Annotated in this window: 831 protein-coding genes, 11 tRNA genes and 20 pseudogenes (2 of these 862 cut by a window edge); 425 read left to right on the top strand and 437 right to left on the bottom strand. The window is 63.8% G+C overall.

From position 1 onward, the window contains the following. Positions 1-83, bottom strand: the beginning of a protein-coding gene (locus P6U29_RS23855) for a CDP-alcohol phosphatidyltransferase family protein (RefSeq protein WP_407112560.1). The gene continues 460 nt to the left of window position 1, outside the view; 83 of the gene's 543 nt are visible here — the first part of the coding sequence; the start codon lies at positions 81-83; its stop codon lies off the left edge, out of view. 156 nt (positions 84-239) lie between these two features. Here P6U29_RS23855 and purM point away from each other — a divergent pair, with 156 nt between their 5' ends. Together purM and purN are read left to right on the top strand one after the other, a co-directional pair. Next, positions 240-1,313 carry a phosphoribosylformylglycinamidine cyclo-ligase gene (gene purM / locus P6U29_RS23850; protein WP_407112559.1) on the top strand — a complete coding sequence of 358 codons (1,074 nt, stop codon included), beginning with the start codon at positions 240-242 and terminating at the stop codon, positions 1,311-1,313. Next, positions 1,313-1,966 carry a phosphoribosylglycinamide formyltransferase gene (gene purN / locus P6U29_RS23845; RefSeq protein ID WP_407119408.1) on the top strand — a complete coding sequence of 218 codons (654 nt, stop codon included), beginning with the start codon at positions 1,313-1,315 and terminating at the stop codon, positions 1,964-1,966. The genes purM and purN overlap by 1 nt, the downstream gene beginning before the upstream one ends. Positions 1,967-2,050: 84 nt before the next feature. On the opposite strand, the gene P6U29_RS23840 is transcribed toward purN, so the two are convergent. After that, positions 2,051-2,257 carry a cold-shock protein gene (locus P6U29_RS23840; protein ID WP_407112558.1) on the bottom strand — a complete coding sequence of 69 codons (207 nt, stop codon included), beginning with the start codon at positions 2,255-2,257 and terminating at the stop codon, positions 2,051-2,053. A gap of 378 nt (positions 2,258-2,635) precedes the next feature. On the opposite strand from P6U29_RS23840, the gene P6U29_RS23835 reads away from it, so the two are divergent. Further along, positions 2,636-3,805, top strand: a complete 1,170-nt coding sequence (locus P6U29_RS23835) for an autotransporter outer membrane beta-barrel domain-containing protein (RefSeq protein ID WP_407112557.1) — start codon at positions 2,636-2,638, stop codon at positions 3,803-3,805. A gap of 18 nt (positions 3,806-3,823) precedes the next feature. Here P6U29_RS23835 and P6U29_RS23830 read toward each other — a convergent pair whose 3' ends face one another. Then, entirely contained in the window at positions 3,824-4,864 is a 1,041-nt protein-coding gene (locus tag P6U29_RS23830; RefSeq protein ID WP_407112556.1) for a LysR family transcriptional regulator, read from the bottom strand. A 71-nt stretch (positions 4,865-4,935) separates the two neighbouring features. Here P6U29_RS23830 and P6U29_RS23825 point away from each other — a divergent pair, with 71 nt between their 5' ends. From P6U29_RS23825 to P6U29_RS23805, 5 genes are all read left to right on the top strand, one after another. Further along, positions 4,936-5,553, top strand: coding sequence for a hypothetical protein (locus tag P6U29_RS23825; RefSeq protein WP_407112555.1), 618 nt, complete (start codon positions 4,936-4,938; stop codon positions 5,551-5,553). Continuing rightward, a complete protein-coding gene (locus P6U29_RS23820) occupies positions 5,540-6,160 on the top strand; it encodes a GNAT family N-acetyltransferase (protein ID WP_018645421.1) in 621 nt (206 codons plus the stop codon). Before P6U29_RS23825 ends, P6U29_RS23820 begins: the two co-directional genes overlap by 14 nt. 25 nt (positions 6,161-6,185) lie before the next feature. Beyond that, the gene (locus P6U29_RS23815; RefSeq protein ID WP_407112554.1) at positions 6,186-6,749 is read left to right on the top strand and encodes an isochorismatase family protein; all 564 of its coding nucleotides are present in this window, start codon (positions 6,186-6,188) and stop codon (positions 6,747-6,749) included. 30 nt (positions 6,750-6,779) lie between these two features. After that, the gene (locus P6U29_RS23810; protein ID WP_407112553.1) at positions 6,780-6,950 is read left to right on the top strand and encodes a hypothetical protein; all 171 of its coding nucleotides are present in this window, start codon (positions 6,780-6,782) and stop codon (positions 6,948-6,950) included. Between the two features lie 172 nt (positions 6,951-7,122). Then, entirely contained in the window at positions 7,123-8,505 is a 1,383-nt protein-coding gene (locus tag P6U29_RS23805; protein ID WP_407112552.1) for an aspartate aminotransferase family protein, read from the top strand. 120 nt (positions 8,506-8,625) lie between these two features. On the opposite strand, the gene rnd is transcribed toward P6U29_RS23805, so the two are convergent. Together rnd and P6U29_RS23795 are read right to left on the bottom strand one after the other, a co-directional pair. After that, a complete protein-coding gene (gene rnd / locus P6U29_RS23800) occupies positions 8,626-9,774 on the bottom strand; it encodes a ribonuclease D (protein ID WP_407112551.1) in 1,149 nt (382 codons plus the stop codon). 352 nt (positions 9,775-10,126) lie between these two features. Then, positions 10,127-11,026 (bottom strand): LysR family transcriptional regulator, encoded by a 900-nt coding sequence (locus tag P6U29_RS23795; protein ID WP_407112550.1) that lies wholly within the window; start codon positions 11,024-11,026, stop codon positions 10,127-10,129. 104 nt (positions 11,027-11,130) lie between these two features. On the opposite strand from P6U29_RS23795, the gene P6U29_RS23790 reads away from it, so the two are divergent. Next, on the top strand, positions 11,131-12,120 hold the full coding sequence (locus tag P6U29_RS23790) for a zinc-dependent alcohol dehydrogenase family protein (RefSeq protein ID WP_407112549.1): 990 nt from the start codon (positions 11,131-11,133) through the stop codon (positions 12,118-12,120). Between the two features lie 78 nt (positions 12,121-12,198). Here the strand turns inward: P6U29_RS23790 and P6U29_RS23785 are convergent, their stop codons facing one another. From P6U29_RS23785 to P6U29_RS23765, 5 genes are all read right to left on the bottom strand, one after another. Next, positions 12,199-13,533 (bottom strand): ABC transporter substrate-binding protein, encoded by a 1,335-nt coding sequence (locus tag P6U29_RS23785; RefSeq protein WP_407112548.1) that lies wholly within the window; start codon positions 13,531-13,533, stop codon positions 12,199-12,201. A gap of 11 nt (positions 13,534-13,544) precedes the next feature. Further along, positions 13,545-14,414 carry a carbohydrate ABC transporter permease gene (locus P6U29_RS23780; RefSeq protein WP_407112547.1) on the bottom strand — a complete coding sequence of 290 codons (870 nt, stop codon included), beginning with the start codon at positions 14,412-14,414 and terminating at the stop codon, positions 13,545-13,547. After that, positions 14,411-15,361, bottom strand: coding sequence for a carbohydrate ABC transporter permease (locus tag P6U29_RS23775; RefSeq protein ID WP_407112546.1), 951 nt, complete (start codon positions 15,359-15,361; stop codon positions 14,411-14,413). The genes P6U29_RS23780 and P6U29_RS23775 overlap by 4 nt, the downstream gene beginning before the upstream one ends. Position 15,362: 1 nt before the next feature. Then, the gene (locus tag P6U29_RS23770) at positions 15,363-16,214 is read right to left on the bottom strand and encodes a phosphodiesterase (protein ID WP_407112545.1); all 852 of its coding nucleotides are present in this window, start codon (positions 16,212-16,214) and stop codon (positions 15,363-15,365) included. Positions 16,215-16,418: 204 nt separating this feature from the next. Next, a complete protein-coding gene (locus tag P6U29_RS23765; protein ID WP_407112544.1) occupies positions 16,419-17,891 on the bottom strand; it encodes a protein adenylyltransferase SelO in 1,473 nt (490 codons plus the stop codon). A gap of 196 nt (positions 17,892-18,087) precedes the next feature. On the opposite strand from P6U29_RS23765, the gene aspS reads away from it, so the two are divergent. After that, positions 18,088-19,860, top strand: a complete 1,773-nt coding sequence (gene aspS / locus P6U29_RS23760; protein WP_407112543.1) for an aspartate--tRNA ligase — start codon at positions 18,088-18,090, stop codon at positions 19,858-19,860. A gap of 163 nt (positions 19,861-20,023) precedes the next feature. Here aspS and P6U29_RS23755 read toward each other — a convergent pair whose 3' ends face one another. Beyond that, positions 20,024-20,371, bottom strand: a complete 348-nt coding sequence (locus P6U29_RS23755) for a hypothetical protein (protein WP_407112542.1) — start codon at positions 20,369-20,371, stop codon at positions 20,024-20,026. Between the two features lie 67 nt (positions 20,372-20,438). Between P6U29_RS23755 and P6U29_RS23750 the strand changes: the two genes are divergently transcribed. After that, on the top strand, positions 20,439-21,884 hold the full coding sequence (locus P6U29_RS23750; RefSeq protein WP_407112541.1) for an IS1182 family transposase: 1,446 nt from the start codon (positions 20,439-20,441) through the stop codon (positions 21,882-21,884). Here P6U29_RS23750 and P6U29_RS23745 read toward each other — a convergent pair. Further along, a complete protein-coding gene (locus tag P6U29_RS23745; RefSeq protein WP_407112540.1) occupies positions 21,774-23,654 on the bottom strand; it encodes a hypothetical protein in 1,881 nt (626 codons plus the stop codon). The two genes, P6U29_RS23750 and P6U29_RS23745, sit on opposite strands and share 111 nt — an antisense overlap. 247 nt (positions 23,655-23,901) lie before the next feature. Here P6U29_RS23745 and P6U29_RS23740 point away from each other — a divergent pair, with 247 nt between their 5' ends. Beyond that, entirely contained in the window at positions 23,902-26,211 is a 2,310-nt protein-coding gene (locus P6U29_RS23740; RefSeq protein WP_407112539.1) for an NADP-dependent malic enzyme, read from the top strand. A gap of 316 nt (positions 26,212-26,527) precedes the next feature. After that, a complete protein-coding gene (locus P6U29_RS23735; RefSeq protein WP_407112538.1) occupies positions 26,528-26,980 on the top strand; it encodes a DoxX family membrane protein in 453 nt (150 codons plus the stop codon). Positions 26,981-27,096: 116 nt separating this feature from the next. On the opposite strand, the pseudogene P6U29_RS23730 reads toward P6U29_RS23735, so the two are convergent. From P6U29_RS23730 to P6U29_RS23710, 5 genes and pseudogenes are all read right to left on the bottom strand, one after another. Then, a pseudogene (locus tag P6U29_RS23730) lies at positions 27,097-27,462 on the bottom strand (AraC family transcriptional regulator); the annotation flags it as partial. Positions 27,463-27,911: 449 nt separating this feature from the next. Beyond that, positions 27,912-28,463: a dihydrofolate reductase gene (locus P6U29_RS23725; protein WP_407112537.1), complete on the bottom strand. Its 552-nt coding sequence runs from the start codon at positions 28,461-28,463 to the stop codon at positions 27,912-27,914. A 7-nt stretch (positions 28,464-28,470) separates the two neighbouring features. After that, a complete protein-coding gene (locus P6U29_RS23720) occupies positions 28,471-29,493 on the bottom strand; it encodes a polysaccharide deacetylase family protein (protein WP_407112536.1) in 1,023 nt (340 codons plus the stop codon). Positions 29,494-29,658: 165 nt separating this feature from the next. After that, entirely contained in the window at positions 29,659-30,228 is a 570-nt protein-coding gene (locus P6U29_RS23715) for a glutathione peroxidase (protein WP_407112535.1), read from the bottom strand. Between the two features lie 92 nt (positions 30,229-30,320). Continuing rightward, a complete protein-coding gene (locus tag P6U29_RS23710) occupies positions 30,321-31,889 on the bottom strand; it encodes a L,D-transpeptidase family protein (protein ID WP_407112534.1) in 1,569 nt (522 codons plus the stop codon). A gap of 208 nt (positions 31,890-32,097) precedes the next feature. On the opposite strand from P6U29_RS23710, the gene P6U29_RS23705 reads away from it, so the two are divergent. Next, a complete protein-coding gene (locus tag P6U29_RS23705; RefSeq protein ID WP_407112533.1) occupies positions 32,098-32,646 on the top strand; it encodes a CreA family protein in 549 nt (182 codons plus the stop codon). A gap of 35 nt (positions 32,647-32,681) precedes the next feature. Here P6U29_RS23705 and P6U29_RS23700 read toward each other — a convergent pair whose 3' ends face one another. Then, positions 32,682-32,876, bottom strand: coding sequence for a hypothetical protein (locus P6U29_RS23700; protein ID WP_407112532.1), 195 nt, complete (start codon positions 32,874-32,876; stop codon positions 32,682-32,684). 407 nt (positions 32,877-33,283) lie between these two features. Here P6U29_RS23700 and P6U29_RS23695 point away from each other — a divergent pair, with 407 nt between their 5' ends. Both P6U29_RS23695 and P6U29_RS23690 read left to right on the top strand, forming a co-directional pair. Beyond that, the gene (locus tag P6U29_RS23695; protein WP_407112531.1) at positions 33,284-33,448 is read left to right on the top strand and encodes a hypothetical protein; all 165 of its coding nucleotides are present in this window, start codon (positions 33,284-33,286) and stop codon (positions 33,446-33,448) included. 30 nt (positions 33,449-33,478) lie between these two features. Next, positions 33,479-33,841 carry a hypothetical protein gene (locus P6U29_RS23690; protein WP_407112530.1) on the top strand — a complete coding sequence of 121 codons (363 nt, stop codon included), beginning with the start codon at positions 33,479-33,481 and terminating at the stop codon, positions 33,839-33,841. A 12-nt stretch (positions 33,842-33,853) separates the two neighbouring features. Here P6U29_RS23690 and P6U29_RS23685 read toward each other — a convergent pair whose 3' ends face one another. Both P6U29_RS23685 and P6U29_RS23680 read right to left on the bottom strand, forming a co-directional pair. Further along, on the bottom strand, positions 33,854-34,099 hold the full coding sequence (locus tag P6U29_RS23685; protein ID WP_407112529.1) for a DUF6719 family protein: 246 nt from the start codon (positions 34,097-34,099) through the stop codon (positions 33,854-33,856). Between the two features lie 30 nt (positions 34,100-34,129). Next, the gene (locus P6U29_RS23680; RefSeq protein ID WP_407112528.1) at positions 34,130-35,635 is read right to left on the bottom strand and encodes a PLP-dependent aminotransferase family protein; all 1,506 of its coding nucleotides are present in this window, start codon (positions 35,633-35,635) and stop codon (positions 34,130-34,132) included. A gap of 75 nt (positions 35,636-35,710) precedes the next feature. On the opposite strand from P6U29_RS23680, the gene P6U29_RS23675 reads away from it, so the two are divergent. From P6U29_RS23675 to kynU, 5 genes are all read left to right on the top strand, one after another. Next, positions 35,711-36,436, top strand: a complete 726-nt coding sequence (locus P6U29_RS23675; RefSeq protein WP_407112527.1) for a pyridoxamine 5'-phosphate oxidase family protein — start codon at positions 35,711-35,713, stop codon at positions 36,434-36,436. Between the two features lie 54 nt (positions 36,437-36,490). After that, positions 36,491-37,768 (top strand): ArgE/DapE family deacylase, encoded by a 1,278-nt coding sequence (locus tag P6U29_RS23670; RefSeq protein WP_407112526.1) that lies wholly within the window; start codon positions 36,491-36,493, stop codon positions 37,766-37,768. Positions 37,769-38,049: 281 nt separating this feature from the next. Next, positions 38,050-38,859 (top strand): alpha/beta hydrolase, encoded by an 810-nt coding sequence (locus P6U29_RS23665; protein ID WP_407112525.1) that lies wholly within the window; start codon positions 38,050-38,052, stop codon positions 38,857-38,859. A 35-nt stretch (positions 38,860-38,894) separates the two neighbouring features. Next, positions 38,895-39,734: a tryptophan 2,3-dioxygenase gene (gene kynA, locus P6U29_RS23660; RefSeq protein ID WP_407112524.1), complete on the top strand. Its 840-nt coding sequence runs from the start codon at positions 38,895-38,897 to the stop codon at positions 39,732-39,734. Between the two features lie 8 nt (positions 39,735-39,742). Further along, positions 39,743-40,945, top strand: a complete 1,203-nt coding sequence (gene kynU / locus P6U29_RS23655) for a kynureninase (RefSeq protein ID WP_407112523.1) — start codon at positions 39,743-39,745, stop codon at positions 40,943-40,945. Positions 40,946-41,114: 169 nt separating this feature from the next. Here kynU and P6U29_RS23650 read toward each other — a convergent pair whose 3' ends face one another. After that, complete coding sequence (locus P6U29_RS23650) at positions 41,115-41,894, bottom strand: cobalamin-binding protein (protein WP_407119407.1); 780 nt, start codon at positions 41,892-41,894, stop codon at positions 41,115-41,117. Between the two features lie 119 nt (positions 41,895-42,013). Between P6U29_RS23650 and P6U29_RS23645 the strand changes: the two genes are divergently transcribed. Together P6U29_RS23645 and P6U29_RS23640 are read left to right on the top strand one after the other, a co-directional pair. Next, positions 42,014-42,412 (top strand): PaaI family thioesterase, encoded by a 399-nt coding sequence (locus P6U29_RS23645; protein WP_407112522.1) that lies wholly within the window; start codon positions 42,014-42,016, stop codon positions 42,410-42,412. 154 nt (positions 42,413-42,566) lie between these two features. Beyond that, complete coding sequence (locus P6U29_RS23640) at positions 42,567-43,172, top strand: GNAT family N-acetyltransferase (RefSeq protein WP_407112521.1); 606 nt, start codon at positions 42,567-42,569, stop codon at positions 43,170-43,172. Positions 43,173-43,250: 78 nt separating this feature from the next. Here P6U29_RS23640 and P6U29_RS23635 read toward each other — a convergent pair whose 3' ends face one another. From P6U29_RS23635 to P6U29_RS23620, 4 genes are all read right to left on the bottom strand, one after another. Then, the gene (locus tag P6U29_RS23635) at positions 43,251-43,556 is read right to left on the bottom strand and encodes a hypothetical protein (protein ID WP_407112520.1); all 306 of its coding nucleotides are present in this window, start codon (positions 43,554-43,556) and stop codon (positions 43,251-43,253) included. Between the two features lie 95 nt (positions 43,557-43,651). After that, positions 43,652-44,338 (bottom strand): DUF2161 domain-containing phosphodiesterase, encoded by a 687-nt coding sequence (locus P6U29_RS23630; RefSeq protein ID WP_407112519.1) that lies wholly within the window; start codon positions 44,336-44,338, stop codon positions 43,652-43,654. A gap of 93 nt (positions 44,339-44,431) precedes the next feature. Further along, positions 44,432-45,112, bottom strand: a complete 681-nt coding sequence (locus P6U29_RS23625) for an SDR family oxidoreductase (protein WP_407112518.1) — start codon at positions 45,110-45,112, stop codon at positions 44,432-44,434. A 23-nt stretch (positions 45,113-45,135) separates the two neighbouring features. Next, on the bottom strand, positions 45,136-45,879 hold the full coding sequence (locus P6U29_RS23620; RefSeq protein WP_407112517.1) for a tyrosine-protein phosphatase: 744 nt from the start codon (positions 45,877-45,879) through the stop codon (positions 45,136-45,138). Between the two features lie 71 nt (positions 45,880-45,950). Between P6U29_RS23620 and P6U29_RS23615 the strand changes: the two genes are divergently transcribed. Beyond that, positions 45,951-46,262 (top strand): MliC family protein, encoded by a 312-nt coding sequence (locus tag P6U29_RS23615; protein ID WP_407112516.1) that lies wholly within the window; start codon positions 45,951-45,953, stop codon positions 46,260-46,262. Between the two features lie 114 nt (positions 46,263-46,376). On the opposite strand, the gene P6U29_RS23610 is transcribed toward P6U29_RS23615, so the two are convergent. Then, complete coding sequence (locus tag P6U29_RS23610) at positions 46,377-46,580, bottom strand: DUF2735 domain-containing protein (RefSeq protein ID WP_407112515.1); 204 nt, start codon at positions 46,578-46,580, stop codon at positions 46,377-46,379. A 535-nt stretch (positions 46,581-47,115) separates the two neighbouring features. Between P6U29_RS23610 and P6U29_RS23605 the strand changes: the two genes are divergently transcribed. The 5 genes from P6U29_RS23605 (at position 47,116) to P6U29_RS23585 (ending at position 50,850) form a co-directional block, all read left to right on the top strand. Beyond that, positions 47,116-48,150, top strand: coding sequence for a glutamine synthetase beta-grasp domain-containing protein (locus P6U29_RS23605; RefSeq protein ID WP_407112514.1), 1,035 nt, complete (start codon positions 47,116-47,118; stop codon positions 48,148-48,150). Between the two features lie 191 nt (positions 48,151-48,341). Further along, positions 48,342-49,043: a GrlR family regulatory protein gene (locus P6U29_RS23600; RefSeq protein WP_407119406.1), complete on the top strand. Its 702-nt coding sequence runs from the start codon at positions 48,342-48,344 to the stop codon at positions 49,041-49,043. Between the two features lie 18 nt (positions 49,044-49,061). Then, a complete protein-coding gene (locus P6U29_RS23595) occupies positions 49,062-49,745 on the top strand; it encodes a substrate-binding domain-containing protein (protein ID WP_407112513.1) in 684 nt (227 codons plus the stop codon). 32 nt (positions 49,746-49,777) lie between these two features. Continuing rightward, positions 49,778-50,599, top strand: a complete 822-nt coding sequence (locus P6U29_RS23590) for a tetratricopeptide repeat protein (protein WP_407119405.1) — start codon at positions 49,778-49,780, stop codon at positions 50,597-50,599. Positions 50,600-50,700: 101 nt separating this feature from the next. Continuing rightward, positions 50,701-50,850, top strand: a complete 150-nt coding sequence (locus tag P6U29_RS23585; RefSeq protein WP_007609497.1) for a hypothetical protein — start codon at positions 50,701-50,703, stop codon at positions 50,848-50,850. Between the two features lie 77 nt (positions 50,851-50,927). Here P6U29_RS23585 and P6U29_RS23580 read toward each other — a convergent pair whose 3' ends face one another. Next, the gene (locus P6U29_RS23580; protein ID WP_407112512.1) at positions 50,928-52,604 is read right to left on the bottom strand and encodes an IS1182 family transposase; all 1,677 of its coding nucleotides are present in this window, start codon (positions 52,602-52,604) and stop codon (positions 50,928-50,930) included. A 190-nt stretch (positions 52,605-52,794) separates the two neighbouring features. Here P6U29_RS23580 and P6U29_RS23575 point away from each other — a divergent pair, with 190 nt between their 5' ends. Next, positions 52,795-53,499: a GrlR family regulatory protein gene (locus P6U29_RS23575; protein ID WP_407112511.1), complete on the top strand. Its 705-nt coding sequence runs from the start codon at positions 52,795-52,797 to the stop codon at positions 53,497-53,499. Between the two features lie 420 nt (positions 53,500-53,919). Here P6U29_RS23575 and P6U29_RS23570 read toward each other — a convergent pair whose 3' ends face one another. Further along, on the bottom strand, positions 53,920-55,113 hold the full coding sequence (locus tag P6U29_RS23570) for an IS91 family transposase (RefSeq protein WP_407112508.1): 1,194 nt from the start codon (positions 55,111-55,113) through the stop codon (positions 53,920-53,922). Positions 55,114-55,123: 10 nt separating this feature from the next. After that, positions 55,124-55,999, bottom strand: coding sequence for a tyrosine-type recombinase/integrase (locus tag P6U29_RS23565; RefSeq protein WP_407112507.1), 876 nt, complete (start codon positions 55,997-55,999; stop codon positions 55,124-55,126). A 234-nt stretch (positions 56,000-56,233) separates the two neighbouring features. On the opposite strand from P6U29_RS23565, the gene P6U29_RS23560 reads away from it, so the two are divergent. Both P6U29_RS23560 and P6U29_RS23555 read left to right on the top strand, forming a co-directional pair. Continuing rightward, on the top strand, positions 56,234-56,767 hold the full coding sequence (locus tag P6U29_RS23560) for an AAA family ATPase (RefSeq protein ID WP_407112510.1): 534 nt from the start codon (positions 56,234-56,236) through the stop codon (positions 56,765-56,767). Between the two features lie 108 nt (positions 56,768-56,875). Then, a complete protein-coding gene (locus P6U29_RS23555; protein ID WP_407112509.1) occupies positions 56,876-57,418 on the top strand; it encodes a 2'-5' RNA ligase family protein in 543 nt (180 codons plus the stop codon). A 451-nt stretch (positions 57,419-57,869) separates the two neighbouring features. Here P6U29_RS23555 and P6U29_RS23550 read toward each other — a convergent pair whose 3' ends face one another. From P6U29_RS23550 to P6U29_RS23540, 3 genes are all read right to left on the bottom strand, one after another. Then, positions 57,870-59,063, bottom strand: a complete 1,194-nt coding sequence (locus P6U29_RS23550; protein WP_407112508.1) for an IS91 family transposase — start codon at positions 59,061-59,063, stop codon at positions 57,870-57,872. Between the two features lie 10 nt (positions 59,064-59,073). Then, a complete protein-coding gene (locus P6U29_RS23545; protein ID WP_407112507.1) occupies positions 59,074-59,949 on the bottom strand; it encodes a tyrosine-type recombinase/integrase in 876 nt (291 codons plus the stop codon). A 1,194-nt stretch (positions 59,950-61,143) separates the two neighbouring features. Next, positions 61,144-61,599: a PaaI family thioesterase gene (locus tag P6U29_RS23540; protein ID WP_407112506.1), complete on the bottom strand. Its 456-nt coding sequence runs from the start codon at positions 61,597-61,599 to the stop codon at positions 61,144-61,146. 91 nt (positions 61,600-61,690) lie between these two features. Between P6U29_RS23540 and P6U29_RS23535 the strand changes: the two genes are divergently transcribed. From P6U29_RS23535 to P6U29_RS23515, 5 genes and pseudogenes are all read left to right on the top strand, one after another. Then, positions 61,691-62,170, top strand: a complete 480-nt coding sequence (locus tag P6U29_RS23535) for a GNAT family N-acetyltransferase (protein ID WP_407112505.1) — start codon at positions 61,691-61,693, stop codon at positions 62,168-62,170. 127 nt (positions 62,171-62,297) lie between these two features. Next, complete coding sequence (locus P6U29_RS23530) at positions 62,298-62,912, top strand: glutathione binding-like protein (protein ID WP_407112504.1); 615 nt, start codon at positions 62,298-62,300, stop codon at positions 62,910-62,912. Between the two features lie 409 nt (positions 62,913-63,321). Further along, a protein-coding gene (locus P6U29_RS23525) for an IS3 family transposase (RefSeq protein WP_407112503.1) occupies positions 63,322-64,511 on the top strand; the annotation gives its coding sequence in 2 pieces (ribosomal slippage) (positions 63,322-63,571 and positions 63,571-64,511; 1,191 coding nt in all). A 46-nt stretch (positions 64,512-64,557) separates the two neighbouring features. After that, the gene (locus tag P6U29_RS23520) at positions 64,558-64,806 is read left to right on the top strand and encodes a hypothetical protein (protein ID WP_407112502.1); all 249 of its coding nucleotides are present in this window, start codon (positions 64,558-64,560) and stop codon (positions 64,804-64,806) included. Between the two features lie 874 nt (positions 64,807-65,680). Beyond that, positions 65,681-65,884 (top strand): annotated as a pseudogene (locus P6U29_RS23515) (twin-arginine translocation signal domain-containing protein); the annotation flags it as partial. A gap of 5 nt (positions 65,885-65,889) precedes the next feature. On the opposite strand, the pseudogene P6U29_RS23510 reads toward P6U29_RS23515, so the two are convergent. Next, a pseudogene (locus P6U29_RS23510) lies at positions 65,890-66,303 on the bottom strand (winged helix-turn-helix domain-containing protein); the annotation flags it as partial. A gap of 94 nt (positions 66,304-66,397) precedes the next feature. On the opposite strand from P6U29_RS23510, the gene P6U29_RS23505 reads away from it, so the two are divergent. After that, a complete protein-coding gene (locus P6U29_RS23505; RefSeq protein ID WP_407119604.1) occupies positions 66,398-66,607 on the top strand; it encodes a hypothetical protein in 210 nt (69 codons plus the stop codon). A gap of 174 nt (positions 66,608-66,781) precedes the next feature. On the opposite strand, the gene P6U29_RS23500 is transcribed toward P6U29_RS23505, so the two are convergent. Further along, a complete protein-coding gene (locus P6U29_RS23500; RefSeq protein ID WP_407112501.1) occupies positions 66,782-66,982 on the bottom strand; it encodes a hypothetical protein in 201 nt (66 codons plus the stop codon). Between the two features lie 77 nt (positions 66,983-67,059). Between P6U29_RS23500 and P6U29_RS23495 the strand changes: the two genes are divergently transcribed. Continuing rightward, on the top strand, positions 67,060-68,571 hold the full coding sequence (locus P6U29_RS23495; RefSeq protein ID WP_407112500.1) for a glucan biosynthesis protein G: 1,512 nt from the start codon (positions 67,060-67,062) through the stop codon (positions 68,569-68,571). Then, on the top strand, positions 68,559-70,700 hold the full coding sequence (gene mdoH / locus P6U29_RS23490) for a glucans biosynthesis glucosyltransferase MdoH (protein ID WP_407112499.1): 2,142 nt from the start codon (positions 68,559-68,561) through the stop codon (positions 70,698-70,700). The genes P6U29_RS23495 and mdoH overlap by 13 nt, the downstream gene beginning before the upstream one ends. Before the next feature lie 268 nt (positions 70,701-70,968). Here mdoH and P6U29_RS23485 read toward each other — a convergent pair whose 3' ends face one another. After that, on the bottom strand, positions 70,969-71,973 hold the full coding sequence (locus P6U29_RS23485; RefSeq protein ID WP_407112498.1) for a methyltransferase: 1,005 nt from the start codon (positions 71,971-71,973) through the stop codon (positions 70,969-70,971). Positions 71,974-71,986: 13 nt separating this feature from the next. Beyond that, the gene (locus tag P6U29_RS23480) at positions 71,987-72,964 is read right to left on the bottom strand and encodes a Bug family tripartite tricarboxylate transporter substrate binding protein (RefSeq protein WP_407112497.1); all 978 of its coding nucleotides are present in this window, start codon (positions 72,962-72,964) and stop codon (positions 71,987-71,989) included. Positions 72,965-73,123: 159 nt separating this feature from the next. Here P6U29_RS23480 and P6U29_RS23475 point away from each other — a divergent pair. The 3 genes and pseudogenes from P6U29_RS23475 (at position 73,124) to P6U29_RS23465 (ending at position 77,371) form a co-directional block, all read left to right on the top strand. Then, positions 73,124-74,702, top strand: a pseudogene (locus P6U29_RS23475) (winged helix-turn-helix domain-containing tetratricopeptide repeat protein). A gap of 102 nt (positions 74,703-74,804) precedes the next feature. Further along, a complete protein-coding gene (locus P6U29_RS23470) occupies positions 74,805-76,427 on the top strand; it encodes an ABC-F family ATP-binding cassette domain-containing protein (protein ID WP_407112496.1) in 1,623 nt (540 codons plus the stop codon). Positions 76,428-76,495: 68 nt separating this feature from the next. Next, on the top strand, positions 76,496-77,371 hold the full coding sequence (locus tag P6U29_RS23465; protein ID WP_407112495.1) for an MBL fold metallo-hydrolase: 876 nt from the start codon (positions 76,496-76,498) through the stop codon (positions 77,369-77,371). Positions 77,372-77,563: 192 nt separating this feature from the next. Here P6U29_RS23465 and P6U29_RS23460 read toward each other — a convergent pair whose 3' ends face one another. Beyond that, entirely contained in the window at positions 77,564-77,812 is a 249-nt protein-coding gene (locus tag P6U29_RS23460; RefSeq protein ID WP_407112494.1) for a hypothetical protein, read from the bottom strand. A 202-nt stretch (positions 77,813-78,014) separates the two neighbouring features. Here P6U29_RS23460 and P6U29_RS23455 point away from each other — a divergent pair, with 202 nt between their 5' ends. Continuing rightward, positions 78,015-78,479, top strand: a complete 465-nt coding sequence (locus P6U29_RS23455; RefSeq protein ID WP_407112493.1) for a cupin domain-containing protein — start codon at positions 78,015-78,017, stop codon at positions 78,477-78,479. Positions 78,480-78,483: 4 nt separating this feature from the next. Here P6U29_RS23455 and P6U29_RS23450 read toward each other — a convergent pair whose 3' ends face one another. Continuing rightward, positions 78,484-79,446: an alpha/beta hydrolase gene (locus P6U29_RS23450; RefSeq protein ID WP_407112492.1), complete on the bottom strand. Its 963-nt coding sequence runs from the start codon at positions 79,444-79,446 to the stop codon at positions 78,484-78,486. 120 nt (positions 79,447-79,566) lie between these two features. On the opposite strand from P6U29_RS23450, the pseudogene P6U29_RS23445 reads away from it, so the two are divergent. Continuing rightward, positions 79,567-80,241: pseudogene (locus P6U29_RS23445) on the top strand (nitroreductase). Positions 80,242-80,605: 364 nt separating this feature from the next. On the opposite strand, the gene P6U29_RS23440 reads toward P6U29_RS23445, so the two are convergent. The 3 genes from P6U29_RS23440 to P6U29_RS23430 are packed head-to-tail and all read right to left on the bottom strand — an operon-like array spanning position 80,606 to position 83,195. Next, positions 80,606-81,727, bottom strand: coding sequence for an HD-GYP domain-containing protein (locus P6U29_RS23440; protein WP_407112491.1), 1,122 nt, complete (start codon positions 81,725-81,727; stop codon positions 80,606-80,608). 35 nt (positions 81,728-81,762) lie between these two features. After that, the gene (locus P6U29_RS23435) at positions 81,763-82,092 is read right to left on the bottom strand and encodes a PilZ domain-containing protein (protein ID WP_407112490.1); all 330 of its coding nucleotides are present in this window, start codon (positions 82,090-82,092) and stop codon (positions 81,763-81,765) included. Then, on the bottom strand, positions 82,089-83,195 hold the full coding sequence (locus P6U29_RS23430) for a DUF2336 domain-containing protein (RefSeq protein WP_407112489.1): 1,107 nt from the start codon (positions 83,193-83,195) through the stop codon (positions 82,089-82,091). The genes P6U29_RS23435 and P6U29_RS23430 overlap by 4 nt, the downstream gene beginning before the upstream one ends. A 298-nt stretch (positions 83,196-83,493) precedes the next feature. Here P6U29_RS23430 and P6U29_RS23425 point away from each other — a divergent pair, with 298 nt between their 5' ends. Further along, positions 83,494-84,441 (top strand): helix-turn-helix domain-containing protein, encoded by a 948-nt coding sequence (locus tag P6U29_RS23425; RefSeq protein WP_407112488.1) that lies wholly within the window; start codon positions 83,494-83,496, stop codon positions 84,439-84,441. 50 nt (positions 84,442-84,491) lie between these two features. Further along, the gene (locus P6U29_RS23420; RefSeq protein WP_407112487.1) at positions 84,492-85,082 is read left to right on the top strand and encodes an NADPH-dependent FMN reductase; all 591 of its coding nucleotides are present in this window, start codon (positions 84,492-84,494) and stop codon (positions 85,080-85,082) included. Here the strand turns inward: P6U29_RS23420 and P6U29_RS23415 are convergent. Both P6U29_RS23415 and P6U29_RS23410 read right to left on the bottom strand, forming a co-directional pair. Then, positions 85,079-87,160: a methyl-accepting chemotaxis protein gene (locus P6U29_RS23415; RefSeq protein ID WP_407112486.1), complete on the bottom strand. Its 2,082-nt coding sequence runs from the start codon at positions 87,158-87,160 to the stop codon at positions 85,079-85,081. The genes P6U29_RS23420 and P6U29_RS23415 overlap by 4 nt on opposite strands. 89 nt (positions 87,161-87,249) lie before the next feature. Next, complete coding sequence (locus P6U29_RS23410) at positions 87,250-87,696, bottom strand: DUF1810 domain-containing protein (RefSeq protein ID WP_407112485.1); 447 nt, start codon at positions 87,694-87,696, stop codon at positions 87,250-87,252. A gap of 188 nt (positions 87,697-87,884) precedes the next feature. Between P6U29_RS23410 and P6U29_RS23405 the strand changes: the two genes are divergently transcribed. The 3 genes from P6U29_RS23405 to P6U29_RS23395 all read left to right on the top strand — a co-directional run bounded on the left by P6U29_RS23405 (position 87,885) and on the right by P6U29_RS23395 (position 90,379). Next, positions 87,885-88,841 (top strand): DUF2778 domain-containing protein, encoded by a 957-nt coding sequence (locus P6U29_RS23405; RefSeq protein WP_407119404.1) that lies wholly within the window; start codon positions 87,885-87,887, stop codon positions 88,839-88,841. Between the two features lie 69 nt (positions 88,842-88,910). Beyond that, the gene (locus tag P6U29_RS23400) at positions 88,911-89,168 is read left to right on the top strand and encodes a hypothetical protein (protein ID WP_027572180.1); all 258 of its coding nucleotides are present in this window, start codon (positions 88,911-88,913) and stop codon (positions 89,166-89,168) included. A gap of 122 nt (positions 89,169-89,290) precedes the next feature. After that, entirely contained in the window at positions 89,291-90,379 is a 1,089-nt protein-coding gene (locus P6U29_RS23395; protein ID WP_407112484.1) for a TRAP transporter substrate-binding protein, read from the top strand. 149 nt (positions 90,380-90,528) lie between these two features. On the opposite strand, the gene P6U29_RS23390 is transcribed toward P6U29_RS23395, so the two are convergent. From P6U29_RS23390 to P6U29_RS23365, 6 genes are all read right to left on the bottom strand, one after another. Beyond that, positions 90,529-91,311, bottom strand: coding sequence for an ABC transporter ATP-binding protein (locus tag P6U29_RS23390; RefSeq protein WP_407112483.1), 783 nt, complete (start codon positions 91,309-91,311; stop codon positions 90,529-90,531). Further along, a complete protein-coding gene (locus tag P6U29_RS23385) occupies positions 91,299-92,354 on the bottom strand; it encodes a dihydrodipicolinate synthase family protein (RefSeq protein WP_407112482.1) in 1,056 nt (351 codons plus the stop codon). Before P6U29_RS23385 ends, P6U29_RS23390 begins: the two co-directional genes overlap by 13 nt. A 6-nt stretch (positions 92,355-92,360) precedes the next feature. Further along, entirely contained in the window at positions 92,361-93,182 is an 822-nt protein-coding gene (locus P6U29_RS23380) for a GNAT family N-acetyltransferase (protein WP_407112481.1), read from the bottom strand. Next, positions 93,169-94,206 (bottom strand): NAD-dependent epimerase/dehydratase family protein, encoded by a 1,038-nt coding sequence (locus tag P6U29_RS23375; protein WP_407112480.1) that lies wholly within the window; start codon positions 94,204-94,206, stop codon positions 93,169-93,171. The genes P6U29_RS23380 and P6U29_RS23375 overlap by 14 nt, the downstream gene beginning before the upstream one ends. Before the next feature lie 31 nt (positions 94,207-94,237). After that, positions 94,238-95,008, bottom strand: coding sequence for an ABC transporter permease (locus tag P6U29_RS23370; protein ID WP_407112479.1), 771 nt, complete (start codon positions 95,006-95,008; stop codon positions 94,238-94,240). 84 nt (positions 95,009-95,092) lie between these two features. Then, positions 95,093-95,740, bottom strand: a complete 648-nt coding sequence (locus P6U29_RS23365; protein ID WP_407112478.1) for a TetR/AcrR family transcriptional regulator — start codon at positions 95,738-95,740, stop codon at positions 95,093-95,095. Positions 95,741-95,840: 100 nt separating this feature from the next. On the opposite strand from P6U29_RS23365, the gene P6U29_RS23360 reads away from it, so the two are divergent. The 5 genes from P6U29_RS23360 (at position 95,841) to P6U29_RS23340 (ending at position 99,410) form a co-directional block, all read left to right on the top strand. Further along, positions 95,841-96,857: an ABC transporter substrate-binding protein gene (locus P6U29_RS23360; RefSeq protein WP_407112477.1), complete on the top strand. Its 1,017-nt coding sequence runs from the start codon at positions 95,841-95,843 to the stop codon at positions 96,855-96,857. A gap of 377 nt (positions 96,858-97,234) precedes the next feature. Then, a complete protein-coding gene (gene minC / locus P6U29_RS23355; protein WP_407119403.1) occupies positions 97,235-97,933 on the top strand; it encodes a septum site-determining protein MinC in 699 nt (232 codons plus the stop codon). Positions 97,934-97,954: 21 nt separating this feature from the next. After that, on the top strand, positions 97,955-98,770 hold the full coding sequence (minD, locus tag P6U29_RS23350; protein WP_158671528.1) for a septum site-determining protein MinD: 816 nt from the start codon (positions 97,955-97,957) through the stop codon (positions 98,768-98,770). Continuing rightward, entirely contained in the window at positions 98,767-99,048 is a 282-nt protein-coding gene (minE, locus tag P6U29_RS23345) for a cell division topological specificity factor MinE (RefSeq protein WP_407112476.1), read from the top strand. The genes minD and minE overlap by 4 nt, the downstream gene beginning before the upstream one ends. A gap of 176 nt (positions 99,049-99,224) precedes the next feature. Then, the gene (locus P6U29_RS23340; protein ID WP_027572193.1) at positions 99,225-99,410 is read left to right on the top strand and encodes a hypothetical protein; all 186 of its coding nucleotides are present in this window, start codon (positions 99,225-99,227) and stop codon (positions 99,408-99,410) included. A 21-nt stretch (positions 99,411-99,431) separates the two neighbouring features. On the opposite strand, the gene P6U29_RS23335 is transcribed toward P6U29_RS23340, so the two are convergent. Both P6U29_RS23335 and P6U29_RS23330 read right to left on the bottom strand, forming a co-directional pair. Then, positions 99,432-99,680: a hypothetical protein gene (locus tag P6U29_RS23335; protein WP_407112475.1), complete on the bottom strand. Its 249-nt coding sequence runs from the start codon at positions 99,678-99,680 to the stop codon at positions 99,432-99,434. A gap of 111 nt (positions 99,681-99,791) precedes the next feature. Continuing rightward, complete coding sequence (locus P6U29_RS23330; protein WP_407112474.1) at positions 99,792-100,184, bottom strand: hypothetical protein; 393 nt, start codon at positions 100,182-100,184, stop codon at positions 99,792-99,794. Between the two features lie 126 nt (positions 100,185-100,310). Here P6U29_RS23330 and P6U29_RS23325 point away from each other — a divergent pair, with 126 nt between their 5' ends. Further along, positions 100,311-101,093 (top strand): SDR family NAD(P)-dependent oxidoreductase, encoded by a 783-nt coding sequence (locus P6U29_RS23325; RefSeq protein WP_407112473.1) that lies wholly within the window; start codon positions 100,311-100,313, stop codon positions 101,091-101,093. 1 nt (position 101,094) lies between these two features. On the opposite strand, the gene P6U29_RS23320 is transcribed toward P6U29_RS23325, so the two are convergent. Together P6U29_RS23320 and P6U29_RS23315 are read right to left on the bottom strand one after the other, a co-directional pair. After that, on the bottom strand, positions 101,095-101,325 hold the full coding sequence (locus tag P6U29_RS23320; RefSeq protein WP_061021818.1) for a DUF6894 family protein: 231 nt from the start codon (positions 101,323-101,325) through the stop codon (positions 101,095-101,097). 379 nt (positions 101,326-101,704) lie between these two features. Beyond that, entirely contained in the window at positions 101,705-102,766 is a 1,062-nt protein-coding gene (locus tag P6U29_RS23315) for a hypothetical protein (protein WP_407112472.1), read from the bottom strand. A gap of 324 nt (positions 102,767-103,090) precedes the next feature. Between P6U29_RS23315 and P6U29_RS23310 the strand changes: the two genes are divergently transcribed. Next, entirely contained in the window at positions 103,091-103,708 is a 618-nt protein-coding gene (locus P6U29_RS23310; protein WP_407119402.1) for a L,D-transpeptidase, read from the top strand. Between the two features lie 43 nt (positions 103,709-103,751). Here P6U29_RS23310 and P6U29_RS23305 read toward each other — a convergent pair whose 3' ends face one another. Beyond that, positions 103,752-104,183, bottom strand: coding sequence for a hypothetical protein (locus P6U29_RS23305; protein ID WP_407112471.1), 432 nt, complete (start codon positions 104,181-104,183; stop codon positions 103,752-103,754). 117 nt (positions 104,184-104,300) lie between these two features. Further along, positions 104,301-104,765, bottom strand: a complete 465-nt coding sequence (locus P6U29_RS23300) for a MarR family winged helix-turn-helix transcriptional regulator (RefSeq protein WP_407112470.1) — start codon at positions 104,763-104,765, stop codon at positions 104,301-104,303. A 106-nt stretch (positions 104,766-104,871) separates the two neighbouring features. Between P6U29_RS23300 and P6U29_RS23295 the strand changes: the two genes are divergently transcribed. From P6U29_RS23295 to P6U29_RS23275, 5 genes are all read left to right on the top strand, one after another. Next, positions 104,872-106,794, top strand: a complete 1,923-nt coding sequence (locus P6U29_RS23295; RefSeq protein WP_407112469.1) for an FAD-binding monooxygenase — start codon at positions 104,872-104,874, stop codon at positions 106,792-106,794. Between the two features lie 150 nt (positions 106,795-106,944). Beyond that, positions 106,945-108,003, top strand: a complete 1,059-nt coding sequence (locus tag P6U29_RS23290; protein WP_407112468.1) for an SH3 domain-containing protein — start codon at positions 106,945-106,947, stop codon at positions 108,001-108,003. 171 nt (positions 108,004-108,174) lie between these two features. Beyond that, positions 108,175-108,456 (top strand): hypothetical protein, encoded by a 282-nt coding sequence (locus P6U29_RS23285; RefSeq protein WP_407112467.1) that lies wholly within the window; start codon positions 108,175-108,177, stop codon positions 108,454-108,456. A 103-nt stretch (positions 108,457-108,559) separates the two neighbouring features. Next, positions 108,560-108,766, top strand: coding sequence for a hypothetical protein (locus tag P6U29_RS23280; protein ID WP_018322958.1), 207 nt, complete (start codon positions 108,560-108,562; stop codon positions 108,764-108,766). 73 nt (positions 108,767-108,839) lie between these two features. Then, complete coding sequence (locus P6U29_RS23275; RefSeq protein WP_407119401.1) at positions 108,840-109,157, top strand: hypothetical protein; 318 nt, start codon at positions 108,840-108,842, stop codon at positions 109,155-109,157. Positions 109,158-109,183: 26 nt separating this feature from the next. Here the strand turns inward: P6U29_RS23275 and P6U29_RS23270 are convergent, their stop codons facing one another. Together P6U29_RS23270 and P6U29_RS23265 are read right to left on the bottom strand one after the other, a co-directional pair. Further along, entirely contained in the window at positions 109,184-109,528 is a 345-nt protein-coding gene (locus tag P6U29_RS23270; protein ID WP_122403468.1) for a multidrug efflux SMR transporter, read from the bottom strand. A gap of 171 nt (positions 109,529-109,699) precedes the next feature. Next, positions 109,700-109,884 (bottom strand): annotated as a pseudogene (locus P6U29_RS23265) (O-methyltransferase); the annotation flags it as partial. Positions 109,885-110,037: 153 nt separating this feature from the next. On the opposite strand from P6U29_RS23265, the gene pdxY reads away from it, so the two are divergent. Continuing rightward, positions 110,038-110,850, top strand: coding sequence for a pyridoxal kinase (gene pdxY / locus P6U29_RS23260; RefSeq protein WP_407112466.1), 813 nt, complete (start codon positions 110,038-110,040; stop codon positions 110,848-110,850). Between the two features lie 4 nt (positions 110,851-110,854). On the opposite strand, the gene P6U29_RS23255 is transcribed toward pdxY, so the two are convergent. Further along, positions 110,855-112,156 carry a hypothetical protein gene (locus tag P6U29_RS23255; RefSeq protein ID WP_407112465.1) on the bottom strand — a complete coding sequence of 434 codons (1,302 nt, stop codon included), beginning with the start codon at positions 112,154-112,156 and terminating at the stop codon, positions 110,855-110,857. A gap of 340 nt (positions 112,157-112,496) precedes the next feature. On the opposite strand from P6U29_RS23255, the gene P6U29_RS23250 reads away from it, so the two are divergent. From P6U29_RS23250 to P6U29_RS23210, 9 genes are all read left to right on the top strand, one after another. Continuing rightward, positions 112,497-112,670, top strand: coding sequence for a Flp family type IVb pilin (locus P6U29_RS23250; RefSeq protein WP_407119400.1), 174 nt, complete (start codon positions 112,497-112,499; stop codon positions 112,668-112,670). A gap of 168 nt (positions 112,671-112,838) precedes the next feature. Then, positions 112,839-113,042 (top strand): hypothetical protein, encoded by a 204-nt coding sequence (locus tag P6U29_RS23245; RefSeq protein WP_407112464.1) that lies wholly within the window; start codon positions 112,839-112,841, stop codon positions 113,040-113,042. A gap of 170 nt (positions 113,043-113,212) precedes the next feature. Next, complete coding sequence (locus P6U29_RS23240) at positions 113,213-113,467, top strand: hypothetical protein (protein WP_407112463.1); 255 nt, start codon at positions 113,213-113,215, stop codon at positions 113,465-113,467. Between the two features lie 100 nt (positions 113,468-113,567). After that, the gene (locus tag P6U29_RS23235; RefSeq protein WP_407112462.1) at positions 113,568-113,972 is read left to right on the top strand and encodes a VOC family protein; all 405 of its coding nucleotides are present in this window, start codon (positions 113,568-113,570) and stop codon (positions 113,970-113,972) included. A gap of 128 nt (positions 113,973-114,100) precedes the next feature. Next, the gene (locus P6U29_RS23230) at positions 114,101-114,718 is read left to right on the top strand and encodes a cell envelope biogenesis protein TolA (RefSeq protein ID WP_407112461.1); all 618 of its coding nucleotides are present in this window, start codon (positions 114,101-114,103) and stop codon (positions 114,716-114,718) included. Positions 114,719-114,990: 272 nt separating this feature from the next. Next, the gene (locus P6U29_RS23225; protein WP_407112460.1) at positions 114,991-115,527 is read left to right on the top strand and encodes a helix-turn-helix domain-containing protein; all 537 of its coding nucleotides are present in this window, start codon (positions 114,991-114,993) and stop codon (positions 115,525-115,527) included. Positions 115,528-115,731: 204 nt separating this feature from the next. Then, positions 115,732-116,013, top strand: a complete 282-nt coding sequence (locus P6U29_RS23220; protein WP_407112459.1) for a hypothetical protein — start codon at positions 115,732-115,734, stop codon at positions 116,011-116,013. 398 nt (positions 116,014-116,411) lie between these two features. After that, positions 116,412-116,918 (top strand): hypothetical protein, encoded by a 507-nt coding sequence (locus P6U29_RS23215; RefSeq protein WP_407112458.1) that lies wholly within the window; start codon positions 116,412-116,414, stop codon positions 116,916-116,918. A gap of 438 nt (positions 116,919-117,356) precedes the next feature. Further along, complete coding sequence (locus tag P6U29_RS23210; RefSeq protein WP_407112457.1) at positions 117,357-118,397, top strand: acyl-CoA desaturase; 1,041 nt, start codon at positions 117,357-117,359, stop codon at positions 118,395-118,397. Between the two features lie 103 nt (positions 118,398-118,500). Here the strand turns inward: P6U29_RS23210 and P6U29_RS23205 are convergent, their stop codons facing one another. Then, positions 118,501-119,526, bottom strand: coding sequence for a hypothetical protein (locus P6U29_RS23205; RefSeq protein WP_407119399.1), 1,026 nt, complete (start codon positions 119,524-119,526; stop codon positions 118,501-118,503). Between the two features lie 298 nt (positions 119,527-119,824). Between P6U29_RS23205 and P6U29_RS23200 the strand changes: the two genes are divergently transcribed. The 3 genes from P6U29_RS23200 to P6U29_RS23190 all read left to right on the top strand — a co-directional run bounded on the left by P6U29_RS23200 (position 119,825) and on the right by P6U29_RS23190 (position 120,807). Beyond that, complete coding sequence (locus P6U29_RS23200; RefSeq protein WP_407112456.1) at positions 119,825-120,037, top strand: hypothetical protein; 213 nt, start codon at positions 119,825-119,827, stop codon at positions 120,035-120,037. Between the two features lie 18 nt (positions 120,038-120,055). After that, complete coding sequence (locus tag P6U29_RS23195) at positions 120,056-120,352, top strand: cytosolic protein (RefSeq protein ID WP_122403456.1); 297 nt, start codon at positions 120,056-120,058, stop codon at positions 120,350-120,352. 164 nt (positions 120,353-120,516) lie between these two features. Further along, positions 120,517-120,807, top strand: coding sequence for a hypothetical protein (locus P6U29_RS23190; RefSeq protein ID WP_407112455.1), 291 nt, complete (start codon positions 120,517-120,519; stop codon positions 120,805-120,807). Positions 120,808-121,099: 292 nt separating this feature from the next. On the opposite strand, the gene P6U29_RS23185 is transcribed toward P6U29_RS23190, so the two are convergent. Then, the gene (locus tag P6U29_RS23185) at positions 121,100-121,756 is read right to left on the bottom strand and encodes a phasin family protein (protein ID WP_407112454.1); all 657 of its coding nucleotides are present in this window, start codon (positions 121,754-121,756) and stop codon (positions 121,100-121,102) included. Positions 121,757-122,016: 260 nt separating this feature from the next. Continuing rightward, positions 122,017-122,532 carry a ParB N-terminal domain-containing protein gene (locus P6U29_RS23180; RefSeq protein WP_407112453.1) on the bottom strand — a complete coding sequence of 172 codons (516 nt, stop codon included), beginning with the start codon at positions 122,530-122,532 and terminating at the stop codon, positions 122,017-122,019. Positions 122,533-123,658: 1,126 nt separating this feature from the next. Between P6U29_RS23180 and istA the strand changes: the two genes are divergently transcribed. The 3 genes from istA to P6U29_RS23165 are packed head-to-tail and all read left to right on the top strand — an operon-like array spanning position 123,659 to position 126,474. Continuing rightward, a complete protein-coding gene (gene istA, locus P6U29_RS23175; RefSeq protein WP_407119398.1) occupies positions 123,659-125,197 on the top strand; it encodes an IS21 family transposase in 1,539 nt (512 codons plus the stop codon). 11 nt (positions 125,198-125,208) lie between these two features. After that, positions 125,209-125,952, top strand: coding sequence for an IS21-like element helper ATPase IstB (gene istB, locus P6U29_RS23170; RefSeq protein ID WP_407112452.1), 744 nt, complete (start codon positions 125,209-125,211; stop codon positions 125,950-125,952). 18 nt (positions 125,953-125,970) lie between these two features. Next, entirely contained in the window at positions 125,971-126,474 is a 504-nt protein-coding gene (locus P6U29_RS23165; RefSeq protein WP_407112451.1) for a DNA-binding protein, read from the top strand. A 483-nt stretch (positions 126,475-126,957) separates the two neighbouring features. Here P6U29_RS23165 and P6U29_RS23160 read toward each other — a convergent pair whose 3' ends face one another. Continuing rightward, the gene (locus P6U29_RS23160; protein ID WP_407112450.1) at positions 126,958-127,968 is read right to left on the bottom strand and encodes a succinylglutamate desuccinylase/aspartoacylase family protein; all 1,011 of its coding nucleotides are present in this window, start codon (positions 127,966-127,968) and stop codon (positions 126,958-126,960) included. 211 nt (positions 127,969-128,179) lie between these two features. After that, positions 128,180-128,803, bottom strand: a complete 624-nt coding sequence (locus tag P6U29_RS23155; RefSeq protein WP_407112449.1) for a hypothetical protein — start codon at positions 128,801-128,803, stop codon at positions 128,180-128,182. A 168-nt stretch (positions 128,804-128,971) separates the two neighbouring features. Between P6U29_RS23155 and P6U29_RS23150 the strand changes: the two genes are divergently transcribed. Continuing rightward, complete coding sequence (locus tag P6U29_RS23150; RefSeq protein WP_407112448.1) at positions 128,972-129,862, top strand: tyrosine-type recombinase/integrase; 891 nt, start codon at positions 128,972-128,974, stop codon at positions 129,860-129,862. An 11-nt stretch (positions 129,863-129,873) separates the two neighbouring features. Next, positions 129,874-131,070 carry an IS91 family transposase gene (locus tag P6U29_RS23145; RefSeq protein WP_407112447.1) on the top strand — a complete coding sequence of 399 codons (1,197 nt, stop codon included), beginning with the start codon at positions 129,874-129,876 and terminating at the stop codon, positions 131,068-131,070. Between the two features lie 448 nt (positions 131,071-131,518). Here P6U29_RS23145 and P6U29_RS23140 read toward each other — a convergent pair whose 3' ends face one another. Continuing rightward, complete coding sequence (locus P6U29_RS23140; RefSeq protein WP_407112446.1) at positions 131,519-132,874, bottom strand: serine hydrolase domain-containing protein; 1,356 nt, start codon at positions 132,872-132,874, stop codon at positions 131,519-131,521. A 365-nt stretch (positions 132,875-133,239) separates the two neighbouring features. On the opposite strand from P6U29_RS23140, the gene P6U29_RS23135 reads away from it, so the two are divergent. The 3 genes from P6U29_RS23135 (at position 133,240) to pyrF (ending at position 136,957) form a co-directional block, all read left to right on the top strand. Beyond that, positions 133,240-133,743 (top strand): GNAT family N-acetyltransferase, encoded by a 504-nt coding sequence (locus P6U29_RS23135; protein WP_407112445.1) that lies wholly within the window; start codon positions 133,240-133,242, stop codon positions 133,741-133,743. Between the two features lie 586 nt (positions 133,744-134,329). After that, the gene (locus tag P6U29_RS23130) at positions 134,330-135,394 is read left to right on the top strand and encodes an IS110 family transposase (RefSeq protein WP_407112444.1); all 1,065 of its coding nucleotides are present in this window, start codon (positions 134,330-134,332) and stop codon (positions 135,392-135,394) included. Positions 135,395-136,051: 657 nt separating this feature from the next. After that, a complete protein-coding gene (gene pyrF / locus P6U29_RS23125) occupies positions 136,052-136,957 on the top strand; it encodes an orotidine-5'-phosphate decarboxylase (RefSeq protein ID WP_407112443.1) in 906 nt (301 codons plus the stop codon). Between the two features lie 100 nt (positions 136,958-137,057). On the opposite strand, the gene P6U29_RS23120 is transcribed toward pyrF, so the two are convergent. The 12 genes from P6U29_RS23120 to P6U29_RS23065 form a co-directional block, all read right to left on the bottom strand. Beyond that, positions 137,058-137,711 carry an HD family hydrolase gene (locus P6U29_RS23120; protein ID WP_407112442.1) on the bottom strand — a complete coding sequence of 218 codons (654 nt, stop codon included), beginning with the start codon at positions 137,709-137,711 and terminating at the stop codon, positions 137,058-137,060. Between the two features lie 107 nt (positions 137,712-137,818). Then, on the bottom strand, positions 137,819-140,002 hold the full coding sequence (locus tag P6U29_RS23115) for an AAA family ATPase (protein WP_407112441.1): 2,184 nt from the start codon (positions 140,000-140,002) through the stop codon (positions 137,819-137,821). Continuing rightward, a complete protein-coding gene (locus tag P6U29_RS23110) occupies positions 139,999-140,457 on the bottom strand; it encodes a hypothetical protein (RefSeq protein WP_407112440.1) in 459 nt (152 codons plus the stop codon). The genes P6U29_RS23115 and P6U29_RS23110 overlap by 4 nt, the downstream gene beginning before the upstream one ends. Beyond that, a complete protein-coding gene (locus P6U29_RS23105; protein WP_407112439.1) occupies positions 140,454-140,981 on the bottom strand; it encodes a hypothetical protein in 528 nt (175 codons plus the stop codon). The genes P6U29_RS23110 and P6U29_RS23105 overlap by 4 nt, the downstream gene beginning before the upstream one ends. Next, entirely contained in the window at positions 140,978-143,005 is a 2,028-nt protein-coding gene (locus P6U29_RS23100; protein ID WP_407112438.1) for a tyrosine-type recombinase/integrase, read from the bottom strand. Before P6U29_RS23100 ends, P6U29_RS23105 begins: the two co-directional genes overlap by 4 nt. Then, the gene (locus tag P6U29_RS23095) at positions 142,983-144,944 is read right to left on the bottom strand and encodes a hypothetical protein (protein ID WP_407112437.1); all 1,962 of its coding nucleotides are present in this window, start codon (positions 144,942-144,944) and stop codon (positions 142,983-142,985) included. Before P6U29_RS23095 ends, P6U29_RS23100 begins: the two co-directional genes overlap by 23 nt. Continuing rightward, complete coding sequence (locus P6U29_RS23090; protein WP_407112436.1) at positions 144,941-146,197, bottom strand: site-specific integrase; 1,257 nt, start codon at positions 146,195-146,197, stop codon at positions 144,941-144,943. Before P6U29_RS23090 ends, P6U29_RS23095 begins: the two co-directional genes overlap by 4 nt. Positions 146,198-146,865: 668 nt before the next feature. Beyond that, entirely contained in the window at positions 146,866-147,048 is a 183-nt protein-coding gene (locus P6U29_RS23085) for a hypothetical protein (protein WP_407112435.1), read from the bottom strand. Then, positions 147,045-147,701, bottom strand: coding sequence for a hypothetical protein (locus tag P6U29_RS23080; RefSeq protein ID WP_407112434.1), 657 nt, complete (start codon positions 147,699-147,701; stop codon positions 147,045-147,047). Before P6U29_RS23080 ends, P6U29_RS23085 begins: the two co-directional genes overlap by 4 nt. Before the next feature lie 288 nt (positions 147,702-147,989). Continuing rightward, positions 147,990-148,127, bottom strand: a complete 138-nt coding sequence (locus P6U29_RS23075) for a transposase (RefSeq protein WP_407119397.1) — start codon at positions 148,125-148,127, stop codon at positions 147,990-147,992. 124 nt (positions 148,128-148,251) lie between these two features. Beyond that, positions 148,252-148,884 carry a hypothetical protein gene (locus P6U29_RS23070; protein WP_407112433.1) on the bottom strand — a complete coding sequence of 211 codons (633 nt, stop codon included), beginning with the start codon at positions 148,882-148,884 and terminating at the stop codon, positions 148,252-148,254. Then, the gene (locus P6U29_RS23065; protein WP_407112432.1) at positions 148,874-149,719 is read right to left on the bottom strand and encodes a metallophosphoesterase; all 846 of its coding nucleotides are present in this window, start codon (positions 149,717-149,719) and stop codon (positions 148,874-148,876) included. Before P6U29_RS23065 ends, P6U29_RS23070 begins: the two co-directional genes overlap by 11 nt. Before the next feature lie 91 nt (positions 149,720-149,810). Here P6U29_RS23065 and P6U29_RS23060 point away from each other — a divergent pair, with 91 nt between their 5' ends. From P6U29_RS23060 to tnpC (P6U29_RS23025), 8 genes and pseudogenes are all read left to right on the top strand, one after another. After that, positions 149,811-150,527: a helix-turn-helix domain-containing protein gene (locus P6U29_RS23060; RefSeq protein WP_407112431.1), complete on the top strand. Its 717-nt coding sequence runs from the start codon at positions 149,811-149,813 to the stop codon at positions 150,525-150,527. A gap of 448 nt (positions 150,528-150,975) precedes the next feature. Next, positions 150,976-151,665, top strand: coding sequence for a hypothetical protein (locus P6U29_RS23055; protein WP_407112430.1), 690 nt, complete (start codon positions 150,976-150,978; stop codon positions 151,663-151,665). Between the two features lie 120 nt (positions 151,666-151,785). Next, positions 151,786-154,965, top strand: a complete 3,180-nt coding sequence (drmD, locus tag P6U29_RS23050) for a DISARM system SNF2-like helicase DrmD (protein ID WP_407112429.1) — start codon at positions 151,786-151,788, stop codon at positions 154,963-154,965. An 8-nt stretch (positions 154,966-154,973) separates the two neighbouring features. Beyond that, the gene (locus tag P6U29_RS23045) at positions 154,974-157,697 is read left to right on the top strand and encodes an Eco57I restriction-modification methylase domain-containing protein (RefSeq protein WP_407112428.1); all 2,724 of its coding nucleotides are present in this window, start codon (positions 154,974-154,976) and stop codon (positions 157,695-157,697) included. A 34-nt stretch (positions 157,698-157,731) separates the two neighbouring features. After that, positions 157,732-157,935, top strand: a pseudogene (locus P6U29_RS23040) (hypothetical protein); the annotation flags it as partial. 92 nt (positions 157,936-158,027) lie between these two features. Further along, positions 158,028-158,201, top strand: a complete 174-nt coding sequence (locus P6U29_RS23035; RefSeq protein WP_407112427.1) for a hypothetical protein — start codon at positions 158,028-158,030, stop codon at positions 158,199-158,201. After that, positions 158,198-158,548: an IS66 family insertion sequence element accessory protein TnpB gene (gene tnpB / locus P6U29_RS23030; RefSeq protein WP_407112426.1), complete on the top strand. Its 351-nt coding sequence runs from the start codon at positions 158,198-158,200 to the stop codon at positions 158,546-158,548. The genes P6U29_RS23035 and tnpB (P6U29_RS23030) overlap by 4 nt, the downstream gene beginning before the upstream one ends. Before the next feature lie 54 nt (positions 158,549-158,602). Continuing rightward, positions 158,603-160,231: an IS66 family transposase gene (tnpC, locus tag P6U29_RS23025; RefSeq protein WP_407112425.1), complete on the top strand. Its 1,629-nt coding sequence runs from the start codon at positions 158,603-158,605 to the stop codon at positions 160,229-160,231. On the opposite strand, the gene P6U29_RS23020 is transcribed toward tnpC (P6U29_RS23025), so the two are convergent. After that, positions 160,232-160,669, bottom strand: coding sequence for a hypothetical protein (locus P6U29_RS23020; RefSeq protein ID WP_407112424.1), 438 nt, complete (start codon positions 160,667-160,669; stop codon positions 160,232-160,234). A 263-nt stretch (positions 160,670-160,932) separates the two neighbouring features. On the opposite strand from P6U29_RS23020, the gene P6U29_RS23015 reads away from it, so the two are divergent. The 3 genes from P6U29_RS23015 to drmB all read left to right on the top strand — a co-directional run bounded on the left by P6U29_RS23015 (position 160,933) and on the right by drmB (position 167,547). Further along, the gene (locus P6U29_RS23015; RefSeq protein WP_407112423.1) at positions 160,933-162,033 is read left to right on the top strand and encodes a type IIL restriction-modification enzyme MmeI; all 1,101 of its coding nucleotides are present in this window, start codon (positions 160,933-160,935) and stop codon (positions 162,031-162,033) included. 92 nt (positions 162,034-162,125) lie between these two features. Next, positions 162,126-165,671, top strand: a complete 3,546-nt coding sequence (drmA, locus tag P6U29_RS23010) for a DISARM system helicase DrmA (RefSeq protein ID WP_407112422.1) — start codon at positions 162,126-162,128, stop codon at positions 165,669-165,671. A 10-nt stretch (positions 165,672-165,681) separates the two neighbouring features. Continuing rightward, entirely contained in the window at positions 165,682-167,547 is a 1,866-nt protein-coding gene (gene drmB, locus P6U29_RS23005; RefSeq protein ID WP_407112421.1) for a DrmB family protein, read from the top strand. A 120-nt stretch (positions 167,548-167,667) separates the two neighbouring features. Here drmB and P6U29_RS23000 read toward each other — a convergent pair whose 3' ends face one another. Continuing rightward, the gene (locus tag P6U29_RS23000; RefSeq protein ID WP_407112420.1) at positions 167,668-168,360 is read right to left on the bottom strand and encodes a hypothetical protein; all 693 of its coding nucleotides are present in this window, start codon (positions 168,358-168,360) and stop codon (positions 167,668-167,670) included. Positions 168,361-168,436: 76 nt separating this feature from the next. On the opposite strand from P6U29_RS23000, the gene P6U29_RS22995 reads away from it, so the two are divergent. Together P6U29_RS22995 and P6U29_RS22990 are read left to right on the top strand one after the other, a co-directional pair. Next, positions 168,437-169,303, top strand: coding sequence for an RES family NAD+ phosphorylase (locus P6U29_RS22995; RefSeq protein ID WP_407112419.1), 867 nt, complete (start codon positions 168,437-168,439; stop codon positions 169,301-169,303). Then, positions 169,304-169,570, top strand: coding sequence for a hypothetical protein (locus P6U29_RS22990; protein WP_407112418.1), 267 nt, complete (start codon positions 169,304-169,306; stop codon positions 169,568-169,570). Here the strand turns inward: P6U29_RS22990 and P6U29_RS22985 are convergent. After that, the gene (locus P6U29_RS22985; protein WP_407112417.1) at positions 169,563-170,153 is read right to left on the bottom strand and encodes a hypothetical protein; all 591 of its coding nucleotides are present in this window, start codon (positions 170,151-170,153) and stop codon (positions 169,563-169,565) included. The two genes, P6U29_RS22990 and P6U29_RS22985, sit on opposite strands and share 8 nt — an antisense overlap. An 82-nt stretch (positions 170,154-170,235) precedes the next feature. On the opposite strand from P6U29_RS22985, the gene P6U29_RS22980 reads away from it, so the two are divergent. Next, complete coding sequence (locus P6U29_RS22980; protein WP_407112416.1) at positions 170,236-170,445, top strand: hypothetical protein; 210 nt, start codon at positions 170,236-170,238, stop codon at positions 170,443-170,445. Between the two features lie 114 nt (positions 170,446-170,559). On the opposite strand, the gene P6U29_RS22975 is transcribed toward P6U29_RS22980, so the two are convergent. After that, on the bottom strand, positions 170,560-171,132 hold the full coding sequence (locus P6U29_RS22975) for a hypothetical protein (protein ID WP_407112415.1): 573 nt from the start codon (positions 171,130-171,132) through the stop codon (positions 170,560-170,562). 93 nt (positions 171,133-171,225) lie between these two features. On the opposite strand from P6U29_RS22975, the pseudogene P6U29_RS22970 reads away from it, so the two are divergent. The 3 genes and pseudogenes from P6U29_RS22970 to P6U29_RS22960 form a co-directional block, all read left to right on the top strand. Then, positions 171,226-171,486, top strand: a pseudogene (locus tag P6U29_RS22970) (transposase domain-containing protein); the annotation flags it as partial. A gap of 49 nt (positions 171,487-171,535) precedes the next feature. After that, the gene (locus tag P6U29_RS22965) at positions 171,536-171,685 is read left to right on the top strand and encodes a hypothetical protein (protein ID WP_407119603.1); all 150 of its coding nucleotides are present in this window, start codon (positions 171,536-171,538) and stop codon (positions 171,683-171,685) included. Positions 171,686-171,733: 48 nt separating this feature from the next. Next, the gene (locus tag P6U29_RS22960; protein WP_407112414.1) at positions 171,734-172,216 is read left to right on the top strand and encodes an antitoxin Xre/MbcA/ParS toxin-binding domain-containing protein; all 483 of its coding nucleotides are present in this window, start codon (positions 171,734-171,736) and stop codon (positions 172,214-172,216) included. A 52-nt stretch (positions 172,217-172,268) separates the two neighbouring features. Here P6U29_RS22960 and P6U29_RS22955 read toward each other — a convergent pair whose 3' ends face one another. Genes P6U29_RS22955 through P6U29_RS22940 form a run of 4 tightly spaced genes read right to left on the bottom strand, consistent with a single transcriptional unit; the run spans position 172,269 to position 175,283 of the window. Continuing rightward, a complete protein-coding gene (locus P6U29_RS22955; protein ID WP_407112413.1) occupies positions 172,269-173,816 on the bottom strand; it encodes a ThiF family adenylyltransferase in 1,548 nt (515 codons plus the stop codon). Continuing rightward, positions 173,807-174,352 (bottom strand): Mov34/MPN/PAD-1 family protein, encoded by a 546-nt coding sequence (locus P6U29_RS22950; RefSeq protein ID WP_407112412.1) that lies wholly within the window; start codon positions 174,350-174,352, stop codon positions 173,807-173,809. Before P6U29_RS22950 ends, P6U29_RS22955 begins: the two co-directional genes overlap by 10 nt. Continuing rightward, complete coding sequence (locus tag P6U29_RS22945; RefSeq protein WP_407112411.1) at positions 174,349-174,855, bottom strand: hypothetical protein; 507 nt, start codon at positions 174,853-174,855, stop codon at positions 174,349-174,351. Before P6U29_RS22945 ends, P6U29_RS22950 begins: the two co-directional genes overlap by 4 nt. Next, positions 174,855-175,283, bottom strand: coding sequence for a hypothetical protein (locus tag P6U29_RS22940; RefSeq protein ID WP_407112410.1), 429 nt, complete (start codon positions 175,281-175,283; stop codon positions 174,855-174,857). The genes P6U29_RS22945 and P6U29_RS22940 overlap by 1 nt, the downstream gene beginning before the upstream one ends. A 281-nt stretch (positions 175,284-175,564) precedes the next feature. On the opposite strand from P6U29_RS22940, the gene P6U29_RS22935 reads away from it, so the two are divergent. Next, positions 175,565-175,795: a hypothetical protein gene (locus P6U29_RS22935; RefSeq protein ID WP_407112409.1), complete on the top strand. Its 231-nt coding sequence runs from the start codon at positions 175,565-175,567 to the stop codon at positions 175,793-175,795. Positions 175,796-175,801: 6 nt separating this feature from the next. Beyond that, the gene (locus P6U29_RS22930; protein ID WP_407112408.1) at positions 175,802-176,365 is read left to right on the top strand and encodes an ImmA/IrrE family metallo-endopeptidase; all 564 of its coding nucleotides are present in this window, start codon (positions 175,802-175,804) and stop codon (positions 176,363-176,365) included. 413 nt (positions 176,366-176,778) lie between these two features. Here the strand turns inward: P6U29_RS22930 and P6U29_RS22925 are convergent, their stop codons facing one another. Both P6U29_RS22925 and P6U29_RS22920 read right to left on the bottom strand, forming a co-directional pair. Beyond that, positions 176,779-179,070, bottom strand: a complete 2,292-nt coding sequence (locus P6U29_RS22925) for a P-loop ATPase, Sll1717 family (protein WP_407112407.1) — start codon at positions 179,068-179,070, stop codon at positions 176,779-176,781. A gap of 283 nt (positions 179,071-179,353) precedes the next feature. Then, positions 179,354-183,124: a vitamin B12-dependent ribonucleotide reductase gene (locus P6U29_RS22920; protein WP_407112406.1), complete on the bottom strand. Its 3,771-nt coding sequence runs from the start codon at positions 183,122-183,124 to the stop codon at positions 179,354-179,356. 767 nt (positions 183,125-183,891) lie between these two features. Here P6U29_RS22920 and P6U29_RS22915 point away from each other — a divergent pair. Then, positions 183,892-184,788, top strand: a complete 897-nt coding sequence (locus P6U29_RS22915) for a DMT family transporter (RefSeq protein WP_407112405.1) — start codon at positions 183,892-183,894, stop codon at positions 184,786-184,788. A gap of 1 nt (position 184,789) precedes the next feature. Here the strand turns inward: P6U29_RS22915 and P6U29_RS22910 are convergent, their stop codons facing one another. The 3 genes from P6U29_RS22910 to P6U29_RS22900 form a co-directional block, all read right to left on the bottom strand. Continuing rightward, positions 184,790-187,030 (bottom strand): CHASE3 domain-containing protein, encoded by a 2,241-nt coding sequence (locus P6U29_RS22910; RefSeq protein WP_407112404.1) that lies wholly within the window; start codon positions 187,028-187,030, stop codon positions 184,790-184,792. After that, positions 187,027-187,449: a response regulator gene (locus P6U29_RS22905; protein ID WP_407112403.1), complete on the bottom strand. Its 423-nt coding sequence runs from the start codon at positions 187,447-187,449 to the stop codon at positions 187,027-187,029. The genes P6U29_RS22910 and P6U29_RS22905 overlap by 4 nt, the downstream gene beginning before the upstream one ends. Before the next feature lie 206 nt (positions 187,450-187,655). Continuing rightward, a complete protein-coding gene (locus P6U29_RS22900) occupies positions 187,656-188,300 on the bottom strand; it encodes a BA14K family protein (protein WP_407112402.1) in 645 nt (214 codons plus the stop codon). A gap of 243 nt (positions 188,301-188,543) precedes the next feature. On the opposite strand from P6U29_RS22900, the gene P6U29_RS22895 reads away from it, so the two are divergent. Continuing rightward, positions 188,544-188,951, top strand: a complete 408-nt coding sequence (locus tag P6U29_RS22895; protein WP_407112401.1) for an NADH:ubiquinone oxidoreductase subunit NDUFA12 — start codon at positions 188,544-188,546, stop codon at positions 188,949-188,951. A gap of 509 nt (positions 188,952-189,460) precedes the next feature. On the opposite strand, the gene P6U29_RS22890 is transcribed toward P6U29_RS22895, so the two are convergent. Beyond that, positions 189,461-190,147 carry a DJ-1/PfpI family protein gene (locus P6U29_RS22890; protein ID WP_407112400.1) on the bottom strand — a complete coding sequence of 229 codons (687 nt, stop codon included), beginning with the start codon at positions 190,145-190,147 and terminating at the stop codon, positions 189,461-189,463. Between the two features lie 108 nt (positions 190,148-190,255). Here P6U29_RS22890 and P6U29_RS22885 point away from each other — a divergent pair, with 108 nt between their 5' ends. Beyond that, positions 190,256-191,194, top strand: coding sequence for a GlxA family transcriptional regulator (locus P6U29_RS22885; RefSeq protein WP_407112399.1), 939 nt, complete (start codon positions 190,256-190,258; stop codon positions 191,192-191,194). Between the two features lie 81 nt (positions 191,195-191,275). Beyond that, positions 191,276-191,812 (top strand): hypothetical protein, encoded by a 537-nt coding sequence (locus P6U29_RS22880; protein ID WP_407112398.1) that lies wholly within the window; start codon positions 191,276-191,278, stop codon positions 191,810-191,812. A 34-nt stretch (positions 191,813-191,846) separates the two neighbouring features. Here P6U29_RS22880 and P6U29_RS22875 read toward each other — a convergent pair whose 3' ends face one another. Then, positions 191,847-192,854 (bottom strand): Na+-dependent transporter, encoded by a 1,008-nt coding sequence (locus P6U29_RS22875; protein ID WP_407112397.1) that lies wholly within the window; start codon positions 192,852-192,854, stop codon positions 191,847-191,849. A gap of 426 nt (positions 192,855-193,280) precedes the next feature. On the opposite strand from P6U29_RS22875, the gene P6U29_RS22870 reads away from it, so the two are divergent. Further along, positions 193,281-194,321, top strand: coding sequence for a DUF2155 domain-containing protein (locus P6U29_RS22870; protein ID WP_407112396.1), 1,041 nt, complete (start codon positions 193,281-193,283; stop codon positions 194,319-194,321). 217 nt (positions 194,322-194,538) lie between these two features. Here P6U29_RS22870 and aat read toward each other — a convergent pair whose 3' ends face one another. The 10 genes from aat to P6U29_RS22820 form a co-directional block, all read right to left on the bottom strand. Further along, entirely contained in the window at positions 194,539-195,219 is a 681-nt protein-coding gene (aat, locus tag P6U29_RS22865) for a leucyl/phenylalanyl-tRNA--protein transferase (protein ID WP_407112395.1), read from the bottom strand. A gap of 61 nt (positions 195,220-195,280) precedes the next feature. Then, a complete protein-coding gene (locus P6U29_RS22860; RefSeq protein WP_407112394.1) occupies positions 195,281-196,384 on the bottom strand; it encodes a sensor histidine kinase in 1,104 nt (367 codons plus the stop codon). Then, a complete protein-coding gene (locus P6U29_RS22855) occupies positions 196,381-196,821 on the bottom strand; it encodes a response regulator (RefSeq protein ID WP_407112393.1) in 441 nt (146 codons plus the stop codon). Before P6U29_RS22855 ends, P6U29_RS22860 begins: the two co-directional genes overlap by 4 nt. Before the next feature lie 5 nt (positions 196,822-196,826). Next, positions 196,827-198,344, bottom strand: a complete 1,518-nt coding sequence (locus P6U29_RS22850) for a sensor histidine kinase (RefSeq protein ID WP_407112392.1) — start codon at positions 198,342-198,344, stop codon at positions 196,827-196,829. 106 nt (positions 198,345-198,450) lie between these two features. Then, positions 198,451-199,803, bottom strand: coding sequence for an acetyl-CoA carboxylase biotin carboxylase subunit (gene accC / locus P6U29_RS22845; RefSeq protein WP_407112391.1), 1,353 nt, complete (start codon positions 199,801-199,803; stop codon positions 198,451-198,453). A gap of 81 nt (positions 199,804-199,884) precedes the next feature. Then, a complete protein-coding gene (gene accB, locus P6U29_RS22840) occupies positions 199,885-200,379 on the bottom strand; it encodes an acetyl-CoA carboxylase biotin carboxyl carrier protein (protein ID WP_407112390.1) in 495 nt (164 codons plus the stop codon). Between the two features lie 35 nt (positions 200,380-200,414). Continuing rightward, positions 200,415-200,882 (bottom strand): type II 3-dehydroquinate dehydratase, encoded by a 468-nt coding sequence (gene aroQ / locus P6U29_RS22835; RefSeq protein WP_407112389.1) that lies wholly within the window; start codon positions 200,880-200,882, stop codon positions 200,415-200,417. Positions 200,883-201,108: 226 nt separating this feature from the next. Beyond that, on the bottom strand, positions 201,109-201,903 hold the full coding sequence (locus tag P6U29_RS22830) for a DUF1236 domain-containing protein (protein ID WP_407112388.1): 795 nt from the start codon (positions 201,901-201,903) through the stop codon (positions 201,109-201,111). A 216-nt stretch (positions 201,904-202,119) separates the two neighbouring features. Then, on the bottom strand, positions 202,120-202,887 hold the full coding sequence (locus tag P6U29_RS22825; RefSeq protein ID WP_407112387.1) for a DsbA family protein: 768 nt from the start codon (positions 202,885-202,887) through the stop codon (positions 202,120-202,122). A 95-nt stretch (positions 202,888-202,982) separates the two neighbouring features. After that, complete coding sequence (locus P6U29_RS22820; RefSeq protein WP_407119396.1) at positions 202,983-204,383, bottom strand: M48 family metalloprotease; 1,401 nt, start codon at positions 204,381-204,383, stop codon at positions 202,983-202,985. Between the two features lie 191 nt (positions 204,384-204,574). Here P6U29_RS22820 and P6U29_RS22815 point away from each other — a divergent pair, with 191 nt between their 5' ends. The 4 genes from P6U29_RS22815 (at position 204,575) to ltrA (P6U29_RS22800) (ending at position 209,774) form a co-directional block, all read left to right on the top strand. Next, positions 204,575-205,762, top strand: a complete 1,188-nt coding sequence (locus P6U29_RS22815) for a pyridoxal phosphate-dependent aminotransferase (protein WP_407112386.1) — start codon at positions 204,575-204,577, stop codon at positions 205,760-205,762. A gap of 90 nt (positions 205,763-205,852) precedes the next feature. Continuing rightward, positions 205,853-206,410: a biotin transporter BioY gene (locus P6U29_RS22810; protein ID WP_407119395.1), complete on the top strand. Its 558-nt coding sequence runs from the start codon at positions 205,853-205,855 to the stop codon at positions 206,408-206,410. A gap of 85 nt (positions 206,411-206,495) precedes the next feature. Next, positions 206,496-207,830, top strand: a complete 1,335-nt coding sequence (locus tag P6U29_RS22805; RefSeq protein ID WP_407112385.1) for a dicarboxylate/amino acid:cation symporter — start codon at positions 206,496-206,498, stop codon at positions 207,828-207,830. A 543-nt stretch (positions 207,831-208,373) separates the two neighbouring features. Further along, a complete protein-coding gene (gene ltrA, locus P6U29_RS22800) occupies positions 208,374-209,774 on the top strand; it encodes a group II intron reverse transcriptase/maturase (RefSeq protein ID WP_407112384.1) in 1,401 nt (466 codons plus the stop codon). Positions 209,775-209,836: 62 nt separating this feature from the next. Here the strand turns inward: ltrA (P6U29_RS22800) and P6U29_RS22795 are convergent. After that, positions 209,837-210,080: pseudogene (locus P6U29_RS22795) on the bottom strand (3-beta hydroxysteroid dehydrogenase); the annotation flags it as partial. Between P6U29_RS22795 and P6U29_RS22790 the strand changes: the two are divergent. After that, positions 210,081-210,230 (top strand): annotated as a pseudogene (locus P6U29_RS22790) (transcriptional regulator); the annotation flags it as partial. Positions 210,231-210,293: 63 nt separating this feature from the next. On the opposite strand, the gene P6U29_RS22785 reads toward P6U29_RS22790, so the two are convergent. The 3 genes from P6U29_RS22785 to P6U29_RS22775 form a co-directional block, all read right to left on the bottom strand. Further along, positions 210,294-211,526, bottom strand: coding sequence for an NAD(P)/FAD-dependent oxidoreductase (locus P6U29_RS22785; protein WP_407112383.1), 1,233 nt, complete (start codon positions 211,524-211,526; stop codon positions 210,294-210,296). A gap of 192 nt (positions 211,527-211,718) precedes the next feature. After that, the gene (locus tag P6U29_RS22780) at positions 211,719-213,215 is read right to left on the bottom strand and encodes an amidase (RefSeq protein WP_407112382.1); all 1,497 of its coding nucleotides are present in this window, start codon (positions 213,213-213,215) and stop codon (positions 211,719-211,721) included. 228 nt (positions 213,216-213,443) lie between these two features. Beyond that, entirely contained in the window at positions 213,444-216,536 is a 3,093-nt protein-coding gene (locus P6U29_RS22775) for an Rne/Rng family ribonuclease (RefSeq protein ID WP_407112381.1), read from the bottom strand. A 705-nt stretch (positions 216,537-217,241) separates the two neighbouring features. Here P6U29_RS22775 and P6U29_RS22770 point away from each other — a divergent pair. The 6 genes from P6U29_RS22770 (at position 217,242) to P6U29_RS22745 (ending at position 225,290) form a co-directional block, all read left to right on the top strand. Then, positions 217,242-218,537: an N-acetylmuramoyl-L-alanine amidase gene (locus P6U29_RS22770; protein ID WP_407112380.1), complete on the top strand. Its 1,296-nt coding sequence runs from the start codon at positions 217,242-217,244 to the stop codon at positions 218,535-218,537. A gap of 230 nt (positions 218,538-218,767) precedes the next feature. Then, complete coding sequence (locus P6U29_RS22765; RefSeq protein WP_407112379.1) at positions 218,768-221,269, top strand: penicillin-binding protein 1A; 2,502 nt, start codon at positions 218,768-218,770, stop codon at positions 221,267-221,269. Positions 221,270-221,378: 109 nt separating this feature from the next. After that, positions 221,379-222,510, top strand: a protein-coding gene (prfB, locus tag P6U29_RS22760) for a peptide chain release factor 2 (RefSeq protein ID WP_407112378.1) whose coding sequence is annotated in 2 segments (ribosomal slippage) — positions 221,379-221,447 and positions 221,449-222,510 — 1,131 coding nt in all. Because the reading frame shifts where the segments join, the coding sequence is not laid out codon by codon here. 2 nt (positions 222,511-222,512) lie between these two features. Then, positions 222,513-223,394: an NAD(P)-dependent oxidoreductase gene (locus P6U29_RS22755; protein WP_407112377.1), complete on the top strand. Its 882-nt coding sequence runs from the start codon at positions 222,513-222,515 to the stop codon at positions 223,392-223,394. Positions 223,395-223,409: 15 nt separating this feature from the next. Beyond that, a complete protein-coding gene (locus P6U29_RS22750; RefSeq protein WP_407112376.1) occupies positions 223,410-224,300 on the top strand; it encodes a DMT family transporter in 891 nt (296 codons plus the stop codon). A gap of 78 nt (positions 224,301-224,378) precedes the next feature. Next, positions 224,379-225,290: a DMT family transporter gene (locus tag P6U29_RS22745; RefSeq protein WP_407112375.1), complete on the top strand. Its 912-nt coding sequence runs from the start codon at positions 224,379-224,381 to the stop codon at positions 225,288-225,290. Positions 225,291-225,347: 57 nt separating this feature from the next. Here P6U29_RS22745 and P6U29_RS22740 read toward each other — a convergent pair whose 3' ends face one another. Both P6U29_RS22740 and P6U29_RS22735 read right to left on the bottom strand, forming a co-directional pair. Next, entirely contained in the window at positions 225,348-226,706 is a 1,359-nt protein-coding gene (locus P6U29_RS22740) for a peptidoglycan DD-metalloendopeptidase family protein (protein WP_407112374.1), read from the bottom strand. Between the two features lie 111 nt (positions 226,707-226,817). Then, entirely contained in the window at positions 226,818-227,504 is a 687-nt protein-coding gene (locus tag P6U29_RS22735) for a peroxiredoxin (protein WP_407112373.1), read from the bottom strand. A 195-nt stretch (positions 227,505-227,699) separates the two neighbouring features. On the opposite strand from P6U29_RS22735, the gene P6U29_RS22730 reads away from it, so the two are divergent. Further along, the gene (locus P6U29_RS22730; protein WP_407112372.1) at positions 227,700-231,509 is read left to right on the top strand and encodes a DUF3971 domain-containing protein; all 3,810 of its coding nucleotides are present in this window, start codon (positions 227,700-227,702) and stop codon (positions 231,507-231,509) included. A gap of 125 nt (positions 231,510-231,634) precedes the next feature. On the opposite strand, the gene P6U29_RS22725 is transcribed toward P6U29_RS22730, so the two are convergent. From P6U29_RS22725 to tyrS, 4 genes are all read right to left on the bottom strand, one after another. After that, positions 231,635-233,329: a methyl-accepting chemotaxis protein gene (locus tag P6U29_RS22725; RefSeq protein WP_407112371.1), complete on the bottom strand. Its 1,695-nt coding sequence runs from the start codon at positions 233,327-233,329 to the stop codon at positions 231,635-231,637. 364 nt (positions 233,330-233,693) lie between these two features. Continuing rightward, positions 233,694-234,131, bottom strand: coding sequence for a DoxX family protein (locus P6U29_RS22720; protein WP_407112370.1), 438 nt, complete (start codon positions 234,129-234,131; stop codon positions 233,694-233,696). Between the two features lie 218 nt (positions 234,132-234,349). After that, positions 234,350-235,609 carry an MFS transporter gene (locus tag P6U29_RS22715; protein ID WP_407119394.1) on the bottom strand — a complete coding sequence of 420 codons (1,260 nt, stop codon included), beginning with the start codon at positions 235,607-235,609 and terminating at the stop codon, positions 234,350-234,352. Between the two features lie 56 nt (positions 235,610-235,665). Beyond that, a complete protein-coding gene (tyrS, locus tag P6U29_RS22710) occupies positions 235,666-236,919 on the bottom strand; it encodes a tyrosine--tRNA ligase (protein WP_407112369.1) in 1,254 nt (417 codons plus the stop codon). A 165-nt stretch (positions 236,920-237,084) separates the two neighbouring features. Here tyrS and P6U29_RS22705 point away from each other — a divergent pair, with 165 nt between their 5' ends. The 3 genes from P6U29_RS22705 to P6U29_RS22695 all read left to right on the top strand — a co-directional run bounded on the left by P6U29_RS22705 (position 237,085) and on the right by P6U29_RS22695 (position 239,309). Continuing rightward, the gene (locus P6U29_RS22705; RefSeq protein WP_407112368.1) at positions 237,085-238,188 is read left to right on the top strand and encodes an anhydro-N-acetylmuramic acid kinase; all 1,104 of its coding nucleotides are present in this window, start codon (positions 237,085-237,087) and stop codon (positions 238,186-238,188) included. A 109-nt stretch (positions 238,189-238,297) separates the two neighbouring features. After that, a complete protein-coding gene (locus tag P6U29_RS22700) occupies positions 238,298-238,975 on the top strand; it encodes a glutathione S-transferase family protein (protein WP_407112367.1) in 678 nt (225 codons plus the stop codon). A gap of 10 nt (positions 238,976-238,985) precedes the next feature. Further along, positions 238,986-239,309, top strand: coding sequence for a DMT family transporter (locus tag P6U29_RS22695; RefSeq protein WP_407112366.1), 324 nt, complete (start codon positions 238,986-238,988; stop codon positions 239,307-239,309). Between the two features lie 40 nt (positions 239,310-239,349). Here P6U29_RS22695 and P6U29_RS22690 read toward each other — a convergent pair whose 3' ends face one another. Together P6U29_RS22690 and P6U29_RS22685 are read right to left on the bottom strand one after the other, a co-directional pair. Next, positions 239,350-239,997 (bottom strand): alpha/beta hydrolase, encoded by a 648-nt coding sequence (locus P6U29_RS22690; RefSeq protein WP_025036034.1) that lies wholly within the window; start codon positions 239,995-239,997, stop codon positions 239,350-239,352. Positions 239,998-240,346: 349 nt separating this feature from the next. Then, the gene (locus P6U29_RS22685; RefSeq protein ID WP_407112365.1) at positions 240,347-241,297 is read right to left on the bottom strand and encodes a LytTR family DNA-binding domain-containing protein; all 951 of its coding nucleotides are present in this window, start codon (positions 241,295-241,297) and stop codon (positions 240,347-240,349) included. A gap of 44 nt (positions 241,298-241,341) precedes the next feature. Here P6U29_RS22685 and P6U29_RS22680 point away from each other — a divergent pair, with 44 nt between their 5' ends. The 9 genes from P6U29_RS22680 (at position 241,342) to P6U29_RS22640 (ending at position 250,204) form a co-directional block, all read left to right on the top strand. Beyond that, a complete protein-coding gene (locus tag P6U29_RS22680; RefSeq protein WP_407112364.1) occupies positions 241,342-242,535 on the top strand; it encodes an acyltransferase family protein in 1,194 nt (397 codons plus the stop codon). Between the two features lie 51 nt (positions 242,536-242,586). After that, complete coding sequence (locus P6U29_RS22675; RefSeq protein ID WP_407112363.1) at positions 242,587-243,726, top strand: cysteine desulfurase family protein; 1,140 nt, start codon at positions 242,587-242,589, stop codon at positions 243,724-243,726. A 113-nt stretch (positions 243,727-243,839) separates the two neighbouring features. Then, positions 243,840-245,336, top strand: coding sequence for a Fe-S cluster assembly protein SufB (gene sufB / locus P6U29_RS22670; RefSeq protein WP_407112362.1), 1,497 nt, complete (start codon positions 243,840-243,842; stop codon positions 245,334-245,336). Between the two features lie 61 nt (positions 245,337-245,397). After that, positions 245,398-246,150: a Fe-S cluster assembly ATPase SufC gene (gene sufC, locus P6U29_RS22665; protein ID WP_407112361.1), complete on the top strand. Its 753-nt coding sequence runs from the start codon at positions 245,398-245,400 to the stop codon at positions 246,148-246,150. 11 nt (positions 246,151-246,161) lie between these two features. Next, positions 246,162-247,484 carry a Fe-S cluster assembly protein SufD gene (sufD, locus tag P6U29_RS22660; RefSeq protein WP_407112360.1) on the top strand — a complete coding sequence of 441 codons (1,323 nt, stop codon included), beginning with the start codon at positions 246,162-246,164 and terminating at the stop codon, positions 247,482-247,484. Next, positions 247,481-248,728, top strand: coding sequence for a cysteine desulfurase (locus P6U29_RS22655; RefSeq protein ID WP_407112359.1), 1,248 nt, complete (start codon positions 247,481-247,483; stop codon positions 248,726-248,728). Before sufD ends, P6U29_RS22655 begins: the two co-directional genes overlap by 4 nt. Next, positions 248,725-249,096 carry an SUF system Fe-S cluster assembly protein gene (locus P6U29_RS22650; RefSeq protein WP_407112358.1) on the top strand — a complete coding sequence of 124 codons (372 nt, stop codon included), beginning with the start codon at positions 248,725-248,727 and terminating at the stop codon, positions 249,094-249,096. The genes P6U29_RS22655 and P6U29_RS22650 overlap by 4 nt, the downstream gene beginning before the upstream one ends. A 49-nt stretch (positions 249,097-249,145) precedes the next feature. Further along, a complete protein-coding gene (locus tag P6U29_RS22645) occupies positions 249,146-249,547 on the top strand; it encodes an iron-sulfur cluster assembly accessory protein (RefSeq protein ID WP_027572271.1) in 402 nt (133 codons plus the stop codon). 192 nt (positions 249,548-249,739) lie between these two features. Next, complete coding sequence (locus tag P6U29_RS22640; protein ID WP_407112357.1) at positions 249,740-250,204, top strand: TfoX/Sxy family protein; 465 nt, start codon at positions 249,740-249,742, stop codon at positions 250,202-250,204. Between the two features lie 63 nt (positions 250,205-250,267). On the opposite strand, the gene fabA is transcribed toward P6U29_RS22640, so the two are convergent. The 4 genes from fabA to P6U29_RS22620 form a co-directional block, all read right to left on the bottom strand. Continuing rightward, a complete protein-coding gene (gene fabA, locus P6U29_RS22635; protein WP_407112356.1) occupies positions 250,268-250,798 on the bottom strand; it encodes a bifunctional 3-hydroxydecanoyl-ACP dehydratase/trans-2-decenoyl-ACP isomerase in 531 nt (176 codons plus the stop codon). Between the two features lie 94 nt (positions 250,799-250,892). Further along, entirely contained in the window at positions 250,893-251,960 is a 1,068-nt protein-coding gene (locus tag P6U29_RS22630) for a GGDEF domain-containing protein (protein ID WP_407112355.1), read from the bottom strand. Between the two features lie 167 nt (positions 251,961-252,127). After that, positions 252,128-253,594: a DEAD/DEAH box helicase gene (locus P6U29_RS22625; protein ID WP_407112354.1), complete on the bottom strand. Its 1,467-nt coding sequence runs from the start codon at positions 253,592-253,594 to the stop codon at positions 252,128-252,130. Positions 253,595-253,893: 299 nt separating this feature from the next. Next, positions 253,894-254,871: a helix-turn-helix domain-containing protein gene (locus P6U29_RS22620; RefSeq protein ID WP_407112353.1), complete on the bottom strand. Its 978-nt coding sequence runs from the start codon at positions 254,869-254,871 to the stop codon at positions 253,894-253,896. Positions 254,872-255,071: 200 nt separating this feature from the next. On the opposite strand from P6U29_RS22620, the gene P6U29_RS22615 reads away from it, so the two are divergent. The 4 genes from P6U29_RS22615 to P6U29_RS22600 all read left to right on the top strand — a co-directional run bounded on the left by P6U29_RS22615 (position 255,072) and on the right by P6U29_RS22600 (position 259,693). After that, on the top strand, positions 255,072-256,580 hold the full coding sequence (locus tag P6U29_RS22615) for a caspase domain-containing protein (RefSeq protein WP_407112352.1): 1,509 nt from the start codon (positions 255,072-255,074) through the stop codon (positions 256,578-256,580). 111 nt (positions 256,581-256,691) lie between these two features. Continuing rightward, positions 256,692-257,111 carry a hypothetical protein gene (locus P6U29_RS22610; RefSeq protein ID WP_407112351.1) on the top strand — a complete coding sequence of 140 codons (420 nt, stop codon included), beginning with the start codon at positions 256,692-256,694 and terminating at the stop codon, positions 257,109-257,111. Between the two features lie 393 nt (positions 257,112-257,504). Further along, positions 257,505-258,752: an FAD-dependent oxidoreductase gene (locus P6U29_RS22605; RefSeq protein ID WP_407112350.1), complete on the top strand. Its 1,248-nt coding sequence runs from the start codon at positions 257,505-257,507 to the stop codon at positions 258,750-258,752. Between the two features lie 179 nt (positions 258,753-258,931). After that, the gene (locus tag P6U29_RS22600; RefSeq protein ID WP_407112349.1) at positions 258,932-259,693 is read left to right on the top strand and encodes an outer membrane protein; all 762 of its coding nucleotides are present in this window, start codon (positions 258,932-258,934) and stop codon (positions 259,691-259,693) included. Between the two features lie 105 nt (positions 259,694-259,798). Here P6U29_RS22600 and P6U29_RS22595 read toward each other — a convergent pair whose 3' ends face one another. The 4 genes from P6U29_RS22595 to parE form a co-directional block, all read right to left on the bottom strand. Next, positions 259,799-260,569: an SDR family NAD(P)-dependent oxidoreductase gene (locus tag P6U29_RS22595; protein WP_122403395.1), complete on the bottom strand. Its 771-nt coding sequence runs from the start codon at positions 260,567-260,569 to the stop codon at positions 259,799-259,801. A gap of 21 nt (positions 260,570-260,590) precedes the next feature. Then, entirely contained in the window at positions 260,591-260,776 is a 186-nt protein-coding gene (locus P6U29_RS22590) for a hypothetical protein (RefSeq protein ID WP_018641722.1), read from the bottom strand. 213 nt (positions 260,777-260,989) lie between these two features. Beyond that, on the bottom strand, positions 260,990-261,766 hold the full coding sequence (locus P6U29_RS22585; protein ID WP_407112348.1) for an outer membrane protein: 777 nt from the start codon (positions 261,764-261,766) through the stop codon (positions 260,990-260,992). Between the two features lie 461 nt (positions 261,767-262,227). Then, positions 262,228-264,270 carry a DNA topoisomerase IV subunit B gene (gene parE / locus P6U29_RS22580; RefSeq protein WP_407112347.1) on the bottom strand — a complete coding sequence of 681 codons (2,043 nt, stop codon included), beginning with the start codon at positions 264,268-264,270 and terminating at the stop codon, positions 262,228-262,230. 273 nt (positions 264,271-264,543) lie between these two features. On the opposite strand from parE, the gene P6U29_RS22575 reads away from it, so the two are divergent. The 3 genes from P6U29_RS22575 (at position 264,544) to argC (ending at position 266,962) form a co-directional block, all read left to right on the top strand. Further along, positions 264,544-265,074 carry a DedA family protein gene (locus tag P6U29_RS22575; protein ID WP_407112346.1) on the top strand — a complete coding sequence of 177 codons (531 nt, stop codon included), beginning with the start codon at positions 264,544-264,546 and terminating at the stop codon, positions 265,072-265,074. A gap of 227 nt (positions 265,075-265,301) precedes the next feature. Further along, positions 265,302-265,982 (top strand): FMN-binding negative transcriptional regulator, encoded by a 681-nt coding sequence (locus P6U29_RS22570; protein ID WP_407112345.1) that lies wholly within the window; start codon positions 265,302-265,304, stop codon positions 265,980-265,982. Then, entirely contained in the window at positions 265,979-266,962 is a 984-nt protein-coding gene (gene argC / locus P6U29_RS22565) for an N-acetyl-gamma-glutamyl-phosphate reductase (protein ID WP_407112344.1), read from the top strand. The genes P6U29_RS22570 and argC overlap by 4 nt, the downstream gene beginning before the upstream one ends. 142 nt (positions 266,963-267,104) lie before the next feature. On the opposite strand, the gene P6U29_RS22560 is transcribed toward argC, so the two are convergent. From P6U29_RS22560 to P6U29_RS22550, 3 genes are all read right to left on the bottom strand, one after another. Next, positions 267,105-267,872, bottom strand: coding sequence for an outer membrane protein (locus P6U29_RS22560; RefSeq protein ID WP_407112343.1), 768 nt, complete (start codon positions 267,870-267,872; stop codon positions 267,105-267,107). 191 nt (positions 267,873-268,063) lie between these two features. Further along, entirely contained in the window at positions 268,064-268,462 is a 399-nt protein-coding gene (locus P6U29_RS22555; RefSeq protein ID WP_407112342.1) for an MAPEG family protein, read from the bottom strand. A 64-nt stretch (positions 268,463-268,526) separates the two neighbouring features. Further along, complete coding sequence (locus P6U29_RS22550) at positions 268,527-270,335, bottom strand: PHA/PHB synthase family protein (RefSeq protein WP_407112341.1); 1,809 nt, start codon at positions 270,333-270,335, stop codon at positions 268,527-268,529. A 253-nt stretch (positions 270,336-270,588) separates the two neighbouring features. Here P6U29_RS22550 and P6U29_RS22545 point away from each other — a divergent pair, with 253 nt between their 5' ends. From P6U29_RS22545 to P6U29_RS22520, 6 genes are all read left to right on the top strand, one after another. Continuing rightward, the gene (locus tag P6U29_RS22545; protein ID WP_407112340.1) at positions 270,589-270,864 is read left to right on the top strand and encodes a hypothetical protein; all 276 of its coding nucleotides are present in this window, start codon (positions 270,589-270,591) and stop codon (positions 270,862-270,864) included. Between the two features lie 227 nt (positions 270,865-271,091). Continuing rightward, positions 271,092-272,312 (top strand): LL-diaminopimelate aminotransferase, encoded by a 1,221-nt coding sequence (locus P6U29_RS22540; RefSeq protein WP_122403384.1) that lies wholly within the window; start codon positions 271,092-271,094, stop codon positions 272,310-272,312. A gap of 29 nt (positions 272,313-272,341) precedes the next feature. Beyond that, the gene (locus P6U29_RS22535; RefSeq protein WP_407112339.1) at positions 272,342-273,658 is read left to right on the top strand and encodes a homoserine dehydrogenase; all 1,317 of its coding nucleotides are present in this window, start codon (positions 272,342-272,344) and stop codon (positions 273,656-273,658) included. A gap of 163 nt (positions 273,659-273,821) precedes the next feature. Next, complete coding sequence (glpX, locus tag P6U29_RS22530; RefSeq protein WP_027572296.1) at positions 273,822-274,823, top strand: class II fructose-bisphosphatase; 1,002 nt, start codon at positions 273,822-273,824, stop codon at positions 274,821-274,823. 164 nt (positions 274,824-274,987) lie between these two features. Beyond that, positions 274,988-275,707 carry a haloacid dehalogenase type II gene (locus tag P6U29_RS22525; RefSeq protein WP_407112338.1) on the top strand — a complete coding sequence of 240 codons (720 nt, stop codon included), beginning with the start codon at positions 274,988-274,990 and terminating at the stop codon, positions 275,705-275,707. Between the two features lie 85 nt (positions 275,708-275,792). Continuing rightward, the gene (locus P6U29_RS22520; RefSeq protein ID WP_407112337.1) at positions 275,793-276,206 is read left to right on the top strand and encodes an ASCH domain-containing protein; all 414 of its coding nucleotides are present in this window, start codon (positions 275,793-275,795) and stop codon (positions 276,204-276,206) included. A gap of 110 nt (positions 276,207-276,316) precedes the next feature. Here the strand turns inward: P6U29_RS22520 and P6U29_RS22515 are convergent, their stop codons facing one another. Both P6U29_RS22515 and P6U29_RS22510 read right to left on the bottom strand, forming a co-directional pair. Further along, a complete protein-coding gene (locus P6U29_RS22515; protein WP_407112336.1) occupies positions 276,317-277,288 on the bottom strand; it encodes an MBL fold metallo-hydrolase in 972 nt (323 codons plus the stop codon). A gap of 217 nt (positions 277,289-277,505) precedes the next feature. After that, the gene (locus P6U29_RS22510) at positions 277,506-278,171 is read right to left on the bottom strand and encodes a GntR family transcriptional regulator (protein WP_407112335.1); all 666 of its coding nucleotides are present in this window, start codon (positions 278,169-278,171) and stop codon (positions 277,506-277,508) included. Between the two features lie 116 nt (positions 278,172-278,287). Between P6U29_RS22510 and P6U29_RS22505 the strand changes: the two genes are divergently transcribed. The 9 genes from P6U29_RS22505 to P6U29_RS22465 all read left to right on the top strand — a co-directional run bounded on the left by P6U29_RS22505 (position 278,288) and on the right by P6U29_RS22465 (position 287,106). After that, entirely contained in the window at positions 278,288-279,079 is a 792-nt protein-coding gene (locus P6U29_RS22505) for an enoyl-CoA hydratase/isomerase family protein (protein ID WP_407112334.1), read from the top strand. A gap of 9 nt (positions 279,080-279,088) precedes the next feature. Beyond that, positions 279,089-280,348 carry a CaiB/BaiF CoA transferase family protein gene (locus P6U29_RS22500; RefSeq protein ID WP_407112333.1) on the top strand — a complete coding sequence of 420 codons (1,260 nt, stop codon included), beginning with the start codon at positions 279,089-279,091 and terminating at the stop codon, positions 280,346-280,348. A 49-nt stretch (positions 280,349-280,397) separates the two neighbouring features. Then, positions 280,398-281,390, top strand: a complete 993-nt coding sequence (locus P6U29_RS22495; protein WP_407112332.1) for a Bug family tripartite tricarboxylate transporter substrate binding protein — start codon at positions 280,398-280,400, stop codon at positions 281,388-281,390. 138 nt (positions 281,391-281,528) lie between these two features. Further along, positions 281,529-282,011 carry a tripartite tricarboxylate transporter TctB family protein gene (locus tag P6U29_RS22490; RefSeq protein ID WP_407112331.1) on the top strand — a complete coding sequence of 161 codons (483 nt, stop codon included), beginning with the start codon at positions 281,529-281,531 and terminating at the stop codon, positions 282,009-282,011. 10 nt (positions 282,012-282,021) lie between these two features. Then, on the top strand, positions 282,022-283,560 hold the full coding sequence (locus tag P6U29_RS22485) for a tripartite tricarboxylate transporter permease (RefSeq protein ID WP_407112330.1): 1,539 nt from the start codon (positions 282,022-282,024) through the stop codon (positions 283,558-283,560). After that, the gene (locus tag P6U29_RS22480) at positions 283,557-284,561 is read left to right on the top strand and encodes a 4-hydroxythreonine-4-phosphate dehydrogenase PdxA (RefSeq protein ID WP_407112329.1); all 1,005 of its coding nucleotides are present in this window, start codon (positions 283,557-283,559) and stop codon (positions 284,559-284,561) included. The genes P6U29_RS22485 and P6U29_RS22480 overlap by 4 nt, the downstream gene beginning before the upstream one ends. A 125-nt stretch (positions 284,562-284,686) precedes the next feature. Beyond that, entirely contained in the window at positions 284,687-284,902 is a 216-nt protein-coding gene (locus tag P6U29_RS22475; RefSeq protein WP_407112328.1) for a hypothetical protein, read from the top strand. Positions 284,903-285,033: 131 nt separating this feature from the next. Then, a complete protein-coding gene (locus P6U29_RS22470) occupies positions 285,034-286,095 on the top strand; it encodes a glycosyltransferase family 4 protein (RefSeq protein WP_407112327.1) in 1,062 nt (353 codons plus the stop codon). Positions 286,096-286,107: 12 nt separating this feature from the next. Then, positions 286,108-287,106, top strand: a complete 999-nt coding sequence (locus P6U29_RS22465) for a L,D-transpeptidase family protein (protein ID WP_407112326.1) — start codon at positions 286,108-286,110, stop codon at positions 287,104-287,106. Positions 287,107-287,149: 43 nt separating this feature from the next. Here P6U29_RS22465 and P6U29_RS22460 read toward each other — a convergent pair whose 3' ends face one another. The 5 genes from P6U29_RS22460 to P6U29_RS22440 all read right to left on the bottom strand — a co-directional run bounded on the left by P6U29_RS22460 (position 287,150) and on the right by P6U29_RS22440 (position 291,620). Next, on the bottom strand, positions 287,150-287,563 hold the full coding sequence (locus P6U29_RS22460; RefSeq protein WP_407112325.1) for a cupin domain-containing protein: 414 nt from the start codon (positions 287,561-287,563) through the stop codon (positions 287,150-287,152). A 50-nt stretch (positions 287,564-287,613) separates the two neighbouring features. Beyond that, on the bottom strand, positions 287,614-288,357 hold the full coding sequence (locus tag P6U29_RS22455) for an SDR family oxidoreductase (protein ID WP_407112324.1): 744 nt from the start codon (positions 288,355-288,357) through the stop codon (positions 287,614-287,616). A 208-nt stretch (positions 288,358-288,565) separates the two neighbouring features. Next, positions 288,566-289,798 (bottom strand): HlyD family secretion protein, encoded by a 1,233-nt coding sequence (locus P6U29_RS22450; protein ID WP_407112323.1) that lies wholly within the window; start codon positions 289,796-289,798, stop codon positions 288,566-288,568. Beyond that, on the bottom strand, positions 289,791-290,234 hold the full coding sequence (locus P6U29_RS22445) for a hypothetical protein (RefSeq protein ID WP_407112322.1): 444 nt from the start codon (positions 290,232-290,234) through the stop codon (positions 289,791-289,793). Before P6U29_RS22445 ends, P6U29_RS22450 begins: the two co-directional genes overlap by 8 nt. A gap of 312 nt (positions 290,235-290,546) precedes the next feature. Then, positions 290,547-291,620 (bottom strand): methyl-accepting chemotaxis protein, encoded by a 1,074-nt coding sequence (locus P6U29_RS22440; protein ID WP_407112321.1) that lies wholly within the window; start codon positions 291,618-291,620, stop codon positions 290,547-290,549. 287 nt (positions 291,621-291,907) lie between these two features. Between P6U29_RS22440 and recJ the strand changes: the two genes are divergently transcribed. The 3 genes from recJ to P6U29_RS22425 all read left to right on the top strand — a co-directional run bounded on the left by recJ (position 291,908) and on the right by P6U29_RS22425 (position 295,491). Then, on the top strand, positions 291,908-293,749 hold the full coding sequence (gene recJ / locus P6U29_RS22435) for a single-stranded-DNA-specific exonuclease RecJ (RefSeq protein ID WP_407112319.1): 1,842 nt from the start codon (positions 291,908-291,910) through the stop codon (positions 293,747-293,749). Between the two features lie 37 nt (positions 293,750-293,786). Continuing rightward, positions 293,787-294,596 carry an SDR family NAD(P)-dependent oxidoreductase gene (locus tag P6U29_RS22430; protein ID WP_407112318.1) on the top strand — a complete coding sequence of 270 codons (810 nt, stop codon included), beginning with the start codon at positions 293,787-293,789 and terminating at the stop codon, positions 294,594-294,596. Positions 294,597-294,693: 97 nt separating this feature from the next. After that, positions 294,694-295,491, top strand: a complete 798-nt coding sequence (locus tag P6U29_RS22425) for an aldolase (RefSeq protein ID WP_407112317.1) — start codon at positions 294,694-294,696, stop codon at positions 295,489-295,491. A gap of 107 nt (positions 295,492-295,598) precedes the next feature. Here P6U29_RS22425 and P6U29_RS22420 read toward each other — a convergent pair whose 3' ends face one another. Next, complete coding sequence (locus tag P6U29_RS22420) at positions 295,599-296,828, bottom strand: lytic murein transglycosylase (protein WP_407112316.1); 1,230 nt, start codon at positions 296,826-296,828, stop codon at positions 295,599-295,601. A 266-nt stretch (positions 296,829-297,094) separates the two neighbouring features. Between P6U29_RS22420 and P6U29_RS22415 the strand changes: the two genes are divergently transcribed. Continuing rightward, entirely contained in the window at positions 297,095-297,346 is a 252-nt protein-coding gene (locus tag P6U29_RS22415) for a hypothetical protein (RefSeq protein WP_407112315.1), read from the top strand. 23 nt (positions 297,347-297,369) lie between these two features. Here the strand turns inward: P6U29_RS22415 and P6U29_RS22410 are convergent, their stop codons facing one another. Beyond that, positions 297,370-297,900: a MarR family winged helix-turn-helix transcriptional regulator gene (locus tag P6U29_RS22410; protein ID WP_407112314.1), complete on the bottom strand. Its 531-nt coding sequence runs from the start codon at positions 297,898-297,900 to the stop codon at positions 297,370-297,372. 47 nt (positions 297,901-297,947) lie between these two features. On the opposite strand from P6U29_RS22410, the gene P6U29_RS22405 reads away from it, so the two are divergent. Continuing rightward, positions 297,948-298,427 (top strand): carboxymuconolactone decarboxylase family protein, encoded by a 480-nt coding sequence (locus P6U29_RS22405; protein WP_407112313.1) that lies wholly within the window; start codon positions 297,948-297,950, stop codon positions 298,425-298,427. A 21-nt stretch (positions 298,428-298,448) separates the two neighbouring features. Further along, complete coding sequence (locus P6U29_RS22400) at positions 298,449-298,952, top strand: cupin domain-containing protein (protein WP_407112312.1); 504 nt, start codon at positions 298,449-298,451, stop codon at positions 298,950-298,952. A gap of 29 nt (positions 298,953-298,981) precedes the next feature. Here P6U29_RS22400 and P6U29_RS22395 read toward each other — a convergent pair whose 3' ends face one another. The 3 genes from P6U29_RS22395 to efp form a co-directional block, all read right to left on the bottom strand. Then, positions 298,982-299,968, bottom strand: a complete 987-nt coding sequence (locus P6U29_RS22395; protein ID WP_407112311.1) for a DUF808 domain-containing protein — start codon at positions 299,966-299,968, stop codon at positions 298,982-298,984. A 75-nt stretch (positions 299,969-300,043) separates the two neighbouring features. Continuing rightward, on the bottom strand, positions 300,044-301,645 hold the full coding sequence (locus tag P6U29_RS22390) for a M23 family peptidase (protein WP_407112310.1): 1,602 nt from the start codon (positions 301,643-301,645) through the stop codon (positions 300,044-300,046). Between the two features lie 45 nt (positions 301,646-301,690). Then, a complete protein-coding gene (gene efp / locus P6U29_RS22385) occupies positions 301,691-302,257 on the bottom strand; it encodes an elongation factor P (RefSeq protein ID WP_027572324.1) in 567 nt (188 codons plus the stop codon). Between the two features lie 162 nt (positions 302,258-302,419). On the opposite strand from efp, the gene epmA reads away from it, so the two are divergent. Genes epmA through P6U29_RS22370 form a run of 3 tightly spaced genes read left to right on the top strand, consistent with a single transcriptional unit; the run spans position 302,420 to position 304,861 of the window. Further along, complete coding sequence (gene epmA / locus P6U29_RS22380) at positions 302,420-303,472, top strand: EF-P lysine aminoacylase EpmA (protein WP_407112309.1); 1,053 nt, start codon at positions 302,420-302,422, stop codon at positions 303,470-303,472. Next, on the top strand, positions 303,469-304,563 hold the full coding sequence (locus tag P6U29_RS22375) for a lysine-2,3-aminomutase-like protein (protein ID WP_407112308.1): 1,095 nt from the start codon (positions 303,469-303,471) through the stop codon (positions 304,561-304,563). The genes epmA and P6U29_RS22375 overlap by 4 nt, the downstream gene beginning before the upstream one ends. 43 nt (positions 304,564-304,606) lie before the next feature. After that, positions 304,607-304,861: a hypothetical protein gene (locus P6U29_RS22370; RefSeq protein WP_407112307.1), complete on the top strand. Its 255-nt coding sequence runs from the start codon at positions 304,607-304,609 to the stop codon at positions 304,859-304,861. Between the two features lie 62 nt (positions 304,862-304,923). Here P6U29_RS22370 and P6U29_RS22365 read toward each other — a convergent pair whose 3' ends face one another. From P6U29_RS22365 to P6U29_RS22340, 6 genes are all read right to left on the bottom strand, one after another. Then, entirely contained in the window at positions 304,924-306,009 is a 1,086-nt protein-coding gene (locus P6U29_RS22365) for a 3-deoxy-7-phosphoheptulonate synthase (protein WP_407112306.1), read from the bottom strand. A gap of 235 nt (positions 306,010-306,244) precedes the next feature. Continuing rightward, positions 306,245-306,823, bottom strand: coding sequence for an HdeD family acid-resistance protein (locus P6U29_RS22360; RefSeq protein WP_407112305.1), 579 nt, complete (start codon positions 306,821-306,823; stop codon positions 306,245-306,247). Positions 306,824-306,896: 73 nt separating this feature from the next. Then, positions 306,897-307,937, bottom strand: coding sequence for a PrsW family intramembrane metalloprotease (locus P6U29_RS22355; protein ID WP_407112304.1), 1,041 nt, complete (start codon positions 307,935-307,937; stop codon positions 306,897-306,899). 331 nt (positions 307,938-308,268) lie between these two features. Continuing rightward, positions 308,269-308,541, bottom strand: a complete 273-nt coding sequence (locus P6U29_RS22350; RefSeq protein WP_407112303.1) for a hypothetical protein — start codon at positions 308,539-308,541, stop codon at positions 308,269-308,271. A gap of 105 nt (positions 308,542-308,646) precedes the next feature. Then, on the bottom strand, positions 308,647-309,273 hold the full coding sequence (locus P6U29_RS22345; protein ID WP_407112302.1) for a PilZ domain-containing protein: 627 nt from the start codon (positions 309,271-309,273) through the stop codon (positions 308,647-308,649). 601 nt (positions 309,274-309,874) lie between these two features. Continuing rightward, positions 309,875-309,949: transfer RNA gene (locus tag P6U29_RS22340), tRNA-Glu, on the bottom strand. A 225-nt stretch (positions 309,950-310,174) separates the two neighbouring features. Between P6U29_RS22340 and P6U29_RS22335 the strand changes: the two genes are divergently transcribed. Genes P6U29_RS22335 through P6U29_RS22325 form a run of 3 tightly spaced genes read left to right on the top strand, consistent with a single transcriptional unit; the run spans position 310,175 to position 310,919 of the window. Beyond that, complete coding sequence (locus P6U29_RS22335) at positions 310,175-310,429, top strand: PilZ domain-containing protein (protein ID WP_407112301.1); 255 nt, start codon at positions 310,175-310,177, stop codon at positions 310,427-310,429. Positions 310,430-310,487: 58 nt separating this feature from the next. Next, on the top strand, positions 310,488-310,745 hold the full coding sequence (locus P6U29_RS22330; protein ID WP_407119393.1) for a hypothetical protein: 258 nt from the start codon (positions 310,488-310,490) through the stop codon (positions 310,743-310,745). A gap of 6 nt (positions 310,746-310,751) precedes the next feature. Continuing rightward, positions 310,752-310,919 carry a hypothetical protein gene (locus tag P6U29_RS22325; protein WP_407112300.1) on the top strand — a complete coding sequence of 56 codons (168 nt, stop codon included), beginning with the start codon at positions 310,752-310,754 and terminating at the stop codon, positions 310,917-310,919. Between the two features lie 128 nt (positions 310,920-311,047). Here the strand turns inward: P6U29_RS22325 and P6U29_RS22320 are convergent, their stop codons facing one another. Further along, entirely contained in the window at positions 311,048-311,686 is a 639-nt protein-coding gene (locus tag P6U29_RS22320) for a glutathione S-transferase family protein (protein ID WP_407112299.1), read from the bottom strand. A 286-nt stretch (positions 311,687-311,972) separates the two neighbouring features. Further along, complete coding sequence (locus P6U29_RS22315) at positions 311,973-312,425, bottom strand: VOC family protein (protein ID WP_407112298.1); 453 nt, start codon at positions 312,423-312,425, stop codon at positions 311,973-311,975. Between the two features lie 226 nt (positions 312,426-312,651). Between P6U29_RS22315 and P6U29_RS22310 the strand changes: the two genes are divergently transcribed. Continuing rightward, entirely contained in the window at positions 312,652-313,239 is a 588-nt protein-coding gene (locus tag P6U29_RS22310) for a hypothetical protein (protein WP_407112297.1), read from the top strand. Between the two features lie 103 nt (positions 313,240-313,342). On the opposite strand, the gene P6U29_RS22305 is transcribed toward P6U29_RS22310, so the two are convergent. The 3 genes from P6U29_RS22305 to P6U29_RS22295 form a co-directional block, all read right to left on the bottom strand. Then, positions 313,343-314,251: a hypothetical protein gene (locus P6U29_RS22305; protein WP_407112296.1), complete on the bottom strand. Its 909-nt coding sequence runs from the start codon at positions 314,249-314,251 to the stop codon at positions 313,343-313,345. 110 nt (positions 314,252-314,361) lie between these two features. After that, positions 314,362-315,021 carry a hypothetical protein gene (locus P6U29_RS22300; protein WP_407112295.1) on the bottom strand — a complete coding sequence of 220 codons (660 nt, stop codon included), beginning with the start codon at positions 315,019-315,021 and terminating at the stop codon, positions 314,362-314,364. 96 nt (positions 315,022-315,117) lie between these two features. Continuing rightward, complete coding sequence (locus tag P6U29_RS22295; protein WP_407112294.1) at positions 315,118-315,387, bottom strand: cupin domain-containing protein; 270 nt, start codon at positions 315,385-315,387, stop codon at positions 315,118-315,120. 383 nt (positions 315,388-315,770) lie between these two features. Between P6U29_RS22295 and P6U29_RS22290 the strand changes: the two genes are divergently transcribed. Together P6U29_RS22290 and P6U29_RS22285 are read left to right on the top strand one after the other, a co-directional pair. Further along, the gene (locus P6U29_RS22290) at positions 315,771-315,971 is read left to right on the top strand and encodes a hypothetical protein (RefSeq protein WP_407112293.1); all 201 of its coding nucleotides are present in this window, start codon (positions 315,771-315,773) and stop codon (positions 315,969-315,971) included. 7 nt (positions 315,972-315,978) lie between these two features. Next, positions 315,979-316,233: a hypothetical protein gene (locus P6U29_RS22285; RefSeq protein ID WP_407112292.1), complete on the top strand. Its 255-nt coding sequence runs from the start codon at positions 315,979-315,981 to the stop codon at positions 316,231-316,233. Positions 316,234-316,727: 494 nt separating this feature from the next. Here P6U29_RS22285 and P6U29_RS22280 read toward each other — a convergent pair whose 3' ends face one another. Together P6U29_RS22280 and P6U29_RS22275 are read right to left on the bottom strand one after the other, a co-directional pair. Next, entirely contained in the window at positions 316,728-316,880 is a 153-nt protein-coding gene (locus P6U29_RS22280; protein ID WP_407112291.1) for a hypothetical protein, read from the bottom strand. Positions 316,881-316,938: 58 nt separating this feature from the next. After that, positions 316,939-317,130, bottom strand: coding sequence for a DUF3072 domain-containing protein (locus P6U29_RS22275; RefSeq protein WP_407112290.1), 192 nt, complete (start codon positions 317,128-317,130; stop codon positions 316,939-316,941). A 90-nt stretch (positions 317,131-317,220) separates the two neighbouring features. Here P6U29_RS22275 and P6U29_RS22270 point away from each other — a divergent pair, with 90 nt between their 5' ends. The 3 genes from P6U29_RS22270 (at position 317,221) to P6U29_RS22260 (ending at position 318,441) form a co-directional block, all read left to right on the top strand. Further along, complete coding sequence (locus P6U29_RS22270) at positions 317,221-317,454, top strand: hypothetical protein (RefSeq protein ID WP_407112289.1); 234 nt, start codon at positions 317,221-317,223, stop codon at positions 317,452-317,454. Continuing rightward, entirely contained in the window at positions 317,451-317,675 is a 225-nt protein-coding gene (locus tag P6U29_RS22265; protein ID WP_407112288.1) for a hypothetical protein, read from the top strand. The genes P6U29_RS22270 and P6U29_RS22265 overlap by 4 nt, the downstream gene beginning before the upstream one ends. Before the next feature lie 604 nt (positions 317,676-318,279). Then, positions 318,280-318,441: a hypothetical protein gene (locus P6U29_RS22260; RefSeq protein ID WP_407112287.1), complete on the top strand. Its 162-nt coding sequence runs from the start codon at positions 318,280-318,282 to the stop codon at positions 318,439-318,441. Between the two features lie 543 nt (positions 318,442-318,984). On the opposite strand, the gene P6U29_RS22255 is transcribed toward P6U29_RS22260, so the two are convergent. Next, positions 318,985-319,287: a hypothetical protein gene (locus P6U29_RS22255; RefSeq protein ID WP_407112286.1), complete on the bottom strand. Its 303-nt coding sequence runs from the start codon at positions 319,285-319,287 to the stop codon at positions 318,985-318,987. Positions 319,288-319,710: 423 nt separating this feature from the next. Here P6U29_RS22255 and P6U29_RS22250 point away from each other — a divergent pair, with 423 nt between their 5' ends. After that, positions 319,711-320,007, top strand: coding sequence for an HU family DNA-binding protein (locus P6U29_RS22250; RefSeq protein ID WP_008558895.1), 297 nt, complete (start codon positions 319,711-319,713; stop codon positions 320,005-320,007). A 46-nt stretch (positions 320,008-320,053) separates the two neighbouring features. Here P6U29_RS22250 and P6U29_RS22245 read toward each other — a convergent pair whose 3' ends face one another. Then, positions 320,054-320,230, bottom strand: coding sequence for a hypothetical protein (locus P6U29_RS22245; RefSeq protein ID WP_407112285.1), 177 nt, complete (start codon positions 320,228-320,230; stop codon positions 320,054-320,056). Between the two features lie 455 nt (positions 320,231-320,685). Here P6U29_RS22245 and P6U29_RS22240 point away from each other — a divergent pair, with 455 nt between their 5' ends. Beyond that, a complete protein-coding gene (locus P6U29_RS22240; protein ID WP_283810521.1) occupies positions 320,686-320,820 on the top strand; it encodes a hypothetical protein in 135 nt (44 codons plus the stop codon). Positions 320,821-321,464: 644 nt separating this feature from the next. Continuing rightward, positions 321,465-321,662, top strand: a complete 198-nt coding sequence (locus tag P6U29_RS22235) for a hypothetical protein (protein WP_407119392.1) — start codon at positions 321,465-321,467, stop codon at positions 321,660-321,662. Here the strand turns inward: P6U29_RS22235 and P6U29_RS22230 are convergent. Next, complete coding sequence (locus P6U29_RS22230) at positions 321,659-321,784, bottom strand: hypothetical protein (RefSeq protein WP_407112284.1); 126 nt, start codon at positions 321,782-321,784, stop codon at positions 321,659-321,661. The two genes, P6U29_RS22235 and P6U29_RS22230, sit on opposite strands and share 4 nt — an antisense overlap. 84 nt (positions 321,785-321,868) lie before the next feature. After that, positions 321,869-322,099 (bottom strand): hypothetical protein, encoded by a 231-nt coding sequence (locus P6U29_RS22225; RefSeq protein WP_122406685.1) that lies wholly within the window; start codon positions 322,097-322,099, stop codon positions 321,869-321,871. Between the two features lie 280 nt (positions 322,100-322,379). Between P6U29_RS22225 and P6U29_RS22220 the strand changes: the two genes are divergently transcribed. Then, positions 322,380-322,664 (top strand): hypothetical protein, encoded by a 285-nt coding sequence (locus P6U29_RS22220; protein ID WP_407112283.1) that lies wholly within the window; start codon positions 322,380-322,382, stop codon positions 322,662-322,664. A 79-nt stretch (positions 322,665-322,743) separates the two neighbouring features. Here P6U29_RS22220 and P6U29_RS22215 read toward each other — a convergent pair whose 3' ends face one another. Further along, positions 322,744-322,908: a hypothetical protein gene (locus tag P6U29_RS22215; protein WP_162832225.1), complete on the bottom strand. Its 165-nt coding sequence runs from the start codon at positions 322,906-322,908 to the stop codon at positions 322,744-322,746. 252 nt (positions 322,909-323,160) lie between these two features. On the opposite strand from P6U29_RS22215, the gene P6U29_RS22210 reads away from it, so the two are divergent. The 4 genes from P6U29_RS22210 to P6U29_RS22195 all read left to right on the top strand — a co-directional run bounded on the left by P6U29_RS22210 (position 323,161) and on the right by P6U29_RS22195 (position 325,655). Further along, positions 323,161-323,922, top strand: a complete 762-nt coding sequence (locus tag P6U29_RS22210; protein ID WP_407112282.1) for an SIR2 family NAD-dependent protein deacylase — start codon at positions 323,161-323,163, stop codon at positions 323,920-323,922. A 267-nt stretch (positions 323,923-324,189) separates the two neighbouring features. Beyond that, the gene (locus P6U29_RS22205) at positions 324,190-324,783 is read left to right on the top strand and encodes a cold-shock protein (RefSeq protein ID WP_371259174.1); all 594 of its coding nucleotides are present in this window, start codon (positions 324,190-324,192) and stop codon (positions 324,781-324,783) included. Between the two features lie 214 nt (positions 324,784-324,997). Beyond that, positions 324,998-325,483: a DUF192 domain-containing protein gene (locus tag P6U29_RS22200; RefSeq protein WP_407112281.1), complete on the top strand. Its 486-nt coding sequence runs from the start codon at positions 324,998-325,000 to the stop codon at positions 325,481-325,483. Between the two features lie 95 nt (positions 325,484-325,578). Further along, positions 325,579-325,655, top strand: a tRNA-Pro gene (locus P6U29_RS22195). Positions 325,656-325,744: 89 nt separating this feature from the next. On the opposite strand, the gene P6U29_RS22190 is transcribed toward P6U29_RS22195, so the two are convergent. Together P6U29_RS22190 and P6U29_RS22185 are read right to left on the bottom strand one after the other, a co-directional pair. Beyond that, a complete protein-coding gene (locus P6U29_RS22190) occupies positions 325,745-325,939 on the bottom strand; it encodes an RNA-binding protein (RefSeq protein ID WP_407112280.1) in 195 nt (64 codons plus the stop codon). Between the two features lie 278 nt (positions 325,940-326,217). Next, positions 326,218-326,376, bottom strand: coding sequence for a hypothetical protein (locus P6U29_RS22185; RefSeq protein ID WP_407112279.1), 159 nt, complete (start codon positions 326,374-326,376; stop codon positions 326,218-326,220). 335 nt (positions 326,377-326,711) lie between these two features. On the opposite strand from P6U29_RS22185, the gene P6U29_RS22180 reads away from it, so the two are divergent. Next, positions 326,712-326,906, top strand: coding sequence for a hypothetical protein (locus tag P6U29_RS22180; RefSeq protein ID WP_319332582.1), 195 nt, complete (start codon positions 326,712-326,714; stop codon positions 326,904-326,906). A gap of 12 nt (positions 326,907-326,918) precedes the next feature. Here the strand turns inward: P6U29_RS22180 and P6U29_RS22175 are convergent, their stop codons facing one another. Continuing rightward, positions 326,919-328,091 carry an OpgC domain-containing protein gene (locus tag P6U29_RS22175; protein WP_407112278.1) on the bottom strand — a complete coding sequence of 391 codons (1,173 nt, stop codon included), beginning with the start codon at positions 328,089-328,091 and terminating at the stop codon, positions 326,919-326,921. A gap of 254 nt (positions 328,092-328,345) precedes the next feature. On the opposite strand from P6U29_RS22175, the gene P6U29_RS22170 reads away from it, so the two are divergent. From P6U29_RS22170 to P6U29_RS22155, 4 genes are all read left to right on the top strand, one after another. Continuing rightward, positions 328,346-328,651, top strand: coding sequence for an ETC complex I subunit (locus tag P6U29_RS22170; RefSeq protein WP_407112277.1), 306 nt, complete (start codon positions 328,346-328,348; stop codon positions 328,649-328,651). A 290-nt stretch (positions 328,652-328,941) separates the two neighbouring features. After that, positions 328,942-329,436: an Lrp/AsnC family transcriptional regulator gene (locus P6U29_RS22165; RefSeq protein WP_407112275.1), complete on the top strand. Its 495-nt coding sequence runs from the start codon at positions 328,942-328,944 to the stop codon at positions 329,434-329,436. Between the two features lie 186 nt (positions 329,437-329,622). Then, a complete protein-coding gene (locus P6U29_RS22160; protein ID WP_407112273.1) occupies positions 329,623-329,922 on the top strand; it encodes a DUF3551 domain-containing protein in 300 nt (99 codons plus the stop codon). Between the two features lie 330 nt (positions 329,923-330,252). After that, entirely contained in the window at positions 330,253-331,578 is a 1,326-nt protein-coding gene (locus P6U29_RS22155) for a hypothetical protein (RefSeq protein WP_407112272.1), read from the top strand. A 12-nt stretch (positions 331,579-331,590) separates the two neighbouring features. Here P6U29_RS22155 and P6U29_RS22150 read toward each other — a convergent pair whose 3' ends face one another. Beyond that, positions 331,591-332,619: an AraC family transcriptional regulator gene (locus P6U29_RS22150; protein ID WP_407112271.1), complete on the bottom strand. Its 1,029-nt coding sequence runs from the start codon at positions 332,617-332,619 to the stop codon at positions 331,591-331,593. A 111-nt stretch (positions 332,620-332,730) separates the two neighbouring features. Between P6U29_RS22150 and P6U29_RS22145 the strand changes: the two genes are divergently transcribed. From P6U29_RS22145 to P6U29_RS22130, 4 genes are read left to right on the top strand one after another with little or no spacing between them, the layout of a single operon-like run. Then, positions 332,731-333,903 (top strand): isovaleryl-CoA dehydrogenase, encoded by a 1,173-nt coding sequence (locus tag P6U29_RS22145; protein WP_407112269.1) that lies wholly within the window; start codon positions 332,731-332,733, stop codon positions 333,901-333,903. A 22-nt stretch (positions 333,904-333,925) separates the two neighbouring features. After that, complete coding sequence (locus P6U29_RS22140) at positions 333,926-335,530, top strand: carboxyl transferase domain-containing protein (protein ID WP_407112268.1); 1,605 nt, start codon at positions 333,926-333,928, stop codon at positions 335,528-335,530. A 4-nt stretch (positions 335,531-335,534) separates the two neighbouring features. After that, positions 335,535-337,550, top strand: coding sequence for an acetyl/propionyl/methylcrotonyl-CoA carboxylase subunit alpha (locus P6U29_RS22135; protein ID WP_407112267.1), 2,016 nt, complete (start codon positions 335,535-335,537; stop codon positions 337,548-337,550). Position 337,551: 1 nt separating this feature from the next. Next, positions 337,552-338,463: a hydroxymethylglutaryl-CoA lyase gene (locus P6U29_RS22130; RefSeq protein WP_407112265.1), complete on the top strand. Its 912-nt coding sequence runs from the start codon at positions 337,552-337,554 to the stop codon at positions 338,461-338,463. A gap of 100 nt (positions 338,464-338,563) precedes the next feature. Here P6U29_RS22130 and P6U29_RS22125 read toward each other — a convergent pair whose 3' ends face one another. From P6U29_RS22125 to P6U29_RS22110, 4 genes are all read right to left on the bottom strand, one after another. Continuing rightward, entirely contained in the window at positions 338,564-339,490 is a 927-nt protein-coding gene (locus P6U29_RS22125) for a dihydrodipicolinate synthase family protein (RefSeq protein WP_407112264.1), read from the bottom strand. Between the two features lie 75 nt (positions 339,491-339,565). Beyond that, on the bottom strand, positions 339,566-340,549 hold the full coding sequence (locus P6U29_RS22120) for a TRAP transporter substrate-binding protein (RefSeq protein WP_407112262.1): 984 nt from the start codon (positions 340,547-340,549) through the stop codon (positions 339,566-339,568). Positions 340,550-340,571: 22 nt separating this feature from the next. Next, positions 340,572-341,837 (bottom strand): TRAP transporter large permease, encoded by a 1,266-nt coding sequence (locus P6U29_RS22115; protein WP_407112261.1) that lies wholly within the window; start codon positions 341,835-341,837, stop codon positions 340,572-340,574. Continuing rightward, complete coding sequence (locus tag P6U29_RS22110; protein WP_407119391.1) at positions 341,837-342,445, bottom strand: TRAP transporter small permease; 609 nt, start codon at positions 342,443-342,445, stop codon at positions 341,837-341,839. Before P6U29_RS22110 ends, P6U29_RS22115 begins: the two co-directional genes overlap by 1 nt. Before the next feature lie 227 nt (positions 342,446-342,672). Between P6U29_RS22110 and P6U29_RS22105 the strand changes: the two genes are divergently transcribed. Continuing rightward, a complete protein-coding gene (locus tag P6U29_RS22105; protein WP_407112260.1) occupies positions 342,673-343,356 on the top strand; it encodes a GntR family transcriptional regulator in 684 nt (227 codons plus the stop codon). An 87-nt stretch (positions 343,357-343,443) separates the two neighbouring features. On the opposite strand, the gene P6U29_RS22100 is transcribed toward P6U29_RS22105, so the two are convergent. From P6U29_RS22100 to dctP, 4 genes are all read right to left on the bottom strand, one after another. Further along, positions 343,444-344,481, bottom strand: coding sequence for an HD domain-containing protein (locus P6U29_RS22100; protein ID WP_407112259.1), 1,038 nt, complete (start codon positions 344,479-344,481; stop codon positions 343,444-343,446). 198 nt (positions 344,482-344,679) lie between these two features. Further along, positions 344,680-346,038 (bottom strand): TRAP transporter large permease, encoded by a 1,359-nt coding sequence (locus P6U29_RS22095; protein ID WP_407112258.1) that lies wholly within the window; start codon positions 346,036-346,038, stop codon positions 344,680-344,682. Beyond that, entirely contained in the window at positions 346,035-346,589 is a 555-nt protein-coding gene (locus tag P6U29_RS22090; protein WP_407112257.1) for a TRAP transporter small permease, read from the bottom strand. Before P6U29_RS22090 ends, P6U29_RS22095 begins: the two co-directional genes overlap by 4 nt. After that, positions 346,586-347,608 (bottom strand): TRAP transporter substrate-binding protein DctP, encoded by a 1,023-nt coding sequence (gene dctP, locus P6U29_RS22085; protein WP_407112256.1) that lies wholly within the window; start codon positions 347,606-347,608, stop codon positions 346,586-346,588. Before dctP ends, P6U29_RS22090 begins: the two co-directional genes overlap by 4 nt. Before the next feature lie 311 nt (positions 347,609-347,919). On the opposite strand from dctP, the gene P6U29_RS22080 reads away from it, so the two are divergent. Continuing rightward, on the top strand, positions 347,920-348,165 hold the full coding sequence (locus P6U29_RS22080) for a pentapeptide MXKDX repeat protein (RefSeq protein WP_407112255.1): 246 nt from the start codon (positions 347,920-347,922) through the stop codon (positions 348,163-348,165). A 127-nt stretch (positions 348,166-348,292) separates the two neighbouring features. On the opposite strand, the gene P6U29_RS22075 is transcribed toward P6U29_RS22080, so the two are convergent. Then, entirely contained in the window at positions 348,293-348,640 is a 348-nt protein-coding gene (locus tag P6U29_RS22075) for a DUF6481 family protein (protein ID WP_407112254.1), read from the bottom strand. A gap of 264 nt (positions 348,641-348,904) precedes the next feature. On the opposite strand from P6U29_RS22075, the gene P6U29_RS22070 reads away from it, so the two are divergent. The 3 genes from P6U29_RS22070 (at position 348,905) to P6U29_RS22060 (ending at position 350,392) form a co-directional block, all read left to right on the top strand. Then, positions 348,905-349,141: a hypothetical protein gene (locus P6U29_RS22070; RefSeq protein ID WP_122403314.1), complete on the top strand. Its 237-nt coding sequence runs from the start codon at positions 348,905-348,907 to the stop codon at positions 349,139-349,141. A gap of 76 nt (positions 349,142-349,217) precedes the next feature. Beyond that, the gene (locus P6U29_RS22065) at positions 349,218-349,454 is read left to right on the top strand and encodes a hypothetical protein (protein ID WP_407112253.1); all 237 of its coding nucleotides are present in this window, start codon (positions 349,218-349,220) and stop codon (positions 349,452-349,454) included. Positions 349,455-349,627: 173 nt separating this feature from the next. Next, the gene (locus tag P6U29_RS22060; protein ID WP_407112252.1) at positions 349,628-350,392 is read left to right on the top strand and encodes a hypothetical protein; all 765 of its coding nucleotides are present in this window, start codon (positions 349,628-349,630) and stop codon (positions 350,390-350,392) included. Positions 350,393-350,689: 297 nt separating this feature from the next. Here the strand turns inward: P6U29_RS22060 and P6U29_RS22055 are convergent, their stop codons facing one another. After that, positions 350,690-350,848, bottom strand: coding sequence for a hypothetical protein (locus P6U29_RS22055; RefSeq protein WP_407112251.1), 159 nt, complete (start codon positions 350,846-350,848; stop codon positions 350,690-350,692). A 217-nt stretch (positions 350,849-351,065) separates the two neighbouring features. Here P6U29_RS22055 and P6U29_RS22050 point away from each other — a divergent pair, with 217 nt between their 5' ends. Further along, on the top strand, positions 351,066-351,206 hold the full coding sequence (locus tag P6U29_RS22050; RefSeq protein ID WP_407112250.1) for a hypothetical protein: 141 nt from the start codon (positions 351,066-351,068) through the stop codon (positions 351,204-351,206). A gap of 249 nt (positions 351,207-351,455) precedes the next feature. Here P6U29_RS22050 and P6U29_RS22045 read toward each other — a convergent pair whose 3' ends face one another. Continuing rightward, on the bottom strand, positions 351,456-351,683 hold the full coding sequence (locus P6U29_RS22045; protein WP_027574503.1) for a DUF2171 domain-containing protein: 228 nt from the start codon (positions 351,681-351,683) through the stop codon (positions 351,456-351,458). Positions 351,684-351,795: 112 nt separating this feature from the next. Between P6U29_RS22045 and P6U29_RS22040 the strand changes: the two genes are divergently transcribed. Then, complete coding sequence (locus P6U29_RS22040) at positions 351,796-353,082, top strand: hypothetical protein (protein ID WP_407112249.1); 1,287 nt, start codon at positions 351,796-351,798, stop codon at positions 353,080-353,082. A gap of 34 nt (positions 353,083-353,116) precedes the next feature. Here P6U29_RS22040 and P6U29_RS22035 read toward each other — a convergent pair whose 3' ends face one another. Next, positions 353,117-353,335 carry a hypothetical protein gene (locus P6U29_RS22035; RefSeq protein WP_407112248.1) on the bottom strand — a complete coding sequence of 73 codons (219 nt, stop codon included), beginning with the start codon at positions 353,333-353,335 and terminating at the stop codon, positions 353,117-353,119. Positions 353,336-353,475: 140 nt separating this feature from the next. Then, positions 353,476-353,552 (bottom strand) — tRNA-Arg (locus P6U29_RS22030). A 404-nt stretch (positions 353,553-353,956) separates the two neighbouring features. Between P6U29_RS22030 and P6U29_RS22025 the strand changes: the two genes are divergently transcribed. The 6 genes from P6U29_RS22025 (at position 353,957) to P6U29_RS22000 (ending at position 365,138) form a co-directional block, all read left to right on the top strand. Next, the gene (locus P6U29_RS22025) at positions 353,957-359,161 is read left to right on the top strand and encodes an alpha-2-macroglobulin family protein (protein ID WP_407112247.1); all 5,205 of its coding nucleotides are present in this window, start codon (positions 353,957-353,959) and stop codon (positions 359,159-359,161) included. Between the two features lie 8 nt (positions 359,162-359,169). Next, positions 359,170-361,362: a penicillin-binding protein 1C gene (pbpC, locus tag P6U29_RS22020; RefSeq protein ID WP_407112246.1), complete on the top strand. Its 2,193-nt coding sequence runs from the start codon at positions 359,170-359,172 to the stop codon at positions 361,360-361,362. A gap of 50 nt (positions 361,363-361,412) precedes the next feature. Next, positions 361,413-363,155, top strand: a complete 1,743-nt coding sequence (locus tag P6U29_RS22015; RefSeq protein ID WP_407112245.1) for an ArnT family glycosyltransferase — start codon at positions 361,413-361,415, stop codon at positions 363,153-363,155. A 1-nt stretch (position 363,156) separates the two neighbouring features. Then, a complete protein-coding gene (locus P6U29_RS22010) occupies positions 363,157-364,002 on the top strand; it encodes a phosphatase PAP2 family protein (protein ID WP_407112244.1) in 846 nt (281 codons plus the stop codon). Between the two features lie 63 nt (positions 364,003-364,065). Continuing rightward, complete coding sequence (locus tag P6U29_RS22005; protein ID WP_407112243.1) at positions 364,066-364,803, top strand: glycosyltransferase family 2 protein; 738 nt, start codon at positions 364,066-364,068, stop codon at positions 364,801-364,803. After that, a complete protein-coding gene (locus P6U29_RS22000) occupies positions 364,800-365,138 on the top strand; it encodes a lipid-A-disaccharide synthase N-terminal domain-containing protein (protein WP_008559030.1) in 339 nt (112 codons plus the stop codon). Before P6U29_RS22005 ends, P6U29_RS22000 begins: the two co-directional genes overlap by 4 nt. 9 nt (positions 365,139-365,147) lie before the next feature. Here the strand turns inward: P6U29_RS22000 and P6U29_RS21995 are convergent, their stop codons facing one another. Continuing rightward, on the bottom strand, positions 365,148-366,839 hold the full coding sequence (locus P6U29_RS21995; protein ID WP_407112242.1) for a Na/Pi cotransporter family protein: 1,692 nt from the start codon (positions 366,837-366,839) through the stop codon (positions 365,148-365,150). A 151-nt stretch (positions 366,840-366,990) separates the two neighbouring features. After that, on the bottom strand, positions 366,991-368,175 hold the full coding sequence (gene metC / locus P6U29_RS21990; RefSeq protein ID WP_407112241.1) for a cystathionine beta-lyase: 1,185 nt from the start codon (positions 368,173-368,175) through the stop codon (positions 366,991-366,993). A gap of 381 nt (positions 368,176-368,556) precedes the next feature. On the opposite strand from metC, the gene P6U29_RS21985 reads away from it, so the two are divergent. The 6 genes from P6U29_RS21985 (at position 368,557) to P6U29_RS21960 (ending at position 377,780) form a co-directional block, all read left to right on the top strand. Next, positions 368,557-369,573, top strand: coding sequence for an amino acid ABC transporter substrate-binding protein (locus P6U29_RS21985; protein ID WP_407112240.1), 1,017 nt, complete (start codon positions 368,557-368,559; stop codon positions 369,571-369,573). A gap of 25 nt (positions 369,574-369,598) precedes the next feature. Further along, positions 369,599-370,804 (top strand): amino acid ABC transporter permease, encoded by a 1,206-nt coding sequence (locus P6U29_RS21980; RefSeq protein ID WP_407112239.1) that lies wholly within the window; start codon positions 369,599-369,601, stop codon positions 370,802-370,804. Further along, positions 370,801-372,321, top strand: coding sequence for an amino acid ABC transporter permease (locus P6U29_RS21975; RefSeq protein WP_407112238.1), 1,521 nt, complete (start codon positions 370,801-370,803; stop codon positions 372,319-372,321). Before P6U29_RS21980 ends, P6U29_RS21975 begins: the two co-directional genes overlap by 4 nt. An 11-nt stretch (positions 372,322-372,332) precedes the next feature. Continuing rightward, entirely contained in the window at positions 372,333-373,070 is a 738-nt protein-coding gene (locus P6U29_RS21970; RefSeq protein WP_407112237.1) for an amino acid ABC transporter ATP-binding protein, read from the top strand. 100 nt (positions 373,071-373,170) lie between these two features. Further along, positions 373,171-375,411, top strand: a complete 2,241-nt coding sequence (locus P6U29_RS21965; protein WP_407112236.1) for a tetratricopeptide repeat protein — start codon at positions 373,171-373,173, stop codon at positions 375,409-375,411. Positions 375,412-375,536: 125 nt separating this feature from the next. Beyond that, a complete protein-coding gene (locus tag P6U29_RS21960; RefSeq protein WP_407112235.1) occupies positions 375,537-377,780 on the top strand; it encodes a tetratricopeptide repeat protein in 2,244 nt (747 codons plus the stop codon). A gap of 64 nt (positions 377,781-377,844) precedes the next feature. On the opposite strand, the gene P6U29_RS21955 is transcribed toward P6U29_RS21960, so the two are convergent. Further along, positions 377,845-378,879: a cysteine synthase A gene (locus tag P6U29_RS21955; RefSeq protein WP_407112234.1), complete on the bottom strand. Its 1,035-nt coding sequence runs from the start codon at positions 378,877-378,879 to the stop codon at positions 377,845-377,847. 700 nt (positions 378,880-379,579) lie between these two features. Between P6U29_RS21955 and P6U29_RS21950 the strand changes: the two genes are divergently transcribed. From P6U29_RS21950 to P6U29_RS21920, 7 genes are all read left to right on the top strand, one after another. Continuing rightward, positions 379,580-381,064: an efflux transporter outer membrane subunit gene (locus tag P6U29_RS21950; RefSeq protein ID WP_407112233.1), complete on the top strand. Its 1,485-nt coding sequence runs from the start codon at positions 379,580-379,582 to the stop codon at positions 381,062-381,064. Further along, the gene (locus P6U29_RS21945; RefSeq protein WP_407112232.1) at positions 381,054-382,445 is read left to right on the top strand and encodes an efflux RND transporter periplasmic adaptor subunit; all 1,392 of its coding nucleotides are present in this window, start codon (positions 381,054-381,056) and stop codon (positions 382,443-382,445) included. The genes P6U29_RS21950 and P6U29_RS21945 overlap by 11 nt, the downstream gene beginning before the upstream one ends. Positions 382,446-382,482: 37 nt before the next feature. Next, a complete protein-coding gene (locus P6U29_RS21940; protein ID WP_407112231.1) occupies positions 382,483-385,632 on the top strand; it encodes an efflux RND transporter permease subunit in 3,150 nt (1,049 codons plus the stop codon). Continuing rightward, a complete protein-coding gene (locus P6U29_RS21935) occupies positions 385,632-388,736 on the top strand; it encodes an efflux RND transporter permease subunit (RefSeq protein WP_407112230.1) in 3,105 nt (1,034 codons plus the stop codon). Before P6U29_RS21940 ends, P6U29_RS21935 begins: the two co-directional genes overlap by 1 nt. A 37-nt stretch (positions 388,737-388,773) precedes the next feature. Then, on the top strand, positions 388,774-389,514 hold the full coding sequence (locus P6U29_RS21930) for a tRNA-uridine aminocarboxypropyltransferase (protein WP_407112229.1): 741 nt from the start codon (positions 388,774-388,776) through the stop codon (positions 389,512-389,514). Between the two features lie 94 nt (positions 389,515-389,608). Beyond that, positions 389,609-389,682 (top strand) — tRNA-Cys (locus tag P6U29_RS21925). A 178-nt stretch (positions 389,683-389,860) separates the two neighbouring features. Further along, positions 389,861-390,007 (top strand): hypothetical protein, encoded by a 147-nt coding sequence (locus P6U29_RS21920; protein ID WP_407112228.1) that lies wholly within the window; start codon positions 389,861-389,863, stop codon positions 390,005-390,007. A gap of 44 nt (positions 390,008-390,051) precedes the next feature. Here the strand turns inward: P6U29_RS21920 and P6U29_RS21915 are convergent, their stop codons facing one another. Continuing rightward, positions 390,052-390,258: a hypothetical protein gene (locus P6U29_RS21915; protein WP_407112227.1), complete on the bottom strand. Its 207-nt coding sequence runs from the start codon at positions 390,256-390,258 to the stop codon at positions 390,052-390,054. Between the two features lie 258 nt (positions 390,259-390,516). On the opposite strand from P6U29_RS21915, the gene P6U29_RS21910 reads away from it, so the two are divergent. From P6U29_RS21910 to P6U29_RS21885, 6 genes are all read left to right on the top strand, one after another. Then, positions 390,517-390,777, top strand: a complete 261-nt coding sequence (locus P6U29_RS21910; RefSeq protein WP_407112226.1) for a hypothetical protein — start codon at positions 390,517-390,519, stop codon at positions 390,775-390,777. A 325-nt stretch (positions 390,778-391,102) separates the two neighbouring features. After that, entirely contained in the window at positions 391,103-392,023 is a 921-nt protein-coding gene (locus tag P6U29_RS21905) for an ABC transporter substrate-binding protein (protein WP_407112225.1), read from the top strand. A 257-nt stretch (positions 392,024-392,280) separates the two neighbouring features. Beyond that, entirely contained in the window at positions 392,281-393,903 is a 1,623-nt protein-coding gene (locus P6U29_RS21900) for an ABC transporter permease subunit (protein WP_407112224.1), read from the top strand. A gap of 43 nt (positions 393,904-393,946) precedes the next feature. Next, complete coding sequence (locus P6U29_RS21895) at positions 393,947-395,188, top strand: acetamidase/formamidase family protein (RefSeq protein WP_407112223.1); 1,242 nt, start codon at positions 393,947-393,949, stop codon at positions 395,186-395,188. A gap of 134 nt (positions 395,189-395,322) precedes the next feature. After that, positions 395,323-397,653 carry an acetamidase/formamidase family protein gene (locus P6U29_RS21890; protein ID WP_407112222.1) on the top strand — a complete coding sequence of 777 codons (2,331 nt, stop codon included), beginning with the start codon at positions 395,323-395,325 and terminating at the stop codon, positions 397,651-397,653. A 13-nt stretch (positions 397,654-397,666) separates the two neighbouring features. Next, positions 397,667-398,050, top strand: a complete 384-nt coding sequence (locus P6U29_RS21885; RefSeq protein ID WP_407112221.1) for a RidA family protein — start codon at positions 397,667-397,669, stop codon at positions 398,048-398,050. Positions 398,051-398,629: 579 nt separating this feature from the next. On the opposite strand, the gene P6U29_RS21880 is transcribed toward P6U29_RS21885, so the two are convergent. Then, the gene (locus P6U29_RS21880) at positions 398,630-400,081 is read right to left on the bottom strand and encodes an IS110 family transposase (protein WP_407112219.1); all 1,452 of its coding nucleotides are present in this window, start codon (positions 400,079-400,081) and stop codon (positions 398,630-398,632) included. A 457-nt stretch (positions 400,082-400,538) separates the two neighbouring features. Between P6U29_RS21880 and P6U29_RS21875 the strand changes: the two genes are divergently transcribed. The 10 genes from P6U29_RS21875 to P6U29_RS21830 all read left to right on the top strand — a co-directional run bounded on the left by P6U29_RS21875 (position 400,539) and on the right by P6U29_RS21830 (position 411,712). Then, positions 400,539-401,693: a PspA/IM30 family protein gene (locus P6U29_RS21875; RefSeq protein WP_407112218.1), complete on the top strand. Its 1,155-nt coding sequence runs from the start codon at positions 400,539-400,541 to the stop codon at positions 401,691-401,693. 10 nt (positions 401,694-401,703) lie between these two features. Beyond that, on the top strand, positions 401,704-402,363 hold the full coding sequence (locus P6U29_RS21870) for an OB-fold-containig protein (protein WP_407112217.1): 660 nt from the start codon (positions 401,704-401,706) through the stop codon (positions 402,361-402,363). Positions 402,364-402,390: 27 nt separating this feature from the next. Further along, positions 402,391-404,085, top strand: coding sequence for a flotillin family protein (locus P6U29_RS21865; RefSeq protein ID WP_407112216.1), 1,695 nt, complete (start codon positions 402,391-402,393; stop codon positions 404,083-404,085). A gap of 207 nt (positions 404,086-404,292) precedes the next feature. Then, positions 404,293-404,661 carry a hypothetical protein gene (locus tag P6U29_RS21860; RefSeq protein ID WP_407112215.1) on the top strand — a complete coding sequence of 123 codons (369 nt, stop codon included), beginning with the start codon at positions 404,293-404,295 and terminating at the stop codon, positions 404,659-404,661. A 137-nt stretch (positions 404,662-404,798) separates the two neighbouring features. After that, a tRNA-Asn gene (locus P6U29_RS21855) sits at positions 404,799-404,873 on the top strand. 211 nt (positions 404,874-405,084) lie between these two features. After that, positions 405,085-405,264, top strand: a complete 180-nt coding sequence (locus P6U29_RS21850) for a hypothetical protein (RefSeq protein ID WP_407112214.1) — start codon at positions 405,085-405,087, stop codon at positions 405,262-405,264. Between the two features lie 138 nt (positions 405,265-405,402). Continuing rightward, entirely contained in the window at positions 405,403-406,065 is a 663-nt protein-coding gene (locus tag P6U29_RS21845) for a protein-L-isoaspartate O-methyltransferase family protein (RefSeq protein ID WP_407112213.1), read from the top strand. 204 nt (positions 406,066-406,269) lie between these two features. Then, positions 406,270-407,655: a TolC family outer membrane protein gene (locus P6U29_RS21840; RefSeq protein ID WP_407119389.1), complete on the top strand. Its 1,386-nt coding sequence runs from the start codon at positions 406,270-406,272 to the stop codon at positions 407,653-407,655. A 302-nt stretch (positions 407,656-407,957) separates the two neighbouring features. Beyond that, positions 407,958-408,713: a PopZ family protein gene (locus tag P6U29_RS21835; protein WP_407112212.1), complete on the top strand. Its 756-nt coding sequence runs from the start codon at positions 407,958-407,960 to the stop codon at positions 408,711-408,713. A gap of 122 nt (positions 408,714-408,835) precedes the next feature. Further along, positions 408,836-411,712 carry a valine--tRNA ligase gene (locus P6U29_RS21830; protein WP_407112211.1) on the top strand — a complete coding sequence of 959 codons (2,877 nt, stop codon included), beginning with the start codon at positions 408,836-408,838 and terminating at the stop codon, positions 411,710-411,712. Between the two features lie 109 nt (positions 411,713-411,821). Here P6U29_RS21830 and P6U29_RS21825 read toward each other — a convergent pair whose 3' ends face one another. After that, positions 411,822-412,424, bottom strand: coding sequence for a DNA-3-methyladenine glycosylase (locus P6U29_RS21825; RefSeq protein WP_407112210.1), 603 nt, complete (start codon positions 412,422-412,424; stop codon positions 411,822-411,824). Positions 412,425-412,554: 130 nt separating this feature from the next. On the opposite strand from P6U29_RS21825, the gene lipA reads away from it, so the two are divergent. Further along, the gene (lipA, locus tag P6U29_RS21820; RefSeq protein ID WP_407112209.1) at positions 412,555-413,511 is read left to right on the top strand and encodes a lipoyl synthase; all 957 of its coding nucleotides are present in this window, start codon (positions 412,555-412,557) and stop codon (positions 413,509-413,511) included. A gap of 6 nt (positions 413,512-413,517) precedes the next feature. Beyond that, a complete protein-coding gene (locus tag P6U29_RS21815; RefSeq protein ID WP_407112208.1) occupies positions 413,518-413,994 on the top strand; it encodes a type II toxin-antitoxin system RatA family toxin in 477 nt (158 codons plus the stop codon). A gap of 99 nt (positions 413,995-414,093) precedes the next feature. On the opposite strand, the gene P6U29_RS21810 is transcribed toward P6U29_RS21815, so the two are convergent. Continuing rightward, the gene (locus P6U29_RS21810; RefSeq protein ID WP_407112206.1) at positions 414,094-414,702 is read right to left on the bottom strand and encodes a CinA family protein; all 609 of its coding nucleotides are present in this window, start codon (positions 414,700-414,702) and stop codon (positions 414,094-414,096) included. 4 nt (positions 414,703-414,706) lie between these two features. Beyond that, entirely contained in the window at positions 414,707-415,888 is a 1,182-nt protein-coding gene (locus tag P6U29_RS21805; RefSeq protein ID WP_407112205.1) for a bifunctional 2-C-methyl-D-erythritol 4-phosphate cytidylyltransferase/2-C-methyl-D-erythritol 2,4-cyclodiphosphate synthase, read from the bottom strand. Positions 415,889-416,166: 278 nt separating this feature from the next. On the opposite strand from P6U29_RS21805, the gene dusB reads away from it, so the two are divergent. Genes dusB through ntrC form a run of 3 tightly spaced genes read left to right on the top strand, consistent with a single transcriptional unit; the run spans position 416,167 to position 419,792 of the window. After that, positions 416,167-417,168, top strand: coding sequence for a tRNA dihydrouridine synthase DusB (dusB, locus tag P6U29_RS21800; RefSeq protein ID WP_407119388.1), 1,002 nt, complete (start codon positions 416,167-416,169; stop codon positions 417,166-417,168). After that, positions 417,165-418,340: a two-component system sensor histidine kinase NtrB gene (locus tag P6U29_RS21795; RefSeq protein ID WP_407112204.1), complete on the top strand. Its 1,176-nt coding sequence runs from the start codon at positions 417,165-417,167 to the stop codon at positions 418,338-418,340. Before dusB ends, P6U29_RS21795 begins: the two co-directional genes overlap by 4 nt. 9 nt (positions 418,341-418,349) lie before the next feature. Then, the gene (ntrC, locus tag P6U29_RS21790; protein ID WP_122403283.1) at positions 418,350-419,792 is read left to right on the top strand and encodes a nitrogen regulation protein NR(I); all 1,443 of its coding nucleotides are present in this window, start codon (positions 418,350-418,352) and stop codon (positions 419,790-419,792) included. A 163-nt stretch (positions 419,793-419,955) separates the two neighbouring features. Here ntrC and P6U29_RS21785 read toward each other — a convergent pair whose 3' ends face one another. Next, complete coding sequence (locus P6U29_RS21785) at positions 419,956-420,102, bottom strand: hypothetical protein (RefSeq protein WP_164936889.1); 147 nt, start codon at positions 420,100-420,102, stop codon at positions 419,956-419,958. 177 nt (positions 420,103-420,279) lie between these two features. Here P6U29_RS21785 and P6U29_RS21780 point away from each other — a divergent pair, with 177 nt between their 5' ends. From P6U29_RS21780 to P6U29_RS21760, 5 genes are all read left to right on the top strand, one after another. Beyond that, a complete protein-coding gene (locus tag P6U29_RS21780; protein WP_407112203.1) occupies positions 420,280-422,676 on the top strand; it encodes an ATP-binding protein in 2,397 nt (798 codons plus the stop codon). A gap of 17 nt (positions 422,677-422,693) precedes the next feature. Beyond that, positions 422,694-424,064, top strand: coding sequence for a sigma-54 dependent transcriptional regulator (locus tag P6U29_RS21775; RefSeq protein WP_036039494.1), 1,371 nt, complete (start codon positions 422,694-422,696; stop codon positions 424,062-424,064). 243 nt (positions 424,065-424,307) lie between these two features. Then, positions 424,308-424,556 carry an RNA chaperone Hfq gene (hfq, locus tag P6U29_RS21770; RefSeq protein WP_007591126.1) on the top strand — a complete coding sequence of 83 codons (249 nt, stop codon included), beginning with the start codon at positions 424,308-424,310 and terminating at the stop codon, positions 424,554-424,556. 11 nt (positions 424,557-424,567) lie between these two features. After that, positions 424,568-425,944 (top strand): GTPase HflX, encoded by a 1,377-nt coding sequence (gene hflX / locus P6U29_RS21765; protein WP_407112202.1) that lies wholly within the window; start codon positions 424,568-424,570, stop codon positions 425,942-425,944. Between the two features lie 5 nt (positions 425,945-425,949). After that, complete coding sequence (locus P6U29_RS21760) at positions 425,950-426,147, top strand: GDCCVxC domain-containing (seleno)protein (RefSeq protein WP_407112201.1); 198 nt, start codon at positions 425,950-425,952, stop codon at positions 426,145-426,147. A 14-nt stretch (positions 426,148-426,161) separates the two neighbouring features. Here P6U29_RS21760 and mazG read toward each other — a convergent pair whose 3' ends face one another. Then, a complete protein-coding gene (gene mazG, locus P6U29_RS21755; protein ID WP_407112200.1) occupies positions 426,162-426,983 on the bottom strand; it encodes a nucleoside triphosphate pyrophosphohydrolase in 822 nt (273 codons plus the stop codon). Between the two features lie 127 nt (positions 426,984-427,110). Here mazG and queC point away from each other — a divergent pair, with 127 nt between their 5' ends. Continuing rightward, on the top strand, positions 427,111-427,824 hold the full coding sequence (queC, locus tag P6U29_RS21750; RefSeq protein WP_407112199.1) for a 7-cyano-7-deazaguanine synthase QueC: 714 nt from the start codon (positions 427,111-427,113) through the stop codon (positions 427,822-427,824). 194 nt (positions 427,825-428,018) lie between these two features. Here the strand turns inward: queC and P6U29_RS21745 are convergent, their stop codons facing one another. From P6U29_RS21745 to nthA, 3 genes are read right to left on the bottom strand one after another with little or no spacing between them, the layout of a single operon-like run. After that, positions 428,019-428,396, bottom strand: a complete 378-nt coding sequence (locus P6U29_RS21745) for a nitrile hydratase accessory protein (protein WP_407112198.1) — start codon at positions 428,394-428,396, stop codon at positions 428,019-428,021. After that, positions 428,396-429,055, bottom strand: a complete 660-nt coding sequence (gene nthB / locus P6U29_RS21740) for a nitrile hydratase subunit beta (RefSeq protein ID WP_407112197.1) — start codon at positions 429,053-429,055, stop codon at positions 428,396-428,398. The genes P6U29_RS21745 and nthB overlap by 1 nt, the downstream gene beginning before the upstream one ends. Further along, a complete protein-coding gene (gene nthA, locus P6U29_RS21735) occupies positions 429,052-429,681 on the bottom strand; it encodes a nitrile hydratase subunit alpha (RefSeq protein WP_407112196.1) in 630 nt (209 codons plus the stop codon). The genes nthB and nthA overlap by 4 nt, the downstream gene beginning before the upstream one ends. 244 nt (positions 429,682-429,925) lie before the next feature. On the opposite strand from nthA, the gene P6U29_RS21730 reads away from it, so the two are divergent. The 6 genes from P6U29_RS21730 (at position 429,926) to P6U29_RS21705 (ending at position 438,935) form a co-directional block, all read left to right on the top strand. Continuing rightward, complete coding sequence (locus tag P6U29_RS21730) at positions 429,926-431,398, top strand: DASS family sodium-coupled anion symporter (protein ID WP_407112195.1); 1,473 nt, start codon at positions 429,926-429,928, stop codon at positions 431,396-431,398. Positions 431,399-431,628: 230 nt separating this feature from the next. Next, entirely contained in the window at positions 431,629-432,768 is a 1,140-nt protein-coding gene (locus P6U29_RS21725; RefSeq protein WP_407112194.1) for a methionine ABC transporter ATP-binding protein, read from the top strand. Then, entirely contained in the window at positions 432,758-433,423 is a 666-nt protein-coding gene (locus P6U29_RS21720; protein ID WP_407112193.1) for a methionine ABC transporter permease, read from the top strand. Before P6U29_RS21725 ends, P6U29_RS21720 begins: the two co-directional genes overlap by 11 nt. A 516-nt stretch (positions 433,424-433,939) precedes the next feature. Further along, positions 433,940-435,928, top strand: coding sequence for a TonB-dependent siderophore receptor (locus tag P6U29_RS21715; RefSeq protein ID WP_407119387.1), 1,989 nt, complete (start codon positions 433,940-433,942; stop codon positions 435,926-435,928). 62 nt (positions 435,929-435,990) lie between these two features. Then, entirely contained in the window at positions 435,991-437,283 is a 1,293-nt protein-coding gene (gene fsrB / locus P6U29_RS21710) for a siderophore utilization protein FsrB (RefSeq protein WP_407112192.1), read from the top strand. A gap of 836 nt (positions 437,284-438,119) precedes the next feature. After that, positions 438,120-438,935 (top strand): hypothetical protein, encoded by an 816-nt coding sequence (locus P6U29_RS21705; RefSeq protein ID WP_407112191.1) that lies wholly within the window; start codon positions 438,120-438,122, stop codon positions 438,933-438,935. On the opposite strand, the pseudogene P6U29_RS21700 reads toward P6U29_RS21705, so the two are convergent. Beyond that, positions 438,932-439,188 (bottom strand): annotated as a pseudogene (locus tag P6U29_RS21700) (M24 family metallopeptidase); the annotation flags it as partial. The gene P6U29_RS21705 and the pseudogene P6U29_RS21700 overlap by 4 nt on opposite strands. A gap of 135 nt (positions 439,189-439,323) precedes the next feature. On the opposite strand from P6U29_RS21700, the gene P6U29_RS21695 reads away from it, so the two are divergent. Beyond that, a complete protein-coding gene (locus P6U29_RS21695) occupies positions 439,324-439,659 on the top strand; it encodes a DUF3551 domain-containing protein (RefSeq protein WP_407112190.1) in 336 nt (111 codons plus the stop codon). Positions 439,660-439,752: 93 nt separating this feature from the next. Here the strand turns inward: P6U29_RS21695 and P6U29_RS21690 are convergent, their stop codons facing one another. Next, on the bottom strand, positions 439,753-440,652 hold the full coding sequence (locus P6U29_RS21690; protein ID WP_407112189.1) for a LysR family transcriptional regulator: 900 nt from the start codon (positions 440,650-440,652) through the stop codon (positions 439,753-439,755). A gap of 174 nt (positions 440,653-440,826) precedes the next feature. On the opposite strand from P6U29_RS21690, the gene P6U29_RS21685 reads away from it, so the two are divergent. From P6U29_RS21685 to P6U29_RS21620, 14 genes and pseudogenes are all read left to right on the top strand, one after another. Further along, complete coding sequence (locus P6U29_RS21685; protein ID WP_407112188.1) at positions 440,827-441,312, top strand: hypothetical protein; 486 nt, start codon at positions 440,827-440,829, stop codon at positions 441,310-441,312. A gap of 156 nt (positions 441,313-441,468) precedes the next feature. Then, positions 441,469-442,518: an efflux RND transporter periplasmic adaptor subunit gene (locus tag P6U29_RS21680; RefSeq protein WP_407112186.1), complete on the top strand. Its 1,050-nt coding sequence runs from the start codon at positions 441,469-441,471 to the stop codon at positions 442,516-442,518. Further along, positions 442,515-445,613 carry an efflux RND transporter permease subunit gene (locus P6U29_RS21675; RefSeq protein ID WP_407112185.1) on the top strand — a complete coding sequence of 1,033 codons (3,099 nt, stop codon included), beginning with the start codon at positions 442,515-442,517 and terminating at the stop codon, positions 445,611-445,613. The genes P6U29_RS21680 and P6U29_RS21675 overlap by 4 nt, the downstream gene beginning before the upstream one ends. 42 nt (positions 445,614-445,655) lie before the next feature. Further along, positions 445,656-446,366 carry a hypothetical protein gene (locus P6U29_RS21670; RefSeq protein WP_407112184.1) on the top strand — a complete coding sequence of 237 codons (711 nt, stop codon included), beginning with the start codon at positions 445,656-445,658 and terminating at the stop codon, positions 446,364-446,366. A gap of 96 nt (positions 446,367-446,462) precedes the next feature. Continuing rightward, positions 446,463-446,573: pseudogene (locus tag P6U29_RS21665) on the top strand (IS5/IS1182 family transposase); the annotation flags it as partial. A gap of 867 nt (positions 446,574-447,440) precedes the next feature. Beyond that, on the top strand, positions 447,441-448,553 hold the full coding sequence (locus P6U29_RS21660) for a site-specific recombinase (protein ID WP_407112183.1): 1,113 nt from the start codon (positions 447,441-447,443) through the stop codon (positions 448,551-448,553). Next, positions 448,550-450,076, top strand: a complete 1,527-nt coding sequence (locus P6U29_RS21655; RefSeq protein ID WP_407112182.1) for a tyrosine-type recombinase/integrase — start codon at positions 448,550-448,552, stop codon at positions 450,074-450,076. Before P6U29_RS21660 ends, P6U29_RS21655 begins: the two co-directional genes overlap by 4 nt. After that, positions 450,073-452,433 carry a hypothetical protein gene (locus P6U29_RS21650; protein WP_407112181.1) on the top strand — a complete coding sequence of 787 codons (2,361 nt, stop codon included), beginning with the start codon at positions 450,073-450,075 and terminating at the stop codon, positions 452,431-452,433. Before P6U29_RS21655 ends, P6U29_RS21650 begins: the two co-directional genes overlap by 4 nt. After that, a complete protein-coding gene (locus tag P6U29_RS21645) occupies positions 452,430-452,885 on the top strand; it encodes a hypothetical protein (protein WP_407112180.1) in 456 nt (151 codons plus the stop codon). The genes P6U29_RS21650 and P6U29_RS21645 overlap by 4 nt, the downstream gene beginning before the upstream one ends. Then, entirely contained in the window at positions 452,885-453,292 is a 408-nt protein-coding gene (locus P6U29_RS21640) for a hypothetical protein (RefSeq protein ID WP_407112179.1), read from the top strand. Before P6U29_RS21645 ends, P6U29_RS21640 begins: the two co-directional genes overlap by 1 nt. Before the next feature lie 237 nt (positions 453,293-453,529). After that, positions 453,530-455,767, top strand: a complete 2,238-nt coding sequence (locus tag P6U29_RS21635) for an AAA family ATPase (RefSeq protein ID WP_407112178.1) — start codon at positions 453,530-453,532, stop codon at positions 455,765-455,767. A gap of 462 nt (positions 455,768-456,229) precedes the next feature. Continuing rightward, on the top strand, positions 456,230-457,249 hold the full coding sequence (locus P6U29_RS21630; RefSeq protein WP_407112177.1) for a TRAP transporter substrate-binding protein: 1,020 nt from the start codon (positions 456,230-456,232) through the stop codon (positions 457,247-457,249). A gap of 15 nt (positions 457,250-457,264) precedes the next feature. Further along, positions 457,265-459,154, top strand: a complete 1,890-nt coding sequence (locus tag P6U29_RS21625) for a TRAP transporter large permease subunit (protein ID WP_407112176.1) — start codon at positions 457,265-457,267, stop codon at positions 459,152-459,154. Between the two features lie 22 nt (positions 459,155-459,176). Next, positions 459,177-460,826: an acyl-CoA synthetase gene (locus P6U29_RS21620; RefSeq protein ID WP_407112175.1), complete on the top strand. Its 1,650-nt coding sequence runs from the start codon at positions 459,177-459,179 to the stop codon at positions 460,824-460,826. Between the two features lie 61 nt (positions 460,827-460,887). On the opposite strand, the gene P6U29_RS21615 is transcribed toward P6U29_RS21620, so the two are convergent. From P6U29_RS21615 to P6U29_RS21575, 9 genes are all read right to left on the bottom strand, one after another. Continuing rightward, positions 460,888-461,865 (bottom strand): TRAP transporter substrate-binding protein, encoded by a 978-nt coding sequence (locus tag P6U29_RS21615; RefSeq protein ID WP_407112174.1) that lies wholly within the window; start codon positions 461,863-461,865, stop codon positions 460,888-460,890. Positions 461,866-461,902: 37 nt separating this feature from the next. After that, entirely contained in the window at positions 461,903-463,216 is a 1,314-nt protein-coding gene (locus tag P6U29_RS21610) for a TRAP transporter large permease (protein WP_407112173.1), read from the bottom strand. Positions 463,217-463,218: 2 nt separating this feature from the next. Continuing rightward, a complete protein-coding gene (locus P6U29_RS21605; RefSeq protein WP_407112172.1) occupies positions 463,219-463,812 on the bottom strand; it encodes a TRAP transporter small permease in 594 nt (197 codons plus the stop codon). Between the two features lie 163 nt (positions 463,813-463,975). Further along, positions 463,976-464,773, bottom strand: a complete 798-nt coding sequence (locus tag P6U29_RS21600; protein WP_407112171.1) for an MBL fold metallo-hydrolase — start codon at positions 464,771-464,773, stop codon at positions 463,976-463,978. Between the two features lie 13 nt (positions 464,774-464,786). Beyond that, entirely contained in the window at positions 464,787-465,563 is a 777-nt protein-coding gene (locus P6U29_RS21595; protein WP_407112169.1) for a TatD family hydrolase, read from the bottom strand. Positions 465,564-465,576: 13 nt separating this feature from the next. After that, positions 465,577-467,553, bottom strand: a complete 1,977-nt coding sequence (gene metG / locus P6U29_RS21590; protein WP_407112168.1) for a methionine--tRNA ligase — start codon at positions 467,551-467,553, stop codon at positions 465,577-465,579. Positions 467,554-467,664: 111 nt separating this feature from the next. Beyond that, positions 467,665-468,711 (bottom strand): DNA polymerase III subunit delta', encoded by a 1,047-nt coding sequence (locus tag P6U29_RS21585; protein WP_407112167.1) that lies wholly within the window; start codon positions 468,709-468,711, stop codon positions 467,665-467,667. Beyond that, the gene (tmk, locus tag P6U29_RS21580; protein ID WP_407112166.1) at positions 468,708-469,394 is read right to left on the bottom strand and encodes a dTMP kinase; all 687 of its coding nucleotides are present in this window, start codon (positions 469,392-469,394) and stop codon (positions 468,708-468,710) included. The genes P6U29_RS21585 and tmk overlap by 4 nt, the downstream gene beginning before the upstream one ends. Before the next feature lie 2 nt (positions 469,395-469,396). Beyond that, positions 469,397-470,659: a D-alanyl-D-alanine carboxypeptidase family protein gene (locus P6U29_RS21575; RefSeq protein ID WP_407112165.1), complete on the bottom strand. Its 1,263-nt coding sequence runs from the start codon at positions 470,657-470,659 to the stop codon at positions 469,397-469,399. 153 nt (positions 470,660-470,812) lie between these two features. On the opposite strand from P6U29_RS21575, the gene P6U29_RS21570 reads away from it, so the two are divergent. Continuing rightward, a complete protein-coding gene (locus P6U29_RS21570; protein WP_407112163.1) occupies positions 470,813-471,769 on the top strand; it encodes an alpha/beta fold hydrolase in 957 nt (318 codons plus the stop codon). On the opposite strand, the gene P6U29_RS21565 is transcribed toward P6U29_RS21570, so the two are convergent. Next, positions 471,763-472,689, bottom strand: coding sequence for a septal ring lytic transglycosylase RlpA family protein (locus P6U29_RS21565; protein ID WP_407112162.1), 927 nt, complete (start codon positions 472,687-472,689; stop codon positions 471,763-471,765). The genes P6U29_RS21570 and P6U29_RS21565 overlap by 7 nt on opposite strands. A 950-nt stretch (positions 472,690-473,639) precedes the next feature. Further along, complete coding sequence (locus P6U29_RS21560; protein ID WP_407112161.1) at positions 473,640-473,930, bottom strand: hypothetical protein; 291 nt, start codon at positions 473,928-473,930, stop codon at positions 473,640-473,642. 159 nt (positions 473,931-474,089) lie between these two features. On the opposite strand from P6U29_RS21560, the gene P6U29_RS21555 reads away from it, so the two are divergent. Next, entirely contained in the window at positions 474,090-474,668 is a 579-nt protein-coding gene (locus P6U29_RS21555; RefSeq protein ID WP_407112160.1) for a TIGR00645 family protein, read from the top strand. A gap of 16 nt (positions 474,669-474,684) precedes the next feature. Here P6U29_RS21555 and P6U29_RS21550 read toward each other — a convergent pair whose 3' ends face one another. Next, positions 474,685-475,005 carry a DUF1476 domain-containing protein gene (locus P6U29_RS21550; RefSeq protein WP_407112159.1) on the bottom strand — a complete coding sequence of 107 codons (321 nt, stop codon included), beginning with the start codon at positions 475,003-475,005 and terminating at the stop codon, positions 474,685-474,687. 253 nt (positions 475,006-475,258) lie between these two features. Here P6U29_RS21550 and P6U29_RS21545 point away from each other — a divergent pair, with 253 nt between their 5' ends. Next, on the top strand, positions 475,259-475,483 hold the full coding sequence (locus tag P6U29_RS21545; protein WP_407112158.1) for a hypothetical protein: 225 nt from the start codon (positions 475,259-475,261) through the stop codon (positions 475,481-475,483). Positions 475,484-475,640: 157 nt separating this feature from the next. On the opposite strand, the gene P6U29_RS21540 is transcribed toward P6U29_RS21545, so the two are convergent. From P6U29_RS21540 to P6U29_RS21525, 4 genes are all read right to left on the bottom strand, one after another. Beyond that, positions 475,641-475,832 (bottom strand): hypothetical protein, encoded by a 192-nt coding sequence (locus P6U29_RS21540; RefSeq protein ID WP_122403255.1) that lies wholly within the window; start codon positions 475,830-475,832, stop codon positions 475,641-475,643. Positions 475,833-476,034: 202 nt separating this feature from the next. Then, positions 476,035-476,742 carry an endonuclease/exonuclease/phosphatase family protein gene (locus P6U29_RS21535; protein WP_407112157.1) on the bottom strand — a complete coding sequence of 236 codons (708 nt, stop codon included), beginning with the start codon at positions 476,740-476,742 and terminating at the stop codon, positions 476,035-476,037. Continuing rightward, positions 476,742-478,814 (bottom strand): VTT domain-containing protein, encoded by a 2,073-nt coding sequence (locus tag P6U29_RS21530; RefSeq protein ID WP_407112156.1) that lies wholly within the window; start codon positions 478,812-478,814, stop codon positions 476,742-476,744. Before P6U29_RS21530 ends, P6U29_RS21535 begins: the two co-directional genes overlap by 1 nt. 117 nt (positions 478,815-478,931) lie before the next feature. Next, entirely contained in the window at positions 478,932-479,228 is a 297-nt protein-coding gene (locus tag P6U29_RS21525; protein ID WP_407112155.1) for a hypothetical protein, read from the bottom strand. A gap of 356 nt (positions 479,229-479,584) precedes the next feature. Between P6U29_RS21525 and P6U29_RS21520 the strand changes: the two genes are divergently transcribed. After that, positions 479,585-479,791 (top strand): hypothetical protein, encoded by a 207-nt coding sequence (locus P6U29_RS21520; RefSeq protein WP_407112154.1) that lies wholly within the window; start codon positions 479,585-479,587, stop codon positions 479,789-479,791. A 154-nt stretch (positions 479,792-479,945) separates the two neighbouring features. Here the strand turns inward: P6U29_RS21520 and P6U29_RS21515 are convergent. The 13 genes from P6U29_RS21515 to pncA all read right to left on the bottom strand — a co-directional run bounded on the left by P6U29_RS21515 (position 479,946) and on the right by pncA (position 494,531). Beyond that, a tRNA-Ser gene (locus P6U29_RS21515) sits at positions 479,946-480,035 on the bottom strand. A gap of 268 nt (positions 480,036-480,303) precedes the next feature. Further along, complete coding sequence (locus tag P6U29_RS21510; protein ID WP_036017268.1) at positions 480,304-480,627, bottom strand: hypothetical protein; 324 nt, start codon at positions 480,625-480,627, stop codon at positions 480,304-480,306. 332 nt (positions 480,628-480,959) lie between these two features. After that, positions 480,960-481,277: a hypothetical protein gene (locus tag P6U29_RS21505; protein WP_036028058.1), complete on the bottom strand. Its 318-nt coding sequence runs from the start codon at positions 481,275-481,277 to the stop codon at positions 480,960-480,962. Positions 481,278-481,678: 401 nt separating this feature from the next. Continuing rightward, positions 481,679-483,529: a dihydroxy-acid dehydratase gene (ilvD, locus tag P6U29_RS21500; protein WP_407112153.1), complete on the bottom strand. Its 1,851-nt coding sequence runs from the start codon at positions 483,527-483,529 to the stop codon at positions 481,679-481,681. Between the two features lie 277 nt (positions 483,530-483,806). After that, entirely contained in the window at positions 483,807-484,667 is an 861-nt protein-coding gene (locus P6U29_RS21495; RefSeq protein ID WP_407112152.1) for an ABC transporter permease, read from the bottom strand. Further along, positions 484,664-485,593: an ABC transporter permease gene (locus tag P6U29_RS21490; RefSeq protein ID WP_407112151.1), complete on the bottom strand. Its 930-nt coding sequence runs from the start codon at positions 485,591-485,593 to the stop codon at positions 484,664-484,666. Before P6U29_RS21490 ends, P6U29_RS21495 begins: the two co-directional genes overlap by 4 nt. After that, positions 485,593-486,579 (bottom strand): ABC transporter ATP-binding protein, encoded by a 987-nt coding sequence (locus tag P6U29_RS21485; RefSeq protein WP_407112150.1) that lies wholly within the window; start codon positions 486,577-486,579, stop codon positions 485,593-485,595. Before P6U29_RS21485 ends, P6U29_RS21490 begins: the two co-directional genes overlap by 1 nt. Continuing rightward, positions 486,576-487,559, bottom strand: coding sequence for an ABC transporter ATP-binding protein (locus tag P6U29_RS21480; protein ID WP_407112149.1), 984 nt, complete (start codon positions 487,557-487,559; stop codon positions 486,576-486,578). Before P6U29_RS21480 ends, P6U29_RS21485 begins: the two co-directional genes overlap by 4 nt. A gap of 1 nt (position 487,560) precedes the next feature. Then, complete coding sequence (locus P6U29_RS21475; protein ID WP_407112148.1) at positions 487,561-489,198, bottom strand: ABC transporter substrate-binding protein; 1,638 nt, start codon at positions 489,196-489,198, stop codon at positions 487,561-487,563. Positions 489,199-489,228: 30 nt separating this feature from the next. Then, complete coding sequence (locus tag P6U29_RS21470; protein WP_407112147.1) at positions 489,229-490,044, bottom strand: sugar phosphate isomerase/epimerase family protein; 816 nt, start codon at positions 490,042-490,044, stop codon at positions 489,229-489,231. A gap of 542 nt (positions 490,045-490,586) precedes the next feature. After that, on the bottom strand, positions 490,587-492,620 hold the full coding sequence (locus P6U29_RS21465; RefSeq protein WP_407112146.1) for an NAD(+) synthase: 2,034 nt from the start codon (positions 492,618-492,620) through the stop codon (positions 490,587-490,589). A gap of 140 nt (positions 492,621-492,760) precedes the next feature. Next, complete coding sequence (locus tag P6U29_RS21460; protein WP_407112145.1) at positions 492,761-493,876, bottom strand: alpha/beta fold hydrolase; 1,116 nt, start codon at positions 493,874-493,876, stop codon at positions 492,761-492,763. A 16-nt stretch (positions 493,877-493,892) separates the two neighbouring features. Then, positions 493,893-494,531, bottom strand: coding sequence for a bifunctional nicotinamidase/pyrazinamidase (gene pncA, locus P6U29_RS21455; RefSeq protein WP_407112144.1), 639 nt, complete (start codon positions 494,529-494,531; stop codon positions 493,893-493,895). 255 nt (positions 494,532-494,786) lie between these two features. Between pncA and glk the strand changes: the two genes are divergently transcribed. Further along, entirely contained in the window at positions 494,787-495,764 is a 978-nt protein-coding gene (glk, locus tag P6U29_RS21450; RefSeq protein WP_407119386.1) for a glucokinase, read from the top strand. A gap of 146 nt (positions 495,765-495,910) precedes the next feature. Further along, positions 495,911-496,114 (top strand): hypothetical protein, encoded by a 204-nt coding sequence (locus P6U29_RS21445; RefSeq protein ID WP_100230552.1) that lies wholly within the window; start codon positions 495,911-495,913, stop codon positions 496,112-496,114. 57 nt (positions 496,115-496,171) lie between these two features. Here P6U29_RS21445 and P6U29_RS21440 read toward each other — a convergent pair whose 3' ends face one another. The 4 genes and pseudogenes from P6U29_RS21440 to P6U29_RS21425 form a co-directional block, all read right to left on the bottom strand. Then, a complete protein-coding gene (locus P6U29_RS21440; RefSeq protein ID WP_407119385.1) occupies positions 496,172-496,999 on the bottom strand; it encodes an autotransporter outer membrane beta-barrel domain-containing protein in 828 nt (275 codons plus the stop codon). A gap of 857 nt (positions 497,000-497,856) precedes the next feature. Next, a pseudogene (locus P6U29_RS21435) lies at positions 497,857-498,681 on the bottom strand (hypothetical protein); the annotation flags it as partial. Between the two features lie 669 nt (positions 498,682-499,350). Next, the gene (locus P6U29_RS21430; protein ID WP_407112143.1) at positions 499,351-499,728 is read right to left on the bottom strand and encodes a response regulator; all 378 of its coding nucleotides are present in this window, start codon (positions 499,726-499,728) and stop codon (positions 499,351-499,353) included. Between the two features lie 112 nt (positions 499,729-499,840). Then, positions 499,841-500,638 (bottom strand): Spy/CpxP family protein refolding chaperone, encoded by a 798-nt coding sequence (locus P6U29_RS21425; RefSeq protein WP_407112142.1) that lies wholly within the window; start codon positions 500,636-500,638, stop codon positions 499,841-499,843. A gap of 476 nt (positions 500,639-501,114) precedes the next feature. Between P6U29_RS21425 and P6U29_RS21420 the strand changes: the two genes are divergently transcribed. The 6 genes from P6U29_RS21420 to P6U29_RS21395 all read left to right on the top strand — a co-directional run bounded on the left by P6U29_RS21420 (position 501,115) and on the right by P6U29_RS21395 (position 507,219). Beyond that, positions 501,115-502,455, top strand: a complete 1,341-nt coding sequence (locus P6U29_RS21420) for an ABC transporter substrate-binding protein (protein WP_407112141.1) — start codon at positions 501,115-501,117, stop codon at positions 502,453-502,455. 144 nt (positions 502,456-502,599) lie between these two features. Continuing rightward, positions 502,600-503,538, top strand: a complete 939-nt coding sequence (locus tag P6U29_RS21415; protein WP_407112140.1) for a carbohydrate ABC transporter permease — start codon at positions 502,600-502,602, stop codon at positions 503,536-503,538. Next, entirely contained in the window at positions 503,538-504,449 is a 912-nt protein-coding gene (locus tag P6U29_RS21410) for a carbohydrate ABC transporter permease (RefSeq protein ID WP_407112139.1), read from the top strand. Before P6U29_RS21415 ends, P6U29_RS21410 begins: the two co-directional genes overlap by 1 nt. Before the next feature lie 6 nt (positions 504,450-504,455). After that, positions 504,456-505,556 carry an ABC transporter ATP-binding protein gene (locus P6U29_RS21405; RefSeq protein ID WP_407112138.1) on the top strand — a complete coding sequence of 367 codons (1,101 nt, stop codon included), beginning with the start codon at positions 504,456-504,458 and terminating at the stop codon, positions 505,554-505,556. Positions 505,557-505,592: 36 nt separating this feature from the next. Next, the gene (locus tag P6U29_RS21400) at positions 505,593-506,582 is read left to right on the top strand and encodes a hydroxyacid dehydrogenase (RefSeq protein WP_407112137.1); all 990 of its coding nucleotides are present in this window, start codon (positions 505,593-505,595) and stop codon (positions 506,580-506,582) included. 169 nt (positions 506,583-506,751) lie between these two features. Further along, positions 506,752-507,219, top strand: a complete 468-nt coding sequence (locus P6U29_RS21395) for a hypothetical protein (protein WP_407112136.1) — start codon at positions 506,752-506,754, stop codon at positions 507,217-507,219. A gap of 62 nt (positions 507,220-507,281) precedes the next feature. Here the strand turns inward: P6U29_RS21395 and P6U29_RS21390 are convergent, their stop codons facing one another. Next, entirely contained in the window at positions 507,282-507,779 is a 498-nt protein-coding gene (locus P6U29_RS21390; protein WP_407119384.1) for a DUF1993 family protein, read from the bottom strand. Between the two features lie 115 nt (positions 507,780-507,894). Here P6U29_RS21390 and P6U29_RS21385 point away from each other — a divergent pair, with 115 nt between their 5' ends. The 4 genes from P6U29_RS21385 (at position 507,895) to P6U29_RS21370 (ending at position 512,132) form a co-directional block, all read left to right on the top strand. Further along, positions 507,895-508,674, top strand: coding sequence for a transporter substrate-binding domain-containing protein (locus P6U29_RS21385; RefSeq protein WP_407112135.1), 780 nt, complete (start codon positions 507,895-507,897; stop codon positions 508,672-508,674). Between the two features lie 171 nt (positions 508,675-508,845). Continuing rightward, on the top strand, positions 508,846-509,736 hold the full coding sequence (locus tag P6U29_RS21380; protein WP_407112134.1) for a DUF2147 domain-containing protein: 891 nt from the start codon (positions 508,846-508,848) through the stop codon (positions 509,734-509,736). A gap of 217 nt (positions 509,737-509,953) precedes the next feature. Next, on the top strand, positions 509,954-510,310 hold the full coding sequence (locus tag P6U29_RS21375) for a hypothetical protein (protein ID WP_407112133.1): 357 nt from the start codon (positions 509,954-509,956) through the stop codon (positions 510,308-510,310). A gap of 463 nt (positions 510,311-510,773) precedes the next feature. Next, complete coding sequence (locus P6U29_RS21370; RefSeq protein WP_407112132.1) at positions 510,774-512,132, top strand: vanadium-dependent haloperoxidase; 1,359 nt, start codon at positions 510,774-510,776, stop codon at positions 512,130-512,132. 151 nt (positions 512,133-512,283) lie between these two features. Here P6U29_RS21370 and P6U29_RS21365 read toward each other — a convergent pair whose 3' ends face one another. Both P6U29_RS21365 and P6U29_RS21360 read right to left on the bottom strand, forming a co-directional pair. Continuing rightward, positions 512,284-512,688, bottom strand: coding sequence for a cupin domain-containing protein (locus tag P6U29_RS21365; protein WP_027573427.1), 405 nt, complete (start codon positions 512,686-512,688; stop codon positions 512,284-512,286). A gap of 24 nt (positions 512,689-512,712) precedes the next feature. Next, positions 512,713-513,411 (bottom strand): ribonuclease activity regulator RraA, encoded by a 699-nt coding sequence (locus P6U29_RS21360; protein WP_027550912.1) that lies wholly within the window; start codon positions 513,409-513,411, stop codon positions 512,713-512,715. A 249-nt stretch (positions 513,412-513,660) separates the two neighbouring features. Between P6U29_RS21360 and pxpB the strand changes: the two genes are divergently transcribed. From pxpB to P6U29_RS21345, 3 genes are read left to right on the top strand one after another with little or no spacing between them, the layout of a single operon-like run. Then, on the top strand, positions 513,661-514,392 hold the full coding sequence (gene pxpB / locus P6U29_RS21355) for a 5-oxoprolinase subunit PxpB (protein WP_407112131.1): 732 nt from the start codon (positions 513,661-513,663) through the stop codon (positions 514,390-514,392). Continuing rightward, complete coding sequence (locus tag P6U29_RS21350) at positions 514,389-515,426, top strand: biotin-dependent carboxyltransferase family protein (RefSeq protein WP_407112130.1); 1,038 nt, start codon at positions 514,389-514,391, stop codon at positions 515,424-515,426. Before pxpB ends, P6U29_RS21350 begins: the two co-directional genes overlap by 4 nt. A gap of 32 nt (positions 515,427-515,458) precedes the next feature. After that, positions 515,459-516,226 carry a LamB/YcsF family protein gene (locus tag P6U29_RS21345; RefSeq protein WP_407112129.1) on the top strand — a complete coding sequence of 256 codons (768 nt, stop codon included), beginning with the start codon at positions 515,459-515,461 and terminating at the stop codon, positions 516,224-516,226. A gap of 84 nt (positions 516,227-516,310) precedes the next feature. On the opposite strand, the gene P6U29_RS21340 is transcribed toward P6U29_RS21345, so the two are convergent. From P6U29_RS21340 to P6U29_RS21315, 6 genes are all read right to left on the bottom strand, one after another. Continuing rightward, positions 516,311-516,463 carry a hypothetical protein gene (locus tag P6U29_RS21340; protein ID WP_407112128.1) on the bottom strand — a complete coding sequence of 51 codons (153 nt, stop codon included), beginning with the start codon at positions 516,461-516,463 and terminating at the stop codon, positions 516,311-516,313. A gap of 203 nt (positions 516,464-516,666) precedes the next feature. Beyond that, positions 516,667-518,274, bottom strand: a complete 1,608-nt coding sequence (locus P6U29_RS21335; protein ID WP_407112127.1) for a sulfite reductase subunit alpha — start codon at positions 518,272-518,274, stop codon at positions 516,667-516,669. After that, positions 518,271-520,055, bottom strand: a complete 1,785-nt coding sequence (locus tag P6U29_RS21330; protein ID WP_407112126.1) for a NirA family protein — start codon at positions 520,053-520,055, stop codon at positions 518,271-518,273. The genes P6U29_RS21335 and P6U29_RS21330 overlap by 4 nt, the downstream gene beginning before the upstream one ends. A 334-nt stretch (positions 520,056-520,389) precedes the next feature. Beyond that, the gene (locus tag P6U29_RS21325; RefSeq protein WP_407112125.1) at positions 520,390-521,553 is read right to left on the bottom strand and encodes a CmpA/NrtA family ABC transporter substrate-binding protein; all 1,164 of its coding nucleotides are present in this window, start codon (positions 521,551-521,553) and stop codon (positions 520,390-520,392) included. Then, a complete protein-coding gene (locus P6U29_RS21320; protein WP_008564898.1) occupies positions 521,550-522,140 on the bottom strand; it encodes an ANTAR domain-containing response regulator in 591 nt (196 codons plus the stop codon). Before P6U29_RS21320 ends, P6U29_RS21325 begins: the two co-directional genes overlap by 4 nt. 279 nt (positions 522,141-522,419) lie before the next feature. Continuing rightward, a complete protein-coding gene (locus P6U29_RS21315; protein ID WP_407112124.1) occupies positions 522,420-522,983 on the bottom strand; it encodes a hypothetical protein in 564 nt (187 codons plus the stop codon). Positions 522,984-523,264: 281 nt separating this feature from the next. Here P6U29_RS21315 and rimO point away from each other — a divergent pair, with 281 nt between their 5' ends. Then, positions 523,265-524,584: a 30S ribosomal protein S12 methylthiotransferase RimO gene (rimO, locus tag P6U29_RS21310; protein ID WP_407112123.1), complete on the top strand. Its 1,320-nt coding sequence runs from the start codon at positions 523,265-523,267 to the stop codon at positions 524,582-524,584. Positions 524,585-524,806: 222 nt separating this feature from the next. On the opposite strand, the gene P6U29_RS21305 is transcribed toward rimO, so the two are convergent. The 3 genes from P6U29_RS21305 to P6U29_RS21295 all read right to left on the bottom strand — a co-directional run bounded on the left by P6U29_RS21305 (position 524,807) and on the right by P6U29_RS21295 (position 526,695). Next, entirely contained in the window at positions 524,807-525,226 is a 420-nt protein-coding gene (locus tag P6U29_RS21305; RefSeq protein ID WP_014495189.1) for a carboxymuconolactone decarboxylase family protein, read from the bottom strand. Beyond that, positions 525,159-525,590 carry a MerR family transcriptional regulator gene (locus tag P6U29_RS21300; protein ID WP_407112122.1) on the bottom strand — a complete coding sequence of 144 codons (432 nt, stop codon included), beginning with the start codon at positions 525,588-525,590 and terminating at the stop codon, positions 525,159-525,161. The genes P6U29_RS21305 and P6U29_RS21300 overlap by 68 nt, the downstream gene beginning before the upstream one ends. 157 nt (positions 525,591-525,747) lie before the next feature. Further along, complete coding sequence (locus P6U29_RS21295) at positions 525,748-526,695, bottom strand: hypothetical protein (RefSeq protein WP_407112120.1); 948 nt, start codon at positions 526,693-526,695, stop codon at positions 525,748-525,750. Between the two features lie 433 nt (positions 526,696-527,128). On the opposite strand from P6U29_RS21295, the gene P6U29_RS21290 reads away from it, so the two are divergent. After that, on the top strand, positions 527,129-528,325 hold the full coding sequence (locus tag P6U29_RS21290) for an acetylornithine transaminase (RefSeq protein ID WP_407112119.1): 1,197 nt from the start codon (positions 527,129-527,131) through the stop codon (positions 528,323-528,325). A gap of 167 nt (positions 528,326-528,492) precedes the next feature. Here P6U29_RS21290 and P6U29_RS21285 read toward each other — a convergent pair. The 5 genes and pseudogenes from P6U29_RS21285 to pcsA all read right to left on the bottom strand — a co-directional run. Next, a pseudogene (locus P6U29_RS21285) lies at positions 528,493-528,591 on the bottom strand (quinone oxidoreductase); the annotation flags it as partial. Positions 528,592-528,623: 32 nt separating this feature from the next. Beyond that, positions 528,624-530,306, bottom strand: coding sequence for a methionine--tRNA ligase (gene metG, locus P6U29_RS21280; RefSeq protein WP_407112118.1), 1,683 nt, complete (start codon positions 530,304-530,306; stop codon positions 528,624-528,626). Between the two features lie 243 nt (positions 530,307-530,549). Continuing rightward, positions 530,550-531,524 carry a quinone oxidoreductase family protein gene (locus P6U29_RS21275; RefSeq protein ID WP_407112117.1) on the bottom strand — a complete coding sequence of 325 codons (975 nt, stop codon included), beginning with the start codon at positions 531,522-531,524 and terminating at the stop codon, positions 530,550-530,552. Positions 531,525-531,601: 77 nt separating this feature from the next. After that, positions 531,602-532,336 (bottom strand): TerC family protein, encoded by a 735-nt coding sequence (locus P6U29_RS21270; protein WP_407112116.1) that lies wholly within the window; start codon positions 532,334-532,336, stop codon positions 531,602-531,604. Continuing rightward, entirely contained in the window at positions 532,333-533,100 is a 768-nt protein-coding gene (pcsA, locus tag P6U29_RS21265; RefSeq protein WP_407112115.1) for a phosphatidylcholine synthase, read from the bottom strand. The genes P6U29_RS21270 and pcsA overlap by 4 nt, the downstream gene beginning before the upstream one ends. An 86-nt stretch (positions 533,101-533,186) precedes the next feature. Between pcsA and P6U29_RS21260 the strand changes: the two genes are divergently transcribed. Continuing rightward, complete coding sequence (locus P6U29_RS21260; protein ID WP_407112114.1) at positions 533,187-534,371, top strand: UbiH/UbiF family hydroxylase; 1,185 nt, start codon at positions 533,187-533,189, stop codon at positions 534,369-534,371. 178 nt (positions 534,372-534,549) lie between these two features. Here the strand turns inward: P6U29_RS21260 and P6U29_RS21255 are convergent, their stop codons facing one another. Beyond that, on the bottom strand, positions 534,550-535,503 hold the full coding sequence (locus tag P6U29_RS21255) for an AEC family transporter (RefSeq protein WP_407112113.1): 954 nt from the start codon (positions 535,501-535,503) through the stop codon (positions 534,550-534,552). 106 nt (positions 535,504-535,609) lie between these two features. On the opposite strand from P6U29_RS21255, the gene hspQ reads away from it, so the two are divergent. After that, a complete protein-coding gene (gene hspQ, locus P6U29_RS21250; protein WP_008564941.1) occupies positions 535,610-535,942 on the top strand; it encodes a heat shock protein HspQ in 333 nt (110 codons plus the stop codon). A 69-nt stretch (positions 535,943-536,011) separates the two neighbouring features. Here the strand turns inward: hspQ and P6U29_RS21245 are convergent, their stop codons facing one another. After that, positions 536,012-536,833, bottom strand: coding sequence for an invasion associated locus B family protein (locus P6U29_RS21245; protein WP_407112112.1), 822 nt, complete (start codon positions 536,831-536,833; stop codon positions 536,012-536,014). 260 nt (positions 536,834-537,093) lie between these two features. Here P6U29_RS21245 and P6U29_RS21240 point away from each other — a divergent pair, with 260 nt between their 5' ends. From P6U29_RS21240 to P6U29_RS21230, 3 genes are all read left to right on the top strand, one after another. Continuing rightward, positions 537,094-538,935 carry an extracellular solute-binding protein gene (locus P6U29_RS21240; RefSeq protein WP_407119383.1) on the top strand — a complete coding sequence of 614 codons (1,842 nt, stop codon included), beginning with the start codon at positions 537,094-537,096 and terminating at the stop codon, positions 538,933-538,935. A 4-nt stretch (positions 538,936-538,939) separates the two neighbouring features. Continuing rightward, positions 538,940-540,442: an AMP-binding protein gene (locus tag P6U29_RS21235; RefSeq protein WP_407112111.1), complete on the top strand. Its 1,503-nt coding sequence runs from the start codon at positions 538,940-538,942 to the stop codon at positions 540,440-540,442. A gap of 86 nt (positions 540,443-540,528) precedes the next feature. Further along, the gene (locus P6U29_RS21230; protein WP_407112110.1) at positions 540,529-541,752 is read left to right on the top strand and encodes a GGDEF domain-containing protein; all 1,224 of its coding nucleotides are present in this window, start codon (positions 540,529-540,531) and stop codon (positions 541,750-541,752) included. A 108-nt stretch (positions 541,753-541,860) separates the two neighbouring features. On the opposite strand, the gene mfd is transcribed toward P6U29_RS21230, so the two are convergent. Then, a complete protein-coding gene (gene mfd / locus P6U29_RS21225) occupies positions 541,861-545,379 on the bottom strand; it encodes a transcription-repair coupling factor (RefSeq protein WP_407112109.1) in 3,519 nt (1,172 codons plus the stop codon). Further along, positions 545,376-545,666 carry a succinate dehydrogenase assembly factor 2 gene (locus P6U29_RS21220; RefSeq protein WP_407112108.1) on the bottom strand — a complete coding sequence of 97 codons (291 nt, stop codon included), beginning with the start codon at positions 545,664-545,666 and terminating at the stop codon, positions 545,376-545,378. Before P6U29_RS21220 ends, mfd begins: the two co-directional genes overlap by 4 nt. A gap of 194 nt (positions 545,667-545,860) precedes the next feature. On the opposite strand from P6U29_RS21220, the gene recG reads away from it, so the two are divergent. From recG to P6U29_RS21205, 3 genes are all read left to right on the top strand, one after another. Then, the gene (gene recG, locus P6U29_RS21215) at positions 545,861-547,969 is read left to right on the top strand and encodes an ATP-dependent DNA helicase RecG (protein ID WP_407112107.1); all 2,109 of its coding nucleotides are present in this window, start codon (positions 545,861-545,863) and stop codon (positions 547,967-547,969) included. Positions 547,970-548,125: 156 nt separating this feature from the next. Beyond that, a complete protein-coding gene (locus P6U29_RS21210; protein WP_407112106.1) occupies positions 548,126-548,332 on the top strand; it encodes a hypothetical protein in 207 nt (68 codons plus the stop codon). A gap of 186 nt (positions 548,333-548,518) precedes the next feature. Beyond that, positions 548,519-548,947, top strand: coding sequence for a DUF1236 domain-containing protein (locus tag P6U29_RS21205; RefSeq protein ID WP_407112105.1), 429 nt, complete (start codon positions 548,519-548,521; stop codon positions 548,945-548,947). Between the two features lie 51 nt (positions 548,948-548,998). On the opposite strand, the gene P6U29_RS21200 is transcribed toward P6U29_RS21205, so the two are convergent. From P6U29_RS21200 to glmS, 3 genes are all read right to left on the bottom strand, one after another. Further along, a complete protein-coding gene (locus P6U29_RS21200; RefSeq protein ID WP_407112104.1) occupies positions 548,999-549,853 on the bottom strand; it encodes a DUF1932 domain-containing protein in 855 nt (284 codons plus the stop codon). Positions 549,854-549,957: 104 nt separating this feature from the next. After that, positions 549,958-550,728 carry a DUF502 domain-containing protein gene (locus P6U29_RS21195; protein ID WP_122403204.1) on the bottom strand — a complete coding sequence of 257 codons (771 nt, stop codon included), beginning with the start codon at positions 550,726-550,728 and terminating at the stop codon, positions 549,958-549,960. 84 nt (positions 550,729-550,812) lie between these two features. After that, positions 550,813-552,639, bottom strand: a complete 1,827-nt coding sequence (gene glmS, locus P6U29_RS21190; protein ID WP_407112103.1) for a glutamine--fructose-6-phosphate transaminase (isomerizing) — start codon at positions 552,637-552,639, stop codon at positions 550,813-550,815. A gap of 223 nt (positions 552,640-552,862) precedes the next feature. On the opposite strand from glmS, the gene P6U29_RS21185 reads away from it, so the two are divergent. After that, positions 552,863-553,081 carry a hypothetical protein gene (locus P6U29_RS21185; RefSeq protein ID WP_407112102.1) on the top strand — a complete coding sequence of 73 codons (219 nt, stop codon included), beginning with the start codon at positions 552,863-552,865 and terminating at the stop codon, positions 553,079-553,081. A 6-nt stretch (positions 553,082-553,087) separates the two neighbouring features. Here P6U29_RS21185 and glmU read toward each other — a convergent pair whose 3' ends face one another. After that, positions 553,088-554,443: a bifunctional UDP-N-acetylglucosamine diphosphorylase/glucosamine-1-phosphate N-acetyltransferase GlmU gene (gene glmU, locus P6U29_RS21180; RefSeq protein WP_407112100.1), complete on the bottom strand. Its 1,356-nt coding sequence runs from the start codon at positions 554,441-554,443 to the stop codon at positions 553,088-553,090. A gap of 172 nt (positions 554,444-554,615) precedes the next feature. On the opposite strand from glmU, the gene P6U29_RS21175 reads away from it, so the two are divergent. The 3 genes from P6U29_RS21175 (at position 554,616) to P6U29_RS21165 (ending at position 556,988) form a co-directional block, all read left to right on the top strand. Next, entirely contained in the window at positions 554,616-555,983 is a 1,368-nt protein-coding gene (locus P6U29_RS21175; protein WP_407112099.1) for a hypothetical protein, read from the top strand. A 183-nt stretch (positions 555,984-556,166) separates the two neighbouring features. Next, the gene (locus P6U29_RS21170; RefSeq protein ID WP_407112098.1) at positions 556,167-556,427 is read left to right on the top strand and encodes a hypothetical protein; all 261 of its coding nucleotides are present in this window, start codon (positions 556,167-556,169) and stop codon (positions 556,425-556,427) included. Between the two features lie 180 nt (positions 556,428-556,607). Further along, entirely contained in the window at positions 556,608-556,988 is a 381-nt protein-coding gene (locus P6U29_RS21165; RefSeq protein WP_407112097.1) for a hypothetical protein, read from the top strand. Here P6U29_RS21165 and P6U29_RS21160 read toward each other — a convergent pair. Continuing rightward, positions 556,948-558,507, bottom strand: coding sequence for a beta-(1-6) glucans synthase (locus tag P6U29_RS21160; RefSeq protein WP_407112096.1), 1,560 nt, complete (start codon positions 558,505-558,507; stop codon positions 556,948-556,950). The two genes, P6U29_RS21165 and P6U29_RS21160, sit on opposite strands and share 41 nt — an antisense overlap. 344 nt (positions 558,508-558,851) lie before the next feature. On the opposite strand from P6U29_RS21160, the gene P6U29_RS21155 reads away from it, so the two are divergent. The 3 genes from P6U29_RS21155 to P6U29_RS21145 all read left to right on the top strand — a co-directional run bounded on the left by P6U29_RS21155 (position 558,852) and on the right by P6U29_RS21145 (position 562,839). Next, entirely contained in the window at positions 558,852-559,445 is a 594-nt protein-coding gene (locus P6U29_RS21155; RefSeq protein WP_407112095.1) for a beta-1-3, beta-1-6-glucan biosynthesis protein, read from the top strand. Between the two features lie 215 nt (positions 559,446-559,660). Next, complete coding sequence (locus P6U29_RS21150) at positions 559,661-562,330, top strand: glycosyltransferase (RefSeq protein WP_407112094.1); 2,670 nt, start codon at positions 559,661-559,663, stop codon at positions 562,328-562,330. Positions 562,331-562,763: 433 nt separating this feature from the next. Further along, positions 562,764-562,839: transfer RNA gene (locus tag P6U29_RS21145), tRNA-Lys, on the top strand. Here the strand turns inward: P6U29_RS21145 and P6U29_RS21140 are convergent. Then, positions 562,834-563,091 (bottom strand): hypothetical protein, encoded by a 258-nt coding sequence (locus P6U29_RS21140; protein WP_407112093.1) that lies wholly within the window; start codon positions 563,089-563,091, stop codon positions 562,834-562,836. The genes P6U29_RS21145 and P6U29_RS21140 overlap by 6 nt on opposite strands. Positions 563,092-563,369: 278 nt before the next feature. Here P6U29_RS21140 and P6U29_RS21135 point away from each other — a divergent pair, with 278 nt between their 5' ends. Next, positions 563,370-563,555, top strand: a complete 186-nt coding sequence (locus P6U29_RS21135; RefSeq protein WP_407112092.1) for a hypothetical protein — start codon at positions 563,370-563,372, stop codon at positions 563,553-563,555. 523 nt (positions 563,556-564,078) lie between these two features. On the opposite strand, the gene P6U29_RS21130 is transcribed toward P6U29_RS21135, so the two are convergent. Continuing rightward, positions 564,079-564,240 (bottom strand): hypothetical protein, encoded by a 162-nt coding sequence (locus tag P6U29_RS21130; RefSeq protein WP_407112091.1) that lies wholly within the window; start codon positions 564,238-564,240, stop codon positions 564,079-564,081. 1,340 nt (positions 564,241-565,580) lie between these two features. Between P6U29_RS21130 and P6U29_RS21125 the strand changes: the two genes are divergently transcribed. The 3 genes from P6U29_RS21125 (at position 565,581) to P6U29_RS21115 (ending at position 568,398) form a co-directional block, all read left to right on the top strand. Beyond that, a complete protein-coding gene (locus P6U29_RS21125) occupies positions 565,581-566,864 on the top strand; it encodes an adenylate/guanylate cyclase domain-containing protein (RefSeq protein ID WP_407112090.1) in 1,284 nt (427 codons plus the stop codon). A gap of 966 nt (positions 566,865-567,830) precedes the next feature. Further along, positions 567,831-568,010, top strand: coding sequence for a hypothetical protein (locus tag P6U29_RS21120; protein WP_407112089.1), 180 nt, complete (start codon positions 567,831-567,833; stop codon positions 568,008-568,010). Between the two features lie 229 nt (positions 568,011-568,239). Beyond that, positions 568,240-568,398, top strand: coding sequence for a hypothetical protein (locus P6U29_RS21115; protein WP_407112088.1), 159 nt, complete (start codon positions 568,240-568,242; stop codon positions 568,396-568,398). 367 nt (positions 568,399-568,765) lie between these two features. Here the strand turns inward: P6U29_RS21115 and P6U29_RS21110 are convergent, their stop codons facing one another. Together P6U29_RS21110 and P6U29_RS21105 are read right to left on the bottom strand one after the other, a co-directional pair. Next, positions 568,766-569,431: a hypothetical protein gene (locus P6U29_RS21110; RefSeq protein ID WP_407112087.1), complete on the bottom strand. Its 666-nt coding sequence runs from the start codon at positions 569,429-569,431 to the stop codon at positions 568,766-568,768. 1,402 nt (positions 569,432-570,833) lie between these two features. Then, positions 570,834-573,941, bottom strand: a complete 3,108-nt coding sequence (locus tag P6U29_RS21105) for a DEAD/DEAH box helicase (RefSeq protein WP_407119382.1) — start codon at positions 573,939-573,941, stop codon at positions 570,834-570,836. 729 nt (positions 573,942-574,670) lie between these two features. On the opposite strand from P6U29_RS21105, the gene P6U29_RS21100 reads away from it, so the two are divergent. Together P6U29_RS21100 and P6U29_RS21095 are read left to right on the top strand one after the other, a co-directional pair. After that, positions 574,671-574,913 (top strand): hypothetical protein, encoded by a 243-nt coding sequence (locus P6U29_RS21100; protein WP_407112086.1) that lies wholly within the window; start codon positions 574,671-574,673, stop codon positions 574,911-574,913. A gap of 203 nt (positions 574,914-575,116) precedes the next feature. Next, entirely contained in the window at positions 575,117-575,362 is a 246-nt protein-coding gene (locus tag P6U29_RS21095; RefSeq protein ID WP_407112085.1) for a hypothetical protein, read from the top strand. Position 575,363: 1 nt separating this feature from the next. Here P6U29_RS21095 and P6U29_RS21090 read toward each other — a convergent pair whose 3' ends face one another. Then, complete coding sequence (locus tag P6U29_RS21090) at positions 575,364-575,756, bottom strand: NUDIX hydrolase (RefSeq protein ID WP_124158242.1); 393 nt, start codon at positions 575,754-575,756, stop codon at positions 575,364-575,366. A gap of 145 nt (positions 575,757-575,901) precedes the next feature. Further along, a complete protein-coding gene (locus P6U29_RS21085) occupies positions 575,902-576,987 on the bottom strand; it encodes an AI-2E family transporter (protein WP_407112084.1) in 1,086 nt (361 codons plus the stop codon). A 500-nt stretch (positions 576,988-577,487) separates the two neighbouring features. On the opposite strand from P6U29_RS21085, the gene P6U29_RS21080 reads away from it, so the two are divergent. Both P6U29_RS21080 and P6U29_RS21075 read left to right on the top strand, forming a co-directional pair. Beyond that, a complete protein-coding gene (locus tag P6U29_RS21080; protein WP_407112083.1) occupies positions 577,488-577,715 on the top strand; it encodes a hypothetical protein in 228 nt (75 codons plus the stop codon). Between the two features lie 103 nt (positions 577,716-577,818). Next, positions 577,819-578,121 (top strand): hypothetical protein, encoded by a 303-nt coding sequence (locus P6U29_RS21075; RefSeq protein WP_027575377.1) that lies wholly within the window; start codon positions 577,819-577,821, stop codon positions 578,119-578,121. 21 nt (positions 578,122-578,142) lie between these two features. Here the strand turns inward: P6U29_RS21075 and P6U29_RS21070 are convergent, their stop codons facing one another. Together P6U29_RS21070 and P6U29_RS21065 are read right to left on the bottom strand one after the other, a co-directional pair. Then, the gene (locus P6U29_RS21070) at positions 578,143-578,568 is read right to left on the bottom strand and encodes a hypothetical protein (RefSeq protein WP_407112082.1); all 426 of its coding nucleotides are present in this window, start codon (positions 578,566-578,568) and stop codon (positions 578,143-578,145) included. A 154-nt stretch (positions 578,569-578,722) separates the two neighbouring features. Continuing rightward, complete coding sequence (locus P6U29_RS21065; protein WP_407112081.1) at positions 578,723-578,941, bottom strand: hypothetical protein; 219 nt, start codon at positions 578,939-578,941, stop codon at positions 578,723-578,725. A 370-nt stretch (positions 578,942-579,311) separates the two neighbouring features. Between P6U29_RS21065 and P6U29_RS21060 the strand changes: the two genes are divergently transcribed. From P6U29_RS21060 to P6U29_RS21050, 3 genes are all read left to right on the top strand, one after another. Further along, a complete protein-coding gene (locus tag P6U29_RS21060; RefSeq protein ID WP_407112080.1) occupies positions 579,312-579,899 on the top strand; it encodes a formyltransferase family protein in 588 nt (195 codons plus the stop codon). A gap of 198 nt (positions 579,900-580,097) precedes the next feature. Beyond that, a complete protein-coding gene (locus P6U29_RS21055; protein WP_407119381.1) occupies positions 580,098-580,448 on the top strand; it encodes a hypothetical protein in 351 nt (116 codons plus the stop codon). Further along, positions 580,393-580,938, top strand: a complete 546-nt coding sequence (locus P6U29_RS21050) for a hypothetical protein (RefSeq protein ID WP_407112079.1) — start codon at positions 580,393-580,395, stop codon at positions 580,936-580,938. Before P6U29_RS21055 ends, P6U29_RS21050 begins: the two co-directional genes overlap by 56 nt. 49 nt (positions 580,939-580,987) lie before the next feature. Here the strand turns inward: P6U29_RS21050 and P6U29_RS21045 are convergent, their stop codons facing one another. Next, positions 580,988-581,386 (bottom strand): RidA family protein, encoded by a 399-nt coding sequence (locus tag P6U29_RS21045; protein ID WP_407112078.1) that lies wholly within the window; start codon positions 581,384-581,386, stop codon positions 580,988-580,990. A 149-nt stretch (positions 581,387-581,535) separates the two neighbouring features. Between P6U29_RS21045 and P6U29_RS21040 the strand changes: the two genes are divergently transcribed. The 3 genes and pseudogenes from P6U29_RS21040 (at position 581,536) to P6U29_RS21030 (ending at position 585,384) form a co-directional block, all read left to right on the top strand. Beyond that, positions 581,536-582,411 (top strand): DMT family transporter, encoded by an 876-nt coding sequence (locus tag P6U29_RS21040; protein WP_407119380.1) that lies wholly within the window; start codon positions 581,536-581,538, stop codon positions 582,409-582,411. A gap of 200 nt (positions 582,412-582,611) precedes the next feature. Next, entirely contained in the window at positions 582,612-584,042 is a 1,431-nt protein-coding gene (locus P6U29_RS21035) for a caspase family protein (RefSeq protein WP_407112076.1), read from the top strand. 176 nt (positions 584,043-584,218) lie between these two features. Continuing rightward, positions 584,219-585,384: pseudogene (locus P6U29_RS21030) on the top strand (IS110 family transposase). A gap of 567 nt (positions 585,385-585,951) precedes the next feature. Here P6U29_RS21030 and P6U29_RS21025 read toward each other — a convergent pair. Both P6U29_RS21025 and cysK read right to left on the bottom strand, forming a co-directional pair. Continuing rightward, on the bottom strand, positions 585,952-586,191 hold the full coding sequence (locus tag P6U29_RS21025; RefSeq protein WP_407112075.1) for a BrnA antitoxin family protein: 240 nt from the start codon (positions 586,189-586,191) through the stop codon (positions 585,952-585,954). A gap of 3 nt (positions 586,192-586,194) precedes the next feature. Next, positions 586,195-587,172 (bottom strand): cysteine synthase A, encoded by a 978-nt coding sequence (gene cysK, locus P6U29_RS21020; RefSeq protein WP_407112074.1) that lies wholly within the window; start codon positions 587,170-587,172, stop codon positions 586,195-586,197. 222 nt (positions 587,173-587,394) lie between these two features. On the opposite strand from cysK, the gene P6U29_RS21015 reads away from it, so the two are divergent. After that, complete coding sequence (locus P6U29_RS21015) at positions 587,395-587,613, top strand: hypothetical protein (protein WP_407112073.1); 219 nt, start codon at positions 587,395-587,397, stop codon at positions 587,611-587,613. Between the two features lies 1 nt (position 587,614). Here the strand turns inward: P6U29_RS21015 and tgt are convergent, their stop codons facing one another. Then, positions 587,615-588,760, bottom strand: a complete 1,146-nt coding sequence (tgt, locus tag P6U29_RS21010) for a tRNA guanosine(34) transglycosylase Tgt (RefSeq protein WP_407112071.1) — start codon at positions 588,758-588,760, stop codon at positions 587,615-587,617. Between the two features lie 189 nt (positions 588,761-588,949). Here tgt and P6U29_RS21005 point away from each other — a divergent pair, with 189 nt between their 5' ends. From P6U29_RS21005 to P6U29_RS20990, 4 genes are all read left to right on the top strand, one after another. After that, positions 588,950-590,158, top strand: coding sequence for a patatin-like phospholipase family protein (locus P6U29_RS21005; protein ID WP_407112070.1), 1,209 nt, complete (start codon positions 588,950-588,952; stop codon positions 590,156-590,158). A 134-nt stretch (positions 590,159-590,292) separates the two neighbouring features. Beyond that, positions 590,293-591,039 carry a TetR/AcrR family transcriptional regulator gene (locus P6U29_RS21000; RefSeq protein ID WP_407112068.1) on the top strand — a complete coding sequence of 249 codons (747 nt, stop codon included), beginning with the start codon at positions 590,293-590,295 and terminating at the stop codon, positions 591,037-591,039. A gap of 249 nt (positions 591,040-591,288) precedes the next feature. Next, a complete protein-coding gene (locus tag P6U29_RS20995) occupies positions 591,289-591,891 on the top strand; it encodes a PepSY domain-containing protein (RefSeq protein WP_407112067.1) in 603 nt (200 codons plus the stop codon). A 232-nt stretch (positions 591,892-592,123) separates the two neighbouring features. After that, positions 592,124-593,161, top strand: coding sequence for an aspartate-semialdehyde dehydrogenase (locus tag P6U29_RS20990; RefSeq protein WP_407112066.1), 1,038 nt, complete (start codon positions 592,124-592,126; stop codon positions 593,159-593,161). A gap of 100 nt (positions 593,162-593,261) precedes the next feature. Here the strand turns inward: P6U29_RS20990 and queA are convergent, their stop codons facing one another. The 5 genes from queA to coaD all read right to left on the bottom strand — a co-directional run bounded on the left by queA (position 593,262) and on the right by coaD (position 596,427). Next, entirely contained in the window at positions 593,262-594,335 is a 1,074-nt protein-coding gene (gene queA / locus P6U29_RS20985) for a tRNA preQ1(34) S-adenosylmethionine ribosyltransferase-isomerase QueA (RefSeq protein WP_407112065.1), read from the bottom strand. A 114-nt stretch (positions 594,336-594,449) separates the two neighbouring features. Further along, positions 594,450-594,914 carry a peptidylprolyl isomerase gene (locus P6U29_RS20980; RefSeq protein ID WP_122403170.1) on the bottom strand — a complete coding sequence of 155 codons (465 nt, stop codon included), beginning with the start codon at positions 594,912-594,914 and terminating at the stop codon, positions 594,450-594,452. Beyond that, positions 594,911-595,321 (bottom strand): hypothetical protein, encoded by a 411-nt coding sequence (locus P6U29_RS20975; protein ID WP_407112064.1) that lies wholly within the window; start codon positions 595,319-595,321, stop codon positions 594,911-594,913. The genes P6U29_RS20980 and P6U29_RS20975 overlap by 4 nt, the downstream gene beginning before the upstream one ends. Positions 595,322-595,329: 8 nt before the next feature. Beyond that, complete coding sequence (locus tag P6U29_RS20970) at positions 595,330-595,893, bottom strand: peptidylprolyl isomerase (RefSeq protein WP_025036418.1); 564 nt, start codon at positions 595,891-595,893, stop codon at positions 595,330-595,332. A 36-nt stretch (positions 595,894-595,929) separates the two neighbouring features. After that, the gene (gene coaD / locus P6U29_RS20965) at positions 595,930-596,427 is read right to left on the bottom strand and encodes a pantetheine-phosphate adenylyltransferase (RefSeq protein WP_407112063.1); all 498 of its coding nucleotides are present in this window, start codon (positions 596,425-596,427) and stop codon (positions 595,930-595,932) included. Positions 596,428-596,695: 268 nt separating this feature from the next. On the opposite strand from coaD, the gene P6U29_RS20960 reads away from it, so the two are divergent. The 7 genes and pseudogenes from P6U29_RS20960 (at position 596,696) to P6U29_RS20930 (ending at position 604,267) form a co-directional block, all read left to right on the top strand. Further along, a complete protein-coding gene (locus P6U29_RS20960) occupies positions 596,696-596,953 on the top strand; it encodes a hypothetical protein (protein WP_407112062.1) in 258 nt (85 codons plus the stop codon). Between the two features lie 196 nt (positions 596,954-597,149). Then, positions 597,150-599,002 (top strand): annotated as a pseudogene (locus P6U29_RS20955) (potassium transporter Kup). A gap of 34 nt (positions 599,003-599,036) precedes the next feature. Then, entirely contained in the window at positions 599,037-599,996 is a 960-nt protein-coding gene (locus P6U29_RS20950) for a phosphotransferase family protein (RefSeq protein WP_407112061.1), read from the top strand. Positions 599,997-600,210: 214 nt separating this feature from the next. Next, positions 600,211-601,434, top strand: coding sequence for an acyltransferase family protein (locus P6U29_RS20945; RefSeq protein WP_407112059.1), 1,224 nt, complete (start codon positions 600,211-600,213; stop codon positions 601,432-601,434). Between the two features lie 10 nt (positions 601,435-601,444). Beyond that, positions 601,445-602,578, top strand: a complete 1,134-nt coding sequence (locus tag P6U29_RS20940; protein ID WP_407112058.1) for an ABC transporter permease — start codon at positions 601,445-601,447, stop codon at positions 602,576-602,578. Continuing rightward, complete coding sequence (locus tag P6U29_RS20935) at positions 602,575-603,309, top strand: ABC transporter ATP-binding protein (RefSeq protein ID WP_407112057.1); 735 nt, start codon at positions 602,575-602,577, stop codon at positions 603,307-603,309. Before P6U29_RS20940 ends, P6U29_RS20935 begins: the two co-directional genes overlap by 4 nt. Before the next feature lie 31 nt (positions 603,310-603,340). Then, entirely contained in the window at positions 603,341-604,267 is a 927-nt protein-coding gene (locus P6U29_RS20930; protein WP_407112056.1) for an alpha/beta hydrolase, read from the top strand. A gap of 96 nt (positions 604,268-604,363) precedes the next feature. Here the strand turns inward: P6U29_RS20930 and gyrA are convergent, their stop codons facing one another. Continuing rightward, the gene (gene gyrA, locus P6U29_RS20925; protein WP_407112055.1) at positions 604,364-607,102 is read right to left on the bottom strand and encodes a DNA gyrase subunit A; all 2,739 of its coding nucleotides are present in this window, start codon (positions 607,100-607,102) and stop codon (positions 604,364-604,366) included. Positions 607,103-607,464: 362 nt separating this feature from the next. After that, entirely contained in the window at positions 607,465-607,959 is a 495-nt protein-coding gene (locus P6U29_RS20920) for a single-stranded DNA-binding protein (protein WP_027575349.1), read from the bottom strand. Between the two features lie 439 nt (positions 607,960-608,398). On the opposite strand from P6U29_RS20920, the gene P6U29_RS20915 reads away from it, so the two are divergent. From P6U29_RS20915 to P6U29_RS20890, 6 genes are all read left to right on the top strand, one after another. After that, the gene (locus tag P6U29_RS20915) at positions 608,399-609,199 is read left to right on the top strand and encodes an outer membrane protein (protein ID WP_407112054.1); all 801 of its coding nucleotides are present in this window, start codon (positions 608,399-608,401) and stop codon (positions 609,197-609,199) included. Between the two features lie 236 nt (positions 609,200-609,435). After that, complete coding sequence (locus tag P6U29_RS20910) at positions 609,436-610,110, top strand: outer membrane protein (protein WP_407112053.1); 675 nt, start codon at positions 609,436-609,438, stop codon at positions 610,108-610,110. Between the two features lie 233 nt (positions 610,111-610,343). Beyond that, on the top strand, positions 610,344-611,096 hold the full coding sequence (locus tag P6U29_RS20905; RefSeq protein WP_407112052.1) for an outer membrane protein: 753 nt from the start codon (positions 610,344-610,346) through the stop codon (positions 611,094-611,096). Positions 611,097-611,371: 275 nt separating this feature from the next. Beyond that, positions 611,372-614,356 (top strand): excinuclease ABC subunit UvrA, encoded by a 2,985-nt coding sequence (gene uvrA, locus P6U29_RS20900; RefSeq protein ID WP_407112051.1) that lies wholly within the window; start codon positions 611,372-611,374, stop codon positions 614,354-614,356. Positions 614,357-614,453: 97 nt separating this feature from the next. Continuing rightward, positions 614,454-615,209: a response regulator gene (locus P6U29_RS20895; RefSeq protein ID WP_407112050.1), complete on the top strand. Its 756-nt coding sequence runs from the start codon at positions 614,454-614,456 to the stop codon at positions 615,207-615,209. A gap of 29 nt (positions 615,210-615,238) precedes the next feature. Continuing rightward, positions 615,239-615,871: an HAD family hydrolase gene (locus P6U29_RS20890; protein WP_407112049.1), complete on the top strand. Its 633-nt coding sequence runs from the start codon at positions 615,239-615,241 to the stop codon at positions 615,869-615,871. Between the two features lie 165 nt (positions 615,872-616,036). On the opposite strand, the gene P6U29_RS20885 is transcribed toward P6U29_RS20890, so the two are convergent. Both P6U29_RS20885 and P6U29_RS20880 read right to left on the bottom strand, forming a co-directional pair. Next, positions 616,037-616,990, bottom strand: coding sequence for a cytochrome D1 domain-containing protein (locus P6U29_RS20885; protein WP_407119379.1), 954 nt, complete (start codon positions 616,988-616,990; stop codon positions 616,037-616,039). 17 nt (positions 616,991-617,007) lie between these two features. Continuing rightward, on the bottom strand, positions 617,008-617,571 hold the full coding sequence (locus P6U29_RS20880; RefSeq protein ID WP_407112048.1) for an SRPBCC family protein: 564 nt from the start codon (positions 617,569-617,571) through the stop codon (positions 617,008-617,010). Between the two features lie 1,019 nt (positions 617,572-618,590). Here P6U29_RS20880 and P6U29_RS20875 point away from each other — a divergent pair. After that, positions 618,591-619,757, top strand: a complete 1,167-nt coding sequence (locus tag P6U29_RS20875; RefSeq protein WP_407112047.1) for an IS110 family transposase — start codon at positions 618,591-618,593, stop codon at positions 619,755-619,757. Positions 619,758-620,307: 550 nt separating this feature from the next. On the opposite strand, the gene P6U29_RS20870 is transcribed toward P6U29_RS20875, so the two are convergent. The 4 genes from P6U29_RS20870 to P6U29_RS20855 all read right to left on the bottom strand — a co-directional run bounded on the left by P6U29_RS20870 (position 620,308) and on the right by P6U29_RS20855 (position 623,933). Continuing rightward, positions 620,308-621,060 (bottom strand): AAA family ATPase, encoded by a 753-nt coding sequence (locus P6U29_RS20870; protein WP_407112046.1) that lies wholly within the window; start codon positions 621,058-621,060, stop codon positions 620,308-620,310. 95 nt (positions 621,061-621,155) lie between these two features. Continuing rightward, positions 621,156-622,016: a PCC domain-containing protein gene (locus tag P6U29_RS20865; RefSeq protein WP_407112045.1), complete on the bottom strand. Its 861-nt coding sequence runs from the start codon at positions 622,014-622,016 to the stop codon at positions 621,156-621,158. 9 nt (positions 622,017-622,025) lie between these two features. After that, entirely contained in the window at positions 622,026-623,633 is a 1,608-nt protein-coding gene (locus tag P6U29_RS20860) for an acyl-CoA synthetase (protein WP_407112044.1), read from the bottom strand. Between the two features lie 105 nt (positions 623,634-623,738). Beyond that, positions 623,739-623,933 carry a hypothetical protein gene (locus P6U29_RS20855; protein ID WP_407112043.1) on the bottom strand — a complete coding sequence of 65 codons (195 nt, stop codon included), beginning with the start codon at positions 623,931-623,933 and terminating at the stop codon, positions 623,739-623,741. Positions 623,934-624,028: 95 nt separating this feature from the next. Between P6U29_RS20855 and P6U29_RS20850 the strand changes: the two genes are divergently transcribed. Together P6U29_RS20850 and P6U29_RS20845 are read left to right on the top strand one after the other, a co-directional pair. Then, entirely contained in the window at positions 624,029-624,388 is a 360-nt protein-coding gene (locus tag P6U29_RS20850; RefSeq protein WP_407112042.1) for a hypothetical protein, read from the top strand. An 85-nt stretch (positions 624,389-624,473) separates the two neighbouring features. Beyond that, positions 624,474-624,749, top strand: a complete 276-nt coding sequence (locus P6U29_RS20845; protein WP_407112041.1) for a GNAT family N-acetyltransferase — start codon at positions 624,474-624,476, stop codon at positions 624,747-624,749. Between the two features lie 49 nt (positions 624,750-624,798). On the opposite strand, the gene P6U29_RS20840 is transcribed toward P6U29_RS20845, so the two are convergent. Then, complete coding sequence (locus P6U29_RS20840) at positions 624,799-625,194, bottom strand: SPW repeat protein (protein WP_407112040.1); 396 nt, start codon at positions 625,192-625,194, stop codon at positions 624,799-624,801. A 322-nt stretch (positions 625,195-625,516) separates the two neighbouring features. Between P6U29_RS20840 and P6U29_RS20835 the strand changes: the two genes are divergently transcribed. Next, complete coding sequence (locus tag P6U29_RS20835; RefSeq protein WP_407112039.1) at positions 625,517-625,792, top strand: GNAT family N-acetyltransferase; 276 nt, start codon at positions 625,517-625,519, stop codon at positions 625,790-625,792. 53 nt (positions 625,793-625,845) lie between these two features. Here the strand turns inward: P6U29_RS20835 and P6U29_RS20830 are convergent, their stop codons facing one another. Then, positions 625,846-626,244, bottom strand: coding sequence for a DUF3597 domain-containing protein (locus P6U29_RS20830; protein WP_407112038.1), 399 nt, complete (start codon positions 626,242-626,244; stop codon positions 625,846-625,848). 335 nt (positions 626,245-626,579) lie between these two features. Between P6U29_RS20830 and P6U29_RS20825 the strand changes: the two genes are divergently transcribed. Beyond that, positions 626,580-627,488, top strand: a complete 909-nt coding sequence (locus P6U29_RS20825) for a DUF2189 domain-containing protein (RefSeq protein ID WP_407112037.1) — start codon at positions 626,580-626,582, stop codon at positions 627,486-627,488. Between the two features lie 130 nt (positions 627,489-627,618). Next, positions 627,619-628,443 carry a lytic murein transglycosylase gene (locus tag P6U29_RS20820; RefSeq protein WP_407112036.1) on the top strand — a complete coding sequence of 275 codons (825 nt, stop codon included), beginning with the start codon at positions 627,619-627,621 and terminating at the stop codon, positions 628,441-628,443. 71 nt (positions 628,444-628,514) lie between these two features. Here the strand turns inward: P6U29_RS20820 and P6U29_RS20815 are convergent, their stop codons facing one another. Continuing rightward, positions 628,515-628,778, bottom strand: coding sequence for a hypothetical protein (locus P6U29_RS20815; protein ID WP_407119378.1), 264 nt, complete (start codon positions 628,776-628,778; stop codon positions 628,515-628,517). A gap of 574 nt (positions 628,779-629,352) precedes the next feature. Between P6U29_RS20815 and P6U29_RS20810 the strand changes: the two genes are divergently transcribed. From P6U29_RS20810 to P6U29_RS20790, 5 genes are all read left to right on the top strand, one after another. Further along, a complete protein-coding gene (locus P6U29_RS20810; protein ID WP_007590701.1) occupies positions 629,353-629,505 on the top strand; it encodes a DUF1127 domain-containing protein in 153 nt (50 codons plus the stop codon). A 125-nt stretch (positions 629,506-629,630) separates the two neighbouring features. Then, positions 629,631-631,058, top strand: a complete 1,428-nt coding sequence (trmFO, locus tag P6U29_RS20805; RefSeq protein ID WP_407119244.1) for a methylenetetrahydrofolate--tRNA-(uracil(54)-C(5))-methyltransferase (FADH(2)-oxidizing) TrmFO — start codon at positions 629,631-629,633, stop codon at positions 631,056-631,058. Positions 631,059-631,065: 7 nt separating this feature from the next. Further along, entirely contained in the window at positions 631,066-632,160 is a 1,095-nt protein-coding gene (locus P6U29_RS20800) for an AMP-binding enzyme (RefSeq protein ID WP_407119243.1), read from the top strand. A gap of 72 nt (positions 632,161-632,232) precedes the next feature. Further along, complete coding sequence (locus tag P6U29_RS20795) at positions 632,233-632,811, top strand: CAP domain-containing protein (RefSeq protein ID WP_407119377.1); 579 nt, start codon at positions 632,233-632,235, stop codon at positions 632,809-632,811. Positions 632,812-632,889: 78 nt separating this feature from the next. Then, positions 632,890-634,068: an aminotransferase class V-fold PLP-dependent enzyme gene (locus P6U29_RS20790; protein WP_407119242.1), complete on the top strand. Its 1,179-nt coding sequence runs from the start codon at positions 632,890-632,892 to the stop codon at positions 634,066-634,068. A gap of 48 nt (positions 634,069-634,116) precedes the next feature. Here the strand turns inward: P6U29_RS20790 and P6U29_RS20785 are convergent, their stop codons facing one another. Then, the gene (locus tag P6U29_RS20785) at positions 634,117-634,578 is read right to left on the bottom strand and encodes a cupin domain-containing protein (protein ID WP_407119241.1); all 462 of its coding nucleotides are present in this window, start codon (positions 634,576-634,578) and stop codon (positions 634,117-634,119) included. A gap of 127 nt (positions 634,579-634,705) precedes the next feature. On the opposite strand from P6U29_RS20785, the gene P6U29_RS20780 reads away from it, so the two are divergent. Beyond that, complete coding sequence (locus P6U29_RS20780) at positions 634,706-636,259, top strand: winged helix-turn-helix domain-containing protein (RefSeq protein ID WP_407119240.1); 1,554 nt, start codon at positions 634,706-634,708, stop codon at positions 636,257-636,259. A gap of 28 nt (positions 636,260-636,287) precedes the next feature. Here P6U29_RS20780 and P6U29_RS20775 read toward each other — a convergent pair whose 3' ends face one another. The 6 genes from P6U29_RS20775 to yajC are packed head-to-tail and all read right to left on the bottom strand — an operon-like array spanning position 636,288 to position 641,927. Further along, positions 636,288-637,529 carry a threonine ammonia-lyase gene (locus tag P6U29_RS20775; protein WP_407119239.1) on the bottom strand — a complete coding sequence of 414 codons (1,242 nt, stop codon included), beginning with the start codon at positions 637,527-637,529 and terminating at the stop codon, positions 636,288-636,290. A gap of 45 nt (positions 637,530-637,574) precedes the next feature. Beyond that, positions 637,575-638,435, bottom strand: coding sequence for a phytoene/squalene synthase family protein (locus P6U29_RS20770; RefSeq protein WP_407119238.1), 861 nt, complete (start codon positions 638,433-638,435; stop codon positions 637,575-637,577). After that, on the bottom strand, positions 638,432-638,815 hold the full coding sequence (locus P6U29_RS20765; protein ID WP_407119237.1) for an Mth938-like domain-containing protein: 384 nt from the start codon (positions 638,813-638,815) through the stop codon (positions 638,432-638,434). The genes P6U29_RS20770 and P6U29_RS20765 overlap by 4 nt, the downstream gene beginning before the upstream one ends. Positions 638,816-638,875: 60 nt before the next feature. Then, positions 638,876-639,895 (bottom strand): protein translocase subunit SecF, encoded by a 1,020-nt coding sequence (gene secF / locus P6U29_RS20760; RefSeq protein WP_407119236.1) that lies wholly within the window; start codon positions 639,893-639,895, stop codon positions 638,876-638,878. Positions 639,896-639,906: 11 nt separating this feature from the next. After that, positions 639,907-641,511 (bottom strand): protein translocase subunit SecD, encoded by a 1,605-nt coding sequence (secD, locus tag P6U29_RS20755; RefSeq protein ID WP_407119235.1) that lies wholly within the window; start codon positions 641,509-641,511, stop codon positions 639,907-639,909. A 47-nt stretch (positions 641,512-641,558) separates the two neighbouring features. Beyond that, positions 641,559-641,927, bottom strand: coding sequence for a preprotein translocase subunit YajC (yajC, locus tag P6U29_RS20750; RefSeq protein ID WP_027576227.1), 369 nt, complete (start codon positions 641,925-641,927; stop codon positions 641,559-641,561). Positions 641,928-642,108: 181 nt separating this feature from the next. Here yajC and P6U29_RS20745 point away from each other — a divergent pair, with 181 nt between their 5' ends. Continuing rightward, complete coding sequence (locus P6U29_RS20745) at positions 642,109-643,101, top strand: ATP-binding protein (protein WP_407119234.1); 993 nt, start codon at positions 642,109-642,111, stop codon at positions 643,099-643,101. A 173-nt stretch (positions 643,102-643,274) separates the two neighbouring features. Here the strand turns inward: P6U29_RS20745 and P6U29_RS20740 are convergent, their stop codons facing one another. Together P6U29_RS20740 and P6U29_RS20735 are read right to left on the bottom strand one after the other, a co-directional pair. Next, positions 643,275-644,639: a peptidoglycan DD-metalloendopeptidase family protein gene (locus P6U29_RS20740; protein ID WP_407119233.1), complete on the bottom strand. Its 1,365-nt coding sequence runs from the start codon at positions 644,637-644,639 to the stop codon at positions 643,275-643,277. 109 nt (positions 644,640-644,748) lie between these two features. Beyond that, positions 644,749-645,399 carry a protein-L-isoaspartate(D-aspartate) O-methyltransferase gene (locus P6U29_RS20735; RefSeq protein ID WP_407119232.1) on the bottom strand — a complete coding sequence of 217 codons (651 nt, stop codon included), beginning with the start codon at positions 645,397-645,399 and terminating at the stop codon, positions 644,749-644,751. A 231-nt stretch (positions 645,400-645,630) separates the two neighbouring features. On the opposite strand from P6U29_RS20735, the gene P6U29_RS20730 reads away from it, so the two are divergent. After that, positions 645,631-646,002, top strand: coding sequence for a response regulator (locus P6U29_RS20730; RefSeq protein WP_027576223.1), 372 nt, complete (start codon positions 645,631-645,633; stop codon positions 646,000-646,002). Here the strand turns inward: P6U29_RS20730 and surE are convergent. The 12 genes from surE to P6U29_RS20670 form a co-directional block, all read right to left on the bottom strand. Further along, positions 645,999-646,772, bottom strand: a complete 774-nt coding sequence (gene surE / locus P6U29_RS20725) for a 5'/3'-nucleotidase SurE (protein ID WP_407119231.1) — start codon at positions 646,770-646,772, stop codon at positions 645,999-646,001. The genes P6U29_RS20730 and surE overlap by 4 nt on opposite strands. A gap of 107 nt (positions 646,773-646,879) precedes the next feature. After that, positions 646,880-647,242, bottom strand: a complete 363-nt coding sequence (locus P6U29_RS20720; protein WP_407119230.1) for a hypothetical protein — start codon at positions 647,240-647,242, stop codon at positions 646,880-646,882. A 61-nt stretch (positions 647,243-647,303) separates the two neighbouring features. After that, a complete protein-coding gene (gene serS / locus P6U29_RS20715) occupies positions 647,304-648,635 on the bottom strand; it encodes a serine--tRNA ligase (RefSeq protein ID WP_407119229.1) in 1,332 nt (443 codons plus the stop codon). A gap of 198 nt (positions 648,636-648,833) precedes the next feature. After that, the gene (gene tatC, locus P6U29_RS20710) at positions 648,834-649,646 is read right to left on the bottom strand and encodes a twin-arginine translocase subunit TatC (RefSeq protein WP_407119228.1); all 813 of its coding nucleotides are present in this window, start codon (positions 649,644-649,646) and stop codon (positions 648,834-648,836) included. Next, positions 649,643-650,137 carry a Sec-independent protein translocase protein TatB gene (tatB, locus tag P6U29_RS20705; RefSeq protein WP_407119227.1) on the bottom strand — a complete coding sequence of 165 codons (495 nt, stop codon included), beginning with the start codon at positions 650,135-650,137 and terminating at the stop codon, positions 649,643-649,645. The genes tatC and tatB overlap by 4 nt, the downstream gene beginning before the upstream one ends. A gap of 89 nt (positions 650,138-650,226) precedes the next feature. Next, complete coding sequence (locus P6U29_RS20700; protein ID WP_018642198.1) at positions 650,227-650,460, bottom strand: twin-arginine translocase TatA/TatE family subunit; 234 nt, start codon at positions 650,458-650,460, stop codon at positions 650,227-650,229. A 164-nt stretch (positions 650,461-650,624) separates the two neighbouring features. Next, the gene (gene scpB / locus P6U29_RS20695) at positions 650,625-651,389 is read right to left on the bottom strand and encodes an SMC-Scp complex subunit ScpB (protein WP_407119226.1); all 765 of its coding nucleotides are present in this window, start codon (positions 651,387-651,389) and stop codon (positions 650,625-650,627) included. Between the two features lie 21 nt (positions 651,390-651,410). Further along, positions 651,411-652,250, bottom strand: a complete 840-nt coding sequence (locus P6U29_RS20690; protein ID WP_028179491.1) for a ScpA family protein — start codon at positions 652,248-652,250, stop codon at positions 651,411-651,413. Beyond that, a complete protein-coding gene (nagZ, locus tag P6U29_RS20685) occupies positions 652,247-653,275 on the bottom strand; it encodes a beta-N-acetylhexosaminidase (RefSeq protein ID WP_407119225.1) in 1,029 nt (342 codons plus the stop codon). Before nagZ ends, P6U29_RS20690 begins: the two co-directional genes overlap by 4 nt. Before the next feature lie 46 nt (positions 653,276-653,321). Further along, a complete protein-coding gene (locus P6U29_RS20680; RefSeq protein ID WP_407119376.1) occupies positions 653,322-654,905 on the bottom strand; it encodes an SPOR domain-containing protein in 1,584 nt (527 codons plus the stop codon). A 140-nt stretch (positions 654,906-655,045) separates the two neighbouring features. Next, complete coding sequence (gene argS / locus P6U29_RS20675) at positions 655,046-656,836, bottom strand: arginine--tRNA ligase (protein WP_407119224.1); 1,791 nt, start codon at positions 656,834-656,836, stop codon at positions 655,046-655,048. Between the two features lie 9 nt (positions 656,837-656,845). Further along, the gene (locus tag P6U29_RS20670; RefSeq protein ID WP_407119223.1) at positions 656,846-658,054 is read right to left on the bottom strand and encodes a deoxyguanosinetriphosphate triphosphohydrolase; all 1,209 of its coding nucleotides are present in this window, start codon (positions 658,052-658,054) and stop codon (positions 656,846-656,848) included. Between the two features lie 110 nt (positions 658,055-658,164). Here P6U29_RS20670 and erpA point away from each other — a divergent pair, with 110 nt between their 5' ends. After that, positions 658,165-658,494 (top strand): iron-sulfur cluster insertion protein ErpA, encoded by a 330-nt coding sequence (erpA, locus tag P6U29_RS20665; protein ID WP_407119222.1) that lies wholly within the window; start codon positions 658,165-658,167, stop codon positions 658,492-658,494. Between the two features lie 4 nt (positions 658,495-658,498). On the opposite strand, the gene P6U29_RS20660 is transcribed toward erpA, so the two are convergent. Continuing rightward, positions 658,499-660,829, bottom strand: a complete 2,331-nt coding sequence (locus P6U29_RS20660; RefSeq protein WP_407119221.1) for an ATP-binding protein — start codon at positions 660,827-660,829, stop codon at positions 658,499-658,501. 135 nt (positions 660,830-660,964) lie between these two features. On the opposite strand from P6U29_RS20660, the gene xth reads away from it, so the two are divergent. Further along, positions 660,965-661,762 (top strand): exodeoxyribonuclease III, encoded by a 798-nt coding sequence (xth, locus tag P6U29_RS20655; RefSeq protein WP_407119220.1) that lies wholly within the window; start codon positions 660,965-660,967, stop codon positions 661,760-661,762. A gap of 126 nt (positions 661,763-661,888) precedes the next feature. Here xth and P6U29_RS20650 read toward each other — a convergent pair whose 3' ends face one another. The 3 genes from P6U29_RS20650 to P6U29_RS20640 form a co-directional block, all read right to left on the bottom strand. Further along, on the bottom strand, positions 661,889-662,716 hold the full coding sequence (locus P6U29_RS20650) for a tetratricopeptide repeat protein (RefSeq protein WP_407119219.1): 828 nt from the start codon (positions 662,714-662,716) through the stop codon (positions 661,889-661,891). Then, positions 662,703-664,424, bottom strand: a complete 1,722-nt coding sequence (gene ilvD, locus P6U29_RS20645) for a dihydroxy-acid dehydratase (RefSeq protein ID WP_407119218.1) — start codon at positions 664,422-664,424, stop codon at positions 662,703-662,705. Before ilvD (P6U29_RS20645) ends, P6U29_RS20650 begins: the two co-directional genes overlap by 14 nt. Before the next feature lie 926 nt (positions 664,425-665,350). Then, positions 665,351-666,313: an IS110 family transposase gene (locus P6U29_RS20640; protein ID WP_407115511.1), complete on the bottom strand. Its 963-nt coding sequence runs from the start codon at positions 666,311-666,313 to the stop codon at positions 665,351-665,353. Positions 666,314-666,572: 259 nt separating this feature from the next. Here P6U29_RS20640 and P6U29_RS20635 point away from each other — a divergent pair, with 259 nt between their 5' ends. Both P6U29_RS20635 and P6U29_RS20630 read left to right on the top strand, forming a co-directional pair. Next, entirely contained in the window at positions 666,573-667,673 is a 1,101-nt protein-coding gene (locus tag P6U29_RS20635) for an IS4 family transposase (protein WP_407119217.1), read from the top strand. Positions 667,674-668,176: 503 nt separating this feature from the next. Continuing rightward, a complete protein-coding gene (locus P6U29_RS20630; protein ID WP_407119216.1) occupies positions 668,177-669,175 on the top strand; it encodes an IS110 family transposase in 999 nt (332 codons plus the stop codon). Between the two features lie 660 nt (positions 669,176-669,835). On the opposite strand, the gene P6U29_RS20625 is transcribed toward P6U29_RS20630, so the two are convergent. The 6 genes from P6U29_RS20625 to P6U29_RS20600 form a co-directional block, all read right to left on the bottom strand. Then, positions 669,836-670,414 (bottom strand): hypothetical protein, encoded by a 579-nt coding sequence (locus tag P6U29_RS20625; protein ID WP_407119215.1) that lies wholly within the window; start codon positions 670,412-670,414, stop codon positions 669,836-669,838. A gap of 322 nt (positions 670,415-670,736) precedes the next feature. Then, positions 670,737-670,994 carry a hypothetical protein gene (locus P6U29_RS20620; protein ID WP_407119214.1) on the bottom strand — a complete coding sequence of 86 codons (258 nt, stop codon included), beginning with the start codon at positions 670,992-670,994 and terminating at the stop codon, positions 670,737-670,739. A gap of 127 nt (positions 670,995-671,121) precedes the next feature. After that, the gene (locus tag P6U29_RS20615; protein ID WP_407119213.1) at positions 671,122-671,970 is read right to left on the bottom strand and encodes a fumarylacetoacetate hydrolase family protein; all 849 of its coding nucleotides are present in this window, start codon (positions 671,968-671,970) and stop codon (positions 671,122-671,124) included. A gap of 106 nt (positions 671,971-672,076) precedes the next feature. Next, a complete protein-coding gene (locus P6U29_RS20610) occupies positions 672,077-672,289 on the bottom strand; it encodes a hypothetical protein (RefSeq protein WP_407119212.1) in 213 nt (70 codons plus the stop codon). A gap of 150 nt (positions 672,290-672,439) precedes the next feature. Further along, a complete protein-coding gene (locus P6U29_RS20605; RefSeq protein ID WP_407119211.1) occupies positions 672,440-672,616 on the bottom strand; it encodes a hypothetical protein in 177 nt (58 codons plus the stop codon). 122 nt (positions 672,617-672,738) lie between these two features. Next, positions 672,739-674,475 (bottom strand): adenylate/guanylate cyclase domain-containing protein, encoded by a 1,737-nt coding sequence (locus P6U29_RS20600; RefSeq protein ID WP_407119210.1) that lies wholly within the window; start codon positions 674,473-674,475, stop codon positions 672,739-672,741. 319 nt (positions 674,476-674,794) lie between these two features. Here P6U29_RS20600 and P6U29_RS20595 point away from each other — a divergent pair, with 319 nt between their 5' ends. Continuing rightward, on the top strand, positions 674,795-676,984 hold the full coding sequence (locus P6U29_RS20595) for a transglycosylase SLT domain-containing protein (protein WP_407119209.1): 2,190 nt from the start codon (positions 674,795-674,797) through the stop codon (positions 676,982-676,984). A 75-nt stretch (positions 676,985-677,059) separates the two neighbouring features. On the opposite strand, the gene P6U29_RS20590 is transcribed toward P6U29_RS20595, so the two are convergent. The 3 genes from P6U29_RS20590 to P6U29_RS20580 form a co-directional block, all read right to left on the bottom strand. Further along, on the bottom strand, positions 677,060-677,422 hold the full coding sequence (locus tag P6U29_RS20590) for a hypothetical protein (RefSeq protein WP_407119208.1): 363 nt from the start codon (positions 677,420-677,422) through the stop codon (positions 677,060-677,062). Then, positions 677,419-677,607, bottom strand: coding sequence for a hypothetical protein (locus P6U29_RS20585; RefSeq protein WP_407119207.1), 189 nt, complete (start codon positions 677,605-677,607; stop codon positions 677,419-677,421). The genes P6U29_RS20590 and P6U29_RS20585 overlap by 4 nt, the downstream gene beginning before the upstream one ends. 443 nt (positions 677,608-678,050) lie before the next feature. Beyond that, positions 678,051-678,260: a hypothetical protein gene (locus P6U29_RS20580; protein WP_407119206.1), complete on the bottom strand. Its 210-nt coding sequence runs from the start codon at positions 678,258-678,260 to the stop codon at positions 678,051-678,053. 512 nt (positions 678,261-678,772) lie between these two features. Here P6U29_RS20580 and P6U29_RS20575 point away from each other — a divergent pair. The 3 genes from P6U29_RS20575 (at position 678,773) to P6U29_RS20565 (ending at position 681,903) form a co-directional block, all read left to right on the top strand. Beyond that, positions 678,773-680,761 (top strand): PAS domain S-box protein, encoded by a 1,989-nt coding sequence (locus P6U29_RS20575; protein ID WP_407119205.1) that lies wholly within the window; start codon positions 678,773-678,775, stop codon positions 680,759-680,761. Further along, positions 680,758-681,429, top strand: coding sequence for a response regulator transcription factor (locus P6U29_RS20570; protein ID WP_407119203.1), 672 nt, complete (start codon positions 680,758-680,760; stop codon positions 681,427-681,429). The genes P6U29_RS20575 and P6U29_RS20570 overlap by 4 nt, the downstream gene beginning before the upstream one ends. An 87-nt stretch (positions 681,430-681,516) precedes the next feature. Next, complete coding sequence (locus tag P6U29_RS20565) at positions 681,517-681,903, top strand: response regulator transcription factor (RefSeq protein ID WP_407119202.1); 387 nt, start codon at positions 681,517-681,519, stop codon at positions 681,901-681,903. Positions 681,904-681,934: 31 nt separating this feature from the next. Here the strand turns inward: P6U29_RS20565 and P6U29_RS20560 are convergent, their stop codons facing one another. The 14 genes from P6U29_RS20560 to eno all read right to left on the bottom strand — a co-directional run bounded on the left by P6U29_RS20560 (position 681,935) and on the right by eno (position 695,814). After that, positions 681,935-682,906: a tripartite tricarboxylate transporter substrate binding protein BugD gene (locus P6U29_RS20560; RefSeq protein ID WP_407119201.1), complete on the bottom strand. Its 972-nt coding sequence runs from the start codon at positions 682,904-682,906 to the stop codon at positions 681,935-681,937. Between the two features lie 199 nt (positions 682,907-683,105). Further along, the gene (locus tag P6U29_RS20555) at positions 683,106-684,347 is read right to left on the bottom strand and encodes a threonine synthase (protein ID WP_407119200.1); all 1,242 of its coding nucleotides are present in this window, start codon (positions 684,345-684,347) and stop codon (positions 683,106-683,108) included. A 134-nt stretch (positions 684,348-684,481) separates the two neighbouring features. Then, entirely contained in the window at positions 684,482-685,903 is a 1,422-nt protein-coding gene (lpdA, locus tag P6U29_RS20550) for a dihydrolipoyl dehydrogenase (protein WP_407119199.1), read from the bottom strand. A 17-nt stretch (positions 685,904-685,920) separates the two neighbouring features. After that, entirely contained in the window at positions 685,921-686,154 is a 234-nt protein-coding gene (locus P6U29_RS20545) for a hypothetical protein (RefSeq protein ID WP_027574345.1), read from the bottom strand. Positions 686,155-686,163: 9 nt separating this feature from the next. Then, entirely contained in the window at positions 686,164-687,513 is a 1,350-nt protein-coding gene (locus P6U29_RS20540) for a pyruvate dehydrogenase complex dihydrolipoamide acetyltransferase (RefSeq protein ID WP_407119198.1), read from the bottom strand. Positions 687,514-687,575: 62 nt separating this feature from the next. Further along, positions 687,576-688,028 (bottom strand): nucleoside deaminase, encoded by a 453-nt coding sequence (locus tag P6U29_RS20535; protein ID WP_407119197.1) that lies wholly within the window; start codon positions 688,026-688,028, stop codon positions 687,576-687,578. Position 688,029: 1 nt separating this feature from the next. Then, complete coding sequence (locus tag P6U29_RS20530; RefSeq protein WP_027559362.1) at positions 688,030-688,332, bottom strand: DUF5076 domain-containing protein; 303 nt, start codon at positions 688,330-688,332, stop codon at positions 688,030-688,032. A gap of 3 nt (positions 688,333-688,335) precedes the next feature. After that, positions 688,336-689,727, bottom strand: a complete 1,392-nt coding sequence (locus P6U29_RS20525) for a pyruvate dehydrogenase complex E1 component subunit beta (protein WP_407119196.1) — start codon at positions 689,725-689,727, stop codon at positions 688,336-688,338. A gap of 29 nt (positions 689,728-689,756) precedes the next feature. Beyond that, positions 689,757-690,779 carry a pyruvate dehydrogenase (acetyl-transferring) E1 component subunit alpha gene (pdhA, locus tag P6U29_RS20520; RefSeq protein WP_407119195.1) on the bottom strand — a complete coding sequence of 341 codons (1,023 nt, stop codon included), beginning with the start codon at positions 690,777-690,779 and terminating at the stop codon, positions 689,757-689,759. Positions 690,780-691,005: 226 nt separating this feature from the next. Next, a complete protein-coding gene (locus P6U29_RS20515) occupies positions 691,006-691,320 on the bottom strand; it encodes an FtsB family cell division protein (RefSeq protein ID WP_407119194.1) in 315 nt (104 codons plus the stop codon). A gap of 161 nt (positions 691,321-691,481) precedes the next feature. Beyond that, positions 691,482-692,033, bottom strand: a complete 552-nt coding sequence (locus tag P6U29_RS20510; protein WP_407119193.1) for an NADPH-dependent FMN reductase — start codon at positions 692,031-692,033, stop codon at positions 691,482-691,484. 201 nt (positions 692,034-692,234) lie between these two features. Next, positions 692,235-693,233 carry an MBL fold metallo-hydrolase gene (locus P6U29_RS20505; protein WP_407119192.1) on the bottom strand — a complete coding sequence of 333 codons (999 nt, stop codon included), beginning with the start codon at positions 693,231-693,233 and terminating at the stop codon, positions 692,235-692,237. Positions 693,234-693,352: 119 nt separating this feature from the next. Next, the gene (locus P6U29_RS20500; RefSeq protein WP_407119191.1) at positions 693,353-694,486 is read right to left on the bottom strand and encodes a zinc-binding dehydrogenase; all 1,134 of its coding nucleotides are present in this window, start codon (positions 694,484-694,486) and stop codon (positions 693,353-693,355) included. Between the two features lie 44 nt (positions 694,487-694,530). Next, positions 694,531-695,814, bottom strand: a complete 1,284-nt coding sequence (gene eno / locus P6U29_RS20495) for a phosphopyruvate hydratase (RefSeq protein ID WP_407119190.1) — start codon at positions 695,812-695,814, stop codon at positions 694,531-694,533. 174 nt (positions 695,815-695,988) lie between these two features. Here eno and P6U29_RS20490 point away from each other — a divergent pair, with 174 nt between their 5' ends. Next, a complete protein-coding gene (locus P6U29_RS20490) occupies positions 695,989-696,966 on the top strand; it encodes a lyase (protein ID WP_407119189.1) in 978 nt (325 codons plus the stop codon). Positions 696,967-697,005: 39 nt separating this feature from the next. Further along, on the top strand, positions 697,006-697,467 hold the full coding sequence (gene queF, locus P6U29_RS20485) for a preQ(1) synthase (RefSeq protein ID WP_122403094.1): 462 nt from the start codon (positions 697,006-697,008) through the stop codon (positions 697,465-697,467). A gap of 53 nt (positions 697,468-697,520) precedes the next feature. Here the strand turns inward: queF and P6U29_RS20480 are convergent, their stop codons facing one another. The 3 genes from P6U29_RS20480 to P6U29_RS20470 all read right to left on the bottom strand — a co-directional run bounded on the left by P6U29_RS20480 (position 697,521) and on the right by P6U29_RS20470 (position 700,017). Next, positions 697,521-698,726, bottom strand: coding sequence for an MFS transporter (locus P6U29_RS20480; RefSeq protein WP_407119188.1), 1,206 nt, complete (start codon positions 698,724-698,726; stop codon positions 697,521-697,523). After that, a complete protein-coding gene (gene kdsA, locus P6U29_RS20475; RefSeq protein ID WP_407119187.1) occupies positions 698,726-699,574 on the bottom strand; it encodes a 3-deoxy-8-phosphooctulonate synthase in 849 nt (282 codons plus the stop codon). The genes P6U29_RS20480 and kdsA overlap by 1 nt, the downstream gene beginning before the upstream one ends. A gap of 116 nt (positions 699,575-699,690) precedes the next feature. After that, the gene (locus tag P6U29_RS20470) at positions 699,691-700,017 is read right to left on the bottom strand and encodes an NIPSNAP family protein (protein ID WP_407119186.1); all 327 of its coding nucleotides are present in this window, start codon (positions 700,015-700,017) and stop codon (positions 699,691-699,693) included. Positions 700,018-700,206: 189 nt separating this feature from the next. Between P6U29_RS20470 and P6U29_RS20465 the strand changes: the two genes are divergently transcribed. The 3 genes from P6U29_RS20465 to P6U29_RS20455 all read left to right on the top strand — a co-directional run bounded on the left by P6U29_RS20465 (position 700,207) and on the right by P6U29_RS20455 (position 703,030). After that, a complete protein-coding gene (locus tag P6U29_RS20465; RefSeq protein ID WP_407119185.1) occupies positions 700,207-700,881 on the top strand; it encodes a response regulator in 675 nt (224 codons plus the stop codon). Further along, on the top strand, positions 700,878-702,254 hold the full coding sequence (locus P6U29_RS20460) for a sensor histidine kinase (protein ID WP_407119184.1): 1,377 nt from the start codon (positions 700,878-700,880) through the stop codon (positions 702,252-702,254). The genes P6U29_RS20465 and P6U29_RS20460 overlap by 4 nt, the downstream gene beginning before the upstream one ends. Positions 702,255-702,367: 113 nt before the next feature. Continuing rightward, positions 702,368-703,030 (top strand): class I SAM-dependent methyltransferase, encoded by a 663-nt coding sequence (locus P6U29_RS20455; protein ID WP_407119183.1) that lies wholly within the window; start codon positions 702,368-702,370, stop codon positions 703,028-703,030. 4 nt (positions 703,031-703,034) lie between these two features. Here the strand turns inward: P6U29_RS20455 and P6U29_RS20450 are convergent, their stop codons facing one another. The 3 genes from P6U29_RS20450 to tpiA form a co-directional block, all read right to left on the bottom strand. Further along, positions 703,035-704,666, bottom strand: coding sequence for a CTP synthase (locus P6U29_RS20450; protein WP_407119182.1), 1,632 nt, complete (start codon positions 704,664-704,666; stop codon positions 703,035-703,037). Positions 704,667-704,832: 166 nt separating this feature from the next. Continuing rightward, positions 704,833-705,216: a preprotein translocase subunit SecG gene (secG, locus tag P6U29_RS20445; protein ID WP_407119181.1), complete on the bottom strand. Its 384-nt coding sequence runs from the start codon at positions 705,214-705,216 to the stop codon at positions 704,833-704,835. 139 nt (positions 705,217-705,355) lie between these two features. Further along, positions 705,356-706,111: a triose-phosphate isomerase gene (gene tpiA, locus P6U29_RS20440; RefSeq protein WP_407119180.1), complete on the bottom strand. Its 756-nt coding sequence runs from the start codon at positions 706,109-706,111 to the stop codon at positions 705,356-705,358. 221 nt (positions 706,112-706,332) lie between these two features. Between tpiA and P6U29_RS20435 the strand changes: the two genes are divergently transcribed. The 5 genes from P6U29_RS20435 (at position 706,333) to P6U29_RS20415 (ending at position 713,531) form a co-directional block, all read left to right on the top strand. After that, positions 706,333-708,231 (top strand): SurA N-terminal domain-containing protein, encoded by a 1,899-nt coding sequence (locus P6U29_RS20435; protein WP_407119179.1) that lies wholly within the window; start codon positions 706,333-706,335, stop codon positions 708,229-708,231. A 14-nt stretch (positions 708,232-708,245) separates the two neighbouring features. Then, the gene (gene trpD, locus P6U29_RS20430) at positions 708,246-709,259 is read left to right on the top strand and encodes an anthranilate phosphoribosyltransferase (RefSeq protein ID WP_407119178.1); all 1,014 of its coding nucleotides are present in this window, start codon (positions 708,246-708,248) and stop codon (positions 709,257-709,259) included. Positions 709,260-709,265: 6 nt separating this feature from the next. Then, entirely contained in the window at positions 709,266-710,087 is an 822-nt protein-coding gene (gene trpC / locus P6U29_RS20425; RefSeq protein WP_407119177.1) for an indole-3-glycerol phosphate synthase TrpC, read from the top strand. A gap of 1 nt (position 710,088) precedes the next feature. Continuing rightward, positions 710,089-710,619 carry a cyclic pyranopterin monophosphate synthase MoaC gene (gene moaC / locus P6U29_RS20420; protein WP_407119176.1) on the top strand — a complete coding sequence of 177 codons (531 nt, stop codon included), beginning with the start codon at positions 710,089-710,091 and terminating at the stop codon, positions 710,617-710,619. Between the two features lie 179 nt (positions 710,620-710,798). After that, positions 710,799-713,531, top strand: coding sequence for an EAL domain-containing protein (locus P6U29_RS20415; protein ID WP_407119175.1), 2,733 nt, complete (start codon positions 710,799-710,801; stop codon positions 713,529-713,531). Between the two features lie 83 nt (positions 713,532-713,614). Here P6U29_RS20415 and P6U29_RS20410 read toward each other — a convergent pair whose 3' ends face one another. Next, entirely contained in the window at positions 713,615-714,952 is a 1,338-nt protein-coding gene (locus P6U29_RS20410) for a S41 family peptidase (protein WP_407119174.1), read from the bottom strand. Between the two features lie 292 nt (positions 714,953-715,244). On the opposite strand from P6U29_RS20410, the gene P6U29_RS20405 reads away from it, so the two are divergent. From P6U29_RS20405 to P6U29_RS20395, 3 genes are all read left to right on the top strand, one after another. Then, the gene (locus P6U29_RS20405) at positions 715,245-716,378 is read left to right on the top strand and encodes an alpha-hydroxy acid oxidase (protein ID WP_407119173.1); all 1,134 of its coding nucleotides are present in this window, start codon (positions 715,245-715,247) and stop codon (positions 716,376-716,378) included. Positions 716,379-716,407: 29 nt separating this feature from the next. After that, entirely contained in the window at positions 716,408-717,031 is a 624-nt protein-coding gene (locus P6U29_RS20400) for an HAD-IA family hydrolase (protein WP_407119172.1), read from the top strand. 169 nt (positions 717,032-717,200) lie between these two features. Further along, positions 717,201-717,407 (top strand): hypothetical protein, encoded by a 207-nt coding sequence (locus P6U29_RS20395; RefSeq protein WP_407119171.1) that lies wholly within the window; start codon positions 717,201-717,203, stop codon positions 717,405-717,407. A gap of 101 nt (positions 717,408-717,508) precedes the next feature. On the opposite strand, the gene P6U29_RS20390 is transcribed toward P6U29_RS20395, so the two are convergent. Then, a complete protein-coding gene (locus tag P6U29_RS20390; protein ID WP_407119170.1) occupies positions 717,509-717,802 on the bottom strand; it encodes a type II toxin-antitoxin system RelE/ParE family toxin in 294 nt (97 codons plus the stop codon). Beyond that, positions 717,799-718,026: a hypothetical protein gene (locus P6U29_RS20385; RefSeq protein ID WP_407119169.1), complete on the bottom strand. Its 228-nt coding sequence runs from the start codon at positions 718,024-718,026 to the stop codon at positions 717,799-717,801. The genes P6U29_RS20390 and P6U29_RS20385 overlap by 4 nt, the downstream gene beginning before the upstream one ends. Positions 718,027-718,170: 144 nt before the next feature. Here P6U29_RS20385 and glp point away from each other — a divergent pair, with 144 nt between their 5' ends. From glp to P6U29_RS20370, 3 genes are all read left to right on the top strand, one after another. Next, positions 718,171-719,382, top strand: coding sequence for a gephyrin-like molybdotransferase Glp (glp, locus tag P6U29_RS20380; protein ID WP_407119168.1), 1,212 nt, complete (start codon positions 718,171-718,173; stop codon positions 719,380-719,382). Positions 719,383-719,557: 175 nt separating this feature from the next. Then, positions 719,558-720,259 (top strand): transcriptional repressor LexA, encoded by a 702-nt coding sequence (gene lexA / locus P6U29_RS20375; protein ID WP_100230812.1) that lies wholly within the window; start codon positions 719,558-719,560, stop codon positions 720,257-720,259. Positions 720,260-720,811: 552 nt separating this feature from the next. Next, complete coding sequence (locus P6U29_RS20370; protein ID WP_162500262.1) at positions 720,812-721,246, top strand: hypothetical protein; 435 nt, start codon at positions 720,812-720,814, stop codon at positions 721,244-721,246. Positions 721,247-721,372: 126 nt separating this feature from the next. Here P6U29_RS20370 and P6U29_RS20365 read toward each other — a convergent pair whose 3' ends face one another. After that, positions 721,373-723,652 (bottom strand): ComEC/Rec2 family competence protein, encoded by a 2,280-nt coding sequence (locus tag P6U29_RS20365; protein WP_407119167.1) that lies wholly within the window; start codon positions 723,650-723,652, stop codon positions 721,373-721,375. Positions 723,653-724,159: 507 nt separating this feature from the next. On the opposite strand from P6U29_RS20365, the gene P6U29_RS20360 reads away from it, so the two are divergent. Continuing rightward, on the top strand, positions 724,160-725,482 hold the full coding sequence (locus tag P6U29_RS20360; protein WP_407119166.1) for an MFS transporter: 1,323 nt from the start codon (positions 724,160-724,162) through the stop codon (positions 725,480-725,482). A 159-nt stretch (positions 725,483-725,641) separates the two neighbouring features. On the opposite strand, the gene P6U29_RS20355 is transcribed toward P6U29_RS20360, so the two are convergent. Further along, positions 725,642-726,004, bottom strand: coding sequence for an SPW repeat protein (locus P6U29_RS20355; protein WP_407119375.1), 363 nt, complete (start codon positions 726,002-726,004; stop codon positions 725,642-725,644). A gap of 238 nt (positions 726,005-726,242) precedes the next feature. Between P6U29_RS20355 and P6U29_RS20350 the strand changes: the two genes are divergently transcribed. Together P6U29_RS20350 and glnA (P6U29_RS20345) are read left to right on the top strand one after the other, a co-directional pair. Further along, a complete protein-coding gene (locus tag P6U29_RS20350; protein WP_164935201.1) occupies positions 726,243-726,425 on the top strand; it encodes a hypothetical protein in 183 nt (60 codons plus the stop codon). Between the two features lie 166 nt (positions 726,426-726,591). Then, positions 726,592-728,022, top strand: coding sequence for a type I glutamate--ammonia ligase (gene glnA, locus P6U29_RS20345; protein WP_407119165.1), 1,431 nt, complete (start codon positions 726,592-726,594; stop codon positions 728,020-728,022). A 13-nt stretch (positions 728,023-728,035) separates the two neighbouring features. Here the strand turns inward: glnA (P6U29_RS20345) and P6U29_RS20340 are convergent, their stop codons facing one another. Further along, complete coding sequence (locus tag P6U29_RS20340) at positions 728,036-728,485, bottom strand: YbhB/YbcL family Raf kinase inhibitor-like protein (RefSeq protein ID WP_407119164.1); 450 nt, start codon at positions 728,483-728,485, stop codon at positions 728,036-728,038. A gap of 118 nt (positions 728,486-728,603) precedes the next feature. Between P6U29_RS20340 and P6U29_RS20335 the strand changes: the two genes are divergently transcribed. Genes P6U29_RS20335 through P6U29_RS20325 form a run of 3 tightly spaced genes read left to right on the top strand, consistent with a single transcriptional unit; the run spans position 728,604 to position 730,827 of the window. Next, positions 728,604-729,605: an MBL fold metallo-hydrolase gene (locus tag P6U29_RS20335; RefSeq protein ID WP_407119163.1), complete on the top strand. Its 1,002-nt coding sequence runs from the start codon at positions 728,604-728,606 to the stop codon at positions 729,603-729,605. Between the two features lie 21 nt (positions 729,606-729,626). Then, positions 729,627-730,307: a phosphoribosylanthranilate isomerase gene (locus P6U29_RS20330; RefSeq protein WP_407119162.1), complete on the top strand. Its 681-nt coding sequence runs from the start codon at positions 729,627-729,629 to the stop codon at positions 730,305-730,307. Positions 730,308-730,341: 34 nt separating this feature from the next. Continuing rightward, positions 730,342-730,827, top strand: a complete 486-nt coding sequence (locus tag P6U29_RS20325) for an adenosine-specific kinase (protein ID WP_260370717.1) — start codon at positions 730,342-730,344, stop codon at positions 730,825-730,827. 40 nt (positions 730,828-730,867) lie between these two features. On the opposite strand, the gene P6U29_RS20320 is transcribed toward P6U29_RS20325, so the two are convergent. Continuing rightward, complete coding sequence (locus P6U29_RS20320) at positions 730,868-731,254, bottom strand: YybH family protein (RefSeq protein ID WP_407119161.1); 387 nt, start codon at positions 731,252-731,254, stop codon at positions 730,868-730,870. An 8-nt stretch (positions 731,255-731,262) separates the two neighbouring features. Beyond that, entirely contained in the window at positions 731,263-732,939 is a 1,677-nt protein-coding gene (locus P6U29_RS20315) for a glutamine--tRNA ligase/YqeY domain fusion protein (RefSeq protein WP_407119160.1), read from the bottom strand. A gap of 154 nt (positions 732,940-733,093) precedes the next feature. On the opposite strand from P6U29_RS20315, the gene gltX reads away from it, so the two are divergent. From gltX to P6U29_RS20275, 8 genes are all read left to right on the top strand, one after another. Then, positions 733,094-734,518 (top strand): glutamate--tRNA ligase, encoded by a 1,425-nt coding sequence (gene gltX / locus P6U29_RS20310; RefSeq protein WP_407119159.1) that lies wholly within the window; start codon positions 733,094-733,096, stop codon positions 734,516-734,518. A 147-nt stretch (positions 734,519-734,665) separates the two neighbouring features. Continuing rightward, positions 734,666-735,967, top strand: coding sequence for a citrate synthase (gltA, locus tag P6U29_RS20305; protein WP_407119158.1), 1,302 nt, complete (start codon positions 734,666-734,668; stop codon positions 735,965-735,967). Between the two features lie 306 nt (positions 735,968-736,273). Next, positions 736,274-737,452 (top strand): ROK family transcriptional regulator, encoded by a 1,179-nt coding sequence (locus P6U29_RS20300; RefSeq protein ID WP_407119374.1) that lies wholly within the window; start codon positions 736,274-736,276, stop codon positions 737,450-737,452. Positions 737,453-737,511: 59 nt separating this feature from the next. Continuing rightward, complete coding sequence (locus P6U29_RS20295) at positions 737,512-738,798, top strand: ABC transporter substrate-binding protein (protein WP_407119157.1); 1,287 nt, start codon at positions 737,512-737,514, stop codon at positions 738,796-738,798. Next, entirely contained in the window at positions 738,795-739,718 is a 924-nt protein-coding gene (locus P6U29_RS20290) for a carbohydrate ABC transporter permease (RefSeq protein WP_407119156.1), read from the top strand. Before P6U29_RS20295 ends, P6U29_RS20290 begins: the two co-directional genes overlap by 4 nt. After that, entirely contained in the window at positions 739,711-740,568 is an 858-nt protein-coding gene (locus P6U29_RS20285; protein WP_407119155.1) for a carbohydrate ABC transporter permease, read from the top strand. Before P6U29_RS20290 ends, P6U29_RS20285 begins: the two co-directional genes overlap by 8 nt. A gap of 10 nt (positions 740,569-740,578) precedes the next feature. Next, complete coding sequence (locus P6U29_RS20280; RefSeq protein ID WP_407119154.1) at positions 740,579-741,688, top strand: ABC transporter ATP-binding protein; 1,110 nt, start codon at positions 740,579-740,581, stop codon at positions 741,686-741,688. Further along, positions 741,685-742,452, top strand: coding sequence for an SDR family NAD(P)-dependent oxidoreductase (locus P6U29_RS20275; protein ID WP_407119153.1), 768 nt, complete (start codon positions 741,685-741,687; stop codon positions 742,450-742,452). The genes P6U29_RS20280 and P6U29_RS20275 overlap by 4 nt, the downstream gene beginning before the upstream one ends. Positions 742,453-742,551: 99 nt before the next feature. Here P6U29_RS20275 and P6U29_RS20270 read toward each other — a convergent pair whose 3' ends face one another. From P6U29_RS20270 to lpxA, 4 genes are all read right to left on the bottom strand, one after another. Continuing rightward, positions 742,552-742,842, bottom strand: a complete 291-nt coding sequence (locus P6U29_RS20270) for a hypothetical protein (RefSeq protein ID WP_407119152.1) — start codon at positions 742,840-742,842, stop codon at positions 742,552-742,554. A gap of 191 nt (positions 742,843-743,033) precedes the next feature. Beyond that, on the bottom strand, positions 743,034-744,203 hold the full coding sequence (lpxB, locus tag P6U29_RS20265; RefSeq protein ID WP_407119373.1) for a lipid-A-disaccharide synthase: 1,170 nt from the start codon (positions 744,201-744,203) through the stop codon (positions 743,034-743,036). Continuing rightward, a complete protein-coding gene (locus tag P6U29_RS20260) occupies positions 744,203-745,060 on the bottom strand; it encodes an LpxI family protein (RefSeq protein WP_407119372.1) in 858 nt (285 codons plus the stop codon). Before P6U29_RS20260 ends, lpxB begins: the two co-directional genes overlap by 1 nt. Before the next feature lie 19 nt (positions 745,061-745,079). Next, complete coding sequence (lpxA, locus tag P6U29_RS20255; protein WP_407119151.1) at positions 745,080-745,871, bottom strand: acyl-ACP--UDP-N-acetylglucosamine O-acyltransferase; 792 nt, start codon at positions 745,869-745,871, stop codon at positions 745,080-745,082. Between the two features lie 176 nt (positions 745,872-746,047). Here lpxA and P6U29_RS20250 point away from each other — a divergent pair, with 176 nt between their 5' ends. Then, the gene (locus tag P6U29_RS20250) at positions 746,048-746,392 is read left to right on the top strand and encodes a KTSC domain-containing protein (protein WP_407119150.1); all 345 of its coding nucleotides are present in this window, start codon (positions 746,048-746,050) and stop codon (positions 746,390-746,392) included. 6 nt (positions 746,393-746,398) lie between these two features. On the opposite strand, the gene fabZ is transcribed toward P6U29_RS20250, so the two are convergent. The 16 genes and pseudogenes from fabZ to P6U29_RS20170 form a co-directional block, all read right to left on the bottom strand. Next, positions 746,399-746,860 carry a 3-hydroxyacyl-ACP dehydratase FabZ gene (fabZ, locus tag P6U29_RS20245; RefSeq protein ID WP_035702330.1) on the bottom strand — a complete coding sequence of 154 codons (462 nt, stop codon included), beginning with the start codon at positions 746,858-746,860 and terminating at the stop codon, positions 746,399-746,401. Then, positions 746,857-747,924: a UDP-3-O-(3-hydroxymyristoyl)glucosamine N-acyltransferase gene (gene lpxD / locus P6U29_RS20240; RefSeq protein WP_407119149.1), complete on the bottom strand. Its 1,068-nt coding sequence runs from the start codon at positions 747,922-747,924 to the stop codon at positions 746,857-746,859. Before lpxD ends, fabZ begins: the two co-directional genes overlap by 4 nt. A gap of 124 nt (positions 747,925-748,048) precedes the next feature. After that, complete coding sequence (gene bamA / locus P6U29_RS20235) at positions 748,049-750,592, bottom strand: outer membrane protein assembly factor BamA (RefSeq protein ID WP_407119148.1); 2,544 nt, start codon at positions 750,590-750,592, stop codon at positions 748,049-748,051. 176 nt (positions 750,593-750,768) lie between these two features. After that, the gene (gene rseP, locus P6U29_RS20230; RefSeq protein ID WP_407119147.1) at positions 750,769-751,920 is read right to left on the bottom strand and encodes an RIP metalloprotease RseP; all 1,152 of its coding nucleotides are present in this window, start codon (positions 751,918-751,920) and stop codon (positions 750,769-750,771) included. 44 nt (positions 751,921-751,964) lie between these two features. Continuing rightward, complete coding sequence (gene dxr / locus P6U29_RS20225; RefSeq protein ID WP_407119146.1) at positions 751,965-753,188, bottom strand: 1-deoxy-D-xylulose-5-phosphate reductoisomerase; 1,224 nt, start codon at positions 753,186-753,188, stop codon at positions 751,965-751,967. A 4-nt stretch (positions 753,189-753,192) separates the two neighbouring features. Beyond that, complete coding sequence (locus tag P6U29_RS20220; protein WP_407119145.1) at positions 753,193-754,035, bottom strand: phosphatidate cytidylyltransferase; 843 nt, start codon at positions 754,033-754,035, stop codon at positions 753,193-753,195. Further along, on the bottom strand, positions 754,032-754,790 hold the full coding sequence (locus tag P6U29_RS20215) for an isoprenyl transferase (RefSeq protein ID WP_036010029.1): 759 nt from the start codon (positions 754,788-754,790) through the stop codon (positions 754,032-754,034). Before P6U29_RS20215 ends, P6U29_RS20220 begins: the two co-directional genes overlap by 4 nt. A gap of 12 nt (positions 754,791-754,802) precedes the next feature. Further along, a complete protein-coding gene (frr, locus tag P6U29_RS20210; protein WP_027575609.1) occupies positions 754,803-755,366 on the bottom strand; it encodes a ribosome recycling factor in 564 nt (187 codons plus the stop codon). 65 nt (positions 755,367-755,431) lie between these two features. Then, complete coding sequence (gene pyrH / locus P6U29_RS20205) at positions 755,432-756,148, bottom strand: UMP kinase (protein WP_407119144.1); 717 nt, start codon at positions 756,146-756,148, stop codon at positions 755,432-755,434. Positions 756,149-756,209: 61 nt separating this feature from the next. Next, the gene (gene tsf / locus P6U29_RS20200) at positions 756,210-757,133 is read right to left on the bottom strand and encodes a translation elongation factor Ts (RefSeq protein ID WP_407119143.1); all 924 of its coding nucleotides are present in this window, start codon (positions 757,131-757,133) and stop codon (positions 756,210-756,212) included. Positions 757,134-757,266: 133 nt separating this feature from the next. After that, positions 757,267-758,262: a 30S ribosomal protein S2 gene (locus P6U29_RS20195; RefSeq protein ID WP_407119142.1), complete on the bottom strand. Its 996-nt coding sequence runs from the start codon at positions 758,260-758,262 to the stop codon at positions 757,267-757,269. A gap of 221 nt (positions 758,263-758,483) precedes the next feature. Next, a pseudogene (locus P6U29_RS20190) lies at positions 758,484-761,092 on the bottom strand (caspase family protein). A gap of 216 nt (positions 761,093-761,308) precedes the next feature. After that, entirely contained in the window at positions 761,309-761,707 is a 399-nt protein-coding gene (locus tag P6U29_RS20185; RefSeq protein WP_407119141.1) for a hypothetical protein, read from the bottom strand. Between the two features lie 210 nt (positions 761,708-761,917). Continuing rightward, complete coding sequence (gene dnaE / locus P6U29_RS20180) at positions 761,918-765,421, bottom strand: DNA polymerase III subunit alpha (protein WP_407119140.1); 3,504 nt, start codon at positions 765,419-765,421, stop codon at positions 761,918-761,920. A gap of 468 nt (positions 765,422-765,889) precedes the next feature. Next, the gene (gene ltrA, locus P6U29_RS20175) at positions 765,890-767,266 is read right to left on the bottom strand and encodes a group II intron reverse transcriptase/maturase (protein ID WP_407115831.1); all 1,377 of its coding nucleotides are present in this window, start codon (positions 767,264-767,266) and stop codon (positions 765,890-765,892) included. Positions 767,267-767,746: 480 nt separating this feature from the next. Continuing rightward, the gene (locus P6U29_RS20170) at positions 767,747-768,469 is read right to left on the bottom strand and encodes an outer membrane protein (RefSeq protein ID WP_407119139.1); all 723 of its coding nucleotides are present in this window, start codon (positions 768,467-768,469) and stop codon (positions 767,747-767,749) included. Positions 768,470-768,723: 254 nt separating this feature from the next. On the opposite strand from P6U29_RS20170, the gene P6U29_RS20165 reads away from it, so the two are divergent. Next, positions 768,724-769,032, top strand: coding sequence for a DUF3551 domain-containing protein (locus tag P6U29_RS20165; protein ID WP_407119371.1), 309 nt, complete (start codon positions 768,724-768,726; stop codon positions 769,030-769,032). Position 769,033: 1 nt separating this feature from the next. Further along, on the top strand, positions 769,034-769,339 hold the full coding sequence (locus tag P6U29_RS20160) for a DUF3551 domain-containing protein (RefSeq protein WP_407119370.1): 306 nt from the start codon (positions 769,034-769,036) through the stop codon (positions 769,337-769,339). Positions 769,340-769,352: 13 nt separating this feature from the next. On the opposite strand, the gene P6U29_RS20155 is transcribed toward P6U29_RS20160, so the two are convergent. Further along, complete coding sequence (locus P6U29_RS20155) at positions 769,353-769,991, bottom strand: HD domain-containing protein (protein WP_407119138.1); 639 nt, start codon at positions 769,989-769,991, stop codon at positions 769,353-769,355. 42 nt (positions 769,992-770,033) lie between these two features. Then, a complete protein-coding gene (locus P6U29_RS20150; RefSeq protein ID WP_407119137.1) occupies positions 770,034-770,495 on the bottom strand; it encodes a carboxymuconolactone decarboxylase family protein in 462 nt (153 codons plus the stop codon). A 115-nt stretch (positions 770,496-770,610) separates the two neighbouring features. On the opposite strand from P6U29_RS20150, the gene P6U29_RS20145 reads away from it, so the two are divergent. Then, complete coding sequence (locus tag P6U29_RS20145; protein ID WP_407119136.1) at positions 770,611-772,017, top strand: PLP-dependent aminotransferase family protein; 1,407 nt, start codon at positions 770,611-770,613, stop codon at positions 772,015-772,017. Positions 772,018-772,040: 23 nt separating this feature from the next. Here P6U29_RS20145 and P6U29_RS20140 read toward each other — a convergent pair whose 3' ends face one another. After that, complete coding sequence (locus P6U29_RS20140; RefSeq protein ID WP_407119135.1) at positions 772,041-773,417, bottom strand: FAD-binding oxidoreductase; 1,377 nt, start codon at positions 773,415-773,417, stop codon at positions 772,041-772,043. A gap of 107 nt (positions 773,418-773,524) precedes the next feature. Here P6U29_RS20140 and P6U29_RS20135 point away from each other — a divergent pair, with 107 nt between their 5' ends. Beyond that, positions 773,525-774,433, top strand: coding sequence for a LysR substrate-binding domain-containing protein (locus P6U29_RS20135; RefSeq protein WP_407119134.1), 909 nt, complete (start codon positions 773,525-773,527; stop codon positions 774,431-774,433). A gap of 444 nt (positions 774,434-774,877) precedes the next feature. Then, entirely contained in the window at positions 774,878-775,615 is a 738-nt protein-coding gene (locus tag P6U29_RS20130) for a Crp/Fnr family transcriptional regulator (protein ID WP_407119133.1), read from the top strand. A 158-nt stretch (positions 775,616-775,773) separates the two neighbouring features. On the opposite strand, the pseudogene P6U29_RS20125 reads toward P6U29_RS20130, so the two are convergent. Further along, positions 775,774-775,966: pseudogene (locus P6U29_RS20125) on the bottom strand (IS5/IS1182 family transposase); the annotation flags it as partial. Beyond that, entirely contained in the window at positions 775,924-777,411 is a 1,488-nt protein-coding gene (locus tag P6U29_RS20120) for a flavin-containing monooxygenase (protein ID WP_407119132.1), read from the bottom strand. The pseudogene P6U29_RS20125 and the gene P6U29_RS20120, both read right to left, overlap by 43 nt. Before the next feature lie 112 nt (positions 777,412-777,523). Between P6U29_RS20120 and P6U29_RS20115 the strand changes: the two genes are divergently transcribed. Continuing rightward, complete coding sequence (locus P6U29_RS20115) at positions 777,524-779,083, top strand: winged helix-turn-helix domain-containing tetratricopeptide repeat protein (protein ID WP_407119131.1); 1,560 nt, start codon at positions 777,524-777,526, stop codon at positions 779,081-779,083. 355 nt (positions 779,084-779,438) lie between these two features. Here P6U29_RS20115 and P6U29_RS20110 read toward each other — a convergent pair whose 3' ends face one another. Then, the gene (locus tag P6U29_RS20110; RefSeq protein WP_407119130.1) at positions 779,439-782,459 is read right to left on the bottom strand and encodes an AfsR/SARP family transcriptional regulator; all 3,021 of its coding nucleotides are present in this window, start codon (positions 782,457-782,459) and stop codon (positions 779,439-779,441) included. Between the two features lie 143 nt (positions 782,460-782,602). Between P6U29_RS20110 and P6U29_RS20105 the strand changes: the two genes are divergently transcribed. Beyond that, a complete protein-coding gene (locus P6U29_RS20105) occupies positions 782,603-782,893 on the top strand; it encodes a hypothetical protein (protein ID WP_407119129.1) in 291 nt (96 codons plus the stop codon). 161 nt (positions 782,894-783,054) lie between these two features. Here the strand turns inward: P6U29_RS20105 and P6U29_RS20100 are convergent, their stop codons facing one another. After that, positions 783,055-783,828, bottom strand: a complete 774-nt coding sequence (locus P6U29_RS20100; protein WP_407119128.1) for a helix-turn-helix transcriptional regulator — start codon at positions 783,826-783,828, stop codon at positions 783,055-783,057. A 110-nt stretch (positions 783,829-783,938) separates the two neighbouring features. Between P6U29_RS20100 and P6U29_RS20095 the strand changes: the two genes are divergently transcribed. Continuing rightward, the gene (locus P6U29_RS20095; protein ID WP_407119127.1) at positions 783,939-785,018 is read left to right on the top strand and encodes a zinc-binding dehydrogenase; all 1,080 of its coding nucleotides are present in this window, start codon (positions 783,939-783,941) and stop codon (positions 785,016-785,018) included. 93 nt (positions 785,019-785,111) lie between these two features. Here the strand turns inward: P6U29_RS20095 and P6U29_RS20090 are convergent, their stop codons facing one another. The 8 genes from P6U29_RS20090 to P6U29_RS20055 form a co-directional block, all read right to left on the bottom strand. Further along, positions 785,112-785,816 carry an ABC transporter ATP-binding protein gene (locus P6U29_RS20090; RefSeq protein WP_407119369.1) on the bottom strand — a complete coding sequence of 235 codons (705 nt, stop codon included), beginning with the start codon at positions 785,814-785,816 and terminating at the stop codon, positions 785,112-785,114. A 7-nt stretch (positions 785,817-785,823) separates the two neighbouring features. Beyond that, positions 785,824-787,104: a lipoprotein-releasing ABC transporter permease subunit gene (locus P6U29_RS20085; protein ID WP_407119126.1), complete on the bottom strand. Its 1,281-nt coding sequence runs from the start codon at positions 787,102-787,104 to the stop codon at positions 785,824-785,826. Positions 787,105-787,177: 73 nt separating this feature from the next. Continuing rightward, entirely contained in the window at positions 787,178-788,497 is a 1,320-nt protein-coding gene (proS, locus tag P6U29_RS20080; RefSeq protein ID WP_407119125.1) for a proline--tRNA ligase, read from the bottom strand. 246 nt (positions 788,498-788,743) lie between these two features. Beyond that, positions 788,744-789,280, bottom strand: a complete 537-nt coding sequence (locus P6U29_RS20075) for a copper chaperone PCu(A)C (protein WP_407119124.1) — start codon at positions 789,278-789,280, stop codon at positions 788,744-788,746. 28 nt (positions 789,281-789,308) lie between these two features. Further along, entirely contained in the window at positions 789,309-789,806 is a 498-nt protein-coding gene (locus tag P6U29_RS20070) for a TlpA family protein disulfide reductase (protein WP_407119123.1), read from the bottom strand. Next, positions 789,803-791,014 carry a sialidase family protein gene (locus P6U29_RS20065; RefSeq protein ID WP_407119122.1) on the bottom strand — a complete coding sequence of 404 codons (1,212 nt, stop codon included), beginning with the start codon at positions 791,012-791,014 and terminating at the stop codon, positions 789,803-789,805. The genes P6U29_RS20070 and P6U29_RS20065 overlap by 4 nt, the downstream gene beginning before the upstream one ends. A gap of 26 nt (positions 791,015-791,040) precedes the next feature. Then, positions 791,041-793,440 carry a TonB-dependent receptor family protein gene (locus P6U29_RS20060; RefSeq protein WP_407119121.1) on the bottom strand — a complete coding sequence of 800 codons (2,400 nt, stop codon included), beginning with the start codon at positions 793,438-793,440 and terminating at the stop codon, positions 791,041-791,043. A 95-nt stretch (positions 793,441-793,535) separates the two neighbouring features. Continuing rightward, the gene (locus P6U29_RS20055; protein ID WP_407119120.1) at positions 793,536-793,910 is read right to left on the bottom strand and encodes a DUF2946 family protein; all 375 of its coding nucleotides are present in this window, start codon (positions 793,908-793,910) and stop codon (positions 793,536-793,538) included. Between the two features lie 743 nt (positions 793,911-794,653). Here P6U29_RS20055 and P6U29_RS20050 point away from each other — a divergent pair. The 3 genes from P6U29_RS20050 to P6U29_RS20040 are packed head-to-tail and all read left to right on the top strand — an operon-like array spanning position 794,654 to position 798,236. Beyond that, the gene (locus P6U29_RS20050; protein ID WP_407119119.1) at positions 794,654-795,676 is read left to right on the top strand and encodes a sugar ABC transporter substrate-binding protein; all 1,023 of its coding nucleotides are present in this window, start codon (positions 794,654-794,656) and stop codon (positions 795,674-795,676) included. Between the two features lie 20 nt (positions 795,677-795,696). Further along, complete coding sequence (locus P6U29_RS20045) at positions 795,697-797,199, top strand: sugar ABC transporter ATP-binding protein (RefSeq protein ID WP_407119118.1); 1,503 nt, start codon at positions 795,697-795,699, stop codon at positions 797,197-797,199. An 11-nt stretch (positions 797,200-797,210) separates the two neighbouring features. Then, the gene (locus tag P6U29_RS20040; RefSeq protein ID WP_407119117.1) at positions 797,211-798,236 is read left to right on the top strand and encodes an ABC transporter permease; all 1,026 of its coding nucleotides are present in this window, start codon (positions 797,211-797,213) and stop codon (positions 798,234-798,236) included. A gap of 695 nt (positions 798,237-798,931) precedes the next feature. On the opposite strand, the gene P6U29_RS20035 is transcribed toward P6U29_RS20040, so the two are convergent. From P6U29_RS20035 to P6U29_RS20025, 3 genes are all read right to left on the bottom strand, one after another. After that, the gene (locus tag P6U29_RS20035; RefSeq protein ID WP_407112656.1) at positions 798,932-800,098 is read right to left on the bottom strand and encodes an IS110 family transposase; all 1,167 of its coding nucleotides are present in this window, start codon (positions 800,096-800,098) and stop codon (positions 798,932-798,934) included. Positions 800,099-800,238: 140 nt separating this feature from the next. Next, a complete protein-coding gene (locus P6U29_RS20030; RefSeq protein WP_407119116.1) occupies positions 800,239-800,928 on the bottom strand; it encodes an L-2-amino-thiazoline-4-carboxylic acid hydrolase in 690 nt (229 codons plus the stop codon). A 46-nt stretch (positions 800,929-800,974) separates the two neighbouring features. Beyond that, complete coding sequence (locus tag P6U29_RS20025) at positions 800,975-801,367, bottom strand: RidA family protein (protein ID WP_407119115.1); 393 nt, start codon at positions 801,365-801,367, stop codon at positions 800,975-800,977. A gap of 129 nt (positions 801,368-801,496) precedes the next feature. On the opposite strand from P6U29_RS20025, the gene P6U29_RS20020 reads away from it, so the two are divergent. Then, positions 801,497-802,126 carry a LysR family transcriptional regulator gene (locus P6U29_RS20020; RefSeq protein ID WP_407119114.1) on the top strand — a complete coding sequence of 210 codons (630 nt, stop codon included), beginning with the start codon at positions 801,497-801,499 and terminating at the stop codon, positions 802,124-802,126. On the opposite strand, the gene P6U29_RS20015 is transcribed toward P6U29_RS20020, so the two are convergent. From P6U29_RS20015 to P6U29_RS19860, 32 genes and pseudogenes are all read right to left on the bottom strand, one after another. Next, entirely contained in the window at positions 802,113-803,168 is a 1,056-nt protein-coding gene (locus tag P6U29_RS20015; protein ID WP_407119113.1) for an ABC transporter ATP-binding protein, read from the bottom strand. The two genes, P6U29_RS20020 and P6U29_RS20015, sit on opposite strands and share 14 nt — an antisense overlap. Then, positions 803,161-804,141, bottom strand: a complete 981-nt coding sequence (locus P6U29_RS20010) for an ABC transporter ATP-binding protein (protein WP_407119112.1) — start codon at positions 804,139-804,141, stop codon at positions 803,161-803,163. Before P6U29_RS20010 ends, P6U29_RS20015 begins: the two co-directional genes overlap by 8 nt. Then, a complete protein-coding gene (locus P6U29_RS20005; RefSeq protein ID WP_407119111.1) occupies positions 804,138-804,959 on the bottom strand; it encodes an ABC transporter permease in 822 nt (273 codons plus the stop codon). Before P6U29_RS20005 ends, P6U29_RS20010 begins: the two co-directional genes overlap by 4 nt. After that, on the bottom strand, positions 804,956-805,879 hold the full coding sequence (locus P6U29_RS20000; RefSeq protein WP_407119368.1) for an ABC transporter permease: 924 nt from the start codon (positions 805,877-805,879) through the stop codon (positions 804,956-804,958). Before P6U29_RS20000 ends, P6U29_RS20005 begins: the two co-directional genes overlap by 4 nt. A 58-nt stretch (positions 805,880-805,937) precedes the next feature. Continuing rightward, positions 805,938-807,527 (bottom strand): ABC transporter substrate-binding protein, encoded by a 1,590-nt coding sequence (locus P6U29_RS19995; protein ID WP_407119110.1) that lies wholly within the window; start codon positions 807,525-807,527, stop codon positions 805,938-805,940. 594 nt (positions 807,528-808,121) lie between these two features. Beyond that, positions 808,122-809,411, bottom strand: a complete 1,290-nt coding sequence (gene mtnK / locus P6U29_RS19990) for an S-methyl-5-thioribose kinase (RefSeq protein WP_407119109.1) — start codon at positions 809,409-809,411, stop codon at positions 808,122-808,124. A gap of 33 nt (positions 809,412-809,444) precedes the next feature. Next, positions 809,445-809,846 (bottom strand): hypothetical protein, encoded by a 402-nt coding sequence (locus P6U29_RS19985; protein ID WP_407119108.1) that lies wholly within the window; start codon positions 809,844-809,846, stop codon positions 809,445-809,447. A 31-nt stretch (positions 809,847-809,877) separates the two neighbouring features. Further along, positions 809,878-811,538, bottom strand: a protein-coding gene (tnpC, locus tag P6U29_RS19980; protein WP_407119107.1) for an IS66 family transposase whose coding sequence is annotated in 2 segments (ribosomal slippage) — positions 809,878-810,521 and positions 810,521-811,538 — 1,662 coding nt in all. Because the reading frame shifts where the segments join, the coding sequence is not laid out codon by codon here. Between the two features lie 45 nt (positions 811,539-811,583). Continuing rightward, positions 811,584-811,876, bottom strand: a pseudogene (gene tnpB / locus P6U29_RS19975) (IS66 family insertion sequence element accessory protein TnpB). Positions 811,877-811,926: 50 nt separating this feature from the next. Beyond that, entirely contained in the window at positions 811,927-812,328 is a 402-nt protein-coding gene (gene tnpA, locus P6U29_RS19970; protein WP_074448291.1) for an IS66-like element accessory protein TnpA, read from the bottom strand. A 190-nt stretch (positions 812,329-812,518) separates the two neighbouring features. Further along, positions 812,519-812,794 carry a DUF1467 family protein gene (locus P6U29_RS19965; RefSeq protein WP_407119106.1) on the bottom strand — a complete coding sequence of 92 codons (276 nt, stop codon included), beginning with the start codon at positions 812,792-812,794 and terminating at the stop codon, positions 812,519-812,521. Positions 812,795-812,803: 9 nt separating this feature from the next. Next, positions 812,804-813,208, bottom strand: a complete 405-nt coding sequence (mce, locus tag P6U29_RS19960) for a methylmalonyl-CoA epimerase (protein ID WP_407119105.1) — start codon at positions 813,206-813,208, stop codon at positions 812,804-812,806. A 42-nt stretch (positions 813,209-813,250) separates the two neighbouring features. Further along, entirely contained in the window at positions 813,251-814,921 is a 1,671-nt protein-coding gene (locus tag P6U29_RS19955) for a ribonuclease J (protein WP_407119104.1), read from the bottom strand. After that, on the bottom strand, positions 814,921-815,727 hold the full coding sequence (locus P6U29_RS19950) for a biotin--[acetyl-CoA-carboxylase] ligase (protein WP_407119103.1): 807 nt from the start codon (positions 815,725-815,727) through the stop codon (positions 814,921-814,923). The genes P6U29_RS19955 and P6U29_RS19950 overlap by 1 nt, the downstream gene beginning before the upstream one ends. Position 815,728: 1 nt before the next feature. Then, complete coding sequence (gene nuoN / locus P6U29_RS19945) at positions 815,729-817,165, bottom strand: NADH-quinone oxidoreductase subunit NuoN (RefSeq protein ID WP_407119102.1); 1,437 nt, start codon at positions 817,163-817,165, stop codon at positions 815,729-815,731. Between the two features lie 22 nt (positions 817,166-817,187). Further along, positions 817,188-818,696 (bottom strand): NADH-quinone oxidoreductase subunit M, encoded by a 1,509-nt coding sequence (locus P6U29_RS19940; RefSeq protein ID WP_407119101.1) that lies wholly within the window; start codon positions 818,694-818,696, stop codon positions 817,188-817,190. Beyond that, positions 818,697-820,790, bottom strand: a complete 2,094-nt coding sequence (gene nuoL, locus P6U29_RS19935; protein ID WP_407119100.1) for an NADH-quinone oxidoreductase subunit L — start codon at positions 820,788-820,790, stop codon at positions 818,697-818,699. Positions 820,791-820,798: 8 nt separating this feature from the next. After that, positions 820,799-821,107 (bottom strand): NADH-quinone oxidoreductase subunit NuoK, encoded by a 309-nt coding sequence (gene nuoK / locus P6U29_RS19930; RefSeq protein ID WP_092028826.1) that lies wholly within the window; start codon positions 821,105-821,107, stop codon positions 820,799-820,801. Further along, on the bottom strand, positions 821,104-821,742 hold the full coding sequence (locus tag P6U29_RS19925) for an NADH-quinone oxidoreductase subunit J (protein WP_027575307.1): 639 nt from the start codon (positions 821,740-821,742) through the stop codon (positions 821,104-821,106). Before P6U29_RS19925 ends, nuoK begins: the two co-directional genes overlap by 4 nt. 9 nt (positions 821,743-821,751) lie before the next feature. Then, positions 821,752-822,246: an NADH-quinone oxidoreductase subunit NuoI gene (gene nuoI, locus P6U29_RS19920; protein ID WP_210342510.1), complete on the bottom strand. Its 495-nt coding sequence runs from the start codon at positions 822,244-822,246 to the stop codon at positions 821,752-821,754. A gap of 8 nt (positions 822,247-822,254) precedes the next feature. Continuing rightward, positions 822,255-823,322: an NADH-quinone oxidoreductase subunit NuoH gene (gene nuoH, locus P6U29_RS19915; RefSeq protein ID WP_407119099.1), complete on the bottom strand. Its 1,068-nt coding sequence runs from the start codon at positions 823,320-823,322 to the stop codon at positions 822,255-822,257. A 10-nt stretch (positions 823,323-823,332) separates the two neighbouring features. Next, positions 823,333-825,408: an NADH-quinone oxidoreductase subunit NuoG gene (gene nuoG / locus P6U29_RS19910; RefSeq protein ID WP_407119098.1), complete on the bottom strand. Its 2,076-nt coding sequence runs from the start codon at positions 825,406-825,408 to the stop codon at positions 823,333-823,335. 5 nt (positions 825,409-825,413) lie between these two features. Then, positions 825,414-826,739, bottom strand: coding sequence for an NADH-quinone oxidoreductase subunit NuoF (nuoF, locus tag P6U29_RS19905; protein WP_122403004.1), 1,326 nt, complete (start codon positions 826,737-826,739; stop codon positions 825,414-825,416). 15 nt (positions 826,740-826,754) lie between these two features. After that, on the bottom strand, positions 826,755-826,961 hold the full coding sequence (locus P6U29_RS19900) for a hypothetical protein (protein WP_407119097.1): 207 nt from the start codon (positions 826,959-826,961) through the stop codon (positions 826,755-826,757). After that, positions 826,961-827,572, bottom strand: a complete 612-nt coding sequence (gene nuoE, locus P6U29_RS19895; RefSeq protein WP_407119096.1) for an NADH-quinone oxidoreductase subunit NuoE — start codon at positions 827,570-827,572, stop codon at positions 826,961-826,963. Before nuoE ends, P6U29_RS19900 begins: the two co-directional genes overlap by 1 nt. Positions 827,573-827,584: 12 nt before the next feature. Beyond that, positions 827,585-828,547 (bottom strand): FkbM family methyltransferase, encoded by a 963-nt coding sequence (locus P6U29_RS19890; protein ID WP_407119095.1) that lies wholly within the window; start codon positions 828,545-828,547, stop codon positions 827,585-827,587. Continuing rightward, positions 828,547-829,743, bottom strand: a complete 1,197-nt coding sequence (locus P6U29_RS19885; protein ID WP_407119094.1) for an NADH-quinone oxidoreductase subunit D — start codon at positions 829,741-829,743, stop codon at positions 828,547-828,549. The genes P6U29_RS19890 and P6U29_RS19885 overlap by 1 nt, the downstream gene beginning before the upstream one ends. A 2-nt stretch (positions 829,744-829,745) precedes the next feature. Next, positions 829,746-830,357 (bottom strand): NADH-quinone oxidoreductase subunit C, encoded by a 612-nt coding sequence (locus P6U29_RS19880; RefSeq protein ID WP_407119093.1) that lies wholly within the window; start codon positions 830,355-830,357, stop codon positions 829,746-829,748. A 10-nt stretch (positions 830,358-830,367) separates the two neighbouring features. Then, positions 830,368-830,955, bottom strand: a complete 588-nt coding sequence (locus P6U29_RS19875; protein ID WP_407119092.1) for a NuoB/complex I 20 kDa subunit family protein — start codon at positions 830,953-830,955, stop codon at positions 830,368-830,370. Further along, positions 830,946-831,311: an NADH-quinone oxidoreductase subunit A gene (locus P6U29_RS19870; RefSeq protein WP_008136158.1), complete on the bottom strand. Its 366-nt coding sequence runs from the start codon at positions 831,309-831,311 to the stop codon at positions 830,946-830,948. Before P6U29_RS19870 ends, P6U29_RS19875 begins: the two co-directional genes overlap by 10 nt. A gap of 737 nt (positions 831,312-832,048) precedes the next feature. Then, positions 832,049-834,295, bottom strand: a complete 2,247-nt coding sequence (locus P6U29_RS19865) for a TonB-dependent siderophore receptor (RefSeq protein ID WP_407119091.1) — start codon at positions 834,293-834,295, stop codon at positions 832,049-832,051. Between the two features lie 176 nt (positions 834,296-834,471). Continuing rightward, positions 834,472-834,988, bottom strand: a pseudogene (locus P6U29_RS19860) (MarR family winged helix-turn-helix transcriptional regulator). Positions 834,989-835,406: 418 nt separating this feature from the next. Here P6U29_RS19860 and P6U29_RS19855 point away from each other — a divergent pair. The 6 genes from P6U29_RS19855 to P6U29_RS19830 all read left to right on the top strand — a co-directional run bounded on the left by P6U29_RS19855 (position 835,407) and on the right by P6U29_RS19830 (position 839,587). Then, on the top strand, positions 835,407-835,610 hold the full coding sequence (locus P6U29_RS19855) for a hypothetical protein (protein WP_407119090.1): 204 nt from the start codon (positions 835,407-835,409) through the stop codon (positions 835,608-835,610). A 159-nt stretch (positions 835,611-835,769) separates the two neighbouring features. Beyond that, positions 835,770-835,846: transfer RNA gene (locus P6U29_RS19850), tRNA-Asp, on the top strand. Between the two features lie 203 nt (positions 835,847-836,049). Continuing rightward, positions 836,050-836,364, top strand: coding sequence for an HU family DNA-binding protein (locus P6U29_RS19845; protein WP_035704017.1), 315 nt, complete (start codon positions 836,050-836,052; stop codon positions 836,362-836,364). Positions 836,365-836,481: 117 nt separating this feature from the next. Then, positions 836,482-837,732, top strand: coding sequence for a peptidase T (pepT, locus tag P6U29_RS19840; RefSeq protein ID WP_407119089.1), 1,251 nt, complete (start codon positions 836,482-836,484; stop codon positions 837,730-837,732). 139 nt (positions 837,733-837,871) lie between these two features. Further along, positions 837,872-838,372, top strand: a complete 501-nt coding sequence (locus P6U29_RS19835; RefSeq protein WP_407119088.1) for a hemerythrin domain-containing protein — start codon at positions 837,872-837,874, stop codon at positions 838,370-838,372. Between the two features lie 84 nt (positions 838,373-838,456). Beyond that, positions 838,457-839,587 (top strand): MFS transporter, encoded by a 1,131-nt coding sequence (locus tag P6U29_RS19830; protein WP_407119087.1) that lies wholly within the window; start codon positions 838,457-838,459, stop codon positions 839,585-839,587. Between the two features lie 64 nt (positions 839,588-839,651). Here the strand turns inward: P6U29_RS19830 and P6U29_RS19825 are convergent, their stop codons facing one another. Further along, positions 839,652-840,542, bottom strand: coding sequence for a hypothetical protein (locus P6U29_RS19825; protein ID WP_407119086.1), 891 nt, complete (start codon positions 840,540-840,542; stop codon positions 839,652-839,654). Between the two features lie 358 nt (positions 840,543-840,900). On the opposite strand from P6U29_RS19825, the gene P6U29_RS19820 reads away from it, so the two are divergent. The 6 genes from P6U29_RS19820 (at position 840,901) to P6U29_RS19795 (ending at position 848,088) form a co-directional block, all read left to right on the top strand. Next, positions 840,901-841,137, top strand: a complete 237-nt coding sequence (locus P6U29_RS19820; RefSeq protein ID WP_407119085.1) for a hypothetical protein — start codon at positions 840,901-840,903, stop codon at positions 841,135-841,137. Positions 841,138-841,257: 120 nt separating this feature from the next. After that, positions 841,258-841,620 (top strand): hypothetical protein, encoded by a 363-nt coding sequence (locus P6U29_RS19815; RefSeq protein WP_407119084.1) that lies wholly within the window; start codon positions 841,258-841,260, stop codon positions 841,618-841,620. A gap of 55 nt (positions 841,621-841,675) precedes the next feature. Next, on the top strand, positions 841,676-842,950 hold the full coding sequence (gene ihpA, locus P6U29_RS19810) for a divalent metal ion exporter subunit IhpA (protein WP_407119083.1): 1,275 nt from the start codon (positions 841,676-841,678) through the stop codon (positions 842,948-842,950). After that, positions 842,947-843,924, top strand: a complete 978-nt coding sequence (ihpB, locus tag P6U29_RS19805) for a divalent metal ion exporter adaptor subunit IhpB (protein ID WP_407119082.1) — start codon at positions 842,947-842,949, stop codon at positions 843,922-843,924. Before ihpA ends, ihpB begins: the two co-directional genes overlap by 4 nt. After that, positions 843,917-847,129, top strand: coding sequence for a divalent metal ion exporter subunit IhpC (gene ihpC, locus P6U29_RS19800; RefSeq protein WP_407119081.1), 3,213 nt, complete (start codon positions 843,917-843,919; stop codon positions 847,127-847,129). The genes ihpB and ihpC overlap by 8 nt, the downstream gene beginning before the upstream one ends. 2 nt (positions 847,130-847,131) lie before the next feature. Further along, positions 847,132-848,088, top strand: coding sequence for a cation diffusion facilitator family transporter (locus tag P6U29_RS19795; RefSeq protein WP_407119080.1), 957 nt, complete (start codon positions 847,132-847,134; stop codon positions 848,086-848,088). Positions 848,089-848,216: 128 nt separating this feature from the next. Here P6U29_RS19795 and P6U29_RS19790 read toward each other — a convergent pair whose 3' ends face one another. Beyond that, positions 848,217-849,077, bottom strand: a complete 861-nt coding sequence (locus P6U29_RS19790) for a class I SAM-dependent methyltransferase (protein ID WP_407119367.1) — start codon at positions 849,075-849,077, stop codon at positions 848,217-848,219. Between the two features lie 370 nt (positions 849,078-849,447). Here P6U29_RS19790 and P6U29_RS19785 point away from each other — a divergent pair, with 370 nt between their 5' ends. Beyond that, positions 849,448-850,143, top strand: a complete 696-nt coding sequence (locus P6U29_RS19785) for a hypothetical protein (RefSeq protein ID WP_407119079.1) — start codon at positions 849,448-849,450, stop codon at positions 850,141-850,143. A 174-nt stretch (positions 850,144-850,317) separates the two neighbouring features. Here the strand turns inward: P6U29_RS19785 and P6U29_RS19780 are convergent. After that, positions 850,318-850,382 (bottom strand) — tRNA-Ala (locus P6U29_RS19780). A gap of 151 nt (positions 850,383-850,533) precedes the next feature. On the opposite strand from P6U29_RS19780, the gene P6U29_RS19775 reads away from it, so the two are divergent. Together P6U29_RS19775 and P6U29_RS19770 are read left to right on the top strand one after the other, a co-directional pair. Continuing rightward, positions 850,534-850,896 carry a hypothetical protein gene (locus P6U29_RS19775; protein WP_407119078.1) on the top strand — a complete coding sequence of 121 codons (363 nt, stop codon included), beginning with the start codon at positions 850,534-850,536 and terminating at the stop codon, positions 850,894-850,896. 257 nt (positions 850,897-851,153) lie between these two features. Beyond that, positions 851,154-851,230: transfer RNA gene (locus P6U29_RS19770), tRNA-Val, on the top strand. Positions 851,231-851,319: 89 nt separating this feature from the next. Here the strand turns inward: P6U29_RS19770 and P6U29_RS19765 are convergent. From P6U29_RS19765 to P6U29_RS19740, 6 genes are all read right to left on the bottom strand, one after another. Further along, positions 851,320-851,724: a GFA family protein gene (locus P6U29_RS19765; protein WP_407119077.1), complete on the bottom strand. Its 405-nt coding sequence runs from the start codon at positions 851,722-851,724 to the stop codon at positions 851,320-851,322. Between the two features lie 59 nt (positions 851,725-851,783). Next, positions 851,784-854,207, bottom strand: a complete 2,424-nt coding sequence (gene lon, locus P6U29_RS19760) for an endopeptidase La (RefSeq protein WP_407119076.1) — start codon at positions 854,205-854,207, stop codon at positions 851,784-851,786. Between the two features lie 322 nt (positions 854,208-854,529). Then, positions 854,530-855,801, bottom strand: a complete 1,272-nt coding sequence (gene clpX / locus P6U29_RS19755; protein WP_008547851.1) for an ATP-dependent Clp protease ATP-binding subunit ClpX — start codon at positions 855,799-855,801, stop codon at positions 854,530-854,532. A 417-nt stretch (positions 855,802-856,218) separates the two neighbouring features. Next, positions 856,219-856,854: an ATP-dependent Clp protease proteolytic subunit gene (locus tag P6U29_RS19750; RefSeq protein WP_197959283.1), complete on the bottom strand. Its 636-nt coding sequence runs from the start codon at positions 856,852-856,854 to the stop codon at positions 856,219-856,221. A 373-nt stretch (positions 856,855-857,227) separates the two neighbouring features. Then, entirely contained in the window at positions 857,228-858,589 is a 1,362-nt protein-coding gene (gene tig, locus P6U29_RS19745) for a trigger factor (RefSeq protein WP_407119075.1), read from the bottom strand. Between the two features lie 175 nt (positions 858,590-858,764). Further along, positions 858,765-858,849: transfer RNA gene (locus P6U29_RS19740), tRNA-Leu, on the bottom strand. A gap of 154 nt (positions 858,850-859,003) precedes the next feature. On the opposite strand from P6U29_RS19740, the gene P6U29_RS19735 reads away from it, so the two are divergent. Next, on the top strand, positions 859,004-860,305 hold the full coding sequence (locus tag P6U29_RS19735) for a multicopper oxidase family protein (RefSeq protein WP_407119074.1): 1,302 nt from the start codon (positions 859,004-859,006) through the stop codon (positions 860,303-860,305). Between the two features lie 6 nt (positions 860,306-860,311). On the opposite strand, the gene P6U29_RS19730 is transcribed toward P6U29_RS19735, so the two are convergent. Both P6U29_RS19730 and P6U29_RS19725 read right to left on the bottom strand, forming a co-directional pair. After that, a complete protein-coding gene (locus P6U29_RS19730) occupies positions 860,312-860,749 on the bottom strand; it encodes a GNAT family N-acetyltransferase (RefSeq protein ID WP_407119073.1) in 438 nt (145 codons plus the stop codon). Continuing rightward, a complete protein-coding gene (locus tag P6U29_RS19725; protein ID WP_407119072.1) occupies positions 860,749-862,248 on the bottom strand; it encodes an NAD(P)H-hydrate dehydratase in 1,500 nt (499 codons plus the stop codon). Before P6U29_RS19725 ends, P6U29_RS19730 begins: the two co-directional genes overlap by 1 nt. Positions 862,249-862,629: 381 nt before the next feature. Between P6U29_RS19725 and P6U29_RS19720 the strand changes: the two genes are divergently transcribed. Next, complete coding sequence (locus P6U29_RS19720; RefSeq protein WP_007603495.1) at positions 862,630-862,968, top strand: P-II family nitrogen regulator; 339 nt, start codon at positions 862,630-862,632, stop codon at positions 862,966-862,968. A 153-nt stretch (positions 862,969-863,121) separates the two neighbouring features. Next, entirely contained in the window at positions 863,122-864,531 is a 1,410-nt protein-coding gene (glnA, locus tag P6U29_RS19715; RefSeq protein WP_407119071.1) for a type I glutamate--ammonia ligase, read from the top strand. A gap of 156 nt (positions 864,532-864,687) precedes the next feature. Here the strand turns inward: glnA (P6U29_RS19715) and P6U29_RS19710 are convergent, their stop codons facing one another. From P6U29_RS19710 to P6U29_RS19700, 3 genes are all read right to left on the bottom strand, one after another. Next, on the bottom strand, positions 864,688-865,776 hold the full coding sequence (locus tag P6U29_RS19710) for an asparaginase (RefSeq protein WP_407119070.1): 1,089 nt from the start codon (positions 865,774-865,776) through the stop codon (positions 864,688-864,690). 132 nt (positions 865,777-865,908) lie between these two features. Further along, positions 865,909-866,670 (bottom strand): slipin family protein, encoded by a 762-nt coding sequence (locus tag P6U29_RS19705; protein ID WP_407119069.1) that lies wholly within the window; start codon positions 866,668-866,670, stop codon positions 865,909-865,911. After that, the gene (locus P6U29_RS19700) at positions 866,667-868,049 is read right to left on the bottom strand and encodes an NfeD family protein (protein ID WP_407119366.1); all 1,383 of its coding nucleotides are present in this window, start codon (positions 868,047-868,049) and stop codon (positions 866,667-866,669) included. Before P6U29_RS19700 ends, P6U29_RS19705 begins: the two co-directional genes overlap by 4 nt. A gap of 385 nt (positions 868,050-868,434) precedes the next feature. Here P6U29_RS19700 and P6U29_RS19695 point away from each other — a divergent pair, with 385 nt between their 5' ends. Then, positions 868,435-869,277 (top strand): outer membrane protein, encoded by an 843-nt coding sequence (locus tag P6U29_RS19695; protein WP_407119068.1) that lies wholly within the window; start codon positions 868,435-868,437, stop codon positions 869,275-869,277. Between the two features lie 15 nt (positions 869,278-869,292). Here the strand turns inward: P6U29_RS19695 and P6U29_RS19690 are convergent, their stop codons facing one another. From P6U29_RS19690 to P6U29_RS19665, 6 genes are all read right to left on the bottom strand, one after another. Further along, a complete protein-coding gene (locus tag P6U29_RS19690) occupies positions 869,293-870,066 on the bottom strand; it encodes a gamma-glutamyl-gamma-aminobutyrate hydrolase family protein (protein WP_407119067.1) in 774 nt (257 codons plus the stop codon). A gap of 61 nt (positions 870,067-870,127) precedes the next feature. After that, entirely contained in the window at positions 870,128-871,549 is a 1,422-nt protein-coding gene (locus tag P6U29_RS19685; RefSeq protein ID WP_407119065.1) for a hypothetical protein, read from the bottom strand. A 320-nt stretch (positions 871,550-871,869) separates the two neighbouring features. Next, a complete protein-coding gene (locus P6U29_RS19680; RefSeq protein ID WP_407119064.1) occupies positions 871,870-872,673 on the bottom strand; it encodes a class I SAM-dependent methyltransferase in 804 nt (267 codons plus the stop codon). Positions 872,674-872,689: 16 nt separating this feature from the next. Then, positions 872,690-874,600 (bottom strand): asparagine synthase (glutamine-hydrolyzing), encoded by a 1,911-nt coding sequence (gene asnB, locus P6U29_RS19675; RefSeq protein ID WP_407119063.1) that lies wholly within the window; start codon positions 874,598-874,600, stop codon positions 872,690-872,692. Positions 874,601-874,622: 22 nt separating this feature from the next. Next, positions 874,623-875,489, bottom strand: a complete 867-nt coding sequence (locus tag P6U29_RS19670; protein WP_407119062.1) for a glycosyltransferase family 2 protein — start codon at positions 875,487-875,489, stop codon at positions 874,623-874,625. Then, positions 875,486-876,235 (bottom strand): class I SAM-dependent methyltransferase, encoded by a 750-nt coding sequence (locus tag P6U29_RS19665; protein WP_407119061.1) that lies wholly within the window; start codon positions 876,233-876,235, stop codon positions 875,486-875,488. The genes P6U29_RS19670 and P6U29_RS19665 overlap by 4 nt, the downstream gene beginning before the upstream one ends. Before the next feature lie 269 nt (positions 876,236-876,504). Here P6U29_RS19665 and P6U29_RS19660 point away from each other — a divergent pair, with 269 nt between their 5' ends. Continuing rightward, positions 876,505-877,653, top strand: coding sequence for an AI-2E family transporter (locus tag P6U29_RS19660; protein WP_407119060.1), 1,149 nt, complete (start codon positions 876,505-876,507; stop codon positions 877,651-877,653). Positions 877,654-877,659: 6 nt separating this feature from the next. Here the strand turns inward: P6U29_RS19660 and P6U29_RS19655 are convergent, their stop codons facing one another. The 6 genes from P6U29_RS19655 to P6U29_RS19630 all read right to left on the bottom strand — a co-directional run bounded on the left by P6U29_RS19655 (position 877,660) and on the right by P6U29_RS19630 (position 881,327). Beyond that, on the bottom strand, positions 877,660-877,956 hold the full coding sequence (locus P6U29_RS19655; RefSeq protein ID WP_080136963.1) for an antibiotic biosynthesis monooxygenase: 297 nt from the start codon (positions 877,954-877,956) through the stop codon (positions 877,660-877,662). Positions 877,957-878,054: 98 nt separating this feature from the next. Then, positions 878,055-878,291 (bottom strand): hypothetical protein, encoded by a 237-nt coding sequence (locus tag P6U29_RS19650; RefSeq protein ID WP_407119059.1) that lies wholly within the window; start codon positions 878,289-878,291, stop codon positions 878,055-878,057. A gap of 55 nt (positions 878,292-878,346) precedes the next feature. Beyond that, complete coding sequence (locus tag P6U29_RS19645) at positions 878,347-879,567, bottom strand: diguanylate cyclase (RefSeq protein ID WP_407119058.1); 1,221 nt, start codon at positions 879,565-879,567, stop codon at positions 878,347-878,349. Between the two features lie 229 nt (positions 879,568-879,796). Then, entirely contained in the window at positions 879,797-880,276 is a 480-nt protein-coding gene (gene rpsI / locus P6U29_RS19640) for a 30S ribosomal protein S9 (RefSeq protein ID WP_018642439.1), read from the bottom strand. Position 880,277: 1 nt separating this feature from the next. Continuing rightward, complete coding sequence (gene rplM / locus P6U29_RS19635) at positions 880,278-880,742, bottom strand: 50S ribosomal protein L13 (RefSeq protein ID WP_027576505.1); 465 nt, start codon at positions 880,740-880,742, stop codon at positions 880,278-880,280. A gap of 156 nt (positions 880,743-880,898) precedes the next feature. Beyond that, positions 880,899-881,327, bottom strand: a complete 429-nt coding sequence (locus P6U29_RS19630; RefSeq protein WP_407119057.1) for a PaaI family thioesterase — start codon at positions 881,325-881,327, stop codon at positions 880,899-880,901. A gap of 85 nt (positions 881,328-881,412) precedes the next feature. On the opposite strand from P6U29_RS19630, the gene P6U29_RS19625 reads away from it, so the two are divergent. The 4 genes from P6U29_RS19625 (at position 881,413) to P6U29_RS19610 (ending at position 884,927) form a co-directional block, all read left to right on the top strand. Beyond that, positions 881,413-882,237, top strand: a complete 825-nt coding sequence (locus tag P6U29_RS19625; protein ID WP_407119056.1) for an enoyl-CoA hydratase — start codon at positions 881,413-881,415, stop codon at positions 882,235-882,237. 130 nt (positions 882,238-882,367) lie between these two features. Then, positions 882,368-882,952, top strand: coding sequence for a CoA-binding protein (locus tag P6U29_RS19620; RefSeq protein WP_407119365.1), 585 nt, complete (start codon positions 882,368-882,370; stop codon positions 882,950-882,952). 138 nt (positions 882,953-883,090) lie between these two features. Then, positions 883,091-884,371, top strand: coding sequence for an O-acetylhomoserine aminocarboxypropyltransferase (locus P6U29_RS19615; protein WP_407119055.1), 1,281 nt, complete (start codon positions 883,091-883,093; stop codon positions 884,369-884,371). 211 nt (positions 884,372-884,582) lie between these two features. Continuing rightward, positions 884,583-884,927, top strand: a complete 345-nt coding sequence (locus P6U29_RS19610; protein ID WP_407119054.1) for a hypothetical protein — start codon at positions 884,583-884,585, stop codon at positions 884,925-884,927. Positions 884,928-884,946: 19 nt separating this feature from the next. Here the strand turns inward: P6U29_RS19610 and P6U29_RS19605 are convergent, their stop codons facing one another. Next, positions 884,947-886,026 carry a COX15/CtaA family protein gene (locus P6U29_RS19605; protein ID WP_407119053.1) on the bottom strand — a complete coding sequence of 360 codons (1,080 nt, stop codon included), beginning with the start codon at positions 886,024-886,026 and terminating at the stop codon, positions 884,947-884,949. A 110-nt stretch (positions 886,027-886,136) separates the two neighbouring features. Here P6U29_RS19605 and P6U29_RS19600 point away from each other — a divergent pair, with 110 nt between their 5' ends. Next, positions 886,137-886,358, top strand: a complete 222-nt coding sequence (locus P6U29_RS19600; protein WP_018642447.1) for a DUF2842 domain-containing protein — start codon at positions 886,137-886,139, stop codon at positions 886,356-886,358. Here P6U29_RS19600 and P6U29_RS19595 read toward each other — a convergent pair. After that, the gene (locus P6U29_RS19595; protein WP_407119364.1) at positions 886,342-887,388 is read right to left on the bottom strand and encodes a polysaccharide deacetylase family protein; all 1,047 of its coding nucleotides are present in this window, start codon (positions 887,386-887,388) and stop codon (positions 886,342-886,344) included. The two genes, P6U29_RS19600 and P6U29_RS19595, sit on opposite strands and share 17 nt — an antisense overlap. A gap of 130 nt (positions 887,389-887,518) precedes the next feature. On the opposite strand from P6U29_RS19595, the gene P6U29_RS19590 reads away from it, so the two are divergent. Then, positions 887,519-888,700, top strand: coding sequence for a GNAT family N-acetyltransferase (locus P6U29_RS19590; RefSeq protein ID WP_407119052.1), 1,182 nt, complete (start codon positions 887,519-887,521; stop codon positions 888,698-888,700). Positions 888,701-888,975: 275 nt separating this feature from the next. Here the strand turns inward: P6U29_RS19590 and P6U29_RS19585 are convergent, their stop codons facing one another. Next, entirely contained in the window at positions 888,976-891,273 is a 2,298-nt protein-coding gene (locus P6U29_RS19585; protein WP_407119051.1) for a GumC family protein, read from the bottom strand. A 202-nt stretch (positions 891,274-891,475) separates the two neighbouring features. Here P6U29_RS19585 and P6U29_RS19580 point away from each other — a divergent pair, with 202 nt between their 5' ends. The 3 genes from P6U29_RS19580 to P6U29_RS19570 all read left to right on the top strand — a co-directional run bounded on the left by P6U29_RS19580 (position 891,476) and on the right by P6U29_RS19570 (position 895,698). After that, a complete protein-coding gene (locus P6U29_RS19580) occupies positions 891,476-892,609 on the top strand; it encodes a glycosyltransferase family 4 protein (RefSeq protein WP_407119050.1) in 1,134 nt (377 codons plus the stop codon). A gap of 117 nt (positions 892,610-892,726) precedes the next feature. Continuing rightward, positions 892,727-894,277, top strand: coding sequence for an undecaprenyl-phosphate glucose phosphotransferase (locus P6U29_RS19575; protein WP_407119048.1), 1,551 nt, complete (start codon positions 892,727-892,729; stop codon positions 894,275-894,277). A 164-nt stretch (positions 894,278-894,441) separates the two neighbouring features. After that, positions 894,442-895,698: an O-antigen ligase family protein gene (locus tag P6U29_RS19570; protein ID WP_407119047.1), complete on the top strand. Its 1,257-nt coding sequence runs from the start codon at positions 894,442-894,444 to the stop codon at positions 895,696-895,698. On the opposite strand, the gene P6U29_RS19565 is transcribed toward P6U29_RS19570, so the two are convergent. Then, positions 895,667-896,143: a MarR family transcriptional regulator gene (locus tag P6U29_RS19565; protein WP_407119363.1), complete on the bottom strand. Its 477-nt coding sequence runs from the start codon at positions 896,141-896,143 to the stop codon at positions 895,667-895,669. The genes P6U29_RS19570 and P6U29_RS19565 overlap by 32 nt on opposite strands. A 147-nt stretch (positions 896,144-896,290) precedes the next feature. On the opposite strand from P6U29_RS19565, the gene P6U29_RS19560 reads away from it, so the two are divergent. Then, a complete protein-coding gene (locus P6U29_RS19560) occupies positions 896,291-897,487 on the top strand; it encodes an FAD-dependent monooxygenase (RefSeq protein ID WP_407119046.1) in 1,197 nt (398 codons plus the stop codon). 159 nt (positions 897,488-897,646) lie between these two features. On the opposite strand, the gene P6U29_RS19555 is transcribed toward P6U29_RS19560, so the two are convergent. Both P6U29_RS19555 and P6U29_RS19550 read right to left on the bottom strand, forming a co-directional pair. Next, positions 897,647-898,825: a saccharopine dehydrogenase family protein gene (locus P6U29_RS19555; RefSeq protein WP_407119045.1), complete on the bottom strand. Its 1,179-nt coding sequence runs from the start codon at positions 898,823-898,825 to the stop codon at positions 897,647-897,649. 9 nt (positions 898,826-898,834) lie between these two features. After that, positions 898,835-899,221 carry the 3' portion of a DUF169 domain-containing protein gene (locus tag P6U29_RS19550; RefSeq protein WP_407119044.1) on the bottom strand. The gene runs 396 nt beyond the window's last position, so the window shows 387 of its 783 coding nt (coding positions 397-783); its start codon lies beyond the right edge, outside the window — the gene reads right to left on this strand; it ends in the stop codon at positions 898,835-898,837.

Below are 899,221 nucleotides of genomic sequence, written 5' to 3'. Positions count from 1 at the left end.
TCCATTTGGCTCGACACGATGGCCCAGACGATGATCGGGACCAGCATGATGCGGCCCAGGGTAATGATGTTCGGAATACTCACGAAAGCGCTTCCCGGCACCCGGTCTGACCTCGATCCGGCCCCTCAGGAGGCTGAACCGGTTGATATCTCTACATAGTATAGGGAGGAGCGCCATGCGAGCCATTGCGCGTCCCCGGAATTCGACGTAACCAGCCGCGAACCCACTGGAAATCGGGCATGACCGACCGCAAAAACGGCCTCACTTACGCCGATTCAGGCGTCGATATCGACGCGGGCAACCGATTGGTCGACCTGATCAAGCCGATGGTGCGCGCCACCGCACGGCCGGGCGCGGATGCCGAGATCGGCGGCTTCGGCGGTCTGTTCGACCTCAAGGCGGCCGGTTTCAAGGACCCGGTCCTCGTGGCCGCGACCGACGGTGTCGGCACCAAGGTCAAGATCGCGATCGAGACCGGTCTGCATGGCGGCATTGGCATCGACCTCGTGGCCATGAGCGTCAACGACCTCGTTGTGCAGGGCGCCGAGCCGCTGTTTTTCCTGGATTATTTCGCCTGCGGCAAGCTCGACCCCGAGGCCACCGCCGCGATCGTCGCAGGCGTTGCGGAGGGCTGCCGCGAGTCCGGCTGCGCCCTGATCGGCGGGGAGACCGCCGAGATGCCTGGCCTCTACAAGGACGGCGACTACGACCTCGGCGGCTTTGCCGTCGGCGCCGCCGAGCGGGGCACGCTGCTGCCGCGCCAGGACATCGCGGCGGGTGACGCCGTGATCGGTCTTGCCTCGTCGGGCGTGCATTCCAACGGCTTCTCGCTGGTGCGCAAGATCGTGGAACAATCCGGTCTCGGCTTCTCGGCGCAGGCGCCGTTCGCGCCCGTGATGACGCTCGGCGGCGCGCTGCTGACGCCGACGCGCCTCTACGTCAAATCCTGCCTGCGCGCGATCCGCGAGACCGGCGCGGTGAAGGGGCTCGCTCACATCACTGGCGGCGGCTTCACCGACAACATCCCGCGCGTCCTGCCCAAGCATCTCGGCGTCGGCATTGATCTCACCCGCCTGCCGGTGCTGCCGGTGTTCAAATGGCTGGCCGCGCAGGCCGGCATCGCCGAGCTGGAAATGCTGCGCACATTCAACTGCGGCATCGGGATGATTGCGATCGTCGAGCCTGACAAGGTCGACAAGGTCGTCGAGGTCTTCACCGACGCCGGCGAGACCGTGGCGCAACTCGGCACCGTGATCCCGGCCGACGGCGAGCACCGCGTCGTCTATAACGGCCGCCTCGATCTGGCGCTATGATGAGGCGCCGCGTCGCCATCCTGATCTCCGGGCGCGGCTCCAACATGGCCGCGCTGATCAGGGCCGCCGCCGCTCCGGATTTCCCGGCGGAGATATCGCTCGTCATTTCCAATAAGGCCGATGCGCTCGGACTCGAACGTGCCCGGGCGAGCGGCGTGAAGACCGAGGTGATCGAGAGCAAGCCGTTCGGCAAGGATCGCGCCGGTTTCGAGAAGGTGCTGCAGGCCGCGCTCGACGAGCACGGCATCGAGCTGATCTGTCTCGGCGGCTTCATGCGCCTGTTCACGGCTGAGTTCACCAAGGCCTGGTACGGGCGGATGCTCAACATCCATCCCTCGCTGCTGCCGTCGTTCCCCGGCCTCGATCCGCACGGCCAGGCCCTGCGCGCCGGGGTGAAACTGTCCGGCGCGACGGTGCACTTCGTCATCCCCGAGACCGATGCCGGGCCGATCGTGATGCAGGGCGCGGTTCCCGTCAGCGACCACGATACAGCGGATACGCTGTCGGAGCGCATCCTCGAAGTCGAGCATCGCATCTATCCAGAAGCGCTGCGGCTGCTGGCGACCGGCAAGGTGCGGATCGAGGGCGACGTGTGCAGGACCGCGGGCAGCGCGGCATCGGAGAATTTTTTGGTTGCGCCGGTGGTGGATTGAAGCGCCGTCGCGTCTGGGGCCCAAACAAAATCCCCCGGCAGCGCCGGGGGCAACGTCATGATCTCTCGCGTGCCGTGAGAGACATCAGGAGATCTTGAGGTTCTCTGCGGATGTCTTGCCGCGGTTCTCCACGAGGTCGAATTCAACCACCTGGTTCTCATTGAGGGTGGAGAGTCCGGCGCGCTCGACGGCGGAGATGTGGACGAACACGTCCTTGTCGCCGCCGTTCGGCTTGATGAACCCATAGCCCTTGGTCGGGTTGAACCATTTGACGGTGCCCTTTTGCGGCATCTCTCGTCTCCTCCACTAGGTATAAAAAAGACGCGGCCGCTTTTTCGCGTGCCACGCCACAAACGGGCCTCCGGAAGTCTGTTCGAGTCTTGAAGCGCAATGTCGCGAAACGCACAGCAAACGGCCAATTCCGATTGTGACCGATATTGCAACATGAAAATCGCCGCCTAGCAAGCCGCGCACGGATTTCAAGACCAAGCCAGGCGCCTTCAAGCGCAATTTGCGACCTGTGGCAGCGGAACCACAATCGGTGCAATACCCTCGGCCGTCATGCGCCAACCGGTTGACCCCTAGTGGCAGTTCGGCACAAATCGCCGCAAGCGTCGCAGACCGTGTTGCATTTTTGCGCGCCGTCACTTTGCTTCGGGATTTATCGTCATGTGCTGCGCTGCGCAGCTTTCCGGGACACGGCAGACGATCGGGCTGGACCGCGTCCGCCGGATCGCGGCTGCGCTTGCAATGGCGTTTGCGCTGGTCATGATGATGGCGGCAGTGACGCCCAGCTTCGCGCAAAGCCCGACACCCACGCCCACCCCGACGCCCACCCCGACGCCTACGCCGTCACCGACCCCGATCCCGTCGCCGACTTCGACCAATTACGATCAGTCAGCCGGCAGCAGCACACTCAATCTCGGCTCTAACTTCCTGGAACGGCTCGGTAACCAGGCCTCGAATGGTTTCAACAGGGCGTTCCGCACCAATCCCGGCGGCGGCGGCGCGTCGGCGAGCACGGAAGATCCGCGCTACCGCACCTGGTTCGAGGGCTATGGCATCTCGGTCCGGACGGATGCGCAAGGAGACTTCGTCGGCGACAAGCGCAAGACCTTCGGCGGCGTCGCCGGTTTCGGCGCGCGGCTCACACCCGGCGTCAACGTCGGATTCTCCATCGACCAGAGCCACACCGACATCGACGTGCCGCTGGCGCTGCAGTCGGCAACGCTCGACCTCACTCAGCTCGGCTTCAGCGGCTCGGTCGACAAGGGCCCATGGACCTGGGCCTTTGCCGTGGTGCACGGCTTCGGCAAGGTCCGTTCCAGCCGCGACACCGGCCTTGGCCTTGCGACCGCGGGCTATCGCGCCGCCATCGACGGCGCGCTGACAGAGATCAGCTATTACTGGACCAAGGACCAGATGCGCATCGTGCCCAAGGGCGCGTTGGAATATGTGCGCGCCACCAGCGCCGCATTCCAGGAGACCGGCGGTCTCGACCCGCTCAATGTCGGCTCGACGGCGCTCTCGCGCGCGCGCATCATGATCGGAGCCGAGATCGGCCGCTATTTTTTCGTCGATCAGAAGATCCTGGACCTGTCCGCCTACGGCAAGTTCGTCGACAATTTCCACCAGGACCTGGGATCCATTCAGGTCAGCCTGGGCGCCCAGAACATCATTGTCCCCGGTATCGGCGAGAGCCGCTACGGCGTGGATGCCGGTGCCTCGGCTTCGCTCAGCCTGACCAACGTGGCTCGGCTTTACCTCAACTACGACGGCAAGTTCCGCAACGAGCTCATCTCGCACCAGGGCACGGTCGGCTTCGAATACAAATGGTGATCTGAAGTTCGCTGGCGCTCACGTCGGCGTTGCCGCGACATAGCCCGCCAATCCAAACCCCTCGCGCGCGGCCGTCATCATCGGCACCAGCGCGTTCGGATGGATGAACTCATCGCGGAAGCAGGGATAGGTCCTGGCATCGAAGATCTTCTTCAGCCAGTCGACGACGATCTTGTGCCGCTCGGAAGTGCGAAACTCCTTGTGATAGGTGAGCCAGAGATCGGCGTGGTGGCTGACGCCGAGATCGACGGCAACGAGCGGCGCACCGAGCGCGATCGACACCGTCGGCAGGAAGCCGATGCCGGCGCCGCGCTCCACCGCATAGAGCACGCCGACCGAGGAGTTGGTCTTGATCCCGACGATGCCTTCCAGCGATTGCAATCCGAGCACGCGGGCATAGGCGCCGTCGTCGACCTGCGGCGCGCTCTGCTTGATGATACGATGGTTCTGCAGCTCGGCGAGCGTTGCCGGAACGCCGTAGAGGCTCTCGTACTCCTTGGAGACGAAGGGATAGATGTGGAGGCGGCCTAGCTTGGCGACGATCAGATCGGGATTGGTCGGCGGCTCGAGCTGGATCGCGATATCGGATTCGAGCCGCGCGACGTCGGCCTGTTCCATCGCGCAACGAAGGTCGACGGTGATCTTGCGGTAGGTCTTCTGGAAATCGATCAGTCGCGGCAGGATCCAGAAATTGCCGGGCCCTTCCGTCACCGCGACGCGTACGGTGCCCGAGGTGTCGCTCGAGGATCGCGAGGCGCGGCGGAAGACGTTGAAGGCATGACGCTCCATATGCGTGACGTCGGCGATCATCGCGGTGCCTTCATCGCTGAGCGTGAGTCCGCTCTGGTCGCGCAGGAACAGCTTGCACCCGATGCTCTCTTCGAGCCGGTCGATGCGGCGCATCAGAGTGGTGGAGGTGAGCCCGAGCTCTTCGGCGGCATTGCGGAAACTTTTATATTTTGCGCACGCTAAAAACAGCTTCAAATCGTCCCAGGACGCGCCCAGGGCTTCTTCACGGTGCTGCATGATCGCAGCACCCCGGTGCAATAACTGCTGCATACTCCTGGTCCCCAGCCGCTAAGCTCATGGGCATAGCGGGGCATGAAAGTCTCGAACGATAGAGGCGTGATATGAGTATGGAAAGGGGCTCGTTTGCCGCAAGGCATGATTTCGATGCCTTGCCGCTCAGCCCGGATATCGACGTCCGCTGTGCGCAATTTTCCGAAATTGCGGCGCTTTCGGAGATGGCGCGCCGGCTCGTGCCGGGCGTGCAGATCGGCGCCGTGGAGCTTGCGAGATACTTCACTCTCGATCCCCAGAGTATTCTGACGTTCAGCCGGAAAGGTAAGCTCGTCGGCGGCATGGCCTTCCTGTTTCTCAACGATCGCGGACACGATGCGCTGCTGCTCGATGAGATCTGCCTCACGGCGCCCGAGACGCGTTATCTCGCATCGACGAACGAAGACGTCGCTGCCATCTACATCTGGGCGATCGCGGCGACGGGCCGCGGCATCGCCGGTCTGGGCAAGGCCGCTGCTCATCTTCGCCAGATAAGGTTTCGCGGCGCGGATTGCTATGCGCAGCCGTCAACGGTGGCCGGACGCGAGATCATGAAGGCGACAGGCTTTGCGCCTGTCCCGAGTTTCCAACCCGACCTTTGGTGCTACGAGCGCCCCTGGCATCGGCAGCCGATGCGCATGCCGGGCGCGATCATCCAAGCAAGGAGCTTTGCAGATGCACGGCACTAGAATTCCTCTTGCCAAGCCCGACTCCCGCGCCATCACCATCCGCCTCGCGCGCGATCCCAGCGATCTCATGCTGGTCACCGCCATTCGCTCGGCAGTCTATCTTGCCGAGCAGGATTGTCCGTTCGAGGAGGAGTTCGACGGCAACGACATGGTCGCCGCGCATTTCATCGGCTATGTCGGCAACGAGCCCGCGGGCTGCCTGCGGGTCCGCTTCTTCGGGGATTTCGCCAAGGTCGAGCGGCTCGCGGTGCGGCACCAATACCGGCGTTCGCGCGTCTCCTTCAAGCTGGTACAGGCCAGTGTCGACTATGTGAAGCGCAAGGGTTTTCGCAAGATCTACGGCCAGGCGCAGGACCGGCTGGTCGACTTCTGGGCCCATTTCGGCGCCAAGCCGCTCGGTCACAACCGCAAGATCACCTTCTCGGATTTCTCCTACACGGAGATGCTGCTCGAGATCGAGCCCGGGCCGGACGCCATCACGCTGGACAGCGATCCTTACGTGATCATCCGTCCGGAGGGCGATTGGGACCGGCCGGGCGTGCTCGACGCCTCGGCGGGGCGGGCGGTGACCTCGCCGCTGCGGGACCTCGCACTCGCCGATCGCTGAAACGGATGCAGCTGCGCGCAACAAAATGCTGGCTTCCATCCACGATGATCCGCCGATCCTGGTCTGCGCGGATCTTCAGATCGAGTACCTGACCCCCGGCCGCCGCCACGTCATCCTCGACGGTGATGCGGCGACGGCGCGTTGCCTGGAGCTCCTGACGCTGTGGCGCGCCAATCTGTGGCCAGTGATGCATCTGAAGCGCATCGCGCAGGCGGCCTGGTTCAATCCGGCATCCAGGCTGACCGATTGGATCGCGGAGACCAAGCCGCGACCGGGAGAGATGACGTTCGAGCACCCGTTGCCGTCCGCCTACAGCTCGTCTCGGTTTGTGGACTATATGTCCAGTATCCGCACCACGCGGTGCATTCTGATCGGCTTTTCCCTGGACGAGACCATCCTGGCCACCGCCGTCGACGGGTTTCACCGCAGTCATCGCTACCAGGTTGTCACTGACGCCGTGGCATGCCGGCAGCCGGGCGCGGACGGTGCCGCCGCCTACAGGCATGCGGTAGTGAATGTCATCGGGAACTTTGCTACAATTCAGTCCAGCGCCGAACTGATCAGAGCCAGCGGCGTCGTTGCGATGTAGGCGGCCGCAACCGACGGATGGGGTGAGAGATTGTCACGGGGAGACGAGCTCAAGGAGCTGGCGAGCGATCTGTCGCGTGCCGCCGAGAAGGCGCGCAGGCTTGGGTTGCCCACGACAGTCTATTTGCTCTCGATGGCGCTCGTAGAGGTGAGGGAGGCCGTTGCCGCCACCGACGAGGGGGACGACGACGGCGCAGCGTGAGGGCTACCCCAGCGCGGTCATGTCATGTGCGGCTTTGTGCAACGCTGCTGAGCGCTTGCTGCCGACACATTGACGTTGCAAGTTCTGCGTTGTCGCAATAGCCAAGTATCTTGATCATCGGGTGATGACGCCGGCTATGCCTGCGACGTGACGCTTTCAAGGATCTTCGCAAATGTCCATGCTGCCCAATTCGCAAGAGGCCCGGGATGTGGCCTACCAGCTCCATCCCTACACCAACGCGCGCTCGCATCAGCAGGCCGGTCCCCTGGTGATCGAGCGCGGCGAGGGGCCTTATGTCTTCGACGCGACGGGCAAGCGCTATTTCGAAGCGATGGCCGGCCTGTGGAGCGTCGGGCTCGGCTTCAACGAAAAGCGGCTGGTCGAGGCGGCGCACAGGCAGATGCAGGCGTTGCCGTTCTACCACACGTTCTCCGCCAAATCGCACGGGCCCTCGATCGACCTCGCGGAGAAGCTGGTCGCGCTCGCGCCGGTGCCGATGAGCAAGGTGTTCTTCACCAATTCCGGCTCGGAAGCCAACGACACCGTGTTGAAGCTGATCGCCTATCGTTCCAATGCGCTCGGCCAGCCCCAGCGCAAGAAGGTGATCAGCCGCCTGCGCGCCTATCACGGCGTCACCATTGCGTCGGCCAGCCTCACGGGCCTTCCGAACAACCATCGCTCGTTCGACCTGCCGCTGCCGAACATTTTGCACACGGGCTCGCCGCATTTCTACAAGGACGGCGCGCCCGGCGAGAGCGAGGAGGCGTTTGCCACGCGCAGGGCCGAGGAGCTCGATGCCCTGATCCAGAAGGAGGGGCCGGATACGATCGCGGCCTTCTTCGGTGAGCCGGTGATGGGAGCGGGCGGCGTCATCGTTCCGCCGGCGACCTATTGGGACAAGATCCAGAAGGTCCTGAAGAAGTACGACATCCTGCTGGTCGCTGACGAGGTGATCTGCGGCTTCGGCCGCACCGGCAAGATGTTCGGCTGCGACACCTATGGCATCAAGCCCGACGCGATGGTGGTCTCCAAGCAGATCACCTCGAGCTATTTCCCGCTGTCGGCGATCATGCTGAACGATCGCATGTTCGAGCCGATCGCGGACGAGAGCAACAAGATCGGCGTGCTCGGCCACGGATTCACCGCGGGCGGCCATCCCGTCGGCGCGGCGATCGCGCTCGAAAACCTCAAGATCATTGAGGAGCGCTGCCTGGTCGCGCACGCGGCCGAGCTCGGCGGCTACATGCAGGGCCGCTTACGTGAGCTCGCCAGCCATCCACTGGTCGGCGAGGTCCGCGGTGTCGGCATGATCGCAGCGCTCGAGCTCGTGCTCGACAAGGGACGCAAGACCGCAGCGGCCACGCCTGGCGCTGTCGGCGGCATCGCCAGCCGCATGCTCCAGGAGCGCGGCGTGATCTCGCGCAACATGCTCGATGCCATCGCCATCTGCCCGCCGCTGATCACGACCAAGGCCCAGATCGACGAGCTGGTCGCTGCGATCTCGGGCGTGCTGAACGACATGAAGGCGGAAGTGGCGAAGCTGACGCCGGCGTAGGGCACGCTATTGCGTCAAATTCCGTCATTGCGAGCGTAGCGAAGCAATCCAGAGTCTTTCCGCGGAGGCAGTCTGGATTGCTTCGCGACGCTCGCAATGACGATGTGGAGGCGGCGAGCCCTACGCTCGCTGCACCCCGATCACGCGGCCTTTCTCAATGGCCAGCGCCAGCTCGCCGCGCTTCAGTTTCAGTGCGGCGTCGCCGAATAGCTCGCGGCGCCAGCCGTGCAAGGCTGGCACGTCGGCCTCGTCGTCCGCCGCGATCTCTTCGAGATCGTCGACGGTCGCGATCACCTTGCTCGCCACGGCATGGCGCTCGGCGGTCATCCGCAGCAAGACCTTCAGCAACTCGACAATGGCGGCACCGTTGGAGTTGTTGCGTGGTTTCTCAAGCTTGGGCAGTTTCGAGAAATCCCGCGCCAGCCCGCGCTCGACCGCGGCGACGATGTCCGCGCCCCATTTGGATTTCTCGAACCCCTTCGGCACCGAGCGCAGATGCGCGAGCTTCTCCAGCGTGGTCGGCGCGTGGGTCGCGATGTCGGTGATGGCTTCGTCGCGCAGCACGCGGCCGCGCGGCACGTCGCGGCTCTGCGCCTCCTGCTCGCGCCAGGCCGCGACCTCCATCAGCACCGCGAGGTCCTTGGGCTTGCGCACCCGCGTCTTCAGCCGCTCCCAGGCACGCTCGGGGTGGAAATCGTAGGTGCGGGGCGAGGTCAGAACCTCCATCTCGATCGAGACCCATTCGCTGCGGCGGCGCTTCTTGAGGTCGGCGTCGAGCGCCGCGAAGACGTCGCGCAAGTGCGTGACGTCGGACACCGCGTAATGCATCTGCTCCTTGGTCAGCGGCCGCCGCGACCAGTCGGTGAAGCGGTGGGTCTTGTCCGGACGGTGACCGGTGACCTTCTCGACCAGCGCGTCATAGGCAATGCTGTCGCCGTAGCCGAGCACCATTGCGGCAACCTGGGTATCGAACACCGGATGCGGGATGATGTTGGCCTGGTGCCAGATGATCTCGATGTCCTGGCGGGCCGCGTGGAAGACCTTCAGCACGCCCTCGTTGCCCATCAGCTCGAAGAACGGTTTGAGATCGATGCCCTCGGCCAGGGCGTCGATGACCACGGCTTCCTCGGCGCTGGCCATCTGCACCACGCATAGCAGCGGGTAATAGGTGGTCTCGCGCAGAAACTCGGTATCGACTGTTATGATGGGGTGCTTGGCCAGCCGGCTGCAGGCAGCCGCGAGGTCAGCGGTGGTGGTAATCAAATCCATGAACGGCCCATGACACTTAATATCAGCCGTTCTGCCGAAAGTGCTGTGATGTCAAGGGGCTCTAAACGAATTCAAGCCCTGCATCGGACCGGAATCGGAACTTTCCGACCAAATTCCTATTCGTAACGGACCCGCTGCGAGGGTTTTCGCGCGCAGGGCAGCGCCACCACGATCACGCACATGGCGACCAGAGCCAGTCCCAGGAACTCGAAAACCAACAGATCCACGGCGAAATCTCCAGAAACATTGATAGATTTGTCGGGGGTACGTTGAGGGTCTGTTAATTCTCGTGGTTACCGGCCCGCTCGGCCGCCGGATGGTGGACGGGGAGTTAATGCCGGCAAGGTCACCGTCACGTCATCAGCTTCGGCAGAGCTGAAGCCAAGGTATCCACGGCGGTGCGGACCTTTGGCGGCAGCCGGGGCGAACGGGGCCACAGCGCGTGGCAGTCGTAGAGGAATTCCGGCTGACCACTGAAGAGACGAACCAGTGCGCCAGTGTTGAGGCGTTCGCGAACCAGCCAATAGGGCAGCCAGGCGAGGCCCATGCCTTGCGTGGCGGCATCGGCGATCGCCTCCAGATCATCGAACCTCAGCCTGCCCAAGGGCATGATCGCGCGCGGAGACACGTCTTGCTGCGGAAACAGCCACGGCCTGACGCGCCCCGAGCGACGATAGATGATCGCCTGATGTGCGGCGAGGTCGTCGAGCGATTTTGGCTTGCCGTTGGTACGCAAATACGAGCGCGCGCCGCACACCACCATGCGCTGGCTTGCGATGCGCCGCGCGATCAGACCGGACTGGTCGTCGAGATCGCCGGTCCGGATCGCCAGATCATAGCCGGCTTCGATGATGTCAGCGATCGGATCGCCGAAGGAGAGGTCGAGCTCGAGATGCGGATGTTTCCGCGCGAGCTTCATCAGCAACGGAGCGATGCAGTGCCGTCCCAGCAGGGCCGGCATGGTCACGCGCAGCCTGCCGCGCGGCTCGGACAGTTCGTCGGACACAACGGCGTCGGCGGCTTCCGCCTCGGCGAGCACCACGCGGCAGCGCTCGTAATAGGCCTGGCCGGCCTCCGTCAGGCTCTGGCGCCGCGTGGTGCGGTTGAGCAGGCGGACGCCGAGTCTGTCCTCGAGAAAGCGCACATGCTTTCCGACCATCGGCCCCGACATCTCCAGGGCGTCGGCCGCGGCCGCGAACGAGCCGAGATCGACGGCCCTGACGAACACGGCCATGCTGGTCAGGCGGTCCATGATTGAAAACTCCTGGTTTCGACTGTTCACTTGACTGGGGCGATTTATCCGCTTGCCCCGGGTCGGCCTAGCTCCATTCAGTTCAACTGTTTTGGAGTGTATCCATGGCCCGCGCCGTTCGCTTTCATCAGCATGGTGGTCCCGAAGTGCTGCGCATCGAGACCGTCGATGTCCCGCCGCCGGCAACGGGCGAGGTACAGATCCGGGTCAAGGCACTCGGTCTCAACCGTGCCGAGGCCCTGTTGCGAAGGGGGACTTATATCGAGAGCGCGACATTTCCGTCAGGGCTGGGTCTGGAGGCGGCAGGCATCGTCGAAGCGGTCGGGGATGATGTGACCAGGTTTGTGCCAGGCGACATCGTGAGCATCGTCCCGCCGCTGTCGATGGTGCGATGGCCGGCCTATGCCGAGCTCGCGACCTTTCCGGCCGAACTCATCGTGAAGCATCCGCCGGAGCTTGGCTTCGAGGCGGCAGCTGCGGTGTGGATGCAGTATCTGACGGCATATGGCGCGCTGGTCGACATCGCCGGACTTGGGCGAGGGGACATCGTTGCCATCACGGCGGCATCGAGCAGCGTCGGGCTCGCGGCGATCCAGATTGCGAACCGGATCGGCGCTGTCCCGGTTGCCGTGACGCGGACCTCGATCAAGCGGCGGGCTCTGTTCGATGCCGGCGCCGCCCACGTTGTTGCCTCGGACGAGGAGCTTGTTGGAGCGCGACTGCTGGAGATCGCCGGTGCGAAGGGCGTCCGCGTGGTATTTGATGCCGTCGGTGGTCCCGCATTCGAGCCATTGACCGCGGCGATGTCGCCGGGCGGGATCCTGATCGAGTATGGCGGCCTGAGCCCCGAGCCGACGCCGTTCCCGCTCCTCAACGTACTCGGCAAGAGCCTGACGCTGCGCGGCTACCTCGTGCACGAGATCGTCCGCGATCGCGCGCGCCTTGCGAAGGCAAAGGCGTTCATTCTCGACGGGCTGTCGGACCGCACCTTGAAGCCGATCATCGCCAGAACGTTCCGCTTTGAGGACATCGTCGAGGCGCATCGCTTCCTGGAGTCAAACAATCAGTTCGGCAAGATCGTGGTAACGATCTAATCATGCGCAGTCTCAAAACGCATTCGGCGCCCCGCATGACGGAGCGCCGAAGTTTGTTTGCGCCATGCGTAGCCGGCCTTACGGCAGCTTCAGCGAGGTCTCCGCGTTGTACGGTTTCAGCGTCTCGTCGGCGGCCTTCTGGGCGGCGGCGAGGGCTTCCTTCGGCTGCTTCTTGCCGTTCAGGACCAGCATGACCTCGTCCTCGAGGTTCTTGCGGACCGGGACGGTCTTGTAGGTCGCGAACCACGGTTTTGCGACGTCGAGCTGCTCGACGGCGGTCTTGGCGTCCGGGTTCTTGTTCAGGAAGTCAACCATCTCTGGCGTCTTGTAGGCGGCCATGTTGGGCGCGAAATAGCCGGTGGCGCGGCTCCACCAGCCGCTCTTCTCGGGCGAGGTCATCCACTTGATCAGCGTCCAGGCGGCCTTCTGCTTGTCGGACTCGAGCCCGGCCGGCATGATCAGCGAGGCGCCGCCGATCGGCACGGCGTTGCGGACGTTGCGCGGGATGAAGGCGACCTTGTAGGCGAACTTGGCGTTGTCGCGCACGTAAGTGAGCGAGCCCGTCGAGAGCATCATCATCGCGGCGTTGCCGGAGATGAAAGAAGTGCTGACGGCCGGACCAGGCGTGGCGCCGGGCGGATGCACCTTGTGCTTGGCGATGAGATCGTTCCACCAGGTGAGTGCGCCGAGCATCGAGGGCGTGTCGTAATAGACCTCGCCGCCGAACTCCTCGTTGTAGTAGCGTCCGCCATTGCTCATGGTGAGCGTCTCCATCATCCAGCCGCAATAGTCGTAGGCGCAGGGGATCGCGATGCCCCATTGGGTCACCTTGTCGCCGTCGCGCTTGGTGAGCTTCTTGGCCCAGTCGGTAAGCTCGGCCCAGGTCTGCGGCGGCTTGTTCGGATCAAGGCCGGCTTCCTTGGCCTTGTCGGCATTGATGTAGAGCAGCGGCGTCGAATTGTGGAAGGGCACGCCGTAGACCGAGCGGTTGATCACCGCGTTGCCCTGCAGCGCCGGGAAGAACTGGCCCAGGAACTTCTCCTTGGTGGTGCCGTCCGCAGCAATCAGGCTGTCGAGATTGGTGAGCTCGTTTTCGATCTGCATGTCGAGCAGGAAGTTCGCCGACATGATCACGGCAGCCGGCGGCTTGCCGGCCTTGATCGCGGCGCGCGTCTTGATCAGCGTGTCGTCATAGGAGCCGGTGTAGACCGCCGTCGCCTTGACGTCGGGATGGGTCTCGTTGAACTCCTTGATCAGGGTGCCCATGTCGCGGGCGAGCTTGCCGTCGACGGGAACGGGGAAGAACAGGTCGATCTCGGTCGGGCCTTCGCCGGCGAGGGCCGGGAAGGTGATGGCGCCTGCCATAGTGCCTGCCATGGCAAGGCCGAGCATGAGCCTGCGGGAGAACAGCATCGGAAAATCTCCTATTTGATGCCTGAGGTGACGAAAGAGCTGATGAAGCGTTTCTGGAAGATCAGGAAAACGACGAGCAGCGGCGCGATCACCATCAGCGTGCCTGCGGCGATCGTGCCCCAGGCCTGCGTGCCTTCGGCGGTCTTGGTGAACACCGAGAGGCCGACCGTGAGCGGCCGCTTGTCCGGCGAGTTGATCACCATCAGCGGCCACAGGAAGTCGTTCCAGTGGCTGGTCACGGAGATGATGGCGAAAGCCGAGAAGCTCGGCAGCGACAGCGGCACGTAGATGTGGCGGATGCGCTGGAGCAGGCTGGCGCCGTCGATCAGGGCTGCGTCTTCCAGCTCGGTCGGGATCGCCTCGAAAGCCTGGCGCATCAGGAAGGTGCCGAAGGCGGAGGCGAAGAACGGCATCATCACGCCGGTCAGCGTGTCATAGAGGCCGAGCTGCGCCACCAGCGATAGGTTCGGCACGATCAGCAGCACCGGCACCAGCATCAGCTGCATCAGGAACAGGTAGAAGATCAGCGTCTTGCCGGCGAAGTTCAGGCGCGCGAAGGCAAAGCCTGCGAGCGTGATCGTGACGAACTGCACCAGGAGGATGCCGGTGCAGATGATCGTGGTGTTGATCGTGTAGCGCGGGAAATCGCCGATCTCCCAGGCATCCCTGACATTGTCGAGCGTCGGCTTCAGGCTCGGCATCAGCTCCGCCATGGCGTTGATGCCGTCAGAGGCCGGGCGCAGCGTCGCCACGACCATCCACAGAAAGGGGATCAGCCAGACGATCGCGAGCAGCACGGTCAGCGCAAAGCCGAGCTTGGGCGTGATCTCGTTGCGGGTGGCGAGCGGGGCGTCCTTCCACAGCGCATCGATCAGCTTCATGGCCCGCCCTCCCGGTTCGCCATGGTGCGGAAGGATAGTGCGGTGAGCCCCATCAGCGCGGCGAGGGTCAGCAGCGTTGCCGCCGAGGCCTTGCCGATGTCGTAATGCTCGACCGCCTGCTGGTAGATGTAGAACAGCACGAGATTGGTCGAATTGGACGGCCCGCCCTGGGTCATGACGAAGACGTGGTCGACCTGCGTCACCGCATTCAGCGTGGCGATGACGGTGACGAACAGGAAGGTGGGCTTGAGCTCCGGCAGGATGATGTGGCGCAGGCGCATGTAAGGTCCCGCGCCGTCGAGATGTGCGGCTTCCATCACGTCCTCGGGCACGGCCTGAAGGCCGGCGAGGAAGAACAGCATGTAATAGCCGGCGTTCTTCCAGATCGTGATGATCATGATCGCATAAAGCGCGATGTCGGGGTCGCCGAGCCAGTTCGGCAGCACCGGCAGCAGCCGGCCGATGTAATAGTCGAGCAGGCCGACATTCGGCAGAAAGATGAACAGGAACAGCGCCGATGCCGCGACCATCGGGATCAGCACCGGTAGGAACAGCGCGGCGCGCAGCGCGCTGTTCACGGCATGGGTGCGCGACAGCGCCAGCGCAAACAACAGCGCAAGTCCGATGCTCGGCACCGCCGTGCCGACGGCGTAGATCAGGTTGTTGACGACCGCGCCGGTGAAGGCGGGGTCGGCGAGCACCGCGCCGATATTCTCAAAGCCGACGAAACGCACCGGCGCCTTGGGCGTGGCGCGCTGATAGAGCGCGTCGATGACGACGCGGCCCATCGCGCCATAGGTGAACAGCGCGAGGAAGATCAGCGAGGGCAAGAGCAGCAGATAGGCCGGCAGCGAGGCTTTGAAGCTGCTCGTGAAGCGCTTCAGGACGTGCAGACGCGGTGCCGCCGACGTCGCGACCGGGAGAGCCGCGGGTTCAGCGAGGCTCATCTCATCGCGCCGGGAAATTGAGTGCATAGTCGCGGCCGTCCACTCCTGCCGGTGGCTCGAAGGGGAAGCGCAGACTCTGGTCGAGGAAGTCATGGCTGTGCACGACGAGGTTCTCGTCGTCGATCAGCACGACGCCATAGGCCGGCGGCTCGTGGCTGGCGAGATGCTCGGTGGCCGCAGCGTCAAGCTCGAACCAGACCTGGTGGTTGGTGCCGCGCAGCGTCGAGAACGGGATCTTGCCGTAGCTGCCGAAGATCGGCCGGTGCACATGGCCGAAGAAGAGATGGCGGATGCGCGAGCGGTAGGGCGCGATCACCTCGGCGAATTCGGCGCTCTGCTTCAGCGCGATCTCGTCCATGGCGTGGACGCCGACCGGGAAGGGCGGATGGTGCATGAACATGACGAACTGCTGGTCGGCGGGCGCGGCGGCGAGCGTGCTCGCCAGCCAGCCGAGGCGCCTTTCACACATCTCGCCGGCATGGCTGGTCTCGTCCAGCGTGTCCAGGAAGACGAAGAGGCCGTGCTCGGTGGTGCGTGTGCCCTGCACGAAGCCGTTGGCATCGCGCGGCGCGGCCTTCAGCGCATCGAGGCAGGTGACGCGCTTGTCGTGATTGCCGACCATGGCGATGTAGGGAATCTTCAGCGCCGCCATCGCCTCGGCGAAGTTGGCGTAGGACTCAGCCTCGCCCCAATGGGTGAGATCGCCGGTCACCACCGTAAACGCAGCATCCGCTTGGTGCTTGTTGATGTCCGCAATCGCCGCATCCAGCCGGGCGCGCGGATCGAGGCCATAGAGCGTCAAGCCGGGATTCGCGAGATGCGTGTCGGTGAGGTGGATGAACTTGAAGGGCATGGCGCGCTTTGTCGGGACGGTTGGAGGATGGGCGCCTCCGGCAAGACGACCCTGCCAGCCCGTTAGAGCGCGTGTGTTTCAGTTTGATGACAGGAGTTCCCGTGCACGGGACGTGTCCACAACGCCCGCCGGACAGGAATGGACTAGCGCAAGGCGCAATGCATGCAGCGAGGCAATTAGAGATGGTGCGTGGTCAGGCGAGCCTTACGTCCCGCAGAACGTCTGCAACACCCGCTGGTCCGGCAGCGGCGGATCGGCGTAGGCCGCATACTCCGGCTGCTCCTCGTATGGCTTTGCCAGCACCTTCACCAGCTCTTCGAACGGCGCGTAGTCGCCGTCATTCACCGCGGCCTGGATCACGGCCTCGACGCGGTGGTTGCGCGGGATGAAGATCGGGTTGACCGCGTGCATGGCGGCTCGCCGCTCGGCTGCGGTCTGCGGCTCCAGCGCGATGCGCGCGCGCCAGCGCTTGGCCCAGTCGTCGAAGGCTGCGGGGTCCATGAACTGCGCGCGCACGTCGGCGCTCGCATCGCCTGCGGCGTCACCCAGCTTGCGGAAGGTGAGGGTGAAGTCGGCCTGGTTCTTGGCCATGGCGTCCAGCAGGTCCTGGATCAACGCGTCGTCGCCGTCGCGCTCGGTGAACAGGCCTACCTTCCGGCGCAGGCCAGCCTGATAGGCCGCGCTGAACGTTTCGGCGAAGGCACCGAGAATGTCCTGGGCTTCCGCGATCGCCTTCTCCTGCTCCTCGCCGAACAGTGGCAGCAGGCATTCGGCGAGGCGCGTCAGATTCCACAAGCCGATGCGCGGCTGGTTGGCGTAGGCGTAGCGGCCCATCTCGTCGATCGAGGAGAAGACCTGGGCAGGATTGTAGGCATCCATGAAGGCGCAGGGACCGTAATCGATGGTCTCGCCTGATATCGACGTGTTGTCGGTGTTCATCACGCCATGGATGAAGCCGACCAGCAGCCAGCGCGCGATCAGCTCTGCCTGTCGCGCAACGACGGCAGCGAGCAGGTCGTGATAGGGCCGCTCCGTATGGAGCAACTCCGGGTAATGACGCATGATGACGTGGTCGGCGAGCCGGCGGATCGCTTCGGTGTCGCGGCGCACGGCAAAGAACTGGAAGGTCCCGACACGGATATGGCTGGAGGCGACGCGCGTCAGCACCGCGCCCGGCAACGCGGTCTCGCGGATGACGTGCTCGCCGGTGACGACGGCGGCGAGCGAGCGCGTGGTCGGGATGCCGAGCGCGTAAATGGCTTCGCTGACGATGTATTCGCGCAGAACCGGTCCGAGCGCCGCGCGGCCGTCGCCGCGGCGGGAGAACGGAGTGGGACCCGAGCCCTTGAGCTGGATGTCGCGGCGGACGCCGTCCTTGTCGATGACCTCGCCGAGCAGGATGGCGCGGCCGTCGCCGAGCTGGGGCACGAAATGCCCGAACTGGTGGCCGGCATACGCCATGGCGATGGGATCGGCGCCGGCGGGAACCGTCTTGCCGGCCAGGATCTCGGCCCCTTCCGGCGTCTCCAGCACATCGGGATCGAGCCCGAGCTGCATCGCCAGCGGCCGGTTCAGCTTGATCAGCCGGGGCGCGGCCACGGGGGTCGGCGCGACGCGGGCAAAGAAGCTGTCCGGCAGCGCCGAATAGGAGTTCTGGAAGGGAAAATGGACCGTCATGGGCTCAAGATAGGGTTGGAACGCCTGATGGCAAAGGCTCGGTCTCTGATAAGCCAAAAATGGGCCCTTCGGGTCCAAAACAGGCCGTTCCCTCGGTTGCCGCCTTGGGTCTCGTCGGGTAAACCCTGCCGCAACTTCGGACCGGTCGTTTCAGGCCGTTCGATTCGCTTCCTCCGACATTGATTTTGGGACGACCATGCATCGCTACCGGTCACACACATGCGGCGCGCTCCGCGAGAGCAACATCGGCGAGACCATCCGCCTCTCGGGCTGGGTCCATCGCGTTCGCGACCATGGCGGCGTGCTGTTCATCGACCTGCGTGACCATTACGGCCTGACCCAGTGCGTGGTGGACCCGGACTCGGCGGCGTTCTCGCTCGCCGAGAAGCTGCGCTCCGAATTCGTGGTCAAGATGGATGGCAAGGTCCGCCGCCGCCCCGATGGTACCGACAATGACGACCTGCCGACCGGCAAGGTCGAGGTCTATGTGAGCGAGATCGAGGTGCTGGGCCCGGCCGGCGACCTGCCGCTGCCGGTCTTCGGCGACCAGGAATATCCTGAGGACATCAGGCTCAAATATCGCTTCCTGGATTTGCGTCGCGAAAAACTGCACCAGAACATCATGACGCGCATCGAGATCATCAAGTCGATGCGCCGACGGATGGAGGGGCAGGGCTTCTTCGAGTTCAACACCCCGATCCTGACCGCGTCCTCGCCGGAAGGCGCGCGCGACTTCCTGGTGCCATCGCGCATCCATCCCGGCAAGTTCTACGCGCTGCCGCAGGCGCCGCAGCAGTACAAGCAGCTCTTGATGATGTCGGGCTTCGACCGCTACTTCCAGATCGCGCCCTGCTTCCGCGACGAGGACCCGCGCGCCGACCGCCTGCCCGGCGAGTTCTACCAGCTCGACGTCGAGATGAGTTTTGTGACTCAGGAGGACGTCTTTGCGGCGATGGAACCCGTCATCACCGGCGTGTTCGAGGAGTTCGCGAGAGGAAAGCCGGTCACCAAGGGCTGGCGCCGCATTCCGTTCGCGGAAGCCTTGCGCAAATACGGCAGCGACAAGCCGGACCTGCGCAACCCGATCGAGATGCAGGACGTCTCCGAGCACTTCCGCGGCTCCGGCTTCAAGGTGTTCGCGCGCATGCTCGAGGATCCCAAGAACCAGGTGTGGGCGATCCCGGCCGCCGGCGGCGGCAGCCGTGCATTCTGCGACCGCATGAACTCGTGGGCGCAGGGCGAGGGCCAGCCAGGCCTCGGCTATATCATGTGGCGCGAGGGCGGCGAGGGCGCAGGCCCGCTCGCGAACAACATCGGGCCCGAGCGCACCGCTGCGATCCGCGCGCAGCTCGGCGTGAAGGAGGGCGATGCCGCCTTCTTCGTCGCCGGCGATCCCGACAAGTTCTGGAAGTTTTCAGGGCTCGCCCGCAACAAGGTCGGCGAGGAGTTGAACCTCACCGATAAGGAGCGGTTCGAACTCGCCTGGATCGTCGACTTCCCGATGTACGAGTACAACGAGGACGACAAGAAGGTCGACTTCTCGCACAACCCGTTCTCGATGCCGCAGGGCGGCCTGGAGGCGCTGAAGTCGCAGGATCCGCTGACCATCAAGGCGTTCCAGTACGACATCACCTGCAACGGCTACGAAATCGCCTCCGGCGGCATCCGCAACCACGTGCCGGAAGCCATGGTGAAGGCGTTCGAGATCGCAGGTTACGGCGAGCAGGAAGTGGTCGACCGCTTCGGCGGCATGTACCGCGCCTTCCAGTACGGCGCCCCGCCGCATGGTGGCATGGCCGCAGGCATCGACCGCATCGTGATGCTGCTCTGCGGCACCACGAATCTGCGCGAGATCTCGCTGTTCCCGATGAACCAGCAGGCCATGGACCTCCTGATGGGCGCCCCGTCGGAAGCCACGACGAAGCAGCTCCGCGAGCTGCACATCCGGGTGAACCTGCCGCAGAAGTGACGCTCTTGCGATTTCCAGTCTCGTGCCCCGGACGCAGCGCAGCGCTGCTTCAGCGGTGCGCTGCAGAGCCGGGGCCCACGTCGCGGTGAGCCGCAGGCTTTCTGGGTCCCGGCTCTGCGTCGCGTCATTTCATGCCGCGCCGCGTCCGGGACACGAGATCGAGCTACAGCCCCGTCGAGGCCTCGATCCTGAACTGCGCCAGCGCGATGATCGGTTCGTGGTCGAGGACATCGACCAGCTGAAGCACCGGCAGCTTGCCGAGTGGTGTCAGCCTGATGCTCAGCGTTTGCCCTGAGGTCTCGACGAAGCCGGCGAGTGCATCGACCGCGACCTTGGCATCGAGATTGGAGGCCGCGATCTTCTCGCCCTGCGCCCGGATCATCGCGACAATGGCGCCGCGCGCGGCGTCGCGGCTGACATTCTGCATGCGCGCGAACTGGGACACGACCAGATCGACAACGCCGCGGTCACGCAAGGAGAGCTCGATTGCGCCGGTCTCGACCTGCGCCAACTGACCCTGGCTGTGTGAAAAGTCGCGAGTCGGCTACGATTCCTCCGTTTCCTGATGGGGGATACGGATGGGACGTTTTGTTGAGGGCGCGGATAGGTCTCAGCTAACGCTCTTGCCGGAATGTCTGGAGGACTGGGTAAGCGAGGACAATGCAGTCCATGTGATCGATGTGTTCGTCGAGGCGCTCGACCTACATGGACTGGGATTTGAGCGTGTGATCGCCAAGGAGACGGGCCGGCCCTCCTATCATCCGGCAGTCCTTCTGAAGCTTTACATCTACGGCTATCTCAATCGGGTGCAATCCAGTCGCCGCCTGGAACGTGAGGCGTGCCGCAATGTCGAGGTGATGTGGCTGATCGGCCGCCTGGCTCCCGATCACAAGACGATCGCCGATTTCCGGAAGGACAATGGCGCGGCGATCCGGAAGGTTTGCGCGAAGTTCGTTGCGCTATGCCGGCAAATGGGCCTGTTGCAGACCCCAAGCATCGCAATCGACGGCAGCAAGTTCAAGGCGGTGAACAACCGCGACCGCAACTTTACGCATGCCAAGATGGCGAGGCGGATGGCGCAAATCGAGGAAAGCGTCGGTCGATATCTGCGTCAACTCGATAGCGCCGATCGGCAGGAGCCATCGGAAGCGATCAGCATCAAGACGACGAGGATCAAGGAAAAGATTGCTCGGTTGAAACAGGAGATGAGCCGGCTGGAAGTGCTTGATGCGCAGATGCGCAACACGCCGGATCAACAGATATCGCTCACCGATCCGGATGCTCGTTCGATGGCCACCAGCGGACGCGGATCGGGTGTCGTCGGCTACAATGTCCAGGTCGCGGTCGACACTGAACATCATCTGATTGTTACGCACGAGGTCATAAACGTCGGCAACGACCGTGGGCAGCTTGCTCGGATGTCGAAGCAAGCCAAAGAAGTGCTCGAAGTGGACAAACTCGAGGCGGTCGCCGACCGTGGTTACTTCGACGGAGAGGAGATATTGGCCTGCGAAGAGGCTGGCGTTGCCGTCACCTTGCCCAAGCCCATGACGTCGAACGCCAAGGCGGAGGGCCGGTTCGGCAAACAGGACTTCGCCTACCTGCCTGATGAGGATGTCTACCGCTGCCCATCCGGCCAGCTGCTGCCGTATCACTTCACCAACATTGAGCATGGAATGGCGCTGCGCCGTTACTGGTCGACGGCGGCATGCCAAGGCTGTGCGATCAAGAGCCAATGTACGCCGTCCAAGGAGCGCCGGATCACGCGCTGGCAGCATGAGCATGTTGTCGAGGAGGTCCAGAGACGGCTCGATTCCAATCCCGGCGCCATGCGGACGCGACGTGAGACAGTCGAGCATCCCTTCGGCACGATCAAGGCCCGTATGGGTGCGACCCACTTCCTGATGAAGCGCCTACGGAATGTCGCCGCTGAGATGGCGCTGCATGTTCTCGCCTATAACCTCACACGGGTGATGAACATCGTCGGCAAACCAAGCCTGATTGCAGCCATCCGCGCCGCCTGAAGGCCGGAAAGCGCGTCCAAAGCCGCAATACCCCGACGCGGTACTCCCTTTGGCCCGGTCATTGACGATCCGAGCCGACGACATCGGCCGACTGCAATGATTGGCGGCAACGGCCGCGCCCGACCTGTGCGTTTGCACACAACCAAGACCCATAGCCTCCAACGGGTCCGTCGTGGTGAAGAGGTCGCGCGGCACCTTGGCAAGGGCCACGCTCAGCTGCGCCCTAGCGAGGTTGCCGAGATCGAGCGTGGCGGGTGCGAGCGCGAATGCGCCTGACGCTTCCGTCCAGGCAGCGCCGAGATCGAGGTCGATCGCGAGCTTGTCCACGCCTGCCACGATCAGCGGCTGCAGCGCCGGATTGGCGGGATCGGTCGGCGTGACCATCTTCACGACCAGGCTGGCCTTGCTCGGGATCGATCCCACCAGCTGGCCCCAGTTCAGGCTGATCGTGTCGACGGTCACGGGCTGCCGTGCGTTGTTATGGGGCGCAACCACGCCCTTGATCTCGGCGCCTTCGAGCACGTGGAACAGGCGCAGCATCTCTTCCGGCGACGGCGGCTGCCCGTGCTTGCTGAGGCTCGCTGCCCACCGCATCAGGTTTGCGGCGCTGAACGATTTCAGCGCGAAGCGCTCCATCTTGAACTGCCCCTGCGGAGACGGCGTGTCGACACCTTCGACCGCGAATTCGCCGTCGTGATATCTGATCGCCTTGATCCTGGTCGTTCCTTGTGGGAGGCTCATCGACGTCGTGCCGATCTCGATCCGACCAATGCGAAGACCTTCATAGAATCCGGCGAGCTTCTCCATCATCTCGCGCGATTGCGCGGCGGTCGCGACGACCGACCGGTCCGTCGGCATGAGTGCAACGATCTCAGCGGGCCGGAATTTGGAGGGCTGCACCGCGATGTCCTCGAAACTGATCCCGTCGATCTCCATCCGCATGCCCTGGATCGATTTGAGCACATAGCGACCGGCCGAGATCCGCCGGTAGACGCGGTGATAGCTGTCGTCGCCGGTCTTGTGTGGATCGAGCGCCGCGGCAATCGCGGTCGCATCGAAATCGTTGATGATCATGTTGGAGAGGTCGCCGGTCAGCTTGTCCTGCTTGCCCGGCTGCGGCACGTCAATGGTGAAGACGGCGCGGTCGGCCTTCATCGCCTCAACCTTGCCGCGCTCGAGATTCTGGATCGCCAGACCGGAATAGGTGATCTCGCCGCTTCCAGCGGCGCTGCCGCTCGCGTCGAAGGTCATCGTCAGCGTCGGAGCCGTGACTGACGATGCCGTGATGCTTGCGTACTGTTCGAGCACATAGCGATAAATGTCGATCAGGGAGCCGCCCGTCGGCGGATTGCCGCCGCGAATGGGGCCGGCATAGTCGCGCAGAGTGAGCTGCGGGATCTTGTAGGATGCCTTCAGCTTCGCGGCGCCGGCCTGGTCCAGGGCGACTTCGAAACCGCCGACGTCGATACTTTCGGCCGAGAAGCTGGTATCGTCGATCAGGCGAACGCCGGTGCCCTTGATGCCGGCGATCTTGACCTGCGCTTGCGGCTGGCCGGCGGGTGTGATTGCGATGTCCTCGATCGTCAGGGTGCGCGTGGGCAGATCGAACCCGATCTTGCCGTAGCTCGCCTTGCCGCCGCCGGAGCGCATCTGCTCGAAAGCCGCCTCGACCTCGGCGGTAGCGCGATGCTGGACATAGAGGTTCAAGCCAAACCATCCGCCCGCGCCGAGCACGGCTGCGACCATCAGGCCGATCAGGATTCGCTTCATTCCCAGCTCCAGTTGCCTGTTTTACACCGCACAACCTGCCATATTCGCGAAACGCCGCGCGGTCCAGGGAAAGCTATGGTTTTCAAATGTTTGACTGAGCGCGCTGTTGATGGGGACGCAATCGGATGTTGCCACCAAGGCACCCGGCGTGCTTCATCCCGTTTCCATGACCCGGAAATACCGTTCCGCTTGGGCGGCAGCTCCGGACGATGCATTTTGAGGCCGGTAACGCGAGGCGAGACACCGCATGTCGTCCTATTCTGATGATCTCCACCAGGCGGCGCTGGCCTACCATCGTCTGCCGCGCCCCGGAAAGCTCGAGATCCAGGCAAGCAAGCCGCTTGCCAACCAGCGCGACCTCGCGCTGGCCTATTCCCCGGGCGTCGCCGCGGCCTGCACCGAGATCGCCAAGAACCCGGCCGAGGCCGCCACGCTGACCACCCGCGCCAATCTGGTCGCCGTGGTCTCCAACGGCACCGCGGTGCTCGGCCTCGGCAACATCGGCCCATTGGCCTCCAAGCCGGTGATGGAAGGCAAGGCGGTCCTGTTCAAGAAATTCGCCGGCATCGACGTGTTCGACATCGAGATCGCCGCCGATACCATCGACCGCGTGGTCGAGACCGTGGCCGCGCTCGAGCCGACCTTCGGCGGCATCAATCTTGAGGATATCCGCGGACCGGAGTGCTTCGAGATCGAGGCGCGCTTGAAGGAGCGCATGAAGATCCCGGTGTTCCATGACGACCAGCACGGCACTGCCATCATCGTTGCCGCCGCCATCGTCAATGGCCTCAGGCTCAATGGCAAGAAGCTGTCCGAGGTCAAGATCGTGGCATCGGGGGCAGGAGCTGCCGCGATCGCGACGCTGAACCTCTTGGTGTCGATGGGCGCGCAGCGCAAGAACATCTGGGTCTGTGACATCGATGGTCTCGTGCATGAGGGCCGCAACACCTCGATGGACCGCTGGAAGGCGGTCTATGCGCAGAAGACCGACAAGCGCACGCTCGCCGACGTCATCGGCGGCGCCGACATCTTCATCGGGCTCTCGGCACCCGGCGTGCTCAAGCCCGAGATGGCCAAGGCGATGGCCGACAAGCCGCTGATCATGGCGCTCGCCAATCCCGTGCCGGAGATCATGCCGGAAGAGGCGCGAAAAGCGCGCCCCGACGCCATGATCTGCACCGGCCGCTCCGACTACCCGAACCAGGTCAACAACGTCCTCTGCTTTCCCTTCATCTTCCGCGGCGCGCTCGACGTCGGCGCCACCGCCATCAACGAGGAGATGAAGCACGCCGCCGTCGAGGCGATCGCGCAGCTCGCGCGCGAAGCGCCGTCGGATGCAGTCGCGCAGGGTTTTGACACCGGCGAGACGCAGGGCTTCGGTCCGGGCTCGCTGATCCCGAGTCCCTTTGATCCTCGGTTGATTCTCCGCATCGCGCCGGCCGTGGCGAAGGCGGCGATGGAATCGGGCGTGGCGACCCGTCCCATCACCAATTTCGACGAATACAGAGCGCTGCTCGAGCGCTTCGCCTTCCGCTCCGGCCTCGTCATGAAGCCGATGTTCGCCAAGGCCAAGACCCAGCCGGTCCGCGTGATCTACGCCGAAGGCGAGGACGAGCGCGTGCTGCGCGCGACCCAAGTGGTGCTCGAGGAGAAGCTGGCGCGGCCGATCCTGGTTGGCCGCCCCTCGGTGGTCGAGGCGCGCATCAAGCGCTTCGGCCTGTCGATCAAGGCCGGCAAGGATTTCGACCTGGTCAATCCCGAGGACGATCCGCGCTACCGCTCCTACGTGCAGTCCTATGTCGAGGTCGCCGGCCGTCGCGGCGTGACGCCGGATGCGGCGCGCACGGTGGTGCGCACCAACAACACTGTTATCGCGGCGCTTGCGGTGGTGCGCGGCGAGGCCGACGCCATGCTCTGCGGCGTCGAGGGCCGCTACATGAGCCATCTGCGCCATGTGCGCGAGATCGTCGGCTTCTCGCCGGGGATCAGCGATTACGCCGCGCTGGCGCTGCTGATCACCAGCAAGGGCGCCTTCTTCATTGCCGATACGCAAGTGCGGCCCAATCCGAGTGCGGAGGAACTGGCCGAGATCGCGGCACTGGCGGCGCTGCATGTGCAGCGCTTCACCCTGAAGCCGAAGGTCGCTTTCATCTCGCATTCCGATTTCGGCAGCTACGATACGGACTCCTCGCGCAAGATGCGCCGGGCGACCCAACTCCTGAAAGACAAGCATCCGGAGATCGAGGCCGACGGCGAGATGCAGGGCGACACCGCGCTCTCGGCTGCGGCCCGCAAGCTCGTGCTGCCGCACTCCAAGCTCGAGGGGGAGGCCAACATCCTGATCATGCCGAACCTCGACACCGCCAACGTGGCCTATCAGATGATCAAGGCGCTGGCGGACGCACTTCCCGTCGGCCCGATTCTGATCGGCCCGGCGCGCCCGGCCCACATCCTGACGCCGGGCGTCACCGCGCGCGGCATCCTCAATATGACGGCGGTTGCGGTCGTGGAAGCCCAGGAGCGCGCCGCGCGGCAGCAGCCGACGTTGTTTACGTAGCTGCTTCGCCCCCTCAAGGTGTTTTGGGGCGCTCGCTCCGCAAACTCGTCATGCCCGGGCTTGTCCCGGGCATCCACGTTTTTCGTCCCGCGAGGCAAGTCGTGAATGGCCGGGTCAAGCCCGGCCATGACGCCGAGGGCGTTGCGGCCGATCGCGCCGCTCTCGGTTCGATTCCGCTAGGGAGCGCCAACCGAATAGCGCGCCGCCAGCTTTGAATTCCACGCAGTTCTCCATTTCCCCGTTTGAAAAGCGCAAGCGGACTCTTCATAATCCCCTCAAGCGTTCCGTGCGGTAGCGCTTTGCCAAGAGGCCGATCATGCCAGCGTTCGTGACTTTCGGGCGAATCCTGTTCGCGGTGCTGTTCATCTACACGGGCGCAACCAAGCTTTTTGCCATCCAGGCGACCGCCGACGTCATCGCCACCAAGCTCGTGGTGCCTGATGTCATCGCGCCCTATGCCAAGCAGGTCGAGACGGCGACGGCCATGACGACGCCGCAGCTCATGGCGATCGCGATCGGCGGGCTCGAGATCATCGCAGGGCTGATGATCGCGCTGAATTTCGGTGCGCGCTTCTTCGCGATGCTGCTAACCATCTACGTCGCGGTCGCGACCGTCCTGTTCTACGATTTCTGGAACCAGACCCCGCCGGACAACGCCAAGATGCTGGTCGACGCGCTCAAGAACCTGTCGATCATCGGCGCGCTCTGCATGATCATCGGCTACGGCCGCACCACGCGCCCGGCCGAGGCGGCCTACGGCGACGTGTAGCGATCAATCCGCTCTCGGGGGCGCGATCTCGCGCATCCAGCGGGAAATCGTCGCGCTGCTTGCTCCATCCGTGCCTCGCTGTACACCAAGCAATCCGGCCTCGCGCGCGGCGCGGGGCTGCCCGCGACGCCGTCATAGCCACCCCTGAGATAGAGCTGGAGGATGATGTGGTCGACGCCGCTGCGCGCGATCGTTTCAGCCGTCCGGCGGAATCGCTGGCCGCTGGCACGGCTCAGCCCGATCAGCGCCGGCCCCATGGCATAGGAGCTGATGTCGGCGCGGAACGGGCCCGGCTCATCGGCGGCGAGCTCGTCGACCTCGAACAGCGTGGCGACAGCCTCCCGCCAGGCGGCGATGTTCGCATCCGTCTCCATCTGATCGGCGGTGAAGCCGAAGGCCGGTAGCAAGGATGATATCGGGGCTGCATCGCCTGTCAGTCCGGAGGCGCCCGTCGGACCTGTCGTCGTACCGTCGTCGGTCATGGTGGTCGTGGTCGCGTCTTGATCGTCGTTAAGGAGCGGGGAAGGGCGGCGCCGGGCCAATTCATACCCGGCTGTAGGTTGATATCCGGCGAAGGAAAATGGTTCGTTCGTGTACCAATCCGGTCGGCCGCGGGGCGGCAGCCGCGATCCGAAGCCGTCCAGTCTTGCGCTTTTGTCTCAGTCTATTGATGCGGTGTTTCTGAATGGCCGGCTCGTATTGACGCCGCGCCGCGGACGCTGGCTATAGCGTCATCACCGCCGTCGGGGCCGATTATTGGGTCTCGGCAAATATGCTAGTCGGCTTTGCGCTGGCCGGCGGCGGGACAAATTTTAGCTTTCTAAATCAGCAAGATACGAAATGGTATTGAATTGCCGGTTCTTTGCATGGGTTGTTTTTGCAGTTTTGAATCGGAGCCCCCGGTGTGAGCGACGTCGGCAATGCCGGGAGGCTAACCCGGCCGCCACGGGGTCACGGTCACCTCATGCGCCGCGTCGAGCAGGTACGGCGCGCCCGGCTTCATCCCATGCGAAGCCAGCACCTCGTGAGGCGTCCGCTGGGGCACGCCGACAAAACAGCCTTCACCGCCGGGCAGCCGCACATGCGGAGCCTCCGACAGCCAGAACGTGTCGTATCGGTCCATGAACATGTCGAACACGACCGGCCCGCCGATGATGGCGATCGTGCCGGAGGCGACATCCGCGAAGGCGCAGGCCGCCTCGAAGCTCGCGTGCTGCGGATTCCACAGCGTCGCGTTCGGCATCTCCGGATCGACGGTGAGATCCCTGATCTTGCGGGTCAGGATCAGCCGCTTGCGCTTCGGCGAATTCGGCTGCTGCTCGTGCGAGTGCCGGCCATGCACGATCAGCGCGGCGCGCTCGAGCGCCTGCTCGAAGAACAGCTTGTCGCCTTCGAACTTCAGGCTGTCGGGCATGACGTGATCGGCGTCGGCCAGCATGCCGTCCGCTGACACGATGACGTAGCCCTCGATACGGAAAGACAACGGCCTTCTATTCGGAAACGGTCGTCACTACGGAATTGACCGGGCGCTGGCTCACCGTCGGCAGCTTGATGTCCTTGAGCAGCTCCTGGTCGTATTCCGGCAGCGTCGAGGCCGGGAATTTGGCGCGCATCGCCACCACCTTGTAGCCGCCGGCCTTCAGCCGCTTGAGCAGCTCGGGCAACGCCTCCGCAGTGTGCTTCTGGAAGTCGTGCATCAGGATGATGCCCTTGCCCTTGGTCTCGAGCTTCTTCATCACGGTCTCGATCACCTTCTCGGGCTTGGAGGCCTTGAAGTCGAAGGAGTCGATGTCGCAGGAGAAGATCGCCATGTTGCGGTTGCCGAGATAGGTGACCATCTCTGGCGGATGTTGCAGCGCCGGGAAGCGGAAGAACGGCGAGGGCGAGATGCCGCCGAGCGCCCATTTCACCGCGGAAAGGCCCTTCTCGATCTCTTCCTTGCGCTGCGCGTCCGTGAGCTTCTTGTTGTTCAGATTGGCGTGCGACCAAGTATGGCTGCCCACCGTGTGGCCGGCGGCGTAGACCTGCTTGAGAATCTCCGGCTCATAGGTCGCGTGCTTGCCGATCGAGAAGAAGATGCCTGTGGTGCATTCGTCGGCGAGCGCCTTCAGCACGGCAGGCGTGTTCTTCGGCCAGGGGCCATCGTCGAAGGTCAGCACCACCTCGTGGTCGCGCAGGAAGTCGAGCTCCTTGAAATGCTCGAAGCCGAAGCCGGGGCCGCCCGTGGTGTCGATCTCGACGGTGCGGGCGACGCCGAGGGCGCCTGGGGTGTTGCAGGCCGCGCGCGCCGGCTGCGGCGCCTGTTTCGGCGGGGGCGGATTGACGAAACCCGCTGGAGCCGCGGCCGTTGCTGCAGGCGCCGGAGCCGCAGCGGGCGTTGCGGCCGCTGGCGTCGCCGCCGGTGCGGCTTGCGTCGCGGCTGCGGGCTTCGCGGCCGGTGTCTGCGACCATGCTGCGCCGGTCAACGCAACCGACAACGCGCTTGCTAAAATCAGTCCTGCCGCCACACGCATGGTGTTGTCCTCGAGATTGATCCCGTTGTTCCACCGCGGCTTTTCGCCTGCGGCAAAAACCGTCCTGCCCCAAACGATCCTAGCCTAGATGGTGGGCCCTCGCCATTGCAACGGCTGTTTGACGCCTCGCCATAATTGTGCCCAGCCGGATGGGCGCGCCCCGCGTCAACTATCGGCCAGCGCCTTGGCAATCGCCGTTTTGATCCGCGTGTCGGCCGGTTCGACTGCGGAGGGAAAGACCTCGGCGATATAGCCGTCGCGGCCGATCAGGTATTTGTGGAAGTTCCAGCGCGGAACTTCCTTTGGTCGGGCTTCAGCGGCCCATTTGTAGAAGGGGTGCGCCTTTGCTCCGACCACGACGGCCTTGGCCGTAACCGGGAACGTAACACCATATTGGTGATGTGCGGTCTGCGTGATCTCGCTCGCGCCGCCGGGCTCCTGGCCACCGAAATCGTTGGAGGGTACGCCGATCACGGTAAGCCCGCGCTCGCGAAACTCGTTCCAGATCTCCTGCAGGCCGGCATATTGCGGAGTGTAGCCACAGAGCGAGGCGGTGTTCACCACCAGCAGCGGTTTGCCGGTGAACGCGGCGAGGCGGATGTCGTCGCCTGACAATGCGGGGAAGGAGAAGGCGTAGGCCGAGATCCGGCTCATGCCACCATCAGCGAGGGCGCGCGTTACCGGCGCGAGCGTGCCGCCGAGCGCCGCGATGAGCATGGTCCTGCGGTTCATCATGACGGCGTCCCCCGAAATGACCCGAAAGGCATGTTACTCCGCCGGCGCGAGCGGGCTCGTCAACACCACGTTATCGAACGCTGCGAGGGGCGCTAGTACAGGCGGACGATGAAGTCGGTGCCTTCGCCGGTCTCGCCCTGATTGATGCCTTGGTCGGAGACGATGATCGAGCCGCCTGACGTCAGCATCTCGTTGATCTTCGCCATGGTGTCGGCAGGGACTGAGATGCGGTCGAGCGCTTCAGCTGGGCTGTCCGGCATGACCACCGGTTTTGCGGCAACGGGGATCACGGCGGCGCCGCGCTGGCGGCGCGATACGCGGCTGTCGTCCTCGCGTGCCGCGGAACGGGCGGCGACGGGCAGCGACACCACCGACCAACGCAGTGCATTGGCATCGGCCTTGTCAACTTCGGCAGTGAAGACATGCGTGCCGAGCGGCCGGTCGCTCGCTGAGATCGTGATCGGTACCTCGAACAGCGGCGCAAAATTCTGCCGCACGTAGAGCTTGGAATCCTTGCGGCTGATGAAGACGGCAATCTGGCCGGCGCGCTTGGGCGTATCAGGCTTTGCCGCCGGCGCAGGATCGGCAACGCGGTTCTCGTCCTTCTTCGCATCGGGCGAGGTGGCGAGCGCCGGAGCAGTGGCCTGAGCATTGGGCGTCTTTGCGGAGTCCACCGCCTCTGTCTTGACCGGCTCGGCCTTGACAGCCTCGACCTTGCCGGCGGGCTTGTCGTCGTTCGCTGGCTTGGCCGCATCTTGCGACAGGGACTTGGGCGTATCAGATGCCTCGGCCGTCTTGGCGTTGTCGGCCGGTGCCGCGGCTTCGTCGCGCGCGGGCGCATTGCCAATGGTCACATCCGACATGACCGCGTGGCCGACGGAGGTACGCAGCTCGAGCACGCTGTCGGCGCTGGCCGTCTTGGTCTCGACTGTCTTGGTTTCGGCGGCGCCCTTGTCGGCCTTGTCGCTGACATTGGTCGGCGGCTCGAGGCTCGCCGCGGGCTGCGGTGGCACGCGCATGGAGGCGAGCAGGGGATGGGAGAAGCTTTGCGGTGACATCTGGCCCGGCGCCACGATCACGCGCGCACCCATCCGAGTCCAGTTCCACATCTTCATCGCGAACGCCATCGGCATGCGGATGCAGCCATGCGAGGCGGGATAGCCCGGCAGCACGCCGGCATGCATGGCGACGCCGGACCAGGTGATCCGCTGCATGTACGGCATCGGAGCGCCGCTATAGATGTTGGAGTGGTGGAATTTGTGCTTCTGGATGACGCTGAACACGCCCATCGGCGTCGAATGGCCCTTCATGCCGGTCGACACCGGAGATTCCGCGAACACGCCGTTGCTGTCGTAGACCGTCACCTTCTGCCGGTCGATCGAGACGACGATGACGAGCGGTCCTTGCGGCTTGGTGCCGGCTTCCTTCTCGACGACGCTTTCTTTCTTGCTGGCGACGCCACGCTTTTGCGGCTTCTGGCGCGGTATTTCGGGAAGCCGATCCTGCCGGGCGTAGTAGGACCCGTCGGAATAGTCCGTCCAATAATAAAACGCTGCGTCTGCCTGGCTGGTCGTGCCGATCGCACCCGCCGCCGTCAAAATGGCGACCTGCCACAGCCGCGCCGGCTTGGCGGAAGAACCCGACCCGTTCACGCTGTTCATCCTCGAATCCATAATCCAAATCAGACGTTAGTCTCGCAAAGGGGATACGCGTTCACCAGCAGGGCGGTTCTGCCGTCAGTTACTTTTGTTCAAGACGTAGCAAAAAAGCCTCACGGAGCGGTAAACGGCGGCCGAGCCGGATGGCCCGCCGCCTTCCTGATCGTCGCTCGCGTTCCTACATTGCAGGGACTTGTTACCGGAGAACTTCATGTCATCCCGTTTCCCCGGTCTTTCCAGCATCCGCTTGAAAGGCCTCGCTTTATTCCTGCTGATTCTGACCGCGCCGATGGCGTCGGCATCGGCCGCCGATGAGCCCGATCTGATCTTCCGCCGCTCCACCGTGTTCAAGTGGATGAGCCCGAACGACAAGCTCGCGACCTATGGTCTCGACGATCCCGAGGTCGAGGGCGTCGCCTGTCATTTCACGGTGCCGGAGAAGGGTGGCTTCAAGGGTTGGCTCGGCCTTGCCGAGGAGGTCTCGGACATCTCGCTGGCCTGTCGCCAGGTCGGCCCGATCAAGTTCAAGCACAAGATGGAGCAGGGCGACGACATGTTCCGCCAGCGCCGGTCGCTGTTCTTCAAGAAGATGCAGATCGTGCGCGGCTGTGACGCCAAGCGCAACGTGCTGGTCTACATGGTCTATTCGGACAAGCTGATCGAAGGCTCGCCCAAGAACTCGACCTCGACCGTGCCGATCATGCCGTGGGGACCGGCGGACGCAAACGTCCAGAAGTGCGGCGAGTTCTTCACGCAGTGACGCGCTTGCGTTCACAGTGACGCGCTTGCGTTCACTCAGTGACGATCGCGCTGCTTCGCGAGATGCGAGCCGGTCAGCCGCACGAACATCTGCGGCGCGGCCTCGAAGCCGCGACTCGATTGCAGCGCCATTTCGCCGGCGCTGCCGCGAATGGGTGGTTGCTCTCCGCGGTCCGTCCGTGGATCCGTATCGCGCCGCATTGCGCGATTTCCCGCCATCATGGTGGCCATCCCTCACGTGAATGCGCCCGATGATCCGGGCGTCTCGGTTTCGATGGCTTGGGTCGCCGCCGAACCACCCACGGTTCGATCGGACCCAGTCCTCGTTTGCCGCCCCTTTCAGCAGAAAAACGTAAAATGCATGTGAAGTGCGCGCGGCGGGAGCATGACGGCGCCTGTGCAAGGCGTGTGTCCGCGCTGGCGCCGGAACTTGGCAGGTCACTTTGACCTCGAGCGAGACCTGTCTGAAATGACTGGCATTTTCCGAGAATTGTTTCGTTCTCTTGGAGGGGACGAAACAATTCTCACGAAGACGAAACCATTTTCAGCTTTTCGCGCATCACGCGCGAAACCGCCCATGGTTATCAGGCTCATAACGACGACGGCGCACCGCCGACCACGAAATTGGGACACAAATCATGCGCGCGCTCAGCTTCATCCTTGCTTTCGGTTTCGTGCTCGCCGGCTCCTCATTGGCGGGTTCGCCCGACGGCAATCTCCCCGGTGTCGGTACCTTCCAGTACAGCGGCTCGCCCATCACGATCCCGGCAGCGCAGCCGATCTTGGTCGCTGCGCGCTTCTGACCGCAAAGAAAACAGCCGGCAAGGCCCATCATGTTGCTTCGTCTCTGCGCCGCAGCGTTCGTGTCCCTTCTGACGATTAGTTCCGTTCAGGCGCAGGTGCGCGCACCCTCCAGGCTACCCGATCCCCGCAGCGAGTTCGTGCGCCAGTGCGCGCCGCACATGCTCGGGCGCTGGGAGCATCCGGAGGAGGTCTGCGGCTGTCTGCACGATCACGCCGCCGCGGCCGTCGAGGACCGCGATCTGCGCGAAGCGCTGCTGCGCGGCATCAGCGAGACCGGCGTGCCCACCATCGAGACCGATTGGGTGCCGGCCTCCAAGCAGGGCGAGATCGGCCCGACCTTCACCAAGATCGCCAAGCCGACGCTGCAGTGCATGTTCGATCCGGCGAAGTAGCTTCTCAGATCATCATCTCGATTTCGGCCCGTGCCGCGGCACGCAGGAACTCGTGCGCGAGACTCCCTTGTCGGTCATCTTCGCGCCGCGCACTTCCTTGACCTGGCCGGCGGGGCAGGTTCCATCATCCACGAGCACACGCTGGCCGAGCTTCAGATCCACGATGTCCTGCTCGCGTCCAACGGTGGTTGCGCGTGCCGTGGAGGCAAGCGCGATGAAGATCAGCAGCGAGAGGCAGGTTGCGTGGCGAAGCAGCATGATGTGAGGTCCCGGCATCGATGCCGCAATTTAGGGAGCGGCGGGCGATTCTGATAGTGAAGCTTCGTTACGCCCGGCGGGCCGATTTTCGCCTTGCGCCCAAGCTGCGCGCGATTCCCTGGCAAGACGTCCGGCGGAGGTCACGAGCTGTGGAACCGGGTGGCCGGAAAATCCCAGCACGAAGCCGGGCAGCGGACGCCCGCGCGAGTAGGTGTCGGCCAATAGCCAGCCTTCCGCGCCGGCCGCTTGCTTGGCACGCGCTGCCACCGACAGATCGACCGAAGGATCGAACCGGGCAACAAGGTGCAGGCCTTGTGAGGGCACCGGCACCGAAAGCGCGCCATCGGATGCGACTTCCAGCGTTTCGGCGAGCACATCGCGGGCCTCGCGATAGAGCTTTCGCACGCGCTTCAGGTTCGCAGCGAAGGCCCCGGAATTGAGCATGTCCGCCACCGCGCCTTCCATCAGCGTGCCGGGAAAGCGATCGAGCGCCGCGCGCGCAGCTGTCACGTCTGCGATCAGGCGTTCGGGCAGGGCGCAATAGCCGATGCGAAGGCCCGGAAACAGCGTCTTGGCAAACGTGCCCAGGTAGATCACGCGCTGGAGGCGATCGATGCCGGCGAGCGACATCAGCGGTGCGCCGTCATAGCGGAATTCGCTGTCGTAATCGTCCTCCAGCACGAATGCGCCGGCTTGCCTCGCCCAGTCCAAAAGCTCGAGCCGCCGCGGCATCGACATCTGCACGCCCAGCGGAAACTGGTGCGACGGTGTGACGTAGGCCGCGCGCGCCGACGGTGCCGCGATGCGGCCTTTGGCGACACGCATCCCGTGCTCGTCGACGGCGACAGGCACGGCGCGATAGCCGCAATGCGTGATGGTCTTTCGCGCGGCGGGATAGCCGGGGTCCTCGCACCACACCTGGTCATTGGATTTCAAGATTGCGCTCAGCACGATGCGCAACCCGTGCAGCGTGCCCGACGTCAGCATGATCTGATCGGGGTCGCAGCGTAGTCCGCGCGCCGACAGCAGATGATCGGCGATCGCCGAACGCAGCTCGCGGCTGCCGCGAGGATCGCCATAATGCAGGTGCTCGGACCCGAACGCGCGCATTCGGCGGCCGACGAAAGCGCGAAAACGCTGCACCGCACGCTCGTCGATATGGGTGCAGCCGAGCGCGAACGCGCCTTGCCTGGGTGTTTCGACAACCACCTTGGGCTTGTTCGGCTCGGCCCCCCTCGCGGGGATACGTGTGGCGACGAACGTTCCGGAGCCGACGGTTGCGTCGGCAAAGCCGTCGGCGATCAGGCGCTCATAGGCGGTGACGACGGCGTTGCGCCGGAAGCCGGTCTGCCTGGCCAAGGTCCGCGATGGCGGCAGCGGCTCGCCCGGCTTGACGAGTCCGGAGACGATCATCTCGCACAGCGCCTGATAGAGCCGGTGCGCGGCGGAAGCGCCGGCCGTGACATGGGGGCCGGTGAGGTCGAGCGGAAGCTCGGTCTTGGCTCGGGAGGAAGAATTGGTCGGAATTTTTTGCATGGAATTGGAACTATCGCAGACCAAATGTGCCATTACAACTGCTCCAGAATTCATCCAATCCGAGCAGGAGCGGCCGTGAGCCACACCGAGACCTCAAATTCCTATCCGACATCGGCGCGCAACCAGGTGAAGCGCCGGCACGACCGCGGCTTCTACGATCACGATACGGTTCATCGCATCCTGGATTCCTCGATGCTGTGCCACGTCTCCTATGTGATCGACGGCCAGCCCTATTGCACGCCGACCTTCTTCTGGCGGGAGGGCACCAAGCTCTACTGGCACGGATCGAGCGCCAGCCGCATGTTGCGCAACCAGACCAAGGGCGAGCGCGTCTGCTTGACGGTCGCCCACCTCGACAGCCTCGTGTTGGCGCGCTGCGGCTTCAACCACTCCGCCGACTACCGCGCGGTGATGGCATTCGGCACGGCCTATCTCGTCACCGATCCCGAGGAGAAGGAGCGGGCGGTGATCGCAATGGTCGATCGCTTCTTCCCGGATCGCACCGCTGGCCTGCGACAGAGCACCACGCAGGAGATCAAGGCAACGTCCTTCATTGCGATGGAGATCGAGGAAGCCTCGGCCAAGATCCGTGCCAAGGGTGTCGCTGACGACGACGAGGACTACGCGTTGCCGATCTATGCGGAACGCATTCCGGTGCGCACGGTGCTCGGTGCGCCGGAGCCGTGCCCGCGCCTGCTCGACGGCGTGAGCCGGCCTGCGACGCTGAATGGCTATTCGGAAGGCCGGCTGCTCGAAGATGCATTGCGGGATGCTTATTTTGTGGAGTACCCGAACGGCTGAAATCGGTTAGCTTGCGCTCCATCGATGATCTGAATGCCCGAATGGAGTTGCCTGATGAATGCCGAAACGCAGCAGAGGATTCTTGACGCCGTCGATAGCGGCTTCGAAGCCCAGCTTGCGACCACACGTGATTTCGTCGCGATCCCCTCGACCCGCGGGGCGGAGGGGCCGTGCCAGGACATGATCGGCGACCTCCTGCGCGAACGCGGCTATGAGGTTGACGACTGGCACATCAATGTCGACGATCTAAAAGATCTTCGCGGCTTCGGCCCAATCGAGCACGATTTCTCCAAGGCGCGCTCGGTGGTGGGCACTTACCGTCCGCAAACGAGCGCCGGCAAATCGCTGATCCTCCAGGGGCACTGCGACGTGGTGCCGGCAGGTCCGCTGGAATTGTGGGATACTCCGCCGTTCTCACCCGTCATCAAGGACGGGAAGATGTTCGGCCGCGGTGCCTGCGACATGAAGTCGGGCACGATCGGCGCGCTCTACGCACTCGATGCGATCAAGGCCGCCGGCTTCAAGCCGACGGCACGGATCCATTTCCAATCCGTGATCGAGGAGGAGAGCACCGGCGTCGGCGCACTCTCGACGCTTCAGCGCGGCTACCGTGCCGATGCCTGCTTCATGCCCGAGCCGACCGGCGGCAAGATGGTGCGCTCACAGGTCGGCGTGATCTGGTTTCGCCTGCGCGTGAAGGGGCACCCGACCCATGTCGCTTTTGCAGGCTCCGGCGCGAATGCGATTATGGCGGCGTATCACCTGATCCAGGCTCTGCAAAAGCTTGAGATCGAATGGAACGAGCGCGCCAAGGCCGATCGCCACTTCAAGACGCTCAACAATCCCATCAACTTCAACCCCGGCATCATCAAGGGCGGCGACTGGGCCTCGAGCGTGCCGGCCTGGTGCGACGTCGACTGTCGCATTGCCGTATTGCCGGGCTGGTCGATCCCCGATCACCAGAAGGAGATCATGGCTTGCGTCGCTGCCGCTTCGCGTAACCACCGCTTCCTCGCCAACAATCCGCCGGAGATCGAATGGTCGGGCTTCCTGTCGGAAGGCTATGAACTGACCGACGCGGCGGAGCCTGAGACCGCGTTCGGCAAGGCTTTCAACAAGGTCTATGGCGGCATGCCAGAGGATCTCGTCTTCACGGCGCTGACCGACACGCGCTTCTACGGTCTGAACCACGGCATCCCGAGCCTCTGCTTCGGCGCAAGCGGCGGCGAGATGCATGGCTTCAACGAGTACGTCGACCTGGACTCTCTGAAGAAGACGACCAAGGCGATCGCCCTGTTCATCGCGGAATGGTGCGGCGTGGAGAAGGCGTAGTTTGGTGTCCCGGACGCGGTGCAGCGCGCGGACGATGCGAAGCGTCGTTTCGCGTGGTGCTCCGCAGAGATGGGACCCATGTCGCCGCATGCACTGGACCCCGGTTCAGCAGCGCATCGTTGCACGCTGCACCGCGCCCGAGGAACGCACCGGGCCAGTCGTCGGCTGCGCAATCGATGGGCTCCTCCCGAATCCTTTAAGCTTAAAATAAAGACTAGGATGCCGGCCGCGCCGGTGGCAGACTGGCGCCCGGTTCGCTGGACGAGTCCTCGGGAGCAATGATGCGCGATTGGGATGATGCTTATGCCAATTCGGCCCATATCCCGGGCTCGGACAAGATGCCTGCGCTGTTGGCGGAGCGGGCGGCGGCCTACCGCGCCGGCCTGAAGGAATTTCGTCCCGACATCGCCTATGGCGCCGGCGAGCGCCAGAAGCTCGACCTCGTCCTGCCCGACGGCGACAGCAAGGGACTCGTCGTGTTCGTCCATGGCGGCTACTGGATGCGCTTCGACAAGTCGAGCTGGACCGATCTCGCCGAAGGCGCGCGCCATCATGGCTGGACGGTGGCGCTGCCGAGCTACACGCTGACGCCGGCCACACGCATCTCCGATATCACCGTAGAAATCGCCGCCGCTGTCGCCAAGGCGGCAGCACTCGTCTCAGGGCCGATCCGGCTCGCTGGCCATTCCGCCGGCGGCCATCTCGTCACGCGCATGCTGTGCGACGACAGCCGGCTCGAGCCCGCCGTCTACAACCGCATCGCCGGGACGCTCTCGATCAGCGGCCTGCACGATCTGCGTCCACTCCTGAAGACCAGGATGAACGAGACGCTGCGCATGACGATGGAGGAGGCGACGCTGGAAAGCGCGGCGCTGCATCTGCCGCGCGGGCATTCGCCTGTGACCGCCTGGGTCGGCGGCAGCGAGCGGCCCGAATTCATCCGCCAGTCCGATCTGATGGCCAATATCTGGACCGGCTTCGACGTGCCGACGCACCTCGTCATCGATCCCGGTCTCAACCATTTTACCGTGATCGACGGGCTGAAGGACCCATCCTCGCCGATCACCGCCCGCCTGATCGGCCTCGACTGAGCGAAGCCGGGGAAGATCGATCGAAAGGACCTGTCATGACGTCCCGCGATTACGATCCTGCAAGCGAAGGCGCCGAGACCGATTTCGCCCAGCGCATGTCCTATGGCGACTACCTCGCGCTGGATGCGATTCTTGGCGCGCAGCATCCGCTGTCCGAAGCGCATGACGAGATGCTGTTCATCATCCAGCATCAGACCACGGAGCTGTGGATGCGGCTTGCCATTCACGAGCTCAGTGCAGCGCGCCGTGCGATCTCACGGGATGAGGTGCAACCTGCGATGAAGATGCTGGCGCGGATGTCGCGGATCTTCGAGCAGCTCAACAACGCCTGGGACGTGCTACGCACGATGACGCCGAGCGAATATACCCGCTTTCGCGCCCAACTCGGCCAGTCCTCGGGCTTCCAGTCGCGCCAATACCGGCTGATCGAATTTCTGCTCGGCAACCGCAACCACGCCATGCTGAAGCCGCACGCGCACGATGCTGAGACGATGAAGCTGCTCGAAGCCGAACTCGCGACGCCCAGCCTCTATGACGAGGTGCTGCGGCTCGCCGAGCGCAACGGACTGAAGATGCCTGCGGCTGTGCTGGCGCGCGATGTTCGCGAGACCCATAGCTTCAATGAAGGCGTGCTGCAGGCCTGGCGTATCGTGTACGAGGCGCCGGAGACGCACTGGATGCTCTACGAGTTGGCCGAGAAGCTGGTCGATTTCGAGGACTATTTCCGCCGCTGGCGCTTCAACCACGTGACGACGGTCGAGCGCGTCATCGGTTTCAAGCGCGGCACCGGCGGCACTGGCGGCGTTAGCTATCTCAAGCGCATGCTGGAGGTCGAGCTGTTTCCCGAACTCTGGCGCGTGCGTACGATTCTGTAGGGATGTCCATGACCAGGCTTCGCGTCTATGACGACACCAAGGCACTGTTCCATTTGCCTGACGGCGTGATCTATCTCGACGGCAACTCGCTTGGTGCGCTGCCGCTGGGCGTTGCCGAGCGCGTCAATCGCGTCATCACCGACGAGTGGGGCAACGAGCTGATCCGCGCCTGGAACACCGCAGGCTGGTATGTCCAGCCGCGCCATATCGGCGATCGTATCGCGCGGTTGATCGGTGCTGCAGCCGGCTCGGTGATGGTGGGAGACACGCTGTCCCTGAAGGTCTATCAGGCACTCGCCGCCGCGCTCGACATGACCCCGTCCCGCAAGATCGTCCTGTCGGACACCGGCAACTTCCCGACCGACCTCTACATGGCCGAGGGCCTGATCACGACGCTCGGGCGCGGCCATCAATTGCGTCTGGTGGCACCGGAGGAGATCGAGGCCGCGCTGTCGGAAGAGATCGCGGTGCTCTACATCACCGAGGTGGATTACCGCACCGGCCGCCGCCACGACATGGCGAAGCTCACCGCGAAAGCGCATGCGCTCGGCGTTGTCACGGTCTGGGATCTCGCCCATTCCGCCGGCGCGCTGCCAGTTGATCTTTCCGGCTGCGGCGCCGATTTCGCTGCCGGCTGCACCTACAAATATCTCAACGCCGGTCCCGGCGCGCCGGCCTTCCTCTATGTCGCGCCGCGCCATGCCGACAGCGCGCGTGCGGCTCTGTCCGGCTGGATGGGCCACGCAAAACCGTTTGCGTTCGAGCTCGCCTATGCGGCAGCCGGCGGCGTCGAGCGCATGCGCGTCGGCACCCCGCCGGTGTTGGCGATGGCGGCGCTGGAGGCCTCGCTCGAGATCTGGGACAGGGTCGATGTCGCCGAGGTCCGTGCGCGTTCGCTGGCGCTCGGCGATCTCCTGATCGCCGAGGTCGAGCGACGCTGCCCGTCCTTAAAGCTGGTGACGCCGCGCGCGTATGAGCAGCGTGGATCGCAAGTCTCCTTTGCCTTTGACGGCGGCTATGCCGCCATGCAGGCCCTGATCGCACGCGGCGTCATCGGCGACTTTCGCGCGCCCGACATCATGCGGTTCGGGATCACGCCGCTATATATCGGTGAGAACGAAGTGACGAGGGCGGCCGAGATCATCGAAGAGGTGATCGTAGGCGAGGTGTGGCGCCGGCCGGAATATCAGGTCGTGAACGCGGTGACGTGAGGAAGATCTCGTGCCCCGGATGCAGCGCAGCGCTTCTTAGCGTGCGCTGCAGGGCCGGGGCCCACGCGGCACCCGAAATCCGTCGCGAGATGGGTCCCGGCTCTGCGCAGCAACGCTGAGGCGTTGCGGCGCGTCCGGGACACGAGAGCTGCGGTCAACTGATTCGCGCTCAACCCCACAAGGCCGTCACGATCGCATCGAGCCCATCCGTCAGCGCCGCCGGCCCGGGCTGGAGGATGATCGGCGACTTGATCTCGATGATGCGATCGTCGCGCACGGCGGGGATATTGCTCCAGCCATTGCGCTGGCGAATGCGGGCAGGCACGACTTTCTTGCCGCACCAGGAGGCGAGGATCACATCGGGCGCGGCCTCGCGCACCGCCTCCGCCGAAACGATGCGCTCCTTCGCCGCCTGCCGATGCCGCAGCTCGGCAAACGCATCCGCACCGCCGGCGATCTCGATCAATTCGGAAATCCAGCCGATGCCGGAGATCAGTGGATCGTCCCACTCCTCGAAATACACTTTTGGTCGGGGCGAGGGGCGGGGCGTTGCTGCGATCGCCGCGAGGCGCCGCTCGAAGCCTTGCGCAAGGTCTTCCGCGCGCCCGGCGGCGCCAACCAGCGCACCCAGCGTGCGGATCATTGCCAAGATTCCGGCGACGTCGCGCTGGTTGAAGACATGCACATCGATGCCGGCGCGGACGAGGTCGGCGACGATGCCGGCTTGGAGATCAGAGAAGGCCAGTACGAGGTCCGGTTCCAACGCCAGAATCTTCGGGATGTCCGCTGAGACGAAGGCCGACACCCGCGGCTTATCGCGCCGCACCTGCGGCGGGCGGACGGCGTAGCCGGAGACGCCGACGATGCGGTCCTGCTCGCCGAGCAGATAGAGCGTTTCGACCGTCTCTTCGGTCAGACAGACGATGCGGCGGGGCGGGAAGTGGCGCATGGTGGGACCATATGCGCTCATGCCGCGGGCGATGTCACGGTGGCTATTACCTCCGAGGTCATTGCCTTGCCGCCTGAAGCAATTCACGCTGAGATAACAAGGAATTGGGAGGAGAACCGATGACGCCGCTCGAGAAACTTAAAGCGATGAAGATGCCGTTCGCCGAGCTCAAAGGCGTCGAGTTCGTCGAGGCCGAGAAGGACCGCGTGGTGGCGCGGATGACGGTTCGGCCCGATCTCTGCACGCTTCATCATACCATCCATGGCGGGGCGGTGATGGCGCTCGCCGATTCCGTCGGCGCGGCGGCGACCGTGATCAATCTGCCCGAGGACGCCAAGGGCACGACCACGCTGGAGAGCAAGACCAACTTCATCGGCGGGGCCAAGGAGGGAGCCACTGTCATCGCCACGGCCACCCCAGTCCATCGTGGCCGGCGGACCCAGATCTGGACCACCCGACTGGAAACCGAGGACGGCAAGCTGGTTGCCGTGGTGACCCAGACGCAGCTGGTGCTGTAACACTACGGGACCTTGATTTTATTAATGAATTGGTCGCTTTTTTGCTGCCTCTAAGTTGGGCAGGTCTCCGTCTTGAAAAGCATGGTGCGATGCACAATATAGGGGACCTAGGGATTCGAACGCCTCCTCGAGGGACACCAAGAGGAGTTTTGACGTGGTACTTGAAGAGACCGTCCGCACTGCCCCGGGCTATGTGCGGACCCTGATCCAGCAGGAAGAATTGCCGCTGCTGCGCGATCACCTGCTCAGACTCGACGCCGGAAGCCGGCACGACCGTTTCAACGGCTTTCTCGACGACAGCTTCATCGAGCGCTACGCCGCCCGCTGCGCCGAGGATGGCACCGTGATCGTTGCTTATATCGTCGATGGCGTGGTCCGCGGTGCGGCCGAGCTGCATCCGCCGGAAGACGATTCGCTGCCCGAGGTCGCCTTCAGCGTGGAGGCCTCCGCGCGCCGTCAAGGCGTCGGCACCGTGCTGTTCCGGCGCCTGATCGCGGAGGCGCGCTGGAAGGGCTACAAGCAGTTGCGCATCACGACGGGCGCCGAAAATCACGCGATGCGGGCGCTCGCCCGGAAGTTTGGGGCGCATCTGGCTTTCCGCCACGGCGAATCGACCGGTACGATCGACCTCGCCAAGACGCCCGAGGCCGAGCTCGCTGATCTGGCGGCCTCGCCCTTCATGGCCGGGCGCGCTCTTCTCAGCTTCAACAGCACTTGCTGGAAGCTGATCTCAAGCATGTACGGCAATCGCGCCGCGTAGCCCAAATCGCGGACGGGAATCAAAAAGCGGACCGGCAAGACCGGTCCGCTTTCGTATTTCCAGGTCGAAGATGAGGGCTCAGGTGCCGGTGCGCTTGTCGGCGCCGAAACGCCGAACGACGCGGCGTTCGACCACGACGGAGCGCTGCGCGCCCTGTTCGCCGGCGATCACCCGCGTGGCCGTGATGCGGCTGTTGGCGCGGGCTTGCTTCTTCACCTCGGCCTGCACGATCTCGAGCGGCATCCCCATCAAAGCTGCGGCGATCTCGGCCTGCTGCGCCTGGTCGTCGGTGATGCCGACAGCGGCGAAGATCGCCTCGTCCAGGGTGGGCGGATCGTGGCGCACGCGCCGCGTGCCATATTTGGTATTCCAGTCTGCGCTCATAACGGCCTCATTTTGATGCCGGGATACCTAGTGCCGCGAATGTTGCATTGCAATATGTAATTGGTGTGGCAGCTCAGCTATGCACCGGTCGGGTGTCATGGCGGTGACGCAGCACCGGCGCCGACCTCCACCAGCGGCTGAGGCCAGCGTTTCAGGGCAGCGTGTCCGGCTTCGGTGAGCCGGTAGATTCCCCGCTGAGCGCGTTCAAACCAGCCATACACATTATTGAGCAAGATCTTGCCGGCATCGGGACAGCGTTCGCGCAGCTCGCGTACGGGCCGCGGACCTGCCGCGAGCTCTGATGCGCAGGCCAGCGCCTGCTGCCGATAGGCCGTCATGATCGGTGCGCGGGTGCTGCCGCCGAGTGCCGGATCGCCCTGGCGGCGCTGATGCTCGGCGACGAGTCGCGAGCGAATCTTCGGCTCGCGGCGCGGGGCCGCCGTGGGCGGCTTCACCAGCACCTCGACCTGGCCGCGGTCGGTGACCCCGAGCATGCCGAAGCCGAGGCGGCGGCAGAGATTGCGGTAGCGCGCATCGCTCTCGCGTCCCTTGCCACGCGCTGACATCTTCGCCGCGATCCAGACCTCGTCGCCGGCCGGTGCGCGATCGACCGCTTGCAGGATCAGTTCGAGATTGAAGGCAAGCTTGAGCTCGCCGATCACCACGACCGGCGGATCGCCGGCGCTGAGGCCGACGAGATCGCAGCCGCCGATCTCGCCCTTGACCGTGAAGCCGAGCTCTTCGAGGAAGCGTTTGACGGGCAGGTAGAGCGCGGTTTCCACAGATGGTCCGATCGAAGAATCAGTTGCGTGTAGTCTAGAGCCTTCTCGGCTCCGATTGAATCCGAGGCGCTCGGACGTTTCGACCTAAAGGCACTACACCCGGCCGCCGACCGGGATCAGCGCGCCGGTGACGCCGCTGGCGGCATCGCTGGCGAGAAACAGGATCACCTCTGCGAGCTCCTGCGGCGTCACCCATTTGGAAAAGTCCGCCTTCGGCATGGCGGCGCGGTTGGCCTTGGTGTCGATGATCGAGGGCAGCACGGCGTTGACCGTGATCTTACCCTTCCATTCGTTGGCGAGCGCTTCGGTGAGGCGATGAACGCCGGCTTTCGACGCGGCATAGGGGCCCATGCCGCTGCCGGCCTGGAGCGCGCCCATAGCGCCGATATTGATGATGCGGCCGGCCTTGGACGCGAGGAGGTGCGGCAGCGCCGCGCGCGAGGTGTTGAGCGCGGTCAGGACATTCAACGCATGCATCCGCTGCCACGTCGCGATGTCGCCGTCGCCGACGGTCTCGAAAACAAAACCGCCGGCGATGTTGATCAGCGCGTCGAGCCGGCCGAAATGCTTTGCCGCCGCATCTATCGCCGTCTTCGCCTGCGCCGCGTCGGACAGATCGACGCCGCCGATCTCGATGCTTTCAGGCCTTGCGGGACTCTGCGAAGGTGCGTGATCGATGCCGGCAACCCGCGCGCCGCGCGCCTGTGCGGTCTCCGCAACCACCCTTCCAAGCGCACCGAATGCGCCGGTCACGATCAGGACCTTGTCTTGCATCATCGTTCTCCCGGCGTGGTGGCCTATGATTGCAGATAGCGCGCCTTCAATGCGGTTCGCTCGGCCGCGCCGAGCCTGAGCCCGTCGCGCAGATAGGTTTGGAGATCGCCATATTCGCTATCGATCGCCTCGAAAGCGGCCGCCAGGTACGAGGGCTCGACGCTGCCGATCGCGTCGAGAACATCGGCCGGAAGATCGGAGGCGTTTGACGCGTCACGCGTGTAGTGCCGATTGGTCAAGAGGTAGTCCTCGGCAATGACATCGTCGCGCACGCCCAGCGCATGCAGGATCAGCGCGCTGGCAAAGCCGGTGCGGTCCTTGCCGGCAGTGCAGTGGATCACGAGTGGCGCGCGGTCTTCCAGCAGATGGCCGAACAGCGCGCGAAAACTGTGCGTATTGTGGCGGACATAGTTGCGATATGACTCGCGCATGAGCTCGAGCGCGACCGGTGCGGTCAACGTGCCCCGGGCGAGTTCGGCGCGTAGCGCGGCCACGACGGTCGGTTCGATCGGCAGCGAATGCACCGTGATCTCGTTCACGACGCAGATGCCGGCCGCGCGCTCCTCCAGCCCACGGAAATCGAATGCGCTTCGGACACCCAGCGCGCGGACGATCTCGACATCAGCGGCGGTGAGCTGCCCGAGATGATTGGAGCGGAAGATGTGCCGCCAGCGCGTGGTGCGGCCATCGGTGGTCGGGTAGCCGCCGAGATCGCGAAAATTGCTTGCGCCTTGCAAGGCGAGATGGCGAGCAGGGGAGTCTGACATGGGATCGGCTTGGGTTATGGTTCCACTGGATGCACGGTTGGCGTCCTTGAGGTCTATTACAGGGGGCGATCATGGGCCGGCACAAGGCCATTCTTTTGGCGATCACCATGCTGGCGATCGGAAGCATCAATGCGCGGCAGGCTGATGCACAGACCTTCCAGACCTACCGCTGCGCCGATGGTACTCAGTTCATCGTTGGTTTTTATGATGGCGACAAGCGCGCCTTTCTTCAGATCGATGGCGAGCCTGTCACGCTCGCTAAGCAGCTGGCTGTCTCTGGCGCGCGCTATTCGGGGGCGGGTATCACGCTGACCATCGGGAAGGCCGGGGTCAGCACGGTCAAGCATCTGAAGCGGCCGGTCACGGCCTGCGCGGTGATCTGAACGGCGTGGCTCGCGAAAGAATCAAAAAGGGCCGAAACAACGTTGTTTCGGCCCTTTTTCAAACGGCGCCTGACGCTTGCGCGAGCGCGGCGATATCAAACCGACCATTAGGCATCAGCGATCCCATTTCGGCTTTGCTTCGTCGACCGCATCCTGGTGATACCAGCTGTCGCTGCAGATCGAGACGTTCGAGGGCAGCGAGCCGTGATCGGTGGGAAGGCGGGTCTCGTCGTAACGGCGTCCCCCGAGAGCCGCACGGCCGCCGACGGGGAATTGGTAGATCTTCGCAGATCCGTGACTCAGACCATTGTTCATCATTGCGATTTCTCCTTGGTCGAAGCGCCTTGGCCTCCATGGTGCGCCCGACTCGTTCGATTGTGGTTACTGGAATCCCCATATCGGCCGCGCTTCCCGGGTTGGAAAGTGCTGAAAAGGAAATCAGCTTCCGCCTAATTTGTAGGCAGGCGGAGGTCTGCATCCCCAAAGGCAGCCTGCCACTGACCAACGCATGGGCCATTCCGAAGGTTGCTGGGGAGGGGCCGGAGAGTTTGCGAAAATTGCCCGACGGTGATGCGCGTTTAGTCGGCAACCTCCGGGACGGCGTCCACTGCTCCAGAATCGGGCGTTTTCCGCGGGATTTTTGCGGTGCAGCTTCACGCGAAGGTGCGCTGCTATGACGCACAGCGGCCTGGGCCGCCTGGAGGTGGCGAGGAGAGGCTGGCCGCTGTGGAAAACCGCCCGCACTGCGGCTTTTTGGCACGCAAAATGCTTGGGAAGGGCCGGCCGATGATGGCCGGGTACAAACGTGCGGGGCTCTCAACCCCACCTTTCGCATCATCTACAGAGAGGCTCAATGACCAAGTACAAGCTCGAGTACATCTGGCTCGACGGATATACGCCGACTCCGAATTTGCGCGGCAAAACTCAGATCAAGGAATTCGCGTCGTTCCCGACGCTCGAGCAGCTTCCGCTCTGGGGCTTCGATGGCTCCTCCACCCAGCAGGCCGAAGGCCACAGCTCCGATTGCGTGCTGAAGCCGGTTGCGGTGTTCCCGGACGGTGCGCGCACCAACGGGGTGCTGGTGATGTGCGAAGTCATGATGCCCGACGGTAAGACGCCGCATCCGTCCAACAAGCGCGCCACCATCCTGGACGACGCCGGCGCCTGGTTCGGCTTCGAGCAGGAATACTTCTTCTACAAGGACGGCCGTCCGCTCGGCTTCCCGGCTGCGGGTTATCCGGCGCCGCAGGGTCCGTACTACACCGGCGTCGGCTTCTCTAACGTCGGCGACGTCGCCCGCAAGATCGTCGAAGAGCATCTCGATCTCTGCCTCGCGGCCGGCATCAACCATGAAGGCATCAACGCGGAAGTCGCCAAGGGTCAGTGGGAATTCCAGATCTTCGGCAAGGGCTCCAAGACCGCTGCCGATCAGATGTGGATGGCCCGCTACCTGATGCTGCGCCTCACCGAGAAGTACGGCATCGACATCGAATTCCACTGCAAGCCGCTTGGCGACACCGACTGGAACGGCTCGGGCATGCATGCCAACTTCTCGACCGCCTATATGCGCGAAGTCGGCGGCAAGGAGTATTTCGAGGCGCTGATGGCGGCCTTCGAGAAGAACCTGATGGACCACATCGCCGTCTACGGCCCGGACAACGACAAGCGTCTGACCGGCAAGCACGAGACCGCGCCGTGGAACAAGTTCAGCTACGGCGTTGCCGATCGCGGTGCTTCGATCCGCGTTCCGCACTCCTTCGTCAACAACGGCTACAAGGGCTATCTGGAAGACCGCCGTCCGAACTCGCAGGGCGACCCCTACCAGATCGCCTCGCAGATCCTGAAGACGATCGCGTCCGTGCCGACCGACAAGAAGGCCGCGGCCTAAGATCCTCCCGGCCCGGGCCGGGGGGCTGGCCCGGGTTGGCGTTCAATCCGCCGGAGCGAAGGCTCCGGCGGATTTTTGCATTTGGATGACGGCCGTTGCCGAGCGTGCCGGCCTCGGCTCCGCGAAACTTGTCCATTGCCGAAAGCGGGATAGAGTGCTCTTGGATGCGCGCAGGGCCGGGGACACGGCTGGTGTTTGAAGGCTTCTACAAGGTGAGATTTCAGCTCGGCGACGCCGTCGGCCGGAGCGTGATGCATGCCGGCGACGGCAAGATGCTCGGCGGCAATTCGGCCTTCGCCCATATCGGCACCTACGACAAGACCGACAGCGGGGTCGACGTCGTGATCAAGACCGTCCGTCACAACCCCGATCCGAACTACCGCGCCATGGCCGGCACCGACGATGCGACCTTGATCGCGAAGGGCCGGGCTGACGGCGATCTCTATCGCTTCGAGGGCCAGCTCAAGGAGCTGCCCGGCGTGCCCTTTCAGTCGGTGATGACGCCGATCACGGACGAGGAGGTGCCGATCGCCGGCGGCGTCGGCGAAGCAGGCATCGCCGATGGTCTCTACTCGATCCATCTGCGGATGCTCGATGGTATCGACGGCGGACTCACCGGCGTGATGCTGCTCAACCAGGGGCGCATCCTCGGCGGCGATGCATCGTTCTATTATCTCGGCAGCTACACCGCCGCGAAGGGCCGCTGGAAGGGCCAGATTCTCAACCAGGAGCATACGCCGGCCAAGGACGATCCGATCTTCGGCGGTCACGAGGTCGGCATCGGCTTCTCCGGCAGCTATGACAGCGAACAGGCGGTGCTGGAAGCAACGGCGCTGGCCGGAAGGCGCAGCCTGCGCCTGACCGCCGCCCTCAAGCTCCTGCATCGCGCCTGATCACGCCAGGAACTGCTCATGGAAAACGTCCGCATGCTCTCGACGCTCGGCCTGATGGGCGCGATGCGCAGCCTGTCCTCCACCTTCGAGGCCACCAGCGGCATCCATGTCGATGCGGATTTCGCGCCGACCCTGGCGCTGCTCAAGCGCTTGCGCGACGGTGAAGCCGCCGATCTCGTCATCCTCACCCGCGAAGGGCTCGACGAGATGATCGGCGAGGGGCGCGTGGTTGCCGGCAACACGGCCGATCTGGCGCGCTCCTTCGTCGGCATCGCCGTGCGGGCTGGGCAGCCGCATCCCGACATCGCCAACGAAGCCGCGCTGCGTCAGACGTTGCTCGCGGCACGGTCCGTCGCCTATTCGCGGCTCGGTGCGAGCGGCGTGTACTTCGCCCAGCTGATCGTGCGGATGGGGATAGCGACCGATATCAACGCCAAGGCCACCATCGTCGAGCAGGGTTTTACGGCGGAGCGGCTCGTGACCGGCGAGGCGGACCTCGCCGTGCAGCAGATCAGCGAGCTGAAGCAGGTCGGCGGCATCGAGGTGGTCGGTCCGATCCCGCACGCGCTGCAGACGCCGGCCGTGTTCTCCGCTGGCCGCATGGCGAACGCGAAACATGCCGACGCCGCGGATCGGTTGCTGCGCAATCTGGCGTCGCCAGAGGTCGCCCCCGTCCTGCGCCAATCGGGACTTGAGCCTTGAATTCGCCGAGGCGGAGACGCAACGTGACGACTATGCGGACTTACCTTCTTGCCATGCTTTTCGCGCTCGCCGTGCCCCTGACGGCGCAGGCGCAATCGGCCGATCTCGTCCTGTGCGACCGGGTCGCCGCCGATCCCAGCGATCCCGACAAACCGGCTGACGTGAAGGGCGTCACGGAGATCGCGTCCTCCGACATTGCAACCGCCATCAAGTTCTGCAAGCAGGCCGCGCCATCCGCGCGGCGCGCGATGTTCGCGCTCGGCCGCGCTTATGCGGCCAACCGGCAGACGGCAGAGGCGATCGCCGCTTGGCGCAAGGCTGCCGACAAGGGATCGAGTGCGGCGATGGTCGAGCTCGGCGTCGCCTATGGCACCGGCTCGGGCGTTGCGAAGGACGAAGCGCAAGCGCGAAAGCTGTTCGAGAAGGCGGCGCAGGCCGGCAATCCCCGCGGCGTCAGCAATCTCGCTGCGCTCGGCGGCGCAGGTGGCGCCGCGCCGGCCGATCCCGTGCAGGCGCGCGCGCTGCTCGGCAAGGCTGCCGAGACCAACGCGGAAGCGCAGTACCAGCTCGCGCTGATGCTGTCCGAGGGCACGGGCGGTGCCAAGGACGACGTTGCGGCGCGCGCACTGTTCGAGAAGGCGGCTGCGCAGAACCATCCCGGCGCGCTGGAGCGGATGGGGGCCTTCGCACAGGAAGGCCGCGGCGGTCCGAAGGACAAGGATGCCGCGAAGGCCTATTACGAGCGCGCCGCCGCGCTCGGCGACGAGGACGCCAAGAAGGCGCTGGAGCGGCTGCGCTGCCCCTATGCGATCAAGGACAAGCAGGGCAGGCTCGTCACCACCTTGTGCTTCTGAACGCCATCGCGATTGCGCGGCGCTTCACGAACAGGGCCACGATTTGACGGAACCTGGCCGGCGCGAACGCCGTTGACATCGAGACAAAACGGAGCGCGATCATGATCCGCAAACTGGCATCGGGCGAATACCGCCTCTATTCACGCAAGGTGAATCCGAAGACCGGCAAGCGCCGTAACCTCGGCACTTTCAAGAGCCGTGCGGCCGCCGAGAAGCACGAGCGCGAGGTGCAGTATTTCAAGCGTCATTGACGCGTGAAGGGCTTTTCCGCGAGCCGGACACAAAAAGTCGAAAAACAACCCCATGCACAGTAGCCAAGCCACTGAAATCATTCGACTGCTGATTTTACGAAATCAATTTGACCCGTCGAGACTGAGCAAGAATTACTCGTTTTGGCGGAGTCAGGCCGGTGTGGGCGACCGATTGCGATCGGAGGCGGGTGATTGATCCAGAAGGCCTCTGGAGCAAGCTGGATGCCCTGCAGGAGGGCTGCGAGGGTGCCTCGGCCAGGAGCGAGCGTCTTTGCGAGGGCGGCCAGAAACACGTCTAAGCCAAGAATGTTGAGCACGCGGGTAAAGTTGTAGCAGAGCGCCATCAGGTTCCACTCACCGCGGACCTTATCGAAGCCGCGGACCAGGAAATGACGATAGCCGGCGCGGCATTTGAGCGTGCCAAACGGATGCTCGACGATGGCAAAACGACGGCGCATCAGCTCGCCTGCACCCTGCATCCGCGCGCGATGACGTTCAAGAACGCCTTCATGCTCCCAGCGACCGATCGTCCGGTAGGCCGCGTTCGACGAGAGACACTGGACCTTGAGCGGGCAGGTCCTGCAGATCGCTCCGCGCGCCGCATAGCGGATCTCGATGCGGCCGCTGGTGTTCTTTTGCCTGCTCTTCATCGGATGTAGCGGTTGGCCGGCAGGACAACGGTAGGTGTCGGTTGCGCCATCATAGTTGAAGTCCTTGAGGGCAAAGCGGCCTTGCTTCTCGAGCCGGGCGTTGCCCTCCGGCACCGGCACATAGGGCGTGATGCCATCGTCTTCACAGGCCTTCAGTTCGCGACTGCTGTAATAGCCCTCATCTGCCAGCGCCTGCAGGGCCCCGACCTCGAGAGCCTCTTTTGCCGCCATGGCCATCGCATGTAGCTGGCCGACATCGCTGCTGTCGTTCACCACCTCGCTGGCGACAATGAGCTTGTGCTTGTCATCGACGGCGGTCTGCACATTGTAGCCTGCGACGCCCTGGCCGCTCTTGACCAGAAGCCGGGCATCCGGATCAGTCAGGGATAGCTGCGTCGCGCCATTCTCTTCCAGCCGAGCAAGGTCGCCTTGTGCGCGCAAGCGCTTCGCCAGCAGCGCCGCGATCTTCGCACCGATGTCGCCGCCACCTCCGCCGCCGCCATCGGGGCCATCCTTGCCCGGCTTCTTGGCTTCCGCGGCATCATTGTCCTCAAGGCACTTGCCGTAAGCCTCGATCTCTTGGTCCAGCTTGATGATCTGATCGGCAAGCCGTTTGCGCGTAAAGATGCTGGCCTTGCTGGCGTCGCCATGGAAGAACGAGCCGTCAATTGCAACAACGCTGCCGCCGACAAGACCAAGCTCGCGCATCAGCAGCACGAAGCTGCGGTTGGCTGCCTTCAGCGCCGCCCAGTTCTCTTTGCGGAAATTGCCGATCGTCCGATAACCCGGCTTCAGATTCTTCAGCAGCCAGATCAGTTCCAGATTGCGGCCGGCCTCCCGCTCCAACCGACGCGACGACCTGATTTGGTTGATGTAGCCGTAAAGGTAGAGCTTCAGCAGATCGGCTGGATCGTATGGCGGCTGGCCGACCTCTTCAGCCTTGCGATCCGCATGGCGAAAGCCGAGCTTGGCAAGGTCGAGGACACGAACGAAGCTCTCAATCGCCCGGACGGGGTTGTCCGGTCCGACATAGTCCTCAATCCGAGCAGGAAGCAGGCTGGCCTGGTCGCGGTTCTCGCCGGTCTTGAATGTGCGATTCGTCATGAACAGAATCGTACATCAACTCACCAAAATGCCGAGTTCTTGCTCAGTCTCGTCGGGCAAAACAGGGGTATGATGACATCATCGGGCGAACGTCCCGTGAGCGGTTCTGCGCGGAAAAAGCCGGTGGCTTCGGTGTGGCGACGATGCTAGGTAGCCGGCAATTCCTTTCCGATTTTGCGGGTTCAAGACGTTGCTGGACGGGCTCTACAAGGTTGAATACGGCGTCAACGACGGATTCGGCCGCAGCATCATGTGCCTGCATGAGGGCAAGATGCTGGGCGGCAATTCCGGCTTTGCGCATCTCGGCAGCTATGTCGAGCGCGACGGCGAGATCATCGCCGAGGTCATCACCGAGCGGCATAACCTGGACCCCAGCTACAAGCCGCTGATGGGTGCCGACGTCGCCACGATCGGGGCGCGCGGCCGGCTGTACGGCAATCAGATCCGTCTTCAGGGCGGCGCGGATACCATGCCGGGCGCCAAATTCTGGGCCAATCTCACGCGACTTGATGACGAGGGGTTGCCTCCGAGCGGTGCGGTCGGGCCGGGCGGCATTGCCCACGGACTCTATGGGATGAGGCTGAACGCGCTTGATGGCATCGATGCCGGACTCTCCGGCGTGATGCTGCTGATCGACGGGCGCATCCTCGGGGGTGATGCGTTCTTCTACTATCTCGGCGCCTATTCCTCGGCAGACGGCCGCTGGAAGGGCGAGATGCTGAACCAGGAGCACACGCCGGCGAAAGGGGAGAACCCCGTGTTCGGCGGCCTCGAGGTGGGCATCGGCTTCTCGGGGACCTGCACAGAAGACAGCGGCGAGCTTGAAGGCATCGCGCTGGCCGGCAAACGCAGCCTGCGCCTTGCGGCCTCGCTCAAGCTGATGCGAAGGGCTTAGGGCGTGCGCTCATAAATGTCGGATGTCCGCTTCGTGGCTGAAGCGGGCTTCACGCGTCGTCCTAGCCAATGTCAGCAAGTGTGAAGGGTTTCGGATGCCGGCCGCATGAGGGACGGCGCCGCGTATTCGGCGGTCGGCGTCCGAAAGCCTCCAAGGGAGGAAACCGCGCTTGAGGGAACGTAAGGCGTTGCGGCGGGCGCTATGGGGATTTGAGCGCCGCGGGCGAGCTGGCTGATTTGGATGGAGCCGTTGCAACGAGTTGTGCGACGGTGAAGCGGCTGACGAATGCGCGACGAATGGCATCGAACTCGACAGGTCGCCCGAGGATTTGCGTCGGCAGGCGGATGTCTGAGCGCGCTCCACCGTGGCCGGTCGAGAGGCGGCGAGCGCGATGAGCTGATTTGCAGGATTGAGACGCGGTCATGAGGTGTCGATCCTGGTGCGGTTCGTTGGAGCTGTCGCCCGATGCCGCGGCGTTGCACCGCGCGCGAACACCTCGATGATGATCATGCGGCCGCCGCAGCATGGACACGTCGGCTTGCTTTGATCGACGGCGGCAGGCTTGCCTTCAGGTCTTGCAACGGCGAGCAGCTGCCGCGCGCGGGCGATGTTGTCGGCGCAGGAGGTTTTGGCGAACAGGCCGTAGTGGCGGATGCGATGCAAGCCGCGTGGCAGCACGTGGATGAGGAAGCGGCGGATGAACTCGAAGGTCCCGAGCGTCATCTGCTTGTAGCGATCGCGGCCCTCGATGCGGTAGTCCTTCCACCTGAAGGTGACGCCACGCTGGTCGCAGGCAATCAGGCGGCTGTTGGCGATGGCAACACGGTGGGTGTAGCGCGACAGATAGGCCAGCACGGCCTCGGGCCCGCCGAACGGACGCTTGGCGTAGACGACCCACTCGGCTTTGCGCAGCGGCGCCAGGAAGGCTGCGAAGGATTGCACCTCGGCGAGATGAGCGTCATCGCCAAAGAAGGTCAGGCGGCCCGCTTGATGGGCGGCGACGAGCTTCTCCAGGAACAGCCGCCGGAACAGGCGGGAGAGCACGCGCACGGGGAGGAAGAAGCCCGGCCGGCAGGACACCCAGTGCTGGCCGTCGGGCGAGATGCCACCGCCCGGCACGATCATGTGCACGTGGGGATGATGGGTCAGCGCCGAGCCCCAGGTGTGCAGCACCGAGGTGATGCCGATCCTGGCGCCCAGATGCTTGGGGTCGGCGGCGATCGTCAGCATGGTCTCGGCCGAGACCTTGAACAGCAGGTCGTAGAGGACGGCCTTGTTCTGGTAGGCGATGTCGGCGATCGCTCCTGGGAGCGTGAACACCACATGATAGTACGGCACGGGCAACAGCTCGGCCTCGCGGTCGGCAAGCCAGTCCTTCGCGGCGGCGCCCTGGCACTTCGGGCAGTGCCGGTTGCGGCAGGAGTTGTAGGCGATGGTCGTATAGGCGCAGTCCTCACAGCGCGCGACATGGCCGCCGAGGGCTGCCGTGCGGCAGCGCTCGATCGCCGACATCACCTTGAGCTGGTGGAGGCTGACATGGCCGGCATGGGCCTTGCGCCATGCCGGGCCATGGTCGTGGAAGATATCCGCAACCTCCAAAGCCGGGCGCGACACCGCTTTGGCGTCAGCCGGGCGGCCGGATCTCCTTGAGCTTGAGCGCGATGTGCTCCAGCGGGCTCATGACCTCGCTGATCGTCTTGGTAGCGACGCGGGTATACAGCGCCGTGGTGTCGAGCTTGGCATGACCGAGCAGCACCTGGATCACGCGGACATCGATGTTCTGCTCCAAGAGGTGGGTGGCGAAGCTATGCCGCAAGGTGTGCAGCGAGACGCGCTTGTTAATCTCCGCCATTTGCGCAGCGGCATGACAGGCGCGGTTGAGCTGGCGCGTGGTCATCGGCTGGGCCGGATCGCGGCCCGGGAACAGCCAGCCCTGGGGGCGCGCCGCCTTCCACCAGGTCCGCAGCAGGTCGAGCAGGTATGGGGAGAGCATGACGTTACGATCCTTGCCGCCCTTGCCCTGTTCGATGCGGATGATCATGCGCTGGCTGTCGATGTCGGAGACCTTGAGCGAGACCACCTCGGTGGCGCGCAGGCCGGCGCCGTAGGCCACGCTCAAGGCCGCCTTGTACTTCAGCCCCGGCGCAGCATCGAGCAGTCGCGCCACCTCCTCGACGCTGAGCACCACCGGCAGCTTGCGCGGCTCGTGAATGACATGGGTATGCTCGACGATCTCGTGGCGCTTGAGTGTGACCCGAAAGAAGAACCGCAGCGTCGAGACGGTCTGGTTGATGGTCGGCACGCCAACGCCGCTTGCCGTCAGATGTAGCTGATAGCGGCGCACGTCCTCGAAGGTCGCCGTATCCGGTGATCGCCCGAGAAACGCGGCGAAGTTCTTGATTCTTTGCACGTAGTCATGTTGGGTCTTCGGCGCGAGCTTGCGGATCGTCATGTCTTCGATCATGCGCCGGCGCAACGGGCTCATTGCCTCGTCGGTCATGGGGATGCTCCTGTCTTGGGTGAAGGTTGCGAACCCCTCATCTCAAGACAGGACGCCCCGTCGCGCTATCGTCTTGGCTGTGTCGCCAGCCCCGGGCCCTACCGCGCGAGCGGTTTAGTCCGTTGAACCCGGAACGGACATCGCGCCTATTGCGGTCTTCGCATGGCAATGTCGATTTTGGGCAAACGAGATGCTATCCGTCATCGAAACGAGAACCAACCATCGACGGCTTGAATGAGCGAACCTCTGACCGAACGCACGGTGGTTATTGGAAACAGTGGCTCTGGTAAGAGCACGTTGGCCGAAGCCGTCGCCGATTTAGCCCAAATCCCTGCGATTGATCTCGACCTTCTGCACTGGGAAGAAGGCAGCTATGGCCTAAAGCGCAATGAAGACGTCACGCGAAAGATGGTCCTGGATATTTCTGACCAGCCGCGCTGGATTATTGAAGGTGTATTCGGATGGCTGGCAGAAGTGGCCCTTCCCAAAGCCACCGCTCTCATTTGGCTAGATCTCCCGTGGAGCGTTTGCCGCGCCGGGCTGCTCGCCCGCGGCCTGCGGCGGGGAGCAACAAGTCATGATGCAGCAGAACTGATGAAGTGGGCGGAAGCCTATTGGTCTCGGCAGACACCATCCTCCTTTGCTGGCCATTCCAAGATGTTCAACGATTTCTCCGGCACCAAGTTGCGGCTGGAGAGCCGAGAACAAGTTGCCAGGTTCCTCGAAAATCTACGTGCCAGCATGACAAATACCGACCTACGGCTTTAAGCACCACCGTGTATCTGAAGTGGAACCCTGTCGGGTCGCTCTACAAGAGGCATGGTTTTGTTGTGACTGGCGAGACAGAAATCCACTGGCTCATGGAGCGACCAGCGTATGGCCTTGGCCATTAACATTCGATCCGATGATTCCTCCGCAGAGCGGATCGAGGCATTGTGGGATGAAGTCGCAATGTTTGAGAGCCAGCCTTCAATGAGGGCACTCAACTATCGGCCACATTTTACATTCGCCATCTATGATACGCCCGAGATTACTGCGAAGACCGCGTGGGAGGCCATGCTCCGCGCAGTAGGAGGCGAAGGGCAGCTATTCGTCGAGTTCAGGCGTATTTGTTGGTTTGCAGGTCCGCCGCTCGTGCTCTGGGCGGAGCCGAATGTCCATGAAACTATCGCTCGTTGGCACGCTTCGATCAGCGCTGCAATCGATCCAACTTTTTGTCGGCTCCACTATCGGCCCGGAAACTGGAGACCTCATTGCACGCTCGGCACACAAATCGCCGATGGAAAGCGCGATGACGCGATCGCTTTCGCGCAGTCATTCAACGGGAGCATCACCGTGCTGTTTGACGTCTTGGATTGTGTTGCGTTTCCGCCTGTGCGGGTGATTGCAGAACGGAGGCTGCCGCTCTGCACTCCATGAGGTCAGATGCTGCGCCTAAGGCTTCGGCGTGCGGCTGTTTGCTGTCCACCGCCTCAAGCGCCGTGAGGTCGACTTTCGGACAGCGAGCGGACGAAGGTGATACCCGTTGTTGTGAAGGGTTTCGGATGCCGGCCGCATGAGGGACGGCGCCGCGTATTCGGCGGTCGGCGTCCGAAAGCCTCCAAGGGAGGAAACCGCGCTTGAGGGAACGTAAGGCGTTGCGGCGGGCGCTATGGGGATTTGAGCGCCGCGGGCGAGCTGGCTGATTTGGATGGAGCCGTTGCAACGAGTTGTGCGACGGTGAAGCGGCTGACGAATGCGCGACGAATGGCATCGAACTCGACAGGTCGCCCGAGGATTTGCGTCGGCAGGCGGATGTCTGAGCGCGCTCCGCCGTGGCCGGTCGAGAGGCGGCGAGCGCGATGAGCTGATTTGCAGGATTGAGACGCGGTCATGAGGTGTCGATCCTGGTGCGGTTCGTTGGAGCTGTCGCCCGATGCCGCGGCGTTGCACCGCGCGCGAACACCTCGATGATGATCATGCGGCCGCCGCAGCATGGACAAGTCGGCTTGCTTTGATCGACGGCGGCAGGCTTGCCTTCAGGTCTTGCAACGGCGAGCAGCTGCCGCGCGCGGGCGATGTTGTCGGCGCAGGAGGTTTTGGCGAACAGGCCGTAGTGGCGGATGCGATGCAAGCCGCGTGGCAGCACGTGGATGAGGAAGCGGCGGATGAACTCGAAGGTCCCGAGCGTCATCTGCTTGTAGCGATCGCGGCCCTCGATGCGGTAGTCCTTCCACCTGAAGGTGACGCCACGCTGGTCGCAGGCAATCAGGCGGCTGTTGGCGATGGCAACACGGTGGGTGTAGCGCGACAGATAGGCCAGCACGGCCTCGGGCCCGCCGAACGGACGCTTGGCGTAGACGACCCACTCGGCTTTGCGCAGCGGCGCCAGGAAGGCTGCGAAGGATTGCACCTCGGCGAGATGAGCGTCATCGCCAAAGAAGGTCAGGCGGCCCGCTTGATGGGCGGCGACGAGCTTCTCCAGGAACAGCCGCCGGAACAGGCGGGAGAGCACGCGCACGGGGAGGAAGAAGCCCGGCCGGCAGGACACCCAGTGCTGGCCGTCGGGCGAGATGCCACCGCCCGGCACGATCATGTGCACGTGGGGATGATGGGTCAGCGCCGAGCCCCAGGTGTGCAGCACCGAGGTGATGCCGATCCTGGCGCCCAGATGCTTGGGGTCGGCGGCGATCGTCAGCATGGTCTCGGCCGAGACCTTGAACAGCAGGTCGTAGAGGACGGCCTTGTTCTGGTAGGCGATGTCGGCGATCGCTCCTGGGAGCGTGAACACCACATGATAGTACGGCACGGGCAACAGCTCGGCCTCGCGGTCGGCAAGCCAGTCCTTCGCGGCGGCGCCCTGGCACTTCGGGCAGTGCCGGTTGCGGCAGGAGTTGTAGGCGATGGTCGTATAGGCGCAGTCCTCACAGCGCGCGACATGGCCGCCGAGGGCTGCCGTGCGGCAGCGCTCGATCGCCGACATCACCTTGAGCTGGTGGAGGCTGACATGGCCGGCATGGGCCTTGCGCCATGCCGGGCCATGGTCGTGGAAGATATCCGCAACCTCCAAAGCCGGGCGCGACACCGCTTTGGCGTCAGCCGGGCGGCCGGATCTCCTTGAGCTTGAGCGCGATGTGCTCCAGCGGGCTCATGACCTCGCTGATCGTCTTGGTAGCGACGCGGGTATACAGCGCCGTGGTGTCGAGCTTGGCATGACCGAGCAGCACCTGGATCACGCGGACATCGATGTTCTGCTCCAAGAGGTGGGTGGCGAAGCTATGCCGCAAGGTGTGCAGCGAGACGCGCTTGTTAATCTCCGCCATTTGCGCAGCGGCATGACAGGCGCGGTTGAGCTGGCGCGTGGTCATCGGCTGGGCCGGATCGCGGCCCGGGAACAGCCAGCCCTGGGGGCGCGCCGCCTTCCACCAGGTCCGCAGCAGGTCGAGCAGGTATGGGGAGAGCATGACGTTACGATCCTTGCCGCCCTTGCCCTGTTCGATGCGGATGATCATGCGCTGGCTGTCGATGTCGGAGACCTTGAGCGAGACCACCTCGGTGGCGCGCAGGCCGGCGCCGTAGGCCACGCTCAAGGCCGCCTTGTACTTCAGCCCCGGCGCAGCATCGAGCAGTCGCGCCACCTCCTCGACGCTGAGCACCACCGGCAGCTTGCGCGGCTCGTGAATGACATGGGTATGCTCGACGATCTCGTGGCGCTTGAGTGTGACCCGAAAGAAGAACCGCAGCGTCGAGACGGTCTGGTTGATGGTCGGCACGCCAACGCCGCTTGCCGTCAGATGTAGCTGATAGCGGCGCACGTCCTCGAAGGTCGCCGTATCCGGTGATCGCCCGAGAAACGCGGCGAAGTTCTTGATTCTTTGCACGTAGTCATGTTGGGTCTTCGGCGCGAGCTTGCGGATTGTCATGTCTTCGATCATGCGCCGGCGCAACGGGCTCATTGCCTCGTCGGTCATGGGGATGCTCCTGTCTTGGGTGAAGGTTGCGAACCCCTCATCTCAAGACAGGACGCCCCGTCGCGCTATCGTCTTGGCTGTGTCGCCAGCCCCGGGGCCCTACCGCGCGAGCGGTTTAGTCCTCTGACCCAAATAGGACGTCGCACCTTTCGTGCGTGACATTCCGTTGTCGTCCAAGTCCGGACTGGTCTACGATGGCATTCGGCGAGCTTGGTCAAATCTTAGGCAAAAGACGTGTCTCAGACAGTTGGATCGTCCGAAACCATCAAGAGCAGAAAATATCTTGCCTCCCGTGAAGGATGGATCGAGAGCATCCTAGTTCTCGCAATGGTGTTGTCGCCCGTCGTGCTCGCTGTCATCATTTTGGCTGTTGGTTTAGCCGTTTTTATATGGCCAAGACCCAAAGCAGAAGTACCTGGCTCTCAAGGGCCATTCAGCTACGATCGCTACTTCAGGTACGCGGGATGGTTGCTCGTCTGAAGCAATGGAGGCCGGCTCGATGAGTATTCGGTTAGTGATCATCTTGGCAACTATCCTCTCGCAAGGCTGCTGCGTGGCGACGGCGCGGTGCTCTGAAGCTGCTCGGCAGCGGATCCAGTACGCCGCCAAGCTGCAAGAGTTTTTCGATTCGTTGATGGACAGGACAAAGACGAGCGTTAGCGCTGAGGGTACGGAGTCGTCGAGCCTGCGGATCGTGCGTTCTGGTGTGTTTCGTGGACAGTTCAGGTCCCTAGTTCGCCCGTTCCTCGGTGAATTGGAGACCTTGGGCTTCAGATCGCTCGTTCTTTGTACTCCTGGCACGATGTGCCAAGAGACCTGCGTAAGTCATAGTTCATGTTGAGTTTTTCATCTTGGCGCCAGAACCAACAGTCCTGCGCAAAACCAAGGTAAAAGCAAAGCTTCGACTACCATTGCCCAGCGTCGATATCTCTTACCGCGCTCGTTGAGAGCCAACGGATCTCGCCAAAGGGCGGGGCGGCGCCCCTCAAGGCGCCAATCTGAATAGCCGTTGAATTGAGCCAATCCCGGAGCCAAGTTTCGGCGCATTTGCCGGATGCACCAAGCGTCCGCAAAGCCTAGACTCAACATGCCCAACGGCCAAATTGAGAAGATCGCGTTTGAGGCGAACAACATCACTGCTTCGTCTCTGTTGAAATCCCATTTTAGCACGTGGAGCCACCGTTCGAGTAGATGCTATTTTTTCTGGAGCACTCGTAACCGCGCAATTGCTTCGGCGACCGTCCCTCCTTGCGCGTCGACAAGTGCAGCTTCGACAACCATTTCGCGATCTGTACGCCCGACAATTCTCGCCCTGGCTGTTATTAGCCCAGCACCAGCGGGCCTTAGAAAGCGCGTATCCAGGCTGCGGGTTACCACTGTCAAATCCGGCGAGAGCCCAGCCAATGCGCAAATCCCCGTCGCCGAATCCAGCATCGCCGCGAGAAAACCGCCCTGGATCGTCCCATGCCTGTTGCTGAACGAGCGGCGAGCCTGAAACCGTATCAAGGCCGTTTCGCCCGTCTCATCAAAGCCGAGCCACTCGCGCCCCAGCAACTGGGCGCCGGGTGGCACATCTGTTGTCGCGTCGCTCATGTCGATCACCTCGCTGCTCAGTAGCATCGAGCCTATCAAGCGATCGATCTTAGGCAACGGCTCACGACCACGACGCGATCGGTAACAATCTGTGATTGAGCAAGTATTCACGTGGACCTAAACTGGTTGCTGGTAGGAAGGCGTCATCATGGTTGCAGCGTCCCTTGAAATTGAACCCCTGTCCATCGGGTCGGGTCTGCCGGCAACAATCGCCGCGCTCCAATTCTCGTTCTGGGGGGCGTTGACCGGCTACGGTTCTGCTGCGGACTACGAGCAATTTCTCCGCTGCGCGGCCCGCTCGCGGCAACTGCCAATAATTCTAATCGCTCGACGTGGAGCTACGTTTCTCGGCTCGGTCAATTTGCTTGCATGCGAGATGACAGCACGTCCTGAGCTTTCGCCATGGATGGCCCAACTGTTTGTGGTTGATTCGGAGCGCGGGCGAGGCATCGGAAACGCGCTTATCGGGGCCTCGATTTCTCGTCTTGCAGAGCTTAGCTTTCGACGTGTCCACCTCTACACGTCGGGCACGTTACCAGCGTACTACGCCGCTCTCGGCTGGAAGCCAATTGAAGAGGTGGAGTACCTTGGTAAGCTGCGCACCATTATGGCGTTCGATTTGCTGTAACCAGGTGTGTATGGTCGATCGCGTTTACCGAAGCGCTACGATGCCTTTGGCGATCATGCTGGCGACGTTCATTTCTCGGCCAAACGGTGCGATGAATATCAGTTGACCGGGATGAGAAGATGGTGACATGAAGCTATACTACGCGCCGGGCACGATATCGCTTATGCCCCATGTCGCCTTGCTCGAGAGTGGTCTTTCCTTTGTCGCCATAAGAGTAGACGAAGCTAGCAAGAAGATGGCGGATGGCGAGGACTACAACGCCATAAATCCACTGGGCTACATACCAGCCTTGGTGCTCGATGACGGTAGCGTACTTCTTGAGGCAGCCGCGATCGCCCAGTATGTCGCGGACCGCGATTCGACGGGAAAGCTCGCTCCTCCGCACGGGACCATCGAGCGGGCGAGACTTCAAGCTTGGCTGAACTTTCTCTCCAGCGAGATGCACAAGGGAGGTCTTGGCCCGCTATTTTACACGGCACTGGACGAGCGAGCGAAGGACATTTTCCGCGAGCGCTTGCGGGCACGCTTCGCCTTTGTCGACCAGCATCTTTCTACGCATGAGTATCTGCTGGGCAAGGACTACTCGATTGCCGACGTCGGTTTGTATGCGGTAACAGGCTGGACGCCTCGTGTGGGCTTCGATATTCGCGCCTATCCGAACTTGGCCGCGCATCACGCTCGGATCGCCAATCGGCACGCTGTACGTGAAGTTCTTCGGATCGAGGCTCCTATTCCGCCATGACCCTTGGAGAGTGAGATTCAGGTATCAAGCCTCCCGCGGAAGCGTCGTCCGATCTTGGCCCGAAGGCGAAGATCAAGATCGCGTCGGGCACGTCAGCAGTTGAGGCCAGACCAGGCGCGCCGAAAAAGTGACAAAATCGACGCGATTGACCCGCTGCTGACAATTGCAGGTCACGATTAGGTTGGTACAGTGACATAATACCGACGGTGCCGTGCTGCGCGCTTCCGGTGAAGGAATCTTCAGATGATTCGTAATCTGATAGGCGTGATAACCGTAATTTCGGTAGTCGGCATTGCGTTCGCGTCATTTTATCTGAGTATCGAAATGGCGAGAAGACAGGTAGCGTGACCTTGCCCCACGGGCTTAATCCAGTTTGAAGTTCGGTCTGGCCCACGACAAGGACCAGAGCATGAAGCGCAGCCGCTTTTCGGAAGAGCAGATCATCGGGATTTTGAAGGAGCACGAGGCCGGCGTTTCGGTTGCCGACCTGTGCCGCAAGCATGGCGTCAGCGACGCCAGCATCTACAAATGGAGGGCGAAGTTCGGCGGTATGGAGGTGTCGGAGGCTAAGCGGCTGAAGGCGCTGGAGGATGAGAACACGCGGCTGAAGCGGCTGCTGGCGGATGCCATGCTCGACAATGTCGCGCTGAAGGACTTGCTGGGAAAGAAATGGTGACGCCCGCGAGGAGGCGGAAAGCTGTCGCCCATCTCATGGATGCCCACGGGATGAGCGAACGGCGGGCGTGTAAAACCATCGGCAGCTGCCGCATGACTGTGAGATACAAGACGATCCGGACGGACGCTGGCGGCCTTCGCCAGCGCATGAAGGCGATCGCGCACGAGCGCCGCCGCTTCGGCTATCGGCGCGTGCATGTCCTGCTCAAGCGGGAGGGCTATAGGGTCAACCACAAGAAGCTGTTCCGGCTGTACCGGGAAGAGAAGCTTGCAGTGCGCCGCCGTGGCGGCCGCAAGCGCGCCATCGGGACCAGGGCGCCGATGACGGTGCCGATGGCGCCGAACGAGCGCTGGTCGCTCGACTTCGTGTCGGATCAGCTGACCTGCGGCCGCCGCTTCCGCGTCCTCACCATGGTCGATGACTGCACCCGCGAGTGCCTGGCGCTGGTGGCCGATACCTCGCTCTCCGGCATCCGCGTGGCGCGGGAACTGGACCGGCTGATGATCGAGCGCGGCAAGCCGAAAATGGTGGTCAGCGACAACGGCAGCGAGCTGACCAGCAACGCCATCCTGACATGGGCGGATCAGAGCCGCGTCGCCTGGCACTACATTGCGCCGGGCAAGCCAATGCAGAATGCCTTCATCGAGAGCTTCAACGGCCGGCTGCGGGATGAATTGCTGAACGAGACGCTGTTCACGTCACTGGCCCAGGCTCGCGTCGCACTCGGATGCTGGCGGGCCGATTACAACGATGCCCGACCCCACTCGCAGCTCGGATGGAAAACGCCCTCCGAGTTCGCCTTCACCTGTCACCCGCGCCGGGATCTGGCGCTGCGCTATGCCGAAGGCTCCGCGCCAGCTCCCGTCGCTCCCACCGCCCAACCGGGCAAATCCAACGACCGGAGCGAACTCAGGATTGGATAAAACTTGGGGGCAAGGTCAAGCGGTCTGGAGAAGGGGATCGACCTATATGTTTGTTCGTTCGAACGGCATGGGCGGCATTCAGCGAAGAGCGCGTGAAGTCTGGATCAAGCAGCTCGGATACGACGAACTGGAAGCAGCCATGATCGCAAGATATCAGTCACGCGCAGGGCTGACGGCCTTTGTGGGGTGCACGCTGTTATTCTTAATAGCGGCAGCCGTACTTCAACATTTCGATGCCGCCTGCACCGATTGTGGTATCCGAGGAGAAAGACCTGCGACGACTGCTGGCCGCTAGCGTTGGGGCCTCACGCGTGGGGGGAACAGCTGGTTCTAACCGGAGCCGACTGTTCTGGCTGATAGCGCAGATGCTATGTAAGTGAGATGTCGCTCTTTTTGTGCATGCTCGCCATTGCACTCCTCGGCATTGCCGGATGGGGTTTTATGTCCGTGATGGCGGAGCTGGCTAAGTCGTATCCGCATGAGCCGCTGGATACATTTTCTCGCAGATTTGAGGTCGATGAGTTCATTTGGAGACCCCGTGCTCCGCCAGCATTGCGAAAGCAATATATCGCGACGCAAGCTTGCGCTGTCCTAGCGTGTCTTTGCCTCGCCGCGTTGGTGTGGAACAACGAACAGCGCGCCGACCTCCGCGCATTTGGGACTATTGGCTTTTGCGCCGTTGCAATTCTCGGAGCCGCTTTTCTGGGTTGGAAGGCCTTCCGGCGAGGAACATGACGCATTCAGAGTAACGATGTGACCACTTGTGCCCCCGAGCCGAACCAAGCTGCCCCTATTGTGACGTCGGCCATCGGTCGGAAGCGGGACGCACGGCCGCACTTGCCTCGAGGTCGCTCATAATCCGATGGCGAGATCGGGACGGCTTTCGGCCCGTCAGCAGTCGAGAACATCGGGCCTGACAGGAAGGCGCTCAATCAGCACAAATGACCCAAGCGGCCCAGCGCTCGCTTAGTCGGCGCATGTCGCAGAAGGTTCATGCGATCCTGGGAAATTTCGCGGCTCCTCAGCGCTGGTGTGCAGTCATAGGATCAGATCGTCCGGGCGAAGAGGCCCGATTCGAATCTTCAGTTCGTACTCGTAAGTCGGACGCCGACGTCGATCTGCTCGTCAAAGCCGGCCGCATCCGCAAATAAAAGCACGGGGGGGCCATCATGTCCGCGTTGTCACGTCGCGATTTCCTGGCACTTTCGACATCGGCCGCGGCTGTCGGCCTCGCCGCGCCTGCGCGAGCCGCGATGGGGCCGAACGACAAGTACGATCTGGTGATCCGCGGCGGAGAGGTCCTCGATCCCAGTCAGTCGCTGCGCGCCAGGCGCGATATCGGCATCCGCTGGGGCATGATCGAAACGGTCCAGGAGTCATCTACAAAGTAGTCTTGCTCGGGATCGCCGCTCAGATTGGTGAAGCGCAACACAACAATGGAAAGATCCGGGGGTGAGCTCCGCGGAGCCATCGTGTCCGGGCATGTTTGGGGGCCGGACGCCTCGGACAGAACTGAGGCGGGCACCTCTTGCACCAAGCCAATGAAGGAAACCCTTCCAACGTCTTGACGAGGCGCTGCTTCTCGCCGCTGTCGCCGATCGCGCTTCGAGCCGCGTTGATGCGGGTCGTCAACGCTGCATCAGACACGGCGCGGCCGTTCCAAATCACATCGATCAGCTCGTCTTTGCTGACGACCCGACCTCGATTGCGGATCAGATGATGCAGCAGGTCGAATGTCTGGGGCGCGCCGGCGATCGGCATCGAACACGTATTCCTCGAAGACATAGCGCAAGCTGCCACTCCGCAAAGGCCCCGTCGCGCAGAGGCGCCGGCTTGATCGCAAAGAATAAGCCTCTGGTAAGGACAATGTAAGCCGCACGTCAAGCGTGTCCGACGGCATGCTGGCACGCTCGCCCGGCAAAAACTGCGCCAGGGGAGCGGGTGACCCGATCATCTTAACTGTGGCGAACGGCGGAGCGGGGCTCATCCTCATTGGTCAGGACGGACACGACGATGCAGAGGTGTCGGTGACGTCCCGCTTTGTGTTCGTGCGGCGCGAGAAAGCCGCGCCTGCCGAGGCGGCACTCGTCCCTTAAGACGATTTCACGGACGGCCCCCGCATCATCCGCCGTGGCGCGCCTGATTGCGATCTGCTTCTCGGGCGTCACTGTCTCCTTCATCGTAAAGCCGGAAGACAGGCACAAAAACCCGCCTGACGGCGGGGGCACGACCAATACAAACGCGCGCTAACCCGCCTTTGAATGGACAAGCTAAACTTCATGTAAGCGCGGCGGCTGCAACCCAGAAACGATGCCCGCGATGACGCCCGCCACGGTCGTGGCAGCAATATCGCGCGATGATGAATAAGCTTCATTGCAGCGCTCGACGCTGATGTTTGCTCGTGGCGACAGGGACGACTTTGCGCGCTCAGCAGTGAGGTAATGGCCGGAGTCGTCGTGGTGAACCGACATTGTCGCATCTGCTTTTTTCCGGGAACTCCGGGGAACCTCGACCGTTTTCCAAGTTGCTCTCATTCGGAGACCTGAGCTTGAACCGGCGCCAATTCCTTCGTGCATCGGCTGCTGTTTCGGCTGCCGCTATGCTCCCGCATGCAACGGATGCTCAGGCGGGCGCTTCCTCGTCCTTCAGCCCATCCTACGTACGCCAGCTTGCTCGCTCCCTTGCGGCCAAGCCATTCGAACCTATCGACGAGAAGCTGCCGACTGCGTTGACGAACCTCAACTACGACCAATACCGATCCATTCGCTTCGTACCCGACAGGGCGCTGTGGCGTGGTGATAAGCTGCCGTTCGAGGTGCAATTTTTCCACCGCGGCTTTTTCTACAAGAACAGAGTCGACATTTTTCAGGTGGCGGACAGGAGTGTCATGCCGGTCCCGTATCGGCGCGGTGACTTCTCCTTCGGAGAAGGTCTCGGACATTGGCAAGATGCCGACATCGGGTTTGCCGGGTTCCGCATTCATGCTCCAATCAACAGACCGGATTACTATGATGAGGTTTGTGTATTCCTGGGAGCCAGCTACTTCCGAGCCGTCGCGAAAGGACAGACGTATGGTCTGTCCGCACGCGGACTCGCGATAGATACCGGCGAAGCCAAAGGCGAAGAGTTCCCGGCCTTCAAGACCTTCTGGCTGGAGAAGCCGGCGCCGAATGCCGGTTCCATCGTGGTGCACGCGCTGCTGGACAGCAAAAGCGCGGCAGCAAGCTACCGATTCACGATCCGGCCGGGCCAAACCACGGTCTTCGACGTCGAGATGGTCCTCTATCCTCGCGTAGACGTCGAACATGCCGGGCTTGCGCCAATGACCAGCATGTTCTTCTTCGGGCCGAACGACCGCAAGGATTTCGACGATTTCCGCCCCGCGGTTCACGACTCGGATGGACTTGCGATGTTCAACGGCAGAGGCGAACAACTCTGGCGACCGCTCAACAATCCGCACGATCTGCAGATCAGCAGCTTTGCGGACGTCAATCCCGGCGGTTTCGGGCTGATGCAGCGGGAGAGGAGTTTCTTCGCTTATCAGGACCTCGAGTCCAGCTTCGAAAGACGCCCAAGCCTCTGGTTCGAGCCGATCGGCGATTGGGGAGAAGGAGCGGTAAAGTTATTCGAGATACCGACCAAGGAGGAAATCCACGACAACATTGCCGCGCTCTGGCAGCCGAAGCAGCCGCTCGCAGCAAAGAGCGAGCATATCTTTACCTATCGGCTGCACTGGGGACCGGACGCACCGAAACCCAAGGCACTGGCACGATTCACTCGCACCGGGATTGGCAGCCGGGGCGATGACCGCAAACTGTTTGTGTTGGAGCTTACGGGAGATCAACTCAAAGAGATCGATGCCAAGACCATCAAAGGCGTGGTGACCGCCGAAAAGGCCGAGATCAGCAATATCGTCACGCAACCCAATCCCATCACGGGTGGGTGGCGTCTGAGCTTTCAATGCGCGGTCAAGAGGCAAGCCACGATCGAGCTGCGCGCCTTCCTGACTCAGAACGAAGAGCCGGTTTCGGAAGTGTGGATTTATCGATGGACGCCCTGAAGCTATCGCCCACGCCGTCGCGCGAAGCGCTTGGCAGCCCGTTTTTGCCGCCGGAAAGCCCGCTTCCGATGCCGCCGTGTGTGCTGGATCGCGCGATCGAAGCGAGAGGGGCGCCGGTGCATTCGGGTGCCGCCTTAATGGTTCGCCGTCTCTTCCTTTTTGCCGGAACGGGACTCCTGACACTTGCAGGTGGCTACGGCATGTACGACGTCGTGAAGGTTGGGGGCGTGACGTTTCTCGAGGCGATGTTGCTCGGTCTGTTCCTCGTGCTGCTCGCCTGGATCGCATTCTCTTTCATGTCAGCGCTTGCTGGATGTTTTGTATTGCTGACGCGCAGGCGGCCCGGTCTTCCGATCGACACGAGGTGCCCGCTGCCTCGTATAGCGTCGCGGACAGCCATGCTGTTGCCGACCTATAACGAGGACCCGCATCTTATTATGGCGCGGCTGCGCGCGATGTATGAATCCGTCGAAGCGACGAGAGCCGGGGAGCAGTTCGGCTGGTTTTTGCTGAGCGATACGACCGATCCGGACATCTGGGTTCGTGAAGAGATGGCGTTCATTCGCCTGCGCCACGCCTGCGGCGGAGATCGGCTGTACTACCGACATCGCTCCGACAATGTCGCGCGCAAGTCGGGCAACATCGCCGACTGGGTCAGGAGATTCGGCGCAAATTACGACTGCATGATCGTTCTCGACGCGGACAGCCTGATGGAAGGAGACACGATCGTCCGTCTTGTCCACGCGATGGAAGCTCATCCCGCTGCCGCACTGATCCAGACGCAGCCGGTCATCGTCAACGCGCGCACGTTATTCAGCAGGCTGCAGCAGTTCGCGGGGCGGATGTACGGTCCCATCATCGCAGCCGGGAATGCTTGGTGGCACGGCCGCGACAGCAACTATTGGGGCCACAACGCCATCATCCGGGTCCGGGCCTTCGCTGCAGAGGCCGGACTGCCGGAGCTGCGTGGTCGCAAGCCTTTCGGCGGGCACATTTTAAGCCACGATTTTGTCGAGGCAGCGTTGATGCGCCGTGCAGGCTGGGCGATTTATTTGGCACCAACCGTTAGCGGCAGCTTTGAAGAGATCCCGCCGTCGATTCTGGATTTTGCGGGCAGAGACCGTCGCTGGTGCCAGGGCAACCTTCAGCATCTCGCTGTGTTGCCCGCTCGCGGGCTGCACTGGGTATCGAGACTGCATCTGCTGACGGGGATTGGCTCCTACCTGACCGCTCCGCTGTGGCTTCTTTTCCTGGTGCTCGGCCTACTCATCTCACTGCAGGCGCGCTTCATCCGACCGGAATACTTTCCGAAGGGGTTCAGCCTGTTTCCGACCTGGCCGCAACAGGACCCCGTTCTTGCGGCCTGGGTCTTTGCCGCCACAATGGGGCTTCTCATCCTGCCGAAGCTGCTTGCCTATCTGGTGATGATCAGCAATCGTGAAGAGCGGAGTGGCTTTGCCGGCAGCGCCCGCGTATTTGCGGGGGTCGTTTGCGAAACGCTTGTCGCGGCATTGATCGCTCCGTGCATGATGATCTTCCAGAGCAAGGCGGTCGTGGAGATTCTCGTCGGCCGAGACGCCGGCTGGCAGGTGCAGTGCCGGAGCGATGGCGAGCTTGCTCTCGGCGAGGTGTATCGCAAGTTCGCTGGCCCCACGCTTTGCGGGCTGGCCCTGTCGATCAGCGCCTATGCCGTTTCTTTGCCCCTCCTGCTTTGGATGTCGCCCGTGGTGCTGGGCCTTCTGCTTTCAATACCCTTGGGCATCGTAACGTCGTCTCGGTTGAAGCGACCCGGAGTCTTTGCCACGCCGGAAACCAACCGCCTGCCTGCTGTGGTGCTCCGTGCCAACGAACTCGCGGCGTCCGCGCCCACCGAAATGGCCGGGGCGCTACGCCAGCTCAGCCAGGATTCGGAGCTGCTGCGCGAACATCTGGGCTCGCTATCCCTTCCCAGTCCGCGCAGGTTTGGCCCCGTCGACGTGCCTCTTGCCACGGCAACCGTCAAAGTCGGAGCATGTGAGACCTTGGAGGACGCCGTTGCCTGGCTCGACAAGTCGGAGTTGCGTGCCATTCTCGGCCATCCCGCACTGCTCGAGAGGGTCCTTGCACTGCCTCCGGGCAGGCAAGAGTAGACAGCCAGCTGGTGCGAAGCGTCGCTTCGGAGCGTCGGTCCAAAGTACGCTGGTGTGTCTGGCGCGAAATCCGTACCCCGCCCGGCTCCCCCTCGCGCCCCGCATGGCCTATGGGGCTGCAACATAAAAATCCCCCAAAAAGACCTCATGATCCGCCTCGACAATGTCAGCAAGCTGACCCACACCAGGCCCGGGTTCGTCAAGAACGGAACGCGGCTCCAGTTTCCGGGCGTTCTTCCCCATGCGGGATGGCGGGAATCCTCGTAGTTCAGCGCGGCCGAGCTTCAATCACATTGTGAATGCCCGCGGCAAAAACGCGCGTCAACGCGAAGCCGGACCTGGCAAGGAGGTCGGAAAATTCCTCGCGCGTGCGCTCTCGTCCGCCCGGCGAAACAAGCATATTCAGATCGCTGAACTTGGTTGCCGGCGCTTCATTGGGGCGGCCGACAAGTCGTTCAATGAGAAGCAATCTTGCAGTATCCTGCGTCGCGCGCCGGCACACTTTCAGGATGGCGGTGGCTTCATCGTCGGTCCAATCGTGAATGACGGCCCGCATCAGATAAGCATCGGCGCCTTCGGGCAGCGTTTCGAAGAAGCTTCCACCCATGATGTCGCACCGATCGATGACGGCGCGTTCCGCCAATACGGCCCTTGCTCGGATTATGACGTCCGGCTGATCGAACAGCGTGCCGCGGATGTGCGGGTGAGCGCGCAATATCTCCGCCAACATCAAACCTTGCCCGCCACCCACGTCCACGATGTGGCGGAATGGAGAAAAATCATAAGCGCGAACCACAGCTTCGGCGCTGGCGCGGGACAATTGCGTCATCGCACGATCGAACGTTGCGCCGTGTTCGGGGTGCTCGGCGCGGAATTGCCACACGTCCTTGCCATTCAGATCTTGAAAAGCGTTCTCGCCGGTTTGCACGCTGTGCAGCAGGTGGCCCCAAGCCTGCCAGAAATACGGGCTTCCGACGACTTCCGCCCACGCTCCGAGCGGCGTCGCGGAATCCGTACGCAAACAATCGCCCATTGGGGTGAGCCCAAACGTTCGGTCTTCCTCTTCCCGGAAAACATCGACCGCGGCGAGCGCCCGTAACAACCGGTACAGCGAATCAGGATGACTTCTTGTCAGTGCCGCGAGCTTGTCGACCGAACGAGCGCCGTCATGCAGATGGTCGGCGACTCGCAGGGTTGCGGCGACACGGATGGCCTGTGTGATCTGAAAGCCATTGATCAGGGCCAGCAGATCGCGCGGAGGGTCGGATGCCACTTGATGGGTTCCGTCACTGGGGCGGTTTGAATTGGATTGTCTTCGCAAGATCAGCAAGGCGTCGGTGGTACTGGTCCAGCAAAGCAGAAAACTCGGACGCGGTGCCTGGACGGGCAGCCTGCCCAACGGCGGCCAGCCTTTCACGAATGCCGGGATCGCTTGCGACGGCGCGGACATCGGATGCGATCCGGTCACGCAACGCTTCGGGCATTTCGCGTTTGCCGTAGAATCCCACCACGCCGTCCATTCGAAGTTCAGGAAATCCGGCTTCGATGACGGTCGGCACATCAGGAACAAGCGGTGCGCGGACAGCGCTCGCAACCGCAAGGAGCCGCGCTTTGCCTGACTGCACCTGCGGCATGATCACACCCAGCGCGTGCGCGAGTATATCTATGCGGCCCTCTCCGAGATCCTGGAGCGCAGGGGCCAGGTCGCGATAGGAAACAGCCGCGAGATCCAGTTTCAAATTCTTGAAGAACTCTCCTACAACGAAAGGCGGAAGGCCGGGCGAGCCGGCCCAGTTCAGCTTGCCTGGTTGAGCCCGAGCCGTTTCGACCAAATCGGCGAGCGAGCGGATCGAACTTTTCTCGCTGGCCGCAATTGCCAGAACGACGTCTGAAGTTGGAGATATCGGGACCAGTTCACGCACCGGATCATAGGGCAATTTCTCGAGCGTAATCGGATGGACGGTGTATACGGCCGAGATTGCATAAAGCAGCGTATGATCGTCGTCGGCGTTGAGAAAGGCCGAGACTCCGATCACCCCATCGGCGCCCGGCCGATTTTCCACGATAACGGACTGTCCCCAACGTTGGGAAAGTCGCTCCGCAAAAAGCCGCGCGCTGAAATCGGCGGCACTCCCGGCCGCAACGGGTAGAAGCAAGCGGACGGTCCGATGTGGCCAGTCGGCGGCAACGACAGCAGAACTCCAGGATAAGGCGACGACCAGAAAGGTGCCGACGACAGCGGCAAAGCGACCGGAAATGCGCATAGCACCCTCCTTCGGCGACCTGTGTTCTGCGACTTGAATCCTCGCGCCCAGACCCTATCAGGGCGTGTCCGTACTCGCTTAACCTTCATCTTACCATTTGCTCACTGATGGCTTATCTTTGACATCAGCACCGTCGCACATCACTCGGGTCGTTGCAGCTTGCGCTATTTCTTCGATGAATTTGTATTTGACGCTGAACGGCGCGAACTGCGTCGCGGGACGGACATGGTCTCCGTTGCGCCGCGGGTATTCGATCTGCTCGACTATTTGATCCGCAACAGGGAGCGCGTCCTCAGCAAGGAAGAGATTATCAAGGCGGTCTGGAACGGACGTGTCGTATCTGACGCAGCGCTGACGACCCGGCTGAATGCAGCTCGCAACGCTATCGGCGATTCCGGCGATGTGCAGCGCCTCGTCAAGACACTGCCGCGCAAGGGCTATCGCTTCGTCGGACGCGTGCGGGAGGAACAGGGCAGCGCAGATCCAATCATCGCCGGTCGACCGGTAGAACCGCCTCGACCGATTCTCAGCTTGCCTGATAAGCCGTCGATCGCAGTTCTCCCCTTCACCAAACCTGAGCGCCGATCCGGAACAGGAGTATTTTGCCGACGGGATGGTCGACGACATCATAACGGCGCTATCCCACTTCAAGGCGTTGCTCGTCACTGCCCGGAATTCCAGCTTCACGTATAAGGGGCGCGCAGTGGACGTGAAGCAGGTCGGGCGTGAGCTCGGGGTACGCTACGTTCTGGAAGGAAGCGTCCGCAAAGCATCGAGCCGGGTACGGATCACCGCACAGCTTCTCGATACTGCAACCGGCAGCCATCTTTGGGCGAACCGAATCGATGGTGGGTTAGAGGACGTATTTGAGTTGCAGGATCGAGTGACCGAGAGCGTCGTCGCCGCCATCGCGCCGGCGGTGGAAAAGGCGGAGATTGAGCACGCCAAGCGTAAGCCGACCGAGAATCTGGACGCTTATGCGTTCTATTTGCGCGGCATGGCCAAGCTGTACCAGTTTGCCAGCCAGCAAGCGAATGAAGAGGCGCTACGCCTGTTCTATCGTGCAATCGAGCTCGATCCAGACCTCGCATGTGCCTACGGGCGCGCCGCGTCCTGCTTCGCCCGCCTTAAGGCTGATAGTTGGATTGTGGTTACTCCGAACGAGATAGCCGAGGTTACACGGCTCACTCGGAAAGCCACCGAGCTGGGCAGAGACGATGCGATCGCGCTCGCAGCGAGCGGATGGGCCTTGGCGTTCGTCGTTCACGATCTCGGCGCAGCCGCCGACTTGATGGAGAGGGCGCTTGTGCTGAATTCCAATCTGGCTGAGGCGTGGCGTTTCGGCGGATGGGTGAAATGTTGGCTCGGGGAGCCCGAAGCTGCGATCGAACGCTTCACGCGTGCCATGCGCCTGGATCCCCTGGACCCACGGATGGGCGGAATGCGAAGCGGCGTTGCGCATGCATATTTCTTTGCCGGCCGCTACGGGGAAGCGGCTGGCTGGGCTGCCATGGCATTGCAGGACAATCCAAGCTTCCAACCTGCGCTGCGCATCGCTGCGGCAAGCCATGCGATGGCCGGGCAGATGGACCAGGCCAGGCATTCATTGGCTGAGCTGCGAGCGCTGAATCCCACGCTGGTCCTATCCAATTTGAGGGACCGGCTGGGGCCTTATCAGGAGACGGCGGACATTCGCCGGTACGAGGAAGGATTGCGCCAAGCTGGACTGCCGGAGTGAGAATCGAGGATCGGATCACATGGATCCGTACCCCGCCGGGCTTCCCCTCGCGCCCCGCATGCCCTATGACGCTGCAACGCAAAAATCCCCGCAAAAGACCTCATGATCCGCCTCGACAACGTCAGCAAGCAAGCCGGCCACCAAATCCTGTTCATTGAAGCTTCCGCGGCCCTCAACAAGGGGGAGAAGATCGGCTTGGTCGGGCCGAACGGCGCCGGCAAGACCACGCTATTCCGCATGATCGCCGGCGAGGAACTGCCCGACGAGGGCCAGGTCTCGACCGATCGCGGCATCACCATCGGCTATTTCAACCAGGACGTCGGCGAGATGAGCGGCCGCAGTGCCGTGGCCGAGGTGATGAATGGCGCCGGTCCCGTCAGCGAGGTTGCGGCCGAGCTGCGCGAGCTCGAGGCCGCCATGGCCGATCCTGACAAGGCCGACCAGATGGACGAGATCATCGCCCGCTATGGCGAGGTGCAGCATCGTTTCGAGGAGCTCGACGGCTACGCGCTCGATGGCCGCGCGCGCGAGGCGCTGGCGGGCCTCGGCTTCAGCCAGGAGATGATGGACGGCGACGTCGGCAAGCTCTCCGGCGGCTGGAAGATGCGCGTGGCCCTGGCGCGGATTCTCTTGATGCGTCCCGACGTCATGCTGCTCGACGAGCCGAGCAACCATCTCGACCTCGAAAGCCTGATCTGGCTGGAGAAGTTTTTGCACGATTACGAGGGCACGCTCTTGATGACCTCGCATGACCGCGAGTTCATCAACCGCGTGATCTCCAAGGTGATCGAGATCGATTCCGGCTCGCTCACCACCTATACCGGCAATTACGAATTCTACGAGCAGCAGCGGGCGCAGAACGAGAAGCAGCAGCAGGCGCAGTTCGAACGCCAGCAGGCGATGCTCGCCAAGGAGATCAAGTTCATCGAGCGCTTCAAGGCGCGCGCCTCGCACGCTGCCCAGGTGCAGAGCCGGGTGAAGAAGCTCGACAAGATCGAGCGTGTCGAGCCGCCGCGCCGGCGCCAGAGCGTCGTGTTCGACTTTCCGCCGGCGCCGCGCTCGGGCGAGGACGTCGTGGCGCTCAAGAACGTGCACAAGGGTTACGGCTCAAAGCGCATCTATGACGGGCTCGACTTCATGATCCGCCGGAAGGAGCGCTGGTGCGTGATGGGCATCAACGGCGCCGGCAAGTCGACGCTGCTCAAGCTCGTCGCCGGCGCGAGCGAGCCTGACCAGGGCACGGTGGCGCTCGGAGGCAGCGTCAAGATGGGCTATTTCGCCCAGCACGCAATGGACCTGCTCGACGGCGAACGCACCGTGTTCCAGTCGCTGGAAGATGCGTTTCCGACCGCGGGGCAGGGCTCCTTGCGCGCGCTCGCCGGCTGCTTCGGCTTCTCCGGCGACGACGTCGAGAAGCGCTGCCGGGTGCTGTCAGGCGGCGAGAAGGCGCGCCTGGTGATGGCCAAGATGCTGTTCGACCCGCCGAACTTTTTGGTGCTGGACGAGCCGACCAACCATCTCGACCTCGCCACCAAGGAGATGTTGATCACCGCGCTGTCGGATTTCGAGGGCACCATGCTGTTCGTCTCGCACGATCGGCATTTCTTGGCGACGCTGTCGAACCGCGTGCTGGAGCTGACGCCCGAGGGCATCCACCAGTATGGCGGCGGTTACACGGAATATGTCGCACGCACCGGGCAGGAGGCGCCGGGGCTGCGGAGCTAGCATGCTTCGTGCCTTGACGGGCTGATGCGCGCCGTTACGCTTCCCTCAAAAAGGGGAGCGAAACAACCATGAAGCAGCTGCGGATCGGCGACATCACCATCGATGCGGTGATCGAGCGGGAGGGGCCGTGGCGGCGGCCGCAGGATTTTTTCCCGGCCTATGACGAAGGCGTATTCAAGCGCCATCTGCCGACGATGGAGCCGGAGGTGTTCGACGCCGCGCGCGGCATGATGGTGATCACCTATCAGACCTTCGTGGTCCGCACGCCGCGCTACACCATTCTGGTCGATACCTGCACCGGCGAGGACAAGGGCCATTCGCCGCCGTTCGATTTTCCCGGCAAGGAGCGCTGGCGCAACGAGCTGTTCGCGCTCGGCATCGGTTTCGAGCAGATCGACTACGTGTTCTGCACGCATCTGCATATCGACCACACCGGCTGGAACACCACCTTGCGCGACGGCCGCTGGGTGCCGACGTTCCCGAATGCGAAATACGTCTTCCACAAGAGCGAGTATGCGGCCTGGGAAGCCGAGCACGTCAAGGGCAGCAACCCGCCCGGCACCGTGTTTCGCGACAATTGCCTGCCGATCGTCGAGGCCGGGCAGGCACTCCTGGTCAATGACGATTACGCGCTCGACGATACCGTAACGCTGACGCCGACACCGGGGCATTCGCCCTGCCATTGCTGCGTGAACATTTTTTCCAAGGGCCAGTGTGCGGTGGTCGCGGGCGATCTGATGCATCACCAGATCCAGTGCCGCGAGCCGGAGTGGTCGGCAAAGCCGGACTGGGATCCGAAGCAGTCGGCGATGTCGCGGCGAAAATTCTTCGCCTCCGTTGCGGATACCGACACGCTGATTTTGCCGGTGCATTTTCCGGCGCCGACGGTGGGATGGATCAGGCCGTTGGAGGGAGCGTTTGATCATAAGTTCAAGCGGGCGTGAGGTGTAACGAGTGAGCGCGGCTGCGCGATCAGTCTCGTGTCCCGGACGCGGCGCGGCACGCAGTGACGCTCCGCTGAGCCGGGACCCATCTCTCGGACGATGCGTGGAAGCATGGGCTCCGGCTCTGCAGCGCATCGCTGAAGAGCGCTGCGCTGCGTCCGGGGCACGAGAGCGATTGGAGTTGCGGGCGCCTTACGCGCTCGTCTCGCATTTCTTCATGAAGCTGCTCTTGGCGGCGCCGACGAGCGGCTTGCCATCGGAGCCGACGGCCTTGGGTGCGCAGGCATCCGCCTTGCACTTCTTCAGGAACGAGGTTTTGGCGGCGCCAGCCAGCGGCTTGCCGTCCTTGCCGACGGCCTTGCTCTCGCAGGTCTCTTGCGCGAAGGCCGAGCCCGCCGCAAAGGTGGCAATGATCGCTGCGAGGAAAATCCGCTTCATCATGGGTGTCTCCCTAAAACCGGAAATGGCGGGGCGGATTGGAGCCGGGAATCGTGGCGCAATCAAGCAAGATCAGTGCCTGTCGCCCGTCCGCTTGCCGATTTTTCGAGCGTGACCGGCAAATGTCCCGCCTGTTGCACCGCTCGCTGACCCGGCAGGACAATTCTGCTAGTCTCGGCTCGGTCGAGATGAAGGGAGTATCGTGATGGACGCCACGATCCCGAAGGGCGAACAATCCGCCGATCGGCATTCTCACTTGGTTCAGCCGCAAAATATAGACTGGCAGAGGACGCGCTTTGCAGGCTGCGAGGCCAAGACGCTGCTGTTCGATCGGAGCAGCGGTCTGATGACCGCCTTGATGCGCTTTGCGCCGGGCTCGGTGCTGCCCGATCACGAGCATGTCGGCATCGAGCAGAGCTACGTCATCGAGGGCGCGCTCGTCGACAAGGAGGGCCCGGCCAAGGGTATTGCCTGCAAAGCCGGCGAATTCATTTGGCGCGAGGCGGGCAGCCGGCACGCCGCCTGGTGTCCGGACGGGGCCTTGATCCTGGCGATCTTCCAGGTGCCGAACAAGTTCTTCGAAGCCGATGGCCGCGTGGTCGATGCCGCCGGCCAGGATTGGGATGAGACCTGGGGGCACACCGACGCGCAACGGGCGCGTCGCAGCTAGGGGGCTATACCCCCCGCGTGAGCAACGCCTTGAAATCGGCCCGCGCCCGCTGCGCTTCGGCGCGCGCGACCTCCGAGGCATCGCCCATGCCGAAATAGCCGTGGATCAGGCCCGGGCCTTCATGGTGCTTGACGCGCACGCCGGCGGCCTCCAGCGCCCGCGCATAGGCGGCGCCCTCGTCGCGCAGGGGATCGAACCAGGCGGTGGTGACGATTGCCGGCGCGACACCCGCCAGTGAGGCCGCCCGCAGCGGCGAGACGCGCCAGTCCGAAGCATGCCCGGGATCGGCGAGATAGTGGCCGCAGAACCATTCCATCGTCGCGCGTGTGAGGAAATAGCCCTCGGCATTCTCGGCGCGCGAGGGATAGCGCGCGTTCTCGCGTGCATCGGCGTAAGCGCCGAGCACGTCGGTCACGGGATAGACCAGCAATTGCGCGGCGAGTTTGATGCCGGCATCGCGGCAAGCGATCGCCGTGGTCGCCGCGAGATTGCCGCCGGCGCTGTCGCCGGCGACACCCACACGCTTTGCATCACCGCCAAATTCCGCGACGCGGTCGAAGATGTCACGCACCGCGCAGAAGGCGTCCTCGAACGCGCCCGGAAAGCGCGTCTCGGGCGGGCGACGATAGTCGACGGAGACGACGACTGCGCCGGTCTCGATCGCGAGGTTGCGCGCCTGCCGGTCGTGGGTTTCGAGATCGCCCGCAACCCAGCCGCCGCCATGGAAAAACACCACGGTCGGTGCCGGCGTGGTGCCGACCCGGTAGACCCGTGCATCGAGCGGGCCGGCGCCGCCTTTCACCTTGATATCCTGCACGCCATCGACGGGCGGGGCCGGGATGGCGGCGCGGGAGGCAGCCAGTGCGCGCAAGGAATCGCGGGCGCTCTGTGGCGTCATGACTGCGGGATCGCGCATCGGCATGAGCGGAATGATCTGGGCAATGACGGGATCGAGCGGTGCTGCCACGGGGTTTCCTCACAGGGGTCTTGGTCTTGCTTGGCCGTCAGCATAGGTTTTGCGCGCCGCATCGGCAACCGGCGTCGTGCCGTGATGCAGGCGCATGAAACGGGCAGGGAGGGTCAAGAGGTGGAATTCGAAGCGCTGGTTCAGTCGCGCCGCAGCGTGCGAGGCTTCAGGAACGAGCCGGTGCCGCGTGCGGTGATCGAGGCGATCATCGAGAGCGCCAAGCGCGCGCCATCGTCGATGAACACCCAGCCCTGGCATGTCCACGTGCTCACAGGTCATCCGCTGGAAGAGGTGCGCCGCCGCAACATGGAGGAGATGGCCGGCGGCGCCAAGGTCAAGCGCGACATCGTCAGTCACGGCGAGTACCAGGGCGTGCACCGCACGCGGCAGGTCGACATCGCCAAGAGCTGTTCGGCGCGATGGGGATCGCGCGCGACGACAAGCCGATGCGGCAGGACTGGGTGCTGCGCGGCTTTCGCAGTTCGACGCGCCGGTCTCCTTGGTCCTGACCTATGACCGCGTGCTCGATCCCGGCGCGGTCTGCCATTCGATCTCGGTGCGCTCTGCTACGGCATCGTGCTCGCGGCGTGGGACCGTGGTCTCGGCTCCGTCATCAACGGGCAGGGCATCATGCGTTCCGACATCGTGCGCGAGGTCGCCAAGATTCCGGAGGACGAGGTCATCATGACCTGCGTCGCGATAGGCTATCCCGACGACAGATTCGCCGCGAACGCGGTTCGCTCGGACCGCGAGCACAACGACGAGTTCGTGCGCTACGTGGGTTTTGCCGATTAGCACGACGAAGAGGAGATTATTCTCTGGCGGAAATTTTTTGGTGCGGTGTCGCGAGCGGCCTCTTGCAATCTCGAAGGTGCGGGAGGAACAATATGCGGACTGAGAGGTTTGTTGCTGGCGCGAGGGAATTGACATGCGGCGGCTGGCTAGCCTGGTTCGGCGGTTCTTTGGTCCGCGACTGCGGCACAAGATCGATGATGATCCAAGTCTTCCTTTCACACCCGAAGAGTTCGGCCGACTGATTCGCAGCGGCCGGCACGAGGACATGAAGCTGCTGGCCGAGGGCCTGGCCTGCCGGTCGATACCGCACCGCGCCAGCTATCGGGCTACTCATTAGGCCGCGTTCGAGACCGGTCTGCCGCGCTCACCGCGTGAGCGCGACCTGCTTGAACGAGTGGACCAGCGCCTTTTCCAGCTTCCCATTCATCCCGCACAGAACGTTGTAGGCCTCCGCGCGCGGCATGGTGGGCTTGTAGTGCCGGTGCTCGATCAGCGCAGCGAAAATGTCCGAGATCGTTAGAATCCGCACGATGTCGCCAATGCTCTCGCCGCAGAGCGCATCGGGATAGCCGCTCCCGTCGAGGTACTCGTGATGATGGCGGACGGCATCGAGGATCTCCGGCGAGATCCCGGCATGGTCCTTGAGAAACGCGTAGCCGGCGGCCGGATGCGTCTCGATCTGAGCGCGTTCCGCGGCATCGAGGCGGCCCGGCTTGTCGAGGATGGCCAGCGGAATCTGCGCCTTGCCGATGTCGTGGAACATGGCAGCCGAGTAGAGACGTTCCAGGTCGGCCCTGCCGACGCCGAGGCTCAGTCCGAAGTCGATGGTAACGCCCGTCACGAGCAGGCAATGCTGATAGGTTCCTTCGTGATGGCGCCGCACCGTCATGAGCCACTCCGTCAGACCATGCTGGGTGATACGATCGGCGATCTGGCGGCCGGCCTCCTTGGTGCCATCGACATCAAGTGGTTGGCCCAGGGCCACAGCCGTGAACATCGATGCGATAGCGGTCGCCGCGGTCTCGACGGCGTTGTCCGATTGCAGCGTGTCGCCTGACGAAGCGGATGCGCCCTCGGCCGGGTGGGTCAGTGCCGCCAGCAACTTGGTCCGGCCGACCGTGCTGGGAAAGACCAGCGTCGCCCCGAGCGCGTAGGCCTGCGAAATACAGACATGGGAGGTATGCTCGAGCAGGAAGATTCGCTTCCTGGCCTTCGCCAGCTTGCCGGCCCGCTTCTTGATGGCGGCGATATTGTCGAGGTCGCGCAGCTCCGCGCGGATGACGATGGCGGCCGGCGTTTGCGACAACTTGGAATCGGCATCAAGGCGCTCGCCTGAAACGGTGAATCTCTCTTCGAGCATTGAGCAGACAGCCGAGAGTTTGTCGGACGTGTCTGCCAGCACATGCAGGAAAGGACGAACCGTTCCTGTCTCTCGGATGCCGCCGTCACCATTGGCGGGGCCGGATCTGGTTCGCACGTGCTGCACGGTCTGACTCAAAACAGTGGGTGGAATTTTTGCATCTACTTGCTCTGAACCGGGTTCTGCGCAGGCGCAGGCACGCCTGCAGGCTTCTTCTTGCCGTCAGCGGTGATGAAATGGACGCCGGCCGTGGTGCCGTCGATCCAGACGAGTTCGCAGCGCCGGTAGGCGAGGCCGGTGGATGACAGCAGCATGAAGAACTCCTTGGCCTGGAGCACGTCGAGCGTGCCCTCGACCTCGATCTTGGCCCCGCTTTGCGACACGTCCAGCAGGACGCAACGGCGTCGCCAGGTGCCATCCGACCCCATGAGATTGACCGGCTGTCTGTGGTCCATTTTCACGCGAAAGGCTTTGCGAGCATCGAACTTCATCGGCTAATCCCTATCTTTGCGCCGCGATTTCCCCGACTGATCTCCTTGGCATTTGCGGCAATTTCCCCCCAACGCACCGTCCACTGGCTGGTGGACAGAAGCAGCGTCTCGAAAATGTGCTGCGCGCGTTCGCGCTCCGCGGAGGAAAGCCTTGTGCCGCAGCGGTTGCTCAGGATGGCAAATGTGGTCTGCCAGTTCAGCCGCGAGGCACGGCACGCCATGACGAGACCCTCGCAATCCTCGTCGGTCATGACATGCTCGACGATCTCGATGGGAGCTCCCGAAAGCACCGATAGTGCCGTAACGAGGTTGGCGGTCTCGCCGCGAATGGCGAAGCGGTTCACCGTGGAATCGTTGAGCTTGCCGATGCGGTTGAGCGCGACGATCTCCGGCAGCGCGCTCGCATAGGCGGCCGCGCAGGGCAGCTTGGCGGCGATTGGCGCGGTCGTTGCGGCTTGAAGCGAGACGGTGGCCTTCCCAATGCCGGATTTCGGAGCTGCCGAGGCCGACATCAATGCCCGCATGATTGCGTCGGGCGTGTCCGGCCTGAGCGCCAGCGCCTTCGTGAGTGCATCATCCGTCAGGCACCTCTCAACCAGCGCAACGTAGGCGTCATCAGAGAACCGTGCCTCCGAATTGCCGATCAGCGCAATACAAGTGCTGCGGGCGCCGCCCTTGATCAGCGTATCGATCACCAGTGGATCGATAGGCGCCCGGGCGGCGATCGCACATTGCTGCCGTTCGCCGCTTGCGGCCGCGATCGACTTGAGATCGGCTGTGGAAAGCGACTGCGATCTGAGCAAGACAGGGCACGCCACGTCCGGATCGTGGTGTGAGGCGAGATGTCGCAGGGTCTTCGGCGGAGCCACTTTGAGCTCTGCGAGCGCCGTGCTGAAATCAATCAGCGCTCCGGCCTCGACCCGCTCGATCAGTCGCAGCAGAACGCCGTCGACGACGTTGGCGAGCAATTCCTGAGGCCGGTCGCGGCTGCTGGTGAGCAGCTGCGAAATGCCGGAGAGGATGCGAGTGCCGCGGTCCAACGGACACGTGGCAACCGCGTTCTCCAATTCGACCAGAATATCAGCAGGCGAATTTGCCGTCATGGCAGGAGCCTGAATTGAATAAATTCGTCTGTACAACGACCGTTATTGCGCCTTAAATCCGTTAATTTTTAATTTTCGAGAATTAAATGTCGGGTATTAATGCGCCGCCGAATTTGGGGAAATGCTATCGAAATTTGGCAAGACACGATGTCGCGGCTTGTACTTTCAATTACGCCCTCGCCAATTGAAGCAGACACGTTAGTTCTGATTCTTTCGGGTCAACGGAAACCGACGGGGAGAAGCGAACCGGCACCGCGTCCGGACGCACGTTTAGCGCGACATTGCGTACCTTATTTCCATGAACAACATTGATGATGTGCCCAGGTCGGCACTCAAAACATTTCGCTTTTCAGACGTCGACGAATTTCGAAACGCCATACGCGGGCTGGATTTCGAATTCACGCCTTTGGTACGGAAGATTTCGGCTGAGCAGACAATCCTGTCGTTACCCGGCTGGGACGTGAATTTGACCCGCGCGTTCCCGCGGGTGGTTGACGCACAGCTCGTCGAGAATTGCACAGCGATCGGCTTCACGATGGACGATCTCAACGTGCCAATTCGTTTCAACGGCTCGCAACGTGCGCGACCGGTCGTGGTCATTGGCAGCAGCGGCGCGGCCTACACCACCATTGAGGAGGTGCAGCGGGAAATCGCCTCAGTGATTTTCAGGCCGGAGGTGAGGGATCGTGGCTGGCCGTCCACGGTGTCGAGCTTCAAGATTTTTGAGATCTCCGCGGCCGGCTTGCACCGGCTGCGCAGCGTGGTTCGCGAGGTGCTGGCCGAGGCGTCCGGCCCGGTCGAGGCACCGGAGTTCTTGTTGAAGGGCGCGGCGATGAAGGAGTCCCTGCTCGGAGCGGTCGACGAGGTCTTCGAAAGCGTCGTTTCGGCGCGCTGGACCCTGGGCCCCAACGACGGACGGAATTTCAGGATATTCCAGGACATCCGCGCGCTGCTCTCTGACGACCTGTCGCAGCCGATTTACAGCGATGAGATCGCGCGCAGGCTCGGCCTGTCCGTTCGCACCATGCACGACCTCGTCCGCCGCTATCGCGGCATGAGCCTGCACCGCTATTTGCGTCTGCGCCGGCTGTGGCTGGTGCGCAGGCGCCTTCTTGCCGGGGCCGATAGCGTCAAGGCGGTCGCGCTGGCGTATGGCTTCTGGCATCTCAGCGATTTCTCCAGAAGTTACCGCGACCAGTTCGGCGAGACGCCGTCGCAAACGCTGGACCGCGCTCGCGGACGATAGTGCGACAAATCGAGTGGGGCCGGACGGCGGTTTCGTGCTACCGTCCTGCCATGAGCAATCGCATTCTTGTCCTCTACGGTTCCTACCGTTCCGACCGCATGGGCATCCGCCTTGCGAATTTCGTCATCAATCGGCTGCGCGGCCGCGGCGAGGACGTCGAATTCATCGACGCCAAGGTGATCGGCCTGCCGATGCTCGACCGCATGTACAAGGAATATCCCAAGGACTCGGCGCCCGCCGAGCTGGAGAAGCTGGCCGGGCAGATCCGCGGCGCCGACGGATTCGTCTTCGTCACCGGCGAGTACAATTGGGGCATCCAGCCCGGCCTGAAGAATCTCACCGACCATTTCCTCGAGGAGTGGTTCTGGCGTCCCGCCGCGATCGTGAGCTATTCGGCCGGCCGACTGTCCGGCGCGCGCGCCGCAACGGCCTGGCACGGCACGCTGTCGGAGATGGGCATCGTGGTGGTGTCGAGCACCATCGGCGTCGGCCCGATCGCGCAGACATTGTCGGCCGACGGCGAGCCGATCGGCGACGGCGGCAAGGCCCTGGAGCGCTCGTTCCCGCGCTTTGCCGACGATCTCACCTGGTGGATCGAGGCGGCGAAAGCACAGCGCTCGCGCAAAGCGCCGCCTTACTAAGCGGTCCGGACTTCGCCGAGGAAGCGGTCGAACTGGCCGGCGAGGTCTCGCGACTGCGTCGAGAGCTGCTCGGCGGCGCCCAACACCTCCCTCGCGGCGGCTCCCGTGTCGTCGGCGGCGCGCTGCACGCCGGAGATGTTGCTGTTGACCTCCTGGGTGCCGCGGGCGGCCTCCTGGACGCTGCGGGCGATCTCCTTGGTGGCCGAGCCCTGTTCCTCGATCGCCGCAGCGATCGCGGTGCCGATCTGGTCGATCTCCGCGATGACGTCGGCGACGTTGCGGATCGCGGCCACGGTCTGGTCGCTCGCGGTCTGGATCGCCGTGATCTGCTCGGAGATCTCGGTGGTGGCTTTGGCGGTCTGGCCGGCCAGCGACTTCACTTCGGAGGCAACCACGGCAAAGCCGCGGCCGGCATCGCCGGCGCGGGCGGCTTCGATGGTCGCGTTCAGGGCGAGCAGGTTGGTCTGCTCGGCGATGCTCTGGATCAGCGTGACGACGTCGCCGATCTTCTGCGCGCCCTCGGCGAGGGCACGGGCGGTATCGCCGGTGCGGCGGGCGTTGTCGACGGCGCGGGCCGCGATCTCGGTGCTTTGGGCGACCTGACGGCCGATCTCCGCGATCGAGGAGGTCAGCTCTTCGGTGGCGCTGGCGACGGTCTGCACATTGGTTGAAGTCTGCTCGGAGGCGGCGGCGACCACGGCGGCCTGGCTGTTGGTCTGCGCCGCCGTCGAGGTCATCGACTGCGCGGTGCTTTCCATGGTCGCGGAAGCCCGAGACAGGCCGCCGACCAGCTCGGTGACCTTGGCCTCGAAGGCGCGGGTGAGATCGTCGAGCACCTGTGCGCGGCGCATCTTGCCGTCGTTCTCGGTCTGCTTCTCGGCGGCGAGCCGGTCGGCCCGGATCATGTTGTCCTTGAACACCTGAACCGCCGCGGCCATCGCCCCGATCTCGTCGGAACGCTCGGCGCCGGGAATGCTTTCCGCGACCTCGCCATCGGCGATCCGTGACATCCGGGTCGTCAGGGTCACGATCGGCGCGCAGACGCGGCGGCGAACCATCACGATGAGGCCGACGCTCGCGATCAGCACGGCGAGAAGGCCGGCGAGTGCGATCGTGAAGCTGGTGCGTGCGGCCGAGGAAGCCCCGGCGAGGATCTGCTCGGCATTGTCGTAGAAGGCGTCGCGGACCTCGATGATGGTGCCGAGGCCGCGCTGCGTGGCGGCGTAATAAGTGTCCATGTCGTGTTCGTATTTGCCGGTGACAGCGCCGTCCTTCACCAGCTTGAGCTCGCGGCCGAACTCCTCGACATAGACCGAATTGAACTTCTCCAGCGCTGCGGCGACGTTGGCTGGCGTCGCCGGATTGCCGCGCAATTCCAGCAGCGCCATCACGAGCTGATCGTTGCGACCCTGCGAGCGGCCGATGTCGGCCTTCTCGGCATCCGTCGCCGGTTTTTTGCCTCCGAGAAGATTCTTGTGCAGGCTCGAGTTGAAGCCGCCGACATCGCGCAGCGTCATCGCGACATTGGCGTAGCTGGCCTGCCGGTAGGCGTCACCGTTCAGGATCGCCATGCGGCGGACCTGCTCGTTGAGCAGCGCGGTCACGCCGCTGTTGAGCACGGCGTTGTCGGCAACGATCTTCTTGGCCGCGTCCTTGCGCGCCTCGGCTGGCCCGGCGAGCGCCTTGTCGATGGCCTCGCGCAGTGCCGTGAACTTCGCACTGATGCCGTCGATATTGCTGCCGATGGTCGTGCCGTCGTCGAACGGGCCGGGCAGCTCCTTGCGCAGCGCGTTCATCTTGTCGCGGGCGCCGTCGGTCTGCTTGCGCAGCTTGTCCTGCTCGGCAAGCAGCGCAGGGTCGATGGTCGCAGGCCCGTAGAGGATGTTGGTGGAAAAGCCCCGCTCGGGGTTGAGGTAGCGCGGGATGTCGCTGACGGCACGGACGATCGCCAGCCGCCCTTGCGCCTCGGTGATGCGCTCCATCGTCTGGTACTTCGTCACGGCGACGTAGACGGCGAGGCCGCCGCCGACGGTCGAGAGCGAGACGATGGCGCTCGTCAGGAGCGTACCGATTTTCATGGGCAATCCGCCATTGGCGCGGGAGGAGAATTATTTTGCCCGAACGATAGGTTGTCCGTGTTAACCGCCGGTTTACGCTGCCGATCCCGTCAACTCAGCCGGGGGGGCCGGTCGAGCTTCGACAGGATCTCCAGCGTGGCGCGGTCGCGTTCGCCAGCGAAATGTCGGGCAATCGCCTGGTCGAAGACGGGCTCGTCCGACACCGCGCCGAACAGCGTCATCGAGGAGCGGAATTTCGCATCGTCCGGCGCGCCGAGGATCGCATTGATGGTCCGGCCCTCGACAGCGAGCACGAGCCTCGTGCATTCGATCAGGCGCGCGCCGAGGACGGGGTGGGCGAGGTAGGCCTCGGCCTCTGCGCGGGACCCAATGGCGTAGCGCTGCGACATGGCGCTGAAGCCGAGGCCCGCGACCTGCGGGAAGATGAACCACATCCAGTGAGTCTGCTTCCGGCCCCGAGCCAGCTCGCCCTGGACGTCGCGATAGACCGGGTCCTGGGCCCGGACAAAGCGGTTGAGATCGAAAGGATCGGTCATTGGATACCTCAGAGGGGCTTGCCGGCCGCGATTATGCCTAACTTTTGGCTCCCAATGTGGTAGCTGGTATAGAGTCTCCGGGTGGGGGTGGTACCCCCGGGGGTCGATTTGGGGATCTGATGGTTTCCGACGCAGCACATGCCGAGAGGCTGTTGTCGCGCCGCCGTGTCGGGCGCGCCGAGACGATCATGCTGTCTCTGGCAGCGATGGCGTTGGCGCTTGGCACTGCCGCGTGGGTCACCGATATGGGCGATTCGACTCCGCTGGTCTCCGCCGCCTTGCCGCCGGCCAATTCCCCGTCATTCGAGGATCGTTTCGCGTCGGCCGCCGGCAGCCCGTCGCCCCGCGAGCTCGGCCTGCGGGCGCTGGAGCGCTCCGCGGTGAATGCGGTCCAGCTCAAGCTGCGGGACGCCAAGGCGATGCTCGCCCAGAGGCTCCAGGGCGACGACTGGCGCTTGATCCTGACCGAGGACGACCACTCCTCCGCGGTCGAGGAGGCGAGGCCCTCTCAACAGCGCGCCGATGTCATTCCGATGCCGCGCTCGCGTCCGGTCCAGGCGGACTTCTCCGCCCAGATTGCCTCCAGCCAAGCCTATGCGGAGACCAACCCCAGGGTCGACAACCGCAATTTCTTCGAGAAATTCACGGACAAGATCAAGCTGGCCTCGTTGACTCCCAGCGACGGCTTGTTCGGCAAGGCGCCGGATCTTGCCGCCCTCGGCTACGATTCGCGGACGGCGGTTTATGACATCTCGGCCAAGGCGGTGTACTTGCCGAGCGGCGTGGCGCTGGAAGCTCATTCCGGCATGGGCGCGCTGATGGACGATCCCGGCCATGTCGACCAGCGCATGGTCGGCGCGACCCCGCCGGCGACCTACGACCTCAAGCCGCGCGAAAAGCTGTTCCACGGCGTGCGGGCGCTGCGCATGACGCCGACTGACGGCACCAGCGCGCTCGGCCGCGTCGGTCTGCTCACACATAACTACATGCTTGGGCCGCGCGGCGATTCCAACGGCTGTGTCTCGATCAAGGACTATGATCGCTTCCTCAAGGCCTACGACAACGGCGAGTTCAACCGCCTGGTCGTTGTGCCGAACCTGCGCGGATCGGCGACCGCCTCGCAGCGCGCGAGCACCGATTCCTGATATTCGCCTGTGACGGCGGGGTTGCTGCCGTTTCCCCTTCGTTAAGCCGTCCTCGTCCAGAAGCAGCCCATGAGTGATCCATCAAGTTCCGAAACTCCGCTGCGCACGACGTTCAAGATCAAGCTGAACGGTGACACGTTGGCGATCGCGACCGTCGGTCAGGCCTATCAATTCCTCACCAACTTCAAATCGGTCGAGTGGATGGAATTCCGCTCCCTGCACGAGGACGCCATCGCGGCTCTGGAAGGTGCCGCTGGTAACGCCATGCTGGCGGTGCAGGCGACCAACGCCGTGCGCGCGCTGTTCGTCAGCGCGAAATTGCTTTGACGCGGGCTACAGGCCGTTCTGTCGCATCTTGAACTCTGCTTTGGGAACGGGCAAACGGTCCGCGAAGACCGTCGCCGCAATGCCCATATGTTTGAAACTTGCTTCAAGGGAGAGTCCCCATCATGAAACGCCGTACATTCCTGAGGGGTGGCGCGGTCGCCGGCGCTGCGACGCTGGTTGCTGCACCTGCGATCGCGCAGAGCGCGCCCGAGATCAAATGGCGCCTGACCTCGAGCTTCCCGAAATCGCTCGACACCATCTACGGCACGGCGCAGACCTTTGCGAAATACGTCGCTGAGGCCACCGACAACAAATTCCAGATCCAGACCTTTGCGGCCGGCGAGATCGTTCCCGGCCTTCAGGCGCTCGATGCCGTCAGCACCGCCTCGGTGGAGATGGCGCAGACGCCGCTCTATTTCTACATCGGCAAGGAGCCGGCGCTGGCCTATGCCACCGGTGCACCGTTCGGCATGAACCATCGCCATCAGGAATCCTGGTGGCATTTCGGCGGCGGCGCCGATCTCACCAATGAGGCGCTCAAGCCATTCAAGGCGCATGCCATCCTCTGCGGCAATTCCGGCACCCAGATGGGCGGCTGGTTCCGCAAGGAGATCAAGACCGTCGACGACCTCAAAGGTCTCAAATTCCGCATCGCAGGCATGGGCGGCCACGTGCTGGCAAGGCTCGGCGTCGTTCCGCAGCAGATCGCGGGAGGTGACGTGTATCCGGCCCTCGAGAAGGGCACGATCGATGCTGCCGAGTTCGTTGGTCCCTATGACGACGAGAAGCTCGGTTTCCAGAAGGTCGCCAAGTACTACTATTTCCCCGGCTGGTGGGAAGGCGGCGCCATGCTGCACATGATCGTCAACGACGAGAAATGGGCTTCGCTGCCGAAGCAATATCAGGCCATCGTCAACCAGGCGGGCTCAGCGGCCGGTGCCTGGATGCTCGAAAAATACGACAGCGTGAATCCGGCGGCGCTGAAGCGGCTGATCGCCAATGGTGCGGAGCTGAAGGCCTTCCCGCAACCGGTGCTGGAGGCCTGCTACAACGCGACCCAGGACCATCTGAACGAGCTCGCGGCCAAGAGTGACCTGTTCAAGCGGACCAAGGAGAGCCACGACGCCTATATGAAGGAGCTCCTGTTCTACACGCAGATCGCGGAGAATTTTTACGATAACTATCTGCTCAGCAAGATGCGCAAGAGCTGAGCGGAAGAGGAGGGCGCGGCGCCACGATTGCGCCGCGCTCCAGCAGGGTGGGCAAAGGCGCCTGCGCCGAGCCCACCATGTCTTGCTGGACTTGGCATGGTGGGCACGCTTTCGCTTTGCCCACCCTACGAGAATTTTCGTGTGGCATCTTACGCCGCGCCCAGCCCCAGCTTCGCATAGATGCGCCGTGCATAGGCGCCGAATGCGTCCGTGGTCTTCAGCGGCAGGTCGCGCGGGAAGGGCAGGTCGATCGCGAAATAGTCGGCCATCTTCGCAGGTCCCGCCGTCAGCACGGCGCAGTGCGAGGACAGGAAGACGGCTTCCTGGATCGAATGCGTGACGAAGATGATGGTCTTGCCGCTCTCGCGCCAGATCCGCAGCATCTCCAGATTCATCTGCTCGCGCGTCAGCGCATCCAGCGCACCGAACGGTTCGTCCATCAGGATCAGTTTTGGATCGTGAATGAAGGCGCGCGCGATCGCCGTGCGCTGCTGCATGCCGCCGGACAGCTGCTGCGGGTATTTCTGCTCGTAGCCGGCGAGCCCGACGAGGTTAAGCAGGTCGCGCGCCCGCTCGCGCGCGGCCTTCATCGGCAGGCCGACGATCTCGGCCGGCAGCAGCACGTTGTCCAAGATGGTGCGCCACTTCAAGAGCAGCGCCTGCTGGAACACCATGCCGATGTCGCGGGTCGGATCGAACGGGCTCTTGGCATTGCCTATCCTGACGGTGCCGCCGTCGGCGCCGTGCAGGCCGGCCAGGATCTTCATCACTGTGGTCTTGCCGCAGCCGGAGGGGCCGACCAGCGAGACCAGCTCACCTTCAGCCACGTCCATCGTGACGTCGGACACCGCGAGAAAATCGGCGCCGCCGGAGCGATAGACCTTGCGGACGCCTTGCAGGCTGATGAAGGGGTCTGAGCTCATGCCAGCCATTTGTTCAAGTTCGCGGCGACGAAGGCATCGTCGCTGAGGTCGGCGTGCTCGCGCGTGACGCGGTCGATCTCCTCCTTCTGGCCGGGGCTGAGGCCCTCGTTCGGATCGAGGCACCACAGGCCTTGCATCAGACCCTGCCGCCGCAACACCTCGTGGCAGCCGGCGATGCAGCCGTGAAAATTGTTGGCGACATCGAAGAAGGCGCTATTGCAATCGGTGACGCGGGCGTCGAGCGCCAGCAGGTCTGCGGGTACAGCGCCCTTGTGCCGCGCTGCCTTGCAGCGCTCGAACTGCTTGATGGCACTGGCGGTCCACACCGACCAGTGGCCGAGCAGACCGCCTTTGAAATAGGTTCGCGTGGTGATGCCGTTGTCGCGGAGATCGAACGGTAGCATCAGGTCGAGCAGGATGTGGTCGTCATTGCCGGTGTAGAGCGCGACGCGGTCAAGCGCGCCGGCGGCCGCCACGCCGCGCAGCACGTCGAGTGTCCGATAGCGGTTGAACGGTGCGATCTTGATCGCGACGACATTGTCGATCGCGGCGAAGCGTTGCCAGAACCGGCTCGACAGGATGACGCCGCCGACGGCCGGCTGGAGGTAGAAGCCGACCAGCGGAATCTCGGCGGCCACCACCGTGCAATGCGCGATGATCTCGTCCTCGGAGGCGCTCTTCATCGCAGCAAGGCTGAGCAGGCCGGCATGGTAGCCGATGTCGCGTGCGGTACGGGCCTCGGCGGTGGCCTGGCTGGTTGGTCCGGCAAGGCCAGCGACCAGCGCCAGCGGCCGCGTGGTCCAGCTCGCGGCGGTCTCGGCGGCGAGCTCGAGCACGGGACGGTAGAGGCCGATGTCCCGGATCGCGAACTGGGTCGTGTGCACGCCGACGGCGAGGCCGCCCGCGCCGGCGTCGATGTAATAGCGCGTCAACGCGCGCTGATGCGTCTTGTCGAGCTGGCGCTCGGCGGTGAGCGCGAGGGGGTGTGCCGGCAGCACGGTGCCCTCGGCGATCAGCTTGCGGATGTCGCTGTTGATCTGGCTGTGGTGCATGATGTCCTATCCGAATTCCGGGCCGGCGACGGCGAATGGCATTTCCTCAGCGGCAATGGTGGCGGGCCCGAACCGCATGCGCTGGAACGGCCGCTCGATGGTCCAGCCGGACGTCGTCAATCCCTCCAGGAACGCAGCTTGTGACGCGACGGCATCGAGCAGGAGTGGGCCGTTCTCGGATCCTGCAATCGCGCGAACCAGGGCGAGCGCTTCGGCGGCATGATCGGCGAATAACGGGCCGATATGGCGCGCGGTTCTGCCGTCGCGGACCAGCGCGATACATCCGCTAGCTGCGACGATGCGTGAACCGGAGCGCTGCGTGAAGGCGGTCAGCAGAGCAGTCCGGTCGAAACCGGTGGCGCGGCGGTCGCGGGCACACAGCGCCTCGAGCGTTGCAGCTGATGGGGCCGGCTCGGATGCCTGTGTGGATTTCACCAGCCTCAGCCGGCGCAATTGCAGGGTCGGCGTGAACCCAAGTGGCCCGTAGACGGCGGCGCCGTCGGGCGTCGCATCGAGCCAGCTCGTCAGGCCATTCTTGCGCGCCGTTTCCAGGCAGGCATCGACCAGACGCGTTGCAAGGCCGCGGCGGCGGTGTGTGCCTGATACCAGCACCATGCTGATCCAGGCGTTGTTGCCGGAATAGGGCAGCAGTGCTGCGGTCGCGACCAGTCGCGCATTGTCGCGGATGCCGAACACGATGCCTTCGCGCAGAAAGATGCGCCAGTCCTCTTCGGTCTGGTTCCAATGCGCTTCCGTCGAGAGCGCCAGCCCCGCGATCGCGTCCTGCACGCCGAGCTTGAGGACGGGCGGCCCGTCAATAGCGTCCATCGCGCACCTCGTATTTGGTAGGCTTGCCAAGGCTCGGCATGGCCCGAGAGACCCAATCCGCGGTCCAGGCGATCAACTGCTCGGTGTCGACCACCGGCAGGCCGAACAGCTCAACCGCTTTCGACGTGTCGGTCAGCCACGCCGTCGGCTCCTCCTTGCCCGTCAGCACCGGCGCGCGGCCGAACCTTGCGCCGAATTTTTGGGCGAGATCGCGCACCGCCAAAATCTCGTGGCCGCTGACATTGAGCGGCGAGGTCGGCGTCGTGCAATGGGCGAGGCAGCGCAGCGCTTGTGCCGACGCATCGCCCTGCCAGATGAAATTGACATGGCCGAGGCTGACGTCGATTGGCGAGCCGTTGAGCACTTTCGTCGCGATATCGTGCAGCACGCCATAGCGCATGTCGATCGCGTAATTGAGGCGGAACAGGCGGCCCGGCGTGCCGAACTTGCGCGAAAAATATTCAAACATCCGCTCGCGGCCGACACAGGATTGGGCGTATTCGCCGGGCGGGTTCGGCGCCATCTCCTCGGTCGAGCCTTTGCCGTCGACCGGCACGAAGGGATAGATGCAGCCGGTCGAGAACGCCACGATGCGCGAGGACGGGAACGCCTGCGCCACCAGCGCCGGGACATGGGCATTCATGGCCCAGGTCAGCGACAGATCGCCCTCGGCGCCGAACTTGCGGCCGGCCATGAAGACGATGTTCGGCGCTTTGGGCAGCGCCTGAATCGCGCGCTCGTCCATCAGGTCGCAATTGATGGTCTCGACGCCACGCGCATGCAGCCAATCCTTCACGCTGGCATCGCTGAAGCGCGCGACGCCGATGATGCGGCGGTCCGGCACGGCGGCTTTTGCGAGCCCCGCCAGCGTCGGGCCCATCTTGCCGGCGACGCCGAGGATCATGATCTCGCCTTCGACCTTCTTGAGGTCGTCGATGAGCGCCTGCGTCGGCCGGCACAAGAGTTCGTCGAGCGCAGCGACGTCAGGGATGGTCTTCGGCAGCGTCTGGCGGGTGAGCAGCATGGATTTGTCCCTGGTCTGAATTCTGCCGTTGTCAGGTCTGTCTTGCGTCGCCGACCACGAACATGCGTTCGAGGGCCAGCACCAGGCCGTAGAGAGCGACCCCGAGCAGCGTCAGCAGCACGACGGCCATCACCATCGCGGGCGTGTCGAGCGAGGACTGCACCTGGATCATGAGGTAGCCGAGCCCGCGCTCGGAGGCGATGAACTCGCCGACGATGGCGCCGGCGACCGCCAGGATGGCGCCCACCTTCATGCCGGAGAACACGTAAGGCAGCGATCCCGGCAGCTGGATCTTGCGGAACAGCGTCCAGCGCGAGCCGCGCAGCGATTTGACGAGGTCGAGCAGGTCCGGCTCGACCTCGCGCAGGCCGCGCGCGGTTGTGAGCAGGATCGGGAAGAAGCAGATGCTGAAGGCGATCAGGATGTTCGGCACGATGCCGTAGGAGAACCAGACGATGAAGAGCGGGCCGAGCGCGACTTTCGGAATCATGTTCAGCGTGACGAATAGCGGCAGCAGCACGAGGCTCAGCAGCGGCGCCCAGCTGAAGATCACGGCGAGCGCCACGCCGACGAATGCGCCGAGCGCGAAGCCGCCGAGGATCTCGATCGCCGTCACCAGCGTGTTGGCGCCCCAGGCGTAACTCGCCGTCCCCAGCGTCTGCACTGTCGCGAGCGGGGAGGGCAGAATGAATTTCGGCACGTGGAAGGCATCGACCGCAACCTGCCACAGCGCGAGCACGGCGAGGTGCACGATCAGGATGATCGCGAAGCTGCGCGAGCTGCGTGCGCTGTCTCCTGCCACCGACTGCTCCCTGTTGGCCGCGGCAGCGATGCCGCAGGTCGCAAGCCTACCCGGCCTTGCAGAAAGTTTCAACCAGTTGGTTGATTAGGGCCGGAGCGACTGCAGCACGAGATCCGCGACGTGCCGGCGCCGGGCGCGCCGCTGAGCGCGGCTCGACAGATCCTTGCCGAAGATCGCCGACAGTGTCGGCGTGTTGGAGAAGAAGAAATAGCTGAGGCCTGCAATCGAGATATAAAGCTGGACGGGATCGATCCCCTTGCGGAACACGCCCGCGCGCACGCCCTCGGTGAGGATGTGGGAGACGCTTCTCACGAGCGGTGAGTGCATCGCCTCCAGCCGGGTCGAGCCGCGGACGTGGCGGGCGCCGCCGCGGTTCTCGTCGTTCAAGAGCACGATGAAATCGGGGGTTGCCGCCAGGTGGTCGAACGAAGCTTCGATCAGCTTGCGGATCGCTTTCTCCGGCGGCAGGCCTTCGAGATTGAGCCTGCGCTCCTGCTCGCGGATGTCCTCATAGACCCATTCGAGCACGGCCAGATACAGCGCGTCCTTGTCGCCGAAATAGTGGTAGACGAGCTGCTTGTTGACGCCGGCGCGCTCGGCGATCTCGTCGACACGGGCGCCCGCCAAGCCGTGCCGGGCGAATTCCAGGCGTGCCGCGGTCAGCAGCTTCTTGCGGGTGGCGAGGGGGTCGCGGCGCTGCGGCACGGTGTCGCCAGGTCGTTTTGCGGGCATTTTCAACCAAACAGTTGACAAGTTGAGGGCGGGCTTGTTGCATTGGTATCCTCACAAGGGGAGAGCGACAAGCCGGGTTGCGGCAATGAGGAGAGATGCGATGAAGCGTTTGCAGGCGGCGGGCTCGGCCCTGGTGTTGGCCTTTGGACTCGTTGCGTCGGCGGTGCCCGCGCATGCGGGAGAAGCCGTCAATCTGATCCTGAACTGGACGCCGACGGCCGATCACTCGCCCTATTATTATGCCAAGGCGCAGGGCTGGTACGAGAAGGCCGGCATCGACCTCACCATCGAGACCGGCAAGGGCTCCGGCGTCTCCGCCGCCAAGGTCGGCTCCGGCGGCTCGCCGTTCGGCGTCGCCGATCTCGCCACCATGCTGGTGGCCAAGAGCAAAGGCGCCGACACGGTCGCGGTGATGAGTGTCTATGCCAATACCGGCCAGACCTTCTACTGGCTGAAGAGCTATGGCGTGAACGGCGTGAAGGATTTCCCCGGCCACAAGATCGGCAATCCGCCGGGCGACGCCTCGCGCGTGATGTGGCCGGCGTTCGCCAAGGCGGCAGGGCTTGCGCCCGACTCCGTCGGCTTCGTCAATGTCGGGCCGACCGCGAAGATCGCGGCGCTGAAGAGCCACACCGTCGATATCATCAGCGACTTCTACAACGAGCACGACCTGAAGGTCATCGAGTTCGGGTCTGATCTCGGCTACGTCAACTGGAAGGACATCGGGCTCAATCCGTACGGCAATTCGCTGATCGTCAACGGCGCTTACTTGCAGAAGAACCCGAAGGTCGTCGAAGACTTCGTGCGCGTCACGCAGAAGGCCTTTGCGGCGTGCGTTGCCGACGTCACGCCGTGCCTGAAGGCGCTGCTCGGCCAGGTCTCCGGTCTCGACAAGGAGAACCAGGAGCGCCAGTGGGAGCGCATCAAGTTCCTGATGACCGACGAGTTCACGACCACCAAGGGTCTCGGCTGGATCGACGGCGAGCGGATGAAGAAGGACTACGAACTGGTCCAGACCTATCTCGGCATGGAGAAGCCGTTCGACGTCACGACGGCGTTCACGACGAAGATGCTCGATCCCAGCATCAAGATGGATGTGAGCAAGGTGAAGAAGTAGGGGTTGCTGGCCGCTACGCTCGCGCCACGCACTGGTGTCATGCCCCGGCTTGCCGTCTTCGCTGAAGCTTCGCCGGCCGAGCGCCCTTGTAGGCCCGGCGTAGCCTAGCGGAGCCGGGACCGGGGCATCCAGTACGCCGCGTCCTATCCGTGAATCACGACTGTCTCGGCGTACTGGATCGCGCGGTCAAGCCGCGCGATGACAGCGAAGTGCTGGGCGAGAGCGATCGTCCGATGCCTACCCACAACGCGCTTGCGTCCGGCCAGCCCGCCAAATCCCGCATCCCACCCTCACGTAATCCCACGGAGAATTAACCCGCCGTTAACCATGTCCGCCGCATCGTTAACCATTCAATAACGGGGAACGAGTCGGCCGTGATGGAGGCTGCAGCAAAAGTCCAACGTCAAATGGTGCGCCTGCGCGGGCGCTCCTATGTGGCTTTCGTGTTCACGCCGACGGTTCCGGTCCAGGACTGGCTGCATGAGATCGACGCCACCATCGCGCGCTCGCCGGGCTTCTTCGCCGGCCGACCCGTGGTGATCGATCTGTCCTCGGTCGATCTCAGCCAGGCCGGTATCGGCCATCTGCTCACCAGCCTTCAGGACCGCAATATCCGCGTGCTCGGCATCGAGGGCGTGGAGGAGGGAAGGCTGACCCCTATGATGCCGCCGCTGTTGTCGGGCGGGCGCAGCTGCGTGGTCGAGCCGAGCGCGCCGAAGAAGGCCGAAGTGAAGGCCGAGACCAAGCCGACGTCGCTGCTGCTCGAAAACCCCGTGCGCTCGGGCCAGACCGTGATCTTCCCGGAAGGCGACGTCACCATTCTGGGCTCGGTCGGCTCCGGCGCCGAGGTCGTCGCCGGCGGCTCCATCCACGTCTACGGCGCGCTGCGCGGCCGCGCCATGGCGGGCGTGAACGGACACACTAGCGCGCGCATCTATTGCCAGAAGATCGAGGCCGAACTGCTTGCAATCGATGGGTTTTATCAGACTGCCGACGACATCGACGAGGCCCTGCGCGGCAAGCCGGCGCAGGCCTGGCTGCAGGGGAATACCATGCGAATTACAGCATTGAACTGACCAGCAAAGGAGACATTTCAGATGAGTAAGGTACTGGTCGTGACATCAGGCAAGGGCGGGGTCGGCAAGACCACCACGACCGCCGCGCTGGGAGCGGCGCTCGCGCAGCGCGGCGACAAGGTCGTCGTCGTCGATTTCGACGTCGGCCTGCGCAACCTCGACCTCGTCATGGGCGCCGAACGCCGCGTGGTGTTCGACCTCATCAACGTGGTGCAGGGCGTTGCCAAGCTGCCCCAGGCGCTGATCCGCGACAAGCGGCTGGAGAATCTGTGGCTGCTGCCGGCCTCGCAAACCCGCGACAAGGACGCGCTGACGGAAGAGGGCGTCGGCAAGGTCATCGCCGACCTGCGCAGCCGCTTCGACTGGGTGATCTGCGACAGCCCGGCCGGCATCGAGCGCGGCGCCTCAATGGCGATGCGCTTTGCGGATGAGGCCGTGATCGTCACCAATCCGGAAGTCTCCTCGGTGCGCGATTCCGACCGCATCATCGGCATGCTCGATTCCAAGACAGTACGGGCCGAGAAGGGCGAGCGGGTCGAGAAGCACATTCTCATTACCCGCTACGATCCCTCGCGCGCCGCGCGCGGCGAGATGCTGACCATCGACGACATCCTCGAGATCCTTGCCACGCCCTTGCTCGGCATCATCCCCGAGAGCCAGGACGTGTTGAAGGCCTCCAACGTCGGCACGCCGGTGACTTTGTCCAACGCGGACGGCGCGCCGGCGCGGGCCTATATGGACGCGGCCAAGCGCCTCTGCGGCGAGAACGTGACGATGCATGTTCCTGCCGAGCGCAGAGGTCTGATGGATCGTCTGCTGCGACGGAGGGCTGCATGAGCATGGGTCTGCTTCGACTTCTCCGCGGCAAGAAGGCCTCGGCACCCGTTGCTCGCGAACGGCTGCAGATCCTGCTTGCCCATGAGCGCGGAATGCGCGGCCAGCCCGATCTGCTCGGTGTGCTCCGTGAGGAAATTCTCGCCGTTGTGTCCAAGCATGTGGCGCTGGACCCGACCAAGGTCATTGTCCGGCTCGAGCGCGGCGACGAGGTCTCGACCCTGGAGGTCGATATCGAGGTCCCCAACGACTTCGAGCGCAAGAAGGTGGCGGTCGCGTAGGGGACGCGGCCGAAGATTCTCCGCCTTGGGGTGGATGAGAAGGCGGTCCGCCGGGCATGGCGGGCCGCCTTTGTCTTGGGGCTCACGTCGATCGGACGGAACGCGCTCCGGGCCTCGACCGTTGTGAACAACCCGCGGGAGCGTTGCACCGCAGTTGGTCAGACGGGAGAGCGCCCATGATGTCCGAGGTCCAGGTCCATACCGTTGCCCGGCAGATGCTCGAGCAGCACGGTTTTGCTGCGATCGCGAAGGCCGCCGAGCAGGCCCAGGCATGCGAGGGCCGCGGCGAAGCCGAGGAGGCCAAGGAGTGGCGTCACATCGTGGACGCCATGAAGATCATGCGCGGGCCGCATCAGAGCTGAAGTTCGTAAGCGCGGGCGCTTTCAACGCTCCCCGTGGTCGCCGCCTTGCTGCGACGTGCGATTGTGTGTCTGCGGCTGCGCGCGCTCGCCTGACTCCTTGCAGGGAAGCGGTTCCCACGTGCCGTCCGGCGCCTGCTGATAGGCGCTACAGGACGACGAGGTGGATTTTTCCTCGCCCTTCTGGGCGTCGGAATTCCTCGCCAGTGCGGGCGCAGTCAGCACCGTGGCGGCCGCAATCGCGCCGGCGAAAACGAAATGGATACTCCGCATGAGGACCTCCTGCTCGAATTCTAGGAGGCCGCATGCTTTCGAGGATTGTGACGATTTTGGGCCGCAGCACAGGTTCCGTCGCGGCGTGCTTAACACGGCGAAGCCGGTTCGCTAGCCGCCCTTGCTGCGGATCAGCCCGGCGAGGTTGGTCTTTTGGGCCTCGCACCAGCCGGACATGCCGAGGCGGCGCTGGTCCATGTCGGTCGCCTGGGTCGCGACCGCGACCTCGGCCATCAAATCATCGTCCTGCTTCTCGCCCATCTTGCCGCCGGTGTGCATCCAGGCGATCGCCTTGCGCACCTTCTCGGTGGTGCCGTCGGGCAGGTGCATCTGCTGCGCCCTCTGCACGAGGTCCTGATAGACGAGGTCCGTGTTGGGGCACTCGACCTTGGCGGCGAAGGCCTGCAAGACCATCGTCACATAGGTCGACCGCGGCGGTGCGTCGGCCGCCTGGGCCGGCGCGGCCAGCAGCAACAGGCCCGTCATCAGAAAACCGGTGCGCATCCTTGGAACCTCCTCCGTTTTTTGAGAGGCTAGCGTCCGGCGCGCCGCTCGGCAATGGGCCGGAGCGCGATTGTCGTCCGTCCGGGCGGTGGGCTAACCTGGCGCTCCCCAGCCTCGGAGCGCAACATGAGCCTGTTCAGCACGCCCTTCGATCCCGCACGCGACACCGCACTCGTCACCGGCGCGGGCAACGGCATCGGCCGCGCGATCGCGCTGGGCTTGGTCGGCGAGGGTGTCCGCACCATGTTCGCGGATGTGAGCGCCGAGCGGGTGCGGGCCGCGATCAGTGCGAGCGAGAGGCCCGATCTGGCCGTGCCTTGGGTCGGCGATCTCGCCAGGCTCGAGGCCTGTGATGAGCTGCTGACGGCCGCACATGCCGCACTGGGCGAGGTCACGCATTTCGTCCACAGCGCCTCGCCGCCGCGGCGGGAGGCCGATCATGCGCTCGCGGTCGATCGCGGGACGTGGCAGGAGATGCACGCCGTCAATCTCGATGCCGGCTTTCATCTGGCGCGCGAGCTCGCAAAACGGCTGATCGCGGCGAAGCGGCCGGGCTCGTTCTTGTTTCTCACCTCGTTGCATGCCGGCACCCCGCGCAACCTGCCGCATTATTCGACGGCGAAGGCGGGGCTGGGCATGCTGGTGAAGGAGCTGGCCAAGACGTTTGGCCGCCATGATATCCGCGTCAACGCGCTGGTGCCCGGCGCGATCGCAGCCGGTGGCTTCGTTGCCGATCCCGCACTGGCGCGGCACATTCCGCTCGGGCGTCTCGGCGAGGCCAAGGACCTCGTGCCGATGGCGCTCACGGTGCTGTCGAACAAGCTTTCCGCTTACGTCACCGGCGCAGCCTTCGTCGTCGACGGCGGATTGTCGCTGACGAACTGGTTCGAGCCGCCGACGCTGGATTAGCTTAGCGCTGCCAGGCCGGCACCGGATCGAGCGGCGTGCGATAGAGCTCGTTGTGATCGCGATCGGTGACGCGCACCGCGCAACCCTTTTGCTGCAGCTCCGGCTTCACCTGCGACAGCTCGCAGGCCAATTGATCGGCGCGATCGGAAGCAACCTCGATGTCTTCGAGGATGATTCCACCCTGGTTCTTGAACTCACCACCAACCACGAGATCGAAATAGTAGTAGGGCATCCGAATTCCCCGGTGTGACGATCTGAGCTTCAGTGCAAGTCTCAACACATGTTGGATGGTACCACTGAGTCGATATCCACCGAATGAACAGGCCGCGCAATCTCTGGGCTTATGGCGCAGAAATGATGTGCAGTGTCCGGGCTCGTTAAGAGTTTATTAAATATATCTGCGTGATCATAAGGCATGGAATTGCAGCAGAACCGGGCTCCGGGAACCGGCAGCTGCAAGAGAAGGCCGGCGGCATAGATCCCGACGGCCTTTTCTCTTGAGCGGAAGACGACCGAAGCATCGCTTTCCGTAATCGCCCGGACTCAACGCATCACACCGACTCGGCCAGCCTGCGCGATGTTGCGACGTGGCGCTGTCGCCTGGCGTTGCCCTAGCGCAGCGGCATCGGCGGACGCACGACAGGCCCGTCGTCATCGGCAACGGCTTGCGTCGTCGCAACTGGCGCTGCTGGCGGCGGGGCCGCGGCTGCCTGCGCTGGCGGCGGAGGCGCGAGCGGCGCGGGCGAATAGGCCGGCATGTAGGTCCGCGTCACAGCCGGCTTAGCAGCCGGTTTGGGCTTGCGAACCGGCGGTGCGGGAGGCTGCGGCGGGAGCGCAGCAGCGCGCGGGCGCGGATCGACCGGCCTCGTCTCAGCAGCCACCGGCTTCGGTGCAGGCGGCTTCGCCATCTCACGCGCCATCTGTTCCTGTCCAGCCTTCAACTCGGCGATGTTGGCTTTGAGCTGCTCGATCTGCTGCGCCATCGCGGCGAGATCGTTCGTCATTGACTGCAACGACTGCGCGGTGTCGGGCTGCGCTGTTGCGGGCGCGGCGGCAAGCTGGGTCGGAGGTGGCGTCGCAGCTTGATCGGCCGTTTGTTCGGTTGCCATCGGTGCTGCGGGCGGGGCAGCTTGCGCGGCCGCGACGGGCGTCGTCTGCGGTGTCGAAGACATCAGCGACATGGAAGGCATCAGCGACGTCAATACCGGCGTCCATTCGGCGAGCATTTGCTTTGCTGTGTCGCCGTGCTTCTCCCAGGCAATCGCGGCGGCCATGCTGACGCCGGCAAACAGGAACGTGACGAACGCACCGCGCAGCCACTTGCCGATCGCGGATCGCTTCTGCCTGACAGGACCATCGCTGGAGGCGATGCGGACAGCCGTGTCGACCGGCGGTGCTGCGGCGGGCTTTCCGTAGACGACGTTGATGGTGGGCTCGGGCGCGCGCGGCGGCTCCAGAGTGAACTTCGGCTCCGGAGTAAGCTTTGCCTCCGGAGTAAACTTGGGCTCCGGACGCGGCGCGATCTCCGGCGCCAGCGCGGGCGACACGCTGGCTGGCCGCGAGGCCAGCACGATCTCCGGAGAGATCTGAAGCGCGTCATGCGGATCGTTGTCCTTGATCGTGTCCTTCACGATCTCATCGACGATTTGCTTGGCGTTCAGCGTCGCGAGCATCGCAGCTCCTTTTGAAGCGCAGTGTTTGACGTCTAGGTCGTCCGCATTGGCGCGGGGGCCGATCTGTTGAGGTGAGCCCATCCCAAACCGATGACGCACGAGTCCAGCCGGGTTTGACCAAAGCAAGGCGAGGGGATGGAGATGATGCGACAGTCTTCCGCCGTTTGTGGTGATGGAACCCGGTTTGTCGAACACGCGCAATTGTTCCGTTCTGCCTTGTTTTCAGCACGATTTTGGCAGCATGTGGGGCTGCTGGGGGCGCTGCTATCCGCTATCGGGGGGCCGGCGGTGCCAAGATTTCTACTCGTTTTGTTCGTCGCAGCCATGTTGCCGCTGGGCGGGTGCATGCAGGCGACGCTTTCGCCATCGACGGATGCGAGCATGACGCCGCGCGACCGTCAGTTGCTCGCGCACACGCCTTACGCGCAGGCGAACGTGCCTGAGCAATATCTCCGCCACATCGTGGACTACCATCGCAAGGAACAGCCGGGCACGATCCTGGTCGATACCGATGCGCGTTACCTCTATTACGTGCTGCCCGACGGCAAGGCGATCCGCTACGGCGTTGCGGTCGGTGAGGAAGCCATGGCGTTCTCCGGCGTCGCGCGCGTCGGCCGCTTGGCGGAATGGCCGGACTGGGTTCCGACAGCGGATATCCAGGCGCGGCTCGGCCCCTATCCGGCGCGCGTTCCCGGCGGTCCCGCCAATCCGCTGGGCGCGCGGGGCATCTATCTCTATGTCGGCAACAAGGACACGCTCTACCGCATCCACGGCACCAACCAGCCCGAATATATCGGGCAGGCGATCTCGTCCGGCTGCATCCGGATGCGCAATGAGGATGTCATCGATCTCTATGACCGGGTGAAGCTGGGCTCGACCGTGGTGGTACTGCCGCCAGGGCGGAGCGCGCAGGCCGAGACGGGTGGGCGCTGGCGCGGGTGAGGCTGCGCGACCGGCCAGTTCGAGCTAGGTTGTTTCTGTGCTGCTACTCAGGCCGGGCGATCCGCCATTGCAGTGTCGTGGCATTGCCGTTGGCATCGCCCGGTGCCTTGTCGGCGGGCGAGGTGTAGAGCGGACGATAGCGGTACGCCCACATCTTGGTGCCGTCGTTGCGGCTGATCACGGTGAAGTCGCCGACAGCCTTGGCGTCGGCCGTTGCCGCCAGCGGCACCCAGCTCTCGGTGCACTTGCCGTTGCAGTTCGACGTCTTTCCGGTGGTGTCGCGCTCGTAATAATAGAGCGTCATGCCCTTGAGATCGACGAGCTTGGGACCCTGCTTGGTCAGGACCACCTTCGCCGGCGCTGTCGCCGCCTCGGGTTTCGGCGGGGGCGGGGCATCGCCGCCGCCATGGCCGTTGGCGAGCGCGTGACTGGTCGAGAGCACGATGGCTGCGGCCATAAGGAGGAACCTGAACATCCGACACTCCACCCCGCAAAGTTAATCGCGCGTTAAGCGCCCAATGCGGCCGACGTTAGCAGTCGAAGGTTAGTTCCTGGTTTCGTGCGCTGCGACAACTACGGACACAGTGCGGGATCAGACCTGCGCATCGCGTAGCGGAGCGCGGCTGAGCTCATTGCCGGCGGCGATGGCCTTGCGCAAGAGCCGCATCAGCTCCGCGCTCTCCTTCGCGCTGAGGCCACGCAGCATGATGCGCTGCGCGGACTCGACCGAGGGCGTGATCTTGCGCAGCGTATGCCGGCCCTGGTCGGTGATCTCGAGCTCGCGGGCCCGGCGGTCGCGGGGACTGGCACGGCGCTCGATGAGACCCTTCTGCACCAGGCGGTCGATCACGCCCGTGATGGTGGTGCGGTCGTAGGCGATCAGGCCTGCGAGCGTCACCTGGTCGAGCCCCGGATTGGCCTTGATGGTCGCGAGCGCGGCATATTGTACCGGCGTCAGATCGAAGCCGGCGTCTCCGACCTCGGCCAGGAACACCGCGACCGCGATCTGCTGGAAGCGGCGCGCCAGATGCCCGGGCATGTCGTTGTTGTCTTTCACCGAAGTCTCCGCGGGTAGGCAGGGAGGTGCAGGGGTTCGTTGACAAGTATACAGATAGTCAGCATACTGAGCAATATCCAAACGGAAGTTGGCGGGAGAGGTGCTCATGCAATTCCATCTCAATGGATTTCAGCCGGGCGATCCTGAAATTGCCGATCCCGCCGCGCGCGTGCAGGCATCAGGGGCGGCGGGCGCCGTGCCTGGCGAGGTCGATGTTCTCATCGTCGGCTGTGGGCCTGCCGGCCTGACGCTCGCCGCCCAGCTTGCGCAATTCCCTGACATCAAGACCTGCATCGTCGAGCAGAAGCCGGAGCGCCTGCTGGTCGGTCAAGCCGACGGTATCGCCTGCCGCACCATGGAGATGTTCCACGCCTATGGCTTCAGCGAGCGTGTGCTGAAGGAGGCCTATTGGGTCAACGAGACCACGTTCTGGAAACCGGATGAGCAGGCGCCGGAGAAGATCACCCGCAGCGGCCGGGTGCAGGACGTGGAGGACGGGCTATCGGAATTCCCGCATGTCATCCTGAACCAGGCGCGGGTCCATGACTGCTTTCTCGACGTCATGCGCAAATCGCCGGCGAAGGTTGAGCCGTATTACAGCCGGCGCGTGCTTGATCTCCATGTCGATCCTGCCGCTGATGCCGCCGATCATGCCGTGACCGTGCGTCTCGAACGCGTCGATGCCGTGAACGCGGGCAAGATCGAGACGATCAGGGCACGCTATGTCGTCGGCTGCGATGGCGCACGCAGCACGGTGCGCAAATCGATCGGGCGCGAGCTGCATGGCGATTCCGCCAACCACGCCTGGGGCGTGATGGACGTGCTGGCGGTGACGGATTTCCCTGATATCCGCTTCAAGTCGCTGATCCAGTCGGCCAAGGACGGCAGCCTGTTGATCATTCCGCGCGAAGGCGGCTACATGGTCCGCATCTATGTCGAGCTCGCCAAGCTCGATGTCGGCGAGCGCGTTGCCAATCGCAACATCACTGCCGACGATGTGATTGCGAAAGCGCAGCGGATCCTGAAGCCGCATACGCTCGAGGTGAAGGAAATCGCCTGGTGGTCGGTCTACGAGATCGGCCAGCGCCTGACCGACAAGTTCGACGATGTGCCGGAGGCGGAGATCGATACGCGTCTGCCGCGTATCTTCATCGCCGGCGATGCCTGCCACACCCACAGCCCGAAGGCGGGGCAGGGCATGAATGTCTCGATGCAGGACGCCTTCAATCTCGGCTGGAAGCTCGCCGCCATCCTGCGCAAGCAATGTGCGCCGAGCTTGCTGCATTCCTATTCGGCGGAGCGCCAGGCGGTCGCGAAGGAGCTGATCGATTTCGACCGCGAATGGGCGGGAATTCTCGCCTCCGCCGCAAAGGCCGGCGGCGCCGATGCCGCCAAGACGCAGGACTATTTTGTCCGGCACGGCCGCTACACGGCAGGCACCGCGACGCATTACCGTCCATCGGTTCTCACCGGCGCGGCCACGCATCAACATCTCGCGCAAGGCCTCGTCATCGGCAAGCGCTTCCATTCCGCGCCGGTGATCCGGCTGGCGGATGCCAAGCCGGTGCATCTCGGCCATGCCGCGCAGGCCGACGGCCGTTTCCGCATCTACGCGTTTTCGCCTGCTGAGAATGCTGCAGCGTCCGGCTCAGCCATTCGTGCCTTGTGCAATTTCCTCGCTGAATCCCGGAAATCTCCAATCCGGCGATATACGCCCAGACGCAGCGACATCGACGCCGTGATCGATCTGCGCGCGGTGTTTCAGCAGGATCATCGCGAACTCGCCATCGAGGCGATGCCGCCGATGTTGCTCCCGAGCAAAGGCTGCTACGGCCTGTATGACTACGAAAAGATGTTCTGTCCGGACCTCAAGAGCGGTCAGGACGTCTTCGCCATGCGCGGCATCGATCGCAAGGCCGGTTGCATCGTGGTCGTGCGGCCCGACCAGTATGTCGCGAGCGTGCTGCCGCTCGACGACTTTGCCGGGCTCGCCTCGTACTTCGACGCCTTCATGCTGCCGGTGAACTGACGCTGGAATTGCTACGCTCGCCGTGTCGATGAACGGCGGATGAATATTGAACTCCGCGCGGTGTGTTCTCAATCTTTCGGCGGATGCAGTGATGACGGGCGGAACGCTCATTCCGCCTGCGCGTTCCGTTTCGCAGAGGAGGAACACACCATGAGACTCAGAAGCATTCTGTTTGCCGCATTGCTGCTCGCCCCGACGGCCGCGCTGGCCGCGCCGGGCATCGTCACCGTTTCGACCGGCCTGCGTGCTGGGCCGGGTACAGGTTTTCCCCTGGTCGATCGCATCCCCGGCGGCGCGCGCGTCAACATCCATGGCTGCCTGCGCGGCAATGCATGGTGCGACGTGAGCTTCTCCGACGATCGCGGCTGGGTGTCGTCGCAATATCTCGAGTATCTCTATCGCAATCACTACGTCTATCTCCCCGATTATTTCGACGAGATCGACGTGCCCGTCGTGCCCTTCGTGCTGACCTCGTACTGGTCGAGCTATTATGCGGGACGCCCCTGGTATCACCGTCACGCTTACTGGAATAATTACTGGACCTCGCACGAGCGCTTTGCGACGCGGATGACGCTCGACCCGGGCGCAGCCCGTATCGGTCGTGCAGCGACGCGTGATGCAGCAATCGCGCTGGAACGCCAAGGCGTGCGTGGCAAGGGTGCCGCCGCGATCTCGGGGCGTGACGCCACGACCTCACGGCACGATGCCGCGATTGCCACCCGCGACGCCGCGATCGCAAGGCGCGACGCTGCGATGGCAAGGGGCGACGCTGCGATCACGAAGCATGATGCGGCGATCACGAAACGCGACGCTGCAGTGACGGCCGACCGGACGCGCGCCAGCCGCAGCGAGCGCATCGCGCATGAGCGGACCAATGTGCAGAGCCGCAATCCGCGCGATGCACAGGCGCGCATGATGCACGAGCAAGCTGCAAGCCGCGCCGCCGTCCGTGCCCAGCCGATGGCGCGTGCGCACGAAGCGCCGCGCGTGTCGGCTGCACCTGCCGCACGGCCCGCGACGCCGCATGTGGCGCAGCCGAATGTGAGTCACGGTTCGCCGACGAATGCGCGCGCGCAGATGCCGGCACCGCGCGCGGCCGCGCCTGCCATGCCGCATCCCGGTGGCGGTGGCGCTCCGCACGTCAATGCCGCGCCACGTGGCGGTGGCGCCCCGGCCGGCGGTCCCGGTGGCGGTCACCAGAAGCACTAGCATTCCCCGGAAAGCCCGGCCCTCGCGCCGGGCTTTCTGCTTTGGCGGGCCTTCAAGTTCCGTGCGCGTACAATTTAAGAAAGTTCTTCGCGGGCAGATTTCATCGATTGTAATATGTCTACCCAAAGCTGTAAGCATCCACTCGGGGCAGCGGGGCACCGGAGGATGATGATGAGACAGAGCCAAGCGGAGACGCGCCGTCAACAAAATGTCGCGAAGCGGTCGATGACCAAGGAGGCCAAGCAGCTGGCCGGCCTGATTGCCGGACTGCGCAAATCCCTCGAAGCGATCCACAAGGAACGGGCGAGCACAAAGCTCACCGGCGCCGAGATAGGTTTGCTCGACGAGCGTCGCAACAATCTGCTGCTCACCATTGCAGCCCTCGATGACCGCCTCTCGGCGGTGCAGGGCCTGATCAATCTCGGCCGCCCCCACATTATCCGCGTGCACTAAGCGCGATAAATCGTCATCGCGCTTTTATATCGCCTGCGGATGGCACCAAATTGCCACGCTCCCGGCGAATTGCCGCCAAAGCCCGCTGCCACGAGGAGGCCGGGTGCAGGGCGACGCAAGGGGATGCGAATTGGCCTACAAGATGGTCGCAGAACGCGACAACGAGAAGTACAGTTTCGCCCGCGAGAGCCGGCTGCTCATCGTGGCGAAAGCGAAAGTGTGGGCGAGCGAGGGCTGGCGGGTCGTCATTACCGACCAGGACGGCAAGGCCTACGCGCCGCCCGAATTCGATCAGCTGTCGGCTGCGTGATCGCAGGACGGAGCGAGGGGGACGACATTTGACGTCGCTGTTTCGACCGGGGCGCAAGCTGACCGCGCCCCTGATGATTCTTGCAGCCGCAGTGCTGCCGGCGACGGCCGCCATCGCGCAAAATCTCGACGCGGGCAAATCGCCCGCGAAGCTCTTCGCTGAAGGTTGCGCGACCTGCCATCGCAGTCCGCGCGGTCTCGCCAAGGGCCGCTTCAGCCTGACGCTGTCCTGGTTCCTGAAGGACCACTACGCGACCAGCTCCGACTCGGCCAAGGCGCTGGCCGCTTACCTGGAGTCGGTCGACGGGCCGCCGCCCCGGGCCGCAGCCAAGCCCGGTGCAAAGGCGTCCCGTTCTGCGCCGCGTCCGCCCAAGCCGATGCAGAGCCGATAACCGCCGCGCGCCGGGGCGTTCCGGCATCAACGCATCGTGGTCTCCGAGAACAGGTTGATGATCACGACCCCTGATACGATCAGCGCGATGCCGACGAAGGCTGCGGCGTCCAGTATCTGACGGAACAGCACGAACGAGACGGTGGCGGTCAGGATGATGCCGACCCCGCCCCAGATCGCATAGGCGATACTTAACGGGATGACCCGGATCGCCACCGACAGCGCGTAGAACGAGGCGGCGTAGAACAGCACCATCGCCAGCGTCGGCCAGGGACGGGTGAACTGCGCGGACTGCTGCAGCAACGCCGACGCTGTGACCTCGAACACGATGGCGAGGGCGAGAGCTGCGTAGGCATTGAAGGCGGAGGTCATGAGCCTCTCAGCGTAAGGAAGAGACCGCGCGGGACGGCCGATATCACGTGTCAGTGACGAACCTGCGACATCACGCGGACGGGACCCGTCGACTTGGGTCGAGGCAACACGATGCCGCCGCGCGATAAATCGTGCGGCGGCGTCGAGATGCCGCGATGCTTCGATGCGGCGCTAGCTGATTCGCACGGACAGCTCGACGTCGTCGGCGAAGGCAGTGGACATGTAGCCGCTTCCAGGCGAGCGAACGCGTGCCAGATAGTCGGGGCTGTCATCGGATGATCGCGCCCGGCCCGAGATGGCGTTCCACGAGATCAAGGATATCCGGATAGAGCGCCTTCACCATCGAGCAAGACGAGCCTCGGCTTCACCTGCGCCTATCTCGGCGAGCCTGCACGCCGCTGAAGCGCGAGACCGGCCTGTAGCCATCGCGACAAGAGTCCCGGATTATGCGTGCGCTCCATCCGGGCTACTCTTGCCACGCTCCGTGTTTAACTCTACGGACCTCTCCCATGCTCGTCATCTCCATTCAGAGCCAGGTGGTCCACGGCCATGTCGGCAACAGCGCGGCTGCCTACGCCATTCAGGCGGAGGGCGTGAACGTTGCGGTGGTGCCGACGACGCTGCTGTCCAACCATCCGCGCTATCCGAGCCTGCGCGGCCGCGTGCTGGAGACCGAGCTCGTCGCAGATCTCCTGAAGGGCGTGGAGGAGCGCGGTCTCGTCGACGAGGCGGCCGTGCTCGTGACTGGCTATCTCGGCTCGCCCGGTAATGCCGCCGTGATCGCCGATTTCGTCGAGCGGGCGCGCACGCGCAATGCGAAGCTCGTTTATCTCTGCGATCCCGTGATCGGCGACGACGGCCGCGTCTATGTCGCGGACGGCATTTTGGACGTTGTCCGGCACCGGCTGCTGCCGGCGGCGAACCTCACGACGCCGAACCAGTTCGAGCTCGAGCTGCTCTCGGGAGTCACGATCGCCGATGCCCAGGGCCTCAGCGCGGCGTGCGCGGCGCTGGCAGGGGGAGGCCGTACCGACGTCGTCGCCACCGGCTGCACGCTCGCTGATACGGCGGCGGGGCAAGTCGAGACGATCCTGTGCGCCGGCGGGCGATTATCGCGCTTTGCGACACCGCGCCTGCCGATCCGCCCCTATGGCACCGGCGATCTCCTCACCGGGCTGATCGCGGCGCATCTGGCCAAGGGCGAGGCGATGGAGTCGGCCGTACGGCTTGCGGTCGACACGATCTTTGCGGTGCTGGTGCGCACGCAGGAAGCCGGCTCGGCGGAGATGCGGCTCGTGCCGTTGCCGACGCGCAAGCCGTAGCCCGTCAGGTTGCGCGCTTTGTGGCGGATTGCGCCGATTTCTGCGGCTTGCCCGAGCTCTTCTGCTCGCGCGCGGCGTGGGCCTTTGGCGGCTTGGCGCTGGCAATGGCCCGCGGCTTCTTCGGCTTGGCGCTTGCAACTTCCTTGCGATCGGAGGTGCCGCGCTTCGAGATGTATTCCTGGCCGTCGATCGGGCCGACATGCGGCGGATCGCGGTCGAGATAGGGGCGACCGATGCCGAACGCCTTGCCGTTGGCGTCGACCCATTTCCACAGGATCTCGGTCGAGACCCAGCGCTGCGCGCGGTTATTGCCCTGAGTGCTGACGATGTCGGCCGCCATGCCGTGGCCGTAGCCGCCACGGCTGCTGCCGCCGTGATAGGAGCGGTCGGAGGCGGCCTTCAGGCCGCTCGCGATCGACTGACGGTAATCGTCGCGGAATGCGCTGGTGATACCCGGCGACAGGCCGGCGGCTTCGGCCGCGAGCATCATCCGGAATAGTTTCTGCTTGAAGCTCTTGTCCATGCCGCCGATGACGTAGTCCATCATCGACATGCCGGCGCGCTCGGCCGCCTTCGGATCCTTCCAGCCGAAGTCCTGATCGACCAGCTTCGTGAAGCTGCGCATCACCGTGACGGTCTTGCCCTTGCGCTTGATGGTGACGGCGCGCCGCTCCTGAACCTTGGTCGTGTCCTCTTTCGCTGTGCGCTGATAGAGCGTCCAGAGATAGCGGTCGATGCAGGCATCGATGACGAAGCATTCGTCGAGCACGGCGACGGTATCGGCAGGCGGTGATGCGTTGCTCGCGGGCGCGACGGGGCCACTTGCGATTGCCGCGGGCGACAGTGCGTCGGTCGTCACGATCTCGGCGGGATCGGCGGATGCGAGCTTGACGGGCTCTGGCGCAGGGGCGGGGGCAGCCTCGCTGGCGATGGACTGAGGTTCAGGCGAAATCTGCGGCGCGGGCGCCGCCTCCGGCGGCAGGATCAGCACAGGATCGGCCGAGGCAAGCTTGACGGCGGAGGCGGGCTCCTCGGGCGTTGCCGGCGCTGTCGCTACCTGGGCAGGCGCCGCAGCAACGGCGGCGATATCGGCAGTCAAGGCGATGCCGTCCTCGATGGTCGCAGTGTGCGGCACGTCGGCGAGATCGAGGCGGCCGAGATCCTTGGCGCGCGAGACGGCAGCCGCATTGGCGCCGCTGTTCTCGATGAGGGCAGGGACATGGGCGGAGAGAGACAACGCCAGCCAGCCGGCGAGAAGGGCCGAGGGACACGCCACCGCCACCAGAAGAGACCGCCGATCTTTCATGATCCCTGCCTCCAAACGGTTCTGTTCGAAACAACTTGTCCGAACAGTGATGATGCAAACAGTCGTGACGAAAACTTGCACAGAAAGGCACGCAGCGCGTCGATTGTTCGGGGGACGGTGTGGCGACGCAATGGCGCAAATCGGCGGATGCAGGCTTTTCGAGGCGGGTGTTGCCGAGGTGCAACGCTGGTTCCATCACGGTTTCAGCATGTGTCGACGCGAAATCGACGGCAAATGCAACATTGTCGTCAATTTGCAGCGATTGCATTTACGCAATCTTGGATTGTGGTGGGGCAGTTCTGTCGTCTGCAATCTAAGGTGGAAACGGAAGGACATCGCTGTGAATTTGAGGTGCATATTGGCCGAATTCGTCGCCGATGAGTCCGGCGCCACCGCGATCGAATACGGCCTGATCGCAGCCGGAATCGCCCTCGCCATCATCGAGACTATCTACGCCCTCGGCACCAATCTGGTCGCAAAGCTGCAATCGCTGGCGACGGCGTATCCTTCCTAAGCTTGTCCCCGTATGCGCTGCACGCCTTTGCCTCGCTGTGCTGAGCGGCAGCGCTCACAATGACGGACTGCGCTCTGTTGCATCGCTCTTTAATTCGTCTTTCCTTGACGCGATGTTTTGCCCGACGCCCTGCCGCAACTTTGCCGCGGCTGGAGCGTTGGAGGCGCCATGACACATTCTTCGCTTCGTCCCATGGACGACTTCGATCCCACCGAGCCCGCCATCCTGCACGATCGTGTTTCGGACACGATCATTACCTGGACCGCCGATCAGGCCGATGACTACCGGCGAGCGAGTCGGCGCGGGACGGATGGAACCGTGGCCTGGAAGACTTACCTCTTCGACGGCTGGGGCAATGTGCTCGGTGGCTGAGCACCGCCCCTAGAAGCGCCATGTCGCAGCCGGCCTGATTCGTCCAACGCCCTGTACGCATTAAGCATATCGTCATGCATCGGGCGCGATGTTGCGATGCAACAACGCATGTCGCATTGCAGCAAGGTTCGCCTAAATATGCTCCGACACTCACCCCTGGAGCATCACCAATGAACAAGAAGACTCTATCGATCGCCGCCGCCATCCTGACGATTGCGGGCGGCACCGCCGCCGTCGCCGCCGAGCTGCCGACCTATGAGGCCAATGGCTTCCCGGTCTCCCCGCTGCAGGTGCGCGTGCTCGGTGTTGCGCATGTCGAGCAGCAGGTCGCAGTGCCCAGCACGGTCGCTCCGATCCACCAGGCAAAGGTGCTCAGCGCGGGCAAGGCGAAGACCGCCGACGTCACCACGGGCGCCGCCCGCTAAGCCTGCTGCGTCCTGGCCGGGCATAGCCCCGGCCATCGACCGCATGACGCTGCCGCTCGATCCGGGCTAGGCTCGCTTCGCAACACGCGAGGAGCCTGCCATGACCTTCCTCCTCAACGTCGATGTCCCCGACGTCGGCAAAGCCACGACCTTCTACACCGAAGCGTTCGGCCTGACGGTCGGCCGCCGCTTCGGCGCCGACTTCGTCGAGCTGCTCGGCTGGCCGGCGCCGGTGTATCTCTTGAGCAAGCAGGCCGGCACGATCGGCGCCAGCGGCGACCGCCGCCGCTACGAGCGGCACTGGACGCCTGTGCATATCGACGTCGTCGTCGACGATGTCGACGCTGCCGTCGCGCGTGCGCTCAGCGCGGGTGCGATCCTGGAGCTGCCCGCGCGCGATGCGTCCTATGGGCGGATCGCGATGCTGGCCGATCCGTTCGGGCATGGCTTCTGTCTGCTCGCCTTCAGCGAGCAGGGATATGATGCGCTGCTTGAAAGTTCGTAGCCTGGATGGAGCGCCAGCGTAATCCGGGGCCGAATACGCGGGCATCCACCCGGATTGGCGTTTCACTCCATCCGGGCTACGCTCGCGACGGTTTTTGGCAGAGGGCTGAATCCCAATCGCGGAGCGACATGCCAAAGAAACTGAAGACCTACCAGACCTCGCTCGGCTTCTACGATCAGGCGATCGCCGCCCCCTCGATGAAGGCGGCGCTGCAGGCCTGGGGCGCCAGCTCCAATCTCTTCCATCAGGGCGTCGCCAAGGAGACAAACGACCCCGATATCGTTGCGGCGACGATGGCGAAGCCGGGCGTCGTGCTTAGGCGCCCAGTCGGCTCGGACGGTCCGTTCACCGAGAGCGCGGAGCTGCCGGCCGATCTCGGCGAGGGCGAGGCCAAGCCCAGACGTAAGCCCAAGAAGCGTCCGGCCAAGACCGCAAAGAAAACATCCCGCAACATCGATGAACAAGCGGCGCGCAAGGCGGCCGCGGCGTTCGAGAAGGAGGAGCGGCGGCGCGAGGCCGAGCGTCGCAAGGAGGAGGCCGCCCGCGCCAAGGAGCGCGCGCGGAGGGAGAAGGCCGTCGCCGCAGCCGAGGCAGCGCTCGACAAGGCGAGGCGGGAGCACGAAGCGCGGGCGGAGGAGATCGAAGCCGAGCGGGCCGCGCTCGACGCGCGCGCCGAAGCCGAGCAGGGGCGCTGGGACAAGCAGCGGATAAAGTTGGAGCAGGCCCTGCGCCGCGTGCGCGAGTGATCGGCAAGTAGCCCGGATGAAGCGACTTGTCCGCCGTAGCTCGAAGAGCGAAGGCGGAAGCGCAATCCGGGTAGGTCGTGCAACGACGCAACGCCGGTCCCCGGATGTCGCTTCGCTCATCCGGGCTACGCGCTCTTCGCGAGAGTAATTCCTTTACCATGGCTTTCGCTGTCGGTTGGAAGCTTAGCAGTCAGGACGAAATTCTGCGGTATCCTCGCCCCGATTATGCGTCGGACTTGTCCTTACGCCGCCGCAAGCTTCTGGGAGCCGTCATGAGCGATCATCGCGCCGCCGTCAGGCATCACACGCTGAGGACCGGCATGGTCGAATTCGACAATGGCAGCGGCGGCACCGTCAGCGTGCCCTGCACGATCCGCGATGTCTCCGGCACCGGCGCGCGCCTAGAGCTCAATTCTTCGCTATGGGTTGCCAAGCAGTTCGCGCTGATCTTCCGAAGCGGTCTGCGCAAGGACTGCCGCGTCGCCTGGCGCAAGGGCCGGCTGATCGGCAGCGCGTTCGTGGATGGTTATGCGAGCGCGGACGAGCAGGCGGTGATGATGACCGCGGAGGAGCAGACCCGCCACCGGCTCGGCATCGGCGCGCGCGTCAAGGCTGCGCGCGAGACCCGCGGCTACACCGAGGCCCAGCTTGCCGAGCACATCGGCGTCGCGCCCGGCTTCCTGGCGCAGGCCGAGCAGGGCGAGGCGGACATTCCGCTCTACCAGCTGATGCACATCGCAGATTTGTTGATGGTCGGTCTCGATGGGCTCGTTGCCGGCGCGCCACCTGAGGAGGTCGGTGCGGCGTAGGCGTTCGTGGCCTGTAGCCCGGATGGAGCGCAGCGTAATCCGGGATGTTGCCACAAGGCACATTGGTCCCGGATTGCGCTCCGCTCCATCCCGGCTACGCTCGCTGCCAAGGCCGACAGCGTTCATTCAAACAACGTCGATAGCAAATTGGCTTGCCTTGCTTTGCACCCCTGTTGCACTCTCTTAGGGGAAGGAGACCAACGCATGAAGAAAAAGACCATCGCGTGTGCGCTCGGAACGGCGCTGGTGCTGTGCAGCCTTGGGATATCAGGTGCTGAAGCCCGGACGCGGAAGACTGTCGTCGTTCGTGAGCCGCAGCAGAGGCTGATCGTCACCGCGCCGGTGCTCCGGCCGACGCCGTGGGATTACAATATTGTTCCACGCTATCGTTATCGCCCCGAAGACGACCGGGTCGATCCCTACGGCCCGCCACTGGTGCCGTCATACGTTCGCTATGAGGGATGGCGGTGGCCGTATTGGTGGTGAGTAACGATCACATTCTAAGCATGTGATGATCGGCCGGCGGCGGATGCAGAACTGAATAACCCGCTGTCGGCGCAAAGCGCCGGCGGTGACAGGTTCTGCACGTGCGGCACAGCCCTCGATTTCGCCACGCTCGATCCGCGCCAAGGCCCGTTCAACCATTCGGACGGGCTCATTTTGTCTTTGGACAGGTCGAGTTCTTGCGAAATCGACCATCGTCACCAACCGCAACCCGGAGAAGTTGAACTCCGATAAGCCATCATCTCTGCGTGCGAGGGCCGCGATTGGGAAAAAGTGGCAGAATGGAGACTGTCAACAGTACATCGAGGTAGAACGACATTTATCCCCGTAATAAACCCAATGCTGCTTGGGGTTTTGGGCTCTTATTGGGAGAATCAGTGATGGCAAGTGTCGAACAATTGCGCAGACGGGAAGGAGTGAACTTGGTCCAACTCGAAGCGGATATCGCTTCGATCCGTTCGGGAAGCTCCATTACTTCAATTGCTCTACCTGATTACGTCGAGCACACTGCGGGCGTGTCGCGCGTCGGCGCGCTCAGCGCGGAGGCGGTCATTCGCGACTATGAGTCCGCTGCCAAAGAGATCGAGGCCATGGGCAGCGAGTTGATCGACGCCGCGCAAAAATGCGAGGCGCTGACGGCCCAGGTTCATGATGCGATCGCCTTCATGCGAGAAACGGCGGCGGGGTATCGTGAAGAGGGACGAAAGATCTTCAAGCGCATCGAAGAATGCGCGCTCTTCACCGAAGACGTCCGCAAGACCTGCGAACAGGTCAAGCGCAGAATGACCGAAGTCTCGGTCGGCCCATCCTCCGATGAGGAGCTTGCGCCGCAAGAGCCCGAGCTGACCGGGATCGCCGCCAAGGCGACGATGAGCGAGCTACCGTGAGGCGGGCGTAGAGTGTAGCTCGCAGGATGGGTTGAGCGCTTGCTGAACCGGGCATCGCGCGCGGCGTCGATGCGGATCGCATCTGCTCGTCGAGCCAAGTCGCTCCACCCATCCTGCGGCCTGCAGCTTGTCATCTAACCGTCGTCATCCGCGGCGAGCCGCCCGCTTGATGCGGGCTGAGGACGGAGTGCACGGCTACAGTTTCAACGGGCCTTGACGCCGATGAGCCTCATCCTGAGGAGGCGCGTAAGCGCCGTCTCGAAGGAGGAGGCGTTCGCGCAGGCCGCCGCCACGAGTCGTATGCGATAGTCCCCTCTGATCGCGCTTTCAGGGCCGCAGCTCCGTGCTCTCAAAGCCGACCGGGTCTCTTGCTCAAAACAACCCCCGGCTGTACGCTGCGCTGCAGAAAAGTGCATTTGCGGGAATGGATCGGCTGAAATGACCGTGGTTGAGAGTGTGGCGCCCGAGCAAGTTGCGGCGCCGAAAATGCCCCCGGGCGTGCTTGTCGAAGGCCCGGTGGTCGAAGCCAAGTTTCGCGATTCCTACATCTCCTTCGCCATCATGATCGGCGGCTCGATCGCGGCGCTGGTCTGGGCCTTCTGGCAAGGCATCGGCCGGGTGGAGCTCTCGGTCTTCGCCGGCACGTTCGTGCTATCCACGATCGGGATCGGCTTCATGCATCGCTACTTCGTGCACCGGAGCTTTCGCTGCGGTCCGGTAATGCGGACGATTTTCGCCGCACTCGCGACGATGGCGGTGCAGGGCTCGATCCTGAAATGGGTGAGCAACCACCGGCGGCACCATCTTCACTCCGACAGGCCCGGCGACGTCCACAGCCCCTATTATGACGGCGGCGGCAACCCCTACACCAGCTTCGCCAAGGGTATGTCGCATGCGCAAGGCGGCTGGGTGTGGGACCGCGAGACCACCGACGCCACATATTACGCCAAGGACATCCTGGCCGACCCGATCGCGATGTTCTTCACGAGGACGCGCTGGTACTGGTACGCGCTGTCGGCGCTGATCATTCCGGGCGCCATCGGCTACGCGTTCGGCGGCGTGCACACGATGATCGGCTGCATCCTGTTCTCCGGCCTGTTCCGCAGCTACCTCATGACCATGGCCACCTCGCTGGTCAACTCGGTCTGCCACAGCGACGGCCGCTATGGCTACCGCCGCTTCGAGACGAATGACGGCACGACGAACGAGCTGGTGACGACGATCCTCACCTTTGGGGAAGGGCTGCATAACAACCATCACCGCTTTCCGCGGGATGCGTATCTGTCGCACGCTTGGTACGAGATCGACATCAACGGGCTGATTATTCTTGGGCTTGGGAAGCTGGGCCTGGTGCATGATATCTTTGGGGTCGGCAAGCGTCAGCTGTCGGCAGATGCGGAGCCGGGCGGGGCGGAGGCTGTTGCCGCGCCGAGCTCGTTCGATGGCATCGCAGAAGACCTTCGCTCGGCTGGAAGGTAGACTTGCGCGATTAACGCCTTCCATCGAAGGCGAGCCGAAGCCGCAGCTTGTCAGGCGTCACATTCAATCGCGCGTGCGAGAAACAAGCCGGCGCTTTGCGGGCTCACCAATCCGGATCGCCGTAATAAGGATCGGCCATATAGGGCGGCGGCATCCAGGGGCCTCGCGGCGGCGGCCTGGGCCGCCGTGGCGCGGCGTCTGGCACGTGCGCCCGGGCACGCGCGGCCGCATCGTTGTTCACCACGCTGCGCACGACGGGCTTGGCGGCTGCTGAGGCGGATGACGTCGATGACGCACTCAGTTGCGTTTGCAACGCCTGGACCTGCGCGGCGAGGCGCGCATTGTCCGCCGCATCCTTCTCCTGCGCGGCCTTGAGCTGCTCGATGGTGGCGGCCTGGTCGCGCAGGGTCTGCTCGCTGCGGCTCTTCAGCTGCTCGAGCTTGCCGTTGATGTTCGCAAGCTCGCTCGTGATGGCCTTGAGCGATTGCGCGAGCTCGGACGATGATGCCTCGGCCGCCGTGGCGGCAGGCTTCGGAGCGCTTTCCGTGTCCTTAGGCGCGGGCGGTGCAGGCACCGGGCTCGGCTCATCTGCGGCCGCCAGCAGCACCGTCGCCGGCTGCGCCGGGCTTTCCGCCGCGGACGCTTGCGGGGGTGCGCTCGCGGCCGGCGGAGCCCATCGCGCCATGATCGACATGCCGATCGACTTGGCCTCATCGCGATATTGCGAAGCGACGGCGGCACCGAGAAGGCCGATCGCCATCACGAGAATAGCCAAAGCACGCATCATCGCCCTGTCTCCCTTCAGGCCCTGATCGCGAGGCTTGGTGTTTAGAGGCTTGGCATCAGGCGCCGCCGCCTTGTTTGCGGAAGTGGCGGCTGCCGTCGCGGCGCTTGCGTGCGAGATCCGCGGGGCGTCGCTGCTCCGTTCCATTCCGGAAACCAGCCGGTCCAGCCGCGCAAGGTCTTCCTCTGCGCTCTTGATGCGGTCGTAGGCCCGCGCCAGCCCGCCGTCGGTGCGCGCCTCATCCGGCTTTGCCGTTTCAGGCTTGGTGGTATCAGACTTGGCGGTATCAGACTTGGCGGTATCAGGTTTGGGGTCGTTCGTCTCAGGCACCGATGCGCTCTCCATCCGGTCGGGCGTCAATGGGAGGCAGTCCGATCTTTGGGAAGGATAGGTCTCGCCGCTGTCCGACACAACGCGCGTGCCAGGGAAAAATTATGGCGACCTCGGCATACGATGCGCGACACGGCGCTGTCGCGCGATCGCTTGAGATCTTCTGGCGCTGAAACAGCCGGGGGCTGCTTCCCCAGGTATCCCCACGGCGTGCTATGCTGTCGCGGGAGGAATCGCAATGAGGGTCCCTACCGCGATACTCGCCCTGCTTCTTTCAGGTCCGGCCTCCGCCCAGGAGTGCCAGACATGCTCAATGGCCGACGCCTGCATGAAGGAATACGCCAAGACCACGTCGGAGGCCCAACGGGCCACTAAGCAAGGCATCCGGGATTGGAAGCAGAATCTGGACAGAAGGGCCTCTGCAGAATTGTCCAGCAGGGGCATCCTCGCATTGCAAGACGCCATGGAGGCACAGGCTCGTACGGAGCTGGAGCGCCTGAAGGAGTGCCTGGCGAAGATCAGGTAGGGTGCAAAGGAGGATCCGATGAAATCGCTTTTGCTGCTGACGGCGAGCGGTCCGCTGCTTGTTCTCACCTCGCATGAGTCCCTGAACGACCTGAAGCTTCTCGGGGTGCTCAGGCAAAAAGGTATCGGCAAGTTCGTCGCGTTCGAGGTTCCCTTGTCGCTCGCCAGGGAGCGCTACGGTGGGCACTTTCAGGCGGTTGAAAGCAACCTGCACGAGACCGATGATTTGAGAGTGCTCGACTTCAATGGCCAGCGGGTGTTTCAGCTCTTTCGTTTCGAGGAGCTCGGTTCACCGATGCTGATCGAACAGTCGTGATCGGTTTTGCCTTGCGGCATGACCTGTTTCGAAAAAGCCCATTCATGGCGTTGCGGCGGCGAAAGGGCCAGTTGAGCAGCGCTGTTCTCGCCATGAGCGTTCGTTGAGGGGAACGAGCGCTGGCTCATTCCGTTTTCTTGGGGCGTTTGTCAGAGGAGGACAACATGAAAGCAAGGATCATCGCGCTCTCTGCTGTCGTTGTCATGGCTACAGCACCTGCCGTGCTTGCCCAGGGTGTATCGAGCAAGACGCCAGGTCATGAGATGCAACAAATGGGTTCCCAGAAAGGCGGGCCGGGCGCTTCCAGCTACGCTCCTGGGCATAAGAAGAAGCATCACGCGAAGTCCGCGAAGAGCACCAGCCCCGGCGCGTCGAAGTACGCTCCAGGACAAACGACAGGTCAAACCACCGGCACGAGCACGGGGCCGACCACCGGCTCGAAGTCAGGTTACTGAACTCCAGGCGGTCCTTAAGCGCGTAGGGTGGGTTAGCTCCGCGATTGCGCAAAGCGCAATCGCTCGGCGTAACCCACCTCCTTCATGTCGGCGCGCGGAGAGGTGGTGGGTTACGCCGGCGCACCGCGCTTCGCGCGACCGCCAGCTAACCGACCCTACGGATCTACTGCGCAAAGCGCAGTTCTTGGGATGGTCGAGCGGAGCGAAGCCCATCAACGAATGATGGGTTGCGCAAGGATAGTGCTCATCCTAGGGCCTTCCGGCCCCGCGGCGCTGCAATAGGCGGCTGTCGCTAGTGACGTATCGCGCGGATTTCGAGCGTCGTCTGGGTGAGCCTGGCCACGAACCCCTCGAGATGCATGACCTTTTGTCTGGTCAATTGTTCATGCAGCTCGGCGATCTTCTGGGATTCGGCGACAAACGAGTCGCACGCCTGTTTCGCGTACTCCATCTGAAACTCAAACGCCTCGACGGGTGAACGCGCCGTCGCGAGCTTTCCCAGGAAGCTCCAGGCTTGCTCAAGCGACGTCCTGATGTAGTCGCTATAGGCCTCGGCAATCGCCTGCGTGCCGGCCTGGAAAGGCTCGACCGGTGCGACGGGCGGGCTTGCAGCGATCTCCATCCCGGAAGCCTCGCCCGGCAAGGCTGCAGCCGAAGGTACCTCCGCACTGATCTGTCGGCTCGGCTCTTGCTCGGTCACATGCTCGGTCTCTTGTCTCTTCTCCGCCGAGGCATCCGGCAATTGATGCGCTGCAGTTGCGCGTTGCTCGCCGGCCCCGGTCCGTTGTCCAGGCTTCTTCTTCCCGCCGCGCCGGCCGGATTTCCCCGTTGGCTTATTTTCCACCGCGCTCAACATTGCAAATGGCTCCTGAATATCGATGAAGCCGCGAGCCTCCGCCGCGTTTGCGCTGAAATCGCGATTGTGGGCTGTCGCTTGCGTGGCGACCATGTGGTGAGATTTTGCCGCTGCATCTTCGATGCATCCGGCAAAGAGTCGCTGATCCAGATACCTGCGGGATGGCCGCGTCAGAAGGCCGCGATACGAAGGACCCTTGGCGCTTCCTAATCGAAGGTTTCATGATCCAACATCGCTCAAAGCCCGTAGCCCGGATGAGCGTAGCGAAATCCGGGATTCTTTGCGGTTGGTCGCCCCGGATATCGCTACGCTCATCCGGGCTACGCTTGCTGTCACCGTTCTGGAGCCGGCAATCAATAGCGGCCGCCGCTGCCCTTTTGCTGCGTGATCCAGGCCGACAATGTTTTCGGTGCCGCTTTCGCAATCCGGCCCGGTGAGGCCTTCGGATTGTCGCGGACGCCTTTCGTCGGACGGGTGCGCGGCGCTTCCGTTTCGCGGACGCCCTTCAAGGCCGCCGCCGATGCCTCAGCGGCTTCTTTCTCCAAGCGCAACTGTTTCAATCGCGCCATCTTGATGCGCTCGGCCTCGACTTCGGGTCGTTCGGCGAGCTGCGGCTTGTGCTGAGCAAGCTCCGCCGGGACCACGACGCCGAGAATGGTCGTCTCGCCGAGCGCCTTGCATGCTTCGAGCCGATGCAGTCCCTCGACCAGAACGAGGCGGTCTCCGTCGAGCCGAACGGAAATCGGGGCCTGTTGTCCGATGTCCAGAATACTCTCCGCGATCTCCGCGACGGTCTCGGGCTTGATGGCTTTCCTCTGCTTCGTGGGAACGAAGATCTTCTCGATCGGGAAGCTTTCCGGTTTGGGCATAACCTGACTCCGCTTCTACCGGGCCCGTCGGAACCGATGCCGGTGGGGTTGGGAGTTTAGGGGGGAAGCGGCTGACCGCAAAGGCAATTTCGGCGGCGGGGTGTTGATGAGCATCGGGGCCGGAGCCAAATTGCGATTGCGGTGACAGTGCATAAATTGAACGCTGTCCACCAAACGCGAGGCGACGCCAGCGAGGGAATTCAACTTCCTTCAAGTCTCGGAAGCCCAGTCGTTTGAGTAGGCGCGCCGTCCAATCGTAAGACCACGCTGACATTCTTCCATCAGCGCCAAGTCTCTTGTCTAAAAAGAATTTCAGAGAGTTCGGCGTTATTTCGATTCCTCCGAGATCTCCACGCTGCACCATATTTTTAGCGTGATCTTCAATCTTCTTGTCTGCGTCTTGAATGGCCTGAAATACTCAGCGACAGCTGATTGGGCATGATGCCTAAGATCGATTGGCTGTTCTGTTTCCGACTGCATAGTCTTCAAGCGCCTTGGCCAAACAACGATGCCCGGGGCAAGGCCGGGCATCGCAAGAGTTCATTTCACTGTCCTTCGTCGACGGCGGCGTAACGAGATTTCGAATGTAACATTCACGAACACCCCGTCGTGCTTCCGCAATTATATTATTAGCCTGCAAACATTCGTGTGTATGTAGAGGCACTTAGGACTCGGCATATTTCCTCACAATATTCCGACTTCATGTAAGTCGGAATATTGCTGTCGAGCGAAGGTGCTCGGGCTCACCAGGGATCAGGACGTCTGCCCCCGGAGCCACTCGTCTTCGGCTTACCCTTGCCATCGTCGTGCTCCTCGACAAGGGACGCTTCGCTCTTCGCCCTTGTCCGGTGCGCGCGCCGTTGGCCGCGTCCGCCTGCGACGGCGGCTCCGGGGATCAGAATTGCTGATTCCGCTCGATGTCGCCCACCATTCCGGAATGATCTCGCCCACCGTTCCGATTTGATGTCGCCCACCATTCCGAGATGATCTCGCCCACCATTCCGGGATGATGTCGCCCGGGTGTCGCAAGAGCGAACCCGGGGTGACGAGGCCTCTTCTGGCTCCGATACGGTCCCGCCTTTCGGCTTTGCGAAGGGGGACCTGGATGCCGACGGAGAGGCTTGCGATGCGCCATGTGCGCGAAGTGATCAGATTGAAGTCGGCTGGGATGCCGACCCGCGAGATTGCGCGGCGGTTGGGGACGGCGCCTTCGACAGTGCGGCTGACGATCCGGCGGTTCGAGGCATCGGGGCTGACCTGGCCGCTGCCCGATGACGTCACCGACACTGATCTGGAGGCCCGGCTGTTCGCCAGCGCCGGTGCGGGTTCCGGCGCGCGGCGGGGCCATCGCCGGCAGGCGGAGCCGGACTGGGCGGCGGTGCACCGCGAGCTCCGGCGCAAGCACGTGACGCTGTCGATCCTGTGGGAGGAGTACATCGCAAGCGAGCCCGGCGGGTATCGCTATTCGCGTTTCTGCGAGCTCTACCGCGCCTGGGAAGGCCGGCTGTCGGTGACGATGCGCCAGTCGCATGCGGCCGGCGACAAGCTGTTCGTCGATTATGCCGGCGACGGCGTGCCGGTCGTGATCGACCGGCTCAGCGGCGAGCGGCGCGCCGCGCAGATCTTCGTCGCGGTGCTCGGCGCTTCCAGCTTCACCTACGCGCAGGCGACCTGGACGCAGGGGCTCGCCGATTGGATCAGCGGCCACGTCGGCGCCTTCGAGGCGATCAACGGCGTGCCGGCGCTGCTGGTGCCGGACAACACCAAAGTCGCGGTGATCAAGGCCTGCCTCTACGATCCGCAGATCAACCGCAGCTACGCCGACATGGCGGCGCATTACGGCTCGGCCATTCTGCCGGCCAGGCCGCGACGACCACGAGACAAGGCGAAGGTCGAGCAGGCGGTCCTCATGGTCGAGCGCTGGCTGCTCGGGCGGCTGCGCCACCGCATCTTCCACAGCCTCGCCGAGGTCAATGCGGCGATCGCCGAGTTGATGATCCGGCTCAACGAGGAGCGGCCGATCCGGCGGCTCGGCGTGACCCGCCGCAAGCTGTTGGAGGAGATCGATTGGCCCGCGCTCAAGGCCTTGCCGGAGAACCCTTACGTGTTCGCCGAGTGGCGGATCTGCCGGGTCAGCATCGATTATCACGTCGAGGTCGAGGCGCATTACTACAGCGTTCCACATCGCTTCGTCCGCGCCGAGGTGGAGGTGCGCTTCACGGCTCGCACCGTCGAGATCTTCCACAAGGGTGAGCGGATCGCCGCGCATCAGCGCATGAGCGGCAACCACAAGCACACGACCGTGCCGGAGCACATGGCCTCCAGTCATCGGCGCTACGCTGGCTGGACTATCGAGCGCATCCGTAAGGACGCCGCCTCGATCGGGCCGGCCACCGCGGCGCTGTGCGACCTGATCCTCGACGAGCGCGCGCATCCGGAACAGGGCTTCCGCGCCTGTCTCGGCATCATCCGGCTCGCCCGATCCTACGGGCACGAGCGGCTCGATGCCGCCGCCATGCGGGCGATCGATATTGGCGCGCGCACCTACGGCTCGGTCAAATCGATCCTTGCCAACAATCTCGATCGGCGTCCTTCACCCAAGCGCTCCGCGGACGACGCGCCGATCCTTCATCCCAACATCCGCGGACCGCGCTACTACAATTAGGAGATCACGTCTTGCTTACGCATCCGACCCTCGATCAACTGTACGCGCTCGGCCTGCATGGCATGGCCAAGGCCTTCGCCGACGTCGAAGCCGGCGGCGAGGCCGCAAGCCTCGGCCACGCCGAATGGCTTGCGCTGCTGCTCGAACGCGAAGCGTCATTGCGACGCGACAAGCGGCTGTCGAAGCGGCTGCAATACGCCAAGCTGCGCCAGGAGGCCTGCGTCGAAGACATCGACTACCGCACCCCACGCGGCCTCGACCGCAGCCTGCTGACGATGCTGGTCGAAGGCCGCTGGATCGATGACCACGCCAATCTGCTGATCTGCGGGCCCTCCGGCGTCGGTAAGAGCTGGCTCGCCTCAGCGCTCGGCAACAAGGCCTGCCGCGACAATCGCTCCGTGCTCTACCAGCGCGTCCCGCGGCTGTTCACCGATCTCGCTTTGGCGCGCGGCGATGGCCGCCACTCCCGCCTGCTGCGTGCGCTTGGCCGCGTCGATCTCCTCATCTTCGACGACTGGGGCCTCGAGCCGCTCGACGCCGCGGCCCGCCACGACCTCCTGGAGATCCTCGAGGACCGCTACGGCCGCCGCTCCACCATCGTCACCAGCCAGCTCCCGGTCGATCAATGGCACGCGCTGATCGGCGATCCCACCTACGCTGACGCCGTCCTCGACCGCCTGGTCCATAACGCCCACCGGATCGATCTGAACGGCGAAAGCATGCGGCGAACCCGCAAACCTGACCGAAAGGCCTGAGCCTGTGGCGCTGTGGACATGCCGCTACGCTTGGACAACGCAAGAGCGTTGCCCACATGCCCACAGCAGGAGCAACAGAAAAACCCGCCCGTCGAGCCGCGATTCAAGATTGACCGCGCGGCTTCGCCGATGCCAGAAACCAGACAGCCAGAACGCCTCGCGCCCCGGGCGACATCAAATCGGAATGGTGGGCGAGATCATCTCGGAATCCTGGGCGAGATCAAATCGGTACACCCGGGCGAGATCATCGGAATCAGCAATCAGAATGATGATGCCGCTGCTGGACTTCAGGAAGTCAGTGTGGTTGTGGTGCCGGACCCCAAGCGATGGCGAAGGAGGTTTGATATGCCCCTTAAGACAACCAAGTTCGACGTGCAGGATTACCTGAAGACGCCGGATCAGCAGGCCGCCTATCTAGAAGCAGCGCTTGAAAGCGATGACCCTTCGTTCATTGCTGTCGCTATCGGAGATCTGGCCAAGGCCCGGGAAGTTTCGAAGTTCTCCCGTTCGGAGAGAAACTGAGCCTTTTGGTCTCTATGCGCGCCGGCCCTTCGCATTCTCTCGTGCTGCGATTTCTCAATTTGTTTGACATTTGACCTCGGCAAGGGCTCCTGTAAGTCGGAATATTGCTGTCGAGCGAAGGTGCTCGGGCTCACCAGGGATCAGGCAGTCTGCCCCCGAGCGCCTTTCGTCTTCGGCTTACCGTTGCCACCGTCGTGCTCGCCCGCAAGGGACGCTTTGCTCGTTCCGCCCTTGCGTGCTGCGCGCGCCGTCGGCCGCGGACGCCTGCGACGGCGGCTCCGGGGATCAGACTGATGATGCCCAGGCTTCGACTTTAGGAAGTCAGGATGTAAGTGCTTGATGACGATCGGATCGCCGTATGAGATGTCCGCTCCACCCACCGGAACCGACTCGTCGATGGTCAAGTTAACCGCTATGGGCCAACAAACATGGCCCTAAGTAAGATCAGCTCGTGTTTGACGACTTATCGCCGGAATCAGAATCTTAGGCTGGTGGCAACGATGCGGCCCCGGGCACAGCCACTAATCGCCCCAGCCGCACGGCCGTCAATCCAGCCCAAAGGCGCTGCGATGGCATGATTGCGATGCAATTGTCGTGTGGGGTTACAACGGGCTCGCTGCCGTCGTAACCAATCAACGTACCAGCGTCCTTGATGATTTCACCACCGCGTAGTGGCAAAGCGAACACGAACTCATTCTTGATAGTCACCGGCATCGTAATCTCAACGAAGCGTGTTGCCTCTTCTGGCAACGCCACTACTCGGCCCCTGGCGTAGCCGCTAGGCAGCATCGAGAACCGGTCGAATATACGCAGACAGGCGGCGTAGGCCACGTCGGCGCTGGAAGCTGCCCAATGCTGCCCGCATTCGAGAAGCAGCGCAGTCCTCGTCGAACTCGGATCATTGAAGTCTCCGAAGTCGCGCATGCGCGCTCCTTGCGCGTGCCCTTTGTCGATAACGACGAGGTCAGCAAGACCCACGGCGCGGGCCAGCTTTTTGCTTTTTTCAAGTGGTCCGGCGAGAACGAGTGGCTCGTTTGGATGCTGCGTCGAATGCAGGTCCAGTAAGAAGTCCGCCTCTTTCAACAGCGGCAAAAGCTCGGCGGCGCGGTGAACGTCAGCGCTCCGGGAAGGTCGTTGTGCGAGTATCTCAGGAGCCCAGACCCGGTTCATATCTTCGTCGACCCATCGACTCGCGCGCGGGTCAGAAGGTGTGAACTTTGCATAGGCATCAACATTGACGAACGCGAGTGTTACGCAGCCTCTAGACGGTCGGAAACCATCAGTCAAAAGCCGGTCTAGAGCGATCGCTCCGCACGGCTCATTGCCGTGCACAAGCGCGGTAAGTAGCAAATGCGGCCCTGGCGCTGCCGCTTCCAACCGATGCACGTAGGGGATGCCGATATTTCCGTTGCACCAACGTCCGATGTCGGGAGCAGCGATCTCGACTGGATATTCGAGAATCTGTTGCTTTTGATCGCGCTTTGCTGAGCTCATGCAATTCTTCGCTTGAATTGAGGGTCAGAACTCATTTCTTGTGAGATAGTTGGCACATGGCAACTTCGCAGCAAGCAGTAATTTGGGCTGCTAAGACTGCTCTCAAGCCAGCATGACTTGGTCAGGTCACCTCTCGGAAGGGACACCCTCGCGCTCTGGCCTAGCGTCAGCCACGGGGCCAGAAGCAGACATGAGGCTAGGGACATTCATCCTAGGGGTACCTATTGTCCATGTCGCCCGCTGGTCTAATTGGCACTATGTCGCGCGCCCGGAACATGTCTTCGAGGCTATCCCAATCGGACAGCACAGAACGATAGACCCACCGATAATAGTGCTTCACGCGGGCAATCTCCTTTACGCGCTCCCGTGCAAGAAACTGGGACGCCGCTTCGATTTCGAGCCAGTTCACGATCAGGTGCAGGTAGGTGGAATATTCGTCGTTTGCGCCCTCCGGATACCCGACCGGCGCTTCAGGGTAACGCTGTCTCAGCTCAGCTATGAGCGGTGCGCTTGGGTCCGCGCAGCCCAATCCGCCAAGATACCAATGCATCTGCTCGTGCAAATATTCGCAGAGAATTTCATCCGGATTGAACAATGCGGTATTCAACGTCAGAACCGGGTGACTGTGGGGTATCTCCATGGGAGCAACGCGTAGGTGGTTCGTGTACTCGAAGCGACGAATATCGAGTTGCTCACGCCACCCCTTGACGCATTCGACGACTTTCTCGGCTCTAGCTTGTGCCAGCGACAAATCGATTGAATAGCGAAAATGATCGACCACTGCGCGCCCCGCCAGTTGCTTTGCCGCCGTGCTTCTACCGAAGATCTCCAGCATTACAAGCGCGGGTTTGCAGAGTGAGAGGACCGCTTCGGGTCAAAGGACTAAACCGCTCGCGCGGTAGGGCGCTACGGCAGGCGGGGCAGCCAACAGGATAGCGCAACGGGGCGTCCTGTCTTGAGATCGAGGGGTTCGACAACCTCACTCAAGACAGGAGCATCCCCAATGACCAAGCAGGCCATCAGCCCGTTGCGCCAGCGCATGATCGAAGACATGGCGATCCGCAAGTTCGCTCCGAAGACCCAACATGACTACGTGCAAAGGGTCAAGGATTTCGCGGCGTTCCTCGGCCGCTCGCCCGACCAGGCCCAGCCGGAGGACGTGCGCCGCTTTCGGCTTCATCTGGCGTCGATCGGCGCCCACGCGCCAAAGATCAACGCCACGGTCTCGGCGCTGCGCTTCTTCTTCAATGTGACGCTCGATCGGCCCGAGCTTGCCAAGCACCTGTCGTTCATGCACGAGCCGCGCAAGGTTCCGGTTGTGTTAAGCCCGGAAGAGGTTACGCGCTTTCTGGAGGCAGCGCCAAGCATCAAATACAAAGCTGCGCTCAGCGTCGCTTACGGTGCGGGACTGCGCGTCTCTGAGGTCGTTGCGTTGAAGGTGTCCGACATCGATTCCGAACGCATGATGTTGCGCGTCGAGCAGGGCAAAGGCCGCAAGGATCGCCACGCCATGCTGTCTCCGGTGCTGCTCGCGCTCTTGCGCGACTGGTATCGCATCGGCCGCCCGCAAGGCTGGCTGTTTCCGGGACTGAAGCCGGCCAGCCCGATGACGACACGCCAGCTCACGCGTGCCTGCCATGCTGCGGCGGACATGGCCGAGATTGCCAAGCGGGTGACGCCGCACACCTTGCGCCACAGCTTCGCGACCCACCTGCTCGAGCAGAACATCGATATCAGAGTGATTCAGGTCCTGCTGGGCCACGCTAAACTCGAGACGACGGCGCTCTACACCCGCGTCGCCACCAACACCATCCGCGAGGTCATGAGCCCGCTGGATCGCCTCACGCCGCTGACGTCCAAGAAGAATGAGTCCAGGGACACGCCACCGGCCTAAGCGGAAGGCACGTGGCGCGTCCAAGATTGGAGGTCGCGGACATCTTCCGCGGCCATGGTCCGGCGTGGCGTCAGGCCAACGCCGGCCATGTGAGCCTCCAGCAGTTGAAGGTGATGTCGGCGATCGAGCACTGCCGCACGGCGGAACTCGGCGGCCATGTCGCGCGCTGCGCGGATTGCGCCTATACGACCATCGCTTACAACTCTTGTCGCAACCGCCACTGCCCGAAGTGCCAAGGCGCCGCCGCGAAGCAATGGCTCGCCGAACGCGAAGCCGAGCTGTTGCCGGTGCCGTACTATCACATCGTGTTCACACTGCCGGCGGCCATCGCCGACATCGCCTACCAGAACAAGGCCGTCGTCTACGACCTGCTGTTCAAGGTCTCGGCCGAGACCATGCTGACGATTGCCGCCGACCCGAAGCATCTCGGTGCCAGGATCGGCATCACCTCCGTGCTGCACACCTGGGGCTCGGCACTGACCCATCACCCGCACGTGCACATGATCGTGCCGGGTGGCGGCATCTCACCAGATGGCCAGCGCTGGGTATCATGCCGACCGGGCTTCTTCCTTCCGGTGCGCGTGCTCTCCCACCTGTTCCGACGGCTGTTCCTGGAGAAGCTCATCGCGACCCACCGAGCCCGTCGCCTGAGTTTCTTCGGCGATTACGCGCATCTGGCTGACGCACAGTCCTTCGCAGCCCATCTCGCGCCGCTGCGTAAAGCCGAGTGGGTCGTCTACGCCAAGCGTCCATTCGGTGGCCCCGAGGCGGTGCTGGCCTATCTGTCACGCTATACTCATCGCGTTGCCATCGCCAACAGCCGCTTGATCGCCTTTGACGAACAGCTCGTCACCTTCAAATGGAAGGACTACCGCATCGAGGGCCGCGACCGATACAAGCAGATGACGCTCGCCATCGCCGAGTTCATCCGCCGCTTTCTCATCCACGTGCTGCCGAAGGGCTTGCACCGCATCCGCCACTACGGCCTCTTCGCCAAGAGTGCTTGCGCTGACAACGTCGCCCACGCGCGTGAACTGCTCGCCGTCGCAAGACCTGAAGGCCAGCCCACTGCCGCCGCCGATCCCGGCAAACCGAGTTGTCCATGCTGCGGCGGTCGCATGATCATAATCGAAGTCTTCGAGCGCGGTGCAATGCCACGGCATCGGCCGACAGCTCCAACGAACCACATCAGGATCGACACCTCATGACCGTGCCGCAATCCCGCAAATCCGCTCGCCGCGCTCGCTGGCCCTCGACCAGCCACGGCAGAGCGCGCCCAGATATCCACCAGCCGTCGCAAATCGTCGGACAACTTCTGGAGTTCAAGGCCATCCGCCGCGCATTCGTCAGCGACTTCACCGTCGTGCAACTCGTTGGGCCGACTCGATCCCAATCAACGAGTTCGCCCGCGGCGCTCAAAACCCCATAGCGCCTGCGGCCCGACCTTACATCCCTTACCCGCGGTTTCCTCCCTTGGAGGCTTTCGGACGCCGGCCGCCGAACACGCCGCGCCGTCCCTCATGCGGCCGGCATCCGAAACCCTTCACAAAGGCTGCCCTGGGTATCCAGCATGCTCTTGGTCGCATCACCTGCATGAAGCGGACATCCCCGCGCTCTGGACTGAGGTCAGCCAGGGCCACCAGCGGAAGTAGTCGCTCATCCATTCGATCGGCGCGCCGCGACAATCGCGTACAGCAGTTTCGCGACGCTGTACCCGATATCTTCCCGCGTTAAACCCATGCGCAGGATCACCAGTTTACGCGAGGGGATGATCGCGATCACCTGGCGCAGGTGCCCTTGCAACATGAACGTGTCGGTTGGGAGCCGGAATCCCTGGCCCGGCCCCAACCAAAGCTGGCCGCGACCGTAGACCGGGCCATGTCCCTCGTCGGACGCGGGCACAGGCGAGCGCATATACTCAACGAAGCCCGTCGGCAAAAGCTGTTCGCCATTCCACTCTCCGTTTAGCCGCAGGAATTCGCCAAAGCGCACCCAATCATGCGCATTGGCGAAGAGGAAGCCTTCGCCAAGGAATGTGCCCGAAGGATCAGCTTCAAGAACAGCGCTGGTCATGCCCAAAGGCTTGAACAATCGCTCTTGCGGATAAGTTCGCGCGTCCCTTCCAACCGCGTTCTGCCAGAGGCGGGCCAACAGCACGGACGAGCCCCCAGAATAGTTGAACGTCGTTCCGGGCGGAGCGACGAGCGGGCGGTCTCTCGCGAAAGCCGCCGCATCCCTTGCGAGATTCTCCAGCCCGTCAGGATCGGGTGAACCACCCTTTTCGCTCCATTTCAATCCGCTTGTCATGGCCATCAAATCGGCCACCGAGATATCCGCTCGCGCGTCGCCGGCCCACTGCGGAAACAGATTTTTCTGATCCAGCGAGAGCTTTCCGTCCTTGATCGCCATGCCGGCCAAGGCGGCGTTCACGGTCTTCGTCATCGACCAGCCCTGCAAGGGCGTCGAAGCGGTGAAGCCTCCGCCGTAGGCTTCACCGATGATGCGCCCGTCCTGGACCACGACGATCGCGCGCATGCCCGGCCCCTGGAGAGCCGGATCGTTCAGCGCCGCCAGCAAATTCTGGTCATCGGACAATTGTACGCGTTCGCCGATCGGCCAGAGCGCACTAGCCTCTCCTGGCGGTAAAGGCGGCGCGGCACGGTTGGGGATTTCGTCCTTGGACACCAACGTACAACCACGTCCTTCCTCATATTGGGCGTAGCGTTTGGCGAACAGGCCTCGATATGCCGCCTCGACACGCTGGTTGGCGGTGTCGACGTTGATTTTCAGACGTTCGACCATACGCGGATGTGTTAACGCAAGGTCGGTTTTGATCACCGCATCCGCGTCACGTTTGGCAATGAACACATTCGAGCAAACCATTTTTGCCGCATAAGCCGAGGCGGACACCAGTCCATTGGGTGGGCTGAAGGTCAGCCAGCCGCCGAACCCCAAAATCCCGAGAAGCAAGATCGCGACAAGAGATTTGAAGATTTTCAGAACGAGACGCATGCTTCCCCGCCCTTGAGGTAGATCCAATCAGGAGGCCGCCAGGTGAGCGCGCAAGATATTGAGCGCAGTTCCTGACATGCACCTGACGAATCCTGGTTTGCCGTGGTTGTTTGGTGGGCTGATGATGTCGGCAGTCTTAACTAGGCGATGAGCGATGCAAATCGCGGAATGTCCGTTCCGGGTCATTCTCGACGGTTGGACCTGATCTCGGTTGTGCCCGGTCTACCCCTCACAGCTGACATCCAGGCGGCGGGCGGCGTTGGCTGCGATGGGCCAAAAGGGGACGTCTTCTGCCTCAGGAAAGCACCTTGTGACGGCTAGTCTCTGCACGCTATGGTAGCGATAATGAACCAGAGGGCTTATACATGAGCGCTGCAATCCGACGCCTAGGGTCGCACGATGCGGTGTCTTTTAAAGCAATCCGCCTAGAGGCGCTAAAAGCAAATCCAGAATTGTTACGGAGCACCTTTGAGCTAGAGGACAAATTGGACGTGGCATGGTTCGCGGGCCGCCTCCAAAACGCACACGTAATGGGAGCCTTTTGTGACGCCGAACTTGTCGGGACAGCGGGCTTCTCTATCCAGGAAGGAGCCCCGAACGCCCACAAGGGCAGGTTGTTTGGCATGTACGTTCGATCAGCCTCAAGAAGCCGTGGCGTCGGGCGGCTCCTGTTGAACGCAGTGCTGGACGTCGCACGTAAGAATGTTGAGCTCATCCAGTTAAGCGTGGTCAGAGAAAACCGGCCTGCCCGGCGGCTCTATGAAAGCGTAGGTTTCGTGGAATATGGCGTGGAGTCAAAAGCCTCAAAGTACGGCGATAAATATTACGATGAAGCACTCATGGCTCTCGAGGTTTCGAATTTCTCCTGAGGGTCAAAAGCGGCGACCTGGCGACGGTTGCGTCAGGTCCGGTCTGCCTCCGACTTCCGACGTGCCGGTGCTCATCCCGATGAGCCGAACCGCCCGGACACGTGCGTTTGGGTTTGGCAGCTTTCGCCTCTTTGCATTTCCTTATAACTTGCGGTTATGAACTTATCCAGGATGGTTCGAGAATTTGCCGAGTATGCTGCGACGCTACTGCGGCGTCCTCGCCCCGTGCCCAGCATTGAAACTGCGGTTGAGACCATCAGGAGATTTCAGGAGGGAAAATTAACAGAGAGCGACTCCGATGCAATCGCTGACGCATTGATTAGATTTCACCAGGGCAGACTAACGCAGGAGCAGTTCGTTGAAATCGCGATGACCGTCGCACATCGGTCAAGGGGTGTACCCGCCCCATAAAGGAGGCCTTGCTGCTTGTATCATTCGTAATCTCATCGTCGCCATTCGTGTGACCGTCGAATACAGCCAGCCTGAGCATGAGATGCCACAGCAGGTCGGCTAATGGGATGGTCCGGCCGTGCTCCTGCCCCGCCAGCGATAAGCTGGCCAGGGGCGCCAAGACAAGGAGCACGCCATGTCCAAGACACCCAGTACTGCGATCGCCGTGATCGGCATCGATATCGGCAAAAACTCGTTCCACGTCGTGGGCCACGATGCACGCGGCGCCATTGTGCTACGGCAAAAGTGGTCGCGTGGCCAAGTGGAAGCGCGGCTCGCCAATATGCCGCCTTGCCTGATCGGCATGGAAGCCTGCGTCGGCGCACATCATTTGAGCCGCAAACTCGCATCGCTTGGTCACGATGCCAGGTTGATGCCGGCCAAATATGTCCGCCCCTATAGCAAGGGACAGAAGAACGACTTCAATGATGCCGAAGCGATTGCCGAAGCCGTGCAGCGCCCGACGATGAAGTTCGTTGCAACCAAGACCGCGGAGCAACTGGATCTGCAGGCGCTGCATCGGGTGCGCGAGCGGCTGGTGTCGCAACGCACCGGCATCATCAACCAGATTCGCGCCTTCATGCTAGAACGCGGGATCGCGGTGCGCCAGGGTATCGGCTTCCTGCGCACAGAACTGCCCACCATCCTTGCGACGCGCACCGATGCCCTGTCGCCACGCATGTTGCGTGTCATCGAGGAGTCGGCAGGCGACTGGCGTCGGCTGGATCAGCGCATCGATGGCCTATCCCGCGAGATCGAAGCCCTGGCCCGTCAAGATCAGGCATGTTCGCGCCTGATGACGGTGCCTGGCATCGGGCCGATCATTTCGAGCGCCATGGTGGCCGCGATCGGTACTGGAGACGTCTTCTCCAAAGGCCGTGACTTTGGCGCGTGGCTCGGACTGGTGCCCAAGCAGATCTCGACGGGAGATCGCACGATCCTTGGCAAAATCTCAAGGCGCGGCAATCGCTATCTGCGCGTTCTGTTTGTGCAGGCGGCATGGGTTGTGCTGGTCAGGATAAAGAACTGGGAACGCTACGGGCTCAGATCCTGGATCGAAGCCGCCAAGAGGCGATTGCACCACAACGTGCTGGCGATCGCGCTCGCCAACAAGCTTGCGCGCATCGCCTGGGCGGTGCTGGCTAAAGGGCGCGTCTTCGAACTGACAAGGACCAACGATGCAGGCGTCCGACCCGCTTGATCCTCGCGCCGTGCTCGGCGCGGTCAAGGCGCGGCCTGGCAACGCCGGAGCCAGCCGCAAGGCCAAGCGCCACGGCCGGCCTTGACCGCCCCTGCGCGCGACGCGACGCCTTCCTGCGGGCCGGGACGAAGGAACGGCCCCTGGCTCGAACAAAGGAACTACGAGGTACGAGGAGCACGCCATGACGTAACCCCATCAACAGGCTCCAGCCGAGGTCTGCGAGAGGATGAGACGAGATGGAGGTTCGGTCTTCCCGGCGCATGCGAACACTGGTGACCCAAATGGCCCAATCGAGGCCTGTCCGCTAATAAGAACGCACGCGCGCTGATATCCATGGTGGCCCGGAGAAAATGCTCCAATCAAAGGCCGGATACATTGTTGCAAGACCACTCACCACCTGATCGACGAACCTCTTGCTACGCACGGCCGGACCATACATATGGGTCAAAGGCTGCCCTCGTTGGCCAGCATGAACTTGGTCGGATCACCTGTCGGAAGCGGACATCCAGCTCCCGGCTAAGGTCAGCCACGGGCCAGGAGCAGACCATTCTCGAGTGAGATATCGACCGCCGATTCAGCCTCAGGAGTATTCCGAGAGCAGTAGTTCCCCGCACACTAATCTGCTATTTCCTGGGCGAACGCACGGAGAAATATTGAATGCGACCCGAGGTATGGACTGATATCGTTGCGGCTAACGTCTCGGCAAACGGAGAGATCGTCGTCGGCATCGACCCATATCTCCCGGATGTTCCCGCTGCTTTTGAGCGCGAGGGACGAGGCCCTGATTGGTTGCCTCGATACCTCGATTTCGTGTTGGATACAGTTATCGGTCAGGTCGGCTTTGTAAAATTCCAGTCCGCCTACTTCGAGGCATATGGACTCGCAGGACTGAGCGCTATGTCGCTGGCTATGAGGCGTGCTCGGAAGGCTGGCATAGGCGTGATTCTCGATGCAAAGCGCGGCGACATCGGGTCGACTGCCGCAGCGTATGCTCGAGCGTATCTCACGCCGGCGTATGCTGGTGGCAGCGGCGATTTTGAGGCGGATTGTCTGACCGTCAATCCAATGATGGGACCCGATACCTTGGAGCCCTTCCTGGATTGTGTTCGCAGATATGGCAAAGGCTTATTTGTCTTATGTCGCACATCGAACCCAGGCGCAGGCTGGTTGCAGGACCGCATGACTGGAAATCGGTTCGTTTCCGACCGGCTCGCTGACCTGATCGCAACTGTGGGCAAAGATTGTCCGCAGGGATCACACCTCAGTCCAGTCGGCGCCGTGATCGGAGCAACTGTTCCACAAGAAGGAAAACGGCTTCGCAATCTCCTGCCGAACTCCATCATTCTAGCTCCGGGGCTGGGGCCGCAGGGCGGAGATGCAAAGGCATTGGATGCATTGCGCGGATCTCACACCGGTGATCTTCTGGTGCCGGTTTCTCGCGGTCTGCTTCGAGTGGACGATCGGTCTATTACACTGGAGAATTACGAACAGCTCATCAAAGAACGCCTCGAACTGTTCAAGGCCACGATCGCCGCTCAAACACAGCTAAGTGCAGCGGGTTGAAACGAGCATCAGCGTCCGGTTTGCCCCTCTGAGCGGGCCTCTTCAGACTAGCTCGAAATGTCGCAAACGGGCCAACAGCGGACCACCGTCCGTCGAGGTGTTACCTCGCTGATGAGCTACGATTGGACGACGGCGCTTGTACTCCAAGCCTTGCCTTGATTGATTCAACATCAATGCTCGCTGCCAGCATTTTACTTTCTGCCTGTCCACGAACCGCGTCACACAATGCGGTCAAAAAGGCATCGTGAGCGCATCTGTCACTCATCTTCGTGTACACAAGATCGTATTCAATGGGCTCCCATGTATCGATGCCAGCGAGATTATGTTGGATTTGAACCTCAAGGTGATCCAGCGCAGAAGCGTATTTTGCTTCAAGCGTCGATCGGGCCTCAAATTCGTGCCACAGATCGTGCAACTCCTGTCCCGTCTCGGCTCCTAGCTCTGCTCGAATTTCGTCAATTGCCGCCCGTTCTCTTTCGGCTTTGAGTTGTTTTCTAGACCCGTTTTCGAAATACGGTACGTCGCCCGCAATCGCCTCAACTAAATCGTGGACGATGATCATTTTGAGGACACGCCCGATATCGACGGGTTGCTCAAGATAGCGATATCCCAACAAGGCGAGGAGCGCCATTTGCCACGTATGTTCGGCGACACTCTCGCGTCGCCCGTCGGACAGCCAACTGTGCCGCAACTCTCGCTTCAGACGCTCCGAGAGGGCGAGGAACTGTAGGATGGTAACCGCTTCGTTTCCCATGCGGCCAGTATATCAGGCAGGCTCGCGCCGTAGTAGGGGCGACTTCGGCTACGGGTCATTTGATGTCGTGAGGACGTCCGCTCTACCCCATAAGCACCCCCGAAAGGTCAGGTCCAGGAAAGGCCGACCATCCTGCACTCGTCGGCGTACGGCCGCTGCAAAGCTTCCTTTACCGTCTCCGAGTTACCAATGATTATGACCTGCTGTCGGGCCCGCGTAATCGCCGTGTAGAGCCAGGACGGATCGAGCAACCGGCTCGGTGGCAGCGCTACGATCACATTGTCAGCTTCAGAGCCCTGGGCACGGTGGCAGGTCAGGGCGTAGCCGAGCGAGAGATCGACCAGGTCCTCGGCGGCGAAGACGTGCTCCTCATCGTCGAAGACGGCCACGAGCTGGCGCTCGGACCGGTCGATCCGACGGACGACACCCATCGATCCGTTGAACAGGCCTCGCTTGTAGCAGTTGCGCCGGTGCACGACCGGCTCGCCAGGCGAGAACAGGTCGCCGAGCGGTCCCCGGAGCTCCTGCAGGTCTTTCCTGCGCAGATACTCGTCGTGCAGGCACCGATTGAGACCACTGACGCCACAGGGGCCATCGTTGACCGGCGTGACGATCATGACGTCGCGACCCTCGCGTAATTCGTTCCAGATCGAGACAGCCTTCTCGGCTATCTCATCGCGTCCTGAGGCGCGGGAAAGCATGACGCCGGCATGCGGGCCGACGTAAGCGGTGAGCCGAGGCATCTCGCGGCGTCGGATCTGGGCGGCAACCTCTGGAATGGACGTGGTCGCGGCCTGGCGGTGCACTGTCGTGAGCGTCGAGGTGACGGCTGGATCCTCGACGAACCGATGAAACAGCAACCCGAACCCCACCGGCGGAAGCTGCCGCTCGTCGCCGACGAGCAGGAGCCGGGCGCCTTGCGGCATCCGGCGAAGTAGCCCGTGCAGCGACGGGAGGTCTACCATCGAGGCCTCGTCAAGAATAACCAGCGTGTCCGGCGTCAATTGCGCCAGGTCGCGCAGCTTGGCCTCCAGCTCCGCCCGCTCGCTCTGCTCGAAATCGCCGGTGAGCTGGCTCTCGATCGCCTCTCGCTCGTCCAGCTCGCGCAGGGTCCGGAAGATGGTTCGTGCGAGCCGTCCGGTTGACCGGGACAGCCGCAGGGCGGCCTTTCCAGCGAGGGCGGCCAGCAGGAGCTTGCCGCCGGCGCGCTCCCACAGGTCACAGATCGTGCGGGTCACGAAAGTCTTGCCGGTGCCGGCGCCGCCGCGGAGACACGAGAAACCGGCATACAGGCTCCTACGCACGGCTTCGGCCTGATCCTGAGTCAGGACAGCCCCTTGGCCCCCGAGGTCATCCAGCAGGCGATTTAGACGGTCTGGCGGCACTTCGTTCGCCATGGCTCGAAGTCTGGTGATGATCCCATCTTCCATCAAGGCGCATCCCGGCGCCCGCAGGAGGACCGAGGGCGCGACGATGACCGCCTGCCGCGCGATCGCAAGCTCGACCGCGCGATCAAGCGCTCCGGAGGGTGGAGGCTTACCGAGCATCGCGGCAAGCCGTTCACGGAATTCGTCCCGGGCGATCGCGGTCGAACCGGCTCCAATTAGGTCCTTGATCACTGCGTCCGCCGCGCCCACGAGGCGGTGAGGGTGGCTTACGGGATCGGCTTCACCGCTCTCGTTCAGCAACCGGAGGCCAAGGGCGTCCACGCGCTTCCAATCGAGCAGCGGGACTAGGCAATAGGGGTTTGCCTGCAAGGCGCGCGGAGCATCGGCGCCGAGCAGCGTGTGGACGCGACGGGCTAGGGCCAACTCGGTCACGCCCACGGCCGCGAGCCACTCCACCAGCCTGGCTTCGCCAGCCATCGTTTTCCAGGCGACGACAAGGGCCGCGGCCAGCCTCGGACCCAACACGGGACGGTCCGGATCCATTACCGCGGCGAGCGCTGCGACATCGCCGGTGTCGAGCGCTTCCGGCAAGCGGTCCTCGAAATGCTGCCACAGCCTGCGGGCACGAGTCGGACCGATGCCGGCGACGCAGCCAGCGAGGTAGTCGACCATCAGCTTGCCGCTGGGCAGCGCGCGGACGGCGCGGCGTGCCGAGATTTGTGGCCCCCACTGAGTATCTGAGAGATCGCCGTCCACGGACCAAAGCTCGCCGACCGAGGGTTCACCGAGCATGTCCGCGTTCGTGGCCTTCACCCGCACGGAAGACCCGTCAGCAAGCCGGCCCGCGAAGATGGTGCCGAAGTCCCGTTTGGAGACGATGCTGTCGACGATGACGTCGGTCATTCTGGCGTCCTAAACAGAAGGCCGGTCTCTTCGCCCAGATCGAGGCGGGCCTTAAGGCGAGCGTTCTCGTCGCGCAGCGAGATGACCACTGCCTCGCGCTCGGCGAGCGCCTTGCGCAGTTCGGAGATCGTATCCGCATCCCGGCCGAGCCGTTTGCGGACGCCGGCATCGGCAACGTCCTCCAGCAGCCGCGACCCGATCGGTTTTACGCCCTGCACCTTGGCGAGGGCATTGACCGGCCCGGCGAGCTCGGGCTTACGGAAGAAATGCTGCTCGAGGGTCTCGCGAAGACCAAGATCCCGAACGAGCTGGCGCACGTTGACCTTGCCCTCAGACGTGAGGGGTAGGGTAGGTGCGCGCTCGGCCTTCGGCTGCGCGGACCAGGCGAGCTCGAGCCGCTCGAGGTGGGACTCAAGTTTTTCGAGGATCGACGGCACCACCGAGCGGGAGTTCATTTCCGCTGCTCCGGTTTCAGAGGCACGACGGTCTTGCCCGCCAGCTGCTTCAGAAGTTCGGTGTTCTTCTTCTCCAACTCGCCGATCTTGCGGGTGGCATCCGCCAGCTCGGCCGTGACGCGGGTGAGCTGAAGCTCGGCCTCGTGATAGTTTTGCCTGATCTCATCGATCTGACTGTTTGCCGCCTTGACGCGTGCGTTGACCTCCCGCCTGACGGAGGGGGCGCCCGTGGCGATCTGACCTCTGACGTGTTCGATCCAGGCATTGACCTCGTCCCTGAGCGCCCTAATTTTCGGGGTGTTCTTTTGAAGGTAGGCCGCGCTCTTGCCCGAGCGCTCCAGCAACTCGTCGGCGTTGAGCTTGCCGTCGTTGTAGGGGTAAATGCCGCCGTTAGCATCGATCTCGCCCTCGATCTTCCGCATCATCTCCTGAACCGAGATTTTGCTCTCGAGGTGCTTCTCTTTTGCATAGGCAGCACCTGCTTGCGCGATCCTGCGATTGCCAATGCTCCTGTCGGTGCTCATTGGCCGGCCTCCCAGATGGTCCGAGCTTCGGGATGGTCGTTGAGCACGCGGGAGCGGACGTCGTCCCAGCGCTCGAGGTTGGCTAGGATCTGTCCATCAAGGTTGGCGAGGACCATTTCGTTGGTGGTTTGCTCGCGTTCGAGGATGAGCGCCCGCAGCGTTTCCTCGCACCCCTGTTTGGCGCGCGAGGTCTCCAGCCGATGATCACATGTGGTGCGGCATGCGCCGGCATCCGGCGCTCCGCGCTCCTTCGTGCAAGGCCCATACTGCCCGAGCCCCTTGGTGCAGATGACACCCGGGCGGACCAACGACCAGTAGCGACCGTTGAAGGTAAGAATTTCCGCGGTCTCTCGCAGCGAAGAGGTTTCGAAGACCTTCTCGCCGCGTTGCATTCCGGCTGCGGCGAGACCCGCCCGCAGGGGTGCTGCGGCAGGCCCACCAGCTTCGCGTTCGATGGTTTCGGCCAGAGCCTCTTCCGCCATGACGTACGAGGTCTCTTTCGCGACCTTCATCGCGTCCTCGATGATGCGCGGATCGGACAGCATGTAACGCAAGGTCATTTCGAGATCGCGGTGGCCGAAGAGGTCAAGCAGGACCTGCGGCGCTCCGACCACGGAAAGAGCGACCAGCCGGGCAACGGTATGCCGCCAGCGGTGCACGTGGGCCCGGTCCGTGCCGGTGAGATCGGAAAGGCCGAGGTGATCCACGGCCTGGACGAGGGATTCGGTGAGATTGAGCAGCCGTTTACCGAGCTTGTCACCGTCGCCGAGAATGACCCAGAGGTGGGTCTGTCCGGCCGCGCGAACGTAGTGGCAGATCTTTTGCTGCACTTCGATCGCCCGCACGGCGGCCGGATGCAAAGGCCAGTCTCGCTCCTTACCGCCGATCTGGTCGATCAGCTTGAAGGTGACGGAGTGGAGACGGTTGTCCGCCCCCTGTTTTTCGGTGTCTTGAGCTGCCTCGAGCTCGCTCGCACGAGCTCCGGTGCAGAAGTCGATCATCCCAAAGTTCATGGCCTGGAGGGTGCTGACCATGCGGTTGATGTCGCTGGCGTTGCGTGGCGGCCACACGTTCGAAACCCCGTCTCTGCGGGCGATCTCGAAGGGAAGGTGCGTGATTGGCCTGCCAGCTGCATCAACCCATCGAACGCGCTCAATGGCAGTGCCACGCAACGCGATGACAGAAGGATGGGAGGTCGAGCGCCCGCGCGCCGCCTCGTTGGCAGTGATTTCGCGCAGTTCGGCCCAAAGCGGGATGAGCTGATCAGCCAGGTTTGCATGGACCCAGAGCGCGCGGCGGATGAATTCGGTCACGAACGTGTCTGAAAACGGCTGCCAGTTGCGCTGCTCGGTCTTCTCCACAGGTGCAGGCGCAGGCCGGCCATGCCGGTTGCGCTCGATCGTCGGCTCATTGACTTCGCTCGGGGACGCGCCGTCAGCATAAAGCCGCGGCCAGTCAGAAATGCGGCCGCGCGTCCCGGCGTCAACAAGAATGCGGAGGAGAGCGCGCAGACCGTCTCGGCCGCTCTTTGTCGGCGCCAAGGCAGGAAAAACGTCCTGGAGGATATTGGTGATGGTGAAACCACCAAAAACCGAGCCATCTTCCGTCGGCATGTTGTTGAATTGCCACTCGGCAAGGCGTAGCAGCAGATTGGCGGCGTCGATCCAAGGGACCGGCTTATATTTCCTGACGCCGGTATCGGTCATCCTGGGAAGCCAAAGTGCCAGGAGAGCGCGGCGGATTGACTCGTCGCGCCGCTCGGCGGCTTCCGGATCGGCCGGTACGCCTGCGATGGATGGTTTGACCGTCCGCTTTGACAGCCGGCTCACGGTCGTAGGTGGCACCCAATCCTCCGGGACGATGAGCTCTTCGTCTCCGAGCCGAGAGCCCTCGAAGATTTCGTACTCGCGCATTTCTTCCCACGGCTTTGCCGCGAGCTCGGAGTAGTTTCCGAGCGTCGGAAGGGTCTTGTTACGCCATTCGAAGGCGCGCTCCGCAGGATCAATAGATCGGATACGTGTCATGCGCTCTCACCTCTCCCGTCTGAAGCTTGTGAGACCATTCCTGGATGGCGGCCCCGACCTCGGCTTGATCGAAGCCCTTGAGCGTCTCCTCGATCGATGCGAGTTCGTCTTCCAGGCTGGATCCGCTCCACGCGGCGAAGGGGATCGTGCGCTGGATGTGGATCAGTTCGGCGCAGGCACGGGCGAGGGGACCGAGGCTTTCCTTGAACACGACACCGTGCTGGCAGCCGGTGCATCGTTGCACGCGGCAGAGAGCGCCGGCCTTGTGATCGGGTGCGACCTGGCGCGGCGGATTTGTGGGATCGAGGCATCCGAGACCGAGCCGGGTCCGCTGTCTGAAATCCTGAAGCCGCCGCTCCTGTTCACTGGTGATCGTCCCGTTGGCGACCAGGATTCGCAGGCGTGTGGGATCGACGACGCCCCCGGTTGAGATTTCAGCAAAGATGGCATTCTGGACCGTTCGGACCTGTTTCTCGCTGAACTCACGATACCGCCTGGACTTTAGGTAGTGCCTCAGCGTCCGAATGTTGCTGTGCTGGCTGGCCAGCTGGGTAAGCAAGACGTGATAGCCGGACTGGACGTAGGCGAACCCGATCCACGCGTCGCGGGCATCGGACGTCGCGATCTTTTCGAGTGAAGGATAGCGCTGGGTGAGCCCGTGGGTAGCGACGACATTGCGGGCTACCACACCAAGATGACTGGAGTCCGCATGATCAAATGCCGACACCTCGCCGATCTTGTTGACGGTGTGATAAAGCCACGGGCTGCGCACCAACGCCCCAAGCTCGGCAATTTTTCCGGACTTTGCGAGCGTAGGAGAGAGGGCATAGTCCTTGCGAGCCAGTTCCAGCCGGTGGCGGACAGTGGCGCGAAGGACCTTGGTGCGTTTGATCATTTCGCGAACGATCTGGTACGGGTGCCACTCAGGCTCTGTCATCGACAGCGTGAACTGATGCCGGTCTGCGCGCGCTTTGAATGCGTGGATGACCGCAAACTGCTCGCTGTGCGGATGGGCCTGACACCAGGCGTCATCTTCACTCACGTCCAGCCCGAGCGCGGTCGAAAGATTCCAGCCTGTCCCGAGCAGGAACAGCCAGAGAAAGACAGCAGTGTCCTGGCAGCTCGGGTAGAACCAGCGCAAGGCTCCTACGACGCCTTCTCGACCTCGTTCCCTCATGCCCGGTGCGAGATAGTCGGGGCCCAGACGGTCCGGTTGAACCATGCCCCAATAAGCGCCAACGTCCTTCAACTCTTGTTTGTCGAGAAGGCGCTGTTGTGTCAGCTCCTTCATGATCCAGGCTCTGTTTTCTGGAACAGTCCATTGGGCGGAAACGCGCGTGTCACCGCGGGGATCTCGTCCCGCCGCGGCTAGTAGCTCGCCCTCTTTGAACATCCGCTTGATGCAGCGAGCTTCATGCTTGAAGGCATTGTAGAGGTGCCGAACCGCCTGCTTGTCAACCGGCTCCGCCACAGACACTTTGTCAGCTGTACGTGCAGGCCAAAACAACTGAGGCAAGCCGCGAAACCGGCGCAAGGCATCAAGAACTGTCTTTGCGCGTCGATAATCGAGCGAACTACTGGTCGCGATCCATTCCAACATCATGGGACCATGTGCGTCCGTGACGTCCGCGATACTGGTGACCGCCGTACCATGCTTGACCTCAACCGCGTCAAAGAACCGAAAAATCCCGCGGAAGACATGTCTCATCTGCCTCGATGCTCCAGGCTCTAGCCGCTCTCTCCCAACAAGCTCGGCGATTTCCAAGGCAAACAATGGTCGCCCGTTAAAATCTCCAGTCCACATGCGCTTTGCATTTCCCGGAACGTTTTCGAGCTTTCCACCGATCGAGAATTCGCTCAAATCGACGTCATATACGACGCCGCTGTGAGCTTTGATGGTCAGCTTTAGCGCTGCGGCATTGAAGGGGACGACATTCATTTGGATCGGCTCTCCTCGTCACCTGCCAGAAAGCGGTGCCAGCCGTTGGCCATCTCCGCGAGATCGATGGCGGTGGCGAGCCATTTCAGGTAGATTTGAGTAGTAACTTTGTCGACGTGACCGTACTGCCGCTTCAGCATTTTCAACCACTCAGTGCCGCGGTTGTGAACCCAGTTCACTCCCATACCTGCCGGTGTTGACTTGTATGCGCGCGCTTCGGCATCGAGGGCGTAAAGAATAAAGAAGCAGGCGAAGGCGTGACGTCCCTTACGCGGTGACCAAACTTTCGGACGGGGAGTAACCTTGGCGAAGCAGTCGCCGATCGTATGCCGGCGGATCGGGATGCCGATGAAACCCGGCGCATCAGATACGAACAGGTTGTCGGTGCGCTTTCCGTCCCGCTTGTAGAGGCCAAAAATGTACTTATTGCGCGGCCCGTCGATCCAAGTACGTATTTCCCTGGCAAGTTCGATGGGCACGCGGATGGTCCTGTGGCGCCCGCCCTTGGTGCCGCGCGAGAGCAACACCGGCACGAAGACGTCGCCAGCGAAGGCTGCGTCATCAATTTTCTCAACGGATGGCCAATCTGCGAGGGGAAAGGCCTCTGCCTCGCCGAGTCGTACTCCGGTCTCGAGCATAAAACGGCAAACGAGATACTTTGCGTAACCGCGGCGTCGTCGCACGGCCGCTAGCCAGTCGCGCACTTCGACAGGCTGGGGAAGCCTGAATGCGTCGATTTGGCTTTCTCCCAGCGGCTCCTTCAAACGAGCAGGCCGGACGGTCACAGTGCGCATACGGCCCGCGATCCGCTTTTGCTGAACCGTGAAATTGACTTTGAACTCGCCCCGCAAACCTCGATGTGCAGCCCAGGTCAGGAAGTAGGTTGCGTCGTCCGCCCTTCCATTGGAGGTGCTGCGTGCGAGGGGCTCTCCGGCAGCCGACCAGGTCCCAGTGTCCTGATCGTCCTGGTAAGCAAGTATGTGGTCGTAAGTGGCTTTCTCCCACTTGAGGCTCTTCGACTCGCACCAGCGGATCCAGTTGCCGAGATTTTCCGCGATTGTCTTGAGCGTGCGAGATCTCGGCTCCAGAAAGGAGCTGGAGGGCCGCCAGTCCAATTCGGCGCGCTCGCGAAGATAGCGATTGTATTCCCGGCAATAACGCTGACGGTTGTCAAAGATCACCGGCACATGGGCCACGGACGCGAAGCCGAGTTTCGCGATCCTGTCAGCGTTGGGTTGGAAAACCTTGACCACGAATTCTTTGGACCAAGCTCGATCGTTCGCCGGGAGGACTCCCGCCGTCTGATTTTCTGTCTGTGCTTTGGAAAGACTAGTCTTCCGCTCGCTTGTCGAAATCAGGTCTCAGCGAGGAGGGTGGACACTATGCTTCTCTTAGTCTCATGAGTCGACCGGTCCTGAGGACAAGGTTCGCGCTAGATCTCTCGCGGTCGAAGCCGACAGGGCGGACTGGTCCATTAGATTGACGCGATGGCGCGCCCTGCTGGGAGACGAATCCATCTGTTTGACTCCGATGCAGTTTGTCTCGCCGAGAAGGATCATCGGGGCGGGCTCGCCGATCAAGGGGGGCGAATTTTCGGTCGAATCCTTGCAGAGATACTTTCCTTCTGCGGGCGAAGGATTCATGAGAACCGGTTTCTAGCGGGCGAACTTTAAGTGCTGTTCCTGGCCCTAATGCCAGTCAAAAAGACAATAATTTCCTCCTGAAGCTGTGCACAACCTGCTTTGCATGCATTCGCGTTTTGCGAACCAGGCTACGTAGGCACCGGCTAAGGCGCCAAGTTCACGAGCTGCACCGGCCGTTCGGTTAGTCGCAGGCCGAGGTTAGGTCTTTGAGGCTTCTTCTGGGGACTGTCCGCCGCACGATTCTAGCGTCGACAAGAGACCGTCCTTATGCTGCCCCGCTACAACTCCAGCATCATCTGAAGATTCTCTGAGCCTGGTTTGGAGGGCACCGGCTTGCCTCGTGCTTGGCGCAGCGCCTCACCAACCAACTGCCGCGATAATAAGGCAGACTTCGGTGCTGCAGATTGTTCGGAGCGCTGTGTACGCTGGCGCGTGCTGGCGGCGAGAGCATCCTTGTTCATCGCATCGGCCTCGGGATGAGAGGTTGAATCTCCTCGGCGGCACGCACCGCGGGTTCAACGGACTTCGTCCATCCTAGCTCGCGGGCGATTTCGAGTACCAAATTTAGATCGCCGCCGGAGGCGGCGTAGTCCTTGAGCGTTTTCATGGCCGGCTCGTCGCCGAGCTTGGTACGGTAGCGCAGCATGTCGACGACGGTGCGGGCCGGACTTGTGATCCTCGCTGGCACGCCCGCGATCTCTACAGTATCGACGCCGATGCTGCGGGCGGCTTCGCTCCAATGCACCAGTCTGACGGGATCGCGCGCCGCGCCGACCACCTTCATGGTCTTATTCCCGACGGCGTAGAAGATCGCGTCGGGATTTTCGTCCGAAAGACGGTGATACAGAGCGGCCGAACTCAAGCATACGACACCACCGGGATTGAGGAGAGTTGTCGCCGCGAAGCCGGCGCCTTCGGGCAAATCGGCATTTGGAGCCATGTAGATACCGCGGGCATAGAGGACAGCCGATCCGGCCTTTACGGCTCTGGCTAGGGTTTGCGGATGCACGCCGGCAGCGACGATGTCGGACCGCACGCGCAGTCGATTGCCGCTTAGCAGGCCAGCAAGGATTTCGGCGGGGGAATTTGAAGGCTCTTCGCGGTTCTGAGGCATGAGGCCGTGTGACTTTGGACAAGAAAATATCATGTTATCTTGCGGAAAATCACAATGAGCGGTTGGTGTTGTCACCCCGGCTCTAGGCCCTGGCCCCGGAAAGCAGCAAAAAGGCGCCCTTTGGCGGGCTTTCGTGCTTTCGGGGACCGATCGCGGGCTATCTATCCAAAAACGCGGACTTCATCACCGAGTCTAAGAGGAGGACCCATTCGTGATCGTACCCTCGCTCGCACGAACCCGATTTGTCGCCCCGGTCGCCTCCTCCGGCTCGGGGCGAAACAACCGCCGCTATCGCAGCAGCAATGAGTGCGAAATACCATGTCGCCGCGCCGTCGCGGTCACTGGGCGAGGTGCCTGTAAGCTCTCCAGGACGATCTTAACCTTCTCATCCTCAGACCAACGTCGTCGCCGACCCGTCTCAATCACTTCGAGCCGTCCGACTTGGGTGCTGACCTTATTACTGTCCAGAAGGACATTCCCAACATCGCGCGTCACCTGGCAAGGCGGCCGTCCATTGCGCACATTTCTCCAGTCGTTTAACACTTAGACCTCAATGGCAATATCCTGCGAAAATTGGCGAATAGCTTTCTGAGAGCATTCTTTCGATTCCAATTTCAAGAGAATCGGGCGGCACATCGATGAAACAATCGCCATCGCGATCGTATCGACGGCAGGACAGGATCTGAAGTTTTCCATCTATCGTTCCTCGCACAACGCGTACAGCGGCAGCTTTACGCTTCCGCGGGGTGAGTTTGCCTTTGCCGTGCCCAGTGCAAGCCGTGGTAAGCCAGCCCTCGCAGGTATAGAGGCGCCCCTCAAAGCCACAGACTTCGCACGTCCGCGCGGATTCGACATATGCCCATTCTATTGTGCGTTCGACCGCAGCCCGCACACGTGCCGACAACATGCCTTCCCAAAAGATGTTTAGAACGCCGGCTCTCTGCCTGATCAGCATTATTTTGAGCGTGTTGCCTTGGTCCGTTTTGAGAGCGTCTCTAATCTCTCTGCAGGCTTCGTGAATGATGGCCTTCCATCCCCCGCCGCACTCCGGCAAGCCGCGAGGCGGGTCAAACAATTCGGGGTACGAAGTCGCGATGTCAGCCCTCCAGTCATCACGCCCTCCGTTTTCCAGGCGCGGATCAATTACCGTACAACATATGGGCAGCCGCGCTTCATTTCCCATTTTCAATCTCAATTACCAAGTTCGGGTTGAATCTGCCGCCTTCCACTGGATTGCAAATCACGCGAGTCCGACCAAACTGATCGTCAAAGGGCGCGTGAACATGACCACATATCCAGAGGTCTGGTTGGATCCGCTCTGGCAAGTTCCGCAGGACATCGGACACATAGAATGCAGGAGCCCACCAAGGTGTCCCGCGTTTCTTGTAGGCATCGACGCAATCAGCGAGCGGAGGATGGTGTGTTACGACGACAGTCGGACCATCGTGACTAGAAGTGAGTGCGTCAGCTAGGATCGCCTTCTCACGAGCATGCTCCGCAACGGCATCGTACGGGCTCCAAGCTCCTCTTTCTGTTCTGATCGCTCCATACTCGCGCGGGCCGATCTTGATGTGGCTTGCCGCGGCACGGGCACGCGCCTCCCACTCCAGATCGTTCGCAACGTCAACCCAGCGGCCGGCTTGAGCCCAATCACTCCAGAGCGTCAGCCCGATGAAGCGCACCCGCTCGATTTCATGAACAGGATTGTCCGCGCTCAGGATGGTGACGATCTCTCCGCGCGTTTGTGCGTTCTGACGGTCTGCCTCTTGGTTCATGAGTCTGAGAACATCGGAAATGGTGGATCGGTCCCGGCCGGCGACATATAGATCGTGGTTTCCCGGGACCATGATCGCGGGCTTTCCGCGCGCAAGATCGACGACGCTCTGAACAGCGTTCTCCGGTTGTCCCTCCCAAATGTCGCCGGCACAGATCAGCAGATCGAAGGATTCGTTCAGAGGTGCTACCTGGTCGAGGCCGCGTCGTTCCAGGTGGATGTCTGAGACCGCGAGTACTTTCATTAGACCGCCAAGAGCCGGGAACAAGCTTGACGACGCCATGCACAAATGAAGGATTCGAGCACGCGTCTTCACGAATCGTTGTCAAGCATACTTGACATATGATCGCAAATTCAGCCGCGTGTCAAATTCCTCTTACCGCCGCGGGTCAATGCCGCCTCGTAATCAAAACAAGCAGTTCGACGCACAGCAAGCCAAAGAAATTGGTGAGCGTGTCAAAATAGTTATGGGAAACGAAACGGTTAGCGGCTTTGCCAAGCGACTTGGTGTGTCCCGACAATGGCTTTATGACATCCTGAATGGGCGCGTGGCTCGCGAAGCATCTGTTGCGACGATGTCAAGTATAAGCGACACTTTAGGCTATAGTCTGGAGTGGCTTGTGACGGGGAAAGGGATGCCGAATGATCTGTGGACCGAGAAGACGGCACTTATCAGTAGAGTGATGCCCGAGTTAGCGGGGCGCGGCACGATCAAACTAGTGAGGATTGACGGCGATTTTGCCCTGGTGCCGAACTCGTTCTTGCGCGGATTTGAGGCCAACATCCCGGACTTGGTAGTCATGGGCGGCGAAAAAGTCGATTTGGGTCCACTGGTTGGGCATTCCGATGAGATTCTCGTGGATCTGAAAGATCATAAACTCGTCAATGGCTGCCTCTTCCTGGTTCAGATGGAGAACCGCCTTTCGGCGTGTCGAGCGATTAAGTCCCGATCGGTATGGCATCTGAGCCCGACCGAAAGCATAAGTCCCGAAACGCTCGTTGAGGATCAGCGTGTATTGGGACGAATTCGACTCATTTGGAAGCGGGTCTGAAAACAGGCTTGGTCGACCCATCCCCCCCAAGGCCTCGCTGGCCTGGGCGGGGGTGTTCTCTCTAGGGCTTAAGTATCAAGAGCCGGCCGATGCTACAAAGGATTAGCTTGCCCAATCTTCGCCCGCCAGTTGTAATTGGTCGATTCTTCCCAACGGCACTGGCAGAAGATTGCTCTGGTGCCCCTGACTGCATCCGGGGCGCGCCCGTGCGAGCTTCTTTGACGGTCCAATCGTCAACTCACCGTAGGCGTTCACCGTGCACCACTGCGCTCCTGATGCGGACTAAGTGATGAAGGTTCTTTCGGTAAAATAGATGAAAGCGCCAATCAAAAAGACTGTGAACGAAACTCAGCGTGTCTTTAACTCCCTGTGTGAGAAAGGCGGAGGGGTTCGCGGAGGACCGGCTCGCGGCAGGGTACTGCAGCTCCTCTGCGATAGTGGAAAGTCGTTGAACGAACTCGCAACGAAGGAAATGAGCGAGCATTTGGCGACTTTCCCAGGTGCCAATCCATGGCATGTTTGTTTCGCAGTTGGGCTTTCGTGGGGACATCTCGCGAAACTTGACTTGGCCTTTACGGAGGCAGTCGTAAATCTGCTTGCCAGCTGGAATGCTGCGGATCTGCACCGTGCCCAATCCTTCCACTTGGAGCGTGGTCCTGAGCCAATAAGGCAATCTCTTACAGGCGCGCACCTCCTTTTTGGAAAGGTAACGCTTCCAGAAGGGCTGCCATCGACCTTGAAACAGCTTGAACGCGCCCAAGAGCGGTGGCTGAGCCCCGTTCTCAATCCCACAGAGCGTCCTCCGTATATTGGCGCGTGGAATGGGACAGCAATGTTCATGACCGCATTATTCGCGAACCCTGCTCTTGCTGCCACGCATGTTAGCCCGCCGCCGATGTTGCCTCCGGGCGGCCCGATCCATGCCGGTTTGACGCTGTTGCATCAAGCGGGCGTGATAAGTCGCCCGGCTGCGGGGAGTGAGCTTGATGACGCAGCTTTCGAACCGGGAGCGATTTATGAAAACAATGGATTATTCGCTGAGCTTTGCAAGCAGAGGAGCGACTGGAGTCTGATCGACGTCCACTCCGGCGTCTACCTACTGGGGACCCGTCACCCGCATTCGGATAAATGGGTGTGAACCCTAGGTACTAAGGCGCGCTTCCGCATAGCAGATGCGTTTTCTTTCTCGTTACTTTCACCCAATAAATCCATGCGGAATTCTGATCTGCCCGCCGGGCAGCGATCTTCGGGGCAGGAAATGAATGATGGCGCGATCGGGACCTCAGGCCCATCCCTTCCGGAGGTGGGCAGCTTCATTTCTGTCCGAGGGAAGACCTGGATTGTTGAAGGGACCACAAAGACTGGACCAGTCCAAACGCTCTCTCTGATCTCATGTGAGGACGATTCCCAAGGCGAGGCAATCGAACTCGCATACGCGGCAGAACTGCAGCCGAAAATTCTCGATCTGAGCGACTGGTCGCCGTTGTTGACTAGGACATTTGAGGGGCCGCAGCGCTTGGGTGCCTACCTGCGCTCCACGGAATGGCGCACCGCGACGGCAGCCGACCGCAAGCTGTTCCAGGCCCCGTTTCGTGCTGGCATTCGGCTCGATTCCTACCAGCTGCTGCCGCTTGCTAAGGCGCTCGAACTCCCGCGCGTTAATCTCTTAATCGGTGATGACGTCGGACTTGGCAAAACTGTCGAAGCCGGTCTGATCGTTCGGGAACTGCTACTGCGGCGTCGTGTCGACACCATCGTGGTTGCTGCCCCCGCGTCCATGCTGCTGCAGTGGCAGGACGAGCTTGCGCAAAAGTTCGGTCTCGATTTCACGATCGTCGACCGGGAGCATCTCTTGGAGACGCGGCGCACCCGCGGCTTCTCTGCGAACCCCTGGAGCGTCGGCTCGCGCTTCATCGTTTCGCACAGCGTTCTCTCCGACGAGACCTATACGGGAGGTCTCCGCGACATTCTGGCACCCTTTCGGCCGGGATCGATGTTCATCCTGGACGAGGCTCATCACGCCGCGCCATCGTCAGGCGCGACTTGGGCTGTGGAAAGCCAGATGACGAAGGCCGTCCGCGAAATCGCATCCCTCTTCGAACACCGTCTGTTCCTCTCAGCGACGCCGCATAACGGCCACTCCAACTCGTTCGCGACATTGCTGGAGATACTCGATCCTCAGCGCTTCACGCGCGGCATCGAGGTCGAGGCCAAGGACCTGGAGCCGGTCATGGTGCGGCGGCTCAAGGAAGACCTTCGGCTGCTCGGCCATGCCTTCCCCGAGCGTGTCGTGGACCCCATTTCGATTTCCGGGTTACCACCGGACGCCCCCGAGCTGCGGCTCGCCGTGATGCTCGACGAGTACAGCCAGTCGTCGGCAGGTGGTTCACGGGCGCGCTTCCTGTTCGCAAACCTGCAGCAGCGCCTTTTCTCCTCGATTGCGGCCTTCCACCGGACACTCACGACCCATCGGCGGAGCTTGGCCAGGAAGAGCGAGGAAATCGAGCCTGATACCGCCGAGACGACGCCGGAGCTGATTGACGACAATGATGCGATCGAGGTTGCGACCCATCACGCCAAGGGCGAATTCGGTGATTTGAAAGCGGCTATCGCACATGTCGATCGAATGCTCACCATCAGCGGCGCGGCGTGCGATCTGCCCGACGCCCGGATCGAGGCGATCCTCGATTGGATCGAGGAAGAAATGCTCGACGAGAGCCATGCGTGGCAGGATCGCCGGCTTATTCTGTTCACCGAATGGGAAGACACCCGCCGCTGGCTGGTCGAGCGCCTCAAGGAAGGTCTCCTTCAGCGCAGTCTCGGACGCGTCAACCTGGAGGGCCGGATTCTCAACTTCACGGGTCAGACCAGCCTGGACGAACGAGAGCGGATCAAGATCGCCTTTAATGCCCCGTTCGAACAGGAGCCGGTTCGAATCCTCGTCTGCACCGATGCGGCGCGCGAGGGTCTGAACCTCCAAGCCCGGTGCCATGATCTTCTCCATGTCGACCTGCCTTGGAATCCGTCGCGCCTCGAACAGCGCAATGGACGGATCGACCGCAAGCTCCAGCCAGCAAAGACGGTTACCTGCCGTTATTTCGTCTACGCGCAGCGGGAGGAGGATCGCGTTCTGGACGCGCTCGTGCGCAAGACGGAGGTGATCCGAAAGCAGCTCGGTGCCTCCGGCGAAGTGCTGCGCCAGACAATCGAGACGACGCTCGCGCGAGAGGGTATCCGTCGTGGCGATGCGGATCGGATGGCCGATAGCATCACCAACGCGAAATCCGGGCGCGTGGGCATCGCGGAACGCGAGATGGGAGACGAGGCCGACAAGCGGGTTGCCCGGCTGAAGGAGCAGGAACAGCGGCTGCAGCGAGTGCTCGATACGGCCAAGCGGCGCGTCGGTGTCGAAGGCGCCGACATCCGCCACGTCATCGAAATCGCCTTGCAGGATAGTGGGGCGGTGCTGCAGCCGGGGCGCTTCAGTGTGCCCGAAGCCGTCCTGTTAGATCCAGAAACCCCGAGCTTTGCGAAAGACCCGACCTGGGCATCGCTGTTCGACGAGCTGCGGCCCGGCCGTCCGGCAACTCCGCGAGAGCGTGCGCGTTGGCGGCGCGACACCGCGGTGCGCGGCCTCGTGTTCGAGCCGCCAGTGGTGAAGGAGGGCGAGCCGGAGCCGCAGGATGTGGTGCAACTCCATCTTGAGCATCGCCTGGTCAAGCGGCTGCTGTCGCGCTTCGTCAGCCAGGGTTTTCGCACCACTATCGGCCGCATCACAGCGATCATCTCCTCCGGCGCGCAGCCGCGCGTCGTGCTACTCGGCCGGCTCTGCCTATTCGGCCCCGGTGCGCGCCGCCTGCATGAGGAGATCATCACGGTGACCTCGGCCTGGCGCGACACAAGGCGCGACGAAGGCCCGCTGGTGCCGTTTGCCGAAGCCGGCCAGGTCACCACGATCCAGCAGCTCGACGACGCCCTGCGCCGCGGCGTATCGCCGGCCTCAGGCGTGCTCGATCGTCTGGCGCAGTGGGTCGAGCGCGATCTCGCGGACCTCCGCCCGCATGTCGAGCAGCAGGCCAGGGCGTCCGAGCAGGGCGCCGTCGCCGATCTCACCGAGAACGGGCGGCGGGAGGCCGAAGCGCTGGCCTCGCTGCTGCAACGGCAGATCGACAAAGTCCGCGAGGCCATGCGCACCAAACAGCCGCCGGAGGCGTCCGAGCAGATGGAATTGTTCGGTCCGACCGAAGAGGACATCCGCAAGCAGCACGAGCGCGAGCTGCGCCAGTTCGAAGCCGATCGCCGCTCTTGGGACAGCAAGCTGCTGCGGCTTCAGCAGGAGCTGGACAGCGAGCCCGAGAAAGTCCGCCAAGGCTACAAGGTTCAGGCGCGGAGGTTGGAGCCAGTCGGCCTTGTCTATCTCTGGCCGGCAACGAACTGAGCGCGATCATGACCTACCTTGCCCTACAGGACGAAACCTCGGAGTGGCTGAACTATCTCCAGCCCGAAGGGCTAGTCGTGGGCGCCAACGTGCTCCGCGAGACTGGCGTCACGCCGATCCGCCAGACCCCGCTCGACACCGAGGCGGCGGCGCGGGCGCTGCGTCTCGACCTCGAGACGCCGCGCGAGCAGGACCGGCTGTTCGAGTTGCACGATGCCTGGACCTTCTTTGAGCAGGTGCTCGGCTGGCCGGCGAAGTTCGTCGCCGGCAGCCCAGGTGGCCCTGGGATTGTTCGCGCGCTGAGCGTTACCGTGCCGGAGCATGAGACCCTGCTGACGCCGGATCTGGCACTCTTGTGGAACGGCGCGGCGGAGGAGGGCATCCCGGCGCAGGCGCTGGTCATGCTGCATCCCAACTTGGATGCCGACGGCCGCAACCAGTTCGTAGCAGGCGAATGGGAGGCGACACCGCACCAGCGGTTGGAGCGGCTGCTGCGCGAGAGTAATGTCGGAGTCGGCATTCTCGTAACTCGCAACAGCCTGCGGCTGATCTACGCGCCGCGCGGCGAAACCGCGGGCTGGCTGTCCTGGCCGTTGGCCGCGCTCGGCCGCGTCGAAGGCCGGCCGATGCTGGCCGGCCTCAAATTATGCCTCGGTCGCAACGCGTTCTTCACGGGAGCGCCGGAGACGCGGCTGCGCAAGCTATTGGAGGCTTCGCGCGAGGCGCAGAATGCGGTCTCCGAAAAGCTATCAGGGCAGGTGCTTGGCGCCCTCTATGAGCTGCTGCGCGGCCTGCATCGCGCCGCACCCGAGCAGATCGAGGCGATCGCGGCAAGCGATCCGCATCACCTCTACGAAGGCCTGCTCACGCTGCTGATGCGGCTGGTGTTCCTGCTGTATGCCGAGGATCGGGATCTCCTGCCATCGTCTACCGATCCGCATCTAAAGCAGCTCTGGGACAACGGCTATTCGATAAAGACGCTCTATGCGCGGTTGTTGGTCGACGAGGCGTTGAACCCCGACACGATGGATGAGCGTCGCGGCGGCTGGGGCCAGCTGCTGGCCGTGTTCCGGCTAATCCATGGGGGGCACCGTGATTGGGTCACCGGCCGCGGCGGCAAGCTATTCGATCCCAACGCATTCCCCTTCTTGGAAGGTCGTGCGAGCGGCAGCGGCATCACGGATACGAAGATCCTGCCCGTCTCGGATGGGACCATTCTGCGTATCCTCCACGGCCTCATGACCATCGAAGGCAGGGGCTTGTCGGGCGAAAGGATCCGCGAGCGGCTATCCTATCGCTCGCTCGACGTCGAATCGATCGGCTCGGTCTACGAGACCGTGATGGGTTTCACGGCCTCACCCGCGACCGAGCGCATGATCGCCTTGCGCGACGAAGACAAGCTGCCGAGCTTCATCGGCCTCGACACGGTGCTGGCACAAAAGCCAAGCGATCGACAGAAATGGTTGAAGGAGCGCAGCATCAAGCTCTCGGCCAAGCAGGCCAAGAGCGTCAAGGACGCGCGTGATATCGCCGAGCTGATCGAGGCGTTCGGATCGCTGGTGGATGAGCGCGCCTCGCCCAAGGCGGCCGCGATCGGCCCCGGCGTGCCCTATCTGCAGCCGACCGAGGAGCGCCGTCGCTCCGGATCGCACTACACGCCGCGGTCGCTCACCGAGCCGATCGTGCGCCACACGCTTGAGCCGGCCTTCGCTCGGCTCGGCCCGGCCGCCTTGCCTGAGGCGGTGCTGTCGCTGAAGGTGCTCGATCCCGCCTGCGGCTCAGGTGCCTTCCTGGTCGAATCCTGCCGCCAGATCGGGACGCGGCTGGAGCAGGCCTGGAACATGTATGGCGCGGAAAAGCCGAAGATTCCGCCGGACGAGGACGAAGCGCTGCATGCGCGGCGCCTGGTGGCGCAGAAATGCTTGTATGGCGTCGACCGTAATCCGATGGCAGTCGATCTCGCCCGTCTTTCGCTATGGCTGGCCACGCTGGCCCGTGATCATGAGTTCACTTTCCTCGACCATGCGCTGAAGGCGGGCGATAGCCTGATCGGGCTAACGCGCGCGCAGATCCAGGCCGTGCACTGGGACCCGTCCAAGCCGGGCCTGCCGTTGTTCCAGGAAACGATCGAAAAGGCCGTGAGCCGCGCGCTCGAAGGTCGTGAGGCCATTCGCAACGCGGATGATGGAGTGCGGATCACAGCGCAGGCAGCGCGCTATTCGCGGGTCGTGGAGGCGAGCCACCCTGCGAGGATTGTCGGCGATGCTGTAATTGCAGCGCACTTCTCGGCCGACAAGCCCAAGAGCCGCGAAAAAGAACGACAGGAAATCGAAAGCTGGGTCGCATCTCAACCCGTAAAATGGGATCGGCTAAGTGAAAGGGGAGCTGCCCGCTGGAAGAAAACGGGATGGCAGCCATTTCATTGGGAAATCGAATTCCCGGAAGTCTTCGCTCGCGACAACCCAGGATTCGATGCCGTCGTTGGGAATCCACCATTCTTAGGCGGCGCGCTTCTCTCTTCTGCGCAGGGAAAAGCATATCTCGGGTGGCTGGCTGCGGCATTTGCTCCATCTGATGGTAAGAGCGATCTTGTTGCCTACTTCTTCCGGCGAGCATTCGAGATGGTGCGTAACGAGGGATCGTTGGGCCTCGTCGCTACGAAGACTATTAGGCAAGGTGCAACCCGTTACACTGCCTTAGAATGTGAGCGTCATCCAGGGACCACGCACTGAGGGCTGATCTGGTCGGCTAAGAATATCTCGCGGAATGGTTTGTCGCGAGGTCACAATGTCCAAGGATAGTCGTAAGGATAGCGATAAGGATAGGCATACGTCTATCCTTGAAGACGGCGCCGACACGCTGCAGCGCATCGAGATCATCACGGGGACGGGCCGGCGTCGGCGCTGGTCGACCGACGCGAAGGCGGCGATTGTTGCGGAGAGTTTTGCGCCGGGGGCGAGCGTGTCCGCGGTGGCGCGGCGGCACGATATCAGTCCAAGCCTGTTGTTTCTCTGGCGTCGCCAGGCAACGCAGGCGCAAGTCGCGGGCGCGGGGACAGAGGCATGCTACCTGGCTTTGTGCCGGCCGCGATCATCGGCTGCGGGAGCAAATTGCCGAGTGGGGAGCAGGCGGCGATCGAGATCGAGGTCGGCGCGGTTCGGATCCGTGTCAGGGGGACAATCGACCGGCGGGCACTGTGCGAGGTGCTGGCGGCAGTCGGGGCGATTGGTCGATGATCGGGCTTCGATCTGGGTTGTCGATCTGGATTGCGACGCAGCCGGTCGATTTCCGCCGCGGCATGGACTCGTTGGCGATGCTGGTGAGCGAGGCCTTTGGAGCCGATCCGTTCGACGGCGGACTTTATGTCTTCCGCTCCAAGCGCCGAGATCGCGTGAAGATCCTGACCTGGGATGGGAGCGGCCTTGTCCTTTACTACAAAAGAATCGAGGGACAGTTCACCTGGCCGCCGATCAAGGGAGGCGTCATGCCGCTATCTCATGCTCAGCTCTCGGTGCTGCTCGATGGCTCGGACTGGAAGCGTCTGCCGATGCGAGTTGTGGATCAGCCAGCACGAGCTGGTTGATCCTTATTAGAAGTCGTTCGTCACTCATGCGGAGTTGTTGTAGAAACACTCTGCATGAGTGATTTGCCTTTCGATCCAGCATTGCTCCGTCAAACCGTGATAGTGCTATCGTCACGGCTTGCGGCGTTGTCGGCGGAATGCAGCTCGCTTTCGGCCGAGCGTGATGCGGCAATCGCCCAACGCGACGCTGCGATCCAGGAGAACGACAAGCTCCTGATGATCCTGTCCCAGTACAAGCGCACGATCTTCGGTCCCCGCTCCGAGACACTGGATCTCGGACAGCTGTCTCTCTTCACCATCACGGCACAGGCGGTTCGTGCCGCCGCCAACGACGACGTGACCGGAGGCAGGCTGCCCGACGGAGCGGAGGACCGTGGAAAGCGACCGGCGCGACGCAACCGTGGGAAGCTTCCGGAGCATTTGCCGCGCATCGATGTCGTGATCGATATGGAGAGCCAGATCTGCCCCTGCTGCGGCGAGCAGCTGCACAAGATCGGGGAGACCGTCAAGGAAGCCTTCGACGTCATTCCGATGCAGTACCGGGTCAAGCGCATTGTGCGCCCGCGGTACGGCTGCCGGGGATGCCGCCAGGGTGTCCTGCAGGCACCCGCGCCGGCCCAGGCGATCGACGGTGGGATGGTGACGGAAGCGTTGCTGGCCCACATCGCGGTGATGAAATACGGGTACCAGCTGCCGCTGTATCGCCAGGAACAGATGTTTGCCGCCCAAGGCATCACGCTCGACCGGCAAACGCTGGCCTCGTGGATGGGCCGCGCCGCCTGGTGGCTGAAGCCGCTTCACACGTTGTTGCGCGACACAGTGATGTCCTACCCGCGGCTGTTTGCCGACGAGACGCCGCTGCCGGTTCTCGATCCCGGCCGTGGCCGGACTAAAGTCTGCCAGTTCTGGGCGATCGCCACCGATGACCGTCCGTGGGGTGGCCCGGCGCCGCCGGCGGTGGTCTACATGTTTGCCGAGGATCGCAAGGCGATCCGCGCCAAGCAGCTGTTCGGGGACTACCACGGCATCCTGCAGGTCGACGGCTATGCCGCCTACAAGGGCCTGATCAAGAACGGCGGCCATCTGGTGCAGCTCGCGTTCTGCTTTGCGCATGCGCGGCGGAAGTTCTGGGACGTTCACGTCGCGACGAAGTCGCCGATTGCCGCGGAAGCGCTGCAACGGATCGCGATGTTCTACGCCATTGAGGATCGCATCCGCGGTCTGCCAGCGGCGCATCGGGCTGCGGTGCGGCAAACCGACACCAAGCCGCTGATCGAGGACTTCAAACCCTGGCTCGAAGCGCGACTGCTGGAAGTCTCGAAGAAGTCCGGTCTGGGCAAAGCCATCCGCTACACCCTCAACCATTGGGACGGCCTGACGCGCTTCATCGATGACGGACGCATCGAAATAGACAGCAATACGGTCGAGCGCAGCATCAAGCCGATAGGCCTGGGAAAGAAGAACTACTTGTTCGCCGGCAATGAAGGCGGCGGCGAGACATGGGCCATTCTCGCCTCGCTCATCAACTCGGCAAAGCTGCAAGACATCGACCCGCGGCACTATCTGACCGATGTTCTCGAGCGCATCGTCTCTGGACGCACCAAGATCAATCAGCTGAACACGCTGCTGCCGTGGAATTGGAAGGCCGAACGCGACGGTTCGGAGGCAAAGCTCGCCGCTTGATCAGTTCGACGGCAAGGCGTCAGGAACTTCCTGCGCATCGCTGGCGTCGTCGTAGATCTCTTCGCGGATCACGCGCAGCGTCACCTCGTGCAGATACACTTGCAGCGCACCATCCAGCTCGGTGAACTCCGGCAGCAGGACTCGATCGACGAAGCCTCGTGATGCACGGACCATCACCGTGTTGCGTCGCTGCCGGTGATAACGAAACGGCCGCAGCCCATATCGGCGGCAAAGCGCCAGAAAAAGATGCCGAGACCATTGGTCGGGAAGTGAGAATTGCTGTTCGATCGCTGGATCGTGGCGAGCGAGTTCCTCGACCCTAGCTCGCACCCGCTGCAGCGCGGCTTCCGCCGCAAGGCGCTCACCAGCAGTTCCGGCACCTGCGAACAAGGCCTCGATCTTCCGAAGCTTCTCGCGCAGCTGCGACTCGCTGGTCATTCTGATCTCGTTACCCGCTCCGAACCAGGGTCACCCCATCACCGCGCGCCGGCGGCGTCAATCATCCCGACCGCGCTATCCAAAGCATTCCGCGCAAGTCAAGCCCGGGCACCGGTGATACTATCGTGACGCTCACCTTAGAATGTATCCAAGGCATGGGAGGGAGAATATACCGGGCGACGCGTCGACTTAAATGGCTTGGCGAAGCTGCAGTAATTGTTGCAGTTGTGCATATAGTCAAAGGTCAAGCTCGTCGATGCATCTTGGATGACGTAGAGGTTGCGGAAATTACCTCCTTTCTGATGCCGTTCGGTCCCAACTCGCGCCCGAATGTGTTGGCTGCGAACTTCGATAAAATATTTAGTGGTGTTAACCCGAATGGTGAAGGGTTCGTTTTCAGCAGGGCGGACGCGAGCAAGCTCATCGCATCATCTGCGGCCTACTCTAAATATTTGCGGCCTTATCTCGGTAGTAATGACTTGAATGGCGATCCGCATGCCGGGCCAACTCGGCTGATCGCTGATGTGGGTAATCTGGAAGAAGAAGAGTTGCGTTTGCTACCAGAGTTGTACAACCATCTAAGAGATACTGTTTTCCCCGCTAGACAAGGCAGCAGCGAGGCTCGGCTTCGCGATCGGTGGTGGGCATTTTCGCGGCCGGCCGCAGAGCTTCAGCAGCACATCGTGAGGTACAACAGAGTTTTGGTGATGGGCCGCCATGCAACTCATCACACGCTAGCCTTCCAGCCTTCAACAATCGTGTTTTCAGACGCGGTCTCCGTCTTTCTTACGGAGGAGTTCAGCAGTTTTGCGGTTCTTCAATCTCGTGTTCACGAGGTTTGGGCGAAATTTTTGGGCTCGTCGATCAAAGATGATCCGAGGTACATCCCTGAGGATTGCTTCGAGACCTTCCCTTTTCCGCCCAACTATGAATCCGATGTCCCCCTTCAAGCGGTCGGCCGAACCTACCACGATCATCGCGCCGCGCTGATGGTCGAGACAAACAAAGGTATGACCACGACCTACAATCATTTCCACGATGTGGACGACCACCGCCCGGCCATTCAGGCCTTGCGCGATCTCCACGACGAGATGGATCGTGCTGTGCTCCGTGCCTATGGCTGGGAAGATCTCGCCGGAGAATTGCGTCCTGAGTTCCTTACCAACGAGACGGAAAGCGACCACACCTATCAAGGTCGCTATTTCTGGCGGGCGGAGGCGCGTGACCGCGTGCTCGCGCGTCTGCTTGCGTTCAACGCCGAGCGGCATACGGAGGAGGTTGCGGCAGGCCGAGCGCCAGCCGCGCGAGAACGGGCTCACGACGCGGAACAAGAGGGCGCCGGGCCGCTGTTCGATCGCGATTGAGCGGGCAGGCTGGCTAAACCGCCGATTGCCATCAGCGACCGGGATGATATGGCTTGCAGGTCCAAGCCGTTACTTGAGACTTGGGGGGACACATGACCTCAGCGGAGCCGATGCCGCCACAGGATGGGCTGACCGACCGGCTTTCCGGTCTACCGAAGCCGGCGACGCCGGTGGCGGTGCGCGAGCGTTTGCTCGACCTGCTGCGCCGCGACCTGGTCGGGCCGCATCCCGATCTCGACCCTGACCTCGCGCGCGAGGTGCTTGCCGGGGTCGCGCCCTCCACCTGGTACCTTACTGGCTTCCTCGGACCGAAGCGCGACACCGGCACGGCATGGGGCGCGACGACTGCGGATGACGAGATCGCGGCGGAAAACAAGGCCGAGGATCTGATCGACGCGCAGCGGGCCAGCGAGAGCCTGTCGGAAGTCGCGCAAGGTAAGGGCGATGCGCCGGACGAGGGCAATCCGGAGCCGCCGCCGATGCGCTCGTTCCAGCCATCGTCGATCGGGCTCACCGTGCTGCTGCCGCGTGACGCGACGGAATTACAGGCGCGGGTGAGCTGGGGTGACTACGTCACCGAGCCGCGGCTCGACGACGCAGTGTTTCTTGAAGCTGCGCGCGCGGATGCCGAGGCGCGCGGTGATCTTCCGAAGACGCCGAAATGGGACTCGCTGGATTGGCGCCGGATCCCGCGTGAGGAAACCATTCCGATCAAGATTCGGATCGGCGATGTGCCGCAGCGGATCATCGTTCAAAACAGCGCCTCGCCGATGGCGCCGGGTGGCGGCCTCGAGCTCGTCGTGTCAGCGCGGCCGATCGACACCGCCGATATCGACGGGATCAAGCGCGAGCTGCTGGCGGTCTCCGTGTTCCTAGTCAATGCCCGGCCGCTACCGATGCGCTTTCGTGATGTCGCGTTCTGCTTCCAGGCCCGACTGCAGCTCGATGTTGCTGGCGGATTCGAGCGCCGCGACGACCGCGCCTCCTATGACTCCGACGAGTTCGACGAGCGGCTGGCCGACCTGCATTATCACAACGTCTGCAGCTACGCCATCGGTCACAACACCTCCGGCGACTGGATCGTGCCTAACGGCGAACAGCGCGTGACCACCGTCTTCACCAATCCGCTGCCGATGCAGGAGGTCGAAAAGCTCGGCGCCGACATCGACATCGGCGGTGTCGAGCGCAGCATGGCCGCGCTCGCCGAGGCTGCGCAGGATGCCGGCACGCTGAAGGCGGCGCTGTCGGGTCTTCCGACGGAATACGAGGACTGGGCGAAGAAGCAGGCGGCGTTCGTGCCGGGCATCGATGGCAAACGCCGCCGCGAGGTCGCGGAGAAATGCCTCGAGGACATCGCGACCGCCGGTAAGCGCATCGAATCCGGGCTTGCGCGGCTAATTGCCGATCCGTACAGCCGCGAAGCCTTCGGCATCATGAACCGGGTTATGGAGCGCGCCAACCGACAGCGCGGTGCGGCGACCAACAAGAAGCCGCCCGAGCAGCAGAAGGCGCCGACATGGCGCTTGTTCCAGCTTGCCTTTATCTTGCTCAACCTCGACGGCTTGGTCGATCCCAGTCACTCCGACCGGCCGATCGTCGATCTCTTGTTCTTTCCAACAGGCGGCGGCAAGACCGAGGCCTATCTTGGCCTCGCGGCGCTCGCAATCGCGCGCCGGCGGCTCAACAATCCCGGCTTGCAAGGCGCTGGGTTGTCGGTGGTGATGCGCTACACGTTGCGCCTGCTGACGCTCGATCAGCTGCAGCGCGCGGCCGGTCTGGTTTGTGCCCTTGAACTGGAGCGCAAGGAGAAGAAGCGTCTTGGCGACTGGCCAATCGAGATCGGACTGTGGGTCGGCGGCGGAGCCACGCCAAATAATCTCGGCGATGCCAAGAACCGGAAGGAAGGCACCGCCATCTACTGGCTAGAGCAGTACAAGAAGAAGAAGGGCCCGGCGCCGGCGCCGCTGAAGAACTGCCCGTGGTGCGGCGGTAAGCTGGAGGACAATGCGTTCTCGCTGCATCCCACGGCGGCGAACCCGCAACGGCTCGACTTGCGCTGCTACGAGATCGACTGTCCCTTCTCAGGCAGTGATAGGCTGCCGATCGTGGTCGTCGACGAGGAGATCTACCGACGGCTTCCGGCCTTTATGATCGCAACCGTCGACAAATTCGCCAATGTGCCATGGGAGGGCCGGGCAGGCGCCTTCTTCGGCCATGTCGAGCGTAGCGACGCGAGCGGCTTCTACGGCGCCGCGGTGCCGGGCGGCACGCGGCTTCCGGCCGAGCTGCGGCCGATCGACCTCATTATCCAGGACGAGCTGCATCTTATCTCCGGGCCGCTCGGCACCGTTGCCGCGCTCTACGAGACCGCATTCGACCTTTTGGCCGCGCGCAATATCAATGGCGCATGGCGGGGACCGAAGATCGTCGCCTCGACGGCGACCGTGCGCCGCGCCGAGACGCAGATACGCAATCTGTTCGGCCGCGACCGCACTGCGATCTTTCCGCCGCCGGGAGTCAGCCGCGACGATTCGTTCTTTGCCGAAGTAGATCGCAAGACGCCATCGCGGCTCTATCTCGGTGTCGCATCACCGGGCCGCGGGCCGAAGTTGGTGTTCCTGCGCGCACTGCAGACGCTGCTGTCGGGCGCAGCCGCGCTGTCGAGCGGCGGCAAAGATGATCCGGCCGATCCCTATCTGACCGCGCTGTGCTATTTCAACGCGTTGCGCGAGCTCGGCGGTGCGCGCCGCATCGTGGATGACGAGGTGCGCGCACATCTAACCAATTACGGCCGTCTGCGCACCCGTCGCGCGCCGTCGGGTGCGCCGTTCGCCGACCGGGTGCTGCGCGAGATCCAGGAGCTCACCTCGCGTTATTCGACCGATCAGGTCTCCGAGGCGCGGGCGCGGCTCGGGCTTGCAGTGTCCGACAAGAACGCGGTCGATGTCGCGATGGCGACCAACATGATCTCAGTCGGTCTCGACATCGGCCGGCTGGGACTGATGGTGGTGCAAGGCCAGCCCAAGACCGCGGCCGAGTACATCCAGGCGACCTCGCGGGTCGGCCGCGAGGGCCACAAGCCCGGCGTCGTCGTCACGTTGCTCAACATCCACAAGCCGCGGGACCGGACCCATTACGAGCAGTTCCGCGCCTTTCACCAGAGCTTCTATCGCGCGGTCGAGGCCACCAGCGTCACGCCGTTTGCGCCGCGCGCGCTTGATCGGGCGCTGGCCGCGGCCCTGGTGGCGGCCCAGCGGCACGTTGCGCCAAGTCTCACGCCGAACAAGGCTGTCGACAAGGTGGCGGACGAGCCCACCGCCTATCAGCGTGTCCGAGCGGTGATCGAAGCCAAGATGCAGGTGGCCGGAGTGGACAATGCGGCGATCGCGCGGTGCCTCGCGCGGCTCGATGAGCTGGAGGACGCCTGGATCAAGATTGCCGACAAGCAGACCCGTAACGGCGAGGAGTTCGCCTATGCTGGCCAGCAGGCAGTTCGGCGGCTCCTGCAGGATCCGTTCGACCAGCAGCCGAACATGGACCCGGAGCGGGAGTGGTTCATCGCCGGCCGCTCGATGCGCGACACCGAACCCGTCTCGCTGCTGAAGCTCAGGAAGCCAGACGGCAGCCTTCTCGGATAATGGACTATTCATGGCCGACATCACTCAGAACTTCAGCCAGCTTCTGCTGACCTACGGCCCCGGCGCCATGATGGACCTGCCGGACAATGCCGTGGTCATCGGCGGTCTTCAGGACTGGGACTACAAAGGCTCGAACTGGAAACCCGTGGAGGAGGAGCGCTTGGTTGCGCTGCTGAAGCAGCAGCTCGGCACCAAGCTCAGCCCGACTTTTGCGGGCCTGCGGCACCCGCCGATGTTCGACGAGGACCGCCGCGATAGCAATGCGCCGGGGGTCGGGGTCCGGCTGTTTCCCGGCTGGTTTTTGGTCAACGAGGCGCCGGCGAATGGGACGGCCGTGGTGCCGGCGGGGGCACCTGCGGGAAACGAAAAGCGCAGGCGCATGGTCGAATTCTCTGAGCTGGATGTGACCAGCGGCGGCAAGCTGTCCTACACCGGCATCGGCAGCAAGATCGGTGTCAACCCAATCCGCTTCGTCGGCGCCTGCACCAGGGGCCATCTCCAGGACATTGCCTGGCGTTATCTCACCCACCGCGGCAAGGACCAGTCCTGCCGCAAGCCGCTCTACTGGGTCGAACGCGGCGTCAGCTCCGATCCCTCCGACATCTCGGTCCAGTGCACCTGCGGCGCCTCGATCAGCATGGCCGATCTCTACAAGCCGCAGTTTCTCGGCACATGCGACTGTCACAGTCCGTGGCTGACGCCGCGGCGCGACGCGAGCGAGACGTGCAATGAACCCCTGCGGCTGCTGCCGCGGTCGGCGACCAACACCTATTTTCCGCAGACGGTGACGGTGATTTCGCTGACGAAGTCGAATGACAAGCTGCGGCAGACGATTGCGGAGAACAAGACGACGATCGACGGCATTCGTGTCTTGCCGAACTTCATCGATGTCTTGAGAGTCATTCCTCAACTGAAGGATGCTTTCAAGGACTTCTCCAACGACCAGATCATGCAGGCATTGGTCAGCGACGATGGTTCCGGCGCAAACCCGAACGAGCACCCGCACATTGCCGAGTTCGATATGATGGCGACGGGCGCGGCGCAGATCGGCAGCGATGGCGGTGGATCGTTCTTCTACGCCGAGACCTTGCCGAAGGCCTCGCTCGGCCTGCAGCCGCCCTGGGATGCGTTTCTGACCAACGTGGTGCGAGTCCACCGCTTGCGCGAGGTGACGTGCCTCTACGGCTTCACCCGCCTGGAGCCGCCGCCGACCCCAGCCGAAAGCGAGCTTGACGAGATCCAGCTCGCGGTTAACGGCGCCGACCTTGCCCGCAATGTCGAATGGCTGCCTGCGATCGAGCAGCTCGGCGAGGGCATCTTCCTCCACGTCGCGCCGGAATTCCTCAAGCAGTGGCTCGACGCCAAGGAGATCGTCGAAAAGGCGATGACCCTGCGTGACCGCGAGCACCGCGACGCCGCCCGCTTCAACCGCCCGCCTAAGCACCGCGGCATCGCCTATTGGGCGCTGCACTCGCTGTCGCACGCGTTCATGGCCGAGCTCGCGCTCGAATGCGGCTATCCGCTGTCATCATTGAAGGAGCGCATCTACGCCACCGGCCCCGCCCAGGCCGACCGCTTCGGCATCCTGATCTACACCTCCACCGCCGGAGGGCAGGGCACACTTGGCGGCCTCAGCCACATGGCCGAGCGCGCCGGCGAGCTACTCACCCGCGCCACCCGCAGTCTCGCCCTCTGCTCCAACGACCCGATCTGCGCCGAGCACAGCGAAGGCAGTGAGGAATATCCGCTCCAAGGCGCGGCATGTCACGCCTGCTTGCTAATCCCCGAGACCTCCTGTGAGGCGCGGAATACCCGGCTCGACCGAGGACTTCTGACCCGAACGGTTCTGGGCGATGGATTTCCGTTGCTGGGGTGAGGCAGATCCGCTTCAACACAATATTCCGGCGGGCCTAGGCCGGGATCGCCAAGAGTTACCCGGCGTGTACGGGCGTCTTCGACTTTCTTGAAAGCATCGACTTGCGTTTCCGACATTTGACTAGGCGGCATCATCTAGAGTTGCTTCAATCTTGGTAACCTGCAGCCAGTTTACCCAGCTTCGGAGGAAATTCCGGTAGTCGGCTTCCTTAATTCTTAGGAGATTGAGCCCGACCAGCATCGGTCGATCCTCCTCTTTCTCTTTGCGATAGCGTCCACTAACAAACAGGTACATGCTCACTGGAGCTTCATAGGCATAGCGACCGTTGCCATTGAGGTAAGCGATCCCACCATGGGCCAGCGCGTTCCTTAGAGCGCTGCACCATTTTGAAGTCTCGAGATCGCCAGCGCTCGCGTGGGCCAGCGGCGAAGCTAGTATCTCAGCATATTGCTCCGGCAGACCGCTCGAGATGTTAAACACCTCGGATTGGCAATAGCTCCACACGTCTGGCGCAAAGAAGGGAGCGTCCTTCAACTTCTGGCCCCCTAGATCTCGCCAGACCGTGGCCGCGAGGTGTAGGTCAACATGCCTATCGTCGGCATACCCTTGCTCTTGCTTAGAACTGTGCCGTTCGATCCTCTCAATCGGTAAATTGATGATTGGATACGACATCGAAATCAAAAATGTGCTGGTGAGAGGGCCGAGGTCGCGCCGGTCCGACTGAAAGACCCCCTCCACATATGGCCAAAGGCCGTCGATGAGCTGTAAACATCGGCTTGGCACTTCGCGGCTATAGTGTGCTGGGTTACCCATCCGACTCTCGTCTCCTACGTTCGCGGCTTGATTAGCGCATGTTAGGGCATACTATCACAGTGCGAGGGAGCGAGGCATGACTGAAGGTGTTGTCAACGTGCTCGACGACAAGGAAGACTGGTTTGGACCGGCTTGGCAGGGCTGGCACAGCTACGACCAGTTCGTGCAGTCCGTTAAGTCTGACCTGCGCTACGTTAGATCGCCGTCTGCCAACGGCTTCCTTGACGAGGTGCTGGCGTCGTGCCCCAGTCGGAAGCTCACTATTCCGAAGGATCGCATCTTTTGGAGAGCACGTCTTGGGTGTGAATGGCAGGAAGTAGAACAAACTGATGGCGAAATCACAGCAGTTGTTGAAGAGGATCGGCCTTACAGAGCGGAAGGGATGAAGCCGATCCCTAATTGGCAAAGTGAAGGCAGGGCAAATCCGCGCGGCATCCCCTGCTTGTATGTCGCCGACGATCGCGACACGGCACTTGCCGAAGTCCGGCCATGGATTGGCGCGACCATTTCTCTTGCGCAGCTTCAGGTCAATCGTGAGTTGACTGTCATCGACTGCTCGAGGCATCACGCTAAGGGAAGCTTTGTCAAGGTGATTGGCAAATCAGATCTTACTCGGGACGACGGCATATGGATTGCCATCGATCAAGCGTTTGCGACCCCTGTCAGCAAAGACGTGGAGGCAAGGGAATATGTCGCGACGCAGATATTAGCCGAACTCTTCAAAGCGGCTGGTTTTGATGGGATCGTTTACAAGAGCCTGCTGACTGACAAGGGCTACAATCTAGCACTCTTCAATCTCGCTGACGCCGACGTAATAAACTGCGGCCTTTACAGTACCAATTCAATTCGCTTCGACTTCAGAGAGTCGGGCAATACATACTTCGTTAGCCCCAAGCGTGTCACCGATGAAAGCAAATCGAAAGCTGCCGCCGCGAAGGGTTAAGTGGCGATCGCTAGACGCCTTTTTTATTGTAAAGCCATGAACGAGCCAGAGCAGTGGTGCGTCGTCGATATCTGTGAAGATGGCTTCAAGAACGCTCTTGAGCATGTCGAAGGGTTCGGCGATGTGTGGTGGACGGGCTGGTGCAGTGAAGGCCGATGCATTTTCAGCAGCGACAAAGCAGTCGCATTCAAAATCCTCATCCTCACCGGGGGAAGCGGGTTCAACCGGAGTGGAGAGCGCTTTAAGCCTGACCCGTCTATCAATTGACGTGCTCGATGAAGGTGATGCCGCCGTCACCGTGGTCCATGGCTGCAAACATCGTCAGCCCTGAAGCCTCGAACATCGTTCTCCAGACTACTTTCAGGTCATCATAGGCGGCGAGGACGGGCTCGGGCATGCAGTCCTTCTCCCACTGCGGGCCAATATCATACCGCTTGCCGTCCAATTCGCCGACATCCGCTTCTACAACCTCGTCCATCTCGAAGGTCTGCGGCTTCGCATGAGCAAAGATGTTGCGCAGCTCCTTCATCGCTCGCATGCTGCTGAACGGGCGCACTTTCCAGTCGGGCTTGAACTTAAGCGTCCTAAATACCGTCTTTTCCTTCTTGTCGATGCCCCACCACTCATCCCAGGACTCGACAAGCTCGGCGCCGAAGAAGTTGAGATAGGCCTCGAAAGTGAAGGCGATCATGGTCGAGCAGGCCATGCAGTCATAGAACAGGTTATCCTGGATCTTTGCCGCCAGCTTGTCCCTGATAATCTTCTGGAGATACAGCGCTGCTCCATCGAGATCGTTGTGCGGGCGCACATGCCGGGTCTCCTGAACCCGCGCTCTGATCCTCTTCGCCATTCCGCCCCCCTTATACCTCGCCAAGCCGCTTGGCCGTCTTCGGCGCAAAGCCTAGCCTCCGGCTGACATCCGTGGAGGTTGCATGGCCAATATCGTAGCGACTTTCAAAGCGCTGTCACTGGACGAGATGATCGAGGCATACCCGCATATCACCGCGTTGCTGTCGGCAGCCAAAGACGCTCGTCGCCTCCAGTTGGAGGCCGAGATCCAAGCCCCTTGGGTTCAAGCCGGGCGAGGGCAAGCGTCCACCCTCGGCCGCAATCAAGTATCGCAGTATTCGCGACCCGTCTAAGACCTGGGGGCCGCGGCCGACCCTTTTTGTGGGGCGCTCTGGTTAGCTTTGGGACTGTGCTCGGCGGTCTTCTCGCACGATACGCCTTGCCTTACATAGGGGGATGACGACCGACTAGGGCAGAACACCGCCTATGATGGTCTTCTCAACTCCGTCGTCGTCCCAGAACAGCACCTTGAAGCCGGTCGAGCTGAGTAGCCGCATCATGGTTTCATTCGCGACAACGTGGAATCGCTTCCGGGGGGTAAGGCCAGGCAACTGGTCGGGTTCTTCAGGCGGGTCGAAAATGTTGATACGGACCAGGTCGGCACAGACGGCAGCAACCTCCGGCGTGTCGAATGTGATCGGGATTTTCGCATGGGCGAAAGCGTTGCGGACGTGGCGCAGCAGGCGGAGATTTTCCCGCGCGACGGGTCCAGCGAGACCAATGACGGTGACGAAGGCAATTTTGCGAGCAAACGTGGCCAATAGGCCGTCTTGGTCGTACAGCGCTTTCCGTACGTCTTCAGTCTGCTCGCCAATCCAGTGGTCATTCGCCTGGTCGAGCGAGTTTTCCAGCATCGCCGATAAGAGCAGGCAGAAGCTTCGGTCATCGGCATCGTCAGCGGTCTGCTCGTCGAAAGCCTCCTGATGGTCAGCAGAGGCAGCTTTGGTCGTCAAATCCCTAAGCTTGGACACCTTGGACATAGGCCCGCCATCGGTTTGAAAGTCTTCTCGTCGCACATGATGGCGCAATTGTAAGTTGCTGTCATTACGGTATAAACAGCTGAGATCATCGAGATTTGCATGTCAAACAATGCTGCTGAGCGTGAGCTACGGGCGGTCGCCGTGGGGCGAAAATTGGACTTTCGCCGGGTCCGATGAGGGCGGCCGCGTGCGGCCGCCATCTACAGCCTCATCGCCACCGCCAAGCTCAATGACATTGACCCGCAGGCTTGGCTTGCCGACGTGCTGGCCCGCCTGCCGGATCATCCCGCCAAGCGCATCGACGAACTGCTGCCTTGGAAGTGGCAGCCTCAAAGCGTCGCTCACGCCGCTTAAGCGCGATCAGCCCTCCGCCAAAAAACGGCCTAGCCGGAGGCCGTCGCCGATGCGTACGTTTGCCTTGACGTTCGAAGAGTTGGAAAATGACGCCACTGAGGACGAGCTGGCGGCGGAGCGCGCTGTGGCCAAGGCGACGACAATGCGCGGATCTACGCGCCAGCGCGGCGAACGCCAGACATTGGAGGGCTATGCTTGATTTGCGACATGTGGCACATGCTAGGCGACACGTGACGCGAGAGCTACTATGCCTGCCGCAGCCGAGAAACCGGCTCCAAAGGGGCCAGGCAATGATCTGCAGAAGGTGGCCGATTTGCTCGGCGGGCCGCGCATCCTGTCGCGCCGGATCACAAGCGCCCTCGACGCCCACGAACTGCTGCTGGACGGACCGCCAGGCTCAGCGCTGACCCACTTCGTCCGTCACCTCATCTTCATTCGAACGGACTCGCTGGAAAAAGCCTTCGGAATGAGCCTTCGCACCTTTCAGCGACGCAAGGACGCTCCGGACAAGCCGCTCAGCCAGGAGCAAAGTGGGCGGACCTGGAAGTTTGCCGAAATCCTGGCCAAGGCCACGGACGTGTTCGGTTCGCAGGAAGAAGCAGAGCAGTGGCTCGAGCGTCCGGCCATCGGTCTTGACCAGCGTCGCCCGATCGACCTGCTTGCGACCCCGGCGGGCATCGAGCTAGTTGAACAGTACCTCACGTGCCTCGCATACGGCGTCTATGCATGACGCCTTCTGTCGAGCCATTGGGAGGCGGCAAGCTCATCGCTTGGCGCCTCGATCAGCCATCCGGCATCGATCCCTCCGGCATCGATCCCTCGCCGTTAGCGCGACGCTGCTTGCAATCCCAATGACAATGGTCATCCGCAGCGAGAAACGAACTCTGGAGGCCGCCATTGAGAAAGTTCAAGGCGCTGACGTCGCCGCCTTCTGAGGGCGCTCCAAGAAGCACCTGTCGAAACAGCTTCGATGCGAGCAAGATCGCGGCTCCGAGTGACACGAACCCGACCGAGAATTCGCCCGGCGATCGCGTGGCCAGGTCGAGCAGCGCGGCTTCGCCCAGCGTTCCGCATTTTGGGCTGGCCAAATAAGCCTCAACAACGGCCGGGTCGATCCCCTGTTCATGAAGGAACGCAGATCGCTGCGCTTCGTTGAGCTCGCGAAGCTTCTTCTCGAGAGCCCGCAGTCTCTCACCGTCTTGTTCCGGAGGGTTGAAGCATGAGAGGCAGGCCGCTCCCGGACGATCTGGATAGAAATCAGACCGCGCGCCGAGCCGCAACGTGCTGCCGCCGAAGAGTGAAGACGGTGCTAGCCCTTGGATGTCTTGCCGCGACCCCCCGCGATCGACGCAAGACACGACAAGATCGAAGGCGAGGTCGCTCGCCTGCCGTGCGAGGTCGGACCGAAGGCCTGTCCGGTCACCGGTGAGATAGCGGCTGATCGTGCCTTCGAACCCGTAAGCTCCAACGCCATGTTTAATCAGCGATGCTTCAATCGCGTCGACCTTGGGATCATCGACATCGTCATGACCGGCGAGCAAGCACCGGTTCAAACTCGTCGTGTCATACGTATCGTCATCAATGACAGCTACATAAGGATCGGCAAGTTCGGCATAAGCGAGGATGTAAGCAAGGCCGTTACCGACGGCGCCGGCGCCCACCACGTGAAGCGGCTTCAGCCGTTTGCCACTTAGGTTAGGCCCGTCCGGTAAATCGTCCCAACCATCAGACTGCTGGCCCGTCCACAGAGAATAGCCATTCGCCGTAAGAAAGCGGCCCCGCACGAGCCCTCGACCACGTTTGAAAACTTCGCCGGCGGCCAAAGCCGCAGCTAGGAACGGTCCGAGCGGATTCGATTTGTTGGGGACAATTCCTTTTGGCGCGTGCCCGGGCACGCCAACCCACGCTTTCCAGCCGTCGCCTATGACGAACATGGTGATGCCCTTGCCGTCGCCCACATCGTCTCCGATCGCGATCGTGATGTCGACATCGATCCCGGGTGCTTGCGCGGCATATACTTTGACACGGTCGTCAACCGCCCATGCTGCGATCCGCACAAGCGTCTGGTCCAAGGAGCCGTCCGCAAGGTCGCCATTCGGTAACCTGATGACAGTCGGCACCGTCGGGATGAGGATCTCGATCTCGCTGACGAGGTCTACTTGACGCGCCAACAGATTGATGAGGCAACACGCGAGAAGTTGTCCCGCCCTGGATGAAGCCCATGCAGCATTCATCGCGATCCTTACGCGTTGCGCGACATGCAAGGGCTTGTCCGACAACCCTTCAGCCGCACGCAGGTGCCTGTCCGAGATTGCGGCGGCTACGGCCATCGTAGATCCTCGACCGTGACGGATCCATCGGTCGCAACAATCCTGCGGCGGGCCGCGGTCTCATCGAGCAGATGCCAATAATCGATCTGCCATTCATGGACGCCGACACCCTCGGGAAAGCCCGCACGTGACACGCCATAAGAGGGAAACACCAGCGAGAGAGAGCGCCGGCTGCTCATCATGCGATCATCGTAATTCGAATGTTCGACCCTTACGCCCGGATGGCTGTGGATCTGGGCAAGCGGCTTGCACCCCTGAGGAAGGCGATGCACGATCTCAGCCAGCGCTTCGGGCGCAATATGAAAGTTTCCCCAACTCATCGCCTGACGGGGGGCCGCAACGTGATGTACGACCCCGTTCCCCGCCGCATCGCGATCGCCATACCAGAAGAGGCCGCTCTCGCGATCCCCGGCACGTTGCAGCAAAGACAACGTTGCCTCCAATGCCTGGGCCGAAACTTTCAGAACTTGATCAACAGGCGCGTAGGGGCGTTTCGGCGCTGGGCGGCGCAGGTTGTCTTCGGCGTCCACCGTCATGATCTCCCGCCATAGTTCGAGCCGAAGGCCTTCTGGATCGCCATGATGGTCTTGTAGAACGTATCAGTCGGGCGCCAGACATGGTCGTCCTTGACGTCGTGCAGAACCTCGTAGAATTCGAGCACTGCCGAGCAGCAGACAAGCTGCATACGGCCACCACCCGGCTTCTCGTATGCCGTGTGTGTGTGGCATTCTTCGCTCGTCAGGCGCGGGACGCACCTCTGATCGTTTGGGTACTGGTAGGCGAGGGTGCTTGGGTTGACGAACAGAGCGCTCGGCGGCCAACGCCGATAGGCCTGAAATCCCAGGCGCAGCAAATAGTCGTCGCGCGTCGTCCCGCTTTTGCCCCACATCGGCACCAGCAGGGTCAGCTTGTCGAAGCGCGACCAGCCGAGCTGCTTGAGGCTCTCCGCTCCGAGCAGGGAAAGGACGCGAGGAATGTCCTGATCGAGCGCGGCAGCGCCGGCCAGGACATCGATGGTGGGCGGGATAGCCGCCGGCATCAGGCGCCCCCAGTCTCGGAGGCAATGCCGAAGTGGTAGTTCTCGATGATTCCTGTTTCCTTCGCTTCCTTCAGCGAAAGGGACAGGTGGCTCATCAAGGATTTGGGATGCTCGCCGCCGGTCTGGAACACGTCCTTCGGCTGATGCGGGATGTCGAGCTTGCGGTAAGCCTTGTCCCAGATCGCCTGCAGCGTCGCTTCGATATGCGCCTTGAACGACGTCTTTTCTACCTCGTTCACATGAACGACGTGAACCTCAACCACATGGTGCTCAGAGGCTTTCAACTCCTCGAGCGCTTCCTGGATTTCGCGCTCGACTTCAGCCTCTTCGAGACGAAGCTTGGTCAGGCGCGCTTCCGCATGTTCCAGCTTCTCGATGATCTGTTCGAGCGTCTTCAAACCGTCTTCACCGTGCATTCCGTCAGACATTGCGAATCCTCGTCGTTTGGTGGCACATTGACTGACAGACCGCCGTTGCAGAGATAAGGCGTATCGGGCATGATGCGATCTGTATCACTAGTGAAACAGTAGCGCTTGTTCGCCCCGCCGTCAAGGCGGGCAGCGGCTTGCGCAAGGGAGCGTGGATGTCACTGACGATCGAGGAGTTTGGGAGGCTAGTCGCCGCCAAGCGAGGGAGCCGCGGCATTCGTGCGGCCGCCGCTGAAGCCGCCGTAAGCCCGGCTACCCTGTCCCGGGTAGAAAACGGCCACATGCCCGATCTCAAGACCTTCGCCGCGCTCTGCAAATGGATTGAGCGCGATCCGCGCGAATTCCTCGGCATGGAGACAAATGAGGCGCAGGAGGGCGCTGGCCCACGCCGTGCCGTCGTCCATTTCAAGAAGAAGAAGACGGTCCAGATGGAGACTGCGAAGGCACTCGGCGAGCTGATCCTGGCAGCTCAGCGGGCAATGCGCGCTCGCGAGGATCTGGTCGGGCGGTGAAGTCCCTTGCGGCGTGGCTTTAAAGCACAGGCAGAGAAGTCAGCAGCCGCAGCGAGGCAATTGCTCGGACTGTCGACGACCGTTCCCTTCAACCCATGGGCTTACGCCGAGCATCTGGGCATCATCGTTCTCGCTTTTGAGGTTCTGGACCTGCCTGCCGCTGCCGTACGGCAACTGACGGAGATCGATCAGGACGGCTGGTCCGCCATGACCATACAGGAGGATGGCGCGTTCGGCGTCGTCGTCAATCCGGTACATGCCGCAACCCGGCAACGCTACGACCTGATGCATGAGCTCGCCCATATCGAACTCAGGCACGTTCCTGCGCGCGTCGAGGTTTCGCCATCGGGCCTTATGCTCCTAAGCGATTTTTCCGATGAGCAGGAACAGGAAGCCGATTGGTATGCCGGATCGTTCCTTCTTCCGCGCGAGGGCATCTTTCGCCTCCGCTCGCGCGGAAGAAACGCCGCTGAGATCGGCGTTCAGTATGGCGTGAGCAAAGCGCTTTGCGAATATCGCTTGCGTATGACAGGCGTGGACATCCAGATGCGACGGGTCTCCGACCGCTGATCCCCGAGTTTCGTATCAGCATCGTGCGCGCTGCCGTGCGCGATCGTTAATTGGTACTCAACCTGATGTCCCGGCGCCGGGAAAACTACCGTACGCCAAATTCGCATTCACAATAAATGATCTCTCGCGCGCATATGGATCGTCAAAGTGAAAGCAATTTCAGACCACCACTGGTCCATCCACTCCCGGTCAAGCGGCTCGCTTGGCTTGGTTTTTGACTTTCTTCCTGTCGCCTATGGCTGGACCGGCCTATGTGTCGTTGCGCGACTTCAGCCATGGTGGTCTCGACGCTCTCATCCACGCTGCCTTAATATTCTTTGTTTCGCTCGCGATTAGCGCGCTCGGCAACTAAGCGGCCTACAAACTGCGAGAATGAGGTCGCAGTCAGCCGAACGAGTCAGGCGGCCGCGAGGTTAGCCCCCAGTCGCAAGCAACGTCGGGTGGAGCACGAATTCGACGGAGTCGTCGTCACGAATGAGGGAGGCGAGGTACTGCCGCTTGTATCCCACGTCGAAAATGTAGCGAGGGGCCCCGTTGTCGAGCACGCCCAGGCTTCCGTTCCAGAGCATCACGTCGATAAGCTTGTCGACATCTTCTCTATTCTGGATTTTCTTGCCGGCGATATACTTGATTTTCCCGCGCGTCAGCCCGTTCTTCTGCTGCACGATCTCGAACAGAAGGCTTGCGCCCTGGATGACAAGATCGGAAATCTCGCGGTCCAGGTCTTCCAGCACTTGCCAGCCGAGTTCGGTCAGCGCCTGGCAGTAATCTTCTTCCTCAATCCGATCGCGGCCAAATGTCAACGCACGGCGTCGAGCGGTCTCGAAGAGGCGGATGAGATACCGCGGCCTCATCAAACTGCCGTCGATCAAGAAATCCAGCACCGGCTTGCCCTTGACGGTTGAGACCGAGGCTCGCGACCAAATCGACGACCAATCTCCGGTGATCTGCGAGGCGCTCGACCGGAGCCGGTCTTCGAAAAGCGTCTTCATCAGCGCTCTGTCGGTCCATTCCAGGCTCTGGACGGCGAGCTTGCCGTAGTCCGCCATTCCGCGGACCAGAAATTCGTAGACGTCGCTGCGAACGAAGATGGCCCAGGAGAAGTCCAGCTTCTGGCGGCTGAACTTCCGCGCGATCTCCTGCATGGATTCTGCCAGGCCGATAACGATGAGCGCGTCGTCGTCGGTGAAGCCGCCCGGTGTCCAGAAGCGATCGAGGTTGTCGAACAGGAAGAACACGACGCCTTTCAGCCTCAGGTACCCCATAACCTCTTCGCGCAGCAGCCGTACGTCCTGCCCGTAGATAGCCTCCAGCACCTTGCTCGAGTCGATCTGCTGCAGGTCGTCGTTTACGATGCTGCTTTTCCCGAAACGATCGATCACATTCTGAGACAGGCGCTTTAGGCGTTCGGAGAAGTCGCCAACGCCGGTGTCGACCCGGGACTCGAACAGATTCTTCAGCTTGATGTAGCCGGGGAGCAGGCGCGGATCCCTGAGAGCCCTGACCTGATCCTTTTCGAGGAGCTTGTAGGCAATCTCGAGCCAGAGCACGTATTCCCAGAATGCCGCGATCACCTCTTTCCGCGTTCCGCGGCTCAGTTTGTCGAGGATGAATTCCTTCATCTTGACGAGCTGGTGACCGTCCGGGATCAGGTCGATGACGATGTTCTCTTTCCTGGCCCGCGTACGATCGCGGACCTGTAGGAAGACCGCCGTCTTGCCGCTTCCCTTGCGGCCGACAAGGACGTTCGCTTCTCCGCCGAGCGTTCGGCGATAGGCGTCGGTCTCCAGGAAATGGTCGGCGAGTGCCGCCGCTTCGTTTTCGGCGACCGGATCTCCGCAGCTGAGACGCTCAAGCAGGCCTTCGGTCTGCTGCTTGACGGTCACGAACTCGTTTTGCGTGTCGGCGACGGTCGTCCTGAAAGTCGCGATCAGGTCGTCGATGTCCTCGAGCTTCCACCACCGGTCCGCCTTGTCCTGGAGATCGAGTGGCAACGCCTGGGACTGTTGGGCGATGAGAAGGGCGGGAATCCCGCGGCCTTGAGCGACACCATAGATGAAAGCGGCCCGCTGGTTGTTGCGCATCGCCTCGTCCGACGTGCCGTCGATCCAGAACGCGATTACGCCGAACGAACTTACAACGTTCTCATAGGCCTCGCTGGCATTCAGGCGGCTGATCTCGGCCGGATTCGAGTTCCTGAACTTGATGCGCGCAACCTTCTTGACGGCGCTGGTCGTCCGCAGGCTCGATGCGGTCGGAGTCGGTGGCTGCAAAATGAAGAGAGGCTGATCCTTATGCTTGGTCACGTCGCCCCAGCGCGACGTCTCATCGGCCTTGCTGAGGATCTTGGTCAGCGGCTTTTCGTAGTCATATCCGTCGTAGCCGAGGGTGTCGACAAGGCCGATGTCGCGGACGGGCTGGAAGTTTTCGTGGGTCGAACGAATCAGCCGCGTCGGCAAGCCGAGGCCGATCGCGAAGCCCAGCTCGTAGGTGACATTGTGATTGACCCTGGAGATGTCGGCAACGAACGAGTCGGCATCCTCGACCCAGCTTTCAACGGAGCGGGCGATGGGCGAACCGGACGTATCAAGCTCGCACCAGGGAGTCACCCGGCGATCCGGCGTGCTCGCATCCTTGCAGGCTTTCTTGATGAGATCGGAATGAAAGTCGTTGCCCGAGGCGTACGCTACGAAAACTGTCGTCATGAGTTCGCATCCGCTTAACGTTCGGCCTTGCGGGCCCATTTCGCCGACGATCGGCTTGATTCATGTTTCGTTCGGTCTGCGATTTCGCGGCGGATTCTAAGTCCGCCGCGTTCCTTTGTTGTTACTGCCGGCGCTTAGAGGACCGGAAAAAGGCGCCCAACCGAAGTAGGGGGCCTTCTATTAGGGGGCGCGTTATGCTCGTCGCCGCAGCCTCCAAGTCGGAATACGAAACAACGAGGGTCCACTATCGAGCAAGGCGCGCTGTCTCCTCCAAGTCGGAATACTAGGAGCACCCGGTAGTCGAACCGCAAGTATCGCACTTCATGCACGTGCCATTCCGCACCAGCGTGAAGTTGCCGCACTCTGAGCACATCTCGCCCTCGTAGCCCTTGGCCTTGGCTTCGGCGCGACGCTCGGCCTTGGTGGGGGCCGCGGTTGCGGCGGTGCCGGCCTTGCTCCACTGGAGCTGCTCGAGCTTCTCCGTCGGAGACAGGTCGTGCTGGGCTTCCTGCTTCAGGGCGACGGCGCCTTCGATTGTCTCCGCGACGCGAGCCGACGTGCCGTGCGAGGCGAGGGCGGTGACCTTGCTGCCGCCGGCGGGGGCGCTGTCGTTGCCTTGCGAGACCGCGGTCGAGCCGCCGCGCATCACCACGAGGTTGTCGGTCCGCGAGCGGGTGAGGCCGCGCGAGACCAGCTTGGTCGCATGCTGGCCGCCGTCCTCGTCCGGCTCCTTGCCTTCCTCGACGCCCTTGCCGAGTGCGTCAAAACCCGTCTCGTTGGGATCGACATGGGCGAGGTCGAAACGAGAGAGGTAGCTTACCGCGAGCTCGCGGAAGACGTAGTCGAGGATCGAGGTCGCGTACTTGATCGAGTCGTTGCCCTGCACGGGGCCCGCTGGCTCGAAGCGGGTGAAGGTGAAGGCGTCGACATATTCGTCCAGCGGCACGCCGTATTGCAGGCCGAGCGACACCGCAATGGCGAAGTTGTTGATGAAGGAGCGGAGTGCCGCGCCTTCCTTGTGCATGTCGATGAAGATCTCACCTAAACGGCCGTCATCGTACTCGCCGGTGCGCAAGTAGACCTTGTGCCCGCCGACGACCGCCTTCTGGGTGTAGCCCTTGCGGCGATCCGGCATCTTCTCGCGCTCGCGCATCACGATGATGCGCTCGACCAGCTTCTCGACGATCTTCTCCGAGACCTGGGTCGCGCGCGCGGCCATCGGCTTCTCGTAGAGATGCTCGACCATATCCTCGTCGTCCTCATCGTCGCTGATGAGCTGCGAGTTGAGCGGCTGGCTGAGCTTGGAGCCATCGCGATAGAGCGCGTTGGCCTTCAGCGCCAGCTTCCACGACAGCATGTAGGCGGACTTGCAGTCCTCCACCGTGGCGTCGTTGGGCATGTTGATGGTCTTGGAGATCGCGCCCGAGATGAAAGGCTGCGCCGCCGCCATCATGCGGATGTGGCTCTCGACCGACAGATAGCGCTTGCCGATCTTGCCGCAGGGGTTGGCGCAGTCGAACACCGGATAGTGCTCGGCCTTCAGGTGCGGAGCACCTTCCACCGTCATCGCGCCGCAGATGTGGACGTTGGCCGCCTCGATCTCGCGCTTGGTGAAGCCGACAGCCTGGAGCAGGTCGAAGCCGGGGGCTGCGATGGCTTCGGCACCGATGCCGAGCTGGTCGCGAATAAAATCCTCGCCAAAGGTCCACTTGTTGAAGGCGAACTTGATGTCGAATGCGGTCGGCAGGGCCTTCTCGACCTTAGCGATCGCCTCATCAGTGAAGCCCTTGGCCTTCAGCGTGGTGACGTTGATGCCGGGGGCGTTCGCCAGCGAGCCGTGGCCGACGGCATAGGCCTCGATCTCCGCGATCTCGCTCTCGCGATAGCCGAGCGCGCGCAGCGCGGCCGGCACGGCGCGGTTGATGATCTTGAAGTAGCCGCCGCCGGCGAGCTTCTTGAATTTGACCAGCGCGAAGTCCGGTTCGATGCCCGTCGTATCGCAGTCCATGACGAGGCCGATCGTGCCGGTCGGCGCGATCACCGTGGTCTGGGCGTTGCGATAGCCGTGCTTCTCGCCGAGCTCGAGCGCCGCATCCCAGGCCGCCTGGGCATGGCTGACAAGGTCGGCCTGCGGGCAGGAGGCGTGGTCGAGCGGCACCGGGTTGACGCTGAGCGCTTCATAGCCGCTGGACTGGCCGTGCGCGGCGCGGCGGTGGTTGCGGATGACGCGCAGCATGTGCGCGGCGTTCTTCTTGTAGCCGGGGAAGGTGCCGAGCTCGGCGGCGATCTCAGCCGAGGTCTTGTAGGTGATGCCGGTCATCACCGCGGTCAGGGCGCCGCAGAGCGCGCGGCCTTCCTTGCTGTCATAGGGCAGGCCCATGGTCATCAGGAGGCCGCCGATATTGGCGTAGCCGAGGCCGAGCGTACGGAACTCGTAGGAGAGCTCGGCGATCGCTTTGGACGGGAACTGCGCCATCATGACCGAAATTTCCAGCACGATGGTCCAGAGCCGGCAGAGATGCTCGTAGCCCTCGACGTCGAAGTGCTTGGTCGTGGTGTTGTAGAACGTCAGCAGGTTCGCCGAGGCGAGGTTGCACGCCGTGTCGTCCAGGAACATGTATTCCGAGCACGGATTGGACGCGCGGATGTCGCCGGACGCCTTGCAGGTGTGCCAGTCGTTCATCGTGGTGTTGAAGTGCAGGCCCGGGTCGGCCGAGGCCCAGGCGGCGTAGCCGATCTTCTCCCAGAGGTCGCGCGCCTTCAGCGTCTTCGTCACCTTCTTGGAGGTGCGAGCCGTCAGATTCCAGTCGCCGTCGGTCTCGACCGCGCGCAGGAAGTCGTCCTTCAGCGAGACCGAGTTGTTGGAATTCTGCCCGGAGACGGTGAGATAGGCTTCCGAATCCCAGTCGGTGTCGTAGGTGTCGAACTGGATGTCCTTGTAGCCTTGCTTGGCAAACTGGATGACGCGCTTGATGTAATTGTCGGGCACGAGTGAGCGGCGGGCGAGCTTGATCTCGCGGCGGAGCGCAGGGTTCTTGTCGGGATCGAAGCAATCGTCGCCGGAGCCTTCGCAGTTCACGCAGGCCTTCAGCACTGCTTTCAAGTGCTTCTGGTTGATCTTGGAGCCCGTGACGAGGGCCGCGACCTTCTGCTCCTCCTTCACCTTCCAGTCGATATAGGTCTCGATGTCGGGGTGATCGACGTCGACGACGACCATCTTGGCGGCGCGTCGCGTGGTGCCGCCGCTCTTGATCGCGCCGGCGGCGCGGTCGCCGATCTTGAGGAAGCTCATCAGGCCCGAGGAGCGGCCGCCGCCCGAGAGCTTCTCGCCTTCGCCGCGCAGGCGCGAGAAGTTGGAGCCGGTGCCGGAGCCGTATTTGAACAGGCGCGCCTCGCGGACCCAGAGGTCCATGATGCCGCCTTCGTTGACGAGGTCGTCACCGACGCCCTGGATGAAGCAGGCATGCGGCTGCGGGTGCTCGTAGGCCGACTTGGACTTGGTCAGCTTGCCGGTGAAGGGATCGACGTAATAGTGGCCCTGGCCGGGGCCGTCGATGCCATAGGCCCAATGAAGACCGGTGTTGAACCATTGCGGCGAGTTCGGCGCGACCATCTGCATGGCGAGCATGTAGCGGAGCTCGTCATAGAAGGCCTGGGCGTCTTCGTCAGAGGTGAAGTAGCCGCCCTTCCAGCCCCAATAGGTCCAGCAGCCGGCGAGGCGGTCGAACACCTGTTTTGCGCTGAGCTCGCTGACATAGCGCTCCTTCTCAGGGAGAGCGGCGAGGGCGTCAGTGTCGGGCACGGAGCGCCACAGGAAGGAGGGGACGGATTCCTCCTCGACCTTCTTCAGGCGCGCGGCAACGCCGGCTTTGCGGAAGTATTTCTGGGCCAGCACGTCGGAGGCGACCTGCGACCACTCCGAGGGCACCTCGACATTGTCCAGTTTGAAGACGACCGAGCCGTCGGGATTGCGAATCTCCGACGTGGTCAGGCGGAATTCGATTCCCGCATAAGGTGACTGTCCTACCGTGGTGTGGCGCCGCTCAATCCGCATCGTCTTGCCCCGTCCTTATTTTGACCGGTCCCGCCCCTCGCTCTGGGCGTGCCGGGTCGTCATTTCATTTCGCGGCTCCTTCCGGCCATTCGGCCTTGGGACACCGCAGTTCAGCCGGTGGATCCGGCCCTGTTTCTCCCGACGCGATTGTTCGACGCATTGCATCGATCATCCCGCCGGCACGTCCACACCCATCCGCCCCCAAGGGGATGTGCGCGACATGCGTTCAACGCCCCACTGTCACAACGTCTACCGATGCCATCCGAACCTGTTGCCGGCCCGTTCTGGCGCCCGAAGAGTCCGCCTTTCGCGGGCAGACAAGCCCTCATCCGCAGCCTTTGGCCGGCTGGCGGAGTGCCGATTTGCGAGACCCTTTGGGGGAGTGCCGGCGGGACGCAAACTCACTCGCGCCGAACGGACCGAAAGCTAGGACTCTCCGTTGCGCCCGTCAAGAACTAGTGCGAGTTCCTGAATCAAATACTAAATATGGTGGATTGTGGGGGATAACAGGGGTCTTCGCCGCGCCTGTTGTGGGGCCAAGTATCAGTGAGTCCTCAGGGATTCCCAACCGAAAAAATTTGCATCCCGTGGTGATGCGGGCCCTTCATCCCGCTGTTCACAGGGCAGGTATATTTTTCAGGACCGGGATTGCGTCAGCGGGACTCACGTAGCCCTACGGAAGGTGAGGGCAGGCATGCCCGCCGAGGTGGTGGTTCGACCAGCGAATCCGGGCCAAGCTGACCTTAAGATTTTGCCGGACTGCCCTCATGCATGATTCGACCCACCGGGATGCGCGGCCGCGCATCGCCCCGGCCGGCCTGATGTTCCTCGCCATCACCTCGATCGGCTGGGGCTTCAACTGGCCGGTGACGAAATTCCTGCTCGCCGAGCTGCCGCCGCTCACCCTGCGCGGGGTCACAGGCGTGCTCGGGGCGGTGCTGCTGGCGGCGCTCGCGGTGATCCGCCGGCAGAGCCTGAAGGTGGAGCCTGCGATCTGGCCGCGCCTCTTGACCGCGGCCGTGCTCAACGTCACCGGCTGGATGGTGCTGATGGGGCTCGCGCTGCTCTGGCTGCCGGCGAGCGAGGCGGCGCTGATCGCCTACACCATGCCGGTCTGGGCCTCGATCATCGCCTGGCCGGTGCTGGGCGAGCGGCCGACGGTGTTGCGCACGCTGGGGCTGGTGCTGGCCTTTGCCGGCCTTGCCACGATCATGGGCGGCAATGGCATTGCCGCCAGCGCAGAGAGGGTGCCTGGCATCATCATGGCGCTCACCGGCGCGCTCGGTTTTGCCGTCGGCACGGTGTTCTCGAAGAAGTACCCGATCCATCTGCCGCCGATCACCGCCGCCGCCTGGCAGATCGGGATCGGCTGCCTGCCGATCTCGATCGTCGGCCTCCTGATCGAGACCACGCATCTGTCGCGGGTGACGCCGCTTGGCTGGTGGCTGCTGGTCTATTCGACCGTGGTGCAGTTCTGCATCGCCTATGTCAGCTGGTTTGCCGCGCTGTCGCGCCTGCCGGCCTCGGTCGCCGCGATCGGCACCATGGCGGTGCCTGTCATCGGTGTCGTCGCCTCGGCGATCGCGCTCGGCGAGCCGCTCGGGGCAGGGCAGATCGCCGCGCTGATCTTCACGCTCGCCGCCGTGGTGCTGGCGACGCGCTGAATTAGCCGCCCAGCGCCTTCCGGATCATCTCGGCGAGCTGATTGCGACGGTACGGCTTCGTCAGCAGCAACACGCCATCGTCGAGCTTACCGTGATGGACGACGGCGTTGTCGGTGTAGCCGGAGGTGTAGAGCACTTTCACACCCGGCCGGCGCCTGGCCACCTGTTCGGCGAGCTCGCGTCCGCTCATGCCGCCGGGGATGACGACGTCGGTGAACAGCAGATCGAACGTCTGGCCGGCCTCGATCAATTCCAGCGCGGCTTTGCCGTCGGGTGCGGCCACCGTCTTGTAGCCGAGGCTGTGGAGCTGCGCGGTGACGAAGTTGCGCACCAAGGTGTCGTCCTCGACCACGAAAATGGTCTCGGCGCCACCTTCGGCCTGCGGCGCGACAATGGCTGCCATATCCGCGGCGCCTTCGCCCGGTGGCAGATAGAGCTTGATCGTGGTGCCGTGGCCTTCCTCGCTGTAAATCTTGACGTGGCCGCCGGACTGCTTGACGAAGCCATAGACCATGGAGAGGCCGAGGCCAGATCCCTTGCCGACCTCCTTGGTGGTGAAGAAGGGCTCGAACGCCTTCTGCTGGACATCGGGGGGCATGCCGGTGCCGGTGTCGCTGACCGCGAGCATCACGTAAGGGCCGGGCCGAACCTCCGCATTGGCCTGCGCATAGGCTTCATCAAGCACGACGCGGTGGGTCTCCAGCAGCAGCTTGCCACCATTCGGCATGGCATCGCGCGCGTTGATCGCCATGTTGAGCACGGCGTTGGTGAGCCTGGACGGATCGATATGCGTCGTCATCGTCCCCTGTTCCAGCGCGGTCTCGATCTGGATCTGCTCGCCGAGAGTGGGGCGCAGAAGCTTTGCGATATCCGAAATCGCGGCGTTGATGTCGACGTTGCGCGGCTCGAGCGGCTGCCGGCGCGCAAATGCCAGCAGATGCTGGATCAGCTCGGCGCAGCGCTCGGCGGCATCGTCGATCAGCCGTGCCGTGCGCTGAAGCTCGGGTTGGCCCTTCAGGCTCTCCACCAGCGTCTCGGTATTGCCGGAGATGACCGTCAGCATGTTGTTGAAGTCGTGCGCGACCCCGCCGGTCAACTTGCCGATCGCATCAAGCTTCTGCGACTGGTACAGCTGCCGCTCCGTCTCGCGCGACGTCGTCGCATCGTGATAGACCAGCACCGCGCCGGAGATGTTGCCTTGCCCGTCGCGCATCGGCCGGCCGCTGATCATGAGATGGCGGGGAGGATTGCCGCTGTGCAGGCGGACGATCATCTCCAGCTCTTCGAACTGCTCGCCGCGCAGCACGCGCGTCGATGGCAGCTCGTCGGCCTCGAGCGGCGTGACGCCGTCGCCGTGAAACACATCGGACAGCGCGCGCAGATTGTTCAAATTCATGCCGGTGCGATGCACCAGGATGCGCTCGGCCGCGGGATTGGACAGAAGGACGTTGCCCTCGACGTCGATGACCAGCACCGCCTCCGCCATGCTGCGAAACGTGCTCTGGAGCACGTTGATCGACAGGCGCAGCTCGTCATGCGCGGTGACCAGATGCTCGGTGCGCTCGGCCACCGCCGCCTCGAGCGCCACCTTGGCGGCTTGTGTCTGCTCGAGCGAACTCTGCAGCTCGCCCGTGGTGCGCCGGCTTTCGCGCATCACCAGCGCGACCAGCAGCAGGATCAGCACGGCGCCGGCGACGTCGATACCGAGCAGCACGATGCCGGTGCGGCGCGAATCCTGGGAGCGCGCGTTGAGCAGGCGTTCTTCCTCGGCGCTCAGATGGTCGAGATTGCCCATCACCGTGTCCATGAGGCCGCGGCCCTCGGCTTTGCTGTTGAGCGCGCCAATGCCGGCCTGGTCGTTCTCGGCGCGCAGGCGCATCGCTGTGGCGGCGATCTCGATCCGGCGCAGCGCCAGCGGCTCGGTGCCTTCCAGCAGCGCGACGTGATCGGGATTGTCGCGCACGTCGCGCTTGAGATCGGCGAGCGCCGGCGCGATCCTGGCGTGCACCGCCTGGAACTCATCGCTGAAGGCCGGGGTGCGATAGAGCTCGTAGCCGCGCGCGGCGCTCTCGGCCCGGCGCAGCAGCACGCGCAGATCGGAGATCTTCTTCTGCACCTGGACGGTATGATTGACCCACGCCGCGTCGGACCGCGACTTGACGTCGAGGGCAATCGAGGCCGCGGTGATGATCAGGAGGATGGCAAGTCCAGCACCGAGAATGACGCGTTGCGTTGGAATCAAGGGGCTTCTTTCTTGTCCTCAGACTGTGCGCTCGCGCCCGCGCCGGTGAGGCATTCCCGGATCGTCGTCAGCAGCGCTTCCGGCGTGAACGGCTTGCGCAGGCAGCGCGTCGCGCCGAGTTCCAGCGCCATGCGGAGAAAATCGGGAGAGGGCGAGGCGGATGAGGCGAAGGCGTAGCCCGACATCGCGATCAGCGGAGTGGTCGGGGCGCGCTCGTGAAAGATCCGGATGGATTCGAAGCCGCGCATATGCGGCATGAAGATGTCAACCAGCATCACGTCGAAGGTCTGCGATTCCAGCGCAGCCAATCCTGTTTCGCCGCCGTCGGTCAGCGTGACGTCGAAGCCCTGACGTTGGAGGAGGACTTCGATGGTCGCGCCGACCATCGGATCGTCATCAACCACGAGAATACGCGGCATGACACTTCCCAGGTGATCGAAGTCTCCACTGCGTTTGGTGATATCCGCGAATCGTGTGTCCGGTCAATTTTGGATTGGATCGCCAAGGATATGCACGGCGCTGTGCATAAAGATCCATTTGCGTCGACTTGTACGCATCCTCGCGCGTGCGCGAAAAAGGCGCCGCATCGCTGCGACGCCTTTTGCCTCACGCCTCGGCGATCCGCCTACGGGCACGGATGCCGCTGGCCGTCGTAACCGAGATAAGTGCCCGAAGCCGGGTCGTAGGATTTGTAGCGCTGCGCGCAATAGGCTGTGGAGTCGCCGCCGCTATCCGGTACCACCGCAACCGACGGCTCGTCATAGTAGCTGTCGTAGTAGTAGGGATCATCGTAGTAGCCGTAGCCGCCGCCGTAATAGGCATACGAGCCGAGGCCGCCGATTGCGGCGCCTGCCGCGAAGCCCGGCCAGAAGCCGCCGCCGCGGTGGCGCCAGTGCCCGCCGTGCCACTGACGACCGCTCCAGTTGCTTCCGCCCTGCCAGTTGCCCGCGGTTGCGACGCTGCGGGTGCCGCTGAAGGACGGCGAGAGCGCCGGGCGGGGCGCCGGGCCGGCTGCGAAGCTGCCGCCACTCGGACGAACCGCAGTGCCGGCCGCGAAACTGCCTCCGCTCGGACGCATCGCGGCGCCGCCCCCGAAATTACCGCCACCCATGCGCGCGCCGCCACCGAAGTGAGCACCGCCGCCACCACCGCCGATATTGGCGGCACTGCGTCCGCTCAATGCGGGACGATTCTGGGCAAAGCTCGGCGTCGCCAAGGGAAGAACCAGCGCCACCGCCGCGGCGGCACTCAAGACTTTCAGACTGTTCATGGCTAAACTCCTTTCCCGGAAGCCAAACCCTATGAAAGCGCTGGGGTTCCTGGGATCACGCCGGTTTGCGTGCAAATGGAGCTTCCGTCGCCGCCGCTGTACCGGGCATGAATGAATCGCGTCCGCTTTGCGGCAGGGGCGTGCTCGGTAGCCGGATTTGCGGAGGGCATCGGGGCCCCCACCGAACTGGACATTTCGCTGCCCGGATGGCATCAGGACCCGACGAAAGCAGGGCCTTGCCGCATGAAACAATTCTTCCTCAAGTTCTTCACCTGGTGGAATGGCCAGACGTTTGGCACCCAGCTCTGGACCAAGCGGTACGGGGAGCTGGTCGGCCAGGACGAGCAGGGCAACCTCTATTATCGCACCCGCGGCGGGGCGGTCGACCCGACGCTCGGCTTCGAGCGGCGCTGGGTGATCTATAACGGCTATGCTGAGGCGAGCCGGATTCCGCCGTCCTGGCACGGCTGGATCCATCACGTCGTCGACGCGCCGCCGACCGAGGCCAACTACCAGCCGCGCGAGTGGGAAAAGCCGCACCAGCCGAATCTCACCGGCACGGCCAAGGCCTATCGTCCGTCCGGCTCGACGCTCGCCAGCGGCCGCCGTCCGAAGGCGACCGGCGATTACCAGCCCTGGACACCAGGCTAACCTTTCGGCCCACCTGCGAACCGCCATCGTCCGAAGCGGATGCACACGCATCTGCACCCCGCCGCTGTGGACAACGGGAACAGCGGGGATGCCGCGCGCGTGGGCGTTGCGCCGGCGCGGGCGATGCGGCTCAATGATCCCATCTTACGGAGATGGGAGACCATCGCGTTCGGTTCGGGCAACAGCTCGCGACTGTCCCGAAATGCAGCGGCCGCCGAGGAAGGACTCGATCGGGAGATAGGCCCCCGGTCTGGAAGCTCCGAAATCGCCCGATGTGAATGTGCAGCCGCCGTAAGACAGGAAAGGCCGCTTGGGAAACCGAGCGGCCTTTTTCTGTTGGAGACCAGCACGAAGCTTAACGTGCCCCGGACGCAGTGCAGCGCTTCTTCAGCGGTGCGCTGCAGAGCCGGGGCCCATGTTGCAGCGGTCTGTGTAGCTTCCTGGGTCCCGGCTCAGCGGAGCAGCGTTGCACGCTGCGCCGCGTCCGGGACACGGGAGCGGCGTCCAGTCTAGTTCACCCTTTCCGCGGCACGCTTCACCGCCTCGAGCCGCCGCGCCTGGTTTTGCGCGCCGCGCTCCCTCAGCAGCGCCAGCACTTCGGCCGACGCGGTGTCGGGTGAGCCCGAATTGAACGGCGGCGCCGGATCGTATTCCATCTGGAGCTGGATCGCTTCCGCCATGGTGCGATTGACCATGATCGCCACCAGCGTCAGCGCGAAATCGATGCCGGCGGTGACGCCGCCACCGGTGATGCGGTTGCGATCGATGCAGACGCGCGTCTTTGTCGGTATCGCGCCGAACTGGGCGAGCATCTCCATCGCGCTCCAATGGGTGGCGGCGCGGTAGCCCTTCAAGAGACCGGCGGCGCCGAGCGCCAGCGATCCCGTGCAGACCGAGGTGACGTATTTGGCGCCGCCGGCCTGCCTGCGCAGGAAGTCGAGCACCTCCTCGTCGTTGAGCAGATCGTTGGTGCCGCTGCCGCCGGGCACGCAGATCACGTCGAGTTGAGGGCAGTCCGCAAACGTCGTGGTCGGCGTCAGCGTCATCACGGAATCGCTTGGCACCGGCTCGATCCGCTTCCAGATCAGGTGCAGTTTTGCGTCGGGAACCATGGCGAACACCTGCAAAGGGCCGGTGAAGTCGAGCTGGGTGACGCGCGGGAACACCAACAGACCAATCTGGAGCGGCGACGACATCGGCAGATCCTCCAATTATGAGCTTGACGCCGGCAGGATGGCATGATGCCCTCTTGTCCGGAATGGCAGAATTCCCTCGCTTTCGGACATACCATTGCGGCTTGGCCCATGATCGGCGTCCTGATCTTCCCGGATTTCCAGCTGCTCGATGCGGCAGGCCCGATCTCGGCATTCGAGATCGCGGCGCGCTGCATCGGCAAGGCACCTCTCATTCGCGTGCTTGCGGCGAAGCCCGGAATCGTGCGCAGCTCGTCCGGTGTCGAGATGATGGCGCGTGACTTCAAGTCGGCGAACGCGATCACGACGCTGGTCGTGGCCGGCGGCACGGGCGTCGCCGCCGCCGCGCGCTGTGAGGTCACGCGGGCCTTCGTGCAGCGGCTCGCAAAGCGTGGCATGCGGGTCGCGAGCGTCTGCTCCGGTGCCTATGTGCTGGCCGAAGCAGGCTTGCTCGACGGCCGCCGCGCCACCACGCATTGGGGGCGGACGCGCGAATTCGTCGCGCGTTATCCGAGGGTCAAATTCGAGCCGGACCGAATTTTCACCCGCGACGACAATGTGTGGACGTCGGCAGGCATCTCCGCGGGGATCGATCTCGCGCTCGCGATGATCACCGAGGACCATGGCGAGGAGATCGCGCAACAGACCGCGCGCCAGCTCGTGCTCTACCACCGCCGCAGCGGCGGCCAGTCGCAATTCTCATCGCTCTTGGAGCTGAAGACGCCGAACGGCCGCTTCGGTCCACTGTTGTCCTGGGCGCGCGAAAATCTCGACGCGCCGCTCTCGGTGGAAGATCTCGCCGATCGCGCCGGCATGAGCGCCCGGCATTTTGCCCGCGCCTTTGCCGCCGAGACCGGCACCACGCCCTCCAAGGCGATCGAGCGACTCAGGCTCGAAGTCGCGCGCGAACGCGTGCAGTCCTCGCGCGAGGCGATCGAGCGCGTTGCGGAAACGACCGGCTTCCGCGACCCCGAACGGATGCGACGCGCCTTCATCCGCGCCTTCGGCCAGCCGCCGCAGGCCCTGCGGCGCGCGGCGCGGGCGGGGTAGGGGCGGGTGCTCGGATATCGGATGTGCGCGTGATCTCGGCTCCCGCCCGAAACGGGAAAGCGAGCGAGAAGTGGGGTAGCGATGTCAGGCAACGACAAGGTTCGTTGGACCAAAGGCTCTACGCAATCAGAGCTCGACAGGGCGCAACGTCGGTTTGGCCTGGCCTTTCCTCCCGATTTGGTTGCGCTCCTGAAGCAAAGGCGACCGGTGGATGGACACGATTGGATGGACGAGCGAGCGATAAGACGAGCGCTGGACTGGCTCTTTGAAAGTCTTCGTCATTCTGTCGGGCACGGACGACTGTGGTGGTCGGAATGGGGAACGTGGCCGTCCAGTGCCCGAGCCCGGGAAGAGACGCTTCGACAAATACTTTCCCGGGCACCGAAACTAATCCCGTTTATTGCGCACCGATATTTGCCGGAGCAGCCGCACGAGGCAGGCAACCCCGTCTTTTCCATCTATGGCATCGACGCAATTTACTACGGTGCGAACCTAGGCGATTATTTTGAGAGAGAGTTCACGGGCTGGAACAGCAAACCCTGGCCGGTGGAAATCAAATACATTCCGTTCTGGTCCGAGCTTGTCGAGCGATATGCGGAGGACAGAAACACCTCATAGTATGGTCAATGCCGATGTCGTTCGTGAGTTCGTGCTAAGTGGTGCCGCTTGTGGCTGCCTCGCCTGAGGTATCGGCGCGCGCTATCACCCGTCGCGCGATCGGCATCAGCATGTACGGCGCAAGATGAATCGGAAACTGCGTCAGCGCGAAATAGAGCCAGGTCGTCGCGGGCAGCGCGCCAGCGGTGGCAGCCAGCATCAGCCCGAGATTGCGCTGTGACACCATCAGGCCGATGGCGAAGGCGCGCTCGGTGCCGACGCGGCGGAAGATCAGCGTCGTCGCGGCGAGCAGGGTGAAGTAGACCGCAAAGGCGAGCAGCGCGACGGTGATCGTGAACAGGGGATCGGCGACGAGATCGCTGGCGACATCGCCCATCACCGCGGAGGCGAATACCAAGAGGATGATGATGTTGAGACCGTCGATCGGCTGCTTGTGGCGCTGGATCGCATCCGTGCCGAAGACCCAGCGGATAACGGTCGCAACAAGCAGCGACGCGGCAAGGATGCCGAGCAGCTTGAGGCCGAGCGTGGCCGGCGAGATGTTGAGCATGCCGCCGAGAAAGAGGCCCGCGAACAGCGAAGCGGTGAAGGGCACGAGTGCGGTCGAGGTCACCAGCGTCACAAGCACCAGCGTGGCATCGAGGCCCATCAGCGCCGCAAGGGCCGGCGCCGCCATCATCGGCGAGGCCATTCCCTGAAGCATCAGCGCGAGAGCAAGGCCCGGGGAACTCGTGGTGAGGCCGGTCGCGTAGGCGGCAAGGGCGACGATCAGCGGCACACCGATCGTGGTCCAGGCCGTGGCGGTTGCGACCAGCGCCGGCCGGCGCAGATGTCCGTACAGCGCCACGAGATCGACGCGCACAAAAGAGATGCAGAGCAGCAGGAAGATCGCTTCGGTGACATAGGGGCGCAGCAGCGCACCGAGCGGCGGCACCGCGACCGCGATGAAGGCAATGGCCGCCACGGCGCGGGTGCCCTGGCCGCCGAGCCACGTCAGCCCGCGCATTGGGAGAGCGAAAACGGATTGGAGGAGGGAGGGCATCTCTATCGGGGTTGTCGGTGCGTAGCCCGGATGAGCGAAGCGATATCCGGGACAAGTGTTTCCGTATGGTAAGAGCGGTCCCGCATGTTGCTGCGCTCATGCGGGCTACGGGGGTGCCGTCAGCCCAATCCCTTCAACAGAGCGGTCAGCGTCTCGTAGGCGGGGCGACCAGCCTCCTGGAAGGCCTTGTAGACGGCGGCGGCATCGGGATCGAGCAGAACGGGCATGAAAGGGACCTTGAGGTTTCCAGTTGGGATCATTTTTGGCGGCGAGGCCCGCCTTCGGCCCCGGGGACGGGCTTGTGACTATCCCATCCGGGAGCTGGCCTGGCCAGATCGCGCCGGGAAGGGCAGGGATGCCCGCCCTTCCCCCGCCGTATTCGGCGTGTTAACCGGAGGGCCTGCGAGCGGCGGTATCCCCTGTAGAATGTCCAACAAGCCCGATTCGCTGTTGAAGCCGCGCGAGATGTTCAAAACCTTTTCCCTGACCGGTCTTGCGGCGCTTTTGGCCGCCACCGCACTGACGGCTGCCACGCCGGCTCAGGCGCAGATCGGCACGATCTTCTCCGATCCGCCGCCGCTGCGGCCGCCCGGCAATATTCCGCGTGGCCAGCCCCAGCCGCAGCAGATTCCCGAGGACGACGAAGAGGTGCCCGAGCTGCCGCCGCAGGGCCGCGTCCTGCCGTCGCGCCCGATGCCGCCGCCTCCGGGGCGGCAGGGGAATATCATGCCTGGGCCGGTCGAGACCCAGCCCCTGGCGCCGCCGCCGGGCTCGATCCTCGCGCCACCGAACCAGCCGCCCTCCGCCGCGATCGCTCCGCCCAGTCCGCAAGGCGCTCCGGGTGCGCCCGGTCAGCGCCAGCCGCAGCAGAAGGGCGGGCCGGGTGGCGCGGTCCCCCAGACGCCGGCGAGCCTGCAGCCGGGCGACGAGGTGGTGACCGAGCCGCCGGCCCAGAAGATCGTGAACAAGAAGGCGACCTTCTCCGGTCTCGACAAGATCACCGGACGCATCATCAATTTCGACGAGGAGATCGGCGAGACCGTCCAGTTCGGCGCGCTCAGGGTCAAGACCGACGCCTGCTACACGCGGCCTGCGACAGAGGCCGCCAACACCGACGCCTTCGTCGAGGTCGACGAGATCACCTTGCAGGGCGAGGTGAAGCGGATCTTCTCGGGCTGGATGTATGCGGCAAGCCCGGGCCTGCACGGCGTCGAGCATCCGATCTACGATATCTGGCTAACCGACTGCAAAGAGCCGCAGCAGACGATCGCGACCGCGGCACCGGATCCGGCCGCGGCAAAGCCGCCGCCACCGCCGCCCGCGCAGAAGAAGGCCGCGCCCAAGCAGGTGCAGCAGCGGCCGCCGCAGCCTCTGCCGCCGATCCAGCAGCAGCAACCGGCACCGCCGCCCCCTCCGCCGCCGGAGCAGCGGCCAGGCCTGTTCGGCATCCCCGGGTTTGGCCGATAGAGCGGAATGGAATCGATTGCCCCGGGTGGTTCACCTCTCCCGCTTGCGGGAGAGGTCGGCGCGAAGCGCCGGGTGAGGGCTTTCTCCTCTTGGGGATTATCCCATTGCCTCCTCTTGGGGATTATCCCATTGCGGAAACACCCTCTCCCGCAAGCGGGAGAGGGAGCGCACCTCGGCCACCGCAGCTAGCGAGCCTCATCTCATCGCGTCTTAGCTTCTACTGCCGCGAGGCGATGATCTCGAGCGCGCGCGCGCCGGGGATTGCTTCGCCGGCGGAGAGCCTCAGGAAATCGCCGGGTTCGCCCGCCAGCGCCTTGTCGAGCAGCGCCGTATAGCGTCGCCGCGAAATCTCGACCGCGCCGAAGCTCTTCAGGTGCTCGGTGACATATTGGGTGTCGAGCAGCTCGAAGCCGCCATCGATGAGCCGCGCGACCAGATGCACCAGCGCGACCTTCGAGGCATCGCGCGCCGTGTGGAACATGCTCTCGCCGAAGAAGGCCCGTCCGAGGCTCACGCCGTACAGCCCGCCGACGAGGTCGTCGCCCTGCCAGGCTTCGACGCTGTGGCAATGGCCGAGCTCGAAGAGGCCACCATAGAGGTCGCGGATGCGCTTGTTGATCCAGGTGTCCTCGCGTCCTACTTGCGGCGCGGCGCAGCCGGCGATGGTGGCCTTGAACGCGGTATTGACGGTGACGCGGAATGTATCCGACCGCACGGTGCGCGCCAGTCGCGAGGCGACGCGGAAGCCGTCGAGCGGAATGACGCCGCGCAACTCCGGTTCGACCCAGAACAGGGTCGGATCGTCGGCGCTTTCCGCCATCGGAAAGATGCCGCAGGCGTAAGCGCGCAGCAGCACGGCCGGTGTGATTTCAGACGGGGCGGAGTCGCGCGAAGTCATGGCTTGCCATCATAACAGGATCGCATTGCGGTTGCGATGGGTGGCGCGGCCGGGCGCGAGGTCAGCTCGCGGCGGCGGTGCTGGTCTTGCCGACGCTTGCGGGCATGCGGCCGAACTTCAGCACGATCCGGGTTCCGGAATGCGCGGGATCACGTTCGACCGAGGCATCGAGCTTTGAGGCCATAGCCGCGACGATGCGCTGGCCCATGCCGGTGGAGCGCGGATCGGCCTTGACGTTGTCGCCGACGCCATCGTCGGTGATCGAGAGCAGCAGATCGTCTCCTTGCGAGGTCAGCTCGACATGGATCGGGCCGGCGCCGTCGGGATAGGCGTATTTCACCGCGTTCATCACCAGCTCGTTGACGATGATGCCGACGGCGACCGCACGGTCAGGATCGATCTCGATCGGCTCGGCCTTCAGCGTCAGGCGTGACATCCGGTTGCCTTCGGCCGAGCGGCGGAGATCCTCGAGCAGCGAATCCAGATACTGATTGAGGACGACGCTCTTCAGGTCCTGCGAGGTATAGAGGCGCCGGTGCACCTGCGCGACCGCGGCGACGCGGCCCATCGCATTGGTCAGCGCGGCCTTGACCTCCTCCTGCGCGGCGGAGCTTGCCTGAAGGTGCAGCAGCGAGGCGATGATCTGGAGCGAGTTGCCGACACGATGATTGACCTCGCGCAGCAACAGCTCGCGTTCGGCGGCGAGCGCCGCGTAGCGGTCGCGCGAGGCGTGGATTTCGGCTTCGGCTTCATCGCGTGCCCTCTGCAACTCGGCCTGGCGCAGCGCGCCTTCGGCGGCGACGTGGAGGAGCGGGATGAAGTCGCCCCGGACGTCCTTCACCAGATAGTCGGCCGCCCCCGCCTTGAGCGCGGTCACCGCGATGCTGGAATCCTGCGACGCGGTGACGAACACGACCGGCGGCGCGTCCGGGATCGCCATGATCTGCTCGAGCGTCTCCAGCCCGTCGAGGCCCGGCATGTACTGATCGAGTGCCACGACATCGATGCTACCTTCAGCGCCGGCGCGGCGGATGCGCTCCAGACCTTCCTCGCCGCTCGCGGCATGGACGACCCTGTAGCCGCGCCGCGTCAGGCCACGGTCGACCAGGCGCGCCAGTGCGTCGTCGTCGTCGATGTAGAGCAGTGTCGGCATTCTCTGGTTCATGTGGCGGCGGGCGGGACCTGGATGACCGAGAAGAACAGCCCGAGCTGCCGGATGGCATTGGCGAAATTCTCGTAATTGACGGGCTTGGTGATGTAGACGTTGCAGCCGAGCTCGTAGCAGCGCTTGATTTCCTGGGAATCGTCGGTGGTCGTCAGCACCACCACGGGCGAGGCCTTCAGATATTTGTTTTCCTTGATCTGCTTCAGGATGTCGATCCCAGTCATGTCGGGCAGGTTGAGGTCGAGCAGGATCAAGAGCGCATTGCCCTTCTGTACGAGTCCGCTGCCGTCGGCGCCGAACAGGTGCAGCATGGCGTCGCTGCCGTTGGCGAACGCGACGATCTCGTTGTTGACGCCGGACCTTCTGATGTTGCGCTCGATCAGGCGGGCGTGACCCTCGTCGTCCTCGATCATGATGATGGTGACAGGCTGGGTCATCGATCTCAGTTCCGGTTGCTCACGTTCCAAGCGATCGGCAGCGTGATCGTGAAGGTACTGCCCGCGTTCAGTTCCGATGATACCGACATGGTACCGCCGAGGCGACGCACAAGTGCGCGCACATGCGCAAGACCGATGCCCTGCCCGGGCCTGTCCTGGGTTCCCGCGCGGCGGAACAGGTCGAATATCCGCTGGTGATCCCTAGCGTCGATTCCGCGGCCGTTGTCGCTGATCTCGAAGATAGCGTAACCGAGTTTGGTCCGCCCGCGGATTCTGATCTCACCGGGCACGCCGGGCTTGAGATATTTGATCGCGTTGTCGATCAGATTGGAGAATATCTGCTCGAGGGCAAGACGGTCGCTCACGAGGTTGGGGAGGGGCTCGAGGTGGATCTCGGCTTGCGCCTCGGCCGCCTGGTGCGCCAGCGTCGAGACGATGGCCTCGATCAGCTCGCGCGTGTCGATCTTCACCGGCTGAAATTCGCGGCGGCCTTCGCGCGTGAGGTTGAGGATGGCCGAGATCAGCCGGTCCATCTTCGCGATCGACGTCTTGATGAAGCCGAGCGCTTCGGAGAAATCCTCCGAGAGCTGTTTGTCGGCGCCTTCGAGCGCGATCTCGCCAGGAGCGCCGGGCGCCTGCGGCGACCCATCGGCGGAGACGTGGGTGAGACCACCGATCCGGCGGAAGATATCGCCGCCGAGCTCCTCGAGCTCGCTGGTGAAGCCCATGATGTTGACAAGCGGCGAGCGCAGATCGTGGCTGACGATATAGGCAAAACGCTGGATCTCGTCGTTGGCTTCGCGCAGGTCCGCGGTGCGCTCGTCGACGACGGCTTCCAGGTTGACGTTGGCATCGCGCAGGCGGGCTTCAGCCTCGTCGCGCACGCGCGCCGAGCGTCGCACCAGCCAGATCGAGATCATGGCAAGCAGCACGACGAGGCCCGAGCCGATGCCGGTCATCGACGCGGAGAGGGTCTGGCTGCGGTCGGAATTTGCCGTTCGGAGCCGGAATAACCGTTCCTCCTCACGGATCATGGCGTTGGCCATGTTGCTGATCGTGGTCGTGGTGTTGCCGGCGGCGGCCTCGCGGATCAGCGCCGTGGCCCTGTCGGGTTGACCCTGCTTCACAAAGGTCATCTCGCGCGAGAACTGATCGAGTCGAGTCTCGATTGCTGCTCTCAGCTTTTCAATGTTCTCGCGTTGCGCCGGATCGTCGCTGATCTGGCGCGTGAGCTTGTCGAGGGCCGGAACAATCGCCGCGACGGCCTTCTCATGATCTGACAGGAAATCCGGCCCCTGCGTCAGGAGAAAGCCGCGAGCGCTGCTCTCGGCGCGCCGGACCTCGAGCAGCAGGGCGTTGATCTGGCTCTCCACCTCGATGGTGTGGACCACCCATTTGCTGTCTTCCCGGGCCTTGTTGACGAGGTAGACGGAGCCGGCGCTGATTACGGTCAGCACCAAAAGGCCCGCCGAAAGCAGCAGGATCTGCCAAAACGCGCGCCGTCGGTGGGCTTCAGCCCTCACGGCGATCTACCTGTCGACGTTCAGTGGAGTTCAAAACGCCCCCTTGGAACTGTCCCCGCCGAGAACGCGATCAGGCCCAAAGGGTTCCACAAAGGGCAAGATTATCTCAGGCTGGTTCCATCTTGCCGGCGAGATATTGTTCCAGCCAGTGGATGTGGTAGTCGCCGTTGATGATGTCGTCTTCGCGGACCAGCGCACGGAACAGCGGCAGCGTGGTCTCGATGCCTTCGACCACCATCTCATCCAGTGCCCGGCGCAGCCGCATGAGGCATTCGGCTCGGGTTTTACCGTGCACGATCAGCTTGCCGACGAGCGAATCGTAATATGGCGGGATCGTGTAACCCTGGTAGACGGCGGAATCGATCCGGACGCCGAGGCCGCCGGGCGGATGATATTGCAGGATCCGGCCGGGCGAGGGGCGGAAGGTTTGCGGATTTTCGGCGTTGATGCGGCACTCGATGGCGTGGCCGATGACCTGGACTTCGTCCTGCTTGGCCGGCAGATCGCCGCCGGCCGCGATGCGGATCTGCTCCAGCACGAGATCGATGTCGGTGATGCTCTCGGTGACGGGATGCTCCACCTGGATGCGGGTGTTCATCTCGATGAAATAGAACTCGCCGTCCTCGTACAGGAACTCGATGGTGCCGACGCCGAGATACTTCATCTCGCGCATCGCTTTCGCGCAGGTCTCGCCGATCTTGGCCCGCGCGGCGGCGGTCAGCACGGGCGAGGGGCCTTCCTCCCAGACCTTCTGGTGGCGGCGTTGCAGCGAGCAGTCGCGTTCGCCGAGATGGATGGCGCCGCCGCGGCCGTCGCCGAGGATCTGGATCTCGATATGGCGAGGCTTCTGGAGGTACTTTTCCAGATAGACGGAGGCATCGCCAAAGGCCGATTTGGCCTCGTTGGCGGCCGTCGACAGCGCCAGCTGGAGGTCGGCCTCGCTGTGCGCGACCTTCATGCCGCGGCCGCCGCCGCCGGCCGCAGCCTTGACCAGCACCGGAAAGCCGATCTTCTTGGCAATCGCCATCGCGTCGTCATCGGGGCCGACTGCACCGTCGGAGCCGGGCACCACGGGGATGCCGAGGCGCTTGGCGGTCTTCTTGGCCTCGATCTTGTCGCCCATCAGGCGGATGTGCTCGGCCTTGGGGCCGATGAAGTGCAGATTGTGCTCGGCGAGAATTTCCGCAAAGCGCGCGTTCTCGGAGAGGAAGCCGTAGCCGGGATGCACGGCATCGGCGCCGGTGATCTCGCAGGCCGCGAGCAGCGCGGGCACGTTGAGATAGCTGTCCTTGGACGCCGGCGGTCCGATGCACACGCTCTCGTCCGACAGCCGCACATGCATGGCATCGGCGTCGGCAGTTGAGTGCACGGCGACGGTCGCGATCCCGAGCTCCTTGCAGGCCCTGAGGATGCGAAGGGCGATCTCGCCGCGATTGGCTATGAGGATCTTGTCGAACATGGTGCCTCAGGGGGCGAATGGGGAATAGCGAATGGCGAATAGGGCAGAGTAACTATTCGCTACTCGCCATTCGCCACTCCCTCACTCAATGATGACCAGCGGCTCGCCGTACTCGACCGGCTGGCCGTCCTCGACCAGGATCTGCGTCACCGTGCCGGCGCGCGGCGAGGGGATCTGGTTCATCGTCTTCATGGCTTCGATGATCAGCAGCGTCTGGCCGACCGAGACCTTGGTGCCGACGTCGATGAACGGCTTTGCGCCCGGCTCTGGCGCCCAATAGGCGGTACCGACCATCGGCGAGGTCACGGCGCCGGGATGTTTCGACAGATCGGCCGCGGCAGCGGCGGGTGCGGCTGCGCTCGCTGCCACCGGCACGGCGGCTGGAGCGGCCGCGACCGGCATCGGCATGGTCGCGGCAACGCTGATGTTGCGAGCGACGCGCAGGCGCAGGCCGGCCCGTTCGATCTCGATCTCGGTGAGGCTGGTCTCATCGAGCAGCAAGGCAAGCTCGCGAACGAGCGCGGAATCCTCGCTGGAAAACTTTGCGGCTGCTTTGTCGTCTGGCTGGCGCGCCATGTTGTTTGATCCGAATGTTCTGTTGGAAGGGAGCGTCAGGCCTTGGGCTTGATGCCGAGCTTGGCGGCAAGGCCTTGAATGGCGAGGCGGTAACCCTCGATGCCGAAACCGCAGAGCGAGGCGAAAGCCGCGCGTGCGGTGTAGGAATGGTGACGAAAACTCTCGCGGGCGTGGATGTTGGTCACATGCACCTCGACCGTCGGAATCTGCACCGCAAGCAGCGCGTCGTGCAGCGCGATGGAGGTGTGGGAATAGCCGCCGGCATTGATGATGATGCCCTTCATCTTGCGCCGATGCGCCTCGTGGATCAAATCGATCAGTTCGCCTTCGCGGTTGGACTGCCGGCAGTCGGCCTTGAGACCAAAGCTCGCCGCCGTCTCGCGGCACAGCGCCTCGACGTCAGCCAGCGTGGCGTGGCCATACTTTTCCGGCTCGCGCGTCCCCAGCATGTTGAGGTTCGGCCCGTTCAGGACGAGGATCGTGTCGGTTGCAGGTTCGGCCATTCCAATCCCGGAAGAGGTGCTTCGGCGTGGCGGGGGTTATAGGTAACAAAGCGCGTGAGGGGAAGCCTCGAAGGGCCTCAGACGCGGTTCAAGTACCTCATCCAGTGCGCAAAAACCTGTGCGGAAACTACGGAAATTGCTTGTTAACCAGTCCGAAGCATGGCTGCCGGCCGAACGCAAAGGGGCGGGCATCGCTGCCCGCCCCCGAGATTGCCGGTGTCCGGCCTTAGGCGCTCAGGACAGCCACGATCTCGTAGGTGTCCGGATTGATGATCACGATCTCATTGCGGATCAGGACGTACTTGTAGGTCCGCCACTCCGGATAGATCGTCACGACCTTCGACGGCAGGGCGTGGAGCGTAATGCCCTCGCGCGGAATGCGGGTGCCGACCGAAATGTTGAAGTTCACATTGGTCACGGGCGCCACCTTCTCCTCGCGGATCACTGAGGTGATCTGCGTGCGCTGCTCGGTCGAGAGCTTGGCGGCCGCGCCAGCCTGGCCGGTCGTCGTCTGCGACCGTTCGGTCCCGGTCTGGGTCTGCGTCTGGCTTTGGGAACCCTGGTGGCCAGGCGCATTCATACCGCTGCGGTCTTCCTGACCTTGGGCCTTCATGTCCTTGCTGCCCTTGGTCTCGGTTTCCTTGCTCATGCTACCCTTGGACTTCTCGTCGCTCCGCGGGCTCTGGCCGACAGTCGACGACTTCTCCGACTGCGTCGACTTCTCACGCGTCGCACCCGGCTGGTCCTTGTTCATCTTGTCGGACTGAGTCGACTTGTCGTGAGCGCTCGGCTGATCCTTCATGCCGCCGGCCTGACCGACCGTTCCCTTGTCATGCTTATCTTGCTTGTCCATGGACTCTTGCTTGCCCATGGAGCCGCTACGCTCGCCAGAAGGCTGCGTGCTGTGCTGGGTCTGCTGGCCACTCCCGTAGTCCTTGGTGCCGGTTCCTTGCGCATTGGCGAAACCGGTGCCGGCGATCAGCGCCAAGGCTGCAACCGAGACCAAAAAGCGATTAGTCATTTGAACCTCTCCTCACGTGATTTCTTTGCGTCATTGCCCGCGCCGACAACGAAAGGCGAGCGCGGTCGTTCCGAAATCCAGGAGGTTCCGACGAGCTTTGTTTCCTGAACGCGGGATGAACGGTCCCGCCCGGACCGCGACAAACTGCGACGGTCCGAACCGCGCAAAAAAGAAGCCGGCTGTGAGCCGGCCTCCTTCAACGCAATGTCGTGTCGGTCAGCAAGTCGCCTTGCCGCAGCGGGCAATGCCGATCTTTTCCCTGAGGCCTTCCACGCCGATGGCACCGACCACGATCTGCTTGCCGATCACGTAGCTCGGCGTGCCGTTCATGCCCATCGCTTCGGCGAGCTTGAAGTTCTCCTCGATGGTAGCGCGCACTTCGGGGCTGGCGATGTCCTTCTCGATCCTGGCGGTGTCGAGGCCGGCTTCCTTGGCCGCCTGCATGGCGCGCGCCTTGTCGGCGGCGCCGCGGCCGCCGAGCAGCTTCTGGTGGAAGTCGAGATATTTCTTGCCGGAGGGGTCCTGCATGCGCACGGCGACCGCGACCTGGGCCGCTTCGACCGAACCCTGGCTCAGCACCGGAAACTCCTTCAGCACGACCTTCAGCTTCGGATCGCTCTTCATGAGGTCGAGCATGTCGCCCATGGCGCGTTTGCAGTAGCCGCAATTGTAGTCGAAGAACTCGACGAAGGTGACGTCGCCGTCCTTGTTGCCGAGCACGACCTGGCGCGGCGAGTTGAAGATCGCATCGGCATTCTGCGCAATGCTGGCCTCGTGCTTCTGCGTTTCGGCCGCGGCCTGGCGCTTACTGAGTTCGGCCATGGCCTCCTCGAGCACCTCGGGATGGCTGACGAGATAGTTCTTGATGATCGCCTCGATGTCGGTGCGCTGGCTATCGGAGAAACCGTCGGCCGAGGCGGGCACGGCTGCGCCGAGCATGGCGAGCGCAAACAGTGCGGGAGCAAGCAGGCGCAGCGAAGGCATAGGCAAATCCTCTTGTTCAAAGCAGTTTCGAGAAACGTCCCGGTGGACTTGAGCTCGGTGTCGTGACGTCGTGGTCGGGCGTCGTTCGAGTTGCGTCAGTTGCGCGGCGACTTCGCCGCCACGATGTCGTCGGCCTTGACCCATCCGGGTGTGCCGACGGCGAAACGGGTTTTCGCGCGCGTGGCAAGCTCGCGGGCGGTCTTGTTGTCGCCGCGCAAGTAAGCGGCCTGGGCCGAGGCGAGATCTGCCTCGGCATAGTCTCCCTTCCGGCCGTAGGCCATCGCGAGCTGGGTATAGCCGAGCGCCGCCTCGGGCTCTCGCGCCACCGCAGCGCGGAGAATCCGAACAGCTTCGTCGGTGTAGGCTTTATTATCGGTTCCAACCAGGGCCTGCCCAAGTAACATCTCGATGAGGGGCGCGTTGTTCGAGAGTGCGACGGCCTTGCGCAGGGGAGCGATCGCCTCGGCCGGCTTGCCGCTTTCCAAAAGCGCCTGGCCGCGCACCTCGTAGAAGTACGGGTTGTTCGGCTGAACCTGGATCAGCGCGTCGATCTGGGAGAGCGCGCTGCGCAGATCGCCATGCAGATAGGTGCTGATGGCGCGGGCATAGCGCGCCGGCAGGCTGTCGTTGGTCTGTGGATAGCGGCGGTACACCGTCTCCGGCCGCTCCATGAAGGCGGAGATCTTGGCGCGGACCATGTCGTGCCGGAGCTGAAGCGCGGGATCGTCCTTCTTGTTCCAATAGGGGCTGGTGCCGGCGAATTCCTGGAGCGCGGCGACGCGCTCGGCCGGCATCGGATGCGACTGGAGATAGGGATCGGCGCCGCGCGAAGCGAACAGGCTCTCGCTGGTGAAGCGCTTGAACGTCTCGTACATGCCCTTCGGCGATTGCTGGGTCGCGGTCAGGAATTTCACGCCGGCTCGGTCGGCGTTCTCCTCCTGCTGGCGCTGGTAGGACAGCAGCGTGCGGCGGATCATCTCCTGCGGACCGGCGATCGCGGCCGCGCCGGCATTGGCCAGCCCGTTGTTGCCGGCGCTCGAGCTGCGGGTGCTGCCGGCTGCGATCGCGCCGGCGCCAAGCAGCATCGCGATGATCATCTGGGTCTGGGCCGTGGCGAGCTGCTCGCGCAGCTTGGACAGATGGCCGCCGGCCAGATGCCCGGTCTCGTGCGCGAGCACGCCGATGATCTGGTTCGGCGTTTCCGACTGGAGGATCGCGCCCCAATTGACGAAGATGCGGCGGCCGTCCGCGACGAACGCGTTGAACGAGCCGTCGTTGATGATCACCATCTGGATGTTCTGCTTCTCCAGACCCGCGACGCGCAGGATCGGGCGCGTGTATTCGCGCAGCAGCTGCTCGGTCTCGGTGTCGCGCAGGACCGGCGGCCCCTTGGCCTGTGCGCGCGCGGCCGAGAACGGCGTCAGCGCGATCGCCGTGGCCGTGACGAGGGCGGTGAGGGCGGAAGCCTTCTGGCGCAATGCGATCTGGAGCAACATCGAGCGGTCTGGGTCAAACGTCTTGGTCAAGCAGTTTCGTGATTGGTTTTGGCGATTGGCGGCGGACCGGATACGCGATATGCCCTTGTGAGCCGTGCCCCTTATGAGCCGTACAATGCGGCCAGTCTGGGGCGCAAGCGCCCCGTGTTCCGGACCGAACCGATCGGTTCGCCAGCGAATAGCAGAAATCGATGCACGATGCGACATTGAGGAACCGGTTGGGGCAGTGGCTCGAGCCCTCCCGCCGCAGCGATGTTCCCCCGTTCATAGTGATGGACGTCATGGCCGCGGCGGCCCGAATCGAGGCCGCCGGCGGCCATGTCATCCACATGGAGGTCGGCCAGCCTGCGGCCGGCGCGCCCAAGACCGCGATAGCGGCCGCCCATGCCGCGCTCGAGGCCGGGCGGATCGATTATACCTCTGCGCTCGGCATCGCCAGTCTGCGCGAGCGCATCGCGCGCCATTATCGCGACACCTATTGCTGTGACGTCAGCCCCGACCGGATCGTGGCGACCACAGGCTCCTCCGGCGGCTTCATTTTGGCTTTCCTGTCGATGTTCGAGCCCGGCGATCGCGTCGCGGTCACCGTACCGGGGTATCCGCCATACCGCCACATCCTCACCGCGCTCGGTTGCGAGCCCGTGCTGATCGAGACCACGAAGGAGACGCGCCATGCGCTCACCGGCGAGGCGCTGCTCGCCGCCCATCGCAAGGCGCCGTTGAAGGGCGTGCTGGTCGGCAGCCCCGCCAATCCGACGGGCACGATGATGTCCCGCGACGCGCTCGCGGGTCTCATTGCTGCCGCGGAAGACGCAGGCATCCGCTTCATCTCGGACGAGATCTATCACGGGCTCGATTACGCATTTCCCGCCGTGACGGCGGCGGCGCTGTCCGAGCACGCACTCGTGATCAACTCGTTCTCGAAGTATTTTTGCATGACGGGCTGGCGCGTTGGCTGGATGGTTGTGCCTGAAATTCTGGTGCGGCCGATCGAGCGGCTCCAACAAAATCTCTCGATCTCGGTGCCATCGCTGTCGCAGATCGCGGCAGAGGCTGCCTTCGACGGCGCGGCCGAGATGGAAGAGATCAAGCACGGCTATCAGGAAAACCGGCGTGTCCTGATCGATGGATTGCCCAAGGCTGGACTGACGAGATTCCTGCCGGCCGACGGCGCCTTCTATCTTTATGCCGACGTCTCGGACTTCACCTCGGACAGTTTCGAGTTTGCCAAGCAAATGCTGGAACAGGCCAGCGTGGCGGCAACGCCAGGCCTCGATTTCGATCCCATCCATGGCCGCTCATTCATACGGTTTTCCTATGCCCGCTCCCTCGATGAGATGAGGGAGGCAGTTGACCGGATCGCTCACTGGCTTAAATAGCCGCCAGTTTTCGACAGCCTTCCGGAGTTCAACTTGTCAGACCGTTCCGCCCCGTCCGCCGCTGTACCACATTCGTCTCTCGCCGCGTTGATGTGGCCGACGCGTCCGGGCGAAGCCGTCGGCGCGCTGCGCGCTTTCGTGCTGGTTGCGCTCGGCACCGCCTTGATGGCGCTATCAGCGAAGGTGAACCTGCCGCTGCCTTACGTGCCCATGACGCTGCAGACGCTGGTGGTGCTGATGATCGGCGCCGCCTATGGGGGGCGCCTTGGCAGCGCAACCATGATCGCCTACCTCGCCGAGGGTGCGATGGGGCTGCCGGTGTTCGCCGGTCCCGTGGGTGGGATTGCACCGCTGGTCGGCCCGACCGCGGGCTATCTGTTCGGCTTCGTGCTGGCTGCTTTCGTCACCGGCTGGCTCGCCGAGCGCGGATGGGATCGCAGCGTCGTGCTGCTGTTTGCGGCCATGGCTGTTGGCCACATTGTCATTCTGGCGGCTGGGTTCGGCTGGCTGGCGTTCGGTCTTGGTCTCGGCGCCGCCAAGGCCTGGCAGGTGGGCATCGTGCCGTTCATTGCGGCTTCACTGGTCAAGAATGCGCTCGGCGCGACCCTGATGCCGGCGGTACGCCGGGTTGTCGAGCGTCGCGGGTAAAACGCGCCATCGCGCGCAGTTCCAATTGACAGGGCCGGCCGAGTTGATCTTGGCTGGCCCAGTGTTTTGAGGGGGAGTGAAACCGATGACGACGACAACGATGGCGGAGGCGCCGGTCGCGCCGCCCGTCGCCAAGCCGTGGTACAAAGTCCTCTACGTCCAGGTGCTGATCGCCATCGTGCTCGGCGCCATCGTCGGCTGGCTGTGGCCACAACTCGCCACCAACGAATGGATCAAGGCGCTCGGCGACGGCTTCATCAAGCTGATCAAGATGGTGATCGCCCCGATCATCTTCTGCACCGTCGTCTCCGGCATCGCCCACATCCAGGATGCGAAAAAGGTTGGACGCATCGGCGTCAAGGCGCTGGTCTATTTCGAGGTCGTCTCGACCTTCGCGCTGGTGATCGGTCTCGTTGTCGGCAATCTCGTCAAACCGGGCTCCGGCTTCGGCAATGCGGCGGCGAGCGAGGCCGCCGTTGCAAATTATGCCAAGCAGGCGGCAGGCCAGAAGTCCGTCGACTTCGTGCTGCACATCATTCCGGACACCGTCGTCGGCGCCTTCGCGCAAGGTGAAATCCTCCAGGTGCTGCTGTTCGCGGTGCTGTTCGGCTTTGCCTTGATGAGCCTCGGTGAGCGCGGCCACACGATCCGCAGCTTTATCGACGATGCTGCGCATGCGGTGTTCGGCGTCATCTCGATCGTGATGCGCGCGGCGCCGATCGGCGCGTTCGGTGCGATGGCCTACACGATCGGCAAGTTCGGCACCGGCGCGATCCTCAATTTGATCGGCCTGATCGCGACGTTCTATGTCACGGCTGCACTATTCGTGTTCGTCGTGCTCGGCTTCATCGCACGCATGGCGGGGTTCTCGATTCTCAAGTTCCTCGCCTATATCAAAGACGAGCTGCTGATCGTGCTCGGCACCTCGTCCTCGGAAAGCGCGCTGCCGTCCTTGATGGAAAAGCTGGAGCGGCTTGGCTGCTCCAAGTCGGTGGTCGGTCTCGTGGTGCCCACGGGCTATTCGTTCAACCTCGACGGCACCAACATCTACATGACGCTGGCGACGCTGTTCATCGCCCAGGCGCTCGGGGTCGATCTCTCCTTCAGCCAGCAGCTCACGATCCTGGTCGTGGCGATGCTGACCTCGAAGGGCGCCTCCGGCATCACCGGTGCCGGCTTCATCACGCTGGCGGCAACGCTCGCCGTGGTCGATCCGCGCCTCGTGCCGGGCATGGCGATCGTGCTCGGCATCGACAAGTTCATGAGCGAGTGCCGCGCACTGACCAATCTGTGCGGCAACGGCGTCGCCTGCGTGATCGTGGCCTGGTGGGAAGGCGAGCTCGACCGCGACAAGCTGAACGCCAACCTCTCCAAGCAGATCGATCCGACCGACATGGAGACGGCGATCACCACGGACTGATCCGATCTGACAGCGCGAGCCGCGCTGTCAGGCCTTGAAGTAATAGGGCTGGTCGAGATCCTCGATCAGCCCTTTTTCTTGTGCGCCAGGCACGGCGCGGAGCGCCGTGACTGGCGCGATTTGATTGGAGTGGTGTCCGATCGATGACTTGGAGGTGAGAGTCCTCTACGGACCCTGGTGATGGGAACCGTTAGCCGAACAGCAAGGGCGTCGTCGCGAGGCGGGGTCTGAAGGAAGCTGTAAGCAAAGTGCCGGCCTGACGAACAGGAAGCGCATAGGAGGCGTCCGCATCCGGGCGAGGGAGCAAGAATTCCCGAAGCCCAATATCACCCGGAGGATGCGGCCGTAGATGCGACAGGTACATGGCACGAAGGTCACGCGACTAACCCTGGGAGATCTGTCGTCCTGCCCCCGGCAACGGGTGTGCTACCGGCGCCGCAAGGCGTCGGGATGGGGCGGCAGAAGTCAGCAGAGGCCGTAGTAGCCGGCAGACCAAGCCGGTGAAGGGCCGAACGTCGAGTACCGGAGGAGGCCGGTCTGTCGATGGTGGAAGCAGATGCAGACGATGGCGCTGAGATGCGTCATGCCCGCTCCGAGGGCAGCGGCCGGAAGCCGCCAGAGCAGGAGGCGGGTGCATCAAACATCGCGGCAAGATCGCAACCTTCCCCTCCGGAGGTGGAAGTGCGGCTGATAGAGAAGATCGTCAGCCGAGCGAACATGATGGCGGCTTACCATCGGGTGGTGGCGAACAAGGGCGCCGCGGGCATCGATCGGATGACTGTGGAGCAGTTGCAGCCGTATCTGAAGGAGCATTGGCTGCGCATCAAGGAAGAACTGCTGGAAGGCCGCTATCGGCCGCAGCCGGTGCGCGGGGTGGAAATCCCCAAGCCCGGTGGAGGGATGCGCCAATTGGGCATCCCGACGGTGGTGGATCGGTTGATCCAGCAGGCGATGCATCAGGTGCTGATGCCGCTGTTCGATCCAGGCTTCTCCAAGGCTTCGTACGGCTTCCGTCCGGGGCGCAGCGCGCACGATGCGGTGCGTGCCGCGCGAACGCACGTGGCCGAGGGCCGACGCTTCGTCGTCGACCTTGATCTGGAGAAGTTCTTCGACCGGGTGAACCATGATGTGCTGATGGCACGAGTGGCCCGCCGGGTCGCGGACAGGCGGGTGCTGCGGGTGATCCGCCGCTACCTGCAGGCTGGATTGATGACGGGTGGGATCACGACGGCACGGAGCGAAGGCACGCCGCAAGGCGGTCCTCTGTCACCGCTGCTGTCGAACATCCTGCTCGATGACCTGGACAAGGAGCTCGAGCGACGAGGCCACGCCTTCTGCCGTTACGCCGACGACTGCAACATCTATGTGCGGACGCGGCGGGCCGGCGAGCGGGTGATGGCGTCGATCACGCGCTTCCTGACCGAGCAGCTGCGGCTCAAGGTCAACGCAGCAAAGAGTGCTGTTGACCATCCCTGGGCGCGTACCTTCCTCGGTTACACCATGACCGCTCACAAGCAACCGCGCCTGCGGGTCGCGGCCAAGAGTGTGCAGCGGTTGCGGAGCAAGCTGAGGACGACGTTGCGCCAAGGGCGCGGACGAACCCTGGCATCGACTGTCAGAGCCCTAACCCCCATCCTGCGCGGCTGGCTGCAATACTTCCGGCTGGCGGAGGCCAAAGGGGTGTTCGAGGAGCTCGACGGCTGGATGCGGCGCAAATTGCGCTGCGTCCTCTGGCGCCAGTGGAAGCGACCGCGGACACGCCGCAAGCGCTTGATGCAACGCGGGCTCGATCCGGAGCGGGCATGGCGGTCGGCCTCCAACGGCCGAGGCCCCTGGTGGAACGCCGGGGCCAGCCACATGAACGATGCCTATCGCGCCGCCTTCTTCACGCAACTCGGCTTGCCGTCTCTCATCGAACTGCACCGCCATCTCAATCGTGCTTGACGAACCGCCGTATACGGAACCGTACGTACGGTGGTGTGGGAGGGGGAAGCCGCGAGGCTTCCTCCTACCCGATTGGGCTCCCAGCCAAGCGCAGCACGTGTCTTCGCGCTCGAGGTCGGAACATCGACGGCCGCAAATCGGGCAAACCACCCGAAATGGGACTCGGCTTCGTCAGTGGATTTCGAGACCACGGGCACGCCGAGCCTCTTGCCGATCACTTGCAATCATCTTGAACGGCACGCCTTCCTCCGCGATCGCGTGATAGCGCTTCGCGGATGCGCCTTGCTCCAGTGCGAGGCGATAGACGCACCGTCGGCCGATGTGCTCGACCGCATCGCGCGGGCGTTGATGCTGACGGATATCGAGCGCGAGCATCTGTTCCTGATCGGCCTCGGCCGTCCGCCCGAGGTGCGCTACCAGGCGGTGGAGGGTGTCTCACCGCGGCTGCAGCGCGTACAATCCAGCGACGCCCGAGGATGCCGAGCGCATCAGGACACTGCTTGCCGAGCGCGCCGAGGGTTAGAACCGCTCGGGCCGGTATGGCGTCGGATCGACCGCCGGCGTCTCGCCGCTCATCATCTCCGCGAGCAGGCGTCCGGTGGCGGGTCCGAGCGTAAAGCCCTGATGACCATGGCCGAAGTTCATCCAGAGGCCGGGGTGGCGCGGGGCGCGGCCGAGCACCGGCAGCATGTCGGGCGTGCAGGGCCTCGTGCCGAACCACGGATCCGGCTCGACCCGTTTGCCGAGGTCGACCAGCTCGCGTGCCGAGGCTTCGGCGCTGGCGAGCTGCACCGGTGTCGCGAGTGCGTCCGCGCCAGTCAATTCCGCGCCGGTAGTGATGCGAATTCCCTTGGCCATCGGGCCCATGGCGTAGCCACGGGCCTTGTCGACCAGCGGCAGGTCGAGCGAAGCGCCGCCGCTATAATGCATGTGATAGCCGCGCTTGCGCACCAGCGGGATGCGATAGCCGAACTTGTACAATAGATCGGGCGACCACGGTCCGAGGGTTACGACGGCATGCGCGGCATCGATGCGCCCCTGATCGGTGTCGACCGACCAGCCGGTCGCGGTTTGCCGCAGCGACTGCGCATCACCGAGCACGATCCGCCCGCCGAGGCGCGCGAACAGCTCGGCATAAGCCGTCACCAGCGCACCCGGATCGGACACGGTCCAGGTGTCGAGCCAATGGATCGCGCCGGGGAGATCGTCGCGCAGGATCGGCTCGGCTTTTGTCAATTCGCTGCCCGACAGCACGCGAAAGTTCACGCCGAATTCGCGCTGATCTTGCTCCGCGTCCCTGATCGAGTGCTCCAGGGCGGCGGCATCGCGGTACAGCGCCCGGTAGCCGGCGCGGCGGATCAGATTGTCGGCGTGGGCCTCGCGGATCAGGACGTCGTGCTCGCTCGTCGCGTAGGCGATCAGGCGCGCCCAGCCGGCGATCGCCTCGCGATGCCGCTTCGGCGCCGAATGCCACCAGTAGCGGAGCAGGGGCTCGATATGGAGATGGAGGGAGGAGAGGCTGTAGCGCACGTCGTTGGTGCGGCCGGTCGCGATCTTCAAGAGCGAGGCGAGATCGCGCGGCATCGGATAGGGCCGCACCGCTTCCGCCTGGATCATCCCGGCATTGCCGTAGCTGGTCTCGCGGCCGGGCTCCCTGCGGTCGACCAGCGTGACCGACCAGCCGCGCTGCTGCAGATGCAGCGCGGCACCCACGCCCACCATGCCGCCGCCGAGAATGATCGCGCTTTGCATCGGAAGCAATTCTCCTGTCAGGCCCGGGTCTTGGCTGTGTGAAAATGCCGAGATGGATGAGAGCGATAGAAGAAGTTGTTCGTCCAAGGCTGATCTAGCGCTCATGCTCGCAAGCGATTTCAAGTTAGACGGCGAACTGAAGAACGTTATTCTATCCGTCTTTCGCATTCTCTCGTTTTTACACAGCCAGGGTCATTCCCAGGTGAGGAAATCTGGTGCGGCCGATAGCGGCGGTGCTGCGGCGAGACGTGCGAAGTCGGGCATGGGCCGGCACAATTGCGCATCGTTCGCGAACGCAGCCTCGATGCTCGCGGCGACCGAGAGCACGATGGCATCGCCGCCGCGCGGGCCGACGATCTGGAGGCCGAACGGAAGGCCAGCTTCATCGAGACCGAGCGGAATGCTGATCGCGGGATGGCCGGCGAGCGTGACGGCATAGGCGAGCGCGAGCCAGTGGAAATAGGATTTGGTCGGTACGCCGTCGATCTCGGCGGGATAGAGCTCCGACCACGGCCGCGGGCTCAGCGTGATGGTTGGGCTGATTAGCACGTCGCAATTTGCGAAGAAGGTCTGGTAAGCGCGGTAGATCCGCGTCTGTGTCGTGGCAGCGCGGGCATGGTCCTCGAGCGTGTAGCCGAGGCCTTCCTCGACATTGGCGCGGACGTTGGGGCCGAGCATCTCGGGACGCTCCTTGTAGTTCTTGCCGTGCGTCGCGAGGAACATGCCCGCGCGCAGCACGGCGAAGGCGTCGTCGGCGCCGGTGCAGTCGGGGCTCGCCTCGCGGCATTCGGCGAACAGAGACGCGAGCTTGCTCACGCGGTTGCGGAACACGCGGCGGATCGCCTGCTCGGTCGGTGCGAAGCCGAAGTCTTCGGTGAAGGCGAGACGCAGCTTGCCGAGATCGGCAGGGCGCGGCGCGGCCCAGCGCTCGGCACGGGCGCGCAACGGTTCGCCGGGCAGGGTGTAGGCGAGCGGATCGCGGGCATCGTCGCTCGCCATCACCGAGAGCATCAGGGCGGTATCGGCGACGTTGCGCGCCATCGGCCCGTCGGTCGAGAGGTTCGACCAGCCGAAGATGCGCTTTTCGCTCGGTACGAGTCCGTAGGACGGGCGCATCCCGACGATGCCGGAGAAGCCGGCCGGATTGCGCAAGCTTCCGCCGGTGTCGGAGCCCGAAGCGAGCGGGGCCATGCCGCAGGCGAGTGCCACCGCCGAGCCGCCGGACGAGCCGGCCGCCGAGCGCATGGGATCGAACGGATTGCCGGTCGCGCCGAACACGGGATTGCGGGTGTTGCCGCCGGCCGCCCATTCCGGCGTGTTGGTCTTGCCCAAGATGATGGCGCCGGCCGCGCGCAAGCGGGCGACCGAACCCTGATCAGCGGCCGGCACGTTGTCGCGCAGCAGGGGACTGCCATAGGTGGAGCGCATCCCGGCGGTGTCCTGGGTGTCCTTGATGAGGACGGGTAGGCCGTGCAGCGCGCCGCGATCCTCGCCGCGGAGGATTTCCGCCTCGGCTGCCTTTGCGGCTGCGCGTGCGCCCGGCTCATCCAGCGTCACGACGGCGTTGACGGCGCCATTGACGGCGGTGATGCGCGACAGGCAGGCGTCGAGGAGTTCGACAGGCGAGATCGCGCGCGCGGCCAACATGCGGCGCAGCTCAACGGCGCTGGAATCACAAAGCTCTGACAACGCTGGTCCTCTTCCAAATCGTGAAACGACTTAGCACATCGGAAGCCGGGTTGGATGCGCTGCACCCCAGTTTTGTGCGCCGGACGATGTTTGCGAGGTCGCCGGCATCTGTCTCGGCCGCGCCATCGCTACCGCCAGCCTCACGCAGGCGAGATGGCCTTCGCGCGAAGGACATCGGTGCACAACGAAAAACGCCCGGCTCGGCCGGGCGTTTCCATGAGTGTCGGCTTACTCGCCGCCGCCGAAACGGCGTGACCACCAGCCGGCGCGGCGCGGCGCGGCCGGGGTTTCGCTTGCGGCCTCCGGCGCGGGCTCGGGTGCCGGCGCGGGCGCGCCTTCGGTCGCCTGCGCCACCGGCGTTGCGGGCTCGGGCTGACTGTTCAGCAGGAAGCTCACCTTTTCCCGGACCGTGGAGCGGCGCCGCGCGGTCTTGTCGCCGGCGGGCTCTTCTTCTGGCGTCACGGTTGCGGCGGGAGCCGGCTCCGGCTGGGCCGGCGCTTCGGTCTGCACCTCGGCGAGCGGCTCAGGCTGCGCGACTTGCGGCTCGGTGGTGTGCTCAGTCTGCGCGATCGAGGGCGCAGCCTCGCTGCCGAAGTCGTCGAAATCGGCCACCGCACCGGCAGCTTCCGGCGGCGGATTGGCGCCGAGTTCGTCGTTGATGGATCCCGCCAGACCTTCCTCGCCGCCACCGCGACGGCGGCGTCCGCCGCGGCGACCACGCCGGCGCCGGCGCTCGCCGCTGCCCTGCTGCTCGCCACGGGCTGCTTGTTCCTCGCCTTCCTCGCCGTCCTGCTCGGACTCGGTCTCGTCTTCACCTTCACCGGCCGCCATGGCCGCTTCGGGTAGCGTGGAGGCGGTATCCTCGCGCAACTCGCTCTCGCGCTGGCCACCGCGGCCGCGCCGGCGGCGGCGGCGCTTGCGGCGTTGGCCGTCCTGCTCGGAGGCTGCCTCGCCGGCAGCCTGCTCGTCAGCAAGACCTTCGGTCTCGTCGGTCTCGACCTCGGATTCAGTCTCCAGGTCAAACCCATCCTCGTCGTCATAGGCTTCTTCGGCCAGTGGCGGCGGGCTTGCAGCAGCTTGCGCTGCGAGCAGCGCCTTGGCGGCTTCGAGCGTATGCACCTGCTCGCCGCGGTCGATCACATAGGCCTGCGGACCGCTGACGCTGGAATCGGCGATCACCGACAGCGTAACCTTGAAGCCGTTCTCGAGGTCGCGCAGATGGCCGCGCTTGTGGTTCAGCACGTAGAGCGCGACGTCGGTGCGGGTGCGGACCACGAGGTTGTGGGTCGCGCCCTTCATCAGGATCTCTTCGAGGCCGCGCAGCAGCTGGAGCGCCACCGAGGATACCGAGCGGACGTGGCCGGTGCCGCCGCAATGCGGGCACGGATCGGTCGAACTCTCCAGCACGCTGGCGCGGATGCGCTGGCGCGACATCTCCAGGAGGCCAAAGTGCGAGATGCGGCCGACCTGGATGCGCGCGCGGTCCTGCCTGAGGCAATCGGACAGCTTGCGCTCGACCGCGCGGTTGTTGCGCTTCTCGTCCATGTCGATGAAATCGATGACGATCAGGCCAGCGAGGTCGCGCAAGCGAAGCTGGCGGGCGACCTCTTCGGCCGCCTCCAGATTGGTCTTGAGCGCGGTGTCCTCGATGTGGTGCTCGCGGGTCGAGCGTCCGGAGTTGACGTCGATCGAGACCAGCGCTTCGGTCTGGTTGATCACGATGTAGCCGCCGGAGCGCAGTTGCACGGTCGGCGAGAACATCGCATCGAGCTGGCTCTCGACGCCCATGCGTGAGAACAGCGGCTGGCCGTCGCGATACTGCTTCACCGCGCTGACATTGGCGGGCATCAGCATCTTCATGAAGTCGCGCGCTTCGCGGTAGCCGGATTCGCCGGCGACCTGGATCTCGTCGATCTCCTTGTTGTAGAGGTCGCGCAGCGAGCGCTTGATCAGCGAGCCTTCCTCGTAGACGAGGGTCGGGGCCTGCGACTTCAGCGTGAGGTCGCGTACCGTTTCCCACATCCGGATCAGATATTCGAAGTCGCGCTTGATCTCCGGCTTGGTGCGGGAGGCGCCGGCGGTGCGCAGGATGATGCCCATGCCCTCGGGCACGTCGAGATCCTGCACCACTTCCTTGAGGCGCGAACGATCCTGCGCGCTGGTGATCTTGCGGCTGATGCCGCCGCCGCGCGCGGTGTTCGGCATCAGCACGGCGTAGCGGCCGGCGAGCGAGAGATAGGTCGTCAGCGCCGCGCCCTTGTTGCCGCGCTCTTCCTTGACGACCTGCACCAGCATCACCTGGCGGCGCTTGATGACTTCCTGGATCTTGTACTGACGGCGCGGGCGGAAGGTGCGCTCCGGCACTTCCTCCAGCACGTCGTCGCCGCCGACGGATTCGACGACTTCCTCTTCGGCGTCCTCGCCGTCCTCGTCTTCGTCGTCCTCGCCGGCTGTTTCCACGGGCTCGGCCTGCGGCGCTTCAGTGCCCTCGCCGGCGGCGTAGACGGCATCGGCCGGCTCGGCGGCTGATGTCACGGCTTCAGCCAGAGGTTCGGCATGCGCTTCCGCGGCATGAGCTTCGGGGGCGGCAGTCTCGAAGGTTTGGGCCGGCTGCGGCTCGGCAACGGTCTCGGTCGCGACCACGGGCTCGGCGCCGACCGCGGCGACAGGCGCCGGCGTCTCATCGGCATACTCATGGTCGTGAGGATCGCGCTCGCCCTCATGACCATAGGCGTGATGGTGCTCGTCATCATGGGCATGATGATGATCATCGTGATCATGTTCGCCATGATCGTGATCGTGGCCCTCGTGCTCGCCGTGATGCTCCGCCTCGGCGTGCAGATGCTCGCCCTCGGCATGCTCCGGCAGCGCCGCGTCCTCGACGGGCTGGGCGACGGGATCGGCCCCCGCGTCGAGGCCTTCGACGATATCGCTGCGCACGCGCTCGCCATGACCGCGGCGGCGGGCGTTGCGGTGGCGCGAACGGCGGCGGCCGTGGGAGCGGTTCTCGCTCTCTTCCTCGGCCTCGCGATGGGCCTGTTCCTCGGCCTCGATCAGCGCCTGCCGGTCGGCGACCGGGATCTGGTAGTAGTCGGGATGGATTTCGCTGAAGGCGAGGAAGCCGTGGCGGTTGCCGCCATATTCGACGAAGGCGGCCTGGAGCGAGGGTTCGACCCTTGTGACCTTGGCGAGGTAAATGTTCCCGCGCAGTTGCTTGCGTTGCGCGGTCTCGAAATCAAACTCTTCGACGCGATTGCCGCGGACCACGACGACCCGGGTCTCTTCCGGGTGGGTGGCATCGATCAACATCTTGTTCGGCATGTCTTAACTCTTGGCGGCGGCGGACGCGATAAACCGTGGGCGCGTATCGCGCCGCCGGGTGACGCGACGGTCCACCTGATTCGGGGGTGAGGGGAAGGCCGAAACGCCGTCTCTCGCGCCTTGCCGAACCGGAAGCTTCAGGACCATTGCGACGCGCGGGATTGTCACTCCGCAGCGTCGCGAATGATCCTTCAGATTTCGTCGGCACAGTCTGGCGCATCAAGCGTCGGCCCGTATGAAACATTGGGCGGCGAGGCCGCCCTTCAATCAGTTGCTGCTGGCCAGGCACGGCGCGAGCGCGCTCGCCTTGGGGATCACGAACCGCTCCCTTGGGATCAAGGGACCGGGTAATGGGTTACGTCGCTGTCAGAACCGTCCCGGTAACATGAGTGGTAACCCGAGACCGTCCGCCGCCGGGGCTTGACCCGCTTCACCTCGCTGCCGCGCACCGCGCTGGTCTTAGAGGGAAGCAGAAAACGCTGGAATTCCCAAATCTTGGGAGTTCCGGCGCTGCACCGGAAGGCTGAATGCGACACAACCGGGAATATCGGCCGTCAGCATTCCGTACATACGAGGAATGAGCCATCCGTGCAAGGGAGCGTCGCACGGCGGTCACAGTCGGCGAGTTTTGCGTTTCCGTCATTAAGGAGCGATTAACCCTGTGGTTCTATTGCGTTAAGAGAGCTGCTCGGAGGCACGGAATCGGTGGCGAGCCGCACAAATCGACAGGTTTTGCTGGGAGGCGTGTTGCTGTGCATCGCGGCATTGCCGTGCGCTGATTCCTCGCGCCTCATTGCTGCGGAAAGCCAACTGCAACCCGCTGTTGCGGCATCGAATTTTCCAGTCGCCTCGGCCGCCCGGCTGGCCGGTGACGGCAAGCAGACCCGCTTCATCCTCGACCTCGACCAGACCGTCACCTTCCGCGCCGTCACGCTGGCCGACCCCTACCGCGTCGTGGTGGATGTGCCGCAAGTCAATTTTCAGCTGCCCGCCGGTACCGGGAGCGGGGGACGGGGGCTGGTCAAGGCCTTCCGCTACGGACTCGTCATGCCCGGTGGCTCGCGAATCGTGTTCGATCTGACCGGACCGGCGAAAATCGCCAATTCCTACGTGCTCGAGGCGGCCAACGGCCAACCTGCCCGGCTCGTACTCGAGCTGGAGGAGGTCGATCGCGCCGCCTTCGTGTCGTCGCTTGCTCCCGAAAACCGCCCTGAGCTGCGGCCCGCGATCGCGGAGTCGCCGCCAGCCACGCTTCCCAGCCCGGCGGCCCCGGAAGCCACGCAGCAGAAGGCCGATGGCCGGCCGGTGGTCGTGATCGATCCCGGGCATGGCGGCATCGACAACGGGACGCAATCGGGCGGCGAGAGCGAGAAGAACCTGGTGCTGGCTTTTGGCCTGGCGCTACGTGACAAGCTGGAGAAGGCCGGCAAGTATCGCGTGGTCATGACGCGGGACGACGACACCTTCATTCCCCTCAATGACCGGACCAAGATCGCCCGCAATCTCAAGGCGGCCTTGTTCGTCTCGATTCATGCCGATGCGCTGCCGCGTGCCGAAGGCGATGCGCAAGGCGCGACCATCTATACGCTCTCCGACAAGGCGTCCGACGCCGAAGCCCAGCGGCTGGCGGATGCGGAGAACCGGGCCGATGCGATCGCCGGCTTCAACCTCGCGGAGGAGCCGACCGACGTCGCCGACATCCTGATCGACCTCACGCAGCGGGAAACCCGCACTTTTTCAAACCGTTTCGCCCGCCTCTTGATGGGCGAAATGAAGCAGACGGTGCGGATGCACAAGCATCCCCTGAAGTCCGCCGGCTTCCGGGTCCTGAAGGCCCCCGATGTGCCTTCGGTGCTGGTCGAGATCGGTTATGTCTCCAACAAAGGAGACCTCGAGCACCTGGTCTCCGAGGGGTGGCGATCCCGCGCCGTGGGCTCGATGGCACAGGCGATCGACGGATTTTTGACCAAGCGGATGGCCACAGCCGGGACGTCGAACTGAAACGGTTTGTTCCTCCCGACCCAAAGGCCCTAGTTTGGCCACAGCGGACGCTTTATAAAAACGCCGCAGGGGGTTCCGGAATCGGCGAGAATCCTGTTCGGCAAGCGTCTTAAGTCCGGCATTGATGTGATTGCGTAAGCCGGTGAATTCGCGACGTGAGGTTGGCGCCTGTTTGGGGTGCCAAAGGGCTGATACTGGGCTGATCCAGAGTTTGAACGGATAAACAGATAATGCGCTTGCTGGTGCGGTTCATGGGCTTCCTGTTCGCCGCGGGAACAGTGGTGTTCCTTGTTGGTGTCGGGGCCGTGGCAGGCCTGATCTGGCATTTCTCCAAGGATTTGCCGGACTACTCTCAGCTACAGGATTACGAGCCGCCGGTGATGACGCGTGTGCACGCGGTCGATGGTTCGCTGCTCGGCGAATACGCCAAGGAGCGGCGGCTCTATCTGCCGATCCAGGCGGTGCCCAAGCTCGTGATCAACGCGTTCCTCGCGGCCGAGGACAAGAATTTCTACGAGCATGGCGGCATCGACTACACCGGCATGGCGCGCGCCGGATTGCTTTACCTGCAGAACTACGGCTCCAACCGTCGTCCGCAGGGGGCTTCCACGATCACCCAGCAAGTCGCCAAGAACTTCCTGCTCACCAACGAGGTCTCCTTCGCCCGCAAGATCAAGGAAGCCTTGCTCGCGATGCGGATCGAGAAGACCTACTCGAAGGACAAGATTCTCGAGCTGTACCTGAACGAAATCTATCTCGGCCTCGGCGCCTACGGTATCGCGGCTGCCTCGCTCGTCTATTTCGACAAGTCGGTGAACGAGCTGACGGTGGCGGAAGCTTCCTATCTCGCGGCGCTGCCGAAGATGCCGGCGACGCTGCATCCGGTCCGTAACCGCGACCGCGCCATCGAGCGCCGCAACTACGTCATCGACCGTCTGCTCGAGAACGGCTGGATCAAGCAGGCCGACGCCGACAAGGCGCGCAAGGAGCCGCTGGCCGTCACCAGCCGTTCCAACGGCGCACACACCTTCGCCGGCGAATATTTCGCCGAGGAAGTCCGCCGCGACATCTTCGAGCGCTACGGCGAGAAGAAGCTCTACGAGGGCGGCCTGTCGGTTCGCACCACGCTCGATCCGAAGATCCAGGTGATGGCGCGCAAGGCCATGGTCGCCGGCCTCGTGAACTATGACGAGCAGCAAGGTTATCGCGGCGCCATCAGCAAGCTCGATATCTCCGGCGATTGGGGCGTGAAGCTCGCCGAGATCAAGTCGCTGTCGGACATCTCGCCGTGGCGAATGGCGGTGGTGCTGGAGACCAGCGATCAGTCCGCGCGCATCGGCTTCCAGCCAAGCCGCGAGCTTGGCGGGGCCGTCAGCAAGCAGCGCGAGACCGGCATCGTTACGGTCGACGGCGTGCGCTGGGCGCGGGCCGCGCAGGGCGGCACGAAAGGCAAGACGCCGACGGCGGTGTCGCAGGTCCTTCAGCCCGGCGACGTGATCTATGCCGATCCGCTCTACAAGGATGGCCAGCCCGTCGAGGGCCAGTACCGGCTCCGTCAGATTCCGGAAGTCTCCGGCGCCATGGTGGTGATGGATCCCTGGACCGGCCGCGTGCTCGCGATGGTCGGCGGCTTCTCCTTCGACCAGAGCCAGTTCAATCGCGCCACGCAGGCCTATCGGCAGCCGGGTTCGTCGTTCAAGCCGATCGTCTATTCGGCCGCGCTCGACAACGGCTATACGCCCTCGACCGTCGTGCTCGACGCGCCCATCGAAATCGACCAGGGGCAGGGCGCCGGCGTGTGGCGGCCTGAAAACTTCTCGTCCGGCAAATTCCAGGGACCGGTGACGCTGCGCAACGCGTTGCGGCAGTCGCTCAACACGGTGACGGTGCGCCTCGCGCAGGACATCGGCATGCCGCTGATCGGCGAATACGCCCGCCGTTTCGGTGTCTATGACGAGCTGCCGAACTATCTCTCCTATGCGCTCGGCGCCGGCGAGACGACGGCGATGCGCATGGTCACGGCTTACTCGATGCTCGCCAATGGCGGCCGCCGTGTGAAGCCGACGTTGATCGACCGTATCCAGGACCGCTACGGCCACACCATCTTCAAGCACGACCAGCGCGAATGCCGCGGTTGCGATGCGCCGGGCGGCTGGAAGAACCAGCCCGAGCCGCAGCTGATCGACCGCCGCGAGCAGGTGCTGGACTCCATGACTGCCTATCAGATCACCGAGTTGATGGAAGGCGTGGTTCAGGCCGGTACCGCGACCGTGATCAAGGAGGTCGGCAAGCCGATCGCCGGCAAGACCGGCACCACCAACGAGGCCAAGGACGCCTGGTTCGTCGGCTTCTCGCCGGACATCGCCGTCGCCATCTATATGGGCTACGACAAGCCGCGTCCGCTCGGCAAAGGTAATGCCGCGACCGGCGGGCATCTGGCTGCACCCATCGCGCGTGATTTCCTCAAGCTGGCGCTCGCGGACAAGCCCGCCGTTCCGTTCAAGGTGCCGGCCGGCATCAAGCTGGTGCGCGTCGTCGCCAAGACCGGCATGCGCGCTGGCCCGGGCGAGACCGGCGGAACGATCCTCGAAGCCTTCAAGCCGGGTACCGCGCCTCCGGATAATTACTCCGTCATCGGCGTGGCCGATGCCGACGGCCGCATGCCGGCCTCGCAACAGCAACAGCCCGACGCCGGCTTCTTCATGCGGCCGGGCACCGGCGGACTGTACTAGGCCGCGGATAAGACAGACGATCGCGGTTCCGGCGGTTGCGCTTTGCAGCCGCCGCCGCTACATCCCCATCTCGAATTGCACGCGGGATTCCGCGAGACACGAGAACGACATGCGCGCCGAAATCGAACGGTTGGTAGAAGAGATCAAGCAGTCAGTCGGGCTGCTGAGGAGGCATCTTTGACGTCGAGAAATCGACGGCGCGCCTCGCTGAGCTGAACAAGCTCGCAGAAGATCCCAATCTCTGGAACGATCCCCAGAAAGCCCAGAAGCTGATGCAGGAGCGCACCTCGCTGGAGGATGCGCTGTCCGGCATCGGCAAGGTCGAGCAGGAGCTCGAAGACGATATCGGCATGATCGAGCTCGGCGAGGCCGAAGGCGATGACGGTGTCGTTGCCGAAGCCGAAGCCGCGCTGAAGAACCTCAAGAAGGAAGTGGCGCGCCGCGAGCTCGAGGCGTTGCTGTCGGGCGAAGCCGACCGCTTCGATTCCTATCTCGAGGTTCATGCCGGCGCCGGCGGCACCGAGAGCCAGGACTGGGCGCAGATGCTGCTGCGCATGTACACGCGCTGGGCCGAAACCCACGGCTTCAAGGTCGAGTACCTCGAAGAGTCCGAGGGCGAAGAGGCCGGCATCAAGTCCGCGACGATCCAGGTCTCGGGCCATAATGCCTATGGCTGGCTGAAGACGGAGGCGGGCGTGCATCGCCTGGTGCGCATCTCGCCGTTCGATTCCAACGCACGGCGGCACACCTCGTTTTCGAGCGTGCAGGTATTCCCCGTCATCGACGACAGCATCAAGATCGACATCAAGGAATCCGACGTCCGCACCGACACCATGCGTTCGGGCGGCGCCGGCGGCCAGCACGTCAACAAGACCGAGTCCGCAGTGCGCCTGACGCATATTCCGACCGGCGTCGCCGTGGTCTGCCAGGCCGGCCGCTCCCAGCACAAGAACCGCGCGCAGGCCTGGGACATGCTGCGCGCGCGGCTTTACGAGATCGAGCTGAAGAAGCGTGAGGAAAAGGCCGCCGCCGACCAGGCTGCCAAGACCGATATCGGCTGGGGCCATCAGATCCGCTCCTACGTGCTGCAGCCCTACCAGATGGTGAAGGATCTGCGCACGGGCGTGCAGACGTCCGATACATCGGGCGTGCTCGGCGGCGATCTCGACGAGTTTATGGCCGCGACGCTGGCCCAGCGCGCGTTCGGCACAACCGCCGGCGATGTCGAGGACGTGGACTAGCCATGCCCCGCGTCGCCTTCATCGGATTGGGGCGGATGGGCCATGGCATGGCCGGCCGCTATCTCGATGCCGGCTTCACGGTGACGCTGTGGAATCGCAGCAAGGCCAAGGCGGAAGACCTGATCGCGCGCGGCGCGCTTTGGGCGACCTCGCCGGAGGATGCCGCGATCGATGCCGACGCGATCGTGACCATGGTCGCCGACGATGAGGCCTCGCGCGCGGTCTGGCTGGGGCCGAACGGCGCGGCCAAGACGGCGAAGGCCGGCACCATAGCGATCGAGTGCTCCACCGTCTCCTATGAGCATTCTCACGAGATGGGCCGCGAGCTCAACGCGCGCGGGCTGATCTATATCGATTGCCCCGTCACTGGCCTGCCGGACGCGGCGGCGGCCGGGAAGTTGACGCTGCTGGCCGGCGCCGATGCGGCCGATCTCGAGCGTGCGCGGCCCTATCTCGAACCCATCGGCTCGACGATCCGCCATTTCGGCCCGGTCGGCGCTGGCACGGTCTACAAGCTCATCAACAATCTCTTGGGCGCTATCCAGATCGCCGGTCTCGCCGAGGGCCTTGCCATCGCCGAACAGGCCGGGCTCGACATGAACCTGGTGCTGGAGTCGATCCAGGCAGGCGTGGCCGCAAGCCCGCAGGTGCAGCGTCACTCCAGGCGCATGGTTACCCGCGACTTCAGCGGCGCGACGTTCACGGCAGCGCTGCGGCACAAGGATGCCGCTTATGCGGTGAAGCTTGCCGAGAGCCTGCTCGCCGACAAGCCGCTGGTCGCGCGCGCCGCCGTCGAGGCCTACGCGCAGGCGAATGCGGCGATGCCGGATGATGACGAAGGCAGGATGATCGAGCTGGTGTCGCGACCGAAGAAGCCGTCTTAAGCTGGGCGCATCAGCATGGGGCAGCCTCGTTCGGAACGCGGTCTCGGCATCGCCCTCGTCGTCGCCGCCGCGATCGCCTGGAGCACGGCACCGTTCTTCACCCGCCTGCTGCCGTTCGACCCCTGGACCATCCTGTTCTGGCGCGGCCTGTTCGGCGGCAGCCTCATCACAGTTTTTCTCGTGCTGATCCAGGGGCGCGGCGCACTGCGGCAATTGGCGGCTCCGGGACGCGGCGGCCTGCTCGTCGCGTCGTTGTCGACGATAGGCATGGTCTCCTTCATCCCCGCGCTTCAGATGACCAAGGTGATGAACGTTGCGGTGCTGATCGCAACGCAACCGTTTGTCGCTGCGGCGCTCGCATGGCTGTGGCTCGATGAGGCCGCAACGTGGCGGACGCTGATCGCGAGTCTCGTCGCCTTCGCCGGCGTGGCCATCACGGTCGGCGGCGTCGCGGCAGGCGCCGATATTGGCGGCGTCGCGCTAAGCTGTCTGATGGTGCTCGCCATCTCGGCCATGACCGTCGTCGTTCGGCGCCACAGGGAGACGTCGATGGTGGCGGCAGCCGCGCTCTCCAACTTCCTGGGAAGTCTCGTCAGCCTCCCGTTCGCGCACGACATTACCCATGTCAGCGGCCACAGCCTCGCGATCCTCGCGATGTTCGGCTGTCTTCAAGTCGCGCTCGGCCTGACGTTCTACATGCTCGGCTCCCGCCTGCTGCCGTCCGGACAGGCCTCCCTGATCGCGACGCTGGAAACGCCCTTGATGCCGTTCTGGGTCTGGGTTGCCTTCCGCGAGGTGCCTGCCGTCCATGCGCTCATCGGCGGTGCGCTGGTGATCGGGGCCGTTGTTGCCGACATTGCCGGCGATGCCCGGAAGCGCGAGAGATCTGAACCTGCGTCTTCGTGAAACCACGGGCCCCTTGTCGGAAATCGGGTGGGAACGTTCTCAGCTCCATCCTAGACGATGGGGTCGAGGTAAGACCCCATGCCCCCAAGCGACAACCGGATCGATGCGCGCGACTGGTCGCTGCTCGCTGTGCTCTCGATTCTCTGGGGCGGCTCGTTCTTCTTCAACGGCGCGGCTCTGCGGGAATTGCCGCCGCTGACGCTCGTATTTTTGCGCGTCGCGCTTGGCGCCGTGATGCTCCTGCCGTTGCTTCGGATGCAGGGGATCGGCTTGCCAAAAGACGCAATGGGTTGGACGCCGTTCGTCGTGATCGGGCTGCTCAACAACGTCATCCCGTTCTCGCTCATCGTGATCGGCCAGACCTTCATTCCGAGCGGGCTGGCGTCGATCCTGAACGCGACCACGCCGATGTTCACGGTGGTGGTGATGATTGCAGTGGGCGAGGAGGCCTTGCAGATGCGCCGCCTAGCCGGGGTGTGGTTGGGCCTTGCCGGCGTGATCCTTCTGCGCGGATGGGGCTTCGAGACAAGGCCAGGGCAGGGGCTCGGCATCCTGCTCTGCCTCGGCGGCGCATTGAGCTATGGCTTTGCGGCGCTGGCGGCGCGGCGGTTACTGAAGGACACAGCGCCGCTTGGGACAGCCACGTTTCAACTGATGGCGTCGGCCGTGATGATGGCGGTCGTCGCCGGCGTGGTGGAGCAGCCATGGCAGCTACCGGTACCGCGCCTTGCGACCTGGCTCGCCGTGCTTGGCCTCGCTGCGCTTTCGACCGCGCTGGCCTACATCGTCTTCTTTCAGATCGTGCGGCGCTCGGGCGCGAGCAATGTCATGTTGGTGACGTTGCTCATTCCCGTCACCGCCATCCTGCTGGGCTGGCTGGTGCTGGGTGAGCCGATCTCCATGCGCGAGATCGCGGGCGCAATCGTCATCGGCAGCGCGCTGCTGGTGATTGACGGGCGGGCACTCGGTTTGCTGCGCCGTAGCGCGTGAGCTCCCGGCCGCCAGTCGCTTCTCTGGCTCTTCGGCTCCGAAGGAGAGAAGCCGGACTCAGCCCGCGCTGAGCCGCACACCGGCGCGCAAGAATTTCTGCGGATCCACCGCTTCGCCTTCTATGCGGGTTTCGTAGTGCAGATGCGGACCGGTGGAACGGCCAGTGGAGCCGACGAGTCCGACGACCTGGCCGATCTTCACGATCTCGCCGACCTTGACGTTGATCTCGGAGAGATGTCCGTAACGGGTCGAAAGCCCGTTGCCGTGGTCGACCTCGACCATGCGGCCGTAGCCGCCGGACCAGCCGGCGGAAACCACCTTGCCGTAGGCGGTGACGCGGACGGGGTCACCCGTGGCGGCGCGGAAATCGAGGCCGGTGTGCATCGCGGGCCGGCCCAGGAAGGGATCGCTGCGCACCCCGAAGCCGGAGGTGAACTCGACCTCGCCGATGACGGGCTTGCGGTAGGGCACCAGCGCCAGCGTGCGGTTGAGACGGTCCATCTCGGCGCGCGTGGTGTTGATGCGATAGAGCTGCTTCTCGAACGGTCCGGCATTGGCCGTCAGCTTGACGGGGACGAACGGCCCGCCCATCGCGGTGCGCGGTACCGCGGCTTCGAGATGGGCGAGGTTCAAGCCGAGATCGCTGACCACGCCGCGCATCCGGCGCATGCGTGAATCCATGCTTTCCTCGACGGCGTTGAGCGCCGCCATCTGGCGCCGCTCGACCTGATCAAGCGACGTCGTGAGCCGGACCAGGACGTTGTCGAAACCCTGGTTCTTGGCGAATTGGCTGGTCGGCGCTGCCACCACGGTCGGCGCGCGCGATTCGAGGCGCGCTTCGCGATCCGGCGGCGCCACGAAGATGACGGTGTCGCTGATCGGCGACGGTTTCGGCGTGGCTTGGCTTGAATCGCCGCGCTGCGGGGCGGCGCGGGGAATCGAGCCGGTCACGTCGGGCATGGCGCCGAGCGCCGTGGCCCGGGACTCCAGCGCCGTCTGCCTCTTCATGATCTGGTCGAGCTTCTGGTCGAACTGCTCCTGGTCGAGCAGCTGGCGGCTGGTGGTGCGGTCGACTTTGGCGCGCAGTTCGGCGATGCGGTCCTCATAGGCATACTGCATTTCGGCCTGGCGGGCGATCAGCCGGGTGAGGACGTCGTCACGGAATGCAAAATAGGTGGCCGTCGCTGCCGACCACAGCCCGAGCAGCACCACGGTGCCGACCACGATCCAGAACACCACAGGGCCAAAGCGGACCTGCTTGCCGGCATGGACGATCGTGTAAGCGTCGTCGGCCGCCGGCAGGGGAGTCGCGGTTGCCGCCGCCGCCGCGGCGGCCGGATGGCGCTGGAAGGCCCGTCCGTGGTCGTGAGGATGATGTTGGGGGTAGTGCGAGTATTGGACAGAACTTTTCGACATCGGCACTCCCGCGCCGGTCGGATGGGTTCCTTGCGGCTCAATTGCCGCAGCAATCTGGGCTAGTCATGGTTAATTTTCCGGAAATGGGAACGCGCGAATTTAAAGGACTGGTTAAAGACTTCTTGCCGCCTCCAGCACCTCGTCCGCATGGCCGTCAACCCTGACGTTGCGCCAGACCCGGGCCACCTTACCGTCGGCCCCGACCAGCACCGTGGTGCGAAGGATTCCCAGGAAGCTCTTGCCGTACATGGATTTTTGGCCCCAGGCGCCATAGGCCTCCAGCATCTCATGTTTCTCGTCCGAGATGAGGGGGACGCCGAGCTTGTGCTTGTCGCGGAACTTCTCCTGGGCCTTTAATGGATCGGCGGAGATGCCAAGCACGGCGGTGCCGGCGGCAGCGAAGGCGTCGGCCAAGCGGGTGAAATCAATCGCCTCCCTTGTGCAGCCGGGCGTGTCGGCCCGGGGGTAGAAGAACAGGACGAGCTTTCGGCCGGCATAGTCCGCCAGCGTGACCACGTCGCCGCCGTCGCGAGGTAGGCGGAAGGCGGGGGCCTTTTGGCCCTCGGCCAAGCCGGATTTCGCCGCAGCCGGGGAGGCCGATTTGGATGAATTTAACTGTTTCGATGCGGCCTTATGCGATCCTGCTTTTGCTATGGTCCCGGTTGATTTGCTTGCCGGTCTCCGCTGTGTTTTCGCGGACCTTGTTTGAGTCGATGCCCGCGTTTTTGCGGTCTTCCTTTTCGCAGTCGGACTGCCGGAGGACGTTTTGGACGATTTCTTTCGGGATTTCTTGGACATACGCCTTCCTTTCGACGCTTTCGGCGGGTCAACCGGAGCGGTATTGCAGCTCTCGTCCGGCGTGCCGGAATCGCGCCCTCGGCTGGGCAAGTCTGACGACGCCGGAGTATGGTTACAAGGAATTCCACACACCACCCCACTGCTCGTTGAACGCGCTCCCGGGGCGAAATGACGAACAGCAGGAATATTCGAGGTATGGCGGCAGTGCCGGCGCAGGGAGCTTCACCTCCCGCGAACGGCTGCGGTCCCGGCGGCGCTAAATATTGTGACGGGCGCCTGTATCGAGAGGCAATGGCAAGGAATACGTCGCCCCAGGACTACAACCGGGAATTCGATCGGCGCGGCGGCCATTATGAGTCGCAGGAATGGGACGACGCCGACTGGGATCCGGATCAGGAAGCGGCGGCGGGCCATCGCGCACGCCGGCTGCTGGCGCGTTCCGGTTCGGGCTTCCATCGCTTCGGTGACAGCTTCGGCGCGTTGCGCCGCTGGATGGGCGGTGGTCGCTGGCTGAAGCGCCTGGTCATTGTCGTCGGCACCCTGGTCGTCATTTTCGTCGGCTGCTTCGGTGCGCTGTGGTGGCGGCTCGGCGCCGGTCCCATCAATCTGGATATCGCAACGCCATGGCTGGCAGCTGCCATCGAGGACAATATCGGCCACGGCAACACGGTTGAGGTCGGTGGCACCCAGATCGAGCGCGCCGGCCGGGTCCGAGTCGCCGTCCGCATCCGCGACATCATCGTTCGCGATCGCGATCACGCCATCGTCGCCAGCGCGCCGAAGGCCGAGGTGAAGCTGTCAGGTGCGGCCCTCCTGATGGGGCACCTGCGCGCTGAGAGCCTCAACCTCGTCGATGCCGAGCTCGCAATCCGCATTGCGCCTGACGGCACTGTAACCGTGTCCGCGGGCGATACAGCAAAGCCGCTGGCGACCGGTGTCGCGTCCAAGAAGGAGGCGGGTCTGCCGCCGACATTCCCGCGTAACGGTGTTCCTCCGCCGCCATTCGCGACCGCGCCTGCGAGCCCGGAGGTGTCGCAGGCCGCATCGCAGGCGACCGCGCAGAGCGGCATCCTCCAGGGACTCGATTGGCTCGACAGTCTGAGCATGACCGGCCTCGACGGCCAGAACCTCAACGAGATCGGTCTGAAGAACGGCAATCTGATCGTCGACGATCAGCAGCGCGGCAGCAAATGGTCATTTGAGAACATCACGCTCAGCCTGCGCCGGCCCAGCCACGGCGGCGTCGCGCTCAGCCTCGGCGAGGAGGGCGCGCGCCCGTGGATGCTGCGCGCCACAGTCGGCCCGGCCGAGAACGGCGTGCGCTTGGTCGACATCAAGGCCGACAAGGTATCGACCTCCAACATCCTCTTGGCGCTGCGGGTGAAGGACCTCACCTACACCGCCGACCTGCCGCTGACGGGCGAGCTCAAGGGCGAGCTCGGCCGCGACGGCGTGCCGACGTTTTTCCGCGGCAAGATCGCGGTCGGCGCCGGCAACATCATCGACACCGACACGCCCGACTATCCCATGGGAATCGACTCGGCCGAGATCAATGTCGAGTGGGATGCGAACCGGCGGGTGCTGGTCGCACCATTCAAGATTCTCTCCGGCGCGAACCGCCTGACGCTGCTGGGTCATCTGGAGCCGCCCAACGGCACAACCAATGATTGGCAGCTCGGCTTCAGCGGCGGTTCGATCCTGCTCGGCGGCATCGACAACGAGCCGCCGCTCGTGTTCAACCGCATTGCGATCGGCTTCCGCTTCGACACCGACCACAAGCGCATCTTGCTGACACAGGCCGATGTCTCCAACGGCGAGATCGGCGTCGCCGGCACCGGCGCCCTCGACTATTCGGGCGAGCCGCGGCTGACCCTCGGCTTTGCGGGAACGCCCATGTCGGCCTCCGCCTTGAAGCGCATGTGGCCGACGCTGATCGTCCCCGAATTGCGTGAATGGGTGATCGAACGGATCGAGCGCGGAACGCTCCAGCGCATTGAGATCGGCGTCAACTCGCCGACGAGAAACCTGCCGCGCAAGGGCCCGCCCATTCCGGACGACGGCCTGTCGGTCAATATCGTCGCAAGCGGCGTCGCAGTCCGCCCTGTTGATGGTATGCCGGTGGTGCGCGATGCCGATTTGAAGGCGCGCGTCACCGGGCGCACCGCGACCGTGAACATCGGGCAGGGCGTTGCGGATACGCCCTCGGGTCGCAAGGTCACGATCTCCGATTTCGTGTTCGAGGTGCCTGATATGGCGCCCAAGCCGTCGCCGTCGCGGAGCAGGTTCCGTGTCGAAGGCTCGGTGCCAGCGGCCGCCGAGATGCTCGCCAATGATCGGCTGAGCGATCTGTCGGCAACAGTCGTCGATCCCAACACCAGCAAGGGAACGTTCTCGGCGAGCATCCAGCTTGGCATGCCGGTCAAGGGCGAGTTGACCAAGGCCGACACCACCTATGCCGTCACCGCCGAGCTCAACGGCTTTGCCGCCGACAAGCTGGTGATGAACCAGAAGCTGGAGGCCAACAATCTCAAGATATCAGCCAATAACCAGGGCTATCAAGTCAAGGGCGACGTCAAGATCAATGGCCAGGCAGCTTCGCTCGACTATCGCAAGCCGGCCGAGGGCGATGCGGATGTCAGATTGCAGGCGACGCTGGATGATGCCAGCCGCGCACGTCTCGGCTTCGATCTCAGCCCCGCCGTCAGCGGATCGCTGCCGATCAAGCTGTCCGGCAAGATCGCCAGCGGTCCAGAGCAGACGACGAAGCTCGGCGTCGAGGCCGATCTGACTTCGGTCAGGCTCGACAACATTCTGCCCGGCTGGGTCAAGCTGCCGGGTAAATCGGGCAAGGCCACTTTCAAGGTGGTGCCGACGGCGCAATCGACGCGGCTGGAAGACATCGTCATCGAAGGCGGCGGCGCCTCGATCAAGGGCTCGCTTGAAGTTGATGCGAACGGCGAGCTCATGAATGCGAACTTCCCGATCTATTCGCCGTCAGATGGCGACAAGGCTTCGCTCAAGGTAGAGCGCAGCCAGGACGGCGTCATCAAGGGCACGATGCGTGGCGACGTGTTTGACGGCCGCGGTTTCCTGAAGTCGGCGATCTCAGGCAATTCCAAGGACGACAAGAGCAAGATGAAGAACGTCGATTTCGATATCGACGTGAAGCTCGGCGCCGTCGCGGGTTTCAACGGTGAGGCGATGCGCAGCGTCGATGCCAAGATGTCGAAACGCAATGGTGCCATCAAGGCGTTCACGCTGAGCGGCAAGATCGGCAAAGACACGCCGGTGGCAGCCGATCTGCGCGGCGGCCGTGCCCAGGGCAACCGCGAGGTGATCTATCTCCAGACCAACGATGCCGGGGCGCTGCTGCGGTTCACCGACACCTACACCAAGGCGGTCGGCGGTCAGATGGTGGTGGCGATGGAGCCGCCGACCTCCGAGCCGAACACGGCGCGCGAAGGCCTCATCAACGTGCGCGACTTCACGGTGAAGGGCGAGGCGCAGCTGGAGCGCGTCGCTGCCGGCGCTCCCAACGGCACCGGCAACGGCGTCTCCTTCAGCGCGCTGCGCGCCGAGTTCACCCGGCAAAACGGCGCGCTCACGATCCGCGACGGCGTGGTCAAGGGTCCCATGATCGGTGCCACCATCGAGGGCTCTATCGACTATCCCGGCAACCAGGTCTGCATGAGCGGCACCTTCGTGCCGATGTATGGGTTGAACAACATGTTCGGACAAATTCCGGTACTCGGGTTGTTCCTAGGTGGCGGCAACAACGAGGGACTGATCGGCGTGACCTACGAGGTCATCGGCACGCCAGCCGCGCCCGTGATGCGCGTCAATCCGATCTCGGCGATATTTCCCGGCGTGACTCGGAAGATCATGGAGTTCAATACCGGCAAGCAGAACTCGCCGTTCGACGAATTCCCCTCGCAGTCGAATGACGGCTCGACCGGATCGTCGCGCCAGCTGTCGAGCGGTTGCAGCCTCGCGCGGCGGCAGTAACGCGGCCGAAGAGTTCGTCATGCCCGGGCTTGTCCCGGGCATCCACGAACTTCTTTCTATATGCGCCGAGAACGTGGATGGCCAGGACAGGCCCGGCCATAACGACGATTTTGGTGCGCGTCGGCCTACGCCGCGCGCACGCCCTTCAGGAACGTTCCGACTTCACCGGAGAGCTGCTCGGCCTGCTTGGAGAGGTTCGAGGCTGCCGCGAGCACCATACCGGCGGCGTTGCCGGTCTCGTTGGCGGCGGTCGAGACGCCGCCGATATTGGTGGTGACTTCCTTGGTCGCCTCCGCAGTCTGCGAGACGCTGCGGGCGATCTCGGCGGTGGCGGCGCCTTGCTCCTCGATGGCCGCGCCGATCGAGGTGGCGATGCGGCTGACCTCCTCGATGGTGGCGGTGATGCCCCCGATGGCGTCCACCGCTTCCTTGGTCGCACCCTGGATCTGGGCGATCTTGTCACCGATCTCGCGGGTGGCTTCCGCGGTCTGGCTCGCCAGCGACTTCACCTCGGAGGCGACGACGGCAAAGCCGCGGCCGGCTTCGCCCGCACGTGCGGCCTCGATGGTGGCGTTGAGGGCGAGCAGATTGGTCTGGGCCGCGATGCTGGAGATCAGTTCGGCGACGTGCTCGATCTGTTGCGCGCCGTCGGACAGCGCGCGGACGATGGTGTCGGTGCGGCGGGCGCTTTCCACCGCACGTCCCGTGACCTCGGCGGACTGCGCGACTTGACGGCTGATCTCGGTGATGGAGGAGGAGAGCTCTTCAGCAGCAGCCGCGACGGTCTGGACACGTTGGCTCGCTTCGGTGGCGGCGGAGCCGACCACGGCGGCGCGGCGATTGGTGCCTTCGGCGGTGGAGGACATCGACTTGGCGGTGGTCTCGAGCTCGCCGGAGCCGGAGGCCATCAAGCCGACGAGCTGGCCGACGGAGGCATCGAAGCGATCGGCGAGCGCGATCAGGGCATCGCGCTTCCCCTGCTCGCTGCGGGCCTTGGCGGCGACATGCTCGGCCCCCAGCGTGCGGGCCGTGAGCGCGGTCTGCCTGAGGGCTTCGAGCGTCTCGGCCATGCGTCCGATCTCGTCGCCGCGGTCGGTCTCCTCGACCGGCTTGTCGATGGCGCCTTCCGAAATTGCCTGCATGCGGGTCTTCTGGCGGTCGAGCGCGCCGAGCACGTCGCGGGCGATCAGCCAGGATAGCGTCGCCATCAGCAGCATCAGGCCGATGCCGATCGCGCCGAGCTCCAGCGTCAGCGCGCGCACATCGGCGTCGATGTCGTCGACATAGAGACCGTAGCTGATGGTCACGTTCCAGGGCGCGAACTTGCGTGCGAACACGGTCTTGCGCAGCGGTTCGGTCTGGCCGGGACGAGGATAGAGATAGGAGGTGACGCCGCCCTGCGCGGTCTCGCTGCCGGCCTTGATGATGGCGTCGGCGATCAGCACGCCGTTGGAATCCTTGACGCCGGTGATCTTGCCTTCGAGCTGCTGATTGGCGCCGTTCACGACGAGGGAGCCGTCCTGATTGTAGACGACCGGATAGCCCTGGTTGCCGTTGAAGTTCATGCGGCGGCCGCGCTGGTGGAACAGGCTCTTGGCCTCGGCCGGCGTCAGCTTGCCGGCGGTCACTTCGTCCTGGAGCGCTTGGGCGTAGTTGTGGAGGAGCTCGACGGCGGTCCGCATCTGCTGGACGCGGTCCTCAATCATGCGGCTCTTGCTGAGCACGGCCGATACGCCGATGATGGCTGTGACCGTGAGAGCCGCAAGGCAGACCATGCTGGCAAGCTTGGTGCGGATCTTCAGATGACTCAGCAGCTTCATTACAGCCCCTACGGAATGGTTGTTATTGCTCGCAGCGGTAGCATGAAGTTCTTACCAATCATGAACGTAGGCATGCAGAGCCGCGCCGCGCGAAAGCCGCGGTGCAGCCTTGTGTGCGAACCTGCAACCGAACCGACGGACGTCGGTGCAAGCCAGTGCGGGATGCCGGAGAGGATTGATCCTTAGCTTTGGTCGTGAGGCAGCCTGATAGGAGCGCCAATGAATCGATTCGGTCACCGCATCGTCATGTCTGTGCTGCTCGTGGCGGCCCTCGTTCTCATTTGGAACGTGCTGGGGGCGCGCTGACACGGCACCGGCAGATCCGCCGGTGCCGTGTTACTTTCAGGTTAACCGGCGAAGCGCGTCAGCGCCGCGCATAGGCGCCGCCACCCGCGTCGCTCTCCTTGCCCATCGCGGCATCGACGCTCACCGAGCCGCCGCCGGCTGCCGAGAGATAGAGGCAGGCGAAGCAGAACAGGATCGCGGCGGTGCCGCCGTTGAGCAGCGGCAGGAACACCGGCGTCTCGCCCTTGAACATGTGGCCCATGAAGTAGGCGAAGGCCATTTCACCCGAGAGGATGAACGCGCTGAGCCGGGTGAACAGGCCGAGCATCAGCAGTGCGCCGAGCACAAGCTCGAGCGTCCCGGCTGCGTAGATCAGCGGCGGGATGTTCGCGAAGTACGGTAGCACCGGGAACTTGAACAGTTTGGCGACGCCGTACTGGAACAGCAGCAAGCCGGTGATGAAGCGAAACAGGCTCAGGAGAACCGGTTCAAAGCGAGTGAGATAGGGAAAGTTCATTGGTTTGCCCTCCATCCAATGTTGCGACTTGGACCGTATTCGGTTCTGCCTCGCAAGCCACCCAGGACCAATTCCGCGCTGACATTTTCGTCATGTCCACAAAACACCGCAGGTCTGGCTTTCAGCCTCGCGCGACTCGCATTTTTTGCACGTGTTCACGCCGCAGCTATCAGTAGTTCCCCGGTGACGTGAATTCGCGCAGGTTACCTCTGAGAGACCTACTCCCGCAAAGCGGGGACGACCAGGAACGGAATCATGCCCAGCACGACGCTCGCAAGTGCGAAGACGAGCAGGAGATTGTAGCCGTGCGTGGCATCGTGAATCAGGCCGCCGCTCCATGAGCCGAAGGCCGAGCCGAGGCCGCTGCCGATCGAGATGGTGCCATAGATCGTGCCAACGCGCTTGCCGCGAAAAATCTTCATCGCGGTTGCGGTGATCAGCGGCCCACGGGAGCCCATCATGCTGCCGAAGCAGACGACGAAGCCGGTGAGCAGGATGACGTTCGGATAATGCTGCAGCAGCCAGAGCAGAGCGATGCCGAGGATCGAGATCGCGTAGCTGAGCAGCACCGACGGCCGGCGCCCGATCAGGCCGTCGAGCACGGAGACGCCGAGCATGCCGAACACCAGGACGACGCCGGAGAAGCCCCACGCGGTCGCAGCCTGGAGCGGCGGGAAGCCGGCGTCGATCAGATAGGCCACGATCTGCGCCGCGATCGCATACATGCCGACCGCGGTGAAGAAGAAGGTCGAGAACAGCGCCCAGAAGGCGTGGTGACGCATCGCGGTCACAAGCGTCCAGCCGCTGTCGACGAAATCCGGATCGCTCTTCTTGGTGACGTGCGGCGAGCCGGCCGCGAACATGCGCCAGGGCAGCAGCAGTAGCGGCACCAGCAGCGCGAGCGCGGCGAGGCCGTAGACCTGGTAGGTCTCGCGCCAGCCGAGATGATCGATCAGAAGCTGCGAGGCCGGCAGCAACGCCAGCACGCCGCCGCCCATCGCCGAATAGACCACCGCCATGGCGGTCGGCAGCTTTGGGCCGAACCAGCGGCCGAGCAGGATCGAGTTGGGCACATTGCCGATGAAGGCGACGCCGATGCCGACGCAAATGCCGATCGAGAGCTGGAATTGCCAGAGTGCTTGCGCATGGCTCGCGATCAGGAAGGCGGAGCCGAGCAGGAACAATCCGAGCGCATAGACAATGCGCGGTCCGGAATGATCGAACAGTCGCCCGACCAGCGGCGCGGTCAGCCCGCTGACCAGCCAGGTGAGGGAATAGATCGAGACGGCCTGGGCGCGATCCCAGCCCAAGCTTTCAGAAATTGGCTTGAGGAAGACGGTGAAGCTCTCGCTCAGCCCGCGGCCGAGAACAGCCAGCGTAAAGCACAGGCAGAGCACCACGAGTGCGGTGCGCACCGCGTTCCGCTGGGTGCTTCCGACTTGTTCCTTGCGCGCTTCCCTGGGCGTGTTCTGGTCCATTGCCGTCAGGGAGCGCGCATCCGTGCGCCCTGACAAGCAGTGAAAAGCTCATAAGCCTATGCAGGTCTGATGAGCACGTGCTTCTTCTTGCCGAAGGACAACTTGATCACGCCTTCCGGCGTCAGATTGCCCGCCGACAGGGCCATTTTCTCGTCGGTGACGGGCGCATCGTTGACGCGCAGGCCGCCGCCCTTGATCTGGCGCCTCGCTTCGCCGTTGGAGGCGACGAGGCCTGCCTTGACGAAGGCGTTGAGCACGCCGAGGCCGGTGTCCAACTCGCTACGCGGAATTTCCACCGTCGGCAGGCTTTCGGCGAGCGCGCCTTCCTCGAAGGTGCGGCGTGCGGTCTCCGCAGCTTCGTTCGCGGCGTCGCGGCCGTGCAGCAGCGCGGTTGCCTCGGTCGCGAGCACCTTCTTGGCCTCGTTGATCTCCGAACCGCCGAGCGCCTCGAGCTTCTTGATCTCAGCGATCGGCAGCGTCGTGAACAGCTTCAGGAATTTGCCGACGTCGGCGTCCTCTGTGTTGCGCCAGTACTGCCAGAAATCGTAAGGGCTGAACTGGTCGGCATTGAGCCACACCGCGCCTTGCGCGGTCTTGCCCATCTTGGCGCCGGATGCGGTGGTCAGCAGCGGCGTTGTCAGCGCGAACAGCTGGTGGGTGCCCATGCGGCGGCCGAGATCGACGCCCATGATGATGTTGCCCCACTGATCCGAGCCGCCCATCTGGAGGCGGCAGCCGGTGCGCTTGGCGAGCTCGACGAAGTCGTAGGCTTGGCAGACCATGTAGTTGAACTCGATGAAGCTCATCTCCTGCTCGCGCTCGAGACGCAACCGCACGGAGTCCATGGTCAGCATGCGATTGACCGAGAAATGCCGGCCGACATCGCGCAGCATCTCGATCCAGTTCAGCTTGGTCAGCCACTCCGCATTGTCGAGCATGATGGCGTCGCTCTGGCCCTCGCCATAGCGCAGCACCTTTGCGAACACGCCGCGGATCGATTCCTTGTTGGCCTCGATCTCGGCAATGGTGCGCATCGCGCGGGTCTCGTCCTTGCCTGAGGGATCGCCCACCATGGTGGTGCCGCCGCCCATCAGGGTGATCGGCTTGTTGCCGGACTGCTGCAGCCAGTGCAGCATCATCATGGTCAGGTAATTGCCGATGTGCAGCGAGGGGGCGGTGCAATCGTAGCCGACATAGGCGATGGCTTCGCCCTTGGCGGCAAGCGCATCCAGCCCCTCGAAATCGGAGCATTGGTGGATGAATCCACGTTCCTGCAGGGTGTTGAGGAAATCCGATTTAAATGCAGTCATCTGTCGGCGTGCCTGACAATTCTTGGTTTACTGTTTTGGGAGCAATTTAAGGGTCTTGCGTGGGAACTCGATTGCTGCCCGCCATTTAGCGCGTTGGCATTATAAGATGTGTCCCTCTGGCACAAGATCGGCATGCCAGGGCGGGTCTCTTGAGGACGCTGATCCATGATGTTGACGGCACTCGGTTTGATGAGCGGCACCTCGCTGGACGGGGTGGATGTCGCGCTGATCGAAACCGACGGAAAACAGCTGAAGGCGTTCGGCCCTTCCGGTTACCGGCCGTACAGCCCGGCCGAGCGCAACCTGCTGCGCCAGGCGCTGAGCGAGGCCGTGCATCTGCAGCAACGCGACGCCCGCCCGGGCATTCTGGCCGAGGCCGAGCGTGCGGTGACGCGGGCCCATGCCGAGGCGGTCGCTGCCTTCCTCGCGCAGAACCGTATGAGGGCGGAGGACATCGACATTGTCGGCTTCCACGGCCAGACGGTGCTGCACCGGCCCGAAAAACGGCTGACGGTGCAGATCGGCGACGCGCCGGCGCTGGTCAGGGCGATCCATATCCCGGTGGTGCATGATTTCCGCGCCGCCGACGTCGAGGCCGGCGGGCAGGGCGCGCCGCTCGTGCCGGTCTATCACCGGGCACTGGCTCATTCGCTCCAGCGCGAGGGGCCGATCGTCGTGGTCAATATCGGCGGCGTCTCCAACATCACCTATATCGACGGCAACGATACGCTGATCGCCTGCGACACCGGCCCCGGCAATGCGCTGCTCGACGACTTCATGTACCGCACCATGAATCAGGCGTTCGATGCCGAAGGTAAATTCGCAGCGCTCGGCAACGTGGATGAAGCCTGGATCACGCGAGCGCTGGAGCTGCCGTTCTTCGCAAGCCCGCCGCCGAAATCGCTCGACCGCAACAATTTTGCCACGCTCAAGCTCGGCGATGTCGCGCCGGCCGACGGCGCGGCCACACTCACCGCTTTCACCGCTGCCGCGATCGCCCGCGTTATCCCGCTGCTGCCGCGGCGACCACGGAGCTGGATCGTCTGCGGCGGCGGCGCCCGCAACCTGACCATGCTGCGGATGCTGCGGGAGCGGGTGGACTCGGCCACAGTCGAAGCCGCCGAGACGCTCGGCTGGGCTTCCGATGCCATCGAGGCGCAGGCCTTCGGCTTCCTCGCGGCGCGCGGCCTGAAGGGCCTGCCGCTGTCCTATCCCGCGACCACGGGCGTGCCGATGCCGATGACCGGCGGGGTGATCGCCAGACCTTGAAGATGAATGCCTGAGGTCACAGGCGGTTGATGCAGATGCATCCATCTTGACGGGAGCATGCGAGTGCATCTATTTTAGATGCAGTTGCATCTAACCGTCGGATCGCGCCATGACCGCTTCATCGAAACTGATCAGCCACAAGCTTTGCCCCTATGTACAGCGCGCCGTGATCGCGCTGAAGGAGAAGGGCGTGCCGTTCGAGCGGATCGATATCGATCTCGCCAACAAGCCGGACTGGTTTCTCAAACTCTCGCCGCTCGGCAAGGTGCCGGTGCTGGTGGTGACGACCGACAAGGGTGAGGTCGCGCTGTTCGAGAGCAACGTGATCTGCGAATACATTGAAGAGACGCAGGCCGGCGCGAAGCTGCATCCGGCGGATGCGTTGAAGCGTGCCGAGCACCGCGCCTGGATGGAGTTCGGCTCGGCGATCCTTGGTGATCTCTGGGGCCTGGAAACCACGACCGATCCGGCGACGTTCGAAAGCAAGCGCCAGGCGCTCGTTGCGAAATTTGCGCGCGTTGAAGCCGCGCTCGGCTCAGGCCCGTTCTTCGCCGGCGACGCGTTCAGTCAGGTCGACGCCGTGTTCGCACCGATCTTCCGCTATTTCGACCTGTTCGACGAACTGACAGAGCACCACATCTTCAACGATGTGCCGAAGATCCGCGCCTGGCGCGCCGAGCTCGCGAAACGTCCGAGCGTGCGCAGCGCGGTCGGGGCGGACTATCCGCAATTGTTGCGGGCCTTCCTCGTCCGCCATGACGCGCATCTGCTCAAGCTCGCGGCCTGAGAGCACGCCGATGTCGCCGTCGATGGCCTGGATCATGCTCGTGATCGCCGGCGCGCTCGATGTCGGCTGGGCGATCTCGATGAAATATGCGGAAGGCTACACCCGCGTCGCCTGGAGCATCACTTCGCTGGTGCTGCTCGCCGCCTTCGTCTTCCTGCTCGGTCGCGCCTTGAAGGTGCTCGAGGTCGGCATTGCCTATTCGGTGTGGACCGGCATCGGCGCGGCCGGCACCTTCCTGATGGGCGTGGTGCTGTTCGGCGAGACCTTGAGCGCGATGAAGCTTGCAGGCATCGCGCTCGTCTTGATGGGGATCGTCGCTCTCAAGCTGGCTTGAGCTCGTAGCCCGAGGCTACAAAGCCTTTGCGCTATAGGCCTCAGCGTACGTTGGCGAGGCGCATGTCGAGATAGGCGGTGATGGTTTCCATCAGCGGCTCGAGCTTGGAATCGAAGAAGTGATTGGCTCCAGGGATGATCTGCTGGTCGATCACGATGCCTTTCTGCGTCTTCAGCTTCTCGACCAGGGTGTTGACGTCCTTGGGCGGCACCACCGCGTCCTTCTCGCCATGCACGATCAGGCCCGACGACGGGCAGGGTGCGAGGAAGGAGAAGTCGTAGAGATTGGCCGGCGGCGCGATCGAGATGAAGCCCTCGACCTCGGGGCGGCGCATCAAAAGCTGCATGCCGATCCAGGCGCCGAAGGAGAAGCCGGCGACCCAGCAGGCGCGCGCCTCGGGATTGATGGTCTGGGCCCAATCGAGCGCTGCGGCGGCATCCGACAGTTCGCCGGTGCCGTGGTCGAACGAGCCCTGGCTACGGCCGACGCCGCGGAAATTGAAGCGCAGCACCGAGAAGCCGCGATGCGCGAAGGCGTAGTAGCACTGGTACACGATCTGATGATTCATCGTGCCGTGGAACTGCGGATGCGGATGCAGGATCATCGCGATCGGCGCGTTCTTCTGCTTGGCCGGGTGATAGCGGCCTTCGAGACGGCCAGCAGGGCCGGTGAAAATGACTTCGGGCATCGGTGATCTCTTGATTGATTTCCTGGAGAGATGATCCCTAGCAATCAACCGATTGTGGCCTCGTCGGCAGATGCAGACGGAAGCGCGAATGACGGGTGAGAAGGCGCGCCTTGCGGTGATGCGCTAAGAGCGCGCGGTGACTTAACGGTGCGCGTTCTAGCATGGGCCGAGGGGCAAAAAGCAAGCATCTTCGACATCTATCAATGTCATCAAAAGCTTAGCCGGTCATCCTGATGTCATGCCGATGCTTGCTGGGATTGGACAGAGCGACGATCAAGATCGGCATTGCTGCAATAACCGATTGGAATCGCGATTGTTTATCGATTGCTGGGCGGATTCCGGTGACGATTCACACTGGCTCGGTACGGCCTCCCAAGGAGGCGACCGCCGGCCGGTAGCGGCGGCTTCCTCCGAGTGTCTGTCCGTTGTCGAACGTCAGCTCGAAATCCCCTGACGGCTTGAAGTCTACCCCGCTCACCCGGTCGAGATTAGCAAGCCTGGTCCGGTGCACGCGCACGATGGCGAAACGGGCCAGCTCGGTTTCGGTCGCGGCCAGCGTGCCCCGGATCAGGTGCTGGGTGCCGTTGGCGAGACAGTATTCGATGTAATTGCCGGCCGAGGCGACCCACAGGATATCGCGCGGGGCGACGCGGATCCGGCTCGTGCCGTCCCGGAGCCAGATCAATTGGGAGGCTGGTTGCTCCGGCGGAGCGACTGGCGCGGATAGGGCCGCGTGTGCGGCCATCCTCAACTCGCGCCGGCTCTCGATCAGCCAAAGCGTTGCCCCAAGCAGCACGGCGGTCACCGCATCCTTGCGGAATTCATACAGGACGGTCGTTAGCGAGAAATGGAAATCGTAGGCGCTGTCCGCCAGCCAGAGCAGGAGTTTCCGGAGGCCCACCATGCCGATGATGTGAAGGCTCGAGAAAACGAGCAGGGCGGCCGCAGCGATTCCAATTTGCGCAGCCAAGCCCGGTGTCCGGCGCATGCGCCGGACCGCTAGCACCGGGATCGGCAGCAGCAGCAGGATCACGATGATGCTCGACATTTCCCAGAACAGCCGCCGGCCGACATCGTAGCTGCCGCCGCGCCAGGCGGCATCCTGTGCGCCGGAGAGCGCGTTGACGATGCCGATCGCGAGCGCGACGGCTGCGATCGCACCGAACATGGCCCAATCGCCATTGATCACGCCGCGCCAACCGCTCGTCCCTAATGGCGACGCTTCGTCCCCTCGCGCCCGGTTCTGATCCCAAACCGTCTCGACCGGCTCCGTCTCGGGAGCATTTTGGCCGTCAGCCATGGCCCGAAAACTGCGTTTGCCGTGCCGTCAGGGAGCAGAGAACCATGTCAACACCACAGCAACTTTCAGCCTCGGAACGGCGTATCGATCTGGACTGGGTGCGGATTTTAGCTTTCGGGCTGCTCATTTTCTACCACGTCGGCATGCTCTACGTGTCCTGGGGATTTCACATCAAGAGCGAGCACCGGCTGAATTGGCTCGAGCCGGCGATGCTGTTGCTCAATCCCTGGCGGCTGTCGCTGCTGTTTCTGGTGTCCGGGGTGGCCAGCCGCTTCATGCTTGGAAAGCACCGACTCGCGGCCTTCGCCCGCACGCGCTCAACGCGACTCCTGGTCCCGCTGATCTTCGGCATGCTCGTGATCGTGCCGCCGCAATCCTACCTCCAGATCGTCGAGAGCCTCGGCTATCCCCAGGGGTTCGCCGATTTCTACCTCCGCCACTATCTGGCGTTCAGCGCGCAATTCTGTCCAACCCCCTGCATCGTGCAGCCGACCTGGAACCATCTCTGGTTCGTGATCTATCTCTGGGTCTACACGATGGCGTTGGCCGGTGTGCTGTCGGCGTGGCCGGCCGCAGCCGATTGGCTTGGTCAGCGGCTGGCGGCCGCGCTCGCCGGACCATGGCTGCTGGCGCTGCCGTGCCTGCTGTTTGCGGTCTGGCGGTTGTTCCTGTTCCCGAACTTCCCATCGACGCACGCGCTGTTCGGCGACTGGTATAACCACGCGGACTATGCGACCGCGTTCCTGATCGGCTTCCTGGTCGCACGCCAGGACAGCATCTGGCGCGACATCGAACGGCAGCGGTGGGTGGCACTGACGGTTGCTGCCGCGTGCTTCGTCGGATTCATCCTTACTTATGCCGGCTTGTTCGCGCGATCGCCGACGCTGAGATGGTTCGCAGGTTCCGCCTATGGCTGCTACCAATGGCTCGCTATGGTCGCAGTCCTCGGGTTTGCGCGACGCCATCTGACCGCCGATGGCCCCGTGCGGCGCTATCTGACCGATGCGATCTTTCCCTATTACATTGTGCATCAGACTGCGATCATCATGATCGCGCACGCGCTGCGGGGCAGTGGGCTATCGGCCGGAACCGAAGCCGCCATCGTGATATCAGGCACCGCAGTCACCTGCCTGGTCAGCTACGAGATCGCGCGGCGGATCGCCTGGCTTCGTCCGTTGTTCGGACTGCGCAGGGAGCCGCGAGCGCCTGCCGGAATGGCGCAGCAACAGCTGGCCTGATGTGCGCCGGCGCCCGATTGGCGCATTTGCAAAAGGTGCTAAGAGGGTGCCATGCCAAGCCGCGTCTATCTCGACTGGAATGCGACCACGCCGCTGCGCCCCGAGGCGCGGGCAGCGATGCTCGCGGCCTGGGATCTGGTCGGCAATCCCTCCTCGGTCCATGCCGAGGGGCGCGACGCCCGGCGGCTGGTCGAGGACGCCCGTGCCGCTGTTGCCGCGGGCGTCGGAGCACTGCCACGGAATGTGGTCTTCACCTCGGCTGGAACCGAGGCCAACGCTTTGGCGCTGTCGCCCGGGCTGCGAGGGCCGGCCGGCGGCCCCGTTGAGCGGCTGCTGGCCTCGGCCGTCGAGCACGCCTCGGTGCTGTCAGGCGGCCGGTTTCCGGCGGACAAGATCGGCCAGGTCAGGGTGACGCGCGCCGGCGTGATCGACCTCGATGATCTCAAGGCGCAGCTAAGGGATGGCCCGCCAGCGCTGGTCTCGGTCATGGCGGCCAATAACGAGACCGGCGCGCTCCAGCCGGTCGCGGAGGCGGCGCGGATCGTTCATGAGGCGGGCGGCCTCCTGCACGTCGATGCGATCCAGGCCCTTGGCAAAATTGCATTCAATATTAACGCGGTAGGCGCCGACCTTGCGACCCTTTCTGCGCACAAGATCGGCGGTCCCAAGGGCGTCGGCGCCTTGGTCGTGGCGGAGGGGATTGCGGGGCTGGAGCCGGTGCTTCGGGGCGGCGGCCAGGAGCTCAACCGTCGCGCTGGAACCGAGAATGTCGCGGGCATCGCTGGCTTCGGCGCGGCCGTGAAGGCTGCGCTTCAGGCTCTGCCGGAGGATGCGAAGCGGATGGCAAGCCTCAGAGATCGCTTGGAAAATGGCATCAGGGCGATTGTCGGGGCAACGATCTTCTCGGACAGCGTGGCGCGGTTACCCAACACCACTCTGTTCACGGCGCGGGGTCTCAAGGCCGAGACCGCTGTGATTAGTTTCGACCTCGACGGGGTCGCCGTCTCCTCTGGATCCGCCTGTTCCTCGGGCAAAGTCCAGCCGTCCCACGTCCTTTCTGCTATGGGCTACGATCAGGCGGTGGCCCAGGGAGCGGTGCGTCTCAGTCTGGGCTGGTCCACGGAACCAGAGGATATCAATAGGGCGTTAGAGGCTTGGCGAAAGCTTGGTAATACCCTACTTAAGGGCTAAGCGACGAAACACGGCTTGAACGGTTCTAAGCCCGTGCTTTCCGCAGAGAAATATCGTAATACTCGTCCGAGTTTGATCCACCGCGGTCCTTGAAACCGCGAGCGGAGGATGGAATGCCAGCCGTACAAGAGACGGTCGAGCGCGTGAAGCGCATCGACGTCGACCAGTATCGTTATGGGTTTGAGACCCTGATCGACTCCGAGAAGGCCCCCAAGGGTCTGTCGGAAGAGACCGTAAAATTCATCTCGCAGAAAAAGAACGAGCCCGCCTGGATGCTCCAGTGGCGGCTGGAAGCCTATCGGCGCTGGCTGACCATGACCGAGCCGACCTGGGCCCGCGTCGAGTATCCGAAGATCGACTTCCAGGACATCCACTATTACGCGGCGCCGAAGCCGAAGAAGACGGTCACCTCGCTCGACGAGATCGATCCGGAGATCCTGAAGACCTACGAGAAGCTCGGCATTCCCCTGCGGGAAGTCGCCATGCTCGAGGGTATCGAGCCCAAGGTGGGCGAGCAGGATCCGGCGCAGCGCAAGATCGCGGTCGATGCCGTCTTCGATTCGGTCTCGGTTGCGACCACGTTCAAGGCCGAGCTGAAGAAGGCCGGCGTGATCTTCATGCCGATCTCGGAGGCGATCCGCGAGCATCCCGAGCTGGTGCAGAAATATCTCGGCTCGGTTGTTCCGACCTCCGACAATTTCTATGCGACTTTGAACTCGGCGGTGTTCTCCGACGGCTCGTTCGTCTACGTGCCGCCGGGCGTGCGCTGCCCGATGGAGCTGTCGACCTATTTCCGCATCAACGAGCGCAACACCGGCCAGTTCGAGCGCACGCTGATCATCGCCGACAAGGGGTCCTACGTCTCCTATCTCGAAGGTTGCACGGCGCCGCAGCGCGACGAGAACCAGCTGCACGCCGCCGTGGTCGAGCTCGTCGCGCTCGACGATGCCGAGATCAAATATTCGACGGTGCAGAACTGGTACCCGGGCAATTCGGAAGGCAAGGGCGGCATCTACAATTTCGTCACCAAGCGTGGCGACTGCCGTGGCGCCAACTCCAAGATCTCCTGGACCCAGGTCGAGACGGGTTCGGCGATCACCTGGAAGTATCCGAGCTGCATCCTGCGCGGCGACAACTCCCGCGGCGAGTTCTACTCGATCGCGATCTCGAACGGCTTCCAGCAGGTCGATTCGGGCACCAAGATGATCCACCTCGGCAAGAACACGTCGAGCCGCATCATCTCCAAGGGTATCGCCGCCGGCAAGTCGCAGAACACTTATCGCGGTCTCGTCACCGCGCACCGGAAAGCGACCGGCGCGCGCAACTTCACCGCCTGCGACTCGCTGTTGATCGGCGACAAATGCGGCGCGCACACCGTGCCGTACATCGAGGCCAAGAACTCCTCGGCGACGTTCGAGCACGAGGCGACCACGTCGAAGATCTCCGAGGACGTGCTGTTCTACTGCATCCAGCGCGGGCTCAGCCAGGAAGAGGCTGTCGGCCTCGTCGTCAACGGCTTCGTCAAGGACGTGCTGCAGCAGCTGCCGATGGAGTTCGCGGTGGAAGCGCAGAAGCTGATCTCGATCTCGCTGGAAGGGTCGGTCGGCTGATCGCCGACCCCAGCGGTGCGCACCTCGCGCTCCAACATCAATTGATAAACTGGATACCAAGATGGCTTTGCTTGAAGTGAAAGACCTCAAGGTTCGTGTCGAGGAGCGTGAGATCCTCCACGGGCTGACACTGACTGTGAACGAAGGCGAGGTGCACGCGATCATGGGGCCGAACGGCTCCGGCAAGTCGACGTTGTCCCACGTCATCGCCGGCAAGCCCGGTTACGAGGTCACCGACGGCCAGATCCTATTCAAGGGCGAGGACCTCTTGGAGATGGAGCCGGACGAGCGCGCCGCCAAGGGCGTGTTCCTGGCGTTTCAGTATCCGGTCGAGATTCCCGGCGTCGCCACCATGACGTTCCTGCGCACCGCGCTGAACGCGCAGCGCAAGGCGCGCGGTGAGAGCGAATATTCGACCCCGGACTTCCTGAAGAAGGTCCGCGAAGTCTCGAAGTCGCTGAACATCCCGCAGGACATGCTCAAGCGCGGCGTGAACGTCGGCTTCTCCGGCGGCGAGAAGAAGCGCAATGAGGTGCTGCAGATGGCACTGTTCGAGCCGGCTTTGTGCATCCTCGACGAGATGGATTCGGGTCTCGACATCGACGCGCTGCGCATCGCGGCTGATGGCGTCAACGCGCTGCGCTCGCCGGGGCGCGCGATGATCGTCATCACGCACTATCAGCGGCTGCTGAACTACATCGTGCCGGATTTCGTGCACGTGATGTCGAAGGGCCGCGTTGTGAAGAGCGGCGACAAGCAACTGGCGCTGGAGCTGGAGGAGTCCGGCTACACCCAGTTCGAGGACGCCGCGTAAGGAATTTTGCGATGAACGTTGCTGTGGCAAAGACCGGAAACGGCGGCGCGGTGAGTGATCTCTTCGCCAGCGCCGAAGGTCGCTTGCCGGGTTCGCCTGACGTGATCGCGGCGCGCCGCGAGGCGTTCGAGAGCTATGAGCGTCTCGGCCTGCCGCACCGCCGGATCGAGGAATGGAAATACACCGACCTGCGCGCGCTGGTCGGCGAGGTGCTGCCGCTGGCAGCCGGCCCCGATGCGGCCGCGCTGAAGCGGGCCGCAGAAGCGGTTAAGGCCCATGCGATCGGGGGGGCCCGGAAGCTGGTGCTGGTCGACGGCGTGTTCGCCGCCGATCTTTCCGATGTGAAGGCGCTTGCCGCCGAGGTCAACGTCAAGACGCTGCGCGAGGTCCTTGCGAACGAGGCAAATCCCGCCGCCGGGGATCTCCTCCAGACGGCGTCGACCGATGCGGTCATCTCGCTCAATGCGGCCATGGCGACGGACGGCGTCGTGGTCTCGGTGGCTGACGGCACCCATTTGCCCGCGCCGATCCAGGTCATTCATGTCGCGACCGCGGCCGGTGCGTCCGCCTTCACCCGCTCGCATCTGCGGATTGGCAAAGGCGTGCGCGCCACTGTCGTAGAGAGCTTCGTCGCAGCCGGAAAGGCCGGCGGCTATCAGGTCAACGATGCGGTGATCCTCTGGGTCGGCGACGACGCCGATATCGCGCATATCCGCCTGATGGACGATGCGCCCGACGCGGTGAACGTCTCGTCGCACTTCGTCACCGTCGGCGCCAATGTGAAGTTGAACTTCTTCAACATGACAACCGGCGCGGCGGTCAGCCGCCTGCAGGGCTTCATCACGCTCTCGGGCGAGGGCAGCGAGCTCTCCGCCAACGGCGTGAACCTGTTGCAGAAGACCGAGCATGGCGACACCACGCTGGTCGTCGACCATGCCGTGCCGGATTGCGTCAGCCGCGAGACGTTCCGCGCCGTGATCGACGATCGCGCCCATTCGGTGTTCCAGGGCCGCATCATCGTCCGTCCCGACGCGCAGAAGACCGATGGCAAGATGATGACGCGGGCGCTACTGCTCTCGGACGAGGCCGAGGCCGACAACAAGCCCGAGCTCGAGATTTTTGCCGACGACGTCTCCTGCGGCCATGGCGCCACCGCCGGTGCGCTGGACGACAGCCTGCTGTTCTATCTGAAGGCCCGCGGCCTGCCGGAGAAGCAGGCCCAGGCGCTGCTGATCCAGGCCTTCGTTGGCGAGGCGATCGAGCAGATCGCCGATGATACTTTGCGCGAGCACGTGATCGGCGTGGCCGAGCGCTGGCTGGAGCGGCGGTCATGAGCACGCATCCGGCAGTCAAGAACGGTGCCTATGACGTCGCGCGCGTGCGCCAGGATTTTCCGGCGCTGGCCATGCAGGTCTATGGCAAGAAGCTGGTCTATCTCGACAACGCGGCCTCGGCGCAGAAGCCGCAGTCCGTGCTCGACCGCATGACGCAGGCCTATACGAGCGAATACGCCAACGTGCATCGCGGCCTGCACTACCTCGCCAATGCGGCGACGGAGGCCTACGAGGGCGCACGGGCAAAGGTCGCGCGGTTCGTCAACGCCCGCCGGACAGAGGAAATCATCTTCACCCGCAACGTCACCGAGGCCATCAACCTCGTGGCGTCGTCCTGGGGCGAGTCGAACATCAAGCAGGGCGACGAGATCGTCCTCTCGATCATGGAGCACCATTCTAATATCGTGCCCTGGCATTTCCTCAGGGAACGCCATGGCGCAGTGATCAAATGGGCGCCCGTCGATGACGAGGGCAATTTCCTGATCGACGAGTTCGAGAAGCTGCTGACGCCGAAGACCAAGCTTGTCGCCATCACCCAGATGTCGAACGCGCTCGGAACGTTCGTTCCGATCAAGGAGGTGGTGCGGCTGGCCCATGATCGCGGCATTCCGGTGCTGGTCGACGGTGCGCAAGGCGCGGTGCATCTGCCCATCGACGTGCAGGATCTCGACTGCGATTTTTACGCGTTCACCGGCCACAAGATCTATGGCCCGACCGGCATCGGCGCGCTCTATGCCAAGCATGAGCACCTCGTCGCGATGCGCCCCTTCAACGGCGGCGGCGAGATGATCCGCGAGGTTGCGAAGGATTGGGTCACCTATGGCGATCCGCCGCACAAGTTCGAAGCCGGCACTCCGCCCATCGTCGAAGCGATCGGCCTCGGCGCCGCCATCGACTACGTCAACTCGATCGGCAAGGAGCGCATCGCCGCTCACGAGCACGATCTCACTACCTATGCCCAGCAGCGCTTGCGCGAGATCAACTCGCTGCGGCTGATCGGCACGGCGCGGGGCAAGGGCCCGGTGATCTCCTTCGAGCTCAAGGGCGCACACGCCCATGACGTCGCCACCGTGATCGACCGCCAGGGCATTGCGGTGCGCGCCGGCACCCATTGCGTGATGCCGCTTTTAGAGCGGTTCAACGTGACTGCCACCTGCCGGGCTTCGTTCGGCATGTATAATACGCGGGAAGAAGTCGATCATCTGGCACAGGCGCTTTTGAAGGCGCGGGATTTGTTCGCATGAGTGACACGGCCGAAATCAAAGCCAATCCGATGGAGACCCGGTCGGCGCTGCCGCCTGAGGAGACCGAGCGCCTGACCACCGAGATCATCGCGGGGCTCAAGACCGTGTTCGACCCGGAGATCCCCGCCGACATCTACGAGCTCGGTCTGATCTACAAGGTCGAGATCAAGGACGATCGTTCGGTCGACGTGCTGATGACCCTGACGACGCCGAACTGCCCGGCCGCCGGCGAACTGCCGACCATGGTCGAGAACGCGGTCGCCAGCGTTCCCGGCGTCGGCGTGGTCGACGTCAAGGTCGTCTGGGAGCCGCCGTGGTCGCCGGAACGCATGAGCGACGAGGCGCGCCTCGTGCTCAACATGTGGTGACGGTGTCAGCCCGCATTGAATTCGCTCCGCAACGGACCACATAAATAACATGACCCAGGCGACACCAGCATCCTCCACTCCGAAGCCGCGGCGGCCGCGCCCGCAGGTGATGCGGCTGACGGACGCTGCTGCCAAGCGCATTACCGAGCTGACCCAGCGTGCGGATTCGGAGATCGTCGGCCTGCGCGTCGGGGTGAAGAACGGCGGCTGCGCCGGCCAATCCTACACGGTCGAGTACGCCCACGAGATCCGCCCGACCGACGAGGTCGTCGAGGACAAGGGCGTCAAGATCCTGGTCGATCCCAAGGCCGTGCTGTTCCTGCTCGGCACCGAGATGGACTACAAGGCCGACAAGATGCAGGCCCAGTTCGTCTTCAACAATCCCAACCAGGTCTCCGCCTGCGGCTGCGGCGAATCGGTCGAGCTGCGGCCGGCCAAGATCGACGGGTAATTTCTTCTCGCTTCTCTCGTGTCCCGGATGCGCTGCAGCTCGCTTGCGCTGCTGCGCAGAGCCGGGACCCACGCTATAGTTTTCGCTGTAGAGTGGCTGGACCCCGGCTCAGCAGCGCCATAGCGAGTCGAAGACGCGCGTAAACGCGCCTATGACACGCTGCGCTGCGTCCGGGGCACGAGAGGGCTGCCCATGGACCGTGAATTCCTAACCGACCTGTTCGCCGATTTCGGCCCCGTCACCATCCGCAAGATGTTCTCCGGCTACGGCATCTCCGCCGACGGCGTCAATTTCGCGCTGTCGCTGCGTGCCGGCCTGTTCTTCCGCGTCGACGAGACGACCATCCCGGATTTCGAGGCCGAAGGCTCAAAGCCGTTCCAGTACGCGACCCGCGCCAAGACCGTGGTGGTCAATTCCTACTGGGAGCTGCCTGCACGCCTGTTCGACGATTCCGCAGAGCTTGCCCAATGGGCGAGGGCGGCACTCGCCGCGGCCCAGCGCGCCAAGGTGAAGAAGCGGCCGAAGGGCAAGAAGGCGCTAACGAAGGCCGCAGGTAAGCCGCCGAAGAAGGCAGTCAAGAAAACGGTGCGTAGGGTGGGCAAAGCGACTCGTCCGCCGAAGCTCGCGGAGCGAAGGCGGAAGCGCGCCCACCGTTAGGCTGCTGGTTGTGGAGAGATGGTGGGCACGGCGCTTGCGCGCCTTTGCCCACCGTACAGGACTTCAATCCACGGCCTTGGTCAGGCCGACCCTCATATCCTTGGCCGTGAAGACAGAGGTGCCGTCGGCAAGCACGCGGCCGTCGGCAATTCCGAGCACCAGCTTGCCGCGCCGGACCATGCGCATCGCGACCTCGTAACGCACGCGTTTTGTGTCAGGTGTAATGGTCCCCGTGCACTCCACTTCGCCGACGCCGATGGCGCGGCCTTTGCCCGGAGAGCCCGACCAGCCGAGCCAATAGCCGATCATCTGCCACATGGCGTCGAGGCCCAAGGAGGCCGGCATCATCGGGTCGCCGTGATAATGGCAATCGAAGAACCAGTGGCTCGGCGTGATGTCCAACTCGCCGACGACATGGCCCTTGCCGAACTCACCGCCGTCCAGGCTGATCTCGGTGATGCGGTCCATCATCAGCATCGGCGGTGCCGGCAGCTGCGCATTGCCCGGCCCGAAATAGCCGCCTTCGCTCGATCTCAGCAGCTCGTCCCTGGTGTAGGACGGCTGCGGCGTATGGAAATCATGAGGATTGGGCAAGGTGATAAGTCCTCGATGCCCGCGGTCAGGCACCACGGCGGCGAGGAAGATGTCGGTCGGCAAGTTGGAATGTCAAGCGCGGACGGCGGACGTCTCACGCCACCCGGCTGTGCGTCTCGACCGCGTATTCGGGGTCGGCTTCGCAGATCACGCGGTTGCGGCCGTTGCGCTTGGCGGCGTAGAGGCAGGCATCCGCACGCTCGATCAGCGCGTCGGTGTCGTCGCCCTCCTTGAGCATGGAGACGCCGACGGAGATGGTGACGCGGCCGAGGATCTCGCCGGTCGATTTCTTCTTCAATTCCTTCGCCATCACGGCGCGGCGGATGTGGTCGGCCACGGTGAGCGCCTGGCGCAGCGCGGTGTTGGGCAGCACGACCGCGAATTCCTCGCCGCCATAGCGCGCGGTGATGTCCTGGCCCTTGATGGTCTGCTTCAGCGACAGGCCGACGAGCCGCAGCACCTGGTCGCCGGTGAGATGGCCGTAGGAATCGTTGAACGACTTGAAGTGATCGATGTCGAACAGCAGCAGCGACAGCGGCTCGCCCGAGGCGAGCGCGCTCTGCACGGCCATGCCGATCATGCGGTCGAAATATTTGCGGTTGCCGAGGCCGGTGAGCGGATCGGTCAGGCTCTCGGCGCGGATCGCTTCCAGGCTCTGCTGGAGATTGCTGATCTCGTTCTTCGACAGCGTCAGCCGGTCTTCCAGTGCCTTGTTGGTCTGACGCATCTCGCTGGTCGAGCGCAGCAGCGCCTCGACGATTGCCTTGATCTGGTCGCGACCCTTGGCCGACGACAGCTTGTCGGCCGCGCCCGACAGGCTGGCATCGTAGGCGCCGGTCATGCCGAGCGCCTCGCCCAAGACCTTCATCACGTCGTCGATCTCGCCGATGACGCGCGCGCCGACCTTGTCGATGCGGTCGGTAGTCTTGATGTGGGAGAGATAGGTCTCGTAGATTTGCTCGAGATCGGCTTCGGTCAGCTTGCCGCTGCGCGCCAGCGTCTCGTTGATAATCTTGTTGAGCGGCGCGTTGTAGCCGGTGGCGTAGACGTACCAAATCTCATAGTTGCGGGGAATTGCCGTCTGCCGAAGCGATCGGATCTGACCGAGCGCCACCTCAGCGAACGCCATCGTGCGTTCGTGTTCGTCGAGCACCTTGATCACGGAACATACCCCACAACGGTCGGCGCGCCATCGACCGCAGCAATGCTTAAATTATGTTCGTAGACTAACGGACGATCGTGAACGCCCCGTAAATATACGTCCACGGAACGTCTAAAAACGTGTAATTCATATTTCTGCAATCGAAACCGGAAGTGCGCTCGCGCGCTTCAGGCGCCGGCAGGGGAGCGAACCGGCCGCAGCAGAAACGCCGGCAGATGCGAGTGATCGCCCGGCTCGGTGTCGATCTCGCGCTGGCGGCGCGGCTCGGGACGGCCGATCGAGGGCACATGGGAGGCGTTGGCCTGCTGGCGCGCATCGTGCCGCGGCTCCGTCCGACGCTTGTCGTCGGACCGATGCCTTGCCTCGGCGGGCTGTCGCGCCTCGCGCGGCTCATGGCTGCGCTCGCGGTCGCGGCCGCGCTGCGGCTTGCCGCGTCCGCCGCGTGAACGTTCACGACCGCGCTGCTCGCGCAGACGCTCGCTGGCATCGGATGCCTCGGCCGCGACTTCGTAATCGCCTTCGGCGCGCGGAATGCTCTGGCCGATCAGCTTTTCGATCGCCGCCATCGACTTCTGGTCGAGCGGTGTCACGATCGAGATCGCAGTGCCGGTTCGCCCGGCGCGGCCGGTCCGGCCGATGCGGTGGACGTAGTCGTCGGCGTGATGGGGAACGTCGAAATTGAAGACGTGGCTGACCTCGGGAATGTCGAGGCCGCGGGCGGCGACGTCGGAGGCGACGAGCAGCGGCAGCTCACCCTTGCGGAACTGGTCGAGCGCGGCCATGCGGGCCGGCTGGTCCATGTCGCCATGCAGCGCTCCGACGCTGAAGCCGTGCTTCTGAAGCGATTTGTGAACGATCGCGACCTCGCGCTTGCGATTGCAGAAGATGATCGCGTTCTTGAGGTCCTTGGCCTCGCGCAGCAGCCGGCGAAGCAGCTCGCGCTTCTCGTGCGCCTCGCGTCCGGCGGGCACCTGGGCTTGCGTGACGGTGACGGCGGTGGTGGCGGGCCGGGAGACCTCGACCTTTTGCGGATTGTGCAGGAAGGCTTCGGTGATGCGCCGGATTTCCGGCGGCATGGTCGCGGTGAAGAACAGGGTCTGCCGCGTGAACGGGACGAGCTTGCAGATGCGCTCGATGTCGGGAATGAAGCCCATGTCCAGCATGCGGTCGGCCTCGTCGATGACGAGCAGCTCGACGCCGGTGAGCAGGAGGCCGCCGCGCTCGGTATGGTCGAGCAGGCGGCCGGGGGTTGCGATGAGCACGTCGACGCCGCGCATCAGCTTGGCATCCTGGTCGCCGAAGGAGACGCCGCCGATCAGAAGGGCGACGTTGAGTTTCTGGCCGGCGCCGTAGCGGTCGAAGTTTTCCTTCACCTGGGCCGCGAGCTCGCGGGTCGGCTCGAGGATCAGCGTGCGCGGCATGCGGGCCCGGGCGCGCCCTTTTTCGAGGATGGTGAGCATCGGCAGCACGAAGGCCGCGGTCTTGCCGGTGCCGGTCTGGGCGATGCCGAGCACGTCCTTGCGTGCGAGGACGTGGGGGATCGCCTGTTCCTGAATGGGGGTGGGGTTGGTGTAACCGGTGGCCGCCACTGCGGCGAGGACTTTTTCGGACAGTCCGAGATGAGAAAAGGACATTGAGCCTCTGGTCGAAACCGCCGTTCGGAATCGAGGGTAATAAGGCTGTCGCGTTCCACCCCGAAACGGCGCGCTCTCAAAGAAGCTGGGGGTGCTGACTCACGCGGACAAAGCGCAAGGCCCAGGAATCGCTCTTCGATCTGAGCCGCGTCGCCCCGGAACATAGGGAGGAATTGGCCAAAGTCAATGGAGCAGGCGCGGGAAGGCCCTAAAAAGCCTGAGGCTTTTGCCCAAATCACGGGCGCGGCTTGGGTTTTCCGCTCCTTTGGCGGTCAGGCCAGAACCGCCAAGACGAAGGGTTAATGCCCGTTCGAAGCCTTGGCCCGAAAGTCGCCGGGAGCCATGCCATAGGCGGCGTTGAACACCCGGTAGTAGGTCGCCAGGCTCTCGAAGCCGCAGGAGACCGCGATGTCGGCGATCAGCCGTTCCGGCGCCTCGCGCATCAGGCGGCGGCTCTGTTTCAGGCGCTCGCCGGTCACGGTCTGCGAGAAGCTCTTCTCCGCCGTCTCGAACAGCATGTGCAGGTGACGCACGGAGACGCCGAGCTGGTCGGCGACCATGGTCGGCGCGAGATTGGGGTCCTGAAGGTGGCGCGCGATCAGGCGTCGGGCCTGCGAGAGGCGGGCGGTCCGCAGCGCGGCCTGGCCGCGCCGACTGCCGGGCCGCACGATGCCGCGCTCGATCAGCGCCAGATGGGCCAAAGCTTGAACCAAGGAGGTCTGGACCACAGAGGCCGCATCGGCGGCGGCATCATCCGCGGCGGCCTCGCCGAGATCGGCAAAGCAGGCGGCGAGCAGGGGTGCCAGGGCCGGATCGTTGAAGGTCCGGGGCGACAGCTCGCGCATGCGCTTGTCCTGCGCCGGGATGCTGCTCATCGGGATCTTCAGGATCCGGAGATGGAAGCCGCCGGCGCCCAGTGGGGCGGTGCGGTAGGGCAGGTCGGTGTGGCTGGTGGCGAAGCTGCCGCTCGCGATCGCAAAGTCGCTTGTCCGCATGCCGCCGAACCAGCCGCCGCTGCCGAGCTGCTGGTAGACGCAAATCGCGTTACCTGGGGTGTTGGCGATGTCGGACGCGCTGCGCTCGACCGCGTAGGGCGAAGCCTTCAGCTCGACGAGGCCGGCGCCGTCGAGCTGACGCAGCGAGAATTCGCCGAAGAAGTCCGCGCGCCGTTCGCGCGCGAGCTCGGCGGTGACGCCGAACAACCCCTTGGCCCGCACCTCGCGCCAATAGTCGAAGCGCTCATGTGGCTCCACCTCGTCCGTACACCAGCGCAACACGGCGGCCCCTCGCTTCCGGCGAAATCGTCCAATCTGAAGCAGATTCCAACGGAATCTGCCATAGCGCAGATCGTGCAATCGGAGCCCTAGGCCCCTTGAACCGTCGTTGCGTCTGGGCCGACTATCACACAGCGGCAGGGGGCATGGACTGCTGCTCGAAGGAATCGGCGCAGGGCCGTTCGGCAACGGGAAATTACGCGATGACGCGTCGGCTTTTCAGAATTCTGGCGGCCCTTGGCCTCGCGGCGAGCCTGAGCGGCTTCGCAGCTCCCGCCCACGCCGAGAAGCGTGTCGCGCTGGTCGTCGGCAACAACGATTACAGGAACGTGCCGAAGCTGCTCAAGGCGGTCAACGACGCCCGCACCATGGGTGACACGCTGAAGCAGCTCGGCTTTTCGGTGATGGTCGCCGAGAACCAGAACCGGCAGCAATTCTCCGAGACGCTGCTCGCGTTCGACAAGGCGATTGAGCCCGGCGACACTGCGTTCTTCTTCTACGCCGGCCACGGCTTCGAGATCGCCGGCCAGAATTACCTGCTGCCGACCGACGTGCCGGCGGCGACGGAAGGACAGGAAGAGCTGGTGCGCGACGCCTCGATCCTGGCCGACCGCATCGTCGAGCGCCTCCAGAACAAGAAGGCGCGCACCTCCATCCTGGTGTTCGACGCCTGCCGCAACAACCCATTCGAGCGCAAGGGCACCCGCGCGGTCGCCGGCGGCGGGGGGCTTGCGCCGATGACGCAGCTGCCCGAAGGCGTGTTCTCGGTGTTCTCGGCAGGACCTCGCCAGACCGCGCTCGATCGTCTGTCCAATGACGACACCAATCCCAATTCGGTGTTCACGCGCACTTTCGCCAAGGAGCTGCTGCAGCCCGGCGAGAACCTCGTACAGGTGGCGCAGCGCACGCGTCGTCTGGTCAGCGAGATGGCAGACACCGTCAAGCACAGGCAGGTGCCGGTCTATTTCGACCAGATGGTCGACGATGTCTTCCTCAGCGGCATGGCGAAGGATACCGCCGCGCGGCTGGCCGAGCCGCCGCAGAAGCTTGCGGCGCTGCCGCCGGTGTCGGTGCCGCAGATCCCGAAGGAGGAGACGATCAACGCGCCGATCGCGAGCTTCTCGCGGCACAATGGCGGCTGGAGCATTACGTTCTCCTTCGCCGACCCGACGCTCGGCATTTCCTGGCGCATCGCCGGCAAGAGTGATTTCCGCGAGACCGGCTTCATCGACACGCTCGATCCGCGCACCCGCAAGCGGATGCCGAACCCGTCGATCGAGCTGCCGCCGGATGCGCAGGCCGGCACCATCGAGGTCCGCTATGTCGATCAGTCCGGCGAGATGCAGGGACCGTTCCCGATCAAGTTCGATCCCGAGGCCGCGCTGATCCGCGACCAGCGCAAGATCCTCGACATGACATCGACGAGCTGGCTGTCGTTCCGCGAGTTCAATGGCCTATTGGTCTACTACACGCACCTCGTGTCCTACCGCTGCGCCATCCGCGAGGTGCGCATCGGCATCGACACCGCCGTGCCCAACCAGGTGCTGAAGATGCCGCCTTGCGACATGCGCGACCCCAGCGCAATCACCGCCGGCATGCCGCTCTACATCAAGCTCGCACCAAGCACGCAGTCGGTCTCGGTGGAGCTGACCTATCGCGACGGCAGCGTCTCGGAAATCAAGAGCTTTCGCAGCGCGAACCGCAGCAATTGATGGTCCCGCGGGACTGATCGGAGGAGCCGAGGAGAGCGGACACCCGTTTCCCCCAGGTGAAGGAACATCTCCGGGCGACTTGGATTGTCTGCCAAACCAGGGAGACGATCCATGATCCGCAAATCCATCCTCGTGACCATCGCTTGTGCCGCACTTTCGACGGCGGCCTTTGCTCAAGGCGGCGGTGGTGCCGGCGGTAGCGGTGCTGGTGCAGCTGCGGGCGCCGGCACGGGTACCGGTGGCGCCAGCGCGGGATCTGCCGCCAGCTCAGGTGTCGGAGTGGGCTCGTCATCCAGCAGCGCCAACTCGGGGCCGTCGGCTCCCTCCGGGATGGGAACGCATGACGCCACCACGGGAGCCAACATCAACACCAATACCGGCCCGACCAATCCGAACGTTCAGGCTCCAACTGCAAACGCTAGGACGCCGGCAGCAGCGCAAGCCGAGCGAAACATGGGCGTCGGTCACGCACCCAACGGGTTGCCGATCGGCAGTCCGGGCACCGGGACCAGCAACGAGGACCAGAAATAGTCTGGTCCCGTTTCAGGCAGGGCTATCGCACATGACACGTAGGCGGCGGCCTGTACGCCTCGTCCTTCGAGACGGCGCTTACGCGCCTCCTCAGGATGAGGTTAATCGGCATCAAGGCCCGTTGAAACTGCTGCCGCGCACTCCGTCCTCATCCTGAAGGAGCCCGCCCAAAGCGGGCGTCTCGAGGGTTGGCCGCAGGGAAAACCCTCAAATGCGATAGCTTCCCGTCTTCAGGCAAGGCCCGTGCTTTGCGGGTCTTTTTGTCAGGCACTTGTTTGCTGCTGAAAACCGCGGTGGGCTTTTCCCTGCAAATTGAGACTGCCTTCGGCATGAATCGCGCTACTATCGTCCGGTATAGCTCGATCGATACTCACATTGCGGATCGCGGCGGCAATGACCTCCGACCAACAACAAAACCGGACCATCAGGGTCCGCTGCTGCATCGTCGGCGGCGGGCCGGCCGGCATGATGCTCGGCTATCTCCTGGGACGGTCCGGCATCGATGTCGTGGTGCTGGAGAAGCATGCGGATTTCTTCCGCGACTTCCGCGGTGACACCGTGCATCCCTCGACGCTTCAGGTGATGGACGAACTCGGGCTGATCGACGGCTTCCTGAAGCTGCCGCACCAGCGCCTGCAGAAAATGGATGGCCTGTTCGGCGGCACGCCGGTGCGCATTGCCGATCTCAGCCGGCTCCATACCAAGTACCCCTTCATCGCCTTCATGCCGCAATGGGATTTCCTGAATTTCCTCCGTGAGGCCGGCCGGCGCTTTGCGCAGCTCAAGGTGATGATGAGCACGGAGGCGGTGGATCTGATCCGCCGCGGCGAGACGGTCGCCGGCGTGCGGGCGAAGACGCCTGACGGCTTCATCGACATCGAGGCTGACCTCACCATCGCCTGCGACGGCCGCCATTCGACGGTGCGCGAGCGCGCTGGCCTTGCCGTCGAGGAGATCGGCGCGCCGATGGACGTGCTCTGGTTCCGCGCCGGCCGAAGGCCCGAGGAGACCGAAAACCTCTTCGCGCGGATCGAGCCTGGCAAGATGATGGTCACCTTCGACCGCGGCGATTACTGGCAATGCGCCTATGTCATCGCAAAAGGGCAGTATGAGGCAGTGAAGGCGAGGGGACTATCGGCGCTGCTCGACGATATCGTGCGCATGGCGCCGATCCTTCGATCCGGCATCGCCGAGGTGAAGAGCTTCGACGACGTCAAGCTGCTCACCGTCGCGATCAACCGCCTGCCGCGCTGGACGCAGCCGGGCCTGCTGTGCATCGGCGATGCCGCGCATGCGATGTCGCCGGTCGGCGGCGTCGGCGTCAATCTCGCCGTGCAAGATGCGGTCGCGACTGCCAATCTGCTGGCGGACAAGCTGCAGCACGGTTGTCCCTCGGAGAACGAGCTCGATGCCGTACGCCGTCGCCGCGAGTTTCCGGTGAAGATGACGCAAGCAATGCAGGTGATCGTGCAGAACAACATCATCAGCGGTGCCTTGCAGGGCGGCGATCGACCGCTGAAGGTGCCGCTGATCGTGCGCCTCATTACGGCGCTGCCGTGGCTGCAGGGCATTCCGGCGCGCCTGCTTGCGCTTGGCGTGCGGCCCGAGCACGTGCATTCGAGAGCCGCGTCGGCATCCTAGCGTAAGGCTTCGGTAGGGATAACGCCGTGCTAAATCGCGCACGGCGCGTTGCGCGCCTGCAACAGCGTCAACGGATTCACGGCGCAGTGCGTGCCCAGCCGCCACATTAACCGTGTTGATTTCAATTTTAGTAAGAGCCGTCTGTGACCGTGCGGCCATCAAAGGACACGGGGTGTACCATGCGTAACAAATTGATTGCCGCCTTCGCCTGCACGACGGCTCTGGCTTCGACCGGCGCGGCTTCCGCCGCCGATCTCGCTGCGCGCTACACGAAGGCGCCCGCCTATGTCGAGCCGCTGTTCACCTGGACCGGCTTCTATGTCGGCGGCCACATCGGTGGCGCATGGACCAACGAGCAGTTCATCAACAACGGGATCGGCGCGGCGTTCGGCGATTTGCTTCCGGGAGAGGGCTATCGTCAGCGCAACTCGGGCGTCATGGGCGGCGCGCAGATCGGCTACAACTGGCAGGCCAACAACTACGTGTTCGGTGTCGAAGGCACGATCTCCGGCCTCGACAACAAGGGTACGGTCGTGAACACCGCGTTCGCCCCGGCGAACGATGTATTCTCCTGGCGTGCCAATGTGCTGGCAACGGTCGTCGGCCGCGCCGGCTTTGCCGTGCAGAACAACCTGTTCTACATCAAGGGCGGCTATGCGGGGGTCAACAACCGGCTCTCGGTCACCGACCCGGTTGTGGCGGGTACGGGCGGACAGACTCACTGGGCCAATGGCTGGACCGTCGGCGCCGGCTGGGAATACGGCATCACGCGCAACTGGATCGTCGGCCTCGAATACAACTATGCGGCCTTCGGCAGCCAGACCTATCAGCTCGGTGGCACGGCGGGCAATTACACCTTCGATGCCAAGCCGCGTGACATCCAGTGGGCCGTCGTGCGTGCGAGCTACAAGTTCGACGCGCCGACCATCGCCCGCTACTGAGCACGTCGACGCAACGCGACCAACGATCAAAAACGAGCACTGCCAAAATTCAAAAGCCCCGGCTTCCACCGGGGCTTCTTTTTGCGTTGTGGTGCAGGCCCGGCCTCAGGCCATCACCGAGAATCCGCCGTCGACCGGGATCGCGGTGCCCGTGACGAAGTTCGACGCGGGCGAGGCGAGGAACACGGCGATGCCGGCGAAGTCGTCGATGTCACCCCAGCGCCCCGCGGGCGTGCGCGCCAGCACGCGCTCGTGCAGCCCCGAGACCTGCTGCCGCGCGCCGCGGGTGAGGTCGGTGTCGATCCAGCCCGGCAGTATGGCGTTGACTTGGATGTTGTCGGGCGCCCAGGCATTGGCGCAGGCGCGCGTGTACTGCACGATGCCGCCCTTGCTCGCCGCATAGGCGGTCGCAAAGCTCGCGCCGAAGATCGACATCATCGAGCCGATATTGATCACCTTGCCGTTGCCGGATGCCTTCAGCGCCGGATAGGCCAGCTTCGAGCACACGAAGGCGCTGGTGAGGTTGGTGTCGATCACCTTGTTCCATTCGTCGAGCTCGAGCTCGTGCGGCGGCTTGCGGATGCTCATGCCGGCATTGTTGACGAGGACGTCGATGCGGCCGAGCTCCTTGACGACGCGGTCGATCATGGCCGCGACCGCCGCTTTGTCGGTCACGTCGGTCGCGACGGCAATCGCCTTCACGCCGCGCTGCCTGAGATCGGCGACCGCTTCCGCGGACTTGGTCTCGTTGCGTCCGATCACGGCGATGTCGGCGCCGGCATCGGCAAGGCCGCGCGCCATGCCGAGCCCGATGCCGCCATTGCCTCCCGTGACGATCGCGACCTTGCCGCGGAGATCGAACCGGCTGGATGTCATGCTTGTATTCCCTGGTTTCTTCTATTGGTTGCTCTGCCAGATCAGCACCAGCCCGAAGCCGGCCATGGCTGCGCCATAGCCGGCCCATTGCAGCTGGTTGACCATGAAGCTCGATCGCGGCCACGGAACCGTGCCCGTGCCCTGTCCGATCCAGAGCAGGCCGACGGCAGTCGCAAACAGGCCTGCTACAAGCAGAAATCTGCGTATGCATTCCTCCCGTTGGTCTGGTTCTGTCGCGGTCTACGGCATCAACGATCGCCGCGGCCACGAAAACTTCGACTCAGACTAGCCGTAGCTTCGGTCCGGATACAATGGCTGCGGGTGCAGACGTCGGGAGGACGCATATGCGCGCAAGGTGATCCCCACAACGAAAAAGCCCCGGACCATGCCGGGGCTTTGACGTCTGAACGGGAGGTCAGATCAGTACTTCGCGACGACCGGACCGGTCCAGTTGAAGCGGTAGACCAGCGAGGTGCTGATGGTCTGCACCAAGGGCTTGAAGCTGATGGAGTCGGTGGTGACGAGATTGCCGACGTCGGTGCGGACGGCAACGTCCTTGCGATCGTAGTAGGCAGCACGATATTCGGTCTTCATGAACCAGCCCGGCGCCGAGATGCCGAAAATGTTCAGATTGTTCTCGACGCCACCGCCGACGAACCAGCCATTGCGGTTGAACGAGTCGGTGTGGAAGCCAGAAGCGGTCCCGGCGAGATTCGTCAAGCCAGCGCCCGACCAGTGCGATCCAGTGTAACCGCCATTGACGTACGAGAGAACATTTGGAGCAACCAGATAGCCGAGGCGAACACCCGCAGCCCAAGCGTCCTGCATCTTGATGCGGCCGGTCAGCGCAGCAAACTCATCGTTGATGCTGCCGCGCAGGCTGCCGAACTGACCATCGGCGAACACGCCAGCCACCCAGGTGCCGGAGAACTGCCAGTCGTAGCCGGCACCGACCGTTCCAAACCAGCCATCGCCGCCGACACGCTGATCGATCGTCACGGGAACTCCAACGAAGTTGGTGTGGGAGTCCGCATCCCAGACGCCGCCGCCGGCGCCGCCGAAGATGTAGAAGCCGGTCCAGTTGGCGACGGGCGCCACCATCGGAGCTTTGGTATAGGGACGGGCCGCCAGATCAGCAGCCGAGGCCGAACCGGTCATTGCCGCGACCGCGGTCAGCGCGAGTACAATTTTCTTCATATCCAAGTCCCCAACCTGTGCAGGCGCGAGCGCCGTTCCGTTCCAATCTGATGCGTGAACTATAGCCGGTTTGCGCCGAAATGCTGTTGCTGGGCAGACACAGGTGTCGGAAAAGGGGCCGCAGTTGTATGGAGGACACACCGACGTCAGGCGCACAACTCGCAAGGGTTTGTGCCTTTAGTTTCAATGCCTTACTGCGACAAAGGATGGGGCCGGTTGAGCACGCCTGCTGAGTGAGTTCGCTTCCGCGTTCGCTTTCTGCCCGAGTTAATGCAACCAACCCCCGAGGTCAGCCTCGTGAATCGATGCTTCGCAGCCAAGGGAATGGCAAGAATCAGAGGAATCAGCGCTTGTCGGCGGATCGGCAAAAAGCCCCGGATTACCGCCGGGCTTTCGAGAGCAAGTCTGTGCCCGGTTAGCGTTGCAATCTCGCAACTATCGAGCGTTTCGCGGACTTTGCCTCAAACGTCGAGCAGCTCCTCGCTGGCGAACTCGGCCTTGTCCGAGATGAATGCGAAGCGTGCCTCGGCCTTGGTTCCCATCAGCCGCTCCACCGAATCGGCCGTGGTATCGCGGTCGTCAGCGAGCAGCACCACCTTCAGCAAGGTCCGCTTGGCCGGATCCATGGTGGTTTCCTTGAGCTGTGCCGGCATCATCTCGCCGAGACCTTTGAAGCGGTTCACCTCGACCTTGGCGTTGGCGCTGAACGCGCTCTTGAGCAGCGCCTCCTTGTGGGCGTCGTCGCGGGCGTAGACCGATTTGGAACCGTGGGTCAGCTTGTAGAGCGGGGGCACCGCCAGGAAGAGGTGGCCCTCGTCGATCAGCCGCGGCATCTGCCGGTAGAAGAAGGTGATCAGCAGCGAGGCGATATGGGCGCCGTCGACGTCGGCGTCGGTCATGATGATGATGCGCTGATAGCGCAGATCCTCTTCGCGATAATGCGCGAGCGTGCCGCAGCCGATCGCCTGCACGAGATCGGAAAGCTGGGCGTTCGCGGTCAGTTTGTCCTTGCCGGCGGAGGCGACGTTGAGGATCTTGCCGCGCAACGGCAGCACGGCCTGCGTGTTGCGGTCGCGCGCCTGCTTGGCGCTGCCGCCGGCCGAGTCGCCCTCGACGATGAAGAGTTCGGAGCCCTCGGTGCCGGCATTGATGCAGTCGGCGAGCTTGCCGGGCAGGCGCAGCTTCTTGCCCGCGGTTTTCCGCGCGGTCTCTTTCTCTTGCCGCCGCCGCAGCCGTTCCTCGGCGCGGTCGATCACGAAGTCGAGCAGCCTGTTGGCCATGTTCGGATTGCCCGACAGCCAATGGTCAAACGGATCCTTCATCGCCTGCTCGACGATGCGCTGCGCTTCGGCAGTGGCGAGGCGATCCTTGGTCTGGCCCTGGAATTCCGGCTCGCGCACGAACACCGAGAGCATCACGGCGGCGCCCACCATCACGTCTTCCGAAGTGACGGATGCCGCGCGCTTGCCCTGGCCGACGCGCTCGGCGTGATCTTTCAGGCCGCGCAAAAGTGCGCTGCGCAGGCCGGACTCGTGCGTGCCGCCGTCGGGCGTCGGCACGGTGTTGGTGTAGGAGGACAGGAACCCGTCGGCATCCGCGGTCCAGGCCACCGCCCATTCGCAGGCGCCGTGCGCGCCGTTACGGCCCGACTTGCCGGAGAAGATGTCGGGATGCACCAGCGTGTCGGCGTGGATTGCGGCGGCGAGATAGTCCTTGAGGCCGCCGGGGAAGTGGAACGTCGCTTCCGCCGGCACGTCCTCGACACCCTTCAAGAGCTCGGGCGCGCAATTCCAGCGGATCTCGACGCCGCCGAACAGATACGCTTTGGAGCGCGTCATCTTGAACAGGCGCTGCGGCTTGAATGCCGCTTTGGCGCCGAAGATGTCGGTATCCGGCTTGAAGCGCACGCGCGTGCCGCGGCGGTTGTTGACCTTGCCGAGATCCTCGAGCTTGCCCTTCGGATGACCGCGCTCGAACGTCATGCGGTAGAGCTTCTGGCTGCGTGCGACCTCGACCTCGAGACGCGAGGAGAGGGCGTTCACAACGGAGATGCCGACGCCGTGCAGACCGCCCGAGGTTTCATAGACCTTGCTGTCGAACTTGCCGCCCGAATGCAGCGTGCACATGATGACTTCGAGCGCCGATTTCTTCGGGAATTTCGGGTGCGGATCGATCGGGATGCCGCGGCCGTTGTCGGTGACGGTCAGGAACCCGTCGGCGCTGAGGTCGACCTCGATGAAGGTCGCGTGTCCGGCCAGCGCCTCGTCCATCGAGTTGTCGATGACTTCTGCGAACAGGTGATGCAGCGCCTTCTCGTCGGTGCCGCCGATATACATGCCGGGCCGGCGCCGCACCGGTTCCAGGCCTTCGAGCACCTCGATATCGGCCGCTGTGTAATCGGCTTCCCCGCCGCTTCCGCGTGACGCCGCCTTGGCGACACGGGGTTTCGGCTCGTCGCCGCCGAAAAAGTCGTCTTTTGCTTTGGGTTTCAACTGCTTGGACATATATCTTGATGCGTTTTGAGGGCCGCACGGGCGGCGAATCGGTTAGGCCGACTATGCCACTTTCTCAGTCGGAAAGGTTATCGCGGGCGGGCGGGACGGTGTGGGTTGGGGGCCAATCCCGGCGATTTTACGCCGCAGACCCAACAGTTCCCGCCAATTTGACGTTCCAGCCCGAGCATGTCGGATTTTGTGACTTGATGTCACACAAGTCCTTGGCTTACCAGTCCTTTTCATCGAGCAGCACCTTGAGACGGGGCGGGAAGGCTATTTTTGATGGAGCAGTTTGCGCACGCCCTGGCCGATTTCGTGCGTGTTCACCAGGCTTGGGCAGCGCCAATCGTGTTCCTGCTCGCCTTCGGGGAGTCGCTTGCGTTCGTCTCGCTCTTGATCCCGGCCTGGGGCGCGCTGGTGGCCATTGGAGCGCTGATCGGGGTGAGCGGCATCAACTTCTATCCGGTCTGGATCGCCGGCGGTCTCGGGGCGGCGCTGGGCGACTGGGTCTCCTACTGGTTCGGTTTTCGCTACAAGGAGCACGTCGCCCAGATGTGGCCGCTCTCGCGTTATCCGGAACTGCTGCCCAGGGGCGAGGCTTTCGTGCGCAGCTGGGGTATCCCCAGCATCTTCATCGGGCGCTTCTTCGGCCCCTTGCGCGCCTCCGTGCCGCTCGCGGCCGGCATCTTCGAGATGCCCTATTGGAGCTTCCAGGCTGCCAATTTCGTCTCGGCCCTGATCTGGTCGGCCGTGCTCCTGCTGTTCGGCGACGTGCTCGCCAAGATCATGGAATGGATCTGGCGCGTCATCTGACGGCTGAACCTTGACGGGAACCGCAACTGGCCTTATAGCCGCGCGCCATGATCAACGCCGCGACCATCCTGTTCGCTCGTCGCCGCCGCCGCAGCTTAGCGGTTTGGGCGGTCGATCGCGTTTGAGATCATCGTCTTTGCCGCTGGACCCGATCCGCGGCATCCTCTCTCCTGTCAGCGCGATCTGATCCGGCGGCTCCCCCCGAGGAGGCCCAGCAGGAGACCACGATGTACACGCCACCCTTTTTCAAGCAGGACCGCGCCGCGAGCCTGAAATTTGCCGAAGAGCGCGGCTTCGGGACCATGTGCGCCTTTGACGGCCACAAGCCCATTGCCTCGCCATTGCCGTTCTACCTGACCTATGCCGCGGATGGCACGCCGCAGGCCGCCTTTCATCTCGCCCGTCACAATCCGCTGCTAAAGCTAGCGGACGGCACGGCGTCCTGGCTGCTCGCGGTCAACGGTCCCGATGCCTATGTATCGCCGGACTGGTACGTCTCGCCGGATCAGGTGCCGACCTGGCTCTACCAGTCGGTGCATCTGAGCGGGCCGGTGCGGCTCTTGTCCGACGACGAGCTGTCGGTGCAGCTCGACACGCTCAGCGCCAAGTTCGAGAGCTGGCTCTTGCCGAAAAAGCCGTGGACGTCAGGCAAGATGACAGCGGGCCGGCTCGAGACGATGAAGAAGGCGATCGTTGGGCTGGTCATGTCGGTTGAGGAGGTCGAAGGCAGCTTCAAGCTGAACCAGCACAAGTCCGACGCCGACTATGTGGCGATCGCCAATGCGCTCGGCGCCGGCGATGCCGACGCCAGGCAGATCTCACATTTGATGCGGCAGGCCAGGCCGCAAGCCTTCGCAGAACAAGTTTTCGCAGACGATACGAACATGCTCGAAAGGAGCGCGCCATGAGCCTCGCTGAGACCACGAAAGCCCCGACCGCCAGCGCGGCCAAGAAGCCCGCCACCGTCTTCGTCGACGGCGGCTCCGGCACCACCGGCCTCGGCATCAACGAGCGGCTGAAGCTCCAGAACGACGTCGTCGTGAAGACGATCGCCGACGACAAGCGCAAGGATCCCGCCGCCAAGAAGGCGCTGATGGAGGAGGTAGACCTCGTCATCCTCTGCCTACCGGACGATGCCGCCAGGGAAACCGTCGCGCTCGTCGACAGCATGGTCGCCTCTGCGCCAAAGGTGCTGGATGCCTCCACCGCGTACCGGGTCGCGCCGGACTGGGCCTACGGCTTTCCCGAGCTGACGTCCGACCAGGCCGGCAAGATCAAGGCGGCGAAGAAGGTCTCAAATCCCGGCTGCTATCCGACCGGCGCGATCGCGCTGCTGCGGCCGATCGTCGATGCCGGCCTGCTGCCGCAGGACTATCCCGTCACCGTCAACGCGGTGAGCGGCTATTCCGGCGGCGGCAAGTCGATGATCGCGAGCTTCGAAGACGGCAGCGCGCCGTCCTTCGAGCTCTACGGTCTCGGCTTCGAGCACAAGCATCTGCCCGAGATGCAGCTCTATTCCAACCTGACGCGGCGGCCGATCTTCATTCCCTCGGTCGGCAACTACCGGCAGGGCATGCTGGTCTCGGTGCCGCTCCAGCTCGACACGCTGCCGGGCAAGCCTGGCGGCGCCGACCTGCAAGCGGCGATGGCAAAGCGTTACGCCGGCTCGAAATACGTCAAGGTGATGCCGCTGCAGAACGAGGCGACCAAGGGCGGCCGGCTTGAGCCGGAGGCGCTCAACGAAACCAACATGCTCGAGCTCTACGTCTTCGCCAGTGACAAGTATCACCAGGCGTTGCTGGTCGCTCGGCTCGACAATCTCGGCAAGGGTGCATCCGGCGCAGCCGTGCAGAATATGCGGCTGATGCTGGGCCTGCCGGAGGAGTAGGGCGGATACGGCACGTGCCCCGGACGCAGCGCACCACTTCCTCAGTGATGCGCTGCAGAGCCGGGGCCCATGCTTCCTGCTTCGTTTGCCGCTTTTTAATTTAGGTCCCGGCTCGCGCTTTGCGCGTCCGGGACATGAGACCTCAGTACTTCGCGATGACCGGGCCGCCGAACCTGTAGTTGATACGGGCGGTGATCAGATCGACGTCCTGCTTGATGCGGTCGGTGCGCGAGAACGTGCCGACAGGCGTCAGCGCGCCGTTGGACGTCAGCGTGACGTCGTGCCGGCCCATGAACAGATGGTCGTATTCGAGGCCGACCGACCAGTTCGGGGCAAAACCGTACTCGAAGCCGACGCCGACCGCAGCGCCCCAGCGGGTCTCGTCGGCACGATCGAACTCGGCCCCGGCCAGACCGCCCGTGCCGGCGCCCCGGTACCGGTCGCTGGTGACGGCGGCGCCGCCCTTCACATAGAGCAGCGCATTGTTCCAGGCGTAGCCGACCTGGCCGGTGAACAGGCCGAAGGCATTGACGCGGGTGCGGTTCTCGACGCCGAGAATGGCGCTGGCATTTCTGCCATAGAGATCGGCCCAGTCGCCTTGCGCTTCAAGACCGAACACGAAGGCACTGCTCTGCCAGCGATAGCCGACCTGGCCGCCGGCCACGGCGCCCGTCGCATCATGGCACCCTTCGGCAACGCCGGCGCCGAAGCCGGCGATCTGGTCCCAGCACTTGCGCGACGAACCGTAGCCGCCGTTGGCGCCGATGTAGAAGCCGCTCCAGTCATAGATCGCCGCGATCATCGGCGGCGCCTTGGTGTAGGGGCGGGCGGCGAGATCGGCGGCACCGGCCTCTGTCGTCACTGCTGCGAGCGAGAGCGCGCCGAGCGCGGATGCAATCTTCCAATTCATGTTTGCCCCGAATCAATCAATTGCGATGGGCAAATATAGCTGTGGATGGACGAGCCGGCGCGATGGGAGAGCGGGGCGTTGCCGATTCTTCCGAACTGTCATCCTTCGGCAACAGTCCATGGCTGGTCCAACCGCTGGTTGAAACGCCGGAAGCGTGCCTTCAGCGCAGCCCTCCCGTTCAGAATGCGTGCTCAAACCACCCCGAAGATCCCCAGCGCCAGCACGACCTGGGCGAGGAAGCCGACGGTGAAGGCCAGCGTGCGGAACACCGGCAGGCCGAGCGTGTAGACGATCAGATGTGCGACGCGCGACCAGAAATAAACGGCGCAGGCGAGCACGGTCCATTTCGTGGAATAGTCGATCGCGTTCAGGATCAACACCAGCGGCGCGAAGATCACGAGGTTCTCGACCGCATTGTCATGCGCGAACATCAGCCGGTTCGCCCACTCGGCCTGCGGCTTGTCGCCCCGCGAGGGGTTGGCCATGGCACCGCTCAACCCGCGCACCTGGCATCGGTTGATGATGTAGGGAATCCAGAGAACCCCCGTGAGGATGACCGTCAGTGTCAGCCAGAACAATTCGCGTGTCATAGTGCCGATCCCCTGTGTCGTCGCTGGATTGAGGCGAGTCTATACGAAAGCACGCGAGATTCCGCTATGCGCGAACTCTGACATAGCTGCCGGGCGCGTCCTCGATCGGTGGGAATGCTTCGCTGCCGACCGCGCGCGCCGGGACTTCCTCGGGATCGAGTCGGCCCAGCCACTCCCGCCAGTCCGGCCACCACGAGCCCTTGTGCTCCACGGCGCCCTTCATCCACTGCGCGACGTTGACGTCCTTGATGTTGTCGTTGGTCCAGTACTGGTACTTGTTCGAGGCAGGCGGATTGACCACGCCCGCGATGTGACCCGAGCCCGACAACACGTACTTCACCGGACCGCCGAAAAACTGCGAGCCGTACAGCACCGATTCAGCGGGGGCGATGTGGTCCTCGCGGGTGGCGAGATTGTAGACGGGCACCTTGACCTTGGAGAGGTCGAGCAGCGTGTTGTCGAGCACCATCGTGCCCGCCGACAGCCGGTTCTCGAGATAGCAATTGCGCAGGTAGTACGAATGGTTCGCCTGGGTCATGCGCGTCGCATCGGAATTCCAGTGCAATAGGTCGAACGCGCTCGGCTGCTGGCCCTTCAAATAGTTGCTGACGACATAGGACCAGATCAAATCGTTGGAGCGCAGCATATTGAAGGCCATCGCCATCTTCGAGCCTTCGAGCACGCCGGCCATCTTCATGTCCTGCTCGAGCGTTGCGATCTGGTCCTCGTCGACGAACACGAGGAGATCGCCGGCATGGGTGAAGTCGACCTGGGCGGCGAAGAACGTCGCGGACGACACGCGCTGACGGCGCTTCTCGGCGAGCCACGCCAGCGTGGTCGCGAGCATGGTGCCGCCGACGCAATAGCCGGCGGTGTGCACCTTCATCTCGCCGGTGACCTTCTCGATCACGTCCATCGCCGTGAGCGGGCCTTCCTTCATGTAGTCTTCCCAGCCCTTGTTGCCGAGCCGCTTGTCGGGATTGACCCATGAGATCACGAACACGGTGATGCCCTGGTCGACGCACCACTTGATGTAGGATTTCTCCGGTTTGAGATCGAGGATGTAGAACTTGTTGATCCAGGGCGGCACGATCAGGAGCGGTGTGCGCAGCACCTTCTCCGTCGTCGGTGCGTACTGGATCAGTTGCATCATCTCGTTCTGGTAGATCACCTTGCCCGGCGTCGTCGCCATGTTGGCGCCGACGACGAGATTGTCCGGATTGGACTGGCGGATCTTCAGCATGCCCTTGCCGGCCGCGATGTCCTCGGCCAGCATCTTCAGGCCGCGCGCGAGGTTCTCGCCGCTGGACGCCACCGTCTCGCGCAGCACCTCGGGATTGGTCAGCACGAAGTTCGATGGCGAGAGCGCATTGGTGACCTGCTGGACGTAGAACTCGGCCTTGCGGCGCGTGTGCGGATCGAGCCCTTCAGCATCGCGCACCAACTCCTGCGCCCATTTCGTCGTGAGCAGATAGAGCTGCATGACGAAGTCAAAGAACTGGTTCGACTTCCATTCCGGATCGGCAAAGCGCTTGTCGCGCGGCGAGGGTGCGATCGCGGGGTCGGCATCTTGACCGGCCATACGTCGCACCGTCGAGCCCCAGAGGTCGAGATAGTCCTTCGCGAGCTTAGTCTGGAGATCGGAGGAGCGGGACGTATCCGACAGCCAATATTCGGCAACCGACGTGAAGGTCTTGACGACCTCGGCAAGCTCGGCCGGCGGGCGATCCTGCACCTCGCCGCTCTCGCGCGGCTTGAGGTAAGCGGCGAGCGCCTTGCCGCCGCTCTCCATCGCCCGCGCGACATTCATCGCGAAGGCTTCCGCATCGAACTTCGTCTCGGGTTTCGGCGTGTCGGTCGTGGCCATACTCATGAGCAGAACAGTAACGATTCATTCCGTATTCGTCACCGCGAAGCTCGCATGTTTGACGTTAAACACTCTCGAAGATGTGTTGCACTGCGACAAATCTTCTTGGTTCCGTCACAATCAAGCCGCACCGCTCGGCTTGGTAGCACCGGGCTATTTTCTCGCTCACGCCATTTGGGCAGCAATGGTTTGAGCTTGGGCACGGTCTTGGGTAAGGTTGCCAGGGGCCGTGCTTTGGGACGAGTAGGGGATTTCCCAAGTGTTGGCGTTATGGGACCTGCAAAAGACGCTGCCGATCTGCGGCGCGCTGCTGATGGTGACGCTCGCCCTCGGCGGGTGCTCGAGCCAGCTCGCGGATCTGACGCCCGCCGATGCGCAGTCGCATGCCAGGGAGCCCGGCACCTATCTGCCGGTGCATGATCTGCCGCCGGATCGCGATCAGGCAATCATCCCGCCGGAGCAGCGCGCCAAGATCGAGGCCGAACTCGCCGCCGCGCGCGATCGCCAGGCTGTTGCCGCCAAAGACGCGAAGTAGGCCTGTGACGTGAGGCGGGCAAGGTAATCGCTGGCGCCTCCGCTTTGCCGTGCTAAAAGACCTCGGTTCAGCCAAGAGTCAGGGCGAACGACTTCAGTCTTCGTCGTCGACGATTGCTCTAAGTATTTGATTTTGAGTAATTTTCGCGATGATTCTGAGCGCCTTTTGGAATGGCCCTCGTGGCCTGTCGATTCTGTCCTGACCGGTTGCCCGGAGCCCAGAGAGCCATGGAAGAATTTTACCGCATTCGCCGCCTTCCGCCTTACGTGTTCGAGCAGGTCAACCGGGCCAAGGCGGCTGCGCGGAATGCCGGCGCCGACATCATCGACCTCGGCATGGGCAATCCGGACCTGCCGGCTCCGCCGCATGTGCTGGAGAAGCTGAAGGAGACGCTCGGCAAGCCGCGCACCGACCGCTACTCGGCCTCGCGCGGCATCCCCGGACTGCGTAGGGCCCAGGCCGCCTACTACGCCCGCCGCTTCGGTGTGAAACTCAACCCCGACACCCAGGTGGTGGCGACGCTCGGCTCGAAGGAGGGTTTTGCCAACGTGGCGCAGGCGATCACCGCGCCCGGCGACGTCATCCTCTGTCCGAACCCGAGTTACCCGATTCATGCGTTCGGCTTTTTGATGGCGGGCGGCGTGATCCGCTCGGTGCCATCGGAGCCGACGCCGCAATTCTTCGAGGCGGCGGAGCGGGCGATCATCCACTCGATTCCCAAGCCGCTGGCGCTCGTCGTCTGCTATCCCTCGAACCCGACCGCCTATGTCGCGAGCCTCGACTTCTACAAGGATCTCGTCGCCTTCGCGAAGAAGCACGAGATCCTGATCCTGTCCGATCTCGCTTATGCCGAGGTCTATTTCGACGAGAACAACCCGCCGCCCTCGGTGCTGCAGGTGCCGGGTGCGATGGACTGCACCGTCGAGTTCACCTCGATGTCGAAGACCTATTCGATGGCCGGCTGGCGCATGGGCTTTGCGGTCGGCAATGAGCGCGTGATCGCGGCGCTCGCCCGCGTCAAATCCTATCTCGACTACGGCGCGTTCACGCCGGTCCAGGTCGCGGCGACGGCCGCGCTGAACGGCCCGGACGATTGCATCAAGGAAATGCGCGACACTTACCGCAAGCGGCGCGACGCGCTGGTGGAATCGTTCGGCCGCGCCGGCTGGGAGATTCCGCCGCCGGAGGCCTCGATGTTCGCCTGGGTGCCGCTGCCGGAAGCTTTCCGCAGCATCGGCAGCATGCAGTTCGCGACCCTGATGGTGGAGAAGTCCGGCGTTGCGGTCTCGCCCGGCGTCGGCTTCGGCGAGCATGGTGAAGGATATGTCCGCATCGCCATGGTGGAAAACGAGCAACGGATCAGGCAGGCCGCGCGCGGCGTGCGCCGCTTCCTTGAAAGCGGCATCGAAACGTTGCACAACGTCGTTCCGCTCGCCAATCGGCGTTGAGTTCTCTTCGGCAGGTTTTCTAAGACATCATGGTTGCACCCCTGAAAGTGGGCATAGCGGGGCTCGGCACCGTGGGCGCCGAAGTTGTCCGTTTGATTGAAACGCAGGCGCGCGTGCTCGCGGGCCGCAGCGGCCGCGGCATCCGCGTCGTCGCCGTCACTGCGCGCTCGAAGGCGAAGAAGCGCGGCATCGACCTGCGCGGCGTCGAATGGGCAAAGGATCCGATGGCGCTCGCCACGCATCCCGAGGTCGATTGCTTCGTCGAGCTGATGGGCGGCGCCGGTGATCCCGCGCTCTCGGCGGTGGATGCCGCGCTGGGCTCCGGCAAGTCGGTCGTCACCGCCAACAAGGCGCTGCTGGCCAAGCACGGCCTCAAGCTCGCCAAGGCGGCTGAAAAGCACGGCGGCGCGCTGAATTTCGAGGCAGCCGTCGGCGCAGCGATCCCTGTCATCAAGACGTTACGCGAAGGTCTTGCCGGAACCGGCATCAACCGCGTCTACGGCATCCTGAACGGCACCTGCAATTACATCCTGACCCGGATGGAGCAAGAGGGCCTGTCCTTCGCCGAATGCCTCAAGGATGCGCAGCGGCTCGGCTATGCCGAGGCCAATCCGTCCTTCGACGTCGACGGCCACGACACTGCGCAGAAGCTCGCCATTCTCGCCAGTCTCGCCTTCGGCACGAAAGTTGCTCAAAGCGCTGTGTATGTCGAAGGCATCTCATCCATCGCGCCGGAAGATCTGCGCGCCGCCGCCGATCTCGGCTACCGCGTCAAGCTGCTTGGCGTTGCGGTTCGCACCACCAAGGGCATCGAGCAGCGCGTGCATCCGACCATGGTTCCCAAATCCTCCTCGATCGCGCAGGTGATGGGTGTCACCAATGCGGTCACGATCGACGGCGAGGGGATTCCGCCGATCACGCTGGTCGGCCCCGGCGCCGGGGGCGCAGCGACCGCATCCGCGGTGGTTGCCGACATCGCCGATGTCGCGCGCGGCATCCGCGCCAATCCGTTCGGCCGGCCGATCGCGCAGCTGCGCGACACCAAGAAGGCGCCGATGGAGCGGCATGAAGGCGGTTACTACATCCGCCTGCTCGCGCGCGATTTCCCCGGCACTGCTGCGGCGATCGCGACCCGGCTTGCGGAGCAGAAGATTTCGATCGAGTCGATCGTGCAGCGTCATCCCAATGGCGGCGCTGCGCCGGCAAATGGCAAGGCGGTCCCCGTGCCCGTCATCCTGATCACCTATGCCACGCATGAGGACGCCGTGCGCCGCGCACTCGCCGCCGTCCAGAAGGACAAGGTCATCAGCGGGCGGCCACAGGTGATCCGGATCGAGAAGAACTGAGCATGCTCCGGACCCCGGAGGGCCGCGCTAGCGCAAAGTGTGAAGCGGTTTTCCGGAAAAGAGCATGCTCAAACTAAAAGGCGTTCGTTCGAACGAACACCGGGCGTTGAGAGTTGATGGGGGCAGAGATGTCTGTCCCAAACCGTTTCGAAGGAGTAAGCCGATGTCGACCCATATTTCAGTCCCGCCGCAAGCGTTGCTCGAGCGCATCCTCACGCTGGAGATCGTGCGGGTGACGGAGCGGGCGGCGGTGTCGTCGGCGCGGTTGCGCGGGCACGGCAACGAGAAGCAGGCTGACCAGGCCGCCGTCGACGCCATGCGCCGTGAGCTCAACAAGCTGCCGATCGAAGGCACTATCGTGATCGGCGAAGGTGAGCGCGACGAGGCGCCGATGCTCTTCATCGGCGAGAAGGTCGGCATGAATGCCGGTCCACAGGTCGATATCGCGGTCGACCCGCTCGAAGGCACCACGCTGTGCGCCAAGAACATGCCGGGCGCGATCGCGACCATGGCGATGGCCGATGGCGGCACGCTGCTGCACGCCCCCGACGTCTACATGCAGAAGCTCGCGATCGGACCCGGTTACGACAAGGGCGTCGTGGATCTCGACGCTTCGCCTGCCGACAATGTCCGCCGCCTCGCCAAGGCCAAGGGCGTCAAGCCGGAAGGCATCACCGTGCTCGTGCTCGACCGTCCGCGCCATGCCGACATCATCGCGAGCGTGCGCTCGACCGGCGCTGCGGTGCGGCTCATCACCGACGGCGATGTCGCCGGCGTGATCCACTGCGCCGACCCCGACAACACCGGCGTCGACATGTATCTCGGCACCGGCGGTGCGCCGGAAGGCGTGCTCGCGGCCGTGGCGCTGCGCTGCATCGGCGGCCAGATGCAGTGCCGCCTCATCCTCGATTCCGACGAGAAGCGCGAGCGCGCCGCCAAGATGGGCGTCAACGACCCCAAGATGATTTACGGCATCGAGGACATGGCGCGCGGAGACTGCCTGTTCGCCGCCACCGGCGTCACCACGGGCTCGCTGCTCTCAGGCGTCAAGTTCCGCAAGGACGGCGTGATCGAGACCGAGACGGTGGTGATGCGCTCCGTCACCGGCACCGTGCGTTACATCAAGGCCGAGCATCGCGAGCTGGCGAAGTTCCATCTGGATTGATCCAGGCAACACCGACTGCCGTCATTCCGGGCGACGGGACCGCGCAAAGCGCGCGGCCCGGAGAGCCCGGAATCCATCGGGCGGCAGACTCCGACGCGAAATGGATTCCGGGCTCGATGCTGCGCATCGCCCCGGAATGACAAGAACAATCGGAGGAAGCGCACATGTCCGATCTCTCCGCCGTCAAAGCCCTGGTCTTCGACGTGTTCGGCACGGTCGTGGACTGGCGCACAAGCCTCATCACCGACTTCATGTGGTGGAGCAAGCAGCGCGGCATCACCGCTGATTGGACCGCACTCGTCGACGGCTGGCGCGGCATGTACATGGCGTCGATGGATGACGTGCGCAAACATCCCGAGCGCGGCTATGTCATGCTCGACGATCTGCATCGCCGCTCGCTGGAGAGGCTCGTCGAAAAATTCGCGATCAAGGGCCTCACCGAGGCCGATCTCGACTATCTCACCAAAGGCTGGCATCGCCTGCATCCCTGGCCGGACAGCGTCGCGGGCCTCAGCCGGTTGAAGACCAGATTCGTGATCTCGCCGCTGTCGAACGGCAACGTCGCGCTGCTCACCAACATGGCGAAGTTCGCCGGCCTGCCGTGGGACCTCATCCTGTCGGCCGAGCTGTTCGAGCACTACAAGCCCGATCCCGAGACCTATCTCGGTGCCGCGCGCCTGCTCTGCCTCAAGTCGGAAGAGGTGATGATGGTTGCCGCCCACAACGGCGATCTCGCAGCGGCGCAGAAGAACGGATTGAAGACCGCCTTCGTGGCGCGGCCGACGGAGTATGGCCCGCTTCAGAAGGTGGACTTCGAGGCGACTGGTAATTGGGACATCGTTGCGAAGGACTTTGGCGGGATCGCCGATAAATTGGGCTGCTAGGGCGCGCTTCGTGACGCAGCAAGTTCTTTCGCTTCCTGCGATACGCCGTTGCATCGCGTCGAGGTGACGTGAAGGTCTGAAGATCATGAGCAAGCTGGTTCCCGAGCGCTATCGGCACCTCCGGACATTCGCGTTCGGCGACAGCCCTGCGCTGGCGGATGAACTGGTCGAGCTCGTGACCAAGGGCATCAAGACCGCGACGTGCAGCACCGAAGACGAGCCGAACACCTCCACGCCCGGTGAGCGCTGGGTCGTGCTCGACGGCCGAGGAGAGCCGCGTTGCGTCATCGAAACCATCGACGTGACCTATCGCCGCTTCGGCGAGGTCGACGCAGCCTTTGCGCATGAAGAGGGAGAAGGTGACCGGAGCCTGGCCTATTGGCGCCGCGCCCATCAGTCCTATTTCGGCAGGCTCGGACGATATAGCGATGACATGATGCTGATGTGCGAGCGTTTTCGTCTGGTCGAGGTCTTCGGCGATGCCGAGCTGGATCGATAGCTACGAGAGCGACGCTCATCTGCAGGCGCGCCTGGATCGCTTGTAGGAGTGGCCTTGCGCGGTGATGCACAACCCGGGCGGCTCGCGCCGCCCGGACTTGATCTGCCCGCCTACAACGTCATCTTCATCGGCTCCGGATAGTAGTGGAAGCCTTCGCCGGCCTTCGCGACGTGGCCATAGCCCGGCCAGGCGAAATGATACGACATCACCGGGGTCTTGTTGGCCGCAAGCATCGTGAGCAGTTTCACGCGCGACTCCGCCGCCTGCTTCGGATCCGTGTCGTAAGAGAACTCCATCCGCGGCCGCTCCAGCAGCAGCACCGAGTGGTGCGAGAGATCGCCGAGGAACGCGAACGACTTGCCGGCCGATGAGACCATGAAGATGGTGTGGCCGACGGTATGGCCGGGCGCCGCGATCGCCTGCACGCCCGGCAGGAATTCCTGGCCATCCTTGAAGAATACGATGCGGTCGCGCACCGGCAGCAGGTTCTTGCGGGCGTGAACGACGAAGTCCTTGGCCGGACTGCCGAGCTTGCCCTCGTCGGTCCAGAAGTCGAAATCGGTCTGGGAGATGTAGACTTGCGCATTCGGAAACAGCGGCTTGCCGCCCTCGTCGACGATGCCCCCGATGTGGTCGATATGGGCATGCGAGCAGACCACGGCGTCGATGTCCTCCGGCTTGATGCCGGCCTCGGTCATGCTCTTCTGCTGCCGGCCGGTGCTGGCGCCGAACATCTTTGAGCTGCCCATGCCGGTATCGAACAGGATGAGCTTGTCGCCGGTGTTCACGATCGGCGAGTTCTGTTCGAGCACGACATTGTCCGGCGACAGGAAATTGTCGGCGAGCATCTTCTTGACCTCTTCCTTGGGAACGCCGGTGAAGGTCCCGGAGGGGTCGCCGAGCGGCAACGGCCCGTCGGACACGACGGTCACCTCGGCATCGCCGAGAATGAAGCGGTGCCAGTACGGCGTCTGGGTGCCGAGTTTGGAAGCCCGCGCCATCGCGCTGCTGCCGAGCATCGCGCTGGCGCCGAGACCGGCACCGAGTGCGAGTAGGGAGCGACGTGAGACATCGATTGTCATGCGTTTCCTCCGCTTTTGTCTTTTGTTTTGCGCAATTGTTCGCGCGTTGCGACCGCCTGATCGGCCCCGCGGCCGGAGGTGGTGCAAGGCATGCTGCGCCGGTTGCGACAAGCTAGCAAGTGGAATTGCTTGGCAATGCACGCTGAGCTAGAACGCTGTGCGGGGCGCGAACGCGACGTGCAAAGGCAGGCTGCGCCAAAGCTCGCGGAATTGCGCGTTACGCAATTCTCAACGTGACGTCGTTGCCCTCCGTCTCGGCAAAGCCCGCCTGTAAAACCTCTTCGCGCTTGTGACGCAGATGCGCACGCAGGATGTGGGCGAGGCCGACGCCGTCGCGGCGCTGAACCGCGTTGAGGATCGCCTCGTGCTCCTTCACCGCGAGTGCCCAGCGCTGCGGCGTCATCGGCGTGACGTAGCGCGCGCGCCGGATGCGCGCGGTCACCGAGGTGTAAAGGCCCGCGAGCACGGGATTTCCGGCCGCTGTGACGATCGCTTCGTGAATGGCGCGGTTGCCGCGATAGTACTGGATCAGGTCGCCGTCGCGATAATGCTGCACCATGGCCGCATGGGCTGCGGCGATCGCGTCGATCTCGGCGTCCGTGATGCGCTCGCAGGCGAGCTCGCCGGCGAGGGCCTCCAAGCCTTGGCAGACCTCAAACAGGTCGCGCATGTCCTTGTCGGTCAGTTTTGCTGCGCGCGAGCCGCGATGCGGCAGCAGCTGCACCAGCCCTTCCGCGGCCAGCACTTTGAGCGCCTCGCGCAGCGGCGTGCGCGAAATCTCGAGCCGTTCGCACAGCTCGCGCTCGGGAATCCGCGCGCCCGGGGGGATTTCGCCGTCGAGCAGGATGGCGCGGATGCGGCCGACGACTTCCTCGTGAAGCATGGTCTGAGCTCAATTTGAATGCAAAAATGAACTTATAGGCCGATATTACCAAAATTTCAGCTTGAAAATTCCAAATTTTGCATTCAAAAGTGTAAAAAACAGAAAGGTGTGAGGAAATGGACCTGCAAGTGGAGGAAGACCTCGTCTTCGACCGCGACGACGGCATCGGGCGGATCACGTTCAACCGCCCGCAGGCCCGCAATGCCTTCACCTTCGCCATGTACGAGCGGCTTGCCGCGATCTGCGAGCAGGCTGACCGCGACCATGCGATCAAGGTGCTGGTGCTGCGCGGGGCCGGCGACAAGGCCTTCGCCTCGGGCACCGACATCAACCAGTTCCGCGAATTCAAGACGCCGCAGGACGCCATCGACTACGAGAACCGCATCGATCGCGTGCTGACCACGCTGGAGCAGTGCCGGGTACCGACGATCGCGGCGATCAACGGGTTTTGCACCGGAGGCGGGGCGGGCATTGCTGCGGCCTGCGACCTTCGCATCGGCACACAAAGCGCGAAAATCGGATTCCCCATCGCCAGGACGCTCGGCAACTGCCTGTCGATGTCCAATGTCAGCCGTCTCACCGCGCTCATCGGCGCCGCGCGCGTCAAGGATCTCATCTTCACCGCGCGCCTTGTCGATGCCGCGGAGGCCGCAAGTGTCGGGCTGCTCGGCGAGGTCGTCGACGATCTTGCCGCCCTCGAGCGGCGCGCTGAGGAGGTGGCTCGCCTCGTCGCGAGCCACGCGCCGCTGACGCTGAATGCGACCAAGCAGGCCGTCAGCCGTCTGCAAAGGCGGCTGACGCGGGACGAGGGCGAAGACCTCATCCTGATGTGCTACACGAGCCAGGATTTTCGCGAAGGGCTCGATGCTTTCCTCAACAAGCGCGCGCCGCAATGGCGCGGCCAATAGGACGAGCCGATGCAAAGCGACCGATCTCAATCCACCTCCCGCCGTTCGGGACCGCTGGCCGGCCTCAAGGTCATCGATCTCACCCATGTCATGGCCGGGCCGACCTGCACCTTGATGCTCGCCGACATGGGCGCCGACGTCATCAAGATCGAGAAATGGCCGAACGGCGACGACACCCGCCATTCGGTGCCGCCGAAGATCGGCGACGAGGCGGCGTCCTTCCTGATGATGAACCGCAACAAGCGCGGCATCGTGCTGGATCTGAAGACCGACGGCGGCAAACAGGTGCTGCGGCGGCTGATCGCGGATGCCGACGTGCTGGTCGAGAACTTTGCGCCGGGCGCGATGGAGCGCCTCGGCTTCGGCTACGAGGCGCTGCACGCGGAATTCCCGGCACTGATCTACTGCTCGCTGTCGGGCTTCGGTCGCACCGGTCCCTACAAGCACCGCAGGGGATTTGATCTCGTCGCGCAGGCGATGAGCGGCATCATGAGCTTTACCGGCGAACGCCCGGACGGTCCGCCCGTGAAGTGTGGTCCGCCGCTGTCCGACATCACCGCCGGCCTGCTCGCGAGCATGGGCATCCTTGCGGCCTACACGCATCGTCTCAAGACCGGCGAAGGGCAGTGGGTCGAGACCTCGCTCTATGAAGCCGCACTGGTGCAGACCTATTGGCAATCGACCATTGCGCTTGCGGCCGGCACGGCGCCACGCGCGATGGGCTCGGCTCATCCGCTCAACGCGCCGTATCAGGCGTTCGAAGCCTCGGACGGCTGGCTCGTGGTCGGCGGCGCCAACAAGAAGCATTGGCTGTTGATGCTGGAGGCGCTCGGCGCGAGCGAGCTTGCCGCCGATCCGCGCTTCGTCAACGGTGCCGACCGCATGGCCAATCTGAAAGAGCTCGAAGCCGTCCTGAGCGAGCGCTTCCGCACCAAGTCGCGGGCGCATTGGCTGGCGGCGCTGGATGAGAAAGGCGTGCCGTGCGGCCCCGTGCACGACATGCTGGAGGCCCTCAGCGATCCGCAGACGCTGGCGCGCGAGATGGTCGTCGAGGTCGAGCACTCCACGCTCGGTCCCGTCAAGACGATCGGGCTTCCCATCAAGTTTTCGGAGACGCCAGGCAAAGTGCTGTCAGGCGCGCCGGTCTATGGTGAGCACACGAGCGAGGTGCTGGCCGAGCACGGGTTCGACCAGACACGAATCGAAGCGCTCGAAAAAGAAGGCGCGATCGTGCTGGCATCGGGACGACGCGAGGAAAGCGTCACCTGAACAGGGCCGATACGACAAGAACAAAAGACAAAATCATCTGGAGGAAATCATGGGTTCGAGGTCAACATTTCTGCTCTCCGCGGCCGTAGCCGTGCTCGTCGGCACGATGCCGGCGAGTGCCGCCTGGCAACCGCAAAAGCCGATCGAGTTCGTCGCCACCGCCGGGCCTGGCGGCGGCACCGACAATCTCGCGCGCGCGGTGCAGAACATCATCACCAAGCACAAGCTGACGGAGCAGCCGATCGTCGTCGTCAACAAGGGCGGCGGCAGCGGCGCCGAAGGCTATGTCTACGGCAAGGCCTCCGCGGGCGACCCCTACAAGGTGATCTTCGGCACCTCGAATGCCTGGCAGCAGCCGCTCGTCTCCAAGGTCGCCTTCAATTACACCGATCTCACCCCGATTGCGGCCATGGCGCAGGACGAGTTTTTGCTCTGGGTCAAGCAGGACGCGCCGTACAAGACGGCGGGCGATTATCTCAAGGCGGCCGCATCGGGCGAATTCAAGATGGGCGGTGCTCAGTCGAAGGACACCGACGAGGTGCTGACGCGCATGATCGAGAAGGCCGGCAAGGTCAAGCTGACTTATATCCCCTTCAAGAGCGGCGCCGAGACCGCCGTGCAGCTCGCCGGCGGACATCTCGATTCCCACGTCAACAATCCCAGCGAAAGCCTCGGGCAATGGCGCGGCGGCACACAGCGACCGCTGTGCGTTTTCAGCCCGAAGCGGCTGCCGCAGGGACCGAAGGTGACCGCAACCGAAGGCTGGAGCGACGTTCCGACCTGCGTCGAGCAGGGCCTCGACATCAAGCAATATGAGCAGCCGCGCACCGTGTGGCTGCCCGGCAAGGTCACGCCGGAGCAGGCCGCGTTCTACGTTGATCTCATGAAGAAGGTGCAGGCAACGCCGGAGTGGAAGGACTACATCGAGAAGACCTCCCAGGTCGACACGTTCCTGACCGGTGCCGAGTTCGACAAGTTCATCAAGGAGGACCTCGAGCACGTCAAGCAGGTCGCGGGCGAGCAGGGCTGGCTGGTCAAGTGAGCTGAGTTGTTCGTGGGCCATCGCTGCATGAAGCCAATCGCATCTGAGACCCTCGTCCTGAGGAGCCCGCAAAGGCGCGCTACTCAGGATGAGGCTGGCGAATAGCGCTCTCTTGTATCCGGCCACCAGGAGCTTTCGATGATCTCCCGCCGCGCGCTTGAATTTGCGACCGCCGTCCTCACCGGAGGCTTCGGTGTCGCCGTCATCGTCTCCAGCCTCGACAACGGCATCGGCTGGTCGAGCGCCGGCGTCGACGCCGGCACGTTCCCGTTCCTGACCGGCATCATCATCGTGCTCGGCAGCCTCTACAATCTGGTGCGCGGCATCCTGCCGGCCGCCACACTGGCAAACGTCCCCATCGCCATCACATCCATCGAGCTGCGCCGGCTCGCCGGCCTGTTCGTGCCGGCTGCGATCTTCGTCGCCGCGATCCCGCTTGCCGGGATGTACGTCGCCTCGGCCCTGTATGTCTTCGCGGTGCTGGCGATCCCCAGGCACCAATCCGTGCCGCGCGCGCTCGCCATGGCGGCGGCCACGGCGCTCGCGCTCTACGTCGTGTTCGAGCGCTTATTCCAAGTGAGCCTGCCGCACGGCGCGCTCGCCGCCGCGCTCGGCTTCTGAGGGGAGGCCCATGGAAAATCTCCAGGAACTCCTGCACGGCTTCACCATCGCGGTCACCATGCCGCATCTGGCGCTGATGGCGGTCGGCGTGCTGCTCGGCATTCTCGTCGGCGTGCTGCCGGGACTAGGCGCGCCGAACGGGGTGTCGCTGCTCCTGCCGCTGACCTTCGGCATGCAACCGGTCTCGGCGATCATCCTGCTCTCGAGCATGTATTGGGGCGCGCTGTTCGGTGGCTCAGTGACCTCGATCCTATTCAACATTCCGGGCGAGCCGTCGTCGGTCGCGACCACCTTCGACGGCTATCCGATGGCACGCGACGGCCGGCCGACCACGGCGCTCGCGACCGCCTTCGGCTCCGCGGCTTTCGGCGCGCTGATCGGCGTCATCCTGATCACCTTCCTCGCATCCTGGGTGGCGCAGGTTGCGCTCGCGTTCGGGCCGGCCGAGTATTTTGCGGTCTATTTCCTCGCGTTTGCCAGCTTCGTCGGCATGGGCGGTGCGGCGCCAATCAAGACCGTCGTGGCGCTGGCGATCGGCTTTGCGATCGCCGCCATCGGCATCGACACGGTCTCCGGCAGCGTGCGCCTCACCATGGGCGTGGATGAGCTGGTCAAGGGCGTGAGCTTCGTCGTCGCGGTCATGGGCCTTTTCGGCATCGGCGAGCTGCTGGTCGCCGTCGAGGAGGAGTTTCACGCCCGCGCCGTCTCCTCGAAGATCGATTGGCGCGAGGTGTTTCGCGCCATCGGCCGCCTGCCGCGGCATGGCGTTGCCCTGCTGCGCAGCGCCGCGATCGGCTGCTGGATGGGCATCACGCCGGGCGGCCCGACCGCGGCCTCCTTCATGAGCTACGGCATCGCCCGCCGCTTCTCGCGCCGTGGCCGGCATTTCGGCACCGGAGAGGTCGAAGGCATCATCTCGCCGGAGACGGCCGATCATGCCGCCGGGACCAGCGCGCTATTGCCGATGCTCTCGCTCGGCATTCCCGGCTCGGCGACCGCCGCCGTCATGATGGGCGGGCTGATGATCTGGGGCCTCAATCCCGGGCCGATGCTGTTCGTTGACAGCAAGGACTTCGTCTGGGGCCTGATCGCCTCGATGTATGTCGGCAACATCGTCGCCGTCGCGCTGGTGCTGCTGACCGTGCCTGTGTTCGCCGCCTTGATGCGGATTCCCTTCGTAGTGATCGCGCCCCTGATCGTGATCATCTGCGTCGTCGGCGCTTATTCCGTGTCGAACTCCTATCTCGACGTGGTCATGATGCTGGGGTTCGGCATCGTCGGCTATCTCTTCAAGAAGCTGTTCTATCCGCTGGCGCCGCTCGTGCTCGCAATCGTGATCGGCGACAAGGCCGAGGACGCGTTCCGGCAATCGATGCTGATCTCCAAGGGATCGCTGGGCATCTTCTTCGCGAACAAGCTGGTGACGTGCCTGATCGTGGGCGGCATCGCGCTGCTGGTGCTGCCGCTCGTGTTGCAGCTCGCGCGGCTCTGGCGCAAACCGGCGTCGCCCGCGATCGACACGCCAGCCCAGGAAAAGGTGATCATATGACCGCAAAGCCGCTCATTGCATTGGCAATGGGAGATCCCGCCGGCATTAGCCCTGAGCTGACGGCGAAGCTCGTGGCGCAGGACGACATCCGCGCGAGCTGCCGGCTCGTCGTCATCGGCGATCGCCGCATCTTCGACGAAGGCGCGCGCATTGCCGGCCTCGAGCCGGAACTGACGATGGTGGAGCAGGGTGCCGACCTTCGCGCGGCGCGGGAAGATGCACTGTTCGTCGATCTTCGCCACCTCGACCCCATGGAGGTCGAGCCGAAGACCGCGACCCTTGCCGGCGGTAAATTTGCGCTGGCCAATTATAGGCACGCGCTCGAGCTCGGCCGCGACGGCGATGTCGACGCGGTCTGTTTCACTCCCTTCAACAAGCAGGCGATGCGCCTTGCCCGTGCCGAGTACGACGACGAGATCGCGTTCTCGGCCGAGGTTGTCGGCCTCGAGACGCCGGCAAGCGAATTCAACGTGCTGGACGGGCTCTGGAACGCACGGGTCACTTCGCACATCCCGCTCAAGGACGTCGCGGCAAAGCTGTCGAGCGAACGTATCCATCGCGCGCTCAGGCTGACTGACTCCTGCATGCGCGATGCCGGCTTTGCGCGACCGCGCATCGCGGTCGCAGGCCTCAATCCCCATGCCGGCGACGGCGGCAATTTTGGCCGCGAGGAGATCGACGTCATCGCGCCCGTGGTCGCAGCCGGGCAGCGCGAGGGCATTGCCGTGGAGGGACCGTTCCCGGCCGACACCGTGTTCCTGCGCGCCAAGTCCGGTGCCTTCGATGCCGTGCTGACGATGTATCACGACCAGGGCCAGATTGCGATGAAGCTGATGGGCTTCGATCGCGGCGTCACCTTGCTCGGCGGCTTTCCGTTCCCGATCTGCACGCCCGCGCACGGCACGGCTTACGACATCGCCGGGCAAGGAGTCGCATCGATTGGCGCTAGCCGCGCTACTCTGCTGCTCGCAGCGGAGATGGCGGTGCGTCGTCCCGGCTGATTTTGCACGCACCAAGGGGGCGAGCGCTGACTGCGCCCAGACTTAGACTTTAGGGAAAAATTGGAAACTTCCGCCGTCGCGACGAGTTGGCGCCCCATGAACATCTCCCACGTCGGAGCTGGAACATGGTCGATGACGGCCCGCTACGAACTGCGGTGGACACCGCTTGGTGTGTGTACCGTTCCCGGCATCGCGACGTCGATGTTGCGGATGGTCGTCGCTGCCTGCTCGAGCGTCATCTGCAAGGGAGGCGGGAAGCGCGCGAAGGTAACGGTGATGCCCAGGTACTCGCAGCATTCGGGCTTGCCTATCTCGAGCGGCTTTCCGATGACGAGTGTTGAGGCTTATTGAGGGCCTCGCGTGTCACCTGGCGAGCGCAAGCGCAAGGCCGGACTGGACGCTGCTCGCGATTTCGAACTTTCTATCCGCAGCTATCGTGCTGATCGTGCGTTCAGCGATATAGCGAGTTCCGATGCGTATCGCTCAGCTCGCTCCCTTGGCCGAAAGCGTCCCTCCGAAGCTTTACGGCGGCACCGAGCGGGTGGTGGCCTGGCTTGTGGACGAGCTTGTCGAGCTCGGCCACGACGTCACGCTATTTGCCAGCGGCGACTCCCGAACGACAGGCAAACTCCACCCGGTGTGGCCGCGCGCGCTGCGCCTTGGCCGGAAGGGCGCCGATCCGAGTGCAGCCTGCGCGATGCTGATGGAGGCAATCGCGAAAGGAGCCAAAGACTTCGATGTGATCCATGCCCATGTCGACTGGCTGCATCTGCCGTTGCTCAGCCGCCTTGGCGTGCCGTTCCTGACAACCCTGCACGGCCGGCTCGATCTGCCTGGGTTGCATGACGTGGTTCGACAATTCCCCGATGCGAGTTTCGTGTCGATTTCCGATCATCAGCGCCTGCCGCTTCCGGAGGCGAAATGGATTGGAACGATCCAGCACGGATTGCCATTGGAGCTGTTGCACCCCTCCTATGAGGAGGGCGCCTACCTAGCATTTCTTGGTCGTCTCACGCCGGACAAGGGGCCAGAGGACGCCATCCGCATCGCACACGCCGCCCGGATGCCTCTCCGCATCGCCGCGAAGATTCCGCGCACCGAGAGCGCCTACTTCAGGAAACACCTCGCGCCCCGGATCGACGGCGAGAAGATCCAGCTGGTCGGCGAAGTCGACGACGTGAAGAAGCAATCATTGCTTGGCGGAGCAGCCGCTCTGGTATTTCCGATCGCTTGGCCGGAGCCCTTCGGCTTGGTCATGATCGAGGCGATGGCGTGCGGAACGCCCGTGATCGCCTATCCCTCCGGCTCGGTTCCTGAGGTCATCGAACACGGCCTGACCGGTTTCATCGTCGAAAGCGAGGAGCAAGCCGTCAAGGCGGTCGGCGAATTGGGCAAGCTGGATCGAAAGAGGGTGCGCGCCCGTTTCGAGGAGCGCTTCACTGCACACCGGATGGCGCAACAATATGAAGAACAATACCGGGAGCTGATTGCCGCGGCAGCGCGAGGATTCGACACGCAACCGTTGGAACCATGAATGGAGATGGCGATGTCGCTGACGAGAGCGGGGCAGATTTGCATCTTTCTTGTCTTCGCCATGGCGGCTTTGGCAGCGTTCGCCGCCGAGATGACCGCGGACGCCATCAATTCCGCCGAACCATCAGAGAAGACTCTCTCGAACGACAAGCCCACCCCGGCGGGGGTGCGGCTGCAGGTTCTCTTGGATAGGGCGCACTTCTCGCCCGGCGAGATCGACGGCAGGTTCGGCGAGAATGCCAGGAAGGCGCTCCGGGCCTATGCGGAAGCGCAGCAATTGCCGAGTTCGGACGCCCTGACGGATGACGTTTGGAAGGCATTGCAGGCAGATGGCCGTCCGGCGATGGCGACCTACACCATCACCGCGCAGGACCTGGTAGGCCCGTTTCTCTCCAGACTGCCGTCGAAGATGGAGGACATGAAAGGCCTGCCGAAGCTCGGCTACACCAGTCCGCGCGAAGCACTGGCCGAGAAATTCCACATGAGCGAGCAACTCCTGACGAAGCTCAATCCCGGGCGTCATTTTGATCGCGCTGGCGACACCATCGTCGTGGTGGACACTGCCAGTGCAGGGGAGGAGGCGGCCGCCAAAGCTGATCGGGTCGAAATTGATAAGGTCCGGCAGACCGTAAAACTGTTCGACAAGTCGAATGCGTTGATCGGTTTCTATCCGGCGACCGTCGGAAGCGAGGAGAAGCCGTCGCCCTCAGGCACGCTCAAGGTTACCGAAGTGACCCGGGATCCGTTCTATCGCTACAATCCCGCTTATCACTTCAAGGGCGTCCGCTCGCGCAAGCCCTTCACCATCAAGCCCGGTCCAAACAATCCGGTGGGCACGGTCTGGATCAATCTGTCCGCCGAAGGCTACGGCATTCACGGGACGCCCTCGCCGGACAAGATTTCCAAGGCGGAGTCTCACGGCTGCGTGCGTCTCACCAATTGGGACGCCGAACGCGTCGCCAAGCGCGTATCGAAGGGAACACCGGTGGCATTCATAGGGAACTCCGGATGATGCGAGGTCCCCCGGTGCAGTAACGTCGCCTGCTGGCCCAGCGCTACTTGATCGGCGTCGTCAGCTCCTTGTCGGCTGTATCCACCACGAACACGGCTAGCAGCTTCGCAGGCTCGCTATCGCTGGCATTGGCGCTGACGGCATGGCGATCGCCGGGCTTTTCAAAGAAGTTCTCTCCCTTGCGAAAGACTTTTGCGGGGCCGTCATTGACCTGGCTGCGGATCGCGCCTTCCAGGACCGTGGCATAGATGAAGGCGGAGGGCGCGTGGATGTGGGCGGGCGAGGAGCCTCCGGGACCATACTCGACCAGAACGCCCTTCATGCTCTTGCCCGGGACGTTCGGCAGCGCCTGGTCGAACACGACCGTTACTTTCGCCGATGGGGCTGCCGGCTCGGCCGCATGGGCCGTTAGGACAGACGCGGCATAAACCGCCGTTGCGATCAAAAATCTGCGCATTGGATTTCCTTCATTGCGAAAGCTGGAGTGAGGGCAGGACCGCCGGAGCCTCAGAGGCTCGCGAGCCATGTTGCGAGCGGTGTCGTGCCGAGCCGCGCCTCGCCGAGCGGGTTCAGCGATGTGTCGTCGATAGGGGCGCCGTAATACAGCGCCTTCGGATCTCCGATCACGGGACGTGTGTCGCCGGACGCCTTCAGGCGGCGTGCGATGAATTCATTGAAGGGGGCCTTCTCAGGGCCAGCGATATCGATCGTGCCGTTGAGCGGCCGGCCGGTTGCGACCTCCGCGAGGCGATCGACGACATCATCGGCCGCGATCGGCTGAAACTGAGCCGTGGGAACGACGATCTTTCCGTCGATCACGCCGGTGTCGGCGATGGCTCCGAGGAATTCGAAGAACTGGGTGGCGCGCACGATCGAGTAGGGGACCGAGGCGGACTTGATGATGGTTTCCTGCGCCACCTTGGCACGGAAATAGGCGTTGTCGGGCGAGCGGTCGGTGCCGACGATCGAGAGCGCCACGTGATGTTTCACGTCTGCTGCGGCCTCGGCCGCGACGAGATTCTTGCTCGAACGCTGGAAGAAATCGAGCACGGCGGCCGGCTCCCAGGACGGAGCGTTGGCGACGTCGACGACGACGTCAGCACCGGCCAGAGCGGCCGCGAGGCCTTCGCCGGTCACGGCGTTCACGCCGGATTTCGGCGAGGCTGCCACGGTGTCGTGGCCTTGCTGCTTGAGCTTCGCCACAAGTCTTGATCCGATCAATCCGGTCCCGCCGATCACGACGATCTTCATGGCATGTCTCCTCGTTATTTCGGAGCGCGAGATGATGCAGGCCAATTCCAGCTCTCGCGCCTACGCCATCAACGATCCGAACCATGTGTTACCCGAGCAATCAGGCAGGCTCTTGTCTGAAACGAGCCTGCCTTGCCGAAAAATGCTTCAGAGAGATCGTTGCGACACGACACAATTGGTCAGGGATCTTCCCCTGAATCTCAGTGGATCAGTGGCCGCTCAGCACCAGTGTCTTGATCGGCAACAGCAACGCTTGAATGCGCAACAGAAGGGCATGCACGAGCCCCGTGGCATCGACGACGTGCAGGGCAAATCCCTTGAGCGCGCCGGTCTTCGGGTCGGCGATCGCGTCGTGGTTGCTCGTATAGGCGTTCACGATGCAGGTCGAGCCTGGCGTGACGCCCTCGAGCCCGCCCTTGTAGAGCGGTTCCAGAAACGCCAGGATCGTGCCCGGCTGCCGCAGATTTTGCGGGTCGACGAGTTGTTCGCCCGAGCGGAATTGCCCGGCGGCGATGTAGTCCTGCACGCCTGTGACCACGAGCGGAATGATCACCCAGGGCTTCGAGATGCAGGTCGCCTCCGCAAGCATGCCAGGGCGCATGACCTGAGCTTCGATCTGGCCGAAGCCGGCCTGCAACGCGCGCCGGCCGGCCCCCTCCGGAATCAAGAGGCCGGCCGGCCGCATCATCTGGTTGACGACATCGCCTGGACGCAGAAGAAATTGCTCAACCCGTCCATCGACACCGGCCCGAACGAAGGTCTTGTCGAGATCGACCTGCGCCTCTGCCATCGCCGCCTCGGCGCTCGCCTTCTCGGCCGGCAGCAGCGTGGAGACCCGCAGCGCCGAAGCCTCCCTGGCGGCACTCGCGGAATCGATGCCCGCCTGCCGCTGATCGACCGTAACCTGGAGCTTTTCGATATCGCGCTGCGGCACGATCCCGGGATTGCGACGCTGCAATTCGCTCTTGGTGTCGAGCTCGTCCCTGGCTTGCTGCCAGGCCGCCTTCGCTTCCCCGATCTGGGCCTCCGCCTTGACCACATCGGCCCGTGCGCTGATCATCGAAGCATCGACTTCGGCGACCTTTCGCTTTGCCGTCTCGAGCCCCGCCTGCTGCTTGGTGCTGTCCAGCCGGAAGAGGACGTCGCCCTTCTTCACAGGCGCGCTGTAATCGACGTTGACCTGGGCGACACGGCCGGCCACTTCGGGCAGGATCGGCACGGTGCGGAAATAGAGCGCTGCGGACGTGGTCGACGGATGATAGTAGAAGATCATGGTGATCAGCGCGACGGTCAGCATCAGGCAGCCAGTGATGCCCCACCTCAGCTCATACCAGACCGAGTAGAGTGTGATCTCCTTGCCGAACCGCTTGTTCTGCCGATAGCGGCGATAGAGGTAGTCTGGCAGGATCGTCACGAGCGAGCAGAGCAGGAGCTCAAGCATGACCTTGATCTCCCTCGATCGGCGCGTCCTTGGGCCCGAAATTGCCGGTCGGCCCGGCTTCGGATTCCAATTGAGGCGTCTGCGGCGCTGCATCGGCGATGCGCTCCACTGAGCCGGCGATGGTGCGCAGCGGCGTCGAGAAGTCCGGCAGGTCGATCATCGCGAGCAGGAGACCCGCAATCCAGAAGATGTGCATGTGTGTGAACAGCGAGATGAGGCCGAGCACGGCGACGATCTCGAATTGCAGCTTCTGCGACTTGTGCGCGATGCGCTCCGGAAGGCTGTGCAGCTTCCAATAGAGCGTGCCCACCCACAGCACGATCACGATGAGGAAAATGGCCATGACGACCATCAGGGCGTCCGACCCGTCAGGCCCAGGCACGAAGAACGGCAGATGGTGAGGCGCTGCCGGATGCATTTGTTCGCTCAAGCTCATTCTCCCTGCCAGAAGAAGCCTGAGAGCCCGCGGCGAGGCTCGTACGTTGACCAGCATAGTTCCCCAACACGGGAACTGGAGCAAGGACTGCGTTGAGATGGCGTTGCGTTCGGCGTGTGCTTAGATCGCGTTATCGGACACGGACAACTGTGCCGCGTTGGGACCCTTGGCGATCGTTAGCAGATTGCGCCCGTTTTGCCCGACGCGTCAAAGGCGATCCGACCGACGAAAAACGCTAGAGAAAACAATCCCATGGCTACTGTGCATGGGGTTGTTTTACGGTTTTTGACCGGACGGGCGGACCTGCTCGCCTCACGCGCAGATGATCACGCCGTACCAGCCGAGCCCGCGATAGGTCTCGTAGCCCGGGGTCGCATGGAACGCGACCAGAGTACCCGTACGTTCGTGATAGAAGCCGGAGCGCTGGCCGTTCAGCGAGATCGAGATGCGCTCGCTGAGGATGCCCTGGCCGTCGGAGGCCGCGATCACGCGTAAATTTGAGTCGACCAGCAGCACACGCGCCTTGTCGCTGTCGCCGACGCGCACACCTTGCACGATGGCGCGGGCCTGTGGCTCCCAGTCGAAATGGATGGCGAGCACGCCGATCGGCGCGCCGTTGGCCTGGCCGCCGGCACGGACGCTGGCGCAATAGGTCGCGACCTGCGCATTGCCGAGCAGCGGCTGGTTCTCGACGTCGCCGGCGACATAATCGTCGCCGGAGCGCAAGGATCGCGCCTCGCGAAACCATTTGGTGTGAGCGACATTCTGGCCGACGACACGGAAGCGATCAGCCCGGCCGTTGGCGATGACGTTGCCATCGAGGTCGCAGAGCCAGAGATCGAGATAGACGGTGTAGGCCCCCAGGATCACGCCCAGCCGCTGCGAGGCATGGGAGATGGCCGCCGCGCCAGGCGAGGCTGCGCAATCGACGACGGCGGAGTCGGTCGCCCACCAGCGCACGTCGCAGGTGCGTTCATAGAGATTGCGGTCGATCAGCTCGATCGCGTTGAGCGACAGGTCGACCATCCGCTCGCCGCGGGAGCGCTGGCTCATGCGCTCGATCGAGGCGACGAGATCGCCCGTGCGTTTGGTCAATTGGGTTTCGAGCTCGCGGGCGATGGTCTCGACCTGCTGGCCGACGCCGCGCACCTCCTGCGCCACTACTGCAAAGCCCGCGCCTTGCGCGCCGGCGCGCGAGCTCTCGATCAGCGCGTTCAGCGCCAGCATCTTCATCTGGTTGGTGATCTGCTGGATCGACTTGGTCTTGTCGACCGCGATCTGGTTGACCTCCGCAGTGAGGCGGTTGATCAGCGCGGAGATGTCGGAATCATCGTCCGTAGGTTCGGTGGCGATCGGCTTGGCCTTCAGACCCAGCACAGCAGACATCGGGGACTTCCCTTGGCAATGAGATCTGATCTGCAATGAACCCGGAACAACAACTTACAGATCGAATACGATTCCTTTTCGAGGATTCCGCCTAACGCCTGCTTAATTTGCTGTTCGGCGAAATGCCTAAATGGTAGTCACTCCGGCCGGTCGGGCAGCCATCCACCGCTTTGTGTGTCCGGGCCGTTGCAAATCCGGGCCGATTGCCGGCCAATCCCCTGAAGCCAGTGACCGTGCGTTCGCGTGATCGCCTGGACCTTCGAGTTCCCCACAACCTGCCTCCTGTCATGACGCCACCCGCCACCGCCTTGCCCATCGAAGCGCCCCAGGCTTTCCTGGGCGTGGCGCGCTCGCTCACAGACAAGCTCTGGCGTGACCGGCTGGACGGGCGCGGGGCGGCCCAGGCGCTCGCCATCGTGCAACGGCACCAGCTGCCGGAGCTGCTGGCGCGGGTGCTGGCCGGCCGCGGCATTGATATCGACGCGGTGCCCGACTTTCTCGATCCGACCATCCGAAAGCTGCTGCCGGACCCGTTCACGGTGACGGAGATGGAGGCCGCCGCCAAGCGGATCGCTGATGCGGCGGCGAAAGGCGAGAAGGTCGCGATCTTCGGTGATTACGACGTCGACGGGGCGACCTCGGCGGCGCTGCTCGCCTGGCACCTGCGTCATTGCGGTCTCGATCCGCTGATCCACATTCCCGATCGAATATTCGAAGGCTACGGCCCGAACATCGAGGCGGTGCGGGCGCTCGCCGCGAAGGGCGCGACGCTGCTCGTCACCGTCGATTGCGGCACCACCAGCATCGAGCCGCTGGCCGAGGCCAAGCGCCTCGGCATGTCGGTGGTGGTGATCGACCACCACCAATGCGGCCTTGATCTTCCCGAGGTCGATGCCCTGGTCAATCCGAACCGCCCTGACGATCTTTCGGGCCTTGGCCATCTCGCCGCCGTAGGCCTCGTGCTGGTGACGCTGGTCGCGGTCAATCGCGAGCTGCGTCAGCGCGGCTTCTGGACCAGCGAGATGCCCGAGCCCGATCTGCTCGGCATGTTGCATCATGTTGCGCTCGGCACGGTCGCCGACGTGGCGCCGCTGATCGGCCTCAACCGCGCCTTCGTGGCCAAGGGGCTGATCGCGATGCGACGGCGCGACCATATCGGCCATACCGCGCTGATGGACGTCGCACGGCTCAACGGCCCGCCGGAGGCCTGGCATCTCGGCTTCATGCTGGGACCGCGCGTCAATGCCGGCGGCCGCATCGGGCGCGCCGATCTCGGCGTGCGGCTGCTGCTCGAAGCCGACAGCGTCGAGGCGGCGCGGATCGCGGCCGAGCTCGACCGGCTCAACAACGAGCGCCGCGTGATCGAGCAGGCGGCGGAAGCGCAGGCCGAGGCCGAGGCACTGGCCTCGATTGGTCTGGAAGACAAGCTCGGCGTCATCGTCACGGCGTCCGAAGGCTGGCATCCCGGCGTGGTCGGCCTCGTCGCCTCGCGTCTCAAGGAGAAATTCTCGCGGCCCGCCTTCGCCATCGCGCTCGAGCCCGGCGGCATCGGCACCGGCTCGGGCCGCTCGATCGCCGGCGTCGATCTTGGCAAGGCGGTGCGGCAGGCGGTTGCTGACGGCATTCTGCTCAAGGGCGGCGGCCACGCGATGGCCGCGGGCGTGACGTTGCGGAAGGAAAAGCTCGCCGAATTCCGCGCCTATCTCGAGAGTGCGCTGGCGCAGGACGTCGCCGAGGCGCGCCACGTCAACGAGCTCTATATCGACGGCGCGGTCTCCGCGCGTGCGGTGACGCCGGAGCTGGCGACGACGCTCAATCGCGCCGGTCCCTTCGGCAGCGGCAATGCGGAGCCGGTGCTGGCGCTTCCGGCGCATCAACTCGTGTTTGCCGACGAGGTGGGGCAAGCGCATCTGCGCCTGCGTTTCAAGGCGGGCGACGGCGCCATCGTCAATGGCATCGCATTCCGTTCGGTCGGCCAGAAGCTCGGCAATGCTCTGCTCGCCAATCGTGGCCAGCAGATGCATGTCGCGGGCTCGCTCTCGGTCGATCGCTACCAGGGCGCCGAGCGTGTGCAATTCCGCGTCGCCGACGTCGCGCTACCGGACCAGGGGCCATCCGTGATTAGATAACAACGGCCTCGAACAACAAAAAAGAAAGGGAGTGAACATGGCAGGGCAGGTTGAGGGCAAGATCGCGCTGGTGACAGGCGGCGCCTCGGGCATTGGCGAGGCCATCGTCGAGCTGTTCGCGCGCGAGGGCGCAACGGTCGTCATCACCGACATTGACGAGCTGCGAGGCCCCGAGCTCACGACGCGCATCACCAAGACAGGCGGCAAGGCGATCTTCCTAGTGCAGGATGTCACCAGTGAGGAGCGCTGGATCGAGGTCGTTGCCGAGATCGCAAAGCGCTATGGCCGGCTCGACGTGCTCGTCTCCAATGCCGGCATCGGCATCTCCGTGCCATCGATCGTCGACATGACGCTCGCTGACTGGCGCAAGCAGAATGCGATCAATCTCGACGGCGTGTTTCTCTCCGTGAAGCATAGCCTGCCCTTGATGCGCAAAACCGGCGGCGGCTCGATCGTCATGATGTCCTCGCTGGCGGGCCTGCGCGGCGCGCCGGGGTTATCGGCCTATTCGGCGACAAAAGGCGGCGTGCGGCTGTTCGCCAAGTCGATCGCGATGGAGTGCGCGGCGGCGGGCGATGGCATCCGCGTCAACTCTGTTCACCCCGGCATCATCGATACGCCGATCTGGGGCAAGATCCCGACGGGGGCGACCGGCGCCGGTCAGAACGCTCCGATCGATCCGGAGGAGCGCGCGCGGGTCGTCACGCCGCTCGGCCGTGCCGGCCAGGCCGCGGAGATCGCCTCCGGCGTGCTGTATCTCGCCTCCGATGCTTCGCGCTATGTCACCGGCAGCGAGCTCGTCATCGATGGCGGCATGAACGCGGGCGGTGTGCCACGGCGGGCCTGAGGCGCGCAGGGCAGGGTAGCGGTCGCAGGGGCTGACGCGCAGGCGCGGTCCCTGTACAACTCGGAGCAGCTCCCGACCGACAGAGGTGTTCTTCGCCATGGCGCACAGCCTTCACGCTTCTTCACCCGCGCCCGCGCCATTCCGTTCCAACCGGCCGGACCTCGCCACCAACGCGATCCGCACCGCGCGTGAGGATCTCGCCGCCTGCTTCCGCATGGCCGCGCGCAACGGCTTTGAAGAAGGCATCTGCAACCACTTCTCGGCCGTCGTGCCTGGTCATGACGATCTCTTCCTCGTCAATCCCTATGGCTACGCCTTCCGCGAGCTGACCGCGTCAAAGCTCCTGATCTGCGACTTCCACGGCAACGTGCTCGACGGAGAGGGCGTACCCGAGGCGACCGCCTTCTACATCCATGCCGAGATGCACAAGCGCCTGCCGCGCGCCAAGGTCGCCTTCCACACCCACATGCCCTATGCCACCGCGCTGTCAATGACCGAGGGCGAGCCTCTGATCTGGGCTGGCCAGACCGCGCTGAAATTCGACGGCCGCACTGCGGTCGATCGCGATTACAACGGCCTCGCGCTCGACAACCGTGAGGGGGCGCGCATCGCCTCCGCCGTCGGCGATGCCGACATCGTCTTCATGAAGCATCACTGCGTGATGGTGCTGGCCCCGACCATCGCGGAAGCCTGGGACGATCTCTATTACCTCGAGCGCGCCGCCGAGGTGCAGGTGCTGGCGATGTCGACGGGACGCAAGGTGCTGCCGGTCGATCCAGCGATTGCGGCCGCGACCTACAGGCAGATGCGCGAGGGCGATTCCGAATCCGCGCGGCTGCATCTCGCCGCCATCCGCCGCCAGCTCGATGCGGAAGAGCCGCAATACAGGCACTGAATGTAGGATGTCATTCCGGGGCGAGGCAAAGCCTCGAACCCGGAATCCAGGGATTGTAGCGCGAGATTCCGGGTTCTCGCTACGCGAGCCCCGGAATGACAGGGTACCTACGACCCCTGCCGCAGCTTCGCCAGCACCTTCAGCCCACCATAGCCGTCGGCTGGCGTGATCCCGGCGCGCTGCTGAAAATCCTTGACCGCCTTCATCGTGTCGTTGCCGACGCGCCCGTCGGTGCCGCCGGTATCGAAGCCGGCCTTGGTCAGGCGCGTCTGCATCTCCTGCACCTCGGCGAGTGTCAGCGCGCGCTCTGAGCCGGGGAAGGGCTGGATGAAGGGTGGGGCTCCCAGGCAGCGGTCGCCGAGATGGCAGATCGCCAGCGCATAATTCATGGAAGGGTTGTAGCTCTTCACTGAGTAGAAATTTGGTCCCAGCAGGAAAGTCGGCCCGCCCGCAACAGGCGTCCACATCTGCGCGGATGCGTTCGGCTGCGGAAACGGCTGGCCATCGGCGCGGGTGACGCCGGCCGCCTGCCACGCCGCGTAGGTGCGGCTTCCGCTCATATTGCCGGGCGCGCGCACCTCATAGCCCCAATGCTCGCCGCGATGCCATTTGCCGCGGTTGACGAGATATTTTGCGGTCGAGCCCAGCGCATCGTCGGGCTTGCCGAACGGGGAGACCTTGCCGTCGCCGTCATAGTCGATGCCGACATTGAGCCAGACCTCCGGCATCCATTGCGAATGCCCCATCGCGCCAGCCCAGGATCCCCGCATCTCCTCCGGCGTGCTCCAGCCCTTGTCGACGATACGCAGCGCGTTGATGAGCTCGGTCTCCCAATAGGCCTTGCGGCGCGGCTCGTTCCAGGCGAGCGCAGCGAGCGAGGGAAACACCGGCCTCATGTGATTCTGCTGCACCAGGGGATCGCCATAGGCGGACTCGACGCCCCACAGCGCCAACAGAGTGCCGCGCTCGACGCCGAAATCGCGCTCGATGCGGGCGAGCAAAGCCTCGTTGTTCTTCAGCGCGATCTTGCCGTTGATGATGCGCCAGTCCGAGACGCGGCGGTTGATATATTGCCAGACCTGCTCGTGGAATTCGGGCTGGTTGCGCATCTGCTTGAACACGCTCATGTCCGGCTCGACCCGTCCCATCGCGTGCTGCCATGTCGCGGCGGAAATACCTTTCGCCATCGCGCGTGCGCGAAAGCTCTCGCGCCATTCGTCGAAGCCGGGAGGCGAGGCGAGAGCGTACGGCGGGAGTCCAAGCAAACCGGCTGCACCAAGCGTCGACTGGAGCAGGGCGCGGCGCGTGTAACGGGGTGAGGAATCAGCGTGCTTCATGGGCACATTCTAGCCGGAAACATGGCCCGTGTGAGTCGATTCATGGAACAGCAGCGACGCGTGAATCCTGCCCGATTGCGCTGGCCGTTCCCACCGGAACAAGTGTCGCACTCCCGCATTCCCCCAACATTGGGGAAGGAGGAGAAGATGAGGACTGTCGCAGCAAAACCGTCATTCATGACAACAACGACTGACGGAAGAGGTCCGCGGCCGCGTGCGGGGTCCATCTTCCGTATGCAGTCTGTTCATCGAAAACTCGGGGTGCAATGAAGATACGCACGCATGCGGAAAGCCATGTCGTCGAACTCGACGACGGATCGCAATGGAAGATCTTTCCCGGCGACCTCGCGACCACGTTGAGCTGGAGGCCCGAAACCGATTTGCGTCTCGAGCAGAGCGGTGAGCGGATGAGTTCGCACGTGCTGGTGAATACCGCCGACCAAAGCCGCGTGAGGGTGATCGCGGTCGACGAGGCCTGGCCGGACGGCGAGGTCAAGGATGCCTTGAAGGGCGGGTAGCATCCTTTGGGCGCGAAGATCGCCTAACCCTCCTGCAACTCGGCCGCGATGCCGGCGAGCCAGCGGCGGATCGCAGTTTCCGCCTTGATATCCAAATCCCGAGCGAGGCGCTTCTCCAATTCGAGCACACGTTGTCGGCACGCTTTCAAGAGAGTCGCGCCGCGCGGTGTCAGCGTCCACTGCTGGATTCGGCCGTGGACCGGATGAGGCGTCATCGCGATCGCACCATCGCGTTCGAGATTGCGGATGATGACGCCCACCGTCTGGGGCGTCAGGAAGGTGAGGCGGGCGACATCGGCCCCCGAGAGGCCCGGATAGGCGTTAAGCATCGTCAGCACCGCGAATTGCGGTGAGGTCACGCCGAGATCGGCGAGGGTGCGCTCCATCTTCAACCGGACCGCGGCGTGGGCCTGGCGCAGAAGATAGCCGAGATAACCTTGCTCGCCGCGCTTGCCTTCGCCGGGCGCGGGAATGTGCACGGCGCCGCCGGCGGCAGGAGTAGGCATCTTGCGGGCGGTTTTCGATCTTGCGGTGGCAGCGGTCTTGCGTGACATGTCAGAACTCTGATAATGTGTAATATAATAAGACGAGGTGAATCGCAATGTCGCACGCCCGCAGCGAGTATGAGGATTTCAAGAACATCGCGCCCGATGTGTATGATCTGGTGCTGACGCTGGGCCAGCTTGCGGCCAAGGCCGGCCTCGACAAGCAGCTGCTCGAACTGGTCAAGCTGCGCGCCTCGCAGATCAACGGCTGCGCCTTCTGCGTGCAGCACCATGTCCTGCTGTCGGAACGGATCGGCGTTCCCGTCGACAAGCTCCACCTGGTCGCGGTCTGGCGCGAGGCGCCGATCTTTTCGCCGCGCGAGCGTGCCGCGCTGGCCTGGGCCGAGGCGCTGACGTGTCTGCCCGACGGTGTCAGCGAGGAGGTCTACGCCGAAGCCTCTGGGGAATTCTCCGAGACTGAACTGACGTACCTGACGTCGGCGGTTGCCTCGATCAACGTCTGGAACAGGTTTGGCGCGGCGTTTCGCTGGACGCCTGCAAAGCGGCCGGTCGCAGCCGCCGCCGCTGCATCCTGATGGAGACAAGGGGAGATCACGATGACAGCCATGAGCTTTTCTGCCGTGCAGCTTCCGGCGCCGTCACGTTCGGCGGTGCTTGCCGTCATCGCAGGGCTCGCCTGCGCGCTTGCGATCGGCAGAGCGCTGCCGGTGACGATGGACACCGTCTCGGGCGTGCTGACCCCGCTTTGCGCCACGGCGGCGGAGAGTTCGCCGCTCGACAAGGTCGAGCCGATCGGCTCCTACGCTCTGCCGAACGTCCCGGGCAAGCGCGTGACCATCGTGCGCGTGTCTTATGGTCCGGGCGGGTTTTCGCGGCCGCATCGTCACGCGGGTTCGGTGACGGCCTACATCACCAAGGGCGAGATCCGCTCGCAGCTCGGCGGTGGCCCGGTCGAGACGTTCGGCGTCGGCCAGTCCTTCTTCGAGCCGCCGGGCTCGACACATCTCGTCTCGGCCAATGCCAGCGCGACCGAGCCTGCGGAGTTGATCGCAGTGTTCGTGGCCGATGAGGGCGCGCAGCTCACGACATTCTTGGAGTAGCTGGCAGTCGTAGTTCGCAACCGCAGCGTTCAAGCCGACGGCGATCGCCTCAGCCGCTTCCATGCCGGCGCGAGACCGTATTCGACTGCCGGAATCGCAAGTGCGCCGACAAGCAGTCCAAGCGCGCCCGAGATGGCTGCCTCGACAGACCATTCGATGATGCCGGCAACCGATGGAAGGACATGTGCGGTAGCCTCGGTTGCGGCATGGACTGCGCGGCCGATCGCGGGCGGGCCGTATTTTTCGATGCCGTGCAGGATGATGCCGCCGCCGACCCAGATCATCGCGGCGGTGCCGATGCTGCTCAGCACCGCCAGGAAGTAAGGCATGCCGCGGACGAGCGCGCGTCCGAGCAAGCGGATCGCGCCGCCAATGACAGAGGCGCCGTCGTAGCGCGCAAGGGCCACGCCGAAATCGTCCGCCTTCACGATCAGGGCGACGACGCCATAGATCCCAACGGTGATAAAGAGGCCGACCAGCGCCAACACCAGCGCCTGCGTCCAGATGCTGCCCGCCGGGAGAGCCGCCAGCGTGATCGCCATGATCTCCGCCGACAGGATGAAATCCGTCTTGATGGCGCTCGCGACCTTCTCGTCCTCGACCGACCGGGCATTCAACGCAACCGGTTGGAGCTGAGCTTCGTGCTGATGCGCTTGATGCGGCAGCACGGCTTCGAGCACCTTTTCGGCGCCCTCGTAACAGAGAAACGCTCCGCCCAACATGAGCAGCGGCGTGACCGCGGCGGGAAGAAAATAGCCGAGCAGCAGGGCAACCGGCAGCAGAATCAGCAATTTATTGCGCAGCGATCCGACCGCGATTTTACCTACGATCGGCAGCTCGCGCTTGGAGGCAAAACCCATGACGTAGTTCGGCGTGACGGCCGCATCATCGATGACCACGCCAGCCGCCTTCGTGCCCGCCTTGGCAGCTTGGCTCGCTACATCGTCGAGCGAGGCTGCTGCCACCTTTGCAATCGCCGCGATATCGTCGAGGAGACCGATCAGTCCGACACTCATCACCCCTGTTCCTTCTTGGTTTGGGCCGGTGGTGTGTGCGACATTGCACCGCCCGGCATCGGAACGAGCAAGCCGTCAGTTCTCCTCGCCGCTCGATCCCTCGCGCAGGTCCGGCTTGAGCACGTCCTCGGGCAGCGCATGCGCCACAGGCTGCGGGGCTCCCGCAATGTCCGGCCCGACCTCGCGGCCGCGGGCGCGGATCAGGCGCTCATAGGCAGAGACTAGCGTGACGTAGGGGCTGACCCAGATCCAGCCGTCGCGGGTGAACACCTGGACGTCGAAATGCAGGTGCATCGACGTGCCGGCGGGATGGTCGAGATAGTTCGAGATCACGCCGATCTTCTCGCCTTCGGTGACGATGCGGCCATTGAGCACGCCATCAGCGTTCATCGTCTGCGGATTCATGTGCATGTAGCGGAAACGGATGTGCTCGGTGCGGCTGTTGACTTGAAGCGTCGCGGCCTGGTCCTTGGCTGCGCGGATCACGATCGCATCGCGTACGGCGACGACGCCGCGCTGCTTGGGATCGCAGGGGACGCGGCCTTCACCGGGCGGCGGGCAATCGGCGGCGCGGATGTCCTCGCCCTGGTGGCCGTAGCCTCCATCACATTGCCACACCTCGAAACTGCGCGACTCGCAGAAATTGTCGCGCCAGGGATAGGCGGTCAGACCTTCGCTCTTGTCGCGCTTGCCATAGGATTGCGAACGCACGAAGGCGGGCGCCTTCTCCAGCGGAAAGCGGATCTCGGCATAGGCGATTGTATCGGGATGGCCGCCCTGCTTGCGGTAGCCGGTGTTCGGGATGATGTCACCGCTCGGCCGGTAGCTGAAATCCGGCGAACGCGCTACGGGGCGATCGATGACGTTGGAGGCGATGTCCGTCAGTGGCCGCATGCGCTGGCCGCCTGCGACGCGCAGCGCCTTCAGGAAGCGCTCGGCAACCGGATAGGCTTCCTTGCAGGCGAGTCGCCGCGGCCTGGCGACGCTGTCGAGGCACTGGATCGACACCACATAGGCGCCCCCGAAACGGGTGAAGGCGTAGCGTACATAGCCTTCCCGGATGAACTTGCGCAGATCCGGGTAGATTGCCGCGAGCGGCTTGACTGGCTCGCCTTTGCCCCCTGAGCGATCGGCGACGTCGTAGACGAGCGCCGAGCCCGTGATCTGCACCTCGACGGGCCTTGCGAACACCCGGCTCGGCATGCCCTCGCCGGCGCCGGGCTCGAGCGAGAAGGTCGCGCTGTAGCCGGCAGGGCCGGCATCGAACATGTCGACGGGATTGAAGTCAGCCTGGTAGCGCGACAGCGCGAGCGTCGTCGGCGCGCCGCTGCGCTGCGCCTCGAGGTACGCGGCGGCATCGAACGGCAGCAGCACCGGCACGGGGCTTCGGGTAATGCCGGTGAAAAAGCGCGACGAGATCGCGTTGAGCTGCACCAGCGCGGGCATCGCGCGCGGATCGTAGCGCGGCACCGAACGACGGGGTGCGAAGATGAAGTCGCCCGCAATCTGGGGGCGGCTGTTGATCTCGATACGGAACTGGTCGAGCGCCGCGCGCCAGTCGACGCGCAGGGCCGTGAGCGAGGGGCTGCGGAATTCATCCGCAGCAAGCGGCGCGGCAATGAGGAGCGACAGCGACGCCAGAAGAAGCGAGACGAAGCGGAAAATCTCCCTGCCCACTGCCTCGCCCCCCGGCGGTACCTGTTCCGATCCTCGATTGCTCGCTTAGTCCTTGGCGCGCTCGGCGTAGGAGCCGTCTTCGGTCATCACCACCACGCGGGTGCCGACCGTGATGTGCGGCGGCACGGTGGTGCGCACGCCGTTGGAGAGAACCGCCGGCTTGTAGGAGGAGGAGGCGGTCTGGCCCTTGGTCACGGGCTCTGTCTCGACCACCTCCAGCGTCACGCGCTGCGGCAGCGCGATCGACACCGGATTGGTGTCGTGCATGGACAGCTTGACGGTCATGCTCTCCTGGAGATACGCGGCGGCGTCGCCGACGACGTCCTTGGAGACCTGGACCTGATCGTAGGTCTCGGGGTTCATGAAGTGGTAGCCGTCGCCATCTTCGTAGAGATAGGTGTAGTTACGCTCTTCGATCGTGGCCTTTTCGACCTGGTCGGTGGTCTTGTAGCGTTCGGAGATCTTTACCCCGTCCGAGATTCGGCGCATTTCGATCTGGCTGACCGGGGTGCCCTTGCCGGGATGGATGTTCTCGGCGCTCACAACGACATAAAGCTTGCCGTCTTGCTCGATCACGTTGCCCTTGCGAATAGAACTGGCGATGACTCTCAAAGCTGTATTTCCTGCTTGCTTGGCCCGGCACCAGCCAGGACGTGGTCAAATTGATGGGGGACTTGGGGCCTCAAATCGGACCTCGGCGCCCGTTTCGGGCCGCAACATACTGATTTTGCCGTTGGATGCCAGCATTTTGCTGTTCCAAGGGGCGATCGGTTAATGGCTGGGGACAAGCCGATTTCGCCGTTCTGGTCACCCTCGCGGCACCTCGACCGGCGGCCGTTCCTCCAGGCCAGGGGCGCTGTGACCGGAGCTTTGCGGGGCTTTTTCGCCGAACAGGGCTTCGTGGAGGTCGAAACCTCAGTCCTGCAGGTCTCCCCGGGCAATGAGACCCATCTACACGCCCCCCGGACCGAGATCATGCGGCCCGACGGCAGCCGGGCCAACCGATACCTGCGGACGTCGCCGGAATTCGCCTGCAAGAAGCTGCTGGCAGCAGGCGAGACGCGGATTTTCGAGTTTGCCCGGGTGTTCCGGGACCGCGAGCGAGGCGACCTGCATCTGCCCGAATTCACCATGCTGGAATGGTACCGGGCGGGCGCGCCCTATGATGCCATCATGGCCGATTGCGTCGTCGTGATCGCCCGCGCGGCGCAGGCGACCGGGATCGGGACCTTCTCCTTCCGCGGTCGGACCGCCGATCCCTTTGCCGAGCCGGAGCTCCTGACGGTCGCGGGCGCCTTCGAAGGGCTTGCTGGGATCGATCTGCTGTCGACAATTTCAGGCGGCGAGGGTAACCGTGCCGCGCTCGCTGCGGCGGCCGAGGCCAAGGTCCGTGTGGCCGAGGACGACACCTGGTCGGATATCTTCAGCAAGGTCCTAGTCGAGCATGTCGAGCCGCGTCTGGGGCAGGGGCGTTTGACCATTCTGTTTGAATACCCATCTCCAGAGGCGGCGCTGGCGCGGGTGAAGGCGGGCGATCCGAGGGTCGCCGAGCGTTTCGAGGTCTATGCGTGCGGCGTCGAGCTCGCCAACGGCTTTGGCGAACTGACCGATGCCGAGGAGCAGCGAAAACGCTTCACGGAATCGATGACGGAGAAGCAGCGCCGCTACGGCGAAGCCTATCCGCTCGACGAGGACTTTCTGGCTGCGGTTGCCGCAATGCCGGAGGCAAGTGGCATCGCACTCGGCTTCGACCGGCTGGTCATGCTGGCGAGCGGCGCAACACGAATTGATCAGGTGGTGTGGACACCGCCTGCGGATGAGAGATGACGAAAACGAATCTTGCACGCACTCTGCGCGAGCCTGCCGAGCTGGTGGCCGAAGGCTTGGCCCCGGCATCGGCGCTGCCGGCGCTCGAACGCGTTGCCGCGCGCTATGCCGTGGCGATCACGCCTGATCTGGTCGAGCTGATCGAGACGACCGATCCCGACGATCCCATCACGCGACAGTTCGTTCCGACCGCAGCCGAGCTGGACCTGACGCCGGGCGAGAACGCCGATCCGATCGGCGACCATCCGCATTCGCCGGTTCCCGGGATCGTGCACCGCTATCCCGACCGCGTGTTGTTCAAGCTCGTTCATGTCTGCGCGGTCTATTGCCGGTTCTGCTTCCGCCGCGAGATGGTGGGGCCCGGCAAGGAGAATGCGCTGTCGGACAGCGCCTATCGCGCGGCGATCGACTACATCCGCTCGCATGGCGAGATCTGGGAGGTGATCCTGACCGGCGGCGATCCGCTGATGCTGTCGCCGCGGCGGATGAGCGAGATCACGGCCGACCTCGCGGCAATCGATCACGTCAAGATCATCCGTCTTCACACCCGCGTGCCCGTGGCCGAACCCGCGCGCGTCAGCGAGCAGATGATTGCAGCACTGAAGGTCGAGGGAGCCACCACCTGGGTTGCGCTGCATGCCAACCATGCGCGGGAGCTGACCGGAACGGCGCGCGCCGCCTGCGCGCGTCTCGTCGACGCCGGCATTCCCATGGTGAGCCAGTCCGTGCTTTTGCGCGGCGTCAATGACAACATCGCCGCTCTTTCCGATTTGATGCGAGCTTTCGTCGAATGCCGGATTAAGCCCTATTACCTGCATCACGGTGATCTCGCCCCCGGCACCGTGCATTTGCGAACGACGCTGGCCGAGGGACAGGACTTGATGCGGCAGTTGCGCGGGCGGGTGTCAGGGCTGTGTCAGCCTGACTACGTCATCGATATTCCCGGCGGCGCCGGCAAATCACCGGTCGGACCGAATTATGTGTCAGTGGCACAAAATATCGCGGACGATGCGCGTGAAGCGGGAGCCGAAACGCGCTATCGTATCGTGGATTATTGCGGCGACGTTCATCTCTATCCGCCCGAAAGATGAGCGGGGCTGAAATGCGAGCCGGTTTGAGAATGGAGAAGCGGACATGAAAAAGATCATGCTGGCAGCATCGCTCGTGGTCTTGCTCGGCGGCGCTGCGGTTGCACAGACAGGCGGCTCCAAGGGATCGACATCCAGCGGCGCGACCCCGGGAACGGTGTTGCCGGCGCCCGTCGGCCATCGCCAGCCGCGCGCGGCCGATGTGCCGAGCGAGAAGAATCTGAGCAATCCGAGCACTCCCGCGAACAAGGAAGATGCGGAGCTCGATCGCAAGATCAAGAGCATCTGCCGCGGCTGCTGATCGCCTCACCTCTCTCCGCCGGGAAGAGGTGAGGAGCGAGCCAAACTTAGCCGCGTCATGTCTCAGGCCGAACGTTCGTGGCGTCCTGCGCGCCGGGTGTTGCGGCGAATCTCGACCGCGTCGGCGAGCTGCTCGAGCACCGTTGCCGTGGTCGCCCAGTCAATGCAGCCGTCGGTGATGCTCTGGCCGTAAGCGAGCGGCTTGCCCGGCGCCACGTCCTGACGGCCGGCGACGAGATTGCTCTCGATCATCACGCCCATGATGCGGCTCTCGCCGCCCGAGATCTGACCAGCGATATCGGCCATCACCAGCGGCTGGTTCTCCGGCTTCTTGCTCGAATTGGCATGGCTCGCATCGATCATCACCAGCGGGGCGACTCCGGATTTCGCCAGCTCGTTGCAGGCGGCCGCAACGCTTGCTGCGTCATAGTTCGGGTTGCTGCCGCCGCGCAGGATGATGTGGCAGTCCTCGTTGCCCGCGGTCGAGGCGATCGCCGAGCGGCCGAGCTTCGTCACCGCCATGAAATGATGCGGATGCGAGGCCGACTTCACCGCGTCCGCCGCGATCCGCACATTGCCGTCGGTGCCGTTCTTGAAGCCGACCGGGCACGACAGGCCCGAGGCCAGCTCGCGGTGGATCTGGCTCTCGGTCGTGCGCGCACCGATTGCGGCCCAGGAGACGAGGTCTGCGATGTATTGCGGCGTCGTCATATCAAGGAATTCGGTGCCCGCGGGCAGGCCGAGATTGTTCACCGCCGACAGCACGTTGCGCGCCAGCCGCAGGCCCTTGTTGATGTCGAAGCTGCCGTCGAGATCGGGGTCATTGATCAGACCCTTCCAGCCGACGGTGGTGCGCGGCTTCTCGAAATAGACCCGCATGACGATCTCGAGCTGGTCGGCAAGGTCTTCGCGCAGGCGTGCAACGCGCTCGGCGTAGTCGAGCGCGGCCTTGGGATCGTGCACCGAGCAGGGGCCGACCACAACCAGCAGGCGGTCGTCCTGGCCGCTCAGGATGGCGTGGATGGCGTTGCGGGCGGCCATCACCACGCGTGTTGCGGTGAGCGTACGCGGGACCTCCCGCATTACCTCTTCCGGCGTGCTCAGTTCTTTCAGTTCACGGATACGAAGATCATCGGTCGTGCTCAGCACGGCGGGCTCCTGTCTGTGGTGGAAACCTGCCGGCCAATAAAAAAGCCGCCAGGTCTGGCGGCTTGTTCGGACGTTTGCTGCAATGTGTCAGATTGAGCGCGATCCTCCCGCCGCCAGCGAGCTGTCGTAGCTAAAGTACCAAAAATAGCGGGTGGCGACGGTGATCATGATGGCCATATAGCGTGCCGCTGGCAGGTTGTCACCCCCAAAACGGCGCAGGACGCGATGATGCGTCTCAGGTGTTGCTCTTGCGCGCCGCCAGCGCCATGCCGATGAGGGTGGCGCCACCGAACAGCAGGTTGATACCGACGAGGATGCCGATTGCCCATTCTGCCGAGCTCGGCAGTCCCGTGATCACCATGAACGAGATCGCGATGTCGACGAGGCCCGAGATCAGGAGCCAGGACCAGCGGCTGCTCAATTCGCGGCGGTGCTCCAGCGCGTACATGATGGTGGCGACGCCCTCGGCGAGGAAATAGGCGCCGAGCACGATGGTCAGCGTCAGCACGGCCTGCATCGGCCGGGCCAGCAGCAGCATGCCGGTGAGCACGGCCAGCGCGGCCGAGATCAGCGACCACCAGAAGCCGGGCGTGCTGCGCGCCCAATAGGTCGCGATCAGTCCGCCGATGCCGCTGATCAGGAACATCCAGCCGAGGAATATCGCGGTCGCAAGACTCGCGAGCGGCGGGAGGATCAATGCGGCAACTCCGAGAACCACAAGCAGGATGCCTTCGAACAGGAAGGCCTTCCAATGCGCCTTGACCGCCTGGCTCATCGCGGATTGCAGTCGTGAAAATTCCCCGGGCGATGTCATGATGGCCTCGATCTCGTAAGCCGTCCATGCGGTCCAATCTAATAGGTGTGTACCGCGCTTGCCATCCCGCGCCTCAGCCACCGCCGGGCGCAGAGGAAAAACCTTCCGCGCTGGTGCGAATGCGGTTGCGGCCGAGAATGTAGATCGCCGTTGTGACAATCAGAAGCGCGAGGCCGAGCAGGATCGAGACGAAGCCAATCGGGATCAGCGCCAGCGTCAGGTTGCGCTCGGGGTTGATTAGCCAGTGATGGATCGAGGTCAGCACGAAGGCGAGCCCGACAAAGCCGATGCCGCCGCCGGAGAGCAGCAGCGCCCACATTCGCCGTAACTGGCTAAGCCGTTCGCGTGCCACATCAGTCCGCGGCGCATGGTGGCGCGCGGCGCGCCGGACCAGGCGGATGGCGAAGGCAATCGAGCTGAAGCCGATCAGGAGGCTCGCCGCGCCCAGCCACATGCGAAGCGTCGGATCCAGGTCGGGCATTCTTTGCAAGGTCAGCAGTGGGAAGTCGAAGGCCGAATGCAGCGCGAGCGGGCCGGCGAAGATCAACAGCCGGCTGGAAAGACGGGCCCAATCGCGATGGTGGCGGTTGGCGCCCAGTGCCGTGCCGGCGCGCGCGATCGTCAGGTAAGCGCCCGCAATGATGCCGAGCGCGCCGTGGAATGGCACGGTCAGCACGCTGCGCAGGGCGGCCAGCGAGCGCCACATCTCCGCGTGCTGGACCAGATAGGCGAGGTTCTCATAGGCGGCGAAGCCGAGGCCGACCGCGGCGCCATAGACCACGGTGTCCATCGGATTGGCAAAGGTCCGCCGCTTGGTCGAGGAGACCAGGACGATGGCGATCACCTTGACGGCCTCCTCCGGCAGCGCGACGCCGAAGATCGAATGCATGGCCAGCTCCGCCCAGGGGTCGTCGGGGGCGGCGACCATCTTGGCGAAGGGGGCGCGGGCGAGACCCAGCAGCGAAATGCTGGCTGCACCTAACAAGAACGCGGTCCAGACCTGGGCCGGCGGGCCGGGGCGCTCTTCTGCGGCAATGACAAGCCACAGCATTAGCAGCGCCGGGGCGATGGCGGCAGTTCCAAGGACGGTGGGGAGCGCTTCAATCAGGTACATCGGCGCCGAAAATAGGTTCCCTTGTTCCGCTTATCTACGTTCACCGATGCGACCATGTGTCATGCGCCGGCTGTCGGCTCGCTTAGCACGCGCGATAGCTTCCGTTCATCTGCGCCCGGACCAAGAAGCAGAATACAAGCGCAATCAATTGCATGGCAAACAATGCTCGTCGTCCATTGCAATAACCGCGCGCCCGATATGGGATCGGGATTTGGCAAGCTAGATCAAGGAAGTGCGCGGGTTTCTTCGATCGCTGCGCACTTGTCTCGACGGCAGAACCGCGGGCGTGCGCCGGTGGTCATGGCCCCGCGATGGCCCGCGCTTTTCCGGCTCAGTGCGTGGTGATCGGAGTCGGCGCGTCGGGGGCGACGTCGAAGGCGCCGAGATGGAACTCCTCGCCGGCGGACTCGTCTGATTCGGAATGCTGCGCGAGCAGCGTGAACGCGGCCTGTGGGTATCGCTTCCAGATCTCGAGATCGCCGGCGGTGATGGTGAGCCAGCCGAACGTGTACATGTAACGTCCGGGCTCGGTGACCCGGCCGACCCTGTCCCAGGTGATCTTACCAACCTTGATCTTATCAACTGTGATCTTGTCGACTGCCATTCGGTCCCCCCGATCGCAAGTCTGCAAAATGACGTCCGGCCCGCAGCACGGACCTGCAAAGGCTGATCCCGCAATGGGGCCGCTATAGGGCAGCGAGATTGAGAGTCAGGCCGACTTCAGCAAGGGCGTGCGAACGATCAGGCGGACGAGATCGTCCCGGGACTGCTTCTCGGCGAATTTGACCGCAAACCCGTAGTCGAACTTGCGGATTACCCGGCCGACGCAGGCGCCGACCGCAAGCGGGGTTCCGACCGGCGGATCGTACTCGGAGGACACTGCGACGCCGGCTGTCGAGACGTCGATGATGAAGCACGAGTGACTGCCGCCGTCGGCGAGGGTCAGGACGGTGTGCGAGACCTGCGGAACGAAACGCGCGTCACGCCGCAGCTCGCGAACGCTGGCATCCTTCTGCTTCTTCTCGAGCCAGATCAGCTTTTCCGACATCCAGGCGCGCCGCGCCCGCGTCATCTCGAGCTCCATCAGGAAGCCCGCCTTGAGTGTCGCGCTGATGGTGCACTGGAATTCGCCGAAATCCTGGAAGTAGGAGGTCACGCGCTCGCCGACCTTGCCGACGACAGGCACGTCCACGATCATCCGGAACGGCGAGACACGCTTGGTGCGGCAGGCGAAGCTGCGGAGCTTGCCCTCGCAATCGTACCAGCGGGGCAGCGAGTAACTGCCGCTCACCGCAAGGTCCACTGCGCGCTGCCTAAGGAACTCTGCGACAGACATGAACGCAAACCGGGGTTTCGGGGATTTCCGTATTTCCACGGTAGCGATAAAGCTCTAAGCAAATGATACCGGCGCACATGAGCAGGGGTAAATTTCCGGTTAACTCTCGGCGCTGCTGAGCCACCGCGTGATCGCAGAGGTCGAATAGTCGCAGGCGAGGGTTCGTGCCTACTCGAAGCATCTTTCCAGCTCAGGTGTTTCGGTGCCATTCGAAAACCGTCCGTCTTGTGCCGGCCATTGGGCTGCCGGGTGATCGATGTGAAAGTGATAGGGCCGACAGCCGGCATGGCATGGGTGGCTCGATAGCCGGCCTCCGTCTGCAGATCTCGACCACAGTCAAGCGACCATATGCCGGCTAACCCGAACTTCTGGAGCACCTCGAAGATTGTCTCGGCGGATGCCGGTGTGCAAATCAGAGAAACCGACAACACAAGGCAAGTCGCTCGAAACATTTGAAGGAACTGGGATCTTTGCCTTTAAGCGGGCCAGCTCAACCGCCCCCCCCGAAGGTTCAACTTGGAGGAGAATATCGCATCGGTCTGGCGGACTAGCCAGATGGAACGCGAGCATTAAGAGATGAGATGAAGAGCGGCCGCAGATTTGGCGCTCCCTAGCGGAATCGAACCGCTCTCTCCACCGTGAAAGGGTGGCGTCCTAACCGATAGACGAAGGGAGCAAACGCAGGGCCCCGCCGCTTTCCGCGGCACGGCCGCTGGCCGGCCGAACAGTGCCCGGTGGCTTGCAGCGGGCGAACGTATAGTGGCCTTTGCGCTCCCGGGCAAGCCGTTCGGGAACGGACTTTTGGCTCCGGTGGACAGCGCCGGCCCCGGGATCATCCGGAGGCGATTTCAACGGTTTGTTAGGGTTCCCTGCGTAGCGCTGGACGCGGAGATTTTCGCCAATGCCCTCGCCGAAGAAGCGCGCAGAGCGCAAGCTGCTGTCCCGGCACGCCTGGATCACGCTCGACGGCGGCTTCGCCGCGCGGCATTGCCTGGTCCAGGACATTTCGGAGACGGGCGCGAAGATCACGATGGACGAGGACGCGACCCAGCTTCCGGGCGTGATCCGGATGGCCTTCGCCCGCGACGCGCGCACCGGGCGGAGCTGCCAGGTGGTCTGGCGCCGCGGCAAGTCGGCCGGCGTCAAATTCATCTGATCGCGGTCCCTGTCGCGCCGCGATGGCGCGCGGCGTCGGTCCGGGCTACAAGGCGGCGATGCGCACGCCGCTCCTCATCCTGATCTCGCTGCTGGCCACGTCCGCGATGGCGGCGGAGAGTCTGCGCCTGCCACCTGCCGAGCGGCCGCAGGCGGGCAAGGAGGCCGGCACGGCGCTGCCGCTCGCGGGCACGGCCGGGAAGACCAGGGCAGGCTCCTGCGCTTCCTACGGCCCGCGCTTCGTCATGGTCGAGGGCACCGGGACCTGCGTGAAGGTCGGCGGCTCGATCAGCGTCGACACCAGCATCCGGCGCTGAAGGCCCATGCCTGCCGATCTGATCCGGCTCGACATCATCGTCCCCGTGCTGATGTATTGCGCGCTTTTGTGGTGGGTCGGCCGCGGCGTCAGCTGGACCGCGCGCCTCGCCACCGCCGTGGTGACGCTGCTGCTGATCATCTGCGTGCTGCTGCTCGAGCGCGGCTGGCGCTAGCGGCCCAAAACAAAAATTGCGAAAACAACCCCATGCACAGTAGCCGTCAAGCGCTGCCGTGACAGCGGAGGAGCGCGCCAGAACGACGATTCCTCGCGCGATCGTCGCAGCTTGCGCCGCGCCGGCGCTCACGACATCGGCGGTGCGACGAATTGCGCAAATCCGGGCCGTTTGCCGAGCTCGGCGAGCCAGCGGGTGAGGTGCGGCTGCGCCGGCCGGCTGATGCCTTCGACGCCGAGCCAGCGCCGCGCATAGGACCCGATCGCGATGTCGGCCAGCGTGAACGCATCGCCCTCGATGAAGCGGCGGGTGGCGAGCAGGCGGTCGGCGATGGCCCAGACCTCGGCGGCGGCATCGGCATCGCGCTGCACCTGGATCATGTCGCGCTCCGCGGGTGCCGTGCGCACGATGCCCCAGAACACCGGTCGGTCGACCGGCTGCACCGTCGACAGCGTCCAGTCGAGCCAGCGGTCGACCGAGGCGCGCTGCTTGGGCGCCTCCGGATAGATCGGCGTGCCGCGCCCATGCGCGAGACAGAGATAGCGCATGATCGAATTGGATTCCCACAGCACGAAGTCGTCCTCGACCAGCGTCGGGATCCGCGCGTTGGGATTCATCGCGAGATACTCGGCCTCACGCGTCTTGCCATATTGCATGCCGGCGTCGATGCGCTCGTAAGCGAGGCCAAGCTCGGTGAGGCACCACAGCACCTTCTGCACGTTGACCGAATTGGCGCGGCCCCAGATCGTCAGCTTGGTGTCAGGCATGAAGCGTCTCCCCGCATTGTCGCTTGCGCGGGTGATAGCGGAATTCGGCGCGCGGCGCGATGTGCGATTGCCGCGCGCCCCTCATGCAAAAAGCTCCGCACGCGGCGGAGCTTTCACTGCAAAGTTCAACCTGACGCTCAGCGGCCGAAGAACAACCACAACAGAATGATCACCGGGATCGGCACGCCAAGAATCCACAGCAACAGCCCTCTCGCCATCGCGTCCTCCTCCAATCGCTTCGTTAGGGAGTGAACGTCGGGCGAGGGGCCTTGTTCCGGTCGGTGCCTTACCAATGGCCGGTGTTCGGCATCGATGCCCACGGCTCCTGCGGCGGCTTCGGCTCGCCCTTCTGCAAGAGCTCGATCGAGTGCAGGTCCGGCGAGCGGACGAAGGCCATGTTGCCGTCGCGCGGGGGACGGTTGATGGTGACGCCGGCCTTCATCAGCTTCTCGCAGGTGGCGTAGATGTCGTCGACCTCATAGGCGAGATGGCCGAAGAAACGGTCCTCGCCGTACGTCTCTTCGTCCCAATTGTAGGTGAGCTCGACCAGCGGCGCGCCGCGCGTCGGCGGCTGCTTCTTCAGCGCCTCGAGATCGTCCGCCGAGCACAGGAACACCAGCGTGAACCGCCCCTTGTCGTTCTCGATCCGCCGCACCTCCTTCAAGCCCAGCGCATCCTGGTAGAACTTCAGCGCGACATCGAGATTGCGCACGCGCAGCATGGTGTGGAGGTATCGCATGTTTCTTATCCTTCTGAGGACGTGGTAAGACTTTCCGCCCATTCCGGTACGACGAGCGCAATGAATAGCAGCAAATTCCACAATAGGGCAGTCTCTGCGGGCGGATTGCGGGCGACTGAGAGACCTTTTGGCAGCAACGGGCAATCGCGAGTATTTCCTGAACAAGCCACCTTCAATCGGTGGTAGTAGTAAGGCTGGTCGGGTGACGTAGTTCAGAAGGGCAAAAATGGCTCATGCGCCAATCAAGGTGACGAAGAATGAGGATTACGAAGGAGAAGACTTCTTCGAAATGATGAAGCGCCGTTTCAGAGAAGAGTTGGAAGACCGCAGTGAAATGCATCTCCAGGTCGGACGAACGATCGTTGCTCTTTCTGATATCGAACGGCATCTAGAGACGTTTTTCGCTTTATTTAGCTTGCCTATCCCAGAAGTAGAATCTGTTCGCATCTTTCGTGGCACGCAAAATTTCAGCCGCAAGTTGGAGTTGGTCGATTATGCTGTGCTGCGCTCGGACGAAAAGCAACTGCACGGTCCTTGCAATAAATTGAGCGAGCGGATCAAGCAGCAAAAGGTTGTTCGAAATCTCGCGGCCCACGCGAGTATATACTTCAGGCAAGTGAGGGGAGCGCGCTCGCGCGCGGTGATTAGCGCTTCCTCTTACAACGAGCGGGGAAAATCTAAGGAGTTGGGAATTCCTGACGTCAAGCGCGCCGCTGATGAGCTTGAGGCTATCTCTCGTGACCTCATCATGTTTTTCAGCCCTACGCTCCGCGTAATCGTGAAGGCCAGAAACATTCCTGTCGAGAAGGTATAACAGGTTTAGCTCTAAGCTTCACTCTCTCCCAGAGCGACGACCGCTGAATCAATGGCTGCATTGGTGTCGTCGGGGCAAAAATGGCTGGCGGTATTTGCGCTAGCTAGAAGTGGATACCATAGCGCTGACTGATCCATTTGATTGCCGTCTGCTTGGCTAGCTCGAAGCCCACCTTTAAGCCCTCCTTGCCCGCATACTTGGTGATGTCGACGAGCCACTGCTTGGTTTTCTCTCCCAGCGCCTTGGTCTCTTCTACCTTGTCATGAGATAGGGCCTTTTGAAGTTCTGACTGACCTTCGGGTGTGATGCCGAGCTCTTCGAGAGCATTGTTGAGAGACCGGTCGTCGCCAAGAGCAACGTTCTGATGAACGACTTGGACAGTGTTCATGGCCTGAGACGCAATGATGATGTTGCCGCCGTAGATGTGATTGACGACCGATTGGTCTACCTGCTCTGCCGGGACAATTGCCGCGCTGGCGGCCTGCTCAGGCAAGCTCTCTTTCAGGTCGAGAGCAAATCTCAGAACGCGATTTCGAACCTGCTCCAGCAGGGCGACCAGGACCGAACCGGGTATTTCCTGCCACGCGCGCATTAGCGCGGGCTCGCCGTCCTGGTAGATTTTGGTTTGGTATTTGGCGATCAAATAGGGATTCCAGGGCAATGCCGCGTCGCTGTCTTGTCCAGGCCGCGCTTCATACGAGGCGGCCGGTTGATGAAGATATACTTTCTCTAGCAGTTTGCGGTCTCGCTCTGTCATCACATGGAGCGAAATCGGCTGTCCGCTCATCCTGACGGTTATGCCGTGAAAATCTCCCTTATTAATGCAGCTGAACACTCGATAGCTGGGTAGGTCCTCATTTCCTGAGCCATAGCCGTCCAGTTCGAGGTCGAGCCAAGCACGAAACTTTTCGTTTTTGAGCTGTCGCTCAAGAACCAGGCACTTTCGGAGCAGATTGCCGATGGGCTCCTTGTTGTCTGCGGCTAACTCTATAATGTCGTCCAAAAGCTTCATCGCGTACTCCGCGAGTTGAATCACGCTGACAGTGCTATCGGTCCCAAAGCAAAAAATCGCCCCTACCATGAGAAAGCAAAATCATCGCGAGCGGGCTGCAACCTCAGGCATCAGATGATCCCTTTTCGCTGCAAATCATCGAATATCGCGGTCACTGAGCTGGACGCATTTGCACCATCTCCAATAAAAAGGAGCCCCCCTGCATTGACCTGACCGTTTCCGACCCAAAGATTTCGACCACTGGAAACTTCAACCAACCGAGCGGTGAAGTTGGTCTGGCGTCGATACCTGTACGTTGGTGTGGAGGTCGCAGTTATCGTTCCTGAGGTTGTGCCGCTCATGGACACCGTGGAGAACGAACCGGCTGTGTTGATCGTGCCGCTCGAATTAGATGAACTGACGTATTGTCCAGAAAGAATAGTTCCTGCGTATTCCCGCTGCACTCCTGTGTCGCCAACATTTATGAAAAGCACCGCATCGATTCCTGTCTCCGCCATACCTTTCCGGATTTCCGCGTCGGTGTACTTGCGCGTCGGCGGAAAGATGTTCAGTGCGTCCTCGGCATCCACGTGATGCTTGCGCGCTTCCTCCTGAATGTTGGATTGAAGACTCGCGGTAAGTGGTCCCTGCGCCGCAACATAGGCGATGACCCGCTTGACAGGCTTCGCGGGTAGGTCCCGGTCAGCATACGCCTGCATCGACGTTGTGATGCAACCTGGGAGGCAGACGGCGACGGAAAAAAGGACGAAGAATCGTGTGATCCCAAGCATTGCCCATCCCCCCAATCCCGAGCCCACTGAAACCAAGATTAAAGTACTACAAATTCTGGTTGCAGAACAATGGCGACCAATTAGCTACTGCCACTACTACTTCTCTTCCGCCGCGGTCGCCGTCGCCGGGCCTTCGCCCATGATCAGCAGCACGGCGTCCTCGTCCTTGGCGCCGTCCCAATGCACCTGCTTGCCGGTGTGGATGACGAAGCTGCCGGCGGGCATCGGAACGGTGCCGTCGTCGGGATCGAATTTCGGGCCTGAGCCGACCCACCAGGTGCCTTGCAGCACCACGATGTACCGGTCGTTGGGGTGGAAGTGCGGGCGGCTGAAGTGGTTGTCTTTGGTCCACTTGTGGCTGACCATGTAGAAGCTGGGGTTGCCGGGTCGCCGACCACGACAGCCGTCTGCGCGCCGCGCGAGTCGATCGGGCCCCAGGGGATCTGGTCCGGCGGACGGCAGCGCGATTGAGCTCGGTGGCGGAGGCGATGCTCAGCGTGGGGCGAAGTTGAGCGGCAACAGCAGAGTGCGCCAGGCGCGGCATGTCTTCTGATGACCTCGCCTTGGTCGGCGCCGGTTGAGTTGACGCCTTGTGGTTGAAGGGAATGCTAGCCCCGAGTGCGGTGGCAATGCACGCCACTCGTTTCGCTGTTGGACGCCGTTCGGCTGCCGGCTCGCCCAAGTCCCCGCTCTTGCGCCCATCCCCCTCGGCGCTTGAACCCCGTCAGAGGTGGGACCGACTAAACGCCATGGTCGCATTCTTTGCAGAACTCCTGTTCGATCTCGTCAGAAGCCTCGTTGGTAGCTGGCTGAGAGAGGCTGCGGTGGCCGTCTGTGCGTGGCTCGATACGAAGATTCACGGCCGCGCTGCACGCTTTGTCGTGGGCGGTCTTCTCGGGATCGCCGCCTATTTCCTCATTCCCGTTATTGCCGGGCTGCTGGGATTGTGATGCCTCCGTGAAGGCGAACCTCGCGATCGCATTGGCCATCGGGGCGCTCATCTCCTCAGTGCTCCTCGTCATCGAGCCGCTCACCGACTTCGCCTATCTTTCGCTGGAGTGGCCGGGCATCACCGCAGCATATTTTTTCTGGGGAGCGGTCGGAGGATCCACCTTCCTCGGCATAGCCATTTCCTGGGTCGTGAATGCACTGACCTACGGTCTGGGTGCTTTCGTCATTCTCAGCGTCTTTAAGGTGCTGAGGGAAGCATGAAGTGCTGGCTTCAAATGATCGGAAGGATTGCGAGGGTTGCTTCGCTTTGCGGCACCGTCGCGTGGCTCGTGCTTTTGACAAGCTCGCCTCAGCAGCCCGATGCCGCCCATCCCGAGCGCTACGCGCACCGGCACGATGTCCGGTATGTGAGCGAGAGTACGGAATTGGCTCTCCGAATTCTGCTCGGCTCGTCGTTTACTCTGGCCATGGTGGCGTTTGGATGCCACTTCGAGACCAAGGACATGCAAGACGACGCTAGCTAGACAGGCGAGCGGCCGAAGAGGACTAAGCTGCTTTGCTGTCGCAATTCAGCCCGGCGCGAACCACGCCAAGACCGCGAATATGAGGCTGATCGGCGTCAGTGCCTGTTGGACCTGCTGCCGCGCACCGCTCAAGCCGATTAGCGGCGCAGATTGGCTGGGCCTTGATAGCAGCTGATGCCGGAGCGATTGTTTGGTCACGCACGGCCAACTCCGCCGACCGTGCCCAGTGCCTCACGCAGCCTTCTCGCCGCCCTTCGCGATGATCTCGACCTCGAAATAGCCCATGTCGCGGAGCTCGGCGGCTTTCTTCTCGGCCGCTTCCCTGGTGTCTCTTTTCAAAATGATCTGCCCGGCACCGTCGCGGGCGCAGACGAAATAAGGCATTTTCGATTCCCAATTTCGTTTGCATACACACGGTCCCGGCTTCCCGCAATCATCCGGGTCACTCGTCCAGGCCGGCCTTTTGCCGCATCTTGTCGATCAGCTCCGACGCCTCGGCCTTGGTCAGCTCTTCCTCGGGCGGCTTCTCGTGCGCCTGCTCGGCGAGGGTCTTGAGGTAGGATTCCTGGGCTCCCGTCATCGGGTCGCCCCCGGAAACCCAGTCTTTCGGTTCCTTCCGGGTGTTGTCCGCCATCGCAAATCTCCTTTTCCGTAGAACGTCGGACTCGACTTGTCGTTCCGTTTTTGTTCTCATTGGGGCCATATTCAAATTGCGAGGCTGAACATGCCGGACCTGGACTTTGTCAGGCGGGAAATCGAACGGATGCGCATCCAAATAGGCAGGCAGAGGAAGGAGATCCTCCAGCTGCAGCGGGCAGGTATCGGCACGGCTTCGGCCGAAGCTCTGCTGTCGCGGATGGAGGCGAAGGTCGAAAGTCTCTGCGCCCAGCGTGACGCGCTGAAGGGGGCGGAGCCACATCACAACAAGGGCAGGGTGCTCGGCGGGAGGACATGGTGAGCAGGCGATGGTTCGACGACGAGAGGGATCTGTCGCCCTTCCTGACCGCGCTCGAGGACGTTCGCCGCAAGGCGACGCGGGAAGGGTGGTGTTATGCCCACGTCCAGGCCATCATCGTGGCCATCGACCAGTATGCGGAGGCCGCGACAGGCAACCGCGAGTATTTCCTGAACAAGCCGGTTTCGATCGGTGACAGGCGGAAGGCCGCGGACATTCCGTGAGAGGCTAAGCCCTCGTATCGTTGCTCGTGCATCGCATCGAGGCCTGTCGCAGGTTCAACGCCTATGTTCGAGACGCGCTCGTCGTTGTGCCGATCAGCGGGCTGAGGCCGAGGAGGAGGGTGCTGACCTCGTCCGACCGGACGAAGCGGCCTTCTTCGGCGAAGCAGCCCCTCGGGCCTTGCCGGACTTCGGACGCGCTTCGGGCGCGATCCCGTTCTGCTCATCGAATTGCTTCAACCAGGCTTGGATGTATCGCGGGTCGTCGGGACAAAGCTGTTCAAGCAAACGAAGGTTCTTCGCTCTGAATTCCACAAGGGTTTTCGGCATAACGCCTCCTCAAACCCCGCCCACCGAAAGGGTGCGTCGGCAGGGGAACCGGGTCAACGGCAAAGAGAGGCTTGAAATTCCGGGCGAGCTGTTGCAGCGCGCAAAATCGAAAACCCCGCTTTTGAGGAGGCGGGGTTCTCTATCGGGGCGAAGCTTAGGGACGCTTCAACTGCAAGACGCGCGGACCGGAAGAGAGTTCAAAAGAAGATGCTTGGCGCCGGACCCGCTGGGAACGGCGGCGGGTGAACCTCGGCGAGATCGGGTGTGACTAATCGCCATGCTTCAGGGCCTGCTCAGCGCGATCGTGGAAACCGGCAGCGTCGTCTGGGACGCGATCATCAAGTTCTTCCGCCTGGAGAACGCCGTCGAGCTCGCCACCGCCGTCGTCGGTCTTTCCTGCATCGTGATTGGCTTCACGGCGTTTCTGCTGGATCACTGAAGCGGAAAACGTCGGGAAGACGTTCTACGGCTTCGGTGAACGCGGGCGCGAAGCGGATGCACGTCTTGCCCGGCGATTACAAATCCGTAAGTCAGTTGAAAAGCAGCGTCCCAAACTTATCTCCGCGTCAGGCGGCAGCGTAACAAGCCGCCCCTCAACTGACACCCAGCCGCCGCGCTCAGAAAAGGCGAAGCTGGGTCCTTTGACATTCCCCACGCTTGGCCCGCCTCACTGGCCTCAGAGGCAACGCCCATGCGCAGCTACAACCACGAACGCTGGTCAGAAGACGACGATCGGTTGCTTCGATCGATGTGTGAAACTGGAAAGAGCCTCACGCTGATGATCGTGAAGCTGAAGCGTCCGATTGCATCGATCAGGTCGCGGGCGATCGAGCTCGGCATCAATCTGCCCGGCACGCGTATCGGCCTACGACGGAAGCGTCGAACCGCTTAATCTACGCGCCAGGACAAAGCCCGTGAAGCGACTGGCATGAGACAGCCGCGCCGATCTGATGCGGAGCGGCGCGGCGGGCCAGCGGCCGAGCTAGGCCGCAATCCGCTGATCGACAGGGACCGTCAGGAACTTGAGCGCTTTTGCATGCGCAAGATCGGGAACCGCGATGGCCGTGTGGCTGTACATCGCATGCGTCCGCGAATTCGCGATCCTGTCCAGGATCTCGCTGCCCTTGATGACGTGGAGGCCCATACCCTCTTCAGTGGGGAAGATCGCCAGCACCACGTCGTAAGCCGCGATGACGGCTCTGAGCGCTTCGGCCTTGTCTTCGGCGACGTCGACAAAAATACGAACATCAGCTGCGAGTTCACGCAGCTCGTCAAAATCCAGCACTGTGGGGTACTCCAACGCAACGAACCTGACTGGAGCTTGGCCGCGTTAGGTTACTGAAGCGTCAACAACGTCTGCGGAGCCACAGGTTTCACGCGGAGGTGACACGGCGGGTTGGATCAACTGGAGTCTCGAACAGCGAAAGCCCCGCCTGGGGACAGCGGGGCTCTCTGGTGGAGTGAAGCTTAGGGACTTCAATCATAAGACGCGTCAGCCGCTGAATGGTTCAAAAAGAAGGTGGGCGTGCCCAGTGGCATCGTTCACAGGAGGCCGGGCATCCCTGAGAACCCGTGCTTGCGTTTTCGGCCTCGATGGGTTCTAAGCCCGATCACTTCATGACTTCTGGCATGAATCAGCAGCGTGCCCCGCGGTCCGGCCGCGTCCCAGCAGGAATTGCGCGCGCCCCCCGTTCAGAGGAATTCAGACATGGCGAAGATGACGAAGACCCAATTGATCGATGCAATTGCCGAGGGCACGCAGCTTTCGAAGAACGACGTGAAGTCGGTGATCGAGTACATGGCGACCGTCGGCTACAAGGAGCTCAACGAGTCCGGCGAGTTCGTCATTCCCGGCTTCGTGAAGATGTCGGTGGTGAACAAGCCGGCGACCGAAGCCCGCATGGGCATCAATCCCTTCACCAAGGAGCCGATGCAGTTTGCGGCGAAGCCCGCGAGCAAATCGGTCAAGGCCTCGCCGTTGAAGGTGGCGAAGGACGCAGTCTGAGCCGCCGGCGATGTCGTTGCGCGGGCTCCGTCGCACGGCGCAACGATCAATGGCTGAAGAAGAGGTGGTGCTCGGCGATCGCGATGCCGAACACCGCCACGACGATCAGGACAAGCCTCAGGGCGCGCCGGTCGCTCTGTCCGGGCGCGCCCTGCGGCTTTCCGCAAGCCGGGCAGAGCGAAAGACCGATCGGGATTTCGTTCTCGCAGAACTCGCAGATCATCGGCGCCTCGATGGTGCATCCCGCGTCGCCGGCTTCTGTCGCGCCGGACGACTGCGCCGCGCGATCCCGGCCCGCTGAATTTCGGACGGCTAATGCGGACGGCGAGGCCTCGTTCCGGTCGCCGTAATCCGCCCCTTATCAAATCACCGGCTTCGCAAGAAAAAACCCCGCGCTTTCGCGCGAGGCTCTTCGCACTGACGGCGTTGGGATTTCAGCGCCTGGCCGTCAGCATGCATGTAACTTAAAGTTGAATTTCCAAGAAGCAACAGCGCCGCGATGACGGAGTATGTTCGTCAGGCGGCGCTGCCGTGTGACTGGGCGCTGAAATCCCCAGCTTCCATAGGTGCTTGCCGCGCCGAAAAGGTTCAGCGCGAAAATCTCTCGCGACGGGCTGGACTTTTTGTTCTCTTTTTGTTCTAGTATGAGCCGCCTTGGTGGACCATTGGGAGGTGCTCATGACCGTCGAAAAGCAGCGCGAAGTGATCAGGCTGTGGAACGAGCTCAGGAAGCTCGAGGGCCCTGCCGCAGAGGAGCTCCGCATCCAAATCCTCGAATGCTTCTCGAAGGACAAGTCGAAGCGGGCGGCTTGAACTGTCGTCAACGACACGCGGCAATGCGCAAGCGCGGGCTCGTTCTGACGGGGCGCGCTTGCTTGTCGCCGCACAGTTTGCCTGCGACGAGTCCTGCCGCCTGAGGTGTGACGGCACGCGCTTTCATCGAGCGTTAGGAATCGCTCCGCACCGATTTTTGGGACTCCGATTCGTTCTTCGAGAACGAAATGGAGTCGGATGCAGAACAAGTTGCGCCAGCCGGCGGCGATGCGGCCGTGCGTATCGGAACGCATGGCGTGATGCTTGGCGCAGTCCCGCCGCTGTCTTCTGCGAAAGCAATGAGGCGAGGGAAGCGGCATGGAAGCGGGCGGATCTGATCGAGGTCGCAAGAAGGCTTTGTTAAGAACTGCTCCGCGCCGATTTCTGCGATTCCGATTCGTTCTTCGGGAACGAAATGGAATTGAAGCTGGAACAAAGCCGGTCGCTCTTGCACCGCCTTGCGGCATCTTTCACCGCCTTGCGGCAGAGATGCCGCCTCTGATCTGCCTAACGACAGCTTGCACCGATGCCGATAACCCTATTCGGTTAGGTTAAAAGCCCAATCGCGTTGCGCTTGCTGCGGGTTGGGGTAGGTGTCCGGCAAAGACAAGCAAGAAAACGACTTTGCCAAGAAGCAATTTGCCATGACGCCTTTTTCAGAGCCGTCCTTTTACCAAGGCGACCGGCACACCTACCGGCGCGTCGCCGTCGTCGGCACGCTGTTCTGTCTCGCTTTTGTGGTGATCAGCTTCTCGCTGCGGCCGCAGGCCGAGGACACGCGCGTTGCGGTCAAGGCCGACCGGCTCGTGCGCATGGCAGGCCAAGCGACGCGCGCCAATTAGTTCTCGTCGCCGTAGCTGCGATCGTTGGCCGGCGCTTGCGGGCTGGCAGCGCCGCGCGAGGCGAGCGCCACGAAGCCGGCATAGCCAACCAGATTGAGCAAAACCTCAAGCCACACGGGCATCTCGGGTCTCTTTCCGCTTTCCGATCAGCGTAAGGGAATTCAACGTCTGCGCGCAATCCTGGTTCCCTGCCCCCGCAAAGAAACTCAGACGGGAGAGGAGGGATCGAGCCGGCGGCCGAGGGTCGCGACGGATTCGCTCGACGGCTGCTGCTTCAGAAACTCGGCGATGGCCTGCGCCAGCTCGCGGTCGCTCATCGGCGTCGGCGGCGGGCGCAGCGTGCCGACACCGAAGCTGCGGACGATCTCGTCGTAATGCTCATCGTCGGATCTGGGAACTAACTTGCGGATACGGGCCAGCAAAGCGGATAACGGCAAGCTTTCCTCCTCGGTCGTCGTCCCCGCTGGCAGCAATGGTGGTTTGCTGCCATTTGCTCCCCTGAAACTGAAAACCCCGCCAACATCGCGGAGATGCTGACGGGGTCTTCGTGCTGTTGCCTCTACCCGGATGGCGGAGGCTCCCGCACTTGATGAATTAATCCGCATTCGGCGATTTCGTTCCAGTTGCATCGACTTTTTGACCGCGGTCGCTCCTGCCGTTTGCGCAACCATCGCAGGTGCCCGCGGTTATCCCCCGCAATACGCGAAGGAGGACATCATGAAGAAGACTCTGGCAGTTCTGGCCACCATCGCGGCCGTCGGCGTGACCGCCGTCGCGGCGCCTGCGCCGGCTGAGGCGCGCGGCCGCGGCATCGGCCCGGGCCTCGCGTTCGGCCTTGCCGCCGGCGCGATCACCGCGGGCGCGGTCGCCGCCTCCCACCCCTATGGATATTACGGTCCCGGCTACGGCTATTATGGCGGCCCGAGCTATTATTACGGACCGGGCCCGTACGCCTATTACGGCGGACCGTACTACCGCCGCCACTACTATCGCCATTGGTAGCCGCCAACAGCGAAAAGCCCGGAGCGATGCTCCGGGCTTTTTTCATTCGCACGCCGTCGCGCTTGCTTGCGCGATGATGTTACGGCCAGAGCGATGGCCGCTCGACCTTGCGGGCGTTCTCCAGCGTCGACACGAAGTATTCCTCGCGCTCGCGCTTGAACTTTTCCTGCGTGGCACGGAAAGCGGCGACCCGGGCGGCGATCTCGTCGCGCTCACGAGCCTTGCGTTCTTCGTCTTCGGTCATGTCAAATCCCCTCTACACCTGAGTATGTGCGCATCTGAACCCAAGTGCTGCCGCCGCAATCACGTTGAGTCGCGTCAACACATCCATTGGCGCTCCTGAATGGGGCGTCAATGGGGAGGAGGCATTGCAGGATTGTGATAAGCGAAGGCCGAAAAGAATTCCCGAGCGCATTGTGTTCGCGCTTGATAAGAGCGTCAACGATCTTGCCGCTTGCGCATGTTGCTGTCAGGCAAAACGAGTCGGGAGGCGCGATTGATCGCATCGGATCTTCAGAGCGGCATCGAGCGCCTCGGCGGCATGATCGCCGAGGCCAGAACCATCGTGCCGTTCACTGGCGCCGGCATCTCGACCGAGTGCGGCATTCCCGACTTTCGTTCGCCGGGCGGAATTTGGATGCGTAACCGTCCGATCCCATTCGACGAGTTCGTTGCGAGCCAAGAGGCGCGGGACGAATCCTGGCGCCGGCGCTTCGCGATGGAGGAGGTCTTCGCCGCGGCGAAGCCCGGTCGCGGCCATCGCGCCCTGGCCTCGCTCTACCGCGCCGGCAAGGTTCCCGCCGTCATCACCCAGAACATCGACAATCTGCACCAGGCCTCGGGCTTTGCGCCCGAACACGTGATTGAACTTCACGGAAATACTACTTATGCGCGCTGCATCGGATGCGGGCAGGCCTATCAGCTCGACTGGGTGAAGCGCCGTTTCGACGACGATGGCGCGGCGCCCAACTGCACCACGTGCGACGAGCCGGTGAAGACCGCGACGATCTCGTTCGGCCAGATGATGCCGGACGACGAGATGCAGCGCGCAACCTCGCTGTCGCAAGCCTGCGATCTCTTCATCGCGATCGGTTCCTCGCTCGTGGTCTGGCCGGCCGCGGGCTTTCCGATGATGGCCAAGCGCACCGGTGCACGTCTCGTGATCATCAATCGCGAGCCGACGGATCAGGACGACATCGCCGACCTCGTCATCCACCACGACATCGGCGAGACTCTCGGGCCCTTTGTCGGCAATTGAGGCATCAGTTTGATTCGCGGCTGCGCAAGCTGTTCATAGGTTCCGGCGAATCTCTTTTTTGTCTATGCGCCGCAACCGGGAGTGTTATCTTTTGAGTCGAAAGATTCGCGTCGCGTCGAACTGAGAACAATCTCTTAAGACGCGTGATTCGAGCGCCGCCAATGTGGCGGGCAGCATGGCAGTGTGGGGTCCGGGGTTATGGGGTCGTCGGACGGATTTGAGTCCAAGAAGCTTGGAGTTCCCGGACAGGGCACTTCGCCCGGGCGAATGACGCCGGGCGAACACGGCGGTGCCGGCCGGGAGGGCGCGCTCAGTCCATTCAGCGGGCTTGGTGAGACCGGCGCCAACCTCGTCGAGGTCCATGGCGTCATCAAATGGTTCGACGCCTCCAAAGGCTATGGCTTCATCGTTCCCGACAATGGCTGGCCGGACGTCCTCCTGCACGTCACCGTGCTTAGGCGCGACGGCTTCCAGACGGCTTACGAAGGCGCCCGCGTCGTCGTCGAATGCATCCAGCGCGCCAAGGGTTACCAGGCCTTCCGCGTCGTCTCGATGGACGAGTCGACCGCGATCCATCCGGCGCAGATGCTGCCGCCGCGCACCCATGTCACGGTCACCCCGACCAGCGGGTTGGAACGGGCCCAGGTCAAATGGTTCAACCGGCTGCGCGGCTTCGGCTTCCTGACCTGCGGCGAGGGCACGCCCGACATCTTCGTGCACATGGAGACTCTGCGCCGCTTCGGCATGACCGAACTCAGGCCGGGCCAGTATGTCCTGGTCCGCTTCGGGCCCGGCTCCAAGGGCATGATGGCGGCCGAGATCCATCCCGAGACCGGGTCGCCTGGACTGCAGTCGCACTAGCGCTCCGGTTCTGATTGAATCAGAACCGAGGCTCTAGATTATTGTTTTGATGCGTTTTCCTCACGCGAACCGGTATCCACTTCGCTGGAAAACGCTATAAGGCCACCAATTCCCGCAATCGTGAGCGGAGGCGTGCCGGCCGGCCGGCGCGCCTCTTTCTTTTCCGGCGGCTGCCGCGTAAGGACTGGTCCAGTCCCACGCCTCGAGAGCCCCCATGAACTTTGACCGAAAGGCCGTCTGGTCCGTTGCGAAGGGCTGGCTTGGCGCCATCCTCGTCATCGCCGGCTTGGCCGTTGCGAGCACACCTGTCGGCGCCGCCAGTTTCCAGCCGCTCGAGATCGTCACGAAGAACGGCGTGCAAGTGTTCTCGGTGGAAATGGCAACGACCGAGGAGGAGAAGCAGACCGGCCTGATGTATCGCAAGGAATTGGCCGACGGCAAAGGCATGCTGTTCGACTTCAATCCCGAGCAAGAAGTGTCGATGTGGATGAAGAACACATACGTTTCGCTCGACATGATCTTCATCCGCGCCGATGGCCGCATTCTGCGCATCGCCGAGAATACCGAGCCGTTGTCGACGAAAATCATCTCGTCCCGGGGGCCCGCCCGGGCCGTGCTGGAGGTGGTGGCGGGAACGGCGCAGAAGTACGGCATCCGCCCTGGTGATCGCGTCGGCCACCCCCTGTTCGGCAGCAAATAGGGCGGACAGGCCCAGGCGATTGCCGGTCTTGCTGGCGGCTTTGGAAGCTTGCTGGCGCCTCGGGAAGCGTGTATCGACAGGGCTTGCCGGACATTCGGGGTATAGCGCAGCCTGGTAGCGCGGCAGTTTTGGGTACTGCAGGTCGTTGGTTCGAATCCAGCTGCCCCGACCAGTCCCGAGGTCGAGCGCCACTTCCGTTCCTCGGAGGCGCTCGTTCCTGGAGGCGCTCGTCCTCAAGGCAGCATCCAAACCGACAATGCGTCAGGCGATCCAGGCGAGGGCGCAGATCCAGCCCAGCATCAGCAATCCGGCCAAGCCTATCCCGCAGATTGCCAATAGGGAGCTTCCAGCCTCCGGCGCGTCGGAAAGATGATCTTGAGCCTCGATCTGGCCGACCGCCTCGCTCTCCGTTTTAGTCTGCTGGTCATGGATCTCTGCTGGTTCGCGAAAATTCACGGCCGCGCTCCGGCTCGAGCGGACTTGGGCATGCGGGAAAAAGCGGCAACTCGCATCCCGGGATAGGTTGCGAGGTGAGAGGCCGAAAGGCGCCCGCCGCCTGGGAATTGTTCACGTCCCGCCGCCCGCTTCGCGCGGCATCAGAAAAGCCTCATCGAACCTTTGCGCGTCGCCATAGACATATCTGCGTTGGGGATTTCAGCGCCCAATGCCTAAACGGACGCCGCCGAGCGATGATACTCCGCTTGCGCGGCGTTGCGCTTTTCCGGCCGCGCTGGTCAGCTCGACGCGTGCCAGCCGGGCGGAAACGGGACGAACGACCAGACCGCCTGGTTGTCGTTGGCGGCCTGCGGCGGTTCCTGTGACGGCGTTCTCACGATCGGCGCGGGCGGCGCCAGTCGCAGCGCGAGGCGCAGACGTGCACATTGCAATTTCATTATTGTTGTCCCCCCGCAAACCAATTTTTTCCAAACGTCCGATTGCTTGCAAAGTTCGACGTCAGTTCGAAAATCACCGTGCGCCGAAACAGCGCGCTCGTTCTCAAATCACGTGCATTCTAGAAAAGCCGGCGCCGGCTTTCAACCGATTGCGCCGATCCAAGAAGTAAGGTTGATCGGTTAGGTTAAAGGCGAGCGGCTGTTGCGGCCGTTTGGGTGGCTGTTATCAGCTCGGTCCAGGCTCGCGATGGGCCGCCTTTAATCTGTACGACCACAGATCACGGTTCGTCGCGGCGCGCGTATCAGTTGAGTTCTGCGCCAGCGAGTTCTGTCCCATGTCTTTTGATCGCAACCTCAAGACCGTCGGCCCGCAGTCGAGCTGGACCGAGATCTGGCACCTCTGGACGGTGATCGTGCCGCGCCGCTCCATCAATGGGCAGTTCGTGGTCGGCAAGGTCTGGCGCCGTCACGATGGCCGCGACTGGATCTACAAGAAATTCACCGAGTTCGACGGCGAAGAGGCGGCGTAGCCGCCGCCTCTCTCAGGCCGCCTTCGCCTCTGCGGCCGGCTTGGCCGGCGGCGGCTTCAGCGGCTTGTCCTGCTTCTTCGACCACGAGATGTAATAGGCCACCGTCGTCATGATCGCGATGCCGGCGATGCTGACGAAAATCTGCGCGAGCAGCGAGCCCGAGCTCATCGACAGCTCGAAATGGCCGACGAAGGACAGGAACACGCCGACGCAGAACACGGCGAGCGACTGCTGGCCGCACACGATCAAGGGATCGAATACCCTCCACTCCAGGCCCGGCCACTCTTTGGGTACGAAGCGGATCACCAGGATCACGATCACCACGAAATGGAGGAAGCGGTACGGCGCAAGGTTGGTCTTGTCATTGGGGTTGAAGGCCGAGAACAGCCATTCCGGGAACATGCCGCCGAGAGCGGGGAAGCGACCGGCCATGGTCATGACCAGCGCGAACAAGAGATAGCCGAGGCAGACCCACAGCGTGATCGGCGAATTGATCAGGGTCATCGAGCGCCGAGCCCCGCCCATGGCGCACCAGGCGCCGAACACGAACAGCACCTGCCAGCAATAGGGGTTGAAGTACCACTGGCCGGCCGGATAGGCGTTCAGATTCCAGCCGAAGTGGCGCGCAGCGAGCCACAGCACGATCGACAGGACCATCGTCAGGTCGGGCTTGCGCAGCATGAACCACAGCACCGGCGGAAACAGGCCCATCAGCACGATGTAGAGCGGCAGCACGTCGAGATTGAGCGGCTTGAAGCGCAGGAACAGGCCCTGGCGCAACGTCTCGGTGGCGTTGTCGACAAGGCCGGCGACGTTGAACTCGTTGATCATCTCGGAATCGCCGAAGCGCAGCGCGAGATAGCTGATCGAGGCAATATAGATCACGAACAGGATGATGTGGGCGACATAAAGCTGCCAGACGCGCTTGGTCAGCCGCGTGGCGCCGACGATGAAGCCGCGCTCCAGCATCATCCGCGCATAGACGAAGGAGGCGGTATAGCCGGAGATGAAGACGAACAGATCGGCTGCGTCGGAAAAGCCGTAGTTGCGGGTCGTGATCCAGTTCACGACGTTGTCGGGGATGTGGTCGAGAAAGATCGCCCAGTTCGCGACACCGCGAAACAGGTCGAGCCTGAGGTCACGGCCCTTTTCAGGGAGCGTGGCGTTGATGTTCAGGAAGGCCATGCGACGGGAGCTTTCGAAGGGGACGGATACGCTGGCGTCGGCGAGGCGGTGCCGCCGGGCGGGATGCCAGCGCGGGAGGCGGGTACGCAATTGTCACGGTGCAGCATAATGACTATACCGTTGGTGAGGGTGCCGGGGGCCGGAATCACCGATCAGTTCCCAATCGGTGTCTCTATACTATCCCCGAGATTTCCACCAACTGCCACCGTGACGCATCGAAATCGAACGAAAAGACGAAGAGGCCCGGACCAGCCATGACCGCACGCATTTTCAAGCCCGCCAAGAACGCGATGCAATCCGGCCGGTCGAAGACGAAGGAATGGCAGCTCGACTACGAGCCGGAGCAGCCGCGCGCGGTCGAGCCGCTGATGGGCTGGACCTCGTCGAGCGACATGAAGCAGCAGATCACGCTGCGCTTCCACTCCAAGGAAGAGGCTATCGCCTATTGCGAGCGCAAAGGCATCGCCTACCAGGTGATCGAGCCGCAGGAGTCGATCCGCCGGCCGGCTGCCTATGCCGACAATTTCTCGTTCCGCCGCGGCGAGCCCTGGACGCATTGAGGGGCGGGCGGCCGCGCTGCCTTCAAGCGACGTGATTGCCTGTCATGCCCGGGCTGGTCCCGCCTGCGCGGCCGAGGCCGCTTCGGCGAGCCTAGGCTCGGGGATCCACGTTGTGGGACCCACGTGAAGGAACGTGGGTGGCTGGGACGAGCCCGGCCATGACGGCGGAGAGGCATTCCGCTCGTACGCGATAACGTAGCATCGGTGGCCAGCACCCAGGTTCTGCCCTTGGCATCAATTCCCCCGCGTGCTTCGCTGGCGGCCATGACGAGCTCATGGCGAGGTGGGGTATGGCGCGGCGTGACCAGTTCGACGGCGTCGATCTGAAGATACTATCCGAACTGCAGCAGGACGGGCGGGTGCGCAACAACGAGCTGGCGCTGCGGGTCGGCGTGTCGGCGCCGAACTGCCTGCGGCGGCTGAAATCGCTGTTCAGCCGGGGCGTGATCCGGGCGGTGCGCGCCGTCATCGACGAGCGGTTGCTCGGGTATGAGGTGGTGTCGTTCGTCTCGATCCAGCTCGGCAGCCAGTCCCAACCGGTGCTGGAGACGTTCGAGAGCTCGATCGCCGCGATCCCGCGCATCCAGCAGTGCTGGCGGATTTCGGGCGACACCGACTATCTCTTGAAATGCGTCGCGCCGAGCGTCGAGAGCATGCGCCAGCAGCTCCTGCATTTCGCCGCGATGCCGAACGTGAAGAACGTCCGCAGCTTCCCCGTGCTGGGCGTCGCGAAGGATGTGCCGCTGCCATTGCAGGAGGTCGCGGTGGCGGCGCCGGCGGGATAGCTTCGAACATTATGCATTAATAGTTTAGTAGATCACCTAACGGTGACATGTGATTTGCGAAGCCCTGCATTGCGCTGATCCGTGATTGCCGGGGCAGGTCGCGGGCCTACATCCGGGGTGTGAGCCTTGGCGCGCATCGTATGCCGAGGTCTCTTTTGTGGGACACTGAGCTTAGGAAAAGACGCCATGACCTCGCCCTCGAAGACGTTCGTCACCTCCGCCGCGACGCTGTTCGCCTCTGCGTTTCTCACGATTGCCGCGCCGGCTGCCAAGGCCGACGACTTCTGCATCACCAACGGCGCGCAGGCCGCTCACGGCTGCGGCTATCCGACGATGGAAGCCTGCCGCCAGGCCGCCGGCGGCATCGGCGGCACCTGCTCGCAGGCCGGTGGCGCGAAGAGCAATAACGACGCATTCGCCTTCCAGCCGAAGCAGACTCAGTCACGCGGCAAGCTTCGCCCCGGCGGTCAGACCAACTCCAACTGACGCCTGAATTCGAAGCCGGTTTTTGATGTTATGCGGCCTCCGAGTTTTATCTCGGGGGCCGTAAATTCCTTGAGAGACGCGTGACATCGCGTGCCGCACGTCTCAGCGCGAGCCTCAGCCCCTGGCGATGCTCGAAGGGTAAGTACGTCGGTCCCAAAATTAGACCCGGCCTTGTGAATTGCCTCACAGAGTGGCGATCCGCGCGGGTCCATGTTCCCAGAGGTCGCCCGAATTGTAGACGGGCCGGATTGAACCCTGGGGAAGCGCGTCATGGCTCCCAACCCGATTTTCATCAGTCACCGATTTGAATACGGCCGGATAGCCCGTGCGATGAAGAAGGTTATTGAAACCGCTTCGCACGGACAAATCGATGTCTTCATTTCGGAGGACATCCCGCGCGGCAACGAATGGCGGCCCTCTATCGAGCATCATCTTCGCACAGCGCAAAGCCTGTTTCTGCTTTACGGTGCGCCCTCTGAGGACTGGTCCTGGTGCTTTTATGAAGCCGGATATTTTGTCGCCGCAAAACCGGCAGCAACGGATCGCCGGATCTTCTGCCTGATCCGCCCGAACGTGAACCCGCCGGGTCCGCTCAGTCACCTGCAGATGCTGACGAGCAAGGATCAACTCATCAGGGAGTTGATCGGCATTTTCGAGAGGAACGCCATCGACGTAGATGCCAACGAGTTGCGCGGGCTAGTCGGCAAGCTAGAAAGCGGCCTGTTCAGCGAGATTCGCGAATTCGACGGCTATCCGCGCGTGCATTTCGTGGCGTCCGACGCCGAACTCGCCCATGGGCAGATTCCACCTTCGGCCCAGTTCACCGGCGACGACAATGTGCTCGGCGATCTCTTCACCATCCAGGCGCCATCCGTACCCTGGCGCAAGGTCCAGAAGCTGGCAAATACGGAAACTGGAAGGCAGAACTTCGTCTACAAGTGGCTCGAGGAAACCGCGCAGATACTGCTGGCGGCGCGCGAGAACGAGTTCGTCGCGCCGCAGGCCGTGCTGATCGGGCGCGGCGGCCGGCGCTACCGGACCTTGCTGCACCGAGCTCGTGTCCAGGGTGATGGCGATTATCGCTGTGAATTCCTGGCGATCGAGGAGGTTGGCGGGCCACTGACCGGATTGTCGAGCAAGCAGCTCTCGCTATTGACCGCCATCCGCATGGGCTACCGATTCAGGTCCGAGATCATCCAGAAATTCCCTGCCGACTTCGACGCGCAATCGTCCGACGAGCGTGAGCGCCGGATCCAGCAGATCCCGCGCGTGATCGAGGATCTGACGGTTGAATCGCGGACACGCGGCAATATCAGTACGGAGGACTTCCTGGCGGCATTCGACGACGTCGAAAGCGAGAAGATGTCGCGTCTGCTTGACTACTGGCCGATCCTGGCGCGCGAGATGTACAAATCGCTGGGCCTGTCGACCGATGGAAAGACCGTCATTCGGCCGGGCCTTGTCGGTTCGGACGTCGAACGTTACCGCACGGTCCTCAAGGCCATGCGGCTGCTCAACATGGAGTTCTTGTCGCGGAGCTGCGCGCGCGTCGCACAGATGATGAAGCGATCCGAGCAGGAATTGGCCGACAACGCCAGGGCGCTCGAAGACGCCGCCAAGGCGCTGACCGGTCCGGATATCAAGACGGCGGCGTGACGCCTGCACGCCTTACCGATACCGGCCGCGAAATTCGCGCGGGCTCGTGCCGGTCCAGCTGCGGAAGGCACGCGAAAAACTCTTCTCGTTGCGGAAGCCGGCGATCTCCGCGATGCGTTTGATCGGGGTGCGGCCGCGCATCAGCTCCTGTTTCGCCAGTTCGAATTTTGCTTCTTCCTTGAGATCGCGCAGCGAGGTGGACTCCTCGCGCAGGCGGCGATGCATGGTGCGCGTGGAGAGGGCGAGCTCGCTCGCGACGTCTTCGGCGCCGAGGACCCGTCCACGCGCATTGCGCAGCACGCGGCGGACGCGTTCGACCAGCAGCCGGTCCCGCCGGTAGGGCAGCACGGTCAGCCTGAGCGCGCCCTTGAGCATGTTGTCGAGATCGGTGGCGCTGCGCGTGAGCGGCAGCGATAGATAGTGCTTGTCGAAGACGATACGGCCATGCGCCGCGTCGAAGCGAACGTTTCTGCAAAAGATGGTCGGATAGACCGAGACGTGGCCGGGCTCGGGGTAGGGGAATTCAGCCGCGCGGAGCGCGATCTGGGAGTCGACGGCCCAACACGAGAAGCCGAGCACGTAGCGGAACAGGGTGACCAGGCAGAACTCGCGCAAGGGCCCGAGGTCGCGCAGCTCACGGATCGACACGATCGCGGTCTCTTCGCCAACCTCGAGATCGAGCAGCACGTCCTCGGTGACCAGACGGTGATGCCGGCACCAGCGCTTCAGCGCGACCTCCAGCGTCGGTGCGGTGATCGAGGCCCGGCACAGCATGCCATAGGTGCCCCAGGGCAGACGGCGCGAGAACCAGCCGAGTGCCTCGTCGTCGAGCTCGCGCATGGCATGGCCCGCCAGCGCCTCGAATTGGGCGGCAGTGACCCTCCCATCCGGAGAATTGACAAGGTCCGGCGGGACTTGACCCCGGCTCAGCGCCTCCGCGGGATCGCGGCCGTATCGTTCATACGCGGCGACCACGCCGCGGACGAAGGCGGCGGGAGTCACGGCGCGGCGCGGGATCGCGGTGGCGGCTTGAAAAGGCATCGGAACTCCTTACGAAAATCCTCGCCAAGTTTGGCGGAAAATGCAACCTTTTCGACGACAAGAGGACCCGGACCGGGCTAGGTTCGGACCCCAAAACACGGAGGAATCGCCTTGAACATCCCAAGCATCGATTTCGATCTGGGCGAAGACATCAGCCTGCTGCGCGATACGCTTCGCTCATTCGTGGAGGCTGAGATCACCCCGCGCGCCGCCGAGATCGAGAAAGCCAATTTGTTCCCGGCCGATCTCTGGAAGCGCTTCGGCGACCTTGGCCTGCTCGGCATGACCGCGCCGGAGCAATATGGCGGGTCCAACATGGGCTATCTCGCCCATATTGTCGCCATGGAGGAGATTTCGCGCGGCTCGGCTGCCGTGGGGCTGTCCTACGGCGCCCATTCCAATCTCTGCGTCAACCAGATCCGCCGCAACGGCAACGACGCGCAGCGGCAGCGCTATCTGCCGAAGCTGATTTCCGGCGAGCATGTCGGCGCGCTCGCGATGTCCGAGCCCGGCGCCGGCTCCGACGTCGTCTCCATGAAGCTGCGCGCCGACAAGCGCGGCGACCGCTACGTGCTCAACGGCTCGAAGATGTGGATCACCAATGGCGGCGACGCCGATGTGTTGGTGGTCTACGCCAAGACCGATCCGGAGGCGGGCCCGCGCGGCATGACGGCCTTCCTGATCGAGAAGGACTTTAAGGGCTTCACCCACGGTCAGCATCTCGACAAGCTCGGCATGCGCGGCTCCAACACTTATCCTTTGTTCTTCGACGAGTGCGAGGTGCCGGAGGAGAACGTGCTCGGCAAGGTGGGCGAGGGCGTCAAGGTGCTGATGTCCGGCCTCGACTATGAGCGCGCGGTGCTCTCGGGCGGCCCGCTCGGGATCATGGCGGCCTGCATGGACGCCGTGGTGCCCTACATGCACGAGCGCAAGCAGTTCGGTCAGCCGATCGGCGATTTCCAGCTGATGCAGGGCAAGCTCGCCGACATGTATTCGACCTGGCAGGCCACGCGCGCCTATGTCTATGCGGTCGGGCGCGCCTGCGACCGCGCCGACCACGCGCGCACGCTGCGCAAGGATGCGGCGGCTGCGATCCTGTATTCTGCGGAGAAGGCAACGTGGATGGCGGGAGAAGCGATCCAGGCGCTCGGCGGGGTCGGCTACACCAGCGAATTCCCTGTGGGGCGTCTCTGGCGCGACGCAAAACTCTACGAGATCGGCGCCGGTACATCCGAGGTGCGCCGCATGCTGATCGGCCGCGAGCTGATGGCCGAGACGGCTTAACGTTCACCTCATTGGAATCATCATGCCGCTCCATTCAAGCATCGATCCGTCTTCGTCAGACTTTGCCTGTAACGCCGAGGCCATGCGCGCGCTCGTCGCCGACTTGCGCGAGAAGCTGAGCCAGGTCGCAGGCGGCGGGGGCGAGGCCTCGCGCAACCGGCACACCGCGCGGGGCAAGATGCTGGCGCGTCAGCGCGTCGATCTGCTGGTCGATCCCGGCACCTCGTTCCTGGAGCTGTCGCCGCTCGCGGCCTACGGTCTCTATGGCGGCGACGTGCATTCGGCGAGCGTCATCACCGGGGTGGGACGCATCTCGGGGCGCGAATGCGTGATCGTCGCCAACGATGCCACCATCAAGGGCGGCACCTATTATCCGATGACCGTGAAGAAGCATCTGCGCGCCCAAGATATCGCGCGACAGAACAATCTTCCCTGCGTCTACATGGTCGATTCCGGCGGCGCCTTCCTGCCGCTTCAGGACGAGATCTTCCCGGACGAGCGGCATTTCGGCCGCATCTTCTACAACCAGGCGCAGATGTCCTCACAGGGCATTCCGCAGATCGCGATCGTCATGGGCTCCTGCACCGCCGGCGGCGCCTATGTTCCCGCGATGTCGGACGAAAGCATCATCGTGCGCAACCAGGGCACCATCTTCCTCGGCGGCCCGCCGCTGGTGAAGGCCGCGACCGGCGAGGTGGTCAGCGCGGAGGAGCTCGGCGGCGCCGACGTGCATTCGCGGCAATCGGGCGTGACCGATCACTACGCGCAGAATGATGCCCACGCGATCGGCATCGCCCGGCGCATCGTCGGCACGCTCAAGCCTTCCACGCGGCCGAACCTCAACATGCAGCCGCCGCGCGAGCCGCTGTTTGCCGCGGAGGAGATTTATGGCGTGGTGCCCGTGGACGGCAGAAAGCCGTTCGACGTGCGCGACATCATCGCCCGCATCGTCGACGGCTCCGAGTTCGACGAATTCAAGAAACTCTACGGCACGACGCTGGTGTGCGGCTTCGCCCATATCTGGGGCTATCCCGTCGGCATCATCGCCAATAACGGTATTCTCTTCAGCGAGAGCTCGCTGAAGGGCGCGCATTTCATCGAGCTGTGCTGCCAGCGCGGCATTCCGCTGGTGTTCCTGCAGAACATCACGGGCTTCATGGTCGGCAAGAAGTACGAGGCCGGCGGCATCGCGCGCGATGGAGCGAAACTGGTGACGGCGGTCGCGACGGCATCGGTGCCGAAGTTCACCGTCGTGATCGGCGGCTCCTACGGCGCCGGCAATTACGGCATGTGCGGCCGCGCCTATTCGCCGCGCTTCCTCTGGATGTGGCCGAATGCGCGCATCTCGGTGATGGGCGGCGAGCAGGCCTCGATGGTGCTGAGCCAGGTTCGCCGCGACAATATCGAGGCCAAGGGCGATAGCTGGTCCAGGGAAGAGGAAGATAAATTCCGCGAGCCCATCCGCGCGCAATATGAGAGCCAGGGGCATCCATATTACGCGACCGCGCGCCTGTGGGACGACGGCGTGATCGACCCGGGCGACACCCGCCTAGTGCTCGGCCTTGGCCTCTCGGCGGCGTCGAATGCGCCGATCGAGCCGACGAAATTCGGCCTGTTCAGGATGTGATGCGATGGACCGCTCGAAGCTCTACCGCCGTTTTCGCACGCTCCTGATCGCCAACCGTGGCGAGATCGCCTGCCGCGTTATCCGCACCGCGCGCGCCATGGGCCTGCGCACGGTTGCCGTCTATTCCGAGGCCGATCGCGACGCGATGCATGTCGCGCTTGCCGACGAAGCCGTGCTGCTCGGGCCAGCACGCGCCCGCGATAGCTACCTCAATGTCGAGCGGCTGATCGAGGCCGCGCGCAAGACCGGCGCGGAGGCCGTGCATCCCGGCTATGGCTTCCTGTCGGAGAATGCCGAATTCGCGCGGTCCTGCTTCGATGCGGGGCTGGTCTTCGTCGGTCCGACCGCTGGTATGATGACGGCGATGGGCTCGAAGTCCGGCTCGAAGGAGTTGATGGAGAAAGCCGGCGTGCCGCTGGTGCCCGGCTATCACGGCGAGGCCCAGGACGAGGCGACGCTGTCGAAGGCGGCCGAGAAGATCGGCTTTCCCGTCCTGGTGAAGGCCTCCGCCGGCGGTGGCGGCCGCGGCATGCGGATCGTGCGTTCGGCGGCCGAGCTCGAGCCTGCGATCGTCAGCGCCAAGCGCGAGGCCCTGGCCGCGTTCGGCGATGATCGCATGCTGATCGAAAAGTATGTCGACAATCCCCGGCATATCGAAGTGCAGGTGATCGGCGACAGCCATGGCAATCTGCTGTCGCTGTTCGAGCGCGAATGCACCTTGCAGCGCCGGCACCAGAAGGTGATCGAGGAGGCGCCATCACCGACGCTCAATGCCGCGCAGCGTGAAACCGTTTGCGCCGCCGCGCGAAAGGCGGCGGGCGCGGTCAACTATGTCGGCGCCGGCACCATCGAGTTCGTCTCCGACGGCAAGGACGTATTCTTCATCGAGATGAACACGCGCCTGCAGGTCGAGCATCCCGTGACCGAGCTGATCACCGGCGTCGATCTCGTCGAATGGCAGCTGCGCGTCGCCTTCGGCGAGGCGCTGCCGCTGAAGCAGGACGAGATACGGCTCAACGGCCATGCGGTCGAGGCGCGCGTCTATGCCGAGAATCCGACCAAGAACTTCATGCCGTCGGTCGGCAGGATCTCGACCTGGCGGCTGCCGGCGGAGACCGGGGGCCTGCGCATCGACGCCGGCTATCGCGAAGGCGATGCGGTCTCGCCGTACTATGACGCCATGCTCGCCAAGATGATCGCCTGGGCGCCGACGCGGGACGTTGCGATCGAGCGGCTGAACCGCGGGCTGGAAGAGACCGACGTCCGCGGCATCGTCACCAACATCCCGTTCCTGTCGGCGCTGATGACGCATCCGAAGGTACGGACGAATGCGATCGACACCGGCTTCATCGAGCGCGAGCTGGCGGTGTTGACGCAGGCTGCGCCGGCACCCGGAGAGCTCGAGCTCTGCGCCGCGGTGGCCGCCGTCATCAACGAGGAGCAACAGCCCGCACGTGCGCAGGCGAACTCACCCTGGCAGACCTTCGGCTGGCAGCCGGTCGGCCGCCGCCAGCGCAGCTTTGCCTTCCGTGTCGGGCATGGTGTTGGTCATGGGCCGGAGCAGAAGATCTCGCTGAACTACGGCAGTGGCCTCTCGACGCTGCTGATCGGCGAGCGCGAGCTGGCGTTCGCGATCGCGGCGAAGGAGGGCGGCTTCGATCTCACGCTCGACGGCATCAAATCGTCCGTCGCAGCCGTGATCGACGGTCATGAGCTGTATCTGCGCACCCGTAACGGCCGCTTCGACCTGCACTGGGTCGATCCGTTCGGCGGCGAGAGCGAGGAGCACGTCGGCGAGGACAAGATCGCCGCGCCCTTGCCGGGCACGGTCGTCGCCGTGCTCGCCGAGGAAGGCGCCAAACTCGACAAGGGCGCGCCGATCCTCACCCTCGAGGTGATGAAGATGGAGCAGACGCTACGGGCGCCCTATGCGGGCGTTCTGAAATCCATCAAGTGCAAGGTCGGCGACATCGTGCAGGAGGGCGTCGAACTCGCCGTGGTCGAGCCTGCAGGAGAGTGACATGAGCGATCAGGTCCGCATCATCGAGATGGGGCCGCGCGACGGCCTCCAGAACGAGAAGACGCCCGTCAGCGTCGAGGCGCGCATCGCGTTCATCGAGGCGCTGGTTGCGGCCGGCCTCGATACGGTCGAGGTCGGCGCCTTCGTCTCGCCCAAGGCGATCCCGCAGATGGCAAGCTCGGATGCCGTGCTGCGCGGCGTCGCGCATGTGAAGGACGCCGAATTCCACGTGCTGGTGCCGAACGAGAAGGGCTACGACGCCGCGCGTGCTGCCGGCGCCCAAGTGGTCTCCGTGTTCGCGGCAGCCTCGGAAGGATTTTCGCGCGCGAACATTAACTGCACGGTCGCGGAATCGATCGAGCGGTTCAAGCCTGTGCTGGCGCGCGCCAAGGCCGATGGCGTCAGGGTGCGCGGCTATATCTCCTGCGTGCTGGGCTGTCCGTTCGACGGCGAGATCAAGCCGAAGGCGGTCGCCGATCTCGCGAGCACGCTGTTCGAGCTCGGCTGCTACGAGATCTCGCTTGGCGACACCATCGGCGTCGGTACGCCCAGCAAGGCAAAAGAGATGCTGCGCGCGGTCAGCGCCAACATTCCTCCTGGCAAGCTCGCGATGCATTTCCACGACACCTACGGCCAGGCGCTGGCCAACCTCTATGCGGGGATGGAAGAGGGGGTGCGCGTCATCGACGCCGCCGCCGGCGGCCTGGGCGGCTGTCCCTATGCGCCGGGCGCGACGGGCAACGTCGCTACCGAAGACGTCGTCTACATGCTCGAGGGCATGGGCATCAGGACCGGCGTCGATATGGAGAAGCTGCTGGCGGCGACGAACGAGATGAGCGTCGTGTTAGGCAAGCCGCCGGTGAGCCGCGTGGCGTCCGCATTGAACGCGAAGAAGAAGCGGGCTGCTTCGTAGGGTGGGCAAAGGCGCTTTGCGCCGTGCCCACCATCTCTCCGCGATCGAATTTGCAAATGGTGGGCACGCTGTCGCTTTGCCCACTCTACGAAATACGCCCTCAGGCCGCCTTCAACCCGACATCCGGCAGGCGCGGCCGGTTCTTGAGCGCGTTGGCCATCATGGCCTCGACCTCGGCCTTCTCGTGCGGCAGCAGCGCCAGGCGCGGCGGGCGGGTCAGCGCGGTGCCGCGACCCATGATGTGCTCGCACAGCTTGATGCACTGAACGAGGTCCGGGCGCGCATCGAGATGCAAGAGCGGCATGAACCATTCGTAGAGCGGCATGGCCTCGGCAAAGCGCCCGGCCTTGGCGAGGCGGAACAGCGTCTCGCCCTCGCGCGGGAACGCGTTCGACATGCCGGAGACCCAGCCCACCGCACCCATCGCGACGCTCTCGACGATGACGTCGTCTAGGCCTGCGAACAGCACGAAGCGGTCGCCGACCATGTTGCGGGTGTCGATGAAGCGCCGCGTGTCGCCGGAGGAATCCTTGAAGCAGACCACGGTTTCGACATCGGCGAGCGAGACCAGGATGTCCGGGGTGACGTCGTTCTTGTAGATCGGCGGATTGTTGTAGAGCATCACCGGCAGGTTGGTCGCGCTGGCGACGGCGCGGAAATGCGCGGCGGTCTCGTGCGGCTTGGACGAATAGACCAGCGCCGGCATCGCCATGACGCCGTCGATGCCGACGCGTGCGGCCTCTTTGGCGGTCTCGACCGCGAAGGCCGTGGTGAACTCGGCGATGCCGCACAGCACGGGCACGCGGCCCTTCGCGACCGACTTCGCCGCCTCCATGATCGCGACCTTCTCCTTGCGCTCGAGCGAAGTGTTCTCGCCGACCGAGCCGCAGACGATCAGGCCGGAGACGCCGTCGCGGATCAGTCCGTCCATGACCTTGGCGGTCGCATCGATATTGAGCGACAGGTCGTCGTTGAATTGCGTGGTAACGGCCGGGAAGACGCCTTCCCAGGAGATGCGTGGGCTCATTGTTTGGCTCCGATTGGAATTGTGCCGGCGGATCGTTCGATCCGCCGGGCATTGACGTGAAGGCGGTGGACGAGGTCAGAGCGTCGCGCCGACCTTGCGCAGCTCGGCAAGGACGGGAGCTTTCGGCAGCCAGATCTTGTCGAACTCGGCAATGACGGCCTCGGTGTCCTTGGCGTCGACCTGGCGGATCGGGATCGGCGCGTTCTTGAAGTTCTCGATCAGCGCGGGCTCGTTGCCGGCGAGCTCGTCGATCTGTGCGTCGAGTGTCGACTTGATCGTCTTGGTGATCAGCTCGCGGTCGGCTGCGGGAAGCGATTGCCAGACCCGGCCCGACACGACGGCGGCCATCGGCATGAAGACCGCGTTCATCTGCAGGATCACCTTCGACACCTTGTCGAAGCGCTGATTCCAGGAGAATTCGAGATCGGCCTCGAGGCCGTCGACCTGGCCGTTGGCCATGGCGTCGAACACCTGCGGCGTCGGGATCGGCGTCGGTGCTGCGCCCAGCGAGGAGTAGAAATCGCGATAGACCGGCGTCGGGTTGATACGCAGCTTCATGCCCTTGATGTCGGCGAGCGAATTCAGGTCCTTGGAGGAAAACACCGCGCGCATGCCGGTGATGCCCCAGCCGAGCCCGATCGTGCCGGTCTCCTGCGGCAGCACGTCGAACAGCTTGACCGCCGCCGGATGCCGGACGAACTTTGCGACCGCGGGCGTCGAGCGGACGATGTAGGGCGCATTGATCGCGGCGATGTGCGGCACGCGCGAGCCGAGCTCGGCGGCCTGGATGAAGCCCATGTCGAGCGCCCCGGACTGCAATTGCTGCATCATCGCGGTCTCGTTGCCGAGCTGGCCGGAGTGGAACACGGTCAATGTCAGGCGGCCGTTGGTCGCGGCCTTGAGATCTTCGCCGAATTTGAGCGCGGCCTTGTTCCAGGAATGGCCGTTGGGCGTGATCAGGCCGAGGCGGAATTCCTTGGCTTGGGCGAGTGCCAGCGATGGTGCGAACACCGAAGCGGCGGCACTGGCGGCGAGAATGCGGCGGCGGGAAAGCGGCATGGTCGGGCTCCTTTCGGATGGTCTATTTGACGAGGATCAGCGAGAGCGAGGGATAGAGCGAGAGCAGCACCAGGAGGACGCAGGCGATGACGAAGAAGGGCAGCGTCACCATGAACATCCTGCCGGGCTTGGCGCCGGTGACGGCGGCCGCGACGAAAAAGCAAAGCCCGACCGGCGGCGACAACAGGCCGAGCACGAGGTTGATCACCACGACGACGCCGAATTGCCGGGGGTCGATGTGATAGATCTCGGTTGCGACCGGCAGCAGGATCGGCACCGTCATGATCAGGCCGGGAATGCCGTCGATCACCGTGCCGATCAGCAGCAGGATGACGTTGCAGATCAGCATGAAGCTGACCGGGTCCTTGGCGACGGTCTGGATCCAGGCGGCGGTCTCCTGCGGCACCTTGCCGAAGATCAGCACCCAGGAGAACACCGCGGCGGCTGCGACCAGAAACAGCACGATCGCCGAATAGATCGCACTGCGCAGCATCATGTGTGGCAGCTGCGAGAACTTGAATTCCTTGGTCCAGAACTTTCCGACCAGCGCGGCGGCCACCGCGCCGACGGCCGCGGATTCCGTGGCGTTGGCGAGGCCGCCGAGAATGGTGCCGACAATGACGATCGGGATCAGCAGCGTCGGCGAGGTCCGCAGGATGGTCATGACGCGCTGGCGCGGCGTCTGGTAGTCCGCGCGCGGATAGTTGTAGATGTAGCCCATCAGCGCGATGACGAGGCAGAACATCACGGTGAGGATGACGCCCGGGACGATGCCGGCGATCAGCATGTCGCTGACCGAGACCTGCGCCAGCACGCTGTAGACCACGAACATCACCGAGGGCGGGATGATCGGGCCGAGCATGCCGCCATAGGCGGTCAGGCCGGCCGCGAAGGTCTTGTCGTAGCCCTTCTTCTCCATCTCGGGGACCATGATCTGGGCCATGATCGCGACCTGCGCCGTCGCCGATCCCAGGATGGAGGAGATGAACATGTTGGCGAGGATGTTGACGTAGGCGAGCCCGCCCTTGAGCGAGCCGACGAAGGCCATCGCCATGTCGACGATGCGCCGCGTGATGCCGCCGCCATTCATGATCTCGCCGATCAGGATGAAGAGCGGGATCGCGATCAGGCCGTAGCTGTCGACACCGCCGAACAGCTGCAGCGGATAGGATTGGAACAGCACCGGGTTGCCTGAAGCGGCGATATAGACGAGGCCGGCGAGGCAGAGACAGAGGCCGATCGGTACGCCGACCAGCATGAACGCCATGAAGGCTGCTGACGTGATCATCAATTGACCCCGTCGAGCTCGGAGAGCTGGAAGCCTTTTGGCGCGGTGCGCGGGACCAGCTCGAGATCTTCCAGCAGATTGGCGAGACCATGTACGGTCATCGACACCGCGAAGATCGGCAGCGTCAGATAGAGCACCCAGGTCGGCCAGTTCAGCGTCTGCGTGCGCTCGGTGTAGAGGAAGTTGAAGGTCTCGGCAGCGAGCTTGCGCCCGTCGAAGCCGGCGCGGGCGAGGCCGATCGGGTCCATCCAGAGCACGCAGGTGACGATCAGGGCGACGCCGAACACCACGACGAGGCCGGTCGAAATCACTTTTGCAAATTTCTGGTGCTGAGCGGACAATCGCTCCGTCAGCATGGTCACGGCGAAATCGAGCCGCAGCCGCGTCATCGCGGACGCCCCGATGAAGGTCAGCCAGACCACGCAATAAACGGCGGATTCATCGATCCAGTAGATAGGGAAATGCGAGTAGCGGGTGACGACGTTCACCAGGATCAGGCCGGTGAGCAGGTACATCAGGCCGATCAGCGCGAGCCGCTCGCAGGCGAGCAGGGCACTCGACATCCGGACGATCATGCGTCGGAGGCTGAGTGCGCGCGTGGCCGGCATGGTCTGCTCGATCATGAAAGAGGCCCCAACCCCCTGAAGATTTGTCGTGCGATGGCCAAATGTATAATTTATACATTTTCGGAGTCAAACGGAGTTTGCGGTCATTTCGGCGGCAGGGCGCGCGTTTGCTGGGCACTATGCGGCGCCCCGGCTTTTGCCGGGCAGCTCGACATGCAAGACAGGGACCGCGTCGGCCGCACGAGTCGGGAAGGACATCGGACGATCAGATGAAACAGCCTCTGAAGCATCGCACCCTGTCGGCCGCGATCGTCGACCAGCTCCGCCAGGCGATCCTCGACGGCACCTATCCGGCCGGATCGCAGCTGCGTCAGGACGCGCTTGGCGAGGCCTATGGCGTCAGCCGCATCCCGGTGCGCGAGGCGCTGTTCCAGCTCGAGGCGGAAGGCTTGGTACGGATCGTGCCGCAGAAGGGCGCCATCGTCTCGGAGCTGTCGCTGGATGAGATCAACGACGTCTTCGACCTCCGCCGCATTCTGGAGCCGCGACTGCTGGCGCAGTCGGCGCCGCGCTTCACCACGCAGGATTTCGACGGGCTCGACGACATCCACCGGAGCTTCGAGAAGGCGATCAAGGCGAGGAACGTCAGTGAATGGGGCCAGCTCAACGCCGACTTCCACATGGCGCTCTACGTCCACGCCCCGCAGCCGCGCACGCGCGCGATCGTGCTGTCGCTGCTGCAGACCAGCGACCGCTACACGCGGCTACAACTCTCCAACACCAAGGCGATGGGCATTGCCGAAAAGGAGCACGCCCATCTGATCGCGCTCTGCCGTGCGCAGAAGGTGGACGAGGCCTGCCGCTTCCTGGAGCGGCACATCGAGGCCGTGCGCAAGGATTTGCTGCAGGTCGTGGCGAACGCGCCGAAATCGCGGCGGAAGGAGAATTCGTAGAGGCAGGGTGCGGTAGCGAAGCGTAGGTACTTTTCTGACCGCACACGACAGAGGTGATTACATCTACGGACAACTCACACTAGTCGGCTAGTTAAGACTTACTCCTAGCGCTTTCAGTAACTCCGCAGCCTTCTCCATGCGCCCATTTTGAGTCTTGGAACCCTTTCGCCGAACCAATTCGCTGCGCCAATCAGATACTTCTTCCACGGCGCTCCAAACCGCGGTGTCATCCAAGGCTAGATAACCTGAAATCGATGGCTGCTTCGAAGAATAGAAGGTGACAAGTGGATGATCATCCGAGAGGCAAGCTTGTGCGGTTGCTCCTGCCGACACCAAATCGGAAAGACGCTTCTGGAATGCGATTAAAAGCTGTTCAATTCCACGGGTTGTTCTGTGGAAATACACCTGTGAGTAGAGGTGATAGCGAGCCAAAATAAACGCCTCAGCGGCTTGTGCCGCCTTCTCGGCAAAACAGAAGGTACTGATCGGAGGTGCTGCTTCCTCGGCCTCTCCGTCCACGTCTGAAGTGACAGTCGTAATCCTCAGATTGTCGATAAGCCAATCCAAATCGATACCACCCGCGCCTGAACCGGTCATGAGCTTGTCGCGCTGCAAATAGTCCAATCGGTCCGCATCGAACGAACTCGATACCACTGCTGCATATAGGTCGGAGGGCTCGCCCTTTAGTAATTCGGCCACCTCATCGGCCATGCTGCTACCAAATCGCTTTGTCAGTATCTTTCGGACATGACCGTCGTGGTTGGTAATGATTTCAGCAGTCCACTGCTCGTGGCTCTTGTACGCGCCTGGAGTATTTCGAAGTCTCGCTTTCTCGGCTTCTTCGAAGGCATGACTGAACGGTCCGTGTCCGAGATCATGCAGTAAAGCGGCGAGCAACGAGACGCGCATTCGATGAGGCGTGAGATCTTGAACAGGGACTCCGCTGGTTGCCACCTTCATCAAGCGACGGGCGACATGATACACACCGACACAATGAGCAAAACGAGTGTGCGTTGCCCCAGGAAACGTAAACTCGGACACACCAAGCTGCTTCACTCGCCGGAGGCGTTGAAACTCGGGTGTATCTATTAGCTCCCAAGCAGCTCGATCGACCTCGTCAGACAAATAAAACCACAATCAGCCCGTGTATGGGGTCACGAATTCGCTTTGTCGGCTCCAACGACATAAATAGAACATTCCGTGAACATTGCAAGGGCTAAGACGTAATCAGCACATTCATCGACGATTCGCGATTGGTTTTGGTTAATGACTCACCGCATGTAGTGGTAATCTGACAGCCCCGGACAATGTGCAGATGCAGCGTCACCTGCTCCCGTCCGGCCCCATCACGAGGTCCGGCAGCCAGGTCGAAATCCCCGGCACCAGGCACAGCAGCACCACCGCGAACATCATCAGGAGCACGAAGGGCAGGGTGCCCCAGATCACCTCGCGCAGGGGAATGTCCGGCGCGACGTTGCGGATGACGAAGATGTTGAGGCCGACGGGGGGATGGATCAACCCCATCTCCATCACGATGGTCATGACCACGCCGAACCAGATGATGTCGAAATTGGCGGCGCGTAACGGTGGCAGGATGATGGGCGCCGTCATCAGGATGATCGACACCGGCGGCAGGAAGAAGCCGAGCACGACGACCATGACGAGGATCGCGAACAGCAGCTCCCAGCGCGGCAGATGCATCGCGACGATGGATTCGGCGACCGATTGTGAGATGTGCAGGTAGCTCATCACGTAGGAATAGAGCAGCGACATGCCGATGATCATCATCAGCATGGTCGATTCCCGGATCGTCGATCGCATGATCGGGGCCAGGTCGCTCGGCCGCCACACGCTGTAGATCGCCGCGATCAGCGCCAGCGCCAGGAGGCCGCCGAGGCCGGCGGTTTCCGACGGCGTGGCGTAGCCGCCATAGAGGGCGATCATGACGCCGGTGAGCAGCAGCACGAACGGGATCACCCGCGGCAGCACGTTGAAGCGCTCGGCCAGCGTATACTCGTCGCGGGTCAGGATCGCGGCCTCCGGACCGCCATTCTTGTAGATCGCTTCAGCCGCCTTGTATTCCCGACGGAAGCGGATCACGGCGTAAGCGCCGAACAGGGTGACCAGCAGCAGGCCGGGACCGATGCCGGCGAGGAACAGCCGTCCGAGCGACTTTTCCGCGGCCACCGCGAACAGGATCATGGTGATGGACGGCGGCAGGAGGATGCCGAGCGTGCCGCCGGCGGCGATGATGCCTGCGGCAAAACCGCCGGAATAGCCGCGCTTGCGCATCTCGGGGATGCCGGCCGAACCGATCGCCGAGCAGGTCGCTGGGCTCGAGCCCGCCATCGCCGCGAATAGCGCGCAGGCGAAAACGTTGGCGACGCCGAGGCCGCCGGGGACGCGATGCAGCCAGGCATGCAGTGCCGAATAGAGATCCTGGCCGGCGCGCGACTTGCCGATCGCCGCGCCCTTCAGGATGAAGAGCGGGATCGACAGAAGCGTGATCGAGGCCATTTCCTCGTACACGTTCTGGGTCACTGTATCGAGCGAGGCCGAGGGCATGTAGATGCCCATGAACACGACCGCGACCGCGCCGAGGGCAAAAGCTATGGGCATGCCCGAGAACATCACGAGCAGGGTCGCGATGCCGTAGGCAAGGCCGATACCGAAAACGCTCATGGCCGCCGGGCTCCGGTGGAGGGCAGCGCGAGCTGCACGAGGATCTGGATGCAGAGCAGGCTCATGCCGAGCGCCATCAGCGAATAGGGAATGGCGAGCGGAGGCGACCACATCGAATTCGAGACCTGGCCGTCGACATAGGCCTCATGGGCCAGTGTCCAGGATTTCCAGGTGAAGAAGGCGCAGAACAGGAACGTCGCGGCGTCGACCAGCCAGAGCCGGACCTTGTTGGCGAGCGGCGAGAGCAGGCCGACGAAGGCCTCGATGCCGATATGGCCGCGGTGCTGCTGCACATAGGCGGCGGTCATGAAGGTCGCGCCGACCAGCAGGAACACGGCGGCCTCGTCCTGCCAGTAATTGGCGGCCTTGAACAGAGCCCGGCTGAGCACGCTGTAGCTCAGGATGGTGCAGGCCGCGACCAGCGCGATCGCGGCGAACACGACGATGGTGCTGTTGAGGATGGCGAGACCGCGATCGATCGCCGCCGCAAGGCCGGTCCCTGCGGCAGCGTTCGCCTGGTCGTCACGATCCGGAAGCGGACCGTGGCTCATGCCGCAACGTCGGTGGCGAGCTTGAGCAGGTTGGCCGCGGTCGCGGTCTTGGCACTGTAATCCTTCCACGCGGTGTCGCGCGCGATATCGCGCCATTTGCCGACGGTGGCGGCATCGAGCGCGTAGACCTTAGCGCCGGCCTTCTCGTAGACCTTGGCGACCTCGACGTCGTCGTCCTGCGCGCCCTTACGGCCGAAGGCTTCGAGCTCGGTGCCGACCGCGAGCAAGATATCTTGATGGTTCTTCGGCAGCTTGTCGAAGATCGCCTTCGACATCATCAGCGGCTCCAGCATGAACCAGTAGGACGTGCCAGCCCCTGATGTCAGCGACTTCGCGACCTCTTCGAGGCGGAACGAGATCAGGCTGGTGGAGGAGGTGATGCCGGCATCGCACGCGCCGGTCTGCATCGCCGCGTAGATTTCGTTGGAGGGGACCGACAGCACCGAGGCGCCGGCGGTCTGCAGCACCATGTCCATCTCGCGCGAGCCGCCGCGCACCTTCATGCCCTTGGCATCCTCGGGCGCGACGATCGGCTTGGAGCGGCTGGCAACGCCGCCGGCTTGCCAGACCCAGGTGAGCAGGATGATGCCTTTGTCGGCGAGGAAATCGGTCAGCGCCTTGCCGACGGGCTCCTTCTTCCAGCGCAGGCCCTGATCGTAGGTGGTCACCAGGCCCGGCATCAGGCCGATATTGGTTTCCGGCAACTCGCCGCCGGCATAAGGCATCGGATAGAGCGAGATGTCGAGCGCGCCCTTGCGCATCGCCGAGAACTGCGCGTTGGTCTTGATCAGCGAGGAGTTCGGATAGATCTCGGCGGCAATGTCGCCGTTGCTGCGCTTGGCAACTTCAGCAGCGAACATGCGGCAGAGCCGGTCGCGGAAATCGCCCTTGTCAATGGTGCCGCCCGGGAATTGATGCGAGATCTTCAGCGTGGTGGCGGCCTGCGCAGTGCCGGTGCCGAAGCGCAGGATGGCGGGTGCCGCGACGGCGGTCGCGATCAGATGTCGGCGCGTAATCATGGTGTGATCCCCTTGGACTGTTCTTGTTGGTGTGATTTGGGTCGGGTCCTGTCAGACCGGCGTTCAGGCCCATCCTAGCCGGTCTTCCACCCGATATTCACTCATCTGATAGTTCGAGACCGAATGCCACGGCAAGTGCCGGCCGTGTTGCGCTGCACACTTCCGGAGCCGGGCGCGACAGGACCCGTACGAATAGCGGAGGGCTCGCCAAAATTTATCGGCAGCGGCGTAACAACGCCGGCTGGCAATTCGTCGAGATCGAATAGCGGCGTCCGTCGCTGACAAACACCATCTCGAAGGGAAGATGAACCATGACCATTCGCACCCGCATCGTGCTCGGCGTCTCGGCTGCCGCTCTTTCACTTGGCCTCGCGTTTGCCCCGGCCGCCTTTGCTCAAGACAAGATGGGCAAGGATGACGACATGATGAAAAAGGACACGATGTCCAAGGACGGGATGATGAAGAAGGACACCATGTCCAAGGATGACGGCATGAAGAAGGACCACATGTCGAAGGACGGCATGAAGAAAGACGACGGGATGATGAAGAAGAATTGATCCTTCGGCCTCGTCGCGCAGCGCCCGCCTTCGGCGGGCCGCGCACTCGCGAATTCCGGAGGCGGCCTTTTAGGCCGCCTCCGGAAGGGTGCTTCAGTTCAAGTTCAACTGAACGTGACTAGTGAATTTACTTGCGCTTGGCCTTGCGGGCGGCGTAGCGCGCGTCGCGCTTGGCCTTTTGCTCGGCTTCGAGCGCGGCCTGTCTCTCGGCGGCTTCCTGGGCCTCGCGCGCAATCCGTGCGGCTTCGGCGGCTTTGGCCTCGTCCTCGAGGCGCTTCTGCTCGGCCTTTGCCGCCTCGCGCGCAGCTTTCGCCTCGGCGCGTTTGGCCGCGAGCGCCTCGCGTTCAGCACGGCGCGCGACCACCGCCGGATCGTCAGGTCCCGGTTGCGATTTGAATTTGTTCAAAAGATTTTTGCGGGCTTCCTGTGCCGCTTTTTGCCGGTCTGCGAAGCCGGGTTCCCTGAATCCACTCATCGACGAGCCTTGTCTTCCTCGCTTTCGATCCTACATCGGTGCCTGTTGGTACGTCGGCTGGGCATAGCAGGCGCCACGCGACGCAGAAGCGTGTACATCGGCGCGCGTCGCGAAGCCACCCATAATCGCAGCCGATCAGGTCAACGAAAAATCGCCTCCCGACGATCTCTCGTAGCCCGGAAAAACTGCTGAATTGTGATGTCCCTCATAAGGGAGCACACGGGCGACGCCTAGCGTCCGCCCGATACGAGACGGAGCACGGGCATGACGATCTCAAGACCAAGCCTGAAGGCGCTCGCAATTGGCTTCGCCCTGGCGAGCGTGGCCGGCGCCGCACTTCTGCTCGCTCGTCCGCAGCCCATCGAGAGTGCGGTGCTGGGGGCGGACTGGGAATGCACCCGGACCGCATTCGTGCTCACGAGCTGTGCACCGCGGCTTCAGGAGGCAATTCCGGCGGTCGAAACCTCGCGCAAGGATGCAATCCGGCAGACCCGGGGCTGAATTGGATCGGCTGATCGGGATGTGACGCGACGTCGCAGAGGTGATAAAGCCGGCTCGCCAGCGCGACCAGACGGCCATGTCGAAGCCAGAGTCCAGATCCGAACCCGGCGAGCAGCCCAATTCCCGATCGAACGGTCAGCCCAAGCGCCGGTCCGGCGATGACCGTCGCGGCGCGATCGCCGGATTGATCATCGCCATCGTGATCCTCGGGGTCGGGTGGTGGCTTGCCCGTGATCTTACCGCAGCCAGCAAGATGCAGGATTGCCTGATGTCCGGGCGAACCAACTGCAATGTGATCGAACCGGCTCGCTAGGCGCGCTTCAGCGTGGACCGCAGGGCCGAAAAAATGCCCTGATCTTAATCATTTGTAACGGGACTTAGCCGATCAAGCAGGGCAGTTGTTTCGGCCGGCATCAGCCCGGCGTGCGGCGATTCGTCGATTGCGCCAGGGGCCACGGCCATCGAGAGAGTAGGGGGCGAGCACGCATGAGTGCGTCCAAACGCATGAAGATCATCATTCCCGTGATTTCGGCCATGTCGTTGCTCGCGCTGTCGGCGCAGGCGCAAGAGGCCAGACCGCCGAAAGAGGCGGCACCACGGCCGGCCGCACCGGGTGCTGGCGCGCCGCCCCAGACCAATCAGAATATGCGCAAGGGCCCCCCGCCCCAGCAGGCGACCCGACCCGCGCGGCCCGCTGATCAGCCTCATGCGGGCCCTGGCCCGCGCAATGCCGGCGGCCCACCGCCGCGACGTTATGCGCGCGGTCCTGCCCCGGTGCGGGACTGGGGTGGACACACCTATCGTGGCAATCTCGCCTGGGATGGTGGACGCTGGCGCCACGAAATCCGCAACGGCCGCTCCGGCTGGTGGTGGGACGTTGGTGGCGTCTGGTATTATTATCCGGAGCGAATGGCTGGCCCGCCTGCCTACATCTCGGAGGATTATATTGACGACGTGCCGGTGGCCTATGCCCCGCCCGCGGTCGCCTATGCGCCGCCACCTCCGCCTCCGCCACCGGCTGATCCCGGCGCCAGCGCGCTTGGCGGCGCGATCGTCGGCGGCCTGCTGGGCGGCCTGATCTCGGGCAATGCAACAGGGGCTGCGGCGGGCGCGGTTCTCGGCGGCGCGACGGGTGCAATCGCCGGTGCCACTGCTGCATCCCAGCCCGGCTACTACTGGGCGCAGGGCACCTGCTATTACCGCTATCCGAACGGCCAATATGTGCAGGCCGATCCCCGCGCTTGCTACTGAGTTTTCCAAGCCGGATTGGAGCACGGAGGCGGGCCCAGGCTCGCCTCTTTTTTTGCACACCGGCGATTGCTTCAAATTAGCGCTGGCGATCGTCTTCGTGTCACGCAAGTCTCAAAGAAAAATCTCGGGATGATTCGCGGGGGCGTGGGACATGCTGGATGCGATCCAGATCAGCATGGCGTTATGGGCCATGATCGTTTGCGGCGGGATCAAACTCGCGCAGGTGCTGCCTTATCTGTTCTAGCGCAGGATCCACATTGCGCCGCTTGCTCGCGGTGAGACTCAGCGCCTCGCGCGTCAGGACACGAGCCAGCTGAAGAACGCGATCGTGGCCCAGACGAGGCCGCCGATCCAGGCCAGCATCACGATGGCGATGGTCACGAGATAGGCGATGCCGAGCAGATCGGACCTCTGTCGTTGCGTCGGGACGATCTCGGCTGCTGCTTTGTGCGTCATGACCTGAACTCCACCACGGAGCGTTGAAGCGCTGTTTAGCGGAGATGCCGGGTGCAGGCTGTGATGCAGTTCACAGATCCCTCGAACGAAGCCTATGCGACGAGGAAGTCACCCCGCAATCATACGGGCGAAATTGCCATGCGCTCGTCCAGATCGGCCGTCTAAAATCGGTCGCATGTGTACTAGGTACGACCCACAGCACGAAGCCGAGGCCGCAATGAAGCTGGCTGCGGCGTCTGAAGGTGCCGATCGGCAACGACTGATCCAGCTGGCCCTGGCATGGCATCAGCTCGCCCGCGATCCGCGCGAGGAGCAAGCGGACCCGCCGGATGCCGGGCGCATCCGCACCAGCTGGTAGGCCGTGCTCCATGAGAAAAACCCCGTGCTCGGGGAGCACGGGGTTCTTCAAAGCCGACCGGGGCTGGCAGGTCGGCACCACTCAAGTCGGCGATCCAACGCTCTGATCGCGCATTCGTTCCGTATCGATCCGGCTGAACCAGTCATTAACGAATGCTCGGCCTTCGATTTGCGATCGCGATTCGTGCTTTGCGAACGAAGCGGAGTCGGACCATGAACAAACAAAAGCCCCCGAAGGGGGCTCAGTGTTTCAGGCGGCTTCCGTCTTCGGTACGGCGTCGGCATTCACCGACAGTTTGACAACGTCGCCTTCGACAGCACCGACATATTTCGTGTCGATATAGTGATGATGGTCCTTGTGACCTTCCGGGCTGTCCTTGCGCGTCAGCTTGATGCGGTTGCCCTCGACGCGATCGACGGTGCCGACATGTGCGCCGTCCTTGCCGATGATCTTCATGTGCTCTCTGATGTCAGCCATGCGGTCCTCCTTGCATCGCTTCAACTGCGAAGGCGCGTGTTCGTTGCAACGGCGCGTTGGACCCAAGGCGCTTTCCACACGTTGACGCCCCGTCGGATCTGCCAAGAAGCGCATGGAGACCATTCGAGCCTATCTGGAGCGAAAGCACGAGGAACTCAGGCTGTTGAACGACTGCCTGAGAAACCGGCTTGATTTGGCGCGTCCGTGTTCCGTCGATGACGTCGTCAGATCCAAGTTCCAGATCACCGCGGCGCTGAGGGCGGAGCACGAATTGCATGAGTGGAAGGCGACGGAGACAGCGTGGTCGCATACGGCCGATCCCGCCAGCGGGCCGTTCGAGTTCAGTTACGACTACCAGAGGGCCGATCTCACGGTACGCGGTCCTTCGTTCTACGAGTTCGAGGGCGGCTCCGCGAGCACGGCGATCTACACAGCCTCAGGCATGGCCGCGATCTCCGCCGTGCTGCTCGCCTCCGCGCAGATCGTCGAGAAGGCCGATATCCTCGTGCTTCAGGGCTCCTACGGCGAGACGCTGGAGCTGATCCGGGGCTTCGTTCCTCATTTGCGGCTCGAGGCCTTGAAGCTGCCGCTGGGCGATGCGTTTGCACCAGTGAGTTCGCCGCGCATACTTCTGTTGGATTCCTGCTCCTTCGCCGGCGCCTTCGACGCGGCGCTGCGTTGTGACGGATCTACCCTCGATCTCCTCATTTTCGACACGACATGCTTCGCCGGCAGGTCAGGCCGCATCAGGCGTGTCCAGAGGTGGGCCCGACGATACGGAGTTCCGCTGGTGTTGGTGAGAAGCCACAACAAGCTCGATTCGCTCGGAGCGGAATATGGCCGGCTGGGCTCGGCCGTTTTCGTCCATGGGAATGAGCATCAGCCGCTGGCAGGGGGCGTTCAATGGACACGTCTCGCGTCGGAAACCCGAAACGCGGTGCGGCTGCTCGGTGGCGCGGCGTTGCCGGCCCACTTCCCGCCGTTCGCGGGTAGCGCGGCGTACTGGACCCTTACGAAGCGGCGCGTTGCGGCAATCCTACGCAACGGCCGCAGCACGGCCCGATATTTCGCCGCGAAGCTCCCGGCGCTCTCGGCCGATCTTCACTTCACCCACGGCCTGTATGTGACCCTGCGCGGAAAGCGCGCGCTCGACGAGGCGGCAGCGCGGCAGGCTGCCGAAGACATGAGCAGCGCATTGCGCCGGGAGGGCTTTCCCATCCGCCACGCCGGCAGCTTCGGCTTCGATTTCGCGGCGACCGAGTGGTTTCACGACGCGACCACGGATCAGTACAGCGTCCGGGTGGCTGTCCCGGATCTTCCCACCGAGCTTTGGAATGATTTGGCCGCGGCGATTGCCGCGTGGTGGCGGGGTCATCAGTCGGCGGGTGGTGAAGCATGAATTTTGTCGACGGCCCGGAAGGAGGGCGCATCAATCAGTCGACCGCCAGACAATGCTCCAGTTGCGGCTTCTCGTGGCCGCGGCGCGCCCAATCCTGAACGGCGAAGGCAAGGTGATGCTGGCCCATTGCGGAGCCAATGATCGAGGCCTGGGCCACCTTGACAGGCCTCGTGACCACATTGGTGTTCACCAAGCCTGCGTCGATTGCCAAATACGACATCGCAACGATCGCGACCGCAGATGCGATCGCCATTCTCGTCAACTCGGATTGCTGCATTAAGAAACCTATCGGGCGCATCTCGCCCGGCGCTTACATAGGGCTGATCGGCGCCGTTCAAAGGCCGGCGTATGGTTACCCACGCGTTCGTGAAGGGCGGCTGACTGTCAATGGACTGGCGATCCCGGCAGGACTCGAACCTGCAACCCGCGGAGTAGAAATCCGCTACTCTATCCAGTTGAGCTACGGGACCGTCTTGAGCCGGCCGGTTTGGGTGGCTGGCCGTTCATCTAGCATGCCAATATGAAAAATCTGGTGTTTCGCCAAGCCTGAACCGAACCGTTTTCCTCAATGCGGCGACAAAGCGGAACGGTGGGGTGTCAGGGTGCCGGGTTGAGCGGCAGTGGACTGGACGATGGATCACATCGCCGGGACCGCTGAATAGCTTCCGGGACACGGCCGCCGGTCGACTGGTCGGGTAGTGCTGCGCCATCAGGACGGCGTGCGCGGCGGTATCTTGATCGGTCTCCTCTGGGCTTGCCTTTCCATGTCCAATGCGACGATTTGCACCTTTGGTTCCATCGCCTTGAGTCCGTCACCTTTCCGCGCATTTCTTGCGACAAGCGGCGTTCGTCCGCGATTTCCGGGAGTCCATCCATGATCGGTCTTGTTCGCGCCGTCACAATCTGCGCCGCGCTGGCGCTCGGCCTTAACGCGGCGCAGGCCGCCGACAAGGCCTTCAAGCGCGACGATCTCGCCGATTCCGCAATCAAGCTCGAGGCGCAGATCAAGAGCGAGGCGGGGCCGGTCGCCAAGACCAACGCGACGCTGCGCACGGATGCTGACGCCGCCTTCAAGCGCAATGATTACCGCACCGGACTGTCGGTGCTCGGCCAGATTGCGGCCACGACTCCCGACGATGCTGGCAACTGGCTGCGGCTCGCCAAGGTGATCTTCCAGATCTGGCCGAAGAATTCGAGCGAGCAGACGTTCCTGCTGGAGCGCGCCTCGACCGCGGCCTACATCGCCTATCAGCGCGCCGGCAATCCGGGCGAGGAGGCGGACGCGCTCGCCGTGCTCGGCAAGTCGCTGGCGGAACGAAAACTGTGGCGGCCGGCGCTGGATTCGCTGCGGCTGTCGCTCGACCTGCGCGAGGTCGCCGACGTCCGCGGGCAATACGAGAAGATGCGCGACGAGCACGGCTTCCGGCTGCTCGACTATACCGTGGACTCGGACTCGGCGAGCCCGCGTGCCTGCTTCCAGTTCTCGGAGGAGCTCGCCAAGCGCACCGACTTCGCGCCGTTCCTGGCGCTGGCGGGGCAGGACAAGCCGGCGCTGTCGGCCGAGGGCAAGCAGCTCTGCGTCGACGGGCTGAAGCACGGCGAACGCTACAACATCAACCTCCGCGCCGGCTTGCCGTCCACGGTGAAGGAGGGCCTGCCGAAATCGGCGGAGTTCAACATCTATGTGCGCGACCGCAAACCTTTCGTGCGCTTCACCAGCCGCGCCTATGTCCTGCCGAGAACCGGCCAGCGCGGCATTCCCGTGGTCAGCGTCAACACGCCCGCGGTGAACATCAACGTCTTCCGGATCGGCGACCGCAACCTGATCAATACGGTGGTCGACAGCGATTTCCAGAAGACGCTGACCAAATATCAGCTCAGCGATCTCGGCGACGAGCGCGGTGTCAAGGTCTGGTCCGGCGAGCTCGCGACCGCGATGACGCTGAACCAGGACGTCACCACGGCATTCCCGGTCGACCAGGCGCTGGGCGAGCTCCAGCCCGGCGTCTACGTGATGACTGCCGCGGCCAAGGGCCCGGGCTCGGACGACGAATACCAGCTCGCCACGCAATGGTTCATCGTCTCCGACCTGGGTGTCAGCGCCTATTCCGGCAATGACGGCATCCACGTCTTCGTCAACTCACTGGCCTCGACCGACCCGGTCGGCAAGGCCGAGGTGCGGCTGGTTGCCCGCAACAACGAGATCCTGGCGACGCGCAAGACCGACGAATCCGGTCACGTGCTGTTCGAGGCCGGCCTTGCGCGCGGCGAGGGCGGCCTGTCGCCGGCGATGCTCACTGTCACCGGCGAGAAGGCCGACTATGCCTTCCTCAGCCTGAAGACCTCCGCCTTCGACCTCTCGGACCGTGGTGTTGCCGGCCGCGCGGTGCCTGTTGGTGCCGATGCGTTCGTCTATGCCGAGCGCGGCGTCTACCGTTCCAGCGAGACCGTCTATCTGACCGCGCTGTTGCGTGATGGCCAGGGCAATGCCGTCACCGGCGGGCCAATGACGCTGGTGGTCGAGCGCCCCGACGGCGTCGAATACCGCCGTGCGGTGTTGACCGACCAGGGCGCCGGCGGCCGTACGCTGGCCGTGCCGCTCAATTCGGCCGTCCCGACCGGGACGTGGCGGGTGCGCGCCTTCACAGACCCAAAGGGCTCCTCGGTCGGCGAGACCACGTTCATGGTCGAGGATTACGTGCCCGATCGGATCGAATTCGACTTGTCCGCCAAGGACAAGCTGATCAAAGCTAACGCTCCAGTGGAGCTGAAGGCCGACGGTCATTTCCTCTATGGCGCGCCGGCCTCGGGGCTTGCGCTCGAAGGCGACATGCTGGTCGCGCCCGCGGCTGAGCGGCCCGGCTTTGCCGGCTACCAGTTCGGCGTCGCTGACGAGGAGACCACCTCGAACGAGCGCACGCCGCTGGAGAACCTTCCCGAGGCCGATGCCAACGGCGTCGCCACCTTCCCGGTCACGCTGGACAAGCAGCCGGCCTCGACGCGGCCGCAGGAGGCGCAGATCTTCGTCCGTATGGTCGAGACCGGCGGCCGCGCCGTCGAGCGCAAGATCGTGCTGCCTGTCGCGCCCGCCACGGCGCAGATCGGGATCAAGCCGCTGTTCGGCGACAAGAACGTCGCCGAGGGCGACAAGGCCGAGTTCGACGTCGTGTTCGTCTCGCCGGAGGGCCAGAGGCTGCGCCGCGACGGCCTGCGCTACGAGCTCCTGAAGATGGAGTCGCGCTACCAGTGGTATCGCCAGAGCAATTATTGGGAGTACGAGCCGGTCAAGTCGACCTCGCGCGTCGCCGACGGTGACCTCACGATCGCCGCCGACAAGCCGACGCGGATCTCGCTTACGCCCCAGCCCGGCCGCTACAGGCTCGATGTGAAATCGAACGATGCGGACGGCCCGGTGACCTCGGTGCAGTTCGACGTCGGCTGGTACTCCGACGGCAGCGCCGACACGCCGGACCTGCTGGAGACCTCGATCGACAAGCCGCAATACGCCTCCGGCGACACCATGACGGTGTCGGTCAATGTCCGCAGCGCCGGCAAGCTGACCATCAACGTGCTCGGCGACCGCCTGCTGACGACGCAGACCATCGATGTCAAGGAAGGCACCGCGCAGGTGAAGCTCCCGGTCGGCAAGGACTGGGGGACCGGCGCCTACGTCGTGGCGACGTTGCGGCGTCCGCTCGATGCGGCCGCCCAGCGCATGCCGGGCCGGGCGATCGGGCTGAAATGGTTCGGTATCGACAAGCAGACCCGCACGTTACAGGTGAAGTTGGCGCCGCCTTCGATGATCCGGCCGAACTCCACGCTGAAGATCCCGGTCAAGCTTGACGGGCTCAATCAGGGCGAGGACGCCAAAATCGTCATCGCCGCGGTCGATGTCGGCATCCTCAACCTCACCAATTACAAGCCGCCGGCTCCGGACGATTACTATCTCGGCCAGCGCCGCCTGACCGCCGAGATCCGCGATCTCTACGGCCAGCTGATCGATGGCATGTCGGGCACACGTGGCCAGATCAAGTCCGGCGGCGACGCCGGTGCGGCAGAGCTGCAGGGCTCACCGCCCTCCCAAAAGCCGCTGGCGCTCTATTTGGGCATCGTCACCGTCGCTGCTGACGGCACCGCGGAAGTGAGCTTCGACATTCCGGAGTTCGCCGGCACTGCGCGCGTAATGGCGGTGGCATGGACCGCGACCAAGCTCGGCCGCGCCAATACTGATGTCGTGATCCGTGACCCCGTCGTGCTGACCACGACGCTGCCGCGCTTCCTGCTCAATGGCGACCACGGCACGGTCAATCTCGAGATCGACAATGTCGAAGGCCAGGCCGGCGACTACGTCATCAACGTGAAGACCGGCGGCCCGGTGAAGATGACCGGCAATCCCGCCACCACGGTCAGGCTCGCCGCCAAGCAGCGCAATTCGTTCTCGCTCGCGCTCGATGCGACCGCGGCGGGGCAGGCAACGCTCGACGTCGACATCAAGGGGCCGAATGGCCTGGCGCTGGCGCGGCACTACGCGTTCGACGTCAAGGCGGCGACGCAGGTGCTGGCACGGCGTTCGATCCGGACCCTGGCGAAGGGCGAAAGCCTGACGCTGACCTCGGACATGTTCTCCGACCTCGTGCCGGGAACCGGCAGCGTCTCGGTCTCTGCCAGCCTGTCGACTGCGCTCGATGCGGCGACGATCCTCAAAGCGCTCGATCGTTATCCCTATGGCTGCTCGGAGCAGATCACGAGCCGGGCCATGCCGCTGCTCTACGTCAACGAGCTCGCGGCCGGCGCGCATCTCGCCATGGACACCGAGGTTGACCAGCGCATCCGCGACGCCATCGAACGTCTGTTGGCGCGTCAGGGCTCGAACGGCTCGTTCGGCCTGTGGGCGGCCGGCGGCGACGATGCCTGGCTCGATGCTTACGTGACGGACTTCCTCACCCGCGCTCGCGAGAAGGGTTTTGCTGTACCGGACGTGCTGTTCAAGAACGCGCTCGACCGTATCCGCAACTCCGTCGTCAACGCCAACGAGCCGGAGAAGGATGGCGGCCGCGATCTCGCCTACGGCCTCTACGTGCTCGCTCGCAATGGCGCAGCGCCGATCGGCGACCTCCGCTATCTCGCCGATACCAAGCTGAACAACCTCGCGACCCCGATCGCGAAGTCGCAGCTTGCGGCGGCGCTCGCTCTGGTCGGCGACCGCAACCGCGCCGAACGGGTCTATGGCGCCGCGCTCGACAGCCTCGCGCCAAAGCCCGTGCTCGAGTTCGGCCGCACCGACTACGGCTCGCAGCTGCGCGATGCCGCAGCTTTGGTATCGCTCGCCAGCGAAGGCAACGCGCCGAAGGCGACGCTGACCCAGGCAGTGTCGCGGGTCGAGACCGCCCGTGGCCTCACGCCCTACACCTCTACGCAGGAGAATGCGTGGCTGGTGCTGGCGGCGCGGGCGCTGGCCAAGGAGAACCTGTCGATCGAGGTCGACGGCCAGCCGGTCAAGACTGCGCTCTATCGCAGCTACAAGGCGGACACGCTGAGCGGCAAGCCGCTGAAGATCACTAACATCGGCGACGCACCGGTGCAGGCGGTGGTCTCTGTGTCGGGCTCGCCAGTGACGCCGGAGCCGGCGGCGTCCAACGGCTTCAAGATCGAGCGCAGCTATTACACGCTCGACGGCAAGCCCGCCGATATCAGCAAGGTCAAGCAGAACCAGCGCTTCGCGGTGGTGCTGAAGATCACCGAGGCCAAGCCCGAATACGGTCACATCATGGTGTCCGACTATCTGCCGGCGGGTCTGGAGATCGACAACCCGAAGCTGGTGTCCTCCGGCGACAGCGGCACGCTGGACTGGATCGAGGACGGCGAGGAGCCCGAATACACCGAGTTCCGCGATGACCGCTTCACTGCGGCGGTGGACCGGGCCTCGGATTCCAAGTCGGTCTTCACCGTCGCCTACGTCGTCCGCGCGGTCTCGCCCGGCAAATATGTGCTGCCGCAGGCCTATGTCGAGGACATGTATAATCCCTCGCGCTATGGTCGCACCGGCACGGGTACCGTCGAGGTGCGGGCGGCGAAGTGAGTGGTGGGATGAGCGAGGTTGCGCCTCACACACAGTCGTCATGCCCGGGCTTGTCCCGGGCATCCACGAACACTGGTGCTGCGCGCCAGAACGTGGATGGCCGGGACAAGCCCGGCCATGACGGAGCTATGGGTAGGGGCCTTCGCCTCCTCTCAGGCGCCGCCTTCACCCTCATCCTCGCCGTCATCGGCTTCGTCGCCTGGGTCTATTCCCTCGGCCCGCTCCCGCTCGACGAAGCGCGCCAGGTCTCCACCACCATCGTCGACCGCAACGGCAAGCTGCTGCGCGCCTATGCGATGGCTGATGGACGCTGGCGGTTGCCGGTCGATGCCAGGACCAACGTCGATCCGACCTATCTCAAGCTGCTGTTCGCCTATGAGGACCAGCGCTTTTACGCCCATGACGGCATCGATCCGCTGGCGCTGGGACGCGCGGCGTTGCAGCTCGGAACGCGCGGCCACATCGTCTCGGGCGGCTCGACCATCACCATGCAGCTTGCGCGGCTGATGGAGCCGCGGCGGCAGCGGTCGCTCTACGCAAAACTGCGGCAGATCGTGCGTGCCATCGAGATCGAGCGCAGCATGAGCAAGGAGCAGATCCTCGATCTCTATCTGGCGCTCGCGCCCTATGGCGGCAATCTCGAAGGCATCCGCGCGGCGTCCATCGCCTATCTCGGTAAAGAGCCGAAGCGTCTGTCGCTGGCGGAGGCCGCGATGCTGGTCGCACTGCCGCAATCGCCGGAGACGCGCCGGCTCGATCGCTACCCCGAGGCGGCGCGCAAGGCGCGCGATCGCGTGCTCGACCGCATGGTCGAGGAGCACGTCGTCAGTGCCGACGACGCCAGGCAGGCCAAGGCGGTGCCCGTGCCGAAACTGCGCAAGCCGATGCCGATCCTGGCGCCGCATGCCTCCGACACTGCGCTTTCGACGGTCAAGGACACGCCTGTCATCAAGTTGACGCTCGATGCGAACTTGCAGAAGGTGCTGGAGCCGCTGGCGCGCGACCGCGCCATTGCACTTGGGCCGAACATTTCGGTCGGCATCATCGTGGTCGATAATGAGAGCGGCGACGTGCTCGCCCGCGTCGGCTCGGCCGACTATTTCGACGAGAGCCGGGCAGGGCAGGTCGACATGACCCGCGCCGTCCGCTCGCCGGGCTCGACGTTGAAACCCTTCATCTACGGGCTCGCCTTCGAGGACGGTTTTGTTCATCCCGACAGCTTGATCGACGACCGTCCGGTCCGCTTCGGCTCCTACGCGCCGGAAAATTTCGACATGACGTTCCAGGGCACGGTGCCGGTGAGGAAGGCGCTGCAGCTGTCGCTGAACGTTCCCGCCATCGTCCTGCTTGATCGTGTCGGCTCGAGCCGGCTGGCCTCGCGGCTGCGGCAGGCCGGCGGCAATCTGGTTCTGCCCAAGGACGAAGCGCCCGGACTTGCCATGGGCCTTGGCGGCGTCGGCGTCACGCTCCAGGATCTCGCCCAGCTCTATGCGGGCTTCGCCCGTCTCGGCACCACCAAGCCACTGCGTGAGATCATTGCTGACAAGGACGATCGCGAGCCGCTCCGGCTGCTGGATCAGGTCGCGGCTTGGCAAGTCGGCAACGTGCTGTTGGGCACGCCGCCGCCGGAGAACGCCGCCCACAACCGGATCGCGTTCAAGACCGGGACCTCTTACGGCTATCGCGACGCCTGGTCGGTCGGCTTCGACGGCCGCATGACCATCGGCGTCTGGGTCGGCCGTCCGGACGGCGCGCCGGTTCCCGGGCTAATCGGACGTGTCGCCGCCGCGCCCATCCTGTTCGATGCCTTTGCCCGGAGCGGCAAGACGCTCGCGCCGTTGCCGAAGGCTCCCCGGGGAACCCTGGTGGCCGGCAATGCCAAGCTGCCGCTGCCCCTAAAGCGGTTCCGCCCGGTTGGGGAACTGGTGCGCACCGGGGGTGAGCAGGCGCTGCACATTCAATTTCCGCTCAACGGCTCGCGGATCGACGTCGATCGATCGGGTGGCCGGGAGAGCGCAGCCATGCCGGTCAAGGTCGCCGGCGGCGTGCTGCCCATGACCGTCATGGTTAACGGCACCGCGCTTGGCGAGATCGACGGCCCCCGCCAGCGGCTGATCGATCCGCCCGGTCCGGGCTTTGCCCGGCTCACCGTGATCGACGCCACGGGCGCCGCGGACACAGTCGTCATTCGAATTCAATGACCCTGCCTTAAGCGGTTGTGGCGATGGCGGTTTCAGCGTAAGCGGAACCAATGGCCGAGACCTACCCAAGCCCCCGTTTTGGCGCCCCCCGCGAGTCGAAATCGCCCGCAAATCCGGGCAATGGGCTCGTGCGCATGCTCGACATCGTCACGGCCAGTCATGCGCGGGCGGTCGGCTTCCTGGTGCTCTGCGCGCTGCTGCTGTTCCTGCCCGGCTTCTTCACCATTCCGCCGATCGATCGCGATGAAGCGCGCTTCGCCCAGGCCACCAAGCAGATGGTCGAGAGTGGCGACTATGTCGATATCCGCTTTCAGGAGGACGTCCGCTACAAGAAGCCGGTCGGCATCTACTGGTTGCAATCGGCGACCGTCGAAGCCGCGTCGATGCTCAAGCTGCCGAAGGCCGACTTGCGCATATGGGTCTACCGGCTGCCGTCGCTGATGGGCGCGGTCGGCGCCGTGCTCATGACCTATTGGGCCGCGCTTGGCTTCGTCACGCGCCGTGCCGCGGTACTTGCGGCGCTGATGATGTGCGCGTCCGTGCTGCTCGGCGTCGAGGCGCGGCTGGCGAAGACCGACGCCATGCTGCTGCTCTGCGTCGTCGCCGCGATGGGGGCGATGGCGCGGGCCTATTTGTCCTGGCAGCGCGCCGAGGACGAGACGCATCCGCCCTGGAGCTGGCCTGCGATCTTCTGGACCGCGCTCGCGGTCGGCATCCTGATCAAGGGCCCGCTGATCCTGATGTTCGCGGGCCTGACCATCGTCGCGCTTGCGATCCAGGACCGCGATGCCTCCTGGCTCTGGAAGCTGCGCCCGCTCTGGGGCCTGATGTGGATGCTGGTGCTGGTGCTGCCCTGGTTTGTCGCAATCTTCTGGCGCGCGGGCGAAACCTTCTTCGCCGATTCCGTCGGCGGCGACATGCTGAGCAAGCTAGGGGCCCAGGAATCCCACGGCGCGCCGCCCGGGCTCTACCTTGCGCTGTTCTGGATCACCTTCTGGCCGGGCGCACCGCTCGCCGCGATGGCGGCACCCGCGGTGTGGCGCGCGAGGCGAGAGCCCGGCGCACAGTTTCTGCTGGCTTGGTTGATGCCGTCCTGGATCGTGTTCGAGGCCGTGCTGACCAAGCTGCCGCATTACGTGCTGCCGCTCTATCCGGCGATCGCGATCCTCACCGCCGGCGCCCTCGAGCGGCGCGTGCTGTCGCGCTCCTGGCTGATGCGCGGTTCGGCCTGGTGGTTCGCGATTCCCGCAGCCGCCTCGATCGTCGCGGTGGTCGGCGCGGTGGTGCTGACGCGGCAGCCGGCCTTCGTGGCCTGGCCGTTCATCGCGGCCGCGCTGATCTTCGGCCTGTTCGCCTGGTGGCTCTATGACAACAATCGCGCCGAGCGCTCGCTGCTCAACGCGCTGGTCGCAGCCCTGATGCTAGCGGTGACGGTCTACGGCATCGTGCTGCCGTCACTGACGCCGCTGTTTCCGAGCATCGAGATCGCGCGCGCGCTTCGCAACGTCACCTGCGTCGGACCGAAGGCGGCTGCGGCTGGTTATCACGAGCCTAGCCTCGTCTTTCTGGTGGGCACTCGGACCTTGCTGACCGACGGGTCGGGCGCAGCGGATTTCCTGCGGCAGGGAAGCTGCCGCTTCGCGCTGATCGAGCAACGCTCCGAGCGCAGCTTCGTGCAGCGCGCCGAGGCGATCGGGCTGCGCTACAAGGTCGGCGCCCGTATCGACGGCTATAATTTCTCGCAAGGGCGCGCGATCTCGATCTCGATCTTCCGCTCGGAAGGCACCGAATAGGATGGGTGCCCCGACCGACATTGCGCCGCGTGGCGGCTATCCCGCGCAGTTGCTTGCCGTGTCCTGGGGCGCCCTGGTGCAGCTCGTGCGGTCGCCATCACATTCGCGCCGGGCCGAGGCCGCCCGAAGGCTGGCACGGCACTCGCTCTGGCTTAGCGCAGCGGGCGCAGCGCTGGTCATCGTGCTGATGGTCGGGTTCGATCAGACCGAGATCCTGCTGATGCCGCCGCGCGGCACACCCAGCCTATGGCCGATCCGCATCCTCACCGATTTCGGCAAGGACGAGTATGTGCTCTCGGTGCTGGGGGCTGCGCTGGTGGCGCTGGCTTTTGTCGCGGCCGGGCTGCACGGAAGCCGCCGCGCGCTGCTGCTCGGCTTCGGCACGCGGTTGCAATTCATGTTCCTGTCGGTTGCCGTGTCAGCCTTCGTCGCTGAGATCCTGAAATATCTCATCGGCCGCGGACGTCCGTTCGTCGGCGGCCAGGCCAATCCATTCAACTTCATCCCGTTCGAAGGGACGGGGGCTTATGCCAGCCTGCCGTCAGGCCATGCCGTGGCAGCGTTCGCCCTGGCGTTTGCCGTGTCGGCATTGTGGCCGCGCCTGCGCCTGTTCATGTTCACTTACGCAATCGTGATCCTGCTGACGCGCCTGGTGCTGCTCGCGCATCACCCAAGCGATGTCGTGGCCGGCGCCCTGGTCGGCATGGTTGGCGCCATGGCCGTCCGTTACTGGTTTGCGGCCCGAAGGCTCGGCTTTGCCATCCGCGCCGACGGCACCATCGTGCCGCTTTCAGGGACGGTTTCGGACCGCCTCAAAAAGGTTGCCCGCGGGGCATCCGCCCCATAAAAGCGGCTGCCTGCCGGGACGCCGGTTCCCTAGGCCAGGTCAATTCCAACCACGAGCCTCGATTTGTCGACGTCCCAGCCTTCGGTTTCCATCGTCGTTCCCGTGCGCAACGAAGCCGACAACATCGCGCCCTTGATCGAGGAGATCACGGCGGTGCTCGATGGCCGCTGGGCCTATGAGATCATCTACGTCAACGACGGCTCGACCGATGCGACCGGTGAGCGGCTTGCCGCCATCATGAAGCAGCGGAGCAATCTGCGTCAGCTCCGCCATGCGAGGTCGGGCGGCCAATCCGCGGCCGTGCGCAGCGGCGTGCGCGCGGCACGCGGGGCGATCGTGGCGACGCTCGACGGCGACGGCCAGAACAATCCGGCCTTCCTGCCCAACCTGATCGCGGCGGTCGAGAAGGGGGCAGGGCGCGTCGGTCTCGCCGCCGGCCAGCGCGTCGGGCGCAAGGACACCGGCTTCAAGAAATTCCAGTCGCGCGTGGCGAACGGCGTTCGCAATGCCATCCTGAAGGACGGCACGCGCGACACCGGCTGCGGACTGAAGGCGTTCCGGCGCGACGTCTTCCTGATGCTGCCTTATTTCGACGGGCTGCATCGTTTCCTGCCGGCGCTGGTCCGCCGCGAAGGCTACGACATTGCCTATGTTGACGTGATCGACCGGCCGCGACATTCAGGCGTATCGAACTACGGCTTCTTCGACCGGCTGTGGATCGGCATCATGGATCTCGCCGGCGTGTGGTGGCTGATCCGCCGCAAGAAGCCGACGCCTGAGGTGACCGAGGTGAATGCATGATCATCCAATACGGTCAGGCGCTGAGCAATTATCTCTACGACGTCTTCGTCGCCAAGTTCGACTTCTGGCTGGCGTTCGGCCTCGTCGCGCAGCTGTTCTTCACCGCGCGCTTCCTGGTGCAATGGATCGCGAGCGAGCGCGCCGGCAACAGCGTGGTGCCGATGGCGTTCTGGTTCTGCTCGATGGGCGGCGGGCTGATGACGCTGGTCTACGGCGTCGTGAAGCGCGAGCCCGTGATCATCCTCGGACAGTCGCTCGCGACCGTCATCTACATCAGAAACATCATGCTGATCTGGAAGAACCGCGGCACTGCCTCGAAGACGCTGGACCGCTGATCCAAGATGTTATCGCGGCAGCGCCGAGGCCGCGCCTGACGCGGGCAGGGCGGCCGTCTCCGCCTCGGTTCTGCGATAGGGCTCCCCGGCCGCATCCAGCACGGGATAGGCGACCGAGCAGATATGCGAGTGGATGCGGCGCAGGTCGCGCAGCACGTCGAGATGCAGCGACGTGGTTTCGATGGTTTCGGGGCGGCCCTCGCGCAGGCGATCGAGATGGCGCTCGACCGCGGCAAGCTCGGTGTTGCGCAGCGCCGTCTTCTCCACCAGCAGCTTGCGCGCCTCGTTGGCGTCACCCGACATGAAGACGCCAAAGGCGATGCGCAGCGAATCCATCGTGCGCTTGTGGAAAGCGGCGAGCTCCTCGGCCCCTTCCGCCGAGAAATGAAAGCGCCGCTTGATCTTCTTGGTGGCGAGCTCGCTCAGGCTCTTGTCGATGATGTCGCCGATATGTTCGAGGTTGATGGCGAAGGAGATGATCTCCATCGCACGCCGTCCTTCGCTCTCGTCGAGGCTGCCGCGCATCAATTTCGTCACGTAGAGCTTGATGGCCTCGTCGAGACCGTCGACGAGGTTGTCGGTCTTCGAGACCTGGTCGACCAGCGCGCGGTCGCCGGTCATCATCGCGGCCATCACCTTGCGCAGCATGACCTCGACGAGATCGCCCATGCGCAAGGTCTCGCGGGCGGCGTCGGCGAGCGCCAGTGACGGCGTCTCCAGCGCGGTCTCGTCGAGATAGCGCGAGCGGGTCGGATCGGCCTCCTTGACGCGATCAGGCAGCAGCCGGGTCAGCAGGCGCGACATGGTGTCGAGCAGTCCGATGAAGAGCACGGCCGTGCCGACATTGAAGACGATGTGGAAAGCCGCCGTCATCTTGGCGAGATCGGGCTGCCAGGCGTGCATGTGCTCCGCGATCGCGCCCAGGAAGGGCAGGACGAGCGCAATCCCGACCACGCGGTTGACGAGATTGCCGACCGGCAGGCGATAGCTCGCGGGATCGTCGCGCCTGGCGCCCTCGAACAAGGGATTGATGGCGCTGCCGAGATTGGCCCCGAGCACCAGTGCGAGGGCCGCATAGGGCGTGACGAACTGCGCATAGGCCAGCGACATGATCAGCAATACGCTGGCAACACTCGAATGCACCGCCCAGGTGACGAGGGCGGCGATCACGATGCACAGGATGGGATCGCCCGTGATCGCCGACATCACGACGCGGACGCCGGGTGCGTTCTCCGCCGGCGCCAGCGTGTCGAGCAGGATGTGCAGCGAAAGCAGCATCAGGCCGAGGCCGATGCAGACGCGGCCGATGTCCTTGATCCGCGAGCGCGGGCCGGCGCGGAAGGCGACAAGGCCGAGCACGAACAGCACCGGCGCGACGGCGGCGATGTTGAACGACAGCACCTGGACGATCAGCGTCGTGCCGACATTGGCCCCGAGCATGATGGCGAGCGCGGCGGCGAGGCTGACGAGACCCTCGGCCGCGAACGAGGAGGTGATCAGCGCCGTCGCCGTGCTGCTCTGGAGCAGCGCGGTGAGCCCGAGGCCGGCGGCGAAGGCGCTGGCGCGGTTGCTGAGTGCCTTTCCGAGCAGGCGCCGCAGGTCGGGGCCGAAGGCGCGCAAGATCCCGCTGTGGACCATGTGCAAGCCCCACAACAACAGCGCAACGCCGCCCATGAGATCGAGCAGAACCAACGTTCCCATGCTCCGGGTCCGGATTGGAGTCGATTAGGCTAGCGCCAAATGCTTGAGGATCAAACCATTTGTTGGCGCATCGGCGTTAACGTTTACGGCGTGTGCACGTTCCCGCGGCGTGCGATGCCGTGTCCTCGCGCACGATGCCCTGTGAGCAGGCTCACATTGCCGCCTTCAGGGCAGCGAAGCCGCGATCGAGATCGGCTTTGAGATCGTCGGTGCTTTCGAGGCCGATGTGGAGTCGCAGGGTCGGGCCGCCGGGCGCCCACTTGGTCGCGGTGCGATAGGCATCGCAATCGAAGGGAATTGCGAGGCTCTCGAAACCGCCCCAGGAAAAACCCATGCCGAACAGCTTGAGCGTGTTGAGCATGGTGTCGACGGCTTTCTGCGGCGCCGGCTTCAGCACGATGCTGAACAGGCCCGAGGCGCCGGTGAAGTCGCGCTTCCAAATCGCGTGACCGGGATCGGTCTCCAAGCCCGGATGCAGCACGCGCGCGACCTCGGGACGGTCTGCGAGCCAGCGCGCGATGTCGAGCCCGGAGCGGTGATGCTGCGCCAGCCGCACCGACAGCGTGCGCAGGCCGCGCAGCGCCAGGAAGACGTCATCGGGACCGGCGCAGACGCCGAGCAGGCGGATGCCTTCGGCAATCTGCGGCCAAGCCTTGGCGTTGGCCGAAATGGTGCCGAACATGATGTCGGAATGACCGCCGATATATTTGGTGGCGGCCTGCATGCTGATGTCGACGCCCTGTTCGAGCGAGCGGTGATAGAGCGGGGTTGCCCAGGTGTTATCGTCGATGACGAGCGCGCCGCGCGCATGCGCGACCTCGGCGATGGCGCGGATGTCAGGCATCTCGAAGGATTGCGAGCCCGGCGCCTCCACCAGAACGGCACGGGTGTTGGGCTTGAACAGCTTGTCGATGCCGGCGCCGATCAGCGGATCAAAATAGCTGGTCTCGACGCCATAGCGGGTCAGCATGCCGTTGCAGAAATTGCGCGAAGGCCGATAGACGTTGTCGACGACCAGAATATGGTCGCCAGCCTTCAGCACCGAGAGCAGGGTGGTGGAGATCGCCGACAGGCCTGACGGCACGATGCCGACGCCGGCGCATTGCGGCCCCTCCAGCGCCATCAGCGTATCCTGGAACGCCTTGGTCGTCGGGGTGCCGTGGCGGCCATAGGTGAACTCGCCGCGATGGGCGTGCAGGTCCTCGGCGGTCGGATAGAGCACAGTCGAGCCGTGGAATACCGGCGGATTGACGAACCCCTTCTGCGCCTTGGTGTCGCGGCCGGAGGTGACCAGCCGGGTCTCGGCGTGCTGCTCTTGGGGGTGCGAGGAATCCATGCGTCTGCTTTCAAAACCGCGTTTCCACCGGACGCATCGCGCCCGCGGGCCGGCCGAAAGGCCGCTGTCGTTAATAACAGAATACAGAAGAGTCCCGTCAACCCCTTGACCCGGCTCGCCAGTCGTTCTGTGATGCGCAGGTGCTATTCAGTCGCCGCATGTTGAGGGGCCTGCCGCGACCTTCGATCCATCGCCTGACCGGACTTTGCGTCACAGCCAAAAATGGCGGGCGCCAGCGGCGGGGATGAAGGTATGGCCTCCCGAGATCGGCGAGTGTTCGGCAACGTTTTCCAGCATGACTCTTGCCAGGCTCCCGCCTGGCAGAGACGATCCTGAGACAACATTCCTGACCTTGAGACGACCTTGAAAGGCCCAAAGCCCATGAAACGCGTAACCCTGGCTCTCACTCTTGCTCTCGCCGCCGGCCTCGCCGCCCAAGCCGCCGACGCGCAAACGCTCAAGACCGTCAAGGACCGGGGCATGCTGTCCTGCGGCGTCAGCCAGGGCCTGCCGGGCTTCTCATCGCCCGACGACAAGGGCAATTGGACCGGCATCGACGTCGACGTCTGCCGCGCCATTGCCGGCGCGATCTTCAACGATCCGACCAAGGTCAAGTTCGTACCGCTGTCCGCCAAGGACCGCTTCACGGCGCTGCAATCCGGCGAGATCGACGTGCTCTCGCGCAACACCACCTGGACCATCTCGCGCGACACCTCGCTCGGCGCCAATTTTACCGGCGTGACCTACTATGACGGGCAGGGCTTCATGGTGAAGAAGTCGCTCAAGGTGAACTCGGCGCTTGAGCTCAACAGCGCATCTGTCTGCGTGCAGACAGGCACCACCACCGAGCAAAATCTCGCCGACTACTTCAAGGCCAACAACATGAAGTACGAGGTCATCGCATTCGCCACCAACGACGAAACCGTCAAGGCCTACGAAGCCGGGCGCTGCGACGTCTTCACCACCGACCAGTCCGGCCTGTACGCCAATCGCCTCAAGCTCGCCAATCCCAACGACCACATGGTGCTCCCGGAAATCATCTCGAAGGAGCCGCTCGGCCCGATGGTGCGCCACGGCGACGACCAGTGGTTCGACATCGTGAAATGGACGCTGTTTGCGATGATCACCGCTGAAGAGCTCGGCGTGACCTCGAAGAACGTCGACGAGAAGGCGAAACTGGAAAACCCGGAGTTGAAGCGCGTGCTCGGCAGCGACGGCAATTTCGGCGAACAGCTCGGTCTGACCAAGGATTGGGTGGTGCGGATCGTGAAGGCGGTCGGCAATTACGGCGAAGCGTTCGATCGCAACGTCGGCGCCGGCTCGCCGCTCGCCATCAATCGCGGTCTCAACAATCTCTGGAACAAGGGCGGTCTTCAGTACGCGCCGCCGATCCGCTGATCACCCCTGATCGGCCGGCAGCGGCATGAGCACCGAGGCCCGAAAACCGCCGCTCCAGATCGCGCTGAAGATCCGGCGCGCGCTGGGCGGCAAGGCAGGCTGGAACGGCGTTGCCGTCCAGTTTGCCTTCGCGGCGATCCTCGGCTGGATCGGCTACGAGATCGTCTCCAATGCTCGCGCCAATCTCGAAAACCAGCACATCGCCGCCGGCTTCGGCTTTCTCAGGAACAATGCCGGCTTCGACGTCAACCAGACCTTGATCTCCTATACCGGCTCGGACACGTTCCTGCGCGTGTTCGTGGTCGGGCTGTTGAACACGCTCGTGGTCTCTGTGGTGGGCATTGTCTTCGCCACCGTGATCGGCTTCATCGTCGCGCTGTGCCGGCTGTCGCCCAATTGGCTGCTGTCGCGCGTCGGCGAGATCTATGTCGAGGTCATCCGTAACCTGCCGCTGCTGTTCCAGATCCTGTTCTGGTACCTTGCGGTGCTGGCGGCACTGCCCAATCCGCGGCAGAGCATTTCGCTGCTGGGCATTGCCTTTCTCAGCAATCGCGGCCTCGTCGTCCCCAGTCCGATCGGCCAGAGCGGCCTCGAGCCGTTCCTGGCGATGCTGGCGCTCGGCATCGTCGCGTCGTTGCTGCTGCGCTTCCATGCGCGGCGCGCGCTGTTTCAGCAAGGGCGGATGATCCGGATCTGGCCCTATGTGCTGGGGGCGCTGTTCGGATTGCCGCTCGCCACCGTGCTGGTGTTTGGTCTGCCCTTCAGCTTCGAGCTGCCGCAGCTTAGGGGGTTCAACTTCGCCGGCGGCTCACGCATCATCCCGGAATTCGTGGCGCTGACGGTGGCGCTGTCGACCTATACCGCCGCCTTCATTGCCGAGATCGTGCGCGCCGGCATTCTGTCCGTTCACAAGGGGCAGATGGAGGCGGGATCCTCGCTCGGTCTCAGCCGTGGCGCCACGCTCCGCCTGATCGTCGTGCCGCAGGCCATGCGCGTCATCGTACCGCCGCTGACCAACCAGTACCTCAATCTCACCAAGAACTCCTCGCTTGCGGTCGCGATCGGCTATCCTGACCTGGTGTCGGTGTTCGCCGGCACGTCGCTGAGCCAGACCGGGCAGGCGATCGAGATCATCGCCATGACGATGGGCATCTATCTCCTGATCTCACTCCTCACCAGCGCCGTCATGAGCGTTTACGGTTGGCGCGTCAGCCGGAGTCTGGGCGCATGAGCGATGTCATCTCGTCCAGCTTCGTCCGCAGGGACCTGCTCGCCGAGCGTCCCGCGCCGGTGAAGACCACGGGCTTCATCGGGCTGATGCGCACGCGCCTGTTCAACTCGCCGACAAACATCCTGCTGACGATCCTGGGCGCCTTGCTGCTCTGGTTCACCATCGTTCCCTCCGTCAAGTTCCTGATGGTCGATGCGGTCTGGAGCGGTCAGGACCGCACCGCCTGCCTCGCCGAGAACGCCGGCTTTGCGGTCGGCGCCTGCTGGCCCTACATTCAGGCGAAGCTCCCGCAACTGATCTACGGCTTCTATCCCGAGGCCGAGCGCTGGCGGGTGAATCTGACGCTGTTGCTCGCAGCCGTCCTGCTGTTGCCGCTGCTCGTTCCGCGGCTGCCGGCGAAGAGCCTGAATGCCGGCCTGTTCTTCGCCGCTTTTCCGGTGGTCGCATTCTTCCTGCTGCACGGCGGCGGCATCAAAGGCTTCGGCCTGAGCTGGACGGCCGGCCTGCTGCAACTGTTCGACGAAAGCATCGTCGGTGCCGGGCAGGCGCTGCTCAGCCTGGGCAAGACGTCCGCCATCGCTCCGCTGCTGTGGGTCGTCGGAAGCCTCGTCGTGCTGCTCGGCACAGCGATCCAATGGCTGATCTTTCCGCTCACCTGGCTGCGCGATTATATTCAGGGCATGGGGCAGCCGGTCTGGGCTGATTTCGCCATCACGGCCGCGATTGTCTGCCTGATCGCCTTCGTTCTTGGCGGTGGCGTTCGCACCGGCGGCCGGGCTCTGGCATCGAGCATCGCCACCTTCATCGGCATCGCGATCGTTATCAAGCTGATGGGCCTCGACCACGGGGGATTGCCGGTCGTGGCAACCAATCTCTGGGGCGGCCTTTTGGTGACACTGGTCGTCTCCGTCACCGGCATCGTCACCTCGCTGCCGATTGGCATTGCGCTGGCGCTCGGCCGCCGCTCCACCATTCCCTTGATCCGGATCTTCTCGATCGCCTTCATCGAGTTCTGGCGCGGCGTGCCGCTGATCACCGTGCTGTTCTTCGCGACCTATATGCTGCCCCTTTTCCTGCCCGGCAATTTCACCGTCGACGGTCTGGTCCGTGCGCTGATCGGCATTGCGCTGTTCACGGGCGCCTATCAGGCCGAGAACGTCCGCGGTGGGCTCGCTGCGATCCCGCGCGGCCAAGGCGAGGCGGCGGCCGCCCTCGGATTGTCCTGGTGGAAGACGACGTCGCTGATCGTGCTGCCGCAGGCGCTGCGTCACGTCATTCCGAACCTCGTCAACAGCTTCATCTCGCTGTTCAAGGACACCTCGCTGGTTTCGATCGTGGCGCTGTTCGACCTCCTGGGCTCGCTGCGCGCCTCGTTCTCGGATCCGAAATGGTCGACGCCGTCGACCGCGTTCACCGGTTTCGCCTTCGCCGGGATCATCTATTTCATCTTCTGCTTTGGAATGTCGCGCTACTCGCTATTCGTCGAGCACCGTCTCAACGCCCACCGCCGCAACTGATCGAGGCCACCATGTCCGACCCCATCGTCAAGATTTCCGGCCTGAACAAATGGTATGGCGAATTCCACGTCCTGCGCGACATCGACCTCGAGGTCCAGAAGGGCGAGCGCATCGTGATCTGCGGGCCGTCGGGCTCCGGCAAGTCCACGCTGATCCGCTGCATCAATGCGCTGGAGGAATTCCAGGAGGGCGAGATCGTCGTCGACGGCATCGAGCTCGGTCCCAACCTCAAGCACGTCGATGCCGTGCGCCGCGAAGTCGGCATGGTGTTCCAGAGCTTCAATCTGTTCCCGCATCTGACTGTGCTCGACAATTGCACGTTGGCGCCGATCTGGGTCCGCAACATTCCCAAGAGGGATGCCGAGGCGACCGCGATGAAGTTCCTGGAGCGGGTCAAGATCCCGCACCAGGCCAACAAGTTTCCGGGGCAGATGTCCGGCGGCCAGCAGCAACGCGTCGCGATTGCCCGGGCCTTGACCATGAACCCGAAGGTGATGCTGTTCGACGAGCCGACCTCGGCGCTCGACCCCGAGATGGTCAAGGAGGTGCTCGACACCATGGTCGACCTCGCGGAGGAGGGCATGACCATGTTGGTCGTCACTCACGAGATGGGCTTTGCCCGCGAGGTCGCCAACCGCGTCGTGTTCATGGACGCCGGCCAGATCATCGAGGCCAACACGCCGAAGGAGTTCTTCGCCGCCCCGCAGCACGCCCGCACGAAGCTGTTCCTGAGCCAGATTCTGCGCTGAGCCTCTGCAGCTCCGCGGCGTCGCGGTCCAACTGACGGCAAGCTTGGCACCATCCGAATCAGCTCGTCTCTTATCGGACCATCCTCCGGAGAGAGAGACCTTGCAAAGCAGTGCCGGCGCGCGCGCATACCAGAATGCGCGACTGGAAAAGAAGCTGAAGAAGCAGGCGGACGCCGTCATGGCCTTCGCGATCGAGGCGCTCGGGCAGGGCAGACTTGCCGAGGCCGAAACACTCTGCCGTGAGATCTTGAAAGAGGTCCCGGATCATTTCCACGCCACGCACCTGCTCGGCCTGCGCGCGTTTGACGGCGGGCGGCTCGATGAGGCGGAATTCCTGCTCGAGCGTGCGACCGCGCTCGATCCGCGTTCGCCCGATGCGCATGGCAATCTCGGGGCTGTCTATTTCGCGCTAGAGAAGTTTAACGACGCACGTGCATGCCAGGAGAAGGCCATTGCGTTGAAGCCGAATTGTCCGATCACCCTGACCAATCTCGGCAATACGCTGCTGCACATCGGCCTCGGCAAAGAGGCGATCGGGCTGCACGAACGCGCGATCAGGCTGAAGCCGGACTATGCCGATGCATTTTGCAACCGCGGTATGGCGGAATTGATGGCAGGCCAGTTCGCGCGCGCCAAAGAGAGCTTCGATCGTGCCCTGTCACTTCAGCCACGCCACGCGGAAGCGATCGCCGGCAAGGGCATGGTGAGCCTCGAGCTGCGACACTTCGAGGAGGCGGCTGCCGCCCTCGACGCAGCGCTCGCGATCAAGCCAGGTTCACCTAGGGTTCTGCTGCAGCGTGGGCGGCTCAATCTGAGCCTGTCCCGGCTGGAGCAGGCGGCCGCGGACCTCGATGCGGCCCTGGCGCAATCGCCACGGCACGAGCTCGCGCTGTGCTGGAGGGCGCAGATCGACATTCTCGGGGGGAACACCGCGCGGGCGATGGCGGGCGTCAAGACGCTGCTCGAGGTCAATCCGCGATCCGAGATGGGATTGGCGCTTCTGGCGGCTTGCTATGTGAACCAGGGAGACATCGCGACGGCGCTCCAGCATCTCGACGCGGCGCTGGAGATCGCGCCTGACTTTCCGGAAGCTATCGGATACAGGATTTTCGTGCTCGATTATCTACCGGAGGCCGATTTCGCGGCCCAGCAGGCGGCGCGAAGATACTGGTGGGATGCGATCGGCGCCAAGCTCCCACAAAGGACGCTGTTGCCGCGCAAGCACGATCCGAACAGGCGGATCGTGATCGGATACGTCGCGTCCGAATTCAGGAACCATTCGGCTGCGTACTCTCTGCTGCCGGTGCTGCGCCATCATGATCACGCCAAGTTCAAGATCGTCTGCTATTCCTGCTGGCCGTTGCAGGATGAGATGACGGAGAGATTCAAGCCGCTTGCGGACGTCTGGGTTGATGCCGCGCAGCTTTCGGATGACGAGCTGGCCGATCGTATTCAGGCCGATGGTATCGATATTCTGATCGATGTGTCCGGACATACCACTGGCAGCAGGCTTCAGGTCTTCGCCCGCAAGCCGGCCCCCATCCAGGTCACGGGTTTCGGGCACGCCACCGGGACGGGCCTTCAGACCATGGACCATGTGCTCGCCGACGCGATCTTCATTCCGCAATCGGCGCGGCATCTGCTGGCCGAAAAAGTCTATGATCTGCCCTGCCTGATCACGATCGATCCCATCCTGGACGTGCCGCCTTCGGAGCTTCCCATGCTCCGCAATGGCTATGTGACTTTCGGCGTGTTCAACCGCATCTTCAAGATATCGGACGAGGCCATCAGGGTGTGGTCGAAGGTGATGCGCGCGGTGAGCGGATCGAAGATCATCATCAAGAACGGGCTGCTCGACGATCCCTTGCTGCGCGACCGTCTGGTCGCGCGGTTCGTGGAACAAGGTATCGCTGAAGAAAACGTCATCTGCATGGGCTCGACCCCGCGCGCTGAACATCTGCGGGCCTTCGCGAATGTCGACATTTCGCTCGACACGTTCCCGCAAAATGGCGGCATCAGCACCTGGGAATCGCTCTATGCCGGCGTTCCGGTCGTGGCCAAGCTCGGCAACGGCGCCTCGTCGCGTGCCGGCGGCTCAATCGTCGCGGCCGTTGGCCTCAACGATTGGGTCGCCGAGGATGACGAAGGCTATGCCGCGATCGCGTGCAAATATGCGGCGCAGCCGGCCCATCTGGCGAAGTTGCGGGCGGAGTTGCCGGGCCAGATCACAGCTTCGCCCGCCGGCAATGTCGAGAGCTACACGCGGAACGTCGAGGCGGGATATCGCCAGTTCTGGCGCGACTATTGTGCCGCGGCGATAGAAGGCGGAGACCTCGCGTAAGCCTGTGCCGGATGTTGCCCTGAGCACCGGGAAACCCCGGGGGAGTCTTGCCGATCCAGCCGACCGGGCGGCCTCGACGACGAATCAGCTAGACTCTCCGCGCGGCCACCTTCCGGAGAGATACCTTGCACAGCAGCGGCGCCGGCGCGCGCGCATTCCAGAACGCGCGATTGCAGAAGAAATTGATGAAGCAGGCGGACGCCGTCATCTCCGCCGCGGCGAGCACCTATGGCCAGGGCCGATATGTGGAGACCGAGGCGCTTTGCCGCGAGATCCTGAAAGCGCTGCCGGACCATTTCGATGCCACGCATTTGCTCGGCCTGTGCGCCCATGACGGCAGGCGCCTGGAGGAGGCGCAACAGCTGCTCGAGCGCGCGATTGCGCTCGATCCGCGTTCGCACGAGGCCTACAGCAATCTCGCGACCGTCTACTTCGACCTGAAGAAATTCGAGAATGCGCGCCGCTGCCAGGAGAAGGCCATCGCCCTGAAGCCGAACTTTCCGCTGGCTCTCACCAATCTCGGCAATACGTTGCTGCACATGAATCTCCCCGGGCAGGCAATCGAATTGCACGATCGCGCCATCCGCCTGAAGCCGGACTATGCCGATGCCTTCTGCAATCGCGGCATGGCCGAACTGATGATGGGGCAGTTCGAGCGTGCCAATGAAAGTTTCGATCGCGCCCTGTTGTTTCAGCCGCGTCACGCGGAAGCGATCGCCGGCAAGGGCATGGTGAGCATCGAGCGTCGGCACTACGATGAGGCGGAATCCGCGCTCGCAGCAGGGCTCGCGATCAAGCCCAATTCGGCGAGGATGCTGGCGCAGCGCGGACGGCTCAATTTCGACCTGTCGCGCCTGGAGCAGGCGGCCGCCGATTTCGAGGCGGCGCTGGCGCAATCGCCTACGCTCGAGCTGGCGCTGCGCGGGAAAGCGCAGGTCAATATCCTGCTAGGAAATACGGCGCAGGCGATCGCGGCCGTCAAGACATTGCTTGAGGAAAATCCACGGTCCGAGATCGGAATGGCGCTGCTGGCGTCGTGCTATGCAAGCCAGGGGGACATCGCGACGGCGCTTCAGCATCTCGATGCCGCGCTCGAGCTCAGCCCGGGTTATTCGGACGCGATCGCACGCAAGATCTTCTTGCTGGATTATCTCTCCGAAGCCGGCTTCGCGGTTCAGCAGGAGGCCCGAAAATCCTGGTGGGATGCGGTCGGCGCCAAATTACCGCGAAGGACGTTGGCGCCGCGCCAGCTCGATCCGGACAAGCGTATCGTGATCGGTTATGTCGCATCCGAATTCAGAAACCACTCGGCCGCGCTCACTCTGTTGCCCGTGCTGCGCCATCATGATCACGCAAGATTCGAGATCATCTGCTATTCCTGCTGGCCGTTGCCGGATGAGATGACCGAACGATTTAAGCCTCTGGCGGACGTCTGGGTCGACGCCGGGCAGCTTTCGGACGACGAGCTGGCCGACCGTATCCAAGCGGACAATGTCGATATCCTGATCGACGTATCAGGGCATACGACCGGCAACAGACTTCATGTGTTTGCTCGCAGGCCCGCGCCGATCCAGGTCACGGGTTTTGGTCACGCCACGGGGACCGGCCTTCAGACCATGGATTACGTTCTCGCGGATCCGGTCTTCATTCCGCAATCGGCCCGACATCTGCTCGTCGAGAAGGTTCACGATCTGCCATGTCTGATCACCATTGAACCCGTGCTGGACATTCCGTCGTCGGACCTGCCCATGCTCCGCAACGGCTATGTGACCTTCGGCGTGTTCAACCGCATCTACAAGATCTCGGACGAAGCCATAGCGGTGTGGTCGAAGGTGATGCGCGCGGTGCCCGGATCGAAGATCATCATCAAGCATGGACTGCTCGATGATCCGTTGCTGCGCGACAGCCTGGTCGCGCGGTTCGTGGCACAGGGCATCGGCGCAGAGAATATCACCTGCATGGGCTCGACCTCGCGCCACGAGCATCTGTTGGCCTTCGCGAACGTCGACATTTCGCTCGATACGTTTCCGCAAAATGGCGGCATCAGCACCTGGGAATCGCTCTATGCCGGTGTTCCGGTCGTCGCAAAGCTCGGCAACGGCGCCTCGTCGCGCGCCGGCGGCTCGATCGTCGCGGCCGTCGGTCTTGGCGACTGGGTCACCGAGGATGACGAGGGTTATGCCGCGATCGCGTGCAAATATGCGGCGCAGCCGGCTCATCTGGCGAAGCTCCGCACAGAATTGCCGGCCCAGATCGCAGCCTCGCCGGCTGGCAATGTCGAGATCTACACGCGCAGGGTGGAGGCGGGATATCGCCAGTTCTGGCGCAACTATTGTGCCGCAGCTTCGGAGCGCGGCGACGTCACATAAATGGATCGAGCCGCGGGGGGCGCCTCGTGAGCATGCGTCGCGGACGTGAGCCTTCCCGCGACGATCACACGAAGGGCGGCTTGATGTTGCTGCGCTTCTCCAGCCACTCCGGCACCGGCAGGTTCTTGGCGCGCATGAAGTCCGCATTGAATAGCTTCGACAGATAGCGGCTGCCGGAATCGCACAGCACGGTGACGATGGTCTTGCCGGGCCCGAGCTGCTTCGCAAGTCGCATCGCGCCGACGACATTGATGCCCGTCGAGCCGCCGAGGCACAGGCCTTCGTGCTGGAGCAGCTCGTAGATCGCGGTGACGGCTTCGGCATCGGGAATGAGATAGGCGTCCTCGACCTTGGCGGTCTCGACGATCGCAGTCGCGCGGTTGAGGCCGATGCCCTCGGTGATCGAACCGCCGGGCGTCGCCTTGGGATCGCCGGTCCTGAAATATTCGTACATGCCGGCGCCATGCGGATCGGCGCAGGCGATGCGGATGTTCTTGTTCTTCTCCTTCAAATAGCGGCTGACGCCAGCCAGCGTGCCGCCGGTGCCGACCGAGCAGATGAAGCCGTCGACCTTGCCGCCGGTCTGCTCCCAGATCTCTGGGCCCGTCGACTCGTAATGCGCCTTGGCGTTGTCGAGGTTGTTCCACTGGTCGGCGAACAGCACGCCGTTCGGCTCGGTCTTGCGCAGCTCGTCGGCGAGCCTGCGGCCGACATGCTGGTAGTTGTTGGGGTTGGCGTAGGGAAGGGCCGGGACCTCGATCAGCTCGGCACCACACAGCTTCAAGAAATCCTTCTTCTCCTGGCTCTGCGTTTCAGGGATGACGATCAGCGTGCGGTAGCCGCGCGCGCTCGCCACGACCGCAAGCCCGATTCCGGTATTGCCGGCGGTCGCTTCCACCACGAGACCGCCGGGCTTGAGCTCGCCACGCTTCTCCGCCTCCAGGATCATCCATTTGCCGGCGCGGTCCTTGACCGACTGGCCCGGATTCATGAACTCGGCTTTGCCGAGAATGGTGCATCCGGTCAATTCCGAGGCGCGCTTCAGCTTGATCAGCGGGGTGTTGCCGATGGCTTCGACAACGTCGTTGCGAATGGTCATTTTGGGGGAAATCACTACCAAAGGGTTTTGATCAGGTTTCGCCAGAACCTAGTGCTTGGGAGGCCAAAGGGGAAGGCTTTTGCGTTGCGGCGAACCGGACCGAAACGCCCGCCCAAACCGTGATATGGTTGAGAGGCGAGATCGGCGATGATGCGCTCGGCCGCGAGACGGGATACCGGTAGGAGGAAATGGCCGAACTCCGTCAGGGCACGGCACGATGACTCTCGTGATGAGCGGTCTTGGGACCATTTTTTGCCACAGCGTTCGGAAGCTCGAAGCGATGTCGGCACGATGGACGGCTTCGTTTTCGGCATATTGACGGGTCTTACAGGGCGGCCCAGAGGGCGCGACTGAGCTGAAGCCGCGTGATGCGGTTGGATTGAAGGAGCTCGGCGGCCGGTGTGGCCGCAATATCACATGAAATCTTGGTAAGCTTGCTCACGTTTCCCGATGTTTCGTAATGAGAGAAGTCCCTGCGAGACAGGCACATTTTACATTTTGGTCAGTTCGCTCCCGCCCCGTTGGCACGGGCATCTCGCAACTGCGGCCCTGTCCCGCCGTTCCGCGCCCGGCTAGTATGGATCTTAGGTTCCGCAGAAAGCATCACCGCTGTGAACGCGTTATCCAAAGCCTTCCGACTGTCCCGCCGCGAATCGGCTAATCCGGCTGCACGGCGGCGGCTCGATCTGCCCGGCGGGGGGTGGATGTGACACAGCAAGTTCCAGCGATCGCCTCGCGGCGGTCTCTCGGTTCTGCATTCCGGACGCTGCGCGCGGCGCGATGGATTGCGGTGTTGTGCCTTGCCGCCGGTTCGGGCGCTTGCGTGCTGACCCAGGATCTCCCCGATCCCGCGCTCGACGTACCCACGCAATACAAATATGCCGGCAAAGGCGATGCGCCGCCATCGCTGGATTGGTGGCGTGGCTTCCGCTCTGCAGAGCTGACCCAGCTGATGGAGGAGGCGCAGACCGTCAACCTCGACATCGCCGCCGCGGTCGCGCGCATCGTCCAGGCCGACGCCCAGGCGCGGCAGGCGGGCGCGGCGCTGCTGCCGAGCGTGTCGACGGCCGGATCGGAAACCTACTCGCGCACCTCGGGCTCGAGCGCCTCGGGCCTGTCCATCGGGGGACGCGAGGTCGTCAACTATTCGGCCTCGCTGAGCGCGAGCTACCAGCTCGACTTCTGGGGCCAGAACCGCGATGCGCTGCAAACGGCGGAGGAAACGGCCAACGCCAACCGCTTCGATCGCGACACTGTCGCGCTGACGACGCTGGCAGCCGTCGCCAATGCCTATTTCCAGCTGCTGGCCTCGCAGGACCGCATCAGGACCTCACAGCGCAACATCGCGAGCGCGCAACGCATCCTCGATGCGGTCAAGGAACGGCGCAGGGCCGGCACCGGCACCGATCTCGACGTCGCCCAGCAGGAGAGCGTGCTCGCCAACCAGAAGGCCTTGGTGCCGCCGTTGCGCCAGACACTCGACCAGAACGCCAATGCGCTGGCTGTTCTGGTATCACGCCCGCCGGAGAGCGTGCGCGTGCTCGGCGGCTCCTTGGACCGGATCGCGATCCCACGCGTCACGCCTGGTCTACCGTCGGAGCTCCTGACGCAGCGGCCGGACATTCGCCGCCAGGAAGCCCAGCTCGCCTCCGCCACCGCAAACATCGGCAATGCCCGCGCCCAATTCTTTCCGACCATTCAGCTCACCGGCAATGGCGGCTATCAGAGCTCGGCGCTGGTCTCGCTGTTCCAGCCGCATGCCGCCTTCTTCCAGCTTGTCGGCAGCGCGACACAGCCGATCTTCGACGGCGGCAGGATTCTCGGCAATTTCGAATTCGCCAAGGCGCGACAGGACGAGCTGCTCCAGACTTACCGCAAGACCATCATCCAGGCCTTTGCCGACGTCGACAATGCGCTGTTCTCGATCAAGCAGACCACGATCAAGCTGCAATTGCAGCGCGACGTCGTTGCCGCCTCGCGCCGTGCTTTCGATCTCTCCGAGCAGCAATTGCGCGCCGGCACTGCCGACATCGTGACCGTGCTCAACACCCAACTGACCCTGTTTCAGGCGGAGGACGCGCTGTCGCAGGCCCAACTCGCACGGCTCCTCGCCATCGTCAGCCTGTACCAGGCGCTCGGCGGCGGTTGGGAGCCGAGGATGGAGAAACCGGTCAATGCTCTTTAAGCCGGAGACGAAGCAAGACGCGAAGGAAGGGGCGGCGAAGAAGTCGCGCGGCCGCGGCCTGATCATGCCCCTGATCACGCTCGCGATCCTCGGCGGGCTCGGTTATCTCGGCTGGACCGTCACGCATCAGCAACAGGCCAACAACCGCAACCAGCGCCCCGATCTGCCGGTGCCCGTGCTGGCGGCGAGCCCGCGCATCCAGGACGTGCCTGTTTATCTCGACGGCGTCGGCGCGATCCGCGCGCTCAACACCGTGACCGTGCGCTCGCAGGTCGACGGCAAGCTGATCGCCGTCAACTTCACCGAAGGCCAGGATGTCAAGAAGGGCGACGTGCTCGCCGAGATCGATCCGGCGATCTATCAGGCGCAGTACGATCAGGCGGTCGCCAAGAAGGCGCAGGATCAGGCCCAGCTCGCCAACCAGCGCATCGATCTCGCGCGCTACGAGCAGCTCGCCGCGACCAATGCCGGCTCCAAGCAGCAGGCCGACACCCAGCGCGCGCTGGTGGCGCAGACCGAGGCGCTGGTGAAGGCCGATCAGGCCGCTATCGACAATGCCGCGGCAACGCTGAGCTACACCAAGATCGTGGCGCCGATCTCGGGCCGCGCCGGCCTGCGCCAGGTCGACCAGGGCAATATCATCCACGCCTCCGACACCACGGGTCTCGTGGTGATCACGCAATTGCAGCCGATCGCGGTGTGGTTCAGCCTGCCGCAGCAGCAGATCATGCGCGTCAACGCCGCCGCCGCAAAGGGCACACTCGCGGTCGACGTGTTCGGCAATGACGGCATCACGGTGATCGACACCGGCAAGCTCACCGGCATCGACAACCAGGTCGACCAGACCACCGGCACGCTCAAGCTCAAGGCCGAATTTCCAAACGCCAATTACCAGCTCTGGCCCGGCCAGTTCGTCAATGTCCGCCTCAAGGTCGAGACCTTGCCGCAGGCGCTGGTGGTGCCGACCTCTGCTGTGCAGCGTGGTCCGATTGGGACCTTCAGCTACGTCATCGGCGAGGACAACGTCGTCTCGGCCAAGCCCGTGACAGTGACCCAGCAGAACGAGCACGACGCGGTGATTGCCAGCGGCCTCTCGCCGAGCGACAAGGTCGTCACCACGGGCTTTGCCAATTTGTCCGACGGCTCCAAGGTGATCGTGGGCCGCGACGACCAGACCCCGTCGGCCGATCTTGCCCCGCGCAAGCGCTCGCGCGCGCCGGACGCGCAGAAGAAGGATGGTGCCAAGGAAGGCCAGAAGGACGGGCAGGGCAAGGACGGTGAGTTCCGTGCCAAGCGCAAGAGCAGCGAAGGCGACCAGAAGGGGCAGACTGGGCCGGCGCCGGGGCCGGGGGCATCGGGAAGTGGAGCCAAGCAGCCATGATCCCGACAACAGCCGCTTGAAGCGGCAGGCATAACCCATGGGTGTCTCCGAACCCTTCATCCGGCGGCCCATCGCGACCTCGCTGCTCGGCATTGCGCTCTTGATCGGCGGGCTGCTCGGCTATTTCGCGCTGCCGGTCTCGGCGCTGCCGCAGGTTGATTTCCCGACCGTGCAGGTGACGACGCAGCTTCCGGGCGCGAGTCCGGACGTGATCGCCTCGCTGATCACCGCGCCGCTGGAGCGGCAGCTTGGCCAGATCCCCTCGCTGTCGGCGATGAACTCGACGAGCTCGTTCGGCGTCAGCCAGATCTCGCTCCAGTTCGACCTCAACCGCGATATTGACGGCGCCACCCAGGACGTGCAGGCCGCGATCAACGCGGCGGCCGGCGTGCTGCCCAAGACGCTGCCTTACCCGCCGACTTACGCCAAGGTGAACCCGGCAGATGCGCCGGTGATGACGCTGGCGCTGCGCTCCGACACGATCTCGCTGCGCGTGATGAGCGACATCGCGGATACGATTTTGGCGCAACGTTTGAGCCAGATTTCAGGGGTAGGGCGCGTTTCGGTGCTCGGCGGGCTGAAGCCGGCGGTGCGCATCCAGGCGGATCTGGCGCGCCTTGCCGCCTATGGCATCGCCATGGAGGATCTGCGCACCGCGATCGCCAATGCCAATGTCTCGGGGCCGAAGGGCTCGCTCGACGGCGCGCAGCAATCCTACATCATCGCCGCCAACGATCAGATCGCCGCCGCCGACGCCTACAAGCCCGTCATCATCGCCTATCGCAACGGCTCGCCGGTCACCATCGGCGACGTCGCTCAGATCATTGACGGCCTCGAGAACGACCGCACCGGCGGCTGGTACCAGGGCACGCCGGCCGTCATCATCGACATCCAGCGCCAGCCCGGCGCCAACGTCATCGACGTCGTCAGCCAGATCCGCGCAGAGATCCCGAAACTGCAGCGCGCGATTCCGGCCGGTGTGAACCTCACCATCGTCTCTGACCGCACCGTCACCATCCGCGCCTCGGTGCGCGACGTGCAGTTCACGCTGGTTCTTGCCGTCGTGCTGGTGACGCTCGTGGTGCTGCTGTTCCTGCGCTCGCTGCGTGCCACGCTGATTGCCGGCGTCGCGCTGCCGTTGTCGCTGATCACGAGCTTCGGCATCATGTATTTTGCCGGTTTCAGCCTCGACAATCTGTCGCTGATGGCGCTCACGATCGGCACCGGCTTCGTCGTCGACGATGCCATCGTCATGATCGAGAACATCGTCCGCCACATGGAGAATGGCGAGAGCGCGATGGAAGCCTCGCTGAAAGGCGCCAGCGAGATCGGCTTCACCGTGATCTCGCTGACGGTGTCGCTGATCGCGGTGTTCATCCCGCTGCTGTTCATGTCTGGCCTCGTCGGGCGCATGTTCCGCGAATTCGCGCTGACCTTGACCATCGCGGTCGTGACCTCGGCGGTGGTCTCGCTGACGCTGACGCCGATGATGTGCTCCCGCCTGCTCAAGCATGCCCACGAGGAGCTGGCGGTGCCGGGATTGGCCGCGATCAGCCGCTTCATCGACCGCACGGTCGATGCCTATCACAGATCGCTTTTGTGGGTCCTGGAACGCCAGCGCGCCACGCTGGTCGTGACCTTCGCCACGCTGATCGCGACCCTGGTGCTCTATGTGGTCGCGCCCAAGGGCTTCCTGCCGCTGCAGGACACCGCCTCGATCACGGCGGTGACGGAGGCCGGGCCCGACGTGTCGTTCGCGGAGATGCAGAAGCGGCAGGCCGAAGCGGCGGATGCCATCAAGGCCGACCCTGATGTGGTGGGTGTGGTCTCGGTGATCGGTGCCGGCTCGGTCAACCCGACCACCAATGTCGGCCGGCTCGTCATGAGCTTGAAGCCGCGCGGCGAGCGGCGTGACGATGTCGCAGGCGTCGTCGCCCGGTTGAAGGAACGGGTGTCAGGCATCCCCGGCATGACCATCTATTTCCAGCCGGTGCAGGACGTGCAGATATCGACCCAGTCGAGCCGCTCGCAATACCAGTACACGCTGACCGGCACCGATGCGACGCTGGTCTCGGAATGGGCGCGCAAGCTGGTTGCGGAGATGCGGCGCGATCCCTTGTTCCGCGACGTCTCCTCCGAGGCGCAGGAGGGCGGCCTGCGCGCACAGCTCGATGTCGACCGCACCCGCGCCGGACAGCTCGGCGTCAGCCTTCAGGCTATCACCGACACGCTCAACGATGCGTTCGCCCAGCGTCAGATCTCGACCATCTACGGCCAGGCCAATCAGTACCGCGTGGTGCTGGAGGCGCTGCCGATGTACCAGCGCGATCCCTCGATCCTGTCAAAGCTTTATCTGCCGGGCGCCGCGAGCACGACCGTCGGCGCGCCCAGCGCCCAGGTGCCGCTCTCGGCCGTGGCGACGCTGAAGCGGACCACGGCGCCGCTCGCGATCTCGCACCAGGCGCAATTCCCATCCGTCTCGCTCAGCTTCAACCTGGCGACCGGCGCGGCGCTCGGCGATGCCGTCGAGGCCGTGAAGGCGATCGAGACCCGCATCGAAATGCCCAACAGCATCGTCGGCGTCTACGCGGGCGATGCCGCCGAATTCGCCAAGGCGCTCGCCGGACAACCCTGGCTGCTGCTCGCCGCCGTCATCACGATCTACATCGTGCTGGGCGTGCTCTATGAGAGCTATATCCACCCGATCACGATCCTCTCGACGCTGCCCTCGGCCGGCGTCGGCGCGATCCTGGCGCTGGTGCTGTGCGGGCAGGATCTCTCGGTCATAGGCCTGATCGGTATCATCCTGTTGATGGGCATCGTCAAGAAGAACGCGATCATGATGATCGACTTCGCGCTCGAGGCCGAGCGCGGGCAAGGCATGTCGCCGAACGAGGCGATCGTGCAGGCGTGTCTGTTGCGCTTCCGTCCCATCATGATGACGACGCTGGCGGCGTTGTTCGGCGCGCTGCCACTCGCGATCGAGAGCGGCACCGGTGCCGAGCTGCGCTTTCCGCTCGGCATCTCCATCATCGGCGGATTGCTGCTCAGCCAGCTGCTGACGCTCTACACCACGCCCGTGATCTATCTCGCGCTCGACCGCATCAACCGCCGCCTCGAGCAGGCGCTGCCGCCGGCCGAATCCGGCGGCCCGCCGGTCGCCGGCGCGACCGAGGGGATGCAGTGATGGCGTCGATCTCGGAGCCCTTCATCCGCCGGCCGGTCGCGACCACGCTGCTGTCGATCGGGTTGTTCCTGCTGGGTGTCGTCGCCTACGAGTTCCTTCCCGTCGCCTCTGTCCCCAACGTCGACTTCCCCGCCATCTTCGTCTCGGCCAGCCGGCCCGGCGCCGACCCGTCCGTGATGGCGGCCACGGTCGCCTCGCCACTGGAGCGGCGGTTAGGTGAGATCGCAGGCATCAACCAGATCACCTCGACCTCGACCCTCGGCACGACCAGCATCCAGCTCCAGTTCGACATCGGCCGCAACATCGACAAGGCCGCACGCGACGTGCAGGCGGCGATCAACGCAGCGATGGTCGACCTGCCGAGCGATCTGCCGATGCTGCCGCGCTTCCGTAAAGCGAATACGGCCGGCGCGCCCGTCTTCGTGCTGGCGCTGACCTCGAAGACGCTGTCGGCAAGCGCGATCTACGACGTCGCCGACACCGTGCTCGCGCAGCGAATCTCGCAGGTGCCGGGTGTCGGTGACGTCACGGTGTCCGGCGCCGACCAGCCGGCCGTGCGGGTACAGCTCAACCCCGTCGCGCTGTCGAACGCCGGTATCGCCACCGACGACGTCAGGACCGCGATCATCAACGCCAACCCGCTCGGACCGGTCGGCATCTTCAACGGCGAGCGCCAGAGCGAGACGCTGGCGCTCAATCGGCAGATGCGTACCGCGAAGGAGTTCCGCGACATCGTCATCAAGAGCTCCAACGGCAATTTCGTGCGGCTCTCCGACGTCGCCGACGTCGAGGATTCCGTCCGCAACGCCCGTTCGATCGCCTGGTTCAACAAGCAGCCGGCGGTGCTGATCCAGATCACCAAGCAGGGCGATGCCAACGTCATCGACACCGTCGATAGGGTGAAGGCGCTGATTCCTGCGCTGAGGCAGTGGATCCCGGCCGGCGTCGAAATCTCCACTTTGGTCGACCGCACCGGCACGATCCGCGCCAGCGTGCTCGACATGCAGTGGACCCTGCTGGCGACCGCGGTCCTGGTGATGGTCGTGGTGTTCGTGTTCCTGCGCCGCCTGACCCCGACGATCGCAGCCGGCATCTCGGTGCCGCTGGCGCTCGCCGGCACCTGCGCTGGGATGTGGGTCGCGGGCTTCTCGATCGACAATCTGTCGCTGATGGCGCTGGCGATCTCCGTCGGCTTCGTGGTCGACGACGCCATCGTCATGATCGAGAACATGTTCCGCAATCTCGAGCACGGCATGCGGCCGTTCCGGGCGGCGCAGGAGGGCGCGAAGCAGATCGGCTTCACTGTGGTCTCGATCAGCCTGTCGCTAATCGCCGCGTTCACGCCGCTGATCTTCATGGACGGCATCGTCGGCCGTCTCCTCCGAGAATTCTCGCTGACACTGACCTTCGCGATCCTGGTCTCCACACTGGTGTCGCTCACGGTCACGCCGATGATCTGCGCCCATTACATCCGCCAGACCACCTCCGGCACCGCGACCCTGTTCGATCGGATGATCGAAGGCTCGCTGTCGCGCATCGTCGCCTTTTACGCTCGCACCTTGCGCACCGTCCTGGAATTTCCGCTGCTGACGCTGCTGGTGTTCTTCGCCACCATCGCGCTCACGGTGACGCTCTACATCAAGGTCCCCAAGGGTTATTTCCCGACCGACGATTCCGGTTTCATCATCGGGGCGACGCGCGCTTCGGCCGACATCTCGTTCCAGTCGATGCTCGGCCTGCAGCAGCGGCTCGCCGAAATCGTGATGCAGGATCCGGCCGTCGCCGGCATCGGCTCGACCGTCGGCGCCGGCGGTGGGCCGGGGGGAGCGACCTCGAACCGCGGCGTCATGTACATCAGCCTGAAGCCGCCGGAGGAGCGCGACCACGTCTCGACGCAGGTCGTGATCGATCGCCTCAGGCACGCGTTGTATCCCGTCCCCGGCATCCGCCTCTTCATGTTCGCCGCCCAGGACGTGCGCGCCGGCGGGCGCCAGAGCGATTCCGATTACCAGTACACGCTGTCCAGCACCGATCTCGGCCTGTTGCAGAAGTGGGCCCCGATCGTGGCCAAACGCATGGAGAGCGTCGAAGGCATCACCGACATCTCCAGTGACCGCGACCCTGGTGGGCTTCAGCTCACGCTTTCCATCGACCGCCAAAAGGCCTCGGCGCTCGGCGTCAGGGTTCAGGACATCGACAATGCGCTCAACAATGCCTTCGCGCAGCGGCAGATCTCGATCATCTATACCCAGCGCAACCAGTACATGATCGTGCTGGAGATCGACCCGAAGTTCCAGGTCGATCCCTCCAACCTCGAACGCATTTATGTCGCGGGTGCCAATGACGTTCAGGTGCCGCTGTCGGCCGTGGTGCACGCGACGCGCGGGCTCGCGGCGCTCGCGGTCTATCATTCCCAGTCGTTCCCCTCGACCACGGTGTCGTTCAATCTGTTGCCGGACGTGCCGCTGCAGACCGCGACGCAAAACATCCAGCGCGCGGTCGAGGAATTGCACATGCCCGAAGGCATTCGCGGCAGCTTCGACGGCAATGCCGGCGATTTCGCCAGGACCAGCAGCCGTCAGCCGCTTCTGATCCTCGGCGCGCTGATCGCGATGTACATCGTGTTAGGGGTGCTCTACGAGAGCCTCGCCCATCCGCTCACGATCATCTCGACGCTGCCCTCGGCCGGGCTCGGCGCGCTGCTGGCCTTGCAGCTGACCAACACGCCGCTGACGGTGATCGCCTTCGTCGGCATCATCCTCTTGATCGGCATCGTCAAGAAGAACGGCATCATGATGGTCGACTTCGCGCTCGACGCCGAGCGCCGGCGCGGGTTGTCCTCGGCCGAGGCGATCTTCGAGGCATGCCAGGCGCGCTTCCGGCCGATCCTGATGACGACAATGGCAGCGCTGTTCGCCGGCATTCCGCTTGTGGTCGCGACCGGCCCCGGCACGGAGCTGCGCCGCCCGCTCGGCATCACCATCATCGGCGGCCTGTTCGTCTCGCAGATCCTGACGCTCTACACCACGCCCGTGATCTATCTCCTGATCGACCGCCTGCGGCGCCGATCCGAGCCGCGTCCGCTGCCCGCGCCGGCGGAATAGGTTGTTGCAGCGACGCGCGAAGCGTATAGCGGCGACCATGTCGAACCCATCCGAGACGACGGCCGCCCCGCCCGAGGCGATCCCCGAATGCCCGCACTGCCAGAAGCCGATGCCGCTGTGCATCTGCGACAGCGTCACGCCCATTGAGAACCGGCTCTCGCTGCTGATCCTGCAGCATCCGCAGGAGCAGGACAGGGCGCTCGGCACCGCGCGGCTGCTAGCGAAGCACTTTGCCGATGCCACCGTGCGGGTCGGCCTGTCCTGGCCGAGCCTGTCCAAGGCGCTGGGGCGGCCGGTCGAGAATGCCGCGCGCTGGGCCGTGCTCTACCTAGGCTCGGCCCGCGCCGCCGATCTCGAGGCCGAAGGTGAGATCGTGGCGCTCAACCGCAAGGGCGAGGTCGCGGAGAACCAGCGCGCGATCCTCGGCAAGCTCGAGGGCGTGGTGCTGCTCGATGGCACCTGGAGTCAGGCCAAAGCGCTGTGGTGGCGCAATCCCTGGATGCTGAAATGCCAGCGCGTGATCCTCAATCCGGCGCATCCATCGCGCTACGGACGTCTGCGCAAGGAGCCGCGCCGCGACGGGCTCTCGACCATCGAGGCGGCCGCGACGGTCCTCGCCGGCCTCGAGCGGCGTCCCGACATCGCCGAGACACTGCATGCCAGTTTCGAACGGATGCTGGCGCGCTACCGCGAGGTCCAGGCCGAGATGCCGGAACTCGCACCCAAGCCCGCGCCCAAGGGCCGCCGGCGCGACTTCCGGCGCGGCAAGCGCGCCTGACTTTGGATCCACATCGGAAAAGACCATCGCCGCCAAAGTCGGACGAAGGCGGTTGCCTAAGCCATTGATCCCCTATATTGGTCCGCCCTTACGGGGCCACGTGGCGGAGTGGTTACGCAACGGTCTGCAAAACCGTGTACACCAGTTCAATTCTGGTCGTGGCCTCCATTGCAAGCCTTTGATTTTCCAGGAAAATGCGAGTTTGCAGCGGGTGCGGCGGAAGCTTGCCGCGTCGCGCCCACCGGGCTTGCCCGAGACTCAGCGGGAACCGATGATTCAGGTCGATGGCATAGACTTCGCATCTGCGAAGTGATGCATGTCTCGTCAACCGAGCGCTGGAGAGCACGTGGGCGACATCGTCCGATTTGTCCCAAAATCCGAGCTGGAGCGGGCTCGTCTCATTCGTGAGGCGCGCGCGATCTATGACCGCATCTTTCCGCCGGCTGCACCCGAGCGGGCGCCGCAGGACGGCGAGGAACGCGTCAAGAATTGATCGTGGTTGCGCCGCGGGCGCATCCGTTCACGGCAAAGCCGGCCTCAGCAGGCCGCGTACCAACCATCGGGGAAGGGCAGGAGGGGCCAGGCGCCCTCGTTGTCGTTGGCGGCCTTCAGAGCTTCCTTGGGTGTTGCGTCATACGACCACGAACGGGCCACGAATTCCTCCTCCGGCGCGGGCGCGAAGTCTTCAAAGACCATGGCGTCCCGGACAGCATCCAGCAGCAAGTTGAATTCGGCTTCGCTCATCACACCCTCGCAGAACGCGGATGGCGCAATGTCGCAAAGCCGGTTTGTTTCCGGATTGACCGGATCGTTCGCATTTTAACGATGCGGCGATCGGGACCCGATTGGTTAGCGATTCCTGAAAAAATCCCCGGCAAACCCTACGTGCCGCCACGGCGCAGCCGGTGTGAAAGAAATCACATTCCCAGCGGTTTATTTCGCCTACCTCTTCGCACCATGCCGGCCAATGCAGGCCGGGGCAGGCAGAGCGGGAGACTGGTCATGAAGGCGAGGTTCTTGCGGTTTGCGGGCGTGAAAAGCCGGGCGCGTGGCGCCTCGACGGTCGGACTGTTCCTGACGCTGTTTGCCTCCGCCGCTCATGCACAGGGAACAGCGGAGCAGCGGCGGGCCTGCACGCCCGACATCTACCGGCTCTGCGCCGGCGAGATCCCCGACGTCCGCGCCGTCACGGCGTGCCTGCGATGTAACCAGTCGAGCCTGAGCGAGGCTTGCCGTTCCGTGTTCGACCAGGCGCGTGGCTAGGCTGCCCTCCTTGTGAGTTTGTGCGCAGCAAGTGCCTCGCACGGGCTCGCGAATCCGTCATGGTCAGCCTGTGGATATGCTGCGGACAAGGCTGTGGAGGGCCGGTTGATCTGTTGCGGATGGCGACCGTGGCTGCTTCTTTCCGGCGTCCCACGGCTCGTGGTCCTCGAACAGTTTTTGTGCAGCCGTTTGCCCAAATGCCGGGCGCGCTCCATCCAATTTTTTGTACGCCCGCGGACAAGCTTTTCGTGCTGCGCTCCCGCACGCTTCCTCCCCGATCACTGGACTATGGCAGGCGCCATGACATTTCGGAGGAACTGGCGAGATGGAGAAATCGGTTTGGTCCCGGGCGCGGCGGGAAATAGCGCGCGCAGCATTACCACGGCGCAAGCTTCTGCTCGGCGCCGCCATCGCTTTCGGCCTCGTCGTCGCCGCGCCGCTGAGCGCGCAGGCCGCAGCGCCCGCCGCCTGCGCCGCGCTCCAGGAGAAATATCCGGACTGGAAGGGCAAGACGCTCGTCAACGCCATCAACCCGCACACGCCGGGCTATGAGACGATCGATCCCAAGGACCCCAGCAAGTACATCGGCTTCGATATCGATCTCGGTGAAGCCATCGGCGAATGTCTCGGCTTCAAGCTGACGTACAAGCCCGTGGTGTTCGCAGCGCTTCTCACCACGCTCGCCGCCGGCCAGGCCGACATCGTGATCTCCGATATCTACGCCACCAAGGAGCGCGCCAAGGCGGCCGACTTCATCACCTATTCAAAGGTGTTCGACGGCGTGCTGGTCGCCAAGGGCAATCCGAAGGGCATCAACGGCATCAACATGTCGATGTGCGGCGCGGCTGCCGCCGAAAATACCGGCTATGTCGAGGTGCCCCTGATCCAGGCGCTGATCCCGGAATGCAAGAAGGCCGGCAAGGCTGAGCCGACCATCCAGCTCTACGATAACAACGCCAACTGCATCCAGGCGATCCTCGCCGGCCGCGCCGACACCTATGTCAACGACGTCAATACCGTCGACAGCGCGGTGAAGGCCTATCCGGACAAGCTGGAGAAGGCGATCGCGGTGACCATCCCGTACTCCGTTGGTATCGCCGTTCCCAGGGACAAGCCGAAATTCCGCGACGCCGTGCTCGCCGCCCTGATCGAGGTGCAGAAGGCCGGCACGCATATGGAGCTTCTGAAGAAGCACGGGCTCGATGTGAACAACTTCAAGGAGCCGGACATTCTGACGGCCGACTGAGCGCGGCTTACCTCTCCCCGACGGGGAGAGGTCGGCGCGAAGCGCCGGGTGAGTGGGGGCGGCAAACTCGTTACGGCGTAACCCCTCACCCGGATCGCATCGGATGATGCGACGTAGCCGAAGCTTCGCTTCGGCGTCCATACTTCAAGAACGGCCGCCGGAAGCAGCCTATGCCCCTCCCTACGGGAGAGGTGGCCCCGTGCTCAAGGCGCCCCGCCTTCAACCAAACCTGATCCCGCTCTAATGACGGCTGACCGATGTCGCTGTTCCTCCATTACCTGAGCATGCCGTATCTGCTCGAGGGCATCGAGCTCACCCTCGAGGTGACCGCCCTCGGTCTCGGCGGCGGATTGATCCTCGGATTGATCCTCGCCGGCATGCAGCTCTCGCGCTTCTGGCCGCTGGCGGCGATCGCCAGGGCCTATACCGTGATCTTCCGCGGCACGCCGCTGATCCTGCAAATGGTGTTCGCCTACGACGCGCTGCCGCATATCGGCATCAAGCTGCCAGCGGTGCTGGCCGCAGGTCTCGCGCTCGCTTGCAACGAGGCGCCGTTCATCGCGGAGATGCTGCGCGCCGGTGTGCTGGGCGTCGACCGCGGACAGCTGACTGCGGGGCAGGCGCTCGGCATGCCGCCGTCAGTGCTGATGCGCAGGGTCATCGCGCCGCAGGCCATCCGCACCATGATCCCGGCCTTCGGCAACGAGGCGGTGAGCGCGCTGAAGAATTCCTCGCTCGCCTCCGTCGTGGCGGTGCAAGAGCTGACCTTGCGCTCGACCCAGCTGGCGTCCTCCACATTCGACTTCTTCTCGATCTTTTTCGCCTCGGGCCTGCTGTATCTCCTGCTGACCGCGACCATCAGCGCGATACAGCTCTTCGTCGAATGGTTGCTCGATCTCGACCGCACCACGCGCCGCGAGCGCAAGCTCGCCGATTATCTGCCGTGGCGCCGCGTCGATCTCGTCACCAAGCTCGAACTCGCCGATGCGGCCGTCGCCGATCCCGAGCCCGTACCAGCAGAGTTGACCGATACGCCGCCGCTGGCCTTGACCCGCGAGGAGCGCGCCCGCCGTGCCGCGACCATCGCGCGCAACAATATCGCGGTCGACGTAAAAGACCTGACCAAGAGCTACGGCCCGCAGAAGGTGCTCGACGGCCTTGACCTTGCGGTGCGCGTGGGCGAGGTTGTCGCACTGCTCGGGCCGAGCGGCTCCGGCAAGAGCACACTGCTCCGCTGCATCAACCATCTCGAAAACTGGAATGCCGGCACCGTGCGCGTCGGCGGTCGACGGCTCGGCTTTTCCGACGACGGCAAGCCGCTGTCACCGCGCGCCATCGCCAATGAGCGCGCCAATATCGGCGTCGGCATGGTGTTCCAGCAGTTCAATCTGTTTGCACATCTCTCGGCCAAGGAGAATATCGCGGGCCCGTTGCGCTGGGTCCACGGCATGACCCGGATCGATGCCGATCGCCGCGCCGCCGAGCTGCTCGATCGCGTTGGTCTCTCGCATCGCGCCAATGCGCTGCCGCGGCATCTCTCCGGCGGTCAGCAGCAGCGGGTCGCCATCGCGCGCGCGCTCGCACCCAATCCAAGTGTGCTGCTGCTGGACGAGCCGACCTCCGCGCTCGATCCCGAATTGGTCAACGAGGTGCTGGAGGTGATCCGCCGCCTCGCCATCGACGACGGCCTCACCATGATCATCTCGACGCACCAGATCCGCTTCGCTGACGAGGTCGCCGACCGCGTCGCTTTCTTGAGCGGTGGTGTGATCATCGAGGAAGGGCCCGCGCACGAGGTGCTCTCCAGTCCCCGCAATCCGCTAACGGCGCGATTCCTCAGTGTGATGGAAGCCGACAAGACTCTGGAGACGGTGCGATGAGCGGCGCCTCCACAAGGTTCGAGACCCCCGAAGAGGCCACCTCATGAAGCATGTCACGCTGCCGGTTTCGCCGAAAACCGTCCACTGGGGCTATTTCTCCAAGAAAGTCACCCCGGCGCTGACGCTGCGCTCGGGGGACCGCGCCACCATCGAGACGCTGACGCATCATGCCAATGACGATTACGAGCGCATGATCCAGGGCGATCCCGGGGCCGAGAGCGTGTTCCAATGGACACGCGAGCACAAGGCGGTGGCGCGCCGCGGCTCGGGCCCGACAGAAGGCCCATTCATCCGCGGCGCGGGCGAGGGGATCGGCGTGCATTTGCTCACCGGCCCCGTCGCGATCGAAGGCGCCGAGCCTGGCGACATTTTGGAGGTGCGAATCCTCGACATCCGGCCGCGGCCGAGCTGCAGTGCCTGCCACGCCGGCCGCTGCTTCGGCTCCAATGTCGCGGCGAACTGGGGCTTTCACTATCACGACCTGATCGAGGAGCCGAAGCCGCGCGAGGTCATCACCATCTTCGAGCTCGACACGTCAGGCGAGCCCTTTGCAAAGGCCGTCTACAATTACGTCTGGACGCCGCAGACCGACCCCGACGGCATCGTGCATCCGACCATCGACTATCCCGGCGTGCGCGTGGACCACGCTACCATCAAGAAACGCCAGAACATCCTCTCCAGCGTGAAGGTGCCGGCGCGGCTGCATTTCGGCACCATGGGCCTTGCGCCATCGGAAGCCGATTTCGTCAGCTCGATCCCCCCGAGCTATACCGGCGGCAACATCGACGACTGGCGCATCGGCAAGGGGGCGCGGATGTTCTATCCGGTCGCGGTCCCCGGCGCTTATTTCTCGGTCGGCGATCCCCACGCCGCGCAGGGCGACAGCGAGCTCGGCGGCACCGCGATCGAGACCTCGCTGACCGGCGATTTCGAATTCATCCTGCACAAGAAGGCTGATCTGGCCGGCACCGATCTGGAAGGCCTCGACCATCCCATGCTCGAGACCGACCACGCCTGGTCGTTCTATGGCTTCACCTATCCGAACTATCTCGCGGCGCTCGGCAATGACGCGCAAACCGAGATTGCCAATCACAGTAGTCTCGACCGTGCGATGCGCGATGCATTCCGAAAACTCCGCCGCTTCCTGATGACCGTGCATCGCCTTAGCGAGGACGAGGCGATCTCGCTGATGTCGGTCGGCGCCGATTTCGGCGTCACCCAGGTGGTCGACGCCAATTGGGGCGTCCACGGCACGATCCGCAAGAACATCTTCCGGTGCGACTAATGCATTGAGACGCGGTCTGTTTTCGGGATGAGCAGGTGACAAGCGGAGATCATTTGCGGTCCGTCGCCGCGACGGACGACCGCGTTCGTCTGGCACAGAGGTTGCTTCGATCGACTGCAACATGGGTCGATCCGATGAGCTTCCGGCCGTTCACGAGCGAGTCCTACACGCAAGACGATCGCCCCGAAGCCTGGCGGGACGTGCTGGCGGCGGTCGGCCTGCAGCCAGCAGGCGGACATTCCTTCTTTGACGGCCACGCAACCGCCTCACATCGCCATGCCGCGGGTGTTGCACTGACGCGCATGGCGGCGGGCGCCCAGAGCATCGCGCCCCTCTCGCAAGCCAATGAAAACCTTCCGATCGCGCTGATGCCGGTCGAGGACGGTATGGTGCTCAAAAGCGCCGGCGGTCACCGCATCGTTCCCGTCGGCCATCTCGCGTTGCTTCCGCGCAGCGGCGACTGGAGCATCGTATTCCAGCGCGACATGCGCGCCATCGTGCTGTCGGTAACGTCGGAGGCGCTAAACGGACGCCTGTCCGGAAAGCCGCGGCTTGGCGAGCCTCGCGTCGTTCCGCCCAGCGGCTTCGCCGAGGTGTTCTCCCGTCTCCTTGATGCGACCGCGCGCACGCTCGAGACGTTGGGGGACGCCGAATGGAATTCGCTCGCGCAGTCGCTGGTCGATCTGCTGTTGACGCTCGCGTATCAGCTAGCAGCATCGACATCCGACGCCGCGTCGAGCGCGACGCAGGCTGCGCTGCTGCACCGGATCTGCCAGACCATCGAGCGCCGCCTCGACGATCCCGATCTGGTGCCGGCGCGTGTCGCGCAAGCCGAGGGCATTTCCGAGCGTTACTTGCAAAAGCTGTTCGAGACGGTCGGCGACAACTTCACCCACTACGTTCGCGAGCGACGTCTTCAGCGCGCCTGGGCCGACCTTTCCAACCCAACCGAGGCGCATCGCTCGATCTCGGAGATTGCCTATGCCTATGGCTTTGGCGACTCCGCGCATTTCAGCCGCGCCTTCCGCCATCGCTTCGGCCTGCCGCCGCGCGAGTTTCGCCAGCAGGAGGCAGAGCGGGCGACCTTGCAGCATGGCGTCGCCGGCCAGCGCGGCTGGCCACAGGAGGCGCTGGCACAGCTCCGCGCCCATCAGAGCGTCGAGGCGCGCAGCAACGTCGCCTGTGCCGGCGCGGAGGAGCGGACCACATCGGGGCGTAGGCATCACCATCTGCCGGTCGAGGCCAGCCGCGTTCACTGGGGCTATTTCAGCCGCTCGCTGCCGCCGCAGATCGAGATCGCATCGGGCGACACCATCACGATCGAGACGCTGACCCAGCATGCCTCTGACGATCCCGAGTTGATGATCGCCGGCGATGCCGCCGCCGAAAGCGTGTTCGGTTGGACGCGGAACAAGAAGAACGTCGACCGCCGCGGCGCAGGGCCCATGGATGCGAGCGTATTCGGCCGCGGTGCCGGCGAGGGATTTGGCGTGCACATCTGCACCGGTCCCGTCGCGGTGAAAGACGCCCAGCCCGGCGATGTGCTGGAGGTGCGCATCCTCGACATCGTGCCGCGCGCGAGCCGCAATCCGAACCATGCGGGTCGTGTGTTCGGCTCCTCGGTCGCTGCGTGGTGGGGCTATCATTACAACGAGTTTCTCGGCGGTCCCAAGCCGCGCGAAGCCGTCACCATCTACGAGATATTCGACGACGCCGAGGCGCCGCACGCCCGCGCCCTCTATTCCTACCGCTGGGAGCCGCAGACCGATCCCTTCGGCGTCGTGCACGCCACCTACGACTATCCCGGCGTTCCCGTCGCATCCGCCACGATCAAGCGCCGGCACGCCGTGCTCGACGGCATCAAGATTCCCCTGCGTCCGCATTTCGGCGTGATCGCGCTGGCGCCGCGCGAGGTCGATTTCGTCGATTCCGTGCCGCCATCCTATTTCGGCGGCAATCTCGACAATTGGCGGCTGGGGAAGGGGGCAACGGTGTATCTTCCGGTCTCGGTTCCCGGGGCGCTGCTGTCGGTCGGCGATCCCCATGCAGCGCAAGGTGACGGCGAGCTCAGCGGCACCGCGATCGAATGCTCGATGACCGGCACCTTCGAGGTGATCCTGCACAAGAAGGCCGATCTCGCCGGCCGTCCCTTCGCCGATCTCTCTTATCCCCTCATCGAGACCGAGACCGACTGGGTGCTGACCGGCTTCAGCCACCCGAATTACCTTGCCGAGTTCGGCGCGCAAGGCCAGAGCGAGGTATACGCAAAATCCTCGCTCGACCTCGCCATGAAAGATGCCTTCCGCAAGATGCGGCGCTTCCTGATGAACGTCAAAGGCCTCAGCGAGGACGAGGCGATCGCGCTGATGTCGGCCGCCGTCGATTTCGGCGTCACGCAGGTCGTCGACGGCAATTGGGGCGTGCACGCCATCCTCAGCAAGCGCCTGTTTCAGGACGCATCTTAACAGGGACACCGAAGTGAAATTCCACATGATCAGCGGCGGACCGAAGCCGGTCGCGCCCTTCAGCCACGCGGTGGAGACCGATGGCTTCGTCTTCGTTACCGGCCAGATGCCGGACACGCCGCAAGCGCCGGGCGTCCTGCCCGAGGGCATCGTCGCGCAGACCCGCGCGGTGATGGAGAATTTGAAGGTGGTTCTGGCCGGACTTGGTCTCGGCCTCGAGCACGTCATGATGACGCGCGTGTATCTGACCCGGTTCAAGGAGGACTACGCTGCGATGAACGCGACCTACCGCACGTTCTTCGCTCCGGATCGCTTGCCGGCCCGCACCTGCGTCGGCGTCACCGGCCTGGCGTATGATGCGTTGATCGAGATCGACCTGGTGTGCCGGCGACCGTGAGGTCCGGTTTTTCGTAGCCCGGATGAGCGAAGCGATATCCGGGACTGCGCACCGAAAGTTTCCCGGATGTCGCTTCGCTCATCCGGTCTACAAGACCTTGCGTTGCCCGACGGGCAAGACACACAACTTGCAGGTCCATCGGTCCGCCCGAAAATATTCGCCTTTACAGAAATTCTGTTTTGTCGCATTGTTTCGCCACCTCATCCCGGTCAGAGGGGCGTATCGCGATCGTCACGAACGTGGGGTGAGCGGCGGTGGACGCTAGTCACATCGGCGCGAGAGGCATCGCAGGGCGGGCAACCGTGAGCGAAGCCCATCGCGCGCACGACCGGTGTGATTTGCGTACGGCAAAACCGTGTCGTCCTGGCGCCCGGGGTCTGTGCGCCAAGTCTTACAGTGATGAGGCGGCCCGACCGGGCACGTGCATCAGTCATCTGCAAGGCGACGGGGGCAATAGTGCATCGCTCCCCGGGGAGCAACTGTGTTGAAGTAGACCGGTGATCGAGCGGGCTCAAGGCTGGCGCTGTGCGCCCCCGCCTTCGGCGGCTGACGGCCTTGACCCCGCCCGCTCACCGGTCTTCAGGCGGTGCATGCGCTCGGCTGAGGCCGAGCGGGTTCGCTCAGTTCGTAGCGGCGAGCATCCCATTTCTGGCGCCGGGCGATCATGGTGTTGAGAATGCCGATGAGCTTGCGCATGCAGGCGATCAGCGCAACCTTCGGCTCTTTCCCTTTAGCGATCAGACGATCATAGAAGGCCATGATCACAGGGTTGTGCCGCGTCGCAGCGCCGAGGCAAGCCAGGTAGAAGAGATTGCGAACCTTTCGGCGTCCACCTTTTACATGGCGATCACCGCGTCGCTTCCCGCTGTCGTCATCGTAAGGAGCTGCTCCCAACAGCGCAGCGGCGATCCTGTTGCTCACCTGGCCAAGTTCCGGCATCGCGGCGACCAGACCGGCGGATGTGATCTTGCCGAGCCCTGGCACGCTCTCGATGATCTCGGCAAGTTCGGCCAAATGTGGCGCGGCCTTGATCATTGCGGCGATCGCAACCTCGAGCTTGGCAACTTCGTCTGCGATCTGCTTTAACAACCGAGCCTGCATCTGCTGGACGATTTTGGGGGCGGCATGCTCGCCCCTATTTTTCAGGCTCGTCTGCAGATCGAGCAGGCTCTGGCGCGCTTTTACGACCTGCACCAGATTCTCGCAGGCCGTGTCATGGGCCTGATCTGGAGCATCGGTGAAGGTCTCGGCAAACCAGGCGATCATCTCCGCATCGATCGCATCGTTCTTGGCGAGTTGTCCGGCTGATCGAGCGAAATCACGCACGCGCTTGGGGTCGACGATCCGGGCTTCGATGTCGGCCTGACGCAGCGCCTTAGCCCACTCTCGCTCGTAACCGCCAGATGCCTCCATGACCGCCTTGGCAACCTTGTATTTGCGCAGCCAGCGGATCAGACCGCGCCGTCCTTCTGCAGTGCTAGGAAACGTCTGCCGTTGCGACACCGCGCGGATGCATGCATCCACCTTGTCCTTGGCCACATCGATCCCGACGACAACGCCACCGTTTTGTGCCATCATCCACTCCCTTCCTTGCTCGGTTCGGGCTCGAAGCCCATGCAACTGTTCGGGTTGAGGAAGACACCGGATCTGTCCCACGCTCCCGGACAGGCTCTCAAGGCCTTTGAGCACGGTCGGGCTCAGATCCAGCGACGGGCGGTTGGTCAGAACCGCCCGTTGGCGTTTTTTGGCACAATTTGCAGACACAAGAGCACGGCATAAGCCGTCAAACCACTGCGCAGGGAAGGCCGTGTGTTTGGCTTCACCTGTATGCCGCTGTGCAAATTCTTCTAACCACCTTTCGCACAGTGGACCGTGGGTGCCCGGCCGGCACCCGGTCTTCCCTCGGTCTTCCCTGCGCCCTCTGACATTGGGGGGTGATGAGATGAAGTAAAGCTCGGGCGAGATAAGCCGCGGGGATGCGTACCTGTGTCTGCGAGTGAGATGCGAGTTAGCGGAGAGCAGCGTTTCCACTTGCTCCGTCATTGCGAGCGCAGCGAAGCAATTCAGAGTCTTTCTGTGGAGGGATTCTGAGATTGCTTGGGGTGTGGAGAGAGGAGTGCAACACACTGCAATCTCGTGCCCCGGACGCAGCGCAGCGCTCCTTCAGCGGTGCGCTGCAGAGCCGGGGACAGCAAGCCGCGTGGCTCCTTGGGTCCCGGCTCTGCGCAGCAGCGTTTCACGCTGCGGCGCGTCCGGGACACGAGACTGGAGCGAGCAGCACCAGCGCCTACCAAACACTCCCCGCATTTCGTCTCAAATTGCAACCGGCGCGTGCAAGAACTCTTGATCGTTCGTGAGCTAGGGGTAATTGCCGGCCTTGAACGGCCCGCCTGCCGCCAGCGACTAACCAGAAGAGTGCACAGGGATCAGTGGAACGTGATCGAACCTCCTCTTTTCAAAGCACCAAAATGGTGCTTTAGTACTTTCCATGAGCTCGTCGCCCAAAAATGCTCCGTCCGCGCTGCGTTACAGGCTTGCCCCTGACCCGGCCGCCAAGGTGGCCATCGAGGCGACGTTTAGGGCTTATGACCGCATGATGGAGATCCTCGACGAGGTGGCGCGGACCCATAACGTGGGTTCCAACGTCGTCCTGCTCCATGCCCATGCCTATGAGCCGATCCGCAAGGAGACCGCGCTGCCCTCGCGGCTGGTGACGTTGGGCCTCCGCGACCGCGCCGAGTATCGCGCAGCGCAAGGGCGCCGCCTGCCGCTCGACGACAAGCTCGCCAAGATCAAGGGCCCCGCCACCATTTCGATCGCGACCGTGCAAGGGCGCTTCAGCGTGCCCTTCGACTACGCCGGCTATGCCGAGGGCTGGGGGCAGAGCGTGCCCGCGCGCCTGATCCGCATCGACGACGGTTTTGAAGTTCACTACGGCGTGACGCCGAACAGCCTGCCAGACGAGGAGAACGCCATGGATACCATCGCTGCCGCTCCCGACAATTTCCTGTCCCGGGTCGGGCGCCTGATCGCCGGGATCGCTTATGACGCGATCGAGCAGGCGGAAGGCAAGAACAAGCTGAAGGTGGTCGGTCAGGCGATCCGCGAGATCGAGCGGGCAGAGAGCGAGGCGCGTGACGCGCTCGCCGCTGCGCGTGCCGAGGAATATCGCCTCAACGCGCGCCGCACCGAGATCGAGCGCGAGATGACCGATCTCACACCCAAGATCGAAGGCGCGATCGCTGATAGCCGCGACGATCTCGCGCGCGCGGGTATCGCGCGGCAAATGGATCTGGAGGCGCAGTTCGAGGTGCTCTCCCGCGCCATCGACGAGAACAACGAGAAGATCGAGCAATGCGTCACCTCGCTGCGCGCGGTGCTGTCGGCGCTCCAGGACGCCGAACAGCGCCGCGCCGATCTCGAGAAGAGCGAGGCACACGCCAGCCATCAGGCCGCGACATCGCCCCGCAAGTCCGGCGGCGCATCCGCCGCAGCCAAAGCCTTGCGGGCGGGCAGGGCGGTGGCACGCGCCACCGGCGTGCCGCAGGGAATCCCGTATTCGAGCGACATCGACGAGCTCAGCGCGCTCCATCGCGACAAGGAGATTGCGGCGAGGCTCGCGCGGTTGAAGTCGCGCTCCTGAGCGCCATGTCATGAGCGCTCTGCTCGAACACGTCATGGCGCCGGAGGTCAGGCCGTTCGCGATCGCGGCGGCCATGATCGTCATCGTCGGCTCGGTCGAGGTGATCTCGATGCTGGTCGGGGCCTCATTGAGTGAGATGCTCGGCACCAACATCGATTTCGCTCATCCCAGCGACAATGGCGTGATCAACGCCATCTCCTGGATCAATGTCGGCGGCGTGCCGCTGCTCATCTTTCTACTGCTATTGCTCGGGGCCTTTTCCATCACGGGGTTTCTGATCCAGGACCTCGCCCGGATGGTGACCGGACCCTTGCCGGCGACGGTCGCCTCGATCGGAGCAATCGGTGCATCGGTTCCTCTGGTGCGCGTCACCAGCCGTGCCATCGCGCGGGTCATTCCGAAGGACGAGAGCTACGCCGTCGGCCTCGGTGATCTCGTCGGCCGGGTCGGTGAGGTCGTCGTCGGTCCGCTCGACCAGGGACCGCCCGGCCGCGTCAGCGTCGCCGACGTCCACGGCAACCGTCACTTCGTCTTGGCCGTCGCGGCACCTTCATCGTTGCCCCTGCCGCAAGGAACCATGGTTCTCCTGGTCGACCGCGATGGCACGCGCTTCGTGGCGGTGAAGGCCGACGATGAACTCAAGCCGTCCAAGCCTACTCTAAGCAGCTAGCAAGCAAGCTCATTAGCGGAGAAAGTCATGTTCGACATCGCAGTCCCGGCCATGATCGGCGTCGCGCTGATCGTCGTTCTGGGGATCGTCTTCACCATTCTCTACAAGCGCGCCACCCGCGACGAGGCCTTCGTGCGCACCGGGCTTGGCGGCAAGAAGGTCGTGCTCGACGGCGGCGCCATGATCCTGCCGATCTTCCACTCCTACGCCAGCGTCAATCTAAAGACGCTGCGGCTCACCGTCGAGCGCAAGGAGCGGGAATCCCTCATCACCAAGGACCGCCTGCGCGTCGACATCGTTGCCGAGTTCTATGTGCGCGTCCGCCCCGACGAGGAGAGCATTGCGCTCGCGAGCCAGACGCTGGGCGCATTGACCAATGACGCCGAGGCGCTGCGCAATCAGGTCGAGGCGAAATTCGTCGACGGCTTGCGCTCGGTCGCGGCGACCATGACCATCCTGGAACTCCAGGAGAAGCGCTCGGATTTCGTCAAGCACGTGCAGTCGACGGTCGAGTCCGACGTCAAGTCGAACGGCCTCGAGCTGGAGTCGGTGTCGCTGACGAAGCTCGACCAGACCGACGTGAAGTTCTTCAACCCCGAAAACTTCTTCGACGCCGAAGGCCTCACCCAGCTCAAGACCATCACCGAGACCCGCCGCCGCGACCGCAATGCCATCGTCCGCGACAACGAGGTGGCGATCGCGCAGAAAGATCTCGAGGCGCGCCAGCAGACGCTCGGGATTGAGCGGACCAAGAAGGAAGCCGAGCTGTCGCAAGAGCGCGACATCGCCAACAAGACCGCCAGCACCCGCGCCGAGGTCGCGACCGCGACGCAGACCGCGCGCTTGACCGAGGAGAACGCCCGCATCGACACCGACAGGGCGGTCGCCGAGAAGGAGGCCGGTGCCAAGCAGGTCAAGGAGACTGCGGTGATCGAGTCCGACCTCGCAATCAACAAGCGCAGGACCGATGCCCAGCGCGAGATCCAGATCGCGACCCAGGAAAACGAGATCCAGATCGCGGCGAAGAGCAAAGAGACCTCGGAAGCCGTTGCCGAGGCCAAGGCCGCCGAAGCGCTTGCCGTTTCCGCGGAGGAAAAGGTCGTGACCGCACGCGCGGTCGAAGTCGCCGATCGTGCCCGTCTCACCCAAGTGCTGGCCGCGCGCACCGAAGCCGAGCGCAAATCGACCGAGCTGATCGTCGCAGCCGAAGCCGAGAAGAAAGCCTCGCTCGATCGCGCCGAGGCCGTGAAGACACTGGCCACGGCCGAGGCCGAGTCCAACAAGATCAAGGCCGTCGGCGTGCGTAACATCGGCGAGGCCGAAGCAGCCGTCATCACCATGAAGAACGAGGCGCAGAACAAGCTCGGTAGCAACGTGATCGATTTCGAGATCGCCAAGAAGAGGATCGAGACGATGCCCTCGGCACTGGCCGAGATGGTGAAGCCGATCGCGAACCTCAAGGATGTCCGCATCCTGCACACCGGCGGCGCGTTCGGCGGCAACGGCGCGAGCGGAGGCAATGTGGGCTTCGGTGAAGGTCTCGCTGGCGAGCTCCTCAAGGTGCACGCGCTGCGTCCGATGATCGACGAGATCCTGCGTCAGAGCGGCTTTGCGCCGGGCGACGATCCCGTCAAGGCACTGGTCGGCGCCGTGACGGGCAAGAGCAACGGCGCGGCCGTGCCGGCGCCAGTGCCGGAGAAAACAAGCTCCGCCGATCTATGAATGCCCGTTCATTGCTGCGGAGAATGCGAACCGATAAAAGCAGGCCCGTTGCGCGTCTCGCGTCGCGCAACGTTCCGGAGTTGTGGTCGATGGTGAACCTGTCGATCGCACTCCGGTCGACGCTTTCGAGGCAACAATTTTGGTTGCCGCGGCGCCTGCGCCGATCGAGGCTAGGCGCTGGAGCCTGTTTCGATCGGAGGATTTTCAATGAAGTATTTCCTGTCTGGACTGATCGCTATCGGTCTTTCTCTCGCCGCCACCTCGTCGCTTGCGGCTGATGCCCGCAACGTCACGGTCGTCAATGAGACCGGCTATGCCATCAAATTCCTCGGCTTCAACGCGCCGGATGATGGCCTGGACGAATGGGACAACGAACTCGACAAGGTGTTGCAGAACCAGGCTAGCACCTATGTCGAGTTCGACGACGACGACGAGGGCTGCATCTGGAACATCCGCGTCGACTGGCAGAACTATGATGAGACGGTGCTGTGGAAAAACGTCAACCTCTGCAAGTTCACCGCGCTCCGCTTGCGCTACGACTCCGGCACCAAGACCACCTCGTTTCTCCCGGAATGATGCTTGGCCGGCCTGACCGGAGGAGGGGCCATTTCAGGCCCTTCCTGGGGCGCGTTGAGGATGATGACGAATTCGTCCTTTGCAAGCGCAAGCGGCTTTGTTATACGCAGCCGCGCGCGAACGAACGGTTCGCCTTTTCCTCGGTAGCTCAGCGGTAGAGCATCCGACTGTTAATCGGATGGTCGCTGGTTCGAATCCAGCCCGGGGAGCCAAATCTTGCTGACAATTCAATGATTTGCGCTCGCGTCCTCATACGACATGCGATCTTCTTGTCGTGATCTTTGAAGACGGCATCCACGATCCAGCGTGGAATCGCACTCAAACAGATGTGTGAGCGGGCGTGGTCGCGCCATGCGGACGGCGCCAAATCGACTCAATTCAAATCGAGCATGGATAGGCCGGACATTTACGGAGCTGATTCCCATGCCAGAGATCCTGGTCGACCGTTCTCATATGGCCCCCTCGATTCTGCCGGCCGGCATTCCTGAGCTCAGCGACGACGAATGCCTCGCCTGTCTGGCGCGGGCGGTCGAGACGCCAGATTCGGCACGGCTGGACGAGGTCGCCGCCCTGATCGGCCGCCTTGCGGTGGCGATCGAATAAGGCTGGTCGGCCCTCTGTTGGGGAGTCGCGGAAGCCGCGGTCGCTCGAGACCGACGGCCATGTTGCCTTTTGACCGAGCATGCTTCAAAGATGCCGCGAATTTCCTCCGCGGCATCGTCCGCATTGCAGGGTCCGCAAATGTCCGGTTTTTCGACCGCGCGCCAAAAAATGGTCGATGGCCAGGTGCGCACCAATGACGTCACCGACCGTCGTGTTCTCGACGCCATGCTCACGGTTCCGCGCGAGGCCTTCGTGCCGGCCGGCCGGCAGGCACTGGCTTACCTCGATCTCGACCTCGACGTGAGCGAAGGCGCCACCAAGCGGTTCCTGATCAAGCCGGCGCTGACTGGCAAACTGCTTCAGGCCGCTGAAATCGGCGAGGGTGACAACGTGCTGGTCGTCGGCTGCGCCACGGGCTATCTCGCCGCACTGACCGCCAAGCTCGCGCGGCAGGTCACCGCGACCGAATGCGATTCGGCTTTGGCCGCGAAGGCTAAGGACGCCTTCACCACACTGGGGCTTGCCAATGTCACCTGCAAGACGGCGGCCTGCCCCGACGGGGAACCGTCTGCCGCCCCCTATGATGTGATCGTCCTCAATGGCGCGACCGAGGTGATGCCGGAAGCTCTGCTCGGGCAACTGAAGGAGGGCGGACGCCTGGTGGGGGTGTCGGCCGAATCCAGGCCGCCGCGCACCATGATCGTGACCCGTACCCACGGTGAATTTGGCCATCGGGCGCTGTTCGACGCCGCAGCCCCGGTCCTTCCCGGGCTGGAACGGGCGGTCGCCTTTGTCTTCTGACCGCCCAAAACCCGCCCAAATCCCGTTCTGAATCAGAAGTGTGGCCGGGATGCTGCACGTGAAGAGTTTCCACTGAGAACTACCCTCAGGTAGTTCCGTCGCGCTTGACCGCGTCCTATGTTGCAACGGGGCGACGACTCCACTCGTAGACGTAACCCAGCTCGCGGGCACGAGCCGGGCGTTAGAATGAACGGAATTTCAGGGATGCATGGGGTGAAGCTCTTCACCGGAGCTGCGGTTTCGGTCCTGCTGCTGGCGCTGGCCGGGCCGACGCCTGCCTTGGCGGATACGATCGAAGCCGCGCTGGTGCGCGCCTATCAGAACAATCCGCAGCTCAACGCACAGCGTGCCCAGGTGCGCTCGACTGACGAAAACGTGCCTCAGGCCTTGTCGGGCTATCGCCCCAGGGTTTCGCTGACGGCGAGCGCTGGTTACCAGTACTCGGACTTCAAGAGCAGCTCCACCAGCGACCCCGTTAACGGCACCGGCTTCCCCCGCAGTGTGGGACTGACCGCTTCCCAGACATTGTACAACGGCAACCAGACGGCCAACCGGACACGCGCCGCCGAGAGCCAGGTTTCCGGAGCCCGTGAGGGGTTGCGCGTGCTTGATCAGAGCGTGTTGCTCCAGGCCGCGACGACATACATGGATTATCTGCGCGACGCCGCCACGCTGGAAGTCCAGCGTAGCAACGTACGCGTGCTCGAGCAGACGCTGAAGCAGACCCGTGACCGCTTCAACGTCGGCGAAGTAACCCGCACTGACGTCGCGCAATCGGAGGCGCAACTGGCTGCCGGCAAGACGCAGGCGCTCACTGCCGAAGCGAATTTGACCACGACGCGAGCGAACTTCCGGCGGATCATCGGTAACGAGCCGGCGAACCTCGCGCCGGGCTCCCCTGTCGATCGGTTCCTGCCTCCGACGCTTGCAGCTGCAATCGAGCTCGCCCTCGTCGAGAACCCTAACGTCACGGCGAGCATGTACGGTATCGACGTCAATTATCTTCAGGTGAAGATCAACGAAGGCGCGCTGCTGCCGACGGTCACTCTGCAAGCATCCGTCACCCAAGCCTTCGAGCAGTCCCTGATCCAATACCGTTCGTTCGGAGCCTCTGCGGTCGCGCAGCTCTCGGCTCCGATCTATCAGGGTGGCGCCGAATACGCGCTGATTCGTCAGTCCAAGGAGAACCTTGCGCAGCAGCGCCTCAATCTGGAGACGACCCGCGATCAGGCTCGTGCCACCGTCGTGCAGGCCTGGGGCCAGTTGCAGGCCACCAAGGCGCAGGTGCAGTCCGCGCAGGCACAGGTCGCCGCCTCAGAGATCGCGCTGAACGGCGTCCGTGAAGAGGCCAAGGCTGGCCAGCGCACCACGCTCGACGTGCTCAACGCGCAACAGGCGCTGGTCAACGCGCGTGTCGCACTCGTCACCGCACAACACGATCGCGTGGTTGCGTCCTATTCGGTGCTGAGTGCGGTAGGCCGTCTATCGCCGCAGGTCCTTGGCCTGGCGACCACAACCTACGACCCCAGCGTTCACTACCATCAGGTCCGCGACAGCTGGGCCGGGGTGCGCACGCCCGACGGGCGCTGATTCCCGTGATCATCCGGTCGACCTCGCGAACAGCCGAAGGTCGACCGGCACTTTGCTTGCAATCACCAAATTCCCTGACATAGCCTTGCCATGAAGGTGCGGGTCGATTCGCCCCGCATTGATCTCGTGTGCATAATGCTTGAGTGCGGGGCAGGGGCGCACCGCTGCACATTGAGCCGTGATCTGGGGACAAGTCGGGCTGCCGCGACGAAAATCACGGACCTCCCGTCCGGAACCGGCCAATCCTGTCGTGCTTGGTGTAAAACAACGCATGCGAGGGCGTTGATGATGTGGAGTCGGAGATGACGCAGCCTGCAAAGGTCACAGAACCCTCGATGGAGGAGATTCTGGCCTCGATCCGGCGCATCATTGCCGACGATGAGGCAAAGCCCCCGCCGGTTGAGGCCGCCAAGCCGGAGAAGGCTGCGGCGCCGAAGCCGCAGGCCGTGAACGACATTCCGCCAACTAAGGTCGCGCCCGCAAAACCTGCCGCCGAGAAGCCTGCGCCGCCAGCTGCGAAGCCGGCTCCGGCGCCGCCGCCACCAGCGCCTGCGGCGGATTCATCCAACAGCCAGGACGATATCGACGCGCTGCTGGCGGGGCTCGACGCGGCCACGCCTGCGCCCGAGGTCCGCGCTCCCGAGCCCGAGCCTGAGCCCGACGTGCTCGAACTGACGGACGAGATGGCGGTGGATCCGACACCGGCTCCGCCGCCGCCGAGCTTCCGCAAGGTCGAGCCGCGCGACGATCTCGAGTTCGCCGAATCGCCGTCCCCCCGTCCTGCGCCGCCGCCACCGTCCTACGCGCCGGTGGATTTTGACGCCCCGCCGCTGCCGCCGCAGCAGCCGATCCTCGCGCAATCGACGGTCTCCGCAGTCGAATCCGCCTTCAACTCCCTGGCCCACACGGTGCTCAGCAGCAATGCGCGGACGCTGGAGGATCTGGTAAAGGAAATGCTGCGCCCGATGCTGAAATCCTGGCTCGACGACAACCTGCCGGGCCTCGTTGAACGCATCGTGAAGGCGGAAATCGAGCGTGTCTCCCGCGGCGGCCGTTAAGAAGGCCATACGGCCCCGATAAAGCCCTGCTCCTGCGTCATATTCGCCCTTGCGACCCAGGCCGGCGTGCCTGCCGTTGAGCTTCCCGTTGACTTGAACCGCGCGCGCGGCTTTCTAGCCCCATGATCGAGAAAAATTACCAGCCCGCCGATATCGAAACCCGCATGTCCGTCGTGTGGGAGGACAGCCTTGCCTTCAAGGCAGGCCGCCCCGACCGTCGCGACGCGGTGCCGTTCACCATTGTGATCCCGCCGCCGAACGTGACGGGCTCGCTGCACATGGGCCACGCCCTCAACAACACGCTGCAGGACATTCTGTGCCGGTTCGAGCGCATGCGCGGCCGCGACGTGCTGTGGCAGCCCGGCACCGATCATGCCGGCATCGCCACCCAGATGGTGGTCGAGCGGCAGCTGATGGAACGCCAGCAGCCAGGCCGTCGCGAGATGGGCCGCGAGAAGTTTCTGGAGCGGGTCTGGCAGTGGAAGGCCGAGAGCGGCGACACCATCATCAATCAGCTCAAGCGCCTCGGTGCCTCCTGCGACTGGTCGCGCGAGCGCTTCACCATGGACGAAGGCCTGTCGAAGGCCGTGGTCAAGGTGTTCGTCGAGTTGCACCGCGAGGGCCTGATCTACAAGGACAAGCGGCTGGTGAACTGGGACACCAAGCTCTTGACCGCGATCTCCGATCTCGAAGTGCAGCAGGTCGAGGTCAAGGGCAGCCTCTGGTATCTGCGCTATCCGATCGAGGGCAAGAGCTTCAGCCCCGAGGATCCCTCGAGCTTCATCGTCGTCGCCACCACGCGCCCCGAGACCATGCTCGGCGATACCGGCGTTGCCGTGCATCCCGAGGATGAGCGCTATCAGAAGCTGATTGGCAAGAACGTCATCCTGCCGCTGGTCGGCCGCAAGATCCAGATCGTCGCCGATGACTATTCCGATCCGGAGAAGGGCTCGGGCGCGGTGAAGGTGACGCCGGCGCACGACTTCAACGACTTCGAGGTCGGCAATCGCCACGGCCTGCGCCGGATCAGCGTGCTCGATAAGGAGGGCTGCCTCGATCTCGTCGACAACGAGGATTACCTGCGCGACCTGCCCGAAGGCGCCGCGCAATTCGCCGAGGAGTTTCACAAGGTCGACCGCTTCGCCGCGCGCAAGCGCATCGTCGAGCGGCTGGAGGCGTTCGGCTTCGTCGAGCGGATCGAGCCGCACACCCACATGGTGCCGCATGGTGACCGCTCGAACAGCGTGATCGAGCCGTATCTGACCGACCAGTGGTATGTCGACGCCAAGACACTGGCGAAGCCCGCGATCGCGGCGGTGCGTTCGGGCGAGACCTCGTTCGTGCCGAAGAACTGGGAAAAGACCTATTTCGACTGGATGGAGAACATTCAGCCCTGGTGCATCTCGCGCCAGCTCTGGTGGGGTCATCAGATCCCGGCCTGGTATGGTCCTGACGGCAAGGTGTTCGTCGCCGAAACCGAGGAGGAGGCCGTCAGCAACGCGCTCGGCTATTACGTCGAGCAGGAGGTCATCACGGTCGAGCAGGGCCGCGAGATGGCGCTCGACCGCAACAAGCGCGAAGGCTTCATCACCCGTGACGAGGACGTTCTCGACACCTGGTTCTCGTCGGCGCTGTGGCCGTTCTCGACGCTCGGCTGGCCCGACGATACGCCGGAAGTGCAGCGCTATTATCCGACCAATGCGCTGGTGACCGGGTTCGACATCATCTTCTTCTGGGTCGCCCGCATGATGATGATGGGCCTGCACTTCATGAAGGAGGTGCCGTTCTCGACCGTCTACATCCACGCGCTCGTCCGCGACGAGAAGGGCGCCAAGATGTCGAAGTCGAAGGGCAACGTCATCGATCCCCTGCACCTGATCGACGAATACGGGGCGGACGCGCTGCGCTTCACGCTGGCCGCTATGGCGGCGCAGGGGCGCGACATCAAGCTCGCCACCAGCCGCGTCGAGGGCTACCGCAACTTCGCGACAAAGCTCTGGAACGCGTGTCGCTTCGCCGAGATGAACCATTGCGCCGTGCCTGAAGGATTCGAGCCGGCGAAGGCGAAGGAGACACTGAACCGCTGGATCGCGCATGAAAGCGCGCACACCACGCGCGAGGTGACCGAAGCAATCGAAGCCTATCGCTTCAACGATGCTGCAGGCGCTATCTATCGCTTCGTCTGGAATGTCTACTGCGATTGGTATGTCGAGCTCGCCAAGCCCGTGCTGCTCGGCCCGGATAGCCCCGCCAAGGACGAGACTCGCGCCATGGTCGCCTGGGCGCGCGACGAGATCCTGAAGCTGCTGCATCCCTTCATGCCCTTCATCACCGAAGAGCTGTGGGAGGTGACGGCCAAGCGCGACGGCTTGCTCGCGCTGGCGCCGTGGCCGCTGAAGCCGTCTCAGCCTTCGCCGGAGCAGCTCGCGATGCTCGCCGCGGCCGCCGGGCCGACCGATCCGCTGATCTCGCCGGCCCTGGTCATGCCGATGTTCGACCATGCCGACTTCACCGATCCCAAGGCGGAAGCCGAGATCGGCTGGGTCATCGACCTGGTCACGCAGATCCGCTCCGTGCGCGCCGAGATGAACATCCCGCCGGCAACGCTGACGGCGCTGGTCCTTGCCGGCGCCTCGGCCGAGACCAGGGAGCGGGCGCCGCGCTGGACCGATGTCATCAAGCGCATGGCGCGGCTGTCGGATATCTCCTTCGCTGACCGTGCGCCCGACGGGGCGGTGCAGCTGCTGGTGCGCGGCGAGGTGGCTGCGTTGCCGCTGAAGGGCGTCATCGATGTGGCCGCCGAGCGCGCACGCCTCGACAAGGAGGTCGGCAAGGCCGACGCTGACATCAAGCGCGCCGAATCCAAGCTTGCCAACGAGAAGTTCGTCGCCAACGCGGCCGAGGAGGTCGTGGAGGAGGAGCGCGAGAAGCGCGAGGCGGCGCTGGCCCGCAAGACCAAGCTGCTGGAGGCGCTGGAGCGACTGAAGCAGGCGTCTTAGCCTCGGTGTCGTTCCGGGCGATGCGCAGCATCGAACTCTGGTGCGCAATTGCGTACCTGAGAATCTCGAGATTCCGGGTTCGCGTCTTCGACGCGCCCCGGAACGACAACTACTTCGGAAACGGCTTGCTCAAAAATCTCGAGCCTCTGACGCCGTAGCGCCAGGGCAGCTCGACCGCCTTGGTGATGCCAATGCGGATGCCGGCTGCGACCTCCACATCTTCCGTCCGCGCATGCAGCGCGATCGGCGGGCGATCCAGCGGCAGCGCGTTGTGCGCGATGGTAATGCCGAGCGCCTCGGTCAGCTTGCCGGGGCCTGAGCACAGCGCGTGCGCATCCTGGAGATGGCGACGGCGCCGCATTGTGGCGATGCCATGCGTCGGCTCCAGAGCGCGTATCAGCACGGCGCTGGCCGAGCCTTCCTCCTCGCAGACGAAGTTCACGCACCAATGGATGCCGTAGGAGCGGTAGACATAGGCAAAGCCGGGCGGGCCGAACATCACCTGGTTCCGCGACGTCGGCCCGCGATAGGAGTGTGCTGCCGGGTCGGTATGATGATAGGCCTCGACCTCGACGATGATCCCGCCGACGCCGTCGACCAGCATGGTGGCACCGATCAGGTCGGGCGCAACCTCGTGGACGCTGCGGCCGAAAAAGGTCCGCTTCAGCTGCTTGCCAAGTCGTGGGGACGAGGTCTTTGAGATTGGAGCCATTCGAGGAGAGAATCGCCTGAGAACAGAGCAGGATATTGCCCATATCTGCCATGTTCCCTGAAGCGGTGCGAGCCGGGTTGCGATGCCAGGCCAGACCGACTAGGTAGGACCTGAACAGACCGGACACCCCATGGTCGTTATTGTCGATACCATCTCGAACCCGCTGCGCCCACGCCACCCCGAAAAGGTGAACCGGCCCGATTCCGCTTCGCCGCCGAAGCCGGACTGGATCCGCGTGCGCGCGCCCAACACCCGCGGCTATGCCGACACCCGCAACATCGTGCGGTCCAACGGCCTGCACACGGTGTGCGAGGAAGCGGGCTGCCCGAACATCGGCGAGTGCTGGGACAAGAAGCACGCGACCTTCATGATCATGGGTGACACCTGCACCCGGGCCTGCGCCTTTTGCAACGTCAAGACCGGCCTGCCGAATGCACTCGACACAGCCGAGCCGCAACACGTCGCCGAAGCGACCGCCAAGCTGGGCCTTGCCCACGTCGTCATCACCTCCGTCGACCGCGACGACCTAGCTGACGGCGGCGCCCAGCATTTTGCAGAGACGATCCGCGCGATCCGGGCCGCGTGCCCCTCGACCACGATCGAGATCCTGACGCCCGACTTCCTGCGCAAGGAGGGCGCGCTCGAAATCGTCGTCGCGGCGAAGCCGGACGTGTTCAACCACAATCTCGAGACCGTACCGTCGCGCTATCTCACGGTGCGACCCGGCGCGCGCTACTTCCACTCGATCCGCCTGCTGCAGCGGGTCAAGGAGCTCGATCCCACCATCTTCACCAAGTCCGGCATCATGGTCGGCCTCGGCGAAGAGCGCCACGAGGTGCTCCAGGTGATGGACGATCTGCGCTCGGCGGACGTCGATTTCCTCACTGTCGGGCAATATCTCCAGCCGACCCGCAAGCATCACGCGGTGATGCGCTACGTGCCGCCGGACGAGTTCAGCTCTTACGAGAAGGTCGCCTACACCAAGGGCTTTCTGATGGTGTCGGCAAGCCCGCTCACCCGCTCGTCGCATCATGCCGGCGAGGATTTCGCGAGACTGAAGGCTGCACGGGCAGCTCACGCCCGCTGACGTACCATGCATCGAGTTTCGAGCAAGCACCGTGTCAACCACAGCGCGTCCGAGATGTTTGATCTGGTCGCCGATGTCGAGCGCTACCCGGAATTCGTACCGCTGTGCAGCGCGCTGAAGGTGCGCCAGCGCGTGGCAAAGCCCGACGGCACCGAGGTGCTGATTGCCGACATGACGGTGTCGTTCAAGCTGGTCAAGGAATCCTTCACCAGCCGGGTGACGCTCGATCGCGCCAATCTGAAAATCCTGGTCGAATATCTGCAAGGTCCTTTCAGCAAGCTCGAAAACCGCTGGACGTTCGAGCCCAAGGGCGAGGGCGTCTGCGACGTCGGATTCTTCCTCGCCTACGAGTTCAAGAGCCGCATGCTGGCGATGCTGATGGGCTCGATGTTCGACGCCGCCTTCGCGCGGTTTTCCACGGCCTTCGAGAAGCGGGCGGACGCGATCTACGGCCGGCCGAAGCTGGTGCAGTCGCAGTCGTAGAATGGGTAGAGCGAAGTGAAACCCATCAAGCCTTGTGCGCTGAAAGATGATGGGTTTCGCAAGTGCTCTACCGATCGTTGTACCCGCGCTACGGGAACATCAGCCCCGAGGCGAACGTGGCGGCCTGCGCTTCACCGCATGCCGGCGCGGCGAGCGGGTCACGCGCGGGCGCAGGCGGCTTGCGGCGGTGCGTTGCGGCTTGGCCGCGACTTGCGGGCCGCGGGCGAGATCCATCAGCATGCGCAGCGCCTCGACCACGGAGCGGGCGCGCACCGCGCTGCGGCCGATCGCGCCGAAGCGATGCTCGCGGTGGATGATGCGGCCGTCGCGCGCGGCGGCGGCGAAGTGCACGAGACCGACCGGCTTGCCGGGCGTGGCGCCGCCGGGGCCAGCGATGCCGGTGATGGCGACGGCGAGGTCGACATCCGCGCGCTCCAGCGTGCCGATCGCCATCGCGGTTGCGGTCTCCTTGCTGACGGCGCCGAAATTCGTCAGCGTGCTCGCTTCGACGCCAAGCATCGCGCGCTTGGCCTCATTGGAATAGGTTACGAAGCCGCGGTCGATGACATCTGAGGAGCCGGGGATGTCGGTCAGCGCGCCGGCAACGAGGCCGCCGGTGCAGGACTCCGCGGTCGCGATCGTCAGCTTGCGCATCCGGCACAGATCGAGCAGCGAGCGGGCGATGGCGCGTGCGTCGCTGCCGCCCATGGCCTTACACGCTCCAGGGCAGGCGAATGGTGGCGCTCGCGGTGGCCGCGATGCCTTCCTCACGGCCGGTGAAGCCTAGCCGCTCGCTGGTGGTTGCCTTCACCGCCACGCGCGAGATGTCGATGCCGGAAATCTCGGCGATGCGCGCGCGCATGGTGTCGCGCAAGGGGCCGATCTTCGGCCGCTCGCAGATCATGGTGACCTCGAGATTCGCGACGCGGCCGCCGCGCGCCGCGACGCGCTCGATGGCGTATTTCAGGAACTGGTCGGAGGAGGCGCCTTTCCACTTCGCATCGCTCGGCGGAAAGTGCGAGCCGATGTCGCCGTCGGCGAGCGCGCCGAGAATGGCGTCGACCAGCGCATGCAGGCCGACATCGCCGTCGGAGTGGGCGAGAAAACCCTTGGTGTGCGGCACGCGCACGCCGCAGAGCATGACATGATCGCCTTCGCCGAAGGCGTGCACGTCATATCCGGTGCCGGTCCTGATGTCGCCGAGCTGCGCGGCCAGGCGCGCTTCCTCGCGCACGAAATCCTCGGGAGTGGTGAGCTTCATATTGGCAACATCGCCTTCAAAGGTTGCGACCGTCAATCCCGCCCATTCGGCAATCGCGGCATCGTCGGTGAAATCCGAGCGCCCGTCCTTCGCGGCGCGACGATGCGCCTCGAGGATGACGTCGAAACGAAAGGATTGCGGCGTCTGCGCGATTCTAAGACGCGCACGGTCCGGCGTGTCCTCGACATTGCCGCTATCGCCTGTGACCTTGATGGTGTCGGTGACGGGAACCACGGGGATCGCGGCTCCCGTGCGGCTCGCCGCGTCGATCGCGCGCGAGATCACGCCGTCAGAGACGAAGGGCCGCGCGGCGTCGTGGATCAGCACGATCTCCGGCTTGTGCTTCGCCAGCGCTTCGAGGCCAGCAAGTACCGAAGCCTGCCGCGTCGCGCCGCCATTGGTTGGCGGCTCGTGCCTGAGCCCTGCGACCGCTGCGGTGAACATGGCGTTGTCATCGGGGTTCACCACCGGCTGCACTGCGAACACATCAGGATGGCGGCTGAAGGCCTCCATGGCGCGATAGATCACAGGCACACCGCCGATCTCGCGATATTGCTTCGGCCCGCCGGCGCCGGCGCGCAGGCCGCGTCCGGCCGCCACGAGGACGACAGCGGTGCGTTGTGATTTCGCCATAGGACTCAAATACTCAGTTGCTAATGAAAGAGCAGGGGGTGATTTGCCGGCCATGCCTCTAGCACGGCAAGCCCGCAAAAAAAGGGGATTTCCCCGGATTGTGGGAAACAGCATTTTGCTGCACTGCACTTGAAAGATTTGCAGAACTGTCTAAACTGTAGGCATGACGCTTGACTGCACAAGAATTGTGCGCAAGATAGATCATGGCAGGCGCGATGAGGCCCTGCCCAGTCAACGAGACCCCCGTGACCGGCTCGGCAGTATCAGGCTCTAAGCCGTTGAAAATAGGCGATATTGAAGTCGCCACCCCGGCCTTCCTGGCGCCGATGTCGGGTGTGACTGACTCGCCCGTCCGCCGGCTGGCCGCCGAGCTTGGGGCCGGTCTCGTCGTGTCCGAGATGACCGCGAGCGATGAGCTCGCCAATGGCCACCGGATGTCCCGGTTGCGCTGCGAGGCCACCGGCATCGGCCCTCATGTGGTCCAGCTCGCCGGCTGTGAGACACACTGGATGGCCGAAGGCGCCCGGATCGCCGAAGCCGAAGGCGCCGATATCATCGACATCAACATGGGCTGTCCCGCCCGCCACGTCACCGGCGGCCAGTCCGGCTCGGCCTTGATGCGCGACCTCGATCATGCCGTCAGCCTGATCGATGCGACGATCGCGGCGGTGAAGGTGCCGGTGACGCTGAAGATGCGGCTCGGCTGGGACGACCGCACCCGCAACGCGCCGGAGCTGGCGCGGCGCGCGGAAGCCGCCGGGGTCAAGCTCGTCACCGTTCATGGCCGCACCCGTTGCCAGTTCTACAAGGGCGAGGCCGATTGGGATGCGATCCGCGCCGTGCGCGAGGCCATCTCCATTCCGCTCGTCGTCAACGGCGACATCACGTCTTACGAAAAGGCGCTCACCGCATTGGAAGCCTCAGGCGCCGACGCCGTGATGATCGGCCGCGGCGCGCAGGGCCAGCCGTGGCTGCCCGGTCAGATCGGCCGCCGCCTGCAGGGCGGGGCTGAGGAAGCTGTCCCCTCGCTCGAAACGCAGCTGCATTATGTCCGCACGCTCTATGATGGCGTTTGCGCGCTCTATGGTCTGCGCATCGGGCTGAGGCATGCCCGTAAGCATCTTGGCTGGGCGCTTGATGTCGCAGCGCAGGCGAGCCGTGCGCCGGCCGAGAAGCTGAGATCCTGGCGCCAAAAGATCCTGGTCTCGGAGGATCCGCGCCTCGTTCACAATTCACTGCAAGACGCCTTCGACGACTTCGCATGGAGCGCTGCTGCATGAGCTCAGCCGCTGAAAATCGTCGGCCGCTTCAGTCCGACAGCGACGCAATCCTGGATGCCTTGCCCAATCCCGTGCTCACGATCGGGCCGGACGGCAAGATCGTCGCCGCCAATATCGCGACCGAAGCCTTTTTCGAGATCTCGACGCAATTCTTGAAGCGGCAGTCGCTGAAGGAGCTGGTGCCGTTCGGCAGCCCCTTGCTGGCGCTGATCGACCAGGTGCGCTCGTCGAACTCGCCGGTCAACGAATACAAGGTCGATCTCGGCACGCCGCGCATGGGCGGCGACCGCCAGGTCGACCTGCACGTCGCCCCGCTCACCGAGAGGCCCGGCCATATCGTGGTGATGCTCCAGGAGCGCACCATCGCCGACAAGATGGATCGGCAGCTCACCCATCGCAGCGCCGCGCGCTCGGTGATAGCCCTAGCAGCAATGCTCGCGCATGAGATCAAGAATCCGCTTTCGGGTATTCGCGGCGCAGCGCAGCTCCTGGAGCAGCAGGCTTCGTCCGAGGACCGCATGCTGACGCGGCTGATCTGCGACGAGGCCGACCGCATCGTGACGCTGGTCGACCGCATGGAGGTGTTCGGCGACGAACGTCCCGTGGTGCGCGGCCCCGTCAACATCCATTCGGTGCTCGACCACGTGAAGCGGCTGGCGCAGTCGGGCTTTGCACGCAACATCCGCTTCATCGAGGATTACGATCCCTCGCTGCCGCCGGTGCTCGCGAATCAGGACCAGCTGATTCAGGTGTTCCTCAACCTCGTGAAGAACGCCGCAGAAGCCCTGATCGACGTGCCCGACGCCGAGATCCAGCTCACCACAGCGTTCCGACCCGGCGTGCGCCTGTCAGTGCCTGGTCAAAAATCCCGGGTATCCCTGCCGCTCGAATTCTGCGTGAGGGACAATGGACCAGGCGTGCCCGACGATCTTCTGCCCAATCTGTTCGATCCGTTCGTGACCACCAAGCAGACCGGAAGCGGTCTCGGTTTGGCGCTGGTTGCAAAAATCGTCGGCGATCACGGGGGCATCATCGAATGCGAATCTCAGCCGCGCAAGACCACCTTCCGCGTGCTGATGCCGATGTATTCCACGTCGGTGAAACATGCCGATCAAAGCAGTCGCGACGGCTCTGCCGGGAAGTCGTCGCCTGCATCACAGGGGGCAAAATGAGGATCAACGATGCCCGCAGGTAGCATTCTCGTAGCCGATGACGATACCGCCATCCGCACCGTTCTCAATCAGGCACTGTCCCGCGCCGGTTACGAAGTGCGGCTGACCGGCAATGCCGCAACGCTGTGGCGCTGGGTCAGCCAGGGCGAGGGCGATCTCGTCATCACCGACGTGGTGATGCCGGACGAAAACGCCTTCGACCTGTTGCCGCGGATCAAGAAGATGCGGCCGAATTTGCCCGTCATCGTCATGAGCGCGCAGAACACGTTCATGACGGCGATCCGAGCCTCCGAGCGCGGGGCTTACGAATATCTGCCAAAACCCTTCGACCTCAAGGAGCTGATTGCCATCGTCGGCCGCGCGCTCGCCGAGCCGAAGGAGCGGACCTCGACGCCGGACGAGGATGCCGAGATGGAGGCAATCCCGCTGGTCGGCCGTTCGCCGGCGATGCAGGAAATCTACCGCGTGCTGGCGCGCCTCATGCAGACCGACCTCACCGTGATGATCACGGGCGAGTCAGGCACCGGCAAGGAGCTGGTGGCACGCGCGCTGCACGATTACGGCAAGCGTCGGAACGGCCCGTTTGTCGCGGTCAACATGGCGGCGATCCCGCGCGATCTCATCGAATCCGAATTGTTCGGCCACGAGCGCGGTGCCTTCACCGGCGCCAACACCCGCGCCTCCGGCCGCTTCGAGCAGGCCGAAGGCGGCACGCTGTTCCTGGACGAGATCGGCGACATGCCGATGGAGGCGCAGACCCGCCTCCTGCGCGTGTTGCAGCAGGGCGAATACACCACCGTCGGTGGCCGTACCCCGATCAAGACCGACGTGCGCATCGTCGCGGCCTCCAACAAGGACCTGCGCGTGCTGATCCAGCAGGGCCTGTTCCGCGAAGACCTGTTCTTCCGCCTCAACGTCGTGCCGCTGCGGCTGCCGCCTTTGCGCGAGCGGATCGAGGACCTGCCGGACCTCGTGCGGCATTTCTTCACGCTGGCCGAGAAGGACGGCCTGCCGCCGAAGAAGCTGGATGCGCTGGCGCTGGAGCGGCTGAAGCAGCATCGCTGGCCCGGCAACGTACGCGAGCTGGAAAATCTCGCCCGGCGTCTCGCCGCGCTCTATCCGCAGGACGTGATCACGGCTTCCGTGATCGACGGCGAGCTCGCGCCGCCCTCGGTCAGTCCGGGCGCCGCGGTCCAGCAGGGCGTCGACAATCTCGGCGGCGCTGTGGAGGCGTATCTGTCCTCGCACTTCCAGGGCTTTCCGAATGGTGTGCCGCCGCCCGGCCTCTATCATCGCATCCTCAAGGAGATCGAGGTGCCGCTGCTCACGGCCGCGCTCGCCGCCACCCGCGGCAACCAGATCCGCGCCGCGGACCTGCTCGGTCTCAACCGCAACACGCTGCGGAAGAAGATCCGCGACCTTGATATCCAGGTGTATCGGAGCGGGGGATAGCTTTGCGGAACGGTGGCTCAGCTCCCCCTACCAAGGCAGAGCTGAGCCTGTCCGGATCGCGCTGGCCGTTGTGGCTGACGCGATGAGCAGAAGTCCCAATTGGTCTAAATGTTCCGCTCGCACATTCAAATCGGTCGTTCGGCCGCGACGCGCGGCATGACATCTATCTGACGGTTTGGCCGGATGCCGGCATCACGCTGGCGAGATTCACCGGGACCTGCTGAAGGGCGAGGCCGTTGACCAGGAGGTCGGCGGCCACGATCAGCAGAAGAACGGCCGAAACCATCGTCGCGAGAAAGATCCTATCCATGCTGGATCAAGCCGGGACGGCGGGAATCCGTTCCCGTCTAAACGCAATGTCCCTGTGGATTGCGCCCCTCCGCCGCGGGACGGACGCCGCGGAATTGTCGCAATTCGGCAACAATGTGGTACGAATACATCAGTATCCGCCCGTCGCGGACCCGTTTTCAGCACCACCATTGCCGGAATGACCAGCGCAGACACCTCGGCCGCACACTTTGACACGGCCCCAGCGGAAGAGCCCCGGCGTTGGTCGGTACGGCGCTGGCTGGCACCCGTTGCCGTGGCGCTGGCCCTGCTGTCGGCCTTCCTGACGTTCCTGGTCCTGACCGGTCTCACCAAGATCGAGCCGACGCCGGAAGTGGTCCGCACGTTCTACCTGATCAATGCGGCCACGATCCTGCTGCTGGTCGGGATCATCATCCGCGAACTCTGGCAGCTGATCCTGGCGCGGCGGCGGGGCAGGGCGGCGGCGCGTCTCCATGTCCAGATCGTCAGCCTGTTCTCGATTGTGGCGGTGCTGCCGGCGGTGCTGGTCGCCGTCGTCGCCAACGTCACCATCGAGCGCGGCCTCGACCGGCTCTTCTCCGGGCCGACCAAGGAGGTGATCCAGAACTCGCTGACGATCGCGCGGGCCTATATGCAGGACCACGCGCAGCTGATCCGTGGCGACATCATCGGCATGGCCAACGACATCGCCCATGCCCGGCCGCTCTACGACCAGGACCGTCGCTCGTTCCGCGAGATGCTGACGGCGAGCGCCGCCTCCCGGAACCTGCCGGGCGCGATGATCATCGACAAGAACACGAACATCCTGGAGTCCGCCGACACCGGCATGCGGCTCGCTTATTCGCCGCCGGCGCCGGACTTTCTCAGCAACGTCAACGAGAACGAGCCCGAGATCGCGGTGCTGCCCGATGCGAGCTTCGTCGCCGCGGTGATCCGCCTGCGCGCCTTCAACGACACCTTCCTCTATGTCGCCCGTCCGCTCGACCCGAACGTCGTCAACCAGCTCAAGCAGACCGAAGTCAGCGTCGCCGAATACGCCCAGATCGAGTCACGCCGGCTCGGCATCCAGGTCGCCTTCGCGCTGATGTTCGCGGTGATCGCGCTGACCATTTTGATGGCCTCGGTGCTGATCGGCCTCAACTTCGCCAATTCGCTGGTCTCGCCGATCCGGCGGCTGATGAACGCGGCGCACACGGTGTCGACCGGCGACCTCCACGTCCAGGTGCCCGTCCATCAGTCGGAAGGCGATCTCGCCCAGCTGGGTGAGACTTTCAACAAGATGACGCAGGAATTGCGCAGCCAGCGGGACGAGCTCGTCAACGCCAGCGATCTCATCGATAGCCGCCGCCGCTTCATCGAGGCTGTGCTGTCCTCGGCGAGCGCCGGCATCATCGGCGTCGATGCATCCGGCAGTGTCGGCATCCTCAATCGCTCCGCCGAGAAGCTGATCGGGCACTCCGAAGCGGAGACGCTCGGCCATCCGCTCTCCGACGTGCTGCCCGAGCTCGACGAGATGATGAAGGCGGCGCGGGAAGGGACCCAGCGTCTGGTGCAGGGCCAGATCACGATCACCCGCGACGGCACCGAGCGCAATCTGTCGGTCCGCGTCAGTGCCGAGAAGAACCAGCCGCACGACAGCTACATCATCACGCTCGACGATATCACCGAGCTTGTCTCGGCCCAGCGCACCTCGGCCTGGGGCGACGTCGCGCGCCGCATCGCGCACGAGATCAAGAACCCGCTGACGCCGATCCAGCTCTCCGCCGAGCGCATCCGCCGCAAGTTCGGCAAGACCATCACCGAGGACAAGGACAAGCAGATCTTCGACCAGTGCACCGACACCATCGTGCGCCAGGTCGACGACATCAGGCGCATGGTCGACGAGTTCTCGCGCTTCGCGCGGATGCCCAAGCCTGTGATGGAAGGCGAGGACGTCGCCGACACCGTGCGGCAGGCCGTGTTCCTGATGAAGGTCGCCCATCCTGAGCTCGATATCGAGGCGGAATTCAAGGAAGATCCGCTCCGCGCCCAGTTCGACCGGCGGCTGATCTCCCAGGCGGTCACAAACATTGTCAAGAACGCCACTGAGGCGATCGAGCAGGTCCCGCCGGAGGAGCTCGGCAAAGGCCGCATCGACGTCGTGGTGTCACGCGAGGGCGCGGACGTGCTGATCGACGTCATCGATAACGGCATCGGCCTGCCCAAGGTCGCACGCTCGCGGCTGCTCGAGCCGTACGTCACCACGCGCGCCAAGGGCACCGGGCTGGGGCTGGCCATCGTCGGCCGCGTGCTGGAAGACCATGGCGGGCGCATCGAGCTGAAGGACGCCTCCGACTTCCGTGAAGGCCAGCGCGGCGCCTGGATGCGGATGCGCTTTGCCGTCTCAGGGCAACCTGCGAAGTCCGAGACAGTCGAGCAAACGCCGGCGGCCAGCGAAGCCGCGAAGGATACAGCGGGCGAACCGGTCAAGAGCTCGATCAACGCCCCCGAAACAAAACAGCCGGCCGCCGAAACCAAAGAGCCGGCTGAAAAGACCAATGATTCAACCAAAATCGAAGCCTCAACAGGCAGCTGACAAAACAGGCGCGATCCATGGCAAGTGAAATTCTGATTGTCGATGATGAGGCCGATATTCGGGATCTCGTTGCGGGCATTCTCGAAGACGAGGGGTTTGTCACCCGGACCGCACGTGACAGCGATACGGCACTCGCCGAGATCGCCAATCGTCGGCCGCACCTGGTGTTTCTCGACATCTGGCTGCAGGGCTCCAAGCTCGACGGCTTGCAGCTCTTGGAGCAGGTCAAGAAGGACAATGCCGATCTGCCCGTCGTGATGATCTCTGGCCACGGCAACATCGAGACCGCGGTCGCCGCGATCAAGCGCGGCGCCTACGATTTCATCGAGAAGCCGTTCAAGGCCGACCGCCTGATCCTGGTCGCGACCCGCGCACTGGAGAACTCGCGGCTCAAGCGCGAGGTCAAGGAGCTGAAGCAGCTCGCGCCGAGTGCCAGCCAGCTGGTCGGCCGTTCGCCAAGTATGAACCAGCTGCGCCAGACCATCGAGCGCGCCGCCAAAGCCAACAGCCGCATCCTGATCGTCGGCCCCGCCGGCGCCGGCAAGGAACTGACCGCGCGCACGCTGCATACGGCCTCGGGCCGCGCCGACGGTCCTTTCGTGGTGATCAATGCCGCCGCGATCACGCCCGAGCGCATGGAGCACGAGCTGTTCGGCGTCGAGCAGTCCAATGGCGAGCAGCCGCGCAAGCCCGGCGCGCTCGAGGAAGCCCATGGCGGCACGTTGTTCATCGACGAGATCGCGGACATGCCGCGCGAGACCCAGAACAAGATCTTGCGCGTGCTGGTGGAGCAGTCATTCCAGCGCGTCGGCGGCACTGCCAAGGTGCAGGTCGATGTGCGCATCATCTCATCAACTGCGCGCAATCTCGAAGAGGAGATCGCGGCGGGCCGTTTCCGCGAGGATCTCTACCACCGGCTCTCGGTAGTGCCGATCCGCGTGCCGGCGCTGTCGGAGCGGCGCGAGGACATTCCGGAGTTGATCGACTACTTCATGGAGCAAATCTCGGCCGGCAGTGGCTTGCCCAAGCGCCAGATCGGGCAGGACGCAATGGCGGTGCTGCAATCCCATGTCTGGCCCGGCAATGTGCGCCAGCTCCGCAACAACGTTGAGAGAGTCATGATTCTGGCGGCGGGCGGACCCGAAGTCATTATCACAGCCGATATGTTGCCGCAGGACGTCGGCTCCATGGTGCCGGCGATGCCGACCAGCAACAATGGCGAGCACATCATGGGCCTGCCGTTGCGCGAAGCGCGTGAAGTGTTCGAGCGCGACTATTTGATTGCACAGATCAGCCGTTTCTCAGGAAATATTTCTCGCACGGCTGAATTCGTTGGCATGGAACGGTCGGCGCTGCATCGGAAGTTGAAGGCGCTCGGCGTCGGCTAGCGCCACGACGCTGCAGCCGCCCTTCAGGAATAGGCGAGGAAAATCATCGATTTCCGTAGTTTTTCGGGGCAATAGGGCGTGGCCTGCCGCGTGAAGCGGCTTGCCTAATATCCCGACCTGTCCTCTAATCGAAACGCTGTTCCTTCCGAGGGGGATCTCATGAGGGACGGCAACCGGGAGAGGCCCCGTCACAAGAGGCCGCAACCGGCGCAATAAAAAGAAACTCAAAGCGAGAAAAAAACAATGGCGGCAGACCGCGCACAAAACCTACAGGACACCTTCCTTAATCACGTTCGCAAAACCAAGACGCCACTGACGATCTTTCTGGTCAACGGAGTGAAGCTCCAGGGCATCGTGACCTGGTTCGACAATTTCTGTTTGCTGCTGCGGCGCGACGGTCATTCGCAGCTCGTCTACAAGCATGCGATCTCGACCATCATGCCGGGCGCTCCGATTCAGCTGTTCGAAGGCGGCGAGGATCAGCCGGCTTGAGAGTGATCTGATTGGAACCCCGGAATTTAGGCGGGGATGCCGACCGTCCGCGGTCGGCGGGGGCTCATACGGGGCGGGTGCTGGTCATCGGCCCCTATTTGCGAGTGCGCGCAGGGAATGCCGACGCGCAATCGGAAGGTTATGTCCTGCGCGACGTTGAGGCCCGCCTCGACGAGGCCGCGGGCCTCGCGCGCGCAATCGATCTCGTCATTGCCGACGCCATCATCGCGCCGGTCAGCCAGATCCGGCCTGCGACCTATATCGGCAAGGGCAAGGTCGAGGAGATCGCCGGACTGATCAAGTCCCTCGAAGTCGAGCTCGTGGTGATGGATTGCGCGCTGTCGCCGATCCAGCAGCGCAACCTCGAGAAAGAATGGCACGCCAAGGTGCTCGACCGCACCGGGCTCATCCTGGAAATCTTCGGCCGGCGCGCCAAGACAAGGGAAGGCTCGCTCCAGGTCGAGCTTGCCCATCTCAACTACCAGCGTTCGCGCCTGGTGCGCTCCTGGACCCATCTCGAACGCCAGCGCGGCGGTTTCGGCTTCATGGGCGGCCCGGGCGAGACCCAGATCGAAGCCGACCGCCGCCTGATCCAGGAGCGCATTTCCAAGCTCGAGAGCGAGCTGAAGAAGGTGCAGGCGACGCGGCGTCTGCACCGCGCCGGCCGTCAGCGCGTGCCGTATCGCGTCGTCGCGCTGGTCGGCTACACCAACGCCGGCAAGTCGACGCTGTTCAACCGCCTGACCCGCGCCGACGTGCAGGCCGCCGACATGCTGTTCGCGACGCTCGATCCGACCTTGCGCGCGCTCAGCCTGCCGCATGGCGGCAAGGCGATGCTGTCCGACACCGTCGGCTTCATCTCCAACCTGCCGACCCAGCTCGTGGCCGCTTTCCGCGCCACGCTGGAGGAGGTGCTGGAGGCGGACGTCATCCTGCATGTGCGCGACATCTCGCATGAGGACGCCGAGGCGCAGCAGAGCGACGTCGACGCGGTGCTGCGCCAGCTCGGCATCAATCCTGACGACTCAGGCCGCATCATCGAGGTCTGGAACAAGATCGACCGTTTCGCCCCCGAGCAGCGCGAAGAGCTGCTCAATATCGCCGCACGCAGGCCCGAGGATCATCCGGCGATGCTGGTGTCCGCCGTATCAGGCGAGGGCATCGACGCACTGCTCGCCGCGATCGAGGAACGCCTGGCCGCCAAGCGCACGACGCTCGATCTCTCCATCGATGCCGCCGACGGCGCCGGCATCAGCTGGCTCCATCGCAATGCCGAGGTGCTGACGAAAGAGCTGCACGACGGCCGCTTCGATATGACCGTGCGAGTGGACGAGACCAAGCGGGACATCGTGGTATCGAGATTTGATGCTGTACCGCACGCGATGTGATGCTCATGGAACTGGCATCGGTAGTGACTTGTCCGGAATGCAGCTATCAGTCGCCAGAGATCATGCCGACTGACGCTTGCCAGTATTTCTACATTTGCAAAGGTTGTGGCACGCAATTGCAGCCAAAAGCCGGCGATTGCTGTGTGTTCTGCTCATACGGGACAATGCCGTGTCCACCGAAGCAGAGCGAACATCGTTGCTGATAGCGGCAATTCCGTCACCGGATCTCCTCCCGCTTCGCCGCATTCCAAAGCGCATCCATCTCCGCGAGCGAGGCGTGCTCCAGCGTCCGCCCCTGCGCCTCCAGCGCCTTCTCGATGAATGCAAAGCGCCGCTCGAACTTGGCATTCGTCGCGCGCAGCGCGGCTTCCGGATCGGCATCGACATGGCGGGCGAGGTTGACGAGGGCGAACATCAGGTCGCCCGTTTCCTCGGCAAGCTCCTGCTTGTCGTTGCGATCGAGCGCAGCCTCGATCTCGTCAGCCTCCTCGCGGATCTTTTGCAAGACCGCGCGCGGATCGTTCCAGTCGAAGCCGACGGTGGAGGCCTTGCGCTGCAGCTCCATCGCGCGCGTCAGCGCGGGCTGGCCGGCCTTGACGCCTGATAGCAGCGAGTTATGGGGCACGTCCTCCGGCGGCCGGCGCGCGGCGCGTTCGGCCTTCTCCTCCGCCTTGATGCGGTCCCAGACTTCCTTGACGTGGTGCGGGGCGACATTGCCGTCCGGGTCGGCGAAGACGTGGGGATGGCGCCGGATCATCTTGCGGGTAATGGCCTCGACCACGTCCCCAAAATCGAACGCGTTCTGCTCCGAGGCCATCTGAGCGTGGAACACGACCTGGAGCAGGAGGTCGCCGAGCTCCTCTCTGAGATCGTCTAGGTCGCCGCGGGTGATGGCGTCCACCACCTCATAGGCCTCCTCGATCGTGTAGGGCGCGATCGTCGAAAAATCCTGCTCGAGGTCCCAGGGGCAGCCGGTCACCGGCGTGCGCAGCGCCGCCATGATCTCGATCAGGCGGGAAATGTCGCGGGAAGGGGTCATTGCGGGGCAGTCTCCTGGGCTCCAAGGCCTTATGCCAAAAGCGGGCCGCCGTTCCCAGCGGGGCGCTGCGGAACAGATCGATTTCCACCGATTGGCTGGCCCGTTACGCAGTGCTAAAGCGCGGACCATGAGTGACGCATTTTCCTCCGAAACCGCGCTGGTGCTGTTCTCCGGCGGCCAGGATTCCACCACCTGCCTCGCCTGGGCGCTCAGCCGCTTTGCCCGCGTGGAGACGCTGGGGTTCGAGTACGGCCAGCGCCACGCCATCGAGCTTGCCTGCCGCGACTGCCTGTTCGACGGCATCAAGGCGCTGCGCGCGGATTGGGCTGCAAAACTCGGCGAGAGCCATACGCTGTCGATCCCGACGCTCGCGGCCGTCTCCGAGACGGCGCTGACACGCGACGTCGCGATCGCGATGGGCGCAGACGGCCTGCCCAATACCTTCGTGCCGGGCCGCAACCTCGTGTTCCTGGCCTTCGCCGCGGCCCTGGCCTATCGGCGTGGGATCCGCCACATCGTCGGCGGCATGTGCGAGACTGATTATTCCGGCTATCCCGATTGCCGCGACGAGACCATCCGCGCCATGCAGGCGGCACTCTCGCTCGGCATGGCCAAGCAGTTCGAGCTGCATACGCCTCTGATGTGGATCGACAAGGCCGCGACTTGGAAGCTGGCGCACGATCTCGGCGGCGACGGCCTGGTCGATCTCATCCGCGAGCAGTCCCACACCTGCTATCTCGGTGAACGCGGCGCGCAGCACGAGTGGGGATACGGGTGCGGCGAGTGCCCGGCGTGCAGCCTGCGGGCGAAGGGGTGGAACGAGTACGTGGCGAGGAGGTAGGCTCGCCACGTTTCTCTCGTGCCCCGGACGCAGCGCAGCGCTTCTTCAGCGGTGCGCTGCAGAGCCGGGGCCCATGTTTCGGTAACGTATCGTGTCGCCATCCTGGTCCCGGCTCTGCGCCGCAACGCTTGCGCGTTGCAGCTTGTCCGGGACACGAGGGTGAGCGGCTGCGCAAATGACGAGCTTGGCGTGAGCTAGCGAAAATCCTCCGGCCAAAGCTCGATCGGCTTGCCGTGCGGCGTGCGATCGGCCGCATGGTCCCAGGCGTCGCGATAGCGATGCAGCGTCTCCATCGAGGCGACGCCCTTGCGCGCGACGAGGCCCTCGAGCGTGGCGAGCCAGTGCAGATAGTACGTCTCGCCCGTATCAGGATCGCCGGCCGCCTGTGCGCGCTTGATCTCGTCGGCAAGAGCGGCGGCCCATTCGGGCCAGGTGAACACACCACGCTCGTGGAGCGTCAGCGCCATCGCAAACGCATGCGCCTCCCAGGGTGCGCGGAACACCGGGCCGTCATCATCGTGCGGAATACTCGGGATCGCCGCCGTCGCGGCAGCCGCAAGCGCGCTGCTCATCACACCGGCTCCAGATAGGGCTCGAATGCGTCGATCGAAACCCTCAGCGTGGGATCACCGTCCTCGCCCCAGAGATCGCGGCCCTCGAACACCACGGTGTAGAGCCATTGCGGATTTTCGCCGAGCTCCATCGCGGCCGAATCCGGAAAGACGTGGCAGCCATGGTTCAGCTCGACCACGCCGACATGGCCGCGCACGTAACGTGGCAGCCGCGTGTGCGTCGCCGGATGCATGTTCTTGGCGCGCACGCGGTCGCCGACATTGAATTTCGCCGGCGCCGGGGCAGGGCGGGCGAACTTGCCGCGCACCATCACACGCTCGACGTTGGCGAGATCGAACTTGCCGTGCTTGAGCGCCTTTCCTGGCTGCATCGCGTGGCCGGCAGCGACCTCCTCCTTTGTGAGGTAGCCTTTCTCGATCAGCATCTCCTCGAGCCCGAGAAACCATTTCTTGTAATAGGAGCTCGACAGGTAGACATGCGGTGGCAGCGTTTCGCGATAGAACCGCGAGGTGTCGATGTTGAATGCGCCGGCTGCGCCCATTGCGCGCACCATCGCCAGCACGCGCGACTCCCACTCCTCGTGAAACATCGGCTCGTTCGGCTCGGGCTCGACCTTGCCGAACCCGTCCATGCCGCCCATGTCGTGCACGCCGTTCATGACGGCGCTCCAGGCTTCCGCGGGAAGCCGGTCCCGATCATGGAATCGCGCGTGACGAGCTCGGCGAGCTGTTCCTCGCTCCAGCCCTCGGTGCCCGCGGGGCGCATCGGCAGCACCAGGAAGCGCGTCTCGGCGGTGGAATCCCACACCCGGATTTCGATGTCCTTGGGCAGCGCGACGCCGAAATCGGCGAGCACGCCGCGCGGATCCTTCACCGCGCGCGAGCGGTAGGGCGCCGCCTTATACCAGACCGGCGGCAGCCCCAGCATTTCCCAGGGGTAGCAGGAGCACAGCGTGCACACGACCATGTTGTGACGCTGCGGCGTGTTCTCGACCACGACGAGATGATCGCCGACGCGGCTGACATGGCCGAGCGTGCCGATCGCCTTGCTGCCGTCCTCCAGCAGCGCCTTCTTGAAGGCCGGATCGGTCCAAGCTTTTGCAACGACGCGCGCGCCATTGTGCGGGCCGATCTTGGTCTCATAGGCCTGAATGATGGCATCGAGCGCAGCCGGTTCGACATAGCCTTTTTCGGTGAGGATCGTCTCGAGCGCGCGCACGCGCAGCTCGGTTTCTGACAACTCGGAATGGTCGTGATCGTGATGATGGTCGTGATCGTGGCTCATAGCGACAAAGATAGGCGCAATGGCCCAGGCCTGTCGAGGGTTCGTTGCAACGCGATCCGGGCACGTATGCGTGACGCCGTTTGTGCTAGCGTCGCCGCCGCTGGGCTCACGAAAGCCGTTTTCAAGATGGTCCTGAACGGGCCATTGATCGCGCTGCGGACAATCCGTATACGCCGCGCTGGGACAAAGGCGGCTCGGCCAACGGGCGGGACGATGCGACGACAATCGAGGGGGAGGAGGGCCCATGGCCGCTAGCTCACAGGCGCCTGAGGCGACAGGGTTTCGCTGGAAACTGGTCGCGCCACTTGTGGTTTGGCTGGCGATCTATCTGTGGCCGGTGCCCGCGGGCCTTAACACCAATCAGTGGCACTATTTCGCCGTATTCGCGGCCGTCATCACCGGGCTCATCCTGGAATCGATGCCGGTCGGCGCGGTCGGGCTGATCGGACTCACCGTGGCCGGCATCAGTGGCTATATCGACCCTGATCCGACCAAATCGCTGCGCTGGATGCTGGCAGGCTTTGCCGAGAGCACGGTCTGGCTGATCGTCGGCGCCTTCGTGTTCTCGATCGGCTATCGCAAGAGCCAGCTCGGCCGACGCATTGCATTGGTGCTGGTGCAGCGGCTCGGCCGCAACACGCTCGGCCTCGGCTATGCGGTGGCGATGTCCGACTTCCTGCTCGCGCCGGCAACGCCGTCGAACACGGCGCGCAGCGGCGGCATCGTCTATCCCATCATCAGCAACATCCCGCGCATTTACGGCTCCGAGCCGGGGCCGACCGCCGGCAGGATCGGCACCTATGTGATGTGGACCGCGTTCGCCGCGACTGCGGTCACGAGCTCACTGTTCTTCACCGCGCTCGCGCCCAATGCGGCGGCGCTGGCGATCGCCAAGAAGACCGTCGGGGTCGAGGTCAGCTGGGGCCAGTGGTTCCTGGGCTTCGCGCCGCTCGGCATCCTCCTGATGGTGCTCGTTCCGCTGCTCAGCTATGTGGTTTGCCGTCCCGAGGTGAAGCGCAGCCCGGAAATCTCCGAATGGGCGGCGAAGGAGCTGTCGGCGATGGGGCCGATGTCGCGCAACGAGTGGATCATGCTGGCGCTGATCGTGCTCGCGATGTTCCTATGGATCGCGGGCTCGAGCCCGGACATCCACGTGCCGTTGCTCGGCTCGAACTTCGTCAACGCCACCACCGTCGTCTTCATCGTGATCTCCTTGATGCTGGTCACAGGGATGATCGAATTTGCCGACATCGTCGGCGAGAAGAGCGCCTGGGAGGTGTTCTTCTATTTCACCTCGCTGTTAACGCTGGCGTCGGGCCTCAACGAGATCGGCTTCATCAAATGGTTCGCGTCCGAATACGCCAAGCCGCTCGCGGGGCTGTCGCCGTCGACCGCGATGATCCTTCTGGTCGCGCTGTTCTTCTGGATCCACTATTTCTTCTCGAGCATCACCTCGCATGCCGCCGCGGTGCTGCCCGTGGTGCTCGCGGTCGGCTCGGGCATCGCGGACCTGCCGGTCACGACGCTTGCCATGCTCTGCATGTATTCGCTCGGCTTGATGGGCGTGATCTCGCCTTACGCAACAGGGCCGGCGCCGATGTATTTCGGCAGTGGCTATATCGGAAAGGGCCAGTTCTGGGCTTTTGGGCTGATCTTCGGGCTGCTTTATTTCGCAGGGCTCCTGCTGATCGTGCTGCCCTGGCTGCGGGTCCACTAAGGAGGGTAGGAGGGTGCCCCCGGCAGATGGATTTTCTTCGTACGCGAGGGATTGGGAAAACTTCGTCCAACTCCCCGCAAATATCTGATATTGCATGAAAGACCGGAAACGGCGATGGTGCGTGCTGCGGTGCAGCGCGCTCCCCGAGCCGGCATCCCACTTTCACCCGTCGCTCCAGCGACCTGGTTCCCGTATGCCCCTGAGCGGCGCGGGCAAGCGAATTATTGTGCATGAAGGCCGCCTCCATGAACGCTCACCAATCGCTCGCGATCGGACGACCGATCGAAACGCTTGAAGCGATTTCACCTGCTCCGACCGAGCCGGACGCAATGGTCCGTTTCGAAGACATCTCAAAAACCTATCCGGCGAATCGCGGCAAGCCCGGTGTCAACGCGCTGCAAGACATCGACTTTGCGATTCCGCGCGGTTCCATCACCGGCGTCATCGGTCGCTCCGGCGCCGGCAAGTCGAGCCTGGTGCGGCTGATCAACGGGCTGGAGAAGCCGACCACGGGCCGCGTGATCGTTGGCAACGAAGACATCTCGGCACTGACTGGCCGCGATCTTCGGTTGGCGCGGCGCTCGATCGGCATGATCTTCCAGCACTTCAACCTGCTGTCCTCGCGCACGGCCGCCGGCAACATCGCGATGCCGCTCGAGATCGCCGGCTGGACCAAGGCGGACATCAAGGCGCGCGTCGCCGAACTGCTCGCGCTGGTCGGCATCGCCGACAAGCACGATCGCTATCCGTCAGAGCTCTCCGGCGGCCAGAAGCAGCGCGTCGGCATCGCGCGGGCGCTGGCGACCCGGCCGAGCGTGCTGCTGTCGGATGAGGCCACCTCGGCGCTCGATCCGCAGACCACACGCGCGATCCTCGATCTGCTCGCGAACATCAACCGCGAGCTCGGCGTGACCATCGTGCTGATCACCCACGAAATGTCCGTGGTGCGCCAGCTCGCCAGAGAAGTGGTGGTGCTCGATGGCGGCCGCTTGGTCGAGAGCGGCCATGTCGCCGACATCTTTACCCACCCGAAGCATCCGATCACGCAGTCCTTCCTGGCCGAGGTGATCGGCGACAGCCTGCCGGTGTCGCTGGCGAGCCGGATCGCTTCCGAGCCGTCCGCCGGCGGGCAGGCCGTGATCCGCGTCCAGGTGCGTGGGGCAGGGGCCGGCGACACTGTGGTGGCCCGACTCGCCCGCGAGCTCGGGCTCGATGTGTCGCTGCTGTCGGCCCGCATCGACGAGATCGGCGGCCAGCATGTGGGTTCGCTTACACTCGGAATTCCCAGCGGAGAGGACGCGGTGACGCGAACGCTCGCCTGGCTCTCTCAACATCAATTCTCGGCGGAGCGCCTCGGCTATGTCGCCTGAACTCATCAATTTGATCATCCAGGCCACGGGCGAAAGCCTGTACATGGTCGGCATTGCGGGGCTGCTAGGCACCGCTTTCGGCCTGCCGCTCGGCGTCTTCCTCGCCACCAGCCTCAAAGGCGAGTTGTTCGCGGCCCCCATCGTCAATCGCGTGCTCGGTATCGTCGTCAATGCGACGCGCTCGACACCTTTCATCATCTTGGTCGTCGCCATCATCCCGTTCACGCGCCTCATTGCCGGCACCTCGATCGGATCGACCGCTGCGATCGTGCCGCTGACCATCGCCTCGACGCCGTTCATCGCACGCCTGGTGGAAGCCGCGATCCGCGAGGTTGACGGCGGCCTGATCGAGACCGCGTCCTCGTTCGGTGCTTCGCCGCTTCAGATCGTGTTCAAGGTCCTGATCCCGGAAGCGCTGCCGGGACTTCTGCTGGCGCTGACGCTTGCGGTGGTCAGTCTGCTCGGCTACTCCGCCATGGTCGGCGCAGTCGGCGGCGGCGGCTTGGGCGATCTCGGCATCCGCTACGGCTATCAGCGCTTCATGCCGGAGATGATGCTCGCTGTCGTGATCGTGCTGATCGCGCTGGTGCAGCTCGTCCAAAGCGCGGGCGATTATCTGGCGCGCAGGGTCAACCGACGACTGCGGCATCGCTGAGCGTTTCCAGATGTTGCGGGCAGGCAGATTCTCGTCTGTCTGGAAACATTCCAAACTCCGAAGCACGCCTGAGCGCATTCGCCGCAGGTGCTGCGCACACGTCTGGAGAAATTCTAACACCGTTCCTATCGCACCCGAAATCCGCCTGAGCTAGGGCGGGACATCAAAAATGATACCGGCGAAGCCGGCAGTGCGTGGGACCTCAAAGACGTGACCGACTTCCAACTTTCTTCGCGTGAGGACACGCGTCGTCGACAGATTCGAGTGCAGCTCCTCGGGGCGGTCAGTACACTCTATCTCCTTGTTCCTTTCGGTTCCGCAGAGGCGCAGACGCAAATTCCTGAAGTCACCGTCGAAGCGCCGGCGCAGCGCGCCCGTCCGGCGGCGGTTGCTTCGTCGCGAAGGGCTGCGGCGACACGCACCGCACGCGCCAATCGTCGCGCTCCGGCGCAGCAGGCTGCGCCAACCCAGTCGGCATCATCGAACGGTGCCACGGGCGAACGCGCCAACGGTCCGGTGCGCGGTTTCGTCGCGACGCGGAGCGGCACCGCCACCAAGACCGATACGCCGCTGATCGAAACGCCGCAGTCGGTGTCCGTCATCACCACCGATCAGATCAGGAACCAGGGCGCGGTCTCTATCGGCGAGGCCCTGCGCTACACCGCCGGCGTCAGCGGCGACGTCAATGGCGGCTCGGACACCCGATTCGGCGGCCTTCAGATCCGCGGCTTCGACATGACCATGCCGGGCCTCTACGTCGACGGCTTGCGGATTCCCTCCAGCAACTACGTGCATTTCAACGGCCTCGATCCCTATGGCGCCGAGCGCATCGAGGTTCTCAAGGGCCCGTCCTCCGCGATGTATGGGGGCAGCGGCACCGGTGGCATCCTCAACTACGTGACCAAGCTGCCCATCGCGCAGCAGTTCGGCGAGGTCTCGATCTCGGGCGGCAGCTTCAACCGTTATCAGGGCCAGTTCGACATGGGCGGCCCCGCCAACAAGGAAGGCACCGTGCTATGGCGCCTGACCGGCGTGGTTCGCGACGGCGAAACCCAGGTCGATTTCAGCAAGGACAATCGCGTCTTCATCGCGCCCGCCGTCACCTTCAAACCGAACGAGGACACCACCATCACGTTGCTCGCCAATTACCAGAAGGACCGGGCAGGGTGGGGCCTTCAGTTCCTGCCGGCCTCCGGCACGGTGTGGCCGAATAACGGCCGCATCATCCCGGTCTCGTTCTTCGCGGGCGTGCCGAGCTTCGATGCGTTCAATACGGAGATCGCAACCGCCGGCTACCAACTCTCGCACGATTTCACCGATTATCTCACGTTCCGGCAGAACCTGCGCTATGCCTATCAGCACAACGAGGAGAAGGTGTTTTACGGCGGCGGCTACACCGACGAGGCCGCGGGGCAGCTCGCGCGTTATGGCAGCTACAGCAACTCCTACATCAACTCCTTTGCCGTCGATAATCAGCTCCAGGGCAAGTTCAACACCGGCATTCTCAGCCACACCACACTGGTCGGCGTCGACTACCGCAACACGAGGTTTCGCGACACCGCTTTCGGCGTCACGACATCGGCGCCCGAGATCAACGTCTTCAATCCGGTCTACAGCTACGACTGGACCATCGGCGCCATGAGCGACAACACCGGCGTCAAGCAGTCGCAGGTGGGCCTCTATGCGCAGGATCAGATCAAGCTCGGCCGGCTCTCGTTCCAGCTCGGCGGCCGTCAGGATTTCGTGACGACGCAGGTCGACAACGGTATCGTCAACACCACGGTCGCGAAAGACGCTTCGGCTTTCACCGGCCGCGCCGCCGTGATGTACAATTTCGACAACGGCGTCGCGCCCTATTTCAGCTACTCGGAATCGTTCCTGCCGGTGCTCGCGACCGGTTTTGGCGGACAGATGCTCAATCCCGAGACGGGCGTCCAGTACGAGGTCGGCGTCAAGTACCAGCCGCTCGGCTGGAATGCGCTGTTCACCTTCGCCGCGTTCGACCTGACGCGCGACAACGTCGTCACCTACGTGCCTGCGGCCACCTATGCCGAACAGACCGGGCAGGTGAAGTCGCGCGGCATCGAGCTCGAAGGCACGATGTCGCTCGCCGACGGCTGGAACCTACGCGCGGCCTATGCCTATGTCGACGCCATGGTGACGCAGGATCCGGTGAATGTCGGCAAGGCGCCGGTCACCGTGCCACTCAAGCGCGCTTCGCTGTGGAGCGACTATACGCTGCAGAACGGGCCGCTCGCGGGCTTGCAGTTCGGCGGCGGCATCCGCTATGTCGGCGCGACCTGGGGCGACGATGCCAACACCTTCAAGGTGGGAGCCTCGACCGTGCTGGACGCGCTTTTAGCCTACACCCACGACAATTGGCGCCTGTCGCTAAACGTGACCAACCTTGCCGATACGCGCTATGTCGCTGCCTGTTACAACCTGTCGGGCTGCTTCTATGCCGAAGGGCGCAAGGCGATCGGCAAGCTGACCTATCGCTGGTGATTCCGATGTGAAGATGGTCCGGCGCTTGGGGGGCCGGACCCGCTGGATGAGAGTGGAGGACGATGAGAGCGATATTCGGCAGGCTGCATCGCTGGGCGGGACTGCTCACGGCCGGATTCCTGTTCTTCTCCGGCATCACCGGCGCGATCATCTCCTGGGATCACGAGATCGACGACGTCCTGAACAGCCATCTGTTCGACGTCAGCAGCAAGGGGCCGGCGATTCCCTCGATCGAGCTCGCCAAGATGATCGAGCAGCGCGATCCCCGTGCGCGCGTCGTTTATCTCTTCATGACGCCGGAGCAGGGCCATTCGCTGTGGTTCTTCGTCATGCCGCGGATCGATCCCGCGACCGGCAAGCGTTACCCGCTCGACTACAACCAGGTCTTCCTCGATCCCAACACCGGTGCGGAGCTCGGCCGGCGCTATTGGGGCGCAGTGTGGCCCGTCACGCGCGAGAACTTCGTCTCGTTTCTTTACAAGCTGCACTACACGATGCACATCCCGGAGTTCTGGGGCAGCGACCGCTGGGGCATGCGCGTGCTCGGCGTGATCGCCATCATCTGGACCATCGATTGCTTCGTCGGCTTCTACCTGACGCTGCCCTCGCGCCGGCGCGCCAAGGCCGCGCGGGCGCCTGAAGTAACGCGCCAGCTCGAGCGTGGCTTCTGGGCGCGCTGGGCGCCGGCCTGGACCATCAAGACCTCGGGCAGCGCCTACCGGATCAATTTCGACATCCACCGCGCCTTCAGCCTCTGGACCTGGGGCGTGCTGTTCATCATCGCCTTCACGGCGTTCTCGCTGAACCTCTATTTCGAGGTGTTCTCGCCGCTGATGAAAATGGTGTCGAATTACACGCCAACGCCCTATGAGCAGCGGCCGTATCGCGATCTCGACGATCCCATTGAGCCCAAGGTCACCTTCGCCGACATCGCCGCACGCGCCGCTGCCGATGGCAAGGCGCGCGGGTGGACCACCCCGGTCGGCTCGATCAATTACGGCCCGGCCCATGGCGTCTATGCCGCAGCCTTCTTCCACCCCGGCGACGATCACGGCGCCGGCGGTGTCGGCCCGGCGCAGCTCTATTACGACAGCGAGGACGGCCGCCCCATTGGCGAGCGGCTGCCCTGGGTCGGCACCGCCGCCGACATCTTCGTACAGGCGCAGTTTCCGCTGCATTCGGGCCGTATCGTCGGACTGTTCGGCCGCATCCTGATCTCGGTCATGGGCCTCGTGGTGGCGGCGCTCTCGGTCACCGGCGTCGTGATCTGGTGGCGCAAGCGCCGCGCCCGTGTTCGCGTGCGCGAGACCGCCGCGATGCGCCTGACCCGGCAGCAACTCACGCCGGCAGAGTAGGGCGCTCGTCCGGTCTTCGGATGAACCTTGTCGCGAAACCGAGCCTCGGTGTGAATCCGCAGCGCACGTCCGTAGTCACGCGCCGCGCTGCGCTTGCGGTCATCTGAGGAAATTTAGGAACCAAGAACATTCCGGCACGGTTTGTGAGTTGCAGGGAAATCCCACTTGCCGAAGGCGGTACCGCCAGGAGGCGACTGATGAGTGATCAATCCAAGCCGGTAGGTGCAAGCTCTTCCTCTCGCAACAAGCCCGATAAAGGTCTATCTCGTCGCGGTTTCATCGCAAAATCGCTCTGCGGCGCAGCGCTTGCGGGCGCGGCTGCGGCTCCGGCGTGGGCCCATGGCACGGCAGGATCTGCCACGGGTGCCTACGCGCGCGCACGCCGGCCCATCCCGAAAGAGGTCGCGCAGTATCAGTATCAACCAAACGGAGCCCAGCGCTGCGGGGTTTGTGCGCATTTCCGGCCCCCCGGCAGCTGCGAGATCGTTGCCGGACCTATCAGCCCGGACGGGTGGTGCCGTTACTTCCGCGGCGCGCGAGGTTCGCGCGGCTCGTCTGGCCCGGGCCGAAGCTATTGAGGGGTACTGCGATTGCTCGCTGTGCGTCGCGCGCGAAGGGACCGGGTTCTTCTCGCCCTGCCACGACACACGGTTTGCGCATGGCCTGTTGACCTCGCTGAAAAAATCGTACCCGGATTCCTAGTCCGCAAGACCCGGCGATGCGCGGCGGCCGTCAGCAACTCACGCCGGCAGAGTAGGGCCCGGCATCGCGGATGAACCTCCTCGTCCGACACCGGCACAAAGACGGAGATGGCTCCCAGTCTTCCGGACATTGCAATGAGATTGCCCGCCTTCCTCTGCCTGCTCGCCTTGGCAACGCGCGCTTATGCAGCCGCCCCCGAGCAGCCTTATCTCGACCTGCGCGATCGCCACATCGCAAAATTCTCGAAAGCCAAGGAGAGCGACGAGATCAATAAGCAGCACGATGCCGCGCTCAAGGAGCTGTCAGGCGTGCTGCGTGCCCTAGTGGGACCTGTTACGATCAAGGGGCTGCCGGCCGAGGGCAAGTCGAACGTCGACACGCTGTTCAAGGGCGACTCCGGCTTCGGCCATCTCGACGGGCTCGGCTTCGCCTCCGAGGGCGACAGGATGCAAGCCGTGGTGACCACGACCGGACTGCTCAAGCACTGGCTGGGCGAGCACCGTGAGGACGGCCTGCCGCAGGAGATCGGCGCGGCGATCAGGTCAGACCGCTTCTACTATTACGCCATCCAGGACTCCGCCTTCGCCAAATATGCTGAGCTGCCGGTCACCAAGCCCGCATCCGCGGGCGCGGCGGTTGCCGTGCTAGGCGTACGCGGCAACGGCGATCTGAAGGGCCTGCCGAGCGAGATTGGCGTGGTCGCGATCCAGGGTGAGAAGGTCTTCTTTCTGGCCGCAACCGGCGCCGTGAAGACGGCCGAGATCCCCGCCTGCGAGCGCGTGTGGAAGCAGATGATGGCCAGGAAGACGCCGCAGGACGCCATTGCGCTCGAAGACCAGGCAATGGAGGCCTACACGAAGTGCTTCGCCAAGGAAGCGCCGAGCCAGAGCTGGTTCGCGGCCGCCGTCAAGAAGGCACAGAGCCAACTGGATCTGTTGCCGCTGCGCTAGAGCGCGCTCCCGCCCAAATTCCATCCACGGCCGCCTTCGCCAAAGCTCTCGTACCCGTCCGACGTCACCGCGACCGTGTCCTCAAGCTTGATGAAGCCACGCTTCGGATGCTTCATCGTGGTCTCGATCGAGATCACCATGCCGGATTCGAGCGGCAGGGTGCATCGGTGTCTTCGTAGGGCACCGGACCCTTGGCAGTCAGGCGAGGGGCCTCGTGGCTAACGAGGCCCATGCCATGGGCTAGGAACTCGGTGCAGCTGTGTCGAAGGTAGCGGCTGCCAGCGAACAAGATAGCCAAGCCACCCGCCCGCTGAAGCCCATCCGGCCCGCCATACGGGTATCCACATTCACTTCAAGAATTTGCCGATGAGGACAATTCATTTGTCTAATGTGGGCGACGCTCGTACTCCGCTTTTGTGAGTATCTGAACTCAACATTGTCGGAGAAGACCATGAATATGCTCCTGCGCCTTGGCACTTTGCCGCTTGCAATCGCTAGCTGCACAATACTGGTTCTCACCCAAATGCCGGCTGCGCAAGCTGCGGCCGGCGCGAAAGAAGACTGGTGTCTCGCAAGCGGCTCTTCCGCTGTAAAGACGTGCGGATTCGCGAGCCTCGAACAATGCCGTGCGAGCAAGGAGGGGATCGGCGGCTCTTGCTATCGCGCATCGTCCTCAACGACCGCGTCCAATGCTCACGCTTCCGCAAATTCGACGAAGAACTGAGCTTTTGCGGTTCGACGTCGCGCGCAGATGCGCGCGACTGTCGGTTAAAGTGGCGCCGTCGCTCGGTCGGTGGTTGGTGGGTCTAGAGGAATATCAGAGCGTCGCGGTGGCCGCGACAATCGTGTCCCGCAACCAGCGATGCGCCGGGACGTCATCAAAGCGCCGGTGCCACATCATGATGCTGCGTAGTCTGGGGGCATTGAAGGGAAGCTCGCGAATTTCGATCGGATAGGCCCGACGAAATTCCTGGGCGAGCTTGCGCCCTAGAATTGCGATGAGATTTGACTGAGCCAGCACGGCTCCTCCGGAGAGATAGGGGACGTCCAGTGCGATGGAGCGGGCAGCCTTCCGCGGCTTGAAAGCCTGATCCATGAAGTTAAGATCCTCGCCGCTGGAGCTGATCGCAAGGTGCTGAGCGCCCTCGAGCGCCTCGAGGGTCAACTTCTTCCGCAAGGCAGGGTGGCCGCTTCTCAGCACCGCGACATAATGATCGTCGACCAGCAGTCGAGAGGCGAACCGCTCGGCGGCGATATCGCGTCCCGCGACGACAACGTCAAGCTCGCCGCGGTCGAGCTTGTCCGGGAGATTCAGGGTGCCGCTCGGAACGAACGAAAGCCGCAACATCGGAGCCTGCGCGCGGACGGCGGCTATGATCGGGCCGACAGCAACAACCGCGGCATAGTTGTTCACCGCAATGTTGAACCGCCTCTCCGTTTTGGCGGGATCGAAGGTGTCGCCCTCGATGGCAAGTTGCAGATCGTTCAGTGCCTTGCGAATCGGAAGCGCGAGTTGCTCCGCGCGCGGCGTCGGCACCATTCCCGTGGGGGTACGGATAAACAGGTGGTCCTTCAAGGCATCACGAAGCCGGTTGAGGGCATGGCTCACAGCCGGCTGACTGATCGCCAGCGCATCCGCTGCCCGTACGACGCTTTGTTCGCGAAGGACGGCATCAAACACCAACAGCAGGTTAAGGTCGAGATTACGAAGGCGCATTACAGCTCACATTCAGTCTGTGAATTGGGGAATTCCGACAATTCATTTGGATCATATGATATCGCGCTCCAATATCCAATCATGTCCTTGACTATAAATAATTCAATCCGGCCCGTGCGACGGGGCGTGAGAGCCATGGTGGCGCTTCTGGCGGAGCCGGATGTGCTGCTCGGTATGGCCGACAATGTCTCGCATTGGTGGCAGCTCACGCCGTCTGCGATGTGGTCGACGATTCGTCTGCCGACGAAAGTCCCAAAGAACATCCCGGAGATCATCGCAGGGCTGATCCGGCAGAAGAGGATGGGGCCGAAGCAGCTGATCCTGCTTACCGCCGGCGAGGCGGGGCACCAAACCCTCGAGCTCGTGCTCCAGGGCGCGCTCGAGTGCGCAGGGATTCTGACCATCGACATCCCGTGTGATCCGCTTCCATTCCCAATTGCCCGAACGGCGGCGGCTATCCGGGTTGTGGTGCGTCAGCGCGGGCCGAGTTTTTGCAGAGATGCGCTTCTTGGTCAGTTGCAACGGGCTGATATCGACCAGCGCATCATCGCGCTCAGTCCGGTGACGGGAAACAAGCAACAGGCGATGGCGAGCGCGGCGGAAAGCTTCCTGCAGGAACTGGTCGCGATGGTCGGCCGCCAAAGCGGAAGCGAGGTCTGACGCATGCTTACACCACGCTTCAAGGCGGGCGGCGCGGCTGGGCTGATCCTGGCCTCGATCGCGCTCGGGGCGTATTTCCGCTACCAGCCGAGCCCCGCGGTTGGCCGCACAGTGGGCGAGCCCGTTGGCACTGCGAAAGTGCCGCCTGCGGTTCCCGTGACCGCGGCCGGCGCAATGCAGTCAGATGTGCCGATCGTTGTTGAAGGCCTCGGCACCGCGACACCGCTCAATACTGCGGTCATACGCACGCAGGTGCAGGGCACGCTCGAGAGCGTCGATTTTGTCGAAGGGCAGGAGGTCAAGCGCGGCCAGGTGCTGGCCAGGATCGATCCACGTGTGTACCAGGCCCAGGTCGATCAGGCGAAGGCCGCAGTCGCGCGCGACGAGGCGGCGCTGAAGAACTCAAAGGCAAACCTCGCGCGCACGCAGCCGCTGGCGGATCGCGGCTTCGCCACTCAGCAACAGCTCGATGCGGAGAATTCGCAGGTCGCGCAGGGCGAGGGCACCATCCAGCTTGATCGCGCTGCACTTGAAGCTGTGGAAGCCCAATTGAGCTTCACGACCATCACGGCGCCGTTCGATGGCGTAACCGGGATCCGCCGCATCGACCCCGGCAACGTCGTGCAACCGTCGGATGCGAACGGGCTTGTGGTTCTTACACAGCTGCAGCCTATCGGGGTGATCTTCACGCTGCCCTCGACCGAAATCCTGAACGTGCAGAAGGCGATTGCGTCCGGGGAGGCGGCAGTCGACGCTTACGACGCGTCGAACCGGCACAAGCTCGATCATGGCAGGCTGCTGCTGATCGACAACCAAGTCGACAGTTCGACTGGTACCGTGCGCCTGAAGGCTTCATTTCCCAATACCAACCGGACGCTCTGGCCGGGTGCCTTCATCAACATTCATCTGACGATTGCCATCCGACACAATGCGATAACTGTGCCGCTGACGGCGGTCCAGCAGGGCCCGAACGGTGCGTTTGTCTATGTCGTTGGGGCTGGTCACAAGGTGACGGCACGAGACGTGGTTGCCGGACCGTCGCGGGCGGGCATGGTGCTGATCGAACAGGGGCTCGCCCCGAATGAGACGGTCGTCGCTGCCGGTCAGTATCGGCTCAGCGAGGGAACGACGGTCGATATCGTTCCAGTTAGCCAAGGCAGCCGTGTGCAGGACGCCACCACAGCAAGTGCCGGAATGCTGCCATGAATGTCTCGCAGGGTTTTATCCGCAAGCCCATGGCGACTGCGTTTCTGACCATCGGAATCACGCTGATCGGCACGATCGCCTTCTTCAAGCTCCCAGTCTCGGCATTGCCGACCGTAGATACGCCGACGATTCAGGTTACGGCGCAATTGCCGGGTGCCGACCCGCAGACGATGGGGTCGTCGGTAGCGACCCCCCTGGAACGCCAGTTCGGTCAGATCGCGGGCCTTACCGGAATGACATCCAGCAGCGGCCTTGGCAGTACCCAGATCACACTGCAGTTCGCAGTCAACCGCAGTACCGACGCGGCGGCTCAGGACGTGCAGGCCGCCATCAACGCGGCGTCCGGGCAACTGCCCAAGAACATGCCGTCTCCGCCGATCTTCCGAAAGATCAATCCTGCTGACGTGCCAGTGCTCCTGATCGCGCTAATGTCCGATACCGAGCCGCTGACCAAGGTCAATGATTACGCGGACAGCATCCTGGCGCAGAAACTGTCGCAGGTCCCGGGCGTGTCGCTCGTGACTATCGGCGGCGCTCAAAAGCCTTCGATCCGGGTTCAGGTGAATCCGGCAAAGCTCGCCGCAGCAGGGCTCGATCTCGAGCAGTTGCGCGCGACCCTTGGCGTCGTCACGGTCAACCAGCCGAAAGGTGTGCTTTATGGAGCTCAGCAATCCTATACGCTTGCCACCAATGATCAGGTCCTGACGGCCAAAGATTATGAGGACCTCATTATCGCCTATCGGAATGGCGGGCCTGTCCGTCTTCGGGATGTTGGCCTTGCGATCGTCGGGGCCGAAGACATCACCTTGCACGGCTGGTTCAACGACAAGCCCTCGATCGTTCTCGCGATCCAGCGCCAGCCCGGGGCGAACGTCATCAGCACGGTTGACCAAATCAAGCATATCCTTCCGCAACTGATTGCCAGCCTGCCATCCGATATCAAGGTCCAGATCGCGTCGGACCGCACCCAGACGATCCGAGCCAGCGTCACCGACGTTCAGTTCACGCTTGTGCTGACCATCGTCTTGGTTGTCGGCGTGATCTTCCTGTTCCTGCGCAACCTATGGGCCACCATCATCCCGGGCATCTCGGTCCCGATATCGTTGATCGGCACTTTCGGGGTGATGTACCTCCTCAACTACAGCCTCGACAATCTGTCGCTGATGGGACTTTCGATCGCAGTGGGTTTCGTCGTTGACGATGCTATCGTGATGATCGAGAATATTTCGCGGCATATCGAGGAGGGGACACCGCCGCTTGAGGCCGCGCTCAAAGGCGCAGGCGAGATCGGCTTCACGATTATTTCGATATCGATATCCCTCGTTGCGGTATTCATTCCGCTGCTCCTAATGGGCGGCATCATCGGCCGCATGTTCCAGGAGTTCGCGGTGACGGTGTGCGTCGCCATTGCGGTGTCGGTGATTGTTTCAGTGACGCTGACGCCGATGATGTGCGCCTATCTTCTTGCCTCAGCGCATGATGCCAGACCGGGCGCCTTGTCGCGCGGCCTCGAACGCGGTTTTGTTGCGATGCAGGCCGGCTACGAGGCCGTGCTCCGCCTTGCCTTGCGCTTTAAGCCGATGACCATGGCGGTGATGCTCGCCAGTATCGCGGCAACCGGCGTGCTCTTCGTCGCGATTCCGAAGGGATTCTTTCCCCAGCAGGATACCGGAATGATTGCAGGCATCACGGAGGCCTCGGCGGACGTATCGCCTGGCCAGATGGCAGAGCTGCAGCGCAGCGTCATTGACATCATTTCCAAGGATCCCTCGGTTGCGAACGCAACGGGGTATATCGGGCCGGGCGGCCCGACCGTCACCGAGAACAATGGCCGTCTTTTCGTGCTCCTCAAGCCGCGGGAGCAGAGAAAATACTCTGCAGATGAGATTATCCGACAGCTCGATGCCAAGCTGCAGGCGCTCAAGGGCATCCAGGTCTTCATGCAGGCCACGCAGGACATTAATCTGGCAAGCCGGCTGTCGAAAACGCAATATCAGTTCACGCTGACGGATGTTAACCAGGACGAACTCAACAGCTGGGCCGCTAGGTTGTTGGCCAAGTTAAAAACGCTGCCGGTGCTGACGGATGTTGCCAGCGACCAGGCGAATGCTGCCCGCCAACTTAAAGTCCAGATCGACCGGGATGCGGCTTCGCGCCTGGGGATCGATCCGGCGGCAGTGGACAACACGCTTTATGATGCCTTCGGCCAACGGCACGTCGCCCAGATCTTTACGACGCTCAACACCTACTATGTCGTCCTCGAGGCTGATCCGTCATTCCAGCTTGGGCCTTATGCGCTGAACCGGATCTATGTCCGTTCGTCCGCGGGATCGATGGTCCCTTTGAGCCAGTTCGCGTCGATCGGCTACGGCGCGGCGCCGCTCGCGGTCAACCATCAGAGCCAGTTTCCCTCCGTCACCCTGAGCTTCAATCTCGCACCTGGCGCGGCGGTGGGCACCGCCGTTGCTGCCGTGCAGAAAGCGGCCTCCGGTCTGCATATGCCCTCTACTGTTGTCACGAGCTTCCAAGGCAACGCGCAAGCGTTTCAGTCGTCGCTGGCGAGCACTCCGATCCTGATCGTTGCCGCGATTATCGCCGTGTATTTGATCCTGGGTATGCTCTATGAGAGCGCGATCCACCCGATCACAATCCTTTCGACGCTGCCATCTGCCGGATTGGGCGCTCTCTTGGCGCTTTCTGCATTCGGGTTCGGCCTCGATGTCATCGGACTGATCGGAATCATCCTCCTGATTGGCATTGTGCAAAAGAACGGCATCATGCTGATCGACTTTGCTCTCGAGGCCGAGCGTCACAAGGGGCTCACAGCCGAGGAATCCGCGTTGGAAGCGTGCAAGGTCAGATTTCGTCCGATTCTAATGACGACAATGTGCGCGCTGCTCGGAGGTGTCCCGTTGATGGTCGGCACAGGTACGGGCTCGGAATTGAGGCAGCCTCTCGGTTTCGCAATTGTTGGCGGCCTGATCGTCTCGCAGTTGCTGACACTGTTCACGACTCCAGTCGTCTACATCTACCTCGACAAGGTCAGCCACTGGTTTGGGCATCAGCGCCGCTCTCCGACGCAAGTTGCAGCATAAATATGCGTCGTCGCTCAACCTCAATGGCGGAGAGGACCGGGCTTGCTTTTGATGTTGTACGGTAGAGTTGAAAGAGCACTGGCGCGCGATCGGGTGTCGTCTGAGGGAACCGGCGCGGTTCCGGATGTCACGATCGGGTTCTGGACAAACAGGGTGCTTGCCGCGGCCGGCGGCGGGATTTTAGGCGAGGCGCTGAACCGGATCTACTTGCATCGCTCTGAACGTGTGATTCTTGCATTGGTGCTCTGCTTTAGTGGCGCACTCGTGTTGCGGGCCACAACACAACAGTTTCGCCGTGCGACTTTCTGGTCAGCCATGTTCGCGGCGAGCGTGCTCAGCGCGGTGCTGGCGCGGACAATTGACGAGGCTTTGGGCATTGGTGATCCGGCTGCGACTCTGCAAATCGTTCCGTTGCTCGTGCTCTCGTTTGTGATTTGCTACCGCAAAACTGGAGCATTCGCTGCTCTCACCGATCGTCCCGTCGACGAGTTGTTCTTCTGGCCGATATCGGCGATCGCTCAGACGCTCGGGAGCGCATTGGCCGACTGGACCGTTGATCCCGGCGGACCAGGCTATGGCTGCGCTCTCACGGTGATCGCGTTGGGCCTGTTGACCACGATTGCGCTTGCGTTCTTCACGCGCCTTCAACGTGCCGCGCTCTTTTGGATTGCCTTTCTGCTGACAGGAATCGGCGCCGCGCTTGGAGCAGCATATGGCTACCAAATCCTTTGCGGCGATTGGAGCATGGTATAGGCGTTGCTACAGAGCTGGATGAGATTTACCGTCGCAAGCTTCCTTCGCGAACGCGGGCCGGAATGGCCGCACGGCTTGGGTCGGGGGCTTCGAATCATGCGTTACCAACTCACTGATGACGAGTGGGCTGCCATCAAACCAATGCTGCCGAATAAGCCACGCGGCGTACCACGGGTGAATGACCGTCGCGTCTTAAATGGCATGGTTGGACCGTCGACCGTCGACACGCTCGATCAACCCGGCCCGGGCAGGGTGGTGACCGACCTTCAAGGGCGCCACGCTTCTAATCCGCCGCAGGGCCTGCTCGGCTGTCGTACGTCGCGCCGAATTCCAGACTCACAACGGTGGGCCGACCTGGAATCGGCCATCTTGCCGAATTGGCGACGCCGAGCTCGAAAATCTGGAGTTCTCGGGAGGCTCCGCATTGCGCGACTGACCGATCCCTGGGAACCCACCAGAGTCAATTTTCTGACTTGAACTCAATAGGGCTCACCAGACTCAATCTGGTTGATCACCACACCAATGCTCCAGATACGCATCTACGACGCAGGAACCCGATTGGGGCAGGACTTGCCGGCCTAGCTTCTCGTCTCGGTCGGCGGGCCGCCCCGCTATGTGTCGCGTGGGATGACGACGCCACGCTCGATCCAGTGAATGCTGACGATCGGCCATCGGCATTCGGGAGCGCCATGGCGGTTGAAAAAACCGCTCAGTGCCAAAGTCGAGTCCAGCCAGTGCCAAGATCTAGCGCGGAGCACAGCAGCCGGGCCCAGCTGCCCAGGCCCATGCCTGTGATTCGCATAAGGTATATTATGGAATGCGACAGCGGTTTTGAAAGTGTTGCGTTTTTCATCAAAATCGCCCGATTTCCGGGCCAAAACGTTCCTGTTGAAAGGCGGTTTAAGCCGTTGCGATTGGCGAATCGCCCGCGGATGATTTCGGCAGTTCCATGCCACGTTCGGATCTCCGCAGTTGCCAACCACGAGTCTTCGATCAGCTCTGATACCGCCGGCGCTCACCGGCCGGCTTTGCCTCGACAAAGCAAACGTGCCTCGGTTCTGGTCCTCGATTTGGATGGACGTACTCAAGGGCTCGCTCGAGGACTCGACAAAGCGAGGTCATCTGGCTGCCGTAGCCCGGCTGTACGACGCAACTGAGCGCCAGTTGGGCTCGGACTGCCTGGACCGGCTGCTGGCCGACCTGGACTTCGATGCGATCGAGAACGTCTTGGTTGGCTTCTTGGCCCAGCTCCGCAACGAAGCAGCCATGGGCGGCGCCGACCGGTCGTCGACTTGGTACTCGGCGCTGACCTTCGTAACGGACGTCCTGCGGCACGGGGGTCCAGCGGCCGGGTCTCGGGCAGGCGACCTTGAGACACGATTGTTGCGGCTGGAGCGGCTGTACAGCCAGTTGAGCCCTGCCCCCACCACGGCCCCGCCTCCGATCCGAGCCCTTCCACCGGCCGTCATCGAGGACCTGTACGCGATCTTCGACCCTCATTCGGATCGCAACCCGTTCAAGTCCGAGGCGCTGCGGTGGCGCAATCTGCTGATCTTCATGCTGCTGCTGCGCCTTGGCCTTCGCCGCGGCGAGGCGGCGATCTTGGCTGCAAATGCGATCAAGGACGATACCGATCCGGCGACCGGAAACACGGTCATTTGGATCGACGTCGAGGGTGTGCCCGACGAGGATCCCAGGTACGAGCAGCCTGGTCTGAAGACAGTCCTTGCAAGGCGCCAGTTGCCGGTGCCCCAGGAGATCGCATTCCTGTCCGACGCGTACGTCCAAAACTATCGCGGCCGCACGCACCATCCATTCTTGCTCATGTCCCAGAAGCGGCTGCCGATCTCCTTGAGAGCCATGAACGAGGTCTTTGAAACGGCGACGGCCGCTCTGTCCGACCCGGCTCGCCGATCCCTCGAAAAACAGGGCTTGTCGGGTGTCTCGTGCCACGATCTTCGGCACACCTGCGCGGTGGTCCGTATGCGGCGCTATCAGGACGCCGGCGATGACGTCACGCGAGCTATGGAACGGCTTCGCCTGTTCTTCGGCTGGTCGCCGAAGTCCGACATGCCGCGGCTTTATGCGCGTGCCTACTTCGAGACCTCACTCGCGCAGGTCTGGGACGAGAAGTTTGACCGATTTGTCAATGCGTTGCGCCGATCTGTTGATGGGGGCGATGAATGACTGGTCGAGCGCTGGCCAAACCTGACTACGAGCCCGCGCTTGCGGAGATCATCCGCTTGCTGCCTTCGCTTCCGCCCATCGTTCGCTACCACGATGATTTTGCCGACGCGGTCCGCACGATCAGAGATTTTGCGACATCAACGGCCCTTCAGGTCGAGCTCGACGGCAAGCGCTTGAACATCAGCTTGGGCAGCTTCGGTTCGGTCACGACGGTGATTAAGCACGTTATTGTGGATTGGCTCTCGCGCCACGATCCGGAGACCGCTTTTAATTTTACAGGTCGCCTCGTCTCGTACATCCGAGACTGTGGCCTGGAATCCCTCAAGACGCTGATTTTGGCGCCGATCTTCGATGCTCGGTCGCATTGGAATGTTTTTGCCAAAGCGAAGTCGACCGGATCACAGGCCAGCGCGCTTCGGGCAATGCTTCACTCGCTTTGCAACCTCTCGATCGGCCACTGGAATCCCGCCAGTGCACCGCTCGTGCGCGCATTGAAGGGCCCTAAAACCGACTCGTTCCGCGTTGTCCGAACGGGAGAATGCTTCCTGCCGCTGGACCACCAGGCGGCGATCGTCGATCACCTGGACGAACTCGTGGGACGGCTGACAAGCTCCAGGGAGGCCGTCGAACATCGAGAGCTCCGCGATGCCTGCGTGCTGATCATAGCCTATCAGTATGCGTTCCGGCCCGGCCAGATCGCCCGGATCGAGCTCGCTGACGTTCGGGTCTTCTCTACCGGTGCCGTGCACGTGGCCGTCATCGCGGCCAAACAGCGCGACAAGAAGAAGCGTGTGCGGGTAACCCGTCGGATCAAGCGCGAATGGGCACCACTCTTCATTGAACTGCGCCGGCGGCGCGAACTCGGCATCCTCCCGTTCAATCCGGAAGCCCCCGACCGGCTACTGTTCAGGCTGCCGCCCTATCAGATTAGCGACATCCTGACGGGCCTTAATGAGGCACTCACGGGGGAGCCATGGACGCCGACTGATCTGCGCCACACGGCCGCGCAGCGCCTGGCAGATGCCGGCGTTGCCCACGTAGCGCTGTCCGAGTTCCTCGTGCACTCCGATTGGCGGACCGCGAACGTCTACTTCGACACCTCGCCGACGCAGGCTCAGCGCGTGAACCAGGCCCTGGCGATCTCGCCGATCTATGCCAATGTGGCGCGGATCGCCCGCACCCGGACGGTCGACAAGGAAATGCTTCTGCGGCTTCCGGCCGACCAACAGATTGGAGGCGTCCCTCACGGCATTCCCATCGCCGGGATCGGCGCCTGTGAGGCTGGGCAAAGCGCCTGCAACAAGAACCCGGTGCTGTCTTGCTATACGTGTCGCCGCTTCATGCCGTTGCGGGATACGGCCGTCCACGAGCAGGTGCTCCATGATCTGCGCCCCGTCGTCGTGGAGTTCGCCGCGGCTTCACGCAACAACGAGCAGTCGCCGGCCTTCGTCCAACTCCGGGGCACCCTCGATGGTGTCCGCCGGGTGGTCGAGAGCCTCAAGGTGGAAGATATCGAGCCATGAATGCCTCGTTCTCCGCCTTTGTCGCTTCGGCCAAGGTGCTCGCTGCCGGGCGTGGTCTGGTTTGGGATCTGCCGTGCGACGAAGCAGGCAAAATTGCCAAAGAAAGCCGCTGGGACCTGGCCGCGCTGGTCGGAATGGCCACGCCACCATCGATCCACGTAACGAACCTCGGCGTCATCGAGGGCGCCTTCAAGCGCCTCAATGAGGTCCGGCAGCAAATGGGCCAACCCGAGCTCAAGGCGGCGCCGATGAGTTCGGATTGGCGAGACTTCTACCTTGCCGTGATCGTCCATCAGCTCCTGGTGTTGAAGAATAAGCCCAACAGCACGATGGTGCACGCACGCTGGATCAGGCACTTGGCATCAGCTGCCGGCGAAACCCCGCCTTGGGCCGTCACGCCTGATCAAGTGCGCCAAGCCTATAACGCTGCCCTCCTCCTCGGTGAATCCGGCAAGAACGCGCTCAATTTTGAAATGACGATCCGGATGGTGCTGGACAATCACCATCTGGCTGACGTCCCTGCTCTGGCGCGGTTCTGCGTGCCGTTTGGCGCAGAGCAATCGCGTCAAGGCCACGAGCGCGCGCGGCGTGAGCGCAAGCGCACGGGCCACGCTTACCGCACCGACCGACTTCGGCGGACCTTGTCGGAACGCAAGTCCGCCGCAAAACTTCCCGAAGAACAGGCGTTCTGGGAGATGGTCCGAATCATCTTCACCGAGAAGCCCCGAACCTTCTCTGATGCCATCCGCTTCGCGATCCTCAAGATCGGCGTGATAACCGGACTCCGTGTCGGCGAGATTGCGATGCTCCCGTCCGACTGCATCAGGTGGCGTGAATACGTCGACGCCGACGGCCAATCCGCGGGCAACAAGGGCGGCACGTCAAGATCGCTGATGTTGCGGTATTTTGCGGAAAAGCAGGTTGAGGACGAGACCGCCGACGGTGTGTGTCTGTACGAAACCGCGCAGCACGTCCCACCGATGTTCGAAGAGCTGGTTCTGGAGACGCTCGCGACGGTCGACAGGTTGACCAAGCCCATGCGGGAGCGGCTGCGTCTCCAGGCCGAAACTGGGCGTTTGATCCCGGAATATCAGCGTGAGGCGCTGGTGCCGGCCCATGAGATGTTCACGCGGATCAGCGGCAACTTGGTGTTCTCGAAGGCTAAGGTGCCGGAGGAATTAGAGGCGCGATACCGGGACACCTTGGACCCGAACGTGTTCGACGATATCCGCGCTCTCCAACTCTCTAGCGGCGCCGAGCTCCACCAAACATCGGTCTTCTGGTTGGCGCCACGAAAAGCCGGCTTGATCGCTGTCCGGAATGGCGCAGGCGAGGAGATTGTCGATCGCATCGACTGGCGAAGTGCATACCTGCGCGTTGGCGAGGTCGAGGACTATCTGCGCAAAGTTAGCCCTACCCGGCGGCCAGAATTGACGCCGGCAACTCTCGCCGACGGGACGCGAATTTATCCGCACGAAATGATGTTCCTGATGCCGGTGAGAAACCTCATCGAGAGCCGGAACGAAGGCTTATTGGATGTAACGCGCTACTTCGCAGCCGGCCGGATCTCTGCACGTGACCTCCATGGGACATTGAGCAACACCCGGCCGGAATCGATCTTCCTAAGGTACAGCACCGGAAAAGATCGAGAGCTCAGCCTCATCCCGCACGCCCTGCGTCACCTTCAGAACACGGAGCTGTTCCGGCTTGGCGTTGCCGATACCATCATCACCAAGCGCTTCAATCGGCGCAGCGTCGCCCAGAGCTACGAGTATGACCATCGGAGCCTGCTCGAGGACCTCACGAACATTGATGTCCCGGAGGCCGCTAGTGAAGCTCTGAGTGGCAACGCACGGCAGGTCTACCATTTGATCCTTGGCAACAAGGTCAGCGGCCCGATTATCGACGAGTTCCGCCGCATCCAGCGCGAGCAGGGAGACCAGGTTGCCTTCGAATATCTGAACGCCGAGGCAGACGGCATGCACGTCACGCCGTACGGGTTCTGCGTGAACAGCTTCGCCGTCGACCCCTGCCCCAAGCACCTCGAATGCTTCAATGGCTGCAAGCATCTGGCCCGATCCGACGTGGCGGAGGAGCGGGAAAGGCTAGAAAGCCTGCGCGATCGCATGGCGTCGGTGATCAGGACCCTAGAGAGCCTTCCCGAGCAGCAACGCTCGATTGGCTGGCGCAATCAGCTGGTGCATGCGCGAACCCGCCTGACCAACATCTTTGCGGCCATCGAAGCCCGGCCGGGTGAAAAGCCGTTCCCCGATGGGCCGGATCTGTACGAACCGGCCGACAGACGGCGTGGCACGACAGTTCTCGACACCGTGACCCTGTTGCAGGATGAAACATGACCCGGAAACTTGCCTTCCTTGAAGAAGCCCTCGAGGCGATGCTCGTGGACGACGAGACGATCACCGCGCGGGCTGTGATCCGCCGGATGGGTGGCGTGCTCAAGCATGCGACCGACATCACGCGCGCCGAGGACCGCAAGGCGCTGGTTGCCAATTACGCGCAGCGGCAGGAGGCAATCCGTGCAGCCGTCGAGCGGTCGACCAAGCTGTCCAGGAGCGAACTCGAACGGCAGCTCACTCTGAAAAACGCCGAGATCGAGCGCCTGCGCGGCGAAAAGGAGCTCCTGATCGCCTCGCACCGGGCGATGATCCTCTCGACGGCCGAGATGGGCGGCTTCAGCACCTGGAAAAAGTTCTTCGAAAAATATCAGGCCGCGATCGACGCGCTGGATGGAATGGGTGCCCTACCCAAGGCCGAGGTCGTGCCCCATCCGAGTCCGAGGCTGTCCTGATGGCACGGGGCACCGGAAAAAGCGGCGTCGAAGTCGCCCAGGAAAACGTCGACGCGCTTATCGAATACCTTGATCAGCACAAGGGTAAGCCCCTGCCTCGCTATGGTGTCGAGCTGAATCGCAGCGCGATCGCCAAAGCGTGTGGCTTCGATCGCAAAGTCTTCCAGACCAATCCGCGGTGCTCGCTCCTTTTGGAGGAAGCAGACGCCGCCGACCGGAAGGCGCACCTCACCCGTTTGGAGCAAGCCGAGGTGGTGCGCGAGATGAAAGCCAAAGTGGACGGCGATCGCGCTGAGCTCGAGGCGCAGAACCTGCGCCTGATGGCCGAAAACGCGTCTCTTCAGCGGGAAAACGAACGATGGCGTCGTCTGAACACCCTAATGACCCTGACAGGAAAGCTCCCCTGAAGATGTCTGGTAGTCTGGTCCTCGGAGCCGCTCCGTCGCAGCCCCGAAAAGCCATAGCGAGCGGCTCGCAGTGAACGAGGCGCAGGGACCCGCGCCGGTACGGCGTGGGTGGCCGCAGTGAACGGAGAGACGAGCGCTATGGCAGGGGCTGAGAAGCGACGGAGTGGCTCTGGGGACCAGACGGAGGGCCTGGTCCTTGGTGAGCTACCCGAGCAAAAATGCCCGCCATCGTTCGAGATGAGCGTGACCTCCATGCACCGGAGCGGTTATGGCGACATGATCCTGATTGGTCGAGATCCGACAGGAGCGCTGCGGAGAGCCGTCGTCCCGGGGCGGGTCGTCCCACGGGATCCCTCGGTCGGGGAATGGTGGCGGCTCACCGGCATCGTGCGCGTCCACCCCGCCTACGAAGAGCAGCTTCACGTTCACCTCGCGCTGCCGCTCATGCCGCGAGGCCGGGCGCTGGTCCGATACCTCGCCACCGACAAGCGCTTTATCGGAGTTGGCTGGGCGACCGCGGAAAAGCTCTGGGCTGCCCTGGGCGAGGAGATCTACGGGATCATACAGTCCCGCGACCTCGGTCGGCTTGCAGCTGTCGTGGGCGCCGATAAGGCTGTGTCCATCACGGACGGTTTTGGCCTTCTTGCCGTTGAGATCGAGGTCTTCCGATGGCTCGATCGATACGGCGTGTCCCCTCGGGTCGCTGGCACGGCAGCAAGCCTTTGGGGCCTGCAGGCCATCGAACGTATCAAGGCCGATCCCTACGCGCTGTCGCTGCTTGAGCCGTGGCCGGAAGTAGATGCTCGCGCACTGCGCCTTGGGTTGGCGCTTGACGATCCGCGGCGCCTGTGTGCGGCGGTCGAGGAAGCTCTCGCCATCCGCTTCCGCCAGGGTCACATGGCCGCGCCAGCGGCTGTGGTGAACCTGATGGTGGAGCGCCTCACCGCGCCCTTGCGGAGCAAGGCCGGCACCGCTCTCGAAATTGCGCTCGGGAACGGTCGGGTGGTCTCGCTCCACGACGGCCTGGTGCAATCCCGAGCCTGTCAGTTCATGGAAAGCGAGGTCACACGCCTCTTCGGCGAACGACTTCGTCGGAGTCGGGAAATTGTCGACGCTACATCGGTCGTCCAAGCGATCGAACAGGTCGAAGCTGATACCGGATACCAGTTGACGGCATTGCAGCGCGAAGCCGTCTTTATGGCGACGTCGAGTGGACTCGGCGTCATCACAGGCAGTGCTGGTACGGGCAAGACTACGGTCGTCAGGGCCATTCTCCGCGCCTCAGAAGCGCGCCGTGGCGCTCTCCCCACGGCGGATCAGGACGGGTACGAATACCCCCAGGTGGCTTTGGCGGGACGCGCCGTGCGCCGTATTGCGGAGGCCACTGGCAAGGAGGCAACCACGATCGCCCGCTTCCTCCATCAGCTCGAGGGAGGCCGACGTCTTCGGCGAGGACTGATGATCTTCGACGAAGCCTCGATGCTGGACACGCCCTCGGTCTATCGCATCCTCTCGCAGATCCCATCCGAGGTCGACCTCGTCTTCATTGGCGATCCAGCACAGCTGCCGCCGATCGGTCCGGGTCTGTTGTTCCAGTCGATGGTCGCGGCCGAAGCTATCCCGCAGGTCGCACTCGACGTCATCCACCGTCAGGCGGACCAGACCGGCATCCCGGGCGTCGCGGCCATGATCCGCGCAGGCTCGGTCCCCGCGTTCCGCACGTTCAACCCGAGCGCACCGTTGGCGCCGGGCGTGTTCATCGTCCAGGCCGGACCCGACGACATCGCTACGAAGACCATCGGCGTCTTCCGGTCGATGTGCGGTCCTGCTCCTGCGCCAGGCCGAGCCGAGCGCCTGCACGAACTCGACGTGCAGATCCTAGCTCAGACGAAGAACGGCCCGGCGGGAGCCAAGGTGCTCAACCAGCGCATCGAGGCGGAATACATGGCGCGGCAAATGCCGATCTCGGATTGGGGACTAAGGGTCGGATCAAAGGTCATTTGGCTCAAGAACGACTACCGCAAGTCCCCTCTTCGGGATGCTTCTGGCAGCCCGAAACTCGACCCGCTCACCAATGAACCGACCTTCGCCGGCTTCATGAACGGAGCGATCGGCTTCATACGGCGTCCAGACCGGGATGGTGCTTGGGTCAGCTTCGATGACGGCACCGAGGATACGATTGGGGCGGTCGACCTTGAGAAACTCACCCATGGCTGGGCGATTAGCGTCCACAAGGCGCAGGGCTCAGCGTTCCGACGCGTAATCCTGCCGATCACTCGGTCGAGGCTGCTGGATCGGACGATGATCTATACAGCCGTGACCAGAGCGATCGAGACGGTCGTCCTCGTAGGAGAGCCGGATGTAATCGGCGAGGCCATCCGGACAGCACCGAAGGCTGTCCACCGCGCAACAGGACTTCGACTGGAGGGTCTGCTGGACGAGCAACAGGTGGGGTCCGAGAGCTGTCTCGATTGAACTTATCTGCGCTCGCGTGTTGCGTTCCTGGCTTCTGAACGCCGCAACAAAGGCAGGTTTTGGATGCTGCAACGCCCATCGTTGGCGGGTGATGGGCTCAGATCCTCAAAAAAGGGGTCGGATCTACTCACTCACCCAGCTACGGAACCGAAACCGCATACTCTGGAAGATTTTTATATCCAACTCGATCAGTTATTTAGACGAAACTCCTGCTACCGAATCTCCGCCTGAGCGCTCTTTTCGGTCCGCGCCCCGACCGTCGTCTCAGCTCTTACCGGCTACTGTGCATGGGGTTGTTTTGCAGATTCTGCATCCAGCCCATCTGGCCGAAAGCCGATATTGCGGTGACCTTGTCCGGCTGCAATAAGCGAGGCCTCGCGAGATCGCAGATGACCTTAAGACCGACCGTCCGTATAGGTTTGCATCTCAGAACAACAACAAACCTTCCGAGGAAGCAGACCCATGAGCTTTTCCCGACGCACGCTTCTCAAGGCCTCCGCCGCGACCGCGGTCCTGGGCGGCCTCGGTGCGCCCCATGTGGCCCGCGCCCAGAGCGCCGAGTTCACCTACAAATACGCCAACAACCTGCCTGACACCCATCCGCTGAACGTGCGCGCCAAGGAGATGGCGGCGGCGATCAAGAGCGAGACGAACGGCAAGTTCGACCTCCAGATCTTCCCGAATAACCAGCTCGGGTCCGACACCGACATGCTGAGCCAGATCCGCTCCGGTGGCGTCGAGTTCTTCACGCTGTCAGGCCTGATCCTCTCGACCCTGGTGCCGGCAGCGTCCATCAACGGCATCGGCTTCGCGTTCCCGGACTACGATACGGTCTGGAAAGCCATGGACGGCGATCTCGGCGCCCATGTCCGCGGCGAGATCAAGAAAGCCGGCCTCGAGGTCATGGACAAGATCTGGGATAACGGCTTCCGCCAGACCACGTCGTCGACCAAGCCGATCACCGGCCCTGATGACCTCAAGGGCTTCAAGATCCGCGTGCCGGTGTCGCCGCTGTGGACCTCGATGTTCAAGGCGTTCGACGCTGCGCCCGCCTCGATCAATTTCAGCGAGGTCTATTCGGCGCTGCAAACCAAGATCGTCGAAGGCCAGGAGAACCCGCTGGCGATCATCTCGACGGCCAAGCTTTACGAGGTGCAGAAATACTGCTCGCTGACCAACCACATGTGGGACGGCTTCTGGTTCCTGGCCAACCGCAGAGCCTGGGAAAAGCTGCCCCAGGACGTGCGCACTATCGTCGCCAAGAACATCAACGCCGCCGCGGTCAAGGAGCGTGAGGACACCGCAAAGCTCAATGCCAATCTGCAGCAGGAGCTCGCCGGCAAGGGCCTGACCTTCAACCAGCCCGCGGTCGCGCCGTTCCGCGACAAGCTGCGCACCGCCGGCTTCTATGCCGAGTGGAAGGGCAAGTATGGCGATCAGGCCTGGGATCTCCTGGAAAAGGCCGTCGGCAAGCTGTCGTAACGCGCAGGCCGCTTCATGGCTCATGTCGAGATCGAGGTGATCGAAGCGGCGGGCGAGGTGGCTGTTCAGTCCCCTCGCCGACCTTCGTTGCTGGCGTCACTTGAACGCGCGCTCGGTCTCCTCGTCGAAATCCCGGCGGCGATCCTGGTCGTCGCCGAGATCGTGATCCTGTTTGCCGGCGTGGTCGCGCGCTACGGCCTGCACCGGCCGCTGATCTGGTCTGACGAGCTCGCTTCGATTCTCTTCCTGTGGCTTGCGATGCTGGGCGCGGGGGTCGCGTTCCGCCGCTCCGAGCACATGCGCATGACCGCGGTCGTCGCGAGCGCCAGGCCCGCGATGCGGGCCTATCTCGATCTGGTCGCGACCTCGGCGGCGCTGGCGTTCCTCGCACTGATCGTCTGGCCGTCCTGCGACTATGCTTATGAGGAAAGCTACATCACCACGCCGGCGCTGCAGATTTCCAACATGTGGCGCGCCGCCGCGCTGCCGGCCGGCATCGGCCTGATGGCGGCCTTTGCCGTGCTCCGGCTGCTACGCGCGGCCGACTACCGAATGGTTGCAGCCGCCGTGCTGTCGGTTGCGGTCGTGATCGGCCTGTTCTGGCTGGCGGAGCCGCTCCTGCGGCCGCTCGGCAATCTCAACCTTGTCATCTTCTTCGTCGGCGTCGCCGGCTTCTGCGTTTTTGCCGGCGTTCCCATTGCGTTCGGCTTTGGGCTGGCGATCTTCGGCTATCTGGCGCTGACCACGCGCACGCCCGTAATGGTGCTGGTTGGGCGGATGGACGAGGGCATGAGCCACCTGATCCTGCTCTCGGTGCCGCTGTTCGTGTTCCTCGGGCTCCTGATCGAGATGACCGGCATGGCGCGGGCGATGGTGGCGTTCCTGGCGAGCCTCCTCGGCCATGTCCGCGGTGGTCTGCATTACGTGCTGGTCGGCGCCATGTACCTGGTCTCCGGCATTTCCGGCGCCAAGGCCGCCGACATGGCCGCAGTTGCGCCCGTGCTGTTTCCCGAGATGAAAGAGCGTGGCGCCAAGCCCGGCGATCTCGTCGCGCTTCTGGCGGCGACGGGCGCCCAGACCGAGACTATCCCGCCGAGTCTTGTGCTGATCACGATCGGCTCGGTCACTGGCGTCTCGATCGCAGCGCTATTCACGGGCGGCCTGCTGCCCGGCGTCGTGCTCGCGATCACGCTGTGCATGCTGGTGTGGTGGCGCTACCGCCGCGAGGACATGAGCCATGTCCGCCGTGCCACTGCTTCCGAGATCGGCAGGACCTTCATCATCGCCCTGCCCGCGCTCGCGCTTCCCTTCGTGATCCGCTACGCCGTGGTCGAGGGCATCGCGACGGCGACCGAGGTCTCCACCATCGGCATCGTCTATGGCGCTCTCGTTGGCCTCCTCGTCTATCGCCGCTTCGACTGGCAGCGGCTGTTTCCGATGCTGATCGAGACGGCGGCGCTGTCGGGTGCGATCCTCCTGATCATCGGCACGGCGACCGGCATGGCCTGGGGCCTGACCCAATCAGGCTTCTCGCGTTCACTGGCCGCCGCCATGACGGGATTGCCGGGCGGGGCCGCGACCTTCATCGCCGTGTCGATCCTGGCCTTCACCATCCTCGGCAGCGTGCTGGAGGGCATCCCGGCGATCGTGCTGTTCGGCCCGCTGCTGTTCCCGATCGCCCGCGCCGTCGGCGTGCACGAGGTGCATTACGCCATGGTGATCATCCTCGCCATGGGTATCGGGCTATTCGCCCCGCCCTTCGGCGTCGGCTATTATGCCGCCTGCGCCATCGGACGCGTCGATCCGGCCGAAGGCATCAGGCCGATCTGGGGCTATCTGCTGGCGCTGCTCGTGGGATTGATCGTGGTCGCGATCTTTCCCTGGATATCGATCGGATTCCTTTGAGACGCATTTGAGGAGGGTGTCGATGAGTGAGCGGCAGAACCCGTACAATATCGGCCTCGACAAGACTCCCGCCAACTACGTGCCCTTGAGCCCGCTGAGCTTCCTCGCGCGCAGTGCCGCAGTCTATCCCGATCACGTCAGCACCGTCTATGAAGGCCGCAGCTTCACCTGGGCACAGACTCACGAGCGCTGCCGACGCTTTGCCTCTTATCTGGCGGGTAAGGGCATCAGTGTCGGCGACACCGTGGCGGCGATGCTGCCGAACATTCCGGCGATGAACGAAGCGCACTTCGCCGTGCCCATGACCGGCGCCGTGCTCAACGCCCTCAACATCCGCCTCGATGCGCCCTCGATCGCATTTCAGCTCAACCATGGCGGCGCCAAGATCATCCTGGTCGATCCCGAGTTTTCCGGCGTCATCAGCGACGCGCTCGCGCAGATGAGTGGGCCAAAGCCATTCGTGATCGATGTCGACGATACCGCGTTCAAGGCGGGAATGCGCATCGGCGAAATCGAATATGAGGTGGCTGTCGCGCAAGGCGATCCCGGCTTCAACGCCGTTCTGCCGCACGACGAATGGGACGCGATCGCGCTGAGCTACACCTCGGGCACGACGGGAAATCCCAAGGGCGTCGTCACCCATCATCGCGGTGCCTACTTGAATGCAGTCAGCAATATCCTCGCGGGCAACCTCGGCCAGCATCCGGTCTATCTCTGGACGCTGCCGATGTTCCACTGCAACGGCTGGTGCTTCCCGTGGACCATTGCGGCCGCTGCCGGCGTCAATGTCTGCCTGCGCAAGGTCGAGCCGACCAAGATCTTCGAGCTGATCAAACGGTACGGCGTCACCCACATGTGCGGCGCGCCGATCGTCTACAACACGCTGATCAACGCACCCGACGCGCCCAAGGGCAATGCCGCCCGCCATGTGGTCGGCCTGATCGCAGGCGCCGCGCCGCCGGTCGCCGTGCTCGAAGGCGCCGAAAGCATCGGCATCAAGCTGACGCATGTCTACGGCCTGACCGAGGTCTATGGCCCCGCCTCCGTCTGCGCCGAGCAGCCGGGCTGGGATGAGTTGCCCGCCGCCGACCGCGCGCGCATGAAGCGCCGGCAGGGGGTGCCCTACCCGCTCGAGGAAGCCGTCACCGTCATCAACCCGCAAACGATGCAGGAGGTGCCGCGCGATGGCGAAACCATCGGCGAGGTCATGTTCCGCGGCAACATCGTGATGAAGGGATATCTCAAGAACGAGAAGGCGACGAAGGAAGCTTTCGAGGGCGGCTGGTTTCACACCGGCGACCTCGGCGTGCTCGACGAGCACGGCTACGTCATCATCAAGGACCGTTCCAAGGACATCATCATTTCCGGCGGCGAGAACATCTCCTCCGTCGAGGTCGAGGACATCCTCTACAAGCACCCGGCCGTGCTGTTCGCCGCCGTGGTCGCCAAGCCCGACCCGAAATGGGGGGAAGTGCCTTGCGCCTTCGTCGAGCTGAAGGACGGCGCCAGCGCGACCGAGGCCGACATCATCGCCTTCTGCCGTTCGCAGATGAGCGGCTTCAAGACGCCGAAGGCGGTCGTGTTCGGGCCGATCCCGAAGACGTCCACGGGCAAGATCCAGAAATTCCTGCTGCGTAATGAAGTCGGTTCAGTGAAGGCGATCTCGGCCTGAGAGCCGTCTGGAGAGTCTTCCGCCCGCATGCCCGAGCACGGCGAGCGGAAGACGTCCGTCCTCACATCTTCTTGTAGGCGTCGACCACGGCTTGGCCGTCGGCCCCTGCCTTCTTGAGCCAGTCGGCCGTGAGCTGTTCGCCGATCTTCTGGAAGCCGGCCTTGAGTGCCGGGCTCGGCGGCTCGACGGTCATGCCTTTCGCCTTGAGCTGATCGATGTACCAGGTGCTCTTGTCCTGCCAGGCCTTCCAGCCGCGGGTTTCCGCCGTTGCGGCGGCCTTGAGGATGGCCTCCTGGGTCGGCTTGTCGAGCGCCTCGAACGTGGCCTTGTTGACGAAGGTGTAGTCCTTCGGAATCCAGGCCTGCACATCATAGAAATACTTGAGCGACTCCCACGCCTTCGAATCATAGCCGGTGCCGCCGGACGACATGAAGGAGTTCACCACACCGGTCGCCAGCGCCTGCGGCAGTTCGGCCGCCTGGATCGTGACCGACTGGGCGCCGACCAGCTCGCCGATGCGCGCGGTTCCGACATTGTAGGCCCGCCACTTCAGGCCCTTCATGTCCTCGATCGTCGCCAGCGGCTTGTTGACATAGACGCCCTGCGGCGCCCACGGCACGGCGAACAGGAGCTTAAGGCCCTGCGCATCGAGCTTCTTGGTGATCGCAGGCTTGGAGGCCTGATACAGCTTCATGGCGTCGGGGAAGCTGGTCGCGAGGAACGGCACGACGTCGATTCCGAAGATTGGGTCCTCATTCTCGTGAATCGACAGCAGGACCTCACCCATCTGCGCCTGCCCGGTTACCACCGCGCGCTTGATGTCGGGTGCCTTGAACAGCGAGGCACCGGGATGAACCGTGATCTGGAGCTTGCCGGACGTGGCGGCCTCGACGTCCTTGGCAAACGCGACCAGGTTCTCAGAGTGCGGATTGTCGGCTGGATATGCCGCCGGCAGATTCCATTTGGTCTGAGCCATTGCGGGCGTCACGGCCAGCATGGCGCCGGCGATCAAGGATGCGCGGATTAAACGGGACATCATCGGGCTTCTCCTCACAGTCAATCTGAAATCGGTACGCTCAGTCTGGGAAAGCGAGCTTGGGCAAGAACATGACGATCTGCGGATACTCGGTAATGATGAAGACCGCAGCGAGCAGTAGCACGAAAAACGGAAACGCTGCCCGCGCAACGGTGAACGTATCACGACGGCTCATGTTCTGGAGCACGAAGAGATTGAAGCCGACCGGCGGCGTGATCTGGGCCATTTCCACGTGAATGATGAGATAGACGCCGAACCAGATCAGGTCGAGCCCGGCCTGCTTGACCATTGGAAGCACGATGACGGCGGTCAGCACGATCATCGAGATGCCGTCGATCAGGCAGCCGAGGATGATGTACATGATGCTCAGATACAGCGCGAGCATGCTCGGCGTGAGCTGTTGCCCCTGGACCCAGGTGGCGAGTGCGGCTGGAATGCCCGTATAGGCCATCGCGGCCGTGGTGTAGGCTGCGCCTGCCAGGATCAGCATGATCATGCAGGTCAGGCGCGTCGCGCTCATGATGCTCTCGAGGAAATTCTTGCGCGTGAGCGTGCCGCTCCACCACGCCAGCAGCAGCGCGCCCGTAACGCCCCATGCAGCGCATTCCGTGGCGGTCGCGAAGCCCAGCACGAGCGAAAGAAACACGGCCAGGATCAGCAACAGGCAGGGAGCGAGCTTCGCCGACTCTCGCAGCTTTTGCCGGAACGGCATCGGCGGATCGCGCGGCGGAACCTTGTTGGGATTGAGCAGCGACCAGATGATGATGTAGCCCGAATAGAGCACCATCACGAGCACACCCGGGAGGAATCCGCCGAGGAACACCTGAAGCACGGAGACGTTCGCCGTGACCGCGTAGACCACCATCGGGATCGAGGGCGGAATCAGGAGGCCGAGCGTGCCCGCGCCTGCGAGCGATCCGAGGCTCAGGCTCTTGTCGTAGCCGCGCTTGTCGAGCTCGGGCAGCGCGATCTTGCCGATCGTGGCGCAGGTCGCCGCCGAAGACCCCGAGACCGCGGCGAAGATGCCGCAGCCGATCACGTTGACATGGGTCAGGCGCCCCGGCAGCCACTGAACCCAGGGCGACAGCCCTCGGAACATTTCTTCCGACAATTTGGTGCGGAACAGGATCTCGCCCATCCAGATGAACAGCGGCAGCGCGGCCAGCGTCCACGAGGAGCTGGCGCTCCAGGTGGTCGTGGCGAGCACGGCTCCGAGCGGCAGGCTCGTCGTCAGCGCCATCGCCACGAAACCGACGAGGCCAAGCGAAACCGCGATCCAGACGCCGCTTCCCAGCAGCAGGATCATGACGCCGAGCAGGACGAACGACAGCTCGATCATGCCGAGATTGGCCATGGTCAACCTCCGCCGCCCTGCGAGATGCGCTCGATGAATTCATCCGGTGTCTCGTCCGGCGCGCCCTTCTCGTAGCTCGGCCGGTTGCCGCCGACGACATTGACCATTTCATCGATGAGCGCGATCGACAGGATCGCAAGGCCGCCGGCAAACCCGAGCTGCGGAATCCAGAGCGGAAGCGCGACGACGCCCTGCGCCACATCGTTGAAGCGCCAGGAGTCGTAGGTCATCTGCACGGCATAGCGGGTGAAATAGAGGATGAAGGCGGTGGCAATACCGAGCGCCACGATCTCTGCGATCTGCTTGGTCCGCCCGTGCAGATGTTCCAGCAGCAGACCAACGCGGATCATCTCTCCGCGCTTGAAGGTGTGAGCGAGACCGAGGAAAGCCATCGCGGCCATGCACCAAGACGCGAAATCATCGCCGGCGGGAATGTTGATCGCAAACTGGCGCCCAACCGACATGACCATCATGATTGCAAAGATCGCAACCAGGAAGACGCCCGCGGCGTAGCCCGCGCCGAGATAAAGGAGATCCAGGGCGCGTCGCACCAGTCCCCGAGCCGCTACATCGTCCCCTGCCAACGCGATCCCCATCCTCACACGAGGCGTTTCAACCGACCCCGCGATTGCGCATCAGGTGCCGGTCCAGCTTGAATATCGCCCTGCCCAGCGCCTGTCTTTCAGACGTTAGATCAACATGATGGGGCCGATGTAAGCAAGGAGTATGCCGGCTGCTGCCGGAATTTCCACCCCAGGTTCAGCGCGTCTCCAGCCGCAGCCCATCGTAGGCCGGCACCACGCCAGCGGGCAGCGATTGCCTGATGACCTCGTAATCGACGTCGGCAGTCATGTTGGTGATGACCGCGCGCTTCGGCTTGAACCGCTCGATCCAGGACAGCGCGTCGTTGATGCTGAAATGGCTGACATGGCCGGTGTAGCGCAGCCCGTCAACGATCCAGAGGTCGAGATTTTCCAGCGCGCCCCAGCTCTCGCGCGGGATGTCGTTGAGATCTGGTGTGTAGGCGGCATCCCCGATGCGGTAGCCGAGCGCAGGAATGGCGCCGTGCTGCACCAGGAAGGCCGTCATGGTCACCGCGCCGCCCTTCCCCAGGATGGTCTGGCTCTCGCCCGCCTCGATCGAATGCCGGGTCAGGATCGGCGGATAGTCGCTGCCCTCCGGCGAGATGAAGCAATAGGAGAACCGCGCCATGATGTCCTTGGCGGTGGACTGGTTGAAATAGGTCGGGATGCGCCGGCGCATGTGCATGACGACCGAACGTAGATCGTCCATGCCGTGAGTCTGATCGGCGTGCTCATGCGTCAGGAACACCGCATCGATATGGTCGACATTGGTCGAGAGCAATTGCTCGCGTAAGTCCGGCGATGTGTCGATCACGATGCGAGTCGTGCCGTGCTCGGACGTGCGTTCGACCAGCAACGAGCAGCGGCGGCGGCGGTTCTTGGGATTGTTGGGATCACAGGCACCCCAGCCGAGCGCCGGGCGCGGCACGCCGGCGGAGGAGCCGCAGCCCAGGATCGTCAGCGTCAGCGTCATGTGGCTTCCAGTCTCAAGCTTTCACCTTCGAGAACAGGCGGAAGAAGTTTTCGCTTGTTTGCCGCGAGATCTCGTCAAGCGACACGCCGCGCGTCTCGGCGAGCACTTTTGCGACCTCGACCACATAAGCGGGTTCGTTGCGTTTGCCCCGGAACTTGCCCGGCGCAAGATAGGGCGAGTCCGTTTCAACCAGAATACGATCGGATGGCAGTTCGGCCGCGAGCGCGCGTAAGGCTTCCGACTTCTTGAAAGTCAGGATTCCCGTGAAACCAATATAGAGCCCGAGCGACACTGCCTTCAGCGCCAGCTCGCGCCCGCCCGTGTAACAATGCAGCACTGCGCGAAACGATCCCTTGGCCGCCTCGTCTTCCAGAATGCGTGCGCAGTCCTCGTCGGCCTCGCGGGTGTGGATCACCAGCGGCAGGCCGGTGGCGCGGGCGGCGGCTATGTGGGCACGAAAGCCCCTCGCCTGCGCTTCCGGCGAGCCGTTGTCGTAGAAATAATCGAGCCCGGCCTCACCGAGCGCGACGACCTTGGGGTGCTCCGTCAACGCAACAAGCTCGTCCGGCGCGATGCCGTTCTCCTCGTCCGCATTGTGCGGATGAGTGCCGACCGAGCAATAGACGTCGTCATAGCGCTCGGCGATCGCGAGCAGATCCTTCAGCCGCCGCACCCGCGTCGAGATCGTGACCATGCGCGCGATGCCGGCCGCGCGCGCCCGCGACACGATCCCGTCGAGATCGTCCGCAAAGTCCGGAAAATCCAGATGGCAGTGGCTGTCGACCAGCATCACGCGAACGCCTTCAGGCCGCCGGCTCGACGTAGCGCGGGAACGCGGGCTTCGGCGCCGGCAGCGTCGAGCCCGGCGCGATACGCTTGCTTTCGCCGAGCATTGCGAAGCTGCGCTCGCCTTCAGGGATGCCCAGGCTGTCGAGCAGCAATGCGGAGGCTGTCGGCATCGCGGGCTGAGCCAGGATCGCGATCTGGCGCACGACTTCGGCGGTGACGTAGAGCACCGTCTTCTGCCTGGCAGGATCCGTCTTGGCGAGCGCCCACGGCGCCTCGCCCGCAAAATAGCGGTTGGCTTCCGCGACCACGGCCCAGACGGCGTTGAGCCATTGATGAATCTGCTGCGTCGCCATGGCCTCACGGGACGCTGCGATCATGCCATCGGCCATCGCCAGGATCGCCTTATCGTTGTCGCTGAACTCGCCGGGCTTCGGCAGCACGCCGCCGAGCTGCTTTGCGATCATCGACAACGAGCGCTGCGCGAGGTTGCCGAGATCGTTGGCGAGATCGGCATTGACGCGCGCCACGATGGCCTCGTGGTTATAGTTGCCGTCCTGGCCGAACGGCACCTCGCGCAGAAAGAAATAGCGCATCTGATCGACGCCATACTGGTCGGCGAGGTTGAAGGGATCGACGACGTTGCCGACCGACTTCGACATCTTCTCGCCCCTGTTGAACAGGAAGCCGTGGGCATAGACCCGCCTCGGCAGCGGGATCCCGGCCGACAGAAGGAAGGCCGGCCAATACACTGCATGGAAGCGGATGATGTCTTTGCCGATGATGTGCACGTCGGCTGGCCAGTAGCGCCAGTTCTTGTCGCTCTCATCGGGGAAACCGACGCCGGTGATGTAGTTCGTCAGCGCGTCGACCCAGACATACATCACGTGCTCTTGGTCGCCGGGCACCTTCACGCCCCAATCGAAGGTGGTGCGCGAGATCGAGAGATCGCGCAGGCCGCCCTTGACGAAGCTCACCACTTCGTTCTTGCGGGAGTCCGGCCCGATGAAATCAGGATGATCCGCGTAGAGCTTGAGCAGCTTGTCCTGGTAAGCCGAGAGGCGGAAGAAATAGCTCTTCTCCTCGACCCATTCCACCGGCGTGCCCTGCGGCCCGAGGCGCACGCCGTCCTCGTTCACGCGCGTCTCGTCCTCGGCGTAATAGGCCTCGTCACGGACCGAGTACCAGCCCGAATAGGTGTCGGCATAGATGTCGCCGTTCGCTTCCATGCGCCGCCAGATTTCCTGGCTGGAGCGGTGATGCTGCTCCTCGGTGGTGCGGATGAAGCGGTCGAACGACACGTTCAGACACTCGTCCATCTCCTTGAAGCGGCCGGCATTGCGGGTGGCGAGCGCGGAGGCGGACATGCCTTCGCTGGCCGCCGTCTGAACCATCTTCTGTCCGTGCTCGTCGGTGCCGGTCAGGAAGAACACGTCCTTGCCGTCGAGCCGCGCAAAGCGCGCCAGCACGTCGGTCGCGATCGCCTCATAGGCGTGACCGATATGCGGGCTGCCGTTGGGATAGGCGATCGCCGTCGTGATGTAGAAGACGTTGTCGCGCGCGGGCGCGACCGCGGGCGCGGCGGTTTGCGGAGCGGCGACGGAGTTCGGCGCGCGCGGGGTCTTGGGTTTCGATATCTTGGGCTTCACAGCCTTCGGCGGCGCGACCACAGGAGCCGGTGCGGCGGTCACGGCAGGCGCAGCCGGCTTTCTCGCAACCTTCTTCGCCGCAGCCTTGCCCGGCTTTTTGGCAGCGGATTTTTTCGAAGTCTTCTTGGCGACGACCTGCTTCTTCGCGGCCTTCTTGCCGGCCTTCTTTGTCGTCGACGCTGCCCTCTTCGTCACGCCCTTCTTGGCGGCAGACTTCTTGGCCTTCTTGACGGCTTTGGTCGCGCGCGCCTTCACTGCTTTCCTGGCGGCTTTCTTAACGGCCTTCTTAGCAACCTTCTTCTTGCTGCTCTTGCCTTTAGCGGTCTTCTTAGCTCGCGTTGCCACCACGAATTCCTTTACCGGCTTATCCGAAATTTGGAAACGAACCTGCGTTCGGTTATTGTTTTGAGCATGATCCTTTCGGAAAACCGCTACACACTTTTCCGGGATCATGCTCTAGCGCGTTGCGTCCGCCAGCCAGCCGAACACCGAGAAAACCAAGGGCTTTCGCTCCAGATTGTAGGTTTCGGTGTCGCGCGCGGCGCGGACGATCTTTTCCCATACCTCAGCTAGGCGCGCAAGGCGCGCCAAGTTCTGGTTGGCATTGGCCTCATCCGCATGCAGGCGCTTCGCGATCCAGCGGTCGATGCCGTCGATGAAGGCGGCAAGCGCGACGCGGTCGCTGGTGCCGAGCGAATCGCCCAGCGTGTGCAATTCGCGAGGATCAACCTGCGGCAGGCGCGCAAGTAGGGCCGCCGTGCGCTGCTGAAGCTTCAGCGCGTCGCCACCGAGCAGCGTCAGCGCTCGTGCGACGCTTCCTTCGGAAGCCTCGGCCGCCTCGCGCAGCGCCGGATCGTTCGGATCGAGCTCGGCCGCCGAAGCTGCAGCCCCGATCACATCATCCATGGCGAGCGGCCGCAGGCGCAGCTTGCGGCAGCGCGACTGGATCGTGGCAAGCACCCGCGCGGGCGCGTGGCTCACCAAAAGGAACAGCGATTGCTGCGGCGGCTCCTCGAGAATTTTCAGAAGCGCGTTGGCCGCGTTTGGATTGAGCTCGTCGACCGTATCGACGATGCAGACGCGCCAGCCTTCGGCCGCCGCGGTCGAGCCAAAGAATGCGATCGTCTCCCGCGTCTCGTCCACGGTGATCACGGTGCGCATCACGCCGCGATCGTTGGCGGTACGCTCCAGCGTCAGCAGGCCGCCATGCGAGCTGGCAGCCACCTGCCGCGCCACGGCGTCGTCAGGATCGATCGCAAGGTCTTCGGCGCGCTGCACGGCGGGCGCGAGCGGCTGAGAATGGGCGAGCACGAAGCGCGCCATACGATAGGCCAGCGTCGCCTTGCCGATCCCTTGCGGTCCGCCGATCAGCCAGGCATGCGGAATACGCCCGCTGCGATAGGCCGCAAGCAGCGCGGCCTCGGCCTCGCGATGGCCGAACAGCCGCGATGTCTCGCGCGGATGCGGAATGGCGGTTTCGCGCTCGGCCTGACGCGGGCTCATGCGGAAATCACCGATGCAGGCGTGGGGAGCAGACGCTCGCGCAGCGCGGTCCAGACGCGCCCGGCGACCGTGTCCGGGTCGGAATTGGCGTCGATCAGCACGCAGCGCGCGGGATCCTCCTCAGCGATCTTGCGATAGGCCTCGCGCAGGCCCTGATGGAAGCTGAGCTTCTCGGCCTCGAACCTGTCAGGCGTGCCGCTGCCACGGCGCGCGGCGGCGCGTTGCAGGCCGATCTCGACCGGCAAGTCGAGGATGATGGTGAGATCGGGCTTGAGATCGCCGATGGTGACCCTTTGCATGGCGTTGATCAGGCCCTCGGGTACGCGGCCAAGGCTGCCCTGATAGGCCCGCGTCGAGTCGGCGAAGCGGTCGCAGAGCACCCAGGTGCCCTGATTCAGCGCAGGCTGGATCACGGTGCGGACATGGTCATCGCGCGCGGCGGCAAACAGCAGCGTCTCCGCCTCGGGGCCGAGCAGCTTGCCCATGCCCGACAGCACCAGATGACGCATGATCTCGGCGCCCGGCGAGCCGCCCGGCTCACGTGTGACCCTGACGCGCAGCTTTGCCGCCTTGAGGCGGTCAGCGAGCTTCTTGATCTGGGTCGACTTGCCCGTGCCCTCGCCGCCTTCAAAGGTGATGAAGCGTCCGCGTCCGGACGGCCGCTGTGCCGCGCTCTCACTCATGATCAGAGCTTCTCGGCGCCCGCGCGGAACATGCCGATCACGAGCTCGCTGGCGCCATCAATCGCGCGGCGCATGGTCGAGCCGGTGCCAACAGCCTCGGCCGCATAGACCGGCGTCTCGACGGCAATGTTGCCGCTGCGCCAGACCTTGACGACGCCGACCTGCTGGCCGGCCTCAATCGGTGCCCGCACCGGGCCGCTATAGACGATGCGCGCAATCAGCTTGTCGCTGCCATTCTTGTGCACCATCACCTTCACCGGCGTCTTCGCCACGAGCTTGACCGACCGGCTCTCGCCGCCGAACACCTTGGCGTAACCGACAGGCTGCTCGGCCGCGATCAGCGTGCGGGTCTCGAAATTGCGAAAACCCCATTCGAGCATCTTCTTGGCTTCGGTGGCGCGGTCATCGGGATCCTCGAGACCATTGACGACCACGATCAACCGCGTGCCGTTCTGCACGGCCGAGCCCACCATGCCATAGCCGCCTTCCTTGGTGTAGCCGGTCTTGAGACCGTCAGCGCCTTCCATCGAATTGAGCAGCGGATTGCGGTTGGGCTGGCGGATCTTGTTCCAGGTGAACTCCTTCTCGCCGAACAGTTTGTAGAACTCGGGGTAGTCCAGAATGATATGCCGGGCGAGGATGCCGAGCTCGCGCACCGTCATCTTGTTGCCCGGGTCGGGCAAGCCGTTGGAATTGGCGAAGGTCGATCTGGTGAGGCCGAGCTCGCGCGCACGCTTGGTCATGAAATCGGCGGCAAAGATGCGCTCATTGCCCGCCATGGCTTCGGCAAGCGCAATGCAGGCGTCGTTGCCGCTCTGGATGATCGCGCCGTGGAGGAGATCGTCAACCGAGACCTTGCTGTTGATGGCGGCGAACATGGTCGAGCCGCCCGAGGGCGCCCCGCCCCTGCGCCAGGCATTCTCGCTGATCCGGTACTCGTCGGTCAGCTTGATGTCGCCCTTCTTGATGGCATTGAAGACGACCTCTGCCGTCATTAGCTTCATCATGCTGGAGGGCGCGCGCAGCTCGTCGGCGTTCTTCTCGAACAGTACGCTGCCTGAGGAGGCTTCGATCAGGATCGCGGTCGGAGCATCGCCGTCGAAGCCGGCATCTTCCGCTTTCTTGGCGCCCTGGACGCTCTGGTTGGCGGCATAGAGTGCCCCGCCCCAGCCGATGCCCGCCACCAAAACCGTCGCGATCAGGCCGCGCGCCAGCGTGCCGGCGCTGGGCCAGTTGCGACGAAGCGAAGGGAGACGAAATGCCATGGCGAAGCCCTGAGAGAGGCGTTCTAACAGCTGGAACAGATGCGAACAACACGCGGTTGGACGCTGTCCCTGAGATTGCACGATTCTCGTGGCGCCCCTATCGTGGCATCTCATGTTTCCCGACCAAACCCCTGAAACAAGGCGGAAAAGCGAATGTCCTCAACCCGGATGATCAAGGCCAATGGGGTCGAGCTGTTCGTTCGCGAAGCCGGCCAGGGTCCGCTGGTGGTGCTGTGCCATGGCTGGCCGGAACTGTCCTACTCCTGGCGCCACCAGATCCCCGCACTCGCCGCGGCCGGGTTTCACGTCGTCGCCCCCGACATGCGCGGCTACGGCCAGAGCGCAGCGCCGCCCGATGTGAGCGCCTACTCGATCTTCGACACGGTCGGCGACGTCGTCGGCCTCGTCCAGGCGCTGGGTGAAACCAGGGCGATGGTGGTCGGCCACGACTGGGGCGCTCCGGTCGCCTGGCACGCGGCGCTGTTCCGCCCCGACATCTTCACCGCCGTCGCGGGCCTGAGCGTTCCGCCGCCATTTCGCGGCCGCGGCAAGCCGCTCGAATTGTTGCGCCAGGGCGGCGTCACCAATTTCTACTGGCAGTATTTCCAGGCGCCCGGCGTCGCCGAGGCCGAGCTCGAGCGTGACGTCGCCCGAACCATGCGCATCGTGCTCGGCGGACGGGGCCTCGCCGATCCCACCGCGGCCATGTTCGTGCAGGAGGGCAAGGGCTTCCTCGGCCATGCAGGCGCCGAGGAGCCGCTGCCCGGCTGGCTGAGCGAGGCTGATCTGGCCTATTTCACCGAAAGCTTCCGCAAGTCCGGCTTCCGCGGCGGGCTGAACTGGTACCGCAATATCGACCGCAATTGGGAGCTGACCGCACCCTGGCAGGACGCGCAGATCCACCAGCCGTCGCTCTTCATCGCCGGCTCAAAAGACGCCGTGATCACCGGCCTGATCGGCGCCAAGCGCGTCAACGAGCTCGAACGCGTGCTGCCTAATCTGAAGCAAAGGCTGATCATTGAGGGCGCCGGCCATTGGGTGCAGCAGGAGCGCCCCGACGAGGTGAACGCGGCGCTGGTGAAATTCCTGACGGCGAGCGCGGCTCAGTAGAGCCCGCGGCCGCTCAGGATGCTGCGGGCCTCGGCGGCGCCATCGGCCGATGAGGGAGCACTCTCGCTCGCGTAGCGGCCGTCCTCGTCATAGGATACCGCGCGGGCGTTGTGGAGCGCCCGGCCCCGGCTGCGGCTCGTTGCCGACATTTCCGAGGTCGCGTTGAGCGAGGCCATGTCGGCCGCGCTGTTGCCGAGATTGTAGGGCCGCCCCTCCGGCATCGGGACCTCGCCGCGAATGGCGCCACGGGTCGAGGACGGCAGCTCGGGCACGAACGGCTTGGCCGAGGCGACCCGGACCATCGAGGGCGATGGTGCCGGAACGCCGGTGCGCAGGGTCGCTAGAAGCTGACGATCGTCGGAGCCTTCAAGCGGCGCCCGGCCGACATATTCGACCCGCACCCTGGCAACGCCATTGCCTTTGAATTCAAGGAGTTCGGCGGCCTTGTTCGAGACGTCGATGAGGCGGTTGCCATGATAGGGCCCGCGGTCGTTGACGCGGACGATCAGCGACTTGCCGTTCGAGATATTGGTCACCCGCGCGTAGGACGGCATCGGCAGGGTCGGATGCGCCGCCGTCAGCGAGGTCATGTCGAACACTTCGCCATTGGCGGTCAGGCGACCATGGAAATCATCGCCGTACCAGGACGCCAAGCCCTCGGCGCGGTAGTTGACGTCCTCCTCCGGCACGTAAGTCTTACCCGCCACGACATAGGGCTTGCCGACGCGGTAGGTGCCGCCGCCCTTCGGGACCGGATCGCCCCAGGCCACCACCCGGGGGCTCGAGGACACGCCGTATTTCGGATCGACGCGGCTGGCGAACTTGTTCGAGGAGGCGCAATTGGCGAGCACAACGCAAGTTGCGACCGCCGCAACACCGCGCGCGGCCCGCAAAACCGAATCTGATCGTTGGATCCCCATGCGCCCCAAATACCACTTCGCCGGAAGCGTACCCAGCCCACTTTGGCTACGGGGGGAGCGCTGTCCGGTCCTTTGATTTCCGAGACGGCCCACCACCGCGCCGGAAGTGGTAAGGATAACGCAACCCGAACACGGCGGAAATGGGGAGCCCGCGGCGATCACGTCAGGATGGTAAACGCCACGTTCGCTTCTCCCCCGTCGGTCTACGGAGCTGAGGCGCCTTCTCTGTGCCACTCCTGGACATTCTGTTGCGCCAAATCCTCACTCCACCCCCATTGTCACGCCGCTCACCGAAATTCTTTTGACTGTGCAAGGCTGCACGCGTTCTCTCGGATGCAAGGGCGGGATTTGGAATTTAACGATGATCGAGACGGTTTCGGCACTGATGGGTCTGGTAAGCGCGGGGATCTTCCTGGCCCATGCGTTTGAAGGTTACCGCACGAGGGCCTAAGGCACTCGCGCGGGCGGCAAGCATCACCTCTTTCAAGGCGGCACGTTCGGACAATTTGATCGATCCGATCGAGCATCGAAGACGAGAGCGGCAGGTGTCCCATGCGCAACCATGACCTCGTATCCGATGGCTTCCTGGCCTTGACCGCCGGCGGCTTGGTGCTGCTCTGTTCGAGTCTCGTGGCCCTGGCGTTTGCCTGAGGCGCATCTCCTGGTTTTCCGGCGCAGCTCCGCCGAGGCGCAGCAAGCGTCCGGCTCTCATTCAGTTGATTGAATTTCTGCGTCCGGCGCCTCGACTAATTTCCAGAGGCCCATCACCAATGAGGGTGACGCAAATGCTTGCCGAGAAATTCTTCCTGGTACTGGAATCCCTGATCCGCGGCGACCGCACCTATCCGGATGGAAGTCCCCGGGTCATCAGCACCTCCCCGCACGTACCGATGAAGCTGCCGGCACAGAGATAGCCCACACGGTCCTGAGCCGGGGCCACCACGTGCCGCTCAGCGCAGACCCAATAGCGAACGGCGATAAAGGCTGTCGCGGGCCTCACTTAGGCAGACGAAGCTGCCGTCGAAGCCCTGGCTGTAACGCTTCTGACCCTTGCGGTAGTAGACGCCTTTCCTGAAATCGAGCCAGACCACCCTGTCGTGCGGGCAATGACGCTGCGCCTGAGCCTCGTAGCGAAACGGCGTCAGCGGCGTCGCCGAGACCTCGGCGCCGCCTGCACCAACCAGCATGGCGCCCGCGCATGCGATTGGGCCGAACCTCCTGCCAAAGCCGCTTCCAGACACGCCCCACCTCCGGTTCGTCGCCGTCGCGCGACGGCCGATCTGCACGGTAGCACGAAACGGCACTGTCCTTGGAAGGCGGCAACCGCGTCGCGTCTTCCACCGGCCATCTTGTCGCGGTACATGATGGCCAGATCATCTCGATGCGAGGGGGCTGCCTGCATGTCGGTTGAGCCTGAGATCAGGACTGGCCCCCGCCCGCCTTCGCCGCAGCTCGGCCTGCTGCCGATGATCATCTTCGGCTCGCGCTGGCTGCAGCTGCCGCTCTATCTCGGGCTGATCGTGGCGCAATGCGTCTACATCGCGCTGTTCCTCAAGGAGCTCTGGCACCTCTCCTGGCACGCCCTCGACCTCACAGAGCAGCAGATCATGATGAGCGTGCTGGCGCTGATCGACGTCGTGATGATCTCCAATCTGCTGGTGATGGTCATCGTCGGCGGCTACGAGACGTTCGTTTCGCGGCTCGACCTCCAGGGCCATCCCGACGAGCCGGAATGGCTCGGCCACGTCAATGCGAGCGTCCTGAAGATCAAGCTCGCCATGGCCATCATCGGCATCTCCTCGATCGCGCTGCTGCGCACCTTCATTGAGGCGGGTAATCTCGGCTCTGACCGCGCCGGCTTCACTGAGACCGGCGTGATGTGGCAGGTGCTGATCCATATCACCTTCATCGTCTCGGCGCTCGGCATCGCCTATGTCGACAGGCTCAGCGAGTCGGGTATGCGCAGGCACGCCGAATGAAGCCCTGCGGCCGGCCTCATTGCTTGTCCATTTCGAGCTGCGCCCGCGCCTGGTGCAGACATTCCTGAAGCTTCTGAGCGACCTGCTCACGCGCGACGCCCTTGTCTGCGAGATCGCCTGATACCTTGCGGACGACGTCGTCGATCGTCCGGCTCTCCAGATGATCCGTCACCAGCGCGGTTGCGTAGCTCACCGCGGCATCGCCGCTGAGCCCGAGCTGGCTTGCCGCCCACAGCCCGAGCAGCTTGTTGGACCGCGCGGTGGCCTTGAACATGAATTCCTCGTCGTGGGCGAATTTGGCCTCAAAGCCCTGCTCGCGCTTGTCGAACGTGGTCATGGTCAGCTCCATCTGGTTTCGCTGATGCGGATCGGACCTGCTGGGAGCGAACGTCTCCGCGGTTCACGTCAGTTTAGGATCATTTGAAGCTTCCTCCCGGAAGCCGAACTCCGTCAAGCCTGGCGATGCGCCCCAGGCCGGGTGCACGGGAGGCGCCAGCCCCGCGCCAGTCAATTCGCTTAAGCTTGGGATTGTTTACCATTCGTTAAGCAGACTCGGCGTCGCATGGCGCGGAGACATCGAGAGCTGACGCATGAACAGAGAGCTGCGGGAGTTTCGACGGCTTGAACGGGTCTGCCTGGAGCAGGCCGCCCTCTCCACCCTGGACCTCGCGCGTAGCGGGCTGCTGAAGGTCGCCGACGACTGTCGCATCGCGGCCGAAGCGATCGAGGCGCAATCGCCCCGTGGAGTGTTTGCGGAAGCCGTCCAGGCGCTCAAGCTGGCCTTGAGCACAAATGGGACATCCAAGCGGCACTAAAGTGCGATGAGATCAGGACGAATCGTCATCGCGCTTTAGGTTATTGTTTGAGCATGATCTTTTCGGAAAACCGCTGCACACTTTTCCGGATCGTGCTCTAGCGGCCGGAACTCCGCCGGGAAAAGCGATTCAGAGATTGGGCGGCGTGCGCGTTCGCTCAGCCTTTCGCTGCCGCTGCTTCACGCGCCAGCCGCTCGGCTTTCAGCCGTTCCTTGTTGGCGTAAAACGCCTTCTGCGCCGCTTCATAATCGCGCATGGCCTTCTCCGCCTCGATCCGGCGTGCCGCATCGCGCGCGTGGCGCTGTTCGGGGGTCAAGGGTTTGCGTCGGAAGGAAAGGTCTTCAGTCATGCCAAATCAACGTAGCGGCAAGGAAAAAGTTCCGCTTGGGTGAGCCCAAGCGCTGCCGCAATAACTCGCGAAACAACCCCATGCACAGTAGCTAAGTCCCGCTGCGACAACGCCTTTTGTATCCGCGCAAAGGCCGGTTTGACCCGTCGGACGAAACAGTCGCACTGCCGTCTTCGGAGATCACAACGAAAGCTGATCGGTCTCACGAAGATCCTCTTTCATCAGCCGACGGCATCTCAATCTCGATGTCTGCAAGCACAGGCAAATGGTCTGAATAGGCCCTTGCCTCTCGATCGGTCCAAACGTTCCCGAGCCGGCTGTCGGGCGTTGCATAGATCCTGTCGAGTCGTAGAAGGGGTAAGCGCGCCGGGAAGGTTCGAAGCCGCGTACGGTTTGGACAGACCTGCGCGAGCACGCGCCGCACCGACTTCACCCAGAACCAGTCGTTGAAATCACCGAGGACGACGGTCCTTCCAGGTTTCACGAGGCTCGCCAGGGCCTGAGCTTGCGCATAGCGCTCGTGGATACTCAGGCCGAGATGAGTGGCGACCACCCGGACGTCGCCAAAAGACGTAAGCAATCCCGTGGCAATTGCTCTGCGTGGTTCCCGCTCCCGATACGACACGTCGACGATCTCGGGCACGCTGGAGAACGGAAAGCGGCTCAGGAGCATCTGACCGTATTCGCCATCCTCAGTGACGATCGACTTGGCGTGAACGCGGTGATCGCCGACGACACTCGCCAGCTTCGCGAACGGATCGTCCGACCGCGATCGCGAATCCACCTCCTGAAGCGCGACGACATCCGGCGACCACTTGCGAATGATGGAGCATACCCCCTCCAGATCGAACGTCGGATTGAGATTGAACGTGCCATGCACATTCCACGTCATGAAGCGCATCGGCGCCATCAGCGCCTCCCGGCCAGCCACGTCGCGACGAATTGTGCGCCTGCGCAGATCCCGAGCCAGCCCAGAAACGCCAGGATCAATAGCAATATGTTGCTCCAGGAGGCATTCCTGGCCAGATCCGCGATCTGAGCTCCCAGAACGGCCATGGCGAGAATCCCAGGCATCATGCCCAGCAGAGTTCCAACCAGGAAGTCGCGAAGCGGCAGCGTGCTCGCCCCGGCCACGACATTCACCAACGAGAATGGTGCCACGGGAATCATACGGATGACCACGACAGCCAGAATGCCCTTGCCTACGACACGTTCCTGGATGCGCCCCGCACGTCGGCCGAGCAACTTCTGGAGGCGTTCTCGGCCAAGTGACCGTCCGATCACAAAAAGGACGAACGCGCTGAGCAAGACTCCGGCCATTGCGGTGACGAAGCCCAGCCATGGCCCGAGTGCGGCAGCAGTAGCTGCAATGAGCACGAGAACCGGAAACACGACCAGCCCGCCGACGACAAAAGCGGTGATCGCGAACAGTGGACCCCAGATGGACTGCGAGTAGGCAGACAGTAGAGCCGAGATATGCGCGGCGTCGGCAAAATCAGTTAACGACGTGTACGACCAAGCCATTCCCAGTCCGAAAAGCCCGACCGCTATCAGCGCAATGCCAATTATGGTCTTCGTGCGCCACATACGCGATGCCGCCCGTTCCAGATGAAGAGGCCGCTCAGGATCCGCCACGGGCTGAACCATTGTGGCCAGAGTACTGGTCAGGATCGAGCACTCCACGTCCCGCAGCGTCTTCGCCCCATCGGCGCTCGCCACGTCGTCCAGCAGAGCGAAAAGACGATGCTCGTTTTGCCCTATGATCTGTTCGTCGAGACCACAGAAATGGGCGATCAGGCGGCGGCGGACCGACGCGATGAAATCCCGATGCTCCTCGGTTGCGGCTTCAAAAATCAGGTCACATTCGCTGTCGGCACCCATCGACCGATTGTTCAGGTTGGCCGAGCCGATCCTCAAGATCCTGTTATCGACAATCATGAGCTTGCTGTGCACCATCACGGCAGCGTCCGTGTCCCCGCTGTGTGAGACCGGGTAGACGAAGCGGATGCGGTCTGCGATTCCCGCCACGCTGAAGCAGTCGATGAAGGCCCCGCGGCCGTTTTGCATGGCTTGGGATTCCAGCCATGAGGCGTGCAGCTTCGGAGCGACGACCAGAACCCGAAGCGAAGGCACGCGGAGCATCTGCTCCGCCAGTTCACGCGCGATCTTGATGGCGCTGGTAAACTGGTTCTCGATGTAAACGAAGGTCGTTGCGGACCGGATCGCTGAAATCAACGAGCGTTCGACCTCGTTGATGGTCGCGCCTGCAGGGCAGACGACCTCGGTCCTGGCGATACCCACCGGCATGTGCTCGACCTCGACCGGTACATTCGCCGGCCACCGACCGCTCTTCGGCGCGCGCCGGTCGTGGGCTTTTTGACCTGCCGCACGCCAGCGCCCTTCCGCAATGTCGAATAGCGACACCGCAGCCTCCCCGTCGACCATGCATTGAACATCATGGAAGGGCGGGTATGGCTTGCCGTCAGGGTCGCAGCGCAATTCGTGAACGGCGCGATGCTCGCTCGTGTCCCAGCGCCTGATCGTCAGGTCGAGCCCGCCGACGAACGCCAGTGAACCGTCGATACAGACGATCTTCTGGTGTTGGGCCGAACCAAACGGAAGCGTGGCATCCAGATGAAATCGGACGCGGCCATATGTTTCGGCGGTAAATTTCGCCGCGGAGTTCCATTCCCTTTCGGAGGCGTAAAACGAGACGAAGTCCCAGACGAGAATGTTGATTCGCAAGGTGGGACGGCGATGAACGAGCGCGCGCAGGAATGCGCCGAGTTGTTCCGGCAAGCCGTCATCCGCGCGTCCGGAAGCGCCGACCAGCCTGGTTTCACTATGGATATCCCATCCGATGATGTAGACGAGATCCTGCGCCTCCAGCAGCGCTTGCCGTAGAGCCGCGAAATAAGCGGCAGCATCGTTCAGAACCGCCACACGCGCTTCACACCGCCGCCAGACGGTGTCGCCGGGCATCAGGGTCGATGAACTCTGAAGCAGGTGGACCTCGCAATTCGCGTTTTCGTCTAAACGCGCTGGAGGCTCAAGGGGTTCCACGTCCTGAGGGGTGCGGTTCAGTGTGTGCGAATGCCGTTACTTGGTACGCACAGTCTTTGCACCGGCGCTCCTCAAGGCATCTGCGATCTTCTCGGGCGCATCGCCGTGAAAATCCACGGACACCTCGATCGGACCTTCCAGCTTCTGCCGCCCCTCCGGCGCGGGCGAAGCCTTGACGTCGCTACCTGCCGGACGGGTCCCCACCGTGTTGGCATCGCCGGCGGCTTGAACGAACACATCGCTTCGCGGCACGCCGCATTCCTGCACGACATGCTCAACCGCGAGCTCGGCGCCGCGGCGCGTATCGAATTCCCCGATGATCGTACTTTCCACAAGCGCTCTCCATGAGTGGGGTGAGAGTGCGAACAACAGGCCAGCCAAGGCCAAGTTCCTGAAAGCTTCGGACGTGTTTCTCGATGGCGTGGAGGATCGATCTGAACGGCTCGCTGACGCTTAGAATCGAACTATCCCGAACAGGAAGAGAAGCGCGACAGTGACCAAGCCCGAGATCAGAAGCGAGCCGAGACATCCCAGCCGGTTCGAGAAAAAGAAGAACATGCGTTGCCCGCTGTAAGCTTCGTGCCGGCTAAGTTTTCCAGTTGGACAGCGTTCCTGATGCGCTCAATTTGTACCGGCGTATCCGGAATCGCGGATAAGAACCAATCTTTGGACGAGACGTTTAGTCCGCGATGTCGGACGCTTTTGACTACTTCCGAGCGCATGCGGTCCGCGCACTTTGCAAGGCCCGCGGGATGCCCCGCGGACGAATGAAACATCTTCAAGCCATAGTGGCCCGGATTTACCACCTACTCAGCAAGGAGGCCGCGTACGGGCCGAACCTGCAGCATATGGACGACTTCCGGGCAGCCCAGAAACTCGAGAAGTCAATCGACTAAACTGATGTTGACCGGAGCAGCTCCAGCAAGGCTACGGCCATGCTTGGTGGCGAATGCAATCCTGCGAGGGCGACCCGAATCAAGCGCTCACTCGCGACTTCTTCCCCGTAGAGCTTCGTGATTACCCTGCGGAGCCAAGCTGTTAGCCGACCTATGGCGGAAGGGGTGGGATTCGAACCCACGGTGCCCTTGCGGGCACGCCGGTTTTCAAGACCGGTGCCTTAAACCACTCGGCCACCCTTCCAGTCCCGGAACGGGTGTCGCTTAACGTAGTCGACCGCGTAAGGCAACGCGAAGTTGGCGCCCTGCCCTCCAGCGTCTCCGTCAGGCAGGCGTCAGCCTGTTCCTCTAGTCTAGCCCTCGGCAATCCCGATGCCGGCGACATCTCCCAGGGCGTCGCTGGTTGCGAGGCCCGGTTGGATTGGTCTCCATGCCCGGGCCTCGTTTTGCTGCTCGCAAACGAAAACGGCGCCCGCGAGGAGCGCCGCGCTAAGCCGGTCTCTTGCGTCAGCTCAGTAGCCGCAGGACGCGCAGCCCATCTGCACCGGGGCGTAATAGGAATAGCCGGGCGAGACCATCTCGACGCGTTGGCGCGTGGCGTATTGCGGCGGGATGCGCTCGTACTGGACGCCCGGGGGCGCAACCATCACGGTCTGCGGCACCATCACAGTGCGGTACTGCGCCGGCGTGCGGTGCGCGACGACAGCGCCGGGCGAGACCATCACGGTCTCATCGACGGTGCGGTATTGCGGCGGCACATATTGCTGCTGATAGCAGGTCGTGCACGGCGGCGGCGTATAGCAATTGTAGCAGCCGGCGGAGGCTGCGCCCGTCATGGAAATCGCGGCGACGGCAGTGGAAAAAACAACGGCGAGAGTACGAGACATTGCAGTGGCGCCCCAGTTGCCCGAAATGGATTTGCGAAGGTTGCGGAAGTATACGCCGCAAAACCTTGCTTTGCCGAACTTCGTCGGGGCATCCTTAATGCGAACGGCCAATCGCGGCGAACGGGTAAGAACTCATTGACCACGCGCATTAACACGCGCGATGTTTGCACCGAGGTCCGCATGACGAGCGGGAGCACGATCGCTGCACCGGTGATCGGACATCGCCGCGGTACTCGTTTGAGCACAATTCGCAGCGTTCATCCGCCTTCGATGGTCGAGCTTCAACGCCTGGCTGCTCTTTCCAGGAACTCCAGCAGCGAGGGATCGGTCTCCTCGAGCTCGACAAAGCGGCGGCGGAGCTCGTCGGCGATTTCGGCGGTGGCGTCCCGCGACCACCCCTCCGCGGTATTGAAGGCCACGATGCGCGCGGGATGGAGATATTGCCCTTCGGCGAGATGCCTGAGCAAGGTCGCGCGATTGGCGTCCTCCTCGGCAGTCTCACACCAGGCGCGCCCCAGCCGGCGGCCGAAGTCATCGAGCACGAGATAGACGTCCCGGTCTGTCGTAATTTGCGGCACGAGTGATGGAGAATGACTCATGGCTAACTCCGCTACTGGCAATCCGGACCGTTGCGGACGGATCTCGATACCGCGACCGCCCCCGGCCGGATTCCGAAAAATGGAATTCGGCTATTTTTTCTTAGGATGGCATGATTAAATCGCAAATAAAATGCAATTTAATAAAAAATTAAATAGCGAGATGTGGACAAATGCACTAGGTTGAACGTGCCTGGCGGGCGAGCCCGCACGTCGGGTGCCCACTTCGCAAACGGCTCCCGCTCCCACCCCCAACAGCCCACGCCCCGGGAAGCGGGGGCCGTTCTTTCCGAATCTCCGTTGCGACTCCGTGCTTCTTGCAAAGGCCCATCTGCGCGCTCGCTTGGAGCCGCGAGTCGTTCCGAAGACCGTCGATCCAGCCGGTGACGCGCCGATCGGGCGGCCTATCTCGGGCGCCGCTTGACCTCGCGCACAGCGCCGCGCGCGGCGCTGGTGGTGAGCGCGGCGTAAGCCTGGAGCGCAGTCGAGACGTTGCGCTTGCGGCTCTGTGGCTGCCAGGCGGCATCGCCCTTCGCTTCCTCCGCGGCGCGGCGCTTGGCGAGCTCCTCGTCGGAGACGTCCAGGCTGATGCTGCGGTTCGGGATGTCGATGGCGATGCGGTCGCCGTCGCGCACGAGACCGATGGTGCCGCCTTCGGCGGCTTCCGGCGACAGATGGCCGATCGACAGGCCCGAGGAGCCGCCGGAGAAACGGCCGTCGGTGACGAGCGCGCAGGCTTTGCCGAGGCCCATCGATTTCAGATAGCTCGTCGGATACAGCATCTCCTGCATGCCGGGGCCGCCGCGCGGGCCTTCATAGCGCACGACCACGACTTCACCGGCGACGACCTTGCCGCCCAGGATGCCTTCGACCGCGGCGTCCTGGCTTTCGAACACGCGCGCGGGGCCGGAGAATTTCAGGATGGAGGCGTCGACGCCGGCGGTCTTCACGATGCAGCCGTCCTGCGCGAGGTTGCCGTAGAGCACGGCGAGGCCGCCGTCCTTGCTGAAGGCGTGCTCGAGATCGCGCACCACGCCCTTCTCGCGGTCGGCATCGAGCTCGTCGTAGCGGCGATCCTGGCTGAAGGCGACCTGGGTCGGGATGCCGCCGGGCGAGGCGCGATAGAAGGTGCGTACTGCCTCGCTCTTGGAGCGCTTGATGTCCCAGCGCTCCAGCGCCTCGTTCATGGTCGGCGCATGCACGGTCGAGACCGAGGTGTCGATCAGGCCGGCGCGGTCGAGCTCGCCCAGGATACCCATGATGCCGCCCGCGCGATGCACGTCCTCGACATGCACGTCGGCAACGGAGGGCGCGACCTTGCAGAGAACCGGCACGCGGCGCGACAAACGGTCGATGTCGCGCATGGTGAACTCCACCTGCCCTTCATGGGCCGCGGCGAGTAGATGCAGCACGGTGTTGGTCGAGCCCCCCATGGCGATGTCGAGCGTCATCGCGTTCTCGAACGCCTTGAAGTTCGCGATGTTGCGCGGCAGGACCGAAGCATCGTCCTGCTCGTAATAGCGGCGGACGAGATCGACGATGGTGTGGCCCGCCTCGACGAACAGGCGCTTGCGGTCGGCATGGGTTGCAACCACCGAGCCATTGCCGGGCAGCGCGAGGCCCAGCGCCTCGGTCAGACAGTTCATGGAATTGGCGGTGAACATGCCCGAGCAGGAGCCGCAGGTCGGGCACGCCGAGCGCTCGATCACCTTGACGTCCTCGTCGCTGACCTTGGAGTCCGCGGCCGCCACCATGGCATCGATGAGGTCGACGGCCTTGGTCTTGCCCTCGAGCTTGACCTTGCCGGCCTCCATCGGCCCGCCCGAGACGAACACGGCGGGGATGTTGAGCCGCAGCGCGGCCATCAGCATGCCGGGCGTGATCTTGTCGCAGTTGGAGATGCAGACGAGGCCGTCGGCGCAATGCGCGTTGGCCATGTACTCGACGCTGTCGGCGATCAATTCGCGCGACGGCAGGCTGTAGAGCATGCCGTCATGACCCATGGCGATGCCGTCATCCACCGCGATGGTGTTGAATTCCTTGGCGACGCCGCCGGCCTGCTCGATCTCGCGCGCCACGAGCTGGCCGAGATCCTTGAGATGGACGTGGCCTGGCACGAACTGGGTGAAGGAGTTGACGACCGCGATGATCGGCTTGCCGAAATCGGCATCCTTCATGCCCGTCGCACGCCAGAGGCCGCGGGCGCCCGCCATGTTGCGGCCGTGGGTGGTGGTGCGGGAGCGATAGGCTGGCATGGCGGTTTCCGTCCTTGGGTTTGACTGGCCGGGCGGGAAAATGTCGAGCCGCCTCAGGCCTTTCCGGCCGGATAGCGCACGGACCCGGCGGGTGCAACGGGAACTTGGGTCGGACAAGGCTCCCCTGCTCCCGGCGCGGGGTCTCGCACGTGCGCCGGACGCAGCGCAGCGTCTCTTTGACGGTGCGCTGCAGAGCCGGGGCCCATGTGGCAGCGAGTGGTGTGGCCTCCTGGGTCCCGGCTCGCGCTTCGCGCGTCCGGGACACGAGGCCCGAGCCCTATTGCAGCGTCGGATCGAGCCGGTCGCGCAACCAGTCGCCGATCACGGAGACGGCCAGCGTGGTGACGACGATGGTGGTGGCCGGAGCCAGCATGATCCAGGGTGCCCGGGTGAGGTATTCCCGGCCGTAGCCGACCATGTTGCCGAGGCTGGTCATCGGCGGCTGCACGCCGAGGCCGAGGAAGGACAGGCCGGACTCCATCAGAATCACCTCTGGGAAGACCAGCGTGGTCGAAACGATCAGGGTCGAGGCGATATTGGGCAGGATGTGCCGCAGGTAGATCCGCGACGGCGTCGCCCCTAACTGGCGGACGGCGGCAGCGTATCCTTGGGCATTGGCGGAAATCGCAAGGCCGCGCGCGATGCGGGCGTAGCGCTCCCAGCCGAACAGGCCCATCAGGCCGATTAAGAGCGGCAGCGAGTTGCCGAAGAAGGCGAGCACCGCCAGCGCCATGATCAGGAAGGGCATGCTGGCCTGGAAGTCGGACAGCATCAGCACGAGTTGCTCGACAGCCCCGCGGAAATGCGCGGCGAGGAAGCCGAGCATGGTGCCGACCATCGCCGAGATCGCAGTGGCGCCGAAGGCGATCAGCAGCGAGATGCGAATGGAAATGAGCAGCCGCGACAGCACGTCCCGGCCGAGCTCATCGGTGCCCAGCCAGTGCGCGGCAGTGCCGGGCGCCGAGAGCCGGTTGCGCAGGTCGAGCTGGGTGAAGCCGTAAGGCGCGATCCTCTCAGCAAAGGCCGCGATCAGCAGCATTGCGATGATCCATGTGATCGCCAGCACCACCGAGACCGGGATTGCGGGAAGGCTGATGTGGCGGCGCGCGGCCGTATCCTTCAGCATCGCGTCGGTCATGCGTGCGCTCCCTTGGTGCGCAGCCGCGGATCGAGGAAGCCGTAGAGGAAGTCGACGATCAGGTTGGACGTCACCATGGTCATCGCGACCAGCAGCAGGATGCATTGCACGACGGCAAGGTCGCGGTTGGCGACGGCGACGACGAGCAGGCGCCCTACTCCGGGCCAGGCAAACACGCTCTCGACCACGACCGCGCCCGCGATCAGTGTCCCCACCATGAAGCCCAGGATCGTGACAGTCGGAATCGCCGCGTTCGGCAGCGCGTGCGATGTCACCACCTTGCGCCAGGGCACGCCCTTGGCCGAGGCAGTGCGGATATAGGGCTGGCCCAGCACCTCGAGCATCGCGCTGCGGGTGAAGCGCGCCAGCACGGCCGCGCCGCCAAGGCTCAGCGTTGCAATCGGCAGGATGGCATGGCGCCAACTGTCCTGCCCGCCTGAGGGCAGCCAGCCGAGCTGCACGGCGAAGACGAGCACCAGCACCAGCGCGAGCACGAAGCTCGGTACCGTGAAACCAGCCACCGCCGTCATCATCACGGCGCGGTCGATGCCCGAGCCGCGATGCAGCGCGGCGTAAATACCGGCGGGAATGCCGAGCGCGACCTTGAAGGCGAAGGCCGGCAGGGTCAGCGCCAGCGTCGCCGGGATGCGCTCCAGCACGAGCTCGATCGCGGGCCGGCCGTCGCGCATGGAGCGGCCGAGCTCGCCCTTGGCGATGGCGCCGAAATAGTCGAAATATTGAGCCCAGATTGGATCATCGAGGCCCCACGCCTTTCGGAATGCCGCGAGCACCTCCGGCGGCGCCTCAGGCCCCAGGATCATCAGCGCGGGATCGCCTGAGAGCCGGAGCACGACGAAGGCGAATGTGACGACCAGGATGATCGTCAGCGCCGCGCGTCCGACTCGGATGGCGAAATAGCGTCCCATCAGGCTGCGTCCCGTGTCGCGGCGCCGGTGACGAGATGGCAGGCGACCTGCCGGTCGCCGCCGACGACCGCGAGCGCCGGCACCTCACTCGCACAGCGCGCGATGGCGCGCGGGCAGCGTAGGTGGAAGGCGCAGCCTTGCGGACGCGCGGCCGGATTCGGCGGATCGCCTGACAGCACGATTCGCCCGGCGCTGCGGCGGCCCGGTGCGGGCGAGGCGGAGACCAGCGCCTGGGTGTAGGGATGCTCGGGCCGCGCGAACAAATCGTCGGCGCTGCCGATCTCGACGATGCGGCCGAGGTACATCACGGCGACGACATTGCTGATCTGCCTGACGACACGCAGGTCGTGGCTGATGAACAGCAGCGTCAGCGACAGCTGCGCCTGGAGATCGGCGAGCAGGTTCACCACCTGCGCCTGGATCGAGACGTCGAGCGCGCTGACGGGCTCGTCGCAGACGAGGAAATCAGGCTTCGTCGCCAGCGCCCGCGCCAGCACGATGCGCTGTCGCTGCCCGCCGGACAGCGCGCCCGGGTAGCGCGCGCCATGCGCCGGTGTCAGCTCGACAGCGCGCAGCAGCTCGCGGACGCGCTCCTCGCGCTCGGCGGGCTTGCCGGGGCCGTGGATGTCGAGCGGCTCGCGGATCTGCGTCGCAACCGGCAACCGCCGGTCCAGCGCCCCCAGCGGGTCCTGGAAAATCATCTGCATGCGCGCGCGCTGTGCGCGCCACGCGGCCGTTCCCGGCGCGGCCATGGGCTTGCCGTCGAACCGCACCTCGCCGCTATCGGGCGGCTCGAGGCCGAGCACGATCCGGCCGGTGGTGGATTTGCCCGAACCGGACTCGCCGACGAGGCCCAGCGTCTCGCCCTTGACGATCGTCAGCGACACGCCGTCGACGGCATGCACGGCCGTAGCTCGGCCGAACATTCCGGAGCGCATCGAATAGGTGCGCGAGATCGCGGAGACCTCGACGAGCGGCGGGCTCATTCGGCGGCGATCCCGAGCAGCGCGCGGCGCGAGGATTCGGCGCGGATACAGGCGACGCTGCGGTCGTTCGCGATCGGCGCCAGGCTCGGCGCGGCCAGGCCGCACGACTCGGCTGCCAGCGCGCAGCGCGGCGCGAAGGCACAGCCGCCAGGCATGCGCGAGGGATCGGGCACCGTTCCGGGAATAGCGGTGAGACGGCGCCGCGGTCCGTCGAGCGGCGGCAGTGCGCCGATCAGGCCTTGCGCGTAGGGATGCACGGGATCGGCGAACAGCTGGTTGCTCGGGGCTTCCTCGACGATGCGGCCGGCATACATCACGGCGACACGGTCGCAGTTCTCCGCGACGACGCCGAGATCGTGGCTGATCAGCACCATCGCCATGCCCAGCTCGCGGCGGACCGTGGAGAGCAGCTCCAGGATCTGCGCCTGGATGGTAGCGTCAAGCGCCGTGGTCGGTTCGTCCGCGATCAGGAGATCGGGATTTCCCGCCAGCGCCATCGCGATCATGATGCGCTGGATCTGGCCGCCGGAGAATTCGTGCGGATAGGCCTCTAACCGCCGCGTCGCATCGGGAATGCCGACGAGATCGAGCAGCCGCCGCGCCTCCGCCTTCACGGCGTTGCCGGAGAGATCACGATGCAGCGCCAGTGCTTCGCAGAGCTGCTTGCGGATGGTCAGCACCGGATTGAGCGCGCTCGCCGGATCCTGGAAGATCATGGCGATGCGCCCGCCCCTGACATGATCGAGCTCGGCGGCCGCCGCGCCGAGGATCTCTCGTCCGTCGAGCCGCACCGAGCCTGTGACCTGCGCATGCCGCGGCAAGAGACCGAGCGCGGCCAGCCACGTCACCGATTTGCCGGAGCCGGACTCGCCGACGAGGCCGAGGGCCTCGCCCTGCCGCAAGGCAATGTCGACGCCGCGCAGGACCGGCACGCCATTGAAGGCGACGCGCAAGTCCCGGATGCTGACCAGCGGCGCCACGTCAGGCCTCGAAATTGCCGGCGCGGAAATCCATCGCGAAGGCAGGCGCCGCCTTCCACTTGATCGATTTCGGCTTGGCCGTGAAGGTCGCGTTCTGGTGCAGCACCGTGTAGGCGGGATCTTCGCGCTCGGCGATCTCGAGCATGCGGCGGAACGCCTTCTTGCGTGCCGCGCGATCGGTCGAAGTTTCCAGGAATTCCGAGAGCGTGTTCAGCTCGGTGTTGGTCCATTCGCCGATCTGCTGCTGCTGGCCGTTCGGACCGTGCTGGGCGACCAGCGAGGACACGGGATCGTTGAACGCCGCCGAGTTCGACCAGTCGCGCACAGCGCGGGTGGGCGCACGCTCCATGATCTGCGACCAGTTCTCCTTGGTCTCGATCTGCACGTTGAGGCCGACCGACTTCCACATCTCGACCAGGATCTGCGCCGTCGCGACTTGGTTGGTGTAGTAGTTGTTGAGCAGGCGATAGGGAATCGGATCGCCCTTATAATTGGCCTGTTTCAACAGATCCTGCGCGAGCTTGGGATCATAGGCCGGCACGCTCCAGTCGGCATTGAACATGTCGCCGTAGAATTCCCACTGCAGGCCCTTCGGCACGCGGGTGCGGCCGGCCCACAGACTGTCGACGATGGCCTGGCGATCGATCGCATGGGTGAAGGCGCGCCTGACGAGCGGATTGGCGAGCTGGGCGTGGTTCTTGTCGAACACGGTCAGGCGGTGATTGAGGATGGTGCCGCCCTGCACCTCGAACGCGGCGTTCTTCTCGATGCCCGCGATCTGGTCCGGCGGGATGTCGCAGGCGAACTGGTATTCGCCCGACAAGAGGCCGTTGATGCGGCTCGCGACTTCAGGCACTTCGAGGAAACGGATGCGCTTGAGCGGCGGGCGGCCGCCCCAATATTCGTCGTGGGCTTCGAGAGTCAGCGAAACGTCGGGCTTGAGCTCGACGACCTTGTAAGGACCGGTGGTGACGGGCTTGCGGGCCCAATCGAGATAGCTGGCGGACTCTTCCCAGGCGCGGCGGTTCATGATGTCGGAGCCGTAGCGCGACAGCCGGCCCTCGATCGTGACGTCGGGCGTCGCGTTGTAGAAGCGCACCGTGTATTTATCCACGGCATCGACGCGCACGAGGTCCGGCCAGATGCGGCGGGCGACGGCCGGCACATCGGGCGGCAGCTCCTTGCCCGGGCGCGGCGTCGGGATCTTCTCGAAGGCCTGGATAGTGGTTCGGCTCTTGGCCTCGGTGTCGCCGAACATGCGCTCGCGGCTGAAGGTGAAGACGACGTCTTCCGCGGTTAGCTCGTCGCCATTGTGGAATTTGACACCCTGGCGCAGCTTCACCTCGACGGTCTGATCGTCGATGCGGCGCCATTCGGTGGCGAGCCCCGGCACGGCTTCCAGATTGCCGCGCCAGTTCTTGGAGATCAGGCCTTCCCAGATCGAGGAGAAGAACACGCGCTCGCCGACATTGGATTGCTCGCGCAGCACGTCGAGCACGTTCGCATTGGTCACCTTCTGCACGGCGATCGTCACCGACGGACGGTTGTCGCCTTGCGCGATCGCAAAGCGCGGCAGCAGCAATGTGCTGGCGGCTGCGCCGCCGGATTTCAGGATGGTGCGACGGGTGAGCTTGCTCATGGTGGTGACCCCTACCCTCTGTGATGTCGGTTATTCAGCGAGCCCGAGCGCGGCGAGATGGGCTGCGCCGGCGCGGACGTCGTTGTGATTGCGGAGTTCGAGGATCAGCCGCGGATTTGAAGTCAGCCGTCCCAGCGCGCGGAACACGGCGACCCACGGGATGTTGCCTTCGCCCGGCGCCCAGTGCCGGTCGGCAAAGCCGTCGGTATCCTGGAGGTGCACATGCGTCAGCATGTCGCCGGCGGTCTCGACGTAATAGTCGACCGGCGGCGCGCCGGTGGAGACATGCGCGTAGTTGGCGTGGCCGGTGTCGAGCGAGACGCGAACCTTGCTGCTTTCGAGCGCTTTGGCGAGACGCACGCGGTCGCGCGGATCCTTGTCTTCAATATTCTCGATGACGATTTCGCAGCCGATGGTTTCGGCGCGCGCGATCACCTCGGCGAGCGTCGCCTTGACGCGTTCGACGAGATTACCGCGATTGTCGGGATAGAGATCGAGATTGTTGTGGTCCCAGGTCGTGAACGGCGAATGGATCACCATCTGCGTCGCGCCGAGGAACTCGGCGGCGTCCAGGCCCTGGAGCAGGCGCTTGGTCACCGCCTGGCGGATCATGGGATCATGGCTGTCGATCTTGAAGCCCCAGAACGGGCCGTGGATGCCGAGCCGGCCGGTGTGACCGGCGAGCATCTGCTTGATCTCGCCGGCGGTTGCGCGCCAGTCGCTATCGAGCAGATCGGCGCGGAAGAAGTCCTGGATTTCCAGATCGCGCTGCCGTTCGAGAAGCCAGTCGCGATGCGCGGGGATCGATCTGATGGACAATGCGGCGCCCAGCACCGGCTTCGACATGGCATGCTCCTTGGCCGTCAGCAATGACGGGAGCAGCGCTAGACCAGTTCAATGACAGGCCGGTGAAATGCAGGTTGCGAGGTGCCGATCAGATGTGGACATCCCGTCGGTCGTTCGCTGCAGATCAGCAACGACGAGCGCGACCGATGCAGAACGAACACATGGCAAGCGGTATTCGTCTCCGTAGTGATCCGGAATGGAATCCTAACCGGCCTTCGCCTACATCGCCGGACATCGATCGGCGGCCACTTCCACGGGCATCACCTCTGATCGCGCAACATGGGGGTTGGGGGACCACATGGGGCGGGGGTTGAAGGCTGGGGCAAGGTGACGAGGTCCGGACTCCTAGGCACTCCGGACCTCGCGCTTTCCATCAGCGCGGGCGCTTCAGCATATCACTGAGTCCCTTCGTGCCTGCTGCGAAGCAGCCCGAGATGAGCGTCAGCTCACATCGCATCCTTCAGCATCAGCCGCGCCGTGAACCTCACGCGGGCCTTCTTCCCCGGCGGACATCAGATCGTCCCTTCCCAACGCCGCTCCGATCAGTTCGGCACGTTCCGTTCAAGATCCTCGAGCCAAGCAGCCGCACTCGAATCCGACGGCGCGCGCCAGTCGCCGCGTGGCGACAGCGAGCCGCCAGCCGAGACCTTCGGCCCATTCGGCATGGCCGAGCGCTTGAACTGGCTGAAGGCGAAGAAGCGGCGCAGGAACACTTCCAGCCAGCGGCGGATCTCCGGCAGATCATAGGCCCTGCGCCGGTCGCTCGGGAACGCCGGCGGCCATTCGCCCTTGGCGGCGTCCTTCCACGCCTGAAGCGCCATGAAAGCGATCTTGGACGGCCGCATGCCGAAGCGCAGCGTGTAGAACAGGTTGAAATCTTGCAGCTCGTAAGGCCCGACGGACGCTTCCGTGCTCTGCGGTTTCTCGCCGGGCTGCACCGGCACGAGCTCGGGCGAGATTTCAGCGGCCAGGATCGAACCAAGCGTCCGGTTGACGTCGTCGCTGAACTGTTTCGAGGAAATCACCCAGCGGATCAGATGCTGGATCAGCGTTTTCGGCACGCCGGCATTGACGTTGTAATGCGCCATCTGGTCGCCGACGCCATAGGTGCACCAGCCGAGCGCGAGCTCGGAGAGATCGCCGGTTCCGATGACGATGCCGCCGTGATGGTTGGCAAGCCGGAACAAATAGTCCGTGCGCAGGCCCGCCTGCACGTTCTCGAAGGTGACGTCATAGACCTTCTCGCCCTTGCCGAAGGGGTGGCCTATGTCCTTCAGCATCTGGGTCGCGGTGGTGCGGATGTCGAGTTCCTGCCGGCTCGTGTGCAACGCCTGCATCAGCGCCAGCGCGTTGGTCTTGCTCTCGCTGCCGGTGGCAAAGCCCGGCATGGTGTAGGCGAGGATGTTCTCGCGAGGCAGGCCGAGCAGGTCGACCGCTTTGGCGGCGACGATCAGTGCGTGGGTGGAATCGAGTCCGCCGGATACGCCGATCACGACGCGTTTGGTGCCGGTCGCGCGCATGCGCTGCACGAGGCCGGCGACCTGGATGTTGTAGGCCTCATAGCAATCCTGCTCGAGCAGGCTCTCGTCGCTCGGCACGAACGGAAAGCGCTCGACCTTGCGCAGGAAGCCGATATCGGCCGCCGGCGGCTTTAGGGCAAATGTCACCTTCCGGAAGAAAGCCTCGCGCTGCCGCCGGTTGTCGTCGAACGTGCCCATCAGGGCGCGCTCCTGCCTGAGCAGGTCGAGATCGACATCGGCATATGTGATCTGGCCGCCCTGCCGGAAACGCTCGCCCTCGGCCAGCAACACGCCATTCTCGTAGATCGAGGTCTGGCCGTCCCAGGCGAGATCGGTGGTGGATTCCCCTGCCCCGGCGGCGGAATAAACGTAGGCCGCGAGGCAGCGCGCGGAGGTGGATTGGCACAGCAGCGCGCGCGAGCGCGCCCGGCCGATCGTGATCGGACTGCCCGAAAGATTGATCAACACGCTCGCGCCCGCGAGCGCAAGCTCGGAGGCGGGTGTCACCGGGATCCACATGTCCTCGCAGATCTCGATGCCAATGGCGAGGCCCGGAACGTCCTCAGCCGCGAACAGGAGATCCACGCCAAACGGCGCGTGCAGGCCGGCGAAGGCGATCGTCTCTCCGGCGATACCGGCGCCGGAGGCGAAATGCCGACCCTCGTAGAACTCGCGATAGGTCGGCAGGTAGCTCTTGGGCACCACACCGAGGACGTTGCCGCGGTGGATAACGACGGCGCAATTGTAGATGCGATGACCAAAGCGCAGCGGCGCCCCGACGATCAGCACCGTCATCAGCCCCGCGGAAGCCTCAACAATCGCGGCGAGCCCGCGCTCGACCGCATCGAGCAGCGGATCCTGCTTCACCAGATCTTCGATCGCATAGCCGGACAGGCACAGCTCGGGAAACACTGCGACCGCCACCGACTGCTCGTGGCAGGCATCGGCCGCGGCCAGCACAGCCTTCGCGTTGGCCGTGGGATCGGCGACGTGGGACGTGGTGACACAGGCCGCCACGCGCGCAAATCCGTGAGCGTAGATCGAATGGAAAGTCATCGAGTGCAGTACCCTTGAATCTCTTCGCTGCCGAAGCCGTCAGCTCCGGACCATATGTAGCCCATCGACCGGGTCCCGTGCGAGCCATCCGCCGTCATGCATAACGGATTTGCAAGGCGGCCTGCCCAGCGCTCGCGAGCTCAGGCGCTGCGGGCCAGCACGCCGGGCAGATCGACGCGCAGCCATTCGGCGATCCGGGGCCAGGCATGCGCATGGGTGCGCGCGCCCATGAATAGGCCGAGATGATTGCTCGGCTCGGAAGCCGCCGCAATGAAGGTTGGCGGCGTGCCGACAAGCCCGGCCGTGGCAAGCGCTTGCGTCGCCGGCACCACATCGTCGTCGAGCCCGGCGAGCAGGAAGATCGGCGCCTTGACGTCCTTCAGATGAATCGGGCGGCCGAGCGCGACGAAATTGTCGCGAGCAATCAGGTTCTCCCGGAAAATCCCGTTGACGATCTCGAGATAATAAGTGCCCGGCAAATTGAGCGTCTCGGCATTCCAGCGGTGGAAGCGCGCGAGCAGCGCGGTGCCCCGCTCGTCCGAGAGATCCCGCTGCAAAGCCACCACGATATCGTCGTTATCAGGCGCTTTGGACCAGAAGCGCAGCATCTCCTCGCCGCTGACGTTGCCGCCGCCGCGCGCGACGAGCTGGTCGTAGACCAACCCGGGCGCGTTGCGGGCGAGCCGGGAGAGCGAGGAATCGATCGACAGGTCCACGGGAGCACCGACCAGGACCAGCCGTCGCACCTTGGCCGGAAAGCGCGCCGCGTAGAGCAGCGACAACCATCCGCCCTGGCAGAGCCCGACGAGATCGACCGGCGCGCCGATCTCGTCGATGGCGACGTTGAGATCGCCGAGATAGCTGTCGATGGAGAGATAGCGCATGTCCGATGTCGCCGACCGCCAGTCGGTGAGATAGACCCGGTCGATGCCGCCATTCTGCAATGACTGCACCACACTGTGGCCCGACGCGAAATCGGCGATCAGGGCTCGATGCAGCGCATAGGGGGCGCAGACCAGCGCAGGCTGGCCGGACCGGATCTGCGAGCAATCGCGCAGCTGCATTGTTGCGAGCTCCAGCGCAACGCTGTTGGGTGTCGTCCATGGCACACTGCTGTCACGCGGCTCCGCGGGTCCGCGCTCCAGCCACCAGAACCAGGCATCCATGGCAAGCTGCGCCGCCGCAAACGGCCACAGCCGCGGATCATCAGGAGCATGCCCCGATCCGCGTGTCTGTTTGGCGGTCTTTTCCACCATGGCTACCTCGATGTCCTCACAGGAACGCCTCGAGGCTGACAACAGCGATCCCTAGGTCCCGAAAACTTTGATGGGTCGCGGCCACCGAACCGTCGAGATCGATGCCTCGGCAGGCATCCTCGATGACGGCCACCTCCAACCCCGCCTTGCGCGCATCCTCCGCCGAGAAGCGAACGCAGAAGTCCAGCGCCAGACCGGCAACAAAGACGGTCTTCAGCTCGCGTTCGCGCAAATAACCAAGCAGCCCGGTCGGCGTGCGATGGTCGTTCTCGAACAGGGCCGAATAGGAATCGATGCCACGGCGAAAGCCCTTGCGCACCACGAGGCTCGCCCGTGTCACGTCGAGATCGCGATGAAATTCAGCACCCGCCGTGCCTTGCACGCAATGCGTCGGCCATAGCACCTGCCGGCCGTAGTCGAGCTCAATCGTCTGGAACGGCTGCTTGGCTGCATGGTTCGACGCGAACGAGACGTGGTCGCGCGGATGCCAGTCCTGGGTCAGGACCACATTGGCGAATCTTTGGGCGATCCGGTTGATGGCGGGGACGACCTTCTCGCCACTGGGAACGGCAAGCGCTCCGCCGGTACAGAAGTCGTTCTGTACATCGATCACCAGCAGCACGTCGCGGTCGGAAATCTTCATTGCAAGGCCCATTCGATCCGCCCGGCGTCGAGCACGGGACGCTCCTTCCCAATGTCGATCTTCCGGCGCGGCTTCGCAACCATAGACCGCGTGCGGCGATACCGCGCTGATGGCCAAGGGTCGTCCAGATGCAACGGTTTGACCCTATCCGTGTTGACTAGGAACAACCAAGCGAGGATTCTCGGACCGTCCGCGTGCTTGCGGATCGGATCAGGAACGGAGGCGAAGGTTCCCGAGGGCCGGCAGGGCCGCGGAAGCCGCAGGGCCATGGACATCGGCAAGACAGGAAAGATTCTTCTCGCCGATATCGGCGGCACCAATGCGCGCTTCGCGCTGAGCCTGAGTGATCAGACCGGACCGATCGATATCGATTATGTGAAGGTCGCCGACTTCCCGACCGTCCGCGAAGCCATTGCGGACGTCCTGGCGCGCCGGTCGGGCGGCGAGCAGCCCACAAGAGCAGTGCTGGCGGTGGCAGGTCCCGTCACCAACAACCGCTGCGTCATGACCAACAGCCCTTGGGTCATCGACGGCAACGAGCTGCAGCCCGCGCTCGGCTTCGACCGGGTCCATGTGCTGAACGACTTCGAGGTGGTGGCCTGGTCCCTGCCCGCCTTGCAGCCTGCCGACCTGGTCCCGCTCGGCGGAGGCGATGGTTTGCCCGGAGAGCCGTTGCTGGTCGTCGGGCCAGGAACCGGCTTTGGTGTCTCCTGCCTGATTGAACGCCATGGCTCGCGCTTGGCCGTCGTCACTGAGGCCGGACACGCGACCCTGCCGGCAGAGAACGAGCGCGAGGAACGCGTGATTGCGTGCCTGCGCCGGCGCCTCGGCCATGTCTCCATCGAGCGTGGCGCACTCTCGGGTTCCGGGCTGCAGAACCTCTACGAAGCGTTGGCTGAGATCGACCGCGTTCAGGTGCCGCATCGCGATGCCGCTGCCATCACCAAGTCCGCGCTGGAGGGCAGCTGTCCCGTCAGTCGCGCGACGCTGGAGATGTTTTGCGCCATCCTCGGCTCGGTCACCGGCAATCTCGCGGTGACCTTCGGCGCCCGCGGCGGCGTCTATGTTGCTGGCGGAATCGTGCCGCGCTTTCGCGAGTTCCTCGCAGCCTCCGCATTCCGGGCACGCTTTGAGGCGAAAGGACGCTTCCAGGATTATCTGCGCAACATCCCGACCCGGCTCGTGATCAAGCCTGATGCGAGCTTCGTCGGCCTGAAGATGTTTGCCGACCACACTTCGGATTGACGGACGGTTGCTCTCTGCTGCTCTCGGGCTCCAGTAATTCACAGCAGATTCCGGCGCACGCCTGGTTCCAGGTCGGAACGTGCTTGCGTACACAATTCAAATGAGAAACAATCTCGTCGTGTGTGGCGTAGTTGCGGGGGCGTGGCATGCGTAAGCAGGATTTTGGTTTCGACTATCACCGCTATCACCGCCTGCTGCGCGAGGCTGACAGCGAAGACAAACGGTTGGCCCTGATCGAACTCCTGATCGAGGAAAAGGCACGCGACCGGCTGGCGGCCCAGCGTGCTTCGGATCGCGCGGCCATGACGGCCCATACCATTGCCACGGTGCTGAGGAACGGTCGCAACTGAAGCTTGCGAGCGCAGTCGCTGCGCAGCGGCGACGGCCATTCGTTCCTACCGACGCCCTCACCACGCGTAGCGCACGAGGCCCTTGCCGGCATAGGAGCGCGTGACGTTGGAGAACTCGCCTTCGAAGCTGGCAGCCGCCGACCAACCGCTCAACCATTTCTTCTCGGCAGCTGCCGTGACGAGGGCGGAATCGGAGGCCATTGCAGCGCCGTTCACCACGAAGCTGGCGCCCGGCAGGGTCTGGAACGTGGCGCCAATGGTGCGATCGGGATTGAAGTCGTGCGCCCAGGCGAGACGCCCGCGCAGTGTGACGATGCCGTCGGCTTGCGCGAAGGCCTTGTCGGTCCGCAGGCCGAGCTCGCTGCGGCCGTCCGTCACGGTCTTGGCGTTGTAGGCAAGGCCGAACATGTTGCTGCCGACGATCGCCTGCTCGGCATAGGCAGGCAGATCGAAGGTGGTGAATTGCGCCGCGGCATAGGGCGTTAGGCCGACACCTTGCGCAACGAAACGATAGCCACCTTCGAGCCGTCCGGACCAGGTGTTGGCATTGAATTCGGCGCGCAGGCGATCGAGCCCCGCCACGGTCACCGTGCGATCGGTGACGATGTCCTGCCAGCCGTAAGCGAACGCGCCCGTCATGTAGGCGGGTCCGACGATGTGGCGGAAGAAGGCACCCGCCTGGAACAGATCGGACCGGCCGCCACCGAGAGCGTTCGCGACGGTGAAATTCGTGCCCCCGCCGGCGAGCGCAAAGCCCGCCAAGGTGTCACGCGAGATGCGATAATCCGCGCCGACCGCGGTGCCATAAAGGCTGCTGGTCGTGCCGTTCGAGCCGACGACGGTGTTGCCGTCGGTGGCTGCGAGCCGCCGAAGCCCGCCGCCCAGACGCTCCAGCGCTGCTCGAAGCCTGGCGCGACCGGCGGTGCCTTGGTGTGGATCGCAGCATAGGCTTCGCGTTCGCGCGTGCTGCGGCCGGCGTTCCTGGTTGCGTACGCCATGCTCTCCTCTGCATAGGCATTTGGCGCGCCGCCGGCACTGACGGGATCGCCGCGGCCTGCCACCAACGGATCCGTCATCACGCCCATGAACTGGCTCATGGCGTTGAACGTCGTCTGCTGCGGGGCGCTGCCGACTTCACCGGACAGCTGCGTCAACCCGGCCGGCGTCAGACCGCCGAACGCCATCGGAATCGTTCCATTGGCGTTGAAGTAGTTGATGATGGCGTTACCGACGTTCTGCTGGTTGCCGTTGAGGTTTCCGGACGGCGGCGTGAAGTTCAGCGCAAGATTCAGATAGGCATGGGTGGTGTCATAGCTCAGCGTCGTGTGGAAGCCCGACGGCAGGCCGGTGTTCGCCACGGTGGGATCGAAATGGCTGCTGATGCTGCTCGCATTCAGGATCGTGTACTGCTTGGCGACGTAAGAGCCAGCGGCAAAATGCGCACCGACGGTGGCGCCGCCAAGCGCTGCGCTTCCCGTCACATTGGCAAAGCTGGAGGTTGCGGGATCGACGAAAACACTGAACAGGGCCCCTGATTGCATCGTGAGGCTTGCCACGGTCATGGACGTCCCCCGCCCGCCCGCACCGCCCGGCGAGAAAATGCCGCCCGCGTTGACCTGGAGTGCCCCCACGGCGCCGATGCCGGCCAGCGCGGCAGTCGCGTTCACCGTGGTGAGGCTCGATGACGCCATCGAGCCATCGACAACGAGCGTGCCACCGGTGACTGTGGTCGAGCCGGTGTAGGCGCTGCCGTCACCCGTGAGCGACATGATGCCGGAGCCGGTCTTCACGAAACCGCCACTCCCGATCAACGCCCCCGCGAAGGTCGAGGACGAATTGTCGCCGCCCACGGTCAGGACGAACGCGCCCGTGTCCACCTGGGTGCCAGCGACGCCGGCGATCGAACCGTAGGTCGCACCGCCGGAGATCGAGTAGACATTCGCGCCGGCAGCCGTGAGAGCCACCCGCCCCGTGACGCTGCCGCCATAAGTGTTCATCGAAGCGAGGCTGCCGGCCAGCGTCACGTTGCCGTTGATCGTCCCGTAGAGCTGGGTGTATCCACCAGCGGCGTTGATCGATCCATTGATCGTACCAGTGGGATCGACGACGATGTTGGCACCGATTGCATTGCTGATGGTGTTTGTCGCATTCAGCGTTCCAGAGACGCTGAGATTGCCGTTGTTGGTCAAGGTCGTGGCATTGAGCGTCCGGCCGGCGTCGATCCAGGTTGCGTGAATCATGGCCGACGAATTGTTAACGAGCGTCGTGACGTTGAGGTCGCCGCCCGAGACATAGAGGTCAGACGATGAACCAGTGGTGATTGTGCCATTGACGGTGAGCGGACCGAACGCCGTGAAAGAACCGCTCTGATGATCGACGTTGCCGTTGATGGTGCCGTCGGCATTGACCGTGCCGGTGTTCGTCAGGCTGCCGTTGAGGGTGCCGATGTTGATGAAGGTCGCACTGTTGGTCAGCGTCGTGGTCAGGTTGGCGATATTGGCGAGGGTACCGGCGGTGACGCTGGTGGTGGTGAACGAATTTGTCCCCGACAAGGTCAGCGTGCTCACGCCGGCCTGCGAAATGGCAGCTCCGGTCAGGTTGTTACCGATGGAAATCGACTGACCGCCGCTGGCGTTGTTGACGAGGTTCGGACCGGCGCCATTGAAGTTCACGGCCGCGCCGATGAAGGTGTAGTTCTGCGCTGCCGCGTCGAAGGTCCATGAATCAGGCGTGATCGGCCCGGCGGAGACCGTCACCGACAGGCTGCCTGCGGAGGAAAAGATCGCGGTTTGACCCGCATTTACCGGCGGCGCGCCAGCAAACGTGGTGGACCAGTTGGTGCCGAGATTGTAATCGCTGGTGAAGGTGCTCGCCCCGCCGGTTCCCCATGTATAGCTTTGGGCGCGGGCTGCAGGCGGCCCGCCGAAGACGGAAGAGGCAACAACAGCCAGGTACCCGAGCGCAACCCTGCCCGCGCCAAGCTGCGCCGGATCCAATCATTGGTCGAGAACGCCGCACGCGCAGGCCGAGACCCGCCTGCCCCCCTCATTCGAGATCCCACGGCGCACTCCGATGCGCTTCGTTTCAGAATGCGACTATGCGTATCCGTTCGACGCTGAATCGGCCAGCGCCGGGAACTCGGCGCCGGCAATAGCTGGAGCGTTTTGTCGCGGGTGTGATCGTCCGGCAACAACCAGTTGCATCATTTTCGGGCTGGGAGCTTAAGTCGTGACCGGTCAGCGTGGAATGGTCGCCGGCGATTCCGGAAACATCGAATCGATCATCGCCTTGAGCTGATCCATCGCGATCGGCTTGCGCAGGATCGGCCTGCGCCGGAGCAAGGACGGCAGCAGTTCCGGACCGTAGCCTGTGGCGAACAGAAACGGTTTTCCGCGACGCTCGATCAGGTCGGCGACCGGATCGACGTAGACGCCCATCAAATTGATGTCGAGGATGGCCAGATCGTATTGCGCGGTCATGGCAAAGGCGCTGGCGTCGCGCACATTGTCTGCTTCCGCGACGACGTGGTGGCCGAGTTCCTCCACCATGTCGGCGATCATCATCCGGATCAACGCCTCGTCTTCGACCAGGAAAACGGAGAGTCCGTCCGCCATATCAACCCCGCAGTCAGCCTTGCGAAGCTAACCATAACCGAATTGCGGAGAGGATTCACGAATTCGTGGCGGGCGCCGTTAATTCAGCCGCGCCCGAACCGGTTCGACTTCATCAATCCAATCCGCGCTCGTGGCTGAGGCGCACCATCTCCTGAATGAAGACCTGCTTCTGCTTGTCGTCGAGGCTCGAATAAAGCGGCTCGGCGGCGTCGGCGACGTTGCGCTGGTCGGCGGCGCGATCAATCAGGAACTGGGCCTCGTTGCGCATCTGTTCGATGATGTCGTCGGGTGGATCCCGCTTGGCGCGCGCAACCCGCAGGTTGAGCCGCTCTGCACCATTATGCCCGAGGTAGTGCATCGCGCTCGCGAAGCCGTACCAGTGCTTCTCCTGATCCGCCGTCAGATTCAGCTCGGTCTTGATCCGCTCGATATAGGAATCACTGTTGGCGACGATCTGCTCGGCCGTCAGCTGCGGCGCGCCAGTCTGGGTGAGGACCGTGACCTCCTTGTTGTCTTTATTGCTCTTGTTGTCCTGCGGCGCGTTCTTCGCCTCCTTGCTTGCCTTGGCGCCCTTGCCCGCCTTGGCGCTCTTGGCATCCTTGTCCTTGGCCGCGCCCTGCTGCTTGGCGTCCTTGCTGGAGTCCTTGGCAGGCGGCGGCTGATTGCCGCCGTTGTTGGTGCCGACACCGAGCACGCCGGTGAAGACGCCAACCACGCCGCCGATCGCGCCGCCGAGCACGCCACCGACCGGACCTGCCGCCTTGTTCCCGGCCGCCGCGCCTTCCTGAACGCCTTTGACCAGGCCTTGCGCATTCGCCACCACGGCGGCGCCGAGCAGCAGGGTAAGCACGGAGCCCAGCGCGAGGCATCGCCGCAGGTAAAGCCGCGCTGACGGCGCCGTGTTGATCATTCTCGTCTCCATCGTCTTTTCTGACCGGCCTCTCGGGCGGGGAGTCACCCGCCAGCTGCAACTCTATCGTTTCCGCGGCTTCGAGGTCCAGACACGGCCGATCCGCTGTCCACGCCCGAAAAGTCTTTGACGCGAAGCGGTTATGCAGGCTTATTCGAAACTGCGGCGTAAATGCGCACGGATCGTTCCAGACGGATCGACGCGAAGTGTGCGTCGCAAAAACACTGCGCCCGCGATGCGTCGCCTCGACACGCGTCCGACGCTTTTCGGACACAACGTTAGTTTTAGGCGCGAAGCCATTCGGCTTTCTCGACAGACGCGATCAATCATGATCTGATCGCGCTACCAATTTGCTGCGGCATGCGTGAATTACCTACGCCGACCGACGGCACCAATAAGAAAATCGAGCAACAAGAACTCAATAAAGAAGTTTCTCAGAGGAAACTCCAACAACAACACCCAAGCGAGGAAATGAGATGTCACGAAAGACACTGACGCGACGTCAATTTGTGGCTGCCACTGCAATGTCCTCCGCGGCGCTGATCACGGCGCCCTATGTCCGGGGCGCCTACGCCGCCGGCAAACTCTCGATCGGCTTCTGGGACCATTGGGTGCCGGGCGCCAACCAGGCCTCGACCGATCTCGTCAATGAATGGGCGGCGAAGGAGAAGGTCGAAGTCTCCATCGACTACATCACCAGCAACAACAAAAAGATCGAGCTGACCGCCGCCGCCGAAGCTCAGGCCAAGTCCGGTCACGATATCCTGCAGATGCCGAGCTGGTGGCCGCAGGCCTATGCCGAGAACCTCGAGCCGCTCAACGACGTCATGGAGCCGCTCCTCAAGCAGAATGGCGAGGTGAACGGCACCGTCAAATATCTCGGACAGTCCGGCGGCAAATGGCTCGCGGTGCCCGCGACCCCCGGCAGCCAGATCAAGGGCCCCTGCTCCCGCATCGATCTGATGAAGAAGCATGCCGGCATCGACGTGCAGGAGATGTACCCGGTCGGCGCTCCGCCCAAGGCGGACAACTGGACCATGGAGACCTTCCTGAAGGCGGCCGAGGCTTGCCAGAAGGCCGGCTTTGCCTTCGGCATCGGTCTCGGCGAGACCACCGACAGCGTGGATACCGCCGGCGCGATCTTCCAATCGTTCGGCGCCGAGCTCGTCAATGCCAAGGGCGATATCACGGTGAAGACCGATCAGGTCCGCCAGGCCATGGAATTCTACAAGAAGCTGATCGCGTTCCTGCCGCCGGACGCGCCCTCATGGGACGACGCTTCGAACAACAAATGGCTGATCTCCGGCCGGGGCGCGATGATCCTCAACCCGCCGAGCGCCTGGGCCGTTGCCAAGCGCGATGCGCCGCAGGTCGCCGAGCAGTGCTGGACGCACGGCTTCCCGTCCGGTCCGAAGGGCCGGTTCGCACCGTACCTGCCCTACTTCTGGGGCGTCTGGAGCTTCGGCAAGAACAAGGAGGCGGCCAAGAGCCTGCTCGTTCACTTGTCCGCGCCATCGTCGATCGAGAAGTTCGTTGCGGTGAGCGGCGGCTACGACCTGCCAGCCTACGCGAACATGACCAAGTTCAAGACCTGGGCGGAGGAAGGGCCGCCGAAGGGAACGCTCTTCCACTATCCGGACCCCTACAAGCATCAGACGCTGTCGATCGCCGCGTCGCCCGCACCGCCCAAGATCGCGCAACAGATCTACTTCCAGGCGACGCTGACGAAGATGGCGCTGCGCTATGCGCGCGGCGAGAAGTTGGATCAGGCGCTCGCCTGGGCCGAGGGCGAGTGCGAAGGCTTCATGCGGAGCTAAGCCGGGCGTGTGCCAGGGCGGCTCGCGCCACGCGCGTGAGCCGCCAGGGCTCCGTCATTGGATCCGCAAGACCTTGAAGCCGACCGCTATGGCCGGCTCCAAGCTTGGACTGCTTGCAAGAAGGCTGACCTTAAGGATTCTGACATGGCCGATGTCGTCGTTGAGCGAGGTCGCGTCGCCCGGGCGACGGGCGCGCGCAAGGGAAAGAGCCTGCGCAATGCGCTCGGGCGAAAATCGACGGTTGCGTTCTTCCTGACGCTGCCGCTGATCCTCCTGATCGCGCTGCTGGTGCTCTACCCCGCCTTCTACTCGGTTCACCTCGCGACGCTGAACAAGGCGATGACAAAGTTCGTCGGCCTCGGCAACTTCACATTCCTGTTCAAGCGCGAGACGTTCTGGATGGTGGTGCAGCAGTCCTGTATCTTCGCGATCACGGCCGTGATCTTCAAGGCGCTGATCGGCTTCGTCGTCGCGCATTTCGTCCATAACATCCCCGCCAAGGGCCAGCGCAAATGGCGCGGCATGTTGCTCGTGCCCTGGGTGATCCCGCCGGCGATGAGCACGTTGGCCTGGCTGTGGCTGTTCGATCCCTCCTACAGCGCCTTCAACTACACGCTATCCTTCTTCGGCGTCGGTCCGATTCCCTGGCTCGGCGAAACCTTCTGGGCGCGCTTCTCCGTCATCCTCGTCAACGTCTGGTACGGAGCGCCGTTCTTCATGATCATGTATCTGGCCGCGCTGAAATCCGTGCCCGACCAGCTCTACGAGGCCGCGGCCATCGACGGCGCCAATTGGTGGCAGCGGATCTGGTACGTCACGCTGCCGATGATGCGCAACATCATCGCCATCACGACGCTGTTTTCGCTGATCGTCACCTTCGCCAATTTCGACATCGTGCGCATCCTGACCTCAGGCGGCCCGCTGGATACGACGCATCTGTTCGCCACCTGGGCGTTCCAGGTCGGCATCCAGAGCAGCGACATTCCGCTCGGCGCCTGCGTCTCGCTGTTCATGGTGCCGATCCTCGCCGTCGCAGCGATCTTCATCCTGCGCGATGTCACCAAACGCGGGAATGAAGCCTGATGAGCACGGTTGCAATCGACAAGGCCGGTCCCTCCCGCAAGGTCAAGTATGGCAGCATGAGCCGCGACCGCGCCTGGGCGTTGCGCTGGTCCTATTTCTTCCTGGTGCTGTTCGCGATCTTCTTCCTGACGCCGCCGGTCTACATGCTGATCACCTCGCTCAAGAGCAGCGCGGAGATCTCGGCGGCGACCAATCCCTGGTGGGTGTTCCACCCGACGCTGTCGAACTATGTCGAGCTCCTCACCTCGAACCAGTTCCTGCGCTTCTTCTGGAATTCGTCGATCGTGTCGATCGTGGTCGTTATCATCACGATGGTGATCAGCATTCCCGCGGCCTTTGCCCTGGCCCGGATGAAATTCTGGGGCTCGGCGACTCTGGCCACCGGCGTCTTCCTGACCTACCTGATCCCGGACAGTCTCCTGTTCATCCCCCTGTTCAAGATGCTCGGGGTGGTCCAGGATTATACCGGCATCACGCTGCTGAACCGATGGTATGTGCTGCTGTTCATCTATCCGACGCTGACGGTGCCGTTCTGCACCTGGATCATGATCGGCTATTTCGCCTCGATCCCGAAGGAGCTCGACGAGGCCGCGCTCATCGACGGCGCCTCCTGGCTGCAGACGCTGACACGCATCTTCATCCCGGTCGCGCTGCCCGGGCTGATCGCCGCGACCATCTTCGCCTTCACGGTGTCCTGGGCTCAGTTCCTCTATCCCCTGGTGTTCACGACATCAGTCGATCAGCTGGTGCTGCCGGTCGGTATCACCACCACATTGATCAAGGGCGACGTGTTCAACTGGGGGCAGATCATGACCGGCGCGCTGCTCGGCGCCGCGCCGCCGCTGATCATCTACGCATTCCTGATGGACTACTACATTGCCGGCCTGACCGCCGGCGCGACAAAGGGTTGATGACTCATGGCTGACGTTGCTTTGCGGAAAGTAGTTAAGCGTTACGACGATGTCGAAGCCGTGCGCGGCATCGACCTCGACATCGCCGACCATGAATTCATCGTGCTGGTCGGCCCCTCCGGCTGCGGCAAGTCGACGACGCTGCGGATGATCGCAGGCCTCGAGGACATCAGCGACGGCGACATCATGATCGGCGGCGACGTGGTCAACGACGTGCCGCCGAAGGACCGCGACATCGCCATGGTGTTCCAGAACTACGCGCTCTACCCGCACATGACAGTCGCGGAGAACATGTCGTTCGGGCTGCGCCTGAAGCACTATCCCAAGGCCGAGATCAAGGCCCGCGTGACGGAGGCCGCCCGCCTCCTCGACATCACCGACCTGATCGACCGTAAGCCGAAGCAGCTCTCCGGCGGCCAGCGCCAGCGCGTCGCGATGGGCCGCGCCATCGTGCGCAATCCGAAAGTCTTTCTCTTCGACGAGCCGCTGTCCAATCTCGACGCCAAGCTGCGCGTGCAGATGCGGATCGAGATCAAGAAGGTGCACCAGAAAGTGCGCACCACCACCGTCTACGTCACCCACGACCAGGTCGAGGCGATGACGCTGGCCGACCGCGTCGTGGTGATGAACAAGGGCCGCATCGAGCAGATCGGCACGCCGAACGAGCTCTACCACAAGCCGGCAACGCGCTTCGTCGCGGGCTTCATCGGCTCGCCGGCGATGAATTTCATCCCGTGCCGCCTCGAGGATGTCGGCGGCACGCTCCAGATCCGCCTCACCGACCGCATCGCTTTCCCGCTGCCGCCGGCGCGTGCCGCACGTTACAACGCGCTGCCCCGCACCGAGAAGCTGCTGCTCGGCCTCCGGCCCGAGCATCTCACCGAGTCGCACGCACACCTCGGGCCCGGCGTCGAGACGTTCGAGACCGTGCTCGACGTGACCGAGCCGATGGGAATGGAGACGCTGGTCTATTTCGGGCTCGATGGCACGCCGGTCTGCGGCCGCGTTGATCCCAATGCAGGCGCCAAGGACGGGGCACCCATGCGCCTGGCGATGGACCTCAACAACATGCACCTGCTAAATGAAGAAACCGGCGTCGTGTTGTGACGCCGCCTTAAGAAACGCGAGGCAGGCAGGGGAGCGATGGCGACCAACAAGAAGAAGATTTTCGTTACACAAACTTTGTCGCAAGGGGCACGCGCCATCCTCACACAGCGGGACGATCTCGAGCTGGTCGAGTTCTCCAACCTCATCTCGGCGAGGGATTTCGAGGCGTTGCTGAAGAGCCATGCCCCCGTCCACGGCGTAGCCCTGGGCGCGACCGCCTTCGGTGAGACTGAGCTCGAGGCCGCCCGCGACATGAAGGTGGTGACCCGCATCGGCGTCGGCTACGACGCCGTCGACGTGCCCGCCCTCTCCCGCCGCAAGGTGCCGCTGATGGTCGCCGGCAGCGCGAACTCGCCCTCGGTCGCCGAAGCGGCGCTGTTTATGATGCTGACGCTGGCCAAGCGCGCGCAGGAGCTGCATTCCTGCGTCAAGGAAGGCACATGGGCCGATCGGCTCGGCATGCTGCCGTTCGACCTCTATGGCAAGACCGTGCTCGTCATCGGCTTCGGCCGCATCGGCAGTCGCACCGCCAAGCGCTGCCTGGCGTTCGAGATGAAGGTGCAGGTCTACGATCCCTACAAGCCCGCTGCCGACATCAAGGCGGCAGGCTGCGAGCCGGTCCCAGACCTCGACGCCGCGCTGCCTGACGCCGACTTCGTCACCATCCACTGCCCGAAGACACCGGAGACCGTCGGCTTGTTCGACACGGCGCGGATCGGCCGCATGAAGCCGAGATCCTATCTCATCAACACCGCGCGCGGCGGCATCGTGAAGGAGGCGGCGCTCTACGACGCCCTGGTCTCCGGCAAGCTCGCCGGCGCTGGCATCGACGTGTTCGAGGTGGAGCCGCCGCCGATCAGCAACGCGCTGTTCGCACTGCCCAACGTCATCATGGCGCCGCATGTGGCCGGCGTAACCGTCGAGGCGGTCCAGCGCATGAGCGAGCAGACCGCGCGCAACATCCTGAGCGCGCTGGACGGCGATCCCATCAGGCAGAACGTCATTAATCAGGACGTGTTGGGCTGAGCGACAGGCGGGCGCATGCGCCCCATCCGCCCGCCTTCGGGATGCCAGAAAGCGTCCCATTTTGGTGCAGATCGAGCCCCAACTCAGCCTTAATCGAACGCGCGTAATAAGACCGGCCGCGGCGGCAGTGGGACAGACTGGCCGGCCGCGTCGAGCTGGAGGATGACCCTTGTCAGAGATCGACCCGACCGACCACGCGCTGGCGACCATCGCCAGCATTTTGGAGCACCCCGAGCCCGTCCTCGTCGTCCGCGATAGCGCGACCGAGACGGCGGTTGCCGATGAGCAGGCGGTGGCCCAGGAGCAGGTCGTTGCCGACGAACATCCTGTCGTCGAGGAGCAGCCGCTGGTGCCGGAGCACACCGATGCCGATGGCTACAGCAAGGACGGTCCGGGCCCCATGGTGGCGATCCGTCTCAAATGGACGGTTCATCGCGGCGATGACGGTCAGTACTACGTCCACGAGACCATCGGCGAACAGTCCGCTCCCGTGGTCAGCGGCCCCATGACGAGCGAGGCCGCGGTACGTTTCGTCGATGCGCAGCAGGACGAGGCGAACAAGCGCTTCGAGCTGCTGCGCAGCGAGATTGCCGGCCGCAGCTCGCTAGCCGATTATGAGCGCAAGGGCGAAGCGTAAGGCAGCTTGCAGTTCGGACTGCTACACCTCTCCGTAGGGAGAGGTGTACATCGACCCAGCCGCTATTTCCGCCCGAGATAATCCTTCTTCACGAGCTCGACGCCAGCGTGCCGCAGCAGGTCGTAGGCCGTGGTGACGTGAAAGAAAAACTGCGGGACGCTGAACGTCAGCAGCAGCGTCCGCCCTGTGAAGGGTAGCTCGGTGCCGTTCTTCAGCCTGAAGAACACGTTCTGCTCCGCCGCCGCATCGATCTCCGCGCGCGGCAAGCTTTCGATGAACTCGATCGACGTTGCGATGCGCGCCTGAAGCCCGGCCATGTCGTGCTCCAGCGCCGGCAGCACCACCGGCTCGCGTTGCGCCAGCAGGGCCGGCGCAACCGTGGCGTGGCGGCAGGCCTCACCGACCTGCTGCGCCAGGTCGTACATGTTCGGCGCAAGGCGCATGCCGAGCAGAACCGCGGGATTGAACTTGCGGGTCTCTGCATACGCCACGCCCTTGTCGAGCAGCGCCGACAGGTTGCGCAAATAGGGCACGAACAGGCCGACCGAGGCCTCGTACATCGATATCGTCACCTCAAGGATTCCCTTCAATTCTGCCTCGCCAGCGACGGGCATCTGGTCTAAATCCACGTCCGAAGAGCTGCACAATGACAGCTCGCGCAGGGGTAGAAAAGAGATGATCGTTCGAATCGTGGCGGCTTTGGCCGTGGTGTTGCTGACAAACCTTTCGGCCCAAGCGCAGCAGGCGCCCTCGCGCCTCGACGAGATCATAACGCGCGGCACGCTTCGCGTCGGCATGACCGGCGACTACAAGCCCTTCACCTATCTGGACAAGACCACGCAGCAGTTCAGCGGCTTCGACGTCGACATGGCGCAGGCGCTCGGCAAGGCGCTCGGCGTCAAGGTCGAGTTCGTGCCGACGGCCTGGCCGAAGCTGATGAAGGATTTCGAGAGCGACCAGTTCGACATCGCCATGGGCGGCGTGTCGGTCACGCTCGACCGGCAGAAGAAGGGCTTCTTCTCGACGCCGATCATGCGCGAGGGCAAGACGCCGATCGCGCGCTGTGCCGACGTCGGCAAGTACCAGAGCCTCGCCGACATCGACAAGAAGGGCACCCGCGTCATCGTCAATCCCGGCGGCACCAACGAGCGCTTTGCCCGCGCTAACATCAAGGACGCCGAGATCACCGTCTTCCCCGACAACACGGTGATCTTCGACGAGATCGCCAAGGGCAACGCCGATCTGATGATGACCGACGCCTCCGAGACGCGCTATCAGCAGAAGCAGCACGCCGGCGTGCTCTGCGCCGTGCATCCCGAAAAGCCTTTCGACTTCTCCGAGAAGGCCTATTGGCTCCAGCGCGACATGGCGCTGAAGGCCTTTGTCGACCAATGGCTGCACATTTCCATGGAAGACGGCAGCTACAAGAAGATCTACGCGGCCTGGTTCGATTAAGGCCGCGTCCTCCTGTCGCTTGCCCCGCCAAACTTTGGACCGGCCCCAGGCCTATTGAACCCGGAACCGCCGGAAGACGACTCATACCAACGACAGTGATCTAGATCACTTTTTGCGAGCTTGCCGGCGCGTAAGCGTCGGTGCGGGGACCACCTTGTTCAGGAGACGGAAATGAGGAAGCTGTTGGCCACGGCCGCATTCCTTTTGGCGAGCACCGCCGCGCAGGCGCAGTACACCTTCGAATATGGCGGGCGCACCATCCGCATCGATCCCGACCGCGGCACGGTGCAGATCCCCGGCGTCTACGACAACACCGGTCAGAGCAAGGCCAAGAAGGCCAAGAAGAACGAGCAGGCGCCGAACCAGCAACCGCAACAAGCGACGGTCGAGCCGCAAACGCCGGCAGCGCCAGCTCCCGCTCCTGCCCCGGTCACCCCGCCGCCCGTGGCCGCGCAGCCGCCCCTACCAGCGCCCGCTGCCGCAGCAGCGCCGCCTCCCGCTCCGCCACCACCAGCTTCGCCGACGACCGCGACGGCCACTAACGCGCCGGCCGATACGCCCTTGGTGCGGCCGCCCGCGCCGCCTCCGGCACCTGCGCCTGCCACGCAGCAGGCAGCACCAGGCGTGACGCCGCCGTCCGCTCCGACCATGGCTGTCGCACCACCGGCCCCGCCTCCGCCGCCCGCTGCGGCGCCAGCCCCCGCCCCCGTTCAGGCGGCCGCAGTAACACCCTCTCCGGCAACCGCGCCGACACGCGATCTCAATTCACCGGTCGGCGTCTGGCTCACCGAGGAGAAGGAAGGCAAGGTCCGCATCGAGCAATGCGGCACTAACCTCTGCGGCTATTCGGTCGACAGCAAGTCGAACCAGAACGGCGAGCAGGTTCTGATCAACATGAAGCCCGGCAAGGACCAGAAATGGTCAGGCCGCATCCTCGATCCGAACTCGGGCTCGACCTACGATTCGACGATCGCCATGAAGGGCACCGACCGGCTGCGCGTGCAGGGCTGCGCCTTCGGCGGCATGTTCTGCGGCGGCCAGACCTGGACGCGGGTGAACTAGAGCCTCTCGAACTCTCCCAATACCGAGTCATTCCGGGGCACGCGAAGCGTGAACCCGGAATCTCGAGATTCCGGGTTCGGCTCTGCGAGCCGCCCCGGAATGACGGCGGAAAATACGTGCGCCGTCTCACACTCCTCGACCCGCGCGTGACAACGCTCACATCGCTGGTTCCACGCTCATGCCACGATCCCCGCATGGTCAACCGCAGGGGCGTATCATGACTGGATTTCGTAAGGGTCTTTTCGCCAGCATTGTCGCCATCGCCTTCCCGCTCACGCAGGCTGATGCCGCGACGAGCAGCTTCGACGGCACATGGAATGTCCGCATCTCCTCATCCAGCGAGACCTGCGGCAACGGCGCGACCGTCGCGATCGGCATCAACAACGGTCAGATCGCCTCGAGCAGCGCCGCAGTGACGGCGTCTGGCCGCGTCGCCGATGCCGGCAACATCAACGTCACCCTGAGCACCGGCATCAAGCGCGCGGTCGGCTTCGGTCGGCTCAGCGGCAGCTCCGGCTCCGGCACCTGGCGGGGTGCGCTGTGCACGGGTACGTGGACGGCGGAAAAGCTCTAGGCAAATGAATTGGTGTGTTTTCCCATCTCGTGCGCTGTCCCGTCCGTTCAGCACCAACAGCTTCACGACGCTTGGTTCGCGCGATCGAGAAGGTTCTTCACTCACTGGGTCAGACCGCAGTGAGTTTCGCATGAGAGCCGATGGGCCGACCCTCCAGTCCGATTCTCTGGATGCCTGTAACCTAGATCACATCTGTCCTCGATAACTCGCTCTAAGGTAGATAACTGGCAAGACGAGTAGAGCTCCACTGCACTGGACCTGAGCCAGCGTCGCGCCGGCCCTACAAGAAGCATCTGATGTCTTGCTAATTCGTCAAAATTGGCAGCCGCCTGGGCGGCAGCAAGGAGCAATTGCGATGACAGCGACTTCAGCGAAACTTCGTTATTGGGTCGATATGGCGATTGAGTGTATCCGCCGAGATCACACGCAGACGCTCAGTCCCGGCGATCAAAGAGGCCCCTTCTTGACCGCGCGTGCCCTTGGCATGGCATTGGCTGCACTCAACGATGCCCATGCGCACGCCTCTGGAGGGTCTCCTCTCCTCAACATCGCGGCCACGCCCGGCCTGAGCGGCACGAATTCCGAAGTCGCAGCGGCAGCGGCCTGCTCGCAGGTCCTGCTCCGAAGATATCCGAGCCAATTTCGTTTCCTGGATCCTGCCTGGGCACATTGGCTCGAATATTTCGAACTAGGTCAGGTTGGGAGCGCGGCCGAGCACGCCGGCCGGAGCTTTGGCGACGCTATCCATGCGCTCGGCTCGACCGACATGGCCAACGCTGCTGCGGACCAATATGTCGCTACAGGCGCTCCCTATACTCATATCGCGGCACCCAACCAACCGATGCAGCACTACGCCGGGGGCAAATGGGGCGATGCAACACCTTTGCTTGCCACCCGGATCATGAATTTTCCGCCACCTCCAGGGCGCATTTCTGCAACCGTGGTGAATCCCACGGCTCACTATGCTGCCGATTTTGCAAAGGTCGTCGACAAGGGAGTCTTCCAGCGTACGGCGGGTACGCGCAGCCTGCAGGAGGAAGTCACCGGAATCGCATGGGGCTATGACGGTCCTCCAGAAATCGGTACGCCACCGCGGCTTTATCTTCAGATCGTTCTTGCCGCGCTTGACGCCATCGAAGCGCGGACGCCGGGCAAGCTGGACACGGCGGAAGAATTGACCATCGTCGCCGGCGTTGCCATTGCCATGGCTGATGCCGGTATCGACGCTTGGCACTACAAATATGCCCCGACGCATATGATGTGGCGACCAATCGTTGGTATTCAGAATGCGCAGGCGGGAAATGGCACTGCGGTCCCGGGCTGGTTGCCGCTTGGGCGTCCGGATACCAACGGCAACGGCGTCGCGTTGACGCCCGACTTCCCAGCCTATCCGTCAGGACATGCCACCTTTGGTGCGGCCGCTTTTCAGCTGTTGCGGCTGTTCCTCGCCGAAAAAGGCGTCACCTCGTTCCATCCCAATGGCGTCGACAAATTCCGGCTCGATTTCGTCTCTGACGAATTCAACGGCCGCAACGTCGACCCCCGGACCATGCTGCCTCGCGATCACATCACGCTGAGCTACGACAGCCTGTGGCAGGCGATTGCCGCGAACTCGATCAGTCGCATCTATCTTGGTGTTCACTGGCAATTTGACGGTATCACCAGGCGCAACGCGGCAGGTACCGATGACGAGTTTGGAATTCCAACACCGGACAGACTCGGACATACCGGCGGCGTTTGGCTCGGCGCGCAAATAGCCAACCAGATCGCCCCAAAGCTCGGTATCCAGCCAGCGACGATCGCCGCATCGAGAATCAATTGACGCGAGTGCGCTCGTTGCTCGCCCGGAGCCGCGAGCGCTCTTTGTCAGAACCTCCACGACGCTGAACATTGCAGAGTCGAATCTTGACCAGCAGGTTTTGAGCCCCGGATCAGCAACGCTCGCGCGCTACACTGCATCCGGGGCACAAGAGCTAGCCGACCGCCGCGCCGTACTCCGCGTCGGTCACCGGCTCCAGCCAGGTCGAGTAGACGCCGTCGAGTGCTTCCTGCATGGCGATGTGGCACATGCCATTGGTCGGCGATGCCCCGTGCCAGTGCAGTTCGCCCGGCGGAATCCAGACGGTGTCGCCGGGACGGATCTCGCGGATCGGGCCGCCCTTGGACTGCACGCGGCCGACGCCGGAGATGACGTAGAGCGTCTGGCCGAGCGGATGGTGATGCCAATTGGTGCGTGCGCCCGGCTCGAACGCGACGCGCGAGCAGTTCAGCCGCGCCGGCGCGGGCGCCATGATGACGGGGTCCTGCCACACGGTGCCGGTGAAGTTTTCCTTGGGCGCGCGGCGGGTCGGCCGCGTGCCTGCAACAGTGATTTCCATTGGGATTACCTCGCTGCTTCCCGATTACTTCTTGCTGGCGGCGTAGCGCGCCTTGGTCTCGGCGTTCATGGGATAGAGGCCCGGCAGCACGGCGCCGTTGTTCACCTCGTTGACGATCCAGGCCTCCATGCGCTCCTGCTCGACGCCCTCGGCGAGGACGTGGTCGAGCATCGCCTGCGGAATCAGCACGCAGCCGTCCTGGTCGGCGACCACGATGTCGTTCGGGAACACGGCAACGCCGCCGCAGCCGATCGGCTCGCCCCAGCCGACGAAGGTGAGGCCCGCGACGGAAGGCGGCGCGGCATAGCCGTCGCACCACACGGGAAGATTGGTGCCGAGCACGCCCTCGACGTCACGCACGACGCCGTCGGTCACCAGCGCGGTAACGCCGCGCTTGACCATGCGCGCGCAGAGGATGTCGCCGAAGATGCCGGCATCGGTGATGCCCATGGCATCGACCACGGCGATGCAGCCCTCCGGCATCGCTTCGATCGCGGTGCGGGTCGAGATCGGCGACGACCAGGATTCTGGCGTCGCCAGATCCTCGCGCGCCGGCACGAAGCGCAGCGTGAAGGCCGGTCCGACCAGCCGCGGCAAGCCCGGGCGCAGCGGACGGGCGCCGCGCATCCACACATTGCGCAGCCCCTTCTTCAGCAGGACCGTGGTGATGGTGGCGGTGGTGATGCCGGCGAGGGTCTTGCGGGCTTCGGGGGACAGCGACATGGACGAGAACGAGCTCCGGATGGGCGGGAAAAGAACGCGCGCATCTTGCGAGCCGCAAGCTTTGCGTCAAGGGCCTAGAGGCTAGCAATAACGCAGGGCCGCTGGGCTATTATGCGACGCGATAACAAGGCTTTATCGCTTCCCCTTGCATTAATTTATTGGACTTGCGGGCGCATTTACGCGAAGCAGGATGAAGCGGAACTCGGACGCCGGGGGCCGCATTCTTCAGAAGCCCGATTTCGACAGCTCATGGCCGCGACGCTTCCCCCGCCCCGCCTTCTGCCCAGTGGCGATAGCGCCGTCACGGTCGAGTTCAGCCGCACCATCGATGAGGACGCCAACCAGCGCGTGCTGGCGCTGGACAAGGCGCTCGCAGCGAGCCCGATCGACGGCATCACCGAGACCGTGCCGACCTATCGCTCATTGCTGGTGCATTACGATCCCGGCAAGATCGGTTTCGATGCGCTCGGCGAAAAGATCCTCCTGATCGCCATCCGGCCGCTGCCGCCGGTCACCAAGACGCGCCGCTGGCGCATTCCCGTCGCCTATGGCGGCGAGCATGGGATCGATCTCGAGGATGTCGCGAAGGCGCTGGGCACCACGCCCGACGACATCGTCGCCCGGCATGTTGGCGGCGACTACAAGGTCGCCATGATTGGGTTCACGCCGGGCTGGTCCTATCTCAGTGGCCTCGACAAGTCCCTGCACATGTCGCGGCGGCAAAATCCGCGGCTGCTGACACCCGCCGGGACGATCTCGATCGGCGGCGTCCAGGCCGGCATCCAATGCCTGGCCGCCCCGAGCGGCTGGCACCTCCTGGGCCGCACGCCGGTGCGAACCTATCAGCTCCACCGCAATCCGACCTTCCTCACCGAACCCGGTGATCGCGTGACGTTTTTCGCCATCGACCACAAAACCTTCGATGAGATGGATCGCGCCGCCGAGGCCGGCGAGATCATCGCCGAGCAGGTGGACGCATGAGCCGGCTCATTGTTGCCAGCATCGGCCCTGCAAGCTCCGTCCAGGATGGCGGGCGCTTCGGCGCGCAGCGCTATGGCTTGACGGTGAGCGGGGCGATGGACCGGCTGTCGCTGGCGGCGGCGAACACGCTCGTCGGCAACGAGCCTTTCGCGGCCGCCGTCGAGATCGGCCCGTTCGGCGCCTCCTTCACCGCCCGCGACGGCGCCGTACGCGTGGCGATATCAGGCGCGCCGCGCAATGCGGACGTCGCCGGAAGCCCGATCGCGATGGATACATCGGTGACACTCAAGGACGGCGAGACGCTGACGCTCGGTTTTGCCCGCGGCGGCGCGTTCACCTATCTGGCGATTGAAGGCGGCATCAAAGGTGAGCCGGTGTTCGGCAGTCTCGCCGTGAATGCCCGCGCCGGTCTCGGCAGCCCCTACCCGCGCCCGCTCCAGGCTGACGACGAGTTCACGGTCGATGCCGCAAGCGGTGCGAGCGAGCTGCGCATTGAGCTGCCGAAGCCGGCGAGCGGCCCGATCCGCGTCCTGCTTGGACCGCAGGACGACGAGTTCGACGAGGCCAATAAGGCCCTGTTCCTGAACAGCGAATGGAAGATCTCCGCAACCTCCGACCGCATGGGCTACCGGCTCGAGGGCCCCGCGATCAAGCATCTGCACGGCCACAACATCGTTTCCGACGGCACGGTCAATGGCAGCATTCAGGTGCCCGGCAACGGCGCGCCGATCGCGCTGATGATGGACCGCGGCACCTCCGGCGGCTATCCGAAGATCGCAACCGTGATCACGGCCGATATCGGCCGCCTCGCCCAGACCTCGGCAGGAACCGCGTTCCGCTTCAAAGCTGTCAGCATGGCCGAAGCGCAGGACGAGGCACGCAAGTTTGCGCAAGCGATCCGCAGCCTGCCCGATCGCCTGCGCTCCTCTGACACCGTCGCGCTCAACATCGAGGCGCTCAGCGATGCTAACGTGGCGGGCTATGCGGTCAGCGCGGTCGATGCCGGGACTTGGCAGGTCACTGCGGAGCCGTAAGCGACAACAAGACCAGAGGCGGAGAGCACCCCATGAAAACAGTCGATCTTAATTGCGACCTCGGCGAAGGTTTTGGCGCGTGGGAGATGGGCAACGATGCCGCCATGATCGAGCTGGCGAGTTCGGTCAACGTCGCCTGCGGCTTCCACGCCGGCGACCCCGACATCATGCGCCGGACGGTGGAGCTGGCAAAGGCGCGCGGCGTCTCGGTCGGCGCGCATCCCGGCTATCGCGACCTGCACGGGTTTGGCCGCCACCCGATCGCGGGGCTCAAGGCGTCCGAGATCGAGAATCTCGTCGCCTACCAGATCGGCGCTTTGCAGGCGATTGCGACTGCGGCCGGCCACAAGGTCACCCATGTGAAGGCGCACGGCGCGCTCTCCAACGTCGCCTGCGAGGACGACATGACCGCGAAGGCGATCGCCGCCGGCATCAAGGCGGTCGATCCCAGCCTGATCTTCGTCGTGCTCGCCAATTCGAAGCTGGTGAAAGCGGGCGAAGCGGCCAATCTGCCGATGGTGCACGAGGTGTTCGCCGACCGCGCCTATGAGGACGACGGCAATCTGGTCTCACGCAAGAAGCCCGGCGCGGTGCTGCACGACGCAAAAGTGATCGCCGACCGCGTGGTGCGCATGGTGCAGGATGGCGCGGTGGTCTCGGTCACGGGCAAGGTGATCAAGATGCGCACCGATACGGTGTGCATCCACGGCGACACGCCGGGCGCGGTGGATATCGCACGCGGCGTGCGTCAAGCGTTGAAGGCTGCGGGGATTGAGGTGGCGCCGTTCAAGCGCGGGTGAGACACAAGAGGTGCCCACCACGATCTCGGATGTTGAGAAATGGTGGCCACGGCGCTATGCGCCTTTGCGCACCCTACGAAAGCATCAGAACGGGTGCACCGAGAGCGTGCCGAACACGATGGCGGCAATGACTGCGAAGGCGCTGTAGAGCGCGATATGATGCAGGCTCGCCCCGGTCCGACGTGAGAGCGAGCGCGCGTAAAAGTGCAGCCTGGCTTCCGCCGATAGTTCGCGCATGGTCGATCTCCAACGCCCCATTTGCGGGAGTATGAAGGATCAACCAGGGAGGGAGGCAAGACGGTGGCGGAAATAGCGATGCACCTTCTCCGAAGAAGCTGCATCGCAGCTGTAAATTCTCTTGCAATGTGGGTTCCAAGAATTTTATTCGTTCCAAATCCGAGCCAGTTGGAACCGGCTCGGATGCAGTGGAGTGACAGTCGTTAGTACACGTCTGCCTGGAAGCGGCCGGTCTTCTTGAGCTCGGCCACGAAACTGACGGCCTCATCGGTTGAACGCGCGCCGAACTGGGCGACGATGTCGACCAGCGCGCGCTCGACATCCTTGGCCATGCGCTTGGCATCGCCGCAGATGTAGAGATGCGCGCCTTCGGCGAGCCAGGTCCACAACTCGCGGCCGACTTCGCGCATGCGGTCCTGCACATAGAACTTCTTCTCGCCGTCGCGTGACCAGGCGAGCGACAGGCGCGTGAGCAGCCCCGAGGTCTTCATCGCGTTGAGCTCCTCCTGGTAGAAGAAGTCGCAATCGCTGCGCTGGTGTCCGAAGAACAGCCAGTTCTTGCCCGGCGCGCCGGTCGCCTTGCGGTCGAGCAGGAAGGCGCGGAACGGCGCGATGCCGGTGCCGGGTCCGATCATGATGACCGGCGTCTTCGGATCCTGCGGCAGGCCGAAACCATGCGCCTTCTGCACATAGACCTTGAGCTTCTCGCCCTCGGCGATGCGCTCGCCGAGGAAGGTCGAGGCGACCCCGAGGCGCTTGCGCTTGCCGATGACGTAGCGCACGGAGTCGACTGTCAGCGACAGTTTTCCCGGCGTCGCATTATGCGAGGACGAGATCGAGTAGAGCCGCGGCTGCAGCGGCTCCAGCGCCTCGACGAAAGCCTCCGGATGCGGCCGCGTGCCCGAAAACTTCTGCAGCGCCGCCATCACGTCGAGGGTCGCGGCATCGCCATCGGGATCCTCGCCCTGCGCCAGCGCTCGCGCCTTCTCGCGCTGCGCGCCGCCGGTGATGAAGGAGATCAGCTCGAACAGCGTGTCCGGCGCCGGCGACAGCGAGACATCGTCGATCAGCACCTCACGCAGCGTCTTGCCGTTGACCTTGGTGGTGTGGGAGGCGCCGAGCAGCGCGATGATCTGGTCGACGAGGCCGACATCGTTGCGCGCGAATACGCCAAAGGAATCACCGACCACGTAGTCGAGCTTGCTCTCGGAGAGATCAAACTCGATGTGATAGGTTTCCTTCTCCGACTTGCCCTTGTTGAGAAGACGCCGCGACAGGAACGTCGCCTCGGTCGGATTGTCGCGCGAGCGGCCGGGCTCTGCGATCGTCACGGTCACGGCCGGCGCCGGAGCGTCCGGCTTGTCCGCCGCTTTGGCCACCGGCGCCTTGTCGAGCTCCTCGTACAGCGACTTCAGCATCCGCGCGGTTTCCTTGCCGCCGGGAACGCACAGATTGAGCCGTGCTTCGCTGCGGCTCACGATCGCCTCCGAATAGTCGTGGCAATTGTAGCCGCACTGGCCGCAATCCTGCTGCGCCATCGCCGCCATCATCTTGCGGCGCAGGGGGCGTCCCTCGGCGAGCTTCATCCGCTCGGCGATCGGCATGGTCTGGTCATGCCATGGCGCTTCGCCGTCATCGCCGTCGCTGGCGCCCGGCATGACGGCGGCGCCCTGCTCCGCCGACAACGGCGCGGCGACGTCGGGCGACAGCAGCCCGGCGAAGAAGCCGTTCAGCCAGGAACGCTGCGCATCAGAGAACGGTGCGCTGGCGGGAATGAGGTCGAGTTTCGGCGGTGGGGTGATCTGGTTCATGCGGACACCTGTGCATCGGCCAGCTTGCGCAGCGTCTCGCCGTCATGGCGGCGCGCAAAGGACAGGAAGGTTTCTTCGGGAGATGAGCGATAGGCGATGTAGGCCTTGAGCAGTCGTTCGACCGTCTTCGGCGCGTCCTCGGCCTTGAGGTCGTGATAGACCTCCTGTCCGACATCGGCGTCGGGGCCGAACCCGCCGCCCGTGAAGAGGTGATAGCCCTCGACCGTGTCTTCCTCGCCGACCGGCACACGCGCGCCGATCAGGCCGATATCGCTGATGTAGTGCTGCGCGCAGGAATGGTGACAGCCGGTAACATGGATGTTCACCGGCTTGTCCATCGCGACGCGCGGCTCGCACCAGTCGCCGATCTCGGCCGCATGGCGCTTGGTGTTGGCAGCGGCAAAGCGGCAACCGGCATTGCCCGTGCAGGCGATCAGGCCGGCGCGGATGTGCGAGGCCTCGACCGCGAGCCCGATCTGCTTGATGGCCGCGACCGCAAGCTCGACATTCTCGTCGCGCACGCCCGAGATCAGCAGGTTCTGCCAAACCGTGAGGCGGATCTCGCCATCACCGAGATCCCGCGCAATCTTGGCGAGGCCCCGCATCTGATCGGAGGTGAGCTTGCCGAGCGTCAGCGACACGCCGATCCAGTTGAGCCCGTCCTGCTTCTGCTTGTGCACGCCGATATGCGCCATGCGGTCGGCGGCAAGCCGCGGCGCGAACGCCTCTTCCGGAACGCGCGTGAACGGCGCCTTCAGCCGCTCCTCGACAAGCTTGAGGAAGCCGTCGTGGCCCATCGCGTCGAGCACGTATTTCAGCCGTGCCTTGTTGCGGTTGGTGCGGTCGCCGTGGTCGATGAACACGCGCACGATGGCGTCGGCGACGGCGGTCGCCTGCTCCGGCTTGACGATGATGCCGGAATATTTCGCGAAGTCCTTATGGCCGGTGATGCCGCCGAGGCCGAGGCGGAACCAGACGCCGGGCTCGACGCCGAACCCATCCTTCACCTCATAGGCGGTGAAGGCGATGTCGTTGGTCTCTTCCAGCACCGCGATTCTACCGGCGCCATCGAAGGCGACGTTGAACTTGCGCGGCAGGCCGTAGAGCGAGCGGTCGTTGAGGATGTGGTAGTGCCACTCGCGCGCATAGGGCCGCGTGTCGATGATCTCCTGCGGATCGATGCCGGCCGTCGGCGTTCCCGTCACGTTGCGGATGTTGTCGGCACCGGAGCCGCGCGAGCACAGGCCGAGGTCCTGAATGCCTTCGATCAGCTTCACGGCATTCTTCGGCGGAATCTCGCGAAGCTGGAGATTGGCGCGCGTCGTGACGTGGCTGTAGGGGCCGCAGAGCTCGTCGGCGAGATCGGCAAGGCCTGACAGCTGCCAATGCTTCATGATGCCGTTCGGGATGCGCAGACGGCACATGTAGGAGTCCTGCGTCGGCGCGACGTAGAAGATGCCGTAATAGCGCCAGCGGAAATTGTCCGCAGGGCTCGGCGGGGTGTTGTCGAGCGCCTGCTGTCGCAGCCGCGGATAGGCATCGAAGGGATGCTCGTCGCGCTTGAACTTCTCCTGATCGGCGAGCTTCTTGCCCGACGCGATCACCTTGTCCTGCGCCTTGATGTGCACGGCGTCGGGACCGGTCGGCTCGGTGCTCGCCTTGCCGGCACCACTGCCGCCGAGACCACGCCCGACGCGGCTGATCTGCAAACCGGTCGTGAAGCCTTCGAGATAGCGTTTCTGCTCGTCGGTAAAGTCGACTGCGAGCGTATCGATTTTCATGGTCGGTAACGAAGCTCCTGCGGCCACCAAAGTGGCTTCGACGGATTGGCGCGACCCGCGAGGAACTAGGGCTGGCTCAGGAGCCGGCTTCGTCACCCACGGTCCGATCAGCTTCGTTGCTGCGGGACTTGGCTCAGCAGGCACCTGTGACAAGCTGGCCGCAGTGCAACATTCAAGTTGCGTGCCAGCTTGATCGAAATAAAAACTATCGCAGTTTCAGGTAATTAGGATCAGCTCCTGGAAATGCCGGTCTGAAGGCTCTCCCGAAATTCGAGCAGCCAGCCTAGATACTAGGCAGCAAATCTATCTGCTCAAAAACAAGGCAGACTCGAGATCAAGCCTTCCAGCGCCCAACCGCGAAGGCCTCAAGATGTCCCCGGATGTTGTCAGGGTCGAAAACGGGGCCGGCAAAGGCGCCGAACGCCGTGGGCGCTTCGGTAGGCGTGCTAGCGCCAAGGGCAGCATCGTAAAGATCGGGCCTGAACACCGCCATTGCCGTCTTGACGCCGTCAGGGGTCAGCGCCGTCTGTCCCCACCGCACCATTTGCGTATAGAGCCAGGCAGCCTGCACCGGATCGGGGCGCCCTGCCGCCTCGCGGCCCACCAGGAGATAGCGGCCGCTTTCCCGGAATGTGCCATCGGGAGAAATCTTCAGACGCCCTGTCAGGGTGCGTTGGATGACTTCGGCATCGACGCCGATCCGCTCGGGCTGTGCCAGGATTCGCGCCGTTTCGGTGCGATTTTCAGGATGCTCGATGAAATCGGCGGCCCTCACCGCCGCGCGCACCAGCCTAGCGACCACGTCCGGATGGGTCTCGGCCCAGGTTTGGCGAACCGCCAGCACCTTCTCCGCCGCACGGAGCAGGATGTCGGAGACGAAATGCAGGATGTGGCCGATGCCGAGGTCGACCGCGATCGAGTTCCAGGGCGCGCCGACGCAGAACGCATCGACATGGCCGTTCTTGAGACTGTCGACCATATAGGGCGGCGGCAGCACCACCAGGCGCACATCCTCGTCAGGATCAACGCCCGCCGCGGCCATCCAGAAGCGCAATTGATAATTGTGGGTGGAGAACGGGAAGGTCATGCCGAAGGTCAGCGGCTCGGCGCCTGCCTTGCGCCTGATGGCAACGACCTTCGCCAGCGCTTTCGCAGTCGCCATCGGGTCAAATCGATCGCCCTCGATCTCCTGCATCAGCGCGGCATGGAGCGCCGGCGACACCGTGATGGCATTGCCGTTGATGCCGAGGCTGAAGGGCGCTGCGATCGGCACCTTGACGTGACCGAGCCCGAGCGAGGACGCAATCGCGACGGGCGCCAGCAGATGCGCCGCGTCGAACAGACCGATATTGAGCTTGTCGCGGACGTTGGACCAGGAGACCTCGCGCACCAGCTCGACGTCGAGTCCTTCGGCGGCGGTGAAGCCCTTGTCGACCGCGACGATCAGGGCGGCGGCATCGACCAGCGGGATGAACCCGATGCGGAGGGTGGCAGTCATTTCAGCATCTCCGACGCGGTGATGATCGACTGGGCGATCTCGCCGATTTTCTTCTTCTCGCGCATCGCGGTGGAGCGCAGCAGCACATAGGCCTCGTCCTCGGTGAGGCCCTTCACCTTCATCAGGATGCCCTTGGCGCGTTCGATGATCTTGCGGTCCTCGAGTTGCGACTTGGTGCGCTCCAGCTCCTCCTGGAGCTTGGCGAAGGCGTTGAAGCGGGACACGCAGAGGTCAAGGATCGGCTTGATGCGCTCCTTCTTCAGCCCGTCGACGATGTAGGCGGATACCCCCGCCTCCACTGAAGCCTGGATCGAGGCGGAATCGCTCTGGTCGACGAACATGGCGATCGGCCGCTTCACGGCGCGGCTGACCTGGAACATCGCCTCGAGCACGTCGCGGCTGGGGTTCTCCAGATCGATCAGGATGATGTCGGGGTCCACCGCATAAATACGGGCGAGCAGGCTCTGCATCTCGCGGATATGGACGACCTGGGTGAACCCGGCCTCCCGCAACCCCTCCTCCAGGATCGCGGCCCGGATCGGGCTTTCGTCGACGATCACGATTTTGGGCGACTGTTCGGCGCTCATAGCTCACTCACGGCAGGTGATTCATCCATAGCACGCCGGAACGCCCTGCAAAGGGTTGTAATTATGGGCAATTGGGACTAGCTCAGCCCGGTCAATCAGGCAGATCAGATATGGATCAGACGGCTGCGCCCAAGGTCAGCTTCGTGCCGCTCGGGTGCTCCTGAGACAACGAATGTAAACTTTCCGTGCCGCCCACTCGCAAGAAAATGCTCGCGCAGGCGGTCGTGTACTCGTTAAGGTAAGATTTCAGCCTTCGGCTGCGAAGCGGAACTCATGCTCTCAGGGAATCTTCGCGCCAACGATCATCTTTTCGAGAAGTGGCACGGCGGCCAGCACCGCCGCCTCATTGCGGCCGGAGACCGCTAGCCGCACGCCGTAGGAGTTGCCGTCCCTGTCGAGATCGGCGTAATGCGCGATCACTTCGATCGGCTGGTCCTTCAGGGATGGATTGTCGTAGCGGTTGATGATGACCTTGGGGCTGATCGAGGGAAGCGTGGCGATCTTTGCATTCTTGCCGGATGTCGTTGCCCAATCCCGATCACTGGCAGCGACCCATTCAACCAATTCGGTCCGGTCCTTGTTGTAGCGGCCTTCGGCATAGATGATTGCTTCTGCTTTACCGAAGTTCTTCCCGTTAGGCACGAACATCGATGCGCCGTACTTAAGGCTCGCGGCCTCGTCCCTCACCCACCCATCAGGCGCTTTCACGCGTGGCCTGAATTCCGGACACAATCGTTCTTGCCGATCGCAGGCATGGATGAACTTGTCGACTTCAGCTCGCGCCGGAAACATCGCGCCATAGGAAACGGTAACGAAAGCCAGGCCGAAGATGAAACGGCGCATCGCAGTTAAGCTCCGTGGAATCAAGCAAGAAACAGAACAACAACCAAAACGGGCACGTTCGAGCAATTCACCTCGGATCCTCCACTCGCTCGATCCGAATGAGCTTCCAGATTAGGAACCCTCAGTCAGTCCATACCTTCCCTAGTGACTGGCCGATCACGCCAAATACGCGCGAGTACTGCGTTAGCATCGCGCCGCATACGTTAGTTATTGAGTTTCGCCATCGGTTCAATTACTTGGATCGCAAATCCAGACAATTCAGATAGGCTCCAGGCGATTATATGGACAGAGCGCCGCGCATTTCATTCACGTCACTCGGGTGTCCCAAGGCATTGGTGGATTCCGAGCGCATCATCACGCGCCTGCGCGCGGAGGGCTATGAGCTCGCCCGCAAGCATGACGGCGCCGACATCGTCATCGTCAACACCTGCGGCTTCCTCGACAGCGCCAAGCAGGAATCGCTCTCGGCGATCGGCGAGGCCATGGCCGAGAACGGCAAGGTGATCGTGACCGGCTGCATGGGCGCGGAACCCGAGCAGATCGAGCAGGCCTATCCCGGCGTGCTCTCCATCACCGGACCGCAGCAATATGAGAGCGTGCTCGACGCCGTGCATCGCGCGCTGCCGCCGGCCCACAATCCGCATCTCGACCTGGTGCCGCCGCAGGGCATCAAGCTGACGCCGCGTCACTACGCCTATTTGAAGATCTCCGAGGGCTGCAACAACCGCTGCACCTTCTGCATCATCCCGAAGCTGCGCGGCGACCTCGTCTCGCGCCCGGCCAATGACGTGCTGCGCGAGGCCGAGCGCCTGGTCGGCGCCGGCGTCAAGGAGCTCCTGGTGATCTCGCAGGACACCTCGGCCTACGGCGTTGATCTGAAATATGCCGAGAGCCCGTGGAAGGATCGCCAGGTCCGCGCCAAGTTCCTCGACCTCGCGCGCGAGCTCGGCGAGTTAGGGGCCTGGGTCCGGCTGCAATATGTCTACCCCTACCCGCATGTCGACGAGGTCATCGCGCTGATGAACGAGGGCAAGGTGCTGCCCTATCTCGACATCCCGTTCCAGCATGCGAGCCCCCAGGTGCTGAAGGCGATGAAGCGCCCGGCGGCGCAGGACAAGACGCTGGCGCGGATCAAGCGCTGGCGCGAGGAATGCCCCGATCTCGCACTTCGTTCGACCTTCATCGTCGGCTTCCCCGGCGAGACCGATTCCGATTTCGCCTATCTGCTCGACTGGCTCGATGAAGCCGAGATCGACCGTGTCGGCTGCTTCAAATATGAGCCGGTGGCAGGCGCGACGTCGAATGCGATCGAGAACCCCGTGCCCGAAGAGGTCAAGCAGGAGCGCTATAACGCGCTGATGGCCCGGCAGCAGAAGATCTCGGCGCGCAGGTTGAAGCGCAAGGTCGGCACGCGCCAGCAGATCATCATCGACGAAGTCGGCCCGACGGTTGCGAAAGGCCGCTCGAAAGCCGATGCACCGGAGATCGACGGTGCCGTCTACCTGTCGAGCCGCCGCCCCTTGCGCGTCGGCGAGATCGTCACCGCGAAAATCGAGCGCGCCGACGCGTACGATCTGCACGGCAGCGTCGCGGGGTTCTGAGGTTCACGACGCCGCCCGCCATTTCGGTACCCAGCACTCCGGCCTGGATGCGCGGGCGAGATCGGCGCGCTTCGCGTCGTCCGGCCGATTGAAACTCTCGCCAAGCTCTTGCGTCTTGCCATCCGGAAGAACGCGCGTCAGCCGTCCGGCGCGGGGCAAGGCACGTGCGGGAGGCCGCAATGCCCAGGCTGCCGAGCAGAAAGGATGTTTGGAGTAAGTTCGTCATGTCGCTTCTCCCGACGCCTGCCGCCCGTCATGTGCGGAAAACACCTCCTTGGCTGCGAACAGCCCGTTCACCGCCGCCGGGAAGCCGGCATAGACGGCCATCTGCATGATGATCTCCACGATCTCGTCGCGAGACAGCCCGACGTTCAGACCCGCCTCGATATGCACTTTGAGCTGAGGCGCGGCATTTCCGAGCGCCGTCAGTGCAGCGATCGTTGCGATTTCTCGATCGCGCAGGCCGAGGTCCGGGCGGCTGTAAATGTCGCCGAAGGGAAACTCGATCACGTATCGTGCGAAATCCGGAGCGATGTCGGCGAGTGAGGCGACGACCTTTTCGCCGGCTCTGCCGTCAATGCGTGATAGGGCCCGCTGACCGCGATCGAAGCGGCTTTCGGCTTGTGTTTGGGCGTGCGTCATTTTCCTTCGTCCTCTGTTCGTCGCCGGCATAGCCTGCGATCTTGGTATCAAGGACGAGCAGGCATTCCTGGAGTTCGGCGATCTGCGTGCGAACCTGTTCCCGGTGGATTTCCAGCATCTGCCGCCGGGCTGGCCCGGTGGCTTCGCCTTCATCACGAAGCGCCGCATAGCGCAACATATCCCGGATCGGCATTCCCGTGGTCTTGAGCCGACCGAGGAATGCGATCCATGTAAGGATCGATGCGTCAAAGTCACGCTGGCCGGAACGATCCCGGTCTGCGTATGGCAGCAGCCCGATGCGCTCATAATAACGCAACGTGTGGGTCGACAAGCCGGTTCGTTTTGCGAGGTCGCCGATCTTCATGTGTGCCCGTTCTCGTACTGACGCACGTACAGATACCCCTTCGAGCGCACTCTAAGTCAAGGGTGATCGAAGGTGCCGTTCCCGCGACGTCAAGATGCCACGACAGCAGAAGATTTCGGCGCGCTGGCTGGGCGGCGGCATCGCGGGATTCCGAGCTTCAGGATGCCGCCAGCCATTTCGGCACCCAGCGCTCCGGGCGCGGAGCGCGGGCGAGATCGGCCTTCGCTTCGGATAACAGCGCCGGCTCGCCCTCGATGGTCGGGCGCAAATCGTATTCGAAACTCGGCATGATGCGGCCATCGGCATGGAGGCCGAAATTCATCCCGTACCACAGCCCGAGCTCGGGCTGTGCGCGGCGCATCTCCTCGCGCAGATCGCGCAGCAGGGATTCGATCGAGGCCGCCTCCTCGAATGGCTGCGGCCCGCGCCTCAGCACGCGCGCCTGATATTGTGCGCCGACGATGGCGATCTCGAAGCGCGTCTGGTCCCACGGCTTCTTGCTCTCGGGCAGATGCGCGGCGAGTCGCCAGCCGAGCTCGGCCATCAGGCGGTGATTGGCCCAATATTCCTCGCGGTCCCGTACCCATTGTTCCATGAAGCCCCGAAAGTCGGGCAAATCCGAAGCGTCACTCTCGGAAGACGCTGGCTCGCCAATCGGCCGCCGTGCGAGCCACTGCGCAAGCTCGACGGTCTGACACTCGACTTCCTCGTCCGGCAGGAGATCGCTCCAGGCCCTGTCGAACTGCTGCGACGTCAGCTTTGTAAGCAATCCGTCGAGGCTCGGCGCCAACAGCCGATAGTCGCCCTCCGACCCCAGTCCCACGATCGGCGGATTGTCGCGGTCGAGACCGGCGCCGTACCAGCCGCCGACGGCCGAGCCATCCGGCAGCCGCATGAACAGCGAGAACCTGTCGCGCAACGGACTGCCGTCGACGATCGGCGCGGAATCGGAGAACTGGCCCTGCAAGGAGAAGCGGCCGACGCTGCCCCAGGGGCGCCCCTCGAGCCAGACGGCAAAATCGACCAGCAGCGGCGGCGCGTCGATGCCCGGCGGAAATGCGCCACGAATGCTGTCGAGGTCGATTGGGTAAGGCGTGTCGGACAAGGCTGAAACTGTCTCGTTGGTCCCGCCACTCTTGGTCTGAGCCGAGTTGCGTCCGGTTCGAACCAAATCGCGTGCTTTGATCACAAACGCGGCAGAGACGCGATGGTTTCTAGCCGGACCATCGACGAACTGCGAGTCCCTTCCAGCTCATTCACCGTATGCTGGGGCACACGCTCAACGAGAGCTGCGCAAAGCCTCCGCTTGACAAGTCCTGCCATTCGGCTGTAGGGACGCGCCCCATGATCAACGCTCGGACCAACCTGCGCACCGAAATGCTCCGTCGTCGCTTCCGCGACGATGAGAGGGTGCGCCATGTCCGACGACGCCGCTGAACCGCTGAATTCAGCTTAAGTTTTCGAGAAGGCCGCACCCGCAAGGTGCGGCCTTTCTGCTTTTCGCGCCCGTTTTCCACCCGCCTCCAGAGGAGTTCGACATGACCACCGCCACCCATCCGTATGACGCGCTGATGGACATCACCGCACGGCCCAAGGCCGTGTTCGTCCGCGGCGCCGGCTCCTACCTCTGGGACGACAGCCGCAAGCGCTATCTCGACTTCGTGCAGGGCTGGGCCGTGAACTGCCTCGGCCACTCGCCGCCCGCGATCGCCGACGCGCTTAGCGCACAAGCCAAGCGGCTGTTGACGCCGAGCCCGGCCTTCTACAACGAGCCGAGCCTCAAGCTCGCGCAGGCACTTGTCGAGAACAGTGCGTTCGATCGGGTGTTCTTTACCAACTCGGGTGCTGAAGCCAATGAAGGCGCGATCAAGCTCGCGCGTAAATATGGCAGCCTGCACAAGAACGGCGCGTTCGAGATCATCAGCTTCGAAGGCGGCTTCCACGGAAGGACGCTGGCAACGATGTCGGCCTCGGGCAAGAAGGCGTTCGAGCCGCTGTTCGAGCCGAAGGTCGCCGGCTTCAAGAAGGCGAAGCTGAACGACATCGCCTCGGTCGAGAAGCTGATCAACGACAACACCGTCGCCGTGATGCTCGAGCCGATCCAGGGTGAATCCGGCGTGTGGCCGGCGAGCGACCCGTTCCTGCAAGAGCTGCGCGCGCTCACCGAGGCGCACGGCCTGCTGCTCATTTTTGACGAGATCCAGACCGGCATGGGCCGGACCGGAAAACTCTTCCATTACGAGCACGCTGGCATCGCGCCCGACATCATGACGCTCGGCAAGGGCATCGGCGGCGGCGTGCCGCTCGCGGCCCTGCTTGCGACCGAACGCGCCTCCTGCTTCGCGCATGGCGACCAGGGCGGCACGTTCAACGGCAACCCGATCATGTGCGCGGCGGGACTTGCGGTGCTCGAGGAGGTCAAGAAGCCCGACTTCCTGAAGGCGGTCACCGAGACCGGCCTCTTGCTCGAGAGCGAGCTGCAGAAGGTCTCGGCCCGGCATGGCCTCGGCGGCGTGCGCGGCCGCGGGCTGTTGCTCGCGCTCGATCTCAAGCTGCCGATCGCGCCAAGCATCGTCGCGCAGGCGTTCGAAGCTGGCGTGCTGCTGAACGCTCCGCAAGTCGACACCCTGCGCTTCATGCCGGCGCTGAACGTCACGAAGGGAGAGATCGGCGAGATGATCGATTGTCTCGACGGGATTTTGACCAAGGCCGGCGCGGCAAGGCGGGTGGCGTGAGGTCTGTCTCGTGCCCCGGACGCAGCGCAGCGCTTCTTCAGCGATGCGCTGCAGAGCCGGGGCCCATCTCTCCGCATAATGCGCGGCGTCTGGGTCCCGGCTCAGCGCTGCAATGCTCGCGCATTGCAGCTTGTCCGGGACACGAGAGCGGATGACGTCGGAAGCACCTACGGCTTCAAAATCGACGCGCCCGTGGTCTTGCGGCTTTCGAGATCGATATGGGCCTTCGCGACGCCTTTGAGCGCGTAGGCCTGGTTGATCGGCACGGCGGGACGCTGCACTGCCGTGCCGCCTCGTCTCATGCCACGCCAAAGCGCCTTGCGAGGTGCCCCGTCTTATCGGCGCTGATCTTTGAGACGATCGGAGCAAGCTTCGCGACCGGATTGCCGGCGTCACCATCGAGCAACTCACCGCACGGTTTGATCGGCCAATCCGGGACAACGCCACCGCGGCCGAAAGCAGCCAAGACCTTCTCCGACAGTTCAGGGATGATGCTCCATGCGAGTACCGCCGACAAACGCACAAGGTTCAGGCCCGTCCGCGTTGCGACCGCGGCCTTGAGACGGTCGGACTTGATCGCAGTCCAAGGCGCTGCCTGCTGGAGATAAGCATTCGCCGCGCGCCAGATCGCGCGGGTTTCTGCGGCGGCTGCGCGAAATTCCAGGGCTTCGTGATGGCGGCGTAGCGAGACGATTCTCTGGTCGAACTCGGCCCCCAACTCGAGCTCCAGTGCCGAAGGCTCGCCGCCCTCCGGAATACGGCCGTCGAAGGCGACATGCGAAAAGCTGATGATCCGGTTGGCGAGATTGCCAAAGACGTCGGCGAGATCCTTGTTCACGTCGGCGACGAAGCGCTGCACGGAGAAGTCGGTATCGGCGCTTTCTGGCGCGTTGGCGATCAGCCACCATCGCCACAGGTCGGCTGGCAATTCCTCCAAGGCTGCGTCGGTGAAAACGCCGCGCTGTGCGCTGGTCGAGAATTTGCCTCCCTCGTACGTAAGCCAGTGAAAGCCCTTGATGACGTCGACAGTCGTCCAAGGTTCACCCGACCCGAGCAGCGTCGCCGGAAAGCTGACGGCATGGAACGGCACGTTATCCTTGCCAAGGAACTGGATGTATCTGACATCCTTGGCCTGCCACCACCAGCGCCGCCAATCGCGATCGACCGCGGCCGCCGCCCATTCCTGCGTGGCGGCGATATAGCCGATCGGCGCATCGAACCAGACGTAGAACACCTTGCTCTCGAAGCCGGCGCGCGGGACCGGAACGCCCCAGGCCAGATCGCGGGTTATGCAGCGATCCTGGAGCTCCGCGGTCAACCAGCTTTTGGCGGTCGAAACCACGAAGGCAGGCCAATCGGAACGTTGATCAATCCAGCCACGCAATCTCTCGACCAATTTAGACTGGCGCAGGAACAAATGTCGCGTCGAGCGAATCTCAAGGGAGGTATCACCCGACAAGGCCGAACGCGGCGCGATCAATTCATCCGGATCGAGCAACGCGCCACAGCCGTCGCACTGATCACCCCTCGCCTCACCGTGCCCGCAATGCGGGCAGGTCCCCAGCACGTAGCGATCGGGCAGGAAGCGCTGATCGACCGGCGACCACACCTGCTGCAATTCGCGTTCATCTATCAGCCCGGCCGCATCGAGCCGACGATAGAAATGCTGCGTCAATGTCGCATTTTGCGGCGACGAGGTTCGACCAAAATAGTCGAACGAAAGGCCGAAGCGCCGATAAATATCGGCTTGGATGGCATGCTGCCGAGCGCAGAAGGCGCCGATCTCCTCGCCTGCTCTCAGCGCAGCGAGCTCGGCCGGTGTCCCGTGCTCGTCCGTCGCACAGATGAACAGGACCTCGTCGCCGACCTGTCGCCTGAACCGTGCGTGCACGTCGGCTGGCAGCAGCGAGCCGATGAGATTGCCGAGATGCTTGACGCCGTTGACATAAGGCAACGCGCTGGTGATGAGAATCTTGGTCATGGGAAGCGCTCCTTCGCGTTGAAGTGGCGCTGAATCCGCTGAAACGAAAAAGCCCTCCCGCACGGACCGGGAGGGCTGGATTCAGCTTACATTCGACGCACCAAGCGCGCGCTATCCCCTCCGGTAAACCTCCTTGCGGTGAGGCCGGGGCATTCGATTCAGGACTCGTGCGTTCGCAAAATTCACTGTGGCATCCTCTACCCCTGAGTGTAGCATCGTTTCGATCGGGCAATCAAGCAGCACCTACGGCTTCAAAATCGACGCGCCCGTGGTCTTGCGGCTTTCGAGATCGATATGGGCCTTCGCCGCGTCCTTCAGCGCGTAGGCGTGGTTGATCGGCACGTGCAGCTTGCCGTTGATGACGGCGGCGAACAGCGTGTCGGCGCCTTCCAGCAGCTCCTTGCGCGTGCCGATATAGTCGTTGAGCTTCGGCCGGGTCGCGAACAGCGATCCGTGACTATTGAGGTCGGCGATCGAGAACGGCGGCACCGGGCCTGAGGCATTGCCGAATGAGACGAACATGCCGCGCGGCTTCAGGCACGACAGCGAGCCCGGGAAGGTCGCCTTGCCGACGCCGTCATAGACGACGTCGCAGCCTTCGTTGCGGCTGATCTGCTTCACGCGGGCAACAAAATCCTCCTCGTTATAGAGGATGACGTGGTCGCAGCCATTGGCCTCTGCAAGCTCCGCCTTCTCGCGCGAGCCGACCGTGCCGATGACATGCGCGCCGAGCGCCCTCGCCCATTGGCAGGCAAGCAAGCCGATACCACCGGCCGCGGCATGGATCAGCACGCGATGGTGCGGCTCGACCTTGAAGGTCTTGTGCAGAAGATACCAGACGGTGAGCCCCTTCAGCATCAGCACGGCGCCCTGCTCGTGGGTGATGTGGTCGGGCAGCTTGACCAGCTTCTCCCAGGGGATGTTGCGCTCGCCGGTATAGGCGCCGAGATTGTGGTAATAGGCGACGCGGTCGCCGGGATGGAAATTGGTGACGCCGGCCCCGACCGCAACCACCTCGCCCGAAGCCTCATTGCCGGCGATGAAGGGCAGCGCCGGCGCCTTGTAGAGGCCGGTGCGGTAATAGACGTCGATGAAGTTGAGACCCACCGCATGCTGGCGGATACGCACCTCGCCCGGCCCAGGCGCCGGCACGTCGACGCTCTCATAGACCAGGGCTTCGGGGCCTCCGACCTTGTGCACACGGATGGCTTTGGTCATCACCTGACCTCCCTTTCTCCAAGGCTTAAGCGAAAGACATCGCGCCCGCCTTGTCAACTCGACGCCCACGGGAACGACTAGGCCGACCGCTTGCTCGCCTTCTTGCGGTTGCGCTTGGCCAGCACGTTGAAGAATTCCACCGCCGCCGAGAACGCAATTGCGAAATAGATGTAGCCGCGCGGAATGTGGAATTTGAACCCGTCCGCAACCAGCGCGACGCCGATCAGCACCAGGAAGGCCAGCGCCAGCATCTTCGTGGTTGGATGCTCCGCGACGAAGCGCGACACCGGCCCGGACGAAATGTACATGATCAGGCAAGCGATCACGACGGCCGCGACCATGATCTCGATGTCCTGGGCCATGCCGATCGCAGTGATGATCGAGTCCAGCGAGAACACGATATCGATGATCACGATCTGGACGATCACCCAGAAGAATGCGCTGCCGGCAGACCTCTCGCCGGCCTGCCCGTCATCGGCTTCGACCTCGCCGTGAATCTCGTGCGTCGCCTTGGCGATCAGGAACAGGCCGCCGCCGATCAGGATGAGATCGCGCCAGGAGAAGTCGTAACCTGCAAACGAGAACACCGGCACGGTCAGGCCGATCAGCCACACCAGGAGGCTGAGCAGGATGATGCGGAACACCAGCGCCAGCGCCAGCCCGAGCTGGCGGGCGCGGTGCGCCTGCCGCTCCGGAATGCGCGAGACGATCACCGACAGGAAGATGACGTTGTCGATGCCGAGCACGATCTCGAGCGCCGTCAATGTCAGCAGCGCCGCCCAGGCTTCGGGGCTGGTCAGCAGGTGCATCACGCGAAGGATCTCGCCAAGCGGATGAAAGCATCGCTGAAGCTGATCCAGAGCGCGATGGCGCAGAGCGCGACGGTCACCCCGGTGCCGACGCGAAAATCCATCTGCAGCGTGTAGAGGCCGAGCACCGCCCAGATCGCGATCAGCGACATCGTCAGCCAGCGCAGCCGCACCACGCGGACCGGATGCAGCACGTGGAACGGCACGAAGGTCAGCACGACGAGCGCGGCCACCAGCAGCGTCGACCAGAGCGGCGGCCAATGCAGCAGGAACAGGTAGAACGCCGCCGCATTCCACAGCGCCGGGAAGCCGCGGAAATGATTGTCGTCGGCCTTCATGCGCAGATCGGCGAAATATAATGCGCTGGTGACGATGATGGCGATGCCGAGCAAGGGAGCTGCGATCGGCAGCAACAGCCCGCTCGCCACAATCGCATAGGCCGGCACGAACACATAGGTGACGAAGTCGACCACGAGATCGAGCACGTCGCCCGACCAGTTCGGCTGCACGTTCTTGACGTCGAGCCGGCGCGCGATCGGCCCGTCGATCGCGTCGATGATCAGCGCGACGCCGAGCCATTGAAACATCGCCGCCCAGTGCTCGCGCACGGCCTCCAGCATCGCCAAGAGCGCGACCGCCGCACCGAACGCGGTGAAGATGTGCACCGAGAAGGCCGCGGCGCGGATCGCCGGTCTCGGCTTGAGGGAATCCTGCTGCGTGTCCATGGCTTCTGCTATCAGAATGCGGCCGGTTTGCACATCCACCATTGCGGCGCACGATCGCATAATTCGTCATAAAATCAGACAAAATCAGCGGGCTTGAATTTGCCGCGCGCCGTGTCAAATGTCGTTCCATGACAGATGCATCGACACTCCATGACACGGCCGTGATCGGCGGCGGACCGGCGGGACTTGCGGCGGCCATCGCACTGGCGCAAGCGGGTGCACGGACCGCGCTGGTGGCGCGGCGCGTGCCCTACGCCGACAATCGCACCACCGCGCTGCTCGGTGCCTCCATCGACCTGCTGGGAATGCTCGACGTCTGGCCGCGCTGCAAGGACAAGGCGGCAGCGCTCGAGGTCATGCGTCTCGTCGACGACACCGGCCGGCTGTTCCGCGCGCCGGAGGTCCGCTTCTCCTGTCACGAAATCGGCCTCGATGCGTTTGGCTACAACATCGACAACCGCTCGCTGATGCTGGCGCTGGAAGCGCGCGCGGCTGAGCTGGCCAACCTCGTCCGCTTCGACGACGAGGCCGAAAGCGTCGTCATCGAAGCCGACGACCTCGCGGTGCGCACGGCCTCCGGACAGTTTCTCTCGGCCCGCCTGGTTGTCGGTGCCGACGGCCGGCACTCGCTGTGCCGCAAGGCCGCAGGCATCGCCGTGACGCGGCGCGAGCTGAACCAGACGGCGCTGACCTTCAACGTCGGCCATGCCCGGCCGCATCGCAATGTCTCGACCGAGTTCCACACGCCGCACGGGCCTTGCGTGTTCGTGCCCCTGCCCGGCAACCGCTCCAGCGTCGTCTGGGTCTCGGCGCCTGCGGAGGCCGAACGGCTCCGCGGCTTGAGCGACGAGGAGCTGTCCGTTGCGGTCGAGAAGCAGTCGCATTCGATTCTGGGGCGCATGACGGTCGAGCCCGGCCGTAACCTGTTCCCGCTCGCGATCGAACGTCCAAAATCCTTCGGCCGCGACCGCATCGCGCTGATCGGCGAAGCCGCCCATGTCGTTCCGCCGATCGGCGCCCAGGGCCTCAATCTCGGCCTGCGCGATGCCGCCGACATGGCCCGGCTCGCGGGCGAAGCCATCGCCTCGAGGCAGGATCCCGGCACCGACGAGGTGCTGAATCGCTACGACCGCGCACGGCGGCCGGACATTTTGAGCCGCACCTTCGCGATCGACATGGCCAACCGCTCACTGCTCAACGACTTCCTGCCGCTCCAGCCGGTCCGCGCCGTCGGCATGCACCTGCTCGGCGCCATCGGCCCGCTCCGTCGCTTTGCGATGCGCGAAGGCCTGACGCCGACCTGGCGCAGGTAGTCACGAAGTAAATGCCAGCCGGAGCGCTCGAACACCTCTCCCATAGGGAGAGGTCGGATCGTATCGAAGATGCGATCCGGGTGAGGGGCTTACGGTCTCGCGAATAGCTACAGTCCCCTCACCCGGATTGCTGCGCAATCCCACCTCTCCCCGTCGGGGAGAGGTGGACATCGAGCCCTCACGGAAACGCCAGCCTTCCCGTCTGGATCGCCCACATCACGCTGGTCAGCGTGACCACGGACGCGAACGTTCCCAGCAGCACCGCCACGGAAGCGGATTCGATCCAGGCATCGTTCTGCCGAGCGATCACGAACACGTTCAGCGCGGGTGGCAGCGAGGCCATCAGCACGGCGGTGGCGGCCCAGGGCTGCGCGAACGGGCCGAACGCCAGCATCAAGGCGAACGCCGTGAGCGGATGGATCAGCAGCTTGACCGCGATCACGCCCGGCACCTCCCACGGCACCCGATCGAACGGGCGGAGCGCCACGGTCACGCCGAGCACGAACAGCGCGGTAGGCGCGGCTGCGTTCTGGAGGAAGGTGATCGTGCGGTCGAGCGCGACCGGCAGCTCGATATGAAGCGCTGCGACCGCCGCGCCAAAGCAGGCCGACATGATCAGCGGATTGAGCACGATCTGCTTCAGCACGACGCCAAAGGCGTGGATGAGCGAGGGATGATCGCGGTCGGAGAGCTCGATCAGGAGTGGTACGATCGTGAACAGGAAGATGCTGTCACAGCAGAAGATCAGCGCCGTCGGCGCCGCCGCCTTCGACCCCAGCACCGCGAGCGCCAGACCCGGCCCCATATAGCCGATATTGCCGTAGCCGCCGGAGAGGCCCGCGAGCGTCGCTTCGCGCAAGGTCAGCCCGCCGAGCAGCTTGCCGACGACCAGCGCCAGCGTGAACGCCGCGACCGTCGACAGCGTGGTCGCCACCAGGAACGGCGGATTATTCAATTCCGAAAACGGTGTCTTCGACATGATCGCGAACAGCAGCGCCGGCAGCGACACATAGAGCAGGAAGAAGTTCATCCAGGCGAGGCCCGATTCCGGGAGGGACTTGACCTTGCCGCACGCGAAACCAACGAAGATCAAGCCGAAATAAGGCAGCGCTAGATTGAGGATATCGACCATTGATGAAGTGTTTTCTGAAGTCTTGGGGGCTATCCGCCCCGGAAACGAAGGTTAATTCCAGATGTGGGCACTAGCATCGGCCACAATCCTGGTCTATCGACGGGGGATGATTAAAGCGCGGACCGCGAAATTCCAGATCGGACAGGTCGTTCGCCACCGGATCTTCTCGTTCCGGGGGGTGATCTTCGACATCGATCCGGAATTCAACAACACCGAGGAGTGGTGGCTGTCGATTCCCGAGGAGGTGCGGCCCCACAAGGACCAGCCGTTTTACCATCTGCTCGCGGAGAACGCGGAATCGGAATACGTCGCCTATGTCTCGGAGCAGAACCTGTTGCCGGACGATTCCGGCGAGCCGGTCCGGCATTCCCAGGTTGCCGAGATCTTCATCAAGGACAAGGCCGGCGGCTATCGCCCGCGCAATCCCTCGCTGAATTGAAATTCGCCGTCAGCAAGCGGCAACAAAAAAGGCGCTCGAACCGAGCGCCTTTTTCATGTTGAGATGTGATTACTTCTGACCAGCCGCAGATGCGCCGGGCGCGCCACCCTGCTGCTCGAGCTTCTTGCGCTGCTCTTCGGCCTTCTTCTGAAGCTCTTCCTGGAGCTTCTTCTGGGTTTCCTCGAACACCTTGGGATCGGTCGGCGGACCGTCATAGGCCTTCTGGAATTCGCCGGCGAGCGGCAGCGGCAGGGTCAGCGGCGCGCCGTTGGCATTGATCGCCTGGACAACGAGATTCTGGCCCTTCTTCATGTTGTTGATGAGCTCGGGCGTGGCCTCGTAGTCGGACATGCAGCCGTTCTGGAAGCAGATCACATAGGGTTGCTGTAGCGGCGGATTGTTGTCGACGATGATACGGGTGCCGTGCACCAGCTGCATGCCGAGCGGCAGCGTCACGCGCAGGATCTTCTTGGGCTCGCCTTCGGGCTCGATGATCACGGCCGCGATGACCGGCTGGCCCGATTCGATGCGGCCGTCTTTGCCGGTGAAGCAGACCTGCTTGGCGTTGGCGTCCTGGCCCTTGAGGCAGAACTTGGTCCAGGGGGCGTAGATCAGCTGGATCTGCTGGTCGGCGGGCTGAGCCGCGCCCTGCTGCGCCGGAGCGCCCTGGGCGGGAGCCTGCTGGGCCTGCGGAGACGCTGCGGGCGCCGGAGCCTTGGGAGCAGCCTTGGGAGCCGCTTTCGGGGCGGCCTTTGGCGCGGCGGGCGCGCCGGGGGCCGGCGCCGGGGTCTGGGCTTGGGCGGCAAACGGAACGGCCAACGCCGTCGCCGTCAACAGGGCGAGAAGTCGCCCGCGCGGCCGGACGGACGCGGCCAAGTAACAGAAATTCATTGCGGAAAACCCTTTCTGAACGGGAAGTGCCCGAACCGCTCCGAAGCACCGAACCTAGCCGCCTTGGGCGCGGCTCTCTCCCCGTCAATTGAGGCGGATAAGTGACGGGCTCGGCGCTCTTGCGCGATTGGGTGCCTTCTTAACGTGGCCGACGAAAAGATCAATGCCGACAACCGTCTTTGGCCGGCCTGGGGGCAACGCTCCATCAAAATCCCTGTGATAGGATTCAGGTCCGCGGGTCCCCGAATCACTGTGTGCCGATGTTCATGTTCCTGCGCCTTCTCGAGGGCTCCGGCGTCCGCCGCTGCGTCCTCGCCCTTGCTGTGGCCACCGGACTATCGGCAGGCGCCCGCGCCGAGGAGGCCCGTGCCATCGCCATGCACGGCAAGCCGGCGATGCCGGCCGATTTCACCCACATGCCCTACGCCAACCCCGATGCTCCCAAGGGCGGCCGTCTGACCTGGGGCATTCTCGGCACCTTCGACAGCCTCAACCCATTCATCGTGAAGGGATTGGCGGTGCAGCCGGTCCGCAGCTACGTCGTCGAGAGCCTGCTGGCGCGCGGCCAGGATGAGCCGTTCACGCTGTACGGCCTGCTCGCCAGGACGGTCGAAACCGATGACGAGCGAAGCTTCGTCACGTTCCGCCTCGATCCCCGCGCCCGCTTCTCCGACGGCAAGCAGGTAGCAGCCGAGGACGTGCTGTTTTCCTGGCAATTGCTGCGCGACCACGGCCGTCCCAATCACCGGCAGTACTACGCCAAAGTTGCCAAGGCCGAGGCGCCCGATCCCCTCACCGTCCGCTTCGACCTCACCGGCGCCAACGACCGTGAGCTGCCGCTGATCCTCGGCCTGATGCCGATTCTGCCGAAGCACGCGGTCGATGTCGCGACCTTCGAAGAGACGACGCTGACGGCGCCGGTCGGCTCCGGCCCCTATCGCGTGACCGCGGTGAAGCCGGGCGCCAGCGTGACGCTCACGCGCAATCCCGATTATTGGGGCCGCGACCTCGCCATCAATCGCGGGCTCTACAATTTTGACGAGATCAGGCTCGATTATTTTCGCGAGGCCAACGGTCAGTTCGAGGCCTTCAAGCGCGGCCTCTACGATTTCCGGGTCGAGAACGAGCCCTTGCGCTGGCACGACGGCTACGATTTTCCGGCCGCCAGAAGCGGCGAGGTGCTCCGCGACACCATCAAGCCCGGCGTGCCGCAGCCTTCCGAATTCCTGGTGTTCAACACGCGATGTCCGATCTTCGCCGACATCCGCGTGCGACAGGCCCTGACGCTGCTGTTCGATTTCGAGCTGGTCAACCGCAACTATTTCTTCGGCCTCTATTCGCGCGTTGCCGGCTATTTCGCCGGCTCGGAGCTGTCGGCCTATGGCCGCCCCGCGGATGCGCGCGAGCATGAGCTGCTGAAGCCCTTCGCCGCGCAGATTCCGCCCGACGTCATGGACGGCAGCTACCGCCTGCCGGTCACCGACGGCTCCGGGCGCGATCGCACCACGCTGCGCGCCGCGCTCAAGCTGCTGTCGGAAGCCGGCTACGATCTCGACGGAACCGTACTGCGCAATCGCGTGACCAAGGCGCCCTTCACCTTCGAGATCATGGTCACGACCCGCGACCAGGAGCGCATCGCGCTTGCGTTCCAGCGCGACCTCAAGCGCGCCGGCATCGAGCCGAGCGTTCGCTCGGTCGATCCCGTGCAGTTCGACCAGCGCCGGCTCGCTTACGAGTTCGACATGATCCAGAACCGCTGGGACCAATCGCTGTCGCCCGGCAACGAGCAGTATTTCTATTGGGGCAGCGCCGCCGCCGACAATCCCGGCACTCGCAATTACATGGGCGCCAGGGATCCCGCGGTCGATGCCATGATCGCTGCCCTGCTCGAAGCCCGTGAACGTACGGATTTCGTCTCGGCGGTGCGCGCGCTCGACCGCGCCCTGATCGCGGGCTTCTATACAATCCCGCTGTTTAACGTATCGGAGCAATGGATCGCGCGCTGGAATCGGATAGAACGGCCCAAGGCGACCTCGCTCTCGGGCTATTTGCCGGAGACCTGGTGGTCGAAGGGGCAGCCGCAAGCTCATCAAGCAAAGTGACGCCGTGAACCAGCCAGCAATATCGCCGACGCTCGACACGCTGTTTCAGCGCACGCTGATGCGGCAGCCGCACGCAACCGCTTTGCTCGATCCTCTCAACAAGGCGCGCGTCACCGGACATCAGCCGCGGCGGATGAGCTATGCCGAGGCCGACACGGCCATCGAGGCACTGTCGGCGCATTTCGTAGAATCGGGACTGCCGGCCAATTCCGTCATCGCGATCCAGTTGCCCAACACGGTCGAGTTCGTGCTCACCGTGCTCGCCGCCCATCGTGCCGGCCTCGTCGTCGCCGTGCTGCCGCTGCTGTGGCGGCACGCGGAACTGACTGCGGCGCTCAACCGCACTGCGGCGCGCGCCATCGTTACCATGAGCACGGTCGACGGCGTCGGCTATGCCGACCTCGCGATGCACGCCGCCGCCGAGGCGTTCTCGATCCGTCATGTCTACGGATTCGGAGGCAATCTGCCCGAAGGCATGGCTTCGCTAGATGACGTTCTGGCCCGCCCGCCCGGCACCACGCGCGCCGTGATCCAGGACGGCCGCAAGGCGGCGATGATCTCGTTCGACGTCACCGCCGAAGGCTTTCGGCCGGTGCCGCGGCCGCATTTCAGCCTGATCGCCGGTGGCCTCGCGATGTCACTCGAAGCCGACATCAAGCAAGGCGCAACCGTAATGGCGGCATTCACGCCGATGTCGTTTGCGGGCCTCGCCTCCTCCCTCGCGGTGTGGCTGCTCTCGGGCGGCACGCTGGCGCTGCATCATCCCTTCGACAACGAGGTGCTGGAGCAGCAGATCAACGAGCATGAATGCGAGGTGCTGATCGCGCCGGCCCAGCTCGCGCTGCGGCTCGGCGATGCCGACCTCGCGGCGCGGATGCCGAGCTTGCGCAACGTCATCGGACTGTGGCGCGCGCCGGAGCAGGTCGCGGCGAGCGATGCCTGGATCGCGCCGCATGCGCCGCTAACCGACGTCTATCTGTTCGGCGAAGCCGGACTGTTCGGCGCCCGCCGCGGCGAGGACGGCATGCCCGTGCCGGTCATGCCCGGGCCGCACGGCGCCCCGCGCGAGCAGTCAGGCTCCTCCATCGCGGGCGAGATCCTGCTGACACCGAAGGGCACGCTTGGCCTGCGCGGCGCGATGGTGCCGATCGCGGCCTATGCCCCGCCACAGCCGGTCGGCGAGACGCTGACGGCGCAGCCGCCGCGCGACTATGTCGACACCGGCTATGCCGCCCGGCTCGACCGTGCCACCGGCGCGATCTGCATCACCGCGCCGCCCTCCGGCATCATGGCCGTCGGCGGCTACCGTTTCCTCTCCAACGACCTCCAGGAATGGGCGCGCCGGCTCGGCCAGGGCGCTCTGCTCACCGCGCTGCCCGACCGCCTTTCCGGCCACCGGCTCGCAGGAAGGGCCCAGGACAATGCGCGCGCCCGCGAGGCACTCAGCGAACTTGGGCTTAACCCCCTGATGGTCGAGGCTTTTCGCGACCGCTCCGGGCCTGCTTGAGCACAGTTTCGCCGGTGCCATTGACGCAGCATTAAGGCGACCGGACTAGATTGCGCGGCATCTGTTGCGCGATCTTGAGTCTCTTGATGTCCCAGGCGGGCCCGATCCTGTTTGTGTCCGATGCCCAGCGCCCGGCCTTCGTGGCGGCGCTGGACGAGGCCCGGCTCTTTCCCGTGGTCGACAGCGATTGGGCCAGCGCGGCGCGCGCGGTCGAAGCGGTGCAGCCGGCCGCGGTCCTCGCTGCGATGCATGCCGGACACGAACCGCATCTGGCGCTCCTTGCAAGGAAGATCGCCGATCAATCGCCTTACGTTCCCTTCGTGGCCCTGGATGCGGCGGGCATGCTGCCGCACAACGCCCTGCCCTTCTCCTCGCGCGGCAGCAATCCCGACCGCCTGATCGCGCGGCTCCGTGCCGCACTACGCGTGCGCACACTGCATGCAACGGTGCTGCGCCGGCTGCCGGAAGCGAAGGTCGCGCTGCCGGAGGGCGATCCCGCACGCGACGCCACCGTGCTGCTGATCGGTCGCGGCGCGGCCTATCCCGCGCTCTCCGTCGCGCTGGGTGAGCGCGTCGGCGTGGTCGGCGCGCTCTCGATCGAGGCCGCTGCCAAGCACCTCAACACCCGCGATCTCGACGGCGTCGTGCTCGCCGAAGGTTTTACCGCGCGCGTGACCGATGCCTTCCTCACGGTGCTCGCGGAGGACACCCGCTTCCGCAGCCTGCCCGTGGTCGTCACCGCGCATCAGCTGACGCAAACTTACGACCTGCCCAATCTCGAGCTGATCCAGGGCGAGCCGGCCACGGTCGCGGCCAACGCGCTGCCGCTGATCCGCCAGCACGCGATGGAAGCGCAGCTGAGCCGCACGCTGCGCTCAATCGATGCCGGCGGCTGGCTCGATCCACGCAGCGGCCTGCTCACGGTGGAAGCCTTCGCCCGCGATTTCGCCAAGGCGGTCGAGCAGACGCTCGCTCGCGGCGGCGGCCTCTCGGTCGCCCGCTTCGCCTTCGAGCCCGGCAATTCCCGCGCCCAGCTCGATGCCGCGCGCATCCTCAGCCGCCTGATGCGGCAGATGGATTTTGGCGCAGCGCAGAAGGACGGCTCCGTCATCGTCGTGTTCGCGGAGACCGACTTCCGCACCGCTCACATGATCGCCCGCCGCCTGTCCGCGGTGATGCGGCACACGTCCAATGGCAAGCACGAGATGCGCAGCGATCCCGTAGTCAGCGTGGATTCGCTGTCGCCGTCGGATACGGCAAGGTCGCTGCTGGCCCGGCTCTCCGCCGACGCGTCGCGGGCGGCGTCGTAACTGCTATCGTAGGGTGGGCAAAGGCGCTCTTGCGCCGTGCCCATCATCTTCTCTAACGACGACTGTGGTGGGCACGCTTCGCCCAACATACGAGATCTCGCTCCGTCCCTACGCCGCCTTCTTGCTCTCGGCGAGCTGCGCCAGCTGCCGCATGATCTCCGTGGTGCCGGCGAGACGCTCTTCCGGCGTCTCCCAATCCTGCAGGAACACCACCTTCATATCGGGCCGTACCTTGGCGGCCTGGCCGTGGCTGCGGATGAAGGTGACGAGGCGATCGGGATAGGCGAAGGAATTGTCGCGGAAGACGATGACGGCGCCCTTCGGGCCGGCGTCGATCTTCTCGACATTGGCGCGTCGGCAGAACGCCTTGATGGCGGCGACCTTGAACAGATAGCGCACCTCGTCCGGCAGCACGCCGAAGCGGTCGCGCATCTCGGCGCCAAAATTCTCGATCTCCTCCTCGGTGTCGAGATCGGCAAGACGGCGGTACAGCGACAGCCGCACCGAGAGATCGCCGACGTAGTCCTCCGGAATGAGCACGGGCATGCCGATAGTGATCTGCGGCGACCAGCGGTCGGCGGCGGGCTCGGAAACGCCGGCCTTGAGATTGACGATCGCCTCCTCCAGCATCGATTGATAAAGCTCGAAGCCGACCTCCTTGATGTGGCCGGACTGCTCTTCGCCGAGCAGGTTGCCGGCGCCGCGGATGTCGAGGTCGTGGGAGGCGAGCTGGAAGCCCGCGCCCAGCGTTTCCAGCGATTGCAGCACGGTGAGCCGGCGCTCGGCCTGCGCGGTGATCTTCTGCTGCGCCGGCAGCGTGAACAGCGCGTAGGCGCGCAGCTTGGAACGGCCGACGCGGCCGCGGAGCTGGTAGAGCTGTGCGAGGCCGAACATGTCGGCGCGGTGCACGATGAGCGTGTTGGCGTTGGGGATGTCGAGGCCGGATTCCACGATGGTGGTCGACAAGAGAATGTCGAACTTGCCGTCGTAGAACGCGGTCATGATGTCCTCGATCACGGCCGGCGGCATCTGGCCGTGCGCGACCGCGACCTTCATCTCCGGCACGTTCTTGTCGAGGAAATCCTTGACCTCGGCGAGATCGTCGATGCGCGGCACCACATAGAACGCCTGGCCGCCGCGATAGCGCTCGCGCAAGAGCGCCTCGCGGATCATCAGCGGATCATGCGGCGCGACGAAGGTGCGCACTGCGAGGCGATCGACCGGCGGCGAGGCGATGATCGAGAGTTCGCGCACACCGGTCAGCGCCAGCTGCAGCGTGCGCGGGATCGGCGTCGCCGACAGCGTCAGCACGTGCACCTCGGCGCGCAGCGCCTTCAGCCGCTCCTTGTGGCTGACACCAAAATGCTGCTCCTCGTCGACGATGAGGAGGCCAAGGTCGCGGAATTTGATCGTCTTGCCGAGCAGTGCATGGGTGCCAACGACGATGTCGACGGAGCCGTCGGCAATGCCCTTCTTGACCTCGTTGAGCTGTTTTGTGGGGATCAGACGTGAGGCCTGCGCGACGTTCACCGGGAAGCCCTTGAAGCGCTCGCTGAACGTCCGGTAGTGCTGGCGCGCGAGCAGCGTGGTCGGCACCACGACCGCCACCTGCTTGCCGTCGAGTGCGACGGCAAAGGCAGCACGCAGCGCGACCTCCGTCTTGCCGAAGCCGACGTCGCCGCAGATCAGGCGATCCATCGGGCGGCCTTTTTCGAGATCCTTCAGCGTGGACTCGATGGCCCCTAACTGGTCCTCGGTCTCGTCGTAGGGGAAGCGCGCGCAGAACTCGTCATAGAGGCCCTGCTGCACCGGCAATTTCGGCGCCTCGTGCAGCATGCGCTCGGCAGCGATCTTGATCAGCTCGCCCGCGATCTCACGGATGCGATTCTTGAGTTTTGCCTTGCGGGTCTGCCAGCCAGAGCCACCCAGACGATCGAGCTCGACCGTGGTCTGGTCCGAGCCGTAGCGGGACAAGAGCTCGATGTTCTCGACCGGAAGGAACAGTTTGGTCTCGGCGGCATAATGCAGTTCGAGGCAGTCATGCGGCGCACCGGCAACGTCCAGGGTCTGCAGGCCGATGAAGCGGCCGATGCCGTGCTCGACATGGACGACGATGTCGCCGGCGGCAAGGCTCGTCACCTCCGAGATGAAATTGTCGAGCTTGCGGCTCACCTTGCGCGGCCGCACCAGGCGGTCGCCCAAAATGTCCTGCTCGCTGATGAGCGCGATCTCGTCGGTCTCGAAACCGCTCTCGAGGCCGAGCACGGCGAGCATGGTCTCGTTGCGCGGCGTCGCCTGCACCGTCCGCCAACTGTTGACGCTGGTGGTATGGGCCAGCTTGTGGTCGCGCAGCATCGAATTCATGCGGTCGCGCGAGCCTTCGGTCCAGAGCGCGATCACGACCTTCTTGCGCTGCGCCTGCAGCGCCATGACGTGGCTGACCACGGACTCGAACACGTTGACCGTGGTGTCGTTGCGCTCCGGCGCAAAGTCGCGGCCCTTGCGAGCGCCGGCGTCGACGACGCTGGTGCCGTCGGTGGGAACGGAAAATGGCGTCAGCCGCGCCAGCGGGATCTCGCCAAGGCGCTTGGTCCATTCCTCGTCAGTCAGGTACAGCCGATCAGGCGGCAGCGGCTTATAGATCGCGCCGCCGCCGGGATGCTCCATCGCCTCGCGGCGGGCCTGGTAATAGTCGAGGATCTGCTTGAACCGCTCGCGCACGGCGTCCTCGGCCTGCGGCTCGATCGCAACAGTCGCGCCTTGCAGATAATCGAACAGCGTGTCCATCCGGTCCTGGAACAGCGGCAGCCAGTGCTCCATGCCGGGATGGCGGCGGCCTTCGCTGACGGCCTCGTACAGTGCATCGTCGCGCTCGGGCGCGCCGAACTCGGCGACATAGCCCATGCGGAAACGGCGGATGGTATCGGTGACGAGCTGGAACTCGGAGACCGGCACGAGGTCGAGCGAGCGCATGTCGAGCAGCGTGCGCTGGGTCTCGGCATCGAAGGAGCGGATCGATTCCAGGCTGTCGCCGAAGAAGTCGAAACGCACCGGCTGCTCGAGGCCGGCTGGAAACAGGTCCAGAATGCCGCCGCGCACCGCGTATTCGCCGGGCTCGCGCACGGTGGAGGAGCGGTTGTAGCCGTTGTGCTCCAGCCAGGCGACGACGGTGTCCATCGGCACGACATTGCCCGGCGCGACCGACAGCGCCTGCGCGGCGACGAGCTCCCGCGCGGGCACGCGCTGGACCACGGCGTTCACCGTGGTCAGCACGATCAGCGGCTTGTCGCTGCCGGTGAGCGAAGCCAGCCTCGCCAGCGTTGTCAGCCGTTGGGCCAAAATGCCCCCATGCGGCGAGACGCGGTCATAGGGCTGGCAGTCCCAGGCCGGAAAGGTCAGCACCGGCAGATCGGGCGCAAAGAATTGCAGCGCGCGTTCGAGCTGCTGCATGCGCCCGCCGTCGCGGCAGACCACTGCGAGGCTGACCGCCGGTTTCTTCGGCCGCGCCGCGATCGCGCGGGCGAGATCGGAGACAACGAGGCCTTCCGCGCCTTCTGCGACATTGGCAAACGTGAGCGCGCGGCCGGGCGCGAGCAGCTCGGCCGGAGATTTCATGCCCTGCTTCATGCGTTGCCGTCCGCGATCGGATAGACCTTGATGCGGGCGAACAGCGCGCCGGTGACGTCGGCCGGCAGCATCTTGTCGCCGGTGATGGCGGCATAGAGATCGGGATCGTTGACCTCGAGCAGGCGCTCGAGCTCGCCGAGCTCGGCGTCGGACAGATTACCGATCTCGGCATCGGCGAAGCGGCCGAGGATCAGGTCCATCTCGCGCGTGCCGCGATGCCAGCAGCGGAACAAAAGCCGCTTGCGGCGGTCATCAAGGCCGCTGCTCGATCGTGTCGTTCCCGTCATGTCTCAATCCAGTCAAACGCAGAAAGCCCGGACGTGCCGGGCGGGGGTGATATAGCCACTCGGGGGGATCGTGTCAGCCCTCGATTTGGCTCCTGATTTGTTTTGGCCCGCTGCCAGCGCAGGGCACGAAAAAAGACGTGGATGCCCGGCATAAAGCCGGGCATGACGGGCCGAAACGATCCTAGATTCGTCTGATGCGCCCCAGCCTGCTCAATCCGCTGTTTGCTCCCGTGACCAGCCTGCCCGGCGTCGGTCCGAAGCAGGACAAGCTGCTGCAGTACCTGCTCAGCCGGAGCGAGACGCCTCGGCTGGTCGATCTGCTCTTGCACCTGCCGAGCCAGGTGATCGACCGCCGTGCCCGGCCAAAGATCCGCGACGCGGCCGTCGGAACCACGGTGACGCTGGAGGTCACCATCGATCGCCATCGCCCGCCTCCACCGCGCAACGCGCGCGCGCCTTATCTGGTGTACGCCAGCGACGACACCGGCGATGTCGTTCTGACCTTCTTCCGCGCCAAGCCCGGCTATGTCGAGAAGCTGCTGCCGGTTGGCGAGAAGCGCTACGTCTCCGGCACGCTGCAGATGTATGACGGCATTCCGCAGATCGTGCATCCTGATCGCGTGCTCGACGAGGAGGCGATCTCAAAACTCTCCGGCATCGATCCGGTCTATCCGCTAACCGAAGGGCTCGCGCTCGGCTCGCTCCGCCGCGCGATCGCGCAGGCGCTGCAGAAGCTCCCCGCTCTGCCGGAATGGATCAGTCCCGAGGTGCTGCGCCGTTGCAATTTTCCCCCGGTCGCGAAGGCGCTCACGCGTGTGCACCAGCCGGTCGAGCTCACGGACATTTTGCCCGATCATCCGTTCTGGTCGCGCCTTGCCTTCGACGAGCTGCTGGCCGGTCAACTCGCGCTCGCGCTGATCCGCGCACAGCTGCGCCGGCCGGCCGGCGTCCGCAATGCCGGCGACGGCCACCTGCGCAACAAGATCATCGACGCCCTGCCCTATGCACTGACGCCGTCCCAGCGTGGCGCGGCGGCCGCTATCGCGGAGGATCTGAAGCAGCCGGTCCGCATGCTGCGCCTGCTCCAGGGCGACGTCGGCTCGGGCAAAACGGTCGTAGCGCTGCTCGCTGCCGCCGCGGTCGCCGAAGTCGGCAAGCAGGCCGCGCTGATGGCGCCGACGGAGATTTTGGCGCGCCAGCACATCAAGACCATCGCTCCGCTCGCCGAGCGCGCCGGCATGCGCGTCGCGATCCTCACCGGCCGCGAAAAGGGCAAGGAGCGCCGCGAGCTCATCACTCAGCTCGCCGAGGGCGAGATCGATCTCCTCGTCGGCACCCATGCGCTGATCCAGAATGACGTCATCTTCCATGATCTCGCGCTTGCCATCGTCGACGAGCAGCACCGGTTTGGCGTGCGCGAGCGCCTCGCGCTCACGTCCAAGGGCGAGGCCGTCGACGTGCTGGTGCTGAGCGCGACGCCGATCCCGCGCACGCTGGTGCTGACCTATTTCGGCGACATGGACATCTCCGAGCTCCGCGAAAAGCCCGCCGGCCGCCAGCCGATCGATACCCGCGCGGTGCCGATGAGCCGCATCAGCGAGGTCATGGAGGGTGTCGGCCGCGCGCTGCAATCGGGTAAGCTGGTCTACTGGATCTGCCCACTGGTCGACGAATCCGAGGCCGAAGGCACCGAGCACCTGACCAATGCAACCAAACGGTTCGAGAGCCTGCAAAAGCGCTTCGGCGAACGTGTCGGCCTCGTCCACGGCCAGATGAAAGGCACGGAAAAGGACCGAGTGATGGGCCAGTTCGCCACCCACGAGATCGGGCTCCTGGTCGCGACCACCGTGGTCGAGGTCGGCGTCGACGTCCCGGCTGCCACCATCATGGTGATCGAGAATGCCGAACGTTTTGGCCTCGCCCAGCTGCACCAGCTGCGCGGCCGCATTGGACGCGGCTCGGAAGCCTCGACCTGCATCCTGCTCTATGGCGAGCCGCTCGGGGAGATGTCGAAGGCACGGCTGAAGGTGATCCGCGAGACTACCGACGGCTTCCGCATCGCCGAGGAGGACCTGAAGCTGCGCGGCGAAGGCGATGTGCTGGGCGTGCGCCAGAGCGGCCTGCCCGGCTACCGCATCGCGCGCCCGGAGGTGCACGGCCAGCTCATCGCCCAGGCCCGCGACGAGGCGCTGCGCATCCTGAAGGACAATCCGAAGCTCAAGGGCGAGCACGGCGAAGCGTTGCGGTGCCTGCTCTATCTGTACGAACGGGACGAAGCGATCCCGTTGATCGGTGCGGGCTGAAGGGCTCTCGTGCGCCCGGGGCAAGGACAATGCAATTGCCCCAATGAAGGATACGATTTCCCTTGCTTCATTGCGAGCTGGCTCACATTCAGGGACGGACACTCGTGCTAAAGAGTATATTGGAACTGTCCCCCACATCCCTGCTGGAGGTAGATCATGCAGTTCATCTCCACCGAATGGCAGTCCACTTCGACGGCTCCCTCAGACGGGGATCTCGAAATCTGCGCGCTGGACTTCGATGGTATCGTCCACTCGCTCCCCTTTCCCTGTCACAAGGATGGATCCAAGTTGGTCGATCAATCGGGCAAAACGCACGCCGACATTCAGCCGACCCATTGGCGCATATGGGCTCATCCACGCTGATCCGTCGCCGGCGCAATGCCTCCGGGAAAGCGATGCTCGGCAAGTTGGTACATTCCCGTCATTGCCTGCGCACGCACGGAACTCTTGCTGCAGCCTGATCCTGGGGCATGACCCCCGGCCGCGGAACGGAACGCACAATCGGCCCGTTAATTGCTCAGGGGCGGCGCAGACAGGAAGGAGCAGACCATGAGGGCTCCCACCACCATCGCCGCGCTCGCAATTTTACTCGGCGCGCCCGCAGTATCGCTCGCGCAACCGGGTGGGCAAGGTGCGGTTGAATTGAGCGACGGCACAACGATATCGCAACATCCATCGCTGCCGAAACTCAGCCTCACCAACACGCAGCGCGAGCAGATCCGCAAGACCGTGCTGACCGAGCATAACGAGATCCAGTTCCGGCTGAAGACCACCCAACCTGCCAGGGACTTTACCCCTGCCGTTGGCGCAACACTTCCAAAAGGCGTCAATGCTCAAGGACTACCCGCGCAGGTGCTCGCGCAATTGCCGGAGCTGCGCGATTACATGTACGTCAAGATGAAGGATCAGGTGCTGATCGTGGACGGCATGACCAACAAGATCGTCGATATGTTCTCGGAGACGCAACCACTGTCTTAGCCCAAGGTCTTGGCGCAAGACATTCGACAGATCGGGCAATGCGGGTAGACTCTAGTCCTTCTTCGGGACATTCGCCGCGAACGCCTTCATCAGCGCGGCATCCATCGCCTTCCCCTTGGCATCCTCGGCGAGATGCTCGAACCACTTCGCAAAGCCTTCATAGATCTGGCTGGCCGGATGATCCGGGCCCAAGAATCCCGAAATCTCCCGCATCTCGGCGACCCAGCGATACGCCTTCGGGATCATGTCCGGCAGCGCCACTTCGAGGCGCGCCAGAATTGCAGGCTGGCTGAGCGCGAGCTCGTCGCGCAGCGCATCGGCCGCGCCGGCCTTGGTTGCCGCGATCACCATGGCCGAGCCGATGCCGGCGAGGCCCTTGACGATGCCGGCATAGGACATCTTGAGTGCAGAGGCCGCGCCGACCGGGCCTTCGACGATCCGCACGTCGAGGCCGAGGTCCTTCAGCACGGCGACGTCCTTGGCGTCCTCACCGGACATGTAGAACGCCGGGCTCTTGCCGCCTGGCTGCGGAGGAAATCCGATGATGCCGGCATCGACGAAGGGCGCCTGGGCCGAGCCGATGATCTCCTCGATCCGCTGCACGGTATCGACGTTGACCGCGTTGCAGTCGACCACGATCGGCTTCTTCGCGCGCCGGACGATCAGCGACGCAAGGCGTTCGGCCAGCGCGACGGATTCGCCCGGCGGCACGATCGAGAGGATGATGTCGGCGTCCGCAATCTCATCGTCCTCGGCGCCGATCATGCCGGCGTCTGCCGCCCGTTTCAGCGTCGCCTCGCTCCGGCCCTTCAGCGACGTCAGCACGCGTGCGCCGTTTTCGCTGAGCAGGCGGGCCACGGCGCTGCCCATGGCACCGGGAGCGAGGATCGCAATGGTTTTGGACATCGTGCACTCCAGGTCGACTTCCGAGCCGCACGCTCGGTTCAACCCGAGAATAGCAGAGGACGAATGCGCCCGCGTGATCGCGGTCATCCCGCGACGGAATGGCCCTACTCCGCCTTCGCAGGCTCGGGTTGGAGCTTGGAGGCATTGGCAATACGCGCGGCGTTCGCCACGCCGGCAAGCGCCGCCGCCTTCTTCGGATCGGGTGCCGAGCCCGGCTGCACCACGCCAGCCGACATGATCAGCGTCGCGGCATCCTCGGCGCTGAGGTCGACCTCGATGATCTTGCTCTTCGGGACATAGAAGAAGAAGCCGGTCGTCGGGTTCGGCGAGCACGGCAGGAACACCGAGACGTGCTCCTCCTGCCCCGGCAGGTTGCGTGCGATGTCCTCGTTCGGCGATTGCGAGATCAGCACGATTGACCACATGCCCGGTGAGGGAAATTCGACGAGGCCGACTTTGCGGAAGCTCGAGCCCTTGCCCGAGAACAGCGTCTCGAACACCTGCTTCAGGCCGCGATAAATGGCGCGCACCGCCGGGATCCGGCCCAGGAAGGTCTCGCCGACATCCACCAGCGTGCGGCCGATCAAATTGGCCGCGAGGAAGCCGACCAGCGTCAGCGTGAAGAATGCGACAATCAGTCCCCAACCGGGGACGCCATAGGGCAGATAGGTTTCCGGCCGATAGGCCAGCGGCACGAACGGCCGCACCACGCCGTCGACCCAGGTGACGAACCACCAGACCAGATAGAGGGTGATCGCAATCGGCCCCGTCACCACGAGCCCGGTGAGAAAATAGTTGCGGAAGCGGCCCATCAGGCCGGTATGCGGTTCCGGAACGGGATCAAGGGGCGCAGGCGCGTCGTCGCGGGGGGTCATTCGGGTTCCAGGTCGGTCGCTTCAAACAAGCTAGGGTCTTCTAGCAGGTTTTGGAAGACTGCGACTGACCGATATCCCGGCTGCCTACTCCACGGTCACTGATTTCGCGAGGTTGCGCGGCTGGTCGACATCGGTCCCCATCACGACAGCCGTGTGATAGGCGAGCAGCTGCACCGGGACGGCATAGACCATCGGCGTGAAGGCCGCCGCCATGTCGGGCATGACGATGGTGACGAGAGACTCGATCGTCGCCTCCTCCGCACCCTTGGCATCGGTCATGAGGATGATGTTGCCGCCGCGGGCGGCGACCTCCTGCATGTTGGAGACGGTCTTCTCGAATACGCGGTCATGGGGCGCGATGACGACGACCGGCATGGTCTCGTCGATCAGCGCGATCGGCCCGTGCTTGAGCTCGCCGGCGGCATAGCCTTCGGCGTGAATGTAGGAGATCTCCTTCAGCTTCAGCGCACCTTCGAGCGCCAGCGGGAAGCTGGTGCCGCGACCGAGATAGAGCACGTCGCGCGACTTCGCGATCTCGCGCGAGAGTTTCTCGATCTGCAGCTCGGTGGTGAGCGCGTCTGCCATCAAGCGCGGGACCTCGACGAGGCCATGGACCAGCTTGGTCTCGTCCTCGTCGGACAATTCGCCACGGGCCTTGCCGGCCGCGATCGCCAGGTTTGCCAGCACCATGAGCTGACAGGTGAAGGCTTTGGTCGAGGCGACGCCGATCTCGGGGCCGGCGAGCGTCTGCAGCACGGTCTCGCTCTCGCGCGCGATCGTCGAGGTCGGCACGTTGACGACGGCGATCGTGTGCACCCCCTCGGCCTTGGCATAGCGCAGCGCGGCCAGGGTGTCGGCGGTCTCGCCCGATTGCGAGATGAAGATGGCGAGGTCGCCCTTGCGCAAGGGCGCCTCGCGGTAGCGGAATTCGGAGGCGACGTCGACCTCGACCGGCACACGCGCGAAGCGCTCGAACCAGTATTTTGCGACGAAGCCGGCATAGCTCGCGGTGCCACACGCCGTGATGTTGATGCGCTGGATGTTCTTGAAGTCGAACGGCAGCTTGACCGGCAACGCGACGCGCTCGGTCGCCATGTCGACGTAGCGCGCCAGCGTGTGGCCGACCACTTCCGGCTGCTCGTGGATCTCCTTCGCCATGAAGTGGCGGTAATTGGCTTTGTCGACCAGCGAGGTCGAGGCGGCGTGCTTGATCTTGTCGCGCTGGACGGCGTAGCCGTCCTTGTCGAAGATCGTCGCGCTGTTGCGGGTCAGCACGACCCAGTCGCCGTCCTCGAGATAGCTGATCGTATCGGTGAACGGGCCGAGCGCGATGGCATCGGACCCGAGATACATCTCGCCGTCGCCGTAACCAATCGCCAGCGGCGGTCCGTTGCGGGCACCGATCATGAGGTCATTGTCGCCGGCGAAGATGAAGCCGAGCGCAAAGGCGCCGCGCAGGCGCGCCAGCGTCAGCTTGACGGCTTCGACCGGTTTGTTGCCGCGCGCGAGCAGATCGTCGACCAGGTGCACCACGATCTCGGTGTCGGTCTCGGTGTGGAACACCGTGCCCTTCGTCTCGAGCTCCTCGCGCAGCTCGCGGAAATTCTCGATGATGCCGTTGTGAACGACGGCGACGCGCTCGGTCGCGTGCGGATGGGCGTTGTTGACGGTTGGTTTGCCGTGGGTGGCCCAGCGGGTGTGACCGATGCCGGTCGTACCCTTGAGCGGCTCCGTCTCGAGCCGCTTCTCCAGATTCTTCAGCTTGCCCTCGGCGCGGCGGCGCTCCAGCTGCTTGCCTTCGAGCGTGGCAACGCCTGCGGAATCATAGCCGCGATATTCGAGACGTTTGAGCGAATCCACCAATTGCTCTGCAACCGGCTCGCGCCCGAGAATTCCGACAATCCCGCACATGCGGCTCACTATCCCCCAAATCGCCGAAAAATCGCCTAAACCGATTCCCTCGGTTTTTAGCGAAGTTCCCAAGGAACCAGAAACTCAATAATTATTGCTGATTGAGACAGCACGGGGTCACGACCTTGAACTTCGCCTGCGTCGAATTGGCCGGCCTTTAACCCCGCGCATTAACTTGTTGTCAATAAGTTTGACCAACGATTCCGGTCAGGAGAACGAGGCCATGAACGGCTCATCCGACCGCAAAGGTTTGTCGTCGATGTATCTGCGCGCCAGCGAGACCACGGGCACGCACCTTGCGCATTGGCCGCCGCCCCTGCGCGGCAAGGAGAACAAGCCGGTCTTCGTCAAGCATGTCCAGGGCGAACCGGCCAAGCGCGCCAAGCCGCGCGGCTGGCGCCTGACCCGCGCCGTCTTCTCCGAATTCGCCGACGACGAATAGCGGCGCTTATTTTTCGGCCTTCTTCCCGCCGGTCTTCAGCTCGCGATAACGCGCCGCGCCGCCCTCCCGGATGGTTTGCTGGTTGCGCTCCAGTGCCATCGCGTCGTCGGGTACATCCTTCGTGATCACCGAGCCGGAGCCGATATAGGCGCCGTTGCCGATTGTCACAGGTGCGACCAGCGAGGAGTTGGTGCCGACGAAGGCGCCCTGCCCGATGACCGTCTTGTGCTTCTTGAAGCCATCGTAGTTGCAGGTGATGGTGCCGGCGCCGATGTTGGAATTGGCGCCGACGGTGGCATCGCCGATGTAGGAGAGATGGTTGACCTTGACGCCGGCCTCCAGCGTCGCCGCCTTGGTCTCCACGAAATTGCCGATGCGCGCGCCATCGCCGAGCGAGGTGCCGGGACGCAGCCGCGCATAGGGACCGATCGAGACGTTCTTGCCGAGCGTGGTCTGCACGATGTGTGAGAAGGAATGGATCACGGTGCCGTCCGCGATCGACACGCCGGGGCCGATCACCACGAACGGCTCGATGGTCACGTCCTTGCCGAACACGGTGTCGGCGGAGAGATAGACGGTTTCCGGCGCGATCAGCGTGACACCGGCCGCCATCGCCGCTTTGCGCAAGCGCGCCTGCATCACGCTTTCTGCTTCCGCGAGCTGCGCCTTGGTGTTGATGCCGCGCACCTCGTCCTCGCTGGTCTCGATCACCATGGACTCCCATCCCTGCTTGCGGACGATTTCGACGGCGTCCGTCAGATAATATTCGCCCTTGGAATTCGCATTGCCGATTTGCCCGAGGATGTCGAGCGCGCGGCGGCCGTCGATCGCCATCACGCCGGCGTTGCACAGATCGATCTTGCACTCTTCCGCACTGGCGTCGGCTTGCTCGCGGATCGCGATCAGGCGCTCGCCCTCGACGATGAAGCGGCCATAGCCGGTCGGATCGGCGGCGCGAAAGCCAAGCGCGGCAATTGCGGCACCCTTCGCGAGCGGCGCGCGCAGCCGCGCAAAGGTTTCGGCCGAGATCAGCGGCGTGTCGCCGAAGGCAATGAGGAGATCGTCCGCGCCACGCGCGATCGCCTCGCGCGCCGCCAGCACCGCATGCGCGGTGCCAAGCCGCTCGGCCTGCACGAAGGTGAGCGCGTCGGGCCTGATGCGCCTTGCCTCATTCGCAACCGCCTGGTGATCGGGGCCGATCACGACGGCAAGTGAGGTGCCGGTTCCCTTGGGTGCGGCGGCGAGCACATGGGCGAGCAGCGTCTGGGAGGCCACGGGGTGCAGCACCTTCGGCAGGCTCGATCGCATGCGCGTGCCTTCTCCGGCGGCGAGCACTATCGTAAGACTAGAACGGGCGGTCATCGAAATCCTGTCAAATATGGCCGAATCAATCGCGCGACGGGCAGCGAGCCCCCTCAGTAGCTATCGCCTTGCTACCCCCGCAAACGCCCGGAATTCAAGTGCGGCGCGCTTTTCCTGTTAATGTTCCCTGATTGATTCGGGGAAGCCGGACAGGGCTGGGCACTTAATATTCATGGCAAAGGATTCCGACCCACTGGCGGATGCCTTCGGCGCCAAGGAGACCGGCGGGCTCTTCTCCGGACTTCTGGTCGAGGAAAACGCGTTCGACCGGCGCATGATGTGGCGGCTGGGCTCGTGGGGCGTTGCGGCGGTGGGCGCCGTCGTCCTTGCCGTGATGGCCAACCAGGCCCAGCTCGGCTGGCGGCGCGATCAAATTGCGTCCGCCGATCTCGCGCGCCAGGCCGACCGGCTCCAGCAGCTGACCAAGGAGAGCCAGAACGAGGCCCGCCGACTCGCCGCTGCCATCGAGACGCTGAACAGCGACCGCGACCGCCTGTATTCGCGCGTCACCGTGCTGGAGCAAGGGCTCGATTCTGTCACCGGCGCCATTGCCAAGCAAACCGCCACGCCGCAGGGCGCGAAGCCGCAGGACGCAGCACCAGCGCCCGCAGCGCCCAGCGTCGCGCCGGTCGCCTCGACCCCGACGAGCGAGAAGCCGCGCACCGAAGCCGCCAAGGATTCTGCGAAGGAAACGTTGAAGGAGCCGGCGAGCCCACCGCCGCAGACCGCGGCCGCCGCCTCGCTCGTGCAACAGATGCCGGCAATGAACTCCGCGCTGCCGACCATTCCGCTGGTGCCCTCCAAGTCGCTCATGGCGCCCCCGGATCCGGCCGCATCGAAACTGATTCAACCCGAGGCAGGTGAGAAGGCGGCGGAGAAGAAGGCCGAGCCGGCGCCCGCCCCGGCCGAGGTCGTCGCGACAGCAACAAAGCCACCGGATGCAGCCGAGAGCGAATCCCCTGCGATCGCGGTTCAGCAGACGCGCTTTGCGATCGATCTCGGCGGCGCCAACTCGATCGACGGCCTGCGCGCGCTCTGGCGCAGCCTAACCAAGTCCAATCCGGAGATCGCGGCGCTGCGGCCGATCATCATGATCAAGGAAGGCACCACCGGCCTCGGCATGCAGCTCCGCTTGGGAGCCGGCCCCCTGGTCAACGCCGCCGTCGCGGCAAAATTCTGCGCGAGCCTCGCCGAGAGCGACCGTCACTGCGAGACCACCGTATTTGACGGCCAGCGCTTGTCGATGCGTGGCGGTCAGGACAAGGGTCAGGAAAAAGCGCAAGAGAGAGGGCAAGAGAAAACTCAAGACAGGGTTCAAGAGAAGAGTTCGGAGAAGAACCAGGACGCGGTCCCGCAAGCCGAAACCGCGCCCGCGCCGAGCGCAAAGCCCGAGAAGCCGCAGCGCCGCCGCAGCTATTCCTCAAAACGCTCGAAGCACGAGGAGCCCGCTCCCGCGGCGCAGCCTGCGCCGGCGCCGGCGAAACCGGAGGCGGCGTCGGCATCCGCAGGATCGACGCTGTCGTCGTTCTTCCGACGCTAGGACGGACTCCGCTTCCACCTGAACGCACGGTGAATGACGGCATCCTGTCGCGCGCGCAGACGGACTCAATTTTCAGCCCGTCATGGAAACCAGCCGCCGATTGCCAAGTTGTCCCGGTCGTGAACCGGAGCGGCCGACATCCAAAATCGCTCGTGCCCGCCTCCATGACCAAGGGAGACACACGTGAAGACCTTCATCATCGCAACGGCCGCCGTTCTCGCGGCATCCTCGGCGCTTGCGCAAACGACAAAATCGCCGGGCGCTTCGAGCAACGCGCCGGGTCAGCAGATGCAGAACACGACGAAGCCCTCGACAGCTCCCGGCGCCTCCGAATACGCGCCTGGTCACCAGACCAATACCACCGCTGGACCGGGCCATTCGGAAAGCGCGTCCGGACAGAAGATGCAGAACACCACGGGTTCGAGCACCAAGAAGAAGTATTGATGCGCGGCAGAATTCGTTCAACTCCGCCGGACGGCGCCGACCTGGTCGGCGCCGTTGCCTTGTCAGACCGCGCCGCGCGCGCCGCAAGATGATCGTTCAAGGGGATTGTAGTCCGCGCGTCGAGCAGAAACTTCCGCCTGCCCTGTTGCCTGCCCGCGCCATCCCGACCATATTGCCGCCATGACAAAAAAGCCCTTCCGCCTCACGCCCTACCAGGTGCAGTTCCTGATCGTCGTCGGCTTCGCCTCCGTCGGCTATGCGCTTTACGTGCGCTATCTCGCGATTGAGCTGTCGCAAGTCGCGCTCGCCTGCGACGCCGGGCTTCAGACCCTTGTCTGCAAGTCGCGGTCGGTCGCGACCGTGCTGTTCAAGAATTCGGTGTTCGGCATCGTCGCGCTGGTGGTTGCGACGCTGAACCTGATGCGACCCTCGATCGTGCTGCTCACGGTCGGCCTCATCGCCGCCGGCCTCGGCATCGTGCTCTACAATGTCGTGCTGTCCGGCCTTGCGATCGGCCTGCTCATTCTTGGCTTTGCTCGGCCCGCGCCCGCCACAGCGTGAGCGCGAACAACAGATAGATCGCGCAGGTCCACAGCGACTGCCAATTGTCGCGGCCTTCGTTGAACAGCACGTACACGGCCGACAGCGCCAGCACCCCCGCGAACACCGCTTCGGCGATCGGACGCTGGCCAATCTGCGGCCGGTTCAACATCAACAGCGCGAACGGCACCACCGCCATCGTCAGCGCGGCGTAGGGAAAATCCTTGTAGCGCGGGTCGAACACGAAGCCGAGCGCGGTCGCAGCCGCGATCACCGCCGTCACCGCCAGCGTCAGGCCGAGCACCGCGGTGAGCTTCGACCATTTCCGGCCCTCGCGCGGGCCGAGCAAATCGAGGAAGGTCGGCAGGCTGCGGCCGATCACCATCGCCTGCGCGCAGAAGATCGGCGACAGGATGCCGGCCAGCAGCAGCGCGCCCCAGAGCAGCCAGCCGCCGATCCCGTAGCTCTCGTAATACATCTTGTCAGCGCCGATCCCGAGCAGGCTTCCGGCCGTCGTCGCCGAGATGCCGACGCCGAGCCAGGCCGGGAAGCGCGGTGTCCACGGCCGCCGGCGCAGCGTGATCAGCGCGACTGCGAACACCAGCACGGCAAGGCCCATGCCCGCGCCCATGTACCATTTCCAGTACGGGAAATTGCTGATCGGCTCGCCCGGCGGATATTTCAGGCTCCGGCGCACCGAGTCATACAGGCCCCAATAGCCGCCGACGGTGCCTTCCAGCCTGCGCTTCCACGGCTGGTCGTAGGACTCGATAAGATTGACCCGGAACTTCTGTGCCTTCGCAAGGCTCAGGATTTCCGACACGACACGCGCCTGGTTGGTGCGCGAGGGCAGCGCGCCGTCGCGCATGCGCCCCTCGCTCGGCCAGCCGGTTTCGCCGATCAGGATCTCCTTGCCTGGAAACGCCACCGCCATGCGCTCGCGGATCGCCTCGACATGGGCGGAGGCGAACTTCGCCTTGATCGGGAAGTCCTCCCAATAAGGCAGGATGTGGATCGTGACGAAATCGACCGCGTCATAGACCTCGCGGTTCTTCAGCCAATATTCCCACACATCGGCATAGGTGACAGGCACGCTGACCTGGGTCTTCACCAGGCGGATGAGGGCGACGAGGTCCGCCGTCGTCATCTCACCGCGCAGCAGCACCTCGTTGCCGACGATGACCGCGGTGATGACGTCGGGGAATTGCTTGGTGAGGCGAATGGCGAGCCCGGCCTGCTCGAAGTTCTTGGTGCGGTTGCTGGAGAGCCAGATGCCCTGGAGCACTTTCAGCCCTCCGACCTTGGCGGCGATCGCCGGCACCTGGTCGAGCCCGTTCTCCATCGAATAGGTGCGGACGCAGTCGGTGATTTGCTTGAGCTGGCGCAGGTCCTGTTCGATCTGGTCGGCCTCGATATGGGTCCATGCGTCCAGCGGCGACTGCTCGCCGCGGAACGGCGCGTAGGAGACGCATTGGACCTTGTCGGCGGGATCGATCGGGGCGCGCGCGAGCGTGATCGGCGTGGCAAGCCACCACCACACGGCAGCGATCGCACCCAACGAAACGAGCAGAAGCGCCAGTGGCGTACGAAGAGAAATCGGTTCCGTCCTCCGCGAAGGGTCCGTCGATTACCTGCTCGCACGCCATCTGCCAAGGGGGTGTCCAAATGCCGATCCACAACTGCGGATCCGACCCTCCCCCAAAAGGAATCTGAGTGCGGCCGTTCGACCGTGCTCTAGGATTGTGACTTTGCTGGACAAAATTCGAAATACAGGTCATGGACTCCCAAAGACTTTTCCGCCGCATTGGAGACCCATTTGGACGCCATCACCGGCGCGTCCGCGGGATCCTGACGCGGACGGCCAGCGGATACATTGGGGAATTCATGCGGCAACGGGTGTTCGAGTCACGAAATGCGGTCCTGCGGCAGTTCGCCGCCACCTTGGCCGTCTCCTGTCTTCTCGTTCTCGCCGGTCTTGGGGGCGCCTCCGCCCAGAGCGGCGCACCGGCCCCTGACCAGGGCAAGGCGGCCGCCCAGCCCGCCGACGCCGCCAAGGATGCCGCCCAGAACCAGCGCCGCACCGACGAATTCGCCGAAGCGGCCCAGGTCATCAACGGCCCGGCCGGCAACCCCGAATGCGTCTGGCTCGGCCGGCGTGTGGTGCGGCTGATGTGGCGGGATGATCTCGATACCGCGTTCCGCCATCTCGATCTCTACGACCGTTTCGGCTGCCCGGGCGGCCACATCCAGGCCGCGTTCCGCTGCCTGACCCGATTCGGCGGGCAGATCGACCCGAAGGTCGCCGAAACCCTGGACAGCCGTGTGCACGCGTGCTGGATCAACCCGGCCGCCCAGCCGCAGCAGGCGGCGGCCGCGACCTCTCAGCCGGCGGCACCGGCAGCCGGCAATTCGCCCGCACCGCAGCCGGCCGCGAGCCCCTCGCCTGCGGCAAGTCCGTCCCCGGCGCCCCAGAAATAGCCGCGATCGTTTCAGCTGTCGTTCAGGAATGATCGGCCATAGACGCGGTTGGCACTGCCGCGCGTCGTTCGAAAAGGCCATGCCCTCATAAGGACATGAGGCCATGACAGTTGTGAAACCGCACGGCAGAGGTATGCTCCCTTTGCCGCGGACACGGTCGGATCTCGGGGTCGGATCCGCTTCCCTGCCACCTCAGCCCCTTTGGTTTAGCCGCGATGCGCGTTGTCGCCGCCGTTCTGTTGCTTGTGTCCGCGCTTCACGCTGGGCTCTGGGGAGTCCTGCGTGACCAGGAACCCGCGCCTGATTTCAAGGGCCTGTTACCCAGCGTCTCCTACGCGCCGTTCGAAGGGTCGGCCCACCCCGACATCGACAACATCCCGACCGTCGAGAAAATCCGCGCCGACCTGAAGACGCTGTCGACCATGACGCGCGCTATCCGTCTCTATTCATCCACGGGCGGCGTGGAGCTGGTGCCGCCGATCGCCGCCGAGTTCGGCCTCAAGGTCACCGTCGGCGCCTGGATCGACAAGGACGCGAATCGCAATAAGCGCGAGATCGACGCCGCCATCGAACTTGCCCGCAAGAACAGCAACGTCGTCGGCGTCGTGGTCGGCAACGAGGTGATCTACCGCGGCGAGCAGAAGGTCGAAGATCTCATCGACATGATCAAGAAGGTGAAGGGCTCGGTCCGCGTGCCCGTCACCACCGGCGAGATCTGGAACATCTGGCGCGACAATCCGGACCTTGCCTCCAACGTCGATTTCATCGCCGCGCACGTGCTGCCCTACTGGGAAAACTTCCGCTCGGATCAGGCGGTCGACCAGGCCGTCGACCGCTACAACCTCCTGCGCAACCTGTTCCCCGGCAAGCGCATCGTGATCGCCGAGTTCGGCTGGCCGAGCCAGGGCTACAATTTGCGCAACGCCGACCCGGGTCCGTTCCAGCAGGCGCTGATCCTGCGCAACTTCGTCACCCGCGCCGAAGCCATCGGCATGGAATACAACATCGTCGAAGCCATCGATCAGCCCTGGAAGTTCTTCGAAGGCGGCGTCGGTCCATATTGGGGTATCCTCAACGCCAGCCGCGAGCCGAAATTCGCCTGGACCGGCCCGGTGGAGAATCCCGACTATTGGAAGCTGATGTGCATCGCGCTGCTGGTCGGCATCCTGCTGTCACTGCCGATCCTGCGGATTGAAAAAGCGACCGCGAGACAAGCTTTCCTGCTGTCGGCAACGGCCAATGGCGTCGGCGCCTGGGCCGCGACCGTGTTCGCGTTCTGGAACAGCCATTATTTCATCTTCGGCTCGGCCTTCGCGCTGACGCTCGGCATGATCCTCCTTGTTCCTCTTGTTCTCATTGCGATGGCCCGCATCGACGAGATCGCGGCCGTCGCCTTCGGCCGGCCACCGCAGCGGCTGCTCTCCAAAGGCAAGCCGGTCGAGAACGTGCCGGAGAATTACTATCCGAAGGTCTCGATCCACATCCCCGCTTTTTTCGAGCCGGTCGACATGCTCAAGCAGACGCTGGATGCGCTGTCGCGGCTCGACTACCCCAACTACGAATGCGTGGTCATCATCAACAACACGCCGGATCCTGCCTTCTGGCAGCCGATCCAGGACCATTGCCGCGCGCTCGGTGAACGCTTCAAGTTCATCAACGCCGAGAAGGTGCAGGGTTTCAAGGCCGGCGCGCTGCGCATTGCGATGGATCGGACCGCGGCGGATGCCGAGATCATCGGCATCCTCGATGCCGACTATGTCGTCGAGCCGGACTGGCTGAAGGACCTCGTGCCCGCCTTTGCCGACCCGCGCGTCGGCCTCGTGCAGGCGCCGCAGGAGCATCGCGACGGCGACCTGTCGATCATGCACTACATCATGAACGGCGAATATGCCGGCTTCTTCGACATCGGCATGGTTCAGCGCAACGAGCTCAACGCCGTCATCGTGCACGGCACGATGTGCCTGATCCGCCGCGCCGCGATGGACATGGCCGGCGGCTGGTCATCCGACACGATCTGCGAGGATTCCGATCTCGGCCTCGCGATCCAGGAGCTTGGCTGGACCACCCACTACACCAACCACCGCTACGGCGCGGGTCTGTTGCCCGACACCTACGAGGCCTTCAAGAAACAGCGCCACCGCTGGGCCTATGGCGGCCTCCAGATCGTCAAGAAGCACTGGCGCCGCTTCCTGCCCGGTGCGAGCCGGCTGACGCCCGACCAGAAGCGCGAATATGGCTTGGGCTGGCTCAACTGGCTGGGCGCCGAAAGCCTCGGCGTCGTCGTGGCGCTGCTCAACCTCGTCTGGGTGCCGATCGTCGCCTTTGCCGACATCGCCATCCCCGACAAGATCCTGACGCTGCCGATCATCGGCGCCTTCGTCGTCTCGCTGGCCCACTTCCTGTCGATGTACCGCGCCCGCGTCGCGATCAAGCCCGGCCAGATGCTGGGCGCCATGATCGCCGCAATGAGCGTGCAGTGGACGGTGTCGCGCGCCGTGGCGCAGGGCCTCATCACCGAGCACATCGCCTTCGCCCGCACCTCCAAGGGCGGCCTGTCCAGGATGTCGATCGAGTTCCAGGCGTTCTGGGAGGCCGTGATCGGTACCCTGCTCGTGGTCGGCGCCGGCGTGCTGATCGCCTCCAACAGCTTCCGCCAGATCACCGAGATCTACATCTTCGCCGGCGTCCTGGTGCTGCAAAGCCTGCCGTTCCTGGCGGCAGTGGCGATCGCCATCCTCGAGCTCAGCCGGATCAACTCGTTCCAGTTCTGGCGCGACAGCGCCATCCGCACCGCCGAGCTGATCGGCCTCCGCCCGGTCGCCCTGCCGACCCCGGTGGGAACGCCGCAAGCCGTGCCGAGCGAGGTGCGGCGGGAGACGACCTGACGGACGAAAGCTCGCCTGCGGCCATTATTCGAGACGCCCGCCCGCGGCGGGCCCTCAGGATGAGCTCAGGCGACGCGGAAAGATTTTAGACCATCATGGTGAGGAGCCCGCGAGAGCGGGCGTCTCGAACCACGCAGGCCGAGCACCTTCGGTCCCTCAGCAGTTCAGCGTGGATGACAGCCCCGCCAATCAGGTTGAGCGTTCCAGCCTAACCGGCGGAAATCGCGAACAAATCCCCGCCCCTGCCGCAATCTTTGGCAACCACCCGCACTATTGACCTCCGCAGCCACTGCCCCTACACAGCGCGGGCCGACAGCATGATCCGGAAACAGCCGGTTTTCCCCGCAACGCAAGTCGAGCGCGGCGGCAAGACATGCTTCTCGAATGTCCGAAGACGATGGCGATCCCTTTTCGATGCCATCAGCGGCCATGGGAGCGCGTAGCTCAGCCGGTAGAGCACGTGACTTTTAATCACGGGGTCCTGGGTTCGAGCCCCAGCGCGCTCACCAAGCCGGATCAATGACGATCGCAAGCCCACTGAAAAAGCTCTGTGTAGGCACCGTGTTGGCAAATCGATTACGCGCGTGCGCGGCGCTCCGAGATATATGCTGGTCACGCAGCTCGGCCGCCTCAGCTCGGTAGCTCTCGGCCATCTCCAGCAAGCCGGCGCGCTCCTCCGCCATGGCCGCCTCCTCCGCCATATCCCGGCAGACGCGGTCCATGCGCGCGATTTCGGAGGTGATGCGCTGATCCTTACCCATGCGGTCGATCAGACTCAGGCGCCCCCCGCACTCGTCAAGATCGCCGGACCTCGAACGCAACCCCAACGAGGCGATCGTCGCTGTCGGTCTTGCATCTCCAGGTCGATCGCATATCGAACGTTGGCGGCAGTCGTGCCCGTACTTCCTTGCACTCGGCGTTACACCTCGCAATAGGAACGTCTCCGCTCGGGATGCTTTTGCGGAAATGGGACGAGCCGGAGCTGGCGAGGTTGGAGGCGCGGCAATGAAGCGCCACTCTATGAGCAAATATTTCGGTAATGGCGCCGGCCACGTACTGCCAGCACAACAGTGCCGTGCTGCTGTTCAGCTGGCGCGGCAAGCCCGACGGATCGGCCCGCTATGTCGAGCACGTCAACCGCTACGTCCGCAATGGAGTGGAATATCCCGGCCTCGTCGCCCTGCTCCCTGCCGTCGAGGCCGAACACGCTGACAAAAAGAACTGATAGCAGCTGCCCCGCAGAACGTCCCTACGCTCATCGTCATTGGTTCAGATCTTCATTGGCTCAGATCAAACCCGCGATGATCAAAACACCGATCTCAATCAGTAGGAGCGTACCCGTTGCGGCGGAGATGAGAAACAAATCACCTAGTGACAGGTGCATGATTTGCCTCACAATTTGCCCTAGAAGCGGCCTTACATCCTTGGCTGTAAGCAGGTCGGGATAATGGGGCCGCTTCTAGGAGGTCCTTGACGCGTTCGTCCGGCGCCAAGCGATTCTCATTCTAATCCAAATTTAAATCCCGTCCAACATTTAATTTATTTAATTTTGCTTTTATCTTAAATATTTAATCGAGCCGCATTTGGACGGTGCTGGCCGCTGATCCCGCGTGGAGCATCGTGATTGGCCGTACCGTGGCGGTACTCAAAAGTCCGTGGAGCGACCGACCGAATTGCGATGGGCACGCAAGACGCGGAGCCGCCCTGCGCGTACAGCACCGCCGGGTATAGCGACCACACGCGCGGCGCTATTCCGTTTCGTCGCTCTGCGAATGCGCCGCCAGTGCTTTGCGCGCCTGCTGTTCGATGACCCTCACCGCCGCGTCGACGACCCGCTCGTGGCCCTCGTCGAGAGATTTGTCCCTCATCCAAGCATACAGGTAGACCGCCAAAGCATCCTGCAGTGTCATGGCAGGCTCCTCTCTCGAACAGCGTCGTATAACCGTTCGGAATGATCCTGCTTTACGCACACCAACGCAATCAGATGGAGTCTTTAAGTCGAGGTTAAGCTTGATAGCAGCAATGCAATTCAAATGTTCGTCTCTGCGGTGGCGCTGCAAAGCCTGGCGCTGAGGCAGGCCATTTTTTCAGCATATAGGATGGGTTGAGCGCTTGCGACCGGGCGCCCGCTTCCGCCGCTATCCGCCTCGGCCGACGTTTGACGAGGCGTTGTTCAGCCAGCGCAGCGTTGCGTCGTCGCTCCAACCTGGAACGGCAAAGCGCGCGGGTCGAGACGCGTTCGCATGGGGCCGGTCTACCGCAGGATGGCGTACGCGGGCATGATGCATCGTTGCGGCATTTGCGGAGGTGCACAGCACCAGCAACAGACCCACGGCAAAGAGCGCCCGCAACACATCAACTCCAATCGAGCAACCGTCTGCCGTATTTGATGCGCCGATCGGCTCGCCACAATCCATCGCGCCTTCACAAGCAGGAGAGAGAAGCGCGGGTTCTTGCGATGCAAGCCGGTTGCCACGGCCGGAGCTCGTGCAGACTCAACAGCAAAGAGGTGACTCGTCAGGCCATCACAACGATCGTGCTTCTTGGAAATCTGTCATCGGGGGCTGTCTTGTCGTACCGACGCCCGGATCCCAACTCACCAATGCAGGTCACATGTGCGGAGAAAGGGAAACCATGCGTGCATTGTCGGTGGCACTCCTCGCGGCGGCTTCGCTCACCCAGGCCAACGCGGAGGTGAAGACGAAGGACCCCAGTCCTTCGTGCAGCTATACGCTAGCGAGCGGGGAAACGTACCAGGTGCCCGCGGGCCAGACTCTTTGCTGGCGCGTCCCCCCGCCTTCCAACAGGACGTACACGCTCCTGCGTTGCGATCCGCCATTTCAGGAACTCAACCGGGTGCAACTTGGCGATGGCCGCTGCAACAAGTACGAAGAACGGCAATAGACCCGCGGCCGGAGCATCCTCGATGGCGGCTCGTGTCGAGCGACGCGAAGGAGACCGTTCGCGTGGGCCAGCTTAGCGCGGACATCTCCTGAGCGCTTCGCTCGACTCGTCTTCAGCTCTCCGGATGCACCGTCGCAGCCGGCACATTCCCAGAGGAGTATTTCGGCCACGCTCGAATGCTGATGAAGGTTTGCTATCTCTGACCGGCATTGGCATTCCGGGACGTCCCTGATTGCGGGCTCCAACCGCATTGAGCTTACCAAACCGCCCGTCGACGCGGTAGGATGGCGAGCCAAGGCGGCGCTGGTCTTCGGATTGAGCGCCAGCCGGAGTCGGGAGGGCCAGAATGTCATTCCCAATACCCGCCAACGAGCCTGAACGGCTTGCTGCCGTTCGCGCGCTCAATATGCTCGATACGGCGCCGGACATCGCCTATGATGAAATCGGTGAACTGGCGGCACAGATTTGTCAGTGTCCGGTCGCCTATATCAGCTTGATGGATGACGATCGCCTTTGGCTCAAGGCCAAATACGGTTTGCCGCCGGATTTTCACCAATGCCCACGCGAAATTGCTTTCTGCACGGAGACGGTTTGCGGCACTGAACTCGTTGTAGCACCCGACCTCAGGCAGGATGCGCGCTTCAGCAGGCTTCCGTTCGTCACCGGCGAACCGTACTTCAAATTCTATTGCGGCATGCCGCTTGTCACCACTGAGGGGTACGCGCTCGGGACTCTGTGCGTCATGGATTTCGAACCGCGCCGGCTTGCATTCGAACAGGCCGAATCGCTGCGCCGCCTGTCGCATCAGGTGATGGCGCAGCTGGAACTGCGTCGAAGACTGATCGAGCTTGACCGAGCAAATAAGGATCTGGACCAGGCGCGGAAGGATATCGTCGCAGAGAAGGCGCGCGTCGAAGAGCTGCTCATCAATATACTGCCAGCATCGATTGCCGATGAGCTCAGGAAGGATGGCAGAGTCCAGCCGAAATACATCCCCTCGGCCACCATCATCTTCGCCGATTTCAAGGGGTTCACCTTGCTGGCAGAGCGCATCGAGCCAGTCGCTCTGGTCGGACTGCTCGACCAATACTTCACTGTTTTTGATGACATCGTAACACGTCATAAGCTCGAAAAGCTCAAGACGATCGGCGATGCCTATATGGCGGTCGCCGGCGTGCCCACGGCTAATCGCAGGCATCCTATCGAAGCCTGCCTTGCCGCGCTCGAACTTCAAAGCGCCGTCGCCCGCATGAAGGCTCAGCGTGAGAAGATTCGATTGCCCTCGCTCGAGCTGCGCGTCGGCATGCATACGGGGCCGGTCATTTCCGGCGTGGTCGGCCGACAGAAGTTCACTTTCGATATCTGGGGTGATGCAGTGAATACCGCGGCGCTCATGGAAATGAATGGCGCTCCTGGCCGAATCAATGTCTCAGAGACAGTCGCTGGACACGTGAGATCACTCTTCGATCTCGAGCCGAGAGGTGCTATAGAAACAAAGCACCACCGCCTGCTCGAAATGTTCTTCCTCAACCGCCTGAAACCAGAATTCTCGCGCGACGCCGAGGGGCGCCTGCCGAACGAAAAATTCTCTGCCGAATGTAACCGACGTTTGACCAGCTTTTCCAGCTAGCCCGCAGGATGGATTGAGCTCTTGCGAAACACCATCACCCGTTGCGATCAGCGCCACTGCGGTCCGCCATCGATCATCGGAGCAAACCCGGGATCGTTCCTTCCGATTCACATTTGTTGATGCAGGAACATCCCTCCAGGATTGACCATACCGCTACCGGGGCTGGCAACTTTCATCTCGGCTTTATTGTAACCCGGTAGGGCCGCTGCTTCAGGCAGCGGCCCTTGCTTTTGAAAGCTTTTGAAAGGCCCGCTAGCGTGAACCGGCGAGCTCTCGCGAGCTTGCGTGTCAGGGTCAACGTATCTTCCTTGCCGGCATTGGCATTGCCGGACGTCGCGCATCCGGCGTCACTGGCCGACGTTGGACGGCCGCGCCAAGCGCCGCTTTGGCCGATCGGGTTTTGCTGATGACGATTTGGACTTGGCACTCCTGCGAATTGCTGCGGCCGATTTGCCGTCGAGGCTATGACTCTCTTGCATTTGCTGCATTTGCTCGGCCGCGATCACGCGGGAGCGCAAATGTTCCAATTCGGAGAGCCCAGAAGCAAGCTCGTCCCCACGCTGCTTCAGGACAGCGGTGCGATCACAAGTACCCATTGTACGCCCCCCCACGTCCCGACCGATCGGGAAATTTATGCAAGCGAGAAAATGCGGTGGCGAGGGGACAGTTCCTGTGGAAGTGCTGCGCCGGTTGTCGCAGCAGCGTGCGCGGCAAAATAGCTCAACGACCCAATGTCGCGAACGCCTAAATGGGTCAGCTTCACGGCCACGACCGATGGATCGGGCGATCGCCAATGACGGCCCCGACCGTGGGGGCTTTTGGGGTGTGGAGGCCGGGGCCGCTGGAGGTGCTTGGACCTTTGGGGAAGGCCAAGCCGCCAAAGACTAGGAAAAATCGGCAATCACTTCTGTTCGCTTTCGGACATTGCCTGTACCGTTCCGTTTGCGGGGAACGGAGCCAATACCAATGAAGGATTATCTGGCCCAGATCGAGAAACTTCGGAAAGATGCGGCCGAATGCGCCCTGATCCGCGACTTGGCAACCGATCCAGCCAAGCGCGAAGTGTTCGACCGGCTTGCGAGCCACCTCACGGTCCTGGCTGACCAAGTTGAAGTGGCGATGCTTGAGCGGAAGGACCGGGGCTGACCCGTCTCGGGGCCTGAAATGGGTGCGCCGCTAATCCCGCGGGCTGAGTGAGCGCGGACATCGTCCGACCGAGCTCGTATCTCGAGCTCGCGGCAGTTGTGGCCGGCATGGGTAGCGGAGCTCCCGAGATGCTGATGCACCGCTTGATCCAAATATGAGCACAGGAACGTTTCGACCGGCGGTGAGTCCTACAGGCGCAATCCATCCCGTATTCCTCGTGGATCGAACGATGGAAAAAGCACTCGCCTATGCCATCTCGGCGGCCCTCGTCGGTTTCGGTCTCCTGATCTTTTTCGCCGGCCTATCCTCCAGCTCGCCAGCCTTATGGACAATCGTCGCGCTGGTCCCGATCACGATCGGCATCGTGAGCGCCTTTGGTCCTATGTGACTTGATGTGGAAACCAGGCCTTTAGGTCAGCGCGTCTGTATTTTCCGAATCGGCAACTCGTGTTCGCTCTCTCGTAGTTTCAAACCGCTGGTGACGCGCGTGAGCCATTTCGTCTCGATGCTTCTGCTTGCGACGGCCCTGGTCTTGACCTTGTGCTTCGGGGTGGCAGCCTGGCGTCTCTCAGCGGACAAAGAGGCCGACATCACCGCCGCGATTTCGCATCAGGAATATGGCTGGAGGTTAAGGCCCAACAATTGAAGCCTTTAAAAGCTCCGTGCTTTCCAGATCGGCGCAAGAAGGCCCGTCAGCGTGAACCTCGGATCAGGTCAGCGAGGACAGCGTCCCAACGGCGTTGCTTGACGTACTTTCAGCTCTCCGGAGCCGACGTCGCAGCCGGCACACTCAGCGGAGCTCCGCCGACCGAAACAGGCCCGACAGGTTTCGACTGCCGCGCCAGCCGTTTGCGCATCGCTGCGGACAGTCCATAGCGGGCATTCGCTCGTCGAATGGAGGACGTGACGTCCGACATCATCACATTTTGCAGCGAGTCGACCTTCGCGATCAGCGTGGACAGCTGCGAAGATATCTTCTTCACATCGACCCGCTCGTCCGTGATGCTCTGCCGCAGAGACAGCAGCACCATCGAATCCTGCTGCAGCAGAGTCCCATTTTGCTGCGATGCGTGGTTGTTCTCCTGCAGCAAAGCCGTGTGTTGCTGCTGGGCCGCCTGAATGTCCTTCAAGGCGGCGATAACCGGATCCGGCTTCGGTGCGGGTGCTTCCTGGCGCGGAAGCAGTTCAGCCAGGCTGCTGACATTCAGCGACGCCACATCGGATGGCAATGTATAGATCGCCGCGGCGCCATTGATGGCCAGGGCACACACCGAGAATACCAAGACCGATTTCCGGCTGGAGCGCTTGATCGGCGCTGCAACCTCCGGGGCTGCGGGTTCGTGCGCTGCTGCGGCAGCAAGTGCTACCGCGTCGAGCTCTTCGGCGAAGCTTTGCGTTTCGAAGGTCGTGGTCACGTGCATTGCCCCCAATGAGCGAGCAACAGGAAGCCGCCCCTGGAACGTCCTCGTGACGAGTCCTTGTACGCAGCACCCAACTCCAACTGCCTAAAATTGTGAGCATTTCCGATTAATTCCACGTTAGCGGCGGGGCTGGCCGACGGCTCAGCGACCCCGGTCGATTACGGGGGCGATACGATGCAGGGACGAAAACGGCCGGGAAGCTACTCTGACGGCGTAGTTGCTCCGGCCCCTGCATGCCTCGAAACGGATTTTCCGAAGCTGGCAGAATACCCCTGTTTTGCCCGACGGTGCAATCGGACGTGTGCTGGAACTCCGGCGCCAGAGAATGCGGCATGAGCAGTTGGCCCCATCCGGATCACAGACCAGCGGCTGTATCAGCCCGGAGCAGTGGTCGCGACCGACGTTTGCGCCCGATGCCGAAGACATTATGGCAGAAGCACTTAGCTACTGTGCATGGGGTTGTTTTCGCATTTTTGATGCACCTACCCCTTATCCAGCAGCTCGGATAACTCCTCCACCCGCTCGAACCGGGCGTCCCGCATCGGGCTGCGGCAGACCGCGACGATCGATCGCACCGATCATGCCTCGTCGCCCCCTCGCTCGCCGACTACGGACTTGGCTTTATCGGGCTCGAACCGCGTCTAGGCGACACATTCGTTCGTCGCTCGACCTGCGCTTTGGCATCCAGCACCTTGTCTCCAGCTCGTGCGGCTCGCGGCTGCCTGATCTGGTCCGAAAGGCTCGAGCCTCTCCCCCGCAGGCCTTCTGAGCCATCACTGGCGCTTCCTTGAGCCTGTGTTGCCGGCCGGAATCTGTTTTGGAGGGACGCCGAACCAGTGGCTATTTGATCCTCATTGCTCGTGCCGCTCCCAATCGCGCCGATCGGCAGGCCATTTTGAGCGTGACCGACCCCGGCATTTCTTGCGGCCTGAGCTGCCGCCCGGGACCTCGCGGGCGTGGCGGGCTGAACGTTCGGGTTAGTCGGTTCGTTGTTGGTGCCCAGATTTCCGCCGGTGGCGGTGTCTTTCGTCCCCATCCCCGGCGGCGCTGAGGGACCCGCATTGCCTGCACTCGTCCCCATTCCAGAAGGTGCCGAGCCGCCAGCGCTACCGGGCCCCGTTCCCATGCCCGCTCCTGCGGACCCGGCATTTGCGCCGCCCGCTTGCGTCAGCGCCAACAGACATGAGCTTGCGATAATCGCGACAATGACCGGAGGGATGGCATGGGACATCGGACAATCTCCATCACCAGGCCCCCAATTAACTATAATGGTGGAACCGGGTTCCAGCCACGAATTCGCGATTGAAGAGGCCCGGCCGCTGAGCGAGCTCGCGGACGCGCGATCCGCGCTGGGAATGACGTCAAGCTGCTCTCGAGCGACGACGCCAAGGCGCGGGCGCCCTCACCCCTCATCCAGCAGCTCGAACAACTCCTCCATCCGTTCGAACGGCGCGTCCAGCATCGGGCTGTGATGAACGACGCGATCGCCGTCGCGCTGCAGTGACTTTCCCCGCGACTTCCGCAAGCGGCCCGGCAGGAACGTTGCAGCTGCGGCCTCAGGCCCGACATCGAGCCGGATGATGCCGCGTCGCTTGCACTCGATCCTGAGCTTGGCTGCCGCGAAGAAGTCGCGCGCGACCTTCGGCAAAGGTCCGAAGCGGCGGGAGGTTTCCTCCTCGAGATCGTCGAGATCATCCTCGCTGCTGCATCGTGCGGCGCGCGCATAGAGCTCGAGCCGGACGGGCTCGGACTGCACGTAGGTCTCGGGGAGCATGTCCCCGACCGGCAGGTTGAGGTCGGGCACCCACACCGCGGCGCGCTCCTCGTCGGCCTTCTCCGAGGCCATTTTCAGGAGGTGGCTGTAGAGCACGGGCCCGAACACCTGGACGTGGCCGGATTGCTGCTCCGAGAACAGGTCGCCTGCGCCCCTGAGATCGAGGTCGCGCTCGCTGATGGCAAAGCCGGCGCCCGGCCGGCTGAACTCCTCGAGCACGGCGAGCCGCTTCTCGGACTGTCCGGACTCCGTCTCGGTCAAGAGATGGGCGAAGGCGCGGATGCCGCCGCGGCCGACGCGTCCGCGCAGCTGGTGCAGTTGGGCAAGGCCGAACTTTTCCGGCCAGCAGACCACGATGGTGTTGGCGCGGGGAATGTCGAGGCCGCTCTCGACGATGTTGGTCGCGAGCAGGACGTCGGCTCCGCCCTCGACGAAGCTCATCATGCGGTCGTCGATCTCGTCGGCGGGCAGTTTGCCATGGAGACAGACGATGCGCAGGTCAGGCGCCACCGCCCGCACCCGCGCCAGCATGGGATCGAGATCCTGGATGCGCGGACAGATCAAAAAGCTCTGGCCGTGGCGGCGTTGCTCGCGCAGCAACGCGGAGGCAATGGCCGCATCTGACAGCGGCGCGATCCTGGTTGCAACCGGAAGCCGGTGCACCGGCGGCGAGGCGATCACGCTGAGATCGCGGAAGCCGGCAAGGCCGGCGGCCAGCGTCCGCGGGATCGGCGTCGCGCTCATCATCAGCACATGGACGTTCTTGGCGAGGCAGGCGAGCTTTGCTTTCTCCGCCGCGCCAAAATGCTGCTCCTCGTCGATGATGACGAGGCCGAGATCATCGAACTTGACGTCCTTGCCCGTGAGCGCCTGCGTGCCGATCACGACCTTGATCCGGCCGCGGCGCAGTCCCTCCTTGGTCTCCCGCAGCTCCGCGCCCGAGGTCGCACGCGACAGGTTGCCCACCTCGATGCCGAACGGCGCAAAGCGCTTCTGGAAAGTCGCGACGTGCTGCCGTGCCAGCACCGTCGTCGGCACCGCGATCGCCACCTGCTTGCCCGACAGCACTACCGCGGCCGCGGCCCGCAGCGCCACCTCGGTCTTGCCGAAGCCGACGTCACCGCAGATCACCCGGTCCATCGGATGACCGGATGCAAGATCGTCCAGCACGTCGTTGATCGCCTTGGCCTGGTCGATCGTCGTGAAGTAAGGGAAACGCGCGACGAACTTCTCGTAGGTCGATCCCGGCGGCACCAGCTTTTCGCCGCGCCGCCGGCGGCGTTGGCTGATGTGCTTGGCGAGCACCTTGCCGGCGATCTGGATCTCGCGCTCGGCCTCGCCGCGGCGCGCCCACCATGTGCTGCCGTCCGCCTTGTCGAGCGCCAGCTTGCCGAGTTCGGCCGCGTAAGGCCACATCAAGGCGAGATCGGGCGGCGGCACCAGAACCGCATTATCGCCCGCGAACTTCAGGCGGATCATCTCGCGCATAGCGCCGCCGCCGGTGTTGACGGTCTGCAAGCCGTCGAGCACGGCAAGGCCGCGCTGGAGGTGGACGACCACCGTGCCCTGCTCGGGCACATCGGCATGTTCGAGGGCCGCGCTCCAGGCGCGTGCCATCGGTTGCGGATGATGCGCGCGGCTGCCGAGCACGTCGGACGCCGTCACCACGACCACAGGTTTCTTCCCCGGCAATACGAAGCCTGCATCGAGATCGGCCAGCAGCGCCGTCTCGCCGTTCCGCCCGCGCGTCGCTTCGTCCCAGTCCTCGCAGCGCTGCGCCTTGACGCCGCTCATCCGCTCCATCACGCGCAGATCGTCCTCGTGCGCGGCGACGAGGATCAGTCGCGATCCGGCCCGGCGTGTCTCCTCGACGAAGGCCCGCAGCGCCTTCCTGGAGGACGTCAGCTTCGAAAATTCCGGGACGGGCTGGAACGACGCCGTCCGCGGCAGCACCTTCATGCTCTTGGAGAGCTGCTTCCAGTCGCGCGGTCCGAGATATTCGCGCTCACGCTCCGCGCGGGGCGCGGCCTCCTCGATCGTGCTCAGCCAACCGTCCGCGTGTAGCGGGACCCCGGCGTCCGCGACCCATTTCGCGCGCCCGCAATAGTCGAACAGGCTCGCGCGCTTGCCACGCTTGCCGGCAAGGCCGAGCCGCTCCGACATCGGATCGACGAGCAGCTCCCTGGTCTCGAAGATGATCCTGTGCTCATGCGGGTCGAACGCCACGATCCGTTTGATCGCATGCTGCGAATGCTCGATCCGGAACGGCCCCAGTGCGCCCGCGGGAAATATCTCGAAGGTCTGGCCGTGGAACAGCGCCCCGCCCGGATAGTCCGGTTCATCGTCGAGATCGTATCCCAAGGCCTCGAGGCGGGTCTCGAGGTCCCGCTCGGAGAACGTGCCGCCCACCTTCAAGCTGAGGCTCAGGCGCGACAGGCTCGCCGGCGGCGGCAGGCGCTCCATCACCGCTTCCGCAGTCGACACCAGAAACAGGGGTTTCTTGGATCTTGTGAGGCGCCTCAGCACGGAGGCTCTGCGCCCTGCGAGCTCGTGCGACGGCTCCAGCTGATCGAATGGCAGCGTGTTCAATCGCGGAAATACCAGCACCTCGCAGGATGGGTCGAGCGCGTGAATGACGCTGCCCAGCCGCTCCGCCCTGTTCTCGCTCTCGGCGAGAAAGACGATGCCACTGCGTCCGGACTGCTTCCATTGTGCAAGCAGATGGAGGGCCATCATGCCGAGGGGCGAGGAAGACGAGATCGTGGCGCGCTGCGATCCTTTGCTCTTCTTCGACGCCTTCTTGGCCACCCCTGCCTTTTTGGAAAGCCTCACTTGAACCCGTTTCTGGTCTTGAACCGTCGCACACTGAATGCGAGCCGCCATCATCTCGAATCCGCAGCTCGCCGCCATGCATATGGGATTTGCCCCGCGAACGCACCCCTCGCGGGCAACGTCCGGGGACGCCATCGCGATCCCGGCAGCTTGGCCGTTGCTCGCCCAGCCCATTGGAACTGGCTTGGTTTGGACGCGCGAAATGCGGCCCGTGCTCTCGATGCCAAAGTCAATGCGATCGAGGTGCTCTACGCCGTAGCAGACACGAAAAAGCCCCAGCGCTTGGAGCCACGCTGGGGCGTTCGTTCAAAATGAAGCGGTAAAGCAATGACGTCTCCATAGCAGAGGTTTCGCCCCGCGCTTGTGAACTGGTTCACACGTGTACGCCAAACGACCTCAGTGCGAAGGCCCTGAGGTCGCCAACCTTTGTGGGGAAGGTTTTCTCGCGGCCCGGGGGCTTTTGGGGTTGGGGATGGGCCGGGAGCCAAGAATCTACGCACGACGCGCAGAGTCGTTCCAAGCGGGTGGGCGGAAAGTCCACCGGCGCGATCTATCAGGAACGCGGTACCGCATACTTCCGGTTTGGGCTTGCGTAAGCAGCGCGCTAGGATGGCTCCTTTGACGGAGGCTCATTTGAAACCATTCATTTTCTTCATCGGCGCCTTCGCGCTGCTTGCGACGGCCCCCGCCCACGCACAGACGCTGGTCGATCCCAACAAGGTTGCTCCCGAATATCGCGAGGCAGCCGAGAAGCGCCGGGCCGAGCAGTTGCGCCAGCGTGAATGCGCGCTGAAGGCGGATCTCGAGAAGATACTGCCCAGGGATCGCACCGCCTTCCTCAACCATTGCCTGGAGACGATGGCAGCCAAGCAATAGCGGCTGGCTGACTGTTCCAACCCGTCTTCCGCCGCCGGCCGCGATAGGCCGATGGCACTTGGCCGCGCGCGTTCTGCCAGCGTCCGGCCACAAAGGCATTCAAGCTTTCTTCAGACATTTGGGATCAGCTGACGATCCATTTTCAAAGTCATTGTTGTCCGCGCATGAGTTCGGTCCAGATTCAGTGCACGCGGTGCAAGAACGTGTTTCGCGATCGCGCCGGGCGGTTGCAGGACGGCTATTCCAGGCAATGTCCGAGTTGCGAAGTGGTGCTGTTCTTCGCTGAGGACTCCCAACATCCCTTCATCAAGCGCGCGATGCGCAATGCGCGCAAGGTCCGCATGGAGATGCGGGAGGCCGAGGCTGTCAGGCTCGCGGCTCCGGAGCCGCTCGCGGCCCGGTCGAAGTCATTCGGCGGGCGGACGCGATCGGCGGAACGGGAGGACTAGCTCAGCTCCGCCGCCGCTTCCTCGGAAACAGGCGGTCGCGGATGTAGCGCGAGGTCGGCGTCAGGCGGATGCCGCGGGGCTTCTGCCAGGCGGCGCGGTCGATCTCTTTCTTGTCGCCGATCGCCAGCCTGCCCTTGGCGGACTTGGCGATGAAGATCGCGTCGCTCATCTTGCGGCCAGAGCGCTTGTTCCTCGCCTTCACTTCTTTCCAAAGGCTGATCCTGCCGAGCTTCAGCTTGGGCAGTTCCTCCTTGATCTCCCGCCGCAGGCAGTCCTTCTCGGACTCGCGCGCACGCTTGCGGCCGCCCGGGAACATCCACAGGCCGTCCGACCGGCGTCTGACCAACAATACCTTGCCGCGCCTGGCGGCAACCAGCTTGGAAGACTTCGCCATTGCTGCCGTTATCGAAAACAGAATCGAGCCAATCGTAACTTGTCTAGTCCAACAGACAAGTTTGCGGCACGCCTTGATCACAGGACGCCAGCCACCGGGGCCTGGCGCGGCACGGCCGGCAGATCGCGCCGTTCGGGGCGCGGGATCAGCCCTTCTCCGCCTCTGCCCGATCCTCGGTCCTGATCCAGGCCATCATCATTTCCCAGGCCACCGACAGGATAATCGGTCCGATGAACAGGCCGACGATGCCGTGAGCCAGCGTGCCGCCGATCACGCCGACGAAGATCACGATGGTCGGGGTGGTCAGGCCGCGCCCCATGACCAGCGGCTTCAACATGGTATCGATGAAGCCGACGACGACGAGAAACACGGTGAGGAGCAGCGCCGTGGTGACGTCCTTGGCGGTCCAGATCCAGATGATCACCGGCAGCAGCACGAGGAAAGCACCGATCTGCACGATCGAGAGCAGCAACACGATGAAGGCGAGAAGGCCCGCGCTCGGCACCGAAGCGAGCTTGAAGCCGATGCCGGCGAGCAGCGCCTGCACGATCGCGACGCCGATCACGCCCTGCGCCACGGCGCGGATGGTCGCACCCGCAAGCGATAGGAAATGCTCGCTCTGCTCCGGCACGATACGAAACAGGAAGCTGCGCCCGGCCGCGACCAGCCGCGGCCCATGCGGAAACAGGAAGCCGGCCACGAACACGGAGACGAGAAACTGGAGCGTGCCAAGGCCGGCGTCGCCCGCGAGCGAGAGCAGCGGGCCTGCCAGCGGCTGGAGATACGGCGCCACCTCGCGCACCACCGCCCGAACATTGTTATAGGCTTGGTCCCAGAGCTCGTAGAGCCAGGGGCCGACGAGCGGCCAGGACTTGAGCTGCTCCGGCGCCGATTGCAACGCGAGATCGCCGGTGCCGAGCTGGTGTGCCAGCTCGCGCACGCCGTCCACCGCGCTGATGCCGAGCCAGGTCGCTGGACCAATGACGATGCCCAGCGTGATCAGGGTCAGGATCGCTGCTGCGGTCTTGGGCCGGCCACCGAGGATCTTGGCAACCCAGCTGAACGCCGGATAGAACGCGACCGCCAGCACACCGCTCCAGGCCAGGATCGGCACGAACGGGCGGATGATCAGGAAGGTCCAGATGATCAGCAGGGCCAGCAGGCCGAGCCGGATCACGAGCTGGATGACGTCCTCTCCCGTCAGGAGCTGACGGAGGCTTTTCACGGGCACAGCTTTCCTTGCGGCATGAACGCAACTTCCGGCGCTTGCGAGGCCCAGCCGTTATGCCAGCAACGCATCCTGCGTCAAGGCGACTGGAACAGCCCACGCTGCCGATTGGGAACAGATCGGGCCATTCCGCATTCCGAGACGATGACGCCCCCTCCCAGAGAGTCTGACGCACGCGCGGGGATGCACCGCGGCATCCACTACTCTCTGAGACCGAACGCCGCACCTGGCTTTTGGCGCTATACCTATGCGATCAGGGACAAGGTCCGCTCCGGACGGGTGCAAGGCAGGTTGCCGCTGCTCGCCATCAGACGGGTGCAGATGCTCATCGATCGGGACATGCGAAGCGCTCGAGGCAGCTGATATGGATGGGCGGGCGGATGGCCTGCGCTCCAACGCGGGCTTGGCTAATGCCCGTTAACCGGATTTCCCCGCGCCAGTTTACGCCGCTGCAAACGCTGCTGACTACTTTGGATAGAGACCACCGAAACACATCCTGGGCAATGGCCAACAGCATCTGGACGATCGAAGAGTTCACCTGTGCGGGTTGCGGCATGAACTACACCGCGACCAGGGAGGAGCACAGCGAGGCCCACACCGGCAGCTTCAAATGCGGCATCTGTAGCGGCGTCGTGCACGCCTGGTCCGGCAAGCATCATTTCTTCGGCTGGCAACCCGTGAAGACGAGGCCGCCTGTGTTCGGGAGGCGCTGGGCGGGCGTCGAGTGGTAAGCTGCCCGCGGCGTTCGCAAGATCGGCCGAATTGCACCGGCGCCGTTTGGAATCCCTTCACCGATCGCCGCTAGATCAGGATGGATCCTCCGCGTCGAACACCATGGCCGATCTCAACGCCGTCCTGACCAGGCTCAACGACCGTCTGCTGCGCCTCGAGGGCGAGCTGTTCGTGCTACGCTCGCTGGCGCGCGCAACGCTGACGGCGGGCGACGACCATGCGGCACGCATGCGCAAGCTGGTCGAAGCCGCAAAAGTCGCGCTCGACGACGAGGCCAAGCGCCCTCTCGACAAGCCGACCCGCAAATATGTCGATGCGGCAACCGCACTGGTGGAGGAGCTGCTGGTCGAGCCGACGCCGGCGCGGCCGCTGTTCACGGTGATTGACGGCGGCCGGCGCGACTGAACGCTCCGGGATGGCGATCACCTAGCGCCCATACAGTCCCGGCGGTTGCATGCCGTTGCGGTAACACTGGCCGTCCGCATAATTGTACGCAAAGCCGTGGGGACAGAGCCCGCCGCGGCGTCCGTAGTATTCGGGGCGCCCGTAAGCGCCGGGCGCATGCGCGTCATTTGGATAGCAACGGCCATTCGAGTAATTGTAATCGTAACCGTGCGGGCACAGGCCGCCGCGTCGTCCGTAGTATTCGCCCGGTCCGGGATCCCGCGTATAGACACCCGGCGCGTGATAGTCATTGGGATAGCAGCGACCGTTCGAGTGGTTGTAGTCGTAGCCGTGCGGACATTGTCCGCCCGGACCGCCTCTGAATTGAACTTGCTCCACCATGGGCGCCGTCGGTGCCTCAGGCACGGTTGCGAACGCAAGCAGGCCGGCCAGCGCAAGCTCGATCATGACGATTCCTCCAAATCACGGGGACAAGCCTATCAGGATTTGTGTCCCACGAAACGACCTGACGATTGAAACACGGCCGGCCTGAACCCTGCATGAACCGGGCTCGGACTGCGACGATGCGTCGGGCTCCAGTCCCGCGCAACGACGCAGACCACTAGATCGTCGTGGCATTCTCTGCCTTGAGCCGGCTGAGCCCCGCCTCGATGATCGCGATCTCCTCGTCGATCTTGCCGATCGGCCGGCTGAAATCATAGCCGGACCTGCTCTTCAGATCGACCGCGAGCCGCTGCCTGTGCATCATCAGCCCGTCGAGTCCACGGCGGTTCTTCAGACGCACATAGGCGTCGACGATCTGCTCGATTGCGCTCGGCATGAAATCTGTCCCGGCGAAAAGGCCCGGCGGCGCGCCCACGCCGGCGGACGTTTTCGTGTCGCGGTACGCAATACAAATCCGCGACGGATTCGTCGATACGCCAAGCTGGTTGAGATCGTGTTACCGTCCGATGATTTCGTGATGCGTGACGTGAAAAGGCCGCCGGCGATCACGCCAGCGGCCGAACCGGGTTCGAAAACGGATGACCGGCATGGAAGCACCGGAGCGATTGACTGCGCAATCCCAGAGTCTGCCGCAGCCGGCGCCCGCCGCATTGTTGATAACCCACGCAAACGTCGCGCGGGTGGTGACAGGGCATACGGACGTGTTATCGGGAGTATGACGCAGTTGCGAGACAGATCGGACACCCATGCGCATTACCCTCGTCGGCTCCCGCCATTTCGGCGTGACCACCCTGAACATGCTGCGGGAGCACAGCGTCGCGGTCGTCCGGGTCGTCGTGGCCGATGCCGAAGATCGCCTCGCCGCGACTGCCAGGGCTGCCGGCATCGAGGTCGTAGTCCAGGCCAATCCGAAATTGGTAGTGGCGTCCGAGATTGCCCCCGATACCGATCTGATCATCACGGCGCACAGCCACGCCCGAATCGGCAAGGACGCGCTCGCCTCCGCCAAGTTCGGCGGGATCGGCTATCACCCGTCACTGCTGCCACGCCATCGCGGCAAGGCCGCGGTGGAATGGACCATCAAGGAAGGCGATCCGGTCGCCGGCGGCACGATCTATCATCTCGCCGACCGCATGGACGCAGGCGCGATCGCCGCCCAGGACTGGTGCTTCGTCAAGAAGGGCGAGACCGCGCGGGAGCTTTGGGAGCGCGCGCTGGCGCCGCTCGGGCTCAAGCTGCTCGCCGATGTGATCGACTACATCAAGGTGCACAAGGCGCTGCCCGCCAAAGTTCAGGACGAGCAGTTCGCGACCTCCGCACCAAGCCTTTCCTGAGCCAAGCCTTTCCTGAGTCGCCCTGACGTTTACCCTTAACGTGAAGGGGCCTTGATTCCACTTCGAAAACTGGGACCAAAAGCGCAAATAAACCATTGTTCCCACAGGAACAATTTTCGCTTTGGCATTGCAACAAATTTCCGTCACATTTCGCCCCGAATAAGCGTCAGCATATCCGACACATTCGAGGACGAATTCATGCGTTTTGGTCGCATTGCGGTGTTTTGTGCCGCCTCAGCCTTCGCCGGCACCCTCGCCGCCCCCGCCTTTGCCCAGAACCCCTATGATGGCAACTGGCACGTCACCATCGTGACCAAGAGCGGTTCGTGCGAACCGACCGCGAGCTCCATGCTGACGGTTGCGGACGGCAAGATCACCGCGCCCGGCGCTAACGTTTCCGGCACCATCGGCAGCGGGGGACTTGTGAAAGTTTCAATCAATGGTGCATATGCCAACGGTCAACTCAACGGCAACGCCGGATCGGGGAAGTGGAATGGAGCATCTGCAGGCATACCGTGCAGCGGGCGGTGGGAAGCATCGCGCCAATAAGCCAACTGAGACTCGCGCTGGAAGCCGGCGGCTGCTGATCGCGGCCGCCGTTTTGTTTGCGGCGGGCATCGCCCACACCGAAAGCAAAGCTCAGTCAGGCCCGTTTGCGCCGATGGCAGGCACCTGGAGCGGCGGCGGTACTGTCATCCTCGATGACGGCTCGACCGAGCGAATCCGCTGCCGGGCCAAGTACGCTCCGATCGGCCCGACCATGGAAATGTCGCTGACCTGTGCCAGCGATGCCTACAAGTTCCACCTTTCCGCCAATGTCCGTGCCGAAGGCAGCGCCGTCACCGGCAGCTGGGCCGAGGCCAGCCGGAACATCTCCGGCTCGCTCCAGGGCCGCGGTGGCGGCGGAAATTTCGAGGTGGTCGCCTCGGCCGCCGGCTTCAACGCCAACATCGCACTGAGGACGAGCGGCAACAAGCAGACCGTCTCGATGCGCGCCGACAGTCAATTCCGCGGCGCCAACATCGCGATGACGCGGTGAGCCAGACCACGTTCAAGACCATCGACCTGGCGACCTCGCCGGGTCTTTTTTATGCATTCGGCACGAACGCCGTGACCTCGATCTCGACCTTGGCTCGCTCATCCACGAGACCGCCAATGTAAAGCAGCGTCGAGGGCGGGAAATTGCGTCCGAGCGTTTCCTTCCATGCCGCGCCAATGGCAGCAGCGGCCGCTTGATATTCGCTGCGGCTGGTCAGGTACCAGGTCAGACGGACGATGTGCTCGGGGCCCGCGCCGGCCTCGCCCAAGAGCTTGATGATCCGCTTCAGCGCAGTCGCGACCTGCGCGGCCATGTCGGGCGCGTAATTGCCCGCCTCGTCGCCACCGGTCTGGCCGGCCAGAACCACCCACCGACCCGGCCCCTCAACCACGACGCCATGGGAAAAGCCGCGCGGTTTTTTCCATTCGGCCGGCTGCAAGATATGCATGAGCGAGATCTCCCGATTTTCTCGTTGTTCGCTGATGCATTAACACGCCGACCTGCATTGCTGCATCCGCAGATTTGGCCGTTGCAAACGGCGGCGATGTCGCCGATACCGGCCGTCCCTTCGGAATTCCCCCTGCCGCATCCGCCGCAATGAGCACGACACCGTCCAAAACGATGGCTGCACTGTGGATGGCCGGCTGGCTGTCGCTGATGCTGATCATGGCGGTGGCTGGGCGCGAGACCACGCGCGAGCTGAATGTTTTTCAGATCATGGAAGTGAGGTCGCTGGTCGGCTTCCTGTTGCTCTCGCCGATCATCTACCGCGCCGGCGGCTTGAAAATGCTCAAGACAGCGCGCCTGCCGCAGCATGTCGCGCGTAATTTGGTGCACTATGTCGCCCAGCTCGGCTGGTTCTTCGCGCTGACGCTGATCCCGATTGGCCAGGTGGTGGCGATCGAGTTCACCATGCCGATCTGGACGGCCATCCTCGCGGCAAGCTTCCTGTCCGAGCGAATGACGCCATGGAAGATCGCCGCCATTGTGCTCGGCCTCGTCGGGGTGATCGTGATCGTGCGGCCGGCTACTGGCGAGATCAATCCGGGCCAGCTCATCGCGCTCGGGGCCGCCATGGGATTTGGCGTCTCCATGGCGCTGGTCAAATCGCTGACCCGCACCGAAAGCGCGCTCTCGATCCTGTTCTGGATGCTGGTGGTGCAATCGGTCGCAGGCTTCGTTCCGACGCTGTTCGTCTGGACCTGGCCATCGGTCTATGTCTGGACCTGGGTCGGCGTGATCGCCATCTGCGGCACATTCTCACATTATTGCCTCGCCAGCGCGATGCGCTACGCCGACGCGACGATCGTGGTTCCCATGGACTTCCTGCGGGTCCCACTGACCGCGACCGCCGGCTGGTTGCTGTATTCCGAGCGGCTCGACGCCTGGACCGTGCTCGGCGCGGCGCTGATCCTTTTCGGCAATCTCCTGAATCTAAAGCCCGCTTCGCCGGTTCCCGCTCGCGCACAGTGAACCTCGCGCCGCCTCGCGCGACAAAACGAAGTGGCCGTGTGATTTGGATCACGTTGGAGTGTCCCTCCATCGTGCACATTCGGCCACACAGCAGCGGGTTGGCGCAACGGACTGCCGTTTTGGTGGTGCGAAGTCGGGCACTTCGTGTAGGTTCGTTGCCAATTTGTTGCTGCCTGCAATTCGATTCTGGGGATTTCAGAATGCGCTATCTCACCCTCCTCGCTTCGCTGATGTGCATGGCGCTGTCGATCAGTGCCGCCAAAGCTGACCGCCGCGTCGCCTTCGTCGTCGGCAACGGCTCGTACAAGAACGTCGCGCAATTGCCGAACCCGCCGATCGACGCCAAAGCGATGGCGGCGACGCTGCGCAATGTCGGCTTTGAGGTGATCGAAGGCTCCAACCTCAGCCGCGACCAGATGACGGAGAAGCTGCTCGATTTCGGCCGCAAGGCGCAGGGCTCCGACATCGCGCTGTTCTATTATGCCGGCCACGGCATCGCCGTCAGCGGCACCAACTATCTCCTACCCGTCGACGCCGACATCAAATCGGAGATGGACGTCAAGCTGGGGGCCGCCATCAACATCGACCTGACGCTCGAGCAGACCATGGGCGATGCCAAGGTCAAGCTCGTCTTCCTCGATGCCTGCCGCGACAATCCGTTCGCCGCCAAGATCAAGTCGAACTCGGCGACCCGCAGCGTCAACGTCCAGAGCGGTCTCGCCGAGATGAAGTCCGGTGAAGGCACGCTGATCGCGTTCGCGACCGGCCCGGGCCAGACCGCGCTCGACGGTCAGGAGGGCAACAACAGCCCGTTCACCCGTGCACTGATCGACAACATCACCAAGCCCGGTGTCGAGATCCAGCAGGCGATGACGTCGGTGCGCGCCCAGGTCAATGAAGAGACCCGCAAGAGCCAGCTGCCCTGGGGCCACACCAACCTGACCGGCTCCGTCTATCTCAATCAGGCCCCCACGACCCAGGTGGCCAATGCGGCCCCGACCGCTTCCGGCGTCGTGCCGGCGGCGACCGGGAGTTCGGACGGTGTCGAGCTCGAATATTGGCGCTCGGTGAAGGAGTCCAACAAGCCGGAGGAGCTCAACGCCTATCTCTCCGCCTATCCGAACGGTCAGTTCAAGGCGCTGGCGCTGGCACGCCTCGCGGCGATCAAGAGCGGCCCCTCGACAGCGACCCGTACGCTCAACGCAGGCGTCGATCCTGCGACCTTCACCGACGAGGCCACCCAGCTCACCGAGGACCAGATCGGCCTCGACAAAACCCAGCGCCGCGACGTGCAGCGCCGCCTGACCGGCCTCGGCTTCGACGTCAAGCAGACCGGCGTGTTCGGCGAGGAGACCCGCACGGTGCTCAAGCGCTGGCAGGCCGCGCGTGGCTATCCTTCTTCAGGCTATCTCAACAAGTACCAGCATAGGGCCCTGCTCTCGGAGGTCATCGCTGCCCCGCCCGTTGCGAGCGACAACAGCCAGAAGGCGGCCCGGCGCGCCAGCGCCCCGCCTCCCAGCAGTGCGCCGGCACCGGCCCCTCAACGCAGCAGCAGCCCCGGCGATGCGGCCGGAGCGGCCTTCGTCGGCGGAGTCGTCGGCGGTATGATGGGCGGCATGTTCCGCCGCTGAGACGAAGCCAAATTGAAAACACGAACGCCCGGCTCGCGCCGGGCTTCTTCTTTGATGCGGTGGTGCCGCAGCATACTCCCGTCATTGCGAGCGGAGCGAAGATTCCATGGGGAGTGGATAGCGACCGGGTCTGAGGCCAGACTGAGGTTGCTGAAGCACTCAACCTGGAGACAACGATGTTGCTCGATCATCTTTCCGACGGACTGGCCGCTATCCGGACGCAGATTGGCGCAATTTTTGTGTCATTGGAACTGAGCCGTTCGACCTGGCTGGTTACATCGCTGTCGCCCGGCAAGGGCGAGAAGATGTCCAAACACAGCGTGAAGGCCGGCGCTATTGCGGAGCTTTTGAAGCTCTTTGCAGCGCTGAAGCGTAAGGCACAGGCGCGAACGGGCGAGAGTTATCCGATCATCACCATCCAGGAGGCGGGGCTGGATGGGTTCTGGCTTCACCGCACTCTGCAGTCGGAGGGCGTCGAGAGCTACGTGGTCGATCCGGCCTCGATCGCGACGCCGCGCCGGCGCCGGCGGGCCAAGACGGACCGGTTGGACGGCGAGACGCTGTTGCGGTCGCTTCTGGCCTACAAGCGCGGCGAGCCACGGGTCTGCGCGATGGTCGTTGCCCCCTCTCCGGAAGAAGAGGACCGCCGCAGGCTTTGCCGGGAGCGGCGGACCTTGATCGCGGAGCGGATCGTGCATGTGAACCGGATCAAGGGTGTTCTGTTTGCGCAAGGGATATTCGACTACGTGCCGCTGCGGCGCGATCGACGGACGCGGCTTGAGGCCTTGCGCACGGGGACGGGCGGCTGCTGCCGGCGCATTTGAAGGCGCAGATCAGCCGCGAGCTCGACCGGCTCGAACTTCTGCTTGACCAGATCGCGGCGGTAGAGCGCGAGCAGGATGCATTGCTGGCTGCAAGCCGACCAGCAGGCGAGAAGGCTGCATCGAACCCGGTCGCGATGCTGCTCGACTTGAAGGGCCTGGGCCCGAACTTTGCTGCCATTCTCTGGTCGGAGGCCTTCCACCGTCAGTTCACCAACCGCCGCCAGGTTGCGTCCTATGCCGGTCTTGCGGCCACGCCATGGCGCAGTGGCGGCATTGAGCGTGAGCAGGGCGTGTCGAAGGCCGGCAATCCGCGCCTGAGAACCACGATGATCCAGCTCGCCTGGCTGTGGATACGTCATCAGCCTCAATCGGCTCTGACCCAGTGGTTCAAGGCCAACAGCCAGCGCGGCCGCAAGCGCACAATCGTGGCGCTGGCGCGCAAGCTGCTCGTGGCCCTGTGGAAATACGTGACCGCCGGCGTCGTGATCGAGGGAGCCGTGGTGAAGCCCGGCGCCTGACACCACGCCTCTCAGCCTCAAAACCAATCCGCCGAGGTTGATCAGCCTCGGCCGATCCGGGTGGACGAACCGATGGATTGCATGGCTTCAAACGCCGTAACGAAGAAGGGTCTCGTCCTCTCGAGCCTGCCCGCCGCAAGCGGAATGTTGGTGCAGTCGCCACCGCGCAACGACCGAATGTGAGTTTGATCTGGCATGCAAACCAGATTGCCAAAACCGGCTCGACCCTTGGATCGCCAACCATAGGAGTAGTTCACGCCGCACTTCCCGACCTAACGAGCCTGAAGGCGTGCTCGCTCAGGTCAAGACCAAGCCGCTTCGCGGCGGCCCTCACGGGCCGGTCTTGACCTGATCTGCGCGCGCCATCCGAAAAGTTCCGCGGTCGGGACGAAGAGCTGGCCTGCAATCGAACAAAGAGCTGATCATAAATCTTGACACATCAAATCCCCATGTGAGCAATCCAGAATCCCTCTGCGGTGGCAGCCTGGATTGCTTCGCTTCGCTCGCAATGACGAGGTTGGAAGACAGATGCGAACACAGGAACGTCCCAGTCTGAGGACCGATCCCTTACTTCCCCGCCGCTTTCCGCAGCGCCTCGTTGATACGGTCCTGCCAACCGGGACCGCCCTCCTGGAAGAACTCCAGCACGTCCTGGTCAATGCGTAGCGTGACGTGCTCCTTGATGCCGGGAACGGCGTTCTGCTTGGGCGGCGCCGCGGCGACCTTCGCCGTCACCTTCTTGAACGCCGCCTCGGCTTCCGTTCTGGCATCGCCAAGCGTACGCGGCCGCCTCGGTTGATCCGCCATGTCCTAGATTCCCTCGAATAGAGCCGTCGAAAGATACCGCTCGGAGAAGGACGGCACGATCGCCAGGATGGTCTTTCCCGCAGCTTCAGGGCGCCTCCCGATCTGCAGCGCGGCCGCGATCGCCGCGCCCGAGGAGATGCCGCCCGGAATGCCCTCATGCCGCGCCAGCGCACGCGTAGTCTCGATCGCCGTCGTCGAGTTGATCCTCACGATTTCGTCGATCACCGAGCGATCGAGGATGTCGGGGACGAAGCCGGCGCCGATGCCCTGGATCTTGTGCGGAGTATGCTGTCCCCCCGACAGCACCGGGCTCTCCTCCGGCTCGACCGCCACCACGCGCAGCGAGGTCTTGCGCGGCTTGAGCACCTGGCCGACGCCGGTGATCGTGCCGCCGGTGCCGACGCCGGCCACAAAGAAATCGATGTTGCCGCCGGTGTCGTTCCAGATCTCCTCAGCGGTGGTGCGGCGGTGCACCTCGGGATTGGCGAGGTTCTTGAACTGCTGCGGCATTACCGAGTTCGGCGTCGTCTTCAACAGCTCCTCGGCGGCCGCTATCGCGCCCTTCATGCCTTGCGCCGCTGGCGTTAGCACCAGCTCGGCGCCGAGAAAAGCCAGCATCTTGCGTCGCTCGATCGACATCGATTCCGGCATCACCAGCTTCAGCCGGTAGCCGCGCGAAGCCGCCACGAAGGCGAGCGCAATGCCGGTATTGCCTGAGGTCGGCTCGATCAGCACAGTGTCGGGCTTGACGATGCCCGCCTTCTCCATGGCGATGATCATGGCCGCGCCGATGCGATCCTTCACGCTTGCCGCAGGATTGAAATATTCAAGTTTTGCCAAAATGGTCGCGTTCACGTCGCGCATGCCGGGCAGTCGCTGCAAGCGCACGATGGGCGTATTGCCGAAGGCATCGACGATCGAGTCATAGATCCGGCCGCGGCCGGGTTGGTGCGCTGCACCCGTGGTGGACGATGCGTCCATGATGAACTCCCTGTGGCGCCGATCTGCACTTCTGTCCGACCATCTGGCAGTTACAGACAGCTTGCGACGACACGCAAGCGACAATGCGGCACATGTTAAATACGCTGCATCGCAAAATCACGTGAGCAGCAAAAGATCAGAAAACCAACGCATTTGTGTTGCGACCTCGTCAACTGATTCTGCTTATGTTAGACTTACGTCTGAAAGCAGGGAGGTCACACGATGTCAGCAGTTGCTGAAGTGTTGTCGACCGTCGCGACCAGCCGCGATCCGCGTTGCAGCGAATTGCCCACCTGCCCTGTCTGCGCCGACTCCATGGTCGCCGCCGAAGCATCCGCATACGTGTCGGACCACGTGATCAGCTATCTCTGGACCTGCGATAATTGCGGCTACGGTTTCGTGACCAAGCACGCCATAAAGCATCGCTTCACTTGCAACTGATCTAGCGCGGGGCGATGTCGCCCCTCGCCCAGTCCTCGCGCGTGCGCTGATAGAACTCGTCGAACTTTCCGTCTGCGATCGCGTCCCTGATGCCCTGCATCAGAGACTGGTAGTAAGCGATATTGATTTCGGACAGCAGCATCGCCCCCAAAGTCTCGCCCGCCTTGACGAGATGGTGCAGATAGGCGCGCGCGCAGTTGCGCGTCGACGGCCATGAGCTCTCTTCATCGAGCGGGCGTGGATCGTCGGCGTGGCGCGCATTGCGCAAATTCACCTGACCGAAGCGCGTGAAGGCCACGCCATGCCGACCATTGCGGGTCGGCATTACGCAGTCGAACATGTCGATGCCGCGCTTCACTGCTTCGAGGATGTCATCGGGCGTGCCGACGCCCATGAGGTAGCGCGGCCGCTCTTTCGGCAGCAGTGGCGCGGTCTCATCGATCATCGCCAGCATCACCGCCTGCGGCTCGCCGACGGCAAGACCGCCGATCGCATAGCCGTGGAAGCCGATCGCGACCAGGCCTCCAGCACTCGCGTGGCGAAGCTGCGGCACGTCACCGCCCTGCACGATGCCGAACAGCATGTAGCCGGCGGGCGCGCTCTCGAAAGCGCGCTTGCTGCGCTCCGCCCAGCGCAGTGACAATTGCATCGCCCGTTCGATGTCGGCGCGCTCAGCCGGCAGCCGCACGCATTCGTCCATCTGCATGGCGATGTCGGAGCCGAGCAAACGCTGCACCTCGATCGAGCGCTCCGGCGACAGCTCGACCTTGGCACCGTCAATATGCGAGCGGAACGTGACGGCGTTCTCGCTGACTTTGCGCAGATCCGACAGCGACATCACCTGGAAGCCGCCGGAATCCGTCAGCATCGGTCCGTTCCACCCGGTGAACCGCTGCAGGCCACCGAGAGCCGCGATCCGCTCGGCGCTCGGACGCAGCATCAGGTGGTAGGTGTTGCCGAGCACGATGTCGGCGCCGGCATCGCGCACCTCGCGCCAGTGCATGCCCTTCATGGCACCGGCGGTGCCGACCGGCATGAAAGCCGGCGTCCGCACCACCCCATGCGGCGTGGTCAGCCGCCCGGTGCGCGCGGCCCCATCGGTGGCGAGCAATTCAAAGTGATTGGGTACGTCATTGTCGGGATTCATGGCGGTGCTTATTGCGTGTCGGAGGGGGCCGATCAACCCGCTAGACCGCGCTCCAGCCGGTTTGTGCTTCAGACTGGGACACCAAGCAGCGCGAGGGTGCTGCTCGTCCCCTTGCCAAACAAAACGATACAGTATAGTTTTATCCGGGGGCTGGACGAGATGCCGCGGCGACTTTGCCGGCGGCGGTAGATGCGTGATCGCCAGCCACCGACAATGCCCTATCCTTCATGTTCGACCGACGCATCCGTCTCCTCGCGTGACCGGATCAGGCAGACGGGTGTCGGCCTGATCGAATTGCTGGTCCTGATGTGCAGCCTGGCGCTCGGCGCCTGCACCTCGCTGCCCCGCACGCCCTACACGGCCGCTGAAGCCAGCGTCTCGCGCGTGCTGGATATCGACGGCCTCCGGCGCTACGCCGACGAGCCCGTCACGAAATTCAGCTTCGAGAAGGACACCAGCACCGCGACGAAAACCTATCTGGCGCTCTCCGGTGGCGGCGCCGATGGGGCCTATGGCGTTGGCGTTCTCAACGGCTGGACCGCGGCCAGAACCCGCCCCACCTTCTCGGTCGTCTCGGGCGTCAGCACCGGCGGCCTGATCGCGCCCTTTGCGTTCCTGGGCCCGCAATATGACGACACGCTGAAGGAGGTCTACACCAGCGGTATCGCGGAGAGCCTCCTGAACGATCCTAGCATCATGCGCGTGCTGTTCGGATCCGGCCTGTTCGGCAACACGAGGCTGCGCGAGCTCGTCGCACGCTATGTCGGTCCGGAAATCATGGCGCAGGTCGCGCGCGAGCACGCGAAAGGCCGCAAGCTGTTGGTGGTGACGACCGATCTCGACACCCAGCGGACCGCGATCTGGGACATGGGCAAGATCGCCGCGGTTGGAACGCCAGAGGCCCTAAAACTGTTTCGCGACGTGATGGCGGCTTCCGCCAGCATTCCCCTGGTATTTCCGCCGATCATGATCGATGCCGAAGGCCAGGGCCACCGGTTTCAGGAGATGCATGTCGACGGCGGCGTGACGGCGCCGGTGCTCACCTTGCCGGAAGCCCTGTTGTTCCAGAGCGGCCGCCTGCCCGGCAATGCGAAGATGGATATCTACATCCTCGTCAACAAGAAGATCGAACGCAACTTCGAGCTCGTCTCCAACGGCACCATCGACGTTGCCTCACGGAGTCTGTCGGCGATCACCCAATCGCAGACGCGCTCGATCATCTTTTCGACTTACGATTTCGCCAAGCGCAACCGACTGGGCTTCCATCTCTCCTACATCGCGCGCGATTACCCCGCCCCACCCTCGGAAGGGTTCGATACCGCCTATATGCGGGCGCTGTATCAGTACGGATACGAGAAGGCCGCATCCGGGCAGGCCTGGACCTCGACGCTTCCGTAAGCCGGCACGAAGGAACGAGGTCGGATCGAGACGGTTGAGGATACGGCCAATTCGGCCAGATTCGCGATGACGCCTCGGTTGCTGCGCGTTATAGAGCAAAGACGACTATCAGAAACGCGCAGGAATCATTGGGCATGGGATTGACTGCGACCAGGACAAGACCGGCAGCGCCTCGGCGCGAGGTGCCGAAATCGCGCGGCGGCCGGCCGACGAAGTCAGCTGCGATCGAGCGCGATCAGCGGCTGATCGAGGTCGCCACCCGCCTGTTCCTGGATCGCGGCTTCGATGCGACCTCGCTCGACGCGGTCGCGGAAGCGGCACGGGTGAGCAAGCCCACAGTCTATTCCCGCTATGGCGACAAGCGCGGGCTGTTTGCGGCCGTGCTGAGGCGCGAGATCGCGCGCTGGCTTGCGCCGCTCTCGGCGGCGGCGGAGACGCAGCTCTCCAGCGCCTCGAACATCTCGGTCGAGCAGCGGCTGGTCGAGATCGGGCGCGAGATGCTGACCTTCACCTGCGGTCCCGACGCCGTCGCCTTCAGCCGCATGATGACGTCGCAGGCCATCAACTTCCCCGACGTCGCCAAGCTCGGCAAGGAGGAAGGCTGGCTCAAGGCCGTCGCCACCACCGCGCGCTTCTTCGACCATCTGGTGGCGCAAGGTGCGCTCGATGTCGAAGACACCACCATTGCAGCCGAGGTCTTCCTCGACGTCGTCGTCGGTCACACCCACCGCATGGCGACGTTCGGAACGGCGCTGGAGCTGAAGACCGCCGAAAAGCGCATGCGCGCGGCAATCAAGCTGTTCCTGGCCGGCGCGCTGGGGCCCGCCGATCGCGTCCAGGACGCCGCCAAAGTCGCGCCGCGGCGCCGCTCCTCCCGCTGACAATTCCGTGAGCTCGTGAACTTTCCCCAAGAGGGGCAGCGCGCGTCGTTGACCAAAATAAAACGATACGGTATGGTTTAGTTATAAGTCGGTACGGGTCGCTTTTTCACCAGCCCCAAAGAGGTCCGGACCGCTTCGATCGTCACGGCGGGTACACCCGCCGTGACGCTCCGCGGCCGGCCGATGCCCAAGGCCGGCCGCGAATTCTTTACGATCATCCGGCACACTCGCTGGCCGAGGGTTTCGAGCATGACGACAGCCAAACGATGGACCTCGCAACTGCTTGCGATCGCCTTGCCTGCGCTGCTCATCACCGCGCCGGCACAGGCAATCGTGACTGCGGGCACTCCGACCGCGCTTCACAGCGAGACAGATGGTGATGCTGAAGCGGACCGCCAGGCGGTCAGCCGCGAAATCGAACGATTCCGCAGCTCGTCGATCACGATCAGCCAGGCCATGGCGATCGCGGAAGCCCGCCATGCCGGCGCCACGACGGCGGATGTGAGTTTCGACGGCGCCTCGGGCGTGCCGGTCTACCGGGTCAAGACCCTGCACAACGACCGCATCTGGCGCCACACGATCAATGCTTCGACCGGCGAGCTGGTCGGCGGCGAAGCCGCCCTCCCCCTCACTGAGCTCGACCACGAGGACCGCAGCAACCTCGCTGCGCTCGGTGCCATCAGACACCGCCTCGCCGATGCCGTACGCGTCGCCGAGCGCGCAGCCTCGGGAAAGGCCATCAGCGGCGGGTTGGTCCGCGAACGCGGCCGGCTCAATTTTGCGATCGTCGTGATCAGCGGCGACGACCTCAAGGAGGTCATTTTGGAGCCGCCGGGCGCACGGGCCAAGTAGCGACAGGCCCGCTCCCCGGCATCGACCGGGGCGAAAAGCCATTGACGGCCGCAAGACTCTCCCGCATAAGTCGCCGCCATGTTCACGACTACCAAACGCACGACCAAAACCACCACGGCCCCAGGGGCCCGGGGAGGCGTGCGCACGTAGGTCGTCGACTTAAACGCATCAGCTTGACCGAAGCCCCGCCCTCGATGGTCCGGGGCTTTTTTGTTGTCTGGATTTCAATGCAATGGAGGACAAAGTGAGTAACGATCCCGTCGTCGCGATTGTCGGCGTCACCGGTGCGGTGGGCGCCGAATTCATCGCCACCATGGACAACCGCGGCTTTCGCGTCGGCAAGCTCAAGGCGTTGGCAAGCGCCCGCTCGGCCGGAAAGACGGTCTCGTTCCGCGGCCAGGATATCGTGATCGAGGAACTGACCGAGCGGTCTTTCGAAGGTGTCGATATCGCCCTGTTCTCTGCCGGCGGCGGCATCTCCAGGAAGTATGCGCCGATCGCGGTCAAATCGGGCGCGGTCGTGGTCGACAACTCCTCCGCCTTCCGCATGGACCCGAACGTGCCGCTGGTGATTCCCGAGATCAATGCCAGCCGCATCCGCGACCACAAGGGCATCATTGCCAACCCGAACTGCGCCGCGATCACCGCGCTGGTGCCGCTGTGGCCGATCCACCAGAAGAACCGGATCAAGCGCGTCATCATCTCGACCTATCAGGCCGCCTCCGGCGCCGGCGCCGCCGCGATGGAGGAGCTCGTCGAATCCACCCGCGCCAATCTCAACGGGCAGGTCTATACGCCCAAGGTGATGCCGCACCCCTACGCCTTCAACCTCTTCAACCACAACACCGCCGTCGATCCTGACACCGGCTACAACGACGAAGAGACCAAGGTCATCAAGGAGACCCGCAAGATCTTCGAGGACGAGAGCATTGCAGTCGGCGTCACCTGCGTGCGCGTGCCGGTGCTGCGCGCCCATTGCGAGGCCATCACCTTCGAGTGCGAGAAGCCGATCACCGAGGACCAGGTCCGCGCCATCATGGCGCAGGCCCCGGGCGTGAAGGTCGTCGACGACCGTGTGAAGAACTACTTCCCGATGCCGATCGATGCCTCGGGCCAGGACGACGTGCTGGTCGGCCGCATCCGCAAGGACCTCAGCGATCCTTCAGGGCATTCGATCTCGATGTTCGTAGCGGCGGACCAGCTGCTCAAGGGCGCGGCGCTGAATGCGGTGCAGATCGCGGAGCTGTTGCCGCAGCGGGTGATGGCGTAACAGAAGGTCTCGTAGGGTGGGCAAAGGCGCGCAAGCGCCGTGCCCACCGCTCCTATCGAGCACTCAAGAAAGATGGTGGGCACGCTTCGCTTTGCCCACCCTACGCCATTGCCCGGAACAGCAAACACGCGTCCCCATACGAATAGAACCGGTATCCTCTGGCTATCGCATGCGCATACGCCTGCTGCATCGTCTCGAGCCCCGAAAACGCCGACACCAGCATGAACAGTGTCGACTTCGGCAGGTGAAAATTGGTCATCAGAACATCGACGGCGCGGAAGCGATAACCCGGCGTGATGAAGATCGAGGTCTCGGCCGCGAACGGCTGGATCGTGCCGTCTTCGCGCGCCGCGCTTTCGATCAGCCGCAATGACGTGGTGCCGACCGCGACGATCCGCCCGCCATTTTTCCGCGCGGTGTTGAGCCGCCCCGCGACCTCGGCCGAGATCGTGCCCCACTCGGCGTGCATCTTGTGGCCCTCGGTGTCGTCAACCTTGACCGGCAGGAAGGTCCCTGCCCCGACATGCAGCGTCACGCGGTTGATCCCGACGTCGCGCGCGCGCAGTACCTGCTCCAGCGCGGGCGTGAAATGCAGGCCTGCGGTGGGAGCCGCGACCGCACCTTCGTTCGCCGCAAACATGGTCTGGTAGTCCGCAAAGTCCTGATCGTCGGGCGTGCGCTTGGAGGCGATGTAGGGCGGCAGCGGCGGGCTGCCGAGATCGGCGATGGCCTGGTCGAGCGTCGGGCCGTGGAACGAGAACGACAACGTCACCTCACCTTCGGTCCCCTTGGCCTCGACTTCGGCGTCGAGATGGCCAAGCAGGCAGACCTTGCCCTCATTGCCGAAGCGGATGCGGTCGCCGGCTGTGAGCTTCTTCGCCGGCTTCACCAGCGCCTGCCAGCGTGAGCCGTCGAGACGCTTGATCAGCGTCGCCTCGATCTTCGGCTCGGTCTCGCGCCCGATGCGGCGGCCCTTCAGCTGCGCCGCGATCACCTTGGTGTCGTTGACGACGAGCTGGTCGCCGGGCTTCAGCCATTGCGGCAGGTCGGAAACGACCTGGTCGCGCAGCGCTCCGTTCTCCACGACCAGCATCTTCGCGGAGTCGCGCGGACTCGCCGGACGCAACGCGATGCGCTCGGCGGGCAGGTCGAAATCGAAGAGATCGGTGCGCATGTCTCACTAGCACCGTCATTCCGGACGCCGCGCCTTGAGCGCGGCGATCCGGAATCCCGAGATTGTGGCGCGAGATTCCGGGTTCGCGCCAAGGCGCGCTCGGAATGACGATGACTATTCCTTGTCCGCGGCCATCCGCGCCTTGACGATCTTGTCCGGATTCATCACGGGCTCGCCGCGCTTGATCTTGTCGACGTTCTCCATGCCCTCGGTGACCTTGCCCCAGACCGTGTACTGGTTGTCGAGGAAGCGGGCGTCGTCGAAGCAGATGAAGAACTGGCTGTCGCCGGAATCGGGATTGGCGGCGCGGGCCATGGAGGCGGTGCCGCGAACATGCGGCTCCTTGTTGAACTCGGCCTTCAGCTTCTTGCCGGAGCCGCCGGTGCCGGTACCGTGCGGGCAGCCGGTCTGCGCCATGAAGCCCTCGATCACGCGGTGGAACACGATGCCGTCATAGAAGCCCTCGCGCACGAGCTCCTTGATGCGCGCGACGTGGTTCGGCGCGAGGTCGGGGCGCATCTCGATGGTGACGGGACCCTGCGTGGTCTCGAGGATCAGGGTGTTTTCGGTGACGCTCATGCTCGTCTCTCTTGTGTTGGAGGTGAAGTCTTCGGCTTACGGAACTGGATCGCGAATGGACGTCCCGCCGCGGCGCCGGCCATTGCGTCGGTAAATGGCACCGGCGTGCAGCGTTGCAACGCCTCCATCACCGCGATCCGGTATTGCAGCCGGTCGTTGTCGGAGGCCTCCGCGGATTCATAGGTAACCCTCGGATGGCCCAGAATGTTTCCGGCCCGGTTAAAGCTCACGACGACGGTGATGTCGAGGGGGCGCGCCTTGGCCGGCGACGGCGGTCTCCAGCAGGTACGCAAGTGCCGGAAGATGTCCTGGATGGTGTTGACCTGCGCGTCCTCTGCGGCCGCACGGGCGACGCCGAGCAGCAGCATCGCGGCAACCAGCAGGAGCTTGCCACCGCGGCGCGCCATGGCCGCTCCTACTTGATGTCGGAGGCGACCTGCACCTTCACCATCTTGTCGGGATCGGTGACGGAGCCGCCGGGCGAGCCGGGGGGCGCCTTCTTAAGCTTGTCGACGACGTCCATGCCCTGCACGACCTCGCCGATCACCGTGTACTGGCCGTCGAGGCTGCCGCCGTCGGCGAACATGATGAAGAACTGCGAGTTGGCGCTGTCGACGCTGTCGCCGCGCCGGGCCATGCCGACGATGCCGCGGGCAAAATGCACCTTGGAGAATTCCTGCTTCAGGTTTGGATATTTCGAGCCGCCGGTCCCGTTGCCGTTCTGGCCGTCGCCCGTTTGCGCCATGAAGCCATCCATGACGCGGTGGAACGGCACGTTGTTGTAGAAGCCCTCGCGCGCGAGCTGCTTGATGCGCTCGGCGTGCTGCGGCGCGATATCGGTCCTGAGCTTGATGACGATGCGGCCCTTGGTGCTATCGATGACGATGGCATTGGCCTTGTCGAGGTTTGCCGGCAATTGCTGCGCCACCGCCGGCACCGCGAACAGAAGCGCGGCAAGAACTGCGAGAATTCGGATCATGACAACTCCGGTCAGGATGAGAAAGGAAGCGGGCCGTTATCCGGCGAATTTGGCCTTGAGCTGTGCCGCGACCTGCGGCGGGACAAAGGCCGAGACATCCCCGCCCATGCCGGCGATCTGGCGCACCAAAGTGGCGGTGATCGGGCGGACCATGGGAGAGGCCGGTAGGAAGACCGTATGCACCTCGGGCGCCATGGCCTCGTTCATGCCGGCGAGCTGCATCTCGTAGTCGAGGTCGGTGCCGTCGCGCAGGCCCCGGATCATGATGGTCGCGCCGTGCTTGCGCGCCGCGGTCACCGACAGATCGTCAAACGTCGTCGCCTCGAGCACGCAACCCGCCTGTGCTGCCAGCGGCCCGCAGACGTCATGGAGCATCTTCAGCCGCTCCTCGGTGGAGAACAGCGGTTTCTTGCCGGGGTGCACGCCGATCGCGACCACGAGCCTGTCGCACAGCGAGACGCTGTGCCGGACCACGTCCAGATGGCCGTTGGTGATGGGGTCGAAGGAACCTGGGTAGAAGGCAATGCGCGACATGGCCTCGTCCTACCGCGCCCGGCCCGGCCCGGCAAGCCGGGCAGGTTCCTTGTCCGTTCCGGGCCCTTCACCCGGAAAATGTCTCGGCGGACGTCGGCAGTGGCCGTTTTGTTTCGTCCTTGGGGCAACCACGAAACAAAACGGAGCGCGAACGAAACCATTTCCAGCGTCCGCGAAGACGTCCGGAAACTGGCCATGGTTACTAATCCAGCCAACGAATGACGGGCCGCACACTGGGCGTAGGCGGCCGCATCACAGGGGACAGTCAATGATCAAGACCATTTCAGCGATCGCACTCTCTGCGTGTGTTGCCGCAGCCCTCACCCTCCTGCCCGGCTTTGCCCCGACCGTCGAAGCCAGCGTGCCGCAGCCGCTGGCCAAGAGCGACCGGCTCGATATCCGCACCATCGGCCGCGACTGCTCACAGCAGGCCTGGCCGAATTTCGAGGCGTCGTGCCTGCGCCGCGCCGGCAGCAAGGCTGGTGTCCGCGAGGCCCGCCTCGTGACGGCCGACCGCACGCCGTAGTCGGACCTGTAAGCTTCGCGTCAGGAAGACCCCTCAAGATAAACCCCGTGGATATTTGCGACGTCTCGTCGCAGACTGCGTCGTGCTCGCGCCCATCGGAATGACCCGACGGGCGCGAATTCCATCGGGGGATTTGCCGTTGTCCAGTACGCCCGCAGTCGCCGCCGGCCATCGCCCTGACGCACTGCCGTTTGCCATGACCATGGGCGCCCTTGGAGTGGTCTACGGCGATATCGGCACCAGTCCCCTCTACGCCCTGAAGGAAGCCGCCAAGGCGGCTGCTCATGGAGGTACGCTGACTCAGGACGCTGTCCTGGGAGTTGCCTCGCTGATCCTTTGGGCGTTGCTGCTGATCATCTCGCTGAAATACGCGCTGCTGATCCTGCGCGCGGATAACCGCGGCGAAGGCGGCATCGTCGCGCTGCTGGCGCTGCTGCATGCCCGCCACGCCCAGCCAGGCACATGGCGCGCCCATCTCCTGGTGGTCGGCCTCATCGGCGCCGCCCTGCTCTATGGCGACGGCGCGATCACGCCGGCGATCTCCGTGCTCAGCGCCATCGAAGGCCTCAAGGTCGACGCCCCTTCGCTGGCACCCGCCGTGGTGCCCGTGACCGTCGCCATCCTGATCGGGCTGTTCATGATGCAGAAGCAGGGCACCGGCTTCATCGGCCGTATCTTCGGCCCGGTGATGCTGGCCTGGTTCGTCGTGCTTGCCGCGCTTGGCATCCACGGCATCGTCAAGGCGCCGGCGGTGCTGGCGGCGCTCAGCCCGCTCTATGCCTTCGACTTCCTGATCCACCATGATTTTCACGTCTCCTTCGGAATTCTTGGCGCCGCCTTCCTCGCGGTCACCGGCGGCGAAGCCATGTATGCCGACATGGGGCATTTCGGGCGCTTCCCGATCCGCCTCGCCTGGTTCGCGGTCTGCCTGCCGGCGCTGGTGCTGAATTATTTCGGCCAGGCCGCACTTCTGATCACCGATCCCGCCATGATCGAGAATCCGTTCTTTCAGCTGTGCCCGGACGCCCTGCACTATCTGCTGGTCGCCTTCTCGGCGGTCGCGACCGTGATCGCCTCGCAGGCGATCATCTCCGGCGTGTTTTCGCTGACGCAGCAGTCGATCCAGCTCGGTTTCCTGCCGCGCATGCAGATCCGCCACACCACGAGCGCTGCGATCGGCCAGATCTACGTGCCGCTGGTAAATTGGCTGCTTGCTGCCGCAACGCTCGGGGCGGTGCTGAGCTTCGGCACCTCGGACGCGCTCGCCGGCGCCTATGGCATCGCGGTGTCGCTGCTGATGGCGATCACCACGTTGCTCGCGGCGCTGGTGGCGATCCAGTGGGGTTATTCGCCGTGGCTGGTGGTTGCCGTGAACGGCGCCTTCTTCGTGATCGACGTGATCTTCTTCTCGGCCAATTCGATCAAGCTGTTCGAGGGTGGCTGGTTTCCGCTGCTGCTCGCTGTCTCGTCGCGTTCCTGATGCTGACCTGGCGGGGCGGCGTGAAGCTGGTCGAGGCGGCGCGGGCGCGGCTGCGCCAACCCGAGGAGGACCTGATCGAGACGGCGGTGAACCAGTGCAGGGCGAGGCTGCCCGGGACCGCGGTGTTTCTGGCCTCCGCGCCGCGCGGCGTGCCGCTGGCGCTGACCCAGTTCGTAAAGCACAATCGCGTGCTGCACGAACGCGTGCTGCTGGTCACCGTGCTGATCGAGGAATCCCCGCACATTCCCGACGAGGAACGCGCCGAGGTGCTCGAGATCATCCCGGGCATCACCCGCGTGATCCTGCATTACGGCTTCATGCAGAACCCGACGATCTATGAAGGACTGAAGCTCGTCTGCCGCCAGGGCAAGCTGCCCGGCATCGACCTCTCCGACATCACCTACTATGTTGGCCGCGAGACCATCATCCCGCGCGAGGACGTCCCGGGAATGTGGGTCTGGCGGGAAGGCGTGTTCGCCTTCCTCCAGCGCAACGCCGAACGCTCCGCCGCGTTCTTCGGCGTGCCGACCAAGCAGGTGGTGGAGTTCGGGACGGAGCTGGAGATTTAGGACGGTCGCCGGGCTGCATGAGGCAGGTGCGAAAATGTCCAATGATCCGCCTCTGCAGTTGAAACCTCGGCTGACAATCTCGGTCGATCAGGTGCAAGCGATCATCCGTCGGATGTTTCCGCATGCGTCGGTGCTGGACGTGACCGAACTGCATGGCGGGGAGATCGGTACCGTCCTGGAGATCGTGTTGACGGGTTTGCCCGCCCACATCCTCAAGGCCTACCCTGCATCGCTGCAGTGGAAGATGGCAAAGGAGGTCTACGTCCTGGGGCTTCTTCGCGACGTTGACGTCACCGTTCCCGGAATACTGTTCGCCGACGACACGCAATCGGTGATCGACCTCAACTATGTTCTGATGACTAAGCTCGACGGCACGGTGCTCGGCCGGCGCGAGGCCGACCTATCGGACGCCGGGTTGTTCGCAATCTACGCCGAGATGGGCGCGGCGCTTCGCAAGATCCATGACGTCACACTCGACAGCTTTGGCTATATTGGCCCTAACGGCGTCTGGACCGCATATCCGAGCAATCATGCCTGTATGTCCGCGCAGCTCGAAAGGAAGCTGAAAGAGTTCTGCGCGCGAGGCGGGGACACCGCACTTGCCGGGCGGCTCCGGGACGGCGTTGTAGCTCGCCAGCATCTGTTGGACGCGGCAGTCATCCCTCGCCTGTGCCATTACGATTTCCACGCCGGAAATATCCTGGTGACATCGCAGGGCGATCCGCATCTGTCAGGCATCGTCGATTTCGAGAATGCGACGTCTGGCGATCCGCTGATGGATATCGCGAAGGCGCTGTACTATTTCACGCCGAAGGATGCGCCGAAACGAGATGGACTGCTCGCGGGCTATGGCAAGATTGAGCGTCCCGATTGGCAGGAGACGCTTCGTCTCTACCGCCTCTACTGCACGCTGGAGCTTTGGTGCTGGATGGCACAAATCGGCAAGCGAGAGGCGCTCGCCGATTTGACGAGAGAGCTTGCGAACGACTCGTAGAACGGGTCGTCACGCCCCGTTGCCGCTCTCTCCGTTCCCGTTCTCGGCCTCTTCGGTGATGTGCGCCAACGAGCGCGCCGGGCGCTGGAGGCGTTGGCTTCAGCAAACCGCGTCCGCTGCGGATCCAATCTGAAATTGCTTCTCGGCGAATTGGAACCAGGTCGATCGCCTTTCGGTTGGTTCCGGCGAGATCAATTCTGGGCTGGTGCTCCCCATGAACTCTGGCGCCAACGTCACCTTCAGCAACTTGCGCGCCGTGGTCATCCTGATCGTGGTCGCCTTCCATTCGGCCCTTCCCTACCTCGCCTCCCAGCCGCCGCATCCGTTCGCCTTCGACGCGCCGCCCTATCGGTGGATCGCGTTTCCGATCATCGACAGCGAGCGCTGGTTTGGGCTGGACCTGTTCTGCGCATGGCAAGACGTCAGCCTGATGTCCCTGATGTTCCTTTTGGCGGGCCTGTTCACCCCGCATGGCCTGATCCGCAAGGGCGCCACCGCCTATCTCGCAGATCGCTGGTGGCGTATTGGATTGCCCTTCGTCCTCGCCGTCGCCCTCCTTAGTCCGGTGGCGTACTACGCCTCGTATCTGACGACCGCGACCGACCCATCGCCTGCGGCGTTTTGGCTGCACTGGCGCGCGTTGCCGATGTGGCCCTCGGGCCCGCAATGGTTCTTGTGGCAGCTTCTGCTCCTCAGCGGACTGGCTGCTGCGCTGCATGAGCTCGCGCCATCGTGGCCACGGGTCGCGAGCCTCATCGTCGCCAGGTGCGACGATCGCCCACTACTCTTCTTCGCGGGCCTGACCAGTCTGTCGGCACTGGCCTATGTCCCCCTCGCGATGATCTTCACCCCCTGGGAATGGACCTTTCTCGGCCCGTTGTCTTTCCAGCTAAGCCGCCCGCTGCACTATCTCCTCTATTTCTCCGCGGGACTCGCCATCGGCAGCTACGGCCGTGATCGCAGCGTCTTCCGCATCGACGGCCCCCTCGCGCGCCACTGGCCAACGTGGGTTGCCGCAGCTTTCGCCTGCTTTGCCGTATGGGGCGGACTGACCGCGCTGACCATGCCGGACTGGAATGCCAGCCCAACCGCATACCGTCTCGCCGCGGCTCTCGCCTTTCCCCCTGCATGCGCGACAGGCGTGATCGCTTTTGTGGCCAGTTCGCTGGCATTGTTGCGTCGCCGTTCGGCGCTCGCCGATAGTCTTTCGACCAATGCCTACGGCATCTACCTCACGCATTACCCGTTCGTGCTGTGGCTGCAATATGCACTGCTCGGCACGAGCCTGAATGCCGTTGCCAAAACCGCGTTTGTCCTCATCGTGGCACTGGTTCTGAGCTGGGCCGCGAGCGGATTCCTGGCCGCAAGCGTGAGACTGCTGGTCCACCGGCATCCCGGTCTCCCGGGCAAGGGCGCTATCTCAGATCAACCTCGATGACGGAACGTCCATGTCACTGGTCCCGACGCTCGCGTCCCGCAATCTCTTCCACGATCGCCTGCGTTTTGTCGCGACGCTCGTAGGAATCGTTTTTTCGGTCGTCCTGGTGATGATCCAGATGGGCCTGTTCCTGGGCTTCGGTCGCATGGTGACGACGATGATCGATCATGCGTCAGCCGATCTCTGGGTGCTGCCGAAGGGAGCGAAATGTTTCGAGGATCCCTCGCTGCTGGATGCGAAGCTGCGCGACAAGGTTGCGTCCGTCGATGGTGTCTCCGCCGTGGTTCCGCTAGTCATCGGTTTCTCGGATTGGCGCCTCGAGAGCGGCGAGGTGACACCCGTCTTCGTTGTCGGCGCCGATTTACGTGATGGAAGCTTGCGGCCATGGAACGTGGTCGAGGGCGACGTCCGCGCGCTGTCGCAAAGTGGAGCGGTGGTCATCGACCGCTCCTATTACGATCGCCTCGGCGTCTCAAAAATCGGAGCAACGGCCGAGATCCGCGGCCGCCGCGTGAAGGTCGTGGCCTTGACCGACGGCATTCGCTCCTTCACCACCACGCCCTATGTCTTCGTGGACCTGAAAAGCGCTCGCACCTTCACTGGAACCTTTCCGGATCGCGCCAGCGATCTCCTGGTGCGCCTCAAGCCCGACGCTGATCGCGACACAGTTCTCAAGGCCATTCGAGCTCAGGTTGGTGAGCACGAGGTGCTCACAACGGATGAATTCCGCAGCCGTAGCCGCTCGTTCTGGCTGTTCGGAACGGGCGCCGGCGCTGCGCTATTTGCCGGTGCATTGCTGGGAGTGATCGTCGGCACCGTCATCGTCGCGCAAACGCTCTATTCGAGCACCAAGGATCATCTCAGTGAATTCGCCACCCTGCGGGCAATGGGCTCGTCGAATGGATATATCTACAGGGTCATCATCTATCAGGCGCTCCTCAACGCGATCATCGGCTTCATCATTGCGAGTACGATTGGCGCTGTCGTTGTGGAGATAACTGCCAAGAGCGCGTTGCCGATCGTCATCACGCCGTGGCTGATTGCAGCCCTGTTCGTGCTGACGGTGGTGATGTGCGTAGCGTCGGCGATCGGTGCAATCGTGCGTGTGGTGCGGATCGATCCAGCAACGGTATTCATGCGATGAACGAAATCATCATTGAGGCGAGCGGAATCAAGAAGACGCTTGGGCGTGGCGCCGGCGAGGTGAAGGCGCTGCGCGGGATCGACCTGACGCTGCGGCGCGGCGAGTTCACACTGCTGATGGGGCCGTCGGGCAGCGGCAAGACGACGCTGCTGCTCGTGCTTGGATGCATGCTGGCACCAAGTTCGGGTACACTCACCGTGTGCGGCACGCCTACTTCGGGTGTCGACAAGGAGGGACTAGCCCAAATCAGGCGCGACCATATCGGCTTTGTGTTCCAGTCCTATCATCTGTTTCCGACGCTCACTGCTGCACAGAACGTGCAGCTCGCGCTCGACATCCGTCACGAGCGTGGGCGCAAAGCCGGGAAACGCGCGCGGGAAGCGCTGACCCTGGTTGGCCTGGAGCAGAAGGCCGATACCTTGCCGGGCGAGCTTAGCGGCGGTGAGCAGCAGAGGGTCGCGATCGCGCGAGCCTTTGTCGCCAATCCCTCGGTCATTCTCGCCGACGAGCCAACTGCCGCGCTCGACGGCAATAACGGGCGAAGCATCATGCGGATTCTCGCCGACGCCGCACATCAGCGCGAGCGCGCCGTGCTCGTCGTGACCCATGATCCGCGAGTCATTCCCTTTGCGGATCGCATCGTCGAGATCGAGGACGGCCTGCTGGTCGACACCGGGTCCGGCGAACCCGAACGGCTGCATTTGCCAAAGGCGGCCGCATTCCGGCCGTAAGACGCGAGCGAATGAAGCAAGAGAACACACCATGAGCCTGCGCGCTGAAATGCTGCGCCTCGGCATCCGCATGTTCCTGAAACGGCACCGTCAGCCATTCGATGTCGCGATGTGGCGGGCAAACATGCATCGCATGGAGCGATGGGTGCCTCGGCCGCCACGCAGCACCAAAACAAGCGTCGTGCAGGCCGGTCACCTCAGATTACACCGGATCGCCACCCCGGCGTCGCGCCCGGGGCGCAACGTACTATATCTTCACGGCGGCGCCTATATTTCGGGCGCGCCGATCTACTACCGGCATTTCACCTGGCGCATTGCCAATGTGACCAGCTCGACGGTCTGGGCGCTTGAATATCGCCTCGCCCCCGAACATCCGTTTCCGGCCGCACTGGATGATGCCGTGGCGGGTTTTCTCTGGCTCGCCCGCGAGACGGGCGATCAAAGCGAACTGTTCGTGATGGGTGACTCAGCCGGGGGTGGATTGGCGCTGTGCCTTCTCATGAGACTGCGTGACGAACGCAAGCTGCTTCCTGCCGCCGCGGTTGCCATGTCGCCCTGGACTGATCTGGCGCTCACCGCGCCCTCGTTGACCGAGAATGCCGCATCAGATCCGATGCTGAACGTGGACGATATTCCGGAATTCGTGCGTTGCTATCTGGCAGGCGCCGACCCGTGTAACCCCCGTGCATCGCCGCTCTATGGCGATGCGTTCGGCCTTCCGCCGGTGCTGATCCATGTCGGCAGCGACGAGATCCTGCGCGATGACGCGGTCCGCATGGCCAACAAGCTGAAAAACGGTGATCCGCGAAGCCGCCTGGAGGTCTGGCCGCGCATGCCGCACGTGTTCCAGCTCTTCGTCCCGGTGCTGCCGGAAGCCCATGCGGCCATCGCGCAGATCGGAGAATTCATCTCCAATCTGCATCGCGATGCAAATCCGCCACCTTCCCCGCTAGCCTAAAGCGCGATGAGATTGGGATGAATCGTCATCCCGCTTTAGGTTGTTGCTTGAGCATGATCCTTCCGGAAAGCGCTGCGCACTTTGCCGGATCATGCTTTAGGCCCCGTTGCCGTTCTCGCCGTTCCCGTTCTCGGCCTCTTCCGTGATGTGCTCGACCGAGACCACGTGCTCGTCCTCGGCGGTGTCGAACACGATCACGCCCTGCGTGGAGCGGCCGGCGATGCGGATGCCTTCGACCGGGCAGCGGATCAGCTGGCCCTTGTCGGTGACGAGCATGATCTGGTCGGCCTCCTCCACCGGGAAGGACGCCACGAGGTTGCCATTGCGGTTATTGACGCTCATGGCGACGATGCCTTTGCCGCCGCGGCCCGTGGTGCGGTACTCGTAGGACGAGGTCCGCTTGCCGTAGCCGTTGACGGAGACCGTCAGCACCACCTGCTCCTGCGCCGACATCTCGACATAGCGCTCCTGCGGCAGCTGGAAGCTGCCTGAAGTCTCCTCGGCCTCGGCATCCGCCGGTGCCTCTTCCGCGGCGGCCTCGCCCGCAACCGCGCGGCGCATCTTCAGGTAAGCCGAGCGCTCGTCCGAGGTGGTCTCGACGTGGCGCAGGATCGCCAGCGAAATCACCTTGTCGCCTTCGCCGAGCGCGATGCCGCGCACGCCCATCGAGGTGCGCCCGGTGAACACGCGCACGTCGGTGACTGGGAAGCGGATGCACTGGCCGCCGGCAGCCGTCAGCAGCACGTCGTCGCGTTCGGTGCAGATCTGCACGTCGACGATCGCCTCCCCCTCCTCCAGCTTCATCGCGATGATGCCGGAGCGGCGGACGTCGACGAAGTCGGACAGCTTGTTGCGGCGGACATTGCCGCCCGTCGTGGCGAACATCACGTCGAGCTGGCCCCAGGTCGATTCATCCTCCGGCAGCGGCATGATGGTGGTGATACGCTCGCCCTGCTCCAGCGGCAGGATGTTGATCAGCGCCTTGCCGCGTGCGTTCGGCGCGGCCATCGGCAGCCGCCAGACCTTCTCCTTGTAGACCTGGCCGCGCGAGGAGAAGAACAGCACCGGCGTGTGCGTGGAGGCCACGAACAGCCGGCTGACGAAATCCTCGTCGCGGGTCTGCATGCCGGCGCGGCCCTTGCCGCCGCGGCGCTGGGCGCGATAGGCCGACAGCGGCACACGCTTGACGTAGCCGGCGTGGGAGACGGTGACGACCATGTCCTCGCGCTGGATCAGGTCCTCGTCCTCGACCTCGCCCTCCTGCTCCATGATCACGGTGCGGCGCGGGGTGGCGAATTCGGCCTTCACTTCGGCGAGCTCGGCCTTGATGATGTCGAGAATGCGGGCGCGGGAACGCAGAATGTCGAGATAATCACTGATCTCACCGGCGAGCTTGGACAGCTCCTCGCCGATCTCGTCGCGGCCGAGCGCGGTGAGGCGCGCCAGGCGCAGTTCGAGGATCGCCCTCGCCTGCTCCAGCGACAGGCGGATGGTGCCGTCCTCGTTGATGCGATGGCGGGGATCGTCGATCAGCGTGATGATGTCCTCGACGTCGCGGGCGGGCCAATCGCGCGTCATCAGGGTCTCGCGCGCCGCAGCCGGCGTCGGCGAGTGCCGGATCACTTTGATGATCTCGTCGATATTGGCGACCGCAATGGCGAGGCCCACCTGCTCATGCGCGCGCTCGCGCGCCTTGCGCAGCCTGTACTTGGTGCGCCGGGTGACGACCTGCTCGCGGAAGCCGACGAAGATCGTCAGCATGTCCTTCAAGTTCATCGTTTGCGGGCGGCCGGAATCGAGCGCGACGGCGTTGACGCCGAAGCTCGTCTGCAGCGGCGTGAACTTGTAGAGCTGGTTCAGCACGACGTCGGGCACCGCATCGCGCTTGAGCTCGACGACGACGCGATAGCCGTCGCGGTCGGACTCGTCGCGCAGATCGGAGATGCCCTCGATCTTCTTTTCCTTGTAGAGCTCGGCGATGCGCTCGACCATCGTCGCCTTGTTCACCTGATACGGGATCTCGGTGATGACGATCGCCTCGCGCTCCTTGCGGATCGTCTCGAAGGTGACCTTGCCGCGCATCACGATGGAGCCACGGCCGAGATGATAGGCGCTGCGGATGCCCTGGCGTCCGAGGATGATGCCGCCGGTCGGGAAATCCGGACCCGGGATGATGTTGATGAGCTCGTCGATAGTCAGGGACGGATTGTCGATCAGCGCGACGCAGGCATCGATCACCTCGCCGAGATTGTGCGGCGGGATGTTGGTGGCCATGCCGACGGCGATGCCGCCGGCGCCATTGACCAGCAGGTTCGGGAACCGCGCGGGCAGAACCACCGGCTCCTTCTCGGAGCCGTCATAGTTGTCCTGGAAATCAACGGTGTCGTCGTCGATGTCCTCGAGCAGCTTCAGCGCGATCTTGGTCAGGCGCGACTCGGTGTAGCGCATCGCCGCCGGTGGATCGCCGTCGACCGAGCCGAAATTGCCCTGCCCGTCGATCAGCGGCGCGCGCATCGAAAAGTCCTGCGCCATGCGCACCAAGGCGTCGTAGATCGCCTGGTCGCCGTGCGGGTGATACTTACCCATGACCTCGCCGACGGCACCGGCGGACTTCTTGTGCTTCTTGTCCGGCGTGTCGCCGCGATTGTTCATCGCGAACAGGATGCGGCGGTGCACCGGCTTCAACCCGTCGCGCGCATCGGGCAGCGCACGCGCCACGATCACGCTCATGGCGTAATCGAGGTACGACTTCTTCATCTCCTCGTAGATGGAAACGGGGCGAATGTCCGAGGGTTGCGCCGGCTGATCGCCGGGCTTGTTATCGTCGTCAGCCAAGGGGAAATCCGGTGAGGTTTTATCTGGGAATCATATAGCGCATCCAGGTTCGGATCACCACCCTTGCAGCCCCCTCGAAAGCGCTTTTTCCGCTCATTTTTCCAATAACTTAAGGCCTCAGACCAGCCTCCTGAACCACCCTCGGAATCGGCCCTCCAGGACCATCCGCGGCGCCTGCCTGATCACGCGGGAAGCGGCCCCTGTCGGCTAACTTCGCGTGGGCGCAATGCGGACTTCACCCCAAACATGAAGCGGGCCCGGAAAATCCGAGCCCGCCCTATTAATTAGTAAGATCTGCTGAGACGACGCAGGAAGTGCCGCCGAAGTGTCGCCGGCGCGCCCTCGTCAAGCCGTCCACCCGCTCAGAACGGGATATCGTCGTCCATGTCACTGTTGCGGCCACCGCCTGCGGCCACCGGACGGCGCGGTGCGCTGCTGACGGGACCGGAGGAGCCGAAATCGCCGCCCGGTTCGTCGCCGAAGCTGCCGCCTCCTCCGCCGCCACCGCGGCCGTCGAGCATGGTCAGCGTTGAGTTGAAGCCTTGGAGCACGACCTCGGTCGAGTACTTCTCGACGCCGCTCTGGTCGGTCCATTTGCGGGTCTGCAGTGCGCCCTCGATGTAAACCTTCGCGCCCTTCTTCAGGTACTGCTCGGCGACCTTGCAGAGCCCTTCATTGAAGATCACGACGCGGTGCCACTCGGTCTTTTCCTTACGCTCGCCGGTGTTCTTGTCGCGCCAGGTCTCCGAGGTGGCGATGCTCAAATTCGCGATCGGCCGCCCGTCCTGGGTGCGGCGGATTTCAGGATCCTTGCCGAGATTTCCAACCAGAATGACCTTGTTGACGCTTCCCGCCATCGCCGCTCTCCACTCCGAATGCCACTGAATTTCAAAAGGGCGAATCCGCTGCCCGCGTTGCTCTGCGCCCTGTCGAGGCGACCCTATACGCTTGCGGGCACCGATCGGCCCGACACCCCCAAGGTTATCCCCACATATAGCATCGACCTCGGCTTTGTTCCAGATTTGTTCTTCGTGGCGACGCACCAAAAAGATCCGGTCGTACGCCGATGAAAAGACGATCCTCGGATGGAACCTTTCCGGGTTCCCGTGAACGACGAAAACCGCTTAACATTCATCAAGTTGCAGCTACTTCAGTCGGTCGCCGAGTGTGGCATTTCGGAGACGGACTTTGCCCTTTCGTTAGGCTACCGTTGCCTCGGAATTAGTTCATATGGGCGTCGCGCCTGATCAGCCGCTTCGGGGACTTCGAGAAGCGGACGAAACTGGGGAGACTGCAATGAATAAGGTTCTGTTTGGTTCAATCAGTGCAATGGCGTTGGTTCTGTCGGCTCCTGCAACCGCGGCGGATCTCGCTGCGCGTCCTTACACCAAGGCTCCGGCTCCGGCGGTTGCTGCCATCTACGACTGGAGCGGCTTCTACATCGGTATCAACGGCGGCGGCGGCACGAGCCACAAGTGCTGGGACTTCCTCGACACCACTGGCGCCGTGACCGGTGTCGCCGGCACCCTCGTCGGTGAAGGATGCCACAACGCGACCGGAGGCACGGTCGGCGGTCAGGTTGGATACCGCTGGCAATCAGCCAATTGGGTGTTCGGCGTCGAGGGCCAAGGTAACTGGGCCGACTTCTCCGGCGATAATATCAGCACGCTATTTCCGGGCTCCCCTCTCGTCACAGGCGACCGCAACCGATCTCGGATCGATTCCTTCGGCCTGATCACCGGTCAGGTCGGTTATGCCTGGAACAATGTCCTGTTCTATGTCAAAGGTGGCGCCGCCGTGGTCGGTGACAAGTTTGATATCTTCGCTGCGCCCGGCACGCCGGGCGCGGGCACCTTGCTCGCTTCGGCTCGTGACACGCGTTGGGGTGCCACGGTCGGCGCTGGTCTTGAATTCGGTTTCGCGCCGAACTGGTCGGTCGGTTTCGAGTACGACCACATCTTCCTGGGCAACCAGACGAGAGACTTCACAACACCTGCCGGCGCATTGTTCGGGACCGATCGCATCAGGCAGGACGTCGATATGGGGCTTGTTCGCGTGAACTACCGCTGGGGCGGCCCTCTGATCGCCAGGTACTGATACCTCACGATATCATTTAGAGATTAAAGGCCGGCCTCGCGCCGGCCTTTCTTGTTTGGGTACAACTACTTGGCAGTAATAAGTCAGCAACCATCACCTTTTGCCGCTATGTGGCTTTTCGGAGACACAACTTGCAGCTTTGGTGGTGTAGAGACGGCGTCAGTTGGGCCGTTGAGTCCGCTGCCCTTCCGTCACGGAAGGCAACAACAGAAACTGGGACTGGGATTAAGTTGAAAATGAAGAAGGTTTTGTTGGCTTCGGCCTGTTTGTTCGCTCTCGCCGCTCCGGCCTCCGCCGCTGACCTCGCGGCCCGCCCCTACACCAAGGCTCCGGTCGCTCCGACCGCCGCTGTCTACAACTGGACCGGCTTCTACCTCGGTATCGTCGGCGGCGGCGCTTGGGAAAGCGCTTCGGGCGACCCCAAGATGAAGGGTGGCTTCGTCGGTGGCACCGCCGGCTACAACTGGCAGACTGGCAACGTCGTGTTCGGCATCGAGGCCGATGGCTCCTGGGCTGACGTCAGCGCCTCGGCGACCGCTCTCGGCGTCACCGTGTCGTCGAAGACCGACGCGCTCGGCACCGTCCGCGGCCGCATCGGCTGGGCCGTCAACAACGTCCTGTTCTACGGCACCGGTGGTTACGCCTGGATCGACAACAAGATCACCCTCTCCGCGCTGGGCGTGTCCGTGTCGGACAGCAAGTGGCACTCCGGCTGGACCGTCGGTGCCGGCGTCGAGGCGTTCTTCGCTCCGCAGTGGTCGGTCAAGGGCGAGTACCTCTATCGCAGCCTCGGCAGCGAGAACTACTTCTCGAACCTCGGCGCTCCGCTGGCCTCCGGCACGCTCAACTTCCACACCGTGCAGGTCGGCGTGAACTATCACTTCGGCGGCCCGGTCGTCGCGAAGTACTAAGCTTCGTCTCCGACGCTATCCGCGTTACGAACGGCCGGCCTCGCGCCGGCCTTTTTGTTGTTTTCACGCGCGTAGCAATACGCAGCCCGCCACCAGCGTTTTCGCCGACGTGTGGCTTCCGGGTGACACAACCTTTGGCTTCTATGGTGTAAAGTAATGACATTACTTGGGTCATAGAGTCCGCTGCTCTTCCGTTCTCCGGAAGGCCGGAATGACGGAACTGGGGAATGGAAATGAAGAAGCTTTTGCTGGCTTCGGCCAGTTTGTTCGCACTCAGCGCGTTGGCACCGGCCTCGGCGGCCGATTTGGCGGCCCGCCCCTACACCAAAGCTCCGGTCGCGCCAGTCGCGATCTACAATTGGAGCGGCTTCTACCTCGGCATCAACGGCGGCGGTGCCTCGAGCCGCAATTGCTGGGATCTCAATGCTGTGCTCGGCGCGCCAATCCCGGTCGTGTCCGAAGGTTGTCACAACGCGACCGGCGGACTCGTCGGTGGTCAGGTCGGCTATCGCTGGCAGTCAGCCAATTGGGTGTTCGGCCTCGAAGCTCAGGGCGACTGGGCTAATCTGAAGGGGTCGAATGCGAGTGGACCCCTCGCCTTCGCGCCGGTCGTCAATCAGACCAGAATCGATGCGATCGGCCTTTTCACCGGCCAGGTCGGTTACGCCTGGAACAACGTGCTCTGGTACGTGAAGGGCGGCGCCGCGGTCACGCACGCCAAATACGACGGCCTTCTGGGCGGCGTAGTCCTCGATAGCGCAACCGAAACGCGCTGGGGCGGCGCCGTCGGCACCGGCCTGGAATTCGGCTTCGCGCCGAATTGGTCGATTGCCATCGAATACGACCATCTGTTCATGGGCGGCCGCAACGTCAATTTCACGGTGCTCGGCATCAATGACCGGACCGACCGCATCAAGCAGGACGTCGACATGGGCACCGTCCGCCTCAACTACACCTTCGGCGGCCCGGTCGTCGCGAAGTACTGATCGCGACCGACGTCGCATCGTCACGAAAGGCCGGCCTCGCGCCGGCCTTTTTTGTTTCGGCGGGCTGTTCAGGTGCAGTTCCACCACCGCTCCTGCTGCCAAATGCCGCCAGCGCGCCAACAATCCGTTGACGATTCGCAAGTCCTACTGGAAATCCTCCGCCGTTCTTCCTACGTTCGCTGCCATACCCATCGGCGCCGATCCCGGTTCCGGGCGAAGCGCGCCTTTTGCATTGGCGCGATCGCGCGTCTTTGGATTCCTTGAGGACCAGCGGGATGGACGAAGTGATCAGGGCGAAGCGCCAACAACAGAACGCGGGCTCCAGCCTGCGCGCAATTACGATCCGCGGCGCGCGCGAGCACAACCTCAAGAACATCGACGTCGAGATTCCCCGCGACAAGCTGGTGGTGTTCACCGGCCTCTCCGGCTCCGGCAAATCCTCGCTCGCCTTCGACACCATCTATGCCGAGGGCCAGCGCCGCTACGTCGAATCGCTGTCGGCCTATGCCCGCCAGTTCCTGGAGATGATGCAGAAGCCTGACGTCGATCAGATCGACGGCCTGTCGCCGGCGATCTCGATCGAGCAGAAGACCACCTCCAAGAATCCCCGCTCCACCGTCGGCACGGTGACCGAGATCTACGACTATATGCGCCTGCTCTGGGCCCGCGTCGGAGTGCCCTATTCGCCGGCCACGGGCCTGCCGATCGAAAGCCAGACCGTGTCGCAGATGGTCGACCGCGTGCTGGCACTGCCCGAAGGCACCCGCCTTTATCTGCTCGCGCCGGTCGTGCGCGGCCGCAAGGGCGAGTACAAAAAGGAGCTCGCCGAATGGCTCAAGAAGGGCTTTCAACGTGTCAAGATCGACGGTACCTTCTATGAGCTGGCGGAAGCCCCTAACCTGGACAAGAAATTCCCGCATGACATCGACGTCGTGGTCGACCGCATCGTGGTGCGCGCCGACATCGGCCAGCGCCTCGCCGAGAGTTTTGAGACCGCGCTGAAGCTTGCCGAGGGCCTCGCCGTCGTCGAGTTCGCCGACGCGCCCGCGGCCGCGCCTGCCGAAGAGAAAGAGAAAAAGAAGACCGCCAAGATCCACGACAAGAGTGGCCCCGAGCGCATCCTGTTCTCGGAAAAGTTCGCCTGTCCGGTGTCCGGCTTCACCATCCCCGAGATCGAGCCGCGCCTGTTCTCCTTCAACAATCCCTATGGCGCCTGCCCCGCCTGCGGCGGCCTCGGCGTCGAGCAGCATGTCGACGAGGATCTCGTCATCCCCGAGAAGGATCTGACGCTGCGCAAGGGCGCGATCGCGCCCTGGGCCAAATCGTCATCGCCCTATTACGTGCAGACGCTCACCGCGCTCGGCAAGCACTACAAGTTCACGCTCGACACCAAGTGGAAGGACCTGCCGAAGAAAACGCAGAACGCGATCCTCTACGGCTCCGGCGAGGACGAGATCAAGTTCTCCTACGAGGACGGCGTGCGTTCCTACGACACCAAGAAGCCGTTCGAGGGTGTCATCACCAACATCAACCGCCGCTATCGCGAGACCGAGAGCGAGTGGGCGCGCGAGGAGCTGGCGAAATATTTCCACGACGTCCCCTGCGAGGCGTGCCACGGCTTTCGGCTCAAGCCCGAGGCGCTCTGCGTCAAGGTCGGCGGCAAGCATATCGGCGAGATCTCGGAGCTGTCGGTCAAGAAGGCCGGCGAATGGTTCGCGGGCGTGCCCGAGGCGCTGAACAAGCAGCAGAACGAGATCGCCGGCCGCATCCTGAAAGAAATCCGCGAGCGCCTCACCTTCCTGCTCGACGTTGGCCTCAACTATCTCACGCTGTCCCGCTCCTCCGGCACGCTGTCCGGCGGCGAGAGCCAGCGCATCCGCCTGGCCTCGCAGATCGGCTCCGGCCTGACGGGCGTGCTCTACGTGCTGGACGAGCCCTCGATCGGCCTGCACCAGCGCGACAATGCCCGCCTGCTCGACACGCTGAAGCGGCTGCGCGACCTCGGCAACACCGTGGTCGTGGTCGAGCATGACGAGGACGCCATCCGGCTTGCCGACCACGTGCTCGACATCGGCCCGGGGGCCGGCATGCATGGCGGCAACATCGTTGCCGAAGGCACGCCCGCCGAGATCATGCGCAACCCGAATTCGCTCACCGGCAAGTACCTGACCGGCGAGCTCGAGGTCGAGGTGCCGGAGCGGCGCCCGCCGAACCATCGCCGCACCATCAAGGTGGTGAACGCGCGCGGCAATAACCTCAAGAACGTCACGGCCGAGATTCCGCTCGGCCTGTTCACCTGCGTCACCGGCGTCTCCGGCGGCGGCAAGTCGACGCTGCTGATCGACACGCTCTACCGCGCCATCGCCCGCAAGCTGAACGGCGCCAGCGAAGGCGCAGCGCCGCACGATCGCATCGAGGGCCTCGAGCACATCGACAAGATCATCGACATCGACCAGTCGCCGATCGGCCGCACCCCGCGCTCGAATCCTGCGACCTACACCGGTGCCTTCACACCGATCCGCGAATGGTTCGCCGGTCTGCCGGAAGCCAAGGCGCGCGGCTACGAGCCCGGCCGCTTCTCCTTCAACGTCAAGGGCGGCCGCTGCGAGGCCTGCCAGGGCGACGGCGTCATCAAGATCGAGATGCATTTCCTGCCCGACGTCTACGTCACCTGCGACGTCTGCAAGGGCAAGCGCTACAACCGCGAGACGCTGGAGGTCCTGTTCAAGGGCAAGAGCATCGCCGACGTGCTCGACATGACCGTCGAGGAAGCCGCCGAGTTCTTCAAGGCGGTGCCGCGTGTGCGCGAGACCTTCCAGACCCTGCACCGCGTCGGCCTCGACTACATCCATGTCGGCCAGCAGGCCACCACGCTGTCAGGCGGCGAAGCCCAGCGCGTCAAGCTGGCAAAGGAGCTGTCCAAGCGCGCCACCGGCCGCACGCTCTACATCCTGGACGAGCCCACCACCGGCCTGCACTTCCACGACGTCAAGAAGCTCCTGGAGGTGCTGCACGAGCTGGTCGCCCAGGGCAACACCGTCGTCGTCATCGAGCACAATCTCGAAGTCATCAAGACCGCCGACTGGGTCATCGACCTTGGCCCCGAAGGCGGCGACGGCGGCGGCGAGATCGTCGCCTGGGGCCCGCCGGAGGATATTGCGAAGGCGCCGCGGAGCTATACTGGGAAGTTCTTGGCGCCGGTGCTGGAGAAGGCAAGGAAGCCGAAGCGAAGGCGTGCGGCGAGCGAGGCGGCGGAGTAGAGGCCACCCAAATCACTCAAATTTAGAACAGGCCGTTGACTTGAGACATAACTCAACCTAGGAGTGCCGTATTATTTTGCAGAATTTGAGATCGGCAATGGAGACATTCTCTGACGCCGCAAAATCATTATCAGGCAGCCCGTTAGGGATCATCGCCCTCTTCATAGTCTTGCTCTACGCATTTGCTTCTTTGGTAACTACGTTTAGTAGTGCATTCTCCGCTGCTGAACGAATACCGCTGATCTATTTTCTGGTTATATTTCCCTTTGTCGTACTCGGAGTTTTCGCTTGGCTTGTGAGCCAACATGCAACCAGCCTGTACGCTCCAAAGGACTTCAAGAATGAGGACAACTATATTCGAACAGTTGCACTGCTTGCCGCTGCGCAGGCTCGCGGACCTGGAGCTAACGATTCACGCGTAGTCGACGTAAATGCCATCATCGCGACAGTCGACAGGTCAGCGCAGTCCAACGCAAAACGTGTGAGCCAACGGAAGCAGTTGCTATGGGTGGACGATCATCCGGATAACAATGTTTTGGAGAAGAGAGCGTTCGAAAGCGCGGGATTTGAGATTACCCTAGCTCTAAATACTCAACAGGCACTCAACTTGATCGGCGCTCGCGATTTTTCGGCTGTTATCTCAGACATGGGAAGGGCCGAGGGGCCTAGGGAAGGCTATGTCTTGTTAGAACAGATCAGATCTCGGGGGATCAAGTTGCCCTACTTTGTTTATTCAAGTTCAAGTCTGGCCGAGCATAAAAGAGAGGCGCTTGAGAACGGCGCTCAGGGAGCCACTAGCGATCCAAACGAGCTATTTCGGCTGGTGACTGCGGCAGCGCAGGTAAATTCATAGCTACCGTCTCGTCTTTTCGCCATTCCGTCTTGCCCTATTCCCTCGTCATCTTCGATCTCGACGGCACCCTCGCCGACAGCTTTCCCTGGTTCCTGCGCACCATCAACGATGTCGCCGACCGCTTCAATTTTCGCCGCGTCGCGCATGAGGAGATCGAGGAGCTCCGGCATGCGTCGAGCCGTGAGATCCTCGCCCGGCTCGAGGTGCCCTTGTGGAAACTGCCGGCGATCGCGCGGCATGCGCGGCGGCTGAAGGCGGAGGCTGCTAGCGAGATTCCGCTGTTCGCCGGCGTCGAGGCGATGCTGCGGACGCTGGCTGAGAACGGCGTGCAGCTCGCGCTGGTAACGTCCGACAGCGAGACTAATGCGCGCGAAAAGCTCGGCGACTCCGCCGCACTGTTTTCGCATTTCGACTGCTCGGCATCACTGTTCGGCAAGGCCGCAAAATTCCGCCGGGTCATCCGGCGCGCGGGTGTTGAGCCGGACAAAGTCATCTCGATCGGCGACGAGGTCCGCGACATCGAGGCGGCACGCACTGTCGGAATTGCCTGCGGCGCCGTGTGCTGGGGCTATGCGGCGCCGGCGGCGCTGCGGGCGCTGGGGCCGGATCATGTGTTCGAGCGGATGGACGAGATTGCGTCGATGTTTTCTCCGGTGCCGTAGCCCGGATGGAGCGGAGCGCAATCCGGGAAAGTGGCCCCGCATTCCGCTTTGCTCCATGCGGGTTACAAACGCCGTAGCCCGGATGAGCGAAGCGACATCCGGGAGCGCCAGTGGATGAGAATGGCGCTGTCCCGCATGTCGCTTCGCTCATGCGGGCTACGGTCCCTACTCCGCCCTGCGCAGGAACGCCCCGAACGCGCGCGGGCCGTCGCCGGTCTTGATCTCGCCGATCACCTTTAGCTCGACCGCATCAACGATATCGAGCGTGTTGCTCTCCCAGCAGGCGACGATGACGCGCTTGCCGTCGGCGGTCGCTGCAATGCCTTCGGGATAGTCGCCGACATTGATGCGCTTAACCGGCTTCAAGCTCGCCAGATCGAACACGCTGACGGTGCCGCCATATTGGTCGCTGACGAAGCCGCGCCCCTGCGTGAGCGCCACCGCATAGGGACGCATCCCGACCGCCACGCGGCCGATCTCTTTTCCTTCGGCGATATCGATCACGGAGACGTCGTCGGAGCCGACATTGGCGGTGTAGGCGCGCCTGCCACCGGCGTCGATGGTGACGCCGAACGGACGCGTGCCGACCTTGACGATCACCTTGCGCTGGCGCGTCGCGGTGTCCACGATCGAGACGCTGTCGTCGTCACGGTCCGCCGACAGCAGCAGCTTGCCATCCGGCGTCACGGCGAGGCCCGACGGTGAGGCGCCGACCGCGATGCTGGCCGTGACGCTGCGGCTCGCCGCGTCGATCACCCGCACTGCGGCGGCATACCAGTCGGCGACATAGACGGTGCGGCCATCAGGCGCCACGGCAATGCCGAGCGGCCCGCCGCCGACCTCGACGCGGCCAGCGACCTGCCGCGCGGCGGCGTCCACCACCGTCACCGCCTTGGCGTCGGGGCTCGTGACATAGGCAAAGCGCCCGTCCGGACTGACGGCGACGCCGGCCGGCTTGCCGCCGATCGGGATGGTCGCAACGCTGCGCGACGTCGCGAGGTCCACGACCATCAGATCGTCGCTGAGCTGGTTGGTGACGAACGCCTCTTCGGCGCACGCGCTGCCGATCATACCCCAGCAAAGGCCGGCGGCGAGCGCCGCCAGGACCAGCGCCCGCAAGACCGGTGCCCGCACGATCAGCTACCGCTCTCGATCTTTTTCTTCAGCGCTTCGAGGCCGGTCTTGTAGAGCCCGCTCACCGCAGTCTTGGCGGCTTCGTCGCTCAGCTCCGGCGGCGGATCGTTGTTGGGATAGCCGCGATAGAATGCGCCGGCCCATTCCAGCTTGGCCTTGCCATCGGGAGCTGGCGACACGCTGAGGGTCGAAGAATAATTGGTCACCGGCAGCACCTTCACGTCGACCTTCGTGATCCGGTACGAATAGCTCATCATCTCGGGTTCGTACTTGTAGAGCTCCTCGTCGACGGTCGCCCCGCCTGTCAGCGTCAATTGGCGCGTCGCGCCGATCTCGTTGCCCTTCTCGCCCGTGGTCTTGGTCACAGGCGGCAGCCAGCTCATGTCCTGGAAATTGCGGATTGCGGCCCAGACCTTGTCCTGCGGCGCGTTGATCTCGATGGATTCCCGCACCTTCTGCCGCGTCGGCCCATGGGCCCGGACCGGCTCAAAAGCCGCCGTCAGAGCCATCCCCGCCACCGCCAGCGCCGCCACCCCGGCGAGCGCCGTTCCGCTTCTCATCCTCATATCGTTTCCTCACTCTTCAATCTGCGCGACTTGGAACGCGCGCTGGGATCATCGTAGCGCATTTTTGGACCTTGGGGAGACCGGTTCGTGGCGCGGCTGGGGCGGGGCTTCCCCCAATTCACACCATCCGTTGCGGTGCCCGACGGGCAAAACACGCCAGATCAGGGTCAACTCCCTGCGGCGAAAACAATTCGCTTTACTCGAATTCGGAATTATCGCATGTTTCGGCCACCTCAACCTGGGCCGAGGGGCGGATCGCGATCGTCACGAACGCGGGATGGGAGGTGGTGGACGCAGACAGCGTCGCGCGCAGGTGGTTTGCAGGGCGGGTCACTCCGTGAGCAGGCGAGGCGCGCACACGACGGGCGCAGCCTGCGTACGGCAAAATCGTGTGGTCCTGGCGCCCGGGGTCTGTGCGCCAAGGCTTGCGGTGATGCGTCGTGCCCGACCGGGCGCGCGCATCAGCCATCCGCAAGGCGACGGGGGCAATAGTGCATCGCTCCCCGGGGAGAGCACGACATAAGCCGTAAAACCACTGCGCAGGGAAGGCCGGATGTTTGGCTTCACCTGTATGCCGCTGTGCATCACTTCCTGCGCATTACGCGCACAGCGGACCGCGGGTGCCAGCCGGCACCCCGGCCTTCCCTGCGCCCTCGGCACTTTTGAGGGCGATGACTAGCGCAAAGCTCGGGCACGATGTGCCGCGAGAAGGTGAAGCTGTGCGTGAGACCTGGATAGGAATGCGAGATGGATTCGACTCTCGTGCCCCGGACGCAGCGCAGCGCCCCTTCGGCGGTGCGCTTCAGAGCCGGGGCCCCTCGGCAGCTTACCCTGCGCAATTGGATCCCGGCTCTGCGCCGCAACGCTTGCGCGTTGCGGCTTGTCCGGGACACGAGGGTTGAGTGCCCTTGGCCTTCGATTCCGTCATTGCGAGCGCAGCGAAGATTCCATGGGGAGTGGATAGCGACCGGGTCTGAGGCCAGACTGAGGTTGCTGAAGCACTCAACCTGGAGACAACGATGTTGCTCGATCATCTTTCCAACGGACTAGCCGCTATCCGGACGCAGATTGGCGCAATTTTTGTGTCATTGGAACTGAGCCGTTCGACCTGGCTGGTTACATCGCTGTCGCCCGGCAAGGGCGAGAAGATGTCCAAACACAGCGTGAAGGCCGGCGCTATTGCGGAGCTTTTGAAGCTCTTTGCAGCGCTGAAGCGTAAGGCCCAGGCGCGAACGGGCGAGAGTTATCCGATCATCACCATCCAGGAGGCGGGGCTGGATGGGTTCTGGCTTCACCGCACTCTGCAGTCGGAGGGCGTCGAGAGCTACGTGGTCGATCCGGCCTCGATCGCGACGCCGCGCCGGCGCCGGCGGGCCAAGACGGACCGGTTGGACGGCGAGACGCTGTTGCGGTCGCTTCTGGCCTACAAGCGCGGCGAGCCACGGGTCTGCGCGATGGTCGTTGCCCCCTCTCCGGAAGAAGAGGACCGCCGCAGGCTTTGCCGGGAGCGGCGGACCTTGATCGCGGAGCGGATCGTGCATGTGAACCGGATCAAGGGTGTTCTGTTTGCGCAAGGGATATTCGACTACGTGCCGCTGCGGCGCGATCGACGGACGCGGCTTGAGGCCTTGCGCACGGGGGACGGGCGGCTGCTGCCGGCGCATTTGAAGGCGCAGATCAGCCGCGAGCTCGACCGGCTCGAACTTCTGCTCGACCAGATCGCGGCGGTAGAGCGCGAGCAGGATGCATTGCTGGCTGCAAGCCGACCAGCAGGCGAGAAGGCTGCATCGAACCCGGTCGCGATGCTGCTCGACTTGAAGGGCCTGGGCCCGAACTTTGCTGCCATTCTCTGGTCGGAGGCCTTCCACCGTCAGTTCACCAACCGCCGCCAGGTTGCGTCCTATGCCGGTCTTGCGGCCACGCCATGGCGCAGTGGCGGCATTGAGCGTGAGCAGGGCGTGTCGAAGGCCGGCAATCCGCGCCTGAGAACCACGATGATCCAGCTCGCCTGGCTGTGGATACGTCATCAGCCTCAATCGGCTCTGACCCAGTGGTTCAAGGCCAACAGCCAGCGCGGCCGCAAGCGCACAATCGTGGCGCTGGCGCGCAAGCTGCTCGTGGCCCTGTGGAAATACGTGACCGCCGGCGTCGTGATCGAGGGAGCCGTGGTGAAGCCCGGCGCCTGACACCACGCCTCTCAGCCTCAAAACCAATCCGCCGAGGTTGATCAGCCTCGGCCGATCCGGGTGGACGAACCGATGGATTGCATGGCTTCAAACGCCGTAACGAAGAAGGGTCTCGTCCTCTCGAGCCTGCCCGCCGCAAGCGGAATGTTGGTGCAGTTGCCACCGCGCAACGACCGAATGTGAGTTTGATCTGGCATGCAAACCAGATTGCCAAAACCGGCTCGACCCTTGGATCGCCAACCATAGGAGTAGTTCACGCCGCACTTCCCGACCTAACGAGCCTGAAGGCGTGCTCGCTCAGGTCAAGACCAAGCCGCTTCGCGGCGGCCCTCACGGGCCGGTCTTGACCTGATCTGCGCGCGCCATCCGAAAAGTTCCGCGGTCGGGACGAAGAGCTGGCCTGCAATCGAACAAAGAGCTGACCATAAATCTTGACACATCAAATCCCCATGTGAGCAATCCAGGATGTTTCCGCGGCCACAGTCTGGATTGCTTCGTCGCAAGAGCTCCTCGCAATGACGGCGGAGAGAACGACCACCCATTACGCCTATCACTCCGCTAGCGTCGCCTCCACGAATCCGCGCGGATCAGCGCAGAACTCCCGCATGACGCGGTAGTGATCAGTCTCCTCCACCGTCACGGGCTCGAGGCCATACTTTGTCAGCCGCAGCAACCGCGCATTGGGATACGCCATCAGCATCGGCGAATGGGTCGCCATGATGACCTGGCAATTGCGCGAAGAATCCATGCGATGCAGCAGCTTCAGAAACTCCATCTGGCGCGCCGGCGACAGCGCCGATTCCGGTTCGTCGAAGATGAAGATGCCCTGCCTCTGGCATCGCTCCTCGAAAAAGCGCAGAAAGCCCTCTCCGTGGGAGTACGACAGAAAATCGGGCGGCATGTCCGAGACTTCGTCGAGATATCTTGCAACGGAGAAGAAGGTCTCAGCTCGGAAGAACCAGCCGTTGGTGATCTTCGGCACCCAGCCGGCGCGAAGTGCGGTCGACAATTCCCCACCCATGATCTCACGCGCATTGGAATGATCGACCGCGCGATAGCCCTTGCCGCCGCCGGCGTCGTCATAACCGGCAAGTGCTGCAATACCCTCCAGGATGGTCGATTTGCCAGTGCCGTTCTCGCCGACGATGATGGTGATCGCGGTGTCGAAGCTCAGGTCGAATTCTTCGCTGAAGATCGGGAGACAGTATGGATATGCTTCCCAGTCCGGGACCAGCGCGCGGTCGAGCCAGACGCGCCGCAGATAGGGAGCAGGCAGCCTGATGTCACGCTGTCGCCCTCGCATAACAACCACCTCCCTGCCTTGACCAAGAACTGCCGTCACAGGAACATATCAGGAACAATCATCTTGAGGAAGTGGTTTGCGGGCGAACGACAAGTCTACTCCAGCACCTCCAGCACCAGCTCCATCGTCATCAGCACGGGATTGTCGCCGCGCACCAAGCGCCCTTCGGCGATGCCACCGGTATAGTCGATCAGGGCAACATCGAGCGCAGCTTCCGCCGCGCCGGAAGTGCCGGGCGCGATCGTCCCCGCTGTTATCGCCAGCTCCGTCGCGAACGGTTCGGTCTCGCCGCCATGGCTGAAGCGCGCCCCGATGGTCGAGCCGACGCCGCCATGGATCTTCGCGCGGGCAATGCCGTGCGCGCGGCAGAACTCTTCGAGGCAGAAAGCAAAGTCCTGATTGGGCCGCAGCCGCAGCGCGAAGGCACGGCTCGTCGTGCGCGCGCCGGTGCTGGCAGCCGCCACCGGCCCGAACAGCTTGAAGTTGGTCTCGCCATCGGGCTCGGCCGTGAACATTGCACCATCGATCCCGAACGCCGCGACCTCGAACGGCTCGGCGACGATGGTCTCGTCCGGCAGCATGTGGCCGCCGCTCGTCTTGCCGTCCGCTTCGGTCCAGAGCCCATGGCAATGAAAGAACGGCGCGCCGTCGCGCGTGCCGAGCGTCATGCTGCCGAGCTTCGTGCGCGTAGCGCCAGCCGGCCGGAAGGTCTCGCTGTAGAACGCCGCGTTCTCGCCGGTCTTCGACAGCGCCGGCATGACATAGGCGAACGGCCCGAGCACACCTCGGCTAAAATTCAGCACACCACAGGCAAAGCCTTCCGCGGCAAAGCCGCGCCGCGCGGCCTCCAGCAGCGGCACACCTGCCCGAAGCGTGAACGCGAAGGCGCGCCCCCTCGCCTCCACCCACTGAATACGTTCGGGAGGCGGCGCGCCAGGCTGCTTGATACTCCGCATCTCGTACGCTCAGCCCGCCTGCTTCTGATCGAGATCGAGCAACCCGCGCGCTTCGAGCTCATCGCGCACCATGCGCTTCGGCACCTTGCCGTAGCCAGATTTCGGCAGCGCCTCCCAGAAGAAGAACCGCTTCGGCATCTTGTAGCGCGGCACCTTCGGCGACAGGAACGCCGCCATCTCGGCTTCGCTCACCGGCTTTGCGCCTTCGCGGGCGACGCAGACGGCAACGCCGACCTCGCCCCAGGTGGCATCCGGCACGCCGAGCACGGCGACCTCGCCGATCGCGGGATGAGTCAAGATCTTCTCCTCGATCTCGCGTGGATAGATGTTGGAGCCGCCGGAGATGTACATGTCGGAGGCCCGCCCTGTGATGTACACAAAACCCTCCTCATCCATGTGGCCGAGATCGCCGGTGCGGAACCAGCCGTTGCGGAACGCCTTCGCATTGGCTTCAGGATTATCATAATAGCCGGCGAATACGGCTGGGCCGATCACACAGATCTCGCCGCTCTGGTTGGCTTTGAGCTCGCGGCCCTCGTCGTCCTGGATCGAGACCTGCATGCCGGTGCGCTCGAAACCGCAGGTACCGATCTTCGCATGCGGACCGTCCTCGGGATCATGCAGCGCGGCCGGCAGAACGGTGATGTTGCCGGTGACCTCGCCAAGGCCAAAATACTGCACGATGACCTTGCCAAGCTTCTTCAGCGCCGCCTTCTGATCCTCCCGATACATCGGCGCGCCGGCATAGATGACCTGGCGCAGCGAGGAGTGATCGTATTTATCGGCGGCGGGGTGCTCGATCATCATCTTCAGGATGGTCGGCACCGTGAAGAGATTGCTGACGCGATGCGCCTCGATCAGGCGGAACGCCTCGTTGATGTCGAATTTCTCGGTCGGCAGCAGCACGGTGCGCGCGCCACGCGCGGTCTGCATCAGCTGATGCACGCCGGCGCCATGCGACAAGGGCGCCACCACCAGCGAGGCATCCTGCTCGGTCGTACCGGGCGTCAGATCGGCGAGATGATTGGTGACAACGAAGCCCATCTGGCCGTGAGTCAGCACCGCCGCTTTGGAGCGGCCGGTGGTGCCGGAGGTGAAAAAGAACCAGCAGGGATCGTCGTGCTCGACGGCGGCATTCTCCACGACAGCTCCGGTATGCGAGGCGATGGCGTCAGCCACCGAGCGCTCGCCGAACGCGGCCTTGCCGTCGATGCTCCAGGTAAATTCCAGCGCGCCGCCCTTTACCGCCGCGGCGTGCTCGGGAAAATCGACATGGCACAGGAACGCCTTGGCGCCGGAGGCCTGCGCGAGATAGCTGACCTCATCCGCCATCAGGCGGAAATTGGTGGGGACCCAGACCGCGCCGAGCCGGAACGCGGCGAACATCGAGACGAACATCTCGTCGCCATTCTTGGAATGGACGAGAATGCGGTCACCTTTGGCAATGCCGCGCGCGGCGAGCGCCGCGGCCAACCCCGAGACCTGAGCATCGATCTCGCGCCAGGTCCAGGACTTTTCACCCCAGACGAAGCCGGGGCGCGATCCATGCCGCCGCGCATTCTGGGTCAGCATATAGGCGAGATTCATGACGCGGCGGGACATGCGCAGGGACTGCATCGGGCTTCCTCTTCGACGACGGGCGGCACGCGTGCCGCCCGCTCATTGCAGCCCATTTATCGCCAACGCCAGCGCCCCTGCAAGACCAGCTGCCTCCGACCAGCCCTATGGCTGCTTGAACGCAAACGGCGTCGCCGTGATCGTCGCCTTCCAGCAGGCCTGCGGACCAAAGCCCCCGCAGAAGCTGCCATGCAGATCGAAGCGGATGGTGCGCGCGGCGCCGCGCTTCACCGGCGGGGCCATGATCTTGTAGCGGCGGATATAGCCGTCAAACACCTCGCGCAGGATCAGATATCGCATTGGCGTCGGTCGCAGCCACAATCGCAAATCGTTCATGGAATTTTAAACATGATCGGCGCAACCTTCATCCGTCTCCGCGTACAGAGTGCCGCATCATGGTCAAAGCGCCCGCCCTCCTCCTGTTGTCGCTGGCGCTCGCCGGGTGTGCCATGGCGCCGCAGACGCATCTGGCTTCCGATCCAGCCTTCAGGCCTGCGCGCTATGCCTGGGATGGCGCCGGTGAGGATCCCAATCGGCCGCGCGCTGCCTCGCAGCCAACACGGGCCGCTGCCCCCTCCGAGCGCAGCAGATCGCAAGCCGGGCTTCAGCCCTATTCCAAGGAATGGTGGCAGGCGCAGGACGGCACCGAGGCCGAACAGGACGCCAGGGTCAACCGCTCCCTCGTCATTTGCCAGGGCTGCCTCCGCCCGCAGCCTCAGGCCGAAGATTCCAGGCTGGCCAAAGCGACCGATTGAACCGAACGGCTTCAGATCGGAAACCGCCGAGCGGACCGTGCGTTACGACTTCGTACGCGAGGCTGGCAGCTGCAGGGGCGACGATATGAGCGACGTCATCAACAACAAGGCCGATCACCGTTATGAGCTCGAGGTGGACGGTCATCTTGCGACCGAGCACTACAAGCTCGACGGCAATGTCATCACGTTCGAACATACCGACGTGCCGAAGGAGCTCGGGGGCAAAGGCATCGGTTCGAAGCTGGTGCAAGGCGCACTCGACCAGGTCCGCGCCGACGGATTGAAGCTGATCCCGCAATGCCCGTTCGTGAAGGCGTGGATCGACAAGCACCCGGACTATGCGGATCTCGTGACACGATGAATGCGCAGGCCCGCCGTCCGTGGCCGGCGGGCCTGCCGATATCTACGGCCTATTGTCCATGCTTGAGCATGTCCTGGTCGGACAGATCCCAGTCCTGCCACAGCTGGAGTATGCCGAGCAGCACCACCACCGCACCGAGGCTCGTGTGATAGATGCGGAGAAAGCCCTCACCGGAATAGCCGATCACGTAAGGCGAGGCGATGAGCCAAAGTCCGACCAGGATCGTCGTCACCTCTTGCCAGCGCTGCAAGGCGACATATTCGAGCTGGCTAAGGCCAAACACGACCAGACCGATCGCGACCGTGTTCAGGATCATCGTTTCGTGTCCGGTGACCGGCTGATCCTGGATGGGAAACCATGGCGAAGCCACGATGACCGCGCCAAGCAGCATCCCGCACCAGTCTTCCCATGTTCGATGAGTATTGAAAAAACCAGAGTCCGACATCGTACCCTCCTGCAAAGAGGCATACGTCTGCGGCTGGCGATCATGACACTCCGAATGTCTAGCGACCCTGCCGGCCGCATTCGGGCGTATGTCCTCTCCAGGACGTGGGAACCGAGGTCCGGCTTGCAAGAGCGGCACCGCAGATTATTTGCGGTCGCCGCACCATGCTCGCAAAACGCGATCTCCATACTGCACTGCGGTCGCGCGGCAGCGCCGCATTTGCATATACCTCCTCTGCGCCAATCTCCCTCGGTCTCACCTTGGCAAGGACGGCGTCAGCCTCCTAAATCAGAAGGCAATCAGCATTTCGGAAGGATCCCGCATGGCGGCTTCGGTACGCGACAACAAGGACAGGAGCCGCTTCGAGCTCGATGTCGGCAGCGACATGGCCTTCGCCAATTACCGGCTGACGCCGTCGGCCGTGATCATCACCCACACCGAGACGCCGCGCGCGCTGCGCGGCCGCGGCATCGGCTCCGAGCTGGTCAGGGGCGCGCTGGACCTGATCCGGCGCGACGGCAGGAAGGTGATCGCCGGCTGCGGCTTCGTCGTCGACTATCTCGACAGGCATCCGGAGGATTCGGATCTGGTCGCCTGAAAGCCGAGGGGACCGGCGAGATCGCGGGCCCCTGCGGCGCGCCCCAGGGCGGATCAGTGCTTGATCTCCGGCGGCAGCTTGCCGCCATTGGCGGCGAGCTTGGACATCACCTGCTTGTGCAACCAGACGTTCATGCTGGCCGAGTCGTTCATGTCGCCGCTGTAGCCCAGCTCCTTGGCGAGATCCTTGCGCGCAGCGAGGCTGGAATCGATGTCGAGCGCCTTCATGAGGTCGACGATCGAGGTGCGCCATTCCAGCTTCTCGCCCTTATGTGCGGCCGCCGCCTTGTCGACGATCGCCGCGACGTCGACCGCGGCCATAGGCGCGGCGGCCGGCGCCGAAGCGTCTGGCGCCCCTGCGGGTGCGCCGGGCGAAGCGGCGCCACCGGCGGGGGTGGCGGAGGTCGGCTGGCTGCCGAAGATCGCGCTCATGATTTTCCCGAAAATGCTCATGTCTGCTCCCCGAAAAGGTATCCGTTGGAAGGGCCTTGAGTGGCACTTATGGACGAAGTTACTGCGTCGCGCCCGCAAAGTCCCGCGAACGACCAGCAGCATCAGCTTATCTGCGGCGAAATGACGACAGAATGACGTCGTCGTGGTTGCGCCGCGGCATTGAATTTCACCCGAGCGTGAGGACAGGACTCGGACTTGCGAGTATGCTTGCCGTTCAGCTCGCGATGCCATCCGGAGTTCGCGTCTGGTCGGGATTGCGAGATTTCAGAGAATGGCGGCCGCTTGCGCCGTTTGCCGGCGCCGGGTTCGGCCGCCTGGCAAGGGAGCTAGCAACCATGGCCACACTCTACCAGGGCAATGTCCCCACGATGGCCCAGCGCTCAGATGCGGCTGGGCCAGAGATCCGAACCATCAAATCGTCCGATCTGCACGACGCGCTCAGGCGCGGTTGGGAAGACTTCAAGGCCGTTCCGAGTCACGCCATCATCCTCTGCGTGATCTACCCGGTGCTCGGCCTCGTGCTCGCCCGCGTGGTGATGGGCTATTCGGTGCTGCCGCTGTTGTTTCCGCTGGCTGCCGGCTTCGCGCTGATCGGTCCCTTCGCGGCGCTCGGACTCTACGAGCTCTCCAGCCGGCGCGAGCGCTATGAACCGGCCAGCGCCTGGGATGCCATGGAGGTACTGCGTTCGCCCTCGTTCGGTGCGATGCTCGGCCTCGGTACGTTGCTGCTCGCCCTGTTCGTTACCTGGGTTGCGACCGCGCAGGCGATCTATGTCGCGGCGTTCGGCTACGAGGGCGTCACCGGACTCTCGGATTTCGTCATGCGCGTGCTGACGACGCAGCAGGGCTGGTGGCTGATCGCTGTTGGCTGCGGCACCGGCTTCCTGTTCGCGCTCGCCGCGCTTTGCATCAGCGTGGTGTCGTTCCCCTTGATGCTCGACCGTCATGCCGGCGCGTTCGAGTCGATGGTGACTTCGCTGCGCGTTGTCGGAAGAAACCCGGTTCCGATGGCGGCCTGGGGCCTGATCGTGGCGGTGCTGCTCGCGCTCGGCACGCTACCGGCCTTCCTCGGCCTCGCGGTGGTGATCCCCCTGCTCGGGCACGCCACGTGGCACCTCTACCGCAAGGCGATCGTGTCGGAGCCTGGGGCACGTCCGGCTCCGCCCCCGCCGCATCGTCCGCGCAAGCCGGCCGCCGACTTCCCGGCCAACCTCTTCCCTTGGCGAAACCGGACGGAGATCTGACGATATCGTGACATGCGATCCTGCCCTGCCTCGGGCAGGATCGCTACCTGCTGTGCGCCTTGCTTTGGCCGCGGTTCCGATCGAGATTGCCCCCGCCGGTCAGATCGCTTCACGGAATTCATTTACCCGAATGACCCCGACGATTTCTCGTCTCGCTCTCGCAGCCTTCGCCCTCTCCGTGTCAATCCTGTCCGCCCAGCCGGCGCTCGCCGCGGTTGCCTGCGGCTCGGGCAATTTCGACGCCTGGCTTGCGGATTTCAAAACCGACGCTGCAGCGAAAGGCATCTCGCAGCAGGCCATCACTGCCGGGCTTGCCGGCGTGACGCTCGACCAGAGCGTGCTCAACCGCGACCGCTCGCAAAAGGTCTTCAGCCAGACCTTCGAGGAGTTTTCGGGCCGCATGGTGCCGCCACGCATGCAGCGCGGCTCCAACATGATGAAGCAATACGGCTCCGTGCTATCGCGCATCGAGCAGGCCTATGGCGTGCCCGGCGAGGTCTTGGTTGCGATCTGGGGTCTGGAGACCGATTTCGGCGTCAACACCGGCAAGTTCGCAACGATCCGCTCGCTCGCAACGCTTGCTTATGACTGCCGTCGCTCGGAGCAGTTTCGCGCCGAGCTGATGGATGCGCTGCGCATCGTCCAGCGCGGCGATCTTGCGCCTGCCGACATGAAAGGCGCCTGGGCCGGTGAGCTCGGCCAGACCCAGTTCATGCCGTCATCCTGGATGAAATACGCCGTCGATTTCGACGGCAATGGCAAGCGTGACCTCCTGCATAACGCGCCCGACGTGCTCGCCTCCACCGCCAATTATCTCGCTGGCTATGGCTGGCAGCGAGGCAAGGATTGGCAGCCAGGCAGTCCGAATTTTGCGGTGCTCCAGCAGTGGAACAAGAGCGAAGTCTATTCCAAGACCGTCGCCTATTTCGCAACCCAGCTCGCTCACGCCCCTTGAAGCTTCGGACATGAGTAAGGCCGATCGCACGGCGACCGGCCCTCTGTTGGTGCGTCGGCTTCTAGACCTTCCTATTTGCCCGCGGTGGCCTGCATCGCCTTGTTCAGATGCGCACCGCATGCGCCCATTTTGCCGTTGAGCAGCGCGTCCTGCGCCGCCGCGATCTCCTTTTGCGCCACGAACTTGCTGTCGCCATCGGCCATGTTCTCGATCGCGGTCTCCGTCTTCTCCAGATTGGCCGAGCTACAGCCGCCGGTGGCGTGCTTGGCGGCCTCAGCCGGCGCGGCGGCGAACGCGACGGCGGCAATTGCAATAACCCCGAGTAACTTCGTCATGACGTTACCTTCCTTCTTGTCCTTGGGCAGGCCAGCGACATTGCCGGATTCTGCGGCACGACTTTCCTCCGGGCGCGGCAAGTTGTCGCAATAAATTTCCCGCGAGGATTGCGTGATGTTGCGCTCGGCGCAGAGCAGCATGCAGAAATCCTGATTTTCATTACATCCATGTAACGAGCGTTACTCGCGAGACCTGCACTCCGCGGGCAATTTTATGAACACAAATTCACTACTACGGTTCCATACACATGCGAATCGCGCATGCGTGATTTGGGTCTAGACGCTGACCCAACTCCCTGGCGGCTTATCGGAACGCAACATATTTCTCGCACGGCATGATCCGTATGCCTCGCCTTAAGCCCGTGAATTCCCGGATGTTTATTATCCCGGCCTGTACACTTCGCTCGCTGCTTGGGCACGAGCGCCCCTCGGTTAATCGTTCGTTACCGCCGATATGCGCGTAGCGCTTAGCTGCATCGCAACATAGGAACTTTCGCACCGCACCACTCTCACCTATATTCATTTCAACGATGAGGCTCGAGCAAGAGCTGAATCGAACTACAGGAGACTACCAATGCTGCTCTCGCTCATCCGCATGATCCAGGCCTTCCGGGACTATCAGCGCAATGTTGCCGAGCTGTCCCAGCTCAGCGATCGCGAACTGGCCGATATCGGCCTCGATCGCTCGGACATCCCGCGCGTTGCCGCCGGTCAGTATCAGGGCTGATACCGTTCAGCCCTCCACCGGACGGACCGATAGCGCCCGCCTCGTGCGGGCGTTGTCGTATCTGATGGCAGAAAACTCGATCTCGGCGATTCCACTCTCCGCCGAAAAGCGCTACCTGTCCGCCCATGACAGGACCTCATTCCAGTAGTGTGCACGTGATCGGCGCGGGCCTTGCCGGCTCCGAAGCCGCCTGGCAGGTCGCCAAAGCCGGTGTGCCCGTGGTGCTGCACGAGATGCGGCCGGACCGCATGACCGAGGCGCACCGCACCGACGGACTCGCCGAGCTCGTCTGCTCCAATTCGTTCCGCTCGGACGATGCCGCCAACAATGCTGTCGGCCTGCTTCATGCGGAGATGCGCCGGCTCGACTCGTTGATCATGCGCGCGGCCGACGCCAACCAGGTGCCCGCCGGCGGCGCGCTTGCGGTCGATCGCGACGGCTTCTCGGCGGCCGTGACCAAGGCACTGAACGACCATCCCCTGATCGAGATCGCGCGCGGCGAGGTCGCCGGCCTGCCGCCGGCCGACTGGAGCAACGTGATCGTTGCAACCGGCCCCCTCACCTCCGCGCCGCTGGCTGACGCCATCCGCGAATTGACCGACGAGAACGCGCTGGCCTTCTTCGACGCCATCGCACCGATCGTGCATCGCGAGTCCATCGACATGTCGGTGGCGTGGTTCCAGTCGCGCTACGACAAGGTCGGCCCCGGCGGCAACGGCGCCGACTACATCAACTGCCCGATGACCAAGGAGCAGTATGACGGCTTCGTCGCCGCGCTGATCGCCGGCGAGAAGACCGAGTTCAAGGAGTGGGAGACCAACACCCCCTATTTCGACGGCTGCCTGCCGATCGAGGTGATGGCGGAGCGCGGTCCCGAGACGCTGCGCCACGGCCCCATGAAGCCGGTCGGCCTCACCAATCCGAATGATCCGACCACAAAGCCCTACGCGATCGTACAGCTGCGCCAGGACAACAAGCTCGGCACGCTCTACAACATCGTCGGTTTCCAGACGAAGCTGAAGTACGGCGAGCAGCAGCGCATCTTCCGCACCATTCCGGGGCTGGAGAAGGCCGAGTTCGCCCGCCTCGGCGGCCTGCATCGCAACACCTTCCTGAATTCGCCAAAGCTGCTCGATGGTCAGTTGCGCCTGCGCGCACAGCCGCGGTTGCGCTTTGCGGGCCAGATGACGGGCTGCGAGGGCTATGTGGAGTCCGCCAGCGTCGGCTTGATCGCCGGTCTCTACGCGGCCGCGGACGCGCGCGGTGAGACGCTTGTCAGTCCGCCGGATACGACGGCGCTCGGATCGCTGCTCGGCCACATCACCGGCGGCCATATCGAGACCATCGAGCCTGGCACGCGCTCGTTCCAGCCAATGAACATCAATTTCGGCCTGTTCCCGCCGCTCGCGAGCGCGCCGACGAAGAAGCCCGACGGCACGCGGTTGCGTGGGAACGAGAAAACGGTGGCCAAGAAGCAGGCGCTGAGCGCAAGAGCACTCGCCGATCTCGATCGCTGGATCGCCGACCACCTGCGCATTGCCGCCGCCGCGTGAGTTTTCGATGAGCCTCCCTAAAGACGACGCCGCGGAGCTGTCGGCGCGCTGGACCGAAGGTGTGCTGCTCAAGCGCGACGTGTTCTCGACCGTCGAGCGCGGCCGCCTCCGCAGCGAGAGCGGCGAGATCGACGCGGTGCTGCGCCGGCTCGACGAGGCGCCATGGTGGTCGTTCCTGCTGGCACGCCATCTGTTCGCCCGCGAGAAACAGGCGCTGGTGCGCGCCAAGGGCCTCAACATCGGTCCCGAGCTGCTATGGGCCGGGCGCCGCGCTCTGGTGCGTGGCTTCGTCGATGGCGTCGCCCTGCATCTGGCCAAGCCGCATGGCGATCTCGCCTATTTCCGCTCGGCCAAAGCCGTGCTGCGCCGGCTGCGCCGCGCCGGCATCTGCCACAACGATCTCGCCAAGGAGCAGAACTGGCTGGTCGGCCGCGACGGCAGGGCCTATGTGACCGACTTCCAGCTTGCGGCTTGCTTTAACCGCCGCGGCCGGCTCTATCGCATCCTCGCCTATGAAGACCTGCGGCATCTGCTCAAGCACAAGCGCTCCTACGCGCCGGAGGCGCTGACGCCGCGGGAGCGAAAGATCCTGGCGAAGAAGTCGTTCGCCGCCAGCCTGTGGCTTGCCACCGGCAAGAAGGTCTATCGCGCCGTCACCCGCGGCCTGTTCAACTTCACCGACCGCGAGGGTGGCGGCCGCAGGCTCGTCAACGACGCGCCGGTCCTGGCCGAACTGATCCTCCGGAATCCTGCCGTGCGCGACGCCGCCATCGTCGCCTTTGCCGACCGACGCTCCGGCGTCGGGCTCTATGCCTTCGTCGAAGCCGATCAGGCCGCGCTCGAAGGCCAGCTCCGCAGCGAGCTCGCCGCCGCCAACGGACCGAAGCCGCCTGAGCACATCCAGGTCGTGCACGCCCTGCCACGCAACACCAGCGGCAAGCCACGCACCGAAATCCTGCAACTCGTCGCGATGAACCAGCTCGACCTCATCGAACCGATGATGACGAACGAGCAGGACCGCGCCTTCCTCAAGGACATCCTGGAGCAGCGCAAGAACCTGCGCGACCGCTTCAATTTCGAGGTGAATCTGCCGGCGAGCTAGCGGGGTCCGCGCCTTGAAGCGTCCACATTGGCGATAGAGAAGCTTTCGGACAAGGCAGGGTTGGCAAAGATCATGGGCGCTCGGGGGGCGATAATACATCGTGTGGTTGGCGGGATGATCGCTGGCCTTCTGTTGCTGACAGGCGCGCCCGCGATGGCGGACTCGCCGGCCGAGCTGATCTCGAGCTTCCGTCTCAAGCATGGCGAGATCCGCGTCGTCCGCGATGCTACGCTCGACCGCATTGCCATGGATCAGGCCCGCGCGATGGCGGCGAAGGATGACCTGAGCCACGACGCACTTGGCCCGTTCAACCGCCGTGTCGCACCGGCGGGCGCGGGGCGCGCCGCCGAGAACATCGCCTACGGCTATGACAGTTTCGAGAAGACGTTGGGTCAGTGGATCGACTCGTCCGGGCACCGCAAGAACCTGTTGCTGCACAACGCCTCCCGCGTCGGCATTGCCAGTGCCAAGAATGCCAGCGGCAAGCGCACCTATTGGGCCATGGTGATCGCCGGCGATTACGAGCCGAAGGGCAAGGGTAAAGGCAAGAAGGACAAGGAGCCGCTGGTTGCCGTGAAGCGCGAGGCTGCTCCGGCAAGCAAGCCCAAATCCAGCAATTGCCACATCAAACTGCTCAGCCTCTGCATCTGAGACGCGACCAGGCCGGCTTGCTCGCAGTCCTCGACGCGTCTAATTCATGCACGAAGGTCGCGAGAAGCGGAGGCGCAAGTGATCGACATCGACCGGATACGCGCCGAGACGCCGGCCGCCTCGCGGCTCGCATACCTGCATAACGCCGGCGCGGCTCTGATGCCGGCGCCCGTTGTCGCGGCGATGAAGCAGCATATCGATCTCGAAAGCGATATCGGCGGTTATGCCGCTGCCGACCGTGAATCCGATCGGCTCGACGCGGTCTACGGCTCGGTCGCGCGCCTGCTCAATGCCGCCCCCGATGAGATCGCACTTGTCGAGAACGCGACGGTTGCCTGGCAGATGGCGTTCTATGCGCTGCCGTTTCGCGAGGGCGACCGCATCCTGACCGCCGAGGCTGAATACGCCGCCAACTATGTCGCGTTTCTTCAGGTCGCGAAACGAACCGGCGTAACGATCGATGTCGTGCCGAGCGATGCCAGCGGCGAGCTCGACGTGCAGGCGCTCGAACGCATGATCGACGAACGCGTGAAGCTGATCGCCATCACCTGGGTTCCGACCAATGGCGGGCTGGTCAATCCCGCCGCGGCAATCGGCAAGATCGCACGGGCGCACGGCATTCCCTATCTGCTCGACGCGTGCCAGGCGGTCGGACAGATGGCGGTCGACGTCGAAGCCATCGGCTGTGACATGCTGTCGGCGACGGGGCGCAAATTCCTGCGCGGCCCGCGCGGCACGGGCTTTCTCTACGTCCGCCGCGCGCTGCTGCAACAGCTCGAGCCACCGATGATCGACCATTTCGCAGCGCCCTGGGTCTCGCGCGATGAATATCGGCTCCGCGATGATGCGCGGCGTTTCGAGACCTGGGAGAACAATTATGCGGCCCGGCTCGGGCTCGGCGCTGCTGTTGATTATGCGCTCGACATCGGCATGGGTCCGATCGAGCAGCGCTGCCGCCTGCTTGCAGGCCGCCTTCGCAGCGGCCTCGCCTCCATTCGCGGCATCACCATTCGCGACCTCGGCCGCACGCCGGGCTCCATCGTCAGCTTCACGATGGATGGATATGACGCGGACGCCATTGTGAACAGCGCCGCTGCGGCGGGCATCACGATCGGCGCTTCAGACCCGTCGAGCACCCGCATCGATGCCGAACTCCGCGCGCTGCCGCCGCTCGTGCGGGCCTCCCCGCACTACTACAACACGGAAGCCGAGATCGATCGATTGATCGGCCATCTGGCGGGGCTGACACTCCGGTAGCTCGTAGGGCCAGCGCGCTCCAATCTGCCGTGACACGTGGTGCCCATCTCACGATCTCGTCGTCAGCGCAGATAGTTGATCGGTATCGAACCGCGCGCGCAACTCGCTGATGGCTTTCGCGTCCGGCGTTCCGCTGACCGTCAGCCTGGCGAGTTCCTCGAAGTAACGTTCGTGCCCCGGCGGTGACACGGTCATGAGAACACGGGCGGGCCTGTCACTGACATTGGTGATGTTGTGAGGCACGCCAGGCGGAATGAAGAGATAAGTCCCGGGCGTGGCCCGTACGATCTCCCCGCCGACGTGCCATTCGCATTCACCTTCGAGCATGTAGAAGGTTTCTTCCTGCACGCGGTGAACATGGAAGCCCGTGGCAAATCCTGGCGGGACCGTCCAGTCGAACATGCTGGTGTGTCGGGTGTCCTCTCCGGTCACCAGGAAAGCCATAGGATGGCCACGCAGCGTGACGCCCCCGCTCTCGCCCGGCCTGCGGATGATCGGTTTTCCACTCATACTGCCCTCCATGGCTCTTGGCTGCTTCGCGCAAATGGCGAGCCATGGTGCTGCGGACGTCCTGGAAAGTCCTGAATCCGTTCGGAAAAGATTGCAAAAGACCTGCGAACTATGCCCTTCTTGGATAATGGCCGCGATCCTTGAATTTGGTCCATTCCGCCTCGATACCGATGCGGGGATCCTGTTCCACGGCGCCGAGCCCGCCCCCCTCGGCCAGCGCGCCGTGCTGCTTCTGGCCATGCTGGTACAGCGAGGCGGAGCACCGGTGTCCAAGGATGCGCTGATTGAAGCTGCTTGGCCCGCCGTGGCAGTCGAGGAAAGCAATCTGACCGTCCAAATCGCAGCGCTGCGGCGCACCTTGGCTGCCATCTCCGGAGAGGCACGCTGGATCGAGACCCTGCCGCGGCGCGGCTACCGCTACGTCGGTCCAGCCGCCATGACGCTCCCTCCAGATCGCGCGACCGCGGCTCGCGAGCAGCCATCGCTGGCACTGCCCGACCGTCCGTCAATCGCGGTGCTACCCTTTGCAAATCTGAGCGGCGATGCCGAGCAGGATTATTTTGCCGACGGTATGGTCGACGACATCATCACCGGTCTGTCGCGCATCAACTGGCTGTTTGTGATCGCGCGGAGTTCGACGTTCACTTACAAAGGCGGTGCCGCGGACGTAAAGCAGATAGGCCGCGAGCTCGGCGTGCGCTACGTGCTGGAAGGCAGCGTCCGGAAGACTGGCGCGACGGTCCGGATCACCGGGCAACTGATCGACGCATCGACCGGAATGCATGTATGGGCCGAGCGCTACGACCGCCGATCCGAAGACATTTTCGCGCTTCAGGATGACATTGCCCTGTCAGTGGTCGGCGCCATCGCACCAAGCCTGCGGCGTGCCGAGATCAACAGGGTCAAACGCAAGCGGCCCGACAGCCTCGACGCCTATGACCTTGTCCTGCGGGTACAGCCTGAGGTCGATTCCGGCATGCCGGACCAGGTCAGGCAGGCGCTCTTGCTACTGGAGCGTTCGATCGCCCTGGAACCGGATTATGCGCTGGCGCACGGCAACGCTGCGATGTGCCATCATTGCCTGTTCCTTCGAGCCGGCTTGCAGGAGGTCAATCGCGCCGCGTCCATCCATCACGCGCGCTCGGCGATTGCACATGGGCAGGACGACGCGCTTGCCCTTACCTTGGCGGGCTTTTCGATCGGCATGGATGGGCACGATCGTTCGGCGGCGTTCACTGCGCTCGATGCTGCGCTCGCCATCAGCCCATCATCTGCGCTGACCTACATCCTCGGCAGCGTCATGCTCGGCTGGGGCGGCGATTCCGACCGTGCCATCGAATGGAGCGAACGAGGCATGCGGCTCAGTCCGTTCGATTCTTGGGCTTTTGCCGCGTTCGACGCCCAGGCTCTCGGGCACTTTCATCGTGGCCGATTTGAGGAGGCGTGTCGCGCGGCCTATCGCTCGGTTCAAGCCAATCCTCGCCACAGCATCACCTATGTCCAATTGGCTGCCGCACTGGCAAAGCTTGGACGCTTGCAGGAGGCGCGAGCGGCGGCCGCGCGGGTGCTCGAACTGCATCCGACGTTTCGCTACAGCCGCCAATTCCAGGGTGTCAACTGCACACCAGTGCTTGCGGCATCTCTTGGCGAGGCGCTTCGCACCGCAGGTCTGCCAGAGTAGAGGTCAATCGGTCCGTACGCCTACAAGCTCAGGTGCAGCGCGCGCTCAGCCCGGATGCGCTGAGCCTCGCCATGACCTCGTTGAGATGGGCGCTGTCACGGGTCTCGATGACCAGCTGCAGCAGCGTCGCCTTGGCCGGAAGGTCGGAGAAGGTCCGCTGGTGCGAGACCTCGATGATGTTGGCGCCGGCTTCGGCCAGCAGCGCCGCCACGGCGGCCAGCTGCCCGGGCCGATCAGGAATATCGAGCGACAGCTGCGTCAGCCGCCCTTCCCGCGCCAGCTCGCGGGTGAGGACGGAGGCGATCAGCCGCGTGTCGATATTGCCTCCGCTCAGCACCAGACCAACTTTCTGACCGGCAAAGCGTGCCGGATCGGACATCAGCGAGGCAAGGCCAGCGGCGCCGGCGCCCTCGACAACCGTTTTCTCGATCGAGATCAGGGTCGCGACCGCGCGCTCGAGCTCCGCTTCGTTGACGAGCGCAATGTCGTCGACAAGGCGGCGGACGATCTCGGTGGTGATCTTGCCCGGCGATTTCACCGCGATGCCCTCGGCCAGCGTGTCGCCGCGCGCCGGCAGATTGCCGTCATGGATGGCGTTGTACATCGAGGGATAGAGCCAGGCCTCGACGCCCAATATCCGCAGCGACGGCTTGATCGATTTCGCCGCAATGGCAATGCCGCTGATCAACCCGCCGCCACCGATCGGGACGACCAGCGTATCGAGCTCCGGGACCGCCTTGAGCATCTCCAACCCGATCGTGCCCTGCCCCGCGATCACGAGCGGATCGTCATAGGGATGGACGAAGATCATGCCATGCGCTTCACCATGGCTGCGCGCAAAGGCGGCCGCCTCTTCCAGCGTCGCGCCCGTGACCACCACCTCGGCGCCGTGATGCCTGGTGTTCTCGATCTTCACCATGGGCGTGCCGATCGGCATGACGATGGTGGCGGGAATGCCGAGCCGCTTGGCGTGGTAGGCGACGCCCTGCGCGTGGTTGCCCGCGGACATTGCGATCACGCCTCGCGCGCGCTCTTCCGGCGTCAGCGCGGTGAGCCGGTTGAGCGCGCCGCGCTCCTTGAACGAGGAGGTGAACTGGAGGTTCTCGAATTTGAGCCAGATGTCGCAGCCGCAGATGCTGCTCAGCGTGCGGCTGTAGTTGCAGGGCGTCTCGACGACGGCGCCCCGGATGGTCTCGGCGGCGGCATGAATGTCACCCGGTTCGACCGGAAAGCCGCTGAGATCGGACGTGCTGTGGGACAAGTCAGCCATAGGACAGCATAGAGCATTTGGCCGGCCCAGGCGACAAGCCAGCCTCTATTTGGTAAATTCACGAGATCGCGAGGCGCGCCACAGTGTCCAGAGCGTGCGCAGCCGCGACGGCGACTGCAGCGTGAACGGGTTTCGTCCCGGGCGCGACAGGCGCTTGAGATCGGCCTGCACCTGGCTCAGCGGCAGAAACGCCGGCCGCACGGACGGCGCCACCTGCGCCAGCAGCGACGACGCCGTCGTCATATGCTGCCGGGCTTCACCCGCAAGCTGCTCCAGTACCGCATGGAGACTGGGTGTCTCCTTGCCGGCGAAGACATCCTCCACGCTGCAATTGTGCTTCTCCAGTACCTGCTGCGGTACGAACAACTGCCGGTGCGCGGCATCGCGCGGCAAATTGGCGATGATCTGCACGAGGCCCTGCGCCAGCCCGGCATGGCGGGCGAGATGCTCGACCGCCTCCGATTGTGGTCCCATGATCCGGGCAGCGAGATCAAACAGCGCCGACGAGGTCGCCGCCAGATATCCCTCCAGCGCGGCCATTGTCGGCATCGGGTCATTGTAGAGATCGAACTGGTGCTCCTCGGCAAGTAGCGACAGCGGCTCGACCGGCAGGTCGAAGTCCCTGACAGCGCGAAGCAGCTCGGCTGCCACGGGATTGCCCTCGGCGCTGCCATGGACATGGCCCGACAGCATATCGGTCCACCATTGCAGGCGGATCTCACCGGGCAAAGGCTGGCTCACCTGGTCGCGGACGCGGACGATCTCGACGTTGAAGGCATACAGCGCCAGCAGCGCGCGGCGCTCGGCGGCGGGCGCGAACAGGGTCGCGGCGTAGCGCGGAAAGTCATGGCTGCGCACGAGATCGGCGCAGAAGGAAACGGAGTCGGCCGGCGCAGGGCTGCTCATGGCACCGCGATCAGCGCGGCGGCAACCCGCCGTCGCTCGCCGATCATGATGTTGTAGGTCCTCACAGCCGGGCCCGTCTGCATCGTGTCCAGCACCACCCTCACCGCCTTGAGCGCCTGGCGCAGCTCCGGCGGCGGCAGCCAAAGTCCGGCCCCGGTGCCGATCAGGAGCGTGTCGATGCTGTTGGCCGCCGCGAACACCCGATCCAGCGAGTAGCGGTCGATCTTCGCGGGGTCGGTCACGTCCCAGGCCCATATTGCGTCGGGCAGGCACAGCAGCGATCCCCGATGCGACATGCCGGCAAAGGCGAAGCCGCCCTTGCCATAGGCATCGATCGGCGCCGAGCGCGGGAAATGCGGAGCGTTGGGATCGCCGACCATGAGCTTCGTCCGAATGGGCTTACTGCCCTCGCAAACTCCTGCGAGGGCATGAGGTTCGGATCATGCCTTGTTTTTCTTCGCCGGCGTAGCGGTATCGGGCGCATCCTCGCGATGCTCGCCGACGCCGAGATAGATCAGGATCGGCGCCGCAATGAAGATCGAGGTGTAGGTGCCGACCAGCACCACGCCGAACATCATCACCGCCGTGAAGCTGTGGATCGCGTGGCCGCCGAACAGCAGCAGTGCGAGCAGCGCCAGCGTCACTGTGAAGTGAGTGATGATCGAGCGCGACAGCGTCGAGTTGATGGACTCGTTGAGCAGCTGCGGCATCGGCATCTTCTTGTAGCGCCGCAGCATTTCGCGGATGCGGTCATAGATGACGACGGTGTCGTTGAGCGAATAGCCGAGGATCGTCAGGAGCGCGGCGATGCTGGTCAGGTCGAAATCGACCTGGCTGATCGACATGAAGCCGATCGTCAGCACGATGTCGTGCACGTTGGCGATCATCGCGCCGAGCGCGAACTGCCATTCGAAGCGGAACCAGAGATAGATCAGGATGCCGACGATGGCGAGCATCAGGCCGAGCATGCCGTAGGCCAAGAGCTCACCAGCGACGCGCGGACCGAGCACCTCGGTGCGCTGAATGTCGACGCTGTCGCCGAGCGCGCCTCGAAGCTTCTGCAGGGCTGCCTGCTGTGCGGCATCGCCACCCGGCTGTTCCGCAACGCGGATCAGCACGTTCTCGGGGCCGCCAAACTGCTGCAACTGGACTTCGCCGAGACCCAGGGCGTCGAGCGTGGTGCGCATCGCCGCGATGTCGGCGGTGCCTGACTTCGCCTTCACCTCCAACAGCGTGCCGCCCTTGAAGTCGATGCCGAGGTTCAGGCCATGAGTGAAGAACAGCGTGATCGCAACGATCGACAGCGCCGCCGAGATCGGGAAGCTGATGCGGCGAAAGCGCGTGAAGTCGAAATGCGTGTCATCGGGGACAATACGCAGCGACGGTAACACGCCAAACGCGGCGACCACGGTGAGGACGGCAATCAAGATGCCAAGCCCGATGAGAATGTAGTGATTCACGGTCTTGGCTCCTAGATCGGCACGCTCTGCGGCCGCTTCCACCGCACCCACCCCGCCACGATCAGCCGGGTCAGCGTGAACGCGGTGAACACCGTGGTGATGATGCCGATGCCGAGCGTCACGGCGAAGCCGCGCACCGGGCCGGTGCCGATGTAGAACAGCACCGCGGCGGCAATGAAGGTGGTGATGTTGGAATCGAGGATGGTCGCGAGCGCCCGCTTGAAGCCGGCATCGATCGCCGAGATCGCGTTGCGTCCGCCGCGCAGCTCTTCGCGGATGCGCTCGTAGATCAGCACGTTGGAGTCGACCGCGATGCCGACGGTGAGCACGATGCCGGCGATGCCGGGCAGCGTCAGCGTGGCGTTGAGCAGCGACAACAGGCCGAAGATCATGGCGACGTTGATGGCCACCGCGATGTTCGCGAACACCCCGAACAGGCGGTAGGTCAGTAGCATGAACACGACGACGAGGATCGAGCCGACATAGGCGGCGAGCTCGCCCTTCTCGATCGAGTCCTGACCGAGGCCCGGACCGACGGTGCGTTCCTCGACCACCGTGAGCGGCGCCGGCAGCGCGCCGGCGCGCAGGAGGATGGCGAGATCATTGGCCGATTGCACGGTGAAGTTACCGGAGATCTGGCCCTGGCCGCCGGTGATCGGCTCGCGGATGACCGGCGCCGAGATCACCTTGTTGTCGAGCACGATCGCGAAGGGCAGCCCCACATTCTCTTGTGTCGCCTGCGCGAACTTGCGCGCGCCCGAGGTGTTGAACTTGAAGCTGACGACCGGTTCGCCCGTGCGCTGGTCGAAGCTCGCCTGAGCATCGGTCAGGTCACCGCCAGCGACCAGCACCTGCTTCTTGACCACGTAGGGCGTGGGCGGCGGCGATGCGCTCATCAGCAGCTCGGATTCCGGCGGCAACCTGCCCGCTTGCGCCTGATCCGGCGGCACGGAGGTGTCGACCATGCGGAATTCCATCTTCGCGGTCTTGCCCAGCAGCTCCTTCAGGCGCGTCGGATCCTGGAGACCCGGGACCTGCACCAGGATACGGTCGTTGCCCTGGCGCTGGATGACGGGCTCGACGGTGCCGAGCTCGTTGACGCGGCGTTCGACGATCTGGATCGACTGCTCGATGGTCTTGCGCATGCGGTCGAGCATCGCGGCCTGCGGAATGGTCAGGCGGATCACCCCGCCGCCGGCATCAGCCACCTCAAGGTCGCGCTGACCGCTGGATCCCATCAGGCCGCCCAGCGGCTGGGACAGCTCCCGCAGCTTGGCGAGTGCGGTCTGCGCATCGGTTTCCTTGGTGATGCGAACCTCGACCGCGTCGTTGCGCACGGTGACGCCGCCGGTGAAGCCGATCTTGGCGTCGCGCAGCGTCCGGCGAACGTCATCGCGGATCTGGTCCAGCCGTTCCTTCTTCACATAGTTGGAATCGACCTCGAGCAGCAGATAGGAGCCGCCCTGGAGGTCGAGGCCGAGCACGAGCCGGCGCTGCGCCCAGGCCGGCCAGGTCTTGACCTGTGCCTCGGGGAAGAAGTTGGGGACCGCGCAGAGGCACACGATCAGCGCCGTCAGGATAATCCCCAGCGCCCTCCACCGCGTGAAATACAACATCGACTGGACCTGTCAGATCAGGAGACTTGAGACTCGCGGTGAAGCGCTCACTTCGCCGCGGTGTCGTCCTTGGCGCTTTCCTTCGAGCTTTCTTTCGCCGGCTCGCCCTTGGCACGCACGCCCGAGATCATCTGGCGCATCTGCCGCACGCGGACGCCGTCCGAAATCTCGAACTCGATCTGGTCGTCGTCGACGACCTTGGTGACCTTGCCGACGAGGCCGCCCGAGGTCACGACAGTGTCGCCGCGGCGAATGTTCTTCACGAGCTCGGCGTGATCGCGGACCTTCTTCTGCTGCGGACGCAGAATCAGGAAGTACATGATCACGAAGATCAGGGCGAACGGCAGCAGCGACATCAACATGCTGTTGGTGTCGCCGGCGCCCGCGGCCTGGGCATACGCAGGGGTAATCAGCATTCGGACGATCCTCGTGAGAACGGGGGAAGGCCGGTCAGGCCTCAAAGGCGACCGGTTCGGTCAAATTCGCGCGGACTATAGCGGCCATTGCCCCAATTGCAACGCTGCCAGACCGCCCTTTTGGGCCACCTTGCGGCGGGCCGTGAGGCCCGATAAGGCTGCGTTCTCAGGAACTTCGGACATGCCCAAAAACCATAGCAAAAGCCCGGCCGGCAAAGGCCCCCGCACCCCTGCCAGCAAGCCCGCCCGCGTCGCGGCAAAACGCCCCACGGCAGCCTCCAACGCCATCGCCAAGACAGCCCCGGACCTCTCCCAGGAGCGCATCGTCCGCGCGCTGGAGACCATTGCGGCGCACCTCTCTGCCCAGGGCAGGCCGGCGGTCGAGGCCGAGTCGTTCGAGCGGGCGGATGCCTATGTCTGGCACCCGGACGGGCGCCTTGCGGCCGTACCACTGGTCAGCCGCGTCGAGCTGTTCCTGCTGAAGGGCGTCGACCGGATGCGCGACATCCTGATGGAGAACACCGAGCGTTTCGCCAACGGCCTGCCGGCCAATAACGCCCTGCTGTGGGGCGCACGCGGCATGGGCAAGTCGTCGCTGGTGAAGGCGGCGCATGCCAGCATCAACGCGGAGCGCAAACGCGCCGACAAGCTCAAGCTGATCGAGATCCACCGCGAGGACGTCGAGAGCCTGCCGGCGCTGATGGAGCAGCTGCGGGCCTCCTCCTTCCGCTTCATCGTGTTCTGCGACGACCTCTCCTTCGACGGTAACGATGCCTCATACAAGTCGCTCAAGGCCGTGCTCGAAGGCGGCATCGAAGGCCGGCCCGAGAACGTCATCCTCTACGCCACCTCCAATCGCCGCCATCTGCTGGCGCGCGAGATGATCGAGAACGAGCGGTCCACCGCGATCAATCCCGGCGAAGCGGTCGAGGAGAAGGTCTCGCTGTCGGATCGCTTCGGCCTCTGGCTCGGCTTTCACCGCTGCAGCCAGGACGAATACCTCGCCATGGTGCGCGGCTATTGCGGCCATTTCGACATCAAGATCGATGACGAGGCGCTGGAGCGCGAAGCGCTGGAATGGTCGACCACGCGTGGCTCGCGCTCTGGCCGCGTCGCCTGGCAGTTCGTGCAGGAGCTGGCCGGACGGCTGGGCGTGAGGCTGACGGCGCGGTAACTGAAGCGCAGCCACACCGACAACTGTCATTCCCCGCGACGGCGGGGAATCCAGTACGCCGCGGCTTGTCGGCTTAACAATTGGCGTCTCTGGCATACTGCATCGCCCGGTCAAGCCGGGCGACGACAGTGTGCATGTGGTGATGGCCTGGCCCTGCTCCGCGGGCCCTCACCTCACGCCCCATTCAGGAATTGAAGCGGGTCAACCGGGCTCGATCCCTTGCGGATCTCGAAGTGGAGCTGCGGCGACGCCACCTCCCCGGATTGACCCGACTTGGCAATGACCTGGCCGCGCTTGATGGTATCGCCGCGCTTCACCAACAGCTCACTCGCATGGGCATATGCGGTGACGTAGCCGTTGGAGTGCCGAACCAGGACCAGATTGCCGTAACCTTTCAGCTCGTTGCCGGAATAGGCGACGACGCCGTCTTCAGCCGCCTTGACCGGCGTCCCCTCGGGCACCGCGACATTGATGCCGTCATTGGACTTGCCATTGGTCTTGGCGCCGTAGCTCGTGACCACCTTGCCGCGGACCGGCCAGCGGAAGGTCGGCAGCGCGCCGGTGGCCTCCGCAGCCTTCGCCGGTGTCTCGGCGGGCTTCTCTTCGACATTGGCCGTGGCCTGAGCCAGGCGCGCGCTCTGCATGGGCGCGGCGGCAGTGGCCATCTTGGTGGCCGGCGCCGGAGCAGCCGCAACAGGCTGGAGCGTTCCAGCCACGGGAGCAGCCCCGACCGGAGCCGCAGCAACCGGCGCCGCGACGGCCGCGGTCCTGGCGCCCGGTACGGTCAGCCTAGTGCCGAGCTTGAGTTTTGCAGACGGGTCGAGGCCGTTGGCACGGGCGAGTTCAGCGGCCGAGATGTGGTTCTTGCGGGCGATGCTGGCGAGCGTATCGCCGGCATTGACGAAGTGGGTGCTCGACGGTGCACCAACCGGCTTCGCTGCGGGCGCCGACGCGACGGGTGCCGACGCGGGGGCGGCAGCCGTCGCCGGATGCGGGATGATCAGCTGCTGGCCGGGCGAGAGCGCCCGCGGGCCCTTGTAGCCATTGGCGGCAAGGATCGCCTGCGGCGTGACGTGATAGCGTTTGGCGAGCACGTCGAGCGTATCGCTGGTGCCGACAATGATCTTGGTCCCGGCCGGTTGGGCGGCCGCAACCGAGCGCGGCGGCACCGTGGCAGTGGTTTCGAGATGCGGCTGTGCCGGAGGCGCATAGGAGCTGACGCCGCGCCCGCCACCGGACACGCCGCCTCCCGCAACCGGATAGGATTGCGGCGCGGACACCGCCGGCGGTGGCAAGGGCTGCGACTGGTAGTAACCGGGCTGCGTCTGCGGCCGCGCATATTGCGGCAGCTCACGCTGGGGCGGCGGCGCCTGCTGCACCGACCCCGTCTGTTCGGAAGCGAAGGGATTGGAAAAATTTGACTGGGACAGCCGCGACGACATGTCGGCGCTGCACCCTGCAAAGCTGAAGGAGATCAGCGCCAGCACCGCGACCTGCGGCACGCGGCGCGAGTAAAGCAACTCGGCGACAGCGGACATGGTTACTCACTCGTACGCAACAGAACTGGTGTTTTAAGTAAACACGCGCCGAGTAAATAACGGCTTAACCCTCGCAATAAGATATTGGCGGCACTGCCGATCCGGGATTCTACAGCTCCCGCGCTACGCCGGGCAGTGCCGGCACGAAGCGGACCTCGACGAGTTCTTTGCGCTCGATCCCGGTTTCGCTGCGGGTCAGGCGGGTCAACGTCTGTACGCCCTGATGCGGGCCGACGGGGGCGATCAGGATGCCCCCGACCTCGAGCCGCTCGACCAGGTTCTCCGGAATCTGCTCCATCGCGGCGGTGACGATGATGCGATCGAACGGACCGATATTGGGCGGCAGGTTGAGACCGTCGCCGAGCATCACCTCGACATTGTGACAATCGAGCTTTTCGAGCCGGGCGCGTGCCGTGTCGGCGAGCTTGCGATAGCGCTCGACGGTCAGCACCTGGCCGGCGAGCCGCGACAGCACGGCAGCCTGGTAGCCGGAGCCAGTGCCGATTTCGAGCACCCGGTGCTGTTTCTGGAGCTGGAGCTGCTCGGTCATGTAGGCGACGACGAACGGCTGGCTGATGGTCTGGCCGCAGGCGATCGGCAGCGCGCTGTCACGATAGGCGCCGCCGCGATCGGCCTCGTCGACGAAAAGCTCGCGCGGCACCTCCTCCATGGTCCGCAGCACGGCCTGATCGCTGATGCCGCGACGCCTCAGCGTCAGCTGAAACATCATCTTTTCCGGCGGTTGCTGATGGGAGGTCATTGCTGCTGCTGTTGTTGATCTCGTCAGGCGGATCGCCGTACTGCACCGCAAGAACCCGAGACGAGAATCTTGTTCCGGCTCAGGAACTCATGATAGCCTTTCGGCGCAGCATTTGACCACAATCGGTCTATCAACGCGCTAAGCCATTTGCAGGTTTGGGTTCGCCGAAACGCGCATTGCGTCGCTTATCGTTATCTGCGAACGTTCGCGAGAATGGGCAAGGACTCACCAATGACTGCGACAGGGCTTTCGGGCCGCTCTGTTTTCCTCGTCGAAGACGAGGTCATGATCAGAATGATGGTCGCGGACATGCTAGAGGAGCTCGGCTACAAGGTTGCCGCCGAAGCGGGCGATATCACCGAGGCCATGCGGCTTGCACAATCCACCGAGTTCGACCTCGCCATTCTGGACGTCAACGTCAACGGCAAGGTCATTTCGCCAGTGGCCGATGTCATCATGGCGAAGGGCTGCCCGTTCATCTTCGCCACTGGTTACGGCTCCTCCGGCTTGCCCGAACAGTACCGCGACCGGCCGGCGCTCCAAAAGCCGTTTCAACTCGACGCGCTCGGCAAGACCATCGAAGCCGCGCTTCGCGGCGGCTAGCCCTGTTTCAGCATGAGGCTCAGCTCTTCCGAAAACGTCTCGTCGGTGCGGTCGAGCCTGAGCGGGGTGACCGAGACGTAGCGCTCGCGCAGCGCTGCGAGATCGGTGCCATCGGCGGGCGTGTCGAGCATCGCGGTGCGTTCGAAGCCGATCCAGAAATAGGGATTGCCGCGGCCGTCCTTGCGCTCGTCGATCCTGAGGAAGCCGAGATTGCGCTTGCCTTGCCGCGTGACGCGGATGCCCAACACATCCTCCGGCGCGCAGGACGGGAAGTTGATGTTGATGACGGTATCTTTCGGAACGCCGGCGGCGATCACCTTGCGCAGGATATCGGGCCCGAATTTGCGCGCGGTGTCCCATGGCGGCCGTTCACGGGTCTCGACACTGAACTCCTGCGACAATGCGAATGACGGGAGCCCTAAGATGGTGCCCTCCAACGCGCCAGCGATGGTACCGGAGTAGACGACGTCCTCGGCGACGTTGCGGCCCTTGTTGACACCGGACAGCACGATATCAGGCAGCTTGGCACCCAGGATATGGCGGGCTCCCATGATGACGCAGTCCGTCGGCGTGCCGCGCACCGCAAAGTGCCGCGGGCCGACCTCGCGCAGGCGCAAGGGATCGTTCAGCGACAGCGAATGCGACACGCCGGACTGGTCAAGTTCGGGCGCCACCACCCAGACGTCGTCGGACAAGGCGCGCGCGATCTCCTCCACGACCTTGAGGCCGGGAGCGTGGATGCCGTCGTCATTGGTGCAGAGAATGCGCATGCGAGAGAGTTCGATTCCTGAAAGCCGGTCTGAGCCGTCTTATCCGGCTAGGGCCGATCAGGCAAACCGGACGATTGCGTCCAGCGGCAGGTTCCGGTCCGGTCGTGTTAGCGGCGGATGCGCCATTGCGGCAGGAAGCGCGCCAGGCGGCCTTCTGCACGCAGCCGCATCGCCGGCACGACCGGACTAACGGCGGGAGTTTCGATCACGCCGAGCGCCTCCAGCTGCGCGACGAACGGGTCAGAGCCTGGTGCCTGCGGAAAGCGTTCGCGCGCCACCATCAGCGCCTTGTCGAAGTCAGCAACGTTGACGCCGGGCTTGGCCCGTCGGCTCTGCACGAGATCATCGTCCCAGAGCCGCGCGATCTCGATGTCGAGCACGCCGCGGAGGCGTTGATCGATGGCCTGAATCCCCGCACCCGTCACGGCCCATTGTCGGCCGACCCAGAAGATATCGCGGTGCAAGGCCATGAGCGGTGGGTTCGCGTTGACGGGCGCCGGCAGGATAGCCGGCCACCCGATCTTCGCAACCCTACTCCCGCGCGATCACCTTCTGCCCGCCCATATAGGACTGGAGCACGTCTGGCACCGCGATCGAGCCATCCTCCTGCTGATAGGTCTCCATCACCGCGATCAGCGCGCGGCCGAGCGCGGTGCCGGAGCCGTTCAGCGTGTGGACGAAGCGCGGCTTGCCGTCGGGTCCGCGCGAGCGCGCGTCCATGCGCCGCGCCTGGAAGTCGCCGCAAACCGAGCAGCTCGAGATCTCGCGGAACATGCCGCCATCGCCCTGCCCTGGCATCCAGACCTCGATGTCGTAGGTTTTTTGCGACGAGAAGCCCATATCCCCTGCGCACAGCGTCATCACACGGTAATGCAGGTCGAGCTGGCGCAGCACTTCCTCCGCACAAGCGAGCATCCGTTCCAGCTCGTCCTTGCTCGTCTCCGGCGTCGTGATCGACACCAGCTCCACCTTGGTGAACTGGTGCTGGCGGATCATACCGCGGGTGTCACGCCCTGCGGCACCCGCCTCCGCACGGAAGCACGGCGTCAGCGCAGTCAGCCGCATCGGCAGTTGCTTCTCGTCGAGGATGGATTCGCGCACGAGGTTGGTGAGCGCCACCTCCGCCGTCGGAATGATGCCGAGACGCTCGGTCCGCAACTGCTCCAGGTCGGGTGCGGCAAGCAATTCGCCCTTGATCGCCCAGAACTGGTCGTCCTCGAACTTCGGCAATTGTCCCGTGCCGAACATGATCTCGTTGCGCACCAGCAGCGGCGGATTGATCTCGGTATAGCCGTGCTCGTCGATGTGCAAATTCAGCATGAACTGGCCGAGCGCGCGTTCGAGTCGCGCCAGCCCCTTCTTCAGCACGACGAAGCGCGCGCCGGAGAGCTTTGCCGCCGTCTCGAAATCCATGTCGCCGAGCGCCCCGCCGAGATCGTCATGGGGTTTTGGCGCGAAGGCGTAATTGCGCCGGTTGCCGAAGACATGGCGTTGCACATTGCCGTGCTCGTCGACGCCGTCGGGCACTTCGCCGAGCGGCAGATTGGGGATCGCCGACAACGCCGTCGCAAGCTCCTCGTCGGCGGCTTTCGCGGCGGCTTCGAGCTCCGGCATCGTGGTCTTAAGCTCTGCGACTTCAGCCATCAGCTTCGCCGCACGCGCTTCGTCCTTCGCCTTCTTGGCGTCGCCGATCTCCTTGGACGCCGCGTTGCGCCGCGCCTGCGCCTGCTCCGAAGCCAAGATCGCCGCGCGCCGCCTCTCGTCAATCGCCAGCAGCGAGGCCGACATCGGCTTCAATCCGCGCCGTGCGAGGCCGGCGTCGAAGGCTTGCGGATTGTCGCGGATCGATTTGATGTCGTGCATGGCCGTGGTCCTGGATCAGCGCGCAAACATATAACGGCGAACGTTGTAAGTTTGCTTTGGCGCGCTTCCCCCTAGCACAGCTGTCATCATCCGCGAAGGCGGATGATCCAGTATTCCAGAGACGGTCATGGTTCTTCGAGAGGGCGCGGCGTACTGGATTCCCCGCTTACGCGGGGAATGACAGCCGGGGTCGGGCCCCTACTCGGCCGGCTTGGCGGGCGTCGATACGTTGGTGCCGGTGGCTTGCGCCGAGGCCGCGGCCTTCTTCTCCACCATCGCCACCGCGATGATCGAGCCCTCGTACAGCGCCAGCAAGGGGATCGCGAGCGAGCACTGGCTGAGCACGTCGGGCGGCGTCAGCACGGCCGCGATCACGAAGGCGATGACGATGAAATAGCGGCGCTTCTCGCGCAGCATCTTCGAGGTGATGATGCCGATGCGGCCGAGAAGAGTCAGGATCACCGGGAGCTGGAAGGCAATTCCGAAGGCGAAGATCAGCGACATCATCAGCGACAGATATTCGCCGACCTTGGGCAAGAGCTGGATTTGCGCGGTCTCGTCGCTGCCGGCCTGCTGCATGCCAAGCGAGAAGCGCACCAGCATCGGCAGCACGACGAAATAGACCAGCGCCGCGCCCAGCACGAAGAAGAACGGGGTTGCGACCAGGTACGGCAGGAAGGCCTGCTTCTCGTGCTTGTACAGCCCGGGCGCAACGAACTTGTAGATCTGTGTCGCGACGATGGGGAACGAGATGAAGCCGGCGCCGAACAGCGCGAGCTTCAGCTGAGTGATGAAATATTCCAGCAGCGCCGTGTAGATGAACTTCGAATTCTCGGGACCTGCGACCCACACGAACGGCCAGACCAGCACGTTGTAGATCTGCTTGGCGAAGAAGAAGCAGAAGATGAAGGCAACGCCAAAGCCGAGCAGCGCCTTGATCAGCCGCGAGCGCAGCTCGATCAGGTGGTCCATCAGCGGGGCTTTGCTGGCCTCGATATCGGCGTCGGTCATGACGCTTTGGCGTCCTTGATCGCTTCGGGTGGCGCGGTGTCCTGCGCAACCGGCGCCTGTTCGACCTCGCGGGTGATCGCGAGCGGCTCGTTCGCAGCCGCATGCGCCTCGGCCTCCACAAAAGTCGCGGGCGTCGGCGCTTCCGGAGTAGTCGGGCTAACAGGGGGTTCGGCAGCTGTGGTGGCAGGCGTCTCGGCCGGCTTGTCCAGCGCATCGACGCGCAGCGCGTCGCTGACGTCCTTCTGGAGCGAGGTCAACGGATTGAACCCTGTGGCGGCCTCCTTGACCTCGTCAAAGCTCTTCTTGAGGTCGGCCATCTCGGCCTCGCGCATCGCCTCCTGAAACTGGCCCTGGAATTCGGCGGCCATCCTGCGGGCCTTGCCCATCCACTGCCCGACCATGCGCAGCACGCCCGGCAGCTCTTTCGGGCCGATGGCGATCAGGGCCACGACCCCGATGAGGACCAGTTCACTCCACCCGATGTCGAACATGAGGTCTTCCGTTCACGCGAAGCCGCGGCCGGCCCAATCCCATGCGCGCAGGATCGGGGCCGCTACCCGTGTCTCGCGTGCTCTCTGGCTCAGACGGCCTTGCTGCCGACGTCGGACCGTGCCGCGGTCGGCGCAGCATTGTGCTCGATCGACTTGGCCGGCTCGGGCTTCTCGGCGGGCTTGTCGTCGTCCTGCATGCCCTTCTTGAACGCCTTGATGCCCTGCGCCACGTCGCCCATCAGATCCGAAATCTTGCCGCGGCCGAACAGCAGCAGGACCACTGCGATCACCAAGATCCAGTGCCAAATGCTGAGTGAACCCATCCTGCAACCCTCCAAACGCGCATGGCCGGGGACCCGGCCGATCTTCACCGAAACCTAGGCTTGGCAGGGCTCAAAAACAAGGACCAAGGCAGGGCCAATTCGCTGTCGGCGCTACGCAATTTTGCTAGTGTTAACCGGTCGCCGGGCCCGTAAACGAGCGGGCATCACTCCTCGCTGCCGCCCTCGCTGCCACCTTCGCCGCCGCCATCATTGCCGCTTTTCGGCGTCTCGGGCTCGACCGCAGGCGCCAGCGCAAGATCGAGGTCCTCGCCCGGTTCCAACGGATCCTCGTCCTCGCGCAGAGCCGGGTCATCGGACGGCGTTGGCACGCTAAATCCGGTGGGCAGGCGCGAATCCAGGAGGCCCGTGCCCTTCAGCTCTTCCAGGCCCGGCAAGTCGCCGAGCTGTTCCAGGGTGAACTGCGACAGGAACTCCTCGGTGGTTCCGAAGGTGAGCGGACGGCCCGGCGTCTTGCGACGGCCGCGCGGCTTGATCCAGCCGGTCTCCAGCAGCACGTCGAGCGTGCCCTTTGAGGTGACAACACCGCGGATCTCCTCGATCTCGGCCCGCGTCACCGGCTGGTGATAGGCGATGATCGCCAGCACCTCGATCGCGGCGCGCGACAGGCGGCGGGTCTCAGTGCTCTCCCGCGTCATCAGCCAGGCCAGATCGCCGGCGGTGCGGAACGTCCATTTGTTGGCGACGCGAACGAGGTTCACGCCGCGTGAGGCATAATCGGCCTGCAATTGCTCGAGCGCGGCCTTGACGTCGACGCCCTCGGGCATGCGCTTGGCAAGCGTCGCGGTATCCAGCGGTTCACTCGACGCGAACAGCAGCGCCTCCAGCAGCCGCAATTCTTCGGGACGTGCCTGGGATTCATTCTCCATCGGCTCGGCCTCTTCTACCCGCACTTCAGCCAGACTTGCCATGGCAGATTCTCCTTCTTGCACTTAAGCGACCGGCGCATCAGGCGCAGGAGCTGCGTCCGGGACCGGTTTTGGGCGCCCCTTCCGGAAATAGATCGGCGCAAATGCCTCTTTCTGGTTCAGCTCGAGCTGACCTTCGCGCACCAATTCGAGCGCGGCGGCAAAGCTCGAGGCGAACACCGTCGCGCGCTGCGTCGGATCGGCGACATGGCGGATCAGGAAGTCGTCGAGCACGCCCCAGTCGTCCTGTTCATTGAGGCTGCCGACCAGCCGCTCCAGCGTGGCGCGCGCCTCAGCGAGCGACCACACCGTGCGCTTGGCCAGATGCACGCTCGCCAGCACGCGCGACTGGCGCTGCGCGGCATAGGCGGTGAGCAGGTCGTACAGCGTCGCCGTGTATTTCGGATGCTTGATCTCCGCGATCTGCTCGGGCTCGCCGCGCGGGAAGATGTCGCGCTGCAATTGCGGCCTGTTCATCAGCCGGTTGGCGGCTTCGCGAATGGCCTCCAGCCGGCGCAGGCGGTTGGCGAGCGCCGTCGCCATCTGCTCCGCGCTCGGGCCTTCCGCGCTCGGCGGCTCCGGCAGCAGCAGGCGCGACTTCAGGAAGGCAAGCCAGGCCGCCATGACCAGGTAGTCGGCGGCAAGCTCGAGCCGAATCTTTCGCGCGGCCTCGATGAAGTGGAGATATTGGTCGGCCAGCGCCAGGATCGAGATCTTGGCGAGGTCGACCTTCTGCTGCCGCGCCAGTGCGAGCAAGAGGTCGAGCGGGCCCTCATAGCCCTCGACGTCCACCACCAACGCCGGCTCACCCTCGGCGAGCTCTGCGGGCCGCCCGGTTTCAAACGATAGGATTTCTGCGGTCATGCCGATGCCGTGTTTGCCCGTGCGATCAATACGTCCAGTTCGGCGCGCGCGGCCACGCGGTCGAATGGCTGCGGCGGCTTGCGTGCGGCGAGCGCGGCGTTCGCCCGCACCAGTGCTCTGCCGGACAGTTCAGGTGTCTGGCCGGCGACGTCGCGCATCTCCTCGATGTTGCCGTTGCAATGCAGGGCCACGTCGCAGCCGGCCGCGAAGATGGCGCGGGTCCGCTCAGCGATATTTCCCGACAGCGCGTTCATCGACACGTCATCGCTCATTAACAAACCCTGGAACCCGATTGCGCCGCGAATCACGTCAGCAATCATTGTCGCAGATGTCGTCGCCGGATGGGCGGGGTCGACCGCGCTAAACACAACATGTGCAGTCATGGCCATCGGCAGGTCCGAAAGCGGTTTGAACGCCGCGAAATCGGTGCGTTCCAGCTCGTCCCGGGGCGTATCGACGGTCGGCAGCTTGAAGTGGGTGTCGGCGGTTGCCCGGCCATGACCGGGAATGTGCTTGAGAACCGGCAGCACGCCGCCCTGCTCCAGCCCCTCAGTGACCGCGCGGGCAATCGCCGCGACCTTGCGCGGCTCGGTGCCGTAGGCCCGGTTGCCGATGACCGCGTCAGCGCCCGGCACCGGCACGTCGGCTAGCGGCAGGCAATCCACGGTGATGCCGAGTTCGGCAAGATCGGCCGCGATCAGGCGGGCACTGAGGCGTGCGGCAGTGAGGCCGAGCGCCGAATCAGTGTCGTACAAATTCGCGAATACAGCCCCCGGCGGATAGACCGGCCAGTGCGGCGGGCCCAGCCGCTGCACCCGTCCACCCTCCTGATCGATCAGGACCGGGGCATCGGGAGCATTGGCCACCGCCCGCAATTCTGCAACCAATGCAGCAACTTGCGCTGGTGTCGCGACGTTGCGCTTGAAGAGGATGAAGCCCCATGGGCGTTCGGCACGGATAAACTCCCGCTCGGCGGCGGTCAGTTCCGTTCCGGATACGCCGGTAATGAAGGCCCGCGTGCTCATAACGGCCGATTAACCCTGCCCCGCGAGGGGGTCAAGGAAACGGCCATTAATTCCTCTGGACGAAGCAGGCCGACAGGCCTGCAGACTTCAGGCTGTTGCAAGCCTGCGTCGCCTCCTCGGCCGAAGCGTAGGGACCAGCGAAGGCGCGGTAGACGATCCCCTTGCCCTTGTCGGTCAGATCGACCCGCTTGATCACCGGCGAACGGGAGCCGAGCACGCTGCTGTACTTGCTCTGAAGCACCCGGTAGGACGCGGCGGCACTGTCCTCACTCTGCTGCGAGGAGACCTGCACGATGTAGCCGCCGCCGCTGCTGGTGGGCGCGATTTGCGTCGGGTTGGTGGCAGCCATCCGCTGCGGCGGCTCGGCCGTCGGTCCCGATTGCGGCGCGAGCGACAGGGGCTGGTTGACGCTGGCATTGGCCGAGGTCGGCGGATTGCGCGGGGCCGCCGGTGCGGCGGGCGCGGCGACAGGCTTCGGCGCCGCAGCCGTCGGCTTGGCGGCCGCCGATTGCGGCATGGTGCTGTCAGTCTGATCGCCCTTCACGGCCACTGTCCTGATCGGACGCGGCGAATTGTTCGGCAGCGTGCCGTTGCTCGGAGTCGGCCCTGCGCTCGGCGGCGGCACCGTCGAGGGCGACACGCTCGCCACCGACGGCGGGTTCGCATTCTGGTTCAGCGGCGGGAACACCACGCGGGGGCCGCCCGCCCTGGCGTTGACGTCGACAGGCGCCTCCTCGCGCGGCACGATCTTTTCAGTGCCGTCACCGCTGACCATGCGATCCGGCACTTTGGCCGCGGAGTCCGTCGGAGCCGGCACGATCTTGGTCGGCGTGTTGTCAGCCTTGATGATAGGCGGCTCGCCGCTGCGAGGCGAGCCGATATAGGTCTTGTAAGCGAACGCCGCACCGGTGCCGACCACGGCAAGTGCGAAGATCGCCGCGACCGTTATCATGCCACCGCGCTGCTTCTTCGGCTCCTCGACTTCGGCCTCGGGATAGTCGCTTTGGTACGCGTAAGGGTCGTCTGGATAAGCCGGCTCGCGTTGATAGTCCTGATCGCCTGTCTCCAAGCGACCGTAGAGCGCATCGTCGTAGCGCGATGGATCAGGCTGCGCATACGGCTCCTGATACGCCTGCTCCTGGTGAGCCTGACCGTGCTGCTGGTAGGCCTGTCCCTGATAAGCCTGATCTTGATAGGAGTGATCCTGATAGGAGTGATCCTGATAGGCTTGGGGCTGGTGAACAACAGGCTCCGGCGCGGCAGGCTTCGCGGAATAGCGATGCAGCGGGTGAACCGGGGTTACCGTGACGGGATAGTCAGGTTCCGGCGCGGGTGCCGGGTGCGGCTGCACGTTGGCGCGCCGCATCCATGAAGGCGGGCCGGGCGGCGGCAGGGCCTGCTCGGCATAGCCTTGCTGATCATCATCCTGGCGGTAATCGTCTTGATGATAGCTCTGGGCGGGCGCTGCCGGCGGGCGGGCAGTCGACTTCCCCTGCGCTGCGAACGGATCAGTCTGTCCGATCAGACGGGCGAGCTCGGCCAAGGGATCATTTTCCGCCTTCCCATGCTGATCGCCACCGCGACCATAGTCATCGGAAGGAAGCGGTCTGTCCTGATATCGTTCGGCCATCGTGATGATGCGTCCCTTCGGGAAAGCCGCGCGCCCCTCGACCAAGGCACGGCTTTCGACCCACAAGGCTTTCAACCAAGTCTAAGCGATCCGGCTTCTGCCGGTTACCCCCGCATTCCTCTTAAGTAGTTCGCCCCAAACTACCGCATCTCGTCCGGAGCATGGACGCCGAGGATGGCGAGGCCCGATGCCAGAACAGAGACGACGCCCTGGACCATCGCCAGCCGCGCCTTTGTAAGATCTGCATCATTATTGATAATGAAGCGTAAATAGGGCAAGTCGCGCCCTTTCGTCCAAAGCGCATGAAATTCGCTGGCTAAATCATAGAGATAAAAGGCAATTCGGTGCGGCTCGTGGGCCGCGGCGGCCGCTTCCAGCATGCGCGGATAAATTGCGAGACGCTTGAGAAGATCGAGCTCCACGGAATCCGACAGACGCTCGACCGCCGACTCAGCGAGCCAGGCGATGCGCTTGCCGGCATCTTCAGGCAGTTCCGGGAACACCTCGGCCCGCGCGTTGCGGAAGATCGAGTGGCCGCGGGCATGACCATACTGGACGTAGAACACGGGGTTGTCGCGCGACTGCTCCATGACCTTGGCGAGGTCGAAGTCGAGCACCGCGTCGTTCTTCCGGTAGAGCATCATGAAGCGGACGGCGTCCTGGCCGACCTCATCCACCACCTCACGCAAGGTGACGAAGTCCCCGCTCCGCTTGGACATTTTCACCGGCTCGCCATTGCGCAGCAGTTTCACCAGCTGGACGATCTTGACGTCGAGCGATCCCTTGCCCGAGGTCGTCGCCTTCACCGCCGCCTGCATCCGCTTGATGTAGCCGCCATGATCGGCGCCCCAGACGTCGATCATCTCGGCGAAGCCGCGGTCGAACTTGTTCTTGTGGTAGGCAATGTCGGAAGCGAAGTAGGTGTAGGAATTGTCCGACTTGATCAGCGGACGATCGACGTCATCGCCATAGGCCGTCGCCTTGAACAGCAGCTGCTCGCGGTCCTCCCAATCCTCGACCGGCGCGCCCTTCGGCGGCGGCAGGCGGCCCTCGTAGATGTCGCCCTTGGCGCGCAGGAAGTCGATGGTCCCGGCAACCTTGTTGTTGCCACCCTCGATCAACGAGCGCTCCGAGAAGAACACGTCGTGGCGAATGTTGAGGGCGGCGAGATCGCCCTTGATCTCGTCCATCATCATCGCGATCGCCTTGGCGCGCACCGTCGGCAGCCACTGGGCCTCGCTCTTCCCGCGAAGCTTGTCGCCATGCTCCTCCGCCAGCGCGACGCCGACAGGCTTCAGATAATCACCAGGATAGAGCCCTTCCGGAATCGCGCCGATGTCTTCACCGAGCGCCTCGCGATACCTCAGAAAGGCCGAACGTGCGAGCACGTCGACCTGGGCGCCGGCATCGTTGATGTAATATTCGCGGGTAACGTCATGACCTGCGAACTGGAGCAGGCTCGCCAGCGCATCGCCGAACACGGCGCCGCGGCAATGACCGACATGCATCGGCCCGGTCGGATTGGCCGAGACGTATTCGACATTGACCTTGGTGCCGCCACGGAGGCGGCCGTAATCGGCGCCCTCGCGCAGCACCGTCCGCAGCGCCTCGGCCCAGGCGGCGGGCTTCAAAGTCAGGTTGATGAAGCCGGGACCGGCAACATCGACCTTGGCGATCAGCGCGTCAGCGCGGAGCTTCTCGGCGATCTGCTCGGCGAGATCACGCGGCTTTGCCTTTGCCTCTTTCGCCAGCACCATCGCGGCATTGGTCGCCATGTCGCCATGGGAGGCATCGCGCGGCGGCTCGACCACCACGCGCGCGTAATCGATGCCCTCGGGCCAATTGGCGTCCGCCGCCAGCGCGCGGCAGGCAGCGTGCACGCGCGCGAGCACGTCGGCGAACAGATGCAGGGATGAGGATGTCTGGGGCATGGCCGCCGCCTAACGCAAATCCGGGGTCGAGTCAAAGAGCCGCTGGTGCTCGGTGAGGGCGAAACGGTCGGTCATTCCGGCAATGAAATTGCCGATCCGGCGGGCCCGGTCGCCCTCATTGTCCGCCTCTGCCCCCAGCAGCCATTCCGGCGGCAGCTCGGCAGGGGATTTCACGTATTTTGCGAACAGGTCGAACAGGATCTGCTCGGCCTCCGCCATCACCCGCATCACCCGCTCGTGGCGGTACATGTGCTGGTACAGGAAGGTCTTGATGGCAGCCTCTTCCTCCGCGACCTCGGCGGGGAACGCGATCAGCGCCCTGCTCTGCTGGCGGACGTCCCGGGCCGATTGCGGCTTGACGGCGGCGAGGTTCTTCTGCGCCTCCGCAAGCACCGCCCCGATCAGGTGCGAGATCAGCTCACGCACCAGTTCGGCACCGCGCCGAACGTCTTCGAGGTCGGGATAATGAGCCGAAGTCTCGGCGATGATCTCCGCAGTCAGCGGCATCACCTTGAGATCGTCGAGCTGGAACAGGCCGGCGCGCAGGCCATCATCGATGTCGTGGGCGTCATAGGCGATGTCGTCGGCGATCGCGGCGACCTGCGCTTCTAGCGAAGCAAAGCTCCACAACTCGAGGTCATAGGTCTTGACGTAGTCGGCGATCCCAACGGGAACGCCGCGCTCGCGGTAGCGCTCGACCGGGCAGCCGCTGCGGTCAGTCAGCGGACCATTATGCTTGACGATGCCCTCCAGCGATTCCCAGGTCAGGTTGAGCCCATCGAACTCGGGATAGCGGTGCTCGAGCGATGCGACGACGCGGAGCGTCTGGGCATTGTGATCGAAGCCGCCAAATTCCTTCAGGCAGGCGTCCAAGGCCCGCTCGCCGGCATGTCCGAACGGCGGATGACCGAGATCGTGGGCGAGCGCCAGGGTCTCGGTGAGGTCTTCGTCCAGCCCGAGCTGCCGGGCCAGCGCCCGGGCGATCTGCGCCACCTCCAGCGAATGGGTCAACCGGGTGCGGTAGTGGTCGCCCTCGTGGAACACGAACACCTGGGTCTTGTACTTCAGGCGGCGGAACGCGGTGGAATGGATCACCCGGTCGCAATCCCGCCGAAACGGACTGCGGGTCCGGCTCGGGGGCTCGGCGACCAGCCGGCCGCGACTGCGATCGGGGTCGCAGGCATAGGGCGCGCGAGGGGCTGCCATTCCGACGGACACGGCGAATTTAGTCCCTATCCATTTGATTCTGCGTATGGTGGCACTTAACTATGTCAGGCGCGGGATACCAAATGAATTGGGTATGACTGCGGGACTATCGGAGACCAGTGATGACGACTGCCGTGACCATCAGCGACCGGGCCGCACGCCGGATCGGGGAGATCCTCAAGGGCGAAGGTTCTGGCGCGATGCTGCGCATCTCGGTCGAGGGCGGCGGCTGCTCCGGTTTCCAGTACAAGTTCGACATCGACCGTGCCCGCAGCGACGACGATCTCGTAATCGAGCAGGACAACGCGGTGGTGCTGGTCGATTCCGCCTCGCAGCCGTTCCTTGCGGGCTCTCAGGTCGATTTCGTCGACGATCTGATCGGCGCCTCGTTCCGCGTCAACAATCCCAACGCGACGGCGTCCTGCGGCTGCGGGACGAGCTTCTCGGTCTGAGTGCTTACGCGTCCGTTATCTGCCTTTCCTCGTCCGTCCACTCGACATCGACCGGCATCAGCTCCGGCTGGAGCGGCGCGTCCTCCGAAATGGTGTAGCCGTCGAGCGCGCGCAGCAGGGCCGCGATCAGCGCCGGATTGCGCAGCGGCTTGGCGAGGAAATCCGACATACCCGCTTCGCGGCAGATCTTGACGTCTTCGGGGAACGCGTTGGCGGTGAGCGCGACGATCGGCAAGGCCTCGAAGCGCCCGCCTTGTGCGCGGATTGCCCGGGTGGCGGCAAGTCCGTCCATATCGGGCATGCGCACGTCCATCAGCACGACGTCGTAGTCGACTTCGGAGGCCGCCGTGACCGCTTCGACCCCGTCGGTGACGACGCGCAGCTCGACCTCGAAGGCCCCCAGCATCTTGCTCACGACCATGCGGTTGACGGCATCGTCCTCCGCGACCAGCACCTTGAGCGGCCGATCGAGGCCGGCGATGCGGGCTTTCAGCTCCTCTGCCTCATCGCGCTCAGCCGTCGCATCGGAGACTTGGGCCTGGCTCCAGGGCAGCACCAGCGTGAAGCGGAATATCGAGCCCTCGCCCGGCGCCGAGGTGACGCCGATCGTGCCACCCATCTGCTCGATGATGCGCCTGCTGATCGCAAGGCCGAGGCCAGTGCCACCGAAGCGGCGGCTGATCGAGGCGTCGGCCTGGGCGAAGTCGCTGAACAGCAGTCCGAGCTTTTCCGGGGCGATGCCGATGCCGCTGTCGGTCACGGTCCATTCGACGGTCGCGAGCAGGTCGCGGCGCGCCCGGCAGATGACTGATATCGTCACCTCGCCCTCGTCAGTGAACTTCACTGCGTTGGACGCGAGGTTGAGCAACACCTGGCGGATGCGCGCGACGTCGCCGCGCAGCGTCGGCGGCAGGTCCGGATCGAGCTCGACCTTGACGGATAGCCCCTTGCCTTTGGCGCTCGCGCGCACCACGGTCGCAACCGTCTCGACCAGCGCCTGCGGGGCGAAGTCGATCACCTCGAACTGGAAGCGGCCAGCCTCGAGCTTGGACAGGTCGAGAATGTCGTTGAGGATACGCTGGAGATTGTCGCCGGATTCGCGGATCGTGGTGACGGCCTCGCGCTGCTCCGGATCGAGCTTGGTTTCGAGCAGCATGCTGGCAAGCCCGAGCACGCCGTTCATGGGCGTGCGGATCTCGTGGCTCATCACCGCCAGGAAGTCCGACTTGGCGCGGCTCTCGGCCTCGGCCTTTTCCGCGCGCCAGCGCTCGGTGACGTCACGGCCAAAGCCGCGATAGCCGAGGAACTGTCCCTCGCGATCATAGGTCGGCTTCGCCGTCAGCGACCACAGCCGTGCCTCGCCGCCGGCGACGACCTTGAGGTTCATCTCGTGCAGCGGCTCGGCCTGCTCCATCAGGCCGACAACGTTGTAGGCTGCGCTCTTGTCCCCGGGGCACAGCATGTCGAGCACGTCGGCGAAATGCGAGCCCTTGAGCAGCGGCAGCGGCAGCTGCGCGACGTCCGCGAAGCGCTGGGGCACGTCGATCAGATGCCCGTCGGCATCGGTCTGCCACAGCCAGTCGCTGACGTTCTCCTGAAAGTCCTTCAGCAGCAGCGAGATGATCTCGGTTTGGCACTCGAGCTCGAGCTGGGCCTTGAGATTGCCGAGGAACAGATTGCCCTGGGAGACGATGTTGCGCGCCATGAAGAACGCGAACAGCAGCAGGAACACCGCAGTCACGAGATACGGTCCGGTGCCGCATAGGAGCAGAGCGCCGGCGCAGGCGACGGTCATGGTGGCGAGATAGACGAGGCCCGCACGCGGGAAGGTCGAGAGCGTGAAGGCGCCGCCCGACATCATGCCAACCATCAGGCAGGCAAGGATCAGCTGGCTGGTCGGCTCGATGCGGCTGAACAGGGCCAGCGGCAGCGTGCTCCAGATCGCGGCGAGGAAAAATGCCTGCCGCAGCATCTGCCGCGCCACGCGCGGCGAGGCTTCCTGCGGTGGGCTCTGATGCGACTTGTGCCACGAGCGCACCGCGAGCGAGGCGGTCGCCGCGAGCGTCATGCCCCAGATGGCGAGGAAGTCGTTCCAGCCCCTGCCCCAGAGCAGGATCAGCACGATGGCGACGTTCAGCATCGTCACCGCCATCGTCACCGGGATCAGCCGGGTCACGGCGTCGATCTGCTTGGCGCGGATGCGGCGGATCTCGCGCTCGCTGAGATCGGCAGTCAGGCCGTCCTCGATCTCGAAGCCGCCGAGCCAATACAGGAACGCGCCGATCAGGCCGTCACGCGGCTGAGTTCGCTTCATCGACTTATCCGGCTGTCCCATCCGCGGAACCTTTTGGCGATCAATGGCCTGCGGCCTGCTTAAGTCCGGTTAATTTTGTGGGAGATTTTGCGGCGTCCTTGACGGGCGCGTTTGCAGTTTGTTCTAACCATGGCCCCCTGCCCGGAGCCCACCGACATGCCCATCAGAGTAGCCACCTGGAACGTGAACTCGGTCCGGCAGCGGATCGATCTGCTCCTGACCTGGCTGAGAGAGTGCCAGCCCGACATCGTCTGCCTGCAGGAGATCAAATGCATCGACGAGGCCTTTCCGCGGCTGGAGATCGAGGCGCTCGGCTACAACGTGGTGACGCACGGGCAGAAGACCTTCAACGGCGTCGCGCTGCTCTCCAAGCTCAGGTTCGACGAGACCAAGTCGGGGCTCGCCGGCGACGACGAGGATACCCATGCGCGATTCCTCGAGGGCGTCGTGACGCTGAAGCGCGGGGTGCTGCGCATCGCCTGCCTTTACCTGCCCAATGGCAATCCGGTCGGGACCGACAAATATCCCTACAAGCTCAAATGGATGTCGCGACTTCTTGATTATTCGAAGGAGCGCCTCAAGGCTGAGGAGCCGCTGATCCTCGCAGGCGACTTCAACGTCATCCCGCATGCCCGCGACGTGCACAATCCGGCCGCCTGGACCGAGGACGCCCTGTTCAAGACGGAGACGCGGGAGAGCTTTCAGTCCCTGCTCGGCCTCGGCCTGACCGACGCCTTGCGGGCCGTGACCGACGAGCCCGGGCTCTACACCTTCTGGGATTATCAGGCCGGGGCCTGGCAGAAGAACCAGGGCCTTCGGATCGACCATCTCTTGCTGTCGCCGCAGGCCACCGACCGGCTCGCCAATATCGGCATCGACAGCTATGTCCGCGGCTGGGAGAAGCCGTCGGACCACGTGCCGGTGTGGGCGGATCTGGATCTCGAGGCGGCGTGAAGCCATCCGCGTCGTCATTCCGGGGTGGCTCGAAGAGCCGAACTCCGGCGCGCCATTGCGCACCTGAGAATCTCGAGATTCCGGGTTCGATGCTTCGCATCGCCCCGGAATGACTGGATGTAATGATTACTCTCTACGGCCCTGCACCCACTGCTCCAGCATTTGCAGGCACATGGCGCGGTCGTCGTCGGAGGCCTTGGCGAAGGCGCGGTTGTAGCTTTCCTTGATCCAGGTCTCTTCAGCGCCTGCGCTGTCGCGCGCCAGGGTCAGCCACATCAGGCCGCGCGCGGCCTGCCGCGGCAGGCGGTCGCCGTTGAACAGCATCTGGCCGAGCAGTGCCTGGGCCTGGTGCTGGCCCTTCTGCGCGGCGAGGCCAAGCCAGCGCGCACCGTAACGGAAGTCCTCGCGCGAGGCGTCCGGGGTCTTCAGGTACAGACGGGCGAGGTCGTACTGCGCGTCCGCGTTGCCGAAATAGGAAGCGGCATAGGAGAACATCTCCCGCGCACGGTCCGGATCGGCCTTGATCTTCGAATTCGGAATGCCGGCCAGATAGTAGCGGCCGAGCGCGACGAAGGCATTGGCCACGATCTGCGCCTGCGGCGCCGACGGGCTGTCCTCGGCATGCGCGTTGGCGATCCGGCTGAAATATTCGAAGGCACGCAAATCGTCCTGGGCGACGCCGTCGCCATTGGCGTACATGCGGCCGAGCTTCCACTGTGCGATGGGGTGGCCACCCTCGGCAGCATATTGCAGGGCGCTGAGCGAGGTTTCCTGGGCTGCGACCGCCGGCGGAACCTTGGTGCGCACCGCACCCGCAGCGCCCGGCAGCGTGGTCACGACCGGGATGGTCGCGTCCTTCGGATTGACCGGCGCGCCGTCGAAGGCGAACGCCGGCGCGGCCAGCGCAGCCGCTCCCAACACAAACGCAACTATGGCACGCCTAGATGTCCGCATAGCACTGTTTCTCGTGCGCGCCGCCCGGATGGGTCACTGCCCCTCCGACCGCTGGTCCAACCTGCTGAGCATATTTCCAGAGCGCACCCGACGTATGGTTAGTCGCGCGAGCGCTCCATTTGGTCTTGCGCTGGGCGAGCTCGGCGTCGCTCAATTTTACGTTAAGGGTACCGGCGACCGCGTCGATCTCGATGATGTCGCCGTCCTCGAGCAGCCCGATCGGGCCGCCGACCGCCGCCTCCGGCCCGACATGGCCGATGCAGAAGCCGCGGGTGGCGCCGGAGAAGCGGCCGTCGGTGATGAGCGCGATCTTGCCGCCCATGCCCTGGCCGGTCAGCGCCGCGGTGGTCTGGAGCATTTCCCGCATGCCGGGACCGCCCTTCGGTCCCTCGTAGCGGATCACGATGACTTCGCCTTCGCGGTAGGTGCGGTTCTGGACCGCCTCGAACGCATCCTCCTCCCGGTCGAAGCACCTGGCCGGACCGGTGAACTGGAGGTTGGACATTCCAGCGACTTTCACGATCGCACCTTCTGGCGCCAAATTGCCCTTCAGACCGACCACACCGCCCGTCACGGTGATGGGTTTGTCTGCCGGGTGCACCACGTCCTGGTGCGGATTCCACTTCACGCTCTTGAGGTTTTCGGCGATCGTGCGGCCCGTGACGGTAAGGCAATCACCGTGCAGGAAGCCGTTGTCGAGCAGCGTCTTCATCAGAAGCGGTATGCCACCTACTTCAAACATGTCTTTGGCGACATAACGGCCGCCCGGCTTCAAATCCGCGACATATGGTGTCTTTTTGAAGATTTCGGCGACGTCGAACAGGTCGAACTTGATGCCGGCCTCATGCGCGATCGCCGGCAGGTGCAGCGCAGCATTGGTCGAGCCGCCGGACGCCGCGACCACGGCAGCTGCGTTCTCCAGCGCCTTGCGGGTGACGATGTCGCGCGGTCGGATGTTTTGGGCGATCAGGTCCATCACCTTCTCGCCCGCGGTCATGCAGAAGGCATCGCGGATTTCGTAAGGCGCCGGGGCACCGGCCGAGTACGGCAACGCGAGGCCGATCGCCTCGGAGACGGTCGCCATGGTGTTGGCGGTGAACTGCGCGCCGCAGGCGCCCGCCGAGGGGCAGGCCACGCGCTCAATCTCGTCGAGGTCCTCGTCCGACATGGCGCCGACCGAGTGCTTGCCGACAGCCTCGAACATATCCTGCACGGTGACCTGCTGCCCGCGGAAGTTGCCGGGCAGGATCGAGCCGCCATAGATGAAGATCGAGGGCACGTTGAGGCGGACCATCGCCATCATCATGCCCGGCAGCGACTTGTCGCAGCCGGCAAGGCCGACCAGCGCGTCATAGGCGTGGCCGCGCACGGTCAGCTCGACCGAGTCGGCGATGCATTCCCGTGACGGCAGCGACGAGCGCATGCCGTCATGGCCCATGGCAATGCCGTCGGTGACGGTGATGGTACAGAATTCGCGTGGCGTGCCGCCGGCTGATGCGACGCCCTTCTTCACCGCCTGCGCCTGGCGCATCAAGGCGATGTTGCAGGGAGCGGCTTCATTCCAGCACGAAGCGACGCCGACGAAGGGCTGGTGGATCTGCTCGGTGGTCAGACCCATGGCGTAGAAGTAAGACCGATGTGGCGCGCGCGCAGGCCCTTCCGTCACGTGACGGCTCGGCAGCCTCTGCTTGTCGATCTTAGCGTTCATCGCAACCAGTTTCCCCGGCTAACCCTTTCAGACCCGAAAAATCAGAGCCAAGATTTGAATCGACCTTGGGATTTTCTCGTCGCCTTCGAAGACCGCCGATGTCCTTTGAAACATTAGAGTGATTTTATTCATGTGCGGGTGTGGCCAAAAAGCGGCGGCGATGCGAACCGCCGGTGATGCAGGTTAAATCCGGGATGGGTGTTGCACAAGCAGCACAATCGTTACCGGGAAGACACGGGTGAAATTACTGTGATACCTTTGCTGAGACCCCCGTCCGCAACTTCAGATTTTGTATCGGATAGATCACGTCCGGGCTTGGATCGATAACAGGCCTGAGTCGGGGCGCGCTCCGCTCCACCAAGGACAGCATCGCTTTTCCGGTTCATGTCCCGGATAAGCTGCAATACGCAAGCGTTGCAGCTTAGAGCCGGGACCGTCCAATGCGGAGACATGGGCCCCGGCCCTGCAGCGCATCGTCGAAGTGACGCTGCGCAGCATCCGGGGCACGATAGTGGAGCGTGGCGCGCGCTCTCCTCCCCTCAATGACGGAATATGAGTCGATGGCTCGCCCTCCAAATATACTGTCATTCCCCGCGCAGGCGGGGAATCCAGTACGCCGCGGCCTATCGATTCGATCACTGCCATGTCGGAGTACTGGATCGCCCGGTCAAGCGTGGCGATGACAGCGCGTGTCTAGTGACACGCCTTCGCAACCTCGCGGCTTGTTTCGCCCGAGCTTTGCGCCATCTCTCGCTCCTCTCGATCCAAGAGCAACTGGGTCGGAGTAGACCGGCGATCAGACGGGCTCAAGGCTGGTGCTGGCGCACCCCCGCCTTCGGCGGCTGACGGCCTTGACCCCGTCTGCACGCCGGTCTTTGGGCTTGGCATGCGCTCGGCCGAGGTCCGAGCACGAGAAGGCGCGCTCGTCAGGCCAACCTGTATTTCTTCGGATCCCACGTCTCGCCGCGAGCGATCATGGTGTTGAGGATGACGATCAGCTTGCGCATGCAGGCGACGATCGCGACCTTTGGCGGCTTGCCCTTGGCAATCAGGCGCTCATAGAAGGCCTTGAACACCGGGTTGTTCAGCGTCGCGGCGCCGATGCAGGGCATGTAGAGGGCGTTCCGCACCCAGCGGCGACCACCCTTGATGCAGCGTTCACCTCGACGTTTGCCGCTATCGTCGTCATAAGGAGCAACGCCCACCAACGCGACGACAACTTCGTCGCTCACCTGCCCCAACTCCGGTAGGCCTCCAAGCAGCGCCATTGCGGTCCCCTCAGCAAAGCCTGGTACGCTCTGGATGATCTCGGCGCGTTTGGCAAAGTCCGGCGTTGTCTTGATCGTCGCCGCGATCGCGGTATCGATCGCGGCGATTTCGTCAGCCAGCTTCTTAAGAAGACGCGCGCGAGCCTTCCGAACAAGGGCCGGCGCCTCATGCTCGTTCTGCATTTCCAGGCGAGCCCTGACGTCGATCAGGCCTTGGCGTCCCTTCACCAGTGCCTTCATCTCCTCGTGAGCGGGATCGTCGACTTGGCTGGGAGCCTCGCTGAATGTCTCGGCGAACCAGGAGATCATCTCTGCGTCGATCTTGTCATTTTTAGCAAGGCGTCCCGCCGATTCCGCAAAGTGGCGAACCCGTTTGGGATCGACGATCCGTACTTCCAGCCCGGCTTGGCGCAACGCCTTGGCCCATACCCGCTCGTAGCCGCCGCTTGCCTCCATCACTGCCTTGCCGACCCGATGCTTGCGAAGCCATGCAATCAAGCTCCGTCGCCCCGCCGCGGTTGTCGGGCAAGTCTTCCGCTCCGTTACGGTCCGAATGCACGCATCAATCTTGTCTTTGGCGACATCGATGCCGACGACAACCAGATCGTCTTGTGTCATCATCCACTCCCTTCCTTGCCTGGTACGGGCTCGCAGCCCTTGCAACTGTTCGGGTTGAGGAAGACACCGGAGCTGTCCCTTGCTCTTTAACAGGCTCTGTCGCCTTTGGGCGCAACGGGCTCAGTTCCGGCAACGGGCGGTTCTGATCCAACCGCCCGTTGCCACATTCTGGCAGATTTCGGGGACACAAGGGCGCAGGGAAGACCGCATAGGCGTTAAGTTTATTCTTGAGTATTGGAATCACACGTGATTCCAAGGCGGGATGGCAGACGAATCGCTTCTGAACGAGGACTGGACGAGAGTGGTTGCGCAGCTCGGCGGGGCTGCGCAGCTTGAAATAAGTGCGCGCCAGACGAAGGCTTTCGTGCGGCGGCGCCAAATTCCAGATGCGGTGTCGTTACTTCGGCTGATGCTGGCCTATTGTCTGGGTGAAAGAGGGTTGAGATCGACAGCCGCGTGGGCCGCTTCTGTTGGCCTTGCCGACCTCAGCAGCGTGGCGTTGTTCTATCGCCTGCGTCAATGTGGCGATTGGTTTGCAGTGCTGGTGGAGGGCTTGCTGGCTGCGGCAGCCCCGAAGGCGAGCCGAGGCCGCCTGATCCGCATTATCGATGCGACGACAGTGCCTCAGGCAGGACCGGCTGCGCGCAGGAACAGTGAGCTTTGGCGCGTTCATAGTGCATTCGATCTGCCATATGAGCGCTTTGGTCACTTCGAGCTGACAGATCAGCAAGAGGGCGAAACGTTTGACCGGATACCGGTGGTCAAGAACGAGATCCGCATTGCTGACCGCGCTTATCTGCAACCTGACCGCATCGCCGCTGTCCGCGACGCCGGGGCAGACGTTTTGATCCGAGCGGGCTGGAAGAACGCACGTTGGCTTGATGGCAAAGGCCTTCCGTTCGATCTGATGGCCCAATTGCGTGCGGCGAAGGCGCACGGACTGATCGATCGGAGGATTTGGATCAAACGCAAGGACGGTGCGCCTCTGGCTATGCGTCTGGTCGCAGTCAAGAAGCCCGCCGGTGCAGTCGCGGCTTCGCGTCGTAAAGCCCGGCGCGACGCACAAGACGAAAACTGCGTCATCTCCAAAGAAACTCTGGAAGCCGCGGATTGGGTCATTCTGGTCACGTCGCTCGCACGGGACGAGTTCTCCACCAAGGATGTACTCGCGCTCTATCGACTGCGATGGCGCATCGAACTTGGCTTCAAGCGACTGAAGAGTCTGATTGGTCTCAAGACGCCACCTGGAACCGATCCGCGCTCCGCCAAGCCCTACTTGCTGGCACACCTCTTGATCATCCTGCTGCTCGAGCCGCTTGCCCGCGACTTCGAGGACTCTCCCCGCTGGATGCAGGCCGCCTGACGGCACCTGGCGCTTGGCGTGTTTTGCAACAACTCGTTGCATCCTTGCTACAAGCGATCATTCCACAACCAACCATCCGTTGCTTCCGCCGCAGAAAGCGAGCGCTTGGGCGGCACCTGCGCGAGCCTCCTCGAAAACGTCCGTATCAATCGATGCTCGCGCTACCTTAACGCCTATGGGGAAGGCCGGGTGCTGACCTCGCACCCGCGGTCCGCTGCGCAAAAGGCACGCGCAAAAAGACCGCACAGCAGCATACAGGTGAAGCCCAACACACGGCCTTCCCTGCGCGATGGTCGGACGGCTTATGCCACGCTCTTGTGTCTGCAAATTGTGCCAAAAAACGCCAACGGGCGGTTCTGACCAACCGCCCGTCGCTGGATCTGAGCCCGACCGTGCTCAAAGGCCTTGAGAGCCTGTCCGGGAGCGTGGGACAGATCCGGTGTCTTCCTCAACCCGAACAGTTGCATGGGCTTCGAGCCCGAACCGAGCAAGGAAGGGAGTGGATGATGGCACAAAACGGTGGCGTTGTCGTCGGGATCGATGTGGCCAAGGACAAGGTGGATGCATGCATCCGCGCGGTGTCGCAACGGCAGACGTTTCCTAGCACTGCAGAAGGACGGCGCGGTCTGATCCGCTGGCTGCGCAAATACAAGGTTGCCAAGGCGGTCATGGAGGCATCTGGCGGTTACGAGCGAGAGTGGGCTAAGGCGCTGCGTCAGGCCGACATCGAAGCCCGGATCGTCGACCCCAAGCGCGTGCGTGATTTCGCTCGATCAGCCGGACAACTCGCCAAGAACGATGCAATCGATGCGGAGATGATCGCCTGGTTTGCCGAGACCTTCACCGATGCTCCAGATCAGGCCCATGACACGGCCCGCGAGAATCTGGTGCAGGTCGTAAAAGCGCGCCAGAGCCTGCTCGATCTGCAGACGAGCCTGAAAAATAGGGGCGAGCATGCCGCCCCCAAAATCGTCCAGCAGATGCAGGCTCGGTTGTTAAAGCAGATCGCAGACGAAGTTGCCAAGCTCGAGGTTGCGATCGCCGCAATGATCAAGGCCGCGCCACATTTGGCCGAACTTGCCGAGATCATCGAGAGCGTGCCAGGGCTCGGCAAGATCACATCCGCCGGTCTGGTCGCCGCGATGCCGGAACTTGGCCAGGTGAGCAACAGGATCGCCGCTGCGCTGTTGGGAGCAGCTCCTTACGATGACGACAGCGGGAAGCGACGCGGTGATCGCCATGTAAAAGGTGGACGCCGAAAGGTTCGCAATCTCTTCTACATGGCTTGCCTCGGCGCTGCGACGCGGCACAACCCTGTGATCATAGCCTTCTATGATCGTCTGATCGCTAAAGGGAAGGAGCCGAAGGTTGCGCTGACCGCCTGCATGCGCAAGCTCATCGGCATTCTCAACACCATGATCGCCCGGCGCCAGAAATGGGATGCTCGCCGCTACGAACTGAGCGAACCCGCTCGGCCTCAGCCGAGCGCATGCACCGCCTGAAGACCGGTGAGCGGGCGGGGTCAAGGCCGTCAGCCGCCGAAGGCGGGGCGCACAGCGCCAGCCTTGAGCCCGCTCGATCACCGGTCTACTTCAACACAGTTGCTCCCGGGAGCCGAGTTCCTTCTGGCCTCCCTCACCCCTGCGAAATTCACCGGCATCGCGCCGGTTGACGCGACTGCCGCCTTCGCAAGAGCTTGACCGTAGCAACGACGGCCAGGACCACACGGTTTTGCCGTACGCACGGTTCGCCATTTCGCCGCAGTTTTCCCAGCCCTGTCGACGGAGCCGGAAACTTACAGGCGAGACCAACCTGACAGCGCCGTTCGTCCGCACGCAGTTTCGGGCTCACGGAGAGCAATCCGCCCTGCCCTTGACATCTCGTACACGACGCTGCTGCGTCCACCGCAAGCCCGGCTCGCAACAATGACGACCTCATGATCGCCCCTCGAGGATGAGCCGGGATGGCCGACACATACGCTATTTCCGAATTTCGGTAAAGTGGAATATTTCGCGCGAATGGGTTGACAGAGAAGCGAAACAGGCCCGGACCTGTAGCCCGGATGGAGCGCAGCGCAATCCGGGACAGTGCGAGATGCCGGGCGAGCGACCCCGGATTACGCTTTCGCTCCATCCGGACTAACGAGACGACGAGAGCGCCGCTCAGGCCGACATCGCGCTCTTGCGCCCGAGCGGATCAGCCAGGCGCACGATCTCGCAGACGGCGACGAGGGCAGCGAGCCATGCGGCGCTGGTCAGCCCGATGCGCGTGACGATGGCAGCGGTAAAGGCGCCCTCTCCGCCTAGGAACGGCACCGCGGCCAGCAGCACGAGCTCATAGGCTGCATAGGCAGCGAACAGCGTCATCGCGAGCATCAGAGGCATACGGCCCTGCGGCAACATGCGGAGCACTGCAGAGGCTGCCAGGGTGGACAGCACCGCTGCCGCGCCGATCACAAAGCCCCAGGTGATGGTGTTGCCATCGATGTGATAATTCAGCGCGCCGAAGCCGATGCTCTGGTTCACGAGCCAGGCGCCGGTAACGACGAGCAGCGCCGGGCGCAACGGCAGCATCGCGGCCGCGAGGACCGCGAAGGCCGCGAATGGCGTTGCGCAGGCGAGCGCCAAGCTCGCAAGCGCGCATGACACTGTCAGCAGCGCAAAGCAGAACACCAGCGCAAGGCGCGGTGCCACCGGAAGCCGCAGATGGCCCGCGTGAGACGGCAGGATGCTGAGCGCCATAGATGATCTCCTTCTTGTCCAATCTAGTTCATTTGCGGGGCTGTGACAGCCCCGTCGAAATCAAAACGTGGCACCGCCCCTGAGCAGATAGGTGCGACCGGGCAGCGGATAGGCGCTGAAGCGGCCGTCCGTGAAGGTGCTTGCGATCGCGTAGTCGTGGTAGAGCGCGTTCAGCGCGTTGCTGCCACTGAGCTACCGACGTGGTGCTCAAATTGACCGCTGAGCTTGAGATCGATCGTGCCGTTGGCGGGAATCTGCTTGTCGATTAGTGGCTGCTAAGAGCACCGCGAGCCGGGCGCAGAGTACCCGACGATATCAATCATCAGCTCCGCCCGCGCAAACGTTGGGCCTGCGCCCAGGCGACAGCGACATCGTGTGGCGGGACATCGACGCGCTTGATCGGCGTCAATTCGCCGGAGGCCGATACGATCGCGGTCTCTTCGCGGCGGCAGCGCGTGCAGACGAAGCGGACCTCGTGGGGGGACGCCGACCAGCTCGACCGCTTCACATTGGCCGCCATCGGCCAGGCATCGCAATGCGAGCACGACACCAGAAATCGACCGGGATCGAGCATACCCATTCCATCGGACTCCGCGTCCTGCCCGCCACATTCAATGATTAATTCATGAGAATCGTTCCGGTGCCGAAACACCGCCAGCTTAGGTCCGGCCGCGATCCTGGGCTCGCGGTTCCCGCATCCGCAAGCATCAGGCCTCGTCGGCGATGGTGTTGCGCAAACAGCCGACCTTGTCGATCTCGACCTCGACGACATCGCCGGGCTTCATCCAGAGCGGCGGCGTGCGCCGCGAGCCGACGCCGCCCGGCGTGCCGGTAACGATCACGTCGCCGGGCTCGAGCCGGGTGAACTGCGAGCAATATTCGATCTGGCGCGGGATATCGAAGATCATCTGGTCGATGGTGGTATCCTGCACCACCTCGCCGTTGAGCCGGGTCTGGAGCCGCAGCGGCCCGACCTCACCAACCTCGTCCGGCGTCACCAGGAACGGACCGAAGGCGCCGGTGGCGGGAAAGTTCTTCCCCGGCGTGAACTGGTGGGTATGGCGCTGGTAGTCACGCACGCTGCCCTCGTTGTAGCAGGCATAGCCGGCGATATGGCCCCACGCCTCGGCGCGCGGGATGTAGCGGCCGGCCTTTCCGATCACGATGGCGAGCTCGCCTTCGAAATCGAGCTGGGTCGAGACCTTCGGACGGATGATGTTGGTGAGATGGCCGGTCTGGCTGTTGGCGAAACGGCCGAACACGGTGGGGTTCTCGACCTCGGAGCGCCCGGTCTCCTTGCGATGGTTCTCGTAATTCAACCCGATGCAGAGGATCTTGTCCGGGTTCGGGACGACGGGCAGGAAGGCGATGCTGGCCAGCCGATGGCGCTTCGCCCCGGCGGCTGAGGCGGCGACCTCGGAAAGGACGCCTGCGGCGATCGCCGATTTCAGGTCGGGGTAGCGGTCCCTCAGCAACGCGCCGAGATCGGCCACGGTGTCGCCCTCCACCAGCCCCCATGATGCAGTGTCGTTGATTTCAAAGCTTGCGAATCTCATCCGATGCCCCCCTTAGCTCCGATCGACCCTTCAGGTCGAGACAGTGCGGACGATGCCGGCGGGGGATGGCGCGGTTGCGACCCTGCAAAGCAGAAGGCGGTTCCGCTCAGCGGGCTCCCTTGAGGGTGCAGGAGGTCGTGCAGGTGACCGTCGTGCCGCGGTCGCACGCTTTGCAGGCGCTGACGCACTGGTTCATGTCGCGTGGATTGTAGCTGTAGTTTCGCATCGGACAGGTCGAATTGGTCGAGCCGGTGATGTCCTGCTCCTGATCGCAGGCTGCCGTCATGAGCGCGAATATGATCACTGCAACGAGGCGCATGGGATTGCCCTGTCAGTCATGGCAATGACACTCGCGAGGCACGCTGCATTGCAACGAGCCCCGGCCTTCCCACCGCGAGCCATCGCCGATCAGCGACGCCCGCATGCTTCAAGGATGCGCGCCAAACGTTAAAAACGGATTGCAGACGGCTTAGGCCGCAGCCCTGTTCGCGATCGCCTGCCGCATATCTGCCGCCAGCTGCCGGTACTGCTCCGCGAGTCTCAAATAGAACTCGCGCTTGGTGCTGTCGGTGGCGAGCTTGGCAATCAGCTCGCATTCGGCGGTGAGCGTCTCGAACCGTTCGAGCCTGTCCTCAAGATGTGTCATCGGCGTGTCCCCATCAGACGCCTCAGGGACGCCAAACCTAAGCCCGGGAAATAGGTCACGGCGAACATCGTTATGGAGTAGCATCTTTTTTTCCGATCCGGCATGCCGGACCGGAGGCGCGGCTATTTCTGCTCCAGCCGCCAGGCGCCATCCCAATTGGCATCCGGCGGAATGGCCGCGAACTGGGTGATGCGGCCGAGCATCGCGCGCGAAGGGCCATCGCCAGGCACCGCCTCGAGCGCCGCATTGAAGGCGGCGCGGGCCTCGTCGAAGCGCCGGGCGCGATAGGCGGCGAGACCTTCGGCATAGTGCGTGCGCAGGCTCACTTGCGCATCGGTGAGCGCGCCCGGTCTCGCCATCACCTCGAAGATCGGCTGCGGCGCGCTTTGACCCGCGACCGCCAGACGATCGATCTCGCGCAATTCGAGGCGCGATCCAATCGCATCCGCAGTCGGCTGCGAGATCAGGATGCGGGTGCCGTAGACCTTGTTGACTGCCTCGAGCCGCGAGGCGAGATTCACTGCGTCGCCCATCACGGTGAAGCTCATCATCAGCTCGGAACCGATGCTGCCGGTCAGGACCTCGCCAGTAGCGATGCCGATGCGCAGATCGCACGGCGCCGGCATGGCGCGGATGCCGAGCAGATCCGGCAACTGCTTCTGCAGCGCGGGCACTTGGTCGGCCATCTCGACGGCGGCAAGCCCGGCGAGCAGCGCCTGCTCGTCCTCCTCGATGAAGGGCGGGCCCCAATAGGACATGATCGCATCGCCGATATATTTGTCGATGACGCCGCGATTGCTCCTGATGGGAGCGGACATCACGGTGAAATAGTGGTTCATCACCTTGACGAGGCCGCGCGGGGTCATGCCCTCGCTCATCGAGGTGAAACCGCTCATGTCGCAGAACATGATGGTCATCACCCGGCGCTGGCCGTCGATGGCGACCTCCGGCCGGTCGATCAGGCCCTGCACCACCTTCGGATCGATGTAGCGACCGAAGGTCTCGCGGATACGCTCGTTGCGGCGCAGCTGCTCGATCATGCGGTTGAAGGCCGCGGCAAGCTCGCCGATCTCATCCTGCGTGGAGACGGTGATGGGCTTGTCGAACCGGCCCGCCTCGACCTCGCGGGTGCCGGCCAGCAGCAGCCGTACCGGGCGCGTGATGCCGCTACTCACTAGCAGCGCAAAGGCAAATCCGACGATCGCCGCGAGCAAGGTCACGATGCCCGAGATGATGATCGCCTGATGCTGGCGGCTGATGACCTGCGATGTCGAGAAGAAGACCTGCGTCAGCATGTCGGAGCGAATCGCATCGATCTTCCGGTTGAACTGGTCGCGCAGCACGTCAATGTGCTCCAGCGTGCCGCGGGCCTCGGTCATCTGCCTCGCGTCGACCTGCTTGAGGAGCTTCGCATGGTCCTCGCTCAGGTCGCGGCGCAGCTCAGCGACGGCGGTTTCGATGCGGATATCGATCCGCCCCAGCGCAGCATTGTCGGAATACGTCCTGGGGTCGTCGATGATCGCGTTGATCAGCTTGCGCGCGGCCTCTGCCTCCTCCTCGATCTTGCGGTCCGAGGCCTCGAAGTCGCGAAGGCGCGCCGCATAGGCCTCCTCGTCCGACGGCGCCTCCATCCTGGTCATGACCATCCGCCGCAACGCCAGCCCCCGCTCCAGCGAGCGAATGTTGGCACGCGCCAGATGGCTGTAGGCCGGGATGTAACGGTTGGTGAGCTCGTCCAGGAGGACGCCGACCTGGCTCGACATCACCATCGACAGGATCGAGGTGATCAGCATCAGGACGATCAATCCGAGAGCGATGCCGACGATCTTGCGCCGGATCGACTGGTTGAAAATCGGCATAGGTGCAGGGCAAAGGCTGAAAGGATGAACCGAGGGAACTCATACACCGGATTTGGCCGTGGGAACACGCGCAATCTGGGTGCTCTGACGTCCTGAACCGTCCACTACCGTCGCGCGAGCCCTGATCGTTAACAAAGGTTAGAGCCGCTGCCTCTTCCGCCGTTTCGGAAGTTCCCGAGTTCCAATCCGTATTTTGCCGCATTGTTGCGACAGCTTGAGGATGCGACACGATGCTGATGCATCGTTCGATGCTTTGATTCGCAAGCCGCATGTCGTCGCGGACCTTGGTTTGTAGTGGTTTCGCAGGGGGGACCATCCAATGAACCAGTGCCTACGCTCGCTCGCGTGTGTCGTTGCCGTGGCCGCGATGGCCTTCCTTCCCACCGAACTGGCGGCGAAGAGCAGCCAAAAATCCTCCGCGCTGAAGAAGGCGCATGAGGCGAAAGCCGGCAAGCACCGCCATGCCTCCGCCGGCAAAGCGCAACACGGCAAGCACGCCGAGGCCAAGCGCAAGTCGAAGAAGACGGGCGACGAGCCCGCGGACAAGCCGGCACTGCCACCGCTGACCGGCGATCTCGCCGCGCTGAAGGACGCCATCGATCTCGCGCGCAAGGGCAAGACGGATGACGCGAGCGCGGCGCGCGACCGCATCGCTGACCCCGCCGGGCAGAAGCTCGCCGACTGGTTCATGCTACGGCATTCCGAGAGCACCGCGAATTTCAAGCGCTACGCCGCCTTCCTCGCCGCCAATCCGGACTGGCCGAGCAGCGCGCTCTTGCGCCGGCGCGCGGAGGCGCGGCTGTGGCAGGAGAAGGCCGACGCCGCCACCATACACAAGTTCACGATGGACCGGCCGACCAGCGCCAAAGGCAAGTTCGCACTCGCCCGCGTGCTGCTCACTGAAGGCGAGACCGACAGGGCTGCGCGGCTCGTGCGCGACGCCTGGCGCACCGACGAATTGTCGGAGCGCAGCGAGGAGGACGCTTACGAGGCGTTCCGTGATCTCCTCACGGCGGACGATCATCGGGCCCGCATGGACAAGCGTCTGGGCGCCAAGGACTATGCCGGCGCCAGGCGCGCGGCCAAACGGCTCGGCGAGGATGCGCTCGCGATCGTCAAGGCCTGCGCTGCGGTCACCGGCAAGGCGAGCAAGGCCAATGACTATCTCGAGGACGTACCGACTGAAGCGCGCCGCGATCTCGGCTACGTGCTGTGCCGCGCGCAATGGCACCTCCAGAAGGACCGCATTGACGACGCCGCCGAGGTGATCCTCGCCGCCGCACCCGACACCATGGCCGCCCAGGACACCGATGCCGGGTGGCGCGAGCGCCGCCTGCTCGCGCGCAAGCTGCTCGACCAGGGCAAGTCTAGAACCGCTTATGATGTGGTGCGCCGGGCCGCGGTGCCGGAAAAGGAAGTCTACCGCATCGACTACCACTTCATGTGCGGCTGGATCGCGCTGCGCTATCTCGACGATCCCAAGACGGCGATGGTGCACTTCGCCGCGATCGACGAAGGCTCGGCCAATCCGATCGCGCTGTCGCGGGCCCATTACTGGCGCGGCCGCGCCGCTGAGGCCATGGGCGCAATGGCCGATGCCCGCATGAGCTATCGGGCGGCGGCGCGCTATCAGACCGCCTATTACGGCCAGCTTGCCCGCGCAAAGCTCGGCCTCGAACGGATCGAGCTGCGTCCGCCCTCGCCTGTGCTGGCCTCGGCCGACACGCAGCTTGCGGACGAGCGCGTGCGCGCGGCCGACATGCTCTACGGCATCGGCGAGCGCGACATGGTGTTCTATTACGCCGAGGATTTCGCCAAGGAGAGCACCGATGTCGCCGCGCTCGAAGCGCTCGCCGAGCTCGCCGGCCGGCGCAACGATGCGCGCGTGATGCTGGTGGTCGGCAAGTCGGCACTGGCGCGCGGATTCGCGCTCGACCATTACGCCTTCCCGACCATCGGCATCCCCGAGCACAAGCAGGTCGCACCCGCAATCGAGACCAGCGTGATCTATTCGGTGGCGCGCACCGAGAGCTCGTTCGATCAGCGCGACAAGTCGCCCGCCAATGCGGTCGGGCTGATGCAGGTGACGCCGGAAGCCGGCCGCGACACCGCTAAACGCTTCGGCTTGACTTACGACTGGGACAAGATGGTCTCCGATCCCGTCTACAACACGCAGATGGGCGCGGCCGAGCTCAGTGCGCTCTTCTCGGAATACCGCGGCAACCAGATCATGACTTTCGCCGGCTACAATGCCGGCCGCGGCCGCGTGCGCGAATGGGTGCAGGCGCGCGGCGATCCCAGGGATCCCAATGTCGATCCGGTCGACTGGGTCGAGCGCATCCCGCTGTCGGAGACCCGCAACTACGTCCAGCGCGTGATGGAGAACGTGCTGGTCTACCGCGCAAGATTCGAGGGCAGCGGCATGGTCGCCGGCAAAAGCGACCAGCGCGTGGTCACGCACGAGGCCGGCGTAACGGCACCCGTGGCGGCCGCAGCACCTGCTCCCTAGTCGGCGCCGCCGGGGCTGGACGCGGCGCCCGCAGGGATACGGTGCTGCGGCTTCCACGCGAGTGCAGTCGCGCAGCTAGGTGTCACCTCCTTCCATCGTGATCAGATCGCGGCCGTCCAAATATGCGCCGGTCAAGACTCTTGCGAAGGTCCAGGTGTTGATCGTGCAGCTCCAGCACCAGACGGCACTCAGGACCGCCAACGTCTCGATCATGTTGCCAGCGGTGAGCTCGACATTGCCGGCGGCCGGTTCTGTGCGCGCAGGCACCGACCATTGCATCAACAACGTGACGAGCTCGCCGCGCCGGTAGCAATCGTAGTCACAGTAACGGCGCTGTGTCCGCGCATGCCGGACATAGCCGGAGCGGAGAGGCCGCGAGCATGTGCTGCACGTGGCCGCGTGCAACGGAGGCTCGTGATTGACCACCACGAACTTCATGAAACCGCTCTCACGCCATCTTTCGCCAGCGCCTCGCAGAACAGCGCGTAGCACTGATGGTCGCAGTAAGGCAGACGGGTCGCGATCTCGCGGAGATAGCTGCCGCTGATCGGCTCGCAGCACTGCATGCACCACGTCTTCCGGAACGGGGTCCGGCCGTTGACCAGCACGAACGCGAATCTCATGTGGCACCTCCCAAAGCGAAGCAGTAAACGCTGTCGAGCGGAGACAGTGCGGGCGGTGGAGCGCAAAGATGGTTTCGGCCGTCCGGATTATCCCTGTTTCGCTCCACCTTCTGCGGAGGGATCAGAATGTATCTTCCGTCCTCCCGGCGCCGCGCATAGATCTGGCCATCGATGTATTTGATATCGGTCGGATAGCAGTCGGCGCTGTTGCAACAACTCAGGCTCGGATTGTCCGGCATGTGCCAGGTCGAATAGAATTTTTCGTGGAGCGCCTGGTCCTGGGGAGGATGCTGGCGATGAGCGGCGCCGTGTCCCGCCTCCTGTGCCTGGACCGTCGCAATGGAGCCGAGGAGAACCATCGAGCACAAGAGCTTGCATGAGCGGTTCAACGCACGGGCTCCCGGATCAGACCTTCGGAACGATGTCAGCTCTCCAATTCAACCTCAGGCGACTTGAGCCTGGAACAGCCACCGGCGGTCACGTTCGCGGCGTGTGCGGAAGCGATCGACGCACTTCTTGGAGCAGAGCGCGGTGCGCCACGAATAATGGCGGATCAGGCCGAACTTGCCGCCGCACACCGCACAGCCGTTGATCGAAGAACAGCGTTCGGACTCCGATAGGCGACGCCCAGGAAGTACCGATGTATCGCACATTGTTCTCTCCCTCTGTTGCTTTCGCTTTTGTCAGTTCGACCTCACACGGGTCGTGAATTGCCGCGATCGCAGCTGCCTCGAGAAATGAACGGCCTCCTGCTCGGTCGCTGCCTCTCGGTGAGAGGCTTCGGCCCGCAGGTCTGAGACCCGCTACCCGTACGACCGCTGCGATTGGCTGGTCGACACTCCCGATAGTCATGACGCTAGTCCGCCGGGCACGAAGCGCTCAATTGTACGGAAGTAAATCGCCGACATGACTAGGATTGGAGAAGCTATACCTAGGTTTGTCCCGTACTTGCCCGGATGGACTCTCGCACCGGCCCGCGTTCAACGAGACGGCGCATGACGCGCAGGCTGCACGGTCACCGCGAAAAACTTGATGCGCCGCAATGGACAAGGGGTCAATTCCAAGGCGACCGCCGTCACCGCCCGTCCGACTTTGGCTGGAATTGCTCCTCCGTCGGCAACGTGCTCTACTTGCGTTCACGCAGAGAGCGCCGGGAGCGTCTGCGATGAAGCCGGGCCGGGCAGCAGTAGCGTTCGGGAAGTCAGCCGCGCAATACCTCGTCGGCTGCGTCAGGCACACTGTTACTGCTAAGCCGCGCGTTGCACCCGGCGACGCCGGTCTGCTGGAGGCGGTGAAGCAGTGGCAGCAGGTCTTCGAGCATAACCCGGTCATGTACTTCATGGTCGACCCGGCCGGAACTGTCATCAACGTGAACACGTTTGGCGCCGCGCAGCTGGGCTATACGCCCGGGGAGCTGATCGGACGATCGGTGCTGGATGTCTTCTTCGAGGAGGATCGCGCTACTGTCCGGGCGTGTGTCGCGCTATGCCTTGAGACCGTTGATCAGTCACACACCTGGGAAATCCGGAAGGTTCGCAAGGACGGTTCGGTGCTGTGGGTGCGAGAGAACGCCAAGGCTATGCTGCGGGCCAATGGCGGGCCAATCGTACTGGTCGCCTGCGAGAACATCACCGAGCGCAAGGAAGCGGAGAATGCGCTGCGACAGAGCGAAGCTTACCTCGCCCAGGCACAGGAATTGAGCCACACCGGCAGTTTCGGCTGGAAGGCCGCAACTCGCGAGATCACCTGGTCCAAGGAGACCTATCGCATCTTCCAATGCGACGAGGAGACCAGGCCTGAGATCTCATTCATGCTCCAGCGGATCCATCCGGAGGACCGGCTCGCGGTGCAACGGACGACGGGCCGGGCGGCGCGCGAGGGGAAGGATTACGATCACGAATACCGGCTGGTGATGCCCGACGGTTCCATCAAATACGTCCGAGCGGTGGCCCGAGCGATGCGCGATGCCGGCGGTCACGTGGAGTTCGTCGGATCGGTAACCGACATCACGGCGACCAAAGAGGCAGAGCGCAGGCTGCGTGACAGCGAGCAGCGCTTTCGCGACTATGCGGAAACCGCGTCTGACTGGTTCTGGGAAACGGGGCCAGACCATCGGGTTACTCGGATATCGGAACACTCCGATACCAACACCGCCCCCGCCGGCCTGATCGGACTCACGCGTTGGGACGTTGCTCCGGACGCCGCTCTCGAACCCGAAAAATGGCGACAACATCGGGCGGCGCTCGACGCCCATGTCCCGTTCCGCGACTTGGTGTATCGCAGCAAAGACCGCAACGGTCAGCCGATCTACATCCGGACCAGCGGCAAGCCGTTCTTCGACGCCGACGGCACCTTCCTGGGCTATCGCGGCGTCAGCACCGACGTGACCGCGGCCATCCGGGCCGATCAGGCCGAAGACGCGCTGCGCAAGGCCCAAGCCGAGCTCGCCCATGTCACGCGCGTCACGACACTGGGTGAGCTGACCGCTTCCATTGCTCACGAAATCAATCAGCCGCTCGCCGCCGTGATCGCGAACGCCGATGCCTGCCTCGCCTGGCTGCAGCGCAGTCCGTCCGACCTCAAGGCGGCCCGCCGCTCCGTGGAGTGGATCATCGAGGACGGCAAGCGTGCCAGCGACGTGATCCGTCACGTTCGGGCGCTCGCCAAGCGTTCCGATATCGAAATGGCTCCGCTCGACGTCAGCGCGGTCGTGCGCGAGGCTGTGGCGCTCGTTCAGCGCGAGATGGCCAGCCACGCCGTCTCGGTTCGCATGGAGCTGTCGTCGGCTCTGCCCAGGATCTTTGGCGATCGAATTCAATTGCAGCAGGTCCTGATCAACCTGATCAAGAACGGGATCGAGGCCATGGAAGGCATCGATGACCGCCCGCGCGAGCTGGCGATCCGTTCAGCGACCGACGACAATGGCGCGGTGCTGGTGAGCGTATCCGACTGCGGCATCGGCATCGACGAACAGGCAATGGACCGCCTGTTCATGCCGTTCTTCACCACGAAGTCCAGCGGCATGGGCATGGGCCTGTCGATCTGCCGCTCCATTATCGAAGCCCATGGCGGACGACTTTCCGCCATGCCGAACCAGGAGCACGGAGCGACTTTTCAGATCACCCTGCCGCTCCATCGCGAGGACGCATCGTGACCGAGCGCGCGCAGCCTTCGCCGCCCAGGGAGGATGGCGATCAGCCGATCGTCTTCATCGTCGACGACGACGCGTCCATGCGCCGTGCGCTCACCAACCTGTTCGAATCGGTCGGCCTCAAGGTCGAAGCATTCGGCTCTGCGCCGCAACTCCTGCAGGCCAAGCCGCCAGACGTCCCCAGCTGCCTCGTGCTCGATATCCGTCTGCCGGGAGTTAGCGGTCTCGACCTGCAGGCCGATCTTGCCAAGGCAAATATCCATACGCCGATCATCTTCATCACCGGCCATGGTGATATTCCGATGACCGTTCGGGCCATGAAGAGCGGCGCGATCGACTTCCTCACCAAGCCAGTTCGCGACCAGGACATTCTGGACGCGGTCCAGGCCGCGATCGAGCGAGACCGCAAGCGCCGCGACCTCAACAGGACAGTCTCCACGGTCAGATCACGCTTCGAGTCTTTGTCCTCGCGGGAACGAGACGTATTGTCGCTGGTGACGTCCGGCCTGATGAACAAGCAAGTGGCCGCCCAGCTCGGTTTGGCTGAGATCACCGTCAAGATCTATCGGGGCCAGATCATGCGGAAGATGGGTGCGAAATCGCTGGCCGACCTGGTGAGAATGAGCGAGGCGCTCGGGATTCGCCCCAACAAGTCGGACGCACAAACCTAAGTATGAGTTTCCAATCGTGATCGGCAGGTCCACCTTAAGTGTAGCCGCGGCGACGGCAAGCGTAATCCCCGGCGAGGAGCGGACGTCTTGTCAGTGGCTTCGGTCATTTCGGTGCTTGACGACGACCCCTACGTTCGGGTCGCGATCAACAATCTCTTGGAATCGCGTGGATACATCGTCCACACATTCGCCTCGGCCGAGGAATTTTTGAGCTCGACCGATTCGAACGACACCTCGTGCGTGATCGCGGACGTGCAGATGCCGGTAACGAGTGGAATCGATTTGCTGACGCAGATGCGCGCGCAGGGTTCGGCCACGCCGTTCATCTTCATCACAGCTTTCCCGGATGAGAGCGTCCGTGTGCGTGCGCTGAATGCCGGCGCAATCTGTTTTCTAGGTAAGCCGTTCGCCGCCTCGGATCTGATGCAGTGCCTGGACCGTGCGCTGGCAGCAGGTCACGAAACCACGCAGTGAGCGCGCGGCCGCCAGGAAACGCCCGCCCGGTTCAATCCACCTTGATGTTCGCAGCCTTGATCATCGGCCACCATTTGGCGATCTCGGCCTTCTGGCGAGCGCCAAGTGCTTCGGGCGTGAGCTGATCCTTGGGTGTCATCTCCAGGCCCTGGCTTTCGAGCTGCTTCCTCACCGCAGGATCGTTCAGCGCCTCCACGGCCGCGGCGTTGAGCTTGGTCACGATCTCTTTCGGCGTCCCCTTCGGCACCCACATGCCGGACCACAGCGTCATGTTGAAGCCCTTGAGGCCCGCCTCCTCCGCGGTCGGGATTTCGGGTGCCGAAGCCAGGCGCTTGTCGTCTGTGATGGCGTAGGCGCGGATGGTGCCGGCGCGGACCTGGTTGATGGAGTTAGAGGTCTGGTCGACGATGATATCGATCTGGCCGGCAATGAGATCGTTCAGCGCGGGCGCGGTGCCGCGATACGGCACGTATTGCAGCTTGATGCCGGAGACGTTCTCGAAATAGACGCCGGCGATGTGGCTGCCGGATCCCGCGCCGGCTGTACCTGCGGTCGGCGGCGACGGCCGTGATTTCAGCCAGTCCAACAGCTCCTTCAGCGAGGTCGCAGGCACCGCATTCTTGCTGACCACGATCATCGGGTTGCTCGGCAGCAGCACCACCGGCTCGAGATCGGTGACGAGGTCGTATTTGAGCTTGTAGACGGCACCGTTGGCCACGTGGGTGCCGAGGTGGCCGAACGAGATGGTGTAGCCGTCCGGCGGCGATTGCACGGCACGGCCGACGCCGATCGAGCCGCCCGCGCCGGTGACGTTCTCGATCACCACGGGCTGCCCCAGCGTCACCCGCATCCGCTCGGCAAGCACGCGCGCCATTGCATCCGAAGGCCCGCCGGCCGCGAAGGGCACGATGATGGTGATAGGACGGGAGGGATAGTCATCGGCCCGCGCGGCACCGGTCACAGCGAGAACAGCAATCAGTGCAGCCCAGACGGCCTTCTTCATTGTCTTCTCCCCAGCGATGTCTTTGATTTGTTCACCTCTCCCCGCTTGCGGGGAGAGGTCGAAAGCGAATCTTTCCGGTGAGGGGGATTCTCCGCGAACTCAACTGTCACCGTGTTTGCGGAAACAGCCCCTCACCCCAATCCTCCCAGCGTGAGCGAAGCTCGTCGGCCCCGTAAGAACGGGGAGAGGGAGAGGCAGCTCAGAACTGCGAGTAGTCGATCGGCTTGTGGCGATCGAGCGTGCGGGTGACCGGCGGCAGCGGATATTTCAGGCCTGTCGCACAGTTGAACAGCATCACGCGGTCGGTCTTGCTGACGCGGCCATCGGCAAGGCTCTCCCTATAAGCGGCATAGGTGGCTGCGCCCTCGGGGCACAGCAAAAGCCCCTCCTCGCGCGCGACCTCGCTCAGCGCCGACGAGATCTTGTCGTCGTCGACGGCAATGGCAAAACCTTTGCTCTCGCGCACCGCGCGTAGGATCAGGAAGTCGCCGATTGCCTGCGGCACGCGGATGCCTGACGCGATGGTGTGGGCGTCCTCCCAACGCGTCGCATGCTCGGTGCCGGCCTCGAAGGCCCGCACCATGGGAGCGCAGCCGGAGGCCTGCACCGCGACCATGCGCGGGCGCTTTGAGCCGATGAAGCCGATCTTCTCGAGCTCGTCGAACGCCTTCCACATGCCGATCAGGCCGGTGCCGCCGCCGGTGGGATAGAAGATCACGTCGGGCACGTCCCAGCCGAGCTGCTCGGCAAGCTCCAGGCCCATCGTCTTCTTGCCCTCGATGCGATACGGCTCCTTCAGCGTCGAGGTGTCGAACCAGCCGACCTTGGCCTTGCCCTCGCCGACGATCTTGCCGCAATCGTCGATATAGCCGTTGACACGGTAGACGGTCGCGCCCTGCAGCTCGATCTCGCTGACATTCACTTCGGGCGTATCGGCCGGGCAGAAGATCGTCGTCTTGATGCCGCAGCTCGTCGCGTAGGCCGCCAGCGCCGCACCGGCATTGCCGTTGGTCGGCATCGCCATGTGCTTGATGCCGAGCGCCTTGCCCATCGAGACCGCCATCACCAGGCCGCGAGCCTTGAACGAGCCGGTCGGTAGCCGTCCCTCGTCCTTGACGATGATCTCGCCGCCACCGAGCTTAGCGCCGAGCTTGGGCAACCGGATCAGCGGCGTCGTTACCTCGCCGAGCGAGACGATGTCCTTGCATTTGCGCACCGGCAGCAGCTCGCGGTAGCGCCACATGTCGCCGGGGCGTTGAGCAAGTGCGTCCTTGGTCAGTGCCTTCTTCACGCCCGCGAGGTCGTAGCGGACGAGCAGCGGCTTGCCGGCCTTGGAGAGGTTGTGGACCTGGTCGGCGGGGTAATGATCGCCCTCCATCGCGCATTCGAGATGGGTGACGAAGGTCGGGCGTTCGATGGTGAGGTTGTCGTTGTCGTGCATGGCTTCTTTCTTCTTGCTTATTCAAACTGCTCTTTCCACTCGTCATTGCGAGGAGCTCTTGCGACGAAGCAATCCAGGCAATTTCCGCGGATAAGCTCTGGATTGCTTCGCTTCGCTCGCAATGACGGCGGCTGTCAAATATTCAGCACCCGTCCATACGCATCCAGCACGGCTTCCTTCATCATCTCCGACAGCGTCGGATGGGGGAATACCGTGTGCATCAGCTCTTCTTCCGTGGTCTCCAGGTTCATGGCGACCACGTAGCCCTGGATCAACTCGGTGACCTCGGCGCCGACCATGTGGGCGCCGAGCAGCTGGCCGGTCTTCTTGTCGAAAATGACCTTGACGAGGCCCTGGTCCTCGCCGAGCGCGATGGCCTTGCCGTTGCCGACGAAGGGGAAGCGGCCGACGCGGATCTCGCGGCCGTTCTCCTTGGCCTTGGCTTCGGTCAGGCCCACGGAGGCGACCTGTGGATGGCAGTAGGTGCAGCCCGGAATCATGTTCTTGTCCATGGGATGCGGATTGAGGCCCTTGATCGCCTCGACGCAGATCACGCCTTCATGCTCGGCCTTGTGCGCGAGCATCGGGGGACCGGCGACGTCGCCGATGGCGTGGATGCCGGGAACGTTGGTTTTGCCATGGCCGTCGACCACGATGATGCCGCGGTCGGTCTTCACTCCGAGCTTTTCGAGACCGAGATTCTCGATGTTGCCGACGACGCCGACCGCCGAGATCACCCGCTCGAACTCGGTGGTGACGGGCTTGCCCTTGCCGTCGTCGATGGTGGCGACGACGCTGTCGGCCTTCTTCTCGAGTTTTGTGACTTTGGTCGAGGACATGATTTTCATGCCGATCTTCTCAAAGCGTTTCCGCGCGAGCCCTGCGATCTCCACGTCCTCGACGGGCAGGATCTGCGGCAGTACCTCGACCACGGTGACGTCAGAGCCCAAGGTGTGGAAGAAGGACGCGAACTCGATGCCGATGGCGCCGGAGCCGACGACCAGCAGCGACTTCGGAATCCGGTCCGGCACCATCGCCTCGAAATAGGTCCAGACCAGCTTCTTGTCGGGCTCGAGACCCGGCAGAACGCGCGGCCGTGCGCCGGTCGCGACGATGATATGTTTTGCCTGATAGGACCCCTCGCCCAGCGCGCCCTTCGGGCCCTCGACGTCCGACTTCTTCACCGTGATCTTGCCGGGTGCGTCGATCGAGGCGGCGCCCCAGATCACGCTGACCTTGTTCTTCTTCATCAGGAAGCCGACGCCGTCGTTCAGCCGCTTCGAGACGCCGCGCGAGCGCTGCACCACGGCCTTCGGATCGAACGAGACCCTCTCCGCCGACAGACCGTAGTCCTTGGCATGCTGCATGTAGTGATAGATCTCGGCCGAACGCAGCAGCGCTTTCGTCGGGATGCAGCCCCAGTTCAGGCAGATACCGCCGAGATAGGATTTTTCGACGATCGCGGTCTTGAAGCCGAGCTGCGCGGCACGGATCGCGGTGACATAGCCTCCGGGACCGGAGCCGATGATGATGACGTCGAAGGATGTGTCGGCCATGTCGGCTCCCGTTCAACTCAAGAGGTCGTTGCGCCGCCGGAGCGGCGTTTTGAAATGATCGACCTGACCAGCCATTCGATGACGCAGATCGAGATCAGGATCGCAAGACCGATGAAGACGATCGGCTGGGCAATGCTGCGCGAGAGCAGCTCGCCGCTGAAGAAGGCGTCGCGCAGAACGCCGGTGCCGAGCGGGCTGACGAGGATGATGATCGACAGCAGCATCGATATCCAGGGCCAGCGCGTCGTCATGCGGCGGCTCTAGACCATCATCATGACGGGATTTTCGATCAGCTGCTTGAAGGCGCCGATCAGCTCGGCACCGAGCGCACCGTCGATCGCGCGGTGATCGCACGACAAGGTCACGCTCATCATGTTCGCGATCTCGATCTTGCCATTCCGCACCACCGGCCGCTCCTCGCTGGTGCCAACCGCGAGGATGGTCGCATGCGGCGGGTTGATCACGGCGGTGAAATGATTGATGCCGAACATGCCGAGGTTGGAGACGGCGGTGGTGCCGCCCTGGTATTCCTCCGGCTTCAGCTTGCGCGAGCGGGCGCGCGCGGCAAAATCCTTCATCTCGTTGGAGATGGTCGAGAGCGTCTTGGTCTCCGCTTTCCGGATGATCGGCGTGATCAGGCCGCCGGGCATCGCGACGGCAACGCCGACGTCGGAATGGTGATGCTTGACCATGCCGCTTTCGGTCCAGCTCACATTGCAGTTCGGGATCTTCTGCAGCGCGACCGCCATCGCCTTGATGACGAAGTCGTTCACCGAGATCTTGTAGAGCGGCTTCTTTTCCTTGTCCTTCGGCGCAGCCGCGTTGATCTCCTCGCGCGCGGCGAGCAGCTTGCCGATGTCGCAGTCGATGGTGAGGTAGAAGTGCGGAACGTTCTGGATCGATGCGGTCAGGCGCTGCGCGATGGTGCGGCGCATGCCGTCATGCGGGACGATGTCGTAGGAGCCCGGCTCAAACAGCGACAGGATCTGCTTGTCCGACATGGTCGGCGCGATCGCGGGCGCACCTGACGGTGCCGCGGCAGGCGCCTTGAGGCCCTTGCCGGACTTGGCCTGCTCGACGTCGCGCGCGACCACACGGCCGCGCGGGCCGGTACCGGTGACGATCGCAACATCGATGCCGGCTTCCTTGGCAAGACGCCGCGCCAGCGGCGATGAGAATACACGGCCGCCATGGCCATTGCCCTGCGCGGCGGGAGTTGCAGCCTGCGGGGCCGGTGCGGCGGCAGGTGCCGGCGCCGCCTTCGGTGCGGCCGGAGCAGGTGCCGGCGCAGCAGCAGGTGCCTCAGCGGCTTTGGGCGGTGCAGCCGAGGCAGTCGGCTTCGCAGCGCCCGCGGCCTTCACGTCCTCACCTTCGCCGGCAAGCACCGCGATCACGTCGTTGACCGGGACATCCTGCGTCCCCTCGGGCACCAGGATCTTGGCGATCGTGCCCTCGTCGATCGCCTCGACCTCCATGGTGGCCTTATCGGTCTCGATCTCGGCGATGACATCGCCGGATTTGACTTTGTCGCCTTCCTTCTTCAGCCATTTGGCGAGGTTGCCCTTCTCCATCGTCGGCGAGAGAGCGGGCATCAGGATGTTGATGGGCATGCTGACCTCAAGAAGAACTTTGCAAAACGTCGTCTCCGACAGCGAAGACGAACAGACCAGGTTTAGTTGCCGATGTCGCCCTGCCACAGGCGCTCATTGGCTGGGATCGAACGCCAATTCTTCATCATGGTGATGGAGCGGTTGTCGGCAAGGTCGATCCAGGGGATGCCGAACTTGTCGAGGATGTCCTTGGACCCCTCGAAGGTGACGGATTCGCCGATCACGACCAGCTTGACTTTGAACAGCGCGAGCGCGCCTGCGCACATCGAGCATGGCGACAGCGTGGTGTACATGACGGTGTCGTGGAATTTGATCGCACCGGCTTCGCGCAGACAGCTCATTTCGCCGTGCAGGATCACGTTGTTCTCCTGCACACGGTTGTTGTGGCCGCGGGCGATGATCTTGTTGTCGCGCGTCAGCACCGCGCCAATCGGCAGGCCGCCTTGCACGATCGAGGCTTCCGCCTCGCGGATCGCTTCCAGCATGAAATCGTAGTGATAGGCCTCGATCGCCACTTCAGTGCCCCTTCCCGCGCGGCGTCGTGGTGCCGGTGTCGGTGGGACGCTCGATCTCTGCCTGGAACATGTCGAGGATCCGGTTCAGCGCGTCTTCCTCGGTGTACTCGCTCTCGCGCGCATAAGCGCGCGCGGCGTGGCGGGCGAGATCGACCAGCAGCAGGCCCCACATGTCAGGCTCCTCGAAGGCGCGTTGGAACGCCATCGACAGCCCACCGTCCAGCACGAACACGCGCAGGATCTCGACCGCGTCTTCGCGGGTCATGACGTCGGGCGGCAGTGGCTGCTCCTTAGGGCCCGCCATGGTCTACCTGTAGCAGACGGCTTTGGCGGCTTCGACGACTTCCGCCGCCGAGGGCAGCGCGAGCTTCTCCAGGTTGGCGGCATAGGGCATCGGCACGTCCTTGCCGGCGACGCGCGCGACCGGCGCATCCAGATAATCGAACGCGTTCTCCATGATGCGCGCGGCGATCTCGGCGCCGACGCCGCTCTGGGCCCAGCCCTCTTCCACCGTGACGGCGCGGCCGGTCTTCTTCACGGAGTTGATGATGGTCTCGGTGTCCATCGGGCGCAGCGTGCGCAAATCGATCACCTCGGCCTCGATGCCGTCCTTGGCGAGCTCGTCAGCGGCCTTGAGCGCATAGGTCATGCCGTTCGACCAGGAAATGATGGTGACGTGGCCGCCCGAACGCACGATGCGCGCCTTGCCGATCGGGATGACGTAATCGTCGAGCTTGGGCACTTCGCCGGTGTGGCCGTAGAGCACCTCGTTCTCGAGGAAGATCACCGGGTTGGGATCGCGGATCGCGGCCTTGAGCAGACCCTTGGCATCGGCGGCCGAATACGGCGCGATCACCTTCAGGCCCGGAATGTGCGAGTACCAGGCCGAGTAGTCCTGGCTGTGCTGGGCGGCGACGCGCGCGGCGGCACCGTTGGGTCCGCGGAACACGATCGAGCAGCCCATCTGGCCGCCGGACATGTACAGCGTCTTGGCGGCGGAGTTGATGATCTGGTCGATCGCCTGCATGGCGAAGTTGAAGGTCATGAACTCGACGATGGGCTTGAGACCCGTCATCGCGGCACCGACGCCCACGCCAGCAAAGCCGTGCTCGGTGATCGGCGTGTCGATCACGCGCCTGGCGCCGAACTCCTGGAGCAATCCTTGCGTGACCTTATAGGCGCCCTGATATTCGGCGACCTCTTCGCCCATCACGAAGACATCCGCGTCGCGGCGCATCTCCTCGGCCATGGCATCGCGCAACGCTTCGCGGATCGTCTGCGTCACCATCTCGGTGCCGGCAGGCACTTCCGGATCGGGCTCGGCGACGGGTTGCGGCGCGGCCGGCGCAGCCTTGGGCTGCGGCACTTCGGCCTTAGCGGCGGCAGGCGGCGCCGACTCGGCAGCCTTCTCCTGCTTGGCGGGCGCAGGTGCTTTCGCAAGATCAGCGGCGCTCTCGCCGTCGGCGAGGATGGTCGCGATCGGCGTGTTCACCGCAACGTCGGCGGTGCCCTCGGGGATCAGGATCTTGCCGAGCGTGCCCTCATCGGTCGCCTCGACCTCCATCGTCGCCTTGTCGGTCTCGATCTCGGCGATGACGTCGCCGGACTTGATCGTCTCGCCCTCTTTCTTCAGCCATTTGGCGAGGTTGCCCTTTTCCATCGTGGGCGACAACGCGGGCATCAGCACTTGAATTGGCATATCTTCTCCAAAAGAAAGCTTGCGCGCGTTCAGCGGTAAACGTCGGTCCAGAGCTCGGCGGCATCCGGCTCGGGATCATGCTGGGCGAAATCGGCGGAGGCATTGACGATGTCGCGCACCTCGGCGTCGATCGCCTTCAGATCCTGCTCGCTGACCTTGGCCGCCAACAGGCGGTTGCGCACCTGCTCGATCGGATCCTGGTCGTGGCGGACCTTCTCGACCTCCTCGCGTGTGCGATATTTTGCAGGATCGGACATCGAATGGCCGCGGTAGCGGTAGGTCTGCATCTCCAGGATGTAGGGGCCCTTGCCGGCGCGGCACCAGGCCGCCGCCTCCTCGCCCGCGGCCTTCACGGCGCGGACGTCCATGCCGTCGACCTGCTTGCCGGGGATGTTGAAGGAGGCACCGCGCTTGGAGAAATCCTGCTGCGCCGAGGCGCGCGAGACCGAGGTGCCCATGGCGTAGCGGTTGTTCTCGATGACGTAGATCACCGGCAGCTTCCAGAGCTCCGCCATATTGAAGCTCTCATAGACCTGGCCCTGGTTGGCCGCGCCGTCGCCGAAATAGGTGACGCTGACATTGCCGTTGCCGCGATAGTGATTGGCGAAGGCGAGACCGGTGCCGAGCGAGACCTGGGCGCCGACGATGCCATGGCCGCCGTAAAAGTGCTTCTCCTTGCTGAACATATGCATGGAGCCGCCCTTGCCCTTGGAATAGCCGCCGCGGCGGCCCGTGAGCTCGGCCATGACGCCGTTGGCGTCCATGCCGGTGGCGAGCATGTGGCCGTGATCGCGATAGCCGGTGATGACCTGATCGCCCTCTTTCAGGGCCATCTGCATGCCGACCACCACGGCCTCCTGGCCGATATAAAGGTGGCAGAAGCCGCCGATCGCGCCCATGCCGTAGAGCTGACCGGCCTTTTCCTCGAACCGGCGGATCAGGAGCATGTCACGGAGCGCCTTCAGCTCCTGCTCCCTGGTGAATTCCGGTGGCGAACCGCCGTCGGTCTTGTCCTGTGGAGTGCTTGCGGCGGCTTTCTTGGGTGCGGCCATAGGAATTCCGGGTCAGAGAAAACTTTCGCCCTCTCTAACCCAACTCAATCGCGTGCGAAAGCACCGCGGCGGCATGGCACGACTTTCATTATGCCGCACTGCAACGTGATCGAAATATTGGAAAATCTTTGGCGCTGATCGGGCAACAAATCGATCCGCCTGACTGGGAACGTGAGCACGCATTGGCCGCGGCAGCTTCGTGCTGCTTCAGAATGGCTTACACCAACTAATTCGGGATCATCCGAACGAGATCGCGCGGATTGACATAGTCGAGCTGGAAGCGCGCCCGCTCGTCCAGCATATCGGGGTCGATCTTCTCGGACCGCAGCAGCGACACCCGCTGTTCGCTCCTGGCGCGCTCACGCTTGAGCTGAGCCAGCTCGCTGGTCAGCGAGATGATCTCCTGGTCGAGCTCCTGGCGGGCGTTGAGGCCGTATTTGCCGGTATAGGCGTTGACGCCGAAATAGCCGACGATCGCCGCCGCCATCGCGTAGAGGGCAAGACCGGTCAGGATCGATTTCAGGCGGGCGCGGGAGACCATCTTGGGAAGATGGAGTAGGTTGGTTAAGGGAGTGCTAACCTAGAACAAGCGGTCATTCCGGGGCGATGCGCAGCATCGAACTCTGGTGCGCAATTGCGCACCTGAGAATCTCGAGATTCCGGGTTCGGCTCTTCGAGCCGCCCCGGAATGACAGCACCTCCTCAGCCCTGATTTTTCGCCACATGCGCGGCGAAGGCGTCGATGTACTGCTGCAGCACCGTCTTGAGGGAGTCCTTGGTCAGGTTGCCATCTGCGTCGAAGGCATCGCCGACGCCGTTGAGATAGATTTCCGGCTGCTGGAGAATCGGACCGGAAATGCCCGGCAGGATGTTCTGCAGATGCTTGGCCGCGCTGACGCCGCCGAGTGGCCCCGGCGAGTTGGAGATGATGCCGACCGGCTTGCCGAGGAACGAGCTCTTGCCATAAGGCCGCGAGGCGACGTCGATGGCGTTCTTGAGAGCGCCCGGGATCGAGCGGTTGTATTCGGGTGTGACGAACAGGACGCCGTTCGACTTCTGGAGCTTCTCGCGGAAGGCGAGCCAGTCCGCGGGCGGCGCGCCCTCGAGGTCCTGGTTGAAGAACGAGATGCCCGCCGGCGTGATCACCTCGAGCTTGAGCGAGCCAGGCGCGAGCTTGGCGAGCGCATTGGCGATCTTGAGCGAGAAGCCGTCCTTGCGCAGGCTGCCGGCGATCACGACGATGTTGTAGGCCATTGAGTGTCCTTGAGAGCTTGAGCGGGAATGCCGGGAAAGCTCTTAAGTCATCAGGGCCAATAGATGCAAGTGCATGGACTGGTTCGATTTGGAAACGCTGTGTTTCTGGAAATTGGCCCATTCCCGGTGGCCTTGGAAGCGATCCAAAATAGTCGGGCCGCCAAACGGCGGCCCGATCTTTTACGCAAGGTTCAACCGCGGTCAGATCGTCGGATTCCACGCCGACGGGATCAGGCGATATTTGGCGCCGTCCTTCTCGACATGGCCGACCGATGGGAAGGTGAAGTGGAAGCCGATCACGGCGGCCTTCTCCGCCGCCGCCATGTCATAGAACTTATGGCGCGTCGCCTGCGCCAGCGCGGCATCGTTGTCGAACATCACGTGCCAGTCGGGATTGCGCAGGAAGAATTCCGGGATGTTGGTGACGTCGGATTGGATCAGCACCTTGGCATCGCCAGATGCGACTGCGAACGAAGTGTGGCCGGGCGTGTGGCCCGGCGTCGCGATCGAGGTGATGCCGGGCGCGACCTCCTTGCCCCACTCGTACTTGGTGACCTTGGATTCAAGGCCGGCAAAGGTCTTCTTCACGTTGGCGAAGTAGTTCTTCATCATCGGATTCGACTCGGCCTTGGCGGCGTTGTCCTCACTGGTCCAGAACTCCCAGTCCTTGCCCGGCACCATGATCTCCGCATTCGGGAAGGCCAGCGCGCCATCGGCGAGACGGATGCCGTTGGTGTGATCGGGATGCAGATGCGACAGCAGCACGACGTCGACACTCTTCGGGTCGATGCCGGCGGCCTGTAGGTTTTGCAGGGTGCGGCCGACCGCCCCCTTGCTCGCCTCGAAATTCGCAATCCCGTTGCCGGTATCGATCAGGACGAGCTTGGAGCCGGTGTTGATGAGCTGCGGGTTGAATGGCACCGTGACCATGCCTTTCGGCATGTAGGCCGCCTCGCCGGCCGCCAGCGCCTCCTCCTTCGAGAGGTTGGCGACGAACTTGTCCGGCATCGGGAAGGTGCGCGCGCCGTCATTGATCGAGGTGCACTCGAAGCTGCCAACCTTGTAGCGGTAGAAGCCCGGCGCCTGCATGCCGGTCGGCGGCATCGAGGCATTGGCAGTGGTCGAGCCGAAGCCGGTTACGGCAGCCGCACTGAGGGCGGCAGCGCCTGTGAGCAAATGACGGCGATTGAGATCAGTCATGGAAAGGTCCCCTTCTAAGCGCCCCGCGGTTTTTCCGCTTCCAAATGGCGGCGGAATAATCTCCCGCTTCGCTCAGAAGGCAAGACCTCCCTACGGTGACCTGCCGTAGCAGATCACGATTATTTATTTGGGTTGATGAGGAATTTTTCGCCGGTGGCGCGTTTGGCGTACACCGCGATGTTGGCGGGATCGAGCGCCTCGGCAAGCGAGACCACCTTGGTGTAGTGGCTGGCGAAGGTGGTCTTCAGCTCGGACGCCACGCGCTGGCGCAGGCGGCCCACCTCGGCCGGACCGGTCTTCTGAAGAAACGGCGTGAGCAGCCAGCCGCCGACGCCCCAGCTCAGGCCGAACGAGCGGTTCAGCTCCGTCGGGCGCGTGTCGAGGCTGCCGTAGATATAGACCTGCTTGTACACGTTGGAGCCGTAGCGGCTGTATTCCTTCGCGGTCTTGTTGGCCGCGATCTCCATCGCGGTGAGAATCTGCCCAGCCAGCTTGCCGCCGCCGATGGCGTCGAAGGCGATGGTGGCGCCGGTCTCGACCAGTGCGTTGGTCAGATCGTCCATGAAGCTCGGCGCGCTGGAATCCACGACGTGCTTGGCGCCGATCTTGCGCAGGATGTCGGCCTGCTCCTTGCTCCTGACGATGTTGACGAGGCCGATGCCGTCCTTGATGCAGATCTTGTTGAGCATCTGCCCGAGATTGGAGGCGGCCGCGGTGTGCACGAGCGCCTTGTGGTTCTCCCGCCGCATCGTCTCGGTCATGCCGAGCGCAGTCAGCGGATTGACGAACCAGGACGCTCCGTCCGCGGCCGTGGTGCCCGCCGGCAGCTCCATGACATCGCGGACCTTGAGCACGCGGTATTGCGTGTACATCGCGCCGCCGATCATCGACACCGTCTTGCCCATCAGCGCTTTCGCCGCATCCGACGATCCGGTCTGGATCACCGTGCCTGCGCCCTCGTTGCCGACCGGCAATGACTGATCGAACCTCGCCGCCATCATCCGCATCGCCGCCTCCGGCATCTTGGCGGTGATGACCGGCATCTCCTTGGTGCCGGAGGCCTGGGCGGCCGACATGTCGGCAGGCCCGATCAAGAGGCCGAGGTCGGAGGGGTTGATCGGCGTCGCCTCGACGCGAACCACGACCTCATCGTCGGCCGGCTCGGGCGTCGGGACGTTCACGAGAGACAATTCAAGCTCGCCGCTCTTCTTCAGCAGCGAACGCAATTCCAGTCCCGACTTGCCGTCGCTCATGTCGATCCTCCCCTGTTCATCTTTTCGCCGGCCGAGGCGCTGGCTTATGCCAGCGCCTTCAGTGCCGCCTTGCCGCCGTAGAGCGCCTGCTTGCCGAGCTGCTGCTCGATGCGCAGGAGCTGGTTGTATTTGGCGGTGCGGTCGGAACGCGCAAGGGAGCCGGTCTTGATCTGACCGCAATTGGTGGCGACCGCGAGATCGGCGATGGTGGAATCCTCGGTCTCGCCGGAGCGGTGCGACATCACAGAGGTGTAGCCGGCCTTGTGCGCCATTTCGACGGCGGCCAGCGTCTCGGTCAGCGTGCCGATCTGGTTGACCTTGATCAGGATCGAGTTGGCGCGCCCGGCCTTGATGCCTTCGGCGAGGCGCTTGACGTTGGTGACGAACAGGTCGTCGCCGACCAGCTGGCACTTCTTGCCGATGAGGTCGGTAAGCTCCTTCCAGCCGTCCATATCGTCTTCCGACATGCCGTCCTCGATGGTCACGATCGGATAGCGCGAGACGAGATCAGCGAGGTATTTGGCCTGCTCCGAGATCGAACGGGTCTTGCCCTCGCCTTCATAGGCATACTTGCCGTCCTTGAAGAACTCGGTCGAGGCGCAGTCGAGGCCGAGCACGATGTCGGAGCCGGCCTTGAAGCCGGCCTTGCCGATGGCGTTCATGACGAAATCGAGCGCGGCGTCGGCCGACGGCAGGTTCGGGGCGAAGCCGCCCTCGTCGCCGACATTGGTGTTGTGGCCCGCCTTCTTCAACTCCGACTTCAGCGTGTGGAACACCTCCGCGCCGTAGCGCAGGCCTTCGGCGAAGGAGGATGCGCCGACGGGGAGGATCATGAACTCCTGGAAGTCGATCGGATTGTCGGCATGCACGCCGCCATTGATGATGTTCATCATCGGCACCGGCAAGAGGCGCGCCGAGGTGCCGCCGACATAACGGTAGAGCGGCATGTCGAGCGAGTTCGCGGCCGCCTTGGCGCAGGCCAGCGAGACGCCGAGGATAGCGTTGGCGCCGAGCCGGCTCTTGTTGGGCGTGCCGTCGAGGTCGATCATGATCTGGTCGATCTGGGCCTGCTGCTCGACATCGAGGCCGCTCAGGGCCTCGAAGATCTCGCCATTGACGGCGCCGACCGCCTTGGTCACGCCCTTGCCGAGATAGCGGGCCTTGTCGCCGTCGCGCAGTTCCACCGCCTCGTGCGCGCCGGTGGAGGCGCCGGACGGCACCGCGGCGCGGCCGAGCGCACCATCCTCCAGCACGACATCGACCTCGACGGTGGGATTGCCCCGGCTATCGAGAATTTCGCGGCCGATGATGTCGATGATGGCGGTCATGATGTCCACTTCCGTTCGTTAGGGCTGATCGGTGCCGCGGGTCTTACACGGGCTGCAAGCAAATGTGAACGCTCGGACGAGCCGCTTCGACTGACGCGGGCGGCGGCTCAGCTTATGCTCACCCGCGTCTGGTCCGCGCGTCCAACCTCAATCTGAAACAGTCGGGGTAACGCCATGAATCGCCGCCAGTTTCTTGCTTCGACCGCCGCGCTGCTCGCCGCCCGCCCAGGTTTTGCGCAGGAAGCCCCGTTCCGAACAAGATACTACCCCATCAGCCCGGGCATCGGCCTGCACGATCTCACGCCCGCCCCTGACGGCAAGGTTTGGTTCACGGCGCAGGGCAAGGGCCTGCTCGGCAGGCTCGATCCGCGAGATGGCAGTTTCAAGACGGTCAGCCTCGGCCAGGGCGCTGCCCCACATGGCGTGACGATCGGGCCCGACGGCGCACCCTGGATCACCGAAGGCGGCCAGAACGCGATCGCGCGGGTCGACCCCGGCGATCTCAAGGTGACGCTGTTCCGCCTCCCGGAAAAGTTCGCGTCCGCCAATCTCAACACCGGCGTGTTCGACAAGGAAGACACCTATTGGTTCACCGGACAGTCCGGCTATTACGGCCGGCTTGTGCCGAAATCCGGCGAGATGACGGTCTTCAAGGCACCAAAGGGCATCGGGCCCTATGGCATCACCGTCACGCCCAAGGGCGACATCTGGTACGCCTCGCTCGCCGGCAGCTACATCGCCAAGGTCGATCGTGCGACCGGCAGCGCCGGCCTCGTGCAGCCGCCGACGCCGAATGCGGGCACACGGCGCGTCTGGTCGGATTCAAAGAGCCGGATCTGGGTCAGCGAGTGGAACAGCGGGCATGTCTCGGTGCACGATCCCGCCGACGGCTCGTGGAAGACATGGAAATTGCCAGGCGAACGCCCCCGCGCCTACGCGGTCTATGTCGACGACAAGGACAAGGTCTGGCTGACGGATTTTTCCGCCAACGCCATTGTGCGCTTCGATCCCGCTACTGAAAAGTTCAACGTCTTCGCCAGCGACAAGGCGAATGCGAACGTCCGCCAGCTCGACGGCCGTCCGGGCGAGCTCTGGGGCTGCGAGTCCGGCAACGACCGCATTGTGCTGATCCAGACGATTGCGGCCGGTTGACGGCAGCGGCATTTGCGTCCATCCCGGCATCCGCAAAGGATGACGATGATGGCGAAAAAATCCCTCCAGCTCGGCCGCGCGGTCGAGTGGCCGCACACACCTGAAGAAGCCCAGCTCGATCGCGTGCCCAATCCGCAAAAGGGTACGGATTACCTGGTGCGCTTCACCGTGCCGGAATTCACCTCGCTCTGCCCGGTCACGGGCCAGCCGGATTTCGCGCATCTGATGATCGACTACGCGCCCGGCGCGTGGCTGCTGGAGTCGAAATCGCTCAAGCTCTACATTGCGAGCTTTCGCAATCACGGCGCCTTCCACGAAGACTGCACCGTGATGATCGGCAAGCGCATCGCTTCCGAGATCAAGCCGAAATGGCTGCGCATCGGGGGCTATTGGTATCCGCGCGGCGGCATCCCGATCGACGTGTTCTGGCAGACCGGCCGCGTGCCGAAGGGCCTGTGGGTGCCCGAGCAAGGCGTCGCGCCCTATCGCGGGCGGGGTTAGCCTCTATTGTCCCGGATGCGGCGCTGCGCTGCATCCCAACGAGCATTCATGCCTCAGCGCGCGTCCGACGGCGCCCGCTGCTTGAGCAGCCGGGCGCAGACGAAGCCCAGCACCACCATGATCCCTGCGCTCGCGAACAGGGTCGGCATCTTGCCGGCGTGCTGAAGGCCGAAGCCATAGGCGAGCGGCCCCAAGGTCTGACCCATGAAGAAGAAGAACGAATGCAGCGACATCGCGGTGGCACGCGCCTCGACCGAGAGCTCGCTGGCGAAGACCTGAAGGCAGCCATGGGCGATGTAGAAGCCCCATCCCGTCACGATGAGATTCAGCGCCTGCACTTCCCAGCGTGGGCCGAAAGCGACGGCGATGAGCTGCGAGGCGACGAGCGTCATGCCGGCGATCATCATGCCCTTCATGCCGAGCCGCGGCAGCAGGCGTGACACCGTCAGCGTGTAGAACAGGCCGCCGACCGCAAAACCGGCGATGACGATGCCGGCGATCGAGAGCGAGGTCTGACCGAGCTCAAACAGGAACGAGGCGATGTAGGGAAACAGGCCGAGCACGCAGCAGCCTTCGATGAACACCGCCGAATAGCAGACATAGGCGTTCGGATTGGTGAAGATGGTGCGATAGCCGGCCTTGAGCGCCGACAGGCTCGTCTTCGGCGGATGCTTGACCTTGGCGCCGTGGAAGCCGGCCGCAACGGCGATCGAAGCGACGATCACGAGCGCACCGAGCACCGCGAGCACACCGCGCCAGCCGAGGAAATCGCCGATCAGGCCGGAGGCCGAGGCGCCGAGCAGATTTCCGGTCATGGCGCCTGCAAGCGTGCGGCTGATCGCGACCTGGCGCTTCTCGGGCCCGACGAAGTCGCTGGTGAGGCTGAGCGCCACCGGGAACACGCCGCCCGAGCCGATGCCGGCGAGAATGCGGGTCGCAAACAGAACCGCGAACGAGGACGAGAGCGCACCCAGGATGTTGGCGAGGCCGAGCAGTGCGAGGCAACCGATCATCAGCCGCGTCTTGCCGAAAAGGTCGGCGGCGGCGCCGATAATCGGCTGGATGATGGAGAACGTGAAGGCGAACACCGCGGCAAAGCCGGCGGCGGTGGCGATGCTGACGCCGAAATCCTCGGCGACGTGCGGCAGCACCGGATCGAGCGCGCGCGCCGACAGGGCCGCGGCGAAGCTTGCGCCTGAGATGACGTAGAGTGCCGTCGGCAAGCCGTGATCGAGCGGCCGCGCCTCGCCTTGCTGCATCAGCGCGGATTCTTTGCGAGCGCGTCGAACGCAATCAGCCTGGCGATCAGCTCCTCGAACTCGCGCAGCGGCACCATGTTGGGTCCGTCCGAGGGCGCGTGATCAGGGTCAGGATGGGTCTCGATGAAGACGCCGGCAACGCCGACCGCGACGGCCGCGCGCGCCAGCACCGGCACGAATTCACGCTCGCCGCCCGACGAGGTCCCCTTCCCGCCCGGCTGCTGCACCGAATGTGTGGCGTCGAAGATCACAGGCGCACCCGTGGTACGCGCCAGGATCGGCAGTGCGCGCATATCGGAGACCAGCGTATTGTAGCCAAACGAGGCGCCGCGCTCGGTGACGAGCACGTTGGGATTGCCAGCGCTCGTGATCTTGGTGACGACATTGGCCATGTCCCAGGGTGCCAGGAATTGGCCCTTCTTGACGTTGACGACCTTGCCGGTTGCGGCTGCCGCTAAAAGGAGATCAGTCTGCCGGCACAGGAAGGCCGGGATCTGCAAGACGTCCACCGCCTGCGCCACCTCGGCGCATTGCGTGGCCTCGTGCACGTCGGTCAGCACCGGCAGGCCGAGCGAGGATCGGATCTCCGCGAAGATCGGCAGCGACTGCGCTAAACCCAGGCCACGCGCTGCCGCCGCGCTGGTGCGGTTGGCCTTGTCGAACGAGGTCTTGTAGACGAGGCCGATGTTCAGCCGCGCGGCGATCTCCTTCAGCGCGGACGCGACCTCCAGCGCATGCTGGCGGCTCTCGAGCTGGCAGGGCCCGGCAATGACCGAGATCGGCAGATCATTGCCGAATTTGACCGTGCCAATGGTGACGATCGGCGCCGCTGAATTTGAAGAGCTCAAGGCAAATCCCTCGTTTCGGCGCGACCATAGCCGTGGTGAGGGTCGGATCAACCCTCTTCCGCCCGAGCCGCTCGAATATCAGGGTTGCGCCAAGGTTCCCGCCGCGCCAGGGATCGCTACTTCACCGCCGAGAAGGCGGTCGGCGCCAGGATCTGGCTGACGATGTTGCCGACGATCTGGCCGTCCGCTTCCGATTTCGCCCGCGCCTCGAGCCAGTCGGGGTCGGTCATGAACGCGCCCCACTTCTTCTCGCGCTCGGCGAGCGAATCCCAGGCCAGGAAATAAGTCAGCTCCTGGTTGGATTCACCGATCAACGTCGTGAAGAACCCGGCCTGCTTGATGCCGTGCTTCTCCCAGAGCTTCAGCGTCACGGTCTCAAACCGCTTCAAGAGCGCCGGCAGCCGGCCGGGCACGCAGCGATAGACGCGCATTTCGTAGATCATTCATGGTCCTCCCTGAACAGGTCCGGCGGTTATAGCGGCTGGTCCCGACGGTGTCTTGAGCTCCGCCCGGCCGCCCCCGGTGGCGTTCTGCGCATGGCTTGAGCTTCCGCCGCTGAGCCGGAGCCCCGCAATGCTGCCGCAATGATCGGGCCGCTACAAAGGCGTCGAATGCGGTTCAGGTGCCCTTACATGCGGATTTTGCTGGTCGAGGATGAAGCGGAAATGGCCGGCGCGCTGGCTTCGGCGCTGAAGCGCTATGACATGGTGGTGGACCATGCCCCGACGCTCGCCGAGGCGGAGGAGGCCATTTCCGCCGACGTCCATGCCGCCGTCCTGCTTGACCGCCAGCTTCCTGACGGCGATGGCCTCGCCTTGATCCCAAAGCTCCGCGCGCGTGCCGACGGTGTACCCATCATCGTCCTGACTGCGCGTGGGGAGCTCGCCGACCGCATCGCCGGCCTCGACGGCGGCGCCGATGACTATCTGGCAAAACCGTTTGCAGTCGAGGAGCTGTTGGCGCGGCTGCGCGCGGTATTGCGGCGGCCTGCGGGCCTCTCTCCCGAAATCATCCGCGCCGGCCGCCTCGCATTCGATGTCGGACATCGCCAAGCCAGCATCGACGGCGAGCCGTTCGAGCTGCCCCGCCGCCAGCTCCTGGTGCTCGAAGCGTTGCTCCGCCGCATGGGCCGGACCGTGCTGCGCTCGGCGCTGGAAGAGGCGGTCTACAATTTCGACGACGAGATCCAGTCCAACGCACTCGACACGCATGTCTCGCGGCTGCGGCGAAAGCTCGCGGAAGCCGAGGCGGGCATCGAGATCCACGGCATTCGCGGCGTCGGCTATCTCCTCAAGAAGCTGCCATGAGCAAACACGACGATCCCTATTGCCTGCGCTCGCGGCTCAGTTGGCGGTTGCTCTCGCTTCAGGCCGCGATCCTGGTCGCGCTGCTTGCAGTCGTTCTCGCCGGGCTTTGCGCCTCCGGCTTCGTGCTGGCACAGCGCGACGAGGACCGCGTCATCGATGTCGTCCAGCGTGCGCTCACGCGCGATGCGCAAGGTGGATTGGCCTTGCGGCCGACGGCCGAACTGCAGCAGTTGCGCGGCGAGACACCCGACCTCTGGTTCCTGGTACGCGACCGGGAGGGACGCTCGCTCACCGAAGGCACCGTGCCGGCCGAATTCGCCGCGATCGGCGGAGGTCTCGACCAGATCAGCCAGGCGCGGCTCGGTTGGCAATTGTTCGAGGACGATCCGCGCAAGCCGGCGGCGCGGATGAAGCGGGTCGACACTGATGCGGGCAACGTGCAGGTCATCACGGCGACACAAGGACGCCTGACCGGCGCCAAGGCGCTGTTCATGACATCCCTTGCGTTCCTCGGCATCGCGCTGCCCGGCCTGCTCCTGATGGGAACGACGACGTTCATCGCGACGCCCATGATCGTGCGGCGCGCCTTCAGAGGGCTCGATACCGCGGCGGACGAGGCGCGACGCATCGACATCCATCAACGCGGCGCACGGCTTCCGGTGGAACGGATTCCGCTGGAGGTCGTGCCGCTCGTGACCGCGATCAACGACGCGCTGGCGCGGCTCGACCAGGGCTATGCCCGCCACAAGCGCTTCGTCGCGGACGCCGCACATGAGCTGCGCACGCCGATCGCAATCCTGAACACGCGCCTGGAGTTACTTGCCCCTGGGCCGGACAAGAATCGCCTGCTGGAGGATGCGGCGCGGCTGGCGACTCTTGTCGAGCAATTGCTCGATATCCAGCGGCTCGACCGCTGCGGCCATCCCTTCACGCGCGTCAATCTCGTCGCCGTTGCGCAAAGCGTCGCCGCCGACCTCGCGCCGCTGGCGATTGCCGCCGGTTACGAGCTGGCGCTCGATGCTCCGTCGACACCGGTCGAGACGATCGGCGATGCGGCGGCCCTGGAGCGCGCACTGACCAATCTCGTGCAGAACGCGATCCAGCATGGCCCGCGCCGCGGCACGATCGGGATTCGCATCAGCAGACCTGCAAACATCGAGGTAACCGATGAAGGCGCCGGTATTCCCGCCGATCAGCGCGAGCAGATCTTCGAGCCGTTCTATCGGCTCGCGCCGCTCGATCGCGGTGCCGGCCTCGGCCTCAACATGGTGCGCGAGATCGTGCAGCTGCATGGTGGCCACGTCTGGGTGGCGGACGGACCGGAGGGCGGCGCCTGTTTCCGGATGACGCTGCCGCCGGTCCGACAGAGTTGATTAATCCGCATTCGCCTCTAGCGGCGCAATGCTGTCGCAATGCGCCTCCCGCAACACTGCATCCGTCTCACCTCTGATCTTCCGGAGGTGCAAACCAAGATGCCGGAGTGCGCATGCCCAACGATTTCCTTTCCTTCTTCCTCTCCTGGATGTCGTCCCCGCGTCGGGTCGGAGCTGTCGCACCATCGGGTGCGGCACTCGCCGATCTCATCACGCGCGAGATCAGCGCATCGACGGGGCCGATTCTCGAGCTTGGGCCCGGCACCGGCGCGTTCACCTACAAGCTGCTCAAACGCGGCGTGCGGCCGCAGGATCTCACGCTGATCGAATACGGCTCCGACTTCATGAAGCTCCTGCAACTGCGCTTTCCCGGCACACGCGTGCTGTGGATGGACGCAGGCCGACTGACGACCGAGCGCCTCTATGACGGAGCCCCCGTCGGCGCAGTCGTGAGCGGCCTGCCACTGCTCAACATGAGCAGGCGCAAGGTCATCTCGATCCTCAGCGGCGCGTTCAGCTATGTCCGTCCCGGCGGCGCCTTCTACCAGTTCACCTATGGCATGAGCTGCCCGGTGCCGCGGCCCGTGCTCGACCGGCTGGGCCTGCGTGCAAAGCTGGTGGATCGCGCCTTGCTGAACGTGCCGCCCGCCGCCGTCTACAGGCTGACGCGGCGACCGCAGATGAAGCTGATCACGGGATCGCTTGCGCCCGAACCGTCAGTGCGGGTGGCGTTGAAGCCGATGCATCACGCGCGCGACTGCTCCGCCGCGCGCTGAGCCGTCAGACCAGCCGACTCTGCACCACCGCCGCCTGAATGAACGAGGCGAACAGCGGATGCGGCTCGAACGGGCGCGACTTGAGCTCGGGGTGGAACTGGACGCCGATGAACCAGGGATGATCCTCGTACTCGACGATTTCAGGCAGCACGCCGTCGGGCGACAGGCCTGAGAATTTCAGCCCGTGCTGTTCGAGGCGATCCTTGTAGGCAGTGTTGACTTCGTAGCGATGGCGGTGACGCTCGGAGATCTCCGTCGCGCCGCCATAGACCTGCGAGACGCGGCTGCCGCGATTGAGCGTTGCCGGATAGGCGCCGAGGCGCATCGTGCCGCCGAGATCGCCGGCCTGCGAGCGCTTCTCGAGCTCGTTGCCGCGCAGCCACTCCGTCATCAGGCCGACCAGCGGCTCCTTGGTCGGGCCGAACTCGGTGGAGTTGGCGTCCTCGATGCCGACCAGATTTCGCGCAGCCTCGATCACCGCCATCTGCATGCCGAAGCAGATGCCGAAATACGGCACGTCGCGCTCGCGCGCGAACTGCGCCGCCTTGATCTTGCCTTCAGCACCGCGCTGACCGAAACCGCCGGGCACCAGGATGCCGTTGACGTGCTCGAGGAACGGCGCCGGATCCTCCTTCTCGAAGATCTCGCTTTCGATCCAGTCGAGGTTGACCTTCACCTTATTGGCGATGCCGCCATGCGACAGCGCCTCGATCAGCGACTTATACGCATCCTTCATGCCGGTGTATTTGCCGACGATGGCGATGGTGACGTTGCCCTCGGGGTTGCGGATGCGCTCGTTAATCTCTTGCCAGCTGCACAGCTCCGGCGGAATCCGCGAGGCGATGCCGAAGGCGGCGAGCACTTCGTCGTCGAGGCCCGCATTGTGATAGGCCTCGGGCACCGCGTAGATGTTGTCGACGTCGCGCGCCTCGATCACGGCGCTTTCCCGCACGTTGCAGAACAGCCCGAGCTTGCGCCGCTCCTCCTTCGGGATCGCACGGTCCGTGCGGCAGAGCAGGATGTCCGGCTGGATGCCGATCGAGCGCAGCTCCTTCACCGAGTGCTGCGTCGGCTTGGTCTTGAGCTCGCCAGCGCTCGGAATGTACGGCAGCAGCGTCAGATGGATATAGACGGCGTGATCGCGCGGCAGCTCGTTCTTGAGCTGACGGATCGCCTCGAAGAACGGCAGGCCCTCGATGTCGCCGACCGTGCCGCCGATCTCGACCAGCACGAAATCGTAATCGTCATTGCCGTCGAGGACGAATTCCTTGATCGCGTTGGTGACGTGCGGAACCACCTGGATGGTCGCGCCGAGATAATCGCCGCGCCGTTCCTTGGAGATGATGTCCTGGTAGATGCGCCCCGTCGTGATGTTGTCCGCCTTGGTCGCCGGCCGCCCGGTGAAGCGCTCGTAATGACCAAGATCGAGATCGGTCTCCGCACCGTCATCGGTCACGAACACTTCGCCGTGCTGATACGGCGACATCGTTCCGGGATCGAGATTGAGATAGGGGTCGAGCTTACGGAGGCGGACCTTGTAGCCCCGGGCCTGCAACAGGGCACCCAGTGCCGCCGAAGCCAGACCCTTGCCGAGCGAGGAAACCACGCCGCCGGTGATGAATATGTACCGCGCCATGGGACTTAACCTCTAATCCCTCAAATACGATTCGCCAAAGCGATTCGCATTCCGCCCCAAAGATTTTGCGGGCCTGTGGGTGAGCCAGAACTAAGAGTGGTGACAGTGCCTTGATGGGGATTGTTGATGCAGGACGGTAGCGGCTGCCCTGCATGGCCCCCCTGCTTTATTGCGAGCGCGGCACCTGCGGGCCGCTCGGAGCCGGAGCCTGCTGCTGCTCATCGGCCTTCTTCAGCGAATCCAGGATGCCGCCCGAGGTCGGCGGCGCGATCGGCGTTCCGCCGGCCGGCTGGGTCTGCGCCGGCTGGCCGATGATCGACGACGGCTTGCGGTCGTATCCGGCGTACCAGGACAGGAACAGGCTGGTGAGAAAGAAGCCGACGGCCAGGATCGCGGTGGTCCGCGTCAGAAGGTTCGCCGTACCGCGGCTCGACATGAAGCCCGCGCCGCCCCCCATGCCGAGGCCGCCGCCTTCCGACTTCTGGAGCAGCACGGCACCGATCATGACGGCGACGATCATGAGGTGGATGACGATGACAACGGTCTGCATAATATCCTTCCGTCACAAGCGGGCGGCGCCTGACGGCGGCCGATCGCGCTTCGCGGGTTTTCCTGAAGTTGCGCGGTGTTACACGATCGGGACGGGTATTGCCACCCCCGATCAGGTCCAGATCAACGCTTTGGGTTAGCTAAGGGCAGCCTCTGGCGATCGCAAGGAAATCGGCCGCCTTCAGGCTGGCGCCACCGACCAGCGCGCCGTTGATGTTTTTCACCGCCATCAGCTCGGCCGCGTTCGAGGGCTTGACCGAGCCGCCATAGAGGATCCGCATCTTCGCGCCCTCGGCTTTGAACCGGGAGATCAGGAGTTCCCGGATAAAGCCATGAATCTGCTCGACATCCTTGGCTGTCGGCGTCAGCCCGGTGCCGATCGCCCAGACCGGCTCGTAGGCCACGACCAGATTGGCTGCGGTCGAGCTATCGGGCAGAGAGCCGTCGAGCTGGCCGCGCACAATGTCCAGGGTCTGGCCGGCGTCGCGCTGGCCTTGCGTCTCGCCGATGCAGACGATCGCCGTCGCCCCGGCGCGCCAGGCCGCCTCGGCCTTCTGCCGGATCAGCGCGTCGCCCTCGCCATGGTCGGCGCGGCGCTCGGAATGGCCGACGATGATGGCGGTTGCGCCCGCATCCACCAGCATTTCGGCGGCAACATCGCCGGTATGGGCGCCGGAGGCCTTGGGGTGGCAATCCTGCGCCCCTACGGCGACCTTCTTGCCACGCGCTTTCTCGGCAAAGGCGGCGACGAGGGTCGCCGGCGGGCAAACCAACAGGTCGGCCTTGCCGGCTACGTCTGCCGCACCGTTGAGCATGGCGTCGAATTCGGCAGCCTGGGCCTTCAGGCCGTTCATTTTCCAATTGCCGGCGATCAGCGGTCGGATGGCGTCGGTCATGTCAATGTCCAGCAAAATGAGGTTTGTGCATGCGCTAGCAGAGCTGTCGCGGCAGTTCCAGACCTAGAGGCCTTTAACCGCGGATCTCAAGGGAGACCCGTGGCAAGGTTGCGGGGGGAAAGCCGCCACTTTATGATGATCTATCAATTTGGTGACGCGCTTTTGCGGAATCTGCATTAAGACGCGCTCCCGTTCCCCTCCTGACCAACAAGTTGGACCAAATGCTTCGAGGAATGCGCAAGGCCTCATCAAACTGGCTCGGCAAGACCATTATGGCCGTGGTGATGGGCGTATTGATCGTCAGTTTCGGCATTTGGGGCATCGCCGACATCTTCCGTGGCTTCGGGCAGTCCACGGTGGCCAGAATCGGCAGCACCGAGATTTCGCTGAACGAGTTCCGCCAGATCTACACCGACCGCCTGCAACAGATCAGCCGCCAGTTCGGCCGTCCGCTGACGCCCGACCAGGCGCGGGCCTTCGGCCTCGACCGCCAGGTACTGCAGCAGACCATCGCGGAAGCCGCCCTCGACGAAGAGGCGCGCCGGCTCGGGCTCGGCCAGTCCGATGACCAGATCCGCCAGGTCATCATGAACGATCCCAACTTCAAGGGCGTCGGCGGCAATTTCGATGCGAACCGCTTCCAGGCCGTGATCCGCAATTTCGGCTATACCGAGCAGCGCTATGTCGCCGAGCAGCGCAAGGTGTCGCTGCGCCGCCAGATCACCGGCACGATCGGCGCCGGCATCGAGCCGCCGAAGGCCATGATCGACGTTCTGACGCGCTACCAGAACGAGCAGCGCACCATTGAATTCGTCAAGCTCGACGCCGCACAGGCAGGCACCATCGACGCGCCCTCGCCCGAAGCCCTCGCCACTTATTTCGAGGATCACAAGGTTCAGTTCCGCGCGCCCGAATACCGCAAGATCGCCTTCGTCGTGATCTCGCCGGAAGAGATCGGCAAGTGGAGCGAGGTGTCGGACGAGGACGCCAAGAAGGTGTTCGACCAGCGCAAGGACCGGCTCGGCACGCCGGAGAAGCGACAGATCCAGCAGATCGTGTTTCCGAACGTCGGCGAAGCGCAAGCCGCACGCGAGCGCCTGGTCGGCGGGCTGTCGTTCGAGGATCTCGGCAAGGAACGCGGGCTGAGTGCCTCCGACGTCGACCTTGGCCTCGTCACCAAGTCTTCGCTCGACCCCGCGGTTGGCGATGCCGCCTTCAAGCTTCCGGCCGGTGAGATCAGCCAACCAATCCAGGGCGCGCTCGGCACGTCCATCGTCAGGGTCGACAAGATCGAGCCGGGCAAGGAGGCGGACTACGCCAGCCTCGCCGGCGACATCAAGCGCGAGATCGCCACCGAGCGCGCGCGCGTCAAGGTTGCCGATCTCCGCGACAAGATGGAGGACGAGCGCGGCGGCGGCTCCAGCGTGATCGACGCGGCACAGAAGCTCGGCCTCACCGCCGTGACCATCGATGCCGTCGACCGCTCCGGCCGCGCCCCGAACGGCCAGCCGGTCGCCAACATCCCGCAGGGTCTCGACGTGGTGTCGCAGGCCTTCAACACCGATGTCGGCGTCGACAACGACGCTATCTCGTTCAAGGGCGGCTATGTCTGGTACGACGTACTCGCCATCACGCCCTCGCGCGACCGCAATCTCGACGAGGTCCGCGACCAAGTCGAGGCGCGCTGGCGCCAGGACCAGATCGCAACCAAGCTGAAGGCCAAGGCGACCGAGATGGTGCAGAAGCTCGAATCGGGCGGCAAGCTCGCGGATGAAGCGGCAGCGATCGGCGCCAAGGTCGAGACCGCGACCGGCTTCAAGCGCGACGATTCGCCCGCCGGCGTCCCCGCCATCGTCGTGTCGGCCGCGTTCCGCACCGCCAAGGACGGCGTCGGACAGACGCCCGTGAGCGGCGGCAGCGAGGTGATCGTCTTCCGCGTCACCGAGATCGTCGACCCCACGGTCGACCTTGCCTCGGACGCGGTCAAGAAGCTGAAGGAGAGCCTCGACCGGGCCCAGACCGAGGAGCAGGTCGCTTCCTACGTCAACAAGCTTGAAACCGACATCGGGACCACCATTAATCAGGCCGCCTTCGCGCAGGTGACCGGCGCGAACCAGTGAGTTGAAAGCACGCGATGGACGACCTGAAATCGATCATTGGAAAAGTGGCGACCGGCGCCAGCCTGTCGCGTGACGAAGCCGCTTCCGCCTTCGACGCCATGATGAGTGGCGAGGCCACGCCCTCGCAGATGGGCGGCCTCTTGATGGCGCTGCGGGTACGCGGCGAGACCGTGGACGAGATCACCGGCGCTGTTGCGGCGATGCGCTCCAAGATGCTGACCGTGACGGCGCCGCCCGACGCCGTCGACATTGTCGGCACCGGCGGCGACGGCTCGGGCTCGGTCAACGTCTCGACCTGCGCCGCCTTCATCGTCTCGGGCGCCGGCGTGCCGGTGGCCAAGCACGGCAACCGCGCGCTGTCCTCGCGCTCGGGCGCCGCCGACGTGCTGGCATCGCTCGGGGTGAAGATCGATCTCAAGCCGGAGCAGGTCGGACGCTGCGTGCGCGAATGCGGCATCGGATTCATGTTTGCCCCCGCCCACCATCCCGCCATGAAGAACGTCGGCCCGACCCGGGTCGAGCTCGCGACGCGCACGATCTTCAACCTGCTTGGGCCCCTGTCCAACCCCGCCGGTGTGAAGCGACAGATGGTCGGCGTGTTCTCAAGGCAATGGGTGCAGCCGCTGACGCAGGTGCTCAAGAACCTCGGCTCGGAATCCGCCTGGGTGGTGCACGGTTCCGACGGTCTCGACGAGATCACCCTCACCGGCCCGACCTTCGTCTCCGCGCTCCAAAATGGCGAGATCCGGAATTTCGAGGTGACGCCGGAGGAAGCTGGGCTTTCGCTTTGCGAGGCCGGTGCGCTCAGGGGCGGCGACGCCGACGCCAACGCGATCGCGTTGCAAAGCGTGCTCGACGGCAAGCCGAGCCCCTATCGCGACGTGGCGCTGCTCAACGCCGCCGCCGCGCTGGTCGTGGCCGGCCGCGCCAAGGACCTGAAGGACGCCGTCGCGATCGGCGCCCGCTCCATCGACAGCGGCGCTGCCAACGCGAAGCTGAGGCACCTGGTCACGGTCTCCAACGGCTGAATGCGCATGTCCGACATCCTGACCAAGATCGAGACCTATAAGCGCGAGGAGATCGCGGCGGCGAAGCGGACGCGTCCGCTCTCCGCCGTGGAAGCGCAAGCCAAGGCCGCCTCCGCGCCGCGTGGCTTCCTGCGCGCAATCAAGAGCAAGCGTGCCGATGGCGACTACGCGCTGATCGCCGAGATCAAGAAGGCCTCGCCCTCCAAGGGTCTCATTCGCGCCGATTTCGACCCGCCGGCGCTCGCAAAAGCCTATGAGACGGGCGGCGCAGCCTGCCTTTCGGTGCTGACCGACACGCCGTCGTTCCAGGGCCATCTCGACTTCATGGTGGCGGCGCGCGCGGCAACGTCGCTGCCGGTCCTGCGCAAGGATTTCATGTTCGACACCTTTCAGGTGGTCGAGGCGCGCGCGCACGGCGCCGACTGCATCCTGATCATCATGGCGGCGCTCGATGATGCCGCTGCCAGGGATATCGAAGACGCTGCCATCGCCTATGGCATGGACGTGCTGATCGAGATTCACGACCGGGCCGAACTCGACCGTGCGCTGAAACTGCGTTCGCCGATGATCGGCGTCAACAACCGCAATCTTCGCACGTTCGAGACCACGCTTACGACCAGCGAGGCGCTGGCGCCGCTGATTCCCGGCGACCGGCTGATGGTCGGCGAGAGCGGTATCTTCACGCCCGAAGATCTCGCCCGGCTCGAGCGCGTCGGCATGTCGACCTTCCTGGTCGGTGAAAGCCTGATGCGGCAGGCCGACGTTACCGCGGCGACGCGCGCGCTGCTCGCGCGCAAGACGACGGCGCGCGCGACGGGCACGCGCTGACATGGCGCGCAAGCCAGCCAAGAAGCCAGGTACGACGAAGACGGTCAAATCCAAGGCCGGCCCCGCCCTCACCCATATCGGCGCCTCCGGCGAGGCGCGGATGGTCGACGTCTCGGACAAGCCCGCGACCGAGCGGCTTGCGGTCGCGGAAGGCCGCGTCGTCATGACCAAGGCAACGCTCGACCTGATCGTGTCCGGCAACGCCAAGAAGGGTGACGTGCTCGGCACCGCGCGCATCGCCGGCATCATGGCCGCCAAGCGCACCTCCGAGCTGATCCCGCTCTGCCATCCGCTCGCGCTGTCGAAGGTGACGCTCGACATCGAGCTGGATGCAAAACTGCCGGGCTGCCTCGTTCGCGCCAGCGTGAAGGTCACGGGCCCGACCGGCGTCGAGATGGAGGCCCTCACCGCGGTCTCGGTTGCCTGCCTCACCATCTACGACATGATCAAGGCGGTCGAGCGCGGCGTGCGCATCGAAGCTATCCATCTCGTCGAGAAGCTCGGCGGCAAGTCCGGCCATTACCGCGCCTGAAGCGGCTTACTTAAGCGACTTGCCTCCCGCACCACCGCAGATCGCTTGCATTTGCGCGCGCGTCTTCACCCTGCGTTAACCGCCCTTGCTAACTTTACCTCCACACCGTTCCCGTAAACCAGCGGATGTTTCCGGGCTCAAGAATTGATCCTGGCGTGTGTACGACAGCGATCGAGATCATGACCAGATTCCGCAACCGCCTCCTCGACCAGGCCGTGCTCACGCGCAGCGGGCCGATCCGCTGGCTAGTGGTGGGCGGAATCTTCCTGATCGCCGCGATCGCCGTTGGCGCAACGCTGATGGCACAGAACTTCCGCGAGCGCGCGCTGCACAACTCCGGTCGCGAGCTGGAAAACACGGTGCTGCTGCTCGCTCACCATTTCGACCAGCAATTGCAGGATTTCGCGGTCATCCAGAAGGACTTCGTCGACCACGTCCGCACGACCGGAATCACGACCGGGGAAGACTATCGCAGGCGCCTCTCCGGCGAGGACGTCCACCGAATGCTGCGATCGAAGATCGAGGCGCTGCCCTATATCGGCGGCGTCACCATCATCGATGCCGAAGGCAACGTGATCAATTCGTCGACGGCGTGGCCAGCCCCGAAAGTAAACGTCGCTGATCGCGCCTATTTTCGGACTTTCAAATATGACCCTTCCTCGCCGGACGTCCTGATCGAGCCGCTTCATAGCCGGATCTCGGGCGCATGGACGATCCTAATCGTGCACAAGATCGTCGGGCCAAGCGGCGAGTTCCTCGGTGTCGTCGGGCGCGGAATCGAACCCGCCAACTTCGAAAAATTCTTCGCCTCTGTCGTGCTCGGCGAAGGCGCGACGATCTCGATGTTGCATCGGGACGGCACGCTGCTCGCCCGTTATCCCCATTCCAGCGAGTTGATGGGGCGGAATTTCAAGACCGGCTCGTTCGAGCAGCAGAGGGTGTTCGGGCTCGATCACTTCGCCGGCCGTTTCGTAAGCCCTGTCGACGGGGAGGACCGGCTGATCTCCGCGCGCGCCCTGCCCCATTTCCCGATCCTGATGATGGCCACCACGACGCGCGCGGCGGCCCTCACGGACTGGCGCGAGCAGATCGGCATCCTGATCTCGGTGGCCGCCTCGTCCGCGCTCGCCATCGCAGGCGTGCTGATCGCGATCGTGCGCAAGCTGCTGGAGCAGCACCGCCTTTCGCGCGAACGGCTGACGCTGGAAAAGCAGCGGCTCGACCGCGCCGTCAACAACATGACGCAAGGCCTTTTGCTGTTCGATGCCGAGCATCGGCTCGTGGTCTGCAACAACCGCTACATCGAGATGTATGGATTGTCGGCCGACATCGTAAGGCCCGGCTCCAGCTTCCACGACATCATCGCCCATCGCAAGGCAACCGGCTCGTTCGCGGGCGACGTCGACGCTTACGTCGCGCTCGTGCTGAAGGACATCCATGTCCGTAATTCCATGGTGATCGACACCTCCGATGGCCGCTCGATCCACATCCTCAACGAGCCGCTCGCGGATGGCGGCTGGGTCGCGACCCATGAAGACGTCACGGAGCGCCGCCGCATCGAGGAGCGCATCACCCACCTCGCTCATTACGACGCGCTGACGGACCTGCCCAACCGCGCCATGTTCCACGAACATCTGCGCCATGAGCTGGCTGCGGTCCGCGACGGCGAACAGATCGCGGTGCACTACATCGATATCGACGAATTCAAGGGCGTCAACGACGCGCTCGGCCATCTCGTCGGCGACGAGCTGTTGAAATCGGTCGCGGCGAACCTCCGCCGCTGTGCGGGCCCGGCAGACTTCGTGGCGCGCCTCGGCGGCGACGAATTCGCCATCGTGCAGAGCGCGGTGACGTCGCTGGAGCAGGTCAACGAGTTCGTCGCGCGGGTCTTCGAAGCCATTCGCACGCCGTTCGACTGCATGGGCCATCATCTCACCACCGACGCCAGCATCGGCATTGCGCTGGCGCCGGAACACGGAACAGTGCTGGACCAGATCCTGAAGAACGCAGACATGGCGATGTACGCGGCCAAGTCGGCCGGGCGCCGCACCTGCCGCTTCTTCGAGCCGGCCATGGATGCCAAGGTTCGCGAGCGGCGCCAGCTCGAGAGCGACCTGCGCCGCGCCATCGCCCAAGGAGGGCGCGAAGGCGGGCTAGAGGTCTATTACCAGCCCTGCCTCGGCCTCAAAGACGACCGCATCACCGGCTGCGAGGCGCTGGTGCGCTGGCGCCATCCCGAGCGCGGCATGGTCTCGCCGGCCGAATTCATCCCGATCGCCGAAGACACCGGCCTGATCAACGAGATCGGCGAATGGGTGCTGGCGACCGCGTGCCGGGACGCAGCAGGCTGGCCCGACGACATCCGCCTCGCCGTCAACGTCTCGCCGGTGCAGTTCAAGAGCGGCACACTGGCGCTGAAGATCATGGCCGCGCTCGCGGCATCGAACCTGCCGGCGAGCCGGCTCGAACTCGAGATCACCGAGGCGGTCCTGATCCGCGACGACGATGCCGCGCTCGCGATCTTGCACCAGCTCCGTGCCATCGGCGTGCGCATCGCGCTCGACGATTTCGGCACCGGCTACTCATCCCTGAGCTATCTGCACCGCTTCCCCTTCGACAAGATCAAGATCGACCGCTGTTTCGTCGACGACATCGCCCGCCCCGACGGCTCCGCCAGCATCGTTCAGGCCGTCGTCAATCTGGCGGCCGCCCGCCGCATGACCACCACGGCCGAGGGCGTCGAGACCGAGGAGCAGCGGCGCCTGCTCCGAACGCTTGGCTGTGCCGAGATGCAGGGCTACCTGTTCAGCGCCGCCAAGCCGGCCGACAAGATGCTGGAGCTGTTCGCGCTGCATCGCAGCCGGCTCGCCCGGCGCGAAGGCAGCGAGAGCCGCCGCCGCGAGGCCGGTTAGGTCTTCGAGACAGCGCCCCAGACGGAATTCGCCCGGAAGCGGTGATCCACTCCCGGGCGATCCATATCTGGAGGTCGTCGGATTTAGTTCGGAACCGTAGCCTTCGTCGCGCGCTTGGCGGCAACCGCATTCGCGGTGACGCCGTGAAGGAAGTCATAGGCCGCGTGCAGGGCCTTGTCGTCCTTCTCTTCCGGCGGGACATAGGACTGCGATCCGGTCTGCTCGGTGCCGTCGGCGGCCTGCAGATGCCCGCGCATCTGGGATTCAGCCATTGTGTCCATCCGGCCCTTCAGCTCGGGCGGCACGTCCTGGAGGATCTCGATGTCGGGCGCGATGCCCTGGGCCTGGATCGAGCGGCCCGACGGGGTGTAGTAGCGCGCCGTGGTCAGCGCCAGCGCGCCATTGCCGGCGCCGAGCGGAATGATGGTCTGCACCGAGCCCTTACCGAACGAGCGCGTGCCGATCAGCGTCGCGCGCTTGTGGTCGTGCAGCGCGCCGGACACGATCTCCGAGGCCGAGGCCGAGCCGCCGTTGATCAGCACCACGAGCGGCTTGCCCTTGGTGAGATCGCCGCCATGCGCAGTGAAGCGCTGGGTTTCTTCCGGGCTGCGGCCGCGGGTCGAAACGACCTCGCCGCGCTGGAGGAAGGCGCTCGACACCGACACGGCCTGATCGAGCAGGCCCCCCGGATTGTTGCGCAGATCAAGCACGTAGCCGACGAGCTTCTCCTGGGGGACCTGCTTGGAGATCGACGCGATCGCCTTCTTCAGGCCGTCGGTGGTCTGTTCGTTGAACGAGGTGACGCGGATATAGCCGATGTCGCCGTTCTCGACGTGGAAGCGCACGGGGCGCACATGGATGATCTCGCGCGTGATCGCGACATCGAGCGGCGCGTCGGCGCCCTTGCGCACGATAGTGAGCTTGGTCTTGGTGTCGACCGGGCCCTTCATCTTGTTGACCGCCTGCTCGAGCGTCATGCCCTGCACGGCCTCGCCGTCGATCTTGCTGATGAGGTCGCCGGACATGATGCCGGCCTTCGAGGCCGGCGTGTCGTCGATCGGCGAGACGACCTTGACGAGGCCGTCCTCCATGGTGACCTCGATGCCGAGGCCGCCGAACTCGCCCGAGGTGGTCTCCTGCATCTCGGTCCAGGCCTTGGCGTTCATGTAGCGCGAATGCGGATCGAGCGAGGTCACCATGCCGGTGATCGCCCCCTCGATCAGCTTGGCATTGTCGGGCTTCTCGACATAGCTCGCCTTGACGCGCTCGAACACCGCGCCGAACAGATTGAGCTGGGAATAAGCATCATCCGCGCTCGCCGCCGCCCGTGCCGCCCATACTCCGCCGTGCGGGCTGGCTACCAGAAGGGTCAGACACGCTCCAGTGAGCGCGCCCAGGGGGAATAGCAGGGTTTTCCGCATGGATGAGCTAGCCTTTTGCTTGGCGGTTCTCTTGGGGCTGGGAGACGCCATGCAAATGGCGATCCAGCCCGCTTCTCACAATACCATTCCGGTTTCTTCAAGGCCGGGATGCCGCGCCGAAGAAATCCCTTCGCCTAGGTCTAAACTTTTGGCAACGTTCCGAAACTGTTTCGCGCAAGCGGAAACCCGTCGGGCCGCCCGCGCCTCGCAGCTATGCGATTTTAGGATGGTTTTGGAGGGCCGGACGCGATAGGCGATGGCGACAAGACTTCAAATTCTCGGGAGGACAACAATGAACGAAGCGCCCCGCATCCGGCCGGAACGGAACGTCGAACTCGGCGCCAGCAACGAGCCGTTCCAGAACCTACACGAGTTCATCCGGAAGGCGCGCGCCAACCTCAACCAAAATGCCTGGGACTATATCGTCGGCGCCGCCGAGACCGAGACCACGATGCGGCGCAACCGCATGGCTCTTGACGAGATCGCCTTCCGCCCGCGCGTGCTGCGCGATGTCCGGAAGGTCGATGGTTCCGTCGAGCAGCTCGGCCGCAGGATGCGCCTGCCGGTGGTGCTCGCCCCGGTCGGCGCGCTCGAGATCTTCGATCCGGATGGCGCGGCAAGCGTGGCACGCGCCGCCGGCACCTTCGGCGCGGCGCATATGCTGAGCTCGGTGTCCGAGCCTGGCCTGGAGAAGACTGCCGAGGCTGCCCCCGACGCGCTGCGGCTCTATCAGCTCTATGTGCGCGGCGACGATGCCTTCGTCGCCGATGTCGTCAGCCGGGCCGAACAGAACGCTTATGCCGCCTTCTGCCTGACCGTCGACACCGCTCATTACAGCCGTCGCGAACGTGACATCGCCAAGCGCTATGTGCGCGAGAGCCGCCTGCGCGCCACCGGAGGCGACTACCAGAAGGGCCTGGAGTGGCGGACCGTCAAGATGATCAAGGACAAGTTCAAGATCCCTCTGATCCTGAAGGGCATTGCCACCGCCGAGGACGCGCAGATCGCGCTCGATCACGGTGTCGAATGGATCTACGTCTCCAACCATGGCGGCCGCCAGCTCGACCACGGCCGTGGCGCCATGCATGTGCTGCCGGAGATCGTCGATGCCGTGAAGGGCCGCGCCAAGATCATGGTCGACGGCGGCTTTTGCCGCGGCACCGACATCGTCAAGGCGATCGCGGCGGGCGCGGACCTCGTCGGCATCGGCCGTCTGCAGTGTTGGGCGCTGGCGGCCGCCGGCGGAGCCGGTGTCGCGCGGATGCTGGAGCTGCTGGAGGACGAGGTGCTGCGCTGCCTTGGCCTCCTGGGCGCCACCTCATTCGCCGAGGTCGATAAATCGTGCCTGCATCCGGCGACCGCGACCAACGCGCCTGGCGTGTTCAGCGCGTTCCCGCTGTTCGACCATGAGCCCTATCGCTACTGAGTTGCCGATACTGAGGTGAAAAGGACGCAATGACATCGCTCTCTCCCGGCTGCGCGGATGCGCTCCTGTTCGATCTCGGGCGCGTGGTGCTCGACATCGACTTCTCCAAGGCGATCGCCTGCTGGGCGGGACATGCCGGCTGCCAGCCCGAGGCCATCGTCGCGCGCTATGTGCGTGACGAGGCCTACCAGCTGCACGAGATGGGCAAGATCAGCGACGAGGACTATTTCGCCTCGCTGCGTGCTTCGCTCGGAATCGGCATCTCGGACGCGCAGTTTCTGGAAGGCTGGAATGCGATCTTCGCCGGTGAGATGCCAGACATCGCCGAGCTGCTGCCGCGCGCGGCGAAGCAGATGCCGCTCTATGCCTTCTCCAACACCAATCGGCCGCACGTCGACTATTTCTCGAAGGAATATGCCAGCCTGCTCGGCCATTTCCGCGAGCTGTATTTGTCGTCCAGCATCGGACTGCGCAAACCGGATGCGGAGGCTTTCGATCATGTCGTCGCGGCGATCGGCGTGCCGGCCGAGCGCATTGTATTCTTCGATGACCTCGCCGAGAACATCGAGGGAGCGCGGGCGCGCGGCTTGAAGGCCGTGCATGTCACATCGCCGCGAGATGTCGGGGACACACTCAAGACACTGGGCATCTGAGGCCAGCCGGAGTCGCCGCGAGAAGCCGCTGCGCGGCGGTTCCCGGAGCTAAATTGGCCGAAGATGAGGAACCCCATCACTTTGTGTATTTTTGTACAGAGTTCCCGGAACGGAATACCACCCTCCGGACTCATCAGTCCGTTGGGACTTCTACATCGGACTCATCGACGTGCTGGGCAAAACCTATCTCACCAAGCAAGCCTCTCTCCTGCTTGAATTCGCCAAAACCACCTCGGATTCTGACCTTTCCGCCAAGCTGATCAGCAAGGCTGCCGACCTGAAATCCCAGGCCGATCCACTGCCTGACAAGGATCAAGGTCCCAAAGCTCCCGACGTCACACTGGACGACGGCCCGGACCGACCGAGCGGGAGTTGACCGATGTTGGCCGTGGCACTCGTCCTCCTCGTGCTCGCCATGGCCATCCTCGTGCCGGTCTGTCTCGCCTTCCGGGTCATGCCCCGGCGGACTCGAGTTCCTTAGGCGTCCGAGTGCTCGCGTTCCCGCGCGGGATGCTGGATCGTGAGAATGACGATTTCGCCAGCCTTTTCGTCCAGCCGGTAATAAACCAGATAAGGGTACCGCCGCGTCACCAGTTTGCGTACGCCCTCGATCGTCTGTGGTCGTCCAAGTCGTGGAAAGCGAATGAGATTTTGAAGCGATTCAAGGATCGCAGCGCGCACGCGCAACGCGCCTTGCGGGCTGTGCTCCCTGACATAATCGGCAATGCTAATCAGATCGTGGGCCGCGCGTTCCGTGAATCTGAGCTTCATCGCTCGAAACGGCGGAACGCGGCTTCGACGTCGGCATCAGACGCAAACTGCCGGAGGTTCGCTTGTGCGAGCCCCTCAAGGACCGCCGGAAGATGGCCGGAATCAATCTCCTCGGGCTCCCCTCCGTTGCCGGTCAAAGCCAAAATCGCGCGCGCAATCTCGTCCTGGCTATCCGCAGGAAGCTGCCGCACGGCTTGGAGCGCCTTTTCGAGCAGTTTTGTCATCGACCGAAGATAAGCCGAGCCAGTGCGGAAAGGAAGCGTGACTTCTCGCTGGCTTGAGGAGGTCTTTTGCTTCAGCCCCTCCGCTCGGCTAGAACCTTGCCGACCGAGTCCTTCGATTGCTTCGATTTGTTGCGGGAGTTCGCCGTGGCCCTGATGCCGGTATCCGACGCGCTTGCCGCCGTGCTCGCCGGCACAGAGCCACTGGCCGAGGAGACGGTCGCCCTCGATCAGGCCTACCATCGCGTGCTCGCGCACAACATCGCGGCGCGGCGCACGCAGCCGCCCGAAGCCATGTCGGCGATGGACGGCTATGCCGTGCGCGCCGCCGATGCGGCCACGATCGATTCCAGGCTGACGGTGACCGGTGAGGTCGCAGCGGGCCGTCCGTTCGCGGGAACGGTCGGCGCCGGCGAAGCCGTTCGGATCTTCACCGGCGGCGTCGTTCCCGATGGCGCCGATGCGGTCGTGATCCAGGAGGACACGGTCGCCGACGGCAAGCACATCACGATCAAGGAAGCCGCGATTCCCGGACGGCACATCCGCCCTGCCGGCGTCGACTTCCGCGAGGGCGACGTGCTGCTGCGCAAGGGAACCCGTCTCACCGAGCGCGATCTCGCGCTCGCCGCTGCGATGAACCACCCGCAGCTTGCCGTTTGCCGCCGTCCGAAGGTCGCGATCCTCGCCACCGGCGACGAGCTGGTGATGCCGGGCGCCACGCCCGGATACGGCCAGATCGTCTATTCCAATGGCTACGCCCTGCACGCGCTCGCCCGCAGTGAGGGCGCCGAGACCATCGACCTCGGCGTTGCCGCCGATACGCTGCAGGCCACTTCCGCCGGCATCCGCCGCGCCCGCGAGAGCGGCGCCGACATCCTGATCACGACCGGTGGCGCGTCGGTCGGCGACCACGATCTGGTTCAGCAGGCGCTGAAGGGCGAAGGCATCTCGATGGCGTTCTGGAAGATCGCTATCCGGCCCGGCAAGCCGATGATGCACGGACGGCTCGGCGCCATGCGCGTAATCGGCCTGCCCGGCAATCCGGTGTCATCATACGTATGCGCCTTCCTGTTCATGGTGCCGCTGATTCGCGCCCTGTCAGGCCGCTCGGTGATTCATCATCACCGCGAGCGCGCCGTGCTGGGCCGCGATCTCGGGGCCAACGACCAGCGCGAGGATTATCTGCGTGCGCGCCTGGAGCTGCGCGGCGACGGCACGCTCGTCGCCCTTCCCGTCAGCCATCAGGACTCCTCTCTGCTTGCGAATCTCGCTGCGGCACAGGTACTTCTCGTGCGCGCGCCGTTCGCGCCGAAGGCCGAGGCCGGCACGCCTTGCGAGGTGCTGCGGCTCCCCGCCTGAGCTGCATTGCACACGCATTCCGCGAGTTTTGCCCCGTTCACGGTAAATTAAGCAGTTGCGGAACACATATCGAACATATAGTGTCCGTTCATGATTTGTTTCGAGGATGTAGCGGCTTATCGCTGAATTCATCGTCTCGGAATCGAACGACATCAACCGGGGGACTTTGGTCGAGATGTTGACGCGCAAACAATACGAGCTTCTGCGGTTCATCAGCGAACGTCTGAAGGAAAGCGGCGTGCCGCCGTCCTTCGACGAGATGAAGGATGCGCTCGACCTGCGCTCGAAGTCAGGCATTCATCGCCTGATCACTGCGCTCGAGGAGCGCGGCTTCATCCGCCGCCTGCCCAACCGCGCCCGGGCCATCGAGGTGATCAAGCTGCCCGAACTCCAGGCCGCTGCCGGCAATCGCCGCGGCTTCACGCCGAGCGTCATCGAGGGCAATCTCGGCAAGGTGCGCGCGAGCTCCAGCCCGCCTGTTGACGAGGGCGAGCGTCCCGTCGCGGTGCCGGTGATGGGCCGCATCGCGGCCGGCACGCCGATCGAGGCGCTGCAGACCCGCAGCCACACCATCAGCGTACCGCCCGACATGCTCGGCTCGGGCGAGCACTACGCACTCGAAGTGCGCGGCGATTCGATGGTCGAGGCCGGCATCCTCGATGGCGACATGGCGCTGATCCAGCGCAACGAGAGCGCCGACACCGGCGACATCGTGGTGGCGCTGATCGATGACGAGGAGGCCACGCTCAAGCGCTTCCGCCGTCGCGGCGCCTCGATCGCGCTCGAGCCCGCCAATGCCGCCTACGAGGTCCGCATCCTTCCGCCGAACCGCGTGAAGATTCAGGGCAAGCTGATCGGGCTTTACCGGAAATACTAAGCGGTCCTGCGGTCGTTCGACACCTGTTGGAGCGGAGCATTTCCGCTCCGGCTGGATAGTCTTTCCGGATTATCCAGCCCCCCTCCGGCGCGACATCCTCGAGACGCCGCGCGAAGCGACATCGCTTCGCGGCCTGAGAGCTTGAGGAGACGCCATGCGCCAGATCGTTGCATGGACAATCATTGCGGCGCTGGCCGCAGCATCGGCATCGCAAGCCGTTGCCACACCATCGCATCGCCGTATGCGCAGGCAATCGGCGGCTCGCGAGCATATCCGCAACGCGCGGAATGCAATCGCACAGCCTCCGCAATCGAGCTGGCAATATTCAAGCTGGTCGGCACCCGCGGGGCGCTGACATGGCGTCTTCCGAATGCACAGGCGTCGGCTTTGTTCCTATCGAATCCGGGAAAGATAATGTGATCGTGGCTTGCGGACCCCAGCCGCAGATTTGCCTACAACCGAGCAGAACGTTGTATGCTTCACCCCGATAGAGGCCTGCGCCTCGAAAACAAAAGAGGTGCGGGTTCGCTATCTTCGCATGAGGAGCACCCGATGTGTGACTACAGCCTGCATGCCGTCGCGACGCGCCCTGCCGAAGTCGGCGAGACGATCGTCACGACAACCTTCCGCGGTACCTCGACACGCGGCTTCGCCTCCGAAGCCGATCTCTCGGTCGCGGTCTGCCTGCTGCCGGGAACGGAGCTCGCTTTCGCCGACAACGTCCGTTACGACAACCGCTGGATCTGGACGCGCACCGTCAACTCCCGCGTCGGAAAGTTCGGCAAGATCGACCCGCACATTCCCGATCGCCATCATGACGCGATCGAATTTCCCGACGGCAAATACGTGCTGGTGACACAGCTCGTCGAAGGCCAGCGCGCGACCGTGCTGCAGTTGCCGGTGACCCAGCCGGTTGGCGAGCGCGAGCACAAGCCGCAGATCGTCGCCGAGACGCGGTCCACGATCACGCGCCTGCCGATCGGCTGAGGTCGTCGCCCCCGGCCGGTGGGTCGAGGGCCAGGATTTGAAATGCCATCGCCGGCCGAGGCCGGCGAGATGGTATGGTTTGCGTCCTGCGGAATCCCGTCGGACCGGCACCCCGCGCATCTATCCTCAATCGTCAGCCTGCAAGTCGGCCTCCGATGGCGTTGCGTCCCGGTTGCGAGGCGCGGCCGTTTTCGGCGCAAGGCTGCTATCGAAATCCCCCTCGCCGGCGCCGGCGGGCAGCCAGGGGCGGTTTGCGCCTCTCGCCCTCACCGCCTGCACCGAGAAGCCCTCTCCGTTTTGCATCAGAGCCAGCGCGCCCTGACTGGCAAGACGCGGCCGATCGACCACCATCGCCGCGCAATCGGGCGGCGCGGGCCGCGCCGTCACCACCAACGCGGCACGGCTGCAATCATCAGCCAACGCGTCGATGCGCAGAGAAAGCGCGACCAGCCCTCCGTCCGCAAGCGGCGCCACGCAGCCGGACTCGTCACATGACACACCGCTCGCCAACGAGGCGTTGGCGGCATCGCGCGGATCGGCATCGGCAGCTAACCACTCCCTCAGCAGAAAGCCATCCTTGCTTGCCCGGATCACATGCAAACGCCCATCCCCGCCCCGGACCGCGACGCTCGCGCCATCCCCGGCAATCAGGATATCGGGCTGCCGCACCGACAGCCCCCAGAGGATCGCTGCAAGCAGCATCAGGGCACCGGACCAGCGCAAGGGCGTGCGCAGCAGGCCCATCACGATGATCCCGAGGCTGGCCGCGACCACCGGCGCGATCCCGAACGCCGGAATGCGGCCAACCGCGCCCGGCAGAGCCGCCACCCAGCGCGAGACCGCGACCATCCAGTCAATACCGATCCCCATCAGCCACCAGAACACGCCGTCGAGCCCGAAGGGAGCCGCGAGCAGCCCTAAAAGCCCCGCCGGCATCACCAGCGCCGAGACCACCGGCATCGCGCCGAGATTGGCGAGCACGCCGTATGGCGTCACACGATGGAAGTGGAAGGCAGCATAGGGCGTGGTCGCAAGCCCCGCGATCAACGAGGCCAGGAACAACATCGCGATCTCGCGGCCGCCCCACAGCGCGATGCGCGCGGTCGCCGAATGATCGGGCGATGCAAGCAGGTTCGGCATGCCGATCTGCACCAGCGCCACCAGCCCGAGCGTCGCGGCGAAGGACATCTGAAAGCTCGGATGCACCAGGGCCTCGGGCGCGACCGCGAGCACGATCAGCGCGGCCACCGCCAGCGTCCGGAAAGTAATGGCGCGGCGATCGACCATCACGGCGATCAACACCACCGCAGTCATGAAGAACGATCTTTGCGTCGCAACCTCCGCGCCTGACAGCAGCAGGTAGAACGCAGCCGCGACCAGCGCCGCCGCCGCCGCCCATTTCTTAATGGCGAAGCCGGCCGCCAGTCCCGGGATCAGCGCCAGCAGCGCGCGCACCGCGAAGAAGACGACGCCGGCGACGACCGCCATGTGATAGCCGGAGATCGACAGCACATGTCCGAGCCCCGAGACGAACATGGCATCGTTGACGGGCGTGCTGATCGCGTCGCGCCGTCCCGTGAGCAGCGCGGTCGCAATCGCGCGGTTGTCGCCATCGAGCGTGGCGCGGATGCGCGCGTCGATCGCATCGCGCAGGCCCTGCATGAAAGCGGCGTAACGCAGCCGCAAGCCGCCGGCATCCGGCGGCACTGAAGCCGTGATCGCGCCCATCACGAAACCGGAGGCACCAATGCCCTGGAAGAACATATCGCGCGAGAAATCATAGCTGCCGGGACGCACCGGCGAAATCGGCGGCAACAGCCGCGCCTTCAATTGCACGAAGCTGCCGACTTCAGGCGCCGTGCCCTTGCGCACCGAGAGGCGGACGCGCTCGAGCCTCACGTCGCTGCGCTGCGCCTCCATCGCGCTGACACGCAGCACGAAACGATCGGTGCGCTCGCGGATGTCGCGTGCTTCCACATAGCCCGACAGCGACACCGAATAGAGCGGCTTGGCCAAAACGGTGTGGGCTATGCGCGCCGTCTTCCAGGTCGCCATGGCAAAGCCGGCGGCGACCGCCGCGATCATGATCGCGGGCGCAAACAACCGGCTCCGCCGCAGCAGCACGGCGCCAAGCGCGAGAACGGCCGCCGTCGCGACGACCACCCACAGCACCGGCTCATGATCGGCGGCGAAATAGAGCGCGATGCCGCCGCCGAAGGCAACCGGCACCCACGGCAACAGCCGACCAGGCCCGGCCTCGGCGCGGGCCCATTCGCGCAACGTTTCGACGATTGCCGGCCAGACGCCAAAGCCCGCCGGCGCAAAGCCGCCAGCCGGTGCGGCGCGGCCGACCGGCCACGTCCCGGCAACTCCCTGGGAGCGTACTTGCCGCCCCGGCTCCGCCATTCCCCTGCACCTTACGATACGCGACGGGTGCCGAGGCTACCGGAACGTGCGGCTGCGCGAATAGCGGTACGGATCAGGAACGAACGCGGCGAGACCCTACTTTTCCCCTTCCAAGGTCACGGCGACCGCCGCCTTGGCATCTCTTCTGGATTCCTCGCAACGTCCGAGACGTCTCTGACCAGAAGTCGCGAAGTATCGAGCCCTTCGATCTCGTTGGCAAAGCGTCCTGCGACAGATCGATTGAGCCGAAAGTCTCATAAGTTGCCGGCCCGAGGTGGGATTACACTACGGTTCCCCGCCTCCCCGACAGGACGGGCAAGGCAGTGGTGGCTCGCGGTTCTAAGGCCGCCGGAGCTCTTCTCAGGTGGCGCGAAAGCGCACCTGAAGTCAGACGTTGCCGACGCAACTCTTTGAATTGGCGCCTGCGACGCCGCGCATCGCGCTCTCCGCGAGAAGATCGATCGCTGAAACAGGCGAGGAGACGTCTTGAAACCATAGGAGTCGCACATGCAGGTACCGAGCGATTTTCGCCGCGTGATCATCGCTGCATCGGTGGGAAACATCATCGAATGGTATGATTTCTACATCTTTGGCAGCCTGGCCGCAGTTCTATCGGTCAAGTTCTTTGAGCAATCCCACCCGGTTGCCGCCCTCCTCAGCACGATCGCGCTCTTCACGGCAGGATTTCTCATCCGTCCGCTGGGCGCCTTCCTGTTCGGATGGATGGGTGACCGGGTCGGCCGCAAATACACCTTTCTCATTACGCTCAGCGGAATGGGACTCGGCACAGGGGCGATCGGGTTGATCCCGACCTACCAGTCGATTGGTCTGACGGCCGCGTTCATTCTCTTTGGCCTGCGCATGATCCAGGGTTTGTGCCTGGGCGGCGAATATGGTGGCGCCATCACCTACGTCGCCGAACATGTGCCGGACGATCGACGCGGCTATTATACCGGCTGGCTGCAGACCTCGCCCACTCTCGGAATCGTGGTGTCGCTGGCCGTCATCATCCTCACGCGGACATATGCCGGCAACCAGGCCTTCGACGAATGGGCTTGGCGCGTTCCGTTCCTGCTGTCCTTCCTGCTGGTGGCGATCGCGATCTATATCCGGCTCCAGCTCCAGGAAACGCCAATCTTCCAGGAGATCAGGGCCCGCGGCCAGATGACGAGGAACCCTTGGAAGGAGGCTTTCCTCAGCTCCAACATCAAATACATCGGGATCGCGATTGTGGTCCTGATCGGACAGGGCGTGGTCTGGTACAGTGGTCAGTTCTGGGCGCTGTACTTCCTGCAGCAGGTCTCCAAGGTGGACCCGCTGACCTCCGCCTACATCGTGGGCGCCGCACTGCTCATTGCCACACCGAGCCTGATCTTCTTTGGCTGGCTGTCGGATCTGATCGGCCGCAAGCCGGTGATCCTCGGCGGCATGCTGCTCGCCGCGATCACGTACTATCCGCTCTATCTGTGGCTGGGGACTGTCACGCAGCCCGGAAACATCAACTATCCGGCCGCGATCTTTATCATCTTCATCCTCGTTTGCTATGTCGGGATGGTGTACGGGCCGGTCGGCGCGTTTCTGGCGGAATTCTTTCCCGCCAGGATCAGGTATACGTCGGTCTCGGTGCCGTACCACATCGGCAATGGCTGGGGTGGCGGATTGGTGCCGTTCATCACGTCGGCGGCATTCGCCGCGACCGGCAGCATCGGCTATGCGCTGATTTATCCGATCGCGGTCCCCGCGGTGTGCTTCGTGCTTGCCGTCTTCCTGATGCCGGAGACGCGCAAGATCAGCATCTGGCAGCCGATCGAGCCGAGAGCCGCGTCGTGATGGGTTGATCCCGGTGCAGGACCGCGGGGACCCTGCACCGAAGTTCGTATCGAGGCGCAGTGACGATCGTTCCCATCGGCACCGCGCCCGAGCAAGCCGATCTCAAAATCCCGGCCGCCAACAAATGGCGGTCGGCAAGCGCCCAACTAGCACCTGTTCTCACCCGGCCAGGCGATGCCAGCGATCGTGCCACCAGGTGCTGAAGTCGCGATCGGTTATCAGCTCCCAGACAGCGAGCAGGATCACCAGTGTGCCGGACAGCACACTGCTCACCGTGGCCGATACTGGCTCATAACCAAAGGTCCAAGGTGCCAGTAGCAGAGCGAGGCCCAGCAGTATTTCTCCCCATTCTTCCAGATAGGACGGGATGACAAATGCCTCGATGGCAAACAGCATGACGCCGAGCCCGAGCGCGATGGAGACCCAGACAGCCGCCCCGGACAAGCCCAGGATAAAGGACGAAAAGACCAGCCACAGGCCCACCAGGAGGCTGGCAGCGTCTTGCCAATGTTGGATGCGCATGATGCTCACCTCCCCTCTCCCGGTTAGATGGTGGCGCAGCTGAGAAAATGCATCCCTCCGACCTGCGCTTTGTTGCCGCGACTGAAGCCGCATCCAATCCTCGCGGCCCATGCCCCGGAAGAGCCCTTGCGAGTGCCTGCACCAGGATGCAGACTGGCCGCGCTTGACAGGTGTCGACGTCTATCGCCCCGGCCGCACCTCGCTCACGTTGCGCCCGGGACAAAAGGGAGGTGACGCCATGCGAGAAATCGAAATTCACGACTATGCGCGGCAGTTGCTGGAAGCACATGGCCCGAAGGCCATTGCGGAAGCAGCCCAGAACGCCATCGATCTCGAATCGAAGGGCGAGCTCGAGCTCGCCAAAACCTGGCGGCATATCGAAGACGCCATGAAGCTGATGCGCGGGCCTCACCAAAGCTGAAGCAGCCGGCGTGTGTAGCCGCCTGACCGTCAATGCCGCCAAGCCGGATCGAAGCTGAAGGGGCGGCAACAGAGTATGGACCACAATCCGTCGCAAGCCGTTCGGCTGCGGCTGAACGGCAACGCGACCCGCAAGACACGCATCTCCACGATGCTGGGAGCGAGCCATGTTTCCAAAATGTGCGACGGCCGAAGATCTCGTGAAGGCGATCAAGGACGAGAAGGTCCAGATGATCGATCTGCGGTTCACTGATCTGCCGGGGGTATGGCAACATTTTTCCGTTCCCCCGAGCGCGGTGAGCGTCGATGCGCTCGAAGAGGGCATCGGGTTCGACGGCTCATCGATCCGCGGCTTCCAGGAGATTCAGGAGAGCGACATGCTGGTCGTCGCCGATTCGACGACGGCCTTCGTCGACCCCTATAGTCCGGCAAAGACGCTGGTCCTCATCTGCAACATCCGCGACCCCGTGACCGGCCAATCCTATAGCCGCGATCCACGCTACGTCGCCCAGAAGGCGGAAACCTATCTCAAAGGCACTGGTCGCGCCGATACAAGTTACTTCGGCCCGGAAGCGGAGTTCTTTGTCTTCGACGACGTGCGCTACGGTCAGGGCATCAATTACGCCATGCACGAGATCGATTCCGGCGAAGGCAGCTGGAACACCGGCGCGGAGGAAGCGCCGAATCTCGGGCACAAGCCGCGCCCCAAGGAGGGATATTTTCCCGTTCCTCCGACCGACAGCATGCAGGCGCTACGCACCGAAATGGTGCTGACCATGGAAGAGCTGGGAATCCAGATCGAAGCTCATCACCACGAGGTCGCAACCGGCGGCCAAAACGAAATCGACATGCGCTTCACAACCCTCACCCGCATGGCCGACAATTTGATGATCTACAAATACGTAGTGAAGAACACCGCGCATGAGCACGGCAAGACCGCGACCTTCATGCCGAAACCGCTGTTCGAGGACAACGCTTCGGGCATGCATGTGCACCAGTCGCTGTGGAAGGGCGAGACCAACCTGTTCTACGACCAGGGTGACTATGCCGAATTGAGCCAGCTCGGCCGCTACTACATCGGCGGCCTCCTGACCCACGCCTGGGCGTTGTGCGGGCTTTGCGCCCCGACGACCAACTCGTATCGGCGCCTGGTGCCGGGCTATGAGGCTCCCATCAACTTGGTCTACTCCCAACGCAATCGTTCGGCCTGCTGCCGAATTCCAATGTACTCGCCGAATCCACGCGCAAAGCGCGTCGAGTTTCGTTCGCCCGACCCCTCCTGCAATCCCTATTTGGCTTTTGCCGCAATGCTGATGGCGGGCCTCGACGGTATCGACAACCGTATCGACCCCGGCAGCCCCATCGACAAGAACCTTTACGACCTGCCACCGGCCGAAGCCAAGCAAGTGAAATCGACACCGGGATCGCTGGATCAGGCGCTCGACGCACTCCAGCGCGACCACGCATTCCTGCTGCGCGGCGACGTCTTCACGGCCGACCTGATCGAGACCTGGCTCGACTACAAGCGAAAAAAGGAGGTCGATGCGATCCGGCTGCGACCGCATCCTTACGAGTTCCATCTGTATTACGATATCTAGGGCGTTCTTTCGCCTACCTCTCATACCAACCGACGAGGGTCGCTTCCGCGATCACGTGCTTGCGCGCTTCTCGCTCGACGTCGCCGCAGGATGCATCGGCCTTTGCCGGCAGGCCCTCCGTCGAGAGGGCAAGCAGTCGGAAATGATAATGATGAGGCCCATGGCCATGCGGTGGACACGGGCCACCATAACCCGCCTTCCGAAAGTCGTTGACGGCTTGCTTCATTCCGGCGTTCTGCGCGGCGTTGGTCGCAAATTCCGTGACCTCCGGCGGAATGTTGTACACTGCCCAATGATGCCATTTGCCGGCGGGCGCATCGGGATCGTCGCAGAGCAGGACAAGACTCCGCGCCCCCTCCGGCGCGTCGCTCCATTGCAGAGGTGGCGAAAGATTTTCGCCATCACAGGTAAACCGTCGCGGAATTGCGGCACCATCGGCGAAGGCGCTTGAAACGAGTTTCATGGCTCTCTCCTCGATCCGATAGATGTATTTTAGCTCGATCCTGCCCGGTGCGAAATCCATCGCCGCGCCCTAAGATGAGGAGAGATGCATTTGGAACTGTTGCAGCAGAATTGTCGTCATGCGACCGCTTTTCCATCCTAGCCTGGTCAACGGTCGCTACGGCGATCCTACGGTCTATGTCGAAACGGTGTTCGAGAAGCGAAGTCTGCTGTTCGACATTGGAGAGATTGCTTCACTGGCGCCACGGAAGATCCGACGCGTCGACCAGGTCTTTGTCTCGCATGCGCATATCGATCATTTCGTTGGCTTCGACCATCTGCTGCGTTTGCTCGTCGGGCACGAGAAATCGGTACAGCTGTTCGGTCCGCCCGGCTTAGCCGAGCACGTCTTTCACAAGCTTCAGGCCTATCGCTGGAACCTGGTCGAAAACTATCCCTGCGATCTTGTTTTCAACGTCAGCGAACTTGGAGCGGAAAATTCCATCTCCACCACCCGGTTCCGGCTGAGGAAAGGCTTCGCAGCAGAGCCATCCGCCTCTGGCAAGACCATTGCGGGCTTACTCTGCGATGAACCGACCCATCGCGTGTCAGCCGCGATCCTTGAGCATGGCACGCCCTGCCTCGCCTTCGCGCTGCAAGAGGCGGCCCATGTCAACGTATGGAAGAACAGGCTGTCGGAGCGTGGACTACCCGTCGGTCCTTGGTTGCTGTCGCTAAAGAAGGCCGTCGTCGAGCGTCGCGCGGACGATCATTTGATCCGCATCGAAGAAGCGACCAAGTCGGATCGACTCGTGCCACTCTCAAGCCTGCGCGATCTCGTGACGGTCACTGCCGGCCAGAAAATCGCCTATGTGACCGATGTTGCCGACACGCCGGCCAATCGCGCCGCCATCGTGGCGCTGATTCAGAATGCAGACATCCTCTTCATCGAGGCGGCGTTTGCGGACGCGGACGCCGCAATAGCGAAGGAGCGGGCTCATCTTACCACCACGGCTGCCGGAGAAGTCGCACGGGAAGCCAATGTCCGCCGCGTCGAGCCTTTTCACTTCTCTCCGCGGTATGCGGGAGAGCAGGAGCGGATGCTGGCCGAGGTGATGGCGGCGTTCGAGGCGTCTCCCTGAGACACGGAGAGGTTACGCCCGATGTTGACCCAGATCTATGAAATCTCTACCCCCGAAGAGGCGTCCGCACTTTCAGCCATTGGCGTCGACCATATCGGCGTGCTCGTCGGAGACGGCCAATTTCCACGCGAACTGCCGATCTCAACGGCTTCCAAGATCGGCGCGGCAATAGTACCGCCATCGAAATTCTCGGCACTGTTTCTGAGCTGCGATCTCTCCTTGATTGCGACGTGGGCGCGCGAGCTCAACCCCGCGATCGTCCATTTGGGAGCCAGCGCCGAATTGCTTTCCCCGCAAGATGTTGCTTCGCTCAAGCGCATGTTGCCCGGGATCGTCGTGATGAGAAGCATACCGGTGTTCTCCGAGGAAAGCGTCGCAATTGCCGAGAGCTACGTTGGCATCGCAGACTTTCTGCTGCTCGACAGCTATCGGTGCACGGACAAGCAGATCGGCGCGCTCGGCGTGACGCATGATTGGAATATCAGTCGCCGCATCGTGGACGTCGTCCGTGTTCCGATCGTCCTCGCAGGCGGCCTCGGACCGGACAATGTCGCAGGAGCGATCCGAACTGTCCGTCCGGCTGGTGTCGACTCCAAGACGAAGACGGACCAGGACGGTTCGCATGCGAAGGACCTGGAGCGAGTCCGCCGGTTCCACCAAGCGGCTCAGGCAGCGGCTGACAATCACTTTCCGTCGGCCTAACATGAATCGTGTAGCTCTCTCCTGGAGCGCGGCCATGGAACTTACCGTCGTACCCATCGTAAAGCCGGACGCGGCCAACTTCATCTTCGGTCAGTCGCATTTCATCAAGACCGTGGAAGATCTCCACGAGGCGCTCGTTGGCACGGTTCCGGGCATCCGCTTCGGGCTGGCCTTCTGCGAGGCCTCCGGCAAGCGGCTGGTGCGCTGGTCGGGCAATGACGAAGCGGCCCTCACCCACGCCCGCAACAACGCGTTGGCCATCGGCGCCGGCCACACTTTTCTGATCTTCCTGGGCGACGGCTTCTTTCCGGTCAACGTCCTAGCTGCCGTGCGCTCGGTGCCGGAGGTCTGCCGCATCTACTGCGCGACGGCCAACGCCACACAGGTGATCGTCGCACAAACGGAGCTCGGCCGTGGCGTGCTCGGCGTAGTGGATGGCGCCTCACCGCTGGGTATCGAGACCGACGCCGACATTGCGTGGCGGAAGGACCTCCTGAGAAAGATCGGCTACAAGCTGTAGCGACCGGATGAAGCGGTTGCGATGAAGTGCGCCTCCGGCGCTAAATCAGCGCAGCCCTGGACGACACGTGGTGGCTCGCGATCTTCCAGTCGCCGTCTTCGCGCACGATCACCCAGGTGAGTTTGACCGAGAGGGGCGCGGCTTCTTCGTCGAGGTCGAATGATGCGATCGCAGCCATGTTAATCACATCGGGCACGACCTGAGCCGCAGCCACATCGGAGAAGCCGACGCTCGGCTGGCGCCATCGCGGCAGGCCATTGAAATAGTCCGCCACCCCGTCCCTGCCCCGATAGAGTTTCGGGTTGGAGCCGAAGAAGAACGCGTTCCTCGCATACAGCAACGACAGAGCCGTTGCATCGAGCTTTGCGAAGCCGGCACACCATTTCGCGATGATGGCCAAAACGATGGCGTCGGCGTCGCTGCTCATGTCAGCCCTCAACCTTTCGCGACTTCCTTCGCGAACGTGTCGCGCAGGCCGATGGTGCGCGAGAACACCGGCTTGCCGGGAGTCGAGTCCTTGTCGCGCACGAAATAGCCCTGGCGCTCGAACTGCATCGGCTCGATCGAATTGCTCTCCGCAACCGACGCCTCGACACGGGCATCAGCCAGGATCTCCAGCGACTGCGGGTTGAGATCCGCCGCGAAATTCGAAGCGTCCGGGCTCGGATTGGAGAACAGCTGGTTGTAGATGCGGATCTCCGCCGGCTTCGACGTCGCCGCCGGCAGCCAGTGCATGGTCGCCTTGACCTTGCGTCCGTCGGGCGCGTTGCCGCCCTTGGTCGCGGGATCGTAGGTGCAGCGCAGCTCCACCACCTCGCCTGCGTCGTTCTTGATCACGCCGGTGCACTTGATGAAGTAAGCGTAGCGCAGCCGCACCTCGTTGCCGGGCGACAGACGGAAGAACTTCTTCGGCGGGTTCTCCATGAAGTCGTCCTGCTCGATATAGAGCTCGCGGCCGAACGTGATCTTCCGCGTCCCCGCCGACGGATAGTCGGGATGGTTGATCGCCTCGAGCTCCTCGGTCTGCCCTTCCGGATAGTTCTCGATCACGACCTTCAGCGGCTTCAAGACCGCCATGCGGCGCTCCGCCGTGCGGTTCAGCTCCTCGCGGATGCAGAACTCCAGCATGCCGACGTCGACCACGCTGTTGGCCTTGGCGACGCCGATACGCTTGACGAATTCACGCAGCGCTGCCGGCGGTACGCCGCGGCGGCGCATGCCAGCCATAGTCGGCATGCGCGGATCGTCCCAACCGGCGACGTGGCCGTCGCGGACGAGCTGGGTCAGCACGCGCTTGGACAGCAGCGTGTAGGTCAGGTTCAGCCGCGCGAACTCGTACTGGTGCGGCTCCGAAGGTACCGGCAGCTTCTCGATGAACCAGTCGTAGAGCGGCCGGTGGTCCTCGAACTCCAGCGTGCAGATCGAGTGCGTGATACCCTCGATCGCATCCGACTGGCCGTGGGCATAGTCGTAGCTCGGATAGATGCACCAGGCGTTGCCTGTGCGCGGATGGTGCGCATGCAGGATGCGGTACAGCACGGGATCGCGCAGATTGATGTTGGGCGAGGTCATGTCGATCTTGGCCCGCAGCACCCGCGCCCCGTTCGGGAATTCACCGGCTTTCATGCGACGGAAAAGATCGAGATTCTCCTCCACCGTGCGGTCGCGGAAGGGCGAGTTCTTGCCGGGCTCGGTCAGCGTGCCGCGTGAGAGGCGGATCTCCTCCTGGGTCTGGTCGTCGACATAGGCGAGCCCGTCGCGGATCAACTGCTCGGCCCATTCGTACAGGCGATCGAAATAGTCCGAGGCGAAGAACAGATTCTTGCCCCAGTCGAAGCCGAGCCAGCGCACGTCGGCCTGGATGGAATCGATATATTCCTGCTCTTCCTTGACCGGGTTGGTATCATCGAAGCGCAAGTGGCAGCGGCCAGGAAACTCCTGGGCGATGCCGAAGTTGAGTGCGATCGACTTGGCGTGGCCGATATGCAAGTAGCCGTTCGGCTCCGGCGGGAACCGTGTCACGATCTCCTTGTACTTGCCCTGATCGAGGTCGGCCTGGATGATGTCACGAATGAAATCGCGCCCAACCTCAGCTGCCACCGGTTCTGTCATTACGAAAATCCTGTAGGGAAATCAGCGGTCCTTCTGCCAAATTCGCGTGGCCGCGCCAAGAGCTTAAGCAAAGCCTGCCAGGTCCGCCGTCGGGCTTTAGTTATGTCGCGTTCCTGCTATACACACCGCTTCCCATGCATAGGCCCTGCCAAGAATGACCGATTCCGTCGTCACCCGCTTTGCCCCCTCGCCGACCGGCTTCCTCCACATCGGGGGCGCCCGCACGGCGCTGTTCAACTGGCTCTACGCCAAAAAATATGGCGGCAAGATGCTGCTCCGGATCGAGGACACCGACCGCGAGCGTTCCACGGAAGCCGCGATCGGTGCCATCCTCGACGGCTTGAAGTGGCTCGATCTTGGCTGGGACGGTGAGGTCATCTACCAGTTCAGCCGCGCCGCTCGTCACCGCGAGGTCGCCGAGCAGTTGCTCGCCGACGGCAAGGCTTACCGCTGCTACGCCACGGCGGAGGAGCTCGCCGCGATGCGCGAGAAGGCGCGCGCGGAGGGGCGCACCCGCCTCTATGATGGCATGTGGCGCGACCGCGATCCCGCGACAGCGCCAAGCGACGTGAAGCCCACCATCCGCCTGCGCGCGCCGCAGACCGGCGAGACCGTGATCGAGGACCAGGTCCAGGGCCGCGTGGTCTGGCAGAACGAGAACCTCGACGACCTCGTGCTTTTGCGCGGCGATGGCAATCCGACCTACATGCTCGCGGTGGTCGTCGACGACCACGACATGGGCGTCACCCATGTGATCCGCGGCGACGACCATCTGATCAACGCCGCGCGCCAGAAGCAAATCTACGATGCGATGGGCTGGGCGCTGCCGAGTATGTCCCACATTCCGCTGATCCACGGCCCGGACGGCTCGAAACTGTCGAAGCGGCACGGCGCGCTCGGCGTCGATGCCTACCGCGCCATGGGGTACCTGCCGGCTGCGCTGCGCAACTACCTGGTCCGACTCGGCTGGAGCCATGGCGACCAGGAGATCTTCTCGACTGAGGAGATGATCGCGGCGTTCGATCTCGCCGGCGTCGGCCGCGCCGCCGCCCGCTTCGATTTCGCCAAGCTGGAAAACCTCAACGGCCACTACATCCGCCACGCCGACGATCAATCGCTCGTGAAGATGTTCGAGGACGTGCTCGACCATGTGCCCGGACGGAGCGAGCTTAAGGCCAAGTTAAACGACACCACGCGTTCGCAGCTCCTCAAGGCCATGCCGGCCCTGAAGGAGCGCGCCAAGACGCTGATCGAACTGATCGATGGCGCCCATTTCATCTTTGCCGACCGGCCGCTGGCGCTCGATCCCAAGGCACAAGCATTGCTGACGCCCGAAAACTGCAAGCTGATCGGCCAGCTTCATTCCGCGCTGGAGAAAGTCGAGACGTGGAGCGGTACGGCAACTGAAGCCGCGCTGCGCGCCTTTGCCGAGGAAAACAGTCTCAAGCTCGGCGCGGTCGCCCAGCCGCTCAGGGCGGCACTCACCGGACGGACGACATCGCCTGGTATATTTGAGGTTTTGGACGTCCTGGGGCGCCAGGAGAGCCTCGCCCGGCTTAAGGATCAGTCTACGACGTAAGTCGACCATGCGTGCGGCGATCTTGCAGCGCACATAGCAATAATATACCCATCTCCCCCGTACATTCTGGAACATCCGGCCTGCCCCCATGGTCTCCCTGGGGGCCCTCCGGCTCCGGCCCGTTTCACCACACATCGGGGACCTCTGATGGACGCAAAACCAAGCTCAAAGACCGCGACGCTGACGGTCGGAAACAAGAATTACGATCTCCCGATCCTCAGCGGCAGCGTCGGGCCTGACGTCATCGATATCGGCAAGCTCTACGGCCAGTCCGGCCTGTTCACCTACGATCCGGGCTTCACCTCGACCGCGAGCTGCCAGTCCAAGATCACCTATATCGACGGTGATGCGGGCGTGCTGGAATACCGCGGCTACCCGATCGAGCAGCTCGCCGAGCACGGCGACTTCCTCGAGACCTGCTATCTCCTGCTCTACGGGAACCTGCCGACCGCCGCGCAGAAGAAGGATTTCGACTATCGCGTGACCCATCACACGATGGTGCACGAGCAGATGGCCCGCTTCTTCCAGGGCTTCCGCCGCGATGCCCATCCGATGGCGATCATGGTGGCGGCCGTCGGCGCGCTGGCCGCGTTCTATCACGACAGCACCGATATCAACGATCCCAAGCAGCGCATGGTCGCCTCCATGCGCATGATCGCCAAGATCCCGACGCTGGCCGCGATGGCCTACAAGTACACCGTCGGCCAGCCCTTCATCTATCCGAAGAACTCGCTGCGCTTTGCCGAGAACTTCCTGAACATGTGCTTCGCAGTGCCCTGCGAGGACTACAAGGTCAGCCCGGTTCTCGCCGACGCGCTGGAGAAGATCTTCATCCTGCACGCCGACCACGAGCAGAACGCCTCGACCTCGACGGTGCGCATCGCCGGCTCCTCCGGCGCCAACCCGTTCGCCTGCATCGCGGCGGGCATCGCCTGCCTGTGGGGTCCGGCGCATGGCGGCGCCAACGAAGCCGCGCTCAACATGCTCTACGACATCGGCACCGTCGACAAGATCCCCGAGTTCATCGCCAAGGTGAAGGACAAGAACTCGGAAGTCCGCCTGATGGGCTTCGGTCACCGCGTCTACAAGAACTACGATCCGCGCGCCAAGATCATGCAGAAGATGTGTCATGCCGTGCTCAAGGAGACCGGCCATGGCGACGATCCGATGCTGAAGGTGGCAATGGAGCTGGAGAAGATCGCGCTCAGCGACCAGTACTTCATCGACCGCAAGCTCTATCCGAACGTCGACTTCTATTCGGGCATCACGCTGAAAGCGATGGGCTTCCCGGTCTCGATGTTCACCGTGCTATTCGCGGTCGCCCGCACCGTCGGCTGGATCAGCCAGTGGAGCGAGATGATCGAGGATCCCCACCAGAAGATCGGCCGTCCGCGCCAGCTCTACACCGGTGTCACCAAGCGCGACTACGTTCCGATCGACAAGCGGTAACAATCGGCCATAACGGGCTTCGAAACGGCGTCATCGAAAGATGGCGCCGTTTTTGCTTGTGCAAGCACCTGTAGGGTGGGCAAAGCGCAGCGTGCCCACCAACTTCGTTCGGCAAGCGCGGAATCATATGGTGGGCACGCTTTGCTTTGCCCCACCCTACGAGACTGACATCGTCATGGCAGCAGCGGCGAACGGCCGAATTTGCTGCCGCGCACAACAACAAGTCGGATCATCGCGCCGGCCACCGCTTGACAGGCGAAACGCTTCGCGCGCAAATTCTTACACTAAGTAAGAATGACGACAGGGATGGAAATGCCGGAGCAGCCGAGAAGTCGGCGGCAGACGCGCGCTGCCATTTTGACTCATCTGCTTCAGTCGGGCGGCTCGTTTCGTCCGCCTCTGGCCAAGGCCGTGCGCCTGTCGGAAGCGAGCCTGTCGCGCATCCTGTTCGACCTGAAGGCCGAAGGCCTGATCGAGGAAGTGCGGCGCCCAGCCCCTTATGTCGGCGGCCCGACGGGGCTCGTGTCACTCGACGGCTCGGTGGCGCTCGCAGCCATCGAGCTGAGCGCTCAATGGCTCAGCGTCGGCGTCGGCGGCCTCCCGGGCGAACTGCACTATACGGAGCGTCTGCCATTGCCGAAGGCACCCACGGTCGAAACGGTCGGCCGCGTGTTCGGCGAGGCGATGACATTGCTGCGCGATTGGACACGCCGCCGCCACATCACGCTCTCACAAATCGGCGTCTCCATTCCGGGCCTCGGCCGGCTGACCGTATCCGGCAACCCGATCATCCCCTGCGATGTCGGATGCCTCAGTGGCATGATCGGCGAGATGTTTGCCGGGGTGCCGCTGGAATTCACCAATTCGGTGGTGGCGCACGCCACGTTTCACCGCTGCCGCACGCAAAACTATCCGTTCTGCGACACGCATCTGTTCGTCCTCGTCAGCCATGGCGTAGCCGGCGCCTGGATGGATGATCCGGCCGAGGCCGATGCCCTGCAACCGATCGAACTCGGCCACATGGTGTTCGGGCCTGAGGGACCGCGCTGCCGCTGCGGCCATCACGGCTGCGTGGAGGCCTATACCTCGCTTCCCGCTCTGGCCGAGCTCCTCGGCGTTTCCGACGCCAAATTGCTCCAGCTCGGCAACGAATGGGTGCACACGATCCCGCTCTCGGCGCGCGTGCGCCAGGAGTTGCGGCGGCGCTTGTTCCGGCTCGGCCTTGCGATCGGCAACACCCTGAACGTGAAGCCATGCGGCGGCGTCGCGATCAGCGGCTGGCCGTCACTTCTTTCTGAAGAGGATCGGAAGGCGGTGGTCGATGGGATCGACGCCTGCCTGCTGGGCGGACGCAAACTAGCGCAACTATCCCTCGCCTTCGTGCCGCCCTCGACCGGCAACGATCCGCAGGCCGCACTGGCTTTCGCCGCCTTTTGTCTGGCCAGCCGTGGCGGGATGCCGGCGGCATCGACGGAGGCGGCCTGACATGCGCTGAACCTGCACGTCCCACATGCGCCGAGACTTCACACCGGGAGGAACCTGCCATGCCGATCACAACAACAAGGCGTCGTCTGCTCGTTGGATCCGTCGCCACACTCGCACTGCCGGCATTTGCCCGCGCGCAAGGCGCGGTCAAGCCGCGCCTGACCGCGATCTCGCAATGGTCCTCGGGCAGCGACGGAGCGGCGATCACGGCGCTGGGCAAGAAATTCGAGGAGAAAGGCGGCGTTTGGCAGCACTCGCCCGTCCCCGGATTCACCACCGAGATGATGAACAAGCTGCGCGCGCAGATCATGGCCGGCGATCCGCCGGCCTGCTCGCAGCTCAAAGGTCCCGAGATTGCGGCCTGGTCGAAGATCGCCCCGACCGTCGATCTCGACAGCGTCGTCGCTGCCGCCGGTTACGAAAAGGTCGTCGCTCCAGACCTTGCGAAGTTGCACAAGCCGGCAGGCAAATGGATCGCCCTGCCCTTGCAGATCTACAGCACCAACATGCTGTTCCTGTCCAAACGCGCGATGGACAAGGCCAAGGCCGACAAGATCCCCGTCACCTGGGCAGACTTCAATGACCTCGCCGAAAAGATGAAAGCGGGCGGTGTCCCCTATCCCGTCGCCAACGGTGGGACCCGCCCGGACGACGGTCAAAAGTTCGAGGCCGCTCTGGCGGGCATCAGTCCCACCGCATACCGCGCCGCCATCATGAATCTCGACAAGAAGGCCCTTGAGGGTCCCGAGATCAAGGCCGCGTTCGCGCAGGTGCGCAAGATCGCCGACTGGATGGACCCGAATGTCGGCGCCCAACATTTTTCGACCAACCTGAAGCGCTTCGTCGACGGCGACATGGGCATGATGATCATGGGCGGCTGGGCGCAGGGCGTGTTGCGCAATGCCGGCTTCAAATTCGAGGACTTCATGATTGCGCCGGGCCCCAGCGACAACAGCAAGCCGGTGTTTCTGTTGAATGCCGATGCCTTCATCTTCTGGCAGCGCAAGGAGCCCGATCTGCAAGCCGGCCAGATGCTGATGGCGCAACTCGTCATGGATCCGGCGATCCAGACGATGTATTCGCAGATCACGGGATCGATCCCCGTGCGCACCGATGTCGATCTCTCGGGCGAAGGCTGGTCGGATGGTCAACGGCGGACGGCAGCAGCCCTGAAGGACGCGATCGCCAGCAATCAGGCGGTCCTGAGCCTTGCGCATAACATGGCGCAGGAAAACGGAATGACCGCGGCGATGATCGACGTGATCACGGAGTACGTGAAGAACAAGACGATCAAGCCCGAGCAAGCGGTCACCCGCCTCGCCGACGCCGTCGAGGGCGCACGTTGACCAATGCCGTCCTGACAAGACCGGGCCGGCCGGCGGCTTCTGACTTGCTGCGCCGGCTGCCCGAATATCTGATGATCTGGGTGCCGCTGCTGCTGTCCGCCGCGCACCTCGTGTCGTTCGCGCTGTGGACGATCTGGATATCGTTCACACCATCCACTCTGGTCCCGGTCTCAGGCTGGGTGGGCTTGCGCAACTACACGGCGGTCGCGGCATCGCGGAACTGGCAGATCGCCTTCGACAATCTGCTGCTGTTTGGCAGCGCTTTCGTGCTGCTGAGCGCAGCGACCGGCCTCATCCTTGCGATCCTGCTCGATCAGCGCATTCGCGGCGAGAACCTGCTGCGATCCATCTTCCTGTATCCCCTTGCCGTGTCGTTCGTGGTCACGGGCACGGTCTGGAGCTGGCTGCTCAATCCTGGCCTCGGGATCCAGAAGCTGGTCCACGACCTCGGCTGGACCTCGTTCAAGTTCGACTGGCTGATCGACCGCGACATGGCCATCTGGACCATTGTCATCGCCGCGATCTGGCAGTCGTCGGGCTTTGCCATGGCGCTCTTCCTTGCCGGCCTTCGCTCCGTCGATGCCGACATCATCAAGGCGGCGCAGATCGACGGCGCGGGGCCGGTCCGACTCTACCGGCGCATCATTCTGCCGTCGCTTTGGCCAATCACCGTCACCGTCATCGTGATCCAGTTGCAGTTCGCGATTTCGACGTTCGACCTCGTGCGCGCGCTCACCAACGGTGGTCCGGGAATCGCGACCCAGCTGCCGGCACTTGTCGTCTACGACCTGATGTTCCAGCGCAGCCTGCTCGGCCGGGGCGCGGCGGCGGCGGTGCTCATGTTGCTCATTCTACTCGCGGTGCTGCTGCCATATGCGGCGTGGCGATATGTCCAGCGACGGCGGGCCGCCCATGCGTGACCGCAGCTTCGCGCCAAGCCGGATCTTGATCTATCTCGCCGTTTCGCTGATCGCCGCGGCCTGGCTCGCGCCGCTGGTCGTTGTGGTGTTGAACTCGCTCCGCAGCAACGAGGAGATCGCGCAGGCCTCGATGATCGGCTGGCCGCAGCAATGGGCCTGGAGCAACTACGCCGCAGCCTGGAGCGGCTTCTGCGTCGCCGAGACCTGCGCCGGCATCCGGCCGTACATGCTGAACTCCGCGCTCGTCACGATTCCCGCAACGATCTTTTCGACCATGCTCGGTGCGATCGCCGGCTACGCCGTGTCGCTCTGGCGCTTTCGCGGCGACAACTGGATCTACGGCATCGTGACCCTTGGCCTGTTCCTTCCCCAGCAGATGCGCCTGCTGCCCTGGACGATCGTGCTCCGGGACATCGGCCTCATCAACACGCTGACGGGTCTCGTGCTGATTCACACCATTCAGGGACTCTCCTTCACCACGCTGTTCTGCCGAAACTACTATGTCGCCATTCCCCATGAATTGATCAGGGCCGCGCGCATCGACGGCGCCGGCTTCTTTCGTATCTTCTGGCGCATCATCCTGCCGCTCTCGGGTCCCATCCTGATCGTCACGGTGATCTGGCAGTTCACGCATATCTGGAACGAGTTCCTCTATGGCGTGACATTCACGACCGGCCAGCAGCAGCCCGTCACGGCGGCTCTGATCGCGCTATCGGCCGCAGTCGCGGACATCCCGCAGCATGGCGTGCAGAGCGCCGCGGTGATCATCGCGGCGCTGCCCACTTTGTTGATCTATCTCCTCGGCGGCAAGTACTTCGTCCGCGGCCTGACTGCCGGGGCCGTGAAATGATGAGGCCATCATGGCAGCACTGAGCATTCGCGCCCTAACCAAGCGCTACGCCAATCTGGAGGTGCTGAAGGGCATCGATCTCGACATCGAGAGCGGCGAGTTCACCGTGCTGGTCGGCCCGTCCGGCTGTGGCAAGTCCACGCTGCTCAACATCGTCGCCGGGCTCGATCACCCGAGCGCCGGCACGGTCGAGATCGGCGGACGCGTCGTCAACGACGTCGCGCCCAAGGACCGCGACATCGCCATGGTGTTCCAGTCCTACGCCCTCTATCCCTCGATGACGGTGCGCCAGAACATCACTTTTGGCATGGAATGCCGACGCGTCGCCAAGGCTGAGCAGGAGAAGGCGGTCGCGAATGTGGCCAAGCTGCTCCAGATCGAGCCGCTGCTCGGCCGCAAGCCGTCGCAACTATCCGGCGGCCAGCGCCAGCGCGTGGCGATGGGGCGCGCGCTGGTGCGCAATCCCCTGCTCTTCCTGTTCGACGAGCCGCTGTCCAATCTCGACGCCAAGCTGCGCGTCGAGATGCGGATGGAGATCAAGCGCCTGCATCAGCGCATTGGCGCCACCATCGTCTATGTCACCCACGACCAGATCGAGGCGATGACGATGGCGACGCGGATCGCAGTGATGCATCAAGGCAGCGTGCAGCAGTTCGCTGATCCCGATACCGTGTACCGCTATCCCGCCAATCTGTTCGTCGCGCGCTTCATGGGCTCGCCACCGATGAACACGATGCCGGCGCGGCTCGAGGCCGCGAGTGACGGGCCAGTGGTCGTAATCGGCGCGGGACGGCCCGACGAGGTTCGTCTGCGCCTCAGGGGATACGACGCCGCAGCCCCCTTTGTCGGCCGAGAGGTGGTGTTCGGGATCAGGCCGGAATGCATTGCCGAGGGCAGCCGCACGTTTTCCAGCGAGGCGCCTGTGCTCGTCGACGCACCGGTGGAGTTGGTCGAGCCGACCGGTGCCGAGACGATGGTGTTGCTGCGGCTCGGGGGCGAGCCTGCGATGGCGCGGATCTCACCGGATATCCGCCCCGCGCCCGGCACGTCCGCCGCCTTCGCGCTCGACACCCGCCGCATTTGCCTGTTCGACCCCGAGACGGAGCGACTGATCGCATGACGAAGACGACCTATTCAGGCCTTGCGGGCCGCGTGGTATTGATCACCGGAGGCGCCAGCGGCATCGGCGCCGCCTTTGTCCGGGCCTTCGCGGCCCAGGGCGCCCGGGTCGCCTTCCTCGACATCGATAGGGACGCGGGTGAAGCCCTGGTGCGGGAGATAGCGGCCTCGTCCGCGACCGCGCCGCTATTCATGCGCTGCGACCTCCTCGACATCGACGCCTCGCGCTCCGCGATGGCAGAGGTTCACAGTTCGCTGGGCGACGCCGCCGTTCTCGTCAACAACGCCGCCAACGATCAACGCCACGTTCTCGCCGAGGTGACGCCGGCCGAATTCGACTGGATGATCGGCGTCAATCTCAAGCACGTCTTCTTCGCAGCGCAAGCGGTGGTGCCGCAGATGTGGGCGCGTGGCGGCGGCTCGATCATCAACATGTCATCGATCGCCTGGATGCGCGGCGCCCCGGCGCTGCCGGTCTATGCCGCGGCGAAAGCGGCGATCGTCGGCTTCACCAACTCGCTGGCGCGGTCGGTCGGCCCCGACCGCATCCGCGTCAATGCGATTGCACCGGGCATGGTGATCACCGAGCGCCAGCGCCGGCTGTGGTATCCCGACGAGCAGGTCGTCGCAGAAATGCGCGCGCGTCAGGCCGTGCCCGATGCGGTGACGCCCGACGACATTGCCAACATGGCACTGTTCCTCGCCTCCGACGAAAGCCAGCGCATCACCAGCCAATGCTTCCGGGTCGATGCGGGCCTCGGCTAGGGCGTGTACCCAAAATTCGTCTCGGGTCCGCTTTGCTCTCCGAAGAGGACGCCAAGCTAACAATAATGCAGGTCGCCCTTGGGCCAGAAGCAGGCGTTGTTACTCGCCCCGATAGACGGATACTTCAATGCTCATCCCTGCTTCACCCGCAGCTGCGACAACGTCCGCGGGGATGGCCAGATATTTAGACATAAGCGAGTCAGGAAAGACCATAGCCACGTCCACGCTCGGTCGCCCGATCTCGCCCTTCAAAACCAGATTTGGAATGACGGGGCCAATCGAACGGATAAGATCGAGTAAAGCGGCCCATTGATCTTCATGATCCCCGTTATCGACTTGAGCGTACGCAAGACCAGATGACGGTTCATAACGATCGACTTGTAGCTTCAATGATTTGTCCAAATTGGAACGCGAGAGAGCTACGTCTGGCATGCGAATTACCACGGTCAGTGGTTGAGATCTTTTCATACCTAAAGTCCTGTTTCCTTGGCCGTCCGCTTCGGGTCCACAAGCCGCCGATCGCGGCCAAGCCAAGTGACTTCCGCAGGGCCGTCGCCAGCAGACGTTTATAAGTACACGTCCTAGCTCGTTCCCCTTCCCTTGCGCATCGTCGCGAGCACGATGTCGGCCGCGAGCACGCTCGGCGATTTGTTGCCGGTCGACATGATCTGATCGAGCTTGGCGAATGCCTCGACCTGCTCTCGGCGGAGCGGCGAATCCAGCAGCAGCGCAGAGAGCGCCGGTGCCAGCTTCTCCGGCGTGCACTCCTCCTGCAGGAACTCCGGAATGACATCCTTGCCGATCACGAGATTGGCAAGGATCACCGAGGAGACGCGGATCGCGCGGCGCAGAATGAAAGCCTCGATGGCACCGACGCGATAGGCCGTCACCATCGGAATGCCCGACAATGCGAGCTCGAGCGTCACCGTGCCGGATTTGGCCAGCGCGGCATGCGCGATACGGAAGGCGACACGCTTCTCGTTCTCGCCGATCACGATGTGAGGCTTGACCGGCCAATGCGCGATGCCTTCGCGGATGGTGGCTTCGAGATGCGGCATGGTCGGCAGCATCAATTCGAACGCCCGCCCCTCCGCCTGCAACCGGCCGAGCGTCGCGCCGAACACCTCGAGGTGATGCCGGATCTCGCTACGGCGGCTGCCGGGCAGCACCAGCAGCACCGGCGGCTCACCGTTGCGGCGCTTCTGCTCCTCCGCGTTCGGCCGCAGCGAGCCCAATTGCTCGATCAGGGGATGGCCGACATAGCTGCATGGCGGCCCGCCGAGCTTGCGATATTCCTCCGGCTCGAACGGCAACAGGCCGAGCACATGGTCGACATAGCCGAGCATGGTCCGCGCCCGTCCCGGCCGCCATGCCCAGAGCTGCGGCGAGACGTAATCGACGATCGGAATCGCCGGACTGCGCGAACGCACGCGCCGGGCGACACGGTGGGTGAAATCGGGACTGTCGATGATGACGAGGGCGTCGGGCGCGGCCTCGGTCACCGCGTCAGCCGTCTTACGGATCAGGCGCAGGATTTTCGGCAATTGCTGCACCACCGCGGCAAAGCCGACGATCGACAGCTCCTCGATCGGAAACAGTGATTCGAGGCCCTCGCGCGCCATGGTACGGCCGCCAACGCCGACGAATTGCACGCCGTCGCCGAGGCGCTGGCGCAGCACCTTCATCAAGGCGCTGCCGAGCCTGTCGCCGGATTCTTCCGTCGCGATCAGGAAGATCTTGCGGTCCTGCATCACGCGGGCAGGCCGATGACGAAGAGGTATTTCGCGTCGGCAAGCGCGATCATCGCTTGCGGCTCGGCGGCGATGGTGTTGCCCGCGATGACGGCGATGCCGGCAAGGCCGGCGGCCGCGACGCCCTCAATGGTGCGCGGGCCGATGGTCGGCAGGTCGAAGCGCAGATCCTGGCCGCTCTTCGGCGCCTTCACCAGCACCCCGCGGCCCGTGGCGGCGCGGATGCGGCCCTCCTCACGCAGCCGCGCGACGCGGGCGAGCAGCGCGTCGGTGCCCTCGATGTCCTCGACCGCGACCACATGGCCGTCGATCACCACCACGGCTTGGCCGATGTCGAACGGACCGAGCGCGGTCAGCACCGCCTGGCCGCGTTCGATGTCGGCCTTGCTGGTGTCGCTCGGCCAGGCGCGGCTGATGCAGCCCTCGGGCATCAGCAGATCGGGCGCGACATCCTTGATTCCGACCATGCGGAAGCCGTCCTGCTCGAGGATGCGCCCGACACCCGACAGCAGATGATCGTCGCCGCCGCGGAAGGCGCGGATGACATTGCCGAGCAGGCGCAGCGTCTTGACGTCGAAACGGATCTCGGAGAGCGAGGGCCGCACCAAGGTGCCGATGAAGATCAAGTCGCGGCAGCCTTCCTGGCGAAACAGCCGCATCGCGCGGCCGAGCTGGCCGACCGAGATCCAGCGATGGTGGAACTGCTCCACCCGCGCCGGATCGCAGGCTCCGCGCAGCGGAAACAGCACCGGCGTGATGCCGCGCGCGGCGAGCGACTCGGCGACCGCGAACGGCATGGCGCCGCCGCCGGCGACGATACCGACCGGTGACGAAACTTGCGAAGCCGCCGATGTCATGCCCGCGGCCATCACACGATCACTTCGCGATGGCGGGAAGACAGAGCGGGCGCTTGCCCTTGCCGATGAAGTCGAGAATTTCGGCGATCGCGGAGTCCTCACCCGCGAGCGGCCGCACTGCCTCCAGCCGCTCGGCAAAGGTGCCGGGCTCGTGGAAGAGCTTCTGATAGAACGCGCGCACGGTCGCGAGCCGCTGCTTGGTGAACTTGCGACGCTTCATGCCGATCAGATTGAGGCTCTCCAGCACCGCATATTGGCCGTTGACTAGCCCGTACGGGATGACGTCGTCACGCACGCCGCACACGCCTCCGACCATGACATAGGGGCCGATGCGCGTGAACTGATGCACCGCGGACAGGCCGCCGATGTAAACGGCGTCGCCAATCTCGCAGTGACCGCCGAGCGTCGCCGACGTCGCGAAGATCACGTTGTCGCCGACCATGCAGTCATGGCCGACATGGCTGTTGTTCATGAAATAGCCGCCGCTGCCGACGCGGGTCAGCCCTCCACCTTTGATCGTGCCGACATTCATCGTCGCACCTTCCCGGATGGTGCAGCCCGAACCGATCTCGAGCCGGGTCGGCTCCCCCTTGTAGCTGAGATCCTGCGGGGCGCCGCCGAGCACGACGAATGGCGAGATCACGCAGTCATCGCCGAGCGAGGTGTGGCCGATGACGGTGACATGTCCGATCAGCTTGCAGTTCGCGCCGATCACGACGTTCGGGCCGATGATGCAATAGGGTCCGATCTCGGTACCCTCGCCGATCACGGCGCCGTCCGCGACCCGTGCGGTGGGATCAATCTTGCTCATCAAGCCAATCTTACTCGTCAAGAAGGTCTGGTTATGTATTGAAGTCGCTTGGTTTTCGGGTGGTTAGCGCGACTATGCCCAATCTGTCCAGTGACGTATCATCTCGGCGTGTTTCAAGTGCTGGATGAGGCGGCCTTCCCGACCGATCAACACGTTCATGCGGAGCTTCAACGATCGTGGTCAGGGCCTTGGTCTTTCTGTTTGCACAGCTCGCAGCTACACCGATTGTGTCCGAGACGGTCGAGACCGGCGAACACCGGCTCGTCGATCTCGGGACATTCGAATGCCGGGACATTACCCGCAGCACGGTGCTTCAGCGGGTCTGTTACGATCGCGCGCAGCAGGACCTGATTGTCGCGAGCAACGGCGCCTATGACCGCTATTGCGGTGTGACGGCCGAGACGGTCGAACACCTCCTCGGTGCACCGTCGATGGGCCAGTTCTTCAACCGGAATATCAAGCGCGAGACGACCGCCGGACGCTACGCGTGTCAGACGCGCGAGCCGGCCCGGAAGGATTGAGGCCGCTCAGTCCGTCAGCATGGCGCCGACGTCGGCCTCCGCGACGACCTGGCCGTTGACCTTGGCGTCGCCGTGAAACCACCACATGGCCTTGCGGCGCCCGAGCGAGCGCATGTGATATTCGATGGTGTCGCCAGGCAGCACCGGCTTGCGGAACTTGCACTTGTCGATGGTGAGGAAATAGACCGCGCGCGGCTTCTCGGTGCCTTCGACCGACTTGATGCCGATCACGCCGGCGGTCTGCGCCATCGCTTCGATCATCATGACGCCGGGATAGACCGGGCGCTCGGGGAAATGTCCCTGGAAGGCCGGCTCGTTGAAGGTGACGTTCTTGATGCCGATGCCGCTGTAATCGGCGCGGATGTTGATCACGCGGTCGATCAGCAGCATCGGAAAACGGTGCGGCAGGGTCTGGAGGATCGCGTTGATATCCACCAGCTCGAACTTAACAGGTGATTCCTCCGTCATTCCCGTCCCTCGTCCTTCGGATCGGCCTTGCTGTCGCGTACCAGGCGCTCCACCGCGATGATCTCCTTGAACCACTGTTTGGTCGGCTTGGCGAAATGTCCGCCCCAACGACCGCCCGGCGGGATGTCGTCCTTGACTGCGCTCATGGCCGTAACCTGAGCTCCGTCGCCGATCTTGAGGTGATTGTTGATGCCAACCTTCGCTCCGAGCGCCACGTTGTCGCCGATGCTAAGGCTGCCGGCGAGCCCGATCTGGGCCGCCAGCAGGCAGTGCCGGCCGATCGTCACATTGTGGCCGATCTGGACCTGATTGTCGATTTTGGTCCCCTCGCCGATCACGGTGTCGCGCAAGGACCCACGGTCGATCGTGGTGTTGGCCCCGACCTCGACGTCGTTCTGGATCAGCACCCGTCCGGTCTGCGGCACCTTCAGATGGCCCTCGGGGCCGAAGAAGATGAAGCCGTAGCCGTCCTGGCCGATCGAGCAGCCGGGATGGATCAGCACATTGTTGCCGATCAGGGCGCACTGGATCGCGGTGCGGGCGCCGACATTGCAGTCACGGCCGATCTTGACGCCGGGGCCGATCACCGCTCCGACGCCGATCACGGTGCCGCTGCCGATCTCGACGTCCGGGCCGATCACGGCCAGCGGATCAACGACCACGCCGTCCTCGAGCCGGGCCGAGGGATCGATGATCGCCGAGGGCGCGATACCGTCATTGCCGACCCAGGATTGCGGCCTCAGCGCGTCGCCGTGCCACTCTCGCGCGATCCGGACGAAGGCGCGGAACGGCTGCGCCACCCGCAGCACGGCGACATGCGCGGGCACCTCGGCCTCGAAGCGCGGGCTGACCAGACAGGCTCCAGCCTTGGTCGCCCTGAGCTGATCGGCATATTTGAGGTTGTCGAAGAATGTCAGATGCATCGGGCCCGCTTCGTCGAGCGAAGCAAGGCCCGTGATGACGTGGCCGCCCCTCACGGGGTCGACCAGCTGCGCCTTGGTCAGCGTGGCAATCTCGGCCAACGCTGTGGCAGGCGGCTTTGTGAAGAAGGTCGGCTGCGCCATTCCACCCGTCGCGGTCCGGCTTCGGCATGAAGCGGTCAGGCCGCATCATGCCTCATGTCTTGGATTAGCACGATCCCTTTCGGAAACCGGCTCCAGTGATCCGGATCGTGCCGTGCTGATCGAACTAGAACGTGGTGCCGCCGCCGAACCGGAACTCCTGCGTGCGGTCGTACTTGCCCTTGGTGAGCGGCACGGCGTAGTCGAAACGCAGCGGGCCGAACGGCGACTGCCAGATCAGGCCGACACCGACCGACGAGCGAACCACCTTGCTGTCGTCATAGACGAGGCCAGTACAGGTTCCGGCGCTCGACGGATTGACGGTCGAGGGGATACAGCCCGGCAGATTGACCTCGTTCGTCGCCGTCCAGCTCGTCGGTCCCTTGTAATCGTAGAGGCCGCCGGCGTCGGCATAGACCGCGCCCTTCAGACCCACTTCCTTCGGTAGGAACCAGAACGGCATCTGCAGTTCGAGTGAAGCGCCCCAGTACTTGGTGCCGCCGAGCGCGTCCTGCGTGCCGAACGGGTTCAGGTCGCGCGGGCCGATGCCGTTCGGGGCAAAGCCGCGGACCAGGTTCGGGCCCATCTGGAAGTGGTCGAGCATGCGCAGATCGCTGCCGATCTTGTTCAGCATGCCGCTCTGCAGGCGGACGAGGCCGACGATGTCCGACACCAGCGGAGTGTAGTACTTCGCATCGATGACCGACTTCAGGTAGGAAACGTCGCCGCCGACGCCGGCGAAATCCTGACGGAAGTCGATGAGCAGACCGTCGGTCGGGTTCTTGTTGTTGTCCAGGGTGTTGTAGGTCAGCGTGTAACCGAGCGCCGAGGTCAGGGCCTTGCCAGCGGCAAGCTCCTTGCGCACCGGCAGCGAGGCTTCGCCGTCGCTGTAGCAGCCGAGGCCGTTGCTCGATGCAAGGCTAAGACCATTGGCATTGGCGAAGGCCGGGCTCGGATTGAAGGCCGGATTCGGCGTCACACCATCCGCCAGAAACTGCACGTTGTTACAGTTCGTCAGGTAGTACGGCAGCGTGATTTCCTGCTGGTAGATCGAATAGCGCAGTTGGAGCGCCAGATCTTCACGCAAGGAGAAGCCGAGGCGCGGCGAGAAGCCGAGCGTCTTGGTGCCGTAGGAGATGTAGCTGTTGGACAGCTGCTGGCGCTGATAGAGGTCGAGGCCGAGCGCGACGCGGTAGTCGAGCAGATACGGCTCGACGAACGACAGCGAATAGCCGCGGGCGTACTGGCCATAGGTCACCGATGCCTTGGCGAATAGGCCGCGACCGAGCAGATTGCGCTCGGAGATCGAGACTTCGGCCAGCGCGCCGTCGGTGGTGGAGTAACCGCCCGAGATCGAGAAGTCGCCGGTCGATTTCTCTTCCATGTCGACGATCAGGATGACGCGGTCGCTCGACGAGCCCGGCTCGGTCGTGATCTTCACGCTCTTGAAATAGTCGAGGTTCTTCAGGCGCCGCTCGGCACGGTCGACCAGCGCGCGGTTGTAGGCGTCACCTTCCGAGATGTCGAACTCGCGGCGGATCACGTAGTCGCGTGTGCGGGTGTTGCCGCGCAGGTTGATGCGCTCGATATAGGTACGCGGGCCCTCGTCGATGTTGAAAACGACGGACACCGTGTGCGCTTCGAAGTTGCGGTCGCCGCCGGGCCGGACCACGGCGAAGGCATAGCCGCGGCGCGAAGCCTCGATCTGCATCTCCTCGACCGACTTCTCGACCGATTCGACGTTGTAGAGCGAGCCGACATTGACGCGCGAATAGGCGCGCATCGAGGAGGGATCGAAGTTCGGGATGCTGGAGCGGAAGTCGACCGCCCCGACGCGGTATTGCGCGCCTTCCTCGATCTTGAAGGTGACGTTGAAGCCCTTCTTCTCCGGATCGTATTCGGTAAGCGCGGCCACTACCTGGACGTCGGCGAAACCGTTCTTGAGGTAGAAGCGGCGGATCAGGTCGCGGTCGGCCTCGACGCGATCAGGATCATAGATGTCGCCGCTGGCGAGGAAGCTCAAGAGGTTCGATTCGCGCGTCTTGATGACGTCGCGCAGGCGGTAGGACGAGAACGCATTGTTGCCGACGAACTCGATCGACTTGACGCCGGTCTTGGCGCCCTCCTCGATCGTGAAGATCAGGTCGACGCGGTTGTTCGGCTGCTCGATGATCTCGGGCGTGACGCGGACGTCATAGCGGCCGGACCGGCGATAGATTTCGGCGATTCGCAGCGTGTCCGACTGCACCATGGCGCGGGAGAAGGTGCCGCGCGCCTTGGACTGGACTTCAGCGGTGAGCTGCTCGTCCTTGATCTTCTTATTGCCTTCGAAGGCGATGCGACCGATCACCGGGTTTTCCACCACGGAGACGATGAGCTGGCCGCCGGAACCGCGATTGATCCTGACGTCCTGGAACAGGCCGGTCTCGATCAACGCCTTGAGGCCATCGTCGATGGCGGCTTGATCCAGCCGGCCGCCCGGACCCGGCTTGAAATAGGAGCGGATCGTCTCCACCTCGACCCGGCGATTTCCCTCGACGGTAATCGACTGAACGGTCTGAGCGAGCGCAGACGAAGACACCAAAACAGCCCCAACCGGGGCAACCACCGGCGCGCCGAACAAGATCAGGGTTGCGAGCAAGCCCCCCCGGAGTCGCAGTCCAAACTTCATCGCGCAACGCGCCCTTATCATTCCGTGCCAGACCCAACCCCAACGCCGGTCCGGAGATTCCCCAACTTCAGGCCGCTTGTAGCCAATTTCGCGGACGCCGCAAACGGCCGAAAGCGCCGTAATTTCAATTTCATTCCAAGACGTTGCTCAACAGCAACGCCACAAAAAAGCCCCTATCAGGAAGCGGCCATCCGCAGAATGTCGTTGTAGGTCGCAAACACCATCAACATCAGCACCAGGCCGAGCCCGATTCGGAACCCCATTTCCTGAGTCCGCTCGGACAAGGGCCGGCCCCGGACCACCTCGGCCGCGTAGAACATAAGGTGGCCGCCATCGAGCAGCGGGATCGGGAACAGGTTCAACAGGCCGATCGACACCGACAGCACCGCGCAGAGATTGATCACGAACTGGAACCCGGCGCTGGCCGCCTGCCCCGACATCTTCGCGATTCCCAGGACGCCGCTGACCTCGTTCGGATTGCCCTGCCCGACGAACAGCGAGCCTAGGAACTTGAAGGTGCTGGTGATGATGAACCAGACCTGCTCGACCCCGATCTTGAGCGCTTCACCGACGCCGACCGGCGTGGTCGAGGCCTCCCCGGCCTGCGACTTGTGCTCGACACCGAGCACGCCGAGACGGTGGCTGTTGCCGAACGGATCCTTGCGTTCCAGCAGCGCCGGGGTCGCGGTCAGCGAGACGATGGCGCCGTCGCGCTTCACCCGGAAGGTAAGCGTCGAACCTGCGTTCATCGCAACGATTCGCTGCATGTCGGCAAAGCTCTCGATCGGCTTGCCGTCGATCTGGACGACGATATCGCCGACCTTGAAGCCGGCCGCAGCTGCCGCGCCATCGGCGACCACACCGTCGACCCGCGCGATCGTGCTCGGCTTGCCGTAATAGAGGGCCATGCCGGCGAAGATCAGCGCACCCAGAATGAAGTTGGCGATCGGTCCGGCCGCGACGATGGCCGCACGCGGGCCGACCTTCTTGTGGTGGAAGCTGCCGGCGCGCTCCTCGGCCGTCATCGCCGCAAGCGTCTGGGCCGATGGGGTCGAGGCCTCGCTCTCGTCGCCGAAGAACTTGACGTAGCCGCCGAGCGGGATCGCCGAGATCTTCCAGCGGGTGCCATGGCGGTCGTTGAAACCAACCAGCTCAGGCCCGAACCCGAGCGAAAAGGTCAACACGCGCACGCCCGCCCAGCGCGCGACCAGGAAATGGCCGAGCTCGTGGAAGAACACGACGATGGTCAGAACGAACAGGAAGGGAACCGCGTAGCCGAGGAGCCCATGGCTCAACGTATTGAAACTATGGACGAAAAAGTCGATCATCGATTTCCCTCACCCAGCGCCGCAAGGCCCTGGTCGCGAACCAACTAGGATGCCTTTAAGGCAATTTGAGGCAATAGGGCGGCAGCCCTATTTCGAGCAACATGGTCAACAGAGATTGCATCGTCGGCGGACGTCAGGGGCGCCTGGTTTCCGCCTTTGATCCAATCGTCGAGGGTCGCCTCGACCAGCCGGGCAATCGCACCGAACCGGATCTTGCCGGCGATGAAGGCGGCGACCGCGACCTCGTTGGCGGCGTTGTAGACGGTGGTCGCGCCCTTCCCGTTCCGGAGCGAATCGTAAGCCAGCCGAAGTCCGGGGAACCGCTCGAAGTCTGGCGTTTCGAAAGTCAGCTGACCGATCTTGGCGAGGTCCAGCTTGGCCGCCGGCCCCTTGATGCGATCAGGCCAGCCGAGGCAATGCGCGATCGGGGTGCGCATGTCGGGTGCGCCGAGCTGGGCGACCACCGAGCAGTCGGAAAACTCGACCATGCCGTGGATGATCGACTGCGGATGAACGAGGACGTCGATCTCGTCCGGCGAGAGCGCGAACAGATAGGATGCCTCGATCACCTCGAGCCCCTTGTTCATCATCGAGGCGGAATCGATCGTGATCTTCTGGCCCATGCTCCAGTTCGGATGCTTCAGGGCCTGCTCAAGCGTCGCCTGTTCGATGTCGGCAGGCTTCCAGGTCCGGAACGGGCCGCCGGAGGCCGTGATGATGACACGGACGAGCTCGTCGCGGTTACCTGAGCTCAGCGCCTGGAACAGCGCGTTGTGCTCGGAATCGGCGGGCAGGATGCAGGCACCCGCTTTCGCCGCGCGCTGCATGAAGAAATCGCCGGCGCAGACCAGACACTCCTTGTTGGCGAGCGCGACATGGGCGCCGCGGTCGACCGCCGCCAGCGCCGGCTTCAGTCCGGCAGCGCCGCTCACGGCCGCCATCACCCAATCGGCCGGACGCGCGCCGGCCTCGATCACCGCGCTTTCACCGGCGCCGCATTCGGTGCCGGTGCCGGCCAGCGCGGCCTTGAGCTCGGCGAGCTTGGAGGTGTCGGCGATCGCCACGAAGCGCGCGGAGAATTCCCTGGCGAGCTTGGCCAGCGCTGCGACATTGCCGTTCGCCGTCAGCGCCTCGACACGGTAGCGCTCGGGCGAGGCGCGCAGCAGATCCATCGTGCTGTCGCCGATCGAGCCGGTGGCGCCGAGGACCGTGACGCTGCGGACGTCGGATGCAGCAAGCTTGTTGTTACGCAATGGGACCGCGCTCATATTCTCACCAAACCATAAGACCGCTTCCGGCGCTATGCACACCATGGCGGACAAAGCCGATAATCCATGCCGCCAGGATGGCGGCGACAAAACCGTCCAGACGGTCCATAAGCCCGCCATGACCGGGAATTAAGTGACTGGAATCCTTGACACCGAAGCGCCGCTTCACGGCGGATTCGAAGAGATCGCCGAGCTGCGACACCACCGACAGGACGGCGCTGACGAGCAGCAGTGGAACCGCCTTCCCGATCCCGCAGGCGGCAAATCCGGCCGCAACCACAAGGCTCGCCGCAAAGCCGCCGAGCGCTCCGGCCCAGGTCTTTTTCGGACTGACGCGCGGCCACAGCTTCGGCCCGCCGATGCTGCGGCCGGCGAAATAGCCGCCAATATCGGTCGCCCACACCACGAGCAGCACGAACATCAGTGCGGAAAAGCCGTTGACGAGATCCTTCCGCACCAGGATCGAGGCCAACAGCGCCGCCGAGGCATAGGCAAATCCAGTCGCCGCCCAGACGAACTTGCCTCGCGCAATCAGCATCACGATCGCAGCGCCGATGCAGCCAGTGATGACGGCGGTCTTCAGCGCACCGAAGGTCACGCAGAATCCCATGGTGGCGATGACGATGGTCCCCGCCCCCGTCAGCGCGACCGAGCTCGCGCCCACCACCGTCAGCCATTCCGCGAACAGCCCGATCGACACCAGGGTGACGAGAAGCGCCCAAAGCCAGCCGCCGGCGTAGGCGAGCGCAATGGCAAGCGGCGCCAGCACCAGCGCCGCGAGGACTCGCAGCACGAGATTGCTGGGGGCGGGCTGAGAGCCCGCCGGTGCGGCGTCGGGTTCGCTCACGAGGCGGTTTTCGCGACCAAACCGCCGAAACGGCGCTCGCGCCTGGCAAATTCGGCGATCGCGCTCTCAAGCGCCGCCTTGTCGAAGTCGGGCCAGTGGATCGGCACGAACACGAGTTCGCTATAGGCGGCCTGCCACATCAGGAAATTGGACAGGCGCTGCTCGCCGCTGGTGCGGATGATGAGATCGGGATCGGGAATGTCGGGCGCGTCGAGATGCGCGCCCAGTGTCTCGGCGTCGATCGTGGCAGGATCACGCCTGCCTTCCGCGACCTCGCGAGCGAGCTTCTGCGCCGCTTTCGCGATCTCCTGCCGCGAGCCGTAGTTGAAGGCGACGACGAGCGTCAGGCGCGTGTTGTCGCGCGTCAGCTCCTCGGCCTCGTTGAGCAGCGCGCAGATATCGCTTTCGAGCCCCTCGCGCTCGCCGATGATGCGAACCTTGACGCCGTCGCGATGCAGGCTCGCCAGATCGTTGCGGATGAAGCGCCGCAGCAGACCGAACAGATCGCCTATCTCGCTCGCCGGGCGCGACCAGTTCTCCGAAGAGAACGAGAAGATGGTGAGATAGCGGATGCCGAGTTCATGCGAGGCGCGCACCACGCGGCGCAGCGCGTCCACACCGCGGCGATGCCCTTCCGCACGCGGCAAGCCGCGCGCGGCCGCCCAACGCCCGTTGCCATCCATGATGATGGCGACATGCGCAGGCGCTTCGGACCTATCGGGTCCTTCCGTTGCGGGCGCGGCGGCGTTGGACATGAAGGCGATGCCTTAAACGGTGAGGATTTCTTTTTCCTTGGCGGCCAGCAACTGGTCGATCTCGGCGATGGTGCCGTCGGTCGCCTTCTGCACCTCGTCGGCGTGACGCTTCTGATCATCCTCCGACATCTCGTGATTCTTCTCGAGCTTCTTGAGCACGTCGAGACCATCGCGGCGGACATGGCGCGCGGCGACCTTGGCGGCTTCGGCATATTTGTGCGCGACCTTCACCAGCTCCTTGCGCCGCTCCTCGTTGAGCTCGGGGATGCGCAGGCGCAGCACCTGACCCTCGGTCGCCGGCGACAGGCCGAGATTCGAATCGACGATCGCCTTCTCCACCGCCTTGACCATCGACTTGTCCCAGACCTGCACCGAGATCAGCCGAGGCTCCGGCACGCTGACCGTGGCGAGCTGATTGAGTGGCATGTGACTGCCATAAGCCTCGACCTGCACCGGATCGAGCATCGAGGCGGAGGCGCGGCCGGTGCGCAGGCCGCCGAGCTCGTGCTTGAGGGACTGGACGGCGCCTTGCATACGGCGCTTCACTTCGTTGAGGTCGAAATTACCCGTGGCCATCACGTTTCTCCTTCAAAATCCCGGCGACCGCTCCGCGCCCCTCCCTCGGAGGCGCCAGAGAGCCGTCAGCCGGCGACGATGGTTCCGTGGCCGACGCCACGCAGAATCGCGCCGATCGAGCCCGGCTCCGCGATCGAGAATACGATGATAGGCAGCGATGTCTCGCGGGCAAGCGCGAAGGCGGTCGCATCCATCACCTTGTAACCACCTTCGATCGCCTGCGAATGCGTCAGGCGGTCGAACCGCGTCGCGGCCGGATCCTTCTTCGGGTCGGCCGAGTAGACCCCGTCAACATTGGTCGCCTTCAGAACCGCCTGTGCGCCGATCTCGGCGGCCCGCAGCACCGCCGTCGTGTCGGTGGTGAAGAACGGATTGCCCGTCCCGCCGCCAAGCAGCACGATCCGGCCTTCGGCGAGGTATTTGTGTGCCGCAGCGCGGGTGAACAGCTCGGAAATCTCGGGCATGACGAAGGCCGACAGCGTCCGTGCCGGCGTGCCCTTGCGCTCGATCGCCGCTTCCAGCGCGAGGCAGTTCATTATGGTGGCGAGCATGCCCATGGTGTCGCCGGTCGTGCGCGACACCCCGCGGGAGGAGACCTCGACGCCGCGGACCATGTTGCCGCCGCCGATCACGACCGCAACCTCGGTCCCGAGATGACGGGCCGCGATGAGGTCGTCCGCAACCCGGTCGACCGTCGGCTGATCGATGCCAAAGCCTTGCTGCCCCGCGAGATATTCGCCGGACAGCTTGATCACGACGCGACGATAGACCGGATCAGTCATGGGCACTTTCCTTCTCCGGGCGCCGCTTCCGGCAGCACGCCGGAAGGAGGTGTTCCGGCGCTTACTTCTTGCCGCTGGCGGCCGCAACTTCGGCCGCGAAGTCGCTTTCCTGCTTCTCGATTCCCTCGCCGAGAGCATAGCGCACAAAGCCGGCGATCTTCACAGGCCCGCCGACCTTGCCTTCGGCCTCCTTCACCGCCTGCGCCACCGACTTGCCGGTGTCGTGGATGAAGGCCTGCTCGAGCAGGCAGACCTCCTTGTAGTAGGTCTTGAGGCCGGACTCGACGATCTTCTCGATCACGTTCTCGGGCTTGCCCTGCTGACGGTATTTGTCGGCGAGCACGTCCTTCTCGCGCTTGACCACGGCCGGATCGAGGCCCGACGGATCGAGCGCCAGCGGGTTGGCCGCCGCGACATGCATCGCGATCTGACGGCCGAGCGCGGCGAGCTCGTCGGCCTTGCCCGGCGACTCCAGCGCCACGATCACGCCCATCTTGCCGGCGCCTTCGACGACAGCCCCGTGGACGTAGTGAGAAACCACGCCCTGGCTCACCTCAAGCTGGGCGGCGCGGCGCAGCGTCATGTTCTCGCCGATGGTGGCAATCGCATCATTGATCGCGGTTTCGATCGTGACGTCGCCGACCTTGGCAGCCTTGATCTTCTCGACATCGGCACCGACGTCGAACGCGACCTGGGCGATCATCTTGACCAGGCCCTGGAACTGGCCATTGCGCGCGACGAAGTCGGTCTCGGAATTGACCTCGACCACGACGCCCTTGGTGCCCTTGGTGAGTGCGCCGATCAGGCCCTCGGCCGCGACACGGCCCGACTTCTTGGCGGCCTTGGACAGACCTTTCTTGCGCAGCCAGTCCTGCGCCGCTTCCATGTCCCCGTTGGTCTCCGTGAGCGCGGCCTTGCAGTCCATCATACCTGCGCCAGTCGACTCGCGCAGGTCCTTGACCATCGCAGCTGTGATCGTTGCCATCGTTGAAAATCCTTTGTACCTGCCGGTTTGCCGCAGCGCGGCATCGAAGCGCCCCGCCGCGGTCCATCTCAGGAATTCGCGTCAACTGAAATGGTGGCCGGATCCTATCCGGCCAACCCTTCGCTCTTTTTGACTATTCCGCTTCCGCGGTCAGCGCCTTGGCCTTGGCCACCCAGGCGTCCGCGCGGCTTGGCAGACCGACTTCTTCGCCGATCGTGAGCGCTGTGTCGTGGTCGAGCTCGGCCAGCTGCCAGTAATGGAAGATGCCGAGATCGTTGAACTTCTTCTCGATCGCACCCGACACGCCCGGGAGCTTCTTGAGATCGTCGGCGGTGCCGCGGGGACCCGCAAGGCCCTGGAAACCGCTCGACGAGGGCGCCGGCAGCTCTTCGGCGACCGGCTGGGCCGAGGCACCGATGTCGATGCCCGAATCGCCCTGGGCGCGCGAGATGCCATCGATCGCCGCACGCGCAATGAGATCGCAGTACAGCGAAATAGCGCGGCCGGCGTCGTCATTGCCCGGCACCACATAGGTGATGCCCTTGGGGTCCGAATTGGTGTCGACGATCGCGGCGACCGGGATGTTGAGCCGCTGGGCTTCCTGGATCGCGATGTCTTCCTTGTTGGTGTCGATCACGAAGATCAGGTCGGGCAGACCGCCCATGTCCTTGATGCCGCCGAGCGAGCGGTCGAGCTTGTCGCGCTCGCGCTGCAGCGTCAGGCGCTCCTTCTTCGTGTAGGAATTGGCTTCTCCGCTCGAGAGCACGTCGTCGAGGTGACGCAGGCGCTTGATCGAGGCCGAGATCGTCTTCCAGTTGGTCAGCGTGCCGCCGAGCCAGCGCGAATTAACGAAGTACTGCGCGCAGCGCTTGGCCGCGTCCGCAACACCGTCCTGCGCCTGGCGCTTGGTGCCGACGAACAGGATGCGGCCGCCCTTGGCCACCGTGTCGCTGACGGCCTGGAGAGCCTGGTGCAGCATCGGCACGGTCTGAGCGAGGTCGACGATGTGGATGTTGTTGCGGGTGCCGAAAATGAACGGAGCCATTTTCGGATTCCAGCGGTGGGCCTGGTGGCCGAAGTGCACGCCAGCTTCGAGCAGCTGACGCATGGTGAAGTCGGGTAGCGCCATCGTTCTAATTCTCCGGTTGGTTCCTCCGGAAACGTGTGAGCAAAACGGAGCGTTCTCGCCCCGGCTGCCACCGGACGGCCTTGTGAGCCATGTTTCCGTGTGAGATGGCGCGCTATATAGCGCCATTTCGGCCAGAAGCAAGGAAATAAGGGGCCGTCCGGGAAGGCCGACTGGCTCCTGTCGCTTGCCGACAGTCGCCGACGTCCCGCCCCATGAGCCTCCTAGCACTTCGGCTGGCCCGGCGGGCAGCTCTTTGGTGGCGGGCCGTGCGGCCGCGGAGGCGCATGCGGTGCCGCATGCGGCGCGGCGGCCATCGGCGGCGGCGCCGGCCGCGCAACCGGCGGCGGCGGCGCTGGCCGTGCGACCGGAGGCGGCGGTGGTGTCGGCCGCGCCATCGCAGTGGAGGCGGCGCCGGCCGGGCAACGGGCGGCGGTGGCGTCGGCCGCGCCACGGCCACGGGCGGAGGAGCCGCCCGCGGTGGCGGAGGTGGCGCTGCTCGCGGCGGCGGAGGCGGCGCCGGCCTCGCTAAGGCCTGAGGATGCGGCGGCGGCGCGACCGGCTTGGCGGCGGCTGGCGGAACAGGCCGATGATCCTGAACTCTCGGCGGCTCCCGCGCTGCGACTGGCGGCGGAGGCGCCACCGGCCTGCCAGCGGCTGCGCCTGGCGCGGGCAGAACCGTCGGTTGACCGGCCGGCCGGCCGCGTGCGTCCATGCCAGACGGCGTCGATGTCCCCGCCCTGGGCACCCCCGCGGACGGAGCCGTTGAACTTCCGGAAGCCGGCGGCTGATTAGGCGCCCTAGCGGTTGCCGCGTTCGGCCGCACCGGCGGGGTGCTGCCGGTGGGCGCCGGAGTTGCAGCGGGCCTGCCATGAGGCGGGGCAGCACTCGGCGCGGCCCCTGCCCCGGCCCGCGGCGGTCCGCCGGGAGTTCCGGGCACCGGCAGCGTATTGGCCTGCGGCAGCTTACTTGGCGCCGGCGATTGTGGCGTGGCAGCAGGAGCGTTGCCTGCGGGAGCCGTCGGGGTCGGACTGGGCGCGCCGCTCGGCGTGACAGCGCCGGGCGCCACTGCCGGGCGGGCCGGCGGGCCGCCAGGGATCCCCGGTGCCGGCGCGGTATTGGCCTGCGGCAGCTTGGCCGCATCGGGCGGCTGCGCTGTCGTGCCAGGAGCGACATTGGCAGGAGCCGGAGCCGCGATCCCCGGCCTCGCCGTCGGCTGGATCGTCGCACTCGGCGGCATCGGCGCCTTGCCCTGCTGGATCAGAGCGGCGCGCTGGACGACCGCCTGCGGCACGGCCGGACCTGCCGGCGTGGCGCGGCCGGCAACGGCCGGCGCCAGATTGCCCGGTCCGGGCGCCGGTCCCGCGGCCGGCGGCGGCGCCGGCGGCTGGTTGATCACGGTGTTGATGACCGTAGTGTTGTGGATGTTCTGGTAGATGATGTTGTTCGGCGGCGGCGCGACATAGACCGGCGGACTGTAGAATGCCGGGATCGGCACGAACACCGGCTGCGGCAGCACGAATAGGCCGACCACCGGCAGCGGCGGCGGCAGCACGACGAAATCCGGCGGCGGCGGCGGCAGATAGTAGACCGGCGGCGGCGGCGGCGGCGCGAAGCCGAAATCGGGATCGCTGAAATACAGCACCGGGCGATCGACATAGACCACCTCCTCCGGCGGCGGTGGCGGCACGTCGTAATCGATCATCGCGAAGGTCGGCGGCGGCTCGGCCGGCGCGGTGAGGATCGCCAGACGTCGGCGCGCGTCCGCCGCATGCGGGCCGCGCGGATAGCGGCGCAGATACGACCAATAGGCCTCCGGTGTGTCGGTCCGGTAGGTCCGTCGCCAGGTGATGGCTTCGCGGCGTGCGGCGACGATCGCCATCACGCGCTTGGCGAGCGGATCGCCGGGATAGGCGGCGAGAAACTCCTCATAGGCCGGCAGCGTGTCACGCTCGAGCGCGGCGGCGTAGGCGTCCTGCACGCCGAGATCGCGGATCTGCTTGTTGCGGATCGCAGCGACCTGGTCGGGCGCGGCTTGCGGCGGCGGCGCGTCGGGCGCGCGCTCGAAGAAAACGAATTGCGCCGAGATCTTCTGTTCGTTCCAGGGCACCTGCGCGCCCTTGGAGGCCTCATTGACGCGCAGGCGAACACGGTCGAACACCTCAGGCAGCGGCAGGCCGCCGGTGCGGATCATCTCGGCGAGCGACTGTGCATAGATTCCGTACGGCCCCGGCTCCTCCGGCGCCACCGTGCCGGGCGCGGCGTTGAAGGCGATCAGCATGTTCGCCTCGGGCTCGACCAGCGCCAGACCGCTCGCGATCGGCTGGCCGCCTTCGATGAAGGGCTGCGCGCGGGCCGCGTCGAGCACTACGATGCTGGCCTTGAGCGGAATGGACGCGAGCTGGCGCGCATAGTCACCGATGCGCAGGGCCTCGGTCGGTATGTCGGTGTCGCGGGTGATGTTGGAATCGACCGGGATGAAATAATTCTCGCCGGCCAGCTGCACGCCGTAGCCGGCAAGATAGATCATCGCGACGGTGCCCGGTCCCGAAGCCTGGACCTTCTGAATGAAATCGCGCAGGCTCTTGCGCAGCGTGTCGCCGTCGAGATCGCGCGCGCCGACCACATCGAAGCCGGCCGCCTGGAGCGTCTGCGCGATCAGGCCGGCATCATTGGCCGTCGTCGCCAGCGGCGACTTGGCATAGGCGCCGTTGCCGACCACGAGTGCAATGCGCTTTTCCTGCTGCTGGGCACGCGCCTGATGCGGCGCGCCCGCGGCAAGGACCACGATCGGCAGGAGAAGGCAGATGAAGACTCTGAACGTCCCACGCATGGCTTGCTTGCCCGCTATTGGTGTTGAGGTGCCACCGCACATCAGACGCGCGGCCTGCTGAATGACACTTGAACGAGATGCCCGGATTGAGGCGGCGACATGGCCGCGCCGCTGCCGGCGTAAGGCCAGCATAAGATGCACGACGAGGCGGTCTTCCCGCCTAGCCCCAGTTCACGCGTGCCGCGAGGCCGAAGCCAAGAGACGCCTCACGCTCGCCTATTCGGCCAGTCGAAGCTCTGCAACCGTCGTCCGCGCAGCCTGTTCGTCCAGCGGTAGGAAATCCAGGGGTCCCTGATTCTTGTAACCAGAGGTGATCGCGAGCGTGAGGCCCCAGCCGAGCAATCCCGTACTCGAATTTGCGATCATCGCGTTTTTTCGCTCGCTGTAGCGCGCAACGAAGAACAAGGTCTGGCCCGATCGAGCGGTGAAGTCCACGCGCGTGACACCGAGCGCTGCCTCTTCCGCCACGAATTGATGTTGGCCTGCGGGCCGGTCGACATAGACGTATGTCCCGGTCTTCAGACCTTTGATCGGTGTTCCATCGATGCTGAATGCCCAGTCGGGATCGCCAATCGCCAAGCCCGCCGAAGCCCTTTTCGCGAAGGACGACCACACGTGCCTGCCCTGCTTTCGGTGGACCGATCTTTCACTCCGTTGCCGAATAGTCGAGCCCGCTCCTAGTGGTTTCACAGCCGCACAGCAACACGGCGGCCACGAATAGTACCAGCCCACGCAGCAACATCACGCCCCCAGAGATTCCCCGGAAGCATCCTAGTGGAAAACACCGCCTGGTTGCAACAGCATGACCACGACCACCGAGCCAGACTAAAGCTGCTGCACGTCGACCACGCCCGCGACCGCCTTGATCGCGCCGGCGATCTGCGGCGAGACCTTGAAGCGGCCGGGCAGCTTCATCTCCACTTCGGTCTCGAGGTCGAGCATCATCACCAGCGATACTTCGCCGTCGCCATTCGAGCGCGGTGCGATGCCGGGACTGCCGACCTTCGGCGCGCCGCCGTTGGAGGCGGCCATGTCGGGCCCGGCGAGACGCTTGGCGATCGAGTCCAGCGGCTTGGTGTCGCGCAGGAAGATGCGCAGGCCCTTCTGCGTCTTGGCTGCGGCGTCGTCGAGCGGCTCGGCATGCAGCACGCGGGCGCGGACGTCCTCGCCCTGAAGCTCAGCGCCGAGCTGCAGCAGCACGGCCGCGCCTGGCTCCAGCACGTCGCGATATTGCGCGAGCCCTTCCGAGAACAGCACGGCCTCGAAATGGCCGGTCGGATCGGACAAGCCCATGATGCCCATCTTGTTGCCCGTCTTGGTGCGCCGCTCCATGCGCGAGACCACAGTGGCGGCGACCTTGCCGGCGGTGGCGCCCGTCTTCACCGCACGCGAGAACTCGGCCCAGCTCTGCACCCGCAGCCGCTTCAGCACGGTGGCGTAATCGTCAAGCGGGTGTCCCGACAGGAAGAAGCCAACGGCGTCGTATTCGCGGCGGAGTTTTTCGGCCGGCAGCCACGGCTCGACCTGCGGCAGCATGATGGTCGGCGCATCCGCCGACATGCCGAACATGTCGTTCTGGCCGATGGTCGCAGCTTCATGTGCCCGCTGGCACGCGGCAAGGATCGCATCCGCGCCGGCGAAGACGCGTGCCCGGTTCGGCTCCAGCGTGTCGAAGGCACCGGCGGCGGCGAGACTTTCGATGATGCGCTTGTTGATCGCGCGCGGCGAAACCCGCGCCGCGAAATCGGCGAGCGAGGTGAACAGGCCGCCTCTAGTGCGCTCCGCGATGATCTGATCGATCGCCTGAATGCCGACGCCCTTGAGCGCAGCGAGCGCGTAGTAGATCGTGTTATCGCCGACCTCGAACGTCGCGCCCGAGCGGTTGATGTTCGGCGGCTCGACCTTGATGCCGAGGCGCTGCGCCTCGGAGCGGAATTCGGAGAGCTTGTCGGTGTTGTTGAGATCGAGCGTCATGGACGCTGCGATGAACTCCACCGGATAATGCGCCTTCATGTAGGCGGTGTGGTAAGATACCAGCGCATAAGCCGCCGCGTGGCTTTTGTTGAAGCCGTAGTCGGCGAATTTTGCGAGCAACTCGAAGATCGTCTCGGCCTGCCCTTTCGGCACGCCGTTCTTCACCGCGCCGGCGACGAAGATGTCGCGCTGCTTGTCCATCTCGGCGCGGATCTTCTTGCCCATCGCGCGGCGCAAGAGGTCGGCGTCGCCCAGTGAATAGCCCGACATCACCTGCGCGATCTGCATCACCTGTTCCTGGTAGATGATGACACCGAAGGTCTCTTTGAGGATCGGCTCCAGGACGGGGTGGAGATATTCCGGCTCCTCGTCGCCGTGCTTGCGCGCGCAATAGGTCGGGATGTTCGCCATCGGGCCCGGGCGATACAGCGCGACCAGCGCGATGATGTCCTCAAAACGGTCCGGCCGCATGTCGATCAGCGCCCGCCGCATGCCCTGACTTTCAACCTGGAACACGCCGACCACGTCGCCGCGTGCGAGCATCTGGTAGCTCTCGGCATCGTCGATCGGCAGCGTGGCGAGATCGACGTGGATGTCGCGCGGCTTGAGCAGCTTGCAGGCAACGTCGAGCACGGTCAGCGTCTTCAGGCCGAGGAAGTCGAACTTCACGAGGCCGGCGGGCTCGACCCATTTCATGTTGAACTGGGTCACCGGCATGTCGGACTTGGGATCGCGATAGAGCGGCACGAGTTCGCTCAAGGGGCGGTCGCCGATCACGATGCCGGCCGCATGCGTCGAGGCGTGACGCGTCAGGCCTTCCAAGCGCTGGGCAATGTCGAAGGCGCGCGCCACCACCGGGTCCTCGTCGCGGAACGCCTGGAGCTTCGGCTCGCTCTCGATCGCGGCGGCCAGCGTCACCGGTGCCGCCGGATTCTGCGGCACCAGTTTTGTCAGCTTGTCGACCTGGCCATAGGGCATCTGCAGCACGCGGCCGACGTCGCGCAGCACGCCGCGCGCCTGCAGCGTACCGAAGGTGATGATCTGCGCGACCTGATCGCGACCGTAGCGCTGCTGAACATATTGGATCACCTCGCCGCGGCGGTCCTGGCAGAAGTCGATGTCGAAGTCGGGCATCGAGACGCGTTCGGGATTGAGGAAGCGCTCGAACAGCAGGCCGAACTTGATCGGATCGAGATCGGTGATGGTCAGCGCCCACGCGACCAGCGAGCCGGCGCCGGAGCCGCGGCCTGGCCCGACCGGAATACCTTGCGACTTCGCCCATTTGATGAAGTCGGACACGATCAGGAAGTAGCCCGCGTATTTCATGCGGGTGATGACGTCGAGCTCGAAGGCGAGCCGTTTGGCGTAGGTCTCTTCCGTCGTGCCCTGCGAAAGGCCGTGGACATGGAGGCGCTTGGCGAGCCCCTCCTCCGCCTGGCGTTTCAATTCGGCGGCCTCCACCGCGGCCGCATCCGAGCTCGATGCGGCCCCGACCGTGAAGAACGGCAGGATCGGCTTGCGCGTCATCGGCCGGAACGAGCAGCGCTCGGCGATCTCCAGTGTCGAGCTAAGTGCCTCCGGAATGTCGGCGAACAGCACCGCCATCTCCGCGCGCGTCTTGAAGCGGTGATCCGGCGTGAGCTGCTCGCGCTCGGTCTCGGCGATCAGCCGCCCGCCTGCGATGCAGAGCAGCGCGTCATGCGCTTCGTAATCCTCGGTCGCGGCGAAGTACGGCTCGTTGGTCGCAACCAGCGGTAGTCCCTTGGCATAGGCGATGTCGATCAAGCCGCCTTCGACGCGCCGCTCCTTTTCGGTGTTGTGGCGCTGCAACTCGATATAGAGGCGGTCGCCGAACAGGCCGGCCAGACGCTCGCAGCGCGCGGCGGCGAGCTCGCTAAGACCACCGGCGAGCGCCAGCGAGATCGGCCCGTCCGGTCCGCCCGTCAGCGCGATCAGCCCCTCGGTCTCACCCTCGAGCCAGTCGAGCTTGATGAATGGAGCATGGCTGTCCGGCGATTCCAGGAACGCGCGCGAGTTCAGCCGCATCAGGCTGCGATAGCCGCGCTCCTGCGCGGCCAGCAACACCACGCGCGACGGCCCCATCGCGTTGCGTGCATTGGGATCCTGATCTCCGAATTCGATCGCCAGCTCGCAGCCGACGATCGGCTGGATGCCGGAGCCCGCCATCTTGTCGGAGAACTCCAGCGCACCGAAGAGATTGTCGGTGTCGGTCAGCGCCAGCGCGGGCTGGTGGTCTTTCTTCGCAAGCTCGGCAAGCTTGGCGATCTTGATCGAGCCCTTGAGCAGCGAATAGGCCGAGTGAACGTGAAGGTGGACAAATCCGGCGCTCGGCATGGTCGCGTGACGGCCTCTTGCAGATGGGATGAAGCGGTCGCCGGCTCCTCAAGGCATCCTGCACCTGTCCGGCCGACTCGCCTCACAATGGTGGGGTGCCGCGCCGCGAGAGTCCACGCCGGAGCGACCGCTTCGCCCCGTCATCCGGCTTTTCCCCAACATGCCAGACGCTCAGGGATCAGAGCTGCGGGATCACCTGCGCCCAGATCGCAATCATCCCGACGAACAGCGTGATGGACGCCAGCGCCGCGGCTTCTTCCACGAAAACCCTGAACATGGCCTGCTCCCTTGTTGGAACGTATGAAGAACATTGTTCTCAGTTTGTTCTACGGAGTCAAGCGGTCCGGGACGTCTCGAAACGAGATGGTTAACTCGCTGAATGCAAACAATCGGGATAGGGGGAAGCCTCGCGGCTTCTCCCCTCCCACACCACCGGACATACGGGTCCGTATCCGGCGGTTCGGTAGATTATGCTGGTTGCTGTGCCGCGACGGAAGCCAAGCCGAGTGCCCTGAAGAACGCGATTGGCATGGCGATGGTGAGCGCGGGGCTGTTCGCGAGCCGCCAGGGGCCATGTGGGTTGCCGACGGTTTGTGCCGCCAGATTCCGGCCGACGCCGCGACGTCGCAACTCGGCGAAGCGGGTGCTCCCACGCTTCCATTGCTTCCAGGCGATGGCGCGCAACCGCCGCCTAGTCCACTCATCAAGTGCCTGCAACACCGACGGCGTTTGGCAGAAGCCAAAGTAGCCGCGCCATCCCTTGAGATAGACCGACAGCTCTTTGACGATCTGCGCGAGGCTTCGGCCGCACGTGCGCCGCGTCAGCTCCCGGACTTTCGCTTTGAAGCGGGTGAGTGCCTGGGGCGCGATGCGCCGCCGCGGCTCTGTCCCGCCGGTGAAGCTGAAGCCAAGGAACTTGCGAACGCTCGGTTTGGCAACCGCGCTCTTAGCCTTGTTGATCTTGAGCTTGAGGCGCTTTTCCAGGAACTTCTCGATGCCCGCCAACACCCGCTCGCCCGCCTTCTGACTGCGCACATAGATGTTGCAGTCGTCGGCGTAGCGTCCGAAGCGATGGCCGCGCTTCTCCAGTTCCTTGTCCAGTACATCCAGCATCAGATTCGACAATAGCGGCGAGAGCGGGCCGCCCTGCGGCGTGCCCTCGTCCGTCGAACTGACCAGCCCTCCTTCCATCACACCCGCATTCAGGAACGCGCGGATGAGCTTCAGGAGGCGCTTGTCAGTGACCCGCTTCGCGACCAGCCCCATCAGGATGTCGTGGTTGACCCGGTCGAAGAACTTCTCCAGATCGATGTCCACGACAACGGCGTGCCCGGACGCGATATACGCCTGCGCCCGTTCCACCGCCTGATGTGCCGAGCGGCTCGGCCGGAAGCCGAAGCTCGCCTCGGAGAACGTCCCGTCCCAATCCGCCTGCAGCACCTGCAGCACCGCTTGCTGGATGAAGCGGTCGAGCACCGTCGGGATGCCGAGCGGCCGCAGGCCACCCGACGCCTTCGGTATCTCCACCCGCCGCACCGGTTGTGGCTTGTAGGTCCCGTCAAGCAACTGGGCGCGGATCGCGAGCCAGTGCTCCTTCAGGTGGGCCGGCAACTCGCCGACAGTCATCCCGTCGACGCCCGCCGTCCCCTTGTTGCGCGTCACTTGCGCCAACGCATTCTTCAGATTCTCACGCTCGACCACTGCTTCCATCGTCGGCCCTGCGACCGCCGGGCGTTCAAGACTGGTCTTCGCCGCGCTTGCTTCGATCTCTCGGGCGGCGGCGCTTTGGGCTTCACCCTCCGCGCCGGTGCCCGAGTTCAGTTCGACCTGACTTTTCTGTCGCATGGCTCGCGCGAGATGGACTGCTCTACTAACCACTTCCACCGTTCGGGCCTTCGGCGGCGCGCCGCCGCCTACTATGCCCTCGGCTGACTTCTGCGCTGCGGTCAGGCCGCCTTACGGCCGCCTCAGTCCCGTTACCGGGACACAGCGCAGACCTCCCGAGGTAAGACCGACCGCCTTCACCGCACGCCCGCCGGATTTACCACCCCGACCTTTGATGACCATGGACTTCGCAATCATGTGCTTGCTCGTCCGGCCGGGTAGGCCTCATTATCCGGTTCTTGTCCATCGGGTCGCGGCTTTGCCCCGCGCTGTCTTCAGACCCCATCTCGCGATGACGCCCTTGCGCTTCGCTAATCCTTCGCCGTCATCAGGCTGGATAGAGGACTTCCACCTCCAAGCTGTCGTTCATACTCGGCACACACAAAAAAGCCCCGGCCGAGGCCGGGGCTTTCGTCAGCCGCTCGCGTGGAGCGATCTGTCTTAGTAGCGCGCCACCATCGGGCCGCCGAACTTGTAGTTCAGGCGGACGAGGCCCATGTCGACGTCCTGACGGATGCGCTCCGTGCCAGCGAAACCGGCAAAGGTCACGTCCTTGTCCGACAGGAAGATGTGGTTGTACTCGACGCCGACCGACCAGTTCGGAGCGAAGCCGAACTCCAGGCCGGCACCGACCGTACCACCCCAGCGGGTTTCGCTGGTCGAAGCGAGCAACGGGCCGGCCACGTCGTAGATCTCGTACTTGTTGCCGACCACAGCCGCACCGCCCTTGACGTAGAGCAGCACGTTGTTCCAGGCGTAACCAACCTGGCCGGTGATCAGGCCGAACGAATCGATCTTGGTGCGGTTGCGGGTGGCAAACAGTGCGCTGAGATTGTCGCCAGTGAAGTCGGCCCAGTTGCCCTGGCCTTCGACGCCGAACACGAACTGCCCGGACTGCCAGCGATAGCCAATCTGGCCACCGACCGTGCCGCCCGTTGCGTCGTGCGAACCCTCGCGACCGACGCCAACGAAATCCCAGGTCGCGTGCGACGAACCGCCGCCGCCGTTGATGCCGATGTAGAAGCCGCTCCAATCGTAAACGGCGGCGATCGCCGCCGGCGGAGCCTTGGTGTAGGGCCGCGCCGCGAGGTCAGCAGCCAGCGCCGGCGCAGCCGCGCTGAGCGCGACGAGGCTGACAGCGGCAAGCAACAAATTCTTCTTCATTTGATTCCCGTTCCAGTTTCTTCAGAGGCCCCCGGGCCGTGACTTGGTCATAACAGCGATCGACGGAATTGCTGTAACCACGACGCAACAGTCCGGTCGAAAGGGACCCTGCTCATTAACAAATGTTTAGCGGCATGTGCGCGAAAACCCTTTGAAACAAGTGGTTTTCATGAGTTCCAATGTCGACTACACGACATAGACTGCGCGCGTGCGTGACGTCGTCGCGCGCACATTCGCGTGATTGGAGAATTGAAATGCGCGGTCGAGTTCCTCATCCCATTGTCGCCACATTTTCGCTCGCATTCATCACATTTGCACTCGCATCAATTGCAAGCACGCCCGCGCGCGCATTCGGCAAGAACCATCCGTTCTGCCTCACTGGTGATGAATGGCCGGGACTGAGCAATTGCAGGTTCGACAGCTACGCGCAGTGTCAGGCGAACGCGTCCGGTCGCGCGCTGACCTGCATCGCCAATCCGTATTTCGTCGGACAAAGCGACGATCCCTATGCGTATCAAAATCGTCCGCGCGCGCAGACGCCGGGCTATTTCCTGCCGCGCTGAGATGCGCCGCGCCGTACTGATGCTCGCCCTCACCGGCATGCTCCCGGCAAGCGGGTCTGCGCATGCGCAGACCTATGATCCGAGCTATCCGGTCTGCATGCAGATCTACGGCCCCGTGGGCTATTTCGACTGCCGCTACGGCTCACTTGCGCAGTGCCGATATCTCACCGTCGGGCGCTCCGCGAGTTGCGTCGTGAACCCGTATTTCTCAAAGAAAAAACCAACGCCCTCTCGCCGCTCGAGCGCACAGCTGTTGGCACCGGATGATCAAAACAGTTCGGCTGCAGCCAGGCATCCTGTGGCGTAGCGGCTGCGTCTCCTCAGCTTTGCCAGGGCGTGTTGCGGATGCGCGTGCACGCATTTGGCTTGCGGAAGCTCGGATCGTGATCTTCGATGTAGTCGAAGTTGACTGTTCCGAACGTCGTCTGCGGCTTCTTCAGCGCTGAGCAGGTCTGCACCTTCAAGAACTCGTTCTTGAAGTCGCCGCGCGGAAACGCGGATATCACCTGGTCGCGCTGCTCCGGCGTGTACTCGTCAAATCCAACGCCCACGACATCCACCAGGACGCCTGCGTTGGTGAGCGCGATCTCCGGTTTCATATATTGCGGAATGCCGGGCGTGGTGTGCAGCGCGATTGCTTCCCACACCAGGTCGGCCTTCGGCTCGGCAATGCCGCGCGCCCGCAGAAAGTCGCGCGCGGCGTCGGCGCCGTCGACCTCAAACCGCTTGGTCTCGGTGTGGTAGTGATCGACGAGGCCGAGATCGTGAAACAGCGCCGCGACATAGAGCAGCTCGGACTCGAACTTCAGCTTCTGACGCAGCCCCTTGATCGCGCCGAACACGTAGACCCGAACCGAATGGTTGAACAACATCTCGTCTTCGTAACTGCGCACCAGCTCGGTGGCTTCGCGCGCCAATTGGCTGTCGGGAATCTTGACGCCGGAAATCACGCTCGTCATTTTCAGGCTCCTCGCTTCTGTTTCGGATGATGTCCTTCGCGGTCAGGCTGCATGCTCGAGCGCAGCTTGTGGCGTCTTCCGGAAGCCGATCGACATGCGATTGTATGCATTCATCAGGCTGATCGCGATCGTGAGATCGACCAGCTCGCGCTCGCCGAAGATCTTGCGGGCGGCTTGATAGGCTTCATCCGGAACGTTGGTCTCGGCGACGCGGGTGACAGTCTCGGCCCAGGCAAGGGCGGCGCGCTCGCGTTCGTCGAAGAGATTGCCGGCCTCGGCCCACGCCTGGACGAGCGCGAGCTTTTCAACCGTCACGCCGCTCTTCAGCAAATCGCGCGTGTGCATGTCGAGACAATAGGCGCAGTTGTTGATCTGCGACACGCGGAGATAGATCAGGGTGACCAGCGTCGCGGGAAGGCCGCTCTGCATGACGTAGCCGTAGACGCCGCCCAGTGCCTTCGTGCCGGCCGGTGCGATGTGGTTGTAGTTGAGACGTTCACTCATCTGCCTGCTCCTTGATGCCCGGAGGGGATGAACCCTCCCCGTTGCCCTTTACGTGCCCCTGCCCTGGTCCATAGAAAAGCACCAAGAACGCACAAAAATCGTGTACCATGCAGGCATGACCAAGCCGCTGCATCTGAAGCTCGATCGATCTGCGAAGAAGCCGCTGGCCGAGCAGATCCACAGGGGGATCAGGACCGCCATTGAGAGCGGCGTGCTCGCCCCGGGCGCGCGCCTGCCCTCCTGGCAGGATCTGGCGGCCCAGCTCGGCGTCGCGCGCGGCACCGTGCGCGTCGCGTACGAAAAGCTCTCATCCGCCCAACTGATCGTCGCGGCGCGCGCGACTGGAACACATGTCGCGGACCGGCCGCCCTTGCCGGCGCGGCGGGACAAGGCCCCTGCCCCCGCCTCGTTCATGGAGATGTACCAGGAGCTGACGGCCGGGCCGGCGATCTTCCAAATGGGCGTCCCTGCGCAGGAGATACTTCCTGCGACGCTGTTGGCGCGGATGCGCGCTCAGGCGGTTCGGATGGAGGTGAGCGCGCCGGCGATCTACCCTGATCCGCGCGGCGAACTGGCGTTGCGGCGCGAGATCGCGGCCTATCTTGCGCTGGCGCGCGGGATCGAATGCGCGCCCTCCCAGATCATCATCACCGGCGGGTTCAGCGGCGGCCTCGGCCTGGCGCTCCGTGTCCTCGGCCTCGAGCAGAAGAAGGCCTGGTTGGAGGAGCCGGGCTTTCCCTTCACCCGGCATGGTCTCGGGCTCGCGCGATTATCGATCGCGCCGATCCCGGTTGACGCCGACGGTATCGACGTCGATTACGGCCTGAAGCATGCTCCTGATGCGGCACTGGTCGTCGTGACACCGGGGCAGCAGGCGCCATTCGGATCGACATTGTCGCTTGTGCGGCGCTCCCGCCTGCTCGACTGGGCTGCGCAAAGCAAGACGTGGGTGATCGAGGACGACTATCTGAGCGAGCTTCAGCTCAAGGGCCGGGCGACGCCGGCGCTGGCATCGCTTGACCGCGCCGGCCGCGTCATTCACATCGGCTCTTTCAGCAAGACCGTGACGCCAGCTCTCCGTCTGGGCTTTGTCGTTGCACCGGCCGCTCTGGCGTCGCGATTTGCCGAAGTTGCGGCGTGCCTCGCGCCGGCGCCTGGACCCGCGGTGCAGCTCGCGATGGCCGATTTCATCAGCGACGGCCATTATCTCCGACATCTTCGGCGCACCAAGCGGGTCTACGCAGCGCAAGGCGATGCATTGCTGAAATACCTCCGCCCGCGCACTGCAAACGTTGCGATTGCCGGATTGGCGGCGGTCCTGCGATTGCCGGAGGCAGCACCCGATCTGGCCATCGCCAGGAAAGCGGCACCGCTTGGACTGGCGCCTACCCCGCTATCGCTCTGGTATGCGTCGAAGGCTTCGGCGCGCCCAGGATTGTTGCTGGGCATCGCAACGTCTCCGCTCAAGAGGATCGAGGCGTCCTGCGACCGGCTCCTTCAGATCATCGATCGTCTTGCGTAACGAACGAAATCATCACCTGGAAATCACGCCAGCGGCCGAATGTTCTGGTTCATGCGGAAGAAGTTCGTCGGGTCGTGCTTGGCCTTGATCCGCTGCAGACGCCGGTAGTTCGGTCCATAGGCGGCAGCGACAGGATCGCCCGTCTCGTCGTCATCGAGATAATTGACGTAGCGGCCGGAGGCAAAGAAGGGCCGCATCCTTTCGTAGGTCTCGCGCGCCCAGGAGATGCAGAGGCTCGTATCGCTGGGCTGCATCCACTGCGTGAGGATCAGGAAATTGTAGCCCTCCTGGCGATGCGGAAATGCCGTATCCCCAGTATCGATGCGGGCCGCCGCGCCGTGGATGTGTTCGAGGAGGAACTGCCCCATGGGACTCGGGCAGTGTGCGAAACAATCGATCATGGTCGAAATTGCACCATCACTCAGCTCGGTGAGGAAGTTCGATTTCCAATAGTTGAAAGCGCCTTTCGGATAGTTGGCGTCGAGCATGCGGTTGAGCTCGCAATAGCGCATCGGCCCGACTGCATCCAGGATCGGTGCCCCGAACTGTTTCAGCGGGCGCATCGCTCCTTCGGCATCCGCCGCCGAGCCGCAGTGGCTGGTGACCAGGGCGGCGACCTCCGTGCCGGATCCGTCGGGCGCATGGGTTAGGGATGCGAACAGCATATGCTCATCCGTGAGCGAGCGCGTACTGGCCCGGAAGAATTCCAGCACGTCACGGGAGCGCTCGATGGGGTGGATGATCGGACCGCCCGTGATGATTGGCCCCACAACATGGAGATTATATTCGAGACTGGTGGCGATCCCGAAATTTCCGCCGCCGCCGCGGACGGCCCAGAACAGATCGGGCTCCTCTTGCTTGCTGGCCCGCACAACCTTGCCGTCGGCGGTGACGAGTTCGACGGCACGCAGATTATCCAATGCCAGCCCGTACTTGCCCATCAGCCAGCCCAGTCCTCCGCCGAGGGTCAGACCGGCAATCCCCGTAGTCGAGACCACGCCGCCGGTGACCGCAAGCCCGTGAAGTTGCGTTTCGCGATTGAGCTCGCCCCAGGTGACCCCGCCCTGCGCCCATACGGTCTTGCCGACAGGGTCGACCCGGACGCCCTTCATGGGTGAGAGGTCGATCATGATCCCGCCGTCGATGGTTGCACGCCCTGCCACATTATGGCCGCCGCCGCGAACAGCGACTTGAAGTCCAAGCTTGGTTGCAACCGCCACGGCATTCACGACATCGGCGACGCTGCGGCACCTGGCAATCAATGCCGGCCGCTTGTCTACCAGCCCGTTGTGGACCTTTCGCGCCTCCTCGTAGCCCTCGTCCGCCGGCTTGAGGAGTTGTCCTCCGAAGGAGGCGTTGAGATCGGCGGCAGCGCTGGCGACAGACGCGATGGGTGACATGACACGATCTCCTCAGCTTGACCGCTCGTATCCTCAATCGTGGGCTGTCTCGGCGCAAATCCGAAGAATTCAGGTGACGATGAATTGGTTTCACCTAGACTGGCGGCATGCACAAGCTGCCGCCGCTGATCGAGCTTCGCGCGTTTGAGGCCGCTGCCCGCCATCTCAGCTTCAAGAAAGCTGCGGCAGAACTCGGCGTGACACCGACGGCGATCAGCCACCAGATCGGGCTGCTCGAGCAGTATTGCGGTCGGACTCTGTTCCGGCGCAGACCACGGCCTCTTTCGTTGACCGATGCCGGAGCGCGGCTCTTCCCCGCCATTCGCGGCGGCCTCGAGGCGTTTGCCGCGGCCATTGCGGCCGTCAAGCAGGAGCGCGATCAACAGCCGCTCCGGGTGACGACGACCAACGCTTTCGCCAGCCGCTGGCTCGTGCCCCGCCTGCCGCTGTGGCGGAAGCTGCATCCCGACGTGCCGCTGGAAATCATCGGCACTGACTCAGTACTCGATCTGCAGGCTGGAGATGGAGATGTTGCCATTCGCTATGCGACGAGCCGAGTACGGCCGGCGGACGGAATCGTCGATGATCTCTTCAGCGATACGTTCTGGCCGGTTTGCAGTCCGCGTTTGCTTGCAACGGAGCGCCTGAAGCGACCACTTGATCTTGCTAACCACGTTCTGATCCACTCCTATTGGTCGCCCGCCGATCGTGAGCCGCCGACATGGCAGAGATGGCTCGCCGCGGCTCAGCGCAGGTGGCGCGAGGTGCCCCAATTCAAGGACATGCAGCATTTGAGCTTCCGAGAGGAACTGCACGCAATCGAGGCGGTGATCGCCGGACAGGGAGTCGGGATTTTCAGTGATGTGCTCGTGGCACACGACCTCGCAGCTGGTACGCTCGTGAAGGCGTTCAAGTTGAGCTTGCCTGGCTACGGCTTCCATGTGGTCAGTAAGCCAAGCCATCCGCGCGCACGGACCATCCGGGCTTTTTCGCAGTGGTTGCGGTCAAATCCTTGATCCGCTGCTCCGTGAGCAGATGCGCACCACACTGGTTCCGTTCACGCGTCTCCAGGGAACAGCCCGCGCAGGGTGCGCGCTAATCCGGCAGCCTTGTCCAGCTACGCAGGACGCATCATGCGTTCGATGCCCTGCGTGATGTCGTTTCCGGCATCGCCAGCCCCCTTTGCCACGCCGCGAAATTGGAACTCCCTTATGGTGTTACCAATACGCATTTTGCAATTGTCTCAGCATGGCACTGGATCTAATTCGTCAATCATCTTGCGATCCAAGGATATTCGCGTCCGGTCGCGCGGTTTGGAGCTTGTTTTTGCGATTGAGAGCTTTCGCAGCTGAATTGGACTTCGCGGCGCAAGGCGTAGGCGGATTCAAACAAAGTTTGAGGTTCTCTCCCTGTGCCGCTCGAAATGCGATGCGGCGGATGGTTTGCGGCGAGCTGCAGTGATGCTTCCCAGCGGAGTGGCTAACCGACTTCTGGCAGCACTGCCGGCTGCGGACCTCGATCTGCTGGCACCCGAGCTGGAGATGGTTACGCTCGATCGGGACGCGGTCGTCTCGCGGGCGGGTGACCATACCGAGTACGTCTTCTTCCCTCATAGTGGCGCCGTTACGGTCATGATGGACATGGCGAACGGGCAGACGGTCGCAAGCGCCGCAATAGGACGCGAGGGAGCAGTGGGCACGTTTTCCGTGCTGGGGCCGTCCCCTGCTGTCGTTACCGCCGTCGTTCGTGCCGCGGGGACCGCCTCGCGGATCCCCACAGCGCGATTCCATGCCGCTTTCAGCCGGAGTCCCGCGATCCGGCATGCGGTCCAGATGCACTTCAAGGCGATGCTGATACAGTTTCAAGTTGGCGGGGCTTGCAATGCGCTGCATCCGGTCCAGGCCCGCATGGCACGCTGGCTGCTCCATCTTCGCGACCGCATCGACCAAGATACCCTGCCGCTCACCCAGGAGGCGCTTTCGCAAATACTGGGCGTACGGCGAACCACGGTGACGCTTCTGATGCGCAATCTGCGCGCTTCCGGAGCGATCAGATCGGAGCGGCGAGGCGAAATCGAGGTCGACTCGTCGCGGCTCGCTGCGGCGGCGTGCGAATGCCGCGACACCATGCGTCTCGAAGTCGAGGAGATCTTCTCTGGGAATGCAGCGTCATCTCGCGTTTCGGCACTGCCGACGTAGTAAGTGAAACGGGCGCTGCTGGCCGTTTCGAAGCGGCCCGGTGAATCCGGCGAACACAGTGCTGAAATTGCAGCTTCGCGCATGCGGATTCTTCCGGCCGATCAGGCCGTGGCCCAAGGCTCTGATAAGATCGCCCATCTCACGTCGGTGGCGGGTCAACCATTACTATCGACCACCGCATGAATTTTGCTCGTCAGCGCCGCCGCGCGACCTTCCCATCGATTGGCGCTTGTTTCGAGTTATGCAGGCGCCATGCTCATGCACGCGGACAATAGAGGTGTCGATCATCTGGACAGCGGCATCGTGGGCTACCGCAAGTGCGTCGATGATGCGGCCCCAGACACCAGCCCGTGATGGATGCCCTGCCACGAGGGCACCCGGTAAGCCGCCTCTAAGACCAGCGAAGAAGCATCGATTAGCGAATCTCGACCGTCGAGGCGAAAGGATATCGGCGTTAGGGGGCCGTGGAGCAAAGCATCTCCAAGTTCGGGCCATAGCTCCAGATCAGGCACTACGCCCGCCGCGCGCGCGAACAGCATGGTGAGCGAGGGCATGTGATGCTTGTCGGCGACTTGACTGACGTTCTGAGACAATCCTGCTTGCATGATTTGCCTCGAAGGTAACGGCCGGGCTCCGCTCCAGGCATAAGCAATCCAGCGTGCTTGAAGCTCTATCGGCGGGAAATAGGGGCCTCCCACCTGAAAGAAGCCCGCAAAAGCGAGACCTGGAAAATCGGGATGGAAGGTGAAATCGTATAAGTCGAGACGCTGACCGCCGACATCGAGATGCTGACGCACTTCGTCGGCGAGGAATGGCAGATTGATTTCGAAGCCCGTACCGAAAATCAGCCCGTCGAAATCTTCCGAGGTGCCATCCGCGAATGTCACGGTCTGGCCGGTCACGGCGGTGATCCAGGGTCTTGCGCAAATCCGACCCTCCGAGACCAGCGGCAGATAGTACTGGCACTGCGTTACACCGGCCCTTATGAGGTCATCACTGGGTTTGAGTGCGCCGAACATTTCTGGACTGCCGCTCGTTTTCACGATGAAGTTCTTCAAGTCTACCGCGGCAGTTTTCGCCGACGTTTGCTGGGCGGTGGCCGCATGGCGCGTCTGAACAAAATACTCGACCGGGACCCCGGAAACGATCTTTTGCATGATGTAGCGCTGCCGGCGGGACGCCGTAACTACGCGAGCGGCCCCCGACATCGCACAGTCACATGCGATCTCCAGTGCGCTTACTGCGCATCCGGCAATGAGAACGCGGCGGTCGCGATAGGACTCCGGATTCTTGTATTGGAACGTATGGGCGACGCCGCATGGGCCGCTGAACGTATAAAGTCCGGGAACATCGGGAAACTTGGGCTGGTTGAATCGGCCACTGGCAACGACGACGTATGGATATGTCTCCGCAATCTCGGTGCCGTCGAGGCTCGCACTGCTTACTGTCCAGCCGTCGCCGGAGTGCTGCGCAAGCCGGGTAACTCGGGTGCGCAACCTGATCCGCGAAGGCAGATCGAACCGCTCCGCGTAGTTCGTCAGGTAATTCAACATAGTGTTGTGGGCGGGATAGAGCGGCGTTCCCGCCTCGTGGCGAAGATCACTGAACTGGGTCATCTCACGGCAGGTGTTCGTGTGCATAGTTGGCCATATCCCGCTGTAGCGGGGGTCCGCTGACCACTGCCCGCCGAGGGTATTGCCTTGCTCGTAGAGAACTGGCTCGAAACCCTCGCGCTTGAGCCACCGCGCAGTCGCAAGGCCCGCCGGACCGGCACCGATGATCGCGACTTTGGTCATGACGTCCTCCAATCCCGCTTTTCTCTCTGGACGGTATGAGAGCGTCTCTCTAAAGTCCTTGGGGCTGGCCTTAATTGTTCTGAAGCCGATCTGAAACTGGGCTGTGAACGCTATGAGCGAGGCGAGGTTCGGCCCCTTCCGGCTTGACTTGGCGCGGCGAGAGCTGAAGCGCGACGGAGAGTTCGTGTTGATCGGCGGCCGTGCGCTCGAAATTCTGTGCGTGCTCGTCACAGCAGGCGGCGATGTGGTCTCCAAAGACGATTTGATGACCCAGGTTTGGCCCGGCCTTGTCGTCGAGGAGAACAATATCCAGGTGCATATTTCGACTCTTCGCAAAGCACTTGGCGAAGGTAAGGGAGGGGGTAGTTACGTCGTTACCGTGCCAGGGCGCGGTTATCGTTTTGTCGGAATCGAGCCGGCGTGCGATGGACCGGCATCAATCTCCCCGTCAGGTCTCGAATACCCGGCTCTTCCGGACAAACCTTCGATCGCTGTGTTGCCGTTTGCGAACCTGAGCGGTGATACCGAGCAGGCGTATTTTGCGGACGGAATAGCGGAAGATATCATTACGGCTCTCACCCGCTTTCGCTGGTTCTTCGTCATCGCGCGCAGCTCCAGTTTTACCTACCGGGGCGGGACGGTCGACGTTAAGCAGATTGCGCGCGAACTCGGCGTTCGCTACGTCCTGGAAGGCAGCGTGCGACGCTCGGCAAATCGCGTGAGAATCAGCGCGCAGCTCGTCGATGCCACCACTGGAGCGCACATCTGGGCCGAGCGGTACGATCGCGATCTCGCCGAGATCTTCGTCGTCCAGGACGAAATCACGGAACGAGTTGCGGGGGCAATCGAGCCGGAACTGCTCAAGGCCGAAGGTCGGCCAATGGGCGCGCGCCTCGCGGGTAAGCTGACTGCCTGGGATCTTATCAGGCAGGGCATGTGGAACTTCCACCAACTCACTGAACCCACGCATCGACGTTCACTCGAGTTGTTCAGGGAAGCCGCGCGGGTCGCGCCGGAACTGGCCGAGGCCCAAATGTGGGTCTCGCGCGCAGCAACGGGTCTCGTGGCCTACGGCTGGTGCAGTGATCCGGATGCCTTGCTGCGCGATTCCCTTCAGGCAGCACTGCTGGCGGTGCGTCTAGATGAAAAGGACGCATACTCGCATTTTGCATTGTCGATGACCTATGTATTCTCGGGAGAGCTTGAGCAGGCGGTTCGCGCTGCGGAGAAATCTGCAGAACTCAGCCCAAGCTTCGCGCTTGCCCATGTCGGCCTTGGCATGACGCTACTCTATTCAGGCAGGGCGCAGGATGCGATCGATCCCCTCCAACGCGGGCTTCGCCTAAATCCGTTCGATCCGCAGAATACCCACTGGTTCCGGCTTTTGGCGCTGGCCCTGTATTTCTCAGGCAAGCACCCAGAAGCCTTGGCTGCGGCCCATCGCGCGGTCAAAGCTCGGCCGGGCTGGCCGCTTACTCTCGAAACCGCAGCCATCTGCCATGTGGCGCTGGGCCAGATAGTCGAAGGCCGAGCTTGCCTTGAACAGATGCACAAATTGGCTGGTCCTAACGGAGACCCGACGAGGATGATGAAGCTGCGCAATCCCAAATGGGCAGATGAGATAACTGCACAGCTGCGTAAAGCGGCTGCGCGACCCCAATCCCCGCGCTAACGAGGCAATATTAGCTGCGCAGGAGTTGGAGCAACCGAAGGCGCGGCATTGGTCTGCCCTTGGCCCATCGCGACATTTGCCGCGGTTGCGCAAAGGAGGTCGGTATCGGAGCGAAGCGGACTTCGCCGCCGGTCTATGAGTACACGGCCCAGCAGTGAGATACATACAGCTCCAAATCCGCGCGTGATGTTACTCCTACTGTAGATGCCTCTCCGGACGAGCTTGCCTCCATCCCCTGGTGAACCCCAGCACGCCGCAGCACTTGAGCCGGCAGCCGCGTTGTCCTCCATGGATGGGAAGTCTCACTTGATCTGACTCAAAGAATTTCCTCCGATGCGGCGCTTGGCAGCGCGGTCTAAGCACGAGCATTGGACGCGCCCATCGCGGCCAGCGCGTGCTGGACCTGAGTGGCCGCATAATCGACCACCTCGCGATGAGTCATCGCCGCACCTCGCCGCTTGGCTTCCGCGAAGGCGCCGTCGCCCAGCACATGGCGAACGCGGCCGAGGGTTTCAGGCAGCTCCTGGAAAAAGCTGGTGGACGGGATCATTTGAAAGAGTGCGCCGCTGAGCGTGGCCGCGACGGTCGGGTGGCCTAGGCGTTCAAACAGCAGGATCAGGGTGGCGGTCGTGAGAGTCGCAAGACCAATCTCCGTTGATTGGCCCCAGATTTCGAGCATGCGCGGCAGGGCTCGCAGCGTCTTGACCGGATCGCCGCTCCGCACCTGCAACTCCGCGACCGCGGGGATGATGACGATCTCCCAGTAACGGTTACCGGATGTCCTCGCATGAGCCAGCGCCTTCTCGAACGCATCCAGGGCAGATCGCGGATCGGCTTTGCTAAAGGCTCTTCCCTTGGAGAACAGCGCGGCGATGAGCGAACTTGGCGTTCGTGCGGCCGCAACCTTGTCCACGACGCCATCGGCGATCGCCATGGCCTCTTCATGCGCGCCGGCCATGGCCAGGTAGAAAGGAAGCGTGGCCAGGCATTGTCGCTCGCGCCGGTCAGCCGGGTGCTCGGCGCCAGCACGTGAGAATTTGGCGGCACTGTCGGCATTGCCTTGTCGGGACGCAATCATGGCCAGAACGGCGAATGCCCAGACTGGCGGATCAAAGTTGGTGTTGCCGATCAGCGCGATCGCCTCCTCGGCGTAGAGCGTCGCCTCATGAACACATCCCAGGTTCCATGCCCTGATCGCTGCATAGGTCAGCAGGGCGCCGAGCCGGCGATGGCCGGCGCGCCGTGCCGCATCGACGATCTCCGTCGGCCAATTCAGAGGTTCGCTGCGCACCCGGAGCACGGCCATGCCCGGAATCCTGGATGCGATCCGGGCCGCAACGTCGATATCATCCTGGCTGCTCGCCCAGCGAAACGCCGCGCGCAAATTGTCCATCTCTTGATCGAGCCAGGCATAGGCCATAAGTTGCTGCGGGCTTCGCCAGAGTCTGTGGTGCGTCTCCGCGTCCTCCGCGAAGAACTGCGCATGGCGACGCCGAACGAACTCGGTTTCGCCCAGCATCGCGAGCCGCTCCTCGGCGAACTGCCTGATCGTTTCGAGCTGGCTATAGCGAACCGCGTTCCCGGCCCGTTTGACGTTGAGCAGGGATTTTCGCACCAGCGAGTCCAGGAGATAGAGAACATCGGCTGCGGCGATGTCGCCGCCGCTACAGACGCGCTCGGCAGCCTCTAGCCCGAACCCTCCACAAAATACAGACGCGCGCGAAAGCACCGCCTGTTCGGATGGCGACAACAGGTCATACGACCATTCCACGGCGTGGCGCAGCGTCTGATGTCGTTTCAAGACACGTCGCGTCCCGCTGGTGAGCAGGCGGAAGCGTTCATGCAGGCGATCGCGGATCTGAGAGGGGCTCATTGACCGCGTTCGGGCAGCTGCAAGCTCGATGGCGAGGGGGATGCCATCGAGGCGGCGGCATATTTCACAGACCGTTTCAGCGTCACCATTGAGCTCGAAGCTTGGTTCGATGGATCGTGCGCGCTCCACGAACAGCTCCACCGCCGGCGCATCAATTCCGCCGCCGCACTCGAGTGGCGCTACCGGATAGGTTCGCTCGCCGTCGACCATCAGCGTCTCACGGCTGGTCGCAAGCAGGCTGACGTGTGGGCATGCCGATAGGATCTCCCGTGCAAGGCACGCTATCGCATCGATCAAGTGCTCGCAATTGTCGAGAATGAGCAGCAGACTTCGTCCGGCAAGCGAATGGGCGACGCTTTGCTCGATGGTCTTGCCCTCTTGTTGCGTGATGCCAAAGACGTCGGCGACCGCGTGACCGGTTGCTTGGGGATCGTTGAGAGCGGCAAGCTCCACCAGCCATGTGCCATCCGGATAATTGCCGCGCATCTTCGCTGCAAGCTGCAGTGCGAGCCGCGTCTTGCCGATCCCGCCTGGGCCGGTCAGCGTTACCAGCCGCGCGCTGGACAGTATCCCGCCGGCCCTGGCAAGATCTTTGTCGCGCCCCAGAAAGCTCGTTGCCTGGACAGGTAGATTGCCCGGTGCGGTCTTGGCGTGGATCGATGGCGGAATGCTCCTGTTCAAGCCGTCCGCGGCCGGCAATTCATCGCCGATCCCACTGGCGGGATTCTCCGGCACCGCACTCCGCACCATTGCGGCTGTGGGCTGCGTACGGTTCCACTCTCGCAGAAGATGGCGGTGCAATGTCTTGGTCTGCGCGTCGGGTTCAATTCCCAATTCCCGGGAGAGCAGTTCGGCGCAGGTGCGGTATTGGCGGAGCGCCGCGCCCTGTCTGCCCTGCCGGGCATACAGCTCCATCAGGGTGCGATGAACCCGTTCTTGCAGAGGATCTGCGGCGAGCAGGCGTGTTGCAATGTGAATGCCACGTTCGATCGCACCTGCGGACAGATGATGATCGAGTAGCTTTGCCATGCCTTCCAAGGCCAGTTCGCGGAACCGCTGGCGTTCCGCCGCTGCCCAGTTTTCGAACTCCGGTGCCGCGACGTGGAAGCCGTCGAGGAATTCGCCGCGATAAAGTCCGATCGCCCGCTCCAGGCTCTCCACTCCCGGTTTCCTGATGAGATCCTCGAACGCCCTTGCGTCGATCGAAAGAGCGTCCGGCGCCAGGCCGATCGTGTCCTCGTGAGCAATCCATGCGTCGGGACCGGCGTGGGACAATGCCTTCCGCAAAAGGCTCAGCGCCTGTCGCAGGCTGTCGCGGGCCTGCGCCTCGACGTGGTCTCCCCACAACAGCGCCGCAAGCTTTGGCCGCGCCTGCGCGTCGCCGGGATGCAGCGCCAGATAGGCCAGCAGGGCTGCCGTCTTTTTGGTGGCCAACGGGATCGGCTCTCCGGTGTCCATCTGAAGCCGGAATCCGCCGAGAAGTGCGAGGTTTGCCTTCGCCATGTCCGTCGGCCCTGTGCTCAGGGTGCGAAAAGCACCCGGTCCGACGATTTTACGAGTTTATCACGCTCGCGCCGACAGGTCCATTGCGGCGGGCCCGTAGCCTGCTTGCGAGGTCAGGGCCACCGTTACGAATGGAGATCACCATGTGGAATCGATTGTCGATCGCAGCCGCCGCAGCCCTCCTGATGGGCACAGTCGGAGCCAGCGCAGCCGAATTGCCGACGTATGGCGTCATGGGTTTTCCGATCACGCCGCACCAGTTCGTAGTATTGGGACCGGCTAACGCCCAACAGGAGACGCCGGCGGCTGGACTCTCGGCGCCGGTCCTGATGCCGCGTCAAGGGACACGCGATGAGCAGACCGCCAGCAGCGGGGAACGCGCGATTACGGCGCTGGTTCTCTCCCCGGTTGTCGCGATCGCACCTGCGCGGTAGGGAGCGCTGTCGCGTGGTGGCTCGCCCCCCGGTAGCCGCCACGCGGCAGTCGCACTTCGAGGATCACTGCACTCCCTGCCCCGGCAGGCGACTCCCGCCCGTGCCAGGGGCATACCTCGCAAAACGCAGCATCATTCGTGTAACCCTTACGTCTCTACGCCTTACACCGGTGTATAGATCACGAGCTTCAGCGCGGGATCGTCGTTGGCCTGGAAGCTCGTGTGCTCGAACCGGAGCACGCCCTTGATCGGATGGTTCATGGTCTTGAGCCCCGAGGCGGTGCTGCGGATCTCGTGCGCCTCCCACCATTTGACGAATTCCGGACTGCCTTGGCGCAGCCGCGTGAGCAGCTCGGTGAAGGCGGGATCGCCGGCCCAGACGTCGTGCGTGGCGCGAAACATCGCGACCATGCTCTTGGCGACCTCGGTCCAGCCCGCGCCGTAGAATTTTCGCGTCTGCTTGTTCGTCAACACGAGCAGCAGCGTGTTGCGATCCTGCTCGGGCAGTTGCCCGAAGGCAAAGACCTCCTCAGCGGCCGCGTTCCAGGCCAGCACGTCCCAGCGCCGCCCGGTGATGTAGGCCGGTTGCTTCAGGCTTTCGATCATCCGCCGGATCGGCGGCGGCACGATCTCGCGCGTGAATGGGCGCCTGTCCCCGTCGCGCGCCAGCGCCTTCAGGTGAGCGTGCTCGGCCTTGCTGAGCCGCAGCGCGCGGGCCAGCGCATCGACGGTGGTGACCGAGGGGCTGACGGTACGGCCCTGCTCGAGGCGGATGTACCAGTCGACCCCAATGCCGGCGAGCTGCGCGACCTCCTCGCGCCGCAGTCCTGCGGTGCGCCGCCGGCGGCCCGCCGGAAGGCCCACGGTCTTCGGCGACAGCTTTTCGCGGCGGGACCTGAGGAAATCGCCGAATTCGACGCGCCGTGGGTCGGCCATTGACATCGCTCCCACAATGGAGGGTCCTTGGAATACTAGGATAATACCAGGCCTTCTTGGCCCCTCCAAGGCGGTGCATATCGGCTTCACCCGACTTTGAGGTGAACATCATGAAAGCTGCCGTGCTCAAATCCTTCGGCTCGCCATTGGTGATCGAAGATGTCCCCGAACCAGTGCTCGGTACCGGCGAGGTCATCGTCGACGTCGTCGCCACGCGCGTGCTGTCCTATATGAACGAGGTCTTCGACGGGACGCGCAATTACGCGCTCGATCTACCAATTATTCCTGGCCCCGGCGGCATCGGCCGGGTGCGCGCGATCGGCCCGGACGCAACCAAGCTCGCGATCGGCGACTGGGTGTTCTGCGATCCGACCGTGCGCTCGCGCGACGACGCCGTGGCGCCCGATATCGCGCTGCAAGGCCTCACCGCCGCGGGTCCTGGAGGCATGCGCCTGCAACAGCACTTTCGTCACGGCTCCTTCGCCGAGCAGATGCGCCTGCCGACCGAGAACGTCAAACGCCTCGGCGCGATCACGTCGGAGGACGCGACGCGTTGGTGCGCGCTGGGCACGCTGCTGGTGCCCTATGGCGGCTTCCTCGCTGCAAATCTGCGTCCTGGCGAGACCGTGCTGGTGAGCGGCGCCACCGGCAATTTCGGCAGCGCTGCCGTCTCGGTCGCGCTCGCGATGGGCGCGGCCTGCGTGGTCACGCCTGGCCGCAACGAAAAGATCCTCGCCGACCTGGTCCGCCGCTTCGGCAGCCGCGTGAAGCCGGTCAGACTCACCGGCAATGAGGACGACGACCGCGAGAGCATGAAGCGCGCTGCATCAGGCCCGATCGACTGCGTGTTCGACATCATGCCGCCCTCGGTGAGCCCGACCGTCGTGCGGGCAGCAGTCATGACAGTGCGCGCATATGGCCGCGTCGTGCTGATGGGCGGCGTCGGCATGGCGGGCGGCGCCGGCCTCGAGCTGCCCTACCCCTGGATCATGCGCAACTGCATCAACATCCATGGCGTCTGGATGTACCCGCCGGATGCGGCGAGCCGCCTGATCGCGCTGGTGCGCGCCGGGTTGCTGCGGCTCGACGAGTACGAGACCACGGCCTTCGACCTCGATCATGCGAATGAGGCGGTGGAACACGCCGCGGCGAATGGCGGACCGTTCAAATTGACGGTGATCAGGCCTTGAGCCCTCAAGCGGCGGCGGAGCGCCGTCGCCGATTTTTTTCGTCAGTTCCGCCAAGCACTTGGCTACTGTGCATGGGGTTGTTTTCGCAGTTTTTTAATCGAGCTCGACCACTTGGCCGTGCGACAGCGAGACCCGCCGGTCCATGCGGCCGGCAAGCTCCATGTTGTGGGTCGCGATCAGCATCGAGACCTGGGTCGCCTTGACCAGCTGCATCAGGGCCTGGAACACGTGCTCGGCCGTACCAGGGTCGAGATTGCCGGTCGGCTCGTCCGCAAACAACACGCGCGGCGCGTTGGCGACCGCACGTGCGATCGCGACACGCTGCTGCTCGCCGCCGGACAGCTCGGCCGGGCGGTGGGTGATGCGATCGCCGAGGCCGAGATAGCCCAGGATCTCCTTGGCGCGCTTGACGCTCTCGGATTTCTTCAGGCCGCGGATCATCTGCGGCAGCATGACGTTCTCGAGCGCCGAGAACTCCGGCAGCAGCCGGTGCGACTGATAGACGAAGCCGATATCGGTGCGGCGCAGCTGCGTGCGCTCGATGTCGGGCAGCTGCGAGGTCGGCGCGCCCGAGACATAGACCTCGCCGGAATCGGGCGCTTCCAATAACCCCGCGATGTGCAGCAGCGTCGACTTGCCGGAGCCGGACGGCGCCACCAGCGCGACGGACTGGCCGGCCCACAGCGCCAGCTTGGCGCCATCGAGGATCGTCAGCGGCACCTCACCCTGCAAGTACTGCCGCTTTATCTCATGGAGATAAATGACCGGGACATCCTCCGCCCCCTGCTGCTGCTCCATCAGCCCCTCACTCATAGCGGAGCGCTTCGACCGGATCGAGGCGCGCGGCGCGCCACGACGGATAGAGCGTCGCCAGGAACGACAGCGTCAGCGCCATGATGACGACCGCCGTGGTCTCGCCGACGTCGATCTCGGCGGGCAGTTTCGACAGGAAATAGAGCTCCGGCGAGAACAGCTCGGTGCTGGTCAGCCAGGACAGGAATTGCCTGATGGACTCGATGTTGAGACAGATCACGAGGCCGACGCAGAAGCCGACCAGCGTGCCGACCACGCCGATCGAAGCGCCCGTGATCAGGAAGATCCGCATGATCGAGCCCTGCGAGGCGCCCATCGTGCGCAGGATGGCGATGTCGCTGCCCTTGTCCTTCACCAGCATGATCAGACCGGAGACGATGTTCAATGCCGCAACCAGCACGATCATGGTCAGGATCAGGAACATCACGTTGCGTTCGACCTGGAGCGCATTGAAGAAGGTTGAGTTGCGCTGCCGCCAGTCGACCAGGAATACCGGCCGGCCTGCCGCCTCCGTCACCGCTTTGCGGAAGGCATCGATCCTGTCGGGATTGGTGGTGAACACCTCGATCGAAGTCACGTCGTTGCTGCGGTTGAAATAGGCCTGCGCCTCCGCCAGCGGCATGAACACGAAGCCGAGATCGTATTCGGACATGCCGATCTCGAACACGGCGACGATCTTGTAGGGCTTGATCCGCGGCGTCGTACCCATCGGCGTGACCGCGCCCTTCGGCGCCACCAGGGTCACGCTGTCGCCGGCATGCAGCGACAGCTGGTCGGCGAGGCGGCGGCCGATCGCGACGCCCTGCCCGTCGTCAAAGCCTTCGAGCGAGCCCTGCTTGATGTTCTTGGCGATCGAGGTGAGGTTGTTGAGATCGTCGGAGCGGATGCCCCGCACCAGGACGCCCGAGGCGTTCCATGGCGATGACGCCAGCGCCTGACCGTCCACGACGGGGGCTGCGAGGCGAATGCCCTCGACCTGACTGATGCGCTCGGCGACGTCCTTCCAGTCGGTCAGCGGCGATTCCAGCGGCTGAACCAGGATGTGGCCGTTGAGCCCCAGGATCTTGTCGAGCAGCTCTTTGCGGAAGCCGTTCATCACGGCCATGACGATGATCAGCGTCGCGACGCCCAGCATGATGCCGAGAAAGGAGAACCCGGCGATGACCGAGATGAATCCCTCCTTGCGGCGCGCCCGCAAATAGCGCGCCGACAGCATCCACTCGAATGGCGCAAAAGGCGCGGTTTGCACAGTTTCGCTCATGGTCTCATCCATCGCTCGATAATCCCATGATTCGGGGTCAATTGTGGCCGGATTGGCGGCCGCGATATCGGGCGATGAACAATATTCAGCCGACCAGCCGGGCGACCGCGTCCGCAGGCGACATGGTTTCGCGGGCACCGTCGCTGCGCCGCTTGATCTCGACCTTGCCGTCGGCGAGGCCCTTCGGCCCGATCATGATCTGCCAGGGGATGCCGATCAGGTCGGCGGCAGCGAACTTGGCGCCGGCGCGCTGGTCGGTGTCGTCATAGAGCACATCGACGCCCTTGGCCGCGAGCTCGGCATAAAGTTTCTCGCAGGCCGCATCGACCGCCGCATCCCCCTGCTTGAGGTTGAGGATCGACACGCGGAACGGTGCCACCGCCTCCGGCCATTTGATGCCGGCATCGTCATGGCACGCCTCGATGATGGCACCGAGCAGGCGCGAGACGCCGACGCCGTAGGAGCCGCCATGGATCGGCACGTCGACGCCGTCCGGGCCCGCCACCAGCGCCTTCATCGGCTCGGAGTATTTCGTGCCGAAATAGAAGATCTGGCCGACCTCGATGCCGCGGGTGTTGACCCGCTTGTCCGCCGGCACTTCCCGCTCGAAGCGCGCGGCGTCGTGGACGTCCTCGGTCGCCGCATAGAGCGAGGTCCACTGCTTGATGATCGGCGTCAGATCGCCGTCATAATCGACGTCCTCGCCCGGCACCGGCAGGTCCAGCACGTCGCGATTGATAAAGACGCCGGATTCACCGGTCTCTGCCAGCACGATGAACTCGTGGCTGAGATCGCCGCCGATCGGTCCGGTCTCGGCGCGCATCGGAATCGCCTTCAGTCCCATCCGCGCAAAGGTGCGCAAATAGGCGACGAACATCTTGTTGTAGGCGACGCGTGCCGCGGCCTCGTTGAGATCGAAGGAATAGGCGTCCTTCATCAGGAACTCGCGGCCGCGCATCACGCCGAAACGCGGACGCTGTTCGTCGCGGAATTTCCATTGGATATGATAGAGATTCAACGGCAGGTTCTTGTAGGACTTCACGAAGGCGCGGAAGATCTCGGTGATCATCTCCTCGTTGGTCGGCCCGTACAGCAGCTCGCGCTTGTGGCGGTCGGCAATACGCAGCATCTCCGGGCCATAGGCATCGTAGCGACCGCTCTCGCGCCAGAGGTCGGCGAGCTGGAGGGTCGGCATCAAAACCTCGATCGCGCCGGACCGGTCCTGCTCCTCGCGCACGATCTGCTCAATCTTCTTGAGCACGCGGAAGCCAAGCGGCAGCCAGGCATAGATGCCGGCGGCCTCCTGCCGGATCATGCCAGCGCGCAGCATCAAGCGATGCGAGACGATCTCCGCCTCTTTCGGATTTTCCTTCAGGATGGGCAGAAAGAAACGCGACAACCGCATGGTAATACTCTGGGAATCAGTGATCGGCTGCAGTGAAACCGGATTGGGAGCGAAAACACAAGACCGGGAATGAGGAAAAGCCGCTAACGCGGCGAAATTCCTTGCCATTTTTCCGTCGACTTCAGATTCAGGTTGAGCCGCCGCGGCGCTCCTTACGGCGGCGGCTCAATCGCCCTCGAGCGTGACCTGCCCGAAATCGGTCACCAGCCCGTCGATCGCGCGTAGGAGCGGCCGGCCCGATTAGTCTCACTTCATCTTCATTCCCGAGTGATCCGGCATTTTCTTCATGTCCATGTGACCCGAGTGTCCGGCATCACCCGGCCCCTGCGAGCCGACGCCCTGGACGTCGAGGGAGATGGAGACCTTGCCGGCCTTCTCGAACTGAAGCGTCACCGGCACCTTGTCGCCTTGCTTGAACGGACCCTTCAGCTCCTGAAGCATCAAATGATTGCCGCCGGGCGCAAGCTTAACGGTCTTGCCGGGATCGATCACCAGCCCCTTTTCGAGCGGGCGCATCTTCATCACGCCATTGTCCATCGCCATCTCGTGGACCTCGGCCTTGCCTGCGATATCGGCGGACACGCTGACCAGCTGGTCCGCCGCTGTCCCCTTGTTCTCGATGATGAGATAGCCGCCGGCGACCTTCGCGCCGCCCGGCGTCGCCCGGCTCCACGCCTGCGAGATGACGAGATCGCCGGCCTTGACATCGTCGGCGAGCGCCGGTGCTGCGCAGAGTGCAAGAGCGAACGCAGCAAGCAGCACATCCTTCAACTTTGTCGTCATATCGATATTCCCTTCTGCAGACTGAACTTCAGCGTTTGGAGAGTTGTTGCGCCGACCATTTTTCGAGATCGGCAATTTCGGCAGAGCCCTCGATCGTCGTGATGGTCCCGTCCCGAGAGATGAGCATTGTCCTGGGGATGTCGCCCTGCCAGGCAGGATCGATCTCGAACCGCAAGCGCTCGACGAAGCCGTCGTTGAAGATGAAGTTCTCGGTCGATGACAGCCCCGCCTTGTCGAGCATCGATTGCGTGGCCCCCGGCAGGTTCGGCACGAGATCGGCGCTGACCGTGACGACGTCGATCTCCGGATGCTCCTTCGCAAACCGCCCGAGCAAGGGCAGCTCGACCTTGCAGGGCCCGCAGGTCACGCCCCAGAAGTGCACGAGCGTCGGGTGCCCGGCATGTCCCTTCAGCACGCCTTGCCAGGTGCCGCGTTCGAACGGCTTGAGGCCCGGAGGCGCCCCAAGCGCGGACGCTGACGCGATCAGGATACCCAGACCCAGAATGGATGCAAATCGACGCCTCATGGTTGATCCTCGATTGCTGTGAGACGATAGCCATCCGCCTTCGTCATCCATGACAGATACACGTGCTGGCCATTGGAGACGAGCAACGGATGGTCGGACGTGTCGGTCGTGCTCGATATCGCCTTCGGCCGCGACCAGGTCTCGCCATCGTCGTGAGAGATCGTCATCTGGACCGAGGTCTTCTCGCCGTCGAACTCCTTCCAGACCATCACCGTTCCCGCAGGACCTGCAAGCACGAACGGGCGCGTCGCATTGCGATCCGGTCGCCCCAACGGCATCGGCGCGGAGAAGGTGCGGCCTTCGTCGCGCGAGTGGGCGTAGAACAATCCTTTCCGAGCCTTCCCGTTCGTGTACCAGGCGACATGATAGGTCCCGTTCGGCGCAACGGTGAGGCTCGGCCCATGATGCGGGCAGGCATTGATCTGCCAGTCGTCGTTGCTGACCCGACGGATTTCACCCGGCGTCGAAACGTCGGTAAAGGTCATGACCGCGTGATCGCGCACGCCGCCGTCGAAGATGTTCCTGAAGACCACAGCCGGCCGCCCGGGCGCCGCGAATGTCAACCCCAACCGGCAGCATTCGCAGGTGCCGTCATGCGCGAGACTGGCCTCGGCATAGGTGGCGCCGCCATCGCGAGATGAAGCAAAGAACAGCGCAGCGCCCTCGTATTTCCGTCCAGCCTCTCTTGCGGGGACGCGATTGCGCTTGTCGAGCCAGGCTGCGAAAACCGTTCCGTCCTGATCGAGCGCCAGCGCCTCGAACCGCTGGCTCTCGTTGCTTGCGGTGATGGGCTTCAGCTCCGCAAAGCTCTTCCCGCCGTCAGCCGAGCGCGTGTAGAGCACCTGACCGTTGAAGGCCTCGTCCCTGAAGGTCGAGAACGCAAGCGCGATGCCGCCCTTGCGATCGACCACGATCTTCGGCCGGGCATCCGGCCCCCAATCGAGGTTCAGCCGCTTCGTCGTGACCTGGGTGGGCACCGAAAAGCTGCGACCCTCATCTTGCGAACTTGCGACCGAGACCTGCCCTCCCGCCATCCAGACGAGCCACAGCGTCCCATCCGGACCGAAGGCGGGCGTCGCCTTGGTCGCACAGCGCAGCGTCGGCTCCTCACACGCAGCCTCGGACGCGTGCTTACCGTGCATCTGCCCGAGGGCGGCACCTTGCAGAAATGCGAGAGCGGCGATGCCGAGCAAGCCAGTTCGGATCATGGCCCAACTCCCTTCAAGAGTCCGGATCATTTGAACGCCACCTTCATACCTGCAACGAAGGTGCGCGGCGAGCCTGCGTAGATTGATCCTGTCGTGTTTGCGAGCGCGCTCGCAGGATTTTGAAGGCCCGCCGCCGTCACCGTGTTGGCGATGTTGTTTGCCGAGGCAACATAGGTACGGTCGAATACGTTCCTGACCTCGAGAAACAGATTCAGGGATCTGAAGGTGTCGGACACCAGATCGGTCTTGTAGTGAACGTTCACGTTGACCAGCTCATAGCCGGGCGCCTTGAGCAAATTCGCATTGTCCATGTAGAAGGAGTCCTTCCACTGGAGTTCGACGAAACCTCCGAGTCCTGCCAGTGGCCCGGCGAACTCGTCATAGCCAATCCGCGCCGTTAGCTCGTTAGGGGAGATGCCGGGAATCTTGTTGCCTGCCCGGTTGAAGCTGAACACTGCGCCATTGGTGATGTTCTCGACGTACTCGGTGTAGACCTCGTCGAGATAGGTGTAGGCCGCCGTGAATCGCCAGCCCGGATAGAACTTCCAGTCCGCCGCAAGCTCGATCCCCCGATGCTCCGATCGCGGAGCGTTGAACGTGTAGGATGTGCCGGAAATCGGGGTAGCCTGAGAGACGATCTCGTTGCGGAAGAACTCGTAGAAGCCAGTCGCACTGAGCTTGAGCGTGTTGTTCGGCGTCCAGTCGAAGCCGAGATCGTAGCCTAGATTTTTCTGCGCCTGGAGCTGGGTGTTGTTGCCGGACAACCCAGTCGGAAGAACAAAGAGATTCGAAACCTGCGGTGTGCCGTATCCCGTGGCAACCCGCCCCCGGAACAGCCATTCGTTATTGAGGTTGTAGAGGAGCGCCAACTCTGGCGCGGCATTTTGAAATTGCCGGTCCGCGGTCGTCAGGGTTGTTGTGGTGATGCCGGTGGGACCTGCGTAGGCATATGCCGTGTTGGTCCCCTTCAACAGGGTGGCCTCCCAACCAACGCCGGCGACCGCGGTCAGCGAGCTCGTCAGCCTGAGCTCTTCCCTGGCGCGCACACCATAATTGGTCGTTTCGCTGAAGAGATTGCTCAAGAGCCTCCCGAGCGTGGCATTGCCCCCCGGCATCACATTCCGCGTGTCACTCGATGCCGTCAGGGAATTGTAGAAGGCGCCGAAGAACGCGGTCGATTCAAGGCCAAGAAGCTCACCGCGCTTGGTCAGATCGCTCATGAAATTGTACGACGGAAAATCTCCGATCGCGCTGGTCGTGCCGGTCGGCTGGCTGATGTTCCGGTCGTCGAACACGAACTGGTTGCGCCAGGTCATGGTATTGTCGAAATCGTGCTCCCACCGGCCGCCGACGATGGTGCGGCGGTCGTTGCGGCCAAGCCCGGCCTGCACGGCCGTCTCCGTGTCGGTCCCTCCAGTTGCGTTGAAGCCGTTGTTGAACAGCCTGACCGTGCCGCATCCTGGCGCGGCGGTTGCACCGGTCGCACATCCCTGCTGGAACGGGTTGAGGTAGTACTGGTTCAGCGATTGCCGGATCGGCAGCCGCGCACTGAGGTCGTTGTTGATGATCTTGACCGTGAAGCGATCGTCGGGCGTCGCCTTGAGCGTTCCGAGGAAGTTGACCGTCTGTGTGTTGAACCAGCTATTGCCGATGTAGCCGTCGCCCCGCGCGTCGCTTGCGAACAGCGAGCCCTCGAAATTCCCGACCTTCTTGCCGGCCGCCAAATAGTTGTTGAGGTAGCCGTAACTGCCGCCGTCGACGCCATATTCGCCGCCATCGATCGTGCCGCCTGGCCGCGTCCGGAAATTGAGCGCGCCACCGGTCGCGTAATTGCCGTAGAGCGCCGAGGAAGGTCCACGGATCACGTCGATCGCACCATAGGCATGGGGATCGATCAGGTCGCTGCGCGACAGGCCGTCAGGCTGCGTCACCGGAAAGCCATCCTCGAAGATGACGAGATTGCGGATGGCGAAGCCGTTGCGGGCGTTGGAGCCACGAATCGAGATGCCGAAATCGCGGGGGCCGTTCCCCTGCTTGATCGAAATCCCCGGACTATCCCGCAAGACGTCGCTGACCGAGAACGCCGGGCGGTTGTCGAACTGGCTGCGATCGATCGTCGTCGCGGTCTGGCCGGCCGGCGCCTGATTGAGGCCACCCCGCGCCGCGCCGACAGATGCGGCCAGGCTTTGGCTCAGCGCGCTGGCGGCCGCGTTCTGCGCACCGGGTCTCGCTGCGCGGCTCGCGGAAGTGGAGCGCAGCCGCGACGGCCGGGCGATCGGTTTGGGACGGGAAGCCTGCGGCGCCTCCACCGTCACTGCGGGAAGCGCTTCCAAGGCGTCCTGGGCGAGCGCGTCTGAGCCGATCGAGGACACCAGCCCGCAAAGCACGGGCAAGCTCGCGCGGCTGATCGCACGAATGCGTAACATCTGTTGAATTCCTGACATCCGGCACGTCGGCCGGTCCATTGAGCACGCCACCGGCACGGCAACGGCGCGCGCCAATGGCTCGGTTTGTCGCTACGTCAGGAAAATTGAGGTGGTGCGCGAGCCTGAGCGCTCGAGCCCTTGTGAGCGGCGATCGCGGATGCATGCGCCGGATGCCACACCACGCACTCGGCGCGGCGGACGGGAATCGCGAGTGCCGCATGCGTCGGCGAATCGAGCGACGCGTTGGCCTGGGCTAGGCAACACAGGGCGCATGCGCCGGCATGGGCGGCCGGCGCGCCGGTCTGATCGTTCAGGCCGCCCTGCTCGCTCGCACTGTGGCAGATCGCGCCGGCAGACAGCGGATCGGCAACGGCGAAGCCCGTCGCCCAGCAGGCGGCAATCGGCGCCAGCACCTGCATCGCCAGGGCGAGCAGGACCAAGGGTAAGTATTTTTGTAGCCGCGCGCGCATCCGCCGAACCGTTCGTTCGCCCGGCAACTAAACACCGCGGCCGGGGCCGAGTCGAGGTCAGTTCCGCCGCCTTCTTGGTCCAGCGCAACTTTCTCGAAAGCTGTGGTGGGCGTGTGCCACTGCCGCCGGTCCGGCATTTGAGGCAGGGAAACCCGCCACGCGTGTCCACAAATTTCGTATATTTGTCATATGGTTATATGGCTAAAAGCTCGATCATTTCGTCAGCTGCTCGAATTTTGAACATTCGTTGCCGAAAATGATGACAAGTGAGAAAAGTTGATCTAGCATCCTCTTGCTCAGGCGCTGACCGTGAGGTCGAGGCCTGGTGGTCCAAGTCTCGGGAGGAGCCCCTGGCGCGCAAAACGCAGCGTCGCCCCGTCAATCAAGAGCAAATCTTAGAATCGGGGATAATAGGGTCGACACAATTTTTGAGCGGGGCCAGGGCCCCGCTCTTTTTTTGCGTGCAGGGCCGATGCGGCCGATGAACGCTTCTTCCGACCACATCGAGTAGTCATCTTAGCCGAGCATTGCGCGCACGAGGCATCGCGCTCGCGCAAGGATCGATGCGCGCGCTGACAGGCGATGCTCGAACTCGCGGCGACGCGCAGCGGACACTCCCGGCTGATGCGACGCCTGTCGCGCGGTTGATTGCAGATTGAGTGCCAACAACTCTTGTGAGAGACTTTCGGACATCGGTCGCGCAAGCAATGACGCGCCGACGACAAAATATATGGGAGCGAGCGATGTCCGGGACGAAAGATCTCTCGACGACGAGGCGCGATCTTCTACAGGCGGCAGCGACCGCCGGCGCCGGGGCTGCCCTCTTCGGCAGCATGGGCATAAACCCCGCACTTGCGGCCGAAGTCGGACGCAGCGAAAAACCGCTGAAGGCGGCCTTCTCCAACGCAGGCCTCCAGGCCACCTGGTGCGCGCAAGGAAAGCAGGCGGCGGAATTCTGGGGCAAGCTGTTCAATGTGGAGGTGACCTGGTTCGATGGCCAGCTCGATGCGGTCAAGCAGCGCGCGGCGATCGACAACATGGCCTCGCAGAAATGGGACTTCGTCGCGATCCAGGCCTTTGGCATCGGCACCCTGACCCAGCCAGTGCAGAAGATGATCGACGCCGGCACGCCCGTGATCGACATGGACACGCTGATCGCACCTCTCGATCAGATCAACGTCCACTCCTTCCTCGCTCCCGACAACGAGTTCATGGGCGCCTCGGTGACCCAAGCGCTGTGCAACGCGATGGGCGGCAAGGGCAAGATCATCATGACCCAGGGCGCGCTCGGACATACAGGCGCGCAAGGAAGAGCCAAGGGCTTCAACTCGGTGGTCAAGCAATTTCCGAACATCGAGGTGCTCGACACGCAACCGGCCGACTGGGACGTCTCCAAGACGGCGCGTCTGTGGGAAACCTACCTGACGAAATATCCGCAGATCGACGCGGCGTTCTTCCACAATGACGACATGGCGCTCGCCGCCGCCAACATCATGAAAGCGCGGGGCCGCACCAACATCCTGATCGGCGGCGTCGACGCCATGCCGCCGGCGATCCAGGCGGTGAGCGAAGGCCGCATGTTCGCGACCGTCCGCAATCCCTCCTGCCGCATCCATGGCGGCGCCATCATTGCAGGCGTATCGGCCGTGGTCGGCGGCGAGAAGAGCGGACAGGGAATCCCGAAGAACGTCGTCACCGACGGCCCGGTCGTGACCAAGGCCAACGCCGCCGGGATGCAGTGGATGCAGGATCACTTCCTGATCTGAGTCTCCAGACCTGAACTTTCATGACTGCGGGACAACAGCCTATCCTGGAACTCCAGGGCATCACGAAGAGTTTCGGCGGGGTCGAAGCGCTTCGTGGTGTCGACTTCGCGCTTTATCGCGGCGAGATCCACGGTCTCGTCGGCGAGAACGGCGCCGGAAAAAGCACGCTGATGAAGATCATCGCCGGCGTGCACACCGAGTTCTCCGGCCGCTTCCTCGTCGACGGCCAGGAGATGCATTTCCGCTCGGCGCGCGATGCGCACGCCGCCGGCATCGCCATGGTGCACCAGGAGCTCAGCGTTGCGCCCGACCTGACGGTCGCGGAGAACGTTTTCCTCGGCAACCAGCCGACCAACGCCCTCGGCCTCGTGCAGTGGCGGCGGATGGCGCGCGAGGCGGGCGAGCAGCTCGCCCGCTTCGGCATCGACGTCGACCCAATGGCGCGACTCGGCGATCTCCCGATCGGACTGCAGCAGCTGATCGAGATCGCGCGCGTGCTGTTCTCCGGCGCCGGCATCGTCATCCTGGACGAGCCGACCTCCGCCCTCTCGCCGCCCGAGGTCGAACGGCTGTTCGCAACGCTCCGGAGGCTGCGCGAGGAAGGCACTGCAATCGTCTTCATCTCGCATTTCATCGAGGACATCTTGCGCGTGTCCGACACGGTGACCGTATTCCGCAACGGACGGAAGGTGGCGGAGACCGCAAGCGCGGCGACCAGCAAGGGCGCGCTGATCGAGGCCATGATCGGCCGCGGCGGCGAGGCGCTCGAGCATAGCTACACTGACGATCTGATGCTGCCGCAGCCGAGCGACAGCAAGGTCGTTCTTAGGGTCGACCAGCTGTCGCTGTCCCGCAGCCTTCAGGACGTCTCGTTCGAGGCGCGCGCCGGCGAGGTGCTCGGCATCTACGGCTTCATGGGCTGCGGCCAGCAGGAGCTGTCGCGCATCTTGTTCGGCAAGCTGAAGCCGGACAGTGGCACGCTCGCCGTCGAGGGCGCGCCAAAGAGCTTCGCCAGCACGGCGGCGGCGCGGCGCGCCGGCGTGGCGCTGGTGCCGGAGAGCCGGCGCGACATGCTGTTTCACCAGGAGCCGGTCTACAAGAACATCTCGATCAGCATCCTCGACCGCATCTCGGCGCTGCTGCTCAAGCCGGCGCAGGAGCGCGATCTCGCCAAGCGCCAGGTCGATCAGCTGCAGATCCGGCCGCCGGTGGTCGGCCTCGATCTCGGCATGCTCTCCGGCGGCAACCAGCAGAAGGTCGCGCTGGCGAAATGGCTCACCTACCCACCAAAACTCCTGGTGCTGTGCGAGCCGACCCGCGGCATGGATGTCGGCGCCAAGAACGACGTCATCAACATCGTTCGCGACCTCCGCGCCAGGGGGCTCGCGATCATCGTGCTGTCGACCGAGCCGGAAACGGTGCTGTCGCTGGCCGACCGCATCCTCGTGCTCAAGCGCGGCGCCTTGGTGCGGGAATTCAAGAACGAGCCGGTCAGCAAGGATCGCCTGCTGGAAGCGGCGTGACGGAGAAGCACATGAGCAGTGAGACGGCTTTGGCGGCGGGACAGCGGGCGCGAGGCCTTGCACCCTTCCTGCGCTCGCAGATGCGCAACATCGCGCCGTTCCTGACGCTGATCTTCCTCTCCGTCTTCTTCGCCTTTGCCAGCCCCTCCTTCGCAACCCTCGACAATCTCGGCAACATCCTGACGCAGGTCTCGGTGACAGGCATCATCGCGGTCGGCCTCACCTTCGTGATCCTCTGCGCCGAGATCGACCTGTCGATCGCCAGCATCGCCAATGTCACGGGCATTGCGGTGGCCTACTTCACGCTGCAGGAATCCTACGTCAACATCGCCAACATCCCCCTGCCCGGCGCGGTCGCGATCATCCTGTCGATCCTGCTCTGCGCCCTGCTCGGGCTCGTCAACGCGCTGGGGCTGACGGTGATCGGCATCCCCTCCTTCATCATGACGCTGGCGATGATGCAGATCGCCGCCGGCATCTCGGCGCTCTTGGTGCGCGGCCAGATCGCCTACAAGGTGCCGAGCCTGATCACGACGCTCGGCTCCGGCTCGATCGGCGGCATCCCCTGGATCGTCATCGTCGCCGCCATCATGCTGCTCGGCGGCCATCTGGTGCTGACCTATACGCGCTTCGGCCGCTACGTCTACATGGTCGGCGGCAATCGCGAGGCAGCCGAATATTCGGGTCTCAACGTCAAGCTGATCCTCGGTGCCGTCATGGTGATCTCGGCGGTGTGCTCCGGCATCGGCGGCATGCTGGGCGTCGCCCATTTCGGCAGCGCGCAGCAGAACGAGTTCGACACCTACCTGCTCGACTCCATCGCCGCCGTCGTGGTCGGCGGCACCAGCCTGTTCGGCGGTCGCGGCGGCATCGGCAACACCATCGTCGGCCTGTTCGTGCTCGGCGTCCTCAACAATGGCCTCGACCACGTCAACATCGACAGTTTTTTGAAGATCCTGATCCGCGGCCTGATCCTGCTGGCGGCGCTCGTCATCAACGTCTATGCGCAGCGCTTGAGGGAGAAAGCGGCGGAGTAGACGGCCGCCAAAACAAAAACGGCGAAAACAACCCCATGCACAGTAGCCGGGGCCAGCAGAATCAATGGCTTGCCGGCGGCGCCATGAAATTGCGGATTTAGCGAAGTCGATTTGACTCGTCGGGCAAAACAGGGGCATGATGTCATGATGGCGGCCGGCTTCGAAAGACCGGTGCATCCGCCGTCATTGCGAGCGCAGCGAAGCAATCCAGAGTCTTTCTGCGGAGGGATTCTGGATTGCTCACATGGGGATTTGATGTGTCAAGATTTATGATCAGCTCTTTGTTCGATTGCAGGCCAGCTCTTCGTCCCGACCGCGGAACTTTTCGGATGGCGCGCGCAGATCAGGTCAAGACCGGCCCGTGAGGGCCGCCGCGAAGCGGCTTGGTCTTGACCTGAGCGAGCACGCCTTCAGGCTTGTTAGGTCGGGAAGTGCGGCGTGAACTACTCCTATGGTTGGCGATCCAAGGGTCGAGCCGGTTTTGGCAATCTGGTTTGCATGCCAGATCAAACTCACATTCGGTCGTTGCGCGGTGGCAACTGCACCAACATTCCGCTTGCGGCGGGCAGGCTCGAGAGGACGAGACCCTTCTTCGTTACGGCGTTTGAAGCCATGCAATCCATCGGTTCGTCCACCCGGATCGGCCGAGGCTGATCAACCTCGGCGGATTGGTTTTGAGGCTGAGAGGCGTGGTGTCAGGCGCCGGGCTTCACCACGGCTCCCTCGATCACGACGCCGGCGGTCACGTATTTCCACAGGGCCACGAGCAGCTTGCGCGCCAGCGCCACGATTGTGCGCTTGCGGCCGCGCTGGCTGTTGGCCTTGAACCACTGGGTCAGAGCCGATTGAGGCTGATGACGTATCCACAGCCAGGCGAGCTGGATCATCGTGGTTCTCAGGCGCGGATTGCCGGCCTTCGACACGCCCTGCTCACGCTCAATGCCGCCACTGCGCCATGGCGTGGCCGCAAGACCGGCATAGGACGCAACCTGGCGGCGGTTGGTGAACTGACGGTGGAAGGCCTCCGACCAGAGAATGGCAGCAAAGTTCGGGCCCAGGCCCTTCAAGTCGAGCAGCATCGCGACCGGGTTCGATGCAGCCTTCTCGCCTGCTGGTCGGCTTGCAGCCAGCAATGCATCCTGCTCGCGCTCTACCGCCGCGATCTGGTCAAGCAGAAGTTCGAGCCGGTCGAGCTCGCGGCTGATCTGCGCCTTCAAATGCGCCGGCAGCAGCCGCCCGTCCCCCGTGCGCAAGGCCTCAAGCCGCGTCCGTCGATCGCGCCGCAGCGGCACGTAGTCGAATATCCCTTGCGCAAACAGAACACCCTTGATCCGGTTCACATGCACGATCCGCTCCGCGATCAAGGTCCGCCGCTCCCGGCAAAGCCTGCGGCGGTCCTCTTCTTCCGGAGAGGGGGCAACGACCATCGCGCAGACCCGTGGCTCGCCGCGCTTGTAGGCCAGAAGCGACCGCAACAGCGTCTCGCCGTCCAACCGGTCCGTCTTGGCCCGCCGGCGCCGGCGCGGCGTCGCGATCGAGGCCGGATCGACCACGTAGCTCTCGACGCCCTCCGACTGCAGAGTGCGGTGAAGCCAGAACCCATCCAGCCCCGCCTCCTGGATGGTGATAATCGGATAACTCTCGCCCGTTCGCGCCTGTGCCTTACGCTTCAGCGCTGCAAAGAGCTTCAAAAGCTCCGCAATAGCGCCGGCCTTCACGCTGTGTTTGGACATCTTCTCGCCCTTGCCGGGCGACAGCGATGTAACCAGCCAGGTCGAACGGCTCAGTTCCAATGACACAAAAATTGCGCCAATCTGCGTCCGGATAGCGGCCAGTCCGTCGGAAAGATGATCGAGCAACATCGTTGTCTCCAGGTTGAGTGCTTCAGCAACCTCAGTCTGGCCTCAGACCCGGTCGCTATCCACTCCGCATGGAATCTTCGCTGCGCTCGCAATGACCACGTGGCGGCAGAACGGCGATCCGGGATCACCTCTATCGCGGGTCAGCGGGTGCGGTCTAATCGCGAGAAGCGGAAATTGCAGTGGGTTGCGCCGCCCGCGAGCGTCTGGGTCCGTTCCAGGCGGATGCCTCGCGTGGCGTAGGCGTCGAAGTCGAGGCCGCAGATGTTCGGCAGGATCTCCTTGTCGCCATGGCGCGCCGCGAGCTTGCAGAAGCCGCAGGCCTTGTAGTCGATGCCGAATTCGAAGCTGTCTTGCGGACCCGGCTCGACGAAATCGTAGACGAAATCTTCCGGAAACTCTGTTTGGTGAGCTTCTGTAGCGCTTCTTGCGGCCTGTTCGCGCATTAAGGCCTGGTTCTCCCGTGACATGAATTGACGCCCTGCGGCGAGACGCTCGGCTTCTGGCGTCGTCAGCAGCTGCGCCTTGTAGGTTTCCCGCTCAGTCTCGCCGATCACGGGCACCGGCACGCCGTGGCGCCGCAGCACCCGACTGATGGCCATGAAGCCAGTCAGGCGCATGAAGAAATCACTCATGCGGCTTGCCGCGCCGCCGACATAGGGCATCTGGGTGAGGACGATCTCGAATTCGTCCATCACTTCCTGCCTGATTCCGTCGATATCGGAGAGATGCGTGCGCTCGCGGAGCATTGCTTCGGCAAGGTCTATTCGCTCGCGCATGGCGGCCTCCATCGCGTGGCGATGCGTCTTGTAGAACGGATGGATCTCAGCCATTGGACACCCGATATGATTGGCTCGTTGCAACATCGACGACGCCGCCTCATTCCGCGGCGATCGCCTCGATCTCCAGCAGCCATTTGCTGTCGACGGTCTCGACGACCACGACGGTCAGCGCCGGCTGGTGCTCCCCGAGCATGGCGCGGCGAATGGCGCGGTTGGTGACGACTTGGCTGCGATCAGTCAGAAACGTGGTGACCTTGACCAGGTGCTCGACGCCAAGACCTGCCGCGGCGAGCACTTCCCTGACATTGCGCCAGGCCTGCTCGCATTGCGCCTCGAAGCCGTCAGGCACGGTGCCGTCGGGCGTGTCAGGGACTTGGCCGCTGATGAACAGCAGGCGGCGATGCTGCTTCAGCTCGAGGCCCATGCTGTAGCCGCCGGCGGGCGGGTGAACCGTTGCGGGATTGTGGCTGACGATGTGAGCTGGTGACATGGCGTTTCTCCGGATTTGCGCGTCAAGCGTATCCGGCGGCATCACAGCTGCGCAAAGCATCGTTGCTGCGGTTCAGCGCAAGAAAATCTATTGCAGGGACGCGGCCTGTCGGTGTCAAAGTGCAGTGCGATGACCTACGCCCTGCCCCCACTGAACGCGCTCCGCGCCTTCGAGGCCGCCGCGCGCCATCTCAGCTTCAAGCTCGCCGCACACGAGCTGCACGTCACGCCCGCCGCCGTGGGACAGCAGGTGAAAGCGCTGGAGGCGCGCCTCGGCGTGCAATTGTTCGAGCGGCTGCACAAGCAGCTCATCCTCACCGCGGCGGGCCAGGCCTATCTGCCGGGGATATCCGAAGGCTTTCGCCACATTGCCGAGGCGACCTCGCAGTTGAAGCCGGCAGGTGCTGTGCTGCTGCAATTGGGGGTCCACGGCAGTTACGACCTGCGCCGCCTCGAACTTGCGGAGTTTCGCAGCGCGCATGCGGAGATCGGTTTGCGCGTGCTGCAGCCCGCCGGCTTGCACGAGCTCGTCGAGGGCAAGGTCGACCTGCTGATCGGCCGCGGTCTCAGCCACCATCCGGGCTATCGCTGCGAACGGATCGATGAGGGGCCGGCCCTGGGCGATTGGCTGGTTGCGCCCGAAGGCACCGCAGATTGTCCGGAGATCGTGAGCTTCCGCCAATGGCTCCGCGCCCTGCAAGCCGCAAACCCGCACCCAAACCAGGGCCGTCCTCGCCTGGTCGGCATCAGCGGACGTTGAGGCCCTCTGCCGGTGCCAGCGCCGCCTGCCCCGCAATCTCCGCACTCCGCCAGCATCTCACCGCGTGCCCATCGGGTCGGGTCTCCAGCGCTGGCCCCGGCTCGCTCCGGCACACCGCCTCGGCATAACGGCAGCGCGGACTGAACGCGCAGCCGTTCGGTGGATTGAGCGGGTTGGGTAAGTCGCCGCCGGTCGTTGCCAGCGGGGCGTGGCGCAGCGGATCGGGGATGGCCGCGATCAGGGCCTGCGTGTAGGGGTGCGCGGGACGTTCGAAAATCTCGCGCCAGTGACCGTTCTCGACGATGCGGCCGAGATACATCACGGCGACGCGGTCGCTCATGTGCTCGACGACGCCGAGGTCGTGGCTGATCATGATGTAGGACAGGCCGAGCGTGTCCTTCAGCTCCAGCAGCAGATTGATGATCTGGGCGCGGATCGAGACATCGAGCGCCGAGACCGGCTCGTCGCAGATGACAATCTTGGGATTGAGGATCAGAGCGCGGGCAATGCCGATGCGCTGGCGCTGGCCGCCGGAGAATTCGTGCGGGTAGCGGTTGGCCTGTTCGGGCCGCAGACCCACATGTTTAAGCATGGTCGCGACGCGGTCCTCGATCTCGCTTTTCGCGATCAGGCCGTGCACACGCAGGGGATCTTCGAGCGTGCGACGAACGGTCTGGCGTGGATTGAGCGAGGCGTAGGGATCCTGAAACACCATCTGCACGATGCGGGCCAGCGCCTTTCGATCGCCGGATTGCCGGTTGGTCACGACCTGCCCGTCCAGCACGATGCGGCCGCGCGTCGGCGTCAGCAGACCGAGGATCGACAATGCGACCGTCGACTTGCCCGACCCGGACTCGCCGACGAGGCCGAGGCATTCACCGCGCCTCAATTTGAGATCGACGCCGTCAACCGCACGCAGCAGCCGCCGGCCGCGGCCCGGCAGGCCACCTCCCAGCGGGAAATGAACCGCGAGGTCCTCGATAGTGAGAATGAGATCGTCGTCCCGCCTGGCTTCACTCAGCATGTCCTGCGGTTCATGCATGGTGGTGACACCTGACCAAGCCGCCCGCCTCCAGCAAATCCGTCTTGGGCACGATAGTCCGGCAAATATCGCTCGCCTGCGCGCAACGCGGATTGAACCGGCAGCCATCCGGGGAATTCGTGATCGCGGGAACGACGCCCGCGATCTCTTTGAGCCTGCTGCGGCCGAGCGCAGCGCGGCTGCCCAGCCGCGGCAGGGAATCGACGAGGCCCTGCGTATAGGGATGGGAGGGCGCGCGGAAGATATCCGCCGAGCTGCGCTCCTCGACGATGCGGCCGGCATACATGACGGCGACGCGGCGGCAGACATTAGCGACGAGGCCAAGATCGTGGCTGATCATCAGGATGGCCGTTCCCCGCTCGGCACAAAGATTGCGCATCAGCTCGATGATCTCCGCCTGCACGGTCACGTCGAGCGCGGTGGTCGGCTCGTCGGCGATCAGGAGGTCCGGACCGCAGGCCAGCGCGATGGCGATCATCACGCGCTGGCGCATGCCGCCGGACAGCTGATGCGGATAATCCTTCACGCGCCGCTCGGGCGCTGGCACACGGACGCTCGCGAGCGACTCGACCGCCAGCTGGTTGGCCTCCCGCCAGCTCTTGCCCTTGTGCAGCACGAACATCTCGGCGATCTGCCGTCCCACCGGCGAGACCGGGTTCAGCGCCGTCATCGGCTCCTGGAAGATCATGGCGATGCGGTTGCCGCGCAGCTCACGTTGCCTGGCGGCCGAGAGATTCTGGATCTCCTGCCCACCGAACCGGATCGCGCCACCGCCGATTGACAAGGGCGGCCGCAGCAGGCCGATCAAGGCGAGCGCCGTGATGCTCTTGCCGCAGCCGGATTCGCCGACGAGGCCGAACGTCTCGCCCCGATCGATCCGGAACGAAATGCCTTCGGCCGCCGGAACGCGCCTCGATCCATCATCGAGATCAATGCTGAGATCCTCGACCTCGATCAGCGGCGCGCTCGTCATGTTCGCCGGCTCCGCGATTGGGGATCGAGAATGTCGCGCAGGCCGTCGCCGAGCAGGTTAAGGCCGAGCACGGTCAGGAAGATAGCAAGGCCGGGAAACACCGAGAGCCACGGCGCGGTCGTGATCTGATCGCGCGCGTCCGACAGCATGCTGCCCCAGCTCGGAAATGGCGGTCGCACGCCGAGGCCGAGGAACGACAGTGCGGCTTCAGACAAAACCGCGCTGCCCATCCCCAGCGTGCCGATGACGACGATCGGCCCCAGCATGTTCGGCAGCAGCTGCGTCATCATGATGCGCAGGTCGCCGTAACCGAGCACGGTCGCCGCCTGCACATAGCCCTGGTTTCTCAGCGACAGTGCCGATGCCCGCGCGATCCGGCACGTGAAGGACCAGTTGGTCAGCCCGAGCGCGATCAGGAGGCTGGTCAGGCCCGGTCCGAGCACCGCCATGATGGCCAGCGCAAAGATCAGCGACGGGATCGCCAGCATAACGTTGGTCAGGGCGTTGACGACATCGTCCCACCAGCCGCCCCAATAGCCCGCGCTCAAACCCAGGGCCACGCCGATCACGCTGTTGATAAGCTGCGAGACGATGCCGACCGTCAGCGAGACGCGCGCGCCGTAGACGACGCGGGAATAGATGTCGCGGCCCTGGTCGTCGGTGCCGAACCACCAGGTCCAGCTCGGCGGCTCCTCCGCGTTCAAGAGATTGGCATCCAGAACGGGATCGGTATGCGCCAACCAGGGCGCAAGCACACCGACCAGGATCGTGAGCGCGAACAAGGCGCCACCGATAATGAGGTTGGCGCGGAGCTTCATGCGTATCTGATCCTGGGGTCAATCACGCCGTAGAGCACGTCAACCAGCAGATTGATCGCGAGAAAGGCCAGCACCACCACAAGGATCGAGCCCTGGACGGCCGGAATGTCCCGCTGCAGGACGCTGTCCACGAGCAGCGAGCCGATGCCCGGCCAGGAAAACAGCTTTTCGACGACGACCGCCTGCCCCATCAGCCCGCCGAACTGCAGGCCCACGGTGGTGAGAATGATGACGAGTGCGTTGCGCATCACATGCCACTTCACCACCCTTGTCTCGCTCATGCCCTTCGAGCGCGCGGTGCGGACGAAATCGGCCGTCATGATCTCGAGGACGGCAGCACGCGTCGTCCGCGCAAATAGCGCCATCGGCGAGACGCCGAGCGTCACGGCCGGAAGCAGCAGATATTTCAGGCCGCCGTCGCCGTAGCCGAAACTCGGCAGCCAGCCGAGCTTCAGGGCAAAGACATACATGATCACCAATCCGAGCCAGAATTTGGCAATGGACAGGCCCGACACCGCCACGACCATCGCAACCGTGTCCACGAGACCGCCCGGCCGCAATGCGGCGACGAAGCCGAGTGGCACGCCGAGCAGGACCGCAAACGCCATGGCGGAGAAGATCAGCTGCAGCGTCGGCCATGCCCGCTTGGCGATCATGGTCGTGACAGGCTCACGCGTCCGGAACGACGTCCCGAAGTCGCCGGTCGCGAGCTTGGCGATATAGTTGCCAAAGCGCACATAGACAGGATCATTGAGGCCGAGCTGCTGCTTCAGGCGCAGCTCGACCTGGGGATCGACGTCGTCGCTCATGGTCGAGGCGATGCTGCCGGGAACGACGCTGAACAGCACGAACACCAGCAGCACGACGGCGAGCACGGTCGGAATGGTCTGCAGCAGGCGGCGGATCAGGAAGGAGAGCATCGGCACTTTCTTCCGCCCTCCATCGCTCATCGCGATGGAGGGAGCACGAGAACGCGTGTCACTTCGCGGGCGAGGTCTCGTCGACCCAGAGCTCCTCGGCGTTCTGGTGCGTCAGCTCCGTCGGGTTCTGCTGGATTCCGTGGAGCCATGGCTGCACGGCCATGACCGCCTTGTTGTAGTTGAAGAACCAGACCGGCGCCTCGTCGTAGAGCAGTGCATTGGCCTTTTGCAGCAGCTGGGTGCGCTTCGCAGCGTCATCGGCCTGCCCTGCCTCATCGAGGATCTTGTCGAATTCGGCATTCTTGAAGTTCATGTAGTTGCAGGCCGGCTGCGGCGTCGACGAGTGGAAGCATTTGAGTGCGGCCAGCGGATCCGGGCCGCTCTGCTGGGAATAGATGAAGGCCTGGTAGTCGCCAGTGCGAACCACCTCCGCCAGCACCGCAGTCTCGACCTGCTTGACCTTCGCCTTGATGCCGACCTTGTCCAGCATCGGAATGACGGCTGAGACGATCGGCAGGCCCCAACTTTCATTCTGGCTGGTGGTCCATTCGAATTCGAAGCCGGAGGCGTAGCCAGCCTCGGTGAGCAGTTGCTTGGCCTTGGCGGGATCATACGGATACGGCTTCATGGCCTTGTCGTAGGCAGGCGAGGTCAACGGCAGCCAGCTGGTGGCACGGTAGGCCTTGCCCTTGACCAGCTTGTTGATGATCAGGTCGGTATCGATCGCGTAGTTGATGGCCTGCCGGACACGCTTGTCGGCAAACGGCTTGAAGGCGGTGTTCATCCCCATGTACCGCGTAAAGACCTCCGCGACCTCGACGATGGTGCCCTTGAGGTTGGCGTCGGACTGGTAGGCGACGTATTGTGCGGGTCCCAGGATCGAGGTGTCGATCTCCTTGTTGCGGAAGGCGACATCGCGCGCGGCGGCCTCCGCCATGATCGACACGATGACCTTGTCGGCATAGGGCTTGCCGGGCTTGTAGAAGCGGTCCCAGCGCTCCAGGACGATGCGCGAGCCCGGCACGTGCTCGACGAATTTGAAGGGCCCGAGACCGATCGGCTTCTGGATGAAGGTATCCTTGGCAGCTTCGTCGGCGGGATAGATCGAGGTCAGCGCGGTGAAGAAGTAGAAGCCCGGATCGACCTTCTCGGTCAGCTTCATCTCGATGGTGAAATCGTCGATCTTCTTCAGGCCGGAGATTTCCTTGGCCTGGCCCTTCTCCACCGCGGCGGCGCCCTCGATCACGCGGACGTAACGCGCGCCGGGATAGGCTTTGCTGCCGTCCATGATGCGGTTGTAGGACCAGATGACGTCGTCGGCAGTCATCTTGCGGCCATTGTGGAAATAGGCATCATCGCGCAGCTTGAAGGTGTGAACCAGGCCTCGACCCGAGACCACATCCTCCTTGGCCAGTTCCAGGACCGGCTTTCCTTGCGCGGAATCCCAGATGTAGAGCGACCGGTGCAGCGCCTTGGCGTAGATCTCGTCCTGGGCGCGTTGCGTGGTGTGAATGTCGAGGCTGGTGAAGCTCGAGCCATAGGGCGCGGTCATTCGGATGGTTCCGCCCTTGAGCGGCGTCTGGGCCTCCGCCGTGGCAGCGAGCGCCAGTGCCAAACCAGCAACGATCGCGATGGTCCTGAACGTCATGTGTCCCCCAAAACCGCAGGTGCATGCCGATCAGAGATTTGATCATTCGTCGCCCGTCGAATGCAAGCTTCGTTTTTGATGGAGACCAATGCCAATTCCTGAAGACGCCCCTCCGACGAGGATCTCGGAAGCAGGTCGTGCCTCCCGATGATGCAAGCCGCCAATTGACGCGGCGCGTCATCGGGCGACCAGGAACAATGAACATTTTTCGTGATCGATCGCCGAGCAGACCATCAATCTGGCGGTACACGCCGGCGAAAAACTGGCGAACTCCGACTCCGCCGCAGGCGAGTTGCCGGACGCCAAAGGATCGATCTGCCGCCCGGCAAGTGCAAGGTCACGGTCGAGGTCGACGGCGGAATGGTCCAGAACCGCCAGTTCGAGGTCGCGGCCGACGAGACTTGGGGTCTGCTGGTCGGCGCAGACGGCGTCCTGCTGCCGATGCGGCTTTATTGAGACCCACGACGATCTCTCGCCTCGTCATTGCGAGCGCAGCGAAGCAAATCCACACTGCCTCCGGGGAGAGATTCTGGATTGCTTCGCTGCGCTCGCGTTGACGGCGTGCGGAGGCGCATTCCTTGCCATGAGGCTCTCTCAGCCGGATAGCTCCGGCTGCCAATCGCGCAGTTTCCGCGCGGCCCCGGTGACGTCGACAATGGCTGGAAATGCCGCCGTCTCCACCATCATCATCCGCGCCAGACGCACGGCGCGGGCTTCGCTGATGGCACGTGTCCGCGGGTTCTCGATCAGCTCGAAATCGATGTTGTGCGCAAGACCCAAGATGCGGCGGATGATTTTTGCAGCTGCGAAGCCGACGGTGTCGGCGAACAGGCGCTGCATGTAGGCCTGCCGCTCGGCTTCCAGCCGCGCGGCGCCCTGCTCGCCGGCGAAGAGCGAGAGGGGATAGACATCGCCGGTGGCTCCCGCCCGCCAGAGGTCGAGGACTTTGCGGGCGAACTCGGTCCAGACTTGCTCGACGGTCTCCAGCACCCACACCTCGAAGGCCCTTCGCCCGCCCGGCGCGCGCTCGTGCCCGGCGGAGGCGAAATAGGCCATCAGCAGGTTCGCCAGGACGGCGCCGACATCGAACCCCATCGGACCGTAGAATGCGAATTCCGGGTCGATCACCCGCGTCTGGCTCTCGGTCACCATGATCGAACCGGTGTGGAGGTCGCCATGGATCAGCGCTTCCGGACTCGCCATGAATTTCAACTTCAGCCGGGAGACCGCGACGTGCAGCTCCATGTCGTCGCGCAAGCTCGCGGCGAGGCCGTCGAGATACGGCGCGGTCCAGCGGTTCTGTTCCGCGACGCGGTAGGGATCGGTGAAGATCAAGTCCTCGGTGATCTTGCACAGCGCGTGGTTGCCGGCAAAAGCCGCGATCCCCTCCTTCTTCTCAGCCGCGGCGAGCGCGAGGTCGGACGTGAAGAACAGCGTCCTTGCCATGAAGGTGGTGATGTCGTCCACGAAGCGCGGATAGCGCGTTCCCGCGACCAATCCCTTGCGCATGATGATGTGGGGCTCGAGCAGCTCCATCACCGTCAGCGCCAGCGCCTCGCTGTGATGCAGCACGGCCGGCACCAGGCCCGGGGCGAGCTGGGCATAGCGGCACAGCGCGAGATATTCGTAGTGGGCCCGCGACAGCGGCAACGGCCAGCTTTCGCCGACGAGGCGGACATAGGGCAGCGCCTGCTTCACGGCGATGCCGCCGCGCGTGCCCTTGACGATAAAGACGAGGTTGAGATTGCCGTCGCCGACTTCGGTGATCATCCAGGCGGCCGGATCGCTGCCGAGCAGTGCCTTGAGGTCTGGCAGGCCCGCGAGATAGTCCCGCAAAGCCCCCTCATGCAGAATCCGATAATCCCCTGCCCGGTCCCCGGTCATGACGATCCCACCCCATCTTTACGGGCCGGATCGTTACTCCCGTTCCAGGAAGCTCGAGCCGATCTCGGCCTTTCTTTTGATCGGATCGTAATCACAATAGACGCTGTCCGCCACCAGCGTGTAACTGGCGCTGACAGTGTATTTATCTGTTTTGACCGAGTTCAGCCCGATCACCGAGGTGCTCTTGCCGCCGTTCCACCTGAACGGCGTCGAGCTCTTCGCCTGCTCGCAGGCAAGCACCGCCTCGTTGAAGACATAGCCCTCGACGAACGCCTTCAGCGTCCGGGCCTGAACGGCGATCTTCCATTCGAAATAGCCAATGGCACCGAGCCCCGCGGCGATCAGCACCAGAAGCGCAATGACGACACGTTGAAAAGTCATTCGATCCGTACGCATACGACGAAGGCCGCCTGATTGACGCATGCGCGCGAGCACGGCGAGTTCTACGATGGCGTTGCGTGAAGGGTCAGGCGGCTTGCTGATTGGCGGACTTGCCGGCTTGGTGCAGGAGCTTCCATTCCCAGGGCAGCAGTTCGCGCAGACGCGAGGTGGGAAGATCAGCGATCCGGGCGAGGACGTCGGCGAGCCAAGCCTTGGGATCGACGTCGTTGAGGCGACAGGTCGTGATCATCGTCAGCATGATAGCTGCACGATCGGCGCCACGCTGGCTGCCAGCGAAGGTCCAGTTGCGCCTTCCCAAGGCAATGCCTCTCAATGCACGCTCAGCGCAATTGTTGGTCAAGCAGATCCTGCCATCGTCGAGGAAGCGGACGAAGTCGTCCCAGCGCTTAAGCATGTAGTTCATGGGCTTCAGGACCTCGGCGGAGCGCGAGAGGCTTTCTCGCTCGCGGAGCAGCCAGTCGTGCATGTCGTCGAGCAGCGGCTTGCTCCGCTCCTGGCGCACGGCACGCCGCTCGTCGGCGCTACGGCCGTTGATGGCGCGCTCGATCTCGAACAACGCATCCAGACGCCTGACCGCCTCCAGCGCGATCGGAGAGAGCGGTTTGCCCTTGCCTTCCCGGGCGGCTTTCTCGATGTCAGCCAGCTCGAAGAATCCCCGCCGCGCATGGGCCAGGCAAAATGCCGGCGTGATCGGCATTGCTTTCCTTTTGGGTCGAACAACGGCTCGAAGCCGCCATAGCAATCCGCCTGCAGAATGCCGACGAAGGCGGCCAGATGCCTCTGAGGATTTTCGCCCCGTCGATTGCCCGAGGCATAATAGACCGCCGCCGGCGGCGCAGGCCCGGCGAACGGCCGGTCATCCCGCACATACGTCCAGATCCGGCCGGTCGTGCATTTGCCCTTCGCCAGGACGCGGATGGTGGTGTCGTCGCCATGAAGGCGCTCGGCCGCGAGCACATGACGCTCGATCAGCTGGAACAGCGGCATGACGGCGAAGGTTCCGTGGCCGACCTGGTCGGCCAGCGTCGACAGCGGCAGATCGATCCTCTCGGCCTTGAAGCGCACGCTCTGGCGGTTGAGCGGGATATGCATGCCGAATTTGTCGAACAAAATCGTCGCCAGCAATTGTGGGCCGATGAAGCCGCGGGGCGTCGCATGGAACGGTGCCGGCGGCTGGCTGATCTTCTCGCAATCGCGGCAGGTGAACTTCTCGCGTACCGTCTCGATGACCTTAAAGCGACGCGGAATCTCCTCCAGCGTCTTGGTCACATCCTCGCCGACCTTCGCCAGCCGCGATCCGCCGCAGCAGGCGCAGGTCGTTGGAGCCTTGATGACGACGCGCTCACGTTCGATGTCGTCCGGCCACGGTTTGCGCACCGGCCGCTTGCGCGTGAAGGCGCTCACGCTCTGGGTTTTTGCCGCGGCAGCCTGCGCAGCCAGCTCATTCTCGGTCGCCGTGGTGGCGAGTTCTTCGAGCTCCAATTCCAACTGCTCGAGTAGCCGCGCCGTGCGCTCGGAGCGCTGCCCGTGCAGTTCGCGTTTGAGCTTCTCGATCCGTAGCTCAAGATGAGCGATCAGCACCTCGCTGTCCGACAGCTCCGCCCGCGCGTTGGCGGCATCCGCGACTGCCACATCGCGTTCAGCCTGCAACGCCTCGCGCTCGGCCAGCAGCGCAAGGTAGGCGCTTGCGAGATCCGACGGAAGATCGTCCGGCTTCGATGTCATGAAGCCATTGAATCAGATCGAGCATCAGATTCAAACCCAAAACGATTATCCGACCCGCGTCGGGCGCTGGGTTTCTTGCGGATTGCGCCAATCGATCCCGGACAGCAGGTAGCTCAACTGCGCCAGCGAGATCGTTACCGCTTCACCGGCAACCGATGGCCAGATAAACTTTCCTCTCTCGAGTTTTTTGTGAACAAGCAGGCTCCCTGACCATCGTGCCAGATCACCTTCACAAGATCGCTGCGGCGACCACGGAAGACAAACAAATGACCGCTAAGCGGTTCTTTGTGCAGCACCTCCTGCACTTGGAGGGCCAGCGATGGAAAGCCTCTGCGCATATCCGTGTAGCCTGTAGCCAGCCACACTCGCACATTCCCTGGTACAGAAATCATCGGCGTCCAAGCACATCGAGGACCCGCGCCAACGCCTCCGGATCGACGTGCGCATCCACCCGGATGCACCGTCGGTTGCCGAGATCGATCTCTATCAATCCAGTACGCGCAGCTGCCGCCGAACGAACTCGGCCATCAACCGTAGGCAAAAGCTTCGGAGTTTCTTCAGCCGAGGCTGCTACGGCGGCGATCTGCACCGGCGTAAAAGATGGTGCAACTTGTTCCGATGTCCGTGCTTGGCGACGCCAGGTAAACACCAGGCTGGCCGCTACTCCGTTGCGCCGCGCAACCTCAGTTACCTTCGCGCCCGGTGCCAGCGTCTCCTCGACAATCCGTGCCTTGTCGTCCTGCGACCAACGCCGCCGCCGCTCGAGCCCGCCCAAAACCTCGACCCGCATCGCCTGATCACCTTAAAGCTAGACTTAAGGTCACACGCTTCGCGAATTACCACCCGTCACGCAAGACGGTCCTCGTCGGAGGCGTACTTCGATCCCCCAAAAAAACAAGCGCAAATTCTAAGCGAGCAATTGAACTAGGCAACGTGCATCGTCGTGGCATTACAGCTCTTCCCGGAAGGGAGAGGTGTAGCTAAAACGGCATTCCCATCAATTTCGACAGGCGCTCGATCGAGAGATAGCCGGCATGATAGGCCGCGAGGCCGAGACCGTAGATCACCGCTGAGATGATCGTGGTCCAGATCAGCTTGCGGCCCATCCGCGCCAGGATCGGCGCGCCCGGGTCTGTGCCGGGGGCGCCGACGCCGTCCTCGTGCTGGCTGCGTACGCCGAACGGCAGCGTCAAAAACAGCGCGATCCACCAGATGACGAAGTAGATCGCAAGCGCGGTCGAGATTTGGATGGCCATGGCGCGGCCTTATGCCTGCTCGATCTCGACCAGCGCGCCGGAAAAATCCTTCGGGTGCAGGAACAGCACCGGCTTGCCGTGGGCGCCGATCTTCGGCACGCCATCGCCGAGCACGCGCGCGCCCTCCTTCACCAGCACATCGCGCGAGGCGATGATGTCGACGACCTCGTAGCAGACGTGGTGGATGCCGCCGTCGGCATTGCGCTCCAGGAATTTTGCGATCGGTGAGGATTCACCGAGCGGCTCGATGAACTCGATCTTGGTATTGGGCAGCGTCGCGAACACGGTGGTGACGCCATGCTCTGGCAGCGGCACGGCCTCGGAAATCTGGGCGCCGAATGCCGCGCCGTAGATCTTGGCGGCCTTGACGGCGTCCTTGGTCGCGATCGCGACATGGTTGAGGCGACCCAGCATGTTTCTTCTCCCTCAGAGCGTGATCCGGAGACCACGCCTAATCTACACTGTCAGCACGTGTACCAGACAGGGGGGCTTTTTGCCCCAATGCTCATTGATCACGGCCCGGACCGCGCGGCGCACCGACTCGGCCAAACCATCCGGATCCCGGCGGCGCGCCCGCGGCAGGCCCTCGATCGTGGACATTACGGCATCGAAAACCAGGTCGTCGAAGAGCTCGCCCGCCCTGTTCTTCTCGGGGACGCCGACGAGATCGACCTCAGGCTCGTCGGCGAGCTCGCCCTGCGCAGTCATGGCGATGGCGACGAAGGCGCAGCCGGAGAAGGCCATGCGGCGGCGCTCGATCACGGCTCGGGACTTGGAATCCTCCAGGATCGTGCCGTCCTTGTAGAGCCGGCCGGACGGCACCTCGCCGACGATGCCGGGATCGCCGGGGCCGAGCTTGACGAGATCGCCATTGCGGCAGACCAGCACGCGCGGCACGCCGGCGGCGCGGGCGAGCTTTGCGTGCTCGTGCAGATGCAGCGCCTCGCCATGGACCGGGATCAGGAGCTGCGGCTTCACCCAGGAGATCAGGTCGCGCAACTCGTCGCGGCGCGGATGGCCGGAGACGTGGACCAGGGCGTCGCGATCGGTGATGATTTCGACGCCCTGGAGCACCAGATTGTTGATGATCGAGCCGACCGCCTTCTCGTTGCCGGGAATGGTGCGCGAGGAGAAGATGACGCTGTCGCCGCGATTCAGCGTGATCTCGGGATGGTCGTCATTGGCGATGCGCGCGAGCGCGGCGCGCGGCTCGCCCTGGCTGCCGGTGCACAGCGCCAGCACCTTGTCCTGCGGCAGGTGACCGTAGACCTCGGGCGAGCGGAAATTCTGCACGCCCTCGAGATAGCCGGTCTCGCGCGCGACCTGCACCACGCGCTCCATGGCGCGGCCGACCACGACGACCTCGCGGTCCGCGGCCCTCGCGGCGTCAGCCACGGCTTTGACGCGGGCGACGTTGGAGGCGAAAGTCGTGACCGCGACGCGGCCCTTGGCTGCCTTCACGAGGTCGATGATGGTATTGGCGACCTCGGCCTCCGAGGGCGAGCGGCCGTCGCGCACCGCGTTGGTGGAATCGCCGATCAGGGCGAGCACGCCTTGCTCGCCCAATTCGCGCAGCCGCTTCTCGTCGGTCGGGGCCCCCAGCGTCGGGGTCGGGTCGATCTTCCAGTCGCCGGTGTGCAGCACGATGCCGGCTTCGGTGTGGATGGCCAGCGCGTGCGCCTCCGGAATCGAGTGCGCGACGGGAATGAACTCGACGTTGAACGGGCCGATATCGACGCGGCCGCCTGATGGCACCACCGTGACCGGGATCTCGCGCGCATTGCGCTCGGCGGCGCATTTGGCCTCGAACAGCGCAGCGCTGAATTTCGTGGCGTAGATCGGGCATTTCAGCTTGGGCCAGAGGTCGATGATGGCGCCGAAATGGTCCTCATGGGCGTGCGTCAGCACCAGGCCCATCAGGTTCTTGCGTTCCTTCTCCAGGAAGCTGATGTCGGGCATGATGAGGTCGATGCCCGGCAGATGCTCCTCGTCGCCGAAGGAGACGCCGAGATCGACTGCGAGCCAGGCGCGCTGGTGGCGGTTGCCGAGGCCGTAGATCGATAGGTTCATGCCGATCTCGCCGACGCCGCCGAGCGGCGCAAACACCAGTTCGTCGGGCCTCGCCATCACGCAGCTCCCACGGAGGCGACGGCGCCGAAGAACACCTCGCCCGCGGCCACCGGCACAAGGCGGCCCTCGGCGGTGCGGACGATCAGGCAGCCGGTGTCGTCGATGGTGTCAAAAATGCCTTCCAGCGTCATGGTTCCCGTGTGGATCGCGACCTTCTCGCCGAGGCCGGCCGCGCGCTCCAGCCAAAGTTTGCGGATTTCGGCAAAACCCCGGCCATTATCCCAGATGCCGCGGAACTCGACCCACGCATCCGAGAGCGCCGAGAACAGCTCCTCCGCGCTGATCTGGACGCCGAGGGCGGCCAGCGACACTGCGGGCGTTGGCGTCCCTTCGGGCGCAGCGACGACGTTGGTGCCGATGCCGACCACGACGGCGAGGCGGTCGCCAATGGCCTCCGCCTCCAGGCCGATGCCGACGAGCTTCTTGCCATTGGCGAGGACGTCATTCGGCCATTTCAGGGCGTAGCGGGGACGCTCAGGACCGAGCCGCAGCGCGGCCTCAAGGCTGACCTTCTCAAGGGCGGCCTCCTCCGCCAGCCCCGCAGCAAACCCGATGGTGGCGGCAACCGCTGGCGCGATGTCGAGGACTTCGAGAACGCTGGCCGCGAGATTGCCGCGCGGCGCGATCCAGGCACGCTGGCGGCGGCCGCGGCCGGCCGTCTGCTCCGACGTGACGAACCACATCGGGCCGCGTTCGCCGGCCCTGGCATGCTCGATCGCGTCGGTGTTGGTCGAGCCGGTCCGTTCGAAAGCCGCGAGCTTGTAGCCCGCGGCCTGTGCGCGAGGACCGAGCGCGAAGCCCATCCTAGAACAGCGACTTTGCCGCGGCGGAGGCGACGCTCACCACGGGACCTGCGAACAGCGCAAACAGGATGTTGAACACGCCCGCGACCGCCAGCACCGTCTTCACCTCGACGCGCACCGGGTCGACCTGGCCGGCCGGCTCGTCGAAGTACATCGTCTTGACGATGGCGAGATAGTAGTAGGCGCCGACGACGCTGGTCAGCACGCCGATCACGGCGAGCGTGAACAGGTTCGCCTTGATGGCGGCGACGAAGACGTACCATTTGGCGAAGAAGCCGGCGAGCGGCGGAATGCCGGCGAGCGAGAACAGCAGCATCGCGAACATGAAGGCGAGCAGCGGGTTGGTGCGCGAGAGGCCAGCGAAATCGCTGATCTGCTCCACGGCCTGGCCGTTGCGCTTCATCGCGAGGATGATCGAGAACGAGCCGAGCGTCATCGCGACATAGATCACGATGTACATCAGGACGCCCTGCGCGCCCTCGACCGTGCCCGAGGCCAGGCCGACCAAGGCGAAGCCCATATGGCCGATCGAGGAATAGGCCATCAGGCGCTTGATGTTGCTCTGGCCGATCGCGGCGAAGGAGCCGAGCGCCATCGAGGCGATCGACACGAACACCAGGATCTGCTGCCACTGCGAGACGATGCCGGGGAATGCGGTCAGCGTCACGCGGGTGAAGACGGCGAGCGCGGCCACCTTCGGCGCCGAGGCGAAGAAGGCGGTGACCGGGGTCGGCGCGCCTTCATACACGTCCGGCGTCCACATGTGGAACGGCACAGCCGAGACCTTGAAGCAGAGGCCGACGAGCAGGAAAACGAGGCCGAAGATCAGGCCGATATTCGAGACCGTCGCGGCCGCGGCGATGCCGGTGAAACTGACGGTACCGGTGAAACCGTAGATCAGCGAGGCGCCATAGAGCAGCATGCCCGAGGACAGCGCGCCCAGCACGAAATACTTCAGGCCGGCTTCGGTCGACTTGGCGTTGTCGCGGTTCGAGGCGGCCACGACGTAGAGCGCCAGCGACATCAATTCGAGGCCGAGATAGAGCGAGATCAGGTCGCCGGCCGAGATCAGCACCATCATGCCGAGCGTCGAGAGCAGCACCAGGATCGAATATTCGAAGATGCGGCGCGACGGGTCGGACAGGAACTCGGTCGACAGGATCAGCGTCACGGCCGAGCCGATCACGGCCAGGATCTTCATGAAGCGGGCGAAGTCGTCGACGATGAAGCTGCCGCCGAAGGTCACCTGCTTGCCCGCGGGCTGCATGTAGACGAGCGCGCCGACCAGGATCAGCAGCACCACCGCCAGCGAGGTGACCGTCCTGGTCGTCCCCTGCCCGCGATAGGCCCCGAGCATCAGAAGCGCCATGGCGCCGACCGCGAGCACGAGCTCGGGCAGCACCGGCGCCAGTTGATAACCTGCAGTCGAAAAGCTCATGGCGATATCCTGACCTGCCCGATCACTGGAGCAGTGCGGCGGCCTTCACGGCCGTCACGGCGGTGTTGTAATTGTTGACGAGTTGCTGGACCGAGGCGGCCGACATGTCGAGCACCGGCTTCGGCCAGACGCCGAACAGGATCGTCAGCGCGATCATCGGAAACAGCGTCAGGCACTCCCGGAAGGTGAGATCCTTCATGCTCATCAGCGACGGCTTGACCAGTTCCCCGAACACGACCTTGCGGTAGAGCCACAGCGCGTAAGCAGCCGACAGGATCACACCTGATGTGGCGAAGAACGCGGTCGGGATCGAGACCTTGAAGGTGCCGAGCAACGTCATGAACTCGCCGACGAAGCCGCTCGTGCCGGGCAGACCGACATTGGCCATGGTGAAGACCATGAAGGTCATCGCGTAGAGCGGCATCCGGTTGACGAGGCCGCCATAGGCCGCGATCTCGCGGGTGTGCAAGCGGTCGTAGACGATGCCGACGCAGAGGAACAGCGCGCCGGAGACGATACCGTGCGAGATCATCTGGAACATGCCGCCGGCGACGCCCTGCATGGTGCCGGCGAAGATGCCCATGGTGACGAAGCCCATATGCGCGACCGATGAGTACGCGATCAGCTTCTTCATGTCCTCCTGCATCAAGGCCACCAGCGAGGTGTAGATGATGGCGATGGCCGAAAGCGTGAAGATCAGCGGCGCGAAGTCGTGCGAGGCCAGCGGGAACATCGGCAGCGAGAAGCGCAGGAACCCGTAGCCGCCCATCTTCAGCAGGATCGCGGCGAGGACCACTGAGCCCGCGGTCGGCGCCTCGACGTGCGCGTCGGGTAGCCAAGTGTGCACCGGCCACATCGGCATCTTCACCGCAAACGAGGCGAAGAAGGCAAGCCAGGCCCAGGTCTGCAAGGACCGCGGCACGGCGGTGTGCATCAGGGTCGGGATGTCGGTGGTGCCGCCGTTCCAGTACAGCGCCATGATGGCGAGCAGCATCAAGACCGAGCCGAGCAGCGTGTAGAGGAAAAACTTGAACGACGCATAGACCCGGCGTGGACCGCCCCAGACGCCGATGATCAGGAACATCGGAATCAGGCCGCCCTCGAAGAACAGGTAGAACAGCACGAGATCGAGCGCCGAGAAGGTGCCGACCATCAGCGTCTCCAGGATCAGGAACGCCATCATGTATTCGCGGACGCGGTTGGTGATCGCCTTCCAGCTCGCGATGATGCAGAACGGCATCACCGCGGTGGTGAGGATCACGAGCGGCAGCGAGATGCCGTCGACACCCATATGGTAGGTGATGCCGGTGGCGAGCCAGTTCGCCTTCTCGACGAACTGGAAATCCGGGTTTGCAGGATCGAAGCGCATGACCAGGATCACCGACACCGCGAAGGTGATCAGCGTGGTCCAGAGCGCGATCCAGCGCGAATTGCGCCGGGCCGCCTCGTCATCGCCACGGCTGAGATAGACGATCAGCGCGCCGACCAGCGGCAGGAACGTCGTGACCGAAAGAATGGGCCAGGTTGTCATTTACTGGCCTCCAAAGCCGAACATGAACCAGGTGATCAGGCCGGCCGCGCCGATCAGCATGGCGAATGCGTAGTGATAGAGATAGCCGGTCTGGATCTTCACGACGTTGCGGGTGACGTCGAGCACGCGAGCAGAGACGCCGTCGGGTCCGAAGCCGTCGATGATGAAGCCGTCGCCCTTCTTCCAGAGCTGGTAGCCGATCCACTTCGCCGGACGGACGAAGATGAAATCGTAGAGCTCGTCGAAGTACCATTTGTTGAGCAGGAACTGATACAGCCCCGGCTGCTCTTTGGCGAGTTGGACCGGAATGTAGGGCCGCTGGATATAGAACAGGTACGAGATCAGGAAGCCCAGCACCATCATCACCGTCGGCAGGAAAGCGATAGTCGCGGGGATATGGTGCATCTCCTCGATGATGTGCGGGTTCATCTTCACGGACTCGCGGAAGAACTCCTCGATGCCGTGACCGGCGAACAGCTCTTTGAACGGGAAACCGGCCAGGATCGAGCCGACCGCCAGCACGCCGATCGGGATCAGCATCCAGATCGGGCTCTCATGCGCGGCCTCGTAGTGATGCTCGTCATGCGGCTCGCCATGGAAGGTCTTGAAGATCAGGCGCCAGGAGTAGAACGAAGTCAGGCCGGCGGCGACGACCGTCATCAGGAAGCCATACATCGCGAACGGATTGTGCGCGGCATAAGCGGACTCGATGATCGCGTCCTTGGAGAAGTAGCCGGCGGTGAGCGGGAAACCGGTCAGGGCCAGCGTGCCGACCACCATCACCGCATAGGTGTAGGGGATCTTCTTCCAGAGGCCGCCCATGTTGCGGATGTCCTGCTCGTGGTGCATCGCGTAGATCACCGAGCCGGAGCCTAGGAACAGCAGCGCCTTGAAGAAGGCGTGCGTGAACAGGTGGAACATGCCGACCGAATAGGCCCCTGCTCCCATCGCGACGAACATGTAGCCGAGCTGCGAACAGGTCGAGTAGGCGACGATGCGCTTGATGTCGTTCTGGACGAGACCGATGGTCGCCGCGAAGAACGCCGTGGTGGCGCCGAAGAACATCACGACGGCCTGCGCGTTCGGTGCGAGCTCGAACAGCGGCGACAGCCGCGCCACCATGAACACGCCGGCGGTGACCATGGTCGCGGCGTGGATCAGCGCGGAGACCGGGGTCGGGCCTTCCATCGCGTCCGGCAACCAGGTGTGCAGCAGGAACTGCGCCGACTTGCCCATCGCACCCATGAACAGGAGGAGACAGGTCAGGGTCAGCGCGTCGGCGTGCCAGCCGAGGAAGTTGATGGTCTTGTCGGTGAAGCTGGGCGCGGCATGGAAGATGGTCTCGAAATCGGTCGAGCCGGCCAGCATGAAGATTGCGAAGATGCCGAGCGCGAAGCCGAAATCGCCGACGCGGTTGACCACGAAGGCCTTGATGGCGGCGGCGTTCGCCGAGGGCCTCTGGTACCAGAAGCCGATCAGCAGATAGCTGGCGAGACCCACGCCTTCCCAGCCGAAGAACAGCTGCACGAGATTGTCAGCGGTCACCAGCATCAGCATGGCGAAGGTGAACAGCGAGAGATAACCAAAGAAGCGCGGCCGGTTCGGGTCCTCATCCATGTAACCGATGGAATAGAGGTGCACGAGCGAGGACACGGTCGTCACCACCACCAGCATCACGGCGGTGAGCGTGTCGACCCGCAGCGTCCACCAGACCTGGAGATCACCCGAGAAGATCCAGGGCAGCAGCTGGATGCGGGCGTCATGGTGCATGAAGCCGACATCGACCAGCGTCATCCAGGACAGCGCGGCCGAGACGAACAAGAGTGCCGTGGTGATCAGCTCGGCCGCGCGCGAACCGGCCGCCGGCGGCTCGTGGTCGTGATGGCCCGGCTCGTCATGGGTCTCGTGAATGACGCTCCCCTCCTCCTTGATGGAGGCAGCGGAGACATGACCGTTATTCGCACCATTACCGTGCGCCTCGTGGTGATGCTCGACGGTGTCGCCTGAGGGGTTGCGCCCATGCGCGCCCACAAGCGCAATCAGGCCGGCCAGAATGGCGCCCAGCAGAGGCAGGAAAACGATTGCCTGAACCATTTGAGAGCTCAGCCCTTCATCAGATTGACGTCCTCAACCGCGATCGAGCCGCGGTTGCGGAAATAGACCACCAGGATGGCGAGACCGATCGCGGCTTCGGCGGCCGCAACCGTCAACACCAGCAGCGCGAAGACCTGGCCGACGATGTCGCCGAGGAAGGTCGAGAACGCCACGAGGTTGATGTTGACCGAGAGCAGGATCAGCTCGATCGACATCAGGATGACGATGATGTTCTTGCGGTTCAGGAAGATGCCGAGGATCCCGAGCGTGAACAGGATCGCGCCGACCGCCAGATAATGTCCGAGCCCGACCGTCATTTCACCCACTCCGCAGCATCGGCGTCCGAGAGCCCCTGCCCCGACGCTACCTTGCGCATCGCCATCGCCATGTCGGGCGTGCGTGCGTTCTGAACGTTGATGTCCTGCCGCTTGACCTTCGCCTTATGCCGCAGCGTCAGCACGATCGCACCGATCATCGCAACCAGCAGCACCATGCCGGCGAGCTGGAAGTAGTGGATGTACTTCGTATAGAGCACGAGACCGAGCGCCTCGGTATTCGAGACATTCGTGGGGATCGCCGCCGTGATCGTCTTGGAGACGCCGGGGTTGATGACCCAGAAGCCGACCGTGAGCAGCAGCTCGAACAGGAAGATGCCGCCGATCACGAGGCCGACCGGCAGATACTCGATGAAGCCCTCGCGCAGCTCGAGGAAGTCGACGTCGAGCATCATGATCACGAACAGGAACAGCACCGCGACCGCGCCGACATAGACGACGATCAGCATCATGCCGAGGAACTCGGCACCCATCAGCACGAACAGGCCGGAGGCGTTGACGAAGGCCAGGATCAGGTACAGCACGGAGTGCACGGGATTGCGCGAGACAATCACCATCACGGCCGAGGCGACGCAGACGCCGGCGAAGAGATAGAAGAACAGCGCGGGAAGGATCATGCCCTCACCTCACCGGTACGGCGCGTCGAGCTCGATCGCTTTCGCGATCTCGCGTTCCCAGCGGTCGCCGTTGGCGAGCAGCTTGGCCTTGTCATAATAGAGCTCCTCGCGGGTCTCGGTCGCGAACTCGAAGTTCGGGCCTTCGACGATGGCGTCGACCGGACAGGCCTCCTGGCAGAGGCCGCAATAGATGCACTTCACCATGTCGATGTCGTAGCGCACGGTGCGGCGGGTGCCGTCGTTGCGGCGCGGGCCGGCCTCGATGGTGATGGCCTGCGCCGGGCAGATCGCCTCGCACAGCTTACAGGCGATGCAGCGCTCTTCGCCGTTCGGATAGCGGCGCAGCGCGTGCTCGCCGCGGAACCGCGGCGAGATCGGGTTCTTCTCGAACGGATAGTTGATGGTCGGCTTCGGCTGGAAGAAGTAGCGCATGGCGAGGAAGAACGCCGAGACGAATTCCGACAGCAGAAGCGAGCGTGCAGTGGCGTTGACGTTGATACCCATGACGGCCCTCACTTCGGCGCGATGCCGGCGAAATGCAGCACGCCGGCCACCACGACCACCATCACCAGCGACAGCGGCAGGAACACCTTCCAGCCGAGGCGCATCAGTTGGTCGTAGCGGTAGCGCGGCACGATCGCCTTCGCCATCGCGAACAGGAAGAACATGAAGAACAGCTTCAGCGAGAACCAGATGATCCCCGGCACCCAGTTGAAGGGCGGCAGATCGACCGGCGGCAGCCAGCCTCCGAGGAACAGGATCGTCGCCAACGCGCACATCGTGACGATCGCGACATACTCGCCGAGCATGAACAAGAGGTACGGCGTCGAGCCGTATTCGACCATGAAGCCAGCGACGAGCTCGGATTCGGCTTCGACGAGGTCGAACGGCGGACGGTTGGTTTCCGCCAGTGCCGAGACGTAGAACACCACGAACATCGGGAACAGCGGCCAGACGTACCAGTTCAGGATGGTGAGCTGCGGCAGCCCGATCAGGCTGGCAAGACCGCGCGCATGCTGGGCCTCGACCACGGCCGTGAGGTTCAGCGTGCCAGCGCAGAGCAGCACCGTGATGATGACGAAGCCGATCGAGACTTCATACGACACCATCTGCGCCGCCGAGCGCAGCGCGGCCAGGAACGGATACTTCGAGTTCGACGACCAGCCGGCCATGATGATGCCGTAGATCGACAGCGACGAGATCGCGAAGATGAAGAGGATGCCGACATTGATGTCGGAGATCACCCAGCCAAGATTGGTCGGGATCACTGCCCAGGCGGCGAGCGCGAGCACGCACGACACCAGTGGCGCCAGCAGGAACACGCCCTTGTTGGCGCCCGCCGGGATGATCGGCTCCTTGAGCACGAACTTCAGGAGGTCGGCGAAGGACTGCAGCAAGCCCCAGGGCCCGACCACGTTCGGACCGCGGCGGATCTGCACCGCCGCCCAGATCTTGCGGTCGGCGAGCAGGATGTAGGCGATCGCGACCAGGAGGACGACGAGCACCAAGACGCTCTGCGCGACCATGACGATCAGCGGCCAGAGGAAGCCGGTCCAGAATGCGCTTTCGAAGAATTCCATCAGATCACGCTCACTCTGCTGCGGTCAGCATGTGCCCGGAGGCGAGGCGCGAGCATTCGGCCATCACGGCGGACGCACGCGCGATTGGGTTGGTCAGGTAGAAGTCCTCGACCAGGGGCTTGAACGGCGCCTTTTCCGGCGAGCCGCCCTTCCGTGCAAGCTTCTTGATCTGGTCGGCGGAGCCGGCCTCGATCTGGCCGAGACGGATCAGATGCGGCACGGCCTTGAAAATCGCCTGACGCAGCGCCGAAAGCGAGTCGTAGCCGAGCTTCTTGCCGAGCGCCTCCGACAGCGCGCGGACGATCGCCCAGTCCTCGCGGGCTTCGCCCGGCGGGAATGCGGCGCGGCCGGTCATCTGCACCCGGCCTTCGGTGTTGACGTAGATCGCGGACTTCTCGGTGTAGGCGGCGGCCGGCAGGATCACGTCGGCGCGATGCGCGCCGCGATCGCCGTGGGTGCCGATATAGACGACGAAGGTGCCGTCAGGCGCCTTGATCTCGTCGGCCCCGAGCAGAAACAGCAAGTCGAGTGTGCCGAACGTCGTCATCTGCGCAGCGTTCAGGCCTCCGCTCGTCGCGGAGAAACCGATATCGAGCGCACCGACGCGCGAGGCGGTCTCATGCAGCACGCCGAAGCCGTTCCAGCCGTCCTTCACCGCCCCGACGTCGATCGCGAGCTTGGCGCTAGCGGCGAGAATGGCGGAACCGTCGTGACGGGCGGCCGCGCCTGCGCCGACCAGGATGATCGGATGCTTGGCGTTCTTCAGCACGTCAATGAAGGAGTGCTTGCCGGCGGCGAGCTCGCCGAGCGTATCGGTGCCCGCGCCGAGATGGTCGTAGTCGTAGGTCAGGTCGGCCTTGGCGCCGATCACGCCGACCTTGAAGCCGCCGGCGCGCCAGCGCTTGCGAATGCGGGCGTTGAATACGGCCGCCTCCTTGCGCGGATTGGCGCCGATGATGAGCAGCGCATCGGCCTGCTCCACGCCTGCGAGCGTCGGATTGAAGATGTAGGAGCCGCGGCCGAGAGCAGGATCGAAAGCGTCGCCGCCCTGCACCGCCAGATTGCTCGAGCCGTACTTGGTGAGCAGATCCTTCAGCGCGAACATCTCCTCAACACCGGCAATATCTCCGGCGATCGCGCCGATGCGCTTGCCGTCGGTGCGCGCCGCCTTGGCGGCGATCGCGGCGAAGGCCTCGGGCCAGCTCGCTGCACGCAGCTTGCCGGCTTCGCGGATATAGGGCCGATCGAGGCGCTGGGTGCGCAAGCCGTCGACGATGTGGCGGGTCTTGTCGGAGATCCATTCCTCGTTCACGGCCTCGTTGATCCGCGGCAGGATGCGCATCACCTCACGTCCGCGGGTGTCGACGCGGATCGCCGAGCCGAGACCGTCCATGACGTCGATCGACTGGGTCTTGCCGAGCTCCCAGGGACGCGCCGCGAACGCATAGGGCTTCGAGGTCAGCGCGCCGACCGGGCAGATGTCGACGAGATTGCCTTGCAGTTCCGACGTCAGCGCATGCTCGAGATAGGTCGTGATCTCCATGTCCTCGCCGCGGCCCGTCGCGCCCATCTCGGGAGCGCCGGCGACTTCCGCCGAGAAGCGGACGCAGCGCGTGCACTGGATGCAGCGGTTCATCGAGGTCTTGACCAGCGCGCCGAGATATTTGTCCTCGACGGCGCGCTTGTTCTCGGCGAAGCGGCTGGTGTCGACACCATAGCCCATCGCCTGATCCTGCAGGTCGCACTCGCCGCCCTGGTCGCAGATCGGGCAGTCCAGCGGATGGTTGATGAGAAGGAACTCCATCACGCCTTCGCGTGCCTTCTTCACCATCGGCGAACGCGTCGAGATTTCCGGCGGCTCGCCCTTGGGGCCCGGACGGCAGTCGCGCACGCCCCATGCGCAGCTGGCGACCGGCTTCGGGCCGCCCTTCACCTCAACGAGGCACATCCGGCAATTGCCGGCAATCGACAGCCGCTCGTGATAGCAGAAGCGCGGAATCTCGGCGCCGGCCGCCTCGCACGCCTGAAGCAGCGTATATTCGGCGGGGACATCGATCTCTTTGCCGTCGATGATGAGCTTGGTCATGTCTCTTACTCCGCCGCGACCATGTTCACGGGATCGCGGACGCCGATGTCGTCAACATCGGCCTTATGCGAATACTGGTCGATGCGCGCTTCGATCTCGTGACGGAAATGCGCGATCAGACCCTGGATCGGCCAGGCAGCGGCATCGCCGAGCGCGCAAATGGTGTGGCCCTCGACCTGTTTCGTCACTTCAAGCAGCATGTCGATCTCGCGCTTGTGCGCGCGGCCTTCGGCCATGCGGGTGAGCACGCGCCACATCCACCCCGTGCCCTCGCGGCACGGCGTACACTGGCCACAGCTCTCATGCTTGTAGAAATAGGAGATGCGGGCGATCGCACGGATCAGGTCGGTCGACTTGTCCATGACGATCACGGCCGCAGTGCCGAGGCCCGAGCGCAGCTTGCTCAAGCTGTCGAAATCCATCGGCGTGTCGATGATCTGCTCGGCCGGCACCATGCGCACCGACGAGCCGCCGGGGATCACGGCCTTGAGGTTGTCCCAGCCGCCACGGATGCCGCCGCAATGCTTGTCGATCAGCTCACGGAACGGAATGCCCATGGCTTCTTCGACATTGCAGGGCCGCTCGACATGGCCGGAGATGCAGAACAGCTTGGTGCCGACATTGTTCGGACGGCCGATGCCGGCGAACCACGCCGCGCCACGGCGCAGAATGTCGGGCGCGACCGCGATGGACTCGACGTTGTTGACGGTGGTCGGGCAGCCGAACAGGCCGACATTGGCCGGGAACGGCGGTTTCAAGCGCGGCTGGCCCTTCTTGCCCTCGAGGCTTTCGAGCAGCGCGGTCTCCTCGCCGCAGATGTAAGCGCCGGCGCCGTGCGCGACATAGAGGTCGAACGGCCAGCCGTTGACGTTGTCCTTGCCGATCAGCTTCGCTTCATAGGCCTGGTCGATCGCGGCCTGGAGGCGCTCACGCTCGCGGATGAATTCGCCGCGGACGTAGATGTAGCAGGCATGCGCATTCATCGCGAAGCTCGCGATCAGGCAGCCCTCGACCAGGAGATGCGGATCGTGCCGCATGATCTCGCGGTCCTTGCAGGTGCCGGGCTCGGACTCGTCGGCATTGACGACGAGATAGCTCGGCCTTCCGTCGGTCGATTCCTTCGGCATGAAGGACCATTTCAGACCGGTCGGGAAGCCGGCGCCGCCGCGGCCGCGCAGGCCCGACGCCTTCATCTCGTTGATGATCCAGTCGCGGCCCTTGTCGATGATGTTCTTGGTGCCATCCCAGGCGCCGCGGCGCCGCGCGCCCTCGAGCCCCCAATCGTGGAGGCCGTAGAGGTTCTTGAAGATGCGGTCCTTGTCCTCGAGCATTTCAGTGCTTTCCGATCAACGATTGGACTGCTTGTAGGCAAGTCCGGCGGCGCAGATGCCAAAGGTCAGCGCCCAGAGCAGACTGGATTCCAGCGACGCGTTCAGGCCGAAACGCTGCAGCAGGAAAATGAACGTGGCCGCCACCGCGGCATGCATCGCGATGAAGCCCCACTTCTTCATGGCACCGCTCCCCTCTACCGAAGGCGACGAAAGATCACGCATCAGGTGACCTCCTTCAGCGTGGTCGGTCCGGTGATCGGCGCCGAAAACTGGCGGCCGTTCTGGGGACCGGGCTTGGGCGGATTGCCCGAAGCAAACCCATCGAGCACCTTGCCGAAGCTTTCCTTGGTCAGGTCCTCATAGGTGTCCTTGCCGATCAGCACCATCGGCGCGTTCACGCAAGCGCCCAGGCACTCCACCTCTTCCCAGCTGAAATTGCCGTCCTTGGAGAGATGGAAGGGCTCGTGATGGATGCGGTGCTCGCAGACGTGGATCAGGTCCTCGGCACCGCGCAGGCGGCAGGGCGTGGTGCCGCAGACCTGGACATGGGCTTTCTTGCCCACGGGGGCGAGCTGGAACATCGTGTAGAAGGTCGCGACCTCCAGCACGCGAATATAGGGCATGTCGAGCATGTCGGCGATGACGCGGATCGCGGCTTCCGAGACCCAGCCGTTATTCTGTTCCTGCGCGCGCCAGAGGATGGCGATGACGGCGGAAGCCTGGCGTCCGGCCGGATATTTCGCGATCTGCTGCCTGGCGAATGCGAGGTTCTCCTCCGTGAACGCGAAGCTCGCGGGCTGGACTTCCTTCGGTGCTAATCGGCGAACGGACATAGCTTCAATCTCTCACTGCATGCGGCGCGCGGTTTTCGCATTCATGGCTTCGATCCTGTCCTGCCAGAATGCGCTTGCGGTGCCGAAAACATTGTAGCCGACGTGGGTCGAGACCTTGATGCGGTCGAGGATCGACAGCTCGGTCACGGTCTCCATCCGGTTGCTGCGCGGATCGAACACGATCAGCTTCAGCGGGGTCTGTTCGAGGATGAAGCGCGACACGGCATGAGAGCGGTCGCTACCGTGCTCCTCGCACATGATGACGCTGTCGGCCTGCAGCAGCCGGACGCCGCCCTTGATCGCCTCGATCTCGACACCCTCGACGTCGAGCTTGATCAGGTACTTGCCGGTGGCCGCAACCTTGCCCTCGTCGATCAGATCGTCGAGCGCAATGACCGGCACCTCTTCGCCTCCCGCGGACGGATCGCCGGCGATGCTGAAGGCCTCGTGCTTGGTGCCCGACAACCGCGCGGTGCCGCGGGCCGCGCCGATGGCGCATTTCATGGTCTCGAAGCGGCCAGCGTTGACGCGGGCGTTGTTGGCGAGCTTCGGATAGTTCTGGCCCGACGGCTCGATCGCAATCGCCTTGTGCGCGCCGAAGGGCTTGCTCGACACCAGCACCGACCAATAGCCGTAATTGGCGCCGCAATCGAGCAGCGTGTAATCGACGTCGATGGAGTCGGCGAACAAGAGCTCGAGCTCGTCCTCATAATTGTACGAGCGGTTGAGCAGCTTGCTCCAATAGCCGTCGCCGTAAGGAAATTCGAACACGGCGTCGGGATTGAGCCTGATCGCGATGTTGCGCTCGGGCAGCGTCTTGCGCAGCAGGTTCGCGCAGGCGATGTAGCCCATGTGCGAGAAGTGCGAGGAGATCTTCGATCCCGTCACCAGCGCCAAGGCAGCCGTCCGCTCCCACAGGTTGGCCCCTTCAAGGGCCCCCGAGGCGCGGTCAAACTGGATTGGCGCCTGCGCCATCACCGATCGACCTCTCCGAACACGATGTCGAGCGAGCCCAGGATCGCCGAGACGTCGGCGAGCAGATGGCCACGGCAGATGTGATCCATCGCCTGCAGATGGGCAAAGCCCGGCGCGCGGATCTTGCACTTGTAGGGCTTGTTGGTGCCGTCGGCGACGAGATAGACGCCGAACTCACCCTTGGGCGCCTCGACCGCGGCGTAGACTTCGCCGGCCGGCACGTGGACGCCCTCGGTGTAGAGCTTGAAGTGGTGAATCAGCGCTTCCATCGAGCGCTTCATCTCGCCACGCCGCGGCGGGGCGACCTTGTTGTCAGCGACGACAACGGGGCCCTTGCCGTCGGGCGCGTTCAGCTTCTGGATGCACTGCTTCATGATGCGCACGGCCTGGCGCATCTCTTCCATGCGGATCAGGTAGCGGTCGTAGCAGTCGCCGTTCTTGCCGATCGGAATGTCGAAATCCATCTCGGCGTAGCACTCATAGGGCTGCGACTTGCGCAGATCCCAGGCCGCGCCCGAGCCGCGCACCATCACACCCGAGAAGCCCCACTCCCAGGCCTCTTTCAGCGGCACCACGCCGATGTCGACGTTGCGCTGCTTGAAGATGCGGTTGGCGGTGAGCAGACGATCGAGATCGTCGACGACCTTGAGGAACGGATCGCACCAGGCCTCAATGTCGTCGATCAGCTTCTGCGGCAGGTCCTGATGCACGCCGCCGACACGGAAGAAGGCCGCATGCATGCGGCTGCCGGAGGCGCGCTCGTAGAACACCATCAGCTTCTCGCGCTCTTCGAAGCCCCACAGCGGCGGGGTCAGCGCGCCGACGTCCATCGCCTGCGTGGTGACGTTGAGCAGATGCGAGAGGATGCGGCCGATCTCGCAATAGAGCACGCGGATCAGCTGGCCGCGGCGCGGCACCTCGATGCCGAGCAACTTTTCGGCAGCGAGGCAGAAGGCGTGCTCCTGGTTCATCGGCGCGACGTAGTCGAGCCGGTCGAAATAAGGGATCGCCTGCAAGTACGTCTTCTGCTCGATCAGCTTTTCGGTGCCGCGATGAAGCAGGCCGATATGCGGATCGACGCGCTCGACCACCTCACCGTCCAGCTCCAGCACGAGGCGCAGCACGCCGTGCGCCGCCGGATGCTGCGGCCCGAAGTTGATGGTGAAGTTGCGAAGATTCTGCGGTTGCTCGTTCATGGTCAGCTCTTCGGCCCCGCTTTTTCATCCCCCGGCAACGGATAGTCCGCCCCTTCCCACGGCGAGAGGAAATCGAACTTGCGGAATTCCTGGCTGAGCCGGACCGGCTCGTACACCACCCGCTTCTCCTGGTCGTCGTAGCGGACCTCGACGAAGCCGGTGAGCGGGAAATCCTTGCGCAGCGGATGGCCCTCGAAGCCGTAGTCCGTGAGGATGCGGCGCATGTCGGGATGGCCGACGAAGAACACGCCGTAGAGATCGTAGGCCTCGCGCTCGAACCAGTCGGCGCCGGGGAAGACGTCGATCAGCGACGGCACCTGCGTGGTCTCGTCGGCCTGAGCCTTGAGCCGGATCCGCGCGTTCAACGTCGGCGACAGGAAGTGGTAGATCACGTCGAAGCGCTTCTCGCGATCCGGGTAGTCCACCGCCGTGATGTCGGTGATGCTGACGAAACGGCAGTTCGGGTCATCGCGGAGGTACTTGACCACCTCGACGATCTTGCTGGCCTCGACATCCACGGTCAGCTGATTGAAGGCCACGGAGTGACCGGTCGCGGCGCCCGAAAGCGCGCTAACGATCGTCTGCCCCAGGGCGTCGAGCTTGGCGTCGTCCATGACGTAAACCTTAGCGTTCGATGGTGCCGGTGCGCCGGATCTTCTTCTGCAGCAGCAGCACGCCATAGAGCAGCGCTTCCGCCGTGGGCGGGCAGCCCGGCACGTAGATATCGATCGGCACGATGCGGTCGCAGCCGCGCACGACCGAGTAGGAATAGTGGTAGTAGCCGCCGCCATTGGCGCAGGAGCCCATCGAGATGACGTAGCGCGGCTCGGGCATCTGATCGTAGACCTTGCGCAGCGCCGGGGCCATCTTGTTGGTCAGGGTTCCCGCGACGATCATCACGTCGGACTGGCGCGGCGAGGCACGCGGGGCGAAGCCGAAGCGCTCGACGTCGTAGCGCGGCATCGACACCTGCATCATCTCGACCGCACAACAGGCAAGACCGAAGGTCATCCACATCAGGGAGCCGGTGCGCGCCCAGGTGATGAGATCGTCGGTCGCGGCAACGAAGAAGCCCTTGTCGGACAGCTCGGAATTGACCTCGAGGAAGAACGGATCGTTGGCCCCGACCGGCTTGCCGGTCGACGGATCCAGGATGCCCTTCGGGGCCGGCGCGATGACCGGACCGGTGGACGATGCGGGGTTCAATCCCATTCCAGTGCTCCCTTCTTCCATTCATAGGCGAACCCGACCGTCAGCACGGCGAGGAACACCACCATGGACCAGAAGCCGGTCGCGCCAAGCTTGCCGAACGCCACCGCCCACGGAAACAGGAACGCCACCTCGAGGTCGAAGATGATGAAGAGGATGGCGACCAGATAGAAGCGGACGTCGAACTTCATGCGGGCGTCGTCGAAGGCGTTGAAACCGCACTCATAGGCCGAAAGCTTTTCCGGGTCCGGCTGCTGGAACGCCACGATGAAGGGCGCGATCAGCAGCACGAGACCGATGAGGCCCGCTACGCCTATAAAGACCACGAGTGGAAGATAGTTCTGAAGAATGCCGCTCATAGACGAGCCCTTTTTCCCGCGGCCTCGGGACAGCCACGGATTCGTCCGATTTGGAATTATTCTGAGCCTTAGCGCAGTGCACCAATGGGCGCAAGACACGCTGTTTTCAGGCCGTTTGCCGCTCCCAGAACGGTGAAAATCCCGGAATCACCCCGCGGCTGGTATGAAGCAGATCGCCCGCCCCAGCAAGGGCAGTGACGGTTTCGCAGGCCCGCAGTTCTGACATTGCGGCGCGCGGGCCAAGGCAGCTATCGGCCGCGCTTTGACCGACCAAAATGTACGGTTTTTCTGGTGCGGCAGCGCGTCCAGCCCCGGCAACGACCGGCGCAGGCACCCTCCCGCCGCCCCTGACATATTTTGCCAAGCGTCCTTTTGCCAGGGTCTTGCCAAGAGTCCTGGTGCGGTTCAGCCAAGAGGGCGCTGCTGCGATCAGGGCAGGTGCAACAAAGGACACCTATCCACAGCCGCAAACGATCAGAGAGCCATGCGCCATGAAGGGGCCGGGGCTCGTCTGGCGAATGCGTCGGCAGTCAGCTCCATACCGGCCGCGAGCGCGGCGGCGGCGACTTGCTGGTTGGTCGCTCGCGCCGCGCTCGGATGAGCTTCGGGCTGGGGGCATGGCCCGTGAGCTCATCGTGACGGCAGATCAGCGGTCGTCCAGGCGGAGCCGAAGGACCGTCACGATCAGTTGGTCCAAGTCCCAGAGCCTGCCGCCACGGTCCTGCCCTCGCCTGTCCTCACCATTTGTAGGAGACGCTGGCGGTGACGCGCCGGCGGTCGCCATAGAAGCAGGACGTCGGGAACGAACAGCTCGCGACGTAGATCTTGTCGGTCACGTTGATCACGTTGATGGCCGTGCGCCAGTTCTGCCATTCGTAATGAAGGGCGAGATCGCCGAGCACCACCGCGGGAACCTCGAGGGTGTTGGCGGGGTCGGCCCAGGAGGAGCCGACGTAGCGCACGCCACCGCCGAAACCAAAACCTTCAAGCGGCCCATCCTTGAACGTGTAGTCCGCCCACCCCGAGACCAGAAGCTGAGGCGTGTTGGTCGGCGTCTTGCCGACCAGCGTCGGATCGAGATCCCTGCTGTTGAAGAGGTGATAGGCGGTGAAGGCGCCGATCAGCTTGAGTTCCTTCGTGGCATTGGCCACCGCTTCGAGCTCGATGCCGCGAGAGGTCACCTCACCGGTCTGGTTGAGCAAGATCGGCGTGCCCGCGGTCGTCGCCACGTTCTGACGCTTCAGATCGAACACCGAAGCCGTGAAATAACCGTCGAACCCCTTCGGCGCGACCTTCACGCCGATCTCGGCCTGTTGTCCAGTCTCCGGCAGGAACAGCTGGTTGCTGGCGTTGAGACCGATGACCGGATTGTAGCTCGTCGCATAGGAGACGTAGGGTGCGATGCCGCTGTCGAAATTGTAGATCAACCCGGCCCGCCCGCTGAACTTGCTGTCATCGCGGCTTGCGACCGTGGCCCCGGTATCACGGGCCGCCTGTGTCGTCTCGACCCAGTCATTGCGGCCGCTCAGCACCAGCGTGAAGTTGCCGAGCTTCATCTGATCTTGGAGATAGGTGCCCGCCTGCTTCTGCGTGATGAGGAAGTTGCGGAACGGAGCGCCCGTGAGCGGGATGTTGAAACCGTAGACGGGATTGAAGACGTTGATCGAAGGGACAGTGCCGAAATTGAAATTCTGATAGTCGTCGATCTGATAGCCCCTGAGATCGACGCCGAACAGCATCGTGTGTCGCACCGGCCCCGTATTGAAGCGATACTCCAGCTGGTTGTCGAGATTGGCCTGGTTCGCGGTGTTCTTCGCATACCAATTATATCGGGCCATCGTGGCCGTATTGATGTTGTCCCAGCCGTTGCCGATGTAGCCGCGATAGGTCAGATCGATATGCGCAAACCGCGCATTCTGACGGAACGTGAGGTCGTCGGTGAGATTGCGCTCGAACTGGTAGCCGAGCATCTCCTGCTCGCGCGTGAACTTGTCGACGCTGGGATCGCCGACGAAGAAGCTGGTCGGAATCTTCCCGAACGGCGCGTTGGTCACCGTGCCCTGGTAGGGCAGGAAGTTGATGCCGCGAGTGTCCGTCTTCGACGCCGATGCGAGAACCGTGAAGGTCGTATCGGCATCAGGCTTCCAGGTGAATGACGGTGCGATGAAGTAGTTGTTGTCGGGCGTGAAGTCGACCTGCGTGCCACCGTTCCTGACCTCGCCAACCACGCGGTAGAACAGCTTGCCGTCCTGAGGCTGCGTCGCGACCGGCCCGCCGAAATCGAAGCCGATATAGGCGTTGCCGAAATTGTTGACGCCGGTCTCGATGTAACGGATCGGTTCGGCCGGCGGCATCTTGCTGATGACGTTGACGATGCCGCTCGGGCTCGATCCGCCATAGAGCACGGCGGACGGACCGCGCAGCACCTCGACGCGTTCCATGTTGGACGGCGGCAGACGCCAGCTCGCATAGGAGGTGTAGAACAGCTGCATGCCATCGAGGAACAGTCCGATGTCGTCGGACTTGAAGCCGCGGATTAGCCACCAATCGTTGCGGGTGTCCGCACCGAAGGTCCCTGCCCGCACGCCAGCGGTGTAGCGCAGCACCTCGTCGAGCTTGTTCGGCTTCTGGTCGCGGATCTGCTCGGCGCCGATGACGGACACCGATTGCGGTGTTTCCATGATCGGCGTGTTGGTCTTGGTGCCGGACGAGCTGCGGTTCGCGACGTAACCGTGCACCGGGCCACGCGGCGTCTCGACGAAGCCGACGTCGCGCCGCGGCTGCGGGTTGTTTCGATCGGCCTGCACCGATGACCGCGTCGCACGGCGCTGTGGGGGCGCAGCAGCACGTCTCCGAGCTTCCGGCGCGGTGACGGTCACCGACGGCAGGTTCTGCGCGCCACTCTGCGCGGAGGACTGTGCGAGCGATGCCTGCGGCATCAAGACCCAAGCGGATGCGGTCGCCAACACGGCCGACCGCAGCATTCCAAGACTGTTCAACGCGCCACCCCAAAGCTGCATGTTTGACGCATCATGCCGCCTGTCCCGGAACGGCATGCGCTTGCGGTGACGCTTATGTGAGGGCGCGCGATTTCCCTAATTGAAAGCTTCTTAGAAGGGCTCTTAGAAGCGCTCCAATAGTTCCGCGTGTTGCAGCGAGATCAGCGCAAATTCTTCTCGCTCTCGAGCATCTCGGCGGCGATCGCCGTGAGCTGATCGACGTGCCGCAGCAGTGCATGGAGTTCGGATTCGCTCAGATGTTCCGGCAGGCGGCCGTTGCGCTCCTGCGCGCCGTCGACGATCGCATCATGCGCGGCGAGACCCGTCGCGGTCAGCGAGATCAGCACCTCGCGGCTTGTCCTTCGGATTGGCCGTTTTTGCGATCAGCTTGCGCGACAGCAGATTGGCGAGTGCACGGCTGATCTGTCCCTTGTCCTGGCCGACGGCTTCGGCGAGCCGCGCCACACTCATCGGCGGCCGCCGGCCGAGCGAAGCGACGAGACCGAACTCGACCGAGTTCAGTCCAGTCAGGCGCTTGTAGCGCAGGATGGCGCCGCGCTTGAGCAAATTGGCGAGCACCATCAGCCGCGACGACAGCATCGCGGTGATGGGCGCCGCCGCCTCGCTGTCGTCCGATTTCGACGACCTCGACGCGTTCCTGCTCTCGGTCTGGCTCATGAGCCCACCTCTGCCAAGAAAGCCGGGGCGTGCCAAGCCCGGGTCACGGCGGGCGCAAATAAGCCGCCGCGAGGACCGCTCGAACTTGTGAGCCGCGCGATCACCTCGGCCTCGCCCGTCCGGTGGCGGCGGGTATGGTCAACGACATTCTCATGGCATTGTGGTGCGGACGCCGTGCACTACTCCGTGCTCTCGGCGGCGGTCACGACCACGCTTGGCGTCCTGTTGTTCGTCTGGGCCGCCCGCGATCCGGGGATCGAGCCGGCGGCCGCCTGACTCCGCTGCAGGCCAACCGCCCGGCGAAACTCGCCGCGCAGCCAGATGAAATCATTTTGCGGAACCCGCGAAACCATCCGGAAACAGATCGCCCTTAGTAGAAGAGCCCATAGACGGCGGCAAAGCCCGTCGGGAGGCTCAGATGAACCACTCTATTCACTCTGCTGATCGTGCGACCCACCTGAAGATCGTGGTGGTGGCGCTGGTGGCCGGCATCGTCGTGGCCGGCTTCGGGATCGCAGCCCGCACCCATGCCGATTACGGCCAGACCGCCCAGTCCACCCATGTGATCAAGGCCGGCAAGCCGGTGGTGGTGACGAGCGCGGGGACGTCGGAGATTCGCTGATGCGGTCTCTTCCGAGCTGACCAATGGCCGCCTCCAGGCGGCCTTTTTCGTTTTCCAGTGCAATGCTTGGCCGGGACGCCCTGGGGAAGCGCAACGTCCTTGACTTCACCATGTCCCCCCTTTAAGTCCCCCTCGTTCCGCGCGCGTTCAGCGAACCACGCGGGAGTAGCTCAGTTGGTTAGAGCGCCGGCCTGTCACGCCGGAGGTCGCGGGTTCGAGCCCCGTCTCTCGCGCCATTTTGGCAATCCTCTCATAGTCTTAGCCCGAACTTCTCGACGCCTTTCGCGGCTCTGCGAGCCATTGCAGGCGTCCGCCGGGAACTCTCGGCATAGTCAGCCCGCGCCCGAATCGTCTACGCCTGAAAGGACTTAGAGGGATCCCCGCATTCCCGGCTTTTTCCAGGGACTCCCTGTCATTGGATAACCCGAGGAGGCCAGTCATGGCTAAGAAGGATTCGGCGAAGAAGGCAGCCGCTCCCGCCACAATCACGCTCAAGCACCTCGCCGCTGACATTGCGGAGCGCCAGGATCTATCGAAAAAGCACGCCGAAGCCGTCCTGACCGACATGGTCGACCTGATCGCCAAGCACCTCAAGAAGGGCGACCGTGTCCGTATCGTGGGCCTTGGAATCCTCCAGGTCCGCAAGCGCGCCGCCCGCACCGGCCGCAATCCTGGCACGGGAGAGGCGATTCACATCAAAGCGAGCAGGAAGGTCGCGTTCCGCCCGGTGAAGGAACTGAAAGAGGCGATCTAGCACTTACGATTCATTAGGCCCTGATCGGAGCTCGTTCTGGCCGCATCATGATCCGCTTTTCTGATATACCGCCTGCGTCCCAAGACCTGCTCCCTAAGCCCGGCGGTTTAACCAGAAATGTCCTCCCTCACCTTTTCGCATACCGTGACCGAGCGCTTCCTGCGCTACGTCACCATCGATACCCAGTCCGATCCGGAATCCCCTAGCTCGCCCTCGACCGAGAAGCAGAAAGATCTCGGCCGCGTGCTCGCCGCCGAGCTGAAGGCGATGGGCGTTGAGGACGCGCATCTCGACGATTACGGCTATGTCTACGGCACCATCCCGGCCAACACCGACAAGAAGGTGCCGGTGATCTGCTTCTGCTCGCACATGGACACCTCGCCCGATGTCACGGGCAAGGACGTCAAGCCGCAGGTCGTAAAGAACTATCGCGGCGGCGATATCGTGCTGCCGGGCGACACCAGCCAGGTGATCCGCTTCGCCGAGCACTCCGCGCTGAAGAGCCAGATCGGCAACGACATCATCACCACCGACGGCACCACGCTATTGGGGGCCGACAACAAGGCCGGCGTCGCCGAGATCATGGATGCCGCGCATTTCTTTCTCAACAATCCCGACGTGAAGCACGGCACCATCAAGATCCTGTTCACGCCGGACGAGGAGATCGGCCGTGGCGTCGACAATGTCGACCTGAAGAAGCTGGGCGCCGATTTCGGTTACACCATGGACGGCGAGAGCGCCGGCTGCGTCGAGGACGAGACCTTCTCGGCCGACGGCGCCACCATCACCATCAATGGCGTCAGCGCCCATCCCGGCTACGCCAAGGGCAAGATGGAGCACGCGATCAAGATCGCAGCCGCCATCATCGAACGCCTGCCGAAGGAGGGCTGCTCGCCTGAGACGACCTCGGGCAAGCAGGGCTTTCTGCATCCGATCGGCATCGAGGGCGCGCTGGAACAGGCGACCCTCTCCTTCATCGTCCGCGACTTCACCGAGGAAGGGCTGAAGGAGAAGGAGGTCGTGCTCGAGACCATCGTCAAGGACGTGATGAAGGACTATCCGCGCTCGACATACAAGTTCGAGGTGCGCGAGCAGTATCGCAACATGAAGCAGGTGATCGATCGTCACCCGCACGTTCTCGAATACGCCATCGAAGCCATCCGCCGTGCCGGTCTGCGCCCGATGCGCACCGCGATCCGCGGCGGCACGGACGGCTCGCGCTTGTCGTTCATGGGCCTGCCCTGCCCCAACATTTTCGCCGGCGAGCACGCGTTTCATTCGCGGCTCGAATGGGTGAGCCGGCAGGACATGGAAAAGGCGGTGCAGACGATCGTGCATCTGGCCATGATCTGGGAGGAACGGGCCTAGGTCTCGTACCGACACAGGCGAACCTGGCTACCCGCTGCGCCCATCCCGACAGCGCGCCGGTGCGGCCGAGCCTAGGAACCGGTCGGTGCGCCGGCCGTTACCGCCTGTCCGCTTCAGAAAGCCCCGATAGAGCGCCGCTGTGACGCCATGGCCCGACCAGGCGGGGTCGCCGACCTCACCGGAGGAGCACCGTTACGAAATCGTCCGCGACTTCATCAACAACTATCATGAGAAATCCGAGGAGGAGCACGTCTTCCCGCGCTTCAAGAAGGCCGGACGGATGATCGACCTCGTCGATACGCTGTTGGCGCAGCATCAGGCCGGCCGGAATGTCACCGAAACGATCATCAGGCTGGCCCCTTCGGGCCGCAGCAGTGTCGACGACCGCAGACAGCTCGTGGCGGCAATGCAGTCCTTCATCAGGATGTACAGGCCGCATGCGGCGCGCGAGGACACCGATCTCTTCCCGAAGCTGAAAGATCTGGTGTCAACGAACGAGTACGACTCGATGGCGGAAGAGTTCGAGAGAAAGGAGCACCAGCTCTTTGGCGAGGACGGCTTCGAGAGGATGGCTGCGCGCGTCGCAGAGCTCGAGCAGACGATGGGCATTCGTGACCTCGCGCAGTTCACGCCGCACTAAGCGGCGGCTCCCCAGCCCGCCAGGATCAGGGCTATGAAAAAAATTCCCGCGCACGCCTCGCCCGCTTTCACTTTCGTGCTGACAATGGGCGTGGTCAATCTGTTCGGCGACGTCACTTACGAGGGCGGCGCGAGCATCAATGGTCCCTTCATGGCCTCGCTCGGCGCAAGCGCGGCGGCCGTCAGCATCACAGCCGGTGCGGGTGAGTTCCTCGGCTATTCGCTGCGGCTCGGTGCTGGTTACCTAGCAGACCGCACCGGTCGCTATTGGCTCATCACCTTCGCTGGTTACGTCATCAACCTGTTTGCGGTTCCAGCCATGGCGCTTGCCTGGAATTGGCAGACGGCCGCCGCATTCATTCTTGCCGAAAGAATCGGACGCGCGCTGCGCAAGCCGACGGTCGAGGCGATGCTCTCCTACACCACGGGCGAGCTCGGCAAGGGATGGGTCTACGCTGTCAACACCGCGCTGGACGAGATCGGGGCCACCATTGGCCCGCTTCTGATCGCCCTGGTCCTGCTCCTGAAAGGAGACTATCGGACTGGTTATGCGCTTCTGCTGATATCCGCCATGTCCGCGCTGCTTGCGCTGGTCGTCGCACGCGCGAATTTCCCGTTGCCGTCCCGGCTCGAGCAGGGCCAAACGGCGCCGGCGCGAAGCTTCGCTCGTCCGTATTGGCTGTACATGCTGGCGGGTGCCTTGTTTGCCGCCGGCCTCATGAGCTTCGAGCTGATCTCGTACCATCTATCAAAATCGAAGATCGCCTCCGAGCAGTGGATTCCAGTCTTGCTGGCAGTCTCGACGGCGTTCGGCGTGCTCGCGAGTCTCGCCCTGGGCAGGCTCTACGATCACCTCGGTCTCCCCGTGGTGATCGGCGCGGTGTGCCTCTCCGCCCCGTTCTCACCGCTCGTGTTCCTCGGAGACTTTCAACTGGTGCTCATCGGCATGCTGTTGTGGGGTGTCGGCTACGCGACCCAGGATACCCTGCTCAAGGCGCTCGTCGCCGAGGTGCTTCCCGAGGGAAAGCGCAACCTGGCGTTCGGTCTGTACTACGCTGGTTATGGCGTTGGGTGGCTGGCCGGCAGCATCGTCACCGGCGTCCTCTACGACCGTTCGATGACGGCGCTGATCGTGTTTTCGATTGCGATGCAGCTATCGGCGGTGCCGGTCTTCGCCCTGGCACGGCAAACGCAAGGGCAGCCAGCCACCCAGTGATTAGCCAGGGAAGTCGGTCGCACCCGCCAACGAGAGCGGCCGACACGATCTTGCGCGAGCGATCCTACGGCACCGGCATCGCGCGCGGATTGCGATGGAAGCGATTTGAACTCGCCATCCAGTTCGGCAACGGTTCTCCATCACGATGCCGTCCGCCGGCGACGGCCGCAGCCCAGGCCACCGCAGCACCAATCAGGGTCGCGGCTGCGACCGAGAACGCCACGATGATCGAGTTGCGCCTGGCACGGTTGATGGCCGTCTTCGAGTCCGCGATCAGCGCATTGACCCGCCGTTCGGCGTCAGGGGCCGCCAGTCCCGTGATGGCGGCGACCTCTTGCACGAGATAGGCCCGATCATCGGTGCTGACGCCGCTGTGGCTGGACGACGTCATCAGGATCCGTCCTGCTTCGGCGCGGGCTTCCCTGAGATCAGTGTTTGGCGCGCGGCGCGGCGCGCGGAACAGCTTGTCGAGCTCATAGCTCAGCAGCGGCTCGGCCGCGGACATGTTGCTTGCCGAGCTGCGCATCGGCGAACGGTCGATCGCAGCAGCGCCGAGAAGCGCGAGCAGAGCTGCGCCCAGCAGCACCGCGAGAGCCCAGGCCGTCAGGCCATGCAGGCCGTCGCGACGATCGTCATCGCCCTCGATCTTGGCCGGCGCCAGCGCCGGTCGCGTTGTCCGGCCGGCGATGTAACCGCCGAAGCCGAAGCTGATGATGGCCTGGATGATCAGATACAGCCCGGAGAGCAGCGCCAGCGCTGCCGAGGCATCGCGCCACGACGGCGAGGCCGAACTGACACCCAGGCCGATGGCGACACCAAAGCTGATCAGGATGAACGACATTGCGCCTGCAGCAAGTGCGCCTGCGAACACCGAACTCCACTGGACGATGCGGGGAGACTCGCCCGTCAGGCCGCCCTCCATGATTTCTTCCCGCATGAGAGTTTCGACCGTCATCGCGGCGCTCTCAACGCAGGCCGAAGAACGACAGGATCGCCATGATGACGACGATCAAGCCGATCAGATAAATCAGTCCGTCCATGTCCGTCCTCCTCACTTTCTTCTGCTCGCTAATCGCGAGGTATGAGGAACGTTCCAAATTGGACAGATCGGCGGGAACGAACCGGCGAGTCGGGAATTATCCGCCCAAGTCCCAAGGATAGAGAATGTGAGCACATGAGGCCTCAGCCGGTTCGTCCGGCTGGGGCCTTTCCGCGTTGCGGCCAGCTTGCCCGCCCCTGTCCTATGTTAAGGACGCCAGGGCCGGGATCATCAATGATGCAATGGGGCGGAACCTCCAGGTCAGGAGAGGCGCGTGGATCGCAGAACGGCATGCCTGCATCAGGCGAATGCATTCCGGGAGAAGGCTCTCGCCGATCCCGAGCACCACGACCAATGGATCGACGAAGCCATCAAATGGCTGGAACGGGCGATGGAAGCGAGCTGTCACGCCGTCATCGCCATGGAGGCTGACGGCGGCAGCGACGCTCCGGAGCCGGCCCCTATGATGGACGCCATGGCCCCACATCGGCGCGTCATTATCCGCCAGTGAGAGGCGCTGGCGACGTATCCACCGCTGCGGCAATTGTTCCAAGGACGTAACAATGTTGCGGGTCGACACTGTTCCCGCGCCCATGCTAGGCCGAGCACAGACCGCACCCAGAGTGACATCGTGCCCGCAAACCGCCAGCCCTCAGGATCCTGCAGCTCGCGCAACTGGCGCGGGCTGCTGTCCGTGCTGATCGCGGCGGTCTATCTGCTCGCGAGCACGCTGCACGGCTCGCACGACATCGACGTCACCTCGCCCGGCGGCGGCTCGGAGATCGCTGCGGTCCTTGATGGCCCCGCGGGCAACAGCGACCATAAGATCATCGGCAGCCATCACTGCCATGGCTGCTTCTCGCTGACGGTGACGCAGCAGGCGCCATTGACCGCATCGGTTACGCTCGTGTCCGCAGCAAGCCCGCAACGTGCACCCCGGCTCGCCGGAATTGTCCTGGATACCGACTCCCCGCCTCCCAAACATATTGCCTGAACGGATTGGTCGGGCGTCCCGCGCCCATTAGGTTCATCCTTCACAGGTCGGTTTCATGTTTTGCAGGGGAATGGCTGCGCGCCTCGCGTGCGCGGCGGCGTGTCTGATTGCCGGAGTGGCGCTAGCGCCGTCTCACGCCCAGACTTTGACGATGCGGAGTGCGTTGTCGCGCGCGCTGGCCGCGAGCCCGCGGCTGACGGCGGCGGAACGCGACGTCGGCATCGCTACGGGCCAGCGCATCCAGGCGGGCGCGCTGCTCAATCCGGAACTGTCCTACGAACAGGACGATTCATTCGGCTCCGGCAAATATCGCGGGACGCGATCGGCGGAGACCACGCTGCAGATCAGCCAGGCCTTCGAGCTGTTCGGCAAGCGCGACGCGCGGATTGCCGCAGGCGTTGCCGGGGTCGAAGTCGCCGCGATCCAGCGCAAGGCCATCAGGCTGGAGGTGCTGTCGGAGACCGCGATCGCCTTCCTCAGCGTGCTCGGCGCACAGCGGCGCATCCAGATCCTCGACGAGCAGATCGCTGCCATCGATCGCCTGACGCCGCTGCTCCGCCGCCGCGTCGAAGCCGGCGCCTCCTCGCCGGCCGAGACCGGCCGTGCCGAGGTCGCCTCCGCCCTGGTGAAAGCCGACCGCGAGCGGTTCAAGGCGACGCTGGCGAGTGCCCGGCGCGAGCTTGCGGTGCTGATGGGCGATCCCGCCGCAAAATTCGGCGAGGTCTCCGGCCGGCTCGACATCACGGGACGCCCGCCCTCGTTCCAGGCGGTGGTCGCCGCCATCGATGCCAATCCGCAACTGGTGCGCTGGACCGCCGTTTACGCGCAGCGCAATGCCGAGCTGCTGCTGGCCCGGCTCAAGCCCTATCCGGACGTGCGGATCGCCGCCGGCTGGCGCCACTACAACGAAACCAATGACGACGCCGTTCGTCTCACTCTCTCGGTACCGATCCCCGTGTTCGACCAGAACCAGGGCAACATCCTCTCGGCGCAGGAAAGCCTCGCCAAGACCCGCGCCGAGCGCGAGGCCAATCGCAACGCGCTGATCGTGATTGCCGGCCGCGCCTACGACTCGCTGCAGGGCTCGCTGCGCGAGCTCGCGGTGCTGCGTGAGACCGCGATCCCGAAGGCCGTCGAAGCGTCCGAGGCGATCTCGCAGGGCTACGGCCAGGGCCGCTTCACCTTGCTCGAGGTGCTCGACGCCCAAGCGAGCGTCACCCAGGCGCGGCTTCGCGAGCAGGAGGCGCTGCAGAATTTCTATGCCGGCGTTGCAACCATCGAAGGCCTCGTCGGCAATCCCTTCACGCTGGCGCGGGAGAGCGCACGATGAGGACCTCCTCCACCATTCTCCTCGCCATCGTTGCCGCCGCGCTCGGCGCCTACGGTTATTCCCTGCTCGCCCCTGCCAAGCTCGCACGCACCGAGCATGCCGAGCATTCCGAACAGAAGAAGCCGAACGACCATGTCGAGCAGGACGAGCACGGCGCCGATCGCATCCGCATCTCCGACGTCAAGCTGGCCGCCGCCGGCGTGACCCTGGCGGAGGCCGCGAGCGCCACACTGACCGACACGCTGTCCTTCAATGGCATCCTGCGCGCCAATCAGGAAACTGTGGTGCAGGTGACGCCGCGCTTTCCGGGCGTCGTCAAATCCATCCTGAAGCGGATCGGCGACAAGGTCGGCAAGGACGATCTGCTCGCCGCGATCGAGAGCAACCAGAGCCTCACCGTCTACGAGCTGAAGGCGCCGATCGCCGGCACCATCATCGAGCGGCAGATCTCGCTCGGCGAATACGCCTCCGAGCAGAAACCGGCCTTCGTGGTCGCCGACCTCTCGACCATCTGGGTCGATCTGTCGATCTATCGGCAGGACCTCAGGCGCGTCCGCATCAATGACGAGGTGCTGATCGATCCCGACGACGGCCGCGGCGAGATCAAGGGCACCATCTCCTACATGGCGCCGATCGGCAGCAGCGAGACCCAGACCGCGCTGGCGCGCGTGGTGCTGGCCAACCCCGACGGCCGGCTTCGTCCCGGCCTGTTCGTGACGGCGCGGCTGATCCTCGCCGCGCGCAATGTCGCGGTCGCCGTGCGCCGGAGCGCGATCCAGACGCTGGAGAACAGGACCATCGTGTTCGTCCGCGAGGACGGCGACAAGATCGAGGCGCGCCCGGTGGAGCTTGGCGACTCCGATCCGAAATTCGTGGAGATCCGCGCGGGCCTTTCGGCCGGCGAGCGCTACGTCGCCGAGAACAGTTTTGTGGTCAAGGCGGAGATGGGCAAGGGAGACGCCGACCATGATTGACGCCCTCCTCGCCTTCTCCGTCCGCCAGCGCTGGCTCGTGGTCCTGCTCGCCCTCGCGGCCGGTGCCCTTGGTGCCTGGAATTTCACGCGCCTGCCGATCGATGCCGTGCCTGACGTGACCAACGTCCAGCTCCAGATCAACACGCACGCGCCGGGGCTGTCGCCGCTCGAGGCCGAGCAGCGCATCACCTTTCCGCTCGAGACTGCAATGGGCGGCTTGCCCAGGCTCGACTACACCCGCTCGATCTCGCGCTACGGCCTGAGCCAGGTCACCGTCGTGTTCCAGGACGGCACCGATATCTATTTCGCGCGCCAGCTCGTGAACGAGCGCATCCAGCAGGCGAAGGACCAATTGCCTGCAGGCACGGAGGTCGCGATGGGGCCGATCTCGACCGGGCTCGGTGAGATCTATGTCTACTCAGTCGAGACCAAGGCCGGCGCAAAGTCGCCGACGGGTGCCGAGTTCACGCCGACGGAGCTGCGCACCATCCAGGACTGGATCATCAAGCCGCAGCTGCGCACCATTCCCGGCGTGATCGAGGTCAACTCGATCGGCGGCTATGAGCGGCAGTTCCATGTGCTGCCGATTCCGGGGCAGCTGATGGCCTACAAACTCGGCTTCCGCGACATCATGACGGCGCTGGCCGCCAACAATGCCAATGTCGGCGCCGGCTATATCGAGCGCAACGGCGAGCAATATCTGGTACGCGCTCCCGGCCAGGTCGCCAACATCGAGGACATCAGGGGCATCGTGATCGGCTCGCGCGGCGGCGTGCCGGTGCGCATCCGCGATGTCGCCGAGGTCAGCGAAGGCAGGGACCTGCGCACCGGTGCTGCGACGGCGAATGGCGGCGAGACCGTGCTCGGCACCGCCATGCTGCTGATCGGCGAGAACAGCCGCACCGTGGCCCAGCGCGTGAAGGCCAGGCTCGCGGAGATCGCCAAATCGCTGCCCGACGGCGTGATCGCGCGCGCCGTCTACGACCGCACGCATCTGGTGGAAGCCACCATCCAGACCGTCGAGAAGAACCTCGTCGAGGGTGCGGCGCTGGTGATCGCGGTGCTGTTCCTGATCCTTGGCAACATCCGCGCCGCGCTGATCACGGCCTGCGTCATCCCGCTCTCCATGCTGTTCACGATCACAGGCATGGTCGAGAGCAAGGTCAGCGCCAATCTGATGAGTCTGGGCGCGATCGATTTCGGCATCATCGTCGACGGCGCGGTCATCATCGTCGAGAACTGCCTGCGGCTGCTTGCGGCCGAGCAGCACCGCCGCGGCCGGCTGCTGACGCTGGACGAACGCCTCCAGACCATCCGCATCGGAAGCAGCGAGGTGATCAAGCCGAGCCTGTTCGGCACGCTGATCATCGCCGTGGTCTATCTTCCGGTCCTCACCCTGACCGGCACCGAGGGCAAGATGTTCACGCCGATGGCGCTGACCGTGCTGATGGCCCTCACGGGCGCGGCGCTGCTGTCGGTCACTTTCGTCCCCGCCGCGGTTGCGATTGTCGTCACCGGCAAGGTCTCGGAGACGGAGAACGTCTTCATGCGGGCCGCCAAGCGGCTCTATCTGCCGCTGCTCGACCGCGCGATCCGTTACCGCGGCAGTGTCGCGCTCGGCGCCGTGCTGATCGTCGCCGGCAGCATCTTTGCCGCGACGCGCATGGGCGGCGAGTTCATTCCGAGCCTCGATGAAGGCGACATCACCATCGAGACCATCCGGATTCCCGGCACCAGCCTGACCCAGAGCGTCGACATGCAGCTCCGCCTGGAAAAGGCGATCAAGCAGGTGCCGGAGGTCGCGACCATCTTCTCCAAGATCGGCACCGCCGAGATCGCCAACGACCCGATGCCGCCGAATGCCGCCGACACCTATGTCACGCTGAAGCCGCGCGAGGAATGGCCCGACCCGGCCAAGCCGAAGGACGAGATCGTGGCCGAGCTCGAACGCACCGCCAACACCCTGCCCGGTACCGCCTATGGCATGACCCAGCCGATCCAGATGCGCTTCAACGAGCTCATCGCCGGCATCCGCAGCGACGTCGGCGTCAAGATCTTCGGCGACGATCTCGACGTGCTCGCCGGCATCGCCCAGCAGGTCAACGGCGTGGTTCGCGGCATCGAGGGCGCCGCCGACATCAAGACCGAGCAGATCGCGGGCCTGCCGATCCTCACCGTCAAGCTCGACCGCCAGGCGCTGTCGCGCTACGGCCTCAGCCTCAGCGAGGTGCAAAACCTCGTCGAGATCGCGATCGGCGGCAAGCCGGTCGGCAAGCTGTTCGAGGGCGATCGGCGCTTCGACATCGTGGTGCGGCTGCCGGAAAGCCTGCGGGCCAACCCCGATACGATCAAGTCGCTGCCGATCCCGCTGCCGCCGGGCGAGGACATCGCAGCCGTCACGAAAACCGCCTGGCCGGGCGCATCGGGGATGACGCCGCGCTACGTGCCGCTCTCCTCGGTTGCGGCGATCGAGATCGCGCCGGGCCCCAACCAGATCAGCCGCGAGAACGGCAAGCGCCGCGTCGTGGTGATGGCCAATGTCCGCGGGCGCGATCTGCGCTCCTTCGTCGCCGAGACGCAAGCCGCCGTCGCCGAGAAGGTCAAGCTGCCGCCGGGTTACTGGATTGGCTGGGGCGGACAGTTCGAGCAGCTGGTCTCCGCGACCAAGCGGCTGACGATCGTGGTGCCGGTGGCGCTGCTCTTGGTGTTCCTGCTGCTGTTCATGGGCATGGGATCGGCGGCGGATGCGGCGCTGGTGTTCTCCGGCGTGCCGCTGGCGCTGACCGGTGGCGTCGCAGCGCTGCTGCTGCGCGACATTCCCCTGTCCATCAGCGCCGGCGTCGGCTTCATCGCGCTGTCCGGCGTCGCCGTGCTCAACGGGCTCGTGATCATCGCCTTCATCGAGCGGCTGCGCAGCGAGGGGCGCGCCGTCGTGGATGCGGTGCGCGAGGGCGCGCTGACGCGGCTGCGCCCGGTGCTGATGACGGCCCTCGTCGCCTCGCTCGGCTTCGTGCCGATGGCGCTTGCCACAGGCGCCGGCGCCGAGGTGCAGCGGCCGCTTGCGACCGTCGTGATCGGCGGCATCATCTCCTCGACGGTGCTGACGCTCTTGGTACTGCCGGCGCTCTACGTTCTCTTCCGTCGTGACGTGGCGCCCGAAGCGCCTACAATGACGTCTGATTTGGCAGCATCCGGGGAGCGCTAGAGGTGGCTGGCCACGATCATCACGGGCATCACCACCATGACCATGCCGGCCATGGCCATGGTCATGGTCACAGCCATGTCCATGCCCCCGCCAATTTCGGCAAGGCGTTCGCGATCGGCATCTCGCTCAACACAGCACTGGTCGTGGCCGAGGCGATCTACGGCTATCTCGGCAACTCCACCGCCCTGCTGGCCGACGCCGGCCATAACCTTTCCGACGTGCTCGGCCTGGTGGTGGCCTGGGGCGCCTCGATTGCAGCGCGCCGCGCGCCGAGCGGCCGCTTCACTTATGGCCTGCGCGCCTCCACCATCCTCGCGGCACTTGCCAACGCGGTGTTCCTGCTGGTCGCAACCGGCGCGATCGGCTGGGAAGCGATCCTGCGCCTGCACCAGCCGGAGCCGATTGCCGGCGTCACCGTGATGGTGGTCGCCGGCATCGGCATCCTCATCAACGGTTTTACCGCCATGCTGTTCGCGCGCGGGCGCAAGGACGACATCAACATCGAAGGCGCTTATCTGCACATGGCGTCCGACGCTGCGGTCTCGCTCGGCGTCGTGGTCTCGGCGGCGCTGATCATCTGGACCGGCTGGCTCTGGCTCGATCCCGTCACCAGTCTCGTCATCTGCGCCACCATCCTCTGGAGCACGACGAGCCTGTTGCGCGGCTCCATCGACATGTCGATGGCCGCCGCCCCCAAGGGCACCGACCTCGCCGCGATCAGGGCCTTCCTGTTGGCGCGGCCCGGCGTGTCGGGGATCCACGATCTCCACGTCTGGCCGATCTCGACCACCGAGACGGCGTTGACCTGTCACCTCGTCATGCCCACCGGCACCGACGACGCATTCTTGATGCAGACGGCGCAGCTCCTCAAGACATCCTTCCGCATCGGCCACACCACGCTCCAGGTCGAGACGCATCCCGACAACGGCTGCGCGCTGGCGCCGGATGATGTGGTGTGATGGAGCCACAGACCCATCCACGTCGTCATTGCGAGCGCAGCGAAGCACTCCAGACTGCCTCCGCGGAGACTGTCTGGATTGCTTCGTCGCAAGGGCTCCTCGCAATGACGGCGTGGTGAGAGTGGCGCCTACGCCACCTTCGCCGTTACCATCCAGATCGCGCCTTGCAACTCGACGCTCTGCCCCTTCAGGAACGGCGCGAGCACCTCGCGGATCGAGGCTGTGGCGGCTTCATAGGTTTCCGGCGGATGGCCCTGTAGCGCGCGGCTGGCCGGGCCGATCTGCAGCGAGCCGTCGACGGCGGCATCGAGGCCGCCGCCGATCGCAATGTCCATCGCGAGATCATGCGGCTCCATTGCCACATCCACGAAGCCTGCACCTTTCAGGATACGAGTCACCCGCTCCTCTGACGCAAAGGCGAACGGGCCCGGCTCCTCCGGCCCGACCGGCGGCATCTTCGGCACGTGCTTGTAGACCGCCATCAGCGGCGCCATCATCCAGGGATTTTCCTTCGGCTCGCGCCAGCAGACGAAAGCAAGCCGCCCTGTCGGCTTCAGCGCGCGGTGCAAATTGATGAAGGACGCAATGGGGTCGGCAAAGAACATCACTCCGAAGCGCGAGGCGAGCAGATCGAAGCTCGCCGGCTCGAACGGATGCACCGTCGCATCGCCCAGCACGAATTCGAGCGGCAGGCCCTTTGGCGCCAGCGCGCGCGCCTGCGACAGCATCGGCTCGGACACATCGAGGCCGAGCGCGAAACCGTTCGGGGACACCGCCTTCGCAAACGCCACAGTCGTCGCACCGGAGCCGCAGCCGACGTCGATGACACGCTCACCCGGCCTCGGCTTGGCGCGGTCGATCAGCACATCGGCAATCGGCCCGAGCAGCTTCTCCTGCACCGCGTGGCGATCGGCCCAGCGCTGCCCGCTCGGGCCGTTCCAATAGGCAATCTGGTCGGCGTTTTGCTCGTGTCCGCTCGGCTGTTGCATGGTGTCCCCGGTCGTTGCCATTCGCGCGATGCTGCCGCCAACCGCCATCCAATCAAACGCTGCAGCACCATAGCGGGCGATATCATGTCTGGGGATCCCATGGCAGCCCTTTGGCCATCAAGTGTGACGGATTGCAGGGCTGAGGCGGATCTGCACCGCCGGCGCTCGCCCTCTTTGCCAAAACCGAATTGTGCGCTGGCGCGCCATCGGGCGCCGCGCCTTCTCCGCCCTCTCCGATCCGCAAGCTAGCGCCAGAACAGCGCAAGCAGCAGGATGATGGGGAGAGGAATACCTAGCAGCCACAACAGGGCGCCTCTACCAAGTGTCATGGTATCCGGCCTTCTTCTACCTTCTCCGAACCAAGCCGCGAATGCCTCTTCAGTTCCTGCTCCCCAGGAACCGAAGATTCGAGCGCGCGTTGGAACAAGAAACGAACTTCGTGGAGGAATTCGCCATGGTGACACGCACGATACCTAACCCCTTCTTTGGTTGGACATGGTCGGCCGTCCTGGCCGGGATGTTCGCATCGTTGGTCGTCCAGATCCTGCTGACCATGCTCGGTCTCGGCATCGGTCTGCTCGCAATCGACATTCCTACCGCCTCAACGGCACCCGCTGGCGCCACCTGGGCGGCGTTCGTGTGGTGGGCGGTGTCGGGAATCATTGCCGCCTTTGTTGGCGGTGCCGTTGCGGCAGCCAACTCGCCAGATCAATCCGGGCTCGGCCGCGTCGGCCACGCACTTGCCGCCTGGGCGGTCGCGACCGTGGTCGTTGTGGCTGCGGCAGCGATGATGCCGATGTCCGCGACCAGCATCGCCAGCAACCTGGTCGGCCCAACATATACAGCGAGCGCCCGCGTCGCCTATTGGACGAACAATACGGGACGGGACACGGTCGGTACGACGGCACGGCCGACGCCGGCCCAACTCGACGAGGCCCGCAAACACTTCTCTTACGTGATGTTCGCAAGCTTCTGTTCGCTTCTTCTTGGCGCAGGAGCCGCCTATGCCGCCGGCATGGCGACGACAGCCCAGGCGCTGAAGGAAACGGCGCGGCCGATGACGTGACTGCATAACGCTGGGCTCTAGGACTGAGCGCCGGCGGGGCGTGGGAGTGAAAAGCTGGCTTGCCAGTGAAGCTTGCGGCGAAAGCCCGCGTTCGCTTGCCGGGCTTCGGATTGGCAGCCTTCGCCCGCTCTGCTTGATGAATCGTCGCCGTAGCTCGCGAAGCGATCGAAGGCGTGGGCGGTCACGGCTCGAACCGTGGGCTCTCTCGGCGCAAACGAGATGCTCTGACCAGCTGAGCTCAACTTCTTGCCGTGGACATCGCCCGGCCTGGCGCAGCGTGTCTCATCCCATGCGCATTGCGGCCGCATTGGTTTCACCGAACGGCCACATCGGAATCAGATGCCAACCAGATTTCCTCGATAGGTTCGCCGTTCCTCAAACTGGAAAGGCATGACCATGCGCAGCTTCACGGCATCCGTCATCGTTGCAGCTCTCTCCCTGGGAACACCTGCTCTGGTGCAGGCACAGGGCGCATCGTCGCAACCCGGCGCGGAACAGCCCTCCTCTCAATCCAGCACGGTGATCCGGAGCATACAGGTTGTGGACGTCAAGGAATTACAGCCGGCGGTGCGCGCGAAAGTCGATGAGCTCGTGGCCCAAACGAGCGAGCAAGACATCCAGTCGCTTCGGAAGTCCATCGACGCCACACCGCAGGCAGCCTCCGTGCTCAAGGCCAAGGGCTTGAGTTCGTCCCAAGTCGTTGCAATCAACATCGCCGACGGGGTCCTGACGATGTTCACCAAGACGGCCTGACATCGGACGGCAGTTGAGACGCCGCAAGGCGGCCGCGAACACGAACGCCGCCTGCTCGGCCTGCCCGGCCGGATGACGAGATCCGCGCGACGAAAGAGGATTGCCCTGCAGCGGCCCAGCTGCAGGGCTGCTCGTGTCCAACATGAAACCCTGGGCAGGCCGCAATTTGGAGCCAGTTCGCGGCGCGCTCGGCTCTTGCTTCGACACCCGCCGGGGCGCTAAAGAGGCGCACTTGGAGGCGCACTTGAGGTGCACTTGGGCGGTTAGCTCAGCTGGTTAGAGCATCTCGTTTACACCGAGAGGGTCCGCGGTTCGAATCCGTGACCGCCCACCAGCCTTCGCCTGCTTCGCAGGCTACGGCTTGGCAAGCCAGCCGAGGCGCTCATTGGCGCGAAGCTGGCGAAGGCTTGTCGCAAGCCAACGTCAATCCTGCGGCCTTCCCGGCAGCCCCGGCACCATATCGATCCACACCGCCGCCGACTGGCACCAGATCTGCCGGCTGGGGCGCAGAACGTTGCGCTGGCGAATGCTGCCCCAGCGGATGCCCCAATCGTCGGCCTGATCGCCCTCGCCGCTGGTGAACAGCGGGGAACCGCAGTCGGCGCAGAAGTGCTGGAAGCGCATCCGGCCGTTGTCGCCACGCTTGCCGTAGACTTTTGGCGTGCCGGCCGTCAGGCGGACATCGGCCTTGGCGCAGATCGCCGTCACGCGGAATGGCGAGCCGGTCAACGTCTGGCAGTCCGTGCAGTGACAGACCGAGACTACCTCGGGGTCGATCTCGGCCTCATAGGTGATTGCCCCGCAATGGCATTGCCCGTCGATGTGCATGACCATCCTCAAACAAAAACGGCGCCCGGAGGCGCCGTTTTATCATCTTTCAATGAGCCTTAGTGAGCGGTCAGGCCGCCGGCGGCTTCGTCGCCGTCCGGCTTCACCGTCACTTTGGTGTCCTCTTCCCAGACGATCGGCACCGGCTTCTTCACCAGAGCCTTGGCGACGACGTCGTCGAGGCGCGAGACCGGGATGATCTCCATGCCGCCCTTGATCGCATCGGAGATCTCCGTGAGATCCTTGGCGTTGTCCTCGGGGATCAGCACCGTCTTGATGCCGCCACGGGCCGCAGCCAGCAGCTTCTCCTTGAGGCCGCCGATCGGCAGCACGCGGCCGCGCAGCGTGATCTCGCCGGTCATCGCAACATCATGGCGGACCGGGATGCCGGTCATGACCGAGATGATCGCCGTGGCCATCGCCACGCCCGCGGACGGACCATCCTTCGGCGTTGCGCCTTCCGGCACGTGCACGTGGATGTCGCGCCGGTCGAACAGCGGCGGCTCGACGCCGTAGTTGATCGCCCGCGAGCGGACATAGGACGCCGCCGCCGAGATCGACTCCTTCATGACGTCGCGCAGATTGCCCGTGACGGTCATCTTGCCCTTGCCGGGCATCATGACGCCTTCGATGGTCAGCAGCTCGCCGCCGACATCGGTCCAGGCAAGGCCGGTGACAATGCCGACCTGCGGCTCGCTCTCGATCTCGCCGAAGCGGTACTTCGGCACGCCGAGCAGCTCTTCCAGAGTCTTCTCGGTGACCTTGACCGACTTCTTCTTGGAGATCATCAGCTCCTTCACCGCCTTGCGGGCGAGTGTCGAGAGCTCACGCTCCAGGTTACGCACGCCCGCTTCGCGGGTGTAGCGGCGGATCAAAAGCAGCAGCGCGTCGTCGTCGATCGAGAACTCCTTGGAGTCCAGGCCGTGCTTGGACACCGCGTTCGGAATCAGATGCTTGCGCGAGATCTCGACCTTCTCGTTCTCGGTGTAGCCCGCGATCCGGATGATCTCCATGCGGTCCATCAGCGGTCCGGGAATATTCAGCGTATTCGCGGTCGTGATGAACATCACGTTGGACAGATCGTAGTCCACCTCGAGATAGTGGTCGTTGAAGGTCCCGTTCTGCTCGGGGTCGAGCACCTCAAGCAGCGCCGAGGACGGATCGCCGCGGAAATCGGCGCCCATCTTGTCGATCTCGTCCAGGAGGAACAGCGGATTGGACGACTTCGCCTTGCGCATCGACTGGATGATCTTGCCGGGCATCGAGCCGATATAGGTGCGGCGGTGACCGCGGATCTCGGCCTCGTCGCGCACGCCGCCGAGCGAGACGCGCACGAATTCGCGCCCCGTCGCCTTCGCGATCGACTTGCCGAGCGAGGTCTTGCCGACGCCGGGAGGCCCGACGAGGCACAGGATCGGCCCGGTCAGCTTGTTGGCGCGCGACTGCACCGCGAGATACTCGACGATGCGTTCCTTGACCTTCTCGAGCCCATAATGGTCGGAGTCCAGGATGGCTTGCGCCTGCTCCAGATCCTTCTTCACCTTGGACTTCTTGTTCCACGGGATCGACAAGAGCCAATCCAGATAGTTGCGCACGACGGTCGCTTCCGCGGACATCGGCGACATCTGGCGCAGCTTCTTCAACTCATGCTGCGCCTTCTCGCGCGCTTCCTTGGAGAGCTTGGTCTTGGAGATCTTCTCTTCGAGATCGGCGAGCTCGTCGCGACCATCGTCGTCGCCGAGTTCCTTCTGGATCGCCTTCATCTGCTCGTTGAGATAATACTCGCGCTGGGTCTTCTCCATTTGTCGTTTGACACGAGAACGAATCCGCTTCTCGACCTGCAGCACCGAGATCTCGCTCTCCATCAGGCCCAGCACCTTCTCCAGGCGCGTCGTGACGGATAGCGTCTCCAGGATGCCCTGCCGATCCGCGATCTTGACCGCGAGATGCGAGGCAACGGTGTCGGCGAGCTTGGCAAAATCAGTGATCGCCTGCACGACGCCGACGACCTCGGCCGAGATCTTCTTGTTGAGCTTCACATAGCTCTCGAAGTCGGACACGACCGAGCGCGCCAGCGCCTCCGCCTCGACCGACTTCGCATCGGTATCGGCGAGCGCAACGGCAGTCGCCTCGTAATAGTCGGCGCGGTCGGTGTATTTCGACACGCGCGCACGCTCGAGCCCCTCGACCAGCACCTTCACGGTGCCGTCGGGAAGCTTCAAGAGCTGGAGCACGCTGGCAAGCGTCCCGGTCTCGTAAATGGCATCGGGCGCGGGATCATCGTCGGACGCGTTCTTCTGCGTCGCGAGCATGATCAGCGCATCGTTCTTCATCACCTCTTCGAGCGCGCGGATCGACTTCTCGCGGCCGACGAAAAGCGGAACGATCATGTGCGGGAAGACGACGATATCGCGCAGCGGCAGCACGGGATAAGCGTGCGCTTCGCCGTGGACGATGGTTGGCCGGGGTTTGGGATTAGTCATGGCCTTTTCCTTTTGCTTTGCCCCCTTGCACGCAGCCCGCTGATCATGCGCAACCGCCACAAGGTGCCGAGGTGATCCGCAAGACCGGTCGGTGCTCTAGGAGTTGGACCGGCTCGTCGGATCGGAACTGAGGCGAATCTTGAAGAGAATTTTCGCTCGCCGCCGACATTAGGTGGCTATTGACCCGGGGGGTGTCAAGTCATTGAAAAACACGCGCCATCAGGCGCTTACGCACGCAATAAGCGACGCACCACCGGCTGCGGAAATACCAGTTCCGCAGCCCACCTTGAGGAGACAATTGGAGCGTTCCAGCGCCGCCCGATCAGGCGCTGGCGTTCTCGACGGCGCGATCGGATCGATCGGCGTAGATGTAGAGCGGACGCGCCGTTCCTTCCACCACTTCGCGGGAAATCACGACTTCTTCCACACCTTCCAGGCCCGGCAGGTCGAACATGGTCTCGAGCAGGATCGCCTCGAGGATCGAACGCAGGCCCCGCGCGCCGGTCTTGCGCTCGATCGCCTTGCGGGCGACTGCGCCAAGCGCCTCGTCGGCGAAGGTCAGCTCGATGTTCTCCATCTCGAACAGCCGCTGGTACTGTTTCACCAGCGCGTTCTTCGGCTCCGTGAGAATCTTCTTCAGCGAGGTCTCGTCGAGATCCTCGAGCGTCGCCACGACCGGCAGACGGCCGACGAACTCGGGGATGAGGCCGTACTTCAGGAGGTCCTCAGGCTCGACGTGACGGAAGATCTCGCCGGTACGGCGGTCCTCCGGCGCAAGCACCTGGGCGCCGAAGCCGATCGAGGTCGACCGTCCGCGTGCCGAGATGATCTTCTCGAGACCGGCGAAAGCGCCGCCGCAGATGAACAGGATGTTGGTGGTATCCACCTGCAGGAACTCCTGCTGCGGATGCTTGCGGCCGCCCTGCGGCGGGACCGAAGCCACCGTGCCTTCCATGATCTTCAACAGCGCCTGCTGCACGCCCTCCCCCGACACATCACGTGTGATCGAGGGGTTGTCGGACTTGCGGCTGATCTTGTCGATTTCGTCGATGTAGACGATGCCGCGCTGGGCGCGCTCGACATTGTAGTCGGCGGCCTGGAGCAGCTTCAGGATGATGTTCTCGACGTCCTCGCCGACATAGCCGGCTTCGGTCAGCGTCGTCGCATCCGCCATGGTGAACGGCACGTCCAGGATGCGGGCGAGCGTCTGCGCGAGCAGCGTCTTGCCCGAGCCGGTCGGACCGATCAGCAGAATGTTCGACTTCGCGAGCTCGACGTCGTTGTGCTTGGTCTGGTGGTTGAGGCGCTTGTAGTGGTTGTGCACCGCGACCGACAGGACCTTCTTCGCATGGCTCTGGCCGATCACGTAATCGTCCAGCACCTTGCAGATTTCCTTCGGCGTCGGAATGCCGTCGCGCGACTTGACCAGCGAGGACTTGTTCTCCTCGCGGATGATGTCCATGCAGAGCTCGACGCACTCGTCGCAGATGAAGACCGTGGGACCCGCGATCAGTTTGCGGACTTCGTGCTGGCTCTTGCCGCAGAACGAGCAATATAGCGTGTTCTTGGAGTCGCTCGTGCCGACCTTACTCATTCATGTCTCCGTCCGCGGTTCGATCCCGTTCCGCTCGATCGCTCCATTCCGACACGATGGCCGGCATGAAGCTTAAGTAGAGCAAATTCCGTACCAAAAAAGACCCTACGCTTTACTACCCGTGCGAATCACGGTCGCTCGATTCTCCCGCGATCATAGCCGATCAAGCGTAGCCAACCATGCTGTCACCCGACTATCAAGAATTCGCTAATCGGGGGTCGCCAGCTACCCGTGACAATACCGTGATTTCCAGACTTGGCACGGGCCAAAGTGATCGAAATCACCCCGGCGTTGCGGGATTGCCACGAAAAACAAGCACGAAAGCGGAACTTCCTGCTTGTCGCAGCGCGCAAAACCGCGTTTTGCGACGCGCGCACCCGCGCCGAGCCGAAGGATCGCCGTGACGCCCCAGTAGTGCTACGGGACTTTCGCCGGCGCCGGCTCCTCGGCGCGCTTGTCGATGACCTTGTCGACCAGTCCGAACTCCTTGGCGTCGTTCGCGGTCAGGAACTTGTCGCGCTCCAGCGCATCCTCGATCGACTTGTAGGTCTGGCCCGTGTGCTTCACGTAGATCTCGTTGAGCCGCTTCTTCAGGTTCAGGATTTCCTGAGCGTGCAGCATGATGTCGGTGGCCTGGCCCTGGAAGCCGCCGGAGGGCTGGTGCACCATGATGCGCGCGTTCGGCAGCGAGAAGCGCATGTCCTTCTCGCCGGCGGCGAGCAGCAGCGAGCCCATCGAGGCCGCCTGCCCCGTGCACAGCGTCGAGACCGGCGGGCGGATGAACTGCATGGTGTCGTAGATCGCCAGGCCCGATGTCACCACGCCGCCCGGCGAGTTGATGTACATCGAGATTTCCTTCTTCGGATTTTCCGCCTCGAGGAACAGGAGTTGCGCGACGATCAGCGTCGACATGCCGTCCTCGACCGGGCCGGTCACGAAGATGATGCGCTCCTTCAGGAGGCGCGAGAAAATGTCGTAGGCGCGCTCGCCACGGTTGGTCTGCTCGACCACCATGGGCACGAGGTTCATGTAAGTTTCAACCGGATCGCGCATGAGTCACCTAGGGTTTTCGGAGACGGACATCGCCGGGCCTGGCTGCCAGTTTGGCTGGATGCGCCGGAAGGGCGGATGGGCGTCCCGTGATGCAGGAACTTGGTAGAGGTAGAACGCGTAGCGACAGATATAGCCCAATTCGCGCCTGACAAGTGCGGAGCGCATTAAGGCTTAATCCGCGGGGGCAGTTGAAGCTGATTCGTACAAAGAGGCCCAGCCGGCCATCTGGCTAGCTAAGCCTCTTTCCTGATCATCCTTAACAGAGCACTGTCCTAGAGCCCCGTTCCGATGGAATCGGAAAGGGACTCTAATTTTTGACGCGTTTTCTTTGCGCGAACCGGTGTCCACTTCGCTCGAAAACGCTCTAGAGCCTTCAGGCTGCGGTCTTTTCCGCATCGTCGTCCTTGTAGAGGTCCTCACGCGAGACCTTCTTCTCGGTCACGTTGGCGAGTTCGAGGATGAAGTCGACGACCTTGTCCTCGTAGATCGGCGCACGAAGCTGGGCCAGCGCCTGAGCGTTGTTGCGGTAATAGTCCCAGACCTCCTTCTCGCGGCCGGGCATCGAGCGCGCGCGCTCGATCACGGCGCGGCCGACTTCGTCATCGGTCACGGTGATCTTGTTCTTCTCGCCGATCTCGGAGAGCACCAGGCCAAGCCGCACACGGCGATCGGCGATCTTGCGGTACTCTTCCTTCGCCTTGTCCTCAGTGGTGTCCTCGTCGGCGAAGGTCTTGCCGGCGGAATCCATCTCGGCCTTGACCGAGTTCCACATCAGATTGAACTCCTCGTCGACCAGCGAGGGCGGCGCCTCGAAGCGATGCGCCTCGTCGAGGCGATCGAGCAGCGCGCGCTTGACGCGCTGGCGCGTGGCGGTCGCAAACTCGGCAACCAGGCGCTCGCGCGCGGCTTCCTTGAGCTTGTCCAGCGATTCTAGGCCGAGCGACTTGGCGAACTCGTCGTCGATCGCAAGGTCCTGCGGCACCTCGATCAGGGTCGCGGTGGTCTCGAACTCGGCGGGCTGGCCGGCCAGCTTGTCGTTCATGTAGTTCTTGGGGAATGACACCTTCAGCGTGCGGGTCTCATTGGCGCCGATGCCGATGAGCTGTTCCTCGAAGCCCGGAATGAAGGTGTTGGAGCCGATCACGACCTGGATGCCCTCGCCGGTGCCGCCCTCGAACACTTCGCCGTTGATGCTACCCTTGAAGTTGATGGTGACGCGATCGCCCGAGGCGGCCTTGGTGCGCTCACCCTTGTCGGCATAGGTGCGGTTGGAATCGGCAATGCGCTTGATCGCCTCATCGACGTCGGCGTCGGAGACGTCGGCAACGGGCTTCTCGACCTGGAAGGTCTTGAAGTCGGCGAGCGCGATCGCCGGCACCACCTCGATCGCAACCGTGTAGGTCAGATCGGTCTTGCCGCTCAGCAGCTCCTCGACGTCCTTCTGCTCCGTCGGCATGGTGATCTTCGGCTCGGTCGCGAGACGGAAGCCGCGCTCGGAGAACAGCTGCGTGTTGGTGTCGCGGATGGTCTGGTCGATCGTCTCGGCCATCACCGAACGGCCGTAGACCTTCTTCAGGTGCGAGACCGGCACCTTGCCCGGACGAAAGCCGTTGATGCGGACCTTGTCCTTGAGATCGACGAGCTTGGCATCGGCTTTGGCATCGAGATCAGACGCGGGAACGCTGATCTTGAACTCGTGCTTCAAACCTTCCGAGAGGGTCTCTGTGACCTGCATGGCGTCCAATCTTCTTTTCGTTCGGCCCCGGCACGTCGCGCGTCGGGACGCTGTCATTAATCGATCCGGCGCGAGGCAAACGCCTCCACGCCGGTGGTTCATCGGACCGGCTTCAAGGCGGACGATCATCCGCGCGGAAGCAGGTCTCGTAATCCGTGCAAACGCGATAAGCGCTTGGTGCGGGCGGAGGGACTCGAACCCCCACAACTTTCGTCACTGGAACCTAAATCCAGCGCGTCTACCAGTTCCGCCACGCCCGCGTGAATTTGCATCAAGACCGGCCGCGATGCTGCGGGCGGCCGGGCTTATAGCATGTGCCTGACTGTTCGCAGCAAAAAAATGGCCTGATGGAGGCAAGCTTCAAATAGGCACGATGGCTGGACATATCCAGCACGGCATGGTCGGGATCACGCCATGACAACGCGGATTTTTGCCCTACATCGGCGCCAGGTTTTGGCAGGCCTCGGAGCCTCGGCAGCCGGGCTGATCGCCGGCGGCGCGGGCCCATCCGTGACGGCCCAGCTCGCGCTTCAGGCGAGGCCGGCAACGTTGGCTCTGAAACCCGATCAGCCGGCTACACCGATCTGGGAGCTGGCCGCCGTAAGTCATCTCAGGGACGTTCGTCTCAAGCGCGGCGACCGCTGCGAGGTGGTGTTTCGGAACGACCTGCCTGTACCACTTGCGCCAGTCTGGTACGGCCTCAATGGCGCGACCGCGACCGACCCTCTGCGGGCGCGCGCGCCCGCCGCGCCAAACACGGCCGAAATATCAATCATTTCAATACCAAGGGCGGGAACCCTGCTGGCTGACTTCCGTCTCTTCGAGGGCGGCCTGAAGCAGCCCGCGCGCCCACTCCCGATCATCGCAGAAGAGACCAGCCGCCTCACCGTCGACCGCGACGAGGTCCTGTTGATCGAGGAATGGCGCCTGCGGCCGGATGGCACCGCGGTCCCGCCGGGCCAGGACCCAAAGGACACGACACCGCTCTACACGGTCAATGGCCGAACTTCATTCGATCTCTCAGCTCCGGCCGGCGAGCGCATGCGACTGCGCTTCATCAACGGCTCCCAACGTACTGTTCTGGCAATCAAATTGGAGAGCCACGAGGTTCGGGTCATGGCCCTGGACGGACAGCCGGCCGAGCCATTTCCCGCGCGCAACGGCGCGGTGGTGCTGGCTCCCGGCGCGCGAGCTGACGCGTTCGTGGATACGGCCATTTCGGCCCCATTCCTGCTCCATGACGGCAAGGAGGTGCGCCGGGTCGGAAGCCTCGCCATCTCTGGAAGGCTGGAACGCGCACCGCTGTTACCGCCGCAACCGCTCCCTTCGAACGACCTTCCCGAAAAGCTCGATCTGAGAGGCGCCCTGCGGTTCGATGTCGCGCTCGGCGTGCCAGACGCCGGTTGGATACGGCCCGCGAACTTCTCCACCGCCTCTGCCCCAGCCTTCCGCGCCAAGACCGGCCGCACAGTCGTGCTGGCCCTCAAGAACCCTGCCCCCACGACCACCGTGTTCCACCTGCACGGCCATCCGTTCCGCCTGCTCGACAGACTCGACGACGGCTGGAAACCCTACTGGCTCGACACGCTCGCGATCGAGCCCGGCCAGACCCAGCGCATCGCATTCGCGGCGACCTCACCCGGACGCTGGCTGCTCGAATCCGTCGTAACCGACTGGGCCGCGCCGCGCTTGGTGCGCTGGTACGGGGTGGAGTGAGGCTGCCTACTGCCGCCTCCAAAGGTAGCGAGCGTCGGGCTCCCTCTCCTCGTTCCGCGTCCCGTCGGTCTGTTCGACCAGTGCGAAACCGCGCGCTTCATAGAAGCGGCGCGCCCGCGTATTGCGCTGGAAGGTCCAAAGCTCCAACCGGTCGAAGGCCTGCTTGGCAATTTTCAAGAGCTCGGTGCCGGCGCCGCGGCGCTGGGCGGCGGGATGCACGTAGAGCTGATTGACCCAGCCGTCGCGGAACGCAATGATCCCGCCGAGCACGTCTTCCTCAAAGCATCCCCACACGCGACACGTCGGAAAGACACGCTCGCGATAGAACCAGCGGTCCTCATCCGGCGTGTGCAGCCCAGCAAGCCACGGCATCGCCTGGTCGAAGGCGATCCGATGGACCTGCGCGGCCTCCTCCATGTCGGCGAGCCCGAGCTGTCTAAGCATTAGTACTCCACCCCGAGCGCGTCATAGATCCGCCGGTGCACGGCCGGCAGCGTCTCGGTGAGATCCTCCGCGATCAGGCCCGGCCCGGCTTCGCTTGCCGCCTCGCCGTGCATCCAGACGCCGATACTGGCAGCCTCGAACGCCGGCACGCCCTGTGCCAGGAGCCCGGCGATGATGCCGGACAGCACGTCGCCGGCACCTGCCGTGGCGAGCCAGGGCGGCGCGTTGGCGGCGATGGCGGCGCGGCCATCGGGGGCGGCGACGGTGGTGTCCGGGCCCTTCAGGAGCACGACCGCGCCGGAGCGCTCGGCGGCGGTGCGGACGCGCTCGAGCTTGGACCGGCCGGGATGCTTGTTGCTGAGATCGGAGAACAGGCGCGGAAACTCGCCTTCGTGCGGGGTCAGCACCACTGCACTGTCCCCTGACGACTTGATCGACTCGAACAGGCGCTCGGGTTTCGCCGCAAAGCTCGTCAGTGCATCGGCGTCGAGCACGAGATGCCGCTGCGCCGACAACCCAGTGTGGACCATGTCGCAGGTGCGTTCGCCGACGCCGGCGCCGGGGCCGATCATGCAGGTGTTGTAGCGCTTGTCATCGAGCAGCTCGCCGAACTCGACCGCGGTGTCGACGGGGCGGACCATCACCGCCGTCAGCGCGCTGGCATTGATCGCGAGCGCATCGCGTGGGGTCGCCAGAGTCACAAGGCCCGCGCCAGCGCGCAGGGCGCCGCGCGCGGCGAGCCTTGCCGCACCCGTCGCGGCGGCATCGCCGGAGACCGCCAGCACATGGCCGCGCGCGTATTTATGGCCGTCGATACGCGGCACCGGAAAGGCGGTGCCCCAGAGGTCCGGATCGTTCTCGAAGGTCTGCGGCGCAATCTCCTCCAGCACCTGCGCGTCGATGCCGATATCGGCGAGCCGCACGCGGCCGCAATGCATGCGGCCGGGCAGCAGCAGATGCGCCGGCTTCTTGCGGAAGAAGGTGACGGTCTCGGTGGCGTTCACCGCCACGCCCATCACGGCCGCGCTGGTGCCGTTGATGCCGCTCGGCAGGTCGACCGCGAGCACCGGGGCGCCGTTGGCGTTGATCGCCTCGATCATTTCACGCGCCTCGCCGTCCACGCTGCGGCTGAGGCCAGCGCCGAACAGTGCATCGATGATCAGCGCGGGCCTTCCGATCGCCTGCGGATTGAACGGGAGTACCGGGTGCTTCCAGCCGCGCGCGGCGGAGGCCGCATCGCCCTGGAGCTGGTCGCGCTCGCACATCAGGATCACCGAGACCTCGCGCCCCTGAGCTGCGAGCTCGGCGGCTGCGACGAAACCGTCGCCGCCATTGTTGCCGGGACCGGCGACGATCAGGATCGGCCCCTCCTCCACCAGCGCATGGGCGGCCTCGGCGACCGCCTGGCCCGCGCTCAGCATCAGCTTGAAACCGGGCGTGCCGGCCGCAATGGCGAGCTGGTCGGCCCGCTGCATCTCGGCGTTAGTCAGAACTTCCATGCCACTTCCTAGTACAAACGCCTCTTCAACAGGCATCTTCCGGGCCGATCCAACGGCAGGGACATCGATTTGCACATATATTGAACCATTTGCCTATTTTGTAGTCTTCGGTATTTTGTGCAGGTCGGCGCCACCACCCAGAGATGCTCGTTAAAAGGCTGATAACGCTCCAATAATCAGGGCATTTGCAACTTGGCATAGACCCTGCTTTCGAGGAAGCCGCTTCGGTTTGTCGTGCTCACTGGCATCTTACAGGGGGTGACCGGCCGTTGTTGCCGGAGTGGTCAGGGACCCCGGCATAGAGAAGACAAGATCGTGCGTTGAGAAATGCGCATCCTGACGAAGACGTTGCTATTTGATCGAAAGGCCGGGAGTCGCGCAGTGAAGAAAATCGAAGCCATCATCAAGCCATTCAAGCTCGACGAGGTGAAGGAAGCGCTTCAGGAAGTCGGCCTTCAGGGCATCACCGTCACCGAGGCCAAGGGCTTTGGCCGGCAGAAGGGTCACGCCGAACTTTACCGCGGCGCAGAATACATCGTCGACTTCCTGCCGAAGGTCAAAATCGAGATCGTGATCGGCGACGATCTGGTCGAGCGCGCCATCGATGCGATCCGCCGCGCCGCGCAGACCGGCCGCATCGGCGACGGCAAGATTTTCGTCTCCAACATCGAAGAGGCGATCCGCATCCGAACCGGCGAATCCGGGCTGGACGCTATCTGAGCCGGGTGCTATCCCGCATTTTGCGTCACTCCGACAAGAAATAAGGCTGCTTCGGCGGCCTGATTTCGTTTGTGCGGTCGCGCGCGAACTCGCCAAAGGCGAGAATAATCTTGCTCACCTGGAAACCGACCCGCAGAGCCATAAGGGGTATGCATGAAGACCGCCAAAGACGTCCTGAAATCGATCAAGGACAACGACGTCAAGTACGTCGACCTGCGCTTCACCGATCCGCGCGGCAAGTGGCAGCACGTCACGTTCGACGTCAGCATGATCGATGAAGACATCTTCGCCGAAGGGACGATGTTCGACGGCTCCTCGATCGCCGGCTGGAAGGCGATCAACGAGTCCGACATGTGCCTGATGCCCGATCCGGTGACCGCGACGATCGATCCGTTCTTCGCCGAGACCACGATGGTCATCACCTGCGACGTGCTCGAGCCGACCACCGGCGAGCCTTACAACCGCGACCCCCGCGGCATCGCCAAGAAGGCCGAGGCGATGGTGAAGTCGATGGGCGTGGGCGACACCGTGTTCGTCGGCCCCGAAGCCGAGTTTTTCGTGTTCGACGACGTGCGCTTCTCCTCGACCCCCTACAACACCGGTTTCCGCCTCGACTCCTCGGAGCTGCCGACCAACTCCGACACCGAATATGAAGGCGGCAATCTCGGCCACCGCGTCCGCACCAAGGGCGGCTATTTCCCGGTTCCGCCGCAGGACTCCGTGCAGGACATGCGCTCCGAAATGCTCGGGGCCATGGCCAAGATGGGCGTCAAGGTCGAGAAGCATCACCACGAGGTCGCTTCCGCCCAGCACGAACTCGGCATGAAGTTCGACACGCTGACGCTGATGGCCGACCACATCCAGATCTACAAATACTGCATCCACCAGGTCGCGCACATCTACGGCAAGACCGCTACCTTCATGCCGAAGCCGGTCTACGGCGACAACGGCTCGGGCATGCACGTGCACCAGTCGATCTGGAAGGACGGCAAGCCGGTGTTCGCCGGCAACAAATACGCCGACCTGTCGGAGACCTGCCTCCACTATATCGGCGGCATCATCAAGCACGCCAAGGCGATCAACGCCTTCACCAACCCCTCGACCAACTCCTACAAGCGTCTGGTCCCGGGCTATGAGGCTCCCGTGCTGCTCGCCTACTCGGCGCGCAACCGCTCGGCCTCCTGCCGCATCCCCTACACCGCTTCGCCGAAGGCCAAGCGTGTCGAGGTGCGCTTCCCCGATCCGCTCGCCAACCCGTATCTCGGCTTCGCCGCGATGCTGATGGCCGGCCTCGACGGCATCAAGAACAAGATCGATCCGGGCCCTGCGATGGACAAGGATCTCTACGACCTGCCGAAGGAAGAGCTGAAGCAGATCCCGACGGTGTGCGGCTCGCTTCGTGAGGCGCTCGAAAACCTCGACAATGACCGCGCCTTCCTGAAGGCCGGCGGCGTGTTCGACGACGACTTCATCGACGCCTATATCGAGCTGAAGATGACCGAAGTCGAGCGCTTCGAGATGACCCCGCATCCGGTCGAGTTCGACATGTACTATTCGGGCTGATCGGTTCGACAGGACGAGACAGGCAAAAGGCGCTCCCGAAAGGGGCGCCTTTTCGTTTTGGATACGCGGGATCGGTAGAGCCGTTGCGAAACCCATCATCCAAACACGTGCGAGGCCGATGGGTTTCGCTTCCGCTCTAACCATCCTACTCGGCCGCTACCACGTCGCCGTGAACGCCTTCTGCAGCTCGGCCGGGGCGGCCACGCCGTTTGCGATCAGCAATTGGGTGAGGACGCGCGCCTTCTGCGGATTGAGGTCCTCGGACACGACGAAGCCGTACTTGTCGTCGTCGACCTCGACGTTCCTTGTGACGAAGCCGGATCGGACCCGTGTCGAGCGGACGACGAGTACGCCCTTCTTGGCCGCCGCGTCGAGCGCATCGAGGGCGGCTTTGGACGTATTGCCGTCACCGACGCCGGCCAGCACGATGCCTCTTGCGCCATGGGAAATCGCGTCCTCGATGGGAACGGCATCCATGTTGGCGTGCGAGTAGACGATCGCGACGCGCGGCAATTGCTCGCCTGCCGGCAACTGATAGGTCGCGCGCTTGAAGCCCGCAGCCTGGGTCATGAAACGGATGCCGCCGGCGGTATCGACGTAGCCGATCGGCCCGTCATTGGGAGAGCCGAACGTCTCGATGCTCGTGGTGTTGGTCTTGGTGACCGAGCGGGCGCCTTGAATCTTGTCGTTCAGCACGGCCATGACGCCCCGCCCGCGCGAGCGCGGATCGGCGGCCACCTGCACCGCTTCATAGAGATTGCCGGGACCGTCCGCGCTGATCGCCGTGGCCGGCCGCATCGAGCCGACGATCACCACCGGCTTGTCGCCGCGTACCACGTTGTCGAGAAAGAACGCGGTCTCCTCGAGCGTATCGGTGCCATGAGTGATGACGACGCCATCGGCTTCATTCTTGTCGAAGGCGTCCTGGATGCGGCGGGCCAGCGCAAACCAGACCTTGTCATTCATGTCCTGGGATCCGATCGACGAAATCTGCTCGGCGTTCAGCTTGGCGAGCTTGTCCAGGCCAGGTACCGACTGCATCAGCTGCTCGCCCGTGATCTGGCCGGACTTGTAGGCGCCGGTCGCGCGCGGGTCGGCCTGGCCTGCGATGGTGCCGCCCGTCGCCAGCACGAGGATCCGGGGCAGATTGGCTGCAGGGCTGTCCTTGCCCGGCTCTGCGGCCTGCGCCGTTTCGCCGATCGGCCACGAGCAAAGTGCGAAGGCGACCAGCGGAACGGCAAGCATGAATGTCCGACGTTGGCGGCGGCTTAGCGGGCTAACGGCGTGCCTGGTCATCGAATGTTTCTCCCGTTTAGGTAGGCATCAACATTCGACACGCCCATTTGGGCGAAGATGGGTCGTCCTCGCCGCTACCCGCTACGGGTTGTTAGGCCGCGGCATGAAATGGTCGAGCAAGCCGGTCGGCAGCGGAAACACGACGGTCGACGACCGTTCACCGGCGATGTCGTGCAGAGCCGCGAAGTAGCGCAGCTGCATGGCCTGGGGCTCCTGCGCGAGGATCCGGCCGGCTTCGACGAGCTTCTCGGCGGCTTGCTGCTCGCCCATCGCATTGATCACCTTGGCCCGCCGCAAGCGCTCCGCCTCAGCCTGTTTGGCAATCGCGCGAACCATGGTTTCGTTGATATCGACATCCTTGATCTCGATGCCGGTGACCTTGATGCCCCAGACGTCGGTCTGCTTGTCGAGGATCTCCTGGATGTCGGCGTTCAGCCGGTCGCGTTCGGCGAGCATCTCGTCGAGCTCGTGCTTGCCGAGCACCGAACGCAACGTGGTCTGGGCGAGCTGGCTGGTCGCGGCCATGTAGTCGCCGACCTTAATGATGGCGCGCTCGGGGTCGACGATGCGGAAGTACAATACGGCGTTGACCTTGACGGACACGTTGTCCCGCGAAATCACGTCCTGCGGCGGAACGACCTGCACCATCACCCTGAGATCGACCTTGACCAGTTGCTGCACAATCGGGACGAGGATGATGAGGCCGGGCCCCTTCACCCCGGTGAAGCGGCCGAGCGTGAAGACGACGCCGCGCTCGTATTCGCGCAGGATTCGAATGGCCTGGGACAGAAATATGACGACCAGCAGCGCGAGCGCCGCATAGGTCAAATATTCCAGCATCATGATGTACCTCCCTCGCCTTTTCGGGCGGGTGTGCGCCGTATCAGCAGCGTCAGATCGATGACGTTGGCGATTTCGACGGTGTCTCCAGGCTTGAACGTTTCGGCGCCGCGCGCGTGCCAGCGCTCACCATGGGCGAACACGTGACCTTCATTCCCGTTCCAGTCGAGAATCTCGGCAGGCAAGCCACGCATGGCCTGCGCGCCGACCCGCGCAGGAGCTTTGCGGACACGCCGAAGCGAACCAAGCACGACCAGAGCAAGGCCGACAAACACAGCTGCAGTGATGCCGATCACCCACCACGACAAGCGATAGCCGGGCGCCTCGCCCCTGAACAGCATCAGCGCACCCAGCACGAAGGCGATGATCCCTCCGAGACCGATCACCACCGTCGGATTGAAGGCTTCGACCGTGAGAAGCACCAGTCCGACCAGCATCAGGGCGAGACCGGCATAGTTGATCGGCAGCAAATTGAGTGCATAGAGACCGATCAGCAGGCAGATCGCGCCGATGACTCCGGGAGCGACGGCTCCGGGAGACATGAACTCGAAGATCAGACCGTAGATGCCGACCATCAGGAGAATGAAGGCGACGTTGGGATCGGTGATGACCGCCAGGAAGCGGGATATCCGTCCGGGCTCGATGGCTTCGACGACAGCATCCTTCGTCGCGAGGCGTTGCGTCTTGCCGCCTGCAAGCTCCACCACGCGGCCATCGACCTGCCGCAGCAATTCAGCCTGATCGCGCGCAACGAGATCGATGGCATGTGCCGCTAGCGCACCGTTGGCAGAGAGTGTTGCAGCCTCACGGACCGCCTTCTCTGCCCAGTCCGTATTGCGGTTGCGCAGCTCGGCAAGGCTGCGGATGAAGGCGACGGCGTCGTTCGTGGCCTTCGCCGCCATCGCGTCCTTCGGCTCATCCTTTTTGTCTTTGCCGTCCTTGTCGGGTGTGCCGCTCGGCAGGCCCGGCAGCGGCCCGCCAATCTGGACCGGCGTCGCCGCGCCGATATTGGTGCCTGGCGCCATCGCCGCGATGTGGGTCGCATAAAGGATATAGGTCCCGGCACTCGCCGCGTGGGCGCCGGACGGAGCGACGTAGCCGATGACGGGGACGGGCGAGGCGAGCACATCCGCGATAATCTCGCGCATGCTGGAATTGAGACCGCCGGGCGTGTTCATTCTCAGAAGCACAACCTCGGCGCGCCGTTCGCCCGCCGTGGCCAAAGCCTCCCGGACGTAGCTGGCCGACGCCGGGCCAATCGCCCCGTCGATCGAAACGACCAGGGCAACACGGCCGCTCTCCTCCGCTGAGCTGGGAAGGAGGCAGCAGGTCAAAGCCACGACGGTGATCGCCGCAACGAGGGCCGCCTTCATGGTGTGCACGGCAAGGGCTCCCTTGCAGAGCATATGGTGGTCCTCTCGGGAACCTCAATGCTGCGCGCGAAGGCTAACGTCACGATTGTGCAATGCAGTGCAAATGGCCACGCAGGATGTCGATGTGATCCGCTGAGTAGAGGCAGCGGCGGACTAGGCTCACAGCTGGATCCGCCCCGCCTCAGGCGCGGCTACCGCGCTCAAAAATAGACCTTGCGCCCGCCCGTCAGCCTTCGTTCTGCATCCGACTCCAATTCGTTCTCAAAGAACAAATCAGAGCCGTGAAAATCGGGACGGAGCAAATCCTACTGATTGGTTTATTCCGTCCGAGATTTGGATTGGTTCGGTCAAGGCAGAATACGATTATCTGCATTTCGGCACCCGGCAGGTCGCGATGAGCGGTAGCGTCACGTCTTTCGGTGTGACGACTCCAATCGCTGGGGACGTCCCGATCGCGCAGGATTCCATCCATCTGATCAAGCTGGGGGCGAACTACCGAATTGGCGGCGTCGCGGTCGATCCCAAATATCCGCCGGTTAGGCCAGCGTCCGGCACGAACTGGACCGGCGGTTTCGTCGGTGTGCAAGCCGGCTATGGCCTTGGTCGCGAGTCGCGCAATCAGGACCCCTCGGGCCCGCCGGGCAGTGGCAGCTTCGATGCAAGCGGATGGCTCGCCGGCTTTGATGGCGGCGTCAACGTGCAGTCCGGCGCGTTGGTCTTCGGCGTCGAAGGTGAATGGATGTGGACCGGCATGCAAGGCAGCAGGTTCTCGGCGTTTCCGCTGTTCGGCGCGGCGGCTACGGCTGATCTGAGCACGTCGATCGACTGGCTTGCGATCGCCAGCGGCCGGGCCGGTTTCATCGTCGGCGATCGCCTGCTGGTCTATGGTAAGGCGGGCGTGGCCATTGCCAATGAGAGCCACCTATTCAATGGTACGGCAGCATTCGGGGCTGTCAGCGCAAGCACCGCAGCCGAAGGGAAGGCAGTGCACTCGGGCGGTGTGATCGGTGCGGGACTCGAATACGCGCTTGCCGGCAACTGGTCGATCAAAGGTGAGTATGATTTCATCCGCCTGATCAACCAGCATACGAGCCAAAGCGGCACCTTCAATCAGACCGGCATCGCCACGTCAGGGGCCGCCGTCAACAGCTGGATCACGCAGGATCTGCATCTGTTCAAGCTGGGCGTGAACTATCACTTCAATCCCCTGCCCGGGGCCGTGACCGCCCGCTATTGATCGCGGGAGCGCGAGCTACGCCGCCGCCTTCTGCCGTGCTACCAGGGCTTCGCCAAAGGCCTCGAACAGCTTGCGGTTGATCGGATTGTGCTGCGGATCGTACTCCGCATGCCATTGCACGCCGAGCGCAAAGGTCGAGGCCTCCGCGATGCGGATCGCCTCGATGGTGCCATCCTCGGCGACGCCCTCGATCAGCACGCGCTTGCCGGGATCGAGGATGCCCTGGCCGTGCAGCGAATTGACCCGGATCTTCTCGCAGCCCAGGATCTTTGCGAAGGCGCCGCCCGGCGTCAGATCGACGTCGTGCCGGTCGGCGAACACCACGGTGGGATCGGGATGGATCTCGCCGTTCTCGAGCCGGGGCATGCGGTGATTCATCCGGCCGGGGAGTTCGCGGATCTCGGGGTGCAGCGAGCCACCGAAGGCGACGTTCATCTCCTGCAGGCCGCGACAGATGCCGAACAGCGGGATGCCGCGGGCGACGCAGGCGACCGAAAGGGCCAGCGCGACCTCGTCGCGGTGGATGTCATAGGGCTCGTGCTTCTCGCAAGGATCGACGTTGAAACGGGTCGGGTGCACGTTGGCCCGGGCGCCGGTCAGGATGATGCCGTCCACGGTATCGAGCAGCGCCGCGATATCGGTGATATCAGGGGAGCCCGCGAACATCACCGGCAAGCCGCCGGAGACTTCGGCCACAGCGCGCAGGTTGCGCTCGCCCACCATTTGCACCTGAAATCGATTCTCGACGCGATGGGAATTCCCGATAACGCCGACGACCGGCTTTCTCATTTCGCGTTCCGCGCCTCCCGGTAAGAAGATTCTGCAAACATGCCCCTCCGATGGAACAAATTCAACAGAAGGGATCGCGGGACGGCAATGCTATTTTCGCGCAAATGGCGCCACACCATAACAGCCGGATCCGATCGAACAGAACGGCGCCCAGGATGGCGCTCGCGCCACCGAGAAACGGGACGACATAGTAGGCGTAGCGGTTGAACCCGTAGATGAGAAACGCTGGAAACGCGGCGCTGACCAGCGCAAGCAGGATCATCAGCGTGCCGCCGGCCGTCAGGCCTGCGGGAAGCGACGGCATCAACCCTAGTCGGGTTGCGACGCCGCCTGCGAGCAGGACGGCCAGGAGGATCAGCGTCGCCGCGGATACCCACCGGATTGGCCCCGGAAGGTCATCGTACTCGCTCGAGATGGTCAAGCCGCAGCACAGGTGTGCCAGATCCGGTCGCGGCTGGTAGCCAAGCGTCAGGACATAGCTCAGCCCCAGTTGCAATCGAGCCTGCGTCGGCAAGACTCGTCCCTCCAGCCGCCAATGTGGCTTGTAGTAGTCATGGATGAGCTGTCCGGGTTTGAGCCCGGTCGGAATTCCAAAGAACGGGAACGGGTCTCGCTGGGCGAAGAACTCGTAACCCTGCGGATTGACGGTTCGCCGCGCCACGCTGTTTCCGTCGAACAGCAGAAAATACATCTCGCGCAGGAAATGCCCGGTGAGGTGCCGGTACAGCGTCGCCGGAGTCGTCAGCGTTTCGATGAAGATGTCGCGAACCACTTTCTCGAACTCGGCCGCGCTATCGCCGGGCTTCTCCAGCAAATGCATGGCAGCGAAGGGCCATTGATATACGTCCGCATCGGCCCAGCCGGTCGGAGTGTCCTGTGCCCGCATCTTTTCGACGAATGCCCGTGCGTTGGCTTTCCGGTCGAGATGGACGCCGTGATCAAAGTCGGCGGAATAGCCGACCACGAACGCCATGACCGCGAGGCTCTCATTGCCGGCCAGACGCTTTCCGATCGCGTAATTGACGGCGGTCGGGATCAGATACACGGCCGTGGCAAGGCCGCCCGCCAGCGCGAGCAGGGTCAGTCGGCGGAGCCATCCGGCATCCAGCACCACCGCAAGCCAGAGCAGGATGACGGCAGCTTGTCCGACGGCGGCCGACCGGCAAGTCATGACAGCCCCGAGGGCGACCCCGACCGCCGCCGCGGCGATAAATGGCGACCACTTCCTGAAGGCCAGGCCTGCGGCGATGAAGGCCGCTAGGGCGACCAGAAAGTTCGAGATGGTCTCGGCACCAATCGTGTTGTCGTAGTGAACCGTGCGCGCATAGAGCGCGGCAATCAGAAAGGCCAGCACCGACAGGATGCGGGGAGCTCCGGCAAGCCGCACCGTCGCGGCGACAAGAAGGGCCGTGCCGATGCTCATCAGATGCTGGGCAATGACGAAGACCAGGATATGCGGCCCGAACAGCTTGGACAGCAGCACCAGGAAGACCGCCATGCCGTATGGCCGCTTCCCGGGATCATCGATGTAATGACCTCTTAGGATGGACTCCGCTTCGTCCAGATAGGCGCCGCTATCCTCGTGGAGGAAATGATCCGGCCAGGCCACCAGAAAAGCCAGATGAACCATCAATGCGAGGCCGATCACCCCGAGCCAGATCCAGAGCCATGCGATACGGCTTGCCCACGCGAAACGTGCCGGCCGCTTCGCCCCTTCACCTCTGATGTCGCTAGCAGGCAATGTATTCTCCGAATGCGCTAACCGCGCGAAGGCGGCAACGCGCCTTCGCCGGTAAGATCACCTCATGCTGGTCGGGCGCCGGACACCGTCCAGCTATAGCCATGGCGATGGTGGAGCCTGACATCAGTGAACCCGCCATCCGCCAGCAGCGCCTCTGCTTCAACACGCGTGTAGTATTTTGCGTAAGCAGGATTGAGCTGGTCGTAAATGGTCAAGCGACGAACGCTGCGTGGAAACTTCGCCAGCACGGAACGCATGTAGGACCGCATCGGAAGTGGCAATATCCGGCACAGCCCGATATAGGCCGTCAGACCCCACTCAAGGCCATGGGACAGCACCATGAGCAGCCGGTGCGGCAGCAGGACGGTGAGCTTGCGCAGTGGTATGGCGAGCGAGAGATAGGTCTCGTTGCCTTCGTAGCCATAGAGCCAGACGATGCAGCGTCCGCCCGGGCGCAGGGCTGCGAACGCCGCGCGGACCACGGGCGCCGGTTCGGGGATATGATGCAGGACGCCCATTGACACCACGTAGTCGAGCCCGAGATCCGGGGGCAACTGGTCACCGGGTACCTGCAAATAGTCGATGCGGTCGGCGCGCGCCGCCGTGTTGTCCTTCAGGACCAGCATGGCGTCGGAGGGCTCGACCGCAACGACATGGCCCGCGCCAGCATCGAGCAGCATGTTGACGATGCGCCCGGTGCCGCTTCCAATGTCGGCGATCCGCTTGCCCGCGACATCTTCAAGAGCGAGCAACGGGCCGAACAGATCGGCAAGGAGGTCGGCCGACCCGTAATAGCCGGGATTGTCGCGGAACGCAGTCCATTGCTCCCCAAAATCGCTGATCGTCTGATCCCTCAGGTCCGACATGCGTCCGCCTAGCCGCTTATGCTTGGCGCGGCGCCGGCGCTGCCAGCCCCGTCAGCCAGATGCCGAGCGTCAGGATCGGCCAGAGCGCAAACGCATTGTCGCTCCTCCGCTCCAGATGCTCATTCCACAGCAGCCGGATCGCCTCCGGCCTCATGAAAGGGGCAAAAACGTCAGCTTCACGATGGAGCACCCGGTCGCAGATCGGCCGCAGCCCACCGCGCCGCATCAATTGCGCGATCGGCACGTTGAAGCCGCGCTTGCGCGACCATGCGGCCTCACCCGGCATGCCCAGGCGCTCGGCAAGCTTACGCAACACATATTTCGGCGCCCCCTTGGGCCAGGGATTGAGCAGCGAGACATCGAGGCTGCCGGCGAGATCCATGACGCGTCGATCGAGGATCGGAACGCGCACCTCGAGACCGTGCGCCATGCTCATGGCATCGACCTTGGTGAGAACGCTCTGGAGATGAAAGCGCTGGTCAGCGATCAGAGCGCGATCGAGCACTTTCTCGTGCGGCTCCGCATAGTATTCGGCGTACTCAGCGAAGGGGTCGGTCGATGCAAGATCGGCCATCCCGCGGTCATAGATCCTGTCAGCGAGAAATCGGGGAACGAGCCGCCGCCATTGAAGATGCGGGCTGCGGCCACCGTCGCCGAGACCGAGCGCAAAGCGGGCGAGCTGCGCCGCTGCCGGAAGCCGCTTCTCGTTGCCGCGAACGGACGCGTAGGCGAGGCGCCCGGTCAGGCCAGCGACGCTGCGGGGAACAAGACGACGCGCGCCCTCAGCCATCATGGTCGCAGCGTAGGTTTCATATCCCGCGAAGAACTCGTCGCCACCGTCGCCCGAGAGAACCACGGTGGAATGCCGCCGGACCGCACCGGCCAGGTGATAGAATCCGAGCGCGCCGGTGTCGGCGCATTGACCATCGAAATGATAGACCACCGCTCGCAGCGCAGCCTCGGCCCCCTCGCCCGCTTCCCCGTCGATGACGTTGAGCGACAGGCCGGCAGCGGCAGCGATCTGCCGCGCTACCGACGTTTCGTCATGGCTCTTTTCGGTAAAGCCCGCCGTGAACAAGGGCGGCTTCAATCCGAGCCGCCCGAGAGTTAGGCTGATCAGCGAGCTGTCGATGCCTCCGCTCTGGAGCACGGCGAGCGGCACGTCGCTCACCATCTGGCTCTTTACCACCGTTTCGATGGTCGATTGCAGTCGGACAACCGCTTCATCGAGGTCATCGATGACGGGCGCGCGCACCGGACGCCAGAAGCGCCGCTCGGACCGCTCCTGGTCGGTGAAACCGATCGTCGTGCCGGGCGGGACTTGCTTGATCTCCTGAAACAGGCTCTGCCGCGTGCCGGTGTGGCCTGCGGCCAGATAGGTGTGCAGTGCGACGGGATCGATCCGCGCCGCGACCTCTCCGCTCGCAGTGATTCCCTTGATCTCGCTGGCAAACAGGACGTCACCGTCGCTCTCGAAATAATACAGCGGCTTGATCCCGATCCCATCGCGCGCAAGGATCAGGCGACGATCCCGGCGGTCCCACAGGCCGATGGCGAAAAAGCCTTCGAGCCGCTCGAACATCGCATCGCCCCAGGCGAGGTAAGCGTAGGGAAGGATTTCGGTGTCGCAGGTGCTGCGAAACTGGAAACCGAACGAGCGCTCGAGGTCGCGTCGCAGTTCCTGATCGTTATAAATCTCGCCGTTGTAGGTCACCACGATACGGCCGGAGGCATCGAGCATCGGCTGATGCCCGCCATCGGAGAGATCGCGGATGGCGAGCCGGCGGTGGGCGAGCCCGATGGATCCTTCCAGCCAGATGCCCTCGTCGTCGGGACCACGATGGACCAATGCAGCCGACATCGCCGCGACTGCACGACTATCGGCGGCGCGACCGTCACGATGAAAGATGCCCGCTATGCCGCACATCGCGTTCTCTTGCCGAGGATGATCATGGTCGCTGGTTCATGATCTGCTTCAGAAGCACCGCGAGCAGCCCCATGGCGACGACGAGGATGCTAAGCAGGATCGCGCCGACGCCGAGTACAAAGGCGCTGACGAGTTGGAGGATGATACCGCCAATCAGGGAGACCAGTGCGAGAGCCATGCACATCATGGCCAACAGCACGAAGATCTTCAGCGGATTGTAGTACGTACAGGCCTCCAGGACGTATTGCAGGGTCCGGATGGAGTCGCGGAACAGATTCACCTTGGAGCGGCCGATCCGCTCCTTGTAGTCGATGTCGATATAGTCGACGAATTTTGCGTTCATCATGTAGGCAAGGGTGAGCGACGTCGTGAAGCTGAAGAGGTCGCTGACATGCTCGAAATAAGAGATGGCAACCTGCCTGCCGAACACGCGAAGGCCGGAATTGATGTCGGGAATCTCGCGGTTGGCGGTGAATTCGACGATCGCCTTCAGGACTGCGCGCAATGGCGACTTCAGCATGGATTCCCGATAATTGGGCCCGGTCCGGGCGCCCACGACCATGTCAAAACCCTGCTTGTAGCGTGCGACCAGCGCCGGAATCGCCTCCATCGGGTAGGAGCCATCCGCATCGCTGATGACGATCGTGTCGTAGGACGCGGCGCGAATACCATCCTTCAGCGAGCGGCCATAGCCGATGTTGTGAGCATGCCTGAGCACTTTGGCCCCCGCCTGTTCGGCGAGCGCGCCGGTCCCATCGATCGACCCGTCGTCGACGATGACGATTTCGTAAGGGGTGAGTTGAGCGGCATTGAGAGCTGCCTTGGCTCGATCGATGGTTTCAACGATGCCGTCACGTTCGTTGAGCGCGGGAATGACGACTGAAATCATAAGCGACGTGCAATACAGGTGACGGATTGTCCAAAGAAACTTCGCGAGAGCGGATCGAGCGCCCGCGACAGCGGCACGACGTACTTGTCGAACAGCGCAATCTGCCCGTTCACGGCGTCATCATTGAGCGACCGATGCCGCTTCAGGCGATTGGCAAGCCAGCCCAATCCGCCAATGGGATTGAAATAGCTCAGCCGGACGAGCTCGACCGGCTGATCCGCGAGCAGATTGGCCAAACGCGTCGTGGTGTAACGACGACAGTGCCCTGCCAGGCGATCAAGGTCATTATAGAGCAGCATCAGGGCCGGAACGCTGATCAGGAGGTGACCTCCGGGCTTCAGCACATCGACCAGATTGGCAATGGCGGTCGCGTCGTCCTCGATGTGCTCGAGAACATTGATGGTGAAGACCGCATCGACGCCGTCTGGAAACAGCGACCGCAACTGATTCCGAACTAGGATATCGCAGACGGCAAACTTTCGGCCGGGCATCTCCCGCGTGGCATGATCGACACTCGCGCGGTCGTGGTCCACCCCGCAATAATCCCCGAGCTCGCCGAGCGCCTTGCTGTAGTGCCCGTGACCAAATCCGATTTCGACGATTTGTCCCCGCAGATAAGGGCGGAACTGGTCGATGACCCAGTTCATGTAGTTCTGCGCGTCCGCAATCGCGCTCGAATAGGTATCGGCTCCGGTCTTGAGCGCGTCGATTGGGACAGGCGGAAGCGGATGAGAGACCTGGACCATGGAACCTGCCCTTTTCCTACAGCCGAATTAGCAGGACGAAGTCTGTTTCTCAAGGGCGTTCGGCATCTGCCTCTCGCTCAAGTTGATAGGCTGCCATTGCAGGGAGATGGAGCGCCTTCGGGTAACGCCAATGGTCGCACCCCACGGGCACCGCGCGGACGCCTTGACTTTGGTTCCACGAAAACGCTTGGCTCCCGAGAGTGCTTCCGGCAAACCTCATCCCCGCCAATGATCAACGGCAAGACGCAAGGCCAGAAGGAAGATGTGACGTGATTAGTCCCGCAGATGAACGCCCCCGGACCCGCAGCGACCTGGCTCGGGATCAGGCCTGGGCGATTTCCGTCGGAGGCATCGGCGTCGTACTGTTCGCCGCGCTGCTCGCCTTCACCTGGTATTTTGCGGCCACCCTGCTGCTGATCTTCACTGGTATGCTGCTCGGCCTCGGCCTCAACGCGCTGGTCAATGCGCTCGGCCGCCGGGTCCACCTGCCTCACCCGGTCCGACTTGCGATCGTCTGTGTCGCGCTCGCTTTGCTTCTCGCAGGCATCGCTTATCTCGGCGGCGCCACCATTGCTGAACAGGCCTCGGTGCTGAGCAAGACCATCAAGTCGCAGATCACGAATCTCAGGTCCTTCCTCGAGAGCCACGGCATCGACACCAGCTTCTTCGATCTCGGCAATGCTGCCTCGGACTCCTCGGCCACGTCGTCGGACGCGACACCCGCGCCCGCGGCGCCCTCGCGTGGGCCCTTGCCCGGCGCCGGCGCGCTCGCCTCCAGCGGCGGGGCGATCGTGAGCCAGACCCTCAAGCTGCTGCTCGGCACCATTCACGGCGTGGGCAACATCTTCATCGTGCTGTTCCTGGGCCTCGCATTCGCCGCCCAGCCCAGCACATATCATGACGGCCTGCTGTTCCTGGCACCGGCGAGGCACCGCACGCGCGTCGCCCACATCATCGACCGCACAGCTGAGACGCTGGAGCGCTGGCTGATCGCCCAGATTGTCGTCATGATCGCGGTCGGCGTCGTGACCTGGATCGGCCTTGCCGTCATCGGCATCCCCGGCGCGTTCATCCTGGGAATCCAGGCGGGCCTGCTCGCCTTCATCCCCACCGTCGGAGCGATCATCGCCGGCGTCGTCGTGGTGCTGGCAAGCCTCGCCTCGGGCTGGATCCCCGCTTTGTCGGCCTTTCTGCTCTTCATGGGCGTGCACGCCATGGAGAGCTACGTGCTGACGCCGATCCTGCAGCGGCAGGCGCTGGACATCCCGCCGGCGACGCTGTTCGCGTTCCAGATCCTGCTCGGCGTCGTGTTCGGCATCTGGGGCCTCGCGCTGGCGCTGCCACTGGTCGCCATCGCCAAGGTCATGATCGACCATTTCAAGAGGTATGAGGCGCCGCCTCTGGCGGAGGCGGCTTGACGCGCTTTACGTAGTCAGCACCGTCTCGGTGTGCTCGACCTCCGGGGGCGCGGCAAAATACTGGCCGACCAGGCCGCGCCATTCGGTGAAATTCTCCGAGCCGCGGAAATCGACGGTGTGGTTCTCCAGCGTCGCCCATTTCACCATCAGCCGGTAACGCTGCGGCTTCTCGATCGACTTGTGCAGCTCGAAACCGTGAAAGCCCTTGGCCCGGCCGAAAGCGGCCTTGGCCTTGGCGACGGCCGCCTCAAAATCCTTCTCGCTGCCCGGCTTGACATCGATTTGCGCGATCTCGGTGATCATCGGTTTCCACCCTTTTGTTGATGGCCGTGTCTACCGCAGACAGCGACAAAGAAAAAGGCGCCGAAACGGCGACGCGCCCGGCCTGGAAGCTAGGCCTATCAGGCGAACAGCAGGACAGTGCCCGCGACGATCAGCGCACAGCCGACGAACAGCGCGAGCGGCCAGTAGCTGCGCCTGTGCGTGTAGCGGCCCTGCGCGCGGCGCTCGGTGATCAGCGCCGTCTCGTATTCATCTGCGGTCGAGAACAGACAGGCGAAACCGCCGCGTGCCGAGGCTGCAGCAGCTTCGAGCGACATCAGGGTGACTTGCGGATTCTGTCGGCGGATCGATTCCATACCGGAATGGTATGGGATCGAATGGTAAACAGAAGATTACCGCAAGCCCCGCGGCTCAGGCGGTGGCCGGACGCGCCTGCGATGCACCGGTTCGCGCGGCGCTCTGGCGGCGCCAGTTCTCCAGCGACAGCGGCAGCTCCTCGGCCGCCTCGACACGGTTACGGCCGCCGCGCTTGGCCTGGTAAAGCGCGGTGTCGGCCGAGGCCAGCAGCACCTCCAGCTCGGTACCGGCCGGACCGCCGGCGACGCCGATGCTGACAGTGGTGTCAACCGGGCCTTCTTCAACGACGACGCCGGAGGTCTCGAACGCCTCGCGCACGCGCTCGGCGACGAGCACGCCCTCCTCCAACGAGCACGGCAACAGCGCGGCAAACTCCTCGCCGCCGATGCGGCCCGAGAGGTCGGAGATGCGCAAGTTGCTGATCACGACGGTGGAGAACAGTTTCAGCATCTCATCGCCGGCGGGATGGCCAAAGCGGTCGTTGATCGACTTGAAGTGGTCGATGTCGAAGATCATCACGGTCACCGGCCGCCCGGCCTTGGCCTCGCGCTCGATCACGCGCGCACAGGCTTCCGAGAAGCCACGCCGGTTGAGCATGCCGGTCAGCGGATCGGTCGACGCGGCGGTCCGATGCGCGGTGACGGTGCGCTCCGACACCAGCATGAAGATCACGAACACGGTCCCGACGGCATAGAGTATGAGCTCGACCGCGAACACGGTGACCCAGATGCTCGAGGAGAAGCCGGCATCGTGCGGGCGCAGGAAACTGCCGACCAAAATCGGCAGCATCAACACGCAACCATGCATCGCCGGCATCACGAAGGCCGGCCAGCGTCGTTGCAGGCTCTTGCGTCGTTCGGTCCAGAGTTCGCTCGCGGTCAGCGCCGCATAGACCGAGACGATGCCGGCACCGACGAGCATGCGCAGCATCGATGCTGTGGGATCGAGCAGCGTCGCAGCCGTGACCCAGGCGAGCGCGCCGAGCACGAGGCCGGGCCAGTTCGGCTTGCGGCCGTGGAAGACGCGCGCCGCGTTCCACACCATGCCGCAGGCGATGAAACCGACGGCGTTCAGCGCAAGGTAAATATGGACGGCCAGCCTGTCGCCCGCTGCGGTCCACAGCGCGACCGAGGCGGCACCGAGAAGATAGGCGGTGCCCCACCATTTCAGTGCCGGGCTGTTCTCCTGCTTGCCGAAAAACACCATCATGGCGCCGAGCAGTGCGGCGACCATGGTGGCGACCAAATAGAGCGTGATGCTATCGAGCGACATCATGTCGGCCCCCTCTAGAACATAGCAGTTACGCGATCGGCACATCCGATTTGCGCGCCCTTCCAAGTGCGACGCTATGTCCCGCGGGTTCCATTCAGGTTTTCGCGGATCCCTAAGTTTTCGGGAAACACGCCATCAATTTGCATACAAACGAACAACAAAAAGGGCGCTGAAATCAGCGCCCTTTTGCATCTCATTGAAGCCGCTTTCGCGGCGAATACGACTGAAGCGATTAACGCTTCGAGAACTGGAAGGACCGGCGAGCCTTGGCCTTGCCGTACTTCTTGCGCTCGACCACGCGGGAGTCGCGGGTGAGGAAGCCGCCCTTCTTGAGCACGCTGCGCAGCTCCGGCTCGAAATAGGTCAGCGCCTTCGAGATGCCGTGACGGACGGCGCCGGCCTGGCCGGACAGGCCGCCGCCGGCGACGGTGCAGATCACGTCGTACTGGCCCGAACGCTGGGCCACGGAGAACGGCTGCTCGATCATCATGCGCAGCACGGGACGGGCGAAATAGACCTCGACCTCGCGCGAGTTGACCGTGACCTTGCCGGCGCCCGGCTTGATCCAGACGCGGGCGACCGCGTCCTTGCGCTTGCCGGTGGCATAGGCGCGGTTGAACTTGTCGACCTTCTTCTCGTGCTTGGGCGCCTCGGGCGCCGCCGCCGTCTTGAGCTGCGAGAGCTGGTCGAGCGACTGGATGGATTCGGCCATGTTATGCGGCCCTCGTGTTCTTGCGGTTCAACTTGGCGATGTCGATCTTCTCGGGCTGCTGCGCCTCATGCGGATGATCAGGCCCGCCGTAGACGCGGAGGTTGCCCATCTGCACGCGACCGAGCGGACCACGCGGGATCATGCGCTCGACGGCCTTTTCGAGCACGCGCTCGGGATGACGACCCTCGAGGATCTGGCGCGCGGTGCGCTCCTTGACGTGGCCGACGTAACCGGTGTGCTTGTAGTAGGTCTTCTGCTCGCGCTTGCGACCGGTGAGGACCGCATGCTGCGCGTTGATGATGATGACGTTGTCGCCGCAATCGACGTGCGGGGTGTAGGTCGGGAGGTGCTTGCCGCGGAGCCGCATGGCGACGATGGTGGCGAGACGGCCGACCACCAGACCCTTGGCGTCGATCAGCACCCACTTCTTCGTCACCTCGGCCGGCTTTGCCGAAAAGGTTTTCATGTCAGAATTTCCGTGAGGGAGACATCGGCGCGAACACCGCACCGGACTGCGCGGGTTTCTAGAGAAGACAGACGCAACGGTCAATGCCCCAAGGCTGAAATTATATTCATGAAATCAATATCTTAAAAATATGGTGCAATACTACCTGCGAAAAGTTCAAACATTTGGAATGGAATAGGTCGAGGTGACATGGGCGATCGGGTCGGCCGATGTGCCCGACAGGAGGTTCACCTCCCCCACTGCCAGGCGCTTGCCGAGCTTGAGCAGCCGGGCCTCGGCCAGCACATCCTGCCCGGGCTGGCCCTTGCGCAGGAAGTTGATGTTGAGATTGGTGGTGACGGCGAGCCCGATCGGGCCGATTGCGGACAGCAGCACTACGTACATAGCGAAATCGGCGAGCGCCATCAGCGTCGGGCCGGACACGGTTCCACCCGGCCGCAGCATCCTTTCGCTGTAGCGCTGGCGCAAAAGGCTGGTCTGGCCATCCGCGCTCTCGATCGTAATGTCGTCACCGCTGAAGGCCTGGGGAAACTCGTCTCGGAGAAACTGCTCGAGCTCCGCCACGCTCATTTTCGCCAATACCATGCTGTTCCCACCCTCGCTTCACTTCGCCTGTTACATTAAGTTATCTGCATCATCCAATTGCAATAATCCAACTGGAACCGCTTCGATGTCCGCCCCGGCCGCCCGTGCCCCCTCCCCGCAATCACCGATCCTGCTGCGCGAGATCGTCGGCAGCGTCGCCGTGCTCACGCTGAACCGACCAGCCGCGCGCAACAGCCTCTCGGAGGCGATGATCGGACAGCTGCATGCGAGCCTCAATGCGATCGCGGAAGACAAGCACATCCGTGCGGCCGTCATCGCAGCCAACGGCCCCGCTTTTTCCGCCGGCCACGACATGAAGGAACTGACCGCGCGCCGCACCGATCCGGATCGCGGCCGGGCTTATTTTGCGCAGATCATGACGGCGTGCAGCGCCATGATGCAGGCGATCGTGCGCCTGCCCAAGCCCGTGGTGGCTGCCGTCCAAGGCATCGCCACCGCGGCGGGCTGCCAGCTCGTGGCAAGCTGCGATCTGGCGATCGCCTCGGAGGCGGCGAGCTTCGCCACTCCCGGCGTCGACATCGGCCTGTTCTGCTCGACACCGATGGTCGCGCTGTCACGCAACGTCCCGCGCAAACAGGCAATGGAGATGCTGCTGACTGGTGAGCCGATCCCAGCCGCACGCGCCCGCGAGATCGGCCTCGTCAATCGCGTGGTCGCCGCGGGTACCGAACGCGAGGCTGCGATCGCATTGGCGCAACAGGTTGCGCTGAAATCCGCGTACACCGTCAAGCTCGGCAAGGAGGCGTTCTATCGCCAGGCCGAGATGAGCCTTGCAGATGCGTATCGCTATGCGGCAGAGGTGATGACCGAGAACATGATGGCGCGCGACGCCGAGGAAGGCATCGGCGCCTTCATCGAGAAGCGCACGCCGACATGGCGGGATGAGTGACTGTATCTCTTACGCCGTCATTCCGGGGCGATGCGAAAGCATCGAACTATGGTGCGCAATTGCGCACCTGAGAATCTCGAGCTTCCGGGTCAACTCTTCGAGCCGCCCGGATTGACGAATGAAGGACCACATGAACCACGACGCCTATCCTGACAATTACATCCGCGGCATCCTCAACAGCGTGAAGTCGATCGCGATGGTCGGCGCCTCGCCGGTCAACGTGCGGCCGAGCTACTTCGCGTTCAAATATCTGGCGCAGCGCGGCTACGACATGATCCCGATCAATCCCGGCCATGTCGGCAAGGACCTGCTCGGCAAGCCGTTCGTCGCCTCGCTGTCGGACATCGGCCGTCCCGTCGACATGATCGACATATTCCGCAACTCCAGCCACATCATGCCTGTGGTCGAGGAAGCTCTTGCGCTGAACCCGCTGCCGAAGGTGATCTGGATGCAACTCGGTGCGCGTGACGATGCGGCGGCGGCAAAGGCGGAGTCGGTCGGTATCAAGGTGGTCATGAACCGCTGCCCGAAGATCGAATATGGCCGCTTGTCGTCAGAGATCTCCTGGATGGGCGTGAACTCGCGCACGCTCAGCTCCAAGCGCGCGCCGGCACCGACGCAGGGCATGCGGCTATCCCTCAATCGGATGAGCGTCGGCGGTGGCAACACCGCAGCATCGGATCGCGCCGCGAAAAACAAGACCGAGCAGAGCTGACGCAGTCCGCGAAGGATCCATTTCGCGAACGCGACAATGCGTAGCAAGATCGTTCCGATGTGAAGCGGCGCCTTGACGGCGGGCACCTCGCCCATCAGCATGCCGCGCGATTTCAGACCAAGAGAACAGGACGCCTCAATGAGCGATCGCCTTCCGGGATTTTCAACCCTCGCCGTGCATGCCGGTGCACAGCCCGACCCCACCACCGGCGCGCGCGCGACTCCGATTTATCAAACGACCTCTTTCGTCTTCAACGACGCCGACCACGCCGCCTCGCTGTTCGGCTTGCAGGCGTTCGGCAACATCTATACCCGCATCGGCAATCCGACCAATGCCGTGTTGGAAGAGCGTGTCGCGGCACTTGAAGGCGGCACGGCTGCGCTGGCGGTGGCTTCGGGCCATGCCGCCCAGGTCGTGGTGTTGCAGCAATTGCTGCAGCCCGGCGACGAATTCATCGCGGCGCGAAAACTCTATGGCGGCTCGATCAACCAGTTCACGCACGCGTTCAAGAGCTTTGGCTGGAACGTGGTGTGGGCCGATCCCGACGACATCTCGAGCTTCGAGCGCGCGGTAACGCCGCGCACGAAGGCGATCTTCATCGAGTCGATCGCCAACCCCGCCGGCAGCATCACCGATATCGAGGCGATCTCGACGGTGGCGCGCAAGGCGGGCGTGCCGCTGATCGTCGACAATACGCTGGCCTCGCCCTATCTGATCCGTCCGATCGACCACGGCGCCGATATCGTCGTGCACTCGCTGACCAAATTTTTGGGCGGCCACGGCAATTCGCTCGGCGGCATCATCGTCGATGCTGGCACCTTCGACTGGTCGATGGGGGGCAAATATCCGATGCTGTCGGAGCCGCGGCCGGAATATCACGGCATCCGGCTGCAGGAGACGTTTGGCAATTTCGCTTTCGCGATCGCCTGCCGCGTGCTGGGCCTGCGCGACCTCGGCCCCGCGCTGTCGCCGTTCAACGCCTTCATGATCCTCACCGGCATCGAGACGCTGCCGCTGCGCATGCAGAAGCACTGCGACAACGCCAAGGCCGTCGCCGAATTCCTCGCGGGACATCCGGCGGTGGCCTCGGTCAGCTATGCCGGCCTGCCGAACGACAAGTACAACCAGCTCGCGCGCAAATATGCGCCGAAGGGCGCGGGCGCTGTGTTCACCTTCAGCCTGAAGGGCGGCTATGACGCCGGCGTCAGCCTGGTGTCGAAACTGCAGCTGTTCTCGCACCTCGCCAATGTCGGCGACACACGCTCGCTGGTGATCCACCCCGCCTCGACCACGCACAGCCAGCTCGACGACGCCGCCAAGGTGAAGTCCGGCGCCGGCCCCGACGTGGTGCGGCTCTCGATCGGCATCGAGGACAAGGAAGACCTGATCGCGGATCTGGAACAGGCGCTGGGAGCGTAACTGTTGTCGTTCCGGGGCAGTGCGACGAGCCGAACCTCAGGTGCGCAATTGCGTACCGGGGAAACTCGAGATTCTCAGGTGCGCAATTGCGTTCGCGCTCTCGCGCGCCCCGGAATGACGCCGGCCGTTTTGGCTGCCGTCGGTTAACAGTCATTAACCATATCTGCCGCATACATCGTCCTTGGACCGCCCCTTTGATTCGGAGCCGACGATGCTGCGCTGGATGGTGCCCGCCCTTGCGGCGATGCTGACGGTTTCAAGCGCGCTGGCGGCCGATCTGCCGGCGACGCCGAAGCGGCGCGCGGCCGTGCCGCCGCAGGACCCGCCACAGGTCTATGTCGAGACCGATCCGGATGCGCTGATCTCGCCGGCCTATGGCATCGGCAGCTACATTCGCAACCTGCCGGGCACGCCGCTCTTGCCCGGATCCAACACCTTGCCGGGCTATTACGGCCGGCCCTGGAGTTACGATTATCAGGGCCCGTACTACGGCGGGAAGCAGGTCGACTATTTCTGGCGCCTGCCCTACGCGTGCGGCGTCTACGGCTATTGCTGATCAGCCGGGCTGATGGTGATCAGCCGGGCTGGCTGACCGGGAACGCACGCGGCTGCGCCTCCGCAGCTCGCCGTGACGCGAGCCGTTCAACCTGCATCACCGCGAGTGTGAGCACCAGTATCGCCACCGCCTGGTGCGCGAGCGCCAGTCCAATCGGAACCTGGTTGAGCAGCGTGAGGATCCCGAGCACGGCCTGCAAGCTCACCGCCGCAAGCAGCCACAGCGCACCGTTCGCTGCCGCCCCTGCGCGCGATCGCACCGCGTCGATCGCATGCAGCGCCGCCAGCACGAACAGCGCATAAGCCGTCATGCGGTGCTCGAACTGCACGGTCAGCACATTGTCGAACATGTTGCGCCACCACGGCGTCTCGAACCACAGCCGATCGGCGGATGGAATGAACGCACCATCGATCTCAGGCCAGGTGTTGTAGGCGCGCCCGGCGCGCAGGCCTGCGACCAGCGCACCGAAATAGATCTGCACGAAGGTCACGACGAGAAGCAGCGCGCTCGTAAACCTCAGCCGAGTCGGTGCCGCGATCTGCGGTCGCTCCTTGAGGCGCCGCACCGTCCAGATGATGCCGGCGAAGATCAGGAGCGCCAGCAGCAGATGCGTCGCCAGCCGATATTGCGAGACCTCGACCCGCTCGCTCAGGCCCGAGGCAACCATCCACCAGCCGACCGCACCCTGCAGACCGCCGAGGGCGAACAGCAGCCATAGCCGCCGCTTCAGTTCACCCGACAGGCCGCCGCGCCAGAGAAAGAACAGGAATGGCAGCAGATAGGCGATGCCGATGAAACGTCCGAGCAGCCGGTGGCTCCACTCCCACCAGAAAATCTCCTTGAACTCGGACAGGCTCATGCCCGCGTTCAGTTCGCGGTATTGCGGGATCTTCTTGTAGGCCTCGAACGCCTCGATCCACTGCGCCTCCGAGAGCGGCGGAACACTGCCTGTGACCGGCTTCCATTCGACGATCGACAGGCCGGATTCCGTCAGCCGCGTCGCGCCGCCGACCAGCACCATCAGCGCGATCAGCGCGGCCACGGCGATTAGCCACCAGCGCACGGCGCGATGCGGGTTGATTGGAGCGGAAATCGTCATTTCAGGGGCAAACCAAGCCTTGTAACCAACAGACTTGAACCGGAACGCGTGCCCCTTATAGTCCCCCGCTCCCGCAGCGCAAGTTACGCGAAAGACCGCGACATTCCGCCATGACGATCCGCACCCGCAAGTTCCTCGGCGCCATCCTGCTCCTGGTGCTGGCCACGGTCTGGGCCCTGCTCGGCATGGCGGCTGCCCAGATGCCGTGGATCGCCGAGTCCGGCTGGCGGCAGGCGATCTACTATGTCGTGGTCGGCATGGGCTGGGTGCTGCCGGCGATGCCGATCGTGAGCTGGATGCAGCGGCCCGACCGGGTCAAGTCCGGCCCGTAGTGCTGCCCGTCGGCTTCACCGGCGCAAAGGCAACACCCGACACCAGCACGCGCAGCATGCGCAGTGAGCGGACCCGGCCGTCCCATGAAATCCGCGGCAGGGCGCGCAGATTGGTGCGCCCTTCCGCCTCCACGATGCCCGGAATTGTCGACACCGCGCTGGCAAAGCCCGCTTCCTCGGCCATCACGACGTGGCTGCGCCGGAACGAAGCGCGGTCGCCGAACGGAAAGGCGAAATGCCTGATGTCGCGGCGGAAAGCCGATTCCGCCACCGCCTTGCCCATCGTCATCTCGCGCAGCGCGGCGGCATCCTTCATGTTGGCGAGAACCGGGTAGTTGACGGTGGCGCTGCCGATCGTCACCAGCGGATCGGCAGCGAGCTTCGCGAGATCCTCCCAGTCCATCGACGCCCCGCGCGAGAGCGCAGCGAGGTCGACCCGGTAGCGCGTGCAGAGATCGGCGATCGCGACCGACAAATCCGCCGGTGGCAGCGAGCGAAGCCAGCTCTCCAGATACGAAAACAGCGCCTGCTTCCGGGCATTGTCGGTGACGGTGAAGCGCTGCTCCTTCTCACCCATCATCAGGCTGATGCGGCTCTCGCGCGCGATCACCTGCTCGAGCCCGAGCCACCAGGCTTCACCGACGCCATCCGGAAACGCGGTTGGCACATAGATCGTGAAGGGCACGGCGTGACGCGCCAGCACTGGGTAGGCGAATGTGATGAGATCCTTAGGCGCGCCATCGAAAGTCAGCGCCACGAAGCGACGCTTCTCCGGCAGCGTTACGGCGCGCCGGCAGACCTCGTCCATGCCGAGGAAATCGTACTTCCACCGCTTCAGCGCGCGGATGGCGCGGTCGAGGAACTGCGGCGTGATCTCGTGCGCGCGCAGCGGCTGAAATCCGCGCCGCCGCGGCCGCACGTGTTGAAAGCGCAGGATGGCGCCGGCACCACGACTGCGCAGCGCCGCCTGGCCGGTGAACCAGGCCAGCTCGAGGCGCAGCCGTTCCAGCCATCTGTCCTCGGAAGCCAAAATCCCACCCTTCGCGCGCGCCTGGCGGTCCGTTCCCTCTCCCATTGTCATTACCCTTTGTTGACCTTTGTTTGCAAAGGTCGGCCACAGGCCGAATTGCGTATTTTCGATTTCTCGACAGGTTTCGCGAATGACCATGGCTGCGGCGATGCAAAGCCGGAGGGCAGAAGCGCCAGCGCGGTCGAAAGCGAGCCGTATCGCGCAGGTCGATATCGTCACCGATCTCGCCGAGGCCGAGGCGGTCTGGCGTGCCTTCGAGGCGAGCGGCCAGCTCTTCACGCCTTACCAACGCTTCGACCTGCTCAGCCCGTGGCAGCGGCTGGTCGGCGCCCGTGAAGGCGCCCGGCCGTTCATCGTGATCGCCCGCGACGCCGATCGACAGCCGCTCCTGCTGCTGCCGCTCTCGCTGCGCCAAAGCCATGGCGTGCGCACAGCCTGCTTCATGGGCGGCAAGCACACGACCTTCAATATGGGCCTGTGGAACACTGAGTTCGCGGCGCAGGCCGCCATCGCCGATCTCGACGCGCTGTTTGCGCCGCTGCGTGGGCATGTCGACGTGCTGGCGCTAACGCAGCAGCCCGAGCGCTGGCATGACCAGCAGAACCCGTTTGCAGATCTGCCGCGGCAGAGCGCGATCAATGGCTGCCCGCGGCTGGTGATGGAGCCGGGCGGGCCGAAGGAATCGCGGATCAGCAATTCCCTCCGCCGCCGCCTCAAGAGCAAGGAAAAGAAGCTTCAGTCCCTCGCCGGCTATCGCTATCACCTTGCCACGTCAGACGCAGATATCACCCGCCTGCTCGACTGGTTCTTCCGCGTCAAGCCGGTGCGGATGGCAGAGCAAAAGCTCCCGAACGTCTTCGCCGAGCCCGGCGTCGAGCAGTTCGTCCGCAGCGCCTGCCTTGCGCCGCGCGGTGAAGGACGCGTCATCGACATCCACGCGCTCGAATGCGACGACGAGGTGATCGCGATCTTCGCCGGGGTCGGCGACGGGACGCGCTTCTCGATGATGTTCAACACCTACACGATGTCCGAGCATGCCCGCTACAGCCCGGGCCTGATTCTGATGCGCTACATCATCGACCGCTACGGCGAGCGCGGCTACCGCTCGCTCGACCTCGGCATCGGTTCGGACGACTACAAGCGGATGTTCTGCAAGGACGACGAGGACATTTTCGACAGCTTTGTTCCATTGACCCCGCGCGGCAAGCTCGCGGCGATGGCGATGTCCTCGCTCAACCGCGGCAAGCGGCTGGTGAAGCAGAACCAGATGCTGTTCGACATGGCCCGACGGCTGCGGCAGGCGTTCGGGTAGCTTTTTCCGCTTGCACGGCTGCTTCCCTGCTCCCCTTGTGGGAGAAGGTGGCGCGAAGCGCCGGATGAGGGGTTCGCTCCGCAAACACAGATATCGTAGGATGGGCAAAGCGAAGCGTGCCCACCACGTCTGTCGAAAACCGTTGAAAGGTGGTGGGCACGTGCGCAAGTGCGCCTTTGCCCACCCTACGATTCCGGACTCGCGGAGAGATATCCCTCACCCGCCTCGCCGCTAGGCGGCGAGCCACCCTCTTCCACAAGGGGAGTGGGCAAGAACTACGCCGCTACCACACGCGGCGCTTCCACCGCATCCGACGGCTGCACCGGCTTGCTCAGCATCGTCACCTCGCTGAAGCCGACCGCGTTCAGCTGCTCGCACATCTGCGTGCGTGCATCCGGTGCCATCGAGGCATCAGGCACCACGACAGCGCGGGCATGCGCCGTCAGCAGTTCGGCCGGAAGGTCGGAGGCGCTGCCGGCGTCGATCAGCACGTGATCGTAGGCGCGCAGCAGCGCGTCGATCGCGAGCGCCACGCGCGGCGATTGCAGCAGGCTGCGGTCGAAGCCGGGACGGCCGGCCATGACCAGATGCAGCCGCGAGAGCTTGTCGCGGGTGATGATTTGCGCGAACGAGGCCTCCCCCTGCATCAGCTCGGCAAGGCCCGGAGCCGACGCATCGACGGACACCGCGGCAATGGTCGGCGAGGACGCGGCGAGATCGACGACAACGACGCGCGCATCGCGCGAGAGGTGCCGGGCCAGCGTCAACGTCGATAGCGTGATGGCTTCGCCGGGCGCGGTGCCGAGCACCGTGACCTTCCTGGCCGCAGCGCCCGCGGCGCGCAACCTATCCGCCAGACGTTCGATCTCGGCGAATTCGCCGACGTCCACGTCGGTCGCGATCGCCGGCTGCAGCGGCGCGGGCTCTGCCAGAGCCGGATCGACCACCGGATCGTTGCCCCTGTCGACGATAGGCTCGACGGCCCGCTGAACGACCAGCGGCTCTTGACGCACCGGCGCCTGCGCCGGACCAACCGCCACCGCGCCGCGCGGCGCAGTCTGGCGCAGCAGCTCACCGGTGACGACGATGCCGGACGACAGCAACAGCGTCGCAATGGTCGCGATCAGCACGATCGGCAGCTTCTTCGGATAGGCCGGCGTGTTGGAGACAATGGCGCGCGAGATGATGCGGCCGTCCGTCGGCGCGGTGTCGATGGTTTCGCGGGTGTTGGCCTCGCGGTACTTGGCGAGATAGGTTTCCAGCAGGTCGCGCTGCGCCTTGGCCTCGCGCTCCAGCGCGCGGAGCTGGACGTCCTGGCCGTTGGTCGAGGCCGCTTGCTTCTTGAGCTGCTCCAGGCTCACGGTCAGGCCATCGACCCTGCCGCTGGCGATCCGGGCGTCGTTCTCGAGCGAGCGCGAGATCTTGGCCGCTTCATCGCGAATCTGATTGTCGAGGTCGCCAAGCTGCGCCTTCAGCTCCTTGATCCGCGGATGATTGCCGAGCAGCGTGGATGACTGTTCGGCGAGCTGCGCCCGCAACGTCACCCTCTGCTCCGACAGCCGGCGCATCAATTCGGAGTTCACGACCTCGGATGCCTCGATCGGCTTGCCGCTCTGGAGCATCTCGCGGATCAACCGTGCCTTGGACTCCGCGTCGGCCTTCATCGAGCGCGCATTGTTGAGCTGGGTGTTGACCTCGCCCATCTGCTGGTTCGACAGCGTGGTGTTGTTGGTGCCGACGAACAGGCTGGATTTGGAACGGAAGTCCTCGACCCTGGCCTCGGCCTCGGACACTTTCTTGCGCAAATTCTCGATCTCGCCGGCCAGCCATTGACTGGCGTTCTTGGCCTGCTCCTGGCGCACGCCCTGCTGCAGCACGAGATAGCCGTCGGCGATCGAATTGGCGACGCGGGCGGCAAGCTCGGGATCGGCGGACTGGAATTCGACGACGATCACGCGCGACTTGTCGACCGCGTAAGCCTGCAGCCGTTCGTAATAGGCATCGAGCACACGTTCTTCCGGCGTCATCGCGAACGGGTCGCGGCCGATACCGATCAGCGCGGCAAGCGACTTCAGCGGCGAGATGCCCTGCACCACCGGATCGAATTCAGGGCGATCTGCAAGCTTGTTCTTCTTGATGATCTCGCGCGCGAGATCTCGCGACAGCACCAGCTGCACCTGGCTGGTCACGGCCTCGGCATCTAGCGCCTGCCGCTCCTCGGTACGGTCGCTGTTCGGGCGCAGGAACACGTTCTCGCGGCCGTCGATCAGGATGCGGGCTTCGGACTTGTAGCGCGGCGTAACGAGGTTGACGACAGCGAGGGACGCAACGAGCGCCAGCGCCGTCGGCACGATGATCCAGCCGCGCTTGCGCGCCAATGCCGCGCCGAGCGCGTGCAGGTCGATGTCGCCGGATTCGACGTGCGCCGGCTTCGCGACGACGGGCGCAGGCTTTGCTTCGACCTTGGCTTCGATCTTTGCTTCGACCTTGGGCTCGTGCGCGGACTTGGACTTCGAGACCGCCCGCTCGATCACCGCCTTGTCCTTGCCGGCACGCCAGAACGCTAAACGCATCGAACACTCCCGCAGGGCAACGCTGCGACTCTACCTCAACCGGGGCGATTACACTCCATTAAGGTTGCCGCTGGGTTAATCGCGACATCGCGCGCCTGGCGCGCGTGCGCCCGTCACCATTTGTTAACCACGAGGCCCCTTAATCCCTCGCGCTTATTTCGTGAGAATTGTTCGGCTGTCGCCGTCGAGCTGGTTTTGGATCATGCCCCCCTCTCCCGACCGGCCGCTTCGCATCCTGCACGCCGTGCGTGCTCCGGTCGGCGGCATCTTCCGCCACATCCTCGACGTCGCCAACGGCCAGGTCGATCGCGGCCATCATGTCGGCATCCTCGCCGATAGTCTCACCGGCGGTGAGCGCGCCGACAAGGCGCTGGCCGAGCTCGCGCCGCGGCTGAAGCTCGGCGTGCACCGCATGGCGATCCGCCGCGAGCCGTCACCCGACGACCTCATGGTATGGCATCGCATGCGACGCCTGATCGCGAAGCTCAAGCCCGACGTGATGCACGGCCACGGCGCCAAGGCCGGCGCCTTCATCCGCATGCGGCGGCGCTCGGACGACACCATCCGTATCTACACCCCACATGGCGGCTCGCTGCATTATCCCCTCAACACCTTCAAGGGCGAGTTCTACGCACGGCTCGAACGCGCGCTGATGGATTCGACCGACCTGTTCCTGTTCGAGAGCGCCTTTGCCCGCGACACCTATCAGCGCATCGTCGGCACGCCCAAGGGCGTGGTGCATTGCGTCTTCAACGGTGTCACGCCCGAGGAGTTCGAGCCTGTCGTAACGGCCGACGACGCGACCGACCTCTGCTATGTCGGCGAGTTCAGGCACATCAAGGGCGCCGACTTGCTGGTCGAGGCCGTGGCACACCTGCATGAAGGCGGCAAGAAGGTCACGCTGACGCTCGGCGGCGACGGCGAGGAGACGGCTTCGCTGAAGGCGCAGGTCGAACGGCTCGGCCTCACCGGTGCGATCCGCTTCATCGGTCACGTTAAGGCGCGCTACGGCTTCTCCAAGGGGCGGCTACTGGTCGTCCCCTCGCGCGGCGATTCCATGCCCTATGTCGTGATCGAGGCCGGCGCCGCCGGAATTCCAATGATCGCGTCCCGTATCGGCGGCATTCCCGAGATCTTCGGTACCGACAGCCCGGCTCTGTTCGCGCCGAGCGATCCCGAAGCCATGGCGGAGGCGATCGCCGCGGCGCTCGATGATCCGCTAACCACCGCGCAGCGCGCGGCATCGTTGCGCGAGCGCATCTCGGCACATTTCTCGCAAGCCGCGATGGTCGAGGGCGTGCTTGCCGGCTATCGCGACGCATTTGCCAATCATTAACCATCCTTAAGCCCGCTTTAGAAAATCTTCCGATTTGTTCGATAATCGAAGCGCCAGGGGATGCTTGCCCGGGCGCGCGAGGCCGTGCCGCGGGTTTTGGAATGGACGTGGACGCCCGTGGAACCGCTCAACGCACGCTCGATGCTCGACGCCGCGACCAGCGCTGCGGCAAAGCCTGCTGACCAGCCCTTTGTGGAGCGTCGTCGCCGGCTCTCGCCTGCGGCGCTCGAAGTCGTCAACCAGAAGGTCGCCCGCGCCTATTCGCCGATCGTGATCGCCGGTTTTGTCCGCCTGGCTGATTTCGCGCTGCTGAGCCTCGTCGGCATTGCGCTGTATGTCGGCTATGTCATGCCGCTGTCCGGCGCCTTCAGCTGGATCTATCCCGCCGAGGTCGTCGCCGTCGCCATCGCCGCCGTGGTCTGCTTCCAGGCCGCCGACATCTACCAAGTGCAGCTGTTCCGCGGTCAGCTGCGGCAGATGACGCGGATGATTTCGTCCTGGTCGTTCGTCTTCCTGCTGTTCATCGGCATCTCCTTCTTCGCCAAGTACGGCAGCGAAATTTCACGGCTGTGGCTGGCCGCCTTCTACTTCCTCGGGCTGGCCGCGCTGCTCGCCGAGCGCCTGGTGCTGCGCTCGCTGGTGCGCGGCTGGGCGCGCCAGGGCCGGCTCGACCGCCGCACCATCATCGTCGGCTCCGACAGCAACGGCGAGCAGCTGGTCGAGGCACTGAAGGCGCAGGAGGATTCCGACATCCACGTGCTCGGCGTGTTCGACGACCGCAACGACAGCCGCGCGCTCGACACCTGCGCCGGGGCGCGCAAGCTCGGCAAGGTCGACGACATCGTCGAGTTTGCCCGCCGCACCCGCGTCGATCTCGTGCTGTTCGCGCTGCCGATCTCGGCGGAGACGCGCATGCTGGAGATGCTGAAGAAGCTCTGGGTGCTGCCGGTCGACATCCGTCTCTCCGCCCACACCAACAAGCTGCGCTTCCGGCCCCGCTCCTATTCCTATCTCGGCGAGGTGCCGACGCTCGACGTGTTCGAGGCGCCGATCACCGACTGGGATCTGGTGATGAAATGGCTGTTCGACCGCGTCGTCGGCAGTCTCGCGCTGCTCGCCGCCCTGCCGGTGATGGGCCTGGTGGCGCTGGCGGTGAAGCTCGACAGCCCCGGCCCGGTGCTGTTCCGCCAGAAGCGCTTTGGCTTCAACAACGAGCGCATCGACGTCTACAAGTTTCGCTCGATGTACCACCATCAGGCCGATCCGACCGCCTCGAAGGTGGTGACCAAGAACGATCCGCGCGTCACCCGCGTCGGCCGCTTCATCCGCAAGACCAGCCTCGACGAGCTGCCGCAGCTCTTCAACGTGGTGTTCTCCGGCAACCTTTCCCTGGTCGGCCCGCGCCCGCATGCGGTGCAGGGTAAGCTGCAGAGCCGTCTGTTCGACGAAGCCGTCGACGGCTATTTCGCCCGCCACCGCGTCAAGCCCGGCATCACCGGCTGGGCTCAGATCAACGGTTGGCGCGGCGAGATCGACAACGAAGAGAAGATCCAGAAGCGCGTCGAGTTCGACCTCTATTACATCGAGAACTGGTCGGTGCTGTTCGACCTCTACATTCTCCTGAAAACGCCGATCTCGCTGCTGACCAAGAACGAGAACGCGTATTGAGTTGAGTTTCTCCGTCATGCCCCGGCTTGAGCGGGGCATCCAGTACTCCGCAGCGCCAGTCGTTTCCTATAATGCGCGTCACGAAGTACTGGATCGCCCGGTCAAGCCGGGCGACGACAGCAGTGCTTGTGGTGTACCAGTTTGCGTAAGCGTATGAGCGTGTGATGGCGTATGCGGCGACAGCCGGTGGAGTGAAATTAGCCGCACCAGCTGCACCCGGCGTGCTGGCACTGCAGCGCGCGCTGGTGTGGCTGGTCGGCGCCTCCGGCGCCATCGTCTTCATCGAGCCGAGCCCCTACGAGATCGCGACGCTGCTCGCCACCATCGCCTTCTTCGCCACCGGCCTGCGCCTCAGGCTCGTGCTGATGCCGCTGGTGTTCATGCTGGTCCTCCTCAATGTCGGCTACACCATCAGCGCGATCCCGCTGTTCGAGCAGCCCGAGGTGGTGAGCTGGATCGCGACCTCCTGGTACATGACGGTGACCGTGGTGTTCTTCGCCATGGTCACCTCGGAAGACACGGCGGCCCGGCTCGACATGCTCCGCCGCGGCCTCGTGGTCGGCGCGATGGTCGCCTCGCTGCTAGCGGTCGCCGGCTACTTCCACCTAGTTCCCGGCGGCAACGATCTCCTGACGCTCTACGGACGCGCGCGCGGCACGTTCAAGGACCCCAACGTGCTCGGCGCCTTCCTGATCCTGCCGGCGCTGTTCGCGCTGCAGAGCGTGGTCTCGGACAAGCTGGCCAAGGCGTTCCGCAACGTCATCGCCTTCGGCATCATGTCGCTAGCGATCCTGCTCGCCTTCTCCCGCGCCGCCTGGGGCGGGCTGGTGCTGACCTCCGCCTTCATGCTTGCGCTGATGGTTCTGACCAGCCGCACCAATACGCAGCGCTCGCGCATCATCATCATGGCGATCGTGGCCGCGGTGCTGGGGCTGGCGCTGATCGCGCTGCTGCTGTCGTTCGATTCCACCGCCGAGATGTTCAAGCAGCGCGCGAGCTTCGACCAGAGCTACGACGAGGGCCGCTTTGGCCGGTTCGGCCGCCACATCCTGGGGGCGGAGATGGCGCTCGACCTGCCGTTCGGCATCGGCCCCCTGCAATTCCACCGCTACTTCCCCGAGGACACCCACAACTCCTACCTGAACGCCTTCATGTCCGGCGGTTGGCTTTCCGGCGTGTGCTATCCCGCACTGGTCTTCACCACCGTCATCATGGGCTTTCGCCACATCTTCATCCCTGTGCCCTGGCAGCGCGCCTATCTCGCGGTGTTTTCCGCATTCCTCGGCACGGTCGGCGAAAGTTTTGTGATCGACACTGACCATTGGCGGCACTTCTGGATGATGCTGGGCGCGATGTGGGGCATGATCGCGGCGGCACAGATCTACAAGATCAAGGCTGACGACGAAGCTTCTTCAGCTTGAGAGCGGGACGCTTTTCCGGCGGCGTGTCGAGCAGGCCCTTGAGCGCCTCCGTGGCTGCGAGGACGCCCTTGTAGCCATCATTGGCGAAGCGTAGCAGCAGGCGCAATTCCTCGTCGGAATAGCCGCCGAACACCTTCTCCATCGCCTGCTGCATCGGCACGTAGAACTGACCGATCTTGATCGCCGCGTCCGGCACGACCGCGATGAAAACCTTCCGGCGGTCGTTCTCGTCGCGCTCGCGGCGCACCAGGCCGGCCTTTTCGAGCCGGTCGACCACGCCCGTGATCGCGCCCGTCGTGAGGCCCGTGACCTCGGCGAGCCGGCCCGCGGTGACGCGGCCTTCGAGATAGAGAATGTCCATGCATTCGAGGTCGGAATTGGCAATTCCGGCAACGTTGGCAACGGTCTGGCCGTAGAGCACGCCCTGCGCGGAAGACCTGCGCATCGCCGCTTCGAGCTCCTGCAACAACGCCGCACGCGCCTTCGTCCTTGACAAGGCCGACTCCTTCTCTTACTCGATATATATCTTAGTCTCTAAGAGATTTAGTGACCGTAATTTCTCCTAGCACTACGGAAACGTCGGGAGCAAGCCATGTCCAACCGTCCCCGCAAGGCCCTGATCATCGGCGCCGGTATCGCCGGGCCCGTGGGCGCCATCCTGCTGCGCCGCGCCGGTATCGAATCCGCGATCTATGAGGCTTGGCCCTATTCGAAAGGCATCGGCGGCGGCCTCCAGATCGCCCCGAACGGCATGCATGTGATGGACGAGATCGGGGTCGCGAACGAGCTGATCAGCCGCGGCTCGGTGGCGGAGGCGCTCGACTTCTATTCGCAGGGCGGCGAGAAGCTGGGCTCGATCAACCGCGACTTGGCGCGGCGCTTCGGCCAGCCGGCCGTCAACATCTCCCGCGCCACGCTGAACGAGATCCTGATCGACAAGGCCTGGTGCGCCTGCGTCTCGCTCTATTTCGAGCAGCGCCTGGTCAAGATCGAGGATCGCGGCGACCAGCCGATCATCGCCTACTTCGCCGACGGCACCACCGCCGAAGGCGATTTCCTGATCGGCGCCGACGGCGTCCACTCGGTCGTGCGCCGCCAGGTCGTGCCTGACGGGCCGCAGCCGTTCGACACCGGCCTGATCGGCTTCGGCGGCTTCGTCCCGCACGCCGTGCTCGACGGCAGGCCCATCGGCCGGCATGTCGAAACCACCTTCGGCCAGAGCGGCTTCTTCGGCTACGGCTATTGCAGCCCGGATCCGAACGACGGCGTGATGTGGTGGAGCACCCAGCCCGCGCACGGCATGGACGCGGCGATGTTCCGCGCGCTCGACCACGCGACGCTGAAACAGCATCTGCGCGGCTTCCATCACGGCTGGCACGATCCGATCCCCGCGATCATCGAGGCCGCCGAGAACATCGTGGTCACCGACACGCTCGACGTCGCGACCCTGCCGACCTGGTCGCGCAAGCGCTCGCTCCTGATCGGCGATGCCGCGCATGCGACCAGCCCCCACGCCGGCCAAGGCGCCTCTCTCGCGCTCGAGGACGCGATGCGGCTCGCGCGCTTGATGCAGGAAGGCCAGGAGCTCGGCGCCACCTTCCAGGCCTTCGAGGCCGAGCGCCGGCCGCGCACCGAGAAGATCGTCGCGATCGCCCGCCGCAATGGCAACAACAAGCGCGAATTCAGCGCCACCGGCGCGTGGATGCGCAACCAGATGCTGAAATGGCTGTTGCCGCTGGGCGCCAAAGGCATGGATTTCATGTACGCGTATGACGCGCGGGCGACGTAGATTTCTTCTCTCCCTCTCCCCGTTCTTACGGGGAGAGGGTTGGGGTGAGGGGCAGCCTCCGCAATCACGGTGAGAGTTGGACTCGCGGAGGCTCCCCCTCACCCGCCGCGCTTCGCGCGTCGGCCTCTCCCCGCAAGCGGGGAGAGGCGAAGGAAACGCCTAGCCTTCCACCGCAAACGTCAGCCCCGCATTGTCCCGCAGCCGCTTGATCAGCTTGTGCTGCATCGCTGCGCCCGGGGTCCAGAAGCCGGCCGGAACGTCTGCCGCATCGCGCAGCAGGCAGATCGCGCATTCGGAGATCATCTTCGAGGTCGAGCCGTAGCCGGGATCGCGGTCGCCGGTCACGCCGGCGCGGACCATGCGGCCGTCGGGAGCGATCGCGACGTAGAGCAGATTGAACAGACCGTTCTCGCGCTCCTCCTTCGACGGCCCCTCGCCCGGCTTCGGCGCGTTCGGGCCGGTCTTCTCGGCATTGGCCGCCATCACGCGCTTCGCATTGGCCTCGCCCTTCTCGCCGGGACCGGTCAGGACCATCTCGTCGTAGACGAACTCCTTGCCGTACGGAAAGCCCATCAGCATGTTGGAGCGATGGACGTTGCGGGTGTTGATCAGCGCCATCATGAACGGCGCGGCCCAGGATTGCAGGTCCTCCTCGTAAGTAGCCCTGTTGCCCTTCGGTTGCTTCGGGCCGGTGAAGCCGGGCGTCAGCGCGAAGTGATCGTTGAGGATGGCGACAAGGCTGAGATCCTTGGCAACCGCATCGAAGGTCGCTTTCGCACTCGCCGCGGTGCCGCCTGACAGCGTGCCGCGCATGTCGCGCACGCGGCCCTTCACGCGGGCAGCCGGCGCGCCGAAGACGCGTTTCGCTTCCTCCTGCACGAAGAACGTGCCGAGCTCGAATGGCACGGAATCATAGCCGCAGGAGAACACGATGCGCGCGCCGCTCGCCTTGGCCGCCGCCTCGTACTTGTCGATCATCTGCCGCATCCAGACCGGCTCGCCGCAGAGATCGAAATAGTCCACACCCGCAGCGACGCAGGCCGCGAGCAGGTCTTCGCCATAGAATTGATATGGACCCACCGTCGTGATCACCGACTTGGTCTGCGCCAACATCGCCTTCAGGGACGCCGCGTCCGACGCATCCGCAACGATCAGCGGCGTGTCGGCGGGCGCGCCAATGGCCTCGCGCACCGATTTCAGCTTGTCGAGGCTGCGGCCTGCCATCGCCCATTTCAGCGTCGTGTCGTCCTTGTAATGCGCCGCCAGATATTCGGCGACGAGCTGGCCGGTGAAGCCGGTCGCGCCGTAGACGACGATGTCGAATTTCGCAGAGCTCATGATCGGCCTTTACTTCTTCGCGTAACTCACGCCCATGCCGGCACGGACGTCGCTTTGAATGCCATAGGGCGGGATCGGATAGCGCAGGCCGTTCTTGGCCAGCGCCTTCATGCCCTCAATCGCCTTGGCGAGATGCGAGGGCTTCAAGGCCATCAGCATCTCCTCGTCCGGCACGCCGCCATAGCGCCGTTCGGCATAGCATGGCAAGGACAGGCTGGGCTCGCCGGTTTTCAGCGCCCGCCCCCAGGAATCTGCGCACGCGGTTTCGCCGACCACGCTCCACTCGAATTTCTTGTAGCCGGTATATTGCAGCCCGTTGATCAGGATGATCATCTGCCCGGGCGTCGCATAGACAAGGCAGATGTCGGGCGGATCGAGCCGGCCGCTCGCCAGCGG

The organism is Bradyrhizobium sp. LMG 9283 (genome assembly GCF_045571415.1).
Classification (GTDB): domain Bacteria; phylum Pseudomonadota; class Alphaproteobacteria; order Rhizobiales; family Xanthobacteraceae; genus Bradyrhizobium.
Note: the sequence above shows the minus strand (reverse complement) of the source record. Positions and strands in the feature narration are given on the sequence as shown.

What these genes read in the sequence shown, in the direction of transcription:
- P6U29_RS21720 (WP_407112193.1), top strand. Translation starts at nt 432,758, where the DNA reads ATGTCGCCTGAACTCATCAATTTGATCATCCAGGCCACGGGCGAAAGC.
- P6U29_RS21605 (WP_407112172.1), bottom strand. Translation starts at nt 463,812, where the DNA reads ATGGGGATCGCGTTGGCAGGGGACGATGTAGCGGCTCGGGGACTGGTG.
- P6U29_RS23595 (WP_407112513.1), top strand. Translation starts at nt 49,062, where the DNA reads ATGGAAAACGTCCGCATGCTCTCGACGCTCGGCCTGATGGGCGCGATG.
- P6U29_RS20040 (WP_407119117.1), top strand. Translation starts at nt 797,211, where the DNA reads ATGAGCAGTGAGACGGCTTTGGCGGCGGGACAGCGGGCGCGAGGCCTT.
- P6U29_RS21745 (WP_407112198.1), bottom strand. Translation starts at nt 428,396, where the DNA reads ATGAGCAGCGCGCTTGCGGCTGCCGCGACGGCGGCGATCCCGAGTATT.
- P6U29_RS19855 (WP_407119090.1), top strand. Translation starts at nt 835,407, where the DNA reads ATGAACCACTCTATTCACTCTGCTGATCGTGCGACCCACCTGAAGATC.
- P6U29_RS22170 (WP_407112277.1), top strand. Translation starts at nt 328,346, where the DNA reads ATGACCGCACGCATTTTCAAGCCCGCCAAGAACGCGATGCAATCCGGC.
- P6U29_RS19705 (WP_407119069.1), bottom strand. Translation starts at nt 866,670, where the DNA reads ATGATGCTGGAATATTTGACCTATGCGGCGCTCGCGCTGCTGGTCGTC.
- P6U29_RS23320 (WP_061021818.1), bottom strand. Translation starts at nt 101,325, where the DNA reads ATGCCCTACTACTATTTCGATCTCGTGGTTGGTGGTGAGTTCAAGAAC.
- rpsI (WP_018642439.1), bottom strand. Translation starts at nt 880,276, where the DNA reads ATGGCCGAATCCATCCAGTCGCTCGACCAGCTCTCGCAGCTCAAGACG.
- P6U29_RS23795 (WP_407112550.1), bottom strand. Translation starts at nt 11,026, where the DNA reads ATGGACCGCCTGACCAGCATGGCCGTGTTCGTCAGGGCCGTCGATCTC.
- P6U29_RS23565 (WP_407112507.1), bottom strand. Translation starts at nt 55,999, where the DNA reads ATGACCGACGAGGCAATGAGCCCGTTGCGCCGGCGCATGATCGAAGAC.
- P6U29_RS21410 (WP_407112139.1), top strand. Translation starts at nt 503,538, where the DNA reads ATGAGCACGGTTGCAATCGACAAGGCCGGTCCCTCCCGCAAGGTCAAG.
- P6U29_RS21185 (WP_407112102.1), top strand. Translation starts at nt 552,863, where the DNA reads ATGAACGGCTCATCCGACCGCAAAGGTTTGTCGTCGATGTATCTGCGC.
- aat (WP_407112395.1), bottom strand. Translation starts at nt 195,219, where the DNA reads ATGACTTCGCGCGACTCCGCCCCGTCTGAAATCACACCGGCCGTGCTG.
- P6U29_RS22320 (WP_407112299.1), bottom strand. Translation starts at nt 311,686, where the DNA reads ATGCCTGACACCAAGCTGACGATCTGGGGCCGCGCCAATTCGGTCAAC.
- P6U29_RS21425 (WP_407112142.1), bottom strand. Translation starts at nt 500,638, where the DNA reads ATGATCAACACGGCGCCGTCAGCGCGGCTTTACCTGCGGCGATGCCTC.
- P6U29_RS21015 (WP_407112073.1), top strand. Translation starts at nt 587,395, where the DNA reads ATGTCAGCAGTTGCTGAAGTGTTGTCGACCGTCGCGACCAGCCGCGAT.
- P6U29_RS23295 (WP_407112469.1), top strand. Translation starts at nt 104,872, where the DNA reads ATGCAATTCCATCTCAATGGATTTCAGCCGGGCGATCCTGAAATTGCC.
- glnA (WP_407119165.1), top strand. Translation starts at nt 726,592, where the DNA reads ATGTTTCCAAAATGTGCGACGGCCGAAGATCTCGTGAAGGCGATCAAG.
- rseP (WP_407119147.1), bottom strand. Translation starts at nt 751,920, where the DNA reads ATGATCGACTTTTTCGTCCATAGTTTCAATACGTTGAGCCATGGGCTC.
- purM (WP_407112559.1), top strand. Translation starts at nt 240, where the DNA reads ATGACCGACCGCAAAAACGGCCTCACTTACGCCGATTCAGGCGTCGAT.
- P6U29_RS20170 (WP_407119139.1), bottom strand. Translation starts at nt 768,469, where the DNA reads ATGAAGAAGAATTTGTTGCTTGCCGCTGTCAGCCTCGTCGCGCTCAGC.
- P6U29_RS23395 (WP_407112484.1), top strand. Translation starts at nt 89,291, where the DNA reads ATGAAACGCCGTACATTCCTGAGGGGTGGCGCGGTCGCCGGCGCTGCG.
- recG (WP_407112107.1), top strand. Translation starts at nt 545,861, where the DNA reads ATGCGCCCCAGCCTGCTCAATCCGCTGTTTGCTCCCGTGACCAGCCTG.
- P6U29_RS21630 (WP_407112177.1), top strand. Translation starts at nt 456,230, where the DNA reads ATGAGCTTTTCCCGACGCACGCTTCTCAAGGCCTCCGCCGCGACCGCG.
- P6U29_RS22445 (WP_407112322.1), bottom strand. Translation starts at nt 290,234, where the DNA reads ATGAGCTTGAGCGAACAAATGCATCCGGCAGCGCCTCACCATCTGCCG.
- P6U29_RS21585 (WP_407112167.1), bottom strand. Translation starts at nt 468,711, where the DNA reads ATGAGCCCGCGTCAGGCCGAGCGCGAAACCGCCATTCCGCATCCGCGC.
- P6U29_RS21475 (WP_407112148.1), bottom strand. Translation starts at nt 489,198, where the DNA reads ATGAGCAAGCTCACCCGTCGCACCATCCTGAAATCCGGCGGCGCAGCC.
- P6U29_RS22000 (WP_008559030.1), top strand. Translation starts at nt 364,800, where the DNA reads ATGATCATCCAATACGGTCAGGCGCTGAGCAATTATCTCTACGACGTC.
- P6U29_RS22185 (WP_407112279.1), bottom strand. Translation starts at nt 326,376, where the DNA reads ATGAAATTGCAATGTGCACGTCTGCGCCTCGCGCTGCGACTGGCGCCG.
- ntrC (WP_122403283.1), top strand. Translation starts at nt 418,350, where the DNA reads ATGCCCGCAGGTAGCATTCTCGTAGCCGATGACGATACCGCCATCCGC.
- P6U29_RS21320 (WP_008564898.1), bottom strand. Translation starts at nt 522,140, where the DNA reads ATGAGCGCCGAACAGTCGCCCAAAATCGTGATCGTCGACGAAAGCCCG.
- P6U29_RS21135 (WP_407112092.1), top strand. Translation starts at nt 563,370, where the DNA reads ATGGCGCCGGCCACGTACTGCCAGCACAACAGTGCCGTGCTGCTGTTC.
- P6U29_RS19655 (WP_080136963.1), bottom strand. Translation starts at nt 877,956, where the DNA reads ATGATCACCGAGATCGCGCAAATCGATGTCAAGCCGGGCAGCGAGAAG.
- P6U29_RS21620 (WP_407112175.1), top strand. Translation starts at nt 459,177, where the DNA reads ATGAGTGAGCGGCAGAACCCGTACAATATCGGCCTCGACAAGACTCCC.
- P6U29_RS19890 (WP_407119095.1), bottom strand. Translation starts at nt 828,547, where the DNA reads ATGGCGCAGGCGCCAATCCAGTTTGACCGCGCCTCGGGGGCCCTTGAA.
- P6U29_RS20100 (WP_407119128.1), bottom strand. Translation starts at nt 783,828, where the DNA reads ATGGCCGACCCACGGCGCGTCGAATTCGGCGATTTCCTCAGGTCCCGC.
- P6U29_RS21465 (WP_407112146.1), bottom strand. Translation starts at nt 492,620, where the DNA reads ATGACTTTCCATTCGATCTACGCTCACGGATTTGCGCGCGTGGCGGCC.
- drmD (WP_407112429.1), top strand. Translation starts at nt 151,786, where the DNA reads ATGAATGATGGCGCGATCGGGACCTCAGGCCCATCCCTTCCGGAGGTG.
- P6U29_RS21865 (WP_407112216.1), top strand. Translation starts at nt 402,391, where the DNA reads ATGTTCGACATCGCAGTCCCGGCCATGATCGGCGTCGCGCTGATCGTC.
- P6U29_RS20110 (WP_407119130.1), bottom strand. Translation starts at nt 782,459, where the DNA reads ATGGCGAAGGCAAACCTCGCACTTCTCGGCGGATTCCGGCTTCAGATG.
- P6U29_RS20400 (WP_407119172.1), top strand. Translation starts at nt 716,408, where the DNA reads ATGACATCGCTCTCTCCCGGCTGCGCGGATGCGCTCCTGTTCGATCTC.
- P6U29_RS23340 (WP_027572193.1), top strand. Translation starts at nt 99,225, where the DNA reads ATGATGTCCGAGGTCCAGGTCCATACCGTTGCCCGGCAGATGCTCGAG.
- P6U29_RS23715 (WP_407112535.1), bottom strand. Translation starts at nt 30,228, where the DNA reads ATGATGAACCGCAGGACCATGCTCATCGCGGCGCTCGGCGGCACGCTC.
- P6U29_RS20435 (WP_407119179.1), top strand. Translation starts at nt 706,333, where the DNA reads ATGCTTCGAGGAATGCGCAAGGCCTCATCAAACTGGCTCGGCAAGACC.
- P6U29_RS22345 (WP_407112302.1), bottom strand. Translation starts at nt 309,273, where the DNA reads ATGTCTGTCGCAGAGTTCCTTAGGCAGCGCGCAGTGGACCTTGCGGTG.
- P6U29_RS21260 (WP_407112114.1), top strand. Translation starts at nt 533,187, where the DNA reads ATGACAGATGCATCGACACTCCATGACACGGCCGTGATCGGCGGCGGA.
- P6U29_RS22680 (WP_407112364.1), top strand. Translation starts at nt 241,342, where the DNA reads ATGTCAACACCACAGCAACTTTCAGCCTCGGAACGGCGTATCGATCTG.
- yajC (WP_027576227.1), bottom strand. Translation starts at nt 641,927, where the DNA reads ATGCTGATTACCCCTGCGTATGCCCAGGCCGCGGGCGCCGGCGACACC.
- P6U29_RS23080 (WP_407112434.1), bottom strand. Translation starts at nt 147,701, where the DNA reads ATGCCTCAGAACCGCGAAGAGCCTTCAAATTCCCCCGCCGAAATCCTT.
- P6U29_RS22200 (WP_407112281.1), top strand. Translation starts at nt 324,998, where the DNA reads ATGAACTTTGACCGAAAGGCCGTCTGGTCCGTTGCGAAGGGCTGGCTT.
- P6U29_RS22250 (WP_008558895.1), top strand. Translation starts at nt 319,711, where the DNA reads ATGGCGAAGATGACGAAGACCCAATTGATCGATGCAATTGCCGAGGGC.
- P6U29_RS23465 (WP_407112495.1), top strand. Translation starts at nt 76,496, where the DNA reads ATGAAGCAGCTGCGGATCGGCGACATCACCATCGATGCGGTGATCGAG.
- P6U29_RS21535 (WP_407112157.1), bottom strand. Translation starts at nt 476,742, where the DNA reads ATGGCGCCGATGCGCTTCATGACGTGGAATGTGCATGGCACGTTCAAT.
- P6U29_RS22700 (WP_407112367.1), top strand. Translation starts at nt 238,298, where the DNA reads ATGACCGCTTCATCGAAACTGATCAGCCACAAGCTTTGCCCCTATGTA.
- P6U29_RS23735 (WP_407112538.1), top strand. Translation starts at nt 26,528, where the DNA reads ATGCCAGCGTTCGTGACTTTCGGGCGAATCCTGTTCGCGGTGCTGTTC.
- P6U29_RS22180 (WP_319332582.1), top strand. Translation starts at nt 326,712, where the DNA reads ATGTCTTTTGATCGCAACCTCAAGACCGTCGGCCCGCAGTCGAGCTGG.
- P6U29_RS23065 (WP_407112432.1), bottom strand. Translation starts at nt 149,719, where the DNA reads ATGAAAGTACTCGCGGTCTCAGACATCCACCTGGAACGACGCGGCCTC.
- P6U29_RS21650 (WP_407112181.1), top strand. Translation starts at nt 450,073, where the DNA reads ATGAATGCCTCGTTCTCCGCCTTTGTCGCTTCGGCCAAGGTGCTCGCT.
- P6U29_RS20930 (WP_407112056.1), top strand. Translation starts at nt 603,341, where the DNA reads ATGAGCCTGCGCGCTGAAATGCTGCGCCTCGGCATCCGCATGTTCCTG.
- P6U29_RS20075 (WP_407119124.1), bottom strand. Translation starts at nt 789,280, where the DNA reads ATGACGACAAAGTTGAAGGATGTGCTGCTTGCTGCGTTCGCTCTTGCA.
- P6U29_RS20500 (WP_407119191.1), bottom strand. Translation starts at nt 694,486, where the DNA reads ATGAGCGACGGCAAGTCGGGACTGGAATTGCGTTCGCTGCTGAAGAAG.
- P6U29_RS23325 (WP_407112473.1), top strand. Translation starts at nt 100,311, where the DNA reads ATGAGCCTGTTCAGCACGCCCTTCGATCCCGCACGCGACACCGCACTC.
- P6U29_RS21000 (WP_407112068.1), top strand. Translation starts at nt 590,293, where the DNA reads ATGGGATTGACTGCGACCAGGACAAGACCGGCAGCGCCTCGGCGCGAG.
- P6U29_RS22925 (WP_407112407.1), bottom strand. Translation starts at nt 179,070, where the DNA reads ATGACGACAGTTTTCGTAGCGTACGCCTCGGGCAACGACTTTCATTCC.
- P6U29_RS19565 (WP_407119363.1), bottom strand. Translation starts at nt 896,143, where the DNA reads ATGCGCAGGTCTTCCGCGCAGGGCGTGCTCTACGGCCAGACCGTTGCC.
- P6U29_RS23435 (WP_407112490.1), bottom strand. Translation starts at nt 82,092, where the DNA reads ATGAAGTTCGATGCTCGCAAAGCCTTTCGCGTGAAAATGGACCACAGA.
- P6U29_RS21625 (WP_407112176.1), top strand. Translation starts at nt 457,265, where the DNA reads ATGGCTCATGTCGAGATCGAGGTGATCGAAGCGGCGGGCGAGGTGGCT.
- P6U29_RS20055 (WP_407119120.1), bottom strand. Translation starts at nt 793,910, where the DNA reads ATGCGCGCGCGGCTACAAAAATACTTACCCTTGGTCCTGCTCGCCCTG.
- P6U29_RS21695 (WP_407112190.1), top strand. Translation starts at nt 439,324, where the DNA reads ATGTGGGCGACGCTCGTACTCCGCTTTTGTGAGTATCTGAACTCAACA.
- P6U29_RS21510 (WP_036017268.1), bottom strand. Translation starts at nt 480,627, where the DNA reads ATGACGGGCGCAGCCTCCGCCGGCTGCTACAATTGCTATACGCCGCCG.
- P6U29_RS22960 (WP_407112414.1), top strand. Translation starts at nt 171,734, where the DNA reads ATGCCTGCCGCAGCCGAGAAACCGGCTCCAAAGGGGCCAGGCAATGAT.
- P6U29_RS22410 (WP_407112314.1), bottom strand. Translation starts at nt 297,900, where the DNA reads ATGTCACGCAAGACCGCTGCCACCGCAAGATCGAAAACCGCCCGCAAG.
- P6U29_RS22715 (WP_407119394.1), bottom strand. Translation starts at nt 235,609, where the DNA reads ATGGACCAGAACACGCCCAGGGAAGCGCGCAAGGAACAAGTCGGAAGC.
- P6U29_RS21795 (WP_407112204.1), top strand. Translation starts at nt 417,165, where the DNA reads ATGAGCTCAGCCGCTGAAAATCGTCGGCCGCTTCAGTCCGACAGCGAC.
- P6U29_RS20010 (WP_407119112.1), bottom strand. Translation starts at nt 804,141, where the DNA reads ATGACGAGCGCGCCGCTGATCGAGGTCGAGGATCTCAGCATTGATCTC.
- P6U29_RS22655 (WP_407112359.1), top strand. Translation starts at nt 247,481, where the DNA reads ATGAGCACGCATCCGGCAGTCAAGAACGGTGCCTATGACGTCGCGCGC.
- P6U29_RS19965 (WP_407119106.1), bottom strand. Translation starts at nt 812,794, where the DNA reads ATGGCCATCCAAATCTCGACCGCGCTTGCGATCTACTTCGTCATCTGG.
- P6U29_RS21840 (WP_407119389.1), top strand. Translation starts at nt 406,270, where the DNA reads ATGCATGGGGTGAAGCTCTTCACCGGAGCTGCGGTTTCGGTCCTGCTG.
- P6U29_RS22405 (WP_407112313.1), top strand. Translation starts at nt 297,948, where the DNA reads ATGTCGCACGCCCGCAGCGAGTATGAGGATTTCAAGAACATCGCGCCC.
- trpC (WP_407119177.1), top strand. Translation starts at nt 709,266, where the DNA reads ATGTCCGACATCCTGACCAAGATCGAGACCTATAAGCGCGAGGAGATC.
- P6U29_RS23610 (WP_407112515.1), bottom strand. Translation starts at nt 46,580, where the DNA reads ATGATGAACAATGGTCTGAGTCACGGATCTGCGAAGATCTACCAATTC.
- pdhA (WP_407119195.1), bottom strand. Translation starts at nt 690,779, where the DNA reads ATGGCCGCACCCAAGAAAGCCGCCGCAAGCACTCCACAGGACAAGACC.
- P6U29_RS20635 (WP_407119217.1), top strand. Translation starts at nt 666,573, where the DNA reads ATGGCAGACGAATCGCTTCTGAACGAGGACTGGACGAGAGTGGTTGCG.
- P6U29_RS23705 (WP_407112533.1), top strand. Translation starts at nt 32,098, where the DNA reads ATGTCATCCCGTTTCCCCGGTCTTTCCAGCATCCGCTTGAAAGGCCTC.
- P6U29_RS20470 (WP_407119186.1), bottom strand. Translation starts at nt 700,017, where the DNA reads ATGATCTACGAAATGCGCGTCTATCGCTGCGTGCCCGGCCGGCTGCCG.
- P6U29_RS22475 (WP_407112328.1), top strand. Translation starts at nt 284,687, where the DNA reads ATGGTCGATGACGGCCCGCTACGAACTGCGGTGGACACCGCTTGGTGT.
- P6U29_RS22985 (WP_407112417.1), bottom strand. Translation starts at nt 170,153, where the DNA reads ATGGCGAAGAGGATCAGAGCGCGGGTTCAGGAGACCCGGCATGTGCGC.
- P6U29_RS21520 (WP_407112154.1), top strand. Translation starts at nt 479,585, where the DNA reads ATGTCGGACGCTTTTGACTACTTCCGAGCGCATGCGGTCCGCGCACTT.
- P6U29_RS21850 (WP_407112214.1), top strand. Translation starts at nt 405,085, where the DNA reads ATGCCAGAGATCCTGGTCGACCGTTCTCATATGGCCCCCTCGATTCTG.
- P6U29_RS21600 (WP_407112171.1), bottom strand. Translation starts at nt 464,773, where the DNA reads ATGACGCTGACGCTGACGATCCTGGGCTGCGGCTCCTCCGCCGGCGTG.
- glnA (WP_407119071.1), top strand. Translation starts at nt 863,122, where the DNA reads ATGAAGACCGCCAAAGACGTCCTGAAATCGATCAAGGACAACGACGTC.
- P6U29_RS22815 (WP_407112386.1), top strand. Translation starts at nt 204,575, where the DNA reads ATGCACGATGCGACATTGAGGAACCGGTTGGGGCAGTGGCTCGAGCCC.
- P6U29_RS22470 (WP_407112327.1), top strand. Translation starts at nt 285,034, where the DNA reads ATGCGTATCGCTCAGCTCGCTCCCTTGGCCGAAAGCGTCCCTCCGAAG.
- P6U29_RS20120 (WP_407119132.1), bottom strand. Translation starts at nt 777,411, where the DNA reads ATGACCAAAGTCGCGATCATCGGTGCCGGTCCGGCGGGCCTTGCGACT.
- P6U29_RS23225 (WP_407112460.1), top strand. Translation starts at nt 114,991, where the DNA reads ATGAGCGATCATCGCGCCGCCGTCAGGCATCACACGCTGAGGACCGGC.
- sufC (WP_407112361.1), top strand. Translation starts at nt 245,398, where the DNA reads ATGGCTTTGCTTGAAGTGAAAGACCTCAAGGTTCGTGTCGAGGAGCGT.
- P6U29_RS23095 (WP_407112437.1), bottom strand. Translation starts at nt 144,944, where the DNA reads ATGAATGTCGTCCCCTTCAATGCCGCAGCGCTAAAGCTGACCATCAAA.
- P6U29_RS22220 (WP_407112283.1), top strand. Translation starts at nt 322,380, where the DNA reads ATGAAGAAGACTCTGGCAGTTCTGGCCACCATCGCGGCCGTCGGCGTG.
- P6U29_RS22940 (WP_407112410.1), bottom strand. Translation starts at nt 175,283, where the DNA reads ATGTCTGACGGAATGCACGGTGAAGACGGTTTGAAGACGCTCGAACAG.
- P6U29_RS20605 (WP_407119211.1), bottom strand. Translation starts at nt 672,616, where the DNA reads ATGACACATCTTGAGGACAGGCTCGAACGGTTCGAGACGCTCACCGCC.
- P6U29_RS19750 (WP_197959283.1), bottom strand. Translation starts at nt 856,854, where the DNA reads ATGCGCGATCCGGTTGAAACTTACATGAACCTCGTGCCCATGGTGGTC.
- P6U29_RS22045 (WP_027574503.1), bottom strand. Translation starts at nt 351,683, where the DNA reads ATGGCTGACATCAGAGAGCACATGAAGATCATCGGCAAGGACGGCGCA.
- P6U29_RS23115 (WP_407112441.1), bottom strand. Translation starts at nt 140,002, where the DNA reads ATGACCGACGTCATCGTCGACAGCATCGTCTCCAAACGGGACTTCGGC.
- P6U29_RS21300 (WP_407112122.1), bottom strand. Translation starts at nt 525,590, where the DNA reads ATGAAGATCGGCGACCTCGCAAAACGAACCGGCTTGTCGACCCACACG.
- gltX (WP_407119159.1), top strand. Translation starts at nt 733,094, where the DNA reads ATGACCGATTCCGTCGTCACCCGCTTTGCCCCCTCGCCGACCGGCTTC.
- trmFO (WP_407119244.1), top strand. Translation starts at nt 629,631, where the DNA reads ATGACAGGACCTCATTCCAGTAGTGTGCACGTGATCGGCGCGGGCCTT.
- P6U29_RS21110 (WP_407112087.1), bottom strand. Translation starts at nt 569,431, where the DNA reads ATGCACGTGACCACGACCTTCGAAACGCAAAGCTTCGCCGAAGAGCTC.
- P6U29_RS22305 (WP_407112296.1), bottom strand. Translation starts at nt 314,251, where the DNA reads ATGAAGCTTTTGGACGACATTATAGAGTTAGCCGCAGACAACAAGGAG.
- P6U29_RS22430 (WP_407112318.1), top strand. Translation starts at nt 293,787, where the DNA reads ATGGCAGGGCAGGTTGAGGGCAAGATCGCGCTGGTGACAGGCGGCGCC.
- aspS (WP_407112543.1), top strand. Translation starts at nt 18,088, where the DNA reads ATGCATCGCTACCGGTCACACACATGCGGCGCGCTCCGCGAGAGCAAC.
- nthB (WP_407112197.1), bottom strand. Translation starts at nt 429,055, where the DNA reads ATGAACGGCGTGCACGACATGGGCGGCATGGACGGGTTCGGCAAGGTC.
- P6U29_RS22560 (WP_407112343.1), bottom strand. Translation starts at nt 267,872, where the DNA reads ATGAATTGGAAGATTGCATCCGCGCTCGGCGCGCTCTCGCTCGCAGCA.
- P6U29_RS19725 (WP_407119072.1), bottom strand. Translation starts at nt 862,248, where the DNA reads ATGGAAGTTCTGACTAACGCCGAGATGCAGCGGGCCGACCAGCTCGCC.
- P6U29_RS23365 (WP_407112478.1), bottom strand. Translation starts at nt 95,740, where the DNA reads ATGCCCGCAAAACGACCTGGCGACACCGTGCCGCAGCGCCGCGACCCC.
- P6U29_RS20870 (WP_407112046.1), bottom strand. Translation starts at nt 621,060, where the DNA reads ATGCGAGGGCGACAGCGTGACATCAGGCTGCCTGCTCCCTATCTGCGG.
- P6U29_RS20735 (WP_407119232.1), bottom strand. Translation starts at nt 645,399, where the DNA reads ATGACCTCCCATCAGCAACCGCCGGAAAAGATGATGTTTCAGCTGACG.
- P6U29_RS21330 (WP_407112126.1), bottom strand. Translation starts at nt 520,055, where the DNA reads ATGAAAATCGATACGCTCGCAGTCGACTTTACCGACGAGCAGAAACGC.
- P6U29_RS21345 (WP_407112129.1), top strand. Translation starts at nt 515,459, where the DNA reads ATGAAAACAGTCGATCTTAATTGCGACCTCGGCGAAGGTTTTGGCGCG.
- P6U29_RS22905 (WP_407112403.1), bottom strand. Translation starts at nt 187,449, where the DNA reads ATGCCGCGTATTCTCGTGGTTGATGACGATCCGATGGTCGGCGCGACC.
- P6U29_RS22540 (WP_122403384.1), top strand. Translation starts at nt 271,092, where the DNA reads ATGGAAGAATTTTACCGCATTCGCCGCCTTCCGCCTTACGTGTTCGAG.
- P6U29_RS21365 (WP_027573427.1), bottom strand. Translation starts at nt 512,688, where the DNA reads ATGGAAATCACTGTTGCAGGCACGCGGCCGACCCGCCGCGCGCCCAAG.
- P6U29_RS23020 (WP_407112424.1), bottom strand. Translation starts at nt 160,669, where the DNA reads ATGACCAGCGAGTCGCAGCTGCGCGAGAAGCTTCGGAAGATCGAGGCC.
- P6U29_RS22290 (WP_407112293.1), top strand. Translation starts at nt 315,771, where the DNA reads ATGGTCGCATTCTTTGCAGAACTCCTGTTCGATCTCGTCAGAAGCCTC.
- P6U29_RS23615 (WP_407112516.1), top strand. Translation starts at nt 45,951, where the DNA reads ATGGGCCGGCACAAGGCCATTCTTTTGGCGATCACCATGCTGGCGATC.
- P6U29_RS22140 (WP_407112268.1), top strand. Translation starts at nt 333,926, where the DNA reads ATGCCGCTCCATTCAAGCATCGATCCGTCTTCGTCAGACTTTGCCTGT.
- P6U29_RS22855 (WP_407112393.1), bottom strand. Translation starts at nt 196,821, where the DNA reads ATGACCCAGCCTGTCACCATCATCATGATCGAGGACGACGAGGGTCAC.
- P6U29_RS23680 (WP_407112528.1), bottom strand. Translation starts at nt 35,635, where the DNA reads ATGCAAAAAATTCCGACCAATTCTTCCTCCCGAGCCAAGACCGAGCTT.
- P6U29_RS21875 (WP_407112218.1), top strand. Translation starts at nt 400,539, where the DNA reads ATGAGCTCGTCGCCCAAAAATGCTCCGTCCGCGCTGCGTTACAGGCTT.
- nthA (WP_407112196.1), bottom strand. Translation starts at nt 429,681, where the DNA reads ATGAGCCACGATCACGACCATCATCACGATCACGACCATTCCGAGTTG.
- ilvD (WP_407112153.1), bottom strand. Translation starts at nt 483,529, where the DNA reads ATGCCAGCCTATCGCTCCCGCACCACCACCCACGGCCGCAACATGGCG.
- P6U29_RS20935 (WP_407112057.1), top strand. Translation starts at nt 602,575, where the DNA reads ATGAACGAAATCATCATTGAGGCGAGCGGAATCAAGAAGACGCTTGGG.
- P6U29_RS20300 (WP_407119374.1), top strand. Translation starts at nt 736,274, where the DNA reads ATGGAAATGCCGGAGCAGCCGAGAAGTCGGCGGCAGACGCGCGCTGCC.
- P6U29_RS22095 (WP_407112258.1), bottom strand. Translation starts at nt 346,038, where the DNA reads ATGAGCGTTTTCGGTATCGGCCTTGCCTACGGCATCGCGACCCTGCTC.
- P6U29_RS21640 (WP_407112179.1), top strand. Translation starts at nt 452,885, where the DNA reads ATGGCACGGGGCACCGGAAAAAGCGGCGTCGAAGTCGCCCAGGAAAAC.
- P6U29_RS23290 (WP_407112468.1), top strand. Translation starts at nt 106,945, where the DNA reads ATGAGACTCAGAAGCATTCTGTTTGCCGCATTGCTGCTCGCCCCGACG.
- P6U29_RS19630 (WP_407119057.1), bottom strand. Translation starts at nt 881,327, where the DNA reads ATGGTATTGGCGAAAATGAGCGTGGCGGAGCTCGAGCAGTTTCTCCGA.
- P6U29_RS22415 (WP_407112315.1), top strand. Translation starts at nt 297,095, where the DNA reads ATGAAGATACGCACGCATGCGGAAAGCCATGTCGTCGAACTCGACGAC.
- P6U29_RS21505 (WP_036028058.1), bottom strand. Translation starts at nt 481,277, where the DNA reads ATGAGTCATTCTCCATCACTCGTGCCGCAAATTACGACAGACCGGGAC.
- P6U29_RS21830 (WP_407112211.1), top strand. Translation starts at nt 408,836, where the DNA reads ATGATCGAGAAAAATTACCAGCCCGCCGATATCGAAACCCGCATGTCC.
- P6U29_RS20280 (WP_407119154.1), top strand. Translation starts at nt 740,579, where the DNA reads ATGGCAGCACTGAGCATTCGCGCCCTAACCAAGCGCTACGCCAATCTG.
- P6U29_RS21200 (WP_407112104.1), bottom strand. Translation starts at nt 549,853, where the DNA reads ATGTCCAAAACCATTGCGATCCTCGCTCCCGGTGCCATGGGCAGCGCC.
- P6U29_RS21645 (WP_407112180.1), top strand. Translation starts at nt 452,430, where the DNA reads ATGACCCGGAAACTTGCCTTCCTTGAAGAAGCCCTCGAGGCGATGCTC.
- P6U29_RS22640 (WP_407112357.1), top strand. Translation starts at nt 249,740, where the DNA reads ATGGACCGTGAATTCCTAACCGACCTGTTCGCCGATTTCGGCCCCGTC.
- P6U29_RS21350 (WP_407112130.1), top strand. Translation starts at nt 514,389, where the DNA reads ATGAGCCGGCTCATTGTTGCCAGCATCGGCCCTGCAAGCTCCGTCCAG.
- P6U29_RS19650 (WP_407119059.1), bottom strand. Translation starts at nt 878,291, where the DNA reads ATGGAATCGATCCGCCGACAGAATCCGCAAGTCACCCTGATGTCGCTC.
- P6U29_RS21555 (WP_407112160.1), top strand. Translation starts at nt 474,090, where the DNA reads ATGTCGGTTGAGCCTGAGATCAGGACTGGCCCCCGCCCGCCTTCGCCG.
- P6U29_RS20820 (WP_407112036.1), top strand. Translation starts at nt 627,619, where the DNA reads ATGACCCCGACGATTTCTCGTCTCGCTCTCGCAGCCTTCGCCCTCTCC.
- P6U29_RS19625 (WP_407119056.1), top strand. Translation starts at nt 881,413, where the DNA reads ATGTCCGCCCCGGCCGCCCGTGCCCCCTCCCCGCAATCACCGATCCTG.
- P6U29_RS23815 (WP_407112554.1), top strand. Translation starts at nt 6,186, where the DNA reads ATGCTGGCTTCCATCCACGATGATCCGCCGATCCTGGTCTGCGCGGAT.
- P6U29_RS21050 (WP_407112079.1), top strand. Translation starts at nt 580,393, where the DNA reads ATGGAGCATCTGCAGGCATACCGTGCAGCGGGCGGTGGGAAGCATCGC.
- P6U29_RS20650 (WP_407119219.1), bottom strand. Translation starts at nt 662,716, where the DNA reads ATGCGGACATCTAGGCGTGCCATAGTTGCGTTTGTGTTGGGAGCGGCT.
- P6U29_RS23285 (WP_407112467.1), top strand. Translation starts at nt 108,175, where the DNA reads ATGAGACAGAGCCAAGCGGAGACGCGCCGTCAACAAAATGTCGCGAAG.
- P6U29_RS21660 (WP_407112183.1), top strand. Translation starts at nt 447,441, where the DNA reads ATGGACGTACTCAAGGGCTCGCTCGAGGACTCGACAAAGCGAGGTCAT.
- gltA (WP_407119158.1), top strand. Translation starts at nt 734,666, where the DNA reads ATGGACGCAAAACCAAGCTCAAAGACCGCGACGCTGACGGTCGGAAAC.
- P6U29_RS22070 (WP_122403314.1), top strand. Translation starts at nt 348,905, where the DNA reads ATGACGATCTCAAGACCAAGCCTGAAGGCGCTCGCAATTGGCTTCGCC.
- P6U29_RS20560 (WP_407119201.1), bottom strand. Translation starts at nt 682,906, where the DNA reads ATGAAGAAGGCCGTCTGGGCTGCACTGATTGCTGTTCTCGCTGTGACC.
- P6U29_RS21655 (WP_407112182.1), top strand. Translation starts at nt 448,550, where the DNA reads ATGACTGGTCGAGCGCTGGCCAAACCTGACTACGAGCCCGCGCTTGCG.
- P6U29_RS22205 (WP_371259174.1), top strand. Translation starts at nt 324,190, where the DNA reads ATGACGCCGGGCGAACACGGCGGTGCCGGCCGGGAGGGCGCGCTCAGT.
- P6U29_RS23775 (WP_407112546.1), bottom strand. Translation starts at nt 15,361, where the DNA reads ATGAGCCTCGCTGAACCCGCGGCTCTCCCGGTCGCGACGTCGGCGGCA.
- P6U29_RS20830 (WP_407112038.1), bottom strand. Translation starts at nt 626,244, where the DNA reads ATGAGCATTTTCGGGAAAATCATGAGCGCGATCTTCGGCAGCCAGCCG.
- P6U29_RS23385 (WP_407112482.1), bottom strand. Translation starts at nt 92,354, where the DNA reads ATGCACCACAGCCAGATCAACAGCGACATCCGCAAGCTGATCGCCGAG.
- P6U29_RS21375 (WP_407112133.1), top strand. Translation starts at nt 509,954, where the DNA reads ATGACTGGATTTCGTAAGGGTCTTTTCGCCAGCATTGTCGCCATCGCC.
- P6U29_RS22860 (WP_407112394.1), bottom strand. Translation starts at nt 196,384, where the DNA reads ATGAACCAGAGAATGCCGACACTGCTCTACATCGACGACGACGACGCA.
- P6U29_RS22575 (WP_407112346.1), top strand. Translation starts at nt 264,544, where the DNA reads ATGGAGCAGTTTGCGCACGCCCTGGCCGATTTCGTGCGTGTTCACCAG.
- P6U29_RS23230 (WP_407112461.1), top strand. Translation starts at nt 114,101, where the DNA reads ATGCCAAAGAAACTGAAGACCTACCAGACCTCGCTCGGCTTCTACGAT.
- P6U29_RS22810 (WP_407119395.1), top strand. Translation starts at nt 205,853, where the DNA reads ATGTGGCCGACGCGTCCGGGCGAAGCCGTCGGCGCGCTGCGCGCTTTC.
- glk (WP_407119386.1), top strand. Translation starts at nt 494,787, where the DNA reads ATGGACATCGGCAAGACAGGAAAGATTCTTCTCGCCGATATCGGCGGC.
- P6U29_RS23470 (WP_407112496.1), top strand. Translation starts at nt 74,805, where the DNA reads ATGATCCGCCTCGACAACGTCAGCAAGCAAGCCGGCCACCAAATCCTG.
- P6U29_RS22025 (WP_407112247.1), top strand. Translation starts at nt 353,957, where the DNA reads ATGATCGGTCTTGTTCGCGCCGTCACAATCTGCGCCGCGCTGGCGCTC.
- P6U29_RS20810 (WP_007590701.1), top strand. Translation starts at nt 629,353, where the DNA reads ATGCTGCTCTCGCTCATCCGCATGATCCAGGCCTTCCGGGACTATCAG.
- mfd (WP_407112109.1), bottom strand. Translation starts at nt 545,379, where the DNA reads ATGAAGCAGGGCATGAAATCTCCGGCCGAGCTGCTCGCGCCCGGCCGC.
- P6U29_RS23070 (WP_407112433.1), bottom strand. Translation starts at nt 148,884, where the DNA reads ATGGGAAATGAAGCGCGGCTGCCCATATGTTGTACGGTAATTGATCCG.
- P6U29_RS21780 (WP_407112203.1), top strand. Translation starts at nt 420,280, where the DNA reads ATGACCAGCGCAGACACCTCGGCCGCACACTTTGACACGGCCCCAGCG.
- P6U29_RS20840 (WP_407112040.1), bottom strand. Translation starts at nt 625,194, where the DNA reads ATGTCGGACTCTGGTTTTTTCAATACTCATCGAACATGGGAAGACTGG.
- P6U29_RS20625 (WP_407119215.1), bottom strand. Translation starts at nt 670,414, where the DNA reads ATGGCGCTCAGCATCCTGCCGTCTCACGCGGGCCATCTGCGGCTTCCG.
- P6U29_RS20285 (WP_407119155.1), top strand. Translation starts at nt 739,711, where the DNA reads ATGCGTGACCGCAGCTTCGCGCCAAGCCGGATCTTGATCTATCTCGCC.
- P6U29_RS22135 (WP_407112267.1), top strand. Translation starts at nt 335,535, where the DNA reads ATGGACCGCTCGAAGCTCTACCGCCGTTTTCGCACGCTCCTGATCGCC.
- glmS (WP_407112103.1), bottom strand. Translation starts at nt 552,639, where the DNA reads ATGTGCGGGATTGTCGGAATTCTCGGGCGCGAGCCGGTTGCAGAGCAA.
- P6U29_RS21690 (WP_407112189.1), bottom strand. Translation starts at nt 440,652, where the DNA reads ATGCGCCTTCGTAATCTCGACCTTAACCTGCTGTTGGTGTTTGATGCC.
- purN (WP_407119408.1), top strand. Translation starts at nt 1,313, where the DNA reads ATGAGGCGCCGCGTCGCCATCCTGATCTCCGGGCGCGGCTCCAACATG.
- P6U29_RS20815 (WP_407119378.1), bottom strand. Translation starts at nt 628,778, where the DNA reads ATGACGAAGTTACTCGGGGTTATTGCAATTGCCGCCGTCGCGTTCGCC.
- P6U29_RS23620 (WP_407112517.1), bottom strand. Translation starts at nt 45,879, where the DNA reads ATGTCAGACTCCCCTGCTCGCCATCTCGCCTTGCAAGGCGCAAGCAAT.
- P6U29_RS23590 (WP_407119405.1), top strand. Translation starts at nt 49,778, where the DNA reads ATGCGGACTTACCTTCTTGCCATGCTTTTCGCGCTCGCCGTGCCCCTG.
- P6U29_RS22830 (WP_407112388.1), bottom strand. Translation starts at nt 201,903, where the DNA reads ATGACTAATCGCTTTTTGGTCTCGGTTGCAGCCTTGGCGCTGATCGCC.
- P6U29_RS22455 (WP_407112324.1), bottom strand. Translation starts at nt 288,357, where the DNA reads ATGAAGATCGTCGTGATCGGCGGGACCGGATTGATCGGATCAAGACTT.
- P6U29_RS22775 (WP_407112381.1), bottom strand. Translation starts at nt 216,536, where the DNA reads ATGCCGAACAAGATGTTGATCGATGCCACCCACCCGGAAGAGACCCGG.
- P6U29_RS22105 (WP_407112260.1), top strand. Translation starts at nt 342,673, where the DNA reads ATGAAACAGCCTCTGAAGCATCGCACCCTGTCGGCCGCGATCGTCGAC.
- P6U29_RS20845 (WP_407112041.1), top strand. Translation starts at nt 624,474, where the DNA reads ATGAGCGACGTCATCAACAACAAGGCCGATCACCGTTATGAGCTCGAG.
- P6U29_RS22460 (WP_407112325.1), bottom strand. Translation starts at nt 287,563, where the DNA reads ATGCGCAGATTTTTGATCGCAACGGCGGTTTATGCCGCGTCTGTCCTA.
- P6U29_RS21195 (WP_122403204.1), bottom strand. Translation starts at nt 550,728, where the DNA reads ATGACCCCCCGCGACGACGCGCCTGCGCCCCTTGATCCCGTTCCGGAA.
- P6U29_RS20555 (WP_407119200.1), bottom strand. Translation starts at nt 684,347, where the DNA reads ATGCACGACAACGACAACCTCACCATCGAACGCCCGACCTTCGTCACC.
- nuoH (WP_407119099.1), bottom strand. Translation starts at nt 823,322, where the DNA reads ATGGAATTCTTCGAAAGCGCATTCTGGACCGGCTTCCTCTGGCCGCTG.
- P6U29_RS22440 (WP_407112321.1), bottom strand. Translation starts at nt 291,620, where the DNA reads ATGTCTGCTGTGCTGGGTCTGAAGGCCAAGCCGATCGCCACCGAACCT.
- P6U29_RS23120 (WP_407112442.1), bottom strand. Translation starts at nt 137,711, where the DNA reads ATGGGAAACGAAGCGGTTACCATCCTACAGTTCCTCGCCCTCTCGGAG.
- P6U29_RS20680 (WP_407119376.1), bottom strand. Translation starts at nt 654,905, where the DNA reads ATGGCCGAACGATATCAGGACAGACCGCTTCCTTCCGATGACTATGGT.
- P6U29_RS22240 (WP_283810521.1), top strand. Translation starts at nt 320,686, where the DNA reads ATGACCGTCGAAAAGCAGCGCGAAGTGATCAGGCTGTGGAACGAGCTC.
- rplM (WP_027576505.1), bottom strand. Translation starts at nt 880,742, where the DNA reads ATGAAAACCTTTTCGGCAAAGCCGGCCGAGGTGACGAAGAAGTGGGTG.
- P6U29_RS20105 (WP_407119129.1), top strand. Translation starts at nt 782,603, where the DNA reads ATGTGGAATCGATTGTCGATCGCAGCCGCCGCAGCCCTCCTGATGGGC.
- P6U29_RS23645 (WP_407112522.1), top strand. Translation starts at nt 42,014, where the DNA reads ATGACGCCGCTCGAGAAACTTAAAGCGATGAAGATGCCGTTCGCCGAG.
- P6U29_RS21090 (WP_124158242.1), bottom strand. Translation starts at nt 575,756, where the DNA reads ATGGCGAAGTCTTCCAAGCTGGTTGCCGCCAGGCGCGGCAAGGTATTG.
- ltrA (WP_407115831.1), bottom strand. Translation starts at nt 767,266, where the DNA reads ATGCGACAGAAAAGTCAGGTCGAACTGAACTCGGGCACCGGCGCGGAG.
- P6U29_RS20085 (WP_407119126.1), bottom strand. Translation starts at nt 787,104, where the DNA reads ATGGATGAGACCATGAGCGAAACTGTGCAAACCGCGCCTTTTGCGCCA.
- drmA (WP_407112422.1), top strand. Translation starts at nt 162,126, where the DNA reads ATGACCTCAGCGGAGCCGATGCCGCCACAGGATGGGCTGACCGACCGG.
- P6U29_RS20940 (WP_407112058.1), top strand. Translation starts at nt 601,445, where the DNA reads ATGTCACTGGTCCCGACGCTCGCGTCCCGCAATCTCTTCCACGATCGC.
- P6U29_RS23695 (WP_407112531.1), top strand. Translation starts at nt 33,284, where the DNA reads ATGCGCGCGCTCAGCTTCATCCTTGCTTTCGGTTTCGTGCTCGCCGGC.
- P6U29_RS21945 (WP_407112232.1), top strand. Translation starts at nt 381,054, where the DNA reads ATGCTCTTTAAGCCGGAGACGAAGCAAGACGCGAAGGAAGGGGCGGCG.
- P6U29_RS21105 (WP_407119382.1), bottom strand. Translation starts at nt 573,941, where the DNA reads ATGATGGCCCTCCATCTGCTTGCACAATGGAAGCAGTCCGGACGCAGT.
- P6U29_RS23135 (WP_407112445.1), top strand. Translation starts at nt 133,240, where the DNA reads ATGAGCGCTGCAATCCGACGCCTAGGGTCGCACGATGCGGTGTCTTTT.
- P6U29_RS20150 (WP_407119137.1), bottom strand. Translation starts at nt 770,495, where the DNA reads ATGAGTGAACGTCTCAACTACAACCACATCGCACCGGCCGGCACGAAG.
- P6U29_RS21895 (WP_407112223.1), top strand. Translation starts at nt 393,947, where the DNA reads ATGAAGCATGTCACGCTGCCGGTTTCGCCGAAAACCGTCCACTGGGGC.
- P6U29_RS20855 (WP_407112043.1), bottom strand. Translation starts at nt 623,933, where the DNA reads ATGCGATATCTGATCCTGCGCGAGGTGTTTGACGGCTATATCCGCCGC.
- P6U29_RS21275 (WP_407112117.1), bottom strand. Translation starts at nt 531,524, where the DNA reads ATGACCAAAGCCATCCGTGTGCACAAGGTCGGAGGCCCCGAAGCCCTG.
- metC (WP_407112241.1), bottom strand. Translation starts at nt 368,175, where the DNA reads ATGGATTCCTCGCACCCCCAAGAGCAGCACGCCGAGACCCGGCTGGTC.
- argC (WP_407112344.1), top strand. Translation starts at nt 265,979, where the DNA reads ATGAGCCTCGCTGAGACCACGAAAGCCCCGACCGCCAGCGCGGCCAAG.
- P6U29_RS22275 (WP_407112290.1), bottom strand. Translation starts at nt 317,130, where the DNA reads ATGGCGGACAACACCCGGAAGGAACCGAAAGACTGGGTTTCCGGGGGC.
- P6U29_RS22500 (WP_407112333.1), top strand. Translation starts at nt 279,089, where the DNA reads ATGCAAAGCGACCGATCTCAATCCACCTCCCGCCGTTCGGGACCGCTG.
- P6U29_RS20745 (WP_407119234.1), top strand. Translation starts at nt 642,109, where the DNA reads ATGCCCAAAAACCATAGCAAAAGCCCGGCCGGCAAAGGCCCCCGCACC.
- P6U29_RS22995 (WP_407112419.1), top strand. Translation starts at nt 168,437, where the DNA reads ATGACTGAAGGTGTTGTCAACGTGCTCGACGACAAGGAAGACTGGTTT.
- P6U29_RS22625 (WP_407112354.1), bottom strand. Translation starts at nt 253,594, where the DNA reads ATGTCCTTTTCTCATCTCGGACTGTCCGAAAAAGTCCTCGCCGCAGTG.
- P6U29_RS20595 (WP_407119209.1), top strand. Translation starts at nt 674,795, where the DNA reads ATGAACCAGTGCCTACGCTCGCTCGCGTGTGTCGTTGCCGTGGCCGCG.
- P6U29_RS22280 (WP_407112291.1), bottom strand. Translation starts at nt 316,880, where the DNA reads ATGCCTTATTTCGTCTGCGCCCGCGACGGTGCCGGGCAGATCATTTTG.
- P6U29_RS20895 (WP_407112050.1), top strand. Translation starts at nt 614,454, where the DNA reads ATGGAGACATTCTCTGACGCCGCAAAATCATTATCAGGCAGCCCGTTA.
- P6U29_RS22615 (WP_407112352.1), top strand. Translation starts at nt 255,072, where the DNA reads ATGACGCGTCGGCTTTTCAGAATTCTGGCGGCCCTTGGCCTCGCGGCG.
- serS (WP_407119229.1), bottom strand. Translation starts at nt 648,635, where the DNA reads ATGCACGACATCAAATCGATCCGCGACAATCCGCAAGCCTTCGACGCC.
- P6U29_RS21385 (WP_407112135.1), top strand. Translation starts at nt 507,895, where the DNA reads ATGATCGTTCGAATCGTGGCGGCTTTGGCCGTGGTGTTGCTGACAAAC.
- P6U29_RS21240 (WP_407119383.1), top strand. Translation starts at nt 537,094, where the DNA reads ATGTTCATGTTCCTGCGCCTTCTCGAGGGCTCCGGCGTCCGCCGCTGC.
- P6U29_RS22595 (WP_122403395.1), bottom strand. Translation starts at nt 260,569, where the DNA reads ATGACATCCAGCCGGTTCGATCTCCGCGGCAAGGTCGCGATCGTCACG.
- P6U29_RS20640 (WP_407115511.1), bottom strand. Translation starts at nt 666,313, where the DNA reads ATGATGACACAAGACGATCTGGTTGTCGTCGGCATCGATGTCGCCAAA.
- mtnK (WP_407119109.1), bottom strand. Translation starts at nt 809,411, where the DNA reads ATGACCGGGGACCGGGCAGGGGATTATCGGATTCTGCATGAGGGGGCT.
- P6U29_RS19940 (WP_407119101.1), bottom strand. Translation starts at nt 818,696, where the DNA reads ATGACAACCTGGCCCATTCTTTCGGTCACGACGTTCCTGCCGCTGGTC.
- P6U29_RS20865 (WP_407112045.1), bottom strand. Translation starts at nt 622,016, where the DNA reads ATGCGGAGTATCAAGCAGCCTGGCGCGCCGCCTCCCGAACGTATTCAG.
- P6U29_RS22040 (WP_407112249.1), top strand. Translation starts at nt 351,796, where the DNA reads ATGGAGACCATTCGAGCCTATCTGGAGCGAAAGCACGAGGAACTCAGG.
- P6U29_RS22400 (WP_407112312.1), top strand. Translation starts at nt 298,449, where the DNA reads ATGACAGCCATGAGCTTTTCTGCCGTGCAGCTTCCGGCGCCGTCACGT.
- P6U29_RS23605 (WP_407112514.1), top strand. Translation starts at nt 47,116, where the DNA reads ATGACCAAGTACAAGCTCGAGTACATCTGGCTCGACGGATATACGCCG.
- cysK (WP_407112074.1), bottom strand. Translation starts at nt 587,172, where the DNA reads ATGGACGCATCGTCCACCACGGGTGCAGCGCACCAACCCGGCCGCGGC.
- P6U29_RS23580 (WP_407112512.1), bottom strand. Translation starts at nt 52,604, where the DNA reads ATGACGAATCGCACATTCAAGACCGGCGAGAACCGCGACCAGGCCAGC.
- P6U29_RS22505 (WP_407112334.1), top strand. Translation starts at nt 278,288, where the DNA reads ATGGACCTGCAAGTGGAGGAAGACCTCGTCTTCGACCGCGACGACGGC.
- P6U29_RS21315 (WP_407112124.1), bottom strand. Translation starts at nt 522,983, where the DNA reads ATGCGCCGTTTCATCTTCGGCCTGGCTTTCGTTACCGTTTCCTATGGC.
- P6U29_RS20980 (WP_122403170.1), bottom strand. Translation starts at nt 594,914, where the DNA reads ATGAGCGTCACCGAAAACACCCTGATCCTCGAGACCACGCAGGGTCCC.
- P6U29_RS21210 (WP_407112106.1), top strand. Translation starts at nt 548,126, where the DNA reads ATGCAGTTCATCTCCACCGAATGGCAGTCCACTTCGACGGCTCCCTCA.
- P6U29_RS22015 (WP_407112245.1), top strand. Translation starts at nt 361,413, where the DNA reads ATGGCCGAGACCTACCCAAGCCCCCGTTTTGGCGCCCCCCGCGAGTCG.
- P6U29_RS20620 (WP_407119214.1), bottom strand. Translation starts at nt 670,994, where the DNA reads ATGGGTATGCTCGATCCCGGTCGATTTCTGGTGTCGTGCTCGCATTGC.
- P6U29_RS21380 (WP_407112134.1), top strand. Translation starts at nt 508,846, where the DNA reads ATGAGGAAGCTGTTGGCCACGGCCGCATTCCTTTTGGCGAGCACCGCC.
- P6U29_RS23455 (WP_407112493.1), top strand. Translation starts at nt 78,015, where the DNA reads ATGGACGCCACGATCCCGAAGGGCGAACAATCCGCCGATCGGCATTCT.
- P6U29_RS22600 (WP_407112349.1), top strand. Translation starts at nt 258,932, where the DNA reads ATGCGTAACAAATTGATTGCCGCCTTCGCCTGCACGACGGCTCTGGCT.
- P6U29_RS23085 (WP_407112435.1), bottom strand. Translation starts at nt 147,048, where the DNA reads ATGAACAAGGATGCTCTCGCCGCCAGCACGCGCCAGCGTACACAGCGC.
- P6U29_RS20260 (WP_407119372.1), bottom strand. Translation starts at nt 745,060, where the DNA reads ATGACATCGGCGGCTTCGCAAGTTTCGTCACCGGTCGGTATCGTCGCC.
- queA (WP_407112065.1), bottom strand. Translation starts at nt 594,335, where the DNA reads ATGCGCACCGATCTCTTCGATTTCGACCTGCCCGCCGAGCGCATCGCG.
- P6U29_RS21595 (WP_407112169.1), bottom strand. Translation starts at nt 465,563, where the DNA reads ATGCTGGTCGACAGCCACTGCCATCTGGATTTTCCGGACTTTGCGGAC.
- P6U29_RS22690 (WP_025036034.1), bottom strand. Translation starts at nt 239,997, where the DNA reads ATGCCCGAAGTCATTTTCACCGGCCCTGCTGGCCGTCTCGAAGGCCGC.
- P6U29_RS20835 (WP_407112039.1), top strand. Translation starts at nt 625,517, where the DNA reads ATGGCGGCTTCGGTACGCGACAACAAGGACAGGAGCCGCTTCGAGCTC.
- eno (WP_407119190.1), bottom strand. Translation starts at nt 695,814, where the DNA reads ATGACCGCCATCATCGACATCATCGGCCGCGAAATTCTCGATAGCCGG.
- P6U29_RS23240 (WP_407112463.1), top strand. Translation starts at nt 113,213, where the DNA reads ATGAACAAGAAGACTCTATCGATCGCCGCCGCCATCCTGACGATTGCG.
- P6U29_RS19775 (WP_407119078.1), top strand. Translation starts at nt 850,534, where the DNA reads ATGACCATGCGCAGCTTCACGGCATCCGTCATCGTTGCAGCTCTCTCC.
- P6U29_RS20795 (WP_407119377.1), top strand. Translation starts at nt 632,233, where the DNA reads ATGGGCGCTCGGGGGGCGATAATACATCGTGTGGTTGGCGGGATGATC.
- P6U29_RS22685 (WP_407112365.1), bottom strand. Translation starts at nt 241,297, where the DNA reads ATGGCTGACGGCCAAAATGCTCCCGAGACGGAGCCGGTCGAGACGGTT.
- P6U29_RS20030 (WP_407119116.1), bottom strand. Translation starts at nt 800,928, where the DNA reads ATGGCTGAGATCCATCCGTTCTACAAGACGCATCGCCACGCGATGGAG.
- P6U29_RS22295 (WP_407112294.1), bottom strand. Translation starts at nt 315,387, where the DNA reads ATGGTCAGCCACAAGTGGACCAAAGACAACCACTTCAGCCGCCCGCAC.
- P6U29_RS22245 (WP_407112285.1), bottom strand. Translation starts at nt 320,230, where the DNA reads ATGATCTGCGAGTTCTGCGAGAACGAAATCCCGATCGGTCTTTCGCTC.
- P6U29_RS23110 (WP_407112440.1), bottom strand. Translation starts at nt 140,457, where the DNA reads ATGAACTCCCGCTCGGTGGTGCCGTCGATCCTCGAAAAACTTGAGTCC.
- P6U29_RS21980 (WP_407112239.1), top strand. Translation starts at nt 369,599, where the DNA reads ATGAGCACCGAGGCCCGAAAACCGCCGCTCCAGATCGCGCTGAAGATC.
- P6U29_RS20335 (WP_407119163.1), top strand. Translation starts at nt 728,604, where the DNA reads ATGCGACCGCTTTTCCATCCTAGCCTGGTCAACGGTCGCTACGGCGAT.
- P6U29_RS20035 (WP_407112656.1), bottom strand. Translation starts at nt 800,098, where the DNA reads ATGTTGCTCGATCATCTTTCCGACGGACTGGCCGCTATCCGGACGCAG.
- epmA (WP_407112309.1), top strand. Translation starts at nt 302,420, where the DNA reads ATGGCTGGGGACAAGCCGATTTCGCCGTTCTGGTCACCCTCGCGGCAC.
- P6U29_RS19585 (WP_407119051.1), bottom strand. Translation starts at nt 891,273, where the DNA reads ATGCGTTTAGCGTTCTGGCGTGCCGGCAAGGACAAGGCGGTGATCGAG.
- P6U29_RS20045 (WP_407119118.1), top strand. Translation starts at nt 795,697, where the DNA reads ATGACTGCGGGACAACAGCCTATCCTGGAACTCCAGGGCATCACGAAG.
- P6U29_RS20915 (WP_407112054.1), top strand. Translation starts at nt 608,399, where the DNA reads ATGAATAAGGTTCTGTTTGGTTCAATCAGTGCAATGGCGTTGGTTCTG.
- P6U29_RS20165 (WP_407119371.1), top strand. Translation starts at nt 768,724, where the DNA reads ATGCGCGGTCGAGTTCCTCATCCCATTGTCGCCACATTTTCGCTCGCA.
- P6U29_RS22695 (WP_407112366.1), top strand. Translation starts at nt 238,986, where the DNA reads ATGTCGCCGTCGATGGCCTGGATCATGCTCGTGATCGCCGGCGCGCTC.
- moaC (WP_407119176.1), top strand. Translation starts at nt 710,089, where the DNA reads ATGGCGCGCAAGCCAGCCAAGAAGCCAGGTACGACGAAGACGGTCAAA.
- P6U29_RS20135 (WP_407119134.1), top strand. Translation starts at nt 773,525, where the DNA reads ATGCACAAGCTGCCGCCGCTGATCGAGCTTCGCGCGTTTGAGGCCGCT.
- ihpC (WP_407119081.1), top strand. Translation starts at nt 843,917, where the DNA reads ATGATTGACGCCCTCCTCGCCTTCTCCGTCCGCCAGCGCTGGCTCGTG.
- P6U29_RS21220 (WP_407112108.1), bottom strand. Translation starts at nt 545,666, where the DNA reads ATGACGGGAACGACACGATCGAGCAGCGGCCTTGATGACCGCCGCAAG.
- P6U29_RS20505 (WP_407119192.1), bottom strand. Translation starts at nt 693,233, where the DNA reads ATGACTGATCTCAATCGCCGTCATTTGCTCACAGGCGCTGCCGCCCTC.
- P6U29_RS21025 (WP_407112075.1), bottom strand. Translation starts at nt 586,191, where the DNA reads ATGGCGGATCAACCGAGGCGGCCGCGTACGCTTGGCGATGCCAGAACG.
- tyrS (WP_407112369.1), bottom strand. Translation starts at nt 236,919, where the DNA reads ATGACTGCATTTAAATCGGATTTCCTCAACACCCTGCAGGAACGTGGA.
- P6U29_RS21045 (WP_407112078.1), bottom strand. Translation starts at nt 581,386, where the DNA reads ATGCATATCTTGCAGCCGGCCGAATGGAAAAAACCGCGCGGCTTTTCC.
- P6U29_RS22270 (WP_407112289.1), top strand. Translation starts at nt 317,221, where the DNA reads ATGCCGGACCTGGACTTTGTCAGGCGGGAAATCGAACGGATGCGCATC.
- lpdA (WP_407119199.1), bottom strand. Translation starts at nt 685,903, where the DNA reads ATGGCCGACACATCCTTCGACGTCATCATCATCGGCTCCGGTCCCGGA.
- P6U29_RS19825 (WP_407119086.1), bottom strand. Translation starts at nt 840,542, where the DNA reads ATGACGGTCGAAACTCTCATGCGGGAAGAAATCATGGAGGGCGGCCTG.
- P6U29_RS20455 (WP_407119183.1), top strand. Translation starts at nt 702,368, where the DNA reads ATGCCCAACGATTTCCTTTCCTTCTTCCTCTCCTGGATGTCGTCCCCG.
- P6U29_RS20465 (WP_407119185.1), top strand. Translation starts at nt 700,207, where the DNA reads ATGCGGATTTTGCTGGTCGAGGATGAAGCGGAAATGGCCGGCGCGCTG.
- P6U29_RS19790 (WP_407119367.1), bottom strand. Translation starts at nt 849,077, where the DNA reads ATGCAACAGCCGAGCGGACACGAGCAAAACGCCGACCAGATTGCCTAT.
- aroQ (WP_407112389.1), bottom strand. Translation starts at nt 200,882, where the DNA reads ATGGCCGAACCTGCAACCGACACGATCCTCGTCCTGAACGGGCCGAAC.
- mazG (WP_407112200.1), bottom strand. Translation starts at nt 426,983, where the DNA reads ATGACCCCTTCCCGCGACATTTCCCGCCTGATCGAGATCATGGCGGCG.
- P6U29_RS20145 (WP_407119136.1), top strand. Translation starts at nt 770,611, where the DNA reads ATGACCAAGCCGCTGCATCTGAAGCTCGATCGATCTGCGAAGAAGCCG.
- P6U29_RS21080 (WP_407112083.1), top strand. Translation starts at nt 577,488, where the DNA reads ATGGCCAACAGCATCTGGACGATCGAAGAGTTCACCTGTGCGGGTTGC.
- P6U29_RS21155 (WP_407112095.1), top strand. Translation starts at nt 558,852, where the DNA reads ATGCGGCAACGGGTGTTCGAGTCACGAAATGCGGTCCTGCGGCAGTTC.
- P6U29_RS22360 (WP_407112305.1), bottom strand. Translation starts at nt 306,823, where the DNA reads ATGACATCGCCCGGGGAATTTTCACGACTGCAATCCGCGATGAGCCAG.
- P6U29_RS21940 (WP_407112231.1), top strand. Translation starts at nt 382,483, where the DNA reads ATGGGTGTCTCCGAACCCTTCATCCGGCGGCCCATCGCGACCTCGCTG.
- P6U29_RS20825 (WP_407112037.1), top strand. Translation starts at nt 626,580, where the DNA reads ATGGCCACACTCTACCAGGGCAATGTCCCCACGATGGCCCAGCGCTCA.
- P6U29_RS23430 (WP_407112489.1), bottom strand. Translation starts at nt 83,195, where the DNA reads ATGACGGCAAATTCGCCTGCTGATATTCTGGTCGAATTGGAGAACGCG.
- queC (WP_407112199.1), top strand. Translation starts at nt 427,111, where the DNA reads ATGAGTGACGCATTTTCCTCCGAAACCGCGCTGGTGCTGTTCTCCGGC.
- kynA (WP_407112524.1), top strand. Translation starts at nt 38,895, where the DNA reads ATGACGTCCCGCGATTACGATCCTGCAAGCGAAGGCGCCGAGACCGAT.
- P6U29_RS22915 (WP_407112405.1), top strand. Translation starts at nt 183,892, where the DNA reads ATGCATGATTCGACCCACCGGGATGCGCGGCCGCGCATCGCCCCGGCC.
- tnpC (WP_407112425.1), top strand. Translation starts at nt 158,603, where the DNA reads ATGAGTGATTTGCCTTTCGATCCAGCATTGCTCCGTCAAACCGTGATA.
- nuoE (WP_407119096.1), bottom strand. Translation starts at nt 827,572, where the DNA reads ATGTCCGTTCGCCGATTAGCACCGAAGGAAGTCCAGCCCGCGAGCTTC.
- P6U29_RS19955 (WP_407119104.1), bottom strand. Translation starts at nt 814,921, where the DNA reads ATGGCGAGGCCCGACGAACTGGTGTTTGCGCCGCTCGGCGGCGTCGGC.
- P6U29_RS22975 (WP_407112415.1), bottom strand. Translation starts at nt 171,132, where the DNA reads ATGTCCAAGGTGTCCAAGCTTAGGGATTTGACGACCAAAGCTGCCTCT.
- P6U29_RS22175 (WP_407112278.1), bottom strand. Translation starts at nt 328,091, where the DNA reads ATGGCCTTCCTGAACATCAACGCCACGCTCCCTGAAAAGGGCCGTGAC.
- P6U29_RS20095 (WP_407119127.1), top strand. Translation starts at nt 783,939, where the DNA reads ATGAAAGCTGCCGTGCTCAAATCCTTCGGCTCGCCATTGGTGATCGAA.
- P6U29_RS21615 (WP_407112174.1), bottom strand. Translation starts at nt 461,865, where the DNA reads ATGATGTCCCGTTTAATCCGCGCATCCTTGATCGCCGGCGCCATGCTG.
- P6U29_RS20780 (WP_407119240.1), top strand. Translation starts at nt 634,706, where the DNA reads ATGGCCGCGATCCTTGAATTTGGTCCATTCCGCCTCGATACCGATGCG.
- P6U29_RS23825 (WP_407112555.1), top strand. Translation starts at nt 4,936, where the DNA reads ATGAGTATGGAAAGGGGCTCGTTTGCCGCAAGGCATGATTTCGATGCC.
- P6U29_RS20970 (WP_025036418.1), bottom strand. Translation starts at nt 595,893, where the DNA reads ATGATCCGAATTCTCGCAGTTCTTGCCGCGCTTCTGTTCGCGGTGCCG.
- P6U29_RS20515 (WP_407119194.1), bottom strand. Translation starts at nt 691,320, where the DNA reads ATGGTCTCCCGCGCCCGCCTGAAATCGATCCTGACCGGTCTTGCCCTC.
- P6U29_RS20960 (WP_407112062.1), top strand. Translation starts at nt 596,696, where the DNA reads ATGATCAAGACCATTTCAGCGATCGCACTCTCTGCGTGTGTTGCCGCA.
- P6U29_RS21635 (WP_407112178.1), top strand. Translation starts at nt 453,530, where the DNA reads ATGAGCGTGACCTCCATGCACCGGAGCGGTTATGGCGACATGATCCTG.
- P6U29_RS20700 (WP_018642198.1), bottom strand. Translation starts at nt 650,460, where the DNA reads ATGGGTTCACTCAGCATTTGGCACTGGATCTTGGTGATCGCAGTGGTC.
- lpxA (WP_407119151.1), bottom strand. Translation starts at nt 745,871, where the DNA reads ATGAGCAAGATTGATCCCACCGCACGGGTCGCGGACGGCGCCGTGATC.
- P6U29_RS22055 (WP_407112251.1), bottom strand. Translation starts at nt 350,848, where the DNA reads ATGACGCACAAAGCAGCAGCCGAGATCGTCCCGACGCAACGACAGAGG.
- P6U29_RS19580 (WP_407119050.1), top strand. Translation starts at nt 891,476, where the DNA reads ATGCCCCCCTCTCCCGACCGGCCGCTTCGCATCCTGCACGCCGTGCGT.
- P6U29_RS21460 (WP_407112145.1), bottom strand. Translation starts at nt 493,876, where the DNA reads ATGGTGGAAAAGACCGCCAAACAGACACGCGGATCGGGGCATGCTCCT.
- P6U29_RS22965 (WP_407119603.1), top strand. Translation starts at nt 171,536, where the DNA reads ATGCGTACGTTTGCCTTGACGTTCGAAGAGTTGGAAAATGACGCCACT.
- P6U29_RS22675 (WP_407112363.1), top strand. Translation starts at nt 242,587, where the DNA reads ATGCCAAGCCGCGTCTATCTCGACTGGAATGCGACCACGCCGCTGCGC.
- tnpB (WP_407112426.1), top strand. Translation starts at nt 158,198, where the DNA reads ATGATCGGGCTTCGATCTGGGTTGTCGATCTGGATTGCGACGCAGCCG.
- P6U29_RS20880 (WP_407112048.1), bottom strand. Translation starts at nt 617,571, where the DNA reads ATGAGGATGAGAAGCGGAACGGCGCTCGCCGGGGTGGCGGCGCTGGCG.
- lpxB (WP_407119373.1), bottom strand. Translation starts at nt 744,203, where the DNA reads ATGCAGGACCGCAAGATCTTCCTGATCGCGACGGAAGAATCCGGCGAC.
- P6U29_RS23830 (WP_407112556.1), bottom strand. Translation starts at nt 4,864, where the DNA reads ATGCAGCAGTTATTGCACCGGGGTGCTGCGATCATGCAGCACCGTGAA.
- tnpA (WP_074448291.1), bottom strand. Translation starts at nt 812,328, where the DNA reads ATGCGGGTCGAGGTTTTGGGCGGGCTCGAGCGGCGGCGGCGTTGGTCG.
- P6U29_RS21810 (WP_407112206.1), bottom strand. Translation starts at nt 414,702, where the DNA reads ATGGGCGGCAGCGACGCACGCGCCATCGCCCGCTCGCTGCTCGATCTG.
- P6U29_RS22060 (WP_407112252.1), top strand. Translation starts at nt 349,628, where the DNA reads ATGAGTGCGTCCAAACGCATGAAGATCATCATTCCCGTGATTTCGGCC.
- hspQ (WP_008564941.1), top strand. Translation starts at nt 535,610, where the DNA reads ATGATTAAAGCGCGGACCGCGAAATTCCAGATCGGACAGGTCGTTCGC.
- P6U29_RS19925 (WP_027575307.1), bottom strand. Translation starts at nt 821,742, where the DNA reads ATGATCCTTCCCGCGCTGTTCTTCTATCTCTTCGCCGGCGTCTGCGTC.
- P6U29_RS22370 (WP_407112307.1), top strand. Translation starts at nt 304,607, where the DNA reads ATGAAAAAGATCATGCTGGCAGCATCGCTCGTGGTCTTGCTCGGCGGC.
- P6U29_RS21955 (WP_407112234.1), bottom strand. Translation starts at nt 378,879, where the DNA reads ATGACCATTCGCAACGACGTTGTCGAAGCCATCGGCAACACCCCGCTG.
- P6U29_RS21485 (WP_407112150.1), bottom strand. Translation starts at nt 486,579, where the DNA reads ATGAGCCCGCCGCTCGTCGAGGTCTCCGCGATCTCGCGCACCTATTCG.
- P6U29_RS23360 (WP_407112477.1), top strand. Translation starts at nt 95,841, where the DNA reads ATGAAGCGTTTGCAGGCGGCGGGCTCGGCCCTGGTGTTGGCCTTTGGA.
- P6U29_RS19605 (WP_407119053.1), bottom strand. Translation starts at nt 886,026, where the DNA reads ATGACGATTTCCGCTCCAATCAACCCGCATCGCGCCGTGCGCTGGTGG.
- P6U29_RS19875 (WP_407119092.1), bottom strand. Translation starts at nt 830,955, where the DNA reads ATGGGATTGAACCCCGCATCGTCCACCGGTCCGGTCATCGCGCCGGCC.
- P6U29_RS20115 (WP_407119131.1), top strand. Translation starts at nt 777,524, where the DNA reads ATGAGCGAGGCGAGGTTCGGCCCCTTCCGGCTTGACTTGGCGCGGCGA.
- P6U29_RS20740 (WP_407119233.1), bottom strand. Translation starts at nt 644,639, where the DNA reads ATGTCCGCTGTCGCCGAGTTGCTTTACTCGCGCCGCGTGCCGCAGGTC.
- P6U29_RS22355 (WP_407112304.1), bottom strand. Translation starts at nt 307,937, where the DNA reads ATGTACCTGATTGAAGCGCTCCCCACCGTCCTTGGAACTGCCGCCATC.
- P6U29_RS23805 (WP_407112552.1), top strand. Translation starts at nt 7,123, where the DNA reads ATGTCCATGCTGCCCAATTCGCAAGAGGCCCGGGATGTGGCCTACCAG.
- P6U29_RS19880 (WP_407119093.1), bottom strand. Translation starts at nt 830,357, where the DNA reads ATGGACGACGCCAAGCTCGACGCCCTGGGGCAGACGATCGTTAGCGCG.
- P6U29_RS23190 (WP_407112455.1), top strand. Translation starts at nt 120,517, where the DNA reads ATGAAAGCAAGGATCATCGCGCTCTCTGCTGTCGTTGTCATGGCTACA.
- P6U29_RS21040 (WP_407119380.1), top strand. Translation starts at nt 581,536, where the DNA reads ATGAGCACGACACCGTCCAAAACGATGGCTGCACTGTGGATGGCCGGC.
- nuoN (WP_407119102.1), bottom strand. Translation starts at nt 817,165, where the DNA reads ATGAGCTTTTCGACTGCAGGTTATCAACTGGCGCCGGTGCTGCCCGAG.
- P6U29_RS20480 (WP_407119188.1), bottom strand. Translation starts at nt 698,726, where the DNA reads ATGCAGCAAGGCGAGGCGCGGCCGCTCGATCACGGCTTGCCGACGGCA.
- P6U29_RS20360 (WP_407119166.1), top strand. Translation starts at nt 724,160, where the DNA reads ATGCAGGTACCGAGCGATTTTCGCCGCGTGATCATCGCTGCATCGGTG.
- P6U29_RS19830 (WP_407119087.1), top strand. Translation starts at nt 838,457, where the DNA reads ATGGGCGTGGTCAATCTGTTCGGCGACGTCACTTACGAGGGCGGCGCG.
- P6U29_RS19950 (WP_407119103.1), bottom strand. Translation starts at nt 815,727, where the DNA reads ATGGGCTTCGCGCTCGGTCCTCGCGCACAGGCCGCGGGCTACAAGCTC.
- P6U29_RS22420 (WP_407112316.1), bottom strand. Translation starts at nt 296,828, where the DNA reads ATGAAGCACGCTGATTCCTCACCCCGTTACACGCGCCGCGCCCTGCTC.
- P6U29_RS20630 (WP_407119216.1), top strand. Translation starts at nt 668,177, where the DNA reads ATGATGGCACAAAACGGTGGCGTTGTCGTCGGGATCGATGTGGCCAAG.
- P6U29_RS20155 (WP_407119138.1), bottom strand. Translation starts at nt 769,991, where the DNA reads ATGACGAGCGTGATTTCCGGCGTCAAGATTCCCGACAGCCAATTGGCG.
- P6U29_RS19735 (WP_407119074.1), top strand. Translation starts at nt 859,004, where the DNA reads ATGACAACGCGGATTTTTGCCCTACATCGGCGCCAGGTTTTGGCAGGC.
- parE (WP_407112347.1), bottom strand. Translation starts at nt 264,270, where the DNA reads ATGTCCAAGCAGTTGAAACCCAAAGCAAAAGACGACTTTTTCGGCGGC.
- P6U29_RS22720 (WP_407112370.1), bottom strand. Translation starts at nt 234,131, where the DNA reads ATGAACTTTCCCTATCTCACTCGCTTTGAACCGGTTCTCCTGAGCCTG.
- P6U29_RS20415 (WP_407119175.1), top strand. Translation starts at nt 710,799, where the DNA reads ATGACCAGATTCCGCAACCGCCTCCTCGACCAGGCCGTGCTCACGCGC.
- P6U29_RS20945 (WP_407112059.1), top strand. Translation starts at nt 600,211, where the DNA reads ATGAACTCTGGCGCCAACGTCACCTTCAGCAACTTGCGCGCCGTGGTC.
- P6U29_RS20875 (WP_407112047.1), top strand. Translation starts at nt 618,591, where the DNA reads ATGTTGCTCGATCATCTTTCCAACGGACTAGCCGCTATCCGGACGCAG.
- P6U29_RS19570 (WP_407119047.1), top strand. Translation starts at nt 894,442, where the DNA reads ATGGCGTATGCGGCGACAGCCGGTGGAGTGAAATTAGCCGCACCAGCT.
- minD (WP_158671528.1), top strand. Translation starts at nt 97,955, where the DNA reads ATGAGTAAGGTACTGGTCGTGACATCAGGCAAGGGCGGGGTCGGCAAG.
- P6U29_RS21805 (WP_407112205.1), bottom strand. Translation starts at nt 415,888, where the DNA reads ATGGCGAAATCACAACGCACCGCTGTCGTCCTCGTGGCGGCCGGACGC.
- P6U29_RS21970 (WP_407112237.1), top strand. Translation starts at nt 372,333, where the DNA reads ATGTCCGACCCCATCGTCAAGATTTCCGGCCTGAACAAATGGTATGGC.
- P6U29_RS21430 (WP_407112143.1), bottom strand. Translation starts at nt 499,728, where the DNA reads ATGGCGGACGGACTCTCCGTTTTCCTGGTCGAAGACGAGGCGTTGATC.
- dxr (WP_407119146.1), bottom strand. Translation starts at nt 753,188, where the DNA reads ATGAGCGCGGTCCCATTGCGTAACAACAAGCTTGCTGCATCCGACGTC.
- P6U29_RS22490 (WP_407112331.1), top strand. Translation starts at nt 281,529, where the DNA reads ATGATCTCCCGCCGCGCGCTTGAATTTGCGACCGCCGTCCTCACCGGA.
- P6U29_RS20590 (WP_407119208.1), bottom strand. Translation starts at nt 677,422, where the DNA reads ATGAAGTTCGTGGTGGTCAATCACGAGCCTCCGTTGCACGCGGCCACG.
- P6U29_RS23480 (WP_407112497.1), bottom strand. Translation starts at nt 72,964, where the DNA reads ATGCGCATTTCCGGTCGCTTTGCCGCTGTCGTCGGCACCTTTCTGGTC.
- lexA (WP_100230812.1), top strand. Translation starts at nt 719,558, where the DNA reads ATGTTGACGCGCAAACAATACGAGCTTCTGCGGTTCATCAGCGAACGT.
- P6U29_RS19690 (WP_407119067.1), bottom strand. Translation starts at nt 870,066, where the DNA reads ATGAGAAAGCCGGTCGTCGGCGTTATCGGGAATTCCCATCGCGTCGAG.
- P6U29_RS21760 (WP_407112201.1), top strand. Translation starts at nt 425,950, where the DNA reads ATGGAACTGGCATCGGTAGTGACTTGTCCGGAATGCAGCTATCAGTCG.
- mdoH (WP_407112499.1), top strand. Translation starts at nt 68,559, where the DNA reads ATGGACGCCCTGAAGCTATCGCCCACGCCGTCGCGCGAAGCGCTTGGC.
- P6U29_RS21985 (WP_407112240.1), top strand. Translation starts at nt 368,557, where the DNA reads ATGAAACGCGTAACCCTGGCTCTCACTCTTGCTCTCGCCGCCGGCCTC.
- P6U29_RS23195 (WP_122403456.1), top strand. Translation starts at nt 120,056, where the DNA reads ATGAAATCGCTTTTGCTGCTGACGGCGAGCGGTCCGCTGCTTGTTCTC.
- erpA (WP_407119222.1), top strand. Translation starts at nt 658,165, where the DNA reads ATGACGACTGCCGTGACCATCAGCGACCGGGCCGCACGCCGGATCGGG.
- hfq (WP_007591126.1), top strand. Translation starts at nt 424,308, where the DNA reads ATGGCGGCAGACCGCGCACAAAACCTACAGGACACCTTCCTTAATCAC.
- P6U29_RS20005 (WP_407119111.1), bottom strand. Translation starts at nt 804,959, where the DNA reads ATGAAGCTCCGCGCCAACCTCATTATCGGTGGCGCCTTGTTCGCGCTC.
- P6U29_RS22115 (WP_407112261.1), bottom strand. Translation starts at nt 341,837, where the DNA reads ATGATCACGTCAGCAGCCTTCATGGCGTTCATGCTGGTCGGCGTACCG.
- kynU (WP_407112523.1), top strand. Translation starts at nt 39,743, where the DNA reads ATGACCAGGCTTCGCGTCTATGACGACACCAAGGCACTGTTCCATTTG.
- P6U29_RS22120 (WP_407112262.1), bottom strand. Translation starts at nt 340,549, where the DNA reads ATGCCGCTTTCCCGCCGCCGCATTCTCGCCGCCAGTGCCGCCGCTTCG.
- P6U29_RS20195 (WP_407119142.1), bottom strand. Translation starts at nt 758,262, where the DNA reads ATGGCGCTACCCGACTTCACCATGCGTCAGCTGCTCGAAGCTGGCGTG.
- P6U29_RS20575 (WP_407119205.1), top strand. Translation starts at nt 678,773, where the DNA reads ATGAAGCCGGGCCGGGCAGCAGTAGCGTTCGGGAAGTCAGCCGCGCAA.
- P6U29_RS22515 (WP_407112336.1), bottom strand. Translation starts at nt 277,288, where the DNA reads ATGACAATCGATGTCTCACGTCGCTCCCTACTCGCACTCGGTGCCGGT.
- proS (WP_407119125.1), bottom strand. Translation starts at nt 788,497, where the DNA reads ATGCGGTTGTCGCGTTTCTTTCTGCCCATCCTGAAGGAAAATCCGAAA.
- sufD (WP_407112360.1), top strand. Translation starts at nt 246,162, where the DNA reads ATGAACGTTGCTGTGGCAAAGACCGGAAACGGCGGCGCGGTGAGTGAT.
- P6U29_RS21470 (WP_407112147.1), bottom strand. Translation starts at nt 490,044, where the DNA reads ATGTCGAAGCCGGTGCTGGGCGCCGCATTGTCCATCAGATCGATCCCC.
- pcsA (WP_407112115.1), bottom strand. Translation starts at nt 533,100, where the DNA reads ATGGTGGATGTGCAAACCGGCCGCATTCTGATAGCAGAAGCCATGGAC.
- P6U29_RS23530 (WP_407112504.1), top strand. Translation starts at nt 62,298, where the DNA reads ATGAAGCTATACTACGCGCCGGGCACGATATCGCTTATGCCCCATGTC.
- minE (WP_407112476.1), top strand. Translation starts at nt 98,767, where the DNA reads ATGAGCATGGGTCTGCTTCGACTTCTCCGCGGCAAGAAGGCCTCGGCA.
- P6U29_RS19610 (WP_407119054.1), top strand. Translation starts at nt 884,583, where the DNA reads ATGCTGCGCTGGATGGTGCCCGCCCTTGCGGCGATGCTGACGGTTTCA.
- P6U29_RS22510 (WP_407112335.1), bottom strand. Translation starts at nt 278,171, where the DNA reads ATGCTTCACGAGGAAGTCGTCGGCCGCATCCGCGCCATCCTGCTCGAC.
- P6U29_RS21140 (WP_407112093.1), bottom strand. Translation starts at nt 563,091, where the DNA reads ATGGGTAAGGATCAGCGCATCACCTCCGAAATCGCGCGCATGGACCGC.
- P6U29_RS22155 (WP_407112272.1), top strand. Translation starts at nt 330,253, where the DNA reads ATGAAGAAGGTTATTGAAACCGCTTCGCACGGACAAATCGATGTCTTC.
- P6U29_RS23200 (WP_407112456.1), top strand. Translation starts at nt 119,825, where the DNA reads ATGGCCGACGCCTGCATGAAGGAATACGCCAAGACCACGTCGGAGGCC.
- P6U29_RS21075 (WP_027575377.1), top strand. Translation starts at nt 577,819, where the DNA reads ATGGCCGATCTCAACGCCGTCCTGACCAGGCTCAACGACCGTCTGCTG.
- tpiA (WP_407119180.1), bottom strand. Translation starts at nt 706,111, where the DNA reads ATGACCGACGCCATCCGACCGCTGATCGCCGGCAATTGGAAAATGAAC.
- P6U29_RS23155 (WP_407112449.1), bottom strand. Translation starts at nt 128,803, where the DNA reads ATGCTGGAGATCTTCGGTAGAAGCACGGCGGCAAAGCAACTGGCGGGG.
- P6U29_RS21930 (WP_407112229.1), top strand. Translation starts at nt 388,774, where the DNA reads ATGTCGAACCCATCCGAGACGACGGCCGCCCCGCCCGAGGCGATCCCC.
- P6U29_RS22585 (WP_407112348.1), bottom strand. Translation starts at nt 261,766, where the DNA reads ATGAAGAAAATTGTACTCGCGCTGACCGCGGTCGCGGCAATGACCGGT.
- P6U29_RS23390 (WP_407112483.1), bottom strand. Translation starts at nt 91,311, where the DNA reads ATGGCTGGCATGAGCTCAGACCCCTTCATCAGCCTGCAAGGCGTCCGC.
- P6U29_RS21130 (WP_407112091.1), bottom strand. Translation starts at nt 564,240, where the DNA reads ATGACACTGCAGGATGCTTTGGCGGTCTACCTGTATGCTTGGATGAGG.
- P6U29_RS20530 (WP_027559362.1), bottom strand. Translation starts at nt 688,332, where the DNA reads ATGGCGGGCCCTAAGGAGCAGCCACTGCCGCCCGACGTCATGACCCGC.
- P6U29_RS20050 (WP_407119119.1), top strand. Translation starts at nt 794,654, where the DNA reads ATGTCCGGGACGAAAGATCTCTCGACGACGAGGCGCGATCTTCTACAG.
- P6U29_RS21815 (WP_407112208.1), top strand. Translation starts at nt 413,518, where the DNA reads ATGCATCGAGTTTCGAGCAAGCACCGTGTCAACCACAGCGCGTCCGAG.
- P6U29_RS22325 (WP_407112300.1), top strand. Translation starts at nt 310,752, where the DNA reads ATGCCTGCCGATCTGATCCGGCTCGACATCATCGTCCCCGTGCTGATG.
- P6U29_RS22395 (WP_407112311.1), bottom strand. Translation starts at nt 299,968, where the DNA reads ATGAGTGTCGGACTGATCGGTCTCCTCGACGATATCGCGGCGATTGCA.
- P6U29_RS21360 (WP_027550912.1), bottom strand. Translation starts at nt 513,411, where the DNA reads ATGTCGCTGTCCCCCGAAGCCCGCAAGACCCTCGCCGGCATCACCACC.
- P6U29_RS23000 (WP_407112420.1), bottom strand. Translation starts at nt 168,360, where the DNA reads ATGGGTAACCCAGCACACTATAGCCGCGAAGTGCCAAGCCGATGTTTA.
- P6U29_RS22165 (WP_407112275.1), top strand. Translation starts at nt 328,942, where the DNA reads ATGGCGCGGCGTGACCAGTTCGACGGCGTCGATCTGAAGATACTATCC.
- P6U29_RS23650 (WP_407119407.1), bottom strand. Translation starts at nt 41,894, where the DNA reads ATGCGCCACTTCCCGCCCCGCCGCATCGTCTGTCTGACCGAAGAGACG.
- P6U29_RS20325 (WP_260370717.1), top strand. Translation starts at nt 730,342, where the DNA reads ATGGAACTTACCGTCGTACCCATCGTAAAGCCGGACGCGGCCAACTTC.
- P6U29_RS20365 (WP_407119167.1), bottom strand. Translation starts at nt 723,652, where the DNA reads ATGGCGGAGCCGGGGCGGCAAGTACGCTCCCAGGGAGTTGCCGGGACG.
- P6U29_RS22605 (WP_407112350.1), top strand. Translation starts at nt 257,505, where the DNA reads ATGACCTCCGACCAACAACAAAACCGGACCATCAGGGTCCGCTGCTGC.
- lpxD (WP_407119149.1), bottom strand. Translation starts at nt 747,924, where the DNA reads ATGGCGCAGCCGACCTTCTTCACAAAGCCGCCTGCCACAGCGTTGGCC.
- P6U29_RS22900 (WP_407112402.1), bottom strand. Translation starts at nt 188,300, where the DNA reads ATGAACAGTCTGAAAGTCTTGAGTGCCGCCGCGGCGGTGGCGCTGGTT.
- P6U29_RS21290 (WP_407112119.1), top strand. Translation starts at nt 527,129, where the DNA reads ATGACCACCGCCACCCATCCGTATGACGCGCTGATGGACATCACCGCA.
- pdxY (WP_407112466.1), top strand. Translation starts at nt 110,038, where the DNA reads ATGCTCGTCATCTCCATTCAGAGCCAGGTGGTCCACGGCCATGTCGGC.
- P6U29_RS23035 (WP_407112427.1), top strand. Translation starts at nt 158,028, where the DNA reads ATGCTACCTGGCTTTGTGCCGGCCGCGATCATCGGCTGCGGGAGCAAA.
- metG (WP_407112118.1), bottom strand. Translation starts at nt 530,306, where the DNA reads ATGACCAAGATTCTCATCACCAGCGCGTTGCCTTATGTCAACGGCGTC.
- P6U29_RS23785 (WP_407112548.1), bottom strand. Translation starts at nt 13,533, where the DNA reads ATGCTGTTCTCCCGCAGGCTCATGCTCGGCCTTGCCATGGCAGGCACT.
- P6U29_RS22895 (WP_407112401.1), top strand. Translation starts at nt 188,544, where the DNA reads ATGAAACAATTCTTCCTCAAGTTCTTCACCTGGTGGAATGGCCAGACG.
- P6U29_RS23690 (WP_407112530.1), top strand. Translation starts at nt 33,479, where the DNA reads ATGTTGCTTCGTCTCTGCGCCGCAGCGTTCGTGTCCCTTCTGACGATT.
- argS (WP_407119224.1), bottom strand. Translation starts at nt 656,836, where the DNA reads ATGCCCCAGACATCCTCATCCCTGCATCTGTTCGCCGACGTGCTCGCG.
- P6U29_RS23205 (WP_407119399.1), bottom strand. Translation starts at nt 119,526, where the DNA reads ATGGAGAGCGCATCGGTGCCTGAGACGAACGACCCCAAACCTGATACC.
- P6U29_RS23270 (WP_122403468.1), bottom strand. Translation starts at nt 109,528, where the DNA reads ATGACCTCCGCCTTCAATGCCTACGCAGCTCTCGCCCTCGCCATCGTG.
- P6U29_RS21255 (WP_407112113.1), bottom strand. Translation starts at nt 535,503, where the DNA reads ATGGTCGATATCCTCAATCTAGCGCTGCCTTATTTCGGCTTGATCTTC.
- P6U29_RS23235 (WP_407112462.1), top strand. Translation starts at nt 113,568, where the DNA reads ATGACCTTCCTCCTCAACGTCGATGTCCCCGACGTCGGCAAAGCCACG.
- P6U29_RS22950 (WP_407112412.1), bottom strand. Translation starts at nt 174,352, where the DNA reads ATGACGGTGGACGCCGAAGACAACCTGCGCCGCCCAGCGCCGAAACGC.
- fsrB (WP_407112192.1), top strand. Translation starts at nt 435,991, where the DNA reads ATGAGAGCGATATTCGGCAGGCTGCATCGCTGGGCGGGACTGCTCACG.
- ilvD (WP_407119218.1), bottom strand. Translation starts at nt 664,424, where the DNA reads ATGAACGCTAAGATCGACAAGCAGAGGCTGCCGAGCCGTCACGTGACG.
- P6U29_RS22870 (WP_407112396.1), top strand. Translation starts at nt 193,281, where the DNA reads ATGTCCAACAAGCCCGATTCGCTGTTGAAGCCGCGCGAGATGTTCAAA.
- P6U29_RS19680 (WP_407119064.1), bottom strand. Translation starts at nt 872,673, where the DNA reads ATGTCGGACCTGAGGGATCAGACGATCAGCGATTTTGGGGAGCAATGG.
- P6U29_RS20460 (WP_407119184.1), top strand. Translation starts at nt 700,878, where the DNA reads ATGAGCAAACACGACGATCCCTATTGCCTGCGCTCGCGGCTCAGTTGG.
- P6U29_RS20525 (WP_407119196.1), bottom strand. Translation starts at nt 689,727, where the DNA reads ATGCCAATTCAAGTGCTGATGCCCGCGTTGTCGCCCACGATGGAAAAG.
- P6U29_RS19785 (WP_407119079.1), top strand. Translation starts at nt 849,448, where the DNA reads ATGCCTCTTCAGTTCCTGCTCCCCAGGAACCGAAGATTCGAGCGCGCG.
- P6U29_RS23685 (WP_407112529.1), bottom strand. Translation starts at nt 34,099, where the DNA reads ATGCTGCTTCGCCACGCAACCTGCCTCTCGCTGCTGATCTTCATCGCG.
- P6U29_RS22520 (WP_407112337.1), top strand. Translation starts at nt 275,793, where the DNA reads ATGAGCAAGCTGGTTCCCGAGCGCTATCGGCACCTCCGGACATTCGCG.
- ltrA (WP_407112384.1), top strand. Translation starts at nt 208,374, where the DNA reads ATGGTGGAAGCAGATGCAGACGATGGCGCTGAGATGCGTCATGCCCGC.
- P6U29_RS20990 (WP_407112066.1), top strand. Translation starts at nt 592,124, where the DNA reads ATGGAGGACAAAGTGAGTAACGATCCCGTCGTCGCGATTGTCGGCGTC.
- secD (WP_407119235.1), bottom strand. Translation starts at nt 641,511, where the DNA reads ATGTTGTATTTCACGCGGTGGAGGGCGCTGGGGATTATCCTGACGGCG.
- P6U29_RS23405 (WP_407119404.1), top strand. Translation starts at nt 87,885, where the DNA reads ATGCTGTCTCTGGCAGCGATGGCGTTGGCGCTTGGCACTGCCGCGTGG.
- trpD (WP_407119178.1), top strand. Translation starts at nt 708,246, where the DNA reads ATGGACGACCTGAAATCGATCATTGGAAAAGTGGCGACCGGCGCCAGC.
- dctP (WP_407112256.1), bottom strand. Translation starts at nt 347,608, where the DNA reads ATGATTACGCGCCGACATCTGATCGCGACCGCCGTCGCGGCACCCGCC.
- P6U29_RS20390 (WP_407119170.1), bottom strand. Translation starts at nt 717,802, where the DNA reads ATGAAGCTCAGATTCACGGAACGCGCGGCCCACGATCTGATTAGCATT.
- P6U29_RS19620 (WP_407119365.1), top strand. Translation starts at nt 882,368, where the DNA reads ATGAACCACGACGCCTATCCTGACAATTACATCCGCGGCATCCTCAAC.
- P6U29_RS21490 (WP_407112151.1), bottom strand. Translation starts at nt 485,593, where the DNA reads ATGGGACGCTATTTCGCCATCCGAGTCGGACGCGCGGCGCTGACGATC.
- P6U29_RS21835 (WP_407112212.1), top strand. Translation starts at nt 407,958, where the DNA reads ATGACGCAGCCTGCAAAGGTCACAGAACCCTCGATGGAGGAGATTCTG.
- P6U29_RS22735 (WP_407112373.1), bottom strand. Translation starts at nt 227,504, where the DNA reads ATGTCCAAGAAATCCCGAAAGAAATCGTCCAAAACGTCCTCCGGCAGT.
- P6U29_RS21550 (WP_407112159.1), bottom strand. Translation starts at nt 475,005, where the DNA reads ATGACCACGTTCGACAAGCGCGAGCAGGGCTTTGAGGCCAAATTCGCC.
- pyrF (WP_407112443.1), top strand. Translation starts at nt 136,052, where the DNA reads ATGCGACCCGAGGTATGGACTGATATCGTTGCGGCTAACGTCTCGGCA.
- P6U29_RS22300 (WP_407112295.1), bottom strand. Translation starts at nt 315,021, where the DNA reads ATGCTTGGGATCACACGATTCTTCGTCCTTTTTTCCGTCGCCGTCTGC.
- clpX (WP_008547851.1), bottom strand. Translation starts at nt 855,801, where the DNA reads ATGAGTAAGGTCGGCACGAGCGACTCCAAGAACACGCTATATTGCTCG.
- P6U29_RS23535 (WP_407112505.1), top strand. Translation starts at nt 61,691, where the DNA reads ATGGTTGCAGCGTCCCTTGAAATTGAACCCCTGTCCATCGGGTCGGGT.
- P6U29_RS22075 (WP_407112254.1), bottom strand. Translation starts at nt 348,640, where the DNA reads ATGAGTGGATTCAGGGAACCCGGCTTCGCAGACCGGCAAAAAGCGGCA.
- P6U29_RS21685 (WP_407112188.1), top strand. Translation starts at nt 440,827, where the DNA reads ATGGCCGACAATGTCTCGCATTGGTGGCAGCTCACGCCGTCTGCGATG.
- P6U29_RS22535 (WP_407112339.1), top strand. Translation starts at nt 272,342, where the DNA reads ATGGTTGCACCCCTGAAAGTGGGCATAGCGGGGCTCGGCACCGTGGGC.
- P6U29_RS21245 (WP_407112112.1), bottom strand. Translation starts at nt 536,833, where the DNA reads ATGAATTTCTGTTACTTGGCCGCGTCCGTCCGGCCGCGCGGGCGACTT.
- P6U29_RS21390 (WP_407119384.1), bottom strand. Translation starts at nt 507,779, where the DNA reads ATGTACGAGGCCTCGGTCGGCCTGTTCGTGCCCTATTTGCGCAACCTG.
- surE (WP_407119231.1), bottom strand. Translation starts at nt 646,772, where the DNA reads ATGCGCATTCTCTGCACCAATGACGACGGCATCCACGCTCCCGGCCTC.
- P6U29_RS19665 (WP_407119061.1), bottom strand. Translation starts at nt 876,235, where the DNA reads ATGGTCCAGGTCTCTCATCCGCTTCCGCCTGTCCCAATCGACGCGCTC.
- P6U29_RS21775 (WP_036039494.1), top strand. Translation starts at nt 422,694, where the DNA reads ATGGCAAGTGAAATTCTGATTGTCGATGATGAGGCCGATATTCGGGAT.
- P6U29_RS23130 (WP_407112444.1), top strand. Translation starts at nt 134,330, where the DNA reads ATGTCCAAGACACCCAGTACTGCGATCGCCGTGATCGGCATCGATATC.
- P6U29_RS19900 (WP_407119097.1), bottom strand. Translation starts at nt 826,961, where the DNA reads ATGCGTGATCTTTCGTCGCCTTCGGTAGAGGGGAGCGGTGCCATGAAG.
- P6U29_RS20450 (WP_407119182.1), bottom strand. Translation starts at nt 704,666, where the DNA reads ATGGCGCGGTACATATTCATCACCGGCGGCGTGGTTTCCTCGCTCGGC.
- P6U29_RS23520 (WP_407112502.1), top strand. Translation starts at nt 64,558, where the DNA reads ATGTTTGTTCGTTCGAACGGCATGGGCGGCATTCAGCGAAGAGCGCGT.
- P6U29_RS23625 (WP_407112518.1), bottom strand. Translation starts at nt 45,112, where the DNA reads ATGCAAGACAAGGTCCTGATCGTGACCGGCGCATTCGGTGCGCTTGGA.
- P6U29_RS23770 (WP_407112545.1), bottom strand. Translation starts at nt 16,214, where the DNA reads ATGCCCTTCAAGTTCATCCACCTCACCGACACGCATCTCGCGAATCCC.
- lon (WP_407119076.1), bottom strand. Translation starts at nt 854,207, where the DNA reads ATGACTAATCCCAAACCCCGGCCAACCATCGTCCACGGCGAAGCGCAC.
- P6U29_RS23635 (WP_407112520.1), bottom strand. Translation starts at nt 43,556, where the DNA reads ATGAGCGCAGACTGGAATACCAAATATGGCACGCGGCGCGTGCGCCAC.
- P6U29_RS22160 (WP_407112273.1), top strand. Translation starts at nt 329,623, where the DNA reads ATGACCTCGCCCTCGAAGACGTTCGTCACCTCCGCCGCGACGCTGTTC.
- P6U29_RS22920 (WP_407112406.1), bottom strand. Translation starts at nt 183,124, where the DNA reads ATGCGGATTGAGCGGCGCCACACCACGGTAGGACAGTCACCTTATGCG.
- P6U29_RS20720 (WP_407119230.1), bottom strand. Translation starts at nt 647,242, where the DNA reads ATGGCCTTGCACCGCGATATCTTCTGGGTCGGCCGACAATGGGCCGTG.
- P6U29_RS21305 (WP_014495189.1), bottom strand. Translation starts at nt 525,226, where the DNA reads ATGACGCACGCCCAAACACAAGCCGAAAGCCGCTTCGATCGCGGTCAG.
- P6U29_RS22650 (WP_407112358.1), top strand. Translation starts at nt 248,725, where the DNA reads ATGAGTGACACGGCCGAAATCAAAGCCAATCCGATGGAGACCCGGTCG.
- P6U29_RS23305 (WP_407112471.1), bottom strand. Translation starts at nt 104,183, where the DNA reads ATGTTCAGGTTCCTCCTTATGGCCGCAGCCATCGTGCTCTCGACCAGT.
- P6U29_RS21860 (WP_407112215.1), top strand. Translation starts at nt 404,293, where the DNA reads ATGAAGTATTTCCTGTCTGGACTGATCGCTATCGGTCTTTCTCTCGCC.
- P6U29_RS22485 (WP_407112330.1), top strand. Translation starts at nt 282,022, where the DNA reads ATGGAAAATCTCCAGGAACTCCTGCACGGCTTCACCATCGCGGTCACC.
- P6U29_RS22890 (WP_407112400.1), bottom strand. Translation starts at nt 190,147, where the DNA reads ATGTCGTCGCCGCTCCAGATTGGTCTGTTGGTGTTCCCGCGCGTCACC.
- P6U29_RS22330 (WP_407119393.1), top strand. Translation starts at nt 310,488, where the DNA reads ATGCGCACGCCGCTCCTCATCCTGATCTCGCTGCTGGCCACGTCCGCG.
- P6U29_RS21825 (WP_407112210.1), bottom strand. Translation starts at nt 412,424, where the DNA reads ATGGCTCCAATCTCAAAGACCTCGTCCCCACGACTTGGCAAGCAGCTG.
- bamA (WP_407119148.1), bottom strand. Translation starts at nt 750,592, where the DNA reads ATGAAGTTTGGACTGCGACTCCGGGGGGGCTTGCTCGCAACCCTGATC.
- P6U29_RS21905 (WP_407112225.1), top strand. Translation starts at nt 391,103, where the DNA reads ATGGAGAAATCGGTTTGGTCCCGGGCGCGGCGGGAAATAGCGCGCGCA.
- P6U29_RS23555 (WP_407112509.1), top strand. Translation starts at nt 56,876, where the DNA reads ATGGCCTTGGCCATTAACATTCGATCCGATGATTCCTCCGCAGAGCGG.
- P6U29_RS22525 (WP_407112338.1), top strand. Translation starts at nt 274,988, where the DNA reads ATGTCCGATCTCTCCGCCGTCAAAGCCCTGGTCTTCGACGTGTTCGGC.
- P6U29_RS23585 (WP_007609497.1), top strand. Translation starts at nt 50,701, where the DNA reads ATGATCCGCAAACTGGCATCGGGCGAATACCGCCTCTATTCACGCAAG.
- P6U29_RS22480 (WP_407112329.1), top strand. Translation starts at nt 283,557, where the DNA reads ATGACCGCAAAGCCGCTCATTGCATTGGCAATGGGAGATCCCGCCGGC.
- P6U29_RS21445 (WP_100230552.1), top strand. Translation starts at nt 495,911, where the DNA reads ATGCGTAAGCAGGATTTTGGTTTCGACTATCACCGCTATCACCGCCTG.
- P6U29_RS21400 (WP_407112137.1), top strand. Translation starts at nt 505,593, where the DNA reads ATGGCGACCAACAAGAAGAAGATTTTCGTTACACAAACTTTGTCGCAA.
- P6U29_RS21675 (WP_407112185.1), top strand. Translation starts at nt 442,515, where the DNA reads ATGAATGTCTCGCAGGGTTTTATCCGCAAGCCCATGGCGACTGCGTTT.
- P6U29_RS20405 (WP_407119173.1), top strand. Translation starts at nt 715,245, where the DNA reads ATGAACGAAGCGCCCCGCATCCGGCCGGAACGGAACGTCGAACTCGGC.
- tatC (WP_407119228.1), bottom strand. Translation starts at nt 649,646, where the DNA reads ATGACCGACGCCGATATCGAGGCCAGCAAAGCCCCGCTGATGGACCAC.
- P6U29_RS23700 (WP_407112532.1), bottom strand. Translation starts at nt 32,876, where the DNA reads ATGGCCACCATGATGGCGGGAAATCGCGCAATGCGGCGCGATACGGAT.
- tgt (WP_407112071.1), bottom strand. Translation starts at nt 588,760, where the DNA reads ATGAATCCCGACAATGACGTACCCAATCACTTTGAATTGCTCGCCACC.
- P6U29_RS20025 (WP_407119115.1), bottom strand. Translation starts at nt 801,367, where the DNA reads ATGTCACCAGCTCACATCGTCAGCCACAATCCCGCAACGGTTCACCCG.
- ihpA (WP_407119083.1), top strand. Translation starts at nt 841,676, where the DNA reads ATGTTTTGCAGGGGAATGGCTGCGCGCCTCGCGTGCGCGGCGGCGTGT.
- dnaE (WP_407119140.1), bottom strand. Translation starts at nt 765,421, where the DNA reads ATGCCGAGCGCCGGATTTGTCCACCTTCACGTTCACTCGGCCTATTCG.
- rimO (WP_407112123.1), top strand. Translation starts at nt 523,265, where the DNA reads ATGGACAGAGCGCCGCGCATTTCATTCACGTCACTCGGGTGTCCCAAG.
- P6U29_RS22945 (WP_407112411.1), bottom strand. Translation starts at nt 174,855, where the DNA reads ATGCCGGCGGCTATCCCGCCCACCATCGATGTCCTGGCCGGCGCTGCC.
- P6U29_RS21035 (WP_407112076.1), top strand. Translation starts at nt 582,612, where the DNA reads ATGCGCTATCTCACCCTCCTCGCTTCGCTGATGTGCATGGCGCTGTCG.
- P6U29_RS22450 (WP_407112323.1), bottom strand. Translation starts at nt 289,798, where the DNA reads ATGCTTGAGCTCCTGCTCTGCTCGCTCGTGACGATCCTGCCAGACTAC.
- P6U29_RS19865 (WP_407119091.1), bottom strand. Translation starts at nt 834,295, where the DNA reads ATGCTGCGGTCGGCCGTGTTGGCGACCGCATCCGCTTGGGTCTTGATG.
- P6U29_RS23840 (WP_407112558.1), bottom strand. Translation starts at nt 2,257, where the DNA reads ATGCCGCAAAAGGGCACCGTCAAATGGTTCAACCCGACCAAGGGCTAT.
- P6U29_RS22350 (WP_407112303.1), bottom strand. Translation starts at nt 308,541, where the DNA reads ATGGCAGTCGACAAGATCACAGTTGATAAGATCAAGGTTGGTAAGATC.
- P6U29_RS23545 (WP_407112507.1), bottom strand. Translation starts at nt 59,949, where the DNA reads ATGACCGACGAGGCAATGAGCCCGTTGCGCCGGCGCATGATCGAAGAC.
- P6U29_RS23380 (WP_407112481.1), bottom strand. Translation starts at nt 93,182, where the DNA reads ATGGACGCTATTGACGGGCCGCCCGTCCTCAAGCTCGGCGTGCAGGAC.
- P6U29_RS20585 (WP_407119207.1), bottom strand. Translation starts at nt 677,607, where the DNA reads ATGAGATTCGCGTTCGTGCTGGTCAACGGCCGGACCCCGTTCCGGAAG.
- P6U29_RS21495 (WP_407112152.1), bottom strand. Translation starts at nt 484,667, where the DNA reads ATGACCGACGCGATGCTGAAGGATACGGCCGCGCGCCGCCACATCAGC.
- nagZ (WP_407119225.1), bottom strand. Translation starts at nt 653,275, where the DNA reads ATGAGCACGCGGGCCTTCATTACCGGCGTATCCGGAACGGAACTGACC.
- P6U29_RS20295 (WP_407119157.1), top strand. Translation starts at nt 737,512, where the DNA reads ATGCCGATCACAACAACAAGGCGTCGTCTGCTCGTTGGATCCGTCGCC.
- pncA (WP_407112144.1), bottom strand. Translation starts at nt 494,531, where the DNA reads ATGGGCCTTGCAATGAAGATTTCCGACCGCGACGTGCTGCTGGTGATC.
- P6U29_RS21055 (WP_407119381.1), top strand. Translation starts at nt 580,098, where the DNA reads ATGCGTTTTGGTCGCATTGCGGTGTTTTGTGCCGCCTCAGCCTTCGCC.
- P6U29_RS21610 (WP_407112173.1), bottom strand. Translation starts at nt 463,216, where the DNA reads ATGGCCAATCTCGGCATGATCGAGCTGTCGTTCGTCCTGCTCGGCGTC.
- P6U29_RS22570 (WP_407112345.1), top strand. Translation starts at nt 265,302, where the DNA reads ATGTACACGCCACCCTTTTTCAAGCAGGACCGCGCCGCGAGCCTGAAA.
- P6U29_RS20275 (WP_407119153.1), top strand. Translation starts at nt 741,685, where the DNA reads ATGACGAAGACGACCTATTCAGGCCTTGCGGGCCGCGTGGTATTGATC.
- P6U29_RS19600 (WP_018642447.1), top strand. Translation starts at nt 886,137, where the DNA reads ATGACGATCCGCACCCGCAAGTTCCTCGGCGCCATCCTGCTCCTGGTG.
- P6U29_RS21230 (WP_407112110.1), top strand. Translation starts at nt 540,529, where the DNA reads ATGTCCCAGGCGGGCCCGATCCTGTTTGTGTCCGATGCCCAGCGCCCG.
- P6U29_RS19560 (WP_407119046.1), top strand. Translation starts at nt 896,291, where the DNA reads ATGTCCAACCGTCCCCGCAAGGCCCTGATCATCGGCGCCGGTATCGCC.
- P6U29_RS20610 (WP_407119212.1), bottom strand. Translation starts at nt 672,289, where the DNA reads ATGCGCCTCGTTGCAGTGATCATATTCGCGCTCATGACGGCAGCCTGC.
- P6U29_RS23245 (WP_407112464.1), top strand. Translation starts at nt 112,839, where the DNA reads ATGACACATTCTTCGCTTCGTCCCATGGACGACTTCGATCCCACCGAG.
- tatB (WP_407119227.1), bottom strand. Translation starts at nt 650,137, where the DNA reads ATGTTCGACATCGGGTGGAGTGAACTGGTCCTCATCGGGGTCGTGGCC.
- asnB (WP_407119063.1), bottom strand. Translation starts at nt 874,600, where the DNA reads ATGTGCGGCATAGCGGGCATCTTTCATCGTGACGGTCGCGCCGCCGAT.
- P6U29_RS22555 (WP_407112342.1), bottom strand. Translation starts at nt 268,462, where the DNA reads ATGACACGCGAATTGTTCTGGCTGACACTGACGGTCATCCTCACGGGG.
- P6U29_RS22750 (WP_407112376.1), top strand. Translation starts at nt 223,410, where the DNA reads ATGGGGCAGCCTCGTTCGGAACGCGGTCTCGGCATCGCCCTCGTCGTC.
- P6U29_RS20130 (WP_407119133.1), top strand. Translation starts at nt 774,878, where the DNA reads ATGCTTCCCAGCGGAGTGGCTAACCGACTTCTGGCAGCACTGCCGGCT.
- tmk (WP_407112166.1), bottom strand. Translation starts at nt 469,394, where the DNA reads ATGAGTGAGAGCGCGGCACAGCGGCCGTCCGGACGCGGACGCTTCATC.
- P6U29_RS22425 (WP_407112317.1), top strand. Translation starts at nt 294,694, where the DNA reads ATGGCGCACAGCCTTCACGCTTCTTCACCCGCGCCCGCGCCATTCCGT.
- P6U29_RS23420 (WP_407112487.1), top strand. Translation starts at nt 84,492, where the DNA reads ATGAGCAATCGCATTCTTGTCCTCTACGGTTCCTACCGTTCCGACCGC.
- P6U29_RS20540 (WP_407119198.1), bottom strand. Translation starts at nt 687,513, where the DNA reads ATGCCCATCAACATCCTGATGCCCGCTCTCTCGCCGACGATGGAGAAG.
- P6U29_RS20140 (WP_407119135.1), bottom strand. Translation starts at nt 773,417, where the DNA reads ATGTCACCCATCGCGTCTGTCGCCAGCGCTGCCGCCGATCTCAACGCC.
- P6U29_RS22935 (WP_407112409.1), top strand. Translation starts at nt 175,565, where the DNA reads ATGCCCGATCTCAAGACCTTCGCCGCGCTCTGCAAATGGATTGAGCGC.
- P6U29_RS21405 (WP_407112138.1), top strand. Translation starts at nt 504,456, where the DNA reads ATGGCTGACGTTGCTTTGCGGAAAGTAGTTAAGCGTTACGACGATGTC.
- P6U29_RS22885 (WP_407112399.1), top strand. Translation starts at nt 190,256, where the DNA reads ATGATCGGCGTCCTGATCTTCCCGGATTTCCAGCTGCTCGATGCGGCA.
- P6U29_RS19845 (WP_035704017.1), top strand. Translation starts at nt 836,050, where the DNA reads ATGGCTAAGAAGGATTCGGCGAAGAAGGCAGCCGCTCCCGCCACAATC.
- P6U29_RS20330 (WP_407119162.1), top strand. Translation starts at nt 729,627, where the DNA reads ATGTTGACCCAGATCTATGAAATCTCTACCCCCGAAGAGGCGTCCGCA.
- P6U29_RS21575 (WP_407112165.1), bottom strand. Translation starts at nt 470,659, where the DNA reads ATGGCATTTCGTCTCCCTTCGCTTCGTCGCAACTGGCCCAGCGCCGGC.
- glmU (WP_407112100.1), bottom strand. Translation starts at nt 554,443, where the DNA reads ATGACCGCCCGTTCTAGTCTTACGATAGTGCTCGCCGCCGGAGAAGGC.
- P6U29_RS22730 (WP_407112372.1), top strand. Translation starts at nt 227,700, where the DNA reads ATGGCGGCAGTGCCGGCGCAGGGAGCTTCACCTCCCGCGAACGGCTGC.
- P6U29_RS19730 (WP_407119073.1), bottom strand. Translation starts at nt 860,749, where the DNA reads ATGCTTAGACAGCTCGGGCTCGCCGACATGGAGGAGGCCGCGCAGGTC.
- P6U29_RS20975 (WP_407112064.1), bottom strand. Translation starts at nt 595,321, where the DNA reads ATGGCGCGCCGCGGTGGCAAGCTCCTGCTGGTTGCCGCGATGCTGCTG.
- drmB (WP_407112421.1), top strand. Translation starts at nt 165,682, where the DNA reads ATGGCCGACATCACTCAGAACTTCAGCCAGCTTCTGCTGACCTACGGC.
- P6U29_RS21335 (WP_407112127.1), bottom strand. Translation starts at nt 518,274, where the DNA reads ATGAACCAGATCACCCCACCGCCGAAACTCGACCTCATTCCCGCCAGC.
- P6U29_RS21420 (WP_407112141.1), top strand. Translation starts at nt 501,115, where the DNA reads ATGTCACGAAAGACACTGACGCGACGTCAATTTGTGGCTGCCACTGCA.
- P6U29_RS20690 (WP_028179491.1), bottom strand. Translation starts at nt 652,250, where the DNA reads ATGACCGCAGAAATCCTATCGTTTGAAACCGGGCGGCCCGCAGAGCTC.
- P6U29_RS22765 (WP_407112379.1), top strand. Translation starts at nt 218,768, where the DNA reads ATGCGCTTGCTGGTGCGGTTCATGGGCTTCCTGTTCGCCGCGGGAACA.
- P6U29_RS21340 (WP_407112128.1), bottom strand. Translation starts at nt 516,463, where the DNA reads ATGCGCGAACTATCGGCGGAAGCCAGGCTGCACTTTTACGCGCGCTCG.
- P6U29_RS19995 (WP_407119110.1), bottom strand. Translation starts at nt 807,527, where the DNA reads ATGACGTTCAGGACCATCGCGATCGTTGCTGGTTTGGCACTGGCGCTC.
- nuoI (WP_210342510.1), bottom strand. Translation starts at nt 822,246, where the DNA reads ATGGGTATCAACGTCAACGCCACTGCACGCTCGCTTCTGCTGTCGGAA.
- P6U29_RS20350 (WP_164935201.1), top strand. Translation starts at nt 726,243, where the DNA reads ATGCGAGAAATCGAAATTCACGACTATGCGCGGCAGTTGCTGGAAGCA.
- P6U29_RS22235 (WP_407119392.1), top strand. Translation starts at nt 321,465, where the DNA reads ATGACGCCTTTTTCAGAGCCGTCCTTTTACCAAGGCGACCGGCACACC.
- P6U29_RS21115 (WP_407112088.1), top strand. Translation starts at nt 568,240, where the DNA reads ATGGAAAAAGCACTCGCCTATGCCATCTCGGCGGCCCTCGTCGGTTTC.
- P6U29_RS20215 (WP_036010029.1), bottom strand. Translation starts at nt 754,790, where the DNA reads ATGTCCAACGCCGCCGCGCCCGCAACGGAAGGACCCGATAGGTCCGAA.
- P6U29_RS21900 (WP_407112224.1), top strand. Translation starts at nt 392,281, where the DNA reads ATGTCGCTGTTCCTCCATTACCTGAGCATGCCGTATCTGCTCGAGGGC.
- secG (WP_407119181.1), bottom strand. Translation starts at nt 705,216, where the DNA reads ATGCAGACCGTTGTCATCGTCATCCACCTCATGATCGTCGCCGTCATG.
- P6U29_RS22260 (WP_407112287.1), top strand. Translation starts at nt 318,280, where the DNA reads ATGCTTCAGGGCCTGCTCAGCGCGATCGTGGAAACCGGCAGCGTCGTC.
- P6U29_RS20850 (WP_407112042.1), top strand. Translation starts at nt 624,029, where the DNA reads ATGGTCAAAGCGCCCGCCCTCCTCCTGTTGTCGCTGGCGCTCGCCGGG.
- P6U29_RS23220 (WP_407112459.1), top strand. Translation starts at nt 115,732, where the DNA reads ATGAAGAAAAAGACCATCGCGTGTGCGCTCGGAACGGCGCTGGTGCTG.
- P6U29_RS21165 (WP_407112097.1), top strand. Translation starts at nt 556,608, where the DNA reads ATGACAAAAAAGCCCTTCCGCCTCACGCCCTACCAGGTGCAGTTCCTG.
- P6U29_RS19555 (WP_407119045.1), bottom strand. Translation starts at nt 898,825, where the DNA reads ATGAGCTCTGCGAAATTCGACATCGTCGTCTACGGCGCGACCGGCTTC.
- P6U29_RS23375 (WP_407112480.1), bottom strand. Translation starts at nt 94,206, where the DNA reads ATGCTGCTCACCCGCCAGACGCTGCCGAAGACCATCCCTGACGTCGCT.
- uvrA (WP_407112051.1), top strand. Translation starts at nt 611,372, where the DNA reads ATGGACGAAGTGATCAGGGCGAAGCGCCAACAACAGAACGCGGGCTCC.
- P6U29_RS21540 (WP_122403255.1), bottom strand. Translation starts at nt 475,832, where the DNA reads ATGACTGAAGACCTTTCCTTCCGACGCAAACCCTTGACCCCCGAACAG.
- P6U29_RS21870 (WP_407112217.1), top strand. Translation starts at nt 401,704, where the DNA reads ATGAGCGCTCTGCTCGAACACGTCATGGCGCCGGAGGTCAGGCCGTTC.
- P6U29_RS19885 (WP_407119094.1), bottom strand. Translation starts at nt 829,743, where the DNA reads ATGAACGAGCAACCGCAGAATCTTCGCAACTTCACCATCAACTTCGGG.
- P6U29_RS23100 (WP_407112438.1), bottom strand. Translation starts at nt 143,005, where the DNA reads ATGACACGTATCCGATCTATTGATCCTGCGGAGCGCGCCTTCGAATGG.
- P6U29_RS22785 (WP_407112383.1), bottom strand. Translation starts at nt 211,526, where the DNA reads ATGCAAAGCGCGATCATTCTCGGCGGCGGCATGGTGGGCGTGGGTGCC.
- P6U29_RS20950 (WP_407112061.1), top strand. Translation starts at nt 599,037, where the DNA reads ATGTCCAATGATCCGCCTCTGCAGTTGAAACCTCGGCTGACAATCTCG.
- accC (WP_407112391.1), bottom strand. Translation starts at nt 199,803, where the DNA reads ATGTTCGACAAGATCCTCATAGCCAATCGCGGCGAGATCGCCCTTCGC.
- P6U29_RS20860 (WP_407112044.1), bottom strand. Translation starts at nt 623,633, where the DNA reads ATGCAGTCCCTGCGCATGTCCCGCCGCGTCATGAATCTCGCCTATATG.
- P6U29_RS20320 (WP_407119161.1), bottom strand. Translation starts at nt 731,254, where the DNA reads ATGAGCAGCGACGCCGACGCCATCGTTTTGGCCATCATCGCGAAATGG.
- P6U29_RS23045 (WP_407112428.1), top strand. Translation starts at nt 154,974, where the DNA reads ATGACCTACCTTGCCCTACAGGACGAAACCTCGGAGTGGCTGAACTAT.
- P6U29_RS23460 (WP_407112494.1), bottom strand. Translation starts at nt 77,812, where the DNA reads ATGATGAAGCGGATTTTCCTCGCAGCGATCATTGCCACCTTTGCGGCG.
- P6U29_RS23835 (WP_407112557.1), top strand. Translation starts at nt 2,636, where the DNA reads ATGTGCTGCGCTGCGCAGCTTTCCGGGACACGGCAGACGATCGGGCTG.
- P6U29_RS20580 (WP_407119206.1), bottom strand. Translation starts at nt 678,260, where the DNA reads ATGTGCGATACATCGGTACTTCCTGGGCGTCGCCTATCGGAGTCCGAA.
- P6U29_RS21065 (WP_407112081.1), bottom strand. Translation starts at nt 578,941, where the DNA reads ATGCCGAGCGCAATCGAGCAGATCGTCGACGCCTATGTGCGTCTGAAG.
- P6U29_RS20490 (WP_407119189.1), top strand. Translation starts at nt 695,989, where the DNA reads ATGAATCGCCGCCAGTTTCTTGCTTCGACCGCCGCGCTGCTCGCCGCC.
- sufB (WP_407112362.1), top strand. Translation starts at nt 243,840, where the DNA reads ATGCCAGCCGTACAAGAGACGGTCGAGCGCGTGAAGCGCATCGACGTC.
- P6U29_RS22130 (WP_407112265.1), top strand. Translation starts at nt 337,552, where the DNA reads ATGAGCGATCAGGTCCGCATCATCGAGATGGGGCCGCGCGACGGCCTC.
- lipA (WP_407112209.1), top strand. Translation starts at nt 412,555, where the DNA reads ATGGTCGTTATTGTCGATACCATCTCGAACCCGCTGCGCCCACGCCAC.
- scpB (WP_407119226.1), bottom strand. Translation starts at nt 651,389, where the DNA reads ATGGCAAGTCTGGCTGAAGTGCGGGTAGAAGAGGCCGAGCCGATGGAG.
- P6U29_RS22315 (WP_407112298.1), bottom strand. Translation starts at nt 312,425, where the DNA reads ATGCGATACCTCCACACCATGCTGCGCGTGCGCAATCTCGATGTCGCG.
- P6U29_RS23140 (WP_407112446.1), bottom strand. Translation starts at nt 132,874, where the DNA reads ATGCGTCTCGTTCTGAAAATCTTCAAATCTCTTGTCGCGATCTTGCTT.
- P6U29_RS19710 (WP_407119070.1), bottom strand. Translation starts at nt 865,776, where the DNA reads ATGCTTGCCGTTCCGCTGGTCGCCTTCGCACTTTGCTCGTGGCCGATC.
- P6U29_RS23415 (WP_407112486.1), bottom strand. Translation starts at nt 87,160, where the DNA reads ATGAAAATCGGTACGCTCCTGACGAGCGCCATCGTCTCGCTCTCGACC.
- P6U29_RS23185 (WP_407112454.1), bottom strand. Translation starts at nt 121,756, where the DNA reads ATGGTCGCCACGCAAGCGACAGCCCACAATCGCGATTTCAGCGCAAAC.
- P6U29_RS22310 (WP_407112297.1), top strand. Translation starts at nt 312,652, where the DNA reads ATGGCTCATGCGCCAATCAAGGTGACGAAGAATGAGGATTACGAAGGA.
- P6U29_RS20315 (WP_407119160.1), bottom strand. Translation starts at nt 732,939, where the DNA reads ATGACAGAACCGGTGGCAGCTGAGGTTGGGCGCGATTTCATTCGTGAC.
- P6U29_RS21005 (WP_407112070.1), top strand. Translation starts at nt 588,950, where the DNA reads ATGCGTGATCGCCAGCCACCGACAATGCCCTATCCTTCATGTTCGACC.
- P6U29_RS21120 (WP_407112089.1), top strand. Translation starts at nt 567,831, where the DNA reads ATGAAGGATTATCTGGCCCAGATCGAGAAACTTCGGAAAGATGCGGCC.
- P6U29_RS20660 (WP_407119221.1), bottom strand. Translation starts at nt 660,829, where the DNA reads ATGGGACAGCCGGATAAGTCGATGAAGCGAACTCAGCCGCGTGACGGC.
- P6U29_RS20510 (WP_407119193.1), bottom strand. Translation starts at nt 692,033, where the DNA reads ATGGCCTACAACATCGTCGTGATCGCCGGCAGCCTGCGCAAGGACGGC.
- P6U29_RS20370 (WP_162500262.1), top strand. Translation starts at nt 720,812, where the DNA reads ATGTGTGACTACAGCCTGCATGCCGTCGCGACGCGCCCTGCCGAAGTC.
- P6U29_RS20060 (WP_407119121.1), bottom strand. Translation starts at nt 793,440, where the DNA reads ATGTTACGCATTCGTGCGATCAGCCGCGCGAGCTTGCCCGTGCTTTGC.
- P6U29_RS23740 (WP_407112539.1), top strand. Translation starts at nt 23,902, where the DNA reads ATGTCGTCCTATTCTGATGATCTCCACCAGGCGGCGCTGGCCTACCAT.
- P6U29_RS22755 (WP_407112377.1), top strand. Translation starts at nt 222,513, where the DNA reads ATGCCCCGCGTCGCCTTCATCGGATTGGGGCGGATGGGCCATGGCATG.
- P6U29_RS23180 (WP_407112453.1), bottom strand. Translation starts at nt 122,532, where the DNA reads ATGCCCAAACCGGAAAGCTTCCCGATCGAGAAGATCTTCGTTCCCACG.
- P6U29_RS20410 (WP_407119174.1), bottom strand. Translation starts at nt 714,952, where the DNA reads ATGCGGAAAACCCTGCTATTCCCCCTGGGCGCGCTCACTGGAGCGTGT.
- P6U29_RS20385 (WP_407119169.1), bottom strand. Translation starts at nt 718,026, where the DNA reads ATGACAAAACTGCTCGAAAAGGCGCTCCAAGCCGTGCGGCAGCTTCCT.
- P6U29_RS22550 (WP_407112341.1), bottom strand. Translation starts at nt 270,335, where the DNA reads ATGAGTATGGCCACGACCGACACGCCGAAACCCGAGACGAAGTTCGAT.
- P6U29_RS22875 (WP_407112397.1), bottom strand. Translation starts at nt 192,854, where the DNA reads ATGCCCTCCCTCCTCCAATCCGTTTTCGCTCTCCCAATGCGCGGGCTG.
- P6U29_RS20785 (WP_407119241.1), bottom strand. Translation starts at nt 634,578, where the DNA reads ATGAGTGGAAAACCGATCATCCGCAGGCCGGGCGAGAGCGGGGGCGTC.
- P6U29_RS20770 (WP_407119238.1), bottom strand. Translation starts at nt 638,435, where the DNA reads ATGAGCAGCCCTGCGCCGGCCGACTCCGTTTCCTTCTGCGCCGATCTC.
- P6U29_RS23165 (WP_407112451.1), top strand. Translation starts at nt 125,971, where the DNA reads ATGCCGCTACGCTTGGACAACGCAAGAGCGTTGCCCACATGCCCACAG.
- P6U29_RS23275 (WP_407119401.1), top strand. Translation starts at nt 108,840, where the DNA reads ATGATTCTTGCAGCCGCAGTGCTGCCGGCGACGGCCGCCATCGCGCAA.
- P6U29_RS19695 (WP_407119068.1), top strand. Translation starts at nt 868,435, where the DNA reads ATGAGCGGTAGCGTCACGTCTTTCGGTGTGACGACTCCAATCGCTGGG.
- P6U29_RS20765 (WP_407119237.1), bottom strand. Translation starts at nt 638,815, where the DNA reads ATGGTCGGCGATCCCAACGCTCCGCATTTCCCGCGCTCGGCGCCGATC.
- P6U29_RS20340 (WP_407119164.1), bottom strand. Translation starts at nt 728,485, where the DNA reads ATGAAACTCGTTTCAAGCGCCTTCGCCGATGGTGCCGCAATTCCGCGA.
- P6U29_RS21995 (WP_407112242.1), bottom strand. Translation starts at nt 366,839, where the DNA reads ATGGGAACGTTGGTTCTGCTCGATCTCATGGGCGGCGTTGCGCTGTTG.
- P6U29_RS20600 (WP_407119210.1), bottom strand. Translation starts at nt 674,475, where the DNA reads ATGCCGATTTTCAACCAGTCGATCCGGCGCAAGATCGTCGGCATCGCT.
- fabZ (WP_035702330.1), bottom strand. Translation starts at nt 746,860, where the DNA reads ATGACGGAGGAATCACCTGTTAAGTTCGAGCTGGTGGATATCAACGCG.
- P6U29_RS20775 (WP_407119239.1), bottom strand. Translation starts at nt 637,529, where the DNA reads ATGGCTGACTTGTCCCACAGCACGTCCGATCTCAGCGGCTTTCCGGTC.
- P6U29_RS23710 (WP_407112534.1), bottom strand. Translation starts at nt 31,889, where the DNA reads ATGAACAGCGTGAACGGGTCGGGTTCTTCCGCCAAGCCGGCGCGGCTG.
- P6U29_RS21705 (WP_407112191.1), top strand. Translation starts at nt 438,120, where the DNA reads ATGAGATTGCCCGCCTTCCTCTGCCTGCTCGCCTTGGCAACGCGCGCT.
- P6U29_RS22465 (WP_407112326.1), top strand. Translation starts at nt 286,108, where the DNA reads ATGTCGCTGACGAGAGCGGGGCAGATTTGCATCTTTCTTGTCTTCGCC.
- P6U29_RS22090 (WP_407112257.1), bottom strand. Translation starts at nt 346,589, where the DNA reads ATGAGCCACGGTCCGCTTCCGGATCGTGACGACCAGGCGAACGCTGCC.
- P6U29_RS21125 (WP_407112090.1), top strand. Translation starts at nt 565,581, where the DNA reads ATGTCATTCCCAATACCCGCCAACGAGCCTGAACGGCTTGCTGCCGTT.
- P6U29_RS22955 (WP_407112413.1), bottom strand. Translation starts at nt 173,816, where the DNA reads ATGGCCGTAGCCGCCGCAATCTCGGACAGGCACCTGCGTGCGGCTGAA.
- P6U29_RS20070 (WP_407119123.1), bottom strand. Translation starts at nt 789,806, where the DNA reads ATGAGGCGTCGATTTGCATCCATTCTGGGTCTGGGTATCCTGATCGCG.
- P6U29_RS20905 (WP_407112052.1), top strand. Translation starts at nt 610,344, where the DNA reads ATGAAGAAGCTTTTGCTGGCTTCGGCCAGTTTGTTCGCACTCAGCGCG.
- nuoL (WP_407119100.1), bottom strand. Translation starts at nt 820,790, where the DNA reads ATGGTTCAGGCAATCGTTTTCCTGCCTCTGCTGGGCGCCATTCTGGCC.
- P6U29_RS21530 (WP_407112156.1), bottom strand. Translation starts at nt 478,814, where the DNA reads ATGCCCGGCGACACCGTCTGGCGGCGGTGTGAAGCGCGTGTGGCGGTT.
- P6U29_RS23780 (WP_407112547.1), bottom strand. Translation starts at nt 14,414, where the DNA reads ATGAAGCTGATCGATGCGCTGTGGAAGGACGCCCCGCTCGCCACCCGC.
- P6U29_RS23315 (WP_407112472.1), bottom strand. Translation starts at nt 102,766, where the DNA reads ATGCTCGCGACGCTGAACGCCAAGCAAATCGTCGATGAGATCGTGAAG.
- P6U29_RS21325 (WP_407112125.1), bottom strand. Translation starts at nt 521,553, where the DNA reads ATGACTGCCACCCTCCGCATCGGGTTCATCCCGCTGGTCGATGCCGCC.
- nuoG (WP_407119098.1), bottom strand. Translation starts at nt 825,408, where the DNA reads ATGACCAAGCTCATCATCGACGGCAAAGAGATCGATGTCCCCGCCGAA.
- P6U29_RS23670 (WP_407112526.1), top strand. Translation starts at nt 36,491, where the DNA reads ATGAATGCCGAAACGCAGCAGAGGATTCTTGACGCCGTCGATAGCGGC.
- tsf (WP_407119143.1), bottom strand. Translation starts at nt 757,133, where the DNA reads ATGGCAACGATCACAGCTGCGATGGTCAAGGACCTGCGCGAGTCGACT.
- P6U29_RS20995 (WP_407112067.1), top strand. Translation starts at nt 591,289, where the DNA reads ATGACGACAGCCAAACGATGGACCTCGCAACTGCTTGCGATCGCCTTG.
- P6U29_RS23750 (WP_407112541.1), top strand. Translation starts at nt 20,439, where the DNA reads ATGGGACGTTTTGTTGAGGGCGCGGATAGGTCTCAGCTAACGCTCTTG.
- accB (WP_407112390.1), bottom strand. Translation starts at nt 200,379, where the DNA reads ATGGCGCGCCAGCCAGACGACAAAGCAGCCGCAAAGTTTTCCAGCGAG.
- P6U29_RS21890 (WP_407112222.1), top strand. Translation starts at nt 395,323, where the DNA reads ATGAGCTTCCGGCCGTTCACGAGCGAGTCCTACACGCAAGACGATCGC.
- P6U29_RS20355 (WP_407119375.1), bottom strand. Translation starts at nt 726,004, where the DNA reads ATGCGCATCCAACATTGGCAAGACGCTGCCAGCCTCCTGGTGGGCCTG.
- xth (WP_407119220.1), top strand. Translation starts at nt 660,965, where the DNA reads ATGCCCATCAGAGTAGCCACCTGGAACGTGAACTCGGTCCGGCAGCGG.
- pyrH (WP_407119144.1), bottom strand. Translation starts at nt 756,148, where the DNA reads ATGACTGATCCGGTCTATCGTCGCGTCGTGATCAAGCTGTCCGGCGAA.
- P6U29_RS21565 (WP_407112162.1), bottom strand. Translation starts at nt 472,689, where the DNA reads ATGGGGATCCAACGATCAGATTCGGTTTTGCGGGCCGCGCGCGGTGTT.
- P6U29_RS23335 (WP_407112475.1), bottom strand. Translation starts at nt 99,680, where the DNA reads ATGCGGAGTATCCATTTCGTTTTCGCCGGCGCGATTGCGGCCGCCACG.
- P6U29_RS22375 (WP_407112308.1), top strand. Translation starts at nt 303,469, where the DNA reads ATGACGAAAACGAATCTTGCACGCACTCTGCGCGAGCCTGCCGAGCTG.
- P6U29_RS22110 (WP_407119391.1), bottom strand. Translation starts at nt 342,445, where the DNA reads ATGCCGGCCACGCGCGCACTCAGCCTCCGACGCATGATCGTCCGGATG.
- P6U29_RS20090 (WP_407119369.1), bottom strand. Translation starts at nt 785,816, where the DNA reads ATGGAGCAGCAGCAGGGGGCGGAGGATGTCCCGGTCATTTATCTCCAT.
- nuoK (WP_092028826.1), bottom strand. Translation starts at nt 821,107, where the DNA reads ATGACGGTCGGGCTCGGACATTATCTGGCGGTCGGCGCGATCCTGTTC.
- P6U29_RS21060 (WP_407112080.1), top strand. Translation starts at nt 579,312, where the DNA reads ATGCGCATTACCCTCGTCGGCTCCCGCCATTTCGGCGTGACCACCCTG.
- istA (WP_407119398.1), top strand. Translation starts at nt 123,659, where the DNA reads ATGCGCCATGTGCGCGAAGTGATCAGATTGAAGTCGGCTGGGATGCCG.
- P6U29_RS22825 (WP_407112387.1), bottom strand. Translation starts at nt 202,887, where the DNA reads ATGCCTTCGCTGCGCCTGCTTGCTCCCGCACTGTTTGCGCTCGCCATG.
- P6U29_RS22125 (WP_407112264.1), bottom strand. Translation starts at nt 339,490, where the DNA reads ATGAGCCCACGCATCTCCTGGGAAGGCGTCTTCCCGGCCGTTACCACG.
- P6U29_RS21415 (WP_407112140.1), top strand. Translation starts at nt 502,600, where the DNA reads ATGGCCGATGTCGTCGTTGAGCGAGGTCGCGTCGCCCGGGCGACGGGC.
- rnd (WP_407112551.1), bottom strand. Translation starts at nt 9,774, where the DNA reads ATGGATTTGATTACCACCACCGCTGACCTCGCGGCTGCCTGCAGCCGG.
- P6U29_RS23215 (WP_407112458.1), top strand. Translation starts at nt 116,412, where the DNA reads ATGGCAAGTGTCGAACAATTGCGCAGACGGGAAGGAGTGAACTTGGTC.
- pepT (WP_407119089.1), top strand. Translation starts at nt 836,482, where the DNA reads ATGTCCTCCCTCACCTTTTCGCATACCGTGACCGAGCGCTTCCTGCGC.
- P6U29_RS22495 (WP_407112332.1), top strand. Translation starts at nt 280,398, where the DNA reads ATGGGTTCGAGGTCAACATTTCTGCTCTCCGCGGCCGTAGCCGTGCTC.
- queF (WP_122403094.1), top strand. Translation starts at nt 697,006, where the DNA reads ATGACGATGATGGCGAAAAAATCCCTCCAGCTCGGCCGCGCGGTCGAG.
- pxpB (WP_407112131.1), top strand. Translation starts at nt 513,661, where the DNA reads ATGGCCGCGACGCTTCCCCCGCCCCGCCTTCTGCCCAGTGGCGATAGC.
- P6U29_RS21975 (WP_407112238.1), top strand. Translation starts at nt 370,801, where the DNA reads ATGAGCGATGTCATCTCGTCCAGCTTCGTCCGCAGGGACCTGCTCGCC.
- P6U29_RS23790 (WP_407112549.1), top strand. Translation starts at nt 11,131, where the DNA reads ATGGCCCGCGCCGTTCGCTTTCATCAGCATGGTGGTCCCGAAGTGCTG.
- recJ (WP_407112319.1), top strand. Translation starts at nt 291,908, where the DNA reads ATGACGCCACCCGCCACCGCCTTGCCCATCGAAGCGCCCCAGGCTTTC.
- P6U29_RS20020 (WP_407119114.1), top strand. Translation starts at nt 801,497, where the DNA reads ATGACCTACGCCCTGCCCCCACTGAACGCGCTCCGCGCCTTCGAGGCC.
- P6U29_RS20920 (WP_027575349.1), bottom strand. Translation starts at nt 607,959, where the DNA reads ATGGCGGGAAGCGTCAACAAGGTCATTCTGGTTGGAAATCTCGGCAAG.
- P6U29_RS21150 (WP_407112094.1), top strand. Translation starts at nt 559,661, where the DNA reads ATGCGCGTTGTCGCCGCCGTTCTGTTGCTTGTGTCCGCGCTTCACGCT.
- P6U29_RS22150 (WP_407112271.1), bottom strand. Translation starts at nt 332,619, where the DNA reads ATGCCTTTTCAAGCCGCCACCGCGATCCCGCGCCGCGCCGTGACTCCC.
- P6U29_RS22215 (WP_162832225.1), bottom strand. Translation starts at nt 322,908, where the DNA reads ATGACCGAAGACGAAGAACGCAAGGCTCGTGAGCGCGACGAGATCGCC.
- P6U29_RS21545 (WP_407112158.1), top strand. Translation starts at nt 475,259, where the DNA reads ATGAACAGAGAGCTGCGGGAGTTTCGACGGCTTGAACGGGTCTGCCTG.
- P6U29_RS23160 (WP_407112450.1), bottom strand. Translation starts at nt 127,968, where the DNA reads ATGAGCTCAGCAAAGCGCGATCAAAAGCAACAGATTCTCGAATATCCA.
- mce (WP_407119105.1), bottom strand. Translation starts at nt 813,208, where the DNA reads ATGCTGGGTCGCCTCAACCATGTCGCGATCGCGACCAAGGACGCCGTC.
- P6U29_RS21935 (WP_407112230.1), top strand. Translation starts at nt 385,632, where the DNA reads ATGGCGTCGATCTCGGAGCCCTTCATCCGCCGGCCGGTCGCGACCACG.
- P6U29_RS21910 (WP_407112226.1), top strand. Translation starts at nt 390,517, where the DNA reads ATGAAGGCGAGGTTCTTGCGGTTTGCGGGCGTGAAAAGCCGGGCGCGT.
- glpX (WP_027572296.1), top strand. Translation starts at nt 273,822, where the DNA reads ATGTCGACCCATATTTCAGTCCCGCCGCAAGCGTTGCTCGAGCGCATC.
- P6U29_RS21070 (WP_407112082.1), bottom strand. Translation starts at nt 578,568, where the DNA reads ATGATCGAGCTTGCGCTGGCCGGCCTGCTTGCGTTCGCAACCGTGCCT.
- P6U29_RS19590 (WP_407119052.1), top strand. Translation starts at nt 887,519, where the DNA reads ATGACCATGGCTGCGGCGATGCAAAGCCGGAGGGCAGAAGCGCCAGCG.
- P6U29_RS22745 (WP_407112375.1), top strand. Translation starts at nt 224,379, where the DNA reads ATGCCCCCAAGCGACAACCGGATCGATGCGCGCGACTGGTCGCTGCTC.
- P6U29_RS23255 (WP_407112465.1), bottom strand. Translation starts at nt 112,156, where the DNA reads ATGAAAGATCGGCGGTCTCTTCTGGTGGCGGTGGCGTGTCCCTCGGCC.
- P6U29_RS23765 (WP_407112544.1), bottom strand. Translation starts at nt 17,891, where the DNA reads ATGACGGTCCATTTTCCCTTCCAGAACTCCTATTCGGCGCTGCCGGAC.
- P6U29_RS23665 (WP_407112525.1), top strand. Translation starts at nt 38,050, where the DNA reads ATGCGCGATTGGGATGATGCTTATGCCAATTCGGCCCATATCCCGGGC.
- P6U29_RS23820 (WP_018645421.1), top strand. Translation starts at nt 5,540, where the DNA reads ATGCACGGCACTAGAATTCCTCTTGCCAAGCCCGACTCCCGCGCCATC.
- P6U29_RS19870 (WP_008136158.1), bottom strand. Translation starts at nt 831,311, where the DNA reads ATGAGCGGCATTCTTCAGAACTATCTTCCACTCGTGGTCTTTATAGGC.
- P6U29_RS23105 (WP_407112439.1), bottom strand. Translation starts at nt 140,981, where the DNA reads ATGAGCACCGACAGGAGCATTGGCAATCGCAGGATCGCGCAAGCAGGT.
- ihpB (WP_407119082.1), top strand. Translation starts at nt 842,947, where the DNA reads ATGAGGACCTCCTCCACCATTCTCCTCGCCATCGTTGCCGCCGCGCTC.
- P6U29_RS22805 (WP_407112385.1), top strand. Translation starts at nt 206,496, where the DNA reads ATGACGACGACAACGATGGCGGAGGCGCCGGTCGCGCCGCCCGTCGCC.
- P6U29_RS22065 (WP_407112253.1), top strand. Translation starts at nt 349,218, where the DNA reads ATGTCGAAGCCAGAGTCCAGATCCGAACCCGGCGAGCAGCCCAATTCC.
- P6U29_RS22820 (WP_407119396.1), bottom strand. Translation starts at nt 204,383, where the DNA reads ATGTTGCTCCAGATCGCATTGCGCCAGAAGGCTTCCGCCCTCACCGCC.
- tig (WP_407119075.1), bottom strand. Translation starts at nt 858,589, where the DNA reads ATGCAGGTCACAGAGACCCTCTCGGAAGGTTTGAAGCACGAGTTCAAG.
- P6U29_RS19645 (WP_407119058.1), bottom strand. Translation starts at nt 879,567, where the DNA reads ATGATGTCGCTCGATAGCATCACGCTCTATTTGGTCGCCACCATGGTC.
- P6U29_RS20730 (WP_027576223.1), top strand. Translation starts at nt 645,631, where the DNA reads ATGACTGCGACAGGGCTTTCGGGCCGCTCTGTTTTCCTCGTCGAAGAC.
- P6U29_RS20015 (WP_407119113.1), bottom strand. Translation starts at nt 803,168, where the DNA reads ATGCATGAACCGCAGGACATGCTGAGTGAAGCCAGGCGGGACGACGAT.
- pbpC (WP_407112246.1), top strand. Translation starts at nt 359,170, where the DNA reads ATGAGCGAGGTTGCGCCTCACACACAGTCGTCATGCCCGGGCTTGTCC.
- P6U29_RS20910 (WP_407112053.1), top strand. Translation starts at nt 609,436, where the DNA reads ATGAAGAAGGTTTTGTTGGCTTCGGCCTGTTTGTTCGCTCTCGCCGCT.
- P6U29_RS22725 (WP_407112371.1), bottom strand. Translation starts at nt 233,329, where the DNA reads ATGAAGCTGCTGAGTCATCTGAAGATCCGCACCAAGCTTGCCAGCATG.
- P6U29_RS22610 (WP_407112351.1), top strand. Translation starts at nt 256,692, where the DNA reads ATGATCCGCAAATCCATCCTCGTGACCATCGCTTGTGCCGCACTTTCG.
- P6U29_RS22035 (WP_407112248.1), bottom strand. Translation starts at nt 353,335, where the DNA reads ATGGCGATCGCATCTGCGGTCGCGATCGTTGCGATGTCGTATTTGGCA.
- P6U29_RS23720 (WP_407112536.1), bottom strand. Translation starts at nt 29,493, where the DNA reads ATGCGTGTGGCGGCAGGACTGATTTTAGCAAGCGCGTTGTCGGTTGCG.
- P6U29_RS20800 (WP_407119243.1), top strand. Translation starts at nt 631,066, where the DNA reads ATGAGCCTCCCTAAAGACGACGCCGCGGAGCTGTCGGCGCGCTGGACC.
- nuoF (WP_122403004.1), bottom strand. Translation starts at nt 826,739, where the DNA reads ATGCTCGAGGACAAGGACCGCATCTTCAAGAACCTCTACGGCCTCCAC.
- P6U29_RS19765 (WP_407119077.1), bottom strand. Translation starts at nt 851,724, where the DNA reads ATGCACATCGACGGGCAATGCCATTGCGGGGCAATCACCTATGAGGCC.
- P6U29_RS23425 (WP_407112488.1), top strand. Translation starts at nt 83,494, where the DNA reads ATGAACAACATTGATGATGTGCCCAGGTCGGCACTCAAAACATTTCGC.
- P6U29_RS21785 (WP_164936889.1), bottom strand. Translation starts at nt 420,102, where the DNA reads ATGGATAGGATCTTTCTCGCGACGATGGTTTCGGCCGTTCTTCTGCTG.
- frr (WP_027575609.1), bottom strand. Translation starts at nt 755,366, where the DNA reads ATGGCCACGGGTAATTTCGACCTCAACGAAGTGAAGCGCCGTATGCAA.
- P6U29_RS23745 (WP_407112540.1), bottom strand. Translation starts at nt 23,654, where the DNA reads ATGAAGCGAATCCTGATCGGCCTGATGGTCGCAGCCGTGCTCGGCGCG.
- minC (WP_407119403.1), top strand. Translation starts at nt 97,235, where the DNA reads ATGGAGGCTGCAGCAAAAGTCCAACGTCAAATGGTGCGCCTGCGCGGG.
- P6U29_RS20000 (WP_407119368.1), bottom strand. Translation starts at nt 805,879, where the DNA reads ATGCTCTCCTTCCTGATCCGCCGCCTGCTGCAGACCATTCCGACCGTG.
- P6U29_RS21175 (WP_407112099.1), top strand. Translation starts at nt 554,616, where the DNA reads ATGGCAAAGGATTCCGACCCACTGGCGGATGCCTTCGGCGCCAAGGAG.
- P6U29_RS23310 (WP_407119402.1), top strand. Translation starts at nt 103,091, where the DNA reads ATGTTGCCGCTGGGCGGGTGCATGCAGGCGACGCTTTCGCCATCGACG.
- P6U29_RS23400 (WP_027572180.1), top strand. Translation starts at nt 88,911, where the DNA reads ATGAGTGATCCATCAAGTTCCGAAACTCCGCTGCGCACGACGTTCAAG.
- P6U29_RS19615 (WP_407119055.1), top strand. Translation starts at nt 883,091, where the DNA reads ATGAGCGATCGCCTTCCGGGATTTTCAACCCTCGCCGTGCATGCCGGT.
- P6U29_RS21725 (WP_407112194.1), top strand. Translation starts at nt 431,629, where the DNA reads ATGAAGGCCGCCTCCATGAACGCTCACCAATCGCTCGCGATCGGACGA.
- P6U29_RS22705 (WP_407112368.1), top strand. Translation starts at nt 237,085, where the DNA reads ATGATGTTGACGGCACTCGGTTTGATGAGCGGCACCTCGCTGGACGGG.
- P6U29_RS23500 (WP_407112501.1), bottom strand. Translation starts at nt 66,982, where the DNA reads ATGTCGGTTCACCACGACGACTCCGGCCATTACCTCACTGCTGAGCGC.
- P6U29_RS23210 (WP_407112457.1), top strand. Translation starts at nt 117,357, where the DNA reads ATGACCGTGGTTGAGAGTGTGGCGCCCGAGCAAGTTGCGGCGCCGAAA.
- P6U29_RS22050 (WP_407112250.1), top strand. Translation starts at nt 351,066, where the DNA reads ATGAAGCTGGCTGCGGCGTCTGAAGGTGCCGATCGGCAACGACTGATC.
- P6U29_RS21845 (WP_407112213.1), top strand. Translation starts at nt 405,403, where the DNA reads ATGTCCGGTTTTTCGACCGCGCGCCAAAAAATGGTCGATGGCCAGGTG.
- P6U29_RS22010 (WP_407112244.1), top strand. Translation starts at nt 363,157, where the DNA reads ATGGGTGCCCCGACCGACATTGCGCCGCGTGGCGGCTATCCCGCGCAG.
- P6U29_RS21730 (WP_407112195.1), top strand. Translation starts at nt 429,926, where the DNA reads ATGGCCGCTAGCTCACAGGCGCCTGAGGCGACAGGGTTTCGCTGGAAA.
- P6U29_RS23150 (WP_407112448.1), top strand. Translation starts at nt 128,972, where the DNA reads ATGACCAAGCAGGCCATCAGCCCGTTGCGCCAGCGCATGATCGAAGAC.
- P6U29_RS21570 (WP_407112163.1), top strand. Translation starts at nt 470,813, where the DNA reads ATGTCCTCAACCCGGATGATCAAGGCCAATGGGGTCGAGCTGTTCGTT.
- P6U29_RS23330 (WP_407112474.1), bottom strand. Translation starts at nt 100,184, where the DNA reads ATGCGCACCGGTTTTCTGATGACGGGCCTGTTGCTGCTGGCCGCGCCG.
- P6U29_RS21915 (WP_407112227.1), bottom strand. Translation starts at nt 390,258, where the DNA reads ATGAGCGAAGCCGAATTCAACTTGCTGCTGGATGCTGTCCGGGACGCC.
- P6U29_RS20160 (WP_407119370.1), top strand. Translation starts at nt 769,034, where the DNA reads ATGCGCCGCGCCGTACTGATGCTCGCCCTCACCGGCATGCTCCCGGCA.
- P6U29_RS23560 (WP_407112510.1), top strand. Translation starts at nt 56,234, where the DNA reads ATGAGCGAACCTCTGACCGAACGCACGGTGGTTATTGGAAACAGTGGC.
- P6U29_RS19670 (WP_407119062.1), bottom strand. Translation starts at nt 875,489, where the DNA reads ATGATTTCAGTCGTCATTCCCGCGCTCAACGAACGTGACGGCATCGTT.
- P6U29_RS23410 (WP_407112485.1), bottom strand. Translation starts at nt 87,696, where the DNA reads ATGACCGATCCTTTCGATCTCAACCGCTTTGTCCGGGCCCAGGACCCG.
- P6U29_RS22080 (WP_407112255.1), top strand. Translation starts at nt 347,920, where the DNA reads ATGACCATTCGCACCCGCATCGTGCTCGGCGTCTCGGCTGCCGCTCTT.
- P6U29_RS22740 (WP_407112374.1), bottom strand. Translation starts at nt 226,706, where the DNA reads ATGTCGAAAAGTTCTGTCCAATACTCGCACTACCCCCAACATCATCCT.
- P6U29_RS22230 (WP_407112284.1), bottom strand. Translation starts at nt 321,784, where the DNA reads ATGCCCGTGTGGCTTGAGGTTTTGCTCAATCTGGTTGGCTATGCCGGC.
- P6U29_RS22645 (WP_027572271.1), top strand. Translation starts at nt 249,146, where the DNA reads ATGACCCAGGCGACACCAGCATCCTCCACTCCGAAGCCGCGGCGGCCG.
- P6U29_RS20065 (WP_407119122.1), bottom strand. Translation starts at nt 791,014, where the DNA reads ATGATCCGAACTGGCTTGCTCGGCATCGCCGCTCTCGCATTTCTGCAA.
- P6U29_RS22335 (WP_407112301.1), top strand. Translation starts at nt 310,175, where the DNA reads ATGCCCTCGCCGAAGAAGCGCGCAGAGCGCAAGCTGCTGTCCCGGCAC.
- P6U29_RS21205 (WP_407112105.1), top strand. Translation starts at nt 548,519, where the DNA reads ATGAGGGCTCCCACCACCATCGCCGCGCTCGCAATTTTACTCGGCGCG.
- P6U29_RS20615 (WP_407119213.1), bottom strand. Translation starts at nt 671,970, where the DNA reads ATGAGATTCGCAAGCTTTGAAATCAACGACACTGCATCATGGGGGCTG.
- coaD (WP_407112063.1), bottom strand. Translation starts at nt 596,427, where the DNA reads ATGTCGCGCATTGCCTTCTACCCAGGTTCCTTCGACCCCATCACCAAC.
- P6U29_RS22880 (WP_407112398.1), top strand. Translation starts at nt 191,276, where the DNA reads ATGTCAGGCAACGACAAGGTTCGTTGGACCAAAGGCTCTACGCAATCA.
- P6U29_RS20545 (WP_027574345.1), bottom strand. Translation starts at nt 686,154, where the DNA reads ATGACGACGCGCTGGCCCTGGATATCGATGCTGCTGTCGATCATCATC.
- P6U29_RS22980 (WP_407112416.1), top strand. Translation starts at nt 170,236, where the DNA reads ATGGCCAATATCGTAGCGACTTTCAAAGCGCTGTCACTGGACGAGATG.